General features: G+C 67.7%; 797 protein-coding genes, 7 tRNA genes, 1 pseudogene and 5 riboswitches (1 of these 810 only partly in view). Of the genes and pseudogenes, 437 read left to right on the top strand and 368 right to left on the bottom strand.

The window, feature by feature from the left end; all coding sequences use genetic code 11:
- The first annotated feature begins 228 nt into the window (after nt 1-228).
- Entirely contained in the window at nt 229-612 is a 384-nt protein-coding gene (locus GWI72_RS12350; protein WP_161676506.1) for a phasin, read from the top strand.
- 365 nt (nt 613-977) lie between these two features.
- Nucleotides 978-1,508, top strand: a complete 531-nt coding sequence (locus GWI72_RS12345; protein WP_161708806.1) for a phasin — start codon at nt 978-980, stop codon at nt 1,506-1,508.
- A 70-nt stretch (nt 1,509-1,578) separates the two neighbouring features.
- Here GWI72_RS12345 and GWI72_RS12340 read toward each other — a convergent pair whose 3' ends face one another.
- The 7 genes from GWI72_RS12340 to GWI72_RS12310 form a co-directional block, all read right to left on the bottom strand.
- Nucleotides 1,579-2,733 (bottom strand): acyl-CoA dehydrogenase family protein, encoded by a 1,155-nt coding sequence (locus GWI72_RS12340; protein WP_161708805.1) that lies wholly within the window; start codon nt 2,731-2,733, stop codon nt 1,579-1,581.
- 285 nt (nt 2,734-3,018) lie between these two features.
- Nucleotides 3,019-4,665 carry an exodeoxyribonuclease VII large subunit gene (gene xseA / locus GWI72_RS12335; protein ID WP_390806622.1) on the bottom strand — a complete coding sequence of 549 codons (1,647 nt, stop codon included), beginning with the start codon at nt 4,663-4,665 and terminating at the stop codon, nt 3,019-3,021.
- Between the two features lie 141 nt (nt 4,666-4,806).
- Nucleotides 4,807-5,709: a DUF937 domain-containing protein gene (locus tag GWI72_RS12330; RefSeq protein WP_161708803.1), complete on the bottom strand. Its 903-nt coding sequence runs from the start codon at nt 5,707-5,709 to the stop codon at nt 4,807-4,809.
- Nucleotides 5,710-5,890: 181 nt separating this feature from the next.
- A complete protein-coding gene (locus tag GWI72_RS12325) occupies nt 5,891-7,264 on the bottom strand; it encodes a glutamate--cysteine ligase (RefSeq protein WP_161708802.1) in 1,374 nt (457 codons plus the stop codon).
- 167 nt (nt 7,265-7,431) lie between these two features.
- Nucleotides 7,432-8,190 carry a 16S rRNA (uracil(1498)-N(3))-methyltransferase gene (locus GWI72_RS12320; protein WP_161708801.1) on the bottom strand — a complete coding sequence of 253 codons (759 nt, stop codon included), beginning with the start codon at nt 8,188-8,190 and terminating at the stop codon, nt 7,432-7,434.
- Between the two features lie 171 nt (nt 8,191-8,361).
- Nucleotides 8,362-11,502 (bottom strand): efflux RND transporter permease subunit, encoded by a 3,141-nt coding sequence (locus GWI72_RS12315; protein ID WP_161708800.1) that lies wholly within the window; start codon nt 11,500-11,502, stop codon nt 8,362-8,364.
- A 4-nt stretch (nt 11,503-11,506) separates the two neighbouring features.
- The gene (locus GWI72_RS12310) at nt 11,507-12,628 is read right to left on the bottom strand and encodes an efflux RND transporter periplasmic adaptor subunit (protein ID WP_161676498.1); all 1,122 of its coding nucleotides are present in this window, start codon (nt 12,626-12,628) and stop codon (nt 11,507-11,509) included.
- 505 nt (nt 12,629-13,133) lie between these two features.
- On the opposite strand from GWI72_RS12310, the gene GWI72_RS12305 reads away from it, so the two are divergent.
- Complete coding sequence (locus tag GWI72_RS12305; RefSeq protein WP_208995839.1) at nt 13,134-13,784, top strand: TetR/AcrR family transcriptional regulator; 651 nt, start codon at nt 13,134-13,136, stop codon at nt 13,782-13,784.
- Nucleotides 13,785-14,011: 227 nt separating this feature from the next.
- On the opposite strand, the gene GWI72_RS12300 is transcribed toward GWI72_RS12305, so the two are convergent.
- Nucleotides 14,012-14,353, bottom strand: a complete 342-nt coding sequence (locus GWI72_RS12300; protein WP_161676497.1) for a DUF1127 domain-containing protein — start codon at nt 14,351-14,353, stop codon at nt 14,012-14,014.
- A 394-nt stretch (nt 14,354-14,747) separates the two neighbouring features.
- Between GWI72_RS12300 and GWI72_RS12295 the strand changes: the two genes are divergently transcribed.
- Nucleotides 14,748-15,626, top strand: coding sequence for a LysR substrate-binding domain-containing protein (locus tag GWI72_RS12295; protein WP_161676496.1), 879 nt, complete (start codon nt 14,748-14,750; stop codon nt 15,624-15,626).
- Nucleotides 15,627-15,665: 39 nt separating this feature from the next.
- Entirely contained in the window at nt 15,666-16,346 is a 681-nt protein-coding gene (locus GWI72_RS12290; protein ID WP_161676495.1) for a glutathione S-transferase family protein, read from the top strand.
- A gap of 29 nt (nt 16,347-16,375) precedes the next feature.
- Here the strand turns inward: GWI72_RS12290 and GWI72_RS12285 are convergent, their stop codons facing one another.
- The 4 genes from GWI72_RS12285 to GWI72_RS12270 form a co-directional block, all read right to left on the bottom strand.
- Nucleotides 16,376-17,233 (bottom strand): OmpA/MotB family protein, encoded by an 858-nt coding sequence (locus GWI72_RS12285; protein WP_161676494.1) that lies wholly within the window; start codon nt 17,231-17,233, stop codon nt 16,376-16,378.
- A gap of 19 nt (nt 17,234-17,252) precedes the next feature.
- On the bottom strand, nt 17,253-18,023 hold the full coding sequence (locus tag GWI72_RS12280) for a motility protein A (RefSeq protein WP_161676493.1): 771 nt from the start codon (nt 18,021-18,023) through the stop codon (nt 17,253-17,255).
- Nucleotides 18,024-18,431: 408 nt separating this feature from the next.
- A complete protein-coding gene (locus GWI72_RS12275; protein ID WP_161708799.1) occupies nt 18,432-19,352 on the bottom strand; it encodes a DMT family transporter in 921 nt (306 codons plus the stop codon).
- Nucleotides 19,353-19,446: 94 nt separating this feature from the next.
- Entirely contained in the window at nt 19,447-19,956 is a 510-nt protein-coding gene (locus tag GWI72_RS12270; protein ID WP_244314235.1) for a hypothetical protein, read from the bottom strand.
- Between the two features lie 227 nt (nt 19,957-20,183).
- Between GWI72_RS12270 and GWI72_RS12265 the strand changes: the two genes are divergently transcribed.
- The gene (locus tag GWI72_RS12265; protein WP_161676490.1) at nt 20,184-20,888 is read left to right on the top strand and encodes a type 1 glutamine amidotransferase; all 705 of its coding nucleotides are present in this window, start codon (nt 20,184-20,186) and stop codon (nt 20,886-20,888) included.
- Between the two features lie 29 nt (nt 20,889-20,917).
- Here the strand turns inward: GWI72_RS12265 and GWI72_RS12260 are convergent, their stop codons facing one another.
- Together GWI72_RS12260 and GWI72_RS12255 are read right to left on the bottom strand one after the other, a co-directional pair.
- Nucleotides 20,918-22,081 carry an alpha-hydroxy acid oxidase gene (locus GWI72_RS12260; RefSeq protein WP_161708797.1) on the bottom strand — a complete coding sequence of 388 codons (1,164 nt, stop codon included), beginning with the start codon at nt 22,079-22,081 and terminating at the stop codon, nt 20,918-20,920.
- A gap of 68 nt (nt 22,082-22,149) precedes the next feature.
- Nucleotides 22,150-22,983 carry a FadR/GntR family transcriptional regulator gene (locus GWI72_RS12255; protein WP_161708796.1) on the bottom strand — a complete coding sequence of 278 codons (834 nt, stop codon included), beginning with the start codon at nt 22,981-22,983 and terminating at the stop codon, nt 22,150-22,152.
- A 177-nt stretch (nt 22,984-23,160) separates the two neighbouring features.
- On the opposite strand from GWI72_RS12255, the gene GWI72_RS12250 reads away from it, so the two are divergent.
- A complete protein-coding gene (locus tag GWI72_RS12250; protein WP_161708795.1) occupies nt 23,161-24,519 on the top strand; it encodes a DUF3422 family protein in 1,359 nt (452 codons plus the stop codon).
- A 99-nt stretch (nt 24,520-24,618) separates the two neighbouring features.
- On the opposite strand, the gene GWI72_RS12245 is transcribed toward GWI72_RS12250, so the two are convergent.
- Together GWI72_RS12245 and GWI72_RS12240 are read right to left on the bottom strand one after the other, a co-directional pair.
- The gene (locus tag GWI72_RS12245) at nt 24,619-25,014 is read right to left on the bottom strand and encodes a c-type cytochrome (RefSeq protein ID WP_161708794.1); all 396 of its coding nucleotides are present in this window, start codon (nt 25,012-25,014) and stop codon (nt 24,619-24,621) included.
- Nucleotides 25,015-25,154: 140 nt separating this feature from the next.
- Nucleotides 25,155-26,105, bottom strand: a complete 951-nt coding sequence (locus tag GWI72_RS12240; protein ID WP_161708793.1) for a LysR family transcriptional regulator — start codon at nt 26,103-26,105, stop codon at nt 25,155-25,157.
- Between the two features lie 203 nt (nt 26,106-26,308).
- On the opposite strand from GWI72_RS12240, the gene GWI72_RS12235 reads away from it, so the two are divergent.
- The 4 genes from GWI72_RS12235 (at nt 26,309) to GWI72_RS12220 (ending at nt 31,271) form a co-directional block, all read left to right on the top strand.
- Nucleotides 26,309-27,805 carry an FAD-linked oxidase C-terminal domain-containing protein gene (locus tag GWI72_RS12235; RefSeq protein WP_161708792.1) on the top strand — a complete coding sequence of 499 codons (1,497 nt, stop codon included), beginning with the start codon at nt 26,309-26,311 and terminating at the stop codon, nt 27,803-27,805.
- A 14-nt stretch (nt 27,806-27,819) separates the two neighbouring features.
- Entirely contained in the window at nt 27,820-29,040 is a 1,221-nt protein-coding gene (locus GWI72_RS12230) for an FAD-binding protein (RefSeq protein ID WP_161708791.1), read from the top strand.
- Between the two features lie 48 nt (nt 29,041-29,088).
- On the top strand, nt 29,089-30,417 hold the full coding sequence (gene glcF, locus GWI72_RS12225) for a glycolate oxidase subunit GlcF (protein ID WP_161708790.1): 1,329 nt from the start codon (nt 29,089-29,091) through the stop codon (nt 30,415-30,417).
- A 269-nt stretch (nt 30,418-30,686) separates the two neighbouring features.
- Nucleotides 30,687-31,271 (top strand): hypothetical protein, encoded by a 585-nt coding sequence (locus tag GWI72_RS12220; RefSeq protein ID WP_161708789.1) that lies wholly within the window; start codon nt 30,687-30,689, stop codon nt 31,269-31,271.
- Between the two features lie 23 nt (nt 31,272-31,294).
- Here the strand turns inward: GWI72_RS12220 and GWI72_RS20010 are convergent, their stop codons facing one another.
- Nucleotides 31,295-31,723 carry a hypothetical protein gene (locus GWI72_RS20010; protein ID WP_209000100.1) on the bottom strand — a complete coding sequence of 143 codons (429 nt, stop codon included), beginning with the start codon at nt 31,721-31,723 and terminating at the stop codon, nt 31,295-31,297.
- Nucleotides 31,724-31,902: 179 nt separating this feature from the next.
- On the opposite strand from GWI72_RS20010, the gene GWI72_RS12215 reads away from it, so the two are divergent.
- The gene (locus tag GWI72_RS12215) at nt 31,903-32,214 is read left to right on the top strand and encodes a hypothetical protein (RefSeq protein ID WP_161708788.1); all 312 of its coding nucleotides are present in this window, start codon (nt 31,903-31,905) and stop codon (nt 32,212-32,214) included.
- Between the two features lie 183 nt (nt 32,215-32,397).
- Here GWI72_RS12215 and clcA read toward each other — a convergent pair whose 3' ends face one another.
- Nucleotides 32,398-33,798, bottom strand: coding sequence for a H(+)/Cl(-) exchange transporter ClcA (gene clcA, locus GWI72_RS12210; RefSeq protein WP_244314234.1), 1,401 nt, complete (start codon nt 33,796-33,798; stop codon nt 32,398-32,400).
- Between the two features lie 105 nt (nt 33,799-33,903).
- On the opposite strand from clcA, the gene GWI72_RS12205 reads away from it, so the two are divergent.
- Complete coding sequence (locus GWI72_RS12205) at nt 33,904-34,575, top strand: hypothetical protein (protein ID WP_161708787.1); 672 nt, start codon at nt 33,904-33,906, stop codon at nt 34,573-34,575.
- Nucleotides 34,576-34,607: 32 nt separating this feature from the next.
- Here the strand turns inward: GWI72_RS12205 and GWI72_RS12200 are convergent, their stop codons facing one another.
- Both GWI72_RS12200 and GWI72_RS12195 read right to left on the bottom strand, forming a co-directional pair.
- Nucleotides 34,608-35,312, bottom strand: coding sequence for a L,D-transpeptidase (locus tag GWI72_RS12200; RefSeq protein ID WP_348272672.1), 705 nt, complete (start codon nt 35,310-35,312; stop codon nt 34,608-34,610).
- Between the two features lie 195 nt (nt 35,313-35,507).
- The gene (locus GWI72_RS12195) at nt 35,508-36,227 is read right to left on the bottom strand and encodes a DUF2927 domain-containing protein (RefSeq protein WP_209000099.1); all 720 of its coding nucleotides are present in this window, start codon (nt 36,225-36,227) and stop codon (nt 35,508-35,510) included.
- Between the two features lie 246 nt (nt 36,228-36,473).
- Here GWI72_RS12195 and GWI72_RS12190 point away from each other — a divergent pair, with 246 nt between their 5' ends.
- Together GWI72_RS12190 and GWI72_RS12185 are read left to right on the top strand one after the other, a co-directional pair.
- Nucleotides 36,474-37,208 carry a protein phosphatase CheZ gene (locus tag GWI72_RS12190; protein ID WP_161676479.1) on the top strand — a complete coding sequence of 245 codons (735 nt, stop codon included), beginning with the start codon at nt 36,474-36,476 and terminating at the stop codon, nt 37,206-37,208.
- Nucleotides 37,209-37,670: 462 nt separating this feature from the next.
- The gene (locus GWI72_RS12185; RefSeq protein WP_161708785.1) at nt 37,671-38,318 is read left to right on the top strand and encodes a DNA-3-methyladenine glycosylase I; all 648 of its coding nucleotides are present in this window, start codon (nt 37,671-37,673) and stop codon (nt 38,316-38,318) included.
- Between the two features lie 206 nt (nt 38,319-38,524).
- Here GWI72_RS12185 and GWI72_RS12180 read toward each other — a convergent pair whose 3' ends face one another.
- From GWI72_RS12180 to GWI72_RS12160, 5 genes are all read right to left on the bottom strand, one after another.
- A complete protein-coding gene (locus GWI72_RS12180) occupies nt 38,525-40,219 on the bottom strand; it encodes a methyl-accepting chemotaxis protein (RefSeq protein ID WP_161708784.1) in 1,695 nt (564 codons plus the stop codon).
- A 322-nt stretch (nt 40,220-40,541) separates the two neighbouring features.
- Entirely contained in the window at nt 40,542-41,510 is a 969-nt protein-coding gene (gene hisG, locus GWI72_RS12175; protein ID WP_161708783.1) for an ATP phosphoribosyltransferase, read from the bottom strand.
- Entirely contained in the window at nt 41,507-42,658 is a 1,152-nt protein-coding gene (locus GWI72_RS12170; RefSeq protein WP_161708782.1) for an ATP phosphoribosyltransferase regulatory subunit, read from the bottom strand. Before GWI72_RS12170 ends, hisG begins: the two co-directional genes overlap by 4 nt.
- Before the next feature lie 16 nt (nt 42,659-42,674).
- Nucleotides 42,675-44,393: a histidine--tRNA ligase gene (locus tag GWI72_RS12165; RefSeq protein ID WP_161708781.1), complete on the bottom strand. Its 1,719-nt coding sequence runs from the start codon at nt 44,391-44,393 to the stop codon at nt 42,675-42,677.
- Nucleotides 44,394-44,558: 165 nt separating this feature from the next.
- A complete protein-coding gene (locus GWI72_RS12160; protein WP_161676473.1) occupies nt 44,559-45,023 on the bottom strand; it encodes a group III truncated hemoglobin in 465 nt (154 codons plus the stop codon).
- 344 nt (nt 45,024-45,367) lie between these two features.
- Between GWI72_RS12160 and GWI72_RS12155 the strand changes: the two genes are divergently transcribed.
- The 4 genes from GWI72_RS12155 (at nt 45,368) to GWI72_RS12140 (ending at nt 49,888) form a co-directional block, all read left to right on the top strand.
- Nucleotides 45,368-46,477 (top strand): glycosyltransferase, encoded by a 1,110-nt coding sequence (locus GWI72_RS12155; RefSeq protein ID WP_161709171.1) that lies wholly within the window; start codon nt 45,368-45,370, stop codon nt 46,475-46,477.
- A 4-nt stretch (nt 46,478-46,481) separates the two neighbouring features.
- Nucleotides 46,482-48,026, top strand: coding sequence for a glycosyltransferase family 39 protein (locus tag GWI72_RS12150; protein ID WP_161708780.1), 1,545 nt, complete (start codon nt 46,482-46,484; stop codon nt 48,024-48,026).
- Between the two features lie 111 nt (nt 48,027-48,137).
- The gene (locus tag GWI72_RS12145) at nt 48,138-48,935 is read left to right on the top strand and encodes a ChbG/HpnK family deacetylase (RefSeq protein ID WP_161676471.1); all 798 of its coding nucleotides are present in this window, start codon (nt 48,138-48,140) and stop codon (nt 48,933-48,935) included.
- 263 nt (nt 48,936-49,198) lie between these two features.
- The gene (locus GWI72_RS12140; RefSeq protein ID WP_161676470.1) at nt 49,199-49,888 is read left to right on the top strand and encodes a cyclic nucleotide-binding domain-containing protein; all 690 of its coding nucleotides are present in this window, start codon (nt 49,199-49,201) and stop codon (nt 49,886-49,888) included.
- A gap of 90 nt (nt 49,889-49,978) precedes the next feature.
- Here GWI72_RS12140 and GWI72_RS12135 read toward each other — a convergent pair whose 3' ends face one another.
- Nucleotides 49,979-50,422 (bottom strand): RrF2 family transcriptional regulator, encoded by a 444-nt coding sequence (locus GWI72_RS12135; protein ID WP_161676469.1) that lies wholly within the window; start codon nt 50,420-50,422, stop codon nt 49,979-49,981.
- A 92-nt stretch (nt 50,423-50,514) separates the two neighbouring features.
- Here GWI72_RS12135 and GWI72_RS12130 point away from each other — a divergent pair, with 92 nt between their 5' ends.
- The 4 genes from GWI72_RS12130 (at nt 50,515) to GWI72_RS12120 (ending at nt 51,877) form a co-directional block, all read left to right on the top strand.
- The gene (locus GWI72_RS12130) at nt 50,515-51,009 is read left to right on the top strand and encodes a group III truncated hemoglobin (protein ID WP_161708779.1); all 495 of its coding nucleotides are present in this window, start codon (nt 50,515-50,517) and stop codon (nt 51,007-51,009) included.
- Nucleotides 51,002-51,220 carry a hypothetical protein gene (locus tag GWI72_RS12125; RefSeq protein WP_161708778.1) on the top strand — a complete coding sequence of 73 codons (219 nt, stop codon included), beginning with the start codon at nt 51,002-51,004 and terminating at the stop codon, nt 51,218-51,220. Before GWI72_RS12130 ends, GWI72_RS12125 begins: the two co-directional genes overlap by 8 nt.
- On the top strand, nt 51,213-51,347 hold the full coding sequence (locus GWI72_RS20325; RefSeq protein ID WP_280116343.1) for a hypothetical protein: 135 nt from the start codon (nt 51,213-51,215) through the stop codon (nt 51,345-51,347). The genes GWI72_RS12125 and GWI72_RS20325 overlap by 8 nt, the downstream gene beginning before the upstream one ends.
- A gap of 134 nt (nt 51,348-51,481) precedes the next feature.
- Nucleotides 51,482-51,877, top strand: coding sequence for an acyl-CoA thioesterase (locus GWI72_RS12120; RefSeq protein ID WP_161676992.1), 396 nt, complete (start codon nt 51,482-51,484; stop codon nt 51,875-51,877).
- A gap of 167 nt (nt 51,878-52,044) precedes the next feature.
- On the opposite strand, the gene GWI72_RS12115 is transcribed toward GWI72_RS12120, so the two are convergent.
- The 4 genes from GWI72_RS12115 to GWI72_RS12100 all read right to left on the bottom strand — a co-directional run bounded on the left by GWI72_RS12115 (nt 52,045) and on the right by GWI72_RS12100 (nt 55,757).
- Nucleotides 52,045-52,353, bottom strand: a complete 309-nt coding sequence (locus GWI72_RS12115) for a hypothetical protein (protein ID WP_161676466.1) — start codon at nt 52,351-52,353, stop codon at nt 52,045-52,047.
- Nucleotides 52,354-52,400: 47 nt separating this feature from the next.
- Nucleotides 52,401-52,512: riboswitch (SAM-I-IV-variant riboswitch) on the bottom strand.
- Nucleotides 52,513-52,792: 280 nt separating this feature from the next.
- Complete coding sequence (locus GWI72_RS12110) at nt 52,793-53,497, bottom strand: ABC transporter ATP-binding protein (RefSeq protein ID WP_161708777.1); 705 nt, start codon at nt 53,495-53,497, stop codon at nt 52,793-52,795.
- On the bottom strand, nt 53,497-54,738 hold the full coding sequence (locus GWI72_RS12105) for an ABC transporter permease (protein WP_161708776.1): 1,242 nt from the start codon (nt 54,736-54,738) through the stop codon (nt 53,497-53,499). Before GWI72_RS12105 ends, GWI72_RS12110 begins: the two co-directional genes overlap by 1 nt.
- Complete coding sequence (locus GWI72_RS12100; RefSeq protein WP_161708775.1) at nt 54,735-55,757, bottom strand: efflux RND transporter periplasmic adaptor subunit; 1,023 nt, start codon at nt 55,755-55,757, stop codon at nt 54,735-54,737. The genes GWI72_RS12105 and GWI72_RS12100 overlap by 4 nt, the downstream gene beginning before the upstream one ends.
- Nucleotides 55,758-55,933: 176 nt before the next feature.
- On the opposite strand from GWI72_RS12100, the gene GWI72_RS12095 reads away from it, so the two are divergent.
- Entirely contained in the window at nt 55,934-56,947 is a 1,014-nt protein-coding gene (locus GWI72_RS12095; RefSeq protein WP_161676462.1) for a hypothetical protein, read from the top strand.
- A 40-nt stretch (nt 56,948-56,987) separates the two neighbouring features.
- Here GWI72_RS12095 and GWI72_RS12090 read toward each other — a convergent pair whose 3' ends face one another.
- On the bottom strand, nt 56,988-57,191 hold the full coding sequence (locus tag GWI72_RS12090; protein ID WP_161676461.1) for a SlyX family protein: 204 nt from the start codon (nt 57,189-57,191) through the stop codon (nt 56,988-56,990).
- A gap of 153 nt (nt 57,192-57,344) precedes the next feature.
- Between GWI72_RS12090 and GWI72_RS12085 the strand changes: the two genes are divergently transcribed.
- Complete coding sequence (locus GWI72_RS12085; RefSeq protein WP_161708774.1) at nt 57,345-58,049, top strand: glutathione S-transferase N-terminal domain-containing protein; 705 nt, start codon at nt 57,345-57,347, stop codon at nt 58,047-58,049.
- 420 nt (nt 58,050-58,469) lie between these two features.
- Here the strand turns inward: GWI72_RS12085 and groL are convergent, their stop codons facing one another.
- The 5 genes from groL to GWI72_RS12060 all read right to left on the bottom strand — a co-directional run bounded on the left by groL (nt 58,470) and on the right by GWI72_RS12060 (nt 63,529).
- Nucleotides 58,470-60,113: a chaperonin GroEL gene (gene groL / locus GWI72_RS12080; RefSeq protein WP_161676459.1), complete on the bottom strand. Its 1,644-nt coding sequence runs from the start codon at nt 60,111-60,113 to the stop codon at nt 58,470-58,472.
- A 60-nt stretch (nt 60,114-60,173) separates the two neighbouring features.
- Entirely contained in the window at nt 60,174-60,461 is a 288-nt protein-coding gene (groES, locus tag GWI72_RS12075; protein ID WP_161676458.1) for a co-chaperone GroES, read from the bottom strand.
- 256 nt (nt 60,462-60,717) lie between these two features.
- A complete protein-coding gene (locus tag GWI72_RS12070) occupies nt 60,718-61,101 on the bottom strand; it encodes a TIGR03067 domain-containing protein (protein WP_161708773.1) in 384 nt (127 codons plus the stop codon).
- Nucleotides 61,102-61,133: 32 nt separating this feature from the next.
- A complete protein-coding gene (locus GWI72_RS12065; protein WP_161676456.1) occupies nt 61,134-62,582 on the bottom strand; it encodes a sigma-54-dependent transcriptional regulator in 1,449 nt (482 codons plus the stop codon).
- Between the two features lie 185 nt (nt 62,583-62,767).
- Entirely contained in the window at nt 62,768-63,529 is a 762-nt protein-coding gene (locus GWI72_RS12060) for a hypothetical protein (RefSeq protein WP_209000098.1), read from the bottom strand.
- Nucleotides 63,530-64,270: 741 nt separating this feature from the next.
- On the opposite strand from GWI72_RS12060, the gene GWI72_RS12055 reads away from it, so the two are divergent.
- Complete coding sequence (locus tag GWI72_RS12055; RefSeq protein WP_161708771.1) at nt 64,271-65,848, top strand: EAL domain-containing protein; 1,578 nt, start codon at nt 64,271-64,273, stop codon at nt 65,846-65,848.
- Nucleotides 65,849-66,061: 213 nt separating this feature from the next.
- On the opposite strand, the gene GWI72_RS12050 is transcribed toward GWI72_RS12055, so the two are convergent.
- The 10 genes from GWI72_RS12050 to GWI72_RS12005 form a co-directional block, all read right to left on the bottom strand.
- Entirely contained in the window at nt 66,062-67,390 is a 1,329-nt protein-coding gene (locus tag GWI72_RS12050; RefSeq protein ID WP_161676453.1) for a M16 family metallopeptidase, read from the bottom strand.
- A gap of 126 nt (nt 67,391-67,516) precedes the next feature.
- A complete protein-coding gene (locus GWI72_RS12045) occupies nt 67,517-68,947 on the bottom strand; it encodes a M16 family metallopeptidase (RefSeq protein WP_161708770.1) in 1,431 nt (476 codons plus the stop codon).
- A 289-nt stretch (nt 68,948-69,236) separates the two neighbouring features.
- Nucleotides 69,237-69,950, bottom strand: coding sequence for a hypothetical protein (locus tag GWI72_RS12040; protein WP_179956066.1), 714 nt, complete (start codon nt 69,948-69,950; stop codon nt 69,237-69,239).
- Nucleotides 69,951-70,029: 79 nt separating this feature from the next.
- On the bottom strand, nt 70,030-70,620 hold the full coding sequence (lspA, locus tag GWI72_RS12035; protein WP_161676451.1) for a signal peptidase II: 591 nt from the start codon (nt 70,618-70,620) through the stop codon (nt 70,030-70,032).
- Nucleotides 70,621-70,631: 11 nt separating this feature from the next.
- A complete protein-coding gene (gene ileS, locus GWI72_RS12030; RefSeq protein WP_161708769.1) occupies nt 70,632-73,610 on the bottom strand; it encodes an isoleucine--tRNA ligase in 2,979 nt (992 codons plus the stop codon).
- A 333-nt stretch (nt 73,611-73,943) separates the two neighbouring features.
- The gene (locus GWI72_RS12025; protein WP_161676449.1) at nt 73,944-74,279 is read right to left on the bottom strand and encodes a hypothetical protein; all 336 of its coding nucleotides are present in this window, start codon (nt 74,277-74,279) and stop codon (nt 73,944-73,946) included.
- Between the two features lie 3 nt (nt 74,280-74,282).
- The gene (locus tag GWI72_RS12020) at nt 74,283-74,546 is read right to left on the bottom strand and encodes a hypothetical protein (protein ID WP_161708768.1); all 264 of its coding nucleotides are present in this window, start codon (nt 74,544-74,546) and stop codon (nt 74,283-74,285) included.
- Nucleotides 74,547-74,807: 261 nt separating this feature from the next.
- The gene (locus GWI72_RS12015) at nt 74,808-75,743 is read right to left on the bottom strand and encodes a DMT family transporter (RefSeq protein WP_348272671.1); all 936 of its coding nucleotides are present in this window, start codon (nt 75,741-75,743) and stop codon (nt 74,808-74,810) included.
- Nucleotides 75,740-76,735, bottom strand: a complete 996-nt coding sequence (locus GWI72_RS12010) for a bifunctional riboflavin kinase/FAD synthetase (RefSeq protein WP_161676447.1) — start codon at nt 76,733-76,735, stop codon at nt 75,740-75,742. The genes GWI72_RS12015 and GWI72_RS12010 overlap by 4 nt, the downstream gene beginning before the upstream one ends.
- A 126-nt stretch (nt 76,736-76,861) precedes the next feature.
- Nucleotides 76,862-77,308: a MaoC family dehydratase gene (locus GWI72_RS12005; protein ID WP_161676446.1), complete on the bottom strand. Its 447-nt coding sequence runs from the start codon at nt 77,306-77,308 to the stop codon at nt 76,862-76,864.
- A 249-nt stretch (nt 77,309-77,557) separates the two neighbouring features.
- Here GWI72_RS12005 and GWI72_RS12000 point away from each other — a divergent pair, with 249 nt between their 5' ends.
- Together GWI72_RS12000 and GWI72_RS11995 are read left to right on the top strand one after the other, a co-directional pair.
- Complete coding sequence (locus GWI72_RS12000; RefSeq protein ID WP_106754919.1) at nt 77,558-77,941, top strand: response regulator; 384 nt, start codon at nt 77,558-77,560, stop codon at nt 77,939-77,941.
- A gap of 189 nt (nt 77,942-78,130) precedes the next feature.
- Nucleotides 78,131-78,808, top strand: a complete 678-nt coding sequence (locus GWI72_RS11995; protein ID WP_208995836.1) for a protein phosphatase CheZ — start codon at nt 78,131-78,133, stop codon at nt 78,806-78,808.
- 125 nt (nt 78,809-78,933) lie between these two features.
- Here the strand turns inward: GWI72_RS11995 and GWI72_RS11990 are convergent, their stop codons facing one another.
- Nucleotides 78,934-79,806: a TIGR01459 family HAD-type hydrolase gene (locus GWI72_RS11990; RefSeq protein ID WP_161708767.1), complete on the bottom strand. Its 873-nt coding sequence runs from the start codon at nt 79,804-79,806 to the stop codon at nt 78,934-78,936.
- Nucleotides 79,807-80,004: 198 nt separating this feature from the next.
- Here GWI72_RS11990 and mutL point away from each other — a divergent pair, with 198 nt between their 5' ends.
- A complete protein-coding gene (mutL, locus tag GWI72_RS11985; protein WP_161708766.1) occupies nt 80,005-81,942 on the top strand; it encodes a DNA mismatch repair endonuclease MutL in 1,938 nt (645 codons plus the stop codon).
- A gap of 134 nt (nt 81,943-82,076) precedes the next feature.
- Here mutL and GWI72_RS11980 read toward each other — a convergent pair whose 3' ends face one another.
- From GWI72_RS11980 to GWI72_RS11970, 3 genes are all read right to left on the bottom strand, one after another.
- On the bottom strand, nt 82,077-83,249 hold the full coding sequence (locus GWI72_RS11980; RefSeq protein ID WP_161676443.1) for a porin: 1,173 nt from the start codon (nt 83,247-83,249) through the stop codon (nt 82,077-82,079).
- Between the two features lie 443 nt (nt 83,250-83,692).
- The gene (rsmD, locus tag GWI72_RS11975; RefSeq protein WP_161708765.1) at nt 83,693-84,265 is read right to left on the bottom strand and encodes a 16S rRNA (guanine(966)-N(2))-methyltransferase RsmD; all 573 of its coding nucleotides are present in this window, start codon (nt 84,263-84,265) and stop codon (nt 83,693-83,695) included.
- 20 nt (nt 84,266-84,285) lie between these two features.
- Complete coding sequence (locus tag GWI72_RS11970; protein WP_209000144.1) at nt 84,286-85,884, bottom strand: pseudouridine synthase; 1,599 nt, start codon at nt 85,882-85,884, stop codon at nt 84,286-84,288.
- A 478-nt stretch (nt 85,885-86,362) separates the two neighbouring features.
- Between GWI72_RS11970 and GWI72_RS11965 the strand changes: the two genes are divergently transcribed.
- Complete coding sequence (locus GWI72_RS11965) at nt 86,363-86,848, top strand: nucleoside deaminase (protein ID WP_161676440.1); 486 nt, start codon at nt 86,363-86,365, stop codon at nt 86,846-86,848.
- A gap of 120 nt (nt 86,849-86,968) precedes the next feature.
- On the opposite strand, the gene GWI72_RS11960 is transcribed toward GWI72_RS11965, so the two are convergent.
- From GWI72_RS11960 to purD, 4 genes are all read right to left on the bottom strand, one after another.
- Entirely contained in the window at nt 86,969-87,322 is a 354-nt protein-coding gene (locus GWI72_RS11960) for a hypothetical protein (RefSeq protein WP_179956065.1), read from the bottom strand.
- Nucleotides 87,323-87,467: 145 nt separating this feature from the next.
- Complete coding sequence (locus GWI72_RS11955) at nt 87,468-88,304, bottom strand: patatin-like phospholipase family protein (protein WP_161676439.1); 837 nt, start codon at nt 88,302-88,304, stop codon at nt 87,468-87,470.
- Nucleotides 88,305-88,340: 36 nt separating this feature from the next.
- Nucleotides 88,341-89,165 (bottom strand): alpha/beta fold hydrolase, encoded by an 825-nt coding sequence (locus GWI72_RS11950; RefSeq protein WP_348272670.1) that lies wholly within the window; start codon nt 89,163-89,165, stop codon nt 88,341-88,343.
- A 261-nt stretch (nt 89,166-89,426) separates the two neighbouring features.
- Nucleotides 89,427-90,701 carry a phosphoribosylamine--glycine ligase gene (purD, locus tag GWI72_RS11945; RefSeq protein WP_161708762.1) on the bottom strand — a complete coding sequence of 425 codons (1,275 nt, stop codon included), beginning with the start codon at nt 90,699-90,701 and terminating at the stop codon, nt 89,427-89,429.
- Nucleotides 90,702-90,863: 162 nt separating this feature from the next.
- Between purD and GWI72_RS11940 the strand changes: the two genes are divergently transcribed.
- The 3 genes from GWI72_RS11940 (at nt 90,864) to ubiA (ending at nt 93,755) form a co-directional block, all read left to right on the top strand.
- Nucleotides 90,864-91,340, top strand: a complete 477-nt coding sequence (locus GWI72_RS11940) for a GNAT family N-acetyltransferase (RefSeq protein WP_161708761.1) — start codon at nt 90,864-90,866, stop codon at nt 91,338-91,340.
- 114 nt (nt 91,341-91,454) lie between these two features.
- Nucleotides 91,455-92,735 (top strand): GGDEF domain-containing protein, encoded by a 1,281-nt coding sequence (locus GWI72_RS11935; RefSeq protein ID WP_161708760.1) that lies wholly within the window; start codon nt 91,455-91,457, stop codon nt 92,733-92,735.
- A 66-nt stretch (nt 92,736-92,801) separates the two neighbouring features.
- On the top strand, nt 92,802-93,755 hold the full coding sequence (ubiA, locus tag GWI72_RS11930; protein WP_161676434.1) for a 4-hydroxybenzoate octaprenyltransferase: 954 nt from the start codon (nt 92,802-92,804) through the stop codon (nt 93,753-93,755).
- 97 nt (nt 93,756-93,852) lie between these two features.
- Here the strand turns inward: ubiA and GWI72_RS11925 are convergent, their stop codons facing one another.
- Together GWI72_RS11925 and GWI72_RS11920 are read right to left on the bottom strand one after the other, a co-directional pair.
- On the bottom strand, nt 93,853-95,100 hold the full coding sequence (locus GWI72_RS11925) for a GGDEF domain-containing protein (protein WP_161676433.1): 1,248 nt from the start codon (nt 95,098-95,100) through the stop codon (nt 93,853-93,855).
- Nucleotides 95,101-95,223: 123 nt separating this feature from the next.
- Nucleotides 95,224-95,826 (bottom strand): DUF6101 family protein, encoded by a 603-nt coding sequence (locus tag GWI72_RS11920; RefSeq protein WP_280116583.1) that lies wholly within the window; start codon nt 95,824-95,826, stop codon nt 95,224-95,226.
- 230 nt (nt 95,827-96,056) lie between these two features.
- Here GWI72_RS11920 and GWI72_RS11915 point away from each other — a divergent pair, with 230 nt between their 5' ends.
- From GWI72_RS11915 to lpxK, 6 genes are all read left to right on the top strand, one after another.
- Nucleotides 96,057-97,400: a TldD/PmbA family protein gene (locus GWI72_RS11915; RefSeq protein ID WP_161708759.1), complete on the top strand. Its 1,344-nt coding sequence runs from the start codon at nt 96,057-96,059 to the stop codon at nt 97,398-97,400.
- Complete coding sequence (locus GWI72_RS11910; RefSeq protein WP_161709170.1) at nt 97,393-98,187, top strand: inositol monophosphatase family protein; 795 nt, start codon at nt 97,393-97,395, stop codon at nt 98,185-98,187. The genes GWI72_RS11915 and GWI72_RS11910 overlap by 8 nt, the downstream gene beginning before the upstream one ends.
- 52 nt (nt 98,188-98,239) lie before the next feature.
- Nucleotides 98,240-98,479: a DUF4170 domain-containing protein gene (locus tag GWI72_RS11905; RefSeq protein WP_161676431.1), complete on the top strand. Its 240-nt coding sequence runs from the start codon at nt 98,240-98,242 to the stop codon at nt 98,477-98,479.
- 127 nt (nt 98,480-98,606) lie between these two features.
- Nucleotides 98,607-99,305: a lysophospholipid acyltransferase family protein gene (locus GWI72_RS11900; RefSeq protein ID WP_161676430.1), complete on the top strand. Its 699-nt coding sequence runs from the start codon at nt 98,607-98,609 to the stop codon at nt 99,303-99,305.
- A complete protein-coding gene (locus GWI72_RS11895; protein WP_161708758.1) occupies nt 99,298-100,614 on the top strand; it encodes a 3-deoxy-D-manno-octulosonic acid transferase in 1,317 nt (438 codons plus the stop codon). The genes GWI72_RS11900 and GWI72_RS11895 overlap by 8 nt, the downstream gene beginning before the upstream one ends.
- Nucleotides 100,614-101,636, top strand: coding sequence for a tetraacyldisaccharide 4'-kinase (gene lpxK / locus GWI72_RS11890; protein ID WP_161708757.1), 1,023 nt, complete (start codon nt 100,614-100,616; stop codon nt 101,634-101,636). Before GWI72_RS11895 ends, lpxK begins: the two co-directional genes overlap by 1 nt.
- A 244-nt stretch (nt 101,637-101,880) precedes the next feature.
- Here lpxK and GWI72_RS11885 read toward each other — a convergent pair whose 3' ends face one another.
- The gene (locus GWI72_RS11885) at nt 101,881-102,105 is read right to left on the bottom strand and encodes a DUF2093 domain-containing protein (RefSeq protein WP_161676427.1); all 225 of its coding nucleotides are present in this window, start codon (nt 102,103-102,105) and stop codon (nt 101,881-101,883) included.
- A gap of 326 nt (nt 102,106-102,431) precedes the next feature.
- Between GWI72_RS11885 and tldD the strand changes: the two genes are divergently transcribed.
- From tldD to GWI72_RS11870, 3 genes are all read left to right on the top strand, one after another.
- Nucleotides 102,432-103,865: a metalloprotease TldD gene (gene tldD / locus GWI72_RS11880; RefSeq protein WP_179956064.1), complete on the top strand. Its 1,434-nt coding sequence runs from the start codon at nt 102,432-102,434 to the stop codon at nt 103,863-103,865.
- Complete coding sequence (locus tag GWI72_RS11875; RefSeq protein WP_209000097.1) at nt 103,865-104,503, top strand: HAD-IA family hydrolase; 639 nt, start codon at nt 103,865-103,867, stop codon at nt 104,501-104,503. The genes tldD and GWI72_RS11875 overlap by 1 nt, the downstream gene beginning before the upstream one ends.
- A 237-nt stretch (nt 104,504-104,740) precedes the next feature.
- On the top strand, nt 104,741-106,534 hold the full coding sequence (locus GWI72_RS11870) for a monovalent cation:proton antiporter-2 (CPA2) family protein (RefSeq protein WP_161676425.1): 1,794 nt from the start codon (nt 104,741-104,743) through the stop codon (nt 106,532-106,534).
- Between the two features lie 279 nt (nt 106,535-106,813).
- Here GWI72_RS11870 and GWI72_RS11865 read toward each other — a convergent pair whose 3' ends face one another.
- Entirely contained in the window at nt 106,814-107,302 is a 489-nt protein-coding gene (locus tag GWI72_RS11865) for an invasion associated locus B family protein (RefSeq protein ID WP_161676984.1), read from the bottom strand.
- Nucleotides 107,303-108,005: 703 nt separating this feature from the next.
- On the opposite strand from GWI72_RS11865, the gene coxB reads away from it, so the two are divergent.
- The 8 genes from coxB to GWI72_RS11830 all read left to right on the top strand — a co-directional run bounded on the left by coxB (nt 108,006) and on the right by GWI72_RS11830 (nt 114,700).
- Nucleotides 108,006-108,908, top strand: a complete 903-nt coding sequence (gene coxB, locus GWI72_RS11860) for a cytochrome c oxidase subunit II (RefSeq protein WP_161676983.1) — start codon at nt 108,006-108,008, stop codon at nt 108,906-108,908.
- Nucleotides 108,909-109,021: 113 nt separating this feature from the next.
- Nucleotides 109,022-110,617 carry a cytochrome c oxidase subunit I gene (ctaD, locus tag GWI72_RS11855; RefSeq protein ID WP_161676424.1) on the top strand — a complete coding sequence of 532 codons (1,596 nt, stop codon included), beginning with the start codon at nt 109,022-109,024 and terminating at the stop codon, nt 110,615-110,617.
- 144 nt (nt 110,618-110,761) lie between these two features.
- Nucleotides 110,762-111,700, top strand: a complete 939-nt coding sequence (locus tag GWI72_RS11850; protein ID WP_161708756.1) for a heme o synthase — start codon at nt 110,762-110,764, stop codon at nt 111,698-111,700.
- 1 nt (nt 111,701) lies between these two features.
- The gene (locus GWI72_RS19940) at nt 111,702-111,857 is read left to right on the top strand and encodes a hypothetical protein (RefSeq protein ID WP_179956063.1); all 156 of its coding nucleotides are present in this window, start codon (nt 111,702-111,704) and stop codon (nt 111,855-111,857) included.
- A gap of 45 nt (nt 111,858-111,902) precedes the next feature.
- The gene (locus GWI72_RS11845) at nt 111,903-112,481 is read left to right on the top strand and encodes a cytochrome c oxidase assembly protein (RefSeq protein WP_179956174.1); all 579 of its coding nucleotides are present in this window, start codon (nt 111,903-111,905) and stop codon (nt 112,479-112,481) included.
- Nucleotides 112,482-112,539: 58 nt separating this feature from the next.
- A complete protein-coding gene (locus tag GWI72_RS11840) occupies nt 112,540-113,415 on the top strand; it encodes a cytochrome c oxidase subunit 3 (RefSeq protein WP_161676421.1) in 876 nt (291 codons plus the stop codon).
- 85 nt (nt 113,416-113,500) lie between these two features.
- The gene (locus GWI72_RS11835; protein ID WP_161708755.1) at nt 113,501-113,887 is read left to right on the top strand and encodes a DUF983 domain-containing protein; all 387 of its coding nucleotides are present in this window, start codon (nt 113,501-113,503) and stop codon (nt 113,885-113,887) included.
- 6 nt (nt 113,888-113,893) lie between these two features.
- Nucleotides 113,894-114,700, top strand: coding sequence for an SURF1 family protein (locus GWI72_RS11830; protein ID WP_209000096.1), 807 nt, complete (start codon nt 113,894-113,896; stop codon nt 114,698-114,700).
- Nucleotides 114,701-114,803: 103 nt separating this feature from the next.
- Here GWI72_RS11830 and GWI72_RS11825 read toward each other — a convergent pair whose 3' ends face one another.
- Both GWI72_RS11825 and GWI72_RS11820 read right to left on the bottom strand, forming a co-directional pair.
- Complete coding sequence (locus tag GWI72_RS11825) at nt 114,804-115,289, bottom strand: peroxiredoxin (protein ID WP_161676419.1); 486 nt, start codon at nt 115,287-115,289, stop codon at nt 114,804-114,806.
- Nucleotides 115,290-115,401: 112 nt separating this feature from the next.
- Nucleotides 115,402-116,400, bottom strand: a complete 999-nt coding sequence (locus GWI72_RS11820) for a protein-disulfide reductase DsbD domain-containing protein (protein ID WP_244314336.1) — start codon at nt 116,398-116,400, stop codon at nt 115,402-115,404.
- 120 nt (nt 116,401-116,520) lie between these two features.
- Between GWI72_RS11820 and GWI72_RS11815 the strand changes: the two genes are divergently transcribed.
- The 5 genes from GWI72_RS11815 (at nt 116,521) to GWI72_RS11795 (ending at nt 123,711) form a co-directional block, all read left to right on the top strand.
- Nucleotides 116,521-117,120 carry a YqgE/AlgH family protein gene (locus GWI72_RS11815; protein ID WP_244314232.1) on the top strand — a complete coding sequence of 200 codons (600 nt, stop codon included), beginning with the start codon at nt 116,521-116,523 and terminating at the stop codon, nt 117,118-117,120.
- Nucleotides 117,121-117,285: 165 nt separating this feature from the next.
- Nucleotides 117,286-118,692: a threonine synthase gene (gene thrC, locus GWI72_RS11810; RefSeq protein ID WP_161708753.1), complete on the top strand. Its 1,407-nt coding sequence runs from the start codon at nt 117,286-117,288 to the stop codon at nt 118,690-118,692.
- Between the two features lie 137 nt (nt 118,693-118,829).
- On the top strand, nt 118,830-120,116 hold the full coding sequence (locus GWI72_RS11805) for a M16 family metallopeptidase (protein WP_161708752.1): 1,287 nt from the start codon (nt 118,830-118,832) through the stop codon (nt 120,114-120,116).
- 18 nt (nt 120,117-120,134) lie between these two features.
- Nucleotides 120,135-120,773, top strand: a complete 639-nt coding sequence (locus tag GWI72_RS11800) for a GNAT family N-acetyltransferase (protein WP_161676414.1) — start codon at nt 120,135-120,137, stop codon at nt 120,771-120,773.
- Nucleotides 120,774-120,804: 31 nt separating this feature from the next.
- Complete coding sequence (locus GWI72_RS11795) at nt 120,805-123,711, top strand: EAL domain-containing protein (protein WP_161676413.1); 2,907 nt, start codon at nt 120,805-120,807, stop codon at nt 123,709-123,711.
- Nucleotides 123,712-123,801: 90 nt separating this feature from the next.
- On the opposite strand, the gene GWI72_RS11790 is transcribed toward GWI72_RS11795, so the two are convergent.
- Genes GWI72_RS11790 through ispH form a run of 4 tightly spaced genes read right to left on the bottom strand, consistent with a single transcriptional unit; the run spans nt 123,802 to nt 127,219 of the window.
- A complete protein-coding gene (locus tag GWI72_RS11790) occupies nt 123,802-124,776 on the bottom strand; it encodes a diacylglycerol/lipid kinase family protein (RefSeq protein WP_209000095.1) in 975 nt (324 codons plus the stop codon).
- A complete protein-coding gene (gene rnhA, locus GWI72_RS11785; RefSeq protein ID WP_161676412.1) occupies nt 124,773-125,249 on the bottom strand; it encodes a ribonuclease HI in 477 nt (158 codons plus the stop codon). Before rnhA ends, GWI72_RS11790 begins: the two co-directional genes overlap by 4 nt.
- The gene (locus GWI72_RS11780) at nt 125,246-126,211 is read right to left on the bottom strand and encodes a homoserine kinase (RefSeq protein WP_161708751.1); all 966 of its coding nucleotides are present in this window, start codon (nt 126,209-126,211) and stop codon (nt 125,246-125,248) included. Before GWI72_RS11780 ends, rnhA begins: the two co-directional genes overlap by 4 nt.
- Nucleotides 126,212-126,217: 6 nt before the next feature.
- A complete protein-coding gene (ispH, locus tag GWI72_RS11775) occupies nt 126,218-127,219 on the bottom strand; it encodes a 4-hydroxy-3-methylbut-2-enyl diphosphate reductase (RefSeq protein WP_161708750.1) in 1,002 nt (333 codons plus the stop codon).
- A 161-nt stretch (nt 127,220-127,380) separates the two neighbouring features.
- Between ispH and GWI72_RS11770 the strand changes: the two genes are divergently transcribed.
- The 6 genes from GWI72_RS11770 (at nt 127,381) to gcvPB (ending at nt 133,536) form a co-directional block, all read left to right on the top strand.
- A complete protein-coding gene (locus tag GWI72_RS11770) occupies nt 127,381-128,013 on the top strand; it encodes a hypothetical protein (RefSeq protein ID WP_161676409.1) in 633 nt (210 codons plus the stop codon).
- A gap of 147 nt (nt 128,014-128,160) precedes the next feature.
- Nucleotides 128,161-128,282: riboswitch (glycine riboswitch) on the top strand.
- 3 nt (nt 128,283-128,285) lie between these two features.
- Nucleotides 128,286-128,399: riboswitch (glycine riboswitch) on the top strand.
- Between the two features lie 59 nt (nt 128,400-128,458).
- Entirely contained in the window at nt 128,459-129,622 is a 1,164-nt protein-coding gene (gene gcvT, locus GWI72_RS11765; RefSeq protein WP_161708749.1) for a glycine cleavage system aminomethyltransferase GcvT, read from the top strand.
- Nucleotides 129,623-129,661: 39 nt separating this feature from the next.
- A complete protein-coding gene (gcvH, locus tag GWI72_RS11760) occupies nt 129,662-130,033 on the top strand; it encodes a glycine cleavage system protein GcvH (protein WP_161676407.1) in 372 nt (123 codons plus the stop codon).
- 4 nt (nt 130,034-130,037) lie between these two features.
- Complete coding sequence (locus tag GWI72_RS11755; protein WP_161708748.1) at nt 130,038-130,523, top strand: OsmC family protein; 486 nt, start codon at nt 130,038-130,040, stop codon at nt 130,521-130,523.
- A 77-nt stretch (nt 130,524-130,600) separates the two neighbouring features.
- Nucleotides 130,601-131,947, top strand: a complete 1,347-nt coding sequence (gcvPA, locus tag GWI72_RS11750; protein ID WP_161708747.1) for an aminomethyl-transferring glycine dehydrogenase subunit GcvPA — start codon at nt 130,601-130,603, stop codon at nt 131,945-131,947.
- Entirely contained in the window at nt 131,944-133,536 is a 1,593-nt protein-coding gene (gene gcvPB / locus GWI72_RS11745; protein ID WP_161708746.1) for an aminomethyl-transferring glycine dehydrogenase subunit GcvPB, read from the top strand. Before gcvPA ends, gcvPB begins: the two co-directional genes overlap by 4 nt.
- Nucleotides 133,537-133,654: 118 nt before the next feature.
- Here the strand turns inward: gcvPB and GWI72_RS11740 are convergent, their stop codons facing one another.
- On the bottom strand, nt 133,655-134,452 hold the full coding sequence (locus tag GWI72_RS11740) for a hypothetical protein (protein WP_161708745.1): 798 nt from the start codon (nt 134,450-134,452) through the stop codon (nt 133,655-133,657).
- Nucleotides 134,453-134,540: 88 nt separating this feature from the next.
- Nucleotides 134,541-135,062, bottom strand: a complete 522-nt coding sequence (locus tag GWI72_RS11735) for an anthrone oxygenase family protein (protein ID WP_161708744.1) — start codon at nt 135,060-135,062, stop codon at nt 134,541-134,543.
- 418 nt (nt 135,063-135,480) lie between these two features.
- On the opposite strand from GWI72_RS11735, the gene tyrS reads away from it, so the two are divergent.
- Nucleotides 135,481-136,758, top strand: coding sequence for a tyrosine--tRNA ligase (tyrS, locus tag GWI72_RS11730; RefSeq protein ID WP_161676401.1), 1,278 nt, complete (start codon nt 135,481-135,483; stop codon nt 136,756-136,758).
- A 99-nt stretch (nt 136,759-136,857) separates the two neighbouring features.
- On the opposite strand, the gene GWI72_RS11725 is transcribed toward tyrS, so the two are convergent.
- Nucleotides 136,858-137,643 carry a hypothetical protein gene (locus GWI72_RS11725; protein WP_161676400.1) on the bottom strand — a complete coding sequence of 262 codons (786 nt, stop codon included), beginning with the start codon at nt 137,641-137,643 and terminating at the stop codon, nt 136,858-136,860.
- A gap of 244 nt (nt 137,644-137,887) precedes the next feature.
- Entirely contained in the window at nt 137,888-139,003 is a 1,116-nt protein-coding gene (locus GWI72_RS11720) for a site-specific DNA-methyltransferase (RefSeq protein WP_390806359.1), read from the bottom strand.
- 432 nt (nt 139,004-139,435) lie between these two features.
- Between GWI72_RS11720 and GWI72_RS11715 the strand changes: the two genes are divergently transcribed.
- Nucleotides 139,436-140,944 (top strand): AMP nucleosidase, encoded by a 1,509-nt coding sequence (locus GWI72_RS11715; RefSeq protein WP_390806357.1) that lies wholly within the window; start codon nt 139,436-139,438, stop codon nt 140,942-140,944.
- A 473-nt stretch (nt 140,945-141,417) separates the two neighbouring features.
- On the opposite strand, the gene bfr is transcribed toward GWI72_RS11715, so the two are convergent.
- The 3 genes from bfr to mutY form a co-directional block, all read right to left on the bottom strand.
- The gene (bfr, locus tag GWI72_RS11710; RefSeq protein ID WP_161676397.1) at nt 141,418-141,906 is read right to left on the bottom strand and encodes a bacterioferritin; all 489 of its coding nucleotides are present in this window, start codon (nt 141,904-141,906) and stop codon (nt 141,418-141,420) included.
- Nucleotides 141,907-142,288: 382 nt separating this feature from the next.
- Nucleotides 142,289-142,837, bottom strand: coding sequence for a 2OG-Fe(II) oxygenase (locus GWI72_RS11705; protein WP_161708741.1), 549 nt, complete (start codon nt 142,835-142,837; stop codon nt 142,289-142,291).
- A gap of 67 nt (nt 142,838-142,904) precedes the next feature.
- Complete coding sequence (mutY, locus tag GWI72_RS11700) at nt 142,905-143,972, bottom strand: A/G-specific adenine glycosylase (RefSeq protein WP_161708740.1); 1,068 nt, start codon at nt 143,970-143,972, stop codon at nt 142,905-142,907.
- 209 nt (nt 143,973-144,181) lie between these two features.
- Between mutY and GWI72_RS11695 the strand changes: the two genes are divergently transcribed.
- The 8 genes from GWI72_RS11695 to GWI72_RS11660 all read left to right on the top strand — a co-directional run bounded on the left by GWI72_RS11695 (nt 144,182) and on the right by GWI72_RS11660 (nt 152,013).
- The gene (locus tag GWI72_RS11695; RefSeq protein ID WP_161676394.1) at nt 144,182-144,700 is read left to right on the top strand and encodes a DUF721 domain-containing protein; all 519 of its coding nucleotides are present in this window, start codon (nt 144,182-144,184) and stop codon (nt 144,698-144,700) included.
- Between the two features lie 175 nt (nt 144,701-144,875).
- Nucleotides 144,876-145,517: a DsbA family protein gene (locus GWI72_RS11690; RefSeq protein ID WP_348272669.1), complete on the top strand. Its 642-nt coding sequence runs from the start codon at nt 144,876-144,878 to the stop codon at nt 145,515-145,517.
- 159 nt (nt 145,518-145,676) lie between these two features.
- Nucleotides 145,677-149,132, top strand: coding sequence for a chromosome segregation protein SMC (gene smc / locus GWI72_RS11685; RefSeq protein ID WP_161708739.1), 3,456 nt, complete (start codon nt 145,677-145,679; stop codon nt 149,130-149,132).
- Between the two features lie 203 nt (nt 149,133-149,335).
- On the top strand, nt 149,336-149,758 hold the full coding sequence (locus GWI72_RS11680) for an AtpZ/AtpI family protein (RefSeq protein ID WP_161708738.1): 423 nt from the start codon (nt 149,336-149,338) through the stop codon (nt 149,756-149,758).
- 78 nt (nt 149,759-149,836) lie between these two features.
- Nucleotides 149,837-150,586, top strand: a complete 750-nt coding sequence (locus GWI72_RS11675) for a F0F1 ATP synthase subunit A (protein ID WP_161676391.1) — start codon at nt 149,837-149,839, stop codon at nt 150,584-150,586.
- Nucleotides 150,587-150,653: 67 nt separating this feature from the next.
- Nucleotides 150,654-150,881 (top strand): F0F1 ATP synthase subunit C, encoded by a 228-nt coding sequence (locus GWI72_RS11670; protein ID WP_161676390.1) that lies wholly within the window; start codon nt 150,654-150,656, stop codon nt 150,879-150,881.
- 81 nt (nt 150,882-150,962) lie between these two features.
- A complete protein-coding gene (locus tag GWI72_RS11665; protein WP_161676389.1) occupies nt 150,963-151,517 on the top strand; it encodes a F0F1 ATP synthase subunit B in 555 nt (184 codons plus the stop codon).
- 16 nt (nt 151,518-151,533) lie between these two features.
- Nucleotides 151,534-152,013: a F0F1 ATP synthase subunit B family protein gene (locus tag GWI72_RS11660; RefSeq protein ID WP_179956172.1), complete on the top strand. Its 480-nt coding sequence runs from the start codon at nt 151,534-151,536 to the stop codon at nt 152,011-152,013.
- A gap of 139 nt (nt 152,014-152,152) precedes the next feature.
- Here the strand turns inward: GWI72_RS11660 and GWI72_RS11655 are convergent, their stop codons facing one another.
- The 4 genes from GWI72_RS11655 to GWI72_RS11640 form a co-directional block, all read right to left on the bottom strand.
- Nucleotides 152,153-152,803 (bottom strand): ribonuclease HII, encoded by a 651-nt coding sequence (locus GWI72_RS11655; RefSeq protein WP_161708737.1) that lies wholly within the window; start codon nt 152,801-152,803, stop codon nt 152,153-152,155.
- A 258-nt stretch (nt 152,804-153,061) separates the two neighbouring features.
- Nucleotides 153,062-155,365, bottom strand: coding sequence for an NADP-dependent malic enzyme (locus GWI72_RS11650; protein WP_161708736.1), 2,304 nt, complete (start codon nt 155,363-155,365; stop codon nt 153,062-153,064).
- Between the two features lie 145 nt (nt 155,366-155,510).
- On the bottom strand, nt 155,511-156,164 hold the full coding sequence (locus GWI72_RS11645) for a ceramidase domain-containing protein (protein WP_161676385.1): 654 nt from the start codon (nt 156,162-156,164) through the stop codon (nt 155,511-155,513).
- 190 nt (nt 156,165-156,354) lie between these two features.
- The gene (locus GWI72_RS11640) at nt 156,355-157,578 is read right to left on the bottom strand and encodes an aminotransferase-like domain-containing protein (protein ID WP_161708735.1); all 1,224 of its coding nucleotides are present in this window, start codon (nt 157,576-157,578) and stop codon (nt 156,355-156,357) included.
- 262 nt (nt 157,579-157,840) lie between these two features.
- On the opposite strand from GWI72_RS11640, the gene moaB reads away from it, so the two are divergent.
- Nucleotides 157,841-158,398: a molybdenum cofactor biosynthesis protein B gene (gene moaB / locus GWI72_RS11635; RefSeq protein ID WP_161708734.1), complete on the top strand. Its 558-nt coding sequence runs from the start codon at nt 157,841-157,843 to the stop codon at nt 158,396-158,398.
- Nucleotides 158,399-158,411: 13 nt separating this feature from the next.
- Here moaB and GWI72_RS11630 read toward each other — a convergent pair whose 3' ends face one another.
- Together GWI72_RS11630 and GWI72_RS11625 are read right to left on the bottom strand one after the other, a co-directional pair.
- On the bottom strand, nt 158,412-159,950 hold the full coding sequence (locus tag GWI72_RS11630) for a flavin-containing monooxygenase (RefSeq protein ID WP_161708733.1): 1,539 nt from the start codon (nt 159,948-159,950) through the stop codon (nt 158,412-158,414).
- Between the two features lie 180 nt (nt 159,951-160,130).
- Complete coding sequence (locus GWI72_RS11625) at nt 160,131-160,631, bottom strand: cupin domain-containing protein (protein WP_161676381.1); 501 nt, start codon at nt 160,629-160,631, stop codon at nt 160,131-160,133.
- Nucleotides 160,632-160,939: 308 nt separating this feature from the next.
- Between GWI72_RS11625 and GWI72_RS11620 the strand changes: the two genes are divergently transcribed.
- Nucleotides 160,940-161,962: an AraC family transcriptional regulator gene (locus GWI72_RS11620; protein WP_161708732.1), complete on the top strand. Its 1,023-nt coding sequence runs from the start codon at nt 160,940-160,942 to the stop codon at nt 161,960-161,962.
- Between the two features lie 189 nt (nt 161,963-162,151).
- Here GWI72_RS11620 and GWI72_RS11615 read toward each other — a convergent pair whose 3' ends face one another.
- Entirely contained in the window at nt 162,152-162,829 is a 678-nt protein-coding gene (locus GWI72_RS11615; RefSeq protein WP_161676379.1) for a glycosyltransferase family protein, read from the bottom strand.
- A 114-nt stretch (nt 162,830-162,943) separates the two neighbouring features.
- Between GWI72_RS11615 and GWI72_RS11610 the strand changes: the two genes are divergently transcribed.
- From GWI72_RS11610 to GWI72_RS11595, 4 genes are all read left to right on the top strand, one after another.
- Nucleotides 162,944-164,068 carry a PA0069 family radical SAM protein gene (locus GWI72_RS11610; protein WP_161708731.1) on the top strand — a complete coding sequence of 375 codons (1,125 nt, stop codon included), beginning with the start codon at nt 162,944-162,946 and terminating at the stop codon, nt 164,066-164,068.
- 88 nt (nt 164,069-164,156) lie between these two features.
- Nucleotides 164,157-164,504, top strand: a complete 348-nt coding sequence (locus tag GWI72_RS11605; protein WP_348272668.1) for a chorismate mutase — start codon at nt 164,157-164,159, stop codon at nt 164,502-164,504.
- Nucleotides 164,505-164,950: 446 nt separating this feature from the next.
- Nucleotides 164,951-166,417: a DEAD/DEAH box helicase gene (locus GWI72_RS11600; protein ID WP_161708730.1), complete on the top strand. Its 1,467-nt coding sequence runs from the start codon at nt 164,951-164,953 to the stop codon at nt 166,415-166,417.
- 288 nt (nt 166,418-166,705) lie between these two features.
- Entirely contained in the window at nt 166,706-167,299 is a 594-nt protein-coding gene (locus tag GWI72_RS11595; RefSeq protein WP_161676375.1) for a HupE/UreJ family protein, read from the top strand.
- Between the two features lie 17 nt (nt 167,300-167,316).
- Here GWI72_RS11595 and nadC read toward each other — a convergent pair whose 3' ends face one another.
- From nadC to nadA, 3 genes are all read right to left on the bottom strand, one after another.
- Nucleotides 167,317-168,192 carry a carboxylating nicotinate-nucleotide diphosphorylase gene (nadC, locus tag GWI72_RS11590; protein WP_161676374.1) on the bottom strand — a complete coding sequence of 292 codons (876 nt, stop codon included), beginning with the start codon at nt 168,190-168,192 and terminating at the stop codon, nt 167,317-167,319.
- On the bottom strand, nt 168,189-169,841 hold the full coding sequence (locus GWI72_RS11585; RefSeq protein WP_161676373.1) for an L-aspartate oxidase: 1,653 nt from the start codon (nt 169,839-169,841) through the stop codon (nt 168,189-168,191). Before GWI72_RS11585 ends, nadC begins: the two co-directional genes overlap by 4 nt.
- 160 nt (nt 169,842-170,001) lie before the next feature.
- Complete coding sequence (nadA, locus tag GWI72_RS11580) at nt 170,002-171,087, bottom strand: quinolinate synthase NadA (protein ID WP_161676372.1); 1,086 nt, start codon at nt 171,085-171,087, stop codon at nt 170,002-170,004.
- 382 nt (nt 171,088-171,469) lie between these two features.
- Between nadA and GWI72_RS11575 the strand changes: the two genes are divergently transcribed.
- Nucleotides 171,470-172,690: an MFS transporter gene (locus GWI72_RS11575; protein ID WP_161708729.1), complete on the top strand. Its 1,221-nt coding sequence runs from the start codon at nt 171,470-171,472 to the stop codon at nt 172,688-172,690.
- Nucleotides 172,691-172,784: 94 nt separating this feature from the next.
- Here GWI72_RS11575 and GWI72_RS11570 read toward each other — a convergent pair whose 3' ends face one another.
- Both GWI72_RS11570 and GWI72_RS11565 read right to left on the bottom strand, forming a co-directional pair.
- Nucleotides 172,785-174,479, bottom strand: coding sequence for a methyl-accepting chemotaxis protein (locus GWI72_RS11570; protein ID WP_161708728.1), 1,695 nt, complete (start codon nt 174,477-174,479; stop codon nt 172,785-172,787).
- A gap of 316 nt (nt 174,480-174,795) precedes the next feature.
- A complete protein-coding gene (locus GWI72_RS11565; protein ID WP_161676369.1) occupies nt 174,796-176,472 on the bottom strand; it encodes an electron transfer flavoprotein-ubiquinone oxidoreductase in 1,677 nt (558 codons plus the stop codon).
- A gap of 315 nt (nt 176,473-176,787) precedes the next feature.
- On the opposite strand from GWI72_RS11565, the gene GWI72_RS11560 reads away from it, so the two are divergent.
- From GWI72_RS11560 to GWI72_RS11545, 4 genes are all read left to right on the top strand, one after another.
- A complete protein-coding gene (locus GWI72_RS11560) occupies nt 176,788-177,759 on the top strand; it encodes a uracil-DNA glycosylase (protein WP_161708727.1) in 972 nt (323 codons plus the stop codon).
- Between the two features lie 76 nt (nt 177,760-177,835).
- On the top strand, nt 177,836-178,426 hold the full coding sequence (locus tag GWI72_RS11555; RefSeq protein WP_161708726.1) for a PilZ domain-containing protein: 591 nt from the start codon (nt 177,836-177,838) through the stop codon (nt 178,424-178,426).
- 267 nt (nt 178,427-178,693) lie between these two features.
- Nucleotides 178,694-179,545, top strand: a complete 852-nt coding sequence (locus GWI72_RS11550; RefSeq protein ID WP_161708725.1) for a S49 family peptidase — start codon at nt 178,694-178,696, stop codon at nt 179,543-179,545.
- 21 nt (nt 179,546-179,566) lie between these two features.
- A complete protein-coding gene (locus tag GWI72_RS11545; RefSeq protein WP_161676365.1) occupies nt 179,567-179,752 on the top strand; it encodes a hypothetical protein in 186 nt (61 codons plus the stop codon).
- 31 nt (nt 179,753-179,783) lie between these two features.
- On the opposite strand, the gene thiE is transcribed toward GWI72_RS11545, so the two are convergent.
- A complete protein-coding gene (gene thiE, locus GWI72_RS11540; protein ID WP_244314231.1) occupies nt 179,784-180,440 on the bottom strand; it encodes a thiamine phosphate synthase in 657 nt (218 codons plus the stop codon).
- Nucleotides 180,427-181,227 carry a hydroxyethylthiazole kinase gene (thiM, locus tag GWI72_RS11535; RefSeq protein ID WP_161709164.1) on the bottom strand — a complete coding sequence of 267 codons (801 nt, stop codon included), beginning with the start codon at nt 181,225-181,227 and terminating at the stop codon, nt 180,427-180,429. The genes thiE and thiM overlap by 14 nt, the downstream gene beginning before the upstream one ends.
- A 342-nt stretch (nt 181,228-181,569) precedes the next feature.
- A riboswitch (TPP riboswitch) is annotated at nt 181,570-181,665 on the bottom strand.
- A 270-nt stretch (nt 181,666-181,935) separates the two neighbouring features.
- Here thiM and GWI72_RS11530 point away from each other — a divergent pair.
- The 3 genes from GWI72_RS11530 to GWI72_RS11520 all read left to right on the top strand — a co-directional run bounded on the left by GWI72_RS11530 (nt 181,936) and on the right by GWI72_RS11520 (nt 185,490).
- Nucleotides 181,936-182,865, top strand: coding sequence for a glycine--tRNA ligase subunit alpha (locus GWI72_RS11530; RefSeq protein WP_390806615.1), 930 nt, complete (start codon nt 181,936-181,938; stop codon nt 182,863-182,865).
- A gap of 115 nt (nt 182,866-182,980) precedes the next feature.
- A complete protein-coding gene (locus GWI72_RS11525) occupies nt 182,981-183,538 on the top strand; it encodes a LemA family protein (protein ID WP_161708723.1) in 558 nt (185 codons plus the stop codon).
- Nucleotides 183,539-183,549: 11 nt separating this feature from the next.
- Nucleotides 183,550-185,490: a DUF2207 domain-containing protein gene (locus GWI72_RS11520; protein WP_161708722.1), complete on the top strand. Its 1,941-nt coding sequence runs from the start codon at nt 183,550-183,552 to the stop codon at nt 185,488-185,490.
- Between the two features lie 84 nt (nt 185,491-185,574).
- Here GWI72_RS11520 and GWI72_RS11515 read toward each other — a convergent pair whose 3' ends face one another.
- Nucleotides 185,575-187,191, bottom strand: a complete 1,617-nt coding sequence (locus GWI72_RS11515) for a putative bifunctional diguanylate cyclase/phosphodiesterase (protein ID WP_208995831.1) — start codon at nt 187,189-187,191, stop codon at nt 185,575-185,577.
- Between the two features lie 311 nt (nt 187,192-187,502).
- Here GWI72_RS11515 and glyS point away from each other — a divergent pair, with 311 nt between their 5' ends.
- Nucleotides 187,503-189,587 (top strand): glycine--tRNA ligase subunit beta, encoded by a 2,085-nt coding sequence (gene glyS, locus GWI72_RS11510; protein WP_161708721.1) that lies wholly within the window; start codon nt 187,503-187,505, stop codon nt 189,585-189,587.
- Nucleotides 189,588-189,716: 129 nt separating this feature from the next.
- Here glyS and GWI72_RS11505 read toward each other — a convergent pair whose 3' ends face one another.
- The 5 genes from GWI72_RS11505 to ygfZ all read right to left on the bottom strand — a co-directional run bounded on the left by GWI72_RS11505 (nt 189,717) and on the right by ygfZ (nt 194,488).
- Entirely contained in the window at nt 189,717-190,961 is a 1,245-nt protein-coding gene (locus tag GWI72_RS11505; protein WP_161708720.1) for a cell wall hydrolase, read from the bottom strand.
- A gap of 313 nt (nt 190,962-191,274) precedes the next feature.
- On the bottom strand, nt 191,275-192,255 hold the full coding sequence (locus tag GWI72_RS11500; RefSeq protein WP_161676358.1) for an NUDIX hydrolase: 981 nt from the start codon (nt 192,253-192,255) through the stop codon (nt 191,275-191,277).
- 22 nt (nt 192,256-192,277) lie between these two features.
- A complete protein-coding gene (locus GWI72_RS11495) occupies nt 192,278-192,784 on the bottom strand; it encodes a tyrosine phosphatase family protein (protein ID WP_179956171.1) in 507 nt (168 codons plus the stop codon).
- 93 nt (nt 192,785-192,877) lie between these two features.
- The gene (locus GWI72_RS11490) at nt 192,878-193,540 is read right to left on the bottom strand and encodes an HD domain-containing protein (RefSeq protein WP_161676357.1); all 663 of its coding nucleotides are present in this window, start codon (nt 193,538-193,540) and stop codon (nt 192,878-192,880) included.
- A gap of 42 nt (nt 193,541-193,582) precedes the next feature.
- Nucleotides 193,583-194,488 (bottom strand): CAF17-like 4Fe-4S cluster assembly/insertion protein YgfZ, encoded by a 906-nt coding sequence (gene ygfZ / locus GWI72_RS11485; protein ID WP_161708719.1) that lies wholly within the window; start codon nt 194,486-194,488, stop codon nt 193,583-193,585.
- 233 nt (nt 194,489-194,721) lie between these two features.
- Here ygfZ and GWI72_RS11480 point away from each other — a divergent pair, with 233 nt between their 5' ends.
- The 4 genes from GWI72_RS11480 to GWI72_RS11465 all read left to right on the top strand — a co-directional run bounded on the left by GWI72_RS11480 (nt 194,722) and on the right by GWI72_RS11465 (nt 200,024).
- The gene (locus tag GWI72_RS11480; RefSeq protein ID WP_161708718.1) at nt 194,722-196,059 is read left to right on the top strand and encodes a dihydroorotase; all 1,338 of its coding nucleotides are present in this window, start codon (nt 194,722-194,724) and stop codon (nt 196,057-196,059) included.
- Between the two features lie 322 nt (nt 196,060-196,381).
- Nucleotides 196,382-197,749 carry a L,D-transpeptidase gene (locus GWI72_RS11475; protein ID WP_209000094.1) on the top strand — a complete coding sequence of 456 codons (1,368 nt, stop codon included), beginning with the start codon at nt 196,382-196,384 and terminating at the stop codon, nt 197,747-197,749.
- Between the two features lie 342 nt (nt 197,750-198,091).
- A complete protein-coding gene (locus tag GWI72_RS11470; RefSeq protein WP_161708717.1) occupies nt 198,092-199,357 on the top strand; it encodes a DUF3419 family protein in 1,266 nt (421 codons plus the stop codon).
- Nucleotides 199,341-200,024, top strand: coding sequence for a class I SAM-dependent methyltransferase (locus GWI72_RS11465; RefSeq protein WP_161708716.1), 684 nt, complete (start codon nt 199,341-199,343; stop codon nt 200,022-200,024). Before GWI72_RS11470 ends, GWI72_RS11465 begins: the two co-directional genes overlap by 17 nt.
- A gap of 241 nt (nt 200,025-200,265) precedes the next feature.
- On the opposite strand, the gene GWI72_RS20005 is transcribed toward GWI72_RS11465, so the two are convergent.
- On the bottom strand, nt 200,266-201,102 hold the full coding sequence (locus GWI72_RS20005; protein ID WP_209000093.1) for a hypothetical protein: 837 nt from the start codon (nt 201,100-201,102) through the stop codon (nt 200,266-200,268).
- 156 nt (nt 201,103-201,258) lie between these two features.
- Here GWI72_RS20005 and GWI72_RS11455 point away from each other — a divergent pair, with 156 nt between their 5' ends.
- On the top strand, nt 201,259-201,903 hold the full coding sequence (locus tag GWI72_RS11455) for a LysE family translocator (protein WP_161676351.1): 645 nt from the start codon (nt 201,259-201,261) through the stop codon (nt 201,901-201,903).
- Between the two features lie 129 nt (nt 201,904-202,032).
- On the opposite strand, the gene GWI72_RS11450 is transcribed toward GWI72_RS11455, so the two are convergent.
- The 4 genes from GWI72_RS11450 to GWI72_RS11435 form a co-directional block, all read right to left on the bottom strand.
- Nucleotides 202,033-202,305, bottom strand: coding sequence for a hypothetical protein (locus tag GWI72_RS11450; RefSeq protein ID WP_161676350.1), 273 nt, complete (start codon nt 202,303-202,305; stop codon nt 202,033-202,035).
- Nucleotides 202,306-202,507: 202 nt separating this feature from the next.
- Nucleotides 202,508-202,990: a TIGR02301 family protein gene (locus GWI72_RS11445; protein ID WP_244314230.1), complete on the bottom strand. Its 483-nt coding sequence runs from the start codon at nt 202,988-202,990 to the stop codon at nt 202,508-202,510.
- A 90-nt stretch (nt 202,991-203,080) separates the two neighbouring features.
- A complete protein-coding gene (locus tag GWI72_RS11440) occupies nt 203,081-203,530 on the bottom strand; it encodes an NUDIX hydrolase (protein WP_209000092.1) in 450 nt (149 codons plus the stop codon).
- A gap of 122 nt (nt 203,531-203,652) precedes the next feature.
- Nucleotides 203,653-204,147 (bottom strand): hypothetical protein, encoded by a 495-nt coding sequence (locus tag GWI72_RS11435; RefSeq protein ID WP_209000091.1) that lies wholly within the window; start codon nt 204,145-204,147, stop codon nt 203,653-203,655.
- Nucleotides 204,148-204,337: 190 nt separating this feature from the next.
- On the opposite strand from GWI72_RS11435, the gene GWI72_RS11430 reads away from it, so the two are divergent.
- The 6 genes from GWI72_RS11430 (at nt 204,338) to GWI72_RS11405 (ending at nt 211,111) form a co-directional block, all read left to right on the top strand.
- Nucleotides 204,338-205,081, top strand: coding sequence for an SOS response-associated peptidase (locus GWI72_RS11430; RefSeq protein ID WP_161708715.1), 744 nt, complete (start codon nt 204,338-204,340; stop codon nt 205,079-205,081).
- Nucleotides 205,082-205,209: 128 nt separating this feature from the next.
- A complete protein-coding gene (locus GWI72_RS11425) occupies nt 205,210-206,325 on the top strand; it encodes a GNAT family N-acetyltransferase (protein WP_161708714.1) in 1,116 nt (371 codons plus the stop codon).
- Between the two features lie 160 nt (nt 206,326-206,485).
- Entirely contained in the window at nt 206,486-207,313 is an 828-nt protein-coding gene (locus GWI72_RS11420; RefSeq protein ID WP_161676346.1) for a class I SAM-dependent DNA methyltransferase, read from the top strand.
- Between the two features lie 290 nt (nt 207,314-207,603).
- Nucleotides 207,604-208,992, top strand: a complete 1,389-nt coding sequence (locus GWI72_RS11415) for a cytochrome ubiquinol oxidase subunit I (protein ID WP_161676972.1) — start codon at nt 207,604-207,606, stop codon at nt 208,990-208,992.
- A 10-nt stretch (nt 208,993-209,002) separates the two neighbouring features.
- The gene (locus tag GWI72_RS11410; protein ID WP_161708713.1) at nt 209,003-210,007 is read left to right on the top strand and encodes a cytochrome d ubiquinol oxidase subunit II; all 1,005 of its coding nucleotides are present in this window, start codon (nt 209,003-209,005) and stop codon (nt 210,005-210,007) included.
- Between the two features lie 318 nt (nt 210,008-210,325).
- Nucleotides 210,326-211,111 carry a DUF1194 domain-containing protein gene (locus tag GWI72_RS11405; protein ID WP_244314229.1) on the top strand — a complete coding sequence of 262 codons (786 nt, stop codon included), beginning with the start codon at nt 210,326-210,328 and terminating at the stop codon, nt 211,109-211,111.
- Nucleotides 211,112-211,155: 44 nt separating this feature from the next.
- Here GWI72_RS11405 and GWI72_RS11400 read toward each other — a convergent pair whose 3' ends face one another.
- Nucleotides 211,156-212,568 (bottom strand): FAD-binding oxidoreductase, encoded by a 1,413-nt coding sequence (locus GWI72_RS11400; RefSeq protein WP_161708712.1) that lies wholly within the window; start codon nt 212,566-212,568, stop codon nt 211,156-211,158.
- 202 nt (nt 212,569-212,770) lie between these two features.
- Between GWI72_RS11400 and fabI (GWI72_RS11395) the strand changes: the two genes are divergently transcribed.
- From fabI (GWI72_RS11395) to GWI72_RS11385, 3 genes are all read left to right on the top strand, one after another.
- Nucleotides 212,771-213,589 carry an enoyl-ACP reductase FabI gene (gene fabI / locus GWI72_RS11395; RefSeq protein ID WP_161676343.1) on the top strand — a complete coding sequence of 273 codons (819 nt, stop codon included), beginning with the start codon at nt 212,771-212,773 and terminating at the stop codon, nt 213,587-213,589.
- Between the two features lie 397 nt (nt 213,590-213,986).
- A complete protein-coding gene (locus GWI72_RS11390) occupies nt 213,987-214,592 on the top strand; it encodes a histidine phosphatase family protein (protein ID WP_161708711.1) in 606 nt (201 codons plus the stop codon).
- Nucleotides 214,562-215,191 carry a GNAT family N-acetyltransferase gene (locus GWI72_RS11385; RefSeq protein ID WP_161709159.1) on the top strand — a complete coding sequence of 210 codons (630 nt, stop codon included), beginning with the start codon at nt 214,562-214,564 and terminating at the stop codon, nt 215,189-215,191. The genes GWI72_RS11390 and GWI72_RS11385 overlap by 31 nt, the downstream gene beginning before the upstream one ends.
- A gap of 115 nt (nt 215,192-215,306) precedes the next feature.
- On the opposite strand, the gene GWI72_RS11380 is transcribed toward GWI72_RS11385, so the two are convergent.
- Complete coding sequence (locus tag GWI72_RS11380) at nt 215,307-215,573, bottom strand: DUF1344 domain-containing protein (RefSeq protein ID WP_161676341.1); 267 nt, start codon at nt 215,571-215,573, stop codon at nt 215,307-215,309.
- A 295-nt stretch (nt 215,574-215,868) separates the two neighbouring features.
- Here GWI72_RS11380 and GWI72_RS11375 point away from each other — a divergent pair, with 295 nt between their 5' ends.
- From GWI72_RS11375 to GWI72_RS11350, 6 genes and pseudogenes are all read left to right on the top strand, one after another.
- Nucleotides 215,869-217,122, top strand: a complete 1,254-nt coding sequence (locus GWI72_RS11375) for a DUF3095 domain-containing protein (protein ID WP_161708710.1) — start codon at nt 215,869-215,871, stop codon at nt 217,120-217,122.
- A gap of 39 nt (nt 217,123-217,161) precedes the next feature.
- Nucleotides 217,162-218,244 carry a chorismate synthase gene (aroC, locus tag GWI72_RS11370; protein ID WP_161708709.1) on the top strand — a complete coding sequence of 361 codons (1,083 nt, stop codon included), beginning with the start codon at nt 217,162-217,164 and terminating at the stop codon, nt 218,242-218,244.
- A gap of 295 nt (nt 218,245-218,539) precedes the next feature.
- Nucleotides 218,540-220,564: a methyl-accepting chemotaxis protein gene (locus GWI72_RS11365; protein WP_161708708.1), complete on the top strand. Its 2,025-nt coding sequence runs from the start codon at nt 218,540-218,542 to the stop codon at nt 220,562-220,564.
- 187 nt (nt 220,565-220,751) lie between these two features.
- Nucleotides 220,752-222,068, top strand: a complete 1,317-nt coding sequence (gene ribB / locus GWI72_RS11360) for a 3,4-dihydroxy-2-butanone-4-phosphate synthase (protein ID WP_161676337.1) — start codon at nt 220,752-220,754, stop codon at nt 222,066-222,068.
- Nucleotides 222,069-222,479: 411 nt separating this feature from the next.
- Nucleotides 222,480-222,750: pseudogene (locus GWI72_RS11355) on the top strand (integrase core domain-containing protein); the annotation flags it as partial.
- A 92-nt stretch (nt 222,751-222,842) separates the two neighbouring features.
- On the top strand, nt 222,843-223,013 hold the full coding sequence (locus tag GWI72_RS11350) for a hypothetical protein (protein ID WP_161708707.1): 171 nt from the start codon (nt 222,843-222,845) through the stop codon (nt 223,011-223,013).
- 44 nt (nt 223,014-223,057) lie between these two features.
- On the opposite strand, the gene GWI72_RS11345 is transcribed toward GWI72_RS11350, so the two are convergent.
- The 17 genes from GWI72_RS11345 to GWI72_RS11270 form a co-directional block, all read right to left on the bottom strand.
- On the bottom strand, nt 223,058-223,324 hold the full coding sequence (locus GWI72_RS11345) for a hypothetical protein (RefSeq protein WP_161708706.1): 267 nt from the start codon (nt 223,322-223,324) through the stop codon (nt 223,058-223,060).
- Nucleotides 223,325-223,792: a hypothetical protein gene (locus tag GWI72_RS20000; RefSeq protein WP_209000090.1), complete on the bottom strand. Its 468-nt coding sequence runs from the start codon at nt 223,790-223,792 to the stop codon at nt 223,325-223,327.
- A 1,468-nt stretch (nt 223,793-225,260) separates the two neighbouring features.
- Nucleotides 225,261-225,707 (bottom strand): hypothetical protein, encoded by a 447-nt coding sequence (locus tag GWI72_RS11335; protein ID WP_161708705.1) that lies wholly within the window; start codon nt 225,705-225,707, stop codon nt 225,261-225,263.
- Nucleotides 225,704-226,201, bottom strand: coding sequence for an EndoU domain-containing protein (locus GWI72_RS11330; protein WP_161708704.1), 498 nt, complete (start codon nt 226,199-226,201; stop codon nt 225,704-225,706). The genes GWI72_RS11335 and GWI72_RS11330 overlap by 4 nt, the downstream gene beginning before the upstream one ends.
- Nucleotides 226,167-226,379 carry an RHS repeat-associated core domain-containing protein gene (locus GWI72_RS20410; protein WP_161709157.1) on the bottom strand — a complete coding sequence of 71 codons (213 nt, stop codon included), beginning with the start codon at nt 226,377-226,379 and terminating at the stop codon, nt 226,167-226,169. Before GWI72_RS20410 ends, GWI72_RS11330 begins: the two co-directional genes overlap by 35 nt.
- 387 nt (nt 226,380-226,766) lie before the next feature.
- Complete coding sequence (locus GWI72_RS11320) at nt 226,767-228,002, bottom strand: class I SAM-dependent RNA methyltransferase (protein ID WP_161708703.1); 1,236 nt, start codon at nt 228,000-228,002, stop codon at nt 226,767-226,769.
- Between the two features lie 50 nt (nt 228,003-228,052).
- Nucleotides 228,053-228,796 carry a TlyA family RNA methyltransferase gene (locus GWI72_RS11315; protein WP_161676332.1) on the bottom strand — a complete coding sequence of 248 codons (744 nt, stop codon included), beginning with the start codon at nt 228,794-228,796 and terminating at the stop codon, nt 228,053-228,055.
- Nucleotides 228,797-228,824: 28 nt separating this feature from the next.
- Nucleotides 228,825-228,962, bottom strand: coding sequence for a hypothetical protein (locus GWI72_RS19935; protein WP_179955994.1), 138 nt, complete (start codon nt 228,960-228,962; stop codon nt 228,825-228,827).
- Nucleotides 228,963-229,005: 43 nt separating this feature from the next.
- A complete protein-coding gene (locus tag GWI72_RS11310; RefSeq protein WP_161708702.1) occupies nt 229,006-229,629 on the bottom strand; it encodes an SCO family protein in 624 nt (207 codons plus the stop codon).
- Between the two features lie 10 nt (nt 229,630-229,639).
- A complete protein-coding gene (locus GWI72_RS11305) occupies nt 229,640-230,203 on the bottom strand; it encodes a copper chaperone PCu(A)C (protein WP_161676330.1) in 564 nt (187 codons plus the stop codon).
- 75 nt (nt 230,204-230,278) lie between these two features.
- The gene (locus GWI72_RS11300; protein WP_161708701.1) at nt 230,279-230,650 is read right to left on the bottom strand and encodes a hypothetical protein; all 372 of its coding nucleotides are present in this window, start codon (nt 230,648-230,650) and stop codon (nt 230,279-230,281) included.
- A 91-nt stretch (nt 230,651-230,741) separates the two neighbouring features.
- Nucleotides 230,742-232,013 (bottom strand): MFS transporter, encoded by a 1,272-nt coding sequence (locus GWI72_RS11295; RefSeq protein WP_161708700.1) that lies wholly within the window; start codon nt 232,011-232,013, stop codon nt 230,742-230,744.
- Nucleotides 232,014-232,161: 148 nt separating this feature from the next.
- Nucleotides 232,162-234,081: a 1-deoxy-D-xylulose-5-phosphate synthase gene (gene dxs / locus GWI72_RS11290; protein ID WP_390806323.1), complete on the bottom strand. Its 1,920-nt coding sequence runs from the start codon at nt 234,079-234,081 to the stop codon at nt 232,162-232,164.
- 347 nt (nt 234,082-234,428) lie between these two features.
- Nucleotides 234,429-235,571 carry a helix-turn-helix transcriptional regulator gene (locus GWI72_RS11285; protein ID WP_161708699.1) on the bottom strand — a complete coding sequence of 381 codons (1,143 nt, stop codon included), beginning with the start codon at nt 235,569-235,571 and terminating at the stop codon, nt 234,429-234,431.
- Between the two features lie 69 nt (nt 235,572-235,640).
- A complete protein-coding gene (locus tag GWI72_RS11280; RefSeq protein ID WP_161676326.1) occupies nt 235,641-235,892 on the bottom strand; it encodes an exodeoxyribonuclease VII small subunit in 252 nt (83 codons plus the stop codon).
- Nucleotides 235,893-235,989: 97 nt separating this feature from the next.
- Complete coding sequence (locus tag GWI72_RS11275; RefSeq protein WP_161676325.1) at nt 235,990-236,919, bottom strand: histone deacetylase family protein; 930 nt, start codon at nt 236,917-236,919, stop codon at nt 235,990-235,992.
- An 801-nt stretch (nt 236,920-237,720) separates the two neighbouring features.
- The gene (locus tag GWI72_RS11270; RefSeq protein ID WP_161708698.1) at nt 237,721-238,710 is read right to left on the bottom strand and encodes an L-threonylcarbamoyladenylate synthase; all 990 of its coding nucleotides are present in this window, start codon (nt 238,708-238,710) and stop codon (nt 237,721-237,723) included.
- Between the two features lie 179 nt (nt 238,711-238,889).
- Here GWI72_RS11270 and GWI72_RS11265 point away from each other — a divergent pair, with 179 nt between their 5' ends.
- Both GWI72_RS11265 and GWI72_RS11260 read left to right on the top strand, forming a co-directional pair.
- Complete coding sequence (locus GWI72_RS11265; RefSeq protein ID WP_161708697.1) at nt 238,890-240,668, top strand: acyl-CoA dehydrogenase; 1,779 nt, start codon at nt 238,890-238,892, stop codon at nt 240,666-240,668.
- Between the two features lie 20 nt (nt 240,669-240,688).
- Entirely contained in the window at nt 240,689-241,435 is a 747-nt protein-coding gene (locus tag GWI72_RS11260; RefSeq protein WP_161708696.1) for a crotonase/enoyl-CoA hydratase family protein, read from the top strand.
- A 68-nt stretch (nt 241,436-241,503) separates the two neighbouring features.
- Here the strand turns inward: GWI72_RS11260 and GWI72_RS11255 are convergent, their stop codons facing one another.
- Both GWI72_RS11255 and GWI72_RS11250 read right to left on the bottom strand, forming a co-directional pair.
- Complete coding sequence (locus tag GWI72_RS11255) at nt 241,504-242,520, bottom strand: DnaJ C-terminal domain-containing protein (RefSeq protein WP_161676321.1); 1,017 nt, start codon at nt 242,518-242,520, stop codon at nt 241,504-241,506.
- Between the two features lie 137 nt (nt 242,521-242,657).
- Nucleotides 242,658-243,113 carry an RT0821/Lpp0805 family surface protein gene (locus GWI72_RS11250; protein ID WP_161676320.1) on the bottom strand — a complete coding sequence of 152 codons (456 nt, stop codon included), beginning with the start codon at nt 243,111-243,113 and terminating at the stop codon, nt 242,658-242,660.
- A gap of 91 nt (nt 243,114-243,204) precedes the next feature.
- Between GWI72_RS11250 and pdxH the strand changes: the two genes are divergently transcribed.
- Entirely contained in the window at nt 243,205-243,843 is a 639-nt protein-coding gene (gene pdxH / locus GWI72_RS11245; protein WP_161708695.1) for a pyridoxamine 5'-phosphate oxidase, read from the top strand.
- Between the two features lie 12 nt (nt 243,844-243,855).
- Here pdxH and GWI72_RS11240 read toward each other — a convergent pair whose 3' ends face one another.
- From GWI72_RS11240 to GWI72_RS11235, 3 genes are all read right to left on the bottom strand, one after another.
- Nucleotides 243,856-244,830: a magnesium transporter CorA family protein gene (locus tag GWI72_RS11240; RefSeq protein ID WP_161676318.1), complete on the bottom strand. Its 975-nt coding sequence runs from the start codon at nt 244,828-244,830 to the stop codon at nt 243,856-243,858.
- Between the two features lie 512 nt (nt 244,831-245,342).
- The gene (locus GWI72_RS20320; protein ID WP_280116338.1) at nt 245,343-245,468 is read right to left on the bottom strand and encodes a hypothetical protein; all 126 of its coding nucleotides are present in this window, start codon (nt 245,466-245,468) and stop codon (nt 245,343-245,345) included.
- 234 nt (nt 245,469-245,702) lie between these two features.
- Nucleotides 245,703-247,079 (bottom strand): aminotransferase, encoded by a 1,377-nt coding sequence (locus tag GWI72_RS11235; RefSeq protein WP_161676317.1) that lies wholly within the window; start codon nt 247,077-247,079, stop codon nt 245,703-245,705.
- A 154-nt stretch (nt 247,080-247,233) separates the two neighbouring features.
- Between GWI72_RS11235 and GWI72_RS11230 the strand changes: the two genes are divergently transcribed.
- From GWI72_RS11230 to GWI72_RS20170, 3 genes are all read left to right on the top strand, one after another.
- The gene (locus tag GWI72_RS11230) at nt 247,234-247,959 is read left to right on the top strand and encodes an HAD family hydrolase (protein ID WP_161676316.1); all 726 of its coding nucleotides are present in this window, start codon (nt 247,234-247,236) and stop codon (nt 247,957-247,959) included.
- Nucleotides 247,960-248,093: 134 nt separating this feature from the next.
- Nucleotides 248,094-249,755: a long-chain-fatty-acid--CoA ligase gene (locus GWI72_RS11225; protein WP_161708694.1), complete on the top strand. Its 1,662-nt coding sequence runs from the start codon at nt 248,094-248,096 to the stop codon at nt 249,753-249,755.
- 109 nt (nt 249,756-249,864) lie between these two features.
- Nucleotides 249,865-250,830 (top strand): DUF1499 domain-containing protein, encoded by a 966-nt coding sequence (locus GWI72_RS20170; RefSeq protein WP_161708693.1) that lies wholly within the window; start codon nt 249,865-249,867, stop codon nt 250,828-250,830.
- Between the two features lie 115 nt (nt 250,831-250,945).
- Here the strand turns inward: GWI72_RS20170 and GWI72_RS11215 are convergent, their stop codons facing one another.
- Nucleotides 250,946-251,857 carry an MBL fold metallo-hydrolase gene (locus tag GWI72_RS11215; protein WP_161676313.1) on the bottom strand — a complete coding sequence of 304 codons (912 nt, stop codon included), beginning with the start codon at nt 251,855-251,857 and terminating at the stop codon, nt 250,946-250,948.
- Nucleotides 251,858-252,011: 154 nt separating this feature from the next.
- On the opposite strand from GWI72_RS11215, the gene GWI72_RS11210 reads away from it, so the two are divergent.
- From GWI72_RS11210 to phoB, 9 genes are all read left to right on the top strand, one after another.
- Complete coding sequence (locus tag GWI72_RS11210; protein ID WP_161676312.1) at nt 252,012-252,485, top strand: SRPBCC family protein; 474 nt, start codon at nt 252,012-252,014, stop codon at nt 252,483-252,485.
- 109 nt (nt 252,486-252,594) lie between these two features.
- Nucleotides 252,595-253,944 (top strand): ATP-binding protein, encoded by a 1,350-nt coding sequence (locus GWI72_RS11205; protein ID WP_161708692.1) that lies wholly within the window; start codon nt 252,595-252,597, stop codon nt 253,942-253,944.
- Nucleotides 253,945-254,155: 211 nt separating this feature from the next.
- Nucleotides 254,156-255,142, top strand: a complete 987-nt coding sequence (locus GWI72_RS11200) for a substrate-binding domain-containing protein (protein WP_161676310.1) — start codon at nt 254,156-254,158, stop codon at nt 255,140-255,142.
- 270 nt (nt 255,143-255,412) lie between these two features.
- Nucleotides 255,413-256,444 (top strand): substrate-binding domain-containing protein, encoded by a 1,032-nt coding sequence (locus tag GWI72_RS11195; protein WP_161708691.1) that lies wholly within the window; start codon nt 255,413-255,415, stop codon nt 256,442-256,444.
- Nucleotides 256,445-256,513: 69 nt separating this feature from the next.
- The gene (gene pstC / locus GWI72_RS11190) at nt 256,514-257,983 is read left to right on the top strand and encodes a phosphate ABC transporter permease subunit PstC (RefSeq protein ID WP_161708690.1); all 1,470 of its coding nucleotides are present in this window, start codon (nt 256,514-256,516) and stop codon (nt 257,981-257,983) included.
- Complete coding sequence (gene pstA, locus GWI72_RS11185; RefSeq protein WP_161708689.1) at nt 257,980-259,338, top strand: phosphate ABC transporter permease PstA; 1,359 nt, start codon at nt 257,980-257,982, stop codon at nt 259,336-259,338. The genes pstC and pstA overlap by 4 nt, the downstream gene beginning before the upstream one ends.
- Before the next feature lie 49 nt (nt 259,339-259,387).
- Nucleotides 259,388-260,149, top strand: coding sequence for a phosphate ABC transporter ATP-binding protein PstB (pstB, locus tag GWI72_RS11180; protein ID WP_390806312.1), 762 nt, complete (start codon nt 259,388-259,390; stop codon nt 260,147-260,149).
- Between the two features lie 35 nt (nt 260,150-260,184).
- The gene (phoU, locus tag GWI72_RS11175; protein ID WP_161708688.1) at nt 260,185-260,895 is read left to right on the top strand and encodes a phosphate signaling complex protein PhoU; all 711 of its coding nucleotides are present in this window, start codon (nt 260,185-260,187) and stop codon (nt 260,893-260,895) included.
- Between the two features lie 35 nt (nt 260,896-260,930).
- Entirely contained in the window at nt 260,931-261,629 is a 699-nt protein-coding gene (gene phoB / locus GWI72_RS11170; RefSeq protein WP_161708687.1) for a phosphate regulon transcriptional regulator PhoB, read from the top strand.
- A gap of 420 nt (nt 261,630-262,049) precedes the next feature.
- On the opposite strand, the gene GWI72_RS11165 is transcribed toward phoB, so the two are convergent.
- Nucleotides 262,050-262,592: a GcrA family cell cycle regulator gene (locus GWI72_RS11165; protein ID WP_161676303.1), complete on the bottom strand. Its 543-nt coding sequence runs from the start codon at nt 262,590-262,592 to the stop codon at nt 262,050-262,052.
- A 428-nt stretch (nt 262,593-263,020) separates the two neighbouring features.
- Here GWI72_RS11165 and GWI72_RS11160 point away from each other — a divergent pair, with 428 nt between their 5' ends.
- The 5 genes from GWI72_RS11160 to GWI72_RS11140 all read left to right on the top strand — a co-directional run bounded on the left by GWI72_RS11160 (nt 263,021) and on the right by GWI72_RS11140 (nt 271,170).
- Nucleotides 263,021-264,223, top strand: a complete 1,203-nt coding sequence (locus GWI72_RS11160) for an aspartate aminotransferase family protein (protein WP_161708686.1) — start codon at nt 263,021-263,023, stop codon at nt 264,221-264,223.
- A gap of 4 nt (nt 264,224-264,227) precedes the next feature.
- Nucleotides 264,228-265,151 (top strand): ornithine carbamoyltransferase, encoded by a 924-nt coding sequence (gene argF, locus GWI72_RS11155; RefSeq protein WP_161676301.1) that lies wholly within the window; start codon nt 264,228-264,230, stop codon nt 265,149-265,151.
- Nucleotides 265,152-265,161: 10 nt separating this feature from the next.
- Nucleotides 265,162-266,145, top strand: coding sequence for an Hsp33 family molecular chaperone (locus GWI72_RS11150; RefSeq protein WP_348272665.1), 984 nt, complete (start codon nt 265,162-265,164; stop codon nt 266,143-266,145).
- Between the two features lie 320 nt (nt 266,146-266,465).
- The gene (locus GWI72_RS11145; protein ID WP_209000089.1) at nt 266,466-267,770 is read left to right on the top strand and encodes an efflux RND transporter periplasmic adaptor subunit; all 1,305 of its coding nucleotides are present in this window, start codon (nt 266,466-266,468) and stop codon (nt 267,768-267,770) included.
- Nucleotides 267,760-271,170 (top strand): efflux RND transporter permease subunit, encoded by a 3,411-nt coding sequence (locus GWI72_RS11140; protein WP_161708683.1) that lies wholly within the window; start codon nt 267,760-267,762, stop codon nt 271,168-271,170. Before GWI72_RS11145 ends, GWI72_RS11140 begins: the two co-directional genes overlap by 11 nt.
- Nucleotides 271,171-271,182: 12 nt before the next feature.
- On the opposite strand, the gene GWI72_RS11135 is transcribed toward GWI72_RS11140, so the two are convergent.
- Nucleotides 271,183-271,824, bottom strand: coding sequence for an alpha/beta family hydrolase (locus GWI72_RS11135; protein ID WP_161708682.1), 642 nt, complete (start codon nt 271,822-271,824; stop codon nt 271,183-271,185).
- 86 nt (nt 271,825-271,910) lie between these two features.
- Complete coding sequence (locus tag GWI72_RS11130; RefSeq protein WP_209000088.1) at nt 271,911-272,786, bottom strand: transporter substrate-binding domain-containing protein; 876 nt, start codon at nt 272,784-272,786, stop codon at nt 271,911-271,913.
- A gap of 242 nt (nt 272,787-273,028) precedes the next feature.
- On the opposite strand from GWI72_RS11130, the gene GWI72_RS11125 reads away from it, so the two are divergent.
- A complete protein-coding gene (locus GWI72_RS11125) occupies nt 273,029-274,816 on the top strand; it encodes a glycosyltransferase family 2 protein (protein ID WP_209000087.1) in 1,788 nt (595 codons plus the stop codon).
- A gap of 52 nt (nt 274,817-274,868) precedes the next feature.
- On the opposite strand, the gene GWI72_RS11120 is transcribed toward GWI72_RS11125, so the two are convergent.
- Complete coding sequence (locus GWI72_RS11120) at nt 274,869-278,192, bottom strand: DUF4114 domain-containing protein (protein ID WP_161708680.1); 3,324 nt, start codon at nt 278,190-278,192, stop codon at nt 274,869-274,871.
- A 174-nt stretch (nt 278,193-278,366) separates the two neighbouring features.
- Nucleotides 278,367-278,440: transfer RNA gene (locus tag GWI72_RS11115), tRNA-Gly, on the bottom strand.
- 241 nt (nt 278,441-278,681) lie between these two features.
- Between GWI72_RS11115 and GWI72_RS11110 the strand changes: the two genes are divergently transcribed.
- Entirely contained in the window at nt 278,682-279,470 is a 789-nt protein-coding gene (locus GWI72_RS11110) for an ion transporter (protein WP_161676294.1), read from the top strand.
- 52 nt (nt 279,471-279,522) lie between these two features.
- Here the strand turns inward: GWI72_RS11110 and GWI72_RS11105 are convergent, their stop codons facing one another.
- Nucleotides 279,523-280,620 carry a quinone-dependent dihydroorotate dehydrogenase gene (locus GWI72_RS11105; protein WP_161708679.1) on the bottom strand — a complete coding sequence of 366 codons (1,098 nt, stop codon included), beginning with the start codon at nt 280,618-280,620 and terminating at the stop codon, nt 279,523-279,525.
- The gene (locus GWI72_RS11100) at nt 280,617-280,961 is read right to left on the bottom strand and encodes a DUF952 domain-containing protein (RefSeq protein ID WP_161676292.1); all 345 of its coding nucleotides are present in this window, start codon (nt 280,959-280,961) and stop codon (nt 280,617-280,619) included. Before GWI72_RS11100 ends, GWI72_RS11105 begins: the two co-directional genes overlap by 4 nt.
- Nucleotides 280,962-281,165: 204 nt before the next feature.
- Between GWI72_RS11100 and GWI72_RS11095 the strand changes: the two genes are divergently transcribed.
- Nucleotides 281,166-281,813 (top strand): S24 family peptidase, encoded by a 648-nt coding sequence (locus tag GWI72_RS11095; RefSeq protein ID WP_161676291.1) that lies wholly within the window; start codon nt 281,166-281,168, stop codon nt 281,811-281,813.
- Nucleotides 281,814-281,861: 48 nt separating this feature from the next.
- A complete protein-coding gene (locus GWI72_RS11090; protein ID WP_161708678.1) occupies nt 281,862-282,719 on the top strand; it encodes a thermonuclease family protein in 858 nt (285 codons plus the stop codon).
- A 25-nt stretch (nt 282,720-282,744) separates the two neighbouring features.
- On the opposite strand, the gene GWI72_RS11085 is transcribed toward GWI72_RS11090, so the two are convergent.
- Nucleotides 282,745-284,406: a lysine--tRNA ligase gene (locus GWI72_RS11085; RefSeq protein WP_161708677.1), complete on the bottom strand. Its 1,662-nt coding sequence runs from the start codon at nt 284,404-284,406 to the stop codon at nt 282,745-282,747.
- A gap of 212 nt (nt 284,407-284,618) precedes the next feature.
- Here GWI72_RS11085 and GWI72_RS11080 point away from each other — a divergent pair, with 212 nt between their 5' ends.
- Nucleotides 284,619-285,032, top strand: coding sequence for a tellurite resistance TerB family protein (locus tag GWI72_RS11080; RefSeq protein WP_161676288.1), 414 nt, complete (start codon nt 284,619-284,621; stop codon nt 285,030-285,032).
- 68 nt (nt 285,033-285,100) lie between these two features.
- Here GWI72_RS11080 and apaG read toward each other — a convergent pair whose 3' ends face one another.
- On the bottom strand, nt 285,101-285,493 hold the full coding sequence (apaG, locus tag GWI72_RS11075) for a Co2+/Mg2+ efflux protein ApaG (RefSeq protein ID WP_161676967.1): 393 nt from the start codon (nt 285,491-285,493) through the stop codon (nt 285,101-285,103).
- A 171-nt stretch (nt 285,494-285,664) separates the two neighbouring features.
- On the opposite strand from apaG, the gene GWI72_RS11070 reads away from it, so the two are divergent.
- Nucleotides 285,665-286,273 carry a CDP-alcohol phosphatidyltransferase family protein gene (locus tag GWI72_RS11070; RefSeq protein ID WP_161708676.1) on the top strand — a complete coding sequence of 203 codons (609 nt, stop codon included), beginning with the start codon at nt 285,665-285,667 and terminating at the stop codon, nt 286,271-286,273.
- Here GWI72_RS11070 and GWI72_RS11065 read toward each other — a convergent pair.
- Entirely contained in the window at nt 286,270-287,523 is a 1,254-nt protein-coding gene (locus GWI72_RS11065) for an O-succinylhomoserine sulfhydrylase (protein ID WP_208995823.1), read from the bottom strand. The genes GWI72_RS11070 and GWI72_RS11065 overlap by 4 nt on opposite strands.
- Before the next feature lie 42 nt (nt 287,524-287,565).
- Nucleotides 287,566-287,645: riboswitch (SAM riboswitch) on the bottom strand.
- 138 nt (nt 287,646-287,783) lie between these two features.
- Between GWI72_RS11065 and GWI72_RS11060 the strand changes: the two genes are divergently transcribed.
- Both GWI72_RS11060 and GWI72_RS11055 read left to right on the top strand, forming a co-directional pair.
- On the top strand, nt 287,784-288,878 hold the full coding sequence (locus GWI72_RS11060; RefSeq protein WP_161676286.1) for a 2'-deoxycytidine 5'-triphosphate deaminase: 1,095 nt from the start codon (nt 287,784-287,786) through the stop codon (nt 288,876-288,878).
- A 32-nt stretch (nt 288,879-288,910) separates the two neighbouring features.
- The gene (locus GWI72_RS11055; RefSeq protein ID WP_161708675.1) at nt 288,911-289,849 is read left to right on the top strand and encodes a histone deacetylase family protein; all 939 of its coding nucleotides are present in this window, start codon (nt 288,911-288,913) and stop codon (nt 289,847-289,849) included.
- 93 nt (nt 289,850-289,942) lie between these two features.
- On the opposite strand, the gene GWI72_RS11050 is transcribed toward GWI72_RS11055, so the two are convergent.
- The 7 genes from GWI72_RS11050 to GWI72_RS11020 all read right to left on the bottom strand — a co-directional run bounded on the left by GWI72_RS11050 (nt 289,943) and on the right by GWI72_RS11020 (nt 298,955).
- Entirely contained in the window at nt 289,943-290,215 is a 273-nt protein-coding gene (locus GWI72_RS11050) for a DUF6460 domain-containing protein (protein WP_161676284.1), read from the bottom strand.
- A 111-nt stretch (nt 290,216-290,326) separates the two neighbouring features.
- Nucleotides 290,327-291,385: a helix-turn-helix transcriptional regulator gene (locus GWI72_RS11045; protein ID WP_209000086.1), complete on the bottom strand. Its 1,059-nt coding sequence runs from the start codon at nt 291,383-291,385 to the stop codon at nt 290,327-290,329.
- Nucleotides 291,386-292,257: 872 nt separating this feature from the next.
- A complete protein-coding gene (locus GWI72_RS11040) occupies nt 292,258-294,477 on the bottom strand; it encodes a 3-hydroxyacyl-CoA dehydrogenase NAD-binding domain-containing protein (RefSeq protein WP_161708674.1) in 2,220 nt (739 codons plus the stop codon).
- A 24-nt stretch (nt 294,478-294,501) separates the two neighbouring features.
- On the bottom strand, nt 294,502-295,710 hold the full coding sequence (locus GWI72_RS11035) for an acetyl-CoA C-acetyltransferase (protein WP_161708673.1): 1,209 nt from the start codon (nt 295,708-295,710) through the stop codon (nt 294,502-294,504).
- Between the two features lie 24 nt (nt 295,711-295,734).
- Nucleotides 295,735-296,373, bottom strand: a complete 639-nt coding sequence (locus GWI72_RS11030; protein ID WP_161708672.1) for a glutathione S-transferase family protein — start codon at nt 296,371-296,373, stop codon at nt 295,735-295,737.
- An 88-nt stretch (nt 296,374-296,461) separates the two neighbouring features.
- Complete coding sequence (locus GWI72_RS11025; RefSeq protein ID WP_161708671.1) at nt 296,462-298,252, bottom strand: acyl-CoA dehydrogenase C-terminal domain-containing protein; 1,791 nt, start codon at nt 298,250-298,252, stop codon at nt 296,462-296,464.
- Nucleotides 298,253-298,493: 241 nt separating this feature from the next.
- Nucleotides 298,494-298,955 (bottom strand): MerR family transcriptional regulator, encoded by a 462-nt coding sequence (locus tag GWI72_RS11020; RefSeq protein ID WP_161676279.1) that lies wholly within the window; start codon nt 298,953-298,955, stop codon nt 298,494-298,496.
- 422 nt (nt 298,956-299,377) lie between these two features.
- Here GWI72_RS11020 and GWI72_RS11015 point away from each other — a divergent pair, with 422 nt between their 5' ends.
- The 3 genes from GWI72_RS11015 to GWI72_RS11005 all read left to right on the top strand — a co-directional run bounded on the left by GWI72_RS11015 (nt 299,378) and on the right by GWI72_RS11005 (nt 305,539).
- Complete coding sequence (locus tag GWI72_RS11015; protein ID WP_161708670.1) at nt 299,378-303,730, top strand: peptidoglycan-binding protein; 4,353 nt, start codon at nt 299,378-299,380, stop codon at nt 303,728-303,730.
- Nucleotides 303,731-303,830: 100 nt separating this feature from the next.
- Nucleotides 303,831-304,751, top strand: coding sequence for a TSUP family transporter (locus tag GWI72_RS11010; protein WP_161676277.1), 921 nt, complete (start codon nt 303,831-303,833; stop codon nt 304,749-304,751).
- Between the two features lie 5 nt (nt 304,752-304,756).
- The gene (locus GWI72_RS11005; RefSeq protein WP_161676276.1) at nt 304,757-305,539 is read left to right on the top strand and encodes a TIGR02186 family protein; all 783 of its coding nucleotides are present in this window, start codon (nt 304,757-304,759) and stop codon (nt 305,537-305,539) included.
- A gap of 121 nt (nt 305,540-305,660) precedes the next feature.
- On the opposite strand, the gene pdeM is transcribed toward GWI72_RS11005, so the two are convergent.
- Together pdeM and GWI72_RS10995 are read right to left on the bottom strand one after the other, a co-directional pair.
- A complete protein-coding gene (gene pdeM / locus GWI72_RS11000; RefSeq protein ID WP_161676275.1) occupies nt 305,661-306,386 on the bottom strand; it encodes a ligase-associated DNA damage response endonuclease PdeM in 726 nt (241 codons plus the stop codon).
- A complete protein-coding gene (locus GWI72_RS10995) occupies nt 306,383-308,941 on the bottom strand; it encodes a ligase-associated DNA damage response DEXH box helicase (protein ID WP_161708669.1) in 2,559 nt (852 codons plus the stop codon). The genes pdeM and GWI72_RS10995 overlap by 4 nt, the downstream gene beginning before the upstream one ends.
- A gap of 163 nt (nt 308,942-309,104) precedes the next feature.
- Between GWI72_RS10995 and GWI72_RS10990 the strand changes: the two genes are divergently transcribed.
- Together GWI72_RS10990 and GWI72_RS10985 are read left to right on the top strand one after the other, a co-directional pair.
- Nucleotides 309,105-310,121 carry a ligase-associated DNA damage response exonuclease gene (locus tag GWI72_RS10990; RefSeq protein ID WP_161708668.1) on the top strand — a complete coding sequence of 339 codons (1,017 nt, stop codon included), beginning with the start codon at nt 309,105-309,107 and terminating at the stop codon, nt 310,119-310,121.
- A 106-nt stretch (nt 310,122-310,227) separates the two neighbouring features.
- Nucleotides 310,228-310,644, top strand: a complete 417-nt coding sequence (locus GWI72_RS10985; protein WP_161676272.1) for a nuclear transport factor 2 family protein — start codon at nt 310,228-310,230, stop codon at nt 310,642-310,644.
- 231 nt (nt 310,645-310,875) lie between these two features.
- On the opposite strand, the gene GWI72_RS10980 is transcribed toward GWI72_RS10985, so the two are convergent.
- Nucleotides 310,876-312,906 (bottom strand): DEAD/DEAH box helicase, encoded by a 2,031-nt coding sequence (locus GWI72_RS10980; RefSeq protein WP_161708667.1) that lies wholly within the window; start codon nt 312,904-312,906, stop codon nt 310,876-310,878.
- A gap of 186 nt (nt 312,907-313,092) precedes the next feature.
- Between GWI72_RS10980 and GWI72_RS10975 the strand changes: the two genes are divergently transcribed.
- From GWI72_RS10975 to GWI72_RS10965, 3 genes are all read left to right on the top strand, one after another.
- Nucleotides 313,093-314,721: a cisplatin damage response ATP-dependent DNA ligase gene (locus GWI72_RS10975; protein ID WP_161708666.1), complete on the top strand. Its 1,629-nt coding sequence runs from the start codon at nt 313,093-313,095 to the stop codon at nt 314,719-314,721.
- 116 nt (nt 314,722-314,837) lie between these two features.
- Complete coding sequence (locus GWI72_RS10970) at nt 314,838-315,458, top strand: 2-hydroxychromene-2-carboxylate isomerase (protein ID WP_161708665.1); 621 nt, start codon at nt 314,838-314,840, stop codon at nt 315,456-315,458.
- 96 nt (nt 315,459-315,554) lie between these two features.
- The gene (locus GWI72_RS10965) at nt 315,555-316,127 is read left to right on the top strand and encodes a hypothetical protein (RefSeq protein WP_161708664.1); all 573 of its coding nucleotides are present in this window, start codon (nt 315,555-315,557) and stop codon (nt 316,125-316,127) included.
- Between the two features lie 195 nt (nt 316,128-316,322).
- On the opposite strand, the gene GWI72_RS10960 is transcribed toward GWI72_RS10965, so the two are convergent.
- Both GWI72_RS10960 and GWI72_RS10955 read right to left on the bottom strand, forming a co-directional pair.
- Nucleotides 316,323-317,192, bottom strand: a complete 870-nt coding sequence (locus tag GWI72_RS10960; RefSeq protein ID WP_161676267.1) for an acyl-CoA thioesterase — start codon at nt 317,190-317,192, stop codon at nt 316,323-316,325.
- A gap of 67 nt (nt 317,193-317,259) precedes the next feature.
- Complete coding sequence (locus GWI72_RS10955) at nt 317,260-318,216, bottom strand: alpha/beta hydrolase (protein ID WP_161676266.1); 957 nt, start codon at nt 318,214-318,216, stop codon at nt 317,260-317,262.
- Nucleotides 318,217-318,587: 371 nt separating this feature from the next.
- Between GWI72_RS10955 and GWI72_RS10950 the strand changes: the two genes are divergently transcribed.
- A complete protein-coding gene (locus tag GWI72_RS10950; protein ID WP_161676265.1) occupies nt 318,588-319,256 on the top strand; it encodes a response regulator in 669 nt (222 codons plus the stop codon).
- Between the two features lie 166 nt (nt 319,257-319,422).
- On the top strand, nt 319,423-321,924 hold the full coding sequence (locus tag GWI72_RS10945) for a putative bifunctional diguanylate cyclase/phosphodiesterase (RefSeq protein WP_161708663.1): 2,502 nt from the start codon (nt 319,423-319,425) through the stop codon (nt 321,922-321,924).
- Between the two features lie 88 nt (nt 321,925-322,012).
- On the opposite strand, the gene GWI72_RS10940 is transcribed toward GWI72_RS10945, so the two are convergent.
- A complete protein-coding gene (locus GWI72_RS10940) occupies nt 322,013-325,537 on the bottom strand; it encodes a PAS domain-containing hybrid sensor histidine kinase/response regulator (RefSeq protein ID WP_161708662.1) in 3,525 nt (1,174 codons plus the stop codon).
- A 253-nt stretch (nt 325,538-325,790) separates the two neighbouring features.
- On the opposite strand from GWI72_RS10940, the gene mscL reads away from it, so the two are divergent.
- The 6 genes from mscL to GWI72_RS10910 all read left to right on the top strand — a co-directional run bounded on the left by mscL (nt 325,791) and on the right by GWI72_RS10910 (nt 331,002).
- Nucleotides 325,791-326,222 (top strand): large conductance mechanosensitive channel protein MscL, encoded by a 432-nt coding sequence (gene mscL / locus GWI72_RS10935; RefSeq protein ID WP_161676262.1) that lies wholly within the window; start codon nt 325,791-325,793, stop codon nt 326,220-326,222.
- A 143-nt stretch (nt 326,223-326,365) separates the two neighbouring features.
- Nucleotides 326,366-327,541, top strand: a complete 1,176-nt coding sequence (locus tag GWI72_RS10930; RefSeq protein WP_348272664.1) for a pyridoxal phosphate-dependent aminotransferase — start codon at nt 326,366-326,368, stop codon at nt 327,539-327,541.
- A gap of 96 nt (nt 327,542-327,637) precedes the next feature.
- The gene (locus tag GWI72_RS10925; protein ID WP_161676260.1) at nt 327,638-328,801 is read left to right on the top strand and encodes a two-component system sensor histidine kinase NtrB; all 1,164 of its coding nucleotides are present in this window, start codon (nt 327,638-327,640) and stop codon (nt 328,799-328,801) included.
- Nucleotides 328,802-328,859: 58 nt separating this feature from the next.
- On the top strand, nt 328,860-329,474 hold the full coding sequence (locus GWI72_RS10920; RefSeq protein ID WP_161676259.1) for a response regulator transcription factor: 615 nt from the start codon (nt 328,860-328,862) through the stop codon (nt 329,472-329,474).
- A 154-nt stretch (nt 329,475-329,628) separates the two neighbouring features.
- Nucleotides 329,629-329,967, top strand: a complete 339-nt coding sequence (locus GWI72_RS10915; RefSeq protein WP_161676258.1) for a response regulator — start codon at nt 329,629-329,631, stop codon at nt 329,965-329,967.
- A 312-nt stretch (nt 329,968-330,279) separates the two neighbouring features.
- Nucleotides 330,280-331,002, top strand: a complete 723-nt coding sequence (locus GWI72_RS10910) for a Crp/Fnr family transcriptional regulator (protein WP_348272663.1) — start codon at nt 330,280-330,282, stop codon at nt 331,000-331,002.
- A gap of 684 nt (nt 331,003-331,686) precedes the next feature.
- On the opposite strand, the gene hemN is transcribed toward GWI72_RS10910, so the two are convergent.
- On the bottom strand, nt 331,687-333,051 hold the full coding sequence (gene hemN, locus GWI72_RS10905) for an oxygen-independent coproporphyrinogen III oxidase (RefSeq protein WP_161708660.1): 1,365 nt from the start codon (nt 333,049-333,051) through the stop codon (nt 331,687-331,689).
- Between the two features lie 170 nt (nt 333,052-333,221).
- Between hemN and GWI72_RS10900 the strand changes: the two genes are divergently transcribed.
- The 9 genes from GWI72_RS10900 to ccoS all read left to right on the top strand — a co-directional run bounded on the left by GWI72_RS10900 (nt 333,222) and on the right by ccoS (nt 342,742).
- Complete coding sequence (locus GWI72_RS10900) at nt 333,222-334,316, top strand: AbrB family transcriptional regulator (RefSeq protein WP_161676256.1); 1,095 nt, start codon at nt 333,222-333,224, stop codon at nt 334,314-334,316.
- A gap of 208 nt (nt 334,317-334,524) precedes the next feature.
- Complete coding sequence (ccoN, locus tag GWI72_RS10895) at nt 334,525-336,180, top strand: cytochrome-c oxidase, cbb3-type subunit I (RefSeq protein WP_161676255.1); 1,656 nt, start codon at nt 334,525-334,527, stop codon at nt 336,178-336,180.
- A gap of 14 nt (nt 336,181-336,194) precedes the next feature.
- Nucleotides 336,195-336,929 (top strand): cytochrome-c oxidase, cbb3-type subunit II, encoded by a 735-nt coding sequence (gene ccoO / locus GWI72_RS10890; RefSeq protein WP_161676254.1) that lies wholly within the window; start codon nt 336,195-336,197, stop codon nt 336,927-336,929.
- An 11-nt stretch (nt 336,930-336,940) separates the two neighbouring features.
- Complete coding sequence (locus GWI72_RS10885; protein WP_161676253.1) at nt 336,941-337,096, top strand: cbb3-type cytochrome c oxidase subunit 3; 156 nt, start codon at nt 336,941-336,943, stop codon at nt 337,094-337,096.
- A gap of 3 nt (nt 337,097-337,099) precedes the next feature.
- Nucleotides 337,100-337,978: a cytochrome-c oxidase, cbb3-type subunit III gene (gene ccoP, locus GWI72_RS10880; protein WP_161708659.1), complete on the top strand. Its 879-nt coding sequence runs from the start codon at nt 337,100-337,102 to the stop codon at nt 337,976-337,978.
- A 170-nt stretch (nt 337,979-338,148) separates the two neighbouring features.
- Complete coding sequence (ccoG, locus tag GWI72_RS10875; protein ID WP_179956061.1) at nt 338,149-339,606, top strand: cytochrome c oxidase accessory protein CcoG; 1,458 nt, start codon at nt 338,149-338,151, stop codon at nt 339,604-339,606.
- A gap of 12 nt (nt 339,607-339,618) precedes the next feature.
- Complete coding sequence (locus tag GWI72_RS10870) at nt 339,619-340,170, top strand: FixH family protein (protein WP_161676251.1); 552 nt, start codon at nt 339,619-339,621, stop codon at nt 340,168-340,170.
- 42 nt (nt 340,171-340,212) lie between these two features.
- Nucleotides 340,213-342,423 (top strand): heavy metal translocating P-type ATPase, encoded by a 2,211-nt coding sequence (locus tag GWI72_RS10865; RefSeq protein ID WP_161708658.1) that lies wholly within the window; start codon nt 340,213-340,215, stop codon nt 342,421-342,423.
- Nucleotides 342,424-342,571: 148 nt separating this feature from the next.
- A complete protein-coding gene (gene ccoS / locus GWI72_RS10860; protein ID WP_161676249.1) occupies nt 342,572-342,742 on the top strand; it encodes a cbb3-type cytochrome oxidase assembly protein CcoS in 171 nt (56 codons plus the stop codon).
- Between the two features lie 127 nt (nt 342,743-342,869).
- On the opposite strand, the gene GWI72_RS10855 is transcribed toward ccoS, so the two are convergent.
- A complete protein-coding gene (locus tag GWI72_RS10855) occupies nt 342,870-343,043 on the bottom strand; it encodes a hypothetical protein (RefSeq protein ID WP_161676248.1) in 174 nt (57 codons plus the stop codon).
- A gap of 515 nt (nt 343,044-343,558) precedes the next feature.
- Here GWI72_RS10855 and GWI72_RS10850 point away from each other — a divergent pair.
- Entirely contained in the window at nt 343,559-344,116 is a 558-nt protein-coding gene (locus GWI72_RS10850; protein ID WP_161676247.1) for a response regulator, read from the top strand.
- A 144-nt stretch (nt 344,117-344,260) separates the two neighbouring features.
- Here the strand turns inward: GWI72_RS10850 and GWI72_RS10845 are convergent, their stop codons facing one another.
- The 7 genes from GWI72_RS10845 to GWI72_RS10815 all read right to left on the bottom strand — a co-directional run bounded on the left by GWI72_RS10845 (nt 344,261) and on the right by GWI72_RS10815 (nt 352,632).
- The gene (locus GWI72_RS10845) at nt 344,261-344,473 is read right to left on the bottom strand and encodes a hypothetical protein (RefSeq protein WP_161708657.1); all 213 of its coding nucleotides are present in this window, start codon (nt 344,471-344,473) and stop codon (nt 344,261-344,263) included.
- An 84-nt stretch (nt 344,474-344,557) separates the two neighbouring features.
- Nucleotides 344,558-345,226 (bottom strand): LysE family translocator, encoded by a 669-nt coding sequence (locus GWI72_RS10840; RefSeq protein WP_161708656.1) that lies wholly within the window; start codon nt 345,224-345,226, stop codon nt 344,558-344,560.
- Between the two features lie 108 nt (nt 345,227-345,334).
- Complete coding sequence (gene uxaC / locus GWI72_RS10835; protein ID WP_161708655.1) at nt 345,335-346,744, bottom strand: glucuronate isomerase; 1,410 nt, start codon at nt 346,742-346,744, stop codon at nt 345,335-345,337.
- 24 nt (nt 346,745-346,768) lie between these two features.
- The gene (locus GWI72_RS10830) at nt 346,769-348,253 is read right to left on the bottom strand and encodes a mannitol dehydrogenase family protein (protein WP_161708654.1); all 1,485 of its coding nucleotides are present in this window, start codon (nt 348,251-348,253) and stop codon (nt 346,769-346,771) included.
- 16 nt (nt 348,254-348,269) lie between these two features.
- A complete protein-coding gene (locus tag GWI72_RS10825; RefSeq protein WP_161708653.1) occupies nt 348,270-350,678 on the bottom strand; it encodes a glycoside hydrolase family 31 protein in 2,409 nt (802 codons plus the stop codon).
- 111 nt (nt 350,679-350,789) lie between these two features.
- Nucleotides 350,790-352,097 (bottom strand): TRAP transporter large permease, encoded by a 1,308-nt coding sequence (locus tag GWI72_RS10820; protein WP_161676241.1) that lies wholly within the window; start codon nt 352,095-352,097, stop codon nt 350,790-350,792.
- Between the two features lie 10 nt (nt 352,098-352,107).
- Nucleotides 352,108-352,632 (bottom strand): TRAP transporter small permease, encoded by a 525-nt coding sequence (locus GWI72_RS10815; protein ID WP_161708652.1) that lies wholly within the window; start codon nt 352,630-352,632, stop codon nt 352,108-352,110.
- Nucleotides 352,633-353,156: 524 nt separating this feature from the next.
- Between GWI72_RS10815 and GWI72_RS10810 the strand changes: the two genes are divergently transcribed.
- The 4 genes from GWI72_RS10810 to uxuA all read left to right on the top strand — a co-directional run bounded on the left by GWI72_RS10810 (nt 353,157) and on the right by uxuA (nt 358,020).
- Complete coding sequence (locus GWI72_RS10810; RefSeq protein ID WP_179956060.1) at nt 353,157-354,143, top strand: TRAP transporter substrate-binding protein; 987 nt, start codon at nt 353,157-353,159, stop codon at nt 354,141-354,143.
- 90 nt (nt 354,144-354,233) lie between these two features.
- A complete protein-coding gene (locus GWI72_RS10805) occupies nt 354,234-356,057 on the top strand; it encodes a glycoside hydrolase family 2 TIM barrel-domain containing protein (protein ID WP_161708651.1) in 1,824 nt (607 codons plus the stop codon).
- Nucleotides 356,054-356,803 carry an FCD domain-containing protein gene (locus tag GWI72_RS10800; RefSeq protein WP_161676238.1) on the top strand — a complete coding sequence of 250 codons (750 nt, stop codon included), beginning with the start codon at nt 356,054-356,056 and terminating at the stop codon, nt 356,801-356,803. The genes GWI72_RS10805 and GWI72_RS10800 overlap by 4 nt, the downstream gene beginning before the upstream one ends.
- A 56-nt stretch (nt 356,804-356,859) precedes the next feature.
- On the top strand, nt 356,860-358,020 hold the full coding sequence (gene uxuA, locus GWI72_RS10795; RefSeq protein ID WP_161708650.1) for a mannonate dehydratase: 1,161 nt from the start codon (nt 356,860-356,862) through the stop codon (nt 358,018-358,020).
- Between the two features lie 294 nt (nt 358,021-358,314).
- Here the strand turns inward: uxuA and GWI72_RS10790 are convergent, their stop codons facing one another.
- Both GWI72_RS10790 and hpaR read right to left on the bottom strand, forming a co-directional pair.
- Nucleotides 358,315-359,253 carry a helix-turn-helix domain-containing protein gene (locus GWI72_RS10790; RefSeq protein ID WP_161708649.1) on the bottom strand — a complete coding sequence of 313 codons (939 nt, stop codon included), beginning with the start codon at nt 359,251-359,253 and terminating at the stop codon, nt 358,315-358,317.
- A 313-nt stretch (nt 359,254-359,566) separates the two neighbouring features.
- A complete protein-coding gene (gene hpaR, locus GWI72_RS10785; RefSeq protein WP_161708648.1) occupies nt 359,567-360,184 on the bottom strand; it encodes a homoprotocatechuate degradation operon regulator HpaR in 618 nt (205 codons plus the stop codon).
- Nucleotides 360,185-360,477: 293 nt separating this feature from the next.
- On the opposite strand from hpaR, the gene GWI72_RS10780 reads away from it, so the two are divergent.
- Nucleotides 360,478-361,995, top strand: a complete 1,518-nt coding sequence (locus GWI72_RS10780) for an aldehyde dehydrogenase family protein (RefSeq protein ID WP_244314228.1) — start codon at nt 360,478-360,480, stop codon at nt 361,993-361,995.
- 7 nt (nt 361,996-362,002) lie between these two features.
- The gene (locus GWI72_RS10775; protein ID WP_161708647.1) at nt 362,003-363,592 is read left to right on the top strand and encodes a GMC family oxidoreductase; all 1,590 of its coding nucleotides are present in this window, start codon (nt 362,003-362,005) and stop codon (nt 363,590-363,592) included.
- A 113-nt stretch (nt 363,593-363,705) separates the two neighbouring features.
- Here the strand turns inward: GWI72_RS10775 and GWI72_RS10770 are convergent, their stop codons facing one another.
- From GWI72_RS10770 to GWI72_RS10750, 5 genes are all read right to left on the bottom strand, one after another.
- A complete protein-coding gene (locus GWI72_RS10770) occupies nt 363,706-364,428 on the bottom strand; it encodes an ABC transporter ATP-binding protein (protein ID WP_161676232.1) in 723 nt (240 codons plus the stop codon).
- A gap of 3 nt (nt 364,429-364,431) precedes the next feature.
- Nucleotides 364,432-365,139, bottom strand: a complete 708-nt coding sequence (locus tag GWI72_RS10765) for an ABC transporter ATP-binding protein (RefSeq protein WP_161676231.1) — start codon at nt 365,137-365,139, stop codon at nt 364,432-364,434.
- Nucleotides 365,136-366,260, bottom strand: a complete 1,125-nt coding sequence (locus tag GWI72_RS10760; protein ID WP_161708646.1) for a branched-chain amino acid ABC transporter permease — start codon at nt 366,258-366,260, stop codon at nt 365,136-365,138. The genes GWI72_RS10765 and GWI72_RS10760 overlap by 4 nt, the downstream gene beginning before the upstream one ends.
- Nucleotides 366,257-367,123, bottom strand: a complete 867-nt coding sequence (locus GWI72_RS10755; protein WP_161676229.1) for a branched-chain amino acid ABC transporter permease — start codon at nt 367,121-367,123, stop codon at nt 366,257-366,259. Before GWI72_RS10755 ends, GWI72_RS10760 begins: the two co-directional genes overlap by 4 nt.
- A 75-nt stretch (nt 367,124-367,198) precedes the next feature.
- Complete coding sequence (locus tag GWI72_RS10750) at nt 367,199-368,449, bottom strand: ABC transporter substrate-binding protein (protein ID WP_161708645.1); 1,251 nt, start codon at nt 368,447-368,449, stop codon at nt 367,199-367,201.
- A gap of 280 nt (nt 368,450-368,729) precedes the next feature.
- Here GWI72_RS10750 and hpaD point away from each other — a divergent pair, with 280 nt between their 5' ends.
- Nucleotides 368,730-369,581, top strand: a complete 852-nt coding sequence (gene hpaD / locus GWI72_RS10745) for a 3,4-dihydroxyphenylacetate 2,3-dioxygenase (protein ID WP_161708644.1) — start codon at nt 368,730-368,732, stop codon at nt 369,579-369,581.
- Nucleotides 369,582-369,652: 71 nt separating this feature from the next.
- Here the strand turns inward: hpaD and GWI72_RS10740 are convergent, their stop codons facing one another.
- From GWI72_RS10740 to GWI72_RS10715, 6 genes are all read right to left on the bottom strand, one after another.
- Nucleotides 369,653-370,042 carry a nuclear transport factor 2 family protein gene (locus GWI72_RS10740; RefSeq protein ID WP_161708643.1) on the bottom strand — a complete coding sequence of 130 codons (390 nt, stop codon included), beginning with the start codon at nt 370,040-370,042 and terminating at the stop codon, nt 369,653-369,655.
- Between the two features lie 21 nt (nt 370,043-370,063).
- Nucleotides 370,064-370,855, bottom strand: coding sequence for a MoaF C-terminal domain-containing protein (locus tag GWI72_RS10735; RefSeq protein ID WP_161708642.1), 792 nt, complete (start codon nt 370,853-370,855; stop codon nt 370,064-370,066).
- 19 nt (nt 370,856-370,874) lie between these two features.
- On the bottom strand, nt 370,875-371,663 hold the full coding sequence (locus GWI72_RS10730) for an SDR family NAD(P)-dependent oxidoreductase (RefSeq protein ID WP_161676224.1): 789 nt from the start codon (nt 371,661-371,663) through the stop codon (nt 370,875-370,877).
- A 135-nt stretch (nt 371,664-371,798) separates the two neighbouring features.
- Nucleotides 371,799-372,302: a DUF3429 domain-containing protein gene (locus GWI72_RS10725; RefSeq protein WP_161676223.1), complete on the bottom strand. Its 504-nt coding sequence runs from the start codon at nt 372,300-372,302 to the stop codon at nt 371,799-371,801.
- Nucleotides 372,299-372,910 carry a thiol-disulfide oxidoreductase DCC family protein gene (locus tag GWI72_RS10720; protein WP_348272662.1) on the bottom strand — a complete coding sequence of 204 codons (612 nt, stop codon included), beginning with the start codon at nt 372,908-372,910 and terminating at the stop codon, nt 372,299-372,301. Before GWI72_RS10720 ends, GWI72_RS10725 begins: the two co-directional genes overlap by 4 nt.
- The gene (locus tag GWI72_RS10715) at nt 372,907-373,653 is read right to left on the bottom strand and encodes an SDR family oxidoreductase (RefSeq protein ID WP_161708641.1); all 747 of its coding nucleotides are present in this window, start codon (nt 373,651-373,653) and stop codon (nt 372,907-372,909) included. Before GWI72_RS10715 ends, GWI72_RS10720 begins: the two co-directional genes overlap by 4 nt.
- Before the next feature lie 223 nt (nt 373,654-373,876).
- On the opposite strand from GWI72_RS10715, the gene GWI72_RS10710 reads away from it, so the two are divergent.
- Nucleotides 373,877-374,569 carry a nitroreductase family protein gene (locus tag GWI72_RS10710; protein WP_161676221.1) on the top strand — a complete coding sequence of 231 codons (693 nt, stop codon included), beginning with the start codon at nt 373,877-373,879 and terminating at the stop codon, nt 374,567-374,569.
- A 129-nt stretch (nt 374,570-374,698) separates the two neighbouring features.
- Here GWI72_RS10710 and GWI72_RS10705 read toward each other — a convergent pair whose 3' ends face one another.
- Nucleotides 374,699-375,904 carry an aminotransferase class V-fold PLP-dependent enzyme gene (locus GWI72_RS10705; protein WP_161709149.1) on the bottom strand — a complete coding sequence of 402 codons (1,206 nt, stop codon included), beginning with the start codon at nt 375,902-375,904 and terminating at the stop codon, nt 374,699-374,701.
- A gap of 81 nt (nt 375,905-375,985) precedes the next feature.
- Between GWI72_RS10705 and GWI72_RS10700 the strand changes: the two genes are divergently transcribed.
- The gene (locus GWI72_RS10700) at nt 375,986-376,801 is read left to right on the top strand and encodes an IclR family transcriptional regulator (protein ID WP_348272661.1); all 816 of its coding nucleotides are present in this window, start codon (nt 375,986-375,988) and stop codon (nt 376,799-376,801) included.
- 2 nt (nt 376,802-376,803) lie between these two features.
- Here GWI72_RS10700 and GWI72_RS10695 read toward each other — a convergent pair whose 3' ends face one another.
- From GWI72_RS10695 to GWI72_RS10660, 8 genes are all read right to left on the bottom strand, one after another.
- Nucleotides 376,804-377,283, bottom strand: coding sequence for a RidA family protein (locus tag GWI72_RS10695; RefSeq protein ID WP_161676220.1), 480 nt, complete (start codon nt 377,281-377,283; stop codon nt 376,804-376,806).
- Nucleotides 377,277-378,245, bottom strand: coding sequence for an ABC transporter ATP-binding protein (locus tag GWI72_RS10690; protein WP_161708640.1), 969 nt, complete (start codon nt 378,243-378,245; stop codon nt 377,277-377,279). Before GWI72_RS10690 ends, GWI72_RS10695 begins: the two co-directional genes overlap by 7 nt.
- The gene (locus tag GWI72_RS10685; protein ID WP_348272660.1) at nt 378,242-379,273 is read right to left on the bottom strand and encodes an ABC transporter ATP-binding protein; all 1,032 of its coding nucleotides are present in this window, start codon (nt 379,271-379,273) and stop codon (nt 378,242-378,244) included. The genes GWI72_RS10690 and GWI72_RS10685 overlap by 4 nt, the downstream gene beginning before the upstream one ends.
- A complete protein-coding gene (locus GWI72_RS10680) occupies nt 379,270-380,382 on the bottom strand; it encodes an amidohydrolase/deacetylase family metallohydrolase (RefSeq protein WP_161676218.1) in 1,113 nt (370 codons plus the stop codon). Before GWI72_RS10680 ends, GWI72_RS10685 begins: the two co-directional genes overlap by 4 nt.
- A gap of 4 nt (nt 380,383-380,386) precedes the next feature.
- The gene (locus tag GWI72_RS10675) at nt 380,387-381,247 is read right to left on the bottom strand and encodes an ABC transporter permease (RefSeq protein ID WP_161676217.1); all 861 of its coding nucleotides are present in this window, start codon (nt 381,245-381,247) and stop codon (nt 380,387-380,389) included.
- A gap of 13 nt (nt 381,248-381,260) precedes the next feature.
- A complete protein-coding gene (locus tag GWI72_RS10670; RefSeq protein WP_161676216.1) occupies nt 381,261-382,202 on the bottom strand; it encodes an ABC transporter permease in 942 nt (313 codons plus the stop codon).
- 326 nt (nt 382,203-382,528) lie between these two features.
- Nucleotides 382,529-384,064, bottom strand: a complete 1,536-nt coding sequence (locus tag GWI72_RS10665) for an ABC transporter substrate-binding protein (protein ID WP_161708638.1) — start codon at nt 384,062-384,064, stop codon at nt 382,529-382,531.
- 331 nt (nt 384,065-384,395) lie between these two features.
- On the bottom strand, nt 384,396-385,505 hold the full coding sequence (locus tag GWI72_RS10660) for a DUF418 domain-containing protein (RefSeq protein ID WP_161708637.1): 1,110 nt from the start codon (nt 385,503-385,505) through the stop codon (nt 384,396-384,398).
- Nucleotides 385,506-385,587: 82 nt separating this feature from the next.
- Between GWI72_RS10660 and GWI72_RS10655 the strand changes: the two genes are divergently transcribed.
- The gene (locus GWI72_RS10655; RefSeq protein ID WP_161708636.1) at nt 385,588-386,229 is read left to right on the top strand and encodes a TetR/AcrR family transcriptional regulator; all 642 of its coding nucleotides are present in this window, start codon (nt 385,588-385,590) and stop codon (nt 386,227-386,229) included.
- 119 nt (nt 386,230-386,348) lie between these two features.
- A complete protein-coding gene (locus GWI72_RS10650; protein WP_161708635.1) occupies nt 386,349-388,292 on the top strand; it encodes a PhoX family protein in 1,944 nt (647 codons plus the stop codon).
- 162 nt (nt 388,293-388,454) lie between these two features.
- Here GWI72_RS10650 and GWI72_RS10645 read toward each other — a convergent pair whose 3' ends face one another.
- Nucleotides 388,455-389,063: an NUDIX domain-containing protein gene (locus GWI72_RS10645; RefSeq protein ID WP_161708634.1), complete on the bottom strand. Its 609-nt coding sequence runs from the start codon at nt 389,061-389,063 to the stop codon at nt 388,455-388,457.
- Nucleotides 389,064-389,371: 308 nt separating this feature from the next.
- Between GWI72_RS10645 and GWI72_RS10640 the strand changes: the two genes are divergently transcribed.
- Nucleotides 389,372-389,674 (top strand): GNAT family N-acetyltransferase, encoded by a 303-nt coding sequence (locus tag GWI72_RS10640; protein WP_161708633.1) that lies wholly within the window; start codon nt 389,372-389,374, stop codon nt 389,672-389,674.
- 221 nt (nt 389,675-389,895) lie between these two features.
- Here the strand turns inward: GWI72_RS10640 and GWI72_RS10635 are convergent, their stop codons facing one another.
- Nucleotides 389,896-391,221 (bottom strand): GH1 family beta-glucosidase, encoded by a 1,326-nt coding sequence (locus GWI72_RS10635; protein ID WP_161708632.1) that lies wholly within the window; start codon nt 391,219-391,221, stop codon nt 389,896-389,898.
- A 5-nt stretch (nt 391,222-391,226) separates the two neighbouring features.
- Nucleotides 391,227-392,288: a LacI family DNA-binding transcriptional regulator gene (locus tag GWI72_RS10630; RefSeq protein ID WP_161708631.1), complete on the bottom strand. Its 1,062-nt coding sequence runs from the start codon at nt 392,286-392,288 to the stop codon at nt 391,227-391,229.
- 261 nt (nt 392,289-392,549) lie between these two features.
- On the opposite strand from GWI72_RS10630, the gene GWI72_RS10625 reads away from it, so the two are divergent.
- The 5 genes from GWI72_RS10625 to GWI72_RS10605 all read left to right on the top strand — a co-directional run bounded on the left by GWI72_RS10625 (nt 392,550) and on the right by GWI72_RS10605 (nt 398,973).
- Nucleotides 392,550-393,905 (top strand): ABC transporter substrate-binding protein, encoded by a 1,356-nt coding sequence (locus GWI72_RS10625; protein ID WP_161708630.1) that lies wholly within the window; start codon nt 392,550-392,552, stop codon nt 393,903-393,905.
- A 182-nt stretch (nt 393,906-394,087) separates the two neighbouring features.
- Complete coding sequence (locus tag GWI72_RS10620) at nt 394,088-395,083, top strand: carbohydrate ABC transporter permease (RefSeq protein ID WP_161708629.1); 996 nt, start codon at nt 394,088-394,090, stop codon at nt 395,081-395,083.
- Nucleotides 395,083-396,210: a carbohydrate ABC transporter permease gene (locus GWI72_RS10615; protein ID WP_161676205.1), complete on the top strand. Its 1,128-nt coding sequence runs from the start codon at nt 395,083-395,085 to the stop codon at nt 396,208-396,210. The genes GWI72_RS10620 and GWI72_RS10615 overlap by 1 nt, the downstream gene beginning before the upstream one ends.
- Before the next feature lie 18 nt (nt 396,211-396,228).
- The gene (locus tag GWI72_RS10610) at nt 396,229-397,851 is read left to right on the top strand and encodes an alpha-glucosidase family protein (protein ID WP_161708628.1); all 1,623 of its coding nucleotides are present in this window, start codon (nt 396,229-396,231) and stop codon (nt 397,849-397,851) included.
- Nucleotides 397,852-397,887: 36 nt separating this feature from the next.
- A complete protein-coding gene (locus tag GWI72_RS10605) occupies nt 397,888-398,973 on the top strand; it encodes an ABC transporter ATP-binding protein (protein WP_161676203.1) in 1,086 nt (361 codons plus the stop codon).
- Nucleotides 398,974-399,326: 353 nt separating this feature from the next.
- Here the strand turns inward: GWI72_RS10605 and GWI72_RS10600 are convergent, their stop codons facing one another.
- Complete coding sequence (locus GWI72_RS10600) at nt 399,327-399,758, bottom strand: Lrp/AsnC family transcriptional regulator (RefSeq protein ID WP_161708627.1); 432 nt, start codon at nt 399,756-399,758, stop codon at nt 399,327-399,329.
- Nucleotides 399,759-399,897: 139 nt separating this feature from the next.
- Between GWI72_RS10600 and GWI72_RS10595 the strand changes: the two genes are divergently transcribed.
- Complete coding sequence (locus GWI72_RS10595) at nt 399,898-402,939, top strand: aminotransferase class III-fold pyridoxal phosphate-dependent enzyme (RefSeq protein ID WP_161708626.1); 3,042 nt, start codon at nt 399,898-399,900, stop codon at nt 402,937-402,939.
- 326 nt (nt 402,940-403,265) lie between these two features.
- Here the strand turns inward: GWI72_RS10595 and GWI72_RS10590 are convergent, their stop codons facing one another.
- Nucleotides 403,266-404,168, bottom strand: a complete 903-nt coding sequence (locus GWI72_RS10590) for an MBL fold metallo-hydrolase (protein ID WP_161708625.1) — start codon at nt 404,166-404,168, stop codon at nt 403,266-403,268.
- A 25-nt stretch (nt 404,169-404,193) separates the two neighbouring features.
- Nucleotides 404,194-404,841: a DsbA family protein gene (locus GWI72_RS10585; RefSeq protein WP_161708624.1), complete on the bottom strand. Its 648-nt coding sequence runs from the start codon at nt 404,839-404,841 to the stop codon at nt 404,194-404,196.
- Between the two features lie 144 nt (nt 404,842-404,985).
- On the opposite strand from GWI72_RS10585, the gene GWI72_RS10580 reads away from it, so the two are divergent.
- Both GWI72_RS10580 and GWI72_RS10575 read left to right on the top strand, forming a co-directional pair.
- Complete coding sequence (locus tag GWI72_RS10580; protein ID WP_208995818.1) at nt 404,986-405,882, top strand: LysR family transcriptional regulator; 897 nt, start codon at nt 404,986-404,988, stop codon at nt 405,880-405,882.
- Between the two features lie 125 nt (nt 405,883-406,007).
- Nucleotides 406,008-406,457 carry a YqaA family protein gene (locus tag GWI72_RS10575; RefSeq protein WP_161676198.1) on the top strand — a complete coding sequence of 150 codons (450 nt, stop codon included), beginning with the start codon at nt 406,008-406,010 and terminating at the stop codon, nt 406,455-406,457.
- Nucleotides 406,458-406,480: 23 nt separating this feature from the next.
- Here the strand turns inward: GWI72_RS10575 and GWI72_RS10570 are convergent, their stop codons facing one another.
- The 8 genes from GWI72_RS10570 to GWI72_RS10535 form a co-directional block, all read right to left on the bottom strand.
- The gene (locus GWI72_RS10570; protein WP_161676197.1) at nt 406,481-407,461 is read right to left on the bottom strand and encodes a TerC family protein; all 981 of its coding nucleotides are present in this window, start codon (nt 407,459-407,461) and stop codon (nt 406,481-406,483) included.
- A 326-nt stretch (nt 407,462-407,787) separates the two neighbouring features.
- A tRNA-Thr gene (locus tag GWI72_RS10565) sits at nt 407,788-407,870 on the bottom strand.
- Nucleotides 407,866-409,149: a tyrosine-type recombinase/integrase gene (locus GWI72_RS10560; RefSeq protein WP_161708623.1), complete on the bottom strand. Its 1,284-nt coding sequence runs from the start codon at nt 409,147-409,149 to the stop codon at nt 407,866-407,868. The genes GWI72_RS10565 and GWI72_RS10560 overlap by 5 nt, the downstream gene beginning before the upstream one ends.
- A gap of 159 nt (nt 409,150-409,308) precedes the next feature.
- On the bottom strand, nt 409,309-409,572 hold the full coding sequence (locus tag GWI72_RS10555; protein WP_161708622.1) for a DUF2312 domain-containing protein: 264 nt from the start codon (nt 409,570-409,572) through the stop codon (nt 409,309-409,311).
- Nucleotides 409,573-409,577: 5 nt separating this feature from the next.
- Nucleotides 409,578-409,919 carry a hypothetical protein gene (locus GWI72_RS10550; RefSeq protein WP_161708621.1) on the bottom strand — a complete coding sequence of 114 codons (342 nt, stop codon included), beginning with the start codon at nt 409,917-409,919 and terminating at the stop codon, nt 409,578-409,580.
- Nucleotides 409,912-410,094, bottom strand: a complete 183-nt coding sequence (locus tag GWI72_RS10545) for a hypothetical protein (RefSeq protein WP_161708620.1) — start codon at nt 410,092-410,094, stop codon at nt 409,912-409,914. The genes GWI72_RS10550 and GWI72_RS10545 overlap by 8 nt, the downstream gene beginning before the upstream one ends.
- Nucleotides 410,087-410,365, bottom strand: a complete 279-nt coding sequence (locus tag GWI72_RS10540; protein ID WP_161708619.1) for a hypothetical protein — start codon at nt 410,363-410,365, stop codon at nt 410,087-410,089. The genes GWI72_RS10545 and GWI72_RS10540 overlap by 8 nt, the downstream gene beginning before the upstream one ends.
- Before the next feature lie 71 nt (nt 410,366-410,436).
- The gene (locus GWI72_RS10535) at nt 410,437-410,667 is read right to left on the bottom strand and encodes a hypothetical protein (protein WP_161708618.1); all 231 of its coding nucleotides are present in this window, start codon (nt 410,665-410,667) and stop codon (nt 410,437-410,439) included.
- Between the two features lie 143 nt (nt 410,668-410,810).
- Between GWI72_RS10535 and GWI72_RS10530 the strand changes: the two genes are divergently transcribed.
- Both GWI72_RS10530 and GWI72_RS10525 read left to right on the top strand, forming a co-directional pair.
- Nucleotides 410,811-410,963 (top strand): hypothetical protein, encoded by a 153-nt coding sequence (locus GWI72_RS10530; RefSeq protein ID WP_161708617.1) that lies wholly within the window; start codon nt 410,811-410,813, stop codon nt 410,961-410,963.
- A complete protein-coding gene (locus GWI72_RS10525) occupies nt 410,963-411,499 on the top strand; it encodes a hypothetical protein (RefSeq protein WP_161676187.1) in 537 nt (178 codons plus the stop codon). The genes GWI72_RS10530 and GWI72_RS10525 overlap by 1 nt, the downstream gene beginning before the upstream one ends.
- A 109-nt stretch (nt 411,500-411,608) precedes the next feature.
- On the opposite strand, the gene GWI72_RS10520 is transcribed toward GWI72_RS10525, so the two are convergent.
- Nucleotides 411,609-412,109 carry a hypothetical protein gene (locus tag GWI72_RS10520; RefSeq protein ID WP_161708616.1) on the bottom strand — a complete coding sequence of 167 codons (501 nt, stop codon included), beginning with the start codon at nt 412,107-412,109 and terminating at the stop codon, nt 411,609-411,611.
- A gap of 187 nt (nt 412,110-412,296) precedes the next feature.
- Here GWI72_RS10520 and GWI72_RS10515 point away from each other — a divergent pair, with 187 nt between their 5' ends.
- Both GWI72_RS10515 and GWI72_RS10510 read left to right on the top strand, forming a co-directional pair.
- A complete protein-coding gene (locus GWI72_RS10515) occupies nt 412,297-412,536 on the top strand; it encodes a hypothetical protein (protein WP_161708615.1) in 240 nt (79 codons plus the stop codon).
- Between the two features lie 181 nt (nt 412,537-412,717).
- Nucleotides 412,718-413,404, top strand: a complete 687-nt coding sequence (locus GWI72_RS10510) for a hypothetical protein (protein ID WP_161708614.1) — start codon at nt 412,718-412,720, stop codon at nt 413,402-413,404.
- A gap of 447 nt (nt 413,405-413,851) precedes the next feature.
- Here the strand turns inward: GWI72_RS10510 and GWI72_RS10505 are convergent, their stop codons facing one another.
- The 3 genes from GWI72_RS10505 to GWI72_RS10495 all read right to left on the bottom strand — a co-directional run bounded on the left by GWI72_RS10505 (nt 413,852) and on the right by GWI72_RS10495 (nt 415,511).
- Nucleotides 413,852-414,118 (bottom strand): hypothetical protein, encoded by a 267-nt coding sequence (locus tag GWI72_RS10505; RefSeq protein WP_161708613.1) that lies wholly within the window; start codon nt 414,116-414,118, stop codon nt 413,852-413,854.
- A 26-nt stretch (nt 414,119-414,144) separates the two neighbouring features.
- Nucleotides 414,145-414,726 carry a helix-turn-helix domain-containing protein gene (locus GWI72_RS10500; RefSeq protein ID WP_161708612.1) on the bottom strand — a complete coding sequence of 194 codons (582 nt, stop codon included), beginning with the start codon at nt 414,724-414,726 and terminating at the stop codon, nt 414,145-414,147.
- A gap of 266 nt (nt 414,727-414,992) precedes the next feature.
- On the bottom strand, nt 414,993-415,511 hold the full coding sequence (locus GWI72_RS10495; protein ID WP_161708611.1) for an invasion associated locus B family protein: 519 nt from the start codon (nt 415,509-415,511) through the stop codon (nt 414,993-414,995).
- 83 nt (nt 415,512-415,594) lie between these two features.
- Here GWI72_RS10495 and GWI72_RS10490 point away from each other — a divergent pair, with 83 nt between their 5' ends.
- The 36 genes from GWI72_RS10490 to GWI72_RS10320 all read left to right on the top strand — a co-directional run bounded on the left by GWI72_RS10490 (nt 415,595) and on the right by GWI72_RS10320 (nt 445,341).
- Nucleotides 415,595-416,101, top strand: coding sequence for a hypothetical protein (locus GWI72_RS10490; RefSeq protein WP_161708610.1), 507 nt, complete (start codon nt 415,595-415,597; stop codon nt 416,099-416,101).
- Nucleotides 416,098-416,970, top strand: coding sequence for a GcrA family cell cycle regulator (locus tag GWI72_RS10485; protein WP_161708609.1), 873 nt, complete (start codon nt 416,098-416,100; stop codon nt 416,968-416,970). The genes GWI72_RS10490 and GWI72_RS10485 overlap by 4 nt, the downstream gene beginning before the upstream one ends.
- Nucleotides 416,963-417,274 carry a hypothetical protein gene (locus tag GWI72_RS10480; RefSeq protein WP_161676180.1) on the top strand — a complete coding sequence of 104 codons (312 nt, stop codon included), beginning with the start codon at nt 416,963-416,965 and terminating at the stop codon, nt 417,272-417,274. Before GWI72_RS10485 ends, GWI72_RS10480 begins: the two co-directional genes overlap by 8 nt.
- Nucleotides 417,261-417,551 (top strand): helix-turn-helix domain-containing protein, encoded by a 291-nt coding sequence (locus tag GWI72_RS10475; protein ID WP_161708608.1) that lies wholly within the window; start codon nt 417,261-417,263, stop codon nt 417,549-417,551. The genes GWI72_RS10480 and GWI72_RS10475 overlap by 14 nt, the downstream gene beginning before the upstream one ends.
- Before the next feature lie 3 nt (nt 417,552-417,554).
- Nucleotides 417,555-418,283 (top strand): SAM-dependent DNA methyltransferase, encoded by a 729-nt coding sequence (locus GWI72_RS10470; protein WP_161708607.1) that lies wholly within the window; start codon nt 417,555-417,557, stop codon nt 418,281-418,283.
- A complete protein-coding gene (locus tag GWI72_RS10465; protein WP_161708606.1) occupies nt 418,280-419,479 on the top strand; it encodes a DNA polymerase III subunit beta family protein in 1,200 nt (399 codons plus the stop codon). The genes GWI72_RS10470 and GWI72_RS10465 overlap by 4 nt, the downstream gene beginning before the upstream one ends.
- Nucleotides 419,476-420,144 carry a hypothetical protein gene (locus GWI72_RS10460; RefSeq protein ID WP_161708605.1) on the top strand — a complete coding sequence of 223 codons (669 nt, stop codon included), beginning with the start codon at nt 419,476-419,478 and terminating at the stop codon, nt 420,142-420,144. The genes GWI72_RS10465 and GWI72_RS10460 overlap by 4 nt, the downstream gene beginning before the upstream one ends.
- Entirely contained in the window at nt 420,141-420,425 is a 285-nt protein-coding gene (locus GWI72_RS10455) for a hypothetical protein (RefSeq protein ID WP_161676176.1), read from the top strand. The genes GWI72_RS10460 and GWI72_RS10455 overlap by 4 nt, the downstream gene beginning before the upstream one ends.
- The gene (locus tag GWI72_RS10450) at nt 420,425-421,636 is read left to right on the top strand and encodes a helix-turn-helix domain-containing protein (protein ID WP_161708604.1); all 1,212 of its coding nucleotides are present in this window, start codon (nt 420,425-420,427) and stop codon (nt 421,634-421,636) included. Before GWI72_RS10455 ends, GWI72_RS10450 begins: the two co-directional genes overlap by 1 nt.
- Nucleotides 421,633-422,235, top strand: coding sequence for a transcription termination/antitermination NusG family protein (locus GWI72_RS10445; RefSeq protein WP_161708603.1), 603 nt, complete (start codon nt 421,633-421,635; stop codon nt 422,233-422,235). The genes GWI72_RS10450 and GWI72_RS10445 overlap by 4 nt, the downstream gene beginning before the upstream one ends.
- Before the next feature lie 195 nt (nt 422,236-422,430).
- Nucleotides 422,431-422,742, top strand: coding sequence for an HNH endonuclease signature motif containing protein (locus GWI72_RS10440; RefSeq protein WP_161708602.1), 312 nt, complete (start codon nt 422,431-422,433; stop codon nt 422,740-422,742).
- Between the two features lie 78 nt (nt 422,743-422,820).
- Nucleotides 422,821-423,306 (top strand): AraC family transcriptional regulator, encoded by a 486-nt coding sequence (locus tag GWI72_RS10435; protein WP_161708601.1) that lies wholly within the window; start codon nt 422,821-422,823, stop codon nt 423,304-423,306.
- Entirely contained in the window at nt 423,303-425,000 is a 1,698-nt protein-coding gene (locus GWI72_RS10430; protein ID WP_161708600.1) for a terminase large subunit, read from the top strand. Before GWI72_RS10435 ends, GWI72_RS10430 begins: the two co-directional genes overlap by 4 nt.
- A 1-nt stretch (nt 425,001) precedes the next feature.
- On the top strand, nt 425,002-426,267 hold the full coding sequence (locus GWI72_RS10425) for a phage portal protein (protein WP_161708599.1): 1,266 nt from the start codon (nt 425,002-425,004) through the stop codon (nt 426,265-426,267).
- Entirely contained in the window at nt 426,264-426,866 is a 603-nt protein-coding gene (locus tag GWI72_RS10420) for an HK97 family phage prohead protease (RefSeq protein WP_161708598.1), read from the top strand. Before GWI72_RS10425 ends, GWI72_RS10420 begins: the two co-directional genes overlap by 4 nt.
- Nucleotides 426,867-426,897: 31 nt before the next feature.
- Nucleotides 426,898-428,163, top strand: coding sequence for a phage major capsid protein (locus tag GWI72_RS10415; RefSeq protein WP_161708597.1), 1,266 nt, complete (start codon nt 426,898-426,900; stop codon nt 428,161-428,163).
- Nucleotides 428,164-428,227: 64 nt separating this feature from the next.
- On the top strand, nt 428,228-428,443 hold the full coding sequence (locus GWI72_RS10410; protein WP_161708596.1) for a hypothetical protein: 216 nt from the start codon (nt 428,228-428,230) through the stop codon (nt 428,441-428,443).
- A complete protein-coding gene (locus tag GWI72_RS10405) occupies nt 428,443-429,009 on the top strand; it encodes a head-tail connector protein (RefSeq protein ID WP_161708595.1) in 567 nt (188 codons plus the stop codon). Before GWI72_RS10410 ends, GWI72_RS10405 begins: the two co-directional genes overlap by 1 nt.
- Nucleotides 428,991-429,323: a head-tail adaptor protein gene (locus tag GWI72_RS10400; protein ID WP_161708594.1), complete on the top strand. Its 333-nt coding sequence runs from the start codon at nt 428,991-428,993 to the stop codon at nt 429,321-429,323. The genes GWI72_RS10405 and GWI72_RS10400 overlap by 19 nt, the downstream gene beginning before the upstream one ends.
- Nucleotides 429,320-429,751, top strand: a complete 432-nt coding sequence (locus GWI72_RS10395) for an HK97 gp10 family phage protein (RefSeq protein WP_161708593.1) — start codon at nt 429,320-429,322, stop codon at nt 429,749-429,751. Before GWI72_RS10400 ends, GWI72_RS10395 begins: the two co-directional genes overlap by 4 nt.
- Nucleotides 429,748-430,164: a DUF3168 domain-containing protein gene (locus GWI72_RS10390; RefSeq protein ID WP_161708592.1), complete on the top strand. Its 417-nt coding sequence runs from the start codon at nt 429,748-429,750 to the stop codon at nt 430,162-430,164. Before GWI72_RS10395 ends, GWI72_RS10390 begins: the two co-directional genes overlap by 4 nt.
- 90 nt (nt 430,165-430,254) lie before the next feature.
- Nucleotides 430,255-430,725, top strand: coding sequence for a phage tail tube protein (locus tag GWI72_RS10385; protein WP_161708591.1), 471 nt, complete (start codon nt 430,255-430,257; stop codon nt 430,723-430,725).
- A gap of 76 nt (nt 430,726-430,801) precedes the next feature.
- Entirely contained in the window at nt 430,802-431,167 is a 366-nt protein-coding gene (locus GWI72_RS10380; protein ID WP_161708590.1) for a gene transfer agent family protein, read from the top strand.
- Nucleotides 431,164-431,439, top strand: coding sequence for a hypothetical protein (locus tag GWI72_RS10375; RefSeq protein ID WP_161708589.1), 276 nt, complete (start codon nt 431,164-431,166; stop codon nt 431,437-431,439). Before GWI72_RS10380 ends, GWI72_RS10375 begins: the two co-directional genes overlap by 4 nt.
- Entirely contained in the window at nt 431,436-437,126 is a 5,691-nt protein-coding gene (locus tag GWI72_RS10370) for a DUF4214 domain-containing protein (RefSeq protein ID WP_161708588.1), read from the top strand. Before GWI72_RS10375 ends, GWI72_RS10370 begins: the two co-directional genes overlap by 4 nt.
- Nucleotides 437,123-438,667 carry a hypothetical protein gene (locus GWI72_RS10365; RefSeq protein WP_161708587.1) on the top strand — a complete coding sequence of 515 codons (1,545 nt, stop codon included), beginning with the start codon at nt 437,123-437,125 and terminating at the stop codon, nt 438,665-438,667. Before GWI72_RS10370 ends, GWI72_RS10365 begins: the two co-directional genes overlap by 4 nt.
- A gap of 4 nt (nt 438,668-438,671) precedes the next feature.
- Nucleotides 438,672-440,036 carry a phage tail protein gene (locus tag GWI72_RS19930; RefSeq protein ID WP_179955993.1) on the top strand — a complete coding sequence of 455 codons (1,365 nt, stop codon included), beginning with the start codon at nt 438,672-438,674 and terminating at the stop codon, nt 440,034-440,036.
- Between the two features lie 3 nt (nt 440,037-440,039).
- Complete coding sequence (locus tag GWI72_RS10360) at nt 440,040-440,882, top strand: hypothetical protein (protein WP_161708586.1); 843 nt, start codon at nt 440,040-440,042, stop codon at nt 440,880-440,882.
- Complete coding sequence (locus GWI72_RS10355; protein WP_161708585.1) at nt 440,879-441,367, top strand: hypothetical protein; 489 nt, start codon at nt 440,879-440,881, stop codon at nt 441,365-441,367. The genes GWI72_RS10360 and GWI72_RS10355 overlap by 4 nt, the downstream gene beginning before the upstream one ends.
- A gap of 11 nt (nt 441,368-441,378) precedes the next feature.
- Nucleotides 441,379-441,636 carry a spike base protein, RCAP_Rcc01079 family gene (locus GWI72_RS10350; RefSeq protein ID WP_161708584.1) on the top strand — a complete coding sequence of 86 codons (258 nt, stop codon included), beginning with the start codon at nt 441,379-441,381 and terminating at the stop codon, nt 441,634-441,636.
- A gap of 5 nt (nt 441,637-441,641) precedes the next feature.
- A complete protein-coding gene (locus tag GWI72_RS10345; protein WP_161708583.1) occupies nt 441,642-442,988 on the top strand; it encodes a hypothetical protein in 1,347 nt (448 codons plus the stop codon).
- Nucleotides 442,985-443,386 (top strand): hypothetical protein, encoded by a 402-nt coding sequence (locus GWI72_RS10340; protein ID WP_161708582.1) that lies wholly within the window; start codon nt 442,985-442,987, stop codon nt 443,384-443,386. Before GWI72_RS10345 ends, GWI72_RS10340 begins: the two co-directional genes overlap by 4 nt.
- 61 nt (nt 443,387-443,447) lie before the next feature.
- Nucleotides 443,448-444,125: an NlpC/P60 family protein gene (locus GWI72_RS10335; protein ID WP_161708581.1), complete on the top strand. Its 678-nt coding sequence runs from the start codon at nt 443,448-443,450 to the stop codon at nt 444,123-444,125.
- Nucleotides 444,126-444,150: 25 nt separating this feature from the next.
- Nucleotides 444,151-444,621, top strand: a complete 471-nt coding sequence (locus tag GWI72_RS10330; protein ID WP_161708580.1) for an inadl protein — start codon at nt 444,151-444,153, stop codon at nt 444,619-444,621.
- A gap of 143 nt (nt 444,622-444,764) precedes the next feature.
- Nucleotides 444,765-445,022, top strand: a complete 258-nt coding sequence (locus GWI72_RS10325) for a hypothetical protein (protein ID WP_161708579.1) — start codon at nt 444,765-444,767, stop codon at nt 445,020-445,022.
- Nucleotides 445,009-445,341, top strand: a complete 333-nt coding sequence (locus GWI72_RS10320) for a hypothetical protein (RefSeq protein ID WP_348272659.1) — start codon at nt 445,009-445,011, stop codon at nt 445,339-445,341. The genes GWI72_RS10325 and GWI72_RS10320 overlap by 14 nt, the downstream gene beginning before the upstream one ends.
- 307 nt (nt 445,342-445,648) lie before the next feature.
- On the opposite strand, the gene GWI72_RS10315 is transcribed toward GWI72_RS10320, so the two are convergent.
- The 9 genes from GWI72_RS10315 to GWI72_RS10280 form a co-directional block, all read right to left on the bottom strand.
- The gene (locus tag GWI72_RS10315; protein ID WP_161708577.1) at nt 445,649-446,278 is read right to left on the bottom strand and encodes a hypothetical protein; all 630 of its coding nucleotides are present in this window, start codon (nt 446,276-446,278) and stop codon (nt 445,649-445,651) included.
- Between the two features lie 120 nt (nt 446,279-446,398).
- A complete protein-coding gene (locus GWI72_RS10310; RefSeq protein ID WP_161708576.1) occupies nt 446,399-446,788 on the bottom strand; it encodes a hypothetical protein in 390 nt (129 codons plus the stop codon).
- A gap of 180 nt (nt 446,789-446,968) precedes the next feature.
- A complete protein-coding gene (locus tag GWI72_RS10305) occupies nt 446,969-447,319 on the bottom strand; it encodes a hypothetical protein (RefSeq protein WP_161674568.1) in 351 nt (116 codons plus the stop codon).
- Between the two features lie 60 nt (nt 447,320-447,379).
- On the bottom strand, nt 447,380-447,634 hold the full coding sequence (locus GWI72_RS10300; protein ID WP_161708575.1) for a hypothetical protein: 255 nt from the start codon (nt 447,632-447,634) through the stop codon (nt 447,380-447,382).
- A 168-nt stretch (nt 447,635-447,802) separates the two neighbouring features.
- Entirely contained in the window at nt 447,803-448,189 is a 387-nt protein-coding gene (locus GWI72_RS10295; RefSeq protein ID WP_161708574.1) for a hypothetical protein, read from the bottom strand.
- Between the two features lie 167 nt (nt 448,190-448,356).
- Complete coding sequence (locus tag GWI72_RS19925) at nt 448,357-448,497, bottom strand: hypothetical protein (RefSeq protein ID WP_179956058.1); 141 nt, start codon at nt 448,495-448,497, stop codon at nt 448,357-448,359.
- Nucleotides 448,498-449,089: 592 nt separating this feature from the next.
- Entirely contained in the window at nt 449,090-449,479 is a 390-nt protein-coding gene (locus tag GWI72_RS10290; RefSeq protein ID WP_161708573.1) for a hypothetical protein, read from the bottom strand.
- A gap of 53 nt (nt 449,480-449,532) precedes the next feature.
- A complete protein-coding gene (locus GWI72_RS10285; protein WP_161708572.1) occupies nt 449,533-449,901 on the bottom strand; it encodes a DUF4214 domain-containing protein in 369 nt (122 codons plus the stop codon).
- Nucleotides 449,902-450,062: 161 nt separating this feature from the next.
- Nucleotides 450,063-450,137 (bottom strand) — tRNA-Thr (locus tag GWI72_RS10280).
- A gap of 279 nt (nt 450,138-450,416) precedes the next feature.
- On the opposite strand from GWI72_RS10280, the gene GWI72_RS19920 reads away from it, so the two are divergent.
- The 13 genes from GWI72_RS19920 to GWI72_RS10220 all read left to right on the top strand — a co-directional run bounded on the left by GWI72_RS19920 (nt 450,417) and on the right by GWI72_RS10220 (nt 463,829).
- The gene (locus GWI72_RS19920; RefSeq protein ID WP_179955992.1) at nt 450,417-450,596 is read left to right on the top strand and encodes a hypothetical protein; all 180 of its coding nucleotides are present in this window, start codon (nt 450,417-450,419) and stop codon (nt 450,594-450,596) included.
- Between the two features lie 312 nt (nt 450,597-450,908).
- Nucleotides 450,909-452,198: a UDP-N-acetylglucosamine 1-carboxyvinyltransferase gene (gene murA, locus GWI72_RS10275; protein ID WP_161674558.1), complete on the top strand. Its 1,290-nt coding sequence runs from the start codon at nt 450,909-450,911 to the stop codon at nt 452,196-452,198.
- A gap of 168 nt (nt 452,199-452,366) precedes the next feature.
- On the top strand, nt 452,367-452,828 hold the full coding sequence (locus tag GWI72_RS10270; protein WP_161708571.1) for a DUF2948 family protein: 462 nt from the start codon (nt 452,367-452,369) through the stop codon (nt 452,826-452,828).
- A 72-nt stretch (nt 452,829-452,900) separates the two neighbouring features.
- Nucleotides 452,901-454,199, top strand: a complete 1,299-nt coding sequence (hisD, locus tag GWI72_RS10265; protein WP_161708570.1) for a histidinol dehydrogenase — start codon at nt 452,901-452,903, stop codon at nt 454,197-454,199.
- A gap of 63 nt (nt 454,200-454,262) precedes the next feature.
- Nucleotides 454,263-454,787, top strand: a complete 525-nt coding sequence (locus GWI72_RS10260) for a UPF0262 family protein (RefSeq protein WP_161708569.1) — start codon at nt 454,263-454,265, stop codon at nt 454,785-454,787.
- A 5-nt stretch (nt 454,788-454,792) separates the two neighbouring features.
- Nucleotides 454,793-455,245 carry an arsenate-mycothiol transferase ArsC gene (locus GWI72_RS10255; RefSeq protein ID WP_161674552.1) on the top strand — a complete coding sequence of 151 codons (453 nt, stop codon included), beginning with the start codon at nt 454,793-454,795 and terminating at the stop codon, nt 455,243-455,245.
- A gap of 237 nt (nt 455,246-455,482) precedes the next feature.
- A complete protein-coding gene (infA, locus tag GWI72_RS10250; RefSeq protein WP_019962913.1) occupies nt 455,483-455,701 on the top strand; it encodes a translation initiation factor IF-1 in 219 nt (72 codons plus the stop codon).
- Between the two features lie 34 nt (nt 455,702-455,735).
- The gene (locus tag GWI72_RS10245) at nt 455,736-456,377 is read left to right on the top strand and encodes a Maf family nucleotide pyrophosphatase (protein WP_161674550.1); all 642 of its coding nucleotides are present in this window, start codon (nt 455,736-455,738) and stop codon (nt 456,375-456,377) included.
- An 8-nt stretch (nt 456,378-456,385) separates the two neighbouring features.
- Entirely contained in the window at nt 456,386-456,598 is a 213-nt protein-coding gene (gene yacG, locus GWI72_RS10240) for a DNA gyrase inhibitor YacG (RefSeq protein WP_161708568.1), read from the top strand.
- A 281-nt stretch (nt 456,599-456,879) separates the two neighbouring features.
- Entirely contained in the window at nt 456,880-458,493 is a 1,614-nt protein-coding gene (locus tag GWI72_RS10235) for a bifunctional metallophosphatase/5'-nucleotidase (protein ID WP_161708567.1), read from the top strand.
- Nucleotides 458,494-458,735: 242 nt separating this feature from the next.
- Entirely contained in the window at nt 458,736-460,265 is a 1,530-nt protein-coding gene (locus tag GWI72_RS10230; RefSeq protein WP_161708566.1) for a tetratricopeptide repeat protein, read from the top strand.
- Between the two features lie 11 nt (nt 460,266-460,276).
- Nucleotides 460,277-463,465 (top strand): FecR domain-containing protein, encoded by a 3,189-nt coding sequence (locus GWI72_RS10225; protein ID WP_161708565.1) that lies wholly within the window; start codon nt 460,277-460,279, stop codon nt 463,463-463,465.
- A 288-nt stretch (nt 463,466-463,753) separates the two neighbouring features.
- Nucleotides 463,754-463,829: transfer RNA gene (locus GWI72_RS10220), tRNA-Phe, on the top strand.
- A gap of 303 nt (nt 463,830-464,132) precedes the next feature.
- Here the strand turns inward: GWI72_RS10220 and GWI72_RS10215 are convergent.
- The 3 genes from GWI72_RS10215 to GWI72_RS10205 all read right to left on the bottom strand — a co-directional run bounded on the left by GWI72_RS10215 (nt 464,133) and on the right by GWI72_RS10205 (nt 468,089).
- Nucleotides 464,133-465,149 carry a helix-turn-helix domain-containing protein gene (locus tag GWI72_RS10215; RefSeq protein ID WP_161708564.1) on the bottom strand — a complete coding sequence of 339 codons (1,017 nt, stop codon included), beginning with the start codon at nt 465,147-465,149 and terminating at the stop codon, nt 464,133-464,135.
- Nucleotides 465,150-465,315: 166 nt separating this feature from the next.
- Nucleotides 465,316-467,316, bottom strand: a complete 2,001-nt coding sequence (locus tag GWI72_RS10210; protein ID WP_179956057.1) for a copper amine oxidase — start codon at nt 467,314-467,316, stop codon at nt 465,316-465,318.
- Between the two features lie 125 nt (nt 467,317-467,441).
- A complete protein-coding gene (locus GWI72_RS10205; RefSeq protein ID WP_161708563.1) occupies nt 467,442-468,089 on the bottom strand; it encodes a YitT family protein in 648 nt (215 codons plus the stop codon).
- Nucleotides 468,090-468,286: 197 nt separating this feature from the next.
- Here GWI72_RS10205 and GWI72_RS10200 point away from each other — a divergent pair, with 197 nt between their 5' ends.
- Entirely contained in the window at nt 468,287-471,052 is a 2,766-nt protein-coding gene (locus GWI72_RS10200; RefSeq protein WP_161708562.1) for a cation-transporting P-type ATPase, read from the top strand.
- On the opposite strand, the gene GWI72_RS10195 is transcribed toward GWI72_RS10200, so the two are convergent.
- Together GWI72_RS10195 and GWI72_RS10190 are read right to left on the bottom strand one after the other, a co-directional pair.
- Nucleotides 471,007-471,912 carry an IclR family transcriptional regulator gene (locus tag GWI72_RS10195; RefSeq protein WP_161708561.1) on the bottom strand — a complete coding sequence of 302 codons (906 nt, stop codon included), beginning with the start codon at nt 471,910-471,912 and terminating at the stop codon, nt 471,007-471,009. The two genes, GWI72_RS10200 and GWI72_RS10195, sit on opposite strands and share 46 nt — an antisense overlap.
- A complete protein-coding gene (locus tag GWI72_RS10190; protein ID WP_161708560.1) occupies nt 471,902-472,930 on the bottom strand; it encodes a phosphotransferase family protein in 1,029 nt (342 codons plus the stop codon). The genes GWI72_RS10195 and GWI72_RS10190 overlap by 11 nt, the downstream gene beginning before the upstream one ends.
- Before the next feature lie 164 nt (nt 472,931-473,094).
- Here GWI72_RS10190 and GWI72_RS10185 point away from each other — a divergent pair, with 164 nt between their 5' ends.
- From GWI72_RS10185 to GWI72_RS10175, 3 genes are all read left to right on the top strand, one after another.
- A complete protein-coding gene (locus GWI72_RS10185; RefSeq protein WP_161708559.1) occupies nt 473,095-475,188 on the top strand; it encodes a 3-hydroxyacyl-CoA dehydrogenase NAD-binding domain-containing protein in 2,094 nt (697 codons plus the stop codon).
- A gap of 335 nt (nt 475,189-475,523) precedes the next feature.
- Nucleotides 475,524-476,288 (top strand): enoyl-ACP reductase FabI, encoded by a 765-nt coding sequence (gene fabI, locus GWI72_RS10180; RefSeq protein ID WP_161674526.1) that lies wholly within the window; start codon nt 475,524-475,526, stop codon nt 476,286-476,288.
- Nucleotides 476,289-476,299: 11 nt separating this feature from the next.
- Nucleotides 476,300-478,732, top strand: a complete 2,433-nt coding sequence (locus GWI72_RS10175) for a DUF3141 domain-containing protein (protein WP_161708558.1) — start codon at nt 476,300-476,302, stop codon at nt 478,730-478,732.
- Nucleotides 478,733-479,071: 339 nt separating this feature from the next.
- Here the strand turns inward: GWI72_RS10175 and GWI72_RS10170 are convergent, their stop codons facing one another.
- From GWI72_RS10170 to GWI72_RS10145, 6 genes are all read right to left on the bottom strand, one after another.
- The gene (locus tag GWI72_RS10170) at nt 479,072-479,839 is read right to left on the bottom strand and encodes an ABC transporter permease (protein WP_161674522.1); all 768 of its coding nucleotides are present in this window, start codon (nt 479,837-479,839) and stop codon (nt 479,072-479,074) included.
- Nucleotides 479,836-480,627: an ATP-binding cassette domain-containing protein gene (locus tag GWI72_RS10165; RefSeq protein ID WP_161674521.1), complete on the bottom strand. Its 792-nt coding sequence runs from the start codon at nt 480,625-480,627 to the stop codon at nt 479,836-479,838. The genes GWI72_RS10170 and GWI72_RS10165 overlap by 4 nt, the downstream gene beginning before the upstream one ends.
- 86 nt (nt 480,628-480,713) lie before the next feature.
- On the bottom strand, nt 480,714-481,724 hold the full coding sequence (locus tag GWI72_RS10160; protein WP_161674519.1) for an ABC transporter substrate-binding protein: 1,011 nt from the start codon (nt 481,722-481,724) through the stop codon (nt 480,714-480,716).
- 258 nt (nt 481,725-481,982) lie between these two features.
- Nucleotides 481,983-483,515 (bottom strand): sulfatase-like hydrolase/transferase, encoded by a 1,533-nt coding sequence (locus tag GWI72_RS10155; RefSeq protein WP_161708557.1) that lies wholly within the window; start codon nt 483,513-483,515, stop codon nt 481,983-481,985.
- A gap of 97 nt (nt 483,516-483,612) precedes the next feature.
- Nucleotides 483,613-484,398 carry a phosphonoacetaldehyde hydrolase gene (gene phnX, locus GWI72_RS10150; protein WP_161708556.1) on the bottom strand — a complete coding sequence of 262 codons (786 nt, stop codon included), beginning with the start codon at nt 484,396-484,398 and terminating at the stop codon, nt 483,613-483,615.
- On the bottom strand, nt 484,395-485,531 hold the full coding sequence (locus GWI72_RS10145; protein WP_161708555.1) for a TIGR03364 family FAD-dependent oxidoreductase: 1,137 nt from the start codon (nt 485,529-485,531) through the stop codon (nt 484,395-484,397). The genes phnX and GWI72_RS10145 overlap by 4 nt, the downstream gene beginning before the upstream one ends.
- Nucleotides 485,532-486,041: 510 nt before the next feature.
- On the opposite strand from GWI72_RS10145, the gene GWI72_RS10140 reads away from it, so the two are divergent.
- From GWI72_RS10140 to GWI72_RS10125, 4 genes are all read left to right on the top strand, one after another.
- The gene (locus tag GWI72_RS10140) at nt 486,042-487,145 is read left to right on the top strand and encodes an ABC transporter substrate-binding protein (protein ID WP_161674511.1); all 1,104 of its coding nucleotides are present in this window, start codon (nt 486,042-486,044) and stop codon (nt 487,143-487,145) included.
- Nucleotides 487,146-487,360: 215 nt separating this feature from the next.
- Nucleotides 487,361-488,233 (top strand): ABC transporter permease, encoded by an 873-nt coding sequence (locus GWI72_RS10135; protein ID WP_161674509.1) that lies wholly within the window; start codon nt 487,361-487,363, stop codon nt 488,231-488,233.
- Nucleotides 488,230-489,012 (top strand): ABC transporter permease subunit, encoded by a 783-nt coding sequence (locus GWI72_RS10130; RefSeq protein ID WP_161674507.1) that lies wholly within the window; start codon nt 488,230-488,232, stop codon nt 489,010-489,012. Before GWI72_RS10135 ends, GWI72_RS10130 begins: the two co-directional genes overlap by 4 nt.
- On the top strand, nt 489,012-490,073 hold the full coding sequence (locus tag GWI72_RS10125) for an ABC transporter ATP-binding protein (protein WP_161674505.1): 1,062 nt from the start codon (nt 489,012-489,014) through the stop codon (nt 490,071-490,073). The genes GWI72_RS10130 and GWI72_RS10125 overlap by 1 nt, the downstream gene beginning before the upstream one ends.
- Before the next feature lie 179 nt (nt 490,074-490,252).
- On the opposite strand, the gene GWI72_RS10120 is transcribed toward GWI72_RS10125, so the two are convergent.
- Nucleotides 490,253-491,149 (bottom strand): alpha/beta hydrolase, encoded by an 897-nt coding sequence (locus GWI72_RS10120; protein ID WP_161708554.1) that lies wholly within the window; start codon nt 491,147-491,149, stop codon nt 490,253-490,255.
- Between the two features lie 353 nt (nt 491,150-491,502).
- On the opposite strand from GWI72_RS10120, the gene GWI72_RS10115 reads away from it, so the two are divergent.
- The gene (locus tag GWI72_RS10115; protein ID WP_161674501.1) at nt 491,503-492,207 is read left to right on the top strand and encodes a ParA family protein; all 705 of its coding nucleotides are present in this window, start codon (nt 491,503-491,505) and stop codon (nt 492,205-492,207) included.
- A 117-nt stretch (nt 492,208-492,324) separates the two neighbouring features.
- Here GWI72_RS10115 and GWI72_RS10110 read toward each other — a convergent pair whose 3' ends face one another.
- Nucleotides 492,325-492,957, bottom strand: a complete 633-nt coding sequence (locus GWI72_RS10110) for a class I SAM-dependent DNA methyltransferase (RefSeq protein ID WP_161674498.1) — start codon at nt 492,955-492,957, stop codon at nt 492,325-492,327.
- Nucleotides 492,958-493,074: 117 nt separating this feature from the next.
- Here GWI72_RS10110 and GWI72_RS10105 point away from each other — a divergent pair, with 117 nt between their 5' ends.
- The 8 genes from GWI72_RS10105 to GWI72_RS10070 all read left to right on the top strand — a co-directional run bounded on the left by GWI72_RS10105 (nt 493,075) and on the right by GWI72_RS10070 (nt 502,093).
- Nucleotides 493,075-493,968 carry a LysR family transcriptional regulator gene (locus tag GWI72_RS10105; RefSeq protein ID WP_161674496.1) on the top strand — a complete coding sequence of 298 codons (894 nt, stop codon included), beginning with the start codon at nt 493,075-493,077 and terminating at the stop codon, nt 493,966-493,968.
- A gap of 384 nt (nt 493,969-494,352) precedes the next feature.
- Entirely contained in the window at nt 494,353-495,951 is a 1,599-nt protein-coding gene (locus GWI72_RS10100; protein ID WP_161708553.1) for a peptide chain release factor 3, read from the top strand.
- Nucleotides 495,952-496,187: 236 nt separating this feature from the next.
- Nucleotides 496,188-497,876, top strand: coding sequence for a methyl-accepting chemotaxis protein (locus tag GWI72_RS10095; protein ID WP_161708552.1), 1,689 nt, complete (start codon nt 496,188-496,190; stop codon nt 497,874-497,876).
- A gap of 69 nt (nt 497,877-497,945) precedes the next feature.
- Nucleotides 497,946-499,265: a DUF2157 domain-containing protein gene (locus GWI72_RS10090; RefSeq protein WP_161708551.1), complete on the top strand. Its 1,320-nt coding sequence runs from the start codon at nt 497,946-497,948 to the stop codon at nt 499,263-499,265.
- Nucleotides 499,262-499,879, top strand: coding sequence for a GDYXXLXY domain-containing protein (locus GWI72_RS10085; RefSeq protein ID WP_161708550.1), 618 nt, complete (start codon nt 499,262-499,264; stop codon nt 499,877-499,879). The genes GWI72_RS10090 and GWI72_RS10085 overlap by 4 nt, the downstream gene beginning before the upstream one ends.
- A gap of 71 nt (nt 499,880-499,950) precedes the next feature.
- Nucleotides 499,951-500,997, top strand: coding sequence for a class I SAM-dependent methyltransferase (locus GWI72_RS10080; protein ID WP_161708549.1), 1,047 nt, complete (start codon nt 499,951-499,953; stop codon nt 500,995-500,997).
- Nucleotides 500,994-501,695, top strand: coding sequence for a pseudouridine synthase (locus GWI72_RS10075; RefSeq protein ID WP_161708548.1), 702 nt, complete (start codon nt 500,994-500,996; stop codon nt 501,693-501,695). Before GWI72_RS10080 ends, GWI72_RS10075 begins: the two co-directional genes overlap by 4 nt.
- A 98-nt stretch (nt 501,696-501,793) precedes the next feature.
- A complete protein-coding gene (locus tag GWI72_RS10070; RefSeq protein ID WP_161708547.1) occupies nt 501,794-502,093 on the top strand; it encodes a hypothetical protein in 300 nt (99 codons plus the stop codon).
- Nucleotides 502,094-502,130: 37 nt separating this feature from the next.
- Here the strand turns inward: GWI72_RS10070 and GWI72_RS10065 are convergent, their stop codons facing one another.
- Nucleotides 502,131-503,957, bottom strand: a complete 1,827-nt coding sequence (locus GWI72_RS10065) for an ABC-F family ATP-binding cassette domain-containing protein (RefSeq protein ID WP_161708546.1) — start codon at nt 503,955-503,957, stop codon at nt 502,131-502,133.
- A gap of 396 nt (nt 503,958-504,353) precedes the next feature.
- Between GWI72_RS10065 and GWI72_RS10060 the strand changes: the two genes are divergently transcribed.
- The 4 genes from GWI72_RS10060 to GWI72_RS10045 all read left to right on the top strand — a co-directional run bounded on the left by GWI72_RS10060 (nt 504,354) and on the right by GWI72_RS10045 (nt 509,801).
- Nucleotides 504,354-505,940 carry a peptide ABC transporter substrate-binding protein gene (locus GWI72_RS10060; RefSeq protein WP_161708545.1) on the top strand — a complete coding sequence of 529 codons (1,587 nt, stop codon included), beginning with the start codon at nt 504,354-504,356 and terminating at the stop codon, nt 505,938-505,940.
- A gap of 171 nt (nt 505,941-506,111) precedes the next feature.
- Nucleotides 506,112-507,035 (top strand): oligopeptide ABC transporter permease OppB, encoded by a 924-nt coding sequence (gene oppB / locus GWI72_RS10055; RefSeq protein ID WP_161674480.1) that lies wholly within the window; start codon nt 506,112-506,114, stop codon nt 507,033-507,035.
- A gap of 12 nt (nt 507,036-507,047) precedes the next feature.
- Nucleotides 507,048-508,178, top strand: coding sequence for an ABC transporter permease subunit (locus tag GWI72_RS10050; RefSeq protein WP_161674479.1), 1,131 nt, complete (start codon nt 507,048-507,050; stop codon nt 508,176-508,178).
- Between the two features lie 12 nt (nt 508,179-508,190).
- The gene (locus GWI72_RS10045; protein WP_161674477.1) at nt 508,191-509,801 is read left to right on the top strand and encodes an ABC transporter ATP-binding protein; all 1,611 of its coding nucleotides are present in this window, start codon (nt 508,191-508,193) and stop codon (nt 509,799-509,801) included.
- Nucleotides 509,802-510,187: 386 nt separating this feature from the next.
- Here the strand turns inward: GWI72_RS10045 and GWI72_RS10040 are convergent, their stop codons facing one another.
- Both GWI72_RS10040 and GWI72_RS10035 read right to left on the bottom strand, forming a co-directional pair.
- Nucleotides 510,188-510,952, bottom strand: coding sequence for a GntR family transcriptional regulator (locus GWI72_RS10040; RefSeq protein ID WP_161674475.1), 765 nt, complete (start codon nt 510,950-510,952; stop codon nt 510,188-510,190).
- 231 nt (nt 510,953-511,183) lie between these two features.
- A complete protein-coding gene (locus GWI72_RS10035; protein ID WP_161674473.1) occupies nt 511,184-512,254 on the bottom strand; it encodes a membrane dipeptidase in 1,071 nt (356 codons plus the stop codon).
- Between the two features lie 267 nt (nt 512,255-512,521).
- Between GWI72_RS10035 and GWI72_RS10030 the strand changes: the two genes are divergently transcribed.
- The gene (locus tag GWI72_RS10030) at nt 512,522-513,271 is read left to right on the top strand and encodes a L,D-transpeptidase (protein WP_208995701.1); all 750 of its coding nucleotides are present in this window, start codon (nt 512,522-512,524) and stop codon (nt 513,269-513,271) included.
- A 132-nt stretch (nt 513,272-513,403) separates the two neighbouring features.
- Here the strand turns inward: GWI72_RS10030 and trhA are convergent, their stop codons facing one another.
- The gene (trhA, locus tag GWI72_RS10025; RefSeq protein ID WP_161708544.1) at nt 513,404-514,054 is read right to left on the bottom strand and encodes a PAQR family membrane homeostasis protein TrhA; all 651 of its coding nucleotides are present in this window, start codon (nt 514,052-514,054) and stop codon (nt 513,404-513,406) included.
- Between the two features lie 155 nt (nt 514,055-514,209).
- On the opposite strand from trhA, the gene GWI72_RS10020 reads away from it, so the two are divergent.
- Both GWI72_RS10020 and GWI72_RS10015 read left to right on the top strand, forming a co-directional pair.
- Entirely contained in the window at nt 514,210-515,721 is a 1,512-nt protein-coding gene (locus tag GWI72_RS10020) for a malonate--CoA ligase (RefSeq protein ID WP_161708543.1), read from the top strand.
- A gap of 164 nt (nt 515,722-515,885) precedes the next feature.
- A complete protein-coding gene (locus tag GWI72_RS10015; RefSeq protein WP_161674465.1) occupies nt 515,886-517,373 on the top strand; it encodes an ATP-binding protein in 1,488 nt (495 codons plus the stop codon).
- 56 nt (nt 517,374-517,429) lie between these two features.
- Here the strand turns inward: GWI72_RS10015 and GWI72_RS10010 are convergent, their stop codons facing one another.
- Both GWI72_RS10010 and GWI72_RS10005 read right to left on the bottom strand, forming a co-directional pair.
- A complete protein-coding gene (locus tag GWI72_RS10010) occupies nt 517,430-519,463 on the bottom strand; it encodes a methyl-accepting chemotaxis protein (protein ID WP_161708542.1) in 2,034 nt (677 codons plus the stop codon).
- Between the two features lie 176 nt (nt 519,464-519,639).
- Complete coding sequence (locus tag GWI72_RS10005) at nt 519,640-519,894, bottom strand: hypothetical protein (RefSeq protein WP_161674461.1); 255 nt, start codon at nt 519,892-519,894, stop codon at nt 519,640-519,642.
- 151 nt (nt 519,895-520,045) lie between these two features.
- Between GWI72_RS10005 and hmgA the strand changes: the two genes are divergently transcribed.
- The 9 genes from hmgA to GWI72_RS09960 all read left to right on the top strand — a co-directional run bounded on the left by hmgA (nt 520,046) and on the right by GWI72_RS09960 (nt 530,116).
- Nucleotides 520,046-521,362, top strand: coding sequence for a homogentisate 1,2-dioxygenase (gene hmgA / locus GWI72_RS10000; RefSeq protein ID WP_161708541.1), 1,317 nt, complete (start codon nt 520,046-520,048; stop codon nt 521,360-521,362).
- A gap of 126 nt (nt 521,363-521,488) precedes the next feature.
- The gene (locus tag GWI72_RS09995; RefSeq protein ID WP_161708540.1) at nt 521,489-522,499 is read left to right on the top strand and encodes a fumarylacetoacetate hydrolase family protein; all 1,011 of its coding nucleotides are present in this window, start codon (nt 521,489-521,491) and stop codon (nt 522,497-522,499) included.
- Nucleotides 522,492-523,007 carry a hypothetical protein gene (locus GWI72_RS09990; protein WP_161674455.1) on the top strand — a complete coding sequence of 172 codons (516 nt, stop codon included), beginning with the start codon at nt 522,492-522,494 and terminating at the stop codon, nt 523,005-523,007. Before GWI72_RS09995 ends, GWI72_RS09990 begins: the two co-directional genes overlap by 8 nt.
- 160 nt (nt 523,008-523,167) lie before the next feature.
- Nucleotides 523,168-524,118, top strand: coding sequence for an MBL fold metallo-hydrolase (locus GWI72_RS09985; protein WP_161674453.1), 951 nt, complete (start codon nt 523,168-523,170; stop codon nt 524,116-524,118).
- 135 nt (nt 524,119-524,253) lie between these two features.
- A complete protein-coding gene (locus GWI72_RS09980) occupies nt 524,254-525,864 on the top strand; it encodes an FAD-dependent oxidoreductase (protein WP_161708539.1) in 1,611 nt (536 codons plus the stop codon).
- 16 nt (nt 525,865-525,880) lie between these two features.
- Nucleotides 525,881-526,087 carry a DUF2783 domain-containing protein gene (locus GWI72_RS09975; RefSeq protein ID WP_161674449.1) on the top strand — a complete coding sequence of 69 codons (207 nt, stop codon included), beginning with the start codon at nt 525,881-525,883 and terminating at the stop codon, nt 526,085-526,087.
- 99 nt (nt 526,088-526,186) lie between these two features.
- On the top strand, nt 526,187-526,729 hold the full coding sequence (locus GWI72_RS09970; protein WP_161674447.1) for a VOC family protein: 543 nt from the start codon (nt 526,187-526,189) through the stop codon (nt 526,727-526,729).
- A gap of 299 nt (nt 526,730-527,028) precedes the next feature.
- Nucleotides 527,029-529,452, top strand: coding sequence for a methyl-accepting chemotaxis protein (locus tag GWI72_RS09965; RefSeq protein WP_161708538.1), 2,424 nt, complete (start codon nt 527,029-527,031; stop codon nt 529,450-529,452).
- Between the two features lie 169 nt (nt 529,453-529,621).
- Nucleotides 529,622-530,116 carry a hypothetical protein gene (locus GWI72_RS09960; protein WP_161708537.1) on the top strand — a complete coding sequence of 165 codons (495 nt, stop codon included), beginning with the start codon at nt 529,622-529,624 and terminating at the stop codon, nt 530,114-530,116.
- Nucleotides 530,117-530,294: 178 nt separating this feature from the next.
- Here the strand turns inward: GWI72_RS09960 and GWI72_RS09955 are convergent, their stop codons facing one another.
- A complete protein-coding gene (locus GWI72_RS09955) occupies nt 530,295-531,962 on the bottom strand; it encodes a methyl-accepting chemotaxis protein (RefSeq protein WP_161708536.1) in 1,668 nt (555 codons plus the stop codon).
- 305 nt (nt 531,963-532,267) lie between these two features.
- Nucleotides 532,268-532,344 (bottom strand) — tRNA-Pro (locus GWI72_RS09950).
- Nucleotides 532,345-532,622: 278 nt separating this feature from the next.
- Between GWI72_RS09950 and GWI72_RS09945 the strand changes: the two genes are divergently transcribed.
- The 3 genes from GWI72_RS09945 to GWI72_RS09935 all read left to right on the top strand — a co-directional run bounded on the left by GWI72_RS09945 (nt 532,623) and on the right by GWI72_RS09935 (nt 533,760).
- Nucleotides 532,623-532,697: transfer RNA gene (locus tag GWI72_RS09945), tRNA-Gln, on the top strand.
- Between the two features lie 479 nt (nt 532,698-533,176).
- Nucleotides 533,177-533,374: a hypothetical protein gene (locus GWI72_RS09940; RefSeq protein ID WP_161674439.1), complete on the top strand. Its 198-nt coding sequence runs from the start codon at nt 533,177-533,179 to the stop codon at nt 533,372-533,374.
- A 74-nt stretch (nt 533,375-533,448) separates the two neighbouring features.
- Complete coding sequence (locus GWI72_RS09935; protein WP_161674437.1) at nt 533,449-533,760, top strand: hypothetical protein; 312 nt, start codon at nt 533,449-533,451, stop codon at nt 533,758-533,760.
- 716 nt (nt 533,761-534,476) lie between these two features.
- Here GWI72_RS09935 and GWI72_RS09930 read toward each other — a convergent pair.
- Complete coding sequence (locus GWI72_RS09930) at nt 534,477-535,340, bottom strand: sugar transferase (protein WP_244314226.1); 864 nt, start codon at nt 535,338-535,340, stop codon at nt 534,477-534,479.
- 316 nt (nt 535,341-535,656) lie between these two features.
- Between GWI72_RS09930 and cysQ the strand changes: the two genes are divergently transcribed.
- Nucleotides 535,657-536,493 (top strand): 3'(2'),5'-bisphosphate nucleotidase CysQ, encoded by an 837-nt coding sequence (gene cysQ, locus GWI72_RS09925; protein WP_161708535.1) that lies wholly within the window; start codon nt 535,657-535,659, stop codon nt 536,491-536,493.
- A gap of 54 nt (nt 536,494-536,547) precedes the next feature.
- Here cysQ and GWI72_RS09920 read toward each other — a convergent pair whose 3' ends face one another.
- The 4 genes from GWI72_RS09920 to GWI72_RS09905 form a co-directional block, all read right to left on the bottom strand.
- Nucleotides 536,548-538,683 (bottom strand): GumC family protein, encoded by a 2,136-nt coding sequence (locus GWI72_RS09920; protein ID WP_161708534.1) that lies wholly within the window; start codon nt 538,681-538,683, stop codon nt 536,548-536,550.
- 96 nt (nt 538,684-538,779) lie between these two features.
- Nucleotides 538,780-539,580 carry a metallophosphoesterase gene (locus GWI72_RS09915; protein ID WP_161708533.1) on the bottom strand — a complete coding sequence of 267 codons (801 nt, stop codon included), beginning with the start codon at nt 539,578-539,580 and terminating at the stop codon, nt 538,780-538,782.
- 22 nt (nt 539,581-539,602) lie between these two features.
- On the bottom strand, nt 539,603-541,012 hold the full coding sequence (locus tag GWI72_RS09910; RefSeq protein ID WP_161708532.1) for an O-antigen ligase family protein: 1,410 nt from the start codon (nt 541,010-541,012) through the stop codon (nt 539,603-539,605).
- A 31-nt stretch (nt 541,013-541,043) separates the two neighbouring features.
- Nucleotides 541,044-541,664 carry a hypothetical protein gene (locus GWI72_RS09905; protein ID WP_161708531.1) on the bottom strand — a complete coding sequence of 207 codons (621 nt, stop codon included), beginning with the start codon at nt 541,662-541,664 and terminating at the stop codon, nt 541,044-541,046.
- 414 nt (nt 541,665-542,078) lie between these two features.
- Between GWI72_RS09905 and GWI72_RS09900 the strand changes: the two genes are divergently transcribed.
- Nucleotides 542,079-542,495 carry a hypothetical protein gene (locus GWI72_RS09900; protein WP_161708530.1) on the top strand — a complete coding sequence of 139 codons (417 nt, stop codon included), beginning with the start codon at nt 542,079-542,081 and terminating at the stop codon, nt 542,493-542,495.
- A 1,013-nt stretch (nt 542,496-543,508) separates the two neighbouring features.
- Here GWI72_RS09900 and GWI72_RS09895 read toward each other — a convergent pair.
- The 3 genes from GWI72_RS09895 to GWI72_RS09885 form a co-directional block, all read right to left on the bottom strand.
- On the bottom strand, nt 543,509-544,138 hold the full coding sequence (locus GWI72_RS09895; RefSeq protein WP_161674424.1) for a transglutaminase-like cysteine peptidase: 630 nt from the start codon (nt 544,136-544,138) through the stop codon (nt 543,509-543,511).
- Nucleotides 544,139-544,314: 176 nt separating this feature from the next.
- Complete coding sequence (gene galE, locus GWI72_RS09890; RefSeq protein ID WP_161674422.1) at nt 544,315-545,304, bottom strand: UDP-glucose 4-epimerase GalE; 990 nt, start codon at nt 545,302-545,304, stop codon at nt 544,315-544,317.
- A gap of 65 nt (nt 545,305-545,369) precedes the next feature.
- On the bottom strand, nt 545,370-545,843 hold the full coding sequence (locus GWI72_RS09885) for a YbaK/EbsC family protein (RefSeq protein ID WP_161708529.1): 474 nt from the start codon (nt 545,841-545,843) through the stop codon (nt 545,370-545,372).
- Between the two features lie 218 nt (nt 545,844-546,061).
- Here GWI72_RS09885 and GWI72_RS09880 point away from each other — a divergent pair, with 218 nt between their 5' ends.
- A complete protein-coding gene (locus GWI72_RS09880) occupies nt 546,062-547,540 on the top strand; it encodes a hypothetical protein (protein WP_161708528.1) in 1,479 nt (492 codons plus the stop codon).
- A 21-nt stretch (nt 547,541-547,561) separates the two neighbouring features.
- Here the strand turns inward: GWI72_RS09880 and GWI72_RS09875 are convergent, their stop codons facing one another.
- The gene (locus tag GWI72_RS09875; protein ID WP_161708527.1) at nt 547,562-548,695 is read right to left on the bottom strand and encodes an FAD-dependent oxidoreductase; all 1,134 of its coding nucleotides are present in this window, start codon (nt 548,693-548,695) and stop codon (nt 547,562-547,564) included.
- Between the two features lie 69 nt (nt 548,696-548,764).
- Between GWI72_RS09875 and mnmD the strand changes: the two genes are divergently transcribed.
- The gene (mnmD, locus tag GWI72_RS09870) at nt 548,765-549,547 is read left to right on the top strand and encodes a tRNA (5-methylaminomethyl-2-thiouridine)(34)-methyltransferase MnmD (protein ID WP_161708526.1); all 783 of its coding nucleotides are present in this window, start codon (nt 548,765-548,767) and stop codon (nt 549,545-549,547) included.
- Here the strand turns inward: mnmD and GWI72_RS09865 are convergent.
- Complete coding sequence (locus tag GWI72_RS09865; RefSeq protein WP_161708525.1) at nt 549,544-549,816, bottom strand: hypothetical protein; 273 nt, start codon at nt 549,814-549,816, stop codon at nt 549,544-549,546. The genes mnmD and GWI72_RS09865 overlap by 4 nt on opposite strands.
- A gap of 35 nt (nt 549,817-549,851) precedes the next feature.
- Nucleotides 549,852-550,610: an SDR family oxidoreductase gene (locus GWI72_RS09860; protein WP_161674410.1), complete on the bottom strand. Its 759-nt coding sequence runs from the start codon at nt 550,608-550,610 to the stop codon at nt 549,852-549,854.
- A gap of 191 nt (nt 550,611-550,801) precedes the next feature.
- Here GWI72_RS09860 and GWI72_RS09855 point away from each other — a divergent pair, with 191 nt between their 5' ends.
- From GWI72_RS09855 to GWI72_RS09805, 11 genes are all read left to right on the top strand, one after another.
- The gene (locus GWI72_RS09855; RefSeq protein ID WP_161708524.1) at nt 550,802-552,376 is read left to right on the top strand and encodes an MHYT domain-containing protein; all 1,575 of its coding nucleotides are present in this window, start codon (nt 550,802-550,804) and stop codon (nt 552,374-552,376) included.
- 402 nt (nt 552,377-552,778) lie between these two features.
- Complete coding sequence (locus tag GWI72_RS09850) at nt 552,779-553,645, top strand: FAD binding domain-containing protein (protein WP_161708523.1); 867 nt, start codon at nt 552,779-552,781, stop codon at nt 553,643-553,645.
- A gap of 11 nt (nt 553,646-553,656) precedes the next feature.
- A complete protein-coding gene (locus GWI72_RS09845; protein WP_161674403.1) occupies nt 553,657-554,166 on the top strand; it encodes a (2Fe-2S)-binding protein in 510 nt (169 codons plus the stop codon).
- Nucleotides 554,163-556,583, top strand: coding sequence for an aerobic carbon-monoxide dehydrogenase large subunit (locus tag GWI72_RS09840; RefSeq protein ID WP_161708522.1), 2,421 nt, complete (start codon nt 554,163-554,165; stop codon nt 556,581-556,583). Before GWI72_RS09845 ends, GWI72_RS09840 begins: the two co-directional genes overlap by 4 nt.
- Nucleotides 556,584-556,919: 336 nt before the next feature.
- Nucleotides 556,920-557,798, top strand: coding sequence for an AAA family ATPase (locus tag GWI72_RS09835; RefSeq protein ID WP_161708521.1), 879 nt, complete (start codon nt 556,920-556,922; stop codon nt 557,796-557,798).
- A gap of 7 nt (nt 557,799-557,805) precedes the next feature.
- Entirely contained in the window at nt 557,806-559,026 is a 1,221-nt protein-coding gene (locus GWI72_RS09830) for a vWA domain-containing protein (RefSeq protein WP_161708520.1), read from the top strand.
- A 71-nt stretch (nt 559,027-559,097) separates the two neighbouring features.
- Nucleotides 559,098-559,907, top strand: coding sequence for an XdhC family protein (locus GWI72_RS09825; protein ID WP_161709147.1), 810 nt, complete (start codon nt 559,098-559,100; stop codon nt 559,905-559,907).
- Nucleotides 559,908-559,968: 61 nt separating this feature from the next.
- Nucleotides 559,969-560,523 carry an SRPBCC family protein gene (locus tag GWI72_RS09820; RefSeq protein ID WP_161708519.1) on the top strand — a complete coding sequence of 185 codons (555 nt, stop codon included), beginning with the start codon at nt 559,969-559,971 and terminating at the stop codon, nt 560,521-560,523.
- 94 nt (nt 560,524-560,617) lie between these two features.
- Complete coding sequence (locus GWI72_RS09815) at nt 560,618-560,863, top strand: hypothetical protein (protein ID WP_161708518.1); 246 nt, start codon at nt 560,618-560,620, stop codon at nt 560,861-560,863.
- Nucleotides 560,864-561,141: 278 nt separating this feature from the next.
- A complete protein-coding gene (locus GWI72_RS09810) occupies nt 561,142-561,405 on the top strand; it encodes a helix-turn-helix domain-containing protein (RefSeq protein WP_161674391.1) in 264 nt (87 codons plus the stop codon).
- Between the two features lie 278 nt (nt 561,406-561,683).
- Nucleotides 561,684-563,441, top strand: coding sequence for a SulP family inorganic anion transporter (locus tag GWI72_RS09805; RefSeq protein WP_179956159.1), 1,758 nt, complete (start codon nt 561,684-561,686; stop codon nt 563,439-563,441).
- Between the two features lie 347 nt (nt 563,442-563,788).
- Here the strand turns inward: GWI72_RS09805 and GWI72_RS20315 are convergent, their stop codons facing one another.
- Both GWI72_RS20315 and GWI72_RS09800 read right to left on the bottom strand, forming a co-directional pair.
- Nucleotides 563,789-563,920 (bottom strand): hypothetical protein, encoded by a 132-nt coding sequence (locus GWI72_RS20315; protein ID WP_280116307.1) that lies wholly within the window; start codon nt 563,918-563,920, stop codon nt 563,789-563,791.
- A 260-nt stretch (nt 563,921-564,180) separates the two neighbouring features.
- Nucleotides 564,181-564,861 carry an adenylate/guanylate cyclase domain-containing protein gene (locus GWI72_RS09800; RefSeq protein ID WP_161708517.1) on the bottom strand — a complete coding sequence of 227 codons (681 nt, stop codon included), beginning with the start codon at nt 564,859-564,861 and terminating at the stop codon, nt 564,181-564,183.
- Between the two features lie 44 nt (nt 564,862-564,905).
- Here GWI72_RS09800 and GWI72_RS09795 point away from each other — a divergent pair, with 44 nt between their 5' ends.
- Entirely contained in the window at nt 564,906-565,496 is a 591-nt protein-coding gene (locus GWI72_RS09795) for a hypothetical protein (protein WP_161708516.1), read from the top strand.
- A gap of 81 nt (nt 565,497-565,577) precedes the next feature.
- On the opposite strand, the gene GWI72_RS09790 is transcribed toward GWI72_RS09795, so the two are convergent.
- Complete coding sequence (locus GWI72_RS09790; RefSeq protein ID WP_161708515.1) at nt 565,578-567,740, bottom strand: malate synthase G; 2,163 nt, start codon at nt 567,738-567,740, stop codon at nt 565,578-565,580.
- A gap of 302 nt (nt 567,741-568,042) precedes the next feature.
- Between GWI72_RS09790 and GWI72_RS09785 the strand changes: the two genes are divergently transcribed.
- From GWI72_RS09785 to GWI72_RS09775, 3 genes are all read left to right on the top strand, one after another.
- Entirely contained in the window at nt 568,043-568,966 is a 924-nt protein-coding gene (locus GWI72_RS09785) for a DMT family transporter (protein WP_179956054.1), read from the top strand.
- 97 nt (nt 568,967-569,063) lie between these two features.
- On the top strand, nt 569,064-571,649 hold the full coding sequence (locus GWI72_RS09780) for a cation:proton antiporter (RefSeq protein ID WP_161708514.1): 2,586 nt from the start codon (nt 569,064-569,066) through the stop codon (nt 571,647-571,649).
- Between the two features lie 153 nt (nt 571,650-571,802).
- Nucleotides 571,803-572,198 (top strand): (R)-mandelonitrile lyase, encoded by a 396-nt coding sequence (locus GWI72_RS09775; RefSeq protein ID WP_161708513.1) that lies wholly within the window; start codon nt 571,803-571,805, stop codon nt 572,196-572,198.
- Nucleotides 572,199-572,335: 137 nt separating this feature from the next.
- On the opposite strand, the gene GWI72_RS09770 is transcribed toward GWI72_RS09775, so the two are convergent.
- Nucleotides 572,336-573,856, bottom strand: a complete 1,521-nt coding sequence (locus tag GWI72_RS09770; RefSeq protein ID WP_161708512.1) for an ATP-binding protein — start codon at nt 573,854-573,856, stop codon at nt 572,336-572,338.
- The gene (locus GWI72_RS09765) at nt 573,853-574,578 is read right to left on the bottom strand and encodes a response regulator (RefSeq protein WP_161674379.1); all 726 of its coding nucleotides are present in this window, start codon (nt 574,576-574,578) and stop codon (nt 573,853-573,855) included. Before GWI72_RS09765 ends, GWI72_RS09770 begins: the two co-directional genes overlap by 4 nt.
- Before the next feature lie 319 nt (nt 574,579-574,897).
- Here GWI72_RS09765 and GWI72_RS09760 point away from each other — a divergent pair, with 319 nt between their 5' ends.
- The 4 genes from GWI72_RS09760 to GWI72_RS09745 all read left to right on the top strand — a co-directional run bounded on the left by GWI72_RS09760 (nt 574,898) and on the right by GWI72_RS09745 (nt 579,905).
- Complete coding sequence (locus GWI72_RS09760) at nt 574,898-575,872, top strand: EF-hand domain-containing protein (protein WP_161708511.1); 975 nt, start codon at nt 574,898-574,900, stop codon at nt 575,870-575,872.
- 645 nt (nt 575,873-576,517) lie between these two features.
- Nucleotides 576,518-577,648: a type III PLP-dependent enzyme gene (locus tag GWI72_RS09755; protein ID WP_161708510.1), complete on the top strand. Its 1,131-nt coding sequence runs from the start codon at nt 576,518-576,520 to the stop codon at nt 577,646-577,648.
- A gap of 11 nt (nt 577,649-577,659) precedes the next feature.
- Complete coding sequence (locus tag GWI72_RS09750; protein ID WP_161674374.1) at nt 577,660-578,217, top strand: GNAT family N-acetyltransferase; 558 nt, start codon at nt 577,660-577,662, stop codon at nt 578,215-578,217.
- Between the two features lie 206 nt (nt 578,218-578,423).
- Nucleotides 578,424-579,905, top strand: coding sequence for a homospermidine synthase (locus GWI72_RS09745; protein ID WP_161674720.1), 1,482 nt, complete (start codon nt 578,424-578,426; stop codon nt 579,903-579,905).
- 39 nt (nt 579,906-579,944) lie between these two features.
- Here GWI72_RS09745 and GWI72_RS09740 read toward each other — a convergent pair whose 3' ends face one another.
- Together GWI72_RS09740 and GWI72_RS09735 are read right to left on the bottom strand one after the other, a co-directional pair.
- Nucleotides 579,945-581,759, bottom strand: a complete 1,815-nt coding sequence (locus GWI72_RS09740; protein ID WP_161708509.1) for an adenylate/guanylate cyclase domain-containing protein — start codon at nt 581,757-581,759, stop codon at nt 579,945-579,947.
- Nucleotides 581,760-581,984: 225 nt separating this feature from the next.
- Nucleotides 581,985-582,380, bottom strand: coding sequence for a hypothetical protein (locus GWI72_RS09735; RefSeq protein ID WP_179956053.1), 396 nt, complete (start codon nt 582,378-582,380; stop codon nt 581,985-581,987).
- Between the two features lie 235 nt (nt 582,381-582,615).
- Here GWI72_RS09735 and GWI72_RS09730 point away from each other — a divergent pair, with 235 nt between their 5' ends.
- The 5 genes from GWI72_RS09730 (at nt 582,616) to meaB (ending at nt 587,459) form a co-directional block, all read left to right on the top strand.
- Nucleotides 582,616-583,797 carry an aminotransferase gene (locus tag GWI72_RS09730; RefSeq protein WP_161708508.1) on the top strand — a complete coding sequence of 394 codons (1,182 nt, stop codon included), beginning with the start codon at nt 582,616-582,618 and terminating at the stop codon, nt 583,795-583,797.
- Nucleotides 583,798-583,839: 42 nt separating this feature from the next.
- Nucleotides 583,840-584,877, top strand: a complete 1,038-nt coding sequence (locus GWI72_RS09725) for an asparaginase (RefSeq protein ID WP_161708507.1) — start codon at nt 583,840-583,842, stop codon at nt 584,875-584,877.
- A 12-nt stretch (nt 584,878-584,889) separates the two neighbouring features.
- Nucleotides 584,890-585,471: a TIGR00730 family Rossman fold protein gene (locus GWI72_RS09720; protein ID WP_161709145.1), complete on the top strand. Its 582-nt coding sequence runs from the start codon at nt 584,890-584,892 to the stop codon at nt 585,469-585,471.
- Nucleotides 585,472-585,788: 317 nt separating this feature from the next.
- Entirely contained in the window at nt 585,789-586,400 is a 612-nt protein-coding gene (locus GWI72_RS09715) for a DUF1131 family protein (RefSeq protein WP_161674366.1), read from the top strand.
- A 54-nt stretch (nt 586,401-586,454) separates the two neighbouring features.
- On the top strand, nt 586,455-587,459 hold the full coding sequence (gene meaB, locus GWI72_RS09710; RefSeq protein WP_161674364.1) for a methylmalonyl Co-A mutase-associated GTPase MeaB: 1,005 nt from the start codon (nt 586,455-586,457) through the stop codon (nt 587,457-587,459).
- 42 nt (nt 587,460-587,501) lie between these two features.
- Here meaB and GWI72_RS09705 read toward each other — a convergent pair whose 3' ends face one another.
- Nucleotides 587,502-587,780, bottom strand: a complete 279-nt coding sequence (locus tag GWI72_RS09705; protein ID WP_161708506.1) for a hypothetical protein — start codon at nt 587,778-587,780, stop codon at nt 587,502-587,504.
- A 232-nt stretch (nt 587,781-588,012) separates the two neighbouring features.
- On the opposite strand from GWI72_RS09705, the gene GWI72_RS09700 reads away from it, so the two are divergent.
- Complete coding sequence (locus tag GWI72_RS09700; RefSeq protein WP_209000085.1) at nt 588,013-589,410, top strand: TIGR03808 family TAT-translocated repetitive protein; 1,398 nt, start codon at nt 588,013-588,015, stop codon at nt 589,408-589,410.
- 144 nt (nt 589,411-589,554) lie between these two features.
- Here the strand turns inward: GWI72_RS09700 and GWI72_RS09695 are convergent, their stop codons facing one another.
- Both GWI72_RS09695 and GWI72_RS09690 read right to left on the bottom strand, forming a co-directional pair.
- Nucleotides 589,555-591,231 (bottom strand): MFS transporter, encoded by a 1,677-nt coding sequence (locus tag GWI72_RS09695; RefSeq protein ID WP_161674714.1) that lies wholly within the window; start codon nt 591,229-591,231, stop codon nt 589,555-589,557.
- 466 nt (nt 591,232-591,697) lie between these two features.
- Nucleotides 591,698-593,086, bottom strand: a complete 1,389-nt coding sequence (locus GWI72_RS09690; RefSeq protein ID WP_161674360.1) for a dipeptidase — start codon at nt 593,084-593,086, stop codon at nt 591,698-591,700.
- Between the two features lie 277 nt (nt 593,087-593,363).
- Here GWI72_RS09690 and GWI72_RS09685 point away from each other — a divergent pair, with 277 nt between their 5' ends.
- Nucleotides 593,364-594,746, top strand: coding sequence for a multicopper oxidase family protein (locus GWI72_RS09685; RefSeq protein WP_161708505.1), 1,383 nt, complete (start codon nt 593,364-593,366; stop codon nt 594,744-594,746).
- Nucleotides 594,747-594,841: 95 nt separating this feature from the next.
- On the opposite strand, the gene panC is transcribed toward GWI72_RS09685, so the two are convergent.
- From panC to GWI72_RS09670, 3 genes are all read right to left on the bottom strand, one after another.
- Nucleotides 594,842-595,693 (bottom strand): pantoate--beta-alanine ligase, encoded by an 852-nt coding sequence (gene panC, locus GWI72_RS09680; protein WP_161674357.1) that lies wholly within the window; start codon nt 595,691-595,693, stop codon nt 594,842-594,844.
- Nucleotides 595,690-596,550 carry a 3-methyl-2-oxobutanoate hydroxymethyltransferase gene (gene panB, locus GWI72_RS09675; protein WP_161708504.1) on the bottom strand — a complete coding sequence of 287 codons (861 nt, stop codon included), beginning with the start codon at nt 596,548-596,550 and terminating at the stop codon, nt 595,690-595,692. The genes panC and panB overlap by 4 nt, the downstream gene beginning before the upstream one ends.
- A 125-nt stretch (nt 596,551-596,675) precedes the next feature.
- Nucleotides 596,676-598,226: a helicase HerA-like domain-containing protein gene (locus GWI72_RS09670; RefSeq protein ID WP_161674353.1), complete on the bottom strand. Its 1,551-nt coding sequence runs from the start codon at nt 598,224-598,226 to the stop codon at nt 596,676-596,678.
- A 170-nt stretch (nt 598,227-598,396) separates the two neighbouring features.
- Between GWI72_RS09670 and GWI72_RS09665 the strand changes: the two genes are divergently transcribed.
- The gene (locus tag GWI72_RS09665; RefSeq protein WP_161708503.1) at nt 598,397-598,783 is read left to right on the top strand and encodes a DUF2780 domain-containing protein; all 387 of its coding nucleotides are present in this window, start codon (nt 598,397-598,399) and stop codon (nt 598,781-598,783) included.
- Between the two features lie 51 nt (nt 598,784-598,834).
- On the top strand, nt 598,835-599,242 hold the full coding sequence (locus GWI72_RS09660) for a DUF4332 domain-containing protein (RefSeq protein ID WP_161674349.1): 408 nt from the start codon (nt 598,835-598,837) through the stop codon (nt 599,240-599,242).
- A 210-nt stretch (nt 599,243-599,452) separates the two neighbouring features.
- Here GWI72_RS09660 and GWI72_RS09655 read toward each other — a convergent pair whose 3' ends face one another.
- Nucleotides 599,453-600,154: a helix-turn-helix transcriptional regulator gene (locus tag GWI72_RS09655; RefSeq protein ID WP_161674347.1), complete on the bottom strand. Its 702-nt coding sequence runs from the start codon at nt 600,152-600,154 to the stop codon at nt 599,453-599,455.
- Between the two features lie 412 nt (nt 600,155-600,566).
- Between GWI72_RS09655 and GWI72_RS09650 the strand changes: the two genes are divergently transcribed.
- Complete coding sequence (locus GWI72_RS09650) at nt 600,567-602,555, top strand: methylmalonyl-CoA mutase family protein (RefSeq protein WP_161674345.1); 1,989 nt, start codon at nt 600,567-600,569, stop codon at nt 602,553-602,555.
- Nucleotides 602,552-604,714, top strand: a complete 2,163-nt coding sequence (gene scpA, locus GWI72_RS09645; RefSeq protein WP_161674343.1) for a methylmalonyl-CoA mutase — start codon at nt 602,552-602,554, stop codon at nt 604,712-604,714. Before GWI72_RS09650 ends, scpA begins: the two co-directional genes overlap by 4 nt.
- Nucleotides 604,715-605,063: 349 nt before the next feature.
- Here the strand turns inward: scpA and GWI72_RS09640 are convergent, their stop codons facing one another.
- Nucleotides 605,064-606,479: an aminotransferase-like domain-containing protein gene (locus tag GWI72_RS09640; protein ID WP_161709143.1), complete on the bottom strand. Its 1,416-nt coding sequence runs from the start codon at nt 606,477-606,479 to the stop codon at nt 605,064-605,066.
- A 262-nt stretch (nt 606,480-606,741) separates the two neighbouring features.
- Between GWI72_RS09640 and GWI72_RS09635 the strand changes: the two genes are divergently transcribed.
- Together GWI72_RS09635 and katG are read left to right on the top strand one after the other, a co-directional pair.
- Nucleotides 606,742-607,602: a DMT family transporter gene (locus GWI72_RS09635; protein ID WP_209000084.1), complete on the top strand. Its 861-nt coding sequence runs from the start codon at nt 606,742-606,744 to the stop codon at nt 607,600-607,602.
- Nucleotides 607,603-607,768: 166 nt separating this feature from the next.
- The gene (gene katG, locus GWI72_RS09630) at nt 607,769-609,946 is read left to right on the top strand and encodes a catalase/peroxidase HPI (protein ID WP_161708502.1); all 2,178 of its coding nucleotides are present in this window, start codon (nt 607,769-607,771) and stop codon (nt 609,944-609,946) included.
- 65 nt (nt 609,947-610,011) lie between these two features.
- Here the strand turns inward: katG and GWI72_RS09625 are convergent, their stop codons facing one another.
- From GWI72_RS09625 to GWI72_RS09610, 4 genes are all read right to left on the bottom strand, one after another.
- Entirely contained in the window at nt 610,012-611,718 is a 1,707-nt protein-coding gene (locus GWI72_RS09625) for a GGDEF domain-containing protein (RefSeq protein ID WP_161708501.1), read from the bottom strand.
- 157 nt (nt 611,719-611,875) lie between these two features.
- On the bottom strand, nt 611,876-612,202 hold the full coding sequence (locus GWI72_RS09620) for a hypothetical protein (RefSeq protein ID WP_161708500.1): 327 nt from the start codon (nt 612,200-612,202) through the stop codon (nt 611,876-611,878).
- A gap of 129 nt (nt 612,203-612,331) precedes the next feature.
- Entirely contained in the window at nt 612,332-612,550 is a 219-nt protein-coding gene (locus GWI72_RS09615) for a helix-turn-helix domain-containing protein (protein ID WP_161674335.1), read from the bottom strand.
- Between the two features lie 11 nt (nt 612,551-612,561).
- Complete coding sequence (locus GWI72_RS09610; protein ID WP_161674333.1) at nt 612,562-613,167, bottom strand: DUF2975 domain-containing protein; 606 nt, start codon at nt 613,165-613,167, stop codon at nt 612,562-612,564.
- Between the two features lie 176 nt (nt 613,168-613,343).
- On the opposite strand from GWI72_RS09610, the gene GWI72_RS09605 reads away from it, so the two are divergent.
- Nucleotides 613,344-614,051 carry an outer membrane protein gene (locus GWI72_RS09605; protein WP_209000083.1) on the top strand — a complete coding sequence of 236 codons (708 nt, stop codon included), beginning with the start codon at nt 613,344-613,346 and terminating at the stop codon, nt 614,049-614,051.
- Between the two features lie 207 nt (nt 614,052-614,258).
- Here the strand turns inward: GWI72_RS09605 and GWI72_RS09600 are convergent, their stop codons facing one another.
- Both GWI72_RS09600 and GWI72_RS09595 read right to left on the bottom strand, forming a co-directional pair.
- Nucleotides 614,259-614,921, bottom strand: a complete 663-nt coding sequence (locus GWI72_RS09600) for a haloacid dehalogenase type II (protein ID WP_161674330.1) — start codon at nt 614,919-614,921, stop codon at nt 614,259-614,261.
- 181 nt (nt 614,922-615,102) lie between these two features.
- A complete protein-coding gene (locus GWI72_RS09595) occupies nt 615,103-615,543 on the bottom strand; it encodes a VOC family protein (RefSeq protein WP_161708499.1) in 441 nt (146 codons plus the stop codon).
- Nucleotides 615,544-615,718: 175 nt separating this feature from the next.
- Here GWI72_RS09595 and GWI72_RS09590 point away from each other — a divergent pair, with 175 nt between their 5' ends.
- Nucleotides 615,719-616,576 (top strand): branched-chain amino acid aminotransferase, encoded by an 858-nt coding sequence (locus GWI72_RS09590; protein WP_161708498.1) that lies wholly within the window; start codon nt 615,719-615,721, stop codon nt 616,574-616,576.
- A gap of 3 nt (nt 616,577-616,579) precedes the next feature.
- On the opposite strand, the gene GWI72_RS09585 is transcribed toward GWI72_RS09590, so the two are convergent.
- Together GWI72_RS09585 and GWI72_RS09580 are read right to left on the bottom strand one after the other, a co-directional pair.
- On the bottom strand, nt 616,580-617,839 hold the full coding sequence (locus tag GWI72_RS09585; RefSeq protein WP_209000082.1) for a YbfB/YjiJ family MFS transporter: 1,260 nt from the start codon (nt 617,837-617,839) through the stop codon (nt 616,580-616,582).
- 280 nt (nt 617,840-618,119) lie between these two features.
- Entirely contained in the window at nt 618,120-618,818 is a 699-nt protein-coding gene (locus tag GWI72_RS09580; protein WP_161708497.1) for a thermonuclease family protein, read from the bottom strand.
- A 353-nt stretch (nt 618,819-619,171) separates the two neighbouring features.
- On the opposite strand from GWI72_RS09580, the gene GWI72_RS09575 reads away from it, so the two are divergent.
- On the top strand, nt 619,172-619,774 hold the full coding sequence (locus tag GWI72_RS09575; RefSeq protein ID WP_161708496.1) for a superoxide dismutase: 603 nt from the start codon (nt 619,172-619,174) through the stop codon (nt 619,772-619,774).
- Nucleotides 619,775-620,067: 293 nt separating this feature from the next.
- Entirely contained in the window at nt 620,068-620,493 is a 426-nt protein-coding gene (locus tag GWI72_RS09570; RefSeq protein ID WP_161708495.1) for a DUF1284 domain-containing protein, read from the top strand.
- 727 nt (nt 620,494-621,220) lie between these two features.
- On the opposite strand, the gene GWI72_RS09565 is transcribed toward GWI72_RS09570, so the two are convergent.
- From GWI72_RS09565 to GWI72_RS09530, 8 genes are all read right to left on the bottom strand, one after another.
- The gene (locus GWI72_RS09565) at nt 621,221-621,508 is read right to left on the bottom strand and encodes a GIY-YIG nuclease family protein (RefSeq protein ID WP_161708494.1); all 288 of its coding nucleotides are present in this window, start codon (nt 621,506-621,508) and stop codon (nt 621,221-621,223) included.
- Between the two features lie 667 nt (nt 621,509-622,175).
- Nucleotides 622,176-623,465, bottom strand: a complete 1,290-nt coding sequence (locus tag GWI72_RS09560; RefSeq protein ID WP_161674705.1) for an esterase-like activity of phytase family protein — start codon at nt 623,463-623,465, stop codon at nt 622,176-622,178.
- A gap of 137 nt (nt 623,466-623,602) precedes the next feature.
- A complete protein-coding gene (locus GWI72_RS09555) occupies nt 623,603-624,520 on the bottom strand; it encodes a cytochrome c (RefSeq protein WP_161708493.1) in 918 nt (305 codons plus the stop codon).
- A 19-nt stretch (nt 624,521-624,539) separates the two neighbouring features.
- Nucleotides 624,540-624,995, bottom strand: a complete 456-nt coding sequence (locus tag GWI72_RS09550) for a c-type cytochrome (protein WP_161708492.1) — start codon at nt 624,993-624,995, stop codon at nt 624,540-624,542.
- A gap of 128 nt (nt 624,996-625,123) precedes the next feature.
- Entirely contained in the window at nt 625,124-627,208 is a 2,085-nt protein-coding gene (locus tag GWI72_RS09545; protein ID WP_161708491.1) for a S9 family peptidase, read from the bottom strand.
- Between the two features lie 53 nt (nt 627,209-627,261).
- On the bottom strand, nt 627,262-628,647 hold the full coding sequence (locus GWI72_RS09540) for a sensor histidine kinase (RefSeq protein WP_161708490.1): 1,386 nt from the start codon (nt 628,645-628,647) through the stop codon (nt 627,262-627,264).
- Nucleotides 628,644-629,309: a response regulator transcription factor gene (locus tag GWI72_RS09535; RefSeq protein ID WP_161674307.1), complete on the bottom strand. Its 666-nt coding sequence runs from the start codon at nt 629,307-629,309 to the stop codon at nt 628,644-628,646. The genes GWI72_RS09540 and GWI72_RS09535 overlap by 4 nt, the downstream gene beginning before the upstream one ends.
- Nucleotides 629,310-629,627: a PepSY domain-containing protein gene (locus GWI72_RS09530; protein WP_161708489.1), complete on the bottom strand. Its 318-nt coding sequence runs from the start codon at nt 629,625-629,627 to the stop codon at nt 629,310-629,312.
- A 130-nt stretch (nt 629,628-629,757) separates the two neighbouring features.
- On the opposite strand from GWI72_RS09530, the gene GWI72_RS09525 reads away from it, so the two are divergent.
- The 3 genes from GWI72_RS09525 (at nt 629,758) to GWI72_RS09515 (ending at nt 630,842) form a co-directional block, all read left to right on the top strand.
- On the top strand, nt 629,758-630,042 hold the full coding sequence (locus tag GWI72_RS09525) for a PepSY domain-containing protein (RefSeq protein WP_161674303.1): 285 nt from the start codon (nt 629,758-629,760) through the stop codon (nt 630,040-630,042).
- Nucleotides 630,042-630,605: a cytochrome b/b6 domain-containing protein gene (locus tag GWI72_RS09520; protein ID WP_161708488.1), complete on the top strand. Its 564-nt coding sequence runs from the start codon at nt 630,042-630,044 to the stop codon at nt 630,603-630,605. Before GWI72_RS09525 ends, GWI72_RS09520 begins: the two co-directional genes overlap by 1 nt.
- Before the next feature lie 66 nt (nt 630,606-630,671).
- On the top strand, nt 630,672-630,842 hold the full coding sequence (locus GWI72_RS09515) for a hypothetical protein (protein WP_161708487.1): 171 nt from the start codon (nt 630,672-630,674) through the stop codon (nt 630,840-630,842).
- Nucleotides 630,843-630,896: 54 nt separating this feature from the next.
- On the opposite strand, the gene GWI72_RS09510 is transcribed toward GWI72_RS09515, so the two are convergent.
- The 3 genes from GWI72_RS09510 to GWI72_RS09500 all read right to left on the bottom strand — a co-directional run bounded on the left by GWI72_RS09510 (nt 630,897) and on the right by GWI72_RS09500 (nt 634,309).
- A complete protein-coding gene (locus GWI72_RS09510; protein WP_161709140.1) occupies nt 630,897-632,117 on the bottom strand; it encodes an MFS transporter in 1,221 nt (406 codons plus the stop codon).
- Between the two features lie 203 nt (nt 632,118-632,320).
- On the bottom strand, nt 632,321-633,178 hold the full coding sequence (locus GWI72_RS09505; protein ID WP_161674298.1) for a DMT family transporter: 858 nt from the start codon (nt 633,176-633,178) through the stop codon (nt 632,321-632,323).
- Between the two features lie 276 nt (nt 633,179-633,454).
- Nucleotides 633,455-634,309, bottom strand: a complete 855-nt coding sequence (locus GWI72_RS09500) for an SDR family oxidoreductase (RefSeq protein ID WP_161708486.1) — start codon at nt 634,307-634,309, stop codon at nt 633,455-633,457.
- Nucleotides 634,310-634,556: 247 nt separating this feature from the next.
- Between GWI72_RS09500 and GWI72_RS09495 the strand changes: the two genes are divergently transcribed.
- The 11 genes from GWI72_RS09495 to GWI72_RS09445 all read left to right on the top strand — a co-directional run bounded on the left by GWI72_RS09495 (nt 634,557) and on the right by GWI72_RS09445 (nt 644,157).
- The gene (locus GWI72_RS09495) at nt 634,557-634,955 is read left to right on the top strand and encodes a winged helix-turn-helix transcriptional regulator (protein ID WP_161708485.1); all 399 of its coding nucleotides are present in this window, start codon (nt 634,557-634,559) and stop codon (nt 634,953-634,955) included.
- 279 nt (nt 634,956-635,234) lie between these two features.
- On the top strand, nt 635,235-637,625 hold the full coding sequence (locus GWI72_RS09490; protein WP_161708484.1) for a putative monovalent cation/H+ antiporter subunit A: 2,391 nt from the start codon (nt 635,235-635,237) through the stop codon (nt 637,623-637,625).
- Nucleotides 637,625-638,044 (top strand): Na(+)/H(+) antiporter subunit B, encoded by a 420-nt coding sequence (locus tag GWI72_RS09485; RefSeq protein WP_161674290.1) that lies wholly within the window; start codon nt 637,625-637,627, stop codon nt 638,042-638,044. Before GWI72_RS09490 ends, GWI72_RS09485 begins: the two co-directional genes overlap by 1 nt.
- A complete protein-coding gene (locus GWI72_RS09480) occupies nt 638,044-638,421 on the top strand; it encodes a Na+/H+ antiporter subunit C (RefSeq protein ID WP_161708483.1) in 378 nt (125 codons plus the stop codon). The genes GWI72_RS09485 and GWI72_RS09480 overlap by 1 nt, the downstream gene beginning before the upstream one ends.
- A gap of 3 nt (nt 638,422-638,424) precedes the next feature.
- Nucleotides 638,425-640,023: a Na+/H+ antiporter subunit D gene (locus GWI72_RS09475; protein ID WP_161708482.1), complete on the top strand. Its 1,599-nt coding sequence runs from the start codon at nt 638,425-638,427 to the stop codon at nt 640,021-640,023.
- Nucleotides 640,020-640,496: a Na+/H+ antiporter subunit E gene (locus GWI72_RS09470; protein ID WP_161674284.1), complete on the top strand. Its 477-nt coding sequence runs from the start codon at nt 640,020-640,022 to the stop codon at nt 640,494-640,496. Before GWI72_RS09475 ends, GWI72_RS09470 begins: the two co-directional genes overlap by 4 nt.
- Complete coding sequence (locus GWI72_RS09465) at nt 640,493-640,849, top strand: cation:proton antiporter (RefSeq protein ID WP_161708481.1); 357 nt, start codon at nt 640,493-640,495, stop codon at nt 640,847-640,849. The genes GWI72_RS09470 and GWI72_RS09465 overlap by 4 nt, the downstream gene beginning before the upstream one ends.
- The gene (mnhG, locus tag GWI72_RS09460) at nt 640,846-641,202 is read left to right on the top strand and encodes a monovalent cation/H(+) antiporter subunit G (RefSeq protein WP_161674280.1); all 357 of its coding nucleotides are present in this window, start codon (nt 640,846-640,848) and stop codon (nt 641,200-641,202) included. The genes GWI72_RS09465 and mnhG overlap by 4 nt, the downstream gene beginning before the upstream one ends.
- 620 nt (nt 641,203-641,822) lie before the next feature.
- Nucleotides 641,823-642,239, top strand: coding sequence for a MucR family transcriptional regulator (locus GWI72_RS09455; protein ID WP_161674277.1), 417 nt, complete (start codon nt 641,823-641,825; stop codon nt 642,237-642,239).
- Nucleotides 642,240-642,976: 737 nt separating this feature from the next.
- On the top strand, nt 642,977-643,351 hold the full coding sequence (locus tag GWI72_RS09450) for a helix-turn-helix domain-containing protein (RefSeq protein WP_209000080.1): 375 nt from the start codon (nt 642,977-642,979) through the stop codon (nt 643,349-643,351).
- A complete protein-coding gene (locus GWI72_RS09445; protein ID WP_161708479.1) occupies nt 643,348-644,157 on the top strand; it encodes a DUF6456 domain-containing protein in 810 nt (269 codons plus the stop codon). The genes GWI72_RS09450 and GWI72_RS09445 overlap by 4 nt, the downstream gene beginning before the upstream one ends.
- On the opposite strand, the gene GWI72_RS09440 is transcribed toward GWI72_RS09445, so the two are convergent.
- Complete coding sequence (locus tag GWI72_RS09440) at nt 644,123-644,551, bottom strand: SufE family protein (RefSeq protein ID WP_161708478.1); 429 nt, start codon at nt 644,549-644,551, stop codon at nt 644,123-644,125. The two genes, GWI72_RS09445 and GWI72_RS09440, sit on opposite strands and share 35 nt — an antisense overlap.
- 272 nt (nt 644,552-644,823) lie before the next feature.
- Nucleotides 644,824-645,447: a DUF5330 domain-containing protein gene (locus GWI72_RS19995; RefSeq protein WP_209000079.1), complete on the bottom strand. Its 624-nt coding sequence runs from the start codon at nt 645,445-645,447 to the stop codon at nt 644,824-644,826.
- Nucleotides 645,448-645,790: 343 nt separating this feature from the next.
- Between GWI72_RS19995 and GWI72_RS20385 the strand changes: the two genes are divergently transcribed.
- The 3 genes from GWI72_RS20385 (at nt 645,791) to GWI72_RS09420 (ending at nt 648,916) form a co-directional block, all read left to right on the top strand.
- A complete protein-coding gene (locus GWI72_RS20385; RefSeq protein ID WP_161708477.1) occupies nt 645,791-647,554 on the top strand; it encodes an ATP-binding protein in 1,764 nt (587 codons plus the stop codon).
- A gap of 12 nt (nt 647,555-647,566) precedes the next feature.
- On the top strand, nt 647,567-648,442 hold the full coding sequence (locus GWI72_RS09425) for a peptidoglycan-binding protein (protein WP_161674264.1): 876 nt from the start codon (nt 647,567-647,569) through the stop codon (nt 648,440-648,442).
- A 129-nt stretch (nt 648,443-648,571) separates the two neighbouring features.
- Nucleotides 648,572-648,916, top strand: a complete 345-nt coding sequence (locus tag GWI72_RS09420; RefSeq protein ID WP_179956051.1) for a DUF1491 family protein — start codon at nt 648,572-648,574, stop codon at nt 648,914-648,916.
- A 152-nt stretch (nt 648,917-649,068) separates the two neighbouring features.
- Here the strand turns inward: GWI72_RS09420 and GWI72_RS09415 are convergent, their stop codons facing one another.
- On the bottom strand, nt 649,069-650,313 hold the full coding sequence (locus tag GWI72_RS09415) for a DUF2336 domain-containing protein (protein WP_161708476.1): 1,245 nt from the start codon (nt 650,311-650,313) through the stop codon (nt 649,069-649,071).
- A gap of 185 nt (nt 650,314-650,498) precedes the next feature.
- On the opposite strand from GWI72_RS09415, the gene GWI72_RS09410 reads away from it, so the two are divergent.
- Together GWI72_RS09410 and GWI72_RS09405 are read left to right on the top strand one after the other, a co-directional pair.
- Nucleotides 650,499-650,708 (top strand): hypothetical protein, encoded by a 210-nt coding sequence (locus GWI72_RS09410; protein ID WP_161708475.1) that lies wholly within the window; start codon nt 650,499-650,501, stop codon nt 650,706-650,708.
- Between the two features lie 149 nt (nt 650,709-650,857).
- A complete protein-coding gene (locus GWI72_RS09405) occupies nt 650,858-651,763 on the top strand; it encodes a hypothetical protein (RefSeq protein WP_209000078.1) in 906 nt (301 codons plus the stop codon).
- Nucleotides 651,764-651,817: 54 nt separating this feature from the next.
- Here GWI72_RS09405 and GWI72_RS09400 read toward each other — a convergent pair whose 3' ends face one another.
- The 3 genes from GWI72_RS09400 to GWI72_RS09390 are packed head-to-tail and all read right to left on the bottom strand — an operon-like array spanning nt 651,818 to nt 655,163.
- Complete coding sequence (locus GWI72_RS09400; RefSeq protein WP_161708474.1) at nt 651,818-652,414, bottom strand: DUF1254 domain-containing protein; 597 nt, start codon at nt 652,412-652,414, stop codon at nt 651,818-651,820.
- Nucleotides 652,411-653,073, bottom strand: coding sequence for a DUF1214 domain-containing protein (locus GWI72_RS09395; RefSeq protein ID WP_161674256.1), 663 nt, complete (start codon nt 653,071-653,073; stop codon nt 652,411-652,413). Before GWI72_RS09395 ends, GWI72_RS09400 begins: the two co-directional genes overlap by 4 nt.
- Nucleotides 653,070-655,163, bottom strand: coding sequence for a transglycosylase domain-containing protein (locus tag GWI72_RS09390; RefSeq protein ID WP_161708473.1), 2,094 nt, complete (start codon nt 655,161-655,163; stop codon nt 653,070-653,072). The genes GWI72_RS09395 and GWI72_RS09390 overlap by 4 nt, the downstream gene beginning before the upstream one ends.
- A gap of 238 nt (nt 655,164-655,401) precedes the next feature.
- Here GWI72_RS09390 and GWI72_RS09385 point away from each other — a divergent pair, with 238 nt between their 5' ends.
- Together GWI72_RS09385 and GWI72_RS09380 are read left to right on the top strand one after the other, a co-directional pair.
- On the top strand, nt 655,402-655,917 hold the full coding sequence (locus tag GWI72_RS09385) for a YcgN family cysteine cluster protein (protein ID WP_161708472.1): 516 nt from the start codon (nt 655,402-655,404) through the stop codon (nt 655,915-655,917).
- 228 nt (nt 655,918-656,145) lie between these two features.
- Nucleotides 656,146-657,777, top strand: coding sequence for a methyl-accepting chemotaxis protein (locus tag GWI72_RS09380; RefSeq protein WP_161708471.1), 1,632 nt, complete (start codon nt 656,146-656,148; stop codon nt 657,775-657,777).
- Nucleotides 657,778-658,259: 482 nt separating this feature from the next.
- Here the strand turns inward: GWI72_RS09380 and GWI72_RS09375 are convergent, their stop codons facing one another.
- From GWI72_RS09375 to GWI72_RS09365, 3 genes are all read right to left on the bottom strand, one after another.
- Nucleotides 658,260-658,880 (bottom strand): alpha/beta hydrolase, encoded by a 621-nt coding sequence (locus GWI72_RS09375; protein WP_161708470.1) that lies wholly within the window; start codon nt 658,878-658,880, stop codon nt 658,260-658,262.
- A 3-nt stretch (nt 658,881-658,883) separates the two neighbouring features.
- The gene (locus tag GWI72_RS09370) at nt 658,884-659,816 is read right to left on the bottom strand and encodes a VOC family protein (RefSeq protein ID WP_161708469.1); all 933 of its coding nucleotides are present in this window, start codon (nt 659,814-659,816) and stop codon (nt 658,884-658,886) included.
- A gap of 312 nt (nt 659,817-660,128) precedes the next feature.
- Nucleotides 660,129-660,674 carry a DUF3833 family protein gene (locus tag GWI72_RS09365; RefSeq protein WP_161674245.1) on the bottom strand — a complete coding sequence of 182 codons (546 nt, stop codon included), beginning with the start codon at nt 660,672-660,674 and terminating at the stop codon, nt 660,129-660,131.
- A 533-nt stretch (nt 660,675-661,207) separates the two neighbouring features.
- Between GWI72_RS09365 and GWI72_RS09360 the strand changes: the two genes are divergently transcribed.
- The 15 genes from GWI72_RS09360 (at nt 661,208) to GWI72_RS09290 (ending at nt 671,714) form a co-directional block, all read left to right on the top strand.
- The gene (locus GWI72_RS09360; protein ID WP_161708468.1) at nt 661,208-662,692 is read left to right on the top strand and encodes a methyl-accepting chemotaxis protein; all 1,485 of its coding nucleotides are present in this window, start codon (nt 661,208-661,210) and stop codon (nt 662,690-662,692) included.
- 385 nt (nt 662,693-663,077) lie between these two features.
- Nucleotides 663,078-663,719: a hypothetical protein gene (locus GWI72_RS09355; RefSeq protein ID WP_161674242.1), complete on the top strand. Its 642-nt coding sequence runs from the start codon at nt 663,078-663,080 to the stop codon at nt 663,717-663,719.
- Nucleotides 663,643-664,923, top strand: coding sequence for a DNA-packaging protein (locus GWI72_RS09350; protein ID WP_244314224.1), 1,281 nt, complete (start codon nt 663,643-663,645; stop codon nt 664,921-664,923). Before GWI72_RS09355 ends, GWI72_RS09350 begins: the two co-directional genes overlap by 77 nt.
- Nucleotides 664,924-665,098: 175 nt before the next feature.
- Nucleotides 665,099-666,337, top strand: a complete 1,239-nt coding sequence (locus tag GWI72_RS09345; protein WP_161708467.1) for a phage portal protein — start codon at nt 665,099-665,101, stop codon at nt 666,335-666,337.
- Entirely contained in the window at nt 666,330-666,527 is a 198-nt protein-coding gene (locus GWI72_RS09340; protein WP_161708466.1) for a hypothetical protein, read from the top strand. Before GWI72_RS09345 ends, GWI72_RS09340 begins: the two co-directional genes overlap by 8 nt.
- A 131-nt stretch (nt 666,528-666,658) precedes the next feature.
- Nucleotides 666,659-666,847: a hypothetical protein gene (locus GWI72_RS09335; RefSeq protein ID WP_161674236.1), complete on the top strand. Its 189-nt coding sequence runs from the start codon at nt 666,659-666,661 to the stop codon at nt 666,845-666,847.
- Entirely contained in the window at nt 666,844-667,272 is a 429-nt protein-coding gene (locus GWI72_RS09330; RefSeq protein ID WP_161708465.1) for an HK97 family phage prohead protease, read from the top strand. The genes GWI72_RS09335 and GWI72_RS09330 overlap by 4 nt, the downstream gene beginning before the upstream one ends.
- A gap of 43 nt (nt 667,273-667,315) precedes the next feature.
- The gene (locus GWI72_RS09325) at nt 667,316-668,554 is read left to right on the top strand and encodes a phage major capsid protein (RefSeq protein WP_161708464.1); all 1,239 of its coding nucleotides are present in this window, start codon (nt 667,316-667,318) and stop codon (nt 668,552-668,554) included.
- Nucleotides 668,555-668,737: 183 nt separating this feature from the next.
- Nucleotides 668,738-669,307: a head-tail connector protein gene (locus tag GWI72_RS09320; protein WP_161708463.1), complete on the top strand. Its 570-nt coding sequence runs from the start codon at nt 668,738-668,740 to the stop codon at nt 669,305-669,307.
- Nucleotides 669,304-669,627 carry a phage head closure protein gene (locus tag GWI72_RS09315; protein ID WP_161708462.1) on the top strand — a complete coding sequence of 108 codons (324 nt, stop codon included), beginning with the start codon at nt 669,304-669,306 and terminating at the stop codon, nt 669,625-669,627. Before GWI72_RS09320 ends, GWI72_RS09315 begins: the two co-directional genes overlap by 4 nt.
- A complete protein-coding gene (locus GWI72_RS09310) occupies nt 669,624-670,025 on the top strand; it encodes a DUF3168 domain-containing protein (RefSeq protein ID WP_161674226.1) in 402 nt (133 codons plus the stop codon). Before GWI72_RS09315 ends, GWI72_RS09310 begins: the two co-directional genes overlap by 4 nt.
- A 135-nt stretch (nt 670,026-670,160) precedes the next feature.
- Complete coding sequence (locus tag GWI72_RS09305) at nt 670,161-670,574, top strand: phage major tail protein, TP901-1 family (RefSeq protein WP_161674224.1); 414 nt, start codon at nt 670,161-670,163, stop codon at nt 670,572-670,574.
- A 14-nt stretch (nt 670,575-670,588) separates the two neighbouring features.
- Nucleotides 670,589-670,933, top strand: coding sequence for a gene transfer agent family protein (locus GWI72_RS09300; RefSeq protein WP_161674222.1), 345 nt, complete (start codon nt 670,589-670,591; stop codon nt 670,931-670,933).
- Nucleotides 670,930-671,145, top strand: a complete 216-nt coding sequence (locus GWI72_RS09295) for a phage tail assembly chaperone (RefSeq protein ID WP_244314223.1) — start codon at nt 670,930-670,932, stop codon at nt 671,143-671,145. The genes GWI72_RS09300 and GWI72_RS09295 overlap by 4 nt, the downstream gene beginning before the upstream one ends.
- Entirely contained in the window at nt 671,145-671,714 is a 570-nt protein-coding gene (locus GWI72_RS09290; RefSeq protein ID WP_161708461.1) for a phage tail tape measure protein, read from the top strand. Before GWI72_RS09295 ends, GWI72_RS09290 begins: the two co-directional genes overlap by 1 nt.
- A 22-nt stretch (nt 671,715-671,736) precedes the next feature.
- Here the strand turns inward: GWI72_RS09290 and GWI72_RS09285 are convergent, their stop codons facing one another.
- Nucleotides 671,737-671,991 (bottom strand): YdcH family protein, encoded by a 255-nt coding sequence (locus GWI72_RS09285; protein ID WP_161674218.1) that lies wholly within the window; start codon nt 671,989-671,991, stop codon nt 671,737-671,739.
- Between the two features lie 96 nt (nt 671,992-672,087).
- Between GWI72_RS09285 and GWI72_RS09280 the strand changes: the two genes are divergently transcribed.
- The 18 genes from GWI72_RS09280 (at nt 672,088) to GWI72_RS09195 (ending at nt 690,582) form a co-directional block, all read left to right on the top strand.
- Nucleotides 672,088-672,726 (top strand): DUF2460 domain-containing protein, encoded by a 639-nt coding sequence (locus GWI72_RS09280; protein ID WP_161708460.1) that lies wholly within the window; start codon nt 672,088-672,090, stop codon nt 672,724-672,726.
- Nucleotides 672,727-672,883: 157 nt separating this feature from the next.
- A complete protein-coding gene (locus tag GWI72_RS09275) occupies nt 672,884-673,795 on the top strand; it encodes a DUF2163 domain-containing protein (RefSeq protein WP_161708459.1) in 912 nt (303 codons plus the stop codon).
- Nucleotides 673,773-674,249: an NlpC/P60 family protein gene (locus GWI72_RS09270; protein ID WP_161708458.1), complete on the top strand. Its 477-nt coding sequence runs from the start codon at nt 673,773-673,775 to the stop codon at nt 674,247-674,249. The genes GWI72_RS09275 and GWI72_RS09270 overlap by 23 nt, the downstream gene beginning before the upstream one ends.
- Complete coding sequence (locus GWI72_RS09265) at nt 674,237-678,088, top strand: baseplate multidomain protein megatron (protein WP_161708457.1); 3,852 nt, start codon at nt 674,237-674,239, stop codon at nt 678,086-678,088. Before GWI72_RS09270 ends, GWI72_RS09265 begins: the two co-directional genes overlap by 13 nt.
- On the top strand, nt 678,081-678,806 hold the full coding sequence (locus GWI72_RS09260) for a DUF2793 domain-containing protein (RefSeq protein ID WP_161708456.1): 726 nt from the start codon (nt 678,081-678,083) through the stop codon (nt 678,804-678,806). The genes GWI72_RS09265 and GWI72_RS09260 overlap by 8 nt, the downstream gene beginning before the upstream one ends.
- Before the next feature lie 31 nt (nt 678,807-678,837).
- Nucleotides 678,838-679,752 carry a glycoside hydrolase family protein gene (locus tag GWI72_RS09255; protein ID WP_161708455.1) on the top strand — a complete coding sequence of 305 codons (915 nt, stop codon included), beginning with the start codon at nt 678,838-678,840 and terminating at the stop codon, nt 679,750-679,752.
- Nucleotides 679,749-679,970 carry a hypothetical protein gene (locus GWI72_RS09250; RefSeq protein ID WP_161708454.1) on the top strand — a complete coding sequence of 74 codons (222 nt, stop codon included), beginning with the start codon at nt 679,749-679,751 and terminating at the stop codon, nt 679,968-679,970. The genes GWI72_RS09255 and GWI72_RS09250 overlap by 4 nt, the downstream gene beginning before the upstream one ends.
- 94 nt (nt 679,971-680,064) lie before the next feature.
- A complete protein-coding gene (locus tag GWI72_RS09245) occupies nt 680,065-680,463 on the top strand; it encodes a VOC family protein (protein WP_161708453.1) in 399 nt (132 codons plus the stop codon).
- Nucleotides 680,464-680,469: 6 nt separating this feature from the next.
- Nucleotides 680,470-681,171, top strand: a complete 702-nt coding sequence (locus GWI72_RS09240; protein WP_161674201.1) for a helix-turn-helix transcriptional regulator — start codon at nt 680,470-680,472, stop codon at nt 681,169-681,171.
- A gap of 83 nt (nt 681,172-681,254) precedes the next feature.
- Entirely contained in the window at nt 681,255-681,521 is a 267-nt protein-coding gene (locus GWI72_RS09235) for a PepSY domain-containing protein (RefSeq protein WP_208995692.1), read from the top strand.
- 59 nt (nt 681,522-681,580) lie between these two features.
- Nucleotides 681,581-682,243: a response regulator transcription factor gene (locus tag GWI72_RS09230; RefSeq protein WP_179956050.1), complete on the top strand. Its 663-nt coding sequence runs from the start codon at nt 681,581-681,583 to the stop codon at nt 682,241-682,243.
- Nucleotides 682,240-683,664, top strand: a complete 1,425-nt coding sequence (locus tag GWI72_RS09225) for an ATP-binding protein (RefSeq protein ID WP_348272657.1) — start codon at nt 682,240-682,242, stop codon at nt 683,662-683,664. Before GWI72_RS09230 ends, GWI72_RS09225 begins: the two co-directional genes overlap by 4 nt.
- 268 nt (nt 683,665-683,932) lie before the next feature.
- A complete protein-coding gene (locus GWI72_RS09220; RefSeq protein WP_179956049.1) occupies nt 683,933-684,385 on the top strand; it encodes a lipoprotein LipA in 453 nt (150 codons plus the stop codon).
- 187 nt (nt 684,386-684,572) lie between these two features.
- On the top strand, nt 684,573-686,018 hold the full coding sequence (locus GWI72_RS09215) for a hypothetical protein (RefSeq protein WP_161708452.1): 1,446 nt from the start codon (nt 684,573-684,575) through the stop codon (nt 686,016-686,018).
- Nucleotides 686,019-686,105: 87 nt separating this feature from the next.
- A complete protein-coding gene (gene ccmI / locus GWI72_RS09210) occupies nt 686,106-687,266 on the top strand; it encodes a c-type cytochrome biogenesis protein CcmI (protein ID WP_161674197.1) in 1,161 nt (386 codons plus the stop codon).
- Between the two features lie 257 nt (nt 687,267-687,523).
- A complete protein-coding gene (ccmE, locus tag GWI72_RS09205; RefSeq protein ID WP_161674195.1) occupies nt 687,524-687,973 on the top strand; it encodes a cytochrome c maturation protein CcmE in 450 nt (149 codons plus the stop codon).
- A gap of 111 nt (nt 687,974-688,084) precedes the next feature.
- Nucleotides 688,085-690,070: a heme lyase CcmF/NrfE family subunit gene (locus GWI72_RS09200; protein WP_161708451.1), complete on the top strand. Its 1,986-nt coding sequence runs from the start codon at nt 688,085-688,087 to the stop codon at nt 690,068-690,070.
- Between the two features lie 11 nt (nt 690,071-690,081).
- Nucleotides 690,082-690,582 carry a cytochrome c-type biogenesis protein gene (locus tag GWI72_RS09195; protein WP_161708450.1) on the top strand — a complete coding sequence of 167 codons (501 nt, stop codon included), beginning with the start codon at nt 690,082-690,084 and terminating at the stop codon, nt 690,580-690,582.
- A 58-nt stretch (nt 690,583-690,640) separates the two neighbouring features.
- Here the strand turns inward: GWI72_RS09195 and GWI72_RS09190 are convergent, their stop codons facing one another.
- Nucleotides 690,641-691,717, bottom strand: coding sequence for a DUF2336 domain-containing protein (locus GWI72_RS09190; protein WP_208995690.1), 1,077 nt, complete (start codon nt 691,715-691,717; stop codon nt 690,641-690,643).
- Nucleotides 691,718-692,103: 386 nt separating this feature from the next.
- On the opposite strand from GWI72_RS09190, the gene GWI72_RS09185 reads away from it, so the two are divergent.
- The 4 genes from GWI72_RS09185 (at nt 692,104) to GWI72_RS09170 (ending at nt 698,968) form a co-directional block, all read left to right on the top strand.
- Nucleotides 692,104-693,627, top strand: coding sequence for a Do family serine endopeptidase (locus GWI72_RS09185; protein WP_161708449.1), 1,524 nt, complete (start codon nt 692,104-692,106; stop codon nt 693,625-693,627).
- A gap of 233 nt (nt 693,628-693,860) precedes the next feature.
- Nucleotides 693,861-694,580: a response regulator transcription factor gene (locus GWI72_RS09180; protein ID WP_161708448.1), complete on the top strand. Its 720-nt coding sequence runs from the start codon at nt 693,861-693,863 to the stop codon at nt 694,578-694,580.
- Nucleotides 694,561-695,994 (top strand): ATP-binding protein, encoded by a 1,434-nt coding sequence (locus tag GWI72_RS09175; RefSeq protein WP_161708447.1) that lies wholly within the window; start codon nt 694,561-694,563, stop codon nt 695,992-695,994. The genes GWI72_RS09180 and GWI72_RS09175 overlap by 20 nt, the downstream gene beginning before the upstream one ends.
- The gene (locus tag GWI72_RS09170) at nt 695,975-698,968 is read left to right on the top strand and encodes a bifunctional [glutamine synthetase] adenylyltransferase/[glutamine synthetase]-adenylyl-L-tyrosine phosphorylase (protein ID WP_161708446.1); all 2,994 of its coding nucleotides are present in this window, start codon (nt 695,975-695,977) and stop codon (nt 698,966-698,968) included. Before GWI72_RS09175 ends, GWI72_RS09170 begins: the two co-directional genes overlap by 20 nt.
- 68 nt (nt 698,969-699,036) lie before the next feature.
- Here GWI72_RS09170 and GWI72_RS09165 read toward each other — a convergent pair whose 3' ends face one another.
- The 3 genes from GWI72_RS09165 to GWI72_RS09155 all read right to left on the bottom strand — a co-directional run bounded on the left by GWI72_RS09165 (nt 699,037) and on the right by GWI72_RS09155 (nt 705,321).
- On the bottom strand, nt 699,037-701,376 hold the full coding sequence (locus GWI72_RS09165) for a sensor histidine kinase (protein WP_161674181.1): 2,340 nt from the start codon (nt 701,374-701,376) through the stop codon (nt 699,037-699,039).
- A 179-nt stretch (nt 701,377-701,555) separates the two neighbouring features.
- Nucleotides 701,556-704,198 (bottom strand): aminopeptidase N, encoded by a 2,643-nt coding sequence (gene pepN, locus GWI72_RS09160; RefSeq protein WP_161708445.1) that lies wholly within the window; start codon nt 704,196-704,198, stop codon nt 701,556-701,558.
- A gap of 55 nt (nt 704,199-704,253) precedes the next feature.
- A complete protein-coding gene (locus tag GWI72_RS09155) occupies nt 704,254-705,321 on the bottom strand; it encodes an SAM-dependent methyltransferase (RefSeq protein WP_161708444.1) in 1,068 nt (355 codons plus the stop codon).
- 199 nt (nt 705,322-705,520) lie between these two features.
- Between GWI72_RS09155 and GWI72_RS09150 the strand changes: the two genes are divergently transcribed.
- The 7 genes from GWI72_RS09150 (at nt 705,521) to GWI72_RS09120 (ending at nt 715,515) form a co-directional block, all read left to right on the top strand.
- Nucleotides 705,521-706,687, top strand: a complete 1,167-nt coding sequence (locus GWI72_RS09150) for a CoA transferase (protein WP_161708443.1) — start codon at nt 705,521-705,523, stop codon at nt 706,685-706,687.
- Between the two features lie 130 nt (nt 706,688-706,817).
- Entirely contained in the window at nt 706,818-708,689 is a 1,872-nt protein-coding gene (locus GWI72_RS09145) for an adenylate/guanylate cyclase domain-containing protein (RefSeq protein ID WP_161708442.1), read from the top strand.
- 152 nt (nt 708,690-708,841) lie between these two features.
- On the top strand, nt 708,842-710,725 hold the full coding sequence (locus GWI72_RS09140; RefSeq protein ID WP_161674171.1) for a dipeptide ABC transporter ATP-binding protein: 1,884 nt from the start codon (nt 708,842-708,844) through the stop codon (nt 710,723-710,725).
- Entirely contained in the window at nt 710,722-712,629 is a 1,908-nt protein-coding gene (locus GWI72_RS09135) for an ABC transporter substrate-binding protein (protein ID WP_161674169.1), read from the top strand. The genes GWI72_RS09140 and GWI72_RS09135 overlap by 4 nt, the downstream gene beginning before the upstream one ends.
- 50 nt (nt 712,630-712,679) lie before the next feature.
- On the top strand, nt 712,680-713,705 hold the full coding sequence (locus GWI72_RS09130) for an ABC transporter permease (RefSeq protein WP_161674167.1): 1,026 nt from the start codon (nt 712,680-712,682) through the stop codon (nt 713,703-713,705).
- A complete protein-coding gene (locus tag GWI72_RS09125) occupies nt 713,702-714,874 on the top strand; it encodes an ABC transporter permease (protein WP_161674164.1) in 1,173 nt (390 codons plus the stop codon). The genes GWI72_RS09130 and GWI72_RS09125 overlap by 4 nt, the downstream gene beginning before the upstream one ends.
- 47 nt (nt 714,875-714,921) lie before the next feature.
- Nucleotides 714,922-715,515 carry a class I SAM-dependent methyltransferase gene (locus GWI72_RS09120; protein ID WP_161674162.1) on the top strand — a complete coding sequence of 198 codons (594 nt, stop codon included), beginning with the start codon at nt 714,922-714,924 and terminating at the stop codon, nt 715,513-715,515.
- 80 nt (nt 715,516-715,595) lie between these two features.
- Here GWI72_RS09120 and GWI72_RS09115 read toward each other — a convergent pair whose 3' ends face one another.
- The 5 genes from GWI72_RS09115 to GWI72_RS09095 form a co-directional block, all read right to left on the bottom strand.
- Nucleotides 715,596-717,242, bottom strand: a complete 1,647-nt coding sequence (locus tag GWI72_RS09115) for an ABC transporter ATP-binding protein (protein WP_161708441.1) — start codon at nt 717,240-717,242, stop codon at nt 715,596-715,598.
- Nucleotides 717,239-718,060, bottom strand: coding sequence for an ABC transporter permease (locus GWI72_RS09110; RefSeq protein ID WP_161708440.1), 822 nt, complete (start codon nt 718,058-718,060; stop codon nt 717,239-717,241). Before GWI72_RS09110 ends, GWI72_RS09115 begins: the two co-directional genes overlap by 4 nt.
- Nucleotides 718,057-719,004, bottom strand: coding sequence for an ABC transporter permease (locus GWI72_RS09105; protein WP_161674157.1), 948 nt, complete (start codon nt 719,002-719,004; stop codon nt 718,057-718,059). Before GWI72_RS09105 ends, GWI72_RS09110 begins: the two co-directional genes overlap by 4 nt.
- An 83-nt stretch (nt 719,005-719,087) precedes the next feature.
- The gene (locus GWI72_RS09100; RefSeq protein WP_209000138.1) at nt 719,088-720,587 is read right to left on the bottom strand and encodes an ABC transporter substrate-binding protein; all 1,500 of its coding nucleotides are present in this window, start codon (nt 720,585-720,587) and stop codon (nt 719,088-719,090) included.
- A 29-nt stretch (nt 720,588-720,616) separates the two neighbouring features.
- Nucleotides 720,617-721,897: an acetylornithine deacetylase/succinyl-diaminopimelate desuccinylase family protein gene (locus GWI72_RS09095; RefSeq protein WP_161674153.1), complete on the bottom strand. Its 1,281-nt coding sequence runs from the start codon at nt 721,895-721,897 to the stop codon at nt 720,617-720,619.
- 185 nt (nt 721,898-722,082) lie between these two features.
- On the opposite strand from GWI72_RS09095, the gene GWI72_RS19915 reads away from it, so the two are divergent.
- Nucleotides 722,083-723,288, top strand: coding sequence for a DUF6030 family protein (locus tag GWI72_RS19915; RefSeq protein WP_179956046.1), 1,206 nt, complete (start codon nt 722,083-722,085; stop codon nt 723,286-723,288).
- Here GWI72_RS19915 and GWI72_RS09090 read toward each other — a convergent pair.
- Nucleotides 723,266-724,192 carry a pirin family protein gene (locus tag GWI72_RS09090; protein ID WP_161708438.1) on the bottom strand — a complete coding sequence of 309 codons (927 nt, stop codon included), beginning with the start codon at nt 724,190-724,192 and terminating at the stop codon, nt 723,266-723,268. The two genes, GWI72_RS19915 and GWI72_RS09090, sit on opposite strands and share 23 nt — an antisense overlap.
- A 125-nt stretch (nt 724,193-724,317) precedes the next feature.
- Between GWI72_RS09090 and GWI72_RS09085 the strand changes: the two genes are divergently transcribed.
- Nucleotides 724,318-724,881: an AAA family ATPase gene (locus tag GWI72_RS09085; protein ID WP_161708437.1), complete on the top strand. Its 564-nt coding sequence runs from the start codon at nt 724,318-724,320 to the stop codon at nt 724,879-724,881.
- Here GWI72_RS09085 and GWI72_RS09080 read toward each other — a convergent pair.
- On the bottom strand, nt 724,853-725,734 hold the full coding sequence (locus GWI72_RS09080; RefSeq protein ID WP_161708436.1) for a LysR substrate-binding domain-containing protein: 882 nt from the start codon (nt 725,732-725,734) through the stop codon (nt 724,853-724,855). The two genes, GWI72_RS09085 and GWI72_RS09080, sit on opposite strands and share 29 nt — an antisense overlap.
- A 194-nt stretch (nt 725,735-725,928) precedes the next feature.
- Between GWI72_RS09080 and GWI72_RS09075 the strand changes: the two genes are divergently transcribed.
- Nucleotides 725,929-727,428 carry a CoA-acylating methylmalonate-semialdehyde dehydrogenase gene (locus GWI72_RS09075; RefSeq protein ID WP_161708435.1) on the top strand — a complete coding sequence of 500 codons (1,500 nt, stop codon included), beginning with the start codon at nt 725,929-725,931 and terminating at the stop codon, nt 727,426-727,428.
- A gap of 305 nt (nt 727,429-727,733) precedes the next feature.
- Here GWI72_RS09075 and GWI72_RS09070 read toward each other — a convergent pair whose 3' ends face one another.
- From GWI72_RS09070 to GWI72_RS09060, 3 genes are all read right to left on the bottom strand, one after another.
- A complete protein-coding gene (locus GWI72_RS09070) occupies nt 727,734-728,195 on the bottom strand; it encodes a glyoxalase superfamily protein (RefSeq protein ID WP_161709135.1) in 462 nt (153 codons plus the stop codon).
- Nucleotides 728,196-728,628: 433 nt separating this feature from the next.
- The gene (locus GWI72_RS09065) at nt 728,629-729,249 is read right to left on the bottom strand and encodes a hypothetical protein (protein WP_161708434.1); all 621 of its coding nucleotides are present in this window, start codon (nt 729,247-729,249) and stop codon (nt 728,629-728,631) included.
- A 174-nt stretch (nt 729,250-729,423) separates the two neighbouring features.
- Nucleotides 729,424-730,710: a DUF4214 domain-containing protein gene (locus GWI72_RS09060; RefSeq protein WP_161708433.1), complete on the bottom strand. Its 1,287-nt coding sequence runs from the start codon at nt 730,708-730,710 to the stop codon at nt 729,424-729,426.
- Between the two features lie 434 nt (nt 730,711-731,144).
- On the opposite strand from GWI72_RS09060, the gene cydD reads away from it, so the two are divergent.
- The 6 genes from cydD to GWI72_RS09030 all read left to right on the top strand — a co-directional run bounded on the left by cydD (nt 731,145) and on the right by GWI72_RS09030 (nt 740,002).
- Nucleotides 731,145-732,953, top strand: a complete 1,809-nt coding sequence (gene cydD / locus GWI72_RS09055) for a thiol reductant ABC exporter subunit CydD (RefSeq protein WP_209000077.1) — start codon at nt 731,145-731,147, stop codon at nt 732,951-732,953.
- Complete coding sequence (gene cydC, locus GWI72_RS09050; RefSeq protein ID WP_161708431.1) at nt 732,950-734,752, top strand: thiol reductant ABC exporter subunit CydC; 1,803 nt, start codon at nt 732,950-732,952, stop codon at nt 734,750-734,752. The genes cydD and cydC overlap by 4 nt, the downstream gene beginning before the upstream one ends.
- Before the next feature lie 199 nt (nt 734,753-734,951).
- Nucleotides 734,952-736,532, top strand: coding sequence for a cytochrome ubiquinol oxidase subunit I (locus GWI72_RS09045; RefSeq protein ID WP_161708430.1), 1,581 nt, complete (start codon nt 734,952-734,954; stop codon nt 736,530-736,532).
- Between the two features lie 4 nt (nt 736,533-736,536).
- On the top strand, nt 736,537-737,691 hold the full coding sequence (gene cydB, locus GWI72_RS09040) for a cytochrome d ubiquinol oxidase subunit II (protein ID WP_161674134.1): 1,155 nt from the start codon (nt 736,537-736,539) through the stop codon (nt 737,689-737,691).
- 11 nt (nt 737,692-737,702) lie between these two features.
- Nucleotides 737,703-737,813 carry a cytochrome bd-I oxidase subunit CydX gene (gene cydX / locus GWI72_RS09035; protein WP_161674132.1) on the top strand — a complete coding sequence of 37 codons (111 nt, stop codon included), beginning with the start codon at nt 737,703-737,705 and terminating at the stop codon, nt 737,811-737,813.
- A gap of 503 nt (nt 737,814-738,316) precedes the next feature.
- Nucleotides 738,317-740,002: a methyl-accepting chemotaxis protein gene (locus GWI72_RS09030; protein WP_161708429.1), complete on the top strand. Its 1,686-nt coding sequence runs from the start codon at nt 738,317-738,319 to the stop codon at nt 740,000-740,002.
- Between the two features lie 300 nt (nt 740,003-740,302).
- Here GWI72_RS09030 and GWI72_RS09025 read toward each other — a convergent pair whose 3' ends face one another.
- The 9 genes from GWI72_RS09025 to GWI72_RS08985 all read right to left on the bottom strand — a co-directional run bounded on the left by GWI72_RS09025 (nt 740,303) and on the right by GWI72_RS08985 (nt 749,445).
- Complete coding sequence (locus GWI72_RS09025; RefSeq protein ID WP_161708428.1) at nt 740,303-741,766, bottom strand: methyl-accepting chemotaxis protein; 1,464 nt, start codon at nt 741,764-741,766, stop codon at nt 740,303-740,305.
- 102 nt (nt 741,767-741,868) lie between these two features.
- The gene (locus tag GWI72_RS09020; RefSeq protein WP_161674126.1) at nt 741,869-743,152 is read right to left on the bottom strand and encodes a hemolysin family protein; all 1,284 of its coding nucleotides are present in this window, start codon (nt 743,150-743,152) and stop codon (nt 741,869-741,871) included.
- 107 nt (nt 743,153-743,259) lie between these two features.
- Nucleotides 743,260-744,156 (bottom strand): MurR/RpiR family transcriptional regulator, encoded by an 897-nt coding sequence (locus GWI72_RS09015; protein WP_161674124.1) that lies wholly within the window; start codon nt 744,154-744,156, stop codon nt 743,260-743,262.
- Between the two features lie 12 nt (nt 744,157-744,168).
- Nucleotides 744,169-745,227, bottom strand: coding sequence for an ABC transporter ATP-binding protein (locus tag GWI72_RS09010; RefSeq protein WP_161708427.1), 1,059 nt, complete (start codon nt 745,225-745,227; stop codon nt 744,169-744,171).
- Complete coding sequence (locus tag GWI72_RS09005; RefSeq protein ID WP_161708426.1) at nt 745,224-746,120, bottom strand: glycerophosphodiester phosphodiesterase family protein; 897 nt, start codon at nt 746,118-746,120, stop codon at nt 745,224-745,226. The genes GWI72_RS09010 and GWI72_RS09005 overlap by 4 nt, the downstream gene beginning before the upstream one ends.
- Nucleotides 746,121-746,139: 19 nt before the next feature.
- Nucleotides 746,140-746,976, bottom strand: coding sequence for a carbohydrate ABC transporter permease (locus GWI72_RS09000; protein ID WP_161674119.1), 837 nt, complete (start codon nt 746,974-746,976; stop codon nt 746,140-746,142).
- A complete protein-coding gene (locus GWI72_RS08995; RefSeq protein WP_161708425.1) occupies nt 746,966-747,835 on the bottom strand; it encodes a carbohydrate ABC transporter permease in 870 nt (289 codons plus the stop codon). The genes GWI72_RS09000 and GWI72_RS08995 overlap by 11 nt, the downstream gene beginning before the upstream one ends.
- A gap of 74 nt (nt 747,836-747,909) precedes the next feature.
- Nucleotides 747,910-749,166 carry an ABC transporter substrate-binding protein gene (locus GWI72_RS08990; protein ID WP_161674115.1) on the bottom strand — a complete coding sequence of 419 codons (1,257 nt, stop codon included), beginning with the start codon at nt 749,164-749,166 and terminating at the stop codon, nt 747,910-747,912.
- 114 nt (nt 749,167-749,280) lie between these two features.
- Nucleotides 749,281-749,445, bottom strand: a complete 165-nt coding sequence (locus tag GWI72_RS08985) for a hypothetical protein (protein WP_179956045.1) — start codon at nt 749,443-749,445, stop codon at nt 749,281-749,283.
- 161 nt (nt 749,446-749,606) lie between these two features.
- Between GWI72_RS08985 and dusA the strand changes: the two genes are divergently transcribed.
- Complete coding sequence (dusA, locus tag GWI72_RS08980) at nt 749,607-750,680, top strand: tRNA dihydrouridine(20/20a) synthase DusA (RefSeq protein WP_161708424.1); 1,074 nt, start codon at nt 749,607-749,609, stop codon at nt 750,678-750,680.
- A gap of 12 nt (nt 750,681-750,692) precedes the next feature.
- On the opposite strand, the gene GWI72_RS08975 is transcribed toward dusA, so the two are convergent.
- On the bottom strand, nt 750,693-752,246 hold the full coding sequence (locus GWI72_RS08975; RefSeq protein ID WP_161673957.1) for a sensor histidine kinase: 1,554 nt from the start codon (nt 752,244-752,246) through the stop codon (nt 750,693-750,695).
- Between the two features lie 141 nt (nt 752,247-752,387).
- Here GWI72_RS08975 and GWI72_RS08970 point away from each other — a divergent pair, with 141 nt between their 5' ends.
- Entirely contained in the window at nt 752,388-753,134 is a 747-nt protein-coding gene (locus GWI72_RS08970) for a uracil-DNA glycosylase family protein (protein ID WP_161708423.1), read from the top strand.
- Nucleotides 753,135-753,320: 186 nt separating this feature from the next.
- A complete protein-coding gene (locus GWI72_RS08965) occupies nt 753,321-753,803 on the top strand; it encodes an Lrp/AsnC family transcriptional regulator (RefSeq protein ID WP_455430299.1) in 483 nt (160 codons plus the stop codon).
- Nucleotides 753,804-754,084: 281 nt separating this feature from the next.
- On the opposite strand, the gene GWI72_RS08960 is transcribed toward GWI72_RS08965, so the two are convergent.
- From GWI72_RS08960 to GWI72_RS08935, 6 genes are all read right to left on the bottom strand, one after another.
- Entirely contained in the window at nt 754,085-754,966 is an 882-nt protein-coding gene (locus GWI72_RS08960; RefSeq protein WP_161673951.1) for an NAD(P)-dependent oxidoreductase, read from the bottom strand.
- 50 nt (nt 754,967-755,016) lie between these two features.
- The gene (locus GWI72_RS08955; protein WP_161708422.1) at nt 755,017-755,841 is read right to left on the bottom strand and encodes an ABC transporter permease; all 825 of its coding nucleotides are present in this window, start codon (nt 755,839-755,841) and stop codon (nt 755,017-755,019) included.
- Nucleotides 755,838-756,551: an ABC transporter permease gene (locus GWI72_RS08950; RefSeq protein ID WP_161708421.1), complete on the bottom strand. Its 714-nt coding sequence runs from the start codon at nt 756,549-756,551 to the stop codon at nt 755,838-755,840. The genes GWI72_RS08955 and GWI72_RS08950 overlap by 4 nt, the downstream gene beginning before the upstream one ends.
- Nucleotides 756,552-756,690: 139 nt before the next feature.
- A complete protein-coding gene (locus GWI72_RS08945; protein WP_161673945.1) occupies nt 756,691-757,470 on the bottom strand; it encodes an ABC transporter substrate-binding protein in 780 nt (259 codons plus the stop codon).
- A gap of 511 nt (nt 757,471-757,981) precedes the next feature.
- On the bottom strand, nt 757,982-759,112 hold the full coding sequence (locus GWI72_RS08940; RefSeq protein ID WP_161708420.1) for a DUF4214 domain-containing protein: 1,131 nt from the start codon (nt 759,110-759,112) through the stop codon (nt 757,982-757,984).
- A gap of 45 nt (nt 759,113-759,157) precedes the next feature.
- Nucleotides 759,158-760,060, bottom strand: a complete 903-nt coding sequence (locus GWI72_RS08935; RefSeq protein WP_161708419.1) for a LysR family transcriptional regulator — start codon at nt 760,058-760,060, stop codon at nt 759,158-759,160.
- Between the two features lie 133 nt (nt 760,061-760,193).
- On the opposite strand from GWI72_RS08935, the gene GWI72_RS08930 reads away from it, so the two are divergent.
- A complete protein-coding gene (locus tag GWI72_RS08930) occupies nt 760,194-761,225 on the top strand; it encodes an MBL fold metallo-hydrolase (RefSeq protein WP_161708418.1) in 1,032 nt (343 codons plus the stop codon).
- 7 nt (nt 761,226-761,232) lie between these two features.
- Here GWI72_RS08930 and mobA read toward each other — a convergent pair whose 3' ends face one another.
- The 3 genes from mobA to GWI72_RS08915 form a co-directional block, all read right to left on the bottom strand.
- Nucleotides 761,233-763,113, bottom strand: coding sequence for a molybdenum cofactor guanylyltransferase MobA (mobA, locus tag GWI72_RS08925; RefSeq protein ID WP_209000076.1), 1,881 nt, complete (start codon nt 763,111-763,113; stop codon nt 761,233-761,235).
- Nucleotides 763,114-763,332: 219 nt separating this feature from the next.
- Nucleotides 763,333-763,785: a BLUF domain-containing protein gene (locus GWI72_RS08920; RefSeq protein ID WP_161708417.1), complete on the bottom strand. Its 453-nt coding sequence runs from the start codon at nt 763,783-763,785 to the stop codon at nt 763,333-763,335.
- Nucleotides 763,786-763,913: 128 nt separating this feature from the next.
- Nucleotides 763,914-764,600: an SDR family NAD(P)-dependent oxidoreductase gene (locus GWI72_RS08915; protein ID WP_161708416.1), complete on the bottom strand. Its 687-nt coding sequence runs from the start codon at nt 764,598-764,600 to the stop codon at nt 763,914-763,916.
- A 310-nt stretch (nt 764,601-764,910) separates the two neighbouring features.
- Here GWI72_RS08915 and GWI72_RS08910 point away from each other — a divergent pair, with 310 nt between their 5' ends.
- From GWI72_RS08910 to GWI72_RS08900, 3 genes are all read left to right on the top strand, one after another.
- Nucleotides 764,911-766,116, top strand: coding sequence for an Mrp/NBP35 family ATP-binding protein (locus GWI72_RS08910; protein WP_161708415.1), 1,206 nt, complete (start codon nt 764,911-764,913; stop codon nt 766,114-766,116).
- Between the two features lie 203 nt (nt 766,117-766,319).
- On the top strand, nt 766,320-767,210 hold the full coding sequence (locus GWI72_RS08905) for an EamA family transporter (RefSeq protein ID WP_161673929.1): 891 nt from the start codon (nt 766,320-766,322) through the stop codon (nt 767,208-767,210).
- 82 nt (nt 767,211-767,292) lie between these two features.
- Nucleotides 767,293-768,576, top strand: coding sequence for a multidrug effflux MFS transporter (locus GWI72_RS08900; protein ID WP_209000075.1), 1,284 nt, complete (start codon nt 767,293-767,295; stop codon nt 768,574-768,576).
- 69 nt (nt 768,577-768,645) lie between these two features.
- Here the strand turns inward: GWI72_RS08900 and moaA are convergent, their stop codons facing one another.
- The gene (moaA, locus tag GWI72_RS08895) at nt 768,646-769,635 is read right to left on the bottom strand and encodes a GTP 3',8-cyclase MoaA (protein WP_161674674.1); all 990 of its coding nucleotides are present in this window, start codon (nt 769,633-769,635) and stop codon (nt 768,646-768,648) included.
- A gap of 293 nt (nt 769,636-769,928) precedes the next feature.
- Here moaA and GWI72_RS08890 point away from each other — a divergent pair, with 293 nt between their 5' ends.
- On the top strand, nt 769,929-771,380 hold the full coding sequence (locus GWI72_RS08890) for a cryptochrome/photolyase family protein (RefSeq protein ID WP_161708414.1): 1,452 nt from the start codon (nt 769,929-769,931) through the stop codon (nt 771,378-771,380).
- Nucleotides 771,381-771,466: 86 nt separating this feature from the next.
- On the opposite strand, the gene GWI72_RS08885 is transcribed toward GWI72_RS08890, so the two are convergent.
- Nucleotides 771,467-772,492 (bottom strand): FkbM family methyltransferase, encoded by a 1,026-nt coding sequence (locus tag GWI72_RS08885; RefSeq protein WP_161673925.1) that lies wholly within the window; start codon nt 772,490-772,492, stop codon nt 771,467-771,469.
- Nucleotides 772,493-772,686: 194 nt separating this feature from the next.
- Between GWI72_RS08885 and GWI72_RS08880 the strand changes: the two genes are divergently transcribed.
- Entirely contained in the window at nt 772,687-773,046 is a 360-nt protein-coding gene (locus GWI72_RS08880) for a gamma-butyrobetaine hydroxylase-like domain-containing protein (RefSeq protein WP_161673923.1), read from the top strand.
- Nucleotides 773,047-773,224: 178 nt separating this feature from the next.
- On the opposite strand, the gene GWI72_RS08875 is transcribed toward GWI72_RS08880, so the two are convergent.
- The 7 genes from GWI72_RS08875 to GWI72_RS08845 all read right to left on the bottom strand — a co-directional run bounded on the left by GWI72_RS08875 (nt 773,225) and on the right by GWI72_RS08845 (nt 780,820).
- Nucleotides 773,225-773,818 carry a L,D-transpeptidase gene (locus tag GWI72_RS08875; RefSeq protein WP_161673921.1) on the bottom strand — a complete coding sequence of 198 codons (594 nt, stop codon included), beginning with the start codon at nt 773,816-773,818 and terminating at the stop codon, nt 773,225-773,227.
- Between the two features lie 512 nt (nt 773,819-774,330).
- On the bottom strand, nt 774,331-775,239 hold the full coding sequence (locus GWI72_RS08870) for a substrate-binding domain-containing protein (protein ID WP_161708413.1): 909 nt from the start codon (nt 775,237-775,239) through the stop codon (nt 774,331-774,333).
- A gap of 38 nt (nt 775,240-775,277) precedes the next feature.
- Complete coding sequence (locus GWI72_RS08865; protein WP_161673917.1) at nt 775,278-776,960, bottom strand: methyl-accepting chemotaxis protein; 1,683 nt, start codon at nt 776,958-776,960, stop codon at nt 775,278-775,280.
- A 242-nt stretch (nt 776,961-777,202) separates the two neighbouring features.
- Nucleotides 777,203-778,840 carry a fumarate hydratase gene (locus GWI72_RS08860; protein ID WP_161673915.1) on the bottom strand — a complete coding sequence of 546 codons (1,638 nt, stop codon included), beginning with the start codon at nt 778,838-778,840 and terminating at the stop codon, nt 777,203-777,205.
- Nucleotides 778,841-778,974: 134 nt separating this feature from the next.
- Complete coding sequence (locus GWI72_RS08855; protein WP_161708412.1) at nt 778,975-779,526, bottom strand: YceI family protein; 552 nt, start codon at nt 779,524-779,526, stop codon at nt 778,975-778,977.
- Nucleotides 779,527-779,562: 36 nt separating this feature from the next.
- Nucleotides 779,563-780,174, bottom strand: a complete 612-nt coding sequence (locus GWI72_RS08850; RefSeq protein WP_161673911.1) for a cytochrome b — start codon at nt 780,172-780,174, stop codon at nt 779,563-779,565.
- Between the two features lie 67 nt (nt 780,175-780,241).
- Complete coding sequence (locus tag GWI72_RS08845; RefSeq protein WP_161673909.1) at nt 780,242-780,820, bottom strand: YceI family protein; 579 nt, start codon at nt 780,818-780,820, stop codon at nt 780,242-780,244.
- A gap of 402 nt (nt 780,821-781,222) precedes the next feature.
- Between GWI72_RS08845 and GWI72_RS08840 the strand changes: the two genes are divergently transcribed.
- The 3 genes from GWI72_RS08840 (at nt 781,223) to GWI72_RS08830 (ending at nt 786,236) form a co-directional block, all read left to right on the top strand.
- The gene (locus GWI72_RS08840) at nt 781,223-781,945 is read left to right on the top strand and encodes a glycerophosphodiester phosphodiesterase family protein (RefSeq protein WP_161673907.1); all 723 of its coding nucleotides are present in this window, start codon (nt 781,223-781,225) and stop codon (nt 781,943-781,945) included.
- Between the two features lie 380 nt (nt 781,946-782,325).
- Nucleotides 782,326-783,396 (top strand): FecR domain-containing protein, encoded by a 1,071-nt coding sequence (locus tag GWI72_RS08835; RefSeq protein WP_209000074.1) that lies wholly within the window; start codon nt 782,326-782,328, stop codon nt 783,394-783,396.
- Nucleotides 783,397-783,431: 35 nt separating this feature from the next.
- Complete coding sequence (locus GWI72_RS08830; RefSeq protein WP_161708410.1) at nt 783,432-786,236, top strand: EAL domain-containing protein; 2,805 nt, start codon at nt 783,432-783,434, stop codon at nt 786,234-786,236.
- 48 nt (nt 786,237-786,284) lie between these two features.
- Here the strand turns inward: GWI72_RS08830 and GWI72_RS08825 are convergent, their stop codons facing one another.
- Nucleotides 786,285-787,742, bottom strand: coding sequence for an NAD-dependent succinate-semialdehyde dehydrogenase (locus GWI72_RS08825; RefSeq protein WP_161708409.1), 1,458 nt, complete (start codon nt 787,740-787,742; stop codon nt 786,285-786,287).
- Nucleotides 787,743-788,093: 351 nt separating this feature from the next.
- Between GWI72_RS08825 and GWI72_RS08820 the strand changes: the two genes are divergently transcribed.
- Nucleotides 788,094-789,107 carry an Ldh family oxidoreductase gene (locus GWI72_RS08820; RefSeq protein ID WP_161673900.1) on the top strand — a complete coding sequence of 338 codons (1,014 nt, stop codon included), beginning with the start codon at nt 788,094-788,096 and terminating at the stop codon, nt 789,105-789,107.
- 7 nt (nt 789,108-789,114) lie between these two features.
- Here the strand turns inward: GWI72_RS08820 and GWI72_RS08815 are convergent, their stop codons facing one another.
- The 3 genes from GWI72_RS08815 to folD form a co-directional block, all read right to left on the bottom strand.
- Nucleotides 789,115-793,482 carry a translocation/assembly module TamB domain-containing protein gene (locus tag GWI72_RS08815; protein WP_161708408.1) on the bottom strand — a complete coding sequence of 1,456 codons (4,368 nt, stop codon included), beginning with the start codon at nt 793,480-793,482 and terminating at the stop codon, nt 789,115-789,117.
- Between the two features lie 14 nt (nt 793,483-793,496).
- The gene (locus GWI72_RS08810; protein ID WP_161708406.1) at nt 793,497-795,449 is read right to left on the bottom strand and encodes an autotransporter assembly complex protein TamA; all 1,953 of its coding nucleotides are present in this window, start codon (nt 795,447-795,449) and stop codon (nt 793,497-793,499) included.
- A gap of 254 nt (nt 795,450-795,703) precedes the next feature.
- Nucleotides 795,704-796,627, bottom strand: coding sequence for a bifunctional methylenetetrahydrofolate dehydrogenase/methenyltetrahydrofolate cyclohydrolase FolD (gene folD / locus GWI72_RS08805; protein WP_161673894.1), 924 nt, complete (start codon nt 796,625-796,627; stop codon nt 795,704-795,706).
- 401 nt (nt 796,628-797,028) lie between these two features.
- Between folD and GWI72_RS08800 the strand changes: the two genes are divergently transcribed.
- From GWI72_RS08800 to GWI72_RS08790, 3 genes are read left to right on the top strand one after another with little or no spacing between them, the layout of a single operon-like run.
- A complete protein-coding gene (locus tag GWI72_RS08800; RefSeq protein ID WP_208995681.1) occupies nt 797,029-798,201 on the top strand; it encodes a polysaccharide biosynthesis/export family protein in 1,173 nt (390 codons plus the stop codon).
- A 36-nt stretch (nt 798,202-798,237) separates the two neighbouring features.
- Nucleotides 798,238-799,632: a capsule biosynthesis protein gene (locus GWI72_RS08795; protein WP_161708404.1), complete on the top strand. Its 1,395-nt coding sequence runs from the start codon at nt 798,238-798,240 to the stop codon at nt 799,630-799,632.
- Nucleotides 799,616-800,929: a glycosyltransferase family 4 protein gene (locus GWI72_RS08790; RefSeq protein WP_161708402.1), complete on the top strand. Its 1,314-nt coding sequence runs from the start codon at nt 799,616-799,618 to the stop codon at nt 800,927-800,929. Before GWI72_RS08795 ends, GWI72_RS08790 begins: the two co-directional genes overlap by 17 nt.
- Nucleotides 800,930-801,074: 145 nt before the next feature.
- Here GWI72_RS08790 and GWI72_RS08785 read toward each other — a convergent pair whose 3' ends face one another.
- Nucleotides 801,075-802,412, bottom strand: coding sequence for a DUF4214 domain-containing protein (locus GWI72_RS08785; RefSeq protein ID WP_161708401.1), 1,338 nt, complete (start codon nt 802,410-802,412; stop codon nt 801,075-801,077).
- 163 nt (nt 802,413-802,575) lie between these two features.
- Between GWI72_RS08785 and GWI72_RS08780 the strand changes: the two genes are divergently transcribed.
- The gene (locus tag GWI72_RS08780; protein ID WP_161708399.1) at nt 802,576-804,810 is read left to right on the top strand and encodes a glycosyltransferase family 4 protein; all 2,235 of its coding nucleotides are present in this window, start codon (nt 802,576-802,578) and stop codon (nt 804,808-804,810) included.
- 104 nt (nt 804,811-804,914) lie between these two features.
- On the opposite strand, the gene GWI72_RS08775 is transcribed toward GWI72_RS08780, so the two are convergent.
- Nucleotides 804,915-805,991 (bottom strand): hypothetical protein, encoded by a 1,077-nt coding sequence (locus GWI72_RS08775; protein ID WP_161673884.1) that lies wholly within the window; start codon nt 805,989-805,991, stop codon nt 804,915-804,917.
- 26 nt (nt 805,992-806,017) lie between these two features.
- Nucleotides 806,018-806,992: a GDP-mannose 4,6-dehydratase gene (gmd, locus tag GWI72_RS08770; RefSeq protein ID WP_161673882.1), complete on the bottom strand. Its 975-nt coding sequence runs from the start codon at nt 806,990-806,992 to the stop codon at nt 806,018-806,020.
- Nucleotides 806,993-807,494: 502 nt separating this feature from the next.
- Between gmd and GWI72_RS08765 the strand changes: the two genes are divergently transcribed.
- From GWI72_RS08765 to GWI72_RS08735, 7 genes are all read left to right on the top strand, one after another.
- On the top strand, nt 807,495-808,742 hold the full coding sequence (locus tag GWI72_RS08765) for a hypothetical protein (RefSeq protein WP_161673880.1): 1,248 nt from the start codon (nt 807,495-807,497) through the stop codon (nt 808,740-808,742).
- Nucleotides 808,739-809,563, top strand: a complete 825-nt coding sequence (locus GWI72_RS08760) for an ABC transporter permease (protein WP_161673878.1) — start codon at nt 808,739-808,741, stop codon at nt 809,561-809,563. The genes GWI72_RS08765 and GWI72_RS08760 overlap by 4 nt, the downstream gene beginning before the upstream one ends.
- A 9-nt stretch (nt 809,564-809,572) precedes the next feature.
- Complete coding sequence (locus GWI72_RS08755) at nt 809,573-810,220, top strand: ATP-binding cassette domain-containing protein (RefSeq protein WP_161673877.1); 648 nt, start codon at nt 809,573-809,575, stop codon at nt 810,218-810,220.
- Nucleotides 810,221-810,321: 101 nt separating this feature from the next.
- Complete coding sequence (locus GWI72_RS08750) at nt 810,322-810,525, top strand: DUF6447 family protein (RefSeq protein ID WP_161673874.1); 204 nt, start codon at nt 810,322-810,324, stop codon at nt 810,523-810,525.
- A 102-nt stretch (nt 810,526-810,627) separates the two neighbouring features.
- Entirely contained in the window at nt 810,628-811,965 is a 1,338-nt protein-coding gene (locus GWI72_RS08745) for a capsule biosynthesis protein (RefSeq protein WP_161708397.1), read from the top strand.
- Nucleotides 811,962-813,995, top strand: coding sequence for a capsular polysaccharide export protein, LipB/KpsS family (locus tag GWI72_RS08740; protein WP_161708396.1), 2,034 nt, complete (start codon nt 811,962-811,964; stop codon nt 813,993-813,995). Before GWI72_RS08745 ends, GWI72_RS08740 begins: the two co-directional genes overlap by 4 nt.
- Nucleotides 813,996-814,023: 28 nt before the next feature.
- Entirely contained in the window at nt 814,024-814,824 is an 801-nt protein-coding gene (locus GWI72_RS08735; protein ID WP_161708394.1) for an SDR family NAD(P)-dependent oxidoreductase, read from the top strand.
- 200 nt (nt 814,825-815,024) lie between these two features.
- On the opposite strand, the gene GWI72_RS08730 is transcribed toward GWI72_RS08735, so the two are convergent.
- From GWI72_RS08730 to GWI72_RS08720, 3 genes are all read right to left on the bottom strand, one after another.
- Entirely contained in the window at nt 815,025-816,353 is a 1,329-nt protein-coding gene (locus tag GWI72_RS08730) for an aminotransferase class I/II-fold pyridoxal phosphate-dependent enzyme (RefSeq protein ID WP_390806607.1), read from the bottom strand.
- 53 nt (nt 816,354-816,406) lie between these two features.
- The gene (locus GWI72_RS08725; protein WP_161708392.1) at nt 816,407-823,993 is read right to left on the bottom strand and encodes a type I polyketide synthase; all 7,587 of its coding nucleotides are present in this window, start codon (nt 823,991-823,993) and stop codon (nt 816,407-816,409) included.
- Nucleotides 823,994-824,683: 690 nt separating this feature from the next.
- Nucleotides 824,684-826,225, bottom strand: coding sequence for a trimethylamine methyltransferase family protein (locus tag GWI72_RS08720; RefSeq protein WP_161708391.1), 1,542 nt, complete (start codon nt 826,223-826,225; stop codon nt 824,684-824,686).
- Between the two features lie 331 nt (nt 826,226-826,556).
- On the opposite strand from GWI72_RS08720, the gene GWI72_RS08715 reads away from it, so the two are divergent.
- On the top strand, nt 826,557-829,118 hold the full coding sequence (locus GWI72_RS08715) for a GcvT family protein (protein ID WP_161708390.1): 2,562 nt from the start codon (nt 826,557-826,559) through the stop codon (nt 829,116-829,118).
- Nucleotides 829,119-829,522: 404 nt separating this feature from the next.
- Here the strand turns inward: GWI72_RS08715 and GWI72_RS08710 are convergent, their stop codons facing one another.
- Nucleotides 829,523-830,968 carry an ApeA N-terminal domain 1-containing protein gene (locus tag GWI72_RS08710; protein WP_161708389.1) on the bottom strand — a complete coding sequence of 482 codons (1,446 nt, stop codon included), beginning with the start codon at nt 830,966-830,968 and terminating at the stop codon, nt 829,523-829,525.
- Nucleotides 830,969-831,794: 826 nt separating this feature from the next.
- Here GWI72_RS08710 and bmt point away from each other — a divergent pair.
- A complete protein-coding gene (gene bmt / locus GWI72_RS08705; protein ID WP_161708388.1) occupies nt 831,795-832,805 on the top strand; it encodes a betaine--homocysteine S-methyltransferase in 1,011 nt (336 codons plus the stop codon).
- Between the two features lie 4 nt (nt 832,806-832,809).
- On the opposite strand, the gene GWI72_RS08700 is transcribed toward bmt, so the two are convergent.
- The 13 genes from GWI72_RS08700 to GWI72_RS08640 form a co-directional block, all read right to left on the bottom strand.
- On the bottom strand, nt 832,810-834,867 hold the full coding sequence (locus GWI72_RS08700) for an ASKHA domain-containing protein (protein WP_161709132.1): 2,058 nt from the start codon (nt 834,865-834,867) through the stop codon (nt 832,810-832,812).
- A 40-nt stretch (nt 834,868-834,907) separates the two neighbouring features.
- Nucleotides 834,908-835,249, bottom strand: coding sequence for a hypothetical protein (locus GWI72_RS08695; protein ID WP_161708387.1), 342 nt, complete (start codon nt 835,247-835,249; stop codon nt 834,908-834,910).
- Nucleotides 835,250-835,289: 40 nt separating this feature from the next.
- The gene (locus tag GWI72_RS08690) at nt 835,290-836,246 is read right to left on the bottom strand and encodes a methyltetrahydrofolate cobalamin methyltransferase (RefSeq protein ID WP_161708385.1); all 957 of its coding nucleotides are present in this window, start codon (nt 836,244-836,246) and stop codon (nt 835,290-835,292) included.
- Entirely contained in the window at nt 836,243-837,136 is an 894-nt protein-coding gene (locus tag GWI72_RS08685) for a methylenetetrahydrofolate reductase (protein ID WP_161708383.1), read from the bottom strand. The genes GWI72_RS08690 and GWI72_RS08685 overlap by 4 nt, the downstream gene beginning before the upstream one ends.
- A gap of 13 nt (nt 837,137-837,149) precedes the next feature.
- Nucleotides 837,150-837,455, bottom strand: coding sequence for a virulence factor (locus tag GWI72_RS08680; RefSeq protein ID WP_161708382.1), 306 nt, complete (start codon nt 837,453-837,455; stop codon nt 837,150-837,152).
- Nucleotides 837,456-837,586: 131 nt separating this feature from the next.
- Nucleotides 837,587-838,261, bottom strand: a complete 675-nt coding sequence (locus tag GWI72_RS08675; protein WP_161673844.1) for a DUF1638 domain-containing protein — start codon at nt 838,259-838,261, stop codon at nt 837,587-837,589.
- 4 nt (nt 838,262-838,265) lie between these two features.
- Complete coding sequence (locus GWI72_RS08670) at nt 838,266-838,964, bottom strand: corrinoid protein (RefSeq protein WP_161673842.1); 699 nt, start codon at nt 838,962-838,964, stop codon at nt 838,266-838,268.
- Between the two features lie 118 nt (nt 838,965-839,082).
- Nucleotides 839,083-839,505: a type II toxin-antitoxin system VapC family toxin gene (locus tag GWI72_RS08665; protein ID WP_161708380.1), complete on the bottom strand. Its 423-nt coding sequence runs from the start codon at nt 839,503-839,505 to the stop codon at nt 839,083-839,085.
- Nucleotides 839,505-839,750: a type II toxin-antitoxin system VapB family antitoxin gene (locus GWI72_RS08660; RefSeq protein ID WP_161708378.1), complete on the bottom strand. Its 246-nt coding sequence runs from the start codon at nt 839,748-839,750 to the stop codon at nt 839,505-839,507. The genes GWI72_RS08665 and GWI72_RS08660 overlap by 1 nt, the downstream gene beginning before the upstream one ends.
- A 75-nt stretch (nt 839,751-839,825) precedes the next feature.
- Nucleotides 839,826-841,496 (bottom strand): formate--tetrahydrofolate ligase, encoded by a 1,671-nt coding sequence (locus GWI72_RS08655; protein WP_161708377.1) that lies wholly within the window; start codon nt 841,494-841,496, stop codon nt 839,826-839,828.
- Nucleotides 841,497-841,610: 114 nt separating this feature from the next.
- Nucleotides 841,611-843,593, bottom strand: a complete 1,983-nt coding sequence (locus GWI72_RS08650; RefSeq protein ID WP_161708376.1) for a putative bifunctional diguanylate cyclase/phosphodiesterase — start codon at nt 843,591-843,593, stop codon at nt 841,611-841,613.
- A 48-nt stretch (nt 843,594-843,641) separates the two neighbouring features.
- Nucleotides 843,642-844,127, bottom strand: coding sequence for a molybdopterin-dependent oxidoreductase (locus GWI72_RS08645; RefSeq protein WP_161673834.1), 486 nt, complete (start codon nt 844,125-844,127; stop codon nt 843,642-843,644).
- A gap of 205 nt (nt 844,128-844,332) precedes the next feature.
- A complete protein-coding gene (locus GWI72_RS08640; RefSeq protein ID WP_161673832.1) occupies nt 844,333-845,376 on the bottom strand; it encodes a GlxA family transcriptional regulator in 1,044 nt (347 codons plus the stop codon).
- A 371-nt stretch (nt 845,377-845,747) separates the two neighbouring features.
- Between GWI72_RS08640 and GWI72_RS08635 the strand changes: the two genes are divergently transcribed.
- A complete protein-coding gene (locus GWI72_RS08635; RefSeq protein WP_161708375.1) occupies nt 845,748-846,560 on the top strand; it encodes a ferredoxin--NADP reductase in 813 nt (270 codons plus the stop codon).
- Between the two features lie 48 nt (nt 846,561-846,608).
- Here GWI72_RS08635 and GWI72_RS08630 read toward each other — a convergent pair whose 3' ends face one another.
- From GWI72_RS08630 to GWI72_RS08590, 9 genes are all read right to left on the bottom strand, one after another.
- Entirely contained in the window at nt 846,609-847,289 is a 681-nt protein-coding gene (locus tag GWI72_RS08630) for a TylF/MycF/NovP-related O-methyltransferase (protein WP_161708374.1), read from the bottom strand.
- Between the two features lie 34 nt (nt 847,290-847,323).
- Nucleotides 847,324-848,460 (bottom strand): UDP-N-acetylglucosamine 2-epimerase, encoded by a 1,137-nt coding sequence (neuC, locus tag GWI72_RS08625; protein ID WP_161708373.1) that lies wholly within the window; start codon nt 848,458-848,460, stop codon nt 847,324-847,326.
- Nucleotides 848,461-848,477: 17 nt separating this feature from the next.
- Nucleotides 848,478-849,509 (bottom strand): N-acetylneuraminate synthase family protein, encoded by a 1,032-nt coding sequence (locus GWI72_RS08620; protein WP_161708372.1) that lies wholly within the window; start codon nt 849,507-849,509, stop codon nt 848,478-848,480.
- A gap of 13 nt (nt 849,510-849,522) precedes the next feature.
- The gene (locus GWI72_RS08615) at nt 849,523-850,215 is read right to left on the bottom strand and encodes an acylneuraminate cytidylyltransferase family protein (RefSeq protein WP_161708371.1); all 693 of its coding nucleotides are present in this window, start codon (nt 850,213-850,215) and stop codon (nt 849,523-849,525) included.
- Nucleotides 850,212-852,080 (bottom strand): tetratricopeptide repeat protein, encoded by a 1,869-nt coding sequence (locus GWI72_RS08610; protein ID WP_161708370.1) that lies wholly within the window; start codon nt 852,078-852,080, stop codon nt 850,212-850,214. Before GWI72_RS08610 ends, GWI72_RS08615 begins: the two co-directional genes overlap by 4 nt.
- 85 nt (nt 852,081-852,165) lie before the next feature.
- Complete coding sequence (locus GWI72_RS08605; protein WP_161708369.1) at nt 852,166-853,554, bottom strand: globin-coupled sensor protein; 1,389 nt, start codon at nt 853,552-853,554, stop codon at nt 852,166-852,168.
- Between the two features lie 381 nt (nt 853,555-853,935).
- A tRNA-Val gene (locus GWI72_RS08600) sits at nt 853,936-854,010 on the bottom strand.
- Between the two features lie 125 nt (nt 854,011-854,135).
- Complete coding sequence (locus GWI72_RS08595; RefSeq protein ID WP_161708368.1) at nt 854,136-854,810, bottom strand: HAD-IA family hydrolase; 675 nt, start codon at nt 854,808-854,810, stop codon at nt 854,136-854,138.
- A gap of 109 nt (nt 854,811-854,919) precedes the next feature.
- On the bottom strand, nt 854,920-856,695 hold the full coding sequence (locus tag GWI72_RS08590; protein WP_161673814.1) for a methyl-accepting chemotaxis protein: 1,776 nt from the start codon (nt 856,693-856,695) through the stop codon (nt 854,920-854,922).
- Nucleotides 856,696-856,925: 230 nt separating this feature from the next.
- Between GWI72_RS08590 and rpiA the strand changes: the two genes are divergently transcribed.
- The 3 genes from rpiA to gor all read left to right on the top strand — a co-directional run bounded on the left by rpiA (nt 856,926) and on the right by gor (nt 859,680).
- Entirely contained in the window at nt 856,926-857,618 is a 693-nt protein-coding gene (gene rpiA, locus GWI72_RS08585; RefSeq protein WP_161673812.1) for a ribose-5-phosphate isomerase RpiA, read from the top strand.
- 48 nt (nt 857,619-857,666) lie between these two features.
- The gene (locus GWI72_RS08580) at nt 857,667-858,179 is read left to right on the top strand and encodes a DUF2059 domain-containing protein (protein WP_161673810.1); all 513 of its coding nucleotides are present in this window, start codon (nt 857,667-857,669) and stop codon (nt 858,177-858,179) included.
- Nucleotides 858,180-858,303: 124 nt separating this feature from the next.
- The gene (gene gor, locus GWI72_RS08575) at nt 858,304-859,680 is read left to right on the top strand and encodes a glutathione-disulfide reductase (protein WP_161708367.1); all 1,377 of its coding nucleotides are present in this window, start codon (nt 858,304-858,306) and stop codon (nt 859,678-859,680) included.
- Nucleotides 859,681-859,763: 83 nt separating this feature from the next.
- On the opposite strand, the gene GWI72_RS08570 is transcribed toward gor, so the two are convergent.
- Entirely contained in the window at nt 859,764-861,161 is a 1,398-nt protein-coding gene (locus GWI72_RS08570; RefSeq protein ID WP_161708366.1) for an FAD-dependent oxidoreductase, read from the bottom strand.
- Nucleotides 861,103-862,659, bottom strand: a complete 1,557-nt coding sequence (locus tag GWI72_RS08565; protein WP_161673805.1) for a diguanylate cyclase domain-containing protein — start codon at nt 862,657-862,659, stop codon at nt 861,103-861,105. Before GWI72_RS08565 ends, GWI72_RS08570 begins: the two co-directional genes overlap by 59 nt.
- Nucleotides 862,660-862,963: 304 nt before the next feature.
- Here GWI72_RS08565 and GWI72_RS08560 point away from each other — a divergent pair, with 304 nt between their 5' ends.
- Entirely contained in the window at nt 862,964-863,569 is a 606-nt protein-coding gene (locus GWI72_RS08560) for a gamma-glutamylcyclotransferase family protein (protein WP_161673803.1), read from the top strand.
- A gap of 75 nt (nt 863,570-863,644) precedes the next feature.
- Here GWI72_RS08560 and GWI72_RS08555 read toward each other — a convergent pair whose 3' ends face one another.
- Nucleotides 863,645-864,436: a VIT1/CCC1 transporter family protein gene (locus tag GWI72_RS08555; RefSeq protein WP_161708365.1), complete on the bottom strand. Its 792-nt coding sequence runs from the start codon at nt 864,434-864,436 to the stop codon at nt 863,645-863,647.
- 232 nt (nt 864,437-864,668) lie between these two features.
- Between GWI72_RS08555 and GWI72_RS08550 the strand changes: the two genes are divergently transcribed.
- The 4 genes from GWI72_RS08550 (at nt 864,669) to gltX (ending at nt 870,368) form a co-directional block, all read left to right on the top strand.
- Entirely contained in the window at nt 864,669-866,048 is a 1,380-nt protein-coding gene (locus GWI72_RS08550) for a class II 3-deoxy-7-phosphoheptulonate synthase (RefSeq protein ID WP_161673799.1), read from the top strand.
- 518 nt (nt 866,049-866,566) lie between these two features.
- The gene (locus GWI72_RS08545) at nt 866,567-867,109 is read left to right on the top strand and encodes a response regulator (RefSeq protein WP_161673797.1); all 543 of its coding nucleotides are present in this window, start codon (nt 866,567-866,569) and stop codon (nt 867,107-867,109) included.
- A 52-nt stretch (nt 867,110-867,161) separates the two neighbouring features.
- Nucleotides 867,162-868,862, top strand: a complete 1,701-nt coding sequence (locus GWI72_RS08540) for an NAD+ synthase (protein WP_161708364.1) — start codon at nt 867,162-867,164, stop codon at nt 868,860-868,862.
- Nucleotides 868,863-869,006: 144 nt separating this feature from the next.
- Nucleotides 869,007-870,368, top strand: coding sequence for a glutamate--tRNA ligase (gltX, locus tag GWI72_RS08535; protein WP_161673793.1), 1,362 nt, complete (start codon nt 869,007-869,009; stop codon nt 870,366-870,368).
- Here gltX and GWI72_RS08530 read toward each other — a convergent pair.
- Together GWI72_RS08530 and GWI72_RS08525 are read right to left on the bottom strand one after the other, a co-directional pair.
- Nucleotides 870,331-871,746 (bottom strand): DUF2865 domain-containing protein, encoded by a 1,416-nt coding sequence (locus GWI72_RS08530; protein WP_161708363.1) that lies wholly within the window; start codon nt 871,744-871,746, stop codon nt 870,331-870,333. The two genes, gltX and GWI72_RS08530, sit on opposite strands and share 38 nt — an antisense overlap.
- 109 nt (nt 871,747-871,855) lie before the next feature.
- A complete protein-coding gene (locus GWI72_RS08525) occupies nt 871,856-872,401 on the bottom strand; it encodes a MarR family winged helix-turn-helix transcriptional regulator (RefSeq protein ID WP_161708362.1) in 546 nt (181 codons plus the stop codon).
- Between the two features lie 304 nt (nt 872,402-872,705).
- On the opposite strand from GWI72_RS08525, the gene GWI72_RS08520 reads away from it, so the two are divergent.
- Together GWI72_RS08520 and GWI72_RS08515 are read left to right on the top strand one after the other, a co-directional pair.
- Nucleotides 872,706-873,683, top strand: a complete 978-nt coding sequence (locus GWI72_RS08520) for an MBL fold metallo-hydrolase (protein ID WP_161673787.1) — start codon at nt 872,706-872,708, stop codon at nt 873,681-873,683.
- 189 nt (nt 873,684-873,872) lie between these two features.
- The gene (locus tag GWI72_RS08515; RefSeq protein ID WP_161673785.1) at nt 873,873-874,400 is read left to right on the top strand and encodes a CreA family protein; all 528 of its coding nucleotides are present in this window, start codon (nt 873,873-873,875) and stop codon (nt 874,398-874,400) included.
- Nucleotides 874,401-874,505: 105 nt separating this feature from the next.
- Here GWI72_RS08515 and GWI72_RS08510 read toward each other — a convergent pair whose 3' ends face one another.
- The 3 genes from GWI72_RS08510 to GWI72_RS08500 form a co-directional block, all read right to left on the bottom strand.
- Complete coding sequence (locus tag GWI72_RS08510) at nt 874,506-874,865, bottom strand: ArsR/SmtB family transcription factor (RefSeq protein ID WP_161673783.1); 360 nt, start codon at nt 874,863-874,865, stop codon at nt 874,506-874,508.
- A 48-nt stretch (nt 874,866-874,913) separates the two neighbouring features.
- Complete coding sequence (locus GWI72_RS08505) at nt 874,914-875,102, bottom strand: hypothetical protein (protein WP_161673781.1); 189 nt, start codon at nt 875,100-875,102, stop codon at nt 874,914-874,916.
- A 260-nt stretch (nt 875,103-875,362) separates the two neighbouring features.
- The gene (locus GWI72_RS08500) at nt 875,363-876,967 is read right to left on the bottom strand and encodes a L,D-transpeptidase family protein (RefSeq protein WP_161708361.1); all 1,605 of its coding nucleotides are present in this window, start codon (nt 876,965-876,967) and stop codon (nt 875,363-875,365) included.
- A 410-nt stretch (nt 876,968-877,377) separates the two neighbouring features.
- Here GWI72_RS08500 and cysS point away from each other — a divergent pair, with 410 nt between their 5' ends.
- From cysS to GWI72_RS08455, 9 genes are all read left to right on the top strand, one after another.
- The gene (gene cysS / locus GWI72_RS08495; RefSeq protein ID WP_161708360.1) at nt 877,378-878,868 is read left to right on the top strand and encodes a cysteine--tRNA ligase; all 1,491 of its coding nucleotides are present in this window, start codon (nt 877,378-877,380) and stop codon (nt 878,866-878,868) included.
- Nucleotides 878,869-879,359: 491 nt separating this feature from the next.
- Nucleotides 879,360-879,731 (top strand): endonuclease domain-containing protein, encoded by a 372-nt coding sequence (locus GWI72_RS08490; RefSeq protein WP_161673775.1) that lies wholly within the window; start codon nt 879,360-879,362, stop codon nt 879,729-879,731.
- On the top strand, nt 879,728-880,219 hold the full coding sequence (locus GWI72_RS08485; RefSeq protein WP_161708359.1) for a GFA family protein: 492 nt from the start codon (nt 879,728-879,730) through the stop codon (nt 880,217-880,219). The genes GWI72_RS08490 and GWI72_RS08485 overlap by 4 nt, the downstream gene beginning before the upstream one ends.
- A gap of 3 nt (nt 880,220-880,222) precedes the next feature.
- Complete coding sequence (gene pip, locus GWI72_RS08480; protein WP_161708358.1) at nt 880,223-881,185, top strand: prolyl aminopeptidase; 963 nt, start codon at nt 880,223-880,225, stop codon at nt 881,183-881,185.
- A 30-nt stretch (nt 881,186-881,215) separates the two neighbouring features.
- Nucleotides 881,216-882,814, top strand: a complete 1,599-nt coding sequence (gene cimA, locus GWI72_RS08475; RefSeq protein WP_161708357.1) for a citramalate synthase — start codon at nt 881,216-881,218, stop codon at nt 882,812-882,814.
- An 81-nt stretch (nt 882,815-882,895) separates the two neighbouring features.
- Nucleotides 882,896-883,822: an EamA family transporter RarD gene (rarD, locus tag GWI72_RS08470; RefSeq protein WP_161673766.1), complete on the top strand. Its 927-nt coding sequence runs from the start codon at nt 882,896-882,898 to the stop codon at nt 883,820-883,822.
- A 276-nt stretch (nt 883,823-884,098) separates the two neighbouring features.
- Nucleotides 884,099-884,464, top strand: coding sequence for an ArsR/SmtB family transcription factor (locus tag GWI72_RS08465; RefSeq protein WP_161673764.1), 366 nt, complete (start codon nt 884,099-884,101; stop codon nt 884,462-884,464).
- Between the two features lie 45 nt (nt 884,465-884,509).
- On the top strand, nt 884,510-886,411 hold the full coding sequence (locus tag GWI72_RS08460) for an ABCB family ABC transporter ATP-binding protein/permease (RefSeq protein WP_161673762.1): 1,902 nt from the start codon (nt 884,510-884,512) through the stop codon (nt 886,409-886,411).
- A gap of 477 nt (nt 886,412-886,888) precedes the next feature.
- Nucleotides 886,889-887,869, top strand: a complete 981-nt coding sequence (locus GWI72_RS08455) for a sodium-dependent bicarbonate transport family permease (protein WP_161673760.1) — start codon at nt 886,889-886,891, stop codon at nt 887,867-887,869.
- A gap of 159 nt (nt 887,870-888,028) precedes the next feature.
- On the opposite strand, the gene GWI72_RS08450 is transcribed toward GWI72_RS08455, so the two are convergent.
- The gene (locus GWI72_RS08450) at nt 888,029-889,132 is read right to left on the bottom strand and encodes a saccharopine dehydrogenase family protein (protein ID WP_161708356.1); all 1,104 of its coding nucleotides are present in this window, start codon (nt 889,130-889,132) and stop codon (nt 888,029-888,031) included.
- Between the two features lie 142 nt (nt 889,133-889,274).
- Between GWI72_RS08450 and GWI72_RS08445 the strand changes: the two genes are divergently transcribed.
- The 3 genes from GWI72_RS08445 to GWI72_RS08435 all read left to right on the top strand — a co-directional run bounded on the left by GWI72_RS08445 (nt 889,275) and on the right by GWI72_RS08435 (nt 891,583).
- Nucleotides 889,275-889,715, top strand: a complete 441-nt coding sequence (locus GWI72_RS08445; protein ID WP_179956042.1) for an Lrp/AsnC family transcriptional regulator — start codon at nt 889,275-889,277, stop codon at nt 889,713-889,715.
- Between the two features lie 74 nt (nt 889,716-889,789).
- Entirely contained in the window at nt 889,790-890,614 is an 825-nt protein-coding gene (locus tag GWI72_RS08440; RefSeq protein WP_348272654.1) for a phosphatidylserine decarboxylase, read from the top strand.
- Between the two features lie 30 nt (nt 890,615-890,644).
- Entirely contained in the window at nt 890,645-891,583 is a 939-nt protein-coding gene (locus GWI72_RS08435; RefSeq protein WP_179956041.1) for a CDP-alcohol phosphatidyltransferase family protein, read from the top strand.
- A gap of 79 nt (nt 891,584-891,662) precedes the next feature.
- Here the strand turns inward: GWI72_RS08435 and GWI72_RS20160 are convergent, their stop codons facing one another.
- From GWI72_RS20160 to GWI72_RS08420, 3 genes are read right to left on the bottom strand one after another with little or no spacing between them, the layout of a single operon-like run.
- A complete protein-coding gene (locus GWI72_RS20160; RefSeq protein ID WP_244314219.1) occupies nt 891,663-895,208 on the bottom strand; it encodes an efflux RND transporter permease subunit in 3,546 nt (1,181 codons plus the stop codon).
- Complete coding sequence (locus tag GWI72_RS08425) at nt 895,205-896,308, bottom strand: efflux RND transporter periplasmic adaptor subunit (protein ID WP_161708355.1); 1,104 nt, start codon at nt 896,306-896,308, stop codon at nt 895,205-895,207. The genes GWI72_RS20160 and GWI72_RS08425 overlap by 4 nt, the downstream gene beginning before the upstream one ends.
- A 40-nt stretch (nt 896,309-896,348) precedes the next feature.
- Nucleotides 896,349-896,906: a PadR family transcriptional regulator gene (locus GWI72_RS08420; protein WP_161673750.1), complete on the bottom strand. Its 558-nt coding sequence runs from the start codon at nt 896,904-896,906 to the stop codon at nt 896,349-896,351.
- 678 nt (nt 896,907-897,584) lie between these two features.
- Here GWI72_RS08420 and GWI72_RS08415 point away from each other — a divergent pair.
- The 4 genes from GWI72_RS08415 to GWI72_RS08400 all read left to right on the top strand — a co-directional run bounded on the left by GWI72_RS08415 (nt 897,585) and on the right by GWI72_RS08400 (nt 900,457).
- Nucleotides 897,585-897,956: a hypothetical protein gene (locus GWI72_RS08415; RefSeq protein WP_161673748.1), complete on the top strand. Its 372-nt coding sequence runs from the start codon at nt 897,585-897,587 to the stop codon at nt 897,954-897,956.
- Between the two features lie 121 nt (nt 897,957-898,077).
- Nucleotides 898,078-899,007 carry an allantoinase PuuE gene (gene puuE / locus GWI72_RS08410; RefSeq protein WP_161673746.1) on the top strand — a complete coding sequence of 310 codons (930 nt, stop codon included), beginning with the start codon at nt 898,078-898,080 and terminating at the stop codon, nt 899,005-899,007.
- A 72-nt stretch (nt 899,008-899,079) separates the two neighbouring features.
- Complete coding sequence (locus GWI72_RS08405) at nt 899,080-899,961, top strand: helix-turn-helix domain-containing protein (RefSeq protein WP_161673744.1); 882 nt, start codon at nt 899,080-899,082, stop codon at nt 899,959-899,961.
- A gap of 142 nt (nt 899,962-900,103) precedes the next feature.
- Complete coding sequence (locus GWI72_RS08400; RefSeq protein ID WP_161708354.1) at nt 900,104-900,457, top strand: hypothetical protein; 354 nt, start codon at nt 900,104-900,106, stop codon at nt 900,455-900,457.
- Here the strand turns inward: GWI72_RS08400 and pobA are convergent.
- Entirely contained in the window at nt 900,451-901,620 is a 1,170-nt protein-coding gene (pobA, locus tag GWI72_RS08395; RefSeq protein ID WP_161708353.1) for a 4-hydroxybenzoate 3-monooxygenase, read from the bottom strand. The two genes, GWI72_RS08400 and pobA, sit on opposite strands and share 7 nt — an antisense overlap.
- Before the next feature lie 288 nt (nt 901,621-901,908).
- On the opposite strand from pobA, the gene GWI72_RS08390 reads away from it, so the two are divergent.
- The gene (locus GWI72_RS08390) at nt 901,909-902,349 is read left to right on the top strand and encodes an endonuclease domain-containing protein (RefSeq protein ID WP_244314304.1); all 441 of its coding nucleotides are present in this window, start codon (nt 901,909-901,911) and stop codon (nt 902,347-902,349) included.
- 74 nt (nt 902,350-902,423) lie between these two features.
- On the opposite strand, the gene pcaB is transcribed toward GWI72_RS08390, so the two are convergent.
- Nucleotides 902,424-903,746, bottom strand: coding sequence for a 3-carboxy-cis,cis-muconate cycloisomerase (pcaB, locus tag GWI72_RS08385; protein ID WP_161708351.1), 1,323 nt, complete (start codon nt 903,744-903,746; stop codon nt 902,424-902,426).
- A 3-nt stretch (nt 903,747-903,749) separates the two neighbouring features.
- Nucleotides 903,750-904,156 carry the 3' end of a 3-oxoadipyl-CoA thiolase gene (gene pcaF, locus GWI72_RS08380; RefSeq protein WP_161673735.1) on the bottom strand. 799 nt of this gene lie beyond the right edge of the window, so 407 of the gene's 1,206 nt are visible here — the last part of the coding sequence; its start codon lies off the right edge, out of view — the gene reads right to left on this strand; its stop codon occupies nt 903,750-903,752.

Below are 904,156 nucleotides of genomic sequence, written 5' to 3'. Positions count from 1 at the left end.
GCCAGGATCCCGGCGGCCGGCGGCGATTGCTGTCCCGGCAGGCCCATGGTACCAATTTCCGGTGAGCCCCGGCCGATGGCACGACCGCAGCGGAGCGTCATGCGCCGGTCATCCTGCGTCCGCCAGTCTGGCGCGGGCCGCAGGGCGGGGCACCAGGGCCGGGTCATCTGGGCCGGGTCATTAGGGCAGGGCCATCAGGGCAGGGTCATCAGGACGGGGAGTGCGGGAATGGCTGCAGACAAGAGCGGTTTCGAGATACCCGAGCAGATGCGCGATTTCGCGGAAAAGAGCGTCGATCAGGCCCGCAAGGCCTTCGATGACTTCATGTCCGTCACCCAGAAGGCCGTGTCCAATGTCGAGGGCTCGACCTCTGCGGTCCAGTCCGGTGCGGCCGACATCAACCGCAAGGCCCTCGGCTATGCCGAGGAGCATGTCGATGCCGCCTTCCGTTTCGCCCAGCAGATGGTCCGCGCCAAGGACATGGACGAGATGATGAAGCTGCAGCAGGACTATCTGCGCCGCCAGATGGAGCAGCTGGGCGAGCAGGCCCGCGAGATCAGCGACTCGGCCACCCGCGCTGCCCAGGACGCCGCGCGCGCGGTCAAGGACTGACCGTCCTCTCCGTCCGCGCCGTCTGACCCTTCGGCCCCTTGGTCCGGGCGAGGGGGGCCCGGCGGATCGTCCTGCCCGTGCGCCGTGACATGGGCAGGACCGGATGGTCCGGCACGCGGCGCCCCGCCGCTCTGCAGCCATCCGGACAAGCCGTTGACGTATAGGCATTTTACGCGTCTGGCCCCGGCTTTGCGCGATGACCCTGCGTTACTTTTTATTGTGCACTGCAAAATAATGTTGCAACGCAACACGGCCTCGCCTATATTAACCCTGCGGATGACGGTGGGACGGCGGCACGGCCGGACACGTCCCCCATGCCGGACGATTGCCACGTGATCGGCTCCGGCCCCAGCAGGAGATGACACATGAGCGTTGAGATTTCGCCGGAAGCCCCGGCCCCGAAGGCCGCGCAGAAGCCGCGCGTTGCCCCGAAGACCACCAAGACGGCCTCGGCCGTGTCCCCGTTCCCCGAATTTGAGGCTTTTGTCATGCCGAAGATCGAAGTTCCCGCCGTGGTTCGTGAAATGACCGAGAAGGGCATCGAGCAGGCGCGCGACGCCTATGCCAAGGTCAAGAACGCCGCCGAAGAAGCCACCGACCTGCTCGAGGACACCTTCGAGACCTCGCGTCAGGGCGTCGTCGAGTTCAACCTGAAGGCCATCGACGCGGCCAAGGCCAACACCGATGCCACCTTCTCCTTCTTCAAGGACCTGATGGCCGTCAAGACCGTGGCGGAAGCCATCGAGCTGCAGTCCACCTTCGCCCGTCAGCAGTTCGACGCGCTGACCGCCCAGGCCAAGGACATGCAGGAGTTCGCCACCAAGCTGACCTCCGACGTGACCTCGCCGGTCAAGGACGCGGTCGAGAAGTCCTTCAAGGACCTCAAGGCCGCCTGATCCGGCCCTCGGCCGCCGATCCGGCCCGACATTCAGCCCCGGTGCGCAAGCGCCGGGGCTTTTTGCTGTGTCACACCGCCTTCAACACCTCGCGGGCGATGATCAGCCGCTGGATCTCGCTGGTGCCCTCATAGATCGTGGTGATGCGCGCGTCGCGGGCATGCCGCTCGAGCGGATAGTCCTTGATGTAGCCGGCCCCGCCATGGATCTGCAGCGCCGTGTAGGTCGCCTTCTGGGCGGCCTCCGAGGCAAAGAGCTTGGCCATCGAGGCTTCCTTGCCGAAGGGCCGGCCCTGGTCCTTCGCCCAGGCGGCCTGAAGGATCAGGAGACGCGCCGCCTCCAGCTCGGTTTCCCGGTCGGCGATCATCCACTGGATGCCCTGCATGTCGGCCAGCGACTGGCCGAACTGCTCCCGCTCGCGGGCATAGGCCTTGGCCGCGTCCATGGCGGCCCGGGCAATTCCGAGCGCCAGGGACGCGACGCCGATACGCCCGCCCGCCAGCTCGCCGACCGCGGTGCGGAAGCCGTTGTTCTCCGGCCCCATCAGCGCGCTCGCCGGCACCCGGCAGTCCTGGAACAGCACCTCGTTGGTGGCCGAGCCGGTCTGGCCCATCTTCTTCTCGGCCTTGCCGATGACGAGGCCCGGCGTGCCGGCCTCGACGAGGAAGCAGGAAATGCCCTTGCCCTTCGGGGCCTCCGGATCGGTGACGGCCCAGACCACGAACACGCCGGCATATTCGGCCGAGGTGATGTAGAGCTTTGCCCCGTTGAGGACATAGCTGTCGCCGTCCTTGACCGCCCGCGTCCGCATGCCGGCCGGGTCGGATCCCGCACCGGCCTCTGTCAGGCAGAAACCGCCGGCGGCAAAGGTGCCGTCGCAGAGCCGGGGCAGGTAGGCGGCGCGCTGGGCGTCGCTGCCGACGGCCTGGATGACCTCGCCGACCATGTTGGAGACGGAGCAGGTGACGGCGGTCGAGGCACAGGCGCGGGCCAGCGCCTCGATGGCCAGCGCGAAGGCCACGGTGCCGGCTTCCGTCCCGCCATGCTCGGCCCTGACGTTCAGCCCCATGAAGCCGTTGTCGGCCAGCAGACGCAGGTTGGCGAGAAAGGCCTCCCGGCCCTCGCCCCGGTCCAGCGTCTCTGCCAGGGGCGCGATCTTGTCCTCGGCCAGGCGCCGGGCCGTGTCGGCGATGAGCTGCTGTTCCTCGGTCAGGTCGAAATGCATGGGGCTCTCCGCCCGATCGGCGGCAGCGGTCGCACCGTCGTGTCGACCTCCGCGCCTGTTCGGTCTTGCCAGGGTTGCCGGGTCATGCGGTCGTCCGGGACAGACCGCATCTGGTTAGGGCTTAGCGAAAGCCTGCCCTCGCGTCCACTGCGCGCAAGGTCACGGGGCCATCGGCCAAAGGGCGGAGCGCCGGCCCGGACCGACACTGGGGTCGATACTGGGGCCGACACTGCGGCCGACACTGCGGCCGATACTTGGGCCGATGCTGCCTTGCGGCGGCCCGGGTCAGAACAGGGACCCCTGGTTGCCGGAGGCCGGCGCATCCGCGCGGGGGCGGGCCGGGCGGCTGGCCTTGCGTGCCGGCGCCTGATCCGCCGTGCCGCTGCCGGTCGCACCGCTCTCCGGCGCCGGGGATGCCTCTGGCGCCGGGGCGCCGCCGCCGCTCACGACCGCGTCGAAGCGGCCGTCCGCCACCTCGATGCTGATCCGTGATCCGGCCGGCGCATCGTCCGGGCGGCGCACCGGCTGGCCCTCGGCGTCGCGCACCAGCGCATAGCCACGCGCCAGGACATCCTTGTAGGACAGGGACTTGAGCAGCTTTTCCTGCCCCTCCAGGTGCCGGCGGCGGTTCTGGTTGGCCTGATGTGCGGCGCGCACCAGCCGGGCGAACAGGTTGTCGAGCCGCTCTGTGCCCAGCCCGATCTGGCGCGTCAGCGGCTGCGGCGTCAGGCGGCGGCTGATGCCCTCCAGCTTCTGTGCCTGCGCCCGCACGGCGACGCCAAGGGCGCGGCTCTGCCGGTCGCCGAGCCCGGTCAGCCGGTCCCGTGCCTGCAGCGTGCGCCGCGACAGCATGGCCGGCGTCAGCAGCGTCTCGGCCTTGATCAGCCGTGTCCTGAGCGCCCGGGTGTTGACGATCAGCCCGCGCTCCAGGTTGCCGCCGATGAAATCGAGCTTCTGCCGCGGCAGCGCGAGCAGATCGCGGGCGGCGGGCAGGGCGGCGGCGGCCGCGCGCAGTTCCGTCCGCCGCGCGCTCACCAGCCGGACGAGGCCGGAGTTCAGCCGCCGCGACAGGTCGTCGACGGCCGCCATCAGCTCCGCCTTCACCGGCACGGCGATTTCTGCCGCGCCCGTCGGGGTCGGTGCGCGCACGTCGGCGGCCAGGTCGATCAGCGTCCAGTCGGTCTCGTGGCCCACCGCCGAGATCAGCGGAATGGCGCTGTCCGCAGCCGCCCGCACCACCTGCTCGTCGTTGAAGCCCCACAGGTCTTCCAGGCTCCCGCCGCCGCGCGCCACGATGATGAGGTCCGGGCGCGGGATGGCGCCGCCCGGGGCCAGCGCGTTGAAGCCGCGAATGCCGTTGGCCACTTCCGCGCCGCAGGTCTCGCCCTGCACGCGCACCGGCCACACCAGCACATGCAGCGGAAACCGGTCGGCCAGGCGATGCAGGATGTCGCGGATCACCGCGCCGGTCGGCGAGGTGACGACCCCGATCACGCGCGGCAGCGCCGGCAGCGCCCGCTTGCGCTCAGGCGCAAACAGCCCCTCGGCGGCGAGCTTGCGCTTGCGCTCTTCCAGCAGCGCCATCAGCGCGCCTGCACCGGCCGGCTCCAGCGCATCGATCACCATCTGGTACTTGGACTGGCCGGGGAAGGTCGTCACCTTGCCGGTGGCGATCACCTCAAGCCCCTGTTCGGGCTGGATCTTCAGCCGCGACACCGAGCCCTTCCAGATCACGGCCGCCAGCACGGAGCGGTCATCCTTCAGGTCGAGATAGATGTGGCCCGATCCCGGGCGCGAAATGCGGCCCAGCTCCCCGCGCACGCGCACATAGCCGAAAGTGTCTTCCAGCGTGCGCTTGATCGAGAAGGAAATGTCGGAGACCGAGTATTCGGCGACATTCGAGGGAGGAGTCGGGTCGGCCACGCGTGCGATTCCGGTTCTTGAGGCGGCGCCAAGGTGGCCCGGTCCGGGTGGTCGGTCAAGCCTGTGCTGCGTCGGGGGCGTGTCTCGGGAGCCCGGTCGGCCGCCGGTCGGCGCCCGTCCCGGGCCGCCGTCCCTCAGGCTGTCTTTCGTTCAGGCCGTCTTGCCCTCGATCGAGTCGAACACGCTCTCGATGGCCCGGATCTGGGTTTCCTGGAAGGCGCGGCTGGCGGCAAACCAGTCATTCAGGATTGCCGCGGGTCCGGCAACGGTCGCCCCTGCGGCCTCGGCAGCCGGATCGGGAGCCAGACCGGAGGCCCGTTCGGGTGTCTTTTCGGGCGCCTTTTCTGGGGCCGGCTCGCGGGCGGGCGGCGCCGGCCGCCGTGCGGCGGCGGTCTCGGAGGTCCCCGTCTGCCAGAACGGGGCCAGCGGCGCCTTGTCGTCCAGCCCGAGGAAGCGGGTCCAGAATGATTGCACCGCGTCGGTATAGCCCGCCATCATGCCCGCCGGCGTCGGGGCCGGCTTCGGCCGGCCACGCGCATATCCGGCCATGAAGGCATCGAACAGGTCACGCGCCTGCCCCTGCAGATAGGGCCGCGCCACCTGGGCGGTGGCCAGGGTGGCGGCCACGGGCATCAGCGCGGTGACGGCATCCTGCTGCACGCCGGTGATCTTGGCCACCTGATCGGCAATCGCCTGCTGCATCGGGGCGGGTCCGAAGAACCAGGCCGTCGGCGCTGCGCCCAGTCCTCCCGCCAGACCCTGTGCGCCTGCCAGACCCTGCGTGCCTGCAAGCCCCTGCGCGCCTGCAAGTCCCTGTCCAAAGGAGAAGGCATCGCCGGCGCCCCCTTGCGGGGCTTGCGCCTTCAGGAAGCCGAGGAAGCCCTGCATGGCGTCCGGGGCTGCCGTCATGTGCTTCAGGCCGGCGAAGGCCGCCGGCAGCAGCGCGCCCATGGCCCGGCTGATGTCGGCGTCGCCCAGACCGAACTGCCGGCGCATGGTCTCGACCACCCCGGCAGGATCAAGGGAAGTGAACAGTCCGCTTGCGTCGCTCATGCCGCCTCGCGCCGGAATCGTCTCTCTCCGCATGATCGGCTTTCGCGTCCCTGCGGTCAAATCCCGTTTTGCACCGCACGGACGCCCGCCCCGAGGGCCTCCCGGAACGCCATCCGGGAAGCCGTCCGGAAAGGCTCCCGCCGGGCCGTCTCTCCCCGGCGGTTCCGGTCAGGGGCTCCGCTCAGTAGGCGTAGTCGCGATAGGCCTGGCGGATGTCGCCCTGCCAGACGCCGGAATAGCGCTCCAGCATCTGGTCGGCCGGCGACTGGCCGAGCGCCAGCGCCTCTTCCAGCGAGGCGAGGTGCAGCCGCTCGTCCTGGCCGGCCTCGTTCAGCCGGGCGCGGCGCTTCAGGCCCTCGCGCGACAGGGCCACCATGTCCCGGGCGAGATCCAGCACGGTCCCGCTGCGGAACGGCGTCTTCAGGCCGTGGATCGGCACGTCGTTGCGCAGGGCCAGCCGCTCGGCCTCGCTCCAGCCTTTCACCATCTGCCAGGCGTCTTCCAGGATGCCCTCGTCATAGAGCAGGCCCACCCACAGGGCGGGCAGGGCGCAGATCCGGCGCCAGGGGCCGCCGTCCGCACCGCGCATCTCCAGGTACTTCTTCAGCCGCACATCCGGGAACAGCGTCGACAGGTGGTTGTTCCAGTCGCCGATGGTCGGCAGGCCGTCCGGCAGCTTGTCCTTCAGCGCACCGTTCATGAACTGGCGGAAGGTGGTGGTGGTGGCCTCGAAATAGGTGTCGCCGCGCTTGACGAAATACATCGGCACGTCGATCGCCCAGTTCACATAGGCCTCGAAGCCGAAGTCCTGGTGGAAGGCGAAGGGGATCGGGCCGGAGCGCTGGTTGTCCGTGTCCTTCCAGATTTCCGCGCGGAAGGACTGGAAGCCGTTCGGCTTGCCCTCGGTGAACGGCGAATTGGCGAAGATCGCGGTGGCCACCGGCTGCAGCGCCAGGCTCACGCGCATCTTCTTCACCATGTCCGCCTCGTCGGCGAAGTCCAGGTTCACCTGGATCGTCGAGGTCCGGTACATCATGTCGAGGCCAAGCGTACCGACCTTCGGCATGTAGCTGCTCATGATCGCATAGCGCGACTTCGGCATCACCGGCACCTCGGCGCGGCTCCAGGTCGGCGTGAAACCGAGACCGAGGAAGCCGATGCCGAGCGGTTCGGCGATCTGGTTCAGTTGCGCCAGATGCGCGTTGGTCTCGCGGCAGGTCTGGTGCAGGGTGTCGAGCGGGGCGCCGGACAGCTCGAACTGCCCGCCCGGTTCAATCGAAATGGCGCCGCCCGCGACCGGGTCGGCCAGACCGATGATGTTGCCCTTGTCGGAGATCGGCTCCCAGCCCAGAAGGCCTTCCATGCCTTTCAGCAGGGCTTCGATGCCGCGCGGGCCGGCATAGGGCACCGGCGACAGGTCCGCCGTGTAGAAGGCGAACTTCTCGTGCTCGGTGCCCAGGCGGAACTGGTCCTTGGGCTTGGAACCCGAGGCCAGATGGGCGGCGAGTTCCTTGACGCTGGTGATCGGCGTCGAATCGATGGTGTCGCGGGCCATGGGGGCGTCTCCGGCAACGGGGTGGGGCGGCACAATAGCGGGGCCCCGCCCCAGGAACAAACATCTCGTTTCACAATTGCGCGATCCACCGCGCGGCAAGTCAGGTCAGTCGGGTCAGTCGGGTCAGTCCACTCGGTCCGTCGTCCTGCTCCGGTCACGCGGCCGGATCATCTCCAGTCACCAAGCACCGCCTGCACCACGGCGAAGGCGGCGACGGCGGCCGTGTCGGCCCTCAGCACGCGCGGTCCGAGCGGGATCGGCGTCACGAAGGGCTGGCGGCGCAGCAGGGCCCGCTCCTCCTCCGAGAAGCCGCCCTCCGGTCCGATCAGCAGCGCCAGCGGCCGTGCGCCCTCCGCCTTCAGGGCCTCGAGCGGGCCAAGCGGGTTCTGGCTTGCCTCGCCTTCATCGCAGAAGATCAGCTGGCGGTCCGGGGCCTCCCTGCTCCAGCCCGCGATGACGTCGGCCAGCGGCCGCGGCTCGCGCACCTCGGCCAGCTGCAGGATGCCGCATTGTTCGGCCGCCTCGACGACATTGGCCGCCATCCGCTCCGTGTTGACCCGCGCCGCCTGGGTATGGCGGGTGATCACCGGCGACAGGCGCGAGGCGCCCATTTCCACGGCCTTCTGCACCATGTAGTCGAGCCGGGCGTGTTTCAGCGGGGCAAAGAGATAGTCGAAGTCGCTCGGCGCCGGTTGCGGCCGGGTCTGTTCGGCGGGAACCAGCGCACAGGTCTTGCGCGTCGGGGTCTCGACCGTCGCCCGCCATTCGCCGTCCCGGCCGTTGAACAGCAGCACCTCGTCGCCGGCCTGCAGTCGCAGCACGTTCAGGAGATAGTTCGCCTGGTCCTTGCTGGCGGTCACGGCCTCGGCCGGGCGGAGCGGGGCGTCGACATGGACGCGCTGCATGCGGAACTCGTATCGGGGCATCGGGCTACACGGCGGGTTGGCGGGCGGGGCATCCGGTGGCGGCGATCCGGGATGGCGCTCCGGTCGGGTGAGGGGGGCGAGGCGCGGGGCGCTGGCCGGCCAGCCGTGCGGCGCCTGCGCCGGAACGGCCGCCGCCGCCCGCTGGCAGGCGGGCGGCGGTGCCGGGTCGGGTCAGGCGTTGGCCGGGACGCCGCCTGCTGCGCCGTCCGGGGCGTCAGCCGGCGTTGCCGCCCGGGCAGCGTGCCCGCTGTCGGCGGACGCGGGTGCCGGCGTGCCGGTCTCGTCATGCGCGCGGTCCGAGTGGCCGATGTACATGTAGAACATCGGCACCACGAACAGCGTGAACAGCGTGCCCACCGACATGCCGGTGCAGATCACCAGACCGATCGAGTAGCGCGCGGCCGCGCCTGCGCCGTCGGCAATCACCAGCGGGATGACGCCCAGCACCATGGCGCCGGTGGTCATCAGGATCGGACGCAGGCGTTCGCGCGCGGCCTCCACGATCGCCTGTGCCTTGGTCCGCCCGTGCAGCTCGCGCTGCGCATTGGCGAACTCGACCATCAGGATGCCGTGCTTGGTGATGAGGCCGACCAGCGTGATCATGCCCACCTGGGTGTAGATGTTGAGCGATCCGGCCCCCAGGAACAGCGGCACGATGGCGCCGAAGATCGACAGCGGCACCGACATCATGATGATGAACGGATCGCGGAAGCTCTCGAACTGGGCTGCCAGCACCAGGTAGATGACGACGACGGCGAGGGCGAAGGCGACGAGGATCGTGTTGCCTTCCTTGACCTCGAGGCGCGACTGGCCGGCATAGTCCTCGAAGAAGCCTTCCGGCATCTCCTCGGCCGCGATCCGTTGCAGCGTCGCCAGCGCCGTGCCCGTCGTCACGCCCGGCATGGGCAGGGCCGACAGGGTGGCCGAGTTCAGCTGGTTGAACTGGTCGATCGAGGTGGCGGTCGCATCGGTCTGGATCCGCACCACCGAGGACAGCGGCACCATGGCCCCGCCGTTGGCGCGGACATAAAGCTCGCCCAGCAGCTCCGGGTTCATGCGGAAGTCCTTGCCCACCTGCGGGATGATGTCGTAGGCGCGACCGTCGCGGTCGAACTTGGACACCGACGCCCCGCCGACGAGGATGTTCAGCGTCTGGCCGATGGCCGAGACGGGAACGCCCAGGGCTGCGGCGCGATCGCGGTCGATCAGCACCGTCGTGCGCGGCTTGTCGAAGGAGGCCGAGTTCTGCACCACGATGAACTGGCCGGTGGCCATGGCCTTCTGGCGGATCTGCTCGGACACCTCGTAGACCTGTTCGGCCGAGCCGGTCGTCTGCAGCACGAACTGCACCGGCAGGCCGCCGCCGGAGCCCGGCAGCGAGGGCGGGGCGAACACGAAGGCTTCCACGCCGGCCGACCGGTTGAGGCCCGCCTGCACCTTCTGCTGCACCTGGTCCTGCGTCACGTCGCGCTGGTCCCACGGCTTCAGCACCCAGATCGCGAAGGCGGAGTTGGTGCCGCCCATGCCGACGATCTGGAACCGCGCCTCCACGCCCGGCGCGTCATCCGTCAGGGCATAGAACTGGTCGGTGTAGAGCTGGGTGTAGTCCGAGGTGGCATATTCCGGGCCCTGGACGACCGAGAACAGGGCGCCCTGGTCCTCGTCCGGCGCCAGCTCGGAGCTGGTGTGCATGAACATGTAGCCGGTGGTGCCCATCAGGCCCAGCACCAGCACGAGCGTTGCCGGCTTGTAGCGCAGCGAGGACTCCAGCCGCCGGCCGTACCAGTTGGCAAGGCCGGTGAAGATCTTGTCGACGAAGTGCTGGAACCTGGTCGGTTCCGCCGACAAGAGCCGCGCGGACATCATCGGTGACAGCGTCACCGCCACGAAGCCGGAGATGAACACCGCGCCGGCCAGCGTGAAGGCGAACTCGCGGAACAGGGCGCCGGTCAGGCCGGAGGCGAAGCCGATCGGCGCATAGACCGCGCCGAGCGTGATGGTCATGGCCACGACCGGGCCGAAGATCTCGCGCATGCCGACAATGGCGGCATCGAGCGGCTTCTTGCCCTCTTCCAGGTGCCGGTGGATGTTCTCCACCACCACGATCGCGTCGTCCACCACGAGACCGATGGCCAGCACCATGGCCAGCAGCGTCAGCGTGTTGAGCGAGTAGTCGAGCCCCCAGAGGAAGAAGCACACGCCGACAAGCGACAGCGGGATGGTGACGATGGGGATCAGCACCGCCCGGAACGAGCCGAGGAACAAAAGGATCACCAGGATCACGATCACCACCGCCTCGGCGATGGTCTTGAACACTTCCTCGATCGAGGCGCTGATGAACTCGGTCGAGTCATAGACCACGGTCACGGTCATGCCCTGCGGCAGGTTTTCCTGCAGCTTCGGCAGCGCGTCGCGCACGCCCTGGGCGGTGTCCAGCGGGTTGGCGGACGGCGTCGGCATGATGCCGAGGAAGATGCCGCCCTGGCCGTTGAACGACACGCGCGTGTCGGTGCTCTTGGAGCCCAGCTCCACCCGCGCCACGTCGCGCAGGCGCACCACATCGGTGCCGTCCGAGCGCACCGGCAGGGCCTCGAAGGCCTCCGGCGACTGCAGCGTCGTCTTGGTCTCGATCTGGTAGGCGACGTATTCGTTCTCGGTCTTGCCCGGGGCGGAGAGGAAGTTGGCCTGCTGGATGGCGGCCAGGACCTCCGCAGCCGTGACATTGCGCGAGGCCAGCCGGATCGGATCGATCCAGATGCGCATCGAGAAGGTCTGCTCGCCGAGGATCTGGGCGTCGGCGACGCCCTCGACGATGGAGAGCTGCGGCTGGATCACGCGCGAGGTGAACTCGGTGATTTCCTGCGGCGACATCACGTCCGACAGCACGGTCAGATACATGATGGCGAAGGACTGGCCGGTGCCCTTCTGGATCACCGGATCCTCGGCCTCCTGCGGCAGCCGGCTGCGCACCTGCTGCACCTTGGAGATCACCTCGGTCAGCGCCTTGTCCGGGTCAGTGTTGAGCTTCATGTTGACGGTGACCGTCGACATGCCGAGCGAGCTCTTGGAGGTGACGTAGTCCACGCCCTCGGCCGAGGCGACGGCCTTGGCGATCGGCGTCGTGATGAAGCCCTGGATCAGCTCCGAGCTGGCGCCGACGAAGATCGTGTTCACCGTGATCACGGTTTCCTCGATCTTCGGATACTGGCGGATCGACATGTTGACGATGCCCTGGGCCCCCATGAGGAGGATCAGGAGACTGACCACCGTCGACAGCACCGGTCGACGGATGAAGATTTCGGAGAAATTCATCGCGTCAGCCCCCGATCTTCATCTCGGCCGTGGCCGGATTGACCGTGTTGTCGATGGTCACGGTGTTGCCGACGCTGAGCTTGTTCTGGCCGGCGCTGACGATCTGGTCGCCTGCGGACAGGCCCTTGGTCACCTCGATCTGGCCCCCGAAGCGGCGGCCCGTCGTCACGAAGACCTGGCGCACGATCAGCTGCTTGGCGTTGGCGTCGCCTTCCTTGGCCTCCTCGACGACCTTGAAGACATAGGTGCCGTAAAGGCTCTGCACCACGGCGGTCTGCGGCAGGGCGATCACGTCCGGCTCGGTCGGCAGGACCACGCGCACGAAGGCGAACTGGCCCGGATAGAGCGCGCCGTCGGCGTTCTCCACCTCGGCCTGCAGCGAGATCAGGCGCGACTGCGGGTCGATCTTGGGGTCGATGCCGGTGATCTTGCCGACATGGGTGTAGCTGCCCTCGCTCAGGCCGACCTGCACCGGCTGGCCGATCTTCAGCTCCGTCAGCTGCTGTTCCGGCACGCTGAAGTCGACCTTCATCACCTTGAGGTCCTGCAGCGTGGCAATCGCCGTGCCGGCCGGCACGTACTGGCCGACGTCGATCCGCGAGATGCCGATCGTGCCGGAGAAGGGCGCCACGATCTTCTTCTGGTTGATCGCCGCCTGCACGCGCTCCAGCTGCGAGCGCGAGGCGTCAAGCGCGGCGGTGGCGTTGTCCAGGTTCTGGGTCGAGTTGAAGCCGCGGTCGTTCAGGGTCGAGGCGCGGCGCAGCGCCTGGCTGTCGCGCTCGACATTCGCCTTCGCCGCGATCAGGTCCGCCTGCTCGGTCTCGTCGTCGAGCTGGACCAGCAGCATGCCCTCGGTCACCTCCTGGTTGGAGGTGAAGGAGATCTGCTTGACGATGCCCGAGGTCCGCGCCGGCACGTCGACGCCCTGGCGGGCGCGCACGGTGCCGATGGACTCAATGCCCGGCGTCCAGTCCTCGGGCTTCACCTCGACGGTCGAGACCGTCACCGGCGGGCGCGGCTGCGCAAAGTACTGCGCGATCATCTGTCCCCGGAAGTCGTTGAAGAAGTAGGCGCCGTAGCCGAGACCGGCAACGACAGCGAGGGCGAGGATAAGGCGAATGATCATGGAACCTGGCCATGCGGCCCGACTGGCCGCGCAAGAGAGCAGAACAGGGACCCCGGGGAGGGCGGGAGCCCTTTATAGCAGAGCAGGACTGCCGGCACGACAGCCCGCGCGAGGGCCCGCGCGAGGACCCGCACAACCGGGCAGCCCCCACGGAGCGGACCTTTTGCAACCAGCCCTAGCGACGTGCAGGGCCGATGTCCAGCCGGCGTCGTGGCATCCTGCAAACTGCCCTGGCTAACTGTACCGTCTGGACGGTAAAGTCAAGCCCGGGCCCGGCTGCAGGCCTTTCGGCACTGGACAGGGGTCCCCCCGCCCGGTACAGGCCCTCCCGGAACAGGCGCTCCCGTTACAGGGCCTCCCGTGAAAGGCCTGCCCGGTCCCGCCCCGGCCTTTTTTGCCGGTGGAGACGGAAGGCCGGTCGGGACGGGCCCTGCCACGCGGGACGCGGCGGTCCTTGCGGGTGTATCCTGCAGACAGACATTTGCATTTGAAAGGCGACGACGGCGTGACAGCGCAAGATGGCGACAGGGCACCGGGCCGGCGCGGCCCGCGCAACCGCGAGGCAACGCGGGAGCGGCTGATCGACGCCGCGATGGATGTCGTGTTCCAGGACGGGGCACGGCGGTTGTCGCTGGAGGCCGTGGCCGAGCGTGCCGGTGTCTCCAAGGGGGGGCTGCTCTACCATTTCCGCTCCAAGTCCGAGCTGCTTCAGGCGATGGTCGACCGTCACCTCGTCCAGCTCACCGAGGCGATCCGGGTTGCCCATGCCGAACTGACCCGCGACAACCGCCCCAATGCCCTCGTCCGGGCCTATCTGATGGCCGTCTCCGACGAGCTTTGCATGGAAACCCAGTCCCCGATGGGCCTCGTGGCTGCCATTGCCGAGGAACCGGAACTGCTTGAGCCGGTGCGCCTGCACAACGAGCGCCTTCTGGCCGACCTGCGGGCCGACAGTGAAACGCCGGAACTGGCGGAACTGGCCTTCCTCGTCGTCGAGGGGGCCTGGTACCTGAAGCTGTTCGGCCTCAACCATTTCACCCGGAGCCAGCTCGAACGGCGCCTGGAGCTGCTGACCGCGCTGCTCGCCGCGCCACCGCCCTGTTGCAGCCCGGGTCATGCGGACGGATCGCGTCCGGACGGATCTCTTCCGGACTGACCGCGTCCGGACCGGGCGCCTGACGGCCCGCCCCGCCCCTGACAATCTGGCTCCTGACAATCCGGCCCTGTCGCCGTCTCTTGTGCGTGCCCCACCAAAAAAAAGGCCCGCCACGAAGGCGGGCCAGGCAAAGTCGGCAAGGCAATCGCCGACGGGGCTGCAGGTTGGGGCTGCGGCGGCCGGGCGGGGATGGGCCGGCACACCGCATCTGGGAGAGGGCAGGACGATCAGAGGGCGAGACGCGCGGCGGGGACACGCGCCTTGCGGCCGGAGGCCGCGTCGCCGAAGGCAATGACCATGGCACCGGAGGCCGGATCGGACCGGGCCTCGTCGCCACGACCGGCCGGACGGGCCGAGCGGCCTTCGTTCAGGACCGACGACGGGTCGCGGAACAGGGGAACCCCCATCGCGGCACGGACATCGCCCCGGGTGAGGCCAATGTCGCGCAGTTGCTCGTCGGACCAGGTGGTCAGCTCTGCCACCTGACGGCGATTGCGGAATACACGCCACCCGGTCGCGACGAGACCGGACAGCCGGCTGATCAGCGGGGCAAGGGCGAGGGCGTACATGACACAAATCTCCTTCGTTTCCGGAAATACATGTTTCCGGACAAGCACTTCAGCTTTGGCAGGGCGGACGCGTCTGGGAGGTCGCTTCCGATGCGATCAAGATGCCTGCCTTCCACGAATTGATCCAACGAATGTTTCTTATGGGTTTGATCAGGATTTGTGATATGGCTGGACGCGGCCTGTATACCGCAGCGGTGTCAGGGGCCTGGCCCGTGGTCGCCCGACCGGGAGGACAGCAGCCGGACCCCGGAACCCAGTCGCCGGAACCCGCTCACCGGAACCCGCTCGCCGGAACCCGGGCACCGGGAACCGGGACCCAGGAAGCCGGGCCTCGGGAGCTGCGGCGGGCCCCGCATGAGGCCCGGACAGCGGCTGTGCGCGAGGGGAGGGAGCAATGCTGGATCTGGATCAGCTCAGGACATTCGTCGCCATCGCCGAGTATGGCAGCTTCACCCGTGCGGCCGAGGTGGTCTACAAGACCCAGTCGGCGGTCTCGATGCAGATGCGCCGGCTCGAGGAGCGAATCGGCCGGCCGATCTTTGTCCGGGATGGCCGGATGTCGCGCCTCACCGAGGACGGCGAGAAGCTTCTCCATTACGCCCGCAGGCTGGTCCAGCTCAACGACGAGACCCTGGCCGCCTTCGACGAGACCGAGGTGCAGGGCCTCGTGCGGCTCGGCACCCCGGATGACTATGCCGACCGGTTCCTGCCCGAGATTCTCGCCCGGTTTTCCCGCTCCAATCCCAAGGCCGAGGTCAGCGTGGTCTGCGCGCCCACGTCGAACCTGATCGACCTCGTGTCGGCCAACGAGCTCGACGTGGCGATCATCACCCATGTCGAGAAGCCGGACCGGCCGCAGCGCGACGAGGTGATCCGCCGCGAGCCCTTGCTGTGGGTCGTCTCGGCCCGTCATGCGGTCGAAAACCAGGAGGTGCTGCCGCTGGCGCTGGGCCGGGCCACCTGCAACTGGCGCCGGGCGGCGCTGGCGGCGCTGAACTCGGTGCGGCGCGAGCACAGGCTGCTTTACTCAAGCTGGAACTCCACCGCCGTCGGCGCGGCGGTGCTTGCCGGTCTGGCCGTCTCGGTGCTGCCGGAATCGGCGCTGCGTCCAGGCATGCGGGTGCTGAGCGAGGCCGACGGCTTTCCGAAGCTGCCCGAGTGCGAGATCGCGGTCATGCGGTCCTGGCATCAGCGGTCCCGGGTCACCGAGGCGCTGGTCGAGCACATCATTTCTTCCCTCGACAACCTGTCGGTTCCCCAGGCAGCGGAATAACCTGCCCCGGGGGACCGCTGTGACCGGAAAAGGACGGACATGCGCCTCTACATCGGCAACAAGAACTATTCGTCGTGGTCGCTGCGGCCCTGGGTCCTCATGCGCGTGCTCGACATCCCCTTCGAGGAGCGGCTTGTTCCCTTCCGCAGTGCGGAGTGGCAGGCGGTCGAGGAGCTGTCGCCGACCGGGCGTGTGCCCTGTCTGGTCGATGGCGAGCGGCTGGTGTGGGATTCGCTGGCCATCACCGAGTATCTGGCCGAAATCCGCTCCGAAGTATGGCCGGCCGACCGCACGGCCCGCGCCTTTGCCCGGTCCGTTGCGGCCGAGATGCACTCCGGCTTCCAGGCCCTGCGCGCCATGTGCAGCATGAACTGTGGCCTCAAGGTCAGGCTTTCTGCCGTCACGCCGGCCGTGGCGCGCGACTGGGCGCGCATCGATGCGCTCTGGCAGGACGGTCTGTCGCGTTTCGGCGGTCCGTTCCTGGCGGGCACGGGCTTCACGGCGGCGGATGCCTTCTATGCCCCGGTCGCCTTCCGGGCCCGTACCTACGCCCCGGACCTGTCGCCTGCCTCTTCCGCTTATGTCGCACGGCTCCTCGACCTGCCGGCGATGCAGGACTGGTTCCGTGCCGCCCTCGCCGAACCCTGGCGCGACGCCCCGCACGAGGCCGAGATCCTCGCCGCCGGAACGATCCTCGAGGACCTGCGCCAGGCTGGCTGATTCTCGCGGGCGGTTGCGCCTGCGGTGGATCAGTTCGGCAAGACCGGGGCCGAATGCATCAGCAGGATTTCCACACGTCGGTTGCCGGAGAGGAAGGGGTCGTTGATGAACAGCGGTTCCGTGTCGGACTTTCCCGTCACCGACATGAACTGGTCCGTCGCCACGCCGCCTTCCTCGAGCAGCTCCTTGACGACAATGGCCCGGTTCACAGACAGGCGCCAGTTTTCCGTGGCCTGCATTGCGTTCCAGGCCCGCGAGGTGTGGCCGCTGATCGTCACCTGGTTCGGCATCTGGCCGATCACGGGGGCCAGACGCTTCAGGAGCATGCGGATGGTTTCCGAGGGCTGGACCGAGCCCTCGGCAAACATGGCGCGTCCGTCCTGGTCGACGATCCGGATGTGAAGCCCTTCCTCGCTCTCTTCCATCATCACGTGTTTTGAAACTTCGGCAATGTCGGGCATGCTTTGCAGGGCTTGCCGCAACGTCGCTGCGGCCGAGGCAAATCGGCGCGTGTCCTGCTCGCCGCCGTTCTGCTGGATCTGGGAGGTCGGCAGCCCGAACTGGCTGTTGCCCTCGCCCTTGTCTTGCGTTTCGGCCGTGTTTGTCTGCGCCTGAGCCGGTGGGGTCTCGTCCGGCCGGCGGATCTCCACGTCATGCAGGTTGGTCCGGACGGGCAGGCCGTCGATCTCGACCATGCCTGCCATCCGGGAATCCTTGCTCGATCCGAAGGCTTCCTGCATCGAGCCGACCACGGCCATCAGCTTGGCCTTGTCCTGGGATGAAAAGGCGGCGACGACGACGAAGAAGGACATCAGTAGACCCATCAGGTCTGCGAAGGTCACGAACCAGCCATGCCCGCCGTGGGCGTGTTTTTTCTTGCGCGCCATGGTGTTTGCCCGTCAGCCGTCAGGCTGCTTCTGCTGCTTCGTCGGAGCGCATCTTGCGCGGCATGTAGGCCTGGAGCATTTCCCGCACGAGAGCCGGGCTCTTGGCTTCGCAGACCGCGATGGTCCCGTCGATGATCATGCTCTCGGAGATCTCGTCGTGTGTCAGGTGATACTCGAGCTTCTCGGCGATGGGCATGCAGATGAAGTTGGCGAGCACCGCACCATAGAGCGTCGCAAGGAGGGCGATCGCCATGAACGGCCCGAGCTTGGTCGGGTCCGACATGTTCATGAACATCTGCACCATGCCGATCAGTGTGCCGACCATGCCGAAGGCCGGGGCGCAGTCGCCGATGGACTTGTAAACCTTCACGCCAGTCTCGAGGCGGTGGGCTTCAAGGTCGCGGTCAAGTTCCAGCGACATCCGGATGAAATCCTTGTCGTACCCGTCCGCCACCATGCGGATTGCCTTGGCAAGATAAGGATCGTCGAACGACATGGTTTCCAGTGCCACGGGGCCCTTGCGCTTGTAGAGGCTGGAGATCTCGTCGAAGGCCGCAATGATCTCGTGGGCATGCATGCGTCTGTGCGAGATGGAATACATCAGTCCGGCCTTCAGGCCGGTCCCGATCTCTTTCAGGGGGAAGCGTATGCAGGTTGCAGCCACCACGCCGCCGGCAATGGTTACACCGGCATGCATGTTGAGGAAGCCCATCGGATCCCCCTCGTAGGTCACGAGGAACACCAGAACCACGACCGCCACAACGGCGCCGATGATCGTTGAAAAGTCCATGGCGTACTCCGCACGTAACCATCTCGCTGAAGGCTGCATCGTTGTCCTTCAGTCGGGGCAGCCTACGCCCATGAACATTAATCACACCTTGCACGGATCAAAAGAATCTGGCGTCGCATTTACTTTCAATTTTAATGCAAACAAAGAACTAATTGTAAGTAAAATTTGTTAATTCGGTGAGATTGTCCTCTTTTCTTTGCAGCTTGGCAACGATTTCAATGCAGTTGGCGTTGCTGTGTCATCGTGATACGTCCGGATGCCTGAATACAGGGTCGGCCGGTGCCGGCACTTGTTCTGGGCGTTACTCGACCGGGCCGGACTGGATCTCCGGGAAGACCCTCAACTCAAACCGCTTGTCATGCCGATAGGGAAAAGATCCAAGCTGATTTTATCAGTCTTGCGGTCCGGCTAGCGTGCCCGCAGCATCATGACGTTGCCGGCCATCACCAGGACGAGGCCGGCGAGGGCCGGCAGCGTCCAGGTGTAGTTCTCCACCACCGTCGACACCGTCAGCGCCACCACCGGAAAGATGACGGTGGCATAGCCCGCCCGCGCCGACCCGATCCGGCCGAGCAGGGTCAGGTAGGACGCGAAGGCGAGGACGGAGGCGATCACGGCCAGATAGACGAGGCTGCCGAGATAGAGCGGGGTCAGCGGCACGGCAAAGCTGTCGCCCCGGAGCAGGCAGAACAGGCCGAGGAACCCGGCCCCGTAGATCATGCCCCAGGTCGTCGCCGGACGCACCGCCAGCCCCGACCTCTGGTTCGAGGCCGAGATCATGTTGCCGGTGCAGAAGGACAGGGTACCGGCCACGCAGAGGGCCAGCCCGGTGGCGGCCCCGAGGTTCAGGTCCGCACCCATGATCTGCGGCCAGAACATCAGCGCGATGCCGCTGAACCCGGTCAGTCCCGCGCCCACCATCACCGCCTTCGGCTTCTGCCCGAACATGAGGAAGGCCAGGAGCAGGTTGAACACCGAGGCGAGCGAGAACACCACCGCCAGCAGCCCCGACGGCAGGAACTGCGCGCCGTAGTAGAACAGGGTGAAGTTGGTCGAGAAGATGCAGGCCCCCAGTCCGGCGAAGCGCAGATGCGTCGCCGCCGGATAGGCGAGCAGGCGGTCGCGGGCCGCAAGGCTCCAGCCGAGCATGACAAGGGCTGCCAGCACGAAGCGCCAGAACACCGACACCTCCGGCGGCACGTCGCCCACCTGACCCTTCATGGCGATCCAGCTGAACCCCCAGGCAAAGATCGTCATCCCGTAGAGGCCGAGATCGGTGGAGGACAGGCGAGGGGCGCCCGTGTCGGAAAGGGGGGTGGCCAGGGACATGAATTCTCCCGCGCGGGCGCGTTTTTGTCGTGGTGTGGCGCACCATGTCCCGGCGCGACCGATCTGACAAATGAGACTTCTTGAACCCATCCATTCACGATGCTGAAGCATCGCCCGCCGAGGCATGCCAGATCGGCTGGTAGCCGGCCGCCAGCACGTGCCGCGTGAGAGGCGGGGTCAGCACCTCGGCCAGCCCGCTTGCCCCGTCTGTCCCTCCTGCCGTCGCGGGGGCGTATCCGCTGGCCGACCAGCGCAGCAAGCCCTTGGCGGAAATGGCAAGAAAGGCATCGCCCTGCTGCAGCAGCGTGCCGGCGGGCAAGCGCCCGGACGCGTGCCGGAGATCGACCTGAAGGCGGGTCCCACGCCCGGCGCCCCGCCCGGCACCCCGCTCGGCGGCGAGCGCGCGGTCCAGCGCGTCCGCGTCGGATCTGCCCCCCATGCCAGGGGCTTGGCTTGCCAGGGTCGCAAAGCTCCGGGCCGCCTCGCGGCGGCACTCGAAACAGGGCCGATGGCCTGCGGCGAGCGCCGTCACCTCGTCCAGGAAGAACAGTTCGGTGTAGCCCCGGCCCATGACCTGACGCCGTCGCCCCTTGAACGCGAGCACGCAACAGATCCAGCGCCGTGATGCCTGTGTCCTGATTATCTCTTTTGTTTCAATATCATGGATCCGCCCGCCGCGGTTGCCCATGACGGTCCCGCGCGCCGGTTCCGCCCTCACGCTCCCGTCCGGCCAGACCCTGTTCCGATACGCCATCGCTTGAACACCTGTTGACGGATCGCAGGATATCGCCAATTCACTTGCCCAGCGACTGTCTTGCCGGAGCCTTTTGGATGCGCGTGCTGGCCATCGAGAATTATCATGACACGCCCTATGGCAATGTCGGCCGGGCCCTTGCCGACGCGGGCGTCGAGGTCGTCAGCGTCCGCGCCTTCGCCGGCGAGCCGCTGCCCGACGGGATCGGCGACCATGCCGGCCTCGTGGTCTTCGGCGGCGGCCAGAATGCGCTGGATGACGCCGGTTCGCCTTTTCTGCCAAGGGTTTGCGAGCTCATTCGCGGCTTCCACGCCGCCGACCGTCCGGTCATGGGCATCTGCCTCGGGTCGCAGCTGATCGCCCGCAGCTTCGGCGGGCGCAACATCATCGGCCGGCCGATCGAGTTCGGCTGGCACGATGTCACGCCGACCGGGGCCGGCCGCACGGACCCGGTCTTTTCCGCGCTGGGCACCGGCGCGCCGCTGTTCCACTGGCACAACGACACGTTCGAGCTGCCCGAGGGGGCCGTTCACCTCGCCACCAGCCGCCAGACGCAGAACCAGGGGTTCCGCCTCGGCCGGGCAACGTATGCCTTCCAGTTCCACTTCGAGGCGGCCTTGCCGGAAGTTCTCGAATGGTCTCAAGGCTTTGCCGACACGATCGCGCGGGATGCGCCGGACTGGACGGCCCGCCTCCCGGCCGAGGCCGACCGCCATGCCGCACGCGCCGACGCGACCGGCATGGCGCTGGCCAGCAACTGGGTCCGCCTGCTTCAGGGCTGAGCGGACCAGGGTCCGCTGTCGCCGCGGCCTCAGCTCCAGCGGTCGGCGAAATCGGCCGGCAGCAGCAGGTTGTGGCGACCGAGCCCGGCCACCGACCGCTCGCCGCACAGCGCCATGGTGACGTCCAGCTCCTTGTGGATCACCTCGAGCGCCCGCGTCACGCCGGCCTCGCCCATCGCGCCAAGACCGTAGACAAAGGCCCGCCCGATCATGGTTCCCCGGGCGCCAAGGGCCAGCGCCTTCAGCACGTCCTGGCCCGACCGGATGCCGCTGTCCAGATGCACCTCGATCTTGTCGCCGACGGCGTCCATGATCTTCGGCAGCATGCGGATCGAGCTCAGCGCCCCGTCCAGTTGCCGCCCGCCGTGGTTGGACACGACGATCGCATCCGCGCCCACATCCAGCGCCCGCCGTGCGTCCTCCGCATCGAGGATCCCCTTCAGGATCACCGGCCCGTCCCACCAGCTGCGGAACTCGCGGATGCGGTTCCAGTCAAGGGACGGATCAAAGGCTTCCGCCGTCCAGCTGCTCAGCGACGAGGGATCGGTCACGCCCTTGGCATGGCCGACGATGTTGCCGAAGAAGCGGCGCCTGGTCTGCAGCATCTCGAGACCCCACGGCACCTTGGTGGCCAGGTTCAGGATCGAGGACGGCGTCAGCTTCGGGGGGGCGCTGAGGCCGTTCTTCAGGTCCTTGTGCCGCTGGCCCAGCACCTGCAGGTCGACGGTGATGACCAGTGCCGAACATTTCGCGTCCTTTGCCCGGGCAAAGAGGCGCTTCATGAAGTCATCGTCCTTCAGCGTGTAGACCTGGAACCAGAAGGGCTTGCTGGTGTGGCTGGCCACATCCTCGATCGAGCAGATCGACATGGTCGACAGCGTGAAGGGCACGCCGAACTTTTCCGCCGCCCGGGCAGCCTTGATCTCGCCGTCGGCCGACTGCATGCCGCACAGGCCGACCGGGGCGAGCGCCACCGGCATCTTGCAGTCCTGCCCGACCATGCGTGTGGCCGTACTGCGGCCGGCCATGTCCACCGCCACGCGCTGCCGCAGCCGGATCTCGTCGAAGTCCGACGAGTTTTCCCGGAAGGTCTGCTCGGTCCAGCTTCCGGTCTCGGCATAGTCGTAGAACATCTTCGGCACGCGGCGCTTGTACAGCCGCTTGAGATCCTCGATCTCGGTAATGATCGGCATGTGGTCTGGTCCTCCCAAAGAGATCCGGCGCCTGGCCGGGTGCTGTCCGCGGGGTGCTCGTCCGGGTCTCACGCCCCGGGATCGCTGCTCCGCGCTGGCCTGTGGTCCTGTCTGGTGCGGCTGCGCCGCGGCGTCGGAAGGCCGGCCAGCCGCCGGTCAAGCCGCAGGCTCGAGACGGCATCGCGGGCGCTGTCACGCGCGGCTTCGGCCAGGGCGCTGCGAACGAAATCGATGTGTGCGACCGCCGCCTGCCGGGCGCCGACGGCATCACGCGCCAGGATCCGCTCCAGGATCGCGCGGTGCTGCTCGAGCAGCGCCACGCGCGCGCCCGGATGCCCGAACAGCCGCTGCTGGCTGAAATAGACGCCCGTCTCCAGGAGCCGGTAGCAGGCGCGCAACGTGTGCAGCAGGATCATGTTGTGCGCCGCCTCGCCGATCGCCTGATGAAACTCCACATCGAGGCGCGCATCCGTCGCATGGTCGTCCGTCTCCAGCGCCGCCGCCATTGCCTCGACGATGCGCGACAGCAGGGCGCGGTCGGCGGCCGTTGCCCGTTCCGCCGCGCGTCCGGCCGCCAGGGCCTCCACGTCGCTGCGGAACTCCAGATAGTCCTCGATCGCCGCCGGGTGGCGCGCGACGAGGGCGACCAGCGGTTCGGAAAAGACGGAGCCGATGAGATCGGCCACATAGGTGCCGCCGCCCGGCCGGCTGACGAGCAGTCCGCGATCCTCGAGGGTCTTCAGGGCCTCGCGCAGGATCGGACGGGAGACATCGACCTGGGTGACCAGGTCGCGTTCGGCCGGAAGCCGGTCGCCCGGACGCAGGATGCCGCGCAGGATCAGGGCCTCGACCTGCTCGACCACCGCATCGGCCGTCCTGACGTGACTGATCCTCGTGAACATGGGGCTTGCTCCTCTCCGGACAATTGGTCAAAAAATTTGTCCAATTGCAAGCCCTTTACGGGGCGCCGCTTGTCCCGGGACAGGCGTTCTGTCGCGGAAGCGCCATTTCGCCATTTGGCGCATGACAAGCCCCCTGTCGGTGCGGCACCTTGGGAGGGATGCGGCGGAGGTGCGGTGATGACGGGGCCTGACGGGACAGCAGCAAGCGGCACACGATTGCCCTCCTTCGAGCGTCATCCGCTGCGGGCGGCCGTGCTCGGCGAGATCCATGCCCGCCCATTCCGGCCGCTCGAAAGTCCGCGCCTGGTGCTGCATTTCGCCTTCACGGTCGATCCGGACGGCGCGCGGCAGGACCGCGCCTGGTATGCCGGGCTGTGCGCGAGCCATGGCACGGCCGGGCCCGGCGAGAGCGACCGCTCCCATGTGCTGCCCATTGCGGGCGGGCTGCTGCGCTGGGAGCAGCACGCGGAGTTCATCACCTACACGTTCGACGCCGCACCGGTCGGCGAGCATCCCTTTGGTCCTGCGCCTGCGGGCAACCCGTTCGGCGCCGAGTTCCGGGCGCCCGGGCCGATGCTGGCAGCGGCCCGTCTGGACGTTGTCGAGGCGCCGGGCCTTGAAGAGTTCGATCTGGCGCGCTGGTTCGATCCCGCAAGCCTGGCCGCGCTCCAGTCCGAAGAAGGGCGGGCAACGGCCGTCACCGACTTTCGTCAGGACGGAGACGGCCTGACCCGCATTCTCCTGGTCAACAGCGGGATGGGGGCGAGCCAGACCGGCGCGCTGGCGCAGCGGCTCATCGAGGTGGAAACCTACCGGACGCTGGCGCTCATGGGGCTGCCGATGGCGATGCAGCACGCCCCGGACGTGCGCCGCATCGAGCAGGCGCTGGTCAAGCTGACCAACGGCATGCGCAACGCCAACGGCATCGAGCACAACCGCGAACTGCTCGAGCAGTTGTCCGGCCTTGCGGCGGATCTGGAGGCGGGGGCTGCGGCAAGTGCCTATCGCTTCGGCGCAAGCCGGGCCTACCACGACATCGTGCAGGCCCGGCTTGGAACCATCGACGAGGCCCCGGTGCCGGGGCTCCTTGCCATGTCGTCCTTCCTCGCGCGCCGGCTCGCCCCGGCCATGCGCACCATCCAGTCGCTGGAAGAACGGCAGAACAACCTGTCGCGCAAGCTGGCCCGCGCCTCGACCCTGCTCAGGACGCGGGTCGACGTCGACATGGAACGCCAGAACCGGGATCTGCTTGATTCCATGAACCAGCGGGCGCGCATGCAGCTGCGCCTGCAACAGACGGTCGAAGGGCTGTCGGTGGCCGCCGTCAGCTACTACGTCGTCGGTCTGGTGGGATATCTCGCAAAGGGCCTGTCTGAGGCCGGTCTGCCGATACCAGATCCGGGCCTGGTGGCCGGCGTCTCCGTGCCGCTTGTGGTGCTTGCCATCTGGTGGACCATGCGCCGGATCCGGGCCTATCACGCCGACCCGGACGAGACGCGTCCGGAGGAGAAGGGGCCAGATGCGAAACGTCCCTGACGTGAAACTGCACTGATGTGAAACGCACTGGCGGGCGAAACAAAACGGCCCCGGCGGTCTCCGCAACGGAGACGGCCGGGGCCGTGGCATTGGTCCGGATTACTTCTTCGAGCCGTCCGCGTTGTACTGAGCCAGATAGGCGATCACGCCCTTCAGCTCTTCTTCCTTCTTCAGGCCGACAAAGGCCATCTTGTTCTTCGGGATGAAGCCCTTCGGGTCGGCGAGATAGCCGGTGAGGTTGGCTTCGTCCCACACCTTGCCGGCGCCGAACTCGGTCATGGCCGGGGAGTACTTGAAGTCGGCAATCGAGGCGATCGGGCGACCGACGATGCCGTTCAGCACCGGGCCAACCTTGTTCTTCGCATCCGGGCCGACTGCATGGCAGGCGGCGCATTTCTTGAAGGCCTTCTCGCCCTCGGCGATGTCACCTGCGGCATGGGATACGGTGGTAAGGGCCATCAGGGCAAGACCTGCGGCAATGCTAAGCTTCATCATCGTTTTCTCTCCCTCCTGCGAAACCGGCCTCCGGCCGGACGCTTGAGTTGTTTGAACATGAACCCAAGGCAGAAAGCAGGCAAGACAGCGCGGCGTGATGCCGCGTTCGCGCGCGATCGGGCCACTTCGGCCCCGAGGGTTCATTCTGCAGCCGTGGCCGAGTGAGGGGTCTCGCTCAGCCATTGTTCAAGACCGGCATCCCAATAGGGCGCCGGGCCGTAAAGCTGGGCCAGGAAGTCGATGAACACCCTAACCTTGGCCGGCAGGAACCGCCGGCTCGGATAGACCGCGTGCAGCCCGACCTCCTTCGAGGCGCGGAAGGCCGGCAGCACGATTCGCAACTTGCCCTCCCGGAGCTCCGGTCCGATATCCCAGGTCGACCGCAGCGCAATGCCGACGCCGGCGATCACGGCCTCGCGCACCACCTCCGACGAGTTGGTCCGCAGCGGCGCGCTGACGCGCACGATCTCCGGCCCGTGTGGCCCCACCAGCCGCCAGGGATCCTGGGCCGCGGCGGCGATGCGCACATGGTTGTCGATCAGGTCCTGCAGCGACGTGGGCTCGCCCTGCCGCGCCAGATAGGCCGGCGCCGCGCAGAGCACCCGGTGCACCGGCGCAAGCCGGCGCGCAACCAGGCTGGAATCCGACAGTTCCGCAATGCGGATCGCAAGATCATAGCCGTCGCCGACGATGTCGACGAAGTCGTCGGACAGGTCGAGATTGAGCGACAGGTCCGGATTGGCCTCGAGGAACCGGCCAAGATGCGGGGCCACATGCAGCCGGCCGAAGGACGTGGGCGCGCTGACCTTCAGGGTTCCGCGCGCCTGCGCCGAGCCCCGGGTGACGAAGGTCTCGGCTTCCTCGACACTGGCAAGGATGGCCAGCACCCGGTCATAGAACCCCTGGCCGGCCTCGGTCAGGGCAATCTGGCGGGTGGTGCGTTGCAGCAGGCGGGTTCCGAGACGGTCTTCCAGACGACGGATGCGTTTCGACACGACGGCCGGCGACAGTGACATTTCGCGCCCGGCAGCGGACATGCTGCCAGCGGTGACCACCCTCGCGAAGATTTCCATGTCCGTCAGGTTGCTCATTTGTGACCGGTCGGAAAGAGTTCTAGGAAAAGTCCCGATGTTTCCCCGATGACAGAAGTTTGCCAGACTGCCTGACATGCGGGGTCGGTTGGATGCCAGAACGCCGCAGGAGGACACTCCGGCACCAAACCGACCTTGTGCGCATTTACGCAGTGACGGACAAACTCGGATCACGTCTTTCGCGTGACGGAAAGGGAGGGGAGATGGTCGGGATCGCCATGCCGGCGCCGGACCGGGGCGTGCTTGCACGCCGCGACGAGATCGTGGCCGCGCTGAAGGCCATCGTGCCGGGGGAGGGGGTCATCGACGCCCTGACCGAAATGCGCCCCTACGAGACCGATGCGCTGACTGCCTACCGGCAGATGCCGCTGGTCGTGGTGCTGCCGGAGACGGTGGACCAGGTCTCCCGCATCCTGCGTTACTGTTACGAGAACGAGGTCAAGGTGGTCCCGCGCGGTGCGGGCACCTCGCTGTCCGGTGGCGCGCTGCCGCTGGCCGATGGCGTCCTGATGTCGATGATGAAGTTCAACCGCATCCTCGACATCGACTTCCCCAACCGCGCCGTGATCGCCCAGCCCGGCGTCACCAATCTCGGCATCACCCGCGCGGTGGAGCATGAGGGCTTCTATTACGCGCCGGACCCGTCGTCGCAGATCGCCTGTTCCATCGGCGGCAACATTGCGGAGAACTCCGGCGGCGTGCATTGCCTGAAATACGGCCTGACCACCAACAACGTGCTGGGCCTGGAGATGGTGCTGATCACCGGCGAGGTGATCCGCCTCGGTGGCAAGCACATGGAGGCGGAGGGCTATGACCTCCTCGCGCTGATGACCGGCTCGGAAGGCCTGCTCGGCGTCGTCACCGAAGTGACCGTGCGCATCCTGCAGAAGCCGGAGACCGCGCGGGCCGCGCTGGTCGGCTTCCCGACCTCCGAGGACGGCGGGCGCTGTGTTGCCGACATCATCGCCGCAGGCATCATTCCCGGCGGCATGGAGATGATGGACGGCCCGGCGATCCAGGCTGCCGAGGACTACGTCAACGCCGGCTATCCGCGCGATGCCGAGGCGCTGCTGATCGTCGAGCTGGACGGGCCGGAAGCGGAGGTGGACTTCCTGCTGGCCCGCGTCGAGGAGATCGCCCGCGCCAACCGCGCCGGCTATCTGCGCGTCTCGACCAGCGAGGAAGAGCGGCTGGTGTTCTGGGCCGGGCGCAAGTCGGCCTTCCCGGCGGTGGGGCGCATCTCGCCGGACTATCTCTGCATGGACGGGACCATTCCGCGCCGCGAGCTGCCGCGCGTGCTGGCCGGCATGCGCGAGCTCTCCGTCAAGCACGGCCTGCGCTGCGCCAACGTGTTCCACGCCGGTGACGGCAACCTGCATCCGCTGATCCTCTATGACGCCAACAAGCCCGGCGAACTGGAGGCGGCGGAAGCCTTCGGCGCCGACATCCTGCGGCTCTGCGTGGCTGTCGGCGGGGTGCTGACCGGCGAGCATGGCGTGGGCATCGAGAAGCGCGACCTGATGCCGGAAATGTTCTCCGAGGACGACCTGAAGCAGCAGCAGCGGGTGAAATGTGCCTTTGACGACAAGCACCTGCTCAATCCGGGCAAGGTCTTCCCGGTGCTGCACCGCTGCGCCGACCTCGGGATGATGCATGTCCACAAGGGCCAGCTCGCCTTCCCCGACATTCCGCGCTTCTGATCGGATCCGACGCGATGACCCATTCCGCCCTCACGCCCACCACCGCCGAAGAGATGCGCGACGTCCTGGCCTATGCCGCCGCCGAGGAGTTGCCCGTCGAGATCCTCGGCCAGGGCTCCAAACGCGCGCTGGGCCGGCCGGTGCAGGCGGCCCATGTGCTGGACCTGTCGCGCCTGTCCGGCGTCGAGGTCTACGAGCCGGCCGAACTGGTGCTGACGGCCAAGGCCGGCACGCCGATGGCCGAGATCGAGGCACTGGTGGCCGGCGCCGGGCAGGAGCTCTCCTTCGAGCCGATGGATTTCGGGCCGCTCCTCGGCGAGGCAGCCGGCAAGGGCACGCTCGGCGGGCTGATCGGCGCCAATCTCGCCGGGCCGCGCCGCATCAAGGCGGGCGCTGCGCGCGACCATATCCTCGGGCTCGACGCAGTATCGGGCCGCGGCGAGATCTTCCGCTCCGGCGGCCGCGTGGTGAAGAACGTCACCGGCTACGACCTGCCGCGCGCCCTGACCGGGGCCTATGGCACGCTGGCCGTGTCGACGCTGATCACGCTGAAGGTGAACCCGCGCGCCGAGACCTCGGCGAGCCTGGCGCTGAACGGCCTCTCCGATGCGGCCGCCGTTGCCGCCATGTGCGCTGCCATGGGCTCCTCGGCGGAAGTCTCGGCGGCCGCGCATCTGCCGGAAGGCATCTGCCAGCGGCTCGGTGTTGCGGGCGAGGACCGACCGGGGCCGGTGACGCTGCTGCGCCTCGAAGGCTTCGGCCCGTCGGTCGAGTACCGCTTTGCCAATCTGGCGAGGCGGCTGGCCGAGTTTGGCCCGGCGGAACGGATCGGCGATGCGGCCTCGAAGGCGCTCTGGCAGGCCGTGCGCGACGTGATCCCCTTTGCCGGCAGCCGCAATCCGGTGTGGCGCGTCTCCGTGCCGCCGGCCTCCGGCGCCGAACTGATGCAGCGCTTGCGCAGCATGATGCCGGTGGAAGGCTTCTACGACTGGAGCGGCGGGCTGTTGTGGCTGCAGATGCTGGACGGCGAGGTGCATGACGTGCCGCTGCGCGCGGCCATCGCCGATCACGGCGGCGGGCACGCGACCCTGATCCGGGCGAGCGCGGCGACCCGGGCCGCCGTGCCGGTGTTCCAGCCGCAGCCTGCCCCGCTGGCCGCGCTGAGCCGCCGGCTGAAGGCGCAGTTCGACCCGAAAGGCATTCTCAATCCGGGCCGCATGGTCGCCGACGCCTGAGCGCGCCGCCTTCCGCCCGACCCCGAGCCCTCACCGCAAGGTTGACCGATGCAGACGAATTTCACGCCCGAACAGCTTGCCGATCCGCATGTGGCCGATGCGGAGAAGATCCTGCGCAAATGCGTCCATTGCGGCTTCTGCACGGCGACCTGCCCGACCTTCGCGCTGCTGGGCGACGAGCTCGACAGCCCGCGCGGGCGCATCTACCTCATCAAGGACATGCTGGAGAACAACCGGCCGGCGGACGAGAAGGTGGTGAAGCACATCGACCGCTGCCTGTCGTGCCTGTCCTGCATGACCACGTGCCCGTCGGGGGTGCATTACATGCATCTCGTCGACCATGCCCGCGCGCATATCGAGAAGACCTACCGCCGGCCGCTGACCGACCGGCTGATCCGGTCGCTGCTGGCGGCCGTGCTGCCTTATCCGGGGCGTTTCCGGCTGGCGCTGGTCGGCGCCTTTGCGGCACGGCCCTTCGCCGGGCTGATGAAAAGCTTCGGCGGGCCCTTTGCCAAGCTGGGCGCGATGCTGGATCTGGCGCCGGCACGCGCACCGGGCCGGGCGCAGTGCGAGGGACCGGCGGCCTTCGCGCCGTCGGCCCCGAAACGCGGCCGGGTGGCGCTGCTCACCGGTTGCGCCCAGCCGGTGCTGGCCCCGTCGATCAACGACGCGACGATCCGCCTTTTGACGCGGGCAGGCTATGAAGTCGTGCTGCCCAAGGGCGAGACCTGTTGCGGCGCGCTGGTGCATCACATGGGCCGCGAGGAGGCCGCCCTTGCGAACGCCAGGCAGAATGTCGAAGCCTGGACGCGCGAGCTGGAAGCCGGCGGGCTGGAGGCGATCCTGATCACCGCCTCGGGCTGCGGCACCACGATCAAGGATTACGGTTACATGCTGAAGCATGACGCCGCATGGGCCGAAAAAGCCGCCCGGGTGTCGGGCCTTGCCAGGGACATCACCGAGTTCCTGGCAACGCTGGATCTCGGCGCGCCCGTGCGGCCCGGCAACATGACGGTTGCCTATCATTCGGCCTGCTCGATGCAGCACGGCCAGAAGATCACGCGCCAGCCGAAGGAGCTGCTCAAGGCCGCCGGCTTCACGGTGAAGGATGTGCCGGAAGGCCATCTGTGCTGCGGCTCGGCCGGCACCTACAACATCCTGCAGCCGGAAATCGCGACGCGTCTCCGGGACCGCAAGGTCGCCAACATCGAGAAGACGAAACCGGACCTGATCGCCGCCGGCAACATCGGCTGCATGACGCAGATCGGCAAGGGCACCGGCCTTCCCGTCATCCACACGGCCGAACTGCTCGACTGGGCCTACGGCGGCCCGGAACCGGAAGGCTTTGAGCGTCTGCAGCGCCAGCCGGTGCACTGACCGGCTGGGAGCGGGTTTCGCCGGTCAGTCCGCCGTCCCCGGCTGCACGGGAGTGCGGTCGGGCTGGGGCGGTACGGGTTTGCCGGCGAGGCGCAGGGTGCGTGCCAGGAGGGTTTCGTAGATCGGCCGGCCGCCGAGCAAGCTGGTGTGTGTAGAACAAGGAAGATGAGGAGTGAAGGAAGGGTAAGTAAGAAGGAGGTGGCGCCGATAGTCTTCCAGGTTAAGATGATCGTGCGAGCTTTTGATCAAGTAGAAAGCGCTAGCGGCGCTTGGGTGATGAAGTGATAGATAAAAGATCTTTTACGTTGAGGGTGCCTGAATTTTGCTTTGAAGATTTAGGTGTCTGGCTTGAGAGGGCAGACGATCAAACGACTTCGGATGTAACGAACCTCATGCGTGAGGGTTTTGACTACAGATCGGTGAGCGCTTTGACCTATGTCGTGCGAGGGGGGGATAAAGAAAAGATCTATGAGTTTCACGTGTTGCCAAGCGGATTGAGCTTGCCAATTGTAAGCATTGAATTACGGGAGGCGCTATCAAAATACATTCTCCCGTCTGAAGCTGTCTTTGTTCCAGTTGAACTGGTAAACTTGGATCATGAGTTTAAGTGTTGGGCATTGGCTCCGACTGAGCATAGACCTTGCATCGATTTCGCAAATTCCGCCGTCCGAACTTGGTTGATTCCGGGGAAAGTCGTATTGAAATTTGATAAGGTATGCTTCCGAGAGGATGCCCGTGGCGGGAAAAGTATTGTGCGAAATTCAAATTATCCGGCGCATATCGTCATGTCCATTGAGGTTGCGGAAGTCTTTGCAAAATTTGGACGTATGGGTTGCGAAGTTGTGCCCGGTTAATGCTGTTGATTAATTTGCGATTTTCAAAGTATTTCTTTATTTCGTTTTCTGACGATAAATAATTTAAGATATTGAACATATGCGCAGATGATCTGTGTCTCAGACAGCGCCGCATCCTGACGTGAGTTCAAACGCCACCAGCTTCTGAAGCCTTCTAAGTCTTCAATCCGCCGTCCCCGGCTGCACGGGGGTGCGGTCGGGCTGGGGCGGCACGGGTTTGCCGGCGAGGCGCAGGGTGCGTTCCAGCAAGGTTTCGTAGAACGGCCGGCCGCCGAACAAGCTGGTGTGTGTAGAACAAGGGAGATGAGGAGTGAGGGGAGGGTGAGTATGAAGGAGGCGGCGCTGGTGATGTTGTCATTGATGATAGAATTCGTGATCAGCTCGCGGAAATAGGTTGAGCCCAGGGCGAGCTTAGAGATTTTTTGGATAATGTAGATTTTGCCGATACGCATGGATATAAAGAAATTTTAAGATATCTTTTAGTAAGCAAATGAAGATAATTAATCAGTTTTCGGGTGCTTAGAAGTTATTTATTGTGAGAAAATGAATAAATCGCCTATAAAAATACTTGAAGATGAGATCCAAATTGGATTGATAACATTAAACTTCGATGGGTGTGAGGAGGGGTGTTATGAAAAGGGTTATAAACTCAAAGGACGTATTTTTTGAAATGAATTGCCCGTCTAATGAACTAGTTTATAGGGGAGTTGCGATTGAAATAATCGATAGCCTTTCTGATAAAGGAATGCAGGTCTATGGCATAGATGGAGGTATCTTGAGGCAAGATGGAAAATTCGAGCAAAAGATAGATAGCGCCTTTTCTAAAAAGTTATATTACGGAGATTCCAATATGGCCAAAATAATAAATAAAATGGGTATTGAATCTATAGAGGAAGATCCGATTGAGTATAATTGTTACTGTTTGTTGGTTGGCTATTTGTAATATTAGAATAAATTTTCGAGTGTAATTTTTTTGATTTTGGGTGCAATTTTTTGAAAATTATTCTGCTTTTTATAAGAAATAGAGTGATTTTTACTGTATGTACAGAGAGGGCATTCTTCTGAAAGTATCGCGCTCTGAAGCAGCCCTAGCCCCTCCTCCCGACTTCTGAAGCCAGCGCAACGGTCAATCCGCCGTCCCCAGCTGCACGGGGGTGCGGTCGGGCTGGGGCGGGACGGGTTTGCCGGCGAGGCGCAGGGTGCGTTCCAGGAGGGTTTCGTAGATCGGCCGGCCGCCAAGTGCGGCGGCGGTGAGGCTGGCGCAGGCGGCGGTGACCAGAACCGGCAGCACGAGGCCATCGGCGCCGGTCAGTTCCAGCACCAGCACCACGCCGACCAGCGGCGCGCGGACCGAGGCAGCAAACAGTCCGGCCATGGCGGCAATCGCGGTTGCGCGGGCGAGGCCCTCGACGTCCGGGAGCAGGACCTCGGCTGCCGTGCCGAAGGCAAGACCGGCTGCAACGGCGATGGACAGCATCGGGGCGAAGATGCCGCCGGGAACGCCGGTGCCATAGCACAGGATCGCGGCAGTGAAACGCAGCGCCATCAGCGCCAGCAGGAAACCGAGCGGCGCGGCTTCATGGGCGAGCAGCTGGACGACCGCCTCGCCGCCGCCGCTGCCCTCCGGAAACAGCTGCAGCATTGCCCCCATCGCCGCACCAACGGCGAGCGCCGGCAGCCACCAGAGGCGCTGCGGCAGGCGCAGCGGCGCATCAAGCGCCAGCACCACGGCTCGGTTGAAGCTGAGCCCGAGCAGCCCCACCGCGCCGCCGAGCAGGGCGAAGACGGGCAGCAGGAGGGGCGACAGGCCCGGGCTGGCGAGGGGCAGGCTGACGGTCCGGCCGAGCAGCGCCTCGGCAATAGCGGCGCTGCCGATGCTGGCGAGGATCACGGCCATGTAGGTGTGGGCGCGATAGGGGACCTGGCGCCGGGTTTCCTCGATGACGAACAGGATCGCGGCCAGCGGGGCGAGGAAGGCAGCGGCAAGGCCAGCCGCGGCGCCGGCGGCGACCAAGCCGCGTTTGTCCTCCTGGCCAAGACGGCCGACGCCGGAGACAAGCTGCATCAGGGCGGCGCCCATGTGGATCGTCGGTCCCTCGCGGCCCAGCACCATGCCGGAGCCGAGCGCCAGCACACCGCCGGAAAACTTGACCAGGAGCACCCGCAGGGGCCGGAGCTGCCGCGCGCCCTCCAGCACGCCTTCGATCTCCTGGATGCCGCTGCCGGCAGCCTCCGGGGCAAGGCGCAGAACCAGCGCGCGCGCTGTCACCGCAAGGGCTGCCGTCGCCGCCATCGCCAGCAGCACGGCGGTCACGGGCGAGGGCGCCAGCGTGCGCAGATCGGCATAGGCCGCAGCCAGTGCCTGCACGGCCAGATGAAACCCGGTACCCAAAAGCCCGACCAGAAGGCCGCCGGCCAGCGCCAGCAGCAGATAGCCGGCAGGAACGGCCATGCCGGATGGGGGAGGGGCCGGAGGCTGAGCGGGAAAGGGCGTCTGGGCGGGCGTCTGGGACGGCGTCTCGGTCATGCTTCAGCCGCCTCGTCAGGCGTTAAGGGGCACTGCGCCGGGCGTTGCGCGGCCGGTTGTCAGGACTGTATGGTCACGACACCGCAGGCAAGAGGGACGCACAGGATGTCGGCCGAAGGCCACCGCACGGCAATCGTCAGCCTTGGAATATCCTGCCAGAGCTCGCGGCAGATCCGCACCCACGCGGAGGAGATCGGCCACCAGCTTGGCGAGGACATCCAGCCGGCGCGGCATTTCTTCGACGGACTGATTGCCCCGGTGCCGGGCGTTGCCAGGCTGTTCGAGGACGGCTTTCCGCTGTTTGGCCCCGGTGACATCCGCATGGGGCCGCATCATCCCGTCTGGCATCCCTATGACATCCATTTCCTGCATCACTTCCGCGACGCGGCCGGGACGGTGGACATCGCCGGCCGCATGGCCGAGGAACTGTCCCGCTTCGGCCACATGCGGGGCAAGCTGCAGCGGCTCTCCCGGTTCGAGCGGCTGGTGTTCGTGCTCTCCAACAGCCAGAACAACCTGACCATGGTGCAGGAGGAAACCGGCCTCACCGACCTGCATTTCGAGGCCAGCGCCGTCGGGCGGCTGCGCCATGCGGTCGAGCATTACCTCGGCCGGCCTTGCGAGTTCATCCTGGTGAGCCTGGACGGGCGGCATGCGGACGACCTCGCCGACGAGGTGCATGTGCTCAGCCCCGACGACAGCGAGTGGACCGGCGACAAGGGCCAGTGGCGCGCCCTGCTGCTTGAACGGCTGGCGGAGGACCGCCAGCCGGACTGATTCCACCCGGATCGATCACCGTCCCGCGGTGATCACATCACGATGACGCGGGTGCCGACGCCGACGCGTTCATAGAGATCGGAGACATCCTCGTTGCGCATGCGGATGCAGCCCGACGAGACGGCATGGCCGATGGTCCAGGGCTCGTTGGAGCCATGGATGCGGTAAAGTGTCGAGCCGAGATAGAGGGCCCGGGCGCCCAGCGGATTGTTCGGGCCGCCCGGCATGAAGGTCGGCAGGCCCGGCTTGCGCTTGCGCATTTCTGCCGGCGGTCGCCAGTCGGGCCATTCCGCCTTGCGCGTGATCCGGTGCGTGCCGGCCCATTCAAAGCCCGGCTTGCCGACGCCGACGCCGTAACGCCGCGCGGTTCCGCCCTCCTCGACGAGATAGAGGTAACGCGCATTGGTGTCGATGATGATGGTGCCGGGCTTGTGCGGGCCGGTGTAGTCGACAATGGCGGGCAGGAACTCCGGCGCGATCTGGCGCCGGACTGCGGCGGCGGCCTGCTGGCTGCCCGCGCTCGCCAGGCGGACGGGAGCCTGGGCGGCGGGTTCGCCGACGACGACCGGCGCCCGACGCTGCTGGCCGGCGCGCAGCTGCAGCAGCCAGGGCTCCGCCAGGTTGGGGCTGAGGACGAGAGGCGGCGGATTGATCCCGCCGGCCTGTTGCGCCAGAACTTGCGGCACCGGCAAGCCGATCAGGGCCGCCAGCGCCAGGCACGCTATCCGCTTCATCACCGTTACTCCTTACGCATCGGTGTCCCGCAGGGTCAGGCTGGCGGGATTGGCCTTAACTTTAAGGAACGTGGTGAAGGGAAATGGTGAATCGGACCGAAACGGATCTGGTTAACTGCCGTCAAGGTTACCGCCGGGTTGCCGGGACTGGTTAACAGCCACTTGACGGCAGCGTCGACGGAGAGGGCGGTCCGCGCGTCAGCGAACCCTGTGCTTCGCATCCCGCGCGATCAGCGGCAGCAGGGGCTCGACCTCAGTCCGGTCCATCCCCGGACGGATCCGCGGATCGTACAGCATGTTGATCAGGATCTGGTCAAAGGCGGTGAAGCGGCTGTGGCGCGAGGTGTCGTTGAAGACCGAATGCATCAGGGCCGGATCATCGTTCATCGGCCCGAGACCCTGCAGGATCTCCTCGACAAGGCAGCGCCGGAACAGGAACTCGCCCTCGTCGGACACGATGACGGCGGAGGAGCCGGTGATGCCCCTGCGCCCCGATTCGACACGCACCAGGCAACGGCCCGGCGCATCCGCCGACTGGTCGCCGTAGATCTCCCGCCGCACCACCGCGAGATAGTCCTTCCGGTCGACGACATAGATATTGAAGTTGGCCGGCTCGTCGGGCCGCGCCAGCCGCGCATCAAGGCCGGCCACCTTGCGCGGCAGCTCGGCAATGAAGGCCTCCACCGCCGGCGTGCGGTTGCGCTGGGCCAGATTGTGGACCCGGAACCGGACCGGCTCAACGTATTTCTTCACTAGATAGGGCTGCCAGCTCCAGGCGCGGTACTCCAGCCCGAACACCGTGTTGTTGAACCCCTCGATCAGCTCCTCGGAGGTGAAGGATTCCGGCGATGCCTGCGCGGGCGCTGCGGCCATCAGGGTGGCGACAAGCAGCAGGAGGGCGGTGCTGAGAGGCATCATGGCGAAGAGCAGCAGGCCTTGGCGACGACGGGAACGACGACGAGTTCAAGGGCGCGATCGCGCCTTCAACCGGACTGTATCCAAACCGCTAACGACTTGGAAACCGAATCTTCCTGGCCCGGCTCTGCGCAAGTTACGAGATCTCGCGCCTCTCCTCAGGGAACATTTCTTTAAACATCGACTGATAGAACATCTTGCAAGGATGGAGTTTCTCCACGAGCGGTGGCGTAAACAACGGGAGTGGGCATGCCTGCGGTCAAGCGTGTTTTCCGGGCGGAAAGCCTGTTTCGCGATGCGTCCGGCAACGGCGGCCCGCACGACCGCTCGGACGAGCAGCGTCACCGCGAGCTGATGGCCGAGCTGGCCTCCCTGCGCGCGCTGATGAAGGGCGCGCCGGACCCGCAGGCGATGAGCGAGGCGGTGATGACGGAGTTCCGCCGCGAGCTCAGCGAGGCCGTCAAGCTCAAGTCCGAGCTGGACGCCATGTACGAAGCGATCATGATGACCAAGAAGGAGATCGCGGCGCTGCATCATTCCACCGGCTCGGAAGGCGAGGAGATGCTCCGCGTCACCAACGAGCTGGACGCCATCGTCGACGGGACCGAAGGCGCGACCGAAGCCATTCTTGCAGCCTCCGAATTCATCGACGAGACGGCCAACACCCTGTCGGCGCGGCTGCATGGCCAGGACCGGGATCTGGCCAACGACATCCAGGACCGCGTGATCCAGATCTTCGAGGCCTGCAACTTCCAGGACCTCACCGGCCAGCGCATTTCCAAGGTGGTCAACACCCTGCGCTTCGTCGAGGAGCGCATCATCGACATGATGAACATCTGGGGCGGCATCGAGGCCTTCAAGGAAATCGAGTTCAAGATGCGCGAGAGCAAGTCCGAAGGCGATGCGGCCCTGCTCAACGGCCCCTCGCTCAAGTCCGACACGGACACGGTCAGCCAGGACGACATCGACGCGCTGTTCGCCTGAGCGGCCTGACCCGCGAAATTTTGCAAAGGCCGGCTTGTCCGGCCTTTTGTGGTGCGGGGCGAGGGTGACGCGCCGGGGTCGTGCTCCGTGTCGCCCCGACCTGGCCACGCGAGACCCGGTGCCTCCCCCTTCGTGGAACGCGCACCTCGTCTGGTTCACCCTGATCGGATGATGCCCGGCCTCGCGGTTCTCAAAGGCTCTGCAAGCGAAGGCTCTGCAAGCGAACAGGCCCCGGCCCTGCGCTGCGCCGGGCCAGCGCTCCCATAGACAGGGGTGACGCCTTCGGCTGGCTGACAGGTCCAGTTCCCATGTCCCCCGCACAGGGAAACTCCCCCGCCCTCTGTCCCATGCCCTCTCTCCCCCGCCCTCTCTCCCCTGCCGTCCCGGCCTTTGCTGTTGTCTGGTTGCGGGTTTGATGTTAGGAACAAATTAGGAACATTGCAAGGGGCCAGGGACACGCCGATGGACGAGACGCTGCCGGCCGGGCTGATGCGCGGAGCGGATGGTCGGATCCGCTGCTGGTGGCAGCAGGGACTGGATGACTATGCCCGCTACCATGATGCGGAGTGGGGCCGGCCGGTGACGGACGACACGCGGCTGTTCGAGAAGATCTGTCTTGAAGGCTTTCAGTCGGGCCTGTCCTGGCTGACGATCCTGCGCAAGCGCGAGAACTTCCGCGCGGCCTTTGCCGGGTTTGACATCGACCGGGTTGCGGCCTTTACGGAGGCCGACATCGAGCGCTGCGTGGCCGATGCCGGCATCGTGCGGCACCGGGGCAAGATTGTCTCGACGGTCAACAACGCCCGGCGCGCGCAGGAGCTGCGCGCGGAGTTCGGCACGCTGGCAGCCTATTTCTGGGCGCATGAGCCCGGACCGGCCGACCGGCCCCTGGTGTGCGATCACGCGACGCTGAGCAGGATGGCGACGTCGCCGGCGAGCCTCGCCATCTCGAAGGATCTGAAGAAGCGCGGCTGGACCTTCGTTGGCCCGACGACGGTCTATGCCTTCCTGCAGGCCATGGGCCTCGTCAACGATCATGTCGAGGGCTGCTCGGTGCGGCAGGAGGTCGAGGCGATCCGTGCATCCTTTGTCCGGCCCGCACGCCCCTGAAGCCATGCCCCCGAGGCAATGCTCCTGAGACAGGGCTCCTGAGACAGGGAACCTGAGGCGATGAGCCTCAGGGCTCGCTCCCGAGGTCTCGATCCGGCGGAGCGCGCCGGCGGGCGGACAAAAAAGATCCGCGCCCGTTGGGAAGGCGCGGAAAGGTACCGGAGTGCATCCATGGGGATGCCGGGGGTAGGCTGCCCTTGGGGATGTCAGGCGGCCTGGATCTCGCTGATGAACTTGGTCACCTGGGTGCTGAGGCGACCGCTGCGGTCGGCGAGGGCGCGGGCCGTCGACAGGACCTGCGTGGTTGCCGCGCTGTTGGTTTCGGCTGCCTCGCTCAGGGCGGCGATGTTGCGCGACACCTCGGTGGTGCCCTGTGCCGCCTCGGAGATGTTGCGGCTGATCTCGTCGGTGGTGATCGACTGCTGCTCTGCCGCAGCCGCCACGCTCGACGAGATGTCGTTGAGGTCGGCGATGATGTTGGCGATCAGCTCGATCACCGGAACCGTGTTCTGCACGTCAGACTGCATCTTGCCGATCTGGCCCGTGATTTCCTCGGTTGCCTTTGCCGTCTGGTTGGCCAGCGACTTCACCTCATTGGCGACAACGGCAAAGCCCTTGCCGGCCTCGCCGGCGCGTGCCGCCTCGATGGTGGCGTTGAGCGCCAGGAGATTGGTCTGCTCGGCGATGCTGCGGATGAGCTCGATGATCTCGCCGATGGCCTCGGCTCCCGTCTTGAGCGACGAGACGCGCGTGGTGGCCGAGACAACCTGATCCTTGGCATTGGCCGCCAGTTTGGACGTCTTGATGATCTGGGCGCTGACCTCCCGGATCGACGACGACATTTCCTCGGAGGCACCGGCAACCATCTGAACGTTGGCCGAGGCCTGCGTGGCGGCCGAGGCGATGGTCCCGCTCTGCGAGGCGGTTTCTTCCGCCGTGCTGGCCATGGACTGTGCCGTTGCTTCCAGTTCGGTCGCCGACGAATTGAGGATGGTCAGCGCCTGGTCGATGTCCTCCTGGAACCTGAAGGTCAGCTGGCGGATGTCTTCCGCCCGCTCCGCCTTGCGCGACGCTTCCCGCACCTGTTCTTCCAGCATGCCCTGGCGTTCGGCCGCATTGACCTTGAAGACCTCCATGGCGCGGGCGATGGAACCGACCTCGTCCTTCTGGTCGGCATAGTCGACCCGGAACTCGAACTCGCCCTTCGCCAGCCGCTGCAGACCGTCCACCATGACCGTCAGCGGACGGACGATGAAGCGCCGCGACACGAGCAGGCCGGCGAGAAGTCCGAGGCTGATGCCGACCACGGCAACGCCGATCAGGAGAAGGCCGGACGAGGAGGCCATGTCGCCGGCTTCCTGCGAGCGACGGTTGCCGGTTGCCTCCGAGTGATCGACATAGCGTGCCAGCTCCGTGGCAATCCGGTCGGCCAGCGCCCGCGAGGTTGCCACCTCGTCAAGGATGGTCTGCTGGTCCGCCGTCAGCGCGGTGTTGCTGCTGCGCTCGGCCACATCGAGAGCCCGGGCCACCCGCGGTTCGTACTCGGCAAACAGACGCTGGATCTCGACCAGCATCGTCCTCTGCTCGCCCTCGGCATTGGCAACGGCGGCCGCGATGCGGTCGCGGAAACTGGCCTTCGTCTCCTCGACGACACGCCGCACGTCGGCAACCCGGCCGGGGTCCGCCGCAAGCCGGTATTCGGCACGGCTCAGCGTCAGGATGTTCTGGTTCAACTGGGCGCCGATCTTGACGTCGGCAGCGGTCCGGTTGATCACGCCGGCGGCCGAATTCAGCTGATCCAGCGAGAAATAACCGATCCCTGAGTTGATCAGGGAAATGAGGCTCAAGAGGAAGACAACCGACATGACCTTGCCGGAGACGGAGATATTGCGCATGAACATGGTCATTGCCTCCAATACTGGTTCGTGGAGGGCGATCGGTGGCTTTTGCCTCGATCATGCGTCAATAATCGCTGACCTCTGTTGCCTGTCTGTTAAAAAATACAGGAATTCTTAAGAAAGTTAACTTGACTATAAACCAGTCCGATTTGAGGCGTTAAATCACGCTAACCCTGCCGCATAAAAAATCCGGAAGCCTGTGATCCAGAACGGAAATCGGATCTTGTCACGATGGACGTCTGGATACGGACTGTGGTTGCGGCAGAATGAAAAACGCCACCGCACCGGGCAGGTGCGGTGGCGTCGACAGGGATCCGCGGGCTGGTCAGCCGTTTACCTTTGCCGCAAGCGGGTCGTAGAGCCGGTTGGTCGAACGGAAGATGTAATCCGGTTTCTCGACGCTGACCGCCGTCGCTCCGTGGGCAATAAGCGCCTGGGAACAGTCCGGCACCAGGTCACGCGGGCAGAGCAGGCTGAGCACGCCACCTTCCACGGGCAGACCGTAGATCAGCTCCGCGCCCATCGGCAGCACGTCCTTGATCGCCCCGCGGGTGTCGGGCACATGGGCGCGCACCAGCCGGCTGCCCCGGGCGGTTTCCTCGGCCGCCACCCGGTCGAGGATGGTGCGGGCGGCGGACAGCGCCTCGCCGCTCCAGCCGGCCTTCAGCGAGGCAACGAGATGCGCCTGGCTTTTCAGGATCACGCCATCGGCGAGGATCTTCAGCGCATTGGCTTCAAGTGTCGACCCGGTCGTGGTGATGTCGACGATCAGCTCGGCAGAGCCGGCCGCCGGGGCGCCCTCGGTTGCCCCGGCGCTCTCCACGATCCAGTAATCGGCAATGCCGTGACGGGCGAAGAAGGCGCGGGTGAGGGTGACGTATTTCGTGGCAACGCGCAGGCGCCGGCCATGGCGGTTGCGGAAGTCGGAGGCGACATCGCCAAGATCGGCCATGGTCTCCACGTCGATCCACGCCTTCGGCACGGCAACGACCACATCGGCGGGGCCGAAGCCAAGCGGGGTGACCACATGGACGAGCTTGTCCGGCGTCGCGATGCTTTCATGCACCAGATCCAGACCGGTGATGCCGAAATGGATGCTGCCGGCGGCCAGCTCCCGGGCGATCTCGGAGGCGGAGAGGAAGGCGATCTCGACGCTGTCGAGCCCCTTGATGGCGCCGCGATAATTGCGGTCTCCGCCCGGCTGCACGATCTTCAGGCCGGCACCGGCGAAGAACTCGGCCGTGTTCTCCTGCAGGCGCCCCTTGGAGGGAATGCCGATGATGAGCCGGGTCATGCGCGGGCCTCCAGCACAGCGGTGAGACGGTCGAGCCAGAGCGAGAAGCCGACGGCGGGAACCTCGTCGCTGGCACCGAGGAGACGCAGCAGGCGATCGTAGCGGCCGCCACCCAGGAGGGTGCCCCCCTGCGCCGGGTCCGAAACGCTCACCTCGAAGACGAAGCCGGTGTAATAGTCGAGCCGGCGGCCGAAATCGGCGGCAAAGCGGATCTGGGTAAGGTCGAGCCCGTGGCTCGCCATGGCTGCCGTGCGGGCGCGGAAGGCCGCAAGCGGGGCAGCCAGATCAAGCCCGTGGCGGGTTGCAAAGGCTTCGAGCGTGTCCGCGCTCTCGTCCGGCCGCCCCGAGATGGCGAGATATTCGCTCAGAATGGCCGCTGCCGTCTGGTGCGAGCCTGCGCCGCTGGCAAGCGCGGCCTGTTCCAGGAAGCGTTCGGCGATCTCGCTCGCACTGCGGCCGCCCACGGCGGAGATTCCGGCGATGGACAGGAGATCGGCCACCACCTCTTGTGCCGCGTCGGGATTTGCCCCCTCCAGCGCGGCGAGGAAGCCCAGACGGGCGTCGCGGCGCTGGTCGGACGGAGCGCCCGCGCCGCTCATGCGGGTGATGGCGGCGGTCAGGCGTTCGCCTTCGCCGAAGAGATCACGCAGGCGGCGCTGCCAGACCACCGGCAGGTCGAGCCCGGCCAGAACGGCAGAGAACAGGGTCTCGTCGCCGATCCGCACCACGGGATGCGCAAGGCCGAGATCGGCCAGCACGGAAAGGGCGAGCGCCAGCATGGCGGCATCGGCGTCTTCCCGGTCGGCGCGGCCGAGGCTTTCCGCACCCACCTGCGGGATCTCGCCAAGCTCGCCCGGCCGCTGGCGGAACACGGGACCGGCGTAACAGTAATCATCACGCCGGTAGGCCGGCTCGCTTTCCAGATGCTGGCGGCAGACCGGGATGGTGAAGTCCGGCCGCAGGCACAGCTCGCGCCCGTCGGCGCCGCTGGTCAGGAACAGACGACGGCGGATGTCCTCGCCGGTCAGGTCCAGGAACACGTCCGCCGGCTGCAGGATCGGCGGATCGATGCGGGTGTGTCCGGCCGCTTCCAGCCGCGCCAGCGCGGCAGCCCCGAGGGCGGCGGGCGAAAGATCAGGTCTCGACATGTCCGGGTCGTCCCCTTCAGGCATCGGTGCGCGCGACGCGCGAGCGGTCCTCGGCCTGCGCGGCCAGCATCTTGCGCACGGTCTCGACCAGGTCGGTCTCGCGCACGGTCTCCTGCGCCGGGCGGCTTTCGCGCCATGTTACGTTGTCGGTGATTTCACCTGAAAGACGCTTGCCCTCGATGAGGTCCTTGATCTGGATCTCGCCGTTGGCGCGCTCCTCCGATCCCTGGATGATGGCCAGCGGGCAGCCGCGCTTGTCGGCATATTTCAGCTGGTTGCCGAACTTCTTCCAGTTGCCCTGGTACATCTCGGCGCGGATGCCGGCGGCGCGCAGCTGCTGCGTCATGGCCTGATACCTCGCAAGGGCGGCCACATCGCCGTCCATGACGGTGACCAGCACCGGCTCCAGCACCTCGGCCACATCGAGCTTGCCAAGGTTCTTCAGCGCGCTCATCAGGCGCGACACGCCGATGGAGAAGCCGGTTGCCGGGACATCGCGGCCGGTGAAGCGCTTGACGAGACCGTCGTAGCGGCCACCGCCACCGACGGAGCCGAATCGCACGACTTCTCCCTTCTCGTTGGTGACCGGGAAGGTCAGTTCCGCCTCGTAGACCATGCCAGTATAATATTCGAGGCCACGAACAACCGACAGATCGATCTTGATTTGGCTCTTTTTGTATCCTGAAGCTTCGATCAAAACGGCTAGTTGAAGAAGTTCGCGAAAACCTTCTGAAAATGTCATGTTAACATTAAAGCGTGAGGATGCTAAAGCGAAAAGCCCTACGTTCTGCAAAATAGCATTTCGTTCGACTGTACTAAAACTGCTGAGATCGAGCGGTATTTGGTTAAAATTGGCCGAACCTTTTTCTTGTTCGCCCATTTGCGGTGCAGCCTGATGCAACGCGGACTCGATCTGATGAGTAAACTCGGGATTCGCGATCTTTAGTTCGACCTCACGAGCAACAAGACGATCAATTTTCTCGTCAATGTCTGTCGACCCAAAAATACGTAAAAGCTCTCCAATGGCGGCTTCCCCAAGACCAGCGCCTTTGGTGAAGTCTCCACTTTCGTCTTTTCTGCCGTCTCCGAGCAGCAGTTTCACTCCCTCGACGCCGAATTTATCGAGCTTATCAATAGCTCGAAGAACTGTTAGGCGCCGTTCTGCGTTTTTCTCACCTTCGAGGCCAATTGACTCCAGCACGCCGTCGAGAATCTTGCGGTTGTTGACGCGCACTACGTACTTGCCCTTGAGGCCAAGTGCATCAAGCGTGTCGGCGAACATCATGCACATTTCGGCGTCGGCACCGACGCCGGGCGCGCCGACGCTGTCGGCATCGAACTGCATGAACTGGCGGAAACGGCCGGGGCCGGGCTTCTCGTTGCGGAACACCCAGCCGGCGCGGTAGCTGCGGAAGGGCAGCTGGATCTCGTTGATGTGCTCGGCGACGTGGCGCGCCAGCGGCGCGGTCAGGTCATAGCGCAGGCTCATCCACTGTTCGTCGTCGTCCTGCACCGAGAACACGCCGGCATTCGGGCGGTCGGTGTCGGGCAGGAACTTGCCGAGGCAGTCGGTGTATTCGAAGGCCGGCGTCTCGATCGGCTCGAAGCCGTAGAGCTCGTAGACGCCCTTGATCTTGGCAAGCATATGCTCGCTGGCACGGATCTCCTCAGCCGACCGGTCGACAAAGCCGCGCGGCAGCCGCGCCTTGAGTTTCTGGGACTTCGGATTGGACATGGGGATCACGGTGCCTTGAGGAAGGATCAACTGTCAGCCCCCGCCGGGGCGAGGGACAGGCTGCTGTTTCCTAGACGAAACAGGGGGCTCGGGCAAGGCGGGTGCGGGCCTGCGCCGGCGGCGATCACGCGGGCGAGGGCAGGGGCCCCGGCGCTCTGCGGCGTGTCAGGGCGCGGCCGGCTGCGGATCGCCGAACAGGAAGCCGGGCGGCCGGTCGAACGGTGTGCCGAGCATGGCCAGCCACAGGCTGGTTGCGATCTTCTCCGCCTGCCGGATGACGACGGCAGCGGCCTGCGGATCGGGAAACACCTCGTGCGCCGTGGTCCGGAACAGGGCGAGCCATTGCCGGAAGTCGTCGGTCTCGACCTCGCGCCGGATCTGCAGGTGCGCCGGCACCGGACGCCCCTTGTACTCGCCGCTCTTCAGGAGCACGGACGCCCAGAACAGCTTCATCTTGTCGAGATGCGCCTCCCACTGGCCGGCCATGCGCGCGTCGAAGATCGGGCCAAGCCGGGCGTCGGCCCGGATCCGGTGATAGAAGGTGTCGACCAGCGTCGCGATCTGGTCCCGGCTGATGGCCGCATGCAGCGGCACGCGGGACACGGCAGGGCGACTGTCGAGCGGATCCATGCGGGGCCTTTCCTTGCTGCGGCGCGCAGGCACCCTAGCGGGGGACGGAGCGGCAGGCCAGCCTGAAACCGGAGCCGCGACACCGCGACGCCTGCCCTGCCGATCGACCGCAAGCCGGGGCAGGGCTGGCGGCCAAGCTTGCAAAACAGCGGCTATTGGCTATGTTCCGCGCGCAATTGGCAAGCGGCGCCCCGCATCCGGGGCGTCTGGACCTGCGACAACGGACCGTCTCCATGGAAGTGAATGCCTCGCATCAGGCCGGCCTGGCGCCGGATCCGGTCACGGGTCCGGACCGCAGCGCGACCGCCGGCCCGATCGGTGACCCGGCTCTTGCTCCGGCCGGCATGCCCGTGGAGGCGACCGGGCGGTCTGCCGAGCTGACCGTCGTGCTGCCGACCTACAACGAACGCGCCAATGTGCCGCTGATCGTCGAGGCGTTGCGCCGGGCCCTGGCCGGGGTTGACTGGGAAGTCGTGTTCGTCGACGACAATTCGCCCGACGGGACGGCCGCCGCCGCGCGCGCCATCGCGGCCACCGACCCGCGGGTGCGGGTGATCCGCCGCGTTGGCCGCCGGGGACTGGCGGGGGCCTGCATCGAGGGGATGCTGTCGTCCTCGGCCCCGTTTGTCGCCGTCATGGACGCCGACCTGCAGCATGACGAGACGCTGCTGCCGCGCATGCTGGCCGCCCTGCGCGGCGGCGACGCCGACCTGGCGGTCGCCAGCCGCAAGGCGGAGGGCGGCGCCATCGGCGAAGGCCTGTCGCGCACCCGCGCCGCCGGCTCCAACCTGGCCAATGCCCTTGCCCAGAAACTGCTCAAGGTCTCGCTGACCGACCCGATGAGCGGCTTCTTCATGCTGCGCCGGCAGGTGATCGACGAGCTTGCGCCGCGCCTGTCCTCGCAGGGCTTCAAGATCCTGCTCGACATCGTGGCCAGCGGCGAGGGCCGGCTGCGCATCGTCGAGTTTCCCTTCGTCTTCCGTGAGCGTCAGGAGGGCGAGAGCAAGCTCGATACGCTCGTGACGCTCGACTATCTGGGTTTGCTTGTGTCCAAGTTCTTCGGCGACCTCGTGTCGGTCCGCTTTCTCATGTTCTCGCTCGTCGGGGCCAGCGGCGTGCTGGTGCATCTGGTCGCCCTGCGGGGGGGCATGCTCGGCCTCGGGCTGGAGTTCAACGTGGCCCAGACCTTCGCCACTTTCGTCGCCATGACGACGAACTTCCTGCTCAACAACCGGCTGACCTACCGCGACCGGCGTCTGACCGGGTTTGCCATGCTGCGCGGCCTCCTGACCTTCTACGCGGTCTGCAGCGTTGGCGTGCTGGCAAATGTGGGCGTTGCCAACCTCATCTACGAGAACGAGCCCGTCTGGTGGCTGGCCGGAACCGCTGGCGCCGCCATGGGCGCGGTGTGGAACTACGCCGCCTCCTCCGTGCTGACCTGGCGCAAGGCGTGAGACGATGGCGGCCACCGGTCTCTCCCCGCTGACCGCTGCGCAGCCCGCCCGGCTGCCCGGCTGGGCAAGCCCGCGGTCGCTCATGATCCTCGTCACGCTGCTGACCGTGTTCCGCCTCTGGACCGGAGCCAATGCCGGCCTGGTCGAGGACGAGGCCTATTATCGCCTCTGGGGGCTGTTTCCGGCAATCGGCTACTACGACCACCCGCCGATGGTGGCCTGGTGGATCTGGCTTGGCCAGGCGCTGGCCGGTGACACGGCGCTCGGCCTCAGGCTGATGGGCATCCTGTCGGCGGCCGTCGGATCGCTGGCGCTGTGGCGCATGGCCGACCTCCTGTTCGGCCGGGTGGTCGCCGGCTATGCCGTTGTCTTCCTCAACGCCACGCTTCTGGTCGGCATCGGCGGCATCCTGATCACGCCGGATGCGCCGTCGGTCCTGTTCTGGGGGCTGACGCTCTGGGCCCTTGCGGAGCTTGTGACCTCCGGGCGTGCCGGCTGGTGGCTGGCCGTCGGTGTCTTTGCCGGCCTCGGGCTCCTGTCGAAATACTCGGTGCTGTTCCTCGGGGCCGGGATCGTGCTCTGGCTCGTTGCCGTTCCCTCGGCGCGACGCTGGTTCCTGAGCTGGCAGCTCTGGGCCGGCGGTCTGCTGGCGCTGGCCCTCTTTGCGCCTGTCCTCGTGTGGAACCATGCCAATGACTGGGCCTCGTTCTACAAGCAGTTCGGCCGTGCCGGGCGCGGCGAGGGGCTGACGGGCCGCTACATCTTCGAGTTCATCGGCGCCTTCGTCGGGCTCATGAACCCGCTGATCGCCGTGCCGGCGGTCGGCGGCGCGGTGCTGCTGGCGCGTCGGCTGCGCCAGGGAGAGGCCGCGGCCGGGCTGCTGCTGCTCACCTCGCTGCCGTTCCTGGCCTATCTCTGCATCCACGCGCTGCAGTCGCGCGTGCAGGGAAACTGGCCGGCCCCCCTGTTCCCGGTCGCCTGCGTTCTGGCCGCCGTGTTCGTTGCGGCCGCGTCCGGGCAGATCTGGCGCAGGGTCGCGGCGGGCGCGGTGCTGCTGGGCCTCATCCTCGGCGTGCTGGTCCAGCTGCATGCGGTCGATGCCTTCACCGGCCGGTTCGCCCGCAAGGATCCGACCTTCCAGCTGCGCGGCTGGCCGGAGATCACCGGCGAGGTGGAGCAGATCGCGGCACAGGAGGGAGCCGCCTATGTGGCGACGACCGCCTATGGCATGACCGGCCAGCTCGCCTACGGGCTCCGTCACGCCGGCCTGCCGGTCGTGCAGCTCAACGAGCGCATCCGCTACCGCATGATGCCCGCCCCGGATCCGCAGCGTCTGGCCGCCACCGGGCTCTATGTGGCCGAGGCGCGGCGGGACGAGCAGGCCTGGTTGACAGGCCGCTTCGAGGAGGTGACGCGTCTGGCCACCCTGACCCGCACGGTCGAGGGCCGGCCGCTGGAGGATCTCGTCGTCTACCGCCTTGTCGGTCCGCGCGGCGACCCGCTCGAACCGATCGACCCGTCCGCCTGGCTGTCGGGCAACGCCCCCTGATCCGGCAAAGCCGCATCACGCGCCGGAAACCTCCGATATCATTGCCTTTTTGCCCATGAAGCCTTAGTCAGAAGGCAGGGATCTCGCAGGGGCATGCGGGAGGGGGCAGAGATGAAGCGGATCACCCTGGCGGCGGTCGACTACGGGCTTGCCTTTGGCGTCGACCGGGCGATCCGGGATCTCCTGTCGGCGGGACGCCTCAGCGCCGTCGCCTGCCTTGCCGCCTCCGACCTGTGGAGCCGGGAGTACCGGCCGCTGCAGGAGGTCGCCGAGGCCGTTGGCGGCCATGCCCTGATCGGCCTCAATCTCGTGCTGAGTGATCCCAACCTGCCGCCGCAGAGCGAGCGCTGGCAGACCACCTTCGGCGCGCGCTTCCGGTCTCCGGCCTGGTATGCCCGCCGCGCGCTGACCGGACTGCTGCCCGACGAGGTCATCCAGGCCGAACTGGAAGCGCAGATTGCCCGGTTCACCAGCTTCTGGGCCGGCCCGCCGGAATTCGTGTCGCTGCGCAACGGCCTGATGCGCCATCGTCCGCTGGCGCGGCTTGTGATTGCGGCGTTGAAGGCACAGGGCGTCACGCCGCAGCCGCTGCTGATCTATCCGCATGCCGACGGCTGGGAAGCCCGCCGCTTCGCCCGGTTTGCGGCCCGCGCGGGGCTGACAACCCTGCCGTGCGGCCCGCGCCTGCCGGATCTGGAGGAGGAGGCGGCGCTTCAGGCCGCCTTGCGGCTGCATTTCGACGGCCTGCCCGATCGCGCCGTGGTGGTCTGCCGGCCAGGCGAGGCCGATGACCGGTTGCGGCGGCTCGAGCCGCGCAGCGACATCCGGATCCGGGAGGTCCAGCGTCGCGTTCTGGCCAGCCAGACGTTCTTCAACACGCTGGCCGAGAAGGATGTTTTCCTCTACTGAGACAAACGAAAAAGCAGCCCCGCGGGGATGGGGCTGCTCTTCGGAAGGCGACAGGTTTGGGATCTGCCGCCGGTTCAGCTTGCGCTGACACATCGCGCGGCCCCGCCGGACCCGGATGCACATGAGGAACACGGCTGCCGTCCGCTTCCCTGCTTGTACATATAGGCAGAGTTTGAGACAGTGCACGTGATACGGGTCACAGGATTGCGGGCAGGCAATCCGGGCCGCTGACCGGAAACAGGCGTGCTGTGGGGGCGACGGCCGTGGCGGATCTCGCTGGCTTTTTTGAGAACAGTTTTTCGCTGCAGGGTCTGCCTTGCGACCTTGCCGAGGGGCTGACGAAGCTTGCGCGGCCGATGAAGGTCAATGCGGGTGCCATCCTGTTCGAGGCCGGGGATCCCGGCAACGGCTGCTACGCCATCCTGGAAGGCTCGCTCAAGGTCTCCATCCTGTCGGTCGAGGGCGACGAGCAGCTGCTCGCCGTGCTCGGACCCGGGGACGTGGTCGGCGAACTGGCGCTGCTGGACGGGCGTCCACGCTCCGCCACGGTGACGGCGCTGAAGGCAGCCCGGCTCGCCTTCATCGACAAGCTTGCCTTCGAGCGCTTTGCCGACGAGAACCCGCAGCTGTACCGGCACATGCTTGCCATCGTCGGCAAGCGCCTGCGGCATTCCAACGACGTGCTGGCGGCGCGCTCCTTCCTGCCGCTTCCGGGCCGTGTCGCCCAGACGCTGCTGCAGCTGTCGGAAACCTTCGGCAAGCCGCTCGACAATGGCCGCATCCTGATCCACTACAAGCTGAGCCAGTCCGAGATCGCCAACATGGCAGGCGCGGCGCGCGAGAACGTCAGTCGCGTGCTCAACGACTGGAAGCGCCTCGGCACCATCACCCGCATTTCCGGCTATTACTGTCTGGAACGGCCCGAGATCCTGCAGAAGGCTGCAACGCTCTGACGCAGGTGACCTCTCCGGCGCGCCTCAGGTCCTGACGCGGCCGCAGGCTGGTCCGGGGGACCCGGGCAATCTCGCCGGGCGCAGGTGCTGCTACCGGGCCGGAGGCAGGGGCGCTGCCGCGGGTCGCGCCGGCTGCGTTCCCGGCAGCACATCGGCCAGCGTGTTGCTGTCCAGACTGTCGATGAAGGCGTTGGTTGCGCGGGCCATGGCCGATTTCAGCGCGCAGCGGGGCAGGAACACGCAGTCCGCCGGCCCGTCCTGAAGACAGGCAACCACGCCGAGATCCGGTTCCATTTCACGGACAACCGCGCCCAGCCGGATTTCTGCCGGGTCCTTGCGCAGGGTGAGGCCGCCGCCGCGCCCCCGGCTCGTGGCCAGAATGCCCGCCCGTCCGAGATGCGCGACAATCTTCATCACATGCGACTTGGACAGGCCAAGGGTCACACTGAGGCCTTCGACGGTCTGCGGCGTTCGGGTCTGGCCCAGATGGACGAGGATCCGCAGGGCAAAATCGCTGGCTTGGCTCAGGCGCATGACGTCCTCAAACATTCATTTCAGATGTTGATTTTAGTCGAGCGGCGTGCGATATGAAACATGCATCTTAAATGAATGTTTGAGGCAAGCGCATGCACAAGCTTTCCGACAACGCCCCTGCGGGCCACCCTGACGACGGCGCCCTGCCGCGCCGTGGTCTGGCCGACCAGCCGGGCCTCGCTCCCGAGCAGATCGCCCGTCTCGTGGACCGCTTCTATGCCGAGATCCGCCGCCATCCGCGGCTCGGTCCGATCTTCGAGCGCCGGCTTGCCGGCCAGTGGGACAGCCATCTCGCCCGGATGACGCAGTTCTGGGAATCGATCCTGCTGCAGACCGGTACCTTCAAGGGCCGGCCGGTGCCCGTTCATCTGGCGCTCGCAGACATTCGCCCGGACGACTACCCGGAATGGCTGGCGGTGTTTCGCCCCGTGGCCCGGGAGGTGTTCGGGCCGGAAGCGGCCGGCGCCGTGATCGAGCGGGCCGAACGGATCGCCACGACGCTGCAGGCCTTCACGTTCCTCGAGCCGACCGACGTCCGACCGGGCGATGGCCGGTCATGCCCCGACGCAGGAGCCTCCCATGCTTGAAGCCGTTGTCCTTGCCGCCGAACTCCTGACGCTCGGCTGGTTCCTCGTGTTCTCGGGCATGCTCCTGTCCATGTATCTGGACTCGCGCGGCATGGAGCTGCCACGCCTCGACGGGATCGGCCGCAGCCTGATCCTGAACGCCAGACTGGCCTTTGCCGCCGGCGGCCTCGCCTTGCTCGTTCTCGCACTCGTGGAGTTTGATCTTGTCTGAGTTTCCCGAACCCGCCACCCGGGACTTCATCGCCCGGCGCAGCATCCGCGTGCTGCCCTTCGTCCTCATCTGGGTCGCCGCGCCCATGCCGCTGTGGCTGATGCTGCTGTTGCAACTGTTCTACTGAGTGGCGCCCGACCGAAGGCCCTGCCGTCGTCACAGGCAGGCGCCCGCCTGCAATCTGCGCATTTCTTCCCGGACGAATTCAAGTAGGCTCGGCACAGGTGATTTGCCCGGAGACCAGCCTTGAACGCAGAGACGATGCCGATTGCAGAAGATGCCCCGACCGGCGACCTGACCCTTCGCACCATGGCCATGCCGGCGGACACGAATGCCGCTGGCGACATCTTCGGCGGCTGGGTGCTGTCGCAGATGGACCTTGCCGGCGGGATCGCAGCCGGGCAGCGCGCCGGCGGACGTGTGGTGACCATCGCCGTGGACAAGATGAAGTTCATTCGCCCGGTGCATGTCGGCGACGTTCTCTGCGTCTATTCGCGCGTCGGCCGCATCGGCCGCACCTCGATGGAGATCCATCTCGAGGCCTGGGCCCTGCGTCACCGCTTTGGCCACCGCGAAAAGGTGACGGAGGCCACCTTCACCTTCGTGGCTGTCGATGACGACGGACGTCCGGTCGCCGTGCCGCCCGTCGCGGGCTGAGGGCCGACGGCCGACCCCGACCGATCGAACACGGTCGCGGCCAGGCCATGACGGGCCGTGCCGGCCCGACGGATGCCGTTTCGACGCGGACCCGCAAGGGATCGGTCACAGGCGAGGGCCCGCGTCCGGAGGCAGAACGGTGAAAGGGGAGGCAGGATCCGCTGCGATCAGCCGCGCAGGATCTGTTTGGCGCGCCTCTCGAGGTCGGCATAAAGGCCTTCATCAATGGCCTTGCTGCAACCGGACTCCCAGAGGGCAAGCTGGTCTTCGACCCGCGCCTCACGCTCGTCGGCGGACAGCGGCGCAAGCGGTCTTGTGATGGCAGTGCGCAGTTTGAACTGGCGCATCCGCTGCAGGACATAGAATTCCGAGGCGGTCAGCTGGGCATGGGCATGGGAAACGCCCAGATCCAGGGACAACACCCCGGATACGACAATCTGGGGGACGGCAGTCACGGCTACATTCTCCTTCGACATTAAAAAATCCTCCGTCGGTTGCCCGAGGAGGACTGGCGCATGTCAGCATTCAACCGCTTGGTTGCCGGAAGCACAGCTTCGGCCACATCCCTCTGCGGAGACCACCTTGCCCGGTCAGGCAGGTTGGCGAGGGCGCCAGCCCTTCTCTTGATGATGGCGGCCTTATGCCATGAAGCAGGTGCAGGGTCAATCACCGCGGCTCCGGATCGTGGATCTCTCTAGAAGCTCTCTCGGTGTCGTCAACAAGCCGTTAACGCAAGGTCAGACGGCAGTCCCGGGATGAACTGCAGACAAGCGGGACGCACGGCGCGATGACCCTGCGCAGGTCCGGGCCGCTGCCGGCCTCCTCGCCAGCTGGATGCTTGACCTTGACCAGAGGTGCGGCGACGGGATCTCGGCGCCGGCGAAGGCCGGGCCTCCTCAACCTCCGGATGGCCGATCACGCGCCGGGCTGCGGCTGCATCTGGTCCTGGTCGATCCGGCCGTCGACCAGATGCAGCCGCCGGTGCATCCGCGCGGCCAGCTGCATGTCATGGGTTACGGCAACGACCGTGGTGCCGTCTTCCTTCACGATGCGCTCCAGCGCCAGGAACACCTGCTCGGTGGCATGGGAATCGAGGCTGCCGGTCGGCTCGTCGGCAAGGATCAGCCGCGGCCCGTTGGCCAGCGCGCGGGCCACCGCCACCCGCTGGCGCTGCCCGCCCGACAGCTGGTCCGGCCGCCGGTGGGCGAAATCGGCCAGGCCAAGGCTGGCCAGCAGATGATATGCCCGCTCGCGCGCCGCCGCCCGCGACAGGAGGCCCAGCTTGCGCATCGGGATCATCACGTTCTCGAGCGAGGTGAATTCCGGCAAGAGGAAGTGGAACTGGAACACGAAGCCGAGATCCTTGAGGCGCAGCCGGGCGAGACTGTCGCTGTCCAGATCCCGCGTGCTGTCGCCCAGCACCGTCACATCGCCCGATGTCGGCCGGTCCAGAAGGCCGAGCAGGTAGAGCAGCGACGACTTGCCCGAGCCCGAAGGGCCGGTGATGGCCACGAATTCGCCCTGACCGATGCGGATCGTGATGTTCTCCACCAGGGTCACGGGCACGGTGGCCGGCAGGATCCGTGTCAGCGCATGTGTCTCGAGCAGGGCCGGGGCCATCAGCTTGCCCCCCGGATGATGTCGACGGGGTTCAGCGCCGCCGCCCGGCGTGCCGGCAGGTAGCCGGCAATGGCCGAGGAGGCCAGGGCCAGGGCCGAGGCGATCACATAGTGCAGCGGGCTCATGTAGATGGGCAGATGTGTCACCTCGACCGCGTTGCTGGCAAAGGAAAACGTGATCGAGGCCATGTAGCTCGACAGGGCAAAGCCCAGCAGGCAGCCCCCGGCGGCGCCGAGACTGCCGATGAGAACCCCCTCGAAGACGAAGACGGCCTGCATGTCCCGTTCGGCAAAGCCGAGCGATTTCAGGATCGCGATGTCGCGCGCCTTCTCGTGCACGATGGTCGAGATGATGTTGAAGATGCCGAAACCGGCCACCAGCAGGATCGCGCCGACGACCGTGTACATGATCACGTTGCGCACGGCGAAGGCCTCCATCAGGCCCTCGTTGGCCTGCTGCCAGGACACAGCCTTGTAGCCCAGCAGACGCTCGGCACGGGCGGCAACCGCATCCGCCTCGTTGATGTCGCGCAGGTGGATGGCGATCCCGTTGATCACGTTCTGCCGTTCCATCAGGATCTGCACGGCCTTCAGCGGCGCATAGGCGAGACCTTCGTCGCTGCCGGTGACGCCGGTGTGGAACAGGCCGACGATCCTGAACCGCTTCGCAAGACCGGAGGCGGAGGTCAGCGTCACGGTGTCGCCGACCCCTGCACCCAGCCGCGTGGCCGCCGTGTCGCCGAGGATCAGCCCGTTGGCTGTCGCCGCCAGATCGTGGAAGCTGCCCTGGCGCATGTCCTCGGCAATCTTCGACACCCGCACCTCGGCGGCCGGGTCGACGCCCCGCAGGGACAGGCCGAGATCCTGTCCGGCATAGCGCAGCACCGCCTGTCCCGTCAGTCGCGGCGCCAGGTCGCCGTCAACCCAGTTGCGCAGGGCAGTTATAGCCTCTGTCGGATTGCGGATGCCCCGGGTGTCCTCCACCGGTCGCAGCCCGTGGAAGGCGACCGCCGCATAGGCCGTGGCGGCGGGCTGCGGGGCCGGGTTGCGCCGGTCGTCGGTGACCTCGACATGGGCGATGGCGTCGATCAGGGCCGTGACGAAGTCCCGCTGCGATCCCTCCATCAGGCTCGCCATGGCGACGGAAAAGCCGACACCCAGGGCCACGCCCAGCGTCGAGACAAGGGTCTGGCGCAAGCGCGCCCGGACATGGGTAAGGGCGATTTCCAGAAGCAGCATCATGGCTTTGCGCCATCCGTATCGGCAACCGGCGCGATCCTCTGTCCAGGTTTCAGGTCATCGCGGAACGGGGAGACGAGCCGGGCGTCCGGGTCGAGACCGGACAGCACCTGGCTGGCCTCCACACCCCTGATGCCGATGCCGACCGGCTGGCGCGCCAGCGTGCCGTCGTCCGCGACCGTCAGCACCTCGGTTCCGTCAAGCGCCGCGGTGGGGACCAGCAGCGCGTCGGGAACCTCCCGGGTGACGATGTTGAGCTCCACCGTCATGCCCACCCGCAACGGCGTGTCCTCGGGCAGGGCGAGATAGACCCGGTAGTTCTTCAGCACCGGGTCGCCCATCGGCGTGATGCGGTCAACCGTTGCCGTCAGCGCCTGGCCGGGAAAGGCATCGGCCCGGATCAGCGCCTTCTGTCCCGGGGCCACCTGGGGGATGTCCTCCTCGTTGACGTCGGCCACGAGGCGCAGCGGTGACGGCTGGCCGATCCAGAACAGGATTTCGCCCGGCGCCACGACTTCGCCGACGGAGCCGTCCTGCCGCAGGACGAGGCCGGAAATGGGCGCGCGGATCGTGTAGTCGTTCAGCCGTTCCCGCTGCGCCGCCAGAAGGGCGCTGATCTGGGAATATTCGCTGAGCGCCTTGTCATAGACCTGCTGGCTGATTACCCGCCGCTGCATCAGTTCCAGCGCGCGTTCCTGTTCGCTGAGCGACAGGCTCTGGCGGGCCTCCAGTTCCTTCAGCGTGGCCCGGGCATCGCCGGCGTCCAGTTCCGCCAGCACGTCGCCCGCGCGGATGCTGCGCCCTTCGCAGTCGCACAGTTCGACCAGGCGTTCCCGCAGCAGCGAGGTCACCTTCGCCCAGATGACCGGCTCGACACTGGCCGTTGCATAGACGACATCGGCCGCCGTCCCGCGCGAGGGGGAGACGACGGCGACCTCCGGCGGGCGGTTGGTCCAGAAAAGAAAGGCCGCAACGGCGGCGGCGACGGCGAGAAGCACCAGGGCAGGTTTGACAATGCGCATGCAGCGAGCCTCGCGCGAATGACCGGCCCTGACAATGGGCAAAGCGCCCGGCGACCGCCTTGCGGCAGGTCAAGGGCCAGCGCCGTCCGCTCACGCGCCGGGTGCCGGCGCGTCCTGGCTGGAAGAGCCACTGCGTGCGGTCGCCTCCTGCGGCCGCCCCGATGCGAGGACCAGCCATGCCGGCCCAGGATGATCCCAGTCTCAGCATGATCAACGTCAACAATGCGGGCTTCGGCACCCTGCGGCTGGATCCGGCCGCAGAAGCCGGGAACTACCGCGACCACCTCCTGCCGGCGCTCAGCCAGATGCCGAGTGTCTACTATGGCACCGCCCTGGCCACCCTGTCGGTGCGTCTGCGGCCGCTGCACGAGCACGGGTTTGTCGCGACCGGCGCGAGCACCCGGCTCTACTTCGCGGTGGCGGGGATGCTGGACGACATGCAGAACCCGCGCACGGCGCTCTCCACCAGCTGGGAGAATGTCGGCGGTCCGGTCATGAAGAGCCGCTACTATGTCTACGCCCGCCTCGGGGTCTCCGGTGGCGATGTCCTGACGTCGGTCGCGGCGTTGCAGGCCGGCGCCGAGCAGGTCAGCACGGCCGAGCTTGTCGCGGCCAACGGGGCGAGCAACGTCAGCGGTCCCACCCGCGTCGCCTATGTCACGGACGGTGCGCTTGCCGGAACCTTCTGGGCCTTCAAGCATGCCGGCTGGCGCAGCTCGATCCTGCCGGACGCGGTCAACCGCCGCTACCGTCCGCTCTGCCTGATGGACTTCCGGATTGATCCGGCCCAGGTCGGCGCCGCCCGGGCAGACGGGGCTGACTTCGGTGCGACCCTGGCGCTGGTGCCCGCCGCCCGCAACCAGGTCCATCTCGGTCATGGACTGATCGACGTCCAGAACCTCAGGGCCTTCTATCAAGGGCAGACCTATGCCAGCCCGGTCGGGAACGTGGCCGGAAACACGATCTGGACCAACTTCAACCGCCTCGGCACCTATCAGCAGCGCGCCTCGTACCAGGGGTTCGACGGGGTGGCCGTGACAGGCCCGCTGATGCGCGGCGGCGAGCAGTACTTTCCGCTCGGCTACTTCCGCACCTTCCCCGTTCTGGCTGCGGGCCTGCCCGCGAACGAGATTGCCCAGCGGCAATGCGGCGTCGTTGCAGCCATGATCAACGGCTTCGTCAACGCCTGAGACCGGCAACGGCGGACCCTGTGCCTGCCCGTGGCTCGCCTCAGTAGTGTGGCGGCTTGTCGATGCGGTGCTGCGGCAGGCCGACCTCGATCAGCTCCTCGATCTGGTCAGTCATCTCGAGCAGCCGGCGCGTCAGGCGGTCGATCTGCCGGCCCTGTTCGATCACGACGGCGTTCAGCTCGTCGATGGCATGGTTGGCATGCGCAAGGTCGATCTCGAGTTTCTCGATCCGCTCTTCGGACATGACGGCTCCCCTGTGCTCGCTCCCGACCAGCGCATACGCCGATTTTCGGATCCGGACAAGGCGCACCCTTGGCAAGTCCCCGGGACCTGCTAGATGCTTTGGCGTGCCTGCCTTTTGTCCGCAGTTTGCGGACGCCTTACCGAAAGCGACGCCATGACCAACCTTGCCGATTTTCCCATCACGCGGAAGTGGCCGGCCCAGCATCCGGACCGCCTGCAGCTCTACTCCCTGCCGACGCCGAACGGCATCAAGGTCAGCGCCATGCTGCTGGAGACCGGGTTGCCCTACGAGGCGCATCTGGTGGATTTCGCCAGCAACGACCAGATGACGCCCGAGTTCCTCTCGCTCAATCCGAACAACAAGATCCCCGCGATCCTTGACCCGAACGGTCCGGGCGGGCGGCCGCTGGCGCTCTGGGAATCCGGTGCGATCCTGATCTATCTGGCCGAGAAGACCGGCCGCTTCCTCAGCCCGGACCCCGCGCTGCGTCACGAGACGATCCAGTGGCTGATGTGGCAGATGGGCGGGCTTGGCCCGATGTCCGGCCAGCTCGGGTTCTTCCACAAGTTCGCCGGTCGGGATTATGAGGACCGCCGCCCGTTCGAGCGGTACCGCGACGAGGTCAGGCGCCTGCTCGGCGTGCTGGATCAGCGCCTCGATGGCCGGGAATGGATCATGGGATCCGACTATTCCATCGCCGACATCGCCTGCTGGCCGTGGCTGCGCACGATCTCGGGCTTCTACGAGGCAAGCGAGCACGTTGACCTGGCCAGCCGCAAGAACGTGCTGCGCTGGTTCGAGGCCTGCATGGCCCGCCCGGCCAGCACGCCGGCCACCAACATTCCCCCGCGCCCCTGATCTCGCGGATCGGGTCGTGACACCCTGAACGCCTGGCCCAGACGCCTGACACAGACGCCTGACACAGACGCCTGGCCCAGACGCCTGGCACAGACGCCTGACACAGACTGGGCGGACAGGAAATATCGGGAGACGGCCCGGCTGGTCCGGGCCTTTTCACGGCCGAAGGCGCGTCTCATGCGCGCCGTCCAGACACGCGAACGAGAAAGGGCGGCCCGAGGGCCGCCCTTTCCGCATTCAGCTGATGATCGGGTTATGGACTTCTTGGAAGTCCATGCCGCACCCCGTGCCCGCTGCAGGGCGGGCACAGGACTTAAGCTGATGGTCGGCTTTATGGACTTCTTAGAAGTCCATGCCGCACCCCGTGCCCGCTGCAGGGCGGGCACAGGACTTAAGCTGATGGTCGGCTTTATGGACTTCTTAGAAGTCCATGCCGCCCATGCCGCCCATGCCGCCGCCGCCCGGCATGGCCGGCGCGTCCTTCTTCGGCAGCTCGGCAACCATGGCGCCGGTGGTGATCAGCAGACCGGCGACCGAAGCGGCGTCCTGCAGGGCAGTGCGCACGACCTTGGTCGGGTCGATGATGCCGGCTTCGATCATGTTGACATAGGTCTCGGACTGAGCGTCGAAGCCGAAGGTGACGTCGTTGCTTTCCATGACCTTGCCGACAACGATCGAGCCTTCGACGCCGGCGTTCTCGGCGATCTGGCGGATCGGGGCTTCAAGAGCGCGCAGGACGATCTTGACGCCAGCCTGGATGTCGGCGTTGTCGGAGGTCAGCTTCTCGACGGCAGCCTTGGCGCGCAGGAGAGCGGTACCGCCGCCCGGGACGATGCCTTCTTCCACGGCCGCACGGGTCGCGTTCAGGGCGTCGTCGACGCGGTCCTTCTTTTCCTTCACTTCGATCTCGGTCGCACCGCCGACGCGGATGACGGCAACGCCGCCAGCCAGCTTGGCCAGACGCTCCTGCAGCTTCTCGCGGTCGTAGTCCGAGGTGGTCTCCTCGATCTGCGCCTTGATCTGGGCAACGCGGCCGGCGATGTCGTCCTTGGAGCCCGAACCATCAACGATGGTGGTGTTTTCCTTGGAGATCGAGACCTTCTCGGCGCGGCCGAGCATGTCGAGGGTGACGTTCTCGAGCTTGATGCCGAGGTCTTCGGAGATGACGGTGCCGCCGGTCAGGATGGCGATGTCTTCCAGCATGGCCTTGCGGCGGTCGCCGAAGCCCGGAGCCTTGACGGCAGCGATCTTGAGGCCGCCACGCAGCTTGTTGACGACGAGGGTCGCCAGGGCTTCGCCTTCGACGTCTTCAGCGATGATGAGGAGCGGCTTGCCCGACTGCACCACGGCCTCGAGGACCGGCAGCATCGACTGCAGGTTGGAGAGCTTCTTCTCGTGCAGGAGAATGAACGGCTTCTCCAGCTCGGCGAGCATCTTCTCGGCGTTGGTGACGAAGTACGGGGACAGGTAGCCGCGGTCGAACTGCATGCCCTCGACGACTTCCAGCTCGGTCTCGAGAGACTTGGCTTCCTCGACGGTGATCACGCCCTCGTTGCCGACCTTCTGCATCGCCTCAGCGATGTCACGGCCGACCTGCTTGTCGCCGTTGGCCGAGATGGTGCCGACCTGGGCAACTTCTTCCGAAGTGGTGATCTTCTTGGAAGAGGCGATCAGGTGCTTGACGGCTTCGGCAGCGGCGAGGTCGATGCCGCGCTTCAGGTCCATCGGGTTCATGCCGGCGGCAACGGCCTTGGCGCCTTCCTTGACGATGGCCTGGGCCAGAACCGTCGCGGTGGTGGTGCCGTCACCGGCGATGTCGTTGGTCTTCGAGGCCACTTCGCGCACCATCTGGGCGCCCATGTTCTCGAACTTGTCTTCGAGCTCGATTTCCTTGGCGACGGAGACACCGTCCTTGGTGATGCGCGGTGCGCCGAAGGCCTTGTCGAGCACGACGTTGCGGCCCTTCGGGCCGAGGGTCACCTTCACGGCGTTGGCGAGGATGTCCACGCCGCGCAGCATCTTTTCACGGGCATCAGCGCCGAACTTTACGTCCTTAGCAGCCATTTTCTCGTCTCACTTGTAACTTGGGTTGATGTCGGAACGATCAGGATATCCGCCAGAAGATCAGGCGATCACACCCATGATGTCGGATTCCTTCATGATCAGCAGGTCTTCGCCGTTGATCTTGACTTCGGTGCCGGACCACTTGCCGAACAGCACGCGGTCGCCAGCCTTAACGTCAACCGGGATCAGCTCGCCGTTGTCCTTGCGGGCACCCGGGCCGACGGAGACGACTTCGCCTTCCTGCGGCTTTTCCTTGGCGGTGTCCGGAATGATGATGCCGCCGGCGGTCTTCTCTTCCGAGGTTACGCGACGAACAACGACACGGTCGTGCAGCGGACGAAACGTCATTTGGCTCTTTCCTCTCATGCGGCGTGCCCCCATCTGAAAGCAGCACGCAATCCATTAGGTTGATGGCTCGAGAGAGCGCGGGAGGAGATCCCGCGTCCTGTTAGCACTCCTCAACAGCGAGTGCTAACGCGTCCACGATGTAGGAGCGGGGCTGCGGGATGTCAATGCCGGCCGCGTGCAAAAAATCAGGGGCGGGGCAGACGGCGACAGGTGTCGGAAAACACGGTAAACGACCCGCGCCGGGGACCTGCGCGGGTCAGGCCCTGACGAAGCCGCGCAGGGTCAGGCCGGGGCGGGTCGTGAACTCCGTCGGACGGTTCATGCCCGCGTCGGCGGCCACGAACACGAAGCTGTCGGGTTCAAGCCTGTAGATCGCCGGCAGGCGCTTGCCGGCATCCTCGCCGATCGTGTCGATCCAGGTGATGGATTTCGGCTGCGTGGTTGCGTCCAGCTCGAACAGCCCCTCAAGGATCGTCTCGCCGCCCGGAATGGCGACATGGAACCGGGTGCCCGTGATCGTCGTGATCGCGCCGGGCAGGCCATGGCTGTCCGGCGGATCGACGAGGCCGTTCTCCTCGAAGCGAACCTGGAGCCAGCGACCCTGCAGGGCCTCCAGATCTGTGCGCGTGTCAGGCGTCATGGTTATGTATCCACGAGAGGCGCTGCGAGGCGTTACTGCAGCCGTTCGGACCAGGACTGGCGTTTCCGGTAGATGGTCGAGGGGCTGATCTCGAGCGCGGCCGCGGCGAGGGCGATGTTGCCGTCGAAGGCATCCAGCGCATCCTCGATGATCCGGCGTTCCTGCGCCCAGAGCGGCTCGATGCTCGAGTGCGGTCGTCCGCTGCGGGCCGGACGTCGCCTGTCGCGGACGTCCTCTGCGGGAGCGCGCGCCCGGTTGAAGGTGTCGCGGATCACCAGCGGCAGCATCTCGTAGCTCACCGAGCCGCCGTCGTTCATCACCACGATCTGGCGGATGGTGTTTTCCAGCTGGCGCACGTTGCCCGGCCAGCCGTAGCTGAGCAGCCGCGCCTCGGCATCCGCGTCGAAGTTGCGGAAGCTGCGTGCCTCCTCTCCGGCAAAGCGGGCGAGGAACGCGTGGGCCAGCGGCAGGATGTCGTCCCGCCGGTCGCGCAGCGGCGGAACCTGCACCGGCAGCACATGCAGACGGTAGTAGAGATCTTCCCGGAGGCGCCCGGCCGCCACTTCGGCGAGCGGATCGCGGCTGGTCGAGCAGACCAGACGGATGTCCACGTCGATGTCCTTGCCGCTGCCCCCCAGGGGAGCCGGGATCGAGCCGGTCTGGATCACACGCAGCAGACGGCTCTGCAGGGCCGGATCCATGTCGCAGATCTCGTCGAGATAGAGCGTGCCGCCATCGGCGAGGCTGAGCAGCTCGCTGCGTCCGCTGCGGCTGCCTGTCAGGCTGCCGAACAGCTCCGCCTCGAGTTCGTCGGCGCCGAGCCCCGCGCAGTTGACGGTCACGAGGCGACCGGTGCGGCGGTCGGACTGGCCGTGGATGGCCTCGGCGCAGAGCGTCTTGCCGGAGCCTGCCTCACCGGTGATGAACACCGGGGCACTCGAGGGGCCGAGACGGCGAATGGTGGCATAGAGATGCCGCATCGGCTGCGACTGGCTGGAGAAGCGCCCCACCGGCTTGCCGGCCTCGGCCCCCGCGGGCAGCGGATCGGCCTCCCGGCGCGGCTGCGGCACGGCCGCGACACTGCGGCTGCGGCGCATGTCGAGGTGGGCGCGCACCTTCTGCGTCAGCGCATCGAGGGAATAGGGCTTGACCAGGAAGTCATGCGCGCCGGCGCGCATCGCGTTCAGCGACCGGGTGACGGAGCCCTCGGCGCTGACGGCGATGATCACCGCCGTCGGGCACCGCACGGCAAAGCGGGACAGCGCCTCGTCGCCGCCCACGGTCTCGACATCGACCACCAGCACGTCGGTGCGCTTGATGGCCAGATCCTCCAGGCACTGGCGTGCGTCGGAGTAGAGGATGGGTTCGGCAACGGTTCCCGGCAGTTTCGCGCAGACGGTGGCCGCGCGCAGCGCATCGGACGGGGTGGCGTCCAGGACTCGAACTTGCAGGGACCCGTCAAGGTCCGGAATGCTCCCCATGCCCGGGTTACTCCCGTTTTTGTGGTGATCCATGCGGCAGGTCAGATCAGACAATGCTGTGATCCCGACATTCGACGATCAGGGTAAACAAACCGTTGTCGGGTCTTCATTTTGCGCAAGGGACACCGGGCGCGGCCGGCCGGGCGGACGGCAGGCGCATCCGGTCCTGCCGGCCGCCGTCCGCCTCAGATCCGGCCGACGGCAAGCCCGGCAAGGAAGGCGACCAGCGCGACCACGCCGAGAAGCTGTGGCTGCCGCAGGCCGCGCGTCACGGGTCCGGCCGGGACCGGCAGGGCGGCGCCTTGGGCCGGCCCCGGCACCTGACCTTGGGCCTGTCCGTAGCCTTGTCCTTGCGCCCCGTCTCCCTCAGTGCCGCGACCCGGTCTGGCCTCCGGATGCCGTGCCAGCCGATCCGGCGAGGACGGGGCGGGGAACAGGGGAGGGGGCGACAGGGGAGGGAGCGACAGGGGGGCTTCGCCAGAAGCGTCGCCATAAGCGTCGCCGGTAACACTCGCCGTCCCGGTGTCGTGCGGGCCGGCCGTCTGCTCGGCGGTGCGGGCCCGGGCAGGGACCGGGGCGGCCGCGGCGGTCGTCTCCGGCGGGATGCGCGGGGCAGCCGGCGACGGCGACGGGGCGGGCGGAAGCTCGAAGCGTGGTGCGTAGGAGCCTTTTGGAATGTCGATCCGGATCGGGTCATCCCGGCCGCTGCCGGCGTAGTAGTCCTGCAGGCGCTTGCGCAGGCGCGCCGCCTCCACGCGCACGATCGGATCGGTGTTGGGGTTGAAGTCCGGGCCGCGCCCGAGAGCCGCCGTCGCGATCGTGTAGCCCTTGAGGTTGACGATCTGGTCCGAGATCGCAGCCTCGACGACGAACCGGAGGAAGGCGCGGAGCTGGTCGGCGGTGGCAAACTCTGCACTGGTGAGGATCTTGTGCAAGGCCAGCCGCACAAGGTCTGGGTCAACTCCCGGCTCCCGTCCCAGACCCTGCGCCAGACCCGGCGCCAGACCCTGCGCCAGACCCTGCGCCAGACCCGGCTCCAGATCCGGACCTAGCCCCGGTCGTGACCCTGGATCTGCCCCCGAACCCGAGCCCGCGTGAAGCCCGCGCCCGGCAGGTTCCGGCGACGGCGCGCCGGTCTCATCCGTCGGGGCGGAATGGGGCCCGGGGCCGGACGGCATCCGGCGTCCGGCAGGCCCGGCCCTGGCTGTCAGATGCTCTGTCGCGGGTATTGCGCCGTCCCGCACACCCGTTTGGTCCATGCCGCCAACCCCCGTTGTTACGGTTGAGTTTCAGCGGGGTGACGTCCTCCCAGAAATCCCCCGCAAGAACGCTAGTGCCCATACGTCAAAATGAAAAGCAGAAATCGTTAACCTGTGCGATGATCACGGCCGGGCGGCCCTGCGCGGCCTGGTCTCGCCCCTCCAGACCGACGCCGTCGGTAGGGAGGCATGGGGGCCATGGCTGAGGGGCATGCTTCAGATGCATGTTTCCGGGGCACGCCTCCAGGGGGCCGGCATCAGGGGCACAGTGTCCGTCGGGCGACACGCGCAGCTCTGCAGTTTGCAAGCTTATCCGGGGACAATAGGCAAATATTGCCTCCTGCGGTCCCGCCGAGAGTCGGAAGGCCCCGCGCTTTGGGGCAAGATCGTTAACACAGTGTTGATTCGGTGCGAGTTCGACGAAGCAAGATGGGGCGCGGGACAACCCTTCTCATTCTGGTCTGCATGGGCGTGATTGCCCTGTCGTCGGCGGCCGTGCTGGTGTTCCAGCTCGGGCGGCCGGTCGGCGAGGCCGTGTCCCTGTCGCTTGCCCTCATGTGCACCATGATCATGGTCCAGGTCCTGCTCAGCCGGGCGCGCGAGCGTGGCCAGGTCGCAGAAGCGGTCGACCGTCTGGAAGACCGTCTCGCGGAACTCGACGATGACGTGACCAATCTGGAAGGGCGCCTGACCGGCGTGGAGCACACCGTTCCGCGCCGCACCCGCGAGGCCATCGACCCGCTGTTTGCCGAGATCGAGGTGCTTGGCACGCTGGTCAAGCAGATGGCCGAGGCAATGTCGGACATCGAGACCCGCCTTGAGGACCAGCGCGGGCTCGCGCCGCCGCCGGCCATGCCGGAACTTGCCTATCATCCCGGGACCGCCCAGGCCTATCCGCAGATGGGACAGCCGGCCCAGCCGCAGCCGGCCTATCAGCCCTACATGCCGCAGCAGCAGGGCTATGCGCCGATGTCGCAGCAGCCGGCACAGCCGCATCAGCACGGTCTGGCGTCGGCGCCGATGCATCCCTCGCAGATGCATCCCGCCCAGATGCAGCCGCAGCCCGGCTACGCTCCCCTGCCGCCCCAGCCGATGGCCCCTGCGGCCCCGGCCTCCGGCGCCCCGTTCCAGCAGCCGATGGCCTATGACGTCGGCGGTGCCACCCGCATCGAGCCGGTGCTCGGCGACCAGCCGCCGCAGCGCCAGGAACCGCAGGCCGATCCGGTCATGCGCGAACTGATCCGCTCCGCCCTCAATGCCAACCGGGTCGATCTGTTCCTTCAGCCCATCGTCACCCTGCCGCAGCGCCGGGTGAAGTACTACGAGAGCCTGACGCGGCTGCGGGATGCCGGCGGGCAGCTGCTCGAACCCTCGGTCTTCCTGCCGGAGGCATTGCGCGCCGGCTTCGTGCCGCGGATCGACAACCTGCTGCTGTTCCGCTCCGTGCAGGTGGTCCGCCGCCTTGCCACCCGCAACCGCGACGTCGCGCTGTTCTGCAACATCGCGTCGCTGTCGCTGGTGGACGAGACCTTCTTCCCGGGCTTCCTCGAATTTGTCCGCGCCAACAAGAACTTCGGCGAACTGCTCATCTTCGAGTTCACGCAGGACGATGTCGCGCAGATGGGCGTGGTCGAGCTGGAAAGCCTCGCAGCCCTCGCCGAGCTCGGCTTCCGCTTCTCCGTCGACCAGATTCACGACCTGAAGATGGACTTCCGCGCGCTGGCCGACCGGGGCTTCCGCTTCGCCAAGCTGAATGCCGACTACCTGATCGGCCGCCGCGCCACCGACCACGGGCATATCCACCCGGCCGATTTCGGTGATCTTCTCGGCCGATACGGCATCGAGCTGATCGCGGACCATGTCGAGACCGAGTCCCAGGTGCTGGAGCTGCTCGATGCGGACGTGAAGATGGCGCAGGGCTTCCTGTTCTCGCCGCCGCGCCCTGTCCGTGCCGAAGTGCTCCAGGGCGCTCCGGCACCGGCGCCGCGCAAGCGCGCCGCCGGCTGATCGTCACCCCGTCAAGCGTCCCGCATCCACTGTCCCAAGTCCCGGCGCCCCCGGCAACCGCAGTCCCGACAAGAAAAGGGGCCGGCGTGCGCCAGCCCCCTTCATCGGTCCTGCCCCTTGCCTCGGTCCTGTTCCTATCGGCCGGCCCCGTCCGGACGGGCGGACGGGCGGACGGGCGGATGGGCGGACGGGCTGGCGGGCGCTCGCCGGTGGTCAGCTCGCGGCCGGCCCCACGGTGACGACCAGCGGCGTCTGGTTCTCGAGCAGCCGCTTCGCGACCCGGCGAACGTCCTCCAGTGTCACGGCCTCGATCTCCGCATTGCGGCGGTCGAAATAGTCGATCCCGAGACGCGCCGTCTGCAGCGCCACAAGCTGGCTGGCAATCTTGCCCGACGTGTCGAAGCGCAGCGCATAGGAGCCCGTCAGGAAGGCCTTGGCCTTGGCCAGTTCTTCCGCGCTCGGCCCCTCCTCCGCCATGCGGCGGAACTGGGCCAGGATGATCTCGAGCGTTTCGTTGGCCTTGTCGGCCCGGGTTGCGGCGCTGGCAAACAGCAGGCCCGTGTGCGCCGACGGCGACAGGTCGGTGCCGACACCATAGGACAGGCCGCGCTTCTCGCGGACTTCCTCGTAGAGCCAGGAGGTGAACGAGCCGCCGCCGAGGATATGATCCATCACGAAGGCCGCCTGATAGTCCTTGTCGTCCCGCTTCAGCGCCGGCAAGCCGAGCAGGATCGTGGTCTGCGGCACGTCCATGGTGCGGCTGATGCGTTCGCCGGTGCGCGCCACCACGTCCGGGATGGCCGGCAGGGTGCTCTTTTCCGCCAGCTTGCCGAACACGCTGTCGAGCAGCGGGGCCAGGGTCCGGGCGTCAATCGCCCCGACCACGCCGATCACCAGACCCTCGCGGGTGAACAGGCGCGCCCGCTGTGCCTCCAGGTCGGCCGGCGTCAGCGCCGTGACACTGGCGATGGTGCCGTCGGTCGGACGGGAATAGGGGTGGCCGGGAAAGGCTGCTTCCATGAAGGCGCGCGAGGCGACCGCATCCGGATCCTCCTCGGCCTGCTTCAGGCCGACAAGGATCTGCGAGCGCATCCGCTCGACGGCATCCGCATCGAACCGCGGCTCGTTGACGGCGAGGCGCAGCATCTCGAAGGCCTCGTCGCGGGTGTTGGCGAGCGTGCGCAGGCTGCCGAAGGTCTGGTCTCCGCCGGCGCTGAAGCCGACGCTGATCGCCAGTTCCTCCATGCGCGCCTGGTAGGCGGCGGCGTCCATGTCGCCGGCCCCTTCGTTGAGCGAGGCAGCCATCAGGTTGGTGACGCCCTCCTTGCCGGCCGGGTCCTGCGCACTGCCGTTGTCGAAGGCGAAGTTGACGGCAATGATCGGCAGGGTCTGGTCCTCGACCAGCCAGGCCTCGATGCCGCCCGGGCTGATGACCCGTTCGATGGTGGTGGCGAGCGCCGGCCAGGGGCTCGCCAGCAGCAGGCTGCTGCCGATGACGGTCGCCGCAGCCGAACGCTTCACGAAGTCAAGCGAATGAAACATCTGTCTACCCTTGAACTGCTGGCCCCTGAACGTCTGGCCCCTGAACGTCTGGCACTAAACGTCTGGCCCTGAACTTCTGGACATGCACTGCCGGCCCTGAACGGTCCGCATCGACCTGGCGGGACCTCAGGAGCGCTGCCCGGCCGCCGGAACGGCGCTGGCAGTCGGCTTGAGCAGATGGTCCTTGTCCGGCGGCGTCAGATAGCCGGTGACGGGTTCGCCGAGCAGATAGGCGCGGGCCACGGCCTGGACATCTTCCGCCGTGACGGCTGCAATTTGGCTCGGCCAGGTCTGCACGTCCTCGACGGTCTGGCCGCTGGTCAGAGCCGCGCCGAACAGGCGGGCGAGCCCCATCTGGCTGTCCTGCGCATAGATGGCAGACGACACGAGACTGTGCTTGGCGCGCGCCAGCTCGTCGGCACTCACGCCCTTTTCGGCAATCTCCCGCACTGCCGTCCGGAACTCGGCTTCGAGATCACCCAGCGTGGTCTCGCCGCGCGGCGAGGCGTAGAGCATGAAGCGGGTGGAATCGAGCGCGGTGTCGAGATAGTAGGCGCCGATGTCGACGGCGATCTGCTTCTCGAGGAAGGCGCTGCGGTAGAGCCGGCTGGTCGGGCCGCCGCCCAGGATCTGCGCCAGAAGCTCCAGCGCTTCCGGCTCCCGTCCCGTCCCGGTGGTCTGGCTCGGAACCAGCCAGGTCCAGGACACGGCCGGCTGGCGCACGCGCTCGTCCTCCACATGCACCGACCGTGAGCCGGCCAGCGGCGGCTCACCCGGGCGCAGGCGTGCTTCCGGCTCGGCCCGGCGCGGGACCTTGCCATAGGTCTGCTCGGCGAGCTTGCGGACCTCCTCGGCGTCCACATCGCCGGCGACGACCAGCACCGCATTGTTGGGCGTGTAGAAGCGGTTGTAGAAGTCGATCGCGGCCGCGCTGTTCAGCGCCTCGATCTCGCTCTGCCAGCCGATGACCGGCGAGCCGTAAGGGTGGTTGACGTAGGTGACGGCCGACAGGGCCTCCTGCAGCCGGGAGGACGGATCGCTGTCGACGCGCATCCGCCGTTCCTCCAGCACCACGTCGCGCTCCGGAGCGACCACCTCGTCCGACAGCACGAGGTTGTGCATCCGGTCGGCCTCCAGCTCCATCATCAGCGGCAGATGCTCCTTGGCGACGCGCTGGAAATAGGCGGTGTAATCGAAGCTGGTGAAGGCGTTCTCCTGTCCGCCGATGCCGGCAACCGTGGCGGAGAACTCGCCATTCGCCCGGGTTCTGGTGCCCTTGAACATGAGGTGCTCCAGAAAGTGCGCGACACCCGACTGGCCGGCCGGCTCGTCGGCGGCGCCGACCCGGTACCACACCATGTGCGTGGCGACCGGCGCGCGCCGGTCCGGAATGACCACCACCTCGAGCCCGTTGGCGAGGGTGAAATGCGACAGGTTCGCGGCGATCCTGGTCGGGGTTGCCGTTTCGGCCCGGACCGGCAGCACCGCCGGAACAAGCAGCGTCGCGGAGAGAAGGACAGCGGACAGGGAACGGGCAAGGGCTGCGGTTTTCCGCATGGATCTCGAACTCCCGGGTGTGGGCGCGGCAGGAGCAGCGCGCGACTGCATGAAGGCTTGAGGCGCAATATGGGCGCTGGAAAGGCAAGGTCCGGTTAAATTTTCGTCATCCAGGCCCCTGCCGGCCAACACCCCCGGCAGCGCCCCCAGCCCCGCGATCCGGCGCGGCAGTGTCCGGCGGCGTGTGCGGCAAGGCTCAGCCGCGGCCGGGGCCGGGCAGCAGCCTGGCCGGGCGGACATGAAAAAGGCGGCCGACTGGCCGCCTTCACGTTCCGGTGATGCAGGCGCCTCAGCGCTGGATGCAGTCCTCGGTCGGGGTCGGGGTGCAGTTCATCTTGATCTGCGCGCCTTCCATTTCCCGGATTTCGCGCCGGCGGACATCGTTGGTGTCGGCCGGCTTGGTCAGCGGCGCATTCGCGGCCGGGGTCGAGTAGGCAACCGGCGGCTCGACGAGGAACCGGCGCACCGGCTGGCCGTCGGGACCGAACAGCTTGGACGTGTCGATCTGACCGGCGCCCTGATGCTGCTGCTTCATTTCCGCCGGGGTCATCAGGCCACCGCTGATGATCTGCTCGTCCCGCCGCTCCCGCGCCACGTCGCGCGGCTGCGTCGAGCCGATCTGGATGCCGCGCATCTGCTCGGGCGTCAGCAGGTCCGTGCCGTTGCTGCGGGCATAGAGCGCCTTCAGGTCCTGCAGTTCCTGGTTCTCGGGCTTCGGCCAGTTGGCCGCCGTCTCGGTCGCCGGGGCTTCGGGCTGCGGCAAGGCGCTCAGGTTGGAGGGCATCGCCAGCGGGGCGCGGGGACGGTACTCGATCGGCTTCTGCTTCGGATCGACGGCACCGAGGCCTTCCATGATCTTGCGCACGGCAGCCTGGTCGACGCCTTCCTCATAGCCGTTGGGATCGGTCACGCAGCCGGCGAGGGCGACTGCAAGCGCGGCCACGACGAGGCCGCCACGGCGTGCGGGCTTGCCTGGAAGCCGCGAAAGAGACTCAATGAACATCAAGCGCACGTCGCCTTATCCCGTCTTGCACGGAAGCCCGTCCGGCTCCCGAGGGTCAGTCCTGGGTCTCAGAACCTGATCAGCCCGACTTAGAGCCGGATTTTGAGGCATTATTTGGACCACCTGCAAACCCGTCATACAGGAGACCGAGCACGCCGGCAACGATCGCGGCATCGGCGACGTTGAAGACGTACCAGGAGAAGTCTCCCCAATGCAGGTGCAGGAAGTCGTAGACGGCGCCATAGGCGAAGCGATCCACGCCGTTGCCAAGGGCGCCGCCGATCAGGAGGCCGAAGCAGACCGCCGCGAGGCGCGTCGCCCCGCGCACCGACCAGACCCAGAGACCGATCGCTGCCGCCACCGTGAAGATCGCAAGCGCCCACCGCCCCAGATCCGTCTCCTGCTGCAGCAGGCCGTAGGAAATACCCCGGTTCCAGACGGTCACAAGCTGAAGGAACGGCAGCACGTCGACCACGCCCCGGCTCGGCAGGTCGTAGACGAACAGCAGCCAGAGCTTGCTGGCCTGATCGGCCAGGAAGATCAGGCCGGCAAGCCAGGCGATGCCCCGGCTGGCCGGTCCCCAGAGCCAGCGCTCCCGAAACCCCTCGGGGGTCTCGCCGGCACCGGCCGCCAGGTGTTCGGACGTCTTCGGGGCATCCGGGTCAGCCATGGCTCAGGTCCTCAGGCGCGGCCATTGGCGGCATCCCACTCGCGCAGGGCTGCCGCATCGCGCAGGGTGACATCCGGATAGGCCGGGTCGCTGCCGACTTCCGGCAGGATCTTCCAGGACCTTGCGCATTTCTGCCCCTCGGCCAGCCCCGGCACCACGGCGACGCCCTTGACGTCGTCCAGCGTGAAGGCGCCAGCGGGCGCGGCCGCATCGCTCAGGCTGAGCTGGCTGGTGATGCAGATATCGGCCATGTCGATGCCGGCGAGGGCCGCCATCAGCTCCGGGTCGGTCACATGCACCACCGGATGGGCTTCGAGCGACGAGCCGATGCGCTTTTCACGGCGCTCGATTTCCAGCGCGCCGGTGATGACGCGGCGAACCTCGCGCACCTTGTCCCACTTGGCGGCCAGCGCCTCGTCGCGCCAGTCGGCCGGCAGCTCCGGGAACTGCTGCAGATGCACCGAGCTGTCCGCGCCCGGATGCCGCGCGATCCAGCTTTCCTCCATGGTGAAGGGCAGCATTGGCGCCATCCACACGACCAGGCAGGTGAACAGCTCCTCGATGACCTGCAACGAGGCCTTGCGGCGCACGGACGAGGCCGGGTCGCAGTAGAGCGTGTCCTTGCGGATGTCGAAATAGAAGGCGGACAGGTCCACCGTCATGAAGGTGAAGAGGTGGTGGAACACCTTCTTGTAGTCGAAGGCGGCGTAGCCCTCGCGCACCAGCGTGTCGAGGTCGGCCAGCCGGTGCAGCATCAGCCGCTCCAGCTCGGGCATGTCGGCAAGCGCCACCTTTTCGCCGGTGGCGTGGGCGAGCGAGCCCAGCATCCAGCGCAGGGTGTTGCGCAGCTTGCGGTAGCTGTCGACGGAGGTCTTCAGGATCTCCGGCCCGATGCGCTGGTCTTCGGCATAGTCGCCGGAGGCCACCCACAGGCGCAGGATGTCGGCGCCATACTGCTTGATGACGTCCTGCGGGAACACCTGGTTGCCGAGCGACTTCGACATCTTGCGGCCGTCCTCGGCCATGGTGAAGCCGTGGGTCAGGACCGCGTCATAGGGCGCATGGCCGCGCGTGCCGCAGCTCTCCAGCAGCGAGGAATGGAACCAGCCGCGATGCTGGTCCGAGCCTTCCAGATAGAGCACGTAGTCGGTGCCGCCATCGACCTTGCGCTTGGGGCTGAGGTCCGGGCGCTTTTCAAGGCAGAAGGCGTGCGTCGAGCCGCTGTCGAACCAGACGTCGAGGATGTCGTCGATCTTGATCCAGTCACCGGGGTTGTAGCTGTCGCCGAGGAAGCGCTCCTTCGCGCCTTCGGCAAACCACACATCGGCGCCTTCCGCACGGAAGGCCTCGGCGATGCGGGCGTTGACGGCCGGGTCCTTCAGAACCTCGGCCGTGTCCTTGTGGATGAACACGGTGATCGGCACGCCCCAGGCCCGCTGGCGCGACAGCACCCAGTCCGGACGGCCGGCGATCATCGAGCGCAGGCGGTTCTGGCCGGTGGCCGGCACGAAGCGGGTCTCGTCGATGGCCTTCAGCGCCCGGGCGCGCAGCGTGTCGCCGGCGCCGTCAATGTTGCGGTCCATGTAGACGAACCACTGCGGCGTGTTGCGGAAGATCACCGGCTTCTTCGAGCGCCAGGAATGCGGATACTGGTGCTTGAGACGGGCAAGCCCGATCAGCGCGCCGGCTTCCTTCAGCTTCTCGATGTTGGCCTTGTTGGCCGTGCCCTTCTCGCCCTTGTGCGTGATGACCTGGTGGCCGTCAAAGCCCGGCGCATCCTTGGTGTAGAAGCCGTCGTCGGCCACGGTGAAGGGGATTGTGGTGTCGATGCCGCGCGCGTCCAGATCGTTGCGCTTGGCGATCCAGATCTCGAAGTCGTCGGCGCCGTGGCTTGGCGCGGTGTGGACGAAGCCGGTGCCGGTGTCGTCGGTGACATGGTCGCCGTCGAGCAGCGGCACGTCGAACTGGTAGCCGCCCAGATCCAGGTCGCGGTAGGGATGGGCGCAGGTCAGCGCGCCGAGTTCGTCGGCGGTGACAGGACGCCGCTTCACGAAATCGGTGATGCGGGCGTTCTTGAACACCTCCTCGGCCAGCTTGTCGGCGAGGATGAGCCTGTCGCCCTTCTGCACCCAGTTGTCGTCGGCCAGGCCGTCCTGCGTCACCTCATAGAGGCCGTAGGCGATGGCGGAGGAATAGGAGATCGCGCGGTTGCCCGGGATGGTCCACGGAGTGGTCGTCCAGATGACCACGGCCGCATCGAGCAGTTCCTCGGCGGCGGCCTCGTCCTGGCCGCCGGCTTCGACGACCGGGAACTTCACCCAGATCATGTCGGACTGGTAGTCCTGATACTCGATCTCGGCCTCGGCCAGCGCCGTGTTCTCGACCACGGACCACATCACCGGCTTGGAGCCGCGATAGAGCTGGCCGGACATGGCAAACTTCATCAGCTCCTCGGCGATGACCGCCTCGGCGTCGTAGTTCATGGTCAGGTATGGATTGTCCCAGTCGCCCTCGATGCCGAGGCGGCGGAACTCGTCGCGCTGGATCGCCACCCACTTCTCGGCATAGGCGCGGCATTCCTGGCGGAACGCGATCATGGCGACCGAGTTCTTCAGGTCCGGCTTCTGCTTGCCCTTGGAGCGGTAGTTCTCTTCCTCGATCTTCCACTCGATCGGCAGGCCGTGGCAGTCCCAGCCCGGAACGTAGTTGCTGTCGAAGCCCATCATCTGCATCGAGCGCGTGACGATGTCCTTCAGCGTCTTGTTCAGCGCATGGCCGATGTGGATGTTGCCGTTGGCATAGGGGGGGCCGTCGTGCAGCAGGAACTTCGGCCGGCCGGCCGCGTCCGCGCGCAGGCGTCTGTAGAGGTCCATGCCCTGCCAGCGCGCAATGATCTCGGGCTCCTTCTGCGGCAGGCCGGCGCGCATCGGGAAGTCGGTGACGGGCAGATAGAGGGTCTCGGAATAGTCGCGGGACGTGGTTTCGCTCATGACGGCAATCCGCAGAAGTTCGGCGCGCCGGGCGCGCATGTCGCTGGGAGGAGCCCGGTCGGCAGGGCCACCGGGTCCGGAAAGGGGCTCGGCATCAATCCCGGTCCCTCGGCGCCGCGCGAGGCGTCAGCCGAAGGCCGGGCAGCTAATTCGTGAGACACCGGGCAGCATGATGCGGCCGGTCCGCGCATGACAGGTCATGCTGGCTCTACTACCAGTCCGGCCGTCCTGAATAAAGCGGCAATTGCGGCCGGTCCCGTCCGCGACGCGGGCGCCAGACGCAAAAGGGCAGGCCCGCCGGATGGCGGGCCTGCCCTTCGCTTGTGCGGTCGATTACCGGCCGGAGCGCGGTGACGGCCGTGCCTCGGTTTCCCGGATGATCCGTGCAAGCTCACGCTTGTCGTCGATCCAGTCGCGCGGGTCGGGGGCTCCGGCCAGCAGCTCCTCCTGCGGGCTGATCCAGCCGTCTCCGCCACAGAAGCCGCAGCGTTCGGTGTAGGGCATGGCCATGTCCGCCAGCACCTTGCCCGGCTCGTACACCTCCCGGAGCGGATGCGCGTCGGCGCGGTGCGGGAAGACCATCACGATGCCGGTGCCCTGACACTCGGGGCAGGCATGCCCCGGTCCCTGGTGCCGGCTGTCGGGATGGCGCGGTTCGTTGCGGCCCATGCCTCAGCCTCCCCGTTCCACCTCGTCCCGGATGTCCTGCACGCTGCGGCCCGGGTTGCGCCGCTTTTCCTCCACGACGCGCTCCTGGATGGCGGCTTCGCGCTCGGCCCGCGCCTGCTGGTCCTGCGCTTCGCGCATGCCGCCATAGGCGTCGACGACCTCGTTGATCTTGCGACCAACCTTTTCGCCGGCTCCAAGAGCCCCTTCGACGGCGCCGCCAATGACGCCCTTCACGGTTTCGCCTGTCGTCTTGCTGATGTTGCTCATGGTTCGCTCCCTGTTGTCCGGCTTCACCCGTCTCGTGTGAGGGGATGACCGAACAGTTTCAATTTATTGAAAATTACCTTATGGGAACTTGATCCAGATCAACGCAGCGCAGCCTTGGCGCGCTTGTGGCGTGTCATGTCTACTTTTGGGCGAAAAATGCAGGCTCAGGCTGCTTTTGTCCTGGCAGTGCGGGCTGGGGTTGCGCCAGCAGGCGCGCTGCCCGCGCCGGGGGACGTTGCAAGAGGGCGGAGCCGGACAGGCTCAGGTGCTGGCCCGCAGCCGTTCCCGGTGCGCGATGTAGAGGCCACTGGCGACGATCAGCGCAATGCCGCCCCAGGTCGGCAGGTCCGGGAAATCCCCGAAGATCAGGTAGCCGAACAGCGTCGCGCTGACGATCTCCAGATAGTTGAACGGCGCGAGCACGGAGGCGGGGGCAAGCGCAAAGGCCCGCACGATGAAGCCATGGCTGATGAAGGAGATGAGGCCGATGCCCACCATCATCAGCACGTCGATGGAGCCCGGAACGACAGGCACGAAGCCGCCGATGCCGGTGGCCCAGGCCGCAAGCAGGATCACGCCGAGCGTCAGACATCCCCCCAGGGCGGTCGTGAACTGCATCGACAGCAGGCTGTCCTCGCCCGCCAGCTTCCGCGTGATGAGCAGGTAGAGCGCAAACAGCGTTGCGGTGACGAGCGGCAGGAGGGCGGACACGCCGAAAGCGGCAAAGCTCGGGCGGATGATCAGCATGGCGCCAAGCAGCCCCACCGCCACGGCCGCCCAGCGGCGCGGCCCGACGTGCTCCTTCAGGAAGATCGCCGACAGCGCCGTCAGGATCATCGGTTCGACGAAGAAGATCGCGATCGCGTCGGCCAGCGGCATCACCTTCAGCGCGGTGAAGAAGCTGAGCGTCGCCCCCGACAGGAGCGCGCCCCGCAGCAGGTTGACGCCCCAGCGCTGGGGTCTCAGCGTGGCAAGGCTGCGCGCCCACACGAGCGCGATGGCCACCGTGATCAGGGCCTGAAAGAAAAACCGCGAGAACGAGACTTCAAGCGCGGGGATGTGGCCGGCGAGGATCTTCGCCAGCACATCCATCAGCGGGACCACACCCATCCCGGCGATCATGAACAGGATGCCCTGGAAGACATCCCCCGGCCGTTCCGGCGGCATGGCTGCGGGCGCGGCGCCGCCTGAGCTCACAACGGCACACTGCCGAGCGTGAGGTCGAGCGGCGACAGCGGCTGCATCGCGGCCAGGGCTGCCCGCGCCTCGGCGCTGTCACGGTCCATCTGGGCGATCAGCGCCTCGATGCTGTCGAAGCGCTCTTCCGGCCGAAGGTAGGAGACGAGGCTCACCCGCAGGACCTTGCCGTAAAGGTCGCCCGAAAAATCGAACAGGAACACTTCCAGGAGTGGCGCGCCATTGTCGAAGGTCGGCCGGCGGCCGTAGCTCGCAACGCCGTCCACCGGCTTGCCGTCGACAAGCACCCGCACGGCGTAGATGCCATGGCGCAGCGGGCAGTTGTCGGCGAGGCGCAGGTTGGCGGTCGGATACCCGAGATCACGCCCGCGCTTTTCGCCATGCCGGACCTCGGCTTCAACGAACCAGCGGTACCCAAGCAACCCGTTGGCGAGCGCGATGTCGCCCTCGGCCAGCGCCGCGCGGATGCGCGAGGAGGAGATGATGGCCCCGCCTTCGTCCGTCTCGGCGGCAACGATGGTGACGCCGAAGCCGTGCGCGGCGCCGGACTGGCGCAGGAAGTCCGGCGTGCCGGCGCGACCCTTGCCGAAGTGGAAGTCGTGGCCCGTCACCGCGTGACGGATGCCGAGGCTGCTGATCAGGATGCGTTCGACGAAGTCCGACGCCGCAAGACCGGCAAAGTCGCGGGTGAAGGGCAGCACGAGCACGCCGTCCAGCCCGAAGGCTTCCATCACCGCTGCCTTGGCCTGCCGGGGGGTGAGCCGGAACACCGGAGCGTCGGGGTTGAACACCGTGCGCGGATGCGGCTCGAACGTCATGGCATAGACGGGGGCCCCGGCCGCGCGCGCGATGTCCATCGCCTGCTCGAGCACGATGCGGTGGCCGCGGTGCACGCCGTCGAAATTGCCGATCGCGACCACGCCGCCCTTCAGGTGCTGCGGAAAATGATCAAGATCTTCGGCATGGACGAACGGCGGGTGAAGGTCGGTCATTGGCACTGGAAACCTGGCGGGTCGGAACGGGCCGGATGCCGCTGCGCGGGGGCAGCAGGTCGGGACATCAGGCGGCGCGCCGGACCCTGCCGGTTTCGATCCGAAAGGTCAAGCTGCAGCGCGGGATCAGATCCGGAGCGCTTCGTCGTCCCGCGAGGGGACCTTGACCATGGCCTCACCCTCCAGCACGACCGTGTCGCCGACGCTGCAGATGCAGCTGAGACGGGCCCGGTTGCCCCGTTCGAGCAGCTCGGTCACGGTGACGGTGACCGTAACGTCATCCCCGATGCGGACCGGCGCCTTGAAGTTCAGCGTCTGCGACAGGTAGATCGCCCCGGGCCCCGGCAACCGCGTCCCCAGCACCGCCGAGATGAGGCTCGCGGTGTAGAGGCCATGGGCGATGCGGGTCCGGAACGGGGTTCGCGCGGCGAAATGCTCCGAGAGGTGGATCGGGTTGCGATCGCCGGAAACCTCGGCAAAACCGACAACATCTGAAGAACTGACATGCTTCGTCAGGATCTCCGTCATGCCCACCTCAAGGTCTTCGTAACAAAGTCGGCGTAATTCAAGCATTCTGGTCCGTCCCCTGTCCCGGAAGCCTCTCTGGACAGGGACGGAAGCTAAGCGGGTGGCGCCTGCGCTTCAATACGGCTTTCGGCCAAGAAAAAAGCCTTTCGCCATTAACGGTCTTTTCAGGGCCACCGTTTAAATTGACCAGAGTATGGGGAGGCGAGGACACAGGAACGTGTCACTCTCCTGTTTGGTCAGATCGCGTCATAAGGCCCTGCCAAGGGCCGCGTAGTTGACAGTATGGAGTAGACGATGGCCCTTGATCTTCAGATGCCGGTCCTCGTGGTCGATGATTACAAGACTATGATCCGGATTATTCGGAACCTGCTGAAGCAGCTCGGTTTCGAAGATATCGACGATGCCGCTGACGGCACCGAGGCGCTGGAGAAGATGAAGCAGCGCAAGTACGGTCTGGTGATTTCCGACTGGAACATGGAGCCGATGACTGGCTACGAACTGCTGAAGCAGGTTCGTGCGGATGCCAGCCTGTCGAAGACCCCGTTCATCATGGTCACGGCAGAATCCAAGACCGAAAACGTGATCGCCGCCAAGAAGGCCGGCGTGAACAACTACATCGTGAAGCCGTTCAATGCCCAGACCCTGAAGGGCAAGATCGAGGCGGTGTTCGCGGACTGATTGCAGGCATTGCACCCAGGCGGGGCGCGGTGGGCGCACCCGCCCGAGTGCGACCCCCGGATCAGGAAGAACACGCGGGTTTCCCCAAGCCGGATGGCACATAACCGGCAGGAGACCGTTCAACGCATCTTGTCCAAGGCAGCTGGGCAGGCGCTTCCGCTTTCCGGGAATAACAAGGAGGGCTGAACAATGGCCACGATGACACGTGAAAACGTGGTTCGCGTGATCGAATTTCTCGAAAAGAATCGCGACCGCGGCGGTGATGTCGGTTTGAAGGACGTCATGCAGCTTGCGGAAGTGATGACGGGATCCATGCATGATTTCCTGCTGGCGGTTCAGCCGGCAGTCACTGGTGAACTCACGGCAATCGCCCACGAGATCACCCGCATGAAGGAAGAGATTACTGCCCTTCGCGCGAATGACATGAAATCCCAGCGCATCCCGCAGGCCGGACGTGAACTCGACGCCATCGTCGAGTCGACCGAGTCGGCCACGCACACGATCATGGCGGCAGCCGAGGAGATCATGGGGGCGGACACATCCGATGCCGCGGCCTATCAGGATCTCGTCAACGCCAAGATGATCGAGATCTTCGAGGCCTGCGCCTTCCAGGACATCACCGGCCAGCGCATTTCCAAGGTCGTCTCGACGCTGAACTACATTGATCAGCGCGTGACCAATTTCGTCGAGAAGCTGCGCATCATCGAGACGATGGAGCCGGAGCTGGAAGAGAGCGCGGAGGAGCGCCGCAAGCGCGAGCTGATCCTCCACGGTCCGCAGATGGCGGGCGAGGGCGTGTCCCAGGATGACATCGATGCCATGCTCGGCACCGATGCGCAGGCCGACATCGACAAGCTGTTCCGCTAGTCCGGTCCATCACCGCAGAATTTGCAACGGCCGGAGCAGGCATCTGCTCCGGCCGTTCTGTCATGTCGCTGCTGTCATGTCGCCCCAGACATGTCGCCCCTGTCAGGGCCGCGCTGACTGGAGTGTCACCAGCACAGGCGCGGAACGGCCGCGCGGGCGGAGAGGCCTTCCTCGGCCAGACGGCGGCGGATCAGGGCCTCGTCCGGCGTATCGCTCGGGCCGAAGTCGGCGGCGTGGATGCCGGCGGTCACGAACAGCACGTCGAGGTCCTGCGAATCGGCGCCGCGGATGTCGGTCGGCAACCCGTCGCCGATCGCAAGCACGGTGTCGCGGTTGAACCGGTCGCCCTGGAGGTCGGCCATCCGCGCCAGCGCCGCGTCATAGATCGGCGCATGCGGCTTGCCCAGGAGATGCACCGTGCCGCCAAGATCCTCGTAGAGCCGGGCCAGTGCGCCCGCGCACCAGATCAGCTTCTCGCCCCGCTCCACGACGATGTCCGGATTGGCGCAGACCATCGGCAGGCCGCGACGGACCAGTCGGGTCAGCTGGTCGCGGTAGTCATCCGGCGTCTCCACCTCGTCGTCGAACAGGCCCGTGCAGCTGATCAGCGCCGCCTCGTCCTCGGAGGTCAGGCGGATGTCGAGCCCGTCGTAGATCGGGACGTCGCGGTCGGCCCCGATGTGCAGCACCCCCGTGCCGGGACGCGCGGCGATCATCGCCCGGGTCACGTCGCCCGAGGTGACGATGTCGTCATAGGAGTCGCGCGGGATGGCGAAGTTCGCCAGCTGCTCATGGATCTGCGCGGCCGGGCGGGGAGCGTTGGTGATCAGGATGACGCAGCCCCCGGTCTCCGCGCGATAGCGCGACAGCGCCTCATGCGCCGGTCCGAAGGCCTTGATGCCATTGTGCAGGACGCCCCAGACATCGCTGAGGATGCCGGTGTAGTCCTGCGCAAGCGTGCGCAGGCCGGGGACGAGAAGCGGAGCAATGGCGTTCATGGGGGATCTCTCGGACTGATCTGGTACAATGGGGAGGAATCGGAACCTTGTCCGGCCCTGGTGCGGCGGACCATATACGAAGCCGGCCCCGGGCGGAACCGGGGACGGCCGGCACGGATCGTCGATGGCCCTCTCCGGGACCGGCGGGGCCGCCCGGAACCGCAGGCGGAGCAGCGAAGGCGGAGCAGCGAAGGCGACATGGCAGTCAGGCAACTCGGCGAGGCGGTGATCAACCGCATCGCCGCCGGCGAGGTGATCGAGCGCCCCGCCAGCGTGGTCAAGGAACTGGTCGAGAATGCGGTCGATGCCGGCGCCCGCAACATCGAGGTCGTCACGGCAGCCGGCGGCAAGACCCTCATCCGGGTGGCTGACGACGGCTCAGGCATGACCGCTGCCGACCTGGCCCTCGCCGTGCGCCGCCATTGCACCTCCAAGCTCAGCGACGAGAACCTGTTCGACATCCGCACGCTGGGCTTTCGCGGCGAGGCCCTGCCGTCCATCGGTTCGGTTGCCCGCCTCGCCATCACCACCCGGCATCGGGACGAGCCGCATGCCTGGCGCATCGAGGTCTCCGGCGGCGTCGAAGGGCGTCCCGAACCGGCGGCGCGCGGTCTTGGCACCCAGGTCGAGGTGCGCGACCTGTTCTTTGCCACGCCGGCCCGGCTGAAGTTCCTGAAGTCGGACCGCGCCGAAGCGGCCGCGATCACCGAAGTCGTGCGGCGCATCGCGCTCGCCTGTCCCGAGGTCGGGTTCGCCCTGTCGGGATCCGACCGGCAGACCCTGGCCTGGCCGGCGGCGCGCGGCGAGGATCCCCGGCTCGCCCGGCTGGCGCAGGTCGTCGGCGACGAGTTCCTCGACAACGCGATGCGCATCGATGCGGTGCGCGAAGGCGTGCGGCTGACGGGCTTTGCCGGTCTGCCGACCTATCACCGCGGCACGGCACAACAGCAGTTCTTCTACGTCAATGGCCGTCCGGTGAAGGACAAGCTGCTCCTCTCCGGTCTGCGCGGCGCCTATGCCGACGTGCTCGCCCGCGACCGTCATCCGGTCGTGGTGCTCTACATCGATCTCGATCCGGGCCATGTGGACGTCAATGTCCACCCGGCCAAGGCCGACGTGCGCTTTCGTGACGGCCAGCTCGTCCGTGGCCTGCTGGTCGGGGCCCTGAAACATGCCCTCGTCCAGGCAGGCCACCGGGCCTCGACGGCGAACGCGACGGCGGCCCTGCAGGTGCTCCGCCCGGCAGCTCCCGCAGGCGGCTGGACGGGGCAGGGACCTGCGACCGCGGAGCGGGGCGGTGAGACAGCCGGGCGCAGCTGGGGAGAGCCCGGCCGCGCTGGCCCCGGCTTTGGCCCCGGCTCAGTCCCCGGCTTTGGCCCCGGCTCTGGCTCTGGCGACTGGCGCCAGTCCGCATTCCGGCCGCTCGACCGGCCTGCCGGCCTCGGCGAGGCGGGGCAGGAGGCGCTGGCCGGGCTCGCGCCTGCGCTGGCCATGCTGGCTGGACCCTCGGCCGATGCCCGCGCCCATGCCGCGCCGCTTGACGAGGACCGGCTGGCGCGACCGCTCGGTGCGCCGCGTGCGCAGGTGCACGAGACCTACATCCTGTCGCAGACCCGCGACGGGGTCGTCATCGTCGACCAGCACGCCGCCCATGAGCGGCTTGTCTACGAGCGGCTGAAGGAACAGCTTGCCCGCCGGGACGTGCCGCGCCAGCTGCTGCTGATCCCCGAGATCGTGGAACTGCCGGAGGAAGATGTCGGGCGGCTGGCCGAGCATGCCGAGGCGCTGGAGGCCGCCGGACTGGTGCTGGAGCCCTTTGGTCCCGGTGCGATCGCGGTGCGCGAGACCCCGGCCATGCTGAAGGGCCTCGATGTCCGGGCGCTCGTCCGCGACCTCGTGGACGAGCTGGCCGAATGGGACAGCGCCACCGGTCTGCGCGAACGCCTTGACCACGTGGCGGCAACCATGGCCTGTCACGGCTCCATTCGCGCCGGTCGCCGGATGCGGGTGGAGGAAATGGACGCGCTGCTCCGCGAGATGGAGGCCACGCCCCTGTCGGGCCAGTGCAATCACGGCCGCCCGACCTGGATCGAGCTGAAGCTCGCCGACATCGAGCGCCTGTTCGGGCGCCGCTGAGCTCTCCTGCGGTCGCGGTGCCCAGCAGTCGCGGCCTTCGGCAGGCTGCATGGCGTCTTGCGTCCCGGCGGACATCCCCGGACATACAAAAAAGGCGGCCCGAGGCCGCCTTTTCCGTTCCGGATCCCGCTGGATCAGAAGTTCCGCTCGACGCGCAGCGTGACGGCCATCTCGTCGGCATCACGCACGCCCGAGGCGCGGTTCAGGTCGTGCATGCGGTAGGCAAGCTCGCCACCGATGCCGAGGCCGGCAACCGGCTTCCAGATCAGGTTGAGGTTGCCACCCCACTGGGTGAAGTCGTTGGCGCGGCCAAAGGCGTCCATCGAGGCATAGCCACCTTCGATGCTGCCTTCGAGCTGGTCGGAGAAGTTGTGCAGGAAGCCGGCACCGATCGACCAGGCCTTGGTGGTGTGGCTGCGACCGCCGGCAAACGTGGCGTCGGTTGCGGTGACAAGGCCGGACCAGCTGTCGAGCACGTAGCCCGAGGCGCCGTCGCCGTACATCGCCTGGATGGCGAAGTTGTCGGTCGCGCCGAACACCGGCACGTTCAGCTGGATGCCGGCGCCGATGGCGAAGCCGACGTCGCCCTTGGTGTTGGCCGCAGCGTAGCGGACGTCATGCAGGGCACCCATGATCTGGGCCGAGCCCCAGCCCTGCTCGATGCGCAGGTTGGCGACGAGGTCCGGCAGGCGATGCCCGGAATAGGCGTCACCGCCCCCGACGAGACTCCAGCGACGGGTCGTGCCGTCTTCGATCGAGACGGTTGCCGAGATGCCGTTGCCGAGCGCGGCGGTGTAGGCCGCCATCCAGTTCCGGTAGTCGGTGTACTGGGTGTGGTAGTTGCCGTAGGAATAGCCGGTCCAGAAGTCGTACATGGACTGGGTGCGGCCGAAGGTGAAGTTGCCGAACTGGATGAAGGCGTTGTCCAGCTCGGTAAAGGTGCCGGCGGCCGAATCGCGCTGCAGGTACAGGTCGATGTAGGAGCGCACGAGGCCATACTCGGTGTTCGTGCGGGCATCGAAGCGCACGACGCCGCGGGCGCGGGTGCTGGTGCCGTTCGACGCGCGGTTCCAGGCGTTCGGACGGTCGCCGAAGTCATTGAAACGGTATTCCGCGCGGACGCGGCCGGAAATGCGCAGGCAGGTCTCGGTGCCCGGGATGTAGAAGAAGCCCGTGCCGAAGGCGTCGCAGACGCGAACGTAATCAACCGGCTCCGGAGCGACCGGAAGGTCAGCTGCCATGGCGCCGCTGGTGCCTGCCGTGGCTGCGGCAAGCCCAAGTGCCGCAAGAAGCTTGATGCCCTTCATTGAATTTTCCCCATGCTTGCCAACTGTGACCCTGCGGAACATGCCTTGGCAAGAATCCGGGGTCGCGTTGATGAAAGTGTCCACCACCTGATCCCGAGGATAATTCGTGATCCCGGTTTGGCTACCGGGAAGTTCAGGGCGCAGTGCCTATTTGCGGCGAGCGATGCAAAAACGCAACATCTGCAGATCTCGACTGTTGCGATGCGGCAAAATGCGGCACGGATGCATAGTTTATGGGCTGCCGTTTGCCTCTTTCGCAATCGTCACTGCAAAAAATCGCGACACGGGCGTCCGGAGACCTTCGTTGATCCACGTCACAAAACTGTCGTCGCGCAGTCGGGAAGACTGCGGCAGCGGCTCGGCATGTGGCGAGATCTTGTTGGGACATCGAGCCCCGTAACGGCCGTCCCAAGCAACAGGGGCCGGGCCGCGCAAAAACGACTTCAGCTCTTGTCGGGACGTTGACCCGCCCGAAGGAACAGCACCTGGCTGTCGCCGGCGCTGCGCTGGTCGAGAAGATCGAAGCCGGCCGGCAAGGCGATGGCAGCGCCTGCCCGCTCCTCCAGCACGCAGGTCGCTCCGGCCCTGAGCCAGCCTCCGGCCAGGGCCGAGGCCAGCGCCAGTTCGCCGAGACCCTTGTCATAGGGCGGATCGGCGAACAGCAGGTCGAAGGGTTCGATCGTGCCCGCTTCGCCCAGGCGGGTGGCATCGCGGCGCAGGATCTTCGCTGCGCCGTTCAGTCCCATCTGTTCCATGTTGCGACGGATCACGCCGCGCGGCTCGACGGCCTCCTCCACGAAGGTCGCGTGCCGGGCACCGCGGCTGATGGCCTCGAACCCGAGCGCGCCCGTGCCGGCAAACAGGTCCAGCACCCGGGCGCCCTCCACATCGAAACCGATGCCATGCGCCAGGATGTTGAAGATCGTTTCCCGCAGGCGGTCACTGGTCGGCCGCGTGGCGTCCGACTTCGGCGTCGCAAGCGCCATGCCCCTGAAGCGTCCGGCGATGATGCGCATGACGGTCCGGCCTCAGCGTGTCAGGAACGGCCGCGCGGACGCGGCCCGCCCTTGCCGGCAGGCGGACGCGAGCCGGACGGCCGGTCACCGAAGCCCTTGCCACCGAAGCCCTTGCCCCCGAAACCGCCGCCCGGACCCTTGCGGCCTGGACCCTTGCCGGCCGGCCCTGCGCCGCGCGGGCCACCCCGGAACGGGGGCCGGTCCGGCCTGTCGGCATCGCGCCCGCCGTCCCGCGGTCCCGGTCGGTCGCCGCCCCGGGCAAACGGACGGTCTCCGCCGCGCCCGAAGGGCCGGTCGCCCCCGCGCTCCGGCGGCCGGTCGTCGCCGCCGCGCGGGCGGAACGGACGCGGTCCGCTGTCGCGGCCACCGTCCTCGTCCCGGTCACGGCCGGCCGGGCGGCGTGCGCCCATGCGCGATTCCTGCTGCTTGTCGTCGACCAGCCCGTCTTCGCTCCAGATCCGGCGCTTCGGCTTTTCCCGTTCCGGCCGCTCGAAGGCGGGGGCAGGGCGCGGCTCGCTGGTCAGGCGGAAGCGGCTGCGCGGGGAGACCTTCTGCGGCCGTTGTGCCGGGGCGCGGTCGCCCTCGTCACGGCGGCCGTCGCGGCTGACCGGCTTGCGGCCTCCGGACTTGCGGTTGCCGACCGCCTCGGCGCCTTCCCGGGCGGTCATCCACTCGCCCTTGGTCTTGCGGTCCCCGCCGACGCCGGGCTTCTTCTTCTTCGGCTTCTCCGCGCCGTCTTCCGGCATCTGGGTCAGGATCGGCGCCTCGAAATCGGCGCCGGCCGCCGAGGCCAGCTTCTCGCCGAGCTGCTCGCGCAGGACGCGGCCGCGGATCTCGCGCACGGCGCCCTCCTCGAGGTCGAGCAGCTGGAACGGTCCGAAGGACACGCGGATCAGCCGGTTCACCGCCAGGCCAAGGTGCTCGAGCACGCGCTTGACCTCGCGGTTCTTGCCTTCGCGCAGGCCGACGGTCAGCCAGACGTTGTCGCCCTGCACCTTGTCGAGCGTGGCCTCGATGCCGGAATACAGCACGCCGTCGATGGCCAGTCCGTCGATCAGGCCGTTGAGCTGCTCCTGGGTGACGGCCCCGAAGGCGCGCACCCGGTAGCGGCGCAGCCAGCCGGTCGCCGGCAGTTCCAGCACGCGGGCGAGGCCGCCGTCATTGGTCAGCAGCAGCAGGCCTTCGGTGTTGATGTCGAGCCGGCCGACGGTCAGCACCCGGGGCAGTTCCTTCGGCAGGGCGTCGAACACGGTCGGACGGCCTTCCGGGTCGTGGTTCGTGGTCACGAGGCCGCGCGGCTTGTGATAGAGCCACAGGCGGGTCCGCTCCTTCTGCGGCATCGGCTGGCCGTCGACCAGGATCACGTCATCCTCGGTCACGGTCACCGCCGGCGTCGTCAGCACGGTGCCGTTGACGCTGACCCGGCCCTCGAGCACCCAGGCCTCGGCGTCGCGCCGCGAGCAGAGGCCGGCGCGCGCCATCACCTTGGCGATGCGCTCTGCCTCGCCGGCAAAGGAAATGGCCGGTGCCGGATCGGACGCCTTGCGGGGGCTGCGCGGCTGCGCCTCGTCCGTCCTGTCACGTGCGCCGGCGCGCGGGCCCGACGGACGCGAGGCCATCGGGCGGTCACCCGACGGGCGACCGGTGCGCGCCGGGCGCTCGCCGTCCGGGCGGGGGCTGCGCTTCGGGCCGCCGGCGCCGCGCTCGCCCTGGTCGGGGCGGGGCGCTCGGCTGCGGCGCGGGGCGTCATCGCCCTCGGCGCGCGGGCCGGAGAAACGGGAGGGACGGGCGCCGGAAGGGGCGCCCGCACGGCTGCGGCGCGGGGCGTCATCGCCCTCGGCGCGCGGGCCGGAGAAACGGGGGGGACGGGCGCCGGAAGGGGCGCCCGTACGGCGGGACGGACCGCCGGGCTTGCCGCCGCGGGGCCGTGAAGGGGTTTTCTTGTCGGTCATTCCCGCCTCATAGCAGAGCTTGCTGCCTTTAGGAATCGGACAAATGCAGCTCCGCCGCAATTTGCTTGGGCGATGGTGCAGATGGTTTATAGGACGGGAGCCGGATGCCCGTCGGGTGGTGCCGGCAAACGAGGCAGGAAACGACATGGCAGAGACGTTCAGGCCAGGCCCTGCGGGTCCGGTCTCCGGCTTCATGGACCTTGCACTGGCGCAGGCGCGGGCGGCGGCGGCGCGCGGCGAGGTGCCGGTCGGGGCGGTGATCGTGCGTGACGGTGCGGTCCTGGCCGCGGCCGGCAACCGTACGCTGGAGCTGAACGACCCCACCGCCCATGCCGAAGTCCTGGCCATCCGCCTTGCCTGTGCCGCCGTCGGATCGCAGCGGCTGCCGGGGGCTGACCTCTACGTGACGCTGGAGCCCTGTGCCATGTGCGCCGGAGCCATCTCCTTTGCCCGCCTCCGGCGTCTCTATTACGGCGCCGGCGACCCCAAGGGCGGTGCGGTCGATCACGGCGTGCGTTTCTACAACCAGCCCACCTGTCACCATGCGCCGGATGTCTATTCGGGATTTGCGGAAAGGGAGGCGGCGGACCTGCTCCGGTCCTTCTTCCGGGATCGTCGCGATCCGGACTGAGACGTGAGGGCCGCCAGCGGGGCCGGGTTGACGTCTGAAAAAAGGGGGCGCCGCTCCGGATTGGAAGACCTCGGGAGAACGGTCGGAGCGGCGCCAGTCGGGGGCAGGCGGGAGGATTACCTACCCCTTGATGCTGCAAAGCGTGACGGGCCGGCGCTGGGCACGGGCCGCCAGATAGGGTTCCGAGCCGGCATTTGCCGGCCTGTTGCGGGATTGCTGAAAGAGAAGCTCGCCGGCGTGACCGGCTTCCTCGACCAGGGCGCGCCGGCTGCAGCTCGCCGCGATGGCGAAGCCGAGCGACCTGAGATGCGCCTTGCGGTAACAGAACACGGCCAGGCGCGCGCGCTGGTCTTCGGGCAGGCCAACTGCGACAGACGCGGCCGAGGCGGCATTCTGGCGCATGAGAGCCTGGAATGTCTCTTCTGAGACGGGACAGGCGTCCTCGTTGAGGGTGTCTGGGGCCACGCGGTTCATCCGCTTTCTCCTTCTGGATATGCCCCTATCGTCCGAATCACAGGTTAATCTAAGGTTAAAATCGTGTATTTGACGAAAAACTGACGCAGAAGCGCGTCAAATTTTTTGCAGTTACTGTCAATTCCTTCATGGTCATCACTGCGGCTTATTGTGAAAGCTGCTTATCGAGTGCAGCTGTCAGCCGCCGCTTGACCTCTTCCCGCAAGGGGGCTGCCGCGTCCAGCACCCCCCGGGTTTTCATGAAGTCGAGCACGCGGATGTTGCCCACATCCGGTCGGACGATCACGTCGGGTTCGCGCTGCTTGAGCTTTTCCTGGGTGATCGACCGCATCAGGATCTGCGAGGCCCCGAACAGTGCATCCAGCGTCGTCGGCAGATGCTTGCCCGGACGCGGCACCGGCACGCCGACCACGTCGGCCGCCACGATGATGTCGCAGGTGTCGGGCAGCCGGTCGAAGGGCAGCGGATTGGCCACGCCGCCGTCGATCAGCACCTTGCCCTGCAGCTTCACCGGGCGGAACACGGCCGGAATGGCGATCGAGGCGGCAATGGCCGGGGCCAGCGGGCCGGTCTGGATGTCGATCTCCGCGCAGCCGTAGAAATCGGTTGCAACCACCGTCAGCGGAATCTTCAGATCCTCGAAGCGGTCCGGCAGCCGTCCGCCGGCGAACAGGTGCAGCACCTTGAGCGGGTCGAACTGGCCGATGCCGCCACCGAAGACATCGGCGATGCGGCGCGGACGCAGCTGCCAGAGCTTGGCGAGCAGCGCATTGCGGTTGCGGAAGGTCGAGACGGCAAGCTCGTGCAGCTCGTTGCCGCTCAGGCCGGCCGCATAGCCGGCACCAAGCAGGGCGCCGATGGACGAGCCCGCGATCACGTCGGGTTTCACGCCGAGGTCGTCGAAGGCCTGCAGCACGGGAATGTGCGACATGCCGCGCGCCCCGCCGCCACCGAGGGCGAGGCCGATCCTGGGTCTGGACATCCGCTCATCTCCTGCTGCGCGGGCAGCCGCCCGCGATCACGCCGCCGCCAAGAGGAAGGGCAGCAGGGCCGCAAGGGTTGCGGCCGGGTTTTCTTCGACAAGGAAGTGGCCGCTGTCAATCGCCGAGCCTGACACGTCGGTTGCCCACTGGCGCCAGACATCCAGCGGCGTGCCGGCGCCGGGCGCAATGCCATGTCCGCCCCAGAGCACGCAGAGCGGCGCCGTGATGCGGTGCCCGGCGGCCAGATCGGCCTCGTCGTGGGCAAGGTCCACCGTCGCGCCCGCCCGGTAGTCCTGGCAGGCGGCTCGGATCCGGTCGCTCGCGGCAAAGGCCGTGCGATAGGCAGCCAGCGCCTCAGGGGCGAAGGCGGAGAGATCGCGCCGCTCCGTCCAGCTTGCCATCGTGTGGTCGAGATAGAACTCCGGAGCCGCCGCGATCAGCCGTTCGGGCAGGGGCTCCGGCTGGGCCAGGAACGCCCAGTGATAGACCTTCAGGGCAAAGGCGCGGTCCATGCGCTGCCAGTAGGCCTGCGTCGGCAGGATGTCGAGCACGGCGATCCGGCGGACCGCCTGCGGGTGGTCGAGGGCCATCCGGTAGGCCACCCGACCGCCGCGGTCATGCCCGCACAGCAGGAAGGAGGCATGACCGAGCTCCTGCATCAGCGCCACGAGGTCCCGCGCGACCTCCCGCTTGCTCATCGCCTCGGGGCCGCCCTCGGGCAGGTCGCTCTCGCCATATCCCGGCAGGTCCGGCAGGATCACGCGAAAGTGTCGCGCCAATGCGCCGGCCAGCGGATGCCACATCACGTGGGTCTGCGGAAAGCCATGCAGCAGGAGCAGCGGCGGACCGTCCCCCCCCACGCGCCCGCAGATGCGGCCTCGGGGCCCCGAGATCTCAATGCGGTCAAAGTCTTGCGGGAAAAGGGAACGGGTGGCGGCGGATCGGTCTGGCTGCACGGGCGCGGCTCCGGGGGAGGTGTCTCACCCCGTAAGCCTGTCGCCAGGCGACCGCCCGTGCAACCCCGCCGTTGGGCCGGGCCTGCAAGACGGGGTTGCACAACCTCCCGTCCTGCGCATCATGGTCAAAACGGAGGCAAGCGCGTCACCGTGATCCCGGACACCTCACGTTTCGCGTGCAATGGCACGCCACCCGATGTCGCGGCGGCAGAAGCCGTCCGGCCAGTCGATCTTGTCGACGGCCGCATAGGCGCGCGCCTGCGCTTCGGCGACGCTGCGGCCGAGGGCCGTCACGTTCAGCACCCGTCCGCCGTTTGCCAGGATGCGCGTGCCATCCGAGGTCGTGCCGGCGTGGAACACCTTGACATCCTCAAGGGCATCGGCTCCCGCGATCCCGCGGATCTCGGTGCCCTTCGCGTAGTCGCCCGGATAGCCGTTGGCCGCCAGCACCACGGTCAGGGCCACCTCGTCGCGCCAGCGCACCGACATCTTGTCCAGCGTGCCGTCGATGGTCGCCAGCATCAGGGTGACGATGTCGTCCTTGAGACGCATCATCAGCACCTGGCATTCGGGATCGCCGAAGCGGGTGTTGTACTCGATCAGCCGGGGGCCGGTCTCCGTGATCATCAGCCCGGCAAAGAGCACGCCGCGGAACGGGGTGCCCCGCCGCGCCATCGCGTCGATCGTCGGCTGGATGATCTCGGCCATCGTGCGCGCGACCATCTCCGGCGTCATGACAGGCGCCGGGGAATAGGCCCCCATGCCGCCGGTGTTCGGGCCCTCGTCGCCGTCGAAGACGCGCTTGTGGTCCTGCGCGGTGGCGAGGGGCAGTGCCGTGCGGCCGTCGGAGAGCACGAAGAAGCTCGCTTCCTCGCCGGTCATGAACTCCTCGACCACCACCTCGGCACCGGCCGCCCCGAAGCTGCCGTCAAAGCACGCGCGGATGGCGTCTTCCGCCTCGGCCAGCGTCATCGCCACCACCACGCCCTTGCCGGCGGCGATGCCATCCGCCTTCACGACGATCGGCGCGCCGGTGGCCCGCACATGGGCAAGGGCCGCATCTCGGTCGGTGAACCGGCGATAGGCTGCGGTCGGAATGCCGGCCTCGGCGCAGAGATCCTTGGTGTAGCCCTTCGAGCCCTCCAGCTGGGCCGCCGCGCGGCCCGGACCGAAGGCACGGATGCCGGCGGCCGCGAGATGGTCGACGAGGCCCGCCACCAGCGGCCCCTCCGGACCCACCACGACGAGGTCGATCGCGTTTTCCCGGCAGAAGGCAATCACGGCCTCGGGGTCGGAGACGTCCACCTTCACGGGCTGGGCCTCCTCGGCAATCCCGGCATTGGCCGGGGCCGCGTAGAGACGGGTGGTCAGCGGCGAGGCGGCAATGGCCCAGGCGAGGGCGTGTTCCCGTCCACCGGAACCGATGAGGAAGATGTTCATGGGCGATCCCTTTGCGGTTCGGGATGCGGGGGCGACACGGCGACGCAGCGCGCTGGCCCGCAGTCGGTCGCGCTCTATCACGGCAAGGGCGTTGCGGCAATCGGGCGGGGCTGGCCGGACGCCGACACCAGGGGGCCGGGATTCAAACGGACAGGAGGATGAATGACACGCGCCGCTGGGCTTTGTCTGTTGCTGGGGGGACCGGGAACCTGTGACACGATCATCGATCTTGCGCGGCAGTTCTGGGCCGAGGCCGGCGAGAGCTTCACGCGCCGCCAGGAAGATGCCCTGCGCACCCTGATGGTCGATGCCAGCCTGGGACGGGCATGGCTCGCCCAGTACCGCAACGAACCGGCGGGCTTTGCCGTGGCGCTCTACCGCCATTCGATCGGATATGGCGGCCGCGTGGCGCTGCTGGACGATCTCTATGTCGTCGAGAAGCTGCGGGGCCGTGGGCTGGGCCGGCGCATGCTGCGTGCGATCACCGAGGATCTGGAAGCCTTCGGAATCCTCCAGGTCCACGCCCTCGCGCCGCGCCATTCCGCCGCCGCCGATCTCTATGAGAGCGAAGGTTTCCTGTGCTCCCGCCTGCAGTTGCTGGAACGTCCCTTCGATCAGGACCTGCCTGACCCGACCTGAGCTGCTGCCGGCCGCGCATCTGCCGCAGCGGCAGTCCGGTTCCTGCAGCATTTTTATGCGTTTGCATGCAAACTCCGGTTTGTCCCGGCAGGTTTACGCGGTACGACTGAGGTTATGGCATTTTCAAATTCGCTCCTTCTGGTTGCCCAGGCCGCGCTATACTTCGGCGTGATGATCACGCTGCTGCACTGGCGCCGGAGCATCGGGCTCGGCGTGTTCATGTGCGCGCTGGGCGTCATGCATTTCCTCGAGACCTATCTGGCGAGCGTTTTCTACGTGCAGCTGCCCTTCGGCATCATCTCGCCGGGGTCGACGGTGCTCTTCACCGGCAAGCTGCTGATGATCCTGCTCCTCTACGTCAAGGAAGATGCAGCGACCGTGCGCCAGCCGATCCATGGCCTGCTGATCGGCAATTTCCTGATCGTCGGCCTGGTCATGCTGCTGCGCAACCACGAGACCGTCGAACTGGCGGCCGGCCGTGCCCCGGACATCGGCTTTGTCGACGAGATGGGGCTGCTGATGGTCTGGGGCACGGTGCTGCTCTACATCGACAGCCTGGCGATCATCCTGCTGTACGAGCGGCTGGGCCGCTGGCTCGGGCGGCATTTCGGCCTGCGGGTGCTGATCTGCGGCGCCGTGGTGCTGACCTTCGATCAGCTCGGCTTCTTCCTCGCGTTGCACTGGGTGTCCGGCGCGCCGGTCGAGGCGCTGGTCGGGGGCTGGATCGCCAAGATGCTGGCGGTGCTCCTCTACACGCTGTTCTTCCTGATTTACCTGGCGCTGTTCCCGGCTGCCGAGCCGAAGGGCGGGCCGCGCCGCTTCCGGGATGTCTTCCAGGCGCTCACCTACCGCGAGCGCTACGAGGATCTGCTCAGGAGCTCGCATCTCGACTTCCTGACCAAGGTGTCGCACCGCAGCCAGTTCGACACCACCGCCAAGGCCCGGCTGGCCGAGGTGCTTGAGGCGGGTCAGGTGGCCAGCCTCCTCATCATCGACATCGACCATTTCAAGCGGGTCAATGACACCTACGGCCATCAGGCCGGCGACGAGGTGCTGGCGACCGTGGCCCGGGTCCTGCGCGACAACCAGCGCTCGGACGATCATGTCTTCCGCTACGGTGGCGAGGAGTTCGTCATCCTCAGCCTGCGGATGGGCGCCGAGGCGGCCCAGTCCTTTGCCGACCGCCTGCGCCGGCAGATCGAGGAGGTGACGCGCGACGCGTTCCTCGAGGCGGTTACCGTCAGCGTCGGGATCGCATCCGCGCCGGTCGAGGCCGACAGCATCGATGCCCTGTTCGAGGCGGCCGACCGGCGGCTCTACGTGGCCAAGGCGCGCGGACGCAACCGGGTCGTCGGCGCCCTGAACGAGGCCGAACCCGTCGTCCCGGCCGACTGACCGCAGACCGGTCCGCCTCCCTCCCGGGGGCTCGCCAGTCGGCCTCGCCCGTGCTAACCACCCTGCATGAGCTTCAAGATCTTCGGCACCAAGGACACCGGCCCCGTCGCTGACGCGGTCAAGCGCCACTGGGTAGACACGCGCCTGCCGCCGTGGGCGCGCCCCTATGCGCGCCTCGCCCGGTGGGAACGCCCCATTGGCTGGTGGCTGCTGCTGTGGCCCTGCTGGTGGTCGGCGGCTCTGGCCGCCATGTCGACCGGCGCGCCCTGGCCCGATCCCTGGCACCTGGCGCTGTTCCTGGTGGGGGCGGTCGCCATGCGCGGGGCCGGCTGCACCTACAACGATCTCGTCGACGAGGACATTGACGCAAGGGTCGAGCGCACCCGGTCGCGTCCCATTCCCGCCGGCCAGGTTAGCCGCACCCAGGCCAAGATCTTCCTCGTGCTGCAGGCGCTCGTCGGCGGACTGGTGCTGCTCCAGTTCAACCTGTTTGCCATCCTGCTCGGGCTGGCGTCGCTGCTGGTGGTGGCGATCTATCCCTTCATGAAGCGCTTCACCGACTGGCCGCAGCTCTTCCTGGGCTTCGCCTTCTCCTGGGGCGCGCTGATGGGCTGGGCGGCGGTCTACGGGCGGCTCGACTGGGCGCCGATCGCGCTCTATGCCGGCGGCATTGCCTGGACCATCGGCTACGACACCATCTACGCCCACCAGGACAAGGAAGACGACGCGCTCGTGGGCGTCCGCTCGACCGCACGCCTGTTCGGCGGCTGGACGAAGCCGGCGCTGGCTGTCCTCTACGGTCTGGCGACGGCGCTGTTCATGCTGGCAGCGGCGCTGGTGGATGCAGGCCCCTTCGCCTTCATCGGCCTGCTTCTGGGGGCGGGACACCTGCTCTGGCAGATCGTTGTGCTCGACATCGACGACCCGGACCAGTGCCTGCGGCTGTTCCGGTCCAACACCACCTATGGCTGGATCGTCTTCGCCGGGTTCTGCGCCGAGGCATTTCTCGCGGCCCTCTGAGCGACCCTCTGAAACGGCCCTTCAAGTGGCCGCGCGGCCTGTCGTGCCACCGCTGCCGCGTGACAGTCTTGCCCGCGCCGGACGGGGTCGGCTGCCGTCAGACGCCTCTCATCACCAGGGCGGAGCGCAGGGCCCCGCCGGCCCGCGGGTGGCTGGCCTGGACCGCAAGGTCCGGCTCGGCAGCTGGCGCGCGCATGACGCGGTTGCGGCCGCTGCGCTTGGCCGCGTAAAGCGCCTCGTCGGCATGGGCCATCACGGCGTCGAGCGACTGGCCCGACGTCGACCCGGCATGGATCCCGGCGCTTGTGGTGGTGATCAGGATGCCGCCCGTCTTGGCACGGACCTCGGCGGCGAAGCGCTGCCGCAGCCGGTCGGCGAACTCGAAGGCGCAGATGTCTTCGCTGTCGGGCAGGAAGACGACGAATTCCTCGCCGCCCAGACGTCCGACGATGTCGTCGGCGCCCCTGAGCTGGTTGCAACAGGCGGCAAAGGTCAGCAGCATCTCGTCGCCCATGGCATGGCCATAGCGGTCATTGACAGACTTGAACTCGTCCAGGTCGAACAGGGCAACCGCGTAGCTGCGCTCGGGGCCGGCCGTCTCGATCCAGCGGCGGACGCTCTCGAAGAAGTCGCGGCGGTTGGCAAGGCCGGTCAGCGGGTCGCGGCGGGCCTGGTCCCGCAGGTAGCGTTCCTCCCGTTCGATCACCATGGCGAAGGCGCAGATGATGGTCGCCATCACCGCCATGATCATCCAGAGGATGTAGCCGGCAAAGATCTGCGAGGACAGCGCCTGCTCGAACCGGGTCATGCCGCTGGCATAGACGCCGATGAACAGGGCGCTCTGGGCGAGGAGTTCCAGGGTCATGACCCAGCTCAGCCAGCGCGCGGCGCGGATCCCGTCGGTGTTCAGCGTGACGGACAGGTAGATGGCGGTCGCCGACGTGGCCGTCAGGGCGAGGTGCTGGTAGAGCGAGCGGGCAAGGTAGCTCTCGTAGAACGGCGGATAGAGGCACAGCAGCAGCCAGACCGCCGTCGGCAGGAAGGCTGCCAGATTGTAGCGGCTGATCCGCCAGAAGGTCGAGATCGCGGCGATGCGCATGCCCATGCCGCCCAGCACCAGGCCGTTGCCGACGACGATGCTGATCGCATCCGGGATCTGGCCGCGCAGGCTGAGCAGCAGCATGCCGAAGCCGACCATCAAGAGCGCCATCGACCACAGCCGGATGGAGTCCTTCTGCGACCCGCTCTTGTGCATGGAGAAACGCCACACGAAAAACAGCATGCCCGCACCGACCATCTGCATGACGGTGAGAGCTGCATTCAGCGTGACGACGTCCAGGCGCATGGATCACTCAGGTCCGGGGGTGGAGAGCGGCAACCAGTCCGGGCATAGGTAAAATCATGCCCGTTAATTTTTCCGGTATGTCAGGCAACAAAAAGGGCCGTTGCGAACGGCCCTCTCCGGAGATCAGTGGCGGGCGATGATCTCGCGCTCGCCTCTGTGAACCGTCTGGACCGGATGCAGCCGGCCCGTCTTGCGCCGGTTGAGGAAGCGGGGCCGGCGGGCGGTGAGGGCATAGACCCGCCGCCGGTCCGGGGCAAAGCTGCTGCCCGGGGCGGCGCTGACGGTGCTGATGGTGCCATCCGGCTCGCACATCAGCAGCGGCAGTTTCAGGCTCTCGCCCCACATGGCCCAGTCGTCGGCGAGATCCTCGGCATTGTCTGCCTCCCGCAGCGGGACGCAGAGCGCAGGATCCGCATGGCGCAGGAACAGGCGGGCGGTGAGCGTTCCGGGCAGGGCGCCCGGCGTGATTTCGACCGCCACGCCCTGAAAGACATGGATCGGGACCACGAGGGTCAGGGGCAACCCGGCGAGCGGGCGCTTGATGATGGCCGTGTCCCGGTCCAGATAGACGCGGGCTGCGACGCGGGCAGCGCCTCCGGTCGGCGGGGCGCTCATGGTGGTGTCGAATTTGACCGGCAGGGAGGCTGGGTCGAGCCGCTTTGCGCCGCCCGACCCGGATCCGTGTGCTCCGTCAATGGCTGTCTGACGTCCCAAGTGCCTCTCCATCGGGCCCGGTTTTCTTGTGCGGTGGGCCTCGTGATGGACTGACGATAGACTGCGACACCTGCCGGTCCGCTTAACAGGCACGGTTAAAAAACCTTGATTTCAAAGAGGGTTACGAAACACTTGCGCGAATTGGTCAACACATCGCAAACCGCTTGTGCGTCAACGCAGCCCTTGTTCCGGGGGCCCTGCGACCCTAAACAGGAAGCACGACCACTGCACGGGATTCCCCTATGACCGACGTCATCGACAAGAGCGAACTGGAGACCCGCGCCGCGCGGCTGGTCGAGGCGGCGCTGAAGGCCGGCGCCGATGCCTGCGATGCCGTTGCGATCACGGGCGTGTCCCTGTCGGTGGATGTGCGCGAGGGCAAGGTCGAGGAGACCGACCGGTCCGAGGGCGACGACGTCACCCTGCGCGTCTTCATCGGTCGCCGCAGCGCCTCCGTGTCCGCCAACACGCTGGACGATCCGCGCGCGCTGGCCGAACGGGCCGTGGCGATGGCGCGGGTGACACCGGAGGATCCCTATGCCGGGCTGGCCGATCCCGACTTGCTCCTGAAGCAGATCCCGGATCTCGACCTGCTCGACAGCCGCGAGCTTGGCGCAGCCGAGCTGAAGGATCTGGCCCTTGCCGCCGAAGCCGCAGGCCTCGAGGTCGCCGGTGTCTCCAAGTCGGGCGGCGCCAGCGCGTCCTGGCGGCTGGCCGGCATGGTGCTGGCCACCAGCCACGGCTTCACCGGCGCCTACACCACGTCGCGCTACGGCCTGTCGATGACGGCGGTTGCCGGCGAGGGCACGGCGATGGAGCGCGACTACGACTTCGACTACCAGACCTTTTTCGCCGACATGGAGGATCCGGCGCGGATCGGCCGCCGGGCCGGCGAGCGGGCCGTGCGCCGGCTCAATCCGCAGAAGCTGACGACCCGCACGGCCACCGTCCTGTACGAGGCCCGCGCCGCGCGCAGCTTCCTCGGCCATCTCTCCGGTGCGGTGAACGGGGCGGCGATCGCCCGCGGCACCAGCTTTCTGAAGGACCGCATGGGCCAGCCGGTCTTCGCGCCCGGCATCCGCATCACCGACGATCCGCTGAAGCCGCGCGGGGCCGCGACCCGGCCCTTCGACGGCGAGGGGCTTGGCGCCGGGGCCTTCGACCTGATCGACGACGGTGTGCTCAGGCACTGGTTCCTCGACAGCGCGACGGCACGCGAGCTGGGGCTTGCCCCGAATGGCCGCGCCCATCGCGGCGGCGCCGGGACGTCGCCGGGGGCCACCAACCTGACCCTGCATCCGGGGCGGGAGAGCCTTGAGGACATGATGCGCGCCGCCGGATCGGGCCTTCTCGTCACCGACCTCATCGGTCATGGCGTCAACGGCGTCACCGGCGACTATTCGCGCGGTGCGTCCGGCTTCTGGTTCGAGAACGGCGAGATCGTCACGCCGGTCAGCGAGATCACCATCGCAGGCAACCTCAAGGACATGTTTGCCCGGCTCCGTCCGGGCTCCGACCTCGATGCCCGCTATTCCGCCGCCTCGCCGAGCGTTGCCATCGAGGGGCTGACCATTGCCGGTGCCTGAGGCCGCCCACAGCCAGGATCTGGCCCTGCTCGAGGAGGCGGCCCGCCGGTCCGGCGAGATCGCCCTCGGGTACTTCGGCAAGGATCCCCGAACCTGGATGAAGGACGGGGCTTCGCCGGTGTCGGAGGCCGACATGGCCGTCGATGCCTGGCTGAAGCAGCATCTCCTGGCGGCCCGGCCCGACTACGGCTGGCTGTCCGAGGAGACCGCCGACACTCCCGACCGGCTGCAGCGGCGCCAGCTCTTCATCGTCGATCCGATCGACGGCACCCGGGCCTTTCTCGCCGGCAAGGACGAATGGACCGTGTCACTGGCGATGGTGACCGACGGCCGCCCGCGCGCGGCCGCCCTCTTCAATCCGGTGCGCGGCGAGATGTATCTGGCCGTGCAGGGCGGCGGCACCCGCCTCAACGGCCGTCTTGTCCAGACCGGCGCCCGGCAGGACATCGCAGGGGCCACCGTCCTCGGCCCGCAGGGCCTGCTTGCGGCGGCTGCCCGGTCCGGCCTCGTGCCGGCCGGAACCATCGGCTCGCTCGCCTACCGCATCGCCCTGGTCGCCAAGGCAGATGTGGACGTGGCCGTAGCACGCCCGCGCTCGCACGACTGGGATCTTGCGGCTGCGGATCTTTTGGTGCAGGAAGCGGGCGGACGGCTGACCGATCTCGGCGGCGCCACGCTGACTTACAACCGCGAGAGCCTGCGCCATCCCGAGCTGGTGGCCGCCGGCGACAGCCTGCACGGGGCGGCCGTCCGCCTGTTTGCGGACCTCGCGGACAAGGCGTCCTGACAGTCCGCCAGACCTCTCAACGGCCCCATGGCCTCTGGAGCGAGAACCGACGATGAGCACCGAAACGGGCACCAAACAGCTTCTGCATCTCGTGTTTGGCGGCGAACTGGATGATCCGGCCGGCCTGACCTTCCGCGATCTGGACAAGCTCGACATCGTCGGCATCTACCCGAACTATGCCACCGCCTACGCCGCCTGGAAGTCCAGGGCCCAGGCGACCGTCGACAATGCGCACATGCGCTACTTCATCGTCCACATGCACCGCCTGCTGGACCCCACCACCGCCGCCTGACCGGCGCCGGATCCGAACCCCGGATCGGCTGCCGGACGCCTCGGGCGGACGGGTGCGCTGGCGCCCGGGCGCCGGGGCAGCCCGCCGGAGCGCGGGTGTCCGCCACCGGTCGCCCGGAAGGACCTCCATGCTGAAGACACTTGGCCGGCATCCTGCGCTGCTCAAGGCCGTCGGCACCTCGCTGGCGGGCTGGCTGCGCTTCGTGCGCCGCACCAACAGCATGGTCATCGACCCGCCCGGGGCCTATGACCGGCTGAAGCCGGAGCTTCCGGTCATCGTGGCCATGTGGCACGGCCAGCACTTCATGATGCCCTTCACCCGCCCGGACGGCTGGCCCGTGCATGTGATGATCTCGCGCTCGGCCGATGGCGAGATCAACGCCATCGCAGCGGAAAGGCTCGGGCTTGGCCTCATTCGCGCCTCGGGCAGTCAGAAGGCGCACCAGATCGCCAAGCGCGGCGGCCTGCGTGGCTTCATCGAGGCGATGCGCGTGCTGCGCGAGGGCGGCAGCGTCGCCCTGACCGCCGACGTGCCGAAGGGTCCGGCACGGGTCTCCGGGCCCGGCATCGTGCAGCTCGCCCGCCATTCCGGCCGGCCGATCGTTCCCTTTGCCATTGCCACCAGCCGCTCGATCGAGCTGAACTCCTGGGACAAGGCCAGCATCAACCTGCCGTTCGGCCGGGCCGCCATTGCCATCGGCGACTTCATCCACGTCTCCTCCGAAGCCACCGACGAGGACATGGAGAACGCCCGCCTGCAGGTGGAGGCCGGGCTCAACGAGGTCACCCGGCGGGCCTACCAACTGGTCGGGCGCAGCGATGGCTGATCGGGACAAGGTTGCCCGTTCCCTGACCCTGCGCTCCTGGCGCCTGCTCGCCAGCCTGGCCCTCCCCATCCTGCGGCTGATCCATGCCTCGCGACTGAAGGCCGGCAAGGAAGACCCTGCCCGCAGCGCCGAACGCTTCGGCTTTGCTGCCGTGCCGCGCCCGGAGGGCCGGCTCGTCTGGATCCATGCCGCCAGCGTCGGCGAAACCAACTCCATCCTGCCGCTGGTCGAGCGGCTCACGGCCGACGGCCACGCGGTCCTGCTGACGACCGTGACCCGGACCTCGGCGGAGATCGCCGCGCAGCGCCTGCCGGCCGGCGCGATCCACCAGTTTTCCCCCTTCGACGCGCCGCAGCTCGTGACCCGGTTCCTCGACCACTGGCGACCGGACCTGGCGCTGGTGGTGGAGTCCGAGCTGTGGCCCTCGACCTTTTCCCTCCTGGCCCTGCGCGGCATTCCGCTTGTGATCGTCAACGGCCGCATGTCGGCCCGCTCCTTCGTCGGCTGGCGTCGGGCCGGGCGCATCGCGCGGGCCCTGTTCTCCTGCGTCGACCTGTGCCTGGCCCAGAGCCAGCCGGATGCGGCGCGCTACCGCCAGCTTGGCATTGCGGCCGTCCGCTCGCCCGGCAACCTGAAGTATGACGCGGAGCCGCCATCGGCCGATCCCGCGGCGCTTGCTGCCCTGTCCAGCCGTCTGGACGGGCGCACCGTCTGGCTGGCGGCCTCCACCCATCCGGGCGAGGAGGAAATCGCCCTCGACGCCCACGAGGACCTGCGCGCCAGACACCCGGACCTCCTGTTGCTGCTGATGCCGCGCCATCCCGCCCGCGGCGATGAGGTTGCGGCCATGCTGCAGGCCCGCCGTCTCGGGCACGCCCGCCGCTCGGCCGGCGAGCTGCCCGGTCCCGACGACAGCGTCTATCTTGTCGACACGCTCGGCGAGATGGGGGTCGCGCTGCGGCTTGCCCGGGCAGTCTTCCTTGGCGGCTCCTTCGCGCTCGTCGGGGGGCACAATCCGGTGGAGCCCGCCCAGCTCGGCGTCCCGCTCATCACCGGCCCGCATGTGGCCAATGCCCGGGCGCTCTACCGCGATCTCTGGGACGGGCAGGCGTCGCTGCGGGTGGATGAGCCGGCAGGGCTGGCTGCTGCCCTCGACGGGCTGCTGCGTGATCCTGTCGCTGCGGCGGCCATGGCCGCCCGCGCCCGGGCCGTGTCCGGCGAAGGCGCCGGTGCGCTGAAGCGCACGTTGGACGAACTCCAGCCCTTCCTCTACCCTGCAGCGAGCGACGGGAAGCCGGGAGACGCCTGATGAAGACCGCGCCAGCCTTCTGGTGGCAGCCGGGGCTCAGCCTCCGGGCCGCCCTTCTGGCACCGGCGGCCCTCGTCTATGGCGCCATCGCCGGCCGCCGCATGCTGGCGCGTCCCGTCTATGAGAGCCGGCTGCCCGTCGTCTGCATCGGCAATTTCACCGTTGGCGGCACCGGCAAGACCCCCTTTGCTCTGAGGCTGGCCGCCCTGCTGCAGGCCGGTGGCCATCGTCCCGTGTTCCTGCTGCGCGGCTACGGCGGGCGGGAGCGCGGTCCGCTCAGGGTCGATCCGGACCATCACACCAGCGGCCAGGTGGGCGACGAGGCCTTCCTGCTTGCCCGGGCCGCGCCGACCATCGTTGCGGCCGACCGGGCCGCGGGCGCCCGCCTTGCGGAAACCCTCGATGCCGACCTGATCCTGATGGACGACGGCTTCCAGAACCCGGCCCTCCACAAGGATCTGACCTTCGCGCTGGTGGATGCGGCCGTCGGAACGGGCAACGGCTTCGTCCTGCCGGCCGGACCGCTCAGGGCGCCGCTCGGCAGCCAGATCCTGCGGGCCGATGCGCTGGTCGTGGTCGGGGAGGGGGATCGCGCCGATCCGGTCATCCACCGGGCGGCCCGCCGGGCCTTGCCCGTGCTGCGGGCAAGGATCGAGCCCGAGGACACCCGGCGCTTCGAGGGTCTGCCCGTGCTCGCCTATGCCGGCATCGGCCGGCCCGAGAAGTTCTTCGACACCCTGCGCCGGCTCGGCGCCGATCTGCGCGAGACCCGGTCCTTCGCCGATCACCACGCCTTCCGCGAGGACGAGGCCCGCGACCTGATCACCCGCGCCGAGGCGGCCGGGCTCCAGCTTGTCACCACCGCCAAGGACATGGCGCGCATCGAGGCCAGCGACGGCGAGATCTTCCACTGGCTGGCCAAGGAAAGCGACGTGCTTCGGGTCACGCTCGCCGTCGAGCCGGAGGACCGGCTGCAGCAACTGGTGGCGGACGCCTTGCGCCGGCGGGCGTTCCGGGCCTGAGGCGGATCAGCATTGATTGGTTGACGCACCATCCCGGCAGGGACGGGTCCGCGTCATTCCGGACAAGGGGAGCGATGGCGACCCGCAGATCCGGACTCCAGCAGTTTCGGGCGAGCGCGGGCGAGCGCCTCATGCCTCACAGATCGCAGTCGCGGCCCTGATTGTCTTTTTGCGCTTCGCTGGCGCTCAGCTGGTCCGGGATGAGGCTGGAGAGGCTTTGCAATTCGGGGCGTGCAGGCGCAGATCAGCCGGCCTTGCCCTCGAACTGCAGGAAGCGGCTGTAGGCAGCCTCGGCATCGACATAGGCTTCCTGCCGCTCGACGCTCCAGTACTTCAGCTCGTCAAGCGGGATGGCCTTGCCCGTGACGACGCAGCGCACGAACGTGCCCGGCGCCTCGACCTGATAGTCGCCGTCAAGGTAACGGATGCGGGCCTCGCCCGGCACGCGCGGCGTTTCATAGCGGTTCATCGGCGTCCCTCGCAGTCTGCCAATCTCATGGTTTGCCGGTTATGCGGGAGGTGGCCTCCGGGGTCAATTGGCGTTGTTGCCAGCCGTCATGCCAGCCCTCTTGCCAGCCCACCTGCCAGCCGCGTTGGCGGCGCGGCAACAAGCCCGGGGATTACCGGTGGCGGTCGGGGGTGAAATCGCGGCCGAAAGGGCTATGTTAGGAGCCATGAACGACAGCCGGTGCCGACGCCCGCCAGATAGGGGGCCAGGCGGCTGGCCAGCTTGCTGGTCAGGGTCCGCCGGCCCGGCTGCCCGTGTCGTCGTCCCGCCGTCCGGAAAGGTTACCGATGAGCCAGATCCACGCCTCCGTCCCTGACCTGCTGGAGGCCTCCGGCCTTGGGCTGGAAACCGCCCGCCGTCTCACGGCCGACGCGCTCGCCGGCGCCGATGACGGCGAGCTTTTCGTCGAGTACCGCCAGTCCGAGGGGCTGGTCTTCGACAACGGCCGGCTGAAGTCCGCCAGTTACGACACCGCCCAGGGGTTCGGCCTGCGCGCCGTGGTTGGCGAAGCGGCCGGCTATGCCCATTCCGGCGAGATTTCGGCCGCGGCCCTGAAGCGGGCCGCCGATGCGGTGGCCGCCGTGAAGTCCGGCCACGCCGGCAGCTACGCCGCGGCCCCGGCCCGCACCAACACCCGCCTCTATGCGGATCTCAATCCGCTGGCGAGCCCGAGCTTCGAGGACAAGGTGAAGCTGCTGCAGGAGATCGACGCCTACGCCCGGGCGCGTGATCCGCGTGTGCGGCAGGTGTCCGCATCGATTGCCGGCTCGTGGCAGGTCGTCGACATCCTGCGTGCCGACGGCCACCGGGTCCGCGACATCCGGCCGATGGTGCGGCTGTCGATCTCCGTGATTGCCGCCTCCGGTGACCGCATGGAGGCCGGATCCTTTGGCTGCGGTGGCCGCGAGGGGTTCGAGCGCTTCATCACCCCCGAGACCTGGCAGGCCGGCGTGGACGAGGCGCTGCGGCAGGCGCTCGTCAACCTCGAGGCCGTGCCGGCCCCCGCCGGCACCTTCGATGTGGTGCTCGGGCCCGGCTGGCCCGGCATCCTGCTGCATGAAGCGGTGGGCCATGGGCTCGAGGGCGACTTCAACCGCAAGAAGACCTCGGCCTTCGCCGGGTTGATGGGCCAGCGCGTTGCCGCTCCCGGCGTCACCATCGTCGATGACGGCACCATTGCCGACCGGCGCGGCTCCATCACCGTCGATGATGAGGGCACCCCGTCCAGCCGCACGACGCTGATCGAGGACGGCATCCTCGTCGGCTACATGCAGGACCGCCAGAATGCCCGGCTGATGGGCATGGCGCCCACCGGCAACGGCCGCCGGCAGTCCTACGCCCACATCCCCATGCCGCGCATGACCAACACGGTGATGCTGGGCGGCGACAAGGACCCGGCGGAGATCCTTGCGTCGGTCAGGAACGGCATCTTCGCCGCGTCCTTCGGCGGCGGGCAGGTGGACATCACCTCCGGCAAGTTCGTCTTCTCCTGCACCGAAGCCTACCGCATCGAGGACGGCAAGATCGGCGCGCCGGTGAAGGGCGCCATGCTGATCGGCAACGGGCCGGATGCCCTGACCCGTGTCACCATGATCGGCAACGACATGAAGCTCGACCCCGGCCTCGGCACCTGCGGCAAGCAGGGCCAGGGCGTTCCGGTGGGGGTCGGCCAGCCGTCGATGCGCATCAACGCCATGACCATCGGCGGCACGGCGGTCTGATGATGCCGCTGATCCGGGACGCCCGCGCCGTTTCCTTCGTCCTGTTCGACATGGACGATGTGCTCTACGACTTCGACCACGAGGTCCGCATCGCGGCGCTGGAACGGTTGACGGGCCGGGGCCGCGACACGTTCGAGCACGCCATCTGGCACTCGGGCTGGGAGACGGCGGCGGAAGCCGGGGACCCGGCAACGCCGGAGGCCTATCTCGCCGGTTTTGCCGAGCGGCTCGGTCATCCGATCGACGCCGGCACCTGGACCGCCATCCGCGCCGCGATGATGCGGCCCCGGCCGGCGGCGCTGGCCCTGGCGAGTGCGGCCGCCGAACAGGCCGACGCCGCGCTCCTGACCAACAACGGCATGCTGCTGAAGGCGGCCCTGCCGGTCTGTGCGCCCGAGGCGGTCGAGATCTTCGGCGAGAAGTCCCACGTCTCGGCGGAGTTCGGTGCGCGCAAGCCCGATCCCGACGTGTTCCTGCGCATCTGCGCCCGCTACGGCCACGATCCGCGCCGGACCTTCTTCATCGACGACCGGCCGGAGAACATCGAAGGCGCCGAGGCCGCAGGCCTCATCGCTCATCTCTACGAGACCCCGGACGGTCTCCGCCGCGCCCTGCGGGCACTCGATTTCGAGGTGTGAGCCGGGCGCGCTTGGCGCCACATGCGCATCCGCCGGGCCGGGTTTCACTGATCCGGGTTTCCCCGGTCCGTGTCTCACCGGTCTGGGCCTCACCGGTCTGGGCCTAACCGGTCCGCAGGCTTGCGATCCCGGCCGCAGATGCGGCAAGACAGGTCAACCGGGGGCTTGACGGCTGTGATCGTGGCGGCCAGCCCCGTTGCCTGCAAGGGCTGACCCCAAGCCGGGAGCATGACGACGATGGCCGCTGAAGCTGCGCCGCCCCTCTTCAACGAAGCCATCCTGTTCCTGGCGGCAACGGTGGTTGCCGTGCCGCTCGCCCGCCGTCTCGGGCTGGGTTCGGTGGTGGGCTACCTCGCGGCCGGGCTTGCCATCGGTCCCTACGGGCTCAATGCCTTCGGCGCGGCGGACGCCATCCTGCCGGTTGCCGAGCTGGGCGTGGTCCTGCTCCTGTTCATGATCGGGCTGGAGCTGGATGCCGGCCGGTTGTGGCGGATGCGCCGTGACATCCTGGGCCTGGGCGGTGCCCAGGTGCTGGTCACCGGCGCGCTCCTGACCCTGCTGCTCCGGGGCGCCGGGGCAAGCTGGCCGCCCGCCCTCATCGCCGGTCTTGGCCTTGCCCTCTCATCGACCGCCTTCGCGCTGCAGATCCTGCAGGAGCGGGGACAGCTCGCCACGCCCTATGGCCAGCGCGGCTTTGCCATCCTGCTGTTCCAGGACATCGCCATCGTGCCGCTCTTGGCCCTTGTTGCCATTCTGGCGCCGGCGGGGGCCGGACCGGCCTCCGGATCGGCGCTTGCGGAAGTCGGCGTGACGGTTCTCGCCGTGGTCGCGGTGATCCTTGCCGGTCGCTACCTGGTGTCGCCGGTCTTTCTGGTTCTGGCCCGCAGCCGGGCCCGGGAGGTCATGCTGGCTGCGGCCCTTCTCGTGGCGCTCGGCAGTGCCGGCATCATGCAGATGGTCGGCCTGTCGATGGCGCTGGGGGCCTTTCTGGCCGGCGTGCTGCTGGCCGAATCGAGCTTCCGCCACACGCTCGAGGCGGACATCGAGCCCTTCCGGTCCTTGCTGATGGGGCTCTTCTTCGTCGCCGTGGGCATGTCGCTGGACCTTGGCTATCTCGCCGGCGCCTGGCATCTGGTGGCCCTGGCGGTTCCCGTCCTGATGCTGGTGAAGGGCGCGGTGCTCTGGGGGCTGGCGCGCCTGTTCGGGTCCACCAATGCCGACGCGCTGCGCATTGCCGTCACCCTGCCGCAGGGGGGCGAGTTTGCCTTCGTGCTGTTTTCCGCCGCCGTGCTCAAGGGCGTGATCGCGCCCGATCTGGCGAGCCTGCTGACCGCGACGGTCATCCTGTCCATGCTGTTCACCCCGCTGGCCTGTCTCGGCCTCGACCGTGTCGCCGCGCGGCTGCAGCCGGCGGGCGGGGGCCATGCGGTGGTCGAGAGCTTCGGGGCGGCGGTGCCGGTCGTGCTCATTGTCGGTTTCGGCCGGTTCGGACGCACGGTCGCGCAGATCCTGACCTCCGAGGGCCTCGCCGTCACCGCCATCGACAATGACCCCGACCGTCTCGCCTATGCCCGCGCGCTCGGCTATCGCGTGTCCTATGGCGATGCCACCCGGCAGGACGTGCTCTCGGCCGCCGGCGCGGCCGATGCGGCGATGATCGCGCTCTGCGTCGAGAGCGAGACCGTGATGCAGCAGGCCATCCTGGCACTCCGACGGCTCAATCCGGCGGCGCGGCTCTACTGTCGGGCGACCAACCGTCACCACGCGCTCGCCCTGACCCGGCTCGGCGTCGAGTACCAGATTCGCGAGACCTTCGAATCGAGCCTCGCCTTCGGCCGCGCGGCCCTTGCCGGTCTCGGCATCCCGCCGGATCGCATTGCCCAGATCGAGGAGGATGTGCGCCGGCGCGACGGCGAGCGCATGGCCCTGCAGCTGGAGCAGGGCGAGGACGCCGGCAACGACCGGCTCCATGCCGTCACGCCACGTCGTCCGGCGGGACCGGCCGGCCCCGGTTCCGACCAGGACCCGTGAGGCGGAACACCCCTCCGGAGCGGGAGGGGGGCTTCAGTCCGTTGTCGTCATTCCGGACAAGGTGAGCGTTAGCGAACCGTAGATCCGGGATCCAGCAGGTCTGTGCGAGCTGTGCGAGCTCAAAAACAAACCGAACCGATACGGGTTCCACCGGATCAACTGTGGCGCGCTTCGCGCGACTGATTTCTGGATCCCGGCTCGTCGCTTCGCTGACCGCTCAGCTTGGTCGGGATGACGACAGAGCGTTTGTCAGGTGTCTGCGTCCTGCTGCTGTGAGGCTTACGGCAGGGCGTCGAAGCCGGCCGAGAAGCCGTTCAGGGAAATCGGAATGCCGATCCCTTCTTCCGGCGTCTGGAAGATGATGAAGGTCGCCTGCTTGCCGCCCTTCATCTTGCCGACCAGGTCGTCCTGCAAGATCACCTCGGCAATGCAGCCGTTGGGCAGGCAGCGCACGAAACCGGCACGGCCGATGTCGGCATCGTCGACGCGAAGGCCGAGCCCCGATGGCAGCAGCACGCCGAGCGGGGCCAACACGCGCAGGATCTTGGCCTGCTTGTCCGCGGTCTTCAGCACGATCACCGACAGGCCGACGTTCTCGCGGTCTTCCGCCGTGACGTTCTGGATCAGCGCGCACTGTTCGCTGGCAGCACCCGGAGGCGTGTCGCAACGCATCTGCCAGTCGCCATGCACGGCCTTGACCTCGCCCTGCGCGAGGGCCGGGACGGCACCGGCCAGACCGGCCACGCCGATGGCAAGGCCGGCAAGCATCCGGGCCACCAGGGGAAGGGAGCGGGCATAAGTGCTGGGCAAGGAATGTCCTCCGGACGGATGTTCTGGGCCTCGGCCCGCGCTCGAATCAGGAATGCATCTGGCTGCAAGGATAGCCGCAGGCAGCGCCCTCGTTCCAGTCCGCTTTCAGCTTCTTCCCTGCCTTTCCGGGCAGGATTAAGGCCGCCGCGCAAAAGGGGACGGATGGCCTGTTGCCGCGGTCGGCACCTTGACCAGGATCAAACGGCAGAATTGACGAGGATCAACCAAACTGTCGGGGAGCGCGACCGAACGACGCCGACAAACCCGTTGCAGGACAAGGATTCTTGTGGTTTCTGTGCGCTGCCTCGGGGTGCTGCAAGGGGCCTGCGTCAGAACGTCGCTGTCAACGCAGGCACATCGCGGTATATTCGGGTTTGTGCGTAATATCGCACGCAACAGGACGCGCAGACCGGCTTCCCCCGCCAAGCCCCGCAAGGGCGATGCGGGCGAGAGGAGCCGGTGAACGTGTCCCTTCGGATTTGTCTGGTGGGTCTTCCACCGGTGTTTCGAGCGGGGTTTTCCGCCTGGATCCAGGCGCTGGCCCCGCAGGGTTTGCCGAAGCGGGCGTGACCGCCGCTGACGCAGGGACGATGTGAGCGAGATCCGCCGACGGCGGACTAGGGAAGGGAGCGTGGACGTGAAGGCAATCTTCAAGCGTCTCATGGCGGCCGCCGCGGGCGCCGCAGGTCTGGCCGCAACGGCCGGATCGGTGATGGCTCAAGATGCAGCAGGTGCCATGTCGCCGTGGCAACTCGGGTTCCAGGCCTCGGCCTCCAGCGTGATGGACGACATCCACTGGTTCAACAACATGACGCTCGTCATCATCACGGTGATCACGCTGTTCGTGCTCGCCCTGCTGGTGATCGTGATGGTCCGCTTCAATGCGCGCGCCAACCCGACCCCGTCGCGCACGTCGCACAACACCCTGATCGAGGTCGTCTGGACCGTGGTCCCGATCCTCATCCTGGTGGTGATCGCGGTTCCGTCCTTCCGCCTGCTGTACAAGCAGCTGGAGATCCCGCCCTTCGACATGACCATCAAGGCGACCGGCTACCAGTGGTACTGGGGCTACGAGTACACCGACGAGGCGCTCGCCGGCATCAGCTTCGACAGCCTGATGGTCAAGGACGACGAGCGTGCGGCCGTTGCGCAGGCGCGCGGCGTGTCGATCGACGAGGTCCCGCGGCTCCTGGCGACCGACTATGACGTCGTGGTTCCGGTCGGCAAGACCGTCCGCGTCCAGGTTACCGCCGCCGACGTGATCCACGCCTTCGCCATGCCGGCCTTCGGCGTCAAGATCGACGCCGTGCCGGGTCGCCTGAACGAGACCTGGTTCCGCTCGGAGAAGACGGGCGTGTTCTACGGCCAGTGCTCGGAGCTCTGCGGCAAGGATCACGCCTTCATGCCGATCACGATCCGCGTCGTGACCCAGGAGCAGTTCGACACCTGGGCGGCAGCCGCCAAGACCGATCTTGACGACGCCAACAAGCAGCTGATGGCGGCCCTGGCCGCCGAGCGCAAGGTTGCCGACGCCGGTGCACCGGCAGCCGTGACTGCCCGCTGAGGCAACGAACATCGGGCGCGGCTGACTGAGCGGCCGCGCCTCGTCAGGTTCTGGGTGGTGTGTGCCGCAAGGCGGCGCCCGCCCGTTTGGGAATAACACGAGGGAGCACGACCATGGCTGCGACCGCCGCACATGCCGCGCACGATCACCCGACAGGGTGGCGCCGGTGGGTCTATTCGACCAACCACAAGGACATTGGTATTCTCTATCTGATCTTCGCGATCATCGCCGGGATCATCGGTGGCGCGCTCAGCGTCGGCATCCGCATGGAACTGCAAGAGCCCGGCATGCAGTTCTTCGGTGACCCGCACTATTTCAACGTGTTCACGACGGCCCATGGCCTCATCATGATCTTCTTCATGGTGATGCCGGCCCTCATCGGCGGCTTCGCCAACTACTTCGTTCCGATCATGATCGGTGCGCCGGACATGGCGTTCCCGCGCATGAACAACATCTCCTTCTGGCTGCTGCCGCCGTCCTTCGCGCTGCTGCTCCTGTCGCTGTTCGTCGAAGGCCCTCCGGGCGCGACCGGTGTGGGCGGTGGCTGGACGATGTATCCGCCGCTGTCGACCTCGGGCCAGCCCGGCCCGGCCGTTGACCTCGCCATCTTCGCGCTGCACGTCTCCGGCGTGTCGTCGATCCTGGGTGCGATCAACTTCATCACCACCATCTTCAACATGCGCGCGCCTGGCATGACCATGCACAAGATGCCGCTGTTCGCCTGGTCGGTGCTGATCACCGCGTTCCTGCTGCTGCTGTCGCTGCCGGTTCTGGCTGGCGCCATCACCATGCTGCTGACGGACCGCAACTTCGGGACGACCTTCTTCAGCCCGGCCGGCGGTGGTGACCCGATCCTGTACCAGCACCTGTTCTGGTTCTTCGGTCACCCGGAAGTGTACATCCTGATCCTGCCGGCCTTCGGCATCGTCAGCCACATCATCTCGACCTTCTCGCGCAAGCCGGTCTTCGGCTACCTCGGCATGGCCTATGCCATGGTCGCCATCGGCGTCGTCGGCTTCATCGTGTGGGCGCACCACATGTACACGGTCGGCATGTCGGTCGAGACGCAGGCCTACTTCGTCGCCGCCACCATGGTGATCGCGGTTCCGACGGGCGTGAAGATCTTCTCGTGGATCGCCACGATGTGGGGCGGCTCGATCGAGTTCCGCACCCCGATGGTCTGGGCTATCGGCTTCATCTTCCTGTTCACCGTCGGTGGCGTGACGGGCGTGCAGCTCGCCAACGCCGGTCTCGACCGTGCGCTGCATGACACCTACTACGTGGTGGCCCACTTCCACTACGTTCTGTCGCTCGGCGCCGTGTTCGGCATCTTCGCAGGCTGGTACTACTGGTTCCCGAAGATGTTCGGCTACATGTACAACGAGACCATCGGCAAGCTGCACTTCTGGATCACCTTCATCGGCGTGAACCTGATCTTCTTCCCGCAGCACTTCCTCGGCCTGAACGGCATGCCGCGCCGCTACGCGGACTATCCGGATGCCCTGCACGGCTGGAACTTCGTGTCGTCGATCGGCTCCTACATCTCGGCCTTCGCGGTCCTGGTGTTCCTGGTCGGCATCATCGAAGCCTTCGCCAAGAAGCGTCAGGCTGGCAACAACCCGTGGGGTGCCGGTGCGACCACGCTGGAGTGGACCCTGTCCTCGCCGCCGCCGTTCCATCAGTTCGAGACCCTGCCGCGCATCAAGTAAGCGGCGCTCGAACGCAGAGATCGGCCACCGCGCTCCGCGCGGTGGCCACTTGACCAACAACGGGGCACCGTCCTTCGGGACGTGACAGACCCCGGACCAGGGATCCCCGGCAGGACCGGGCGCAAGTTTCAAAGGGTTTGGCTGATGTCGCTCGTCGAGCGCCCAGACACGATGATTGACGATCCGGTCACCTGGCAGGGTGGCATGGGCTCCGTCGGCGACTACGTTGCGCTGCTCAAGCCGCGCGTCATGTCGCTCGTGATCTTCACCGCCTTCGTCGGCATGATGCTCGCCCCCGGCAGCCTCCATCCGGTGGTCGCCGGCGTCGCGCTGCTGTGCATCGCCATCGGGGCAGGAGCCTCCGGCGCGCTGAACATGTGGTATGACGCCGACATCGACCGGATCATGAGCCGCACCGCAAAGCGGCCGATTCCCGCCGGCAAGATCACGCCGGACGAGGCCCTGGCCTTCGGCATGACGCTGTCGATCGGCTCGGTCGTGATGCTGGGCCTGCTGGTCAACTGGTTTGCCGGCGCGTTCCTGGCCTTCACCATCTTCTTCTATGCCGTCATCTACACGATGTGGCTGAAGCGCTCGACGCCGCAGAACATCGTCATCGGCGGCGCCGCCGGCGCCTTTCCTCCGATGATTGGCTGGGCCTCCGTCACGGGCAGCGTGAGCCTCGAGAGCGTCATCCTGTTCCTGATCATCTTCATGTGGACGCCGCCGCATTTCTGGGCCCTCGCGCTGTTCAAGAGCAACGATTACCGTCAGGCCGGCGTGCCGATGCTGCCCGTCGTGGCCGGCGAGGATGCGACCCGCACCCAGATCCTGCTCTATTCGCTGGTGCTGGTGCCGCTTGCCATCAGCCCCTGGCCGCTCGGCTTTGCCGGTCCGGTGTACGGCGTCGTCGCCACCGCGCTCGGCGCCGGGTTCCTCGGCCTCGCCTGGCGGGTCTACCGCCTCCGCGAGGGGGATGCCGCGCGCAAGGCGGCGGTGCGCCTGTTCAGCTTCTCGATCCTGTATCTGTTCCTGCTCTTCGCCCTTCTCCTGGGTGAGAGCCTCGTGACCCGGATGATGTGACATGAGTGAAGAAGGCATCCGCCTGACCCCGGAGCAGAAGCGGTTGCGCCGCGCCCGCTCGCTGGCGATCGGGATCGCGCTCGCCGCCATGGTCGGGCTCATCTACTGGGTCACCGTCGTGCGCCTCGGCGCCAACGTTCTCAACCGTCCGCTCTAGGAGTTATCCGTGACCGACACGCAGAACAGCAGTCCCGAAGCCGACATGTCTCGCCGCAATCGCCGCGTAGCGACGATCTGCGCGGGCGTGTTCTTCGGCATGGTCGGCATGTCCTATGCCGCAGTCCCGCTCTACGACCTGCTGTGCCGCGTGACCGGCCTCGGCGGCACCACGCAGCGCGCCGAGGAAGCCCCGGACACCATCATCGAGCGCAAGATCACCGTGCGCTTCGACGGCAACGTCACGCCGGGTCTCGGCTGGGAATTCGCCCCCGAGCACCGCGCGGTCACCATGAAGATGGGCGAAACCGGCCAGATGGCCTATGTCGCCCGCAACGCCGGCCCCGCGCCGTCGGTCGGCACCTCGGTGTTCAACGTGACCCCGTTCGAGGCGGCCGTCTATTTCAACAAGCTGGAATGCTTCTGTTTCACCGAGCAGCCGCTGGCGCCCGGTGAAAGCGTGAACATGCCGGTCGTTTTCTTCGTCGACCCGGCGATGGACAAGGATCCGGAACTCAAGCACGTGACCGAGATCACCCTGTCCTACACCTTCTATCCGGCGGAGACGCCGGTCAAACCGGTCGCAGCCAAGTCCGACGACGCGGCCGCGCCCAACAGACTTTGAGCACCTGGCGCCTGCGCCGGTGACTTACGCAGAATTTGGAACTTTGGGGAGCACGCCCATGGCTGAGGCACATAGCAAGAACCACGATTACCACCTGGTCGATCCCAGTCCGTGGCCGTTCCTGGCGTCCGTCGGCGCCTTCTTCATGGCAATCGGCGGCATCGGCCTGATGCGGTACACCACCGGCCGTGAGTTCGAGGTGTTCGGCGTGAACCTGGCCGGCAGCGGCCTGTTCATCATCGGCCTGCTGATCGTGCTCTATGTCATGTACGGCTGGTGGCGTGACACCATTCGCGAGTCGCTGCAGGGCCATCACACCCGCGTCGTGAACCTGCACCTGCGCTACGGCATGATCCTGTTCATCGCCTCCGAGGTGATGTTCTTCGTGGCCTGGTTCTGGGCCTTCTTCGACGCCTCGCTGTTCGTGGACGAAGCGATCCAGTACCAGCGCGTCGAGGCGACCGGCGGCGTCTGGCCGCCGCAGGGCATCGAGGTGTTCGACCCGTGGCACCTGCCGCTGCTGAACACCCTGATCCTGCTCCTGTCGGGCACCACCGTGACCTGGGCGCACCATGCGCTGCTGGAGAATGACCGCAACGGCCTGAAGTGGGGCCTGATCCTCACCGTTGCCCTCGGCGTGCTCTTCACGATCTGCCAGATCTACGAATACACCCACGCCACCTTCGAGTTCGCCGGCAACATCTACGGCGCGACCTTCTACATGGCGACCGGCTTCCACGGCTTCCACGTCTTCGTCGGCACCGTCTTCCTCGCCGTCTGCCTGGCGCGCGCGCTGGCTGGCCAGATGAGCCCGCAGAAGCACTTCGGCTTCGAGGCGGCTGCCTGGTACTGGCACTTCGTCGACGTGGTCTGGCTCTTCCTCTTCGCCACCATCTACATCTGGGGCGCCTGGGGTGTTGTGCCGCACGGCTGAGGTCGGGTAATCCGTCTATCCTTGCAAGGCCCGGTCCGGATCCCCGGACCGGGCCTTGTCGTTCGTACCCAGGCAGGAGACCGCCATGCCGGACCAGGCTCATCATGCGCCGCAGGATCCGTTTCGCTGCGGACTGGCCGGCCGCTGTCCCCGCTGCGGCGAGGGGCGGCTGTTTGCAGGATTCCTGACGACACGGCCGGACTGCGCGGCCTGCGGCCTCGACCTCGGCTTTGCCGACAGCGGCGACGGCCCGGCCGTCTTTGTCATCATGCTCGTCGGCTTCGTGATCGTCGGCCTCGTGCTGTGGGTTGAACTCGCCTTTACCCCGCCTATCTGGCTGCATCTGGTGCTCTGGCTGCCCTTGACGTCGGCGCTTGCCCTTGCGGTGCTGCGACCGCTCAAGGGGCTGATGATCGCGCTGCAGTACCGCAACAATGCCGCCGAAGGCCGGCTTGATGATCAGGAAGAGTGATAGTCCATGACGCAGACGACGAAGCGCCCGAGCGATCCCCAGCCGGCGGCGTCCGGTGCGATGCGGCGCCTCCTGCTGCCGACGCTCCTCGGGCTCGCTGCCCTCGCCATCCTGCTCAACCTCGGGCTCTGGCAGCTCAACCGCCTGGCCTGGAAGGAGGGGCTGATCCGGCAGGTCGAGCAGAACCTCACGCTGGACCCGGTCGCGGCTCCGGGCCCGGACCGCTGGGCCACCGGCGCTGCGCCGATCGGGGACTACCTCCGCGTCCGGGTGACGGGCGCATTCCTGCCGGGCGAGGCCTATTACTACAACGCCCTCACCAGCCCGAAGGGCCATTACGGCGGGCCCGGCTACTTCGTCCACGCCCCCTTCCGCACCGACGACGGCTGGATCGTGATGGTGAACCGGGGCTTTGTCCCCGACCGGTTCGTCGCGCCGGACAGCCGCCCCGGCAGTGCGGTGCCCGCCGGGCCTGTCACCCTGACCGGTATCCTGCGTCTTGGCGAGACGCCGAACATGACCACGCCGGCGCCGGATCTCGCAAGGCGCATCTGGTTCGCCCGCGACCCGGCGGCCATGGCATCGGCCCTCGGGGCAACCGGTCCGACGGCACCCTTCGTCATCGACGCGGATGCCGCCTTCACGCCTGCCTCGGGCTTGCCGCAAGCCGGCGAGACGGTGGTCCGGTTCAAGAATGACCACCTCGGCTATGCGCTCACCTGGTTCGGGCTGGCGGCGACCCTGGTCGGCGTTTACATCGCCTATGCCTGGTCGGTGCTGCGCCGTCCGGACCCGAAGAAGCCGGAGGCCTGACCTCCAGGGCTCCGGCGGCTGCGGTCACGGCGCGCCCGGACAAAAAAGCCGGAGGCGCGAGGCCCCCGGCTGATCATGATCTCGAACGGCGGCTGACGCGGGATCAGAGCGTCTCGAGCAGTGCTGCCGCGCCCGACACGGTCGCCTGACCCGGAGCGTCCTCGACGTTCAGCTGGGTGACGACGCCATCCTTGGCGAGAAGGGCGAAGCGCTTGGAGCGGATGCCCATGCCGAAGCCCGTTGCGTCCAGTTCCAGGCCAAGCGCCTTGACGTAATTCGCGCTGCCGTCGGCGAGGAAGACGATCTTGTCGCCGGCGCCGGTCGCCTTCTTCCAGGCATCCATGACGAACATGTCGTTCACCGACACGACGGCGATGGTGTCCACACCCTTGGCCTTGAACGCATCATGGTGCTCGACGAAGCCGGGCAGGTGGTTCATGTGGCAGGTCGGGGTGAACGCGCCGGGGACGCCGAACAGAACGACCGTCTTGCCCGAAAAGATCTCGGCAGCGTTCATTTCGACCGGGCCGTCTGCGCCAATGACCTTGAATACGCCGTCCGGAAGACGGTCGCCAATGCTGATGCTCATCCTGAAAACTCCGCGTCGGGAAAGCTCGTCGACAGCGGTGCCTGACGGCCCCGGTGCCACCTCCGAGATAGAGTGAGACGCTCGCGCCGTCGAGCCCCGACCTTTCGTTTTTCTACCGGGTGGCAGCAAGGCTCGGCGGCGCGTCGACGGCAACAGCCACGCCCGTGTCCCGGTTGAGGCGGACCGTCTGGGTCACCGCCTTGCCCCCCGCCACGAGCACGAAGCTCAGCGTCACTTCGGTCCGGCTCTTGGGCAGGCCGGACAGGGCGAGCACCCAGTCGCCCGTTGCCTTCTTCCAGTCCGGCTGCCGGCGTCGCGGCACGCCGAGCGACAGCGCGTCCGGTGCTGCCACGAACACGCTCACGTCGTCGAGCGTCAGCCCGGCCGGCAGGGCCAGGCTGATGTCCAGCTTCTCCTTCTGCGCGTCCTTGCGCAGGAACAGGCGAGAGACCTGCGGGCTGTCGGGGCCCGGCGCGCCGGGCACATCCGCCAGCGCCCGGGCAATCGCCCGCGCGCTCGCCGGATCCGGCTGAGCCGCCGGCTCCAGCGCCAGTGCCACCCGCGCCTCGCCCGGAATGCAGATCTCCTTGCAGATGCCGAACGTGACAGTCAGGTCAAGATCGACCGGCCGGGCCGGATCCTGCGGCGTCACGACCAGCGGCAGCAGCACGCCGTCCTTGTAGATGTTCGACTGGCTGAAGCCGTCATCATAGCGTTCGGGATAGGGAAACTGCACCGCGACCATGGCGATGTTGGACGACGGACGGGCGTCCAGCTCCGGCGGAATGCCGGCCTCGCCCGGATGCATCCAGTAGGTATGCCAGCCGGGCTCGAGGGCAAATTCCAGCCCGGCGCCGTAAGTCCCGTCCGTCAGGGGGCCGGCGCTGACCAGCCGCACCATGCCGCCTTCAAACGTCACCCACGCACCCACCCCGGCCCGCGCCGGACCAGGGACGAGCCCAATGCCGAGACCAATGGCGAGACCGGGCAGGGCAGCCAGCGCGGCCGCGAGGACGAAAGACAGGAACGGACGACGTGACCATGACGACTGGAACCGGATCATGCGGATGACATACCCGATTTTCCCGCGTCCGTCGCCGGTCGCCTCCATCACCGTCCTCTCATTTTGCCGTGAGCATTGGCCTTCCCCTGTCGCACCTGCGAAGATGGTCGTTAACAAAGGGGGCTTCTGCGTCTAAGCTTCGATTCCATGAACCCGCAGGGTGAGGAGATGATGGGTCAAAAGCTGCAGCAGCAGTGGCTGGACGGGAACTTTCTCATCGCCATGCCGCATATGGCCGACGGGCGCTTTGCCCACTCCGTGATCTATGTCTGTGCCCATTCCTCGGAGGGCGCGATGGGGCTCGTGCTGAACCAGCCGACGCCGCACCTGTCGATGGCCGACCTCCTGACCCAGCTGCGCATCGTGTCCGACGTGGATGCGATCCACCTGCCGCATCGCCTGCGGGCAATGCATGTCCACCGCGGCGGACCCGTGGAGACAGAGCGCGGCTTCGTGCTGCATTCCGACGACTTCCTGATCGAAAGTGCCACGCTGCCGATCCAGGACGGTGTCTGCCTCACCGCCACGCTGGAAATCCTGCGGGCGCTGGCCGAGGGCCGCGGCCCTGCGCGTGCCATGCTCGCCCTCGGCTATGCCGGCTGGGCGCCCGGGCAGCTCGAGCAGGAGATCCAGGCCAATGGCTGGCTGACCGGCCCTGCCGATCCGGAGCTGATCTTCGACCACGACCAGGCCTCGAAATGGGAACGGGCGCTGTGGCGGATCGGCGTCGATCCCGCCATGCTCTCTACCGACGCCGGCCATGCCTGAGGGCCGCCCGCTGCCCCGCTGCCGGCCACACGGCAGCGCTGCCGGCCGCAATTGGCGTTTGCGCCGCTTTCCGATCTATTTTAAGGGTCGCTACCAGGGAAGTGTCCCGGCCGCCTGCAGGCTGACCGGGACCGGTGACAGCAAGATGACAAGGGATCCGGCCCGGTGAAATACATCAGTACGCGTGGCGAAGCACCCGTCCTCGAGTTTCAGGATGTCCTGCTGCAGGGCCTCGCCCGCGATGGCGGCCTGTATCTGCCCGAGAGCTGGCCGGTCTTCGACGCCGCCACCATTGCCGGCTTTGCCGGCAAGCCCTATGCCGACGTTGCCCTTGCGGTGATCCGTCCCTTCGTTGGCAGCGCGATCCGCGAGGCCGATCTCAAGCGGATGATCGACGAGGCCTATGCGAGCTTCCGCCACAGCGCCGTGACGCCGCTGGTCCAGATCGCCCCGAACCGCTTCGTGCTGGAGCTGTTCCACGGCCCGACGCTGGCCTTCAAGGACGTTGCCATGCAGCTTCTGGGCCGGCTGATGGATCACGTCCTCGCCGAGCGCGGCGAGCGGGCGACGATCGTCGGTGCCACCTCCGGCGACACCGGCGGCGCGGCCATCGAGGCGTTCCGCGGCCGCGAGCGCACGGATGTCTTCATCCTCTTCCCTGATGGCCGCGTGTCCGACGTCCAGCGCCGGCAGATGACGACGCCGACCGAGGCCAACGTCCACGCCCTCGCGCTGAAGGGCAACTTCGATGACTGCCAGGCCATCGTGAAGGGCATGTTCAACAACTTCGCCTTCCGCGACCGGGTCGGCCTGTCGGGCGTCAACTCGATCAACTGGGCCCGCATCCTCGCCCAGATCGTCTACTATTTCGTCGCCGGCGTGGCCCTCGGTGCGCCTTACCGGCCGGTCTCCTTCACCGTTCCGACGGGCAACTTCGGCGACATCTTTGCCGGCTATGCGGCGATGCGCATGGGACTGCCGGTGCACCGGCTGATCGTTGCCACCAACGTCAACGACATTCTCGTGCGCACGCTCGAGACCGGGCGCTACGAGACGCGCGGTGTGGCCGCCACCATTTCCCCGTCGATGGACATTCAGGTGTCCTCGAACTTCGAGCGGCTGCTCGCCGAGGTTCACGGCCGCGATGGCGCCGCCGTCCGCGCCATGATGGCCTCGCTCGCCCAGTCGGGCAGCTTCTCCATCGCACCGGGTCCGCTCGCCGACATCCTGAGACACTTTGCCGGCGGTCGGTGCAACGAGGCCGAGACGGCGGCAACGATTTCCGGCACGCTGCGCGACACCGGCTATCTGCTCGATCCGCACACCGCCATCGGCGCGCATGTGGCTGGACAGCTCGATGATGGCACCGTGCCGATGATCGTGCTGGGCACGGCGCATCCGGCCAAGTTCCCGGCGGCCGTCCAGGCGGCATCCGGCCTTCATCCGGACCTGCCGGACCGGCTGCAGCCGATGATGACGGCGGCGGAGCGGCAGACGGTCCTCGCCGCCGACCAGAAGGCGGTCGAACAGCATATCGAGGCCACCGCCCGCGCGGTGAAGAGCCTCGCCTGAAGGGGGGGCGGCACCCTTGCGTGCCGCCAGGACGGGCGTGCCGGCAAGGCCGGCCGACCGGAACGACAAGACGGGGACCGTGCGTCCGGTCCCGGCCCGTGGCCGGACCTGACGCGCGCCTCGCCGGGAGGACCAGGATGGACGTACAGATTACCCGGCTCGACAACGGCCTGACCGTCATCACCGACCGCATGCCGCATCTGCGGACCGCCGCGCTCGGGGTCTGGGTCCGCACGGGGTCCCGCGCCGAGACCCCGGACCAGAACGGCATCACCCATCTTCTGGAACACATGGCCTTCAAGGGCACGCGCACCCGCACGGCCCGCTCCATCGCCGAGGAGATCGAGGCCGTCGGCGGCGAGCTCAACGCGGCCACCAGTGTCGAGCACACCAACTATTACGCCCGCGTTCTGGCCGAGGATGTGCCGCTCGCCGTCGACCTGCTGGCCGACATCCTGCAGAACTCGGTGTTCGATCCGGAGGAGCTGGAGCGCGAGCAGCACGTCATCCTGCAGGAGATCGGCGCGGCGCAGGACAGCCCCGATGATCAGGCCTTCGACCTGTTCCAGTCGACGGCCTGGCCGTCCCAGGCCATCGGCCGTCCGATCCTGGGCACGCCGGACAGCGTGACGAGCTTCACACGCGCCTCGCTCGAGCAGTATCTCGCCGAGCGCTACCGTGGACCCGAGATGGTGCTGGCGGCCGCCGGTGCCGTGGATCACGACGACATCGTCCGCCGCGCGCATGACCAGTTCGGCGGTCTCGGCGCCAGTCCGGCCGCCGATGTCGAGCTGGCCGCCTATCACGGCGGCGAGGGCCGGGTGGTCAAGGACCTGATGGAAGCGCAGATCCTGATCGGCTTCCCCGGCCAGCCCTACAAGTCGCGGGACTATTACGCCGCGCAGATCCTTGCCTCCGTTCTCGGCGGCGGCATGTCCTCGCGGCTGTTCCAGGAGGTCCGTGAAAGCCGGGGCCTCTGCTACGCCATCTATGCCTTCCACTGGGCCTTCCACGACACCGGGCTGTTCGGTGTCCATGCCGCAACCGGCGAGGCCGACATTGCCGAGCTGATGCCGGTCCTGGTCGGGGAGCTGGAGCGCGCCTGCGTCGACATCACGGAAGCCGAGGTCGCGCGTGCCCGCGCCCAGATCCGCGCCGGCCTGATGATGGCGCTCGAAAGCCCGGCGGCCCGAGCCGGCCAGATCGCGCGCCAGATGCTGATCCATGGCCGCACGCTGACGCTTGAGGACATCACCGCCCGCATCGAGGCCGTGACGGCCGACAGCGTGCGTGAGCTGGCGCTGGCGACCTTCGTCAATTCGACGCCGACCCTGACCGGGCTTGGTCCCGTCGGCGCCATGATGGGGCTCGACGAGGTGACGGCGCGGCTGGGCAAGCCGGTCCGCCAGCTCGCGTCGGCCTGACGACGGCCGGGAGCGCCCATGCCCCTGCTGCGTTCCTTCGGTGTGTCGGAAGCCGAGCCGCTGCTGAAGGGCGAGACCGTCTACCTGCGTCCGCCCGTGATGGCGGACTACCGGCAGTGGGCGGAGCTGCGCGAGGCGAGCCGGTCCTTCCTGACCCCGTGGGAGCCGATCTGGCCGGTCGATGACCTGACCCGTTCGGCCTTCCGCCGCAGGCTTCGGCGCTATGCGGGCGAACGGCGCGAGGGGCGCAGCTATCCCTTCTTCCTCTTCTCGGCCGCCGATGACCGGCTGCTCGGCGGTGCCACCCTGTCCAACATCCGGCGCGGCGTGTCGCAGGCCTGCTCGCTCGGCTACTGGATGGGCGCCCCCTTCGCGGGAAAAGGCCACATGGGCCGGGCGGTCGCCTTGATCATGCCATTCTGTTTCGATGTCTTGCGGCTGCACCGGATCGAGGCGGCGTGCCTTCCCACGAACGCGCCGTCCATCCGGCTGCTGCAGCGCAGCGGCTTCGTCCAGGAAGGCTATGCGCGGCGCTATCTTCACATCAACGGCGAGTGGCAGGACCATCTGCTCTTTGCCCGCCTCGCCGATGATCCGCTGGTCACAGGCGCGTTCTCTCCACAATGGACCAGCGGCGTCGTGAAAGACCCCTTGTGACATGGGTGCCAACCCGGTAGTTCTTCCAGCCATGCCCGTTTCCGATCTTGTGCTGGCAAGCCGCAGGCTTCGTCACGCCGCCGCGTTCCTGGTGCTTGTGCTGGCGCTCTTCCTGGGCGGGCGTGCGCATGCGCTCGAGCCGATTCCGGTGCCGCTCGACGTCGAGGCGCTGGAGCTGACCAACGCGATCGACATGTATCCGGGGGCTGGCCCGCGCCTGCAGGTCTCCACCGCGCCGGGCGCCGACGGCATCGTCCGGCGCATCGAGGTGGTCTCGCGCGACGGGATCAACAGCGACTGGGCCGTCTTCTCGCTGACCAACACCTCCGACGAGCAGATCGACCGCCTCATCGTCGCCCCGTTCTACCAGCTGGTCGGCTCGCGGATCTTCTGGCCTGATCTCGGCAAGTCCCGGGTGGCCTCGATCACGCCCAGCCAGGGCATCGCCCCGGAGCGGCAGAAAAGTCTCGAGGCGGATGTCTTCCTCGTCACCCTCGACCCCGGCGCCATCGTCACCTTCGTCGTCGAGCTGACCACGCCCGAACTGCCGCAGATCCGCCTCTGGGAGCCTGACGCCTACGAGGAGACGGTCAACGCCTATACCCTGTATCGCGGCATCATCCTCGGCATTTCCGGGCTTCTGGCGCTGTTCCTGACCATTCTCTTCGTGGTCAAGGGCACGGTGATGTTCCCGGCGACCGCCGCCCTTGCCTGGGCGGTGCTGGCCTATCTCTGCATCGACTTCGGCTTCTGGAGCCGGGTCTTCAACCTGACACAGGGCGAGGACCAGCTCTACCGCGCCTCGGCCGAGGTGATGCTGGCGGCCAGTCTCATCATCTTTCTCTACGCCTATCTGAACCTCAACCGCTGGCACATCCGCTACTCCCACCTGGCGCTCGGCACGCTGACCCTGCTGCTCGGGCTGCTCGGCGTGGCGGTGTGGGATCCCTCGATTGCGGCCGGCATCGCCCGCCTGGCGCTCGGGATGATCGGCATCATCGGCTTCGCCACCGTCCTGGTGCTGGCGCTGCAGGGCTATGACCGGGCGATCATGCTGATCCCGACCTGGTTCCTGCTCACGATCTGGCTCGTCGGCTCGGCCATGACGGTCACCGGCGTCATCGCCAACGACATCGTGCAGCCGGCGCTCGGCGGCGGCCTCGTGCTTGTCGTCCTGCTGATCGGCTTCACGGTGATGCAGCATGCCTTTGCCGGCGGTGCCATCGTCCAGGGCCTCATCTCGGATGTGGAGCGGCGCGCCCTCGCGCTCACCGGGGCAGGGGACATCATCTGGGACTGGGACATCGACCGGGACCGCATCTACACCGGCCATGAGGTCGAGGATCTTCTCGGCCTGCGTCACGGCACGCTCGACGGGCCGGCCCGCGACTGGCTCGACGTGCTGCACCCGCAGGACCGCGACCGCTTCCGTGCCACGCTGGACGCGGTCATCGACCAGCGCCGGGGCAAGGTGCAGCAGGATTTCCGCCTGCGCTCCGAGGACGGTCATTTCCGCTGGTTCCGCCTGCGTGCCCGGCCCATCCTCGGGTCGGATGCGGAGGTCATCCGCTGCGTCGGCACGCTGCTCGACATCACCGAGCAGAAGACCGCCGAGGAACGCCTGCTGCATGACGCGGTGCATGACAACCTGACCGGTCTCGCCAACCGGGAGCTGTTCATGGACCGGCTCAATGCGGCGCTGGCCCGCGCGCGCGCCGACGGTGCGATCAAGCCCTCCGTGCTCATCCTCAATCTTGACCGGTTCAAGCAGATCAACGACGGCATCGGCCTGTCGGCCGGCGATTCCATCCTGCTGACCATCGCCCGCCGTCTGGACCGCCTGATCCAGCCGCAGGATGCGCTGGCGCGCCTGAACGGTGACCAGTACGGGCTGATCCTGCTGTCCGAGCAGGAGGCTGACCGCATTGCCCAGGTTGCCGATGCCCTGCGCAAGGCCGTCCGCGCGCCGATCACCTACGGCGACCGCGAGGTCTTCCTCACCTGTTCCATCGGCTTTGCGCTGCATGACGGCGGCAAGCAGACGGCCGAGGAACTGGTGACCGACGCGGAGATCGCGCTCAACCATGCCAAGCGCCTCGGCGGCGACCGGCAGGAAGTGTTCCGCCCGATCCTGCGTCCGCTTGGCCGCAACGTGATCGACCTGGAGGGCGACCTGCGCAAGGCGATCAAGGACGGCGAGCTGGACGTCTACTACCAGCCCATCGTCCGCCTTGCCGACCAGTCGGTGGCCGGGTTCGAGGTCCTGTCGCGCTGGAAGCACCCCAAGCGCGGCCAGATCGCGCCGAGCGAGTTCATCCCCATCGCCGAGCAGTCCGGCCTGATCAACGAGCTGGGGCTCTACGTGCTGACGCGCAGCGCGCGTCAGCTGGCCGAGTGGCAGGACAAGATCCGCACGCCGGCCCCGCTCTTCGTCTCGGTCAACATCTCCTCGCGGCAGCTGCTGCGCCACGACCTCATCAACGAGGTGAAGGCGATCCTGTCGCGCTCGCGCATCGCGCCCGGCACGCTGAAGCTGGAGCTGACTGAATCCATCGTCATGGCCAATCCCGAGTATTCGGCCAAGGTGCTGGAGCGGCTGCGCGCGCTTGGCGCCGGCCTGTCGCTGGATGATTTCGGCACCGGCTATTCCTCGCTGAGCTACCTGCAGCGGTTCCCCTTCGACACGATCAAGATCGACCAGTCCTTCGTCCGTCCGAACGGGCGCAGCGCCCGGCCGGTGATCCTGCGCTCGATCGTGGCGCTCGGGCACGATCTGGGAATGGCCGTTGTCGCGGAAGGGGCGGAGGGCGAGTCGGACGCGCTCGAGCTGCTGCAGCTCGGCTGCGAATATGCTCAGGGTTATTTCTTCGGCGAGGCGATGTCCGCCGACGAGGCCACCGCCTACATCCGCAAGACCTACGAGGCGCAACCGGCCTGACCGGCTGGCCAACCAGTGCGGCAGGTCGCCCTGCTCCGTCGGACACCTCCGCGACCGGATCCGGGCTCAGGGCCAGATTCAGGGCCAGATTTAGGGAATGATGATCCGCACGGGAACTGCGGCCGGCTCGATCGTCAGCGGCGTCACGCCGAAGGGGTCGCCGTCGACCTGTGCCGGCACCCGCCGGTCAGCCGAGATCGTGATGTGCTCCGCCTTCAGGACCCTGACGCCGCGCGCCCGGTCCAGCCGTCCGAGCGCTAGGGCGACCACGTAGCGCAGCGCCGACAGTGCCGTGTCCCGTTCCAGCGTGACCAGATGCAGGCCGGGCTCCGTGACCGATGCCGCGCGGCAGATGACGAAAGGCCCGCCGTAGCAGCGGCTCTTGGTCGCCACCGCCAGCCGGCAGCGGATCGTCTCGCCATCGGCGATGACGGTCAGGTCCTCGCCCTTGCGGGACAGCGCCACCTCGATGCCGACCATGGCATAGGCAAGCTTGCCGAAGCGGCGCTTCAGCGCCAGCGGTACGGCATGCACCACCTCCGCGTCGACGCCGGCGGAGGCCATCAGGACGAAGGGACGGCCATTGGCAAGACCGTAGTGCAGCGGCGCCGTGCGCCGGCGCGCGATCATCCCGGCGATCGCCTCGGGCTTGCGCGGCAGCCCCAGCTCCGCGGCCAGCACATTGGCCGTGCCGGAGGGGATCACCGCCAGATCCGGCGGCGTGCGGTTCGACTGGAAGCCGGTGATGGCCTCGTTGACGGATCCGTCGCCGCCGGCAACGGCCAGCACCCCGACGGTCAGACCCGGGTTGGCCGCAATCTCGCCGATCTCGCCGGCGCGCCGCGTCAGGTGCAGCGACACGCTGTGGCCGCTGCGGCCGAGGCGGTCGCAGATCGCGTCCAGCCGGGCCGCCCGGAAGCCGCCGGAGGTGGGGTTGGCGACAATCAGGACGCGCCGCACGGCCTCGGCCGCGGTGCCGGGCTGGAAGGCATCGCCCGCCTCGCGCGCGCCGCCCGCGCCGTCGTCCTTGCTGGCGGTGGGGTCGGGCTTGCGCAGGGCCATCATGCGGCGGTCTCCGGCGGGCCTCCGCGGCCGCGCTGGAACGGCTTCATGCCCAGCCGGGCCAGCTCGTCAGCCCTCTCGTTCTCCGGGTGGCCGGCGTGGCCCTTCACCCAGTGCCAGGAGATCTCGTGCCGCCGCTGGGCCTCGTCCAGCGCCTGCCACAGCTCCGCGTTCTTGACGGGCTTCTTGTCGGCGGTGCGCCAGTTGTTGCGCTTCCAGTTGAACATCCACTTGGTGATGCCGTCGCGCACATAGACACTGTCGGTGTAGAGGTCGATGCGGCACGGGCGCTTCAGCGCGTTCAGCGCCTCGATTGCCGCCGTCAGCTCCATGCGGTTGTTGGTGGTGTCGGCTTCGCCGCCCGACAGCTCGCGTTCATGCGGACCGAAGCGCAGGATGGCGCCCCAGCCGCCCGGCCCCGGGTTCCCCGAGCAGGCCCCGTCGGTGTAGATCGTGACGCGCTGGTCGTCGCTCATCCGTCGAGACCATAGTCGCGGGCGGACGTGGCGCTGCGATGGAAGCGCAGCTTCTTCAGATACTCGGTCGGATCCTTCGGCGTCACCAGCGCCCCCGGCGGCACGCGCAGCCAGTCATAGAGGCGGGTGAGCAGGAAGCGCAGCGCCGCGCCGCGCGCGAGCACCGGAAGCGCTGCAAACTCGGCTTCCGTGAAGGGCCGGACCTTGCGATAGGCATTGAGCAGCGCGCGCGCCTTGGTGACATTGAACGCGCCGTCGGCCTCGAAGCACCAGGCATTGATGCAGATCACCACGTCATAGGCGAGGGCATCGGTGCAGGCGAAATAGAAGTCGATCAGCCCCGACAGCTCGGTGCCGAGGAAGAACACGTTGTCGGGGAAGAGATCGGCATGGATGACGCCGCCGGGCAGGCCCTTCGGCCAGTTGGCTTCCAGGAAGGTCAGCTCCTGCGCCAGCTCGGTCGAAAGCCCCGGCACCACGGTGTCGGCCTCCGCCTCGCAGCCCGCATAGAGCGGACGCCAGCCGCTGACATCCAGCGCGTTCTTGCGCGTCATGCCAAAGTCACGGCCGGCCAGATGCAGCTCCGCCAGCGCCTGGCCGAGCGCCGCGCAATGTTCCAGCCGCGGCCGGCGCACCCACATGCCGTCGAGGAATGTGACCATGGCGGCCGGCCGGCCGGCGAGGGTCCCGAGCATCGACCCGTCTTCAGCCTCGAGCGGCTGCGGGCAGTTGATGCCCTTCTCGGCCAGATGCTGCATCAGCCCGATGAAGAACGGCAGGTCGGCCGGGTTCACCCGCTTCTCGTAGAGCGTCAGGATGAAATGCCCCGCCTCGGTGTGGACCAGGAAGTTCGAGTTCTCCACGCCCTCGGCAATGCCCTTGTAGGACAGGAGACGGCCAATGCCGTATCGGGCGACAAAGGCGGCGAGGTCTTCGTCGGCTACTTCGGTATAGACGGCCATGGCGGGCTACTCGGCGACGCTGGCGCTCTGGGCCTCCGCCATCAGGCGAAGCTCACGCGGCAGGTTGAAGGCTATGGTTTCTTCCGCCGTGCGCACCTCCTCCACCGAAACGGTGAAGCGTTCCGCGAAGGCGGCGATGATTTCCTCGACCAGCGTCTCGGGCGCGGAGGCGCCGGCGGTCAGGCCGAGGCTGCGGATGCCGGCGAAATCGGCCCAGTCCAGCTCGGAGGCGCGCTGCACCAGCACGGCGCGCGGGCAGCCCGCGCGCTCGGCGACTTCCCGCAGGCGCTGCGAGTTGGAGGAATTCGGCGCCCCCACCACGATCATGGCGTCCACCATCGGGGCCACCACCTTCACCGCGTCCTGGCGGTTCGTGGTGGCGTAGCAGATGTCTTCCTTGTGCGGGGCGACGATGTCGGGGAAGCGGTCGCGCAGCACCTCGACGATGCCCTTGGTGTCGTCCACCGACAGGGTCGTCTGGGTGATGAAGGCGAGCCGGCGGCCGGTCTTTGGCTGGAAGCTGCGGGCATCGTCCTCGGTCTCGATCAGCGAGACCGTGCCCTCCGGCAGCTGGCCCATGGTGCCGATCACCTCCGGATGACCGGCATGACCGATCAGCAGGATCTCGCGGTCCCGGCGGAAATGGATCTCGGCTTCCTTGTGCACCTTGGAAACCAGCGGGCAGGTGGCATCGAGATAGAACATGTTCCGGCCGCGCGCGTCTTCCGGCACGGACTTCGGCACGCCATGGGCGGAAAAGATCACCGGACGCTCGCGGTGGCCGGCGGGGATCTCGTCGAGTTCCTCGACAAACACGGCCCCCTTGGCCTTGAGCCCGTCGACCACGAAGCGGTTGTGCACGATCTCGTGCCGCACGTAGACCGGCGCGCCATATTTGGCGAGCGCCAGTTCGACGATCTGGATGGCACGGTCGACGCCGGCGCAGAAGCCGCGCGGCGCGCACAGTTTCACTGCCAGGGCCGGAAGGGCCCCAGTCTGCTCTGTCATGACGGATCCTTGAGCGTGGCTCATGGGCGCAATAGAGTGATGCACCCCGGGACTGTCAAGTGAAACCGAACGTCCGGCCTGCCTCCGGCGGCGCTCGCCAAGCTTCGGGTGACCTGATATAGACACGGGCCGATTTCTTTCGTGAACGAGTGGACAATCGCATGCTGAACGCCAAGAGCCCCGCCGTCCGTCCGTCGCCGCGCCGCCTGGCAGCCGTCCTTGCGGTGGCGGGGCTTCTGGCCGGCTGCGGCCTGACGGGTGACGACACCGCGCCGACCACGCCGTCCTCCGGCTCGGGCAGCGTCGTCACCAGCATCGTCACCACGGGGCAGGGGCCGATCCAGGTCGATCCGCGCACCTTCGAGCAGCAGCCGAACTGCCCGCGGCTCCAGCTGCGCTCCGAAACCTTCCTGATCACGAAATACGAGAAGGGCAAGCAGGACGATCCCCGCCATCTGCTCTACCAGGCCAACATCGAGAACTGGGCGCGCGACTGCCGCCGCGTCGGCGATCAGGTGATGGTCAAGATCGGGCTGTCGGGCCGCGTCACGCCGGGACCGGTCTGGCCGGGGGGCGAGATCGTGCTGCCGGTGCGCGTGTCGCTGCTGCGCGGGTCGGAGACGGACGCCCCGCTGCAGACGCAGATGTTCTCGATCCCCGTCACGGTCGGCAGCGGTGCGCCGGCCGAGCTGTGGACGCTGGTCGATGAGTCCTTCGTCGTGCCGGGCGAACCCGGTCTGCGTCTGGTCTTCGGCTTCGACGAGAGCCCGCAGAAGCCGGGCGCACGGCGCTGAGCCGGGCGGGTTCCGGCGGAATTCCGCGCTTTTCCGGCAAAGAAACCATGCCGGGCGGCGCGTATTGACAACTGCAAGGCGGAATCAGACAATCCGCGCGCCGTCTCGGGTCGTGACGAGTCGGTGAGGGGCTGTGATGCCCCTGAAAAAAGCGACAGCGGGAGAGGCTGGTCGAGGGGGCGCTGTCAGGCATGACGGCGGTCGCGGGCACCAGCGCCGAAGGAGCAACCGCCCCGGAAACTCTCAGGCAAAAGGACCGCTTCGCTTCGACGCTCTGGAAAGCAGCGCGCTGGCTCGTGCCGGATCGCTCACCGAAGGAGTAACCGGCGCCGCCCTGGAACTAGACCCGGGCGTGGTCGGGAAATCTCTCAGGTTCTCGGACAGAGGGGGTTGCGGATGGGTCGCTTGCGGTCCGTCCCGGCGCCACTGACGACGAGGACCTTTGATGGGCACGACCGATTCCCACGCCGCCGACGCGGCGGATCTCAAGCGCACCCCCCTTTACGACCTGCATGTCGAGCTTGGTGCGCGCATGGTGCCCTTTGCGGGCTACGACATGCCCGTCCAGTACCCCACCGGCATCATGACCGAGCACCAGCACACCCGTGCGGCCGCCGGTCTGTTTGACGTGTCGCACATGGGCCAGGCCTGGCTGATCGGGCCGGACCACGAGACCACGGCCCGTGCGCTGGAAGCGCTGGTTCCCTCCAGCATGGTAGAACTGGGCCGCGGCAAGCAGCGCTACACCGTCCTTCTGAATGCCGATGGCGGCATCGTCGATGACCTCATGGTGACCCGTCCCGTCGCGGCCGCCGATGACGGGCGCCTGTTCCTTGTCGTCAACGCCTCGCGCAAGGACGTCGACTACCCGCTGATCCGCGCCGCCCTTCCGGCCAATGTCCGCCTCGAGCTGATCGAGGACCGGGCGCTGATCGCGGTGCAGGGCCCCGAGGCCGTGGCCGCCGTGGCCGCCCATGCGCCGAAGGCGGCCGAGCTTGCCTTCATGACCGCGGACTGGATGGACTTCGACGGCATCCGCTGCCACGTGTCCCGCTCCGGCTACACCGGCGAGGACGGCGTCGAGATGTCCGTTCCGGCCGACAAGGCCGAGGCGATCACCCGCGCGCTCCTGGCCGATGAGCGCGTCAAGCCGATCGGTCTTGGTGCCCGCGACAGCCTGCGCCTCGAGGCCGGCCTGTGCCTTTACGGCCATGATCTCGACGAGACCACCTCGCCGGTCGAGGGCGACATCACCTTCATCCTGCAGAAGCGCCGCCGCGAGGAAGGCGGCTTCCCCGGTGCTGCCCGGATCCGGCGCGAGCTGGCTGACGGCCCGGCCCGCAAGCGCGTCGGCCTGCGGCTCGACGGCCGCGCCCCGGCCCGCGAAGGCGCCGAGATCAAGGTTCCCGGCGGCGACACCGTCGGCATCGTCACCTCCGGCGGCTTTGGCCCGACGGCTAGCGTGCCCGTTGCCATGGGCTATGTCGCGGCGGCCCATGCGGCCCCGGGCACGAAGCTCGCCCTTGTCGTGCGCGGCAAGGAGCTTGAGGCGACCGTCGTCGAGATGCCGATCGTTCCCCACCGCTATGTCCGCGCCGCCAGGGCGTGACCCCCGATCCGTACCGCATAACTTCCGGAGACTGACGAAATGACCACCTACTACTCCAAGGACCACGAGTGGATTGCCGTTGACGGCGACGTCGCCACCGTCGGCATCACCGACTACGCCCAGAGCCAGCTGGGCGATGTCGTCTATGTCGAGCTGCCGGACACCGGCAAGGCGCTGAAGCAGGGCGACGAGGCCGCCGTGGTGGAGTCGGTGAAGGCTGCCAGCGAGGTTTATGCCCCGATCGACGGCGAAGTGATCGAGACCAACGCGGCGCTGGTGGACAGCCCGGCCAATGTGAACGAGGATCCCGAAGGGGGCGCCTGGTTCGTCAAGCTCAAGATCGCCGACAAGGGTCAGTTGGCCGGTCTGATGGATGCAGCGTCCTACAAGGCTTACGTGGAGACGCTGTAAACCCATGGGCGGTCACATCTACAAGGCTGGCGTCTACTGGCGCATGGAAGGTGACTTCAAGCCGGGAAAATACTCCCGCGGTCACCTCTGGCGCTTTGACGGCGGCGTGGATGTGCCGGCCTCCTCCTCGCCCCATGTCGTGCCGCTGCCCTATTCGGTGCCAGCGGCGGTCGACCCGGAAGAGGCACTCGTCGCTGCCCTGTCCTCGTGTCACATGCTGACCTTCCTCGACCTTGCCCGTCGGGGAGGTCTCCTGATCGACGCCTACGAGGACCAGGCCGAAGGGCTGATGGAGCGGATCGCTCCCGGTCGCATGGCCATCACCAAGGTGACCCTGCGCCCGTTGCTCACCCTTCGCGCGGCCGAGCTGCCCGATCCAACCTGGCTGACCGACCTGCACGACAAGGCGCATGAGGTGTGTTTCATCGCCAACTCGGTGAAATGCGACGTTGTCGTGGCGCCGGAACCCCTGCGCCTCATTGCACCCTGACCGCCCGGGGCGGCCGCCTGTGCCGTCCCTGCGTCTCCAGCATGCTCCCGTAACGCCGAAGAAGGACGCACCAGACGATGCGTTATCTGCCGCTTTCCGACACCGACCGCGCCGACATGCTGGCCCGGGTCGGCGTGTCTTCCATCGATGACCTCTTTGCCGACATTCCCGAGGCCGCCCGGCTGAAGGGGCTTGTCAACCTGCCGACGCGCAAGTCGGAGATCGAGGTGGAGCGTCACCTCAACCGCCTGGCGGGCAAGAACGTCGCTGCCGGCTCGGTGCCCTTCTTCGTGGGGGCCGGCGCCTACCGCCACCACGTGCCGGCAACCGTTGATCACCTGATCCAGCGCTCGGAGTTCCTGACCTCCTACACGCCGTATCAGCCGGAAATCACGCAGGGCACGCTGCAGTACCTGTTCGAGTTCCAGACCCAGGTTGCCCGCCTCACCGGCATGGAAGTCGCCAACGCCTCGATGTATGACGGCTCGACCGGCACCGGCGAGGCCGTGCTGATGGCCCACCGCGTCACCCGCCGCAACAAGGCGGTGATCTCCGGCGGCCTGCATCCGCAGTACCGCGCCGTGGTCGAGGGCCTGTCGAACCTCTCCGGCGACAAGGTCGTGTCCCTGCCGGCCGACCCGACGGGCACCGAGGACATCCTCGCCGCCATCGATGGCGAGACCTCCTGCGTCGTCGTGCAGTCGCCGTCCTTCTACGGCCAGATCATCGACCTGAAGCCGATTGCCGAAAAGGCGCAGGCCCATGGCGCGCTGCTGATCGCCGTCTTCACGGAAGTCGTCTCGCTCGGCCTGATCGAGTCGCCGGGGGCGCAGGGCGCGGACATCGTCGTCGGCGAAGGCCAGTCCATCGGCAACGGCCTCAACTTCGGCGGTCCCTACGTCGGCCTCTTCGCCACGAAGCAGAAGTACATGCGGCAGATGCCGGGGCGTCTGTGCGGCGAGACCGTGGATGCGGAAGGCAAGCGCGGCTTCGTGCTCACCCTCTCCACCCGCGAGCAGCACATCCGCCGCGAGAAGGCGACGTCGAACATCTGCACCAACTCCGGCCTCTGCGCGCTGGCCTTCACGATCCACATGACGCTGCTCGGCGAAGCCGGCCTGACGCGTCTGGCCCGGATCAACCACGCCAATGCGGTGAAGCTGAAGAAGCAGCTCTCGGCCATTGCCGGCGTCGAAGTCCTCAACAAGGCCTATTTCAACGAGTTCACCGTCAGGCTGCCGAAGCCGGCGCATGACGTTGTCGAGGCACTTGCGGCCCGTGGCATCATCGCCGGCCTGCCGGTGTCGCGCCTGGAGCCGGGCAAGGCGGACCTTGCCAACCTTCTCGTGGTCGCCTCGACCGAAATCAACACCGACGAAGACCGGGCTGCCTTTGCAGCCGCCCTCAAGGAGGTGCTGGCATGAGCATGAACAATCAGGGCCGTCCGACGGCCGCCGGCGATGCCGGATCCGCATTCCGTCCCAAGACCTTCACCGGCAACCGCGCGCTCGACATGGAAGAGCCGCTGCTGTTCGAGATCGGCCGCCTGGATGTGACCGGCGTCGATCTGGACGAGCCGGAAGCCTTCGAGGCCGAGCTTGGCGCCCATGCGCGCAAGTCGGGCATCGGCCTGCCGGGCCTGTCCGAGCCGGAGACGATGCGTCACTACGTGCGCCTGTCGCGCAACAACTACGCCATCGACGCCGGCCTCTATCCGCTCGGCTCCTGCACCATGAAGCACAACCCGCGCCTCAACGAGAAGATGGCGCGCGTGCCGGGCTTCGGTGACATCCACCCGCTGCAGCCGCTGTCCACCGTCAAGGGTGCCGTCGAGCTGATCTCGGAGCTGGGCGACTGGCTGATGGAACTGACCGGCACCTCCGCCGTCGCCATGAGCCCGAAGGCCGGCGCGCATGGCGAACAGTGCGGCATGATGGCGATCAAGGCCGCGCATATCGCCGCCGGCCGTGATCCGAAGATCGTGCTGGTTCCCGAAAGCGCCCATGGCACCAACCCGGCCACGGCCGCGCTGCTCGGCTTCAAGGTCGTCACCATCGACGCCAAGGAAGACGGCACCGTCGATCTTGCCTCGGTGAAGAAGGCCATTGCCGACAACGCCGGCAACATCGCCGCGATCATGCTGACCAACCCGAACACCTGCGGGCTGTTCGAGCGCGACATCATGGAAATCGCCGCCGCGATCCACGAGGCCAACGCCTATTTCTACTGCGACGGCGCCAACTTCAACGCCATCGTCGGCAAGGCCCGTCCGGGGGATCTTGGCATCGACGCGATGCACATCAACCTGCACAAGACCTTCTCCACCCCGCATGGCGGCGGTGGCCCGGGCTCCGGTCCGGTGGTCCTGTCGGATCGTCTCGCCCCGTTCGCCCCGCTGCCCTTCGTGCGCAAGTCGGCCTCGGGTCTGGAAATGGTCGAGACGGAAGCCGGTCTCAAGGACGGCGAGAAGCCGTTTGGCCGCATGACCGCCTTCCACGGCCAGATGGGCATGTTCGTGCGCGCGCTGGCCTACATGCTGAGCCACGGCTCGGACGGCCTGCGCCAGGCGTCGGAAGATGCGGTGCTGAACGCGAACTATGTCCGCGTCGGCCTGCAGGACCTGATGACCCTGCCGTTCGGCGTGCGCCCCTGCATGCACGAAGTGCTGTTCGACGACAGCTTCCTGAAGGACACCGGCGTCACCACGCTCGACTTCGCCAAGGCGATGATCGACGAGGGCTATCACCCGATGACCATGTACTTCCCGCTGGTGGTGCATGGCGCGATGCTGATCGAGCCGACCGAGTCCGAAAGCCGGGCGGCCCTCGACCTGTTCGTTGCCACGCTGCGTGACCTCGTCATGTCGGCCAAGCGCGGCGAGACGGAGCGCTTCACCGGCGCGCCTTACCTTGCCCCGCGCCGCCGCCTCGACGAGACCCGTGCCGCCCGTGCGCCGATCCTGACCTATCAGGACCCGGTCCCGGCCATGGTCACCCCGGCCGCCGCCGAGTAAGCGTCGCCCGAGCTTGCTGCAAGGCCCCGGAGGGATCTCTCTCCGGGGCCTTTTTTTGGGCCTTTTCTGGGGGAGGCCTCTATCCGGTGGCCTTGTCCGTCATGGGCCGCGTCCGCGTTCAGCTCTTGGGCACGGCCTGCAGCCAGGTCTGCACCGGGCCGCGGAATTCGCACAGCAGCAGGAACTTCTCGTGGCTGGGCAGCGCGTCCAGCTCCTCCAGCGCAAACGGATCTCGCCCCTGCTGCCGGAGGATCGTCACCTCATGCGTGGCCGCCAGGTGCCGCGTGAGGCGGTCCGTGATGTTTGGCTCCAGGTCGTCATGCAGCTCGATCACAAGGCTTGCCCGGGCCATCTCTCCGGCCGGGATGTCGAGCAGCACCCGCTCGTAGCCTTCGATGTCGACCAGCAGCAGCGCGTCCGGGTGGCGGGCAAGGTCAGCCGTCAGGCTTTCGGCGGTGACGCCGCCGCGCATCTCCACACCCGCGATCCCCTCCAGCGTCACCTCGGCCAGCGCCGTGCTGGCCGGGTTGATCTCGTAGCCGATGGCGGGCAGGGCAGTGGCCAGATGCTTGAGGCAGGCGATGTAATAGCCGTCCGCCATGCCGACGTTGATGAAGGCGCCGGGCCGGCGCGCCAGACCGGCCAGCAGGGCCGGATGGAGTTCCAGCTCATACTGGCCAAGCACCTTGCAGGCATGTTCCGGGCTCGGGCCGGCTGCCCGGGGGTTGAGGATGCGCGCGCCGGCAAAGGCGCCGCGCCGGACGGTGTACCCCAGCTGCGGCAGCAGCCGCGCGTTCAGGCGGGTCGCGTACTTGTAGCCGGTGCCGCTGGCGATGCGGTCCTGGTCTCCTGCCTTGACCAGCATGTAGTTGAACGGCTGCAGGGCCTTGTTGGCGAGCGTCCGGAACAGTCCCATCGCAATCGGTCCCTCGTCGTTTCTGACCATGCCCGGGCTGACTTAAGCCGCTCGCCTGCCATCTGGCAAACGGAAACCCGTCGGCCGCTCAGGCGAGGGGGGCCGCCGCGCGGCTGTGCCGGCCCAGCAGCCACACGCCGGCGCCGGCCGCCAGCAGCGTCAGGCCGCTCACGACGGTGCGGATCTGGTTGTACAGCTGCCAGTCGGGGGAGTAGGCATGCCAGATCGCCCGGGCCTCCTCGAGACTGTCCGGCACGCGGACCAGGGCGAGGGCCTGGTTCATCGGCACGTTCAGACGCATGGTCAGGACCAGGCCACCGAGAAAGTACAGGAGCCCGCCAGCCAGGAAGGCGACCGCCGCGCCGCGTGCCCCGAGGCGCAGGGCGAGCAGCCCCGTAAGCCCCAGCACCACCGGCGTGCCGAAGAAGGCGGGCGCGAAGACGGCGTTGCGGACAGAGCCGTTCATCGCCTGCATGGCCGCGATGGCGACGCGCGGGTCCGCCGCGTCGAGGCCCCACATGGTCGAGCAGACCCAGGCGTAGAAGAACCCGAAGATCGCTCCTGACAGGAGCACGGACAGGCCTGCGGCGGCCAGACAGATGCGTTTCATGCGGCTCAACTCCCTTTGCATGGCCGCCCCCGGCCATGTCCGTCTGCCCGGCAACACCCTAGCAGCGACAGCCGCAGCGGTCGGTCGCAAGCTGTCGTGCTTCGTAACGAAGTGTCGCAGACCGGATCCGCGCCGCGCCCGGGTAGGCGCGCGGTTCGGCCCCCCCTGGCCTTGTCCCCCTGGTCTTGTCCCGGCTTCGCGCCGGTGACCGCTTGACAGGCGCCGGGCGAACGGGCAGAACGTCGCCCCATGAGCAGAAACCTGACCACCTTTGCCTCGGTCTATTACTTTACGGCGCCCTTCTAGGCGGCCGTGTTCGATCCTGCTCGACTTTCAGACAGCATGAGATGAACCACATAGCCGCCGCGTCAGGCGGCTTGCATGGTTCAAGGCTCCTGGCGCGGCCCAGGAGACCAAGATGACACAGCATTTCGATGAAGCCACCGGCCGCCCGGCCCGTCTGCAGTCCGAAGCCCTGCGGGTCCTGCTGGACCGCGGCCTCGTCAACCAGACGACCGATCTGGAGGGGCTGGATGCGGCCTTCCATGCCGGGCCGGTGACCTTCTACGCAGGCTTCGATGCCACGGCGGCGAGCCTGCATGTCGGTCATCTTGTCCCGCTCATCACCATGCGCTGGCTGCAGAAGCTGGGCCATCGCCCGATTGCGGTGCTCGGTGGCGGCACCACGCTGGTCGGCGATCCGAGTTTCCGCAATGACAGCCGCCCGCTCCTGTCCGAGGCCCAGATCGACGAGAACATGGCCGGCATCCGGCGGTCGATCGAAGGCATTCTCGACCTCGAGGGCGCCGACGGGGCGCTGCTCGTCAACAATGCCGAGTGGCTGACCGAGTTCCGCTTCCTCGAGTTCCTGCGCGACTACGGCACCCAGTTCACGGTCAACCGGATGATGAGCTTCGACAGCGTCCGCACCCGTCTCGACGCGCAGCAGCCGCTGACCGTGCTGGAGTTCTGCTACATGATGCTGCAGGCGGTCGATTTCCTCGAGCTTGCCCGCCGGCACGGCTGTTCGCTGCAGATCGGGGGCTCCGACCAGTGGGGCAACATCGTCAACGGCGTCGATCTCGGCCGCCGCGACGGGCGTCAGCTCTTCGGCCTCACGGTGCCGCTGGTGACCACGGCCAGCGGGCAGAAGATGGGCAAGACCGCCGCCGGTGCCGTCTGGCTGCACCCGGACAAGCTGTCGCCCTCGGGCTTCTGGCAGTTCTGGCGCAACACCGCCGATGCGGATGTGGCGCAGTACCTGCGGCTCTTCACCGAGTTGCCGCTGAACGAGGTTGCCCGGCTGTCGGCCCTCAAGGGGGCGGAGCTCAACGAGGCGAAGAAGATCCTCGCCACCCAGGCGACCGCGCTGGTGCATGGCGCGGCGGCTGCGCGCGCCGCGCTGGAACAGGGCGAGGCACTGTTCTCCGGCGAGGAGGATCTCGCCGAGGCGACGCATCACCTGCCACTCGCCCGGCTGGCCGACGGGCTCGGTCTGCTCGAGCTCGTGGTGGCCACCGGCTTTGCCCAGTCGAACGGCGAGGCCCGGCGTCTGGTCGAGGCCGGCGGCGTCCGTCTCAACGGCACCACCGTCGATGACCCGCGCCGCCGCATCGCCCCGGGGGATCTGGCCGCCAACGACCGCCTGACGCTGGCCATCGGCCGCCGCCGCAAGGCCCTCGTGGCCTTCGGGTGAGGGACGGGGCGTCGCCTGAACGAAAGGCCTCTCCGGCTCTCTGCCCCCTAGGGGAGGGAGCCGGGGCTGCTGAGCTGCAGGCGGCGAACATGCCCAGACTCAGACGAAGCTGCCGAAGAACCGGCACATGAACTCGAGCTGGCGCTGGCGGTTGTCGCTGAAGTCGGAGCGGGGGAAGTACTCGCGGTCGGTGGTGACCGGCTCGGTGACCGGCAGGCCGTTTGCGCCGATGGCAATGGCCAGCGACTGCGCCGAGTAGCCGAGCCGCATCATCTGGTCGAGCAGGCCGGGGTAGTACATGGCGTAGAACTGCTCCACCAGCGGCCGGGTCGCGAAGGCATGCCCGGTGTGGGCGCGGTCGTTGATCGTGGTCGCGTCGACGACACACATCGGCTCGTAGCGGTTCGCCGTCACGGCCGCGCTGCCTCCCCAGATCGTGCCCTGCATCGCGCCGTCATTGATGTAGACGACCTGATTGACGATCTGCTGTGCCGGGTTGGTGGTGTTCTGGGTGATGAGCTGGGCGGTGGTCAGGGTCTGGCCCGTCATCAGGTTCTGGATGGCCGTGCGGATGTCCGTCGCCGTGCTTCCGAGGTTGCGGAAGATGACCTGCGCGCTCTGCGAATTGGTCTGGTAGCTCGCGTTGCCGTCCCAGTCGCCGGCGTAAAGCCCGACCACGCGGGTGGGGCGCTCGAACATGCCGAAGCCGGAGCGGTGCAGCGGCCGCAGCCGCAGGAACGCGTTGGTGTCGTCCATGTAGTAGGTGCTGGGCAACTGCTGCGCACCAAAGGACATGCTCGCATGGTTCGGCGCGATCGTGATGTCGAGGCTGCCGAACAGGCGGTTGAGGGGCTTGATCAGCGAAACGGGGGTCTGGGTCGGCATGGCTCACTCCTTGATCGACCGCACGGGGCGGGTTGATCGGGAGGACGCAGGGCGAGGCGATCCGTGAGGCAGGTCTTCCGGCAGCGCGCCGTGACACGCAAGAACACCCCCGGCCCTTTGGAAAGCCGGAGGTGTTCCCGTCAATTCGCGGGGACGCGAATGTCCGCGTCCGGAGGAGGGACGGACGGAAGCGGACCGTGGCCAGTCCGTCCCCCGTCACATCAGGCGCCGCATCGGCCTGATGTCACTCCGCCAGACGGGATCTCAGGAGCTTGCGCAGCTCATCGACCGGATTGCGCGCGCCATTGTCGTTGATGTGCCAGAAGGTCCAGCCGTTGCAGGCCTCGGCGCCCTGCACCAGCGCGCCGACCTTGTGGATCGAGCCGCTGTGGTCGCCGCTGACCAGCGACCCGTCGGCACGGACGACGGCAAGGTGCTTGCCCTTCGGGCAGGTCAGCTCCGTTCCGGGGGCCAGCAATCCGGCTTCCAGCAGCGAGCCGAAGGGAATGCGCGGCTCGGCGCGCTTGCCCTTCTGCATGTCGAGGCTGGCGCCGCTGCCGGCCTCGATGGCGTCAATGCGCTTGCGGGCGGCCTCGATGTAGGCCTCCTCGCGCTCCACGCCGACATAGTTCCGGCCAAGGCGTTTGGCCACCGCACCGGTGGTGCCGGTGCCGAAGAACGGGTCGAGCACGATGTCGCCGGGCTTCGAGGATGCCGTCAGCACCCGGTAGAGCAGGGATTCGGGCTTCTGCGTCGGGTGGACCTTCTGTCCCGACGCATCCTTCAGCCGCTCCGATCCCGTGCACAGCGGCAGCTGCCAGTCGGAGCGCATCTGCAGGTCGTCGTTGAAGGTCTTCAGCGCCTCGTAATTGAAGGTGTACTTGGCCTCGCGCGAGGGCGTGGCCCAGATCATCGTCTCATGCGCATTGGTGAAGCGCTTGCCGCGGAAGTTCGGCATCGGGTTCGACTTCAGCCAGACGATGTCGTTGAGAATCCAGAAGCCCAGATCCTGCAGGATGGCACCGACGCGGAAGATGTTGTGGTAGGAGCCGATCACCCAGATCGAGCCATCCTTCTTCAGCACGCGCTTGACGGCCATCAGCCAGGCGCGGGTGAAGGCGTCATAGGCCTCGAAGCTCTCGAACTGGTCCCAGTGGTCGTCGCAGGCATCCACCTTCGACTGGTCCGGCCGGTGCAGGTCGCCACCCAGCTGCAGGTTGTACGGCGGATCGGCAAAGACCAGATCGACGGACTTGGCCGGCAGCTTCTCGAGGGCGGCCACACAGTCGCCCTTCAGGATCGTGTTCAGCCAGGCCGGCTCCCCGGAGGGATCGGCAGGGGTCGGGGTCACCAGAGACACGGCGGCAGAGGCCGCAGACCGACGGGTTTTAAGGGGTGCCCCGGAGGACACCCCGATACGCAGAACTGTCATTGCGACGCAAAACCTCACGCAATTTCGAGGTTCATGGTTACCGGTCTTGGTAAATCGCCAGTTAAGCGCGCAGACTTATTTTCCATTTGAATTCAAGATTTTCTTTACAGAAGTAAAGGGCGGCGGTCGCGATTTGCAATTTTCCTTTGCCGTGCCCGAGGCCGGCTGGCGGTTTACCTCGGTTCCCCGTCACCCTGCCGGTGAGGTTGCGTTAACACCTTGGCGGTCGGGGGCTGGAAAAAGGCGAAATGAAGAATTCTGCGGACTGCGAAAAAATTTTCAAAATTCTGTGTCATGCTCCTTGACGAAGCGGAACCCGAGGCTGATCCTGTTCGGTTAATAACAAGAAGGAGAAATGACGTGTCCAACCGATCCTACCGCAATCCCCTGCTGCAGCCGCGCAGCCTGATCCTGGCGCCCAAGGCCCCGCTCGAGCCCTTCACCAAGGCCGAGGACGCGGTGGCGCGGCTCATCGAGCTGTTCGAGCGCAACACTGCCTTCATCCGCAGCGCCTTCCACGAGCTGACGCAGGGCCGCGTGCCGGAGGGACGGGTGCGCGCCTTCTATCCGCAGATCCGGCTGATGACCGACAGCCACTCGCGCCTCGACAGCCGCCTGGCCTACGGTTTCGTGTCCGGCCCCGGGGTCCATGGCACCACGATCACGCGGCCCGACCTGTTCCGCCAGTATCTGACGCACCAGATCGCCCTGCTGATCCGCAACCATGGCGTTCCGATCCATGTGGGCGACAGCGAGACGCCGATCCCGCTGCACTTCGCCTTTTACGATGGGACCCACGTCGAGGGGGCTGCGTCGGCCCGGCTGGACCGGCCGCTCGCCGATACCTTCGACCTGCCGGACCTGACGCTGATGGATGATTCCATCGCCAACGGCACCTACGAGCCGCTCGACGGGGTGATGCCGCTGGCGCCCTTCACCGCGCCGCGCGTCGACTATTCGCTGCACCGGCTGCAGCACTACACCGCCACGGCCGCCGAGCATTTCCAGAACTACGTGCTTTTCACGAACTACCAGTTCTACATCGACGAGTTCTGCCGCATGGCCGAGGCCGCGATGGCCGATCCCGACAGTGGCTACGAGTCCTTCGTCTCGCCCGGCAACCTCGAGATCCGGCGCGGCGAGACCGAGCCCAGCTCGGGCGCGGTGCCCGCCAAGCTGCCGCAGATGCCGGCCTATCATCTCAAGCGCTCCGACAATTCCGGCATCACGATGGTCAACATCGGCGTTGGTCCCTCCAACGCCAAGACGATCACCGACCACATCGCGGTGCTGCGTCCCCATGCCTGGCTGATGCTCGGTCACTGTGCCGGCCTGCGCAACAGCCAGACCCTTGGCGACTATGTCCTTGCTCACGGCTATGTCCGCGATGACAACGTGCTGAACCACGACCTGCCGGTGTGGGTGCCGATCCCGCCTCTGGCCGAGGTGCAGGTGGCACTCGAGGATGCGGTGGCCGAGGTGACCGGCTACACCGGCTACGAGCTGAAGAAGGTCATGCGCACCGGCACCGTCGCCTCCATCGACAACCGCAACTGGGAACTCTGGGACCAGCGCGGTCTGGTGCAGCGCTTCTCGCAGTCCCGCGCCATCGCCCTCGACATGGAAAGCGCCACCATCGCCGCCAACGGCTTCCGCTTCCGCGTGCCCTACGGCACGCTGCTCTGCGTCTCCGACAAGCCGCTGCATGGCGAACTGAAGCTGCCGGGCATGGCAACGGACTTCTACAAGCGCCAGGTCGCCCAGCATCTGGAGATCGGCATCCGCGCGATGGAGAAGCTCCGCGCCATGCCGCACGAGCGCCTGCACTCCCGCAAGCTGCGCAGCTTCGCGGAAACCGCGTTCCAGTAAGACCAACTCGCTGTGAGCCTGGCTCACCGGGAGTTGGTCAAGCCGGTGCGGCGACTGAGCCTTTTCAAGGCGCGATGCCTCGGCATCCCGGCGCCTTGATCCAGGTTGGCCTTGACCGGGTCTCGGAATGAGGCCCGGTCGGCCTTTTCGTGACGTCGGGTCCCCGTCGCCCTGGGTCGCCGTCGCCCTGAGGCCCGTCATCCCGGCCCAGCTGAGCGTTAGCGAAGCGCCGAGCCGGGATCCAGAAATCAGCCGCGCGGAGCGCGACAAGACAGGTCCAGTCCTGCGTCGAACGCTGACTTGGCAACGGGCTCGCTTGCGCTCGCACAGACATGCTGGGTTGCGGATCTGCGGTTCGCGAAACGCTCACCTTGTCCGGAATGACGGCGTGTGACCGAAGCGTGAGGCCACCACAAAAAAAAGCGCGGCCCCGAAGGGCCGCGCGCCGGTTCGATGGGGTCTGCGCGAAAAGCTTACTCGCCGACTTCGTTGGCCGGTTCGGCCTGCAGCAGGCCGTAGCGCTCTTCACCGATCTTGTTGAGCAGTTCAAGCTGGGTCTCGAGGAAATCGATGTGGCCTTCCTCGTCGCGCAGCAGTTCCTCGAAGATCTGCATCGAGACGTAGTCGCCTTCCTGCTGGCAGATCTCGCGGGACTTGGAATAGGACGCGCGGGCGTCGTATTCACCGGCGAGGTCGCATTCCAGCACTTCCTTCACGGTCTGGCCGATGCGCAGGGGCGCCAGCTTCTGCATGTTCGGGTGGCCTTCGAGGAAGATGATCCGCGACGTGATCTTGTCGGCGTGCTGCATTTCCTCGATCGATTCGGCGCGCTCCTTCTTGGCCAGGCGCGTGTAGCCCCAGTCATCCAGCAGGCGGTAATGCAGCCAGTACTGGTTGATGGCGCCGAGCTCGAGAAACAGTGCCTCGTTCAGACGCTCGATGACCTTCGGATTGCCCTTCATGATGCCGCAAACTCCCTGGCTGGCAGATTTGATGACCTGAACCTTAGAACCGTTCTAAGTCATTGTCCAGCGTCACGTGCAACCGGAGGGCATCACCTGCGACCCGAACCTCAGGTCGCGGCAGGGGCATTAGCGCGCCGCGCGCCGCAAGGGTGCAGACCGCCCGGGCAGAGGGGTTGGCGCATGCACGCATGGGGGCAGGCCCCGATTATTGACGCATCCTAGCACATCGGTGGCCCCATGCGCGCGGTTCCTGAGCCGACCTGATTGCGTTCAGCCGGCGAGGCCATGGCCGGCTTCGGCCGCGCCACGGCGACGCCCGCCGGAGCGGGACGCAGGTCAGGGCAGGAAGGGGCCGGGACAGCCGGACCGGATCTCTCCGTCAGCGGAAGGACGGGCCATGGCACCAGCAGGTCAGCGAATGGCGCGCCCCCCGGGTGACCGGGGCTACCCGGTGCAGCATGAAGCTGGCAAACAGGGTCGCCGAGCCGACCGTGCGTGGCGCCGACCATTGCGCGCTGCCGAGGTTGAGGTCGAGCGTGCCGCCCTCATACAGCTCCGGCTCCGTCAGCTGCACCACGATCGTCAGCTTGCGCTGGCGGGCGATGGCGCCGTCGCCGATGTCCGAGTGCCAGTCGTAATGGCCTTCGTCGCTCTCGTCGTAGCGCGCGACCTGCAGCCGCTCGTGGAAATCGGTGATGTCGAAGCGGAAAGCCTCGCGGTTGGCCTCCGCCACCCCGCGCATGATGCGGTCCATCACGAAGCCGGCCTCGCCCTGGTCATCAAGCCAGGTGATCCGGGCCCGGCGGATCGAGGCCTGCTGCACGCCGCCGACAAGCCCTCCCTCGCGCATCTCGCCGCTTTCGGCAAGGCTGACGATGCGGGCGCATTCGTCCGGCGTGAAAAGGGCAGGGATCGTATGGGTGAACATGCTCGGACCTTCCATTGTCCGTCTGCCATAGGCCGGTGCCCATGCGGATGGCAACAGCTTTGTTGGCTCAGCCTAGCCCGTGCGCGATGACCTTGCGCATCACGGTCGGCAGGGCTTCCCCCTCAAGCGCGTCCAGCGTGGACCACCACCAGCCTTCGGGAAGGTCGCCGGCGCCGAGTTCCGCCGTGAACACCGTCACTTCCAGGTGGAAATGCGTGAACGTGTGGCCGACACTGCCGCTGCGCTTGTGCCAGTTCGCGGCGACAGGTGCCTGCATCACGGCGGAGGCAACGTCGAAGTCCACCGCCCATTCGCTGCCCGGCACTTCCGCCATGCCGCCCAGCAAGCCCTTCGGCGGCCGCTTGCGCAGCGCCACGGCGCCATCGCCGGCCCGCCGCAGGACAAAGGCTGCGCCCGTCCTCGTCGGCTTGGCAGTCTTGGCGGCCTTCCTCGGCAGGGTCTCGGCCACGCCTGCGGCCCGCGCCGCGCAGGGCTCCATCCACGGACACAGCGCGCAGGCCGGCCGCTTCGGCGTGCAGATCGTCGCGCCAAGGTCCATCACGGCCTGGGCAAAGTCGCCGGGTCGTTCCTGCGGCGTCAATTCGCCCATTGCCGCCCTGATCTCGGGTTTGGCCGCCGGCAGCGGCGTCTCGATCAGCCGCAGCCGGCTCATCACCCGCTCGACATTGCCATCCACCACGGCTGCCGGCTGGTCGAAGGCGATGGCGGCAATCGCGGCCGCGGTGTAGGGGCCGATGCCGGGCAGGGCGCGCAGTCCCTCTTCCGTGTCGGGGAACCGGCCGCCGTGGTCCCGCGCCACCGTCTCGGCGCAGGCTTTCAGGTTGCGGGCGCGGGAATAGTAGCCAAGCCCGGCCCAGGCCTTCATGACGTCATCCGCATCCGCCTCGGCCAGCATCTCGACCTTCGGCCACTTCGCCGTAAAGGCGGTGAAATAGTCCTTCACCGCGGCCACGGTGGTCTGCTGCAGCATGATTTCCGACAGCCAGACCCGGTAAGGGTCCGGCACCACGCCGACCTTGCGCTCATGCGGCGGCACGCGCCAGGGCAGGTCGCGGGCGTGGCGGTCATACCAGGCGAGCAGCTGCTGGGTCAGGGCAGGGGTCTTCAGCGTCATGGCGGCTAGGGTGGCGCTGGCCCCTGCGAAATCAAGCCTTTCCGGCTTGCCGGCGGGGGACAGCCTGGGGATAAGCGTGCGCCGGCCTGTGGATCGGGCGCCCGGGACACGCCTGTCTTGATTTTGTCCAAAATGCAACGGACGCTGACACCTGTCGCCCGCGACGGCAGGTGCTCTTGGCCTGCAGCCGGCGGCAAGGATCGGCACAGATGAACTGGGACAATCGGGGTCCATCCGGAGGTGCCTCGCGGCCGCTGGCGGATCTGATCGGCAAGGCCATGCAGCCCGCGTTCCGCAAGCGGGGTTTTGCCACGGCGGATCTCGTGGCCTCGTGGCCCGACATCGTCGGCGAGCGCTATGGCGAGCGGGTCCGGCCGGAGCGGCTGTTGTGGCCACGCCCGGTCGAGCGGGACGGCGAAGCCTTGCCCGAGCCGGCCACCCTCGTGGTCAACACGGACGGGGCGACCGCGCTCATGCTGACCCACGAGCTGCCGCAGGTGATCGCCCGCATCAATGCCTATTTCGGCTGGGCAGCCATCGGTCGCATCCGCATCGTTCAAAAGCCCGTGACCGTTCCCGTCCGCCGCCGGCGGCCGGAGATCCGTCCCCTGACGGGGGACGAGCAGGCGGAACTCGATCGCAAGCTGGCCGGCGTCGAGCATGAAGGTCTGCGCAAGGCCTTGGAAAAGCTGGGCTCGCAGGTGATCGCGCGCAACCGCAGGGCGTAACGACCCGGGCGCTGCCCGTGGCCTGCGTTGCCGGTCCGGACGGCCTTGCGCGAAACCATGCCGCAGCCCCGCCGTTCCCACTGCCGCCACAATTCCCGTGTCCGGTTGACGTCACCGCGACAAGCGGGCACACAGCAACGCACATCGTTTTTCTTGGCAAGGCAGGACCACGCCCGTGAATTTGACCCGCAGACACCTTCTGGCCAGCACCATGGCCCTCGGCCTTGGCTCCATGCTGACCCTGACGTTTCCGCTCGGCGCCCATGCCGAGACCTTCGACGTCGCCAAGCTGATGGAAGCCGGTCCCCTCGGCGACAAGTCGATCGGCAAGGAAGACGCGCCGGTCACCATCATCGAATACGCCTCGATGACCTGCGGCCACTGCGCCAATTTCCACAAGAACACGCTGCCCGAAATCAAGAAGCAGTATGTCGACACCGGCAAGGTGCGCATCATCTTCCGCGAGTTTCCGCTGGATCCCGTCTCGGCTGCCGGCTTCATGCTGGCGCGCTGCGCTCCGGCCGAGAAATACTTCGACGTCGTCGACGCCCTCTTCGCCGATCAGCGCGCTTGGGCCTTCACCAACGACCCCTACAATGCCATGCTGAACTATTCCAAGCAGCTCGGATTCACACAGGAGTCCTTTGAAGCCTGCTTGACAAACCAGTCGCTGCTGGACGGAGTCAACGCCGTACGCGACAAGGCGGGTGCCGAGTTCAAGGTGGACTCCACGCCGACCTTCTTCATCAACGGCGAAAAGGCAAGCGGGGCCCTCAGCTTTGAGGAAATGTCGAAGATCATCGACAAGTACCTCTGACCTGACCTGCCGGCGGGCTGCGGCCCGCCGGATGCCGGCGCATGCCGGCCCGACCTGTCCGCTTCGGGCCTTCATCCATCGCGTCTGGCCGTTTCCGGCCCACCTTCCGGCCCACCTCCCGGCAGTCGCCGCCGGCCGTCCGCTTCGGGAGGGCCGCCCGTGAAGTTCAACAAGCTGCGCGTTGTCGGCTTCAAGTCCTTTGTCGAGCCGATGGAATTCGTCATCGGCGACGGGCTCACCGGCGTGGTCGGCCCCAACGGCTGCGGCAAGTCCAATCTCGTCGAGGCCCTGCGCTGGGTCATGGGCGAGAACTCCTACAAGAACATGCGTGCGTCCGGCATGGACGACGTCATCTTCTCCGGATCGCTCAACCGTCCGGCCCGCAACACGGCCGAGGTGATCCTCACCCTCGACAATTCCGACCGCCGCGCCCCGCCGGGCTTCAACGACAGCGACCTGCTCGAGGTCAGTCGCCGCATCGAGCGGGAGGCCGGCTCGGTCTACCGCATCAATTCCCGGGACGTGCGGGCCCGTGACGTGCAGCTGCTGTTTGCCGATGCCTCCACCGGCGCCCGCTCGCCGGCCATGGTGCGGCAGGGGCAGATCGGCGAGCTCATCTCCGCCAAGCCGACGTCCCGCCGCCAGATCCTCGAGGAGGCCGCCGGCATTTCCGGCCTGCACAGCCGTCGGCACGAGGCCGAGATCCGGCTGCGCGCGGCCGAGCAGAACCTCGAGCGGCTGGAAGACGTGCTGGTCCAGATCGACAGCCAGATCGAGAACCTGCGCCGCCAGTCGCGCCAGGCCGCCCGCTACCGCAACCTGTCCTCCGAGATCCGCGCTGCCGAGGCCGGCATCCTGTTCCTGCGTCTGACCGAGGCCCGCTCGGCGCTGGAGGAGGCCGACCGGCTGCATGCGGCCTGCCGCGCCGATGTCATCCGCGCCGCGGAAGCCCAGGGCGAAGCGGCCAGGACCCAGGCTGTCGCCGCGCATCGCTTGCCGGAGATCCGCGACGCCGCCGCCCGCGCCGGAGCGGCGCTGCAGCGGCTGGTCATCGCCCGCAACGAGCTGGACGCCGAGGACCGGCGCGTGCGCGAGAAGCTGGTCGACCTCGACCGTCGCCTCGTCCAGCTCGCCGGCGACATCGCCCGCGAGGAGCAGCTCGTCAGCGAGAATGCCGAGGTGCTCGAGCGGCTGGCGGAGGAACGCGCCGAGCTGGTCGAGGACAACGAGACCGCGGCCGAGCGGGCCGAGATGGCCGGGGAGCGGGTGGCTGCGGCCAGCGAGACGCTCGAGCGGCTGGAAGACCGCCTCTCGGTCGCCAACCGGGCCGCTGCCGAGGTGGCCGCGCAGCGGCAGCAGTTTGCCCGCGCCGTTGACGAAGCGCGCCAGCGGGCCGACCGGCTCGCCTCGCAGGCCGCCGACGCTGCCCGGGTCCGGTCGGCCCTGCGCGCCGAGATGGACGCCGCCGACGGCGTCGCCGACTGCGCCGACAGGCTGGAGGAGGCCGAGGCGGCCGTGCTCGCCGCCGAAGAGACCGTGGAAGCGGCCGAGACCCGCACCCGCATGGCCCGCGAGGCGGAGCAGGCTGCCCGCACGCCGCTGGCCGAGGCCGAGCGGCTCGTCTCGCGTCTCGAGACCGAGGCCCGCACGCTCGAAAGCGTGCTGGCCACCGTCGCCGGCACCTTCGCGCCCGTCGTGGACGCACTGGCGGCAGAGCCCGGCTTCGAGACCGCGCTCGGCGCGGCGCTGGGCGATGACCTCGAGGCCTCGCTTGATCCGGCCGCGCCCGTGCGCTGGGCCGGGGTCGCGCCTGCGGCCGCAGATCCCGTCCTGCCGGACGGGGTCGAACCGCTCGCCCGTCACGTCCAGGCGCCGCCGGCGCTTGCCCGCCGTCTCGCCCAGATCGGACTGGTTCCGGCGGCGCGCGGGGCGGCGCTGGCCGCCAGCCTGAAGCCTGGTCAGCGGCTCGTCTCGCGAGAGGGGCATCTCTGGCGCTGGGACGGTCTGGTGGTCGCAGCCGATGCCCCGACGCCGGCCGCCCAGCGGCTTGCGCAGAAGAACCGTCTCGCCGCGCTCGGCGAGGAGATCCGCACGGCCCGGACGGCCCTTGCCGAGGCGCGTGACCGGCTCGAGGCCTCCGGCCGGCAGGTGCGCCTGGCCGGTGACGCCGAGCAGGAGGCTCGCCAGCGCCTGCGTGACCGCCAGAGGGCAGCCGCCGAGGCCCGTGAGGCGCTTCTGGCGGCGGAACGGGCCGTGTCGCAGCTCGCCCTGCGTCTCCAGGGCGCGGAGGATCTCGCCCGGCGTCTGGCCGAGGAGGCCGAGGAAGCACGCGAGCGTCTGGCCGAGGCGGTCGAGCGGCTGGAACAGCTGCCCGAGGCCGACGAACACGCCGGGACCATCCGCCAGCTGCAGGGCGAGATCGCGGAGGCCCGGGCCGCCCTGTCGGAGGCGCGCGTGCTGGCCGACGGGCTCGCCCGCGAACGCCAGTTGCGCGATCGCCGTCTGGAGGCGATCGCCCGCGAGATGGAGAGCTGGAAGGGCAGGGCCCGCAACGCGGCCAGCCAGATCGAGGTCCTGCGCCAGCGTCAGGTCGAGGCGGAGGACGAGCGTCAGGAGCTGATCGAGGCGCCCGAGGACATCGAGATGCGTCGGCGCGAGGTGCTGACCGCGCTCGGCAAGGCGGAAGAGGCACGTCGGGCGGCCGACGACGAGCTGGTGCGCGCCGAATCGGCCCAGTCCGAGGTGGACCGCCAGGCGCGCGAGGCGCTGGAGCAGCTGGCGCGGGCGCGCGAGGCCGGCATCCGCGCCGAGGAGCGGCTGGAGGCCGCGCGGCAGCGCGTCCAGGAAGTCATCCAGCGCATCGACGACGCGCTGGGTGCCCCGCTCGAGCAGCTCCCCGAGCTCGCCGGCCTTGCCGACGGGGCGCCTCTGCCCGACCTTGAGGCCCTGGAGCGCAAGCTCGACCGGCTGAAGGCCGAACGCGAGCGCCTCGGCGGCGTCAATTTGCGCGCGGAGGACGAGCTGGCCGACATCGACAGCCAGCGCAACACGCTCGCCGGCGAGCGGGATGACCTTATCGAGGCGATCAAGCGCCTGCGCACCGGAATTTCCAACATCAACCGCGAGGCCCGCGAACGCCTGCTCGCCTCGTTCGAGATCGTGAACGGCCATTTCCAGCGCCTGTTCACCCATCTCTTCGGCGGCGGCACGGCCGAGCTGCAGCTCGTCGACAGCGACGATCCGCTCGAGGCCGGCCTCGAGATCGTCGCCCGCCCCCCGGGCAAGAAGCCCCAGACGATGACGCTTCTCTCCGGCGGCGAGCAGGCGCTGACGGCCATGGCGCTGATCTTTGCCGTGTTTCTCACCAATCCGGCGCCGATCTGCGTGCTCGACGAGGTCGACGCGCCCCTCGATGACGCCAACGTGGAGCGCTACTGCGACCTGCTCGAGGAGATGGCCCGGCGCACCGAGACGCGCTTTGTCGTCATCACCCACAATCCGATCACCATGGCACGGATGAACCGCCTGTTCGGCGTCACCATGGCCGAACGCGGGGTGTCCCAGCTGGTCTCCGTCGACCTCGAGACAGCCGAGCGATTCCGCGATGCGGGATAATACGGACTTGGCAGGGCCGAAACTCTGCCCGCTGCCCCCGCGACACTTCGTGCATCTGTGTGTCACAAAGGCTAAATCCATTTAGAATTCATGCGGTTACGCAAACTTCGCTCGTCCTTGACAGTCCGGCGGGTGCCGACTATTGTGCGCGCGGCTTAAGGGGGTCTCGGGAGCCGCGAAACCCTTGTTGGATGTAGGGCGACATGAACCAGACGTCACAACAGGGTGGGGACGATGGCGCCGGAGGGACCCCTTCGGAAGCTGACCTGTCTGCGCGACGGGACAAGCTGACCCGACTGCTCGACGAACGACGCCGCGCCGACGAAAAGGTCGCGGCGAAGCAGGCGAGCGGATCGACTGCCGGAATGGCGCAGGCCATGAAGCTCTCGTCGGAGTTCATGGCCGGCATCGCCGCCGGCGGGATGATGGGGTGGCTGCTGGACCACTGGGTGGGGACATCGCCATTCGGGCTGATTGTCTTCCTTCTCCTGGGCTTTGCTGCTGGCGTGCTGAATGTTCTGCGCGCGACCGGTCAGGTCGCCGAGCAGGGGCAGCCCTACAGCCGCGAAGCGGCGCAGAAAAAGGTCGAAAGCCGGGGTGCTGACAGGGATTCCGGCGACAAGTGACTTGACGCGTTCCCTGCGCGAAGACTAAGAGCCCGCGCAAGACTGCGCACGTGAACGATTAACGACGAAGGTAGACCGGTGGCGAACGATCCGATCAGTCAGTTCCACATCAAGACGCTCGTCCCGCTCGAAGTCGGCGGCATCGATCTGTCCTTCACCAACGCGTCGCTGTTCATGATAGTGACGGTTCTCGCGGCCTCCGCGTTCCTGATCTTCTCCTCCTCCAGCCGCGGCCTCGTTCCGGCGCGCTGGCAGTCGATGGCGGAGCTCAGTTACGAGTTCGTGGCCGGAATGTTGCGGCAGGGTGCCGGCAACGAGGGCATGCGCTTCTTCCCGCTCGTCTTCACCCTGTTCATGTTCGTGCTGATCGCCAACCTGCTCGGCATGTTCCCCTATTTCTTCACGGTCACCAGCCAGATCATCGTCACCTTCGCGCTGGCGATGCTGGTCATCCTCACCGTGACGATCTACGGCTTCGCCAAGCACGGGATGCATTTCCTGCATCTGTTCGTGCCGGCTGGCGTGCCGAAGATCCTGGTGCCGATCGTGGCGCCGATCGAAGTCATCTCTTTCCTGTCTCGCCCGATCAGCCTCTCCGTTCGTCTCTTCGCGAACATGCTGGCTGGTCACATCACCCTGAAGGTCTTTGCCGGGTTCGTGGTCACGCTCAGTGCTGCGGGGACGGCAGGTGTCTTTGGTGCCGTCCTTCCGCTCGGAATGACGGTGGCGTTGACGGCCCTGGAGTTCCTCGTCTCGTTCCTGCAGGCGTATGTGTTCACGCTGCTGACCTGCATGTACCTGAACGACGCCCTCCATCCGTCCCACTAAGCCTACCCGATCACGTGGCCCTTGGCCGCCTGAACAAGCTGACAACCGTCAACTAGGAGTACTTGTCATGGAAGCAGAAGCCGCAAAGTTCATTGGCGCTGGTATCGCAGCTCTGGGCATGGGCCTCGTGGCCCTCGCTCTCGGCAACATCTTCTCGAACTACCTGTCGGGCGCACTGCGCAACCCGTCCGCCGCTGATGGCCAGTTCGGCCGTCTGGTGTTCGGCTTCGCCGTGACCGAAGCTCTGGGCATCTTCTCGCTGCTGATCGCCCTGCTGCTCCTGTTCGCAGTCTGATCCGCCGATACCGGCGAATTGGAAACAGAATAGATCGACGGCGGCGCCCGTGCGCCGCCGCTTCGATACGTGGAGGCGATAATGGCAGGTCAAGCCGAACCAATCCCGGGTCAGCAGGTTGTGGATGCCCACGCCGCGGCGCACAGCGCGGCTTTTCCGCCGTTCGATCCGACCCACTTCGTCTCGCAGCTCTTCTGGCTGGCAATCAGCTTCATCGTCTTCTACTGGATCATGAAGAACGTTGCTGTGCCCCGGATTGCCGGCATCCTTGAGGATCGTCGGGACCGGATCGCAGGCGACCTCGCCGAAGCCGAACGCCTCAAGCGGGAATCCGACGAGGCCAGCGCGGACTATCAGAAGGCGCTGACCGACGCACGGGCCCGTGCGCGCACCATCGCCGGCGAGACCCGTGACAAGCTCAAGGCCGAGACCGCTGCACGCCGTGACACGGCCGAGCAGGGGATTGCCGCCAAGCTGGAAGAAGCCGAAGCCCGTATTGGCCAGATCAAGGCCCAGGCGCTGTCGCAGGTGGGTGAAATCGCCAGCGAGACGTCCGCCGTGCTGGTCGAGACCCTGATCGGTGTCACGCCGTCGCGTGCCGATGTCGACCAGGCCGTCAAGACCGCGATGAACTGAGGAGCACCGGACCATGATGGACTCATCCTTCTGGGCCCTTGTTGCCCTCTTCCTGTTCTTCGCCCTTCTGGGCAAGCTCGGGGTTCACAAGATGGTGCTGGGAGCCCTCGACAAGCGGGCGGACAACATCCGTCGCGAGCTCGAGGACGCCCGTCGTCTGCGCGACGAGGCGCAGGCGCTCCTGTCTGACTACCAGCGTCGCCGGCATGAAGCCGAGGCCGAAGCCGAGGCCATCGTTGCCGAGGCCCGTGCCGAAGCCGAACAGCTGACCGCGGAAACCACCCGCGCGCTGGAAGAGATGATTGCCCGCCGCAGCAAGCTGGCCGAGGAGAAGATTGCCCAGGCCGAGAGCCAGGCGATTGCCGAGGTCAAGGCCAAGGCCGCCGATCTGGCCGTCTCCGCCGCCGAGAAGCTGCTGAAGGCCAATGTGACGGACAAGGTTGCCGACACGCTGGTCGTCAAGGGCATCGAGCAGGTGAAGGCCGGTCTCAACTGAGATCCGAACGTGCCGAGACTTTTGAAAAGGCGGTCCCTGGGGCCGCCTTTTTGCTGTCCGGCGTCCGGCCCGCAGCCCGGTCGGCTTTCCCGGTCGGCGACCTGCACCTGACCCTCGCCCCGCTTCCGGACCGGTTCCGTCAGTCCCCGCCCCCGAGCGCTGCGATCGGCTTGAACGACCGGCGATGCAGGGGGCAGGGACCAAGCTGCCGCAGCGCGGCCGCATGCGCCGGCACCCCGTAGCCCTTGTGGATGGCAAAGCCATAGCCCGGATAGGTAGCCTCGGCGGCGACCATCATCCGGTCCCGGATCACCTTGGCGACGATCGAGGCCGCTGCAACGGCAAGACAGCGGGAATCGCCCTTGATCAGGGCCTGCCCGTCGACCCCGAGCCCCGGCGGCACATCGCGCCCGTCGACCACCACATGCCGCGGCCGCCAGGCCAGCCCCTGCACGGACCGCCGCATGGCGGCCAGCGTGGCCGCCCGGATGTTGAGCCGGTCGATGGTTGCGGCAGACGCACTGGCAAAGCTCACAAGGGCCCGGGCGCAAATCTCCTCGAACAGCGCCTCGCGCTTCGCCTCGGTGAGCTTCTTGGAATCGTTTAGCCCCTCGGGAAGGCGCGTGTAATCAAGGATCACCGCTGCCGTCACCACCGGCCCGGCCCACGGCCCGCGCCCGGCCTCGTCCACCCCGGCAAGCAACCCGTCCAGCCGCCCCGCCATCCGCGCTTCCGCCGTCGCATCCGGCGCGTCCCCAAAGGGCAGGTCAAAGAGGCTTGGAGTTTTCATGCGATGGTTTCCGGCACAACCCTGCGGTCACAGCGATCAAAGCCGGCCTTGTCGCACGCTGCCAGCAAAAAAAGCTCACTTGGCATGGTCTCAACCCCTCTCCCACCCCCCCCAGCCCCCCTTGAGGGGGAGATGCCCCCGGCAGGGGGCAGAGGGGGGTAAACAGCCTGCCCCATTTAACAGGAGCCCGTGTTGAAACGAGACGTTGCCCTCCCCCCAACCCTCCCCACCGGGGAGAGCCGGGCGGAGAGGCCTGTGTCAGTCAACCTCGCTCTGGGTCTTCTTCTGCGCTTCCACCACCGACAGTGCCGACATGTTGACCACGCCGCGCGAGGTCACAGACGGCGTCAGGATATGTGCCGGCTTGGCGGTGCCGAGCAGGATGGGCCCGACATGCAGCGCGTCGGTCGCCACCTTCAAAAGGTTGAGCGCGATGTTGGCCGAATCGAGTGTCGGGAACACCAGCAGGTTCGCCTCGGTCTTCAGCCGGCTGTGCGGCATCACCCGCTGGCGCAGGGCCGCCGACAGGGCCGAATCGCCATGCATCTCGCCGTCCACCTCCAGCTCCGGATGCTGTGCCCAGAGCAGTTCGAGCGCCGCCCGCATCTTTTCGGCCGAGGCCAGTTCCCGCGAACCGAAGTTGGAGGCGGCCAGCAGCGCGGCCTTGGGCTCGATGCCGAACCGGCGGATCTCCTCCGCCGCCAGCGTCGTCATCTCCGCAATCTCCTTGGCCGACGGATCCACGGTCACGAACGTGTCGGTCAGGAACAGCGCGCCACGGTCGTTGATCAGCAACGACAGGGCCGACAGGTCCTGGACACCGTCCCGCAGGCCGATGATCTGCCGGATGTCCCGCAGATGGCGGATGTAGCGTCCTTCAAGGCCGCAGATCGTGGCATCGGCCTCGCCGCGCCGGACGGCAAGCGCGGCAATGACGGTGGAATTGGTGCGCACGATCGTGCGCGCCGCGTCGAGCGGGACCCCCTTGCGGCCGACGCAGGCGAAGTACTCGTCGACATAGTCGCGGTAGCGCGGGTCGTCCTGCGGGTTGACGAACTCGAAGTCCACGCCGGGGCGGATCTTCAGGCCGAAGCGTTCGCAGCGGCTCTTCAGCACGTCCGGTCGGCCGACGAGGATCGGCACGGCCACCTTGTCCTCGATCAGCACCTGCGCCGCGCGCAGCACGCGCTCATCCTCGCCTTCGGCATAGATGATGCGCTTCGGCTCGCGGATGGCCGCCTGGATGATCGGCTTCATCACCAGGCCGGAGCGGAACACGAAGCGGTTCAGGACATCCTGATAGGCGGCAAAGTCGCTGATCGGCCGCGTCGCCACGCCGGTCTCCATCGCCGCGCGGGCAACCGCCGGGGCAATGCGCAGGATCAGGCGCTGGTCGAAGGGGGAGGGGATCAGATACTTCGCCCCGAAGGTCTCGCTGACGCCGCCATAGGCCCGCGCCGCCACGTCCGAGGGCTCTTCCTTGGCAAGGCCGGCGATGGCGGCCACGGCGGCGTGCTTCATCTCCTCGTTGATCGTCGTCGCGCCCACGTCCAGCGCGCCGCGGAAGATGTAGGGGAAGCAGAGCACGTTGTTGACCTGGTTCGGATAGTCCGAACGGCCGGTGCACATCATCACGTCGTCGCGGACGCTGAGCGCATCCTCGGGCAGGATTTCCGGATTGGGGTTGGCGAGCGCCAGGATCAGCGGGCGCGGCGCCATCCTGGCCACCATCTCCGGCTTCAGCACGCCGGCAGCCGACAGGCCGAGGAACACATCGGCGCCCTCGATGATCTCGCCGAGCGTGCGCTTGTCGGTCTTCTGGGCGTAGACCGACTTCCACGGGTCCATCAGCGCCTCGCGGCCCTCGTAGACCACGCCCTCGATGTCGGACACCCAGACGTTCTCGCGCTTCACGCCGAGCGACACCAGCAGGTTGAGGCAGGCGAGCGCGGCCGCGCCTGCACCGGAGGCCACCACCTTGACGGTGCCGATCGGCTTGCCGGCCAGCTCCAGCGCATTCTTCACCGCCGCCCCGACGATGATCGCCGTGCCGTGCTGGTCGTCGTGGAACACCGGAATGTTCATCCGCTCGCGCAGCTTGGCCTCGATCTGGAAGCACTCGGGCGCCTTGATGTCTTCCAGGTTGATGCCGCCGAAGGTCGGCTCGAGCGCGGCAACCGCGTCCACGAACCGGTCCACGTCCAGCTCGTCCACCTCGATGTCGAACACGTCGATACCGGCGAATTTCTTGAACAGGACGGCCTTGCCCTCCATCACCGGCTTGGACGCCAGCGGCCCGATGGCGCCGAGGCCCAGCACGGCGGTGCCGTTGGAGATGACCGCCACCAGGTTGGCGCGGGAGGTGTAGAGCGCAGCCGTCGAGGGGTCGCGGGCGATTTCAAGGCAGGGCGCGGCCACACCCGGGGAATAGGCCAGCGCCAGGTCGCGCTGGTTGCCCAGCGGCTTGGTCGGCTTGATCTCGAGCTTGCCCGGACGCGGATGCGAATGGAAATAGAGTGCGGCCTCGGTCAGGTCGGAACCGGCCTTCTTGGTATCGCTCATGATGCCTCTCGTTGCGGCAGGTCCGCCCTGCCTGTCCTGCTCCCGCCGGTGCCTTGGCGCGCTGGCACCCGGTTCGCTTCCCTTTTGACACTAGAACGGCGGGCGTTCAAACGGAACCGGCTCTCCGTCCAGAACCGGATTGTGCTCAACGCCTTAACGCCGCACCTGCCTTGAGGTAGAGCGCCAGCAGCAGGAACAGCACGGTCGCGTTGAGCAGGTGCCAGAGGAAATGCGTGCCGAAGGGCAGCAGGCCGCAGAGCGGGCCGTCGAGCGTGCGGAAGGTCAGCGACAGGGCAAAGACGCCGCCCGTGACAAACAGGCCGAGCGCCGTCTCCCGGCTGCGCCGGAGGCACAACGCGCCGACCACGAAGATCGCCGCCAGCGCCGGCAGGTACCCGGCCGATGATCCGACCAGCGGCGCGGCCAGCCGGCCGATGAAGGGCGATGCGACGAGAAACAGCGCCGTCGTTCCGCCGGCGACAATGACCGGGGCGGTGAGGAACCGGCGCAGGGCCAGGAACAGATAGAGATGGATGAAGATCGCGATCGGGATCACGTCGCTGAGCAGCGACCAGCGGTTCGCGAAGGTGTGAAACAGGAAGGACCCGATCCCGGTGGCTGCCACCACCAGGATCAGCGCCAGCGCGCTCCAGTCGCGCGGTGTCTGCCGCAGCCAGATCCGCAGCGCCAGCGCTGCCGCCACGAGAAAGGCCGCATTGGTGACCGCGTTGATCGGCTCGGCCCAGAACGAGGCATCAAGCCGCTCGCAATACTGATCAAGGCTCTCGGTCCAGTTCATCGCTTGCGCCCTCCTGTCCGGCGGTTGTCGCACGCCGTCATGACGGGCAGATGAGCACGGGCGAGGGCCGGGACAAGCCCTGGCAGTCGTGGCTGACACGCCTCATGGTCGTCCCGGGCGCCGCGCTGCGAAGTCCCGGGATGACGTCTGTGGGGCTGCACCCTGTCAAATGGCCAGGACCTGCGGGCTCTCAAAGCCCGGCGATGGCTTCCGTCAGCAGCTTGCCGAGGCGGGAGATGCCTTCCTCGATCTGTGCCTCGTTGGCGCAGGAGAAGCTGAGGCGCAGGGTGTTGCCGCCCGACCCGTCGGCAAAGAACGCCTTGCCGGGAACGAAGGCCACCTTCACCGTTTCCAGCGAGCGGGCCAGCAGCGTCGCGCCGTCGAGGCCTTCCGGCACGGTCACCCAGACGAACATGCCGCCGTCCGGCTTCGACCAGCTGCAGCCGGCCGGCAGATGCGTGTCGAGCGCCTTCAGCATGGCATCGCGGCGGGCGCGATAGGCCGCCTTGATCGTCGCCACCTGGGTGTCGAAATAGGTCTCGGCCACATCGGCCAGCACCATCTGGTTGATGGTGGAGGTGTTGAGGTCGGCGGCCTGTTTCAGCAGCACGATCTTCGAGATCACCGGGGCGGCGGCGCAGATCCAGCCCACGCGCAGGCCCGGCGACAGGGTCTTGGAGAAGGAACCGCAGTAGAGCACCCGGGTGTCGTTGATGTGTCCCTTGCGGGCGATGTCCAGCGCCAGCATCGGCGGGATCGCCTCGCCGTCATAGCGCAGCGACTGGTAGGCCGCATCCTCGATGACGGCAATGTCCAGCGTGTCGGCGAGGTCGAGGATCTTCTCGCGCGTCGCCCGGTCCAGCGTCTCGCCGGTCGGGTTGGCGAAGTCGGCCGAGGCATAGGCGAATTTCACCGCGCCGCCGGCGTCCCTTGCGGCGGTGGCGAAGTCCTCCGCCGGACGGTTGCCCAGCGGGATCAGCCGGTCATAGCGCGGCTCATAGGCGTTGAAGGCCTGCAGCGCGCCAAGATAGGTCGGCCAGTTCACGAGCGCCGTGTCGCCCGGCGACAGGAACAGCTTGCCGATATAGTCCAGCGCCTGCTGCGAGCCGGAGGTGATGATGATGTTGGACGCATCGCAGGCGACGCCAAGGCTTGCCATGTAGCCGGCCAGCCAGGTGCGCAGCGCCAGATTGCCCTCGCTCACCGCATATTGCAGCGCGGTGCCGGCAGCCGGTCCGGTCAGGACGCGGGTGTAGGCGGCGGCGAAGACCTCCTTGGGAAACAGCGCCGGATCCGGGATGCCGCCGGCGAAGGAGATGATCTCCGGCCGGTCGAGGAGCTTCAGGAGCTCGCGGATTTCGGATGCGCGCATGCGGGTCGCGCGGGTGGCGAAGATATGCTCCCAATCCAGCATGAGAAGTCTCTGTCCGGTCTGTTTCTTCTGCGCGCCGGCGGGCCCGGCGCAGGATGGGAGACAGAACCACAGGCGCAAGGAAGCGTCAATATTGCTGACCTAAAAGACGCAAAAATTCCGGAACGGCCTGTTTTGCGAAAGGAATGATCGATTTTTGGTCCGAAGCTTGCGGCCCGCGTCTCCCGCGCCCCGTCTTGCGGCCACTGGCGCCGGCCGGCTGGCTGGCCTATCTCTGGGACCACGACACCGCCGGAGCCTGCCCATGAATCGCCTTGATGACAGCCGTCCCTTTGTCCCTCTCAACATCGCCGTGCTCACCGTGTCCGACACGCGCGACCTTGACGGCGACCGGTCCGGCGCGACGCTGGTCGAGCGGCTCACCGGCGCCGGGCATCATCTGGCCGACCGCCGCATCGTCCGCGACGAGGTGGAGGAGATCCGGGCCATCGTGCGCGCTTGGATCGCGGCGGACGGCGTTGACGTCATCATCTCGACGGGGGGCACGGGCTTCACTGGCCGCGATGTGACCCCCGAGGCGATCGAGCCCCTGTTCGAGAAGCGGATGGACGGTTTCTCCGAGGTGTTCCACCGCATTTCCTACGACAAGATCGGCACCTCGACGATCCAGTCCCGCGCGACGGGCGGGGTTGCGGGGGCGACCTACATCTTCGTGCTGCCGGGCTCGCCGGGAGCCTGCAAGGATGCCTGGGACGGCATCCTCAAGTGGCAGCTCGACTACCGCCACATGCCCTGCAATTTCGTCGAGATCATGCCGCGCCTCGATGAACATCTGAAGCGCGGCAAGCTGCGTCAGGCCTGACGCCGTCCGGGGCTCAGCCCTCCAGCCGGTAGGCCGGCACGCTGGAGAGGTGGCTGCGATAGGCATCCGCATCCGGCGGCAGGAAGGTCTCCGCCAGCGGGTTTGCCCGCCGTCGCCGTGCCGCCCCCATGTCGGCGAGCAGGTCGTCGAGATAGCGGAAGTGATAGGGCGCCGAGCACAGGCCGCCATAGACCCGGGCCGCCGGCCGGACGCTGCGGCGCCAGTCCAGGTGCCGGTCGATCCAGCCGCTCATCTCCGCCTTCGACGGCTGCCGCGCCAGCTGGCCGTCGGCATATCGCACCAGCCAGCGGGCCGCCACGTCGCTGGTCAGCACGGTGGCGAAGGACGAGTTGAAGCCGACGAAGCCGAGGTCCGGCACGTCCGGGTTCACCGCCAGACGGTAGAGCCGGAACTGTCCGTCCGGGGTCGTCAGCGTGCGGCGCACGTCCTCGGGCAGGAACGGCACGCCGATCTTCCAGCCGACGGCCAGGATCGCCACGTCGGCATCCAGCCTGTCGCCCGTCGACAGGGTGATCCCGCCCTGGCTGTAGCTGGCGATGGTGCCCTGGATCGCCTTGATCCGCCCGTCCTTCAGCATCGGGAAGAACCCTTCCGTGGCCAGTGACAGGCCGCAGGAGATGCCGTTTTCGATCGGCTGGCTGGGCCGCATGCCGAGCTGCTTCAGGCCGAACTGCAGGGTCAGCAGGCTCTCCAGCGCCCGCCAGTTGGCCCACACCAGCGGCTTGGTCAGGGCGTGGCGCAGCTTCTCCCCCCACGACATGTCCCAGCCGGGGAACATCGCCTCCGACGCGCGGCAATAGAGGATCCGCTTGAAGTTGATCAGCCCGGCGAAATGGTAGGGCACGCGCCAGACCGGCTCCAGATAGACGACCGTGACCGAGGCCGCGCCTTGCTGCACCGCGTTCACCGCCACGTCGGTGGCCGATTTCGAGAAGCCGAGGATCACGACCTTGCGGCCGCGGACCAGCGCCGGATCGGTGTACTCGCTCGAATGCAGGATCGTGCCGCCGCCGTCGCGGAAGGCCTCCATGCCCGGGTGGGTCAGCTCGTTGCGCTCGCTGAAGACCCCGCTGGCGACACAGACGAAGTCGTAGCCGGTGCGCTCCGGTCCCGCGGCGCCGTCGGTCTCCACCCACCAGCCCCCCGCTCTCGGGTCTGCCGTCGCGCCACCTGCCGGGATGCCTGCACCGGTGTCCTGCCCGCGCCGCACCAGGCCGGTGACGCGGGTGTTGAAGCGGATCAGGGGCAGGAGGCCCTTGTCCCGGGCGTAGCTCTCCAGATAGCCGTGCACCTGGGCCCCGGAGGGCCATTCGGGGTAGGTCTCCGGCATCGCCGCATCGGTGTAGCGGTAGAGATCCTTCGGGCTCTGGGTGCGGATGCCGGGATAGGAGCGGTGCGGCGCCCAGACCCCGCCCAGCTCGTGGCTGCGCTCCAGCACGGTGACGTCGTGTCCCTGGTCCTTGAAGGCATGGGCGGCCGCAAGACCGCTCACGCCTGCGCCGATGACGCAGACCTGCTTGCGTTTGGTCATGAATGAACTCTCCTTCGCCGCCCGGGTCGGGGTCGGGGACGGCGCGGGCAGGGGCCGGTCAGACAGGGCGGCGGATGGGACGCCGGAGGGCAGGCCGGGGTCGTGCTGCCCGCGCCGGTCCGCTCCGGCAGGCGGTGGGGCCTGCCGGAACCCGGAACGCGCGGTTGGCCGTGTCGGGCGTCAGATCTTCAGCGTCAGCGGATCGAAGGCCATGTCCTCCGGCCGCAGGAAATTCACCTCCCGCAGCGCCGACTGGCGCACCACTTCGGCCGGGTCACCCAGATTGTGCAGGTTGTCGAACAGCTCGCGCAGGCGACGGGCGGGCGACACCCAGAACAGCGCCCGGTTCGGCCTGTCGGTGAGGTTGTAGTAGCCATGCGCGATGCCCATCGGCATCCGCACCAGGTCGCCGGTCTGCGCCACGTGGTGTTCCCCGCCGAGATAGAGGTCGAAGCGCCCCTCCAGCACGAAGATGAACTCGTCCTGCGTCGGGTGGACATGCGGCGGCACGAAGGTTCCCGGCGGATCCAGCGTCTCGAACGAGAAACAGGTCTCGCCTTCCGTCTTCATCCAGTAGGTGTGGCCGAGAATGCTCCATTCGACCTCATGCTGGCCGGTGCCGGCGCGGGTGATGCCGGGGTCGGTGTTCACCTGAACCATGTTCGGGATGGCGGTCTTCATGCTGGTCCTCTCCGTCCTTGCCCGTCCGGGCGCTGTGGGCCTGCGGGTGCTGGCTGTGTCCTCTCGCAGGACGGGCGGCGCTTGTGGTCGGGCCTTGCGGTCCGGGGGCCTGTCTCCGTCCTGTCCCTACGAGACGCCGTCGGGGCGGCTCAGGTCTATCCGCTGGGCGAAAGGCTGCATGCGCTCGGCGAAAATCCGTCCCCTGCCGCTTTGCTTCGCCGGCTTGGCGGTGCTAGCCTTCCCGTCAACCGGTCCGGAAATGAGCGAAAACGCCGAGGGGACGGTCCGGGGGAACGCTGGTGCAAGCCATGCAGATGCAAGCCATCCAGATGCCGCTGTCGGGCCATGCCCGGGTGGCAACGCGCGACGTGGACCAGGCGGCGGAGGAGGTCGGGCGGATCTTCTGCTCCCACCGGCTGCAGCCGCGCGATCACGGCCGCGATTTCTTTGCCTGCCACAACAGCCGCATCTTCGCTGGCGGCTCCATCAACTATGTCGCCTATGGTGGCGAGGTGGAGATCGACCCGGGCTGCCTGGAGCGGTTCTTCCTCGTCCAGATCCCGCTGACCAGCGGGGCCGAGGTCCGCATCGGCAGCCATCTCGTCACCACCGGGGCCGCGCGGGCCGCCTCGGTCCTCTCGCCCACCCGGCCGAGCCTGATGCGCTGGAAGGCCAGCTGCGGCCAGATCATCCTGAAGCTGGAACGGGCGGCGCTGGAGGACATGTTCGCCGCGCTCACCGGCGAGGGGCCGCAGGACATCGTCTTCGACCCGCAACTGCGGCTCGACAGCGAACCGGGGCGCACCCTGGGGGCCCAGATCCTTGCGCTTGCCCGGCTGGCCGACCACGCCTTGCCGGGGGATCCGGCCGGCGACGAGGCGCTCAACCGGCTCGGCTGGTCCATTGCGCATGCCTTGCTCTGGACCCATGCCGGCTCGGCCCGCGACACGCTCTGCACCGCCGCGCAGCACGGGTCCGGCGCCGGCCGCAAGGTCGCCCGGGCGCTGGACTACATCGACGCGCATCTGGGCGAGACCATCGACTTTGCCGCGCTGGCGCGGGCCTGCGGCTACAGCCTGCGGGCCCTGCAGCTCGCCTTCCAGGCCGAACGCGGACAGACCATTTCCCAGGCATTGCAGGAGCGCCGGCTCAGCCTGCTGCGCCAGCATCTGATGGCAGCGCGTGGCCGGGCGGACGGCACGGCCAACATCACCGCCCTGATGCAGGCCTGCGGTCTCGGACATCCGGGCCGGGCGGCAGGGGCCTATCGGGATCTGTTCGGGGAAACGCCTGCCGAGACCCTGCGCAGCCGCCGGATCGACGCCGGCTGACCCGACAGACGCCGGCTGACCAGATGGATGCGGACTGACCGGCGGGACGCCGGAGGACCGGATCATCCCCCGGGACAGCAGAGCCCCATCCGGTGACCGGCAAGTCCCACAAGCCCCGCCAGCCCTGAAAGCCCTGCACGTCCGGCGGGCCTCGATCGGCCGTGCAGCGGGCGCCGAGCGGATGCCGCCTCAGCCGTGCAGGCCGGCGGCAAGTCTCGGCGGCAGCCGCAGGGCGGTCACCGCCAGGCGGGCCAGGGTCTGGCGCGGGCCATGGTTGGGCCGCTGCGGCGCAATTGCGGCGCTGCGCAGCAGCACCAGGCGGCTGCGTCCGATGCGCCGCGCAATGTCCAGATCGGCCAGTCCGGCCAGGTCGCGGTGTCCGCCAAGCGCCACATAGAGCCGGCGGGAGACGAGCAGGCCCTGTTCGTTGCAGGGCATGCCGAACAGCCGCGTCGACAGGGTGGCCGCCGTTTCGCTCAGCCGGGCGGACAGCCCGAAATCATCGCGCCTCAGATGGAAGGCGGCGGCGCATCGGTCCGCCTGTCCGCTGCGTTCGGCCCGTTCGACGAAGGAGGCTGCGTCCGTGTGCCAGCCGGCTTCCAGAACGCTGCCGGCCGGCAGGAACAGGAGCCAGGGAGATTTGGCAGCGCGGGCCGCGCCTTCGGCGTAGCGACGGCCTTCGCCCGCCAGGAGCACATGCAGCTCGCATCCGGCTGCGTCGGCCACGGTCACGCTGCCGTCGCGCGAGCCGCCATCCATCACCACCACTTCCCGGACGATACCCTCGGCCGCCGCCGGCACCAGGGCGGTCAGGCTGTGCGCGAGGCCTTCCTCGTTGTCGAGACTGGAGATGACGACACTGATCATGGGGAGCGTTCTAGCGGCTTTTGGCGGACAAGGCGAGGGAGGCCCTTGCCGCGTCTGCGTTTTCGGCTAATGTTCCGGTAATGTTCTCATTGGCGAGTCGAGGAACGCGGACCCATGGCGGCAATTACCCTGATCGATCAGGTCAGCAGCGACACGGCACTGGCCGGCGCGCGCGTGGCGGAGGATCTGCGGCGGGGCCGCGGTGCCGGTCTCAACCGCTCCGGCCGCTTCGAGCGCGAGCAGCGCGAGGCCTTCGACGACGGCTGGGAGACGCTGGATGACCTGCCGCCGCTCAAGACCACCGTGCAGGAGGAAAAGGCCCGCAGCATCATCACCCGCAACACCTCGCCGGACATTTCCTTCGACCGGTCGATCAACCCCTATCGCGGCTGCGAGCATGGCTGCGTCTACTGTTTCGCCCGCCCGTCCCATGCCTTCATGGGCCTGTCGCCGGGGCTCGATTTCGAGACCCGGCTCTTTGCCAAGCCCAATGCGGCCGAGCTGCTGGAGCGCGAGCTGGGCCGCCCCGGCTACCAGCCCCGCACCATCGCCATCGGCACCAACACCGATCCCTACCAGCCGATCGAGCGCCGCTACCGGCTGATGCGCGAGATCCTCGAGGTGCTGGAGCGCACCGGGCATCCGGTCGGCATCGTCACCAAGTCCGCGCTTGTCCTGCGGGATGTGGACATCCTTGCCCGCATGGCGGAGAAGGGGCTGGCCAAGGTCGCCCTGTCGATCACCTCGCTTGACCGCGACATCGCCCGCACGCTGGAGCCCCGCGCCAGCGCGCCGCACCGTCGCCTGGCCGCGATCAAGGGACTGTCCGAGGCGGGCGTTCCGGTCTCCGTCATGATGGCCCCGATCATTCCGGCCCTCACCGACAGCGAGATCGAGGCGATCCTGGAGGCGGCAGCCGGCAACGGGGCCACCGAGGCCGGCTATGTGCTGCTGCGCCTGCCGCTGGAAGTTTCGGAACTCTTCCGCGACTGGCTGCTGCGCAACCGGCCGGACCGCTACCGCCATGTCATGAACATCCTGCGCTCCATGCGCGGCGGCAAGGATTACGACGCCGAATGGGGACAGCGGATGAAGGGGCAGGGGCCCTATGCCCAGCAGATCGGCCAGCGCTTCGCCCTGACCGCCCGTCGCCTCGGTCTCAACCAGCGCCGGCGCAAGCTCACCACGGAGCTGTTCACCGCGCCCCAGACCGGCGGCGTGCAGCTGTCGCTGTTCTGAGACCTGCCGTTGCGACGATCCGGCGCTTGACGTCAGCCGGGCGGGCGGCTACCGCACCTGCGAGATCATCGAGGAGGAAGGGGCTCACGTGACGGACATTCGGGACCAGCGCCTGCGCAGTGCCGCCGATTGCACGGAGAAGGCGCACATCCGGCACGAGATCGACCGGCTCGACCGTGCGCTGGTCGCCCTCTTTGCCGAGCGGCAGACCTACGTCCGCCGCATGGCGGAGATCAAGCAGCATCCGGACGAGGCCTACGACCAGCACCGCATCGACACCATGCTGGCCGACATCCGTGCCCGCGCGGCTGCCCTCGGCCTCGAGCCGGAGCAGGCCGAAACGGTCTGGCGGGTGCTGATCGACTGGAACGTCGCCTACGAGCAGCGCACGATTTCCGCCCGCACCGGCCTCTCCCTGACGCCGCCGCAGGACTAGGCGGCCGCGACCTCCGGGCTGACGCCCTGCAGGCCGTGCTTGACATTGCAGCGCACAAGGCAGATACAGCAGGCAGATGTGATCCGGTCGCCGCGTGAGCGACCCGTTCCCTCTCCACGCGCCCGCCCTCGCTCCTGCAGGGCATCGCGGCCTGCATGTGCCGCGTCGGGGCTGACGCCCGTGTCCAGACGACCGCCCGGTCGCTGTGTCGCCAGGCAACGGAGACAGCGGGAACAGGGATCGCGGCTCGCACGGGACCAACGGTCCGGCGTCTTTTTCTCCAAGTTCCCATGTCACGCGGGGTTCTGACGGTTCTTGCTGGTCGGCGGGCAATGAGGCTCGCGACGCAGGGCAGGGACCGCAACCGCCTGAAGCCGGTCCCTAGCGGGCGCCGGCCGTCACCGCGCGCGGGCCAGAGGCGCCGCGCTGCCTGTGAAGGACATTTCTTGACCGAATTCTCTACCCTTGGCCTGTCGTCTTCCCTCCTCAAGGCGATCACTGCGGCCGGCTACACCACCCCGACCCCGATCCAGCAGGCCGCCATCCCGCATGTGCTGGCCGGCAACGACCTGATGGGCCTGGCCCAGACCGGCACCGGCAAGACCGCCGCCTTCGGGCTGCCGCTGGTGGAGCGCCTGCTGGCGCATCCGGCGGCCGCCGCGCCCCGCGCCACCCGGGCGCTGATCCTCGCCCCGACCCGCGAGCTGGTGAACCAGATCGCCCAGAACCTCGTCACCTTCGTCAAGGGCTCGCCGCTCCAGGTCACCACCATCATGGGCGGTGTCTCCATGGGCCCGCAGATCAAGCGCATGGCGCGTGGCTGCGACATTCTCGTGGCGACCCCCGGCCGCCTGATCGACCTGATCGAGCGCAACGCCCTGCGTCTCGACATGGTGGAATATCTGGTGCTCGACGAGGCCGACCAGATGCTGGATCTCGGCTTCATCCACGCCCTGCGCCGCATCGCCACGCTGATCCCGAAGAAGCGCCAGACGCTGCTGTTCTCGGCCACCATGCCGAAGCAGATCGAGGACCTGTCGCGCTCCTACCTGAACGATCCGATCCGCGTCGAGGTCGCGCCTGCCGGTCGCACCGCCGACAAGGTCACCCAGTGCGTGCACTTCCTCTCGCAGGCCGAGAAGATCGACAAGCTGATCGCCTGCCTCAGCGAGCGGCCGGAAGACCTGTCGCTGGTCTTTGCCCGCACCAAGCATGGCGCCGACAAGGTCGTCCGCAAGCTCGTGGCCGCCGGCCTCAAGGCCAATGCCATCCATGGCAACAAGAGCCAGAACCAGCGTGACCGCGCCATCAAGGAACTGAAGACGGGCGAGACCCGCATCCTTGTTGCCACCGACGTGGCCGCCCGCGGCATCGACATCCCGGGCGTCAGCCATGTCTACAACTTCGATTTGCCGGATGTGCCGGAAAGCTATGTCCACCGCATCGGCCGCACGGCCCGCGCCGGAGCCGATGGCGATGCCATCGCCTTCTGTGCCCCGGACGAGATCACCCAGCTGCGCGACATCGAGAAGCTGACCGGCATCCGGATCCCGGTCGCCAGTGGCGAGGCGCCGCCCGAGGGCCGCAACGCCGCCCCGCGTCCGGCCCGTGGCCGTCAGGGCCAGTCCCAGGGCCAGTCCCAGGGCCAGCGGCAGGGTCAGGGCCGCAACGGCCAGTCGCGCAACGGTCCCTCGCGCAACACCCCGTCTCACGGGGATGACCGCCGGAGCGGCGAGGCAACCGCCAAGCCCGCCCGGTCGCAGTCGCACGGCCGGGGTCAGCAGCCGGCGGGTGCCAAGCCTGCGGCCCGCAGCGGCCAGGGCCCGCGCAAGCCGCAGGTCGGCGGGCCGGCCCAGCTTGCTGCCGAGGTTCAGGCGCGTGGCCAGCGAGACGGCGCCCGCCGCAACGGCTGACCATTTTTGAGGCAGACAGCTGCCGTTTCCGAAGGCCGGACGGCGGGCATCCCGCCCTCCGGCCCCCCGGCCGGCGGCCTGCGGCTGCGCTGCCGGCCTAAGGCACAGCCCGAGCCTTGCCAATGTAGGTTGCCGGGCGTCGCCCGGGCCGGCCGACGTCACAGCGCGCGACTGTGCCAGACCCGACAGCCGATGCCGCTCCTTTGGGCTTGGCGGATCCTCCCGAAGCAGAAACACTCGCATCGGTCCCTGTTCGGGCCTGCATCTGCTTTCGCGGAAGGATAGTCCATGTTCCAGCGCCTGCTGCTCACCGCCTCCGTCATCCTGCTTCCGGCGCTTCCGGCCCACGCGCACCTCGATCCGGTGGCGCATGGCTCCTTTGCCGCCGGCTTCACCCATCCGGTCTTCGGGCTTGATCATGTTCTGGTGATGGTGGCTGTCGGCCTCTGGGCCTTCACGCTGGGGGGCCGCGCGCTGCTGCTGGTGCCTGCGGCCTTTGTCGCGACCATGGTCCTTGGCTTCGGCCTGGCGGTGGCCGGCCTGCCGCTGCCCTTCGTCGAGCCCGTGATCGCGGCCTCTGTCGTCGGTCTCGGGCTGCTGGTCGCCATGGCGGTCCGCCTTCCGGTCGGGCCGGGGGCGGCACTTGTCGCGGTCTTCGCCCTGTTCCACGGTCATGCCCATGGCGGCGAGATCGGCTCGGCCGGCGAACTGGGCTATGCGGCCGGCTTCGTGCTGGCGACCGCGCTGCTGCATGCCGGCGGCCTGCTGCTCGGCTGGGCCATCGGCACGCTGCTCGGCGCCGGAAGCCAGACCGGGCTGCGTGTGTCGCGGGCGCTGGGCGCGGTCGTCGCCGTGGTCGGGCTCGGTATCCTGGCAGGCTGAGGCCGCGCGCGGCGGGATCAGCCGATCCCGATGTCGAGGCCGAGGTCGAGCACCGGCGCGGAATGGGTGATCCAGCCGGAGGAAATGAGGTCCACCCCCGTTTCCGCCACCGCCCGGACCGTGTCCAGATCGATGCCGCCTGACGCCTCCAGCCGGATCCGGTCACCGACGGCCGCCCGCACGAGTGCCACCGCGTCCGCAAGGCGCTCCGGCCCCATGTTGTCGAGCATGATGACGTCAGGCCCGGCGGGGATGGCCTCCTTCAGCTGCTCCAGCGTGTCCACCTCCACCTCGATCTTCACCAGATGGCCGGCGAAGGCCTTGGCCGAGGCGATGGCGGCGGTGACACCGCCGGCGACGGCGATGTGATTGTCCTTGATCAGGATCGCGTCATCGAGGCCGAAGCGGTGGTTCATGCCGCCGCCGCAGCGCACGGCATATTTCTCGAAGGCGCGCAGCCCCGGCGTCGTCTTGCGCGTGCAGACGATCTGCGCCCGCGTGTGGGCAATGGCCTCGGCAAACCGGGCGGTCGCCGTGGCGATCCCCGACAGGTGACCCAGATAGTTCAGCGCCACCCGCTCGGCCGACAGCAGCGCCCGTGCCGGCCCCTCGATGCGGGCCACCACCTGCCCGGGGGCAAGCCGCGCCCCGTCCTCGACCAGCACCTCCACCCGCAGCTCCGGCGAGGTCAGGCGGAAGGCGGCCTGCGCCAGACGGATGCCGGCCAGTGCGCCGGGCTTGCGGGCGGCAATCACGGCGCTCGCGCGCACGTCGCGGCCGATGGTCGCCTGGCTGGTCACATCGCCGGCCCGGCCCCAGTCTTCAAGCAGCGCCGCATGCACCGCATCGTCGATCATCAGCTGCGGCAGCTCGGGCAGGGGGCGCGCGCTCATGCCGTTTCTCCTGCTGCCACCGCGCTGGTCACGCCGGTCAGGGCGTTGGGGTGGGCGGCGGTGGCGGCGGCGGCGGCCGCGTTCACCTGATCCAGCGTCAGATAGCTGCGCTTGGCCTGGGCGGGATCGGCCTCGGGCGCATCCTTGCGGAAATGCGCCCCCCGGCTTTCCTTGCGCTGCAGGGCCGCGGCGGCCACGATCTTGCCGGCAATCATCATGTTGCGGATCGAGGTGCGCTGCACCCGCGTCTCGGCTGCGGCGATCCGGGCAAGCGCAAGCCGCAGGCCCGCCTCGTCGCGTTCCACGCCGACCAGGTCGCTCATGGTCTGGCGCAGGATCGAGATCGCCGCGCGTTCCTCCTGGTTGCGCTGGCTGGGCAGGCCCGGTTCGTCATCCAATGCTTCCCAATAGGCGGTGCGCGGCGTCGGCATCAGGCCCTGGATGTCCTCGGCGATGCGCGCGGCGAAGACGACCGCCTCCAGCAGCGAGTTCGAGGCCAGCCGGTTGGCCCCGTGGGCGCCGGTGGAGGCCACTTCCCCGGCGGCCCACAGGCCGTCCAGCGAGGTGCGTCCGTTGGCATCCGTCAGCACGCCGCCCATGTGGTAATGCTCGGCCGGCGCGACCGGGATCGGATCGGTCACGGGGTCGATCCCCGCTGCCAGGCACGCCGCATGCACGGTCGGGAACCGGTCGGCAAAGCTCGCCCCGACGGCGCTGCGGCAGTCGAGGAAGGCTCCGCGTCCGGCAGCCCGCTCGCGGAAGATCGCGCGGGCAACAATGTCGCGCGGGGCAAGTTCCATCAGCGGATGCACGGCCTGCATGAAGCGTTCGCCGGCGGAATTGATCAGCGTTGCCCCTTCGCCGCGCAGCGCCTCGGTCGCCAGCGGGGCCGGGTCACGGCCCACGTCGAGCGCGGTCGGGTGGAACTGCACGAATTCGGCGTCGGCGATCACCGCGCCGGCCCGGGCCGCCATGCCGATGCCATGGCCGTTGGCCTCGCCGGGGTTGGTCGTCACGGCATAGAGATGGCCGATGCCGCCGGAGGCGAGCACCACCGCCGGCGCCTGGAAGGCAAGGCGTTCCAGGCCGCCGCGCCGCCGCGCCATCACGCCGGTCACGAACTTGCCCTCGGTGATCAGGCTTTCACCCAGGAAGCCCTCGATGACGCGGATCGACGGCGTCTGCCGCACGGCCGCGACCAGGGCGTCCATGATGGCACGTCCGGCCATGTCGCCGCGCACCCGCACCACGCGGCTGGCGGAATGGGCCGCCTCGCGGGAGACCGCAAGCCGGCCTTCGAGGTCCTTGTCGAAGGGCACGCCGTAGCTCAGCAGGTCGCGCACCCGCCGGCCGGCCTCCGCCGTCATCATGGCGACGATCTTGTCCTGGCACAGGCCACCGCCGACGGCGATCGTGTCGGCCATGTGCGCCTCGGCCGTGTCGTCCTCCGTGACCGCTGCGGCAATGCCGCCCTGCGCCCAGGCGGAGGAGGCCCCTTCGCCGATCGGGGCATTGGAAATGATCGTCACCGGCCGTGGCGCCAGCTTCAGCGCGCAGAACAGGCCGGCCAGACCGCCGCCGAGGATGACCACATCGTCCACACCGCGGGCGGACTGGGCCGGAACAAACTGGTCGCTACGAACTGCCATGGGAGGGCTTTCACTTGATCGACGGAACACCGGGCAGGAGCCTAGCGGCTCCGGCGGCAGGCGGCAACGTGCAGGGCAGGCCGCGACAGCCCGGAGGAGGCCGGAGGGGAGAGCAGAGACGGGAACGGGCGGAGCCATCGGCCCCGCCCGTCCACCGGCGTCACATCTTCAGATTGATCATCCGTTCCACGGCAAGGCGCGCCTTCGCCGCCACGGCCGGGTCGACGGTCACTTCTTCCTTCATCTCGATCAACGCGTCGAGGATCTTGGCCAGCGTGATCCGCTTCATGTGCGGGCAGAGGTTGCAGGGGCGGATGTAATCCACGCCCGGCGTCTCGCTCGCCACGTTGTCGGCCATGGAGCATTCGGTGATCATCATCACCTTGGCCGGCCTGTTGGTCTTCACCCAGTCGATCATGTGCTTGGTCGAGCCGGCGAAGTCGGCCTCGTCCACCACCTCCGGCGGGCACTCCGGATGGGCGATGATCTTCACGTCCGGGTCGATCTTGCGATAGTCCCGCAGCTCCTGCGCCGTGAAGCGCTCGTGCACCTCGCAGGCTCCGTCCCAGGTCAGCACCTCGACCTTGGTCTGCCGGGCGACGTTCGCGGCCAGATACTTGTCCGGGATCAGGAACACCTTCGGCACGCCGAGGCTTTCCACCACCTGCACCGCGTTGGACGAGGTGCAGCAGATGTCGCACTCCGCCTTCACCGCAGCCGAGGTGTTCACGTAGGTGATGATCGGGATGCCGGGGTTGCGCTCGCGCAGGGCGCGCACGTCGGCCGCCGTCACCGATTCGGCCAGCGAGCAGCCGGCGCGCATGTCCGGGATCAGCACCGTCTTGGTCGGATTGAGGATCTTCGACGTTTCGGCCATGAAGTGCACGCCGCACTGCACGATCACGTCGGCGTCCGTGCGCGTGGCCTCGACGGCCAGCTGCAGGCTGTCGCCCACCACGTCGGCAACGCCGTGGAAGATGTCCGGCGTCATGTAGTTATGCGCCAGGATGACGGCGTTGCGCTCCTTCTTGAGCGTGTTGATCGCATGGATCGTCGGGGCCAGCGCCGGCCACTCGATGGCCGGGATGATGTGCTTCACCTTTTCGTAGATCGGGGCGGTCGCGCGGGCGACCTCTTCCGTATAGGCGAGCACGGGCCGGGCGACCGAGCCGTGCCGGTCGATCGCGAGGTCTGCGGCGGGCTTCACCTGGCAGGTGGAGCCGGAAGAAATCAACGTGGTTGCCATCGGACCTAACTCCCTGCTGGACCGGCACCCGAATATGCTCAAAATGAGCATAATAGAGGCAAAAGAAAACGGGACCTGTGCGTCCCTTCGTCTGCTTTTGCTCTTTGTGAGTTTATATAGACCCAATCCGGACCCGAATCCACCTTTTCCGGTGTCTGATTCTGACTTTTTTGAAATCTAATGTCTTTTCAATGGATTGTAACAGAACATCCCGCAAGGGCGTTCAGCCGGCGAAGCAGTTGCCGCGCCGATCAGCGCGGTGCATGGGTTCTTCACAAACATTGATTTTTCCGCGCCGCTCCCACCGGCCATAGTGCAAGAACCCGGAAGCGGGCCGCAGTGTCGGTCTGGCCGGGCATCCGGCAACAGGGAGCATCTCCGCATGGCGACCGTCCACACCGCACGGCCCAACATCCCCCTCATCATCCTGTGCGGCTGCGCCATCGCCCTCTTGTCCTTCGGGCCGCGCTCCGCCATGGGCCTGTTCTTTCAGCCCATGACCGAGGCCCGGGACTGGAGCCGGGAGATCTTTGCCCTCGCGATTGCCATCCAGAACCTGCTCTGGGGCGCCGGCCAGCCGATTGCCGGCATGATGGCGGACCGTTTCGGCACCTGGAAGACGCTGCTCACCGGTGCGATCCTCTATGCAGCCGGCCTGGTCCTGATGGCCGAGGCCGAGGCTCCGGTCTGGTTGCATCTGTCCGGCGGCGTGCTCATCGGCCTTGGCATCGCCTTTTCCAGCTTCTCGCTGATCCTTGCGGCCTTTGCCCGCACGGTGTCGCCGGCGCAGCGCTCGCTGGCCTTCGGCGTCGGCACCGCGTCCGGGTCGCTCGGCCAGTTCCTCTTTGCCCCGCTCGGCATCGGCCTGATCGAGACCGTCGGCTGGCATTCGACCCTGCTGGTCTTCGCCGGGCTGATGGTGCTGGTGCCGCTGCTGGCCATTCCCCTGCGCGGCAAGGCCGATGCGGGCGCCTATGCCGGCACGGCGGCGGACCAGAAGCTTGGCGCCGCCATCGCCGAGGCCTTCAACACGCGCGGCTACATCCTGCTGACGCTGGGCTTCTTCGTCTGCGGGTTCCACGTTGCCTTCATCACGGTGCATCTGCCGCCCTATCTGGCAGATCTCGGTCTGGATCCGCGCTGGGGCGGCTACGCGATCGGGTTGATCGGGCTGTGCAACATTGCCGGCTCGCTGGCGGCTGGCTACATCGGCGGCCGCTGGTCCAAGCCGCATTTCCTGTCGCTGATCTACCTCGGCCGGGCCATTGCCATCGCCGTCTTCCTCATGGTGCCGGTCTCGCCCGTGTCGGTGATGGTCTTTGCCGGCGTCATGGGGCTCTTGTGGCTGTCGACGGTGCCGCCGACCTCGGGCCTTGTCGCCGTCATGTTCGGGCCCCGCTACATGGCCACGCTGTTCGGCTTCGTCTTCTTCTCCCACCAGATCGGCTCGTTCCTCGGTGTCTGGCTGGGGGGGCGGCTCTATGACCAGACCGGGTCCTATGATGCGATCTGGTGGATGGGCATCGCGCTTGGCCTCTTTGCCGCCGTGGTTCACTGGCCGATCCGCGAGCAGCCGGTCGCCCGCCTTCAGGCCGGAGCATGACGCGGCGCTGCGCTGCGGCGGCAGGGCGCCCGGCAGCCGCAGGCTGAGGCGAGGGGGGGCGGCGTGTCGCCCCCCTCCCGCTCCCCGTGCGGGGTCAGGCGGCCGAGATCTGGTTGATGCGGCGGGAAATGTCTTCCACGGACGCCGACATCTTCTGGGTGTTCACCGAGATCTCGCGCGTGACGAGGTTCTGTTCCTCGATCGAGTTGGCCACGTCGGTGATGTAGGTGTTCACGCTGTTGGCCGAGCGCTCGATCGTCTGGATGCCCTCCAGCACCGTCAGCGACACGTCCTGCACGTGCTGGATCTGCTTGGCGATGTCCTCGGTCGCGCTGGTGGTCTGGTTGGCGAGGTTCTTCACCTCCGCGGCGACGACCGCGAAGCCCTTGCCGGCCGCGCCCGCCCGGGCGGCCTCGATCGTGGCATTGAGCGCGAGCAGATTGACCTGCCCGGCGATGTTGTTGATCAGCTGGACCACGTTCTCCATCAGCTTCATGCTGGAGCCGAGGCGCTCGGCAGCCGCGCTCGACTTGTTGGAATCGTTGAGGATCCCCAACGCTGCCTCCTTCGACAGCTGCATGTTCTTGCTGATGGCGCCGATCGACACCGTCAGTTCCTCCACGGCCGAGGCGATGCCCTGCGTGTCCGAGACAACCGCTTCGGCGATCTGGCCGGTCTGGATCAGCTTGGTGATGTCGGTCGCATAGCAGACGATCTTGAACGGCTTGCCGCTGGCGTCCAGCACCGGATTGTAGGAGCCCTGCACCCAGATCTCGCGCCCGCCCTTGGCAATGCGGCGGTAGACGCGGGCCTCGAACTGGCCGCGCGCCAGCTTCTGCCAGAAGTCGGCGTAGTCGCGCCCGCCCGCCTCGTCGCTGCGCACCAGCATGCGGTGGTGCTGCCCCTTCAGGTCGGCGAGCGAATAGCCGAAGGTCGACAGGAAATTCCGGTTGGCGGTCGTGATCGTCCCGTCGAGCGTGTACTCGATGACCGCCTGCGACTTGTCGATCGCCTCGATCTGGCCCTTGGCATCTGCGGCCAGGATCTTCTGCTGCGTGATGTCGCTGGCGTATTTCACCACCTTGACCGGGCGGCCGTTGATCCCGAGGATCGGATTGTACGAGGCCTGGATCCAGAACTCGCGCCCGCCCTTGGCGATGCGCTTGTACTCCGCGACGAAGTGCTCGCCCGCATTCAGGCGCCGCCAGAACTCGCGGTATTCCTCGCTGTTGCCATAGGCCGGTTCCGCGAACATGCGGTGATGCTTGCCCTGGATTTCCTCCAGCCGGTAGCCGACCACATCGAGGAAGTTCTTGTTGGCGGTGATGATGGTGCCGTCCATGTTGAACTGGATTACCGCCTGCGAGCGGTGGATCGCCTCGAGCTGGCAGGCCGCGTCGATGGCATCCCGCTTCTGCTGGGTGATGTCCGTGGCGTACTTGACGATCTTCACCACCTTGCCGGAGGCGTCGAAGATCGGATTGTAGGAGGCCTCGATCCAGACTTCCTCACCGCTCTTCTTCACGCGCATGAACTGCGCGGAGCGGAAGGTGCCGGCTGCCAGTTGTCGCCAGAACTCCCGGTAGGCTTCGCTTTCCGCGTGTTCCTTGGTGCAGAACATCCGGTGATGGCGACCCTTGATCTCGGCCAGCGTATAGCCCATCGCGGCAAGGAAATTCTCGTTTGCGTAAAGAATGGTCCCATCCGGCTCGAAATGGATGACCGCCTGCGAGCGGTACAGGGCTTCGAGTTCTGCCTGCTGTGCACGATTCTTCGCATTGAAAATCATGATGTCTTGCCCTGCCCCATTGGAACAAACGTGACTGCCTGAGCGGAATTGGCATCGAATGTTCGTAGGGTGAAGCAACATGGTTAATGTGCGGTGAACTGAAACAAATCCGGGAAAGTCTTTCCTGAAACTGCATATGGACAGTTTTGACAGGGATCATGAAAAGGAGGGTGCTCTGGAAGATGAAATGAAAAGGCCGGGAGTAAATCCCGGCCTTCGGTCTTGTTGTTTCTGGATGTTTCTGATGACGTGACCGTATCCACGTGCGGTCGGCGGGGCCTGCTCCCGCAAGGGTAGAGGTCTGGCCCGGCTCGCCTCACATGTTCGGGTAGTTCGGCCCGCCCGAGCCTTCCGGCACCGTCCAGGTGATGTTGCCGTTCGGGTCCTTGATGTCGCAGGTCTTGCAGTGGACGCAGTTCTGCGCGTTGATCTGGAAGCGTGGCGCGCCGTCGCCGTCCTCGACCCACTCGTAGACGCCGGCCGGGCAATAGCGGTTGGACGGGCCGGCATAGACGTCGTGCTCCGACGCCTTCTGCAGCGCGGCGTCCTTGACCCTGAGATGGATCGGCTGGTCTTCCTCGTGGTTGGTGTTCGACAGGAACACCGAGGACAGCTTGTCGAAGGAGATGACGCCATCCGGCTTCGGATAGTCGATCTTCTTGCAATCCTTGGCCGGCTTCAGGCTCTGGGCATCGGTCTTGCCGTGCTTCAGCGTGCCGAAGAAGGAGAAGCCGAACAGCTCGTTGGTCCACATGTCGAGCCCGCCGAGGCCGACGCCGAGGATCGTGCCGAAGCGCGACCACAGCGGCTTGACGTTGCGCACCTTCTTCAGGTCCGCGCCGATCTCGCTCTCGCGCCAGGCGGTGTCGAAATGGGTCAGCTCGCTGTTGGCCTCACCGCGTCCGAGTGCGGCCATCACCTCTTCGGCGGCCAGCATGCCGGACAGCATGGCGTTGTGCGAGCCCTTGATGCGCGGCACGTTGACGAAGCCGGCCGAGCAGCCGATCAGGAGGCCGCCGGGGAACGACAGCTTCGGCACCGACTGGTAGCCGCCTTCCGTGATGGCGCGGGCACCATAGGCAAGGCGCTTGCCGCCCTCGAAGGTCTCGCGGATCGCCGGATGCGTCTTGAAGCGCTGGAATTCCTCGAAGGGCGAGATGTAGGGGTTCTGGTAGTTCAGGTGCAGCACGAAGCCGACGGCCACCTGGTTGTCTTCCAGATGATACAGGAACGAGCCGCCGCCGGTCTTCATGTCCAGCGGCCAGCCGAAGGAATGCTGCACCAGGCCCAGCTTGTGCTTGGCCGGGTCGATCTGCCACAGCTCCTTGATGCCGATGCCGAATTTCGGCACGTCGCTGTCCCGGTCGAGGGCAAACTTGGAAATCAGCTGCTTGGCCAGCGAGCCGCGCACGCCTTCGCCGATCAGTACATACTTGCCGCGCAGCTCCATGCCGCGGGTGAAGTTGTGGTTCGGCTCGCCGTTGCGGCTGATGCCCATGTCGCCGGTGGCAACCCCCACCACCTTGCCCTCGTCGTCATAGAGCACTTCGGCGGCGGCAAAGCCCGGGTAGATTTCCACGCCCAGCTCTTCTGCCTTGCCGGCAAGCCAGCGGCACACATTGCCCAGCGAGACAATGTAGTTGCCGTGGTTGTTCATCAGCTTCGGCATGAGGAAGTTCGGCAGGCGGATGCCGCCGGCAGGACCCAGCACGAGGAAATGGTCATCGGTGACGGCCGTCTTGATCGGCGTGTCCTCGCTGCGCCAGTCCGGCAGCAGCTTGTCGAGCGCGATCGGGTCGATCACGGCGCCGGACAGGATGTGCGCCCCGACTTCCGAGCCTTTTTCCAGCACGACAACGGAAATGTCCTCGCCCTTCTCCAGGGCGATCTGCTTCAGGCGGATGGCGGCGGCCAGGCCGGCCGGCCCCGCTCCCACGATCACCACGTCGAAATCCATGCTTTCGCGCTCTGGCAGCTCAGGCATTTCCGCCATTCGTGTTCTCCCTCTGGCGACCTTGCCCCCCGCGCCGGGAGCCGGTCAGGGCAGCGCCGTCTTGTCCCGCCGCCCGTCTGAAACCAATCGCAATGCCCCTCTATTAGAGCAGGGGCAACAGCCCCGCAATTGCTCCTTTCAGCGGGAAAATGGCATTACGTTTACGTAAGCGTAAATCATAGTTTTCGGCGTTTCGCAAGGCGGAACGCGACGCCTCCTGACGCGCCTGCGTCCTGCAGGCGGCAAAGCGGGGACACCCTCGGCGGCAGCGCGCAGACCGGTTGTGTTTGTCGGGTGAGCCGCTAGAGTGCGCCCATGATCACGCCCCCGCCCGCCGTCCTGACCCACAGGCACATGGAGGCCTTGCTGGAGTTTCTCCAGGGGGCAGGGGTCGATGCATTCCTTGATCTGGATCCGGTCGACCGGTTTGCCCAGTCGGAGCAGGACGCGCGGCGTGCGCCGATGCCCCCTGCCGGTCCGCGCACGCCGATGGGCCAGACCGGACATCAGTTCGGACATCAGACCGCTCCCCAGGTCGCTGCCCTGTCCGGCCGGGGAACGGGGCAGGGGACGCCGCCGCCGCTCAACCTGCCGAGCCTGACCGCGTCACCGGCTGCCCCCATGGCGCCCGCATCGGGGCCCGGCCCCGGTCAGGCGGTGATCCCGGGTGAGGAGGCCGTCCGCTCTGCCCGCGAGGCGGCCCGTTCTGCCGCGACACTGGAGGAGCTGAAGGCCTGTCTCGCCGCGTTCCGGGGCTGCAATCTGCAGCTGACGGCCAAGTCCCTGGTCTTTTCCGACGGCAACCCGGCCGCCCGCCTCATGTTCGTCGGCGAGGCGCCGGGATCGGAGGAAGATGCCACCGGCGTGCCCTTCGTCGGGCGCTCCGGCAAGCTGCTGGACCGCATGCTCGGCGCCATCGGGCTGGACCGGACCTCTGTCTATATTGCCAATGTCGTGCCCTGGCGGCCGCCAGGCAACCGGACGCCGACGCCCCAGGAAACCGAGATCTGCCGACCGTTCATCGCGCGTCAGATCGAGCTGGTCGACCCGGATGTTCTGGTCTTTCTCGGGGCTGCCTCAGCAAAGGCCCTGACCGGAGCCACCGACGGCATCAGGAAGATGCGCGGACGGTGGATGCAATACGATACGGGTCGCCGCAAGATCAGGGCGCTTGCGACCTATCATCCTGCCTATCTCTTGCGCAGTCCGCTCGAGAAACGTCTGGCGTGGCGGGATTTTCTGACCCTACGTCAGGTTGTGGCGGGCGATAATCATCCGGTTGAGTAAAATTGTAAGATCAACCTATACGATTTTTTAACAGGCAAATCGTTAGCACTTTATCGTCAAATTTTAGGATTTGCCGATGGCGTCGAGTGCCTTTTCCGTTCACCGTCCCCATGCCGCCGCCGTGCCGCAAGCGCAGCCGGAGGTTGAGCGGGTGCTTGTCTTTGACGTGGACCGCCTCACCTGCATCGAGGCGGAGATGAGCAACGTCAGCCAGTGGGGCTGCCGCCTGACCTCGGACGACGCCGCACTTCTCGGCAAGAGCATCGGCATCAGGGTGGGCGACGATCCCTATCTGCGGGCGGCGACCGTGACGTCGGTCACCGGCACCATGGCAGCGGTCGTCTTCAGCGCCCAGAGCGATGCGGCCGCCAGCCGGCGGCAGGAGCCGCGCCGGCCCGTGTCCATTCCCATCGTTGTCACGGATCGGGAGGGCAGCATGCGCGTCTCGGGCCGCATCGTTGATGCCTCGAAGTCCGGCTGCCGGATTTCCGCGCCCGGCCTGGCGAAGCTTCCCGACGAGATCGTGATCCGTGTGCTCGGCATGCCGCGAGCGCTGGTCGGGAAGATCATGCGGCGCGAGGGCGACGAGGCTGGCGTCCGCCTGAACTGGGAGGCCGTGCGGGAGCTGGCCAGCAAGACCCAGAAACTGGCCCGTCCGCCCGTCTGACCGCCCTGCCTGCCGCACCTGCCCGATCGTCCTGTCTTGTCTTCCGGCGTGAAGTGACCGTCCGACGGTCTCCGCCGGATGCCCCGGTCGGACCCTGCAACCCGATCCGTTCCCGCCCCCCGGCCCCCGCCCTTGCCCCTGGCCCTTGCCCTTGGCCCTTGCCCCTTGCCCTTGGCCTTGCCTTGGGCCGGAGGTGGCTTGCCAAGACGCCCGCAAGTCCCCAGCTAGGAACGGAGACCTTCCTTCCTGTCCTGCGGAGCCCTTCCGATGTTCCAGATGTTGTCCAGCAAGCTTCGGGCCCTCGCCGGCCGGTCCGGGCCGGTCATTCCCGTCGTTCGGCTGCAGGGGGTCATCGACAACGGCGGCCTGATGCGGCCCGGCCTCAACCTGGCCAATGTCGCCACGCCCCTGGAGCGGGCGTTCCGCATGAAGAAGGCGCCGGCGGTTGCGCTGGTCGTCAACTCGCCCGGCGGGTCGGCGGTGCAGTCGCGTCTGATCACCCGCCGCATCCGCGATCTGGCGGCCGAGCATGGCAAGCACGTCCTTGTCTTCGTCGAGGATGTGGCCGCATCCGGCGGCTACATGATCGCCGTGGCGGGCGACGAGATCATCGTCGACCCCTCGTCCATCGTTGGCTCCATCGGCGTGATCTTCTCCGGCTTCGGCTTCACCGGCCTCATTGACAGGATCGGCGTCGAGCGCCGGGTCTATACGGCTGGCAGCAACAAGTCGCAGCTTGATCCCTTCCGTCCCGAGAACCCGGACGAGATCGCCCATATCAGGCAGCTGCAGCTCGAGATCCACGAGGTCTTCATCGACCTGGTGAAGGAGCGGCGCGGCGGCCGGCTCGCCGACCATCCCGACCTGTTCACCGGCCAGTTCTGGGCCGGGCGTGCGGCGGTCGGGCTCGGTCTTGCGGACCGGGAAGGGGACCTGCGCTCCGTCGTGCGCGAGAAATACGGCGCGCGTGCGGAGCTGCGGCTCGTCAATCCGCCGCGCGGCCTGTTCGGGCGTCGCAACGGCGGCGGCGTTGCGGCCTCCCTCTTGCCTGCCACCTACGCGGATGATCTGATGGCCGCTGTCGAGGCCCGTACGCTGTGGTCGCGCTACGGGCTCTGAAGCCTGTCGGGAGAAGCTGTCATGCCACCGCTCTGGGGACTTGCCCTTCTGGGTGCTGCCGGGTTCGCGGCCTTCAAGCTGGTCCGTCGCGAAATGGCCCGGGTCGAGGCGCGGCTCTCGGAAGCGGCCCGCCGGCCCGATGACCAGACCATCCGCCTTGAGCGGGATCCGGTCACCGGCCGCTATCGCCCCGAAGGCGAGGCCTGATCCCCGCCCCGGGACCCGTCAGGTCCCCCGGTCACTCCGCTGCCGGCCGTGCGACGTCACCGGACGCAGCCTCTTCCCACGCCCTGCGCAGCCGGCGGGCGGCCTGTTCCGCGTCGCCGTCGGAAAGGATCGCCGAGACCACTGCCAGGCCCTGCGCGCCCGCGGCCCGGACGGCCGGAGCATCCTGCGCCGTCAGGCCGCCGATCGCCACCGCCGGCAGCCGCGCCGCAGCGCAGAGCCGCGCGAGCCCCTCCGCTCCGATCGGGGTCGCATGGTCGGGCTTCGTCAGGGTCGGATGCACGGGTCCGATGCCGACATAGTCGACATCGGCCGGGTCGAACCGGTCGAGATGGGCAGCTTCCGAAACGGAAACGCCGATGATCGCGTTCGGGCCGAGCATCTGCCGCGCTTCGGCCGGGGTCATGTCCCGGGTGCCGATGTGCACGCCGGCGGCGCCGATCATCCGCGCCACTTCCACCCGGTCGTTCAGGATCAGCGGCACGCGGTGCTCGTCCAGCCGTGCCTTCAGCCGCCGGGCAAACTCCGCCACCACCGCATGCGGCGCGCTCTTGTCGCGCAGCTGCACCAGCGTCACGCCCCCGCGAACGGCCGCGATCACGTCGTCCTCAAGTCCGGGGCGACGGATCTCGTCGGTCACGAGATACAGGGAAAGATCAAAGCGGCGCATCGGCATACTCCACAAGCGCCAGGGCATCGACCTGCTCTGGCGTCACATCATGCAAGGCGTTGAGGAAGGCGGTCGCAAAGCTTCCCGGTCGGGGGTCTTCGGCGGCCGCGCGTTCTCCGGCGAGGGCGTAATAGGCGAGAGCTGCGACCGTTGCATGAAACCGGTCGGGCGCACCCGCAGCAAAGGCGGCAACGATGCCGGTCAGGGCGCAGCCGAGCGCCGTGACCTGCGTCATCAGTGGCGACCCGTTGGCGATCCGCGCAATCCGGCGCCCGTCCGTCACCACGTCGATCGCGCCCGTCACGGCCACGATCCCACCCGTGGCCCGGGCCAGGGCGACGGCCGCCGGCTCGGCCGCGTCGGTCCCGTCGCCGCTGTCGGCCCCGCGCGAGGCGCTGGTGCGTCCGGCAACCGCCAGGATCTCCGATGCGTTGCCCTTGATGATCGAAGGCGACAGCCGGGCAAGCCGGCCGTTGATCTCGCGCCGGTATCCGGTTGCCCCGGCCGCCACCGGATCGAGCACGACCGGAATGCCGCGGGCGAGCGCCGCCGTTGCGGCTGCCTCCATGGCGGCGACCCAGTCGGGTTCGGGCGTGCCGGTGTTCAGCGTCACGGCGCTGGCAAGGCCGGCGAACTCCGCCGCTTCCTCGCGCGCATGCACCATCGCCGGCGAGGCTCCGGCGGCCAGCAGCACATTGGCCATGGTCTGCATCGCCACGAAGTTGGTGATGTTCTGCACCAGCGGTCGCCGCGCCCGCATTCCTGCCAGATGGGCGCCGAGCGTCATGGTCGACCCGGCAGCAGCCACGGCTGCCCGTGCAAGGCCGCCCCCTGCGACGCCGGGACGGGCGCTCGCCACCGTGCCGGCGCGATCCGGCCCGGAGGCTGCTTCCTGCCCACGCTGCGGCCCGCCCCGCTCCGAGCGCTCCTGCTCCGTGTTGGCCTGCTCCGGCTTCCGCTGCTCCGGCTGCGGCTGTGCGGTGGCGCTGTCTGTCATGTCCTGTCCTCCATGCATGCGGGCGGTCCGGCGCGGGGAGGCTGAAGACCGCGCGGGACCATGGCTCCGCCCTGGCCGCAGAGGCGGGCGCATCGGCCAGCGGACGGCAACATGGGGGCAGGGATGGTAGGCACAGGTCTGCAAACGACTTCCTCCGCCGGCATGACCCGGTTCAGGTTCAAAGGGTTCCTCTCAGCCCCCGGTTGTGGGGCGCCCCTGTCGCAAGCAGGCTTATAGGCCTGTCGCAGCGGCAGCGCAAGAGGGGAGCGCAAGGTCGCCGCACAGGGGTGCCGCACGGGGACGCCGCACAGGGCCGCCTCACGGGGGCGCCGCATGGGGCCGGCGGCTCGAGGGGAGGGACGCGTGCGCCCTCGCGCCGCCGCGCTTGACCTTGCCGGCGGCCCGTGGCACCTGTCCGGCCGACTGTGCGCGGCCATGGCCGCGCCGCCCTTCGCAATCGGGACCTCATCCATGTCGAACGAAGCCATCCCGGCCCACATGCGCCCTGAAAACTCCTTCCAGGGTCTGATCCTGACCCTGCAGCGCTACTGGGCGGATCAGGGTTGCGTCGTGCTGCAGCCCTATGACATGGAAGTCGGCGCCGGCACGTTCCATCCGGCCACCACGCTGCGTTCGCTCGGGCCGCGTCCGTGGAAGGCCGCCTATGTCCAGCCCTCCCGCCGTCCCTCCGATGGCCGCTACGGCGAGAACCCGAACCGGCTGCAGCACTACTACCAGTTCCAGGTCATCCTGAAGCCGTCGCCGGACAACCTGCAGGACCTCTATCTCAACAGCCTCTACGCCATCGGTCTCGACCCGACCCTGCACGACATCCGCTTCGTCGAGGACGACTGGGAAAGCCCGACGCTGGGGGCCTGGGGCCTCGGCTGGGAATGCTGGTGCGACGGCATGGAAGTGTCGCAGTTCACCTACTTCCAGCAGGTTGCCGGGTTCGAGTGCGCGCCGGTCTCCGGCGAGCTGACCTACGGCCTGGAGCGCCTGGCGATGTACATCCAGGGCGTCGATAACGTCTATGACCTGAACTACAACGGCCGCGAGGGCGCCGAGAAGATCACCTACGGCGATGTGTTCCTGCAGGCCGAGCAGGAATACTCCCGCCACAATTTCGAGCACGCCGACACCGAGATGCTGTTCCGCCACTTCCGGGATGCGGAAGAGGAATGCCGCCGCCTTCTGGCTGCCGGCGCGGCGGCCCGCGATGCGGCGGGGGCCGACGTGCATCAGGTCGTGCTGCCGGCCTATGACCAGTGCATCAAGGCCAGCCACGCCTTCAATCTGCTCGATGCGCGCGGTGTCATCTCCGTCACCGAGCGCCAGAGCTACATCCTGCGCGTCCGCGAGCTGGCCAAGGCCTGCGGCGGGGCCTTCCTCGAAACCCGCGCCGGCGGTGTCGGCTACGAGGGCTGACCCGCGCCTGCCGATCCCGTCGGTTCCCAGCTTCGGCCCGCCTCTTCAGGGTGACAGATCCGGCGTCAGGCGCTAGCGTCACGCCGCAGTGAGTCCTCGCCAGGAGAAGCCGGTCATGGGGTTCTGGATTGTCATCGCGGCGCTGGTCGGCGTCGCCCTTTATGGCATCGCCCTCTACAACGGGCTGGTGAAAAGGCGGCAGATGGTGGCGGAGGGCTGGAGCGGCATCGACGTCCAGCTCAAGCGCCGCGCCGACCTCATCCCCAATCTCGTCGAGACGGTGAAGGGCTACGCCGCCCACGAGAAGGCCACGCTGGAGGCCGTGACCGGCCTGCGCACCGCGGCGGCCCAGGTGCCTGCCGGCGACATCGCAGCCCGGGCCGCCGTGGAGAGCCAGCTCTCCCAGGCTCTTGGCCGGCTTCTCGCCGTGGCCGAGGCCTATCCCGACCTCAAGGCCAGCGCCACCTTCCAGGAGCTGCAGGCTGCCCTCGACAAGGTCGAGGATGCGCTGCAGATGGCGCGGCGCTACTACAACGGCGCCGTGCGTGGCCTGAATGTCATGGTCGAGAGCTTTCCGTCCAATCTGGTCGCCGGCCGCTTCGGCTTTGTCACGGCCGCCTATTTCGAGATCGAGGATCCGGCTGACCGGGCCCTGCCGAAGGTCGCCTTCTGACAGGACCCGTCATGCGCTTCCCCCCGGCTCCCCGGCTCGCCACGGTCCTTGCCGTCCTCCTGCTGCTGCTCGGCACGCTCCAGCCGCTGGCCGCAGCCGAACGCATCCTGCGCTTCACCTCGACCATCGCCGCCAGCGCCGACGGCACGTTGCGCATCACCGAGGTCATCGAGGTCCAGGCCGAGGGGCGCGAGATTCGCCGGGGCATCTATCGCGACGTGCCGCTCCTGTTCGAGATGGAAGGCGGCCGCATCGCCCGGGCGGGCTTCGAGCTGGTCTCGGTGCAGCGCAACGGGGCCGACGAACCGCATCAGGTCACGTCCAGCGACAGCGGCGTGCGCATCCTGATCGGCCAGGAGGAGGTCTTCCTTCCCGCCGGGCGTCACACCTACCGCATCGTCTACGACACCACCCGCCAGATCCGCTTCTTCGGCGATGCGGACGAGATCTACTGGAACGCCACCGGCAACGAGTGGGCCTTCCCGATCGAGCAGGCCACGGCCCGCGTGGTGCTGCCGGAGGGGGCGAGCGCGCTGGACTGGACCGCCTACACCGGGCCCTATGGGGCCGACGGGGCGGATTACACCGCCTATGTCGAGGACGGCGGCAAGGCCCTCGTCTTCTCCGCCACCCGTCCGCTTGCGGCCGGGGAGGGGCTCACGGTGGCGGTCGGCCTCGACAAGGGCGTCATCGCGCCGCCTTCGGATGCGGACGAGCTGCTCTACTTTCTCGCCGACTACCGCAACGAGATCTTTGGCGGCACCGGTCTGGCGCTGGTGCTGGCCTTCTATGTCATCACCTGGTGGCGCGTGGGCCGCGATCCGGAACCGGGTGTCGTCTTCCCGCGCTTCGAGCCGCCGAAGGGCCTGTCGCCGGCGCTGGTGCATTACATCGAGCACCGCGGCTTTTCCGACGGGGGCTGGCGTGCGCTCACGGCGGCCTGCCTCAACCTTGCGGTGAAAGGCCGCCTGCGTCTGGACACGTCCGGCGACGCGCTGCGTCTGGAAGCCCTTCCCGGCGCTGCGTCCGCCCGCGACGATCTGGCCCGCAACGAGGCCGTGACGCTGAAATGGCTGACGGGCCGCGGCGGCGATGTCACGATCAGCAAGGCCAACGGCGCGGCCGTGCTGAAGCTCGGCGAGCTGTTCCGCGCCTCCGTCGAGCGCGACGGCCAAGATGCCTATTTCCGCGAGAACACGGGCTTCCTTGTCATCGGTGTGGTGCTCAGCGTGCTCACCGTCGCCTCGATCATCTTCTTCGGCCGGGTCGGCGATCTGGACATGATCCTGCTGGTGCCCGTCGCCATGGGCGCCTTCCTCGTCAGCGCCGTCTCGGTCACCCTCGGCAAGGCCTTGCGGCGCCGCGCCCGGCTGCGCACGCGCCTGTCGGCGGTCTTCCTGAGCTTCGCCGTCGGGGCGGCCGTCTACGTCGGCATCGGCCACGTCAGCCTGTCCATGCTCACCGACGCGCCGCTTTTGCCGCTGCTGGCGGCGCTGCTGCTGGCGGTCAATTTCCTGTTCTTCAAGCTGATGGGGGCGCCCACCGCGCTTGGCCGCCAGGTGCTCGACGAGATCGAGGGCCTGCGCCTCTATCTGGAGGTGGCCGAGGCCGAGCGCATGAACATGGAGGGGGCGCCGCTCATGAGCCCCGAGCACTTCGAGACGCTCCTGCCCTATGCGGTGGCGCTGGAGGTGGAGGAGCCCTGGTCCCACGCCTTCGAGGTCTGGCTGGCAACGGCGGCAGGGGCGGGCGCGGCGGCGGCCTATCAGCCGCACTGGACGAGCGGGATGCTGGATGCCGGCTCGGTGGCCCGCGATCTCGGTCACACGGTCGAGGCCATGTCCTCGTCCTTCACCAGCGCCCTGCCGGCACCGGAGACGTCGAGCTCGGGATCCTCGGGCGGAGGCTTTTCGGGTGGCGGCGGTGGCGGCGGGGGCGGCGGCGGCTGGTAGACGGTGCCCCGCTGGCGGTGATCTTGACCTGACCCCGTGCCGCCGGCCCCGATGATGCGGCGCGATGACCCGGCGTGGTGGACCTCAGGACAGGCTGGCCTGACGCGATGGCACGCCCGCGTCGCCGCTCGCGGCGCTGACGCCGAGCGCCTGCATCAGGCGGTTGACGTCCGAGGCGGGAACGGCGGCCGAGAACAGGAAGCCCTGGCCGAAGCGGCAGCCCTGCGTGTTCAGCGCCTCGATCTGGTCGCGCTGCTCGATGCCTTCGGCCACGGTCTCGATGCCGAGCCCCCGCGACAGGCCGAGAATGGCGCGGATGATGGCCGCGCTTTCCTCGTCGCTGGACATGCGGGCGACGAAGGACTGGTCGATCTTCAGCGTGTCGATGTGGAACTCGCGCAGGTAGCGCAGGCTGGAATGTCCCGTGCCGAAGTCGTCGAGCGCAATGCGGATGCCGGTGGAGGACAGCTGGTCGAGGATCTCCTTCGCCGTCTTCGGGTCACGCACCAGCGAGTTTTCGGTGATCTCCAGCTCCAGCCGGCGCGGGTCCATGCCGGTCTGGTTCAGGATCGTCAGCACCTTCAGCGGCAGCATGCGGTCCTGCAGCTGCACGGGCGAGATGTTGAACGACAGATACTGGTCCTTGGGCCAGGTCGCGGCCGCCTCGCAGGCACTGCGCAGCAGGTGGTCAGTCAGCTCCGGCATCAGTCCGCAGTCTTCCGCGATGGCGATGAACTGCGACGGCGGCACGGTGCCGAAATCCCGGTCGGTCCACCGGGCCAGCGCCTCGAAGCCGACCACGCGGCGCGACTTCAGGTCGAGCACCGGCTGGAAATGCGGTTCGATCGCCTTGCTGGAAATCGCCACCCGCAGGCGCTGCTCCAGCAGCGTGCGGTGCAGGATCGCCGCATCCATCGCCACCTCGAAGAAGCGGAAGGTTGCCCGGCCAGATGTCTTGGCGCGGTAGAGCGCCACGTCGGCCCGCCGCAGCAGCTCCACGATGGAGTAGCCGTTGTCCGGGAAGACGGCGATGCCGATGCCGGTGGAGACGCTCACCTGCCGCTCGCCGACGACGAAGGGCTCCTGAATGCGGTTGAGCAGCCGCCGGGCTATGCCCGTGGCTGCATCCTTGTTCTCCAGGACAGGCGTGACAATCGCGAACTCGTCGCCGCCGAGCCGGGCCACAAGGCCCTCGTCGCCGACGGTCTCGACAAGCCGGTCGGCGAATTCCCGCAAAAGCTCGTCGCCGAAACTGTGGCCGTAGACATCGTTGATGGGCTTGAACCCGTCCATGTCCATCATCATCACGGCCCGGTGCTGACCCGGATCCAGCAGATGCACCATGCTGGGAAAGGCCTGTTCCAGCCGCCGCCGGTTGGGCAGGCCGGTCAGCGCGTCATGCTGGGCGAGGGCGAGGGCGTCGGCGGCCGCGGCCTCCTGCCGCGAGGCTTCCGCCCGCAGCCGCCGCATGCGCCACAGCGCCAGCGAAATGCCGCCGGCAAGGAGGCCGGCCCCGAGGGCCAGAAGGGAATCCGTGATCCACAGCGCGGAGCCGGAGCGCAACCGCATGTCCGCGAGCTTCGGCAGCAGCCAGAAGAACGTCACCAGGGCGGTCAGGAGAACGACGGGTACGCAGCACAGAACAAGGGCACCCGCCAGGGACCTGTTCTTCACCACCACGAACCACCACAACGACTTCAAGCGCATGACACCGTACAAGCTGCGATCTGCGGCAAAGGTAGCCGGTTTTTCTTGCGAAAACGTGAAGTGCTCTATCCGCCATTCTGCTGATGGTTTAATCACGCTGCCTATTTTATTAACTGTGCACTGCAGCGTACCGCAGATTACTTGCCTCTGCCCCGGTGCCGTCCGGTCCGGTGCCGTACCGGGCTGCGGCAACGCAGGGGGTGACAACGGGGCTTCGACTTGGTAACGGACAACGCCGGTTTCTGGCGCCTGCGCCCCCCTGTGGCAGCGCGGCGCGTTTTCTCTAGCGAAGGCTTTGCACCACGATGCCCGATCTCCTGCTTGAGCTGTTCAGCGAGGAAATTCCCGCCCGCATGCAGCGGCGCGCAGGCGAGGACCTCAGGACCCTGCTGACCAACGCGCTGGTGGAGGCCGGTCTGACCTACGAGGGGGCCAAGTCCTTCTCCACCCCGCGCCGTCTGGCGCTGCACATTGCCGGTCTGCCGGCGGCGTCCAGCCCGACCCGGGAAGAGAAGAAGGGCCCGCGCGTCGGCTCGCCCGACCAGGCGATCCAGGGCTTCCTGCGCGGCGCCGGCCTTGCCTCGCTGGAGGAGGCCACCATCCAGAGCGATCCGAAGAAGGGCGACTTCTACATCGCCGTCATCGAGAAGCCGGGCCGCCCGACGCCGGAGATCATCGCCGAGGTGATGCCCGGCATCATCCGCACCTTCCCCTGGCCGAAGTCCATGCGCTGGGGCTCGGGCTCGCTGCGCTGGGTGCGTCCGCTCAAGTCGATCATCGCCACCTTCGGTCCGGAAACGGAAGAGCCGGACATCATCGACTTCGAGGTCGATGGCATCCGCGCCGGCAACACCACCCGGGGCCACCGCTTCCACGGCAACGAGGACTTCACCGTCCGCCGCTTCGACGACTACATGCCGAAGCTGGAAAAGCACAAGGTCATCCTCGACGCCGACCGCCGCAAGGACGTCATCCTGCATGACGCCCGCAACCAGGCCATGGCGCTGGGGCTGGAGCTGGTCGAGGACGAGGGCCTGCTGGAAGAAGTCGCCGGCCTCGTCGAATGGCCGGTCGTGCTCACCGGCACCTTCGAGGAAGAGTTCCTGACCATCCCGGACGAGTGCATCCGCCTCACCATCCGCGCCAACCAGAAGTGCTTCGTCTTGCGCAATCCGGCCACCGGCCGCCTTGCCAACCGCTTCGTGCTGACCTCCAACCTGATCGCGGCCGATGGCGGCGCCACCATCATCGCCGGCAACGAGAAGGTCATCCGCGCCCGCCTGTCCGACGCCCGCTTCTTCTGGGAAACCGACTTGAAGACGAAGCTGGAGGACAACCTTGCCAAGCTCGACGGCATCGTTTTCCACGAGAAGCTCGGCTCGCAGGGCGAGCGCGTGAAGCGCCTTGAGGCTCTCGCGGCAGAGCTTGCGCCGGCCGTCGGCGCCGATGCCGGTCTTGCCCGCCGGGCCGCGCGTCTGGCCAAGGCCGATCTCGTCACCGGCATGGTCGGCGAGTTCCCCGAGCTGCAGGGCCTGATGGGCCGCTACTACGCCACCCACCAGGGCGAGCACGCCTCCGTCGCCACGGCCATCGAGGACCACTACCGCCCGCAAGGGCCGTCCGACCGGGTGCCGTCCGATCCGGTGGCGATTGCCGTCGCGCTCGCCGACAAGCTCGACCTGCTCGCCGGCTTCTGGGCCATCGACGAGAAGCCGACCGGCTCCAAGGACCCCTTCGCCCTGCGCCGCGCCGCCCTCGGCGTGATCCGCATCATTCTCGACAACGGCCTGCGCCTGAAGCTCGGCGCGCTGATCGAGGGCATCATTGCCGCGCGCGTCGGTGCGGGTGCAGCCGCTGCCCTGCGCGACGACCTCCTGTCCTTCTTCGCCGACCGTCTCAAGGTCCATCTGAAGGAAGAAGGCGCCCGGCATGACCTGATCGACGCCGTCTTCGGCCTTGGCGGCCAGGATGACCTGCTGATGGTCGTGCGCCGCGTCGAGGCGCTGGGCCGGTTCCTTGCCACCGAGGATGGGGTCAACCTCCTCGCCGGCTACAAGCGTGCGATGAACATCCTCAAGGCGGAAGAGAAGAAGGACGGCACCGCCGTCTCCGGCCGCCCGCAGGCGGATCACTTCCGCGAGCCGGCCGAGATCGCGCTCGCCAGCGCCATCGACACGGCCCGGGCCGGTGTGGCCGAGGCGCTGAAGGGGGAAAACTTCGAGGCTGCCATGGAGGCGCTTGCCGCCCTGCGCGGTCCGGTCGATGCCTTCTTTGCCGACATCCTCGTCAACGCCGACGACGCGGCCCTGCGCCTCAACCGCCTGCGCCTGCTCGCCGAGATCCGCGACACCGCCGGCCTCGTCGCCGACTTCTCCCGCGTCGCGGGCTGACACCGCCCTGAACCGCGCTCAGGCCTCTCCGCTCCCCTCACCCCCAGCTCCTCCCCACGAGGGGGAGGGGAGCGGAGAGGCTGCGCCATGGAAGCTGGAGTGTTCAAGAGGCAACAGATCTGAGCCGCCTCAGTTCCACGCCCCGGCATAGGTCTTGTAGAAGATGTGCAGGCCGATCTTGCCGCGCTTGGACATCTGTCCGGCCCAACGGGGCCGCACGTAGGTCGCGTGATAGTGGGTCGAGGAATCGACCATCTTGAGATACTGCTCGCCCGCCACCAGTTCGCGCGCCAGCCGCTGCGCCCGCGTCCAGGCTTCGCCCTCGCTCACCCGGTCGGGGATCGTGTCGCAGGCAAAGGAGAACTGGCAGCGGTTGCGCTTGTGCCGGTTCTGGTAGACCACCTCGCAGATCGTGTCCGGATAGGCCGGGTTCTTCACCCGGTTGAGCACCACCTGACCGACGGCCACCTGGCCTTCCTCGATCTCGCCGCGCGCCTCGAAATAGATCGCCTCCGCGAGGCAGCGCAGTTCCTTCGGCTCGTGCACCGAGGCCGGCAACGGCCGCTGCGCCCACCAGTGCGGGTTCTCCGGATCTTCCGGCGGCGGCATTTCCTCTTCGTATTGCGCGCCGAACAGGGCGTTGAACGGGTCGCGGGTGTCTTCCACCGTTTCCGGCGCATAGGCCGACACCAGCGAGAAGCTGGCGGCAGCCGCGTTGCGCGCCATCATGATCTTCTGCAGGTCCATCGGCTCGCCGTCCTGCCCGCGCGGCTTGCGGCCGGACTTGGCGGCGGCGGCGCTGGCGGCGGCAAGCTGTGTCGTTTCCGCCTTGGTCAGCGGCTCGGGCTTGACGAAGGCAACGCGCGGCAGCGACTGCGGCGAGCCGTTCGACAGCAGGCTGCTCAGCGCATAGACCGAGCCTGCGGCCTGGTCGAGCATGGCCCGGTCCGGTGCCATCGACAGGAAGCGGTCGCCCTTGCGCTCGCGGTTGATGCGGATCTCGTCCGGCACCTCGTCGGGCAGCGCGTCCTTCACCACCTCGTCAAGGCCGCGGATGGTCGTGCTCTGGATGCCCTGCACGGCCGTGGTCGTGCCCGGGTCGGTGCCGTGGGCGGGCAGGGGCGGCTGCGGCGTGCCGGCCTGGGCCAGCACCAGCGTCGGGGCAATCGCCATCGGCGGGGCGGAATTCTCGATCGAGGCCATCCACTTCGGCCGCGTGCCGCCCTGGGTGGCGATCAGCTGGCTGACGTCCTGCACCGCAATCGGCTGCGTCAGCGCGATCAGCGCCAGCGGGGTCAGCGCCAGGGCATGACGCAGGCGGTAGCGCCGGCGCGGCCGGAACGGCTTTCCGCAAAGATACACGGGGCCAAACATACGCGACGCCACTCCGCCAGGTCCCGGGCACACCGGGTCAGATCCGTTAAGGGGCTCTTTCCCCCATGACTGGACAAGACTGTGCCGTCTTAACCTTGAGGTTCCGTTAATGCGGCGGCGAGGCAAGCATTCCGCTGCGTGAGTTTTGCGATTTGCGAAAAACAGGGTTAAGCGGCCGCCGTCGCCGCAGCCGCATCTGTCACAAATCGGGAATGGCCATCCCCCTGCAGCGGGACAGTCTGCGCGGCCGCCGGAGAAACCGGCGGCATCCAGCGCCAGCCAGGGGCAGACAGGATCGTGGTGGGGGTGGTGGTCAGCGGCCGCCGACGCGCAGGCCCGGGGCAGGGCGTTCCTTCAGCACCTCGCGGCGGAAGCGGAACAGCGCCGCCGGCCGTCCGCCGGTCGCCGTCGAGGTCGCCCCGGTCGGCTCCACCATCTCGGCGTTTTCCACCAGCCGGCGGAAGTTCTGCTTGTGCAGGTGGCGGCCGAAGATCGCCTCCACCGTCTGCTGCAGCTCGGTCAGCGTGAAGGTGTCGGGCATCAGCTCGAACACCACCGGGCGGTACTTCAGCTTGCCGCGCAGCCGCGACAGGGCGGTGGCCAGCACCCGCCGGTGATCGAAGCGCATCGGCCGGCCGAACTTCGGCAGGTCCGGGCAGGAGAGCGCTTCCGGCCGCCGGTCGCGCACCGCTTCCTCCACCAGACCGGCCGAGTAGAGCAGTTCATAGCGGTCCAGCGCCCGTTCCTCGTCCCAGGCGCTCCCGTCCTCGCCGAAGGCAAGACGGATACGCTCCTCCCGCTTCAGTCCGCCGACAGGCTGCCGGTCGGGGGAGCGGGCGATGGCGGCGCGCAGGGCGGGCAGGAGGTCGCGGTCCAGCAGGGCAGGGCGTCCGGCGCGCCAGTCCTCCCAGGGAAAGAAGTCGTACCAGGAGCGCCAGGACGAGTGATGCCGCGCCAGCACGTCCTCGCTGTCGGCGCTCTGGCGGGTGAGGGCGAGATATCCGACCGAGACCACATGCGGGCTGGTGTCGCCGGCGGTCATGTGCCGGCCGCGGTCGCCGAAGGTGTAAAGCTGCTCGACATAGCCGATGCCGAGGGCCGTCTGCTCCTCCACCCAGGCGCGCAGGCCGATCTCGAAGGTGCGGTGATGCAGCGGATCGAAGGGACCGTAGGGCAGGCCTTCCGGCTCGTCGGCCCGGCGTCCCGCGACCGCGAGGACCTGCGGCACTCCCGCCGTCACCGACACGATGACCGCGTTGAGGCCGATCTCGATGCTGGCAAGCCCCGCGCTCATCTCCGGTCTCTCTCTCCGATGCTCAGCCCACCGGCATTTCAAACGGCGTGCCCTCGAAGGCATCCGCCCCGCGGCCGATGGCGCGCACGCCGTCGATCATGCGGCCGTCCCGGCCGAGGATCTTGTCGGCGAAGGCGACCAGGCGCGCATTCGGGGTGGCCGAGGGGGCCCGGCGGCGCAGTTCGGAGGCCAGCGCGACCTCGTCCGCATCCGGGTTGAGCGTACAGGCGGCGATGAAGGCACCGGCCGTCGAGCGGCTGATGCCGGCCCAGCAGTGAATGACCAGCGGGCCGCTGCGGTCCCAGCTGCGGATGAAGCGGATCAGGTCCGCCACATGCGCCTCGCCGGGCGGCACGAGGCCCTCCACCGGCGTCACGATGTCGTTGAAGCCGAGGAACAGGTGCCGCTCGGGGAGGATGCGCGGGGGCCGGGGCACGGCCGTGTCGGCGTTGATCAGGCTGACCATGTGGGTCGCCCCGGTCCGCTCGACCGTCTCGTTCAGCCGCGACAGGGAACACACATGCAACATGGTCACGCTTTCCATTCTGGCCCCCTCACCGGCGGCCGGCTGCTCAGCCCCCCGGCCGCGCGGCGCCAAGCCTAGCTGCTTCGTCCGGCGCGGTCATCGCCCGCCGGCGCGTTTTTTGTTGGCAGTCGCCGCCGAAACCAGAGCTTCGATGGCCTCGAACCGCGCCGTGAACGCTGCCTGGGCCTCTGCCGCCGGCTGCGGTCTCAGCCCCAGGCGCGGCGCCTCGGCCGGGCCGCTGCCGAAGCCCTTCGGCCGGCCGAAGATCCGCGCGGCCTCCTCGTCGTCGAATCCGGCCAGTTCCACCGCCTCGAAATAGGCGCAGACGATATCCGCCTTTTTCGCCAGTTTCTTGACAGCGTCCGGAACTTTCGCCGGCAGCCCGAACCGCAGGTGGATCGCCTCCTGAAGCCGTCCCTCGACCAGCTTGTAGTCGCCCCCCATCACCGCCTTGAACGGGGAGATCATGTCGCCGATGACATATTCGGGCGCATCATGCAGCAGCACCGCCAGCCGCCACTGCGGCGCCAGATCCGGCTTCATCGCCAGCGCGATGTCCTCCACGACCAGCGAATGCTGCGCGACGGAAAAGGCATGGTCGCCGTGCGTCTGCCCGTTCCACCGCGCCACGCGGGCGAGCCCGTGCGCGATGTCGGAGAGTTCCACGTCCAGCGGCGAGGGATCCAGCAGGTCGAGCCGTCGCCCGGACAACATGCGCTGCCAGGCGCGCTTGGGAAGGTCGGGGCGATCGGCAGCCATGCTCGGGCTCTCGGATAGGGGCCTTGTTCGGTCCTGCGCCGGTCAGGCCTCCGCCGCGCCGCCATCGGGCCAGCCGAAACGGGCAAAGGCCGGCAGATGCAGGCGGATCGGCAGGCCGCCGCAGGTGATCTGGCCGCCGTTGTCGAGGGCAGCCTTCACCTTGTCAAGGCGCACGAGGGCGAGCCCCTGATTGGCTGTGGAGGAGCCGAGCGTGCCCAGCTGCTGCTCTCCGGCCAGCACCGGCGTGCCTGCTTCCGGCAGCGCGGCGTCGGCCGCGACCTGGATGATCCGCCTGCGCGCGGTCGACCGGTGCTCCATCCGCGCCACGATCTCCTGCCCGACATAGCAGCCCTTGCGGAAGGACACGCCGGCGAGCTGGTCCATGTCGACGTCATGCGGAAAGGCGTCGCCGAGGGCAAAGTCGGCACCCGACTGCGGCACGCCGTGCCGGATGCGGTGCGCCTGCCAGTCCGCCTCGGTCGCAGCCCCGGCGCCGCAGGCAGCCGGCACGCCGGCCACCGCCTCGGCCGCACCGAAAAGACGCAGGCCGAGCGCCGGCAGACGCGGATCCCGCGCCGCCATCACCCCGCCTGCCGTCACGTTCTCCGGCGTGCTGCCGTCGTCGTGCCAGATCACGCCCACCGCCATCCGGTCGGACAGGTCCGCAATCTCCACCTTCGCCCGCAGCCGGTAGAAGGTGAGCCGCTTGGCCAGCGCGGCCGCGCTCTCCCGGTCCACGTCCAGCAGGAAGCCGTCCTGCGTGCGCAGCGCGAGGAAGTCGAACAGGATCTTGCCCTGCGGGCTCAAGAGGGCGGCAAAGCCCATGCTGCCCGGGGCAAGCGGCTCCAGGTCGCTGGTCACCAGGTTGTTGAGGAAATGCAGGCTCTCCGGCCCGCTCAGGCTCAGGACGCCGCGGCTGGCAAGCAGGGCATGGCGCGCGTCGGACATGTCGGTTCTCCGGGAAACCACGTAAACGGTCGGTCCTCCGGAGATAACCCTCGTCGCGCCGCCCGGCAAGGCCTTCGCCCGGTCCCGGTGGGGGCCGGGGACGGACTGCAGCGCAAGGGGGGGCGCATGATTTCCTGCGCGAAACCAGTGGACCGCCTGTCATGTGCATCTTATGTAACCGCCACCCGCGCCCGAGGCATCCTGCCGGCGCGCTCGAACAGGGAGTTGTGACGATGGCGAAGCCGCATGATCTGATCCTGACCGGTGGCACGGTTGTGAACCAGGATGGCACGGTCCAGCGCGACGTCGCCGTCACGAACGGGCGCATCTCGCTGATCGGCGATCTGCGGTCCGAGGTCGCGGCCGAGCGCATCGATTGCGCAGGGCTCACCATCCTGCCGGGCGTCATCGACACCCAGGTGCATTTCCGCGAGCCCGGCCTCACCCACAAGGAAGACCTTGAGACCGGCTCGCGTGCGGCGGTCCTTGGCGGTGTGACCGGCGTCTTCGAGATGCCGAACACCGATCCCAACACCACCACCGCCGAGACCCTCGCGGCCAAGGTCGCCGCCGGCCATCACCGCATGCACTGCGATTTCGCCTTCTTCGTCGGCGGTACGGCGGAGAACATCGAGGAGATCCCGGTGCTCGAGAAGCTGCCGGGTGCGGCCGGCATCAAGGTCTTCATCGGCTCCTCCACCGGCAACCTGCTGGTCGAGGACGACGAAAACCTCTGCAAGATCCTGAAGAAGATCACGCGCCGCGCCTCGTTCCACTGCGAGGACGAGATGCGCCTGCGCGCCCGCATGGGCGAGCGCGTGCCCGGCGATCCGCGCTCGCATCCCGTCTGGCGCGACGAGACCGCCGCGCTTCTGGCCACCCAGCGTCTGGTGACGCTGGCCCGTCGTCTCGGCAAGCGCGTGCATGTGCTGCACCTGTCGACCGGCGAGGAAATGGAGTATCTCGCCGACCACAAGGATGTTGCGAGCGTGGAAGTGACGCCGCATCACCTGACGCTGTTTGCGCCCGACTGCTACGAGCGTCTGGGCACCTATGCCCAGATGAATCCGCCGGTGCGCGATCTGGCGCATCAGCAAAAGCTGTGGTGGGGCGTCAGCCAGGGCATTGCCGACATTCTCGGCTCCGACCACGCGCCGCACACGCGCGAGGAGAAGGATCACACCTATCCCGGTTCCCATTCCGGCATGACCGGCGTGCAGACGCTTGTGCCGACCATGCTCGATCATGTCAACGCCGGCCGCCTGACGCTGGAGCGCTTCGTCGACATGTCCAGCGCCGGTCCTGCCCGCCTGTTCAACATCGCCCGCAAGGGCCGCATCGCGGTCGGTTACGATGCCGACTTCACCATCGTCGACATGAAGCGCCGCGAGACCATCCGCAACGAGTGGATCGCCTCGCGCGTCGGCTGGACGCCCTATGACGGGGTCACCGTCACCGGCTGGCCGGTCGGCACCTTCGTGCGCGGCCGCAAGGTGATGTGGCAGGGGGAGCTGACCACGCCGTCCATCGGCGAGGTCATCACCTTCCAGGACGCCCTGCCCAGGGGCTGAACCTCCCGTCGTGTCCCGGTCCGGCCCGTGGTGCGGGCCACCGGTGCCGGGGACCTCACCCGGTGCCGGCCAGCCCGTGCCGCCGCTGGCCCGGTCTGGTGCGCCGGCAAACGTGATTTTGCAGGGACTGTGACGCATGCCACAGTCCCTCGTCAGTTAAGCGGATATGAACAGGACCGATCGATTTCTCATGCTTCGGTAACCCTGTTCCCTAACGGTAATTATACGTGGCTCGTTTAGGGTCCGGTCCGGGCTTGCAAGTGTAGTTCGTAACGCGAGGCTCGTTGTCATGAGTAAGGGTGGCAGTCAGGGGCGCGCGCCGATGCGCGCCGGGAGGGGCCCGGGTCAGGCCCGCGTGATCGCCGGATGCGATGGCGAGGCGGTCGGTCGGGCCCGCGCGATGATGGCCTCGGCCCTGCCGCTGGCCCTTGCCGGTCTCGTCAGCCTGATGGCCATCACCGCCGCCGGCGCGTCCGACCGCCATCCGTCGCGGAGCGGGGATCGCCCGGCAGCCGCCACGCTCGAGCCGGTGGCCGGTGTCTCCGCTAGGCCGGGCAAGGCCGCTCCCGGAGGCGCGTCAGGGATCACGTCCGGGGCAGAGGCTGGTGCCGGCGATCCGCTGCACATCGTCGTCTCCCTGCAGGCCCAGTCGATGACCGTCTACCGCGGCCTTGAGCCCGTGGCCCAGTCGCCGATTTCCTCCGGCAAGCCCGGTCACGGCACGCCCACCGGCGTCTATTCGATCCTCGAGAAGCGCCGCAAGCACTTCTCCAACATCTACGACAACGCGCCGATGCCCTACATGCAGCGTCTCACCTGGTCGGGCATCGCGCTCCACCAGGGCAAGCTGCCGGGCTATCCGGCCTCGCACGGCTGCGTCCGCATGCCGATGGAGTTCGCCCAGTCGCTGTTCGGCATGACCGAGCGCGGCGCCCATGTCGTCATCACCGACGCGCCGGTCGAGCCGGTGGCGATCCGCCATGCCGCGCTGCCGCGCCCCTATGAACCGGGCACGGCGGTGGCGAGCCTTGACCTGCCCCAGGTCGCCAGCGATGTCGGCCTGCGCGGCTCCATCGTCACCGGCTCGCTGGAACCGGCGCGCGCGCCGGTGGCGGCGGCGATGGACGACCGGCCGCTGCGCATGATCATCACGCCCCGCGCCGCCGGCAACGAGGTGCAGCGCGCCCAGGCGCTGCTCAACCGCATGGGCTTCGAGGCGGGCTTCGAGGACGGCGTGATGGGACGGCGCACCCGCGACGCCATCCGGCGCTTCCAGGAAGGTGCGGGATTGCCGGCGACCGGCAACCTGAGCCCCTCGCTCCTCAAGGCGCTCTACCGCGACGCCGGCGAGGACGAGAGCCTGACGGCCGTCCTGCGCATCCGCCGCAACTTCAAGGACATCTACGAGGCGCCGGTGGCGCTGAAGGATCCGCACCTGCCGCTCGGCACCATGATCTTCACCGCGCTCGGCTTCGAGCCGGGGGCAAGCGAGCTGAACTGGGTGGCGGTCAACGCGGAGGCCCGCCCGGGCCTCACGCCGGATGCGGTGCTTGACCGCATTTCCCTGCCGCCGTCCGTCGCCCGTGACGTCGGGGCGATCCTGACGCCGGGCTCCTCGCTCATCGTCACCGACCGCAGCTTTGCCCGCAACACCGGCCTGGGCACCGACTTCGTGGTGACGACGCGCTGAGCGCCCGTTGCCATTGTAGGCGCCATTGTAGGCACATCTTCTGCGGTCGAAGGCTTGGGCCATCGATAACGCCCGTTTGCAGTGCGTCCGGTCCATCCCGCATGTGGAACCCCTCTCCCCCTCAAGGGGGAGAGGACGTTTGCGGAACGGCCTGCGGCTCAAGGACAATCCCGGTTTGCCATCGGCTCGTTGATGCCAAGGGCCAAGGTTCCCCCAGCGTCACCCAATTGTCGTCAAGCTCAAGTATCGCTCCCCTCGACAGGGTCCTTATCCGGCGACGGAATCGCACCGGACAGGGTCTCGCCGATCCGCCTGATCGACGCGGATGTTGAGGAGGAGCGCATGCCCGCAAGCACTCTCGAAGCCTCCAAGGCCCGGCTGAAGAAAGCCGTGCATCGCTCCAGCGCCACGTCGCGCGAGGGCATTCTGGAGCGCCTGTTCACCTTCGCCTTCAAGGGTCTGGTCTATCCGCAGATCTGGGAAGATCCGGATGTCGACATGCAGGCGCTGCAGCTGCGGCCGCATTCCCGCATGGTCACGATCTCGTCCGGCGGCTGCAACGTCATGTCCTACCTGACCGCCGATCCGGCCGAGATCACCGCCGTCGATCTCAACCGCGCCCATGTGGCTCTCGGGCGTCTCAAGCTGGCGGCCGCGCGCCATCTGCCGAACTACGACAGCTTCTACCGCTTCTTCGGCGAGGCAGACGAGAAGGGCAACATCGCCGCCTATGAGCGCTTCCTGAAGCGCAACCTCGACGAGGAGACCCGCGCCTACTGGGAAGGCCGCGACATCACCGGCTGGGGCCGCAAGCGCATCACCCTGTTCTCGCGTGACCTCTACCACCACGGTCTGCTCGGCTACTGCATCGGTGCCGGCCATCTCGTCGCCCGGCTCTACGGCATCGACCCGAAGCACTTCGTCCGTGCCCGCTCCCTCGATGAGCAGCGCAGCTTCTTCGACACCGCCCTTGCTCCGCTGTTCGACAAGCGGCTCGTGCGCTGGGCGACGTCCAAGAAGATGTCGCTCTACGGCCTCGGCATCCCGCCCGCCCAGTACGAGGCGCTGGTCAGCGCCAGCCCCACCGGCAGCATGTCGGACGTGCTGAAGCAGCGGCTGGAAAAGCTCGCGTGCGACTTCAAGCTCTCCGACAACTACTTCGCCTGGCAGGCGTTCAACCGCGGCTATGCCCCGGCGGCGGCCCAGGGCGGCACCGGCGAGGCCGGCCCGCTGCCGCCCTACCTGCGGCGCGAGCATTTCGAGACGATCCGCGCCCGCGCCGACCGGGTGCAGGTGGTCAACCGCTCCTTCACCGAGCATCTCGAGGGGGAGCAGGAGGCGAGCCTCGACGCCTATGTCCTGCTCGATGCGCAGGACTGGATGACCGACGACCAGCTCAACGCCCTGTGGTCGCAGATCACCCGCACGGCCCGTCCGGGCGCGCGCGTCATCTTCCGCACCGCCGCCGAGCCGACCCTGTTGCCGGGCCGCGTCGCCGATGCCATCCTCGACCGCTGGACCTACGAGGAGGCCGAGAGCCTCGAGCTTGGCCGCAAGGACCGCTCGTCCATCTACGGAGGCTTCCACCTCTATGTCTTCAACGGATAACGACGCCGGCCGGACCAGCCAGGCCGCGGCGCTGATGGACCAGGTCTACCGCCACCAGCGCCACATCTACGACCTGACGCGCAAGTACTATCTCCTCGGTCGTGACCGTCTGATCGACCGGCTGGAGCCGCCCGTCGGCGGCACGGTGCTGGAACTTGGCTGCGGCACGGGGCGCAATCTCATCGCCGCCGCCCGCCGTCATCCCGCGGCGCGGTTCTACGGCCTCGACATCTCGGCCGAGATGCTGGAAACCGCCCGGGCGAACATTGCCCGGGCTGGCCTGTCCTCGCGCATCACGCTGGCCTGCGCCGATGCGACCACCTTTGACGCCGAGGCCCTGTTCGGGCGCGCCACCTTCGACCGCGTGTTCTTCTCCTATGCCCTGTCGATGATCCCGCCCTGGCGCGAGGCTCTGGCGGCAGGGTACGGCGCCGTGGCTCCGGGGGGCGTGCTGTCGCTGGTCGACTTCGGTCAGCAGGAGCGGCTGCCCCGCTGGTTCCGCACCTTGCTGCTCGCCTGGCTGGCCAGGTTCCACGTCTCGCCCCGGGCGGAGACGGCAGAGGCGGTGGCCGCGCTGGCCGAGGCCCGGGGGGCAACCGCCTCGGGCGGCCCGCTCTATCGCGGCTATGCGGTCTGGGCCGAACTGCGCCGGCCCCCCGTCGCCTGAGACGAGGTTTCGATGAGCCCACGCCTCGATGAGCCTTGCTCATCGGGCGTTGCCCAGGCTGGTCGAGCGCTGCTCGGGCCGGTGCGGCGTCTGCGCCTTTTCAAGGCGTGAGGCGGCGGCCGCCCGGCGCCCTGGCATGTCGGCGCCCCGGCATTGTCGGCGCCCTTGTATGTCGGCGCCCTGGCATGAACGCGCCCGGGGACGGCCGGCTTACGGCCGTCGCCTCCGCCTCAGGCCGGTGTCACTCGCCGGCGACGAAGTAATGCAGCGTGCCGTCCGGGCCGATGCCGACGCGGTAGAACAGCCAGGCGCCATAGGCATCCATCTCGGCAAAGTCGCCGGCGGTGATGATCCGGTACATCTCCACCTTCTGCTGCGGCGACAGCTTGTCGAAGGGATAGCGCGCGAAATACGGCCAGACATACATTTCCTGCGGCGTGCCGGCATCGGTCTTCACCCAGCCGGCCTCCAGCACGTCGAGCAGGATCGCCAGGATCTCCTGTCCGTTGCCGTCGCCGCTCGAGGCCCTCAGGAACTCTATCGGGTCGCCGATCTCCGTCAGCGACAGCGTCGGCATCATCTCGTTGCCTTCCAGCACCATGCGCATCTTCTCGATGTCGCCGGAGCGGGCGGCCTCGATCAGCTGGTCGCGCATCCGCGCCACCGGAGCCGGCAGCTCGGCAGTGCCATACTTGACGTCGGGCACGGGAAGCTGGTTCTGCGGCGAGACCCGGTCTTCGACCAGTCCATCCTCCTCGGCCGGCGCCTCCTCGCCCGGCGTGGCCGGCAGCTGGTCCGTCGGGATCTGCGGTCCGGTGGACGGGCCCGTCACCGGCGGCAGCACCGAGGGCGCCGTGGCCGGATCGCCTGCCCCCGGCTGCACGTCGATGGACTGGGACGCGCCGGGCTGCGAGGCGCCCGCAGGGGTTTCCCCGGGCGCGGGCGCACCGGGCTGGGCCGCGTCGCCATTCGGTCCCTGCGGTGCGACCCGGATCGTCTCGGTGCGCACGGTCGCAGCTGCGGCGGGCCCGGCAAGGACCGTTCCGGCGACGAGAAGGGCGAGGCAGACACGAACCATGCAGGACAGTCCCGATTCCGGTTTAACTGCTTCTACATACAGGAATGGGTACAGTTTCGGCCATACATAAGAAGGCATGACTGGCTTGCTTCCTTTCCCGCGGGCGATCCGCTACACGGCGGGGCAAATCCTGTCGACGCGTGTGCGCTGGAGCCCATGACAACCCACCTGGCCTATGCCGTGATCGGCCTCTTCATCGGGCTCCTGACCAGCGCGCCCGTCGGTCCCGTCAACATCATGGTCTTGCGCCGCGCCTTTCGCGGCGGCTTCCTCGGCGCCTTCCTGACCGGGATGGGCGCGGTGGTGGCCGATTCCATCTTTGCCGCTGCCGCCATCTTCGGCGTGTCCACCGTGGGCGACTTCATGGAGGGCAACCGCCACATGCTCCAGATCGTCGGAGCGGTGGTGCTGGCGATCTTCGGCATCGTGCTCCTGCGCAGCCACACCCATGTCGACCGGGGGCCGCAGGCGCCGCTCGACCACACGGTGCTGCGCGACATGCTCGCCGCCTTCGCCATGGCCATCACCAATCCCGGCGCGGTTCTGGGCTTCCTTGCGATCTTCGGCGGTCTGGGCAGCTGGGCCCCTGCCCACGAGGACCTCACGGGCACGCTCGTGATGCTGGCCGGCGTCGTCGCGGGCGCCTGTCTCTGGTGGGGGCTCATTGCCGGCGGCGTCGCCGCCCTGCGCGACCGGCTGACCGACCGCTGGCTGGACGGCGTCAACCGGATCGCCGGACTGGCGCTCCTCGCCTTCGCCGGCGTCATCGGCGTCAACTGCCTGCGCGAGTACATTCCCTGACCAGACCGGCCCCGCCCAGTCTGGCCCCGCCCAGTCGGGTTCAAGGCAGTCTGGTCCGGTCGCAAGGCCCGCTCCGGAATCACAAGGCCCGCCGAAGCGGGCCTCTCGTCCTCTCCCGGGGACCTTCGCTTACTGCAGCACGCGGTTGACCGAGTAGTCGCCGCGCTGGATGCGCTCCGGCAGGCCCTCGGCCAGCTTCGCCACCGCATCCTCGCCATAGGTGGACACCAGGTCGGCAAGCGCGGTAAACATCGCCGCGTGGGCCACGGCATCGGTGTCGACGCCGCAGGCAATTGCCTCGGCCCAGGCATCGCTGATGAAACCAAGGGCAGCCCGGCGGATGTCGTCATCCTCCTGAAACTGCATGTCGGCTGCCATGTCGGTGAAATCGTCGTTGGTCATGCTGTCTCTTTGGCTGCTGGCTGCTCCGGCGTGCCGGACCGAAGCACTTGCCCTCTCCCGAATCTGGACAAGACCTTACCATGGTCATTCTTTACGGGAAGCGAGTGTGAAGGCATTCTTAAGATCAGCCCACAAATTATACGATCAAGGTTAAGTCCTTGGTAATCTTTGGCTCTCAAAAACGGCGGATTTCTGCGGTCTGTTAACGGCTGTAGCGGGCCGTCACGTCGCGGATCAGGCTGCTGCCCTCGCTGATGTAGCCGGTCATTGCCTCGCGGGCGGCCGGGGTACAGCTGTGGTAGACAGCGGCAAAGCCCCGGTATCCCTGATTGAACCGCTCGATGAAGCGGCGCTTGCGCGCCTCGTCGGCCGCCTCGGCCGCGAGCAGGGTCTCCATGCGGTCACGCCAGCCCGGTTCGTCGGCGCGCGCGCAGAGCGGGCGCAGGAAATGCAGCGCCCCGAGGATCTCCGACAGGCGCAGCAGCTGGCGCTCGTAGGGGGGCTCGTTCAGCGGCTCCTGCGCCGCGGCCGTCGCCGGGGGCAGGGCCAGCACCAGCAGCGCCATGGCCATGGCCAGCGCCAGGCTCCGCAGGCGCGCAGGCCGGCGCCGCAGCCAAGGCGTCTGGAACCGGGTCTGGAGAAGGATCCGGGATCGGGTCTGGCCGGGGACCGGGCACGAGGTCATGCGTCGCTCCTGCGTGTGGGCGCCGGCCGCTGGCCTGACGCGAGGCGGATCATGTCCCCCCTGAGCCGTCTCGGCAAGCGGTCTGCGGCGCTATCCCATGCTCCTGGCCAGCCGCCGGATCCGCGCGGCCGTGCCGGGCGTCATCTCCAGCGCGTCCAGGTCCGCGATCGGCCACATGAGGACGTCGGCGGCGTCGTCGCCGGCCACGGGCGTCTGCCCCGCCGGGCACTGGCCGGCAAACACCGAGAGCCGGTAGCCCGGATGGCTGGCGGATGCCCCCGTGTCGAAGGTCTCCAGCGGGCCGGCGAGGGGGGCCTCCAGCCCGGTCTCCTCCAGAAGCTCCCGTTCGGCTGCGGCCAGAAGGTCCTCTCCGGCCTCCACCCGCCCTCCCGGCAGGCTCCAGGCCCCGGCGTAGGGGGCCTTGCCCCGCTTGACGAGAAGCACGGCGTCTCCGGCCAGCAGCATCACGCTCACGCCCTGGACGGGTGCGGCGGCCGGGCTCGGGGCCCGGGGGAACGGGGGAGGGGGTGTGTCGGACATGGACCGGTCATGGCAGGCCACGGCGATGCTGGCAAGGGGGGCTGACAAGGGGTGCTGGCAAGGGGTGCTGGCAAGGGGCGCTGGCAAGGGGCGCTGGCAAGGGGCGCAGGCGCCCGGTCGGCTCACGCGAACAGCGCGTCGATCTCGGCCTGGGCCTCTTCGCGGTCCTGCACCGCATCGCGGTCACCGACGTGGCCATGGATGACACCGCTGGCCATGGCGATCAGCGGCTTGACATCGTTCGTTGCCCGTTCGGCCACAGCCTGGGCCACCTGCGACGGGTCGTCGGCCGCGCGCAGCGCCGTCTGGCAGGCGCGGACCGCTTCATTGATCTGCAGCGTCAGGGTATCGAGATGGGTGCGCAGGCGGACCGGGGCCGCATGATAGGCCAGGATGGCAAGCTGGCGTTCGGAGAAGCTCGAGTTCTCGAAATGCGTCTGGTAGTCCGCCGGTTCCCAGGCAAGCACGTCCTCGGCGCATTCCGGCATGGCGGGCAGCATCTCGAGCAGCATCACCACTTCGTTGAAGTGGTTCAGGTAATCCGTGGCAAGGCCGGTCGCCGGATTGATGTTGGCGCGCTGCAGACGATCAGCGGCCAGTTCACCAATTCCCAGCACTGGTTCCTCCACAGCCATGCCCCGTCCTCGGTTGTTTGCTTCCCGCCACCCTACGCCGCCTTCGTTGCCAAAGACCTAACTTAGCGATACCAGTATCTTCGCCCTGATCGACCCGGCAAACGGCCCCTTTCGCGCCGGATGGGCAGCCGGACGGACCGCCGGGACGGCGCCAGACCCGAGGCAGATCCCCATGTGCGGACGCATGACCCTCACCGCCACGCCCGACGAGGTGAAGCTCGCCTTCGGCTATGCCGACACGCCGAATTTTCCGCCCCGCTACAACATTGCCCCCACCCAGCCGCTGGCCATCGTGCGGCAGGTGCAGGGCCGCCGCCGATTCGGGCTGGTCCGCTGGGGCCTCATTCCTGCCTGGGTCAAGGATCCGGCCGCCTTCACGCTGCTGGTCAATGCCCGGGCCGAGACGGCTGCCGAAAAGCCCTCCTTCCGGGGCCCGATGCGCCATCACCGCTGTCTGGTTCCCGCCAGCGGCTTCTATGAATGGCGCCGCCACGACGGCTCCCGGCAGGCATTCTTCATCCGTCCGAAGCAGGGCGGCCTCGTCGCTTTTGCCGGCCTCTTTGAAACCTGGTCCGACCCGGCCGGCGGCGAGATCGACACCGGGCTGATCCTCACCGTCCCGGCAAACCGGACCGTTTCGGCGGTCCATGACCGCATGCCCGCCGTGCTGGCGCCGGAGCTGTTCGATGCCTGGCTCGACACGGCCCATGTGGACAGCCGCGCGGCCAGCCGTCTGCTGCAGCCGGCGCCGGAGGACCAGTTCGAGCTGATCCCGGTCTCCGCGCGCGTCAACACGTTTGCCAATGACGATGCTGCCGTGCAGGAGCCTGTCGAGGACCGGGGAGCCCCGCCCCCGGCCGCCCCGCGCAAGACCGCCTCGCGCCCCGACGACGGCCAGTTCGACCTTTTCGGCTGAAGGCGCCCGCCGGCGGTGTTGGAGGGGCTTGCCATCTTCCGCAGCGTCATCGTAAAAACTGCGGCACGACAACCAGACGGAAAGGGCTCGGCCCTGGTCTTCCGATGCGTGGGAACAGGGGACAACTGATGGGCGGATCTGCCGCCGTGGCGACCGGCCGTCTTGTCCGGCCCATGACACCCGACGACATTCCGGCCGTTGCGGCGCTGTTCACCCGGGTGTTCCGCCCCGGTGCCGCAGCGCCCGATCCTGCCCTGTCCGCGTATCTCGCCGCGCTCTGCTTCACGGCTCCGGGCTACGCCCCGGACACCGGCAGCATGGTCTATGACCATCCCTGCGTCGGAATCCGTGCCGCCCTGCTCAGCATTCCCCTCCGCTTCCGCTTCGACGGTGCCCCGGTCACGGCCCGTCTCATGGGCTCGTTCATGTCGGACGGGCGCGAGGGGCAGGTCGGGGCCGCGCGCCTGTCGCGCTACTTCCGCGCCCACAACCATGATCTTCTGGCTGCCGACAGCGCCTCGCCGGTCAGCGCCGACCACTGGGTCACCGGCGGGGGGCTGGTGCTGCCGGTGCAGAGCCTCGAATGGCGGCGGGTGTTCCGTCCCGCGCGAGCGGCCGCGCTGCAGCTGCGCCGCAGCCTGCCCCGGATCGGTAGCATGGTGGCCCTGGCCCCGCTCGGCATGGCGGATCGGCCGATCCGCCGCCTGCGTCCCGCGCTCTCCGTGCAGCCGGCAACCGGGCTTGCTGTCGAGCGGGTGGAGGCGGAGGCGTTCCGGCTGGCGGTCGAGCCGATGCTCGCCCGCTTTCGCCTGCGCCCGGACTGGGACCGGGCCGAGTTCGACTGGCTGACGGCGCAGATCGACCAGAACCACCGGCTCGGCCAGGTGCAGTTCCGCCTGGTGCGTGACGTCACTGGCGAGCCGATGGGCGGCTTCCTGTTCTGCGGGCGTTCCGGCCACCATGCCGAGGTGTTCAACATCCTCTGCCGCCCGGCTGCGGAAAACGACACCGTCGCGGCCATGCTCGCCGACCTGGATGCGGAGGGCTATGCGGTGGCCGGTGGCATTGCCCAGCCCTTCCTGATGACCGCGCTGCAACGGCACCGCTGGCTGACGCTCAGGCACCGCGGCTTCTTCTGCATCGCCAGCCGCCATGCCGCCGTGATGGAGGCAATCCGCGCCGACAGCCTTTATGTCGGCGGTCTTGCCTCCGAGAGCTGGAGCCGTCTGCAGGCCGATTTCTGAGCCTGTCCGGTTCCCCGGCCCGAGGCCTGACCCCGGGTCCGTCCGTCGCTCTCCCTCGCCGGCGCCCCGGTGTTCTGCCTCGGCCTTGCCCTTTTCCCGCTGTCCATTTGCACCCGGGGCGGCTATGAGGCGTCGCAGGCATGCAGACGAAAGGCACGACATGAGCGGATTTGACGAGGAAGCCCTGGCCGAGGTGTACAACCGCGGGCTGGAGCTTGAGAAGGCCGGCGACCTCGCGGCGGCGGCCGAGGCCTACCGTCAGGCCCTCGTCCTGGACCCGGAAGATCACTGCGGTGCCAGCATCCGGCTGGCGGCAATGGGCGCTGCCCCCGCGCCGGATCGCATGCCGGATGCCTATGTCGCCACGCTCTTCGACCAGCACGCCGACGTGTTCGAGGCCATTCTCGTCGACCAGCTGCAATACTGCGTGCCGCTGCTGCTGCGCGAGCAGCTGCGCGCCCACGCGCCGGGGCCCTATGGCAAGGCGCTGGATCTCGGCTGCGGCACCGGTCTCACCGGCGAGGCGCTGGCCGACATCTGCGACACGCTCACCGGCGTCGACCTGTCGGAGCGTATCATCGAGATCGCCTTCGACCGCGAGGTCTACGCGGACCTCTATGTCGGCGAGGCGGTCGAGTTCCTCGAGGACTTCGAGGAGGAGGACGGCAGCCGGCCGGTTTACGACCTGATCGCCGCCACCGACGTCATGCCCTATCTGGGCCGCCTGGAGCGGGTGATGGCGGCGGCGGCCGCGCGCCTGTCTCCCGGTGGCGTGTTCGGCTTCTCGACCGAGACCCTGCCGGAGGCGGACATGGCGGGCCAGCCGGTCGTCGTCGGGCCGAAGCGCCGCTATGCCCATGACCCGGCCTATGTCCGCGCCGGGCTTCAGGCCAACGGCTTCACGCTCCTCGCCATGGACGCGATCACCGTGCGCCTGGAGGATGGCGAGCCTGTGCCGGGACATCTCGTCCTCGCCCGCCGCGCCTGACCTGCACCCGATCTGGCCCTGTTCCGGCCCCGCTCTGGCCCCGTTCTGGCCTGATCCGCCTCTGATCGGCACCGGGTCGCCTGCGCCGTACCGTGCGCAGCCCCCTGTGCCGCCCCCTGTGCCGCAATGTCGCGGGGGACGTGCCGTTACGGCAAAAAACACGGAATCCTGCGGAGTCCGGACCTCCCTGCGGCACATTCTGCCGCAGGGCCATTCGGTCGCACCGCATTGCAGCATCTACGCAGATCCACATATGCCCGTGCAAACGACATCACAGGGACACGGCCATGATGGACACCTTGCTGCTTTCGCGCATCCAGTTTGGAGCGAACATATCGTTCCACATCCTGTTTCCGACGATCACGATCGCGCTCGGCTGGGTCCTGCTGTTCTTCCGCCTGCGCTACAGCGCGACCGGCGACGCCAAGTGGATCGGCGCCTACCGCTTCTGGGTGAAGGTCTTTGCCCTCAGCTTCGCGCTCGGCGTCGTCTCCGGCATCACCATGAGCTTCCAGTTCGGCACCAACTGGCCGGGCTTCATGGAGCGCGTCGGCAACATCGCCGGTCCGCTGCTGGCCTATGAGGTCCTGACCGCCTTCTTCCTCGAGGCCGTATTCCTCGGCATCATGCTCTTTGGCTTCTCCAAGGTTCCGGCCTGGCTGCACACGCTGGCGACCTTCCTCGTCGCCTTCGGCACGACCATGAGCGCCTTCTGGATCCTGGTGCTGAACTCCTGGATGCACACGCCGGCCGGCTTCGAGATGCGCGACGGTGTCGCCTTCGCCACGGACTGGTGGGCGATCATCTTCAACCCGTCGATGCCCTACCGCCTCGTCCACATGCTGCTGGCCAGCGGCCTGACCGTGGCTTTCCTGATGGCCGGTCTCTCCGCCTGGCGCTGGCTCAAGGGCGAGCGCACGGGCGAGCTGCGCGTGGCCCTGCGCACCGGTGTCACGCTGGCCGCCGTCCTCATCCCGCTGCAGATCCTCGCCGGCGACATGCACGGTCTCAACACCCTGCAGCACCAGCCGGCCAAGGTCGCGGCCATGGAGGCCAACTGGGAGACGCGCCCGAACGTGCCGCTCGTCCTCTTCGCGCTGCCCAACAGCGAGACCCGCAGCAACGACTACGAGATCAGCATTCCCAACGGCGCCTCGATCATCCTGAAGCATGATCCGGACGGCGTTGTGCCGGGCCTCAACGACTTCGTCGCCGAGGACGGCACGCCGCTGCATCCGCCCGTCTCGCCCGTGTTCTGGTCCTTCCGCATCATGGTCGGCACCGGCATGGCGATGCTCGCCGTCTCCTTCGCCGCCGCCGTTCTCGTCTGGCGCCGCGGTCAGCTGGAGACGGCCGCCGGCACCTGGGGCCTGCGTGCGCTGGTGCTGATGACCTTCTCCGGCTGGGTGGCGACGCTCGCCGGCTGGTACACCACCGAGATCGGCCGGCAGCCCTGGCTGGTGCAGGGCGTGCTGACCACCGCCGATGCGGTGGCGGCCGTGCCCGCGCCCATGGTCCTGTCCACGCTGGTCGTCTATCTCGCGATCTATGCGGCGCTCATCGCCGCCTATGTCAGCGTCCTGTTCTATCTGGCCGGCAAGGCGGTGAAGGGCTCCCTGGGCCCGGTCGCGCCGGCGCCGCTCGCGCCGGGCCGCCCCGCGCTGCAGCCGGCCGAGTAAGGGGATTGCCATGTTTGCAGAGCACGCCTTCGCGCTCCCGCTGATCTTCGCCGCCCTGATGGGCCTGTCGATCCTCGCCTATGTCGTCCTCGACGGCTTCGACTTGGGCGTCGGCATCCTGTTCCCCTTCGCCGACAACGGCGAGCGGGACCGGATGGTGGCCGCCATCGGCCCGTTCTGGGATGCCAACGAGACCTGGCTGGTGCTGGCCATCGGCCTGCTGCTGGTCGCCTTCCCGGCCGCCCACGGCATGATCCTGACCGCGCTCTACCTGCCGGTGGCCGTCATGCTGGTCGGCCTCATCCTGCGCGGCGTCGCCTTCGAGTTCCGCGCCAAGGTCGCCCCGCCGCAGAAGGCGATGTGGAATGCGGCCTTCTTCGCGGGCTCGCTGATGACCGCGCTGTCGCAGGGCTTCATGCTGGGTCTCTACATCATGGGCCTCGTCTGGACGCCCTTCACCGTCGGCTTTGCCCTGCTCACCGCCGTCTGCCTTGCCGCCGGCTATGCCTTCATCGGCGCCACCTGGCTGATCATCAAGGCGGATGGCGCGCTGCAGAAGAAGGCCGTGCGCTGGGCCCGGCGCGGGCTCTACGGCGTGCTCGCCGGCCTCGGCGCCGTGTCGCTGGCCTCGCCGCTGGTCAGCCCGCGCATCTTCGACAAGTGGTTCACCGTGCCGGACGTGCTCTTCCTCGCGCCGCTGCCGCTGCTGGCCGTGGCGCTGGTGGCGATGATCTACGTCTCGCTGCGCCATCTGCCCGACAGCCGCGACCGCTTCGCCTTCGTGCCCTTTGTCGCGGCGACCGTCCTGTTCGCGGTCTGCTTCGCCGGCCTCGCCTTTTCCTTCTACCCCTATGTGGTGCCGGAAAAGCTGACCATCTACGCCGCCGCCAGCGCCCCCGAAAGCCTCGCCATCATCCTTGTCGGCACCATCTTCGTGCTGCCGGTCATCATCGGCTACACGGTGCTGTCCTACTTCATCTTCCGCGGCAAGGCCGGCGAGCTGCGCTACGACTGACCTTTCGGAAGGGAAGCCCCCGCAACGGGTTGCCTCCTCTCTGGCGTCATCCCGGGCGCAGCGCAGCGGAGACCCGGGACCGGAGAGCCCGGGCCTGTCGTCTGCGAGCGCATGGAAAACGCGAGACCTCGCCCCTCCGGTCCCGGCTCGGCGCTCCGCTGGGCTTGGCCGGGATGACTTTGGTGAGGAAGAAGCCTCTCCCCAGACGGAGGCCACGCACATTCCCGTCTTCACAATGGCGTCATCGCCCAAAGCATGATCTCGCCCCGCCCGCGCAACGCGTTAGCTTGAAGTCCGGGTGAAGCCGGAGGGGCGGGCATGCGGTCACTGGTTCTTGGGTTCCTGGCAATCGTGGGTCTGATGGGGCAGGGGGCGCTGATGCCCCAGGCGGCCCTCGCGCAGACCGAGGTCGATCTCGAGCTGATCCTGCTCGCCGATGCCACCGGTTCGATCGACGACGACGAGATCCGCTTCCAGCGCCAGGGCTATGCCGAGGCCATCGTCGACCCCGCGGTTCTGTCCGCCATCACGGGCAACATGATCGGCCGGATCGCGGTCGCCTATGCCGAATGGGCCGGGCCGGGGTCGCAGGACATGGTCGTCGACTGGACGATCATCGACGGCCCCGACAGCGCCGCCGCCTTTGCCGCAGCCCTCACCGAGGGACGCCCGCGCCAGGCCTATGGCCGCAACGCCATCGGCTCGGCGCTCCTCTACGGCAAGGCCCAGCTTGAAACCAACGCCTTCCAGGGCATGCGCAAGGTCATCGACCTGTCGGCCGACAGCGCCGGCAACTGGGGCGGCCCGGCGATCACCGTGGCGCGGGACGAGGTAGTGAAGGCCGGCATCATTATCAACGGCCTCGCCGTCCTGTGCCGCTCCTGCTCCGGCCGTCCCTCGTCCTACGATCTCGAGGCGGCCTTCGGCGAGCTGATTATCGGCGGCCCGGGCTCCTTCGTCGTCAGCGCCGAGAATGCCCAGAGCTTTGCCGCCGCCGTGCGCCGCAAGCTCATCCTCGAGATTGCCGGCGATGTCCCGGCGGGGCGTCTGGCGCGCGTCACCGGTCCGGACCGCGCCGCAGGCCTGACCCCGCCCGCCCGCTGAGGTCCGCAGGCGGGCGCGCCCGCCCGCCGTCCTGTCCGCGGGCCTTACAGCACGCGGCCGGGGTTCAGGGTGTTGTTCGGGTCGAAGGCCGACTTGATGCGCTGCATCAGGTCGAGTTCCAGCGGGCTCTTCACCTCCCGCAGCAGGTCGCGCTTCAGCCGGCCGATGCCGTGCTCGGCGGAGATGGAGCCGTTGAACTCGTGCACGATGCCATGCACCAGCGCGTTCATCTCGTCCCAGCGCGCGATATAGGCTTCCTTGTCCGCCCCGACCGGCTGGCTGACGTTGAAGTGGATGTTGCCGTCACCCAGATGGCCGAAGGGCACCGGGCGGCAGCCGGGGACCATGGCCTCGACGGCGGCAATCGCCCTGGCGAGGAAGGCCGGGATCGAGGCGACGGGCACGGAGACATCGTGCTTGATCGAGCCGCCCTCGGCGCGCTGCACCTCCGACATGCCGTGGCGGATGTGCCAGAAGTCCTGGGCCTGGGCCATGGATTCGGCAAAGGCCGCATCCTCGACGAGACCCTTCTCGTAGGCTTCGCCCAGGATCGCTTCCAGGAGATCGCGCACCGGGAAAGCCTCGGTGCCTGAGGACAGCTCCATCAGCACGTACCAGGGATGGGGGCCGGCGAGCGGATCGCGGGCGCCGGGCAGATGGCGGAGGCAGAACTCCAGCCCGATGCGCGGCATGATCTCGAAGCCGGTGAGAATCGGTCCGGCCTGCGCCTTGGCGGTCGAGAACAGCTCCAGCGCCGCCTCCGGGCTCGACAGGCCGATGAACGCGACTTCCAGCTTCTTCGGCTTGGGGAAAAGCTTCAGCGTGGCGGCCGTGATCACCCCCAGCGTGCCCTCGCCACCGATAAACATGTGTTTCAGATCGTAACCGGTGTTGTCCTTGCGCAGGGCGCGCAGGCCGTTCCAGACGTCGCCATTGGCGAGCACCACTTCAAGGCCGAGGACCAGGTCGCGGCTGTTGCCATAGGCCAGCACGGCGGTGCCGCCGGCATTGGTGGAGAGGTTGCCGCCGATCTGGCAGGACCCCTGCGAGCCGAGCGCCAGCGGGAACAGCCGGTCCACGGCGTCCGCCTCGCGCTGCAGCGTCTCCAGCACCACACCGGCCTCGACGGTGATGGTGAAGCCCTGCGGATCGACATCGCGCACGCGGTTCAGCCGGGCGAGGGAGAGAACGATTTCGTCCCCGGATTCCTTGGGGATCTGGCCGCCGACAAGGCCCGTGTTGCCGCCCTGCGGCACGATCTTGAGGCCGTTGGCGTCGGCATGTTTGAGCACCGCGCTGACCTCCTCCACCGTGCCCGGACGCAGCACCATCGGCGTCACACCCTGATACAGGTCGCGCCATTCGACCAGATAGGGCGCCTTGTCGGAGGCGGCGGTCAGCACATTGGCGGCACCGATCAGCTCGGCAAAACGGGCGGCATGGTCGAGTTCAGCCATTCACGTCACTCCTCGCGCAGGCCCCTTCGGCAAGGGCTCCGGACCCGGTTCCGGGCATGCCGGGCGGCTATCATATTGCGGCCTGCCGGTCCAGACTTCGCGTCGCCGCAGTCGGTGCGGGTGACTTGAAGCAGCAAGGGGCCTGTGCCATAGGAGGCCAGCCCGCCGGGCATACGAAAGGCTTACGCATCTGGAGAGAATGATGGCGGAAACGCGCGGACTGATGAACGGCAAACGCGGCCTGATCATGGGCGTAGCGAACAACCGGTCGATTGCCTGGGGCATCGCCAAGGCACTTTCCGACGCCGGGGCCGAACTGGCGCTGACGTATCAGGGCGAGGCGCTGAAGAAGCGCGTGGAGCCGCTGGCCGAGCAGCTGGGCGCCATCGTCGCTGGCCACTGTGATGTGACCGATGCGGCCAGCATCGATGACGTCTTTGCCGTGCTGGAAAAGACCTGGGGCAAGATCGACTTCCTGGTCCATGCCATTGCCTTCTCCGACAAGGACGAGCTGACCGGCCGGTATGTCGACACCACGCCGGGCAACTTTGCCCGCACCATGGACATCTCGGTCTACTCCCTGACCGCCGTGACGCAGCGCGCGGAAAAGCTGATGACCGACGGTGGCTCGATCCTGACGCTGACCTATTACGGCGCCGAGAAGGTGATGCCGCACTACAACGTCATGGGTGTTGCCAAGGCCGCGCTGGAAGCGAGCGTGAAGTATCTTGCCGTTGACCTCGGCCCGAAGAACATCCGCGTCAACGCCATTTCGGCCGGCCCGATCAAGACGCTGGCCGCCTCCGGCATTGGCGATTTCCGCTACATCCTGAAGTGGAACGAGTACAACGCCCCGCTGCGCCGCACGGTCACCATCGAGGAAGTGGGCGACAGCGCCCTGTTCCTCTGCTCCGATCTCAGCCGCGGCGTCACCGGCGAGGTCCAGCATGTCGATTGCGGCTACCATGTCGTCGGCATGAAGGCCGTCGACGCGCCGGACATTTCCGTCGTCAAGGACTGAGCCTGACGGCAGCGGAGCAGGCTGCGGCCTGTCCAAACCCGTCATTCCGGACAAGGCAAGCGAACGCGAGCCGCTGATCCGGAATCCGGCATGTCTGTGCGAGCGCAAGCGAGCCCGTAACAAGACAGGGCTCCACGCAGCGCTCGTCCAGCGCTGTCGCCCGTCGCGCGACTGAGATCTGGATCCCGGATCAAGTCCGAGACAGGTCCCGGATCTTCGCGTCGCTGCGTCCGGGATGACGTGGCGGGCCTGAAATATACTCCCCCGGTCCATCCGCATGGGCCGGGGGCTTCGCATTTATGCGGCCCGCTGCGCCTTGCCGGCATTGACAGGGTCGCTGGCTCTCGGGCACAGGAGCGCGAGCGGCCCCGCCGCTGCCCTCTCGCTGGAGACCCGCATGTCCTCTGGAAAGCCCGCGCGCCTCATCTTCATCCGTCACGGGCAGACCGACTGGAATGCGGAAGGTCGCATGCAGGGGCAGAAAGACATTCCGCTCAACGGCACCGGCCGTGCCCAGGCCAGCCGCAACGGCACGGCGCTGGCAAGCTTCCTCGCTTCCCGCGGTCTGGAAGCCGATGGCTTCGCCTTCGTTGCCTCGCCGCTCGGACGCACCCGCGAGACCATGGAACTCGTCCGCGGAGCCATGGGGCTCGACCCTTCCGCCTATGCGCTCGACGACCGGCTGAAGGAAATCACCTTCGGCGACTGGGAGGGGTTCACGGTCGAGGAACTGGCCCTGCGCGATCCGGATCGGGTAGCGGCGCGGCGGGCCGACAAGTGGGGCTTCACGCCGCCGGGCGGTGAGAGCTACGCCATGCTGTCCACCCGCATCGCCGGCTGGCTGGCAGGGGTGGAGCAGCCGTCGGTGGCGGTGATCCATGGCGGTGTCATCCGCGTGCTGCGCGGCCTGCTGGAGGAGCTTGATCCGGCCGCCATCCCGCGGCTCGACGTGCCGCAGGACGTGGTCTATGTCTGGGAAGACGGGCGCCTGTCGCTCGTCTGAGTGACCGCGTCCCGCCGGTCGCTTCGATTGGGCTCGGTCCGGTCCGGTTCCGGAGTGGGGAGGTCATCCTGCAGGACACGCTGATCCGCGAGGCGACGGCCGCCGATCTCGCCGGCATTCTTGCCATCTATCCTCGGGCTTTCCCCGACGAGGACCTCGTGCCCGTCGTGCGTGCGCTGGCGGCCCTGCCGGCGGATGAGGTCCTGTCGCTGGTGGCCGAGCGGGCGGGGCAGGTGGTCGGTCACGTCCTCTTCACCCGCTGTCGGGCCGGGCAGGGCGGGCCGGTGGTCGCGCTGCTCGCCCCCTTGTGCGTGACGCCGGAGCTGCACCGGCAGGGCCTCGGCGGGCGTCTTGTCCGCGCCGGTCTTGCCCATCTTGCGGGAGAGGGGATCGCCTATGCGCTCGTGCTGGGCGATCCTGCCTACTACAGCCGCTTCGGCTTCCGGCAGGAGCCGTCCATCGCCACGCCCTATCCTCTGCCTGCTGAGTGGGCGTCCGGCTGGCAGGGCCTCGCCCTGCGCGACAGCTGGCAGGGCCTCTCGCCAACCTGCCTTGTCGTGCCCGCACCCTGGCAGTCGCCGTCCCTCTGGCAACCCTGACCAGCCAACCCCGACCGGGCTTGCGCCCCGGAGGCGGCCCCGAAAAGGGGCCAGAACCGGAGCCGGACCAGGAGACAGACCGGAAGCCAGCGGCCTGCCGGTGCGGATCAGCAGATCACAGGATCTGCAGGTCGTAGAGCTTCTTCTTGCCGCCCTCGACGTCGAAATAGACGCGCACGGTCTGTCCCGGCTTCAGGTCGTCGACATAGAAGTCGACCGGAAACTCGTATTTCTGTCCGTCCGACAGGGTGATCGTGGCGGTGTCCGGGTTGATCTCGACGATCTTGCCCTCGGCTTCCTCGGCTGCGGCTCCCGAAACCTGCGCGCCGACGAGGAAGATGGCGAGGCCGAGCGCGGCCAGACCCTTGTAGATAGACTTCATGTTCAACTCCGACTGGGTCTCGCCCCCCGTGCGACCCCGGGCTGGTGTCACCCCGGACGCTGGCGATCCCTGACTGGTTCCCGCCTGCAGCGGATCACGGCTCATGCCGGAGACGTGATCGACCGCAGCAGGTCGGGCGACTTTATACGTCCCTATATCCCATCCAAAAGGCGTTTTCACGGCAGCCGCCGATTATCCTGTGTGGCGCCGATAGGCCGGCGGCCGCAGACATGCGACACTGACCGGGACGGCGTGTCGGCGGTTGCGCCGCCGCGCCGCAGGAGGACCGAGGACGATGCAGGCACGCGAGGACGAGTTCTATCTGGACCTGCCCGCCTTTTCCGATTTCTACGGCGTGGCCGACGGCCGGGCCTATGCCCCCGTGCCCGACACCTGGCTTGTCGCTGCCGCCGACATTGTCCGCTCGACCGAGGCGATTGCGGCCGGGCGCTACAAGGACGTCAACATGATCGGCGTGGCGGTGATTTCCGCGCTGCTCAACCGGCTGGGGCGCGACCGGCTGCCTTTCGTCTTTGGCGGCGACGGCGCGATGGTGCTGCTGCCCCCTTCGGGCCGGGATGCCGCCGCTGAGGCCCTGTCAGGCGTTGCGCGCCTGGCCCGCGAGGCGGCCGGGCTGGAGTTGCGGGTGGCGCTGATCCCCGTGTCTGATCTCAGGGCGGCAGGGGCCGACATCCGCCTGCGCAAGTTCGAGCTGAGCCCGGGCAACTTCCTCGCCATGGTCAGCGGCGACGGGATGATGCTGGCCGAGCGCTGGCTGAAGGATGAGCTGCAGGGCGCGGCCTACCGCATCGCGGACCCGAACCCCGCGACACCCGATCTCACCGGCTTTTCCTGCAACTGGGAACCGCTGCGCGCCCGCAACGGCCGCATCGTCTCGCTGATGGTCCGGACCACCGAGGCGGCCGGACCGGAGGGCCTTGCCCGGCTGATGCGGGGCCTCAGCGACCATGCCGGCGTCGATGCGCGGGCGAGCGAGCCGCAGGAGGCCCCCGTCCAGGACGAGACGCTGCGCATGCGGGCGGTGCCAGAGAGGCTGGCCACCCAGGTGCGGCTGGCCACCGGCGGCAGCCTGTCGCCACTCCCGATCCTGAGGACGCTGGCGGTGGTCGCGCTGGTCCGCTTCGCCCGCTGGAGCGGCTGGCGGCTCGGATCGCTCGAGCCTGCCCGCTACATGCGCGAGATGCAGCTCAACACCGACTTCCGCAAGTTCGACGACACGCTGCGGCTGGTGATCGACGTAACCGAGGCCCAGGCCGAGGCGCTCAAGGCGTATCTGGCGCGGGAATACGCGTCGGGCCATCTCGTCTACGGCCTGACCGAGGCCCGCGAGGCGCTGATGACCTGCTATGTCTCCGACTTTGCTGCCGGCCAGCACGTGCATTTCGTCGATGGCGCCAATGGCGGTCTGGCGCTGGCCGCGCGTGACTTCAAGCAGCGGCAGGCGGCGCTGGACCAGGCCTGGCAGCGGCCCTTGCCGGGCAGCCATGCCGGTGGCCAATCATTTGACGCTGCCGCCAAACCCGCCTAGAACCGGCCTGCCTTTCCTGTTGTTCCGTCCGGGCTGTCCATGTCGCACAATTCTTTCGGCCATCTGTTCCGTTTCACCACCTGGGGCGAAAGCCACGGCCCGGCCATCGGCTGCGTGGTGGATGGCTGCCCGCCGCTGATCCCGCTGACGGAAGCCGACATCCAGGGCTTCATGGACAAGCGCAAGCCGGGGCAGAACCGCTTCACCACCCAGCGGCAGGAGCCGGACCAGGTGAAGATCCTCTCCGGCGTCATGATCGACGAGGACGGGGTGCAGAAGACCACCGGCACGCCGATCTCGCTCTTCGTCGAGAACACCGACCAGCGCTCCAAGGACTATTCCGAGATCAAGGATCGCTACCGCCCCGGCCACGCCGACTACACCTATGACGCCAAGTACGGCATCCGCGACTATCGCGGCGGTGGCCGCTCCTCCGCGCGCGAGACCGCGATGCGGGTCGCCGCCGGCGCCGTTGCCCGCAAGATCATTCCCGGCGTCACCATTCGCGGCGCGCTGGTGCAGATGGGCCCGCACAAGATCGACCGCGCCGCCTGGGACTGGGCGGAAGTCGACAACAACCCCTTCTTCTGCCCCGATGCGAATATGGCGGCCTTCTACGCCGAGTATCTCGACGGCATCCGCAAGGCCGGTTCCTCCGTCGGCGCGGTCATCGAGGTCGTCGCCGAAGGCGTGCCGGCCGGTCTTGGCGCGCCGCTCTATGGCAAGCTCGACCAGGACATCGCCAGCGCGCTGATGTCGATCAACGCCGTGAAGGCCGTGGAGATCGGCAACGGCTTCGACGCGGCAAGCCTCACCGGTGAGGACAATGCCGACGAGATGCGCGCCGGCGACGGGGCGCCGCTGTTCCTCTCCAACAACGCCGGCGGCATTCTCGGCGGCATTTCCTCCGGCCAGCCGATCGTTGCCCGCTTTGCCGTGAAGCCGACCTCGTCGATCCTCAACCTGCGCCAGTCGGTTACCCGGCAGGGGGAAGAGGTGGACGTGATGACGAAGGGCCGCCACGACCCTTGCGTCGGCATTCGCGCCGTGCCGGTGGGCGAGGCCATGCTGGCCTGCGTCCTGGCCGACCATTTCCTGCGCCATCGCGGTCAGGTGGGCTGAGGCCGGCGTCACCGTCGGGCGGACCTCCCGCCCGTCCGCCTGCGGCACGGCTTGCACGCAAGCCCCGATCCCTGGGTCAGCCTTGACCGCCCGTGCAGACAGGATTGCCCGATGGTGCAATCCTGTCATTTCTGACGATCCTTAAGCCTCCGTTTTCCCTCTGCTTCCGAGACTGCGTCCGGGTGGCCACCGCATGCTGACCGGTGGCCGGGAGGAACCAACGCGTCCCGCGACGGGTGTCCTGCGGCTGCAGGCGCGGCAGGGCGGACGGGACAGGCTTGAAAGGATCAGGACCTTGCGTGCATTGACCATCAACCGGCTGCTGGCCCTTGTCGTGTTCGTGCCCTTGCTGGCCGTGCTGCTGCTGGGCGGTGTGCTGTCGCTGCAGTCCTATCAGGCCTGGCGGACCATGCAGGAGGCCGTCGCCATCCAGAAGCTCGCCCGGGCTGCCGGCGTGCTGGCCCAGTCCCTGCCGGTGGAAGGCTTCCTGCCGCTGCGGTCGGAGGCGAACCGCGATCTCTTCACCCGCGCCCGTGCCGATGTCGACCGGGCCTATGACGACGCCCTGCGCCTCTTCGCCGAGGCCAGTCCGTCGGACCCGGGCCTGAAGGCGATCCATGCCGAGCTGGTCAAGCGCCGGCCGAGCCTCGCCGAATACCGGCGCGCCATCGACGCCGGCACCGCGCCGGCGGATCTCGGCCTGCGCATCCTGCAGCCGATTTCCGCCAACGGCATCGCCATGACCGAGCGCGGGGCAGCGGTGATCGACGACCCGGAGATTTCGGCGGCCCTCGTGACCTTCCACGCCGCCATGCAGATGACGGACGGTGTCCTTATCGAGCGCACGATCGGTGACATCCTCAAGGGCGCGGGCCAGATCGACCAGGGCGCGGTGGCGGGCTATGTCCACGCCCGCGACCTGCAGCAGCTCTTTGCCGCCACCTTCCGCAACCACGCCCCCGCCGCCATGGTGGCGGCCCTCGACGACTTTGACCGCAGTGCCGCAGCCGGAACGCTGGCGGCGACCGCTCCCGTGATCCTCGAGCGCGGTGCCCATGCCGGGACGGCGGCGGCGATGACGGCCTGGAAGTCGGCCATCGGCGAGAAGGAGGACCTGCTTCTGAAGCTCAGCACGGCTGCGGCCGAGGCCTCGCAGACCGTCGCCACCCAGCGCCTTGCGGCCGCCCGCGCCGATGTCCTGCTCTATGTCGGCATCACGCTTGCCGTGTTTGCCGGCGCCGTCGCCGTCAGCCTGCTGATTGCCCGTGTCCTGTCCCGTCTCGTCGGGGATCTGGGCACCAGCCTTGCCCGCCTTGCCGAGGATGATCTGGACAGCGACATCCGCCACACCGGACGCAGCGATGCCGTCGGCTCCATCGCCCGTTCGGCCGACACCCTGAAGCAGCGCCTCGCCGAACGCCGCCACCTCGAGCAGGAGGCCCGCAGCCGCGATGCCAAGGCGGCCGGCGAGCGCCAGCGCCTGATGCAGGCCCTTGCCGACGAGTTCCAGTCCAGCGTCGGCGGCATCGTCATGCGCGTGTCCGCCGCCTCCACGCAGTTGCAGCAGACGGCGCGCGTGCTGACCCGTTCGGCGGAAAGGACATCCGGCCAGGCGAATGCCGTGTCCGGTGCGGCGGCCGAGGCCGGCGACAATGTCGCCTCCGTCGCCAGCGCCGCCGAGGAGCTGGAGGCCTCCGTGCGCGAGATCGCGCGGCTGGTCAACCACTCCCGCGAGATCTCCCGCACCGGCGTCACGCAGGCCGAAAGCACCGCCGCCATCGTGGCCGAGCTGTCGTCGGCCACGGGCCGGATCGGCGACATCGTCGAACTCATCTCCGGGATTGCCGCCCAGACCAACCTGCTGGCGCTGAATGCCACCATCGAGGCGGCCCGCGCCGGCGAGGCCGGCAAGGGGTTTGCCGTGGTCGCGGCCGAGGTGAAGCAGCTTGCCGACCAGACCTCGCGCGCCACGACCGAGATCGGCCAGCAGATCAGCGGCATTCAGGATTCCACCAACCGGGCCGTCGGGGCCATCGGCACCATCACCGCGATCATCGGCGAGATCAGCCAGTCGTCGGCCGGCATCGCCAGCTCCGTCGAGCAGCAGGGCGCGGCCACCCGGGAAATCGCCAAGGCTGTGGCGCTGGCCTCGCGCGGCACCCAGGAGGTTGCGCTGAACATCGGCAGCGTTGCGGAGGCGGCGCAGGACACCGGTGCCAGCGCCTCGCAGGTGCTCGACGCCTCGGCCGACCTGTCCGGCCAGTCGGACCATCTGAACGCCGAGGTCAACCGCTTCCTCGGCAGCATCCGGGCCGCCTGACGGCCCGCAGTGACACCGCATTGGCCGGACGTGGCCCCTGAAGGAACCACGTCCGGCCGTTGCATGTTGTGGTAGGATGCAGGCTCTGGCGGGACGCTGTTGCAACAAGCCAGACAGCTTTCAGTCTCGCTGAAAATTCTCCACCAATTTCCTTGCGGCTGAATAAGTCCTGCGCTAGGGTCGGCGCATGAGACTGGATCATTGGCTTGCACAGACCGGGGAAAGCCGTAGCGCCTTTGCGCGCCGCGCGGGGCTTTCGCCTGCCTCGGTCACCGCGCTCTGCAACGATCCCGGAGCCTGGGTGTCGCGGGACATGGCCCGCAAGATCGCCGAGGCCACGGGCGGGGCCGTGACGCCGAATGATTTTCTCGGCCTTTCCATCACCAAGGAGCATCCCGTGTCCCAGGCCCGTGTAGCCGAAGCGATCCGTGCCTTTGAGCGCGGCGAGATTGTCGTTGTCACCGATGATGACGACCGCGAGAACGAGGGCGACCTGATCGTCGCCGCGACCAAGGTCACCCCGGAGCAGATGGCCTTCATCGTGCGCCACACCTCGGGCATCGTCTGCGCGCCGATGACCGTGGCGGCGGCCAAGCGTCTGCGTCTGGATCCGATGGTGGCCAGCAACGACGCGCCGCTCTCCACCGCCTTCACCATTTCCGTCGATTACCGGCATGGGCTCACCACCGGCATTTCCGCCGACGAGCGCTGCGCCACAGTGCGCGGTCTGGCCAATCCGAACGCCGGCCCCTCCGACTTCGTGCGTCCCGGCCACGTCTTCCCGCTGATTGCCAAGGAAGGCGGCGTGCTGATGCGCTCCGGCCATACGGAAGCCGCCGTGGACCTGTGCCGTCTGGCCGGTCTCGAGCCGGTCGGCGTCATCTGCGAGCTGGTCAATGACGACGGCACCGTCAAGCGCGGCGCCCAGGTGGCGGAGTTCGCCGCCGAGCACGGGCTCAAAATGGTCTCCGTCTCCGACCTCATCGCCTGGCGCCAGCGCACCGAGCGCCTGATCGAGCGCGTCAACGAGCAGCCGGTGCAGACCGTGGCAGGTCCCGCCTATGCCGTCACCTACGCCACGCCTTATGACCCGATGCACCACGTCGCCGTCATCTACGGTGACATTCTTGATGGCCGCAACGTGCCGGTGCGCCTGCAGCTGGAATCGGTGCTGGACGATGTCTTCGGCGCGGCCCAGCCGCTGGATGCGGTCATGCGCAAGTTCTCCGACCGCGGACGCGGCGTGGTCATCTACCTGCGCGAAGGCTCTGTCGGCGTTGCCCGCCAGTCCAGGCGGGCCCGGTCCGAGCTGGAGGCAGCCGAGACCGAAGAACACCGCTCGGCCCAGGCCCGCCAGGAACAGTGGCGCGAAGTCGGTCTCGGGGCCCAGATCCTGAAGGATCTCGGCGTCTCCTCCATCCGCCTCCTGTCCTCGCGCGAGCGCCACTACGTCGGCCTCGAAGGCTTCGACATCAAGATCGAAGCCACCGAACTCATGGAATGACCAGAGCCCCGCGCGACCAGACCGGTTCCCGGCCGGACCTATCACCAGCCAGACCGGCCACGTGCCAGACCGGCCACTTGCCAGACCGGCCACTTGCCAAAGCGGCACCAGCAAGAGCGGTGCCGCGCCGACGGGCCGAAGGGCCCGAGCGCGGGTGATGTATGAACTGCTGGACCTCTGGGCAGCTTGACCGGAGGGGCGGAGGGCCGGAAGAGCGCCGCCCCGCCCCGTCCACCCCGCTGCGCCGTCGTGACGATGCCCATGCCTTGACCTGGCAGCCTTGGCCGATTGGCGTCATAGCTGCGGGTCTCGACGACCCCGTTGGCAGAGGTGGTGACCAGCGGCTGGCCGCTGGCATGACAGGTGCCAGAACGTGGACATGGGGCTGATCAGCCCCGGCACGGCGCCCAACCGGCCGAAGCCGGCATCGAGCTCTCCGTCGGCAGCGTCGGCGACTCCTACGATAACGCTCTCGCCGAGACGATCAATGGCCTCCTACAAGGCCGAGGTTATCCATCGGCGGGGAACGTAGAGAAGCTGCGAGGCGGTCGAGTCCGCCGCGCTGACCTGGGTCAACTGGTTCAACAGACGCCGGCTGCTGGAGACCATCGGCAACATACCGCCGGCCGAAGCCGAGGAACGCTACTACGCCATGCAGGAAGCTCAAGCAATGGCGGCGTGACGCAAACGAAATGGCCTCCGGCAAACCCGGGGCGGTTCAGGAAGCCACTTAGCGACAGCCCCGAAACTGTTCAAACAAACCGAGCCAGCTCTGTGCTCACCCGGCCGTCAGCCACCAAGCGGCTGGCCCTGATCGGCCGATCAGCGCGCGCCGATCTGATCGTCTCGGGGGATCGCAAGCATCTGCTGCCCCTGGACAGCCATCAGGGCATCGACATTGTTGATGCGGCCGAGGCGGTCAGGCGCATCGCAGCGGGCACATAGAACAACGCCCGCACAGGGCGGGCGTCGCAAGCGGCAGGAATCGATCAGCTGCCCAGCTTCGCGGCCATGGCCGATCGGATGTCTTCCTCGGTGTGAAGGTACTGCCCGGGGGCCTCCATGGTGTCAATTCCATAGAGGTACACGACACCCTCCCAGATGCGATCTTTCGCGTTCACAGGCGAGAACGTTAGCGAACCCGCCTCGGACTGCTGCACCACACCGTAGGCCCAGCGGTCAGCCGCTTCTCTGGTCATTCGCCCGTCCAGCACATCGCAGAACACACGGCGCACCGCCTCAAGATCGATCTCCACTTACCAGCTCCCCGTGTAGTTTCCGTTGCGGTCGAACTGGTAATAGGTCTTGCTCCCGTTGTTCAGTTCCGGACGGACCTGACGAACATTGACGGCTTGATCGACAGTCTCGTGCCACCCACGCGACCTTCCTGTCGCAGCGTCGTACGCATGCACGTATCGACGTCCGGCCATCTGCCCAGCCTTGCTAGCCGGCTGGACTTCACCGTAGTAGCGAATGCGGCCGTTCTCAAGCTCCTTGACCCCGCCCTTGCCGTACTTCTCAGCGTAGCCAAGATGCTTGGACAGGTCTGCAGCCTGCTTCGCACTTGCCGCTCCCCCCTTCGCGACCCACTCAACTCCCTCTGCTACTGCCTTCCCCCCGATCTTACCGGCGGGAATAAGGCTAGCCCCGACCATTGCAGCGCCGAACCAACTTGGTTTCTCATAGAACTCAGCTGCAGAAACAGCAGTACCAACAACTGGCACATATCCGAGTAACTCCTGGGCCGCCTTGGCATCACGTGCACGTTCCTGCGAATCACTGAGCCTTATACGTTCCTCAAGGGAAATATTGCCGTATTCGATGTGCCGACTATCCCGCCCGGAGAAGTAATTGCCCGATCTATCGTTACAACTGTGGCAGCTATAGCTGCCGTCTTTTTGAGGTGAACCGCTGACAAATGAGTCATTCCCCCCGGATCCTTGAACAGAATTGGATTATTTGCGGCATTGGCATACCTGTTTGTCCCGACGCCTTGTTGGGTTGGGTCGAACCAGTCTGGTGAGACGAAGCGGGCGAGGATGGGGTTCCCCGGTCAGGCCGGGGACAGGCTCCGTAGCGGGCGTTGAGGTAGGTGAGGCCGGTTTCCGGGTCGTCGCGCCCGGTCAGGACGCGTCGGCGCCCTGACCACAACTGAGAGCTGGCCCGCAAGGCGGGCCGGGGATCTAGCCCTTGGATTCGCGCGGCAGGTTCGCCGCCTGCTGCAGCTCCGAGCGCTGGCCGTAGGGGCGGTAATGGTTCTCCGCGATGACGGCGCCGCTGCCGTCCGTCATCAGCCGGATCGAGGCCACTGGTTGCCAGCCTGCGTCACCGCATGCGGGCGCGGACCCGTCGGGGCGGGAATGCTTGTCGCTGCCCACCGCCGAGTTCGACGTCACATTGTCCGCCGCGTCAGACGTATGTTTCGGGGGTGAAGCTCTGTCAGACGTCGGCGCTGTCCCGGTTGGGGGGCTGCGTCAGCCGGTCAACCGTGTCATAGGCATAGGTCCAGTTGCCATAGGGCCGGTTCGACGTGACCGAGGTGATCAGGCCCCCAAAAACGCGGCAAGATCGTTGCGGGTATGCTCTCCGAGAACAGCGCCGTCCCGCCAGTTCCAGCATTGGGCCCTGTGGTGACGATGCCCATGCCTTGACCTGGCAGCCACAGCCGATTGGCGTCATAGCTGCGGGTCTCGACGACCCCGTTGGCATAGGTGGTGACCAGCGGCTGGCCGCTGGCATGATGGGTGCCAGAAAGTGGATATGGGGCTGATCAGCCCCGGCACGGCGCTCAGCCGGCCGAAGCCGTCATACGGGTAGCCCACCACCCCCGGCGTCGCAGTCGTACCCGAGGACTGGGTGAGGACCGGGCGTGATCTGCACCACCAAACGCCGCCGTCAGGGCCGCACCATGGGCGGAAGGACACCCCTCAAGACCTTTGCCGACGACCTGAAACCCCGGCAACGCCACTGGAAAACCAAGGGAGAGACGCTGCCACCCAGACACAAACAGGCTTCAATGCAACCAGAAACCCAAGCCGCCTGTGCCGCCTCAAAACACAGCGTTGTCAGGTGAATACCGTCTCTGTACAAACAGTATGCGTCTATTAATTCAGGACGTGCCGAGACGGCCGCCTAGAGGGCAATCTCAAAACACATCTCTGATAATCTAAGAAGCCGCGCCAGCAAAAGCGCCTAGTCGGAACTTGAACCAATTAGGACTGTCGCTTTGTCATGCCCAAAGAACAAGAACGCGAAATCCCAAAAAACTGGGTACGCAGGATGCCCACGAACAAGAAATATTCGTTCCACTTTTAATGACGATTTTGCTAAGCTATACAGTTGGCGTTTCAGTTCATCAATTAGCTCAATGAAGGCTGCGCTTTGGATGACTTCTGCGCTAGGCCCCGCACCTCTAAAACCGGAATAAAGAAGCGAACCCGCTACCTCATCGCAAAGGGCATCTTCTGTTATCTCTTCTACAGTACCAAGAACCGCCTCCGAGCCCAGTAAATTGCTAAAAATACCTTCTGCACTCAAATTCTGCGTAATTGGAAGTTCATACAGTCTTAAGAAAACAGTATAATTTGTAGCGCAATTTTCTATTTGGGACTTTATTTCATCTAATAGATCTTGCCTCATGGATTCCTCAGCGTGTTAGTTGGAAAGGACGTCACAATACGCCCACCTTTATTTATTTGCTCAACGATCACCGTTATATCAATTCCATCATGTGTTACTTCAACTTTAATTCGACCATTTGGCTGGGTAGTCCGATTAGACTTTGGATCAGTTGCTACATCAGAAATTTCGCCTCGAATTTTATCGTCACTCCAGTCGCTTGGAAACTCAGACTTGCCGGGCTTGCCCGTGCCAGACCTGTGTCCACCACCTCCATTCGGCCCATCGCCATCAAGAATATGTTGATCCCCATCTTCGTCGAGCAAGCTTGGCTTATGCTCTGAGCTTTTCTCATCTTCTCCCTCTTCCGTCTCCTGCTCATACTCCGGCTTGCTCGTTCCGCCGACGTTCGCTGACTGGTTTAACGCTTGGTCATTCAACGCGCTTGAGGAGTGGTCGCGTTGACCATAATTGGACTGCTTATTTTGCTTGTCTGCAGCATCGATAAAAAGCATTGCGGTGATGCCTGCAAGAATAGCAACACCAAGGCCGGCGCCAGTGACTTCGGTTGACTGGTTCCCCCCCCGAATCCTTGAACAGGATTGGATTATTCGCCGCATATGCATACCTGTTTGTCCCGACGCCAGGTTTGGTCGGATCGAACCAGTCTGGTGAGACGAAGCGGGCGAGGATGGGGTTCCCCGGTCAGGCCGGGGACAGGCTCCGTAGCGGGCGTTGAGGTAGGTGAGGCCGGTTTCCGGGTCGTCGCGCCCGGTCAGGACGCGTCGGCGCCATGACCACAGCAAAGAGCTGGCCCGCAAAGCGGGCCGGGGATCCAGCCCTTGGAGTCGCGCGGCAGGTTCGCTGCCTGCTGCAGCTCCGAGCGCTGGCCGTAGGGCCGGTAGTGGTTCTCCGCTGGACGAACATCCCGCACGGCATTCGTCGACGGCCTGAAAAAAAGCCCCCGAAACGCCTCCGGAAAAACCAAGGGAGAGACGCTGACACCCAGACCCAAACAGGCCTTGATGCAACCAAAATCCCGAGCCGCCTGCGTTTCAAAACGCGGCGATGCGGCAGGTCTCACCGCTCCAGCGCCGCCACCACTTCCACATGCGGGGAGTAGAGGAACTGGTCGACCGGGGTCACGCGGGTGAGCTTGTAGCCGCCGTCGAGGAGGAGGCGCAGGTCGCGGGCAAGCGTCGCCGGGTTGCAGGAGATGGCGGCGATGCGCTTGACCCTGGAGAGCGCAAGCTGTTCGGCCTGGGCTTGGGCGCCCGCCCGCGGCGGGTCGAAGGCGACGGCGTCGAAGGCATTGAGTTCGGCGGCCATCAGCGGCCGGCGGAACAGGTCGCGGCGCTCGAAGGTCAGCTTCTTGAGGCCCGAAGGCACGCGGCTGGCCTTGTCGAGGGCGGCAAGGGCGGCGGCATCGGCCTCCACCGCATGCACCGACATCAGCGGCGCCATGCGGAAGGTAAAGGTGCCGATGCCGGCGAAGAGGTCGGCGGCCTTCTTTGACGGGCCGAGAGCCTCCAGCGTCAGCCGGGCGAGGTCCTCCTCGGCCGCCGCACTGGCCTGGGTGAAGCCGCCCGGGGGCGGCACGACGGCGATGCGGCCGAAGCTGAGCGCCGGTGGCCGGATCTCGATCACCACCTCGCCCTTGATCGCCAGCCGGGCGAGGTCGAGGTCGGCGGCCAGGCGCGACAGGGCGATCAGCTTCTTCTCGTAGCCCGTCACCGGATCGTCGATCGCCACATCCAGTCCGGCGGCCGTGGCCAGCACGGTCAGGCGCAGCTCGCCCTTGCGCGGGATCAGCGGCTCGGCAAGCTTCTTCAGGCCCGGCACGGCGGCGAGGATCGCCGGGTCCAGAACCGGGCACTCGACGAGGTCCACCAGCCGGTGGCTGCCCTTCTCGTGGTAGCCGAGCAGCACCTTGTGCCCGGCCCGGAGCGCGGTCAGGACGGCGCGGCGGCGGCTGCCGGGACGGGTCGGCAGGATCGGGTCGACGGGCACCTCGATGCCCCGGTCGGCGAGCGCCCGGACCACCTGGTCCTGCTTGAAGGCGAGATAGGTCGCCTCGTCCATGTGCTGCAGGCTGCAGCCGCCGCAATGGTGGTTCTGGTCGGAATTTGCCGCACGGCGGTGGGCCGACGGCGTCAGAATCTCCAGAATTGTCGCACGATTGCCCTGCCGCGACACCCTGAGGTGATCGCCCGGCAGGCCGCCGGTCACGAACAGGGGGCCATCCGGTCCCTCGGCGATGCCGTCGCCGAGATGTCCGAGGGAGGAAATGGTGATGTCGAGGGTCGCGTCAGTCATGGCCGTGCGATACTCCGCCTGACGGCGGCCCGCAAGCTTTCCCTCGGATTTCAGCTTGTTTTGCGCCCGTGGAGCAGGAATTCCCGGTTGCCGTCGCCGCCCGTGACAGGGGAGGGCAGCAGCCCCAGCGCCTGCCAGCCGGGGAGGGTGTCGAGCCAGTCCCGCAGCTCCCCGGCCGAGGCCTCGGCCCGGTCGGGTGCCACCAGTCCGCCCTTGCCGACGCCCTCGCGGCCGACCTCGAACTGCGGCTTGACCAGCAGAAGCGCCTCGGCACCAGGCGCGGCAAGGGCAAGGGCAGGGGGCAGGGCGAGCTTCAGAGAGATGAAGCTGACATCGCTGACGATCAGGGAAGGGGCTGTGTTTTCAAGATCTTGCGCCGTGAGGTCACGGGCGTTGAGACCATCGCGCCGGTTCACGCGCGGGTCGTTCGAGATGCTCTCATGCATCTGCCCGTGGCCGACGTCGATGGCATGCACCCGGGCTGCGCCGCGCTCCAGCAGCACCTGGGTGAAGCCGCCGGTCGAGGCTCCGACATCGAGGCAGGTGCGCCCGGCCGGCGACACCCCGAAGCCGTCGAGCGCGGCAATGAGCTTCAGCGCGGCCCGCGAGACATAGGCACCGGCGGGATCGGAGATCTCGATTTTGGCTGTCAGGTCAACGGGTTGGCCGGGCTTTGTCGCCGTGCGGCCATCCACGGTCACCGTGCCGCGCAGCACGGCATCCCGCGCCCTCGCGCGGCTGGCGCAAAGACCGAGATCCACCAGACGCTGGTCCAGCCTTTCACGCGTCGCCATGACACCGGGTACCTGACATGATCGAAATCTAGAAACAGCCGGCCAGACCGGCGATCAGGCGGTCGACATAGATGGCCTCGCCGAACTTCAGCCAGGCAAGGCTGGCCGCCAGGACCAGTGTCCCGCCGCCCAGACCCGCGCCTGCCATCCAGTATCGTGCCGGCATCTCCATGCTCCTGCCTGAGGCTCGTGGTTGCCCGGGCGACCGGTCAGCTCGCCGCTGCCTCGGTGATCAGGCGCCGCAGCTTGGCCAGGGCCGTTTCCGGATTCTCCTCGTAGGCAATCGTGCCGACGAAGCGATTGTTCTTGTCCATCAGATAGATCGCAGCCGTATGGTCCATCGTGTAGCCGCCCGCGTCAAGCGGCACCTTCTTGGCATAGACCCGGTAGGCCTTGATCATGGCATCCACCTGCTCCCGGGTCCCGGACAGGGCCTGCACGCGCGGATCGAAGGCGGCGACATAGTCCTTCATCACCTGCGGCGTGTCCCGCTCGGGATCGACCGTGACGAAGGCATAGTTCAGCTTGTCCGCATCCGGGCCGAGCTGCTCGATCCAGCCCTGCAGGTCCGACAGGGTGGTGGGGCAGACATCCGGGCAGAAGGTGAAGCCGAAGAAGAGCACGGTCGGCTTGCCCCGGAAGGTCGCGTCGGTCACCGGCACATTGTCACCGTTGACGAGACTGAACGGGCCGCCGATCGAGGCCACGGGTTCGATCAGGGTGCCCGATCCCGAGCCCCCCGACATCTGGGAGTAACTGACATAGCCTGCGCCGATGGCGAGGGCGGCAACCGCCGCCCAGGCCCCGTAGCGCACGATCTTGAGCGCTGACATCCTGCTTGCCTCAGTTTGTGGGCTTCGTCGTGCCATGGCCCTGCTGGCCATGACCGCCATGACCCCCGTGGGCACCATGGCCCCCGTGTCCGTCATGGCTCATTTCCTTGGCGCCGATCTTGGCAATCGGCATCTCGACAGTCACCGTGCCGGCCTTCTCGAAGGTCAGCGTCACCGGCAGGGTCTCGCCTTCCTTGAGCGGCTGCTTGATGTCCATGAACATCACGTGCAGCCCGCCCGGCTTCAGTTCGACGGTCGCGCCGGCGGGCACCGGAATGCCGCTCTCCATCTCGCGCATCTTCATCACGCCGTCGATGACGGCCATCTCGTGCAGTTCGGTCCGCTCCGTCACGGGAGCGCTGGCGGCCACCAGCTTGTCGTCGGTGCTGCCCTTGTTGGTGATCACGAGGAAACCGCCGCCGGCCATGGCGTTCGGCGGGGTTGCCCGGGTCCAGGCGTCGCGGACGGTGATGTCGCCAACGGTTGCCTCGCCGGCAAGTGCCGGGAGTGCAGCGCCGGTCAGTACGGTGGCCGACAGCAGGGCGGCCGAAAGAAGGGTCTTCGCAAAAGTCATGGTCTTGTCCTGAAACGGAAAGGAAATGGCAGGCCCGAAGGGGCGCCGGACGTGGTCTGGGAGCGACAGCTGGTCTCAGGCAACAGGCGGGCCGCGGCTGAGGCGCCCTGTCACGGCCCGGCCGGGCAGATCCAGGTCCGCCGTCGCGGCATCGCCCGGCTCCTCAATGAGCCACGGGCCAGGGAGCACGGGGGCGAGGGAACCGCTCAGCGAGACCGGCGCCTTGTGCAGACAGGCCGGACCACAGGCGCAATGCAACGGGTCGTGGCCGCGCGCGGGCTCGCCGGCAGACCCTGCTGCCGTACAGATCACCGTGCCAGGGGGGGCAGCCTCGGCAAGGCCGATCGATCCGGACAGGCCAACGGAAAGAAGGAGCAGACGGGCGACCAGCGCCAGCACGCCAAGCACGACGAACGGGAGACGTTCGCCGCGAAGCCTGCTCAGCACGGATCGGGTCTGTGACATGGGCGCAATATGGTGGAGCGGCGGGCGCAAGGCGAGTGAAAACTTGACGCAGGCCGGGAGCGGTTCCGGCCCGTCAGGCGAGGCCGGCCTCGCCGCCGGGGCGAGCCGTCTGCCGCGCCTCCCGCACCGTTGCGTCGGGCGAGATCACCGCGCCCACCGGTGCCGTCGCATCCGGACCGAAGTCACGCTTGTGATCGGGAGAGGGCGTCGCGCGCGCAGCAAGACGGGTCATGACAAAGGCGATGGTCAGGACCTGCACGGCCGCAACGGTCATGTAGAGCCCGGAGGGGCCTGTCGCCTGCATGGCCAGCGAGGCCCCCGTCGGGCCGATGATCGACCCGATGCCGTAGGACAGGAGCAGTCCCGAGGAGGTCTCGACATAGTCCTCCGAGCGGGCGTGGTCGAAGGCATGGGCCACAGCCACCGAGTAGGCCGGCTGCAGCACGGCGCCGATGGCCACGGCGCAGAGCGTGGCGACGAGCGCAGACCTTGGCTCCCAGAGCGCGATCACGGCGGCGATGACCAGCGTTGCAAAGGCGAGGCCGAGCAGCACATGTCGCCGGTCCATCCGGTCGGACAATCGCCCGAAGGGCCACTGGCCCAGCACGCCTCCGCCGATGAAGGCGGCCGTGTAATAGGCCGCCTCGTTCGTCGAGAAGCCGATCTGCGTGCCGTAGATCGGAGCCATCGTCCAGATGGCGCTGCTCGCCAGGCCGACAAGGAAACAGCCGACGAAGGCGGCCGGCGACGTCTGGTAGAGTTTCACCGGCCGGAAGCGCACGATCGTGATCGGCGCCGGCTGCGTCGAGGTGGTGAGCGAAACCGGAATGACCGACAGGCTCACCATGATCGACGCCACGATGAAGGGCAGGAAGCTGTCGATCCCGAACAGCGAGATGGAGACCTGACCGACCATCATCGAGGCATAGAGCACCACGATGTAGAACGACATGATCATGCCACGGTTGCGGTTGTCCGCCGCCTCGTTGAGCCAGCTCTCGACGATCATGTAGAAGCCGGCGAGGCAGAAGCCCGAAACGACACGGATCAGGAACCACGACACCGGATCCACCAGGACCGGATGCAGCAGGACAACGGCGGACATGAAGGAAATCAGCGCCGCAAAGGCCCGCACATGACCCGCGCGCCGGATGATGAAGGGGCCGGCGAGACAGCCTGCGACCATGCCGACGAAATAGCCGGACGAAATCAGGCCGATGGCGAGGTCCGAGAACCGAGCCTCCTGCGCCGCCAGCGGCAGCAGGGTGCCCTGCAGCCCGTGGCCGACGAGCAGCAGTCCAACCGACGCCAGCAGCGCCGAGATCGAAGCAAGAGCCTTGAACATGTCTGTTTCCGAGCCGCGCGGCAGGACGGTGGCGGCGGTCATTTCCCTCGGTCGCGAGGGGCCGCAAGAGTGTCGCAAGTCCTGCATGACGGAGCCGCAGCGAGGCGTCAAGCGCCCGCTGCCGGCCTTGTCATCCGGATCTGCCGTGTCAGGCGCTGCGCACGATGGTGCTGACGTCGCGGCCGAGCGCCTCGAACACGGTCTTCAGGATGCCGTCCACGCTGAGTCCGGCGTCCTTGTACATCTGTTCGGGCCGGTCCTGGTCCTGATAGCGGTCCGGCAGGCGCATGCAGCGCACCTTGAGGCCGCGATCCAGGGCCCCGGTGTCGGCGAGCGCCGTCAGGACGTGGCTGCCGAAGCCACCGATCGAGCCTTCCTCGACCATCACCAGGACCTCGTGCTCGCGTGCGAGCCGGGCGATCAGGTCCATGTCGAGCGGCTTGGCAAAGCGCGCGTCGGCCACGGTGGTGGACAGGCCGGCGGCGTCCAGCTCGTCCGCCGCCTTCAGGCATTCCGCCAGTCGCGTGCCGAAGGACAGCAGCGCGATCTTGGTGCCTTCCTTGCGCACGACACCGCGGCCGATCTCCAGCACCTGGCCGCGTTCGGGCAGCTCGATGCCGACACCTTCACCACGCGGGTAGCGGAACGAGATCGGGCCCTCGTCATAGGCGGCCGCCGTTGCAACCATGTGCCGCAGCTCGGCCTCGTCGGCCGCCGCCATCACCACGAAGCCCGGCAGGCAGGCGAGGAAGGCCGTGTCGAAGGAGCCGGCATGGGTCGGGCCATCGGCCCCGACAAGCCCCGCGCGGTCGATCGGGAAGCGGACCGGCAATCCCTGGATGGCAACGTCATGCACCACCTGGTCATAGCCGCGCTGCAGGAAGGTCGAATAGATCGCACAGAAGGGCTTGTATCCCTCGCTGGCAAGGCCGGCGGCAAAGGTCACGGCGTGCTGCTCGGCGATGCCGACGTCGAACACGCGGGCCGGCAGGACCTGCTGCATCAGGTCAAGGCCGGTGCCTTCGGGCATGGCGGCGGTGACGGCCACGATCTTCTCGTCCCGTTCGGCCTCCTGGATCAGCGTCTGGGCAAAGACCGAGGTATAGCTCGGTGCATTGGCCTTGGGCTTGGCCTGCTTGCCGGTGATGACATCGAACTTGGCGACGCCGTGATACTTGTCCTTGGCCCCTTCGGCCGGCGCGTAGCCCTTGCCCTTCTGGGTGACCACATGGATCAGGACCGGACCCTGATGGGTGTCACGGACGTTCTTGAGCACCGGCAGCAGGTGCTCGAGATTGTGTCCGTCGACGGGCCCCACGTAGTAGAAGCCGAGCTCCTCGAACAGCGTTCCGCCGGTCCAGAACCCCCGGGCATACTCCTCGGCGCGGGCGGCCTTCTCCTGCAGCGGCCGCGGCAGGGCCCGGGCAATGTGCTTGGCCGCATCCCGCAGCGACTTGTAGGTCGGCCCGGACACGAGCTTGGCCAGATAGGCCGACATTGCCCCGACCGGCGGCGCGATCGACATGTCGTTGTCGTTCAGGATGACAATCAGGCGCGAATTCATCGAGCCGGCGTTGTTCATCGCCTCATAGGCCATGCCGGCCGACATCGCGCCATCGCCGATGACCGCGATGACGTTGTTCCGGCGCCCGTCCAGATCCCGTGCGACGGCCATGCCGAGGCCGGCGGAGATCGAGGTGGAGGAATGGGCGGCGCCGAAGGGGTCGAATTCGCTTTCGCTGCGCTTGGTAAAGCCGGACAGGCCCGCCGGCTGGCGGAGCGTGCGGATCCGGTCACGGCGCCCGGTGAGGATCTTGTGCGGGTAGCACTGGTGACCGACATCCCAGATGAGCCGGTCATCCGGCGTGCTGAAGACGTAGTGGAGCGCCACGGTCAGTTCGACGACGCCAAGGCCCGCGCCCAGGTGTCCGCCGGTCTGCGACACGGCGTCGATCGTTTCCGCGCGCAGCTCCTCGGCGAGCTGAGGCAGGTCGGCCTCCGGCAGGGAACGCAGCACGGACAGATCGGTCACCAGATCGAGCAGGGGGGTATGCGGCTTCACGGTCACGCTGAGAACCACTCCAATGGGCGCAGACAGGGCCCGAGGCTTACACGAAGGGCGTTCGGGGTGCAAATGCTGCACTTAGTGCGGCGACCGGAGATTTTCAAACGTCCGCAGCAGCGTCACTCGCGCATTGATTGAAAGGATTGCACGCTTGATCATCATGTCACCCGATTGGGTGATGCGGCTGAGTAAAAAATGTCATAATGATTTGGCGTGGTCGATGGGGCCACGTGCACAGTGATAACTGGGGTCGTGCTTCGCGCGGCCCCATTTTTTTGTCACGACGCAACCGATTACGTATTCATCCTTACGCAGTTCCCTCAGGTCTGCAACCCGTATTTTTGGGCATGTCAGTAGAGCGCCGAGAGCTTCGCGACCAGCTTGCACAGTTCGATCTGTGATGTGACGCCGGTCTTCTCGTAGATGCGACGAAGGTGAGTCTTGCCGGTGTTGCGTGTAATGCCAAGTGTTTCAAGGGTTTCGCCCAGCGAACCTGTCATGGCGAGGTAATAGGCAAGGCGGGCCTCGCTGCGGGACAATCCATAGGTGCCCTGCAGGGCATCTCTCGCGTCACGGGCAATGGGGCCTGGCTCCCGCAAGGTCACAAGAACGTGACCGTGGGTTCCCTCGCGGATCGGGGGTGTCGTGGGCCACACCGTCCGCAGCACGAAACGGCACAGGTTGCCGTCACTGCGGATGTGGATCGTGTCACGCTGACGTGACACCGGGCCGGTGCCCTGGTCCGTCTGCGCCCAGCCGGCCCGGGCCTCGTCGATCAGGTCCGCCAGCAGGTCGTCCGCTGTTTTCGGGAGGATCTGCAGCCGGCCGGTGCGCGTGTCGAACAGATCAGCGGCCGACAGGGCATCGATGCCGCCCGGGGTCGTGGCGACGACGCGCCGGTTGACGTCGACGAGGATGGCGCTGGTGCCTTCGTGGCGGACCAGCATGCGCTGCCTGAGCAGTTCCTGTCCCTGCTGCCGGTGCAAGGCCGCAAAGCCGAGCGCCTGGTTGAGCGTGCGGATCAGGCGGCGCGTGAAGGGGAAGTTCGCCGGCGACAGCCCCGGACCGTCCGGGTGCGACAGCAGCAGGAACACCGCCGAAGCTGCGTCCGACTGGTAGACGCGGGCAAGCAGGCCATGAGCCTGGACCAGTCCCGGTGCAAGCTCGAGGTGCAGCGCGGCCGTGTCCTCGGCGCTCAGCTGCTGCTTGCAGTAGGGCGCCATCAGCTCGGCCTCGGCAAGCAGGAAGCTGAGCATGTTGCGACCGCCGGCCGTCTGGATCGCGCTCATCATCTCAAGCAGGGGGCGGGCTGCCTCGGGCGTGCAGTACCGCGCCGTGTGGCGGCCGTCGGCGCCGAACTCGAAGAGATAGGCCGTGCCGTCAAGCGCCGCGCCGATCTCCCGGGCGGCATCCGGCCATAGCGCCGCATCCAGCAGCGCCGGGTAAAGACGTTCGAGCAGGAGGTCGCGCGGATCGTCGTCGAAATGCGTCATACTCGGACGGGCAGGCTCCAGGACCGATGCTGCGGGCAACGCAGGTCTTCAGACCGCAGCGTGGCCTGTTCAGCTTTCCGGATCAAGAGGGGTGGTGCCGGCCGCACGGCCGTCGCCGCCCAGCTGGATCTTCTCCACCTTTTCCTCGGCCTGCTTCAGCAGCCTGTCGCAGTGGGCCCGCAGCTGGGCACCCCGTTCATACATCTCGATGCTCTTCTCGAGCGGAACATTGCCCTGCTCGAGCGCCTGGACGATGTGCTCGAGCTGGCGCAGGGCCTCTTCAAACGAGAGGGTGGCGATGTCGGCGGACGTCTGGGTCATGGCGGGACTCACGCAGGTTGCTGGTTCGGACCATCGGATAGCGGGAGGCGACCGTCGCCGCAACCGGCGCAAAGGTCAAGGGGGCGGTCCGGCCGACTTATCCCGTCATCAGCGTCATGACATGGGCCGCCACGGAACGGGCAAGTCCTTCCAGATCATAGCCCCCCTCGAGCACGGAGACGACATGGCCCTGGGCGTGCCGGTCGGCCACGTCCATGAGCTGCCGGGTGATCCAGCCGAAGTCGGCCTCCAGCAGGGCGAGCCCGCCCAGCGGATCGCGGGCATGGGCATCGAAGCCGGCCGAGATCAGCACCAGCTGCGGCGCAAAGGCGTCCAGGCGCGGCAGCACCGCCGTCTCCACCGCCTCGCGGAACACCGCCCCGTCATCGCCCGCCGCCAGCGGAACATTGACGATGGTGTCGGCCTCGCCGCGCTCATCGGCCGCGCCGGTCCCCGGATAGAGGGGCATCTGGTGCGTCGAGACATACATCACCGAGGGATCGGCCCAGAAGATGTCCTGCGTGCCGTTGCCGTGATGCACGTCGAAATCGACGATCGCGACCCGGTCAAGGCCGTGTTTCTCCCGCGCATAGCGCGCGGCAATGGCGACATTGTTGAACAGGCAGAAGCCCATGGCCCGGTCATGTTCCGCATGGTGACCGGGCGGGCGGGAGGCGACGAAGGCGTTGCTCACCTTGCGCGTGAGCACCTCGTCCACCGCGCGGCAGGCGCCGCCAACCCCGCGCAGGGCGGCTTCCCAGCTGCCCGGCGACATGGTCGTGTCCGCATCGATGCGCACGAGGCCTTCCTGCGGCGCGGCCCGGTAGAGCCGGTCGACATAGGCGTTGGGGTGGGCCCGCGAGATGTCCTCGATGGCGCCCATCGGCGCGATGTCGCGCTCCAGCGACTGGAACCGCTCATGCTCGAGCACCCGGTCGATCGCCCTCAGCCGATCAGGGCGCTCCGGGTGCCCCAGAGGCGTCAGGTGGTCCAGAAAGCAGGGATGGGAAATGAGCAGGGTAGACAAGTCGGCTCCGGCGCTTTGGCATCGCGCGGCAGGCGCGCCGGGGAAGGCACCCGGACAGGCGCCGGCACGCACGCCTGCTGCGGCGCCAGTGAGCGGCAAGGAGCCATCGACTGTCAATGAGCCACATCAAATCCGGGCGGCGATCTGTCCCGGACACCAGGCATCCGGCCAGAAAAAAGGACTTGGCCCGGGAGGGCCAAGTCCGCTGCAAGGTGCGAGCATCGCAATGCTCGAGGGGAGGTCCGCTGCATCACCCGTGATATGTCCCTGCATAAATGATTCCAGCCGGTGACAGCCAGTCGATTACCGTTAACTGCGCAGGCAAACCTGTTAACAATTTGCGTATCCGAACCATAACATCCTTGCGAACCTGTCGAAAATGACGGTCTCGACACCGGAATCCAAAGCAAATTTCAGAAAATTTCTAAAGAACAGATGCGGATGCGATGAGTATATCTTGAGGTTTGCCCGGCCTGCTGCAGGGTTACCGGAATGCGCAGCATGTCATGGCGCGCAACGGGCATGGCCAGCCGGACCGGGGGCATCATTGAACGTTTCCAATTCCAATATTCAGAGGTTCTGAAGCTGACGATTGTTACGCCGAGGCATCGCTGTGCGCAATTTTTGCAAAGAGCCCGCCGCGCAGTCCCATGGCGGCGGACATGAGGACTGGATCTTCGATGTCAGGGTTTAGGGGCGGGGAAAATGCGACTGCTGCGCGTATGCCTGCCTGTCCAAATCCCGTCGGCCTCCTCTGCCGGGTCCAGTCTCCCGCGCGGCCCGGATCTCCGGCGGCAGAGCTCAGCCGCGCGGGGCGGCAGCGCGGCGCAGGCGATCATTGATCGCCTCGCCGAGCCCATGGGCCGGAATGGGCTGGACACAGATGCAGGCGGCCCCGCTGCGGTCCAGCCGGCGCAGGCCAGTGAAGAGATTGGCGGCCGCCTCGGCCAGATCGCCGCTCTCGGAGAGGTTGAAGCAGGCAACCGCAAGGCCGGCATCGGCCGGCGGGACCGGTCCGAAGCCGAGCAGGGCCTCGCCCGGAAGGACACCGCGCGCCTCAAGCCGCACTGTCGCCCCGGGAGCATAGTGTGAAGTCAGCATGCCGGGCGCCAGAGGAGCTGCATCGTCGCTGTCCGCCGTCATCAGGTCCTCGCCCAGCACGGCAACGATGGCCTCCCGCGACAGGCCGCCGGGCCTCAGCAGGGTCGGGCGCTGGCCGGCGAGGCTGACAATGGTGGACTCAACGCCGATCGCGCAGGGACCCGCATCGATCAGGTGCTGGATGCGGTCGCCAAGGTCCGCGGCCACGTCGTCTGCCGTCGTCGGACTGATCCTGCCGGACAGGTTGGCGCTCGGCGCAGCCAGCGGCCGGCCGGAGGCCTCGGCCAGCCAGCGCATCACCGGCGCGTCGGGCACCCGCAGCGCCAGGGTGTCGAGCCCCGCCGTGACCAGATCCGAAATGGCCGAGCCCTGCTGTCGTGGCAGCACGAGCGTCAGCGGCCCCGGCCAGAAGGCCGCCGCGAGGGCGCGCGCCCGGGCATCGAAGACCCCGTGACGCTCCGCAGCTGCAAGGCTTTCCACGTGGGAAATCAGGGGGTTGAAGCTTGGTCGGCCCTTGGCTGCATAAATGCCGGCGCAGGCCTGCCCGTTGGTTGCATCGGCGGCCAGACCATAGACCGTCTCCGTCGGAACCCCGACAAGCGCCCCGGCGCGCAGGGCCTCTGCCACCGGCGCCAGAAGGCCGGAGGTCCGCCAAGCGGTGGACTTCAAATCCACACTCCAACGCTGCATCGTGGTGCTCATGTGGCCCTCGGGGCGGCAGACACGGTCGCGCAGGCCTGCCGATGGGTAACGTATTGACGTTTACGTAAACGTCTATAGGTTCGACGGAAGTCGATGACGTCGCGCGGCGTTTTGGGGGCTCGGCTTGCCCGCGTCAAGCTCGAAGCGTGCGCGAAAGGGAGAAACGGATGTATCGCGCGCCTCTTTCGGAAATTGCCTTCACGTTGACCCATATCGCCGGCCTTGAGGACCTGCGCTCCCTGCCGGGCGTCGAAGACCTGAGCGACGATCTGGTGGAGGCGATCCTGACGGAGGCCGGGCGCTTCGCGGCCGAGGAGATTGCGCCGCTGAACGCGATTGCCGACCGGACCGGAACACCGTTCCGGGATGGCGCCGTCACGTTGCCGCCGGCCTGGCGCGACCTGTATCACCGCTGGATCGAGGGGGGCTGGAACGGGCTTGCCGCCGACCCGGCCCATGGCGGGCAGGGCCTGCCGCTGATGCTCTACATCGCCACGCTGGAAATGTGGAACTCCGGCTCGATGGCCTTTTCGATCTGCCCGACCCTGACGGTGGGGGCCATCGAGGCGCTCGAGAAACATGCCTCGGAAGACCTCAAGGCCACCTATCTCGACAAGCTCGTCTCCGGCGCGTGGACCGGCACGATGAACCTGACCGAGCCGCAGGCGGGCTCCGATCTCAACGCGCTCACGGCGCGTGCCGAGCGCCAGCCCGACGGCACGTATCGCATCTTCGGCCAGAAGATCTACATCAGCTACGGCGAGCACGACATGACGGACAACATCGTCCATCTGGTCCTTGCCCGCCTGCCCGACGCACCGGCGGGCACCCGGGGCATCTCCCTGTTCCTCGTCCCGAAGGTGCTGGTCAATCCGGACGGCAGCCTCGGCGCGCGCAATGACGTGCGCTGCGCCGGCGTCGAGCACAAGATGGGCATCCACGGCTCGCCCACCTGCACGATGATCTATGGCGATGCCGGCGGGGCCATCGGCTGGCTGGTCGGCGAGGAAAACAGGGGGCTGGCCTGCATGTTCACGATGATGAACAACGCCCGGCTGGCGGTGGGGGTCCAGGGGCTGGGTGTCGCCGAACGCGCCTTCCAGAAGGCGCTTGCCTATGCGCTCGATCGCCGCCAGGGCAAGGCGCCCGGTGACGACAGCAAGGGGATGAGCCTGATTGCGGCGCATCCTGACGTGAAGCGCATGCTGCTTGGCATGCAGGCGCGGACCCAGGTGTCGCGCGCGATCTGCTACGCCTGCGCCCATGCCATCGACCGGGCCCGCCTGTCGACGACGGCAGAGGACCGCGCGTTCTGGACGGACCGGGCCGGGCTGCTGACGCCCCTCGCCAAGGCCATCTCCACCGATTTCGGCGTCGAGAGTGCCTCGCTCGGCATCCAGATCCACGGTGGCATGGGCTTCATCGAGGAAACCGGCGCGGCGCAGCACCTGCGCGACGTGCGCATCTCGACGATCTACGAGGGCACCAACGGCATTCAGGCCATCGACCTGATCCAGCGCAAGCTGCCGCTCGCCGGCGGCGCCCACGTGAAAGGGTTCATCGACGAGCTTTCGGCCCTTGCCGCCGCCGCCGCCGCGCATTCCGATACCGGGGTCAAGGCGCTGTCGGATCCGCTGAGCATGGCCATCGCCGACCTTGGTCGCGCCACCGACTGGATGATGGAGGCGCAGGCCGGGGGACGCGTCGCGGAAGCCCTTGCCGGTGCGACCCCTTACCTCCGTCTCACCGGGCTGACCTTCGGTGCCGCGCTGCTGACGAAGGGGGCTCTGGTCGAGGATCGTGATCCGAAGGCCACCGCCCATCGGCGGCTGCTGGCGCGGTTCTTTGCCGAGACTCTGCTGGTGGAGGTGGGCGGCCTGGCGCGCGATGTCATGGGTGCCGCCGACAGCATCCTTTCCTATGACCCGATGGCTCTGGCGTCCTGAACGCCGGAGGGAGGACCGTCATGATCCGCATGCACAGGGAAGCCGGCGTCAACATTCTGCGTTTCGACCGGCCGGACAAGAAGAATGCCATCACCGGCGAGATGTACCTCGCCCTCGCCGAGGGCCTGAAGGCCGGTGATGCGGACGCGGAGGTCCGCTGCCACCTGATCTGTGGCAGCCCTGGCGCCTTCACGGCCGGAAACGACATTGCCGACTTCCTGCAGCATGCGGGCAAGGGCGATCTGACCGGGCTGCCGGTGCTGACGTTCCTTGACGCGCTTGTCCGCGCCGCCAAGCCGCTGGTCGCCGCAGTCGATGGTCTGGCCATCGGGGTGGGAACGACCCTGCTGTTCCATTGCGACATGGTCTTCGCCAGTCCGCGGACGCTGATCAAGTCCCCCTTCGTCGATCTGGGACTGGTGCCGGAGGCCGGCTCAAGCCTGCTGGCCCCGCGTCTGATGGGACATCAGCGGGCCTTCGAGCTGCTGTGTCTGGGCGAAGGCTTTTCGGCAGAGGCCGCGCAGGCTGCCGGGCTGGTCAACCACGTCGTCGCCGAGGACGAACTCGAGTCACGGGCCATGGCAACGGCCCGGGCCATCGCCGCGAAGCCGGTGGAAGCCATGCGCCTGTCGCGTGACCTCCTGCGGGGCGACCGTAGCGACCTGCTCGCCCGCATGGACGAGGAGGCCCGGCTCTTCGGCCAGCGCCTGTCCTCGGCCGAAGCCGTCGCCGCCTTCACGGCCTTCATGGCAAAGGGCAAGGGCTGAGACGGGAGCGCAGTCGTTCCCGGTGACCGGGAACGGACCGCGCCTGGCTGCAAGCCGCAGACGGACCGTCAGTCGAACTCGGGGCCCCGGGCCGGATAGGGCGTGATTTCCTTCCAGGCCTTCATCAGGGTCTCGAGCTCCTCGTCGCCGTGTGGCGGCAGGATGATCTCCAGCCGGACCAGCAGGTCCCCATGGCCGCCGGCCTTGGTCGGAAGCCCCTTGCCTTTCAGCCGCATGACCTTGCCGCTGCTCGATCCGGCCGGGATCGTCAGGTTCACCGCGCCGTCCAGTGTCGGCGTGCGCACCTTGGCCCCGAGAACGGCCTCGTAGAGGGTGAGCGGCAGGTTCAGGTGCAGGTCCGAGCCCTTGACCTCGAACAGCCGGTGCGGACGCAGCCGGATTTCCACCACGGCATCGCCGGCCGGTCCGCCGTTGAGGCCGGGCTGCCCCTGGCCGCGCAGGCGGATCTTGTCGCCTTCCTCGGTCCCGGCCGGGATCTTCAGCTCGACGCTCTTGCCGGAGGGCAGGGTGATGCGGGCCTTGCCGTCGCGACCAAGCTCCTCCAGCGTGACCTGCAGGAGCAGGTCCACGTTCTTGCCGGCCTGGGGCATCGACGAGCGGCCCGCGCCCCCGGCTGCGCCCCCGCCAGCGCCCGCGCCATACCCCGCGCCGGCACCGGCGCGGCGGCCGCCGAAACCGCCGAGAATGTCGTTCAGGATATCGTCGAAGCCGCCGCCGCCCATTCCGCCGCCGCCCATGCCCCCGGACGCGCGGAAGCCGCGGTTCGCGCCGGCGTCGCGGCCGGCATCACGGAAAGGGTCGAAGTCGGAGAAGCCGTCAAAGCCATGCGCCTGAAAGCGGGGCTTGCCCTCGGCGTCGATCTCGCCGCGGTCGAACTTCTGGCGTTTGTCCTTGTCCCCCAGGATCTCGTAGGCCTGGTTGATCTCGGCAAAGCGGGACTGGGCATCCGGATTGTTGGCGTTCTGGTCCGGGTGGTACTGCTTGGCAAGCTTGCGGAAAGCCCGCTTGATGTCCTGCTCGGTCGACGACTTGGGGACGCCAAGAACAGAATAGGGGTCGCGCATCTGAGGTCCAATGGTCTGGGGGGCAGGGCGCCGGGGTTCGGCGCCGCCGTTTGCCCGTCACTTTAACTTGACTGGCATATAAGGTGCGAGAGCCAGTGTTGCCAGATCGGGCTTGTTCCGGGCTGACCCTGCGTCATCTAGCGGGCGGCCTCGGCAATGCCGATGACCTGCAGCTCCTGGCGCAGGTCGCGGCAGGCATTGCCGCTGTAGGCCTTCACGCCCTGGATCGTGTTGGCAGTGGTCTGGAAGGCCATGCAGCCGGGCACCTGCTCGCCCTCGCGTCCCAGCGCCGTGATGGTGCCGGAGTTGCCGCTTTCCGGATTCAGCCACGGGATCTCGACCGCCGCGCCGGCCACCGGTGCCCGCGTCAGGGCGAGGGCGATCACCGCGCGGTCGGTGGTGTCGATCTCCAGATCGGAGGCAGTGCCTGCTCCGTTGGTCGACCCGGTGACATCCACGGCCGCCGGTCCGTCGTAACTGGCAAGGGGAGAGGAGATCTGCGCGCATCCGCCGAGCACGAGCGAACCGGACAAAATGGCCGCAGCCAGTCCGTAGTGCTTGGAAAGGAGCGTCGGATATGGAAGGTTACGCATCACCAAGGGCCCTTCTCACCCGGATCCAGCCGTCCCGGAGGCGGCCGGATATCCCGCCCCGGATACCCACATCTGACAGCCTGCCGAGCCAATGACCCACATCGACGACACTTCCGCAAAAGACTTAACAAACGGTGATTTCACGGAAGCCGCAGAGCCGTTCGACCTGTTCGCGGCGTGGCTTGCCGATGCCGAGCCGAAGGAACTCAACGACCCGAACGCCATGGCGCTGGCCACGGTGGACCCGGACGGGCTGCCGAATGTCCGCATGGTGCTGCTCAAGGGCTTCGACCCGCGGGGGTTCGTGTTCTACACCAATCTGGAGAGCGCCAAGGGCCGCGAACTCCTCTCGGCCCGCAAGGCGGCCCTCTGCTTCCACTGGAAGTCGCTGCGCCGGCAGGTGCGGGTGCGCGGCCTCGTCGATCTGGTGAGCGACGCGGAGGCCGACGAGTACTATCTCTCCCGTCCGCGCGGCAGCCGCATCGGGGCCTGGGCCTCGAAGCAGTCCCGGCCGCTGGAGAGCCGCTTTGCCCTGGAAAAGGAAGTGGCGCGCTACACCGCGAAGTTCGGCATCGGCGATATCCCGCGTCCGGAGCACTGGACTGGCCTGCGCATCACGCCGCTCGAGATCGAGTTCTGGCATGACCGTCCCTTCCGCCTGCATGACCGCGTCCGCTTCACCCGCCCGTCGGCCGACGTCGCCTGGCAGAAGCTGCGGCTCTACCCGTGAGAGCCTTCGCGCCTAAAGCAACTTCTTGAGGCGGAAATAGAGGAAGGTCAAAGCGACCGAGACGAGCATCAGCCCGAGCGAATAGGGGTACCCGTAGGCCCATTGCAGCTCGGGCATTGCGGCGAAGTTCATGCCGTATACGGATGCGATGAGCGTGGGCGGCATGAAGATGACCGCCACGACCGAGAAGATCTTGATGATCTGGTTCTGCTCGAGATTGACGAGGCCCACGGTCGCGTCAAGCAGGAACGCGAGCTTGGTGTCGAGCGCGTCCGCATGTTCCTTGATCGACTGGATGTCACGGCCGAAGGTCTTGCAGCTCGCCACCTGGTCCTCGGTGAGATTGACCCGCGTGGCACGGCTGGAGAGGAACAGGAACAGCCGGATGAGGCTGGCGCAGACGTCATGCATGCGGGCCACCTGCAGGCCGATGCGCCCCTGGGTGCGGATCGCCGCCCGGTAGGTGTCGGCCTGGCGCGAGCTCAGGCCCTCCTCGAAGACGCGGGAGGAGAGCTTGTCGAAGGCGTCCGAGGCCTCTTCCAGCACGTCGGCGCAACGGTCGATGATGATGTCCAGCATCACGAACAGGATGCCCGGCCCGTTGCGGGGGATGGTCGAGTCGCTCTGGACCCGGCGCGAGCAGTTGATGATCGACTGAGGCTCGCCGTACCGGACGGTGACGAGGCGCTTGGCGCTCAAGACGAAGGTGACGGACGACATCTTCGGGTCCGGCATCCGCGCCGCCATGGGCAGCAGTGCGGTCATCACGATCGCGCCCGGCTCGTCATAAAGCCGCTCGGAGGTTTCGATCGAGGCGATTTCCTCCCGGGTCGGGATCTCCGCGCCCATGAGGTGCTCGGCCGCCAGCTGCTCCTCATGCGTCGGATTGAACAGGTCGATCCAGACTGCGGTCAGAGGGATCGTGCCGCCGGCCGGAACTTCCGAGCGCGCGAAGCCGGTGGACGTCGGGGTGTAGGCAATGATCATGTCCCGGTGCTCCGCCTTGACCTGCTCCCGTGGAGACGATGCACGCAAAACCTGATTCGGCCAAGCCGAAGTTATTGATTTGACAGCGAACTATCCGGCTGATCCGCCCTCGGGCAGGCGTCTGGTCCTGGACGTCTGTTCTTGGGCGTCTGGTCTTGGGAGTCTGGGTCTGGGCGGCTCACGCCTCGGGAGCGGGACGGTTGCGCCTGGCGGACAAAAGGCTCGGGGAGGATCCGACGGGAAGGCTCGCCTTGCGGGGGCGGCCGGCCGGGAAACGGTCGGACCAGAGCGGACCTTCGGGGGAGCGCACCGTGCAGATCCGGCTCAAGCGATGCAATCGGCTCGGGAGCGGCATGACCGGGGCCGCAGCAGGTCCGAAAGGACTGCGAGCATGGGGCTGGGTCGCACGCAGTTGATGATCCGGCGCGGGATCAGCAGGCGCGACGAAGCGGAGCGGGCGAGCCCTCCGGCGCGGAAGGGGGCTTCCGGCGCCGGGGCTTGGCTCGACGGGATTACCGCTTGGCGGACGTCCCGGCCTTGGCAGTGATGGCTGCCGACACGGCCTGGATGGCCAGCGGCTTGTACTGTTGCACGAGGTTCGGAACGTTTGCAGTTTTCTTTTCAGGGGCGCTCGTCATGTACGTCAGTCCGGCTAGAGGGTTGACAGATACTTAAATGCACATCGATTGCGGCGGGCTTATGGCCAGCTGGCAAAATCCGACAGTTCTTTTGCAGTGCAAAACACTGGCGCTGCTAGATTATCCTTATCGTCACCCTGGAGGGTTTACGATCCTTTAAGCATTACGCGTGCGGCGCCAAAAGGAAAAGGCCCGAACCGGGCCTTTTCGCAGGAATTCTGTGGCTCTTTCACGTCAGCGCAAGTTTTCGCGCCGGACATGCGCCTCCGTGGTGTCAAGCGCCGTCTCGAGACGGTCGAACAACATGTCCAGTTCTTCGGCAGAAATGACCATGGGCGGGCAGATGGCGATCGTGTCGCCGATGGCGCGCAGGATCAGTCCCTCCGCCTCGCAGGCCTTGGCACAGGCCAGCCCGACGCCCTGCGTCAGGTCGAAGGACCGGCGGCTGGCCTTGTCGGCCACCAGCTCGACGCCACCCACCAGACCGCTGCAGCGCACGTCACCGACCAGCGGATGATCGGCCAGCCGGCCGATGCGGGCGGCAAACTGCGGCGCCAGCCCGCGCACGCGCCCCACGATGTCGCGGCTCTTGTAGATGTCGAGGGCCTTGGCCCCCACCGCACAGCCGAGCGGATGGCCGCCGTAGGTGAAGCCGTGGCCGAAGGTGCCGATCTTGCGGCTCTGCTCGACGAAGGCCTGGTACATCTCCTCGGGCAGCAGCACGGCACCGAGCGGGACATAGGCCGACGTCAGCTGCTTGGCGCAGGAGATGGTGTCCGGCGTGAAGCCCATGGTCTGACAGCCCCACCAGTTGCCCGTCCGCCCGAAGCCGTTGATCACCTCGTCGTCGATGAACAGGATGTCGTTGGCCTTCAGGATCTCGACGATGCGCGGATAGTAGCCCTGCGGCGGCACGATGACGCCGCCGGCCCCCATCACCGGCTCGGCGATGAAGGCGGCGATGGTGTCGGCCCCCTCGCGCTCGATCAGCGCCTCCAGATTGCCGGCGATCCGCTCCACGAATTCCGCCTCGCTCTCGCCCGCCTCGCCGAACCGGTAGTGATGCGGGCAGTCGGTGTGCAGCACGCCGGCCACCGGCAGGTCGAAGTCGCGGTGGTTGCCCGGCAGGCCGGTGAGCGAAGCGGCCATCACCGTCACGCCGTGATACGCCTTCACGCGGCTGATGATCTTCTTCTTCTGCGGCTTGCCGCGGGCGTTGTTGTAGTACCAGGCCAGCTTGATCTGGGTGTCGTTCGCCTCCGAGCCCGACGAGGTGTAGAACACCTTGGACACCGGCATCGGCGCGATGTCCTTCAGCCGTTCCGCCAGCTCGATCGCCGGCTCCATGCCCTTGCCGCCGAAGAGATGGTAGTAGGGCAGCCGGGACAGCTGCTCGCGGGCGGCCTCGATCAGCTCCTCGTCGCCGAAGCCGAGCCCGGCGCACCACAGGCCGGACATGCCCTCGAGATATTCCTTGCCCTGCGTGTCGTAAATGAACACGCCCTTGCCGTGTTCCAGCACGAGCGGGCCCGTATCCACGAGCTTATGGAGCTGGGTGTAGGGGTGGAGCAGCGATTGGACATCGCGGGCTTGCACATTCGTCAGGGGCATGGCTGTTTCCTCTCTCCGGCGGCCGAGTCGCCGGCTCCCGATGCCAGCCTGCGGCCGCGGCTCCTGTCAAGCGCGCCGCACAGGGTCCCCCTGGCACCTGGACACTGAGACAAGCGGCGGCTGGCGAAAGGCCCGCCGCCCCGGAGACACGAGCATGAGCCCACGCCCCCAGACGGCGATCAAGGCCATCCTTTTCGACAAGGACGGCACCCTCATCGATTTCCAGCGCACCTGGTCCCCGGCCTTCAGCCGTCTGATCGAGACCATGGCGGCGGGCAATGCCCAGACGGCGGGTGAACTGGCCCGCGTCAGCGGCTTCGACCTCGGGCAGGGTCTGTTCGATCCCAATTCTCCCTTCGTGGCGGGGGCCAACGACACGGTGCTCGACGACTGGGCGCGCATTCTGGGCGTCACCGATGCGCGCGGCCTTCTGGCCGACATGGAAGCGCACCTGTTCCGGTTCGGGCTGGAGAACCTTGCCCCGTTCCCGACGCTGGACCCGACGATCCGCACGCTGCACGCGGCCGGCTATGCGCTCGGCATCGCCACCAACGACACGGAAGCCGCCGCCCGCGCCCAGATGGAAGCTCTCGGGCTCAGCGCCTGTTTCCAGCACATCTACGGCTATGACAGCGGCCATGGCCCGAAGCCGGAGCCGGGCATGATCCTGGCCTTCAGCCGGGCGACGGGCCTGCATCCCTCGGAAATCGCGCTGGTCGGCGACAGCCTCCACGACATGCACGCCGGGCGCAATGCCGGCGTTCGCCGCGTCGCGGTGACCACCGGAACCGTCGGGGCGGATGTGCTCGCCCCCCACGCCGACCATGTGTTCGGCGGGCTCGACGATCTGCTCGACTGGCTGGACGGCATGGGCGCCTGAGCCGGCAGACCTCCGGCACTGATGCGCTGCAGCACGCTGCGGGCCGTCTTGCCTCTGGACAGCATCCGCGACGCCTCCGCACTATGGCGGTCGGGCGGGGCCTGCCCCCGGACGGCCGCCCCGGGAGGTGAGACATGCTGGGCTTGATGCAGGACTGGCCGCTGACATGCACGCGGCTGATCGACCATGCGGCACGCAACCACGGCGCCGTGGAAATCGTGTCGCGCAGCGTCGAAGGGCCGATCCACCGGACCACCTATCGCGAGCTGCACGAGCGCGCGCGCCAGCTGGCCAAGCGCCTGCAGAGGCAGGGGATCCGCCTGGGCGACCGGCTGGCGACGCTGGCGTGGAACACCTGGCGCCATGTCGAGGTCTGGTATGGCGCGATGGGTCTTGGCGCCATCTACCACACGGTCAACCCGCGCCTCTTTCCCGAACAGATCGCCTGGATCATGAACCACGCCGAGGACCGGCTGCTGTTCGTCGATCTGACCTTCCTGCCCATTGTCGAGAAGATCTGGCCGCGCCTGCAGACGATCGAGCAGGTCATCGTGCTGTGCGATGCCGTGCATCTGCCGCCCACGACGCTGCCGCGCGTCGTGCCCTACGAGGACTGGCTGGCGGAGGCGGATGCGGACTTCGCCTGGGTCGAGGTCGAGGAGAACACCGCCGCCGGCATGTGCTACACCTCCGGTACCACCGGCGACCCGAAAGGCGTTGTCTATTCCCACCGGTCCAACGTGCTGCATGCGCTCTGTGCGTCGGTGCCGGACATGCTGGGCCTGCGCAGCCGCGACCGCGTGATGCCGGTCGTGCCGCTGTTCCACGCCAACGGCTGGTCCCTTGCCCTGTCCGCGCCCCTGGCCGGATCGGCCCTGGTGCTGCCGGGACCCAAAATGGACGGGCAATCGATCTGGCACCTCCTCGACAGCGAGCGCGTCACCCTGACCGCGGCCGTCCCGACCGTCTGGCTGATGCTGCTGCAGCACCTGCAGTCGACCGGGGCGGGCCTGCCCTGGCTGGAGCGGGTCGTGATCGGTGGCTCGGCCTGTCCGCGTGCGATCACGCGGGCCTTCGAGGAGGACTATGACGTCCGCGTGATGCATGCCTGGGGCATGACCGAGATGAGCCCGATCGGCACGGTCTGTGCGCCCAAGGCAGGCAAGGCCACCCTCACCGGCGAGGCACGGCTCGACCTGCAGGCCAAGCAGGGCATTGCCCCTTTTGGCGTCGAACTGAAGATCACCGACGACGCCGGCACCGAATTGCCCTGGGACGGCCGGACCTTCGGCCGCCTGAAGGTCCGTGGCCCGGCAATCGCCCGGGCCTATTTCAAGGCGGAGACGGACGAGGTGCTGGATCCGGAGGGGTTCTTCGACACGGGCGACGTGGCCCACATCGACCCTGACGGCTACATGCAGATCACGGACCGGTCGAAGGACGTGATCAAGTCCGGTGGCGAATGGATCTCGTCGATCGATCTGGAAAACCTCGCAGTGGGGCATCCGGACGTGGCCGAGGCCGCCGTCATCGGCGTGCCGCATCCCAAGTGGGACGAGCGACCGCTGCTGATCGTCGTTCCGCGCAGCGACACCCAGCCGCGGGCCGAGGACATCCTGGCCTACATGCAGGGCAAGATCGCCAGCTGGTGGATGCCCGATGATGTCGTCTTCCTCGACGAGATCCCGCATACGGCTACCGGCAAGATCAGGAAGTCGGCCTTGCGCGAGATGTTCCGCGCGCACGTGCTGCCGGACCGCCGCCCGCCCGGCGCACGGGACGAGCCCCCTCGCTGACGCGGGGGAGGGCGCAGAAGCTGCTGGCGTTCACACCGGCTTGGGCTAGGATGCAGCCGATCACGCGCCGGCGCCGCCGGGCGCATGTCGAGGCTGGCAGGGGAACAGCGTGCGCAAGAGATATCCCGTCCGCAGATCGGACCTTGCCCGGATCGCCCGTTTCATCGCGGCCCTCGGCGTGCCGACCCTGATTGCCGGGATCCTCGCGCATCGCGCCGGGGTGATCGACGCGCCGGACCTTCGCAAGGTGCTGATTGCTTCGGTGACCCTTGGCCTTGCCGGCGGCATCATGAGCTGCCTCGCCATCGCGAGCTGGTGGAACCGGGGCGGCATCGGCGTCGCCGATGCGGCGCGTGGCCTCTTCTACGCGCTTCTGCTGCTGATGCCGGCGGGGGCGGTCGTGACCGCATCGGCGGCCTTTCCGCCCCTGACCGAGGTCAGCACCGACCTGCAGGACCCGCCGCGTGCCATGCCGGAGCCGGGGCTGCCCGCCTCCGATCCCGGACTTGTCGCGCGGGAACTGGCCCAGCGGGCGGCCTATCCGGACATCGTGTCGCGCCGCTTTCGCATCACGCCCGGAGACCTGCACGCCGCCGTCCTGAAGGTCGTCGAGAAGCAGCAATGGCGGATCATCGGCGAGGTGCCGCCCGACATGCAGGATGCGCCGACCCTGCTGGAAGTGGAGACGCGCGTGCCCGTGCTGGCGCTGTCCAATGATCTGACGATCCGCATCCGTCCCGACCGGGCCGGGGCCGTTCTGGACGTGCGCGCCGCCAGCGATCTCAAGGATCACGATCTCGGGCTCAATGCCTGGCGCATCCGCGGCTTCTACCGGCAGCTCGACGAGATGCTCACCGAATCCTATGGCGACATCGCCAAGCTGACCGTGACGCCGGAGGAGGCGGCTGCAATCGAGGCCGAGGAGCTGCCGCTTCTGGCCGATCGGCCGCTTGCAGACGCGGCTGCCTCCGTGCCGCTGCCGTCCATGAAACCGAGCGGCGCGCAAACCGTGCCTGCGCTGGCACCGGCCCAGTTCGACGAGATCTACGAGGAAGACCCGGCGCCGGCGCGCTGACCGGCTCTGGCAGGCGCCCCCCCCCCGAGCCGCACCCGAGGCGCATCGGGACCCTGAGACGGCGTCCCGCCGATCGCATCCCGCGAGGTCTCCTGCCGCCCTCCGCCGCCAGCCGTCAGCGTGCCTGCGCGTAGGTGCCCGACAGGCCCGAGCCTGCGACACTGCGTGCCGATCCCAGCTCGATCAGACGTTCCAGCTGGGCAAAGACGGACAGCGCGGCCGCCCCCTTGAGGCTCGGGTCGAGACCGCGATAGACCGCATCCACCAGCTCCGGGATCGTCAGGCTCCGCCCGTCCAGCGCCTGCAGGACAGCCGCTTCCCGCGCCAGCCTGTGGGCCCTCAGGGCCTCGACATAGGCATGGGCCGAGCGCACCAGCGTCCCGTGACCCGGCAGATAGGTCGCCTCGGGCCGGCGCGCGAGCACGTCCAGCGACGCGAGATAGGCCTGCATGGAGCCGTCGGGCGGGGCAACGATCGAGGTTGACCAGGCCATCACATGGTCGGCCGAAAAGATCAGTCCGGCGTCGGGCAGGGCGAAGGCCAGATGGTTGGCCGTGTGGCCCGGTGTTGCCAGGATCTCGAAACGTCCGGCGGCGAGCGTCAGCGTGTCTCCGTCGGCAAGCTCCCGGTCGGCGCGGAAGTCGAGGTCGGAGCTTGCGTCGAGCGCGTTGATTTCGCCAAGCGCCAGTGCGCGCGCCGGTGCATGCGGGGCGCAGCCGAGGACGGGCGCTCCGGTGGCCGCCGCCAGCGCCGCGGCCCCCGGGGAATGATCCTTGTGCGTGTGGCTGACCAGGATCGCGCTGATCCGGGCCCCGTCGGCCGCCGCCAGCACCGCCGCCAGATGCGCCGCATCCTCGGGCCCCGGGTCGATCACGGCGAGGTCCCGCGTGCCCACGAGATAGGTGTTGGTGCCGTGAAAGGTGAAGGGGCCAGGGTTGCGTGCCGTCAGCCGGCGCACCCCCGGAACGATCTCGACCGCCGTGCCATAGGCCGGGTCGAACGCGGTGTCATGAACCAATCCTGCCATTTTGCCTGTCCTTCGGCCGGGGAGGGCAACCTGTCGCATCCGCTTGTTGCCATTGCCGAACTGCCGTGAATCGGTAATGTGCCTGCAGTAGGTTCGGGACCAACGGACGGCCCGTCTCGCGGGCCCGCAAACACGAAACCGGCGGCAATAGATCATGTCCAATCCCGAACAGTCCATATCCCTCGAGGTCGTCCTGCCGCTTCCGCGGCCGCAGGCCTTCGAGCTGGTGGTGGAACGATTTGCGGCCTGGTGGCCGCGCGAATACACCTTCCTCGGCGAGACCCTCGACGACATCGGCATCGAACCCCATTTGGGCGGTGCCTGCTACGAGCAGGACCGGGGCGGCCGGCGCGTGGTCTGGGGCACCGTCCTGTCGATCGAGCGCCCGCTCTACCTGCGTCTGGCCTGGCAGATCTCGCCGGAGCGCGAGCCGATCGCCGACCCGGCGGCCGCCAGCCGCGTGATGCTCAGTTTCCGCGACGCCGGCGACGCCACCCGGCTGGAGCTGGTCCACACGGACTTCATCCGGCATGGCGAGCGGGCGGCGGAGTACCAGGCGGCGATGGCCTCGCCGGCCGGCTGGCAGCATTGTCTGGGTCGTCTCACCGCCATGGCCGGCCGGCGCTGATCCGGCAGGCATCGCGGTGTCGCAGGATTGACACCTTGTTCGTGTTATGTCGCCGGCTCAGTTTTTCTGATGACTTGTGACGCGCCGGGGGGAGGCGCCGGGGAGTGTCATGGCGGACAACACCGAGGCGACCGATTCCTTGTCCAGCACCGCAGGGGCGACCAGCCCGCTCGGCCGGTTGCGCGAGCTGCGCTGGGTCCTCCTGGTCGCGCTGGCGGCCGGGGCCCTGGCTGCCCTCACCTATGACGTGCCGCCGGCCGCCGTGGCCGGCGCGCTCGTCCTCCTCGTCGGCGTGGCGCTGATCACACCCCGCCGCGCGCCCCCCGCACCGTCGATCGCCGCCGACGAGCAGCGCAACCAGCGCCGCATGTGGCCCGGCACCGGCATGAAGGTGACGGTCGACGCCCTGCCCATGCCCTGTTTCCTCGTCGATGGCCGCGGCATCACCCGCTATGTCAATGCGGTGGCCCGGACCCGCTATGCGGCGGTGCGCCCCGGCGATCCGGTGTCCTTCAGCCTGCGCGCGCCATCGCTGCTGGAGGCCTTCGACCGCGTCCGCACCCATGGCACGGCCGAGCGGATCGAATGGGCCGAGAAGGTCCCGACCGAATCCTGGTTCGAGGCGAGCATCGCCCCGATCCACCTGCCTGCGGCCAATGGTTCGGCCAAGAGCGGCGCCAACCCCGACTTCATCCTCGTGGCGATTCGCGACCTGACGGAACAGCGGCGGCTCGAGCGGATGCGGACCGACTTCGTCGCCAACGCCAGCCACGAGCTGCGCACCCCGCTTGCCTCGCTCACCGGCTTCATCGAGACGCTGCAGGGGCCGGCCCGCGACGACGCCGTCGCCCGCGAGCGCTTTCTCGCCATCATGCTGGACCAGGCCAACCGGATGCGGCGGCTGATCGACGACATCCTGTCCCTGTCCCGCATCGAGCTGCGCGCCCATGTGCGGCCGGACACCTACGTCGATCTGGCCGAGATCGTGCGCCACACCATTGATGCCCTCTCGCCGCTGGCGCGCGACATGGACCTCGACATCGCCCTTGAGGCCCCCGCCGGCGAGATCCTCGTGCAGGGCGACCGGGACGAGCTGATCCAGGTGGCCGAGAACCTGATCGAGAATGCCCTGAAATACGGCAGCACGGGAAAACGGATCGAGGTTGCCATCGAGCCGGGCCGGCCGTCGGGATGGTGTCTTGCCGTGCGCGACTATGGCGAGGGCATCGCCCCCGAGCATCTGCCGCGCCTGACCGAGCGGTTCTACCGCGTCGACGTGGCCTCCAGCCGCAGCATGAAGGGGACCGGTCTGGGCCTTGCCATCGTCAAGCACATCCTGACCCGTCACCGGGCACGCCTCGACATCGACAGCAAGCCCGGGGAGGGGGCCCGCTTCGCCGTGACCTTCCCCGACCAGGGGGCTGCGGCCGACCGGGGTGCCGGCCGCCCTGCCGGCTAAGGAAAACGGCAAGGGTCTGTCACATAACTCTCAACCAGCCGGGGTAATACTCTCGGACAACGCGCAGGCACCGCGCCGGCGCTGAACGCTGTACCCGGGCCGGGACCCGCTGGCGACCCGCCGGCGCGACGGACAGGCTGTCGGGTTCAGGAACGCAACTGGCAGGCAGGAGGGGCACTTGACTGCTAACGGGACCAGGCTGGCATTGGGCATGATTGCTGCCCTTTGCCTCACGTCGCAGGCCGCCGCCTTCGAGCGCGAACAGCTCCAGATCGTCGGATCCTCGACCGTGTTTCCCTTCGCCAAGGCTGTGGCCGAACGCTTCGGCATGACCGGCGGGTTCCGCATGCCCGTGGTGGAATCGACCGGAACCGGGGCCGGCATGGAACTCTTCTGCGCCGGCACGGGGGCAGAGACGCCCGACATCACCAACGCCTCCCGCGCCATGAAGCCGGACGAGGCCAGGGTCTGCGCCCTGAACGGCGTGACGCCGATCGAACTGAAGATCGGCTTCGACGGCATCGTGCTGGCGGGCTTCAAGGACGCGCCGGACTTCAACCTCGCCCTGCCGCAGCTCTTCCTCGCGCTGGCCGCCAGGGTGCCGGTTGATGGCCGGCTGGTGGACAATCCTTATCGCAAGTGGTCCGACATCAGCGCCGACCTGCCGGACAGCCCGATCCAGGTCTTCGGCCCGCCGCCCACCTCCGGCACCCGCGATGCCTTCTCCGAGATGGCGCTGGAGGCAGGCTGTGCCCGGGTGCCGGACGCCGCCGCTCTGGGCCTCAAGGGCAAGGCCTGCCACGCCATCCGCGAGGATGGCGTCTATCTGGACACGGGCGAGAATGACGAGCTGGTGGTCCAGTTGCTCGATGCGACGCCCACGGCGCTCGGCATCTTCGGCTTTTCTTTCCTCAACGCCAATCTCAGCCACCTCAAGGGCGCGCGGATCTCCGGGATCGAGCCCACCTTCACCAACATCGCCTATGGGGCCTATCCGCTTTCCCGGGCACTCTACGTCTACTTCAAGAAGGAACACGCCGAGGCGGTTCCCGGCATGCCCGAATACCTCACCGAGCTGACGCGCGAGCAGGCCTGGGGACCGGGTGGCTATCTGAAGCAGAAGGGTCTCATTCCGCTGCCGGACGCCGAGCGCGTTGCCCAGGTCCGGCAGGTCGAGACTTCCTTTGCCGGCAACTGACTGCCGCCGCCTGCGGGGCCGTCGCTGGCGGCCCCGTGCGGCACCCGGCCGCCAGCCGCGCAGCCGCGTGCGCAGAACCGTCACAAAACTGGCAAGAACGCCCCGTCAGCCAAAGGAAAATCAAAGCAGGGCAACGGCTTAGTTTGTCACAAAACTGATATTCAACTGTCATACAAGTCACATGACAGCCACCTATGGTCCGCCCATCGCTCCGGTCCGCACTGGCCGAGTGGTGCTCCGAAAACCTTGACATTCGAAGGGAGTGGTCAAGTGAAGTTCAAGTCTTTCGTCAGCGTTGCAGCCCTCGCAGTTGCTGCCACCGCCGTCGCCGGCGCCGCCCAGGCCCGCGACCAGATCCAGATCGCCGGTTCGTCCACCGTTCTGCCCTACGCCTCGATCGTTGCTGAAGCCTTCGGCGAAAACACCGACTTCCCGACCCCGGTGGTCGAGTCGGGCGGTTCGTCCGCCGGTCTGAAGAAGTTCTGCGAAGGCGTTGGCGAGAACACCATCGACATCGCGAACTCCTCGCGCCCGATCCGTGAAGCCGAGATCAAGGCCTGCGCCGAAGCCGGCGTGAAGGACATCATCGAAGTCCGCATCGGCTATGACGGCATCGTGTTCGCCTCCGACATCAAGGGCAACAAGTTCGCCTTCACCCCGGCCGACTGGTTCAAGGCTCTGGCCGCTGAAGTCGTCGTCGACGGCAAGGTCGTTCCGAACACCGCCAAGTCCTGGAAGGACGTGAACCCGAACCTGCCGGATCAGCCGATCCTCGCCTTCGTCCCGGGCACCAAGCACGGCACCCGCGAAGTGTTTGAAGAGAAGGTCATCGCGGCCGGCTGCAAGGAAACCGGTGCGCTGGACGTCTTCAAGAAGGCCGACGAGAAGGGCGCTGCCAAGAAGTGCATCACCCTGCGCACCGACGGCGTGTCCGTTGACATCGACGGCGACTACACCGAAACCCTCGCCCGCATCGAGTCGAACAAGAACGGCATCGGCGTGTTCGGTCTGTCCTTCTACGAGAACAACACCGACAAGCTGCAGGTCGCCACGATCAACAACGTCGTCCCGACCGTTGCTGCGATCGCGTCCGGCGAATACCCGGTCTCCCGTCCGCTGTACTTCTACGTCAAGAAGGCGCACATCGGCGTGATCCCGGGCCTGCAGGAATTCGCCCAGTTCTTCGTCTCTGACGAAATCGCCGGCGCAAGCGGCCCGCTCGCCCAGTACGGCCTCGTCTCCGATCCGGAGCTGGCCAAGGTTCAGGCCGACGTGGCTGCCGCCAAGACCATCGGCCAGTAAGCCGACCTCACACTGAAAGGGCGGCGAAAGCCGCCCTTTCTTGTCCCTGTTGCTGGTGGGTCGCGCCTCATGTCTCTTTTCTTCCTTCTCCTGGTCATTGTCGGCCTTGCCGCCGCCGGTTTCTTCGCCGGTCGCATCCGCGCTGTTGCCAGCGCCGGCGGTGATGCCCGCAACCTTCATTCCCTGCCCGGATACTACGGCTGGCACGTCAGCCTGATGGTGCTGGTCCCCTCCATCCTGACGCTTTGCGCCTGGCTCCTGATCCAGCCCGTCGTGATCAACTCCCAGATCTCGGGCATGATCTCGCAGGACGCGATTGCCAAGAGTTCGCTTGACCTGGTGCTGAGCGATGTCCGGCGTGTCGCCGACGGCCTTGACCTTGCCGTCAGCAGCGGGGTGATGACCGACGAGCAGGCGCGTTCCATCCGCACCGAACTGACCGACGTCCGCGGCCGTCTCGGCGACATCGGCGTCGCCCTGGGGTCCGACGTGTCGTCCGAGACCCTGCGCGCGGCCCAGAGCTACCGCGAGCTTGCCTCCGCCGGAAACATGCTGCGCACGCTGCTCGTGCTGCTGGTCGCCTTCGGTGGTCTTGCCTACGCGGTGCTGTCGACCAACAAGGACTTCCGGGCCCGCAACCGTGTCGAGCACATCGTCATGGGCATGCTGGTCTGCGCCGCGTCCATCGCGATCCTGACGACGGCCGGCATCTTCTTCTCGCTGGTCTTCAACACGGTCGAGTTCTTCAAGCTCTACCCGGCTGCCGACTTCTTCTTCGGCATGACCTGGAGCCCGAGCTTCCATGGCGGCTCCTCGCTCGGCATCGTGCCGCTGCTCTGGGCTACGTTCTACATCTCGATCATCGCCCTGTCGGTCGCCGTTCCGATCGGCCTCTTTGCGGCGATCTACCTGTCCGAATATGCAAGCCCGACTGTCCGGTCCGTGGCCAAGCCCCTGCTCGAGGTGCTCGCCGGCATCCCGACGATCGTCTACGGCCTGTTCGCGCTGCTCACGGTCGGCCCAGCTCTGGTCAGCCTGTTCGGCGAGGGCGGTGCCTTCGGCCTGAACTGGATGCAGGGCGGTACTGCCGTCGTCACCGCCGGTCTGGTGATGGGCATCATGATCATCCCGTTCATGAGCTCGCTGTCGGACGACATCATCAACGCCGTGCCGCAGTCGCTGCGTGACGGCTCGCTCGGTCTGGGCGCCACCCATTCGGAAACCGTGCGCAAGGTGATCCTGCCCGCCGCCCTCCCGGGCATCGTCGGTGCCTTCCTGCTGTCGGCCTCCCGCGCCGTCGGCGAGACGATGATCGTGGTGATGGGCGCCGGTGCCGCCGCGAAGTTCAGCCTGAACCCCTTCGAGGCGATGACCACCGTCACCGCCAAGATCGTCAGCCAGCTGACCGGTGACGCCGACTTCGCCTCGCCGGAGGCCCTCGTCGCCTTCGCACTCGGCATGACCCTCTTCGTGATCACGCTCGGGCTCAACATCATCGCGCTCTACATCGTGCGCAAGTACCGGGAGCAGTACGAATGACCGACGCGACAGTGAATGCTCCGGTCCTGCCGGACGACAGCCAGAACGCGCAGCCGCGCAAGTCCAAGTCGCTGTATGAACTCGACGCCCTGACCCGCAAGCGCAACGCCGCAGAGGTGCGCTTCAAGGCCTACGGCATCGTCGCCATCCTCATCGGCCTGTCCTTCCTGGCGGCCCTGATGTACGCGATCATCAGCAACGGCACGGTGGCCTTCACCCAGACCTTCGTCCAGGTGTCGATCCCCCTCGACAAGGCCAAGATCGATGCCGCCGAGGCGTCGGTCGTGAAGACCTCGCAGTACAACGCGCTGATCGACGCCGCGCTGAAGGAGAAGCTGGCAGGCGCCGGCATCACCACCGACATGAAGCCGGCCGACCTGCGCAAGATGCTGTCCTCCGGTGCGGCAACGCAGGTGCGCGAATTCGTGCTCCAGAACCCGGGCGAGATCGGCAAGACGGTCGTCTTCGACATCTACGCCGCCGCCCGTGTCGACGGCTACCTCAAGGGCCGCGTCACCCGCGAGAGCCTTGCCAACGACAAGAACCTGGATCCCGCGCATCTCGACCTCGTCGACCAGATGCTGGAGAAGGGAACCATCGAGCGCCGCTTCAACTGGGACTTCATCCTTGGCTCGGACGCCTCCGACTCGCGTCCCGAGAAGGCCGGTCTCGGCGTCTCGATGATCGGCTCCTTCTACATGATGCTCGTGGTGCTGCTGCTGTCGCTGCCCATCGGCGTCGCGGCGTCCATCTATCTTGAGGAATTCGCGCCGAAGAACCGCTTCACCGACCTGATCGAAGTGAACATCGCCAACCTGGCGGCCGTTCCCTCGATCGTGTTCGGCATCCTCGGTCTGGCCGTGTTCATCCAGTTTGCCCATCTGCCGCAGTCCGCGCCGCTGGTCGGCGGCCTGGTGCTGACGCTGATGACGCTGCCGACCATCATCATCTCGACCCGGGCGGCCCTCAAGGCCGTGCCGCCGAGCATCCGTGACGCCGCGCTCGGCGTCGGCGCCTCGAAGATGCAGGCCGTGTTCCACCACGTGCTGCCGCTGGCCATGCCGGGCATCATGACGGGCACGATCATCGGCATGGCACACGCCCTCGGCGAGACCGCACCGCTCCTCCTGATCGGCATGGTGGGCTTCATCGCCTCCAACTATCCCGACGGGGTCACGGCCGGCTTCCTGTCGCCGAACTCGGCCATGCCCGCCCAGATCTACGAATGGGCCAAGCGTGCGGACCCGGCCTTCTACGAGAAGGCCTGGGGCGGGATCATCATCCTGCTGGTCTTCCTGCTGGCCATGAACATCGTGGCGATCATCCTGCGTCGCAAGTTCGAACGCCGCTGGTAAGGGAACCGCGACCATGAACGACATGTCTGTTACGACAAAGGCAGCTGCCATGACTGATGCGAAGATTTCCGCCCGCAAGGTTCAGGTCTATTATGGCGAGAAGCACGCCATCAAGGACGTGGACATCGCGATCCAGCCGCGTTCGGTCACGGCCTTCATCGGCCCGTCGGGCTGTGGCAAGTCCACTTTCCTGCGGTGCCTCAACCGCATGAACGACACGATCGACATCTGCCGCGTCGAGGGCAACATCTCCATCGACGGCGAGAACATCTACGACCCCAAGGTCGATCCGGTGCAGCTGCGCGCCAAGGTCGGCATGGTGTTCCAGAAGCCGAACCCGTTCCCGAAGTCGATCTACGAGAACGTGGCCTATGGCCCGCGCATTCACGGTCTTGCCCGCAAGAAGTCGGAGCTGGACGAGATCGTTGCCTCCTCGCTGCAGAAGGCCGGCCTCTGGAACGAGGTCAAGGATCGTCTCGACGGCCCGGGCACCGGCCTGTCCGGTGGCCAGCAGCAGCGCCTGTGTATTGCCCGCGCCATCGCCGTCAGCCCGGAAGTGATCCTCATGGACGAGCCGTGCTCTGCGCTGGACCCGATTGCCACGGCCAAGGTCGAGGAACTGATCGACGAGCTGCGCGCCAACTACACGATCGTGATCGTGACCCACTCCATGCAGCAGGCCGCCCGCGTGTCCCAGCGCACCGCCTTCTTCCACCTCGGCAATCTCGTCGAGGAAGGCGCGACGCAGGACATCTTCACCAACCCGCAGGACAAGCGTACGCAGGACTACATCACCGGTCGCTTCGGTTAAGGTCCAGTTGTTTCCAACGCGAGAAGGATTTGAACATGTCCGAGCATACCGTCAGTTCCTACGATGAAGAACTGCGCGAGCTGGCTGGCCGTGTGGCCGAGATGGGTGGCCTCGCCGAGGCGCTGGTCAACGACGCCGTGACCGCCCTGCTGTCGCAGGATCTGGAAAAGGCCCACAAGACCATCCTGCAGGACGCGCGTCTCGACGAGCTGCAGCAGGAGATCGAGGCGAAGTTCATCCGCATCGTCGCCCTGCGCCAGCCGATGGGCCAGGACCTGCGCGAGATCATGGCCGCCGGTCGCATCGCCAACGACCTGGAGCGGGTCGGCGATCTTGCCAAGAACATCGCCAAGCGCGTCATTGCCATCGACGGCGACCTCAACTCCAAGAAGGCCGCCTTCGGCGTGGAGCACATGTCCGAACTGGCGCTGAGCCAGCTCAAGGCCGTGCTTGACGCCTACACCAGCCACGACGCTGCGGCAGCCCAGGCCGTGCGCGAGCGTGACGACGAGGTGGATGCGATCTACACCTCGCTGTTCCGCGAGCTGCTGACCTACATGATGGAAGACCCGCGCAAGATCACCCAGTGCGCGCATCTGCTGTTCTGCGCCAAGAACATCGAGCGCATCGGTGACCATGCCACCAACATCGCCGAGAACGTCTACTTCATGGTGACGGGCAAGCAGCTGCTGGAGGCTCGCCGCAAGATCGATGAAACCGGCCTCGCCGACATCGAGAACGCCTGACGCGGTCACCCGCGTCCGATTGCTGGAGCGTATGAATGCCTAAGGTTCTCATCGTTGAAGACGAAGAGCCGCTGAGCCTGTTGTTGCGCTACAATCTGGAAGCAGAAGGCTATTCCGTGGAGGCCTGCGCCCGCGGCGATGAAGCGGAAATCCGGCTGCGCGAGAGCCAGCCGGACCTCCTCTTGCTGGACTGGATGCTGCCGGGCCTGTCGGGCATCGAGCTGTGCCGGCGCCTTCGGGCGCGGGCAGAGACCGAGCGCCTGCCGGTGATCATGCTGACGGCCCGGGGCGAGGAAGCCGAGCGCATCCGCGGGCTCGCCACCGGTGCCGACGACTATGTCGTCAAGCCGTTCTCGATCCCCGAGCTGATGGCGCGCGTGCGCGCCATCCTGCGGCGGGCCCGGCCCGAGGTCGTGTCGACGATGCTGCGCTCCGGCGACATCGAGCTTGACCGCGAGACCCACCGCGTCCGCCGCAACGGCAAGGAAATCCATCTCGGACCGACCGAGTTCCGCCTGCTGGAGTTCCTGATGACCTCGCCCGGCCGCGTGTTCTCGCGCGAGCAGCTGCTCGACGGCGTCTGGGGGCATGACGTCTATGTGGACGAGCGGACGGTCGACGTGCATGTCGGTCGCCTGCGCAAGGCGATCAACCGCGGCAAGGTGAAGGATCCGATCCGCACCGTCCGCGGCGCCGGATACGCCTTCAACGACCAGTTTGCGGTCGCCGGCTGACGCTGCGTCTTGTCATCGACTGGCGAAACATCGCCGCTGAGCCCGCCTCCGGTGGGCTCAGGCTGCTGACAAACCCTGTATCGTCATCCCGGACGAGAGCGAAGCGGAGATCCGGGAGCGGAGAGCCTGGGTCTCTCCCGGGTTCGCTGATTGAAATATGGAGGCCTCGCCCCTCCGGTCCCGGCTCGGCGCTGCGCTTGGCCGGGATGACTTCGGAGAGGGCGAGCTTTGTCATCACATCAAGCCCAGCCCGCTTCTGGCGGGCTTTTTTGTTGCCAGTTGTCTCGCCTGACGTCGGGCCGCTTGGGCGCATCCCGAGCGTAAAAGCAAAAGCCCGCCGGGCGGAGGCGCGGCGGGCTTCGGGTTGGGTGGGGCGACCACGGACTGGTTGGCCACCCCGAAACGGTCGGCAGCTGGCGCTCAGGCGCGGGCCAGCTGCTTCTTGTCCTTGTCGCGGCGACGGTCATTCACCGGCTGATAGGCGATGCGGCAGTGATGCGCGCAATAGGGCACGCCCGGATCGGAGTGCCGGCCGCAGAAGTAGAAATCCTGCGAGCTCGGGTCGCCGATCGGCCACTTGCAGGTGCGCTCCGTCAGCGTGAGGATGGTCGCCCGTTCCGTCATCGGCACGATCTCGGCAACCGGCGCGGCTTCGGGTGCCACCTCGACGGCGACGTCCTCGACCGGGTCCATCTTCAGCGCCGTCGCCCCGCGGCTCTGCGCCGCAGGGGCCTGGGCCGGACGCGGCGTTGCGGCCGGCGTCTGGGGCGTCGGCGTGCGTGCCCGCCGCGGCTTGGCCGCCGGGGCCACCGCCTTGGCGCGACCGGACAGCCCAAGGCGATGCACCTTGCCGATCACCGCATTGCGCGTGATCCCGCCGAGCTCGGCGGCGATCTGGCTCGCGCTCAGCCCGTCAGTCCAGAGCTTCTTCAGGAGCTCCACGCGTTCGTCAGTCCAGCTCATCCGTCACACCCCGTCGTTGCCGGCCGCAGATCCGAATTGAAGGCAGTAACCAAGTGTTAAGGCACGCGTGTTCCACGCCCCTCTTGGCATATCCAGTATGATTTGGTGATCTACAGCACGAGATGTCGTATCCGACAGGCAGGACAGTACAATGGCGGCCAAATCCGAGGCAAGGATACGGACAACATGAACCGGGGACGAAACGACTTTTCCCCAGATTACGCCGCGGTTGCCGCGGGCTTGCTGAGTGGCTGAAATGCGCCATTTGCATTGACAGGCAAGGCGATGCGCGGTGTATAAACAGCGCTCATTGTCTGTGCCGCCTGTTCGGGCGGCACAGTTCGTTTTGGCATCCCTTTCAACCATCCCTGAACCGGAGAGGTTTTCCGGGACAAGACGTCCCGGACCCCGCATGAGGAGTTGAGCATATGACGGCGTCGGCACTTTTCGGCACCTACGCTCGGGCGGATCTTGATTTCGTCCGTGGAGAAGGCGTGTGGCTGGAGACGTCCGACGGGCGCCGATACCTCGACTGCGGATCCGGCATCGCGGTGAATGCCCTCGGCCACTCCCATCCCCATCTCGTCAATGCGCTGAAGGCGCAGGCCGAGAAGCTGTGGCATGTCTCCAACCTCTACAAGATGGAAGGCCAGGAGACGCTTGGCCGCCGTCTGGTCGAGGCGACCTTTGCCGACCGGGTGTTCTTCACCAACTCCGGGGCGGAGGCGATGGAAGCCTGTTTCAAGACCGCCCGGCGCTATCACTATGTGAACGGCCATCCGGAGCGGATCGACATCATCACCTTCGAGGGCGCCTTCCACGGCCGCACCATCGCGACCATCGCCGCCGGCGGCCAGGCCAAGTATCTCGAGGGCTTCGGCCCGAAGGCGCCGGGCTTCCTGCAGGTTCCGGCCGGCGATCTGGACGCGCTCAAGGCCGTCATCGGCCCGACCACCGCAGCCCTCTGCATCGAGCCGGTGCAGGGTGAGGGCGGCATCCGCGAGATCCCGGTCGAGTTCCTGCGCAAGCTGCGCGAGATCTGCGACCAGGAAGGCATCCTGCTGATCTTCGACGAGATCCAGACCGGCGTCGGGCGGACGGGCAAGCTGTTTGCCCATGAATGGACGGGTGTCAGCCCGGACCTGATGGGCGTTGCGAAGGGCATCGGCGGCGGCTTCCCGATGGGCTGCTGCCTCGCGACCGCCGCAGCGTCCGCCGGCATGGTTCCCGGCACCCACGGCACCACCTTCGGCGGCAACCCGCTGGCGATGGCCGTCGGCAATGCGGTGCTGGACGTCATCCTCGAGCCGGGCTTCCTGGAAGAGGTCCAGCGCAAGTCGCTGCTGTTCAAGCAGCAGCTCGCGGCCGTCATCGACGCCCATCCGGGCGTGCTGCAGGAAATCCGCGGCCGCGGCCTGATGCTCGGCCTGAAGTGCGTCCGCCCGAACACGGACGTGCTGGTCAAGCTGCGGGCCAACGGCCTGCTCGCCGTGCCGGCGGGCGACAACGTGCTGCGCATCCTGCCGCCGCTGACCATCTCCGACGAGGAGATCGGCGAAGCGGTTGCCCGCATCGAAGCCGCTGCCAAGGCCGTCGAGGCCGACCTCGCTGCCGCTGCAGCCGGAGCCTGAGTTCATGTCCCAGTCCCTGCGTCATTTTCTGGATCTCACCGATTTCGAGGGCGACGAGCTGCGCGCCATCCTGGATCTCGGCCGCAAGCTGAAGCGCGAGCGCAATGGCGTGCGCCGTGGCGAAGGTCCGCTGGCCGGCAAGGTCCTGGCCATGGTCTTCGAGCAGCCCTCGACCCGCACCCGCATCTCCTTCGACGTCGGCATGCGCGAGCTTGGCGGCGAGACGCTGATGCTGACCGGTGCAGAAATGCAGCTCGGCCGCGGCGAGACAATCGCCGACACCGCACGCGTGCTGTCGCGCTTCGTCGATGCCATCATGATCCGCATCCTGAGCGAGAGCGACCTGCAGGAGCTTGCAGCCAATGCCACCGTTCCGGTGATCAACGGCCTGACCAAGCGCTCGCATCCCTGCCAGATCATGGCCGACATCATGACCTTCGAGGAGCACCGGGGCTCCATCAAGGGCAAGTCCGTGGCCTGGACGGGCGACAGCAACAACGTGCTGGCCTCCTGGATCCACGCGGCGCCGCGCTTCGATTTCGAGATGCGCATCGCCACGCCGAAGGAGCTTGCGCCGCCGGTGGAGCTGATCGCCGCCGCCCGCGCCAAGGGCGCCTCCATCGTCGTGACCGACGATCCGTACGAGGCTGTGAAGGGCACCGACTGCGTCGTGACCGACTGCTGGGTCTCGATGGGCGACGATGATGCCGAGACCCGCCACAACCTGCTCGGGGCCTATCAGGTCAACAGCCGGCTGATGGGCGAGGCCCGGTCCGATGCCCTGTTCATGCACTGCCTGCCGGCGCATCGCGGCGAGGAAGTCACCTCGGAGGTGATGGACGGGCCGAACTCGGTGGTGTTCGACGAGGCAGAGAACCGTCTGCATGCGCAGAAGGGCATCCTCGCCTGGTGTTTCAACGGCGTGTGAGGGCAGGCCCGTGGCATTTGACATCGAAGCCTATGGTCTGAAGGCGGCCGGGCCGGACGCGGTCCGCCCCTTCACCGTCGATGGTCTGGACGTGCGCGGCCGCGCGGTCGCGCTCGGCCCGATGCTGAACCAGATCCTCGACCGGCATGCCTATCCGGCCCCGGTCGCCCGGCTTCTGGGCGAGGCGATTGTGCTCACCGCGCTGCTTGGCACCGCCCTGAAGTTCGACGGGCGTTTCACCGTGCAGACCCAGTCGGACGGACCGGTCAACATGCTCGTGGTCGATTTCACCGCTCCCGGCTCGATCCGGGCCTATGCCCGGTATGACGAGCAGGCCTTCCGGCCGGGCGGTCCGGGCGAGGGCGCCGACCCGGCCACCCTGCTCGGACGCGGCCATCTGGCGATGACCATCGACCAGGGCAAGCACATGCAGCGCTATCAGGGCCTGGTCGAGCTGGACGGCATCTCGCTGGAAGAGGTGGCCCGTCGCTACTTTGCCCGCTCCGAACAGATCCCGACGGAAGTCCGCCTCGGCGTCGGCCGCCTGTTCACCCGGCGGGACGGCCAGTCGCCCAGCGAGACCTGGACGGCGGGCGGCATCCTGGTCCAGTTCCTGCCCGAGGCACCCGAGCGGATGCGCCAGGCCGACCTGCACCCCGGCAACATGCCGGAAGGCACGCAGGCGCACACCATTGACGAGGACGATGCCTGGATGGAGGCCAAGAGCCTTGTCGGCACCGTCCGCGACGACGAGCTGACCGACCCGGAGATCACCGTCGAGCGGCTGCTCTTCCGCCTGTTCCATGAGCGGGGCGTGCGGATGTTCGACGCCCAGCCCATCCTCGACCGCTGTCGCTGCAGCCGGGAGAAGATCGAGGCGGTGCTCGAGAACTTCTCCGCCGAGGAACGGACCGACATGGTCCAGGACGGCCGGATCATCGTCACCTGCGAATTCTGCAGCACCCGCTACGAGTTCAAGGCCGAGGCGGTCTGAGGCCTGCGACAGCTGGCGACAATTCCCTGATTGCCGCGCCGACCCCGGCGGGTCTAGGCTGACCCCGGGACAGCCCGTCCGGTCATGCGATCCGGCGCGCCCTGTTCCGCAACTGGCGTCGGGAACAGGGGATCGAGCGGGTGCTTCAGGCTGTCGAGACACGGGAGAACGCACTCCCTGAGCAGGGTCGGTCCGGACCGGACGGCCCCGAGGGAGACGGGCCAGCGACCCTTTCCGATCCGGCCGGCAACGATGCCGCTCCCATGCCTGCCGCGCCCGGTCCCCGTCGCAGCCCCAACCCGGGCCCGGGTCGGGCGGTCGTGGTCCTCAAGTCGCTGCTGCAGGCGATCCTCGCTCTCGCCATCCTGGTCGCGGCTGTCCTCGGGATGCGGCATTTCGTGCTGACCAAGCCGGAGGTGCCGCGCCGTCCGGCCCAGGAACAGACCTATGCGGTCGAGACGGCGGCCGTCCGCCTCGCCAGCCATACGCCGTCGATCCGCCTCTACGGTGAGGTGACGGCCGGACGCCAGGTGGACTTGCGCTCGCTCGTCGCCGGCGAAATCGTGGCGGTCAACCCGGAGCTGAAGGCCGGCGGGACCGTGCGCAAGGGCGAGGACCTGGTGGCGATCAACCGCTTCGACTACGAGGGCGCCGTCCGCGAGGCGCGCGCCAACCTGCTCGAGGCCCGGGCCCAGAAGATCGAGATCGAAGGTCGCGTTGCCCTCTACCGCGACAACCTGCGCCGGGCCGGCGAGCAACTCGCCTTTGCCGAACGCGACCTGGAACGGGCCGAACAGTTGCAACAGACCGGCTCGGTGACCGAGCGGGCGCTAGACGAACGCCGCCTGCTCGTGTCGCAGCGCCGCCAGGCCGAGGAACAGGCGCGCAACACGCTCGCCGTCGAGGAAGCCGGCATCGAACAGCAGGCGGCCGTGATCCAGCGCCTGCAGTGGCGTCTGGAACTGGCCGAGCGCAACCTCACCAACACGGTCCTGCGCGCCCCCTTCGATGCCATCGTGCGCACGGAAGCTGCCCAGGCCGGTCGTCTCGTCAACGTCAATGATGTCGTGGCCTCGCTCTACGCCCGAAACGAGCTGGACGTGCGCTTCACCCTGTCGGACAACCAGTATGGCCGCCTGATCGCGCAGAGCGGAACGCTGGTGGCCCGCCCGGTGGATGTCTCCTGGGTGCTGGGCTCGCAGACCATCGACTACCGCGCCGTGGTCGACCGTGTCGGTGCGGATGTCGCCCGCACCCGCGGTGGCGTCGATGTCATCGCCACCGTCGTCGTCGAGGACGGCGCCGTTCCGCTGCGCCCCGGGGCCTTCGTCGAGGTGACGATCCCGGACCGCACCTACCCGGCGACGGCCCGCCTGCCGGAGACCGCGCTCTATGACGAGGGGCACGTCTTCGTGGTGACGGAGGGCCGGATGACCCGCCGCAACGTCCGTGTCGAGGCCTTCGACCAGGGCTACGTGCTTGTTTCCGGTGAGCTTTCCGATGGCGACGTGGTCGTGACCACCCGGATTGCCGGTGGCGGCGAGGGCGTGAAGGTCCGCTCCCTGACCGATGCCGCCCAGCCCGCAGAGCGGACGCAGGGGCAGGGGGGCGGCAATGGCCAGTAACACCGAGACCTGGGTCGCCGGTCTCGCCCGGCATCCCAATGCGGCCAACCTGATGATGGCCGTGATGCTGCTTTTCGGCGTCTTCGGGCTGGCCCAGCTCAACACCCAGTTCTTCCCGACCATCCGTTCCGACCGGATCACGGTGTCTGTCGCCTGGCCCGGCGCCTCGGCGGAGGATGTCGAGAAGAACGTGCTCGAGGTGATCGAGCCGGAGTTGCGCTTTCTCGGCAGCCTGAAGGAAATCGCCGCCTATGCGCGCGAGGGCTCGGGAACGGTGCTGCTCGAGTTCGACGAGGGCACGGACATGCCCAAGGCGCTGTCGGATGTCGAGCAGGCCATGGCGGCCATCACCACGCTGCCCGACGAGGCCGAGACGCCGGTTGTCTCCGCCTCCACCTTCACCGACCAGGTGGCGACGCTGGCCATCCGGGGGCCCTTTTCCGAGGAAGCGCTGAAGGTCTACGCCCGCAAGATCCGGGACGACCTGCTGGCGCGCGGCATCGACCGCATCGATTTCAACGGCTTTCGCTCGCCGGAGTTTCTGGTCGAGATCCCGGAGCGGGAGTTGCGACGGCTCGACCTCACGGTCGCCGACGTGGCGGAACGGATTGCCGGCAACACGCAGGACATCCCCGCCGGCAATCTCGACGGAGCGCTCGAACGCCAGATCCGGGCGGTGGCGGAGGCCCGGTCGCCCGAGGCGCTCGGCAACATCGAGGTGCGTGCCTTCGAGACCGGCGAGAAGACCAGGCTGGGTGACATTGCAACCGTCTCCCGGTCCTTCGATGACAGCGAGTTCCAGGGCCTGTCGCGCGGACAGCGGGCGATCGAGCTGCGCGTGTTGCGGCTGGAGGGCACGGACACGCTGAAGGCAGCGGCGATCCTCACCGACTATCTGGAAGAGGTCCGCCCGACCTTGCCGCCGACGCTGGAACTGCTGCAATACGACGTGCGCGCCGACCAGGTCGCCGGCCGCATCACCCTGCTGATCGAGAACGGGCTGGGCGGGCTCGCCCTTGTCGTCCTGATCCTCTACCTGTTCCTCAACGGGCGCATCGCGCTGTGGGTCGCCGCCGGCATCCCGGTCGCCGTCGGGGCGGCGCTCGGCCTGATGTGGATGATCGGCGAGAGCATCAACATGATCTCGCTTTTCGCGCTGATCATGATGCTGGGGGTGATCGTCGACGATGCGATCGTCGTCGGCGAGCACACCGCGACGCGCCTTGCCATGGGCGACACGCCCGAGGAAGCCGCCATCAACGGTGCCGGGACCATGTTCTGGCCCGTCATTGCCTCCGGCACCACGACCATTGCCGCCTTCCTGCCGATCCTGATGGTCGGCGATGTCCTCGGCCAGATCATGATGTCGATGCCCATCGTGGTCACGGCGATCATCATTGCCTCGCTCTTCGAGTGCTTCTTCGTGTTGCCCGGGCATCTTGCCCATTCGCTGCGTGCGCGCTCCGGCTGGAGCTGGTGGCGCGTGGTGCTGATTGCCGGCCTTCCGGCGGCCTTCGTCATCGGCCTGGCCGACCGTCCCGACCTCGGCGTCCCGCCCGTCTTCGATCCGGTCGCCGAGCCCATGCGCGCCTTCCTCGAGCGGTCCGGCTTCGTGCTGTTTGCCGGCCTCGTGATCGCGGCTGCGTTCCTGTTCGCGCTCGCCTTCGAGGCCCTGCTGCTGCGCCTGCGCCGCCGCGCGATGGCGGCACGCGGGGTGTCGCTGCAACGCCCCTCGCGCTTCCGCCGCGGCTTCGACCAGGGTTTCGACTGGTTCCGCGACCGGCCGTTCCGCTGGACGGTCAATCTGGCCGTGAACTGGCGTTACGTCGTGGTTGCGCTGGCCATTGCCAGCCTGATCCTGACCGTCGGCCTGATGCGCGGCGGCCGCATCGGCTTCACCTTCTTCGCCTCGCCCGAGGCAGAGAACATCCAGGCGCAGGTCTTCTTTCAGGCGGGCATCCCGGAAAGCAAGGCACTCGAGGGACTTGTGGCCATCGAGCAGGCGCTGTACGCGGCCGAACGCGAGCTGACGCGCGACAGCGGCGAGACGCTGATCGTTGCGAGCTATACCGTGCTGGGGCGCGCCGGCAACAACCGGGGCGACAATGTCGCCTCGATCTCGGTCCAGCTGACGCTGGCCGAGGAGCGCCAGGTCCGCACCCCCGACATCGTCCAGGCCTGGCGGCGCGCGCTGCCGGATCTGGCGGGGCTGGCCCGGTTCTCGATCTCCCAGAACCGTGGCGGCCCCCCGGGCCGCGATCTCGACATCCGCCTGTCCGGCGCCCCGCTCGCCAGCCTCAAGCAGGCGGCGGCCGAGCTGCAGGATGCCCTCTCCGCCTTCCCCGGCACCTCCGGCGTCACCGACGACCTGCCCTATGGCAAGCCGGAGCTGCGCCTGCAGCTGACCCCGAGGGGGCGGGCTCTGGGCTTCACCGTGGAGACGGCGGCCCGCCAGATCCGCAATGCGGTCGAAGGCTCGATTGCCCGGCGCTTTGCCGCCGGGGACGAGGAGGTGACCGTCCGGGTCCGCCAGTCCTTCGACGGCGCGGGAACCAACGCGCTGCGCGACCTGTTGCTCCGGGCGCCGAGCGGCGAGTTCGTGCCGCTGACGGAAGTCGTGTCGCTCACCGACGTGCAGGGCTTCTCCGTGATCCAGCGGCGCGACGGCCGCACCATTGTCAGCGTCGTCGCCGACATCGATTCCAAGATCACCTCCAACACGGCGATCATCGCGGATCTGGAGCGGGAGGTCATGCCGCGCCTCGCCGACACCTACGGGCTCAGCTACGAGTTCGCCGGCAAGGCCGAGGAACAGGCCAACGCCATGGGCGACCTGGCAATCGGCGTGGTGATGGCCCTGACGATGATCTACGTCATCCTCGCCGCGACCTTCGCCAGCTACAGCAAGCCGGTCGTGGTGATGACCATCATCCCCTTCGGCGTGGTCGGGGCGGTCATCGGCCATTACGTGATGGACTATCAGCTCACCATGATGAGCCTGATCGGGCTTCTGGGGCTGTCCGGCATTCTCGTGAACAACGCGATCATTCTCGTCGCCCGGTTCGACGAGTTGCTGGTGGAGGGGATGAGCCAGCGCGAGGCGGCCGTTCTGGCCAGTTGCGACCGCTTGCGCGCGGTGATCCTGACCTCCTTCACGACCATCGCCGGTCTCGGACCGTTGCTGTTCGAGGACAACATCCAGGCACAGTTCCTGCTGCCGATCACGATCACCATCGTGTTCGGTCTGGGCACGGCCACGCTGCTGGTGCTGTTCCTCGTCCCGGCACTCCTGATCATCGGCGAGGACATCGTGCGGGTGCTGGTGCACCGTCCGCACGCCGACCCCCGGACGGCGCATGCGACCGACGGACCCGGCCGGGACCTGTCGCCGGCCGAATAGGGCCGGCGTCGGTCAGGGGAGCTGCCGGGCGAAGGCCGCCACTGCGGCGGCCGCCGCGCGGATGTTGCCGTCCCAGGTGGCCGGCGACTGGCCGCGCGGGCCAAGGTCGTGGTTGCCGTCCTCCAGATAGGTCAGGCTGACATGCTCCGGCAGCGACACCGCCGCCAGTTCGGCCTGCGAGCCGAAAGGGTCACGCTCGCCCTGGGTGATGAGAACCGGCCGCCGGCTCTGTTCCAGCGGCTCCAGCCGCCAGACATCGGCCTTGCCGGTCGGGTGGAAGGGATAGCCGACGCAGACAACCCCCTTGACCCGGCCCGGCAGCGAGGCGCTGCCGGCAAGCATCGCCGCCACCCGTCCGCCCATGGACTTGCCGCCGATCAGGAAGGTGCCCTCCGCCTCTGCGCTCACCTGCTGGACCGCAGTCTGGAACGCGCCGACCAGCAGGTCTGCCTTGGGCGGCGGCGTCTTCTTGCCGCCGGTCCGCCGGGCCGCCATGTAGGGAAACTCGAACCGGGCCACGGCCACGCCGCTGTCGGCAAGGGCTGCCGCCAGACGGGTCATGAAGCTCGAATCCATGGCCGCCCCCGCCCCGTGGGCGAGCAGCAGCGTCGCATGGGTCACGTCGGCCGGTCGGGTCCAGAGAATGTCGGTCATGCGGTGAAGGCCTTCCGTCAGCAGCAAGGGTCAGCCGTTCGCCTATCCCGTCTCGCCGCGATCCGCAATCACCCCGCGCCGCGGGCTCAGAAAAACCCGGTGGGGAAGTAGCGGCGATAGAGTTCCGCGTAGATGCCCTTTTCCTGCAGCCGGCGCAGGCCATAGTTCAGGGCCTCGAGAAGCACGGCATCGTCAGTGCGCACGGCGATGCGCAGGCCGTCGCCGAAGAAACGGTCGTCCAGCCAGGGCCCCGGCACGAAGGCACAGCATTCTTCCGACAGCGCGCCGCCGAGCCAGAAGGACAGGGTCAGGCCGTCGCCGAAATGGGCGGCCACCTCGCCGCGGCGCAGAGCGTCGCGGGCGGCGGACACGCTGTCATATTCCTTGAGCCTCACATCGGGCATGCGCGCCTTGAGAAAGGCCGCGTGGCGGCTGCCGCGTTCGACCGAGACCTCCGTGCCGGCGAACTGCACGCCGTCAAACCGGCCGCGGTCCTCGGACCGGACGACAAAGCGGCCGGGCAGGCGGAGGTAGACATCGGTGAACCGGAACCGTCGCGCCAGCTCCTCGGTCTTGGCCAGACCGGCGATGACGGCATCGCCTTCGTCGGCCTCCAGGGCCTCGGGCAGGGCCTCGAACGCCTTCACCCGCAGGCTACAGGAGCTCTGCAGTTCCTCGCAGAGCGCTCGCGCCAGATCGACGTGGAACCCCGTCAGGCGTTCGCTGCGGTCGCGGAACGAGAACGGCGGGAAATCGTCGGTTGCGAGAAACTGGATCCGGTCCGGCGTCTGTGCCGGACGCTCCATCAGGCTGCGCGGATCCCAGAAGTTCGGCACGACGGAGGTGGCCCCTGCGGTCGCCGGCGCGTCGGCCGTCTGGGCGCGCCCCTCGTCGGAATTAACTATGAGCGCAGAAAGAGCAAGAACGAGATATGTAACCATTGCGCGAGCGAGCGTCTTCATGGTTAACATTCCGTTACGTTCACCAGGCAACTGGGCGACACCGGTCAGGGAGGCACGGTATGCGCATGCGTGAGGAGCCAGGACAGCCATTCAATTCATCCAGACTTGAGCCTGTTGTACCCGATGGACGCGCGGGCATTCTGCCCGCCCAGCATCGGGTGCCGCGCGAGGACTGGCCGGTCGAGTTGCGTGTGCTTGTGTCACGTGGCTTTCCCGTTTCCCTGGTCGACTGGGGCTATCGCATGCAAGCTTATCACGGCGGCTGCCCGGCCGACCATCTCCTGCAGCAGACGATCATCACGCCGGACACCTATTACAGTGCGGTTGCCGAGGCTGCCGGCGTGCCGTTCCTGCCGGCCGGCGCGTTCCGTCCCCTCGTGATCGGCGACCTCGTGCTCCAGTTCGGCGACGGCGAGGCCGGCCCCCTGCTCATCGGCATCGAGGAGGGGAAGCCCGTCTACGTGGTCGCTCCGGATCTGGAGGCGGTCCCGGACTTCATCGCGCTGCTTGACCGTCACCCGGCGTTCCGGGCGTCCATACGCGTCACCACGCCGGCGGCGATGCGGGTTGCCCTTACGGTGCTGCGGGCGCCTGCCGGCGAGCTGGAGCAGCGCTTTCCGGAGATGTCTGCGCGCGAGCGGGTCTCGCCGGGCCAGTATTCGGCGCTTTCCATGCTGAGCCTAGGCTTCGGCTGTGGTCTGATGCTGCCGCTGGAGCTGCAGGCCTTCGTGTTCAGCCTGCTGGTCGGGCTCAGCTGCATCTCGACCGGACTTGGACGCGTTGCCAGTGCGTTGCACACGGCCATTCCGCCCTTGCGCGACCGGATCGACCCGGACCTTGACGATCGTGCCGGACATTTGGCGCTGGCCGGGCGAAGCGAGGACTGGCCGGCCTACACGGTGCTTGTGCCCCTTTACCGGGAGGCGGCGGTCGTGCCCGGACTGGTCGCGGCGCTGGCCGGGCTGGACTATCCGCGAGACCGGCTCGACATCAAGTTTCTGGTCGAATGTGATGACCACGACACGAAGGCCGCGTTCAGCGGCCTTTTACATTCCGGGATGGAGGTCGTGGTCGTCCCCGATGGTCGCCCGCGCACCAAGCCCCGGGCGCTCGCCTATGGACTGGCCGCGGCGCAGGGCGAGTTCGTGACCATCTACGATGCCGAGGACCGACCGGAGCCTGACCAGCTGAAGAAGGCCGTCCGCCGCTTCCGGGACTCGCCCGAAAGCCTCGCCTGCCTGCAGGCAAGCCTTTCCATCGACAATGCCACCGACAGCTTCTTCACGCGCCAGTTCGCGATGGAATATGCCGTGCTCTTCGACCAGATGATCCCCTGGTTCACGAGCGAGGGCTGGGCCTTTCCCCTTGGGGGCACGTCGAACCATTTCCGCCGCTCGGCGCTGATCGCCTGCGGCGGCTGGGACCCCTACAACGTCACCGAGGACGCCGACCTCGGCATCCGCCTTGCCCGTTTCGGCTACGACAGCGCCGCCCTCAACAGCACCACCTTCGAGGAAGCTCCGGTGACCTGGAAGGCCTGGTACGCGCAGCGCGCCCGCTGGTACAAGGGCTGGCTCCAGACCTGCTTCGTGCACCTGCGCGACCCGCGCCTGTTCCTGCGCCAGTCCGGCCTCGCCCGGACACTGCCGATGAGCCTCCTGATCGGCGGCAGCCTGGTGACGCTGGCGGTGCATCCGCTCTTCACGCTGGCGATGGTCGGCTATGTCTGCGGACTGTGGGGCCTGCCGCCCACCGAGGGCATTGCCGCCCAGATGGTCGTCATCCTGAGCAGTCTCACCTTTCTCGTCGGCTATGGCGCAACCGCCTTTGCCGGCGTGACGGCGGCCGCGCGCCGGGGCATCCCGCTCAGGCTTGTCGATGTGGTCGGGATCCCGGTCTACTGGCTGTGCGCCAGCCTCGCCTTTTACCGCGCGGTCTGGGATTTCGTCCTGCGTCCGCATCACTGGCACAAGACGACACATGGCACCGCGCGCCAGCGCAGCCTGCCGGGGCGCCGGGACCTCACCTGAGCTGACCTGCCATCGCGCGCCATGAGACAGGCTGCCGCCCGCCCCGGTCGCCTCAGGCAAAGATCTGCGTCGAGGACTGGCCGGAGACCGACAGGGCGACCACAAGGTCGTTGTAGTCGAAGTCGGCGCCTTGCGCGGCCGTCAGATCCTCGAAGCCGAAGGTGTTCTCGCCGAACAGGCGGATGTGCTCGCGGCCATCGCTGTTGGCGGCGCCGAGGACGAAGATCTCGCCGGTGCCGGCCTTCAGGACGGGCGCGTAGAACCCGGTCTTGCCCGCAACCGTCCAGGTGGATGTCTGCGTGGCGGTGTCGGGACTGGTGAAGGTGAAGGTTCCGCCGGCATCCAGCGATCTCGCCACCTCCGCCCGGAAAGCGGCGGCACTGTCGATGCCGATGCCGTTCAGGCTGATGTTGCCGGCGAGATCCACGTCGAGCCGCACGAAGCCGAGCGTGTTCTGCAGGCTGGTGCTGCCTGTGAGGACAAGGCTGACCGCCTGGTTCTGGCTGAGATGCAGGAGCGGCAGGTCCGAGGCCCGCTGGGCGCTGGCAACGAGGGCATTGGCCCCCAGCGTGTTGTCCGTCGCCGCGCTGATCGTCACACCGGCAACCGCCACGGTCAGGCCACCGTTGCCGGCCGGCGTCACGGTCGCCCCGGCATGCCGCGTTACCCCGTCATTGCCGCTCAGGCTGGCAAAGCGCAGCTCCTCGCCCTGGCGCAGCAGCACGGTCTGCGTTCCCAGGGCAAGCGTGTTGCCGGCGTCATCCGTCGCCGCGCCGATGCTGCCCCGGACCGCGTCCGCAAGCGTGACACTGCTGCCGGCGCGGCCGCTCTGATCGACCAGATTGCCCTTGCTGTCGACCGCATAGACAAGCACGGCGACGCCGGACTGGACGCTTTCCGACTGGGCGGTGAGCCGAACCCAGTTCGCGGCGGGGGCCGGGGTATTGCCGGTGGCCAGCGTCAGTCCGTTGCCGGCGGCATTGGCGGCGAGGGCGGCCTCGTCCACGTCGACTGTGACCGTCAGCGCACTGCTGGCCGGGCTTACGGCCGCCCCGATGCGGCCCGACACGTGCAGATGTTCGGTCATCTGGATCGTGTAGGTGCCATTGCCCAGGGCCTGCGTCTGGCCGGTCTGCCACATGCCGTCGATGTCGCCGGTGGCGGTGAGCGGCCCGAGCACGTCCTTGCCCTGCTGCTTGACGCTGATCACGGCCAGATTGCCCGCGGCCACCTTGTTGGTGGTGTTCGAGATCCAGCTTGTCGTCCCGGTCGCGCTGTTGGTGCCGGTCCAGCCGAAGGCGAGTTCCAGCGCGCTGGTGGTGGTGATCGTGTTGCTGACGAGATTGGTCTGGTTGGCGAGGGCCGTGAAGGTTCCGCCCGACAGGGTGCCGGCCACGGGCGCCGTGTCGGCAGCCTTCTGGCTGACATGGGTCGGATCCGTGTTCCAGGTCAGAAGGTCCGGGCTGAGCGTGCTGCTGCCACTGTAGAGGAAGTCGAGGGCAAAGGTCTGGATCGTCGCGCCGGTGGACGTCTGCGGCGCGACGAGGGCCAGTCCGTCGACCGCAATCGACCCGCCCTGGCTGTCGACAGCCGGGTTGAGGAACAGGCCGCCGTCCGTCCGGGTGTAAAGGTTGAACGTCTTGGCGGCCGCCCCGCTGCCGATGATGATCTGGTACCAGCCGACGCCGTCCTGGGGCGTCGGCAGCGAGCTGATCACGAGAGATCCGGCCGTCTGCGGCGTGTTCGCAACGGCGTTGATGACATAGGTGCCGGAGACGGCATTGAACGAAACGGCCCAGTTCTGCCAGAGACTGCCGCCGCTGGCCGGGTTCAGCGACAGGTCCTGGAACACGGCCGTGCCGTTCACCACGCCGTCGAAGAGCCGCAGGGTCACGGGAGTGCCATCCTTGAGGATGGCGTCCTGGTTGAAGAAATTGAGCGTGACCGAGCAGGGGTTCACGGCCGCCCACTCCACCGGTGAATAGCTGCCCGGCAGGAAGGCCTTTGTGCCGAAGTCCACGTGACCGATGGGCTCGATCACATTGTAGATCTCCGGCTGGACGTAACCGCCCGGTGTCTCGCTGTCGGCATAGAGGGTCAGGTTGATCGTCTTGACGTTCTGCCAGGTGCCGTTGATCTGGTCCGAGACCGAAATCAGCGGCCCGCCCTGGGCATAGGCATCCATCAGGTTGTCCGAATAGCCCGAGCCGTAGGAGTTCGAGACATTGAAGAACACCTGCGAGTAGACGTCATGGAACAGGGCCGACTTGCCGGCAAGGTTCTGGTTGAAGGCGTAGGTCGGATCCCAGTTCCAGTTCTTGTTCAGGTCGATCTGGCCGCTCACGAAGGGATTGAGCGGCTGGCCGCTGGTGCCGTAGTAGCCGGCGGTGAAGCCGGTCAGGACCTGCGTCAGCACCTCGCCCCACTGGGTGTTGGCGCCGGTGTTCATGTCGGCCGTTGCCGCGCCGAAGATCTTGTAGGGCGTTGCGTCGCTGCGTGAGGCATAGATCTCCACGGAGCCAAGCGTCGAATAGATGCTTCCGGCCAGCGCCTCGGCGGAGATCTTGATGTGACCCTTGATCTGGCTCGAGGCGGTCGGGCTCAGCCAGAAATGGCCTGGCTGGCCGTTCGTTCCTGCCACCCAGTCGAGCGTGTATCCGAAGAAGCCGGCATCGTGATAGATGCCGTTCCCGTCCTCGGCGCCGTTGAAGAAGCCGGTGACGGTGATCCCGGTGTCGGCCTTCTTCAGGCTGTCGATGTAGGCGGTCCAGTCGCTGGCCTTGTAAACCTGGTCGCCGGCAGGCTGGATCACCGACTGCGCCGGCGAGATCGCGCCCCGGACGCTCCCCTTCAGCGGCCCGTCTGTGAAGTAGACGAGGGAGTGATCCTTGGCCCGGTCGAGGGCGTTGAAGAGCTGCGTGCCGCTCACCCCATAGCCCCGGGTGTCGGTCGTGCCATCCGCGTGCGGGATGGAGATCTGCATCGGAATGCCAAAGCCTTCGACCGATGTCAGGTTGCCCGCATCCCCCGAGGATCCGAGCAGCGTCACCTCGAAACTGTCATAGCGGTACTGGTATGTCGCTGCCGAGCCCCAGTTGATCTGGCTCTGCTGCGTGATCAGCTTGGTCAGGTCGGTCTGGGGGGCCGAGGGGTCCTGGCTCTGGATCAGGAAATAGACCTTGCCGCCATCGAGCGGGGAGGGGAGATCGATCGCGAACCGACCGGGGCTGGTGCTGGCCTGCAGGGCTCCGTTGACCACGAGCGGCGTCCATTGCGCCGTGCCCGAGGCATCGAAATAGACCGCATAGGCATAGGCCCCGGCGCTTCCGAGCGTCTTCTGCAGGGTTGAGGTTAGTCCTACGGTCAGCGTGGTCATGAACGGAAGGCCTCAGCCGGAACTCGTTGGCCGACACTGCCCGGCGCATGCTTGCACCGGCCTTACCGCAATCGTTCAAACTGGAATGATGACCAACAAAGCCTTAAGCATGCAGGCGCGCCGAAGGGCGCGCGTGACGGCATGGCGGTCGAGGCCGGTCGGCATGAGGGAGGCTGGAGCGGGTAGCGGGAATCGAACCCGCGCTAAAAGCTTGGGAAGCTTCTGTGATACCATTTCACCATACCCGCGCAGGCCCATAAATCGCCGGTCGGGCCGCATCTGTCAAGCGACCTTGCCGCATTTCAACGGCGAAGCGGCACCGGTCGGTGTGTCCCGGCCAGTCCTGCGCGCTGCATCCGCGGCTGTCGTGGTCTTGCATGCGGATAAGGCCGTGGCGCATCAGGAAAATCCCTTAATTGCGCTTGCAGCGACAGGCTTCGCTTGCCACGGTGCGACCGCCAAACGACTTGCCTGGAGTTTCAGACCATCATGCGTGACACCGTTCTCGCACTCATCACCTCTCGCCGTTGGGAAACGATCATCATTTCGATCATCGTTTTCAACGCCATCACGCTCGGCCTTGAAACCAGCGCGACGGTGATGGCGTCCATCGGGCCGGTTCTCCTGTTCATCGACAGCGTGATCCTCGGCATCTTTGTCGTGGAGATCGTTTTGCGGCTCTACGCGCACCGGCTCGCCTTCTTCCGGGATCCCTGGAGCATCTTCGACTTCATCATCGTCGTGATCTCGCTGCTGCCGGCCAGCGGGGCGCTGTCGGTGCTGCGCGCGCTGCGCATCCTGCGCGTGCTGCGCCTGATCTCGATGGTTCCCTCGCTGCGGCGGGTGATCGGCGGCCTGATCACGGCGCTGCCCGGCATGGGCTCGATCATCGTCCTGATGGTGCTGGTGTTCTACGTCTTTGCGGTCATGGCCACCAAGCTCTACGGCCAGACCTTCCCGGACTGGTTCGGCGATCTCGGCCGCACGACCTACACCCTGTTCCAGATCATGACCCTGGAAGGATGGTCGGACGGCATCGTGCGCCCGGTCATGGAAGTGCACCCCTACGCCTGGGCCTTCTTCATTCCCTTCATCCTCTGCACCGCCTTCACCGTGCTGAACCTGTTCATCGGCATCATCGTTTCGGCGATGGAAGACGAGGCCGCTCAGGATGCGACGGACGAACGCAAGGCCATCCAGATGGACATGGCGCGGATCCTGGACGAGGTGAAGGCCCTGCGCACCGAAGTGGCCGACCTGCGCGACCGCCAGCGTTGACGACGTTGCGGCCCGTCCCCTCGCGGGGCGGGCCGGCCGCGACCGGGCCTGGTCAGTCGAGCGGCTGCCGCGCCCAGACGTCCACCTCGCTGGCGCTCAGCTCCGCCAGCCGCGAGAGGCCACGGCGGGCCATCTCGGCCTCCAGGTGCTCGAGAATGGCGCGCACCAGCTCCGGCCCCTTGTAGGTGAGGGCCGAGTAGACCTGCAGGAGCGTGGCGCCGGCGGCAAGCTTGGCCACGGCACTTTCCGGCGAGTCGATGCCGCCGACGCCGATGATCGGCAGGTCCGGGCCGACGAGCTGCCGGACCCGGGCGAGGATGATCGTGGCACGCCGGAACAGCGGCCGGCCCGACAGTCCCCCGGTCTCGGCCGCCGTCTGACGGTCCTGAAGGCCGCTGCGCGACAGGGTGGTGTTCGAGACGATCAGGCCGTCCACCCGATGGGTCGAGACCGCCTCGGCAATGTCCTCCAGCCCCTCCGGCGAAACGTCCGGCGCGATCTTGAGCAGGACCGGCACGGACCGTCCCGTACGGGCAGCGCTGGCGTCACGTTCGGCCATCACGGCGGCCAGCAACCCGTCAAGCGCCTCCCGCGCCTGCAGGTCGCGCAGGCCCGGCGTGTTGGGGGAGGAGACGTTGACGGTGAAATATGAGGCCAGATGGGCGAACGTCCGGATGCCGGCAACATAGTCGGCCACCCGGTCGGTTGCATCCTTGTTGGCACCGACATTGACGCCCACGACGCCACCGCGTCCGCGACGGGCCTCCAGCCGCGCCAGCAGGGCCGCATGGCCTTCGTTGTTGAAGCCGAAGCGGTTGATCACCCCCTGGTCCGCCGGCAGACGGAACAGCCGCGGCCGCGGATTGCCCGGCTGGGGCAGGGGGGTCACGGTGCCGACCTCGGCAAAGCCGAAGCCAAGCCCAAGCACCGCATCCGGCACCTCGCCGTTCTTGTCGAAGCCTGCCGCCATGCCGAGCGGGTTCGGAACATCAAGGCCGAGGACGGTCTGCGCCAGCCGGGGCCAGCGCCGGTTGTCCAGCCGGGGATGAAGCCCGGCGGCAAGGGCCCTGATCGTCACGCTGTGGGCCGTCTCCGCGTCGAGACGATGGAGCGCGCCAAGCGCGAGGCGGCTGACAACGGGGGGAATCATGCGTCAAGCTCCGGAAACACGTGGCGGCCGTCGGCCGCCAGCGGCAGGGGCCGTGCCCAGACAGCGGTCGCCGGATCCAGCGTGGCATAGAGATGCGGGAACAGGGCCCCGCCCCGCGACGGCTCCCACACCAGATCCGCGCCGAACGCCTCCGACGGGAAGGCGGCGAGCACAAGATCGCCCTGACCTGCAAAATGCTTTGCGGCCGTTTCCCGGACCTGCTCATCTGTCGAGAAATGGATGTAGCCGTCGGCCAGATCGACCGGGGCACCGCGAAAGACGCCTTGCGCCAGGGCTTCGTCCCACAGCGCGGCGGGCATGATCTTGAAGATGAGGGGCATGTCGGAAGCTTCTATCCTGTCACAGCGCTGGCCTGATCCGCGCCGTTGCCTGTTCGGCGCGGACCCTAAACGCTGCATTTGTGTTGGACAACCGGCCTTGCCGGGGAAGCGACTGCATATTTCCTTGACAGCAGGAATAATTGCCGGAGTCTGGTGCGATGTAGAGGGATTTATTCCTGATAGGCAACCCGGGAGGTGATCACCATGCTCTCGCACGAAAGAGTATGGGCAGCCATTGATGCCCTGGCCGCCCGCAAGGGACTGTCGCCATCTGGGCTCGCGCGGCGGGCCGGACTGGATCCGACGACCTTCAATCCGTCCAAGCGCATTGCCTCGGACGGACGGCCGCGCTGGCCCTCGACGGAATCGCTCGCCAAGGTGCTGGAGGCGACCGGCGCACAGCTTGGCGAGTTTGTCGCCCTCGTCTCCCCGGTCCGCCAGGAGCAGCCCGTCGCCCGGACGGTGCCGCTGACCATCCCCTTTGCAGGCTTCGCGGCGGCCTCCCGGCCGGGTGCCTTCGATTCGCTCGGCTGTCCCCATGGCGAGGGATGGGACGAGATCCCTTTTCCCGACGCAGCCGACTATCCTGTCTTCGCCCTCGAGATCAGCGGCGATCGCCAGTTGCCCGTCTACCGTGACGGCGACCTGATCGTCGTCGCTCCGAAGGTACCCATCCGGCGGGGCGATCGTGTCGTGGTGCGACAGCATGACGGGCCGCTCGACATCCGGGTCCTGCACCGGCAGACGGCCCGCAGCATCGAGTTGCATCCCCTGGCGCCATCCGGCAACATCCTCGTGCTCGATCTGGCCCAGGTCGACTGGGTTGCACGCATCGTCTGGGCCAGCCAGTAACGTCACGCGCGCGGCCTCGACGGCGGCAGCGGCAGTCCGGAGAGCCCGATGTTTCCCTCAGCGCTGGTCGCCAGGCGACCGTCCCCCGCCAGGCTGGGCGTTCCCGGCCTTGTCCGTGCAACGCTGGTCCTGCTGCCATGGCTTGCGGTTCCGCTGCCCGTGCAGGCGCAGACACCGGCCGTGACCGCCCCTTCCGGCATCCGCAACGTCTCCCCGCCCGGCGTCGTGGCCCCGCCCGTGACCGGTCCGCTGATCCGCGTCGCCCCGGCCGGCAAGCTGGCGGAGCCGAAGGATCCGGAAGCCGGATTGCCGAAGGATGCCTTCGACGTGAAGGGGGCCGTGGTGCTGGATGGCGGAACCCTCAAGGCCGGACGCCTCATCGTCCGCATCGCCCACGTGGAGGGACTGGCGCCAACGCAGACCTGCACCTCCAGGCTGGGGGGCGACTGGCCCTGCGGCGCGCGGGCCCGGGCCTCGCTGCAGGGGCTTGTGCGCGCCTACACGCTCGCTTGCCGCCGGGTGGCGGCGCTGGGCGAACGCGAGATCTCGGCGGTCTGCACGAAGGGGCCGACCGACGTCGGCCTGTGGCTGGTGCGTCAGGGGTGGGCGACGCCGGCTGCCGAGGCACCGGAGGCGTACCGCCAGGCCGTGGACGAGGCCCGGGAGGCGAAGGTCGGGCAGTGGCAGGCCGAATGGGTCGCGGAGCTTGCGCCGCCGATGCTGGTGACGCCCGTCGAGCCGGTGCTGGCAGTGCCCGGCGATGCCGGAGCTGCCCCGCTTGTGGTGCTGCCGGCCGGCCCGTCCGCCGCAACAGACGGCACCGGTCCGTCCGGTCAGTGGCTCAATCCGTTCGATGTCCAGGATCCGGACGGCGCAGGCACGGCCGGACCGGCGGGACCGGACTGAGAGCCGGCCCCGACAGACGCAGGCCTCAGGCCGCGGCCAGTTCCCCGCTGAGCGCCCGTGCGATGAGCGCGCGGGTCTCGGCAATGCCGTAAAGCGCAACGAACGAGCCGAAGCGCGGTCCCTGCTCGAGACCGAGGAGCACCTTGTAGAGCGCCTGGAACCAGGCGACCGACACGCCGGGACCACCATCCGGGCTCTTCTTGCTGTGGTCCTGATAGCGCTCGATCTTGCGCGCCACATCGAGGACGGCATCCTGGATCGTGCCGCCATCCGCCCCGACCGGCAGCGCCGCCAGCGCGGCATCCAGCTCGGCCAGCGCAGCCTGCTCGACCGCGTCGGGCGCACGGAACTGCTTGGTCGGCTTCACGAAGTCGTCGAAGTAGCGGATCGCGTAGGTCACCAGCTGATCGAGGCCGGGATGCGACTGGCGGGTCACATCCGGCGCGTAGCGGGTGATGAAGGCCCACAGCACGTCCTTGTTCTCGGCGTTGGAGGCCGAGACGAGGTTCAGCAGCATGGCGAAGGGCACCGGCGAGCTTGTTGCCGGAACCGCACCGGAGTGGATGTGCCAGGCCGGGTTCATCAGCTTCTGCTCGGCCGACATCGCCGGGAACTTCTCGGCATAGGCCAGATACTCGTCCACCGCCCGCGGAATAACGTCGAAATAGAGCTTCTTGGCCGTCTTCGGCTTCTGGAACATGTAGAGCGCCAGGCTCTCCGGGGAGGCATAGGTCAGCCACTCGTCGATCGTCAGGCCGTTGCCCTTCGACTTGGAGATCTTGGCGCCGTCATCGGCCAGGAACAGCTCGTAGACGAAATGCTCCGGCGGCGTGCCGCCCAGCACCTGGCAGATGCGGTCATAGACCGGCATGTTCGGCCCGTGGTCCTTGCCGAACATCTCGAAATCGACATTGAGCGCCGCCCAGCGGGCGCCGAAATCCGGCTTCCACTGCAGCTTGACCCGGCCGCCGGTCACCGGCAGCGTCACGTCGGTGCCGTCCTCGTCCTCGAAGGTGATGGTGCCCTCGCGGGCGTTGACATCCTTCATCGGCACGTAGAGCACCCGGCCGGAGAGCGGCGAGATCGGCAGGAACGGGCTGTAGGTCGCCCGGCGTTCCTCGCCGAGCGTCGGCAGCATCACGTCCATCAGGTCCTGGTACTTCTCGACGGCCTTCAGCAGGATGCCGTCGAGCTTGCCGGACTTGTAGTATTCGGTCGCGCTGGCGAACTCGTACTCGAAGCCGAATGTGTCGAGGAAGCGCCGCAGCATGGCGTTGTTGTGATCGCCGAAGCTCTTGTAGTCGCCCCCGAACGGATTGGGCACCACGGTCAGCGGCATCTGCAGGTAGGGCTTGAGGGCCTCCTGGTCCGGCACGTTCTCGGGGATCTTGCGCATGCCGTCCATGTCATCGGAAAAGCACAGCAGGCGCGTCGGGATCTTGTCCTCGGTCAGCACGCGGAAGGCCGTGCGCACCATCGTGGTGCGGGCAACCTCGCCGAAGGTGCCGATATGCGGCAGGCCGGACGGTCCGTAGCCCGTCTCGAACAGCACCGGAATGGAAGGATCCCGTTTTTCCACCCGCTTCACCAGTTTCCGCGCTTCCTCGAACGGCCAGGCCTTGGAGGTCCGGGCCGCCTCGACGAATTCGGGCGACAGGTCAAGCGGAGGGAGAGTTCGTGCGCTCATGTCTAGCGGGATCCATGCAGGTGTCTTGGAAACGGGCCGGGCCGGCCGGTCGGGATGTGCGGCGCGGCAACGGGCCGGCGGACACTAGAAAAGCCGCGCGGCTGCGTCAATGAAACTCTCGGCCTGCCGGCCCGAAGCGGAGAGCTTGCCGGCCGGCACCGGACCGCCTACTTGTTCGTCCTGCGAATGCTCTCCAGGAGAACGATGTTTCGATGAGCGACAAGGTCAGCGTGCAGGAAGCCCTGCTTTATGTGATGGTCACCATGTCGGCGGCCGACAGCTCCATGCCCGATGCGGAGCTTGGCTCGATCGGCGATCTGGTGAAGACGCTGCCCGTCTTTGCCGGCTTCGATGGCAACCGGGTCGTGACGGTGGCCCAGGCCTGCGGCGAGCTGCTGCAGCGGCCTGACGGCCTCGACCACATTCTGGAGATCGTCGCCGACAGCCTGTCGCCGCGTCTCTATGACACCGCCTATGCGCTCGCCGTCGAGGTGGCCGCTTCGGACGGCACGCTGCCCGACGAGGAGCTGCGTCTGCTCGAGATCCTGCGCGACCGGCTCAACCTCGACAAGCTGACCGTCGCGGCGATCGAGCGCTCTGCCCAGGCCCGCTTCCGGTCGGCCTGAGGCCTGATCCCAGTCCGGGTGTGCTGTCTGTCCGGGTGCGCTTGCCTGTCGGGCACCCGGCACCTGCCTCAGTTCAGGACCCGCCGCACGGAGGGAGAATCCAGCGAGAAGGCCGGGATCTCCACCTCCATGCGGGAGCCGTCCGGCAGTTCCATGCTGTAGCTTCCCTCCATGATGCCCGAGGGTGTGGCAAGCGGGCAGCCCGAGGTGTACTCGAACGCTTCCCCCGGCAGGATCAGCGGCTGCTGGCCGATGACGCCGGCCCCCTCCACCTCCTCGACCCGCCCGAGCGCGTCGGTGATGATCCAGTGGCGGGTGCGCAGCTGCACCGGGACCGAACCCAGGTTCCGGATCTCGATCGTGTAGGCCCAGACATAGCGGTCCTGCTGCGGTTCGGACTGATCCGGCAAGTACATCGGCTCGACCGTGACCTGGATGCCGTTGGTGGTGGCGCGATACATGGAATGGGGCCCATTATGAAACCTGAGGTGTGTATACCGTTCCATATAGAGAGCCTTGCCACAGTCGCACAGGGGGCATCACGCAACCTGTGACGAAGGCGTGACAGGGCGAGCCTTGCCCTGTGATCGGGAACCGCCCTATGTGGAGGAAAGCCCGAGGGGAACCATCGCATGTTCGACGCCCGCATCCGTCCCCTGATCGACCCGCCGCTTGACGCCCTTGGCCGCCGTCTTGCCGCCGCAGGCCTCAGCGCCAATGCGATCACGGTGCTCGGGCTCGGGCTCGGGCTCGCCGCTGCGGTTGCCATCGCCCTCGACGCGCTGCTCGTCGGGCTGGTGCTGCTGCTGGCCAACCGGCTCGCCGATGGCCTCGACGGCGCCGTGGCGCGGGCGACCCGGCGCACCGACCTGGGCGGTTACCTCGACATCGTCTGCGATTTCATCTTCTACGGCGCGATCCCGCTCGCCTTCGCGCTGCGCGACCCGGACGGGACAGCGCTGGCGGCCGCCGTGCTCCTGTTCAGCTTCTACGCCAATGGCGCCGCCTTCCTGACCTTCGCGATCATGGCGGAGCGGCGCCGGCTGCAGACCAGCCGGCAGGGGCTCAAGTCGCTCTACTATCTGGGCGGGCTTGCCGAAGGCGCGGAGACGATCGCTGTCTTCGCGCTCATGTGCGTGCTGCCGCAGCATGTCGCGCTGATCGCCTATGGCTTTGCGGCCCTCTGCCTGGTGTCGGCGGTGGCGCGCATGGCCACCGCCCTCGTTCTCCTGCGCGCCTAGCTGCGGACGGCAGCCGCTGCCGCCAGACCCCGGTCGATGTCCTCGAGGAGGTCGAGCGGATCCTCCAGGCCGACCGACAGGCGCAGCATGCCGGCCGTGATCCCGAGCTCCAGCCGCGCATCCTCGGCCACGTTCTTGTGCGTGGTCGTGGCCGGATGGGTGATCAGGCTCTTGGCATCGCCCAGATTGTTGGAGAGCTTGATGACCTTCAGCGCGTTGGTGAAGGCAAAGGCGGCGGCCTTGCCTCCGGCAAGCTCGAAGGCAAGCATGGTCGAGCCGCCGGTCATCTGCCGGGCGATCACCTCGGCCTGCGGATGGTCCGGCCGCCCGGGATAGATCAGCCGCGAGATGGCCGCGTGGCCGGCGAGGCGATCCGCCAGACGGGCGGCGCTGTCCGACTGGCGGGCAACGCGCAGCGGCAGCGTCTCCAGCCCCTTGAGCAGAACCCAGGCGTTGAACGGGCTCATGGCCGGACCGGTGTGCTTGACCAGCGGCAGGACCTCGTCCTCGATCCATTTCGCGTTCGACAGCACAACGCCGCCCAGGCAGCGGCCCTGTCCGTCGATGTGCTTGGTCGCCGAGTAGACGACGACATCGGCCCCAAGCTGCAGCGGCGACTGGAACATCGGCGTGGCGAACACGTTGTCGATGATGACCCGGGCGCCGACGGCATGGGCGATCTTCGCCACGGCCGCGATGTCGATCACGTCCAGCGTCGGATTGGTCGGGCTCTCGAGGAAGACGACCTTGGTTTCCGGCTTCACGGCAGCCTGCCACTGGGCCAGATCCGTGCCGTCAACCAGCGTGCTCGTGACCCCGAACCGCGGCAGCAGCGTCTCGACGATGTAGCGACAGGAGCCGAACAGGGCCTTGGCCGCCACCACATGGTCGCCCGCCCGGACGCTTGCCATCAGCGCCAGATTGACCGCTGCCATGCCGCTGGCCGTCCCGATGGCCGCCTCGGCGCCCTCCAGCTCGCACATCCGCTGCTCGAACATCGCAACCGTCGGGTTGGAGTAGCGCGAATAGACGAAGCCGGGATCCTCGCCGTTGAAGCGGGCCTCGGCCGCCTCGGCATTCGGGTAGACGAAGCCCTGGGTCAGGAAGATCGCCTCGGAGGTTTCCCCGTGCTGGGACCGGACGGTTCCGCCGTGAACGAGGCGGGTGGCGGTCCGCAGGCCGGACAGGTCGGCAGGCTGCCCGTCCTTCCTGGTGCCGGTGCTGGCGGACGTGTCGTCGGGTGCGGTCATGGCTCGAGGCTCCAGATACAAAAAAACCGGCCATAGGGGGCCGGGTTTCACCTCCCGACCCTTTTAGCGACTTCTTTAACGTGGCTGCAAGCCGGCCGGCCCAAATCACCACGGATCAGCGGTTCCGATACGCCATTCCCGGCAAAGCGTCAATCAGGGGCAACAAAACTTGGTTGGCCGGCGGTGAACCATCGGCTAATCACTGAAGCCGGACGCCGGCCCTTCCTGCGGGCTCCGGCGTGAACGCGAAAGGCTTCTCCATGCGCTCTGAAGGCATCCTGCCCGCCCACATGATCGAGGACATGTTCCGGTCCGGTGGCATCCGCAGCGCCTCGGCGCCTGTCGAGGGCCAGATCCAGCCCGCCAGCCTGGACCTGCGGCTCGGCACGCTGGCCTACCGGGTCCGTGCGAGCTTCCTGCCGGGCCAGGGCATGACGGTGGCCGACAAGCTCGACGCCTTCGCGCTTCACACGATCGACCTCGTCCGGGGCGCGGTTCTGGAGACCGGCTGCGTCTACATCGTGCCGCTGCAGGAAAGCCTGGCCCTGCCGGAGATCATCTCGGCCACGGCCAACCCGAAAAGCTCGACCGGCCGCCTTGACGTCTTCACCCGCGTCATCACCGACGAGGGCCGTGCCTTCGACACGGTGCCGGCCGGATACCGCGGGCCGCTCTATGCCGAGATCTCGCCGCTGACCTTCCCGATCCTGGTGCGCGAGGGCTCGCGCCTGTCGCAGATCCGCTTCCGCATCGGCGATCCGCTGATCGCGGACAGCGAGCTGGAAGGCGTGCACCAGAGCGAAAGGCTGGTGACCGGCGGCAACGAGCGCATCGGCGGCGGCGTCCAGCTGTCCATCGACCTCGAGGGGGCCGGCGAGGGAAGCCTTGTCGGCTACCGTGCCAAGCATCACACCGGCGTCATCGACGTCGACCTCAAGGCCGCGCACCATCCGCTGGATTTCTGGGAGCCGATCCACCGGCGCGGTGCGGCCGAGCTGATCCTGGATCCGAACGAGTTCTACATCCTCGTCAGCCAGGAGGCCGTGCATGTGCCGCCCCTGTATGCGGCCGAGATGGTGCCCTTCGATCCGCTCGTCGGCGAGTTCCGCGTCCATTATGCCGGCTTCTTCGATCCCGGCTTCGGTCACACCGGCGCAGGCGGGACCGGGTCGCGCGCCGTGCTGGAAGTGCGATCCCACGACGTGCCCTTCATCCTGGAGCACGGCCAGACGGTCGGCCGGCTGGTCTATGAGCACATGCTGGAACGACCGCAGCGTCTTTACGGCGAGGGGATCGGTTCCAATTATCAGGGGCAGGCCCTGAAACTGTCCAAGCATTTCCGACCGCTGTCGTGAGGGCTGCCAGCGGCGGGGAGAACCGTTCGCCGATGTTCGTTGCTGCCGGGGTTCCGGTCGTCCATCACCCGGCCTATTGTGCCGATCTGCCCGAGGGGCACCGCTTTCCGATGAACAAGTTCCGCCGCGTGGCGGAACTGGCGCTGGCCGAGGGGCTTGTGCCTGGCGGGCGGTTCCACAAGCCGCGCCCGGCGCCGGCCGAGTGGATCGCGCTGGCCCATGACCCGGCCTATGTCGAGCAGGTCTTCACGGCCAGCGTTCCTGCGGCGGTGGCGCGGGAGATCGGCTTTCCGATGACCGAGAGCGTGGCGCTGCGCGGCCGGTGCGCCACCGGGGGCACCGTCCTTGCGGGCTATCTCGCCCTGCGGCACGGCCTTGCCTGCAACACCGCTGGCGGCAGCCACCATGCGCGGCGCGCCCATGGCGCCGGCTTCTGCGTGTTCAACGACGTGGCCGTTGCCATCCGCGTCATGCAGGCCGACCGGGTCATCCGCCGGGCCCTGGTGGTGGACCTCGACGTGCATCAGGGCGACGGCACGGCGGACATCTTCGCCGGCGACCCGGATGTCTTCACCTTCTCGATGCACTCGGAGAAGAACTATCCCGTCCGCAAGGTGCCTTCGAGCCTCGACATCGGACTGGAGGACGGGGTGCAGGACGAGGCCTATCTGGCGCGTCTGGCGGCGGCCTTGCCGGCCGTAGTGGAGGCCGCGAGCCCCGACATCGTCTTCTACAACGCGGGCGTCGATCCCTTTTCCGGCGACAAGCTGGGACGCCTCGGCCTCAGCCGCGAGGGGCTGCGGCGGCGCGACGAACTGGTCATCGGCTATGTCCGACGGCAGGGCCTGCCGCTCGCCGGCGTGCTCGGGGGCGGCTATTCCACCGACATCGACGAACTGGCCGACCGGCATCTGACGCTGCTGCGCTCGGCCGTCGCGGTGGACGCGGGGCTGGCCGAGACGCTCATCTGATCTCAGATGGCCAAGACCGGGCAGGACCTTGCCCGGACTGGCCCGGACAGGCCCGGACTGGCCCGGATTGGCCAGAACCGGGAAGCTGCGCGGTCAGCGGCCGCGCGCGGACAGGATCCGGCTGATGAGCCAGATCGGAACCACGATGACAGCGCCCAGCACGAGATACTGCCCGACCTGCTCGACGGCATTGAAGCCCATGTTCCAGAGCCGCTCGATGAAGGAGAGAACGAGGTCGATCACGCCGAGGGGATCGAGATCCAGCGCAGACAGGATGACGCCGACCACCAGCGACAGGAAGGTCAGACGGAGAATGACGCGCAGCGGCGTGTCTCCGAGAAATCGTGTCAAACCGTCGCCAGCCATGGGGCACTCCGTTGCTGCTGCTGTGGCATCATCTGCCCTTAGATAGGCAATGCCGCAGGGCTTCGCACCCCTCGCGCGCGGTGCGGGCAACGTTTTCCCCGGAGTGTCCGCTCAGGCGATGTGGTCTTCCAGCCTGGCGTCGCCGTGCATCCGCACGGCCTTGGGCGGGACGCCGTACCACGTCTTCACGGCCCGCGAGAAGGCCGACAGTTCCGAGAAGCCGAGCAGATAGGCGATTTCCTTCATCGGCAGCGTCGTGTCCTTGAGGTAGCGCGCGGCCATGTTGCGACGGATCGTTTCGGTCAGCTTGCGGAAGGACGTGCCCTCCGCCTCCAGCAGCCGCTGCAGCGAGCGCTGCGACATGCCAAGCTCGCTGGCCACCTGTTCCAGTGACACGTTGCCCGACTTCAGGGCCTCGTTGATCTTGTCCGCGACGCGCGTCAGCGGATCGTTGCGCCCGCCATAATCCTCCATCTCGCGAATCGCCGCCTGCTCGACGATGGCATAGAGGTTCGCCTCGCTGCGCGGCGTCGGACGTCCCAGATAGGCCTGCGGGATCAGGATGCGGTCCTGCGCCTGCCCGAAGGCCAGCCGGTCCCCGTGACGGCGCTGGAAATCCGACATCTTGCGCGGCGCCGGCTGGGTCGTCTCGATCAGGATTTCCGCCGAGGGATCCTGCACGGCGAACTCGATGCGGCCTGCCGCCCAGGCCAGACGCTCATAGGTGCTCTGGATCCTGGGCAGTCCCACTTCGGGCACGAACCACTCGAGGATCCCGTGCTCGCCCTCCTCGTGGAAGGTCATGCGGTAGACATTCGTGCGCAGGGCCAGAAAGCGCTCCCAGTTGTGCAGTCCGGCCGCAAGGGTCGGGGCGCAGAGCCCGACATAGTCGAACGTGGAAAAGATGCCGAGCGGCACCGACGAGGCGATGTCGAGAATGAGCCCGTCGTCGCCCGCAGCCTGCGCGACATGTTCAAAGACGCGCAGCGCCGTGCTGTACTCGACCGTGGCCGCCGGACTGTGAGGCAGGTCCGGCTTGAGGCCGTAATGTCGCGCAATCGCCGCCCAGTCCAGGCGGCGTATCTTGCAGAGCATTTCGAGGGACTGCAGGGTATCCGCCCGGCACCACTCCTCCTGCTGGCGCCGCGCGGTCCGGTTGTACACCAACACCGTCTCCTCCTCTCCAAAGAGGTTGCCCCAACTGTTCTACAGGCGACGCAATGGCGCAATAGGTCAAAGGCCTAAGCGAAGGCGGCCCGGGAGAATTCATTTGGCACGTTTAGTTAAAAAGCTGGCTGATTGTGCCAAGGACAGAAGCACGGAATAAGTGTAAGGTTGCCAATGAAAATAGCGGAAGACGCTGCGTCAGATCTGTGCTTGTCCCGCCATCCGCCCGTGGCGGACAGCAGACCGGACTGGCAGGCGATCTCCGGCCTCGCCGGGCGCCTTCACGCAAATGCGCAGTTTCGCCTCGATTTCGATAACACGTGGCCCCATCACGATCGAAAACAGACGAAAGCGAAGCGAAAACTGCGGAATCCAACCCGAAAGCGACGTGCAGTCCGGCCGCAGCCCTTGCGGTCGGATGCCCGCGCGGCCTGCTTGCAATCCTCGCGTTTGCGCCCTTGTTCCGCCCGTTCCCGGTGTTGCCGCAGCCTGCAAGCCCCGGTCCCGGCACGATTTGGTAAATGAGCTGGCTCGGCTTTTGTTCACGCAGTTTTGAAAACGCGTCGCGGTCAAGCTGCTGTGGAAAACCGTTGAGTAAATCATCTACAGGCAGACTGAGAGCGGTTTCACTTCTGCTGTAGCGGAAGGTCGAGGTTCCTTGTTGCGGAACATCGAATACGTCACGCCCAGCGGGAAGACCTGAGGCGAGACGCAGGACCAATCCCAAGCCCAATCCCAATCCCAGACCCGATCCCAGGCAGAGGCGTCCGTCGCGCCCCTCTCCCTGCGCTAGCGGGGGGCCATGGGCCCCCCGACAGGGTCTGCGGTCGCCGCCACGCGCCATCAGGTCGCCTGGCAGCAGGATCGGCAGCGGATCAGGCCGCCGCGGCGTCCGGTGCGGCCTCGGCCTGCGGCGGGAACTTGCCGTAGAACGTCTCATTATTCTTGGCCATCTCGCGCAGCAGCCTGTTCGGCTTGAAGCGCGGGCCCCACTTCTTGGTGAACTTCTTGCAAAGCTCGACGAAGGCGGCCGTGCCCATCATGTCGATGTAGCTGAGCGTCCCGCCGGTGTAGGGCGCAAAGCCGAAGCCGAGGATCGAGCCGACGTCGGCCTCACGGACGTCCGTCAGGCACTTCTCTTCAAAGATGCGGGCGGTCTCCAGCGCCTGCATCACCAGAAGACGCTGCTTCAGCTCCTCGACATTGAAGGCGTCAGCGGGCTTCGGCTTGCCGACGACCTCGGGGATGCCGGCCCACAGGGCCTTTTCCTTGCCCTTGTAGTCGTAGAAGCCCTTGCCGTTCTTGCGACCGAAGCGCTCGCGCTTGACCACCATCTCTTCCAGGATGTTGTCCAGCGGGCCCTCGACATAGTTGACGCCGAGATCCTTGCGGGTGGCCGAGACGATCTTCCAGGCGAGGTCCAGCGCCACTTCGTCGCCAAGCGACAGCGGGCCGACCGGCATGCCGGCCATCTTGCCGGCGTTCTCGATCATGGCCGCCGGAACCCCGTCCGCCAGCATCATCAGGCCTTCGCGGATGTAGGTCATCACCACGCGCGAGGTGTAGAAGCCGCGGCTGTCGTTGACGACGATCGGGGTCTTCTTGATCGCCTTGATGTAGTCCAGCGCCATGGCCAGCGCCTTGTCCGAGGTCTTCTTGCCGAGGATCACCTCGACCAGCATCATCTTGTCGACGGGCGAGAAGAAGTGGATGCCGATGAAGTTCTTCGGACGCGACGACGCTTCGGCGAGGGAGGTGATCGGCAGCGTCGAGGTGTTGGAGGCGTAGATTGCCTTGGCCTTCATCGCGGCCTCGGCCTTCTCCGTGACGCCGCGCTTGACCTCGCGGTCCTCGAACACGGCCTCGATCACCAGATCACAGTCGCCGAGCAGGGCATAGTCGGTCGTGGCGGTGATCCGGGCCAGCACCTTGTCCTTGTCCTCCGCCGTGGAGTGCCCCCGCGAGACGGCCTTGCTCAGCAGCTCGTCGGAATGGGCCTTGCCCTTGTCGGCGGCGGCCTGGTCGCGGTCGATCAGCACCACGTCTATGCCCGCCTTGGCCGTGACATAGGCAATGCCTGCGCCCATGAAGCCGGCGCCCAGAACGCCGATCTTCTTGATCTTGTTCGGCTTCACGTCGGCCGGACGGCGCGCGCCCTTGTTCAGCTCCTGCATGGAGACGAACAGCGAGCGGATCATGTTTGCCGCTTCCGGGGTCTGCAACACATGGGCGAAGTAACGGCTCTCGACCTGCAGGGCCAGATCCATCGGCAGCTGCAGGCCTTCAAACACCGCCTTCAGCAGACCGCGGATGCCCGGATAGTTGTCCTGGGTCTCGCGGCGATAGATGGCGTTGGCGGCCGGCCAGAACTGGAACCCGGCCGGCGAATAGACCGGACCGCCGGGCAGCTTGAAGCCTTTCTCGTCCCAGGGCTTCACCGGCTTGACGCCCGTCTTGAGCAGCTTCTTGGCCGTCTCGACCAGCTTCTTGGCCGGGGCGGTCTCGTCGATGAGCTTCATCGACCGGGCCTTGTCGGCGCGCAGGGTCTGGCCCTGCATCAGGAAGGTGAGGCCAGCCTGGGCATCGGTCATGCGCATGACGCGCTGCGTGCCGCCGGCGCCCGGGAACAGGCCCACCTTCACTTCCGGCAGGCCCAGCTTGAAGCTGTCATCCTCGACGCCGACGCGCGCATGGCAGGCCAGCGCCAGCTCGGTGCCGCCGCCCATGCAGGTGCCGTTGATCGCGGCGACGAACGGCTTCCCGCAGGTCTCGAGCTTGCGGTAGATCAGCGTCAGGCGGCGGGACCCCTCGAACAGCGCCTTGGCGGCCGCCTCCGGGTCCTTGCGCCGCTCCTTGTGGAAGCCCTTCAGCAGGCCGTCGAGCATGGTGAGGTCGGCACCGCCCGAGAAGGCAGCCTTGCCGGAGGTGATCACCGCGCCCTTGATGGCCGCATCGGCCACCACGTCGTCGATGATCCGGTCGAGGTCGTCCATCACCGAGATGTCGATGACGTTCATCGACTTCTCCGGCATGTCCCAGGTGATCAGCGCAATGCCGTCGGCATCGGTTTCAAGGGTGAAGTTCTTGTAAGACATCATGGTTCTCCCCGAGGACTGCCGTCAGACGCGCTCGATGATCGTCGCCGTGCCCATGCCGGCGCCGATGCAGAGGGTGACGAGGGCGGTGTTGAGGTCGCGGCGCTCCAGTTCGTCAAGCACCGTGCCGAGGATCATGGCGCCGGTGGCGCCAAGCGGATGGCCGAGGGCAATCGCCCCGCCGTTGACGTTGACAATCGCCGGATCGAGGTCGAAGGCCTGGCGGTAGCGCAGCACCACGGAGGCGAAGGCCTCGTTGATCTCGAACAGGTCGATGTCCTTCAGGCTCATGCCGGCATTGCGCAGCAGCTTCGCCGTCACGTCGACCGGGCCGGTCAGCATCAGCGCCGGTTCGGAGCCGATGTTGGCAAAGGCCTTGATGCGTGCGCGGGGCTTGAGCCCAGCCGACTTGCCGGCCTTGCGCGAGCCGATCAGCACCGCCGCTGCCCCGTCCACGATGCCCGACGAGTTGCCGGCGTGGTGCACGTGGGTGATGCGCTCGAGCTCGGGATGCGCCTGGATGGCGACCGCATCGAAGCCGCCCATCGCCCCCATCATCTCGAAGGACGCGCCGAGGGCGGCCAGCGACTGCATGTCGGTGCCCGGACGCATGTGTTCGTCCCGGGCAAGGATGGTGATGCCGTTGACATCCTTCACCGGCACAACGGACTTGGCGAAGTAGCCCTTGTCCCAGGAGTGGGCTGCGCGCTTCTGGCTCTCGACCGCATAGGCGTCGCAGTCATCGCGGGTGAAACCGTACTTGGAGGCGATCAGGTCGGCCGACACGCCCTGCGGCATGAAGTAGGAGGGCAGGGCCACCTGCGGATCGACCGGCCAGGCGCCGCCGGAGGCACCGATGCCGATGCGGCTCATGCTTTCGACGCCACCGGCGAGGACGAGCTGATGCTGGCCGGCCATCACCTGGCCGGCGGCCATGTTGACCGCATCAAGGCCGGATGCACAGAAGCGGTTGATCTGCATGCCGGGGACCGAATGGTCATATCCGGCGGCAAACACGGCCGCGCGGGCGATGTCGCCGCCGGCCTCGCCCACCGGATCGACGCAGCCGAGCACCACATCGTCGACGAGCCGGGTGTCGAGCCCGTTGCGGTCGCGGATGGCCTCGAGGGCGACGGCGGCGAGCCGCACGGCGGTCACCTCGTGCAGCGCACCGTCCTTCTTGCCGCGCCCGCGCGGGGTGCGGACATGATCGAATACATAAGCCTCAGGCATTGGATCCTCCTGAACGTGTCTGGGTCAGGCCGTACCGGGCAGCGGATGGCCCGGCATCAGGTCGTAGGGGTGGGACCAGCCGGGCTGGGACCGGATGCGATCCAGCCAGGCAGTGAGATCGGGATAGGCGGCAAGGTCGATGCCCGTTTCCTCGGGCCAGAACAGGTAGCCGCAGAGCGACAGGTCCGCCGTCGTCAGCCGGTTGGCGACCACGAACTGGCGGCCGGTCAGGTGCTTGTCGAGGATGGCCAGGGCCGACTTCGCCCGGGCCTCGAAGAAGGCAGTCACCGGGGTCTCCCCGGTTCTTGCGAAGTGCCGCAGGTAGCGCAGTGTCGCCGTGTAGCTGCTGAGCTTGTGGTTGTCGAACAGCACCCAGCGCAGGATCTCCCGCGCCTCGTCCTCGCTGTGAGCCCCGAACAGGCCAAGCTCGTCCGTCAGGTGGTCGAGGATCACGCCGGACTGGGTCAGGCGCAAGTGTCCGTGCTCCAGCACGGGCACTTCACCCATCTCGTTGACCGTCTCGCGGAACTCCGGCGAGCGGGTGGCTCCGTTGAAGAAGTCGACGAAGCGGGGCTCCCAGTCCGCTCCGGCAAGCTGGAGCATCAGGGCGACCTTGTAGGAATAGCCCGACTGGGCAAAGCAGTGCAGCACGAACTCGGCCATGCGTTCCTCCCGTCATGGCGTGAGAGCGGGGCGACGGCCCGGCCGGAGACCGGGCCGCCCGAGCGGGCCTGCGGGGCCGGCGCCAGGCTCAGAAGGCCTCGGCGGCGAGGCCCATCATCGTGTCGGCTCCCGTCGAGATCCGGGCCAGATGCGCCGCCGTTTCCGGCAGGGTCCGTTCCATGAAGAAGCGGCCGAAGACCAGCTTGGCCTCATAGCGCTCCGTGTCCTCGCCGGCGGCGATCTTCTCCTGGGCGGCCTTGGCGATCTGGGCCCACATGTAGGCGAGCGCCACCAGACCGAACAGGTGCATGTAGTCGGTCGAGCCGGCGCCGGCGTTGTCCGGCTTGGCCATGGCGTTCTGCATGAACCACATGGTCGCGGCCTGCAGGTCGTCATGTGCCTTCTTCAGCGGCCTGGTGAAGGGGGCGAGGGCCTCGTTGTCCTTGTTGGCCTTCAGGAAATCGCCCACCTCGGCGAAGAAGGTCATCACGGCGCGGCCACCGTTGGCCGGCAGCTTGCGGCCGACCAGATCAAGCGCCTGGATGCCGTTGGCGCCTTCATAGATCATGGCGATGCGGGCATCGCGCACGAACTGCTCCATGCCCCATTCGGCGATGTAGCCATGGCCGCCGTACATCTGCTGCGCATTGACCGCGTTGGCAAAGCCGGTGTCGGTCAGGACGCCCTTCAGAACCGGCGTCATCAGGCCCATCAGGTCGTCGGCGCGGGTCCGGTCCGCCTCGTTGTCCGAGCGATGCGACACGTCGCCCTGCAGCGCGGTCCACAGCACCAGCGCGCGGGCCGCCTCGTTGAACGAGCGGATCGACATCAGCACGCGGCGCACGTCCGGATGCACGATGATCGGATCGGCGGCCTTGTCGATGGCCTTCGGCCCGGTCAGGGCGCGGCCCTGGATGCGGTCACGGGCGTAAGTGACGGCGTTCTGGTAGGCAACTTCGGACTGGGCGAGACCCTGCACCGCGACGCCGAGGCGGGCCTCGTTCATCATGGTGAACATGGCGCGCAGGCCCTTGTTTTCCTCGCCGACCAGCCAGCCCGTCGCCCCGTCATAGTTCATGACGCAGGTGGCGTTGCCGTGGATGCCCATCTTGTGCTCGATCGAGCCGCAGGTCGCGCCGTTGCGCGCTCCGATCGACCCGTCGGCATTGACGAGGAACTTCGGCACCACGAAGAGCGAGATGCCCTTCACGCCCTCGGGCGCGCCCTCGATCCGGGCCAGCACCAGATGGATGATGTTCTCCGACATGTCGTGTTCACCGGCGGAGATGAAGATCTTGGTGCCGGAAATCCGGTAGCTGCCATCGGCCTGGGGCACGGCCTTGGTGCGGATCAGCCCCAGGTCCGTGCCGCAGTGCGGCTCGGTCAGGTTCATCGTCCCGGTCCAGGTGCCGGCGACCATCTTCGGCAGATAGGTGTCCTTCTGCGCCGCCGTGCCATGCAGCGTCAGCGCGGCGACCGCCCCGGCCGTCAGGCCCGGATACATGGCAAAGGCCATGTTGGCGGAGGAGAGGTACTCGGCCATCACCATGGCCAGCGTGTGCGGCAGGCCCTGGCCGCCAAATTCCGGATCGACCGACAGGCCGCCCCAGCCGCCCTCGCAGTAAGCCTCGTAGGCAGCCTTGAAGCCCTTCGGCGTGGTGACGCTGCCGTCCTCGTGGCGGACACAGCCCTCGAGGTCACCGCTCTGGTTTAGCGGCTGGATGACCTCTTCGCAGAACTTCGCGCCTTCGCGCAGGATCGCCTCGACCAGATCCGGCGTCGCGTCGGCAAAGCCCGGCAGGTTGCTGTAGCGTTCGTAGCCGAACACATCCTTGAGTAGAAAAAGCGTGTCCTCAACGGGGGCACGGTAGGTCGGCATGTCTTCCTCCCAGAACGAAACCGCATACGCACGACATGACGTTTCCGTAAACGTCAACTGCCGCCTGTTATATACGCGCCATTCGGGGGCGGACAAGTCGTGTCCTAAGGGAAGGTACGCCTGAATCTTTACAAAATGAACCAAAGTCGAGGGTCCGAACGCAAAAAACCGGAGCGTCAGCCCCGGTTTTTCGGCGATTCTGGCGATTTTGGCCGGAAGCGGCCTTACGCGAACGTCAGGCTCATTCGCCTTCCGCTTCCTTGTGCTTCAGCATGCCGGAGACGATTTCGACCGTGCGCGACAGTTCCTCGATGGCCTGATCGATGTCCTTGCGCTGGTTCACGAGCACGGCAATCTGCTCGTTGAAGCGCGAGAGGGCGACCCGAAGTTGCGTGACCTGTCCGTCACGCAGGTCATAGAGGTCGAGCATGTCGCGGATCTCGCTCAGCGAAAAACCGACGCGCTTGCCCATGACCACCAGCTTGAGGCGGGCCCGGTCGCGGCGGGTGTAGACGCGGTTCAGACCATCGCGCTTGGGGTTCAGCAGGCCCCGGTCCTCGTAGAAGCGCAGGGTGCGCAGGGTGACGCCGAATTCCTTGGCCAGGTCGCCGATGGTGAACTGCGTCTTCTTCGTGCTGTCGTCGGCGGCTGCCACCACATCGACGATTTCCGCATTGTTGCGGAGGGAGAGTGCTTCGCTCATGTTCTGTTCCTGCGTGAACGCCCGGCGGGTCTTGCATCTGGGGCAAGGACGGCCGGAGGCCGGGCTGCCGAAGCGGCCGGATGCATCGGGAGGGATGCCCGGTCGCCATGTCCTGAAGGAAACGCCATACCTTACGCTAAGGGAATGGTCCAGCGCCATCGCGCGCTTTTTTGCCGGACAGCCCCGATTCGGGGTCTTGGCAAACGTCCGGTTAAGACAAAATCGCAAGCTGCGACCGGAATTAACGTGCTGTTTACCCTACCGCGACAAAGATTCAGCCATTGCTTCGGTGCCATTTTGTTTTTTGCGTCCCGGGACCGCGCAGCTCGCAAGTTCATTGTCAAAGGTCAGAACGACCGCAAGTCCAGGTCCAGCCCATGTCGTCTTGGAATATCCGCAGAGCAGGAAGCGGCGGCGATGAGATGTCGCGTGGCGGGCGAGGCCGTCGTTACGGCGAGGATTACGATCCTTACGGCCGCGACGAGGGCTACGAGGATGACGACTATCAGCCCTCGGCACGCGCGCCCCACCGGGAGCATCCGCGCGACCGCGTCGAACGGCTGACCCGCACGGCGACTGCTGCACCCGGCTACGGCCGCGACTATGCCCGCGACGATGCCGGCCACGAACTGGACGCCGTTGCCGACGAACTCGACCGCCTGATGGGCGACCGTCAGCGGGCGCGCAAGCGCGACCGGATCCCCGAGCGCACCCGCGGCCGGGGAGAGAGCCGCGCGGATGACCGCGACGACGACCAGACCTACGACCAGGGCTACGACCGGGACGAGGACCTGCGTCGGCCCGCGCCGGCGCGCGGGACCCGGGTTGGCGCCGTCATGGAGGCGCTGGAGCGCCTCGACCAGCGTGTCGGCGCCATTTCGGAGCGTCATCCGGACCCGCGCGACCGTGACCGCTATGAGGACGAGCCGCGTCGGCCTGCGGGCCGCCGTGCGGCCGATCCCTATGCCCGGGAGGACGAGGCCGCCGACTACGCTCCGTCGCGGCGCCGGACGGAGCGCGCCGCACCGGCCCGCTCGGCCGCCGAGCGCCATGTGGACGACTATGCCCGCCCCCTGCGCAGCCGTGTCGCTGAGGAGGATGATCGCGATCGTGATCGCTCTCGTGCGACGCGCCCGTCGCGTCGCCGGGCCGGTGGCGAGGACGATTACCGGCGCGCTGCCGATGACGTGCGCTCCCGCCGCGACGCGCTCGACCGGCTGGCCGACGCGGATCTCGAGGCTCTGGACGACGGCTATGCCGATCCCCGTCCGCGCCCCCGCCGGCCGCGCCAGCCTGACCTCGCCTCCCGCCAGCTCTACAAGGACCTGTCCCGCCGCATCGACGCGCTGCGCAAGCCGCAGGAAGAAACGCTGGACGTCGTCCGCCGCGAGATCGGCGCCCTGCGCGACACGCTGCAGGCCTGGCCCGACCGGAGCCGGGATGACCGGGACCGGCAGGAGATGCGGCGGCTGGCGGACATGGTCGAGCGGCTCAGGGCCGACCGTGGTGACGACCGTCAGGCGCGCGAGCTGCGCGCCGAGATCGCAGACCTGCGCAACCTGGTCAGCCATTCCAACGTCGACGGCACGCTGAAGACGCTGGAATCCGGCTACGCCCACATCGTTCAGCGCCTCGACGAGCTGTCGCGGTCGTCCGTCGATCCGCGCGCGGTCAAGAACCTGGCCGTCCGTCTTGTCGAGATCGAGGACGGCCTGCAGGCCCTGCCGCGCTCCGAGCACCTGATCGTGCTGGAAAGCCGCATCGGCGATATCTCGGACCGCGTGGAAAGCCTGCTGCGGGCCCACTCGCGCCTCGATGTGGAACCGCTGCGCCAGGAGCTGAAGGACGTCCGCCGCATCGTCGAGCAGGTCAACCTCAACGGTGTGATCGGGGCTATCGACGACCGCATGCGCTTCGTCGCCGACCGGCTGGACGAGCTGGAGATGCTGGCGCGCGAGCAGCGCGGCCTCGACAGCCGCATCAGTGCCATGGAAGAGCGTCTGCCCGATGCCGACAGCCTCGACCGCCTCAATGGCCGGCTGGAAGAGATCTTCGGCATGCTGTCGCGCAGCCGCTGCAATCCGGAAGAGGACGAGGCGCGCTTCGGCAAGGTCGACAGCCGCCTTGACGAGATCATGGACCGCCTGTCGGCCATGGAACACACCAAGGGTCCGCAGCCGGCCTTCGATGCGGCCTTTGCCGGGCTCGAAAGCCGGCTCAAGGGCATCCACAGCAAGATCGAGTCGCTCGAGGAGCGCGCCGCGCGTCCGATTGCGGTCGAACTGGGGGAAGGTGCAGGCCTTGAGGCGGAGCTGCTGTCGCAGCTTGAGCGTCAGGTCACCGACCTGTCGCGTCGCCTGGCCGAGCCGCGCGACCATGTGACCAATGCCGACATCGACGCGCTGCGGCGCGAGATCGCCGACATGCGCGTCGCCGTCCAGATGCCGGCGCCCGCCGTCGTCGCGCTGGAACGCAAGATCAGCGACCTGGCCGAGGCGGTGAGCCGCAATGGCGAGAGCATCGACGACAGCCGGCTGGACGCCATCTCCGACAAGATCGGCGCCCTTGCCGACCAGCTCGAGGTGGCCGAAAGCCGCCTGTCGGGCGTCGACGGCATCGAGCAGGCGCTGCTGCGCATCGAGGACGGGCTCCGCGCGACCCGCGCCGAGGTCGTCGATGTCGCCGAACAGGCAGCCCGTCGGGCCGTGCGTGACCAGGCTCCCGACACCCGCGAGTATGACGATGCCATCGGCAGCCTGCGCGATGACCTCAAGCGGCTTCTCGACGCGGCCCAGGGCACCGAGGCGCGCACGCGCAACACCTTCGAGGGTGTCCAGTCGATCCTGACCGGCATTACCGATCGGCTTGATTCGCTGGAGCGCTCCGGACCTGCCCGGGCTGCCGCGTCGCGTCCTGCCGCAGATCCGATGCCGGACGAGCCGCGTGGCCGGGCCCCGTTGCCGGGCCTGCCGCTGAGCGCTGCGGACCCGCGTGCGGACAACAGGGCCGAAACCCGCGCCGACCCCCGGGGGGATGCCCGTGGCGAGCGCCCGCGCGACCGCACCCGCGACCGCAAGGCCGATTTCATCGCCGCCGCCCGTCGCGCCGCTCAGGCCGCCTCCGCCGAAGTGCAGCAGGCCCGCGCCGAAGAAGGCAAGGTGGCCAAGGACGCCGGCGCCGATGCCAGCTGGCTCCGCCGCGCCCTGGGACGCGGCAAGCCCGCCCGGGACGAGGCCCTTGAACTGGGCGCCGAGCAGGAGGTCAAGCCGGCCCGCAAGGCCAAGCCGGCCGCCGAAGAGGTCTCCGCCGTCACGCAGGACGACCGTCCGGCTCCGGAAGAGGCGGGGAGCAGCCTGCTGAGCGGTGGCCGCAAGCGCGCCATCCTGCTCGCCGCCGCCGCCGTCGTTCTGGCCATCGGCACCCTGCAGGTGTTCCGTCTCGCCTCCGGCGGCGACGACACCACCGCGCAGCTTGACGCGGTCGAGGGCGAGACCCCCGCCGTCGCCGAGACGGCCGATGGCGCCGCAACCACCCAGCCGGTGCTCGAGCTGGACGAGAAGGACGTGGTCGAGACCGCGCCGGCCAACGGCGCTGCGCCGTCGGGCCAGGATGTCGCGACCACCGCTCCGGTCATTCCGGAGGCGGCCGGACAAGGTCCGGACGTGCCGCTGACGCCGGGCAGCCTCGCAGGCAACGCGCCGATGTCGCTGATCCCGCCGCAGCCGGCCGACAGCGTTCCGCCCGCCGTCGCCTTTGCCCCGCCGGCCATTTCCGGCAAGTTCGGCGACACGCCTTTCGTCAACGGGGCCCAGCCCGCCGTTCCGGGCAGCGCCACGACGCTCGCCTCCGCGCCGAGCTCGCTGCAGCCGAATCCGGTCACGCCGGTCGCGCCCGGGGCGACGCTGGACAACCTGCCGCCCGAGGCGGTCGGTCCGATGGCCTTGCGCAGCGCCGCCGCCGCCGGGGATCCGACGGCGGAGTTCCAGATCGGTGTCAACTACACCGAGGGCAAGGGCGTCGAGCCGGATCTGGCCGAAGCCGCCAAGTGGTATGAGAAGGCCGCGCAGAAGGGTCTCGCTCCGGCGCAGTACCGTCTCGCCAGCCTTTACGAAAAGGGCCGCGGGGTCCCGAAGGATCTCGCCCGGGCCCGCGAGTGGTACGTGAAGGCGGCCGAAGCCGGCAATGCCAAGGCCATGCACAATCTTGCGGTGCTCTATGCCGAGGGGGCAGAGGGCGCGCCGAACTTCACCGAGGCCGCCCGCTGGTTCAAGTCGGCCGCCGAGCATGGCGTGCCGGACAGCCTCTTCAACCTGGGCATCCTGCATGCCCGTGGCCTCGGCGTGCCGAAGGACCTGCCGGAGAGCTACAAGTGGTTCGCCATTGCCGCCAAGCAGGGCGACGGCGAGGCTGCCAAGAAGCGCGACGACATCGCCAACATGATGGACGCCAACCAGCTTGCGGCCGGCCGTCTGGCGGTGGAGACCTTCAAGCTGATCGAGCCGGATCCGAAGGCCAACACGGTCGTGCTCAACCCGGCCTGGGATCATGCTGCCGCCGTCCCCGCGACGAACGCCTCCGTTCTTCAGGGCGCCGACATGGTCCAGCAGGCCCAGGGTCTCCTGAAGACGCTTGGCTTCGATCCCGGTTCGGTCGATGGCCAGATGGGTCCGAAGACCCGTCAGGCGATCGAGAACTTCCAGCGCAGCGCGAACCTGCCAGTTACCGGCGAGGTCACGCCGGAGCTGGTGAAGGCGCTGCTCGGCCGCTCGATCTGAGCGGGCGGACCGTCAGAGGTTGACAGGGCCGCGAAAGCGGCCCTTCTAGCATCTTGTATCGGGCGGCCCGCTTGGCTGCCCTCCAGGACGGTGCGAGCCCGTGCAGATCTACCTGCCCATCGCCGAAATCTCGGTGAACATGTTTGTGATCTTCGGCATGGGCGGTGCCGTGGGCTTCCTGTCGGGCCTGTTCGGGATTGGCGGCGGGTTCCTGCTGACGCCCCTGCTGATCTTTTCCGGCATTCCGCCGGCCGTCGCCGTGGCCACGGTGACGACGCAGATCGTCGCCTCCTCCGCGTCCGGCGTGCTCGCCTACTGGCGGCGCAACGCCATCGACATCAAGATGGCGGTCGTGCTGCTGCTGGCCGGCATCGTCGGCTCGGCCGCCGGCGCCCGCCTGTTCGAGATGCTGAAGAATGTCGGCCAGCTCGACGTCGTCATCTCGCTGTCCTACGTCACCTTCCTAAGTGCCATCGGCACGCTGATGCTGGTGGAATCGGTCGGCGCCATCCGCCGACGTCGCCAGGGCAACACCCGTCCGGCGCGGCTGCCCGGCCAGCACAGCTGGATCCACGGCCTGCCGTTCAAGATGCGCTTCCGCCAGTCGAAGCTTTACGTCAGCATCATTCCGATCCTTGTCCTGGGAGCCGGGATCGGCTTCATGGGGACGGTGCTCGGCATTGGCGGCGGCTTCATGATGGTGCCCGCGCTGATCTACCTGCTGCGCATGCCGACGGGCATCGTCATCGGCACGACGCTGATGCAGACCCTCTTCACGATGGCGGCCGCCACGATCCTGCATGCGAGCACGACCCAGACCATCGACATCGTGCTGGCGCTGATCCTCATGGTCGGCGGGGTCATCGGCGCCCAGTTCGGAGCCCGCATGGGCCAGAAGCTGCGTGGCGACCAGCTGCGCCTGCTGCTGGCGTTGCTCGTCCTGTCGGTCGGCGTGCGTTTCGCGGTCGGCCTTCTGGTCACGCCGGGCGAGTTCTTCTCCGTTGCGGTCAGGGGAGGGTGAGGCCGATGTGCGTCCGCCTCGCTGCCCTGCTCGCCGCCGGCCTTGCCGCCGCCCTGGTGCCGCCGCCGGAGGCGAGGGCAGAGCTGCTGACCACGGCGCTGTCATCGGACAGGGTGCTGATTGAATCCAACTTCACCGGCGCCGAGATCGTGGTCTTCGGGCAGATCGGCCGCGACGCCCAGACCGTCACGCGCTCCGGGGCCTATGATCTTGCCGTCGTCGTGCGCGGGCCGGATCAGGTTGTCACCACCCGCCGCAAGGAGCGGTTCCTCGGCCTCTGGGTCAACCGCGAGGCGGAAACCTTCTACGCGGTGCCCTCGTTCTACGTGCTCTCCTCGACCCGGACGCCGACCGAGATGGGCGCACGCCGCATGCTGGAGAAATACGGCATCGGCATCAACTACCTCAACCTGCCGATCAGCCCCCAGTCCGATGTGCCGCTCTCCGAGCGCGACGACTTCCGCGATGCCTTCCTGCGCCTGCGCCGCCAGCACGGCGACTATCTGGAGCAGACCGGCAAGGTCGAGTTCCTCTCCGAGACCCTGTTCCGGACGACCGTGGCCCTGCCGGCCACGACACCGGTCGGGGAGTACACCGTGGAGACCTTCCTGATGAACGGCGGGGCGATGCTGGCCAGCCAGCAGAAAAGCCTCACCGTGGCCAAGACCGGCTTCGAGCAGATGGCCTTTGACCTGGCCCACGAACGGCCGACGCTCTACGGCATCCTCGCCGTCGTCATCGCCATCTTCACCGGCTGGCTCGCCGGCGTGATCTTCCGCAAGGACTGATGCGGGACGGACTGACGCTTGCGACCGGCGAGATCGACCCGGCGGGAGCTGTCAGGCCGGTGCGTCGCCCGAACCGTTGCACGGCGTGGCGCGTCCGGGTTCCATGTCCCGGTGCGGGTGGTCAGTCGCCGACCAGTTTCGAGGCGGTGAAGGGATAGAGCCTGTCGCTGCCGAGCAGGAAGGCGGAGAAGGTGCGCGGCGGGAAGACACCTGCAAACGCCTGGTCCATCACGTTGAGGCCACCGGTCAGCGCGCCGAAGGCCGGCAGGACCAGACGGTTTCCGTCGGTGGCAAAGCAGGGGCGGCGGATCGAGCGGCCATAGCGGCGCACCTTGGCGGCCGGGTGGAGATGGCCGGCCACTTCGCCGGGCTGGCCTCCCTCGCGCGGCTCGTGCCGGAAGGTCAGGTCGCCGAGCTGCATCTCGTCGACGCATTCGCCGCACAGCCGCACCGGCGCGACCGGGTCATGATTGCCGGTCACCCAGATCCATTCCCGGTTGAGCTGCAGCGTGGTCAGGAAGGCGCGATACGGGGCCGGCAACCGGTCGGAGCCCTCCGCGTCGTGAAAGCTGTCGCCAAGCGCGATCACGCGCGCCGGATCGAAGGCATCGATGACGAGCGCAAGCCGTTCCAGCGTCGCGGCCGTGTCATAGGGCGGCAGCAGCACGCCACGCCGGGCAAAGGAGGAGCCCTTCTCGAGGTGCAGGTCGGCGACGATCAGCGTCTGCTGGTCCGGCCACCAGACCACGCCGCTGTCATGCAGGCCGAGCAGCGTCCCGTTGACGGCGATGTCGTGGCACACCGGAGCTATCCGCCGAAACTGTCCCGCATTCCGCAGCGCCGTCATGCCAGAGCCTCCCCGATCAGGTCATCCGCCGCCTCGGCCAGGATCGCGTCCTGGGCCTCGCCATAGACCGGTTCACGCCCGATCTCCAGCAGGACTGGTACGGCCAGAGGGGACACGCGGTCGAGGGGAGTATGCGTGATTCGACCTCTGATCCTTGCCAGAAGTTCTCCCAACCTGGAGATATCCAGAAGTCCTTCCGCAGCGTCGTTCCAGGTGGCCTTGAGCAGGATGTGATCGGGTTCGTGCTGGCGCAGCACGTCGTAGATGAGGTCCGACGAGACGGTGATCTGGCGGCCGTTCTTTTCCTGGCCCGGGTGCCGGCGCTCGATGAGGCCGGCGATGACCGCGCAGTAGCGGAACGTGCGTTTCATGAGATGGGATTCCGCCAGCCAGGCATCGAGATCGTCCCCCAGCAGGTCTTCCTCGAACAGGCCGTCGAGCGGGATCCGGCCGGTCCGGATCATGAGCGACAGATCGCCGAGCCCCCAGATCGACAGGGCATAGTCGTTGGCGACGAAGCCCATCGGTCGGGCTCCGAGCCGTTCCAGACGGCGGGTCAGCAGCATCCCGAGGGTCTGGTGCGCCAGCCGCCCCTCGAACGGGTAGCAGACCAGATAATGCTTGTCGGCGCGCGGAAAGGTCTCGACCAGCAGGCCGTCATGCCGCGGCAGCACGGACTTGACCCGCTGCAGCTCCAGCCACTCCCGCACCTGGTCCGGCAGATGCGGCCAGCGGGCGGGCTCGGCGATCAGCCGCCGCACCCCGTCGGCCAGATAGGTCGAGAGAGGAAACTTGCCGCCCTGGTAGGACGGGATCATGGGGTTCTGCGATCTTGCCCGGGAGACATAGGCCTCGTTCTCGAGGATGGCCTCGAAGCGCAGCACCTCACCGGCAAACAGGAACGTGTCGCCCGGGGTCAGCTGCTCCACGAACCACTCCTCGATCTCCCCCAGCACGCGACCGCCGCGGCCGAGCGGCGTCTTGCGCCCTTCCGCCTTGCTGCGCACCTGGCGCACCTTCAGCATCGGCGCCTCGACGATGGTGCCGACATTCAGCCGGTACTGCTGCGCGATCTTCGGGTTGGCGATCCGGAACAGGCCGTCCGGGCCCTGCTTCAGCTTGGCATAGCGGTCGTAGCTGCGCAGCGCATAGCCGCCTGTCGCCACGAAATCCACGATCCGGTCGAAGGTTGCCCGGTCGAGATGGCGGTAGGTCTGCGAGGCCGTGATCTCGGCAAACAGCGCGTCGGGGTGAAACGGCTCGGCACAGGCCATGCCGAGCACATGCTGGGCCAGCACGTCGAGCGCCCCGCGGCGCAGGCGCGGCGTGTCCTGTCCGCCCGAGACCGATGCCTCCAGCGCCGCCCGGCATTCCAGCACCTCGAACCGGTTGGCCGGCACCAGCACGGCCTTCGACGGCTCGTCCATCCGGTGGTTGGCGCGCCCGATGCGCTGCGCAAGCCGGCTTGCCCCCTTCGGTGCGCCGATGTTGATCACGAGGTCGATGTCGCCCCAGTCGATGCCCATGTCGAGCGACGATGTCGCCACGATGGCCCTGAGCTGCCCGGCCGCCATCGCGGCCTCGACCTTCCGCCGCTGCGCCACGTCGAGCGAGCCGTGATGCAGGGCGATGGGCAGCGTGTCCTCGTTGATCTTCCAGAGATCCTGGAACACCGTCTCGGCCTGGGAGCGCGTGTTGACGAAGATCAGCGTGACGCGGTGCGCCTTGACCAGGGCATAGACCTCCGACAGCGCGTAGCGGGCCGAATGGCCTGACCAGGGAACGCGCTCGTCCGACTGCAGGATGCTCACATCGGGCGCCGCCCCTCCCGTCACGGTGACGAGATCGCACAGGCGACGCTCCCCTGGGTCGTCCTGCGGCGACAGGAAGGCCCTGAGGTCGTCCGGTTCGGCGACGGTCGCCGACAGGCCGATCATCCGCAGCTCCGGCGAGAGCCGCCGCAGCCGGGCAAGGCCGAGAGCCAGAAGATCGCCGCGCTTGGAGGTCACGAGCGCATGCAGCTCGTCGAGGATCACCGTCCGGACGCCGGACAGCATCGCCATGCCGCCGGGATCCGACAGCAGCAGCGCGATCTGCTCGGGCGTTGTCAGCAGGATGTCGGGCGGTGCCGTCTTCTGGCGCTGGCGCTTGTGTGTCGGCGTGTCGCCTGTCCGCGTCTCGATGCGGATGTCGAGCCCCATCTCGGCGACCGGCATCTCGAGATTGCGGGCGATGTCGACGGCGAGCGCCTTCAGCGGGGAGATGTAGAGCGTGTGCACGCCGCCGCCGCTGCTTGCCTGTCCTGTCTCCCGCGCCCGGGTGCCCGACCGGGCCTGGCCGGGCTTCGCCCGCGTCGCGCCGGCGATCTCGATCAGGCTTGGCAGGAAGCCGGCAAGGGTCTTGCCCGCACCGGTCGGCGCAATCAGCAGCGTGGACCGGCCGGCCGACAGGTTGCGGATCAGGGCAAGCTGATGCGCGCGCGGTGTCCAGCCGCGCCGGGCGAACCAGGCATGGAAGCGGTCAGGCAGCGGGGACGGGGCGTCGGCATCGGTCATGGGCGGCGAATGTAGGCGCGCGCGCCGGGAAAGGGTAGGGGCGATCCCGTCGCAAGGCTAACGGCATGCCTGTGCCCCTTGCGGCTGCACTCGCGGCTGCACTCGCGGCTGCACGCATGGCTGCACTCTGGCAATTCCCGCCGCGCGGCCTATCCTACCCGCCATGTCGACCTTGCTGATCCAGACCCCGGAGGGTCTCTATTGCCCGGCCGCCGGTGTCCACATCGACCCCTTGCGTCCGGTGGCCCGGGCCGTGATCACCCACGCCCATTCCGACCACGCCCGTCCGGGACATGGCGCGGTGCTGGCAACCCGCGAAACGCTGGACATCATGGCGCTGCGGCTCGGCGCGGGATTCGCCGGGACAACGCAGCCGCTGGCCTATGGCGAGGCCCTGACCCTCGACGGCATCCACCTGCGGCTTGTCCCGGCCGGGCATGTGCTGGGCTCGGCCCAGGTGGTGATCGAGGCCCCGGGCGAACGGGCGGTCGTGTCCGGTGACTACAAGCGCCAGGAAGACCCGACCTGTGCGCCCTTCGAGCTTGTGCCCTGCGACACCTTCGTCACGGAGGCGACCTTCGGCCTGCCGGTGTTCCGGCATCCGCCGATTGCCGGCGAACTGGCCCGCCTCCTCGCCTCCATGGCCCTGTTTCCGGAGCGGACCCATCTCGTCGGGGCCTACTCGCTCGGCAAGGCGCAACGTCTCATCGCCGAACTGCGCCGCTGCGGCTATGATCGCACCATCTACCTGCACGGGGCGCTGGAGAAGGTCACCGCCTACTACATCTCGCGTGGCGTGGCGCTCGGGCCCGTGGCGCCGGTCGGACCGCGCGGCAAGGATCTCGCGGGCGAACTCGTCATCTGCCCGCCGGGCGATCTGGCCGGCCGCTGGGCGCGCCGCTTCGCCGACCCTGTCACGGCCGTGGCCTCGGGCTGGATGCGGGTCCGCGCCCGGGCCCGGCAGCGCGGCGTGTCCCTGCCGCTGATCGTGTCGGACCATGTCGACTGGCCGGATCTCTGCCGGACCGTCACGGAAACCGGGGCCTCGACCGTCTGGGTGACCCACGGCGCCGAGGAGGCCCTGTGCCACTGGTGCGAAACCGTTGGACGGAATGCGCAGCCTCTTCATATGATCGGCTACGGGGAAGAGGAGGCTGATTCTTCTCCGGCACAGGATTGAGCGGCCAGCCCGGCCGGGCCCGAGGGCAAAGTGCCACTTGGCCGAACGGTCGCACGGCCGGGCCGTGTCCCGTTGCCGATCCCGGAAGACAGCGCAGGACAGGACCATGGCAGACGACCGCTCCCCCGAACCCGCCGATGACACCGTGGCTCTCGAGGAGGGCATCGCGGCCCTGTTCGAGGACTATCTGGCCGGCTTCAACGACGCGGACGCCGACGCGATCATCGACTGTTTCGCCCTGCCGGCCACCATCTGGCAGATGGACAAGGGCTATGTCTTCGACGACGAGGAAGACCTGGCGGAGAACATCGAGACGCTGATCGAGGCGCTCGACAAGGAGGATGTGTCCTTCTCCGAATTCGACGTGGTGTCCGCCCACATCTCGGGCACGACGGCCCTCGTCACGCTCGACTGGCGGCAGGAAAGCGCCGACGGCGAGAGCATCTTCGAGTTTACCTGCCACTACCATCTCGTCTTCGACGGCGACATGTGGCGCATCGCCATGATCGTCAACGAGCAGTGACGCCTGACAGGGCCCATCTGGCAGTCCTCGCGTGACAGTACCCGCCTGATAGCCCCCCCCCCCCGACAATATCGCCGGACAGCGGTCGCATGACCGCGTCGCCCTGGGTGCGCCCTGGCTGTTGTCTGCAGCGCACGACCCTCCGGTCCGGCACGAGACATGAAAATGCCCGGTCCAGGACCGGGCATCGCCGTGTCTGCGGGAGGCTTCAGGGGCGTGGCCCCCGGGGCGTCACCCTTCGCGTTTCTTGCTCTTCTTCGGACCGGCCGCAGCCTTGCCGGGCTTCTTGAAGCCGCCGTCCTTGAAGGCCGGCTTGGTCTTGCGCGGGGCAAAGCCTTCGCCGGCAACGTCCCCCTCGAAGCCCCGCTTGCCACGCTTGGGGCCGCGCTCCAGCGGCGCCTCGGCCATGGGCGCGAAGGCCGGATGGTTCGGACGCGGCTCGTCATCCTCGAAGCGGCGGCGACGCACCGGCTTGCCGGGACCGGCGCGGCCCGGACCGCCGAAGCCGCCACGGCCGCCGCGCTCGCCATTGCGCTCGCGGGCGTTGTCATAGCGGCTGCGGCCATCGCCGCCCTCGCGTCCGGTCTCGCGGAAGGCCGGGGTCTGGCCGCCCCGCAGGTCCGTGACCTCGATGCTCACGCCCCGCTCGCCGGAACCATCGCGGCGGATGACCTCGGCATACTTCTCGGCATGGCTGCCGGCGATCTCGAACAGCGTTTCGGTGCCGCCGATCTTGATCGCGCCGACTTCCTTCTTGGTGACATGGCCGGCGCGGCAGATCATCGGCAGAAGCCAGCGCGGATCGGCGCGGTGCTTGTGGCCCAGCGACAGGCGGAACCAGATGCCGTCCTCGAACTTGTTGCGCAGCTCCTGGGCACGGGCGCCGCCCATGTCCTCGCCCCGGTCACCGCGATCACCGCGTTCGCCGCGGCCACCGCGGGATTCGTAGGAATCTTCCGTCAGCTCTTCGGGCGCCGGCAGACGCGACTGGTACAGGCGCACGAAGGCGGCGGCGATGCGCTCCGCGCCGTGGGCCGCCATCAGATCGCGCGCGATCTCCAGATCTTCCTCCTCGGCAGCCTCTGCCAGGACCGGGTCGGCAAGGAGCCGGGCCTTGTCCTGCGCGCGGATGGCGTTGGCCGAGGGGGCCTCTCGCCATTCCGCCTTCACGCCGGCAAGCTGGAGCAGGCGTTCGGCCGACCGGCGGCGGGAGAACGGAACGATGAGCACGCTGGTGCCCTTGCGGCCGGCGCGGCCGGTGCGGCCCGAGCGGTGCAGGAGCGCGGCCTTGCCGGTCGGCAGATCGGCATGGATCACGAGGTCGAGGTTCGGCAGGTCGATGCCGCGGGCGGCCACGTCGGTGGCGACGCAGACGCGGGCGCGGCCGTCGCGCATGGCCTGCAGCGCATGGCTGCGCTCGGCTTGGCTCAGCTCGCCCGACAGGGCCGCGACAGAGAAGCCGCGGTTGCCGAGACGCGAGGTCAGCCGGTTGACGGCCTCGCGGGTGGCGCAGAACACGATCGCCTTCTGCGCCTCATGGAAGCGCAGCACGTTGATGATGGCGTTCTCGCGCTCGTTCGGCACCACCGGCATCGCCACATAGTCGATATCGACGTGCTGTTCGCGGGCATTGATGGTCGTCAGCCGGACGGCGTTCTTCTGGTAGCGCTGCGCGAGGTCCGCAATCGGCTTCGGGACCGTGGCGGAGAACATCAGCGTGCGGCGGTCTTCCGGGGCCGCATCGAGAATGAACTCGAGGTCTTCGCGGAAGCCGAGGTCCAGCATCTCGTCGGCCTCGTCGAGCACGATGGCGCGGATGGCGGAGAGATCGAGGGCGCCGCGCTCGATGTGGTCGCGCAGGCGGCCCGGCGTGCCCACGACGATATGGGCACCGCGTTCCAGGGCGCGGCGTTCCGCGCGCGGATCCATGCCGCCGACGCAGGAGGCCGTCTGCGCGCCGGCTTCCTCGTAGAGCCAGGTCAGCTCGGCCTTGACCTGCAGGGCCAGTTCGCGCGTCGGGGCGATGGCCAGTGCCATCGGCAGGCCGGCTTCCGGCATGCGGTCCTCGTCGCCAAGCAGGGTGGGCGCGAGGGCCAGGCCGAAGGCCACAGTCTTGCCGGAACCGGTCTGGGCCGAGACCAGGAGGTCCGCTTCGGCGGGCGCCTCGGTCAGGATCGTTTCCTGCACCGGGGTGAGGCTGGTATAGCCCCGCTTCGTCAAAGCGGCGGCAAGCGCCGGGGCGACGGCGTTCGTATCGATCATGCGTGTCTTTCGTGAAGAGGGCGGGCGCGCAAGCGTCTGCTGCGAGGGCCGGCCAAAACTATCAAGCGCTCCTATACGTCAATCCGGGCGCGGCGTCCACCCGAGACCTGTCAAAGCTGCGGGTTTGGTTGCCGGAGTGGTCCATTTCCCCTTCCCCTGCCGCATCCGCGCCTTACACTCTGCGCCATGGATGCCTTCGCCCGTTTGCTTGACAGCCTTGCCTTCGAGAGTTCCCGCAATGCCAAGGAGGCGCTGCTGGTGGACTATTTCGCCCGCACGCCCGATCCCGACCGGGGCTATGCACTCGCCGCGCTGACGGGAACGCTGGACATCCGCACCGCCAAGCCGGCCCTGCTCAAGGCGCTGGTGGCGGAGCGGACCGACCCGGTCCTCTTCGCCCTGTCCTATGACTTCGTCGGGGACCTGTCGGAGACGATCGCGCTGATGTGGCCGGCCCCGGCGGCCCCTTGTGGCACGGTGCCCGGCCTATCCGGCGTCGTGGAGGATCTGATGCGCGCCGGCCGGGGCCAGGCACCGCGCCTCATCGCCGGCTGGCTCGATGCGCTCGATGAATCCGGCCGCTGGGCGCTCCTGAAGCTCGTCACCGGCGGCCTGCGCGTCGGCGTGTCGGCTCGCCTGGCCAAGACAGCCCTCGCCCGGCTGGGCACGGTGCCGGTGGACGAGATCGAGGACGTCTGGAACACGCTGACGCCGCCCTACCGCTCGCTGTTCGACTGGCTGGAGGGGCGGGCAGGCAAGCCGGTGACCCGCGACCCGGCCCCCTTCCGACCGCCGATGCTGGCCCATCCCCTCGATGAGGAGAGGGATCTGGCCAGCCTGCCGGCGGAAGACTTCCTCGCGGAGTGGAAATGGGACGGGATCCGCGTCCAGGCAGCTGCCGGGCGCGACGGCGACCAGATCCGCCGCCGCCTCTACTCGCGCTCGGGCGAGGACATCACCGGCGCCTTTCCCGACCTGATCGAGGACCTGACCTTCGACGGAGCCATCGACGGCGAACTCCTCGTCATCCGGGACGGCGAGGTCCAGCCCTTTTCCGAGCTGCAGCGCCGGCTCAACCGCAAGACCGCCGATGCCCGGCTGATGCAGGCGCTGCCGGTCGGCATTCGTGCCTATGACCTGCTGATGGAGGAGGGCGAGGATCTGCGCCCCTTGCCGTTTGCGACGCGGCGCGCGCGGCTCGAGGCGCTCGTGCGCAGGCTGCAGTCGCCGCGCATCGACCTGTCGCCGCTCATCTCGATGCAGGCCTGGGAAGATCTGCGCCAGGCGCGGACGGAACCCTCCGCCCACCTTGCGCCGGCCGATGCGGCAGCCGTCGAGGGGGTGATGCTGAAGCGGAGGGCCTCGCCCTACGTGCCGGGACGGCCGAAAGGCGAATGGTTCAAGTGGAAGCGTGATCCGTTCCTGATCGACGCCGTGCTGATGTATGCGCAGCGCGGTCACGGCAAGCGCTCGTCCTACTACTCCGACTACACCTTCGGCGTCTGGCGCGGCTCGGAGCTGGTGCCGGTCGGCAAGGCCTATTTCGGCTTCACCGACGAGGAACTGCTGCAGATCGACCGGTTCGTCCGCACCCACACGGTCGGGCGGTTCGGCCCGGTGCGCGAGGTGGCGCGCGCGCCCGACAGGGGCCTGGTTCTGGAAATCGCCTTCGAGGGGCTGAACAGGTCCGGCCGGCACAAGTCCGGACTGGCCATGCGGTTCCCGCGCATCTCCCGGCTGCGCTGGGACAAGCCGCCGGCCGAGGCGGACCGGATCGAAACCCTCGAGGCGCTCTTGTCGGCGACCCGGGCCTAGCTTCCAGCCCGGTGGTGCGACTTGCCCGCAGCCGCCCGCCGGTCCACAGTGCAGGCGCCGGGAGCGGGCCGCATGTCCGCGCAGCCGGTCTGGGCGGGACCGGCACGGAGATCACGATGACCAAGGCGATCGACTACTTCTACACCCATATCTCTCCCTGGGCCTATTTCGGGCATCAGGTCTTCCTCGATCTGGCCCAGCAGCACGGGATCGAGGTGCGCTTCCGCCCGGTGCACCTGTCGGGCGTGTTCGACGCCTCCGGCGGCCTTCCGCTCGCCCGCCGTCACCCGGTGCGCCAGACCTACCGGCTGATCGAGCTGCAGCGCTGGCGGGAGAAGCGCAACCTGCCGCTCACGATCCATCCGCGGCATTTCCCCGTCGATCCGACCCTCGCCGATTGCTGCGCGATTGCGCTTGCCGCTTGCGGCGGGCCGGTGGCGCAGTTCTCCGCGCTGGCCTTCCGCGCGATCTGGGCAGAGGAGGGCGACCTGACCGACCGCGACACGGTGGCCGGTCTCCTGTCCAAGCTGGACCTTGACCCCTTGCCGATCCTCGCCGAGGCCGAAGGCGAGACCGCACGTCGGACCTATGCCGACAATCAGGCCCTGGCGATCGAACTCGGCGTGATCGGGTCGCCCTGCTACGTTCTCGAGGGCGAGCCGTTCTGGGGGCAGGACCGGCTTGACCTGCTGGCTGATGCGCTCGCATCCGGCCGGAGCCCTTACAGGCCTGTGTAATTCCCGCCGTCCTTTCGACACGAAGCCCCGCTAGGCATTACACTGGTGTCGGTCGCAGGCGGTCGCGCGTTGCGCCGGAGCGAGGAGAAGAGCACGATGGCACAGACTGTCCCCACGGGCCGACGCGGCACCTGGCTGCGCGCCAGCGCCCTGCTGGCAGCGGGCGTTGCCGTCCTGACGGCGCTGTCCACGGGCGCCGGGGCCCAGTCGCTCAAGAAGCCGGATCTGGTGACGGGCGATGATCCCGACCGTTTCGCGCTGGTGCAGGTCGAGGGCGATTACCTTCGGCTTGATCGTCGGCTGGGCGACATCAGCCTTTGCGAGAAGCGAAACGAGATCTGGCGCTGCGCGCCCGTACCGGACGCGGAACGCGCGTATCTGGCCGAGATCGAACGTCTTTCGGCAGAAGTGACGGAGCTCAAGGCGCGCCTGGCGAGCCTCGGGCCGGTGGCACCTTCCACGCCCTCTCCCGCAGCACCGGGGCCTGCCCCTTCGGCGCCCTCTGACGTGCCTCCGACCGGTCTCGCGCCGCAGCCGGCGCCCGGGTCCGGTCCGCGCCTGTCCGAGAAGGACGAGCAGCAGCTTGAGGAGGTGCTGGGGTTCACCGAACTTGCGATGCGGCGCTTTTTCGGGCTGATGCGCGATCTCCAGCAGGAAATGGAGCGCTGACAGTCACGTCTGCCGCCCGAGACCCTGCCGCCCGGCTTGCCCTGCCCGTTGCTCCAGGGTTCGCTCTCAGGGTCTCGTTTTCGGGGGGCCGTTTTTCAGGGGTCCGCTGTTCCGGCGCTCAGTCTTTCCAGGGCAGGCTTTCGGGCACTGGTTCTCTGCCGGCCGTGACCTGCCCAGATCGTGAGGCGTTGCGCCTCAGTCGATCTTCAGGCGCAGGATCGCCTCGCGCTGGTCCGGGTTGAGCGGCAGCGCCCGCCGGGTCTGGAGGCTCATCGGCAGGACGACGGCATCGCAGATGCAGACCAGCCGCCCCGTGCGCGCCTCGTACATGTGATGGCGCATCGTGAAGGTGCTCGCCTGGCATCCCGTCACGCCGCTTGCCACCACCACGCTGTCGCCTGCCTTCACCGGGCTGGCCCAGGCCAGTTTCATCTCGACGGCCACCCGGCCTGCCCCCATCGCCTGCAGGGCATCGCGGGTGAGCGGCGTGCGTTCCCAGACGAAGGGCGCTGCCTGGGTGAAGCAGCCAAGGGCGAATGTGTCGTCTGCCCGGCCGTCAGACCCGAGATTGCGTGCGAGGACGGTGGATCTGTGCGTCAACTGTCCGCCGTTGGCGAGAACGCCGTCGAGCGTCGCGCGCGTGGCCGGCGGGGTTGCCGACAGCCCGCGCGGGGCCGCCGCCTCGGCCATGGCCTCCTGGCTGTCCTTGAAGCGGCTGCGCAGGGTGCGGGCGGCGTCCACGGCAGGATTGTAGCCGTCGATGGCCGTGGCAATCAGCTGGCCGCTGTTGGCATCGCGCAATTCATGCAGCACTGTCAGGACATGCGGGCCGTCGAAACAGATGCAGGCTCCCACCTTCAGGAGGGTTCCAACGCGAGCTTCCCTATGGTAACGCACGTGACGGACGCGACGCGCCCCGACCTGGGACTCGCTGAAGCCGGTGAGCAGCCGGAACTGACGTTCGGATTCCTCGAAGCGCTCGAAGTAATACTGCACATTGAGATGGTCGTTCTCGTCACATTCCCATGAGTTAACGAACGACAGTAGCGTGTCATGAACGGGCATTTTCAGGCTTTTCCTGTCAATCAATTTGACAAATACGGCTGCCAAGCCGGGAGGGACTTGACTCTTTTCAACCCATACTGACCCTGAGAAAATTATCAATGAGATTATTGCTTTCTAGTGCAATAGAAAGCCCGAAACTCTGGAAAACATGGCATCCTCCGGGCACGATCCGGGTCTCGGCAGCATTTCCGGCGGCCACCCAGCGTCCGGCCATGAAGAGTGTGTCATCCAGCAGTGGATCACGTGTGCCGACGACGAAATGCGCGCGCGGCAGGCCGCGCAGGTCCGCAAGCAGCGGAGAGACGTCCGGCAGCGCCGCATCATGGCCCCGGGACAGGTAGTGCCGGACGAACATTTCGAGGTCGCGCGTGTTGAGAACCAGCTTCTCGCTCCCCCAGGCGCGCGCGCTCGGCGTCAGCCGCAGGTCGAAGCACCCCGCGATGAAGACGGCAGCGAGAAAGGGGGTCAGGCCGTGCCGGTCCCTGAGCCGGATCAGCGTCGCCGCGCTGAGGTTCGCCCCGGCACTGTCGCCACCGATGGCGAATCGGCGCAGGCCGAGGGCGTCACCGCCGTCGCCGGTCAGCCAGAGCGCTGCCGCCTCGCAGTCATCCGGTCCGCAAGGGTAGGGGTTCTCCGGCGCAAGGCGGTAGTCCACCGACACCACCGTCAGCCCGGTCCTGTCCGCCATCTGGACCAGGCGGGCGTCCTGCAGATCCGCTCCGCCGAAGGTCCAGCCGCCGCCATGAATGTGCAGGAAGGCACCGTCGCCCGGCTGCAACGGTGCGATGATGCGCAGCGGAACCGGGCCATGCGGGCCGTCGATCACCTGGACGCGCGCCCGCGGGCTGCGCTCCGGGGCCGGAAAAGGCCCAAGACCCTGCTCGCGGCGGTCGCGCACCACCTGCGGGGGAAAGCTCCACTGGTCCGGCAGGGCGCCAAGACGGGCCGCCAGCTCGCGGTTGAAGGTTGCGGTTTCCTCCGCCACGGCTTCGGGCGAGAACAGGGCTGGATCAAGCGTCAACATCGGGGCCTCTCGGGACATCGCTGGTCAGGAGAGGCTAGAGGTGCATCCCGGACCTGCCAAGCACTTCGCTGGGCATGGCAGCCGGGATCGCAGGACGCGATGGTACCGACCGATGCAACCGCGCCGCTTGCAGAAGTCGAAAGCAGTCAACATAATCGCCCGGCTTACGTTTGGCCCGTTGTCTGAGCCGTGGATTGGGGGAGGAGCCTTCCGATCGGGCCGTGGTGACGGGCGCAGATGATTGACGTGACGCATGGAGAACGCGACAAAGATCAGCGACCATGCGACGGGTGACCTGCCGGCCGGGCAGAGCGCAGGCCAGTCGGTCTGCACCGGTGCGGCAGAAGCAGGCCTGAAGGGGGGCAGTCGGTTTGGCAGAGAGCAGCTACCAGTTCATCATCGCGGACGATCACCCGTTGTTTCGCGGTGCGCTGCGGCAGACCCTCGAAATGCAGTTCCCCGGATCGTCGATCGTCGAGGCTGGTGCGCTGGAGGATGTGACCTCGCATCTCGAGGCGGACGGCGAGGCGGATCTCGTTCTGCTCGATCTCACCATGCCGGGGATGCGCGGCTTTTCCGGTCTCATGTATCTGCGGGCGCAGTTTCCGTCCGTGCCCGTGGTGATCGTCTCGGCCAATGAGGAGCCCGGGGCCATCCGGCGCTGCATCGAGTTCGGAGCCTCCGGCTTCATCCCGAAGTCGCGTGGCATCGAGGTGATCCGCGATGCCATCGCCGCCGTGATGCTCGGCAATGTCTGGACCCCGCCGGAGGTTGACGTCACGAGCCAGGACGAGGGGGCCGATGTGGTCCGGCGGCTGGCCACCCTGACGCCGCAGCAGGTGCGGGTGCTGATGATGCTGTCGGAAGGCCTGCTCAACAAGCAGATCGCCTATGAGCTGTCGGTGTCGGAAGCGACGGTCAAGGCCCATGTCTCTGCCATTTTGCAAAAACTTGGAGTTGAGAGCCGGACCCAGGCCGTGATCGCCGCCTCGAAGATCGAGGCGGGGCAGTGGCAGATGTCTGCGGATGGGGCGAGCTGAGGACCCCGGACCCGGCTGCCAGCCCTGGCAACCTTGGCGCGCAGATCCCCCCGCCGGGACTTAAACCGTTGTTAGCCATGCCATTTTACCCCGGATTCATGGCGCTGCCGTAGTGTAACGCTAGGGAAGCAGACAACGTCGGCGCCAAGCCGGCTCAGAGGGTGGAATGGTCAACAACGACTGGGGAGCGGGGCGCTGGCTTGCGCGCCTGCGCGGCATCCTGCCATCGCGGGTCTTGCCCGAGCGATCCGACAGCGCGATCGAGCGTCTGGCGCTGTCGGTGGCGTTCGGCGGAACCTCCGGCGATCATGCCCTGACCCGACGGGTGCATGCTGCGCAGGTCGGCGCGGTGATCCGGCTGGCCCCCTACACCTTCTCGGCAAACGTCTTCAATCTCGTCATCATCCTGTACGCGCTTGCCGGATCGGTGCCGCTCTGGGCCCAGCTCCTCTGGGCCGGCGCCATCCTGACCACCCAGTTCGTTGCGCTCAGGGGCTGGTGGCGCAGCCTCCGGCAGCCCGTGGAAGCCGCCTCGCCGCGCGCGCTGCGCGCCGTCACGATCCATGCCTCCATCCTCTCCGCCCTCTGGACGCTCGGTCCGCTCGGGCTGATGATGACGGATGATCCGGCCAACCTGCTGCTGATCGCCTGCGTCTCCACCGGTCTCATCTGCGCGGGGGGCTTTGCGCTGGCCACCGTTCCCATGGCCGCCACGGCCTGGGTCGTCATCACGGCGCTTGCGGCTGCCGGAACGCTCCTGATCGAGGATCTCTCGGTCTCCCTGTCGATCCTGCTGCTGCTGTGCACCTATTGCCTCATCGTGCTGGGGTCCGTCATCTCGACGGCCCGGCTCTTCGTCTCCCGCTTCCTGGTCGAGGCGGAGCTGCAGCAGCGTGGCGAGGTGATCCACCTGTTGCTCAACGATTTCGAGCAGTCATCCAGCGACTGGCTGTGGGAAACCGATGCCGAGGGCGTGCTGCAGCGCGCCTCGTCCCGGTTCAGCGACGTGGCCGGGGTCCCGGTCGCCCGGCTCCAGGGGCACCGGCTGCAGGATCTGAAGTCGGAGGCCCGGGATCCCGCCAACAGCTGGACCATCCTCGACGAGATGATGACGCACCACCAGCCGTTCCGGGAGCACCATGTTCCGGTGCGCGTGAACGGGGAGCTGCGGTGGTGGTCGCTGACCGGCCGCCCGGACTTCGACGAGCGCGGCCGGTTCAGGGGATATCGCGGCGTCGGCTCGGACGTGACGGAGGCCCGCCGCGCCCGGGATCTGGTCACCTACATGGCCGAGCATGATCCGCTGACCGGTGTCGGCAACCGCAACTGGCTGCTGTCGCGGGCCAATGATGCCATGGCGGAATCCTATGCCAACGGCACGAGCGTCAGCCTGCTCATGGTCGATCTCGACAACTTCAAGGCCATCAACGACACCCGCGGCCATCCGGTCGGCGACGAGATCCTGAACCGCGTCGCGCAGCGGTTCCGCACGGTCTGCGAGGGGCGTGCGGATCTGGCGCGCATCGGTGGCGACGAGTTCGCGGTGCTGCACATGAGCGAGCATCGCGAGGAAACCGAACGGCTCGCCAATGACCTGATCGACGTGCTCAAGAGCCCGATCACCACCGAGCACGGGCACCATGCCCTCGGGGCGACGATCGGCATCGCCACGGCCCCCCGCCATGCGGACACCATCGAGGACCTGATGCGCGTCGCCGACATCGCCCTCTACCGGGCCAAGCGGGGCGGTCGCGGACAGGCGCTCTATTTCGAGCTGGAGATGGAGCGGGAGCTGCGCGAGCGGCGCGAACTGGAAAACGCCCTGCGCTACACGCTGGAGCGTGGCGGCCTGTCGCTCGCCTTCCAGCCGATCGTGTCGGCCCGCAGTGGCGAGGTCGTGAGCTGCGAGGCGCTGCTGCGCTGGGAAGATCCCGTCGTTGGCTCCGTGCCGCCGTCCCTGTTCGTGCCCGTGGCCGAGGAAGCCGGCCTGATCGTGCCGATCGGCGCCTGGGTCCTGCGCGAAGCCTGCCGCCGGGCGATGGAGGAGGGCGCCGGCATCGACATCGCCGTCAACCTGTCGCCGCTGCAGTTCGCCGCCCCCGGTCTCGTCGATACCGTCCGTGCGGCGCTTGCCGAAACCGGCCTGCCGCCCGAGCGGCTGATCCTCGAGATCACGGAATCGGTTCTGATCCAGGACTTCGGCTCCACATCGACGACCCTGAGCGAGCTGTCGGCGCTGGGCGTCCGCATCGCCCTCGATGACTTCGGGACGGGCTACTCGTCCCTGTCCTATCTGCGGCAGTACCGCTTCGACCGGATCAAGATCGACCGGTCCTTCGTGGCCGAGATCGGCCGCGGCGGCGAAAGTGTTGCCATCATCTCCGCCGTGATCATCCTTGCCCGCAGCCTCGACATGGAGGTGACGGCCGAGGGGGTCGAAAGCGAGGCCCAGGCCGAAATGCTTCGCCTGATGGGCTGCGATTCGCTGCAGGGCTACTACTTCGGCCGTCCGGCGTCCGCCTTCCCGCAGGCGCTGGCGGAGGCGGGGCGCGAGGCCGCAAGGGGCGGTCTGGCACCGATGCGGGCCCTGTCGCAGGGTCAGTCGTCAGGTCAGGCGCAGGGCCAGCCCCGGGTCAAGAGCCGCGGAGAGGGACGCGGGCGGGCCTGAGCCTGAACCTGAACCGGGGCCTGAACCGTGGCCTGAACCGTGGCCTGAACCTGATGCCTGGCCGCATCGCCTGGCCGTGGCCCCGGCCTCACTCGGCAGCGCTGAGCTCCGCCCGGTAGCGGGCGAGATGGGCCCTGAGCGCAGCCGGCTTCACCGGCTTGTTCAGCAGCGCGATGCCCCGCTCCTGCGCCTCGCCGCGCACCTGCCGGCTGCGGTCGGCCGTGATCAGGATGGCGGGGATGTCGGCCCCGAACTTCCAGCGCAGGCGGACGACGCAGTCGATGCCGTTGCCCTGGTCCAGATGGTAGTCCACCAGCAGCACTTCCGGTGCCTGGCCAAGCTCGGCGATCCGGTCGGCTGCCTCCAGATCGCTGGCCGCGGTGATCGCACGGCAGTTCCAGCTCTCCAGCAGGCGCCGCATGCCGTCGAGGATGTTGGGTTCGTTGTCGATCGCCAGCACCAGCATGCCGTCCAGCTGGCCCGGCACGGGCGCGGGCTCGACCGGCACCGGCGTGAAGGGCACGGCGGCCGCGGTCGGAAGTTCGACGGCAAAGCAGGACCCCTTGCCGAGGCGCGAGCGCAGCGTCACCGGATGGTCCAGCACGCGGCTGATGCGCTCCACGATCGACAGTCCGAGCCCGAGCCCCTTGGCGGCCCGCATGCCCTCGTCCAGCCGGTGGAACTCCTGGAAGATCACCTTCTGCTTCGAGGCCGGCACCCCCATCCCGGTGTCGTGAACCTCCACCACCACCCGGCCACCATGCCGGCGACAGCCGACCAGCACCTTGCCGCTGGCGGTGTATTTCAGGGCGTTCGAGATCAGGTTCTGCAGCAGGCGGCGGGTCAGCCGGCGGTCGGACCGGACCGACAGGGCCGAGGGCACGAAGCGCAGCGACAGGCCCTTTTCCTGTGCCACCGGATCGAACTCCACCTGCAGCGTCTGGAACAGCTCGTCGAGGCGGAAGATGGTGTACTCCGGCTTCAGCGCCCCCGTGTCCAGCCGGGAGATGTCCAGGACCGCGCCGATGATGTCCTCGACCGACTCCAGCGAGGCCTCGACGTTGCGGCCGAGGTCGCCGACCTCGCCTTCCCGATACCGGTTGACCAGCACGGAGGCATAGAGCCGCGCCGCATTCAGCGGTTGCAGGATGTCGTGACCGGCCGCGGCAATGAAGCGCGTCTTGCCGATGTTCGCCTCCTCGGCCGCGTGGGTTGCCTGCACCAGCTGGTGGTTCACCCGGGTCAGCTCCTCGGTGCGCTCCCGCACCCGGCGCTCCAGCGTCTCGTTGGCGCGGGCCAGCGCGTCCTCGGCCATGACCCGTTCCGTGATGTCGGTGAAGGTGGTCACGACGCCCCCGTCGGGCATCGGGCTGATGCGGACCTCCAGCACCGTGCCCGATTCCACGAGCCGTTCCTGGAAGGTTTCCTGCCGGATCACCAGCCGGTCCAGCCGGTCGTGGACAATGGCATCCACCGAGCCCCCGGACAGCTCGCCCCGCTCCGCGTTGAAGCGGATGATCGTGTCGAGCTGCGTTCCGACCTGGCCATACTCCGCCGGAAGGCCGAGCAGATCCCGGAACTGCCGGTTCCAGCAGATCAGGCGCAGGTTGACGTCGAACACGGCGATGCCCTGGCGCACCTGGTCCAGCGCGGTCTGCAGCAGGTCGCGGTTGTACTGGATCGCCTCCGAGGCATCGTCCAGCAGTTTCATGGCCCCCTTGATGTCGGAATCGCGCCGTTTGAGCATCAGCGACAGCACCAGCCGCGACGATGCGGCACCGATGGCGGAGGCCAGCAGCTGCTCGGAGTAGCGCAGCATCGCCGCATCCGCCGTGGCCGACGGGGCCAGGGTCAGGCCGCGCTCGCGGGCGTAGCGGGCAAAGGAGCGCTCCGTCCGCTCGGCCCCGAGATAGCGCGAGACGGTCGACTTCAGGTCGCTGACGGTGACGCTGGTCCGCCACAGCCTGAGCGAGGGCGTCGGCATGATGTCCGGCGGCACGAAGATGTTGGCCTGCAGCCGTTCGGCCGGCTCGGGGGCGCGGCTCAGCGAGAAGCCGATGTAGCACAGGACGTTGATCGCAAGGCTCGCGGCCACGCCATGCAGGAACGGATCGGCCTCGATCCCCATCAGGGCCTGCGGCCGCAGCAGCAGGATGCCGAAGGGGCCGGTGTCGAGAAAGCCTTCCGGAAACAGGCCCGACCGGGCCAGCGTGGGCAGCAGCAGCGTGTAGAGCCACACGGCAAAGCCGCTGGCCATGCCGGCAATCGCGCCCCGCGCCGTGGCGCGCCGCCAGACCAGCGCCCCGATGAAGGCGGGCGCGAACTGGGCGATGGCGGCAAAGGACAGCAGGCCGATCGACGACAGGGCGGCGGTGTCGTCGGCGGCGCGGTAATAGGCGTAGGAAAGGAGCAGGATCACGAAGATCGCCGCGCGCCGGGTGCGCAGCAGCAGCCGGCTCATGTCCCGTGCCGGGGCGCCCGCAGCCTCTTCGACCGCGCGCCGGCGCAGGATCAGCGGCACGACGATGTCGTTGGAGATCATGATCGCCAGCGCGACGGTCGCCACGATCACCATGGCTGTTGCGGCCGACAGCCCGCCAATGAAGGCAAACAGCGCCAGCAGGCCCTCTCCGGCGGAGATGGGCAGAGCCAGCACGAAGGTGTCCGCATTCACCTCTCCCGGCAGCAGCAGCAGGCCAGCCGCGGCGATCGGCACGACGAACAGGTTGATCAGCACCAGGTAAAGCGGGAAAAGCCAGGTGGCCCGGCGCAGCTCGGCCTCGGAATTGTTCTCCGTCACGATGACGTGGAACTGCCGCGGCAGCATGACCACCGCGATGGCCGACAGGGTGATCATGGCAATCCAGTTGCCCGAGTTGATCGGCTGCGCGAAGACCTGCGCCGTCTCGGGATGCGTGGCGATGGCCGCCACCAGGTCGAGCGGCCCCTCATACAGGGCGTAGGTGACCCAGATGCCGACCGCCAGGAAGGCCACGAGCTTGACGATCGCCTCCAGGGCAATGGCGAGCATCAGCCCTTCCTGATGCTCGGTGGCATCGATGTGGCGGGTGCCGAACAGCCAGGCAAAGCCGGCAAGGCCAACGGCGATCAGCAGCGTGACATCGCCGAAGGGCGTGACCAGCGACGGACCGTCCGAGGGGCCGAGCGGGCCGATCATGGTGGCAACCGACAGCGAGATCGCCTTCAGCTGCAGGGCGATGTAGGGAATGATGCCGATCACGGCGATGACGGCAGCCACCGCTGCCACCGTCTGGTGCTTGCCGTAGCGCGCGGCCAGGAAGTCGGCGATCGAGGTGATCTTCTCGCCCTTCGCCAGCCGGATGATGCGCCGGAGCACCGTGAAGCCGAAGGCGAAGACCAGGATCGGGCCGATGTAGATCGTCAGGAACTCGAAGCCGTTGCGCGTCGCCCCGCCGACGGAGCCGTAGAAGGTCCAGGACGTGCAGTAGACCGACAGGGACAGCGCATAGATCAGCGGCCGGGCCTGGCCGTTGCGCCACTGGCGCGCCTTGCGGTCGCCGTAGCTGGCGATTGCAAACAGCAGCAGGATGTATCCCAGCGCCGTCAGTGTGACGATCCAGCCATCCAGCATGGTCTACCCGGTCCATTCTCGGGCCGGCCCGCTGGGGCCGGCTGCGGGTCATGCCGCCTCGGTTGTCATCTTGCGGCCGGTGCCAACGCTGCACCGCCTCCCGACGCGATCGGACCACACCCGGTTTCGTCTGTCTATTGGCCTTGCGACGGGGGCACCCTTCAAGTCGGCGTTTGGAATGTGTTAAGCATGTGATACAGCAACGTAAGGCCCGTAAATTTACCAAGGGGCCGGGGCGAAACGGGAGCATTCAATGCTGAAGGAATTCAAGGAATTTGCCATCAAGGGCAACATGCTCGACATGGCCATCGGTATCGTGATCGGCGCGGCTTTCAGCGCCATCGTGTCTTCCATGGTCGACGACATCATCATGCCGCCGATCGGCCTGATCCTGGGCAATGTCGATTTCTCGGAACTGTTCATCGTCCTCAAGCAGGGCATGCCGGAAGGCCCCTATGCCACGGTCGCGGCCGCGAAGAACGCCGGTGCCGTGACCTGGAACCTGGGTCTCTTCATCAATGCCGTGGTGAAGTTCACCATCGTGGCCTTTGCGCTCTTCATCGTCGTGAAGGGCGTCAACCGCCTGCGCCGCAGCGAGGAAGCCAAGCCGGCAGCGCCGGTCGAGCCTGCGCCGACCCGCGAGCAGCTGCTGCTCACCGAAATCCGCGACCTGCTGAAGCGGTGAACCACGCGGCAGCGATCCATCGCTTTGCGTGATGGATGGTTCACGCCTTTTCAAGTGTCATCTGCAGACCGTCTTTGTATGGTCGTCACGGGTCAGCCACGGCTGGCCCGCTTTGCTTTGTCCTTGAGATCCAGAGGTTTTCCGTGTCCAGCCAGCTCCTGTCCGCGATTCGCCAGCCTGCGCGCGAAGCCCCGGAAAGCGGTATCGTCGAGGTCGTCAATGTCGCAAGGGGACGATCGGACCTGATCCCGCTCTGGGTGGGCGAGGGCGATCTTCCGACACCGACGTTCATCTGCGCGGCGGCCGAGGCGGCCTTGCGCGCCGGCGAGACCTTCTACACCTATCAGCGCGGCCTGCCGGAGCTGCGCCAGGCGCTGGCCGCCTACCACGGCCGTGTCTACGAGCGGGACTTCGATCCCGAGCGCTTCTTCGTCACCGGCTCCGGAATGCATGCGATCCAGATCGCCGTCGCGCTCGTGGCGGGGGCCGGCGATGAAGTCCTCGTGCCGATGCCCTCCTGGCCCAACATCGCAGCCGCGGTCGGCATCAATGGCGGCCGGCCCGTGTCCGTTCCGCTGCGCTTCGGCGCATCCGGCTGGACGCTGGATGTCGAGCAGCTGGCCGCAGCCATCACGCCGCGCACGCGCGCCATCTTTCTCAATTCGCCGAGCAATCCCACCGGCTGGGTCGCCGACCATGCCACGCTCGCCAGCATTCTGGCCCTTGCGCGCAAGCATGATCTCTGGATCATCTCCGACGAGGTCTATGCCCGGTTCTACTATGGCGAGGCGGGGCGGGCCCCTTCCTTCCATGACCTGGCGAGCGATCAGGACCGGATCATCTACGTGAATACGTTCTCGAAGAACTGGGCGATGACGGGCTGGCGCATCGGCTGGCTGTCGGCTCCTGCGAAGCTTGGCCAGGTCATCGAGAACCTGATCCAGTATTCCAACTCCGGCGTGGCGACATTTGCCCAGCGGGCGGCGCTTGCGGCGCTGTCGGCGGAGGGCGACGCCTTCCTGGCCGAGCAGATCGCGCGGGCGGATGCCGGACGGCAGCTGGTCCGCGACGCGGTGGCGGCCCTGCCGGGCAGCCGGTTCGCCGAGCCTGAGGGGGCGTTCTACCTGTTCTTCGGGCTGGATGGCCATCCCGACAGCCGCCGTCTTGCCATGGATCTGGTCCGCGACACCGGGCTCGGCCTCGCGCCCGGATCCGCCTTCGGGCCAGCCGGGGAGGGGTTCCTGCGCCTGTGCTATGCCCGCCGCGAGGCCCATCTGCGGGAGGGGACCCGACGCCTCGCTGAATGGCTTTCGCATTGACGAACCCGTGATCGGTAAGCTACGCAATTTCGCGTATGAGTCTGTAAACTCCTCTCCCGGACCAGACTTCGGTGCAACGACGGGTGGCAGGGTGCCATGGCAGAAGGGATCGTTCCCACGGTGGAGCCGGCAACGCACGAGCCAGTCTGGAGCGTGTCCGGTGCGCGTCTCGAGGGCGTTCTGGACACGGCCGTCGACGGCATCATGGTCATCGATGACCGGATGTGCGTGCTGGCCTACAACAAGGCCTGCGAACGCCTGTTCGGTTACAGCGCCCCGGAGATCCTCGGGCAGAACGTCGCGCTGGTCATGCCGTCGCGCTATGCGCACGCCCATGACGGCTACGTGCAGCATTATCTCGACACTGGCGAGAAGCGCATCATCGGCATCGGCCGCGAGGTGCATGCCCGCCACAAGGACGGCACCGAATTTCCGGTCGAGCTGTCGGTCGGCGAGGCCGTGACGCCGGACGGGCGGCAGTTCATCGGCATCCTGCGCGATCTGCGCCCCCGCAAGCAGATGGAGCGCAGCCTCGCCCAGGCGCAGGCCCAGCTGGTTCACATGACCCGCATCAGCGCCATCGACGAGATGGGCGCGGCCATCGCGCATGAGCTGAACCAGCCGCTGACGGCCGTGCTGCTCTATCTGCAGGCGGTTGTCCGCAAGGCCCGTGACACCACCCTCGTCGATGCGCAGATGCTGACGGTGATCGAGAAGGCGATGCGCGAGGCCGAAAGGGCCGGCGACATCATCCAGCGCATGCGCCAGCTCGTCGAGAAGCGCGAGCCGGAGCGCACCGATACGGAAATCGCCTCCTTCGCGCGTTCCTGCGTCGAGCTGGTGGAACTCGGCAGCACCGACAGCGGCGTGAGTTTCTCGACCGACGTTCCGGCCGGCCTGCCGGTTGTTCCGATGGATCAGGTCCAGATCCGCCAGGTCCTGATCAACCTGCTGCGCAATGCCCGCGAGGCGGTGGCCGGTTCTGCCGTCAAGCGTGTGCGGCTGCAGATCGCGCAGGAGGACGGGTTCATCGAGTTCCGCGTCCAGGACAGTGGACCGGGCGTGCCGAAGGAAGTCATGCCGGAGCTGTTCCGCGCCTTCTCCAGCCACAAGCGCAAGGGACTGGGGCTCGGGCTGGCGATCTCGCGCACGATTGCGCAAAATCATGGCGGTGACCTGGTTTTGCGACAGGCTGCCGGGGAAGGGGCCACCTTTGTCCTTCGCCTCCCCGTCGAATGTGGCATTGATACAGACGACTGATCGGACGAAAACGAACCAACCGCAGTTCTCGATTCGTGAATGAAAGGATCTCTGGGCGATGAGCACCGTGAGCACCGATGCCAGCCAGACCATTTATATCGTTGATGACGATCCGGCGGTTCGTGATGCCTTGTCTGTGGTCTTCGAGATGGAAGGCTTCACGGTCGTCAGTTTTGCGGATGGCGACAGTTTCGTCGAGGCGGCACAGACCCGCATCCCGGCCTGCGTGATCCTCGACGTGCACATGCCGGGGCGGTCCGGCATCGATGTCCTGAAGGCTCTGAGCGCCGACAATTACGCCGCGCCGATCTTCATCATTTCCGGCCAGGGGGACATCCCGATGGCGGTCGATGCGATCCGCAACGGGGCCTTCGACTTCATCGAGAAGCCGTTCAACGCCGACACCGTGGTGGAGCGGGTGCGCGAGGGGATCGCGGCCATGTCCAACCGCGCCGGCAGCGTCGACGACCATCCCGACTTCCAGGGGGCCGATCTCCTGACGCGACGCGAGCGCGAGGTGCTGGGCAAGATCACCGCCGGGGCCTCGAACAAGGAGGCCGGGCGCGATCTCGGCATCAGCCCGCGCACGGTCGAGGTGCACCGGGCCCGCATCATGGAAAAGCTTGGTGCGAAGAACGCCGCCGACCTTGTCCGCATCGTTCTCGGGCATTGAGCGACGCGATGCCGCTTTTTTCTGCCAAGTCCCGGCGATCATTGACCAAATCGAAAGGCTCCTGCTGCTTTCGTAGTAGTGCGTAGATCTATTCCTGACAGGAAGCCCTATAACGGGCTGACCTGACCGACAGGTAGGATGGAGCCTGGCCCACGTGACTGTTCATATCATCGAGGATGATTATGGCGTTGCCGATGCGTTGGCCACTTTGCTGGCCGGCGTCGGGCATGAGTCCGTGTGCTACCCGGACGCCGAATCTTTCTTCGAGGCCCCGCCGCCTGCCCCCGATGACGTGGTGATTGTCGACCTCGGGCTTCCTGGCCTCAGCGGCTTGCAGGTCGTGCGCTGGATCGACCAGCTGAAACAGCCGCCGCGGGTCATCGTCATTTCCGGCCAGTCGAGTGTCTACATCCGCGATGTCATCGCGGAGCTGAAGCCGGTCGTGTTCCTGCGCAAGCCCTTGTCCGAAGCTGCCCTGGTCCCGCATCTGTAACGCGGTGATGACGCCCTGATGACGTGACGATGTCCTGTCGATGAACTGTGCATGACGCCGTTTCGTCAACTTGCGACGTCTTTCGACAGCCTCGGGTTTTACTGAAAAGACGTGTTCCCTTAGGGCGTTATGTAGAACACCTTACGCACTCGCCCGGATTTTCCCTTGCCCGGTCACCGTCTAGGGTTGTGCTGTCAGCAAAGGGGGCTGGCCGCGACACCGGACGGGGTGGGGCGGCTGCCGATGCAGGGATCAGGTGGACGGACCTGCTGCATCAGTCCTCATGGCCGCTGGCAGCCATAGGAGGGAATAATGGCTTACCTTGAACGCAATCCCGACACCACATCCGGCTATCGCACGCAGGCCATGGGCGCCTCCGCGCGTCCGGGTGCTGCGCCGGCTGCTTCCTTCGATGCCTTCGGCGCGAAGTCGGCCCAGTACAAGCCGCATGAAGTGGTCTTCTACGAAGGCGACCCGGCGGATCGCATCTTCGAGGTAGCCCGCGGAACGATCATGCTGTTCAAGCTGCTGCCGGACGGCCGCCGCCAGGTGGTCGAGGTCCTGCGCACCGGCGACATCTTCGGCATCCCCAACGGTGACGAGCAGGATTGCACGGCCGAAACCCTGACGGATGCGCGCGTCAACATGCTCGATCTCAGCCAGGTCGAGGGCTCGCCGGCGATCCAGCGTCAGCTCACCCGCTGCCTCGTGGCCCAGATGCAGTCCCTGCATGAACATGCCGTCCTGCTCGGCCGCAAGTCCGCGACCGAACGGGTCGCGAGCTTCCTGATGCATCTGGTTCCCGATCGCGGCACCAACGCCTGCGCCGGCCCGGTCGACGAGAGCAATGACACGCGCCAGGTCAAGCTGCACATGACACGGCAGGAAATCGCCGACTATCTCGGCCTCACGATCGAGACCGTCAGCCGGGTGATCTCCGATCTCAAGCGTCGCGGGGTGATCTCCGTCGAACGCAATGACGAGATCCGCCTGAACAAGGTCTGCGCTGTCTGCCAGCTCACCGGACGCCACTAGGCCGCACCGCGGCTCGCGGATCCAGAGGGCTTGTAAGGCAGCTCATCCGTGAAGCCGTGGTCACGGCGGCGCGCGGTCCGGAGAAGACCGCACAGCGGGACGTGGCCCCATCGGTTCCTCTCGCCCTGAAGAAACGGGGGCCCTGACACGGGGCCCTGACACTGGGCCCTGAAACGGGAGCCCTGATACGGGGCCCTCGAAACGGGGGGCCGACATGCCTGGCCCCGACATTCCTGGCCCCGACATCACGTCACCCGCCATGCCGGACCTTGCCCTGCAGGGTCCATCCGGGATTGGTCATGGGGTTCGAGCGGGCCGCAGCCACGCCTTCGCGCCGGCGGCGCTGATGCAGGTCGTCGCCAGCCGGGTCCGCCGGTGCCACGTGGCCCGCCAGTCCGTCCCGACAGTCCGTCCCGACAGTCCGTCCCGCCAGCCCGTCCCGCCAGGCCGTCCCAGATGCACAGCCCGTTGCGGGTCATCTTGTCCGGCAAGCCCGATGGGGCTGCCGGTCTCGTCGGGCCATTGCCAGCCCCGCAACAGATACCGCGCATCAGGCACCCCGGACCAGAGACCCCGGACCAGACAGCGCCCGATCAGGCGGCGCCCCGGTCAGACAGCCCGCTATCAGACAGCCCCAAGTTAGACAGGCCCAAGTTAGGCAGCCCCAAGTTAGACAGCCCCAAGTTAGACAGCCATGGAATGGCGCGGGGCGATGGCGCTGGCGGCGGCCTGGCCGAGATAGGCATCGAAGGCTGCAGCGGCGACACGGACATAGGGTCTTGCGTCTTCCGGCACGCTCACCACGCTCCCCGCCCGGGCGACGACGCCGTCGGCCATGAGCGGTGCGAGCTTGTCGAGGCTGGCCGACAGGCAGGCAAGCGTCAGTCCGTGTCGGCGCATCACCGCGTCGAGATCAACCCGGTAGTCGGTCATCAGCTGTTCGATGATGTCGGCCCGGGCGTTGTCTTCCGCGCTCATCGCAAAGCCGCGGACGATCGGCAGCCCGCCGGACTGGATCGCCCGCTCCCAGGCCCCGGTGTCGGCCGCATTCTGCACATGGCCCTGCGGCAGCCGCCCGATCGACGACACGCCGAACCCGACAAGCGCCTCGCCCGTATCCGTTGTGTAGCCCTGGAAATTGCGCTTGAGGCTGCCATCGGCCAGGGCAATGGCCATGCTGTCCTCGGGCAGGGCGAAATGGTCGAGCCCGATGGCGACGTATCCGGCGGCGATCAGGGCCTCGCGCGCGAGGCCGGCCATGGCGAGCCGTTCCGCCGGGGCGGGCAGGGCGGCCTCGTCGATCAGCCGCTGGTGCTTCTTCATCCAGGGAACATGGGCATAGCCGAACAGCGCGATCCGCGCCGGACGCAGCTCGACGGTCCGCGCCACGGTCTCCAGGATCGTGTCGCGGCTCTGGTGCGGCAGGCCATACATCAGGTCGAAGTTGATCGACGTCAGGCCCGCATCGCGCAGATGCCGCGTTGCCGCCGTCACCACCTCCAGCGACTGGACCCGGCCGATCGCCTTCTGGACAGTGTCGTCCATGTCCTGCACGCCGAGGCTCACCCGGGTGATGCCGATGGCGGCCAGTGTCCGTGCCAGACCGGCTCCGACATGGCGCGGATCCAGCTCCATCGCATGTTCGATGCCGGGCATCAGCTCGAACACCCGTCCGAGCCGGCTGGCGAGATCCTCAAGCCTTGCGGCAGGCAGCAGGCTTGGCGTGCCGCCGCCCCAGTGGATGTGGCTGACCGGATGCCGTGTGCCCAGATGCTCGCCGACCAGCTCGATTTCCCGCGCCAGGGTCTCGGCATAGCGCTCGAGCGGAGCGTCGCGGCGGCTGGCCTTGGTGTGACAGCCGCAGTAGTGGCAGATGTCCCGGCAGAAGGGGACATGCAGGTAGAGTGACAGCCGCGTCGCCGCAGGCAGCTCCTCCAGCCATCGCGCGTAAAGCGGTCCGTCCACGCCCTCGTTGAAATGGGGGGCGGTGGGATAGCTGGTGTAGCGGGGCACGTTGCGCGTGCCGTAAGGGGCAAGTCTGTCGCTCATGCGTCTGTCTTGCCACGGCACGCCCGTGCAGACCTTGATCTGCCTCAACCGGGATCTGCCTCAACGGGATATGCCTCAGCCGCGACGGCCCGGCATTCTTGCGTGCCAGATGGTCCGGACCGGTCTATGCTGTCCGTCCTGCCTGTTCACGTCCAGTCTCCCCGGGACCCATGACATCTCAGCCGTCGCCCGCAGCCCGTCTGCGCCACCTTTTCTATACCCTCGGTGTTGGAACCCTCGGCAGCTTCGGCTTCGCCGCGCTCGGGCTGCCGGCTGCCTGGCTGTCCGGCGCGATGATCGCGGTTGCGGCCGGCGTCCTGCTCGGCATGCCTTCGCATTTCCCGTTGCGGCTGCGCGACGGCATCTTCGTGCTGATGGGCGTGACCATGGGCAGCGGCGTCACGCCGGAAGTGGTCGAGCGCGTTGCCGACTGGCCCCTGTCCATGCTTGGTCTTGCCATCGTCGTGGTCGCGGTGATGGCTGGGACCTTCCTTTTCCTGCAGCGTGTTGCTGGCTGGGAGCGGGAAACGGCCTATTTTGCCGCCATCCCCGGCGCCCTGTCCTTCGTCATTGCCATGGCCACCGACCGCAAGACCGATGTGGCGAGGGTTGCGGCCTCCCAGACGATCCGCCTGTTCTTTCTGGTCGCTGTCCTGCCGGGGATCATTGTCGGGGCGACGCCGCAGGACCAGATGCCCGTGCTGGTGCCGCCGGCCATGGCCCCCTGGCCGCAATTCGCGCTCGCCATGGCCCTCTGTCTGGCCGGCAGCCTCCTGGCCCAGCGGGTCGGGTTTCCCGGTGGCTGGCTGACGGGCGCCTTCTTCGTCAGCGCTGGTCTCAACGGCAGCGGCCTGCTCAACACGCATGTGCCCGACCCGCTGATGATCCCCTGCTTCATCGCGCTGGGGGCCATGATCGGCACCCGCTTCGCCGACACCCGTCCGCGCGAGCTCCTGCGCCTGCTGGCGGCCTCGGTCGGGGCCTTCGCCGTCGGCTTTGTCCTCTCGGCGCTCGGGGCGGTTCTCGTCTCGCAGCTGCTCGGTCTGCCGCTCGGCCAGGTGCTGCTGGCCTATGCGCCCGGGGGGCTCGAGGTGATGATGCTGATCGCTTTCCTTCTCGACATGGACCCCGCCTATGTGGCGGCGCACCAGCTGGCCCGCTACATCGCCCTTGTCCTGATTCTGCCGCTGGTGACACTTCTGGTCCTGGGCCGTGCCCGCAGCGATGCCGATCCGGCCCCCGGCGACCGCAACGCACAATCCTGACCGGAACCGGGGCTCCCGGAGGCCATGCGGTGCACGGGTGCGGCAAAAACGCCGCGCCTGCAGCATCTTGGCTCCCCTTGCAAGTGTGCCGCACTGCGGCATGTGGCCCCGGTTGATTTGAATCAACGCAAACAGACAGCCCCCATGCGCATGGTCTCGCTTGGATCGTTGGCACTCGGCCGGCGACGGAAAGACTTGGGGCGCAAGAATGGCACATCCAAAAGCCAAACTGATTACGCTCGAGGAAGGGGGCTTTGCGCTCTTCCTCGTGCTGCTCGCCTTCGCCTGCATCATCATCGCAGGGAAGACATATGACCAGGTGATGGCATTCCACACCGCCTTCGGCGCGCTCTGCGCGGCCGGTGGTGCGTTCATCATCTTCAAGAACTATTTCAACGACGGTGGCGAGCCGATCCCGCAGGAGATCGACGGCCGGCCCAATTACAACATGGGGCCGATCAAGTTTGGTACGGTTGCAGCCATGTTCTGGGGCATCGCCGGGTTCACGGTGGGCCTCATCATCGCCCTGCAGCTGGCCTGGCCTGCGCTGAACTTCGACCTGCCCTGGACGAATTTCGGCCGTCTGCGCCCCTTGCACACCTCCGCGGTGATCTTCGCCTTCGGCGGCAACGTGCTGCTTGCCACGTCCATGTATGTGGTCCAGCGCACCTGCCGCGCCCGCATGCCGGGCGAGATCCTGCCCTGGTTCGTGATCCTCGGCTACAACGCCTTCATCGTCATCGCCGGCACGGGCTATCTGCTGGGCGCGACGCAGGGCAAGGAATACGCCGAGCCGGAATGGTACGCCGACCTGTGGCTGACCATCGTCTGGGTCGCCTACCTGATGCTGTTCCTCGGCACGCTGTGGAAGCGCAAGGAACCGCACATCTATGTGGCCAACTGGTTCTATCTCGCCTTCATCGTCACGATCGCGCTGCTGCATCTCGTCAACAACGCCACCATTCCGGTGTCGGTGTTCGGGACCAAGTCCTACATCGTCTGGTCGGGCGTCCAGGATGCCATGGTGCAGTGGTGGTATGGCCACAACGCGGTGGGCTTCTTCCTGACCGCCGGCTTCCTCGCCATCATGTATTACTTCGTCCCCAAGCGCGCCGAGCGGCCGGTCTACTCCTACCGCCTGTCGATCGTGCACTTCTGGGCCCTGATCTTCATCTACATCTGGGCGGGTCCGCACCATCTCCACTACACGGCGCTGCCGCAGTGGGCGTCGACGCTGGGCGCGACCTTCTCGATCATCCTGTGGATGCCCTCCTGGGGCGGCATGATCAACGGCCTGATGACCCTCTCGGGGGCCTGGGACAAGCTGCGCACCGATCCGGTCCTGCGCATGATGGTGGTGTCGCTTGCCTTCTACGGCATGTCCACCTTTGAAGGTCCGCTGATGTCGCTGCGTGCGGTCAACTCGCTGTCGCACTACACGGACTGGACCATCGGTCACGTGCACTCCGGTGCTCTCGGCTGGGTGGGCTACATCTCCTTCGGCGCGCTCTACTGCCTGGTTCCGTGGCTCTGGAACAAGAAGGGCCTGTATTCGCTCAAGCTGGTGAACTGGCACTTCTGGCTCTCCACCATCGGCATCGTTCTCTACATCTGCGCCATGTGGGTGTCCGGCATCATGCAGGGTCTGATGTGGCGTGCCTACGACAAGATGGGCTTCCTGGAATACTCGTTCGTCGACACCGTCGATGCGATGTTCCCCTTCTATGTCATCCGCGCCATGGGCGGAGCCCTCTTCGTGATCGGCGCTGTCATCATGGCCTACAACCTCTGGATGACCGTGCGTCATGGCGAAGCGGCAGTGGCCGAACGCCGGGCGGGCGGCGCCCTGGCCCCGGCCGAATAAGGGGGAGGCGAAACATGTCTGCCTGGAACAAACACGAAGTCTTTGAAAAGAACTCGATGCTCCTGCTCGTCGGCATCCTCGTGATGGTTGCCATCGGGGGGCTCGTCGAGATCGTCCCGCTCTTCTACCTGAAGAGCACCATCGAGAAGGTGACGGGCATGCGGCCCTACACCCCGCTCGAGCTGGCCGGCCGCAACATCTACATCCGCGAGGGCTGCTATCTCTGCCATTCGCAGATGGTGCGTCCGATGCGCGATGAACTGGAGCGCTACGGTCCCTACTCGCTGGCGGCGGAGTCCATGTATGACCATCCGTTCCAGTGGGGCTCGAAGCGCACCGGTCCCGACCTTGCCCGCGTCGGCGGCAAGTATTCGGATGACTGGCATCGCGAGCATCTGATCGACCCGCGCGCCGTGGTGCCGGAATCGATCATGCCCGGCTATCCCTTCCTCATGGAGGCCCGGCTCGATGCCCGCAGCATCACCGATCACCTGAAGACCAACGCGATCATCGGCGTGCCCTACACGGACGCCCAGATCGAGAACGCGGTCGCCGACCTGACGTCCCAGGCCAATCCGGACGCCGACGGCGTGGACGCCTTCCTCGAGCGTTATCCGAACGCCCAGGTGCGCGATTTCGACGGCAATCCCCGGGAAGTCTCGGAGATGGATGCGCTGATCGCCTACCTGCAGATGCTCGGCACGCTGGTGGACTTCAAGATGTACGACAACAAGGCAAACCTGCGCTGAGGGAGCGGATCATGACCGAGACCTATACCTCGCTGGCCGGCTTCGCCCAGACCTGGGGCCTCCTCTACTTCGTGCTGATGTTCGCGGTGGTGATTGGCTACGCGGCCTGGCCCAAGAACAAGCAGCAGTTTGACGATGCCGCCCAAATCCCGTTCCGGGAGGACTGATCCATGACCGACATTCACAAGAGGGAAGTCGACACGCTCTCGGGCGTTGAGACGACGGGGCACGAGTGGGATGGCCTCAAGGAACTCAACAATCCCCTGCCGAAATGGTGGCTCTACATCTTCTACGCCTCCATCGTCTGGGCCATCGGCTACTGGGTCGCCTATCCGTCCTGGCCGCTGGTGTCCAGCTACACGGCGGGCCTGCTCGGCAACAGCCAGCGCGACGACGCCATGGCGGCGCTCGAGGCTGGCCGTGCGGCACGGGCCGAAATCGGGACCAAGCTGATCGACGCCTCGCTGACCGACATCACCGGCACGCCGGCCCTGCTCGACTTTGCGATGGCAAACGGCCGCGCCGCCTTCGGCGACAACTGCGCCGCGTGCCACGGGTCGGGCGGCACCGGCTTTGTCGGCTTCCCGAACCTGCAGGACGACAGCTGGATCTGGGGCGGCACGCTGGATGACATCCACACCACCCTGAAATACGGCATCCGGTCCGGCCATCCGGACACCCGCTCGGGCGAAATGCCGGCCTATGGCCGCGACGGGCTGCTCGAGAAGGACCAGATCACGCAGGTCGCCAACTTCGTGGCGTCCCGCAATGGACTGGAGACCGAGGCAGGGGTCGATCTGGCCGCCGGCGAAACGATCTACCAGGAAAACTGCGCGGCCTGTCACGGCGAGGACCTGAAGGGGCAGCGCGAGGTCGGGGCTCCGAACCTGCTGGCGACGAACTTCCTGTTCGGCAAGTCGCTGGCGGCGATCAAGGCCCAGATCAACAACCCGCGGGCTGGCGTCATGCCGGCCTGGGAAGGGCGTCTGGACCCGGCGACGGTCAAGTCGCTGGCGGTCTACGTGCACTCCTTCGGCGGCGGCGAGTAAGCCGTCGCGGGCGTGCCGGACACGGTGTCGCAGGTTGATCCGCCGCAAGGCCATCAGCCGCGCACCTGTCTAGGTTCGCCCGAGCAGCAAGTGCCGGGTCGGCCCTGCCGCCGACCCGGAAACCTTCCCGGGGCCGTTGGGGCCGGACCCGGCCAGGAAAGGACGGAACGATGCGTGTCGAGCCAGACGCCGCAGTGGGCGGCAACGAGCCGGAAGAGTGGTTTGCCTCGGCGAAGAAGATCTACCCCATGGCCACCCATGGGACCTTCCGCCGGATCAAGTGGGCGATCCTGTTCGTGACGCTCGGGATCTACTATTTCCTGCCGTTCATCCGGTGGGACCGCGGGCCGAACGCGCCCGACCAGGCGGTGCTGATCGACCTCGAGGGCCGGCGCGCCTATTTCTTCTTCATCGAGATCTGGCCGCAGGAAGTCTACTACCTGACCGGGCTGCTGATCGTCGCCGCGCTCACCCTGTTCCTGATGAATGCCGTCGCTGGCCGCATCTGGTGCGGGTACCTGTGCCCGCAGACCGTCTGGACGGACCTGTTCCTCTGGGTCGAAAGCAAGATCGAGGGCGACCGGCGTGACCGTATCGCGCTCGACAACGCGCCGATGAGCCTGTCGAAGCTTTGCAAGCGGGTGGCCAAGCACACGTCCTGGCTGATGATCGCCTGGTGGACCGGCGGTGCCTGGGTGCTCTACTTCTCCGACGCCCCCACGCTGGTCTACGAGCTGGCCACGTTCCAGGCGCCTTGGGCGGCCTATCTGTGGATCGGCATCCTGACGACGACCACCTATCTCCTCGCCGGCTTCATGCGCGAGCAGGTCTGCATCTACATGTGCCCCTGGCCGCGCATCCAGGCCGCGCTCACGGACGAGAAGGCGCTCAATGTCACCTACCGCTGGGACCGCGGCGAGCCGCGCGGTCCGCTGAAGCGCAACAAGGAGCTTGCGGATCAGGGGCTTCCGGCCGGTGACTGCATCGACTGTGCCCAGTGCTTCCACGTCTGCCCGACCGGCGTCGACATCCGCAACGGCCTGCAGCTCGACTGCATCCAGTGCGGCCTGTGCATCGACGCCTGCGACAACGTCATGACCAAGGTCGGCAAGCCGACCGGCCTCATCGGCTATGACACCGACGAGAACATCCAGCGCCGGCTGGACGGCAAGGATCCGATCTACGAGATCGTCCGCCCGCGCACAGTGATCTATGCCGTCCTCATCGCCCTTGTCGGCGCGATCATGCTCTACGCCCTGCTCAGCCGCGACTTCTCCGGCATCAGCGCCGTGCATGACCGCAACCCGATCTTCGTGGTCCAGAACGACGGCAGCATCCGCAACGGCTACACCGTGCGGCTGATGAACAAGCGCAATTTCGAGCGCAGCTTCCTCGTCAACATCGAGGGCCTGCCGACGGGCACGCGCATCGAGGCCATCGGCATCGACCACTACTTCGAAGGACGGCCCTATGTGGTCGTCGGCCCGGACCAGACCCGCGAGATCCGCGTGCTGGTCTACTCGCCGACCGGCGCGCAGATGCCGTCCTCCACGCCGATCACCTTCCGTCTGACGGACACGGTGATGGGCGAAGTCACCACCACCAAAGGCTTCTTCAAGGCACCCTGAAGGGAGGGAGCAATGACGACCACCGCATCACGAGCCGGGACCCTGCGTCCCGGCGACACCAGCCGCAGTCCGCAGGGCGGTCGCCCGATCACCGGACGGACCGTGCTCCTCTGGATCTCCTGCTTCTTCGGCGTCATCTTTGCCGCCAACGCCGCGTTCCTCTACTTCGCCTTCGGCTCCTTTCCCGGCACCGTCGTCGACAGTTCCTACAAGGCGGGTCTGACCTTCAACGCCGAGGTGGCCGCCGCCGAGGCCCAGGCCGCCCGCGGCTGGGACGTCAGCGCCCATCTCGACCGCAGCGGCGAGGGCCGCGCCCGCATCACCGTCTCCGCCCGCGACGGCGCCGGCCTGCCGCTGGCGGGTCTTGCCTTCGTGGCCCGGCTGGCCCATCCCACGGCCGCCGGTCAGGACCAGACCGTATCGCTCGCCCCGCTGGAGGATGGCCGCTACACCGGCGTGACGGCCGCGCCGCTGGCCCCGGGGACCTGGAAGATGACGCTTGAGGCGGACGGGCCGGAAGGTCGTCTGTTCCGCTCCGAAAACCGCCTGTTCCTGCGCGACTGACGGCGCGCGGACAGGACGTGACAGCACCTCTGGAGGACGGACATGACGGTGCACATGCGGGATTGGGATGCCTTCGTGACGCCGGCGGCGGACGGGGCGGTTCACATGGATCTGGCGGTCGAGGGGATCACCTGCGCCGCCTGCATGGGCGAGATCGAGCGGGGGCTGACACAGCTGCCCGGCGTCCTGCGCGCCCGCGTGAACCTCACCAGCCACCGGCTGGCCGTGGAGTGGGATGCCGCCCAGACACCGGCGGATCTCATCGTCGAGACCCTGGACCGGATGGGCTACCGCGCCCATCCCTTCGATCCCGCCGCCCAGCGGGCGCGCGAGGACCGGACGGGCCGCGAACTGATGCGGGCCATCGGCGTGGCCGGCTTTGCCTCCATGAACATCATGCTCATGTCGGTGTCGGTCTGGTCCGGCAACGTCACCGACATCACCGATGAGACCCGCGACCTGTTTCACTGGGTTTCGGCGATGATCGCGCTTCCGGCGGTGGCCTATGCCATCCGGCCGTTCCTGCGCAGCGCGATCGCCGCCATCCGCGGCCGTCGCATGAACATGGACGTGCCGATCTGCATCGGCGTCTCGCTGGCGGTCGGCCTGTCGGTCATCCAGACGCTGCAGAGCCAGCATCACGCCTATTTCGAATCGGCGACGATGCTGCTCTTCTTCCTGCTGGTCGGGCGTTATCTCGACCACAACATGCGCGGCCGCACCCGCTCGCTGGCCGAAAACCTTGCGGCCCTCAAGGCCGAGGTGGCGGCGCGGATCGCGCCGGACGGCAGTGTCCGCGAGGTGCCGCTGTCGCGGATCGAACCGGGCGACCGGGTTCTCGTGACCGCAGGCGAACGCATCCCTGTCGATGGCGTCATCGACCAGGGCAGCTCCGAGATCGACCAGAGCCTGATCACCGGCGAGACCGCACTGGTCGCAGCCGGCCCCGGCACCCGTGTCTACGCCGGAACGCTCAACGCCGGCGGCGTGCTCGAGGTGCGCGTCTCCACGGCCAGCGGCGCCACGCTGCTCGACGAGGTGAACCGCCTGCTCGAGGCCGCCGGTCAGGCCAAGTCGCGCTATGTCGTGCTCGCCGACCGGGCTGCGGCCATGTACTCGCCCGTTGTCCATGCCGCCGCCCTGCTCACCTTCCTGGGCTGGACGCTGGCCGGCCTCGGCTGGCAGCCCTCGCTCATCATCGGGATCTCGGTGCTGATCATCACCTGCCCCTGCGCCCTTGGCCTCGCCATTCCCGCCGTGCAGGTTGTGGCCTCGGGCCTGATGTTCCGGGCCGGGGTGCTGATCCACTCCGGCGATGCCATCGAACGTCTGGCGGCTGCCGACACGATCGTCTTCGACAAGACCGGCACCTTGACCCTCGCCCGTCCGGAGCTGCTGGAACCCTATGCGGCCGGCGATGCCGACCTGGCGCTGGCCGGCCGTCTGGCACTGTCCAGCCGCCATCCGCTGGCCCTGGCGCTGGCCAGGGCAACCGATGCGACGCATCCGCTCCCCGGTGTGATCGAGACCACCGGAGCCGGTGTCGAGGCCCTGCACGAGGGCCAGCTTGTGCGTCTCGGCTCACCCGCCTTCTGCGGCGCGCCAGAACACCGCGTGGCCGATGTCCTGAGCCGCCATGGCGATGCCTCGCTGCTTGCCCTGCGTATCGGGGAGGGGCCCGCCCGCCTCATTCCCATGCGCCAGAGCCTGCGCCCTGATGCCGGACCCGTCATCCGGGACCTGGCGGCGCGGGGCTACCGCATCGAGATCCTGTCGGGCGACCGGCCGGGCGCCGTGGAAGCTGCCGCAGCCGCTCTCGGCATCCGCGACTGGCGCGCTGGCATGACCCCGGCCGACAAGATCGCCCGGCTCGACGCGCTCAAGGCGGAAGGCGCCAATGTGCTCATGGTCGGCGATGGTCTCAATGACGCGCCGGCGCTTGCGGGGGCACAGGTGTCGATGTCGCCGGTCACGGCTGTTCATCTCAGCCAGGCTGCAGCCGATGCCGTGTTCATGGGGGATGCGCTGGCCCCGGTGGCCGATGCGCTGAAGATCGCGCGCCGGGCCCGGGCGGCCATGATGCAGAACCTGTGGATCTCGGTGGTCTACAACCTGATCGCCGTGCCCATCGCCGTGGCTGGTTTCGTCACGCCGCTCGTGGCTGCCGCCGCGATGTCCGGTTCGTCGCTCATCGTGACAGCCAATGCGCTGCGGCTGCGGATGGGCAGTGGAAAACCGCATGAGCCACGGTGAACCCGGCTCCGCGCAAGCCTTGCGCAAGGTCCGCTGCCGACGATCGCCTCGGGTGTTGGGGCAAAATCGGTTGCAGATCAGCTCGTTCGTGTTTCATCGTGGAGTGTCTTGCCGGACCCGCGCGGGTTCGCCACTCGGGGGATAGCCCATGGAAGTCCTGCTGTTTCTCATTCCCGTCGCGCTGGGGCTTGGCGCCCTCGGGCTGGTCGGGTTCCTGTGGTCGCTGAAAAGCGGCCAGTATGACGATCTGGAAGGGGCCCGCTGGCGGATCCTGGACGACGACGACGTGGCGCGGCCGGACGGGGAAGCCTCGCGCTGAGGCAGACGGAAGCGGGGTCGGGGGCAGGGCAGCGCGGCATGGCCTGCGGCTGCGGGAGACCGGCCTGGGGGATCGCGGCCCGGCAATCAGGGCGCCGGGAAAGAGGGCGTGAGCCCGGGACGGCAGCTCAGCCGGCGAGGGCGCCCAGCATCATGCTGGCGGAAATCACGATCAGGGTAACGCCCGACAGCAGCAGCACGTTGGCCCGCAGCGGCTGCTGGCTGGTCTGGAACGAGGCGACCTTGGCCGGACGGGCCAGGTTCAGGGCCTCTGTCTCCTCGACAAGGTGACTGTTGCGCATGGGGTGCTCCGGACTGGACCTGAGCCGCCATCCGTAGTTTTCGCGGCTCCTGAACCCCGTTTTAGGCTGCGATCCTTGAAAGGCCGGTTAAGTCATATCGCTGTAATGTGTTAATGTGGCGCAACTTTACCAAGTGTTAAACCGGACCTCGACGAGTTTAATCCAAACCGGCCGGGATACGGGCAAGTCTCTGGACTCAAAGCGTTATTCCGAGTGTCCCCGGCAGTGCCGCCGCGCCGTGCCGACGCGGGGTCGCCGCGTCTGGGGCCGTCCGCGGCCGTCCGGAAGCGGGGGTCCGGCAGCAGATCCTAACGGAGAGGTCGCTTCTGTTAACGGGTCTCGCGGGGCTGGTTGACAGGCGTTTACCGCCACCGCGCGGCGAGACGGGGCCAACCTGTGGCAGCATGAACGGGCTGTTTTGCCCCTGGTGCAAAGGCACAAGCCCCGCGAAAGGGTATCCTAACCCTCTTTTCACCGTTTGCCTGTTACTGTCAGGTGCTCAATTGGAGGTTACGGTGAGCCTGGATCTTGCCTCACTGACGTTTCTGCTCGTCGAGGACAGTGCCTACATGCGCACCATCCTGCGCACGATGCTGCAGGGGTTTGGAGCCCGTCGCATCGTCGAGGCCGAAGACGGGGCGTCGGGACTGGAGGCAATGGACCGCGCCAACCCGGACATTCTCATCCTCGACTGGGTCATGCCGATCCTCGACGGTGCGGACATGGTCCGCATGATCCGGACCTCGAACAACCCCTTTGCCTACATCCCGATCATCATGGTCACGGGCCACACGGAGCGCAGCCGCATCATCGAGGCCCGGCGTCTTGGCGTGCATGAGCTCCTGTCCAAGCCGATCTCGGCCAAGGCCCTGTATCAGCGGGTGTCCAACGTCATTCTCAACCCGCGCGATTTCGTGAAGACACCCAGCTACTTCGGTCCTGCTCCGCGCGAGATCCGCAACCGCCAGAAGATCTGGCAGGGCGGGATCAGGCCGCCCGAGCTGAAGAATGCAAGCGACATGGCCAAGGCCAAGACCGCCGGCGACGGGACGGAGACCCTGGCCATCGGCTGAGGCGGGCCGCGCCGGCCGCGTCTTGCGGCCCTTGCACGCCCTCGCACACCCTTGCGCCTGAACCTGCGTCCGCTGGGAGCCGGTAGCCTTGAGCCGGGACCCGGAAGTCGGGACGAGGGAGTTGGGACGAGAGGCTTGCGCGCCTCAGGCGGCCAGCGCCGCGTAGGGACGCGCCGGAGCGGCCGGCATGCGCTGCCGCTGGTCAAGGTCTGCAGCGAAGTCCTTGATGAGATCAAGGTCGACGAGATAGGTCTCGATCAGGAACCGGGTCACGATGTGCGGCGGAAGATGTGTATATCCTTCGGCGGCGCAATAAAAATCATCGAGCGTTACAAGCCGCTTCCGCAGTTCCACCATGGCAGACCCCTCGTCTGGCTGATGAAGAAATCTTGGCCTTTTATGGTTAATGGCTGGTGAAGACCTCTGTCATTTTGTCGAATGTCAGGAGCGCGCGCCCGCCAGCAGACGCACACCGAACGCGACCAGCACGGCTCCGGTCAGGCCGTCGAGGCTGCGCGTCACGGCCGGACGCGCCAGAAGGCGGGCGAGGGGACGGGTGGCTGCGATCAGCAAGGCGAACCAGACCAGTCCCATCCCCGCGTGCATGGCGGCAAGCAAGGTCGAAAAGGCTGCAACATCAACACCCTGCGGCAGGAACTGCGGAAGGAAGCTGACATAGAACACGCCCACCTTCGGATTGAGGAGGTTCGTGACCAGACCGCGCCAGAACCAGCGCAACGGTGCCGTTGCGCGATTTGCAGCGCCCGCGCCCATGGTCCCGTCGGCGTCTGCGCCTGCAGGCCCGGTTTGCCCCGGTCGGCGCAACGCGGCGCGGATCATGCCGATGCCGAGCCAGATCAGATAGAGCGCACCGCAGATCTGCAGGACCTGGAAGGCCGTCTGCGACACGGCCAGCACGGCGCCGAGCCCAAGGGCGGCAGCCAGCCCCCAGGCGAGGCAGCCTGCGACGATGCCAAGCCCTGCCATCAGGGCAGGCCTTGCCCCTTCCACGGTCGCCGTGCGCAGGACGAGGGCCGTATCGAGGCCCGGCGTCATGGTCAGGAGGGCGGCAGCAATGCTGAAGCCGAGCAAGGCAGAGGCAATGTCCATGATGGTCTCCGGGTGAACGGCAGGCGTGCGGTCAGGATTGGCAGACCGGCGTGATGCGGCGAGGGCAGCTCGAGCTGACCTTAGCCGATTGCCCGGAGGCCGGCCATCTCATGTGCCGACAAACCAGCTGCGGGCGTTGCGGTAGCAGACGTCCCGGACCAGCGTGTCAAGGAGATCGGCGTCGTTCGGAACCTGTCCGGTCTCCACCCAGTTGCCGACCATGTTGCAGAAAAGACGGCGGAAATACTCGTGCCGGGGGAAGGAGAGGAACGAGCGGCTGTCGGTCAGCATGCCGACGAAGGTGGAGATGAGGCCCATCTGGGCGAGCTGGGTCATCTGGCGCTCCATGCCGTCGAGCTGGTCGTTGAACCACCAGCCGGACCCTGCCTGGACCTTGCCCGGAACGCTGCCGTCCTGGAAGTTGCCGGCGGTCGTCACGATCACCTCGTTGCGTGTCGGATCAAGGGCATAGAGGATGGTCCGGGGCAGCGAGCCGGTCCTGTCGAGCCGGTCGAGCAGCGCATTCAGCTCTGCCGCGATCGGACGGTCGGCGATGGAATCGCCGCCGGCATCGGGGCCGAGCTGGCGGAAGAGGGCGGTGCGGTTGTTGCGGGTGGCGCCGATGTGCAGCTGCATCACCAGCCCGCGGGCGGCATAGGCACGGCCGAGGCTGACCAGCACCGCGCCGTGGAAATCGGCAATCTCGGTCTCGTCAAGGCTCTGATTTGCAAGGCGTTTGCCCAGGATGCCATCAAGCCGCGCCGCGCCGCAATCGCTGCCGGCGCGCAGGATCTCGATGCCGTGGTCGGTGGCGACGCAGCCGGCGGCAACGAAGTGATCGAGGCGGGCGACAAGCGCGCCGGTCAGGTCCTCGAAGCTGCGGACCGGATGGCCGACGACAGATGCCAAGCGATTGATGTAGCTCGGGAAACCGTCCAGCTCGATCTTGAAGGCCTTGTCCGGACGGAAGCTCGGCACCATGCGGAAGCCGAGGCTCGGGTCGTCCTTGAGGGCGATGTGGTGCTCGAGACTGTCGCAGGGGTCATCGGTGGTGCCGACCAGCTCGACCTTCATCTGCCTGAGGAGGCCGCGGGCGGAGTGGCCGGGCTTGCCGAGTTCGGCGTTGGCGGCCTCCCAGATCGCGGCGGCGGACCCGGAATTCAGCACGGCTCCTGACAGTCCGAAGTAGCGGTCAAGCTCCAGATGGGACCAGTGATAGAGCGGATTTCCCAGCAATTTCGGCATGATAGCTGCGAAGGCATCATACTTCTCGCGGAAATCTGCCTCGCCGGTGATGCGCCTTTCGTCAATTCCGGCCCACCGCATCGCGCGCCACTTGTAGTGATCGCCCTCCAGCCAGATGCGGCCGAGACTGTCCCAGGTGGTGTCGGCGGCGATCTGTTCGGGCGGCAGGTGGTTGTGATAATCGATGATCGGCAGGCTGCTGGCGACCTCATGGTAGAGGCGGCGGGCGGTGGGGGTGGCGAGCAGGAAATCGGGGCCGAGGAAGGGCTGCATTGTCAGGAGGCCTTCGCGAAACTGTCAGGAGAGAAGGTCGGTCAGCGCGGCGCGAACGCCCTGCGCGCGCAGGCGGCAATAGCTGTCGCTCACGGCCGGGCGGAACCACGCATCGGCGGCGAGCTCGGGCGGGAAAACCTCCGAAAGCCCAAGCATGCCAGAGACATAGTCCGGGCCATCAGACGTCGCCGCGATGATCGCGGCAAAGCGCGGCGCCAGCGGGTCATTGACCGGGACGGCCTGCCCGGCCTCGTCCTCACCCCTGACATAGGCCATCCAGCCCGCGACGGCCTGTGTCAGGAGGGGGAAGGGCGTGCCGGCCTCGACATGCCAGCGGATCGAGGCGAGCAGGCGCTGCGGCAGCTTCTGCGAGCCGTCATTGGCAATCTGGGTGGTGCGGTGCTTCAGCCGGCTGTTGCTGAAGCGGGCCAGGAGTTCGTCAGAATAGGCTTTGAGATCAATGCCTTGCAGGCCGCTCAGGGTCGGGGCCTGCTCGCTCATCATCAGCCGTCCCGCGGCGGCAACAAAGAGCGGATCGGCCATGCAGTCCGAAATCGTCGCTTTTCCGGCCAGCGCGCCAAGATAGGCGAGGAAGGAATGCGAGCCGTTCAGCATGCGCAGTTTCATCGCCTCGAAGGGCGCCACATCCGCGACAAACTGCGCCCCCGCACGGACAAAATCAGGCCGTCCCGCGACAAAATCGTCCTCGATGACCCACTGGCGGAACGGCTCGCAGACAATGCCGTTGATGTCGTCCGATCCGATCTCGCGCAGCAGCTGTTTCGACGGCTCGTCGAGGGCGGGAACGATGCGGTCGACCATGGTCGAGGGGAAGGTGCAGTGCCGGGCAATCCACTCGGCCAGCTGCTCGTCAAGGGCGCGGGCATAGCTCACCACCGTCGCCCGGCTGACCGCACCATTGTGCGGCAGGTTGTCGAGCGGCAGCAGGGTGACCCCCGGAAGGCCGCTGTCGCGGCGCAGCCGGAGACCCTCGACGATGACGCCGATGGCGGTGCCGGGCTGGCGGGGGGAGGCGAGGTCGGCGACGATGCCGGGATGGGCCGTGTCGAGAGCGCCCGAGCGCGAGCAGTAGCCCTTCTCGGTGATGGTCAGGCTGATGATCGACAGGTCCGGATGGACGAAGTGGCCAAAGAGCGCCGGCAGTCCGTCGCGGGCCGGATGGCAGGTTGCGACCAGACAATCGATGCGCCGGGCCGCGATGCCGGCATCGTCGGCGGCGGCAACCCAGAAGCGGCGGTCGGTGGCATCGAGGGCCGTGAGCTCCTCGGCGCCGGAATTGAGGCGCACAGCGACGAGGCCCCAGTCGGCAGCCTCACCGGGACCGGCCTGGTCCAGCGTCTCGTCGAGGATCGAGCAGAGGAAGGCGCGGGCGAAGGCGCCGAAGCCGAAATGCAGGATGCGCGGCTTCAGCATCTGGCGGTCATAGGCGGCGGTCTTGACCCGCACGACCTGGGTCACCTCGGGAGCAGCGGGAGCGGAAACGGACATGGACTTCACCTCTGCGTCAGGCGCGGGGAACGGGGCGGGAGATGCCGGAGGCGACAGCCTCGCCGTTCAGGATCAGGGGGCGGGTTTCGCCGGCGGGAAGAACGAAGCTGGCGTCTGCCCAGGCCGGATCATGCCGCCCGCTGCGGGCGACGTCGAGACGGATCTCGGACGCCGTCGAGGTGAGGGCAAGGCGGACAAGGGCGTGGTTGCCCTCGAGCGCATCGACGGCAAAGCCGTCATCGGCATATTCGAGGCTGACACCGGACGCAGCCCCCGGGGCAGGGAAGAGGGCGTAGGTGCGGGACGTGTCCCGGGCGGCCTGGGCGCGATTGAGATCATCGGCCAGCGGCAGCACCGCGCCCCCCCGGACGAAGAGCGGCATGGAGGCGAGCGTCACCGGCAGGGTGACGGTGGTGCCGCCCGCATGCCAGCTGCCGGCCCAGAAGTCCCACCAGCCGGTGTCGGTCTGCGGCAGATAGACGGTGCGCTCGGTCACGCCCGGATCAACGACATTGGCGACCAGAAGATCGCGGCCGATGAGGAACTCGTCGCATTCCTCGAAGGTGCGCGGGTCGTGCTCATGGTCGAGGAAGGTCGGCCGCAGCATCGGCTCGTCGGCGGTCACGGCCTGATACAGGGCCGTGTAGAGATAGGGCAGCAGCCGGTAGCGGAACCTGATCGCCTCGCGGATGAGCGGCGTCACGTTCGGATACATCCAGGGCTCGTTGACCGTGTGGTCGTCGTTCCAGGAATGAATTGTGAAGCGCGGATGGAAGATGCCGTTCTGCACCCAGCGGACAAACAGTTCCGGATCGGGCTTCGGGCCGGCAAAGCCGCCCACGTCGTGGCCGACGTTGTAGAGGCCGGACAGGGACATGCCGAGGCCCATGCGGATGTTGTAGCGGATCGTCTCCCAGGCCGTGCGGTTGTCGCCGGTCCAGGTCTGGGCGTAGCGCTGCAGGCCGGGCGCGCCGGAGCGCGAAATGAGATAGGGGCGGGTGTCGGGCTGGTGCGCCACCTGCACCTCATGGCTGGCGCGGGTCATCAGCACCGGCAGCAGCGGCCGGATCAGGCCGACGTCGATCTCCTCGCCGAAGCCGTGGCAGCGGGCATGATTGTCCCAGACCTCGAACTCGTTGTTGTCGTTCCAGGTCGAGTTGATGCCGTAGCGCAGCAGCTTGTCGGCGATGTTGCCCTGCCACCAGGCGATGGTCGCCGGGTTGGTGAAATCGAGGTTCGAGCCTTCGTCATCCCAGAAGACGGAGCGGGACGGGGCGTCGCTCTCGCTGTCCTTGATGAACAGGTCGCGCGCGGCGACGTCCTGGTACATCGGATGGTCCTGCAGCAGGCAGGGCTTGATGTTGGCGGCCAGATGCAGGCCGGCGCCCGCAAAGGTGGCGGCCAGACCCGCCGGATCGGGCACCTTGGCGCTGTTCCAGGTGAAGACGTAGCGCTTGGCACCGATGGACGAATAGCCGGAGGAGAGCTGGAAGCTGTCACAGGGAATGTCGTGCTCGTCGACGAGCCGGACAAAGCCTTCGAGCTGCTCCTGGGCATTGGGGGCATCGGTGTAATGCATGGTCGAGCCGGAGTAGCCGAGGCTCCACAGCGGCGGGAAGGCGGTGCCGCCGGTCAGACGGACATGATGCTTGACCGCGTCCAGAACCGAAGGTGACCAGCGCATGTAGTAGTCGAGATCGCCATCCTCGGCGCGGTAGCTGCGGTAGGGCTTGTGGTAGTTGTCCAGCTCGTTGCCGAGATCGAACCAGCACCCGGCCAAATTGTCGTAGAAGACCGAGAAGGTGCCGGCATCGGGCGTGCGGGTGATGGTGACCGGGATGTGCTTGTAGAGCGGATCGGTCGTGCGCGCGTCATAGCCCATGGCATCGAGATTGCGCATCTCGTAGCGACGGCCGGAGCGCTCCAGGTCGCCGGCCTTCTCGCCGAGGCCATAAACCTTCTCGCCCTTGCGGCGGTTGAGGTAATGGGCGTGGGCGTGTGACTTCACGTCCAGCATGTAGGCGCCGGTCGGGCGATCCTCGGCGAAGACGAGGAAGCGGCCGTCGGCCTGACGGGCTTCCCAGACGAAGGTGAGGGGCGCGGTGATGGTGAGCCGCAGGGCGTCGGTGGAGAGCACGAGCCCGGCCTCGCCACGGTCCTCGACGGTGAAGGGCGGGCAGGAAAAGCCCGAGACATCCAGCCGCGACCGGCCCTCCCAGGCGACATCGGCCGGGGTGAGGCTGCCTTCTGCCTTGGGCGCGACGGACCAGGACCGGCCGAGGCGGAACTGGCCATCCTTGCGCAGGACAACCCGGAAAAGCTGCGGTTCCAGAACGAAGACGGTGAGGAGGTGACGGTTCTCGACCAGAAGCTCGATGCCGGCGTCAAGGGTCCGGGCGAGGCGGAAGGCGTGCAGCGTCTTCATGGGAACTCCGCAAGGCGGGGCAGCGCCAGGCGTCGGGCGCTGCGGGATCGGAAAAGGGTCAGGAGGTGGCAGACAGCAGGCACCGCGACTGCGGGCCTGCTGTCATCGGGGTCAGCCGCCGTAGCCGAGCAGCCAGCGCGGCAGGGCCAGGCTCAGCTCCGGCACATAGGTGATGAGCATCAGGACCGCGATCTGCATGGCAATCATCGGCAGGAGCGGCTTGATCACGCGGGCAATCGACACCTTCGCAACGGAGCAGCCGACAAAGAGCGCGGAGCCCACCGGCGGCGTGCAGATGCCGATGCAGAGGTTGAAGGTCATCATCACGCCGAAATGCACCGGGTCCATGCCGAGATCCTTGACCACCGGCAGGAAGATCGGGGTGAAGATCAGCAGCGCCGGCGTCATGTCCATGAACATGCCGACCACGAGCAGGGCGATGTTGATGATGAGCAGCAGCACGATCGGGTTTTCGGAGAGCGCCAGCAGCGCATCCGACACGGCGAAGGGGATGTCGGCAAAGGCCATGGCCTTGGACATGGCGATGGAACAGCCGATCATCAGCAGCACGATGGAGGTTGTGACGGCCGAGTCGAGGAAGATGGACGGCAGGTCCTGCAGCTTGATCTCGCGATAGATGAACAGCGCGAGGAACAGGCTGTAGACGACCGCGATGGCCGAGGCTTCCGTTGCGGTGAACACGCCGCCGATGATGCCGCCCATGATGACAAGGATCAGGCTGAGCGGCAGCAAGGCATCGACGGTCTTGGCGATGACCGTGCTGGTGCTGGGGCGCGGGGCCACCGGATAGCCACGCTTTTTGGCCATGATTCCGGCGACGATCATGATGCCGATGCCCATGAGGATGCCCGGCACGTAGCCGGCCACGAACAGCGCCGCGATCGAGGTGCCGCCCGTGATCAGCGAGAACACGATGAAGGTGGTCGACGGCGGGATGAGCAGGCCGGTGGGGCAGGAGGCGATGTTGACGGCCGCCGAATAGGCCGGATCGTAGCCTTCCTTCTTCTGCAAGGGGGCCATCACGCCGCCAACCGCAGCGGCTGCCGCAACGGCCGAGCCGGAGATGGCGCCGAACATCATGTTGGCGAGCACGTTGCAGTGGGCCAGCGAGCCGGGAAGCCGGCCGCCCAGCACCTTGGCAAACTCGATGAGGCGCAGGGCGATGCCGCCCCGGTTCATGATGTTGCCGGCCAGGATGAAGAACGGGATGGCAAGCAGGGTGAAGCTGTCGAGGCCGGACGCGATCTGCTGCGCCGTGATGAAGATCGACTGGTCGACCGTCATGAAGATGCCGAAGGTCAGGACCGAGGCAATGCCGATGGCATAGGCGACGGGCACGCCCAGCACCATGAGCAGGCCGAAGGCGCCGAACAGGACGAATGCGCTGAAGAGTTCCATGGGACTTGCCTCAGGTCAGGGGGCCGCCGGCCGCTGGTTCGGCCTCGGTGTCGATGGGGTGGATGCGGCCCGAGACGAGGCCCGCGGCAAACTCGAGGCAGTAGAGCACCATCATGGCGCCTGCGAGGGGAATGGCGCCGTAGACATAGCCCATCGGCAGGCGCAGGGCCGGCGAGAGCTGGCCGGTGGCCAGCGTCTTCTGCATCAGCATCGCGCCGCCATAGATGAGCACCACGGCCGAGAACACGCCGACCAGCAGGGTGACCAGCAGCGCGAGCCAGCGGGCCTTCTGCGGTCCGGCCATCTGCAGCAGGACGTCGATGGCCAGATGCTTGCGCTGACCCAGCGTGTAGGCAGCGCCGATCAGGCCGATCCACATGAACAGGAAGCGGGCGAGTTCGTCGGTGACGGTGCTGGGCGCGTTCAGCACGTACCGCGAGAACACCTGCCAGACCACGCAGGCAACAAGCACCGCAAAGACGGCGGCAATAAACAGTCCCAGCGCGCGGTCCACGCGGGTTTTCAGTGCATGCATGGCTGCATGTCCTCCACTTCGCAGCCTGACGCCGGGGCGCCGGCTCCCGTTTCCTCCCCGGACACAAGGTCCGGCCCCGGTTCCGGATTGGTCGACCAGTTGAGCGATGCTCGGGCGGGTGGTCAACCTGTTGCTGTCTGCTCCAGCCGGATCTGGTTGGCAGGTGGGACCCCTCGCTGGCCGGTTCCCGTCCGGGTCCGCAAGGGACGGGCGAGACCGGCAGGCCAGTGGGCCATCAAAAAAGCCCCGTCGGTCGGGCCGGTCCGCCACCAGCGCCGCGCAGTCGGGCCTGGTTGTCGGGACCCGGGACGACGGGCACCCCAGAGAATGCGCATTTTCCAAAATTGGTCAACCAATTTTCAAAACTGGTTGACAGATGACCCGGTTTGGCCAAGTCTCTGGTCGCAAGCCGGGCCGGAAGGGGTCGGCCAATTTATCCGGGACTGATGTCCGCCAGCCGCTGGCTGGTGCGATCGGGTGGGAGTTGCCCCGGGCCGGACCGGATCATCGGGAGGATTTTTGACATGCGTATGATGAACCGTCTCGCCGTGCTGGCGGGCGTTGCCTTCATGGCCTTTGCCACCGCCACCACCGCCGACGCCCGGACGCTGAAGCTCAACCACAACAATCCGGAAGACCATCCGCTGCACAAGTCGATGGAATTCATGGGCAAGCGCGTGGAGGAGCTGACCAACGGCGACATCAAGATCCGCGTCTATGCCAATGCGCAGCTGGGCAACCAGCGCGAATCCATGGAGCTGATGCAGAATGGCTCGCTCGACATGGCCCGGTCCAACGCCAGCGAGCTGGAAGCCTTCGAGGAGTCCTATTCCGCGCTGAACCTGCCCTTCATCTTCGCCAACGAGGAGCATTACTACAAGGTGCTGAGCGGCGAGATCGGCGACGACATCCTCGCCGCCTCGAAGGACAAGGGCTTCGTCGGCCTTGCCTATTACGTCGAGGGCGCGCGGTCCTTCTATTCCAACAAGGAAATCCGCACCCCGGCCGACCTCAAGGGCATGAAGATCCGCGTCCAGCCGAGCCCCACCGCCATCCGCATGGTCGAGCTGCTGGGCGGCTCGCCGACCCCGATCGCCTTCGGCGAGCTTTACAGCGCGCTGCAGCAGGGCGTGGTCGACGGCGCCGAGAACAACCCGCTGGCGCTGACCGTCAACCGCCACGGCGAGATCGCCAAGGTCTTTTCCGAGAACGAGCACACCATGATCCCCTCCGTGGTCATGATCTCCACCCAGACCTGGGACAGCCTCTCGGCCGAGCAGCAGAAGGCCCTGAAGCAGGCGGCGCGCGAGTCCATGGACTTCCACCGCGAGGGCTGGAACAAGCAGGTCGCCGAGGGCAAGGCCCTGGCCGAGAAGGAAATGGGCGTGAAGTTCATCGCCGTCGACAAGGCCCCCTTCGCCGCCGCCGTGCAGCCGATGTACGAGGAGGCCGCCGCCAAGTCGCCGCGCGTTGCCGACCTGATCAAGCGCATCCAGGCCGCCGCCAACTGAGCCCCTGAACAAGGCCCCGGGCCGGGTGTGGCCCGGGGCTTTCCTGCCTGTTTCAAGACTGTCCTGCTGCTTCTGCCCCGGAGACCTGCCGTGCTCGAACGTTCCGCCCTCGCCGAAAACGCCCTGCAGGCGCTGCATGACGAGGACTATGACCGCCCGTTCAACACGCAGGCGCTGAACCACTCGACCCTGGTCTTCACCCGTGGCCGCCCGCGCCTCAGCCTCAACGGCGACTGGAACTTCTGCGTCGACCTGCTCGACACCGGCCTGCGGCAGAAGTGGTTCGCCATGCTGCCGATGGCGGCCGAGGAACGGCCGGAGCCCTGGGACTATGATCCCTATGAGGGCGAGACCGTGCCGGTGCCCTCCAACTGGCAGATGCTGAAGGAGAAGTGGTACTTCTTTGAAGGCAGCGCCTGGTACACCCGGCCGCTCGACATGGCTGCGATCAACCCGGACACGCGCAAGTTCCTGCGCGTGGGCGCGGCGCAATATGACTGCAAGGTCTTCCTCAACGGCGCCTTCCTCGGCAACCACTATGGCGGCTCGACGCCCTTCATGGTGGAGCTGACCGGGCACCTGAAGCCCGGCCGCAACTGGCTGATGCTGATGGTCAACAACACCCGCACGCTGGACCGCGTGCCGATGCGCAACACCGACTGGTTCAACTATGGCGGCGTCTACCGCGAGGTGGAGCTGTTCGAGACGCCGAAGACGCTGATCCGCGATCTCTTCGTGCATCTGGTGCCCGACGGCCGCTTCGGCACGATCCGCGCCGAGGTGGAGGTCGAGGGCGCGGACACGGCACGGCTGGAAATCCCGGCGCTTGGCATCGACACCCCCCTTGCGCTGGACGCCTCCGGGCGCGGCGTCATCGAGATCGCGGCCAAGCCCGCGCTGTGGTCGCCGGAAAGCCCGGTGCTCTACGACGTGCGCCTGACGGCGGGCGCGGACAGCGTCCGCGACCGTGTCGGCTTCCGCGAGATCCGCACGGTCGGCGACGAGATCCATCTCAACGGCACGCCGCTGTTCCTGCGCGGTATTTCCGTGCATGAGGACGACCGCACGCTCGGCAAGGTGATGCGCGAGGAAGACCTCGCCCGCCGCTTTGCCCATGCGCGAGAGCTGAACTGCAACTACCTGCGGCTGGCCCATTATCCGCATCACGAGCGCGCCGCCGAGATGGCAGATGAGCTCGGGTTCCTGCTCTGGGAAGAGATCCCGGTCTACTGGGCGATCGACTTTGCCAATCCGGCCACCTACCGCGATGCCGAGAACCAGCTGATCGAGCTGATCAAGCGCGACCGCAACCGCGCCTCCGTCATCATCTGGTCGGTCGGCAACGAGAACCCGGACACCGATGCGCGCCTTGCCTTCATGCGCGGCCTCGCCGAGACGGCGAAGGCCTATGACCCGACCCGGCTGACCTCGGCGGCCTGTCTCGTCAACCACGCCAAGACCTGCATCGAGGACCGGCTGGCCGACCACATCGATGTCATCGGCATCAACGAGTATTACGGCTGGTACGAGGAGAACTTCGAGGATCTCGCCGCCATCGGCCGCAATTCCAACCCGGGCAAGCCGGTGGTGATCTCCGAGACCGGCGCCGATGCGGACATCAGCGCCACCGGCCCGCGCCGGGCGCTGTTCAGCGAGGCCTACCAGACCGAAGTCTACGAAAAGCAGATTGCGACGCTGCGTCCGCTTGACTACGTGAAGGGCATGTCGCCCTGGATCCTCTATGACTTCCGGGTCGAACGGCGGCAGAATGTGTTCCAGAAGGGCTTCAACAAGAAGGGCCTGATCGCCGGCGACAAGGCGACCAGGAAGGAGGCCTTCTCGGTGCTTGCGGCCTATTACGCCGAGCGCCGGGACGAGGACCAGGCGCGGGGCGGCGGCGGAGGTGAGGCATGATCGAGGCGGCGGGCAAGCGACGCTACGAGGACGTGGCCGAGGCACTGCGCAAGGAACTGGCCGAGGGCCGCTACAAGGTCGGCGACCGGATGAAGCCGGAGCGCCAGATCTCGGAGGACATGGGCGTGTCGCGCTCGCTGGTGCGCGAGGCGATCATCCGGCTGGAGATCGAGGGGCTGGTCGATGTCCGCAAGGGCTCGGGCACCTATGTGGTGCGCCTGCCAGCCGGCGACGCGGGCGAGCCGCGCGGCGACATCGGCCCGTTTGAACTGCTGCAGGCGCGGCAGGTGCTGGAAAGCTCCATCGCAGCCTTTGCCGCCACGACCGTGACCAAGGCCGACATCCTGCGCATGCGCGAGGCGCTGGAGATGGAGCGCCGCGCCATCGAGGACGGCAGCGGCGACTACTCCGGCGACGAGCTGTTCCATCATCTCATCGCCGAGGCGACGCAGAACAGCGTGCTGGTCGACATGATCGACGAGCTGTGGGGCAAGCGCGAGCAGAGCCCGATGTGGGAACGCCTGCATGCCCGCATCTTCGATGTCAGCTACCGCGGCCGCTGGCTGGAGGACCATCAGGCGATCCTGACCGCGCTGCAGTGCAAGGACCCGCGCGCGGCGCGTCAGGCGATGTGGCAGCACCTGGAAAACGTGCGCCAGACGCTGATGGAGCTCTCCGACGTCGACGACCCCGAGTTCGATGGCTTCCTGTTCGACAGCCGCCCGGCCGCCGCTGCCGTGTCCTGACCTGTGCCCCATCACCACCTGACCATCAAGACCGCCTCCAGCTGAGGACAACGACAATGCAACAGACCTGGCGCTGGTTCGGCCCCGCCGATCCGGTCTCCCTCGCCGACATCCGGCAGGCCGGCGCGACCGGCATCGTCACCGCGCTGCACGACCTGCCGAACGGCACCGTCTGGCCGGTCGACCGCATCCTCGAGCGCAAGGCGGTGATCGAGGCGGCCGGCCTGACCTGGGCGGTGGTCGAGAGCATCCCGGTGCATGAGGACATCAAGACCGCCGCGCCCGGCTGGGAGCGCTACGCCGAGACCTGGGCCGAGAGCCTGACCAACCTTGCGCGCTGCGGCATCCGCACGATCTGCTACAACTTCATGCCGGTGATCGACTGGACCCGCACGGACCTGGCCTATGAGCTGCCGGACGGGGCGAAATGCCTGCGCTTCGACGCGGTGGCCTTCGCCGCCTTCGACCTGTTCATCCTGCAGCGGGACGGGGCAGAGGCAAGCTACAGCGCCGCCGAGATCGAGGCCGCGCGGGTGGCCCATGCGGCCATGTCCGATGCCGACATCGCCAGGCTCACCGCCAACATCATCGCCGGCCTGCCGGGCGCCGAGGAAAGCTATTCGCTGGACAGCTTCAAGGCGCGGCTGGCCACCTATGCCGAGACCGACGCCGAGCGCCTGCGCGCCAATCTGGCAGCGTTCCTGAAGATCGTGGTGCCGGTGGCCGAAAAGGAAGGCGTCGTGCTGGCGATCCACCCGGACGATCCGCCGCGCCCGCTGTTCGGCCTGCCGCGCATCGTCTCGACCGCTGCCGACATGCAGGCGATTGCCGCCATGGTTGACAGCCCGGCCAACGGGTTCACGTTCTGCACCGGATCCTATGGTGTGCGGCCCGACAACGACCTGTGTGCCATGTTCCGCACCCATGCGGACCGGGTGCATTTCCTGCATTTGCGTGCGACCAAGCGCGAGGAGGGTGGCCTGACCTTCCACGAGGCGGCGCATCTGGACGGCGATGTGGACATGGTGGCGGTGATCCGCGATGTGGTGACGGCGGAACGCCGGCGCGGCGTCGAGCTGCCCATGCGCCCCGACCATGGCCACCAGCTGCTCGACGACCTGCGCAAGACCTCGACCCCCGGCTACCCCGCCATCGGCCGCCTGCGCGGCCTCGCCGAGTTGCGCGGTGTCGAGCGGGCGGTGAAGGCGCTCATCTGAAGGGCGCGCGCGTCCGGCCTGCTCGCTCCTACCGGGCAGGGCTATCGCATATGTGGCCAGACGGCTTTCGATGCGTCCCAGCCCCCTCTCCCTCGTGGGGGAGGGCGATCGCATTTGATGTCTGGCACATGATCCATGTGAAAGATTGTGCCGAGAAAGTCTGAACTGTCGGAGCCTCGAAGCTCCCCTCCCCCTCGTGGGAGGGGGGCGGAGAGGCTTCGAAAACCGTCTGGCCTCACGTGCGAGCGCCTTCCCCACGAGGGGGGGCCGGAGAGGTCGTACCCTGAACGAGCCTTAGCCCGCCATTTCGCCGCGCAGCTGGCTGGGGGTGCAGCCGTAGCGCTTGCGGAAGGCGCGGGAGAAGTGGGCGCTGGAGGAGAAGCCGCAGGAATAGGCGACCTCCGAGATCGAGCTGCCGCGGAAGGCCGGGTCCGTGAGCCGGGCGTGGGCCCGCTCCAGCCGCAGGTCCCACAGGAAGCTGGCGGGCGTCACGTTCTCCGCCTCGAAGGCGCGGAAGATGTAGCGGCGCGAGCAGCCCATGCGCTGGGCGATCTCCTCCACATCGAGATTGGGCCTGGCCAGATTGGCCTCGACATAGGCCTTCACGCGGCTGCGCAGGATCTTCAGCGAGGTGGAATCGCGTTCATCCTCCGCCTCCTCGGGCAGGATCAGGCTGGTGGCGAGACGGACGATGGTCTCGCCGACGCGAGCGCGGGCGGTTTCGTCGAGCACGGGCGCCTCCGTCATGGCGTTGCGGACAAGGCCGGCAACAATGCGAGAAATTCCATTCTGTTCGGCCGTGAAGAGATGCGGGCCGGTGAGACGCTGCAGCAGGGCAGCCGAGAAATTGTGCCGGGGGACCTGCAGCAGGAACTGGGTGATGCGCGAGACGTTGTTGAGGGCGTAAGGGCGGGTCGGATCGTAGAGCAGCAGCGAACCGGAGCCGATGATCAGGCTCATGCCATTCTGTTCCATGACAGACCGGCCATCCGCCTGCAGGATCAGCTTGATGGAATCCACGTCATGGGAGCGCTGGGCGACGCGCTGTCCGCGCACGCCATGGGCGGAAGCGTCGATGCGGGACAGCCGGCAGGGGCCGAAATCGGCCGACTGCAAGGTGGCCCCGCGGGCTTCCGAGGCAAAGTCGAGCTGGATGTTGCCAAACAGGCGGCGCGCCAGATCCGGCAGTTCCGGGCCGAAACCGATGTCCATCGGCGCTTGCGTGATCGCCATGATGTCCTCCCCACCATGCGCCGGTCTGTCGCCCCGTCGGGTGACCGGTCTGATTCTGCCGTCCGGATCACCTGCGCCTGATGGCGCCGGTCCTCCAGATCCGGGGCGGCAGGGTTCCAGCACGTGGAACCCGTCAGATGATAAACATATTAAATATCTGATGGGAAGAGGACTGTGACAGCTCCGTGAAAAATGCTGGAACGCGCTCCGGGACGTGCAGGGCGCGCGGCTGCGCCGGGCGTCTGGCGTCTGGCGTCTGGCGTCTGGCGTGACGCCGTCCTCCCGCTCCTCGCCATGGGGGCAAGGAAACCCGTCAGTCTTCGAGGGCCTCGTCGCCCTTGCGCGGCCGGCCGCGGCGGGTGGGGGCGTGGGGGGCACGGGGGCCGACGTCGAGACCGAGGCTGTCGATGATGAGCGGCGCGTCGGCCAGCGTGTCCTCGAGATCGCGCAGCATGTCCTGCAGCACCGCCAGCCGCTTTGCCCCGTAGCGGCGCGTGATCTCCGCGTAGATGACCTCGGAGTGGGCGCCGGCCTGCTCGATCAGCGTCTGGCCGGCCGGGCTGATGGAAATCAGCACGCGGCGCATGTCGGTCTCGTCGGCCATGCGCTGCACCAGATCCCGCTCCTCCAGGCCCTTGAGGATGCGCGACAGGCTGGGCGCGAGCAGGCAGGTGGCATCGGCCAGTTCCAGCACCTCGATGGCCCGGACGGACGTGAGCGCCCGCAGCACGCGCCATTGCTGCTCGGTGATGCCGAAATGCGCGAGGCTCGGGCGGAACTGCCGCATCACCGTTTCACGCGCGCGCAGCAGCGACATGGGCAAGGACTTTGAAAAGTCCCGCAGCCGGATGCGTGTCCCGGCGGCAACCGGACGGAGGGTGCCCGGCACGACCGCCGGGCGGCTGCGGGGGGAAGGAGAATCGCTTGTCATGTTCACAAAGATCCAGATCGCAGACGCGTAACGCGAAACGGCAGGATTGGAAAGACACGAAGCCGTGGTTGTGCCGTGCAGGCGCCGGGGCCTTGCCAGGGTGGCGCCGGGGCCCTGCCGCAGCCGGTTCGGGCAGGAGATCCGGGCGGTGCGGCGGGGCGATTGACCGCCGGGGCAGAGAGCCTTGCCCACCCGCGCAAGGCGCGGTGCAGCCGGTTTTGACCCCGCAGCCGGGTCGCTAGGGTGAGCCATCAACAGCGCCCGGCCCTGATGTCCGGGCAGGGAGGACACCCATGACCATCCAGACCGCAACGCCGGCTGCCGCCTCGCAGATGAGCGAGGAAGCCGCCCGGTTTCTCAACGGACCGCATCGCGCCTTCATCAAGGGGGCATTCACCGACGAGGGCGCCGGCGAGGCCATTGCCGTGCATGACCCGGCAACCGGCCGGGTGATTGCCGAGGTGCCGGAATACGGCGCTGCCGGTGTCGAGGCGGCGGTCGTTGCCGCGCGCGCCGCCCTGGAGGGACCGTGGTCGCGGATGCGTCCGGCGGACCGGGAGAAGCTGCTCCTCGATCTTGCCACTGCCATCGAGGCGGACGGGGCGCTGCTGGCGGAGCTGGAGACGCTGGAAAACGGCAAGTCGATCGGCATCGCGCGCGGTCTCGGCGTCGGCGGATCGGTGGAGTGGCTGCGCTATTTTGCCGGCTGGGCCACCAAGATCGAGGGATCGAGCTATGACACCTCCATCGCCGTGCCGCCGGGAAGCCACCATTTCTCGGCCACCATCAAGGAGCCGGTGGGCGTGGTGGCGGCGATCGTACCCTGGAACTTCCCGCTGCTGATGGGCATCTGGAAGATTGCCCCGGCGCTTGCCTGCGGCTGCACCGTGATCCTGAAGCCGGCCGAGGAAACGCCGCTGACCGCGCTGCGGCTGGCCGAGATTGCCGCCCGCGTCGGCCTGCCGGAAGGCGTGCTCAACATCATCACCGGCCGGGGATCGGTGACCGGCGCGGCGCTGACGGCGCATCCCGGCGTGGACAAGATCACCTTCACCGGCTCGACCGAAGTCGGCCAGATGATCGGCCGCAAGGCGCTCGACACCATGACCCGCTTCACGCTGGAGTTGGGCGGCAAGTCGCCGATGATCATCTGCGCCGACGCCGACCAGGGCCAGGAACCGCTGATGGCGGGGCTTGGCATGTTCTTCAACCAGGGTCAGGTCTGCACCTCGGCCTCGCGGCTGCTGATCGAGAAATCGGTCTATGACAGGACGCTGGAAGCACTGGCCGGGGTGGCCGACAGCATGACCCTGGGCTCGGGCCTTGATCCGAAGGCCCAGATCAATCCGCTGGTCTCCGCCCGCCACCGCAACCGGGTGAACGGCTTCATCGAGCGCGCCGAGGCGGCAGGCGCCCGGCGCATCTGCGGCGCGCGGACCTTGCCGGAGGGAGGCTATTTTGTCGCCCCGACCATCTTCGACGGCGTCAGCTCCGAGATGGAAATCGTGCAGGAGGAAGTGTTCGGGCCCGTGGTGGCGGCCATGCCCTTCACCGATCTGGACGAGGCGATCCGGCTGGCCAATGACAGCCGCTATGGCCTCGCCGCCTCGATCTGGACGCGCGACCTCAACAAGGCCTTCCACGCCAGCCGCGCCCTGAAAGCCGGCACGGTGTGGGTCAACAGCCACAACACCGTCGACGCCAACGCCCCCTTCGGCGGCTACAAGCAGTCCGGCATTGGCCGCGAGCACGGCCGGGCGGCGCTGGACGCCTATCTGGAATCCAAGACCGTGATCATCCGGTATTCGTGAGACAGCCATGACCGAAACCTTCGACTACGTCGTCATCGGGGCCGGATCGGCCGGGTCTGCCGTGGCGCACCGGCTGGTCAATGCCGGCAAGACCGTGCTGCTGCTGGAAGCGGGGCCGGCGGACAATTCGATGTTCGTGCATATTCCGGCGACCTTCGTGCGCGTCATCGGCACGGCGCGGACCTGGCTGTACCAGTCCGAGCCTCAGCCGCATGCGCAAGGCCGCGTCATGCATATCCCGCAAGGGCGCACGCTTGGCGGCGGCTCCTCGGTCAACGCGATGATCTACATCCGCGGCCAGCCGCAGGACTATGACACCTGGGCCGCCATGGGCGCGCGCGGCTGGGCCTATGCCGACGTGCTGCCGTATTTCCGGCGGGCGGAGAACAACCAGCGCCTGTCCAATGCCTGGCACGGGGCGGACGGGCCGCAGAGCGTCAATGACCCGCGCCACCGGCATCCGCTGAGCCTCGCCTTCGTCAAGGCGGCGCAGGAGGCGGGCCACGCCTACAATGACGACTTCAACGGCGCGGAACAGGCCGGGACCGGCTTTTACCAGTCGACGACCGGCAACGGGCAGCGCGCCTCGACGGCGGTCGCCTATCTGAAGCCGCTCAGGGGCAACTCGAAGCTGGTGGTGCGCACGGGCTGTGCCGTGTCGCGGCTGATCATCGAGAACGGTGCGGCGACCGGGCTCAGCTATCGCCGCGAGGACGGCAGCGAGCACACCGTGCAGGCGCGGGCGGAAGTGGTGCTGTCGGCCGGGGCGCTGGCGACGCCGAAACTGATGATGCTGTCGGGACTGGGGCCGGCGGCGGAGCTGGAACCGCTCGGCATCCCGGTGCTGCGCGACCTGCCGGGCGTCGGCCGGAACTTTCAGGACCATCTGGAGGTGTCGGTCTATGCCAGGGCGAAGGACCCGATCAGCCTGCTCGGCGCGGACAGGGGCCTCAAGGCGATCCGGCACGGCCTGCAGTATTTCCTGACCAGGTCCGGGCTGCTGACCTCGAATGTGGTGGAATGCGGCGGGTTCTTTGACACGAGCGGTTCGGGCAGGCCCGATGTCCAGTTCCATGTCATCCCGACGCTGATGGGCGATGTGGGGCGTGAGCCGCTGGCCGGGCACGGCCTGTCGCTGAACCCCTGCTTCCTCCGGCCGAAGTCGCGCGGCACGGTGAAGCTGCGCTCGGCCGACCCGAACGAGCCGATCCTGCTCGACCCGAACTTCCTTGCCGAGCAAGATGATGTGGACACGCTGGTGCGCGGGGTGAAGCTGGCGCGTCGCATCCTGCGCCAGCCCTCGCTGCAGAAGCTGATCGAGCGCGAGCTGCTGCCCTCCGAGGCGGAGACGCTGAGCGACGCGCAGATCGAGGACCATGTCCGCCGCTATGCCAAGACGGTCTATCACCCCTCCGGCACCTGCCGCATGGGCGAGGACGACGAGGCGGTGGTCGACAGCCAGCTGCGCGTGCGCGGCATCGGCCGGCTCCGCATCGCCGATGCCTCGGTGATGCCGACGCTGGTCAGCGGCAACACCAACGCCCCCTCGATCATGATCGGCGAACGCTGCGCCGACTTCCTGCTTGGGCGGGGATAGCGCAGGGTCGTGATGGCTGAGAAAAAGCGCCGCCACGGGGTCGCCGGGGCGGCGTTTGAGTTTGCACAGTGTCCAGATGGGGAACCACGGGGACGGGAGGCCTGGGGCGGGTCTTAATGCCCCTTGCCACCGGCGAGGTAGGCGCTGTGCAGGATGTCGGGGCGGGCGGAGAGGTCGGCGGCGGTGCCGGAGAAGACCAGGTTGCCGCGTTCCATCACCATGGCCTGACGCGAGAGGGACAGGGCGAGGGTGGTGAACTGCTCGATCAGCAACACGCCCGTGCCCTTGGCGGCAATCTCGGTCAGGGTGCCGGCGAGGCGCTTGACGATGGCCGGGGCAAGGCCCAGCGAGAGTTCGTCGATGAGCAGGAAGCGCGGCCTGGCGATGAGGGCCTGACCCATGGCGACCATCTGCTTCTGGCCGCCGGAGAGCGAGCCGCCGCGCACTTCCAGCCGCTGCACCAGCTCGGGGAAGAGGGCGAGCACCTCCTCGATGGCGCCGGAGAGGGCCGCCGGCGCCAGCATCGATCCGGCGGCGCGCAGGTTGTCGATGACGGTGAGGCTGGTCAGCACCCGGTGGCCTTCGGGCACGATGGCGATGCCGGCGCGGCGGACGCTGTCGGGGGAGCGGCCGTCGATGCGCTCGCCGTCCAGCAGGATGCGGCCGGCGGTGAGCGGCAGGACCCCGGCCATGGCGCCGACGAGGCTGGACTTGCCGGCCCCGTTGGCGCCGACGAGAGCGGTGATCTCGCCGGCCGTAACGGTGAGGTCAATGCCATGCAGCACGCGCTTGCCGCCGCGATGGAGGACGAGGCCGGAGACGTCGATGGTGCTCATGGCTCAGGCAGCTCCGAGATAGGCGCGGTGGACGACGGGGTCATCGAGGACGGTGCGGGTGGGGCCGAGGGCGAGGCGCTTGCCGAAATCCAGCACCAGCGTCTCGCCGCAGGTGGCGGAAATCAGGTCGACATCGTGGTCGATGAGCAGCACCGTGGCGCCGAAGGCCTGCGGGATGCCGAGGATGCACTGGCGCAGGCGCAGCGCCTCGGCCTCGTCGAGACCGGCACCGGGCTCGTCCATCAGGATGAGGCGCGGATGGCCGACCAGCGCGCGGGCGATCTCGACCATGCGCCGTTCATAGAGATTGAGGGCGGCCCCCATGACCTGGGCCCGCGTCCCGAGCCCGGTGAAGGCCAGCGCCCGCTCCACCTCGTCGCCGATGCGCGCGCCCTTGAGGTCGATGTGATCGGCCAGCGCAAGAACATTGTCCCAGGCGGAGAGGTCATCGGCGACCTGCTCGGTCTGGAAGGTGCGCCGCAGCCCGGCCTGGACGCGGCGCGTCGGCGACAGCGGCAGGAGATCCCGGCCGTCCAGCTCGATGGAGCCGGTGACGGGCGTGAGGAAGCCGGAGAAGACGTTGAGCAGGGTGGTCTTGCCGGCCCCGTTGGGGCCGACGAGGCCGATGATCGGCTGGGTCAGCTCGGCCGACAGGCCGTCCAGCGGGCGCACCGCGCCGAACTGGACCGTGAGATTGTCGATGCGGATCATGGGTGTCTGTCCCCCGTGTCGGCGGTGAGCTTGTCAGAGGCAGGAGCTTCCTGTTGCGCTGGCGATGGGGTGCTTTCGCTGGCGATCAGGCCGGTCAGCCATCGGCCAAGTCCGGCAATCTGGCCAGCGATCCCTGTCGGGGCGGTGACAAGGGCGTGCAGCAGGGCCGCGCCGAAGATGACCATGGCGAGATAGCCATCAACGCCGTGGTCAGTCAGCAGGGACGGGACGGCGCGCAGGAGCAGCCCGGCGATGACGGCGCCGAACCAGTGATAGGCCCCGCCCACGACGGTGAGGGCGAAGAGATTGAGCGACTCGGCGGCCGAGAAGGCGCGACCGTCAAGCTGGCCGACACCGCCGGCCAGCACACCGCCGGCAAGACCGGCGAGGAACCCGGCCAGTGCAAAGGCCCAGGCCTTGTAGAGCAGCAGGTTGACGCCGGCCGACAGGGCCGTAGTCTCGCCGGCGCGGATCATGGCCCAGGAGCGGCCGGGCCTTGTGCGCCGGTGCAGTTCGATGAGCATGAGGCCGAGCGCCAGCACGATGACGGCGTAGAGGAAATAGGCCTCGTTGCCGGTGGCAAGCAGGGGGCGCGGCAGCATCAGGCGCTGGCTGGCATCGGCGCGGCCGAGGAAGCCGTCGCCGCCATCGGGAAAGCCGAAGGCGTTGATCACCACCTGGAAGCCGCCGGCGAGCATCAGCGTCACCAGAGCGAGATAGAGCCCCTTGAGCCGCAAGGCCGGCAGGCCGCAGAGGATGCCGACCAGCGAGGCGGCCACGCCGCCGGACAGGAGCGACAGCTCGAACGGCCAGCCGAAGGCAAAGCCGGTGCGCAGCGTGACCCAGCCGCCGACGCCGATGAGGCCGAACTGGCACAGGGAGACGAGCCCGAGCTGGCCATAGAGCAGCCCGACACCGGCGGCCGCCAGCGCCAGCGCGGCCGCCGAGGTGAGCGTCGAGATCCAGTAGGCGTTGGCCACCAGCGAGACGAGGACCGCTGCCGAGATCAGCACCAGCGGAATGGTGACCAGCCGCCGGTAGCGGGCAAGGCCCGGCCGTTCCACGGTGAAATGGGCCACGGGGGCCTGAGCCAGCGGGCCAGTGGAGAGGGGAGCGGTCATCGGCGGTCCATCGACAGAAGGCTGGCGCGCATGGTGGCGACAGCCACGAGCGCGATGACGAAGGGGGCGGCAGTGCGGTAGGGCGCAACGCTCGGGACGGCGGTGAGACAGGCCTCGGTGACGCCGATGGCGAGGCCGGCAACAGCGGTGGCCGGCAGCGAGCGCAACTGGCCGAGAATGGCGGCGGCAATCGCAGGCACGACGAGGAAAGTCAGCTGCATGCCCTGGAGGCGGACGAGGTTGGCCAGCAGCAACCCGCAGATGCCGGCAAAGACGCCGGAAATGCCCCAGGCGAAGGCTTCGAGCTGGACCACGCGGATGCCGAGGATGGCGGAGAGGTCACGGTCATCGGCAAGCGAGCGCAGATAGAGCCCGACCCGGGTGCGGGCGAGCAGCACCGTGATGGCAGCCACCATGGCAAGGGCCAGCGCGAGCGCGATGATGCGCGTCATGTTGAGGCGGGCCCCGAAGAGCGCGATGGAGGTCTTGTCGGTCGGCAGGTTGAGCCGGCGCGGCACCTCGCCCCAGTACCAGCCGATGAAGCCGAGCAGCACGAGGGCAAAGCCGAGCGTGCCGACGGAACGCACGACGGGATCACGGAAGGCCAGACGCGGCGCGATCAGGCGGCCATAGGCATAGGAGCCGGCGGCAGCGACCAGAATGGCGGCCAGCCAGGCCAGAGCATCGGCATGGCCCTGCTCGATCAGGGTCCAGGCCACGAAGGCCCCGAGCGCACCGAGGGCGCCGAAGGCGAAATTGATCACACCGGTTGCCCGGTAGAGGACCACAAGGCCCACGCCCGACAGGGCATAGACCGCCCCGATGCCGAGACCCGACACGACAAAGGCAAGGAGGATGGACATGGCTGAGCCGACCGGAGTGTCAGGAGCAAAAAAGACCCGGGCAGGACAGGCCTGCCCGGGCAAGGGAGGAGACGTTCAGCGCAGCGTGGCTTCAAAGGCGCGGATGTCGGTCAGCTCCGGGTCATTGACCGCAGCGCAGTCGGAGACGGTCTTCCACGTGCCGTTGTCGGTGACGGCGTTGCGCAGGGTGTTGTTGGCGTTGTGACGCGACAGCTCGGCGCCGTAGTACCAGGGGGCGCAAAGGATATCGCTCTCGAAGGTCTTCACCTCGCTGAGCGCCGTGGCGACGCTGTCGCGCTCGATCCTGGCCGGATCCAGCTTCAGCATGGCCTCGGTGGCCAGACGGGCGGAGAGATAGCCAGCCTGGGCGAAGGTGTCGCGCGGGACGTCCTTGCCGGCATAGGCATCCATGACGGCGCGCCAGTTGCGGTTGTCGGGCGTGTCGGCATCAAGCGGCTGGAACTCCATGTTGACGACGAACTTGCCGTCCCAGGCCGGCCCGAGCGCGCCCGGCACGTCGAGGCTGTAGCCGGAGGCCGCCGAGCCGAACTTGATGGTCTCGTGGAGACCCTGTTCCTCGGCGGCCACCAGCACCGGCAGCATGACGCCCTTGGGCAGGCTGAGAATGATGGCGTCCGGGCTCATGCTGGCCGCCTGAAGCACGACCGAGGTGGCATCGGAGGAACCCGGGTCGATCAGGATGGTGGAGGATTCCGCGCCGTTCTGGTTGGCCCAGACGGTCACGCCGTCACAGGCCCAGGCCCCCACATTGGGGATGTTCGGGGCGATGCAGACGAACTTCTTCGCGCCCGAGGTCTTGTTGATGTGCTCGGCCACGGCCAGCGTCGACAGGCGCGGGCCGGCGTTGAGCGGCGCATAGGTCCAGGCGGTGAAGCACTCGCGCGGGACGCCGACGCCGGCGATGGCGACCACGCCCTTTTCGGCATAGCCGGCGGCATTGGCCGCGCATTCGACGAAGCTGGAGTTGCCGACCATGGCCACGACCTTCTGGTCATCGACCAGCTTGGCGGCGAGCTGGGCGGCAATCTCCGGGTTCCACTGGTCGTCGCCGATGATGTAGTTCACCGGACGGCCGTTGATGCCGCCGTTGGCGTTGACGCAGTCGAAATAGGCCTTGGCCGCCTGGGCCGAGGCGCTGAAGTCGTCCGGGCCGGTCCTGGAGACGATGGCGCCGATGTTGATCGGTTCGCCGCTCGCCGCCTGGCCGTTGGCAAGGCCGCATTTCGGGGCATCCGCAGCGGATGCGGCGCCGGCAAACAGGGCGAGCACAGCGGTCGCCGTGCCTGCAAGGATCAGATGTTTCATGGTGCTTCCTCCCAGTGCGAGGACGCAGGGGACCGGCCGCCCTCCGGTGGGGCCGGAGGGACGGTGCAACCTCGGTTCCGGTGTTGCGTCCTGTTGTCCCCGATCCTAGACGAGCCAGAGATTCCGGCCATCCCATGCCCTTGATCGGCCACGCACTCGGGCTTGACCGAGCGCGGCAGGCCGCAGGATCCCGCGCTTTCCGTTGATCCAGGTCAAGGCTCGAAGGGCGGCCTGGCCCGTTCATCGGCTGCATTGCCGCACACAACGGGAGGTTCCACTCATGGGCAAGATTTCACTCGCCGCCAAGGTCACGCATGTGCCGTCCATGTTCCTGTCGGAGCTGCCGGGACAGCATCACGGCTGCCGGCAGTCGGCCATCGACGGCCTGATCGAGATCCGCCGGCGCTGCGAGGCGACCGGCGTCGACACGCTGGTGGTCTTCGACACCCACTGGCTGGTCAACAGCGGGTTCCACATCAACGCCTCCGCCCGCTACCAGGGCATCTACACCTCGAACGAGTTCCCGCAGTTCATCCAGAACCTCGCCTATGACTACGAGGGCGCGCCGGCGCTGGGCGATGCGGTGGCGCAGATCGCCAGGGCCAAGGGCGTGCGCATCGAGGCGCATCATGTCGACACGCTGGAGCTGGAATACGGCACGCTGGTGCCCTTGAAATACATCAACCCGGACCACCGGATGAAGGTGCTGTCGATCGCCGCCTGGTGCCCCTGGCACGAACTGGAGGACAGCCGGCGGATCGGCGAGGCCGTGCGCGAGGCCATCGAGGCAAGCGGATGCAACGCCGCCGTGCTGGCCTCCGGCTCGCTGTCGCACCGCATCCACGACAACAACGAGGCCCAGGCCGGGATCCACACGATCTCGAACGAGTTCTACCGCCAGGTCGACCAGCGGGTGCTGGACCTGTGGACGCAAGGGCGGTTCGGGGAATTCACCGCGATGCTGCCGGAATATGCGAGGGCCTGTCACGGCGAGGGGCTGATGCATGACACGGCGATGCTGATGGGCCTGCTCGGCTGGGACAAGTACACCGGCAAGGCCGAGATCCTGACCGACTATTTCACCTCGTCGGGCACGGGCCAGGTGAATGCGGTGTTCCCGCTGGCTGCATGAGGGGCCGCGCCTGACAGGAAAAGGCCGGAGCGGTGGGCGCTCCGGCCTTCCGTCGCTTCGGGCAGACGCGGTCAGCGCATGCAGTCGGCGACACGCAAGGTGTCGGTGAACTGTTCAAAGCGGACGATCTTGCCGTCCCGGACATCCCATACATGGGTGACGCGGGCGTGGAAGGACTTGCCGGTGGCCTTGAACGTGCCGCTGTAGTCGCCGATGCCGACGACGGACGACCCGGCATCGAGCAGGCGCTCGAGGCGGAAGGTGTAGCCGTCGAACTCGGCACCGAGCCGCTGGAAGACCTCGCGGACGATCGCCTCGCGGCCCACATGGGTGCCGCGGCAGGGGAAGCCGTCCATCTCGGTCCAGGCGGCATCCGGCGCGAGATCGGCCAGCATGCCGTCCAGGTCGCCGCGGTCGGAGGCCGCGTAGTGGTCCTTGATGATCTGATAGGGTGTGCGCATGGGGATTTCTCGCGGGTTCGCTCAGACCGGGGCTTCGCCCGGGCGGTAGAGGGTCATGGAGGCCTTGGAAATGTGCGCGCCGGCCTTGTTGTTGGCGAGCTTGCCGTCGCCGGTGATGCCGAGGAACTTGCCGGTCGAGCGCAGGGTGGCGAAGTTGTAGAAGAACACCGAGGCGACCGGGATCTTGAACTCGCGGAAGGTGAAGACGTACTGGTCCTCGGCGAACTTGAAGGTGGTGGTCAGGTCCACGTCGCCATGGCCGCGCTGCACGCCCTTGAGGCATTGCCAGCAGTAGCGCTGCGACGACAGGTAGGTGTGCTCGTAGACGTGGTTGGGGCTGTAGGTGAAATGGGCGCGCAGGCCGATGAGGTCGCGCGTTTCGGCCGGCACGGGGCCGGTCGCCGGCTGGCCGTCGTCGATGACGCCGACGCGGAAGACCTGCGCCACCTGCGGTTCGCCGACGCTCTCCTCCGGCTTGCGCACGATCGAGCGCACCGACAGGACCCGGCGGGAGACCAGGTTGAGGATCAGCGTCTCGGCTTCGGTCGGCAGGGCGGCGAAGGCGATGTCGACGAAAAAGGTGTCCTCGGCCACCTGCACCACGTCGGCGGCCTCGGCGCCGGCCAGGCTGCCCTCGCGCCAGGCGAGCGTGTCGCCGTCGGTGAAGGCAAGATCAAGCCGGCGGCCATCGTCAAAGGCGACGGCAAAGGACTTGCCCTTGAGGGCCTGGCTGGCGGGCAGGCGGTTGGTGTCGATGCCGAAGGCGAACTGGTCGTAGGTCTTCCAGTCCTTCGGGGTCTGCTGTGCAGTCATGTGATCCTCCGCTACGGGTTCAGCTGACAAAGGCCAGCGTCGGCAGATCCACGGTGGACGCCCCGCCGTCCACGGTGACGATTGCGCCATTGACCATCGCCGCTTCGGGGCTGGCGAGGAAACAGACCACGTTGGAGACTTCCTCCGGCGTGGCGGGGCGGTTGATGGGGACATCGCGGGTGACGAGGGCATAGGCCGCGTCGGCGCCGCTGAGGCCCTTGCGGTCGATGAGCACCTGCATCTGTTCGTCCGCCATGGCGGTGCGTACCCAGCCGGGGCACACCGTGTTGGTGCGCACGCCCTTGCGGCCGTAGTCCCGCGCCAGCGACTTGGCGAGGCCGATGCAGCCATGCTTCATGGTGACGTAGCCGATGGCGTCGGGGCCCGAGAACAGCCCGGCGATCGACGAGACGACAACGATCGCGCCCCGGGCGCGGATCAGCGCCGGCAAGCAGGCCCGGGCACTCACAAACGCGGTGTCGAGATTGGAGCGGGTGGCCAGCGCCCAGGTCTCGTCACTCATGGTGACGGTGGGGCCGACCCCGTGGCCGCCGGCGTTGGCGATGAGCAGGTCGAGGCTGCCATGGGCCTCGAGCGTGGCCTCAACCGCCATGGCCATGGCCGCGCCATCGGCGGCGTCGGCGGCAATCACCAGCGCGCCGGTTTCCTCCGCCACCGCCATCAGCGGTTCCTTGCGGCGGCCGACCAGCACGACCTGGCCGCCTTCCGACGCGATGCGGCGCGCCACGGCTGCGCCGATACCCGTGCCGCCCCCGGTGATGAGTGCGGTCTTGCCTGAAAAACGCATCTGACGATGTCCTCCCGATCCGATGTCGGGAAGCATCTCCGAGGTGCCGGGTTCTGTCTCGCCCACCCGGGAACCGCCAATTGACTGGCGATGAACTGGGCCGGCTTCGCCGCGGCCCGGTTGCTATATCTGAAATCAGCCCTGGATCAGCGCGCCGGCGAGCAGCAGCGCGGTGACGCAGGCCGTCAGCGGAATGCGCAGGCGCGGATACCAGGCAGGCACCGCCCCCTCGCGCGCGGCCTTCAGATCGACCGCCAGCATCAGCGGAAAGGCGAGCGCCAGCAGGAGGAGCCCGGTCGCCGCCGGCAGGAGAAGGGCGACCCAGCCGACCAGCGAGGGAATGACGCTGATGACCAGCCGCCGGGCCAGGCCCGGATCCGTCCGGCCGGCCATGCTGGCGCTGAGGCCGAGGCCCCAGTGCACGCCCCCGAGGAACGACAGGATGACCGCGCCATAGGCGGCAAGCGCCAGCGGCAGCAGCGGAGCCAGCGGTGCCGGCACCAGACCGGGCGCGACCAGGAGCAGCAGCGTCGGCGCGGCAAAGGGAATGACGCCGGTGGCGCCGAGCCAGACGGCCGGGACGGGAACCGCCGCCGGGGCGGCGTCAGCGGGGCGCTGCGGCGCGGTGGACAGGCTCATGACAGGGCCTCCGGCGTCTGGCCACGCGCCGCACGCCCCGAGGGCAGGCGCGGCCGGCGCCGGGACATGGTCTCGCCGGCACCGCGCGCCAGCGGCGGCACGCAGCCGCAGTCGTCGCCGGTGTCGCCGGAGCCCTCACTCAGGTCCCCGTCGGTTCGGGAGCCGCCGGTCACGGGGCCCCGCAGCCGCGCCAGCATCCTGGCCCGCAGCGGCAGGAAGAGAAGATAGGCGCGCTCGGCCAGCGCCGTCACCGGCCTGAAGCTGACGATCCATCCGAGCAGCCGGAAGGCGGGCAGGCGGCGCCAGAGCGCGGCAAAACCGGCAGCCCCGGACACGAGGGTGCCATCCGCAAGGCGGACGTGGAACCGCGCCAGCGCGGTCTCGCGGTCGAGATCCGGCGGCATGCGCGGCGTTTCGGCCACATTCACCCAGGCGACGGTGTCGGCACCGCGACAGCTGCGATACCAGGCGATCTCGCGCGAGCAGAGCGGACAGGCACCGTCGAAATAGACGGTCAGGGCCGGTCCGCGTGCGGCGGTGTCCGCCGGCGCAGGCACGGCTACGGGTGGGGAGGGGGGCACGGATGCGGATGTCGGCTCCTGGCTCACCAGACGATCTCCTTTCCCTCGGCATCATGGAAACTGCCGGTGTGACGGCCTTCCAGCGCGTCGACGACCGTCAGCAGGCGGGCCGCGGCCTCCTCGGGCGGGCGCACGGTCAGGCCGGCCTTGGCGAAGGGGTCCGACAGGCGGCTTGCGACCGTGCCCGGATGCAGCACGACGCAGGCGGCTGCCGGACGCTTGCGGGCCAGCTCGATGGCGGCCGAGCGCACGAGCTGGTTCAGGGCCGCCTTGGCGGCGCGGTAGCTGTACCAGCCGCCCAGCTCGTTGTCGCCGATGCTGCCGACCCGGGCCGAAAGCGTGGCAAAGACCGCCTTGCCGTCGCCGGCGAGCAGCGGCAGCAGGTGCTTCATGAGCAGGGCCGGGCCAATGGCATTGATCGCAAAGGACCGGGCCATGGCGAGCGCGTCGAGCTGACGCCACGATTTCTCCGGCTGGATGGCCCCGTCATGCAGCATGCCGGTGGCATCGAAGGCGAAGCGCAGCGGCAGACCGGTGGCGCCGATCGCGGCAGCCGCAGCGGCAATGGTGGCCTCGTCGGTCAGGTCGAGCACGAGGTCACCGGCTCCGGGCCGGCGCGCCAGCCGCAGCACCCGGGCAAAGCGCCCGCTGGCGTCCGTCTGCCGCGCGATCTCGGCGCCAATGGCCCCGCTGGCGCCGATGACGACGGCAAGTCCACCGCCCGGAAAGGAAGCGAGGGCCGGGCTGCGGCCGGACAGGTCGAGAGGCATGCGGAGGTTCCTGGCCAAGTGTCTGATCCTGTTTGTTCTACGCAGCCGCCGGCAGTCCGGTTCAGCGCGGCCGCGCGGAACGCGGCAGGGGCCGGCAAAGAGCCGCCTGCGGCCGGGCCCGGCGTGACCTGCCAGAGGGCTGCAACGGGGAGGGGATTGATTATCACTGTGAACTGGTGCAGCCATGAGGCCTGACGTACCCCCTGCCGCGATGGAGGATCGCATGTTTGCCAAGGCCAAGATCAAGTACGAGGCGCTGGACCTGCCCGACCGGATGACGCTGTCCGATGCCGAGATGGAGACGGCCGCGCGCGGCTTCTACGAGCATGTGCGCAAGCGCCACACGGTGCGCGACTTCTCCGCGCGTCCGGTGCCGCGCCGCGTCATCGAGGACTGCATCCGCGCCGCCGGCACCGCGCCGTCGGGAGCCAATCATCAGCCCTGGCACTTCGTCGCCATCGCCAACCCGGACTTCAAGCACCAGATCCGGCTGGCTGCCGAGGAGGAGGAGAAGGCCTTCTATGCCGGTGGCGCGGGAGACGAATGGCTTCAGGCGCTGGAGCCGATCGGCACGACCGCCGACAAGCCGCATCTCGACATCGCGCCCTGGCTGATCGTGGTGTTCGCACAGCGCTGGGGCCAGTTTGACGACGGCACGCGCTTCAAGAACTATTATGTGCCGGAAAGCGTCGGCATTGCCTGCGGCGTGCTGCTGACGGCGCTGCACACGGCGGGGCTGGTGGCCCTGACGCATACGCCCAACCCGATGAAATTCCTGAACGGGATGCTGGGCCGGCCCGAGTCGGAAAAGCCGATCATGATCATCGCCGTCGGGCACCCGGCCGAGGATGCCAAGGTGCCGGCGGTCGCCAAGCTGAAGAAGCCGCTGGAGGAGATCCTCACCGTCGCGGAGTGAAAAAGCAGCGCCACCAGCCCTTTGCCTGCTCCCGGATCGCAGCGGGATGGCTGCGGGGGAGGGAAGGACTGGTGGCGCAGGCTTGACCTTGACGGCGCCGGGACCGGTCTGGCCCCGGACCGGACCGGCTCAGAACAGGTCCGGGTTGAGGTAGGCGAGGATGCCGCCGTTGCGATGGGCGGTGACATCCGGCTCGGGCAGGGCACCGGCACGGGCCCGCGTCAGCACGGCGACAAGGCTCTCGGCAACGATCTCGGCATCACCCGGATGCAGGTTGCAGGGGTCGAGCTGGATCCAGCCGAGTTCGACCTCGTGATCGCGCAGGATCACCGGGATCTCGAGCGTGGCCATCGCCCTGACGATTGCCAGCGCACTCGCGCCCAGCACGCGGGCGTCGATGTCGAGCCGCAGACGGTCGAGCGGGTTGCCGGTCGGATCCGGATTGCGGCGTGCGGTGACACCCGGGAATGGTGCGACGGCATTTTGCCAGAGGTCGAGGGCAGCCTGCTCGCGCGCCCGGATGCCGTCATGATCCCGGGTCTTCCAGGCGTTGAGCGCGGCCATGACGCCCCAGATGCTCTCCTTGCCGACCTTCATGCCGCGACCGATGCCGATGTTCTGCAGGTAGGCAGCGCGAACGAGATCGCGCCGCCCGGCCACGATGCCGGACGTGGGGCCGCCGAGGAACTTGTGGCCGGAGTAGATCGCAACGTCGGCACCCAGCTGCAGGAACCGGCGCAGGTCATACTCCGACGCGCCGTCGACGATCACCGGCACGCCATGGGCATGGGCAATGGCCACGAACCGGTCGAGCGGGATCTGGCCGTATTCGACCACATGATGCGAGACGACATAGAGCGCCGCAGCCACGTCGCCGCCGGCCAGCGCATGCTCAAGCTGGTGGTCGAGGGCCTGCGTCGACTGGCCGACGGGCACCGGGACCGCACCGGCCAGACGGATCGACTGGTCGACGGCTGCGCCATAATGGCACATGTGGCCAAGCTGGATCGCGACCCTATTCTTCATGCCGGTCGTGTCCGGCAGCTGCTCGGCCCGGCCGGGATTGAGGCCGGTCATCGTGGCGGCAATGGCCAGCGACAGGCCGGCCGCAGCGGAGGCGGTGACGAACCCGGCCTCGGCGCCGGTGAGCTCGGCGATGAGCTGGCTCGCCTCGCGCTGAAGCCTGTGCATCGGCACGAAGCGGGGTGCAATTTCCTGCAGGGCCGCGATAGCCTCCGGCACCATGATCGACGCGCCGAGGCTGGTCATGGTGCCGTTGACGTTGATCACCCGGGGCAAAATCGAAAGATCGAGGCCCGAGCCGGAGTTGCGCATGTCGTGAGTTTCCAGCATGATCCTGTTATCCTGGAATATGTTTCGTTACAGTGAAATATAGTTTAAGCGGAGTTCTTGCCTGTGACCACCGAAACGTCTGCCGAGGCGCCCGAGAAGGACGCAAAGTCCCCGCGCAAGCGCGCCCATGGCATTGACCGCATGCTCGAGATCCTCGACACGCTCTGCGCCGAGGAGCGCGAGCTGACGGCCTACGAGATTGCCAAGCTTGTCGGCGCCCCGATCTCGACCATCTACACGCTGGTCGCCGAAATGGTCGACCGCGGCCTGCTGAGCCGCCGGGCCGGCAACACGGTCTGGCTCGGGCCACGCACGCTGCGTTACGGCATCGCCTTCGAGAAGGGCACCAACCTGCTGGCCCTCGCCCGGCAGGAGATGCACACCCTGGCGCGCCGGCTGGGCGAGACGGTGCAGGTCTGCGTGCGGGACGAGGACATGATGGTCGTCGCCGCCATGGCCGACGGCATCGGCCATTTCCGGGTGACCTCCGACGTCGGCACGCGGGTGCCGCTGAACTGGACCGCGTCGGGCCGCCTGCTGGTCGGCCATCTGCCGCCGCATGAGCGTCTGGCCGTCTTTTCCGCCTGCAGCCGGCCGTCCCCGACCGAGCGGGCCGAGACCGATCCGCTGCGCCTGACGGAACAGGCCGAGACCGACTTCCGCAACCGCCTGTCGATCCAGATCGGCCAGTCCGACTATGCGGTGGCCTGCATCGCCTCGCCGATCCGCGACGCGACGGGCGCCTGCGTGGCGACGATCTCGGTGGTGCTGCCGGAGCAGCGCGCCAGCGAGCGGCATGACGAGATCTGTGATGCCGTCCGCGATGCCGCAGACCTGATCGAGCGCCAGGCCGGTGTCGAACATGGCGGACGGCGCTGAGCTCATTCCGGGTGAACCAGGAACACGGCCTCGACTTCCACGGTGATCTGCCGGGGCAGCGAGGCCACGCCAAAGGACGAACGGGCATGGCGGCCAGCCGCCGGCCCGAACACCTCCATGAAGAGGTCGGAACAGCCGTTGATCACGGCCGGATGGTCGCAGAACGTGTCGACCGCATTGACCATCCCCAGAACCTTGACCACGCGGCGGAACCGCGCCCAGCCGCCGAGCTCCGCCTGCACGGCGGAGAGGATGTTCATGCCGACCAGCCGCGCATGGGCATAGGCCTCCTCGACGCTGACGTCGCGCCCGACCTTGCCGGTGTGCAGGCTGCCGTCGATCTCGACGGGGCCCTGGCCGGACACGTAGAGCAGGTTGTCCACCAGCAGGGCATTGGCGAAGGTCCCGATCGGAGCCGGCGGCGCGACGGGAATGCCGGTGCTGGCCAGACGTTCGGAAATCTCGATCGGGGATATCAGCATGAAACGGTCTCGTTGAGGCGGTGGCAGGCGGCCGTAACGGAGGAGCGGGCCGGCTGCGGGGTGGGCAGGAGCTGGCGGCAGTCCTCCATCACCACCGGACAGCGGGTGTGGAAGACGCAGCCGGAGGGCGGATTGAGCGGGCTGGGAATGTCGCCCGTCAGCATGACGCCGGCGCGCGGCGCATCCGGGTCGGGAACCGGGGCGGCTGCAAGCAGTGCCCGGGTGTAGGGGTGGCTGGGGGCGGCATAGATGCTGCGGCAGTCGCCGGCCTCCATGACGCGCCCGAGATAGAGGACGGCCACGTCCTCGCAGAGATACTCCACCACCGACAGGTCATGGGCGATGAAGAGCATCGTCAGCCCGCGCTTCTGCCGCAGGTCGTTGAGCAGGTTGAGGATCTGGGCCTGGACCGAGACATCGAGGGCAGACACGGATTCGTCGGCGACGATGAAATCCGGGTCGACGGCGAGCGCCCGGGCAATGCCGATGCGCTGGCGCTGGCCGCCGGAGAACTCGTGCGGGAAGCGGTCGAGCTGGTCGGGGCGCAGGCCCACTTCCTCCAGCAGCGCGGCGGCCCGGTCGCGCCGCTCGCGGCCGGTCTTGCCGATGCCATGGGCGATCAGCGCCTCGCCGATGATCTCGTGCACGCGCATGCGCGGATTGAGGCTGGAGAAGGGATCCTGGAAGACGATCTGCATGCGCTTGCGCATCGCCTTCATGTCGCGGGCGCCCAGTGCCGTGATGTCGGTGCCGTCGAAGACGACCTGGCCGGAGGTGGGCTCGATCAGCCGCAGCACGCAGCGCCCGAGCGTGGTCTTGCCGGAGCCGGATTCGCCGACGAGGCCGAGGATGGAGCCGCGCGGAATGTCGAGGCTGACGTCGGTCAGCGCCCGGACCTTGCCGCCGGGCGTGTCGAACACCTTGGTGAGGTTTCGGATCGAGAGAAGCGGGGTGGCGGTCATGCGCTTTGCCTCATCTTCCAGCACCGGGTGAGGTGATCGGGTCCGAGCGGGGCGAGACGGGCGGTCTCGCGGCAGCTCGCCTCGCTGCTGGCGCAGCGCGGGGCGAAGGTGCAGCCCGGCGGCAGGTCCAGCGGCGAGGGCACCGAACCGGGGATCGCCTGCAGCGGCAGGCGGGTGCCGTCCTCGGCAAAGCCGCGCGCGGCGCTCGGGATCGAGGCCAGCAGACCGGTGGTGTAGGGATGGCTCGGCCTTGCAAACAGGGGCCGGACCGCGCCCTGCTCGACCACCTCGCCCGCATACATGACGGCAACCTCGTCGGCCATTTCCGCCACCACGCCCATGTCATGGGTGATGAACAGGATCGACATGCCAAGCTCGCCCTGCAGCCGCTGCATCAGCCGCAGGATCTGGGCCTGGATGGTCACGTCCAGCGCCGTCGTCGGTTCATCGGCAATGAGCAGGCGCGGATTGCAGGCGAGCGCGAGCGCGATCATCACGCGCTGGCGCATGCCGCCGGACATGGAATGCGGGTAGTCCCACATGCGCCGGGCAGCGGCCGGGATCTCGACCAGCTCCAGCAGCTCGCGCACGCGGGTCTGCATCGCCGCGCCGCGCAGGCCCAGATGCAGCGTCAGCATCTCGCCGATCTGGTCGCCGACCCGCATCAAGGGGTTGAGCGAGCTCATCGGCTCCTGGAAGATCATCGAGATCTCGCCGCCGCGCACCTGGCGCATGGTCCGGGCACTGGCCCCGGCCAGGTCCAGCACCGCACCCGACCGCGTGCGGTAGAGGATGGAGCCGCCGACGATCTGGCCGGGCGAGGACAGGAGCCGCAGGATCGACAGGGAGGTGACCGACTTGCCCGAACCGGACTCGCCGACCAGCGCGAGGGTCTTGCCCTCGCGCAGGGTGAAGGTGACATCCCGCAGCGCCGGAACGGTCCGGCGCTTGAACAGGAAGGAGGTGGAGAGGTTCTCCACCTTCAGGACGATGTCCTGGGCGATCTCCGGTGCGTTGTCCGTGCTCACGTCTTCCTCCGCCGCGCCTGGTAGACCGTCGAGCCGAGCACCGCGTATTTCGGCTGGAACACCTGCGACAGCCGGCTGTGGTTGCCCTGGCTGTCCGACACCGGCTCGTCCGCGTCCTCGATGGTGAAGACGGTGAAGTCGGCCCGGTCGCCGACGCCCGGCTCGCCGAGACCCATGACGGAGCGCGGGTTGGTGGTGATGCCGGTGATGCACTGGTCGAGGGTGAGGCCGGCCATCATCAGCTTGGAGACGGTGGTGGCGAGGTCATGCACCGGACCGTCGATGTTGTTCTGGTGCAGGTCGGTGGAGATGGAGAAGGGGATCAGGCCTTCGCCGATGGCGCGCTGGGCGACGGCGAAATTGTAGGAGGCCGCGCCATGGCCGACGTCCATGCGCACGCCCGACCGGGCGAGATCCTTGGCCATCTGCATCAGCGCCGGCGTGTCGGTGATGGAGCCGGTGCGCTTGCCGTTGAAGCAGTGGGTGACGATGTCGCCTTCGGAGAGGATGGCGAAGACCTCGTCGATCATCGGCAGCGGCTCGCCGACATGCACCATGAGCGGCAGCTCGCAGATTTCGGCAACGCGCTTGGCGATCTTGGCCGGCCCGATGCCCCAGGCGCCGGTGATGACGCCGCTGGCGCGGACCTTGATGCCGCAGATCACGTCGCGGTTCGCCTCGACGACGGCCAGCGTCCGGTCCACGTCGATGAAGCGCAGGTCGATCAGCTCCGGCACGCGGTTGCAGGCCACGACGCCGATCGAGCCGATGTTGAGGAAGGCGCGCACCGTTTCCGGCTGCTTCTCGATGACATACTCGCGCAGGCCATGGAACGCGGCCTCGCCCGAGGAGCCCGCGTCCGCCATTGCGGTCACGCCATGGGCGACGCCGCAATAGTCGGCGCGGACGGAAATGTCGGTGCCGCCATACCAGACATGCACATGCAGGTCGGCCCAGCCGGGCGACAGGTAGGCGCCGGCGAGGTCGATGGTCTCGGCCCCGGCCACCGGCGCGGCAACGATCCGGCCGTCGGCGTCGATGTGGAGCGCGGCACCCGGGTTGCGGGCAAAGCCGATGGCGCGGAAGTTGGTGAGCGTGCGGGCAGTCATGGTGTCAGAGGTCCTTGGAGAGGCGAGGGTCAAGGGCATCGCGCAGCCCGTCACCGGCGATCTGCAGCGACAGGACGGACAGGGTGATGGCGAGGCCCGGGAACAGGATCAGCCAGTCGGCCGTGCCAATATACTGCCGGCCGCCGTTGATCATCGAGCCCCAAGTGGGGGTCGAGGGATCGACGCCGACGCCGAGGAAGGAGAGGCCCGCCTCGGCCAGCATCGAATAGGCAAAGATGAAGGTCGCCTGCACGATCACGGGCGAGACCATGTTGCGCAGGATGTGGTGCACGAGGATGCGCCAGGTGGAGGTGCCGAGCGCCCGGGCCGCCTCCACATAGGGAAGCTCGCGGATGACCAGCGTTGCCGCACGCACGACACGGGCGACGCGCGGGGCATAGACGATGGACAGCGCCAGGATCAGGTTTGACAGCGAGCCGCCAAGGACCGCCACCAGCGAGATCGCCAGAAGAATGTCCGGGAAGGCCATCATCGCGTCGACCAGCCGGCTGACCGGCGCGTCGAGCTTGCGGAAGAAGCCGCCGGTGAGCCCGAGGATGATGCCGATGACCGAGGCCAGCACGGCGGTGCCGATGCCCACGATCAGCGACACCCGCCCGGCGTAGATGAGCCGGGTGAAGACATCGCGGCCGAACTCGTCGGTGCCGAACCACCACTCGGCGCCGGGCGGCTTCAGCCGGTTGCGCACCGACATCACGCCCGGATCGTGCGGGGCGATCAGGTCGGCAAAGACCGCGGCAAAGACGACGACCGCGAGAATGGCAAGCCCGAGGGCCACCGAACGGCGCTGGATGAGCACCTTGAAGAGGCTGGGAGCGGCACCTGCCGCCGAAGCACCGGCCATGACACGCTCCTTTTCAGTATTTCACGCGGGGATCGATGGCCAGGTACAGCATGTCGATCAGGAAGTTGACGAAGACATAGAGGGCCGCGACGACGATCAGCGCCCCCTGGATGGTCGGATAGTCGCGCCTGAGCACGGCCCCCACCACCAGCGAGCCGATGCCGGGCAGGTTGAAGACGCGCTCGGTGACGACGGCCCCGGAAATGAGCAGCGCGAAGGTGAGGCCCACCACGGTGACGATCGGGATCAGCGCGTTCTTGAAGGCATGCTTCAGGACGACGCGGGATTCGCTCATGCCCTTGGAGCGGGCGGTGCGGACGAAATCCTCCGACAGCACGTCCAGCATCGAGGCGCGGGTGAAGCGGATGATCAGCGCGGAGTTGACGATCCCGAGAACGATGGCCGGCATGATCAGGTAGGTCATGCGCTCGCCGAAGCTCGCCTCCGGCGGACCATAGCCGGACACCGGCAGGAGGCCGAGATTGCTGCCGAGCTGCTGCTGGATGATGAGGCCGAGCCAGAAGGACGGCACGGAGGCAACAAGGATGGCCGTCGACAGGGTGCCCTGGTCGAACAGCGAGCCGCGGGTGTAGGCGGAGGCAATGCCGACCGGCAGGGCGATGGCGACGGCGATCAGGATCGAGAACAGCGTCAGGAACACGGTGGGTTCCGCGCGGGCGATCAGCACGTCGGCAACCGGCTGGTTGAAGAAGATGGAGGTGCCGAGATCGCCGCGCAGCACGTCGGCGATGAAGGCAAGATACTGCACCAGGATGGGCTGATCGAGACCGAGCTGGCTGCGCAGCGCGGCAATGTCCGCCGCCGTCGCTTCCGGTCCCAGCATCAGCGCCGCCGGATCTCCGGGCGCCAGCCGGACAAGCACGAAGACCAGCGTCAGCACGATGAAGATCACCAGTGCCATGCCGGCAAATCGCTTCAGGATGTAGTTGGCCATGGGCGGGACCTCTGGCGGTGAAACTTGGTTTCCAAGGCGACGCCGACGATCTGTTCATCGGCGCTGCGGAACGTCTGGCGATGGTCCTTGCCCCGAGCCCTCTCCCCCCTTGAGGGGGAGATGCCCCCGGCAGGGGGCAGAGGGGGGGATGCGGACTTTCCGACTTTCGAGAGGCAGCTTTGCGTTGACGCGCTGCTCCCCCCCTCTGTCTGCTGTCGCAGACATCTCCCCCTAAAAGGGGGGAGAGGGCCTGCGGCCGGCTTGCAGCGCAGGGTGTCGGTCGGCCTCCCCGCCATGACAGCGGCGGGGAGGCCGCGACTGTCAGGTCAGTTCCCGAGCTTGGCGTTCCAGAAGAACGGCCACGGGGTCAGGGTGACGCCGGAGAGGTCCTTCTTCTTGCCCATGACGGCATTGAAGCCGCCAACCTTGTAAAAGGGCACTTCCTCGTAGACGAGCTTCTGCAGCTCGGCGAAGGCAGCCTGGCGGGCGACCGGATCGCTCTCGCCGGTCAGACGGGCGTAGACCGCATCGCGGTTGGCGCTGACCCAGCCGATCGGCGAGTTCTCGACATAAAGGTTGGTCAGCGTCGGCTCGGGCAGGAACGGCGAGTGGGTGATGTAGATGTCCCACAGGTCCGGATTGCCGCGACGCTCGATCAGGGTGGCCCATTCGACGACGTCGAGCTGAACGGTGAAGCCGGCGGCTTCCAGGTTCATCTTGGCCACTTCGGCCATCTTGAAGTGGAACTCGTACTGGCGCGAGGTCAGGATGCGCAGCGGCTCACCCTTGTACCCGGCCTTGGCGAGGATTTCCTTGGCCTTTTCCGGGTTGGCCTGGGCGTAGAGCTCCTTGCCTTCCTCGTTGTTCCAGGGGAACTGCTCGGGGAACAGGGCTGCGTCGACGACGAAGTACTTGTCGTCGCCAAAGGCGGCGAAGAGCATGTCATCGGGCGACAGGGCGGCCTGTACGGCCTGGCGGATGCCGAGGTTGGTGCCGATGCCCTTCTTCAGGTTGAAGGCAAACAGCGGCCAGCCGAACGGACGCAGCAGCACCGGCTCGACGCTGGCGCTCTCCGAAAGACGGCCAAAGGCTTCGGTCGGCAGGCTGTCGGCGAAGGCGAACTGGCCCGAGATCAGGCCCTCGACGCGGGTGTTGGCATCCGGAACCGGAACGAAGCGGATCTCGTCCAGCGTCTGGGCGCGGGCGCCGGCGCTGCCGCTGGACGGCTCGCTGCGGGACTTGAAGCCGTCAAACTTGCCAAGCTGGATGTAGCGGTCCGGCGCATGCTCGATCAGCTTGTAGGGACCGGTGCCGACAGTGGCCGACAGCTTCTCGCCCAGGATCTCCTGCGGCACCACGATGGCGGCGGAGTTGGAGAAGGCAAGCAGCGACAGCAGCGGCGAATAGGGCTTGTTCAGCTTGATGACGACGACGCTCGGACCTTCGGCCTCGATGCTGTCGATCATGCCGGCGACGGACTTGCCGCGGGCCGCCACGGTCGTCCAGCGCTTCAGCGCGGCGACAACGTCGGCGCTGTCCATGGCCGAGCCGTCGTGGAAGGTGATGCCCTCGCGCAGCGGGATCTTGTAGGTCTTGCCGTCTTCCGAGATGAAGGGCAGCGATTCCGCCAGCAGCGGGGCCACGTCCCAGTTCTCGTCGAAGGTGTAGAGCGTCTCGTAGACATGCTGCGTGACGATGCTGACGACATCGGCCGTGGACATCATCGGGTCAAGGGTGGGCGGCTCGCCGATGATGGCGACGTCGATCTTGCCGGCAGCAAGGGCAAGGGCCGTGGAGCCAAGGAACGCAGCGAGGGAGAGCGTTGTGATGCGACCGGTGCGGCCGGTGAGGGTCCGGATCATGTCATCCTCCAGGAAGGTTTCATTATAAGAGAATGTATGTTGTTGCAGTGAAATGCTGGCAGCGACGCGAGACGCTGTCAAGCGCCTGCGCGCGGTCCGGCGCAAGCCGACGCGCTCCGCAGCCACGGCCGCAGGGCTGTCATGAGGGGGCAGGGACGGGAGAAACCGGGGAATTGCCGCGCTTTTCGCAGGCGTCGCCGGCGGTCGTGCGCCGGCTCAAAAAAATGCAACCGGCCCTGCGGGGGGCACCGCAGGACCGGTTACGCCGGAGGCAGGCAGCGGGGGTGGGGAACCTGGACAATCGCCGCCATGCCCTCGACCTCTGCGTGTGTCAGCGGCTGCCTGTGATGGCGCGCAGGACCTCTTCGAGGGGCCCGCGCCGGAACCAGATCTGCCAGACACGAAGAAACAGCATGGTGAGGAGAACGACGAGCAGGGCGACCGCCAGATAGCCGGCAGAGCCGAGGTGCGGACCGAGCGCCAGCCCGTAGCCCGAGACGAGGGCCCCGCCGATCACGCCCTGCAGCACGTAGGTGGTGAGCGAGTTTTGTCCCGTTGCGACAAAGGCCTGGGGGAAACGGACGCGACGGGCCAGTTCGACAATGGCGACAAGATAGGCGGTCGACAGGAACAGCGCGCCGATGGGGCCGAGACCCATGCCGACAATCGCCAGGGTGGAGGGTGTGTCGGCCTCGAACCCGGCCTCCGCAAGGGCATAGCCAAGGCTGATGCCAAGCCCCGCGAGCGCGATCGGGACACTCCGTCGCCGCAGCCACAGGTAGCAGGCATTGTCCTGGCCAAGCAGGCCCGCCCGCGCGCCCGCGAGCCCGAGGCAGAAGGCGGCAAAGGCGGCCGGACCGTTGAACAGCACGACGACGCAGAAGGTGGAGGGCCAGTCGAGCTGCCGGTAGGCAACCGCATCCAGGAAGGTCGTGATCTCCGGGCCGTCGCCGATCTCGCCAAACCCGGTGAGATACAGTGCGCCGAGGCCCACATAGGCAAGCGCGGCAACCGGGACCATCGCCAGCGCCAGCCTGACAAGACGCCGACCCGACCAGCCGAGGACCGGCCACACCAGCAGGCCGAGGAGCGCGTAGAGGACCAGAATGTCGCCGGTGTAGACGAAGAGCGCATGCAGCACGCCAAGCCCCAGCAACCCGGCAAGGCGGCGGGCATATCGACCGGAAAACGCCACCCCGTCCCGCGCTGCGGCCGCCTGCTGGCCGGCAATGCCCCAGCCGAACATGAAGGCAAACAGCGGGAAGACCTTGCCTTCCAGCAGCCACACATTGGCGAAATAGACGATCTCGTCGAGCCCGGTCGGCGCGCGCAGCGGCTCGGGCGCATCATAGATCGCGACGACCGGCAGGTTCACGATGCAGATGCCGACCAGCGCAAAACTGCGCAGAAGATCGACTTCGGGGTTGCGGGGGGCGGCCATCGCGCTATCCTGACTTGAGCAAGCGCTCAAGTGAATATTGAGCGCCTGCTCAATTGTCAAGGGCTGCAACCAGGAGGTTGGGATGGCCATCGGGGAGGGGCTCGCGACTGTGCCGGAGGCGCAGGCACGGGTACGGGCACGGGCGCGGCGAACGGGGGACGAACGCCGGGCGCTCATGATCTCGGCAACGGCGGACCTGTTGCTGGAGCGCGGATTCGGCGGCACGAAGACGCGGGATGTGACCGACCGCTGTGGTGTCGGGACAGGCCTGCTCAACCATTATTTCACCTGGTCGGAGCTGCGTGCCCATGCCTTTGCCGAGATCTATGCCGGCGTGGTGGCCGACCAGTTCCGGGCCGATGTTCCGGCGCTGCAGCTGATCGACGGCTACCTGCGCACCTGCTTCATCCCCGAGGCGGTTCCCTTCCTGCGGCTGTGGCTGGAGGCGACGGAGCTGGCGGCCACGGACCGGCTGCTGGCCGATGAACTGGACCGGGCGCAGCGCGCCTTTCTTGCCGGCCTGACGGAACTGCTGCAGCGGCTCAACCGGGAGGCGGCGTGGGGGCTGCCCGATCCGGCGGCAACCGCGCTGCGGCTGTCGGCCATGCAGGACGGCTTTGCCGGGCTGGTGCTGTGGGGCTATCCCGGCCTGGATGCGGCCACCGCCGAGGCGCATCTGCGCCGGATGCTCGACCTGGAGCGGCAGGCCGGCCGGCAGGGCTGACGCAAGGCCGGCCATGCGGGGCACCGTCATGGCAGTGTGACGTAACGTCGTTACGCAAGTGAGGGGGCGGCGGGAGACCAGACCTGCCCTCCCATCAAGCCAGCTACCGGAGGCCAGCCATGACCGAGACCACCCCGTCCAGCCTGTCGTTTGACGCCTGGGACGAACTGCAGACGCCGCCCCCTGCCGTCACCGACTTTGACCGCGTGGTCGAGGCTGCCCTGTCGCGGCGCGGCTTTCTCGGCGGCATCCTCGCCATGGGCTCGGCGGCGGCCGCCATGGGAAGCCTTGGCGCGCTGATGTCGAGCACCTCGGCGGAGGCCCAGACCGCAGCCCAGACGGCGGGGCAGGGTGCAGGTCAGGGTGGACGCTTTGCCTTCAAGCCGGTCGCCATCGCCACCGACGGCACCGTGCATGTGCCCGAGGGCTACACCTGGAAGGTCCTGGCGCGCTGGGGCGATCCGCTGTTTTCCAGTGCGGCGCCCTTCAGCCACGAGACCGGCGGCGAGGCGGCCTCGGCCGATCAGGTGTTCGGCGAAAACACCGATGGCATGGAGCTGTTCCTGATCGGCAACCGCCAGGTGATTGCCGTCAACCACGAATATGTGAACCCGGAAATCAACCTGCCGAAGACGGACAAGGGCACGCCGGCGAGCGCCGAAGACGTGATGAAGCTGCAGAAGCTGCAGGGCGTCACCGTCATGGAAGTCGCGGAAGGCGAGAACGGCTGGGGCATCGTCGTCGACAGCCCGTTCAACCGCCGCATCACCCATCTGACGCCGATGAAGATCTCCGGTCCGGCCGCCGGCTCCGACCTTCTGAAGACGGAAGCCGACCCGACCGGCACGCAGAGCCTCGGCACCTTCAACAATTGCGGCGCCGGCAAGACCCCGTGGGGCACCTATCTGACCTGCGAGGAAAACTTCAACGGCTACTTCGGCACCACCGACGCGGCCTTCAAGCTGCCGGATGACTACAAGCGCTACGGCATCGTCGCCGAGACCCGCTATGCCTATGAAAAGTTCGATCCGCGCTTCGACGTGGCGAAGAACCCGAACGAGCCGCGCCGCGCCGGCTACGTGGTCGAGATCGACCCGTCCGACGCCAGCTCGACCCCGGTGAAGCGCACCGCGCTCGGCCGCATCAAGCACGAGAACGCGGCCGTCGTGATCGCCCGTGACGGGCGCGTGGTCGTCTACATGGGCGACGATGAGCGCGGCGAGTTCCTCTACAAGTATGTCTCCAACGACGTCTACGTGCCCGGTGGCGACACCTCCAAGCTGCTCGACGAAGGCGTGCTCTCTGTCGCCAGGTTCTCCGACGACGGCACCGGCGAGTGGCTGGCGCTGACCCCGGAAACGACCGGCATGGCGGCGGACGAGATCGCGGTCTTCACCCGTCAGGCGGCCTCCAGGGTGGGGGCGACCACCATGGACCGTCCGGAATGGGTCGCGGTCAATCCGGTCGCCATCGAAGCCTATTGCTGCCTGACCAACAACACCCGCCGCGGTGAAGTGAAGGACGGCAAGATGCGCACCAACGCTGGCGGCGACGAGATGACCGTGAATGCGGTCAACCCGCGCGAGAAGAACCAGTATGGCCAGATCGTGCGCTGGTATCCGGACCAGGAGGACCATGCCGGCACCGCGTTCCGCTGGGACCTGTTCCTGATGGCCGGCAACCCGGTGGTGCACAAGGACAGCGCCTATGCCGGCTCGCCGAACATCAACGAGGGCAACATGTTCAACTCGCCCGACGGCATGATGTTCGACACCACCGGCCTGCTGTGGATCCAGACCGATGGCGAGGACACCAACGAGGGCGACTTCGCCGGTCAGGGCAACAACCAGATGCTGGCCGGCGATCCCGTCACCGGCCGCATCGAACGCTTCCTGACCGGCCCGAAGGGTTCGGAAGTGACCGGCCTGACCTGGTCCGCCGACCGGCGCACCCTGTTCGTCGGCATCCAGCACCCGGACGCCCCCTTCCCGGACGGCGAGGGCAAGCTGCCGCGCTCGTCCGTGATTGCGATCAAGCGCCAGGACAACGCGCTGGTCGGCTGACGCCGGGCGGACAGGACTGAAGACAAGGGAGGGCGCGCCGGTGGCGCGCCCCGAGGTTGATGACAAACCCTCTCTCGTCGTCCCGGCTCGGCGCTACGCTGCGCACGGGATGACGCCGGAGGGGGCGGATTTTGCCCGCAACCTCACAGTGCGTCGGAGTTCTTAAGCGCGGAAGACCGTCAGGGCGAGGTGGTAGAGGAGCAGGATGGTCTTGGCGTCGGGAATGCGGCCGGCGGCGACGAGACCCATGACCTCGTCGAAGGGCAGGTCGAGCACGGTGATGTCCTCGCCCTCATCCGCCTTGCCGCCGCCGTCGGAGATGCGATCGGCCGGGGAATAGGGGGCGATGAAGAAGGTGAGGCGCTCGGTGACGGAGCCGGGGCTCATGAAGGGGGCAAACAGGCGCTCGACGGGGCCGAGCCGGTAGCCGGTCTCTTCCTCCACCTCCAGCCGGATGCGCGTTTCCGGATCGGCATTGTCAAGGAGGCCGGCCGGGGCCTCGATCAGCTCCTCCGCATGGCCGCTGACGAGCGCCGGCAGGCGGAACTGGCGGGTGAGCAGCACGTGTCGGCGCACCGGGTCATAGGGCAACAGCACGGCACCGTGGCCCCGGTCATAGACCTCGCGCACCTGCGGCTGCCAGTCGCCATCGGAGCGGCGATAGCGGAAGCCGTATTTCGTCAGCCGCCCCCAGTTCGCGGACAGGAGCTCCTGCGTGTCGATCTCGACGCGGCCGTCGAGCGAGGCACCAGGGAGGGCGGGCTTGTCCATGTGAACACCTTCAGACAGTCGGGCAACGCCGCGACGCGCGGCGGCATGACCGCAAGAGGGCTTGGAATCCCGGCCCGGATCAAGCCGGAACCTGCGGCGGGACCGTTTTCGGCACAGGACAGTGATGATCAGGTCACATGCAACCGAATCGAGACAGTGCGCAGGCCAGCCGTCGCATTGCTGCAAGATTGATGAACAATGTGTCCGTCGTCAGCGGGCTGGCGCAGGTGAAGCCGGTCTGCGAGGCTTCTCGCATGACATCAAGGCCGCGGGACCTGCGCGCCAGATGAACAGGACGGAGAGACGCGATGAGTGATGTGGGTGTGACCATCCGGGAAGAGCGCGGCGCTGGCCGGGGCCGGTTCGTCGCGATTGTCGAGGGTGTCGAAGGCGAGGCCGAGATCACGTTCTCGATCGTCAATGACGGCCTGATCATTGCCGACCACACCGGCGTGCCGGACAGCATGCGCGGCATGGGCGTCGGCCAGAAGCTGGTGGCGCATATGGTGGACGCCGCGCGGGCCGGTCGGTTCCGCATCGTGCCGCTGTGCCCCTTCGTCAACGCCCAGCGCCAGCGCCATAAGGAGTGGGCTGACGTGTTCCAGGTGTGAGCATCCCGGCACCATTGGTTGCTGAAAATACTCCGTGGCGTCTTCCCGGACGCAGCGAAGCGGAGATCCGGGACCGGAGTGCCAAGGTGTTTCGCAGGCGGGGTCGCGGACCCACCGCGTCCTCGGCTCTCCGGTCCAGGCTCTCGCGTTGCTCGGCCGGGATGACGTGAGGGCGAGGCTTTCCCGCAAGATTGCGCCGCTGTCTTGCCTGCGCGGTCTCCCTAGCGCGCGAGGGCCCGGCGCAGGGCGTGGTAGGAGGCCTTGGGGGTGCGGGCGAGGGTGTCGAAGTCGACATGGACAAGGCCGAAGCGTTTCTCGTAGCCGAGCGACCACTCGTAATTGTCCATGAGCGACCAGACGAAATAGCCTGCGACCGGAACCCCGGCAGAGGCGGCCCGGCGCACGGCCTCGAGATGGCTGGCGATATAGGCGATGCGGCCGGCATCCTCCACCGCGCCGCCCTCGATGACGTCCGGATTGGCCATGCCGTTCTCAGTCACATAAAGCGGCAGGCCCTTCGTGTAGTCGGCGTGGGTGCGCTTGAGGAAATGCTCGAGCCCCTCGGGATAGATTTCCCAGCCCATCTGCGTCTTCGGCAAGGGGCCGTCGACCTCGCGCAAGGACGGCCAGGGGCTGGCCGGATCGGCGGCGATGAGCTTGCGGGTGTAGTAGTTGAGCCCGCACCAGTCGACCGGCGTGCCGATGACGTCGAAGTCGTCCTGCCAGCCCGCCGGCATGTGCGGCAGGAAGGCCTCCAGCACCTCTGCCGGATATTCCTTGCGGAACATGCCCGACAGGAACCAGCGATTGTAGTAGCCGTCATAGACCCGGGCGGCCTCGATGTCGGCGGCGCTGTCGCTGGCGGCCTGGGCATACTCGAAATTGCAGACCGCGCCGAGATTGCCCATGCCCAGCGCCCGCATGGCCTGGATCGCGCGGCCGTGGGCGAGCAACACGTGGTGCATGGCGCGCGCGGTGGCGCGGATGTCGCGCAGGCCGGGGGCGTGGTGGCCCATGAAATGCGACAGGAAGGCCACGCACCAGGGCTCGTTGATGGGGGCGGCCGACCAGACGCGGTCGCCGATGCGGCGCATGATGACGTCGGTGTAGTCGGCGAACCAGCCGGCGATGTCGCGGTTGCGCCAGCCACCGAGATCGAGCAGCGGCGAGGGCAGTTCCCAGTGATAGAGCGTGGCGGCGGGCTTCAGGCCGCGCTCGAGCAGCCCGTCGACCAGGCGGTCATAGAAGTCGAGCCCCTCGCCATTGACCTGGCCGCGGCCCTCGGGAATGACGCGGGCCCAGGAGGTGGAGAAGCGGTAGACGTCGAAATTGCCGTCGCGGATCAGGTCGAGATCCTGATCGAGGCGCAGATAGTGCTCGCAGGCGCGTGCACCATTCTCGGCCCGCACCACATTGCCGGGCGTGGCGGCAAAGTCATCCCACTGGGTGCGGCCCGCGCCGCCAAGGCCATGTCCTTCGATCTGGTAGCTCGAGGTGGCAGCGCCGAACAGGAAGCCGGACGGAAAATCGGAACGGGTGACGTGCATGACGGTCAGGTCCTTGCGTGGGCCGGAACGGGACGGGCAGAGGCCGCAGGGGCGGGGCCGGTGGACTGACCGATGATCAGGTCGGCCTCCAGCAGTCGGGTCTGGGGTTCGCCCGACGGCTCGGCGATGATCGACAGCAGCATCTCCGCCGCCTGCCGCCCCGCCTCGCGCACCGACGAGCGTGTGGCGGTGTAGATCGGCACGTCCTCGCCATTCTTCATGTAGCTGAGGTCGTCATCGTGGATGATGATCGAGACATCGCGGCCAATCCTGAGGCCCCGTTCCTCGACGGCGCGGCGCACGCCCATGCCTGAAATCATCGAGGCGACGAGGAAGGCCGTCGGCGGCTCGGGCAGCGCGAGCATGCCCGCTGCCATGGCATGGCCCCGGCCTTCGGTCATCTCGGCGCTCGACAGCAGCTCGGGCGCCGGCGTCAGGCCGCGAGCCTCCAGCGCCTCGGTGAAGCCGATGCGGCGGCGCATGGCGAAATCCATGAATTCGAGGCCGTTGATCAGCGCGATCCGGCGGTGGCCAAGGTCGAGCAGGAAGTCGGTGGCGCGGCGAAAGGCCCGGCGGTTGTTGACGTCGAGCCAGGAGTAGGGGGTCTGGCTGCCGCTCGCCCGCCCGTGCACGACGAAGGGCAGGCCGATCTCGGCCAGCAGGCGCACGCGCGGATCATCCATGCGCGGGCCGTGGACAATGACACCGTCAACGCTGCCGCGCGCCTTCAGCTCCCGGTAGGCGGCCTCCTCCTCGTTGTCCGGCACGACGGAGAGCACCATGTCGTAGCCGTTGCGCGAATAGGTCTCGCCCGCGCCGGCGATGAAGTCGGCGAACACCGGGTTGACCATCTCGTGCTTGGACGCGATCGGGATGACATGGCCGATGGCGAGCGCCCGGCCCGTCGCCAGCCGCTGCGCCCGGGAATTGGGCCGGTAATTGAAGCGCTTGGCGGCTGCCATGACCCGCTCGCGCGTGGCCTCGTTCACCTCCGGATAGCCGTTGAGCGCACGGCTGACCGTGGTGGGCGACAGGCCGAGCTGGTGGGCCAGTTCCTTGAGGTTCATGGGTAGCCAATTTCCAAACCGCTTTGAATTTCACGCAACCTTAACGGCCCCGTGCCTGTCCGTCAAAGGGCAGATGCTGCCGATTTCTGTTGCACTGCAAAAGGGAAATGGCAGAAATCTTGACCTTTCTTGAATCTTGCGACTGCCCGATTGACTCTCATTCGGCAATCGGCGAGTGTGCGTCATCCAAAGCGGTTTGAATTTCCGCCGCGACGGAGTTTGCGCGCCGCGCTCGGCGCGCTCGCAACTGGGAGGTTAGCGATGAAGAGCGTGTTTCTGGCGGGTGCGGCTGCACTTGCCCTGATGACTGGCACGGCGGCGGCTCAGGAGCTGAAGTTCGCGCCCGGTCAGGATTCCCGATTCAACTGGGCCAGCTACGAGGCCCTGAAGTCGCAGGATCTGAAGGGGCAGGAAATCACCGTGCTCGGCCCCTGGCTTGGCCCGGACAAGGAGCTCGTCGAGAGCGTCATCGCCTATTTCGAGGCCGCAACCGGCGCCAGGGTCAACTATTCCGGGTCGGACAGCTTCGAGCAGCAGATCGTGATCGACGCCGAGGCCGGATCGCCGCCGAACATCGCCATCTTCCCGCAGCCGGGTCTTGCCCGCGACCTGGCATCGAAGGGTCAGCTCGCCCCGCTGGGCGCGGACACCGCCGCGTGGCTGCGCGACAACTATGCTGCCGGCCAGTCCTGGGTGGACCTGTCCACCTTCAAGGGCAAGGACGGCAAGGAAGACCTCTACGGCTTCTTCTACAAGGTCGACGTGAAGTCGCTCGTCTGGTACGTGCCGGAAAACTTCGAGGACGCGGGCTATGAAGTGCCCAAGACCATGGAAGAGCTGAAGGCGCTGACCGACAAGATCGTCGCCGACGGCGGCACGCCGTGGTGCATCGGTCTGGGCTCGGGCGCGGCCACCGGCTGGCCGGCCACTGACTGGGTCGAGGACCTGATGCTGCGCACGCAGTCGCCGGCCGACTACGACGCCTGGACCTCCAACGCGCTGAAGTTCGACGATCCGAAGGTCGTTGCCGCGATCGAGGAATTCGGTCACTTCGCCCGCAACGACACGTATGTCATGGGCGGTGCAGAGGGCGTCGGGTCGATCGACTTCCGCGACAGCCCGAAGGGGCTCTTCGCCTCGCCGCCGCAGTGCTACATGCACCGTCAGGCTTCGTTCATTCCGTCCTTCTTCCCGGATGGCACCAAGATCGGCGAGGACGTGGATTTCTTCTACTTCCCGGCCTATGCCTCCAAGGATCTCGGCCAGCCCGTGCTGGGCGCCGGCACGCTGTTCTCCATCACCAAGGACAGCCCCGCCGCCCGCGCCTTCATCGAGTTCCTGAAGACGCCGATTGCCCATGAGGTGTGGATGGCCCAGACCGGCTTCCTGACCCCGTTCAAGGGCGTGAACACCGACGTCTACGGCGATCCGACGCTGAAGAAGATGGGCGACATCCTGCTCAACGCCTCCACCTTCCGCTTCGACGGCTCCGACCTGATGCCGGGTGCGATCGGCGCGGGGGCCTTCTGGACCGGCATGGTCGACTACGTCGGCGGCAAGGACGCCAAGGTGGTGGCCAGCGAGATCCAGAAGAACTGGGACACGCTCAAGAAGTAAGCCGTCGGGGCCATCGCCAGGATGGCCCGGCCAGGGCGGCAGCGCGAGCCCGAGGGTCCCGCGCTGCCGGCTCAAGACCGGGGGGTGTGGCCTGTTCCGGCCGGACCCGGACCCGGACCAGTCCCCGAAAGTGGCCCCAGATCGGCGCCGGCTGGCGCTGCGAGTGGCGTCCGGGAGGAAACATGCTCGAACAACTGATGATGGCGGGATCGACCATCGTGGTCGGCGTGTTCGGCTGCGTGGCCTATTTCTTTGCCTCGAACCTGATCCTCGACCGGCTGTTCCCGGCACGGGGACCGAACGCCGGGGCGAACATCAACCGCGCCAATGCCGTGCGCCCCTGGCTGTTCCTTGTCCCGGCGCTGGTGCTGCTCGGGTTCTATCTCGTCTATCCGGTCTTCGTCTCGATCTGGCTGTCGCTGCATGACAGCCGGGGCGAAACCTTCGTCGGCCTGGCGAACTACACCTGGCTGATGGGCGACGGCAAGTTCCGCGAATCCATGCGCAACAACCTGCTGTGGCTCCTGGTCGTGCCGGCTGCCTCGACCTTCTTCGGCCTGATCGCCGCCGCCCTGACCGACCGCATCCGCTGGGGCAATCTCGCCAAGTCGCTGATCTTCATGCCGATGGCGATCTCCTTCATCGGCGCCTCCGTGATCTGGAAGTTCATCTACGACTTCCGCGGCGAGGGACAGGCGCAGATCGGCCTGCTCAACGCCCTTGTGGAAGCTGTCGGCGGCACGCCGCAGACTTGGCTGACGCTGGAGCCGGCCAACAACTTCTTTCTCATGATGGTGCTGATCTGGATCCAGACCGGCTTTGCCATGGTGATCCTGTCGGCGGCCCTGCGCGGCATTCCGGAAGAGACCATCGAGGCCGCCATCCTCGACGGGGCCTCGCCGCTGCAGATCTTCCTCAAGATCAAGGTGCCGCAGATCTGGGGCACCATCGCCGTGGTCTGGACCACGATCACGATCCTCGTGCTCAAGGTGTTCGACATCGTGCTGGCCATGACCAACGGCCAGTGGGGCACGCAGGTTCTGGCCAATCTCATGTTCGACTGGATGTTCCGTGGCAATGACGCCGGCCGGGCCTCCACGGTTGCGATGGTCATCATGCTGCTGGTCACGCCGATCATGATCTGGAACATCCGCAATGCCCGCAAGGAGATGCGCTGATGGACAATATCGCGGGCACCCGCTCCCGGCTGGTCTGGGCGGTCAACCTGTCGGTGGTGGCGCTGGTCCTGCTGTGGACCATCCCGACCCTCGGCCTTCTCGTCTCCTCCGTGCGCAGCTCCGACCAGATCGCCGCGTCCGGCTGGTGGCAGGCGCTGTTTCCGGCCTCGCAGAACCTGATCGTGCGGGCCGCACCGGCCGAGAGCCAGGTGGAGGAGGGCGGCCGCTTCGTCCTCTCCGGCACCGTGCTGGAGGGCGGGTCCGGTTCGATCTCCGCCTTCGGCATCAACTCCCGCGAGCCGACCGCGTTCCAGCCCGGGGCCGTGGCCGATCTCGGCGACGGCCAGACGCTGACGGTCCAGGCCGACGGCACCTACCGGATCGAGAGCCCGGTGCGCTTCGAGGGGCGCAGCCCGCGCCTCTTCGTGACCGCCGAGACGCCGCCGAGCTTCACCGCCGGCAACTATGCCACGGTGATCGGCGCCGAGGGGCTGGGCCGGGCCTTCCTCAACACGATGACCGTGACCATCCCGGCCACGATCATCCCGATCCTGATTGCGGCCTTTGCCGCCTATGCGCTGGCCTGGATGGAGTTTCCCGGGCGCGCGCTGATCATCGCGGCCGTGGTCGGCCTGCTGGTGGTGCCGCTGCAGATGGCGCTGATCCCGCTCCTGAAGCTGCACAACGCCATCGGCATCGGCAAGGATTACCTCGGCATCTGGCTGGCCCACACCGGCTTCGGCCTGCCGCTCGCCATCTATCTGTTGCGCAACTACATGGCCGGGCTGCCGCGCGAGATCATCGAGAGCGCGCGCGTCGACGGGGCGACGGATTTCCAGATCTTCCTCAAGATCATCCTGCCGCTCAGCTTCCCGGCCCTTGCCTCCTTTGCCATCTTCCAGTTCCTGTGGACCTGGAACGACCTCCTCGTCGCCACCGTGTTCCTCGGCAACACCGAGAGCCAGCTGGTGATGACCGGCGTCCTGCGCGAGCTGCTCGGCTCCAAGGGCGGCGAGTGGGAAATCCTGGCGGCCTCGGCGTTCCTGTCGATCCTGGTGCCGCTGATCGTCTTCTTTGCCATGCAGAAGTATCTGGTGCGCGGCCTTCTGGCCGGCTCCGTCAAGTAAGCTGTGAGACTGACCCCAATGACGTATCTGACGAAGGACAAGGACTGGTGGCGTGGCGCGGTGATCTATCAGATCTATCCGCGCAGCTATCAGGATCTCAATGACGATGGCATCGGCGATCTGGCCGGCATCGTCTCGCGCCTGCCGCATATCGCCAGCCTCGGGGTGGACGGCATCTGGATCAGCCCGTTCTTCACCTCGCCGATGAAGGACTTCGGCTATGACGTGTCGGACTATTGCGATGTCGATCCGATGTTCGGCACGCTGGCCGATTTCGACCGGCTGATCGAGACCGCGCATGCGCATGGCCTCAAGGTCATGATCGACCTGGTGCTGTCGCACACGTCGGACAAGCACGCCTGGTTCGAGGAGAGCCGCCAGAGCCGCGACAACCCGAAGGCCGACTGGTACGTCTGGGCCGATCCGAAGCCCGACGGCACCGTGCCGACCAACTGGCTGTCGGTGTTCGGCGGGTCCTCCTGGCACTGGGACAGCCGCCGCGAGCAGTATTACCTGCACAACTTCCTGGTCTCGCAGCCGGACCTGAACTTCCACAATCCGGCGGTGCAGGACGCGCTGCTCGACGTGGCCAGCTTCTGGCTGAAGCGCGGCGTCGACGGGTTCCGCCTCGACACCATCAACTTCTATTTCCATGACAGGGAGCTTCGGGACAACCCGCCGCTGCCGAAGCACCAGCGCAACACGCTGACGGCACCGGCGGTGAACCCCTACAACCACCAGCTCCATCTCTACGACAAGAACCAGCCGGAAAACCTCGCCTTCCTGCGCCGGCTGCGCGCGGTGATGGACCCCTACAACGCGGCTGCCGTCGGCGAGATCGGCGACAGCCAGCGCGGGCTGGAGATCCTGGGCGAATACACCCGCGGCCATGATCTCATGCAGATGAGCTACGCCTTCGAGTTCCTCGCCGGCTCCGGACTGACGGCGCCCTATGTGGCGGGCGTGTTCGAGCATTTCGACCGCGTCGCCTCGGAGGGCTGGGCCTGCTGGGCCTTCTCCAACCATGACGTGGTGCGCCACATCACCCGCTGGAACCTGACGCCGGCGGCGGCGCGCACCTACATCACCCTGCTGATGTGCCTGCGCGGCTCGGCCTGCATCTACCAGGGCGAGGAGCTGGGCCTGCCGGAGGCGGACGTTGCCTTCGAGGACCTGCAGGATCCCTATGGCATCGAGTTCTGGCCAAAGTTCAAGGGCCGCGACGGCTGCCGCACGCCGATGGTCTGGCGCACCGACAACGGCCATGGCGGATTCTCCAATACCAAGCCCTGGCTGCCGGTTCCGGCCGAGCACCTGCCGCTGGCGGCAGAGACGCAGGAGCAGGATGCGGGCGCGCTGCTGCACCACTATCGCCGCGCCATCGGCCTGCGTCAGGCGCATGTGGCGCTGAAGAAAGGCAGCCAGTCGGCGATGCGGGCCGAAGGCAATGTGCTCGTGTTCGAGCGCGAGGGCGACGGCGAGACGCTGACCTGCGTCTTCAACCTGTCGGACACAGCGGCGGACGTGACGCTGCCGGTGGTCCCGCGCGAGACCCTGGGCAAGGACATCGGCAGCGTCGCCCCGCTGAATGGCGTCGTGCAGCTTGGCCCGTGGGGCGTGTCGATCACCCGCAAGGCCTGACAAGACCCGGTGGCACGGGCGTAGGGAGGAACCAGCATGGCCGATCTGAAGCTGACCGATGTCGCCAAGGCGTATGGCGACGTGAAGGTGCTCGGCAACATCAACCTGGACATCCGGCAGGGCGAGCTGATCGTCTTTGTCGGGCCGTCGGGCTGCGGCAAGTCCACGCTCCTGCGCATGATCGCGGGGCTGGAGCGGATCAGCGGCGGCCGGCTGGAAATCGACGGCATGCTGATGAACGACGTGCCGCCGGCGCAGCGTGGCATCGCCATGGTGTTCCAGTCCTACGCCCTCTATCCGCACATGACCGTGCGCGAAAACATGGCCTTCGCCCTGAAGATCGCCGGCAAGAGCAAGGCCGAGATCGACGCGGCCGTCACCAAGGCAGCCGGGATCCTGCAGCTGACGCCCTATCTCGACCGGCTGCCCAAGGCGCTGTCCGGTGGCCAGCGCCAGCGCGTGGCCATCGGCCGGGCCATCGTGCGCGACCCGAAGGTCTATCTGTTCGACGAGCCGCTCTCGAACCTCGACGCGGCGCTGCGTGTGGCGACCCGCATCGAGATTGCCCAGCTCAAGGAGCAGATGCCGCAGTCGACGATGATCTACGTCACCCACGACCAGGTGGAGGCGATGACGCTTGCCAGCCGCATTGTCGTGCTGGCCGGCGGCGGCATCAGCCAGGTCGGCACGCCGATGGACCTGTATCTGAGGCCCGAGAACGAGTTCGTGGCGCAGTTCATCGGCTCTCCGGCCATGAACCTGTTGCCGGGCGAGATCGTGGCGACGGGCGCGGAAACCCATGTGCGGCTGGAGACCGGCGGCACGGCCCGGGTGGCCATCGCCACGACGACGGCCGACGAGGGGCTCAAGGTCAATCTCGGCGTCCGGCCGGAAGACCTGACGGTCAGCGCGGAGCCCTCGATCTACACCGGCGAGGTGGAGATCACCGAAGCGCTGGGCGAGGTGACGCTGCTGTACTTCCGCAAGGACGGCAAGGGCCGCCAGATGGTTGCCAAGCTTCCCGGCATTCACGGCGACCTGAAGCACCGCAGCGTGCACCTGACCGCCGCCCCCGACAAGCTGCACCTGTTCCATGGTGGCAAGTCGCTGCTGTACCGGTGAGGGGAGGGGGCAGATCGCTCCGGCCCTCTCCCCCCTTGAGGGGGAGATGCCCCCGTCAGGGGGCAGAGGGGGGTATCGTGCAACAGAACTGCTTCGGCGTTCTGGGAACGGCTGTATCACCCCCCTCTGTCTGCTGACGCAGACATCTCCCCCTCAAGGGGGAAGAGGGGCGCTGTGGTGCGGGCGGGGAGCGAGAGGCTGTGCCATGGGAGGGTACGAGAGGCAGCAAAACTGCTTCGGCGTTCTGGGAACGGCTGCATCACCCCCCTCTGTCTGCTGACGCAGACATCTCCCCCTCAAGGGGGGAGAGGGGCGCTGTGGTGCGGGCGGGGCTGCGTGATCCGCTGCCGGAGCTAGCCCCGCATCTCGTCGCGCAGGACGATGGCGGTGGTGAGGTCGGCGATGTGGGGCAGGGAGGCGATGGTGTCGCGCAGGCGATTGAGCGCTTCGGTGTCCGCGACGCTGACCGAGACGATCAGGTCCGTGTCGCCCGTGAGCGAGGCGCAGGCGGTGACGCCGGGCAGGCGGATGATGCGGGAAACCGTGTCGCGCGCCGGGGTCTTGGTGAGGCGGACGAGAAGATGCGCCTGCAGGGCGGCGCCCATCGCCTCGGGGGCGATGTCGGCGTGATAGCCGCGGATGATCCCGGCCTTTTCCATCCGGTCGATGCGCTCGCGCACGGAGGAGCGGGCAAGGCCCACTTCGGCTGCCAGCGTCTTGAGCGGCAGCCGCGCATCGGCCTTCAGCAGCTCGATGAGGCGCCGGTTGATCTCGTCCAGATGCATGTGGTCTCCCTTGCCTCCAGCCCTGAGGGTCCGAGTGTCGGCCCCACATAGCAAAGCGGCGGCCCGGCCGCCACTTTGACGGCTGCCCGGACCCTGTGTCCCATGGCAGTTCTGGTGGGAACGCTGACGGGAGAGACCGATGCCGATTGAAGAGAGCCGCCCGACCCTGAGCCCGGACGAAGCCCTGACGATCCTCGCCGATGCCTATGGCCTGACCGGCCGGCTGACGCCGCTGCCGAGCGAGCGCGACCAGAATTTTGCCTTTGAGGCCGCTGACGGCAGGAAGGCCATCCTGAAGATCTCGCAGCACGGGGAAGACCCCGAGGCGCTGGCCTTCCAGGAGGCGATGCTGGCGCATCTGGCGCTCGCCGATCCCGGCCTGCCCGTGCCGCGCCTCATTGCCCGGCGCGACGGCGCGCTGAGCGGGACTGTCGACCGCGCGGATGGCCGCAGCCATGCGGTCCGGCTGGTTTCCTACCTGCCCGGCGAGGCGATGGCGGATGCGCGCGGCGATCACGCGACCCTGCGCGACCTGGGCCGCGTGCTCGGGCGTCTGGACCGGGCGCTCCTGTCCTTCGGCCATGCCGGCGCGATGCGGACCTTCGACTGGGACATCCGCCAGACACCGCGCGCAAGGGCGCGGCTTGCAGCGATCCGCGATGCGGGCGACCGCGCGCGCGTTGCCGACATTCTGGATGCCTATGACAGCCGCGTCGCCCCGGCGCTGGCGCGCCTGCCGCATCAGGTGATCCACAATGATGCCAACGACTGGAACCTGCTGGTGGATGCGGCCGGGCGCGTCTCGGGCGTGATCGACTTTGGCGATGCGCTGTTCTCGCCGCGCGTGGCGGACGTGGCGGTTGCACTCGCCTATGCGATGATGGAGCGGGACAACCCGATCCTTGCCGGGGCCGAACTGGTGGCCGGCTATCACGCCGAACATCCGCTGAGCGATCTGGAGTTTGCCCTGCTGCCCGATCTGATTGCCGCAAGGCTGGCGATCTCGGTCAGCCTGTCGAGCGAACGGGCGGCGCTGGCGGCGGACAATCCCTATCTCAGCGTCTCCGAGCGCGGGGCCTTCCGCCTGATCGAGACGCTGGCGCGGCAGGACCGGCACATTGTCACGGGGATCTTCCGCAAGGCAGCAGGGCTTGAGGCCGCCCCCGGTGCGGAGCGGGTGAAGGCATGGCTTGCCGCCCATCGCAACCGTCTGGCATCCCTGATGCAGCCGCATCCGGCGCGGGCGGAAAAGCATGTGCTGAAACTCGCCGACCTGAACGATCCGCTGGTGCAGGCGAGCCGCACGCAGGACCACGCAAGGGCTGCCGCCCTCTATGCGGCCGAGATGCAGGCCGCCGGGGCGGAGCTTGGCATGGGGCCCTGGGGCGAGGTGCGCGAGGTCTATGCCGCGCCGTTCTTTGCCTCCAAGCTGATCGCCGGCGAACGGCGCAAGATGCATCTGGGGCTCGACATCTTTGCGCCTGCCGGCACGGTGCTCACCGCGCCGCTGCAGGGGCGCGTGGTGGGCCTGGCGATCAACCCGGACCCGCTCGACTATGGCGGGCTGATCGTGCTGGAGCATGAGCCCGAGCCGGGGCTGGTGTTCCGCACGCTGTGGGGCCATCTCGCCCATGCCTCGATCGAACGACTGAGCCTTGGCCAGGTGATCGCGGCGGGCGCGGAAGTGGCGCGGCTCGGCGACACGGACCAGAACGGCGGCTGGTTGCCGCATCTCCACCTGCAGGTGGTGCTGCCGGACTATCCCGACATTGCCGGCATTCCGGGCGTCGGCGAGGCGGCGCTGGAGGCGGTCTGGGCGGATCTCTATCCGAAGGCCTATGATCTGGCCGGCCTGCCGCCGGAGACCTTCGAAAAGACCGGACGCGACAAGGCGAGCCTGCTGGCGGCACGCAAGGCGCTGCTCGGCCCCAACCTGTCGCTGTCCTACCGCGAGCCGCTGAAGATCGTGCGCGGCGAGGGCGTCTGGCTGATCGATGCGGGCGGGCGCGCTTATCTCGACTGCTACAACAATGTCGCCCATGTCGGGCATTGCCACCCGCATGTGGTGGCCGCGCTGCGCGACCAGATCGGCACGCTCAACACCAACACGCGCTACCTGCACGATGCCATCATCGACTATGCCGAGCGGCTGAAGGCGACCCTGCCGGAAGGGCTCGACACGTTCTACTTCACCTCCTCGGGGAGCGAGGCGAACGAGGTGGCGCTGCGCATGGCCCGGGCGGTGACGGGCCGCAAGGGAACGCTGGTGATCGACTGGGCCTATCACGGCACGACCCAGGGCCTGATCGACGTCAGCGCCTACAAGTACAAGCGCAAGGGCGGCCAGGGGAAGCCGGCCACGACCCACGAACTGCCGCTGCCCGAGGTCTACCGTGCCCCGGCCGACTGGCCGGCCGACGAGATCGGGGCGCGCTATGTGGCAGAGGCCGAAGACATCATCGCCGGGCTGGTGGCGCGGGGCGAGGTGCCGGCGGCCTTCATCGCCGAGACCATTCCCTCCGTGGCCGGGCAGGTGTTCCTGCCGGAGGGCTACCTGAAGGGCATCCATGCGGCGGCGCGCAGGGCGGGCATCGTCTGCATCGCCGACGAGGTGCAGGTCGGCTTCGGCCGGGTGGGCGGCGCCATGTGGGCCTTCGAGGAGCATGGCGTGGTGCCGGACATCGTCACCATGGGCAAGCCGATCGGGGCCGGGCACCCCATGGGCCTGGTGGCGACGCGGCGCGACATCGCCGCCGCCTTTGCCAACGGCATGGAGTATTTCAACACCTTCGGCGGCAACCCGGTGTCCTGCCGGGCGGCGGCGGCGGTGCTTGACGTGATGGAGGCGGAAGGCCTCCAGGAGAATGCCGCGCGGGAGGGCGCCTATCTGCTGGAGGCATTCCGGGCGATGATGGCCGAGGACGAGCAGATCGGCGACGTGCGCGGGCGCGGCCTGTTCCTCGGCATCGAGATCGTGCGCGACCGGGCGAGCAAGGCGCACAATGGCGCCCGGGCCGGGGCCATCGTCGGACGGATGCGCGAGCTGGGCGTGCTGGCCGGCACCGACGGGCCGTTCGACAACGTCATCAAGCTGCGCCCGCCGATGGTCTTCGCCCGCGAGCACTCTGACCTGCTGCTGACGGTGTTTCGTCAGGCGCTGGCGGAAACGCGGGGACTGTGAGGGGACAGAAGCACCCTGAGCCAGACCACTGCCGAGCCAGTTGAATACTGAGGCGCCTCCGCTCCCCTCCCCCTTGTGGGGAGGGGGTAGGGGTGGGGGGTAACTACCTCAGCCGTTCGGTAAGCTGTTGTTTTGTCGGACGGGAGGATTGATCGGCTCCGGGGGCGCGTTGGGCTCACAGCCCCCCACCCCCAACCCGACCTGGGTCGAGCCAACGGTCTCGACCCGCCTTCGGCCCCCACGAGGGGGAGGGGAGCGGAGAGGCTTTGGTGTTCCTCACAAGGGACGGGGCCTGTTCTCGCAGTCTCACGGCTATCCCCGGGGCCTCAGCCCCACTTCATCTCGCCCTTCACCACCTTGGCGGAGAGTTCGAGGCTGAAGTCCTCGCCGGCGGTTGGGAAGCGGGCCTTCATGGCCTTGATGAGGGCGGCGCTGTCGGCAGCCCTGGCGGCCTCTTCCTCGAAAGCGACCAGATAGGCGCGGGTGTAGGCGATGGCGCTGGCATCAAGCGCCGAGCCCGGGGCCATGTGGCCGGGGACAACGACCTTCGGGTTCCGTGCGGCCATCTCGTCAAGCGCGGCGATCCAGGCCTGACGCTCGGCCGAGGTCGGCGTGTCGGCCATCCAGACATGGATGCCGGAGAAGACCAGCACGCCGCCGAAGACCGCGTCCAGCGAGGGCACCCAGAGATAGCGCCGGTTGGCGAGGCGGCCTGCCGGAACGATCTCGATGGTCTCGCCGTCGAGCGTCAGGCCGGGTTCGGACGAGACGGTGGGGATCACCACGTCGGCCAGGACCTGCGGGCCGTTGTCCTTGAGCTGCGGCCCCCAGACGGCGAGCTTCTTTTCGACGTTGCCGTTGATCGCCGCGACCGTTGCGGCGTCGGCAATCACCCGGGCATCCGGGAAGGCAGCCTTCACCGGGCCAAGGCTGAAGTAATAGTCCGGGTCGCTCTGGCTGACATAGATGGTGGTGAGCCGCTTGCCGGTGGCCTTGATGGCTTCGGCGAGCGCGCGGCCATCCGCGAGGGTAAAGCCGCCGTCGATGAGGATGGCCTCGCTCTCGCCCTCGATCAGGACGGGGGCGCGGAGAAAGCCGGTCTCATCGGCCTGGAAATGGGTCCATGTCAGGCCGCGGGCGGCGGCCAGGACATCGAGCGGCAGGTTGAGCGCGACCATGGCGGCCGTGCCGGTGACGAGGGTCTTGAGGGTCTGGCGACGCGTGAACATGACGGGGTCCTGGATTGCGGGACGATCAGGCGGCCTTGAGCCGGCTGACAAGCGTTTCGGGATTGGCGTAAAGGGCGGCGGAGGGCACGAGGCTGCGGCTGCCGTCCGGATTGTCGAGCGCGAGCGTCGGCACGCCGTTGGCGAAGACCGAGCGCAGCATCGCGCTGCCCGTGGCGGCGCGGCTCTGGGTCATGGCGATCAGCGCGGCATCCGGCGCCGCAACCCGGCGGGCGGCATCCTCGAGGCCGAGCGTGGCAAGCGTGTCGGCCAGCACGCCGAGGCTGGTGATGTCGCGGCCGTCGACGTAGCGGGCGAGCTGGATCGCCTTGAGGGCGGCCAGTTCGTTGGCAACGCCGCTTTCCCGCGCCGCCGTCAGGGCGAGGGTGGCCGGGCCGCTGTCGAACATCTGGGTCCGGTTGGCCAGCACATCGCGGCGGTAGAGATCGGAGAACACCTGACCGGTGAGGCGGGCAATGCGCTGGTCGTTGGCCCAGGCGTAGGCGGCGAAGCCATCGTCCATGCTGCGGGCGCCGGCGCCGGAAAAGAGCCCGGTCGGCATCAGGTCGAGGTGCACGTCGGCATCGGCCGCCAGGGCCGCGATGACCGGTGCGGCACCATAGCACCAGCCGCAGAGCGGATCGAAGAGATAGGTGAGGCGGAGCGACTGGGGCATCTTGGGCTCGTTCGGTTGTGTCCGGTTCAGTCCGGATCTGACGCTGCGGCATTTGCCGACAGGCGGACAATCTCACGACCGACGAATTTGCAGAAGGCCGACAAATCGGACATATTGTATGGAAACGACATACAATGAGGCCGGATGCGCGCCCATATGAACCTCAACCGGCTGGCCTATTTCGCGGCCGTGCTGGACACCGGATCCTTCACGCAGGCGGCAGAGCGGCTGGGCGTCACCAAGGCCGTGGTCAGCCAGCAGGTGGCCAGGCTTGAAGAGGAGCTGGGGGCCAGCCTGATCGTGCGCTCCACCCGGCGCGTGCAGCCGACAGAGGCCGGCCGCGCCTTCCACGCCCGCTGCATCCTGATCCTGAAGGAGGCGGAGGACGCCTTCGACCTGGTTGCGGAAGCCACCGGGGCCCCGACGGGAACGCTGCGCCTCACCGCCCCCTATGACTACGGCACGGCCAAGGTCGTCCCCGCCGTCACCCGCTACATCGCCCGGCATCCCGGCTGCGAGGTGGACGTGAGCTTCACCGACCGCCGCCTCGACCTGATGGCGGGGGAGCTGGACCTCGCGATCCACGTCGGCTGGCTGCAGGACAGTTCGCTGCAGGCCCGCCGCATCGGCGACTTCCGGCAGGTGCTGGTGGCCACGCCGGCGGTCGTGTCCGCCTTTGGCGTGCCGCAACGGCCGGCGGATCTGGTGCGGCTGCCCTTCGTCGCCAACCTTGCCCTGCGCGACCCGCTGACCTGGCGCTTCAGCCGGGATGCGGTGACCCGGGAAACGGTGCAGCTGAGCACAAGGCTGCGCCTGGACACGACGACGGCGGTCTACAACGCCGTCCGCCTCGATGCGGGCCTGTCGGTGCTGCCGGATTTCCTGGTGGCGGGAGACCTGGCGGACGGCCGTCTGGTCTGCCTGCTGCCGGACTGGCAACTGGCCTCGGGCGGCATCCATGCGGTGTTTCCGCCAGCCCGCTACCGCCCGCCGAAGGTGACGGCCTTCGTCGACATCCTGCGCGAGCTGGAGGCCGGTTGACAGCCGGCGCCCCGCAGGCAAGAGCAGGGCGCAGGCGCAGCAGCGGGCCTTGCGGGCCCGCGATGGCCCGCGGGCCGCATGCCCGACTGCAGGACTGATCCTGTGCAGGACGGTCGGGCGGGCGGATGAGGAAGGAAGGACCGATCTTGGCGGAACTGGCCGGACTGTTTGCGGCGGCGCTCCTGGCCGCGACCCTGTTGCCGGCCCAGTCGGAGGCGCTGCTTGCCGGGCTGATCGCCGCCGGCAGCCAGCCGGTCTGGCTGCTGGTGGCCGTGGCAAGCGCCGGCAACATTCTCGGCGCGGTGATCAACTGGGGGCTGGGGCGAGGGCTGACGCTCTACCGCGACCGGCGCTGGTTTCCGGTCTCGCAGCAAGGACTGGCCCGGGCGGAGGCGTGGTATCGCCGCTATGGCCGCTGGTCGCTGCTGTTCTCGTGGGTGCCGGTCATCGGCGACCCGCTGACGGTGATCGCGGGCTCGCTGCGCGAGCCGTTCGCGGTGTTCCTGCTGCTGGTCGCCCTTGGCAAGATCGGCCGCTATCTGGCGATAGCGGCCGTGACCTTGCAGATCGTGTGAACGCCAGCGCGAGCCGGGCCCTGTCAGGCCTGCGCGGCGTTGTTGTCCTTGGTCTTCCAGATCGAGAAGGCCATGCCGACGCCGAGGATGGCGAAGGTGATGCCCAGCGACCAGGCCGGCGGGAACTTCTCCCAGCCCATCAGGTCGGCGATGAAGATCTTGGAGCCGATGAAGACCAGAAGCAGCGACAGCGCATACTTGAGGTAGGCGAAGCGGTGCAGGATGGCGGCAAGCGCGAAATAGAGCGCGCGCAGGCCGAGGATCGCGAAGATGTTCGAGGTGTAGACGATGTAGGGGTCCGTCGTGATGGTGAACACGGCCGGCACCGAGTCGACCGCAAAGATCACGTCGGCGATCTCGATGGCGATCAGCGCCAGCATCAGCGGCGTGGCATAGCGGACCAGCTTGCCGGTGACCGGATCCTTCTTCTTCACCGTGAAGTCATGGCCATGCAGCTCGTCGGTGACGCGCAGGCGGGTCTTCAGGAACTTGATCAGCGCGTTGTCGCCGATGTTGTGTTCCTTGTCGGCGATGAACAGCATCTTGATGCCGGTGAAGATCAGGAACACGGCGAAGATGTAGAGCACCCACTCATAGGAATGCACGATGGTCGCACCCAGCGCGATCATGATGCCGCGCAGGACGATCACGCCCAGAATGCCCCAGAAGAGAACGCGGTGCTGATAGGCGCGCGGGATGGCGAAATAGCTGAAGATCAGCGCCATCACGAAGATGTTGTCCATCGCCAGGGTCTTCTCGACCACGAAGGCGGTCATGTACTTGGCCGCGCTGTCGAAGTCGATCTGCCACCAGACAAAGCCGGCAAACAGGGTTCCGAGCGCGATGTACATGGCAGACAGGCGAAGGCTCTCGCCGACCTCGATCTCGTGGTCATCCTTGTGCAGAAGCCCGAGATCCAGGACGAGCAGACCGATGACGATGCCGAGGAAGGCCAGCCACATCCAGACGGGCTTGCCCATCACGAGCAGGAAGAGAAATTCCATAATATCGACCCTTTCCGTTCGCACTCGAGGGTCGCCAGAGACCGGGCACCGCATCGAGTGTTCTCGATCGCGGTCCGACATCACGGCATGACAGCATGCCGCCAGAGGGGCCCGGCCCGCGGCAGGTTAGATACTCCTGGCGCGGAAGAACGGCAAGGGGGCAGGACTTGAATCAAGGCAGAAAAGCGACAGACGCGCGAAGGTCGATCCCGGCGCGCAACCTGGAAAAGATCAGAAAACTTCCTGCAAGTACTTAACTGGTCTGCCCAAGCCGTGCAAAAGACGTACTTTGCTCGATCCGAAGCTCGTAGGGGAGAGTAAGAGGATGGTGCTGCAAGAGAGGATTGAACTCTCGACCTCTCCCTTACCAAGGGGCGGGGCGAGTTTCTGATTTCTCTTTGTTTTCAGCCATTTACTTTCTTTTCGCTAGCGTCTCGTGTCAAATACGTGCCGAAATCGTCGAATGCATGCACCGCCCGTCGCCGGTGTTCCGGGGCGTCATGTGTATAGCCCATGATTGAGCGCGGATCGAGCCACCCGCCCTGCTCCATCGCTGTCCTGAGGTCGCCCTCGCGGACCATGCGGGATGCGAGCATGTGCCGGAACCAGTGCTGCGTCACCGACCTGAGCAGCGCCGCGTCTGCCTCGGCCTGGGCGAGGATCTCTGCGCGCGCTGCGGGGTCGGTGATTCGGCTGGCCTCGCGCTCGGCATCGGCGAGCACGGATGCGGCGGCGCGGCGTTTGGCGGCGTTGAAGCCCGTTTTGTTCTGGCCGCCCCATGCGCCCTCGGTGTCCGCGTAGGGCAGGCGCTTGTAGGTCAGGAACAGCGGGGCCTCGCGCTCGTGAAGCTTGCCGCGCCAGGCGACATAGTCGCGCAGGATCGCCGCCGCTGTCGGGTGCAGCACGGCATCGACGCTCGTGCCGTTCTTGGTGTCGTGGAATGTCAGCTGCTCCCGGCCCTCGGCGAGGATCAGGTCGCAGACGCGGCAGCCGTGCAGCACGGACGAGACGCGCGCGCCGGCGGACCATTCGACCGCCAGCTGTGCGCGGATTGTGATGTGTGCCGACATCAGCAGGCGGGCAATCAGGTCCGGTCGCAGCTCGCGGATGCGGCGGCGCGTCCTGCGCAGCGGGTTGCGGGCGATCTTGTCGCGCTGGAATGTGGGCAGGGTCTTGAGGCGGTGATGGGTCCGGCAGAACGAGAGGAACGCGAGCAGTGCGTTCAGGTAGCGTTCGCGGGTTGCGGGCGAGTTGTCCTTCTGCCGCGTCTCGACATGCCGTTTCCATTCGTCGGGCGCGATGTCGTTCAGGCGGCGCAGCCCGAACAGGCCTGCAATCTCCTGGATGACGTCGACTGTCGTTTTGCCGAGCGCCCGGGTCCGTTTCTGGCTCAGGTAATCCTGGGCCGCTACCGCAACATATGCACCTGGGCCGCCCTCGCCGGAGATTTCCGCGAGGATTTCTGCCTCGATTTCCCGGACTGCGTCCCAGGCGAGGTCTTCGCTCCGCGCCCCGGCCGGAATGCCAAGACTACGTCTAACGCGGATCGAGCGTCCGCGAGCACGGAGGGTGCCAACGCAGTGCCAGTGTCCGTCGCGCTCGACCGGGTGGAGGCCGCGAGCGCGCCGCCCGGTTCGCTTTCGCGGGCGACCGCTTGCCGCAGTCGCGTCAGCCCCTCCTCTGTCCATAGCCGTGTCCTCCCGTGGCGGATGTGAAACTGGAACCGTTGCTCGGACGGCCGGCGCCGCATGTCCTCGCCGAGGATCCCGTCGAGCCATCGGCGCGATTTGCGCAGCATGCCCGCGACCTCGTCTGCCGTATAGAGGGGCAGTGCGTCCGTCATCGTGTCAGCCACCCAGAGCGGTCATGTAAAGGTCGAGGATTGCCTCCTCCTCCTGCCGCTCGTGCGGCTGCTTCTTGCGCAGGGAGATGACCTTGCGCAGGATCTTGGGATCAAAGCCGTTGCCCTTGGCCTCGCCGTAAATGTCCTTGATCTCCTCGGCGACGGTCTTCTTTTCCTCCTCGAGGCGCTCGATGCGCTCGATGAAGGCGCGGAGCTGGTCGCCTGCGGGCGTCGGGACGCTCAGGGTGATCTCGCTGGTCTCGGTCATGGGGGTTACTCCCTTGGCAGCAGGCCGCGCACGCGGGCGGCGTTGAGGGTGGCGTTGGCGACGGCGCGGAGGTCGAGGGCGATGGATCGCTCGCCCCATTCCCTGGCCGTTTCGGCGTCGCTCTGCAGGCCGGCGGCGCAGGCGAGGAGGCGCAGGCGCGTGGGGCGGAGGTCAAAGCCGCGCCCGCTCTGAGGGTTGGTGCGCGCCATGCCCCATGCCTCATTGAGGAGCTGGATCTGCTGCAACAGAGCCTCGCGGGCGGGCTCGTTGTTGACCAGCGTGTGCTGGATGGTCAGCGACAGCTCGGACAGCAGGTGGCGCAGCTCGGTCTGTTCGGTCTCAGTCATTGCTGGGTTGCTCCTTGATGACCTTCACCTTGGTGACCAGCGTGCCGCGTTTCCGGGCGGCCTCGTTGGCGATGGCGCGGGCCTCGGCGGCGGTGGCGGCCGAAATGCCCATGGTGGTGTGATCGGTGAAGAACACGCGGAACGGAATGAGCGGCGGGCTGTGGCGATCAAGCATGGCCGGCCTCGGCGGTGGTCAGGGCCTCGCTGAATCGGTCCGTCTCCTCGATGCGCTGCAGCACCAGCGGCATGATCTCGGCGATGATCTGCTCGGGATCCGCGCCGGCCCGGCGGCAGGCGAGGCCTGTGGCTACCAGCAGGACAGTAGCGGCTGCGGCGTACGGGTTTGCCTCGTCGCTGGTGCCGAGGCTCGGCTGTGTGAGCAGGGTGATGCGGAGGATCGCGGCCGCCTTGTCGGACAAGGTCATGCAGTCGTCGGGAATGTTCATCATCGGCCTCGGGGGTTATCAGGACAGGTCGCAGTCGGTGAGGTCGACCTCGGCATCAACGGTGATGGTCGTCATTGTTGTGCTCCGGGGGTGAGGGGTTCCCCGGCCGCGCGGGGGGGAGACACGCGGCCGGGGGTGTGGACGACGCTCGGGAGGTGCGCGTCGTCGACGGGGATTTCGTAGGGGTCGGCCTCGCGGATGGCGGCGCGGCGGGCGCGGACCATGCCGATCACCAGCGCGGCGGCGCACAGCGCGGCGCTGAGCGCCACGGGGGCGAGGATGACAAGGGCGGTGCGGCTCATGTCACAGCCCTCCTGACGCCGGGCGGCGTGCAGCTTGTGCCGCTTCCCGCATTGCGCGTAAGATCTGCGAGCCCTGCCGGACCCTGACCCGGCCGGCAGGGCTCTTCACCACCCCATGAGAAGACCATGAGGAGACGATTGCGATGAACAGGAACGGCGGCAGCAAGGACAGCGGCGGCAAGGCGGGCGGCATGGAAACCCGCCCGAACCGGAAGGGTGAAAGCTCGCAGCAAAACTCGCTCGGGCCGCGCCAGCCGGTGAAACCGCCCGCTCCGCCTGCCGGGAAAGGCAAGTGATGGATCTCGACAGGGACACGATCTATTTCAACGTGCTGCGCAACGCGCTGTATCACACCGCGCGGCGGCGCAGCCTTGAGGGCGTGGCGCGCTTTTTCAACTTCCTGACGGTGCTGCTGGGGGCGGCGGTTGTCGGGGATCTGGCACAGGTTTTCGGCCTCGGCATGGCGTGGGCCGGTGGGGCTGTTGCCTTTGTGGGGGCGGGCCAGCTTGCCTATGACCCTGCGGGCCGGGCGCGCGAGCACCAGCTGCTGCAGCGCGACTATTACCGGCTGCTGGCCGAGATGGAGGCGCAGGGCGATGCCGACGCGGACGCGCTCCGGCGCTTCAACGCGGAGATGATCCGCATCTCCGGAGAAGAACCGCCGACCCTGCGCGGCGTCGATGCCAAGGCCTATAATGATGCCATTGGCGCTTCGGGCCTGTTCCCGGATGGCGAGCGGCTGGTGATCCCGCTGTGGGTGCAGGCGGTGAGCCCGTTCCTGACCCTGGACGGCTATCATTTCGCCAAGGTCAGCGAGCGGTCGCGCGCCTGAGACTTGCGCGGCGCTGCCCGTGCCGGTCGCCCTTGCAAAGCCTGTCCCGGTGCATCCGGGGCGGGCTTTTTTTGTGGGCGCGAGGATGACGAGGGCGGTGCGGCTCATGTCACTCGGCATCGGGGCTCTCCGCAGTGGGGGCATAACCTGCCGTGCGGCGCAGTTGCTCTCGCGTCGCTCCATAGGGCATGCGCGGGCTCGGCGTCGGGCGCAGCGCGTTGCGGGCCTTGTGCTCGGCGATGGCGCGGTCTGATGACAGCCATGCGATGCCGCCGGCGAGGGATGCCAGGCATTTGCCAGCGCTATCAGCGCAGATCTCGAGGTCACGGTCGCCGGCGGCGCAAATCGCCAGGCGCGCAATCGTGTCTCGGATGTCCGGCATCGGCTTTGCCGTGGCGCTGGCAATGGCGGCTGACAGCTCGCGCTCCGCCGGATGCCCGGTGCCGAGCACGCCGGCGCGGGCGTCGTGGAGCCCCAGCAGATAGGCGAGCTGTGCTGCTGCGATTGTCGCGTCACGCACCGCAGCGAGCAGCTGCGGGTCGCGGCTCACGGCTGCCGCGCTGTGGAGGATCGCGATGGAGTGCAGCGCGTTGGTCGGGGTGGTCGTCATGGCTGTATCCCGGTGGCTGTGGTTGCAGCGGCAGATACAACAATCGGTTACACGCAGCGGCAAGGTGCGCGACCTGCTGGCCGTACTGTTGGCAGAAATGTCCATGGCGCTGTAACGTTCATGCAACGCGGCCGCGTTGGAGGCGACCGCGTTGCACAACCCCCTGAAACTGATAGGGAGTTCAGGAGTGACGGTAATAGCGGCAGATGGAAACCTACGCCTCGTGCTGGAGGGTGTGAACGTGACCGGCGAACAGGCAACAGCCCGGTTTCGCCTCGAGAGCGACGGTGTGTGCTCGGAATTGCTCGTGCCGTTCGATGCGCGACGCATGGACGACGGCGATGGCGTGCCCTGGGCATATCTGCACCGTCTGGCGGCAGCGATTGCTGCCGTCACGGCTGAGCTTGATGATGGACGAGACGGGTAGAACAACCTGTTGCCCTCGGTGACGCCGATCCTGTTTGGGGTCGCCGCAATAATGCGATAATCGCTTTTAACGCGTCAAGCCGAAAAGCGATTATCGCTCAATTCACGCCGTCATGCTGTTGGGCAGGCTCGGGCAGGGTTCGGGCGGCATCACGGGAAAGGCGCGGCGGATGGGGGGTGTGATGAATTATGTGCTTTTGATGGAGGCCTATGCGCGGCTGCGACAGGGGCTGGTCGATCTCGGGCTGAGGCTCGAGGAGGGGGCCGATTTTTCGCACGCGGTTGCATTCGCCATGGAGATGGGGCGCACAGGGCTGACAGAGCATTTTTCGCCCGATCTCAACACGTACACTCCGCCCGGGGCATTCTGGCTACGGGCAATTGATGCCACGGGGGCGACTGTTGCCCTGGCAGCCGCGCGGCTCGATGATCTCGGGCCTATGACGCTCGCGGACTATTGGCGGCTCTACTGGCGGCGATGCTATCCCGGGCCTGACGGGCGATGCGAGCTGGCTGCCGCGCAGCCGGCGTTTTCAGCGGCTGTCTCGGGGCGTGTCGTCTACATGGGCGAGATGTGGGTGCATCCAGACTGGCGCGGGCGCGGCGTCGCAGCGCTGTTCGCGCCCGCGATCCAGATGCTGTCCCTCGCCCGGTGGGAGCCGGACTGGCTTTATGTCTGGATGCGCCCAGGTCTGTATGGAGCGGGGTTTGACAACCTGACCTGTGCGTTCAGCCGGGTATACCTGCGCGGCATTCGATGGGCAGTGCCGCCGACCACAGTCGACGATGATCTCTGTGTCGCGTTAAATTCTCGGGCTGATGCCGAGTATTGGGCAGAATTGATAGCCGCCGGACTTCACGGCAAATAGAGTAGCAAATCAGGTCTGTTCTGCCTGAGGGCGTCGTCCATGGCAGGATTAATCTGTCATAGACAATGCGCGCCCGCCCTGTGCGAAATGTGTATTCGGCGGAAACGAGATCAAACCACGGCTCGCCCGCCACAGCGGCGGCGTAACCGGACGCCACCAGCCGGCGGAACGCGGCATCAATGTGCGCCCTCGGTTCGTCGACGGTGTCGGTGCTGAGATTGGGCAACAAGCGGTGCGTCAGGCTCGAGGAGCCAATGAACAGGATCGGGGGGCTGTCATCGCCCTGTAGCTCGGGCTCGAGCACGACGAGGTGCGCGGCCGCAGTTGTCACGATCCCGCCGCGCTCGATCCTGCCTCTGTCCCGCTGCCATTGCGCGAGCATCAGCTCCGCGAGTGGGTCGCCCAGCCCGCGCGCAACGGCAGATATCGGGTAGGGCGCGGTAAAATTCATGATGGTTCGTTGAATTGAGGCAGCATGCCGAGGCGCCGCGCCCGTTTGAGGATTGCCGGCCTGATCCGGCGGTGCAAATCCCTCAGCTCGTCCATGCTGAGCCGGGTAACGCGGTCATGGCCAAACATGTCGTAACAGGCCATATCCACTATTTCCAGGCAGTCGCATTGCGCTGCAAGGTAAATCATCGAGGTGATTGTGTCGTGATCGTCGCTCTCCTGGTGTGACGGTCGCAATACGCTGGGATACAGGTCCGGCTCCATCTGCAACTCCAAAAGTGGCGCGCCCGTCAATTCGATGCGGCGGGGCGCCGCTGCACGGCTCGCCGACTGAGTTTCCTCAGGCGGACATAGTGCCGGTACACGTCATGCAGGAAATCGCTGTTTTTCGCCAATCCGTTGGCTGATATGGCCTCGTCCTCTGCGGCCATCTGTATGGCGAGGTCGAACAGGCGTTCGTCCTCCGGGTCGTCCTCGGCGTCCGGGCGCGGGACGATCACGCTCTTGGTGATGTCGGGCAGCAATGGCGGCTCCAGGTCGAGCACATACGCGATGCGCAAAAGTTCCTCTGCGTTCATCTCGCGTTCCAAGCGGATGATTTTGCTGATCTTGGACGGCTCCATACGGACTGCGCGAGCAAGGTCGGCCTGCGTCATCGCGCGCCGCCCCAGCCCTTCAGCGAGCCAATTGGCGAGGATCTGTCGAGTCATAGGCAGATTGAACACGCGGAAAACGCTTCTGTCTCTGTCTAAAATCGCTTGACTTTCTTCAAGCGATTTTCGCATGATCTCGCCATGCACCATGAGCCTGCCTCCACTGTCATCGCCCACTTGGGTGGCACTAATGCGGTCGCCGAGATGCTCGGCATCCATCAAACGCGGGTCGCTGCCTGGCGTCGGTCGCGCTGCGCTGGCGGGACAGGCGGGGCGATCCCAAGCCGGCACCTGTTTGATGTCTGGCTCGAGCTGGTCCGGCGCGGCTGCGCGCTGCCGCTGGAGGCGGTCCTGTTCGGGCCTGAGCAGATGGCGCTGATCGCGTCGGCCCGAGCGACTGCGGTGTGTGGATCATCGCGGGGCGACGCAGGCGCGTCATCCCGCAACTCAGAGGAGATTGCGGGATGAGGGGCGGAGCGATCAGGTCACGGCTTGCAGGGGGTCAACGCGAGGGCGTCGGCCAAGCCATTCAGCTCGAATGTAAAAGTTTGCTGTCCAGCGATGGTGTTGAGGCGGGCGCGGGCCAGCTGACCAGCGGTCATCTGCTTCGTAAGTGCCTTAACGGCTTTGCCGCGAATGACGGCGGCTGTCCCCGGCGCTCCCTGATATGGCAAGGTCAGAGCCTTTGCGGCGTCAATGCGGAGCGTCAGTTCGTAAGGCGCAAAGACATATGTGCCAGGCGCCACCAAGAGCATCAGTTCCTCGTTCCGGCAGAAGAAGGACAGGCTGGGCCATGTGTCTGTGGCTCCGGCGTTAGGAACATAGGTCATCAGCGTCCAGTTAATCGCGTCCGTCATCTCATCAATATCGCGGCCCACGTGCCATTCGCCGCACTGAAAACGTCTGCCTTCAGATGTTTCTGTGCAGGCCTCTGCCGCGTTCGCTTGCGTGGCCGCAATGGCGGCCAGCGTTGCGACCATGAAACCAAAGCGTATTCCCGTCATCCCCAGCACCTCCCGGTTTGCCTGCGTGCAGATGATCACGCACGCGCGCGGGAGTCGAGTCCCTGTGCCGCAGGAGGCCGCCCATGAAACTGCCGAGACCATCGAACGAGCACCAGCGCGCGGCGCTGAAACGGGCGTCGGCGCATCAGGTGCGCTGTGCCGGCGGGCAGGAGGCGGCGGCGGCTCTGACGCGTGTGGGCCGCCAGACCGTGCAGACCTACTGCTCGGCGGCGCCCGACCATGCCGATGTCTACATGCCGCTCGACGTCATGCTCGACCTGACGCTCGATGCGGTGGCGCGGGATGAGCCGCCGCTGCTGCTGCGCGAGATCTGCGCCCTGGCCGGCGGGGCCTATGTGGCCGGGCCGGCGGCGGCCGGCGTGGCGACGGACTGGGGCCGGCTGCTGGCGGCAATTGCCGGCCAGCACGGCGAGGCCGTGGCGGCCGTGTGCCAGGCGCTGGCCGATGACGGGCAGGTGAGTGCCGACGAGGTGCGCGCGCTCAACATCCGCGAGCTGCTGAGCCGGGTGATCGAGAGCCTGACGGCGATGCGCACCCGGGCGGACGAGCTGATGGAGCGCGACGCATGACCCCGTGGCGCAGCCTGACGACCGAGCAGAAACGCGAGGCCGTGCGGCCGCTGGCGGCCGAGGGCCTGACCTACCGGCAGATGGCGGCGCGTCTGGCGCCGCTTTACGGCGCGCTGCGGGTGACGCAGGTGCAGGGCGCGTGCCGGCTGGCCGGGCTGCTGCGCCCGCGCCGCGACGATGTGGACGCGGGCGCCGGGGCGCAGGCCAGCGGCGACAGCTGGCGGGCGCTGCCGCCCCAGACCAAAAAACGCCTGCTCGAGCCGCTGGCGGAACAGGGCCTGACGGCGGCGCAGATTGCCGATGCGCTGACGGCGCAGTGGGGGGCCGTCACGCGGTTTGCCGTGATCGGCGCCTGTCGCCGGCTCGGCGTCGTGCTGACGCAGCCGCGCGGCGCTGCTCCCGGCGCGACATCGGGAACGACCTCGGCAACGACCTCGGGCGAGGCCGGGGGCGCGGGCGCGGCGGCGGATGCCGGTGCCTGCCCGCAGCCGCAGCAGCCCGGGCCGCGCCCTGTGCGCCGGTCGAGCCTGAGCAACCTGATGACGGCGGCGCGCGTGACGCTGGCCCCGAGCCATGCGGAGCGGGCCGGCATGCCGGCGGACGAGCGGCGGGCGCTGGCGCTCGCCTCCTGCCGGGAGGCGGGGCCGATCCGGCTGCAGGCCCTGACTGCCGAGACCTGCCGGTGGCCGCTGACAGCGGATGACGGATCAACGGTTTATTGCGGCGCCGAGCGGGCGCACGGGGCGTTCTGCGCGGGGCACGGGTCGATCGCGTACTGCCCGTCGCCGGCGGACAAGGCCCGGCTGGCGCGGCTGCAGCGTCAGGCTGCGCGGCGCAAGGCGGCGCGGGTGGAGGTGGAGCATGACTGACGCCCGGGCCTTTCACGCGGATTTCGCGCCGTTCGGGGCGCGGAGCCTCCTGACGCTGTTTGTCAGCGCCCAGGCGGTGCACCGGGCGCGGGCGCTCGGCCGGGCGATGCTGACGCCTGCCGATGTGGCGGGGCTCGCCGGCTGCCGGGTGGCGGCGGCGCGGGACGTGATGTCCGGCGCGCGGCGGCGGGTGGAGGCCGATGACCTCGACCGGCTGGCCGGGTTCTGCGGGCTCACCTACGGCGATTTTCAGGAGCGGGCGCGGCACTGGTCGCAGGGAGGGGCGGGCGATGTGGCGGCTTGACCGGGTTGCCTTCGGGCAGGCGCTGGCGGACGGGCGGGCGCGGTGGCGGATGACCCTGCGCGAGGTGGAGGCTGCGACCGGCGTGTCGCGGTCGACCATCAGCCGGGCTGAGCGGGGCAGCGCGGATGCGTTCCAGAGCGCCCAGAACGTGCTGGTGCTGTGCTGGTTCTACCGGCTCGACCCGATGTCGTTTCTGGTCGAGGGCGAGGCTGATTGCGACGGGGATGCCGGGTTTCACGTGCATCCCCCCGTGAGACAAACGTTATCCGGAGGTTAACCGATGGGGGCGGTGCGGAAAGCGCGGCCGGCGGCGGCGCGGGCGGTGATGGCCTCGCGGGTCGAGCCGCGCGGCTCGGATGATTTTTTCCCGACGCCGCCCTGGGCGACCCGGGCGCTCTGTGCCGAGGTGCTGGGGCTGGCCCCCGGCGCGGCGCTGTCCGTCTGGGAGCCCGCCTGCGGCGAGGGCCACATGGCCGTGCCGCTCGCCGACTATTTCGCCGAGGTGGTGGCGTCTGACCTGCATGACCGGGGGTTCTCGCGGCTGCATGGCTCGGCCTGGGATTTCCTGACGCTGCTGCCGCAGGATCAATTCGCGCCCGGGCGGTTCGACTGGATCATCACCAATCCGCCGTACGGGGATCTGCCGCAGCAGTTTGTCGAGCGGGCGTTCCTGCACCGGCCGCGCGTGGGGGTGGCCGTTTTCGTTCCGCTGCGCTGGCTGGAGACGATTGCCCGGGCGGTGGAGCTGTTCATCCCGTTCCCGCCGCATGTGGTGGCGGTGTTTGCCGAGCGTGTTGCCCTGACGCGGGGCGGCTGGGACCCGGATGCCGGGACGGCCACGGCCTATTGCTGGGTTGTCTGGCGGACGGACGGGGCGGCGGCGCGGCCCCTGCAATGGATCGCGCCGGGCGCGGCCCGCCGGCACAGCCGGGCTGTTGACCTGACACTGGTGCGGGCGCGCTGCCCGCAGGACGCGGCCGGGCCGCTGTTTGAGGAGATCGAGGCATGATGCGGATTGTGACGACGGCGGGGCAGCTGCGGGCGGCGCTCAATCTGGTGGCGCCTGTGGTGTCGCGAGCCGGTGCGGCGCCGGTGCTGACCTGCGTGCTCATTCGTGGCGCTACTGTGACCGCGACGGATCTCACGGTCGAGGCGCGTGCCGAGTTTGATGCGTCGCAGGCCGATGGGGCGGGCGTCGTGCAGATCCAGCCGCTCAGGCGTCTGCTGTGCACCATGGATCGTGGTCAGGTGATTACGCTGTCGCGGGAGACCCACCTGGTGGCGGTGACGCTCGAGCATGGTCGGGGGCGGGTGGTGCTGCCGGGCATTGATGTCGCCGAATGGCCCCACATGGATTTTGCGTATGGCGGGCTGTCGCGGCAGGCCGACGAGCAGCTCGCGAGGGCGGTCGCGCGATGTCTTCCGTTCGTTTCGGCCGAGAAAACCCGTTACTACCTGAACACTGTCCTGCTCGCCGAGGGCGTTGCGGTGGCAACGGACGGCTGGCGCCTGGCCGTCGAGCCCACCGGGTTTCACAGTGACGGGGCGCTCGCCACGCTGCTGTTGCCGATTTCGGCGGCGCAGCGGGTCGCGGCGCTGCGCGGCGGGGTCGACGTTGTCGCTGGCGAGGGTGGCCATGTGCGTTTCGTCGTGCCGGGGCTGACCGTCACGGTCAAGCTGGTTGATGCGGAGTATCCCAACTGGCGACGCGTGGTGCCTGCCGATCCCGCTCCTCACCTGCAGGTGACGCTCAACGTTGACGAGACGCGCCGGGCGTTGGCGCGCTGCACGGCGACCGCCTCGCGGCACCTGCCGCCGGCCGTCTGCCTGTTGATGTCGCGCCACGGTGTCGTGATGTCGGTCGATCAGCCGGGCGGAGCAGAGGAGCTGCTGCGTTCCGCATCCGTGCATATGCGCGGGATCGAGGGCGATGAGGTGGGGCTGGTTGCGGTCAATTCGATGCTCCTCGACGGGGTGCTGCGGCGATGGGCGCCTGACCGCGTGGTTCGGATCGAGCAGGGCAATTTTGCCCGCATTGACGACCGGGAGATCGTTGTCGGGGCTCCGCTCGTGTTTCGGGCGGCGTCTGACAGCGGCAATTGTCGCGGACTGACCGTGTTCATGCCCATGGCGGGTGGCGTTGCCATTGACCGGTGCGAGGCGTTGCGGGTCGTGGAGCGGTGCAGGGGGCTCGTGGCGGCATGAGCGGTTTCAAACCTCTCGACGTTCTGGTCGCGTGCGAGTGCTCGGGCACGGTGCGGGAGGCGTTTCTGGCCGAGGGCCACAACGCGTACTCGGTCGATCTCAAGCCGTGCGAGCGGCGGTCGAACCGGCATATTCAGGGCGATGCGCGGGATTATCTCGACCACGGCTGGGACATGCTGATCGTCGCGCACCCGCCCTGCACGCGGCTGTGCAACAGCGGGGTGCGGTGGCTGTCGGTGCCGCCCGCAGGGCGAACACTTGACGAGATGTGGCGGGACCTGCGCGAGGGCGCGGAGCTGTTTTCGGCGTTTCTCAATGCGCCGATCCGGCATCGGGCAATCGAAAATCCCGTAATGCATCGGCATGCGAAGGCTTTGATCCGCGATTTTCGCCGGCACAGCCAGTCCGTCCAGCCCTGGCAATTCGGCGACGATCCGGACGGACCGGACAATGAGAAAAAACGCACGTGCCTGTGGCTGATCGACCTGCCGCCGCTGGTGCCGACCGGCACGCTGGACGGGACAACCGCGCGCGACAGTGTGCACCGGGCTCCGCCCTCGGCGCAGCGCGCGGCGGACCGCAGCCGGTTTTTCCCTGGGCTGGCGAAGGCGATGGCGCGCCAGTGGGGCGCCTATGCCATGTCGGCGCGCGAGGTGGCGGCATGAGCGAGGTGGCGTTGTCACGGCTGGAGGCGGCCTCGGCGCGGCTCGGGGCCGACCGGGTGTCGCGGGAGGTGCTGCGCTATCTCTGCGCGCGGCATGAGCCCGGCGCGCGGCTGCGGCTCAACACGGCGCTGATGGCGCGCGACCTCGGCCATCCGACGCCCTATGTGGCGCTCGCGCTCGTGCGGCTCTCGGCCCTGCGGCTGATCGACCAGCGGGCGCTGCCGGGGCTGCCCTATCAACTATCCGAGTTTTCCCTGTTGTTCCTGGAGGAGGCGGACTGATGTCCATCCTGTTGATGTCCCGTATTTTCAAGGCTCCGCTGGGCGGTGCCTCGCGCAAATTGCTGGCTCTCCGGCTCGCCGACTATGCCGACGATGATGGTCGCGGCATCTGGCCGACCGTGGCAACGCTGGCGGCGCAGACCGAGCTGTCCGAGCGCACCGTGCAGCGGCTGCTCGCCGATTTCGTCGAGGAGGGTTTACTCGTGGTTGTGGCCGAGGCCTCCGGGCGGCGCGGTCAGGCGACGCGGTACGACATGGTGCCGGAGGCAATCGGGCGCCCGGCGGCGGCCTCTGACGGGTGTCATGGTGTCACGGGTGACACGGTGTCACCCGTTTCCACGGGTGACATGGACGACGCCACGGGTGACACCAGCGACGCTGACGGGTGTCACCATGTCACCCGAACCATAAAGGAACCATCAATAACCGTAATTGAGAGAGAGCGCGCGAGCGGGAACGCGGATGGCGCCACCGATGGCGCGGTGCGTGCCGAGACGATGCGAGCCCGGATGAGGCGGGTGCACCGGGACTGGCCGACGTTTGCAACCGACAGCGAGGTTGCGGCCGAGCGAGCCTGGGTTGCACTGACCGACGACGAGCGCGAGGCGGCGGCGGCGGGGCTGGCGGCCTATGTGGCCGAGACGCGGCGGACCGGGCGGACCAAATTCTGCTCGTTCTCGACCTATCTCGCGGAGCGGCGCTGGGAGCGGGTGACGGCGGGTGCGGCCTCGGCTGCGGTGTCCACCCATGCGGCTCCGGCCTGGGGCAAGGCCTGGGCGGCGGCGCGGTTTGCGGCGCTGGCGGCGGACCCGGACCCGCGCTGCAACATGGCGCCGACGCGGATGCAGCAGCAGATGATCGCAGCCGGGACGCTGTCGGCGGACGAGGTGCGGCGCGCGAAACTGGCGGCGGGTGGCTGGCCCCGCGTCAACACGCTGGACGACAACGCGCTCAACCGGGCGCGCGGCACGACGGTTGACGCGGCGGTGCTGGCGCTGGCCGAGCGCACCGAGCAGGTGCACCGCGGTTCGGCCCTGTGGCGGGCGTGGGCCGAGCTGCACAGCCAGCGCGGCTGGCCGTGGTTTGCCGATGCGGGCCGCTGTGCCGAGTGGGTCTATTTCCCGGCGCGTGAGGCCGGTGCGGGCGAGACCGTCGCGGATGTCGCGGCGGCGGCAGATGCGTTTCTCGAGATCGTCAGGGGGCGGGCATGACACGGTCGATGACACCGGCAAACTACGCGATGGTCCAGCAGCTCGAGCTGATGATGCGGCTGGTGCGGCATGTGCCGCTGGAATGGGTGGTAGCGTGGTGCAACCCGCGCTGCGAACAGCGGGCGGCCTCGGCCCTGGGTGACAGGGGTGTGCTGACCTATCTGCCCGTGGTGGCGGAGCGAAGGCAGACCGGGCGCGACAAACGGTGGGTGGACACCTATCGCCCGATGATGGTGCGCTACCTGTTCGTGGGGCTCGATGTGGCCGGCGGCGAGACGGTTGACATGGTGCGGGCTGCGGACGGCGTCGAGGGTCTGCTGTCTGTGGAGCGCGGCGGGCCGGCCGTGCGCGTGCCGGTGCGCGATCTCACGCGGGTGATTGCCACCTCCATTGCCTCGTTCAGGGGGCGGGAGATCGAGGTTGGCCACAGGTTCCGGCTCGGCGATGTGGTGCTCGTTGTGGATGGGCCATTTGCCGGGCAACAGGTTGTTGTCAAAGGCATTGCGGCGGGCGGTGACGCCGTGCGGGCGGATGTTTCGGCGTTCGGCGGCGAGATTGCGGCAACGCTGCCTGTTGACAGCCTCAAGGCCTCGGCGTAACTCTGCGAACAGGACAACCTGCCGGATCCCACGGGGCTGCGCGCAAGAGGCGCGATCCACAGACCGACCGTGGCGGCGGACCCAGCCAGCAACGACACCGGAGCGGTGGAGCTGGCGCGGCGGGTTTCTATTGAGAACAGGATAACGGCAGCAGGCTCGCGGATCGCGGGCCTGTTTTGCGTTTGGGGTCGGACGATGGCCAAGCTGACGATGATGCGCCCGCGCCTCGGCGCGATGCCGAGCAGCGTGCAGGCGATGCCAAAGGTCGCGGCGTCGATCTACCAGTCGGCTGAGTGGCGCAAGTTTGCCGCTGACATCAAGCGCCAGCGCGGCGGGGCTTGCGAGGTCTGTGGCTCGCGAAACCGCGTGATCGCCGACCACATCGTTGAGCTGAAGGACGGCGGCGAGCCATTCAACCCGCAGAATATCCAGCTGCTGTGTCACCCGCATCACCAGGCAAAGACGGCAGCGGCGCGGGCGCGTCGGGCGTCCGGCGTTACGGGCTGAGGGGGAGGGGGTGGGTCAGCCTCTGGCTGGCCGGTCGCGCGATAACCGCTGATCCCCCCATTTGGAGATTTTTTTTCGATGAGCGGGGATTTTGACCTGTTCGGCAACCCGGTCGAGGTGCTCTCCAAGCTACGGGGGCGGCCAAAGCATGAGGCGAGCGCCGAAATAGAGAACAAAATCAAGATGTTGCTTGCGCTCGGATGGAGCAATCAGCGCATTGCGGCCGCTGTCGGGCTGTCGTTGCCGACGCTGCGCAAGAATTATTTTCAGGTGCTCAAGTTGAGGGAGTGTCAGCGGGACCGGATGAACCTCGCCCGGGCCATGAAGCTGTGGGAGCTGGGAACGGCGGGCAACGTTGCGGCGCTCAAGGCCTTCGCGCAGATGCTCGAGCGCAATGATCTTGAGGTGCTGAGTACGCGGATCCGGGATGACCAGCCCGAGGAGGTCGAGGAGGATCGCAGCAAGCTCGGCAAAAAGGTTCGGGCGCAGCTCGAGGCGGAGGATGTCGCCAACGGCAATAGTAGTTGGGGCGATGATCTCGTGTTCAGGACGCCGGTGCAATGACGGCGCGGGGCTGGTCGACGGCATGTCCGGACTGGAAAGACCGGATCATCAACAGGCGTCCCTTGATCCCGGATTTGCCCTTGTTTGATGCCGAGGCAGAGCGGGCGCTGCGCGTGTTCAAGCGGCTGCGCGTTCCGGACATCATCGGTCAGCCGACATATGGCGAGGTCTGCGACGAGTGGGTGTTCGCGCTGGTGCGCGCAATCTTCGGCTCGTTTGATGTCAAAACCCAGCGTCGCATGATCCGAGAGTTCTTCGTTCTGATCCCCAAAAAGAACGGCAAGAGCAGCATAGCGGCTGCAATCATGGTTACAGCGGCCATCCTCAACGTGCGTCCGGAAGCCGAGCTGCTACTGATCGCGCCGACGAAGAAAATTGCCGAGATTGCATTCAAACAGGCGGTCGGAATCATCCGCCTGGACAAGGACCTGAACGACCTGCTGAAACCGCAGAACCACCAAAAGACAATTACGCATCTGGCCTCCAAGGCGGTCATCGCCATCAAGGCGGCCGAGGCGGATGTCATCACCGGGTCCAAGGCGACGTTCATCCTGATCGACGAGACGCACGTGTTCGCCATGAAATCCAAGGCGGCCGAGATCTTTGTCGAGATCCGTGGCTCGCTGGCCTCTCGTCCTGACGGGTTCCTCCTGCAGATCACGACGCAGTCGAAGACGCCGCCGACCGGCGTGTTTCGCGATGAGCTGGATATTGCTCGCAAGGTGCGCGACGGCGATCTGGATCTGCCCTTGCTGCCAGTCCTGTATGAGCTGCCGTTCGAGGTGGCCAATGACAACGGCTGGCGCGATCCGAAGACCTGGGGGATGGTCAACCCGAACCTGAACCGGTCGGTTGATGAGCGCTTCCTGCGCGACGAGTTGACCAAAGCCGAGGCCAAGGGAACAGCGGCGCTGCTGCTGTTTGCCTCACAGCACCTCAATGTCGAGGTTGGCCAGTCGCTCGGCGGTTGGCGCGGGTCGCACTACTGGGCAAAGCAGCGGTTGCCCGAGCTGTCGAGCCTCGATGCATTGCTTGAGATGTCCGAGGTCGTGACGGTCGGCATTGACGGCGGCGGGCTTGACGACCTGCTGGGGGTTTCGGTCCTGGGCCGGCACAAGGTGACCCAGCACTGGCTGTGCTGGAGCCATGCGTTTGCGCAGCGCGACGTGCTCCTGTTGAGGCAGGAGATCGCGCAGGCTCTGCAGGATTTCGAGCGCGACGGTGACCTCACGTTTTGCGACGACGCGACCAGCGATATCGCCGGGGTCGCCGATATCTGCCGCCGTGTTCGGGACAGCGGGTTGCTGCCGGACAAGTATGGCGTCGGGCTCGACCCTATGGGTGTGGCGGCGCTGGTCGACGAGCTGGCGCGCTCCGGCATCGGCGGCGATCTGGTCACGGGTGTATCGCAGGGGTTCCGGCTGTCGTCAGCCGTCTGGGGGCTCGAGCGCAAGCTCAAGGACGGTACGCTCTGGCATGGCGGCCAGGGGCTCCTGTCCTGGTGCGTCGGCAATGCCCGCGCCGAGCAGCGCGGCAATGCGGTGCTGATCACCAAAGAGACCGCAGGCAAGAGCAAAATCGACCCGCTCGTCGCTCTGTTCAATGCAGTCAAGCTCATGGAGGTCGGGCCGTCTGCCGGAGGCGTGGCGGCGACCTCGCCCTGGGATGACCCTGATTTTTCGCTGGTGGCCTGACATGAATTTCTTCGGATATGAGCTGCAGATCAGGCGCGCAACGCGCAGTGCCTCAATCGAGAACCCGTCCGTTCCTGTCAGCTCCGAACGGTTCGTGGAGTTCTTCAGCAACGGCGCCGGGGTCTCGGAAGTCACCATTGAACGTGCGCTGACCGTGCCTGCGGTGCTGTGCGCGGTCCAGTTTATCTCGCGCACGTTGGCCTCGGTCCCGCTGCAGGCGTTCCGCCGGGTCGATGGCGTACAGCAGCGCCTTTCCGGCAAGCTTCAGGTGATCCTTGAGGAGAACCCGAACCCGGAAATGGATATCACGAAATTCCTGCGGCACTTCTGGCAGCAGGTCATGACGGGCGGCCGGGCCTTTGCTTGGATCGAGCGCAACGGCGCATCCATCGAGGCAATCTGGCCGATGGACCCGACCCGAGTGCAGGTTGAGCGGCGCGGGTTCAAGTTGTTCTATACGTTCGACGGGCGGACCTATCCGGCGTCGGATGTCATTGACATTGCGTTCATGGACCGCGCCGACTTTGTGCGGCATTACGGGCCAATCGGACGAGGGGCTGACACCATCGCCCTGTCACTGGCCATGACCGTTTATGGCAAGCAGTTCTTCGCAGGCGGCGGCGTGCCGCCGCTTGCCGTCACCGGGCCGATGCCGGCAAACGCGGACGCCATGCGGCGTGCCATGGATGATATCTCGCGAGCCATTGCTGCTGCGCGGGCAAGCGGGCGTCCGCTGTTCAATCTGCCGCCTGGCTATGAAATCAAACAAATCGGCTTCGACCCAGAAAAGGGTCAGATGACGGACTCCAATGTTTTCCAGGTGCAGCAGATCGCGCGCCTGTACCAGCTGCCTCCGAACTTCCTGCATGACCTTTCGCGAGCGACGTTTTCAAACGTCGAGCAGAACGATCTGCATCTGGTCAAGCATTTGATCCATCAGTGGTGCAAGGCGCTTGAGGGTGAGCTGAACCTCAAACTTTTTGGCCGAATGAACGGCAGGCGGTATGTGCGCCATGACCTCGACGGATTGATGCGCGGCGATTTCCGCAGCCGCATTGAAGGCCTCGCGCGGGCGGTTCAGGGGTCGATCTACACGCCGAACGAGGCGCGCGAGCGCGAGGGGCTGCCGCCGTCCAATGCGCCTACGGCCGACGAGCTGCATATGCAGGGCGCAACCGTTCCGCTGGGCACCGAGCAAGTTGCCCGCGCTGAGGCGTCCCCAAGTGACGGCGTTGACCAAGCCACTGACGAAGGGGGTCTTGAATGAGCGATGATCGCGAGCGCCGCAGCTTCCTCCGGCCGCTTGAGGTGCGGGCAGATCAAGGCGCAATGACGCTCACCGGATATGCGGCGGTGTTCGGGCAGGCAACTGACCTCGGCCCGTTTCGCGAGCAGATTGCGCCGGGAGCGTTCAGCGACACTCTGCGCCGCTCGGATGTCCGGGCGCTCTTCAACCATGACGCAAGCAAGGTGCTTGGCCGCGTGTCTGCCGGGACATTGCGTCTGACCGAGGATGCGACTGGGCTCTCGGCTGAGATCGATCTGCCCGACACGACCGATGGCCGTGACGTCCGCGAGCTGGTGCGCCGTGGGGATGTGTCCGGCATGTCGTTCGGGTTCCGTGTGTTGAGCGACCGTTGGGATTTCACGGATGACGACGCGTTCCGCACTATCGAAGCAGTAGAGCTGTACGAGGTCTCGGCTGTGACCTTTCCGGCCTATGACGGGACGAGCATTGCGCTGCGCTCCCGCGACCAGGCGCTGCGCGAGCGCCGGACTCAGAACTTCAATGCGGCGCGGCTGCGGCTGCGTCTCAAGACCGACCTGGACCTGATGGTCCGGAGTAAAGCCTCGACTGGCGTCTGAGGCCCAATACCCCGACAACAGGAGACTACCGATGAGTAAGATTAAGGAGCTGCGCGAGAAGCAGGCTCGCCTGGTCGCCGAAGCCCGGTCCCGGCTTGATGAAATCACCGACCAGACCACGGAAGAACGTGCCAAGGAGCTGGAGGCGCAGCACGACGCCGCCATGCAGGAGCATGACAGGCTCGAGCAGCTCATCGAACGCGAGGAGCGGCTGGCGAAGGTGGAGGAGCGGCACCGTGAGCATCGGCAGCGCGAGCGTCCGGTTTCGGGTGGTTCGGGCGGCGGCGTTGATGAGCCCGGCGCCGAAGTGTCGTATCGGCACGCGTTTGCGCGAATGATCTGCGGTGCCGAAGTGCAGCACATGTCGGATGAGGAGCGGGCGGTCCTGCGCGCGCACACGGCCTCGTTCGAGACGCGCCAGCAGCTGGCAAGTGTTGCGGCTGCCGGCGGGTACACGGTCCCGACCGAGCTGCTCAACGAGATCATCAAGACGCTCAAGGCCTGGGGACCGATGTATGATGACGGGCTCTGCACGGTCATGCAGACCTCGAGCGGCAATCCGCAGACCCTGCCCACGGTCGATGACACTGACAAGAGCGCCGACGAGCATGCAGAGGGCTCTGCTCTGGCCGACGACAACAGCGGCGATGTCGTGTTCGGTCAGCGCGCGCTGTCTGCGTATTCCTTCGATACGCCGTTCATCAAGTGGAGCTGGGAACTCGACCAGGACAGCATTTTCAGCATGGAAGCTCTGCTGGGCGAGCTGCTGGGCGAGCGCCTCGGGCGGCTTGCTAACCGCCGCTTGACCACTGGCACCGGTACGAACGCGCCGCAGGGCATCGTCACCGGTTCCTCGCTCGGTGTAACCGGGGCGACCGTCAGCGGCATCTCGTTTGACAACGTGATGGAGCTGGAACATTCGGTCAACCGGGCTTATCGCAGGTCGCCGAAGTGCACCTACATGTTCAACGACAAAACCTTCCTGGCTGTCCGCAAGCTGAAGGACGGCGAGGGCAATTACCTCTGGCAGAAGGGCGACGTTACCAGGGGGGCGCCGGATCTGTTCAACAACTACCGCTACGCCATCAATGATGACATGGACGATCTCGGGCCAAACCGGATCCCGATGATCTTCGGGGACTTCGCCAAGTACTATGTCCGCAAGGTCGGTCAGCCGATCATTGGCGTGCTGCGCGAGCGGTTCTGGCCGGCGGTTGGCATCGCTGGTCTGATCCGTTTCGACGGCCGCGTCGCGGACCCGTCGGCGATCAAGCATTTCCGCAACGCGGCGTCCTGAGGTCCGTTTGCCAAGGCCGGTGCCGCATCCGTGGCGCCGGCTCTTCAAACTGATGGAGAAGACCATGCCGACAGAAATTCGCATGCTGACCAGTGTTTCCGGTGTCGATTTCACGGTTGCATCGGGTGACGTGACAGACCGGTTCTCGGATGCCGAGGCCGAGCGCCTGATCGCGCAAGGCGAGGCCGAGCGTGTTGGCAAGAAGCGGGCAAGGGCGTCCGGGGCGGGTTCGGAACCGGCTGGCGCGGAGAGCCAGGCTGAATACGCCGGAGGTGCGTGATGTGGCGCGAGCCGACAGTCGTCACGCCGGCGACCGGGTCTGTGATCGAGCTGAGTGCCATCAAGTCGCGGTTGCGCATTGTCGGTGACCATGAGGATGCTGTCCTGATCGAGATCCGCGAAGAAGTCATCGCCGAGGCGCAGTCCTATACTGGGCTGTTCCTGACGCGTGAGACGGTGCGGCTCGATTGCGACGGTTGGGGCGACTTGCGCCTCCTGCCTGTCGCGCCAGTCCTCCAGGACGCGGCAGCAGTGGTTCGCTACCGCGATGCGGCCGGGCAGATCGTGGCGCTGGCGGGAGACGCATATCGCGTTGGCGGCAAAGCGCTTGATGCGCGGATCGAGCCTGTGCCTGGCGCTGTGTGGCCAGCTGCGTATGGTCTGGTGCGCGTTGAGGTCGAGGTGGGCTGGCCGGTGCTGCCGTACGATGTCCGGTCGGCCCTCATGCAGCGGATTGCTGACAGGTTCGAGCGCCGCGAAACGGCGCCTGTGGCCAGTTTCAGTGACTGGGACCAGCTGCTGGTCAACTATCGTTTCGGGGGCGGGGCATGGACGCGGGGCGCCTGAAGGATTTGGTCTCGTTCGAGCGGGACAGTTTCATAGAGGATGGTGTCGGCGGCGGTGTACGCGATTGGGCTGTGCTGGGTCAGCGCCCTGCATGGGTGATCTACACGCGTGGCGTTGAGGTAACTGAGGCCGGGCGTATCAACACGAAAGTGACTGGCAAGGTGCTGGTGCGCGTCGATCCTCTTTCGAGTGATTTGACGACAACGGATCGCGTAGTCGTCGATGGCCAGCCTGCGCAGATCAGGTCGATCATCAATCGGGATCGTGAGCGCCGCTATCTCGAGATCGGGTTCGAGATCGGGGCAGCCACATGACCAGATCGCAGATCAATGGCGTTAGCCGGGTGCGGGCGGCCGTGCGGGGGATGCCCGGGCGGGTGCGGGTGGCGGTGGCGCGGGAGATCGAGGCCGGCGCGCAGGATGTGCTCGACACGATGCGCGGGCTGGTGCCGGTGCGCACGGGTGATCTCGCGGCTGCGCTGAGTGCCCGGGTCGATGGCGACGGCTTACGTGCGCGGATCGGGCTCCTGTCGCGGACGGCCGCGCGCGAGCAGTTCTACTGGCAATTCATCGAGTTCGGCACCAAGGGCGCGCCAGAGCGCAGCATCCCGCCGATGCCGGCGAGCCCGTTCATGGGGCCGGCGCTGGATCTCAACGCGCCGGGCATCGCGGCGCGGATCGGCCGGGCGACCGGCGGCGTGCTGTCCGCCGGGGCAGCGCTCAAATCGCGGGCGAGAAAATGACAACCGAGGTCAATCGCTGGGTCTACCAGCGGCTCACGGCAGCGCTCTCGGCGGTGCCGCCGCTGCCGGCTGTGCCGGTGTTCGATGTGGCGCGGCCCGGCCAGGCTCTGCCCTATGTGCAGATCAGCCGGGTTGTCGCGGCGAGGCAGGATCGGCTGACGGACCTGTCCCGGCGCTGGCTGGTGGTGTTGTCGGTCTGGTCGGCCTACAGCGGGCAGGCCGAGTGCCTGCGGATCATGGGGCGCATCCGGACCGGGCTGCACCGGCGGCGCGGTGACCTCGCCGACGACAGCGGCAACCTCTCGGGCCGCGTGGTGCGCTGCACCGTGCTGACCGAGGCAACGAGCGCGGAGCCGGACGGGCTCACGTACATGGGGCAGGTGAGCCTCGAGATCCTGACCGAGCAACTCTGACGCATGCGGCATTGCCGCTGACCGATCCTCCGGATGGAGGGTTCTGCCGCCCGCGAGGCGGCTTTTTCATGTCCACAGGAGACCTAGACAATGCCCGTACAGACTGGCGCGGGGACGCGCATTTCCATCGGCCCGACCACGGCCGCAGCCACGCCGACCGCGTATGCGGCACTGACGCCCTGGACCGAGATCGGCGAGGTCGAGGACCTCGGCGAGTTCGGGGACAATGTCGGCCTTGCCAATTTCACGGCGCTGAGCAATCGGCGCGTCCGCAAATTCAAGACCAGTTATGATGCTGGCGAACTGCAGCTGACGCTGGGTCGTGATCCGCTGGACGCCGGCCAGGTGGCGCTGGCGGCAGCTGTGGCGGCCGATGCCGACTACGCGATCCGGATCGAGCTGGACGACAAGCCGACGCCGACCGGCAAAAACACGATTTTCTATTTTCACGCGGCGGTGACCAAACTGACGACGCAGGTCGGCAATGCCGACGCCATCGTCAAGGGCAGCGTGACCATGGCGATCAACACGCCGGTTCTGGTCGTCCCGGCTGCCGTCTGACGGTCGGCAGCCAACTGGCCGGCGGCGAGGGTGCCGCCGGTCCTTTTCCTTGAGCCACATAACAGGAGCAAATCCAATGACCGACCGTCTGTCCTCGGGCGAGGTGAGCATTACTCTCGGCGGGCGCGAGCGCGTGCTGCGCCCGACGCTCGATGCCGCGCGCAAGATCAATGCCAAATTCGGCGGCTTTACTCAGGTCTACCAGCAGTTCGTGCAGCAGGACTTCGCCGCGCTGACCTATGTCCTGGCGGCCGGGCTCAACGCAAAGCGGTTGCAGGAGACGATTGACGAGATCGAGCCGCAGGTGTTCGCCGGAGGTCTGTTCACCGGGTATGGCGAGGCCGCCATCAAGTTCCTGCGCAACCTGACCGCAGGCGGGCGTGACGCTGATGCGGTGGCCGAGACCGAGGAGCCGGATGACGGCGATGCCGACCCGGAGTGAGGGCGGCCGCGTTCGCCGAGTACCTTGACCGGCTGTTCGACCTCGGCACCGGTCACCTCGGCTGGACGGCGGCCGAAACGCTCGACACCAACCTCGACCATATCCGCCGGGCGGCAGACGCCCGGCATGAGCTGATCTCGTCGGTGCTCAAGGCGGTGTTCCCGCCAGCGCCGACGCCGCCCGGCGGCGACGGGGTGGCTGGCAAACTCATGCGGTTTGCCAGCTCGCACAACGGGATGATCGCGGCGCGGGCCGCATCGGAGACGACATGACCGGTGAATCTGATCGCTCTATGGAGGTGGTGCTCGCGGCGGATATCGCCGGGTTTGAGCGCGAGCTGCGCCGGGCGGATGCCGAGATCAGTGCGTTTTCCCGGCGCGCGCAGCGCGGGCTGGGTCAGCTCGATCAGACGATGGGCAATTTCAACCGGACCTCGTCGGCCGCCGCGCGGACCTGGGCGGCCAACGTCCGGGCGATTGACCAGCAGTCGCAGGCGCTCGCAGGTCTGCGCGGCGCGCTGGCCGGGGCGTCGGCTGCCATGGCGACGCTCGGCTCGGTGCAGCTGATCAATGGCGTCGTCCAGACCTCGGCGTCGTTTGAAAAGCTGCGGGCCTCGCTCAAAACGGTCACCGGATCGGCAGCGGCCGGGGCGGCGGCGTTCGAGGATATCAAGCGGTTTGCCGGGCAGACGCCGTTCTCGGTTGCGCAGGCGACCGAGGCATTTATCAAGCTCAAGGCCCTCGGGCTCGAGCCGTCGATGGCGGCGATGGAGAGCTATGGCAACACGGCCTCTGCCATGGGCAAAGACCTGCTGCAGTGGGTCGAGGCCATCGCGGATGCCACATCCGGTGAGTTCGAGCGGCTCAAAGAGTTTGGGGTCCGGGCCAGCCGCTCCGGCGATGAGGTGGCGTTTACGTTCCGGGGCGTGACGACGACGGTGCGCAACAGCGCGGACGAGGTCGAGCGCTATCTGCGGCAGATCGGCACGGACACGTTTGCCGGCGCCATGCGCGAGCAGATGCAGGGGCTCAACGGGGCTTTGTCTCAGCTCGATGACCAGATCCAGCTGACGGCCGATGCCATCGGACGCGGCGGGCTGTCCCAGGCGATTGCCAATCTGGCCAATGATGCAGCGTCGGCGCTGGAGGAAAGCCGGGCTTCGTTCGAGGGGTTTGGCGGGGCGCTGGGATCGGCGCTCGAGGGCGCGGCGGGAGCGATGGTGCCGCTCGCGCGCAATGCGGATCTGGCCGCAATCGCGCTGGCGGCGGTCTTCGCGGGGCGGACACTTGCGAGTGTAGTTGATTACACCCGCGCGACGCAGGCGGCGATCAAGGCGTCCCGAGACAACGCCGCGACCGCGCTAGACGATGCGCGGGCGCAGGGCGTCAATGCGGTGGCGACGCTCAAGGCAGCGCAGGCGCGGCGTGAGCTGGCGCTGACGAACGGGGCAAGCGCTTCGGCGCTGGCACGGCTCGACAAGGATGTCGTCGCGGCGGGGAAATCTGTTGACAATGCGACGGCCAGCATGGCGCGCTGGTCGGACGAGCTGGCGCAAAGCACGGTGCGGGCGCGGGCGGCCAATGCGACGATGTCGGCGCTGCGCGGCACGCTGGCGTTTTTCGGCGGACCGATCGGTCTCGGCATTACCGCCATCACGGCGGGGGTGGCGATCTGGGCGACGCGGATGAGCGACGCGGAGCGTGCGACCGAGGCGCTTGAAACCGCAGTGCACCGGCTGCGCAAGGCCTATGGCCAGACGGGCGCAGAGATCGACAAGGTCGCCCAGGCCTCGCGCGACATGGCGGCATTCCAGGTTGGCGAGGCGCTGAAGGAACAGCGCAGCCAGCTGGAGGCGGCCAAGGCGGAGCTGGATGCGGCGCTCGATGTCTGGCGGACGGCGATGGGCCGAAAGGCCGACAGGCGGGTGCAGCTCGGGATCGACGATCCGCTCAACGAATTTCTCAAACAGGGCGGCGCGCTGCGTCAGCTCGCCGATGATTTTGACCAGGGGCGGATCGGGATTGACCAGTTCCGGGACGCGCTGGCGCGGCTCGGCTCGGAAAACAGCGGCAATGCGGCGCTCGTCGCGCTGGTCGAGCAGGCGCTGCGCACGACGACGCAGGTCGCCGATCTGGAGCGCAGTGTCCGCGACGGCGAGGCGGCGCTCAACTCGGTGCGGGGCGCGGCTGGTGGAGCCGGGGCGTCGATTGCCGGGGCGGGCAATGCGGCGGCGGGTGCGGCGGGGCAGTTTGCCGGGGCGGCTGCGGCGGTCGACACCTATGCCGCCTCGATGCGGGCGCTGTCGGCGGCGCTGCCCGGGATGCAGGCGGCCATTGGTGCGCAGGAGAAGCTGGCGAAGCTGCGCGAAGAGCTGAACAAGGGGCTTGAGGCGGCGGCGTTCATGCCGGACGCGCTCAGTGCCAGCCAGGCCTTGATGGATCGCTTCATAGAGCAGGAGCGCGAGATCACGGGTGTGGCCGAGGCGACGCGCGAGCTGCAGCGCATCGAACAGGACACGCATATCGACGCGCTGCCGGCCAAGGAGCGAGCTGCAGCGCAGATCCGGCGGCAGTATGAGGAGCGCGAGGAGAGCATCCGGGCGCTCATCAAGTCGGGCGCGAAACAAGCCGAGGTTGACGAGCTGCTGGCCAAAAACAGCCGGGCGCTCGAGCGTGCGCTCGGCAACAGTGCGGCGGCGTTCGAGGCGAGCGGTCGCAGGGCGGGCGGCTCCGGCAAGCGGGTGGCTGAGGCGGCGAAATCCGTTGATGACTATCGCCGGATTGTGGAGCGGACGGCGCAGCAGGAGATGCCCTGGCTGCGCGCGGCCGAGGAGGCGCAGGAGCTGCGCGAGGCGCTGGCTGCGCTGATTGCCACGGGCGAGGATCTGCCGCCCGAGTATGTGATTGCGGTACGCACGCGGATCGCGGAGCTGGAGCAGGGCGGCTCGATTGCCGACCTCGGCGCCGGCATGGGCCGTGATTTCGGCGACGCGTTTTCGTCCGGGTTCGGGGATGTGTTCCGCGACCTGATGGAGGGCGGGTTCGACTCGTTCGACGAGCTGCTCGACCGGGTGACCAGCCGGTTCGCGGATATCGGTTATCAGAGCATCGACCGGCTGTTCTCGGGCGATGCATTCCGCGACATGGGCTCGGCGCTGACGGGCTCGCCGGGGGCGGTGCTGAGCGATGCCGTCGAGGCCGGGGCCATGCGCGGCACGCGCACCGGATCGGCGGCGGGTGTCATCGGGGCGCTGACGCAGGGCGGGGCGGCCGGGCTGATGTCGGCTGGCGGTCAGGCGCTTGGCGGGGCGCTTGGCGCGTTTTCCATGGGCTATCAGTCCGGCTCGCCGCTGATGGGCGGGCTGAGCGGTGCGCTGTCCGGCCTGTCGACGGGCCTCGCATTCGGGCCGGTCGGCGGGGCGATTGGGGCGCTGCTCGGCGGCGGGCTCGGGCTTTTCGGCGGCATCCTCGGCGGCAATGCGCAGGCGCGGCAAAAGCGGCTCGCGGCACAGCGCGAGCTGGCGACCTCGATGGGCGCCATCAACCAGTTCAAGCAGCTGTCGGCGGGCCGGGGTATCGGCGAGTTCCGGGACGGATTTACCGAGTATTCGGACCAGTCGGTCAAATACCAGATCCTTGCGCGCGATGCGGGCAACAAGGGGCTGCAGCGGGAGCTGGAGCAGCTGCACAGCCAGTATTTCGCGCTTCTGGAAAAGACGTTCCGGAAAGAGCGCGATGTAGCTCTGAGCAATCTGAATCTCGGGTTTGGCTTCGACACGGCGTTTTTCGATGCGGTCGACAATATGGAGCAGGCGCGCGACCAGCTGACCGGCTGGGTCGATGACGCACGTTACATGTTCGACCGGCTGCGGGACTATGGCAACGATCTCGATCCGGATGCGGTCAACACCTACATCTCCGAAATGGAGCATGCGGCGCAGCGCTATGCGATCTCGCTGGTGACCGGCGTCGAGCCGATGAGCGATGTCGCCGAGCGGATCAACGAGATCAGGGGCGCGGCGGTCGGCCTCGAGGAGACACTGATCCGGCTGGCGATGTCGGCGGACGAGGCTGCGGCCTCGGTGGACCAGGCGGTCAAAACGGCGATGGACAAGCTGCGCGGCGAGTTCGCCGACGAGATCCGGCGCTCGATCAATGACCTCACGGACAGGGGTTACATCAACCAGCTCAATGATGCGGTCAAAACGCTCGGCGAGCGGCTGGCGGATACCAGGCTCCTCGGCCTCGACAGCGCGCTGGCGCTCGAGGAGTTCGACGCGGCGATTGCCTCGATCACCAAGGGGGCGTCGGACAGCCTGCCGGCGGCGGAGCGGGCCGAGGTCTATCGCAATGCGCTCAAGGCCGTCTCCTCGGCGAGCGGCGAGGCGGCCGGGGTTGTGGACGGGCTGCTCAAGCGGGCGCTGGAAAGCCTGACCGAGGCGGCGGCAGACGCTGCAACACAGCTGGGCGAGGGCGCGCGCGGGCTTTATGCCGGTATCCGGGGCAGCATCTCCGGGGCCATGGGGATCGGCTATTACAGCGAGATCGAGGAGGCGCTGACGCTCTACAACGAGCGGCTGAAAACGGCGGCGGATCTGGGGTTTGAGGCAACCGGGGCGCTGCGGGCGCTGGAGCTGTCGCTCGGCCAGATCGCGGCGACCTCGGGCCTGACCGAGGCACAGCTCGAGGCGCTGGCCGAGGTGTTTCCGGCGATCTCCGACACGCTGCGCGGGCTGATCGGGGCGGGTGGATCGAACCAGGTGGCGGATGCCCGCTCGGCGGCAGACCAGGCGCGGGCGGCGCTGCGGGCGGCCTATGAGGCCGAGCGGTCGGAGCTGGAACAGACCATCTCGACGCTCAGTGGATTTGCCGAGCAGATCAGGGCATTCCGCACGCAGCTGCGGCTGGATGCGCAGCTGTCGCCGCTGTCGCCGCTGGAAAAACTGCAGGAGGCGGCGCGGGTCTATCAGGAGACGCTGGCCAAGGTCGGCCAGGGCGACAAGGATGCGCTCGGCCGGCTGGAGCAGGTCAGTCGCGATTACCTCAACGAGGCCCGGGCCTATTACGGCTCGACCGAGGCCTACACCACAATCTGGCAGTCGGTTGACCAGCAACTGGCGGCAGCGCTGGCGAGTGCCGAAACGCAGGTCTCGGCGGCCGAGCAACAGCTGGCGGCGCTCAAAACGCAGGTCGGCGCGCTGATTGATATCAATGACAGCGTGCTGTCGGTCGGGGCGGCGATTACGGGGCTCAATGCGGCGATGGCGGCGCTGGCGAGTGCCGAGGGGGCGCAGGCGGCGGCGATCCGCGAGCTGGCGGCGATGCAGGCCGCGCAGAATACCGCGACGATCCAGGCGCTGTATCAATCGCTGCTCGGGCGGCAGGCGGATGCGGGCGGGCTGGCCGGCTGGCAGCAACATTTGGCCGGCGGTGGCTCGATCAAGGACGTGGCTTCGGGCATCGCCAACTCGCGCGAGGCGGCGATCCGCAATCTCTACCTGTCGGTGCTGGGCCGCGAGCCGGACAGCGCAGGTCTTGCCGGCTGGCTCGACTATCTCGCCAAGGGCGGCGACATGGCCGGCGTGCAGGCGGGCATCGTCAATTCGCCGGAGGCAGCGCGGCTGCGGTTGCCGGGGATGGCGGCGGGTGGCCTCGTCAGTGGCGGGGTTGCCGGCGTCGACAGCGTGCCGCGCATGCTGATGCCGGGCGAGTTCGTGATGCCGGTGCTGGCGACGCGCAACTATGCCAGCGAGCTGGCGCAGATGCGGGCCGGGACCTATCAGGCCAATGACAACTCGGGCGCGGTGGCGGCCGAGATCCGGGGGCTGCGGCAGGATGTGGACCGGCTGGCCGGGGTCGTGGCGGCCGGGGCGAGGGCCAATGTCGACGCGGTGCAGGAGACGACGCGGGCGGTGCAGGATCAGCAGCGACTGGCGGGCATGGGCAGGGCGGCGCGGTGAGCGAGTATCTGATCACGCTGGACGCCTGGTCCGGTCCCCTCGCCGGGGGCGGTCTCGTCACCCGCTACCTGTCGACGCATGGCCGGGCGAGCGGGCCTGCCGAGGTGCCGGCCAACACGCTCTATGAGCCACGGATCTCCGATCCCGGATTTATCGAGGCGAGCCTGTTCGGGGCGGGGCGGACATTCGGCGCGGGGTCGGTGACGGCGGGCGAGGTGGTGCTGTCCAATGCCGATGGCGCGCTGGACGGCTGGCTCGATGACGGGTTTGACGGGCGCGCGATCCGGATTGACCGGATCGCCGATCCGCGTCTCGGGCTCGCGATGGCGGAGCGGCTCTTTACCGGCACGATGGAGGCGGTGGACGCGACGAGCGACGCGCTCACCAGCCTGCGGCTGCGGCTCTATGACCGGCGTGTCGATCTCGACCAGCCGATCCAGGCTGCGCGCTACGGCGGCACGACGGCGGCGGCTGGGGCGAGCGCGGACGGCGGGCCGGATCTGCGGGGCAAGGTCAAGCCGTTGGTGTTCGGGCGCGTGCTCAAGGCGCCGGCGGTCTCGGTCAACCCGCATAATCTCATCTATCAGGTGCATGACGGGGCGGTGTCCTCGATCAGCGTCTATGACGCGGGCGTGCCGCTCACCGATGACGGCGACGTGGCGAGCCTCGCCGCGCTGGCGGCGGCGGTGATCCCTGGCGGGCGCTATCGCACGTGCCGGGCGCTCGGCCTGTTCCGCCTGGGGGCTGCGCCGTATCGCACGGTGACGGCAGATGTGACCGAGGGTGGGGCGCTGGCGGATCGCTCGGCGGCGCGCGTGGTCGAGCGGATGCTCATCCGCATGGGGCTCGGCGCGTCGGTGGACGCGGTGTCGGTCGCGGCGCTGGCGGCGGCAGCGCCTGGCGAGGTCGGAATTTTCATTGGCGACGAGCGGTCGGGGCTCGCTGCGATGCAGGACGTGCTGGCGAGCGTCGGCGGCTGGCTGCTGACCGCGCCGACCGGGGCAATTCAGGTCGGGCGCCTGGCGGCGCCCGGTGTGCCGGTGATGGAGATCGGCGAGGGGCAGATCGAGGCGCGCTCGCTGCGGCTGCTGCGGGTCAGCGATCCGGGCGAGGGGTTGCCGGCGTGGCGGGTGGTGCTGCGGCACCGGCGGCAATGGCACCAGTACCAGGCGGGCGACGTGGCCGAGATGCTGCCGGCGGACGTGCGGGCGGATCTCGCGCGCGATGCGCTGGACGTGATTGCGGAGGCGCCTGCCGTGCGCAGCCGGCATCCGCTGGCGCCGGAGCTGACAATTGACACGCTGCTGACAGATGGGACGGCGGCGGCGGCCGAGGCGGCGCGGCGGCTGGCGCTCTACAGCGTGCGGCGCGATCTGGTGGCGGTCGACGTGCCGGCGGAGGTGGCAGGTGCCGCGCGGCTGGGGGCGAGCGTGCGGCTGACGTTGTCGCGCCTCGGATACCAGGCCGGGCGCGCCATGGTGGTGATCGGCCGGCGCGACCAGTGGCGCGACGGGCTCGTGACATTGACGCTGTGGGGCTGACGACATGCCGGACATCACGATTACGAGCCTGACGGCAACCGGCGGGGCGCAGCAAATCACGCTGGCGGTGGCGGTCAGTGACGGCAACGAGCTGCCGTATCTGCAGCTCGCCGCTGTCGAGATCTGGGCGGCGAGCGTCAATGACCGGGCGAGCGCGGTGCGTGTCGGCGAGGGGCCGGCGGGGCAGCTGACGCACACGGGCCTGCCGACCTCGGCAACGCGCTGGTACTGGGCGCGGGCGCGGGACCGCAGCGGCAATCTCGGGCCGTGGTTCCCGGCCTCGGCAACGGCGGGGGTGAGCGCGACGACAACCTCGACCGCGCTGGCGCCCGGGTCGGTCGGCAGTACCGAGCTGGCCAATGGCGCGGTGACAGGGCCGAAAATTGCGGCCGCCGCAGTGACGGCCGACAAAATCACCGTCTCGAGCCTGTCGGCCCTGACGGCCAATCTCGGCACGGTCACGGCGGGCTCACTGACCGGCGTCACGATCACGGGTGCGACGGTGCAGACCGCGACGAGCGGCCGCCGCGTGACGATGACGGCCAGTGACAACTATCTGCGGGTGATCAATGCCTCGGGCGCGCAGGTCGCCTCCATCGGCGAGACGTTTTCCGGGGACGTTGTCATGTCGGTTGCCCGGGACTCGGCGACGCCGGCGGTGGTGTTTACCAACACGTCGTCGGGCGGCGCGCTGCAGCTCAACGGGCTGGCGATCATCTCTGCCGGCTTCTCCGCGCAGCCTGCCCTGACTGTCACCGGCTCGTCGGGTTCGGGCAACAATCACGGGATCCGGGGCCGGGCCATCGGCGGCGGCTCGGGGCTGGTTGGTGTGCCGGCAGCCTCCGGCGGGTTTGCCGTTTACGGCGAGGTCGGCAGTGTGGCGCCGTTTACCGGCTCGCATGACGGGCTGATCGCGAGGGATGCGCCGGGCGGTCCGGGCGACATCGTGATCGACACGGGGCGCATCCTGATGCGCAACGGGATGGATGATGCGGTCGGCGTCAACGCGCTGGCCGAGACCGTCGCCGACCCGCGCGTCTATGGCGTGATCAGCCGGCGGGTGCCGTTCGAGGCGGGGGCGCTGATGGCGGCGTTCGGGCCGCAGGCGGCGGCGCTGCGCGACTATTGCGCCGAGCGGTTTGACCGGCTGGTGATCAACTCTCTCGGCGAGGGGCTCATCAATGTCTGCGGCCGGGGCGGGGATATCGCGGCGGGGGATCTCCTCTGTGCGTCGAGCCTGCCCGGTGCCGGCCAGCGGCAAGGCGACGGGGTGATGCGGTCCTCGACGGTCGCCAAGGCCCGTGAGGCTATGAGGTTTACCGATCCGGACGAGGTGCGGCGCATCGCCTGCACATACCACTGCGGGTGACCCATGATCCTGACATATGATCCCTGGTCGGACGGCGCGACGCTGTCCGGCGGCTCCTGGGCGGCCGCGTTGCCACTCGCCAACCTGCAGCGGCTGCCGCTGGCGGCGGTGGCGCGCAGCACGTCGGCGGCCGAGGCGGCAACGCAGATGACGGTCGATCTCGGCCGGCCGCGTAAACTCTCGGCGTGGCTGCTCGGGCCGACCAACCTGACGGCGGCCTATCGGTACCGGCTGCGGGGCTATGCCGGGGCGCTGACGGATGAGGTTTTTGACAGCGGCTGGCTGCAGCCGATGGCGGCGGACCGGGCGGGGCTCGGCTGGGATGCGCCGCGCTACTGGTCCGGGCTGACGGACGCCTCGGCGCTGCCGCCGCTGTGGCTGGTGCATGTGTTTGCCGCGCGCGTCAATGCCCGCAGCTGGCGGCTGGAGCTGTCGGACACCGGCAACCCGGCAGGCTATGTCGAGGCCGGGCGGCTGTTCCTGGGACGGTCCTGGCGGCCGTCGACCGGGATCGCGGTGCAGGGCAATGGCCATGAGATCGAGGATGCGACATGGCGCTCGCCGCTGCTCGGCGGCGGGCAGCACGTGCGCGCAAGGCGCGGCGCGCGGGTCTGCCGTTTCGGGTTTGATCATCTGCCCGACGATGAGGCGTTCGGGGACGCGCTCGATGTGATGGCGCGGGCGGGCTATGCCGGCGAGGTGCATATGATCCCCGATCCGGCTGACGGGCCTGTGCGGATGCAACGCCGGGCGATCCTCGGCCGCATCACGCGGATGGACGCGCTCACGCTGGCGCACTGGCGCCGCGCGGCGACCGGCTTTGAGATACAGGAGATCCTGGCATGACGACACCTGCAGCCGTGGCGGGCGCGCTGACGCGCCTCGCGCAGTACAATTCTGGCGACTATGAGCCGGCGAGCAACCCGCGCGGCCTCGATGACGGCGGGCATGTGATCAATTTCCCGGCGGCGCTCGCCGACATGGTGACCGTCAGCAACTGGATTGCCGGCACATTTGCGCCGTTGCCCGTGGCTGAGGCTCCGGGCATGGCGCTCGACATGCAGGCGGGGCTGAATTTCGCGGTCACGCTCACGGGCTCGCGGGCGATCATGGACCCGACAGGGGCCGCGCCCGGGCAGTCCGGCATCCTCATCGTGACGCAGGGCGGCGCTGGCGGGCATCAGCTGACATGGTCTGCCGCATGGCGGTTTGCCGGCGGTGCGCCGGTGCTGTCGCCGGCGGCCGGGGCCATCGACACCGTGTCGTTTTTCGTCGTCTCGACCGCGCCGCTGGTGATCCTGGCGGCCACCACATTCGATTTCCGCGCCTGAGGAGTTGAGCCATGAGTGATCCGTTTGAAACCTATGTGCTGGCCCCGGACGGGCCGGCGACGAATGCGGCGGCCGTGACGCCGAGCGACAGTGCCGATCTGGCGGTGTTCTCCCGGGCGCTCTGGGTTGGCCAGGCGGGTGACCTCGTCGTGACCATGCTGGGCGGTCAGACGGTGACGCTGGCCGGCGCGAGCGGGTTGCTGCCGGTGCGCGTGCGCCGTGTCCGGGCGACCGGCACCACGGCCGCTGCCATCGTCGCGCTGTGGTGACCGGCATGGGGGCGATCAGGATCGGCGTGGGGCCGCTGGCGTTGACGCGGCAGGCTCCATTCATCCCCGGCGCGACGCTGGACCTGCGGTTCGTGGCCGACGCCTATCTGGTTGGCGGGCAGAGGGCCACTCTTGCGGGTGTGCTGGCAAGGGCTGGCACAACGTGGAGCCGCGCGGGCGTGGGTCTCAAGCGGGATCCGGTCAGTGGGGCCTGGGTGCAGTTTGCCAGCAACCAGCCGCGACGGCAGTCGGACGGCCTGCTGATGGAGGAGGCCAGGACAAATCTGGTGCGGTCGCCGAGCCTCGTCGGCGGTGTGCCGCAAACCTACACCGCTGCTGCGGCAGGCGGCTTCCCGGCAGGCATGGCGCTGCTCAACGTGCCGCCGGGGGTCAGTGTGACGACGGCATATGGCACCGAGGCGGGGTTGCCGTATGTCGATTTGACGATTGCCGGAACGGCCGGTTCGTCGGTGCCGATCCGCCTGGCGTTCGAGAACCTGACGACCTCCATGGCGGCTGTCGCGGGGGAGCAGATTGCAGTCAGCGCGTTCGCCCGGTTGATTGCGGGAGCGGCGCCGCCGGCCGTCACGGCTCTGCGCCTTCAGGAGCACGATGGAGCTGGTGCGCTTCTGGTCGAGCAGGTCGGCGCCGACATCCGCCCGGCGCTGGACAGTACGGTCCGGCGTCTGGTGCACGTGTTCACGGCCGGCACCAACTGCCAGTTCATCCGGCCTGCGTTCGTAATCTCGGGGTTCTCGGGGCGGGCCATCAACTGCACACTGCGGTTGTATGCGCCGAAAGTTGCCCGGGGAGCGTATGTCACCACGCCGATCCTGGGCGCTGCCGGGCCTGTGACGCGGCCGCAGGACGTGCTGCGGTTCAGCCAGGCGGCGCTCGGCATGCCGGGCTCCGAGGGCGCCCTGTTCTGGCGGGGGACGGTCATCGATTCGACGCCGACAGCAACGGTGTCGAGCCGTATCCTCGAGCTGGGTGGCGGGGCCGATGCTGTCCGGTTTATCCGCAACTTCGCAACTGGAGTGCTGGCGGTGCAGGTAACTGCTGGCAGCGTGACGCAGATCACGACGAGCCACAGCGTTGCCGATGCGCGCAATCAGGACGTGACGATGGGTGTCACCTGGGGAGGTGGTGTGATCCGGCTGCGGATCGGTTCTGACGCGGCGGTCAGCGTCAGCGGGCGCGCCATGCCGGCGATCACCGGCCAGCAGCTCGCGGTTGGCGCATCCGCTGGCGGCTCAGTGCCAGTCAACATGTTGATGCGGCGGCTGGTCGGGTTCGGGCGCGTCCTGTCCGAGCAGGAGTTCAACAGCGTTTTTGCGAGGATCGCCGCATGAGCGACGTGGATCATCTGATGATGTTTGCCGATCTCGCGGCGCGCGAGGTCGTGTTCCCGACGCCGGAGGGTGCGCCGCCATGCTGGTTCGACGGCGGGCGCACGGTGACGCCTGGGCGGGTCGTGCTGCAGGAGCCCACCGAGGTTGCGCCCGCGATCTATGGTCCGGGCGCGTGGGTGTCGGTGCGCACCAGCGGGCCGGACGCGGAGCTGGAGGCAATGGCCGAATGCCTGCTGGTGACGGAGCCCGACCGGGCGGCTGCTGGTGAGCCGTTCATCCGCGTCTGCCGCCTGAGCGAGGCGGCCCTGTCCCGGCGCTATGAGCCGCTGCTGGCCGGCGATCTCTACACGTTCGGGGCTCATATCGCGAGCGATCTGCAGCGCTGGATGATCCGCTGATATCCCTCCCACAACCTGACAGTCTGGCCCGCCTCGGCGGGCCTTTTGCATGGGGATCGACATGGACTGGATTGACATTCAACGGGCGCTCGACGCGGCGGGGTTCCGGCCCGGGGCGGTTGACGGCATCCCGGGCAGGCGCACGCGGGCCGCGCTGATGCGGTTCCAGGCGTCGCGCAACCTGACGCCGGACGGCATTGCCGGGCCGGTGACGCTGCGGGCGCTCATGGGGGCCGGCGGCCACTGGCCGGAGCCGTCCTGGCTGACCATCGCGCGCTCCAAGATGGGGCTGCATGAGCAGCGGGATAGGGGCGGGCTGATGGCATGGCTCCGCAGTGACGGCCAGACGCTGGGTGATCCGGCGCGGCTGCCGTGGTGCGGCGATTTTGTCGAGACCGCGCTGGCGCTGGCGCTGCCGGCCGAGGTGCTGCCCACCAACCCGTATCTCGCGCGCAACTGGTTGCGGTTCGGTGTGCCGCTGGAGCGGCCGTCCGTTGGCGCCGTCGCCGTGTTCTGGCGCGGGGCGCGGGCGGGCTCGTCCGGGCATGTCGGTTTCTACGTCGGCGAGGATGCCGACCACTATCACATTCTCGGCGGCAATCAGGCCAACATGGTGAGCGTCGTCCGCATCGCTCGCGAGCGGCTGCTCGCGTTCCGGTGGCCGGCCTCGATGCCGCTGCCGCTGACCGGTCCCGTCACCCTGACCGCTGAGGGTCAGGTGACTACAAACGAGGCGTGAGGCCTCACACTCCCAGGAGACTGACATGCGCATGATGTTGATGATGCTGGCGCTCTGCGCCGGCCTGATGATGCTCGCCCTCAACAGGGCGTCGGCCTCGACCGTGGTCGACCTGTCGCCGGTCGCCGTGCCGCTGATCGAGATCGGGATCACGCTGCTGGGGGCGGCCCTGCTGTGGCTGCTGCGGCGCCTGATCGGGGTGATCGAGCAGCGCGCCGGGATGCAGCTCGACGAGCAGATGCGCAGGCGGCTGCAGGACGCGCTCTATTACGCGGTCGAGTATGCCCGCGCGAGGGTGGCCGGGGCTGCGTCCGGGCCTGTCACGGTGGATTTGCGCAGCGCGATGGCAGCCGAGGCGGCGCGCTATGCGATGCAGGCCGTGCCGCAGGCGCTGTCGCATTTCGGGATCGACCGGCCGCGGCTGATCGAGATGATCGAGGCGCGGCTCGGCGCTGACATTAACGGGGATGGCGTCGTCGGGCGCCCGCAGGGCTGAGCCGATGGCGACGGTCTGGGCGATTGTGGCCGAGGTGCTGGCGGCGTTTGCCGGCCGGCTCCTCGACCGGTGGCGGTTGATCGGTCTCACCCGGGCCGAGGGCCGGGGTCAGGCGGCGCAGGCGGTGCGCGAGGAGGTGCGGGATGCGCGACGGACGGTTGACCAGACGGCGGCTGGTGGTGGCGGCGCTGACGCTCTGCGCCAGCGGCTGCGCGAGCGCGCCGCCGCTCGTCAGCACGGCAGCCGGCGGCGCTGACCGGGATCTGGCCTGCGAGCAGCTGCGGCCGCTGCTGGCGGCGGTGAGCTGGGAGCCGGAGGATATGGACCACGCGAGCGACCGGCTGGTGCTGTCGCTGGCGCGGATTGATGAGCTACAGGAGCGATGCGGTGAAACTGATTGATTTGATTGGCCAATGGCTGCAGCACGCGTCGCTCACGAAGTGGCTCATGATCCTGGCATTCGCGGTGTTGGGGGCGCTCATGCAACGCGATCTCACGATATGGGGACGACTGCTGGCGGTGGCGGCGGGGCTCGGCGCGGCAGTGATTTTCGCGGAGCCGATCCGGCAATTCCTCTCGCTCGATCCGAGCTGGTCGGACGCGGTGGCAGCGGGGCTGGCGCTCACGGGCCGCAACTGGGCAGCGTTCGCGCTCAGGGCGAGCCGGGATCCGCTGGCGACCGTTGGCGAGTTTCTCCGGGTGTGGAGGGGGCGGAGTTGACACCGCGCAAGTTGCGCGCATAGGATGTGATATCCCCGCACGCGCGGGGATGATCCGTATCTCGTTGTAGGTCGGACTAAGTTCCTCGCACACGCGGGGATGATCCGTATCGCATCACAGCGCGGACTAGGTTCCCCGCACACGCGGGGATGATCCGTATCGCATGGTCGTGCGGACTGCGTTCCTCGCACACGCGGGGTTTTGCGCCTGGCGCCGTCAGGTCTGAGTGTTCTCGGCCTGACGGCCGCAGGCGAGCGCAGCGGGTTTGTAGCCCCCCCCCTGTGAGAGGAGGGCTTTTTTCGCTTGGTTAGCCGGCATTCCGGGCCATGAGGCCGGCGAGGAAATTGCAGAGTTCCGGGACGAGGTGGCGCGGGATCGTGATGTCAGCCGTTGCCCGGTTGCTGAACATTTCAAAATGGACCTCCGCGTGAGCACGGTTCCCGGATTTGTGCTGCCCCGATGTGAGGGTCCAGCACGATCCCGCGCCATAGGTGTTCCCGCGCCGCAGAAATCCGAGAGCGGCGAGGTCGGCGCCAATGGCGTTGACAGCGCCGCGCTCGGCCTCGACGTAGGACTGGCGCTCGTTGATCTGCTGCATGCAGTCGCGGCACGCGCCGAGCGCCGCCTCGACGAGGCTTGCCGCCAGATCTGCCGTCGAGGACTCCGGCCAGGACGGCGCAATCGACGCGCCGAACGTGTTCTCGCCCAGCCAGTCGGCCACCGACATGGGGCGGCCGTGATCAGCCGGGGGCGTCAGATAGAGGTCGACGGAGCGCTTGTCGGCGTCATGGACAGCGGTGAACACAATCCCGTCGGGGCTGTTAACCTGCCCGTAGTGCGGGATTTCGGCATCAATCGTCCAGCCCCAGCCGTCGCCGAGCGCGGCGCACAGGGTGCTGAGATGATCTGCGAAGCGGAACGCGGTTTCGTTGGTCAATTTCGTCTCCTCTGACATTCGGCCCAGGCGTCATCGCCTTGCCATGGTCAGAATATAGAGCGGAAATCCCGCATTGTAAAGGGGCGATTTGTGGATGCGGAAGTTTTTCGCCCGCGATGCTCAATCCGCCAGCGCGGCATCGCGGAGTGTTTTCCAGATCGGCCAGTCGACGGCATTGGCGGAGCGGGCGAGCAGGTCCCGGCCACGGGTGGGTTTGATGCCGATGGCCTCCCAGGCGGATTTGTAGCCGTTGCCGCCGAGGCGCTGCGACAGCGTCTCGAGCAGTGTGGCGACCAGGTCGGTGGCCGGGGGCATGTCGCCGATGCCGAGGCGCATGATCTCCTGCCGGACCGCCTCGGCGGTCAGGGCTGCCGGGTGCTCGGCGTGTTCGCCGGCGGCGACCTGCCGGCGCAGGGCCAGCAGGGGCGCTCCGATGAGGGGTCGCTCCGGGTCGTCGCGGGCGATGGCGCGGATGATCAGCGCCTGGGTCAGGTAGTGTTGCGGGGTCATGTTGCTCACGTGTTGACGGGGCCTGAGGTGCATCGTATGGTTGAGGAGTCAGCGCATGGGGCTGGCGGTGTCGCGGTGGTCCTGCCTGCCGCGCTGGATCGAAACATTCTCTGAGCTGTGGCACTGCATTTGCAGGTTCATAGAGACAGCCCGCCCGGAAACGAGCGGGCTGTTTTGTTGTCAGGATTCGGAGCGAGTCACGTAGTCGGTCGAACTCACGCGGAAATCACCGCCCGCACCATGTTCGCCCCGGATCTCGTCCCAGGTCTCGTCCCAGTGGCGTTCGATGATGGCAGCGACGTCCTCGGCGGTGCCGCTGCAATCCTGCAGGCCCTCAAACATGTGCGTCAGGCCGTCCGTATCGAAGCTGTCGGAGAACCGGACCGCCCAGGCAACGCTGCCGTCCGCGTGGACGCGACGCTGTGCCATGAGGTGGTTGGCGGCGTCGATGTTCATGGCGTCAATGTCCTTCTGCGCCAGCAGAAATGCAGCACGGACGGCTTCGATCAGGGTGTTGTAATACTCGGTCATGGAATTTCCTCTCAAGATCGCCGGGATGGCGAGCCGCCTATCCGGCGGGCGCCGGGTCGGTCAGGCCAGCGGGGCCAGGTCGCGGGACATGTTGCGCTTGGCGTCCCAGACGCAGCCGGCCTCGATGGCCTCGCCGGCGGCAATCGCCTTGGCGTCGCCTGCGCAGGTCCAGAGCGCGTCGATCATCTCGGCCAGCTGGGCGCTGGTCAGGGACTTGATGACGCTGTCGGGTAGGTACTGAGCCATGGCAGCGAAGCTGCGCGGCGTGTCGCCGATCCTGGAGAGCTTTGCGGCGCGGGTGATCTTGATGCTCATGTTCTGTCTCCTCTGACATCGGCCTAGGCCTTATCGCCTCGCCATAATTGGAAGATAGTGCGGAAATCCCGCGTTGTAAAGGGGGTTGTCGGGCTGCCGGTAAGGTTTGTGATGCTGTGGAATGGCGCCGGGGTGAGCTGGCCGGAGGCCGGCCAGCTCGTTGCCGGTTTAGTACGGACCAAACAGGGAGCGCGGGTTGACCGTCTCGCGGTTGCACGGCGGGTTATAGGCGGCGATCAGGTCACGCTCGACCCGCATGCGCTGGTCAACCGTGGCCGTGTGCATGACGGCGACATGGGTCGCGCCGCGCGCCTTTGCATCCGTCAGGCGATGGTGGTTGTTCAGATTCGTATGGAGCCGGTGCCCAAGGTCCATGCTTTCGCCGACGTAGAGCGGCACATAGCGCGGGAAGAGCTCGTCCATGAGGCCGCGAGCCGGGGCCTTTGCGCAGAATGCATAGACGCCCGCGACGTTGAGAAACTCGGTCCCGATCTCATGCACGGTAAAGCGGTATTCAGTGCCGGTGATGCCGGTGAGGGTCACAAAAAATTCCATGTGTGTTGGTCCTTATCGTTGAATGAGCCCGGACCCGACCTTGACACTGCCGCGCTTCTTCGGCTTGGTATGGGGGCCTTGTGGAGCTCATAACGGAGCTGTTCTGATCAGGGTTGACCCGGCAAACTGGTTTGGTCGCTGCGTTCGCCGGGTCAGAGGAAGAGCGCTTAGCCCTTCTTCTTTGACGTCGGCTTGACCGGCGTCCGCTTCGTCGTCTCGACGACGTGCGTTGCGGGATAGCTCTGTGCCGTCTTCACCGGCACAAAGCGTCCCGTTACGGCGCTGCGGCCGATCTTGTCATTTCCCATGTTTACCTTTCTGGGCTCTGCCCGCATGTCGTCCGGCCGCTTGTTGCAACCGGAACATGCACAGATTAGGGATATGGTTTCGCTTTCGTCAAGCTACACTGGTCTAGCCGTTGTGTGCTCTGGGTGGCGTTTGGCTAAATATTGTGGTGGCTGTGGAAATCAGGGAGTGTGGTGGAAAAGAGGGAATCGGGTGTTCCCTGCGTGATTGGCCTTGATTCGCCAGCGGCTTACGCGCGAACGCTGGCGTCATCCGTCAAATGGCGGGTCGGTTTTGCTTCTGGTTGTCGGGCCAATCAATCCGCGCTCAAACATCGTCTAGCCGGCCGAGCGGGTCCAGTGCTGGACGTTTTGTGATGATCCTGGCGCGGTCCCTGACCCTCAACTCAACACTCTGCCGGCATGGTTTTGCAGCCTCAAACGCTCCCAGGGCGGTTGTCAGGTTACAGCAGCGTGCAATGACTTCGACGACCCGCCCGGTCTCGTCACATGCCTCGACCGTGAATGGCAGGATTTCTGGTAGCACAGGATGCGGCATGTGGTGCGGACCGTTGTTCTATCAATGTTCTCATTCTCGATAGCCAGCCGGGTCGCGTCAAGCCCGTCCGATCGGGTTGCCGAACAGGTCGAATTTGAGCCTGTCCAGCCCGGACGGCGCGGGTGTCGGCGAGGTTGGTGGTGGGGTCTGCCGCTGCTCCTGGTACTCGCGCCATGACCGCGCGGCGGGTGTCTCCGTGCCCTCGCGGCGGTGCTTCTCGAGTGCGGCGAACAGGGCCTTGGCCTCGGTTTTGTCACGTGGGAGTGAGTGTCTCGAGATGCACGAAACCAGTGTGCCGTCGCGCTCGACCACGTCCTCGGCGCGGAATGTGAGGCGGCCGCGATCCCATGCGAACAGAACGGGCTGCAACTGCCCGAGCGCTGGCACGTGATAACAGGCATGGCCACGCCGCTCGCGGCGGCACATTCTGAGGATGCGCGTGTTCATGGCGTCGTCCCGGGCGAGCCCGGCGGCGCCGTGAGGGGCCGCCGGGGCTGATCTCAGGCTGCGTCGTGGTGCCAGCCGACCAGGGTGGCGTACTCGGGCGACAGGGCAAATCCGACGAGCGCATCGCCGAGGTCGGCTCTGCCGCCGAGGATCAGGTCCAACCATGCCGCGCTCTCCTCGACCGTGCCGCCGCGCTCCAGTCCGTTGCTGTAATAGCGCTGGATCGTCACGACCGGGTTGCCCTCGCGCCCGGTCGTGGAGGCAAACTCCTCGCTGGCCACCATCGCATCGGCGAGGCCGTATAGGTCGAGGCGGCCGGAGGTGATCAGGTCGAGATGGTGCTGCAGGCCGGCAAGATCTGGGTCGCGGTTGAATGCGACGTCATAGAGCGCGGTAACCTGCTGTCTGAGTGTCAGTGCCATGTGGGGTCTCCTCGCACGAGCGGATGGAGCCCTGGAACATCGGTCGAACGCGCGTGTCAGAAACGTGCCGGAATTGCGTCACGTTCCTGCGCTGTTCTGCATTTACACGCTGTCGGCTTGCAATGTCAGATCACGCTAGCGATTGAAAACACTGTGAAAAATGGTGCTGCAAGAGAGGATTGAACTCTCGACCTCTCCCTTACCAAGGGAGTGCTCTACCACTGAGCTACTGCAGCATCTTCGGCGTTTGCCCGGGAGGGCCGGCCGGCGGGAGGCACCACCGTGCGCCCCGTTGTGTTCGTGGGACATGTCCGCTGCGAACGAGCGGGCTTGTGCCACAGTTGACCGGGGATGGCAAGCGCTTATCCGTCTCTTTTTTCGGCGAGCCTGTGGACAGCCGGCGAAGGGCCGCGGCCAGACCTTTGCGCCTCCGCAGGGCTTGCGCTAGTTCTGGAAACATGAGCGAAGGCAGAAATCAGGGCAATCAAGCGGGGAAAGCGCAGTCCAGGCCGGACATGTCGAGCCGGGAGGCGCGGCTGGCCGAAGCGCTCCGGCAGAACCTGAAACGCCGCAAGGCGGCCGCCCGGCAGCGCCGCGACCGCGACGGTCAGGACCCGCAGCCGTCTGCGGATCCGGACGGCGATGTGGCGACGGACCCACAGGCGCTGCCCCTGCGTGATCCGGCCGCCGGCTGATGCCGGGCCGACGCGGCACGCGCGGGATCAGCCGGCGACCGGCACGAAGCTGTGGACAAGTGCCGCCGCCGGCGTCCTGGAGCCCTGCAAGGCCCTGCAAGTGACCGGGCGAGTGATCGGGCGAGTGATCGGGAAAGAGGCCGGGCAAGCACCGGGGCGGCAAGGGCCGCGAAAACGGCCGGGAGGCAGGAAAACCGGGCGAAGCCCGCAGGATCTCTGCCTTGCGCCGGCCCAACTCCGGGTGTAGAGGCGGCGCACGAGAGCAAGAGCAATTCAAATCAGGCCCGGTGACGGCCGCAGCCAGGTGGTTTCATGGACAGCATCAAGATCGTCGGCGGTGCAAGACTGAACGGCGTCATTCCGATTTCCGGTGCCAAGAACGCGGCCCTGCCGCTGATGATCGCCTCGCTGCTCAGCGACGAGACCCTGACGCTCGGCAATGTGCCGCGCCTGCGCGACGTGGCCCAGCTCACCCACATCCTGTCGAACCATGGCGTCGACTATTCCGTCGACGGTAAGCGCGTCGGCCAGGATGACCTCAAGGGCCAGACCCTGCACCTGACGGCCCGCACCATCGTCGACACGACCGCCCCCTACGAGCTCGTCTCAAAGATGCGCGCGAGCTTCTGGGTCATCGGGCCGCTGGTGGCGCGCGAGCGCCGCGCCCGCGTCTCGCTGCCGGGCGGCTGCGCCATCGGCACCCGGCCGGTGGACTTCTTCATCGAGGGCCTGAGCAAGCTCGGAGCCCAGATCGACATCGAGGCCGGCTACGTGGTCGTCAAGGCGCCGCAGGGCCTCGTCGGTGCCCGGATCGAGTTCCCGAAGGTCTCGGTCGGTGCCACCCATACGCTGATGATGGCGGCGACGCTGGCGAGGGGCGAGACCGAGCTGGTCAACGCCGCGCGCGAGCCGGAGGTGGTCGACCTCGCCAACTGCCTGATCGGCATGGGCGCAAAGATCGAGGGCGCCGGCACGCCGGTGATCCGCATCCAGGGCGTGGACCGGCTGCACGGCCATCGCCACGCGGTGATCCCGGACCGCATCGAGGCCGGCACCTATGCCATGGCGGTGGCCATGACCGGCGGCGACGTGGTGCTGGAGAATGCCCGCGCCGACCTGCTCGAAACCGCGCTGGACGTGCTGCGCCAGACCGGTGCCGACATCACGCAGGTGGACGGTGGCCTGCGCGTCTACCGCAATGGCAACGGCATCGCTCCGGTCGACATCACGACCGAGCCGTTCCCCGGGTTCCCGACCGACCTGCAGGCGCAGTTCATGGCCCTGATGACCCGCGCCGGCGGCCAGAGCCGCATCACCGAAACCATTTTCGAGAATCGCTTCATGCATGTCCAGGAGCTGGCCCGTCTCGGTGCCCGCATCCGCATCGACGGCCACACCGCCATCGTCGACGGGGTCAGCACCCTGCGCGGCGCCCCGGTGATGGCAACGGACCTGCGCGCGTCGGTGTCGCTGGTGATTGCCGGCCTTGCCGCCGAAGGCGAGACCAACGTCAGCCGCGTCTACCATCTCGACCGTGGCTTCGAGCGGCTGGAAGAGAAGCTTGGCCGCTGCGGCGCGGTGATCGAGCGCATCTCGAACTGAGCCCCGCGCGCCGCATCGGCCGGATGGGAATTGTCAAATCGGGCCGGAGCGGTTAGGCAATCGGCTCGAGGTCCGTCGTGCCCGGTGCGAGCCGGGGCGGCGGGCTGCCGTTGATCCGGCTGGCCGCCTCCCGGCCGGCCGATGGCCGCAGGGACCGAGCGACGACCGATGGACCGCGTGAAACTTGCCGCTCTCGACCAGGAAGACCTCGCCATCGTCTCCGCCCATGTGCAGGACGCCGTGCTGCTGGTCGGGGACATCCGCTATCTGCCCCAGGAGGGCAAGGCGGTCTTTGTCATGAACCGCTTCGTCTGGGACAAGCCCAAGGATCCGAAGAGCGGAACGCATGAACGGCGCCGCGCGGCCCTTGCCTTTTCCCGCGTCCGCGCCATGAAGTCAGCCGGGATCCGTCAGACGGCGAAGGATGCGGTGCTGTCCCTGCTTGCGGTCAGCTTCCGCCCGGAGCCCGGAAGGGCCGAGGGGGAGGAGGCGGGGCCGGACGGAGAAGTGCTGCTGACCTTCTCCGGCGGCGGCACGATTGCCCTCCATGTGGAGTGCATCGAGGCCCAGCTCGCCGATCTGGGCGCTGCCTGGAGCACGGCCAACCGGCCCGAGCATCCGCTCGACTGACCCATCCGTGACTGAATGCGCCCCATGGGGCAGCCGGCCGCGATCGCCTGGCCGGCGCTGAGGAGATGAGCCGTGCCGATCCGTCTTTCCATCGAGGCCGAGGATTTCGAGACCCGCTTCCGCGCGCTGCTGGCCGGCAAGCGCGAGGTGTCGGAGGACGTCGACCAGATCGTCCGCGACATCATCGAGGATGTGCGCCGGCGCGGCGATGCCGCCGTGATCGACTTCACCAACCGCTTTGACCGTCTGCAGGCCGTCTCGATCGCGGAACTGACCGTCACCGAGGCCGAGATCGAGGCCGCGATCGCCTCAGTCGACAGCGCAACGCTGGATGCGCTGAAGCTCGCCCGTGACCGCATCCATGCCCACCACGCCCGCCAGATGCCGAAGGATGACCGCTACACGGATGCCCTTGGCGTCGAGCTCGGGTCGATCTGGACGGCGGTGGAGGCTGTTGGCCTCTATGTTCCCGGAGGTCTTGCGAGCTATCCGAGCTCCGTGCTGATGAATGCGGTGCCGGCGAAGGTGGCCGGTGTCGAGCGTATCGCCATGGTGGTGCCGAGCCCCGATGGCGTGCTCAATCCGCTGGTGCTGGCCGCTGCCCGCGTGGCGGGCGTCACGGAAATCTACCGGATCGGCGGCGCGCAGGCGATCGCGGCCCTGGCCTACGGCACCGAGAGCATTGCCCCGGTCGCCAAGATCGTCGGTCCTGGCAATGCCTTCGTTGCCGCCGCCAAGCGCCGGGTCTTCGGCACGGTGGGCATCGACATGATCGCCGGCCCGTCGGAGGTGCTGATCGTCGCCGACGGCGAGAACAATCCCGACTGGCTGGCGGCAGACCTGCTGGCCCAGGCCGAGCATGATCCCGCCGCCCAGTCGATCCTGATCACCACCGACGCAACGCTCGCCGATGCGGTGGAAGCGGCCGTGGACCGGCAGTTGCGCACGCTGCCGCGCGGCGACGTGGCCGGCGCAAGCTGGCGCGACTATGGCGCGGTGATCACGGTGCGCAGCCTCGACGAGGCGCTGCCGCTGGTCAACCGCATCGCACCCGAGCACCTGGAACTTGCGGTGGCCGATCCGGAGGCCCTGCTGAAGGGTGTGCGCAACGCGGGCGCCGTGTTCCTGGGGCACCACACGCCGGAGGCCATCGGCGACTATGTCGGCGGCTCCAACCACGTGCTGCCCACGGCCCGCTCCGCCCGCTTCTCGTCGGGCCTGTCAGTGCTTGACTTTGTCAAGCGGACGTCGATCCTTAGGTGCAACGCGCAGAACCTGAAGGCCCTTGGCCCGGCGGCGATCGCGCTCGGCGAGGCCGAGGGACTGGGCGCCCATGCCCGGTCCGTCTCGATCAGGCTGAATCTCGGCTGAGGCGCGCGCGTCCGGCCGGTCAACAGGGAGTGTTCCGGGCGGATGGGGGCAGACGGCGGGCCGATGACGCAAGGCCAGGACAAGGCGACCGCTCCGGCGGAGACGACGGGCGGCGGCGACCTGCAGAGCCGGCTGATCGATGTCATTCTCGACGAGGCGTCCATTTCGCGCTCGACGCCCGACATCGAGCACGACCGGGCCGTGGCCATCTACGACCTGATCGAGGAGAACACCTTTCACCCGGTCGGGCAGGGGCCCGGTCGCTACATCCTGCGCCTGTCCGTGATCGAGAAGAAGCTGGTGTTCGAGATCAGCAGCGAGACGGGCAGGGCGGTGGCGACCCATGTCCTGTCGCTGACGCCGCTGCGCAAGATCGTGCGTGACTACGACATGATCTGCGAGAGCTACTACCAGGCCATCCGCCACGCCACGCCGAGCCAGATCGAGGCCATCGACATGGGCCGGCGCGGTGTGCACAACGAAGGGTCGACCATTCTCATGGAACGTCTGGAAGGCAAGATCGAGCTTGATCTCCAGACTGCCCGGCGCCTCTTCACCCTCGTCTATGCCCTGCACTGGAAGGGCTGAGCGGCATGACCGAGCCGGGCAAGCGTCCGACTGCGGTCCTGTTCGCCTGCGGGATGAATGCGGTGCGTTCCCCGATGGCGGCCGCGATCGCCAGCGCCCTGTTCCCGGGGCGTGTCTACGTGAAGTCGGCCGGCGTGAAACGCGGCGACCGGGATCCCTTCGTCGATCAGGTCATGGCTGAGATCGGCATGGACACCAGCCGGCACCAGCCCCGGACCTTCGAGGACCTGGACGAATCCGGCTTCGATCTCGTGGTGACACTGGCGCCTGAGGCCCACCACAAGGCGCTGGAGCTGACCCGCACCGAGGCCGTGGACGTGGAATACTGGCCGACCATGGACCCGACGCTTGCCACCGGCAGCCGCGACCAGATCCTCGATTCCTACCGCACGGTGCGCGATCAGCTGATGATGCGCATCAAGAAGCGGCTGGACTGGACGCCGCCCCCCAGTGGGTGATATGTACGCGTCCCTGTGCTGGTTTGCAGTGCCGGTGTCTGCTTCGTCCTGACGGGCACCGGACCGCGTGTGGCCCGTGTGTCCAGTCCGGCCGCACAGACGACCAACCTGTCGACCAACCTGCGTTGCCCGTCCCGTTCGAGGAAACGGCCTCCGGGGGCAACTGCGTTGTTCACATTCACGGCGCGATCCGCTAGGTTCCGCGCACTTTCAAGAACGGTTTGACCGGGATACCATATGGCCAAGGAAGAAGTTCTGGAGTTTCCGGGCGTCGTCACGGAACTGCTGCCCAACGCGACCTTTCGCGTGAGACTCGAAAACGATCACGAAATCATTGCCCACACCGCGGGCCGCATGCGCAAGAACCGCATCCGCGTTCTGGCCGGCGACCGGGTTCTCGTCGAGATGACCCCTTACGACCTGACCAAGGGCCGCATCACCTACCGCTTCAAGTAAGCGGCCATCCGGCAGCCGGGACGACACGATCATCATGAGCGATGCCGCACAAGTTCCGCTGATCCTCGCGTCTGCCTCGCCGCGCCGCCTGGCGCTGCTGCAGCAGATCGGCGTCGACCCGCGCCACCTGATCCCGGCCGATCTTGACGAGACGCCGCTGCGCGGGGAAAGCCCGCGTGCGCTGGCCACGCGGCTCGCCCGCTCCAAGGCGCGCGCCGTGCGCGAGCAGGCCAACGGCCAGCCGGAACTGGCCGACTGCGTCGTGCTGGCCGCCGACACCGTGGTGGCCGTCGGGCGCAGGATCCTGCCGAAGGCCGAGACCATCGACCAGGCCGAGGCCTGCCTCGGGCTCCTCTCGGGCCGTGGTCACCGCGTCTACACCGGCCTTGCCGTCGCGCTGCCGGGCGGCAGCCTGCGGCACAAGATCGTCGAGACCCGGGTGCGCTTCAAGAAGCTGTCGCGCCAGGAAGGCGACGACTATCTTGCGTCCGGCGAATGGCGCGGCAAGGCGGGTGGCTATGCCATCCAGGGACTGGCCGGCGCCTTCGTCGTCAAGCTGACCGGCTCCTATCCGAACGTTGTCGGCCTGCCGCTCTACGAGACCGCAAGCCTCCTGTCGGGAGCCGGCATCGACGTGCGGGCCCTGTGGCGCGATCCGCTGCGCCTGCCGGCGTGACCTGACCGATGGCCAAGGACCCGACACAGCCAGAGGCCGACGGGACCGCCGGACGGCGCATGCGCCCCTGTCCGGTCTGCTCGAAACTGTCGACGCCGCAGGACTATCCCTTCTGCAGCGACCGCTGCGCCAAGGTTGACCTCAACCGCTGGCTGTCGGGCTCCTACGGCATTCCGGTCGTCGAGTTCGACGACCTGCCGGACGCCGACGACCAGCCCTGAGGGAGCGCCTCCGCCGCCCTGCGCCCCGACGCGCGCACGACCGCCTGCGGGCGGCAAAATCCTGAGCCGGCTTGAGAATATCTGCTTGTCCTGAAAATATTTTCACCCTTCAATGGGGGTGCGCCGTCTGCCGCCCGTGCAGACCGACCGGATCGGCCACGGATCCGGCCTGGATCCGGCGCCAGAGACGATGACGGCGCGGAAACAAAAGCGTCGCAGTGCTGTGTTACGTCCCCATGATTGTAACAGGGCCGCAAGGCCCCGGGTTTGGCGAGGCGATCATGAGACATATGCTTTTCGGCGCCACCGCAGCATTTGCCGTTCTGGCGATGGGCGGGGCCGCGCTGGCCGATTATTCCATCACGATCCTGCATACCAATGACCTGCACAGCCGCATCGAGCAGATCAACAAGTTCGATTCCACCTGCAGCGCCGACGAGAACCAGAAGGGCGAGTGCTTCGGCGGCGTCGCCCGGGTCAAGGCCAAGATCGACGAGCGGCGCAAGGCGCTGGCGGCCGAGGGCAAGAACGTGATCGTCCTCGACGCGGGCGACCAGTTCCAGGGCTCGCTGTTCTACACGACCTACAAGGGCAAGGACACGGCCGAGTTCATGAACATGATCGGCTATGACGCCATGGCCGTCGGCAACCACGAGTTCGACGATGGTCCGCAGGGGCTCGCCGACTTCATCGGCCAGGTCAGGTTCCCGGTCATCTCGGGCAACACCGACGTCACGGGCGAACCGCTGCTGAACGGCAAGCTGCCGGGTGCGGTGGTGCTCGAGGTCGGCGGCGAGAAGATCGCCGTGGTGGCGACGCTGGCCGAGGACACGGGCGAGACCTCGTCCCCGGGCAAGGGCGTGCGCTTCATCGCCTCGGAAGACTACCTGAAGGGTGCCGTCGATGCCTTCGAGCTTGCCGGCATCACCAAGATCATCGCACTGACCCATGTCGGCCTGCCGCGCGACATGGAGATCGCCGCGCGCGTTGCCGGCATCGACGCCATTGTCGGCGGCCATTCGCACACGCTCCTGTCCAACACCAATGACAAGGCCGCCGGCCCCTATCCGACCCTGGTGAAGAACCCGGCCGGCCAGGACGTGCCGATCGTTCAGGCCTATGCCTACAGCAAGTACCTGGGCGAGATCGAGCTGACCTTCGACGACGCCGGCACGCTGGTCTCGGCCAAGGGCGAGCCGATCCTTCTGGACAAGTCGGTCGAGCCCGACGCGGCCGTCGCTGCCCGCGTGGCGGAACTGGCCAAGCCGCTGGAAGAACTGCGCGCCAAGGTGATCGGCTCGGCCGCAGCCGCCATCGACGGCTCGCGCGACACCTGCCGCTCCACCGAATGCCAGATGGGCAACCTGATCACCGATGCCATGCTCGACCGCGTGAAGGGGCAGGGCGTGCAGATCGCGATCCAGAACGGCGGCGGCGCCCGTGCCTCGATCGACGCCGGCGAGGTCACCATGGGTGAAGTGCTGACCGTGCTGCCGTTCCAGAACACGCTGGCGACCTTCCAGGTCAAGGGCTCCGACATCGTGGCCGCGCTCGAGAACGGCGTCTCCAAGGTCGAGGAAGCCGCCGGCCGATTCCCGCAGGTCTCCGGCCTCCGCTTCAAGTGGACCCGCGCCAAGCCGGCCGGCGAAGGCCGCATCATCACCGTCGAGGTGATGGAAAACGGCGCCTGGACGCCGATCGATCCGGACAAGGTCTATGGCGTTGCAACCAACAACTACATGCGCGCCGGCGGCGACGGCTACGGCGTCTTCGCCAAGGCCGGCATGAATGCCTATGACTTCGGCCCGGGTCTGGATCAGGTGGTGGCCGACTTCATCGCCGCCAGCAAGGACTACACGCCCTACACCGACGGCCGCATCACCGAAGTGAAATAGGCCGATCGACCCCGTTTTTGTCATCGTGGACCCAAAGGCGCGCCGGTTCGCTGGCGCGCCTGATTTGATTAAAAATGTCAATTGCTTAGCCAAGGGGCGCCTGCCCCTGCGCAAATTGCGGCCCGCATTTTTCCCGACGCGGCCGGCTGCAGCCTTTGCCTCCGTGCGGAAGCTCCTGTACATGTCTGGCATTGGGCAAGATTTACAAACTGTTAAGTCATTCCAGGTGTCGGAGTTTCGTCTTGGGGGTGATCGAGTACGCCGTGAGCGAAGCGCGCCCGGAGCGCGGCCAGGACACGGGTGAGGGCGCTCGTCCGGCCGGGCATCCCGAGGCCCGTCCTGTGTCGCGTCTTGAGGGGGCACAGGTGAGGCGCGCGCGCGGCCACGCAGGCGTGCAGGCGCGCGGCCGGGGGCGCCGGCGCGCCGCCCTGGCGGCGCTCGGCCTGTTGCTGGCGGCGGCAGGGCTTGCCACCCCGACGGGACCCGGTGCCCTGGCGCAGGGCGCCGTGCTCGGCTCGGCCGAGATGAAGGCGCGACAGGCGGCCCTGCTGCAGGCCTCGCTGGCTGATCCTGCCAACCTCGACGCCGCCTTTGAATACGCCATGGTGTCGGCCCAGGTCGGTGACTACGAGGCCGCGATCAGCACGCTGGAGCGGATGCTGGTGTTTGCGCCCGGGCTGCCGCGGGTGCAGCTGGAACTGGGCGTGCTGTATCTCCGCCTCGGCGCGGAGGATGTGGCGGCAACCTATTTCGAGAGCGCGCTCGCCGCCCCGAATGTGCCGCCCCAGGTGGCGGAACGGGTCGAGACCTATCTTGCCGCAATCGCCCGCAAGGAGGCCCCCGCCAAGGTCAGCGGCATGCTGACGACGGGGGTCCGGGTCCAGTCCAACGCCAATGCCTCGCCGGAAGGCCGACGCATCCAGCTGAATGGCACGACCTTCCTGCTGGACGACACCGCCACCGGCAAGTCCGACGTGAACGGCTTCCTGTCCGGCAACGTGAACTTTTCCTACGACCTCGGGCTTCAGGGGGACAGCCTCGAGGCGGATCTGGTGTTCTACGGCGCGCGCTACGGCCGCCTTGACCGGCTGAACACGGAAATGGCGGAGCTGACCGCCGGCCCGACCCTCAATCTGGCGCGCTTCGGCATCGACGACGCCCGGCTCGGCCTCTACGGCATCGTCAACGGCATCCGCCTGGACGGGGCCAATTACAGCGCCGGCGTGGGCGCCGGCCTGCGCCTCGGCATGCGGGTGCGGGAGAAGGACGAGATCAACGCCCGGCTGGAGGTGCGGCGGCGCTGGTTCAACGACACGGCGCGCTATCCCACCGCCTCCGACCGGGCCGGCTATGCGGTCCGGGCGGTGGCGACCTACCATCACCGCTTCACGGCCGCCTTCACCGGCCGCCTGTCGGTGATGGCCGACTACGAGGATGCCCGCGTGGGCTGGAAGACCAGCCTGGAGGGGGGCGTCTCGGCCGGCCTCACCTATCGCTTCGCCTCGCCCTTCGGCGGCGAGGCCGGGCCCTGGTCCATCGATCTGGAGGCCGGCTACACGCGGCGCGGCTTCTCCAGGCCGGATCCGCTCGTCAACCGCAGCCGCAGCCAGCGCGACAACGAGGCCTGGCTGCGCTCGGTGCTGACGATGCCCGTGGGCGGGCGCGGCACCGCCGTGGCGCTGACCGGCGAGCTGCGGCGGCAGCAATCGACCTATGATCTCAACGACTACACCAATGCCCTCGGCATGGTGACGCTGATGCAGCGGTTCTAGGAGCCCCGGCGATGACCACGCGCCTTGTCGCAACTCTCCTGTCCCTCACCGTGCTGGGTGGCGCGGCGACCCCGGTCCTGGCCAATCAGGACGTCGGCGTGGCGGCAGCCGTCAACAAGCAGGCCCAGGGCACACCGTCCGGCCAGCCGACGCGCACCATCATTCTCGGCAACAGCATCATCTTCCGGGAGCGCATCGAGACCGGCGGGTCGGGCCTGGTGCAGGTGCTGCTGGTGGATGGATCGACCTTCACCGTGGGGGCCAATTCCGATCTCGTGATCGACGAGTTCGTCTATGACCCGGCCGCCGGCACCGGCAAGCTGGTGGCCTCCTTCGGCAAGGGCGTGGCCCGGTTCGTCGGCGGCAAGCTCTCGAAGACGCAGGAGGGCGTCAGCGTCAACACGCCCGTCGGCACGATCGGCATCCGCGGCGGCATCGCCAACATGGACGTGGACGACGACGGCGCCACCTTCTCGCTGATCTATGGCAAGGAACTGACCTTCACCGGTCCGGACGGCCGCAGCGAACGGGTCTATGAGGCCGGCTACACCATTGCGGTGGGCGAGCAGAGCTCCGGACAGGGGCCGCAGATCCGCCGCACGAGCCGCACCGATCTCGGCAGCATCCAGAATGCGCTCGGCGGCCGGCCGGGCCAGACGGGCGGCATCGCCAACCCGCCCACCGACACGCAGGTGGCCAGTTCCGGCATCCAGGGTGTCAACTCCGGCCTCGGCACCATCCGCACCCTGCCGGTGCCCAAGCCCCCTGTGGTCCGGGCCACCGAACTCGACCAGGTCGAAGGCAACCTGATCCAGGTCGCCCAGCTGGACAAGGGCACCGCCGTCACCCCGACGCCGAAGCCTGATCCGGAGCCGACCCCGAGCCCCAACCCGAGCCCGGACCCGAGCCCGACGCCGACTCCCACGCCAACCCCGGACCCGTCGCCGACGCCGGATCCCGTGCCGGATCCCAACCAGCCGACCAAGCCCGATCCGGAACCGACGCCGACCCCGACGCCGGATCCCACGCCCACGCCCACGCCGGATCCGGGACCGAGCCCCAATCCGAACCCGAACCCGAACCCGAACCCCAATCCGAACCCGAATCCCACTCCCGGCCCGAGCACGCAGGAGGTTCAGGCCCGGCTGATCTTCGCCAGCCCGAGCGGCTACGAGGCGCCAGGGGGGGGCGAAATCGTCTCCAATCCGGGAGCGCAGGGGATTCTCGGCCACAACGGCAGCTCGACCGGAACCGCCACGCTGACGCTGCAAGCCAACGGCAATGCCGCCATGGCAGCCGGGGGCACGACCGACGGGTCGATCCTGCGCGGCGCGGCGAACGGGGTCACCGTGTCCGTGCCGGTGCCGACCTCGAGCGGCCTGCATTACTTCACCTCTGCCGTCACCGCCTCGGGCAAGCATTTCGGCGCCCTCGCCATCGACCGCGTGCCGGCGCTGCCGACGATCAACACCGCCACCCAGGGTGCGATCATCGACATCGGTCGCGGAGCCTACTATCGCGGCAGCCATGGCTTCTTCGCGCTCGCCTATCAGGGTGCCTACACGCTTGTCCCCGATCCGACCTTCGAGGGCGCGCTGGCCGACATGCTGTTCCTGATCGGCGGCACGCCGACCAGCTTCGCCCCGATGGTGGTGGCGAGCGGCGGGCCGAAGCTGCGCAGCTACACGCTCGAAGGCGACCTGCAGCAGGCCATCCGCTTCGGCGAGGACCCGGCAGGCGTGAGCCCGGACATCGTCACCTCGAAGGCGCTGTTCGTGAACCCGGTTGCCACCGAGTCGCTGGGCCGCGACTTCATGGCCGGCGTCCGCTCCTCGGGCCTGTCGGTTCTGGAGGGCACCGGCGCCACCGTCACGACCCGTCCGCTGGCGCTCGCCTCGTCCTTCCACGTGGACGGCAAGGGCAGCCAGCAGAAGTCCTTCGTCAGCCTGTTTGCCGGCGAGGTCTTCGACGACACGGTGTCGCTGAAGATGCAGGGACAGCGGCGCGGCGGCTATCAGGCGAGCAGTGTCGAGGCCTCCGCCAATTTCTCCGGTCGCATCCGGTCGGTCGCCGGCCTGAGCGGGGCCCATGCCTTCGGCAACAATGCGCAGAACTTCGTTCTGGGCGCCGATCTCGGCAATGATCCCTTCCGCGACAGCTTCGCCGTGGTGCCCTCCGCCATCACGCCGTCGCGTCAGGTCTCCGGCTCGATGCATGTCGCCAACCTGCAGGCCTCGACCGATGCCGCGACGCTGGTCCGCTCCGACCGCGGCATCGCCGGCTTCTCGGCCGGCGTGCTGCAGCAGCCCGACGGCTCGGGCGGTCTCCTGGCCAAGGTGCTGACCTCGGTGCATCCGCTCGACATGTCGGTGGACTTCGATGCGACGCGCAAGTCGGTGTCTGCCACCATGCGGCTGACCGAAACCGGATATCAGGATGATCCCGTCAGCAGCACCGATCAGGGCATGACGCTGGACATCAGCTTCGGCGACGAATCCACCGCCGTCGAGGATCCGCGCCGGTCGGTGTTCATCGACGACGACCGCTATGCGGCGGCCGAGAGCAACTCCGGCAGCAGTTCGCCGACGATTGTCGACAATGCCGGCAATGCCTCGCTCGATGCCTCGGCCAGGAGCTACTTCCTGCCCTCCACCCTGGTGGCCAACGGCGATGCCGGCCTGTTCGCCCCGGGCCAGAAATGCACCTGCGCCTTCCTGGAATGGGGCTACTGGGGCACGAGCATCGCCACGGACAATGCCGTGCCCTCCGCCCCCGACCAGCTGAACCAGGTGCATCTGGGCACCTGGGCGGCCGGGCGCATCCTCGGGCCGGGCGACATGCCGACCACCGGCACGGCCACCTACACGGGCCACGCCGTCGGCTCCGTCGTCAACGGCGGCGCGCAGTATCTGGCAGGCGGCGGCTTCAGCATGTCGGTGGACTTCGCGGCCCGCACGGGGTCGGCGTCGATCTCCGATTTCGACGGACGCGACTTCACGTCGGCCCTGACCGCCGGCAGCCCGCTCGATGACAAGAACCGCTACTCCGGGTCGATCACCGACGGGGCGTCGATGACCGGCAGCTTCAACGCCTCGCTGGTCGAGGGGCCGACGAGCCCGGTGGATGGGGTCGTGGGCAGTTTCTCCGCCTTCGACGGGGCCTGGTCGGCGACCGGGATCGTGGTCGGCGAGAAGCCCTGACGCCCGGCACAACACAGGCCCTGCATTGGTCCTGGCACGGGCCCGGCACAGGTCCCTGAACGGGCTTGACGCGGGCCTGACGCGAGGCCAGGTCCTGGCGGCGGAGGCAGCAGCGCTCCGCCGCTAAGCTTTTGAGGACGCGAAACAAACCGCATTTGCGGCGGGCCTGCGAAAAGAGTTTTCCCCAGGCCGAAAAGTTTTGCCGGGGTGCTGGACAAGGCCGGATTTGTCTCCTATAAGACCCGGGCTTCCGGCGGTTGCGACCTCCGGACAGCGCCTCGAAGAAGTGCCCAGATAGCTCAGTTGGTAGAGCAGCGGATTGAAAATCCGCGTGTCGCTGGTTCGATTCCGGCTCTGGGCACCACTTCCAACCCAATCCCCTGTATTGTTGAGCCTTTTCCGCTTGGTGCGGGGCTTTTCAGCAGCAGGCGAGGGGTTCCCTTCCAGACCACGTGCCGCACGCCGACCTCCTCGCATGAGGCGCTGCAACGGCGCCCTGGTCAAGGCGCGCGCAGCAGCGAGATGAACAGGGCGAGCGTTCGCCGCATCGCCTCTTCGGGCGGGCGGGCGATGCGCCATTCCGGGTGATGCCCATCAATCCCCATCCGCACCGTGCCATAGATGAGAGCGCAGGCCTGCGTGTTCCCGATGTCTGCTCTTGTCCCGACTAGCCCCGTAGCGCGCCGGGGGCGGTGCCGAAGCGGGTGCGGAAGGTGCGGTAGAAGTGGGACAGGTCGTTGAAGCCGGTGTCATAGGCGATGGCGGCGATGGAGCTCATGTCCTCGCCGTCCTGGCGCGCCAGCAGCCGCCTGTGGGCAAGGTCGAGACGGGTGCGCAGGATGACGGCGCTGACCGTCTCGCCCATGGCCTCGAAATGCCGCTGCAACGAGCGGCGCGACAGGCCAAGGCGGCTGGCGAGACTGTCGATGTCGAGACCGGGTTCGCAGGCATGGCGGGAAATCAGGCGGCAGGCTTCGGCATAGAGGCTCTCGCGCTGGCGATCCTGCGCTGCCGACTGCCGCTCCCAATGATGGAAATAGGCGGCCAGTAGGTCGAGAACGGTCTCGCCGAGCGAGGACTGGGCCGGCATCTCGAGCGAGAGGAGCTTGGTCACGACCGCGCGCACGGCGACGCAGAGCGGGTCGGTGCGGTCGAGACCGACGCCGCCAAGACAGGTTTCGCCGAGCCGCCGGCGGGCGAGGTCGCGCGGCAGGTGCAAGGAAATCTGCCGGGAGCGGCGGCCGTTGTAGATGAATTCGGACGGACAGGCAGAGTCTGCCAGATAGAGATCCCCGGCGCGCAGACGGACTTCCTGGTCGCCCTGGCGGATGCCGGACGTGCCGCTGTCCTGCAGCAGCAGGAACAGGTGCTCGGCCGGGTCCTGACGGATCATCCGGGCGGTGCGGGCAACCGACTGGGCGTCGAGCGAGACGATGGCGGTGTCGATGCCGCCGGCGGAGAGGAGCGTGATGTCGCCCTCGACGGTGGCCTCGCGGCGCGCGGCCGGCTCGACGGAAAAGGCACCGCAGACGGCCTGCAGGCGGGCGGCATAGGCGTCGACCGGGATCGGGGCAAAGCGGGCAGACGCGCGCAAGGGGCGCGAACCGGGAGGCGGCGAGACCTCGACAGGACGGCTGCGCGGCATGCCAGCGGCCTGGCTGGACGGGGACTGGCTCCGGCCCATGCGTTCCTCCCTCTCTGGTCAGCCGGCAGCCTCTTTTCCGGGCCATTTCCGACCGTACGGTCAGACTATAGGCCCGCAAGGCGCCGCCGATCAATGGCCGAGGGAGGCACGCTCCGGGCCAGTCCCTTGCCTGTGCAGGCGAGGGGCCGGCCGGAGCGTTACGTCATCACTTGTCGTACTTGCGCAGGGTCATCGCCGGGTTGGTGGCAAAGAAGTTGTGCGGCATGATGTGCACGGTCTTCCACTCGGTCGACATGACCGGCCAGTTCTCCATGGCCGGGATGTGATGGAAGCCGGCGGTGAACCAGGTGACGATGTCCTGGTGCATCAGCGGGCGGTCCTTCTTCACCCATTCGGCCAGCGTGTCCGATCCGTCGCTCTGCATGGCGAACTGGCCGCCGGCATAGCGCTGCAGCGGATCGTAGACGGTGTTCCAGACGGAATACTCGATGTAGGCGTTGCGCTTGAACGGGGCATCGTTCTGGTAGTCGAACGGGCCGTAGGCGACGTTGCCGTGGTGGATCATCCAGCCGGGCGTGTGGCCGAGGTAGCCTTGCCGCATCGGATTGGAGAGATGGAAGTAGCGCGGCTGCATGGCGCTCAGCTTGTAGCGGGCATCCATCTCGCTGTCGGGCATGGTGTGGCGCACGGTCCACATGGACTTGCGCGGGGCGGCCGGATCAAGCTCCGCCGGGACGATGTCCATGGTGGCGAAGTGGTTCACCGGCTGGTCGATGTCGAAGTCGATGCGGAAGTTGAAATAGTGGTCGTGGTTGGCCGCGACGAGGTTGGGGGCGATCAGCGTGCCCCAGCGGGTGTCCTCGGCCGCCGTCGGGTCCTGCATGCTGCGCGAGGCAACACCCTTGACCGCATCGAGCCCCGTGGCCCCGACCATGATGAAGATCTGGCCGTTCTGCTGCAGCCGGTAGTCGATCAGATAATCGTAGTTGCCGACTTCGGAGGCGGTGCGGACGACCAGCTCCGTCGCCGGCCGGCCTTCGGCGGGAACCGGCGTCTCGGGTGTCTGGGCGAAGACCTCGAAATGGCGCCAGGCCGGATCGCCGGTGTCACGCTCGAAGATGCAGATGGCGTTGGGAATGGTCAGCGGCTTGCCGAAATCGTCCGAGATCGTGGCCGGCAGCATGGTGGCGTGGGCCGGGCAGTCGACGCCCGGCGTCAGCGGGCTGAGGAACAGGCCGAACCCGTACTCGCCGGAGTCCATGTAGGTGCGCCAGTACCAGCCCTCGCTCGGGTCCATGTAGGGCACGAAGACTTCCGACAGATGCGCCTGGTAGATCACCGAGCGCCAGGTGCCGGCATCGTTGACATCAAGATTGGAGACGACGAGGCCGGGGCGCTTGTCGATGCGGAAATTGAAGCGCCAGATGTCCCATTCGACATGGCTGCCGTCGAGCTTGAAGTTCGGTCCGCCCGGCTGGGTGAGCACGGCCGGATTGGTCTTCGGGCGCAGCGGCGCGCGGGCGGCGATTTCCTCTTCCGTGTAGCCCCAGGGATCCTGCGGGACCGGAACGACACCGGTGTCGATGACCTTCAGCGCTTCCTTCTTCTGCAGGTCGACGATGGCATAGAGGCCCTCGATCGGCTTGGCATAGAAGTTGGAGCCCTCCGGCAGCTTGTAGCAGGGCACCTTCATCAGCCTTGTGTCGCCAAATTCGGCCTCGAAGAAGTTGCCGACGGTGAGCGGCAGGCAGAACACCTCCTCGGGCTTCAGGTCGCGCTTCGCGAGACCGGCTACCATGTCCGGGTGGCTGGTGGCGGCGGCAAGCGCGCCCATGAACTCGTCGAACAGCACCATGGGCTGGCCGCCGAGCGGGCTGGTGCGCTCGACCTTGCCCTCGGTGATGTTGACCACGGCTTCCTGGAAGCCGCTGGCCGAGGTGAACTGGACCGAGGCGCGGCGGGGCAGGGCGGTGCCCGGCGTCCAGGCCAGCACGTCCGCCTTCGCCGGTTCGAGCAGCTCGATCAGGGGGAACAGGGTCTTGTCGTCGATGGTGCCGGCCGAGCGCAGGATCTCGTTGATCCTGAGATATTCGTCGGCGGTAAGGCCATCCAGCGGATGGGCGAGGGCGGCTGTGCCCAGAAGCGTGCTTATGGCCGCTGTTGCAATGAGGCGTCTCAAGGTCAGGTCCTCTCCGGTCGGAAGCATGTCAAAAGCCCAGTTTCTTCACCGCCGGTGGCGGGGTCTGGCTTCCGCATGCTGCGCCCGGGAGACCCGCTTGTCTTGGACTCTTGCGCCAGGCTTGGCAAATCGCGCCAGCCTTGGCGAAACCGTCAGCGCGGGCGCGCGGTCGCCCCGCCGATCCGGCCCGTGGTCGCCTGATAGCGGCCCGGGCGGTGGTTGAAGGCGAGGACCAGATTGACGAGCACGCCCGTGAGCACGGACCAGGCGAGATTGGCCGGCGCCAGCACCAGGGCAGAGGCCAGAAGGACGCTAAGGTCCAGCGCCATCTGCACATAGCCCGCGCGCAGGCCGAACCGGTTCTGCAGGAACAGCACAAGGATGTTGAAGCCGCCGAGTGCCGTGCCATGGCGGAACAGCATCAGGAGCCCGGTGCCGGTGAGGCCCCCACCCATGATGGCGGCAAACAGCGGGTGGATGTCGCTGATCACGATCCAGGACGAGATCGCCCGGGCCAAAAGGGACACCATGGCCACGGCGAGCAGGCTGCGCAGGGTGAAGGGCCAGCCGAGCACCTTCGGCGCGAAGATGAAGAAGGGCAGGTTGACGAGGGCAAAGAAGATCCAGAAGCCGGTGCCGGTCACATACTGCAGCAGCAGGGCAACGCCGGCCAGACCGCCGGTCAGCAACTGGGCCTTCGCGCAGATGAGCATGCCGAAGGCGACGAACAGCGTGCCCATGACAAGGGCAAAGGCATCTTCATGCGATCCGTGGCGGGCGGCTTCGGCAGGCGGCGTCATCGGCAACTCCGGGCAGGCGGCAGGCCGCGACGGTGCGGCGGGCCAGCCCGTTTCAACCCTGCCTTGATCCGGAGGGAAAGAGCCAAGGCGTCGCATACGTATTTGTGCAGTGCGCTGCAACATTTGCGTGTCATCCAGCGCCTGTTAGGTTTGCGGAGGCGGCCCGGTGGTCGGGCAGGCCATGACGCGGAGGCTTCATGACCCATGCTCCCCATGCCGACCGCCCGGACGATGTGCTGGCGGCCCTGTCCTCCTCGCCGACCGGGCTCACCGGGGCCGAGGCGCAGGAACGGCTGGCGCGGCACGGACCCAACCGGCTGCCGCAGGCCGTCCGCCGCTCGCCGCTGCGGCGCTTTCTGGCCCAGTTCAACAACATCCTGATCCATGTGCTGATCGGGTCCGCCGCCGTGACGGCCGCCCTCGGCCATGCGGTCGATTCGGCTGTCATCCTCGCCGTGGTGCTGGGCAATGCGGTGATCGGCTTCCTGCAGGAAGGCAAGGCGGAACAGGCGATGGCCGCCATCCGCAACCTGCTCGCGCCCCGGGCCGCCGTGCTGCGCGACGGCATGCGCCAGACGGTGGCGAGCGAGACGCTGGTGCCCGGGGATGTCGTCCTGCTGGAGGCCGGCGACAAGGTTCCGGCGGACCTGCGCCTCCTGTGGGCGAGCCGGCTGCAGGTGGAGGAGGCGCTGCTGACGGGCGAATCCGTCCCCGTCGAGAAGGCGGTCGACCCGGTGGCCGCCGATGTGCCGCTCGGCGACCGCAGTTGCATGGCCTACAGCGGCACGATGGTGACCCAGGGCACGGCAGGCGGCGTCGTCGTGGCGACCGGGCGGCAGACCGAGATCGGCCACATCAGCCGGATGCTGTCCTCGGTGGAGACGCTGACCACGCCGCTGGTGGTGCAGATGGACCGCTTCGCGCGCTGGCTGACCGCCTTCATCCTCACCGTCGCGGCGCTGATCCTGGTGTTCGGCGCGCTGGTGCTTGCCTATCCCTTCACCGACCTGTTCATGGCCGTGGTCGGCCTCTCCGTGGCAGCGATTCCGGAAGGCCTGCCGGCGGTGCTGACCATCACGCTGGCCGTGGGCGTCAAGGCGATGGCCCGGCGCAACGCCATCGTCCGTCGCCTGCCGGCCATCGAGACGATCGGTGCCGTCTCGGTCATCTGCACCGACAAGACAGGCACGCTCACCCGCAACGAGATGATGGTGGCAAGCGTTGCGGTCGGCCGTGATGTCTTCAGCCTGGGAGGCGACGGCTACGCCCCGAGCGGTCCCCTGCATCTCGGCGACCGGGAGGCGGACGCGCGCGACCATCGGCTGCTGCTGGACCTGGCCGAGGTCGCGGCCCTGTGCAATGACGCCGCCATCCGCAGCCGCAGCGGCGCCTGGCATGTGGAGGGCGACCCGATGGAAGGGGCGCTGCTGGCCTTTGCGGGCAAGATCGGGCTGGCCCCGGAGGCCGGTCAGGCCGGCTGGCAGCGGATGCAGGTGATCCCCTTCGACGCCCGCCACCGTTACATGGCCACGCTCGACCTGGCCCCGGCCGGCGACGCCGTGCTGCACCTGAAGGGCGCGCCGGAGGCCGTGCTGGCGCTGTGCGAGGTGGAGCGCAGGGCGGACGGCACGCGCCAGCCGACGGACACCGCCTACTGGCAGCAGGTGGCGCATCTCTTCGCCGGACGCGGCGAGCGCGTGCTGGCGCTGGCCGCGCGCTCCGGCACCGTGCAGGCGGCGGCGGGGCGCGGCACCTGCGCCGAGCGGTTCGAGGGCCCCGACCTGTTGCAGGGGCTCGAGCTGATCGGTCTTGTCGGTCTCATCGATCCGCCGCGCCCGGAAGCCGTGGCAGCCGTGGCAGAATGCCGTGCCGCGGGCATCTCGGTGAAGATGATCACCGGCGACCACGCCGTCACCGCCGCCGCAATCGGCCGGCAGGTGGGGCTTGCCCATCCGGACCGGGTGCTCACCGGGGCCGATCTCGACCGGATGAGCGAGCCGGAGATCCGGGCGGCGGTGCTGGAGACCGATGTCTTTGCCCGCACCAGCCCCGCGCACAAGCTGCAGCTGGTCAAGGCGCTGCAGGCCCATGGGCTGACGGTGGCCATGACCGGCGACGGCGTCAACGATGCGCCGGCGCTGAAACGCGCCGATGCGGGCATTGCCATGGGCCAGAAGGGCAGCGAGGCCACGCGCGAGGCCGCCCAGCTGGTGCTCGCGGACGACAACTTCGCCTCCATCGTCGCCGCCGTGCGCGAGGGCCGGACGGTTCACGACAACATCCGCAAGGTGATTGCCTGGACCCTGCCGACCAGCACGGGGCAGGCGCTGACCATCGTGGCGGCGCTGCTGGCCGGGCTGACCCTTCCGGTGACGCCGGTTCAGGTCCTGTGGGTCAACCTGATCACGGCGGTGACGCTCGGCCTTGCGCTCGCCTTCGAGCCATCCGAGCCGCGCACGATGATGCGGCCGCCGCGCCCGCGCAGCGAACCGATCATCACGCCGCGCCTCATCTGGCACATCGTCCTTGTCGGCAGCCTGATGCTGGCGGGCGTGTCGTGGATGTTCACCCAGGCGCTGGCCAGGGGCTATCCGGTCGAACTGGCAAGGACGCTGGCCGTCAACACGCTGGTGGCGATGGAGGTGTTCCATCTCTTCAACGTGCGCAAGCTGCACGGCACGTCGCTGACCTGGACGGCGATCCGGGGCACGCGGGTGATCTGGCTGACAATCGGTCTCATCACGGCGGCGCAGGCCGCGCTCACCTATCTGCCGCCGCTGCAGCAGGTGTTCGGCACGGCTGCGGTGCCACTGGCCGACGGCCTGCAGGTCGTCGGGCTCGGAGTGGCGCTGTTTGTCGTGGTCGAGGTGGAAAAGCAGATCCGCTTCCGCCTGCACCATCTCTGGGCCGGGCGGTCTCAGTCGCGCAGGCTCCGGGCGATCTCGGCGAGGCGCGGCCCATAGTGGCGGGTCAAGTCCTCGGCCGGAACGAGAAAGGCCGGGCCACCGACGTTGAGCGCAAATAGCCGCGCCCCGTCCGGGGAGGGCAGGGGGGCGGCGATGCCGTTGATCTCGGGGCGCCAGTCGCCGAAGGACGTGCAGTAGCCGAGTGACCGGATCTGGCTGCGCGCCTCCTGCACCGTCCGCCGCAGCTGGTCACCGGTGTCAGGGTTGGTGTCCGGGTTGGTGTCCTGGTTGGTGTCCTCGACGGGTCGCGGCAAGGCCGCCTCCGGCGTGCCGCCGGCGCCAGAACCGGAGCCAGAACCGGAGCCAGAACCGGAGCCAGAACCGGAGCCGGGACCAGAGAAGGGGCTGGCCTGGTCCCGGATCTGGCTCAGCACATGGGCCAGCTGACGGTCGGGCAGGGCGGCCAGCAGGGCGCGGCCGATGGCCGAGGCGGCGAGCGGCAGCCGGTCCCCCACGGCCATCGACAGCGACACGGCCTCCTCCGGCCGCTGCACCTCGACATAGACCGCGCGCGTGCCCACCCGTTCGGCGAGGGCCACGGTGACATGGCGGTTCGGCCCGTCGGCCAGCTCCTGCATCAGCGGGGCGGCGCGCTGGCGCAGGTCCATCGTCGCCAGCGCATGCTGGCCGAGGCGGACCACCCCGGCGCCAAGCTGGTAAAGGCCGGTGCGCGGCGAGAAGACGAGATAGCCAAGCTCGACCAGCGTGTAGGTGAGCCGCGTCACCGTGGGCCGTGGCAGTCCGGTGCGGGCCGCGATCTCCTGGTTGGTGAGCCCCTGGTCGGCGGCGCGGAACACGGCGAGCACGTCGAGGCCGCGTGCCAGCGCCGTGACGAACTTGCGATCCTCAGCCGGCATGGACGGCCTCCAGCCCGAGCCGGGCATACAGGGGCACCAGTGCCCCCATCCGCATCCCACGCTCCGGATTGGCGCCGTTGCCGTCGAGGGAGCGCCGCTTCACCCCTTGCAGGATCGCAGCCATGCGGAAGAAGGAAAAGGCAAGGAAAACCGGAAAGTCCGGCAGGTCCGGCAGGCCGCGCCGGGCACAGTAGGCCGCCACATAGTCCGCATCGGAGGGCAGGCCGAGGCGGGCGCGGTCGAGGCCGGCAAGCCCCCGCGTGTCCTCGCCGGGCGGAAGACGCCACTGCATCACCTGATAGGCGAGGTCGGCCACGGGATGACCGGTGGTCGACAGTTCCCAGTCGAGCACGGCCGCCAGGCCCGGGCCGTCGGCGGCAAAGATCATGTTGTCGATGCGCCAGTCGCCGTGGACGAGGGTGCGGGTGTCGTCCGGCGGCAGGCGGTTGGCGGCGAGCCAGGCGATCAGCCGCTCCATGTCCGGTTCCTCCCCGGTCTCGCTCTGCCGGTACTGGCGCGTCCAGCGATCGGTCTGGCGGGAGATGTAGTCACCCGGCGCGCCGTAGTCGCCAAGGCCGGCCGCCTCGAGGTCGATGGCATGCAGCGCTGCGAGCGCGGCATTCATCGCGTCATAGAGTGCCGCCCGCTCACCCGGCGCAAGGTCCGGCAGGGCCGGATCGGTGAAGCTGCGGCCGGGCACCAGCCGCATCACATAGAAGGGCGAGCCGATCAGGCTGTCATCCTCGCACAGGTGCAGCATCTCCGGCACCGGCACGGCGGAACCGGCCAGCGCCCGCTGCACCCGGTACTCGCGCTCGATGGCATGGGCGGACTTCAGCAGCACGCCGGGCGGCTTGCGGCGAAGCACGAAGCTTCCGCCGGGCGTGTCGAGCCGGAAGGTCGGATTGGACTGGCCGGTGGTGAAGCCCGTTACCGTCACCGGTCCGGCAAAGCCCGGAATCACCCGGACGAGATGGTCCGCGAGGCGGGCGGGATCGACGAGCGGAGACGGGTTCATTGTGGAATTGCCTGACCGGTCGGTTTATGAATTTCAGCAGGACGCGGCTGTCCGCTGCAGGACAGATTGACAGACATCTCCTGCCTCGCCTAGCGTGCGCCGCAATAAATTGAAATTGAATTTCGCACTGCGAAATTCTTCCGTCTGCGGGAGTGAAGACGACGATGACCGAGCCGCACAGCGCAAGCCCCGATGTCGTGACCCTGACGCAGGAGAACGGGATTGCTCTCCTGACGCTGAACAATCCACCCGTGAACGCGCTGAGCACGGCGCTGCGGGCCGGTATTGTCGCAGCGCTCGCGGAGGCTGCCGCCGACCCGGCCATCGAGGCCATCGTGATGACGGGGGCCGGACGCGGGTTCTGCGCCGGGGCCGACATCACCGAATTCGGCAAGCCGCCGCGCGAGCCGTTCCTGCCGGACGTCATCGCCGCCATCGAGGCCTTCCCGAAGCCGGTCGTTGCCGCGATCCACGGACCGGCGCTGGGCGGCGGGCTGGAAGTGGCGCTGGGCGCCCATGCCCGCGTCGCCGCGCCGTCCGCGAAGATGGGCCTGCCGGAGGTGAAGCTCGGCCTGATCCCCGGTGCCGGCGGCACCCAGCGCCTGCCGCGCCTGATCGGTCCGGCGGCCGCGGTGAAGCTCATTGTCTCGGGCGAGCCGGTGGGCGGCGCCGAGGCGCTGAAGCTCGGCATTGTCACCGAGGTGGCCGAGGATGTGGTGGCCGCCGCCCGCGCCCTGGCGCGGCAGATGATTGCCTCCGGCGTGGCGCCGGTGGGTCTCTCCAGCGACGCAGCGCGGCTTGAGGCGGCGCGGGCCGGGCGCGACGCGTTCGAGGCAGCCGCAGCCGAGGTGCTGAAGGGCGCGCGCGGGGCGGAAGCCCCGGCGGCCTGCGTCGCCGCCGTGCGCAACAGTCTGGATCTCGACTTCGAGGCGGGCATGAAGGCGGAGCGCGCCGCATTCCTGTCGCTGGTGGCCGGTGACCAGTCGAAGGCGCTGCGTCATGCCTTCTTCGCCGAAAAGGCGGCGGCCAAGATCGACGGCCTGCCGGCGGATGCGGTGGCCCGTCCGGTGCGCTCGGTTGCGGTGATCGGCGCGGGCACCATGGGCGGCGGCATTGCCATGGCCTTTGCCAATGCCGGCTATCCGGTGACGCTGATCGAGACCAGCGCCGAGGCGCTGGCGCGCGGACAGGGCAACATCGACAAGAACTATGCTTCCACCGTCGCGCGCGGCCGGATGAGCGAGGCCGAGAAGGCCGAGCGGATCGCCCGCATCACCGGCTGGCTCGATCTTGGCGCGGTGGCGAGTGCCGATCTCATCGTCGAGGCGGTGTTCGAGGACATGGGCGTGAAGAAGACGCTGATGGCCGATCTCGACCGGCTGGCCGGGCCGGACGCGATCCTGGCGACCAACACCTCCTATCTCGACGTGAACGAGATTGCCGCCGCCACCTCCCGTCCCGAGGCAGTGGTCGGCATGCACTTCTTCTCGCCGGCCAACATCATGAAGCTCCTGGAAGTGGTGCGGGCCGAAAAGACGGCGCCGGACGTGCTGCTCGCCGCCGTCGAGGTCGGACGCAAGCTCGGCAAGATCCCGGTGGTGGTCGGTGTCTGCAACGGCTTCGTCGGCAACCGCATCCTCCGGGCGCAGCGCAACGATCTGGAGGCGCTGCTGGTCGAGGGCGCGAGCCCGGCCGAGGTGGACGCGGCCTGGAACGGCTTCGGCTTCCCGATGGGGCCCTTCGCGATGCTCGATCTCGCCGGCCTCGACATTTCCTGGCGCGCCCGCAAGGCGCTCGGCCAGACGGCAGAGATCGCCGATCACCTGTGCGAACAGGGCCGCTTCGGCCAGAAAACCGGGCGCGGCTTCTACCGCTACGAGCCGGGCGAGCGCAAGCCGCTGGCCGACAGCGAGGTCGAGGACCTCGCCAAGGCGATTGCCGCGCGCGAGGGCATCACCCGGCGCAGCATCCCGGCTGCGGAGATCGTCGAGCGGCTGCTCTATCCGATGATCAACGAGGGCGCGCGCATCCTGGAAGAGGGCATCGCCCAGCGGCCCGGCGACATCGACGTGATCTGGATCTTCGGCTACGGCTTCCCGGCCTGGCGCGGTGGCCCGATGCACGCGGCCGGAAACATCGGCCTTGCCAGGATCCGCGATGGCCTGCAGGCCCGCTTCGAGCAGAGCGGCCGGGCGGAGTTCAAGCCGGCGGCGCTGCTGGAGCGGCTGGCCGCAGACGGCGGCAGCTTCGCGGGGTGACGTTGAGCCTGGGCAGTTCGCATATGTGGCCGGACGAAAACTGAGGACTCTCCGCTCCCCTCCCCCTCGTGGGGAGGGGGGCTGAAAGGCGGAGTGCGCCTTGTACTTTGCACTTTGCTCCTGTGATCCCTGATCAGCGCCGTACAGGGTGCAGTGGCGCTCCGGTCCCGGGTCTCCGCTGCGCTTCGCCCGCGATGACGGTGAATGGATTTATGCTGCCAGCCGCGCCTCCGGTGAAATGCGCATAGGGGCAAACCGTCACAAACCGGTTGTTGCAGTGCAATAGGCTCTCCCTTGCCCGGATTGTCCGGGGCGACCCCAAGGGAGAGCGCGGGATGTTCGATCTCACCGGTCAGAAGGCGCTCGTCGTCGGCGTGGCCAACGACCAGTCCATCGCCTACGGCATTGCCGCGGCCCTGCGCCGGCAGGGCGCGGACCTGGCCATCACCTATCTGAACGACAAGGCCGAGCCGCATGTACGGCCGCTGGCCGAAGCGCTGGGCGCCGAGATCATCGCGCCGCTGGACGTGCGCAACGGCGACGAGACCGACGCGCTGTTTGACGAGATCAGCCGGCGCTGGGGGCGTCTCGACACGCTGGTCCACTCCATCGCCTTCTGCCCGAAGGACGATCTGCATGGCCGGGTGATCGACTGCTCCGCCGAAGGCTTCGGCCTTGCGATGGACATTTCTGTGCATTCCTTCCTGCGCCTCATCCGCAAGTCGGAACCGCTGATGCAGGACGGCGGCACCTGCATGACCGTGTCCTTCTATGGCGCGGAAAAGGTGGTCGAGCACTACAACGTCATGGGCCCGGTGAAGGCCGCCCTGGAAGCGGTGACCCGCTATGCGGCCGCCGAACTTGGCCCGAAGCGGATCTCGGTGCATGCGCTGTCGCCCGGACCGCTGAAGACCCGCGCAGCCTCCGGCATCGCCGAGTTTGATGACCTGCTCAACGCGGCGGCCGCGCGCGCGCCGACGCATCTGCTGGCCACCATCGAGGATGTCGGCGCCTATGCCGCCTTCCTCGCCAGCCGTGAGGCCGCCAACGTCACGGGCGGCGTCCATGCCATCGACGGCGGTTACAGCATCATCGGCTGAAGGGAACTCCCATGAGCAACATTTTCGATGCCCTGAACACGCCGAACGGCGATCTGCTGAAGTCCCTGCAGGACGCGACCGCCTGGTCGCCGAGCGAACGGATGAAGGTGTTCACCGCCCAGTTCGCGGAGTTTTCCGCCATGAGCGAGATGATGCTGCGCGGCACGTCGCGCCATCTCGACGCGATGGCGCGCACGCACAACGCCCGCACCCGCAAGAGCCTCGAGAGCCTGACCAAGCTGGCCTCCGACCTCAGCGCCCGTCAGGCCGAGGGCACACTGGCCGAGGATGTGAAGGCCTATGTGACGGATGCCGGCCAGCGCCTGGTGCTGACACTCGACACGCTGCGCCAGCGCGGCGACATCTTCCTGAAGCACGAGGCCGAGGGCTGCCCGCCGGTGCTGGTCTATGACCACGAGGTGGTCGTCGACGGCAAGGACCTGCCGCATCCCTGCAACTACATGCTGCTGCGCATCCTGCCGCCGGCTGGCGTAACCATCGATCCGGCCAAGCGGCCCTACATCATCATTGATCCGCGCGCCGGCCACGGTGCCGGCATCGGCGGGTTCAAGACCGACAGCCAGGTGGGTGTGGCGCTGAAGGAGGGCTATCCGGTCTATTTCGTCGCCTTCCGCCGCGCGCCGGAGAAAGGCCAGACGCTGGCCGACGTGACGCGGGCCGAAGCGGAGTTCGTGCGCGAGGTGACGCGCCGCCACCCGGACGCCCCGCGTCCGGTGGTGATCGGCAACTGCCAGGGCGGCTGGGCAACCCTGCTGCTGGCGGCCTCCAATCCGGACCTGACCGGCCCGATCGTGCTGAATGGCGCGCCGGTCGACACCTGGTCCGGTCTCGTCGGGGGCCATCCGATGCGCTACAACGCCGGCGTTCTGGGCGGCACCGTCATGCCGATGTTCTGGTCCGACATCGGCCATGGCGTCTTCGACGGCGCGCATCTCGTCTCCAATTTCGAGCTGCTCAATCCGGCCCGGACGCTGTTCCGCAAATACGTCGACCTCTATGCCCATGTGGACACGGAAGCCCCGCGCTTCCTCGAGTTCGAGACCTGGTGGGGCGGCTACTTCCTGCTGAACGAAGCCGAGATCCGCTGGATCGTCGAACAGCTCTTCGTCGGCAACCGGCTGGCGCGCAACGAGGCGCGGCTGGAGCCGGGCCGCAATGTGGATCTCAAGGCAATCCGCGCGCCGATCATCGTCTTCGCCAGCCATGGCGACAACATCACCCCGCCGCAGCAGGCGCTGAACTGGATCCTCGACACCTATTCGGACGTCAGCGAGATCCAGATCCGCGGCCAGCGCATCCTCTACATGGTGCATGACCAGGTCGGGCATCTCGGCATCTTCGTGTCCTCCTCGATTGCGAGGAAGGAGCACAGCGAGATGGCCTCGACGATGAAGACCATCGAGGCGCTGGCGCCCGGTCTCTACGAGATGAAGATCGACGATTATTCCGGCGAGGGGGTGAACCGCACCTTTACCGTCTCGTTCCACGAGCGGACGCTCGACGACCTGCAGGCGCTGGATGATGGCCGCGATGACGAGACGCCCTTTGCGGCCGTCGCCCGCTGGTCGGAGCAGCAGGCCGAGGTCTATGACACGGTGATCCGGCCCTTCGTGCAGGCCGGCGTGACCGAAGCCAGCGCGGAAGCCGGCCGCGTGCTGCATCCGCTGCGGCTGCAGCGCGCCGCCTTCTCCAGCCGCAATCCGCTGGTGCAGCCGCTGCAGCAGATGGCCGAGAAGGTGAAGGCGGAACGCGCGCCGGCACCGGCCAGCAATCCGCTGGTCGAGCTGGAGCGGCTGAGCGCCGACCTGATCGAGCAGTCCATCGACATGGTCCGCGACCTGCGCGACACCTGGTACGAGATGGCCTTCTTCGGCCTCTGGGGCACGCCCTGGGCGCGCTGGTATGGCCGCGGCCACGTGCGGCCGCGCACGCTGAAGCGCACGGACGAACTCAGGGCCTTGCCGGTTGTGCAATCGGCCCTGCGCCGCGTGGAGGAGGGCGGCTTCGTCGAGGCGGTCATCCGCATGCTGGTGCTGCTGGCAGACTCGCGCGGCAATGTGCGCCGCGACCGGCTGGAGCGCTCGGCCCATGTGCTGACCGAGGACGAGCCGTTCCGCTCGCTCAGCGCCGAGGAGCGCGCGATCATCATCCACGAACAGACGCTGATCGTGGAATTCGACCGCACCGGCGCTCTCGCCGCCTTGCCGAAGCTCCTGAAGACCCGGGAGGACCGCGACCTGGCTGCCCGGGTGGTGCAGTATGTCCCGGGCGCCATTGATGAAATGGCCCCGCACACGCTGGACATGCTGCAAAGGTTCCACGACATCCTCGACCTGCCGCCGATTTCCGGCGACGTGACCGAGGATCCGCTGGGGAAGAAGGCGCTCCGCGGCCCGGCCGAGGTGATGGTGGCGGCGAAGTAAGGTCGGGGGGCGGGGCTTTCGGCCCTGAAATCCGATATCCGTTCGATGTGAAGGACCGGGCTCAGACGGTTCAACCTTGTCGCAGCCTTTCCGCCCCCCTCCCCCTCGTGGGGAGGGGTTTGGGGGTCGGGGGAACCGACGTAAACCCAAGTTATAGACGTTCCTGACAAGGCGGAGTTCGGATGCCTTGTGATCTGACGGCCTCCCGTGCCCCCCACCCCTTACCCCTCCCCACGAGGGGGAGGGGGGCTGCGAGGCCTCGACACCGTCTGACCGCTCATGAGATTGCACGGCCGCAAGGGGGCAAGGAGCTTGCCTCAGTTCTGGACTGAGGCGGTCCTACGCCCGGTTCTGGCCGGAGCGGTGGGCCCAGCCGGTCATGCGCATTTCCAGGACGGCCATCAGCGCGTACATGACGATGCCGAGAACGGCGAGGGCGAGGAGGCCGGCCCAGACCAGCGGCACGTTGAACTGCGACTGCGCCGCCAGCATCATGTGGCCGAGGCCGGAGTTGGCGGCGACGGTCTCGGAGATCACCGAGCCGACGAAGGCCAGCGTGATGGCGATCTTCAGCGAGCCGAAGAAATAGGGCATCGAGCGGGGAATGCCGACCTTGAGCATGATGTCGAGCTTCCGGGCCCCCAGCGCCCGCAGCACGTCCTCCATTTCCGGCTCGATGGTGGCAAGGCCGGTGGCCACATTCACCACGATCGGGAAGAAGGCGATCAGGAAGGCCGTGAGCACGGCCGGGACGGTGCCGATGCCGAACCAGATGACGAGGATCGGCACCACGGCCACCTTCGGCACCGAGTTGAAGCCGATCATCAGCGGATAGAGCCCGGCGTAGATCGCCCGGCTCCAGCCGACGGCCAGACCCAGCAGCAGGCCGCCGGCGACCGCCATGGCAAAGCCGAGGACGGTGGTGAAGAGCGTCTGCACCGCGTTCTTCCAGATCGCCGGCCAGTACTGGTATGTGGCTGCGAGAATGTCGGACGGGGCCGGCAGGATGAACACCGGCAGGCGCAGCGCGGCGACGGCCAGCTCCCAGCCCGCAAAGAGGCCGAACGTCCACAGGAACGGGGCAGCCTTGATCCAGCGGTCGTTCATGCGGCAGCCCTCGCTTCGGCAATGTACCCACGCAGCTCGTGCACGATGTCGTTGAAGCCCGCCTCATAGGTCAGGTCGATGGGGCGCGGGCGGGGAAAGTCGATCTTGCGCTCCATGATCACCTTGCCGGGCCGGGCGCTCATGACGAAGATGCGGTCGGCGAGATAGACGGCTTCGCGCAGGTCATGGGTGACGAGGATGGTGGTGAAGCCCTTCTCCGCATGCAGGTCCCGCATGACCTGCCACAGTTCCTCGCGGGTGAAGGCATCGAGCGCGCCGAAGGGCTCGTCCAGCATCAGGAGGGCCGGGTCATGCACCAGGGCGCGGCAGAGGTTGGCGCGCTGCTGCATGCCGCCGGAGAGCTGCCAGGGGAATTTCTGGCCAAAGCCCCTGAGCCCGACCAGGGCGAGAAGGTCTTCCGCCTTCTTCAGATAGGCCTCGCGCTCGCGCTTCAGGCGGCTGCGATGCGGCTGAACGATCTCGAGCGGCAGCATGACGTTGTCGAGCGTCGTGCGCCAGGGCAGCATGGAGGGGTTCTGGAACGCCATGCCGGCGATGGACACCGGGCCGGCCACTTCCTTGCCCGCCACCTCGACGGTGCCGGCCTGGGGGCGCATCAGCCCTGTCGCCAGCTTCATCAGGGTGGACTTGCCACAGCCGGACGGGCCGACCACGGCAGCGAATTCGCCCTTGTTGACGGCCATCGTCAGGCCATCGAGGGCGAGGGTTCCGTCCGCCGTGCCGCCATAGGTGAGCCGCACGCCGCGCAAATCGACAAATCCGGTCACTGCCCCTCCGGTCGGATCTTCTTGACTTCAAAAAGTCCCTCCCGGCGCCCTTCGGCACTCCGGGAGGGCAGGACGTCGCATACCGGTTACTTCACGGCGCGCTCGGCGGCCGGCGGCAGATAGGCGGGATCGAACACCTTCTCGGCGGCCGGCGGCGTGGCGCTGACACCCATCGAGGTCTGGAGATACTCCATCGACCTGGTGAGCTTGGCCATGTCGACGCCGCCGAAGCCGTTGGCCTTCACCGCCGGAGTGGCGATGGACTGGGCGACGGCCATCTTGAGGCGTTCGATCTCGACGGCCTCGTTCAGCACCTCGTTGCGCTTCATCACATGCGGGACGGCGGCTGCCGGATCGGCGATCGCCTCGAGATAGCCCCTGGTCAGCGCCTTGACGAAGCCCTTGACGGCCTCCGGGTTGGCGGCAGCGAAGTCGGTGTTGACCATGACGACGTTGCCGTAGAGGTCGAGACCCTTCTCGGCCATCATGATCAGCGCGATGTCCTCCTCCGGCACGCCCTGGGCCTTGAGGTTGATCACCGAGGAGAAGGAGAAGCCAAAGATGGCATCGACCTGGCCCTGGGCAAGCATCGGCTCGCGCACGGGGAAGCCGACGTTCTCGATGGTGATCGTCGAGGTGTCGAGCCCGGCGACCTTGGCAAAGGCCGGCCACTGGCCGAAGGCGGCATCCGGGGGCGGCGCGCCGAGCTTCTTGCCTTCGAGCGACTTCGGGTCGTCGGTGATGCCGAGGCTCTTGCGCCCGATGACGGCAAGCGGCGGCCGCTCATAGGCCATCATCACCGCCTTGACCTTCAGGTCGGGCTGCTTGTCGAGGAGCTGGATCAGGGAGTTGATGTCGCCGAAGCCCATCTGGTAGGCGCCGGTGGCCACCCGCGGGATCGACTCGCGCGAGCCGGCCCCGGTGTCGATGGTCACGTTGAGCCCCTCGGCGGCGAAATAGCCCTTGTCGAGCGCGATGAAGAACGGAGCCGCCGGGCCCTCGAACTTCCAGTCGAGTGTGAACTTGATGTCAGTGGCGGCCAGCGCCGATGACGCCGAAAGCGCCAGGCCCATCGCCAGTCCAAGAAGACGCCGCATGCTGTTCCCCTCTGGTTCTTATGAGGTTTGACAGCAGAGTGGCGCTGCACTGCACAAGCGGCAAGCAGAAAAATGAGCTGCCTAAATGCGCGGCAGTTGCTTGCGCGGGATCCGGGCAGGCCCGGAAAACGCAAGGACAACCAGCCGCCTGCGCCCCTTGATCGCTCGCCGGAGACAGCCGCAGGGCCAGGCTGCGGGGCACGTGCGGCGGCCCTGCAGCGAAAAATTCGTGCAGGGCGGCTGCGCGTCAGATCGGTCTCAGGCGTCGCCGAAGGGCCGGGACACGGGCCCGGACGGGGTCAGCTCGGTGTAGGCAAGGGTCTGGTCGAGGTGCTGCGTGCGCCAGTCCAGCAGGCGCTCGGCGCAGGACAGCCGCACCGACTGCCAGGCCGGATCCTCCGCGAGGTTCCTGAGTTCACCCGGATCATTGACCAGGTCGAACAGGAGCGGTGGCAGGCCACCGGCGAAATGGACGTACTTGATGCGGGCATCGCGCAGGACCGTGAGCGCGAGGGCGCGCGAGGGCAGGACGAAATGCGCCTCGTGCCGGCCGGACCTGATGTCGCGGAAGTCGAACTCCCACACCACCGCGTCGCGCCAGCGCGCCGGCGCCCGGCCTTCCAGGAAGGGCCGCAGCGACTGGCCATCCGGCCCTGTCAGCGGCGTCACGCCCAGATAGTCGGCCAGTGTCGGGAAGATGTCGCAGGCGCTGGTGAAATCGGTCACGGTCTGGCCCCGGGAGCCGTCGGTCCCCGGCAGCTTGACCACGAGCGGAATGTGATAGCTCTGGTCGTAGAAGCCGCCCTTGCCGAAGCCCCAGTGGTCGCCCATGAGCTCGGCATGGTCGGAGGTGAAGATGATCAGCGTGGTGTCGAAGCTGCCGGCAGCCTTCAGCCCGTCGAACAGGCGGCCGAGCTGGGCATCCACCTCGCTGATCATGCCGTGGTAGATCGCGCGGATGAGGCCGTGATCCTCGGCCGACCACTGGTCGGTGCCGCCGCTCGCGCCGGCGAGGAAATGTCCGGCCCCGACCCGCGCCAGCTCGGCGGCAACATAAGGATGGACGGCGGCCTGTTCCGCCCGGCTTTCGGGCCGCAGGAACCCGTCGGTGCGCGCCTCGTACATGGTGTTGTAGGGGGCGGGCACCACAAAGGGTGGATGCGGCCGCAGGAACGAGATATGCGCAAACCACGGCCGCTCGCCCTCACGCTCCGACAGCCAGCGCAGGAACTCTCCCGTGAGGAAGGCGGTCTGGGTCTCGTCGGCGCTGTAGGCGGGGGCAGCGCGGGTGACGGTGCCCGGCGCATGGCCGACGGGGACATGGATCCTCGCGGGATCGTCGATCCGGTGACCACGCTCGCGCAGCCAGGACAGCCAGGCCTTCTCGTGCTCGGGCAGCAGCACGCGGGTGGTGAAGCCGGGCAGCACCCCTTCATAGGTGGTCAGGTCGGGATCGTCGCGGTGGCGGGTGCGGGGATCGGGCGAGACGTCGGTGTAGCCGAACAGGGTCGGATCATAGCCGGCGCGGCGGGCGAGCCGGGCAATGTTGTCAAGCCGGTCATCCATCGGCGTGCCATTGCGGGTCACCCGGTTGTTCGTCTGGGCAAGGCCGGTGTAGAGGCACGCACGCGCCGGAGAACAGGGGGCCGCGCCGGCGAAATGCTGGCGGAACAGCACGCCCTCGCGGGCAAGGGCATCCACATTCGGCGTCCGGACCTCACCGTGACCGGCGCAGCCGTGGGCCGCACCGCGCCACTGGTCGGCGGTGATCAGGAGAACATTCGGCTTCATTTCCGTCCCTTTGTGCCAGGGCGCGATGCGGCGGCATCACGCCCTGAAGTTCCTCGAAGGGCCGGTCGTGCCGGGTGGCCCTGACTGCGCCGCAAGGTCACGCGCCGGCTTCGAGACGCTCGATCAAGGCCGGAAGATCCGCCACCGTGTCAATGAGATAATCGGCGCCGGCGGCCTTGAGGCGTGCCCCGGCCTCGGCCCGGATGGCCTCGATCTCGGCCGGCGAAAGGGCCGCCAGCTCTTCCGGCGTGCGGCCGGCGATGTTGCCCGACAGGGTGACGCCGACGGTAAGGCAGCCGGCCGCCACACCTTCGCCGATGCCCGGCTCGGTGTCGTCGACCTTGATCACGGCTGCGGCCGGATGCACGCCAAGATCAATGAAGCACTGGTACATGCCGAGCGGGCTCGGGCGGCCTTCCTTGACCTCGTCGGCGCAGATGAGGTTGTCGGGCACATAGCCCTGGGCGGCGGCGACCGGCAGCACCCGGGTCATGATGGAGCGGGTGTAGCCGGTGGTGGAGCCGATCTTCAGGCCGCGCGCGCGCAGGCTGTCGATGGCCTCCTTCGCGCCGGGGACCAGCGTGGCGAATTCGGCGACGACCTCCTCGTTCATCGGCACGAAGACCTCGTAGACCCGGTCGACGTCGGCGTCGGTCGGATAGGCCCCATGGGCGGCCTTCCAGCGCTCGGCAAGCGCGGGTGCCGTCATCATCGCCTTGATGTGATCCCACTTGGCCATGCCCATCGGCGCGCGGGCCTCGGCAATGGTCGCCTCGACGCCGAAGCGGGCGAAGGCTTTCACGAAGACGCCCATCGGGGCGAAGGAGCCGAAGTCGATGACGGTGCCGGCCCAGTCGAACACGACGGCCTTGAACTTGCTCATGCGGTGATTTCCTGTCCGAAAAGGGAAGCGATGGTTTCCTCGCCGATGGCGAAGGCTGTGGAGGCGCCGCAGCCGGCGGTGACGACGACGATGCGGGTGGCGTCATCCGGCGCGTCGGTAAAGCGCCAGCGGTCGTCAGCGCTGGCATAGGTGCCGATCCAGTGCTCCTGGATGGTGCGGCCGGGCAGATCCAGCACCTGGTCCATCTCGTCGAGGATCAGGTCGCGGACCTCGACGGGGGCGAAGGGATCGGGCGTCGGCGCGTAGTGGTGGCTGTCGCCGACCACAAGCGAGCCGTCGGCGGACTGCACCACGATCAGGTGCACGCCATGGGCGCGATGCGCCGACTGTTCGGCATCGAGCCGCGCCTTGAGGGCGGCCGCCTCCGGCAGGTCGGCATAGCCCTTGTAGCGGGCAAGGCCCAGATCGGACATGACCGGGGTCTGGAACGTGACCGGACGGGCCGGCGCGACGCGCAGCATCTGCAGCTTGCAGCGCAAGGGTCGGTAGGTCTCGATGCGGTCCCGGAAGAGCGAGATGAAATCGTCGCCGGGACAGACGATGACCGTCTCGGCCGAGACCGGACCACGCGACGTCTCCAGACGCGGCGTGTCGATGCCGGTGACGGCGGTCGACCAGAGGAAGGTCACGCCATGGACCTCGGCCAGCCAGGCGGCGAGGCGGGGCAGGGCCTCACGGCTTTCCACCCGCAGCTCGTGCGGCGAATGGAAGGCGCCGGTGATCCGGTCGGACCGGAGGGCCGGCACAAAGGCGGCGGCTTCATCCGGGGTCAGGCGGCGGCAACCCGCGCCCATGTCGGTCGCCAGGAAGGCGTCGATCACGGCCTCGGCCTCCGGCCGGCGCGCGGTCATCACCATGCCCCGCTGCAGCACCGGAATGCGCGCCGCCCCGGCCACCTCGGCCCAGACGTCCCGGGCCCGGCGTGCCAGCGACCAGCAGTCGCCCGCCTCCTGGCCCGACACGGTGATAAAGCCGAAATTGCGGATCGAAGCGCCGTTGGCCTGGGCATCGCGGTCGATCACGACGACCGTCTTGCCCCGCCGCGCCGCAGCCAGCGCATGGGCCAGGCCGACAATGCCGGCGCCGACGATGGCAACATCAAAAACAGTCAAGGGATGTCCTAAGGGAAGGGGGTGAGTGTCAGACCCGGCTGTCACAATTCACTGTCACAAATGCCGCGCATAATGGCTATGCGTGACGCAAGATGACGCTATTATGACGTTTATCCGATGGTGCTTTTCGATAAGGCACGCCTTCATCGAACTGTCATAAAAAAGAAGCCGAAGTGTCATCGGCGTCGGGTAATGGCGCAGGTCAGGAACTGGCCCGGGGCACGGACCCCGCAAGCGCTTCCAGGGGATTTGAGGAGTCAGACATGTCCTTTTCTCACCGAGAGCGCCAGGGGCTTCCCCTGCCAGGCCGTCGCGGACGGCGGAGTGCGACGCCGGACTGAAGGTCCGGTCGGGACGACACCCCGACCCGCAGCCATGGGATCCGGATCGCCCGGCGGCCAGTCTTGGCAGTCGAAATTCCGGGAGGCCGTGCCGGCTGTAAAACGCCGGCGCGTGGGAATTTTCACCAGGAACCGATCCAACGCGTATCGGGTAACTCAGGAGAAGTGCATGAGCATCAAGACGATTCTGGCGGCGACCACTGGTCTCGCTGTCCTGTTCAGCGCCACCGCCGCGTCGGCGCAGTCGATGGAAGAGCTCATCGAAGGCGCCAAGAAGGAAGGCATGCTCACCACGATCGCGCTGCCGCATGACTGGTGCGGCTACGGCGGCATCATCGAGTCCTTCAAGAAGAAGTACCCGTTCCTGACCGTCAACGAACTGAACCCGGATGCCGGTTCGGCTGACGAGCTCGAAGCCGTGCGCGCCAACAAGGGCAACAAGGGTCCGCAGGCCCCCGACGTGCTCGACATCGGCCTGTCCTTCGGTCCGCAGGCCAAGGCCGAAGGCCTGATCCAGCCCTACAAGGTCTCCGTCTGGGACGAGATCCCGGATGCCGTCAAGGACCCGGAAGGCTACTACTACGGCGCCTACTATGGCGTGATGGCCTTCGTGTCCAACAAGGACCTGGTGCCGAACCCGCCGAAGGAGTGGGAAGACCTGCTGAAGCCGGAATACGCCGGCCAGGTCGCCCTCGCCGGTGACCCGCGCGCCTCCAACCAGGCGATTCTCGGCGTCCTCTCCGCCGGCATGGCGCGCGGCGCCAAGGCTGGCACCGAGTCCGGCTACGCCGGCCTGCAGTTCTTCAAGGAGCTGAACGACAAGGGCAACTTCGTGCCCGTCATCGGCAAGGCCGGCACGCTCGCCCAGGGCACCACGCCGATCATGGTGATGTGGGACTACAACGCCCTGTCCGCCCGCGACAGCCTGAAGGGCAACCCGCCGGTGGAAGTGACCGTTCCGACCAAGGGCACGCTGGCCGGCGTCTACGTCCAGGCCATCAGCGCCTACGCACCGCATCCGAACGCCGCGAAGCTCTGGATGGAGCACATCTTCTCCGACGAGGGCCAGAACGGCTACGTCAAGGGCTACTGCCACACCGCGCGCTTCAACAAGATGGTCGCCGAAGGCAAGATCCCGGACGAGCTGCTGAAGGCCCTGCCGCCGGCCGAGCCGTATGAGAAGGCCTACTTCCCGACCATCGAGGAGCAGAACGCCAATAAGGAAGCCGTGGTTTCCGGTTGGGACAAGGTCGTGGGCGCCAACGTCCAGTAAGCGATCAGGACCAGAGAAGGGCCGGGACATTCCCGGCCCTTCGGCCCTGTGACTGCCCCTGCGGCCCGCCCCGCCGCCGGCCCGACGGCCGGCACCGGCCGTGCCGCAGGTGCCAACCAGAAGCCGCGACAGCGGCCAGACACGACAAGACCGGAGGGGCATCCAGACGCGGATGCGACCGAGACCGGCCACCGGACGACAAGGGGCTTCGCCCGATGCCAGAACCCACTGCGGGTCCGCTCAGCCGCCTCAACCTGAACTGGTTGGGCCTGCTGCCATTCGCGCTGTTCGCGCTGCTGTTCCTGATCCTGCCCACGATGAAGATCGTGGTCGGCGCCTTCCAGACGCCCGACGGCAGCTTCACCCTGGAGAACATCTACGGCCTGAACACGGACTCGATCCTGTCGGCCTATGTCGTCTCCATCCAGCTCAGCCTCATCACGGCCGCCCTCGGCTGTCTCGTCGGCTTCGCCATGGCCGCCGCCGTCATCTTCGGCAAGCTCCCGACCAAGGTGCGCGGCGGGCTGATGACCTTCTCCGGCGTCGCCTCCAACTTTGCCGGCGTGCCGCTCGCCTTCGCCTTCCTGGCGACGCTCGGACCGGTCGGTCTGGTGACGATCTGGCTGCGCACCGAATTCGGCATCAACCTGCGCGCCATGGGCTTCAACCTGCTGTCCTTCTGGGGCCTGGTGGTGGTCTACCTGTTCTTCCAGATCCCGCTGATGATCCTGATGATCGCGCCCGCCCTCGACGGCCTGAAGCGGGAATGGCGCGAGGCGGCCGAGATCCTCGGCGCGACCACGGCGCAGTACTGGCGCATGGTGGCGCTGCCGATCCTGTTCCCGGCCCTGCTCGGCACCTTCGCCCTGCTGTTCGCCAACTCCTTCGGCGCCATCGCCACGGCCTTCGCCCTGACCGGACCGCAGCTCAACATCGTGCCGATCAAGCTCTATGCGCAGATCCGCGGTGACGTGCTCGGCAACCCGCATCTCGGCTATGCGCTGGCCTTCGGCATGATCGTCATCACGGCGCTCGCCAACGGCCTCTACATCTGGCTCCGCGTGCGCAGCGAAAGGTGGCTGAAGTGACCCGTTTCTTCGCCTGGGGCACCCTGCTGTTCGGGTGCACGTTCTTTGCCCTGCCGCTCATCGGCATGACCGAATTCTCCATGCGCATGCTGCGCGAAGGCTATTCCTTCGAGGCCTATCGCGTGGTGCTGATGGACGAAAGGTTCCAGCAGACCTTCTCCTATTCGGTGCTGATGGCGCTTGCGACCATCATCTTCGGCATCATCCTGGTGGTGCCGACCGCCTACTGGGTGCGGCTGCGGCTGCCGGCCGCGCGGCCGTGGATCGAGTTCATCACGCTGCTGCCGCTGGTCATTCCGGCCATCGTCATCGTGTTCGGCTACATCCGCCTCTACAACACCTCGTCGTGGCTGCCGCTGACGGGCTCCTCCACCGGCACCAACCTGCTGCTGATGTTCGGCTACGTGACCCTGTCGCTGCCCTACATGTACCGGGCGGTGGACACGGGCCTGCGCACCATCGATGTCGCCACGCTGACGGAGGCCGCGCTCAGCCTCGGAGCCGGCTGGATGACCATCCTGACGCGGGTGATCCTGCCCAACGTGCTGATCGCCGTGCTCTCGGGAGCCTTCCTGACCTTCGCCATCGTGATCGGCGAGTTCACCATGGCGGCCCTGCTCGACCGGCCGGCCTTCGGGCCCTTCATGCAGCTGCTCGGCGCCAACCGCGCCTATGAACCGGCGGCGCTGGCGGTGATTGCCTTCGGCATCACCTGGGCCTGCATGGCCCTGATCCAGCTTGCCACCCGCTTCTCCAAACACACACAGGCACAACGCTGATGGCTTACCTGGAGCTGAAAAACCTCAAGAAGTCCTTTGGTCCCACGACCGTGGTGCAGGACTTCTCCCTCTCCGTCGGCCGTGGCGAGTTCATCTCCCTGCTCGGTCCCTCCGGCTGCGGCAAGACCACCGTCCTGCGCATGGTCGCCGGGTTCGAGACGCCCACCTCGGGTGGCATCGTCATCGACGGCCAGGAAGTGACGCGGCTGAAGCCCAACAGCCGCAACATCGGCATGGTGTTCCAGGCCTACGCCCTGTTCCCCAACATGACCGTGGCGCAGAACGTGGCCTTCGGTCTGAAGATCAAGGGCCTCGGCCGGGCGGAGATCGACGCGCGCGTGGCGGAGATGCTGAAGCTGATCGGCCTGCCGGACCTCGGCGGCCGCTATCCCTTCCAGCTCTCCGGCGGCCAGCAGCAGCGCGTGGCGCTCGCCCGCGCGCTCGCCCCGCGTCCGCGCGTGCTCCTGCTCGACGAGCCGCTGTCGGCACTCGATGCCAAGATCCGCGTCAGCCTGCGCACCGAGATCCGGGAGATCCAGCGCGAGCTGGGCATCACCACGATCTTTGTCACCCATGACCAGGAAGAGGCGCTGTCCATGTCGGACCGCATCGTCGTCATGTATGGCGGCATCGCCGAGCAGGTCGGCGCGCCGCACGAGATCTACAACCGGCCGCTGACCCGCTTCGTCGCCAATTTCGTCGGCACGCTCAACACCTTCGAGGCTGTCGTGCGCGATGCCGATGCAGGCGCGATCACGCTGGCAGGCACCGACCTGACCTTGCCCGAGGGCGGGCTGCAGGCGCGCAAGGGCGAGCGGCTGACCGTGGCGCTGCGGCCGGAGGCCGTGCATCTCGGCCGCCGCTCCGACGCCGACGTCGTGCTGCCCGGCCGGATCGAGGACGTGCATTTCATGGGCTCGATCATCCGCCTGAAGGTGGATGTGGCCGGAACCGCGCTGTCGCTCGACACGTTCAACCGCGCCGACATGCCGCCGCCGGCCCTCGGCTCCGCGATCGAGGTGGCGCTGTCGCCGAAGGACCTGATCGTCCTGCAGGGCTGAGGACGTCCTTGCAGGCTCAAACGACAACGCCGGCCCCCTGGCCGGCGTGCAGATTTTCTGTAGCCGCTCTCCCGTCCGCCCGGGCGCAGCCACGCGGAGACCCCGGAGGACGCAGGAGAGGTCGAGACAGGCTGTTCAGCTGAGCGCCGCCCTTCTATCGCGGTTGGCGGTCAACCAGGCTAGCCGAGCGACAGCATCCAGTTGAGGATCAGGCGCCAGTCGGTCATGCGGATCGGCGTCCCGTGCGTGCCGGTGTCGAACAGGGTGAAGCGCACCGGATAGCCGGGCGCCGCCTTGCGGATCTGCTCGAAGAAGGCGACCTGCTGCTGCCAGTCGTAGACATTGTCCCAGCTGCCGTGGCCGAGATAGATCGGCACGTGGTTCTCGGGCTTGCGCAGGGTGGGCGACTTGAGGAAGGCCTCGTCCTTCGGCGCGCCGAAGAACAGGACACCCGACAGCTTCGCCGCCTGCGCCGGGTCCTTCAGCAGGTTCCAGCACAGGATGCTGCCCATCGACCCGCAGGCCACGAAGGTCTTCGCCCCGGGCGAGTTGGCTCGGTAGGCGTCGATGATCGCCGCGACATCCTGCGTGCCCTTGGCACCGAAGTCGGCAAAGTCGGCGGAGATGTAGACGCCGTTGTTGCGCGACATCAGGTTCTTGATGCGGTTGAAGTTGCCGCCGAAGGTCAGGTCGTTCATGCCCTGGAAGCGGTTGCCGCCCTGGCCATGCACATAGATGACGACCATCGACGCGCCGCCCTCGGTGCGGCCGGTCGCCATGTACTTCACCGTGCGGCCGTTGGCCTTGAGCGACATGTCTTCCTGGGACGACGACGGGTGGAACGAGACATAGTTGCCCCAGACCTCGCGCTCCGGTTCCTTGTCCCGCTCGTGCAGGTCGCGGGCCTTGATGTATTCGACGACCTCGTAGCTGCCGTCGTCATTGCCCGACAGCACGCGCGGATAGGCAAAGAGCGAGTCCTTGTAAGGCGGCAGGCTCTGCGCGGCGGCAGGGGAGGCCAGCGCGGCCCAGGCCGCCAGACCGGCGATCAGCCCGGTAACAAGACGAGTACGCATGAAGAAGATCCCAGAGCGCCTGATTCCGGCCCATGGTCCAGACATATCGAAGCTCGTCGCCGCGCGCAAATGCCCTGATGCAACGCGCTCGCGGTGAAGCATTCGACTGTCCGTTAACCTGTTCAGCGCCGGCTCATCTCGCCAGCGGCGGCCACCTGTGGAAAACATGGTCTTCAAACCCTGTCAATTCTGCGGCGTCTTTGGGGCAAGTCCTTGGCCGCAGGCTCGCAAATTATTACAGGTAAACGCATTTTGCGGCGAATTATAGATTTGTTAACCATGAACTATTGAAACTGGCATCACGCGAAGCCGCCAGCAGAAGGCCACCGGCTTCCGACCAAGGAGACGCACTGATGCCCGTAATTTCCTTCGCGAACGCCAAAGGTGGTGCCGGCAAGACCACTGCGGCGCTGCTCCTGGCGACAGAAGTTGCCGAACGGGGGAAAACCGTCACCATTTTCGACGCAGATCCGCAACGCTGGATTTCCAACTGGTCCGAACTGCCGGGCCGGCATCCGAACATCGTTGTCCAGAGCGAACTGTCGCCGGCCACGATCACCGAGCAGGTGCTGGAAGCTGCGCAGGAGCGGGACTACGTCATCATCGATCTCGAGGGCACCGAGAACCTGATGGTCGCCAACGCGATCTCGGTCTCCGATCTGGTCGTCGTGCCGATCCAGGGCTCGTCCATGGATGCGCGCGGCGGTGCCAAGATCCTGCGGCTGATCCGCAAGCTCGAGGAGATCGTGCGTCACGACATCCGTCACTGCGTGGTGCTGACCCGCACCAACGCCGCCGTCACGACCCGCGCCCTGAAGGCGGTGCAGGATCACCTGTCGACAAGCGGCATCGACGTGCTCCTGACCCCGATCATCGAGCGCGCCGCCTATCGCGACATGTTCGAGTTCGGCGGCGGGCTGGCGACACTCGATCCGCGCCAGGTGACCAACCTGGACAAGGCGCGCGAGAATGCCGCGCTGTTTGCCGCCGAGGTGCTGGAGCGGGTGCAGACCCGGCAGGCCCGTCGCTGGTATGACTGGTTCAAGAAGGCCTCCTGAGCCGCAGCACGGTCAGGACGCCCACGGGAAAAACGAGGCCCGGCCGGGGCAGGCCGGGCCTCGCTTCTTTTCGTCGCGCCCCACGGGGCAGTTCCGCCCGGACTGCGGGTAGGGACATCAGTCCAGACGTCGGGCGACGACGAAATGGCGCGGCGGCTTCTTCGGGAAGTTGCCGACTTCAAGGATGCGGAAACCGCTGGCGCGGATGCGCTCCTGCAGCTCCGGCTGCGACAGGAACAGGACATGCGGGATCCGGCCCGTCGGCTTCAGCAGGCCGAACACGGGCTTGAGGAACCGCAGCGGGGAATCCCTCAGGCAGACCGTCTTGGAGATGAACAGCCCGCCCGGGCGCAGCCGGCGGGCGATGGCCGCCAGGGCCGCATCCAGGTCCCGCACCAGATGCAGGCTGTTGAAGGCCGTCACCACGTCGAAGGGCCCGTGCGGCAGCGCCTCGTCGGTCATGGCCGCGACGGAAAAACTGACATTGCGCGGGGTGTCGGGGGCATCGAGCCGTGCCCGTGCGATGTCGATCATGGCAGCGGAGATGTCGGTGCCGACGATCCGCCCGGCCGCATCGGCCAGCCGCAGCGCGGTCGCGCCGGTGCCGCAGCCCACTTCCAGCACGCTGGCATGCGACGTCAGGAAGCTGCGCGTCCGCTCGAGCGTGTGCTCGTAGGCCGGGACGTCCTTGATCGGGTCGCGGGCATATTTCGCGGCAATCCGGTCCCAGAAGGCGGCATCGCTGTGCATGGGGGCTCCTGTGCGGTGGGCCAGCAAACCGGCCTGCGTGCCCGGTCCCAGCCTGACTAGCCCCATGCAGAAAAATTTGGAATTGCGGATTGATGCAGGAATGGTATGCGTTTCTGCATGAATTGGCAGAAGCTCGGCTTTGACTGGAACCAGGTGCGCGCGCTCGTGGCCGTGGCCGATCTCGGCTCGTTTTCCGCTGCGGCCAAGGCGCTCGGCCTGACCCAGCCGACGGTCGGCCGTCAGGTCACGGCGCTGGAGCAGGATCTGGGGCTGGTGCTGCTGGAGCGCACGGGACGCTCGCCGGTGCTGACGGAGGCCGGCCGGCAGGTGGTCGAGGCAGCACGGCCAATGGCGGAAGCCGGCCTGCGGCTGAGCCTTGTCGCCTCGGGCCAGGCGCAGGACGTGGCCGGTCCGGTCAGCATCTCCGCCTCCGACATGTTTGCCCACTACGTCCTGCCGCCCCTCATCCGGCACCTGCACGCCATTGCCCCGGGCCTCGACATCGAGCTGATCTCCTCCAACAGCCTGAGCGATCTCAAGCGCCGCGAGGCCGACATCGCGATCCGCCATGTGCGCCCGGCCGACCCCGACCTGATCAGCCGACTGCTGCGCGAGGCGACGGCGCATCTCTATGCGGCCCGCAGCTTCCTGGACCAGGCCGGCCGACCGGCCAGGGTCGCGGACCTGACCGGACAGCCCTTCGTTGCCTTCGGCAACAAGGCCGAAATGGTCCGCTACCTCGCGATGCTGGGCATCACCATCGCCGAGCGCGACATCCGCACGTCCTCCGCCAACGGGGCCGTCGCCTGGGAAGCGGTGCGCAAGGGGGCCGGCTACGGCTTCATGGCGGTCGATTTCATTCCCTTTGCGCCGGAGGTCGAGGCGGTGCTGCCCGACCAGATCAAGGTGACCTTTCCGATCTGGCTCGTGACCCACCGCGAACTGCACACCAGCCCCCGCATCCGCCTCGTCTTCGACGTGCTCGCCAAGGCCCTGTCCACCCGCCCCTGACGGCCGCCAGCGCGGACCGGGGCGGCCCGGAGAAGGGCATGGACAAGGGACATGGAGAAGGGACATGCGGACGGGGCACGGGGCGGGGACCGGAGCAGGGGAGGGGCCAGGAGGGCAGCAGGTTCGCGCCGCTTCACGGCCCCCGCTGCAAATCTGTGCTGGCCATCGCGCGCGTTCCTGACTATCTCCTTGCGCCAACCCTGATCGTCACGACGTGGTCTGCCGCCGGACACGCACCGCGCCGGAGCCGGCCGCGTTGCCGGCCCAGTCGATAGCCCAGTCGATTGCCCGGTCGATTGCCCGGTCCTGTGCCCGGTCATGTCCTGTCGCCGGCCTCGTGACAGGCCCTGTTACCGGGCAGCACTGCCCCAAGGAGTTTCTTCGATGAGCACGGCCGCTGCGCCCTACCTCGCCCGCCGGACCTTCGCGATCATCTCGCATCCGGACGCCGGCAAGACCACCCTCACGGAAAAGCTGCTGCTGTCAGGCGGCGCGATCCGGGCCGCCGGCCAGGTGCGTGCGCGCGGCGAGCGCCGCCGGGCCCGCTCGGACTGGATGAAGATCGAACAGGAACGCGGCATCTCGGTCTCGTCCTCGGTGATGACCTTCGAGCGGCGCGGCATCATCTACAACCTGCTCGACACGCCCGGTCACGAGGACTTCTCGGAAGACACCTACCGCACCCTGACGGCCGTGGATGCGGCCATCATGGTGATCGACGCGGCCAAGGGCATCGAAACCCAGACGCGCAAGCTGTTCGAGGTCTGCCGCCTGCGTGACATCCCGATCATCACCTTCGTCAACAAGATCGACCGCGAGGGCCGGCATGCGCTGGAGATCCTCGACGAGATCCAGGAGGCGCTGGCCCTCGACGTGGCGCCGATGACCTGGCCGGTGGGCATGGGCTCGGACTTCTTCGGCGTCTATGACTGGAAGAAGAACCTGTTCTGCACCTCGAACGGCGAGCGTGGCGGACCCTACACGCAGGCCAGACCGGTCTCCGGGCTGGACGACCCGATCCTGGTCGACACCGTCTTCGACCGCATCCTCGCGGAGCTTGCCGAGAACGTGGAACTCGGAGCCGAGGGCTATGCCGCCTTCGACCGGGAGAGCTTCCTGGAGGGGCATCTGACCCCGGTGTTCTTCGGCTCCGCACTGCGCGACTACGGGGTGGAGGACCTGCTCGACTTCATCGCCGAGCACGCACCCGCGCCCCACGCCCAGCCGGCGACCGGCGGTCGGGTCATCGCGCCCGACGAGGCCGACGTGACCGGCTTCGTCTTCAAGGTGCAGGCCAACATGGACCCCAAGCACCGCGACCGCATCGCCTTCGTGCGCCTGTGCTCCGGCACCTTCCGGCGCGGGATGAAGCTGAAGCACGTGCGGGCCGGCAAGACCATCGCGGTGTCCGCGCCGATCTTCTTCTTCGCGGAGGAGCGCGAGATTGCCGAGGAGGCCTATCCGGGCGACGTGATCGGCGTGCCGAACCACGGCCAGCTGCGGGTGGGCGACACGCTGACGGAAGGCGAGGAAATCCATGTGACCGGCCTGCCGGCCTTCGCGCCGGAAGTGCTGCGCCGCGTGCGCCTGTCGGACACCATGCGCGTGAAGCAGATGCGTCAGGGGCTTGAGGACCTGGCCGAGGAAGGCCTGGTGCAGATCTTCAAGCCGGACCTTGGCTCCAACTGGATCGTCGGCGTGGTCGGCATGCTGCAGCTCGACGTGGTCATCGACCGCATCAAGAACGAGTACGCCACGGAGATCGGCTTCGAGACGGTGCCCTACACCACGGCCCGCTGGATCGAGTGCGACGACCCGCTGAAGCTGCAGAAGTTCATCGAGGCCAATCGCATGAGCGTGGCCCTCGACCGTGACGACAAGCCGGTGTTCCTGTTCAAGAGCACCTGGGAAGTGAACTATGTCGGCGAGAAGAACCCGGACATCCGCTTCCGCGAGACGCGCGAGATCGTCTACACGCATTGAGCGTTGATCCGCATCCGGTCCCGCCCAGATGGCTGCGACATCCCTGTCGCAGCCATTTGTATTTAAATGCCCTCGTTTTTCTAACAGGGGTGCAAGTCATTCTTCCAGATATTTGCAAGTAAGCAAGCGGACGCAACGGAAAGATCAACCATTTGATAACCATGCTGCTTAACACTTGGCGGCGGTTGCATGGCGCCCTGCTGTGCCGGGATGGGAATGTCCTTCCGGGGGTCCTGATGAAAATGACAATCGGTCGCAAGCTGCTGCTCAGCTTTGCACTCGTCGTGTCCGTCGTGGCGGGCGCGGGTGTCATCACATACAAGTCCGTGGCTGAACTTGGCGCAAGCGGTCTCAACCTCGGCGAACGGCTGGCCCCGCTCAGCGACGCCGCCATGGAGATCAAGCTGACTGCCACCCACGCGCATCTTCTCTTCGAGGAGATCATGTCGGGCGACGACAGCGAGGACATCAACGAGGTCTGGCGGCTGATCGGCGAGAGCCGCTTCTATGCCAATGCCATCCTGTCCGGCGGCCGGAACGACGAAGGCACGTTCTACGCGACCGAGTCCGAGCCTGTCCGCGCGGCGATCCGCAAGGTGCTGACCGGTCTCGACAGTTTCGAGGAGGTCGCCCGGGCCCGCTACGCCAACGTCGGCCGGGACGTGGCCGGCACGGACGCGGACGAGCGCTTCGACCAGGCATTCGAGACCCTGACCGCAGAGGCGGACCGGGCAGAGGAACTGATCCACGACTACATGGCCGTCTCGAACGCCAGCGTGCGCGAGATGACCGCCCGCATGGCGATGCAGCAGCTCGTGATGGTCGGTCTGACGATCGTTGCGGCCGTCCTCGCCTGGTTCTACCTGTCCGGCCGCGTCGGCAGCCGGGCGGCCCAGCTCGCCCGCTCCGCCGAGGGGCTTGCAGCCGGGCGCATCGACACAGGCGTGCCGGACTGGACCAGCTCGGACGAGCTTGGCCAGCTGCGGGACGCGCTGGACGGCTTCCGCACCGCCCTTGCCCGGCAGAATGCGCTGGCCGCGCAGATGCGGACGCAGGAAGAGGCGGCGCAGCAGGAAAAGGCGGCGCTGATGCACACGCTGGCCGAGCGCTTCCGGCAGAGCACGGAACAGTATTTCCGGGCCCTCACCGAGGCCTCCCGGCATCTGGGCGAGGATGTTGCGGCCATGGACCGCACGGCACGGCACAGCGCCCAGACGGTGGAGCGCACCGCCGAGGCTGCGACAGAGGCCTCGGCGAATGTCGAGACCGTTGCCGCAGCCTCGGAGGAGCTGTCCGCCTCGATCGAGGAGATCAGCCGGCAGGTCGCCACCACCGCCCAGGTGGTCGATGCCGCCAGCACCCAGGCCGAGGCGACGAACGCCAAGATCACGAGCCTTGCCGCTGCGGCCGAGCGCATCGGACAGGTGGTGACGCTGATCCAGGACATTGCGGGCCAGACCAACCTGCTGGCCCTGAACGCGACCATCGAGGCCGCGCGCGCCGGCGAAATGGGCAAGGGCTTCGCGGTGGTCGCCGCCGAGGTGAAGCAGCTGGCCAGCCAGACGGCCAAGGCGACCGACGAGATCTCCGCGCAGATCTCCGCCATCCAGGCCTCGACGGGCGAGGCGGTGGGCGCCATCGAGGCGATCACCCGCACGATGGTCACGATCGACGAGCAGACCGAGGCAATCACCCGGTCGATCGAGCAGCAGGGCGCGGCCACCAGCGAGATCGCCAGCAATGCCCAGGTCACCGCGAGCCGCACCACGCAGATGGCGCAGGACATGGTCCGGATGCAATCCGCCACGACAGAGACGACCCGGACGACGGAGCGGCTGGCGACATCCTCGCGGGCGGTGGCTGACCAGAGCGAGGCCCTGCGCAGGTCCGTCGACGATTTCCTGAAGCAGCTCGCCGCCGCCTGACGCTGTTCCGGTCGCGCCTGACATTTGCCGCGCGGCGGCTTAATGTCGGGCCCGACCGGAGGGATCCGTATGTTTGACCAGCTGTACGAGCGCCGCCTCAGGGCGGACATCGAGACATGGATCGAAAGGGGCTGGGTGACCCGGGAGGGGGCAGCCCGGATCCTGGCCGACCGCGGCAAGGCCGATGGCCGCAGCCGCCTGCCGCTCGCGCTCGCAACCGTCGGCATGATCTGCATCGCGCTGGCCGTCACGGCCTTCATCGCCGCCAACTGGGACGACATCAGCCGCAGCGTCCGCCTGGCCGGCATCGTCCTGCTGGTCGTGGGCGCCAACATGGTCGCCGCCCGGGCCGATGCGCTGGAGCGACCGGGACTGGCCGACCTGGCCACAGCCTTTGCCGCCATGGTCTTTGTCGCCGGCCTGTCGCTTGTCGGGCAGATGTTCCATCTGCCGCAGGACTGGACCGGCGGCGCCCTGCTGGTGTGCGCCGGATGCCTCGCCGCCGCCTGGATCGGCGGCTCGCGCCTGACACTCGCCCTGGCCGGCGTGGCGGCCATCGTCTGGGTCCTGCTCGGACTGGAGAGCGGTGCCCCGACCACGATGGGCGACCAGGTGCTTGCCCTCTGTCTCGTGCCGGCTGTCGCGGCCCACGCGGTGATCCACCCGGCCCGGCTGTCGCGCTGGTGCAGCATCCTGCTGGCCTATATCGTCTATCTCCAGTGGCTGCTCTCGGCCGGGCCGGCCAGCATGGTCGACAGCCCGCTGTTTGCGGTCGCGCTGGCCGCGATGGCGGGGAGCATCGTGCTGTTCGGAACCGCGGCGGATCACGGCGGCATCCGGCCCGGATCTGTCGGCCTGCGCCTGCTCGCGCGGTCGGCTGCAGACGCCTCCCTGGTCCTCATGCTGTGCACGATGCTGGTCGCGTTCATCGGTGCCTGGTCGAGAGACCTGCCGGGCCCGGAGCTCCTGTCGCCGGCAGTCGTCCTGCCGTCAGCGCTGCTCCTCCTGGCCGCCCTTGCCGTCCTCCGCAGGCTTGAGCGTCCGCAGGCGCTTCTGGCCCTGCTCGGCGTGCTCGGGGCCGTCATGACGACGGCTGTCCTGGGGCTTGCGCCCGACCAGATCGTGGTCCATGCCGCGCTTGCGCTCGGCACCAGCGTCGCCGTGGCCATGGCAGGCATCGTCATGCAACAGGGACTGTGGACGCTCTCCGGACACGCGGCCTTCACGGCCGTCGCCCTCTGGCTTCTCTCCGAGACCATCGGCTCGCTGCTCGGGCAGGCGCTGTTCTTCCTCCTGGCCGGGATCGTGCTCATCGGCATGGCCTTTGCGGCGTCCTTCAGCCTGAGGATGGCCGCCAGATGGGCCGACGGAAAGGGAGACGCGACATGACCGACGCCGGCCATCCGGGAGCGCCTGCTCCGGCATCCGCGCGGGCCACGCGCCCGTCAGTCCGCTCGGCCACCGCGAGGGGCTCCGTCCGCTGGGGGCTGATCGCGCTTGTCCAGCTTTGCCTCATTGCCCTGCCGCTTCTGGAGCGGGCCAGCGTGCACTGGACGGGCGAGGAGGTGGTGCTCGCGGTCCGGCCGGTCGACCCGCGCGACCTGCTTCGGGGCGACTATGTCATCATCAATCTGGCCATCGCGCGGCTGCCGGCGTCCCTGCCCGGGCTCGACCGCCCCATCGAGGCCGGGGAGATCGTCCACGTCGAGCTTGCCGCCGACGCTGCGGGCGTGTTCCAGCCGGTTGCGGTGCACACGCGTGCCGCCGAGGCAAAAGGGCCCGTGATTGCCGGCAAGGCCAGCTACGACCGGACCCCGCAGGAGGACCTGAGTGTGGACTACGGTCTGGATGCCTTCTTCGTGCCGGAAGGGGAGGGCAGGGCGATCGAGACCACGCCGCCCGAGCGCATGCAGCTGGTCATTGCGCTCACGGCGGGCGGCCGCTCGGCCCCCTTGCGTCTGCTGGTCGACGGGCGGCCGATCCTGAGTGACGCCGGCTTTTGACCGCATCGTCCGTCCCCTGTATGAGGGGCGCCTCCATCCGACCCGATGCCTGAACGCGAAAGACTGCTGCAATGTCCGATCCGGTGCTTGAAACCCTGCTGCTGCCGCTGGCGAACGGCACGCTCGACGTGCCGGCTGCCCCCGCGCGCACCCTCTTCCTGCGGGCGCGCGCCGGCCGCGACCTTGCCCTGTTCGACCGGGACAGGCTCGACCTGGTGCAGAGCTTCGCCCCGGACCGCGACGCGCTTGCCGCCAGCGGCTACACGGCTGCGCCGGAGGTGCCCGGCGAGGGGCATGAGCTGGCGCTGATCCTGGCCCCGCGCCAGAAGCAGGAGGCGCGGGCGCTGATCGCGCAGGCCTTCATGCGGGTGCGGCCGGGCGGCCGCGTCATCATCTCGGCCGCCAACGCGGAAGGCGGCAAGGCCTTCGAGACGGATCTGGCGGAGATTGCCGGCGGTCTCGAGGGCAACCAGTCGAAGGCCAAGTGCCGGGTCGCCTGGGCGCTGCGGGACGACGCAAGGCTGAACCGCGCGCTGCTGGACGAGTGGGCCGCCGGAGATGCTCCGCGCCCCATCCTCGACGGCCGCTTCGTCAGCCGTCCGGGGCTCTTTGCCTGGGACCATGTCGACGGGGCGACGGACCTGCTCCTGCGCACGCTGCCGGCGACGCTGTCGGGCATCGGCGCCGATCTCGGGGCAGGGTTCGGCGTGCTCTCGGCGGGCCTGCTCGCCCGCTGTCCCCGGGTCGCGGCGCTCGACCTCTACGAGGCGGAAAAGCGTGCCCTGGACCTTGCCCGCGACAACCTGGCCGAGGCGACCGCGCCGCGCCGGCTGCAGTTCTTCTGGGCTGACGTGACCAAGGGGCTGGGGCGCGCCTATGACTTCATTGCCATGAACCCGCCCTTCCATCAGGCCACCAAGGCCGACCGGACCGATGTGGGCCAGGCCTTCATCCGCGCCGCGGCCAAGGGTCTGAAGCCGGGCGGCAGCCTGTGGATGGTCGCCAACCGGCATCTGCCCTATGAGGCGGTGCTGAACGAGCTCTTCGCCGAAATGGCCATCGTGGCGGACGAGGCCGGCTACAAGGTGATCCATGCCCGCAAGGGACGCGGCAAATGAGACTGGTGAAGCTTCTCGCCAATCTCGGCTATGGCACCCGCAAGGAAGTGCAGATCGCCATCCGCAACGGCTGGGTGACGGACCGCGCAGGCAATGCGCTGAAGGCCGACGCCCGCACCGCGCATGACGACATCCTGTTCGACGACGAGCCGCTGGACCCGGCGCAGGGCATGGTGCTGCTGCTGAACAAGCCGGTCGGCTACACCTGCTCCACCAAGGACCAGGGCCGGCTGGTCTATGACCTCCTGCCCGACCGCTTCCGCTATCGCAAGCCGGTGCTGTCGACGGTCGGCCGCCTCGACCGCGACACCACCGGGGCGCTGCTGTTCACCGATGACGGAACCTTGCTGCACCGGATCATCAGCCCGAAGGCCGATGTGCCGAAAGTGTACGAGGCGGTGCTCGACCGTCCGCTGAAGGGCGACGAGGCGGCGCTGTTTGCCTCCGGTACCTTCCTGCTCGACAACGACGAGAAGCCGCTGCTGCCGGCCGAACTGGAAGTGCTCGGCGAGAAACACGCCCGCCTCACGCTGCACGAGGGCCGCTATCATCAGGTCCGCCGCATGTTCGCCGCAACCGGCAACCACGTGACGGCCCTTGCCCGGGTCAAGATCGGCAACCTGACGCTCGACGGCCTGGAGGAAGGCAAGTGGCGGCTGCTGGATGCAGGCGATCTGGCGAAGGTGTTCGGGGAGTAGGCGGAAGGGCATTCATGCGCGGATCTTGCGCGGTTGAGGTCGATTGGCATTTGCCAATCGACGCGCGGTTCTGCATCCTTCAGTGCAGGAGGCAGGCGATGTCCCAAAGCACGGTCGACCTTGAGTTTGTACTGCGCCAGCAACAGCAGGTGCTCGACGAACTGCGCCTCTTGCGCAAGGACGTGTCCGACAGACGCTCGCTTGCGGTGCAGACCGTTGAATACAGCCGCCGAATTGAACGGCGGGTGAGCGAGACTCGCGATGACATCGAGGTCATGCTCAAGGCTGAGCTCAGCGGTCGGCTCGCACACCTCGAGACGACCATCGAAGGCCAGTTGATGGCCTTGTCATCCCGCATCGACGACGCTGTTGCCGGATTTGCTTCGCCGAACTCCTAAGCGATCAATCGTGCCAGGCCCGGCAAATGCCGGACTGTCACCCCTCCGCTTCTTCCTTCAGCATCTCCAGTTCCAGCCACTGTTCTTCGGCTGCGTCCTTTTCGCCGGTCAGCTTGGTGATCTCGGCTGACAGTTTGGCGAAGCGGTCGGGGTTCCGGGTGTAGAGCGCCGGATCGGCCATCTCGGCCTGGAGCTTTTCCAGCTTCCTCGTCAGGCTGTCGATCGTGTCCGGCAGCGTCTTCAGGAGATGCAGCTGGCTGAAGGAGAGCTTCGTCCTGGCCGACGGCCTCGCCGCTGTCGCGGCGGTGGTCGGGGCCGGATCTGCTGCCTTTGCCGGCTTGGCCGGCGCCTTCTCGGCCTTTCGGGCCGTGACGCCGTCGCCGCGCTGGGCCACCATGTCGGAATAGCCGCCGGCATATTCCTGCCACTTGCCGTTGCCCTCGGAGACGATCACCGACGTGGCGACCCGGTCGAGGAAGTCGCGGTCGTGGCTGACGAGCAGCACGGTGCCGTCATAGTCACCGAGAAGCTCCTGCAGCAGGTCCAGCGTCTCCAGATCAAGGTCGTTGGTCGGTTCGTCGAGCACCATGATGTTGGACGGGCTGGCCAGCGCGCGGGCCAGCATGGCGCGGGCGCGCTCGCCCCCCGACAGCACGCCGACGGGCGTGCGGGCCTGTTCGGGCGAGAACAGGAAGTCCTTCATGTAGGCGATCACGTGCTTGGTCTCGGTGCCCAGCACCACGGTGTCGCCGCGCCCCCCGGTCAGCACCGTGGCCAGCGTCTCGTCGGGGTTGAGGCGCTCGCGCTTCTGGTCGAGCGTCACCATCTGGAGGTTGGTGCCCAGCCGGACGCTGCCGCTGTCGGGCGCAAGCTCGCCGGTCAGCATCTTCAGCAGCGTGGTCTTGCCCGCGCCATTGGCGCCGATGAGGCCGATGCGGTCGCCGCGCTGGATGCGGGTGGAAAATCCCTGCACGATCGGCCGGTCGCCGAAGCTCTTGGCGATGGCCTTGGCCTCGACCACCAGCTTGCCCGAGGTCTCGCCTTCGGTGACCGTCAGCTTGGCCGTGCCTTGCGGTCCGCGATGACTGCGGGCCTTCTCGCGCAGGTCCGCCAGCTCGCGCACCCGGCGCATGTTGCGCTTGCGCCGGGCGGTCACGCCGTAGCGCATCCAGTGCTCCTCGCGCTTGATCTGCTGCGCCAGCTTGTGCTGGTCCCGCTCCTCCTGCTCGAGCACGTCGTCGCGCCAGGCCTCGAAATGCTCGAAGCCCCGGTCCATCCGGCGGGTGATGCCGCGATCGACCCAGACGGTGGCACGGGAGAGATTTTCAAGGAAGCGCCGGTCATGCGAGATCAGCACGATGGCCGAGCGCAGGCCCTTCAGCTCGCTTTCCAGCCATTCGATGGCCGGCAGGTCGAGATGGTTGGTCGGCTCGTCCAGCAGCAGGATGTCGGGTTCCGGTGCCAGCGCCCGGGCCAGTGCTGCCCGGCGCGCCTCGCCGCCGGACAGGCTGCGCGGATCTTCCTTGCCGGTCAGGCCGAGGACCTCCAGCAGGTAGGGCGCGCGATAGGGATCATCGCCCGGCGCCAGGCCATCGTTCACGTAATCCAGAATCGTTGCATAGGCCGACAGGTCGGGCTCCTGTGGCAGGTAGCGCAAGGTGCGGCCCGGCTGCAGGAAATACTCGCCCTTGTCCGCCTCGATCTGCCCGGCCGCGATTTTCAGCAGCGTCGACTTGCCCGAGCCGTTGCGGCCGACGAGACAGAGACGGTCGCCCTCCGACACGCTCAGCTCGGCACCGGTCAGGAGCGGCGTCGCGCCGAAGGTGAGGTGGATGTCGCGCAGAATCAGGAGCGGAGGAGCCATGGAGTTCCGGTCAGGATGAGAAGGGACGGCAGACGGCCGCCGGATCGGGGCGAGAGGAACGCGATCTTGGCCGCCGTTGCAAGAGGAGATGGGGCGGCCCGGCGACGGATTCCATCTTTTTTGCGCTTGCCGTCGGTGTACGCTCGGGTTCACCGGGGCGATCACCCCGCGCAGGCCGCTGCGTCATCTGCAAACGGGGATTGAAAGAAGGTTGTCGCAGCCTATGGCGGAGTGGATTTTCTTTCCTGAATGAACTGTTAACAGGATAAAAACAGCTTTTTGCCGGCAATCCGGGGAAAGCGCCGTTGCGGCACGGTTGATCTCAAATCCGACGCGTGGAATCGTCGGCACCCTACCGGTACAGGTAGCCTTCAATTGCGAAGAGGGGAGACAACCATGTTCAAATCTGCCCGGATGACCATCCTTGCGTCGGCCCTGCTGGCCGCCACCTCGATGAGCGCCATGGCCGAGGTGGTATACCATCGCGGCAACTCTGCTGACCCGGAAACCCTGGACCAGCACAAGACCTCGACCGTCTACGAGGCCCACATCCTGCGCGACCTTTACGAAGGTCTCGTGACCTATTCCGCCGCCGGCGAGATCATCCCCGGCGTCGCCGAGAGCTGGTCCGTGTCGGCCGACGGCAAGACCTATACCTTCAAGCTGCGCCAGGACGCCAAGTGGTCCAACGGTGACCCGGTCGTTGCCGGCGACTTCGTGTTCTCCCTGCGCCGCATCATGACGCCGGACACCGGCGCCAAGTACGCCAACATCCTGTACCCGATCCTGAACGCCGAGGAAGTCAACAAGGGCACCGCCAAGCCGGAAGAGCTGGGCGTGAAGGCCCTCGACGACCACACGCTCGAGATCACGCTGAAGGCGGCAACGCCCTATTTCGTCGACCTGCTTGGCCACCAGACCGGCCTGCCGGTGCATCCGGCCACCGTGCAGAAGCACGGCACCGACTTCGTGAAGCCGGAAAACATCGTCACCAACGGCGCTTACGTGCTGAAGGAGTTCGTTCCGAACGCCCACATCAAGGCGGTGAAGAACCCGAACTTCCATGACGCCGAGAACGTCAAGATCGACACCGTCTTCTTCTACCCGACCGAAGACCGTGGCGCCGCGCTGCGCCGCTTCCAGGCCGGCGAGCTGCACTCCAACGACGACGTGCCGACCGAGCAGGTCGAGTTCATCCGCAAGGAGCTCGGCGACCAGTTCAAGGTGGCGCCGTATCTCGGCACCTACTACTTCGCCGTCAACATGAAGGACGAAGCCCTCGGCAAGAAGGAAGTGCGTCAGGCCCTGTCGATGGCCATCGACCGCGAGTTCCTGGCCGAAGAGATCTGGGGCGGCACCATGGTGGCGGGCTACTCGCTCGTGCCCCCGGGCATCAACAACTACGGCGAGCCGGCCTATGCCTCCTACAAGGACATGTCCCAGCTCGACCGCGAGCAGAAGGCGGCCGAGCTGCTGAAGGCGGCCGGCTACGGCCCGGACAAGCCGCTGAAGCTCGAGATCCGCTACAACACCTCGGAAAACCACAAGAACACCTCGGTCGCCCTGGCCGACATGTGGAAGCCCCTGGGCGTTGAAGTGACGCTGCTCAACACGGACACGAAGACCCACTATGCGCATCTGCGCGACAAGGGCGACTTCGACCTGGCCCGTGCCGGCTGGATCGGCGACTACTCCGACCCGCAGAACTTCCTGTTCCTCGTTGAGTCCGACAATGACGGCTTCAACTACGCGAACTACGAAAACCCGGCCTATGACAAGCTGATGGACGAGGCCGCCGCCACGACGGACCTCGAGAAGCGCGCCGCGCTGCTGAAGCAGGCCGAGACCATCTTCATGGATGATCTGCCCTTCATTCCGCTGATGTACTACGCCTCCAAGAACCTGGTCTCGCCGAAGCTCAAGGGCTTCGAGACCAACCTGCAGGATGTGCATCCGACCCGCTTCATGAGCATTTCGGAATAAGGCACTGGACACGAGCCGGTCGCGCCGTTAAAGGCGCGGCCGGTTTTCATGCGGACAAGCGATCGCGCGCGGGCACCGATGCCGCGCGCCAGCCGATCCCGCCGGCGGGGACCCGGATCGGCCCGCAGCCACGCTCAAGGCTGACCAAGACACAATAAAAAGGGCAGGCTCATGTTGCGCTACGTGCTGGAAAGGCTGCTCGGGGCGATCCCGACGCTGTTCCTGATCATTACGATTTCGTTCTTCCTGATCCGCATCGCCCCCGGCGGTCCGTTCGACCTCGAACGCCCCCTCGAGGCGAAGGTGATGGAAAACCTCAACCGGATCTATCACCTGGATGAGCCGCTGTGGCAGCAGTACCTCATCTACCTGAAGAGCGTGGTGCAGCTCGATTTCGGCCCGAGCTTCTATTTCCGCGACTTCTCGATCAACGAACTCTTTGCCGCCAGCCTGCCGATCTCGATGCAGCTCGGCCTGACGGCCCTCGCGCTGGCCCTCGTGGTCGGCGGCATCCTCGGCGTCGTCGCCGCCCTGCGGCAGAACCACGGCACCGACTACACGGTGATGGCGGCCGCCACGCTGGGCGTGACCATCCCGAATTTCGTGGTTGCCCCCGTGCTGACCCTGATCCTTGGCGTCTGGCTCGGCTGGCTGCCGGTCGGCGGCTGGAACAACGGCGCCTTCGTCAACAAGGTTCTGCCCGTCGTGACCCTGGCGCTGCCGCAGATTGCCGTGGTGGCGCGCCTGACGCGCGGCTCGATGATCGAGGCGCTGCGCTCCAACCATGTGCGCACGGCCCGCGCCTATGGCCTCTCGGCCTACACCGTCATCGTGATCCATGCCCTCCGGGGCGCGATCCTGCCGGTGGTGTCCTATCTGGGCCCCGCCGCCGCCGCCCTGCTGACCGGCTCCGTCGTGGTCGAGACCATCTTCGGCATCCCCGGCATCGGCCGCTATTTCGTCCAGGGCGCCCTCAACCGCGACTATACGCTGGTGATGGGCACGGTGGTCGTCGTGGCCTGCTTCGTCATCCTGTTCAACCTGATCGTGGATCTGCTCTATGCGCTGCTGGATCCGCGCGTGCGCTTTGACTGAGGGGAAAGCGTGATGAGTGTTTCCTCCGTCGAAACCCCCGGCGCCCTGCCGGTGAAGGGCCGCTCCCTGTGGGACGATGCCCGCGACCGCCTGCTGAAGAACCGCGCGGCCGTCGCCTCTATGATCGTGCTGGCGCTGATCACCCTGGTGTCGATCGTCGGCCCCTGGCTGTCGCCGCATGGCTATGACCAGGTCTACCGCGACTACGTGAAGGTGCCGGCGAGCCTCTCGGCCTATCCGCTGCCCGACCAGGTCGAGCCGGCGCTGATGACCGCGCTGAAGCGCGCGCGGCTGACGACCGAAGGCTACGCCCGCGAGGGCGACACCGTGTCGGTGCGCGTCAGCTCCGGCCGCGACATCGATCCGCGCCTGGTCGAGTACGTGAACCGCAGCGACCTGTTCAAGGATGCCCGCTTCGAGGACATGGCGGCGGACAACAAGTCGGCCGTGCTCAAGGCCGAGATCCGGCACCTGCACTTCTACTTCGGCACCGACGCCAACGGTCGTGACCTGATGACCCGGACCTTCATCGCCGGGCGCGTGTCGCTGACCATCGGTCTCCTTGCCACCGTCGTGGCCATCGCCATCGGCGTGATCTACGGCGCGACCTCGGGCTATCTCGGCGGCCGTGTCGACCAGGTGATGATGCGCGTCGTCGACGTGCTCTACTCGCTGCCCTTCATCTTCTTCGTGATCATGCTGGTGGTGTTCTTCGGCCGCAACTTCGTGCTGATGTTCATCGCGGTGGGCGCGGTCGAATGGCTCGACATGGCCCGCATCGTCCGCGGCCAGACGCTGACCATCAAGCGCCAGGAATATGTCCAGGCGGCCGAAGCCATGGGCGTGTCGAACGGCGGCATCCTGCGCCGTCACGTCATCCCCAACACGCTCGGTCCGGTGGTCGTCTACATGACGCTGCTGGTGCCGAAGGTGATCCTGCTGGAGAGCTTCCTGTCCTTCCTCGGGCTGGGTGTCCAGGAGCCGATGACCAGCTGGGGCGTGCTCATCTCGGAGGGCGCGCGCAACCTGCAGGGCTCGGTCTGGATGCTGATCTTCCCGTCGATCTTCCTGACGTCGACGCTGTTCGCCCTGAACTTCATCGGTGACGGGCTGCGCGACGCACTTGATCCCAAGGACCGCTGAGGAGCGATGGCCATGACCACCACACGCGAGACGGTCCTGAAGATCGAGGACCTGAAAGTCGATTTCACCACCAACTCCGGCGCCGTCAATGCGGTGCGCGGCGTCAACATTCACGTCGCCAGGGGCGAGACGGTCGCCATCGTCGGCGAGAGCGGCTCCGGCAAGAGCCAGACGATGATGGCCGCCATGGGGCTGCTGGCCTCCAACGGCCGGACGGCGGGCCGGGTCCTGTACAATGGCCAGAACATCCTCGGCCTGCCGATCCGCAAGCTGAACGACATCCGCGGCAAGAAGATCACCATGATCTTCCAGGAGCCGATGACCTCGCTCGATCCGCTCTACACCATCGGCCGGCAGCTCGCCGAACCCATGGTGGAACACGGCGGACTGAGCTGGTCGGCCGCCAGGGAGCGGGCGCTGGAGCTGCTGAAGCTCGTCAACATCCCCGAGCCCGAGCGCAAGCTGAAGTCCTACCCCTACGAGCTGTCCGGCGGCCAGCGGCAACGCGTCATGATCGCCATGTCGCTGGCCAACAATCCGGACGTCCTGATCGCCGACGAGCCGACCACCGCGCTCGACGTGACGACGCAGGCCCAGATCCTGGAGCTGCTCGCCGACCTGCAGAAGCGCCTCGGCATGGCCGTGGTCTTCATCACCCATGACCTCGGCATCGTGCGGCGCATCGCCGACCGCGTCTATGTCATGCGCCAGGGTGAAGTCGTGGAAGAGGGCGAGACGGCGAAGATCTTCGCCACCCCCGCCCATCCCTATACCCGGATGCTGCTCGACGCCGAACCGGAGGGCCGCAAGGCCGCTGTTGCCGACAGCCGGCCGGCGGTGATCGAGGGCCAGAAGGTGCGTGTCGAGTTCTCGCTCGGCGGCGGCCTGCTGACCAAGCCCTTCATCCTGACCGCCGTCAACGACGTGTCGCTGGTGCTGCGCGAGGGCCAGACGCTGGGCATCGTGGGCGAGAGCGGCTCGGGCAAGTCGACGCTCGGCCGGGCGCTGCTCGGCCTGCTGCCGGCTGAGGGCCGGGTGCTGTTCAAGGGCCAGCAGATCAGCGGCAAGGGGCGGGCAGAGCTGCGCGGCCTGCGCAAGCACATGCAGCTGGTGTTCCAGGATCCCTTCGGCTCGCTGAGCCCGCGCATGACCGTCGGGCAGATCATCACGGAAGGGCTGCTGGTGCACGAACCCTCGCTGAGTTCGGCAGAGCGCGACCGGCGGGCCTGCGTCGCGCTGGAAGAGGTCTCCCTCGATCCGGCCATGCGCAACCGCTATCCGCACGAGTTCTCCGGCGGCCAGCGCCAGCGCATCGCCATTGCCCGCGCCATGGTGCTGAAGCCGGAACTGATGGTGCTGGACGAGCCGACCTCGGCGCTGGACCGCACCATCCAGAAGCAGATCGTCACCCTGCTGCGCGACCTGCAGGCCGCCCACGGCCTGACATACCTGTTCATCAGCCACGACCTGGCCGTGGTCCGCGCCATGGCCGACACGGTCATGGTGATGCAGCATGGCAAGGTGGTCGAAGCCGGCCCGACCGAGGCGATCTTCGATCAGCCGCGCGAGGACTACACCCGCAAGCTCATCTCGGCCGCCATGCTGGAGCATCTGGCGGCCTGACCGGACGCACGGGCTGAGCCGCAGGCCCCGGAGCGGCCCCGTGCCGGCAGGAGACAAAGAGGCGGCCACCGGCCGCCTCAGACTGCTGACAAACTTCGGAGTTTCGTCAGTTTGCCGTCATTCCGGACAAGGTGAGCGTTCAGCGAACCGCAGATCCGGAATCCAGCATGTCTGTGCGAGCGCAAGCGAGCCCAAAACCAAGTCAGCTCGATACGACTTGCGACCGACAGGTGTGTCGCGCTTCGCGCGGCTGATATCTGGATCCCGGCTCGGCGCTTCGCTCACGCTCAGCTGGGCCGGGATGACTGTGAGCAGGTTTGTCAGCAGTCAGAGGCGGCCACCGGCCGCCTCTTATCGTTCGGGCAAAGGTTTCCGGGAGGCGGTGATCAGGCCCGGGCGTCGGGTCGCTGCCGGCGCTCGGCCGGATCCGCGCCACGGTCGAAGACGCGGTCGAAGATCTCGGGCGCGAAGGCCTGGATGTTGGCCCGGATGTGCTCGAACATGCGCTGCCGGCAGAGCGCCGGAGTGCCGGACTCCAGCGCCGCGATGATGTCCGCATGCGGGTCCGGCCTGAGGTCGAACCACGGCCGGACATCGGGCCGCTGCGAGATCGTGTAGCGGTGCAGCTGCAAGAGCGCCCGGCTCAGCAGCGGCAGCAGGTTCGGCATGTCGGCCTGTTCAAACAGCCGCATGTGGAAGGCCCGGTCGAGCAGCACGAGGCCATAGAGTTCGCCGGTCTCGTGCATCTGGCGATAGTCCTGGGCCGACTGCTGCACGAAGGCGCGCGCCTCCGCGTCCATGCGCTCGCACGCCCGCGCGATGCCGGCACATTCCAGCTCCAGCCGCAGCCGCACGAAGGCCTCGGCCTCGGCCGGGGTCAGCTGGGTGACGAAGGTGCCCTGATAGCCCTTGCGGTCCACCAGCCCATCCTGCTCGAGGCGCAGCAGCGCCTCGCGCACCGTGCCTTGCGAGCAGTCATAGTCCTGCGCGATGGCCTGTTCGGTCAGGATGCTCGCCCCGGTCAGTTCGCCGAGCACGATGCGGCGCTTGAGATCGCAGTAGACGTGGTTGCTCTTGCGTCCGCCTTCCTGGGCAGTGAGGCGGGCGAGCAGATCGACCTGTTCGCGGTGGGGCCGACGGGGCGAGGTCATGGCAGGCCCCTCTGGCCCGGGACCTGCGATTTGCTGCCGGGATGTCGCCGCAGGCAGCCCGCCGGTTCCCGTCCGGAGGAGGCAGGCCCGGCAGCGGGCAGACGAAAGACAGCCGGCCAGGCCGGACAGGCAGAAACACGGATCATCTCCCGGACGATACCGTTAACGGCTTGACTGCACAGCGAAATCAAACGACTGCCTGACCCTTGCGAATAACATTTCCGTGAGTCGTCACAGGCCCGAACGGGCGATCACCGACAGCCAGTTGCGCCACGCGATCTTGGCGATCAGCTCCTCGCCGTAGCCCGCCTTGCGGAAGGCCTCCAGCAGCGCAGGCAGGCCCGCGACATCGCCGATGGCCCGGGGCACGACACAGCCGTCGAAGTCGGAGCCGAGACCGACGTGATCCTCGCCGAGCCGGCTGATCAGGTGGTCCGCATGACGGACGATCGTCTCCAGCGGGGTGTCGGGATTGTGCCGGCCGTCATCGCGCAGGAAGGCGACATGGAAATTGATGCCGACGAGGCCCCGGCTCTCGGCAATGGCGTCGAGCTGGCGGTCGGTGAGGTTGCGGGCGCTGGGGCAGAGCGCATGGGCATTGGAATGGGAGGCGATGAGCGGCCGCTCGCTGAGCCCGGCCACATCCCAGAAGCCCTTCTCCGTGATGTGCGACAGGTCGAGCATCACGCCGAGGCGGTTGCAGCGCCGCACCAGCTCGCGGCCGAGATCGGTGAGGCCCGCTCCGGTGTCGGGCGAGGACGGAAAGGCCATCGGGACGCCGTCGCTGAAGATGTTCTGGCGGCTCCAGACCGGACCGATGGAGCGCAGCCCGGCCTGATACAGCACGTCGAGCGCGGCGAAGTCCGGGTCGATCGCCTCGGCCCCCTCGATGTGCAGCACCATGGCAAGCTGGCCAGCCTCCATCGCCGCGAGGATGTCGGCGTGGCTGCGGGCGACCCGGACCTGGTCCGGGCGCTCCCGCTCGAGACGGAAGGCGCGCGCCATCATCCGCAGCGTGCAGTCCAGGGCCTCGGCCTGGCCGACCCGGCCGAAATGGCGGGGATCCGAGTTGGACAGGGCGCGGACCTGTGCCTGGTCCCGCACCGAAGGCACGAACATGGCAAAGAGGCCGCCGGCAAAGCCGCCGCGCCGGGCGCGGGGCAGGTCGATGTGATCCTCGCGCGCCTCGTCGAAGAAGGACCGGGCCCGGCCATCCTGCGCGCGCATCTCGAGCTTCAGGAGCGTGTCGTTGTGCCCGTCGAACACGGGCACCGGCGGCTGCGGGGAATGCGAATCAGTCACGGACGGGGCCTTCTCGGATGCGGCACGGGGCGGCGGGCAGGCTGGGATCGGCTGCAGGGACCCCATAAGACACCGGCCCGGAAGCCCTTGCAAGAGAGGGGCCCGGCCCCTCCTGTGGCAGCAAAGCCGCTGTAGCGAGCTTTTGATCGAACTGCCGCAAAGGCCCATTGCCTTTTGATCCTGCCGCGGCGCAAAAGGAGCGACATCGAAACTTCGTGAAATTCCAAGGTGGCACAGATGGCAGCCGAGGTTGCTGACGAGAATGGAATGCCGAAACTGGTCCTGAGCCGGCGAACGCTGCTGGCTGGCGGGTCTCTGCTGATTGCCGGTGCGCTGGCCGGGTGCCAGACCGTCACCATCCCGCGCGTGGTCGGCCTGCCCGGGCAGCCGCCGCTGCCGGACGAAAAGTTCGACTATGCGCTGGCCTATGCGGCGCGCAAGGATGGCCAGTTTGACATCCCGGCCATCAAGTACCAGAGCTTCGACCGCAAGTTCTGGCGCCAGGTGGTGCATTACCCGAACAAGCTGGAGCCGGGCTCCATCGTGGTCGATCCGCACAACCACTTCCTCTACTGGACGCTCGGCGGCGACAAGGCCCTGCGCTACGGCATCGGCGTCGGCAAGGCCGGCTTTGCCTGGTCCGGCGTTGCCGTCATCCGCATGAAGCAGGAATGGCCGCGCTGGTTCCCGCCGAAGGAGATGATCGCCCGGCGTCCGGAGCTGAAGAAGTACGAGAACGAGCCGATGGAAGGCGGGCCGAAGAACCCGCTGGGCGCCCGTGCGCTGTACCTGTGGCAGGGCAACGTCGACACGCTCTTCCGCATCCATGGCACGACCGAGCCGGACAGCATCGGCAAGAGCGTCTCCAGCGGCTGCATCCGCATGTGGCACCAGGACGTGATCGACCTGTACCAGCGCGTTCCGATGAACACGCGCGTCTTCGTGATCGGTCCGGACGGCAAGATCCCGGAAGCGCCGCCGAAGCCGCAGGAACCGATGCTGACCATTCCGAACTGATCGGCACGCAGCCAGTCGCTGCACGATTGAAAAAAAGGCCCCGGTTCCGGGGCCTTTTGCCTGTTCGGGGTCATGGTGTGCCCGGGGTCATGGTATGTCTGGGGTCGGGGGCCCCGGCAGGCGTCCCGGGTCTCAGGAGCCGAGGACAGGGGTCAGCGCCACATCCGTCAGGATCGCGCCGAAGTGGCAGATTGCCGCCGCCAGCACGAAGCCATGCCAGATCGCGTTCTGGAACGGCAGCGTCTTCCAGACGTAGAAGGCCGTGCCGGCCGAGTAGAGCGCGCCGCCGGCGACCAGAAGCCAGAAGCCAGCCGGAGAGGCATTTTCCAGCAGCGGCTGATAGGCAAAGACGATGACCCAGCCGAGCGCCAGGCAGATCGGGACCGTGAACCGGTCGAAGCGGGGCAGGCGCAGGAGCTTCAGCACCGCCCCCGTCAGGGCTCCGGCCCAGACCACGCCCAGGACGATCGCCCCGGCCCAGCCGCCGATCACCATCGCGGCAAAGGGCGTGTAGGTCCCGGCAATCATCAGGAAGATGGCGGCGTGATCCAGCCGGCGGAACAGGCTGGCGTGGTTGTTCTTGGCCAGCATGTTGTAGAGCGCCGAGCAGATCAGCATCGCCATCAGGCAGGCGGTGTAGATGGAGATGCTGGCGATCCGGCCAGCCCCGGCATCCGGGATCACCAGCGCGAGAAGCACGATCGTGGCCGCAATGCCGAGGGCGATGCCGAGAATGTGGACGGTGCTGTCGGCGATGTATTCCGCCCTGGTCTGTGCTCGCATGCGCGCTCTCCCTCTGTCTGGCGCGACCTTACCGTTTACGTCATGGGCATGGCAATCCTTCCGATGGGCGACATCCCCGGCTTGGCAACACCGGAGGCGGAAGGCATTCTGCCGCCCGCATCCGCCGGACAGAGGGCGGGCCGGGAGGAGACGTCATGGCAAACCATCTTTTCGACGCGCTGATGGCGGCGGGAGCGGCCGCGGACAAGCCGTTCCTGCGCCTGGAAGACGGCGCCTCCGTCACCTATGGCGGCCTTGTCGCGCTGAGCGGCCAGATTGCCAACGCGCTGGTGCAGCTCGGGGTCCGGCCCGGCGACCGGGTGGCGGTGCAGGTGGAGAAGACGCCGGAGGCGCTGATCACCTATCTCGGCTGCGTCCGGGCCGGCGCCGTCTTCCTGCCGCTGAACACGGCCTACACGCCGGCCGAGGTGGACTATTTCCTGGCCGACGCCGAACCTGTCCTGTGCCTGTGCGACCCTGCTGCAGAGGCGGCGCTGCGCCCCTCGGCCACGCGGATCGGCGCCCGGCTGGAAACGCTGGATGCGGCCGGGCAGGGGAGTTTCCGCAGCCTTCTCGACGCCCAGTCGCCGGCCTTTGTCGATGTCGCCCGTGGCCCGGATGACCTGGCGGCCATCCTCTACACCTCCGGCACCACTGGCCGGTCCAAGGGCGCGATGCTGACGCATGACAATCTCGCCTCCAACGCCCGGACGCTCGTCGCGGCCTGGCGCTTCACGGCCGACGATGTGCTGCTGCATGCGCTGCCGATCTTCCACACGCATGGCCTGTTCGTCGCCACCAACACGCTGCTGATGGCCGGCGGCTCGATGCTGTTCCTGCCGAAGTTCGACCTGGCTGCCTTGCTGGCCCTGTTGCCGCAGGCCACGACGCTGATGGGCGTGCCGACCTTCTACAGCCGCCTTCTCTCCGCCCCCGACTTCACCCGCGCGGCGGCCGCTCACATGCGCCTGTTCATTTCCGGTTCGGCGCCGCTCTCGGCCGAGGTGCACCGCGAGTTCCGCGCCCGCACCGGACACGCGATCCTCGAGCGCTACGGCATGACCGAGACCAACATGAACACCTCCAACCCCCATGACGGCGACCGGCGCGCCGGCACGGTCGGGCTGCCGCTGCCCGGGGTCTCACTGCGCATTGCCGACCCGGACACCGGCCGGGAGCTGCCGCAGGGCGAGATCGGGATCATCGAGGTGAAGGGCCCGAACGTGTTTTCCGGCTACTGGCGGATGCCGGAGAAGACGGCGCAGGAGTTCCGCGCCGACGGCTTCTTCATCACCGGCGACATGGGGCAGGTGAGCGCCGACGGCTACGTGTCGATTGTCGGCCGGGCCAAGGATCTGGTCATCTCGGGGGGCTTCAACATCTATCCGGCCGAGGTGGAGGGCCTGATCGACGAGCTGCCCGGGGTTGCCGAGAGCGCCGTCATCGGCGTGCCGCATGCGGACCTGGGCGAGGCGGTGGTGGCGGTGGTGGCGCCGAAGCCCGGAGCGGTGCTGGACGAGGCGGCACTGCGCGCCGCGCTGGACGGGCGGCTGGCCCGCTTCAAGCAGCCGCGCCGGGTGATCATCCTCCCGGCCCTGCCGCGCAACACCATGGGCAAGATCCAGAAGGCCGCGCTGAGGGAAACCTATCGCGATCTGCTGGCGTGACCGGCCGGTGGAAAACCGCGCCTTTCCTGTGATGAACGTCCCTGCGGTCAGGCTCCGGCAACCCTTGGGCTTTTGACCTCGGCGGCGAATCGCGGGACTGTCCGGGCGAGGATTTTCCGGCGTGCGAAGCCGGCTGCGGGACAGGGCCGGCGACGGGACAGGGAATGACAGTCAGCATCGATATTGGTGAAATGACGGGCGGTGCGCGCGCCCAGATGGATCTCGAGGAGCTGCTGGCCACCCGCTTGCTGGTGCAGGGCAATTCGGGGTCCGGCAAGTCGCATCTGCTGCGCCGCCTGCTGGAGCAGTCCGCCGGCTGGGTGCAGCAGGCCATCATCGACCCGGAAGGCGACTTCGTCACGCTGGCCGACAAGTTCGGCCACGTGGTGGTCGATGCGGTCGGCACCGAGCGGGACCTGCAGATGATCGCCGCCCGCGTGCGCCAGCACCGGGTGTCGGTGGTGCTCAACCTCGAGGGGCTGGACGCGGACCGGCAGATGAAGGCGGCCGCCACCTTCCTGGACGGCCTGTTCGACGCCGACCGGGACCAGTGGTATCCGATGCTGGTCGTGGTGGACGAGGCGCAGCTGTTTGCCCCGGCCGCCGCCGGCGAGGTGTCCGAAGAGGCGCGACGTCGCTCGCTGACCGCCATGACCAACCTGATGTGCCGCGGCCGCAAGCGCGGCCTTGCCGGGATCATCGCCACGCAGCGCCTGGCAAAACTGGCCAAGAACGTGGCGGCCGAGGCCTCGAATTTCCTGATGGGGCGCACGTTCCTCGACATCGACATGGCGCGGGCAGCCGATCTCCTCGGCATGGAGCGCCGGCAGGCCGAGGCCTTCCGCAATCTCGACCGGGGCCATTTCGTGGCCCTGGGGCCGGCCATGTCGCGCCGGCCGGTGCCGGTCAAGATCGGCCCGGTGGAGACCTCCGGGCGGGGCGGGGGACCGAAGCTGACGCCGTTGCCCGACCAGCCGGCCGAAGACGCCAAGGACCTCATCTTCACGCCAGCCCCCGACGAGGCGATCCGCATCCGGCCGCGTGCGCCGGAGCCGGTGTCGACGGCCGAGATCCTGAGCCAGCTGTCGGCGGCCGGACGCGGCGAGGCCGGGCGCGGCAGCGCGCCTGCCCAGCCGGAAGAGCCGCCGGTGGACCTGGCGGCCCGCGAGGCGGCCGTGGAGGAGATCATGACCGCGATCCTGGCCGAGCCCGAAGCCGCCTTCCAGCCGGTGGCAACGCTCTACCAGGACTTCCAGGTCCGCTGCCGCATCGCCAAGGTGCCGGGCGGCGTGCCGGATCTGGCCTATTTCCGCGAGAAACTGTCGGTCGCCCGGGCGGGCGTGGACGCCGGCGAGGTGGACACCGGCGACTGGGAGCGGGCCGCGCTGATTGCGGCGGAACTGCCGGAGGACATGCGCGGCGTCTACCTGCTGCTCGCCAAGGCGGCGCTGGCCAAGGCGCCGTGCCCGCCGAACGCCGAGATCGCCAAGGCCTATGGCACGCGCTCGCCGGGACGGGCCCGCTGGCTGCTCGCGCATATGGAGGAACGCGGCTTCCTCGTCTGCGCCACCGACATGCGCGGCAACCGCATCGTCACCCTGACGGACCTTGGCTGGCAGACCGCCCCGGGCGACGCGGAAGCGGCCGCCTGACGCACCGAAAAAGGGCACCCGCCGGGTGCCCTTCTGCGGTGTGACAAGACCTGTCCTCAGGCCGCCCGGACGCGGGCAAGGAAGCCCGCGATCGTGTCCTGAAGCCGATGCGCCTGGCGCGACACATCCTGCGAGACGGTCAGCACGTCGCTGGCCGACTGGCTCGTTTCCTGCGCCGACTGCATCACGTTGCCGACATTGTCGGTCATGTCGGTGGTGCAGGTGGCGGCCTTCTGCACGTTGACGGTGATCTCGCGCGTCGCCTCGCCCTGCTGCGAGATGGCCTCGGCGATGGTGGCGGTGAACTGGTTCACCTCGGTCATCGTCCGGGCGATCTCCTGGATCGAGGTCACGGCCTCGCGGGTCGAGGTCTGGATGCCGCCGATCTGGTTGGAGATTTCCTCGGTGGCCTTGGCGGTCTGGTTGGCCAGTTCCTTCACCTCCGCTGCCACGACGGCAAAGCCGCGCCCGGCCTCGCCGGCCCGGGCGGCCTCGATGGTGGCGTTGAGCGCCAGCAGGTTGGTCTGTTCGGCAATGGCCTGGATCAGGCTGACCACCTCGCCGATCTTCTGCGCCGCGCTGTCGAGGCTGGCGACCCGTTCGTTGGAGGTCGCCGCCGCGCGGGTGGCGATGCTCACCACGCCCTTGGTCTGGTCCACCTGACGGCTGATCTCGGCAATCGAGGCCGACAGTTCTTCCGAAGCGGAGGCCACCGTCTGGACGCTGATCTGCGTCGTCTCGGAGGAAGCGGCAACCGAGGACACCTTGCCGGAGGTGGTCTGGGCAATGGCATTGAGCGCGCCGGCGGTGTGTTCCATGCGCTCGGTGTTGGCCGAGACCTGGCTCAGCGCCTGGCGCACCTCGGCCTCGAAACTCACGATCATCGCGTCGATGCTCTTCTGCCGTTCGACACGGGCAAGCTGGGCCTGCTCGCTCTCGCCCTGGAGCTTGGCGCGTTCGATCGCATTCTCGACGAAGACGCCGAGCGCGTTGGCCATCTGGCCGATCTCGTCCTTGCGGCCGGTGTGCTCGACGGCGGACTGGACGTCGCCGGCGGCCAGATTGCGCATGCGCAGGGTCAGCTGCAGGATCGGGCGGGCAATCGTGCTGCCAAGCAGCCACATCAGGCCGGTGCCAATGGCCACGACGACGAGGGCGACCATCAGGGCGATGTTGCGGGTGCGGTCGGCCACCGCCAGCAGCTCGCTCTCGTCGACCGTCATCACCACGTACCATTTCTGATCGGTGTTGATGAGTTCGACGGGCCGGATCGCCTCCATCTGACCCTCGGTCGCGCTCAGCGTCAGGCCGGCGGCCGCGCCGCGGAGCCGGTTGACGAGGCCCGCCTCGGCGGTCTTGCCGAGCAGGCTGGCATCCGGATGCGACACCCAGATGCCCTTCTCGGACACGAGGCCGAGATAGCCGGTCTCATACGGGTCGGTAGCCGTGATCTGCTGCTGCAGGTCTGCCAGCGACACGTCGATGGTGGTGCCGCCGACCGCCTTGCCGGAGGCATCGAGGATCGGCGAGGAGGCCGTCGCCATGAGCACGTCGACGCCGTTGACGGGATAGAGATAGGGCTCGGTCACGGTGTCGCGCCGGAGCTGGCGCGGCTTGTCGTACCATTCCTCGGAACCGCTGGTGCCGCCGAAGATCAGCGGGTCAAAGGCGACGCTGCCGTCCTTGTGATAGAAATAGGGAATGAAACGGCCGTTGGCATCGTTGAAGCCGGCGCCGCGATTGTCCGCATCAAGGCCGCCGACATCCGGCTCCAGGATCGCACCGCCGCCGACGAACTGGCGGTTCTGGGCGACGATCTGCTTCATCACCGAGCCATAGGCGTTGCGGTCCGTCACGCCTGCCTGCACCAGCCCCTCGAGCGCATCGGCTGCGGAGCGGGCGGCAAGCTGCGCTTCGGCGACAGTCTTGCTGACCTCTGTGGCGATGGCCAGGGTCACGTCCGCGACCTGTTCGCGTCCGGCCTTCTCCGCCGACTGACGCATCATCACCGAGATGACCGTGATCAGGACGACGAAGCCCACAAGAAAGACGGCACTGGCCGACAGGAAAATCCGATTGCGCAGGGACATGAAAGAACTCCGGGACGGAGACGAACCTGCCATGCATTCTGCTGTGCGGACGTAAAGTAAAGCTTACCGCTCCTTCAGTTCAACATGCGGTCTTGCAAATGATCCGGTGAGGGTTCCCGCAAGGGTTGTGGCGATGGTCTGGTGTCACCGACCGCCTCAACCTTGCGGAATTTCACTTACATCGCACGGCGCATGCGTTCGGGCCGGCCGATTTCCTTTGCGGGAACAGGGAATTCCGGGTCGGCCAGGAGAAACTTCAACTGAGCCAGCTCAAGTTCCAGTCCCTCGATCGTGCGACCGAGGACGCTGTCCAGATAGCTGCCGGCAGGGGCATTGGCGCGGATCCGGCTGGCCTGATTGAGGGTGGCGCGCAGATACCGGGCGATGTCCTCGACCTCGAAGCGCGTGACGCTGATTTCATTCGGCTGCATGGCTTCTGCCTCATCTAGTTCCTGTTTTGTTCTATATCCGAGAGTCGCTCCCCGGGCAAGAGGGGCTGCGCCGGTGCAATAGGCACTTGCGCGTAGATCCGTTGATGGTTACACATGTAACCAATTCACCGATCGAGGAGGGATCGCGATCATGGCCGCGAACGAACTTCAGTACATGCCGGGTTTCGGCAATGACTTCGAGACGGAAGCCCTGCCTGGCGCCCTGCCGCAGGGCATGAACAGCCCGCAGAAGTGCAACTATGGCCTTTATGGCGAGCAGCTCTCCGGCACGGCCTTCACCGCGCCGAGCCACCAGAACGAGCGCACCTGGTGTTACCGCATCCGGCCCTCGGTGAAGCACACCGGCCGGTTCCGCAAGATCGACATGCCCTACTGGAAGTCGGCGCCGCACATCGATCCGGACGTGGTGTCGCTTGGCCAGTACCGCTGGGATCCGGTGCCGCACACCGGCGAGGACCTGACCTGGATCACCGGCATGCGCACCATGACGACGGCCGGCGACGTGAACACGCAGGTCGGCATGGCGAGCCACGTCTATCTCGTCACCAAGTCGATGCAGGATGCCTATTTCTTCTCTGCCGACAGCGAGCTGCTGGTGGTGCCGCAGGAAGGCAAGCTGCGCTTCTGCACCGAGCTGGGGCTGATCGACCTCGAGCCCAAGGAAATCGCGGTCATCCCGCGCGGTCTCATCTACCGTGTCGAGGTGCTGGAAGGTCCGGCGCGCGGCTTCGTCTGCGAGAACTACGGCCAGAAGTTCGAGCTGCCGGGCCGCGGCCCGATCGGCGCCAACTGCATGGCCAACCGCCGCGACTTCAAGACGCCCGTCGCCTGGTATGAGGACCGCGAGGTGCCCTCGACGGTAACCGTGAAATGGTGCGGCCAGTTCCACACCTGCGACATCGGCCACTCGCCGCTCGACGTGGTCGCCTGGCATGGCAACTACGCACCGGTCAAATACGACCTCAGGACCTATTGCCCGGTCGGGGCGATCCTGTTCGACCATCCCGATCCGTCGATCTTCACCGTGCTGACCGCGCCCTCGGGCGTGCCGGGCACGGCCAACATCGATTTCGTGCTGTTCCGCGAGCGCTGGATGGTGGCCGAGAACACCTTCCGCCCGCCGTGGTACCACCGCAACATCATGTCCGAGCTGATGGGCAACATCTACGGCCAGTATGACGCCAAGCCGCAGGGCTTTGTCCCCGGTGGCATGAGCCTGCACAACATGATGCTGCCGCATGGCCCCGACCGCGAAGCCTTCGAGCATGCCTCCAACATGGAGCTGAAGCCGCAGAAGCTGAACGAGACCATGTCCTTCATGTTCGAGACCCGCTTCCCGCAGCACCTGACCCGGTTTGCGGCCAAGGAGGCCCCGCTGCAGGATGACTATGTCGACTGCTGGGGCGGCCTGGAGAAGAAGTTCGACGGCACGCCCGGCGTGAAGTGAGCCGCGTCCTCGCCAGGACGCAGAAGGACGGTGACGGCGACCGGCGCGAGGCGATAGCCTTGCGCCCGGAACCCGGGTCCAGTCGCCCGGGCCATCACCGGAAATGACAAGTTCGAGGGAGAAGTCATGAAACTCGCCACGCTCAAGGACGGCAGCCGCGACGGCAGGCTGGTGGTGGTCAACACGAGCCTGACCCGCTGCACCGAGGCAACCCACATCGCCCCGACGCTGCAGGCCGCGCTGGACAACTGGGCGACGGTCGCGCCGAAGCTTGCGGTTCTGGCCGAAAGCCTTGAACACGACGCCGTGCCCTCCCTGCGCTTCCACGAGCACAACGCCCATTCGCCGCTGCCGCGCGCCTACCAGTGGGCGGATGGCTCGGCTTACGTCAATCACGTGGAGCTGGTGCGCAAGGCGCGCGGTGCCGAACTGCCCGAGAGCTTCTGGACCGATCCGCTGATGTATCAGGGCGGTTCCGACAGTTTCCTCGGCCCGCGCGATCCCGTCGTCATGGCCGATGCGGCCTATGGCATCGACATGGAGGGCGAGATCGCCGTCATCGTCGATGACGTGCCGATGGGCGCGAGTGTCGATCAGGCCCGCGCCGCCATCCGGCTCATCATGCTGGTCAACGACGTGTCGCTGCGCGGCCTTATCCCGGCGGAACTGGCCAAGGGCTTCGGCTTCTTCCAGTCCAAGCCGTCCTCGGCCTTCTCGCCGGTTGCCGTGACCCCGGAGGAGCTGGGCGAGGCCTGGGATGGCGGCAAGCTGCATCTGCCGCTGCGCGTCGACGTCAACGGCAAGCCGTTCGGCCGCGCCAATGCCGGCGTCGACATGACCTTCGACTTCCCGACCCTGGTGGCCCATGCCGCCAAGACCCGGCCGCTGGCCGCCGGCTCGATCATCGGTTCCGGCACCGTGTCCAACAAGCTGGACGGGGGACCGGGCAAGCCGGTGAGCGAAGGCGGCGTCGGATACTCTTGCATTGCGGAAATCCGCATGATTGAGACTATCCGTGATGGTGCCCCCAAGACCCCCTTCCTGCAGTTCGGCGACACCGTGCGCATCGAGATGCTGGATCGTGACGGCCATTCCGTGTTCGGTGCCATCGAACAACGGATCGAGAGACATGCTTAAGGCTGGACTGATTGCCCTTGGTTTACTCCTTCCCGTCCCGGCCCTGGCCGCCGACGCCACCACGCCCGTGCGCGAGGTGATGAGCGTGACGGAAGCGAACTGGCGGGAAGGGGCCAGCGAATTCCAGGACGTCTTCGCCGACGACCGGCTTGGCCGGCTGTTCAGCAAGGACTTTGCCGAGCGCTATCGCAAGGCCGCCGCCTCGGAATACGCCAAGGAAGCCGGAACGCCGTTCAGTTATGACGTGATCGTCAATGCCCAGGACGGCTGCGCCCTGCGCAACATCTCCATCACCTCGGGCCCGGCGCGGGACGGGGCGTCGGAGGTGAAGGCGAGATTCCAGGGGCTCACCTGCTTCGGTTCGGATCAGGAGTACCAGGCCTTCACCGAAACCCGCTTCCGGGTGATCAGCGAGGGGGGCAAGCCGGTCATCGACGACATCATCCTGACGATGGACGGCAGCGCCTTCTCGATCAAGTCGGAGCTGGATGCCATCGCTGCCCAGTAAGGCAGTGACGACGACTGCCGGCTGCCGCCGGATCGCGGCGGTTGACCCCCGCGCCTCTCGGGGCTGCGGACCCATTTCTGTTGTCTCCGCCTGGCGGAGGCAACGGCCCCGCGACCGCCGGCGGCAGCCCGCCGGCCTGCACGGATAGAGGAGGACCGTGATGTCCAAGCAATTCGCCTCCGCAGGCGACCTGACCGAAAAGAAGATCTCCTTCACCGAGATCGGCCGTGACCTCTGGGCCTTCACGGCCGAGGGCGATCCCAACTCCGGCGTGATCATCGGCGACGACAGCGTCATGATCATCGAGGCGCAGGCCACGCCGCGTCTCGCCAGCAAGGTGATCGAGAAGGTGCGCGAGGTCACCGACAAGCCGATCTCGCATCTGGTCCTGACCCATTACCACGCCGTGCGCGTGCTGGGCGCCTCCGCCTACAACGCCCCGACCATCATCATGAGCGATGCGGCACGCGGCATGGTCGAGGAGCGCGGCGAAGAAGACTGGGCCAGCGAGTTCGGCCGCTTCCCGCGCCTGTTCCAGGGGCATGAGTCCATTCCGGGCCTGACCTATCCGACCACGACCTTTTCCGAGCGCATGACCGTCTATCTCGGCAAGCGCCGCGTCGACCTGATGCATCTGGGCCGGGCGCACACGGCCGGGGACATCGTGGCCTGGGTGCCAGACGAGGAGGTCATGTTCACCGGTGACATCGTCGAGTACCACTCGGCCTGCTACTGCGGCGACGGTCATTTCAATGACTGGGGCGACACGCTCGACATGATCCGCTCCTTCGATCCGCGCGCCATCGCGCCGGGACGGGGCGACGCGCTGATCGGGCATGACATGGTCGAGGCGGCCATCGCCAGCACCCGGGACTTCGTCGAGAGCACCTATCGCCCGGTCGCCCGGGTGGTGGCGCGCGGCGGCAGCCTGAAGGAGGCCTGGGACGCGGTGCGCGCCGAATGCGATCCGAAGTTCAAGGACTTCGCCATCTACGAGCACTGCCTGCCGTTCAACGTGGCCCGCGCCTATGACGAGGCGCGGGGCATCGACACGCCGCGCATCTGGACCGCCGAGCGCGACCGCGAGATGTGGGCCAAGCTGCAGGGCTGACGGTTCAGGGCCGCCGGGCAGACGCCCGTGCGGCCCTTTCTTCGTGCAGGTCCTGACGCGCTCTCTACGGATTTGCGCGGACTTGCGGCCGAATGGTTGCGATTGTAACTAATTAATCGTTCATCGGGAGGAGAGATGACGAAGATCTTTGAAACGCCGCTGTACCCCTATGGGCGCAGCCGCGACCAGGATGCGGCGCAGCCGGTCCGGCATACGGTCGTGATCGTCGGGGCAGGGCCGGTCGGCCTCGCCGCCGCCATTGATCTTGCGCTGCAGGACGTGCCGGTGCTGGTGATCGACGACAATGACAAGGTGAGCTTCGGCTCCCGCGCCATCTGCTTCGCCAAGCGACCGCTGGAGATCCTCGACCGTCTGGGCTGCGGCCAGCCGATGGTGGACAAGGGCGTGGTCTGGAACCTCGGCAAGGTCTTCTTCGACGACCGTCAGGTCTACGGTTTCAACCTCCTGCCGGAAGATGGCCACAAGCGCCCGGCCTTCATCAACCTGCAGCAGTATTACTTCGAGCTGTTCCTGGTCGAGCGCGTGCGTGCGCTGCAGGCCGAGGGGCGGCCGATCGAGATCCGTGGCGGCAACAAGGTGGTCTCTGTCGACCCCAGGGCCGACGGCGTCGGCCTCACCATCGACACGGCCGATGGTCCCTACCGGATCGAGGCAGACTGGCTGATCGCCTGCGACGGCGCCAATTCGCCCGTACGCCGCATGATGGGCCTCGATTTCGTCGGTCGGATCTTCGAGGACAACTTCCTCATCGCCGACGTGAAGATGACGGCGGACTTCCCGACCGAACGCTGGTTCTGGTTCGATCCGCCGTTCAACCGCAACCAGTCGGCGCTCCTGCACAAGCAGCCGGACAATGTCTGGCGCATCGACCTGCAGCTTGGCTGGAACATCGACAAGGAGGTCGAGAAGCAGCCGGAGCGCGTCATCCCGCGCCTGAAGGCCATGCTCGGCGACGAGGTCGAGTTCGAGCTGGAGTGGGTGTCGATCTACACCTTCCAGTGCCGGCGGATGGAACGGTTCCGGCATGGCCGGGTGATCTTTGCCGGCGACAGCGCGCATCAGGTCTCGCCCTTCGGCGCGCGCGGCGCGAACTCGGGCCTGCAGGACGCCGACAACCTCGCCTGGAAGCTCAAGCTGGTCATCGACGGCAAGGCGGGAGAGGCGCTGATCGACAGCTATGATGCCGAGCGTATCCATGGCGCGGACGAGAACATCCTCAACTCCTCGCGCTCGACGGACTTCATCACGCCGAAGTCGGAGACGAGCCGCATCTTCCGCGATGCGGTGCTGGATCTGTCCGAACGCTTCGAGTTCGCCCGGCCCTTCGTCAACTCGGGCCGGCTGTCGGTGCCCTGCACCTATGACGGCTCGCCGCTCAACGGGCCGGATGCGGCTGGTCTTCCCGCGCGCAGCCGCCCGGGCTCGCCGGCCGTCGATGCTCCGGTCGAGGGGGGATGGCTGCTCGACCAGCTTGGCAACCGCTTCCAGCTCATCGGCATCAACGCCGATGTCCCGGCCGTGATCGAGGACCATGGCGTCCGCATCGAAGGGATGACGCTCTCCACCACGGCCGACCCGAGTGGCGCGCTGGCCGCGCGCTACCTCGGCACGGCGCCGGCAGCCGTCTACCTGATGCGCCCCGACCAGCATGTCGCCGCGCGCTGGACCGCCTTCGACGAAGCTGCGGTTCGCAAGGCGCTCGCCACTGCGCTGGCACGGTCGTGAAAAGAGGGAGCGCATCATGACGAAGCTGATCACTACCGCCAACATCGCCGGCGCGGATGACTTCTACGCCGAACTTCTGGCAGCCCATGAGGGGCTCACCAAGGCTCAGAGCGACGCGCTCAACGCGCGCCTGATCCTGATCCTGGCCAACCATATCGGCGACCGGGCGGTGCTGCGCGACGCACTCGCGGCGGCGGCCGGCGCCGGCAAGGAGCATCGCTGACGCGTTGCCTGCGGGATGGATCCGTTGCGCCTGCAGGAAACGCTCCTGATGAAAACCTGAGACCGGCTTCTGGCCGGCCACAAAGGAGGAGGAGCTGGAATGAAGATCGAGCAGATCCATCACGTCGCCTATCGCTGCAAGGATGCGAAAGAGACCGTCGAGTGGTATGTAAAGAACCTGAACATGGACTTCGTGCTGGCCATTGCCGAAGACCATGTTCCCTCCACCCATGAGCCGGATCCCTACATGCACGTCTTCCTCGATGCAGGAAACGGCAATGTGCTCGCCTTTTTCGAGCTGCCGACCAAGCCGGAGATGGGACGCGACCCCAACACCCCGGTCTGGGTGCAGCACATTGCCTTCAAGGTGAAGGACCGCGCGACGCTGGTGGCCTTCAAGGAGCAGCTGGAGAAGAACGGCATCCCGGTGCTGGGCGTGACCGATCATTCCATCTTCCATTCCATCTACTTCTTCGATCCGAACGGCCATCGCATCGAGCTTGCCTGCCCGGATCCGGAGGAAGAGGCCCTGCTGAAGCGCCTGGACAGCGTGAAGTGGGACATGCTGGACGAGTGGTCGAAGACCAGGAAGGCGCCGAAGCACGCAGCCTGGCTGCATCAGAAGGAACTGGCCGGCGTCTGACGGCCCGGAGGCAGCTCCTCGCCCGGGGCACAGGGTGCCTGGGCTGCACAAGGTGCCTGGGGGAGGGGCGTCGGGGGCGGTGTGATGCGCCCGATCAGGCCCGGAATTATTTTACCATGTCATTCTTGCGGAGGCCGTAGCGGAATTTTTGCCGGTCGCCGCAAGAAAACACGTTGCCGGACTTGGCGTTTTCTTGGTTGCCAGAGTCTTGCTCCGGTGACGCATTTATTTCGGTTTCCCGTTTTACGCTTTGTTCATGCGGCTCTCTCGTAATCACATCGAGGATTAGGGAGGGAAACATGGTTTCTTTCATGAACTGGCTGTCGGACCTGCGCATCGCGGTCAAGGTCGGAGGCGGCTTTGCTGCCATGGTGACGCTGACTGCTGTGGTTGGCGGGATCGGCGCCTATTCGGTGCTGGGCCTGAGCGAGCAGACGCAGACCAGCTCGTCGGCCACGGCGGCGCTTGCGCAGCTGCAGCAGGTCACGGCCGCGAAGGAGCGCTATCTCGACAGCCGCGACGCCGCCACGGCCCAGACGGTCACCGGCGAGATCGAGCAGCTCAAGCGTCTGCTGGCCGGGCTTGAGACCGCAGGCGCCGACATCGCCGCCGTCACGGCGGCGGAAACGGCGGTCGCCGGCTTCCTGAGCAATTTCTCCTCCGTCACGACCGCCATCGGCGAACAGCAGCAGCAGGTGAGCCGGCTGCTGACCAGCGCCGGCAAACTGGAGAGCCTGTCGGCCGAGATCGGCGACGTCATGCTGACCCAGCAGCGCAGCGCCACGGAAGAGGTGAAGACCGCAACGCGCACCCGGGATCGCGCCGACAAGGCCAGCCGTCTGCTGGCCGACGTGCAGCAGCAGTCGCTGGAGGTGCAGAACCTGCTGCTGCTGGCAAGCCAGGCGGGCGATGCGGCCCTGCTGGAACAGGCGCGCGACCGGGCAACCGCCATGGCCGAGGCGGCCAGGGCTGCCGGCGGGGTCAAGGGCAGTGGCCTTGATGAAGCGGCCGTCGCCGGACTTGCCGCCGGTGCAGCTGCCCTCGCCGAACGCCTGACGCCGATTGCCGCCATGCCTGACGCCTGGGGGCGCCGGGCAGCGGCAGTCGTCACCGCAGGCGACAGTCTGGCGACCCGTCAGACGGCAGCCGACCTGAATGCCGGCCTGCTGGCCACGCTGGACGAGGCCCGCAAGCAGGCCGCCGGTGCCCAGAGCCGTCTGAGCATCGTCGAGCTGGTGAAGGTCAATGCCGACAAGTTCGCCAAGGCCTCGCTCGAACTGCGTGCTGCCACCATGGAAGGTCTGGCCAGCCCCGGCGGCTTCGACGTCAAGCCGGTCGCCATGCGCGTCGACATGCTGCGTTCGCTCGCCTCGACGCTGGCGGCCGATGTGGCGGCATTCCCGCAGATCAAGGACACGGTGGCCCGGATCACCGCCGAGACGGACGCCTATGCCGGCGAGCTGGCGGCGCTGCAGACGGCAGCCGAACGGCTTGCCAGCAGCCGCCAGGCGCTGGATCAGCTGTCTGCCGAGGTGATGACCGGCATTGCCGCCATGACCGAGCGCCAGAGCCAGGCGACGGTCGCCGCCGCCAGTGCCGCGCTGACCGTGCTGGCCGGTGCCGTTCTGGCCGCCATCGTGCTGGCCGCCGGGCTTGGCCTGCTTCTCTCCATGCTGATCACCCGTCCGACCCGCAGCCTGACCGCGCTGATGGACCGGCTGGCCCGCGGCGACACCAGCGTCGCCGTCACGACCGCCACGCGCCGCGACGAGATCGGCGACATGAGCCGCACCGTGCAGGTCTTCCGCGACAACGCCATCGAGCGGATGCGCCTGGAGGCGGAAAACCGCACCGAGCAGGAGCGCACGCTGCAGCGCCAGCAGCGCATCGAGGCCCTGATCCGCGACTTCCGGAGCACCGTGGGCACGCTGACGACCCAGCTTGGCCAGACGGCCGGCAGCATGGAAGCCACCGCCCGCAATCTCTCGGGCATCGCCGAGGAAAGCGCCCGCAAGGCGAATGACACCCAGTCGGTCAGCGACAACGCCCTGCACAGCGTCGAGAATGTTGCCAGCGCCGCCGAGGAACTGGCCGCCTCGATCGGCGAGATCGGCGCCCAGGTCCGCCGCACCAGCACGATCGTCAACACCGCCACGCTGTCGGTCGAGGAAACCAACCGCAAGGTCGAGAGCCTGGCCGAGGCCGCCCATCGCATCGGGGAGGTGGTGACGCTGATCCAGGCGATTGCCGAGCAGACCAACCTGCTGGCGCTCAATGCCACCATCGAGGCCGCCCGCGCCGGGGAAGCCGGCAAGGGCTTCGCGGTCGTGGCCGCCGAGGTGAAGGGCCTCGCCAACCAGACCTCCAAGGCGACCGAGGAAATCAGCGGCCAGATCGCGGCCATCCAGGCCTCCACCGGCGATGCGGTCGCCGCCATCTCGGGCATCGTCCGCACCATGGACGAGGTCGACAGCTACACCGCCGCCATCGCCGCCGCCGTGGAGCAGCAGGGTGCGGCAACCTCCGAGATCTCGGGCAGTGTTCAGCGCGCCGCGCAGGGAACGCTGGCGGTCAAGGCCAACATGGACGGTCTGGCCGGCACGGTGGAAGAGACCCAGTCGTCCTCCCGCTCCGTGCTGTCGGCCTCCGAAGAACTTGGATCGAAGACGGTCGCGCTGCGTCACGAGATCGACCGCTTCCTCGCCGAGGTTGCAGCCGCCTGACCGGAACCGGTGATCCTTTGCCGAGAACGCAGGGCCTGTGACCCCCGTCACAGGCCCTGCTGCCCTTTCGCGGCAGAGTGCAGCGGCATGGCGCCGGGATCCCCCGCGCGCAGGGCCAGGAGCACTCGGCATGATACGGCAATGGACAGGTTCGGTTCGGGTTGCGGCGGTGGCGCCTCGGGCGCTGACCCTGGCCCTGGTTCTGGCTCCGGTTCTGGTCCCGGGTCTGGCTCTCACCCTGGCCCCGCAGACCGCCCGCGCCTCCGAGGTGCAAGGCGGCGTTGCGCTGCGGCAGGCACCGTCCGCCCCGGCGATCGAGGCCGAGGACGGCGTGAAGGGCCTGGCAATGCGCCAGCCGCTCACGGGCAACTGCGACTGTGCCACGCCCGGCGAGGATGACAGCGGCGGCGAGGTCCATCAGGAGGACGAAACCGGCGGCACCGCCACCGGGGACGATGACACGGGCGGCACCGTCGCCGCGGATGAGGCGAGCGAGCATGCCGGCCGCGCCTGGCGCAAGCCGCTGCCCGCTGGTCCCGATGAGGCACCGGACATGGCACCCCGCACCCGTCCTGACGGGGGGCAGGTGCCGCTGGAGCCGGACCTGCCGCTCGAGGAGCCCCTGATCGTGCCGTTCGACGGTCCGCGCGAGGCCTCTGCCTGAGGCGCGCGCGCCCGTCTCCCAAGCCGGACCGGGGCTTGCCCCGAGCCGCCCCAAAGCGGTCCCCGGACAGACCCGGGTCAGCCCCCCAAGGCTGATCCCCGGTCGAGCAGGCGGCCATCCGCAAGCCGCCACGCCTGACCGTCCTCCCAGAGCGTCAGGTGGCGCGTCATGTGGCGCGTCAGGCGGCGCGGATGCTGGAGAAGAAGGCGTCCAGCTTGGTCTTCAGGACATGCGACTGGCGCGCCAGCTCCTGCGACGACGACAGCACCTGGGCCGAGCCCGCGCCGGTCTGGGTGGCGGCACCGGTGACCTTGGTGATGCTCGAGGACACCTGCTGGGTTCCGACGGCGGCCTGGTTGACGTTTCTTGCGATCTCTTGCGTTGCGGCCCCCTGTTCCTCCACGGCGGCGGAGATGGCGGTCGAGGCCGTGCTGATGCGGCGAATGACCTCGCCGATGCCCTGGATCGCCAGCGCCACCTGGTTGGTGGCATTCTGCATCTCCTCGATATGCGCGCCGATCTCGCCCGTCGCCTTGGCGGTCTGGGCGGCCAGCGTCTTGACCTCCGTCGCGACGACGGCGAAGCCCCGGCCGGCCTCTCCGGCGCGGGCGGCCTCGATCGTGGCGTTGAGGGCGAGCAGGTTGGTCTGCCCGGCGATGTTGTTGATCAGCTCCAGCACACCGCCGATCCGGGAAGCCGAGGCAACCAGACCGGTGACGGTCGCCTCGGTCTGGTTCGCGGCCTGGAGTGCCTGATCGGCAACATTGGCCGACATCTGCACCTGTTGCGAGATCTCGGCAATCGAGGCGGCCAGCTCGTCGGAGGCCGCAGCCACCGTCTGGACGTTGGCGGCGGCCTGTTCGGAGGCGGCAGCGACCGTGGTCGCGGTCTGCGCGCTGGTCTCGGCCGTCTGGGAGAGGGACGCTGCCGTCGCCTCCAGCTCCGAGGAGGCGGCTGCCACGGTGCGCAGGATCATGCCCACATCCGAGTCGAGCGTGGTGACCAGCTCCTCGATCAGGCGGGCCCGCTTCTCGCGCGCCGCCCGTTCGGCGGCCTGCTCCGCCTCAAGCCGCACCCGCTCCAGCCCGTTGTCCTTGAAGACGGCAACCGCGTCGGCCATCTTGCCGATCTCGTCCTTGCGCCCGATGCCCGGGATCGCCACCGTGAAGTCCTGGTCGGCCAGGCGCTTCATGGCATCCTGCATGGCTGCGAGCGGGCGGAGGACGCCGGTCACCACGAAATAGGCAACGAACAGGGCAAGGCCCGCCGAGAGGACGGCGAGGCAGGCCATGATGGTCAGCGACAGCCGGTTGGTGTCACGGGCCTGTTCGTATTCCTGGCTGGCCACGTCGATCTGCAGATCCACCAGCTTGGAAATGGGTTCGCCGATCGGATCGATGGTCGGATAGAGCGACCCGGTCACATAGGCATCGAGCGCGGCCTGGTCGCGGGACTGCAGGATGTACTCCAGCTTGGTGATGGACGGCTTGGCTGCAGCCATTGCGGCGTAGACCTGATCGGCCAGCGTCTTCTCGGCCGGCACCATGTAGGTGACGCTGTAGGCGGCCCATTCGCGGTCGATGATCGACAGGGCGGCTGAAACCGAGGATTGTCCCTGCTCCCAGGTCAGGGCGCCGCTGCGGACCTTGTGGGCCGTGTCCACGATGCTGACGGCATAGGAGTCGGCGACGCGCTTCAATTGTTTCATCGGAATGACGCGGTCACTGACAATTGTACGGATGGATTCATACGACGTCGACAAGGCGAAATAGCCGGCAAGACCCATGACGGCGAGCATCGTCGTCATGGCTACAAGGCTTGCCAGAATTCGAAACTTGATGGTCATCACGTTCCCCTAAGGAAATTGAGTGACCAGTTTGCTCAAAATTGATGCAGCCGGTTCGGGGGCACGCGCGCGCCGAATGGTTATCAACAGGTAAAATGCACGCATTGCGCGCAACATTACACTGCAATGGAAGTTGCGGCGAAGGATGCAACCCTGCAGGGAAAAGGTTGTGGGTCCGGGTTGCTGCACGCAGGGGTGCGAGCGTCTCAGCGTATAAATCGCCCCTGGTACATCTGGCGATACGCGAACGTGATTCGACGTGTGCCGATCAGGGTCCCGAGGCTGCTTTTGGGGAGAAGTCTGGATGGTCGGAGTGGCGTGATTCGAACACGCGACCCCCTCGTCCCGAACGAGGTGCGCTACCAGGCTGCGCTACACTCCGATCCAGATGAACAGTCTTTCGACTGTCGGGAACGGCGGAGCTGCTTGCGCCGCCGATGTGGCGCGTAATTAGCACCGCCCCTTCCGGTCTGCAAGTGCCCAATTCACATTCGTCGAAAAAAGTTCATGCGCCTGACGCAAGCCGTGGATAAGTCTGACGAAATTGCCTGTGAACGGGGCTGTTGCGCGCCCTGTCGATTGCCATTCGTGCAGCTTGCGCCGGCGTCAAGCAGAAGGTATACACCGCTGCACCCGATCCGGGCCCAGGGCCCGGCCTGCTGGGGCGTCGCCAAGCGGTAAGGCAGCGGTTTTTGGTACCGCCATTCCCAGGTTCGAATCCTGGCGCCCCAGCCATCTCTCCTTACAGCCGCCACGCAAGGATCACCGGCCGCCGCCGGACGGATTGCGAATGCCGCATGCGTCGCGCCTCCGCCGGCCCCTGCAAGGCCGTCCCGGCCTTGTCCGGGTTGCGGCCGGCACCCCCTGTATGACCCTGTGCCAATGAGCGGGCGAAGTGAAACGACGCCTCGGCAGATCCGACAACAGCGTCGCGCAAGCCTGATGGCGCATGACCCTCCCGGCCGGCTGCAGCAGGGCCGGCCCGGGACGCGCCGGACCAAGCAGCGCCGGGCCAAGCAGCACCCGACCGGACAGGACAACGGGTCAAGAGCGGAGCGGCACAGGATGGTCACGGTTTCGACCGACTGTCGCCGGGTTGGTCTGACACCGTGGCGCAGACGTAACGCATCAATCTGGCACAGACGGGCACCGGCCCGCGCGGCACGACTTTAACAGTTGTTAAGCACTGGCAGCCTATTTTTTCAGGAGGGGTGGTGAGCAAGGACTTGAATGAGCCGATGCACCGGGCAGCCCATCTTACACAAGCCTACGGCCGTCTTCTGGCCCGTCGGCTCGTGCTGGGCAAGCGGACGTCGGCACTCCTGTTCCTCGTCGTCAAAAACCTCCTGTTCTGGGGATCGATGATCGTCAGCGGCTTCCTGACCTACAAGGGTCTGACCTGGCTGTTTTAGGCAAGGTTTGGATCCGGGGATGCGGCGACACGGCATCGGCCCGCCGGGGTTAACCTTAACCGGAGCCATGAAGCATGACCGGCGCAATGATCCTGATGTTTCTCGGTGCCCTGCTTTATGGCGTCGTCGCCCTGATGTTCCTCGCCTTTTCCTGTGCGGAGCTGATCGACACCGGCCGCTCGAGCCGCGGACGGCTGCTGCTGGCCATCTCGGCTGCGGCGGCCTGGCCGGTGGCGCTCGTCGTGGCCAGCGTTGCCGCCGCCATGGCACGCCGGCCGGCTGCCCGTCCTGCATCGGTCGATCGCAAGTCTCCGGCCGCTGCAGCGGCCGCCGGCCCGCGCAAGGCGGAGAGCGCAGCCGTACCGCGCAAGCGTCTGGCTGCCTGACCTTCGGCGCGGCTCAGTTCACCCGGCACAGTCGCGGTCCCCACCAAGGGGTCTTGGCGCGCAAGCGCCTTGGTCGGGGACGCGGGGTCGTCAGGTCCCCGTCCAGTGGCGGCCCCTTGCGCCGGCGCCAGCCAGAGCGGCTTTGTCTTCCCGTCCTTCATTCCCACCCATCCCGTTCCGATCAACCGCGACGACGTTGCAGGGCGTGACGGCGGTGTCCGTGATCCGGTCTGACGCAAGGAACCTGAGCGCCAAGGCCCTGGCTCAGGGCCGCGCGGACCCCGGCAGTCGCCACTGTCACGGCTGCAAAGGGGCGGATTGACCTCGGCGACAACACGGCCACCCGGCAGCCTGAGACCAAGAGGCGTTTCAGGAGAGGGCCCTGCAAGGCAGGTGATGCGGGGGAGGGCGATGCCGGACAGCGCCGGCCGAAGAGAGGTGGCCGGAAAGTACGGGTCGGAGAGGGCTGGCCGGAGAGGGATGGCCAATGCAGGTCCCTTGCAGGCCTTGGTCGGCCGGGCAAGTGTCGGCCGGACAACTGTCGGCAGGCCGTCGCAGCGCGCGCTGCAAGCGTGGAGAGACCGCCCGCCCGGTTCCAGGTGAGGCGGTCTGCCGGGGACAGCGGCCGGACGGTGCCGGGATCAGATGCCCCCGCGCCCCGAAACCCGCCGCAGCGGGGTTGAGGGCGCAAGGCCAGAAGGCGCCCCCGAAGCGGCTCAGTAGCCGCTGCCGCGGGTGAATTCCTTCACGACGGTCTGGAGAAGGATCTTGATGTCCAGACGGGTCGACTGGGTCCGGATGTATTCGAGGTCGTAGTTGACCCGCATCCGGGCGTGATACTCCTCGGTGGTCTCCCCGCGGAAGCCGTTGACCTGCGCGAGACCGGTGATGCCCGGGCGCACCTGATGGCGGTCCATGTAGCGGGTGTCGAATTCCTCATAAGGGACACCGGCCGCCAGCATGCCCGGCACGTGGGGACGGGGTCCGACCAGCGACATGTCGCCCTTCAGAACGTTCCACAGCTGCGGCAGCTCGTCGAAATTCGAGCGTCGCAGGAACCGCCCCACCGGCGTGATGCGCGGATCGTTCTTGCGGGTCTGCGCAACGCCGGAGGCATCCTGCGTCGCCACATACATCGACCGGAACTTCAGGGCATAGAACAGCTCGCCATTGCGCCCGTAGCGGGCCTGGCGAAAGATCACCGGGCCGTCACTGGTGAGCTTGATGGCAGCCGCAATGCCGAGAAACAGCGGCGACAGCAGCGCAAGCCCCGCCGCGCTGCCGACCACATCGAGGCCGCGCTTGACCGCAGGACGGAGCGCCTGGCGCAGACGGCCGCGGCTGCCGACGCCCGGAACGTCAGCCGCCGGCGCAATCCCGGCAAAGGCGGGATGGGACAGGGTTCCGCGCGGGTCGGCGGAGGCCACCGACGAGCCGGCCCGGGCCAGGCTGACCGGCCCCAGGTGACGGTCGGACATGAGGTTGCGCTCGGCCAGGGAGCGGGAAAAGAACGGAATGCGGCGGATACCCCGCTTGCCTTGGGACGGGTCGCGCTCGCGATCAAACACTTCGTGAACCATTGGATGCCCCGATACAAAAAATTGTTGAACCGCCGAGCCCACAAAAAATCTCTCGGGCACGGTACTCGCTACACCGAATGCGAAAGTTCCAAATTGTTAAGAATTTTATCTTTTTACGTTAGCGATTTCCTAACACAGAATTCGTCGTCCTGCCAAGGGAATTGCAAACTATGTCAAGGCAGACGCTTGGTAAATTCAGGGTCGATATCGACCCTCGCGTGTCCTGCACGGCGAATTGCACTCGTGCGGGCAGGCTGATGCAGCTATCTGTCAGGCGCAGCATCCGGGGCGGTTGCTGAAAGATCGGGAAGTATGGATGATACAGGTTGAAGGAAAGTCGATTGCACTCGTCAGGATGGCAATCGCGGCAGGGCAGGCGATCCTCGACATCTACCGAGAGGGCGCCGACGTCATCCGCAAGGGGGATGGCTCGCCGGTGACCGCGGCCGACCACGCCGCCGAGGCCATCCTGCTGGCGGAGCTTGGCAGGGTGTTCCCCGGCGTGCCGGTCGTGGCCGAGGAAGACGTTGCAGCGGGGCACATGCCGTTGGCGGCTGCCTCCTACATCCTCGTCGACCCGCTGGACGGCACCCGTGAATTCATCAGCCGGAACGGCGAGTTCACCGTCAACATCGCGGTCATCGAGAACGGGGTTCCCGGAGCCGGGGTCGTTTTGGCTCCGGCGCTCGGCGAGATCTACTGGACGGATGGCCTGACAGCCTGGGCCGGTCGTGTGCGTGGCGAGGAGGTCGAAGACCTGCGCGAGATCCGCACCCGTCAGGCCCGCCCCGGGCAGTTGACGGTGCTCGCCAGCCGGTCCCATCTCTGCGAGCGGACAACGGCTGTCATCGAGGCGCTCAAGGTGCAGGATGTCGTCTCGGTCGGCTCGTCCTTGAAACTGTGCTGGCTGGCCGAAGGTCGCGCCGACATCTATCCGCGGCTGTCCCCGACGATGCAATGGGACATTGCCGCAGGGCACGCGGTGCTGCGGGCGGCCGGCGGCACCGTGCTTGATCTCGGCGACGGCCAGGCAGGCGAGCTCGCCTATCGCCTCACCGGGACCCCCGTGACGGCCTCCGCCCTGCGCAACCCCGACTTCGTCGCTCTTGGCGATCCCGGTCTCGCGGCCGACGTTCTTCGGGCCCTTGAATGAAAACGGCCCCCGCAGAGGGGGCCGTCGGAGACGCGTCCGCGGGTGGTCCGGCGTCTACTCGGTGTAGTAGTCCGAGTAGGCCGTGTAGTAGCCGCTCTTGCCTTCCTGCTGGTTGAGCAGCGTCAGGATGCGGCAATGCTCGGCCTTGGTCTGGGCGAGGCGCTGCAGCGAGTGGACGCAGAGACGTTGCGGTGTCTTGGCCCAGCGGATCACGAAGGTGATCACATCGGCATATTTCGCCAGATACAGGCCGTCGACCACCGGCTCGATCGGCGGGGAATCGAGCACCACATAGTCGAAGCGCTGCCGCGCGGTCTGCACGAGGCGCGTGAAGCGCTCCCGCGTGATGAGCTGGTCGGTGGGCACATCGGAGCGCCGCGCGCCAACCACCGCCGTCAGGGCGGTCTTGGGGTCGGACTTGACGATGTTCTGCAGCAGGTCCTCCGAGCCGATGTCGCCGACAAGGAAGTCGACCAGACCGTTGGACGGCTCGAGATTGAGGTGGCGCTGGATGCTCGGCTTGCGGAAGTCGCAGTCGATGATCAGGGTGCTGGCCCCCGACAGGGCCAGGGTTCTGGCGAGCGACAGCGACATCGTCGACTTGCCTTCGCCCGGAAGGGCAGAGGACATCATGATCACGAAGCCCTTCTTGCCCTTTGCCTCGGCCCGATCGGGCACGGTGGCCTGCAGCGTGTTGTCGATGGTGGCACGCAACCGCCGGACTGATTCCGCATACATCGACAGCGGACTTTCGATCAGCGCGTCGGAGACGGAAAACTGGCTGCTGCCGGCGGCATGGCGGGGAACAACCGTGGCCAGCGGCAGGCGGGTCACCGCCTGAACCTGTTCCTCGCTGGTGAAGCCGCCGATGAAGTTCTCGAAGATGAAGGCCAGCGCAAAGCCGGCGCCGACGGCAAACAGGCCGGCAACCGCCAGGATCAGCATGACCTTGGGCGAGCTCGGGCCGGTCGGCGGGAAGGCCGGCGAAACCACGCGGCTGTCAGCAATCTGCAGCGCGGTTTCCGTCTCGAGCGCCTGGGAGCGGGCCAGCAGGGCCTGGTACTGCGTCGCGGCATTGCGCGACGTCTGCTGCAGACGATAGATCTGGGCGAGCGTGTCGGCCGGCAGGTTGCTGCCGAGGATCGCGGTGTTGAGATCGCGGCGCAGGGTGGTGGCCTGCGTATCGTAGTCGGTGATCGAGGTCTGCAGCTCGCCGAGCGCGGTCTCGGCTTCCGTCAGCAGGTTCTGCTCGATGCGCTCCAGTTCCTGACGCAGGTTGACGGCCCGTGCCGAACCGGCTGCGGCCTCGCCGAGCGCGCGCTGCAACTGTTCGCGCTGCTGGTTGAGGGCGGCAACGGCCTCGTTCTCGAGTTCCGCGGCAAGGGTCTGGAAATCATTGCTGGCAAGCTTCTGCCGCAGGCCCGCGACCCGTCCCTCGGCCGAGGTTCGTTCATTGGCCAGCTCGTCGATCCGGTTCCGGATCTCGGCCAGGTCCGTGCGACCGGTGGCGCTGACGAATTCGTTAACGTTGCCGAAGATGTAGTCGTCGAAGGCCTTCTCGGCCGCAACAACCGCCCGTTCCGCATCCGCCAGCTGCCGGTCGATGATGTCGCGGGATTCCCGCGTGGCGGAGGTCTTCGATTCGATCTGGGCCCGGATGTAGGTCTCGGCAATCGCGTTGGCGAGCTCGGCCGCGCGATCCGGGTTCTCCGACCGGACGGACACCGCGATCAGGTAGGTGAGGCCGCGACGGGCGACGGTGATGTTCTTCTTGAACCGCGACAGCACCGATCCGAGCGCATCCTGTCCCGTCGGCAGCGTCGGCTCGCGGATGCGCAGGAATGCAAGGACCTTGTCCTTCATCCCGAGCTTCACGCCGAATTCCGGATCCGTGATCAGGTTTTTTGTCGCAATGACCGACAGCAGGACCGCGTCGGAATCGACGATCTCCACCTCGCTCTCGACCCGCGCGCTGTCTGTCGCCGAGGATCCCGACACGTTGCTCGGATCCATGAGGTTCTTGCGGCTGGGATCGACCAGAACGAGGGTTGTCCCTGTATACATCGGCGTGATCGAGAAGACCGCGACGGCGGCGATCGCGACAACGACGGCGATGGTGGCGGCAATCAACCTGACCTGGCGGCGCACGATGCCGAAAAGATGCCGGAAATCGATTTCTGTCTCGTCCATGAGCGCAATGCTTTCTCAAGAAGCCGAAGCGGACCGCATCGGGACATAGGAACAAAAAAATGAAGTAAAGCCTACAATGGCATCACATATCGGAGCTCACCCGTCCCGTCCAGCGCTCACCTGAAGGAAGGCCGGCTCGATGGCGGGCTGGAGGCGCACGGCGGTGAGGGTCCCTGTGGCATAGGCTCCGGTGTCGATGGCGATGCGGTTGGCGCGCCGCTCGGGCTGCTTCACGATGCTGTGTCCATGCACCACCACGGCACCGTGATCGGCATCACTGGCCAGGAACTCGGTCTTGATGCGGGTCAGGTCCAGATCGGTCTGCTCCTCGATCGGTGTTCCCGGCCGGATGCCGGCATGAACCAGCAGCAGCCCCGGATAATGCACGCCCGTGATCATCCGTTCGAGAAAGCGGATGTGCTCCTCCGGAATGAACACGGCAAGCGTGCCGGCAGCCTTGCCGGGATGCTTGCGGACCTGCTCGACATCCTGAACCGACATGCCGTAGGAAAACAGGGTTTCGGCGCCGCCGAAGTCGAGCCAGGCAAGGTTGGCCTTCGGGTTCTGCAGGAAGCCGAGCATCATCAGCTCGTGGTTTCCGGCGAGATGAATGCGCGTCCAGCCCGCGGGCGCAGGACCGATGGCCCGGTCCAGGATCGCGGCCGACTGGGGGCCGCGGTCCACGAGATCCCCCAGATAGACCACCGTGGGTGCAAGACCGATGCGCTCCGCGTCGGCGGCAATGCGCGCCTCCAGCTGCTGCAGGAGGTCGAGACGGCCATGCACATCGCCGACGGCATAGAGCAGGTCAGGTTGGCGTGGCTCGACACGGATGCCGTTGGCCGCAGCCGCAGCCTTCGCGGGCACTGAAAACAGGGCCTTCAGAAACTTGACCATCTTTCTCCCGATGCCTGATCCCTCAGGCCGTTCGCTTGGCCAGTTCGTAGGCCGTTGCGTAACCTATGCCCAAGATCGTTACGAAAAGGAATGTAACCGCCTGGATTTCGAGGCTGAAGTCGACGGTTGAATGCACCGCGGCAACCACGATCACTCCAAGCGGGGCACAGAGCTCGACCGGCCGCTGGCTGCTCGCGCGATAGGCCGACAGGATGGTCCAGCCGATCAGCACCACGATCAGCGGGGGCAGGCTGCCGAAGACCAGGCCCAGCTCGCTCCAGTGTGTCAGGTAGGTCGAGTGGGCCTTGTCGAAGGTATAGGCACTGTTGGTCGGGTCGCTGTCATAGAGCGGGAAGGCGAACTCGAAGGACTGGGCGCCGTGGCCGATGAGCGGCCGGGCGGAGATCATGTCGAACGTGTCGCTGTAGATGCTGAGACGCCCTTCCGAATCCCTCTCGACCATGATCAGGCGGTCGACCGTGCCGGCGCCATAGGTGAAGAGGAACAGGAGGCCGCCGGCCGCAAGCAGGCCGAGACTGAGGAGACGGGCGCGCCATGTTGCCAGCCGCAGCAAGCCGGCGGTGGCAAGACCGCAGGCCGTGGCGAACAGGCCCATGCGGGACCCGGTCGCAAGGAGGGCGGCCAGAATGAGGACCAGGGCCACGGCCGCCAGCACGTTTTCCGACGTCATGTTGAGGTCGAACCGCGTTCGCCGCAGGCGCCGGCGAGTCGGGTTCGTGTCCGGCTCGTCCGGCATCGCCAGCAGCAGGGCCACCACGGCTCCGAAGCCGAGATAGGTTGCCAGCGAGTTGCGGTTGATGAAGGTGCCGGTCGCCTCGCCGAGATACTGGGTCTTCTCCACCAGGACCACCTGGTCGGCGAGATAGAGCATTGCGATCATCGCGTAGGCAGCCTGGGCGGCGACGAACAGCAGGACGAACCACAGCAGCCGCCGGGCGCGCTGGCGGCGCACGCTCGCCTGAACGGCGAGGAAGAACAGCACCCCGTAGCTGAGCCAGCGCAGCATGGCCAGAAGCCCGTCGCCCGGCGCCAGGCTGATGCTCCCGAACTCGAGCTGATACCCGGCCACCGAGACGACGGCCGGCAGCGGCAGGAGCGTCCCGAGCGGCAGGATCTGGACCGCGATCCAGAGCGAGACGCCGCAGAAGAGGAAGGTGAGGACGTTGAGCTGGGCAAACGGCAGGCGCAGCTTGAGCGCCTTGCGCTTCAGCACCAGCGCATAGGCGGCAAGGATCGCGCCGAGCACGATGGCCCAGATGGCCCAGAACACGGGACGGTTGCTGCCGAGCGGAACCGGAGCGAGCAGCAGCACGGCGAGCACCGCCCGGCCCGTGATGTCGTTCAGGCGGGACGTGCTGCTGCGCCCGGATGCGCGCAGGTCGCCGGTGTCGGTCGGGTGTGCAGTGGACATGGGCTGTCTGCCTTCGCCTTGGAACGGACTGTCAGTTGGGGTCGGAGGCCGCGCGGATCTCGGCGAGCACGTTGCGTTTCGAGGCATCCGGAAGGGCCTCGAACAGCGTGGCCAGCACCTCTTGCCGCCCGTCACGCCGGAGATAGAGCCGCGCCAGCCATGCAGCGCTGCGCCGCGAGCTTGCCAGCAGCGCCACGTCCTGCGTCAGCGCCGCCTTTGCCTCGTCCGGCAGGTCGGCATACCGCGGCAAGCCCTGCTTCAGACGGCCGTCGGCAAGCCAGCCCTCGCCGGGGCTCAGCTTCTGCGACAGGGTCAGGGCGGCGGCGGCCTCGCTGTCGTTGCCGAGGATGAAATTGGCGCTGGCCTTGATCAGCAGGGCGAGGCCATCGGCCGGCCGCTGGTCGAGCACCTCGTCGGCGAGGCGGTCACAGTTGCCGGCATAGGCCCGGCGCGTGTCCTGCGGCAGCAGCCGGCCGAAGGTCGAGTTCATCGCCTCGTCGCAATCCTGGAGCAGGATGCGGTTCGCATATCCGGACAGGCCGGTCTGCACGTCCCCCGTCAGAAGCGGGGCCAGACGCTCGGACCGGCTCTGGCCGCTGGTCAGGAAAATGCTTGTCTCCTGCCAGAGAACGACAGCACCGATCACGATCATGACGGCCCCGAGGCAGCCGGCAGCAACCGCGAAAACGGGATCTGCGCGCAGACGGGGCGGACGGGAGGACAACGGAGCACTCATTCAATCACGGATCCGGCAAAGAAAGTGCATGCAAAAGCGGGACAGGCGGACAGCAGGCGTGTGCCGTCCATGGTCCTCGCCAGACACGGATGCCGGAGCTGGCGGGCAAACACAAGCCTTTCAATGCCATATTGGCCACGGATAGGCCTTGAGCTGCCTTAGCGGCAGGTTCTCGGGCGGGGCTAAGCCCTTCGCGGCCTTGCGGTTAACGATATGTTTAAAATTCAGTGACAAGGCTCAGGATCTGTGGCATAGATACCCCAACGTCGTCGCGTTGGCGGCGGCCGTCTGTTCCATCGTAGTTCGTAAATTGAATTGCTGGAGATTGTTATGAAGCTCTTTAATATCGCCAAGGTCGCCTCGGTTGCGATCGCCCTTTCGGCGGTTTCGCCGGTTGTCGTCTCCGCCCAGGGCGTGAACGTCGCGTCCGTCGTCGCCGCCTGCGGCGCCGGTTCTCCGTGTGCCCCGCTGGTTCGCTCTCTGCTCGCCAACGTTCCGGCAGCGCAGCGCACGGCGGTCATCGCCGAGCTCGCTGCGAGCCTTGCCGAGATCCAGGGTGGCGGTGCCAACATTGCCGAGGCCCTGCGCGCTGCGGCCGAGCTCTCGACCGATCCGGCCCAGCAGGCCGCTCTTACCGACCTCGCTGACGCGATCGGCGGCGGTGACGGTGCCCTGGACGGCCCGGTTGCAGCTGGTCCGGCTGCTGACGACGGTCTGGACGCTCCGGACGGCGGCAGCGACAACTGATCCGCTCCGGGTCAGCGCCAAAGAACATGAAAAGCCCGCGCGAGCGGGCTTTTTGCATTTTCGGAGCGTCATGGCGCTGCAAACCCGCCTCCGCTTGTCCGCATCAGGAAGCCCGGCCCGGGACTCTGGCAGGCGTCTCCGAGGACGGTGTGCCCCGGTCGCGAATGCCTGAAGGTTGTTCTCGCCAGACGAAACTCCCGTCATCACGAGAATGAACCACCCGCACAAGAAAGCCCGGAGGATGCCGCTCGGTCGACCGGAGATGATCCGTGGGCACGTGGGTGAAAAGCGACCGGTGCCGGAGGGGGCAGCCGGCGTCCGCGTTCGGTGCGCAAGGCGCGCAAGCGGCAGTCCGGCTGGCGGGCTTGCGCGACGGCCGGTCGCGATAACCGGCCATTCCGTTCGGGGTCAGGCTCTTTCGACACGCCTTCATAGAGGCGCCGGGCCGTGGAGCAGCTCCGGCGGGTGAATCGGCTGACCGGAGAGGAGATCGCGGCGGAGGCAGCATCTGCTCCGATCCACGGTCGGCGGAGGGGACACGCAGGCCGGCCCTTGCCACCTCATGGCGCGGATGCCCGGCGAGCCGGTGCGCCGCGACCCATGGGCCAACGTCGGCGACCGTCTCCATCTCGGCTCAGGGGGCCCGGCCACTTCGAGGTCCCCACAGGGCCTGTGTCAGTCAAGTGGTGAGAGACGTCGGCACAATCCTGAACGCGGTCGACACACGCACCCGACAGGGGCATTCGACAGGCACTCCGGATGGTCGATCCGGATGCGCGGCCGGCGACAGTTGCGCGCGATGGTACGGCCCGTACGGGGCGAGAGGACCTGCCGGAGGAACCTTGCTGCGTGCGGAATCCTTGCTGCCGGCAGGCCTTGCCCTAGCCCTAGATCCTGACCCGTGTGACCGAGGCGGTCCTGGTGCGCCACAAGAAGACGCCGCCTTGCGGCGGCGTCAGGGGGCGGGGCAGGAACAGGCTCACGGGTGGCAGGGCTGGCAAGCCAGCTCCGGGTTACAGCCGCTGCCAGGCGCCCGGGTTCTGGCTGGCGATCGCGATCCAGCGATAATCGGTCTGCTGACGCGACACGATCGTCTTCTTGATGTTGTCGAGAACAAGCTCGCCCTTGGTGGTCTTGACCACGAGCACCGCATGGCCTTCGCCCTCGCGGGTCCGGACCACCGCCATGCGCAGGGCACCGGCCGGCACACCCAGCTTGATCAGCTGGCTGCGCTTGGTGAGTGCGAAGTCCTCGCAGTCGCCGGTGCGGCCGCCGACCTTCCAGCTGTCCCCCGATTCCTTCACCCAGGTGATGGACCGGTTGACCTGGTTGTTGACGCGGTTGAGCTTGGCAACCAGCTGCGGCGAGTAGGAGACGACATCCACGCTGGAGCGGTCACCACGGCACTCGCCCGGATTGCGGATGCAGAACACCAGATAAGCCTTGGGAGCGCGCGTCTTGCCGCGGGTCACATTGCCCGACCGCGGCGTGTAGCGCGGTTCGCTGCGCGAGACTTCCGGCTGGAAGATCTCCGGCTCGCCAAGTGCTCGCGTGTTGCCGAACCAGCCTGCATTTGCGCCCGACATGACGCCGCTGGTCATGAGCATCGCTGCGGCGGCTGCTGCTACGAAAAACTTCTTCATAACCCCACTCCTCGTTTTGCAGGAGCTGACCTCGTTCGGCTCTGGCCAGATGCCTCGGCGATCCAGGTCTTTCCCTCATCCTGAGGACGTTCTAGCAGGCCAACACCTGCGGTCCGTTTAAGTGGGAAAATACAATTTTATCGAAGTGACGTTTTTCGCTGCCGCAGGCCCCGAAATCAGATGCGGTTGCGGCGCGACAGGGCGGCTTCCCAGTCCAGGGCATGGCGAATGATGGCCGACAGGTCGTCGAGCTGCGGCTTCCAGTTCAGCTCGCGGGTGATCAGGTCGTTGGCGGCAATCACCTCGGGCATGTCACCCGGCCGCCGGTCGCCGAGGCGCACGTCGAACCGGGCGCCGGAGGCGGCCTGAACCGCGTCGATGACCTGGCGAACGCTCGAACCCCGGCCATAGCCGCAGTTCATCACGACACTGTCGCCGCCGGCGCGCAGACGCAGCAGTGCCAGCCGGTGCGCCTCGACCAGATCCCAGACATGGATGTAGTCGCGCACCCCGGTGCCATCGACGGTCGGGTAGTCCGTGCCGAAGATCGTCATGTGGTCGCGCTTGCCGAGCGCGGTCTCGCAGGCGATCTTGATCAGGTTGGTGGCATTGAGCGTGGCCTGCCCGGTCCGCCCCTTCGGATCGGCTCCCGCCACGTTGAAGTAGCGCAGGGCCGTGTAGCGGAACGGATGGGCCGCGGCCACATCCTTCAGCATCAGCTCGGTCATCAGCTTGGACAGCCCGTAGGGCGACTGCGGCCTGAGGGGCGCGTCCTCGCGCACCGGCACCTCGTCCGGATCGCCATAGACGGCAGCCGTGGAGGAAAAGATGAACTTGTCGACGCCGGCCGTGACGCAGGCCTCGATGAGGTTGCGCGAGACGGCGGTGTTGTTGCGATAGTACTTCAGCGGATTGGAGACCGATTCCGGCAGGACCACCGATCCGGCAAAATGGATCACGGCCTCGACGGCGTGCTCGCGCAGGATCGTCTCCATCCGGGCAATATCGCCCACGTCGGCCTGCAGGAACGGGACCGTTTCCGGGATCAGCCAGTCGAAGCCGGTGACGAGATTGTCAACCACGAGCGGCGTTTCACCTGCATCCAGCAGGCATCGGACCATGTGGCTGCCAATATAGCCGGCGCCGCCGGTGATCAGGACTGTCATGCGCGCTCCCCATCCGAACACGCCTGACTGATAACCTGAAAAGATTTACGAGGCTTTGCGGGCTGTCAGGCCTCGTCCGCCCCCTTGCAGACATCGACCCATTCGGCATTGGTCAGCGCCGCCATCCGCTCCGGCGCGATCCGCACCGCCGCGTTCACCGCGCCGGCCGCCGGGAAGACCTCCGCGAAGGCCTGCAGCGACACGTCGCAGCACACCCGAAGCGGACGGGCCAGACCGAACGGGCAGACGCCGCCGACCGGATGACCGGTGATGTCCTCCACCACGTCCAGCCCCAGCATCTTCACCTTCGAGCCGAAGGTGGCCTTTGCCTTCCGGTTGTCCAGCCGGGCATCCCCCCGCGTCACCAGCAGCACCACGTCATCGCCGGCCTGGATCGACAGCGTCTTGGCGATCTCGGCGGGGCTGACCCCCAGAGCGGCGGCGGCCTCCGCAACGGTCGCGGTGCTGCTGTCCATCACCATCACCGCGATGTCGGGGGCCTTTTCCGCAAAGAAGGCGCGGACACTGTCGAGGCTCATGCATGTCTCCCTGGACGCTGGCGTCACGTACCGAACCGTTCGGTTCTCTGCGATCAGTATGCAGTCCCGCCGCCGGCTGTCCAGCCATCCCGTCACAGACACCGGCCTCGGGCGTCCCATCCATCAGACAGTCGGACATGCAGACGGGCAAGGTGCCCACCCCGCGACGGGCCTGTCCGGCACACCGTCAGACGCCAGGCCGGCGACAGGGAGAACTCATGGCAAAGGACCCGATCATCCTCTATGGCCGCGCCGTCCAGGATGCGCGCAACCGGCTGCGATCAGCCCAGATCTCGACCATGACCGATGTGCTGGTGGCCGAATTGTTCAAGCCGGGCACAGGCGATGGGACAGCCTTTGCCACTGTCTTCGCAGGCTGGGTCAGGAAGCTGCCGAAGATGAACGAAGAGGTCGGCAGTTTCCTCGACACGCGCGCGGCGAAGGCGGCCAATCGGGCCCTCGGCGCGGCGCAGGTCAGGGCGGATGACTTCGTGACGCCCGACGGGGCGATCCAGGACATCTATGCCATCGGCGACATGCTGCGCTACGTCGGCGAGTATTTCGAGTTTGGCGGCGGCGGACAGAACGCGACCGTCAATGCCGTGAACCAGTTTCGCGATGGCCTGCGCAACCAGCTCGCCTTCAACAAGGCCAACCGCGCCCGGCGGCCGGTGACGGACTATGACCTCACCGAATGGCCCGATCTCGGCATTTTCAAGAATGAACTGCTCGACCGCTCCGTGGTCAAATACATGGAGCGCTTCTACGGCCCCTACATCGGCGCCGACATTTCCGGCACCACGACCGATGCGCTGGACGTGCTGGCGTATTTCCTGGCGGACTCAATCGGCAGCCAGAACCTGGTGTCGAATGCCGGGTCTGTCATTCGTTTAGGTGACGAGATGGTGCCGATCGCGACGATGGTCCTCCAGTATCATCACAGTCTGATGGAATGCGGGCTGGCGCTGAGCCTGTCGAGCAAGTCGATGGAAAAAAGCGCTTCGACGAATGGTGCCGCCCTTTCGCGCTTCAACTTGTATGACTACACGACCTTCATCAATGGCGCGGCGAATGAACCCGTCGCCAGCGTCATGACCCGCGGCAACCAGACGCTGGCCCGGGATCTGGCCGGACGCGGGCTGGTCATCATCCGCGATGCCATCGACATCAACGACAATCCCTACGCCGACGCCGAAATCGCGCTGCTGCTGGACGATCCGGCGAACAATCGTCTCTTTGACCTGAACAGCCAGTACACCCCCTTCGCGGAAAAGCGGCGGGAGGTGATGATGACCGAAGACGGCTACTACCAGAACGGCAATCCCAGCCTGACGGCCTTTGCGTCGCGTCAGTTCGGCAACCTGGCCGTGGCCGGCCAGAGCTACGACGACATCATCCGCATGAACTCCCTTGACCTCGCCGGACTGAAAGGAAGCGCACCGACGCTGGTCTTTGACAACCTCGACGCTGCGCTGCAGGCCGATCGCCCGGGCGCTGCCCTCAACGCCCGGCAGGTGGCAGCGGCGCTGAAGCTGCCCCCGCAGCCGCAATCCCCGGCCCAGCCGGCGGCGGAGCCTCAACCCGCCTCGCAGTTGGCGCCGGGTGATGAGCCGGACGCCGATGAAACCTCCCTGCGCGGCATCGATCCGAACCGCCTGCGCAAGGCGCTGGCGATTGCCAGCCTGTTCGACAACTGAGGGAGGCCAATCATGCGGCGCTCAGGCGAAATGCGCCTCGGGGCGGAAGGAGGCGGGCAGGGGATGCTCCGGCGTCTCGCCGAGCAGCTCCGACACAAGGGCAGCCGCCACGCGGTGGGCGAGGCCAAAGCCGGTCTTGAAGCCACCGGTGGCAACGAAGCTGCGCTCCAGTCCGGGCACCCGGCCGACCAGCGGATCCCGCGCCGCAGGCTTCGGCCGGATGCCGGCCCAGGCCTCGAGCACGGGGGCCCCGGCGAGCTGAGGGCAGAAGCGGACCGCCCGGTCGAGGAGGTCGGCCGTCGCGGCCGGCTCCGGTTTGGTGTCCGTCACGCCGGTCAGCGCCGTGCTGCCGATGGCGACACTGCCGTCGGCATGGGGGACGACATAGAGCCCGTCGCAGTAGAGCGCGGGCAGGGACGCGGGCACCTCGACCGCCACGCGGACCGCCTGGCCCTTCTGCCCCTCGCCAAGCGTCTTGCCCGTCAGCGCAGCCAGGGCAGAGAAGGCAGCAAAGCCTTGCGCGAGCACGATCCGCTCCGCCCGGATCCTGTCGCCGCTGACAAGATGGACCGTGCCGCTCGCGTCATCGAGACGGGCGAGGCCGTCGCCAAGCCGGATCTGGCCGCGACCGTCCGGCGCGGACGCGAGGCTGGCGGCAAGCGCGGCGAGATAGGCCCGGGGCGACACGCGGGCCGCGAGCGTTTCCAGGACCGCGCCGAAGGGCGCAGCCTCGGGCGCGAGCCAGCCGCCAAGCGCCCCGGCATCGACAAGCTCATAGCCAAAGCCCGTGGTCGCCGTGCTCCAGCGCGTCCGCGCCTCCGCCGCCCGCGCCTCGTGATGCGCCCGCAGATCCGCCGTGGTGATCGGCAGGATGCGGCCGCAGCGGCGATAGCCACAGTCCAGGCCCGTCTCCGCCTCAAGTTCGGCCACAAGGCCGGAGAGCGCGGCAAGGGCCTCGAACTGAAACGCCTTCTTCGCGTTCCATCGCGCCGGCATGTGCGGCATCAGCGCTCCGAGGACCCCGCCGCTGGCGCCTGAACCGATCGCGGCGGCCTCGACGAGCGTGACGCGCATCCCGCGACGGACGGCGGCACGGGCGACGGACAGGCCAAAGATGCCAGCGCCGATCACAACGACATCCGGGGACTTGGTCACGGGCTGAGGCTCCGCTAGGAAGGACTGGGATCGGGACACAGGCTGTGCCCCACGGGCGGGTTCTATCGCATGGCTCAGGACGAACAAGAGAAAACGCCGGAAGTCGCAGCCGCAGCCGCGCCGGAGCTGGAGTGGCTCGAGGACGGCGTGCCCCGCGCCGCCCGTTTCGACGACACCTATTTCTCGCGCGCCGGCGGCCGGGCAGAGGCCGGGCATGTGTTCCTGGCCGGCAACGGACTGCCGGAGCGGTGGCAGGGCAAAAGCCGCTTCACGATCGGCGAACTGGGCTTCGGCACCGGACTGAACCTGCTGGCCACACTGGCGCTGCGACAGGACCAGCCGGACCCGCCGCATCTCACGTTCCTCACGGTCGAGGCCTTCCCGCTGACGATCGCCCAGCTGGAGCGGGCCCATTCCGCCTTCCCGGAGCTGGGCGATCTGGCCTGCCAACTGAGACTGGCGCTGGCCGGTGCCCGGATCGGCGCGGGGGCTCATGCGGGCTGGCACCGGATGGACCTGTCCGGGGCGACGCTCTGGCTGGGTCTTGGCGACGCCACCGTGCTTGTCCCCGAGCTTGCCGCAGGCGGGGCCCTGCCCGCCCTTCGTGCCGCCCTTCCGGTGGACGCGTGGTTCCTCGACGGCTTTGCCCCGTCGCGCAACCCGGAACTCTGGCAGCCGGGTCTGATGCAGGCCGTGCATGCGGCAACGGCCCCTGGCGGGAGCTTTGCGACCTACACATCTGCCGGCTGGGTGCGCCGTGGCCTGGCCGCGGCGGGCTTCACGGTCGAGAAGCGCAAGGGCTTCGCGGGAAAGCGCCAGATGTCGGTGGGGTGGAGAGGCGAGGTCACCTAGGGACGCGGCGACAGGACATCCATGGCAGCAGCGAATGCGTCATCCTTTGAAATATCCAAGGCCGGACTGGACTTCAGTCTGCCCCTGATTTCCTCGGCTGACTGGTCGACAACAGCCAATCTCTGCCGGTCATCCTCGATCATCTGGTCGAGAGCCGCAGCGATGACGTCATCCGGCGAAAAATACCCATCCTGACGGGCCTTCACTTCGATGAAGGTCCGATGCTCCTCGCTGATATGCAGTCCGGTCTTGGTTGTCTCGTGGCCCATGATAAAACAATGGCACGCGTCCCGCGCTGATGCACTTACCCCCGGCCGATGAAGGGCATCGCGGTGGCCATCACGGTCATGAACTGCACGTTTGCCTCCAGCGGAAGGCTCGCCATGTGCAGCACAGAGCTGGCCACATGCTGCACGTCCATCACGGGTTCGGCCGCGACCGTGCCGTTGGCCTGCGGCACGCCCCGGCTCATGACATCGGTCATGTCCGAAGCGGCATTGCCGATGTCGATCTGGCCGCAGGCGATGTTGAAGCGCCGGCCATCGAGCGACAGGCTGCGCGTCAGTCCGGTGATCGCGTGCTTGGAGGTTGTGTAGGCGACCGACCCCGGACGCGGCACGTGGGCGGAAATCGAGCCGTTGTTGATGATGCGCCCGCCTTGCGGCAGCTGTCGCCGCATCAGGGCAAAGGCGGCACGGGCCACGAGGAACGCGCCGGTGACATTGACGTCGAGAACACGGCGGAATTCCTCCGGGCTGATCTCGTCGATCTGCCGCGACAGCAGGCTGATACCCGCATTGTTGAAAACCACGTCGAGCCGGCCGAACCGGGCCTCCAGCGCCGCGAACAGCGCCTCGACAAAGGCCGCGTCGCTGACGTCGCCGGCAAGGCAGAGCGCCCGGGAGTCCGGGGCGCCGGACAGGGCCACCGTGTCGGCCAGCGCCTCGGCCCGGCGGCCGGTCAGGACGACGCTCGCGCCAGCCTCGAGGAAGGCCCGGGCGGTCGCCCGGCCGATGCCGCTGCTGGCGCCGGTGACGAGAATGCACTTTCCGGACAGGGACATCGGCGGGCTCCTTCGGGCACGTCGGAACGGGGCGCCGAACGGGGCGGCGGTTCTGGCGGGCGAGACTAGCCAGACGACCGGATGCGCGCAATGGCCGCAGCGGCTGTGGACATTTGGCAGACTTCGCCTATCCTGCATCGGGCCGGGAGGAGGCCGTTCATCGCACGGTTCCGGCTGAGGGAGACACGAGAATGGGACTCACCCATGAGCCCTGGCTCGTCGCCTTGTCCGTGCTGGTTGCCTTCCAGGGCAGCTTTGCCGGACTGAGCATGGCTGTCCGCGTGGGCGAGGCGCGTCTGTCGCGCCGCCGCGTGCTTCTGGCCGGTTCGGCCCTGACACTCGCCCTCGGCATCTGGTCGATGCATTTCGTCGGCATGCTTGCCGCCCGCCTTCCGGTGGCGGTCGATTTCCTCGTCCTGCCCACCCTTCTGTCCTTTCTGGTCTGCGTCCTTGTCGTGGGCGTCGCGGTCTTTGCCGCCTCGCGCGGCCGCGCCGGCCTGACCCGCCTGCGGCTGGTCGTGGCCGCGTTCGTCATGGGGACGGGCATTGCCAGCATGCATTACCTCGGCATGCTGGCGCTGCACGCCTCCTCGCACATGACGCATAATCCCCGGTTTGTCGGTGCAAGCTTTCTCGTCGCCTTCTGCGCCTCGGGCCTCGCGGTCTGGCTGGCCTTCGGTCATGGCCGCAGACCGCCCGTGCTTGTCTCGGCGCTGGTGCTGGCGCTGGCCATCTCGGCGATGCATTACATCGCCATGGCCGGCATGACGCTGATGCCTCTCGCCCATGCCCATGCCGACGCAGTCCCCCTGGCGGACGCCGGCGCACCGGCCGTCTCTCCCGGCATCCTGGCGATCATCGTCTCGGTGGTCGCCTTCCTGGTCTCGGGTCTGTTCCTGCTCACGCTGGTCCCCGACGCCGACGAGCTGACGCGTCATGCCCATAACGGACTGGCAGAAAGCGGACTGGCTGAAAGAGAACGGGCCAAAAAGGCCAATGCAGCCGATCCGCTGGACCCGCTTGCCGCGGAGGCGCGGTTGCCTGCGGCGGGAGAAGGCCGCGCTGCCGTCACGGCCGGACGGGCCGGGCGGTCATCCCCGGATGCCGCCGACCCGGCGCCGCCCCCCCTCATTGCCACTGCCGCGCCGGCGGCCGGCACGCTGCCGGGACTGTGGCCCGTGTCTGCAATGACCGCAGGCAGCGGTCCGGGGGCGGAGGCGCATCCGACGGGCGTGGAGGCCCTGGCCACGGACGGGCAGACCGGTGCAGCGGACCTGGCGGCGCTGGCCGGAGCGGCCGCGGCCCGGCAGGACGTGCTTGCCGAACCGCTGCGCCGCGTCGCGCTGGGCCTGCAAGGCGCACCGGACGAGGCGCGTCTGCGCGGACTGGCCGGACGCACACACGCCGGGGCAGGGGGGGCGTCGCTGCCGATCGAGCGGGAAGGGACGAAGGCCCGCCTGCCTGTGGCCGACCTCGTGGCCGTGCAGGCCGACGCCCATTACACGCGCCTCTATGACCTGCAGCGCGCCTATTTCTGCCCGCTGTCGATCACCGAGGTGGAACGGCTGCTGGATGCACGGCAATTCACCCGCGTGCATCGCTCCCACATCGTGAGCCTCGCGCATGTCCGGGCGCTGCGCCGCGCCGGAGACAGCGGCATCGTGCTGCTTGACGGCCAGCATGGGCACAGCGTGCCGGTGAGCCGCTCCAAGTGGCCGCATCTCAAGACGCGGCTCGCCGCCGGGACGGCCAGCGCGGCCGAATAGCCGGTCACCGGCTTTCCAGTCCCCGGATCTGTCTCCCGGCCGCCTGCCGGTCCCCTGGTCCGGCACTGGTTGCGCTCCGTCGCGCCGGCGCTGCTGCGCCGACATGCCGACATGCCGATGCGCTGATGCGCCGATGTGCCGACGCGCCGGTGTGCCGACGCGCGGTCCGGCGCCGGAACTCCGGGGGACGATGCCGGGGCACCGGCCGCACCCCGCCGAGTTCTGCGCCGATTGCGACAGTAGTCCTGACGCATTTCGTGCAAGGCGAACCGCATTTCGTGCAGAGGCAGCGCCAGTGGTGCAGCTCCCGTTGTGCGTGCACCGCACACATCCGCAGCCTTCCGATCCGGAGCATGCGGTGCAGCGGGCATGGTCTGCGCCGCACCGGTGAGGGAGGAAACCGTGATCCCAGGACAATTCACCTATCACAGGCCGTCGTCGCTGGCGGAAGCCGTCGCCCTTCTCGCCAGTCACGGCGACGAGGCGCGGCCGCTGGCCGGAGGCCACAGCCTCATCCCGATGATGAAGCTGCGCATGGCCGCGCCCGAACATCTCGTCGATCTTGCCGGCATTGCTGATCTCAAGGGCATCTGCGAGGACGGGGGAACGATCGTCATCGGCGCGACCACGACGCAGCACGAGGTCATCGCCTCCGCGCTTCTGGCGAGCAAGCTGCCGATCCTGCGCGAGACGGCGCTGCTCATCGCCGATCCGCAGATCCGGTACGTCGGCACCATCGGCGGCAATGTCGCCAACGGCGATCCGGGCAACGACATGCCGGCGCTGATGCAGTGCCTTGATGCGAGCTACGTGCTCGTCGGCCCCTCGGGCGAACGCCACGTGGCGGCGCGCGAGTTCTATGAGGCGGCCTATTTCACGGCGCTGAGCCCCGACGAGATCGTGGCCGCGATCCGCATTCCCGTGCCGGCCGCCGGCCACGGCTATGCCTACGAGAAGCTGAAGCGCAAGGTCGGCGACTACGCCACGGCGGCGGCAGCGGTGATGCTGACCCGCAGCGGACATCAGATCACCTCCTGCTCCATCGGCCTCACCAATGTCGCCGACACGCCGCTGTTTGCCGAGGAGGCGGGCCGCATCCTGACCGGATCGTCCATGGAAGCCGATGTGGTCACCCGTGCCGTTGCTGCAGCCGAAGCAATCACCAATCCCGCCTCCGACGGCCGTGGGCCAGCGGAATACCGCACGCGCATGGCCGGCGTGATGCTGCGCCGGGCTCTGGCCCGCGCCTATGACCGCGCAGCGGCCTGAGGGAGATCAAGATGAGCGAAATCGAACAGCTTCCGCTGACCCTCACGGTCAATGGCAAGAAGGTGCAGCGCTTCGTCGAGCCGCGCACGCTGCTGATCCACTTCCTGCGCGAGGACCTGTCCCTGACAGGACCGCATATCGGCTGCGAGACCTCCCACTGCGGCGCCTGCACCATCGAGCTGAACGGCATGTCGGTGAAATCCTGCACCATGTTCGCCGTCCAGGCGAACGGGGCGGAGATCACCACCATCGAAGGCATGGCCGCTGCCGATGGCACGCTGTCGGCCTTGCAGGAAGGCTTCCGCCAGATGCATGGCCTGCAGTGCGGCTATTGCACGCCCGGCATGATCCTGCGCGCGCATGTGCTCCTGAAGGAAAACCCGGACCCGACCGAAGCGGAGATCCGGGCCGGAATTGCCGGCAACCTCTGCCGCTGCACCGGCTACCAGAACATCGTCAAGGCGATCCAGTACGCCGCTGCCAAGCTGGCCGGGCGTGACTTCCAGGAGGCCGCAGAATGAACGACATGACGCTGACCAAGGAACAGCGCGAGGCCCGGCTGGAAGGCATGGGCTGCAAGCGCAAGCGCGTCGAGGACGTCCGCTTCACGCAGGGCAAGGGCCAGTATGTCGACGACATCAAGATGCCCGGCATGCTGTTCGGCGACTTCGTCCGCTCGCCCTACGCCCATGCCCGGGTGAAGAAGATCGACGCCTCGCGCGCCCTCGCCCTGCCGGGCGTGATCGCGGTGCTGACGGCGGAAGACCTCAAGGGCGTCAATCTCGCCTGGATGCCGACGCTTGCGGGCGACGTGCAGATGGTGCTGGCCGACGGCAAGGTGCTGTACCAGAACCAGGAAGTCGCCTTCGTGGTGGCCGAGGACCGTTACATCGCCGACGACGCCCTCCAGCTGATCGATGTGGAATATGAGGAGCTGCCGGTTCTGGTCGACCCGTTCAGGTCGATGGACCCGGATGCCCCGGTGCTGCGCGAGGATCTCGCGGGCAAGACCACGGGTGCGCACGGCCCGCGCAAGCACCACAACCACATCTTCACCTGGGATGTCGGCGACAAGGACCTGACCGACAAGGCCTTCCGCGAAGCCGATGTCACGATCAAGGAGCTGATCTCCTATCACCGCACCCATCCCTCGCCGCTGGAAACCTGCCAGTGCGTCGCGGCGATGGACAAGGTGAAGGGCGAGCTGACGCTCTACGGCACCTTCCAGGCGCCGCATGTCATCCGCACCGTGGCCTCGCTGCTCTCGACGATCCCGGAGCACAAGATCCACGTCATCGCGCCGGACATCGGCGGCGGCTTCGGCAACAAGGTCGGGGCCTATCCCGGCTACATCTGCGCCATCGTCGCCTCCATCGTCACCGGCCGTCCGGTGAAATGGGTCGAGGACCGGATGGAGAACCTCTCCACCACGTCCTTTGCCCGCGACTACCACATGACCACCGAGATCGCCGCCCGCAAGGACGGTACGGTAACGGGCCTGCGCGTGCATGTGCTGGCCGACCACGGCGGCTTCGATGCCTGCGCCGATCCGTCCAAGTGGCCGGCCGGCTTCTTCAACATCGTCACCGGCTCCTATGACTTCCCCGTCGCCCATCTCTCGGTCGACGGCGTCTACACCAACAAGGCGCCCGGCGGCGTTGCCTACCGGTGTTCCTTCCGCGTGACGGAAGCCGCCTACTGCATCGAGCGGGCGATGGACATCCTGGCGCAGAAGCTCGGGATGGATCCGGCGGACCTCAGGATGAAGAACTTCATCCGCCGCGACCAGTTCCCCTACCAGTCGGCGCTGGGCTGGGAATATGACAGCGGCGACTATCACCTCGCCATGCAGAAGGCGATGGACACGCTGAACTATCGCGCACTGCGCGAGGAGCAGAAACAGAAGCAGGAGGCGTTCAAGCGCGGCGAGACCCGCGAGATCATGGGGATCGGCATCTCGTTCTTCACCGAGATCGTCGGCGCGGGCCCGTCCAAGAATTGCGACATCCTGGGTGTCGCCATGTTCGACAGCGCCGAGATCCGCGTCCATCCGACCGGATCGGTGATCTCGCGCATGGGCACCAAGAGCCAGGGCCAGGGACACGAGACCACCTGGGCCCAGATCATCGCCACCGAGATCGGCATCCCGGCCGAGAACATCATGGTGGAAGAAGGCAACACCGACACGGCCCCCTACGGCCTTGGCACCTATGGCTCGCGCTCCACGCCTGTCGCCGGTGCGGCCATCGCGCTGGCGGCGCGCAAGATCCGCGCCAAGGCGCAGATGATCGCGGCCCACATGCTCGAGGTCTCCGAGTATGATCTGGAGTGGGATGTGGACGGGTTCCAGGTGAAGGGCAACCCGCAGGCGCGCAAGTCCATGACCGAGATCGCCTGGGCCGCCTATCACGCTCCCCCTCCGGGCATGGAGCCGGGGCTGGAAGCGGTCAGCTACTATGATCCGCCCAACATGACCTATCCGTTCGGAGCCTATTTCTGCGTGATGGACATCGACGTCGACACGGGCGTTGCCAGGACCCGGCGCTTCTACGCGCTCGATGACTGCGGCACCCGCATCAACCCGATGATCATCGAAGGCCAGGTCCATGGCGGCCTGACGGAAGCCTTCGCCATCGCGATGGGGCAGGAGATCCGCTACGACGAGGCCGGCAACGTCATGGGGGCGTCCTTCATGGACTTCTTCCTGCCGACCGCCGTCGAGACGCCGCACTGGGAAACGGACTTTACCGTGACCCCCAGCCCGCATCACCCGATCGGGGCCAAGGGCGTGGGCGAAAGCCCGAATGTCGGCGGCGTGCCGGCCTTCTCCAACGCGGTCAACGACGCCTTCGCCTTCCTCGGCTCCACCCACATCCAGATGCCGCATGACAGCTGGCGCCTCTGGAAGGTGGCAAAGGAGCTCGGCGCGACGGCCTGACACCGCCTGTGGCCGGGCGGAGCGCTTGCGCTCCGTCCGGGGCCGCGGGGTCGACGGTGTCTGGAGCAGGCAGTTTTGCGCGTTGCAAGCACGGCAGGCCGCAGCGCCCCTCTCCCCCCTTGAGGGGGAGATGTCTGCGTTAGCAGACAGAGGGGGGTGGCGACGCTGCAGCCCTGTGTCGGCTCTCGAAAGTACGTGAGGCCGCTACCCCCCTCTGCCCCCTGACGGGGGCATCTCCCCCTCAAGGGGGGAGAGGGACTGCGGCCTTGCCAGATGCGCATGGGAAACGTTGAGCGTCGCCACTCGCTTCCCCCCACACCAGGACCGGACTGATCCATGACTCGAACCAAGGACAGCATCGCCAAGGCCTTTGCCAGCGCCGGCTACATCGCCGACGAGGGACTGCTGACGGCCGTGCTGCTGATGGAGGTGCTGGCGCGGCCTCTGCTCCTGGAAGGTGAGGCCGGGGTCGGCAAGACGGAGGTCGCCAAGGCCCTGGCGGCCAGCGAGGGCACCGACCTGATCCGGCTGCAGTGCTTTGAAGGCCTCGACCGCTCCGATGCGCTTTACGAATGGAACTACCAGCGCCAGCTTCTCGCCATCAAGGCGCATGAGGGGCAGGGCGATCCCGACGCCCTCGAGAGTGCCATCTTCTCGGAAAGATACCTGCTGCAGCGGCCGCTGCTGGCTGCCATCCGCAGTCCGCGCCCGGTGGTGCTCCTGATCGACGAGGTCGACCGGGCCGACGAGGAGTTCGAGGCCTTCCTGCTGGAAGTCCTGTCGGACTATCAGGTCTCGATCCCGGAGCTTGGCACCATACCGGCCACCAGCATTCCCCGCGTCGTGCTCACCTCGAACGGCACGCGCGAACTCTCCGATGCCCTGCGCCGCCGCTGTCTTTATCATTACGTCGACTACCCGGATGTCGGGCGTGAGGCCGAGATCCTGCGCGCCCGGGTTCCCGGCATCGACACGGCCTTTGCCCTGCAGATCGCCGAGCTGATGAGCCGGCTGCGCAAGGAGGATCTCGCCAAGGTGCCGGGCGTCGCCGAGACCATCGACTGGGCGGCCGCGCTGACGGGGCTGGGCGGCACCCATCTCGCCCGGGACCGGGAGCTGGTCTTCGACACGCTCGCCTGCGTCCTGAAAACCCGCGAGGACCGGTCCCGCATCACCCGCGAGGTGACGGACCGCCTCATCGGCAAGGTTGCGTGAGGCGGACATGAGCCAGACCGCTGCCTCCCAAACCGCTGCCTCCCAGACCGCCGCGTTTGAACCGGGTCCTGCCCTGCGCCTGACGCTGGCAGCCTTCGTCGCGCTGCTGCGCGACAAGGGCTTCCGCATCGGCCCGAGCGAGGCGGCGGATGCGGGCCGGCTGGTCACGGGTGCCGCCGGCCAGCGCGCGGCGACGTTGCGCCCGGCCCTGAAGGCCTTGTTCTGCGGCCGGCGCTCGGACTGGGTCGCCTTCGATGCGCTGTTTGATGCGCACTTTCTGCGCAAGGGCATGAAGAATGCGGTGACGCTCGCGGGCTCTGCAGGCGAGAGCGGCGGTGCCCGCACGCTGAAGCAGATGCAGGACGACCAGGCCGCGCGCCGCTCGTCGCCCGCGCTGGACGTCAGCCGCGAGGCAGAAGCGCCCGAGGCCGGCGAGGAAGATCCGGCCGGCACCCGCGAGGGCGCAAGCCGGGCGGAGAACCTCGCCGAGACCGACTTCCGCAAGATCCGTGATCCGGAGCTGGAGGCCGAGGCGCACCGGCTGGCCGAGCGGCTGGCGCTGGTGATGCGCCGCCGTCTCACCCGCCGCGACCGCATCCTGAGCGCAGGACCGCGCCTCGACCTGCGCCGCACCTTGCGCAAGTCGGTGGCTCGCGGCGGCCTGCCGCTGGATCTGGTGCGCAAGGGACCGAAGCTGCGCCAGCTGCGCCTCGTCGTGCTGCTGGATGCCTCGGGCTCGATGAACAATTACACCGGCGTCTTCGTGCGCTTCGTGCATGGTCTGCTGGATGCCTTCCGGCAGGCCGATGCCTTCCTGGTCCACACGCGGCTGGTGCATGTGTCCTCGGCGCTGAAGGAGCGGGATGCGGCGCGGGCGCTGGACCGGCTGGGGCTGATGGCCCAGGGCGTCGGCGGCGGCACGCGCATCGGCGCGGCGCTGGCAGACTTCAACCGCTGGCACGCGGCCCGGCTGCTGACCTCGCGCAGCTGCGTCATCATCCTCTCCGATGGCTATGACACCGGCCCGGCCGAGGAGATCGGCGCGGAAATGGCCCGGCTCGCCCGCCGCTGCCGCCGCATCGTCTGGCTCAATCCGCTCATCGGCAGCGATGGCTATGCCCCGGTTGCTGCCGGCATGGCAGCCGCGCTGCCCCATGTGGACCTGTTCGCGCCCGCCCACAATCTGAAGAGCCTGGCGGCACTCGAGCCCTATCTCGCCAAGGTGTGAGGATCAGACCCATGACCCCATCGACCACGCAGCAACCACCCCACTGGGACGCCGGCGACGTCAACTCCGTCATGGACCGGCTGCGCCGCGCGGGCACGCCTTTCGCGCTTGCCACCGTGGTGCGCACCGTCTCCGTCACGGCGGCCAAGGCCGGGGCCAAGGCGGTGATCGCGCCCGACGGCACGATGCTCGCCGGCTGGATCGGCGGCGGTTGCGCCCGCGGTGCCGTGCTGAAGGCCGCGCGCGAGGCGCTGGCCGATGGCAAGACGCGGCTCATCTCGGTGCAGCCCGAGGATCTGCTGGCCGAACAAGGCGTGGCAGCAGGGGATGAGCATCAGGGCGTGCGCTATGCCCGCAACATGTGCCCGAGCCAGGGCTCGATGGATGTCTTCGTCGAGCCGGTCCTGCCGCGGCCGCGTCTGGTCGTGCTGGGCGCAAGTCCGGTGGCGGTGGCCCTGGCCGATCTGGGCGGACGCATGGGCTATGACCTCACCGTCTGCGCCGCCCCGGAGGACCAGCCGGCGTTCCGCCAGGCCGACGAGCGGATCGAGGGCTTTGCCCTTCCCGTCGAGGCCTCGGGGAGCCGCTATCTGGTCGTCTCGACGCAGGGACGCGGCGACCTGGCAGCGCTGAAGGCCGCGCTCGCCGTCGAGGCCGAGCACGTTGCCTTTGTCGGCAGCCGGCGCAAGGCGGAGGCGCTGACGCGCAAGCTGCAGGAAGATGGCATCGGTTTGAACCAGATTGCCCGGCTGAAAGCGCCGGCCGGGCTTGACCTCGGGGCCATCACTCCGGAAGAGATCGCCCTGTCCGTCCTTGCGGAAATCACGCTGCTGCGGCGGCGGGGCCAGAGAGGCACCGCCCAAGCCGGAGCGGCAACCTGACCCGCCGACCGGTCAAACGGAAGCCAGACAGGGCCGGATCCAGAAGAGGGAAAATCACGTCATGCAGATGGCCGACAGTCAACGAATTGAAGCCCCGCGTCAGAAGGTGTGGGAGGCTCTGAACGATCCGGACGTGCTCAAGGCCGCGATCCCCGGCTGCGAGGAGCTGATCAAGCATTCCGACACCGAGCTGGAAGCCAAGGTGACCCTGAAGGTCGGCCCGGTGAAGGCGACCTTCGGCGGCAAGGTGACCTTGAGCGAGCTGGATCCGCCGAAAGGCTACCGCATCGACGGCGAAGGGTCCGGCGGCGTGGCCGGCTTTGCCCGGGGTGGGGCCAAGGTCTGGCTCGAGGAAGACGGACCGGACGCCACCATCCTGCATTACGAGGTCGACGCCAATGTCGGCGGCAAGCTCGCCCAGCTCGGCGCGCGCCTGATCGATTCCACCGCCAAGCGACTGGCCGGCGAGTTCTTCAAGAGCTTCGGCGAGATCGTCGCGCCTGCTGCACCGGCCGAAGGTGCCGAGGGCGAGGCGGCCGAGGCGGGCAGCGAGAAGAAGGGCTGGTTCGGTGGCCTGTTCGGCAAGAAGAAGGACGAGGCGGAAGCCGGCACCTGATCCGGCACGCGGGCAGCAGGCGCGGACCGCCGGCCTGCTGCCCGCCCGCCGCACGCCCGTCGACGGTGACAACGCATCTTTGGAGGAGAGCAGCATGGGGAGCATGACGATGGGCACCGCAGCCGCGCTGCGGCGGCAGGGGGATGAACGGCTTGCCGCGACATGGGGCGAGAGTTGGGCCGAGAGCTGGGCTGACATCTCGCAGGATCCGTCGATCCGTCTGGCACTGGCCACGGCGGTGGCCGTTCTTGCCACGCTCGCCGTGGTCCACGCCTGCTGCCTCTTCACGCCGGTCGAAAGCTGGCATGGCCTGACCGCGCTCTGCTCGGCCGTGCTCTGACCTGATCCCCTGGCGTCGTCCCATTGCAGGTGCCTGGGGCGGCTGCCGGGGCAAGGCAAACCCCTCTCCTGGCTGGCAGCCGGTTTCTGCCCGGCTGCTGGCCACGCCCTTGTGGGCGGACCGGTTCACCCGGGCGTGCCCCGCCAGAATGCCGGAGACGGCATCCGGTTTCATACGGATCATGCCTCAGGCGGGCATCATTGGATTCTGGCCGCGAAGTCTTGTATCCTGACAGCCAATAGTGATGTTCTGGACATCACCCCTTGCTGCCGGATGCCATGCTCACCTCCGCCCAACTCAAGGCCGCACGCGCGCTCCTCGGCATCGACCAGAAACAGCTGGCCGACCTTGCCGGCGTGTCCGTGCCGACGATCCAGCGGATGGAGGCGAGCAACGGCACCGTGCGCGGGGTCATCGACACGCTGACGCGGGTGATCGAGGCGCTGGACGCGGCCGGGATCGAACTGATCGGCGAGAATGCGGCCAGTCTTGCCGGCGGGCGGGGCGTGCGCCTGCGCCAGCCGCCGGCCTCTGGCACCTAGGCATCACCGCGGGTGCGCCGGCGCGGTCCGCATGGCACCGCCGCGCCCTGACCCTTGCCTCCGGCCGCGGCTGCGGACCAGCCCGTGCCGGCCCGGCGACGCGGGAGCAGAGCCCGGCCCGGCGTCGCCCGACGGACTGGACGGCGACGGACTGGCTCCCGATGGACTGGCCACAGCTTCACCGGCCCCGGTGCCAGCCCAGTTCGGGCCAGCCCAGTCCCAGCCCAGTTCCGGCCAAGTCCCCTCAGGTCGGGTTCAGGAAGGACAGCATGTCCACCATGTCCGGAATGCCGGCCTCGACACCGCGCGCGACAGCACCGACCCTGGCCGAGCTGTACACCCCGAAACTCGTCACCACCTTGCGCGAGGGCTACGGTCCGGCCCGGCTGCGGGCGGATGCCATCGCCGGCCTGACGGTGGCGATCGTCGCCCTGCCGCTGTCGATGGCCATCGCGATCGCCTCCGGCGCGACGCCGGGCGCGGGGCTGACGACCGCCATTGTCGGCGGGTTCCTCGTGTCGGCACTGGGGGGCAGCCGGTACCAGATCGGCGGGCCGGCGGGCGCCTTCATCGTGCTGGTCGCCGCCTGCATTGCCCGCCATGGCATGGAGGGGCTGATCCTGGCGACGCTCATGTCCGGCGTCTTCCTGATGCTCATCGGCGGCCTGCGCCTTGGCACCTACATCAAGTACATCCCGCATCCGGTCACCGTCGGCTTCACGGCCGGGATTGGCGTCATCATCCTGTCCAGCCAGCTCAAGGACCTGTTCGGCCTGACGCTTGCCGGTCCGGAGCCGGGGCCGCTGGCGGAGAAGCTGCCGGCTCTGGCTGCGGCGTTGCCAAGCCTCAACGGCATCACCCTGGCGCTGTCCGCCGGCACGATTGGTCTCATCCTGCTCCTGCGCCGCTACCGGCCGCATTGGCCCGGCCTGTTGATTGCCGTCGTGCTTGCTGCCGGTCTCACGGCCGGCCTCGACTTGCCGGTCGACACGATCGCCTCGCGGTTTGGCGGCATTCCGGCCGGCTTGCCGGCCCCCGCGCTGCCGGACGTTTCGGTTGCGAAGATGCTGGCGGTCCTGCCGGAAGCCATCGGCTTCGCCCTGCTGGGGGCCATCGAATCGCTGCTGTCTGCCGTGGTGGCCGACGGAATGACCGGACGGCGCCACCGCGCGAACTGCGAACTGGTGGCGCAGGGCGTGGCCAACATCGGCTCGGCGCTGTTCGGCGGCATCTGCGTCACCGGCACCATCGCCCGCACGGCCACGAATGTCCGGGCGGGTGCGACGTCGCCGGTCTCTGGCATGCTGCATGCCGTGTTCCTGCTGCTGTTCCTGCTCGTCGCCGCCCCGCTTGCCGGCTACATTCCGCTGGCAGCACTCGCCGGCGTGCTGGCGGTGGTGGCCTGGAACATGCTGGAGCGTCACGCCATCGGCACCATCCTGCGCCATTCGCGCGCGGACACGCTGGTCTTTGGCGCCACGTTCTTCCTGACCCTGTTCCGCGACCTGACGGAGGCCATTCTGGTGGGCGTCGCGCTCGGCGGGGCCATCTTCATCGACCGCATGGCGCGTCTGGTGCAGGTCGAGCAGCACAAGCCCTTCGTCGGCGAGGATGCGGCCGACCGCCTGTCAGGCAGCGACAGCGGCCTGCAGTACCTGCGCGGCGAGGCGCCCTTTGCCGCCGGCGTTGCCAGTGATCCCGATCTGGTCGTCTACCGCCTGTCGGGTGCCTTCTTCTTCGGCTCGGCCGCGACCGTAGGCGCCGTGCTCGACCGGATCGCCGACCGGCACAGGGCTCTGGTGCTGGACTTCTCCGGCGTCGCCCTGATGGATTCCACCGCCGCGCTGACGATGATCGGAGCCTTGCGCAAGGCGTCGGGCCGGAACGTGACGCTGCATCTGGCCGGGGCGAGCCCGGCCATCCGCGGCGCGCTGGCCACCCATGGCCTGAAGGACGGCGAGGTGCAGGTCCACCCTGATCTCGACACGGCTGTCCGCGCCGCCCGTCTTGCGCTGGATCAGGCTCGCACCAGTTAAGGTCAGGCGCGACAAAGCAAAAGCCCCGGAATGACCGGGGCTCAGACTGATGACAAACCTCGGGCTTCACCGCCGTCATCCCGGCCAAGCTGAGCGTGAGCGAAGCGCCGAGCCGGGATCCAGATATCAGCCGCGCGAAGCGCGACACACCTGTCGGTCGCAAGTCGTATCGAGCTGACTTGGTTTTGGGCTCGCTTGCGCTCGCACAGACATGCTGGATTCCGGATCTGCGGTTCGCTGAACGCTCACCTTGTCCGGAATGACGGCAAACTGACGAAACTCCGAAGTTTGTCACCAACCTCAGCCCCGGAATGACCGGGGCTTTCAGGGGGGCCGCATGGGATGCGTCAGGCCGGGCGCTTGCCCTTGGTGGCCTCGGCAAACAGGCGGTAGAGGCTCGACGGCAGCCAGGGCAGCCGGTCGCGGTTGTAGTCCTGCCGGTGATCGATGATCAGCGCGCGGGCAGTGTAGACGTTCATGGTCTTGTTCTCCTGCATCTGGTGGTCGGGGCGCTTACGCGTTCTTCTTTCCGCTAAGGTATGTGCATTGAGTGCACATTTCAAGGCGTACCCTGTGCGTATTGACCCGAATGTATAGATAACTAGACCACTATGTCGGTTTCACGACATTCGACCGTCGGTTGCAGCTCCTCGTCGCGCCATCTGATGCCGGCCCTGCCGCAAGCGCAAGGGCCCGGCCCCTTCGGCCCGGGGCCCCTCGGGGGGCGGTCACGTGTGTTTCAGGGGGCGTACGGTCTGATCGGGGCAAACAGATCCATCGGTTCGGGCAGTCCGCGCAGGCTGTGGCGGCCGAGGCTTTCGACCGCCCCGGTCGCCCGGGCAGTCGTCCGGGCGGTCGTCCCCGTGGCAACGGCAACCGCCTCGGCGACCGGGGCGGTCATGAGGATGGGCCTTGCCAGCGGCTTCGTGAGGCCTTCGACCCGGCTGGCCGTGTTGACTGCCGAGCCGATGACCGTGAAGTCCAGCCGGTTGGCAGCTCCGACATTGCCGAAGAAGACATCCCCGACATGCAGCCCGATCCCTGACTGGAGCGGTGCCCAGCCGTCGATGCCGGACAACTCGGCGGGAGGGCTCACGCCCAGTCCTGCGACGGCGATCTCCGCGTCCAGCGCTGCGGCAAGGGCTGCGCAGGCGGCATTCGCCTGGTCGTAGGTGCGCTCGAGCGGAAAGACCGCCAGCAGGCCATCGCCGACAAACTTGAGCACATCGCCGCCATGCCGCGTGATGGCCTCGACCAACGCCGAAAAATACGCGTTGAGAATCAGCAGCATGTCGTCTGGCGCCAGCCGGTCGGACAGATCGGTGAAGCCGCGGAGGTCCGAGACCCAGATGACCGCCTCGATGCGGCTGCCCGTGCCGCGCTTGATGACGCCGTCGAGCACCGCCTTGCCGGCATCCACGCGAGATAGGTGGCGACCACATTCTGGGAAATCCGCAGTGCGATATGCCGCTCGACATGCAGGGCAAGGAGGCGCAGCAGCGAGCACAGGATCTCGTGCTGTTCGGGCGAGAACCCGTCCGGATGCCGTGTGGCGACGGTCGCGACATTGTGATAGTCGCCGGCCCCCAGGGGAGTGGCGACATACTGGGTAAAGCCGGCCTGGCGCAGGTCGGCCATGATGCCGTATTGCGCAACGGTCGCGTCATCGCGCGCATCGAGAACGAGTTCCTCGCCGGTCCGGAAGACGACAGCCAGGGGGCTGCGCAGGAACGCCGGCTGCGCCAGGGCCTCCTCGCTGACCTGGACCTCGTCACAGAACCCGTCGGCTTCACTCCAGTTCCAGGCAAAGCCCAGCAGCTGGGGATGCAGGGTCCCGACATGCAGGCTTGCCCTGTGCAAGGGAACATCGGCGGCAACCAGGTGCCAGCAGAATCCCTCGAACAGGGCATGAAGGGTCGGGATTCGTCCGGCCTCATCGAGGAGCCAGCGCTCGACGTCGCGCCAGTCCCGCGTCGCGGGCACAAGATGGCGGCCACCGGACGACCGGGCCAGCAGCCGGACCATCGGCGGATAGACGCGCTCAGGACCCTTTGACGTCTCGGGCGACTGGACCATGGACCTTCCTGTCGAAAGACCGCGAGGAGGGCACCGGCGCGTGCCCCCCTCGCCGGGTTGTCAGCCTCGCGCGCGCGCCTTGGCTTCGCGGCGGCGGGCGTGGAGGACGGGTTCGGTGTAGCCGTTCGGCTGGCGGGTGCCTTCAAACACCAGGTCGCAGGCGGCCCTGAAGGCGATGGAGCCGTCGAAATCGGCGGCCATCGGCCGGTACAGCGGATCGCCGGCGTTCTGGGCGTCCACCACGGCAGCCATGCGCTTCAGCGTTTCCATCACCTGGGCCTCGCTGCAGACGCCGTGGCGCAGCCAGTTGGCGATGTGCTGCGAGGAGATGCGCAGCGTCGCCCGATCTTCCATCAGGCCGACATCGTGAATGTCCGGCACCTTGGAGCAGCCGACGCCCTGATCCACCCAGCGCACCACATAGCCGAGGATGCCTTGCGCATTGTTGTCCAGTTCCGCCTGGATGTCTGCGGCCGACCAGTTCGGACGGGTGGCCACGGGGATCGACAGGATGTCGTCCAGCCTTGCCTTCGTCCGGCTGGCAAGCTCGCCCTGGCGGGCCTTCACGCTGACCTTGTGATAATGCAGCGCGTGCAGCGTCGCGGCCGTCGGGGAGGGGACCCAGGCGGTGTTGGCGCCAGCCATCGGATGGGCGATCTTCTGCTCGATCATCGCCTTCATCAGGTCCGGCATCGCCCACATGCCCTTGCCGATCTGCGCATGACCCGGCAGGCCACAGGCCAGACCGACATCCACGTTGTTGGCTTCATAGGACGCGATCCAGGTGGCGGCCTTCATGTCGCCCTTGCGGATCATCGGCCCGGCTTCCATCGAGGTGTGCATCTCGTCGCCGGTGCGGTCGAGGAAGCCGGTGTTGATGAAGAACACCCGGTCCTTTGCCGCCCGGATGCATTCCTTGAGGTTCACCGTCGTCCGGCGCTCCTCGTCCATGATGCCCATCTTGAGCGTGTTGCGGGCGAGGCCCAGCACGTCCTCGATGCGGGCAAACAGCCGGTCGGCGAAGGCGACTTCCTCCGGCCCGTGCATCTTCGGCTTGACGATGTAGACCGAGCCGGCGCGGGAATTGGCCCGGCGGCCATGGGCGCCGATGTCATGCAGGGCGATGGCCGCCGTCACCATGCCGTCGAGAATGCCCTCCGGCACCTCGTGGCCCTCGGCGTCGAGAACCGCGTCGATGGTCATCAGGTGGCCGACGTTGCGCACCAGCATGAGCGAGCGGCCATGCAGGGTGAGCGTTTCGCCGTCAGCGCCGGTGTAGCTGCGGTCGCCGGCGAGACGGCGGGTGACGCTCTTGCCGCCCTTCTCGAACGTGTCGGTGAGGTCGCCCTTCATCAGGCCAAGCCAGTTGCCATAGACGACGACCTTGTCCTCGGCGTCGACGGCGGCGACCGAATCCTCGCAGTCCATGATGGTCGAGAGCGCCGCTTCCAGCACCACATCGGCAATGCCGGCCAGGTCCGTGGCGCCGATCGGATGGGTGCGGTCGATCCGGATGTCGAGATGCAGCCCGTTGCGCGCCAGCAGCACCGAGGCGGGCGCGTCCGGCGCCCCGGTGTAGCCCTTGAGCTGCGCCGGGTCGGCAAGTCCCGTTTCGCCCGCGTCAGTCGTCACGCTCAGCATGCCGGCAGAGAGCCGCAGGCCCGTCACGGTGCGCCAGGAGCCGGCCGCCAGCGGGGCCGCGTCATCGAGCACCTTGCGGGCGTGGGCGATGACCTCGGCGCCGCGCGCCGCATCATAGCCGCCGGCGGCCGGCAGGGAGCCCATCGCATCGGTGCCGTAGAGCGCGTCATAGAGCGAGCCCCAGCGGGCGTTGGCAGCGTTGAGCGCGTAGCGGGCGTTCATCACCGGCACGACGAGCTGCGGCCCGGCGACGGCGGCGATCTCCGGGTCGACATTGGCCGTTCCGACGGCAAAGTCGGGTCCCTCGGGCACCAGATAGCCGATGTCCGTCAGGAAGGCTTTGTAGGCGGTCATGTCCGGCGCGCCCGGATTGGCCCGGTGCCAGGCATCGATCTGCGCCTGCAACGCATCGCGCCTGGCCAGCAGCGCCCGGTTCACCGGTGCAAGGTCAGCCAGGATCGCGGCAAATCCGCCCCAGAAGGCGTCGGCCGACACGCCCGTTCCGGGCAGCACCCGGTCATTGACGAAATCATGCAGTTCCCGTGCGACCTTGAGGCCATGCGCCTCGACCCGTTCCGTCATGCCAGTCTCCCTCGGTCCGTCCGGCCGTCAGGGCCAGACGGAGGCTGTCCAGTCTGAACGCACTGTCGAGCCGCTTCGCCTTTTCGTCAATTGCAGGGGATCCCACATGACCTTCTCCGCAAGGGAAACAATCGCGGCGCGGCTCCGCCCTTTGGCGAAGGCGCGGTGATCGCACTTGCATGCGCCGGCAATTCCGGTCACACCTCACGGGGTCCAGCGCCGGTCTGCGTCCATCCGCCCGTGCCGGACCTGCCGGTCTGACCTGATCCGGCCGCCCCCCCGCCCGGCAAGGAGCTTCCCCGATGATCGATGCTGCCCGCAGCCTCGGTGCCCGACTGAACACCAGTCCCATCCTGCTGCTGACGCTGGCGATGCTGTACTGGGGCGGCAACACGATTGCCGGTCGCCTGGCCATTGGCGAGGTGTCGCCGATGGTGATCGTGTTCCTGCGCTGGATCATCGTGGCGGGCCTCCTTGCGGTGATGATGCGGCGTCAGCTGGTCAGCGAATGGGACCTGGCGCGGCCGCATCTGCCGGGCATGGTGGCCATGGCCCTGTTCGGCTTCGTCGGCTTCAACATCCTGTTCTATGTCGCGGCCCATTCGACCTCGGCGATCAACCTCGGCATCATCCAGGGCTCGATGCCGGCGCTGGTGCTGCTGGGCACCGTTCTGGTCTTCCGGGCGCGGGTGAAGGCGCTGCAGGTCGCCGGCATCCTGGTGACGATGGCAGGCGTGGCGCTGGTGGCTGCCCAGGGCGACTTCGCCAACCTGGCCCGTCTTCAGATCAATCCCGGCGACGGCATCATGCTGGTCGCCAGCCTCTTCTATGCGGGCTACACGCTGGCCCTGCGCAACCGGCCCAAGCTGTCCGGCATGGTCTTCTTCACGCTGCTGTCGATCATCTCGGCGCTCGCCTCGGTGCCGGCGGTGGTCTACGAGATCGCGGCCGGGACAGCGATCTGGCCGGGTCTCGAGGGCTGGCTCATCGTGCTGTTCATCGCCCTGTTTCCCTCGTTCCTCGCGCAGATCCATTTCATGCGCGGCGTCGAACTGATCGGCCCCGGCCGCGCCGGCGTCTTCATCAATCTCGTGCCGATCTTCTCCGCGATCCTTGCGGTGCTGCTCCTGGGCGAACCGTTCCAGTGGCACCACGCCGTGGCGCTTGTGCTCGTTCTGGGCGGGATCTGGCTGTCGGAGCGCAAGGCGGAGGCGGCGCTGTCTTAATTCCTTGTCTTTCAACGGATCGTGAAGCTAAAAGATCCGGAGGCAAGCCTGCCCGAACCACCCAATCGCTGCCACATGGCACTGGACGTACGGCGCCATGCACACACCGGTCGTCATCGCCGCCTTCGCGGTCCTGCTCATCGTGATCGCGCTGCTGCAGCCCCTGGCGCGGCGGCTCGACCTTGCACCGAGCGTGCTGCTGGCGGCTGTCGGCGCCTTGCTGGGCGCCATGGCTGCCTGGCTGCTCTACACGCCGCAGACGGATGCGCTCAACGCGCTGGCGCAGGTTTTCGTCGATCCGCCAATCGATTCCGAGACGATCCTCTACGTCTTCCTGCCGCTTCTCCTCTTCCAGACGACCTTGACGCTGGAGATGCGCCGGATCTTTGAAGACATTGGTCCGATTCTGGTTCTTGCCGTCGTTGCGGTGCTCGTGGCGACGGCCTTCATCGGCTTTGCGCTCTATCCTCTGGCGGGCGTGTCGCTGGTCGCCTGCCTGCTGCTCGGCGCCATCGTGGCCACCACCGATCCGGTTGCGGTGGTGTCGATCTTCCGCGACATCGGCGCGCCGGCCCGGCTGGGGCGGCTGGTGGAAGGCGAGAGCCTGCTGAATGACGCGGCCGCCATCGTGCTCTTCGTCATCCTGTTCGGCATGCTCACCGGGGCCCAGGCGCCGGAGGCCTCCGCCGCACTCCTGACCTTCCTCAGGTCCTTCGTCGGCGGCCTCGCCTTCGGCCTCCTCGCAGGCCGGCTGGCGGTGGGCGTGCTGCCGATGATGCGCGACCACAAGCTTGCCCAGGTGACGTTTTCCGTTGCCTTGCCCTATCTCGTCTATGTGCTCAGCGAACAGGTGATCGGCGTCTCGGCGGTCGTGGCGGTCGTCTCCAGCGGCATCATGTTCAACCTCTACGGCCCGGCGCGCGTCACCCCCGATGCCTGGTCCTACCTGCATGACGTCTGGGAGCAGATTGCCTTCTGGGCCAGCTCGCTCATCTTCATCATCGCCTCGATCCTGATCCCGGAGATGCTGGACGGGTTCCGGCCGCTCGACGCGTTGCTGCTGGTGGTGCTGATCCTTGCTGCCTTTGTCGGCCGTGCGGTGGTGATCTTCGGTCTCCTGCCGCTGCTCGGCGTCATGCGCCTGGGGGAAAGGGTCAACACCAAGTACAAGACCGTGATCCTGTGGGGCGGCATGCGCGGGGCTGTGACCCTGACGCTGGCCCTCTCCGTCACCGAGCACCGCAACATTCCCGAGGACGTCCAGCATTTCGTCGCCGTCCAGGCCACGGGCTTCGTCCTGTTCACGCTGCTGGTCTATGGCACGACCCTGAAGCCGCTGATCAAGCTGTTGAAGCTGAACAACCTCTCGCCGCTGGATGAGGCCCTGCGAAACCAGTTCCAGGCGCTTGTGCTGTCCGATGTCCGCGACAGTGTCGACCAGATGGCCTCGGCCTACGCGATCTCGCCGGACGTGACGCAGAAGGTGCGCGCGGGCTACGACGCCCGCACGGCGGAAGTGGCCGCCGCCAATGCGATTGCCGAGGACATCATGGACAAGGAGCGCGTCCAGCTCGGGCTGATCGCGCTCGCCGACCGGGAACGGGTGCTGGTGCTGCATCATTTCCGCGAGAACACGGTGTCCAACCGCACCATCTCCGCCCATCTGGCCATCGTCGGGGAGATCGCCGACACCGCCCGCACGCGGGGACGCGCCGGCTACAACCGCGCCGCCCGCCGCATCGTCGCCTTTGATGCAGGCTTCCGCTTCGCCCAGTGGGTGTTCCGCCGTCTCAGGACGGATGCCCTGCTCGGGCGCGCCGTGGCCGACCGCTTCGAGCGGCTGCTCCTGACCCGGATCGTGCTGAACGAGCTGATCCTGTTCAACGTCAAGCGCATCCGCCCGATGGTCGGCGACCGGGTGTCGATGATCCTGCACGAGACGCTGGAAGGGCGGAAGGATGACGTGCTGCAGCAGCTGGACGCGCTGCGGCTGCAATATCCCGACTACGCCGACGCGCTCGAGCTGGAGTTCCTGCGCCGCACCGGCGAACGCATGGAAGAGACCGCCTATGCCGAAGCCTTTGCGCAGCGGCTGATCGCCTCGGAGCTGTACAACGACCTGAAGCGGGAGCTGGCGGTGAAGATGGGCGAGACCCGGCAGCGGCCGCACATCGACCTCGGCCTGAAGAAACAGGACCTGATCGCGTCCAACCCGCTGTTCGCCACCTTGCCCGACAGCCAGCGCGAGCGGATCTCGCGGCTGCTGCAGCCGGTGTTCGTGCTGCCGGGCGAGCATGTCATCCGCAAGGGAGAGAAGGGCGACGCGGCCTATTTCATCTCCTCCGGCGCGGCAGAGGTCAGGACCGCCTTCGGCGTCCATCGCATGGGCCGCGGCGACGTGGTCGGCGAAATGGCCCTGCTGACCGGGCAGCCGCGCAGCGCCGACGTCGTCGCGCTCGGATACTGCACGCTGCTTGTCCTGTCGGCCGCCGATTTCCGCAACCTGATCCGCACCTCCCCCGAACTCAAGGCGCATGTGGAGCATCTCGCCCAGACGCGCCTTGGCCTCAACGCGGCCGAAGCGGCCGCCTTCGCGGAGAAGGCAGCGCATGAGGCCCTTGAAGCGGCACATGAGGGCGCCGGCGGCACGCCGCCTGCGGTGGCCCCGTCGCCGCAAGCGTGAACAGGCTGCCGCAGCGGGCGGCTGCAAGTCTCTGACGGGACTCGCGGATCGTCCGCCGACGCCCGCTCCGGTTCCGGCAGAGCTTGAAGTTGCCGGCAACCTGCGCTTCGATCCGGCAGCACCCGACCGCAGCAACCCCGAGCGAGGTTCCCGATGCGCATCCACAAGGCCGGCAGCCGCCCGACGCGGCGTGCCAATCCCGACTATTTCACCGGCACGGTCTGGCAGGACGTGATCGCCGAGCCGGAGGGGTCGGCGCGTGCGGCGGCACTTCTGGTGCAGTTCGAGCCGGGAGCCCGCACGCACTGGCACACGCATCCCCATGGCCAGACGATCCACATCATGTCCGGCCTCTGCCTGGCGCAAGTGCGCGGGGAGGCCGTCGTCGAGCTTCGCCCCGGCGACACGGCCTTCTTCCCGCCCGGGATCGAGCACTGGCACGGGGCGGCCCCGCATTCGGCCATGACCCATCTGGCGATCCAGGAGGCCGAGGGCGGCGTGACGGCGCACTGGCTGGAGCCGGTCGAGGACGGCCCGGCCAAGGGGTAGTCCGGGCACCGTCCGGCTCGCGGGCCGGGCCAGGTGCAGCCCCGGCCACTGGCAGCTCCGGCTAGCGGCACCCCCGGACGGTCGCAGCCCCTGATGGTCGCAGCCGGCGGCCGGGCGCGCGGCCGCAGGCCTGCGGGCTAGAGTGGCAGCAGCACCGTTGCCCTGAGGCCGCCGCCCGGGCGGTTCTCGAGGGTGATCGTGCCGCCGTGGGCATGAATGATCGAGCGCGTGATCGCAAGCCCGAGGCCGATGCCGCCGGTCTCGGTGCTGCGCGAGGTCTCCAGCCGGACAAAGGGCTCGAACACGTCCTGGAGCCGGTCCGGCGGGATTCCGGGGCCATCGTCGTCAATGACGATGCGCGCGTGGCCCTCGCCGGCACCCTGGCTGATCCGCGCCACGCCGCCATAGCGCACGGCATTCTCGATGAGGTTGCGCAAGGCCCGCTTCAGGGCGAGCGGACGGCAGGCAAGGCGGACCGGCGCCGTTGTCTCGAGGCGCACCGTGCGGCCCATGTCCACCTGGTCGCCGACCAGCGTCTCGAGCAGGGCGGGCAGATCGACCGCATCCTGCGGCTCGTGCACGGCTTCGTCCCGGGCGAAGGCCAGCGTTGCCTCGGTCATGGCCGCCATCTCGTCGAGCGTGGCAATGAACTTCTCCCGGTCCTCGTCGTCCTCGATGAACTCCGCCCGGATGCGCAGTGACGTGATCGGCGTGCGCAGGTCATGGCTGATCGCGGCAAGCATGCGCGTGCGGTCGCGGACGAACCGGCTGAGCCGTTCCTGCATGGCGTTGAAGGCCTGGATGGTCTGGCGCACCTCGGCAGGACCGGCCACGGGCAGGGGGGGCACCGCCTCGCCACGGCCCAGCCGGTCAGCGGCCCCCGCAAGCGCCAGCATGGGACGGCTGACCTGGCGGATCGTGACGGCAATGATCAGCACGATGGAGGCAGCCATCAGCACGATCTGGATCAGCAGGGTGCGGAAGGCGGCGGTCGGCGGCGGCCTGTGGTTCGCCGTGACATTGAGCCAGGTGCCGTCGCCGAGCCGGACGGAGAAGTTCAGCGCCAGCAAGGTACGCCGCATCCGTTCGGACGCGCGGTCCTCCTGCTCGCGCTGCCGCTCCAGCCGGCTCTGCTCGGCGCCGGCCCTGCCGTCCTCGGCCCGCCGGTCTGGTCCCCGGTCTGGCCCCTGGTCCGGCGTCCGCCCCGGATCGCTGCCGTCGTCGTCGCGCGCCGGTTGCGGCCGCGGGCGCCCGTCCGGCTTGTCCCGGCCGATCAGCTCGACCCGGATGTCCCGGCCGGCCCCCAGCTCCTCGACCAGCGCATCCTCCAGCCGCCGCTCCGGTGCGGAGGCGCCGGGGCGGTCCACGAGCGGCGTGGGCGCAACCCAGAACCGGGTCACCGGCGTGCTGGTCGCCCGTAGGATCTGGTCGCGCATGGGCGCATCCGCCCCCTCCAGCAGCGGCAGCAGCGAGGCCGACCGCAGGATCACCCCGTCGCCGATGGCCTCGTAGATCGCCACCCGCCGCTCGCCGGCCAGCAGCCACAGGGCGACGCCCTGGCTGGCCACCAGCGCCAGCAGCAGCAACGCGATCAGCTGTCCCCCGAGGCTGCGTGGCAAAAGCCGCAACCGCAGCCGGGGCAGGCGGCGGCCGCTCATGGCAGGGCCTGCACGTCGGGGGTGAACATGTAGCCGCCGCCCCAGACCGTCTTGATGAAGCGCGGCTCCCGCGGATCCGGCTCGATCTTGCGGCGCAGCCGGCTGACCTGGTTGTCGATGGCGCGGTCGAACAGGCCTGGCGTGCGACCGCTCGTCAGGTCCATCAGCTGGTCACGGGTGAGCACGAGGCGCGGGCGTTTCAGAAAGGCGCAGAGCAGCTGGAACTCGCCACTGGACAGCGGCACGAGCGTGCCCGTGCCGTCGCGCAGCTCGCGGCGCACCACATCGACGGTGAACCCCTCGAAGGCAAGCCGCTCCTGCTCCAGCGGATCGCGGGTCTTCGGCACGCTCGCCGTCCGCCGCAGCACGGCCTTGATGCGGGCCAGCAGTTCGCGCGGGTTGAAGGGTTTGGTCACGTAGTCGTCGGCGCCGATTTCCAGGCCGATGATGCGGTCGGTGTCCTCGGCCATGGCCGTCAGCAGGATGATCGGCGGGGCATCGCCCTCCACCAGCGACCGGCACAGCGACAGGCCGTCTTCTCCCGGCATCATCACGTCGAGGACGATGAGGTCGATGACCGCCGCCTTGAGGGCCTTGCGCGCCTGGGCGGCATTCTCGGCCGTGCTCGCCCGGTAGCCGTTCTTGACCAGATAGCGCGCCAGCGTCTCGCGGATGTCGCGGTGATCGTCGACCACGAGGATATGGGGGCTTGGTTCTGTCATGTCCTCACGGGCCTGTTCTCGCAGGCCTGTCCTCGATCGCCTGTCCTCATCGGCAGGGCCTCGCGGTCCTGTCCTTGCCCAGATGCCGGCGCGGCCCCTGCCTCCCGGGCCGGCCGGCGGCACCTGTCCCGATCCTAGGTAATCCCAAATGCCGGCGGGCGGGAGGGCAAAGTGTAACAGCCTGTCGCAACCGGCCGGACACGTCACAGCTGGCGACACTTGCGTCCGGTTCCGGTCCTAATTCGGCGCGGGGGCCGGGTCTATGGTCGGGTCATCGCAAGCAACGACGGCTTGCTGACCCTCATGAAGGAGACGTTGCATGAAGACGCTCAGGACGATTGCCCTTGCCTCTGTCGCTGCCACCCTCACCCTCGTGGCTGCCGGCGCGGTGCTGGCCGATGACGGCGGCATGGGCTGGGGTGGCAGGGACCGGGGCGGCCCCCGCATGATGCTGGAGCAGTTCGACCTCGACAAGGACGGCGCCCTGACCCAGGACGAGGTGTCCAGGGCCGCGACCGACCGCTTCACCCGCGCCGATGCCAACACCGACGGCAAGGTGACGCTCGACGAGTTCCGGGCGTTCCGGCTCGTGGAGGCCGAGCCGATGCGCATCCGCGCGTTCCAGCGCCTCGACCGCGACGGCGACGGCAAGGTGACGCGCGAGGAATTCGACACCCTGTCGGCCCGCCTCTTTGCCCGTCTCGACCGCGACGACGATGGCACGCTGGCGATGGTGCCGATGGGCCCGCGCGGCGGCGGCGAGGCAGATGACGCGCGTGGACGCGGCCCTGATCGTGGTCATGACCGGGGTGGCATGATGGGACGCGGCGCCGGCGGCCCGATGATGGCCGGCCTGTTCGACCGGTTCGACACGGACGCGGACGGCAAGGTCAGCCGCGAGGAATTCGACCGGGTGCGCGGCGAGCTGTTCGCCAAGGCCGATCCGGCCGGATCCGGCGCCTTCGACCTGACCGGCTTCGGAGTGATCTTCGCCGACCTCGGCGAACCGCGTCTGGTGCGCATGTTCCAGGATCTGGATGCCAATGGCGACCTGGCCATCACCGCGGAGGAGAACGCCACCCGCACCGCCGGTCTGGTGCGCGCGCTGGACGCCAACGAGGACGGCGTCGTGACCCGCGCCGACTTCCGCAAGATGAAGCGGGACGGGCGCCACGGCAAGGATGAGCGCGGCAATGGCCGACACCATGCGCAGGCCGGCGAGAGCGGGCCCGGTCATGACGGCAAGGGGCCGCATCGCCCCGGGCGCGGCGGACAGGACACGGTCGACAACTGAGCCTGGCCCCGGCCATCCGCCGCTCCATGCCCCCAACCGGCCGCGGATGGCCGGAACGGGAGGGACCGCGCCTGCGCGGTCCCTCATGCCGTGAGGTCCGGGGTCAGGCCCAGTGTCTGGCCCAGTGTCTGGCCCGGTGTCTGGCCAAGCGCCTGGCCCGCGGAAACCTGCGGATTAATGATGAATCTCAAGGCACTGCGCGGGGGTGAATTTTTTATGCGCAGAGGCCAAAAAACCGCTTGATCATGACGGCGAATGGATCCATTTAGGTCCTGCCCAAATTCGCACGTGCCCGTGGTCGTCCAAGAATTTCAGTGGCAGCCGATCGCACACCCCACCACGCTCTTTCGGGGGATCGGCAAAACCGGACGGCTTAAAGCAACGACGTAAGAGGGCTTTTTTGGTCTCTGTCGGGTTTCCACATCCCGACGTTACTGAAGAGGCACTTGTTACTTCATTGCCGGCCGTGCGGAACCGTTCCAGTTCCAAGCCAAGGCAGCTCATCCGGAACAGCCCGTAGCCACCGCTGCGTGCTCGACCGACCGTCCCCGCTTTCGCCAGGCCTCCCTGTCCATACCGGAGGGCCCCTTCGGCGCACGCGTCGACGCATCCTGCGCCCTGACCTGTTGACCTGGAGATGCCCCGATGACCGACCGTATCCGCGAATTCCTGCGCCGCCGCACCGAAGACGGTCCCTGCGTCGTCGTCGACCTCGACGTCGTGCGCGACAATTACGAAGCCTTTGCCCGCGCCCTGCCGGACACCTCCGTGTTCTACGCCGTGAAGGCCAACCCGGCGCCGGAGATCCTGAGCGCCCTGACCGAGCTGGGCTCGTCCTTCGACTGCGCCTCCGTCGGCGAGATCGAGATGGTTCTGGCCGCCGGTGCCTCTGCCGACCGCATCTCCTATGGCAACACCATCAAGAAGGAGCGTGACATTGCCCGCGCCTTCGAGCTGGGCGTGCGCCTCTATGCCGTCGACTGCGAGGCCGAGGTCGAGAAGATCGCCCGCGCCGCACCCGGTGTGAAGGTGTTCTGCCGCATCCTCTGCGATGGCGCCGGCGCCGAGTGGCCGCTGTCGCGCAAGTTCGGCTGCGCCCCGGAAATGGCCCCGGACGTGCTGGAAGCCGCGCACCGCGCCGGCCTCGAGGCCTTCGGCGTGTCCTTCCACGTCGGCTCGCAGCAGGCGAACCTCGCCGCCTGGGATGGGGCCCTGGCCACCGCCGCCGGCGTGTTCCAGGAATGCGCCACCCGTGGCATCAGCCTGAAGATGGTCAACATGGGCGGCGGCTTCCCGGCCCGCTACCTGAAGGACGTCCCGGGCGTGCCGGCCTATGGTCAGGCGATCTTCCAGGCGCTCACCGATCACTTCGGCAATGACCTGCCGCAGACCATCATCGAGCCGGGCCGCGGCATGGTCGGCGATGCCGGCCTGATCGAGGCGGAAGTGGTGCTGATCTCGAAGAAGTCGGCCGACGACACCGTGCGCTGGGTCTATCTGGACATCGGCAAGTTCCACGGCCTGGCCGAGACCATGGACGAGGCGATCCGCTACCCGATCCGCACCCCGCGGGACGGCGACGCGACCGCGCCCTGCGTCCTGGCCGGCCCGACCTGCGACAGCGTCGACGTGCTCTATGAAAAGACCCCGTACGAGCTGCCCGTGTCCCTGTCCATCGGCGACAAGGTCCTGATCGAGAGCTGCGGAGCCTACACGACGACCTATTCGACGGTCGGCTTCAACGGCTTCAAGGCCCTCGCCTCCTACGTGATCTGAAAGACCTGGCCATGATCGAGATCGTGGACGAGGCGCCGGCCCATGTCGGCGCCCGAGAGCTGCTGCTCGACCGGGCCTTTGGTCCGGACCGTTACCGCAAGACCTCCGAGCGCCTGCGCGAGGGGCGTCTGCCGGCCTTTGCCTTCTCCGCGCTGGAGGAGGACGGCACGCTCGTCGGCACGCTGCGGCTGTGGAACGTCGACATGGCGGGCGCCCAGTCCGTCCTGCTGCTGGGTCCGCTGGCCGTCGAGGCCAGCTGCCGAAGCGGCGGCATCGGCGCGCGCCTCATGCGCCAGGCGCTCAACCGGGCGGCTGTCGCCGGCCATTCGGCGATCCTCCTGGTCGGGGACGCTCCCTACTATGAGCGCTTCGGCTTTTCGGCCAGTCTGACCCTCGGCCTCGAGCTGCCGGGTCCGGTCGAGCGGGCCCGGTTCCTGGGCCTCGAGCTGCAGCCGCATGCCCTTGCCGCCGCCAGCGGCATGGTCGTGCCGGCTGGATGTGTCGATCCGGTGTTCGACCAGGTCTTTCCTGTGTCCGGATCTCTGGGACTTGCCAAGCGCGCGGCCTGAGGTCCGCGCGCCGGGTCCCCTGCCGGATCCGTCCGGCAGGGCTGGTAACTGGAGTGATGCGCATGAGTGAACCGCGTTCCGATTTCTTCCGCGGAGCCGGACGGTCTGTCCGCTCTGCCCGTCCGGCCCTCGCACGGGCCCTTGAGGCCGGCGCGTCCGGCCACCCCTCGGCCCTCAAGGGCGGACCGCGTGTCCCGGGCCCGGCCATGCCCCTGCCCACGGGGCGGGCCACCCGCGCCGGCACGGCTGCGGCACGTGGGGCCCATCCGGTGCATGGCACGATCACCGGACCGGTCGTGCTGATCGGCTTCGGCTCCATCGGCAAGGGCGTCCTGCCGCTGATCGAACGCCACCTCCAGTTCGACCGGTCCCGGCTGACAGTCATCGACCCGCAGGACAAGGACCGTCATCTGGTCGACCAGCGCGGGTACCGGTACCTGCAGATGCCGCTCACCCCCGGCAACTACCGCGAGACACTGACGCGGCTGCTGAGCGAGGGCGGCGGCCAGGGCTTCTGCATCAACCTGTCCGTCGACACCTCGTCGCTCGACCTGATGAAGCTGTGTCGTGAACTCGGCGCCCTCTACATCGACACGGTGACCGAGCCCTGGGCCGGATTCTACTTCGATCCGGAGGCCCGCACGGCCGAGCGCACCAATCATGTCCTGCGCGAGGCCGTGCTGAAGGAGCGCAAGCGTGCGCCCGGCGGCCCGACTGCCGTGTCCTGCTGCGGCGCCAACCCCGGCATGGTGTCCTGGCTGCTCAAGCAGGCGCTTGTCGACATCGCCCGCGATACGGGCCACCCCGTTGACGCCCCCACGACGCGCAAGGGCTGGGCGCGGCTGATGCGCGATCTCGGCGTGAAGGGCGTGCATGTGGCCGAGCGCGACACGCAGCGCGCCGCCACGCCGAAGCCGGCCAACGTGTTCCGCAACACCTGGTCCGTCGAGGGCTTTCTCTCGGAAGGCTTCCAGCCGGCCGAGCTTGGCTGGGGCACGCACGAGACCTGGAAGCCCAGGACGGCGCGCCGGCACAAGTCCGGCAGCCGTGCGGCGATCTATCTGGAGCAGCCGGGCGCAGCGACGCGGGTGCGCACCTGGTGCCCCGGCTCCGGCCCGCAGTTCGGCTTTCTCGTCACCCACAACGAGGCCATTTCCATCGCCGACTACTACACGGTGAAGGAGAAGGGCAAGGTGGTGTACCGGCCGACCAGCCACTATGCCTATCATCCCTCCGACGACGCGGTTCTGTCGCTGCATGAGCTGTTCGGCGCGGGCGGACGGATTCAGGACCGGCTCGAGATCGTCGACGAGCGCGACATCGTCGAGGGGCGGGACGAGCTTGGCGTGCTGGTCTACGGACACGCGCGCAACGCCTACTGGTACGGCTCGCGTCTGTCCATCGACGAGGCCCGGCGCCTGGCACCGCACCAGAATGCGACAGGCCTGCAGGTGTCCTCTGCGGTTCTGGCCGGCATGGTCTGGGCGCTGGAAAATCCGCAGCAGGGCATCGTCGAGGCCGACGAGATGGATTTCCGGCGCTGCCTCGAGATCCAGACCCCGTATCTGGGCCCGGTCGAGGGCCACTACACCGACTGGACACCGCTCACCGGGCGGCCCGGCCTGTTCAAGGAGCGCCTCGACACACGCGACCCCTGGCAGTTCCGCAACATCCTGGTGCGCGACTGAACCGCAGCTGCAGGCGAGGGCCGGTCGCGGGCGCGGACCTCACGACCGGTCCGAAGCCGAGACGAGCAGGCGGATGACATCGACCGGCAGTCCCTTGCCCTTGACCCGGTGACTGCCCAGCGGGACCGAGGCGCAGCCGGCCGGCAGTTCCGCCGCCACCTGCGCCGAGGCCAGGATGATGGCCTCGGCCTCCGGGTCGATCTCGCGGCCGAGCGTTTCCAGCCGTGAGGCCACGTTCACGGTGTCGCCGATGACCGTGTAGTTGACCCGCTGCGGCGCGCCGATGTCGCCGACAACGAGCGGGCCCACATGCAGGCCGATGCGGATCCGCACGGGGCTCAGGCCCTCCGCCACGCGCCGGCGGTTGTCGAGGCCGATGGCCCGGGCGATGTCGAGGGCGGCCAGCGCCGCCTGACCACCCGGCGCGGCAATGGCGTCCGGCGCCCCCCAGAAGGCCATGACGCTGTCGCCGATGTACTTGTCGATCGTGCCGCCATGCCGGTCGATGGTGGCACCGACGAGGGTCAGATGCTCGTTGAGGAAGGCAGCCGTCTCCCCCGCCGTCATGCCTTCGCTCACGGGCGTGAAGCCGACGATGTCCGTGAACAGCACGGCCACGTGCCGCTCCTCGGGGGGCTGGCCGGCTTCCCCGCTCGCCAGCAGCCGCAGCACCAGGCTGCGCGGCACATAGCGCAGGAAGGCGCGCAGGCCCGCGACCATGGCGTTGAACCCCTGGGCAAGGTCCTTCAGCTCGACGATGCGGCTGTCGGGCAGCGGCGGCAGGCCGTCCAGCTCCAGCCGCGCCACCGCCCGCGCGCCCTCGGCCGCGCGCCGCACCGGCCGGGCAATGCCGCGCGCAAGGATGGCACTGCCGACAAGCGCGGCCATGAGCACACCGAGCCCGAGCAGGGCCGCGAGGGTGAGCCGGTCGAGAGGCTGTTCCAGAACACGCGCCGGAAAATGCGCGCCGACGATGATCGGCAGGCCGTCGATCTGCGTCGCCGTGCGCTCCAGCACGACATAATGGCGACCGCCGTCGCTGTCGGCGGCCTCGAACATCGCATGCGCCTCGCCGAGCCGGAAGCGGCGCGGGTCGGCCGCGGGCAGGTTGGCAAGGTCCCGCAGCAGCACATCGGGCGCAGCCGCCACATCGACCAGATCGTTGTCCGCCGTGACCCCCGCCGGCACGCCCTCGAAGGCGGGATGGGCCAGAAGCTCGCTCAGCCCGTGCAGCAGGAAAACGGTCATGCCGTTGGCGGACAGCTCGCGGGCGATCACCGACAGGCGCGCGATCGACACCGACACGGCCGCAACGCCGAGGAACCGCTCGCCGGACCAGGCCGGCACGACGAAGGTCATCGCCGTGCGGCTGCGGGCCGCGTCGTGGCTGATCGGGAGCCAGAACGGATCGCGGGTGATCTGGGCGAGCGCGATCAGGTCGGCAGCGGCCGGATCTGCCGCCGCATCGACGGTGACAAGGGGATAGACGCCGCTGGCGTCGCCGCGCTCGACCTCGACACCCGTGCCTGTCGCCCTCAGCACCTGGACCGAATAGGCCTGCGGGGTGGCGGCCAGTGCGCCATAGGCAAAGGAGGCGAGGGCGCGGTCATCGGCCGGATCGAACCCGCCGCCCTTGAGCGCCCGGGCGACGAACTGGGTCTGCTCGCGGATGGCCTCCACCTGCGCCGACAGGCGGCGCTCGAACGCATCCATGCCGAGATCGACCATCTGGCTGCCCATCTCGGTCACGACCGCGCGCGAGGCCCGGGTCTCGATGAACAGGATCAGCGCGGCCGTGAGCAGGACGAACAGGCCGATGACGGTCGCAAGCGTGGGGGTCAGGCGAAAGGACAAGCGGGATCCGGAGCCAGATGCGGAAAGTGCGCTGATCCTAGAGGCGAAGGCCCTGCCGTCACAAGCGACAGGAGCGGGTCCCAAGGCAAAAAAGGGGTGGAACTCTTTGTCGCCGCGTGGGGTCGCTGCGTGGGTTCAACGCGTGAGGGCCGCCGCGTGGGGGCCCGGGAACGAAAAAAGCCCGCGCGGACGCGGGCTTCAGGTCTGGTGTCACATCAAGGGTGATCAGTTGCACATCTGCTGGTGGCCGACGACCACATACTGGCCCACATAGGGATCCCAGCGCTGGATCGGCGACATGTAGCAGCGCGGCACCGGGGGCGGTGCGTAATAGACCGGCCCGCCATAGACCGGCCCGCCATAGACCGGGTAGGGCGGCGGGGGCGGGTAGTAGGCCGGGGGCGGCGCGATGTAGTCCGGACCGCTGTTGGCAGCGGCCGCGCCCAGCAGCGCACCCGCCGCAAGGCCCACGGCCGCGCCGGCCGCAAGCGCCGTGTTGCGCCCGTCGCGGGCTTCCGCCTGCGGCGCCGACACCGCGAGCATGCTCAGCGCCATCACGCCCGCCAGTGCTGCCGCTCCGGTCCGGCGCAGCACGAGGGCGTTCGCAAAACTCTTCACCATGACTTCGTCTCCGAAGCACCGGCCGATACAACCGGCGATACCATCCCATTGCACACCCCGATCAGGGCAATGTGATGGCAGACTGCACGAAGAAGTTTGCGGAGCCGCTAACGCCGACAGCGGCTTCGATGCCCCATCCCCCTCGACGGCATCGCTGCTCCCGTCTAAAACCGCTTGCGAGGAAGGGGTGGCCGCAGAGATGAGTCCGCGGCCGTGCAAGGCGGGAGGGTGCTGCATGAAGCCGACCAATCCGGTGTTCACCGGGCTTGAGACCACGATCTTCGAGACCATGTCGCGGCTGGCGCGCGAGCATGGCGCGATCAATCTGGGTCAGGGCTTCCCCGACGTGGACGGGCCGGAAGACGTGCGCCGGGTCGCCGCCGAGGCGCTGGTCGACGGACCCAACCAGTATCCGCCGATGATGGGACTGCCGGACCTGCGCCAGGCCGTCGCGGAGGCCAACAGGCGCTTCTACGGCCTGGACGTCGACTGGGCGAGCGAGGTCATGGTCACCTCCGGCGCGACCGAGGCGCTGACGGACTGCATCCTGGCGCTGGTCGAGCCGGGCGACGAGGTCATCCTGATCGAACCGCTCTATGACAGCTACCTGCCGATCGTCCGCCGCACCGGCGGCATCCCCGTGCGCGTGCGCGTCACGCCCCCGACCTGGAGCCTCGATCTGGACGCCCTCGAGCGCGCCTTCACCGAGAACACCAAGGTCATCCTGCTGAACAACCCGATGAACCCGGCCGGCAAGGTGTTCACCGAGGCCGAGCTTGCCCGGATCGCCGAACTCTGCGTCGAGCATGATGTCTATGCGATCTGCGACGAGGTCTACGAGCATCTGCTGTTCGACGGCTCCGTGCACCGCCCCTTGATGAGCTTCCCCGGCATGCGCGAGCGCACCGTGCGCGTCGGGTCTGCCGGCAAGACCTTTTCGCTCACCGGCTGGAAGATCGGGTATGTCACCGGCGCGCCGAAGCTGCTCGACCCGATCGCCAAGGCGCACCAGTACGTGACCTTCACGACGCCGCCCAACCTGCAGAAGGCGGTGGCCCATGGCCTGCGCAAGGACGACGCCTATTTCAACAGCCTCTCGGCGGAGCTGCAGGCCAAGCGCGACCTGCTCGCCAAGGGCCTGTCCCGTCTCGGGTTCGGCGTGCTGCCGTGCGAGGGCACCTATTTCCTCACCTGCGACATCACCCCGCTCGGTCTCGAGGGCCGCGACGTGGACATCTGCAAGCGCATGGTGACGGAGGCCGGCGTGGTCGCCATCCCGGTCTCGGCCTTCTACATCGCCGACGCGCCGACCAACTACATCCGCTTCTGCTTCTGCAAGCGGGACGAGATCCTGACCGAGGCACTTGACCGTCTGGGAACCTGGCTTCGCCCGGCCCTGGCTGTCAGCAACGCCTGACCGTCCCGCGCTGCCCGCGCTGACCATCTCCTGCGAGGTTTCATGAGCAATCCCGTTCTTGTCGAAGTGACCCGAGGCGATGTGGTGGAAAGCCGCCATCGCGGAGCCATTGCCATCTTCGACGCCAATGGCGCACCGGTGCTGCGGATCGGCGACACGGGGCGGCGCGTGTTCCCGCGCTCGGCGATCAAGGCCCTGCAGGCGCTGCCGCTGGTCGAGTCCGGGGCAGCCGACGCGCTCGACTATGATGCGGCGGAACTGGCGCTGGCCTGCTCGTCGCACAACGGCGAGGAGCGCCACGTCAACGCGGCCCGCGTCATGCTGATCAAGGCCGGCCTGGAGGAAGACGCGCTGGAGTGCGGGCCGCAGTGGCCCTCGCGCGTCGAGGACGTGGCCGATCTGGTGCGTGCCGGCGAGACGCCTTGCGCCCTGCACAACAACTGCTCCGGCAAGCACGCCGGCTTCCTCGGCCTTGCCAAGGTGCTGGGCGCCCCGACGCGCGGCTATGTTCTGCCGGACCATCCTGTGCAGCAGGAGATCAAGGCGGTGCTCGAAACCCTGACCGGCGACACGCTGACACCGGACATCTGCGGCATCGACGGCTGCGCCATCCCGACCTTTGCCACGCCGCTGGACGGGTTCGCCCGCGCCTTTGCCGCCTTCGGCACTGGCGAGAACCTGGAGCCCTTGCGCGCCGAGGCCGCGCGCCGGCTCTATGATGCCTGCGTCGACAATGCCTACATGGTCGCCGGCACGGATCGCTTCTGCACCCGCGCCATGGCCGGGTTCCGCCGCCGCGTCTTCGTCAAGACCGGCGCGGAGGGGGTCTTCTGTGCCGCGATCCCGGAACTGGGCCTCGGCATCGCACTGAAATGCGACGACGGCGCCTCGCGCGCCTCGGAAGTCATGATGGCCTCAATCCTGGAAGCCTTCCTCGACCTCAATGATGCCGAAAAGGCGCTGCTGGAGGATCTGACCCAGCCGGCGATCAAGACCCGTCTCGACGTCAAGGCCGGCGTCATCCGCCCGACCAGCGACTTCCTGACGGACCTCAGGCGCGCCGCCAGCGTCAGCATCTGAGAGCACATCATGATCAAGTCAGTCTGTGTGTTTTGCGGCTCGAGCTTCGGGACCGATCCTGCCTATGAGGCGGCTGCGCGGGAGACGGGGCAGGTGCTGGCCGAGGCCGGTCTGACGCTTGTCTATGGCGGGGCCAGCGTCGGGCTGATGGGCGCGGTGGCCGACGGGGCGCTGGCCGCCGGCGGCCGGGTTGTCGGCGTGCTGCCGGAGGCACTCAAGGCCAAGGAACTGGAGCACAAGGGCCTGAGCGAGCTGCATGTCGTGCGCTCGATGCATGAGCGCAAGGCACTGTTCGCCGAGCTGTCCGATGCGTTCTTCACGTTGCCCGGCGGCACCGGCACGATGGAGGAAATCTTCGAGGTCTGGACCTGGGGCCAGCTTGGCTATCACGCCAAGGCCTTCGGCCTTCTGAACACCGGCGGCTTCTATGACGGCCTGATCAGTTTCCTCGACACGCAGGTCGACAGGGGCTTCGTCAAGCCGGCGATGCGCGCGATGCTGCAGGTGGCTGATACGCCTGAGGCCTTGCTGTCGGCCTGTGCCGCCTATGTGCCCCCGGCCACGGGCAAGTGGATCGGGCGCGGCCAGACCTGAGCTGACCAGACCAGACCAGTCCGGACCAGACCTGACCTGTCGGGACCTGACATATCGAGACCGGACGACGCCCGCGTTCCCGCCAGGTCGTGCCGGGCGCCGCGCAGGGCAGCCTGGCCCGGCATGGTCCGGATCACCGGCAAGCGGGGCCGGTTATGGCCGGCGCGGAAACCTTGCATTAACCCTGTGAGACGAAGGTGGCGCGCAGGGGAACCCCGGCTGCCGCAGCCGCGCCCCAATTGCCTGTCAGGTCGGTGCTGGCTAAGCTCGGACGCCCGGGCGGCAGGCCCCAGTCAGTGTCCGGAGTTGTCTTGCCCATGCGTATCTCGTCCGTCTTTGCCCTTGCTGGCCTGGCCTTCCTCGCGGCTGCCTGTTCCCAGACGACGGAATATGTCGAGACCACCTCGTCCGTGACGCCTGCGGTGCCGGCGTCCGTGCGCACGTCGAACGTGACGCTGGTCCAGATCACCGGGCAGGGCGTCGGCGGGATCAACGCGACAACGCCCTATTCGGCCAAGGCCATCCAGGCCGCGTTGCCGGGCTTCACCACCGACAGCATCCAGACGGCCGTCGAGATGACGACGGAAAACGCGATCGGCGCCTTCAATTCGGATGGGTTCCAGGTGCTGCAGGTGTTCAAGGGCAGCGACGGCCGCGTGCGCACGGTGCATGGCGTCACCCATCATCTGGCCGGACCCAACGGCGAGCGCATCGGCATGACCTTCGCGGAGGTCGGCACCCGCCGGTCGGACTGCCGCGTGGGCCAGGAGCTGTGGCGCGGCATGGCGATCTGTTCCGCCCGCGGCGTGCCCAATGTCCAGCTCGTCTATGCGATCCCGCAGTTCACCGGCCCATGGGACCAGCTGCCGGCAGATGCCCTGCTGCGCGGCGCGGCCATCCAGCGCATTCTCTGGACGCCGGCCGGCTGAGCCCCTCCTTTGGCCGGGATGACGGCCGCAGCCGAATGCGCTAAGCCTTCGGGCATGACCGCGCCGTCCGCCGCCCCAGGCCCGACCCTTGATCCCGATCTGCTGCATGACGGCATCCTGGCCGGCAACCGGGCCATGCTTGCCCGCGCGATCACCCTGGTCGAATCGCGCAAGCGCGAGCACCGTGATCTGGCGAGGCAGCTGCTGACCCGCCTCATGCCCCACACCGGGCGCGCGCACCGCGTCGGCATCACCGGCGTTCCGGGCGTCGGCAAGTCCACCACCATCGACACGCTCGGCAGCAATCTCACCGCAGCCGGCCACCGCGTCGCCGTCCTCGCCGTCGATCCGTCCTCCACACGGACCGGCGGTTCGATCCTCGGCGACAAGACCCGCATGGCCCAGCTTGCGGTCGATCCCCGGGCCTTCATCCGTCCGTCCCCGTCCGCCGGCACGCTCGGGGGCGTGGCGGCCAAGACGCGCGAGACCATGCTGCTTTGCGAGGCGGCCGGCTTCGACGTCATTCTCGTGGAGACCGTCGGCATCGGTCAGTCGGAGACGACCGTGGCCGAGATGGTCGACTTCTTCCTCGTGCTGATGCTGCCCGGCGCCGGCGACGAGTTGCAGGGCATCAAGAAGGGCGTACTGGAGATTGCCGACCTCATCGCGGTCAACAAGGCCGACGGCGAGGGCGCCATGCGGGCGCGCGCGGCCGCGTCCGACTACCGCAGTGCCCTGCATATCCTCAGTCCGCGCTCGCCCACCTGGTCGCCGCCCGTCGTCACCATCTCCGGCCTTGCCAACGAGGGGCTCGACGCCATGTGGGCGCAGGTGGAGCTGCACCGGGCGAAGATGCAGGCGACCGGCGAATGGGGCGAACGCCGCGCCGGACAGCAGGTGGCCTGGATGTGGGACATGCTGCAGCAGCGATTGATGGAAGCCCTGACCCGCGATCCCGACCGCGCCGCCCGCATCCGGACTTTCGAGAGCGAGGTTCGGGCCGGCCGGGTGCCTGCCTCGGTCGCGGTCGAGGACATCGCCGAGCTGATGGGCCTGTGACCAGAGGACGGGGGGCGGACGGTTCCCGTCGTCGCGGGTGTCTCAGGCGTGTCGCCGGGCCCCCTGCGGGCCATGCTCCTTGAGGAAGTGCCTCAGGGCCATGAACAGGTCGCGCGCGTGCGCGCGGTCACCGCGCTCCAGTGCAGCCCGGATGTCCTCCTCGATCATCCGCTGCACCCGTTCCGGACCGTGCGGCAGATGCAGCAGATAGGCGCCGAGCGCGGCGGCTGCGATGTCGGGCAGATGTTCGTGTTCCGCCAGAGCCCGCACCTCCGCCTCGTCGAGCCCGCTGAGGGCAATGCAGTCGATCAGGCTGATCATCTCTCTCTCCCATCCTCCGCCACGGCCCTGCTGCCGGCCGGCCGCTGCCTGACGGCCAAGGACCGATGACCGCTCGTTGGGGCCATCTGCAGCCGCGTCAGGCGCAGGCCATGCGCTCAGGATGACGGTTTCATGACAGCGGCGCCTTGAGCCGGATCAACCGGCACGGCACTTGCTGGACACCGGCAAAGGCCGGGGCATCTGTGCCCCTTTGACACGGAAAGCCAGCCCCATGCGGACCGAGGCGCGCCCGCCCTTGCCCTTCCTGACCCGCCGCAGCTTCCTGCTGGGAGCGGCCCTGTGCCTTTCCGGCACGGCGGCCGCGGCACAGACGCGCATCGCCGACCTGCGCGGCACCATCGATGCGGCCGATCTCGGCGTCATGCCGGACCGCACCGATGACCAGAGCGCGCAGATGCAGCGTGCCATCAACCGGGCGGTCGAGAAGGGCCGGGCGCTGTTCCTGCCCGCCGGGACCTATCCGGTTGCCAATCTCCGGCTGCCGTCCGGAACGCTGATCGTCGGTGTGCCCGGCCGCACGCGACTGGTCTATCAGGGCGGCGGCGGCCTGCTGGCCACGGCCGAGGGCGCGGCGCGCATCGGGCTGGACGGCGTCGTCTTCGACGGGGCCAACAAGCTGATCAACGAGCATGCCTTCGGCCTCCTGCACTTCCTCGATGTCGATCACCTCAGCCTCGTCAATTGCGAGATCACCGGATCCAGCCGTTCCGGGCTGGCGCTGGATCGCTGCGCCGGCCAGGTGGAGCGCTGTCTCGTCTCGGGGGCGGCCGAGGCCGGCATTCGCTCGGTCGAGGGGCGTGGACTGGTCTTTGCCGAAAACGTCATCACGGACTGCGCCAACGCCGGCCTGATGGTCATGCGCTGGACCAAGGCGGAGGACGGCACGCTGATCCGGGGCAACCGGATCGAACGGATTGCCGCCCGCGCCGGCGGCACGGGGCAGAACGGCAATGGCATCAACATCTTCCGCGCTGCCGGCGTGATGATCACCGGCAACCGGGTGACGGACTGTGCCTTCTCGGCCATCCGCGCCAACACGGCCTCGAATGTCCAGATCATCGCCAACTCCTGTCTGCGGTCGGGCGAGACCGGGATCTACAGCGAGTTCGAGTTCGAGGGCGCCGTGATCGCGGACAACATCGTCGACGGCGCCACGATCGGCATTTCGGTCGCCAATTTCATGAGCGGCGGCCGCATGGCCGTCGTCTCGGGCAACCTGGTGCGCAACCTGTCGGCGACCGGACCCTATGACGGCAGCGGCGGCGCCGGCTTCGGCATCGGCATCTATGTCGAGGCGGACACGACCGTCTCGGGCAATGTCGTCGAGGGTGCGCCGAAATACGGCATCATGGCCGGCTGGGGACCTTACCTGCGCGATGTGATCATTGCCGACAATGTGGTGCGTGACAGCGGCGTGGCCGTCTCGGTCAGCGCCGTCGAAGGGGCCGGCACGACCCTCATCCGCGGCAATATCCTCTCCGGCTACAGGGAGGCGGCCATCAGGGGCTATCGCTGGCAGGAAGCCGTGACGGACGATCTCGCAGGCGGCGCCGCAGCACCGGCCCACCTGACGATTTCAGGGAATGTCGTGCGCCCGGCCTCCGGCTGACCGCCGGTTCAGCGCCTGTCCGTCTGCGAGTTCCGCCCTGCCGTGCTGCTGCTCCGGATGCCCGGCTTGCAGGCGGGTCGGGCCAAAGAAAAAGGCCACTGGCGATCCCGCCAGTGGCCTCCGGACCCTGAGGTCAGCAAGGGCTCAGGTTGCCTTGTCGTTGAAGATGTCCTTGTCCTTGTTCTCGGGCACGAACAGCAGGCCGATGATGAAGGTGCCGACTGCAATCACGATCGGATACCACAGGCCGTAGTACACGTCGCCGGTCTGGGCGATCATCGCAAAGGCGGTTGCCGGCATCAGACCACCGAACCAGCCGTTACCGATGTGGTACGGCAGCGACATGCCGGTGTAGCGGATGCGGGTCGGGAACAGCTCCACGAGGGCCGCCGCGATCGGGCCGTAGACCATGGTCACGAGGATCACGAGGTAGGTCAGCACAAGGATCAGCTTGATTTCCTGTGCCGCGAAGATGTCGAAGAAGCCTTCCACCTTCACGATATCCGGGTTCGGCTGCCCCGCCATCGGGTAGCCTGCGGCACCGAGCGCGTCATTGACGGACTTGGTGAAGGCTTCCGAGGTCGCCTTGACCTGGTCTGCCGGGACCGTTGCTGCATCATAGGACGCCACTTCGACCGTGCCGATGGCGATCTTGGCCGGAACCGCGCCGCTGACGTAATTCACCGAGTAGTTGACCGAGTTCCGGGCGAGCAGGGCCTTGGCCACGTCACAGGAGCTCGTGAACTTTGACGTGCCGGTCGGGTTGAACTGGAACGAGCAGTCGTTCTGGTCGGCCGTGATGGTCACGAGGGTGTTCTGCTGCGCGGCATGCAGCTTCGGGTTCGCCGTCTCGGTGATGAAGTTGAAGACGGGGAAGTAGGTCAGTGCCGCGAGCAGGCAACCGGCGAGGATGATCGGCTTGCGCCCGATGCGGTCCGACAGCGAGCCGAAGATCACGAAGCCGCCGGTACCGAGGATCAGGGCCCACGCGATCAGGATGTTTGCGGTAAACATGTCGACGCGCAGGATCGTCTGCAGGAAGAACAGGGCGTAGAACTGGCCCGTGTACCAGACAACGGCCTGGCCGGCGACGAGACCGAGCAGCGCGATGACGGCGAACTTGGCGTTCTTCCACTGGCCGAAGGCTTCCGAGATCGGGGCCTTCGACTGCGTGCCTTCTTCCTTCATGCGCTTGAAGGCAGGGCTCTCTTCCATCTGGAGACGGATGTAGAGCGAGATGCCGAGCAGGAAGATCGACAGCAGGAACGGAATGCGCCAGCCCCAGGCACGGAACGCATCTTCGCCGACCCACAGGCGGACCGACAGGATGACGAGGAGCGAGAGCAGCAGGCCGAGCGTCGCCGTGGTCTGGATCCAGCTGGTGTAGTAGCCGCGCCGGCCATGCGGTGCATGTTCGGCCACATAAACGACCGCGCCGCCGTACTCACCACCCAGCGCAAGCCCCTGTGCCATGCGCAAAAGGATGAGAACGACCGGGGCGACCCAGCCGATGGTTTCGTAGCTGGGCAACAGGCCCACCACGAAGGTGGAGATGCCCATGATCAGGATGGTCACAAGGAACGTGTACTTGCGGCCGACGAGGTCACCGAGGCGACCGAACACCAGCGCACCGAACGGACGAACAAGAAAGCCGGCCGCGAAGGCCAGCAGGGCGAAGACGTTCCGTGTTGCTTCGGGGAAGGACGAGAAGAACTGCGCCCCGATGATCGCCGCAAGCGATCCGTACAGATAGAAGTCGTACCACTCGAAGATCGTGCCCGCCGATGAGGCGAGAATGACTTTTTTCTCTTCCTTTGTCATGGGGCGACGCGCGGTCGTTGCGCGCCCCATATGCGCTGTGTCGGTCATGTTTTCCTCCCAATTCGCCCTCGACGCCACGCAAGGTCCTGGAAGGTCTGTGTCGCAACCGGAACCGCGGGCGTCATGCGATACCTGCCGGGCGAGGTGGCGTTCCCAGGGCCACCCTGATCCAACAGGAATGAGGCATCGTATCAGGATTGGGTCCTGCCGCAGGCGAGCAGTTGGTTGTAAGACTTTTTGCTAGATGGCACCGTTGGCGGGAGGCGATTGCCGCTTGCGTGCCTGAGTCGGCGGCACTGCTGCGCTGCGCCTGACGGCGCCGGTGTCTTGCCATGAGGGGCCGCTGGCCGAACGGACGGGGTCTGGAGGCTGGCTGCGAGCCCCCCGCGCCCCGGGCAGGCCCCGCCCGGTGGACCTTGAACCGGGCAGGGCGGGCGCAATCGCGGTCGTCGGACGCCGGAGAGCGTCAGCCCTTGGCGAGTTCCGCGAGCACGCGGGCCCAGGAGCGGATGCCCTTGTGGAAGCTGCGCAGCTCGTACTTCTCGTTGGGCGAGTGGATGCGGTCGTCCTCCAGACCGAAGCCGATCAGCAGCGAATCCATGCCGAGCATGCGCTTGAAGTCGCCGACGATCGGGATCGAGCCGCCCATGCCGATGAGCGCCGCCGGCTTGCCCCATTCCGCTTCGAGTGCCGCCTGGCCCTTGGCCACCGCCGGCATCGTCGGGTCGAGCGACAGCGCCGGGCTGCCGTCCTTGGCCAGGAACTCGACGGTGCAGTCGGCCGGGATCCTGGACTGGACATAGGCGCGGAAGGAGGCGCGGATCTTCTCCGGATCCTGCTCGCCGACGAGGCGGAAGGTGAACTTCGCATGGGCCTCGGCCGGGATCACGGTCTTGGAGCCCGGACCCTGGTAGCCGCCCCACATGCCGTTCACTTCGGCGGTCGGACGGGTCCAGATGTGTTCCAGCGGCAGGCGGCCCTTTTCGCCGCGCGGATACTTCAGCCCGATCTCGCCAAGGTAGTCCTCGACGGAGAAGCCCAGCTCCGCCCACATCTTCGCAAGGCTCTCCGGCAGGTCCTGCACACCGTCATAGAAGCCCGGCAGCGTGATGCGGCCGGTCTCGTCATGCAGGCCGGCGATGATGCCGGCGACGATGTGGTTCGGGTTCTGTGCCGAGCCGCCATAGCTGCCCGAATGCAGGTCGCGGTTGGCGGCCCTGACGATGATCTCGTCGCCGACCATGCCGCGCAGCATGATCGAGATCGCGGGCGTGTCCTTGTCCCACATGCTGGTGTCGCAGACGAGCGCCAGGTCGCAGGTCAGCTCATCCTTGTTGGCATTGAGGAACGGGTGCAGCGACGGCGAGCCGGATTCTTCCTCGCCCTCGAACAGGACCGTCACGTCCACGGGAAGATCGCCGGTCTCGGCGATATAGGCGCGGGCCGCCTCGACGAAGGTCATCAGCTGGCCCTTGTCGTCGGCCGAGCCACGGGCGACGATCATCTTCGAGCCATCGGCGCGGGTGACCAGGCGCGGCTCGAACGGATCGGTCTCCCACAGGTTCAGCGGATCGACCGGCTGGACGTCATAATGGCCGTAGAACAGCACATGCGGGCCGGGCTTGCCGGACTTGCGGTGGCCGACGACCATCGGGTGGCCGGCGGTGTCGCGCACGCTCGCCTCGATGCCGATCGAGGTCAGTTCCCTGGCCAGCCATTCGGCGGCCTGGCGGCAGTCGGCCTTGTAGGCCGGATCGGTCGAGATGCTGCGGATCTTGATGAGGTCGAACAGGCGGGCAAGCGCGTTGTCGAGGTCCGCGTCAATGCGGGCGAGAACCTTGTCGATCTGGCTCAACGGAAAGCTCCTGGGCTTTGAGAGAACCCTGCCCGGGGGGCGTCCCGGTCGGGCGTTGGGGACAGGGCAGGGCAGGGGGCGAGGTCCGCCCCGACTGGCCGGCAGAATGCCGCCAATGGCGGAACGGGGCAAGCGTGTTGGACGGCTGATCCGCTGCAGTTTCCTTCCCGATGCGCGGGGGACCGGGGAGAAATCCCCCGGGCAATTTGTCTCGGCGAAGAAAATTGCGTCATCGGGGCACCCTGCTAGGATGAGTGCAAAGCTGAAGGAACGAGCCATGTTGACCCTGTCCCGGCGCGACATCCTGACCGGCGGCGCCGCCACGCTGGCCGCCGTCGCGGTCGGTGGCTATGCAGGGGCCCGTGCCCAGGCCGCCGATCTGCTGCTGCCCGTCACCGAAACCGCCCATGCGCTGCGGCCGGATGTCGTGACCGGGGGCATGATGACCTTCGGTGACCGGGGCCCGCCGCCCGTGCTGCGGCTGCGACAGGGGCAACCCTATGTGGTGGATGTGGTCAACCGGCTCCGGGAGGCCACGGTCGTGCACTGGCACGGCCTGCGCCTTGCCAATGCGATGGACGGCGTTCCCTATCTCACGCAGGCCCCGATCGAGCCCGGCCAGCGTTTCCGCTACACGCTGACCTCTCCCGATGCCGGCACCTTCTGGTATCACCCCCACTGCAACACGCTGGAGCAGATGGCGCGCGGGCTGACGGGCCTCCTGATCGTCGATGAGGCCGAGGATCCCGGCTTTGACGTCGACCTGCCGCTCAACATCCGCGACTTCCGCCTGGGCGCGGATGGCCAGTTCGTCGAGTTCTATCGCCTGCGCAATGCCGCCCGGGGCGGGACGCTTGGAACCCAGTCGACGGTCAACTGGCAGACGGAGCCCCTGCATGACCTGCCGGCCGGCGGTCTCGTCCGGTTGCGCCTGGTCATGACCGACATGACGCGGGTAGGCACCTATGATCTGGAGGGCGGCGAGAGCCGGGTGATTGCCCTTGATTCGCATCCCCTCGCCGATCCGCTGCCGGCCGCCGGGTTGATGCTTGCCCCCGGCCAGCGCGCCGACGTGGCGCTGCGCATCCCGGACACCGAGGGCCAGGAGGTCACGCTGACGCTGCGGACCGACCGGGGCCCCCGGCTGATGGCCCGGTTCCGCGCCACCGGACGCAGCCTCGGGCGCGCGCTGGCCGAGCTTGCGCCCTTGCCGGCCAATCCGGTTGCCGGGCCTGACCTTTCCCGGGCCGAAACGCTGGACTTCGTCTTCGGCTGGTCGCCGGAGGGGGACGGGGCGGCCAGCGGCATCTGCGGCTCGCTCGGCAAGAGCTTCTGGTCAATCAACCGGGTGGCCTGGGACGGTGATACGCCGGGGCCGATGGATCCGCTGGCCACGCTGCGGCTCGGCGGGTCCTACATCCTGCGCCTGCGCAACGAGACGCCGAACGCTCATCCCATCCACCTGCACGGCCTGAGCTTCCGCCTGCTGCGCTCCAACCGGCGCGCCCTGCCGCCGCTGGTCACGGATACGGCCCTGCTCCTGTCACAGGAGACGATGGAGGTGGCCCTCGTCGCTGACAATCCCGGCAACTGGGCCTTCCATTGCCATGTCATCGAGCACCAGAAGACCGGCCTGACCGGCTATCTGCGTGTTGCCTGAGATGTCGGGCCCGAAATGTCTGGCCAAAGATGTCAGGCCAGAGGACTCAGGCCACAGACATCAGGCCCGGGACGTGGGGCACCTGACGGAAGGGCTCACGCCTGCGGTCGCACCGCGACATTGTCGATGAGGCGCACACCGCCGAGCCAGGCGGCGACCAGAAGCCGGGCCGGACGGTCGGCCTGCTCCAGCGGGCCGAGCCCATCTTCCGCGCGCAGCTCCAGATACTCGACCTCGGAAAAGCCGGCCGCCAGGATGTCGGCGGTTGCCGCAGCCAGGAGCGGTGCGGCTGCCCCGCCGCCCGCCAGCGCCCCGGCGGTCCGGGTCAGGATGGCCGCAAGCCGCGGCGCCACGGCCCGGTCTTCCGGCGACAGCCGAACGTTGCGCGAGGACATGGCAAGGCCATCGGCCTCGCGCACGGTCGGGCAGGGGACGATCTCGACCGGAATGTCGAGGTCTGCCACCAGCCTGCGCACGACCTGCAACTGCTGGAAGTCCTTTTCGCCGAAATAGGCCTTGTCGGCTCCGGTCTGCAGCAGCAGCTTGGCAACGACGGTGGCAACACCGTCGAAATGCCCGGGACGGTGCGCCCCGCACAGGCCCTCGCTCACCCCGCTCACCGAGACATTGGTGGCAAAGCCGGCCGGATAGATCTCGTCCACCCCCGGCGCATAGACCACATGGGTGCCGAGCGGCGTCAGGCTGGCCGTGTCCGCGTCCAGCGTGCGCGGGTAGGTCGACAGGTCGCTGGCGTTGTTGAACTGCTTCGGGTTGACGAAGATCGTCACGATCACCCGGTCGGTCTCGGCCAGCGCCCGGCGCACCAGGGCCAGATGGCCCTCGTGCAGCGCGCCCATGGTCGGCACGACGCCGATCCGCAAACCGTCCCGGTGCCAGGTCCGGACCTGCGCCCGCAGCTCCGCCCGGCTGTGCAGCGTCGCCGTCATTCGGCACCTTCCGCCTTGGGGGTGATCAGGCTCGACATGTCCGCCCCGTCGCCGAAGACATGGTCGGCTGCCGGGAAGGCCCGGGTGCGCACGTCCTCGGCATAGGCCGCCACGGCCGCTTCGGCCGAATGGCCGAGTTCGGCATAGCGCTTGACGAACTTCGGCCGGAAGGCCGTGAACATGCCCAGCATGTCGTCGATGACGAGCACCTGACCGTCGCAGGCCGCAGACGCGCCGATGCCGATGGTCGGAATGGGAACTTCGGCCGTGATGCGCCGGGCGAGGGCATCGGGCACCTTCTCGAGCACGACGGAAAAGGCACCGGCTTCCGCCACCGCACGGGCGTCGGCGACAATGCGTTCGCCGTCCTCGCCGCGCCCTTGCACCTTGTAGCCGCCGAAGCTGTTGACCGCCTGCGGCGTCAGCCCGACATGCGCCATCACCGGGATGCCGCGCCGGGTCAGGAAGCGGATGGTCTCGGCCATGGTCACGCCGCCTTCCAGCTTCACCGCCGCGCAGCCGGTCTCCGCCACCAGCCGGGCGGCATTGCGGAAGGCCTGCTCCGGGCTTTCCTCATAGGTGCCGAAGGGCATGTCGACGACCAGCAGCGCCTTCTCCACGCCGCGTCGCACCGCCTTGCCATGCAGGATCATCATCTCGAGCGTCACGCCGAGCGTCGACGGCAGGCCATGCAGCACCATGCCGACGCTGTCGCCGACGAGGATGATGTCGCAATGCCGGTCGGCGATGGCCGCCACGGGGGTCGTGTAGGCCGTCAGGCATACGAGCGGGGTGCCGCCCTTGCGCCGTTCCACCATCGGCGGTGTCACGGACTTCACGGAAGCCGATGCACTCATGGTCTGTTCCTCCCGGGCGACCTGCCGCGCCCGGAAGAGGATGTTGCACAAATTCTCGCAAATGCGAAGATGCTTGTGCGCCGCGCAACAGTGAGCCGGCTAGGTCTGCCGGCTCATGGTCCGGCTCAGAAGCCGCGTTTCAGCGAGCCCAGAACCCCGCGCACCAAGGCCCGGCCGAGCGACGAGCCCAGACTGCGCGCGGCCGACTTCATGCCGGCCTCCACCACGCTGTCGCGGCTGGACGCCCGGGGGCGCCGTGCGGGCTCGCGGGCGGGGCCGCGCGTGTCGTCGCGGCCGAAATCCGGCACCTGGAAGCCGCTGCGGGTGCGCCGCGTGCCGCCGCGGGCTTCCTCGTCGGCCTCGCGTCCACGCTCGCCCTCCTCGCGCTCCTGCTGCTTGCGCGCGCGCTCCAGGAGCACCTCGTAGGCGGACTCCCGGTCACGGCTGCGCTCGTAAAGACCGAAGAGCGGGCTCGATTCGATGCAATCGCGCCGTTCCGATGCCGTCACCGGCCCCATCCGCGAGGAGGGCGGGCGGATCAGCGTCCGCTGCACGACGGTCGGGATGCCCTTGCCCTCCAGCGTCGACACCAGCGCCTCGCCGACGCCCAGCTCGGTGATCACCTGCGCCGTGTCGAGATCCGGATTGGGCCGGAACGTCTCGGCCGCCGCCCGCACCGCCTTCTGGTCGCGGGGCGTGAAGGCACGCAGGGCGTGCTGCACCCGGTTGCCAAGCTGCGCCAGCACCGTTTCCGGCACGTCGAGCGGGTTCTGCGTGACGAAATAGACGCCAACGCCCTTGGAGCGGATCAGGCGGACCACCTGCTCCACCTTCTGCAGCAAGGCCTTGGGGGCTTCGGTGAAGAGCAGATGTGCCTCGTCGAAGAAGAACACCAGCTTCGGCTTCTCCGGATCGCCGACCTCGGGCAGCTCCTCGAACAGCTCCGACAGCATCCAGAGCAGGAAGGTGGCGTAGAGCCGCGGCGAGTGCATCAGCTTGTCGGCCGCCAGGATGTTGACGATCCCGAGCCCGTCGCGCGTCGTGCGGGCGAAGTCGGAAATGTCCAGGGCCGGCTCGCCGAAGAACTGGTCCGCGCCCTCGCGCTCCAGCACCAGCAGTGCCCGCTGGATCGCGCCGACCGAGGCGGCCGAGACGTTGCCATAGACCTTCGACAGCTCCTGCGCCCGCTCGCCCACATGGGCGATCATCGCCCGCAGGTCCTTGAGATCCAGCAGCAGCAGGCCCTCGTCATCGGCCAGCTCGAAGGCGATGTTGAGCACGCCTTCCTGGGTGTCGTTGAGATCCAGCATGCGGGCGAGCAGCAGCGGCCCGATCTCGGAGACGGTGGCGCGCAGCGGATGCCCCTGCTCGCCGAACAGGTCCCAGAACACCGCCGGGAAGCCCTCGAAGTCATAGCTGTCGGCAATGCCGATCTGTTCGGCGCGTTTCAGCAGGAAGTCCTTCGGGTCACCCGGCATGGCGATGCCGGACAGGTCGCCCTTCACGTCGGCACAGAACACGGGTACGCCCGCCCTGGAAAAGCCTTCGGCCAGGATCTGCAGGGTGACGGTCTTGCCGGTGCCGGTGGCCCCGGTGATCAGGCCGTGGCGGTTGGCCAGCTTCAGGCTCAGCACCTCGTCCTTGCCGCTGCCGCCGATGAAAATGCTCTCGCTCAAATCCCGTTCTCCCGGAAAGTCCCCGCAGCAAAAATCGCTGCCTCAACTGATAAGCCACCAGCCCCCGCTGGCAAAGCTGTCATCGACGTGCGATCTGCCTCGTGTGTATAGACAAGGCCAGCTGCTTCACACGTGACATAGCACGACGTCGAAAGCTTCAGGAGACCAGGATGGAAGAACTCGTAGCGCGCATCATGACGGCCGCCGGGCTTGGTGAGGAGACGGCCCGCACGGCCATCGGCATCATCCTGCGGTTTCTCGCCAAGGATGGTCCGCAGGACCTCGTGCCGCAGATCATGGCGGCCTTGCCCGGCGCAGAGGCCATCATGGCGGAAGGCCAGCAGCAGGCCGGCGGCCTGTTCGGCTCCATCGCCGGCATGATGGGCGGCAGCATGGGCGCAATGGCGACGCTGAACGAGCTCTCCAACGCCGGGCTCGATCTGGAGCAGGTGAAGACCGTTGCCCGCGAGATCGTCGGCTTTGCCCGCGAACAGGCTGGCGAAGAGGTCGTAAATGCGGCGATCGCCCGCATTCCGGGATTGAATCAGCTGGTGTGACCGCTAATCTGCCAGCCGAGGTCAGGGCTTCAGCCACAAGGGAGAATGGGAATGGCCTATCCGGTGAGTGACATCGAGGGGATCGGCAAGGTCTATGCCGAGAAGCTTCACGGCGTTGGAATCAAGACGACGGACGACCTGCTCGACCGCGCCAAGGATCCCAAGGGGCGCAAGGCCCTGGCGGAAGAGACCGGCATCGACGGCAGCCGCATCCTGAAATGGGCCAACATGTCCGACCTGATGCGGATCAAGGGCGTCGCGGAAGAGTATTCCGAGCTGCTGGAAGCCGCCGGCGTCGACACGGTCAAGGAACTCAAGCACCGCGTCCCGGCCAACCTGGCCGCAAAGATGGCCGAAGTGAACGAGGCCAGGAAACTGGTCCGTCAGGTGCCCTCGGAAAAGATGGTCGAGAAGTGGGTCGAGGAAGCCAAGGCGCTTCCGGCGATCATGAGCTACTGATCAGGCTGCACACAGCACTCCGACCCGGGCTCGCGGCACCGCGGGCCCTTTTTTCTGGGTGGCCAGGACCAGCCCATCCGGACGGAGCGGAGGCTTGCGCGGGCGTCCGTGTCTGCGGTCCCGGCCCCTCGCCCTGACCCAAAATCTCAATCAAAAAAGGCCTGCGGCGAGCCGCAGGCCATAAGGATATGGGCGGACCCGACCGCGCTTTCAGACGCGGATCTGGCCGTAGCGCAGCGCCTCGACGACCGTGTGGGTCTTGTTCGTGGCGTTGAGCTTGACGCTGGCATTCTGCAGGTGGGCGTGAACCGTCCGCTGCGAAATGTCGAGCAGTTCGGCGATCTCGCTGGCCGTCTTGCCGAAGGCGGTCAGTTCGAGAACCTTCCTTTCGCGGATCGACAGGGCGCCCGGACGCTGGGCGGTGACGACGCCCATGTCCTGCAGCTTTGCAAATGCGGCGTCGGTCAGGACCTCGAGCGCGGCAAGCGTGCACTTGTCGGTCTTGAGGCTGGTGCCGGCGCAATAGACAAAGGCCTGGAAGGGATGAAGCTCGGTCACGGGAATGATCACCACCTGGGCCCCTTCGCCGACGGCAGCCAGCAGGCGCGAGTGTTCCATGTCGCCGGCGGTGACCGTCCAGACGGAGGCGCGGTTGGAGGCCAGACCGAGGAACAGGGCGCTGTCATTGGCGCTCAGGGAAACATTCTCATGCGTGCCGGAGCGGGTGTCGGCCCAGCGGATGCGCTGCACGAGACTGTCGATCGTGCGCTTGGGCATGGGCAGGCCGGTGATGAGAACATGCGTCGCACCAATGCGGCGCAGGTTGGATTCAAGGACATCGAGGACCAGCTGGGCGGATCCGGCCTCGGAAATGGTACGCAACTGCGTGCTGAGTTCAGCTTCATCCAACATGTGTGCACATCCATTTTTTCTCGGCAGCTCAGGGCTGCTCGTGTTGTTGTTGCCTCCCGAGGGAAGCAGGCTGACCCCGTTGAGGTCACGAACCGCGGCGCCGTGTTGTTGTGATGGGCGGCTGCTTCGGTCCGGGGCCCCGTTCCTCGGGAGTGACCCTTTGGAACTACGAGGCTTGCCGTTGCGGCAATTTCTCTTCTAGCCCATAAACCATAAAAATACCAACCGTATTATGTCCCAGACTGTTGCCAAATCCCGCCAATTTTCCGGTTTTGTATGTCACAATTCGATAAATTGCATCGTTACGCCAAAAAGTTGTGCCGCATAACCGCAGCGGGAAGTCCCCCCTTTCGCCTAACTTGCGCCAGGAGAGGGCCGGTGGAATAACGGGGCAGTGCAAGGAGCGGACGAAGTGGCACATCAACAGTCTGACTTTGCGGCCGACGAAGGCCGCTGGCTCGAGGCCGTCGACAAGGCGCTGAAGGGCGCCCCCCGGGACCGGCTGACCTCCCGCACGGAGGACGGTCTGGCCATCTCGCCCCTCTATGCCCCCCGTCGGGATGCCAGCCCCCAGGCCGGCCGGGCGGTCGGCGCGCCCTGGCGCATCATCCAGCGCATCGACCATCCGGATGCGGCTGCCGCCAACGAGCTCATGCTGCAGGACCTCGAGGGGGGCGCGGACGGCATCGAGCTGGTGCTGGCCTCCTCGTCCCACGCCCGTGGCTTCGGCGTTGCCGGACAGGACATCGAGGCCTTTGCCCGGCTGTTCGACACGGTCCTCCTCGACCTGATCGAGATCCGGCTCGACGGCGGCTACGAGACCTCCTCGGCGCTCGCCCTGCTGGTCGCGCTCGCCGAGCAGCGCGGGCTTGACCCCTCGCGCCTGAACCTGGTCTCCAACAGCGACTACATCGGCAAGCTGGTCCACACCGGCGTCCTGCGCAGCGAGATCCCGATGCTGCGTCGCCGGATGCTGGACATCGTCGGCTTCTGCAGCGACCGCGGCATCGCCGCCCCGATCCTCAACGGCGACGGCCGGCTCTGGCACGACCGCGGGGCCACGGCAGTCCAGGAGCTGGCCTTCACCCTGGCCGCCATCCTCACCTATTTCCGCGACCTCGAGGCCGCCGGCGTGCCCTGGGACCGCCTGCCGCAGCTGGTCGGCGTGACACTCGTGGCGGAAGCCGACCAGTTCGGCACCATTGCCAAGGCGCGCGCGCTGCGCCGGCTCTGGGCCGGCCTGCTGGAGGGCGCCGGCCTGCCGCAGATCCCGGCCAGGCTGCACATGGAAACCTCGTGGCGGATGATGACCCGCGTCGACCCTTACGTGAACATGCTGCGCGGCACGGTCGCCGCCTTTGCCGCCGGCATCGGCGGCGCCGACAGCGTCACGGTGCTGCCCTTCACCCAGGCGCTCGGGCTGCCGGATGCCTTTGCCCGGCGCGTGGCGCGCAACACCCAGGCCATCCTGATCGAGGAAAGCAACCTGCACCGGGTCGCCGACCCGGGCGCCGGCTCCGGCGCCATCGAGGCGCGGACGGAGGAACTGGCCGCCGCCGCCTGGAGCCTTTTCCAGCAGATCGAGGCCGGCGGCGGACTGCTGCAGGGCCTGACCGAGGGCCGGCCGCAGCAACTGATCCGCGAGGCGCGCCTTGCCCGCGACCGCAAGATCGCAACCCGGCGGCTGCCGCTGACCGGCGTGAGCGCCTTCCCCAACATCGCGGAGGCCCCCGTCCGGGTGCTGGCGGTGGAAACCGACGACGTCTTCCCGGCCCGGCATCCCTTCGGCCTGCCGGTGCCGGGCCGGGGCGAGCAGCTGAGCGCGGTGACCGAGGCCCTGAAGCGGGGCGCGAGCCTGATCGACATCACGGCCTCCCGCCCGCCGGTCGAGCCGCTGCGCATCGCCACGTTGCCGGTCTACCGCGTGGCGGAACCCTACGAGAAGCTGCGCGAGGCGGCGGCGGTGGCCGATCCGGCGAAGGCGGCCGTGTTCCTTGCCACCATCGGTCCGCTGGCCCAGTTCACGGCCCGCGCGACCTGGACCAAGAACGTCTTCGAGGCGGGTGGCCTGCGCACGCCCGGTGGCGAGGAAGTGGCCGACCTCCCGGCCCTTGTCGCCGCCTTCCGGGCAAGCGGCACCCGCGTCGCCTGCCTGGTCTCCTCCGACCGGATCTATGGTGAAAGTGCCGCCGAGGCGGCGCGGCAGCTGGCGGAGGCCGGCGCCGAGACCCTGTGCCTTGCCGGCAAGCCGGGCGACCTGGAGGCCAGCCTGCGCGCCGCCGGGGTCTCGATCTTCCTGCACGAAGGCTGCGACATCCTCGACCTTCTCACCGGGCTTCATGCAAGGCTGGGCCTTGCCCCGGTGCCACCTGCTCCTGCCGCGGAGGGCAGCCCGTCATGAGCCGCATTCCCGATTTTTCCCGCCTGCCGCTGCCGGCCGTCTCCCGTCCGGCCGATGCAGCCGCCGCCCGCACCTGGACGACACCGGAAGGCATCGACGTGGCCCCGGTGATCGGCCCGGATGCGATTGCCGGCCTCGGCGCCCCCGAGAGCTATCCCGGCCTGCCGCCCTTCCTGCGCGGGCCCTATCCGACCATGTATGTCCAGCAGCCCTGGACCATCCGCCAGTATGCCGGCTTCTCGACGGCAGAGGATTCCAACGCCTTCTACCGCCGCAATCTGGCAGCCGGGCAGAAGGGCCTGTCGGTCGCCTTCGACCTGGCCACCCACCGCGGCTATGACAGCGACCACCCGCGCGTGGCCGGCGACGTCGGCATGGCGGGCGTGGCCATCGACAGCATCCTCGACATGCGCACGCTGTTCTCCGGCATTCCGCTGGACCAGATGAGCGTGTCCATGACCATGAACGGCGCCGTGCTGCCGGTGCTGGCGCTCTACATCGTGGCGGCCGAAGAACAGGGTGTCGCCCAGAACCTCCTGTCAGGAACGATCCAGAACGACATCCTGAAGGAGTTCATGGTCCGCAACACCTACATCTATCCGCCCGCCCCCTCGATGCGGATCATTTCGGACATCTTTGCCTATACTTCGCAGAACATGCCGAAGTTCAATTCGATCTCGATCTCCGGCTATCACATGCAGGAAGCCGGGGCGACGGCGGACCTGGAGCTGGCCTACACCATCGCCGACGGCATCGAATATGCCCGCGCCGGTGTGGCCGCCGGCATGGACATCGACCAGTTTGCGCCGCGCCTGTCCTTCTTCTGGGCCATCGGCATGAACTTCTTCATGGAGGTCGCCAAGCTGCGCGCGGCGCGGCTGATCTGGTCGAAGCTGATGGCGGAGAACTTCGCACCGAAGAGCGACAAGTCCCTGTCGCTGCGCACGCATTCGCAGACCTCCGGCTGGTCGCTGACCGCCCAGGACGTCTACAACAACGTCATCCGCACCTGCATCGAGGCCATGGCAGCCACGCAGGGCCACACCCAGTCGCTGCACACCAACGCGCTCGACGAGGCACTCGCCCTGCCGACCGACTTCTCCGCCCGCATCGCCCGCAACACCCAGCTGTTCCTGCAGCAGGAAAGCGGCACCTGCGCCGTGATCGACCCCTGGGGCGGCTCCTTCTATGTCGAGAAGCTGACCCAGGATCTGGCGGAAAAGGCGCTGGCCCATATTGCCGAGGTGGAAAGCCTCGGCGGCATGGCCAAGGCCATCGAGAAGGGCATCCCGAAGCTGCGCATCGAGGAGGCCGCCGCCAAGACCCAGGCGCGGATCGACAGCGGCGCGCAGACCGTGGTCGGCGTCAACAGGTTCAAGCCGGTCAGCGAGGAGCCGATCGAGGTCCTCAAGGTCGACAACGCCGAAGTGCGCGCCCGCCAGATCGAGAAACTGCAGCGCCTCAGGGCCGAGCGGGACCCGGCCGTGACCGAGGCGGCCCTTGCCGCCCTCACCGAGGCCGCCCGCGAGGGCGCCGGCAACCTGCTCGACCTCTCGGTCAAGGCGGCGCGGGCCAAGGCGACGGTGGGCGAGATCAGCCTCGCCATGGAACAGGTCTTCGGCCGCCACAAGGCCGAGATCCGCTCGATCTCGGGCGTCTACAAGCGGGAGGCCGGCGCCATGTCGGACAAGGTCGCGCGCGTGCAGCATCTTGTTGAACGCTTTGAGGAAAACGACGGCCGCCGGCCGCGCATCCTGGTCGCCAAGATGGGCCAGGACGGCCATGACCGCGGCCAGAAGGTGATCGCCTCCGCCTTCGCCGACCTCGGCTTCGACGTCGACATCGGCCCGCTGTTCGCAACCCCGGAAGAGGCCGCCCGCCAGGCGGTGGAAAACGACGTCCACGTGGTCGGCGTCTCCTCGCTCGCCGCCGGTCACCTGACCCTGGTGCCGGCGCTGAAGGCGGCGCTCGCCGCGGAAGGGCGCGAGGACATCATGATCGTCGTCGGCGGCGTCGTCCCGCCGCAGGACTATGACGCGCTTTACGCCTCCGGCGCCACCGCCATCTTCCCCCCCGGCACGGTCATCGCCGAAGCCGCCATCGACCTGATCGCCAAGCTCAACGCCAAGCTCGGCTATGAGGGCAGCGCGGCGGCGTGAGGGGCAGACCGCTCTGGGCGTGAAAGGGCAGCCAGTGACCGGAGGCACCAGTCGTCCTGTGCCGCGGTCAAGCCCTTGCGATCCGGCCTGCGGTCATGTCGCGGTCACGTTGCGGACGGGGCACAGGTCCGGCACGTCGAGGCCGGGACGCAGGCTATCCTCCTCTTCCTTCTCTGGCTTAGCGGATCCCCGCCGTCGCGGGGTGGACGGGTAGATCCTGCGCGACACCGCGAGAGGTGGCCGGGGTCGCGGCCCGCTTGCCTGGCCCGCTTGTCTGGCCCGCTGGTCTGGCCCCCTTGTTGGCCCCCCTGTCAGGTCCCCCCGTCTGCTCCCTTGTCCCTGCCCATCGTCACGCCATCACCGCTGCCAGCCGCTCCAGCACGCCCGGCATCATTGTGTGCGGGGCGTTGAAACGCATGTAGGCGTCGGCGGTGCGGGTGGGGCTGAAGACGTTGCCGGGGGCAAGGACGAGGGGCGTGGGGCTTGCCCGGGCGCGTTCGGCCAGCGCGGTGGCGGATGGAGCCCGGGGGTGGCGGTCTGATTGGCCATCTGACCGGGGCTCTGGAATGCCTTCCGGCAGGCCGTCTGGCAGGCGGCACCAGAGGTAGAAGCCACCGCGCGGCATCAGGGCGGGGGTAAAGCCGAGGCGGGCGAGGGCGTGGGCGGCGTCGCGGCGGCTGCGCTCGAGACGGCGGCGCAGGTCCTCCACATGCTTGCGATAGGTGCCGCCGGTCAGGACCTCGGCAATCAGCTCGGCGGCAAGCGGGCTGGGGCCGCCGAAGCGGGTGGCGATCTGCAGGTCGGTCAGCGCCTCGATCCAGTCCGGCGGGGCGACGATGTAGCCGCAGCGCACCGAGGCGGACAGGGTCTTGGAAAAGCTGCCGATGCGGATCACGCGCTTGAGGCCATCGAGGGCAGCGAGGCGGACGGAGGGCTCGGGCTCCAGATCGGCGAAGATGTCGTCCTCGACGATCGTCATGCCGGCCGCCCCGGCGGCAACGAGGATGCGGTGCGCCACCGCCGGAGACAGGGTGGCGCCGGTCGGATTGTGCAGGGCAGAATTGGTGAGATAGAGCCGGGGCTTCTCGGTAGCGAGCACCGCCTCGAAGGCGGCCGGATCCGGGCCGGTGCCCGTGTAGGGCACGCTGACAAGCCGCACCTGATGCGCCTTCAGCAGCGCCTGGAAGTTGAAGTAGCAGGGATCGTCGACCAGCACCGTGTCGCCGGGCGACAGCTGCAGCCGGCAGACGAGATCCAGCGCCTCGGTGCCCGATCCGGTGAGCGCGAGATGGCCGGGGCCGACCTCCAGTCCTTCCTCCGCAAGGCGGGCAAGCAGCAGGCGGCGCAGCCGCGCCGAGCCCCGGCTGCCGCCATAGTCCGTGAGCACGCCGGTTTCGGCCCGGGCAAGCTGGCGCAGGCCCCGGCGGAGCGCGGCCTCCGGCATCCAGTCGGGCGGCAGCCAGCCGCAGCCGGGCTTGGGCACGCTGTCATCGGCCTCCAGCGCCAGCCGCGACACCCAGAACGGATCGACCGCCCGTGCTGCGGGAGCGGGGTCGGCGAGCTGCAAGGGCGGCAGGGCCTGCCCGGCAACGAAGAAGCCGGAGCCGCGCCGGGCGCGGATCAGCCCCTCGGCGGCAAGCCGGTCATAGGCCTCCACCACGGTGCCCGGCGAAACGGCGAGGGCCTCGGCCAGCCGGCGGATCGAGGGCAGCCGCTCGCCCGGGCCAAGGCTGCGGGCGGCAATCCGCGCGCGGATGGTGGCCATCACGGTCTCGGTGCGGCTCGGGACGGGTGCCAAGTGTATGGTCTCTGATGCTGGTACAGTTTGACGGGATTGTATCAGTCTGTGTCTGGTCGAGGAAGGGGGAGGGGTGTTCTCTTGGGAGGATGGTTGGTTGCGGAGGGGGGGGTGCCGGGTTGCCCCCACCCCTCACCCTGCCGGGTCGCCCCCCACCCCCGACCCCGGCAGGGTTGGGGGCGGGATCTTCCAAAGGCTTGAAACAGGGGCGACAGGACAGGACACAGACATGCGCATGGGACTGGAAGGCTGGGGCAGCGGGCTTGTCGGGGTGGTGATCTTCAGCGGGTCGCTGCCGGCGACGCGGGTGGCGGTGCAGGGGTTCGAGCCGGTGTTCCTGACCTCGGCGCGGGCGGTGATTGCGGCGCTCGTCGCGGCGCTGCTGCTGGTGCTCCTGCGGCAGAAGCGGCCGCAGCGGGCGGATCTGGTGCCGCTGGCCCTGGTCGCGGGCGGGGTGGTGGTGGGGTTTCCGCTCCTGACCGCCGTGGCGCTGCGCTCGATCACCTCGGCGCATTCGATCGTGTTCATCGGTCTGCTGCCCCTGGCGACAGCGCTGTTTGCGGTGCTGCGCGGCGGGGAGCGGCCGAAGCCGCTGTTCTGGCTGTTTTCCGGCCTCGGCAGCCTGGCGGTCATGGGCTTTGCCCTGATGCAGAGTGGCGGCGGGGCAATCGAGGGCGATCTCCTGATGCTGGCGGCGGTGATCGTCTGTGGCCTTGGCTATGCGGAAGGGGCGAAGCTGTCGCGGCGGCTGGGCGGCTGGCAGGTGATCAGCTGGGCGCTGATCCTGGCGCTGCCGGTGATGGCGGTGACGGGCGCGCTGAGCTTTCCCCAGACGTTGGGCGAGGTGGGCGCTCCGGCCTGGCTGGGCCTTGCCTATGTGTCGCTGTTCAGCATGCTCATCGGCTTCATCTTCTGGTACCGGGGGCTGGCCATCGGCGGGACGGCGGCCGTCGGCCAGCTGCAGCTGATCCAGCCCTTCCTCGGATTGCTGCTGGCGGGACTGCTGCTCGGCGAAGCGGTGAGCCCGGCGATGGCCTTTGCCACGCTTGGTGTCGTGGCGTCCGTGGCGGGGGCGCGGCGCCATGCCTGACGCAATCAGAAATTCTTATCGGTCCTAGTAGAAGATCCGACTTAAGTTGATCGGCAGAAGCGTCTATGGTCATCGCAGTGGCGTGGTTCCGATGCAGCATGGGGCAGTGGCCCCGGCCGCCCGGAACGGAACCGCCCGCCCGGAACTGAAGAGATCGGAGAGGACAATGGACGCGATTGATGCCAGCAAGGCCGGCAAGTGCCCCGTCATGCACGGCGGCCTGACGGCTTCCGGCAAGTCGAATGTGGAGTGGTGGCCGAACACCCTCAACCTCGACATCCTGCACCAGCATGACAGCAAGACCAATCCGCTGGGCAAGGAGTTCAACTACCGCGAGGCCGTGAAGACGCTCGACGTCGCCGCCCTGAAGGCCGACCTCAAGGCCCTGCTCAAGGACAGCCAGGACTGGTGGCCGGCCGACTGGGGCCACTACGGCGGCCTGATGATCCGTCTCGCCTGGCACTCCGCCGGCTCCTATCGCCTGGCCGACGGCCGTGGCGGCGGCGGCACCGGCAACATCCGCTTCGCCCCGCTCAACTCCTGGCCGGACAATGCCAGCCTCGACAAGGCCCGCCGCCTGCTGTGGCCGCTGAAGAAGAAGTACGGCAACAAGCTGTCCTGGGCTGATCTGATCATCCTGGCCGGCACCGTGGCCTATGAGGACATGGGCCTCAAGACCTTCGGCTTTGCCTTTGGCCGCGAGGACATCTGGCACCCGGAAAAGGACGTCTACTGGGGTGCGGAGAAGCAGTGGCTCGCCCCGTCCGACCTGCGCTATGACGACGTGCTGCGTCCGGAGACGATGGAAAACCCGCTGGCCGCCGTGCAGATGGGTCTCATCTACGTCAACCCGGAAGGCGTCAACGGCAAGCCGGACCCGCTGAAGACCGCGGCTCAGGTGCGCGAGACCTTCGCCCGCATGGCGATGAACGACGAGGAAACCGCAGCCCTGACCGCCGGCGGCCACACCGTCGGCAAGGCGCATGGCAACGGCGACGCAGGTGCCCTTGGTGTCGAGCCGGAAGCCGCCGGCATCGAGAACCAGGGCCTCGGCTGGTCGAACCCGCACCACACCGGCCGCGCCAGCGACAACATCACCTCCGGTATTGAAGGTGCCTGGACGACCAATCCGACCGTCTTCGACATGGGCTACTTCGAGCTGCTGTTCGGCTATGAGTGGGAGCTGACCAGGAGCCCGGCCGGTGCACAGCAGTGGCAGCCGGTGAACATCAAGCCGGAAGACATGCCGGTTGATGCCACCGACCCGACCGTCCGCCGCATGCCGATGATGACGGACGCGGACATGGCCATGAAGATGGACCCGAAGTATCGCGCCATCTGCGAAAAGTTCATGGCCGATCCGGAGTACTTCAAGGACACCTTCGCCCGCGCCTGGTTCAAGCTGACCCACCGCGACATGGGTCCGCGCATCCGCTACATCGGCCCGGACGCCCCGAAGGAAGACCTGATCTGGCAGGATCCGATCCCGGCCGGCCCGAAGAACTACGACATCGGCGCGGTGAAGGCGAAGATCGCCGCCTCCGGCCTGTCGGTGGCCGACCTGGTCGCCACCGCCTGGGACAGCGCCCGCACCTACCGCGGGTCCGACATGCGCGGCGGCGCCAACGGTGCCCGCATCCGCCTGGCCCCGCAGAAGGACTGGGAAGGCAACGAGCCGGCCCGTCTGGCCCGCGTGCTGGCGGTGCTCGAGCCGATCGCGGCCGAGTTCGGCGCGAGCGTCGCCGACGTCATTGTGCTGGCCGGCAATGTCGGCATCGAGAAGGCTGCCAAGGCGGCCGGCTTCGCTGTCGAGGTGCCGTTCGCCGAAGGCCGCGGTGACGCGACCGACGCCATGACCGACGCAGACTCCTTCAAGGTGCTGGAGCCGATCCATGACGGTTTCCGCAACTTCGTGAAGAAGGACTACGTGGTCAGCCCGGAAGAGCTGCTGCTCGACCGTGCCCAGCTGATGGGCCTGACGGCTGCGGAAATGACCGTCCTGATCGGCGGCCTGCGCGTGCTCGGCACCAACTACGCCGGCGCCAAGCACGGCGTCTTCACCGACCGCGAAGGCCAGCTGACGACGGACTTCTTCGTCAACCTGACCGACATGGCCTACACCTGGAAGCCGGTGGCCAAGAACCTCTACGAGATCCGCGACCGCAAGACCGGCGCGGTGAAGTGGACGGCCACCCGCGTCGACCTGGTGTTCGGATCGAACTCGATCCTGCGCGCCTATGCGGAAGTCTACGCCCAGGATGACGCGCAGGAGAAGTTCGTGAAGGACTTCGTCGCCGCCTGGGTCAAGGTGATGAACGCAGACCGCTTCGACCTTGTTGCCTGAGCGGCATCAGGTCAGGTCGTGATCCGGAACGCCGCGCCTGAAAGGGCGCGGCGTTTTCGTCTGGATCAGCCGAGACGGATACGGTCCCGACCGGCCTGCTTGGCCGTGTAGAGCGCCTGGTCGGCCCGGCGGACGATCTCGCCCCACGCAAGACCCCGGCCACCGGCCACACCGAAGCTGACGGTGAGGCGGATGTCGCGCCCGTCCGGCAGGCGAACCACCATCGCGCGCACCGCCTTGCGCAGCTTGCGCGCCACCAGCGCCGCCTCTGCCCGGCTCACCCCCTCCAGCAGGACCGCGAATTCCTCGCCGCCGAACCGGGCCACATGGTCGGTCGCGCGCACCGTCCGCCGCAACACCAGCGCCAGCTCCCTGAGCACCTCGTCGCCGGCCGGATGGCCGAAACGGTCGTTGATGTGCTTGAAGTGGTCGATGTCAGCCAGGATGAGATGCGGGACATCGCTGGCGCGCTGGCTTTCGGACGTCCTGTCGCCGATGCCGTCGATGGTGCGCCGGTTGAGCAGGCCCGTCAGGCCATCGGTCGTGGCCAGGAGATGCAGCTCCTCCGTCATCCGGCGCCGCTCGTTGAGCTTGTCCGCCACGACCTCGAGTGCCGAATGCACCAGCCGGATCTCGGCAACATGGTGCTGCCGCGCCGGTGCCGGGGCCGGCTGGTCGAAGGCCAGCGCAATGATGCTGCGCGAGGCATCCATCAGCGGATTGAAGATGGACCGCTGCAGGCTGATCACCAGCGCGACGATGAGCAGGAAAATGGCCACCGTCAGGCCCGCGGCCCAGAGCATCCCGTTCTGGGCCCGCGCCACGCGCCGGTCATGGTCCTGCAGCGACTGCTCGATCATCACGCGGCGAAGGTCTTCCAGAGGCCGCATGGTCTTGACGTAAAGCCGGCTGAACACGACCGGATCCAGCGCCGGGCCGCTGTGCGGCCGGTGGCCCGCCTGGACGAGCCGGTCACGCAGGGCAAGGCCCTTCAGGATGTATTCCTCGCGCGTGCGGTCCAGATAGCTGGAGCCATCAGGCGCCGGCGGCAGCGTGGTGGCCAGCGGTTCGAGCAGCAGCCACAGGGCCATGAGCCGGCCCCGGACCGCTTGGCTCTCGATCATCAGCGCCGGGCGGATCGGCTCGCCTGCCACCAGCGGCGCGATGACATAGGAGCCGAGGCGGCCAGCCTGCTCGCGCAGGTCCGCCAGCATCATGCCCTTGTAGATCATGTCGATCAGCTCCGGCGACGCGGCGACGATGCGCGCCGCCTCGTGACGGATGATCGATTCGATCGCGTCATGGGCCCGGAACATCGCGGTGATCGCGCCATGCACGTCGTCATAGCCGCGGTCCTCCGGCGGTCGGGACGCGGTGGCAAGGACAAGCTGGCGGGCATGCTGGAGCTGGCGCTGCAGCGTTTCTTCAAGCTCCTGCGGAACCTCCGTGCCCAGAACAGCCGCAATGGCCGCGTCGGTGCGCTGTCTGGCGAGCATCCAGTCCTCGCGCAGGCCCGGCTGGTCGGACGCAGGACCAGCCATGAAGGCATTGGCCGGCCCCCTTTCGGCCGACAGCACGTTGCTGGCGTCAAGAAGCTCCTTGAACTCGTTGATCACCTCGCCGTTGCTGCGCGCCTGGCGCAACTCGGCATACCAGGACCAGGTGGACAGGCTTGCAAGGATGACCGTGCACAGGATCGTCAGGGCCGCGATGACCCAGAGGCGGATGCGCAGGCTCGTGGACCAGTGGGGCGTCGGCAGGCGCTCGATCATGAATTCCGATATTCCCTTGCAGCAGAATAACCTTAAGGTCAGTCATACGCTGCATTAGGAAAACGAACCATTGCGATAAATGCGCAGGTGCCGTGAAGGAAAGACTTGACTGGGAGTGAAGTGTCCCAGCGGCAGGGGCCTTGCGTCTGCGGAAGCGTCAGGGGTCCGTGCGCGGCAGCGGCAGGTTTGCCGGCGTGGCGGGCGATTCGACCGTAACGGCGAGCTGCTGGCCTGCACGGCCGATGACGCGGACGACGGTGACCATCTGGTCGGCCGGATCCTCGACGACAAGGCGCAAGGGAAGGGCAATCCCGGCGCCGACGAGGATGCCGGGCGTTCCGTCCTCGGTGTCGAACAGGGTGCAGTCGGCCAGAGCGAGGCCGTCGAGGTCGGCGAGCCGGCCCGCCCTCAGGCGTGCGCGCAAGGCGGGACGGGCAGACTTCTGGCGGAACTGGGGCCTGGACTGCGCCTTCGACGGCGGCATGGCTGGGTCACTCCGGGCAGCCGGCGCAGGAGGGCACCGGACAGGGGCAGAACGGAAGGCAGGTTGCCCCGAGTTACGCCCTGAGGCTTGCGCGAGGCTTGCGGCCGGGCGCGGTCGCAAGCCCGCCGGTCATCGGGTCACCTCGTCCGGCCGATAGATCAGGATGTCGCCGGGCTGGCAGTCAAGGATCTCGCAGATTTTCTCCAGCGTCTCGAAGCGAACTCCCTTCACCTTGCCGGACTTCAGCAGCGAGACGTTCTGCTCGGTGATGCCGATCTTCTCCGCCAGTTCCTTCGAGCGCATCTTGCGCCGGGCAAGCATCACGTCCAGTTCGATGATGATGGGCATGGCGGGCGTCCTCATACGAATTGCTGGTTTTCTTCGTAGGCCAGCGCGGCCTCGCGCAACACCCAGCCCAGCAGCAGGCTCATCGGACCGAACACGAGGAAGAAGATCTGTGATCCGTCAAGCGAGAAGGCAAGGATCCGTTCGCCGGCCGGCCTGTCGAGCGTGACCAGCACCCCGCCCAGCATGTCGGTGAGGATGTCGCTGAGCCCGATGGCCAGCAGCAGCCAGCCGGTGTGGACGACCATCGACAGGCTGCGGCTGGAGTAGAAGTCGAGGCAGGCATAGCGCTCGAACAGCTGCCGGAGCTTCCACATCAGCCACAGGATCAGGCCGAAGAACCAGACGGCGACAAATGCCACCCCGATCCGCTGGGGCAGGGGGATTTCCATCACGCTGCGCTCCACCTCGCCGAACTCCACGGTCATCTCTTCCGGCGGCAGTTGGAACCACGCCGGATCCAGCACGATCCAGAGGGTGAAGGCGGAAAACAGAACCATCAGCGCGAACAGGACCGTCAGCGTCCATTTCAGGCCCAGCGACAGGCGCCGGATCTTGGCGAGCCGCGCCGCGCGGTCATCGGCCGGCTGGGGCAGGGGCGGGAGCACATCTTGGGTCATGGCAGGAAATCCTGAGGGGTCGGGACAGGTCCACTCATAGCCCCGACAGGTCGACAGCTCAAGCCGCAAATATCGCGCTTGACAAAAAAATCAAACTAAGGCTTTTTTGAATTATCGTTTCGCAATAAGAAATTTATGCAAACGAGATCGCTGACATCCCCCTGGAGTTACCCTCGATGTTCTCCCATTTCCGTACCCGGCCCCTGCGCAGCAGCCTTGCCGGCCTGTTCCCGCTGGTCCTGGGCCTTGGCCTTTCGAGCGGCAGCGCCGGCGCGGCCGACATGCCGCAGCCGCTGCCGGACTACGACCAGTCCACCGTGCTGGAGACCCCGCGCAAGAAGTCGCCCTTCGAGGGCGCCTATTTCGGTGTCGAGGCCGGCGCCTCCAGCTCGGCCACCCGGACCGAGTTCGGCTCCACCAAGAAGACCATGTCGCGGGTCGATGCCGCCTTCGGCGCCTTCGCCGGCTACAACTGGCAGGTCTCCCGCGTTGTTCTCGGTGTCGAAGGTTCCGCGACCTATCTCGGCAGCCAGTACAAGGGCCAGGTCGCCGGGCTCGGCCAGGTCAAGGCCTCCTCGCCCTGGAGCCTCGGGCTGAGAGGCCGCATCGGTCTGCCGATCGACAACTTCATGCCCTACCTGTCGCTGGGCCTGGCCGCCACGGAACACAGCTACCAGGTGCAGGGGTTCAAGGCCAAGAAGGGCATCAACATCGGAACGACCGTGGGTGCAGGTCTGGAAGTCGCGCTGACGGACAACCTGCGCGCCCGCGCCGACTATACCCTGTCCGCGATTGCTGCCGACAAGCACACCTTCGGCGGCCGCAAGGTCAAGGACTACTCGGCCAACCACCGTCTCATGCTTGGCGTGGCCTACGCCTTCTGACCCCACCCCGAAACGGTCAGGGGCCACGCCCTGCCGGACCGCCAGTGCCGTGGCGGTTCACCCAGTCCCGTCTCCGGTCCAGCCGTCATGCCCCGTGCCGCGGACCGGGGACGGGATGTCCCCCACCCGAGAGCATGCCTCGCGCCGCAAGGTGCGGGGCATTTCCCGTTCACGCCGCCGCACCCGGACATTCCCCGATGCGGGGGATCAGCCGAGCACGGGCAGGCCGGTCAGATCGGAGAGGACGGCGGCCGGGGCAAGGTCCGGATACTCGTCCGGCAACCCGGCCCGGTTCATCCAGACGGTGCGGAAGCCATAGGCGCGCGCCCCCGCGATGTCCCAGCGGTTGGACGACTGGAACGAGATCGCGTCCGGATAGACGCGGAAATGCGTGGTGACCATCTCGTAGACACGCGGATCGGTCTTGTAGGTGCGCAAGATGTCGACCGAGAAGATCTCGTCGAGCAGCTCCGTGATGCCGGCCGCCCTGGCCGCGGCTTCAAGCATCGACGGCGTGCCGTTGGACAGGATGGCAAGACGCGCGCCGGACTGCTTCAGCGTGGTCAGCACCTCCGGCACTTCCGGATAGCAGTCGAGCGCCCAGTAGGCGTTGAGCAGGTCCGCCCGCAACCCCCGGTCGGCAGCCGGGAACAGCGCGAAGGCCGTGTCCAGCGCCTGCTCGGTCAGTTGCCAGAAATCGGCATAGCGCTGCATCAGCGCGCGGACCCAGGAATACTCCAGCTGCTTCTGCCGCCAGACAAAGGAGAACTGCTGGGCGTCCGGGCCAAGCTTCTCGGCATGTTTGCGTACGGCCGCATGAACATCAAACAAGGTGCCATACGCATCAAAGACATAGGCCGAGTGGGCCATCATCGGGCTCCGTCAGGAAAGGGCAATCTGCCGAACGTTTAGGCGGCAATAGATGACTACCCGTGATCCCGGACGTCAAGCGGATTGTGCATTGCACAAACAATTTTACGCAGAAAACTCGGCATGTTGCGCAATTAAATTACCAAAACATCCGTCTGGACAGCGCGCGACCCCTGTCGGGTCAGGCCGGATCCGCCCCGGGCAGCCGCAGGCTTCCGTCGTCTGCAAGGGGCCAGAACGGATTGAAGGCCACTTCCAGCAGATGGCCGTCGGGCGTGCGCACATAGCCGGAATAGCCGCCCCAGAAGACCTTTTCCGGCGGAACGACGGCGGTGGCGCCGGCCGCGAGCGCTTGCGCATAGGCCGCATCCACCTCGGCTTCGCTGTGGCCGTTCCAGGCGAGGGTGACGCCGGACTGGGCCCCGGAGGGGATCTCGGCCCCGATGTCGCGGGCAAGCGAAGCCCTCGGATAGAGCGCCAGCGCCAGCCCCGGCAGCTGGTAGAAGGCGATCCCGTCCTGGCTCTCGGCGGAGGCGGTCCAGCCGAGCCCCTGCTCGAAGAAGCGGCGGCTGACGGCAAGATCCTCGACGGCGAGGGTGATGAGCGAAAGGCGCTGCTGCATGACGGATCCCTTGCGAAAATTCACCGCAAAGGTAGCAGAGGGGCCGGAACGTAAAAAGAACAAACGTCTCCATCCGCACGAATGTCGCGTTTTTTCGGTCGCAGCCGGCAAATGGTTGACCTGCCGGCGCGAAGGCGGTTTGGTCTGCGCCAAAACATCCAACGGGAGACACGCCATGAGTGGCTGGAGCGAAACCTGGAACTATATCGACGGCAGCTGGATCGAGGGAAATCCGCCGCTGATGGGCCCGCGCAGCCATGCGAGCTGGCTGGGATCGAGCGTGTTCGACGGCGCGCGTTTCTTTGAAGGCGTGTTCCCCGATCTCGAGCTGCATTGCCAGCGCGTCAACGACTCGGCCCTGGCGCTGGGCCTGAAACCGACCCTGCAGGTGGGCGAGATGGTCGAGCTGTCGAAGGACGGCGCGGCCAGGTTCAAGCCGGGCAGTGCCGTCTACATCAAGCCGATGTACTGGGCCGAGAGCGACGGCCCGGGCGTGATTGCTGCCGACCCGGCCTCCACCCGCTTCTGCCTCTGCCTGTTCGAGGCGCCGATGGCCCCGGCCGGCAGCGCCTTCTCCATCACCCTGTCGCCGTTCCGCCGGCCGACGATGGAGACGATGCCGGTCAACGCCAAGGCCGGCTGCCTTTACCCCAACAATGCCCGCGCGCTGGTGGAGGCCAAGTCGCGCGGCTTCGACAATGCCGTGGTTCTGGACATGCTGGGCAATGTCGCCGAGCTGACCAGCGCCAATGTGTTCATGGTCAAGGACGGTGTCGTCCACACTCCGGTGCCGAACGGCACGTTCCTGAACGGCATCACCCGCCAGCGCGTCATCAAGCTGCTGCGTGATGCCGGGCACCAGGTGATCGAGCGGACCATCGGCTATGGCGAGTTCCTGACCGCTGACGAGATCTTCTCCACCGGCAACTACTCCAAGGTGGTGCCGGTGAACCGGATCGAGACGCGCCAGATCGACCCGGGTCCGGTGGCGGCCCGGGCGCGCGACCTCTACTGGGCCTTCGCCCACGCCTGACCCTCAGGCGGTCCCCTCCGGGCGCGCGGGCCACAGCATCAGCGCGCCCGAGAGGAGGAGGCAGGCGGCGGCCGCCAGCGAGGGCAGCAGGAAGCTGCCGGTCGCCGCGGCCCCGAACCCGGCAAGGCTTGGCCCCAGCATCTGGCCAAGGCCGAAACTGGCGGTCATGGCCGCGAGCAGGCGGCGGGGATCGCCACCGGCGAGGCGTCGCGCCTCGACGAAGCCGAGCGCGGTGATGCCGACGAAGGTCCCCCCGAGCAGGGCCGCTGCCGCAAGAAGGCCGAGTGCCGACCCGCTGGTCACCGACAGGACCACGCCGACGGCTTCGAGCGCGGCAGCAAGCGCGAAGGCGCGGGCCGCCCCGATCCGGCCCGCGACCGTGTTCCAGATCAGGATCGAGGGCGCGGCCGACAGGCCGACGACGAGCCACACCAGGGCCTCGACCGGCGCCAGCGCCGGGTCCGAGCGGGCAATCACCGACACGAAGGTCGCCGTGACCACGTAGCCGAGACCATAGAGGCCGTAGGCCACCACCAGCCGGATGACGCGACCCGACAGGCGCGCGGGTGCCGCAGCCGGTGCGGGCGCAGGTCCGTCCGGCGGCGGCGTGGTGCCGAGGAGCCGGATGACGGCGACCGTCAGCAACAGGGTAAGGCCGCCGGAGGCGAGCCACAGGCCGCGCCAGCCGCTTCCGGCTGCCGCAAGTCCGGCCACCATCACCGCCGACAGCGCAATGCCGAGCCCGACGCCGGCGAAATGCACCGCAGACAGCCCCGGCCGGCCGACCCGCGCCAGTCGGTCCAGCACCAGCGCGGCCGCAAACACGAAGGCAAAGGCGCTGGCCAGCCCGCTGGCGAAACGCAGCAGGGCAAAGGTGGCAAGGTCTCCGGCCACGCCCATGGCGAGGCTGGTCGCCACGCTGGCCCCGAGCGCCCCGACCAGCCAGGTCCGCTGCTGCCCCGGCAGTCCGGGCAGCGTCGCCAGCAGCGCGCCGATCAGGTAGCCGAGGAAATTCGCCGAGGCAATCAGGCCGCCCTGGGCCGGCGACAGCGGCACGCCTTCGGTCATGAAGGGCAGGATCGGCGTATAGACGAACCGGCCGATGCCCATGGCAGCCGCCAGCGCCAGCAGCCCGCCAAGGGCGGTGAAGGCGGCGGTGGCGGTGGCGGTGCTTCCGGCCTGGGCGTCATGTGTTCCGCTGTTGTCCGGATCGGCGCGCCCCGCCGCAGCCGCCGGAGGGGCGGACGGTGGAGGTCCGGCCAAGGCAGGACCGGCCAAGGCAGGATCGGGCGGGGCAGGACCGGATAGGGCAGGACCGGATAGGGCAGGACCGGACGGGGGGAGACCGGACGGGGGAGAGTTTGACACGGGACGCCTGAACGCGAGGGCAGGAGAGGAGCGCCCCGACACCGGACGGAACCGGCCGTTTCGGGCCGGGCAGCCGCGTCCAGCCTAGCGCCTTTGTGCGGGCTGCCAAGCCTGCCTGTGCGCGCTGGCCCCGTTTTTGGGCGGCTCCTTGTCCGTTGTCCGGTGGCCGCCTGGCTCAGCGCGGCGCGCGCCAGCCGGCCGAGAGGGCCTCCGCCTCGGAGCAGAACCAACGCTCGCCCCGGCGAAGGTCAATGCGCGTGCGGCCATAAGCGGGCGACCAGGGCATGTGATAGATGCGCCCGGACGGGCTGATGTTGCCCTTGATCCGGCAGTCGCCCGGGCCTGTTTCCGCCGCCGCGCCGTCGCCGGCTGCGGCCCATTTCCGGGCCCGGTAGTCCCAGGGCGCTTCGGCAGTGCCGGCAAAGAGCCCGGTCCGGGCAGCCCGGGCCGCCGCCTCCTCCGCCACATAGCTTGCCGAATAGCGGGTGAAGGCAAAGGCATGGCCGTTCAGCACCATGGCGGCATTGATGTTGCGGCCAGCGGCCTCGCAGGTGGCAAGCCGGCGGCCATAGCCGTCCTGCGTGTCGCCGCTGCAGCGCAGCGGCCCGGCGGCGACGAGGCGGGCCAGGGCCTCGGCCGCCACCTTGCCGCAGGCATAGGAGCGGCCATCCGGCCGGCGGCAGGTCTGTGCCAGCTCCGGGGCGTCGATGCCCTCCAGTCGCAGCCGCTCGCCGCCGACGTCCAGCGTGTCGCCGTCGATGACCCGGGCCGGGGCGACCGTGTGTCCGGCCCCGGACGCGTGGCCGGGCACCACCAGCAGGAGCCCGGCCCCGACCAGCGCTGCGGCGCGAATCACCTTCAAATTCATCATCATGGCGCGAGGGTGCCCGTCTTTGCGGCGAAGGGAAGGGCGGCCGGTCGGCCGCAGCCCTGCCCGCGACCCCGACCGTCACCTTTCATGTGGACAGTCCCGGACACGGACGCACGCCGACCGGAGGTGTGACACCGCTCCTGTCCCCATGCCTGGTTTGCCTTGGCCGGGATGGAATAAACGAAGAAAAATATTTTTTAATTGCGCACCCGCCATTGCCGGGCGGCGGCAACGCGCCTATCTTGCGCAGCAACGCGGGGCGTAGATCTACGGATCCCCGCTGTGCTCTCCCCACAGGAGGCGCAGACCCGATCGGCCTGTCGTCTCCTGCTGATCATTCCTGAAGGAGAACTGTCATGTCGTTTGAACTTCCCGAGCTGCCCTACGCCTATGACGCCCTTGGCCCCTACATGTCCAAGGAGACGCTTGAGTATCATCACGACAAGCATCACCTCGCCTATGTCACCAACGGCAACAACCTGCTGAAGGACAGCGGCCTGGAAGGCAAGACGCTGGAAGAGATCGTCAAGGAGAGCTTCGGCAAGAACGCCGGCCTCTTCAACAACGCCGGCCAGCACTACAACCACATCCACTTCTGGAAGTGGATGAAGCCGAATGGCGGCGGCAAGTCGATCCCGGGCGCGCTGGCCAAGGCCATCGACAGCGACCTCGGCGGCTATGACAAGTTCCGCGCCGACTTCATCGCCGCCGGCACCACCCAGTTCGGCTCCGGCTGGGCCTGGGTTGCGGTCAAGGACGGCAAGCTGGTCATCCTGAAGACCCCGAACGGCGAAAGCCCGCTGGTCCATGGCGCCGCCCCGATCCTCGGCGTCGACGTGTGGGAGCACTCCTACTACATCGACTACCGCAACGCCCGCCCGAAGTACCTGGAAGCCTTCGTCGACAGCCTGGTCAACTGGGACTACGTGCTGGAAATGTACGAAGCCGTAGCCAAGTAAGCGGTTCTGGACGTTTGATTTTGGAAGGCCCGGCGGCAACGCCGGGCCTTTTGTCATTCCGGACGAGGGGAGCGGGAGCGACCCGATGATCCGGAATCCAGCAGATCTGTGCGAGCGCAAGCGAGCGCCCAATCGACAGAGTGTGCGGCTTGTACCGGATTGGATGTGTCGCGCTGTCGCGCGGCTGATGTCTGGATTCCGGATCTGCGGTTCGCTTGCGCTCACCTTGTCCGGAATGACGGTGGCAGTTGCCCGACCGCTGACAGGCTGGCGAAAACAGGGTACGCAAGGGGATGACCATCCGCCTGCGACCGCATCATTTCCTGTGCATGCTGACCTTTGTCGGCGAGGGCTACAGCCCGCGGTTTGTCGTCAATTATGGCCGCATCATCGACCGCATTCGCGCCGGCGAGCCCGTTGTCATGGTCGAAGGGCCGGATGACATTTGCGCGCCGCTGCTCGGCACCGATGATCCGCATTGCCACAACGACAGCGTGAGGCTGCGGGATGCGCAGGCGCTGGCGGATGTGGCGGCGTTGACGGGGCTGGCGCTGGAGACCGGTGGCGAGCTGGTGCTGGACGGGGCGCTGATTGCCCGGCTGCAGGCGGGATTTGCGGCAGGTTCCATCCGCAAGGCCTGCGGCGGGTGCCAGTGGTCCGGCCTGTGTGATCAGGTGGCCGGCAGCGGATTTGCCGGGACGCGGGTCCAGGGCGGCTGAGACAGCCGGACACGGGGAGCCGGACCATGGGGCAGATCCGGTGGTTGAGGTCCCGTGGTGAAGGGGGTCAGCGCTCGCTGTCGCTCGCACAGATGCGCTGGATTCCGGATCTGCGGTTCGCTGGTGCTCACCTTGTTCGGAATGACGGGGAGGGGGGCGATGGGCGGAGGATGGTGCGGGGGGCCGTTGGAAACGGTTCCGTTGCCGGGATGTGTGTCCTCCCGCGCCAAAAAATCTCCCGTCATTCCGGACGAGGGGAGCGGGAGCGACCCGATGATCCGGAATCCAGCGAGTAAGCCGCGCGGAGCGCGACGGGACAGATCCAGTATTGGAGTCACCTGGTGAAGTGGTTTGGCACTCGCTGTCGCTCGCACAGATGCGCTGGATTCCGGATCTGCGGTTCGCTGCGCTCACCTTGTCCGGAATGACGGGGAGGGGGAAGGGCGGAGGATGGCGGGGGGCAGTCGGAAACGGTTCCGTTGCAGGGAAGTGGGGCGTTGAGCGCCAAAAAAAGATCTCTCGTCATTCCGGACGAGGGGAGCGGGAGCGACCCGATGATCCGGAATCCAGCGAGTAAGCCGCGCGGAGCGCGACGGGACAGATCCGGTGGTGCCGTTCCGTGGTGAAGTGGTTTGGCACTCGCTGTCGCTCGCACAGATGCGCTGGATTCCGGATCTGCGGTTCGCTGCGCTCACCTTGTCCGGAATGACGGGAGGTGGTTGTCTGACTAGAGCAACATGGCGGCCGAGAGATCTTGCCATTCGGGATTGGAGGCTTCGATGAGATCGATCTTCCAGGAGCGCTTCCAGGTTTTCAGCCGCTTTTCGCGCGCAATGGCTTCGTCGATCCGCTCGTGCGCCTCTGCATAGACGAGAAGGTTTACGCGGTATCGAGAGGCAAAGCCGGGCGTATAGCCCTGCCGATGCTGATGAATGCGTTGTGGCAAAGACGTCGTCACGCCGATGTAGAGCGTTCCGTTTCGACCCGATGCCAGAATGTAGACATATGCACTCATAATGCAATTTATGCATGTGTTTCTGTCTGAATGCACGCGCTTTCGGGGCTTTTGGACCCCGTCCCTTCCCGTCATTCCGGACGAGGGGAGCGGGAGCGACCCGACGGGAAAGATCCGCTGGTGTAGTTCCGTGGTGTAGCGGTTCAGCGCTCGCGTGCGCTCGCACAGATGCGCTGGATTCCGGATCTGCGGTTCGCTGGTGCTCACCTTGTCCGGAATGACGGTGGGGGGGGCGAGGGGCGGAGGATGGTATGGGGGGGGGCGGAGTTGGAGACGCCTCTCATGCCGGGATTGGGGTCGTTGAGCGCCAAAAAAATCTCCCGTCATTCCGGACGAGGGGAGCGGGAGCGACCCGATGATCCGGAATCCAGCAGATCTGTGCGAGCGCTAGCGAGCGCCCAATCGACAGAGTGTGCGGCTTGTGCCGGATGGGATGTGTCGCGCTGTCGCGCGGCTGATGTCTGGATTCCGGATCTGCGGTTCGCTGGCGCTCGCCTTGTCCGGAATGACGGCGGGGCAATTCCGTGGTGAAGGGGTTTGGCGCTCGCGTGCGCTCGCACAGATGCGCTGGGTTCCGGATCTGCGGATTGCTGGCGCTCACCTTGTCCGGAATGACGAGTGGGGTGAGGCGGGCGGCGGCCGAGGGGCGCCGCCCGCCGGGTGAGGCTTACCGGGCCTTGAGGAAGTCGCCGACGTTCAGGAGGATGAACTCGTTGTTGTCGATGGCGTCAACGGCACGGCCCTTCGAGAAGGGGAAGTTGTTGTCGTTGGCGACGATCAGCGTGGTGTCATCCACCTTGTCGACGTTCTCGATGGTGAAGAACGGGAAGGTGAAGCGGCCGTCGGCGCGCTTGCCGAGGCGGGCAACGCCGTTCGGGTCCTTGATGTTCATCAGGTCGATGTAGGCGATCTTGCGCACCGGCTTGCCCGGCTCGACGGCGAGGTCGACAAGGTAGACGCGCTTGAACTTGGCGGGGGACTTGAAGCAGCCGGTGGTGGCGCCGTCCTTGCAGGCCAGTTCCGCATCGCCTTCGCCGTTGTCGCGCTCGATGATCAGGCCGCGGGTGGCGTCGATCATGTTGAAGTCGCCGATGGCGTGGCCGTTGGCCTCGAAGCGGTAGAGCCAGCTGCGGCCGGTCCAGGTGTTGGAGGCGGTGTCGAACTCGAGGATCGAGGCGGCTTCGTTGCCGTCAACGGTCTCGTAGGCGGCCTTCTCGACGTTCCACATCGGGCCTTCGGCCAGGGCGTAGAGCCTGGAGCCGTCCGGAGCTGCGGCAAAGCCTTCGTAGCCCTTGGAGCGCTTCAGGTTGAGTTCCGGCATCTTGCCGTCCGGGTTCGGCACGTTGACGGCGAAATGATCCGGGGAGCGGACCTTGCCGCCGTTGGCTTCGGTCTCGTTGAACGACAGGACCTTGCCGGTGGCGCGATCGACGGAGATGACGTAGGGGCCGAATTCCTCACCGATGTAGAGCTTGTCGCCCACCGGCTGGAAACCCTCGAGGTCGAAGTCGGCGCCGGTCAGGTAGCGGGTGTCGGTCGCCTCGCCGGAGATGACGAAGGGGACGATCCTGGACGGGTCGGACAGGAAGGTGGTCTTGACGACCTGGACGGAGCCCGTGGCGAAGTCCGGCTTGACCTCGTGGAACATCAGCATCGCGTCCGGCGAGTTCAGCTTCGAGCCGAAGCCGTTGTCGGAGCCGACGAGGAAGGTGCCGTTGCCGAGCGACTTGATGCCGGAAAAGCCCTGCACCGGCTGGCCCTTGATCGGCAGGGTCTCGCCCGTGCCGGCTTCCGTGGTGATCCGCACCGGGGTCTTGCCGGTGAACTTGCCGGAGGTCTGCAGCACGGCCGGGGCATCGGCCGGGGCGGCGACGAAGGTCCTGGCCGGCAGGACGGCATGGCCGGCGAGCGTGGCGGTGAATTCCTGCTGCGCAGCGGCGCTAAGGCAGGTGGTCATGAGCAGACCGGCGGTAAGGAGAAGACGCAAGGAAGCCTCCCAGGCTCGAGGATCGGGACGCGTGACGCCCGGGGCGCCACGGTGCCTGGAGCCTTAAGCGAGGGCTGCAACAGCCAGATTACACAGCCGGGAAAGGGTCAGCGGGCATCCGGCAGCGCCGGGACCGCCTTCAGGTAGGCCGCGATGGCCATGCGGTCCTCCGGCGTGAGCCGGGCCATGTTTTCCTGCACCGGCACCATCTCGCCACCGACGGAATCAAACTCGGGCGTGAAGCCCGTCTCGAGGTAGTAGGCAATGTCGGCGGCACTCCAGTCGCCGATGCCCCCCTCGCCGCCGGTGATGTTGGGAATGCGGCCCGCGCCGGTGGCCGCGGCTGCGCCCGCCAGCCAGCGGCTGCGGTCCAGACCGCCGAGCCCGTCGCGCGGGGTGTGGCATTCGCCGCAATGGCCGGGGCCTTCCACCAGATAGCGCCCGCGGTCCAGCTCGGCGTTGCCCGCCGGCACCGGAACGACCGGGGCAGGATCGAGATTGGCGAGCTTCCAGACGCCGACGCCCTGGCGAACGCTGAAAGGGAAGGAGAGCTCGTGCGCCGGCGCCCGGCCGGCGACGGCGGGCAGCGCCAGCATGTAGGCAAAGAGATCCATCACGTCGCCGGGCGTCATCCGGGCGTAGGACGTATAGGGAAAGGCCGGGTAATAGTGCTCCCCGGACGGCGACACGCCGGCCAGCATGGCATTGGCAAAGTCGGCCCGGGTCCAGCCGCCGATGCCATCGGTGGCGTCGGGCGAGATGTTGGGTGCGACGAAGGTGCCGAACGGCGTGGCGAGCCGGAGCCCGCCGCCAAGCCGCAGCTTGTCCTCGCCGGTCGCCCCGGGGGCCGCATGGCAGGAGGCGCAGCCGCCGGCGTGGAAGACGGCTTCACCGCGTGCGGCATCGCCCTCGGGGAAGGCGGCAAGCACGGCCGGGGGGAGGGGACGCGGGGCCGTGACGAGCCAGGCCCCTGCGGCCCCGGCTGCCACGACCGCGAGGGCCAGGGTCAGGATCTTGCCACGCATCCCCGCGTCCCCGGACCGGTTACTTCTGCACGCGATAGGCTTCGTGGCAGCTCTTGCAGCTGGCCAGCACCGGCCCGACGGCGGCCTTGAAGGCGTCGACATCGGCCGGGCCATCCTTGCCGGAGGCCTGGGCGGCCGCGCCGGTGGCGGCGGAGAACTTGGCGAGCGCAGCCGAGAACCCGGCCGCGTCGTCCCAGATCTTCGGGCTGGCGGTGGTGTTGGCAGCCGTGCCGCTGCCGGCCGGGAAGAAGGCTCCGAAGGACAGCGCGGCCGCATTCAGCGACACGATCGCCGCCCGGCCGGCCGCCGGGGAATAGGCGATGTCGCCCTTCATCATGCCGCCCGACAGCGCGGCGCTGGTCGCCACCGACTGCATGAGGGCCTTGCGGGCGGCAACCGGATCATCGGCGGCCTGGGCGGCAGACAGGGACATGGTCAGGGCAACCGCCGCAGCGGCCAGGGCAAAACTCTTCATGCAAATCTCCCTCGATGCAAACCTTCGCGACACCGGTCCGCCTCTCCATAGAAGAGGATGCGGCCGGTAACGCGGAAGTCACAGAGGAGTGATCGCAGGAATTTCGCGGGAAAAGGCGCGGGACGGGCTCAGGCCCGTCCGGTCACCTTGAGGGCGAAGGCCTGGACCAGCGCCACTTCCTTCAGCCGGTCGAACCGGCCGGAGGCGCCGCCGTGTCCGGCCTCCATGTTGGTCTTCAGCATCAGGAGGCTGTCGCCGGTCTTGACCGCGCGCAGGCGGGCCACCCACTTGGCCGGCTCCCAGTAGGTCACGCGCGGGTCGGTCAGGCCACCCACCGCCAGGATCGCCGGATAGGCCTTTGCCGTGACATTGTCATAGGGCGAGTAGCCGGCGATGTAGTCGTAGGCCTCGCGGCTGGCGATCGGGTTGCCCCATTCCGGCCATTCCGGCGGGGTCAGGGGCAGCGTGTCGTCGAGCATGGTGTTGAGCACGTCGACGAAGGGCACCTCGGCAATGATGCCGCCGAACTTCTCGCCGCCCATGTTGGCCACCGCGCCCATCAGCATGCCGCCGGCCGAGCCGCCCTGCGCGACGATGCGCTCATGCGCGGTGAAGCCTTCGCCGACGAGATGGTCGGCTGCGGCGAGGAAATCGGTGAAGGTGTTGCGCTTGAACTCGCGCCGGCCCTTCGAATACCAGGCGTAGCCCTTCTCCTTGCCGCCGCGGATGTGGGCGATGGCATAGACGAAGCCCCGGTCGACGAGGCTGAGGCAGTTGGTGTTGAAGCTCGCCGGGATCGAGATGCCATAGGAGCCATAGCCATAGAGCAGGCACGGCGCGGAGCCGTCGAGCGGCGTGTCCTTGCGGTAGAGCACCGACACCGGCACCAGCTCGCCATCGGCCGCGCGGGCCTGCAGGCGGCGGGTGACATAGTTGGCCGGGTCATGGCCCGAGGGAACCACCTGTTCCTTGCGCAGGGTCCGCTGGCGCGTCTCGACATCGTAGTCATAGGTGCGCGACGGCGTCGTCATCGAGGAATAGGTGAAGCGGATCAGGCTGGTGTCGAACTCGTAGCCATCCGAAAGACCCAGCGAGTAGGCCTCCTCGTCGAAGGCAATCGCGTGTTCGACGGCATCCACCAGCCGGCGCACGACGATGCGCGGCAGCCCGTCCTCGCGCTCCAGACGGACGATGAAGTCCTTGTAGGCGGTGACCGACAGGATCAGCCGGCCGCCCTTGTGCGGCACCAGATCGCGCCAGTTGGCCCGGCCCGGATCGCTCACCGGCGCGGTGACGATCTTGAAGTCTTCCGCATCGTCGGCGTTGGTGAGGATGTAGAAGCGGCCACCGCTCTCGTCGACGGAATACTCGACCGCCGTCTGGCGGGCCGCGATCAGGCGCGGCGCGCTGGTCGGGGCGTCCGCGGGAATGACATGGACCTCGGAGGTCTCGTGGTCATGGATGTCGATGACGATGTGGCTGCCCGACTGGGTCTTGCCGACGCCCATGAAGAAGCCGGCATCGGCCTCCTCGTAGACCAGCACGTCCGTCGCCGGATCGGTGCCGATCTCGTGGCGGAAGAGTTTCGACGGCCGGTGGTTGGCATCGACGCGGATGTAGAAGAGGTAGCGGCCGCAGGCGGAGAACACGCCGCCGCCGGCGGTGTCCTCGATCACGGTGGCCATGTCCGCCCCGGTCGCCATGTCCCGCAGCTTGAGGGTGTAGAACTCCGAGCCCTTGTCGTCATAGGCCCAGGCCAGGCGGCTGTGATCGGGCGCATGGGTGGCGCCAGCGAGCTTGAAATAGGCCTTGCCCGCAGCTTCCTTGTCGCCGTCGACGAGGATCTGTTCGTCGCCGCCGCCGCGCGGGGTCCGGGTCAGCAGCGGATGCTGGCCGCCGGTCACATAGCGCAGGCCGTACTCATACGGCCCGTCCGGCATCGGCACGGAGCTGTCGTCTTCCTTGATGCGCCCCTTCATCTCGGCAAAGAGCGTGTCTTGCAGCGCCTTCGTCGGCGCCATCTGCGCCTCGAGATAGGCGTTCTCGGCCTCCAGATAGGCCCGGATGTCCGCCGCCAGGACGGACGGATCCCGCATGACCTCCTGCCAGTTGTCGGCCCTGAGCCAGGCGTAGTCGTCCTGGCGGGTGATGCCGTGGGTGGTCAGGGTGAGGGGGCGCGCTTCCGCGCGCGGAGGAAGAACGGTCTTGGTCATGGCGCCGAGGTAGGTTGTTTTGCAGGGCTTGGCAAGGGTCTGCCGCCAGGGGATCAGGCCGGAAAGGCTGTAACGGGTGCGGAACCCGCGCGGGGCAGGGTGACCGTGACCGACAGACCGCCCTCCGGGTGGTTGACGATCACCAGCGTACCCGACCAGGCCTTGACGATGTCTTGCAGGATGGCAAGGCCGAGCCCGGTGCCGGCGGCCGAGGTGTCGAGCCGGGCGCCGCGTTCGAGCAGCCTGTCGATGCGGTCCGGATCAATGCCGGGCCCGTCGTCGCGGATGGTGAGGCTGCCCTGGTCCGCCGCACCCCCGGCAAGGGTGATCACGACGCGGCCTGCGGCATGACGACTGGCGTTCTCGAGCAGGATGCCGAGGGCTTCGGCAAGGTCGGCCGGGTCGATGCGCAGGAGCAGCGGCGCGGCCCCCCCAAGCTCGAAGGTCAGGCGCTGGCCGTCGGGACTGCGTTGCACGACGGCGATCACCTGCGCGGCCACCGTGGCAGCGTCGCAGCTCAGCGCCCGCGCGCCGGCGGCGAGGCGCGCCTGCGCCAGTTCCCGCTCCACGTGGCGGGACATGGTCTCGGCAAGGCTCCGGATGTCCTCGGCCAGCTCCGCCTGCCCCTGCTGCCGGAGCCGGCTGGCGTCACCGAAGAGCACCTGCAGCGGCGTCTTGAGCCCATGGGCGAGATCCTCCGCCCGCTGGCGGGCGCGGGTTATCTGCTGCCGCCGTGCCTCGAGCAACTGGTCGATGGCCTCGCCGATCGGCTGCACCTCCTCCGGAAAATCCTTGCCGAAACTCGCCTCCGGGTCCGTGCGGATGGCGGCCAGCCGCTGCCGCACCCGGCCAAGCGGACTGAGGCCGACCTGCACCTGCACATGCGCCGCCAGCATCAGCACCAGCGCGAGCAGGGCCAGATAGGGCAGGAGGTCATAGGCGAAGTCGCGGGTGGCCGCGGCAAGGTCGGCGCTGTCCTGCGCCACGGCAATCCGGATCCCCGTCCCGCCAAGCCGCGCGGGCAAGGTGACGTGGCGCTCCGAGACGACCAGGGTTTCCCCGGCGGGCCCCGCCAGCCGGTACTGGTGCGCCTCGATGGCCGGACGGGCGGCGTCCGGCGGCAGGGTCAGCGTGCTGTCCCAGAGCGAGCGCGACCGTTCCAGGATGCCCGCGCCCTCGATCTGCCAGTACAGCCCCGACAGGGGCGTGCCGAAGCGGGGATCCGGGGCCGGACGGGTGACCACGAGGAGGCCGGTGGCCGGATCCCGGTCGAGGCTCGCCAGAAGCTGTTCCATCTGCAGGTCGAGCGCGGCATGGGCCCGCCGTTCGACGTGCTGGGAAAACAGCAGCACCAGGCCGAAGGCCGCTGCCGCAAGCGCGACAAGGATGGAGACGGCCCCCGCCAGCATCAGGCGCAGGCGCAGCGAGCCGCGCGTCATGAGCCGTCACCTGCAATGACATAGCCGAAACCGCGCCGGGTCTCGATCACGTCCGGCCCCAGCTTGCGCCTGAGGCGCGTGACCAGCGCCTCCAGCGCATTGGCGTCGCGGGCGTCCTCGTCGCCGTAAAGATGATCGAGCAACTCGCCCGCCGGCACGACGCGGCCCATGTGATGGATGAGAAACGAGGTCAGCCGGTACTCCAGCGGGGTAAGGTTCAGCGGCACCGCGCCGCGCATCACCCGCATCTGCCTTGTGTCGAGGGTGAGCGGGCCGGCGCTGATTACGGGGCTTGCCACGCCGGCGGCCCGGCGGATCAGGGCGCGGGCCCGGGCCAGAAGCTCTTCCATGTGGAACGGCTTGGGCAGGTAGTCGTCCGCCCCGGCATCGATGCCTTCCACCCGCTCCGACCAGGCACCGCGGGCGGTGAGGATCAGCACCGGCACCGTCAGGCCGCCGGCGCGCCAGCGCCGCAGCACCGTCAGTCCGTCAAGGCGCGGCAGGCCGAGATCGAGGATGATCAGGTCGAAGGGTTCCGTGTCGCCGAGAAACCAGGCGTCCTCGCCCGTTCGGGCCAGCGTGACGACGTAGCCGCTTGCCTCCAGCGCCGCCGTGATGTCGCCCGCAATCCGGGGATCGTCTTCTGCGATGAGGATGCGCATTCACTCCTCCTCCCGCTCGAGGATCGCGCCGGTGGCCGCATCGACGGACAATTCGACCAGACGACCGTCCGGGGTCAGGATCTTCAGCTCGTAGAGCGCACGGCCGTCCTCGGTCTCCAGCTCCGCATCGAGCACCTTGCCGGGCATGGTGGCGGCGATCCGGCCGAGGATCTCGGCGAGCGGCCGGGCGCGCTGGGCGAGCACCGCGTCGCGCGCGCGGTCGTGATCCTCGTCGTCGGCCCGCACCGGCCCGGAGGGCGGCAGGACGAACAGGCCGAGAAGACCAAGCAGGACAGGCAGGATCAGGGGCTGGCGCATGGTTGCAGTGATAGCGCCGCCAAGCTGACAAATCCCTGACAGCTGCCGGCAGCCGGCTGTCAGGGCCCCTGTGCGACAAGGCGTTCCATCGGGCGGCACACCGCCGCCTGCCCTGGAAAGGAACCACACCATGCGCAAGATCCTGATTGCCTCCTGCCTTCTGGCCGCTGTCGCCGCCGCCCCGCTCGGCGCCTCCGCCTCCGATGTCAATCTGCCCGTCAACGTGCCGAAGGACCAGTGGTTGTCGGTGGAACAGATCGCCGCGAAGTTCAAGGCGGACGGGTATGACGTCCGCAAGGTCGAGATCGATGACGGCGTCTACGAGGTCTATGCGATCGACGCCAAGGGCATGCGCCTTGAGGCCCATGTGCATCCGGCGACGGGCGAGATCCTCAAGAGCGGTCAGGACGACTGATGCGCGGGCCCTCGCAGGCCGACCCTGCCGGCAGCAGCGCGCTGCTGCCGGCGACCGTCCGGGTCTGGGACCCGGTCGTGCGCCTGTTCCACTGGAGCCTCGTGGTCCTGTTTGCCGTTGCCTGGCTGAGCGGCGACGAGCTGCAGGCCCTGCATGAGGCCGCCGGCTATGCGATTGCCGGTCTTCTGGCCCTGCGCGTCGTCTGGGGGCTCGTCGGGACGCGGCATGCCCGCTTCTCGGACTTCCTCTACCGTCCCGCCACGGTGGTCCGCTTTCTCGTCGACACCGCCCGGGGCCGGGCCCGCCGCTACATCGGCCACAACCCGGCTGGCGGGGTCATGATCCTCGCCCTGATCGGCGTGCTCGCAAGCCTCTGTGCGACGGGCGTGCTGATGACGACCGACCTTTTCTGGGGCGTGTCCTGGGTCGAGGAGCTGCACGAGGGGCTGGCCAATGCCGCGCTCCTCCTCGTCGGGCTGCATCTCGCCGGGGTCGGCATCGCCAGCCTGGAGCACCGGGAGAACCTCGTCAGGTCGATGATCACCGGCCGCAAGCGGGTCTGAGCCTTCCGGCCGTCACTTTCGCGCGAGGCGATTGACGGCCGTGACGGTTCTGCGAGTGTGGTCTGGATGCTGCTCGCCCCGGACCGGCGGCCGCAGAAGACGGTCGCCCGGGCCATGATTGCGGTGGCCATGCGCGACGCCCTGTTCGACAAGGCCCGGGTGTCAGCCCGGGTTTCCGGCGTCTTCCTGCTGGTGTCGATTGCGATGTTCGCGGTTGTCGCGATGAAGGCGGGGTAGCCGGTTCCTGCCCCCGGTGCATCTCTCCCGTCTGGCTCCCTGGTCTGGCCTCCCTCAGCCCATGGCAACGCGCCGGGTGCGCCTGTCGCGCAGGAGGAGGGAGAGGACGACGGCGGCGTTGACGAGGTTCCAGGCGGCGCCGTTCAGGAAGGCGGCGGTGTAGGAGCCGGTAAGGTCATAGATGAAGCCCGACATCCAGCCGCCGATGGCCATGCCGAAGATCGTCGCCATGATGACAAAGCCGATGCGCTGTCCGGCCTCCTGCGCGGGCAGGTATTCGCGCACGATGACGGCGTAGCTCGGCACGATGCCGCCCTGCGACAGGCCGAAGACCAGCGACACGACATAGAGCGAGGTCAGCCCGTCGAAGGGGATGTAGAGGGCGAGCGCCAGCCCCTGGCCGACCGACCCGACGAGCAGGGCAACAAGGCCGCCGAACCGGTCGGCAATGACGCCGGACACCAGCCGGCTGACGATGCCGCCCATCATCATCAGCGCCAGCATCTCGGCCCCCGGCGCGACGCCGTAGCCGAGATCGACGCAATAGGCCACGATATGCACCTGCGGCATCGACATGGCGATGCAGCAGGCAAGACCTGCCAGAACCAGCAGGCCCTGCAGCGCCGCCGGCGACAGGCCAAGATCGCGCGGGCCGTGTCCGCCGCCGGAAGGCCCCGCCTCGCCCGGCCGGACGAGCGGGCCGGCATGACGGCGGGTGCGCAGGAGCAGCGTCAGGGGCACCATGGTGACCAGCAGGATGACGGCGATGGCGAGATAGGTGCTGCGCCAGTCACCGGCGGCCAGCCCCCACTTGATGAAGGTCGGCCACAGGGCGCCGGCAATGTAGTTGCCGCTGGCGGCACAGGCGATGGCAATGCCGCGCCGGCGCTGGAACCAGTGCGACACGTCGGCCAGCAGCGGCCCGAAGGTGGCCGCGGTGCCGAAGCCGATGAGGGCGCCCTGGATCAGGGCGAAGACGAGGAGACTCGGCGCGACGGCAGCCAGCGCATAGCCCGCCGACAGGGACAGGGCGGAGCCGATCACCGGCAGGATGATGCCGGCCCGGTCCACCCAGCGCCCGACGACGAGGTTGCCGACCGCAAAGCCGATCATCGCCAGCGTGTAGGGCAGCGACGCCCCGGCCCGGTCGACACCGAACTCGGCCTGCACCGCCGGCAGCACCACCACGACGGACCACATGCCCACCCCGCCGAGGGTGGACAGGAGAATGGCAATCGCCAGGCGGAACCAGGCATAGGCCCCGTCCGGGTGCATCTGGTCGTCGGTAAAGGCAGCCTGGGGCACAGCGATCTCCGGAAGGGGCAGGGGCGAACTGGCGGCGGGAGTTGGGGGCGGGACCAACGGGCGCGGGGCGGACCCGCGCCCCGGACAGGATAGACGGTCCGCCCGCCCGGGGCCATCCTCCCCGATCGGGGAGGGCAAGGTCAGGGTCGGACCGGGGTCATGGTGGGGGCATTTCAGGCGGCGATCAGCAGCATCATCCCGGCGAGGATGACGACGGACCAGCCGAGCCGGTGCTTCAGGTGACCTTCGCCGAGCAGCAGGCTGCCGGCCAGCACCGTCAGCGGCACGCTGAGCTCGCGGATCGGGGCGACGAAGGCGACCGGGGTGAAGGTGAGCGCATAGAGGACGAGGATGTAGGCGAGCGGATTGAAGAAGGCGATGGCGAGCAGCGACAGGCGGTGATTGCGCCAGTGCGCGGCCACCAGCTCGCGCCGCTTCAGCGCCACCGGGGAGAGCAGGATCGAGCGCCCGAAGCTCGAGACATAGTCGAGCAGCAGCGGCGGGATCATCAGCACCGAGACCGAGTAGGCGTCCCAGGCCGTGTAGATGCCGATCAGCACGCCGGTGCCGAGGCCGAAGAGCAGCGACGTGGTGACGTCGGCCCGCCCCTTGCGAAAGCCGCCCGTGAGGAAGGCGACGCCGGTGACCATGACCAGCGCCCCCACCGCCATCTGCGGCGTCACATGTTCGCCGAGGAGTAGGACGGCAAACAGGGTGGACAGCAGCGGCCCGGTCGCGCGGGCGGTCGGATAGACCAGCGACAGGTCGCCCTTGCGGTAGCCCACCTGCAGGAACAGGAAATAGGCCATGTGCACCAGCGTGCTGCCGCAGATGAACAGGATCTGCCAGGGCCCGAAGAAGGGCCGTTCCACCAGGATCACCCAGAGCGCCACCGGCAGGTACAGGATCACGGAGAGGACGGAGAACAGCCACACCAGCTCCGGCCCGCCGCCGACGCGCTTGACCAGCACGTTCCAGGTGGCGTGGCAAAAGGCAGCGGCGAGAACCAGGGCAAGGCCAAGGCTCGACATGACGGACCTCGAGGAGGGGCCGGGACAGCCGGCGGAGGGGAGACTTCGGTCCGGTCGGGGGCGGGCGGGCCAAGTCGGCGGGAACTCCCTCCTGAATAGCAGGGCCAGCCCGAATTATGAAGCTTTTGTGACGGCCGCGCGTGTCGGAAAAGCGGCGTCTTGCGGAGCCGGGAAGATCGGGTGGAGAGAATTGGGCGGGGCGGCAGGCACCGCCCGGCCGCGGTCGGGCGCAGGCGGTCCCGTCGTCCGGGACCGCAGCGGCGAGGGCGGACCGCCTCAGCGCTTCAGCGTGGCGGCAACGGCCTCGGCAAGCGTGACGGTCGGGCGGCCGATCAGCCGCGACAGGGCCTTGCCGTCGTCGAAGAGATCGCCCCGGGCGGTGGCGGTGTCTGCATCGGCGAGGGCATGGGCGAAGCCCTCCGGCAGCCCGACCTGCACCAGCAGGTCCTTGAAGGCGGCCTCGCTCATGTCGGTGTAGGCGACCGGCTTGCCGGACTGGCGGGCAATCTCGGCGGCCAGATCGGCCTTGGTGAAGGACGTGTCGCCGGCCAGTTCGAGGATCGTGCCGGACGCTGCCCCCTGCCGCAGCACGGCGGCGGCGGCTGCGGCATAGTCGGCCCGCGCGGCGGCGGAGATGCGGCCCGCACCGGAGGCGCCGAACACCGCGCCATGCTCGATCGCCGCCGGCACCGAGCCCATGAAGTTCTCCAGATACCAGCCGTTGCGCAGGATCACATGAGCCAGGCCCGACCGGGCAAGATGAGCCTCCGTGACCGCGTGTTCGGCCGCCAGCAGCATGCCCGACTGCGGCGCGCGCAGGATCGAGGTGTAGACGAGAAGCGACACCCCGGCCGCCTTCGCCGCATCGATGACGGCCGTGTGCTGCGCGGCGCGGCTGCCGACCTCGGAGGAGGAAATGAACAGCAGCCGGTCGACACCGGCCAGCGCCGGCGCAAGGGTCTCGGGACGGTTGTAGTCGAAGACCACGGCCTCGGCGCCAAGCGCGACAAGATCGGCCACCTTGGCCGGGTCACGGACGAGCAGGCGCAGCGAGGCGGCCGGTTCGCTCGAGAGCAGGGACGTGACGACGAGGCGGCCGAGTTCGCCGCTGGCACCGGTGATGGCAATCATGATCAGGCTCCGTCTGCGGCCCGCCGGCCCATGCCGGGGGCGATGGACGTGGTATGACTCCAAAACTTTCTTTTGGTAAGTACGCACCAATTTGTTAGTATGAGGACACCAACCCGGAGGCCTGGACATGACCGACGACCGATGGCGCGATGCGACTGGCACAGGCACAGGCACAGGAGCCGAAGCGGGCGCTGATGCTGACCCTCGCTCCGGCTCCGGCAGCGGGAGGGGAGACGCTGCCGGTCCGATGCGCGGCGCGCCGCTCTCCGACCTGATGCGCCAGGGTGTGCTGTTCAACGAGGCCTGCCCCTCGCGCGAGGTCCTGAAGCATCTCACCAGCCGCTGGGGCGTGCTGGTGCTGCTGGCGCTGCTGGAGGACATGCACCGCTTCAGCGCCTTGCGACGCAAGGTGGGCGGCGTCAGCGAGAAAATGCTGGCGCAGACCCTGCAGCAGCTTGAGGCGGACGGTTTCGTGAGCCGCACGTCGCTGCCCGTGGTGCCGCCGCATGTGGAGTATCGCCTGACCGACCTGGGACGCGAGGCGGGCGAGCGTGTGCGGGTGCTGGCCGACTGGATCGAGGTCAACATGCCCCGCATCGCCGCGGCGCAGGCCCGGCAGGGGGAGACCGACCGGCCCGCGTCCTAAGGCGCCGGCGGGCCGATGCGGCGGACCTCGCGCCTGACGCAAGGTTGACCGGGCGGAGCAGCCTGCCTCTTGCAGCGTGTACTCGAGAAATCCCGGGCGAAACACGGGTCTCGCAGTCCGGCGGGAAAGGGCTACGTGAAATCACGTGCCCAATCGCACCCGTGTCCCTTGCAACCGGTGCCAAGAAGTTCCAATTCAACCGAAAATTTTAACTTCCTCCTCCTAGCCTCGGACGCGGACCCGTCCGGCCCGACCGTCGAGACCAGCCGAAGAGTGAGCATGACGCCCGCCGCACCCGACATGACCATCCTCGCCGTGCTTGCGCCCTTTGCGGCTGCGGCGATTGCGCCCTTCGCCGTCAGGATCCTCAAGCACAATGCCGCCTGGCCGCTGGCGATCGTGCCCTTCCTGATCTTCGTGCACTTCGCGGGCTATCTGGCCGGCGTGTCCGCAGGCGAGACCTACACCATCGCCCGGGACTGGGTGCCGCAGTACAACGTCAGCCTGTCCTTCTTCATTGACGGCCTGTCGACGCTGTTCGCGCTGCTGATTTCCGGCATCGGCACCTTCATCATCCTTTATGCGGGCGGATACCTGAAGGGGCATCCGCAGCAGGGACGGTTCTTCTCGTTCCTGTTCCTGTTCATGGGGGCGATGCTGGGCCTCGTGACGGCCGACAACCTCATCACCCTGTTCATCTTCTGGGAACTGACGTCGATCACGTCGTTCCTGCTGATCGGCTTTGACCACCTGCGCGCCGCCTCGCGCCGCGCCGCGCTGCAGGCGCTGCTGGTGACCGGCGGCGGCGGTCTCGCGCTGCTGGCCGGGTTCCTGCTGATCATCCATGCGACCGGTCAGACGGAGATGTCCGCGGTCCTGACCAGCGGCGACACGCTGCGCAACAGTGCGCTGTACCTGCCGATCTTCCTGCTGGTGCTTGGCGGTGCCTTCACGAAGTCGGCGCAGTTCCCGTTCCATTTCTGGCTGCCGAACGCGATGGAGGCACCGACCCCGGTCTCCGCCTTCCTGCATTCGGCGACGATGGTGAAGGCCGGCGTCTATCTGCTGATGCGCGTCCATCCGGTTCTCGGTGGCACCGAATTGTGGACGACGGTGCTGCCGGTGTTCGGCGGCATCACCCTGCTGGTCGGCACGATCCTCGCCGTGCGCCAGACCGACCTGAAGCTGATGCTGGCCTACACCACCGTCGCCTCGCTTGGCCTCCTCGTCATGCTGACGGGCACGAGCAGCGACAGGGCGCTGGAAGGCGCGGTGCTCTATCTGTTCGCCCATTCGCTGTTCAAGGGCGCGCTGTTCATGGTTGCCGGCACGATCGACCACGAGGCCGGCACCCGCGACGTCACCAAGCTCGGCGGTCTGCGCAAGGCGATGCCGATCACCTTTGCCGCCGCGGCCCTCGCCGGCCTGTCGATGGCCGGCCTGCCGCCCTTCATCGGCTTCATTGCCAAGGAAGTGCTCTATTATGGCACCTGGGGCCTGCCGCAGGGCGCGCTGGCGCTGACCATCGTTGCCGTGATCGGCAATGCCCTGATGCTGGTCATCGCCGCCGGCGTGGCGGTCAAGCCCTTCTTCGGGCCGGAGACGCACACGCCCAAGCATGCCCATGAAGGCCCCGTCCTGCTGTGGGCCGGCCCGGTGGCCCTGTCGCTTGCCGGCCTTGCCGCCGCGCTGATGGCGAACACGACCGGGGCGCTGTTCATCGGTCCGATGCTGTCCTCGCTGAAGGGCGTGCAGACCACGGTCGAACTGGTGCTGATCCCGCCCTACATCTCGGCTCCGCTGATCCTGTCGATCATCACGGTGGCCCTCGGCGTGGTGCTGTTCCTGCAGCTGGACCGGCTGCGCGGCCTGATCGCCACGATCCTGGCGACCATCGGCTGGGGGCCGGACCGCGGCTTCGACCAGGTGGTGGCAGCCATCGTCCGCGTCTCGGCCGCGCTGACCCGCGTGCTGCAGGGCGGCAAGATGCAGACCTACATGATGCTGACCTTCGCCATGACCGGAGCGGCGCTGCTGCTGCCGCAGGTGCTGACCGGCAGCTTCCCGGCCGTCCCGGCCTGGCCCGAATTCCGCTTCTACGAATGGGCCGTCATCCTGATCGCCGTGATGGGTCTTGTCGCGGTGCTCCTGGCCAAGACCCGTCTGACCGCGATCATCTCGCTCGGCATCCAGGGCTTTGCCGTGGCCACGCTGTTCATGCTCTTCGGTGCGCCGGATCTCTCCTTCACCCAGTTCATGATCGAGACACTCTCGGTGGTGGTGCTGGCGCTGGTGATGACCCGCCTCAACCTGTCGCCGCGTGACCATCGCCCGCTCGGCTCCAAGATCGTGACCGGCGTCATCGCCGCCTCGGTAGGCGCCGGCTTCGCCCTCACGCTGATGGCGATCACGCAGCAGCCCTTCGACGCGCGCCTGTCGGAATTCTTCGCCGAGTTCAGCCGCCCGATCGCCCATGGCCGCAACATCGTCAACGTGATCATCGTCGACTACCGCGGCTTCGATACGCTGGGCGAGATCGCGGTCGTGGTGCTCACCGGCCTTGCCGTGCTGGGGCTGATCCGCGTCAAGACGAAATCCGACAAGGCCGAACCGGCCCAGAAGACAACCAGGGCGGCCAAGGCCGCGCAGAAGACGGTGGAGGCCCGCTGATGCGTACGGTGATCTTCCGCGCCTTCGCCCCGTTCATCACGGCGCTGATGGTGCTGTTCTCTTTCTTCGTGCTGCTCAGGGGGCACAATGAACCCGGCGGCGGCTTCATCGGCGGCCTGATCGCCGCCTCGGCGCTGGCGATCTACGGCATCTCCGCCGGCGTCGCGCCGGCCCGCCGTGCGCTGAAGGTGCATCCGATGAGCATTGCCGGCTTCGGTCTGCTGCTGGCGGCCGTTTCCGGCCTCCTGTCCCTGTTCAAGGCGCAGGCCTACATGACCAGCCAGTGGGCGGCCGTGCATGTGTTCGGCGTGCAGGTCGACCTGTCCACCCCGATGTTCTTCGACATCGGCGTCTATCTCGTGGTGGTCGGTGCAATCGGCTCGATTGCGCTTGCCCTCGAGGAACGGGAGAGCGACTGATGGAAGCCGGCTTCTCGATCCTGATCGGCCTGTTCTTCGCCGTCGGCGTCTATCTGATGCTGTCGCGGCAGATCATCCACATCCTCATCGGCATCACGATCCTCGGCAATGCGGTGAACATGCTGATCTTCACTGCCGGGCGTCTCATGCGCGAGGTGCCGCCGGTGATCCCGATTGACCTCTACGTGCCCGCCGGTGCAACGGCCAACCCGCTGCCGCAGGCGCTGGTACTGACGGCCATCGTGATTTCCTTCTCCTTCTTCGCCTTCCTGATGGTGCTGGCGTTCCGCACCTATCAGGAGCTGGGCACCGACGACGTCAACGAGATGCGCGTCGCCGAGCCCAAGGGCGAGGCGCTGCCGCCGCAGGGGTACTGATCCATGGCCGGGTATTCCACTTCTGTCGACATCGCCAAGGCCATGTTCACGACGCCGGTTCCGCTGGCGGACTGGCTCGTGATCGCCCCGTCGATCCTGACCATCATCGGCGGCTCGATCTGCCTGATCCTGCGCAAGAACACGGGGCTGCAGGCCAAGCTCGGCCTCGTCTTCCTCGGGCTGCTGGTGCTCAACAACTTTGCCCTGCTGGGCGAGGTGCTGAAGCGCGGTGTCATCACCATGGTGATGGGCAACTGGCTGCCGCCCTTCGGCATTGCCTTCACCGTCGATGCGCTGGGCGCGACGCTGGCCCTGGTTGCCGCGATCGTCGCCTTTTGCGCCGGTCTTTATGCGTCGATCACCATCGACAGCTCCGGGCGCCGCTACGGCTTCTACCCGTTCCTCCTGCTGATGATGACGGGCGCCAACGGCGCGTTCCTCACCGGCGACATCTTCAACATGTATGTCTGGTTCGAGGTGCTGCTGATCTCGTCCTACGGCCTGCTGGTGCTGGGCAATGACCGGGCGCAGCTCGACGGGACGGTCAAGTACGGCATCCTCAACCTGATCGGCACCAACCTGTTCCTGATCGCCACCGGCCTGCTCTATGGCCAGCTCGGCACGCTGAACATGGCCGACATCACCATCAAGGTGCAGGAGAGCGGCGTCAGCGGTCCGCTGATGACGATTGCGGTGCTCTATCTGCTTGCCTTCGCCATGAAGGCAGCCGCCTTCCCGGTGAACTTCTGGCTGCCGTCGTCCTACCACACGCCGCGCATCGTCGTGGCGGCGATCTTTGCCGGCCTGCTGACCAAGGTCGGCATCTATGCGCTGCTGCGCACGCTCGTCATGCTGATGCCGGCCGCGCGCGCGGAACTCGCCGAGGTGATCGCCTGGGTGGCGGCGCTGACGATGCTGACGGGGGTCATCGGGGCCATCGCGCAGTCGGACCTGCGCCGGCTGCTCGGCTATCTGGTCATCTCCGGCATCGGCTCGATGATGGCCGGCATGGCAATCGGCTCGGTGCTGGCGGTGTCGGGCACCGTGTTCTATGCGGTGCACTCGATCCTGGTCATGACGGCGCTCTACATGGCGGCCGGGCTGATGGCCGCGATGGCCGGCAGCTATGACCTGCGCCGGCTGGGCGGGCTCTATGGCGCAAGCCCGCTGCTGGCGGCCGTGTTCCTCGTGCTGGCGCTGGCGGTGGCCGGCCTGCCGCCCTTCTCCGGCTTCTGGCCGAAGGTGATGCTGGTCGATGCCGCCCTCCAGCTCGGCTGGACCTGGCTGGCAGCTGCCATCCTGGTGACCGGCTTCCTCACGTCGCTCGCCATCGGCCGCGTCTGGATCTACGCCTTCTGGCGCGGCGGTCCGGAAGGCACCGTCGATGGCGGCTCGGCAAGCCTGCCGTCCGGTTCCGTGCTGGCCATGGCAGGCGGCGGCCAGTCGACGGCGGCCGTGTGGATCCCGCTGGCGGCCCTGACGGCGCTGGTCGTGCTGTTCGGGCTGCTGCCGGAATGGATCATGGAAGTGTCCCAGCGTGGCGCGTCCGGCCTGATTGACCCGGTCGGCTACCTGCGCTCGGTGTTCGGAGGCGGTGCATGACCGGCTTGTTCCTCATCAACATCCTGCTGGCGCTGTCCTGGGCGGCGGTGACCGGTTCGTTCTCGGTGGTCAATCTCTGCTTCGGCTTCGTGCTGGGCTCGGGCGTGCTCTACATGATCCGCGAGCAGATCGGCGGCGTCGCCTATTTCCAGCGGACCGGCCGGGTGATCAGCCTGATCCTGCTGTTCCTGAAGGAGCTGGCCCTGTCCGCCTGGCGGGTGGCGCAGATGGTGGTGCGGCCGCGCATCGAGATCGCGCCGGGCATCGTCGCCTATCCGCTGACGGTGGACCGGGACTTCGAGATCGCGCTGCTGGCCAATCTCATCACCCTGACGCCGGGCACCCTGTCGGTCGACGTGTCGGCCGACCGCAAGACGCTCTACGTCCACTGCATCGACGTGCCGGATCCGGAAGGCACGATTGCCGACATCCGCAACGGCTTCGAGCGCAAGATCATGGAGGCCTTCCGGTGACCCCGTTCGAGACTTTCGCAGCCGGCTTTCTCGATGTCTGCATCCAGATCGCGCTGCTCCTGATCTGCCTCACCTTCCTGCTGACCGTGGTGCGGACCGTTCTCGGACCGACCCTGCCGGACCGGGTGCTGGCCCTCGACATGCTGGTGGGCACGGTGATCGGCTTCATCGCCATCATCGGCATTGTGACCGACTATTACCTCTACATCGACATTGCCATCACCCTCGGCCTTGTCGGCTTCCTGGCCACCGTGGCGCTGGCCCGGTTCATCCTGAACCGGGGCACCGCCGGCGATCCCTCGATCACCGAAGAGGTGAAGGAAGGGCTTGCCCGCAACAGGAGAATGAAATGAGTGCCGTCATCGACATCATCATCGGCCTGATGCTGGTGGTGGGCGCGATCTTCGCCCTGCTTGCGGCCATCGGCGTCCTGCGGTTTCCCGACGTCTACACGCGCATGCATGCCGCCTCCAAGGCCGGCACGGTGGGCTCGAGCCTGATGCTGCTGGCCCTCGCCTTCGACGCCGGCCAGCTCGACGTCATCACCCGGGCGGTCGCCGGTGTCCTGTTCTTCCTGCTGACGGCCCCGATCTCGGCGCATCTGCTGGCCAAGGCGGCCTTCACCGCCGGCTATCCGCCCTGTGCCGCGATGAACCAGGAGGGGCTGCGGCAGATGCTGGGCAAGACCGGCAAGCCCAAGGCCTGACCGGCCCGCCAGCGCCGGGGCCAGCCCAGTCCAGCCCAGCCCCGCTCGCGCCGCGGCGCGGGGCGCAACGGGCGGAGGGGCGGACGGATACGGCGCAAGGCTGGACTGGACGAGAAGTTGCAGTTGATCCGGGGTGCAGTGCGCCCCGGATTTTTTCATGCCCGGTTCCCTTTCCTGAAGGCGTGGACCAGGCTCCGGGCCGGCGCGGCGAAGACGAGGGCTGCCCGGCGCAGACGCAGCCCTTGCAATGGCCGCGAGAATGGGCCATGAGCGCGCCCGGCTGCAATCGCGACCGGTCCCGACTCAGACCCGGCGATGGTCCAGTCATGATCGTCACGGGCAATTTACTCAGTGGGATCTCCACAAAAACGACAAATTTGGACCAGACAGACTGCAAAGACAGCTGAAGGGCCGTGAAGAATTACTTCATTCCTGTTGTTCAGGGCTTGTCGACTGGGATAAGCGCCTGTATAACCCGAAAAACGTTGCAGACGCAGTAGAATCAAATTTTAACAGTCGATACCGCAAGAAAGTTTCAGCGAACTGACGAGCGGTCACCGTAGTCCCAAGCTTCGGTCCGGCTAGCGAAATCCTCGCAAGATATACGAAACGGGTGAGATATGACTGACAATCCGGTAGACGCCAACCTGATCGACCTGACCGCAGAGATCGTTTCTGCTTACGTGAGCAACAACACGGTGGCTGCTACGGAACTGCCGGGTTTGATCAACGACATCTATAACGCGCTGCAGCGCACGTCCGGCACCCAGGCGGAGCCGGAGCCGGAGCCGCTGAAGCCGGCCGTCCCGGTGAAGAAGTCGGTGATGCCGGACTACATCATCTGCCTGGAAGACGGCAAGAAGTTCAAGTCGCTGAAGCGTCACCTGCGCACCCACTACGACATGACCCCGGAAGAGTACCGCGAGAAGTGGGACCTGCCGGCGGACTATCCGATGGTGGCGCCGAACTACGCGGCCGCCCGTTCGGAACTGGCCAAGAAGATGGGTCTCGGCCAGCAGCGCAAGCGCTCCAAGTAAGACGGCCGGGCGCCTCCCGGTCGAGGGCCTGCGCCCCGGGCGCGCCCGGACCGGCGGTGGTCGCAAGAGGGCAAGATGCCCAGCACAAGGTCAGGGCCGTTCCGGGCAACCGGAACGGCCTTTCCGTTTGTCCGGCCCCGGTTTCCTGCGCGAGGCCCGCGCCGGCGGCGCACGCCGGGGCCAGCCGCAGGCGAGCGCCGTCTCCAGCGCCAGCGCCCGCGCCAGGCTGGCGCTCCAGTGACCGGCCGCCAGCCGGCGCCTTTCCCCCCGCAGCATCAGGATGAGACGGCGCACCGCGGCCCGTGGCAGCGGACGGTCATCCGTCCAGTCCGCCGGCAGGAGATCCGACCGGGCGAGCAGGCGCAGCAGCCGGTTCCGGTCAAGGGCCGGCGGCGACCGTCTGCCGCAGCCGGGGGAGGGGGCGTCTCGCATGCGACGAGGTCTCCAGGTGTGAGACAGGCAGGGCCAGCCATGGCGCGGCTCTTGCTTGCCGGTCGGTCGGCTGGCCCTTGACGGCACAGTGTGCGGTCCCGCGCCCGCAGGGGGATAAGTTTTCCTGCAAGCGCGCTGCAATCTGGAGTTTAATAGGAAAGATATCCCCCACCTTTGATTGTTGCCTTACAATGTAGGAAAAGAAGCCTAGTCGTTTCTTATCATCGGGAGGCATTCTGATGCAGGTCGCCAAAGTGGGGGATATCCGCCGCATGCCATGTCGGAAGCGGCGCCGACAGGACATCTTGACCGGAAATCCGGGACCGCTCGACCGGGTGCGGCAGGCGGAGCTGCTGGTCACCCGCAGCTTCGGCGTCGATCCGCACGAGCTCTACCAGCCCTCGCGTGGCCCGAAGCCGGCGGCGGATGCGCGTCAGGCGATGATGTATCTGGCCCATGTGCTCTTCGGCCTGTCGATCGGCCAGGTGGGGCAGATCTACCGCCGTGACCGCAAGACGGTGCGCCATGCCTGCCGCAAGTTCGAGGACCTGCGCGACGATCCGGTGTTCGACCGCTTCATCGATCAGCTCGAGATGCAGCTCTCGCCGGTGGCCATGGCCGGGCTTGCCCAGCTGGACCGGCCCTGCGCGGTGCCGCCGGTGCGGGGAGGCCAGCGATGACCCCGCCGCTGCCGCAGCTGCGCCGCACGCTGAAATGGCTGGCCGCGGGTCCGCTCGCGCCGGAGGCCGTGACGGCGCGGCTGGGCGATGCCGCCGCCGCAGGGGACCTCATCCGGCATCTCCTGGCCGAGGGACTGGCGGCGCGGCAGGCCGAGGGGCTGACCCTGAGCACGGCCGGCCGCCTGCATCTGCGCCGCCTCATGAGCGGGGCCGATGACCCGTTCCGCGCCCAGCACCAGGACCGGCACCCGCCAGGCTCCGGTCCGACGTCGGGGCCAGATGATGGACGAGATTGCGGGAAAGACCCAGGACCTGCGTCGGGGAGCGCGGCCGGCGCCGTGCGGACTGCGGTCAACCTGTCGGAAAGTCCGCTCGCCTGGCTGGCCCAGCGTCGGGACAGCGAGGGCCGGCCGCTGCTGGACCGGGATCAGGTCGAGGCCGGCGAACGGCTGCGGCTTGATTTCACGCGGGCGCGGCTGATGCCGCATCTGGCCGGCGGCTGGCGCACCGAACGCGTGGACGGCGGCGCAGGCGCGGGACATCCGGCGGTCGAGGCCGGAGACCAGGGCCTTGCCGCGCGACGGCGCACCGAAAGCGCGCTGGCGGCCGTCGGACCGGGCCTCGCACCGGTGCTGGTGGACGTCTGCTGCCATCTCAAGGGGCTGTCGACGGTCGAGCGTGAACGGGGCTGGCCGCCCCGGTCCGCCAAGGTGGTGCTGGGACTGGCCCTGACGACGCTTGCCCGCCACTACGGGCTGGGGCTGGCCGGGATCAGGCCGCCAGCGCGGCGCGGGCGTCCGACTTGATGCGCTCGACCATCGACTTGAGGCCGTTGGAACGCTGCGGGGTGAGATGGTCCTTGAGCCCGATACGGGCAAACAGGCCGTCCACATCGGTGGCCAGGATCTCGCGGGCGCTGTGACCGGAAAAGACCGCCAGCACGATCGCCACCAGCCCCTGCACGATGAGCGCATCACTGTCGCCGCGATAGGTGAGCACCGGCTCGCCGGCGGCGTCCCTCGTCACCTCGGTGACGAGCCAGACCTGGGACACGCAGCCGCGCACCTTGTTGGCCTCCGTGCGCAGCTCCTCCGGGAAGGGGGGCAACTCGCGGCCAAGGTCGATGACATACTTGTAGCGATCCTCCCAGTCGTCGAGGAACTCGAAACCGTCAAGAATGTCGCTGAGAGTGGTGGTCATGAACTCGTCCGCACAGGCTGTCGCTGGGCGCAGATATAGCCGCATCGCCCGGCAACGCAAGGAAAAGGCGGCGCGCGGTTGTTGCTGGCGATCAGCGGAAAAAAGAAACGCCGCAAGCGGAAAGGGCAGCTGCCCGCCTGCGGCGTCGCGGTAATCTCCGCTCAGTGTTGTCCGTCACCCGGACCGTTCACCGGGAGGTGAGCGGACCGGTCATGCGGGGCGCAAACCACCGCGCACGAGACACAAGGCGCCATCGGGCGCGGACGGTGTGGTCAGACGCGATTGCCTGACCGGGGATTGGGCCGTGGCACCGGCCCAAAGAAGGCCTCCGGACCGGAGGAAGCTGCGGACGGCGCGGCAGGAGCCGCACCGGGAAGGGTTTCGGGCGCCGGCAGATGCCAGGCCGGGGCCGCATCGGCGGCGGTCAGCGTGCCGGTAAGGCTCCCGGTGACGGGACCCGTCACGGTGCCGGGACGCGGGACGGAGCCGGTGAAGGCCGGTCCGGGAAGGGCGCTGCTGCCAAGGCCGGCGGCGGCCTGACCGGTGCCGGGCTGGCCTGGGCCGTGCTGGATTTGGCCGGGCAGGGCAGAGCCCGGCGCGGCGGCAGGATCCTGAGACGTGGACCCGTCTGCCACGGACTTGTCGAGGAATTCGTAGACGATGCGGGCCCCGTCGCGGGCCTGGGTTCCAATGGCCGTCAGCGCCTGGCCACCCGTCTCGCAGGCCTGCGGATTGCGGTCGCAGAAGCCGGAAAGATCGGAGACCGTCGCCTGCGCTGCCATCAGCGCCGCCAGTGGATCGACGTTGATCCCGTTGCCCTCCTTCTGGTCCGTGCCGAGCGGGATCAGCAGCAGGACCAGGGTGAGCCAGAAGGCTGTCCTGATCAGAAAAAACATGACGCTACCCTGTTCAGTTTCGGTTCCGCTGTCTCTCCGTGCCAGGGGCCAGCGGTTTTCTTATGACGCCACCCTAGCAGGGACGTGCGAAAGCCCGGTTGAGCCGGAGGCGTCGTTTTTCGTCAAATTCGCCCCAGACTTGAGGAAAATGCGCAGAAATTTCGATTCAAATTGTGCCGATCTCTGTCCAAGTATCTGCAAGGACGAAGAAATCCGACTTGCAACCAAATCCGCACCCCCGTCCGCTTTCAGCGTTCCTTAAGCGGTCTGCGCAAAACTGATCCTTGAACAGAATCTGGAGACGGCCGGTCCCTGACCGGTCAGAGTGAGTGTGTTGCGTAGCGTGTCCAAAGTTCTGACGGTGTTTGGCCAAACGATCTGCCGCTTCATCGAGGGGCTCGTGCATCCGTCTGCGATGGCCGATCCCCTGCGCGCCCCGCGGCACGCCGCCTTCATCACGGCGAGCCTCATCGCCGGATCCGCCGCCCTGATTCTCCTGCCGCTGCATCTGGCCCTCGCCGGACCCGCATCCCTGCCGCTGACACTCGCCCTCGCCTGGGGTCTCGCCCAGTGGCCGCTGGCCCTGTTCCTGTCGCGCACCGGGTATCTCGGGCTCGCCCAGGCTGCCTCGGCGGCGCTGTTTGCCCTGTTCATCGGCGCGATCTGTGCGCTCACCGGCGGGGTGGCGTCCTTTGCGCTGCTCTGGCTGCTGCTGCCGCCGCTCGAAGCCGCGCTGTCGGGCGACCGGCGCGCGGTGCTCTGGGTCACGACGCTCTGCGTGCTGGAAGCCGCGCTGCTGGCCTCGATGGCGCCGATCAGCGGGGCCTCGCCGCTGTCTGTGATGGCCGTCAGCCCGGAGGCGGCGCTGGCCATCTCCACGGCCGGCGGTCTGGCCTATGCCGCCCTTCTGGCCTTGCGATTCGCCTGGGACCAGCGGCGCGGCGACACGCTGCTGGCGGACCGGGAACATGACCTGCGCCTCGTCTGCGACACGCTGGGCGATCTCGTGCTGCGGCTGGGCGAGGGCGGCGACGTGACGAGCCTGACCGGCCCGAGCGAGACGGTGGTCGGCGTGCCGGCCCGCGCGCTGCAACGTCAGGGCCTGTTCCAGCGGCTGCATGTCGCGGACCGGCCCGCCTATCTCAAGACCGTCTCGGATGCGCAGCGCGGGCTGGACCCCGCGCGCCTTGACATCCGCCTGCGCACCGGCACCGCCCAGCCCGGACAGGCCGGCGTTGCGGACTATCGCTGGCTCGATCTCTCCTGCCGTCGCCTGCCGGACGGGCAGGTCGTCGCCGTGCTGCGCGATGCCTCGCAGCGCAAGCTCGAGGACGAGCGCATCGCTCTTGCCCGCAGTGCCGCCGAGGCAGAAAGCGCGGCGAAGTCGCGGATGCTGGCCACCGTGAGCCACGAGCTGCGCACACCGCTGAACGCCATCATCGGCTTCTCCGACCTGCTGCGCGCCAGCCCGGCGATGCTCGCCGACGAGCGGCGCAAGCGCGAGTATGTCGAGCTGATCCACGAATCCGGCACGCATCTGCTGGAAGTGGTGGAGGGGCTGCTCGACGTGTCGCGGATCGAGACGGGGCATTACGACCTGACCATCGCGCCCTTCGACCTGACCGCCTGCCTGGAAAGCTGCCGCCACATGCTGGCCGCCGAGGCGGCACAGCGCCGCGTCACGATCCGCACCGAGATCTGTTCCGGGCTGAGCGCCTTCCCGGCCGACCGCCGCGCCTGCCGCCAGATCGTGCTGAACCTCCTGTCCAACGCCATCAAGTTCAGCGTCGACGGCGGCGAGGTGGTGCTGGCGGCCCGCCTCACCGGCGAGGCGGTGGAGCTGTCGGTGCGCGACGCCGGTGTCGGCATGGACGCGGACACGCTGGCGCGCATCGGCGAACCCTATTTCCGGGCCGCTCCGTCCGGCACCACCGGAACCGGCCTCGGCCTGTCGGTGGTCAAGGCCCTCACCGAACTGCACGGCGGCAGCCTGCGGATCGACAGCCGCAAGGGGATGGGTACCGAAGTCAGCGTGACGCTGCCCCTGGCAGCGAGCCGTCCCACCGAACCCGAGCGGGCCGCAAGCGGCCTGAAGACGGTCGCCTGAGACGGAGCGCGCATGGCCCGCCGCAAAGACGACTTCGACCTGCCGGAACGAGACGGCCTCATCGCCCGGGCGAGCGGGGCTGCTCTCGACAATCCGCTCGCGGCAGGCGGAGCCGTCGTCATGGCCCTGACCGGCTGCCTCATCATCGCCAATGCCGTCAGCCTGCAGCCGCAGCGCCATCCCGCCCCGCTGATGGTCTCGCGCGAGCGCACGGCCGACCTGCCGACCACGGATGCGCGCACCGTGGAGGCCCAGCCGGTCTCGACGCTGATCCTCGACATCCAGACCGAGCTGCGTCGCCTCGGTCTTTATGAAGGGCTGCTCGACGGCCTGGTCGGACCGGCGACCGAACGCTCGATCCGCCGCTACGAGATCCTGACCGGCCTGCCGGAGACCGGCCAGCCGACCAGCGCGCTGCTCGCCAAGCTGCTGATGGAGACCGGGAACATGGCCGCGGCCTCGCAGGCGATCGATCAGGCCGCGCTGGCCGGCGACCCCTCGGCGGCCCTCGGGGCCCATGTGCCGGTGCCGCGCCCGTCGCCCTTTGCCCACCCGGCGCGCAATGCACCGAGCCAGACCGTACTGCCGGCCGCGCCGACCTTCACCCCGGCCCCGCAGGCGGTGGCCGAAGCAGCGCCGGTGCCGCCGCGCAACCTCGATGACGTGACCGGCTCGCTCGACATGGACGGGCGCCGCCTCGCGCGCATCCAGGCTCTCCTGTCGGAACTTGGCTATGGCCCCTTGCGCGCCGATGGCGTCATGAGCAAGAACACGGCCAACGCGATTCAGCGCTTCGAGCTGGACCGGGGCATGGCGATCACCGGGCAGGTGTCGCCCGCCCTGATCCAGGCGCTGGAAGACTTCACCGGGATTCCCTTCGAGGGCTGATCGGGGCGCAAGCCCTGAGCCGGAGCGCCAGGTGCCGCCGCAGGGGGGCGCCGGGATCCCCTGCCAACACCGGTCTGTCCGGTCCCGGTCCACGGATCCGGGGCGCGGGCCGGACCGAGGAGCCTGTCCTTGCCGAGATTGACCAGCCGATTCTATGTCAGTGCCCTGATCCGCCGCGTGATGGGGGCGGGCGGCTTTGCCGCGGTGACGCGCAAGGGCGCGGAGGAAGCAGGGGCGATCTTCGTGCTGGTCGACCGGCTGGACGGAACGGTCGACCTGTTCGGTCCGGCGCCGCAAGCCATCTTCGAGACAACGCCGGAGGACCGGCTGTTCGAGCCGCTCATCCGCGCCGGCGCGCGCGCCGACGCCACGGCCCGGCTGGACCGGGAGAAACGGATGGACCCGGATTTCTGGGTGGTCGAGATTGAGCACAAGGGCGGCACGGATGCGGTGCCGCTGATCCCGGCCTCCTGACGGGTGGCCGGAGGGGCACGCCAGGGACAGCCCCGAACTGTCCCCACCTGAGCTGAATTGTCAGACCCTGACCAGCCCGGGCACGCGCCTGCGGCCTCCCCTGTCTGCTGCCCCGCCTTTTTCCGCCCCGCCCTTTTCCGGCGGACAGCGGATCAGGACGCCTGACGGGTGCCGCCGCGCGACGCCGGCAAGGCCGTCTGCGGCTGGGCCCCGGCAGCAGGTTGGGACTGGGGCACGGACTGGGGGTGTGAATGGGGCAGGGGTTGGGATTGGGGCTGGGTGATCCCGCCATCGCTGCCGCGCAGGCCGGCGACGGGCGAGGCGGCGCGGCTCTCGGCCCCGGCCCGGACCGGTGTTGTCGCTGCCCCCGTTGCCGTCGCTGTTCCCTCTGCCGGCGCATGCTGGCGCCAGGTTGCCACCAAGAGCTGCGCTGCGGCGAGGCCCAGCGTCTCGTGCAGGCGCAGCGCAGCCCTGAGCGCCTCCAGTGACAGGCTGGCGCCGGCGAGCCGGACCAGGATCGAGGCGGTGTCCGCAGCCGGCATGCCAAGCGCCTTCAGCGCGACCACGAGGCTTTCCCCGCTGGCATCGGCCACGATCGACAGGCTGAAGTCGCCGTCAAGGTCGAGCAACCGCGACAGGTCCCCGGCAAAGGCCTCGGGGCCGCACGCCAGCGCGGTGGCCGACAGTTTCTGCAGGAGCGCGGTGGAGAGCAGCGGACGGGGCAGCCGCGGCGGGCCCTGGCGGGCCCGGTCGGCGAGGGCGCGCAGGCCGGCGGCAGCAAGCGCGCGCTGCCGGTTGACGGGGTCCAGCGTCGGGAAGCGCGCGAGAAGCAGGTCACTGGGCAGGAGATTGCGCTCCGCCAGCAGCGGGCCAAGCCGGTCCATCACCGCCGGCCGGCGGCAGAGCGCCTCGAGGACAGTGTCGTCGAGCTCGTCCGGCCGGCGGTCGGCAAGCGCGATGAGCGTGTCGGGTTCGGCCTCGGCCGCCAGGATCGCAAGCGCGGGCGCTGCCAGGTCGGCGCGGCGCAGGATCGCGCGCCGCAGGCTCTCCGGCCCCCGGCCGGCGACCCGGGCGAGCACGTCCTGGTCAAGCTGCGGCGCATGCAGCAGCACCGGATAGGCAACGAGGGCATCCGCATCATCGGCGAGGCGCGCCAGTACGGCAGAGGGAACGCCGCTGGCGCGGGCCAGAAGGCAGGCAACGCGGCGGCGGTCGGCAAGGGACGTGGCATCATACAGCTGCAGCGCCAGCTCCCCGAAGGCCTTCTGCTCGCCGCGGTCGTGACGTTCGCGCGCGCAGAACAGCTCGGTTGCCGCCAGCAGCAGGCGATCCTTGCGGATGAGGTCAGGATCGGGCGCGGGACGGTCAAGATCCCGGGAGGGCGGCACTGGGGACATGGATACGCGTCAACACAGCCAGAAACACGACACAGGGATCCGAGGATCCGATGTCTCAACTTAGACGTAAACCGTTAGCAGGCTGTTAACCCTGACGGCGCGTTACTGGTGAGACCGACGGGAAGTGTCGCTGTGTGGCTTCTGGCCCGGGCGTGGCATCGGGCCGCTCAATGGCGGAGACGACGATGGGTACCGTTCTGGACTTTGCTGCGGCCCGGCGGCCGCTGAGTGGAAGACGCCCTCCGGTGCGGGGGCGCGGCCCTGCGGCCGAAGACCCGGCCGGGCGCGTCGTCCTGTTCCCCGGTGTGCGCATCGAGCGCGAGCCGCTTGATCTCGCCCCGCGAATCGGGACCATCGGAGCAGCAGCCAAGAACGTGGCTCCCGAACACGACTAGAGTGGCGCGCATTCCCAGAAGCGCATGGCGCACGCTCGGACTTACACATGTGGTCCGCGGCGGACCGGGCACCGGCGACGGTGCGCCGGACCGGACGCAGGCCCGGGCGGTTCCGGCTGGTCAGCAAGCCCCCGCGCGAGGACGGCTCGATGACCCTGACGATAGTTCCTCCTCCCAAGCGCCCGCCGCAGGGCCGGCCCGAGGGAGCTGACGCCGGACTGGCGCCGGTGACCGGCCGCAGGGCCGTCCGGCTGCGGGCGCTGTCAGGTCTGGCGGGCCTCGGCCTGGCCCTCCTCGGCCTCTCCGCCTGCAGTCGCCCGACAGGGGATTTCGACCGCGCCCGCCCCTCCGTGACCCATGACGTGCTGATGCCCGAAGCCGGCAAGCTGGTGGCGCGCCTCCGCGAGGAGCCGGTCTCGGAATTCATCCTGACGGATGACGAGAAACTTCTGCGCGACCTCGGCTGGGGCCTGATCCGGCCGCCGGCGACGCAGGACTGGATCGGCGGCACCAAGGTGGAGCTGACCCGCACGCGGCTGCTGCCCGAAAAGGAGGGACTGGTGCCGGTGACGCTCTACACCGTGTTCCTGGGCAGCGAGACGTTCCGGTCGAGCAACGTGCGGTTTGACCGTATCGCCGCCGATGCGCGCGGGGATGCAACGCTGGTTCCGCCCTTCTGCGCGGTGGCGACGCGTGTGGCCGAGGCGGATCTGGAACGGCTGCGGGCCCTGTCGAGCCGGGATCTGGTGACGACGGAAACCTATGCCGGTGCCAATGCGCGCGTCTGGGAGAACCGGGCCTACACGGACTGGGTGGCACAGGCGCTGCGCTTCCGCATCCAGGCCTACCAGACGGCCGTCGACCATTTCGAGATCGAGACCCCCTCGGGCAACCGGGTGTGGGAGGCAAACCGGGCGATCAAGGAACTGGAGACCGTGGTGCGCCTGACCGAGAAGGGCTGTCAGGACACCAACCGGTTCCCGACCGCGCAACAGACCGACCGCTCGCGGATCTATGGCAACTGGGGGCTGGAACGCCCCGCGCCGCAGAAGTAGCGCGCCGGCGCTGCGGCGCCTGTGGCAGCTGCGGGGCACCGCGTCCCGGTCGCGTCAGCCGCCTGGCGTCGGCGCAGGGGCGGTGGAGGCGGAGGCGAGCGTCTCGCAGCGCGCGCCGGCCAGGCCGTCACGCACCAGCCCGGCCGCCGGCCTGTCGCCGACAAAGGCGCGCAGCAGCACGAAACCCTCGGCCTGGTCGGTCTCGATGACGATCAGCTCGTCGAGATTGTCGGGCGGGTTCTCGCGCAGGATCGAGAGCTGGGCCGTGGACAGCACCAGCATGGCCAGCTCGCCGCTGCCCGAGGTGCGGTTGTTGAGGCTGTAGACCACCTCGCCGCCGCCATTGAACAGGGCCATCGACCAGAACGGGGAACTGACGGAGGCGCTGAGCCGCACCGGACCATCGGCGAGGCGGAACCAGCACAGGGCGTGGCTCATTTCGGGATCCAGCATCGGCAGCGCCTCGGCGCCCGGCGCGACCGCCGGCAGCACATGGAAGCTGCGGTCCGGACCGAGCCGGGCCAGACGCGCAAAGGCCTCGGCCCGCACATGGCCGGGCACCGTCAGAATGACGAAGATGTGCACGATGCCGGCCAGGAACAGGCTGGCCAGGCCATAGAGCGAGAGACGGACCAGCAGACGGCGGCTCATGGGCAACTGATCCGGGTGATGGCGGGCATGGCAAGACCGGTGAGCGACGCGCCGGTGGTGATCGGCGCATCATAGAGCCTCAGCACGAAGGTGAGGCCGTCGCCGTCGCCGAGCGGCAGCCAGTTGCCGGGATGGGGCCGCCGGGACGCGGTGATCCCGAAGCTGCCGTCCGGGGCGCGCAGGAGGCCGACGCTCGACAGGCTGACGCGGTCCCCGGCCGAGGCCAGCAGCCGGCCGTGCCGGTCCATGGCCGTCAGCGTCCACAGCCGTGCCGTCGGCGTCTGCCCCGACACGCGATAGGTGCAGCCGGGCGACAGCGGCGCGCCGGCGCTGTCCGTCGTGGCGGTGAAGGCAACGCCTTCGCCATTGGCGAGCGGCACCCGGCCGCTGCGGGCGTAGATCGCGGCGGAATAGGGATCGGCCTCGGGCGTGCCGGCCTGCGGATGCGCGCCCCAGACCCCGATGCGGATCTGCTGGAACAGGTCCTCGCGGTCGAGCGCCAGCCAGGCGGAGCCGAGCCCGAGGGCAACGGCCAGAACCACCGTCGCCAGAAGCGCGAGGGCCCGCGCCGCAGGGCTCATGCGCGACGGCTGCAGGATCTCCGGGGTCTCGGTCTTCTGCCAGTCGGTCTCGGGGCCGAGCGGGAAGGCGGATTTCATGGCCGGGCGACCTCCGGCGCGTCCGTCGCCTCCGCCGAGGCGGTCTGGCCGAGCGCGTCGAAGGCGGCTCCGATGTCGGACAGGACCTCGACCGTGCGGGTGGACAGGAGGCGCGGCTGGACGGCGGCCGGCGCCCTGTCGGAGGTGCGGGCCACCTGCGCCGGCTTGAGCCGGGCCGGATCTACGCCCGGCAGCGGCGTCAGCTCGATGCCCTGATGCGCATAGGCCATCAGCCGCTGCCAGACCATCGCCGGCAGGTTGCCGCCGGTGACCTCGTTGGTGGAGGTGAAGTCATCGTTGCCCATCCACACGGCGCTGACGAAATTGCCCGTGTAGCCTGCGAACCAGGCATCGCGGTAGGCGGAGGTGGTGCCGGTCTTGCCGGCGACCACGACGCCCTCGATCATCGCACGCCGGCCCGTCCCGTTCTCGACCGCGTTGACGAGGATGTCGTTGATCTCGCCCACCTTGTCGGCCGGCAGGATGCGTTCCGGCGCCGGCAGGTCGCGGTCCCGGTCGAACAGGACCTGCCCGGCGGAGTTGCGCACCTCGACGATGGCAAAGGGCGTTGCCTTGTAGCCGCCGCTGGCAAAGGCCGCATAGCTGGCCGTCATGTCGATGACGGAGACGTCGGACGCCCCCAGCGGCAGCGACACGGTGTTCTGCAGCTCGTTGGTGATGCCCATGCGGTAGGCGGTCTCCATGATCGCCGGCCGGCCGACGGCGATCGACAGGCGCACGGGCACCGTGTTGATGGAACGGGTCAGCGCATCCTTGAGGGTGATCGGCCCGGCATAGCCGCGCGAGTAGTTGCGCGGGCTCCAGTTGCCGATCGACACCGGCGCGTCGGGCACGATGCTGCTGGCCGAGTAGCCGTTGAGGAAGGCCGTCATGTAGACGAAGGGCTTGAACGACGACCCGGGCTGGCGCAGGGCATTGGCCGCGCGGTTGAACTGGCTCTTGCCGTAGTCACGGCCGCCGACCATGGCCCGCACGGCCCCGTCCGGCACCATGGCGACCAGCGCGCCTTCCGACGTCCGGCGGACCTGGCCGAATTCCGCCAGCACGCTCTCCATCGACTGTTCCGCCTGCCGTTGCAGCGCCGGGTCAAGGGTGGTGCGGACGGTGACGATCCGGTCACGGGCAAGGGCAGGATTGCGCCGGGCAAGCTTCTTCACCTCCTCGAAGGCCCAGTCGAGGAAGAAGTCGGGCGCCTGGTCCTGCGACCGGTCGACGGCAACGGCCGGGTTGCGGCGCGCGCCGATGACCTGGCCCTCGGTCATGAAGCCCGACTGGACCATGTTGGTCAGCACCTCGTTGGCGCGCGCGCGGGCGGCCGGGAGGTTGATGTGCGGGGCGTATTTGGTCGGGGCCTTGTAGAGGCCGGCCAGCATGGCGGCCTCGGCCAGCGACAGCTCGCGCACGTTCTTGCGGAAATAGAACTCCGAGGCGGCCGTGACGCCGAAGACGCCACCGCCCATGTAGGCGCGGTCGAGGTACAGCTTGAGGATCTGCCGCTTGGACAGGTTTGCCTCCAGCCAGAGCGCGAGGAAGGCTTCCTTGATCTTGCGCTCCAGCGTCCGCTCGTTGGACAGGAACAGGTTCTTGGCGAGCTGCTGCGTCAGCGAGGATCCGCCCTGGACGACCGTGCGGGCCCGCAGGTTTTCCACCATGGCGCGGGACGTGCCGAAGATGTCGATGCCGAAATGCTCGAAGAAGCGCCGGTCCTCGGTCGCCAGCGTCGCCTTGACGAGCACGTCCGGGATCTCCTCCAGCGGCACGGTGTCGTTGAGCACGATGCCGCGCCGACCGATCTCGGTTCCGAAGCGGTCCAGGAAGGTGACGGCAAAGTCGTCGGTCGTCATCCAGTCGGCGTTGCGTGTTGCCTCGAAGGCCGGCTGGGCGAAGGTGAGCAGGACGAGAAGGCCAAGCAGGCCGAAGGTGACCCCGTCGGACCCGACCTCGGCCGCGACCCGGCCAACACCCCGCGCCTCGAACCGGCGCAGGAAGCGATCATAGGCGCGGATGCCTTCGCCGAGCGAGCGCCCCAGCCGCCACAGCGCCGTGTCCACCCAGGCATCGGCCGACATGAGCCGGGACGCGATGGACCGATGCCGCCGCCGCCGCAAGCGGGCCGGAATGGTTTCAGGACCGGAACGTGCACCCGGCTCGGCGCCGGGCTCCTGGCCTTGCGTCTGCGGGCGATCCGGGCCGCCATCACCCTGAAGGTCGGAGCTCACAGCGCTATCCGTGGTCTGAAGATGCTGTTAAAGGAACGACAGCCGATACAACTGACACTCAGGGAACCCGAAACGGGCCGCGAAATCAATGCCGGACGCCAACAATCCCCCAACGGAACCCTACTGGCGCGTCAAGACGCTGGAGGAGATGACCGACCAGGAATGGGAGGCGCTGTGCGATGGCTGCGCCCGCTGCTGCCTCAACAAGCTCGAGGACTGGGACACCGGCGCCATCGTCTGGACCGACGTGGCCTGCGCGCTGCTGGATGGCGACAGCTGCCGCTGCCGCGACTATCCCAACCGGGCCCAGACCGTGCCCGACTGCATCCAGCTGACCCCGGCGGAGGTGCGCACGCTCACCTGGTTGCCGCCGACCTGCGCCTATCGCCTCGTGCGCGACGGCGAGGATCTCTACTGGTGGCATCCGCTGGTCTCCGGCGATCCGGAGACGGTGCATGCGGCCGGTGTGTCGGTGCGCGGCCGCACGGTCAGCGAGGCCGGAATGGAGGTCGAGGATTACGAGAACCATGTGGTGGACTGGCCGATGCGGGTGCCGCAGCGTGCCCGGCGCAAGCCGCCGCGCGCGCCCGGTGCCGAACGGTAAGCTGCGCTGTCCCTGTGGGGTGACCTTGGGAAAACTGCGTAAAAATATTCGCCGGCTTGCAATCCGGGTGTGGTTTACACGCGGTTTAAAGTCAAAGTGGTGGTTGACTGGATCTTCCTGGGTGTTTGCTTAAAACTTGAGCGCAAAAACATGCGCGCTGCTGGGCGACATTAACGGAATATTGGGTTGGCGGGCGCAGCATGGGCACAGTTCAATCGGGGACGTGCCATGAAGTTCTGGCAATCGATCAAGTTCAAGACGATCACACCCGTGGTCGTTGTCGTCGCGCTCGCCTTCGCGGCCTTCTCGTATCTGACCACGACGCATCTGATCAGCGCCTCGGAAAAGGCCTTCGAGTCCGAGATCGCGCTGAGCACCGAGCTGTCGAACCAGGCCCTTGGAAATGCCATCTGGGATTTCAACCAGGACCTTGCCAAGACGGTGCTGAAGCCGCTGATGGAAAACGACCATTTCTCCTGGGCGGTGGTGCGCGAGGAGAACGGGTCGATCTTCGCCACCGTGGCCAAGGCAGGAACGGAAGGTGCGGATCTTCTGGCGCTCCTGCCGCAGGCGGCGCTGGCGGCCAGCGACGAGACGGCGACGCGCTTCTTCAACACGGGCACTTACAAGGTCGGCGTCAAGCCGATCCTGCGCGACGACGGCGGCACACTCACCCGGATCGGCAGCGTGTTCATCGCCTTTGATGCCAATGTCATCGTCACCCAGCGCAACGCGGCACTGACGACCGCCCTGGCCATGACGCTGGTGGCAATCGGCGTCGTGTCGGCCGCACTGATGTATCTGATCAGCCGGATCACCCGCCCGATCGACAGCCTGTCGCGCACGATGCTGACGCTGGCTGACGGACAGCTGGAGCTGGCGGTGCCGGGCGTCCTGCGCAAGGATGAACTGGGCCAGATGGCCCGCAACGTCGAGACCTTCCGGGACAACGCGGTGCGCCAGCGCGAGCTGGAGGCGCAGCAGCGCGAGACCTTCGAGCGCGAGCGCGCCCGCCAGGCGGAGCTGGAGGACATGATCGAAGGCTTCCGCCGCAACTCGCAGAGCCTGCTGCTGCCCGTCACCGAGGCGACCGCCAACATGGGGCAGATCTCGTCGGTGCTGCTCGACCTGTCGCGGGACACCACGGGCCGGACGGCCTCGGTGGCGGCGGCCACCGAACAGGCCTATGCCAGCGTGCAGACCGTAGCCTCGGCGTCGGAGGAACTGTCGGCCTCCATCGGCGAGATCTCCCGCCAGATTGCCGACACCAGCACGGTCGTTGCCGCCGCCAACCGCAAGGCCGCCTCGGCCAACGAGCAGGTGGCCGGTCTTGCCGCCTCGGCCCAGCGGATCGGCGCGGTGCTGCAGCTGATCCAGGACATTGCCGAACAGACCAATCTCCTTGCCCTCAACGCCACCATCGAGGCGGCCCGTGCGGGCGAAGCCGGCCGCGGCTTTGCCGTCGTGGCGGCGGAAGTGAAAGAACTGGCCACCCAGACCTCCAAGGCCACGGAGGAAATCTCCGCCCAGATCACCGCGATCCAGGACGCCTCCTCCGGGTCGGTCGCCGCGATCGAGGAGATCGCCGCGACGATGGTCCGTGTCAACGAATACACCGCCTCCATCACCCGGGCCCTGGAACAGCAGGGCTCGGCCACCAGCGAGATCAGCCGCTCGGTGCAGGAAGTGGCTGCCGGAACGCGGGAGATCACTGTCAACATGAGCAGCGTCAAGGGCGCCGTGGACGAGACCTCCTCCTCGGCGGCCGACGTGTCGCGCTCCTCGGCAGACGTTGCCGGCAAGACGCGCCAGCTCGCCGACAGCATCGACGACTTCCTGCGCCGCGTGAGCGCGATCTGAAAACGGACCGCTCCCGCAGGCCCAAGCCCCATCACCACGACCAAGGCCCCGGACCAACATGGTCCGGGGCCTTCAGACTGCTGACAAACTTCGGAGTTTCGTCAGTTTGCTGTCATTCCGGACAAGGTGAGCTTTCAGCGAACCGCAGATCCGGAATCCAGCATGTCAGTGCGAGCGCAAGCGAGCGCAAAACCAAGTCACCTCGATACGACTTGCGACCGACAGGTGTGTCGCGCTTCGCGCGGCTGATATCTGGATCCCGGCTCGGCGCTTCGCTCACGCTCAGCTGGGCCGGGATGACGATAGAGGGTTTGTAATCAACCCCAAGGCCCCGGACCAACATGGTCCGGGGCCTTGTGACTCTGGCGCTGGCGAGAGACGGCCGGCATGGGCGGGACGCCCGCCCGCCCATTAGTCAGCCAGTCAGTGCGCCCGTCCGTCAGCCGGTCAGTCCGCCCGGACGGACCCTGCGGACCGCCGGATCAGGCAAGCACCCGGCCGGCGAACCGGGCCAGCGCATCCACCTCCTGCTGGCGCAGCTCGTGGCCGCCGTCGTGCCAGTCGAGCGTCACCTCGGCTCCCTGGGCGGAAAACCAGTCCGACAGGCGCTGGCTGAGCGGTGCCGGGCAGATCGGATCGCGCCGCCCCGCCGTCACCAGCACGGGCAGGCCGGACAGGCCTGGCCGGGCTGCGGGCTCGAAGGGGATCAGCGGATGCAGCAGCGCGATGCCCGCAAACAGCTCCGGCCGCTGGAACGCGACGCTGGCCAGGATGTTGGCCCCGTTGGAGTAGCCGAAGGCAAGGACGCGGGAAGCGCCCAGCTCGGCCGTCCAGGCCTCGATCCAGCCGGCCATCTGCGCCGTGCGCAGTGCCAGGTCCTCCATGTCGTAGATGCCTTCGCCGGTGCGCCGGAAAAAGCGCAAGGCCCCGTGTTCCGACACGTCTCCGCGCGGGGACAGGACATGCGCCTGCGGGGCCAGCGCGGCCGCAAGGCCCGCAAACTGGCTCTCGTCGCCGCCGGTGCCATGCAGGGCCAGGACGAGCGGGGCAGCACCGGGCCCTTCGGCCCGGCGCAGGTGGTGATGGTAGGCGGACAGGCTCATGGATCAGCCCTCCAGCTTCTGGAGATGGGCCTCCAGGTAGGGCCGCAGATGCGCGTGCTGGGCCGGCAGCCGCAGCGCCTCGCCAAGGTGCGCCGTGTCCTCGTCCCGGGAGAAGCCCGGTTCGTTCGTCGCGATCTCGAACAGCACCCCGCCCGGGGTGCGGAAGTAGATCGCATAGAAGTAGTCCCGGTCGATCACCGGCGTGACCTGGAAGCCCGTGTCCATCAACGCCTTGCGGACCTCGAGCTGGGCCGCCCGGTTCTCGACCGCGAAGGCGACGTGATGCACCGAGCCGGCCCCCTGCACGCCATGGGCGATGTTGGGCATCACCTCGACGTCGATCACATGGGCACCATTGCCGCCGGTAATGCGGTAGCGCGTCAGTCCCTCCGCCGTCTCGCTGGCCTCGTAGCCCATGAAGCGCAGCAGCTCGCCCGTTGCCCCGCCGTCGCGCAGCCGCAGGGCGGTCGAGTGGAAGCCCCGGATCGCCACGTCGGCGGGCACGTCGCTGCCGGTCCACGGCTGGCGCGCGTCATCCTCGACCTCGACAAGGGCAAAGCCGTCGCCGTCGGGACCGGCAAGATGCAGGCGCTTCTGGCCGAGCAGCGTGTCCTCGGCCAGCCCGTCGACGCCGAGACGTCCCAGCCGCTCCTTCCAGTAGCCGATGGCATCGCGCGGCACGGCAAAGACGGTGGTTCCGACCTCGCCCGTGCCCGGACGGCCGCCGCGCGCGCCGGGGAAGGGGAAATAGGTCATGACGGTGCCGGGTGAGCCGGTCTCGTCGCCATAGTAGAGGTGATAGACGTCAGGTGCGTCGAAGTTGACCGTCTTCTTGACACGGCGCAGGCCGAGCGTGCGGGTGAAGAAGGCATTGTTCACGGCTGCGTCCCCGGCAATCGAGGTGACGTGATGCAGCCCGCGGATCTGGTTCAGCATGGGAAGTCTCCCGGTTCTGCGCCCCCGGCGTGGGGGCGCTGGCGATGACCGGAAGGTAGGGTGTTCCGCGGCCGGCGAAAATTCCGCCAGGACTGGACTTGAAGTTCACTCCGGGTGAACAGTGATCGGGCCGGGCGTGGGGCCGGACCTCGGCGACCGGTCCCTCCCGGCCGGAGCGGCAGGGCGGATGCCCTGCCGCTTGCGGTCCGCCTCGGGAGGAGGGGGAAGCGCGCACGCGGGCGCGCCGCAGAACCGGCGCGGCCATTCCCGGCATGAGGGGCCGACGTGAGGGCCCCAAGCGAGGGCCCGGCGTCAGGGCCGGGTGAAGATCAGCTCGACGGTGCCGACGGTGATGCCGTACTTGACCACATTGGCGGTGTTGCGGACCGTCCGGGCGTCGATCGGGGTCAGCGTGTCGTTGAAGCGCAGCGCGATGGTGTCATCGCCGACCGGAACCTCGGCGGCGTAGCTGAACACCAGGCTGTTGCCCTCGGGCGTCACATGGGTGGGGGCGAGGACATCCGACCGGGTGCCGATGTAGCGGCGGTCGCCGACCTTCTGGAAGAACCAGACCTTGGTGTCCTTCTCGCCATCGGCATAGACGAAATCCTCGCGCAGGCGCAGCGTGAAGGTCTTCGGATCCCAGGTCCCGTGCAGATAGACCTTGAACTCGCGCCGGACACCGGCAATCCGGCTCTCGAACACGCCCTCGGCCACGGTGCGTCCGCGGAAGAATTCCTCCAGCACCAGCGGCTGGGCTGCGCGCACGGGCGCGACAAGGAGGAGGATCAGGGCCGCGGCAAGCGCAAACAGGAACGGCGGCAGCATCAGGCCGGACGGGCGGCGAAGCCGGGACATGCGGGAACTCCTGCAAGATGAAACTCTGCTGCGTGTTACGCCGCGCCGGCCTGCACGGATCAGCGCCGGCAGGATCGCCCAGGATGTAGGGTCACTTATCTTGCATCCTGTGATATTCATCTTTGTAAAATTTGCGGTGTCTTTTTGAAGATCTGATCGTTCAAAGTGACGAAAATTTGTAAAGTCATGTTGACGCCTCAGCAGCCGCTCTATTTTTGTCCGCAAGGCTCCGGTTGGGTCGTGCGGATAGTTCGTTGCTTTTCTGCCGGCTCGCTCTGGCTCTTGTCAGTCTTTGCGGCAACATGATGTGATCAAATTTACAAAGTTGCGATGTCAATTTTGAAATGTACTTCAATATTGATGAGGAAATGTCGTTTGATCTTATGATAATTTATCGGTTTCCGGTCTTGTCATAAGATGTTTCGATCTGTTCCGGGCAGTTGTTGCGACGGTGTGTTCGTTGTTTAACCTTCCTGCAACTGCGATGACGCAGACTCCGCCTCAGACTACGAAATCAGACGTCAGGCCTTCCCATGCGCATACGAACCCTATTCGGCATCGACAAGGCGGAGGTTCTGGCAGCCTTCAGCCGATCCCAGGCCATCATCGAATTCAAGCCGGACGGCACGGTCGTGCGGGCAAACTCCAATTTCCTGTCCGCCGTCGGCTACACGGCCGGCGAGATCGTCGGTCGCCACCATTCGATGTTCATGCGCAAGGAGGAGGCCGAGAGCGAGAGCTACCGCAGCTTCTGGCGCGAGCTGGCGGGCGGCGCCTACAAGTCCGGCTCCTTCTGCCGGAAGGCAAAGGGCGGTGTCGATGTCTGGATCCAGGCGAGCTACAATCCGGTCCTGCGCCGCGACGGCAAGGTGACGCGGGTGATCAAGATCGCCTCCGTGATCACCGAGGAGCGCCAGCGCGCCGCGGAAATCCAGAGCAAGCTCGACGCGATCAACCGCTCGAATGCGGTCATCGAATTCGAGCTGGACGGGACGATCGTCGACGCCAACGAGAATTTCCTGGCCACCATGGGCTACCGGATCGAGGAGATCCGCGGCCGGCACCACAGCATCTTCGTCGACCCGGCCGAGCGCGCCAGCCCCGCCTACCAGCGTTTCTGGGAGGATCTGCGCGCCGGGCAGTTCCAGGGCGGCGAGTTCCACCGGATCGGCAAGAACGGCCACGACGTCTGGATCCAGGCCACCTACAACCCGATCTTCGACGCCAACGGACGGCTGAGCCGCGTCGTCAAGTTTGCAACGGACGCCACCGAGCAGGTGCGGATGCGCCAGCAGCGCGAACACATCCAGCATAAGATTGACGCGGATCTCGCGCTGGTGGAAACGGAGATCACCAGCACGAGCGCACAGGCCGCCGAGGTCTCCGCCGCCTCGGCCCGGACCTCCGCCAGCGTGCAGATGGTGGCCACCGCCGCCGAGGAGCTGGTCGCCTCGATCGCCGAGATCAGCCGCCAGGTCGCAACGGCGCTCGACGTGGCCAAGATGGCGGTGACCGAGGCGGACCAGTCGAGCCGGATCATGGCGCAGCTGAGCCAGGATTCGCAGCGCATCGGCGAGGTGCTGGAACTGATCGAGAGCATTGCCAACCAGACAAACCTTCTGGCGCTCAACGCCACGATCGAGGCCGCGCGCGCCGGAGAGGCCGGTCGCGGCTTTGCCGTGGTGGCCGCCGAAGTGAAGGATCTGGCGAGCCAGACGTCCCGGGCAACCGAGGACATCACCGGGCAGGTCGGCTCCATCCAGGCCTCGACCGGCAGTGCGGAACGGGCCATCACCTCGATCATCGAGATCATCCGCAGCATCGGCGACATTTCCGCCTCGATCTCCGATGCGGTGACCCGCCAGGCGAGCGTGACCCGGGACATCTCCGGCAACATGCATCAGGCCTCCAGCGGGGTGCAGGCCATCACCGACAGCATCGGTGGCATCTCGCGCGCCACCGCCTCGATCGAGCGGGCGACGCTGAAGGCCCGGACCGCATCCCGCAAGCTGTGCTGATGGAACCGACCGCCGGAGCCGGGATCCGGCTCCGGCCGCGGCCTCGGCCTCGGCCCGCGAGGCAGAGGGCCGGCGTCGTTCCGGGCTGGAAAGATATAGGAAATAATTCCTTGACATCCGGACGCTGGTCGGGTAGTGTTTCTGCAAGATCGAAGAGGTGCGGCTGACGCCGGATGCGGCGGGACGCGCCTCCCGACAATGCGCTGCCCGGCCATGCCCGGGCACAAGTTTTTCGGTCCTGCCGCCCCGTTTCGCCAGATCGCAGCCAGATCGCAGCCAGATCGCAGCCAACTGGCCGCCGGTCTGCGGCGCGGCGGCGCCCGTCCCGGCGGTCGGGAGGACCGGGAACACCTGACCTTGCACATGCACGAGGGAGCACGCGGCCATGCAGGACACTGCCGGGAACGAGGACGTCTTGCCCGGTCGACAGCCGCGCGGGCGCGGCCGCCGGGCACAAGCGGCAGGCCGTCCGGTGAAGGGGGCCAGCAGTGATCCGGCGCAGGTCTGGCGCGAGGCGCGGCGGCTCTACGAGGAGACGGACCTGTCGCAGACGACGATTGCCGCAAGGCTTCAGGTGACGGCCAAGCGGCTCTGCTACCGCATCCGGCAGGAGGGCTGGATGCGGCGGGGCGAGGCGCTGGAGGGCTTTGCCGCCGCTGAGCCCGATGAGCAGGCGCGGATGATCAATCGGCTCTACCGGGCGTTCGAGACCCAGGTGGCGCGGCTCGAAGACCGGCTGGGCCGGCTGATGGCGGGCGAGACCGGGGAGGGGGGCAAGCTCTCCGACATGGACCAGGGCGCAAGGACGCTGGCAAGCCTGGCGCGCACGCTCGACACGCTCATGGACCTGCAGAAGAGCCGCAGCGAGGAGACGGATGACGGACCTGACCCCGACAGCCTGCGCGCGGAACTTGCGCGCCGCCTTGCTGGCCTTTGGGCAGGCGGGGCGGATGGAGGAGGCGCTGGACCGGCTGAGCCGGAGCGAGATGGCGTTCCTGCTGAAGGACTGGCCGACCTTCGCCCATGAGCATCAGTTGCCCCCCGGCGGCGACTGGGCGGTGTGGCTGATGATGGGCGGACGCGGCGCGGGCAAGACCCGGGCCGGCGCGGAATGGATCCGCGCCCGCGCGCTCGGCCATGGCTGGACCGGCGAGGCGGGACCGGCGGGGCGCATCGCGCTGGTTGGCGAGACCTATCAGGATGTACGCGAGGTGATGATCGAAGGGGTGTCGGGCATCCTCTCGGTGCATCCCAAAGCCGAGCGGCCGCAGTGGAACCCGAGCCGGCGGCGGCTGGAATGGCGCACAGGCGCGGTGGCGCAGGCCTTTTCGTCGGAAGACCCGGAGGCCTTGCGCGGGCCGCAGTTCGACATCGCCTGGGCCGACGAGCTGGCCAAGTGGCGCAATGGCGAGGAGACCTTCGACATGTTGCAGTTTGGCCTGAGACTGGGCGAGCGGCCGCGCCAGCTGGTGACGACGACGCCCCGCGCGGTGCCGCTGCTGAAACGCCTCATCGACATGCCCGGCACCACGATGACCCGGGCCGCAACCCGGGCCAATGCGCTGTTTCTGGCACCGGGTTTTCTGGAGCGGGTGGTGGCGCGCTACGCCGGAACGCGGCTGGGGCGGCAGGAACTGGACGGCGAGCTGATCGAGGACCGGCCCGATGCCCTGTGGCAACGCGGTGACCTGGACGCCTGCCGGATCGCCGCCGCGCCGGATCATCTGGCGCGGATCGTCATTGCCATCGATCCGCCGGCCACGGCCACGAAACGCTCCGATGCCTGCGGCCTGGTGGTGGCGGGCCTCGGTGAGGACGGGATTGCCTATGTGCTCGCCGATCACAGTCTGGCCCGGGCGCGGCCGGCCGACTGGGCCGGGCGGGCGGTGGCGCTGTGGCGGCACTATCAGGCGGACTGTCTGGTCGCCGAGGTCAATCAGGGCGGCGACATGGTGCGCGAGGTGATTGCCGCCGCCGATCCGGGGGTGCCGGTGAAGAGCGTGCGGGCGAGCCGGGGCAAATATGCCCGGGCCGAACCGATTGCGCTGATCTACGAGCAGGGCCGGGTGCGCCATGTCGGAGCCATGCCGGCGCTGGAGGACGAGATGGCGGATTTCGGACCGGGCGGGCTCACCTCGGGCCGCTCGCCCGACCGGCTGGACGCGCTGGTCTGGGCCCTGAGCGAGCTGTTGTTGTCCGAACGGGGGACACCGCGGCTGAGGCGGCTGTGAGGGGGCATGGATCTGCTCACCGGTTTGCGGAGATGCTGCTTACCCCCCTCTGCCCCCTCAAGGGGGGAGAGGGCGCCTGGGGCTGGGGCGTGAGGGCGCCGAGGCTGCCATGTGACTCAAGCTGTGAGGCCGTGGATTCAATCTCTTAACTGATGCGGAAAAAGGATTCAGGATCATGGGGTTGGCACGGCTTCTGGACTCAGTTTTCAAACCGCGCGGGGCAGCGCTTGACGAGGAAAAGGCCTCACGCACGGCGCCGCTGATCGCCTTTGCCAGCGGTGGGCGGCCCGTGTGGAGCCCGCGTGATTATGCGGCGCTGGCGCGGGAAGGCTACCTGCGCAACCCGGTTGTCTACCGGGCGGTGCGCATGGTCAGCGAGGCGGCGGCGAATGTGCCGCTGAGCCTGTTTTCCGAGGAAGAGGAACTGACGGAGCACCCGCTGCTGCGCCTGCTGGCGCGGCCCAACCGGGGCCAGAGCGGGCCGGATTTTCTGGAGGCCCTGTTCGGTCACCTGCTGGTGGCGGGCAATGCCTATGTCGAGCGGATCTATGTCAGCGAAGACGCGGATGCCTTGCCGGCGGAGCTGCATGTGCTGCGCCCCGACCGGGTGAAGGTGGTGCCGGGGACGTCCGGTTGGCCGGAGGCATTCGAGTATCAGGTGGGCGGCAAGTCGCTGCGGCTGAGCGGCCTTGGCGACGTGCCGCAGGTGCGGCAGCTGACCCTGTTTCACCCGCTGTCGGACCATTATGGCTGCGCGCCGATCGAGGCGGCACAGGTGAGCCTCGACATCCACAATGCGGCCGCCGGCTGGAACAAGGCGCTGCTCGACAACGCGGCGCGGCCCTCCGGAGCGCTGGTCTATGGCGCGGGCGAGGGGGCCAACCTGTCGCTCGACCAGTTCGAGCGGCTGAAGGCGGAACTGGAAGAGGGCTATCAGGGCGCGCGCAACGCCGGCCGGCCGCTGCTGCTGGAAGGCGGACTGGACTGGCGGCCGATGGGCCTGACGCCCAAGGACATGGATTTCATCGAGGCCAAGCGCGAGGCCGCACGTGAGATCGCGCTGGCCTTCGGCGTGCCGCCGATGCTGATCGGCATTCCCGGCGACAACACCTTTGCCAATTACCAGGAAGCCAACCGGGCGTTCTGGCGCCAGACCGTGCTGCCGCTTGTCCGGCGGACGGCGCTGAGCCTGTCGAACTGGCTGGCCCCGGCCTATGGCGCGCCGCTGCGGCTGGAACCGGACGCCGATGCCATCGAGGCGCTGTCGCCGGAGCGCGAGGCCCTGTGGCGGCGCGTGGGGGCCGCGGATTTCCTGTCGGAGGACGAGAAGCGGGCGGCGGTGGGCTACGGCCGCCGCGCCGGATCAGACGAAGCCGCAGGGAAGGGCGAAGCCGCAGGGCAGGGCGATGACTGAGGCGGTCCTCACCGCCGTCGTCGAACGCGGCGACCTGGCCCATCTGGCGCTGCTGCTGTGGGCGGGATCGGCCTCGGCCCTGGCCGGGCTGCTGCTGAAGGAACTTTCCGCCTCGAACCGGCGCTTCAGCCAGTTCGTGGACGAGATCGAGCGCTTGAATCAGATCTTCAACGACCATGACGGTGGCTGAGGAGCCGGGTCCAAGCGATTCAGAAGACTCACGAAACGGCGCCGCGTGACGTTTCGCGATGAAGCGCCGGGCTCGCCTGCCGCATGAAGCGGGCAAGCCGGACTCAGAACCTCGACAAGGAGAGCCAAGTCATGACGGACACAGGCCTTTTGGCCCGTGGCGGGGCGATGACGCCTGCCCGCAGCCTGACCTTGAACCTGAACTGCAGACCCATGCCGCAGGCCCGGCCCGCGCGGGTGTTTGCCGCCTTTGCCGCAACGTTGCAGCGGCTTGGCCAGATCACGGACCAGACGCCCAGCCATCGGGATGCGGCGCGATGACCCGCTTTGCCGGATACGCCAGCGTGTTCCATCAGCCCGATGGCGCAGGCGACGTGGTGCTGCCGGGCGCCTTTGCCCGCTCGCTCGCCCGGCGCGGGACGGCGGCCGTGCGGATGCTGTGGCAGCACGACCGGATGCAGCCCATCGGCATCTGGGAGAAGGCGCGGGAGGACGCGCACGGCCTCTATGTGACCGGACGGCTGCTGACCGGTGTGGCCGCGGCGCGCGAGGCGGCGGAGCTGATCAGCGCCGGGGCGCTGGACGGGCTCTCCATCGGCTTTCGCGCCCTGGCGGCCGTCAAGGGTGAGGGCGGTGTCCGCCGGCACCTCACCGAAATCGACCTTTGGGAAGTGTCGCTGGTGACCTTTCCCGAACACCCGGCAGCACGGCTGACGCCTCTGCCGGCGGAGACCGCGGCGCGATGAGCCGCCGCCCGAGATCATGCCCCTGCCCAACGCGGAGACAGCGATGAACGAGATGATGCTTGAGACCAAGGCCTATGGACTGGAGCCGCGCCAGGCGCTGGACGACCTGCAGTCGGCCTTTGCCGCCTACCGCGATGCCAATGACACGCGGCTGGCCGAACTGGAGACGCGCGGCAGCGCGGATGTGGTGACGCTGGACAAGCTGAACCGGCTGGATGCGGCCCTCGACAAGACGCAGCGCCGGCTGGACGAACTGACCCTGAAGGCCCGGCGGCCGGAACTCTCCGGCGAGACGCCGCGCCATGGCGCCGGGCTGGAGCACAAGGCGGCGTTTGACGCCTATATGCGCGAGGGCCGCGACGACGGGCTGAAGGCGCTGGAGATGAAGGCGCTGTCGATCGGCTCCAACCCGGACGGCGGCTTCCTGGTGCCGGCGGAGACGGAAAGCGGCATCCTCATGCGGCTGGCCAACGTGTCGCCGATCCGCGCCATTGCCGGCAACCGGCAGGTGTCGGGCAGCGTGTTCAAGAAGCCCTATTCCCTGACCGGGCCGCAGGCCGGCTGGGTGGGCGAGACCGCCGCACGGCCGCAGACCAACAGCCAGACGCTGGCGGAGCTGACCTTCCCGACCATGGAACTCTATGCCATGCCCTCGGCCACCTCGGCGCTGCTGGATGATGCGGCCGTGGACGTGGACGCCTGGATCGCGGAAGAGATCGAGATGGTCTTTGCCGAGCAGGAGGGCACGGCCTTCGTCAACGGCGACGGCATCAACAAGCCGACCGGCTTCCTGTCGGTGCCGCGTGTTGCCGATGCCTCCTGGGCCTGGGGGTCGCTCGGCACGCTGAACACGGGCGTGGCCGGCAACTTCGCCGCGACCAATCCGGGGGACCGGCTGATCGATCTCATCTATTCGCTGCGCGCCGGATACCGGCAGAACGCCCGCTTTGTCATGAACCGCCGCACCCAGGCGGCGGTGCGCAAGATGAAGGACGCCGACGGCAACTACATCTGGCAGCCGCCGGCGAGCGCCGGTGCCCCGGCGACGCTGATCAACTTCCCCGTCACCGAGGCCGAAGCGATGCCCGACATCGCCGCCAACGCCGCCGCCATCGCCTTCGGCGACTTCCAGCGCGGCTATCTGGTGGTCGACCGCCAGGGCGTGCGCATCCTGCGCGACCCCTATTCCGCCAAGCCCTACGTGCTCTTCTACACGACCAAGCGCGTCGGCGGCGGCGTGCAGGACTTCGCGGCGATCAAGCTGCTGGTGTTCGCGGTGTGAGGGAGGGGGGACCGCGCCTTGCCGAGGTGCAAGGCGCGATCATTTTCCGCAACCCGAGGTGCAGCACCCCCCTCTGTCTGCTGACGCAGACATCTCCCCCTCAAGGGGGGAGAGGGCGCCGAGGCCGTTCCGATGGCTGACGGGTGCATGAAAATAGGAAAAAATTCCTGACAAGAGGTGGCCATGACACATTGGCTGACGAGCGCGCCGGCGGTGGAGCCGGTGACGCTGGCGGAGCTTCGGGCCCAGCTGAGGCTGGTGCAGACCGAGGAGGACGGATTGCTCGCCAGCCTGATCAGGGCCGCGCGCGAGCATGTGGAGCAGGTGACACGGCGGGCGCTGATCACGCAGGGCTGGCGCATCGCGCTGGACGGCTGGCCGGCGGGACGCATCCTGCGGCTGCCGCTGGCCCCGGTGCTGTCGGTGACGGCGGTGACGGTCTATGGCGCGGACGGCATGCCGGTGACGCTGGCCCCTGCCGCCTGGACGCTCCGGCGGGGCACGGAGCCGGCGCGGCTGGTGGTGGCGCCGGACACGGGCTCCGGGGTGGAGCCGGTGAACGGGCTCGAGATCGACTTCACCGCCGGATACGGGGCGTCGCCCGGCGCAGTCCCCGAGGCGCTCCGGCAGGCGGTGCGCCTGCTCGCCGCGCACTGGTACGAGAACCGCGAGGCGGGGACGGACCTTGCCATGGCGAGCCTGCCGTTCGGTCTCGACCGGCTCCTGGTGCCCTTCCGGATGCCGCTCCTGTGAGCGGCGCGGGTGCCTATCGGCTGTCCGTCCGCCTGTGGCGGCCGGAGCTGAGTGTTGCGGCGAACGGGCAGGCCACGGCCGGGCTCACCGACATCGGGCTGGCATTCGCCGAGCTGGCCGGCCTGTCCCAGGGCGAGGCGGTGGCGGCGGGACGGCTCGACGGCGGCGCCACCCACCGCATGACCCTGCGTTTTCGCGCCGACATCACCGGCGGCTGGAGGGTGACGGCCGAGGGGCACAGCTTCCGCGTTCTGGCCGCGCGTGACCGGGACGGCCGCCGCCGGCAGATCGAGCTGATGCTCGAGGAGGAGGGCGCATGAGCAATGGCCTCAATCTCCGCAGCGCGGTGCTTGCGAAACTGGCGGCAACCCCGGCGCTGCTGACGCTGCTTGGCGGTGCCAGGCTCTACGACGGGCCGCCGCGGGGGCAGCCGCTGCCCTATCTGACGCTGGAAGCGCTCGCAAGCCGGCTGCTCTGCGGCCTCCTCAGCGAGGGCGAGGAGCACGAGCTGGATCTTGCCGTCTACTCGCGTGCGCCGAGCCGCGACGAGGCGATGGACGCGCTCGTCCTCGCGGTGACGACGCTCGAGACGACGACGGTCGCCATCACCGGCGCCAAGCTGATCTCCATCCGGCGGATCGAGATGACCAGCCGGCGCATGACGGATGGGCGGACCTGGCGGGCCGGCGCAAGGCTTCGCGCCGTGACGGAGCCCTGAGGCGGTGCCGCGCCGTCAGCCCTGTCCTGCCCTGTGCTGTCCTCTGAGCCCCTGCCGGGCCGCAGGGCGGCGTCCGGTGATCGCGGGCAGAGGCCAGACAAACGTTCTTCAATTCACCTGACCGGGAGACAAGCCATGGCGGCGCAGCGTGGACGTGACCTGCTTTTGAAACTGGACCAGACCGGGAGCGGTTCCTTCATCACCGTTGCGGGCTTGCGGGCGCGGCGCATCGCGCTGAGTGCCCCGGCGGTCGACATCACCAGCGCCGACAGCACCGGGCGCTGGCGGGAACTGCTGGACGGGGCCGGCACGCGCGCGGCCAGCATTTCCGGGTCCGGCGTCTTCCGGGACGGGACCAGCGACGTGCAGACGCGCAGCCTGTTCTTTTCCGGCGAGATCCGGCGCTGGCAGGTGGTGGTGCCGAGCTTCGGGACGCTCGACGGCCCGTTCCAGATCACGGCGCTGGACTATGCCGGCCAGCATGACGGCGAGGTGACCTACGAGATGGCGCTCGAATCGGCCGGCGAACTGACCTTTACCGCGATCTGAGGGGGGAAACGGCGATGGTGAACCGGCTGCGCGGAGAGATTTCGGCCATGCTGGATGGCCGGGAATGGACACTGGTGCTGACACTGGGCGCGCTGGCCGAGCTGGAGGCGGCCTTTGCGGTCGAGGATCTGAACGGGCTCGTCGAGCGGTTCGGGTCCGGCCGGCTGTCGGCCCGCGATCTGGTCAGGGTGCTGGGCGCCGGCCTGCGCGGGGCCGGCCATGTGGTGAGCGACGACCAGGTGGCCGCGATGCGGGCGCCGGGCGGCGCACCGGGCTATGCCGCGATTGCCGCCGACCTGCTGAGGGTGACGTTCGGCACCGGCGAGGCGGGCGAGGAGGACGCTGGCGCGCGCCCTTGAGCAGGGCAAGGCCCGGATCGGCGGAGCCGTTTCCCTGGGACCTTGCCCTTTTTCTCGCGATGAACCGGCTGGGCTGGAGCCCGGCCACGACCTGGGCCGCGACGCCCCGCGAACTGGCGCTGGCGCTGGGGTTGACCCGGCGGGCGGCGGCCCTGAGCCGCAGGGATCTGGCCCGGCTGATGACCGAGTTTCCGGATGAGGGAGCGCCGTGATGGAGGATGACAGCGACCGCGGTCTGACCGCTGACATGGGCCGGATGAGCGCGCAGATGCAGGACATGACCCGCTCGGCCGGCGAGTTCTCGCGCCTGATGAGCACGGGCCTGAAGGCGGCGCTTGTCGACGGCAAGGCGCTGGACAGCGTGATGAGGCAGATGGTGCTGAGCCTGTCCTCCCGCGTGCTGGGACAAGCGCTGAAGCCGCTCGACACGCTGGTCGGGTCTATGGCGGGGGGACTGTTCGGGACAGACGGGCTTTCGAGCCTGATCAGTGGCGGCGTGACCGCCTTTGCCGACGGAGGCGTGGTGGCTCAGCCGACCTTCTTTGGACATGCGGGCGGCCTGGGCCTCATGGGCGAGGCCGGGGCCGAGGCGATCCTGCCGCTGGCGCGCGGGGCCGACGGGCGCCTGGGCGTTGCCATGTCAGGCAGCGGTGCCGGCGGTGCAGGAGGGCCGGTGGTGGTGAACGTGACGACCCGGGACGCGGAGAGTTTCCGCAGGTCGGAGGCCCAGGTGTCGGCGATGGTGGCCCGCGCCGTCGGACGGGGACGGCGCGGGCTCTAACACCGGCTTGAAGAGGAGGGGCTCAGGAGCCGGTGTTTTCCTCGGCGGCGAGCATGGCCGCGATCTGGTCCTTCAGGTGAAGGCGCTGCTTCTTGAGGGTCTCGAGGGCCTCGTCGGAGGCGGGCGCAATGTCGGTCTCGATGCGATGAATCTCGCGGTTTACCTCGTGATACTCGTCCGACAGCTTGACGAAATGGGCATTCGACAGCTTCAGCGCGTGGAGAGCGCCGGCAGCGGCGGGAAATTCTTCATGCAGTTCGTGGGGTACGTGACTCATTGGTCTCAACTCCTTGTCCGATCCGACCATGGCGGCAGCAGCCCGGCCGGTCCTTGAGACAGATCAAACCCATCACAACTTCGGGGAGAGGCAGCGATGATCGCCTTTCTGGATGAGAGTTTTCCCTTGCCGATTGCCTTCGGGTCGCGGGGCGGGCCGGAGCGGCGCACCGAGGTGGTGACGCTGGCCAGCGGCCGGGAGACGCGCAACGCCCGCTGGGCCGACAGCCGCCGGCGCTATGATGCGGGCTCGGGCATCCGCTCGCTCGCCGACCTGCGCGCCGTCGTCGCGCTGTTCGAGCGCGCGCGGGGGCGGATGTCCGGGTTCCGCTTCCGCGATCCCTTCGACCACAGTTCGGCCCTGACCGGCGGCGCGCCGGGGGCGCTGAATGTTGCGCTCGGCACGGGTACGGGCAGCCGGACGCGCTATCCCCTGGTCAAGGTCTATGGCAGCGGACCTGCCGCCTATGCCCGGGTGATCGACCTGCCGGTGGCGGGCAGCCTGAAGCTGGCGGTGAATGGCACGGAGCTGCCGCCGGGCGGCTTTTCCTTTGATGCGGCGACGCGCGAGGTGGTGCTGGCGACACCGCCGGCCAACGGGGCGGTGGTGACGGCCGGGTTCCTGTTCGACGTGCCGGTGCGCTTCGACACGGACAGCCTGGACCTGAGCCTGACCCATTTCGAGGCCGGCGAGGCGCCGCATATCCCGCTGGTGGAGATCCGCCTCGGCGGCTGAGCGCGGGACGGGCTGCCAGGGCTGACGGGCTCGCTGGCGCTCACACAGATTCACTGGATTCCGGATCGGCGGTTCGCATGCGCTCACCTTGTCTGGAATGACGCAGGCCGGTGTCTGATGCCGGCACCCGGCTCTCAAACTCTCGGGACACAAACTCATGAAGACACTTGATCCGGGTCTGGCCGCCCATCTGGCGGGCCGGATGACGAGCCTTTGCGCGGTGTGGATCCTGACCCGCAGCGACGGGCAGCGGCTGGGTTTTACCGACCATGACCGCAGCCTGACGGTGGACGGTGTGGTCTGCCATCCGGCGCGCGGCATGGAGGCAAGCGCCGACACGCGCGGGCCGGGACTGGCGGCGGGCGGCGGCGAGGTGTCGGGCGCGCTTGACGCGGACGGGCCGGTGCCGCTGGACGGCTTTGCCGAGGCGGACCTGGAGGCCGGGCGCTGGGACGGGGCGGAGGTGGCGGTCCATCTCGTCAACTGGGCCCAACCGGCCCAAGCGGTGCTGCTGCGCCGGGCGGTCATCGGCGAGGTGACGCGGGCCGGCCGCAGTTTCCGCGCCGAGCTGCGCGGGCTCGGCCACCTGCTGGAGGCCAGGCGCGGCCGGGTGTTCGCCAGCCGCTGCGATGCCGATCTGGGCGACACGCGCTGCGGCATCGCGCTGACCGATCCGCGCTACCGGGCAGTGGCCACGGTGAGCGGGGCGGCGGATGCGCGCGAGCTGACGGTGACGGGCCTCACCGGCTTTGACGCCGGATGGTTCGACGGCGGGCGCTTTGCCGTTCTGAACGGGCCGCTGACCGGCTTTGCCGGCGAGGTCGCCCGGCATGCGAGGAGCGGAGCGGCGGCGACGCTGTCGCTGTGGCTGACCGCGCCGCAGCCGATCGGGGCGGGCACGCAGATCGAGGTGACAGCCGGCTGCGACAAGCGCTTTGCCACCTGCCGGGCGAAATTCGCCAATGCGGTCAATTTCCGTGGCTTCCCGCACATGCCGGGGACCGACTTCGTGCTGGCCTATCCGGGGCGCAACACCGGCGAGAACGATGGAGGCGCACTTGTCGGCTGAACCGCTCGACCGGCGGGTGCTGCTGGCGGCGGCGCGGCGCTGGATCGGCACGCCCTACCGGCATCAGGCGAGCCTGAAGGGCGCCGGGTGCGACTGTCTCGGCCTCATACGCGGGCTGTGGCGGGAATACCTCGGCGACGAGCCCGAGCCGCTGCCGCCCTATGCGCCCGACTGGGCCGAGGCGGCGGACGGCCCGGAGGCCGAAACGCTGCTGGCGGCGGCAGAGCGCTGGCTGGTGCCGGTGTCGCTCGACCAGCGTCAGCCCGGCGACGTGCTCCTGTTCCGCTGGCGCGACGGGGCGCCGGTCAAGCATGCCGGGATTCTGTCGACCGGCGCGCAGCTGATCCACGCCTATGAGCGCGTCGGCGTCATCGAATGCCCGCTCGGCACCGCCTGGGCGCGGCGCATCACCCATGTGTTTTCCTTTCCCGGAGCCCTGCCATGGCAACCTTGATCCTTGCGGCCGCCGGTCAGGCGCTGGGCGGCCTTGTCGGCGCGGCCGGGCTTGGCGGCATTCTCGGCAAGGCCGCCGGGGCGGTGGCCGGAAATCTTCTCGACCAGTCGCTGTTCGGCGGCGGGCGCACGGTCGACCGGGGCCGGCTGGCCGACCTGTCGGTGCAGGCCTCGACCGAGGGCGCACCGATCCCCTTCGTCTATGGCCGGGCGCGGCTGGCGGGGCAGGTGATCTGGGCGACGCGCTTCGAGGAAGTGGTGAGCGAGGAAAGCGCCGGCGGCAAGGGCGGCGGGCCGAAGCTCCGCAATTACAGCTATTTCGCCAGTTTTGCTGTTGCCCTGTGCGAGGGCCCGATTGCCCGGGTTGGCCGGATCTGGGCCGATGGCAAGCTGATCGACCGCAGCGCGATCACGCACCGGGTCTATCCGGGGAGCCCGGACCAGGGCGTCGATCCCCTCATCGCGGCGGTGCAGGGGGCAGCCCCCGCCTACCGCGACACGGCGCATGTGGTGTTCGAGCGGCTGCCGCTGGAGCCTTTTGGAAACCGTCTGCCGCAGCTGACCTTCGAGGTGGTGCGGGTGGTGGACTGGCTGGAACGGCAGATCCGCGCCGTGACCCTGATCCCCGGAGCGGGCGAGTTCGTCTATGCGCCGGTTCCGGTGACAGACACCCCGCGCCCGGGCGAGACGCGCAGCGTCAACCGCCACACCAAACTGGCCGCAACCGACTGGACGGCGGCGCTGGACGAATTGCAGGACCTGTGCCCGGCGCTGGAAAGCGTGGCGCTGGTGGTGGCCTGGTTCGGCTCTGACCTTCGGGCCGGCCAGTGCCAGATCCGGCCCAAGGTGGAGGGGGCAGGCCGGCAGACCAGCGGCATGACCTGGACCGTGGGGCCGGTGACGCGCGAGGACGCGGAAGTCGTGTCGCAGCTGGAGGGCCGCCCGGCCTATGGCGGCACGCCCTGCGATGCCTCGGTGCTGGCCGCGATCCGTGACCTGAAGGCGCGCGGGCTGCGGGTGGTGCTCTATCCCTTCATCCTGATGGACATTCCGCCGGACAACAGCCTGCCCGATCCCTATGGCGGGGCGCGGCAGGCGGCCTTTCCCTGGCGCGGGCGCATCCGTCCGGGGGCGGCGCTTGCGACCGATGTGGCCACCTTCAACGGCACGGCCGCGCCTGCGGATTTCTCGCGGGCGGGTGACGTGATCGGCTATGCCGGCCCGGACGAGTGGTCCTACCGGCGGTTTGTCCTGCATCACGCGCATCTGGCGGAAGCGGCCGGCGGCGTGGATGCCTTCCTGATCGGCTCCGAGATGCGCGGGTTGACGCTCGCCCATGCGGGCGGCGGCAGCTATCCCTTTGTTACGGCGCTGAAAAACATCGCGACGGCCGTGCGGACCGTGCTGCGACCGCAGACGCGGGTGTCCTATGCGGCGGACTGGTCGGAATATGGCGCGCATCAGCCGGCAGCTGGCGAGCTGCGCTTTCCGCTCGATCCGCTCTGGGCCGATCCGGCGATCAGCATGGTCGCCATCGACAATTACATGCCGCTGAGCGATGCGCGCGGGCGGGAGACGGGCGACCCTCTGGATGTGGCGGCCCTGCGCGGGGCGATCCGGGGCGGGGAGTATTTCGACTGGTACTACGCCAGCGATGCGGACCGGGCGGCGGGGGTGCGGTCGCCGATCACCGACGGGGCCTATGGCAAGCCGTTCGTCTTCCGCGCCAAGGACCTGAAGGGCTGGTGGGAGACCCCGCATGTGGAGCGGATCGGCGGGGTGGAGACCGGGCCGGCGACGGCCTGGGTGCCTCGGTCCAAGCCAATCTGGTTCACGGAACTGGGCGTGCCGGCCATCGACAAGGGGGCGAACCAGCCGAATGTCTTCGTCGATCCGAAGTCCTCGGAATCCGCGCCGCCCTACTTCTCCGGCGGCGGGCGGGACGATGCCGTGCAGCGGCGGGCGCTGGAAGCCTCGCTGAGCTTCTGGGACGACCGGCATCCGGACTGGCCGATGGGCGACAATCCGCTGTCGCCGCTCTATGGCGGGCGCATGGTGGACGGTGCCAACCTGCATGTCTGGACCTGGGATGCGCGGCCGTTTCCCGCCTTTCCGCTCTATGGCGAGGTCTGGTCGGACGGGGGCAACTGGGAGGTTGGCCACTGGCTGAACGGACGCCTCGGCGGGGCGAGCCTCAACGCGGTGATCCGCGCGATCCTGGCCGACTTCGGTGTGCCGGCCGGGCGGGTGCGGGTTGAAGGGCTGGCCGAGGTCATCGACGGGCTGACGCTGGCCGGGCCGCTGACGGCGCGCGAGGCCATCGAGCCGCTGCTGGAAGCTTTCGGCGGGCGGGCGCTGGACCGGGGCAGCGAACTGGTTCTGACCGGGGCGCAGACGGGAGCGGCCTTTGCCCTTTCCGGCGAGGATCTGGTGGAGAGCGAGCCGGAGGCGGCATTGCTGACCCGCGTGCGCGGGCAGGCGGGGGAATTGCCGGCGGAGGTGCGCATCGCGGGCGAGGACATCCAGCGCGACCATCGCCGGCAGATCGTCGCGAGCCGGCGTCTGGAAGGCGGCAGCCGGCACGTGCTGACGCTGGACCCTGGGGTGGCGGCGCCGGTGGCGCTGCTGGAACGGGCGGCGGAAGCGCGGTTGCACCGCAGCTGGGCGGAGCGGGAGCGGGTGGAATTCCTGTTGCCGATGAGCCACGTGGCGCTGGAGGTTGGCGATGTGGTGGAGCTGGCGGCAACGCCCGACCAGAGCTTCTCACCGCCGCTGAAGATGACCATCGCCGCGATCGAGGACAGTCTTGTTCGCCGGATCGAGGCGGTGCGCAGCGAACCGGCGGCAGCCCTTGCAAGGGCGCCCACGCCGCGCGCGGACCCCTGGCGCAGCACCGATCCGGGACCGGCGCAGGCCGTGTTCCTTGACCTGCCGCTGCTGGAGGAGCGGGGCGCGGCCTTTGCGCCGCATCTGGCCGCGCAGGCGCGGCCCTGGCCGGGCAGTCTGGCTGTCCTGCGCCAGCGGCCGGGCGGGGCGGGCTTTGCCGAGATCGCCCGCATCGAGCGGCCGGCCACCATCGGACGGCTGGTGACACCGCTGGAGGCCGGGCCGCTGTGGCGCTGGGACCGGCAGAACCGGCCGGAGCTGGAGCTGTTCTCCGGTCACCTGCAGAGCCTGTCGGAAACGGCTGTGCTGGCCGGGGACAATGCGCTGGCCCTGCGCAGCCGGACGGGCGGTTTCGAGCTGTTGCAGTTCCGGCAGGCGGATCTGGTGGGCGAGCGGCGCTACCGGTTGACGGGCCTGTTGCGCGGACAGAAGGGCACGGAAGCCGAGGCGCTGGCAGGCGCCGATGCCGGAGCCGACGTGGTGCTGATGGAGGCGAGCCTGGTGGCGCTGCCGCTGGAGGCAGACCAGCGCGGGCAGGCGCTGTCCTACCGGCTGCTGCCACCCGGCGTGGCGCTCGATTCGGCCGCGCGCACCGACTTCACCGCGACCGGCCTGGGGCGCGCGGCGCTGCCCTTCGCCCCGGTCCATCTGACGGCCCGGCGCGAGGCGGGCGGGGTGCGGTTTGGCTGGATCCGGCGCAGCCGCATCGGCGGCGACGGCTGGGAGGCGGCGGAGGTGCCCGTCGGCGAGACGCGGGAAGCCTACCGGCTGCAGCTCTTCTCCGGCGCGGCTGTCCGGCACGATGTGACCGTCGAGGCCCCCGGTTACCTCTATCCGGCGGCGCAGGAGCTGGCCGACTTCGGCGCGCTGCAGACGGTGTTCACGACCGAGGTGGCGCAACTGTCCGATCTGGCCGGTCCCGGCCTTCCCCTGAAGGAGATCCTCCATGTCTGAAACCGTCCGGTTGCGCCTGCCGCTGATCGCGGCCGCGCAGGCGCAGAAGCATGTCACCCACAACGAGGCGCTGGCCCGGCTGGACACGCTGGCGCATCTGCATCTCCTCACCCGAACCGGCACGCCGCCGGGCGCGCCGCTGATCGGCGATTGCCATCTGGTGACGACGCCGGCAAGCGGGGCCTTTTCGGGCAAGGCGGACCATGTTGCCGAATGGACCGGCGCGGACTGGGTCTTCCATCCGCCGGTGACCGGACTGGTGGCCTATCTGGCCAGCGCGGGAACGCTGGTGGTGCGGACCGCGGCCGGCTGGCGCGACTATGGCGGGCTGCTGTCGCCGTCGGCTGTCCTGTCGCGTTCGGCCGGCGGGGCGACCACGGGGCTGGCGACGCTGGAGACGACCCTGTCGGGCCTGAGCGGAGCCTTCGTCGAGGCGGCGGGGCTCATTCCCAACCGGGCCGTCGTCTTCGGCGTGTCGACGCGCACGCTCACAAGCATCACCGGTGCTGCGTCCTACGACTGCGGGCTTGCCGCCGAGCGCAGCAAGTTCGGCGGTGGGCTCGGGGTAGCGGCCGGGTCCAGCAATGCGGGCGTCATCGGACCGACGGCCGTCTATGCGGCAACCGCCGTCCGGCTCAGCGCCAATGGCGGCAGTTTCACCGGCGGCAGCGTGCGCATTGCGGTGCATTGCCTGCTGGCGAGCGTGCCGGATGCCTGATGTGTCCACACTGCAGAGAGGGAGCAGCGGCATGCAAGTCAGTCCGCAGGGGCTTGCCTTCATTGCCCGGCACGAGGGTTTTGTCGGCCGGGCCTATCTGGATCCGGGCGGGGTGCCGACCATCGGCTATGGCTTCACCGAAGGCTCGCGCCTGTTCCGCAGCTGGTGGCAGGCGCAAGGCCATGCCGGCCTGGTGCCGGGCCAGACCATCGCGCCGGCCGCCGCGCTCAGCCTGCTGCGCGAGCTGGTGGACCGCGAGTACGGGCCGATGGTCACGCGGGCACTCGGCCCCTTGCCGCAGACCGCCTTCGATGCGGCGGTGTCGGCTGTCTACAATCTCGGCCCGCGGGCGCTGGGCTGGCGCTGGGCGAAGGCGCTGAAAGCCGGCGACCTGGCCACGGCGGCTGCCTGCCTTGCCCGCACCGGGACCACGGCAGGGGGACGGGTCCTGCCCGGGCTCGTGCGCCGCCGGGCCGACGAGGCGGCCCTCATGGCCGGGCAGGGCTACGGGCTCGACCTGCCGCACGGCTCCGCACCCGATCCCGACATCCGTCGCGTCCAGCGCCATCTGACCCTGATGGGCTATCGCCCGGGCCCGGTCGACGGCCGGGCCGGACCGCTGACGCGGCGGGCCGTGGCGCGCTTTCAGGCTGATCACCCGCCGCTGGCCGTCGACGGCACGGCGGGACCGGCCACCCGCGCGGCACTCGGCCGGGCGATGGCGGCCCGCGCCGGCCTTGCGGGCAGCGGCGGCTGCGGCGCGGCGGCCTCGGGCACCGCCGCAGCGCAAGGTGTGCCGGTCTGGGACTGCCTGCTGATCGCCGGCGGTGTCATCGCCGTGGCCGGGCTCCTGTTCCTCGCCTGGCAGTATCGCGGCCGCATCCGTCAGGAGCTGGTCTTCTGGCGGCAGGGACTTTCGGGAACGCAACAGGAGCAACGCACATGAGCGGATGGAGAACCTTGCTGTTCAACGGCGGACTGGGGCTCGCGGCCCTGATCGGCCAGGTGCTGGACCAGATGTCGGTCATCGACTGGACGGCGGTGCTGCCGCCGGACTGGGTGCCGGTGGTCCTGTTTGCCGTGGGGGTCGCCAATGTGGCCCTGCGGCATGTGACCACGGGCCCGGCCGGCTGGCGGCGGCCGGCGGCCGACCCCGCCTCGTGAGGTCCGGCGCGGGAGCGAAAGGCTCCTGACAGAAGGCTGTCAGGAGGGGGAGGATAGGGTGAGCCCGTTCCACCCCCTCCCGATGGAGATCCACATGAGCAAGTCCACCGCATCCACGCCCCGCAACAGCATCGTCTGGTTCGAGCTGCCGGTGCCTGACCTCGACCGGGGCGTCGCCTTCTACAACGAGGTGCTGCAGGTCGAGCTGATCCGTGAAGACATGGACGGCATGCGCACCGCCAAGTTCCCCGTTCTCGACGGGAAGGACACCCCCTCCGGTCATCTGTTCATCGGCACACCCGCGCCGGCCGGGCAGGGGAGCGTGACCCATCTGGCATGCCCCGGCCGCCTCGAGGACGGCATGGAGCGGCTGGCCCGGGCCGGCGGCAAGGTCCTGTCCGACCCGATCGCCATTCCCTTCGGACGTTTCACCTATTGTCAGGACCCGTTCGGCAATAGCATCGGGCTCTATGTCGAGACCGGCCAGGAGTGACCATTGATGCGCCGCGCGGACCGTCTGTTCCAGATCGTGCAGCACCTGCGGGGCGGACGGCTCGTCCGCGCCGCCGAGCTGGCGGAGTGGCTGGAGGTTTCGGAGCGGACCATCTACCGCGACATCGCGGACCTGCAGGCGTCGGGCGTCCCCGTGGAGGGGGCGGCCGGCGTCGGCTATGTCATGCGGTCCGGCTTCGACCTGCCGCCGCTGATGTTCACCCGCGACGAGATCGTGGCGCTGGTGGCCGGCGCAAGGCTGGTCAGCGCCTGGGGCGGGGCGGCGATGGCGCGCGCCGCCACCGAGGCGCTGGTGAAGATCGAGGCCGTTCTGCCCGAGCGCGCCGCCGCGCGCACGGGCGGCATCGAGATCCACGCGGTCGCCACCGAGATGACGGAGGAGCTGCGCGCCCGGCTGGACCGGATCGAGACCGCGGTGGACCGGCGCCAGCTGATCGTCATCGACTACACCGACGCCCAGGGCACGGTCAGCCGCAGAACGCTGCGGCCGCTTGGTCTCTGGTTCTGGGGGCAGGTGTGGACGCTGGTCGCCTGGTGCGACCTGCGCCAGGACTTCCGCATGTTCCGTCTGGATCGGATCCAGGCCCTCGACATCCCGGGCGAGACGTTCCGGATGGAGCGCGGGCGCACCCTTGCGGACTTTTACCGGACCATCGAGCGCGAGGAGGCTTGCCGTCTTCCCGGCTGAAGATCCTGTTCATGTACCATTCAGGCGCCAGTCGCTAGATCTGGGGGCAAGCTGATGTTCCATCCATCCGGGACGTGATCCAGATGCGCCAGTTCGCCCTTGCCGCCGCCTTCCTGCCCCTGTTGCTCCCGAGCCTGCCGGCCGGGGCGCTCGCCGCCTGCCTGTCGCAGCCGCAGGCGCAGCAGGCCGTCGCCAGTGGACAGGCCCTGTCGCTCGGCAGTGTTGCCGCCGGCCTGCAGGGCGAAATCGTCCGTGCGCAGCTCTGCGAGGAGGGCGGGCGCTATGTCTATCGTTTGTCGGTGCTGGAAAACGGCCAGGTCACGACCATCGTGGTCGACGCCAGCCGCTGAATTTTGCCATGATCGCAGGCCAGACAGTTGTCCGCCACCTGCACCGGACCGGAAGACCCATGCGCCTGCTGATCGTCGAAGATGACAAGGACCTGAACCGCCAGCTGAACGACGCCCTGAGCCAGGCCGGCTATGTGGTCGACCGCGCCTTTGACGGCGAGGAGGGGCATTTTCTCGGCGACACCGAGCCCTATGACGCGGTGGTGCTCGATCTGGGCCTGCCAAAGCTGGACGGCCTCTCGGTGCTGGAACGCTGGCGACGCGATGGGCGGGCGATGCCGGTGCTGATCCTGACGGCCCGCGATCGCTGGTCCGACAAGGTGGCCGGTATCGACGCCGGTGCCGACGATTACGTGGCAAAGCCGTTTCACATGGAGGAGGTGCTGGCGCGCGTGCGGGCGCTGGTCCGTCGCGCCGCCGGCCATGCCTCCAACGAGATCGAATGCGGCGACCTGCGTCTCGACCTCCGGTCAGGCCGGGTCACCGTTGCAGGGCTGCAGGTCAAGCTGACATCGCACGAGTACCGCCTGCTGGCCTATCTGATGCATCACCGGGGCAAGGTGATCTCGCGCACGGAACTGGTCGAGCATCTCTACGACCAGGACTTCGACCGCGATTCGAACACCGTGGAAGTGTTCGTCGGTCGCCTGCGCAAGAAGCTCGGCGGCGACTACATCGAGACCGTGCGGGGTCTGGGCTACCGGATCGGAGCGGTGGCGTGACCGCCAGCGCAAGCGAGGCCGGTCACGGACCGGAGGCCGCTGCCGCCGCCCGCCCCCGGCGGCGCAAGTCGCTGGCGGCGCGGCTCGTGGCTGTGGCCGCCCTGTGGTCGGTTGCTGCCCTGGCGCTGGCCGGGTTCATCCTGGTCGAGCTCTACCGCGACACCGTCGAGCGGGCCTTCGACAGCCAGCTCGAGGTCTATCAGAAAGCCATCATCGGCGCGATGGCCCCCACTGATGGCTCGACCATCAACCGCCCGGAAAACCTCGGCGAGCCGCGCTTCAACCTGCCCCTGTCCGGCTGGTACTGGACCATTGCCGACTGGCCGAACTGGCGCATCGTCCACGCCTCGGGCAGTCTTGTCGGGGACATGCTGCTGGTGCCGCCGCTCGCCTATGGCCAGCGCACCGGCGGCGGGTTCGCGACGGGGCCGGGCGGCGAGGAGCTGCGCGTGTCGCAGCGGATCATCAGTTTCGACGGCAAGACCTACCTGATCGCGGTGGGGGGCAAGACGGAGGGCCTGCGCAAGGATCTCGCTGCCTTCACCGGACAGGTGGCGCTGACACTGGCGGTCTTCGGTCTTGGCCTGGTCGCGGCCGTGCTGCTGCAGGTGCGCTTCGGGCTGTTGCCCATCCGCCGCATGCAGCAGTCGCTGGCTGCCGTCCGCAACGGCGAGGCCGAGCGCATCGACGAGGACCTGCCGCGGGAACTTGCCCCGCTGGCCGTCGAGCTGAATGCCCTGATCCGCTCCAATGCGGAGGTCGTGGACCGGGCCCGCACCCATGTCGGCAACCTTGCCCATGCGCTGAAGACCCCCTTGAGCGTGCTGTCCAACGAGGCCGCGCTCTCGGATGACGCCTTTGCCCGCAAGGTCAGCGAGCAGGCCGGCCTGATGCGCACACAGGTCGACCACCACCTGGAGCGCGCCCGGCAGGCGGCGCAGCGGCGGGTCATCGGGGTGGCGACGCCCGTCGAACCGGTGCTGGCAAGGCTCTTGCGGGCGATGACCCGCATCCACGACGCCAGGGGCCTTGCCTTCGACAGCCAGCTCGAGCCCGGGATCCGCTTCCGCGGCGAGCAGCAGGATCTGGAAGACCTGGCCGGGAACCTGATCGACAACGCCTGCAAGTGGGCCGACATGCGGGTGGAGGTGACGGCCCGGCTGCTGCCCGGCGCAACGCCGGAGCGGACCCTGTTCGAGATCATCGTCGAGGATGATGGCCCGGGCCTGACGGAAGCGGAGCGCCGCGAGGCGGTCAAACGTGGCCGGCGGCTCGACGAAAGCGTGCCGGGCACCGGCCTTGGCCTGTCGATCGTCGCCGACCTCGTCGCGCTCTATGGCGGCTCCTTCGAGCTGGGCGAGGCCGAGATCGGGGGCCTGAAGGCGCGACTGGTGCTGCCCGCGACGCCGGCCGGCGGCTGAGCGACGGACTGTGATCCGCATCACGCCGGCTCGCGCCGCATTGCGTCATTGTCACCATGTGTTATCTGATGCGGCATTGCAGCATGCGCCAAGGGGCGCGATGATGCCCGAGCTCAGCCCGGGAAAAGGCAAGGCTTTGGCCTAGTTGCGCCATAAAGTTGCACTAAGTTAACCAAGTCAGGGAAGAATGGGTCCCTTGTCGGCGCCAGCGCGTTCCACGAGGGGCCCGAACAGTCGGGCCAGATTGCGCGCGGCGATGGAGTGCCAGATGCGGTGGGGTGGATTTGCGGTCGTTTTGGCTGTGGCGGCGAGCCTTTCGGCTTGCAGCTCGGTCAGTGATTCCGGCGGGTCGGGTGTCGGGCTGTGGGGCTCGGCCTTCGGTCGCTCCGAGAAGTCCATCGCCGAGGCGGAAGCCAATGCCGCGATCAACCAGATGCTCGACGGGACGCCGCAGCTCGGCCTTGAATCGAGCGATCGCAAGGTCGCGGCCGAAGCGCAGCGTCAGGCCCTGGCCACGCCGGGCGCCGGCGGCACCGTGCGCTGGGACAACCCCCGCACCGGTCGCACCGGTGAAGTGCGCCTCGGGCCGCGCTACCAGGTCAACAAGACCGAATGCCGCGAGATCACCCATTCCGTGACCTCCCGCGAGACCCCGGTCCCCGTTGTGGCCCGCTCGACCACCTGCACGGACGAGAAGGGCATCTGGCGGCCGATCAGCTGATCCGGCGACCACCGCCGCAGCAGGACAGGGTGACTGTTCCAGACCAGGGCGCGCCGGCAGGTTGCGCCCTGTTGCTTTTCACGAGGTTTCGTCAAATTCGGGCGTGTCCTGGCAAGGGTCTGGAAAGATTTGTTTAAGTGTCGTCGTGGTAAACGAATTCCTGACATCCGTTGCCACAGCGCCAGAGATGACCGACCGAGATCTGCTGACCGCCAAGATACAGTCCTATCTGAAGGCGCTCTCGCCGCGAGCGGTGGAAACGCTCGTGCGCGGTCTCGAACGGGCCCGGCAGGCCGGCAAGACCGACCCGCATCTCGACCTGATCCTCGCCGCCTCCGCCGAACTTCTGCGCAGCGATGATCCGCCGCCGGCTGCTTTCCGGGGACCGGCACCGGCCGCGCCGGCGACGCGCAAGGGTCATCTCGAGCGCCTGTTCTTCTCCCCCCTCGACACGTTCCTCGTCAACGAGCAGCTGCCGTACAAGCAGGCTGGCCGTGTCTATCGGCCGTATCTGAACGGCATCTGGCAGTGGCTGGAACGGGACCTGCTGCCCGCCGACATCGCCCGCACGCGGCAGGACCTGGACACGATCCGCTCGGACGCCGAGAAGGTCCACGCCCGCGTTGCCGTCCTGCGGCGGCAGGCGGCGGACGCGCTGGGCGAGGCGATCAGCCGGGCCGAAGGCTCCGAACGCGAGGCGCGGCGGCTGGCCATGGTGCTGGGCGGAGACCGGGCGGTGGCGGACCTGCAGGACGTGACCCGCGTGCTGCAGGCCGAGCCGTGGCTGCCCGCCTTCCTCCGGCGCATGCCGCCGAACCTGACGGAACGCCGTCTCAAGCAGGACACGGACGTGCTTGCCCTCGTCGAGGCGCATGCCAGGAAACATCCCGACTATGTGCCGGTTCTGGCGGCGGCCGTGCTGGACCGGGCGGATGCCCCGTGGAGCCTCGGCACCTTCGCGACCCGGCTGGCCGGAACGCAGAAGATGAAGGATCTGGCGCAGAGCCGCTTCGCGCCCTTCGTCGACATGGTGGTGTCGGAAGCCGAAAGGCTCAACGTTCTGGCCAAGGACCACCAGCGGCACAATCCGGATCCGGTGGCGTTCTCCGAGGCCGTCTCCTCCTACGCCACGCTGGTCAAGGGGCTGGAGCTGGACCTGGACCTGACAGGCTGTGACCAGTGGAAGGCCCGCATCTCGCACACCCGGCGGGACATGTCGCATCTGGTGGCAGACGAGCTGCAGGGGGCGAGCGGCGCGGTGCGCCGTGCCCTGGCGGTGCCCAAGGTGGACAGGGACGGCAACTGGACGCGCGACGAGGCCGCGGTCGACGCGGCGGTTCGCGTCCTGCGCCTTCTTGCCATGGCGCGGGGCAATTCCGAGACGCTGGCGGTGAACGAGGTCAGCAAGCGGGCCCGGCATACGGTCGAGCAGACGCTGGAGATCCTGACCCGGGCGCTGATCAGCGACCTGCGCAAGCAGAGCGGGCCGATGCGGGACGCGCATCTGTTTGCCATCGACACGGCCGTCCTGCTCGCCGAGGTCTACTTCGGCCCGGACTACGCCGCCCAGATCCGGCGCAGCCGGCAGGCCGCCGTGGCCGCAACCGCCCCCGGGCCCGCGAGCGCGGCCTGACCGCGACGGGAAAAATCCACCAACGCGACCCAAGGTCACAGACGAGACAGTGGCAAACGGGACCAATCCCGTCCTATATGTCATGCCATGACACTCTGGATCCTCTTCGCCCTCATGACGGGCCTTGCCGCCCTGTCGATCCTCATCCCGCTGCGCAAGGGCAGCGATCGCATGAGTGCGGAGGCAGCCAACCGTGCCGCCGACGAGGCCGTCTACCGGGCCCAGCTTGATGAGGTCGACCGCGACGCGGAGCGGGGCCTGATCGATGCGGCCCAGGCCGAGGCCGCGCGCACGGAGATCGCGCGCCGTCTGATTGCCGCCCATCGCCAGAACACCCAGGACGCCGACGGCCCGGCAAGCCGCTGGCCGGTCTCGGTCACAGTGCTGATCGCCGCCGTCGTGCTGCCGGTCGGCGCGCTGGGGCTCTATCTCTCGACCGGCTCGCCGCAGATGCCCGACCAGCCGCTGGAAGCCCGGCTTCAGGCCGATCCGCAGGGGCAGCCTGTCGAGATCCTCGTTGCCCGGGTGGAGCGGCATCTGGCGGACAATCCCTCGGACGGGCAGGGCTGGGAAGTGCTCGGCCCGGTCTACATGAGCCTCGGCCGGCCGACGGACGCCGCCAAGGCCTTCGCCAATTCCATCCGTCTCAACGGCGCGACCGAGCCGCGCGAATCCAACCTGGGCGAGGCGCTGGTCGTGGCCGCGCAGGGGCTCGTGACGGCCGACGCGCGCGCGGCCTTCGAGCGTGCCGTTGCGCTGGACGCCACCGCGCCGAAGCCGCGCTTCTTCCTGGCGCTGGCGCTTGGCCAGGAAGGCAAGCAGGCCGAAGCGATCGCAGCCTGGAAGGCCCTGCTCGACGGCGCCGATCCGGCCGCCATCTGGGTGCCGGCCGCCCGGCAGGAACTGGCCAAGCTGGAAAACCCGGGCGGGACAGCGCCGCTCGGGCCGCAGATCACGGCACCTGCGCTGCCCGGACCGGACGCGCAGGCCGTCGAGGCCGCCGCTGCCATGAGCGAGGGCGACCGCCAGCAGATGATCCGTGGCATGGTCGACGGACTGCAGCAGCGGCTGATGAGCGAGGGCGGCTCGATGGACGAGTGGCTGCGCCTGATCCGGGCACAGGCCGTGCTCGGTGACCGCGAGGCGGCCCGAGACAGCCTGGCAAGGGCCCGCGCGGCCCTGGCCAGCGACCCGGCGGCGCTTGACGCCCTGAGCCGGATGGAGACGGAGGCCGGGCTCGGATCCTGAGCCCCGGATCACGCCGGGTGTCGTCGGCCGCGCGCCAGCTGCGCGACCGGGCGGACCCGGAGGGCCGGACCGGCGGGGCACGCCCCGCGGCGGGATCTGGCCGGACGACCCGGGAGGGGGCCCCGGAACATGAGACAATCCGGCACCGGTCCGACCGCTGGTCGTCGCGACGGTGCCGCCGCAACGGACGTATGATCGACCGGAGCCTGCCGCCGCTGGCGACGGGCAGGGTCGATCCGGAGGGATGCAGACGCGACATGACACGCAAGCAACGCCGACTGACGCTGATCGGATCCGCCGCCGTGGTTCTCGCCTCGGCGGTCGGCCTTGTTCTCTATGCCCTGAATGACCAGATCGTCTTCTTCCGGACGCCGACCGACGTGATGACCCAGCAGATCCCCGCCGGCCAGCGCATCCGGCTGGGAGGGCTCGTCGAAACGGGGTCCGTGGTGCGCTCCGATGACGCAAGGGTCAGTTTCCGGGTCACGGACACGGCAAATGCCGTGCCGGTGACCTATGTCGGGATCCTGCCGGACCTGTTCCGCGAGGGGCAGGGCGTGGTGACGGAGGGCATTGTCGGTCCGGACGGCGTGTTCAAGGCCGACAACGTGCTGGCCAAGCACGACGAGAACTACGTGCCGAAGGAAGTGGCCGATGCGCTGAAGGCGCAGGGGGTCTGGAAGGGTGATGGCGCGCCGCCGCAGTGAGCCTGCCAGACCGGATCAGGATGGGCAGGACGATGGGCGACGGCCGCGCCGACCGGGCTGGCAGGAGGACCTGCCGGTGAGGTCGGGCGGCAGGTGTCGGGAGAGAGACAGATGATCGTTGAGACGGGGCATTTCGCGCTTGTGCTGGCCTTCGTGCTGGCGCTGATCCAGTCGGTGGTTCCGGTCTGGGGTGCCTTGACCCAGGACCGCCGGCTGATGGACACGGCCGCGCCGATGGCGGTGGTCATGTTCCTGCTGGTGTCGGTGTCCTTTGCGGCGCTGACCTGGGCCTATCTCGCCTCCGACTTCTCGGTCGTGAATGTCTGGGAGAACTCGCATTCGGCGAAGCCCCTGATCTTCAAGATCTCCGGCGTGTGGGGCAATCATGAAGGCTCCATGCTGCTGTGGGTGCTGATCCTGGTGCTGTTCGGTGCCCTCGTCGGCCTGTTCAGCAGCAACGTCCCGGCCCAGCTGCGCGCGACGACGCTCGGGGTGCAGGGCTGGATCACGGCGGCGTTCCTGCTGTTCGTGCTGGCCACGTCCAACCCCTTCGGCCGCATTCCGCAGCCGCCGCTGGAAGGCAACGACCTCAACCCGCTGCTGCAGGACATCGGCCTCGCGATCCATCCGCCGCTGCTCTATCTGGGCTACGTCGGCTTCTCCGTGACCTTTGCCTTCGCGGTCGCGGCGCTGATCCTCGGCCGCATCGATGCGGCCTGGGCGCGGTGGGTGCGCCCCTGGGCGCTGATGGCCTGGGTGTTCCTGACCCTCGGCATCTCGATGGGGTCCTACTGGGCCTATTACGAGCTCGGCTGGGGCGGCTGGTGGTTCTGGGACCCGGTCGAGAACGCCTCGCTGATGCCCTGGCTTGCCGGCACCGCGCTGCTGCATTCGGCCATCGTCATGGAGAAGCGCGAGGCGCTGAAGGTCTGGACCGTGCTGCTGGCCATCTTCACCTTCTCGCTGTCGCTGCTTGGCACCTTCCTCGTCCGCTCGGGCGTGCTGACCAGCGTGCATTCCTTCGCCGTCGATCCCGCGCGCGGCCTGTTCATCCTCGTCATCCTGTGCCTGTTCATCGGCGGATCGCTGACGCTTTATGCGTGGCGTGCCCCCCTGCTGAAACAGGGTGGCCTGTTTGCCCCCATCAGCCGCGAGGGCGCGCTGGTGCTCAACAACCTCTTCCTGACGGCCGCAACCGCCGCGGTTCTGGTCGGCACGCTCTATCCGCTCGCCCTCGAGGCGGTGACGGGGGAGAAGATCTCGGTCGGTCCCCCGTTCTTCAACCTGACCTTCGGTCCGCTGATGATCCCGCTGATGCTGGCCGTTCCCTTCGGCCCGCTGCTCGCCTGGAAGCGCGGTGACATCCTGGCGGCGGCGCAGCGGCTCTATGCCGTGTTCGGTGTTGCCATCCTGATCACCCTCGCCGTCTTCTGGGCCTGGGGCATGCAGCAGGTCCTGGCGCCCATCGGCGTCGGCGTCGCGGTCTGGATCATGGTCGGATCGCTGGCCGAACTGGCCGCCCGCGTCCGCTTCGGCGAGATCGGGGCAAGCCGCGTGCTGTCGCGTCTCGCCGGCCTGCCGCGGTCGACCTATGGCACCGTGCTCGGCCACTTCGGCATCGGCGTGACGACGCTCGGCATCGTCATGTCGACGGCCTTCCAGACCGAGATCGTGCGCACGGTCCGGCCGAACGACACCTTCGACGTGGCAGGCTACCAGCTCACCTTCACCGGCATCGTGCCCCGGCAGGGACCGAACTTCAACGAACAGGTCGGCCATTTCGACGTGCGCAAGGGGGGCACCGAAGTCGGTTCGATGGATCCCTCCAAGCGCATCTACCCGGCGCGCGGCATGCCGACGACGGAGGCCTCGATCCTGACCTTCGGCTTCTCCCAGCTCTATGTCTCGCTCGGCGAGACGCGGGACGGCGGTGGCGCAGACATTCGCGCCTACTACAAGCCGATGATCACGCTGATCTGGATCGGCACCCTGTTCATGTCGCTGGGCGGCCTGATCTCGCTGACCGACCGGCGCCTGCGCGTCGGCGCCCCCAAGCCCGCGCGCAACAAGGCCGCGGGCCTGAGCCCGGCCGAATGAGGAGGATCGTCATGCGCCGCCTGCTTGCCCGGCTTCTGGTCGCACTCTGGATGCTGCCCCTGCTGGCCGGCGCGCTGACGCCCGCCGCCGCCGTCGCCCCGGACGAGGTGCTGAAGGACCCTGTCCTGGAAGAGCGTGCGCGGGGGCTGTCGGCACAGTTGCGCTGCATGGTCTGCCAGAACCAGTCGATCGACGACAGCGACGCGCCGCTGGCCAAGGACCTTCGTGTCCTTGTCCGCGAACGGCTGGTGGCCGGCGACAGCGATGCGCAGGTCATCGACTATCTCGTCTCGCGCTACGGCGAGTTCGTGCTGCTGAAGCCGAGACTGGCCTGGCATACGCTGGTGCTGTGGGCGTCCGCGCCGGTGGCGCTGGTCGCCGGGCTCGGCACCATCTACGTGGCGATGCGTCGTCAGCGGCAGCGTGCGGCCCTGGCCGCCGCCAGCGGTGGGCTGACCGAGGCCGAACAGCGGGAACTGAACGAGATCCTGAACAAGGACGGTCGGGCCTGACCCGACCGGACGGCCGCGTCTGCGCGTGCGCCCGTGCCTGCGGCGGCGCGAGGCCAGCTCAGGCGGCTGCCGCCATGGCCGACAGGCGGACCTTGATGAAGCGCATCGTCCGCTGGGCTTCGGCGACCGACAGGATGCGGAACTCGCCGATCCAGGTGTCGACGACCGTTGGTGCTGCCTTCATCTGCCGGGCCCGCGCCTTGCAGAGCGCGCTGAAGGCGACTTCGCCGATCTCGAGCGAGCGGCAGAGCACGGCGATGGCCTCGATGTCCTGGCGCACGATCACGTTGCGGACGAACTTCTCGTCCATGGCGGTAATGTTCGCGAGGAGGAAGGCGAGATCGTAGAGGTCATTCGCCAGACTGTATTCGATCACCACCTCGTCGAGCGGGCGTTGGCCGTCCCGGATGTCCTTCAGCGTCGCCTTGGTGTTGAGGCGGGCCTTGCGACGCTCCAGCTTGGTGTCATCGACGAGCAGGCTGGCCTCGCGGAACAGGTCGCGGGCGACGCGCTCGTTGTTCTCGAAGATGTGCCGCAGCTTGGTCTGGCGGTCGACCGGCAGCATGGCGAGCAGTTTCTCGAAATTGGCGCGGTTGAGGTCGTGCCGCTCCGTCAGGCTTTCGCGCAGCGTCGCATCCGTCTCGGCGAGCTTGACCAGAAGCCGCCCGCCCCAGTCCGACAGCTCGGCGCCCGGGTTGGCGGCCACCGACCGGCGCACCGGCTGCTCGCCCCGTTCCAGCAGGATGTCGGTCACGCGGGCCTGCAGTGCGTCGCGCTTGGATATCGCCAGCAGATGATCCTGCCCCTTGGTCTTGGCAAGGGTGTAAAGGTCGTCGTCGGTGAGCACCGGCGAGTTCTGCAGCACCGGAGCCGCCACCGTGGCCGTGTCATTGGCGAGCTTGAGCACGAGCTCGCGCGGTGTCGTCTCGATCGAGCCGATCTGCTGCGACAGGCTCTCGCGGCCGTCGATGTCGACCATGTCGATGAGGTTGACCAGAACGTCGTTGAACAGCGCCAGTTCCTCGTTCGTGTAGCGCTCCGCACCATCCACGAAGAGGGCCGCGACGTGTCCCATAAGCTCCCGGCGCTTGTCGCTGCTGCTTTCCCGCGCCAGATCGACCAGTGATGCCAGCATGTTCGCCCCGACTGCCCAAAGTCATGATCCCTGAAGCTCCAAGCTAGGCTCCAAAGCCTTTACAGAGGGATAAATCGATTACAGAAACTGGCAGGTATCTCCCGTTTTTTCACCTGAACGGAGCGTCATGTTCTCCCCCTCCGAAGCCCTGTCCGTGCCAGCGGTGCAGGCCAGCGGCGCAGGCCGGTGACGCAGCCTCGCGGCGACGGAGCAGGGCGACGGGCGGGCTGAGCCGGAGGGGTGCGGCGACATTACGAAGGATTAATCCGCCCGACAGGCGGCTGTAAGGCAGGTCTCTCCATATTGGTCTCGAGGGTGAGGGAAAGGTCCCCGCGTTTCCCGCCCAGATGTTTCCTCAAGCTCCAAGACCTCCAAGGAGAGCCTTCATGACCGAGACCGCAAGCCCCCGTTCCAAGCTCCATGTCGCGCGCCGCTCCCGGCTGCTCGCCGGCGCCATGGCCCTCGGGATCGCCGGTGTCCTGACCGCCCAGACCGTCCTGCCCGGACAGCCGGCCCTCGCCGAGGCCGTGCGCGTGACAGCGAGCGCGCCGGCCGATTTTTCCCAGGTCGTCCGTGCCGTGCAGCCGGCCGTCGTCAGCGTCCGCGTCAAGCAGGCGGCCGAGCCGCAGATGATGAATTTCGGCAACCGCGGGCCGCAGATGTTCGGTATGCCCGGCCTTGAGGACCTGCCTGAGGGCCATCCGCTGCAGCGCTTCTTCGAGCGCCGCGGCGAGGGGGACCGCGGCCAGCAGCGCGGCGACCCGCGCTCCTACGGCATGTCGCAGGGCTCGGGCTTCTTCATAAGCGAGGACGGCTATGTCGTCACCAACCATCACGTGATCGACAAGGGCACCGAGTTCATCGTCATCGACAACGAGGGCACCGAGCGCGAGGCCAAGCTCATCGGCGCCGACCCGCGCACCGACCTCGCGCTGCTGAAGGTCGAGGGCGACAGGCCCTTCACCTATGTCCGCTTCGCCGACGATGCTCCGGCCGTGGGCGAATGGGTGGTGGCGATCGGCAATCCCTTCGGTCTCGGCGGCACGGTGACGGCGGGCATCGTCTCGGCCCGGGGCCGCGACATCGGCGCCGGCCCCTATGACGACTTCATCCAGATCGACGCGCCCGTCAACCGGGGCAACTCCGGCGGACCGGCCTTCAACATGAAGGGGGAGGTCATCGGGGTGAATGCCGCGATCTTCTCGCCCTCCGGCGGCAATGTCGGCATCGCCTTCGCCATCCCGGCCTCGACGGCAACCGACGTGGTCGGTGACCTAAAGGAAACCGGCACGGTGACCCGCGGCTGGCTCGGCGTGCAGATCCAGCCGGTCACGGCCGACATTGCCGAAAGCCTGGGTCTGGCCAAGGCGGAAGGCGCCATCGTCTCCGACCCGCAGGCCGGCAGCCCGGCCGACAGGGCCGGCGTCCAGGCGGGCGACACGATCCTGCGCGTCGACGGCCAGGCGGTGAAGGGGCCGCGCGAACTGTCCCGTCTGATTGCAGGTCTCGCCCCCGACACGCGGGTCAACCTCACCGTCTGGCGCGACGGTGCCGAGCGCGACATCACCGTGACGCTCGGCCGGTTGAAGGACGCCGAAGCGGCCGCCGTGACCCCGTCGGTGTCCGGTCAGACCGAACTCGCCGACCTTGGTCTCGAGGTCACCAGCGCCCGTCGTGCCGGTCTCGATGTGGAAGGGGTGGTCATCACCCAGATCGATCCCAACGGCCCGGCCGCCGAAACGGGCCTGCGCGCCGGAGACGTCATCGCGGAGGTGGCCGGCCAGAAGGTGACCTCGGCCCGTGACGTGGAAGCGGCCATCGCGCGGGCCGAGAAGGATGGCCGCAAGGCCGTGCTGATGCGCGTCTTCAGCGAGGATGCCTCGCGCTTCGTGGCGGTGCCTCTCGCCTGATCGCTGATGACGCCGTCTCCCTGAGGTCCGCTGCCCTTGAACGGGAGACGACCGGAGCGCGGGCTGTCGCAAGACGGCCCGCGCGCCGGGGCTCGCGTGGCCGCCCGGGCCACATCCGCCGGTCCCGGCGCAAGCCCGCAGCAGCGCAGGACTGCAAGATCCGCCCGGACCTGCGGCCTCCCGTTTGTCCCCGTCCCGTTTGTCCCCGTGCAGAACTCAGGTAAAAGAAGGGCATGATGCGGATTCTGATCATCGAAGACGACAAGCAGGCGTCTGCCTATCTCGCCAAGGGTCTGAAGGAAGTCGGCCACATGGCTGACCAGGCGGCCGATGGCGACGAGGGGCTGTCCATGGCTCTCGACGGAGCCTATGACGTGCTGATCGTCGATCGCATGCTGCCGCGCCGCGACGGCCTGTCGGTCATCCAGGCGCTGCGCAAGTCCGGCAACCACACGCCGGTGCTCATCCTGTCAGCCCTCGGTCAGGTCGATGACCGGGTCACGGGCCTGCGGGCCGGCGGGGACGACTACCTGCCAAAGCCCTATGCCTTCACCGAGCTCCTGGCCCGTGTCGAGGCCCTCGGCCGCCGGCCCAAGAGCGGCGGCGACGTGGAAACGGTCTATCGGGTGGCCGATCTGGAGCTGGACCGGCTGGCCCACCGCTGCACCCGCGCCGGGCGCGACATCCCGCTGCAGCCGCGCGAGTTCCGTCTGCTTGAGTACCTGATGCAGCATGCCGGCCAGGTCGTCACCCGGACCATGCTGCTCGAGAATGTCTGGGAGTATCATTTCGATCCGCAGACCAACGTGATCGACGTGCACATCTCGCGGCTGCGCTCCAAGATCGACAAGGACTTCGACACACCGCTGCTGCAGACCGTGCGCGGCGCCGGCTATACGATCCGCACCGGGTCCGGCCGGGAGGGCGCGGACCGTGACAGCACCGCTGGCTAGGCTGCTGCGGACGACGGCCTTCAAGCTGTCGCTGCTCTATCTCGCGGTCTTCACCGGCCTGTCGGGTTTCCTGCTGTTCTCCGTCAGCCACAACACGGATTCGCTCATGACCGAACAGGTCGTGCAGACGGTGGACGCGGAGATCCAGGGCCTGTCCGACCAGTATGCCCGCGGCGGCGCCCGGGCCCTGGTCTCGGCCATCGACAGCCGCGCACGCCGGCCCGATGCCAGCCTCTACCTGTTCGTCGATTTCGCCGGCAACGTGCTGGCCGGCAACATTTCCCGCCTGCCGACCACCGTGCTGGAAGAGGCCGACGGCGGTGTCCGACGGGTCAAGTATGCCCGGGGCGAGGGCGAGATGGAGCGCGAGGCCGTGGTGCGCACCTTCGAGGTGCCAGGCGGCTTCCGCCTGCTCGTCGGCCGGGATCTCGGCGAGCAGGCCCGCTTCCGCGACATCCTCGCCGGCGCCCTGCGTGTCTGGCTGGTGGTGGTGATCCTGATGGCCGTCGTCACCTGGGCCTTCGTCAGCCGGCGGGTCCTGAAGCGCATCGACGCGATGGCCGCCTCCAGCCGCCAGATCATGGACGGAAACCTGTCGCAGCGGCTCCCGCTGGCCGGCAACGGGGACGAGTTCGACCGCCTCGCCGTCAGCCTCAATGCCATGCTCGACCGCATCGAGCTGCTGATGCAGGGCCTGCGCGACGTGACCGACAACATCGCCCACGACCTGAAGACGCCGCTGACCCGGTTGCGCAGCCGCCTCGAGACGACCTTGCGCGAGGCACGCGGCGAAGCGGACCTGCGCGAGGCGCTGGAGGCGACGATCGAGGACAGCGAGGGCCTGATCCGGATCTTCGACGCGCTGCTGCGGATCGCCCGGGTCGAGGCCATGTCGCCGGACCGGGGCCTCGAGCCGGTCGATGTGCGTGCCATTGCCGAGGAGATGGCCGAACTCTACGGGCCGGTGCTGGAAGACGAGGGCGGTCGCCTGTCGCTGGACCTGGCGCCGGTGCCGAAGGCCCTCGGGAACCGCGAGCTGATCGCCCAGGCGCTGGTCAACCTGATCGAGAACGCCCTGAAGTATGCACGGACGGACGATGGACAGCCCCTGTCAATAACCGTAATGGTCAGACAGGAGAAGGATCGGATTCTGCTTTCGGTGGCCGACAATGGCCCCGGCATCATGGCGAAGGACCGGGACCGCGTCGTCGACCGGTTCGTGCGCCTGGAGCAGAGCCGGTCCGAGCCTGGCTATGGATTGGGGCTCAGCCTTGTGCGCGCCATCGCGCGCCTGCACGGCGGCACCCTCGTTCTGGCCGATGCACAGCCGGGACTGCTGGCGCGCCTCGACCTCGTGGCCGCGCCGGATGCCAAGACGGGAGGCGAGGGACGCAATGGGGACGACAGGAGCTGACGGCGGGGACACGCGGCCCCTGAGCCACCGGATTGTCATCCTGCCCCATGCGATCGACCCGCAGCGCGCCGACCGGCTGGTGGCGGACCTGCGCGAGCGTGCGGAGGCCGATCCCTCGGAAGGCAGCGCCGCCGTGCTGGACCTGATCGCCAGCGACGCCCGGCTGTCGGCGTTTCTCGGCGCGGTCATGGCCAATTCCGCGTATTTGCGCGACCTCTGCCTGATCCGCCCCGAGCGTCTGGGACGCATCCTCACCGCCCGGCCAGAGGCCTTCATTGCGGCGACCATCGCAGCCGGCCGTGCGGCACGCGAGGACAGCGAGGCCGAGCTGATGCGCCGGCTGCGGCACCTGAAGCAGGAGCTGGCGCTGTGCCTCGGGCTCGCCGACATCGCCGGCGCCGTCGATCTGGACGTGGTCACCCGGGGACTGGCCGAGTTCGCCGACGCCGCCCTGACCGCCGCCATCCGTTTCTGTCTCCGCGACCTGGCGCAGCGGGGCCGTTTCGAGATCACCGATCCGGACCAGCCGGAAGTCGGCAGCGGCCTGATCGTGCTGGCCATGGGCAAGCACGGGGCCTTCGAGCTCAACTACTCGTCCGACATCGACCTCATCGTCTTCTATGACCCGGCGATCACGCCCCTGCGCGGCGGGGCGGAGGCGCCGGTCGAATTCGTGCGTCTGACCAAGCGCTTCGTGAAGATCATGCAGGAGCGCACCGGCGACGGCTACGTGTTCCGGACCGACCTCAGGCTGCGACCGGACCCGGGCGCGACGCCGGTGGCCATGTCCGTGCCGGCCGCGCTCGCCTATTACGAGGCACTGGGGCAGAACTGGGAGCGCGCCGCGCTGATCAAGGCCCGGCCCTGCGCCGGCGATCTCGCGGCAGGAGACGCCTTCCTGCACGAGATCGTGCCCTTCATCTGGCGCAAGTATCTCGACTTCGCCGCGATTGCCGACGTGCACTCGATCAAGCGGCAGATCCACATGCACAAGGGCCATGGCAAGATCGCCGTGGCCGGTCACAACGTGAAGCTCGGCCGGGGCGGCATCCGTGAGGTCGAGTTCTTCGTCCAGACCCAGCAGCTGATTGCCGGTGGCCGCAACCCGGACCTGCGCGGCCGGCGCACGCTCGACATGCTGCAGCGGCTCGTTGCCGCCGGCTGGATCGAGGAAGAGGCCCGGTCCGATCTCGAGGCGGCCTACCGCTTCCTGCGCAGCGTCGAGCACCGCATCCAGATGCTCAACGACGAGCAGACCCACCTGTTGCCCCAGGACGAGGAAGGGCTGACCCGTGTGGCCTATCTGTGCGGGTTCGAGGATCGGCCGGCCTTCGAGGCCCGCCTGCTGTTCCATCTGCAGCGGGTGCAGCGCCATTACGCCGAGCTGTTCGAGGACGAGCCGGAGCTGGCCTCCGACATGGGCAACCTGGTCTTCACCGGCGACGACGACGATCCGGACACGCTGCAGACCCTCTGGAGCCTCGGCTATCGCCAGCCGTCGGAAGCGGCCAAGATCATCAAGGCCTGGCATTTCGGACGCTATCCGGCCATGCGCTCGACAAAGGCCCGCGAACGCCTGACAGAGCTGCATCCCGTGCTGATCTCGGCGCTGGCGGAGACCGACAACGCCGATGCGGCCCTCAGGGCCTTTGACGCCTTTCTCGCCCGGTTGCCGGCCGGCGTGCAGCTCTTCTCGCTGCTGCGCTCGAACCCGCACCTCCTGCACATGCTGGCCACGGTCATGGGCTCGGCGCCCCGCCTCGCGGAGACGGTCGCACGCCGGGTACACGTGCTCGATGCGGTTCTGGATCCGGCCTTCTATGGCTCCATGCCGAGCCTGGTCGAGTTCCGCACCGGTCTCGACCTGACGCTGGCGCAGGCCCGCCACTACGAGGAGGCGCTCGACCGGGCCCGCATCTTCACCCAGGAGCAGCAGTTCCTCGTCGGTCTGCGGCTTCTCTCCGACACCCTGAGTGGCGATCAGGTCGGCTACGCCCTGGCCCGGCTCGCGGAAGTCGTCGTCGACCGCATCCTGACGCAGGTCGAGGCACATGTGGGGGCCAGTCACGGCAAGGTGGCGGGTGGCCAGCACGCGGTGATCGCGATGGGCAAGCTCGGCGGCGAGGAAATGACGGCCACGTCTGACCTCGACCTGATCCTGCTCTATGACGTGCCCGGGGACGCGACCCAGTCCGATGGCGCGCGCCCTCTGCCGGTCAGCCAGTACTACATCCGGCTGACGCAGCGTCTGGTGACGGCACTCTCGGCCCAGACCGCCGAAGGCACGCTCTACGAGGTGGACTTCCGGCTGCGGCCATCGGGCAATGCGGGGCCGCTGGCCACCAGCCTGCTCGCCTTCGAGACCTACCAGAAAACCGAAGCCTGGACGTGGGAGCACATGGCACTCACGCGCGGCCGCGTGATTGCCGCCTCCTCGCCCGACTTTGCAGAGCGCGTGACGCGCTTCCTGCACGAGACGCTGCGCCAGCCGCGCGACCGGGCGAAGGTCGCCCTTGATGTCGCCGCCATGCGCGCCCGGATCGAGAAGGAAAAGGGCACACGGGACATCTGGGATCTCAAGCAGGTTGCCGGAGGCCTGGTCGACATCGAGTTCATTGCCCAGTTCCTGCAGCTGGTGGAAGGAGACCGCCACCCGCAGATCCTTGCCCAGAACACCGGCGAGGTGCTGGCCCGGGCCCTTGATGCCGGCCTGCTCGACGCCGACACGGCCGGACCGCTGTCGGCGGCGCTCAGGCTCTATCATCGCCTGACACAGGTGCTGAGGATGACGCTGGCCGGCTCCTTCAAGGTCGCCGAAGCGCCGCGTGGCGTCGTCGACCTGCTGCTGCATGCGAGTTCCGCGCCGGATCTCGGCCGCCTCGAGCTGGAACTTGCCGAGACGCAGCAGCGCGTGCGGCAGATCTTCGAGACGCTCGTCGGACCTGTGGTGCTGCCCGAGGCACTGGAGGCCTGACAGAGCTGAGGCCAAGCAGAGCTGAAGGCTGACGGACCCGCGCCGCGCCGGGGCCCGGCTTTTCGCGATCAGGCGGCGTGGGCTTCCTGGGCAAGCGGCAGGGTGAAGGCAACCGTCGTGCCCTGGCCCGGCACGGAACTGATTGCCAGCGCGCCGCCCTGCAGCTCGACGAGGGAGCGGGCGATGGCTAGGCCGAGGCCTGAACCCTTGTGCGTCTTGGTGAACTGGTTCTCCACCTGCACGAAGGGCTGGGCGAGCCGCTCGATGTCGACCTTGCGGATGCCGATGCCGCTGTCGACCACCTCGAAGCGGGCCATTCCGCCGCGCAGGCTGGCCGTCAGCCGCACCTGACCGCTCTCCGGCGTGAACTTCACGCCATTGGACAGCAGGTTCAGAAGCACCTGCTTGAAGGCCCGGCGGTCGGCGGCAATCACCAGCCCTTCCGGGACGTCGCAGGTCACCTCGATCATCTTTTCCTGGGCCGGTGCCCGGATGATGCGGATGGCTTCGTCGGCGACCGTCGCGGCGTCGAGCGGCGTGACGCTCATGTCCATCCGTCCGGCCTCGATCTTGGACATGTCGAGGATGTCGTTGATGACATTGAGCAGGTAGGTGCCGCTTTCGTGGATGTCGCGGCAGTATTCGGCATAGCGGCTGGAGCCGATCGGCCCGAACATGCCCTTGTCCATGATGTCGGAGAAGCCGATGATCGCGTTGAGCGGCGTGCGCAGCTCATGCGAGATGTTGGCGAGGAACTCGGACTTGGCGCGGTTGGCGTTCTCCGCGTTGGTCTTTTCCTGGGCGTATTTCTCGGCCAGCTCGACGAGCTGCTGCGCCTGCATCTCGAGCGTCTGGCGTGACTTGCGCAGGTCCGAGATCGTGGCGATGAGACGGCGCTCGCTTTCCATGAGACGCTCTTCCTGACGCTTCAGCGCCGTGATGTCCGTGCCGACGGACACGAAGCCGCCATCCTTGGTCCGCCGCTCCGAGATCTGCAGCCAGCGTCCGTCATCGAGCTGTGCCTCGTAGCTGGCATTGCTGCCGGCGACGGGGGCAGGTCCCCGGGCGGGGATCGTGGTGATGTGCGAGTTCCGGGCCGCTGCCATCACCTTGGCATAGGGCGTTCCCGGACGGACGGCGGTCTCCGGCAGGTTGTGCAGGGACTGGTAGTTGGAGTTGCAGATGACCAGCTCGTTGTCGGCGTTCCACAGCACGAACGCTTCGGAAATCGTCTCGATCGCGTCCCGCAGGCGCAGGTCCGCCGTGCGGCTCTGCTCGGCCAGCTCGTGCTGTTCGGTCACGTCGATGCAGATGCCGATCAGATGCGGCTCGCCGCGACCCGGCTCGATCTGGACCTCGCCGCGCGCCCGCAGCCATACCCACGACCCGTTGGCGTGACGCATCCGGAACATCCGGTCCACCGTCGTGTCCCCCGAACTCAGCAGGCTTTCCGCGAGCGCGTAGAGGTCGATGTCGTCCGGGTGTGTCAGCTCGGAAATCTCGGCAAAGCCGAGGATGTCGTCCTTGGGTTCGCGGCCAAGCAGGTCATAGAGCGAAGCGGACCAGAACACGCGGCCACGCGCCAGGTCCCAGTCGAACAGGCCGCAACGGCCGTGGGTCAGGGCGGTATCGATGCGTCCGCGCGTCGCTGCATAGATCTCGTCGGCCTGCTCGGCGCGGGTGGCCTGCGAGAAGAAGCCATAGACGAGGACGAGCAGCACCGTTGCCGTGCCGACGAACAGGGTCACGTTGGCGGAAACATCGCCGCGCCACTCTGCAAAAATGTCCTTCTCCGGCTGCATCACGGCGACCATGCCGAGGCGACCGTTGAGATGATGCACCGTGGCGAGGGCAGGGCTGCCGCTGTCCTTGTTGATGGTCAGCACACCGGCTCTCGCGCCGAAGACGGTGAGCGGCTGGGCCGGGCCGAAGATGTCGCCGATGATCTGGCCCTCGTATTCGGCCTGCAGCGGTGCGCTGGCAACGATCAGCCCGGACGGGTCGGTGACAAGGATGACGCGGCCTTCGCTGGTGGCGCCGGCCGGCAGGGCGTCGGCCAGCACGCGCTGCAGCGCCGACCGGTAACCGACATCAGGCAGCTCGCTCTCTTCCGATCCGATGCGTGCCGACAGGACCGAGGCGATCAGCGCGATCTCGTCGCGCGCCTGCAGTTCGACGTCCTGATAGTCATAGGACAGTTCGAGCACGCGATAGACGGCAATGCTTGCGATGAACACCAGGCACAGGACCGGGATGAGCCGACGGAACAGCGGTTCAGTCCGCAGGAGGCGCTGGTAGGTCGGCTGCGCGAGCAGGCGGATGTGGCCCGTGAGGGTGCCGGCCTTCTTCCCTGCTGTGATCTGGGCAAGGCGTCGCATGGACGCGCTGCCGGCAAATGCCCGCGCCATCGGCAATGTCCCGATTGTCTGAAAATCCATGATCCGGGAAGCAGTTACGGCCGAATCAAGGTCATTTGAATCCAGAGGTCGGGTTTTGTCCAGAGGTCGGGCGAAAATTTTTGGTTAACGCGGGCGCGCTGTTTTGCGCTGCCGCGTTAACCTTTCGCTAAGTGTCTGATTTGCGAGTCTTATGCCAGACAGCGCTCGACGATGTCGCGCGTGTCCTTCGAGAGGGTTGCACGTCCCGCGAGCTTCGACAGCACGCCTTCGGCCAGTGCCGCCCGTTTCGGCTCGAGCGCCTGCCAGGACCGGAAGGCGGATACGAGCCGGGCGGCGAGCTGGGGGTTGCGCTGGTCCAGCCGTTCGACCACGTCTCCGAGATAGACGAAACCGGCACCATCCGGTCGGGTGAACTGCGACTGGTTGCCGGTGGTGAATGCCCCCACGAGGGCCCGGACGCGGTTCGGGTTGGTCCAGTCGAAGGCCGGGTGCCGGGTGAGGGCGTCCACGATCGTCAGCGTGCCGGCATGCGGGCTTGTCGCCTGGACCGTGAACCACTTGTCCATGGCGAGCGGATGGCCGGCATGCCGCCGTTCAAAGGCGGCAAGGGCCGTGTCCGCCCCCGCGAGGTGTTCGTGAACCAGAACGGACAGGGCGGCAATCCTGTCGGTCATGTTGTCCGCCTCGCGCGCATGCCGGGCGATGATGTCGGCCCGGGTGTCCTGATCCGAGACAGCGAGGTAAGCGAGGCAGAGCCCCTTCAGGGCCCGCTCTCCCGCGTCTGCGGCATCCGGCGCGAAGGGGCGCCGGCCGAGGCGGTCGGCCAGGCTTGCAAATGTCTGGCCATGGGCGCGCCCGATCGCGTGACGCAGCTGCGTGCGGGCCGACAGGATCGCGTCCGGGTCGACATCCCGGCCAATGTCCCGCGCCAGGTCGGCCTCTCCGGGCAGGTGCAGCACCTGCGCGCGGAAGGCAGGATCCAGGTCCTCGTCCGTGAGGACATCACCGAGTGCCGAAACGAGAGCCGCATCGACCGCGAGCACGTCCCCCTTGCGCCGGGCCGCGTAGAGCCGCATCAGCTCGCGTGTTGCCAGATCCTGGGCAGCCTGCCAGCGGTTGAAGGGATCGCTGTCGTGCTGCAGCAGGAACAGGAGATCGGCAGGGCTTGGCGTGGCGTTGACGGTGACCGGAGCCGAGAAGCCGCGCAGCAGCGACAGGACCGGGCGCTCGGTCACGCCGTCGAAGGTGAAGGTCTGGCTGCGCTCCGAGAGCAGGAGAACGTCCCCCTGAACCCGGTCACGCTCGCGCGGCCTGAGCCCGATGTCCGCGCCCTCCGGGCCGATCAGGCCGAGCCGCACGGGGATCAGCATCGGCAGCTTGCTGGCCTGTCCGGGCGTCGGACCGAGCGACTGGGTCAGCGTCAGGCTCAGCGTTGCCGTGTCGGGATCATGGGCGCTGGTGACCTCCAGTCGCGGCGTGCCGGCCTGCTCGTACCACAGCGCGAACTGCTCAAGGTCTCGCCCGCCTGCCTCGGCGAAACAGGCAAGAAACTGCTCGATGGTTGCCGCATCCCCGTCATGCCGGCGGATGTAGAGCGCCATGCCTGCGGCAAAGTCCTCCGCACCCAGCAGCGTCTTCAGCATCCGCACGACCTCCGCCCCCTTCTCGTAGACGGTCGCCGTGTAGAAGTTGTTGATCTCCCGGTAGGCGCGCGGGCGGACCGGATGGGCCAGCGGCCCCGCATCCTCGGGGAACTGGTGCGATTTCAGCATCCGCACATCCGCAATCCGCTTCACGGGGCGCGAGCGCATGTCGGAGCTGAACTCCTGGTCACGGAAGACCGTCAGCCCTTCCTTGAGGCAGAGCTGGAACCAGTCACGGCAGGTGATGCGGTTTCCGGTCCAGTTGTGGAAGTACTCGTGCGCGATCACGGCCTCCACATGGCCGTAATCCTGGTCGGTGGCCGTCTCGGGGTCGGCCAGCACGTACTTGTCGTTGAAGATGTTGAGGCCCTTGTTCTCCATCGCGCCCATGTTGAAGTCGGACACGGCGACGATGTTGAACACGTCCAGGTCATATTCGAGGCCAAACACGTGCTCGTCCCAGGCCATGGACCGCTTCAGCGAGTCCATCGCCCAGCCGCACATGTCCTCCTTGCCCGGCTCCACATGGATGGCGAGACGCACCAGGCGGCCCGAGCGGGTCGTGAAGGTGTCATGCACGCTCGCAAGGCGGCCGGCCACCAGCGCGAACAGGTAGGCCGGCTTGGGGTGCGGATCATGCCAGATCGCATAGTGCCGCTCCGTCCCGGCGATGGGCCCCGCCTCGACGGGATTGCCGTTGCCGAGCAGGACCGGCGCCTCCGTCCGGTCGGCTTCGATGCGGGTGGTATAGACCGCAAGCACATCCGGCCGGTCGAGGAAGTAGGTGATCCGGCGGAAGCCCTCGGCTTCGCACTGGGTGCAATAGGTCCCCGACGACCGGTAGAGCCCCATCAGTGCAGAGTTTGCCTCCGGATTGATCACGGTCTCGATCTCGAGGCGGAAGGGCTGGGCCGGCGGACAATGGAGCGTGAGCGCGACCGGGCTTGCCGCGTAGGCCTCGGGTTCCGGCGACCGCCCGTCAAGCAGCAGATGCTCGAGCCGCAGACCATCGCCATCAAGCACAAGGGGCGTGCCGGCAGGGGTTCCCTCCGCCGGACGGATCGCAAGCACGGCGGTGACCCGCGTTGCCGAGGGATGCAGGCGCACATCCAGATCCACCCTGTCGATGAGATAGGCCGGCGGCCGGTAGTCCTCGAGGCGGACAACGGTCTGGTCGGTGGTCGACATGGGGTACTCCTGCAGGGATCTTCGGTCAGCGGTGTAGCGGGTGGCCTCGTCCCCGTCACGCCGCCTTTTCGATGATCAGACCGAAACAGGTGGATGCGAAACCGTCGATCGACAGCTTCATGTGCGGGGCGCCATCGGTCCAGCATTGGGTCAGGATGGCCGGCCAGTCATTGACATAAGGCGGGATGTCGATGAATTGGTCCATCGGTGCCTTGCCTATGTCGAAGTTGAGCGGCCGCACCTTGTGCCCCTGTGCCGTCAGGCGGGCAGCCAGGTCCTCGAAGTGCCGGCGCTGGTAGAGCACGGTCACCCAGTTGTCGAGGGTCTCCTGGTCGTTCATGAAGTTGAACTCGGTCGTGTGCACGGCCAGACCGCCCGGCTTCAGCGGCCGCAGCGCCGTCTCGATGAAGTCGAGGCCATGCTTCAGGCTGCCCAGATGCTCGAGGGCGCAGATCGACCAGGTGAAGTCGAAGTCCGACAGGTCGTCGGGGATCGCGTTCATGTCGACAAAGCGCAGGCTGATGTGCCGCTCGAAGGCCTCCCGCGACACCAGCTCGGGCCGATAGGCCTTCTCGATCGTGGCGGCGTATTCATGCGTCTTCGACCAGACCTTCGCGGCCTCGTTGTCCGGCGGCAGGTCGGTGACCAGCACGTCGACGCCCTCGCTGGCCAGAAGCGAGGGGATGGGCTCCTCGCCGCAGCCGAAGCCGAGGCCGCGTCTGCCCGGTGCGATCATGCCATGCTCGTGCAGGGCCTGCAGGACATAGACGAACTCCCACAGCTTGCGATGGTAGAAGATCGGGATGCGCAGGCGCCCGGCCCAGTAGGCGGCCCAGTCGGTCTCCAGGTCCGCCTGTGTCGAGGCCTTGCTGTCCAGCCCGACATGGGTGGGGGTGAGCCCCGTGCGCACCGGCAGCTCCGAGGCGAGCTTGCGGGCGAGCTGATATCCCATGGTCTTGATGTTGTAGTGCAGGAACTCGATGTCCTTCGTCTTCGCCCACATCGGGTTGATGTTCGGCTGGCCCGTCCCGCGCGTCAGCCGGATGCGGCCATCGAACAGGGTTTCGACGGTGCGTTCGACAAAGGCGCGGATGTCGTCTGTCAGGCTCGGCTTCTTGAACATGGTGCAGGTATCCCGGAAAATGACAGGGTCGGCAGCGCCAGCCACAGGCGTAGCAGGATCGGTTGTGCATCCGCAACCGGCAACGAAGGGGCGTGGTCCCGTCCTTTTCGTTGCAAGGGCCGGCGGCTGCGGGTATCGCAGCAGGGTCGGTCCGGAAGGGCCGGCGCCTGAGTCCTCCCGCCCTGCCAAGGAGCTTTCCGTGCGCGCACCTCTCGAAGGCATCAAGGTTCTCGAACTCGCCCGCATCCTCGCCGGTCCCTGGGCCGGACAGACGCTGGCGGATCTCGGGGCCGACGTGATCAAGGTCGAGAGCCCGCAGGGCGACGACACCCGCACCTGGGGACCTCCCTTCGTCGAGACGGCGGACGAGGACCGGCCGGATGCCGCCTATTTCCACGCCTGCAACCGCGGCAAGCGCTCCATCGCCGTCGATTTCACCACGGCCGAGGGTCAGGCCCTGGTGCGCCGGCTGGCCGCCGGGACGGACATCCTGATCGAGAACTTCAAGGTCGGGGGACTGGCCAAGTACGGCCTTGACTATGACAGCCTGCGCGCCGTCAACCCCAGGCTGATCTACTGCTCGATCACCGGCTTCGGCCAGGACGGTCCCTATGCCCACCGGGCCGGCTACGACTTCATGATCCAGGGGCTTGGCGGCTACATGGACCTGACGGGCGCCGCCGATGGCGAGCCGCAGAAGGTCGGCGTTGCCGTCGCTGATCTCTTCACCGGGGTCTACAGCGTCATCGGGATCCTCGCGGCGCTGCGCCGCCGCGACATGACCGGGGAGGGCGAGCACATCGACATGGCGCTGCTCGATGCGCAGGTCGGCGTCCTCGCCAATCAGGCGGAGAATTACTTCATTTCCGGCAAGGCGCCGCGGCGGATGGGCAATGCCCACCCCAACATCGTGCCCTATCAGGTCTTTCCTGCCTCCGACGGCCATCTCATCATCGCCTGCGGCAATGATGGCCAGTTCCAGCGCCTGTGCAGCGTGCTGGACTGCGCCGGGCTCGCGGGCGATCCGGCCTATGCGACCAACAGCGCCCGGGTCGCCAACCGGGACGCCCTCGTCGCGCAGCTGGCCGGGCGCACGTCGGGGATCGGCCGTGATGACCTGCTGGCGCGTCTGGAGGCGGTCGGGGTTCCCGCCGGCCCGATCAATTCGGTCGCCGATGTCTTCGCCGACCCGCAGGTCCGCCACCGCAACCTGAAGGTGGACCTGCCGGCGACGGGCGCGGCCGACGGCATGGTTCCCTCCGTGCGCACGCCGATCCGCTTTCGCAACGCTGCGCTCGTGCTTGAGCGCGCGGCACCGAGGCTTGACGAGCATGGCGCCGAGATCCGCGCCGGGCTTGAAGGTTAGACTGTCGTAACGACATGCTGTTACAAGCTCGGGCTTGCCTTGACGGGCAATCCGGGCACCCAATGCGGGATGCTCCGGCGGCGTGCGACCGCCCGCCGGATCCGGCAGATTGCAGGAAGGACCGATCCCGATGGCCGCACGGCCGCGCTTCATGGGCCTACGCCAGATACCGCTGACCCGGGTGGTCAGTCTCGGCTTCGGCCTGCTGGTCGGCGCGGCGGTCTCGCTCGTCCTGTTCATGATGGTCAAGGCGAACGTGCAGAACACGTTCTCGCTGCTCAACGACAAGGCCATCCTCATCATCCAGAGCATGGAACGGCAGGTTCGCGGCTATCTCGACCAGATGGAAGATGCGGTCGTCGCCCTCAAGGTTCTCCTGGACGAGGACCAGATCACCCTGAGCGACAAGGAAGGCGTGCTGGCGGACCTGTCGGCGGCACTCGCGGCCAACTCGCGCATCACCGTTCTCCTGATCACCGATCCGAAAGGGGAGACCTACGGCGTCTACAAGGCCCCGAACGGCAAGCTCTGGCCGTTCCGCAAGGCCTCCGACGTGCCCGGTGGCGTCAGGCATGCGCTGCCCGAGGTCATGCCCAGTTCCCGACCGGTCTGGGGCCCGCTGGTCACCAATTCCTCCGGCGTCTTCGCCAATGTCACGGTGCCGATCGTCCAGGACGGCAAGCCGGTCGCCTATCTGACGGCGGCCACGTCCATGTCCAGCCTTGGCGATGCGGTGCGGGCCCTCGACGAGGGACCGGATTCCACCACCTTCATCATCAACGGCGAGGACGAGCTGATCGTCCACTCGGACCAGCACCTGCTGCTGACCGGCGGGTCGCCGCAAGCGACCCTGCCGGCGCCCGTGGCCCGCTTTGGCGATCCCGTGCTCGCCGGCGTGCCGACCGGGGAGCATTTCTCCACCTTCCAGAAGGCAGCCGATCTCGGCATCGAGGTGCTGGGCATCGAGGCCAACGGCGAGGATTTCATCCTCATGCGTGTGCCGATCACCGGCTACAGCGAGACGCCCTGGATCATCGGCCAGTACTTCCGCGGCACCTCCGTCTCGCGCGAGATCCGTCGCCTGTCCGGGTCGGCCGTCGTCGGCTTCGGCGCCATGATCGTTGCCGTGCTGCTGGCGATCTGGCTCGGCCGCCGCGTCGCGCGCCCCTTGCGTGACATTGCCGAACAGTCGGAGCATGTCGGACGCCTGGCGCTGGACGAGGTGACGCCGCTGCCGCGCAGCCGGGTCAAGGAGCTGGACCAGGTGGCGCTGGCCTTCAACGCCATGGTGATCGGCCTGAAGGCCATGAACACCTACGTGCCCCGGTCCCTGTTCCGCAAGCTGATGCGCCTGGGCATCGATCGCGCCGCCATGGCACGGGAGGCGGAACTGACCATGCTCTTCAGCGACATCGTCGGCTTCACGGCCGTATCGGAGCACCTGACGGCGGCGGAGACGGCAGAACTCCTCAACGAGCACTTCGGCCTGCTGGTCGAGGCGGTCGAGGGGGAGGGCGGCACGGTCGACAAGTTCGTCGGCGACGGCATGCTGGCCTTCTGGGGCGCCCCTGATGCGCGGGCCGACCATGCGGTCGCCGCCGTCCGCACGGCGCAGCGGATCAGCCAGGCCGTGAAGACCTGGAACCAGCAGCAGATCGCCGCCGGGCGGCCTGCCATGCGTCTGCGCATCGGCCTCCATTCGGGCTCTGTCGTCGTCGGCAATGTCGGCGCGCTGGACCGCTGGAACTACACCATCGTCGGCGATGCGGTGAATGTCTGCGAACGGCTGCAGTCGCTCGGCCGCGAGGTGGCTCCGGACGACGAGGTCGTGATCCTTGCTTCCGACGCCACCATCACCCGCCTGCCGCCCGGCTGCGTCTGCGCTCCCGTCGGCTCGCACCGCCTGCGCGGGCGCAGTGGCGACGTCGAGGTCTGGAAGCTTGATGCGGATGCAGACCCGGCCCTGTTGCGCGACGTCGACGGCCAAGTGGCTGCGGAATAGGCGTAATTTCCTCCCCTGCCTGTGTGATGCCGATCACAGAAGCGCCATTTCGCCTGTCGGCGGGGGCTGCGGTCTGGTATTGGTTGTTGTCTTTCGGCCACCGGCCACGCTATTGCCTATTTCACCAACAGTCTCTTGGGGGAGGGACGAGCGTGAATGTCCTGTCGATCAATGGCTTGACCGTTGATTTTCATACTGCCGAAGGCGTCACCCGCGCCGTCGACAACGTGTCCTTTGTTGTCCCCCAGAACCGCACCGTCGCGCTTGTGGGCGAGTCCGGCTCCGGCAAGACGGTGGTGTCGCAGACGATCATGGGCCTGCTGCCCTCGGCGGCGCGCATCGTCTCGGGCGAGGTCGTGCTGGCCGATCCGGCCGGACAGGAGCCGCCGGTCAACATCGCCGCGCTGGACCGCAAGGGTCCGCGCATGCGCCACCTGCGCGGCAACAAGGTGGCGATCATCTTCCAGGAGCCGATGACCTCGCTGTCGCCGCTGCACACGATCGGCGACCAGATCGGCGAGGCGGCACGCCTGCACCGGGGCGCCGGCCCCGGGGAGGCACGCGAGCTGACCCGGGAGATGCTGCGGCTGGTGCAGTTTCCCGATCCCGCCCGCGCCCTCGACAACTACGCCTTCGAGCTGTCCGGGGGCTTACGCCAGCGCGCGATGATCGCCATGGCGCTGATCTGCCGGCCCGCGCTGCTGATTGCCGACGAGCCCACCACCGCGCTCGATGTGACGATCCAGGCTGAAATCCTCAAGCTCATCAAGGATGTCCAGTCCGAGCTTCAGATGTCGGTGCTGATGATCACACACGACTTCGGCGTCGTGGCCAACATGGCCGACGACGTGGTGGTGATCTACCACGGTCGCATCATGGAGAAGGGCCCGGCCCGCGCGCTGTTCGAGGCCCCCGGCCACGACTATCTCAAGGCGCTCCTGTCGGCCGTTCCCCGCTTCAACATGGACCGGGCCGAGCGGCTGGTGCCGATCCGTCCCATTCACGTCGACACCTCGAACCTGCGGGCATCGGCGCCGGCCGAGCCGACGCTCGCACAGGGCGCGCCGCTGGTCGAGATCCGGGATGTCACCAAGACCTTCTCGATCCGCAAGGGCAGTCTCCTCGGCGGCAAGGCGCGGGTGATGACCGCGCTCGATGCCGTCAATCTCACCATCCGCAAGGGGGAGTGCCTCGGTCTGGTGGGGGAATCCGGCTCCGGCAAGACCACGCTGGCCAAGGCGGTCCTGCGCGCCATCCCGATCTGCGGCGGCAGCATCCGCTACAACGGCGGCAAGTCGGCCTGCGACGTGGCAGACCTCCGGGGCGACGCCCTGCTCGACTATCGCCGCAAGGCGCAGTTCATCTTCCAGGACCCGTTTTCCTCGCTCAACCCGCGCATGACGGTGAACGAGATCCTGTCCGAACCCCTCGTGATCCACAATGTGGGCACGGCCGGCGAGCGGGCCGAACGGGTGCGCGAGCTGATGCGCCTCGTCGGCCTCGATCCGCGCTACCTGCGCCGCTATCCCCACTCCTTCTCCGGCGGCCAGCGCCAGCGCATCGGCATCGCCCGGGCGCTCGCCCTCAATCCCGAGTTCATCCTCTGCGACGAGCCCACCTCGGCGCTGGACGTGTCCGTCCAGGCCCAGATCCTCAACCTGCTGCAGGACCTGAAGCGCGATCTCGGCCTGACCTACCTGTTCGTCAGCCACAACCTTGCCGTCGTCGACTATATCGCCGATCGCATCGCCGTCATGTGCCGCGGCCGGCTGGTCGAGCTCGGCGAGACGCGCAACGTGGTCTCCAACCCGCTCCACCCCTACACCCGCGCGCTGCTGGCAGCCGTCCCCGAGCCTGATCTCAACGCGCCGCTCGACTTCACGGCCCTCGGCGCACAGCGCGCTTCCGATCCCGCCTCCTGGCCGGAGCCCTACCGCCTGGGCCCGGGGGTCGCGCCGACGCTGGTCGAGATCGAGCCCCAACACTTTGTCTGCGCGCCCGGCCTGGCCGGCGCCCGAAGGGAGACTGCCGCATGAAATTCTGGTCGGCCCTAGGCCTGCCCGCCCTTGCCCTGGCGGGTCTGTTCAGCGCGCAGGCGCTGGCCCTGGATCTCAAGGAGACGCCCGGGCTCGAGGCACTCGGCTACGCCAACCTGCCGCCGGTGGCCGAGCGCGTTCCGGACGAGCCTCTGGTGGTCGATCTGGAGACACGCGGCCGCACGGTCGGTGCCGTGGGCGGCACGGTCAACACCCTGATCGGGCGGGCGCGCGATGTCCGCCTGATCAACGTCTGGGGCTATGCGCGACTGGTCGGCTACACGGCGGATCTGGAGCTGGTTCCCGACATTCTCAAGGACGTGAAGGTCGAGGAAGGCCGGATCTTCACGCTCACGCTGCGCAAGGGACACAGGTGGTCGGACGGGGCGCCCTTCACCTCCGAGGACCTGCGCTACTACTTCGAGGACGTGATTTCCAACCCGGACCTGACCCCGTCCGGCCTGCCGCCGTTCCTGCTGGCGGGCGGCAAGGGGCCGAAGTTCGAGGTCATTGACGAGACGACCGTCCGCTACACCTGGGACCAGCCCAACCCGTTGTTCCTGCCGGAGCTTGCCCTGTCGCGGCCGCCCTTCATCTACCGGCCTGCGCACTACCTCAAGCAGTTCCACGCCCGCTACGGCGATCCCGCTGCCATCGCCAAGGGTGTCGCGGCGCAGAAGGTCCGCGACTGGGCGCCGCTGCACAACAAGATGGACGACATGTACAACGCGATGAACCCGGACCTGCCGTCGCTGCAGCCCTGGGTGCGTCGCACGGCCGACAGCGACCAGCGCTTCGTGCTCGTCCGCAATCCCTTCTATCACCGCGTCGATCCGACCGGACAGCAGCTCCCCTACATCGACCGCGTCATCATGACGGTCGCGGACGGCAAGCTGATCCCGGCCAAGACCCAGGCCGGCGAGGTCGAGCTTCAGGCGCGCAACCTGTCCTTCTCCGACATCACCGTCCTGAAGCAGGGCGAGGAACAGCATGGCTATCGGACGCTGCTGTGGCCGAACACCAAGGGCTCGGAGATCTCGCTGCTGCCCAACCTGACCGTCAAGGATCCGGTCTGGCGCGAGCTGCTGCGCGACACCCGCTTCCGCCGCGCGCTGTCCCTCGGCATCGACCGGGACATGATCAACCGGGTGCTGTACTTCGGTCTCGGCCAGCCGGCCAATGACACGGTCCTGAGCATGAGCCCGCTGTTCAAGGACGAGTACCGGACGCAATGGGCGTCCTTCGATGTGGATGCGGCCAATGCGCTGCTGGACGAGATCGGCCTGACCAGCCGCCGCGGCGACGGCATCCGTCTGCTGCCGGATGGTCGCCCGCTGGAAATCATCGTCGAGACCAACGGCGAAAGCCAGACCGAGGTCGATGCGCTGGAGCTGGTGGCCGAGACCTGGAAGGAAATCGGCGTCAAGCTCTTCTCCAAGCCGAGCCAGCGCGACGTCATCCGCGACCGCGCCATGGCGGGCGAGCTGGTCATGTCCGTGGGCACCGGCTTCGAGAACGGCATCCCGACCGCCGACATGCCGCCCACCGACTATGTTCCGGCGCGTGGCGACCAGCTGACCTGGCCGACCTGGGGCGACTATCTGGAGACCGCCGGCAAGGGTGGCGAGAAGCCGGACTGGGCACCGGCAGCCCGTCTGGGCGAGCTGTACCAGGCCTGGTTCGGCGCAGCCGACACCGCCGCCCGCGAGACCATCTGGCATGAGATCCTCCAGATCCATGCCGATGAGACGATCCATATCGGTCTGGTCTCCGAAGTGCCGCAGCCCGTGGTCGTGAAGGGCCTCGAGAACGTTCCGGACGAGGCAATCTACGGCTGGGATCCGGGCGCGCAGTTCGGCATCCACCGGATGGACGAGTTCTGGCTCACCAGCGCCGCGAAGTAAGGCCAGGGCGGCAGGGTCCCCCCTGCCGCCGCTGACCCTTGGGGGACCCAATGCTCATTTACATCCTGCGCCGGATCCTGACGATGATCCCGACGCTGCTTGTGATCAGCCTGCTGACATTCTTCATCATCGAGCTGCCGGCGGGAGACTACATCTCCAACCAGATCGCCGTGCTTCGCTCGACGGGCGAGGCATCCTCCATCGCCAAGCTGGAATTCCTCCGGGCCGAGTTCGCGCTCGACCGGCCCTTCTTCGAGCGGTACCTGATCTGGGTCGGCCTCTGGCCGGGGCCGCATGGTTTCGACGGGCTGATCCAGGGCAACTGGGGCTGGTCGTTCGAGTTCGACAAGCCGGTGCAGGAGGTGGTTGGCCCGACGCTGCCGCTGACGATCGTGCTCAATGCCGCGACCATCCTGTTCGTCTACATCGTCTCCTTCCCGATCGGCATCTATTCCGCCACCCGGCAGTACTCCTGGGGCGATTACGGCTTCACCTTCCTCGGCTACATCGGCCTCGCCACGCCCAACTTCCTCTTCGGCCTGATCCTGCTCTATTTCTTCAACAAGTGGTTCGGACTGTCGGTCGGCGGCCTGATGGCGCCGGAGTACATCGACCAGCCCTGGAGCATGGACAAGGTCATGTCGGTCATGGCGCATCTGATCGTGCCGACGATCGTGATCGGGACCTCCGGTACGGCCGCGATGATCCGTCGCCTGCGGGCGAACCTGCTCGACGAGCTGCACAAGCAGTATGTCACCACGGCCCGGGCAAAGGGCCTGTCCGAAGGCCGCCTGCTGATGAAGTACCCGCTGCGCATGGCCCTCAATCCCTTCATCTCCGACATCGGCAACCTGATCCCCTCGCTGGTCTCCGGCTCGGTGATCGTGTCGGTGGTGCTGAACCTTCCGACAGTGGGGCCCGTCCTGCTCAACGCGCTGCAGTCCCAGGACCAGTTCCTCGCCGGCTTCATCCTGCTGTTCGTGGCGGTCCTGACGCTGGTCGGCATGCTGGTCTCCGACATCCTGCTGGCCATCCTTGATCCGCGGATCCGTCTGGGCGGGAGGTCGGCCGCATGACGACGACCGGCCATCACGACCGCACGGGCGAGCATTTCGTCGATCCGACCCCGTTCAACCCCCACACCAGCCGGGAGCTGACGCCGGAGCAGGAGCGCTTCTTCCAGGCGTCCCAGTGGAAGATCATGTGGTGGAAGTTCCGCCGCCACCGCGTCGCGGTCTGGTCCGCCGTGGTTCTCTTCCTGTTCTATCTCTGCGTGCCCTTCGCCGAGGTGATCGCGCCCTACGAGGCCAACACCCGCGATTCCAAGTATCTCTTCGCCCCGCCGCAGGGTGTGCACCTGTTCCATGAGGGATCGCTGCGCACCCCCTTCGTCTATCCGCTGAAGGCGAAGATCGACATGAAGACGCTGCAGTGGACCTATGAGGAGGACCGCCGCAAGCCCATGCCCCTGCGCTTCTTCTGCTCGGGCGACGACTATCAGTTCTGGGGCCTGTTCAAGGCCGACTTCCATCTGGTCTGTCCGCCGAAGGGCGGCACCTTCTATCTTCTGGGCACGGATCGCCTCGGCCGCGACCAGTTCTCGGGCCTTGTCTATGGCGCCCGCCTGTCGCTGACCGTCGGCCTGGTTGGCGTGGCCATCTCGATCGTCCTCGGACTGTTCTTCGGCGGCATCGCCGGCTACTTCGGCGGCTTCGTCGACAGCCTGATCCAGCGCGTGATCGAGATCATGCGGTCCTTGCCCGAGTTGCCCCTCTGGATGGCCCTGTCGGCAGCCCTGCCGGTGACCTGGAGCCCGGTCTGGATCTATTTTGGCCTGACCATCATCCTCGGACTGCTGGACTGGCCGGGACTTGCCCGCGCGGTCCGCTCCAAGCTCCTCGCCCTGCGCGAGGAGGAATACGCCCAGGCCGCCGTGCTGATGGGGGCCAAGCCCTCGCGCGTCATCTCCAAGCACCTGCTGCCCGGCTTTACCAGCCACATCATCGCCTCGGCGACCCTGTCGATCCCGGGCATGATCCTCGGCGAGACCGCGCTGTCGTTCCTGAACCTCGGCCTGCGGCGACCGTCCGTGTCCTGGGGGGTGATGCTGAACGAGGCGCAGAACATCTCGGTGGTGACGGTCTATCCCTGGCTGATGGCCCCGGTCATCCCCATCATCATCGTCGTGCTGGCGTTCAATTTCCTGGGGGATGGTTTGCGTGACGCGGCCGATCCCTATAAGTGAAGCCCGATTGCCTGTTCGATGAGGCCCGCCGGGCCCTGGAGAAGATCATGTCCAAGAACGCCACCACCGCCGAAGGCTGGGATGAGGAATACGCGGCCGGCCGCTGGGCCTTCCTGCGCGACCTGCCCGAGAGCGGCCGCTATGGCATCATCGGCATGTGGCTGATGCTCAACCGGGCCTTCGACAAGGTGCTGGACATCGGCTGCGGCGAAGGCCTCCTGTATGAACGTCTCGCCCCGCTCGGCCTCAAGCACTATGTCGGCGTCGACCTTGCGCCCAAGGCGCTCGAGATTGCGCATGTCGATCCTGCGATCGCCTCGCTGCGCGCGGGCGACATGCACACGTTCGAGCCTGCGGCGGACGAGCGGTTCAGCGCCATCGTCTTCAACGAGGTGCTGCATTTCGCGGAGGATCCGGGCGCGGTTGTGTCCCGTTACGTTCCCTGGCTTGCCGGGGATGGCGTCATCGCCCTGTCGATGTACTCGCCGAAGCGTCCGGAATCCGGCGCCAACCGGCTGATCGCCCGCCTCTGGGAGGCAACCGACGACACCGCCCGCTGGCAGGTGCTCGACGATTATCGTCTCGTCTCCGACAAGAAGGGCGTCACCTGGCGCCTGCGTCTGGTCAAGCCCGTCCGCTGACGCAAGGTCGGGCATCTCCCCCCGGCCTGCGCCTCCGCCGGGCCCGGAGCCGGGCATGGAGCCGGGCGCGGTCTCCGGTCTCAGCGCAGCTCCCGCTCGCGCGCCTCGCGCGCGGCCAGCACCGTCTCCAGCCGTGGGGCGGAGGCGACAAGCAGCCGCGTGTAGGGGTGCTGCGGCGCGTCGAACACCCGCGCGGTTGCGCCTTCCTCGACGATCTGCCCGGCATTCATCACCAGAACCCGGTCCGTGATCGCCCTGACCACGCCGAGGTCATGCGAGATGAACAGGTAGCTGAGGCCGAACTGGTCCTGCAGGCGTGCCAGCAGATCGAGGATCTGCGCCCGGATGGAGACGTCGAGCGCCGAGACGGGCTCATCGGCAATGATCAGCCGTGGCCGGGTGACGAGCGCCCGCGCGATGCCGATGCGCTGGCGCTGGCCACCCGAGAACTCGTGCGGATACTTGTCGCCATCGCGGGGGGACAGGCCGACCGACACGAGCGCTTCGCTGACACGGCGACGGCGCTCCGCCGCCGTCAGTCCGGACAGCAGGTGCAGCGGCTCGGCAACCGCCCGCGCCACCGGCTGGCGCGGGTCGAAACTGCCATAGGGATCCTGGAACACCGCCTGGACCTTCCGCCGCAGGTCGCGCAGCGCCTGACCGCGCAAGCCATGCGGGTCGTCCCCGTCGAGGCGAACGCTGCCCTCGGTCGGGCGCTGGAGACCGAGCAGGGTGCGGGCGAGGGTGGACTTGCCGCAGCCGGATTCGCCCACCAGGCCAACGCTTTCCCCGGCTGCCACCGTGAAGCTCACGCCCGACACCGCCCGCATGCGTCCCTTCCGTCCGGCCAGGCGACCGAAGAAACCCTGACCGGGCAGGTCGTAGTCGACCGTCAGCCGGCTGACCTCGAGCAGCGGCTCCGCCGGCCTGACGCTCACGCGGGCCGCAAGCCGGTCCGGCACATGCGCGGAGGCGGCGATGAGGGCTTGCGAGTAGGGGGCGCGGAAGCCGCGGAACAGCGCCGTCGTCGGGCCGCGTTCCACCTCCGCCCCGTCCTTCAGGATCAGCACCTGGTCGGCCATGTCGGCGACCACGGCCAGATCATGGCTGATCAGCATCAGGGCCATCCGGTCCTGCCGCTGGATCTCGCGCAGGAGGTCAAGGATCTGCGCCTGGATCGTGACGTCGAGCGCGGTCGTCGGTTCGTCGGCGATGAGCAGTTTCGGCCGGCAGGCGATCGCCATGGCGATCACCACACGCTGGCGCTGGCCGCCCGAAAGCTCGTGCGGGTAGCGCTCAGGCGACACCCGGCTTCCCGCAAGCCCGACGCGGTCGAGCAGGCGGCGCGCCTCGCGCCCGGCCGCCCCCCGGGCTTCCTTGCCGTGGACGACGAGGCTTTCCGCCACCTGTGCGCCGATCGTCTTCACCGGATTGAGCGCGGTCATCGGCTCCTGGAAGATCATCGCGATCTCGTTGCCGCGGATGGCGCACATGTCCCGTTCGCTTGCGGCGACGAGATCGCGGCCGTTAAGCCGGATGGCACCGCCCAGTCTGGCGCCCCTGGGCAGAAGACGCAGGATCGACAGGGCGGTGAGCGACTTGCCCGAGCCGCTTTCGCCCACCAGCCCGAGCGTGTCCCCGGCCTGGAGCGCGAAGGACAGGGACTTGAGGATCGGCGTTGCCCCGATCGACAGGGACACGCGGTCGAGCTGAAGCAGGGGTGTCATGCCGACCTCCGGTTCAGGCGGGGATCGGTCAGGTCGCGCAGACCGTCGCCGAGCAGGTTCAGCCCGATGACGGTGAGCACGATGGCGAGGCCAGGATAGAGCGCCAGCTGCGGCGCGAAGGCCATCATGGTCTGCGCCTCGTTCAGCATCCGCCCCCAGCTCGTGAGCGGCGGCTGGGCCCCGAGACCGACATAGGACAGTCCCGCCTCGGCGAGGATGCCGAGCGAGAACTGGATCGTCGCCTGGACGATCAGCAGGCTTGCGATGTTCGGCAGCACATGTTCGAGCGTGATCCGCACCTCGCCCTTGCCGGCCACCCGCGCCGCCATCAGATACTCGCGCGAGGACAGCGCCAGCGCCGCCCCGCGCGCCACCCGGGCAAAGACCGGAATGTTGAAGAGGCCGATCGCCAGGATCGCGTTGAAGGCTCCCGGCCCCATCAGCGCCGTGATCAGCACCGCCGACAGCAGGGCAGGGAAGGCAAAGACGAGATCATTGAAGCGCATCACCGCCTCGTCGATGAGCCCGCCGCGCCGCGCCGCCATCAGCCCGAGCGGCACGCCGACGCCGAAGCCGATGCCGACGGCCACCAGCGCCACCGCAATCGAGGTGCGCGCGCCCACCATCAGCATCGACAGCAGGTCGCGTCCGTACTGGTCCGTGCCCAGCGGATGCGCCAGCGAGGGGCCCTGCAGCCGCGAGGCGACGTCGAGCGTGTCGATCGGATGCGGCGTCCAGACCAGCGACAGGGCGGCGGCAAGTGTCACCAGCAGCGTCAGCATCGCGCCAATGGCGAGGGAAGCATGCGCGCGGGTCATGTCCGCCGCCTCAGTCTCGGGTCGGCGATCGCATAGGCGATCTCGACAAGGAACGTCACCAGGATGACAAGGGCCACCAGCAGCACCACGACGCTCTTGACCACGATCAGGTCGCGCTGGGTGATCGCCTGGAAGATCAGCCGGCCGATGCCGGGCAGGTAGAAGACATTCTCGATGATGATCGTGCCGGTGATCAGGAAGGCGAACTGCAGGCCGAGGATCGTCAGGACCGGGATCAGCGCGTTGCGCAGCGCATGGCCCCACAGCGCTGCCCGCTGGCTCAGGCCCTTGGCGCGTGCCGTGCGCACGTAGTCCTCGCCGAGCGTGTCGATCAGCGCCGAACGCATCACCCGCGTCAGGATCGCCGCCTGCGGCAGGGCCAGTGCCACCGCCGGCAGCATCAGGGCGGTCAGCGCCGGCCCGACGCCGGCCTCCCATCCCGGAAAGCCGCCCGAAGGCACCCAGCGCAGCGTCACGGCGAAGACGAAGACCAGCAGCATCGCGAACCAGAAGTTCGGGATGGCGATGCCCACCTGCGTCAGCGCCATCAGGCCGGTGTCGGCCGCCTGGCCGCGCCGGCTGGCCGCCCAGATGCCGGCCGGCAGCGCCAGCACCAGCGCCAGCACGAGCGCCATCACCGCCAGCGGCAGGGTCACCGGCAGCCGGGCCGCCACCAGATCGGCCACGGGCACCGAATAGGTGTAGCTGACGCCGAGATCTCCGGTGGCCAGCCCGCCGATCCACAGCAGGAACCGCTCGACCACGGGCCGGTTCAGACCCATCTGCTCGCGCAGCGCCTGGACCGTGTCCTCGCGCGCCTCAAGGCCCAGCATCAGCCGTGCCGGGTCCCCGGGCAGGATCTCCAGCACCACGAACACCACCAGCGCTGCCAGCAGCAGCGTCAGGCCAAGGCTGATCAGCCGGCGGATCAGGAACTGCGCCATGCCGCATCCTGCCGCCCGGCCGCTGTCGCGCGCGCCGGGTTCCTCATGGTCCTGCCCCGTCCCCTTTCTTGCCCCGTGCCGTCTCAGTCTTCCCAGTAGACCCCGGTCAGGTCGTTGGCCTGAACCGGCGCGTTTTCCCACAGGCCCTTCAGCCTGGCGTCCCAGACCCCGGTCTTGGCGAGCTGGAACAGGAAGCCGTTCACCGCATCCCGGGTGATGATCTCCTGCGCTTCGCCGTAAAGCGCGGTGCGCGCCGCCTCGTCGCTGGTGGCGTCGAGCCTGGCCATCAGCGCCTTCAGCTCGGGGTTGTTGTAGTTGAAGTAATAGTCGTCCCGGGCATAGATGTTGATGTCGTTTGCCTCGGTGTGCGAGACGATGGACAGGTCATAGTCCTTGCCCTTGAACACCTGCTCCAGCCACTGCGCCCACTCGAGCGGGATCAGCTCCAGCTCGATGCCGATCTTCTTCAGGTCCGACGCGAGGATCTCGCCGCCCCGCCGGGCATAGGTCGGAGGCGGCAGCTTTAGCGTTGCCTTGAAGCCATCCGGATACCCGGCCTCGGCCAGCAGCGCCCTGGCCTTGTCGAGGTCATAGGGATAGGTGCCGGTCAGGTCGCGGTAGGCCGGGTGATGCGGGGCGAAATGCGTGCCGATCGGCGTGCCATAGCCGAACATCGCCCCGTCGATCAGCGCCTTGCGGTCGATCGCATGGGCAATCGCCTGGCGTACCTTCAGGTTCGAGAAGGGCGCGCGCGCGTTGTTGGTCGACAGGATCGTCTCGCCCTCCGTCGTGCCCACCACCACGGCAAAGCGCGGATCGGCGGCAAACTGCGGCAGGTTCTCCGGCGCGTTGTAGATCGGGAACCCGTCCACGTCCCCGGCCATCATCGCCGAGAAGGCGGCCGCATTGTCGGCGATCACCTTGAAGGTTGCCGTCTCCAGCTTCACCGGCGTGCCCCAGTAGGCGGGGCTGCGGCTGAGTTCGACCTTGTCGCCCTGCACCCACTGGCCGAAGCGGAAGGGACCGGTGCCGACCGGCTGCGCCTTGTTGCCGGCCGCCGTTTCCGGTGCCACCATCACCGCATCCCCCGTGCCGAGAAAGATGAGGAAGTCCCCCACCGGTTGCGTCAGGGTCACCCTGACCTCGGTCGGGCCAAGCACCTCGACGCTTTCGATCTGCTCGAAGCGGGCCTTCTGGGCGTTGGCGCTGTCGGCCGCCTTGCCGCGCTCCAGCGAGAACTTCACGTCCTCGGCGTCGAACGCCGTGCCGTCGTGGAATGTCACGCCGCTGCGCAGCTTGAAGGTGTAGGTCTTGCCGTCGGGCGAGATCGTCCAGCTCTCGGCCAGCACCGGCTTGACGGTGCCGTCGCGGTCGACCTGCGTCAGGCCCTCGAACAGGTTGATGAAGACCACCTCGTCGATGGCTGCCGCCGCCCCGGCCGTCGGGTCGAGATGCGGTGGCTCCAGCCGCACGCCGAGCGTGACGCTGGTCTTGGCGGCCTCCGCCGGGCCTGCGCCCAGAAGTGCCAGCACGGACAGGCCGGCCAGCGCCGCCGCTCGCAGATGCGATCCCCGGGTGTGCATCATGTCCTCTTCCCCCCTTGTTGCGCCGGTCAGCCGTGGCCCGCTGCTCCCGACAACAGCGCATGCGCCGCCTGTGCCATCACCCTGGCGCTGTCCACCATGTCGTCGATCACCACGAATTCGTCCGGCCGGTGCGCCAGGTCCAGGATGCCCGGGCCATAGGCAATACAGTCATGCAGATGCCCGATGCGGGCAATGTGCTTCTGGTCATAGCTTCCGGGCGAGATCACGTAGTCTGCCGGCCGGTCCAGCACGGTCTCGATGGCCTCAGCGACGGCCCGCACCACCGGGGCCTGACGGTCGGTCATGGTCGGAATGACTTCCAGCAGATCCTTGAGCGAATAGCGGAAGCCTTGCCGTGTCGCGCTCAGCCGGTCCAGGATCGCCACGACCTCGCCCTTCACCTCGTCGAGATGTTCCTCGATCAGGAAGCGACGGTCGATCACCATCCGGCAGCTGTCGGGCACGCAGGGGCTCGGCAGCCCCCCGAAGCCCTCCGGCTGGCCGCCGTGGATGGAGTTGATGTTCAGCGTCGAGGACTTTGCCCCCTCTGGCACCACGGGCATCGAGGTGTGCTTGGCCGCGAGCTTCGGGAAAAGCTCCTGCTCGAAGGCCTCCATCACCGCGCCCATGTGGCGCACCGCGCAATCGCCCAGAAACGGCATGGACCCGTGCGCGATGGACCCGTGCGTCTCGATCTCCGCCCACCACACGCCCCGGTGTCCAAGACAGATCCGGTCCTTGTTGAGCGGTTCGGGGATGATCACGTGGTCAACGCGGGGCTTGGAGAACAGTCCCATCCGGGCCAGATGCGCGACGCCGCCGAGCCCGCCGGATTCCTCGTCCACCGTGCCGGAAATCTCGATCGCCCCGGAAAAGTCCGGCCACAGCTCGATCAGCGCCTCGACCGCGATGATCGAGGCGGCAAGCCCGCCCTTCATGTCGCAGGTGCCGCGTCCGTAGACCTTGCCGTCGCGCACGAGGCCGGCAAAGGGATCAACGGTCCAGCCGTGTCCGGCCTCGACCACGTCGATGTGGGAATTGAAATGCACGCAAGGACCGGGCCGCGCGCCGCTGCGCCGGGCAATCACATTGGTGCGCGGATGGCGGTCGCTGTCGCCGGGCGTGTTCTCCGCCCGGATATAGGCGATCTCGAAGCCGCGCCGGCGCAGCCGTTCACCGATCAGCTGCGCGCAGGGCGTGTAATCTTCGCCGGGGGGATTGACCGTCGGAATGCGGACCAGGTCCTGCGTCAGGGCCACCAGTTCGGCACGTTTGCCCTCGATTCTTGCTTGCAGCGCTGCCAGCATCCATCACTCCGGTCCGAGCACCTTCGCAACTTTAACAGGAGTGTATCGGTTGTTGACACGAAGGGAAGCGCAAAACGGACAGCGTCGCATTTCTGCCGGCCTTGCGTGGCACCAAGCGCTTGGGATAGTCGGGGCAGTGCATGCCCGGCTCGGTCCCGGGATCCTCGTTCGGCAGTCGTGAGTTCATGAAAGAGGCGCAGAAGACCAGGAGACGTTACCGGCCGCTTGATCGGTTCCGGGCCTCCATGCGCGCCGACAAGCGCAGGATGATCTGGGGCGATGCCGCGCCGCCCGAGCCGGAGCCCGTGCCCGGGCGTGCGCGCCGCTGGGACCTGCGCAAGGTCGTGCTGGCCAGCGTGCCCGTGGCGATTCTGGCCGGGGCGGCGGGCCTTGCAGGCGGTCTTGCCACCGACTGGCAGTTCGCACGCGTGCCGCCTTCCGCGCCCGCAGCCGCCCCTGCTGCTGTCCTGCCTGATCCGCTGGCGCCCTTGCCCGGTGACCTCCAGGCGCGCCTGACCGCACCGGTGCCCGAGTTGCCGGCTGCGCTGAAACTGACCTTTGCCGGGTCGCCGGGCGATCTCTGCGCGGAGCTGGCCATGCTCGGCCTGCCCAACTCCGGCTGGACGGTTGCGCCCTTTCGTCCGGACCGCTGGCAATGCAGCTCGGATCTCGTCAGCGTCGGGGCTCCGGATGTCGACCGCGAGCCGACCACCCTGTTCTTTCTGCTGCGCGGCACGGCCGAGCGGGTCGATTACCTGCGTCTGAAGCTGAACGCGGCCAACCCGCGCACGGCGGCCGAGGGGCGCAGCATGGCCCGCAAGGTGCTGGATGCCCTGTCGCGCCGCTACGCCTGGGAGTTTCCGCCGGCCGTCCTGCGCGCGATTTCCGACATGCGCGGCCTTGAACTGACGGAACGCGGGGTGCGGTTCGAGGTGGCGACCGAGGATCCGGGGCTGACCGGGGATCCGCTCGCCCGGGATCGCCTCAACGTGATCATCGAGTTCTCTCCGCCGGATCACATCCGCCCGACGCGGTTCGAGGCGACCGCCGGCACGCCGCCGGCTGCGGCTGGCGCCGCGCTGGCGCCGCAGGATGCCGCCGCCACCCGGGCCGCCAGAGAGGGGCTTGGAGACGGGCTCGGCGACGGGCCTGGAGACGGACTTGGAGACGGGCTCGGGGGCGGACCGGTGCAGGCCTTCGGTCCGATCGAGTTCCGCCCGCTGGTGGCCTTTCCGCCCGAGGGCGGCGCGGGGCCGGAGCCGGCGGCCGATGCGGGCCTGCCGCCGCTCGACACCGCCTATCCACCGCTCGTCGGCATCACGCCGGACGGCAGCGAGCCGCCGTCCCCAACCGATGGCTCGGCGCTGGTCAGTCCGCCGGCAGCGGAATGAACTCGCTCTCGTCGCCGGGCACGATGTCGAAGCGGCCGCGGCGCCAGTCTTCCTTGGCCTGCTCGATCCGCTCCTTCGACGAGGAGACGAAGTTCCACCAGATGTAGCGCCGGCCATCCATCGGCGCCCCGCCCAAAAGCATGAACCGCGCCGGACCGGCCGCCGTCGCCCGGATCTCCAGCCGGTCGCCGGGCTTGAACACCAGAAGCTGCGCCGGCCCGAAGGTTTGGCCGGCAATCTCGATCTCGCCGCCAACGGTGTAGAGCCCCCGCTCCTCGTGGCTGGCGTCGAGCGGGATGCGGGCGCCCGCCTCCAGCGAGACATCGGCGTAGAACAGCTCGCTCGCCGTGCGGGCCGGTGAGGTCTCGCCATAGAGGGAACCCGCGATCAGCCGCACCGTGGCGCCCTGGTCGTTCAGGAGCGGCAGCCGGTCAGCGCCGTAATGGGCAAAGTCGGGCTCCGTTTCCTCCAGATGCACGGGCAGGGCGACCCAGCTCTGGATGCCGAACAGGGGGCGTGGGGCCAGCTTGCGTTCCGCCCGTTCCCGCTCGGAATGGACAATGCCGCGTCCGGCCGACATCCAGTTGAGCTCGCCCGGCGTGATCAGCTGGTCGGACCCAAGGCTGTCGCGGTGATAGATCTCGCCGTCGAAGAGATAGGTGACGGTGGCAAGGCCGATGTGCGGATGCGGGCGGACATCAACGCCGCCGCCGACCAGCAGTTCGGCCGGGCCCATCTGGTCGAAGAAGATGAAGGGGCCGATCATGCGCCGCCGCGACGAGGGCAGGGCACGGCGCACTTCAAAGCCGCCGAGATCCGACGTGCGCGGCATGATGATCGTGTCGATCGGATCGCAGCTTGCAGCATCCCCCGGAACCGGGTCGGGCGCATTCAACCAGCTCATGGTCTGTCTCCTTTCAGCCGCGTTCGGCAGCTGTCACAGTTCACGGGTAAGGTGGCCAGCCTTGTCCCGACTGTCCATTGAACAGTCCGTTTCCACCCCGAAGGCGGACCCTCCGCGAGGATGCCATGCAACGCGTGATGATTGTCGGAGGCCCCGGCTCGGGAAAAAGCACACTGGCCCGGGAGCTGGGGACGCGGACCGGGCTGCCGGTGTTTCATATGGACCAGATCCATTGGCAGCCGGGGTGGGTGGAACGCAGCAAGCACGAGAAGGACCGCCTGAGCAGCGAGGTTCACCGGCAGGACCGCTGGATCTTCGAGGGCGGGCATTCGCGCACCTATCCCGAACGGATCGCCCGGGCGGACACCTTCATCTGGCTGGATGTGCCCGTGACCTTGCGCACAATTCGCGTGCTGCGGCGCAGCTGGGTCTATCGCGGCCAGAGCCGGCCGGACCTGCCGGAGGGCTGTCCGGAGCAGTTCAACGGCCGGACGGTCGAGTTCCTGAAGTTCATCTGGGACACGCGGCATTCGTCGCGGGCGAAGCTGCTCGAGGTCTGGCAATCGCCACCGGCGCACCTGACCCTGCACCGCTTCACCCGCCTGAAGGAGGTCCGGCAGTTTCTGGCTGCGCTCGAAAAAGAACAGCGCAGACAGGCGGTTACAGGAACATCGCCCGGTCGCGGGTGACGAGGTCGCGCAGGAAATCCTGCACTGCCGCCACATGGCGCAGCGGCCGCGAGCTTTCGTGCGTCACCATCCAGTAGGCCCGGGTCAGCCGGACCTGCGGCAGGACCGGCACCAGGGAGGGGTCCTTGCGGGCAATGAAGGCATGCAGGATGCCGATGCCGGCCCCGGACCGCACCGCTTCGGTCTGGCCGAGCGCCGAGGCGATCTCGAACCGGGCCGACCAGTCGCGGACGATCTCGGCGCCATAATTGAGCGAGGGCGAATAGAGCAGGTCCTCGACATAGCCGACGAGATCATGGTCCCGCAGCTCCGAAGTCTGGCCGGGGAGCCCGCGCCTTTCGACGTAAGCCCTTGAGGCATAAAGGCCGAGGGCATAGTCGACGAGCTTGGCCGCGACCAGGCGCCCGGTGTCGGGCCGGTCGATGGTCACCGCGATGTCGGCCTCGCGCCGCGACAGCGAGAAGGAGCGCGGCACCGGCACCAGCTGGATCGTCAGGCCGGGATGGCGGGCGGTCAGTTCGCCAAGGCGCGGGGCGAGGAAGGCAACGCCGAAGCCGTCGGGCGCGCCGATGCGGACCGTGCCGGAGACGTCGATCTCCGTGTCGGTCAGGTCCGAGCGGGCGGCCTGGAACTCCGCTTCCATGCGTTCGGCCGACTGGAGAAAGCGTTCGCCGGCGACCGTCAGGCTGCAGCCGGTGGTGCCGCGTTCGACCAGCGGGGTCTTCAGCGCCTCTTCCAGCGCGGTCAGGCGGCGGGCGACGGTGGCGTGGTTGAGGCCGAGCCGGCGCGCCGCGCCCAGGATCTGGCCGCTGCGGGCGATGGCGAGAAACACCCGAATGTCATCCCAATCCACGACAAACTCCGGTCATTGCAGGACAATTTGCGACACGGCCGCGACACGGCGGCCTGGTCCAGCTTGCACTATAATTCACGCACAACGGATGCGGAAACTGCGCCGTTGTCTTTGCAAAAAGAAAGGCGCAAGACAAGGGCCAGGCGAACAACGGGCCCCTCCCGAGGACCCGGCTCGCGCTCAGGAGGAAGCCCATGAAGAAGATCGGACATTTCATCGGCGGCAAGCACGTCGAAGGCACGTCGGGCCGGTTTGCCGACGTCTACAACCCGGCCACCGGTGAAGTGCAGGCGCAGGTCGCGCTCGCCACCAGGGCCGAGATGCGTGCCGCCGTCGAGAACGCCGCAGCCGCCCAGCCGGCCTGGGCCGCCCAGAACCCGCAGAAGCGCGCCCGCGTGCTGATGAAGTTCGTCGACCTCCTGCACCGCGACATGGACAAGCTGGCCGAGGCCCTGTCCCGCGAGCACGGCAAGACCATTCCGGACGCCAAGGGCGACGTGATCCGCGGCCTGGAAGTGGCCGAGTTCTGCATCGGTGTGCCGCACCTGATGAAGGGCGAGTTCACCGAAGGCGCCGGCCCGGGCATCGACATGTACTCCATGCGCCAGCCGCTGGGCGTCGTGGCCGGCATCACCCCGTTCAACTTCCCGGCGATGATCCCGATGTGGAAGTTCTGCCCGGCCATCGCCGCCGGCAACGCCTTCATCCTGAAGCCGTCCGAGCGTGACCCGTCCGTGCCGATGATGCTGGCCGAGCTGATGCTGGAAGCCGGCCTGCCGGCTGGCATCCTCAACGTCGTCAACGGCGACAAGGACAGCGTCGACGCCATCCTCGATGACGAGACCATCCAGGCCGTCGGCTTCGTCGGTTCCACCGCGATCGCGCAGTATGTCTACTCGCGCGGTTGCGCGGCCGGCAAGCGCGTGCAGTGCTTCGGCGGCGCCAAGAACCACATGATCATCATGCCGGATGCCGACATGGACCAGGCCGTCGACGCCCTGATCGGCGCCGGCTACGGCGCGGCCGGTGAACGCTGCATGGCGATCTCGGTCGCCGTTCCGGTCGGCGAGGACACCGCCAACCGCCTGATCGAGAAGCTGGCCCCGCGCGTCGAGGCACTGAAGATCGGACCTTACACCGCCGGTAATGATGTCGACTTCGGTCCGCTCGTCACCAAGGACGCCTATACCCGCGTCAAGGGTCTGGTCGACAAGGGGGTCGAGCAGGGCGCCAAGCTCGTGGTCGATGGCCGGAACTTTAAGATGCAGGGCTACGAGAACGGCTACTTCATCGGCGGCTGCCTGTTCGACAACGTCACCAAGGAAATGGACATCTACAAGACCGAAATCTTCGGTCCGGTCCTCTCGGTGGTGCGTGCCAAGACCTACGAGGAAGCCATCGACCTGCCGATGAGCCACGAGTATGGCAACGGCGCGGCGATCTTCACCCGCGACGGCGACGCCGCCCGCGACTTCTCGACCCGTATCAACATCGGCATGGTCGGCATCAACGTTCCGATCCCGGTTCCGCTCGCCTACCACACCTTCGGCGGCTGGAAGAAGTCCGGCTTCGGCGACCTGAACCAGCACGGCCCGGACGCCTTCAAGTTCTACACCCGCACCAAGACGGTCACCTCGCGCTGGCCGTCGGGCATCAAGAACGGCGCCGAATTCGTCATCCCGACGATGCGCTGAACCAGCCTTCCAAGATGTGCAAAGGGCGGCCACCGGCCGCCCTTTGTTGTTTTGGTATCCGCTCTGCACTTGGCGTCCTTCCGGACAAGGCGCGCGTCAGCGAACCGCAGATCCGGGGCCTGTCCCGGGCCTGACCCGGGATCCAGCATGTCTGTGCGAGCGCAAGCGAGCCCAAAACCAAGTCAACTCGATACGACTTGGGACCGACAGGTGTGTCGCGCTTCGCGCGGCTGATGTCCGGATCCCGGCTCGGCGCGTCGCTGACGCTCCGCTGGGCCGGGATGACAGCCTTGAGGGCTGGCCGATCAGTCCGCCGTCCCGATCACCAGATGCGGCTGGCCGTTCGAGGTGCGCTGGGGCGAGGTGCCGGTGCCGTCCACTGTTGCCCGGATGCGGCGGCGGAAGGCGGAGAAGCTGTCGAAGGTGACCACGTCGACCGGTTCGTCGAAACGGATCTCCAGCTTGTAGCGTCCCGAATTGCCGAGGCTCGAAACGGCAAGGACCTCACCGGTAAAGGGCTGGCCGAGATAGTGCCCGCCGACCCTCGCCCCCACCTGCAGGAAGGCGCGATGGGTCGCCGGCCGCGGTGCGGAGTGCGGCAGGGCCGGGGTCCTTGCGGCAAGCGTGTTCCAGTCGCGCGCGCCATGAGCTTCGGCGATGAGTTCGAGGGCGCGCGAATGGGAAATGGGCGTGCCCTGGCTGGCCATGGCGTTGCGCAACCGCTTTGCCTGGGCCTTGTAGTCCCCGGTGGGTCCCGGGCCTGTCATGTCAGTCATCTTGATTGCCTTCATCAGCATCAGCATGCGTGAAAGCCACGGGTGCTCGCGTTGCCATGTGCGCATGCGCTGGTCAGGCCTATGCTGTCACGAGGACTTCACCACGGGTTTCCCCTGCGAGCGGCCGGCGCCTCGAACCGGACGCAGATGTGGGCTGCGCGCCGGGGGATGTCAAGGGCGGGTGGTTCGGAGTTCTATCGGTGACGCAGTTGGAGAGACGCTGACACACGAACCCAAACAGGATTCAATGCAACCACAAACCCGAGCCGCCTGAACGCACTTCAAAACGCGGCGTTGTCAGGTGAATACCGTCTTTTTACATACAGAACACTCGCCCTGTGTAGTTAATGCATGGGCCCGACCCATTCATCAACGTAATTATTCACTTAATAAAGCACGCGATGTTGGTGAAATTTGCTATCTCTCAGCTACGCGCGTCAAGAAGGAATGAAAACTTATCAAGACACCCTTCGTCTTGCGCATCGGAAAGAAACTGATCACATGCTTGATTCATGCGCTGGAAAATCCACTCATTGAAATCATAATTGACTTCAAATATTTCCTTTGAACAATCAAAAAATCCAGAAACAATTTTACCGTCTTCATCTAAAATGTCATGAAATATTCGGTCCTTACCCTCATGCGACCTCCAGCTCAAACCTAGCACGAGACCTGCTGTCGGCGCATAGATTGGGAATTCATGACCAGACGGCACACTGATGTCGATCGGTATGTTGAAATAGTCGAGCAGGCTCTCAGGTGTTAGTCCAGATCTCACACCGGGCACATAGAATCTGCCGCCAAACACATTAAAACCATTTATTGATGAGTATATTTTACAGACTAGGTCACGATTTGACCGCCAAGAGTACTTGTATATGTATTCAAAATTGGGCTCTTGGAGTGGAAAATTGACAGCTACCAGGTACTTGGGTCCCAGGTGTATATTCTCGTTCCGAATGCAAACCCATCCTAGTTTTGTTTCTTCGTAATCCCTGCGCCATGCATTTCCTAGGCCACGCTTAACGCTACCAATAATATCCATCACACATACCTCGACGACGCGACACTAGGCTTCGGACTCATATCCAATAGGATACGGCTGCCGCGAGGCAGGTCAACGAGCGTCGCCCCCCAACCCCAAACCCCTCCCCACGAGTGGGAGGGGGGCTGAGAGGCTATGCGGGGGAAGGGGCTGGGAGGCCGCCGCTTGGGTTCCTCAGGCGCCGAGCCAGATGCCGTCTTCGATGGCCTGGCCGACGAGGGCCTTGTTCTCGCCGCTCTCGGAGAAGCCGAAGAGGACTTCCTTGCGGGTGGTGCCGCTGTCCATGCGGGAGAGCCAGCCGGAGAGACCGGCGGCATCCGGGGCGCGGTTCAGGACGTTCTGGTACAGAAGGCTGATGAACTGGGTGTTGCTGACACTCTCGCCATAGGTGTTGCGGAACTCCTGGCTGGCGATGAAGGCATTTGCCATGTCGAAGATCGACAGGCCCTGGTCCATCAGCTTGACGTTGTGGGCAAGCCCGACCTGGTCCGGCGTGCGCTTGAAGGCGGCCTGGTAGAGCCGGTAGGTCTGCCCGGCGGCGCCATCGAGATCGAGGGCGAGGGTGCCGTCGTTGAGCGTGATCCGCTCGATGTCCTGCAGGGTGTCGAGGCCTTCGATCCTGGTCGAGACGGTGAACTTGCCGCTGCCCTTGTTGTCGACGACGACATCAGCCCGGTTGCTGGCATAGATCGCCTTGTCGAAGCCGCTGCCGCCGTTGAGCATGTCATTGCCGCCGGCTCCATTGAGGTCATCATTGCCGCCGAGGCCGAACTGGTAGTCGTCCCTGGCCGTCCCGACGAAGGCCTCGGCCCCGTTCGAGCCGCGCTGTACCGCACCATTGTTGCCGTAGCCGGTGCTGGCCGCGCCGGTGATCTTGCCGACGCCATTCACCTCGAAATCGGCGATCTTCTCGAAGGCGGTTGCGCCGGACTTCAGCGCATAGACGTCATTGCCGGCATAGGCGAACAGCGTCTCGCCGTCGCTGTCCATGCCCCAGATGTCGTCGATGGTGGTGCGCAGCTTCAGCGTGGCAGCCCCGGTGGCCGGGTTGATGACATAGATGTCATCGGTGTCGGCCGCCATCAGCAGCTCGCCCTTGTGGAAGGCAAGGTCACCGGCCGCGTTCTTGCCAATCTTGCCGATGAGCGTGCGCGCGCCGGTTTCCAGATTGGTCTGGTACAGGATCTCCATGACGCTGGAGGCGGCATAGGCCACACCCAGCGGGTCGATCACCAGCGCATTGGCCGAAGGCACATTGTGCAGGGCGATCCGGGTGGTCGTGGCATCGGACGTGCTGATCCGGTAGAGCGCGAAGATGTCGATACCATAGAGCGTGCCGTCCGGGGCGACCGCCAGGTCGGTCATGGCCGAGGACATCTTGCCGATGCGCACGGGCGCGGTGGCACCGGATTCGTGGCGCCAGAGGACGGAATTCGAATCCGAAAAATAAACGGTGGGCATTGGTTTTAAACCCTGAGCGGATGGTCCCTACCCGCAAAGTGTCGATGCCCCGACCCCACAGGAGGTACAAGGCGCGCGCGCCCCTGTCAAATCCCGCAGGATCCTGCCGCTGCAGCCTGCGCGGGCGGACAAGCCCCGGCGGCCAAGGGCCTGCCCGGGGCAGTGGCCGGCCCGCGCCCGGTCCCCAGAGAGTTTGATGTGAGCTTGAAGTGAGCTTGCGGCAATCTGGCTGGCGCGCTGGCATCAGCTCCGGGATGAGCTCCGGGATGAGCTCTGGCAAGAGCTCTGGCAAGAGCTCTGGCGGGAGGTGATGCGACAATCGGCAGATGCATTCGTCATTGTCAGCGGCGCCCTGCGCATGTAACCGGAAGGAAGAGGTGGCTCAGCGGCGGACCGGGGAACCGGCCGCCTTGCACAAGGACGGCGGGCAGACAGTGGACGCGGACCAGGCGAAGACGCAGGCAGCAGGCGCGGGGGAAGACACGCCGGCCAAGGCTGCATCACGCCTTCTGGCTGCTGCCGTTGCCGACGACCGCACGGCGATCGGGCGCTCCGGGCGCATTGCCGCGCTGGCAGACCTGATCTGGATCCCGCAGGCCTTCCTGCTGGCCCTGAGCGTTGCCGACATGGTAGAGCCCGGCGTCGCCGGCGGCCCGGTGATGGCCACTCTGGCCCATCCGGGTGTCGCCGGCCTGCTGATCGGTCTTCTGGCGCTGGTCCGTCTGCAGCTCGGCCTGCTGGCCGGCCGCACGGCGCAGGCGGCGGCCGAGCGGGTCAAGGCCCGGCTGCGGGCCCGGCTGCTCGGCGGCCTGGCGGAGGCAGGACCTTCCGCCACGCTCCCCGGCGCAGGCGCGGTTGCGGCTGCCGTCACCGACCAGATCGAGGCCGCCGGCCCCTATGTCCGCCGCTTCCTGCCGCTGCGCCCGCGCCTGTCGCTGGTGCCGCTGGCAATCCTCGTGACGGCCTTTGCCGTCAACTGGCTCTCCGCGCTGATCCTGCTCGCGGCCGGGCCGATGATCCCGCTGTTCATGGCGCTGATCGGGCTCAAGGCGCGGGCCGCCTCCGACAGCCAGCATGGCGAACTGGCCCGCATGGGCGCCTTCCTGCTCGACCGCCTGCGCGGGCTCGACACGCTGCGTCTGGCCGGCGCGCTGGAGCGAACGGACGCTGCCGTGGCTCATGCCGGCGAACGGTTCCGCCTCGCCACCATGAAGGTGCTGAAGGTGGCCTTCCTGTCCTCCACGGTGCTGGAGCTGTTCAGTGCGCTCGGCCTGGCGCTGGTTGCGGTCTATGTGGGCTTCTCGCTGCTGGGACAGGTGTCGGCCGGCACCTGGGGCGCGCCGATGGACCTGTTCACCGGGCTGTTCGTGCTGCTGCTGGCGCCGGAGTTCTTCGCGCCGCTCCGGGCCTTTGCCGCGGCCTATCACGACAAGGCCGGCGCGGAGGCGGCCGCCCGCATCCTGGTCACCCTGCCCCTGGCCGACCCCGCGCCGATGGCCGCGACGCCCGTTTCGGCAACCGTTTCGGCCACCGCTTCGGCGAGGGGGGCAGGCCTCGCGCTTGCGCCGCCGCCGGCGCGCTCGCCCGAGGTGATCCTCGACGCGCTGACACTGGCCCCCGGCGGCCGGCCGGTGATCGACCGGCTGTCGCTGCGCCTGCCCGCCGGCGGACGCCTGATCGTCGCCGGCCCGAGCGGGGCGGGCAAGTCGACGCTGATCGACGCGCTGACCGGCCTCCGCCGCATCGACGGCGGCCGCATCCTGCTCGATGGCCTGGATCTCGCAGCCCTCGACCTCGACGCCTGGCGCGCCCGGCTCGCCTTCCTGTCGCAGGAGCCGCGCCTGTTCTTCGGCACCGTGACGGCCAACCTGCGCCGGGCCCGGCCGGAGGCGACCGAGGCGGAGATGTGGGCGGCGCTGGATCTCGCCGGGGCGCGTGACCTGGTCGAGCAGATGCCAAGGGGCCTAGGCACGCGGCTTGGCGAGGACGGTTTCGGCCTGTCGGTGGGCGAGGCCCGGCGCATCGCGCTGGCGCGTGCGGCGCTGCGTCGCGACGCGCTGATGCTGATCGCCGACGAACCGACCGCCGGGCTCGACGACGACACCGCCGGCGTGGTGATCGCCGGCCTCGACCGGCTGTCGCAGGGCGTGAGCACGGTGATCGCCAGCCATGATCCACGGGTGCTGGCGCTACCGGGGCTGCGGCTCGACATCGGTCAGCGGGTGCAGGAGGTGGCCGAATGAGCCCGCTCAGGAGCCTGATCCGGCGTCAGTTTGCCGACCAGCGCGGCCCCTTCCTCATCGGCGTCGCCCTGGCACTGGTGCCCGCGCTCTGCGGCCTCCTGCTGCTCGGGCTGGCCGGCTGGTTCATCACCGCCTGTGCGGTGGCGGGGGCGGCCGGCCTTGCGGTCAACTATTTCACGCCGAGCGCGCTGATCCGGGCGCTGGCCATCGGCCGCACGGCCGGGCGGTACGGCGAGCGGCTGATGACGCATGACGCAACGTTCCGCTTTCTCGCCCGGCTGCGCGGGGCGGTGTTCGCGGGCTTCGCCAGCCGCCGGCCGGCCTCGGCGGGCGAAAGCCGCAGCGGCCTCCGGCTGGCGCGACTGACGCTCGACATCGACCAGCTCGACCGGGCCTACCTGCGCTTCGTGGTGCCGCTGTCGGTCGTCTCCGTCGTGCTGGCGGGGGGCGCGGTGCTGGCCGTGCTGCTGGCGCCGGCTGCCCTGGTGCCGCTGGCCGTCGGGGTCGTGCTGCTGACGCTGGCGGCCCGGATCGTGGCCCGCCGCCAGCTCGCGACCGCAGCCCGGCGGATGGAAGCGGCCGAGGAGGCCATGCGCCTGCGCAGCGCCGACTTCGTGGCCGGTCGACGCGACCTCGCCATCTACGGCGGACTGCCCGCCGCAACCGACGCCATCCTGGACGCCGGCGCGCGGCGCGCCCGGGCGGAAGACCCGCTGGAACGGGCGGCAAGCCTCGCCGAGGGCCTGGTCACCATCTCCGGCCAGCTGATCCTGGCAGCCGGCCTGATCGTGCTCGTGCCGGCCGCCGCGCCGGTCGCAGGCGGGGAGGCCAGCCTGTCGGCCGCCCTGGTCGTCGGCCTGCTGCTCACCGGCCTCGGCCTGACGGAGGCGCTGTCGAGCCTGGTGCCGGGTCTTGCCGGCCTGACGCGGACCGAACGCGCGGCCGCCCGAGTGCTGCCGCTGGCAGAGGCCGGAGACGCGGCCCAGGCGGAGCGCCGTAGCGCGCCGGCGAGGGGGCCGCAGGACGGACCCGTTGCGGGCACGACCCTCCCGCCGGCGGACGCCGGCACAATGACCCAGCCGGCGGCGGCCGGCACAATGACCCCGCCGGCGGACGCCGGCACCGGGATCCAGCCGGCGCTGTGCTTCGAGGCGGTGCGGTTCACCTATCCCGGCGCGGCCCGGCCGGTGCTGGAGGACTTCGACCTGTCGCTCGCGCCGGGCGAGACGGTCTGCCTCGTCGGCCCGAGCGGCTGCGGCAAGTCGACGGTGCTGGCGCTGGCGGCCCGGCTGACGCGGCCGGACGACGGCCTGATCCGGCTGGGGGACCGGCCGCTGTCGACGATCCCCGAGGCGGAGCTGCGCCGCCGGCTGGCGGTGATCAGCCAGAAGCCGGTGCTGTTCAACGACACGATCGCGGAGAACCTGCGGCTTGCAGCACCGCAGGCCAGCCCCGAGGCGCTGTGGGCGGCGCTGGATCAGGTGGGGCTCGCTGATACGGTTGCCGCCCGGCCGGACGGGCTTAGCGCCATGCTGGGCGAGGGCGGGGCCGGCCTGTCGGGCGGCGAGGCGCGCCGGCTGACGCTTGCCCGCGCGCTGCTGACGCGGCCCGAGATCGTGCTCCTTGACGAGGTGACGGAGGGACTGGACGAGGCAACCGCCGCCGGCGTGCTGGCCAGCCTCGGCGCCTTCCGCAGCCAGGGGGCGAGCCTCCTCCTGATCTCGCACCGCCGCCGGGAGCTGGCCTTGGCCGACCGGATCCTGCGCCTTGAGGGCGGGCGGATTGCCGCGACAGCATGACGCCTGCGCGCTCGCGTCGCGCGGGCATGCGCCGCACATGAACAATCCATGGTAAAATTCAAACCTTCATGTTTTCATCATAAGCTTCTCTCATCCGCTGAGGGCGCCGGCGGATGGCATGGGGCGAGGCAGGGTTGACCGGATCAGTCCGGCGACCGGATGGCCAGACCCCAGCCCGCTCTCACGGCAGGAGGTTGCCATGGAACTCAATGTGGTGGATCTGTCGCGACTGCAGTTCGCGATGACCGCTCTCTATCATTTTCTCTTCGTGCCCCTGACACTTGGCCTGTCGGTGCTGCTGGCGATCATGGAAACGGTCTATGTGATGACCGGCCGTGAGGTCTGGAAGCGCATGGTCAAGTTCTGGGGCACGCTGTTCGGCATCAACTTCGTGCTCGGCGTCTCCACCGGCCTGACGATGGAATTCCAGTTCGGCATGAACTGGAGCTATTTCAGCCAGTATGTCGGCGATGTATTCGGCGCGCCGCTGGCCATCGAGGGGCTGATGGCCTTCTTCCTCGAGGCGACCTTCGTCGGCCTGTTCTTCTTCGGCTGGGACCGGATGAGCCGGCGCGGCCATCTGGCGGCGACCTGGGCGATGGCGATGGGCACCAACTTCTCCGCCCTGTGGATCCTGATCGCCAACGGCTGGATGCAGCATCCGGTCGGCGCCGCGTTCAACATCGACACGATGCGGATGGAAGTGACGAGCTTCTTCGACGTGCTCTTCAACCCGGTTGCGCAGGCGAAGTTCGTGCACACGGTCTCGGCCGGCTATGTCACGGCCTCGCTGTTCGTGCTCGGGATCTCGGCCTGGTACATGCTGAAAGGCCGCCATCTCGACATCGCCCGCCGCTCCATGGCCGTGGCTGCCGCCTTCGGCTTTGCCTCGGCGCTGTCGGTTGTCGTCCTTGGTGACGAAAGCGGCTACGAGGCGAACCTGAACCAGAAGATGAAGCTCGCCACCATCGAAGGGATGTGGGAGACCGAACCGGCCCCGGCCGCCTTCAACGTGATCGCCATTCCCGATCAGGCGAAGCGCGAGAACCTCTTCGCCATCGAGGTGCCCTATGTCATGGGGCTGATCGCCACCCGCTCGCTCGATACGGTGATCCCGGGCATCAAGGATCTGGTGGAGCAGTCCAAGGAGCGCATCCGCTCCGGCGCCATCGCCTGGCAGGCGCTGCAGGACATCCGCGGCGGCACCGACACGCCGGAGCTGCGCGCCCTGTTCAAGGCCCACGCGGCCGACCTCGGCTATGGCTACCTGCTCATGCCCTACACCGACCGCCCGACCGAGGCGACCGAGGCGCAGATCGACGAGGCCGCCTGGTCGACGGTGCCCAATGTCTGGCCGATGTTCTACGCCTTCCGCATCATGGTGGCCTGCGGCCTCTTCTTCATCGTGCTGACGGCGGTGTTCTTCTACCTGACCTCCGCCGGGCGGCTGGAGGAGGTGCGGCAGAAGCACCGCTGGCTGCTGCATGTGGCCGTCTGGTCGATCCCGCTGCCGTGGATCGCCTGCGAGATGGGCTGGTTCGTCGCCGAATACGGCCGCCAGCCCTGGATCATCGAGAGCCTGCTGCCGACCTCGGCCGCCGCCTCCAGCCTGAGCGTCGCCGAGGTGCTCATGACCATGGCCGGCTTCATTGCGCTCTACAGCGTCCTGCTCGTGATCGAGGTGAAGCTGATGCTCAAGGCCATTGCCAAGGGCCCGGAAGACCTGCCCCAGCCCGAGCCCGGACTTGCCCGGCGCCCGGTCGCCATCGCCGCGGAGTAAGCTCATGATCCTGCACGAACTCATCGACTATTCCGTGCTCAAGCTGATCTGGTGGGCGCTGCTCGGCGTGCTGCTCATCGGCTTTGCCGTCACCGACGGCTTCGACATGGGCGTCGGCGCGCTGCTGCCCGTGGTGGCCGAAACCGATGCGGAGCGCCGCGTCGCCATCGCCTCCGTTGCCCCGACCTGGGAAGGCAACCAGGTCTGGCTGATCCTCGGCGGCGGGGCCATCTTCGCCGCCTGGCCGCCGCTCTACGCGGTGAGCTTCTCCGGCTTCTATCTGGCGATGTTCGTCGCGCTGTCGGCGCTGATCCTGCGCCCGGTCGCCTTCAAGTACCGGGACAAGAAGCCGGATCCGGTCTGGCGCGCGCGCTGGGACTGGGCCCTGTTCACCGGATCCTTCGTGCCGGCCCTGGTGTTCGGCGTCGCGGTCGGCAACACGCTGACGGGTGTGCCCTTCACGCTCGAACGGGACCTGCGGATCACCTACGAGGGCTCCTTCTTCGGCCTGTTCACGCCCTTTGCCCTGCTGTGCGGCGTCCTCTCCGTCGCCATGCTGGTGATGCATGGCGGGGCCTGGCTCGGCCTGCGCACCGAGGGGGAGGTGGCCCGCCGGGGCCGCCGCGCCGGCAGCCTCGCGGCTGTCGCCGTCATTGTCCTGTTCGCGCTCGGCGGACTGGCGCTGTCATCGGGCCTTGTCGAGGGATACCGGATCACCACGGCCCTCGATCCGGAGATGCAGGCGAACCCGCTCGCCAAGACCGCCGTCCGCGAGGCGGGCGCCTGGCTGGTCAACTACAGCATCCACCCCTGGCTGGTCGTGTTCCCCGCCCTCGGCTTCATCGGTGCGCTGGGCGCCCTGATCGGCCTCAACACCCGGCGCGAGGCCCTGACCTTCCTGGCCTCGAAGCTGTCGGTCGTCGGCATCATCTCGACGGTCGGCGTCTCGATGTTTCCCTTCATCCTGCCCAGCTCGATCCAGCCGGGCGCCAGCCTGACCGTGTGGGATTCGTCCTCCAGTCACGCCACCCTGTTCAACATGCTGGTGGTGACGGCGATCTTCCTGCCGATGATCCTGGCCTACACCGCCTTCGTCTACCGGGTGCTCTGGGGCAAGGTCAGCGTGGAAAGCGTGACCCGCGATGGCACGCATTACTGAGGAGACCTGACATGTGGTACTTCGCCTGGATCCTCGGCATGCCGCTGGCCTGCTGCCTCGCCATCCTGAACGCCATGTGGCTGGAAATGCGCGAGGACGACGCACGACCTGACCGCCGCTGAGCAACGGCCCGCACAAGCTGGCGTCGGCTCCTGTCCGACGCCAGTTCGCCCCGGGCCGAGTTCCCCGGGCCGAGTCCCCCGAGCCCGGTTCCCCCCCCCGTCCCCGGTTCTCCCCGTCCCCGGTTCCCCCCGGCCCCGGTTCTCCGGGATCCTGGCGCCTTGCCGCCCCTGCGGACGCGGCAGACTGGCGCGGCCCGGCTCCCTGACAGCTGCTTATCAGCTCCCAGCCAGCTCCCAGCCAGCTCCCTGACAGCCCAAGGTTCTGACGGGCCAGCAGGATCCCCCGCGACCGCGGTGCAGCATCGGTCCGGCGGGGTGAAGATCTCTGAAATATTTGCCCCTGTCAAAACTGCCTAGAGCAATTGAAACAGGCTAAACAATTGATTTCACTTGCTGAATACATTTGCACTTAATCATTTTTTCATTCGATGAAGCAATCATATCACCTAAGGGTAACTGCGTAGGGCTGCCCTCCAGCCCGGATTGCGAGTAACGAGTTCCGAATGTTCAACAAGGTGTCCATCCAGGCCAAGGTGATCTCTCTCGTGGGGGCGATGGCCTTGCTGTCCGTGTCCAGCGCATTCATCCTCGACAAGGAGATCCTGCAGACAGCGGGCGAGTATCATGAGGCCCTGACGGGGCCTGCGGTCGGAACGGTGGCAATGGCCCGCTCCGGCCGGCATGCGGCCTGGACCTCCCGGTCCGTGCTGAAGGCGATTCTGGCGACCGACGAGCGTGACTTCGGCGCTGCTGTCGCCGACATCGAGACCGGCCGGCAGCGCTTCGAGGCCGAGATCAGCCGAGCCCTGGCAGCCATGCCGGACCGTGCGGCACAGATCCAGCCGATCAAGGCGGCCTATGACGCCGTCATGAGCCAGGGGTGCGCGCAGACCATCGCCGCGGCGCGCAGCGGCGACCAGGCCACGGGCTACGGCACCTTCAACCAGTCCTGCGGCCCCCAGCTCCTCGACGTCATGACCGACATCGGCACCTTCGTGGACGGTATTGTCGCCGAAAACACGGCGCTGACCAACCGGCTGAAGGCCAGTGCGGAAACAACGGCCAACTGGACGCTCTGGAGTGTTCTTGCCTCGACGCTGGTGCTCGCCACCCTTGCGCTCTGGCTGGTCCGGGCCGGCATTGTCGCGCCGATCGCGCGGCTCAACCAGTCGATGGCCGGCATGGCGCGCGGTGACCTCGATGAGCCCGTGGACGGTCAGGACCGTGGCGACGAGGTCGGCAGCATGGCGCGGACCGCCGAGACCTTCCGTCTTGGCCTCGTGGAAGCCCGGCGACTGCGTCTCGCGGCCGAGGAAACCGAGCGGGCCGCAGCGGCCAAGCTTGCCGAGGAACGCCGGCAGATTGCCGACCGGTTCGAGCGCACCATGGGCGCCCTGTCGACGGCCTTCGTGCAGTCGGCCCGCGAAATGGACCAGGCCGCCCGACAGCTCTCGGAAACGGCCGAGGAGACCTCGCGCCAGGCCCAGGTCGTCGCCGGTGCCGCCGAGGAGGCCGCCACCAACGTGCAGACGGTGGCCGCCGCAACGGAGGAAATGACGGCCTCCGTGCGCGAGATCAACACCCAGGTCACCCGCGCGGCCCACGTCGCCTCCGATGCCTCCACCGCCGCCGCCCAGACCCAGGCAGAGATCAACGCGCTTTCCACCGCCGCCCAGCAGATCGGCGATGTGGTCAACCTGATCAACGACATCGCCTCGCAGACCAACCTGCTGGCCCTCAACGCCACCATCGAGGCCGCGCGCGCCGGAGAGGCCGGCAAGGGCTTTGCCGTCGTGGCCCAGGAGGTGAAGCAGCTCGCCACCCAGACCACCCGCGCCACCGAGGACATCGGCCGCAAGGTGCTCGACATCCAGACCGCCACCCAGCGGTCGGTGGACTCGATCGGCAAGATCGTCGGCACCATTTCCGACATCCGCGACATCTCCGGCCATGTGGCAGCCGCCGTCGAGCAGCAGGGGGCAGCCACCTCCGAGATCGCCGGCAACACGGCCCGCGCCTCGGAAGGCACCCATCAGGTGACGGAGAACATCTTCGGCGTCGGCCGGGCTGCCGAAATGACCGGCGACGCGTCCGGCCAGCTCAAGTCGCTGTCGGCCAACCTGTCGGACCAGGCCAGCCTGCTGAAGCGGGAGGTCGAGGGCTTCCTGGGCTCGCTCCGGGCCGCCTGACAGACATCATCTGACAGAACCCTCTGACAGGCTCCTCCGGGACACCGGCCGGCTGGCCCTCCTGGCCACCGCTCCCGGAGGCAGGACTGTGACCGCCCCCACGCCCGCAGAGATCAAGAAAGGCCGCAGGCTCCGGAGGGAGCCTGCGGCCTTTGGTGTCTGAGGCCGTGGTAATGGGGATCGGGCGGGCAGACGGCCGGACCGTGTGGACAGGGGAGGGGGATGCCGCATCGGCAGGCCCCCGCCGGAGGAAAGCGGACGCCCGTGTCCGTGACGGTCACGGGCGCCGCCCGGGCCCTGTCAGATGAGGGCCGAGGCCCGCTTGCGGATCTGCTGCGTGGCTGCGGCAACCTGGTGGGCCGTTGTCGCGATGCCGCCGATCGCATCCGTGATCCCGGCGACGGCGCTCGAGGCGGAGTGCATGTTGCCCGAGATGTCCTGCGTCACCGCCGACTGTTCCTCGACGGCGGCCGCGATGGTCGAGGAGATCGAGCGGATGTTCTGGATCGTGGCGAGGATCGACTGGATGGCTGCGCCGGCCCGGTCAGCCGACAGCTGCACCGAGCTGATCTGGGCGGCGATGTCCTCGGTGGCCCTGGCCGTCTGCGAGGCAAGGTTCTTCACCTCGGCGGCGACCACGGCAAAGCCCTTGCCGGCCTCGCCGGCCCGTGCGGCCTCGATGGTGGCGTTGAGCGCCAGCAGGTTGGTCTGGTTGGCGATCGTCTCGATCAGCTCCAGCACCTCGCCGATCCGCTGCGAGTTCACCGCAAGGCCGTCCATGATCGCCCGCGACTGCTCGGCTTCCGTGGCCGCGTTTTCCGAGATCATGCTCGCCTGGCTGACCTGGCGGCTGATCTCGGCAATCGAGGCGACCAGCTCCTCGGCGGCTGCAGCCACCATCTGCACGTTGGCGCTGGCCCCCTCGGAGGCCCGCCGGACGCTGCTGACCTGATCGGTGGTCTGGTCGAGCTGCTCGGCGACGACCAGAAGCTCGCTGTTGAGCCGCTCGCCCTCCATCCGCTTGACGATCTGGTCCGTCTGGTCGGAGGCGATCTTGATGATCTTGAGCACGTTGCCCTTCGGATCGAACACCGGGTTGTAGGTCGCCACGATGTGGACGTCGCGACCGCCCTTGCCGATCCGCTGGAACTCTCCGGCCCTGAAGCTGCCGGCGGCCAGCTCCTGCCAGAAGCGGGCATAGGCGGGCGAGGCCCGCTCCTGCGGCGTCACGAAGATGCTGTGGTGCCGGCCCTGGATCTCCGCCAGCGTGTAGCCCATGGCCTTGAGGAAGACGTCATTCGCCGTCAGGATGGTGCCGTCGGGCTTGAACTCGATGACCGCATTGGAGCGGTTGATCGCGTCGATCTTGGCAGCATCGTTGAGGTAGCGCAGCTTGGCAGCCGTGATGTCGCTGGCGACCTTGATCACGCTGCTGACGGTGCCGTCGGCGGCAAAGACCGGATTGTAGCTGGCCTCGATCCACACCGCCTCGCCGGTCTTGCGAAAGCGCAGGAAGTCATGTGACGAGGACTGCCCCCGCGCCAGACTGTCCCAGAACTGGCGGTAGGCCGGCATCTCGGCCTCCTCCGGGTCGACGAAGATGCGGTGATGGCGGCCGACGATTTCGTCAAGGCGGTATCCCATCACCTGGAGAAAATTCTCGTTGGCATGAAGGATGGTGCCGTCCGGCTTGAACTCGATGATCGCCATGGATCGCGAGATCGCCTCGAAGTTCAGTTCAATTTTCGACTTTCCGAAGAACATGCGACGGCTCCCGAGCGCCTGGAGTGCTTCCCTTCCCTAGCGTCAGGATTTTATAAAGCCCACGAATTAAAAGAGTGCTTATCCGTCAGGATGATCCGGCGGTCAGGCCGCAAGCCGGCTGACCAGCAGCTTGTCGATGCGGCGGCCGTCGAGGTCGACCACCTCGATGCGCCAGCCGCGGTAGTCGAAAACCTCGCCCACTTCGGGCAGGTGGTTGAGCTCGCTCAGCACCAGCCCCGCGACGGTCTCGAAGTCCGGATCCTTGTCGATCGGCAGGCCGAGCTTGTCGGCGGCCTCGTCCACCTGCATCCAGCCGGACACCAGCCACGATCCGTCGGCACGCTGCACGTAGGGCGGCTCGTCCTCGGCATACTCGTCCTGGAACTCGCCGGTGATCGTTTCCAGGATGTCGCCGGAGGACACCACGCCCTCGAAATGGCCGTACTCGTCGAAGACCAGCGCCATGTGCAGCGTGGCGTTGCGCAGCGCCTTGAGCACGTCGAGCGCGCGGGCACTGTCGATGACGACCGGGGCCGGACGGACCAGCGCCCGCAGGTCCGGCGTGTCATTCTCGGCATAGGCCTCGATGATGTCGCGGACGCGGACGGCGCCGATGATGTCGTCTGCCTCCCCGTCCTGGACGGGCAGGCGGGTGCGCTTGGTGTCGCGGATCTGGGCCCTGAGGGCCTCGTGCGTGTCCGACAGGTCAAGGATCTCGACCTCGCGGCGCGGCGTCATCAGGGCGCGGGCCGTGCGGTCGGCAAAGCGCATGACGCCGGCGATCATGTCGCGCTCGGCCGTTTCCAGCACGCCCGCGCTTTCCGCCTCGGCGATGATCGTCTTGACTTCCTCCTCGGTGACCTTCTCGTCGCTCTCGCCGCGCTGGCCGAGCAGGGAGAGGACCGCCTTGCCCGACACGTCGAGCAGGAAGACGAGGGGGGCTGCCACCCGCGAGATCAGGAGCATCAGCGGGGCGACCCGCGCAGCCACAGCTTCCGGGTTGCGCAGCGCCACCTGCTTGGGCACCAGTTCGCCGATGATCAGCGACAGGTAGGTGATGGCCACGACCACCAGACCGACGCCGAGGCCATCGGCAACCGCATCGCTGAAGCCCTGGGCCAGCAGGAAGGCCGACAGGCGCTCGCCGAGGGTCGCGCCCGAAAACGCACCTGACAGCACGCCGACCAGCGTGATCCCGATCTGGACCGAGGACAGGAAGCGGCCCGGGTCCTCCTGCAGCCTGAGGGCGGTGGCTGCCCCCCGGGAGCCGGCCTCGGCGGCGACCTTGAGCCGCGCGGGACGGGAGGAGACGACGGCCAGTTCCGACATGGCCAGCAGGCCGTTCAGGAGCGTGAGAAGGACGACGATGAGAAGTTCGAGAGCCATTGGATCCGGGTGCCTTGGCACGCATGTGCCTCTGGCTGCCAGTCATAGCGGCAAGCTCGGGCGTTGTCATCCCGTTGCGTGCCCCGGCCTCGGCCGCGCCGGGCCGGCTAGAGCAGCGCAGGCGGCAGGCCACTTGCGCTGCGAAAGCTGCGGAAGCCGTTCAGCGCCCGGATCGAGCGCCCGTCGTCGATGGCGGCAAGATCGAGGATCACCGCATTGGCGATGGTCATGGGCACCACCAGCGACTGGGACTCGCCCGGCTGCCCGCGCGACACGGCGATCTGGTGCCGGGGCGCCGGGTCGATGCGGATGCCTTGCAGGTCGGTGAGCGCCAGGACGCTCACGCCGCGCGCGCCGGCGAGGCGGCTGAGGTCGTTGACCAGCGGCGAGGCGCGGCGGAAGGCGAGAAGCCACAGCACGTCCCCCGGCGCAAGCCGCTCGAGCGCCTCCGGCAGCTGATGCATCTGGCTGCCCAGATCGACGGTGTCGTAGCCCGACCGGTTGAGCCGCAGCGCGATCAGCGCCGACAGGGCTGCCGAGTGGCCCCGGCCGAAGACATGCACCCGCCGGGCTCCGGCGAGCGTCGAGGAGAAGGCGCGGATGTCCTGGTCGGACACGTGGCTGCGGACAAGGTTGAGGGCGGCGATCTCGCTGTCGATCAGGGAGGCCAGCAGTCCGCCTTCCTCCGCCCGCACGAGGCGGGCGGCCATGCGCGCGGCCGGGCTTTCAAAATCGGTGCCCCCCTCGATCAGGCTTGCCTGCAGGAAGCTCTTGAATTCGGGATAGCCCTTGAAGCCCAGACGGCGGGCGAGGCGCACGGCCGAGGCCGGATGCACGCCGGCGCGGAAGGACACGTCCTTGCCGTTTTCCATCGCCGCGCGCACCGGGTCCTGCACGAGCACGTCGAGCAGGCGGGTGTCGGCGTCGGTGAGACGTCCGGCATGGCGGCTGATCAGGTCGCCGAGCGCCTGGGTGACGGGGTCGGTGGACGCGGGATCCTGCATGGCGGGCTCTCTTCAGGCAGCCGGGACCGGCCGGTCGATCCGGCGTCCCGTGGGGGTCTCGAACAGCAGGGCCCGGTCAAGATCATAGCCGATCCAGACCGGCGCGCCGCCGGTGGCCTCCGCCTCCGGCAAGGCGTGGCGCGGGGTGACGAGGGTGAGGCGACCGGCCGGCGTGTCGCAGTGCAGGACCAGCTCGGCGCCGGCCATTTCCCGGACCATGATCCGGGCCGGCAGGGCAGGTCCGACCGGCTGCGCGCGGTGCAGGGTCAGCGTGTCCGGTCGCAGCCCGACGGTCACGGTGCTGCCCCCAATCGCCTCCGCCTCCGCCAGCGCCGAGGCCTGGACGAAGTTCATGGCCGGTGTCCCGAGGAAGCCGGCGACGAACCGGTTCTGCGGCCGGTCATAGATCGCCGCCGGCGTATCGAACTGCTGCAGCACGCCGTCCTTCAGCACGGCCACCCGGTCAGCCAGCGACAGGGCCTCGGTCTGGTCATGGGTGACGAGGATCGTCGTGGCGCCAAGGGTCTGGTGCAGCTCCCGGATCTCGGCGCGCATGGCCACGCGCAGCGCGCTGTCGAGGTTGGAGAGCGGCTCGTCCATGAGGAAGATCGAGCTTTGCCGCGCCATGGCCCGGCCCATCGCCACGCGCTGGCGCTGGCCGCCGGAGAGGGCGCCCGGCTTGCGGTCGAGCCAGGGCGTCAGCTGCAGCAGGGCCGCGACCTCCTCGGCACGCCTGTTGCGCTCCGCCCGCGCCATGCCGCGCAGCTCCAGACCGAAGGCGATGTTCTCGCGCACGCTCATGTGCGGATAGAGCGCATAGTTCTGGAAGATCATGGCGATGTCGCGGTCCTGCGGCGCCACATCATTGGCCCGCCGACCGTTGAGAACGATATCGCCGGCCTCGCAGCGCTCGAGCCCGGCAATCAGGCGCAGCAGGGTGGACTTGCCGCAGCCCGACGGGCCGACGATGACGACGAACTCGCCAGCCCCGATGTCGAGCGAGATATCATCCAGCACCACCGGCCCGCCCGGATAGGACTTGCGGATCCCCCTGAGGCTGATGCGGTTCATCGGACGCCTCCCCGCATCGCGCCCCGGAGGGCATCGTGGGGGACGGCCTCCGTGGGGAGGGTATCCTTCGGGAGGGCATCCTGGGGGAGGGCATCCAGGGAGGCTGCCTGGCCGGCCTTCGGATCGGAGCCTGCGGGCTGCAGCGCCCTTGCCCGGGCGTCCCGGTCCCGGTCGCGGAGGGCGAGGGCCAGGCTCGGCCGGTCGGTGGTGAAGACCTTGACCCCGAGGTCGAAGGCCCTGGTGATCTGCGCGGCGTCATGGGCGGCCCAGCAGCCGAAGGCAAGCCCCGCGTCGGTGACGGCCGCCATGAGGGCCGCGTCGGCCGTGTCGATGTGGACGCCGAGTTCGGGGATCTGGCGCTGGCGGGCCAGCGCGATCACGGTCCTGACCCCGAGCTGGCGCAGCACGGCCGGACTGACGAGCCACAGGCGCGGCCGGGTGGTCACCTCGGCGAGCGTGTCCAGGCTGTCCAGCAGGAAGGAGGTGAAGGTCGTGCGCGACAGAAGCCCCTGCTGGTCGAGGAGCGCGACGACACGGGGCACGAAGTCGGGATAGGGGGTGCCGGTGTCATCCGGCTTGATCTCGCAGCGCAGGGCAACCGGGCTGCCGGCATAGAGGCTGCACAGCTCCTCCAGCGTCAGCGGGCAGCCTCCGGCACCATAGTTGATGCGGGCCTCGCGCACCTCGGCAAGGGTCAGCCCGGCGATGGCGCCGCTGCGGTCGGTCGTCCGGTCGAGGGTGGCGTCGTGGTGGACGATGATGGCGCCATCGGCCGTCGGGTGCACGTCGAACTCGACCTCGTCGACGGCCATGCGGGCGGTGGCGGCAAAGCCTTGCGGGGTGCTGTCGCCGAATTCCAGCGTGCCGCCGCGGTGGGATGCGATGCGTGTCATGTGCGGAGAACGTCCCTGATTACTTGAGCGCGCCCATGGTGATGCCGCGAACGAGATGACGTTCGACGAGCAGGAAGCCCACGAGGACGGGGAGAATGGTGAGGGTGGAGGCGGCGAGCACCAGCGGCCAGTCGATCAGACCCTCGCCCGGATTGGTGCTGTAGAGCCGGGCAAGGCCGATCTGCAGCGTGAACAGGTCCTCCCGGCCCACCGCCACCAGCGGCCAGATGTAGTTGTTCCACTCGGTGATGAAGATGTAGAGGCTCATCGACAGGATCGCCGGCCGGGACAGCGGCACGATGATGCGCCACAGCACGGTCAGCGGGCTGGCCCCGTCCATGTAGGCGGCCTCGTCCAGTGCCTTCGGAATGCCGCGGATGTACTGGCGCAGGAAGAAGGCGGCAAAGCCGTTCGAGATGGCCGGCAGGATCAGCCCGGCATAGCTGTCGAGGAGGCCCGCCCTGGCAAGGGTCAGATAGTTCGGGATCAGGCTGATGTGGCTCGGGATCATCAGCGTTGCCACGGTGGCCCCGAAGAGGAAGTCGCCGCCGGGAAAGCGGTAGCGGGCGAAGGCAAAGGCCGCGAGCGTGGCGACCGAGATCGCCAGACCCGTGACCAGGCCCGAGACGATCAGGCTGTTCAGGAGATAGCGGGCGAAATTGTACTGGCTCACTGCCCGCGTGTAGTTGTCGAGGGTGAACTCGTAGCCGCCGGCATAGTAGGAATCCGCCGTCTGCAGCGACAGCCAGATCGAATAGAGCACGGGCGACAGGAACAGGAGCCCCGCTGCAAGCGCCAGTGCGGCCAGGAGCGGCTCTGCCAGCCGCAGGCGCGGGCGGATGTCATCAGGCTTCATAATGCACCCTCCGGCCGATGATGCGCGACTTCACGATCGCCAGCGTCACAAGGAAAACGAACAGGAGAACGGCAAGCGCCGAGCCGCGGCCGATGTCGAAAAGGACAAAGCCGACCCGGTAGAGCAGGCTGACCAGCATGTCGGTGGCCCCGGCCGGGCCGCCGTTGGTCATGACATTGACGATGGTGAAGACCTGGAAGGCCTCGATGACGGAAATGACCAGCAGGAAATAGGTGGTCGGCATGACCAGCGGCAGCGTCACGCGCCGGAAGACATGCAACCGGCGCCCCCCGTCGACGGCGGCCGCGTCGTAAAGCTCCTGCGGCACGGCCTGCAGGGCGGCAATGTAGATGACGATGTCATAGCCGAGCTGCTTCCAGGTGTTGACGAGGATCAGCACCCAGAGCGCCAGGGCCGGGTCCTGCAGCCAGGGCTGGCGGCCGAGGCCAAGGCCGACGAGCAGGGCATTCACCGCGCCGTAGTCGGTCGAGAACAGCCAGGAGAACACGACGGCGATGGACACCGTGGAGGTGACCGAGGGCAGGAACAGCGCGCCGCGCAGGAGGCGGGAGGGCAGGGCTTCACGCACCAGCCAGGTGGCGATCCCCAGCGCCAGCACCAGCCTGATCGGCACGGACAGGACGGCAAACACCGTGGTGACCTGCAGCGAGTTCCAGAATTCCCGCGAGGCCAGCAGGCCACGGTAGTTGTCGAGGCCGACAAAGGGCATCTCCGGCGACAGGAAATCCCAGTCGCGGACCGACAGGTCGAGGCTCATGAGGATCGGCCCATAGGTGAAGACCGCCATGAACAGGACGAGGGGCGCGACGAACAGGTAGGGCGTCAGGAAGCGCAGCATGGGCCGGATGTCCTGACCGGCCGGCGGGGCGCATGCCCCGGCCGGCCGGCCGGCCGGTTTCAGGAGAGGCGGGATCAGTTGGAGCGCTGGGCTTCTTCGCGGGTCTGGGCGGCGAAGTCCTTCAGCGTGTCGGCGACCTGCGCCTGGCCGAGGGCCATGGCTTCCCACATCTTGTATTCGGTGGCGCGCATCCAGGTGACAACCGGCGGACGGGCGCGGCCATAGGCGTTGGGCAGCGAGTCGATGGCAACGCGGATGCCCGGCTGGGTGGCAAGGGCTTCGGCCGCGACCGGCTTGGCAGCGCTGTTCCTGTTGATCGGCAGGTAGCCGGTGGCAGCGAACCAGGCCGCATTTGCCTCGGCGGAGGCGGCGTAGCTGATGAACTTGTAGGCCGCGTCCTGCACGTCCCTGGCCGAGGACGCCAGGATGCCGATGCCGGCGCCGCCGATCGGCACGGAGCAGACCTTGTTGCAGGGCATCGGCCGGACTTCCAGCTTGTCGCCGAGCGCCTTCTTCGCGCCGGTGTAGTTGCCGGTCGAGTTCAGCATGATGCCGACCTTGCCGGCGAGGAACGCATCGCGGCCATTGTCCTCTTCGGTGACGCCATCGGCCGAGGCGACCTTGTGCTCGTGCACGAGCGAGGCCATCCACTGATAGGCTTCGATGGTGTTCGGGGCGTCGAGCAGGATCTCGTTGGTCTTGCGGTCGATCAGCTCGCTGTCGTTGGACATGACCAGACCCCAGCGGGCGAACTGGCCCGGGGCGGCGATGCCGGTGACGCCCTCGGCGCCGAGCTTGGCGGTGATGGTCCTGGACGCGGTCAGGATGTCGTCGAAGGTCTTCAGCTGCGGCTCGCCGGTGAGGCCGGCGCGGGCGAAGATGTCCTTGTTGTAGTAGAGCACCGGAGTCGAGGAGTTGAACGGCACGATGTAGGTCTTGTCCTTGTAGACACCGACCTCACGGGCGTAGGGGTACAGCTCGTCCTTCAGCGCATCGGCCTCGAAATAGGGCGTCAGGTCGGCCAGCACGCCGCGGTCGGCAAAGAGGCCATAACGGGTGACTTCGAGGATGACCGCATCGGGGGCCCGGCGCGCCGGGATGGCGGCCTGGAGCTTGGCGACGATGTCGTTGTAGTTGCCGATGAACTCGGCCTGGATGTCGATGTCCGGATTGGCGGCTTCAAAACTGGCGACGATCTTGTCGAGCGCTTCGCCCTGGGCCTTGTTGAACGAGTGCCAGAAGGTGACGGTGGTGGCCGCCTGGGCGGGGCCGACGGCCGCGACGAGGGCGAGGACACCACCGGCGAGGCGGCTGTGCAATTTCTGTGACATCGGACGCTCCATTGCAAATGTGATTGCATTCCGTGTCGCGGTCATAGCCTCCCGGCCGCGTCAGTTTGTTGACGGCTGCAAGACGGTTTGATGTCAGGGGGGCGTGTTGCCCGGTCAGAACACCCAGGCCTTGAAGGGCAGGGGGGCGGCGCCGGCGGCGGCGGGGTCGCCTTCGAGGTCCGAGACGATGAGCTTGGGCGTCCGGCGGCGGTTGCCGTAGCGCGGACTGTTGTTGAAGGTGACGCGCTCGATCAGCATGTCGGCGAGCTTGCGCGGCACTTCACCGCCGAAGACGATGGCCTGCGGGCCCTACACCCTGTAATTTTCCTGCGTCTCGTGATAAGGAGCCGCCTTCCCATAAGGTCGCCGCCGCGCTTGGGGATGGCTCCGGCCGTCCTCGCATGCCGATGCGGCAGACGGACGGCGGCAGCGAGACGGAGATGAACGTGTCTTTCGGGACTGAGACCCTGCAGCAGGACAAGCTTTACAAGGCCCCCGTCTTCGCCGTCGCCCCGATGATGGACTGGACGGACCGGCATTGCCGCATGTTCCACCGGCAGTTTTCGGCCCGGGCGCTGCTCTACACCGAGATGGTGACGACCGGGGCGGTGATCCATGGCGACCGGGAGAAGCTGCTCGGCTTCAGCGCCGGCGAGCATCCGGTGGCCTGTCAGCTCGGCGGGTCCGATCCGCGCGAGCTGGCGGACGCGGCGAAGATCGCCGAGGACCGAGGCTATGACGAGATCAACCTGAATGTCGGCTGCCCGTCCGACCGGGTGCAGTCCGGCCGGTTCGGGGCCTGCCTGATGCTGGAGCCGGAGCTGGTGGCCGAGGGCGTTGCGACGATGAAGGCGGCGGTGCGCGTGCCCGTCACCGTCAAGTGCCGCATCGGCGTCGACGAGCAGGACCCGGAGGAGGCGCTGGACCGGCTGGCCGACCGGGTGGTGGACGCCGGGGTCGATGCCCTGTGGGTGCATGCGCGCAAGGCCTGGCTGCAGGGGCTGAGCCCCAAGGAAAACCGCGATATCCCGCCGCTCGACTATGGCCGGGTGCACCGGCTGAAGGCGCGGCTGCCGGGCCTGTTCATCGGCATCAACGGCGGCATCGCGACGCTGGACGAGGCGATGGCCGTGATGCAGGGGCTGGACGGGGTGATGCTGGGCCGGGCTGCCTATCACGATCCGGCGCTGATGGGCGCTGTCGACCGGCGGATCTATGGCGAGACGACCGCGGATGTGAGCCCGCGGGCGGCCATCGAGGCCTATGTTCCCTATATCGAGGCGGAACTGGCGCGCGGCACCCGCCTGTCGCACATCACCCGCCACATGCTGGGCGCCTTTGCCGCCGTGCCGGGGGCAAGGCTGTTCCGCCGCATCCTGACGGTCGAGGGCGTGAAGCCGGGCGCCGGCATCGAGGTGCTGTTTGCCGCGCTGACCGCCCTGGACGAGGCAGCCGCACGGGCGGCGGAGCATGCAGATGCCCGGCAGGCCGGCGAGGCCGTGGCGCAGGCCTGAAGCGTCGAAAGCTCAGGAGGCCTTGCGGCGCAGGCTCATCTTGCGCGCCGGCAGGGTGTAGATCTCGTCGGGGAAGGCCGGCAGCACGGCGAGCACGCGGCTGGCCGGCAGGGTCACGGTCACTTCGGTGCCCTCGCGCAGGCGGGATTTCAGGTCGAAGCTGCCGCCATGCTGCGACACCAGCGCCTGGACGATGGACAGGCCAAGTCCGGTGCCGGGCTCCGCGCTCTTGATCGCCATCGAGCCCTGGCCGAAGGCCTGAAGCACGATCGGGATCTCTTCCTCGGGAATGCCGGGGCCATTGTCGCGGATCGAGACATACTGGCCGCCCTCGGCCGTCGAGCCGATGCGGATCAGCACCTCGCCGTTGGAGGGGGTGAACTTCACCGCATTGGACAGGAGGTTGAGGATCACCTGGCGGATGGCCCGCTCGTCGGCCCAGATGCGCGCCAGGCCTTCCTCGTGGCTCTCGCGGATGGCGATGCCCTTGGCGCGGGCCCGGACCTGCATCATCGACTGGCAGTCCTCGACGATGTCCTTGAGCGTCACGGCCTCCTCGTTCAGCTCGTACTTGCCCGCCTCGATGCGCGACAGGTCGAGGATCTCGTTGATGAGATTGAGCAGGTGCTGGCCGGAGCCGTGAATGTCGGCGGCATAGCCGCGGTAGATCCTGTTGCCCATCGGCCCCATGACCTCGTCCTTCATGATCTCGGAGAAGCCGAGAATGGCGTTGAGCGGCGTGCGCAGCTCGTGGCTCATGGTGGCGAGGAAGCGGGACTTGGCGAGATTGGCCTCCTCGGCGCGGCGGCGGCTTTCGTCCGAGACCGCGTTGGCCTGCTCCAGCTCGGCGATCAGGTGGTCCTTCTCCGCCCGGTAGGCGAGCATGGTCAGCGAGGCGTTGAGGAGCTGGTTGCCCAGCACCAGGAAGAAGCCCTGCGCGCCGACGGCCATGGCGGCCATGGCGTAATGCAGCGGCGCGTGGCGCTGCATCAGCGTCACCGTGACGGCAAGCGTGAGCGGCAGCGTGTTGGCCAGGAGCGCGCGGGGCAGGGTGGAGGACTGCATCGTCGACATCGCGATGACGATCAGCATCGTGGCGAACTGGAACACCTCGAAGCCGTCGGTGGCCTTGCCGGTCGAGGGCAGCAGGAAGAAGGCCGCCCAGCACAGGCCGTAGAGGAAATCGCCGATGGTGAAATGGCGCCGCCACGGCAGCACCGTGCGGTCGTTGGCCGGCAGCCGCTCGAAGCGGCGGCAGGTGGTCACGGTCAGCGTCCAGATGGAGAAGGTGAAGACCAGCCAGATGCCGACCAGCACCGGCTCGATCCAGATGAAGGAGATGCTGGCGACGATGAGCAGGAACATCGGCACGGCGAAGGCCGCGCTGGTGCGCGCCTTGGCAAAGAGCATCATCAGCTCGCTGTCGAAGTCCGGCTGGACGCCATCCTGCGCCGACAGGCGCTCGCGCACGCTGCGGACGGTGCGCGCCACCTCCCGCCGGCGCTGGGCGCGCTCGCGGTTGATGGCCGTGCGTTCATCGCCTTTGCTGCGCGCCTCCTGGCCCATGCTGTCCCCGTTGCCGCTCCTGGTCCCCTCGGTCGCGGCCGGTTCATTGCCAGCCGCTTGACGGGACGCATCCTGTTCGAGTGTTTTCGCTCACGATCCCTTAAGAAGCGGCTCAGGGACGTGGTTAAAAAAGGGAAAACCATGCAGGAACCGGGACTTGGCGAGACAGGTGTGGTCGCGCGCGGGCAGCTTGCGGGGCTGGCGGCGGAGGTCTCGGCCTGCCGCATCTGCCAGCTGCAGCCGCTCGGGCCGGCGCTGCCCCATGCCCCGCGCCCGGTGGCCCGCCTGTCGGACACGGCGAGGATCCTGGTCGCCGGGCAGGCCCCCGGCACCCGCGTGCATGCCTCCGGCCAGCCCTTCACCGACCCCTCCGGCGACCGGCTGCGGCAGTGGATGGGCATCGGCGCGGAGGTCTTCTACGACCCGGCGCGGCTTGCCATCCTGCCGATGGGCCTCTGCTTTCCCGGCCTCGACGCGCGCGGCGGCGACCTGCCGCCCCGGCGCGAATGCCGCGCGGCCTGGCATGACCGGCTGATGGCGGCCATGCCGCAGATCGACCTGATCCTGGCGATCGGCCAGTATGCCCAGGCCTATCATCTCGCAGGGCATCCGGCCGCCCCTTTGGCCGCCCCTTTTGCGAACCCTGGGGCCAGTTTTGGAGCCAGCCCTGCAGCTGGTCGCGGGCTGCCGACGCGGGCCGGCAGCGACAGCCTGACGGAGCGGGTGCGCCGCTGGCGCGAGATCCTGGCGCGGACGGGCGAGGCCGGGCCGGCGGTGCTGGTGCTGCCGCATCCCTCGTGGCGCAACACGGCCTGGCTGAAGCGCAATCCCTGGTTCGAGGCGGAGGTGCTGCCGGAGCTGCGCCAGCGCGTGGCGAGCCTGATCTAGGCGGCTGTCCTGCCGGGGGGCTGGCGGGTTCCAGCAAATCTGTTCCGGTGGAGGCCCGATCCGGGCCGCCGGCGAAACGCTGCAGCCGGATTTCGCCGCTTGCTGGAAACAGAATTCTAATGCTTCTGTGATCTTCTCCGGCAAGGCCGATTCACCGGCTCCCGACAGGCCAAGAGACCCGCCATGATTGACCGCATCGACCGGCGCATCCTTTCCATCCTGCAGGAAGACTGCACCGTGCCCGTGGCCGAGATCGGCCGCCGGGTCGGCCTTTCGACGACGCCCTGCTGGCGCCGCATCCAGAAGATGGAAGAGGACGGGGTGATCACCGGGCGGGTGGCCCTGCTCGATCCGGCCAAGGTCAATGTCAACGTGACGGCCTTCGTCGCCATCACCACGAACCAGCACACGGAAGACTGGCTGAAGAAATTCGCCGACGTGATCCGCGAGTTCCCGGAAGTGGTGGAGTTTTACCGCATGGCAGGGCAGGTGGACTATCTGCTGCGCGTCACCGTGCCGGACATCGCCGCCTATGATGCCTTCTACAAGCGGCTGATCGCGAAGATCGACATCACCGACGTGTCGACGACCTTCGCGATGGAGCAGATCAAGTACACGACCGAGCTGCCGCTCGGGTACATTCCGGTGGAGAAGACACGGCCGGAGTGAGGGTGAGGCTGCACGGCGACGGTCGTCACCCGGTGTCATCGCGGCCCGGCTGGGCGTGAGCCAAGCGCCGGGCGGGGAGCCGGACATCCGCCGCGCGTGCGCGACAGGACGGATCCAGTCCCTGGCACTGTCTGCAATCGGTCAAGGGCTCGCCCGCACCCGCACAGATGTGACGGCTCCCGGATCCCGTCCGGGACAGGTCCCGGGCCTGCGGGCCGCTTGCGCTCGCCTTGTCCGGAATGACCGCTTTGGGGCCACCTTTGGGCGCCCCCCACCGATCCTCAGTCCTTCTTCACGCCCTCGAGCCGGACGATGAGGCTGGACGTGTCCCAGCGGTTGCCGCCCATGGCCTGCACGTCGCCATAGAACTGGTCGACGAGGGCGGTCAGCGGCAGGCGCGCACCGGTGGCCTTGGCGGTGTCGAGCACGATGCCGAGGTCCTTGCGCATCCAGTCGACGGCGAAGCCGAACTCGAACTTGCCGGCTGCCATGGTCTCCCAGCGGTTTTCCATCTGCCAGGACTGGGCCGCACCGCCGCGGATGGCCGAGATGACGGCGGGCACATCAAGTCCGGCCTGCTTGGCGAAATGGATCGCCTCGGCCAGCCCCTGGACGACGCCGGCAATGCAGATCTGGTTCACCATCTTGGTCAGCTGGCCGGACCCGACCGGACCCATCAGGCCGACGAACCTGGCAAAGCACTCGATGACCGGCTTTGCCTGCTCGAACACTGCCGGCTCGCCGCCGCACATGACGGTGAGGATGCCCTTTTCCGCCCCGGCCTGGCCGCCGGAGACCGGCGCGTCGATGAAATGGCAGCCGCGTGCGGCAGCCGCAGCGCCAAGCTCCCGCGCCACCTCGGCCGAGGCGGTGGTGTGGTCGATGAACACCGCGCCGGCCTTGAGGCCGTGGAAGGCGCCGTCCGGCCCGGTGGTGACCGCGCGCAGGTCGTCGTCATTGCCGACACAGGCGAAGACGAAGTCGCAGCCCTCCGCAGCCTCGCGCGGGGTTGCGGCCGCCGTGCCGCCATGCTCGGCCGCCCACTTGTCTGCCTTGGCACGGGTGCGGTTGTAGACCGTCACCTCATGCCCGCCGCGCGAGGCGAGGTAACCGGCCATGGGATAGCCCATGACGCCCAAGCCGATGAATGCCACCTTGGCCATGTTCAACTCCGCATGTCGTGAGGGCCGGGCCTGCGGCCCGGCAGGGGGGATCAGTCGCTGCGCACCAGATGCCGGGTCAGCCGCTGTTCCAGCTTTTCCCAGACCTGGCGCAGGGCTTCCACCATGACCAGATAGATCACGGCCGCCCAGATGTAAGCCTGGAAGTCGAAGCTGCGCGAATAGGCGCGGCGCGTCTCGCCCATCAGGTCGAAGATGGTGACAATCGCCGCAATCGCCGAGCCCTTCAGCATCAGGATGATCTCGTTGCCATAGGGGCGCAGCGCCGTGATGAGGGCCTGCGGCAGGATGATCCGGAAGAAGATCACATTGCGGCTGAGACCCAGCGCCTGGCCGCCCTCCCACTGGCCGCGCGGCACGTTCAGCACCGCCCCGCGCAGGATCTCCGCCTGGTAGGCGGCGGTGTTGAGGGCGAAGGCCAGCAGCACGCAGTACCACGCCTCGCGGAAGAACCACCAAAGGCCAACCGCTTCAAAGGCTTCGCGGAAAGTGCCCACGCCGTAATAGAACAGGAAGGTCTGGGCGAGCAGCGGCGTGCCGCGGAAGAAATAGACATAGCCATAGGCGATGCCCGACAGGATCCGGTTCCGGGAATTGCGGGCCAGGGCGACCGGGACCGACAGGATGGCGCCGGCAACCACCGAGATGACCACGAGCTGCAGGGTGATGATCAGGCCGCTCAGGTACTCCGGCGCATAGCGGGCGACGAACTCGCTGCCGATGTTGTTGCCCAGATAGAGCAGCAGGAAGGCAAAGGAGACGATCCACATCGCCATCAGCACGTGGCCGGCGATGCGGCTGCCGGTCCAGGGGCGCTTCGGCTCGGGCGGACGGACCACGCTGGAGACGGTGTTCATCGGGCGACCTCCCCGCGGCGGGCCCACCGGTCGATGCGCGCGATCCCGGACGAGGAGATCATCGCCAGCACCAGGTAGATGAGGCAGGCAAGGCCATAGAACAGGAAGGGCTCCTTGGTCACACGCGCGGCGACCCCGGTCTCGCGCACCACGTCGGCCAGCCCGATGGTGGAGACGAGCGAGGTTTCCTTGAGCAGGATGAGCCAGAGATTGGACAGGGCGGGCAGGGCGAGACGCACGAGCTGCGGCAGGATCACGAGCCGCATGGTCAGGAACCTGTTGAGGCCGAGCGCGTGGCTGCCCTCATACTGGCCGCGCGGGATGCCGCGGAAGGCGGACAGGAAGGCCTCGCTGGCATAGGAGGAGAAGACCAGCGTCAGCGCGATCATGCCGGCGACAAAGCTGTTCACCTCGATGGTGAGCCCCGAGCCCATGGCCTCGGCAAGGTGCTTCACCGCGATCTGCACGCCGAAATAGACCAGAAACAGCGTCAGCAGTTCGGGCAGGCCACGGAAGATGGTGGTGTAGATGCCGGCCGCCAGCCGCAGCGAGGGTTCGCGCGAATTCTTGGCAAGCGCAAGGAGAAAGCCGGCTGCGAGACCGAAGGGCAGGGTCGCAAGGCCGAGGGACACGGTGACAAGCACGCCCGAGGCGATCTCGTCGCCCCAGCCCTCGGGTCCGAAGGAAAGAAGTGTCAGGACCTCGGTCATCGTTGGTGCAGCAAGCCATGGTCGGGCCGGCAGGCAAGGCCTGCACGCGGCCGGAAGTGCAACAACCGGTGCCGGCCCGGGCCTGAGCGCGGGCCGGTGGCCGGCGGGAGGCCCCGCCGGCGCCGGTCAGGTGTGGGGATTACTCGCCGCCGTAGACGTCGAAGGCGAAGTACTTGTCCTGCACTTCCTTGTACTTGCCATTGGCGCGGATCGCGACGATGGCCTTGTTGAACATTTCCTTCAGGTCCTGGTCTTCCTTGCGCACCGCAATGCCGGCGCCTTCACCGTTGATCACCGGATCCGGCGTCAGGGTGCCGAGCAGCTTGCAGCAGGCGCCGTCCGCCGTGGCCAGCCACTCCGACAGCACGACCACGTCGTCGATCACGGCGTCGATGCGGCCGTTGGCGATGTCGAGCTTGTACTCGTCCGGGGTCGGGTAGAGCTTCAGCTCGGCCGACTTGAGCTTGGCCTCGGCATAGTTGGAATGGGTGGTGGAGGACTGGGCGCCGAGGGTCATGCCCTTGAGCGCGGCGTCGGTCGCCTCGGTGATCTTGCTGTCCTTCGGGACGGCGATGGCCGGCGGGGTGTTGTAGTACTTGTTGGTGAAGTCGACCTTCTGCTTGCGCTCTTCGGTGATCGACATGGACGCGATGATGGCGTCGAACTTGCCGGCCTGCAGCGCCGGAATGATGCCATCCCAGTCAGAGGTGACGAACTCGCACTCGACCTTCATCTCCGCGCAAAGCGCCTTGGCGATGTCGATGTCGAAGCCCGTGAGCGAGCCGTCGGCACCGAGCACGTTGAACGGAGGATAGGCGCCTTCGGTGCCGATGCGGACCTTGGACCAGTCCTTGGCCTGAGCACCGCCCAGGGCGGCCAGGGTCATGACCGCAGCGGCGGCCAGAGTGGCGATACGCATGAATGACTCCCCTCGTCTGGGAACGGTCGGTCGCATGCTCCTGCGGTCCCTTGTCCCGTTCCTCTCCGGTTGCATTGCCTGCGGCGCGACGGCCGGCCGGTCGGCTGCCGTCGTTCCGGTGTGGTTGGTTCCAGTCTGGCGTGAGCCAGTCCGGCTTGTCCCTGTTTCGTCGGGTCCGGCCCCTCCGGTCCCCGGATCCGGACTGTCCGGCCGTCGCCGGCCGGGCCCGGACCCACGCCTCCGGCCCCTTGCGGCGCCGGCGGTCCCGAGGGCCATATTCCCAACATATCTTGCCGGATTTCAACCACCCTTATGAAAAATCCGCAGCGTCATGTTTGCCGGACGGGGTGGTTTTTCCCCTCAGGACCGCGCAGGGGAACAGGGCCGCCGCCGCCCCGCCGCCGCTGACGACGGGGTGACGCAGGGTCCGGCTGGCCTGCGGGCCTCCGCCCCCGGCCGGGTCCGGAGGGGCTTGGCGCCCGGCCCCCTGGCCGAGGGCCTGGGGATAAGCCTATCCGAGCCAGATGCCGTTCTCGATGGCGGCGCCGACGAGGGCCTTGTTCTCGGCGCTCTCGGAGAAGCCGAAGAGGACGTCGGCGCGCGACCAGGAGCCATCGGCGAGGCGCTGCTGCCAGCCGGCGAGGCCGGTGGCATCGGGGGCGCGGCCAAGCACGTTCTGGTAGAGGGCGGTGATGAAGGTGGTGTTCGACGTGTTCTGGCCGTAGCGGGCGATGAACTCGGCCGAGCCGATGAAGGCGGCGGACATGTCCTTGATCGTCAGGCCGCCATCGACAAGGCGGGTGTTGTGGCCAAGGCCGATGGTGTCGGGCGTGCGGGCAAAGGCCGCCTGGTAGAGGCGGTAGGTCTGGCCGGCGTTGCCGTCGAGATCGAAGGCGAGGGTGCCGTTGCTGAAGGCCAGCCGTTCCATGTTGGTGAAGCTGTCGGTGCCAAGCCCGGTGCCGGTGACGGTGAGGGCCGCCCCGGTCTTGGTGATGGTCGCCGTCGCCCGCGTGGCGGCGATGATGACGGTGTCCAGCTCGCCGAGGGCGTCGATCACGTCGTTGCCGGCGGTGGCGCGGAACGTGTCGCGCTGGGGCGTGCCGACGATCGGCGTGCCGCCCGTGCCGCCGGTGTCGGTGACCGGCGTTCCGGTCGGGTCGGTGTCGGCGCCGAACCAGACATGGGCAACGCCCTTGTGGATGCCGACGCCGATCGCCTTCCAGGTAAGTCCGGACCAGTCCGCCTTGTTCAGGAGGACGTTGTTGTGGTCTGGCGATGCCTTCCAGCCCTGCAGGGCGGCCGTCGGGTCGACATCGAGGATGGCGACATTGGTGCCGATGAAGCCGTGGCTGATCTCGTAGCCGTTGCTGTTGTAGCCCGTGCCGATGCGCTGAGGGGCCTTCCACATACTGTTGGGATTGGCACTGCTATACGGCGCATCCGACCAGGAATGGCCGGAGAAGGTGCCCATGTTGTAGACGGTGTCGAGCGCGTGCCGGCCGGCGGTGGCCGTGAGCGCCTTCGACAGCGGGATGGTGCCGAGCCCGTTGGCCTGCCGATAGGACATGATCAGGGTGTAGAGCTCCATCTCCTTCGCGTCGATGGAGTCTTCCGTTGTGTTGGTATAATAGTTGATGGACATCATCTTCCCCCAGCGCAGGGCGTAAGCCGCCCTTGCGGCACCCTGTCATGAAAAGGCGCCTTTCTCAGCAAGAAAAGCGCGCAGCGCCTCGACAAACCGGCGGACCTTCAACGGGATGTAGCGGTTCGAGGGATAGACCGCGTGAAACGGGTGGTCGTGGTAGCGCCAGTCGGGCAGCACCTGTTCCAGCTCTCCCGCGTCGACATAGGGCTGCACGATCCAGCTGTTGGACAGGCAGACGCCGAGCCCGGCCACGGCAGCCAGACGCAGGGCGGTGGAGTTGTTGACGATCATGACCGGATTGATGCGCACCGTCACGGTCTGGCCGTTCGCGTCCGTCAGGGGCACGGTGTCGCCTGTCCCGATCTTGCGGTAGAGCAGATAGGCATGGCGGGCCAGCTCGCCGGGGTGCTGCGGCCGGCCGACGGCATCGAGATAGGAGGGCGCCGCAAAGAGCCCGCGCCGGGCGCGGCCGAGGTTCTTCACGATCAGCCGGTCATCACGGATCTCGCCGAGCCGGATCGCCACGTCGAGCCGGTCGCGCACCACGTCGACATAGGTGTCCGACAGGTGCACGTCGAGGATCAGGGCGGGCCAGGCCTGCTTGAAGCGGATCAGGAACTCCGCGAGGATCGCCTCGGCAAAGCCCACGGGCAGGCTGACCGACAGGGTGCCGGACATCTGCGCTTCCGCGCTCTGCACGGAGCGGTCGGCCTCCTCCAGCCGCTCGACGATGTCACGGGCATAGGTCAGGTAGCGCTCGCCCGCATCGGTGAGGGCGAGACGTCGCGTGGTGCGGGTCAGGAGGCGTGTGCCGAGCTGCTCCTCCAGCGCGCGGATCTGCTGGCTGACGGCCGGCTGCGACAGGCCGAGATGGGCGGCGGCGGCGGAGAAGCTGCCAAGATCGACAGCGCGGACAAAGGCGGTCAGGGCGGCCAGGCGGTCCATCGGCAGCCTCCTTTTTCATAAGCTCTGCTTCTAATTCCTATAAGCCGGGCGCAACTTCAAAACCAGAGATGATGAATGCATGTCTAGGCCGACCGGCGCGCTCAGCGCCGCTGTGAAGGAAAGGCAGTCTCCCATGACCGAGTTTGATCCCGCCGCCGTGCCCGCGGCCCTCTCCCGCCGCGCGTTCCTCACCACCGGCCTTGCCGGCACCCTGGCAACGGGCCTTGCAGTCAGCGGCCTTGCGACGAGCGGACTGGCCTTCTCGAGCCTGGCGGCCCGGGCGGGCGCCCCGCTGGTCGGCAGCGTGCAGCCGGGCGCGCTGCGCCGGCGGCTGGGCAAGTTCGAGGTCACCACCGTGCTCGACGGCTATCTCGACCTCGGGCCGGAGCTGATCCTCGGCTACGATCCGAAGATCGGGGATCCGCTGCGCGCGGCCGCCTTCGCGTCCGGTCCGTCGATCCAGGGCCCGGTCAACACCTTCCTTGTCAACACGGGCGGGAAGCTGGTGCTGGTCGATGCAGGCACCTCCGACAAGATGGGCCCGACGCTGGGCCATCTGCCGAAGGCGCTGGCCGCCGCAGGGGTGTCGCCGGACCAGATCGATGCGGTGCTGATCACCCACATGCATCCCGACCACATCTACGGTGTGCTGACGCCGGCGGGACAGCCGCTGTTCCCGAATGCCGAACTGCTGCTGCCGGAGCTCGACCGCGCCTTCTGGTACGACGATGCGGCGATGAACGCCGCGCCGGACCTGACGAAGGGCTTCTTCCTGGGCGCCCGGCAGGCCGCCGATGCGTATGCCAGGCGCCAGACCCTGTACAAGGCCGGGGAGGAAGTGCTGCCGGGCATCACCGCCATTGGCTTGCCCGGCCATACGCCCGGACACAGCGGCGTGCGCATCGACAGCGACGGGCAGAGCCTGCTCATCGTGGCGGATCTGGTGCATGTTCCCGCCGTGCAGTTTGCCCGGCCCGACTGGTCGGTTGCCTTCGACGTCGATCCGGCGCAGGCCGCCGAAACCCGCAAGCGCACGCTCGACATGGCGGCAGCCGAGGGCCTGCTGATCGCCGGCATGCATCTGGGCTTCCCGGGGGTCGGCCATGTGGCGCGGGAGGGCGATGCCTTCCGCTATGTCGCGGCAAGCTGGCCCTACGCCTACTGAGGCCGGTTCAGGCTGGCACGCCGAGGGCGGCGAAGGACAGGAACGGCACGGGCGCACCCGGCGCGACCGAGGCCACGTCCTCGGCCAGTTCGACCAGCCCGTCGGCGGCGCGCAGGCTGGAAATGAGGCCGGAGCCCGAGCGGGCATAGAGATCGGCGACGAGGGTGCCGTCCGGGCCGGGAACCAGCCGGGCGCGGTGGAACTCGCGTCGTCCGGTCTTGCGCGAGGGGAGCGAAAAGCCGGCGGCGACCATCAGCCGGTGCGGCGGCGTGACCGTCGCCCCGGCCCGCCGCAGGATCAGCGGCCGGGCATAGAGCAGGAACGAGATCATCGCCGCCACCGGATTGCCGGGCAGGCCGATCACGTCGGTGTCGCCGATGCGGCCCAGCACCAGCCGTCGGCCCGGCTTGATCGCCAGATCCAGGATCTCGACCTGGCCGAGCGCGGACAGCACCGCGACGAGATGGTCCTCCTCGCCGTGGCTCGCCCCGCCCGACGTGACGATGAGGTCATGGGCGGCGGCGGCCTCGCCGAGCGCCAGCTGCAAGGCGTCACGGCGGTCGCCGCAGATGCCGAGATCGGTCACCGTGACCGGACAGGCCGCAGCAAGACCGGCCAGAAGGAAATGGTTGGCGTCATAGAGACCGCCGGGGCGGGGCTGGTCGAGCCCGGGGCGCAGCAGTTCGTCGCCGGTGGACAGGAGGCCCAGGCGCAGGCGCGCACGGACCGGGATCCGGTCGAGGCCGATCGAGGCGAGCGCCGCCAGATCCTGCGGCCGCAGCCGGTCCCCCGGCTCGAGCAGACGCGTGCCGGCCGTCAGGTCCTCGCCGGCGCGGCGCCGGTTGGCCCCCTTGCGCAGCGACAGGGGCACGCGCACGACGCTCACGCCATCCTCGATGCCACTGGCGCAGTCCTCCTGCATCGCCACCGTGTCGGCCCCCGCCGGCATCACCGCGCCGGTGAAGATCCGCGCCGCGGCCCAAGGCGACAGGGCCGCCTGGCCGGGGTGACCGGCGGCGAGCCGGGCCTCGAGGCGGAAGAAGCCGCCGGCCGGATCGAGATCGCCATGGCGAAAGGCATAGCCGTCGACGGCAGCCGTGTCCGCAGCCGGGACGTCGCGGGGCGCGGTCACGGGCCCGGCAAGCACCCGGCCGAGCGCGTCGGCGAGCGGAACCTCGGTCGTCGGCGGCAGCGGCAGGGGCCGGGCAGCCAGCCGGGCCAGCGCCGCCTCATGCGTCAGCCGCACGGGGCCGGGCCGCAGGCAGTCATCGACGCCCGGCGCCAGCCGGTTTGCGGCCTCGGCCAGATCCCCGGCGGTGTTGATGTTGAAGAAGGGATCGTCTCCCCCGGCGAGCGGCTCGAACCGCACGGTCCGCGCGCCGGCGCCCTTGAGCATGTCCCGGACCCGGCGGCTGGACGACGGAGCGGTGAGGAAGCTGCGCAGCGGTGCCTCGAGGGCAAGGGGCCAGTAGGCGACGGCGGGATGCAGGCCGGAGGCCGATTCGGCCATCACCGGATGCTGCCCGTCGCCGGAGGCGGCAAGCAGCCGGCGGACCAGATCCGGGGGAATGAACGGCGTGTCGGCGGGAACGCTGACCAGACCGGCCGCCCCGGGCCAGCGCGCCCGCACCGCGCCGAGCCCGGCAAGGACGCCGGCCAGCGGGCCGGGATGGTCGGGCAGCGTGTCGGGCACGACGGCCAGGCCGAAGCGGGCGAACCGCGCCGGATCGCCATTGGCATTGATGAGGAGGCCGGCCACCTGGGGCGCGAGGCGCTCCAGAAGATGGGCGAGGACCGGCTGGCCGGCCAGGGGCAACAGGCCCTTGTCGACGCCGCCCAGACGACGGGCCAGTCCGCCCGCCAGTATGCAGCCGATGATCGTCGTCACGCTGTGCCGCCCCTCTCGCTTCGCCCCGCCGGGGCGTTGCCAGACTGGTAGCGCCCCCGGCGCGGGAGCGCCAGTGCCTTGCAATGCCTCGCGTGAGCGCCAGTGCCTTGCAATGCCTCGCGTCAGCGCCAGAGCCTTGCGGGTCCCCGCGCAAGTGCAACGTCCGCAAGGCCGGCGTGATGGCGACCGGGCAGCTGCGCCGGCCGCGGGGCGCGAGGGTCAACCGGCCAGCAGCGCGTCGATGTGACGGTCATCCTGGGTCAGGACCGCAAGCAGGGTCTTCATCTCGCGCGGGTGCAGGTGACGCGCCGGGTTGTCGAAGGCAGCCCGGATCTCCTCGATCGCGTCGGCGCTCAGCGGCGAGGCGACGCCGGCGGTCGCGAACATGTCGGAGAACGACCGGTCCTTCACCGGTCCCTCGCTCAGCACCCGCACGTCGGTGTGGCGCGGATCGCGGGAGATGCGGCCGAACGTGTCCTCGACATCGGTCTGCGGCCCCTCCAGCACCTGCAGGAACACCTCGCCGGTGAAGAGAAGGCAGCCGGTGATGCCGTTGTGCGCGTTGTTGCTGCGCGACCGGTCGATCAGGCTTTCCAGACTGGTGCGCAGGTCCGGCAGGAACGCCTGGCGCTTCATGAGGCTCATGTAGCAGATATGATAAAGGTCAGACATGGGTCAGTCCCCTCGTGATCATATCCGGCAAGCCTAGCGGGCAAACTCCCCAGAAGTGCTGAAGCTGTTTCGGAAAATTTGAGGCAATCCGTCGCCCGGCCGTCCCGTGCGGCGGCGTTGCCCGGGGCTCAGAACTCGCGTTCCTCGCCCGTCCAGCGGAAGAAGCGGCCGGAGCGGCTGCGGTCGAGGCTGGCAGCCAGCTCGACGATGCCGCTGGCGACATCGACCGGCGACAGGTCGGCGCCGGCTCCGCCCATGTCGGTGCGCACCCAGCCCGGGTCGACGACGGCCACCGCCAGGCCCTCGTCCTCGAGATCGGTGGCAAGGCACTGCATGACCTTGTTCACGGCGGCCTTGGAGGCCCGGTAGGCAACCCGGTCCGACTTGGCATAGCCCATCCAGGCCATCTGGCTGGAAATTGTCAGGATGCGTCCGGCCGGCGCCAGCCGCAGGCGCGGCAGGAAGGCGAGGGCGACAGCGAGCGGCGCCAGCGTGTTGACCTCGAGCGTCTGGCGGAACCCCTCGAAGTCCATCGACAGGGCCGATTGCGCCTCCGCCTCGGGGCCGATGATGCCGGCGTTGTTGATGAGCACGTCGAGCGGCTGCGGGCGGGCCGCAGCTGCCGTCGCCACGCCGGCGTGGTCGGTCACGTCGAAGACCAGCGGCGTGAAGCGGGCTCCGAGCCGGGCCTGCATCGCCTCGGCCTGCGCCGGCGTCCGGCAGCTGCCCTCCACGTCCCAGCCCCGCTGCAGGGCGGCTTCGGCAATGGCAAGGCCGATGCCCCGGTTGACACCCGTGATCAGCATGGTGGGCATGTGGCGGCTCTCCGTCGGTCAGGATCCGCAGGCCGGCGGTCGCAGGGATCGGGCCTGCGGCCGCACGGCCTGCGCCTGCGAACATATCGCGCATTTGCAAGGCTGCCATCCGGTATCGCTACGGATCCGGCCGCGACGCGCCGGAGTGCACGGATAAACGGCTGACGAAGCTTGCGGATTGACGGATCAGCGCGATTGACGGGGCGGCTCAGCGGACTACGTTAGGCGAAACACCGGGGTGCGACCCCGGGCATGTCGAGACCGCGCCGGAACCACCCCGGCGGCACGAGAGACAAGGACGGGTACAACGATGAGCGAGGCAATCAAGGCGGCCGTGCTGGCGCGGCTCGGGCAGATCCCCGGACCCGACGGCCGGGGCGACATCGTCTCGCTCGGGCTCGTGTCGGATGTGTTCGTGTCCGACGGCCGCGTGGCCTTCTCGATCACGGTGCCGGCCGACCGGGCGCGCGAGATGGAACCGCTGCGCCAGGCGGCGGAGACGGCGGTCAGGTCGGTCGCCGGCGTGGAGAAGGCCATGGTCGCCCTGACGGCCGAACGCAAGCCGGGCAGCCCCCAACCCCGTCCGGCCGCAGCCGCCCCGGCGCAGGCACAGGGCCAGTCTCACGGGCACGGGCACGGGCACGGGCACAGCCACGGGAGTGCTCCGGCAGCCGGGCCGGGCGCTGCAGGCCCGCGTCCGGCCAAGGCCGGCGTCCCGGGCGTGACGCACATCATCGCCGTCGCCTCCGGCAAGGGCGGCGTCGGCAAGTCCACCACCACGGCCAACATCGCGCTGGGCATGAAGGCGAACGGCCTTCGCGTCGGCGTGCTCGACGCCGACATCTACGGCCCGTCGGTGCCGCGCCTCTTCGGCGTCTCGGGCCGTCCGGAGCCGGTGGAAGGCCGCATCCTGAAGCCGCTCGATGGCCACGGCATCAAGGTCATGTCCATCGGCTTCATGGTCGAGGAGGACACGCCGATGATCTGGCGCGGGCCGATGGTCATGTCGGCCCTGACGCAGATGCTCAGGGAAGTGGCCTGGGGCGAGCTGGACGCCCTGGTCGTCGACATGCCTCCGGGCACCGGCGACGCGCAGCTGACCATGGCGCAGCAGGTGCCGCTGTCCGGTGCCGTGATCGTCTCCACCCCGCAGGATCTGGCGCTGATCGACGCCCGCAAGGGGCTCAACATGTTCCGCCGGGTCGATGTGCCCGTGCTCGGCATCGTCGAGAACATGAGCTATTTCATTGCCCCCGACACCGGCAAGCGCTACGACATCTTCGGTCATGGCGGTGCCCGGGCGGAGGCCGACAAGCTTGGCATCCCGTTCCTTGGCGAGGTGCCGCTCGACATGGACATCCGCATCAACTCCGATGCCGGAACGCCGATTGTCGTCGCCGATCCGGCTGGTGCCCATGCTGCCGTCTACCGCGACATCGCCGCCCGGGTCTGGGCGGAGGTGACCCGGCCGCTGGGCGAGGTGCGCCGCGCGGCGCCGGCGATCGTGTTCGACTGATCGCGCAAGGGCAGACGGGAGGTCCGGTCCCCTCGTGCGCGGGGAGGCGCGACCTTCCGGCAACACCGGCGCGCCGTCGCGGGGCGGACGCGGCCCGAACCGGTCTGACCGGTTGACGAATGCCGTGAAAACACCGACAAGCAAGGGACCCTGCCGCCCATCGCCCGTCCCCAGGCGGCACTTCCCCATGTCAGGATCCGACCGTGGACCCCAAGGAAAATGGCAAGGCCATTCTGGCCATGCTCGTGGCAATGGCCGCCTTCATCGGCAACGACGCATTGGTCAAGATCGTCTACGAGACGGTCCAGCTTGGCCAGATCATCGTGGTGCGCGGGCTGATCGCCATCGCGATGATCCTCGTGCTCTGCTACGCCACCGGCGTGCACCGGGAGGTTCGTCACCTCCGCAACCCCATGGTGCTGCTGCGCAGCTTCGGCGAGGTGGGGGCCACACTGTTCTATCTCATCGCGCTGATGCACATGCCGATCGCCAACATCACGGCGATCCTGCAGGTGCTGCCGCTGATGGTGACCGGCGCGGCGGCGATCTTCCTCGGGGCGCCCGTCGGCTGGCGGCGCTGGACGGCCATCGGCGTGGGCTTTGTCGGGGTGCTCATCATCGTGCGCCCGGGTCTGGAGGGCTTCGACCAGTGGTCGATCCTGGCCATGATCGGCATGCTGTTCATGGTGCTGCGCGATCTCACGACCCGGATGATGCCGCCGGAAGTTCCGACCTTCGGGGCGACGCTGGTCACCTGTGTCGGTGTCCTGCTGCTGGGGCTTTGCGTGGTCGGCGTCGAGGGCTGGAAGCCGATGACGCTCGGCGAGGTCGGCATTCTGGCTTCTGCCGCCGCCTGCCTGCTTGCAGGCTATGTTCTGCTGATCGTTGCCATGCGCATCGGCGACATTTCGCTGGTCTCGCCCTTCCGCTACTCGATCATCGTCTGGGCGATCCTGATCGGCTACCTCGTCTGGGGCGACGTGCCGGACGCGCTGACCCTGCTCGGCACGGGCATCGTGGTTGCCACCGGCATCTACACGGTCCTGCGCGAACGCAAGATCGCCAGGGATGCGGAGCAGGCAGGCGGGCGCTAGGCTCGAACCCGTCGGCCGCGAGGCCGACGACGGACAGGATACGGACCGGATGAATGACCAGCCGCGCAGGGAAGGTTCCGCGATGACGGGATCCGCAACCATGGGGTCCGAGGGGACGGGATCCGGCATGACGGCAGGGGGCGGGGATGGCGGTCCGGTCCGGCCGCGGCCCTCGATGGCCATCCTGGTCGCCATCTCGACGGTCAATCCGCTGGCGATGAACATCTACCTGCCGTCTCTGGCGGGCATGATTGCCGCCTTCAATGCCACCTCGGCCGAAGTGCAGCTGACCATGTCGCTCTATCTGGCCGCCGTCGGCGTCGCGCAGATCTTCCTCGGTCCGATCTCCGACCGCTATGGCCGTCGCCCGGTGGTGGTCGGCGGCATGGCGGTGTTCGTGGTGGGCACCGTGATCTGCCTGCTGGCGCCCGACATCACCACGCTGATCATCGGCCGCATCATCCAGGCGCTGGGCGGCTGCACCGGACTGGTCCTCGGCCGCGCCATTGTCCGCGATCTCTACGAGCGCGACCAGGCGGCCAGCATGATCGGCTACGTGACCATGGGCATGGCGGTCGGCCCGATGTTCGCGCCGGCCCTTGGCGGAGCGCTCGACGGCCGGTTCGGCTGGCAGGGCGGCTTCTATCTCCTGCTGGCGCTCGGCATCGTCGTGCTGGTTGCGGCCTGGTACGACCTGCACGAGACGCATCACACCCGCAGCCGCGGGCAGGGGATCGGCGGGCTGGTGGCAAGCTACCGCACCCTCGGCGCGACGCCGGCCTTCTGGGCCTATGCGGCCACGGCCATGTTCACCTCCGCGGTCTATTTCGCCTTCCTTGGCGGCGCGCCCTTCATCGCCGCCGCCGTGCTCGGCATGACCCCGCTCGGCATGGGCCTCTACTTCATGCTGGTGGCGGCCGGCTACATCGTCGGCAACGGCCTTTCCGGCCGCTATGCGCAGCGCATCGGTGTCATCCGCATGATCACCATCGGCTCGCTGATGCCGCTCGTGGCCGTGGTGCTGACCGGCACCCTGTTCGGGCTCGGCATCGTGCATCCGCTGTCGCTGTTCCTGCCGATGCTGATCGTCGGCCTCGGCAACGGCCTGTGCCTGCCAAGCGCGATTGCCGGGGCTGTCAGCGTGCGCCCGGATCTGGCCGGGGCGGCCTCCGGTCTTGCCGGCAGCATGCAGATCGGCCTCGGCGCGGTGTCCTCGGCGCTGGTGGCCTTCCTGCTGTCGGAGGAAATGTACCCGGCAACCACCTGGCCGCTGGTCCTCGTCATGGCGGTCTGCGTGGTGATGACGCTGGTCTCGGTCGCCGCCGCAGCCGCGGTCGAGCGGCGGGCGGCCCGTCTCGGCCTCTGACGGCATCCGCGCCGCCGGGGCCATCGTGTCGCTGCGGACCGGACCCCGGGCCTCAGCCCGAACCCGGTCTCAGCCGCCGGTGACGCTCATGTGGCGGCCGACGGCCGGGCGGCGGGTGCGCCGGTCGATGATGAAATCATGGCCCTTCGGCTTGCGGCCGATCGCCTCGTCGATGGCCTGGGCGATCAGCTCGTTGCCCTCGGAGGCGCGCAGGGGCGCGCGCAGGTCGGCGCTGTCGTCCTGGCCGAGGCACATGTAGAGCATGCCCGTGCAGGTCACCCGCACCCGGTTGCAGCTTTCGCAGAAGTTATGCGTCATCGGCGTGATGAAGCCGATGCGCCCGCCGGTCTCCGCCACCTGCATGTAGCGGGCCGGGCCGCTGGTCTTGTAGGGAATGTCCGTCAGGGTAAAGCGCTCGGCCAGACGCGCCCGCACGAGGCTGAGCGGCAGGTACTGGTCGGTGCGGTCGCCGTCGATGTCGCCCATCGGCATGGTTTCGATCAGCGTGAGATCATGGCCCTCCGCATGGGCCCACTCCAGCATCGGCACGATCTCGTCCTCGTTGACGCCCTTCAGCGCCACCATGTTGAGCTTGACCGCAATGCCGGCCTCCCGTGCGGCGCGGATGCCGTCCATGACCTTGCCGAAATCGCCCCAGCGGGTGATGGCGCGGAAGCGGTCGGGATCGAGCGTGTCGAGCGACACGTTGATGCGGCGCACGCCGGCCGCCGCCAGCTCGCCAGCATAGCGGGCGAGCTGCGAGCCGTTGGTGGTCAGCGTCAGCTCCTCGAGCGCCCCGGACTTCAGGTGGCGCGACAGGGAGCGGATGAGGTCAAGGATGCCCTTGCGCACCAGCGGCTCGCCGCCGGTCAGACGCAGCTTCGCAACCCCCTTGTCGATGAAGGCGGTGCAGAGCCGGTCCAGTTCCTCCAGCGTCAGGATCTCGCGCTTCGGCAGGAAGGTCATGTCCTCGGCCATGCAGTAGACGCAGCGGAAATCGCAGCGGTCCGTGACCGAGACGCGCAGATAGGACACGGTGCGGCCGAAGGGGTCGATCATCCGGGGACGGGCGCGCCGCCCGCCGTCTTGCGCCGGCAGCGGGCGTCCGGCCGGGACCGCATCCGCCGGCACGCCGGCGTCGCCGCCGAGGCGGTCGAACCTCTCGTCCATCGCTCTCTCCCCGCCCTGCCTGCGGCAACCGCCGGGCAGGCTCTCGTTCTGTTCCGTCAAACATATTGCTTTTTGGCGCGTCGGCAAGAGGCTTGCGGCCTGCGGTGATCCTGCCCCCGCTGCAACGCGTATCAGGCCCGAGACAGTTCACCCCGCTTCCTTTCCGTGTCCCGAGCTTTGCAATGACCACACTCGTCTGGTTCCGCCAGGATCTGCGCCTTGCCGACAACCCCGCGCTGGCCGAGGCCTTCGCCCGTGGCCCCGTGCTGCCGATCTACATCGTCGAGACGCCCGAACAGTCCGGCGACACCCATCCGATGACCGGCGCAAGCCACTGGTGGCTGCATCACAGCCTCAAGGCCCTGGACGCGGACCTCGCACGGATGGGTGGCCGGCTCGTGATCCTGGAAGGCCCGGCCGAGACGGCGCTGGAGCAGGCGGTCCGCGCCACCGGGGCCACCGCGATCCACTGGAACCGGTGCTATGAACCGCATGCGATTGCCCGCGACACGCGGCTGAAGACCCGCTTCGGCGATGAGGGGCTCAGCGTCCGCAGCTTCAATGCCGGCCTGCTGCACGAACCCTGGGAGCTGGAGACCAAGACCGGCGGTCCCTTCAAGGTCTATTCGCCCTTCTGGCGTGCCGCGCTCGCCCGTCCGGTGACGCCGCCGCTGCCGGCCCGCAGCGGCGAGCTGATCGCGGCCGACGGCCTCGGCCTGCCGCTCGAGCACTTCGGCCTGACGCCGAGCCGGCCCGACTGGGCGGCGGGCTGGCTGGACCTGTGGCAGCCGGGCGAGGCGGGGGCTTCGGCGCTGCTGGAGGGCTTCCTTTCGGGGGGACTGAAGGGCTATGGCGAGCTGCGCAACCGGCCGGACCTGCCCAATGTCTCGCGCCTGTCGCCGCATCTGCATTTCGGCGAGATCTCGCCGCGCCAGATCTGGGCCGCAACCCGGCTCTACACCGACCTGCATCCGGGCCTGGCCAAGGACGGCGACAAGTTCCTGTCCGAGATCGGCTGGCGCGAGTTTTCCTACCACCTGCTCTATCACTTCCCGGATCTGCCGGCGAAGAACTGGAAGCCGGCCTTCGATGCCTATCCCTGGCGCGACAGCGCGGCCGACCTGAAGGCCTGGCAGCGGGGCATGACCGGCTATCCGATGGTGGATGCCGGAATGCGCGAGCTGTGGGCCACGGGCTACATGCACAACCGCGTGCGGATGCTGGTCGCCTCCTTCCTGGTCAAGCACCTGCGCCTTGACTGGCGGCACGGCGAGGCCTGGTTCCGCGACACGCTGCTGGATGCCGATCTCGCCAACAATTCCGCAAGCTGGCAGTGGGTGACGGGCAGCGGCGCGGATGCCGCGCCCTACTTCCGCATCTTCGCGCCGGTCGGTCAGGGGCAGAAGTTCGATCCGCAGGGCGACTACGTGCGGCGCTGGTGCCCGGAACTGGCCCGGCTGCCGGACGAGTTCCTGCATGCCCCCTTCGAGGCGCCCGACCGGGTGCTGAAGGCGGCAGGTGTCGTGCTGGGCAAGACCTATCCGCGCCCCATCGTCGATCATGCCGCAGCCCGTGCGGCGGCCCTTGCCGGCTACGAGGCGGTCAAGGAAGCGGGCGGCGTGGCCGCCGAATAGGCGCTCCTGGGGCGTTGGCGCCGGGACGGCGCTGTTGGCGGCGTTGCCGAAGGGCAGACCGGCCCGCGCCTGGCCCCCGGACGGGGCTAGTCCGCCGCCTGCGTGCGGGCGATCTCGGAGGGACTGCGGAAATCCAGCAGCGCGGCGAGGTCCCGCGCCTGCTGGCCGATGACATCGAATTCCGCCGAGGTGGCGAAGGTCCGCACCAGGCTCCAGAAGTCGGGCTGGGCGAAATGCGGCTGCATGGCCGCCAGGCTCTCCGGCTCGCGTCCGAGCACGAGCCGGTAAGCGGTGCGGATCTCGGCCTCGGTGCGTGGCGCGCCGGCCGGTGCGGCCTCCTCCGGCAGCCGGCCCGTCAGCGCCATCTGCGCCAGGGAGGCGAGGCCGGTCGCCCGCGCAGCCAGCCGTGACAGGGCCACGCTGGCACCGCCGCCGTACCAGATGAAATCGTCGAACACATTGGCGGCCAGTCCGAACCGGCCCGCGCGGTCGGCGTGGTCCTGATGCAGGAAGAAGCGGTTGAGTCCGTCGAACTGCATGGCCCGGTAGCCAAGGGCCCCAAGCTGTCGCTCCACCTCGTTCTCGGTCACGGCCGCCTCGCTGTGGACGGTCGTCTCGATCGCCACCACCCAGGGCCGGACAGGGGAGCTGCCCCAGCTCTCGAGAACCTCCTGCTCCATCCCCTCCACGTCGATCTTGAGCCAGTGCACCTCGCCCGGCGCGGCATCGAGGACCTCGGCCAGCGACAGGGCGGGCACCGTCAGGGTCTCGCTGGCATGACCGGCGGCACTGTGGGCGGCAGCCACGTCGGCCCGCCCCGTGGACAGGCCGCTGGTTCCGTCGATGCGGTGGAAGGTGACGGTGCCGGGGCGGGTGGACAGGGCCGCCTCGAACACCCGGTCGCCCGGACGGGCTGCCCTGAGCGCGGCGGCCATTTCCGGCAGCGGCTCCACATGGAAGCCGCGCCAGCCCTGGCGATAGAAGCCGAGGGACACCGAATCCTGCACCGGATGCGCCGCCCCGACGTCAATGTAGAAGCCGGCCCCGACATCGCGCAGCACACGCCACAAAAGGACATCCTCAAGGTTCTGGGAAAAGGCTTCAAAGCGCATTCGGGGGGATCCGCACATCAGTCAGTCGGCGCAACTCATGAGGGATGGGCGCGGATCTGGCAAGCCGTATGAATCCGGTGCTTGACCTCGCCCCGGGAGCGGCTAGGGTCGCGGCGAACCGCCCGGACCCTGCTGCTCTCAGCCTGCAGGACCGGTCCCACCGTCCAGCCCCCCAACTTCCGGATCGTCCGCCGATGACAACGCCCTGGCCCACCGAACTCCGCCTGTCCAAGGACAAGAAGACCCTGACGGTCGCCTTCGACACCGGCGAGCGGCATGACTACAGCGCGGAATATCTTCGGGTGTGTTCGCCCTCCGCCGAGGTGCAGGGGCACAATCCCTCGCAGAAGATCACGGTGCCGGGCAAGCGCAACGTGATGATCCTGAACGTCGAGCCGGTCGGCAACTATGCCGTGCGCCTGCATTTCGACGACATGCACCAGACCGGGATCTACTCCTGGACCTATTTCCTCGATCTGGCGCACAACCCCGACAAGCATTGGGGCGTCTACCTGAAGGAGCTGGAGGAGAAGGGCCTGTCGCGCGACCGCTGAGGCCCTTGCAACCGTCGGGGCCCTTGCGCACCAGCGGGCCGCCCGGGCCCGGGACGCCACGGATGTCCGTCCGGTGTGCCCCGGCCAGCAGCGCAGTCAGGGGCTCAAGTCAGGGGCTCAGTCGGGGGCTCAAGTCGGGCGCGCAGGCGGGGCAGGGGCTTTCGCCCCTGCGGCCGGCTCAGCGCTTGACGACGACCGTCGCGCCGACCTCGACATTGTCGTAGAGGTGTTCGACGTCCTCGTTGGCCATGCGGATGCAGCCGGAGGAGACGGCAGAGCCGATGGTCCAGGGCTGGTTGGTGCCATGGATGCGGTAGATCGTCGAGCCGATGTAGAGGGCGCGGGCACCGAGCGGATTGTTGATGCCGCCTTCCATGTAGACCGGCAGGATGCGGCCCTTGGCGCGCTCGCGGGCGCGCATCTGCGGCGGCGGCGTCCAGCCCGGCCATTCGGCCTTGCGCGTGACCTTGTGCACGCCCGACCACTGCATGCCTTCCTTGCCGACGCCAACGCCGTATTTCATCGCCTTGCCGCCCTCGAGGACGTGATAGAGGCGACGTTCCTTGGTGTCGACGACGATGGTGCCGGGCGCATAGGGGCCGGAGTAGCTGACCAGTTCGCGCTCCACCGGGGATTTCTGCGAGCCGAGACCCGGGCCGTAGCTCTCCCAGCGCTGGGTCACCGGATCATAGAAGCGGCCGGCCTGCGCGCTGGCAGCCGACGTGCCTGCGACAAGTGCAACGGCGGCCAGAAGGCCGATCATCTTGAGCATCTCAAATCACTCCCCACAGAAAGCGCCACCCCGGCGCGTCCCTCCGAAATCCGCCGCAGTATAGAGACTGCGTCTTTCTACGGACTTAATGCAAGGGGGGCGTCGGGTACTGCGGCAGGCGGGGTGAAGCACCAGATCGTCGGGGAGGGGGCGGCTGCGGCGCGATGAACGAAAAAGGGACCGGATGTGTCCTCCGGTCCCCCCAGACTGCTGATAAACTTCGGAGTTTCGTCCGTTTGCCGTCATTCCGGACAAGGTGAGCGTTCAGCGAACCGCAGATCCGGAATCCAGCATGTCAGTGCGAGCGCAAGCGAGCCCAAAACCAAGTCACCTCGATACGACTTGCGACCGACAGGAGTGTCGCGCTCCGCGCGGCTGATATCTGGATCCCGGCTCGGCGCTTCGCTCACGCTCAGCTGGGCCGGGATGACAACCGAGGGTTTGTCATCAAGCTCAAGGGACCGGATGTGTCCTCCGGTCCCCTGATCCTGCGGCACGCCGGGTGCCGGGGCCTACATGGCGTAGTCGGCCACGTTCGACGGGATCACCAGCTCGTAGGGGATCCAGTCATAGAGCTGCACCGGCTGGCCCTTGGCCAGCGCCACGGCGTCGTCGGCGGAGCGGCGGCCCTGGGCGACCGCGTTCTGCAGCACGGTGACGTCGAGCTTGTTCTCCTTCATCGAGGCGAGGGCGGCGGGCGTCGCGTCGACACCGGCAACCACCACCTGTTCGTCCGGAATGCCGGCCGCCTGCAGCGCATCCAGCGCGCCGAGGGCCATGTCGTCGTTGTTGGCGAGGATGGCATTGGGCAGGGTGCCGGCGCTGATCCAGCCGGTCACGACGGCCTTGGCCTCGTCGCGCTTCCAGTTGGCCGCCACGACGGTCTTCAGCGAGAGGCCCGGCAGGCTGTTGACGACTTCCTTGACGCCGTTGGTGCGGCCGATGGCGGCCGGATGCCCCGACGGTCCGGTGAGGACAGCCACATTGCCCTTGTTGCCGATCAGCTTGCCGACGTAGCGCATCTGCATGCGCCCGGCGACCAGATCATTGGAGGCGACAATGGCGGTGCGGGCCAGGAACCGGTCAAGGTTCGGCTGCACGTTCATGAAGACGACGGGGACGTTGGCCGCCGCCGCAAGGGCGTCGATCTGGGCGGCCACCTCGTCGTTCGGCGGCGTGACGATGAGGGCCGGCGGCTTGGCCGCGAGCGCTGCCTTGACCTGTTCGATCTGGCGGGCCGGATCCTCCCTGGCATCGTCGACCTTGACGGTGATGCCGAGTTCCTTGGCCCGCTCCTGCAGGGCGGTGGACAGCAGCTTGGTGAAGGTGTCGAGCGTGTACATCGACACGGGATAGGTTTCGGCAATCGCCGTGCCGGACAGCATGGCCGAGAAACCGAGGGCGAGAAGAACGCGCTTCATCCGTTTTCCTTTCCGGGACCTGGTCTGGATGGCTGGGCTCAGGCGGCGCGGACGCGTTCGAGGAAGGAGGCGACCTCCCGCTTCAGACGATCCGACTGCATGGCCAGCTCCGAGGAGGCGGCGAGAACCTGGGTGGCAGCCGAGCTGGACTGGCCGGCGGCCATCGACACGTTGCTGATGTTGGCGGTCACTTCCGCCGTCACGCGGGTCACGTCCTGCACGGTGCGGGTGACGTCGGCGGCCGTCTGCGACTGGCGCGCCACCACGCCGCCAATGGCTTCCGCAATGGTGGCCAGCGTGGTGATGACCGTCTCGATCTGCGAGATGTCGGTGAGGGCACGGCTGGTCGAGGCCTGCATCTTCTCGATGCTGGCGCTGACGGAGGTGGTGGCTGCACCGGTCTGGTTGGCAAGCGCCTTCACCTCGTTGGCAACCACGGCAAAGCCGCGTCCGGCCTCGCCCGACCGGGCCGCCTCGATGGTGGCGTTGAGCGCCAGCAGGTTGGTCTGGGCGGCGATCTGGTTGATCATCGCCAGCACCGATTCGACGGTCGAGGCATTGGTCTGCAGCTCGTCCATCGTGCCGCGGGTCTCGTTCGCCTGGCGCACGGCCTCGCTGGTCATCTCGCCCGACCGCTTCATCTCCTGGCCGACTTCCTGCGACAGCGACACGAGGCCGTCGATCGCCTGGGCGACCCGTTCCACGCTCATCGCCGCCAGCTTGGCACCTTCGGACACCGACACCGACTGGGCGCTGGTCTCCTCGGCAGCCGCCGACAGGGTCTGGGCGGAGGCCTGCAGCTCGGTCGAGGCAGAGGCGACGGTGGCGACCACCTCGCCGACAGCCCGCTCGAAGGAATTGGCAAGCTCTTCCATCTCGCGCCGCTGACGCTCGCGCATCAGCCGCTCCTGGTCCGCCTGCGACGCCCGCAGACGCTCCGCATCCTGCATCGAGGACTGGAAGATCGACAGGGTCCGGGCCATCGCGCCGATCTCGTCGCGGCGGTCGGTGTCGGAGATGGTGATGTTGGTCTCGTTGTCCGCCAGACGCCGCATCATGCCGGTCAGGCGGGTGATCGGGCCCGAGATGCCGATGACGAGCAGGGTGCCGACCGCCACGCAGAACAGCGACTGCAGCACCAGCGCGATGCTGATCCAGAAGGTCGCGCTCGAGCTGATCTCGGCGGCTGCCACCGTGCTCGCCTTGCCATGATCCCGGTGCAGCGTCAGGACCTTCTCGACCGCAGCGGCAAAGAGCTTGCCGTCGGTCACCAGATCCGTCGAGACGACGCTCGAGGCAAGGTCGAACTGGCCGGCCTTGTTGAGGGCCGTCACCTCGCCGGCCACAGCCAGGAAGTGCTGCCACTTGGCGCGCAGGTCGCGCACCAGCTCCTGCTCGGCCGGGTCCACCACCGTGGCGGAATACTCGGCAAAGACGCTGGAGAAGGCGAGTTCGACCTTTTGCAGGTCGGCCTCCGCCGCCGCGCGCCGGCTCTCGTCCGCATAGTGCGCGGCGACGACGCCGACATTCAGCTGCGCGCTCAGCTTGGCCAGGTTGCCCAGCATGTCGACCTTGGCCAGGGACGTCGACAACTCGGATCCGGCAGTCGACACCGACTGCAGGCTGCGGATGGCAAAAAGGCCGGTCACGACCGAGGCCGCAAACAGGATGATGAAGGCTGCGACGATCTTGGCCTTGATGCTCGAAAATACGCTTGGCATGGATCTACCTACAGTGGTTGAGCCAAAGGAACTGACCCAAGGGTGCAGGCCGACGGTTAATTTTCCCTAGCGTCAATTATTTTTGTTTTGATAAGGGCGATAAATAAAATCCCAGTGACTCGTGCGGTGTTCCTGCAACCCGATCCCTATATTCAGGTTGCAAAACGAAAGGCCCCGGTCGATGTGCTTCGACCGGGGCCCTTGCCGGGGTTAACGGCAATGGTTTCACAAGATCAGAGGCCTCAACCGAGGTTGAGCTCCTTGAAGAAGTCGTTGCCCTTGTCGTCGATGACGATGAAGGCGGGGAAGTCCTCGACCTCGATCTTCCAGATCGCTTCCATGCCGAGTTCCGGATAGGCGACGACCTCGACCTTCTTGATGCAGTCCTGGGCGAGACGGGCGGCCGGACCGCCGATGGAGCCGAGGTAGAAGCCGCCATGGGCCTGGCAGGCGCGGCGCACCGCCGGCGAGCGGTTGCCCTTGGCCAGCATCACCATGGAGCCGCCGGCGGCCTGGAACTGGTCGACATAGGCATCCATGCGCCCGGCCGTGGTCGGACCGAAGGACCCGGACGGCATGCCTTCCGGCGTCTTGGCAGGGCCGGCATAATAGATCGGGTGGTTCTTGAAATAGTCCGGCAGCGGCTCGCCGGCCTCAAGACGTTCGCGCAGCTTGGCATGGGCCAGATCGCGGGCGACGATCAGCGGGCCGGTCAGCGACAGGCGGGTCTTGATCGGGTGGCGCGACAGCTCGGCCAGGATCTCCGGCATCGGCCGGGTCAGGTCGACCTTGACGACGGTGTCCGACAGGTGGTCGTCGGTCACCTCCGGCATGTAGGTCTCCGGATGCATCTCCAGCTGTTCGAGGAAGATGCCGTCCCTGGTGATCTTGCCCAGGGCCTGACGGTCGGCCGAGCAGGAGACGCCGATGCCGATCGGCAGCGACGCGCCGTGCCGCGGCAGGCGGATGACGCGGACGTCGTGGCAGAAGTACTTGCCGCCGAACTGTGCGCCGACGCCGGTCGCCTGGGTCAGCTTGTGGATCTCGGCTTCCATGTCCAGATCGCGGAAGGCGTGACCGAGATCGGAGCCCTGCGTCGGCAGGGTGTCGAGATAGCGGGCGGAGGCGAGCTTCACCGCCTTCAGGCACATCTCGGCCGAGGTGCCGCCGATGACGATGGCAAGGTGATACGGCGGGCAGGCGGCCGTGCCGAGCGTCAGGATCTTTTCCTTCAGGAAATCGATCATGCGGTCGTGGGTCAGCAGGGACGGCGTACCCTGGAAGAGGAAGGTCTTGTTGGCCGACCCGCCGCCCTTGGCCATGAACAGGAACTTGTAGGCGTTCTCGCCCTCGGCATAGAGCTCGATCTGCGCCGGCATGTTGTTGGAGGTGTTCTTCTCCTCGAACATGGAGATCGGCGCCAGCTGCGAGTAGCGCAGGTTGCGCTTGAAATAGGCATCGCGGGCGCCTTCCCCGAGCGCTTCCTCGTCGCTGCCGTCGGTCCAGACGCAGCGGCCCTTCTTGCCCATGACGATGGCGGTGCCGGTGTCCTGGCACATGGGCAGCACGCCGCCGGCCGAGATGCTCGCGTTCTTCAGGAGGTCGAAGGCCACGAACTTGTCGTTGTCGGTCGCCTCCGGGTCATCGAGGATGGCCTTGAGCTGGGCGAGGTGCCCGGGGCGCAGGTAGTGGTTGATGTCGATGAAGGCCTGTTCGGCCAGAAGCCGCAGGCCCTCGCGCTCGACCACGAGCATTTCCTTGCCGTTGAAGGTGGCCGTCGAGACATGGTCCGACGTCAGCTTGCGATAGGGCGTCTTGTCCTCGCCAAGCGGGAACATGGCACTGTGACGATAGTCCGGGGGCGTGACAGGAGCGTTCATCGGGGTCTCTTTCCTGGCGGCCGTCCTTCGTGACCGGAACGGCTCGAAACGGGATGGGCTTCTTTACGGCAAAAAGGCCGGTCCCGCCAAGCGGGTCCGGCCTTCCCAATTCGTCGCGGGGACAGGGCGCGCGGTCAGCGGCTGGCTGTCAGGTCCAGCTTGATGGTGACATCGTCGCCGACGGTGCTGGGCGGGAAGCTGGCCCCGACGCCGAAGGCCGTGCGCTTGACCTTGGCCGTGCCGACGGCGCGGGCGCTGGCGTCGGTGATGTCGAGCGTGAAGTCCACCACGACCGGCTGGGCCTGGCCGCGCAGGGTGAGCGTGCCGTCCATCCGGTAGGCGTTGCCGCCGAGCGCCGTGACGGCACCCGAGGTGAAGGTGGCGGTCGGGAAGGTGGCGGCGGCGAGCCAGTCGGCCCCCGGGATCATCTCGACGAACTGCGGGTTGGCGGTGACGATGCCGCCGGTCTCGATGGTGGCCTCGATGCGGGCCTCGGCAAGGTTGGCGGGATCGAAGCGGATCGTCGCCGTCCAGGTCCGGAACGTGGCCTCGACGGCCTGTCCGCCCTGGTCGACGGCAAAGCCGAGGGAGCTGCGGGCCGGATCGACGGTCCAGTCGGCGGCAAGGGCGGGAACACCGGCGGCAAGCGACAGGGCAAGGGCCGCCGTGGCAAACAGTCTGCGCATGGGAGGGGTCCTTTCGGATCGGGTCAGATGGGGCGGTCAGACGCGCTGGCCGGCATCGGGCCGGTCTTGCGCGCCGGTGCGGGAGGCGGGGCGCAGCATCCGCACCAGGACGCCGTCGCGGGCCAGGAAGTGATGCTTCAGCGCCGCGCCCACATGGGCGACCAGCAGCAGGATCAGCAGCCAGGCAAAGAGTTCATGCAGGTCCTTGAACAGGGTCTCGGCCTCCGCCTTGGTGCCGAGCGCCGCCGGAACCGGAAGATGCGGCACGTTGACGGCGCCGAACAGCAGCGTCGGGATGTTCCAGGGGGATGCGGAGACCATCAGCCAGCCGGTGAGGGGAATGGCGAAGATCAGCGCATAGAGGCCGATGTGGCCGAGATGGGCGGCCGCCTTTTCCCAGGCCGGCATGGCGGACGGAAGCGCCGGGCTCGGGTTGGCGAAGCGCCAGATGAGGCGGAAGATCGCGAGGCCCAGGATCACGAAGCCGATCGACTTGTGCAGCTGGAACAGGGCAAAGGTGCCCGGATCGGTCAGCGGCAGGCGGTGCATGTACATCCCGAGGGCGAGCATGGCGATGATCATCAGCGCCATCGTCCAGTGGAAGGCAATCGCGACCCAGCCGTAGCCGGAGGAACTGTTGCGCAGCATGGCGGCTCTCCCGATGGGGGCCGGACGCGCGGGGTGCGGCGTCCGGCCCGGGTTCGCGCGGCGGCCCTTACTGGGCCGCGGCGAGGGTTTCGGCATGCAGGGTGATGGTCACCTCATCCCCGACATAGGGAACATACATGTTCATGCCGTAGTCGGAGCGCTTGATCGTGGTCTTGCCGGCAAAGCCGATCGCCGGCTTCTTGGCCATCGGATGCTCGCCCATGGCCGTCACGGTCACCTGCAGGGTCGCCGGCTTGGTGATGCCCTTGATGGTCAGGTCGCCGACGATCTCCAGCTCCTTCTCGCCGGTCTTGGTGACCTTGGTGCTCTTGAAGGTGGCCTGCGGGAACTTGGCGACATCGAAGAAGTCGGCGCTCTTCAGGTGGGTGTCACGGTCGGCAAAGAAGGTGTCGAGCGTGGTGGTGTCGATGGTCAGCTCGATGGAGGAATTCTCCGGCTTGTCGGCATCGACGAGGAGCTTGGCCTCCCAGCCGCCGAAGCGGCCGTCGGTGGTGGAGAAGCCGAGATGGTCATAGGTGAAGGACAGGTTGGAGTGGCTCTTGTCGAACTCGTAGGCAACCGGGTCCGCGAGGACCGGGGTGGCGAACAGCGCGAGCGCGAGAGCAGAAACAGCGAAACGGGTCATGTCAGGTCTCCGGACGGGAAGAACGGGATGGCATTGCGAATGCCTGCGCTTCAACATGTAGCTGATTTCGCGCAAGGCACAATTTGACGAACTGTTCACTCGGATTGAACGACGTAGCAGCGTCATTTGGGGCACTGATTACTATTCAGCGTACAACAGCGCGGAAATCCTTGTGAAATTGCGTAGCTGGCGCGGCATGGGGCCGGGGGCTCCGTGACCGGCGATCACGCCGGGATCGCGGCTTTGTGAGCCGGACCTGTTGCGGCGCACAATCGATTTCCGGGCGCAACGTCCGCCCTGTCATCAATCCATCAAGCGGGTCAGGCAGGAAGAACGGGCTGGGGCGCGGCCGCAGTCGGCCCTCGGGACGTCGGTCGGCTGCGGGCACAAGAGGACACGCATGTGACGAAGGCCATACTGATCTGCCATCGGGGCTTGTCCCGACAGGCGCCCGAAAACACGCTCGCCGCCCTGGAGGCCGCCCTTGCCGCCGGCGCCGATGTGATCGAGTTCGACATCCGCACCAGCCGCGACGGCATCCTCTATGTCATTCATGACGAGACGGTGGACCGGACGACGGACGGGCGCGGCCGCGTGGCCGACATGACCTCGGCCGAGCTCGACGGCCTCGATGCCGGCAGCTGGTTTGGCGCTGCCTTTGCCGGCGAACGCATTCCCCGCCTGTCCGTTTTCCTCGATGCCTGCAAGGGCCGCATCGGAACCTATGCCGAGATCAAGGCGGCCGATCCGGCGCGGGTGCGCGACATGCTGGCGGCGCGCGGGATGCTGGACCGGGCCTGGTCCTTCTCCTTCGACGAGGGCATCCGGGCCCAGATGCGGGCGCGGGTCCCGGACCTGCGCCGCATGGTGCTGTTCCAGCACACGGGCTCCGTCGAGCGGGCCGTTGCCGCCGGCGCGCATATCCTCGAGTTCAACGAGACCAACGTCACACCGGAGCGCGTGGCCCAGGCCCATGCGGCCGGTCTCGTGACCCAGCTCTTCTATGCCGGCGCGGAGGAGGCCGTGTTCGAGCGGGCCCTCAGCTGCGGTGTCCAGCAGATGAACATCGACGAGCCGGATGTATTGCGCGCCGTCGAGGCGCGCCTCATGCTGCCGGTGTCGTGAAGCCTCGGAAACGGACGCAGAGGAAGTTGCGCCTCTATCCGGTTGCTGAAAATTTACAATCCCGATTCAGCTCGGGTTAAGGTCAGGATGTTCCAATCGTTCCGAAAAGTATCATGTCGGGACTGGGAACAATGTGGGCACAAGCTACTCCAGCGGATCCTTCCGAGGGCGTCGCGCCGTTTCGTCCTGATGAGGGCAGGCCCAGAGGGGGGCACCGTGTCCGCAGCCGCGGCCGAGCCCTGTGTCTGGCTCTCTGCCTGGCACTTCCGCTCCTGACCGTCCCCGGCATTGCGCAGGCGTCCGACTGGATCATCCAGCGGACCAGCGGCAAGGTCTACCTGCTGGCCCCCGGGGCTGCGCCGGTGGCGGCGCGGCCGGGCATGCCTTTGCCGCGCGGCGTGACGCTGGCCACGCGCGGGGGTGCCAAGGCGGTGCTGGCCCGCGCCGGGGAGACCGTGCTGGTCGCGCCCAATACGACCATCGCCATTTCGAGCCTGAAGTCGACGGACCGCACGACGACGCTGCTGCAGCGCGACGGGACGGTCACGGTTGACGTCCAGAAACGCGGGCAGCCGCATTTCACGGTCGAGACGCCCTATCTCGCTGCCGTCGTCAAGGGAACCCGCTTTGACGTCTCGGTGCGGCGCGGCGCGGCAGAAGTGCGGGTCGACCGGGGGCTGGTGCAGGTTGTCGACATGGACACCGGCGAGCGGTCTCAGGTTGGCCCTGGACAGAGCGCCAGCACCACGGACGGGGTGGGTCTGTCCGTGGCCGGGAGCGGCAGCACGCCGACCGTCGAGACCGGCCGCGCCCCTGCCTCCTCCCTGAACCCGACCGTGCAGGGCAGCAGCAGCGCCCCCGCCGCCGACACCAGAGCCTCCGACACCACCTCGCGCCCCGGATCAGGCACGGGCACCGGGTCGACACCTGACAATTCCGGCGGCAACGGCAATTCCGGTGGCAGCGGCAATTCTGGTGGCAACGGCAACGGCAATTCTGGCGGCAACGGCAACGGCAACTCCGGCGGCAATGGCAACGGCAACTCCGGCGGCAATGGCAACGGCAACTCCGGCGGCAATGGCAGCGGCAATTCCGGCGGCAATGGCAACGGCAACTCCGGCGGCAACGGCAACGGCAACGGCAACGGCAATTCCGGCGGCAACGGCAACGGCAATTCCGGCGGCAACGGCAACGGCAATTCCGGCGGCAACGGCAACGGCAATTCCGGTGGCAATGGCAACGGCAACTCCGGCGGCAATGGCAACGGCAATTCCGGTGGCAATGGCAACGGCAACTCCGGCGGCAATGGCAACGGCAATTCCGGCGGCAACGGCAACGGCAACTCCGGTGGCAACGGCAACGGGAACTCCGGCGGCAATGGCAACGGCAACTCCGGTGGCAATGGCAACGGCAATTCCGGTGGCAATGACAACGGCAATGACCGGTCCTGACGGTTGGACCAGCCTTTGACCGGAGCGGGGGCAGAATGGCGGTTGGCTTGAAGGCGATCCGGCGCACCGCTCTCAAGGCGGTGCAGGCAGCATCCGTCAGCTGTGCGATAGCGGCTGCCGTCACGGCCGCGATCGTGATCGGCCTGCACACGCCGGGCTGGTTGCAGCCGCTCGAACGGGCCCTGCAGGAGGTGCGCTTTGCCCTGCTGGACCGCGACGCGTCGGGCAGCGTGGTCTATGCCGACATCGACGCGGCCAGCCTGCAACAGGTCGGGGTCTGGCCCTGGCCGCGCAGTGTCCATGGGGCGCTGGTCGATCGCCTGCGTGAGGCTGGTGCCGGCGAGATCTTCTTCGACATCGATTTCAGCAGCCGCTCCACGGAAGCCGAGGACGCCCGCTTTGCGGAGGCTCTCGCCCGCGCGGAGGGCATGGTGCATCTGGCGGTGTTCCGCCAGCCCGCCGATCCCGCCCGGCCCGACGCGGGCGACCTCGTCAACAAGCCGCAGCCCCGGTTCCTCGCCCACGCCTGGCCCGTGACGGTCAGCCTGCCTGTTGACGGCGACGGCCGCATCCGGGCGGCGCTGTTTGCCGATGAGGTCGAGGGGGAGGCGATCCTGTCGCTGTCGGCCATGGCGGCCGGGGCGGACGGCCCGGTGCGGCAGGCCTTCGGCATCGACTACAGCATTGCTCCGGCCAGCATTCCGCGCGTTTCGGTGGCCGATCTTCTGGCGGGGCGGGTCGATGTCTCCCTCCTTGCCGGGCGCAAGGTCGTCATCGGGGCGAGCGCGCAGGAGCTGCGCGACTTCTTCAACGTGCCGCTGCATGGCGTCCTTCCCGGTGCCCTGCTGCAGATCCTGGCAACGGAAACGCTCCTGTCCGGACGGCCGATGACCGGAGGCTACGGCTATGTCCTTCTGGCGGTCGTGCTGGCGGCCGGGATGGCGGCGACCCTGTGCGGCCTCACCGGCTGGCGCGGACGGCTTGTCCTCTTTGCCGTCCTCTCGGTCGGACTGGAGCTGGGTGCCCTCGGCGTGCAGGCGCTGGTGCCGGTCAGTCTCGACACGGTTCCGGCGCAGGTGGCGCTGATCCTCCTGTCGCTGGCGGCGCTCCTGCGCGAGATCGGCGTGCGCCAGCTGCTCGTGCGCCTCCTGCGCCGTCAGCGCGCCCGGGATCTGCTGGTGCTCGACAAGGTCTTTGCCGACAGTTTCGACGGGGTGATCGTCATCGACGCGCGCGGGGTGATCCGTGCCGCCAGCCGCAGCGCCGAGGCGATCTGGCATGCCCCGATCCGCAGCGGCACGATGGCGAGGGCAGTCCTGCCGCCGGCCGTCGTGGCCATGCTGGAGACCGCGCTGGCCAGATCGGCCGACAGCGACGCAACGGCCTGCCTGCACGAGATCGTCATCACCCCCGAGGATCCCTCAGGGGGCGCCGGCCGCGATGCCCGCCTGATCGAATACGCCATCACCGCCTCGGTGCTGGCCGGCGAGGACGGCGATGACCCGGACGCGGTCGCCTGCCTGACCTGCCGCGACATCACCGACAAGCGGAAGGCGGAAGAGGCCTTCGCCTATCTGGCTGCCCATGATCCGATCACCGACCTGCTGGACCGCCGTGCCTTCGAGGAGGCGCTGCAGAAACGGCTCGAGCGCGGGGAGCCCAGGGGCGGCGACTATCATCTTCTCGTCGCGGGGCTGGAGCGCATCGACATCATCGCCGCCTCGCTCGGCCTGAGCTGGGCGGACAAGGTCCGCGCGGCGGTGGCGCGCGAGCTGCGCCAGCTGGGCTGCGAGTTCGTCGCCAGTGTCGGTGACCGGCAGCTGGCGCTGGCCGGCTTCCCGCCGGGCGTCGCACCGGCAGACTTCTGCGCCGAGGTGCTCGGCCGCATCTCGCAGGAACTGGTGCTGGACGGTCACCGGCTGCACATCAGCGCCTGTTTCGGTCTGGCGACGCTGGCCCCGGCGGACAAGCCCGATGCGGCTGCGCTGCTGCGTCAGGCCGGCACGGCCCTGTCCTGGGCGCGCAAGGCCGGACCCGGCACGACCCGCCAGTTCGACCAGGCGATGCTGCGCGCGCTGACCCGGCGGCGCCTGCTGGAGATCGACCTGGAGGAAGGTGTCCGCCAGGGCCAGTTCCACGTGGTCTACCAGCCGCAGGTGCACCTGCAGTCCGGCCAGATCATCGGCGTCGAGGCGCTGTTGCGCTGGCAGCATCCCGAGCTTGGGCCCGTGTCTCCGGCAGAATTCATCCCGATCGCGGAGGAAAGCGGCCTGATCGAGCCGCTGGGCGCCTTTGCCCTCAGCGAGGCGTGCCGAACCGTCCGGGGCTGGAACCTGCCGCTGCGGCTGGCCGTCAACGTGTCGCCGATCCAGGTCGAGCGGGGCTCGGTGATCGAGGCTGTCGAGGCGGCGCTGCGCGGCTCCGGCCTGCCGCCGGCCCAGCTGGATCTGGAACTGGTGGAATCCCTGTTCCTCGGCCAGGCCGATCAGGTCGCCGCCAGCATCTCGCATCTGCGGGGCCTCGGCTGCGGTCTGGCGCTCGACGACTTCGGCTCCGGCTATTCCTCCCTCGGCTACATTCCGAGGTTTCCCTTCTCCAAGATCAAGATCGACCGGTCCTTCGTCGAGCATGTCCACGAGGACCGGGGCAGCGCGGCGATCGTGCGCAGCGTCGTGGAGCTGGCCCGCGGCTTCGACATCACGGTGATTGCCGAGGGCATCGAGACGCGGGCGCAGGAAGAGGCGGTGCGCCGGCTCGGCTGCGACATCGGCCAGGGCTATCTCTATGGCCGGCCGATGAGCGGCAAGGAGCTGCTCGCCCTGCAGCACGCCGCAGCCTGAGCCACGGCGTGCCGTTGCGCATCCGGCACAGGGTCCGCAGGCGCGGGGTCAGAGGCCGAGGCCGCCGACGCAGGCGTACTTGATGTTCAGGTAGTCATCGACGCCGTACTTCGAGCCCTCACGGCCCATGCCGCTGTCCTTCACCCCGCCGAAGGGGGCGACTTCCGTGGTGATGAGACCCTCGTTGATGCCCACCAGGCCATACTCCAGCGCCTCCATCACGCGGAACACCCGGCCGAGGTTCTGCGAATAGAAATAGCAGGCGAGGCCATATTCGGTGTCGTTGGCAAGGCGGATCGCCTCCTCCTCGGTCTCGAAGCGGAACAGCGGCGCAAGCGGGCCGAAGGTCTCCTCCCGCGCCACCTTCATCGCTGCCGTCGCCCCGGTGACGATGGTCGGCTGGAAGAAGCTGCCCTCTGTGCCGATGCGGCTGCCGCCGGTGAGCAGCGCCCCGCCCTTGGCGAGCGCGTCGGCGATGTGCTCCTCCACCTTGGCGACCGCGCCGGTGTCGATCAGCGGGCCCTGGGTGATGCCGTCCTTGCGGCCGTCGCCGACCTTGAGCTGCGCCTCGACGGCCGCCTTCAGCCTGGCGGCAAAGGCGTCATAGACGCCGGCCTGGACATAGAGCCGGTTGGCGCAGACGCAGGTCTGGCCGGAGTTACGGAACTTGGAAATCATCGCCCCGGCCACGGCGGCGTCGAGATCGGCGTCATCGAAGACGATGAAGGGCGCGTTGCCGCCCAGCTCCATCGACACCTTCTTCATGTGCTTGCCCGCCTCGCTGGCGAGCAGCTTGCCGACTTCGGTGGAGCCGGTGAAGGTGATCTTGCGCAGGAGCGGGTGCTCGCACATCTCCGCCGCGATCTCGGCCGCCGAGCCGGTGACCACGTTGATGACCCCGGCCGGAATGCCGGCCGCCTCCGCCATCGCGCCGAAGGCGAGGGCCGAGTAGGGCGTCTGGCTGGCCGGCTTGATGACGATGGTGCAACCGGCCCCGAGGGCCGCGCCCAGCTTGCGCGCGATCATCGAGTTCGGGAAGTTCCAGGGGGTGATGGCCCCGACAACGCCGACCGGCTCCTTGGTCACGAGGATCCGCTTGCCCGCCCAGGGGGAGGGGATCACGTCGCCATAGATGCGCTTGCCCTCCTCGGCGAAGAAGCGGATGTACTTCACGCCAAGCGCGATCTCGCCCTTGGCCTCGGCCAGCGGCTTGCCCATCTCGGTCGTCAGCAGTTCGGCAAGGGCGTCATGCCTGGCCATGATCGCGTCGCAGAGCCTGTGCATGCGCGCCGCCCGGTCCTCCGCGGTCAGGGCCCTCCAGCCGGCCAGCGCCCGGTGCGCGGCCTCGATGGCGCGACGGGTCTCGGCCCGGCCCGCCTTCGGAACGGTGCCGATGGTCTCCAGTGTGGCCGGATTGTCGACGCGGATCGTCTGCCCGCTGTCGGCGTCCAGCCAGGCGCCGTCCACGAAAAGCTTCTGTTTCACCAAATCTGTATCAAGCGCCATGTCGCTCTCCCCGGTCTTGTCGGTCCCGTCTGCGGCTGGGGTCCGGAGCCTTGTCCGTCCCGCCTGTTATTTAACATGTTAAACAGTTTCACTGCCTCCGGTAAAGAGACAATGCGGAGGGTGAGCGATCTGTCGCATGGCGCCCGATGCCCTTCAATCCCCGGACAGCGTCGGGCGGCACAGGCCAGGCAGTCCTCCCGCCAGGTGCCCCCTTCACCAGGGAGCGCTCTTGCCAGGCAGCTCCTCGCCAGGCAGCCCCTCGCCAGGCAGCCCCTCGCCAGGCAGCCCCTCGCCAGGCAGCAAAGTCCCGTGCTAAGCCTCCGGGCCTGCCGTTCCAGAGGGGCCCCGCCCATGTCCGACACCGAGATCCTGACCCTGTCCGAAGCCCATGCGCTGGCGGTGAGCGCGCTCTGCGCCAGCCGGACCGCACCCGATGTGGCCGAAAGCGTTGCCCGTGCGCTGGTCGCAGCCGAGGCGGACGGGCAGGCCGGCCATGGTCTCTCCCGCATCCCCTCCTACGCAGCGCAGGCCCGCAGCGGCAAGGTCGATGGCTTCGCCCGCCCGGTGCTGGTCGAGGCGACCCCCGCACTGGTCCGCGTCGATGCCGGTCTGGGGTTTGCCTATCCGGCCTTCGACCTCGCCCTTGCCGCCCTGCCGCAGCCGGCCCGCAAGCTCGGCATCGCCATGGCCGCCGTGCGCCGGTCGCATCATTTCGGTCAGGCCGGCGCCCATTGCGAGGCGCTGGCCGCGCAGGGGCTCGTTGCCTTCGTCTTCGGCAACGCGCCGAAGGCCATTGCCCCCTGGGGCGGACGCCGGCCGCTGTTCGGCACCAATCCGATTGCCTTTGCCGCCCCCGTCGCCCCCGGCGAGCCGCCGCTGGTCATCGATCTGGCCGTGTCACGCGTTGCCAAGGGCAAGATCATGGCGGCCGAGAAGGCGGGCCGGCCGATCCCGGAAGGCTGGGCGCTCGATGCCGAGGGCCGGCCCACCACCGATCCCGCAGCAGCCATGGCCGGCACGATGATCCCCATCGGCGAGGCCAAGGGCGCGGCGCTGGCGCTGATGATCGAGGTGATGGCTGCAGCCGTGGTGGGGGCAAGCCTCGCCTTCGAGGCCACCAGCCTGTTCGACGCGGAGGGACCGGCCCCCGATCTCGGCCAGCTTGTCCTGGCGATCGACCCGGGCCTCACCTCCGGCGGCGTCTTCTACGAGCGCATGGCGGTGCTCGTCGCGGCAATCGGGGCGGAAGAGGGGGCGCGTCTGCCGGGCAGCCGCCGGCTCGAGGCGCGCGCCCGCGCGGCGCGCGAGGGCCTTGCCGTTCCGCGGCCGATCCTGCGCGAGATCCGGGCCATCGCCGGCGCCTAGGACGCCCTCAGTATTCCCGCTCGAAATAGATGCCGGCCTTGCTGGAGCCGTTGGCGCCGACCTCGCCCCGGGCCTTGAGGCTGCGGGACAGGTCGATGTCGACCTTCACCCGCGACGAATCACGTCCGGCCCCCTGCTCGACGCCGAGGTAGATGTTGTCGTTGATGTACTTGCCGACCGCGAGGGACGGGCCGCCGGTGGCCCCGAGGTTCACGTCGACCACATCGAGGCCAAGCGACTTGCGCAGCTGCGCCAGCGGCCCGGTGTCGCTGCCGCCGGTGAGCGTGGCCACGGCGGCGGCGAGCTGGGCGATCTGGGTGGGCGAGAGGCTGGTCATGCTCTTGTCGAACAGGAGCTGGGCCAGGATCTCGTCCTGCGGCAGCGCCGGCGACGAGGTCAGCGCAATGACCGGATCGGCCGCACTGCCGCTGATGGTCACGTTGATCGAGGTCGAGCCGGCCGTGGTGGTGGCAACGAAATCGAGGGTGGGCGTGAGCGACCCGGTGAAGGTGGCGTTGCCGCGCGAGAAGGCGAGGCGTCGCGTCAGGACGTCGAGCTGACCCCGGCGCAGCGCAAACCCGCCGACGGCCTGGGGCGCGGCCGTGGTGCCCACGATCCGCAGCGATCCGCCCAGCTCCGCATCGAGGCCGCGGCCGCGCACGAAGATGCGGGCGGGCGCGTTCACGGTGACGTCGAGGCCGAGACCGCCGCCCGCGCCCGGGCCGCCGCCGGCCGCCGCACCGCCGGTGTCCTGGCGGAGTTCGGCCACCTGGTCGCGCACCGGCTTCGGCGCGTTGACATGGCGCACCGCCAGCGGCGACAGGCCGCCGGGCAGCGTTTCCGGGATGGCGATGTTGGCACTGCTGATGGTCACGCTGCCCGAGAGCACGCCGCCGCCCGCCAGCGGTCCGGCGATCTTCAGCGCCGCTCCGAGATCGGCCGACACGACGCGGCCATCGCTGTAGCGGCCGTTCTCGACCGTCACCGAGATGTCGGCCGGCAACCCGGCCCCCAGACCGATCGAGCCGCCCGCCCGCACGGTCCCGCCGGCGGCAATGGCAGCGGCAAGCCCGTTGAGCACCACCCGGTCCCGGGTCACGTCGAGGCTGCCGGCGACGTTGCGCAGGGTGAAGCCGGAGGAGAACTCGGTCAGGCTGATGCCCTGTGGCCGGGCGCTCAGCGCATAGTCGGGCGCGGCGAAGGAGCCGCCGACCCGACCGGACACCGCCAGCGTCCCCTCGGCCCTGAAGCCGGCGCGCAGGAGCGGCAACCGGGCAAGCGCGAGCGGAACGGTGCCGGTCACGTCAAGTCCGAGCGAGCCGCTGCCGCCAAGGCCGACCGGGCCGGCGACCGTCAGCGTCAGGCCGCCGTCGCCGGTGAGGCGGCTGGACTGCTCCACCCGCTGGCCGGACAGGCTGCCCCGGCTCTCAAGCCCGAGCGGCGCGATGCCGCTGGCCGCAAGCTGCGCCGCCGACAGGCCCTGACCGGTGAGCTGCCAGGCGGCGACGGGCGCCTTGGCCGGGCCGCTCACCTGCACCGAACCGCTCAGCGTGCCGGCAAGACCGAGGCCCGGACGGACGGAGTTGGCGAGCGCCAGCGGCACGGCGCGCAGTGTTCCCGTGAGGGCGAGCGTGTCGCCGGCCGTGCCCTGAACCACCAGCGAGCCGGAGCCGAGCGCCAGCGCGACCTCGTCCAGCCGGGCGGTTCCGTTGGCATAGGAGAGGCGGGCAGGGCGCACCAGCGCGGTCTTGAGGCCGGTGTAGAGCCCGTCGAGCCGTGTCAGGGCAAGATCGAAGCCGGAACCCGTGGCCGTCAGGCTGCCGGCTGCGGTGACCCCGTCCTTGCCTGCGCCGGGCAGGCGGGCGTCGAGGGTGAAATCGGTGCGGCTGCCGTCGCTGCTTGCGCTCGCCGACAGGGACGCGAGGCGTGTGCCGCCAGCCAGAAGACCGGTCGCCGTCACCTGGCCCGCGGCCTGCGGCACCGAGGCCAGATCCGTGAGATCGACGTCGACCCGCAGGCTGTCGGCGGCGGCCTGCGGCAGGCTCACGCCGGCCCCGTCCGCCGTCAGCTTCAGGCGCGAACCGGCCGCGTCGGCGGAGAGGACCGCCCGGGCCGCAAGCCGGCCGGAGAGCGGCGTCAGGGCCAGCGGCGACAGCTCGGACAAGTCCGGCGCGTCCAGGGTCAGTGTGCCGGAAATGGTCTCGAGCGCCTTGCCGAGGTCGCCGACCACCAGATCGCCCGTCAGCCGGTTGCCGCCGACGGCGGCCTCGAAGCCGCTGAGGCGGGCCTGTCCGGCCTGGCTGTCCAGATCACCCCGGGCGACCAGCGGCGCGCCGTTGAGGCGGGCGGAGAGATTGAGCGAGCCACGCGGGGCCGCCGGATCGGCTGCGCCATTGAAGGCAAGCGACAGGTCGGTGAGCGGCGTGCCGGCAAGGCCGATGCGCCCGGAGGTGGCCGTCACGTCGAGCGCGGGCCGGGCGAGCGCCCCCGCAAGGTCCGCCTCGAGCGCCAGCGTGCCGTCAAGGCGCGGGTCAAGGCGGCCGAGATCGGACAGGGACACCCGGATCTCGCCGTCCAGCCCATCCCCGGACCCGCTCCCGGCATCAGGCGCAAGATCGAGGGTGCCGGTCAGGGTCGCAGCCGGGGTCGTCACGGCAAGGTCGCGCAGGCCGAGCGCGCCATCGGCTGCGCGGGTCAGCGTCGCGGTCGCCTGCGACGCGCCGGCCAGCAGACCATCCAGCGGCGCGAGGCCGGTGGACAGATCGGTGGCGGCCACGGACAGGGCCAGACTGCCGGCGCTGTCCGCCGGCGTCCCCTCCGCCCGGAAGCCAACCCCGAGGCTGCCGGCCAGCGGCCGCCCGGCGAGGCCGGCAAGGCCCGACAGGTCAGGCACGCGCAGCTCGCCCGTCAGGTTGGAGGGACCGGATCCCAGCGTGCCCTCGCCAAGCGTCACGCCGAGCGGGGCAAGCGTCGCGCTGCCGCGGGCGAGCTGCAACACCGGACCGCGTCCCGGCAGGGTGACGCGGCCGGCGAGGTCCATCTCGCCGCTGCCGGCAAAGGCAGAAAGACGCGGATCGCTCGGGGCGATGCCGGCGAGGCGCAAGGTGGCCGAGACCGGCAGGGAGAAGCCGCTGCGGGTGAGGTTCGCGCCGACCCCGGTGGCCTCCAGCCGGGCGGAGGCGAGGGCACCTTGCGGCGTGCTCAGCCGGTCGGTCTCGAGGCTGGCGTGCCAGGTCGCGCGGTCGAGCGGTCCTTCCAGCCGGACCGAGCCAGTGAGGCTGGCAAGCGTGGCCAGGCCCGAGCCGGTGTCGATGCCGATCAGCGCGCCGCCATCGGCCGCAAGCCGCAGGTCCGAGGTGACTGCAATCGTTCCGCTGTCGGGGGCATAGGTGCCCGTCGCCGTCAGGGTCAGGGTGTCGGAGGTCAGCCGGAGGCTGCCGTCGAGCGGCAGGAAGCGGGGGGACAGCCGGGCGCTGGCGGTGAGCCCCGTGGTGCCGACGACAAGCGCGCCCGCAGCCGGCGGGGCGAGCGGCGCGAGATCGCCGGACAGGTCGAGGCTGAGGCTGCGGCTATCGTCGGCGGACGCCGCCATCCGGGCGGTGCCTGCGACCGTGGGGCGTCCGTCAAGGGCAAGCGCGAGGCGCGCGGCCCAGTCGGACAGGGGGCCGGAGCCGGTAAGGTCGAAATCCACCGCCGGCAGGTCGTCAAGGCCAGCAAGGCGCGCAATCAGGCCGCCGCGCGGCTCTCCCGCCTTGACGGTGACATCCAGCGTGCCCTCGCTCGGGGCAAGGGTCACGTCGGCGGCGAGCGATCCCGGCGTGCCGTCGATGCGCTGCACCGCGAGCCGGGCGCTCAGCCGCTCCGGATGGGCCTCTGCCGTGGCGGAGCCATCGGCGGCGAGCGTCACGGGCACGCCGGCAACAGCGGCCGCCAGCTCGATCCGCGGCAGCCGCAGCGTCTCGAGCCGCACCGAGGCCACCGGCAGCATCGGCCCGCCCTCAGTCCCGGTGTCCGCCTCGTCGGGCCGCGCCGGCACGGGCCGACGCTCAAGGGCGATGCGCTCGACGGCCAGACTGCGGATCCGGGCCTCGCCGGCAAGCAGCGCCAGCGGCTGCCAGTCGAGCCCGAGGCCGCTCAGCACGGCATAGGGGCCCCCGGCATCGCTCAGCGTCAGGCTGTCGGCCCGGATGTCCCCGGACCACGAGATCGACAGGCCCTCCAGCCGGGCTCCCCCGTCCGGCCGGGCGAGGGCGTCGTTGGCCAGCCGCTGGATCAGACCTTCCCCGAGCGGGGTCGGCACGACGGCGAGCGCCAGCCCGGCCAGCGCCGTGGTGCCGAGGGCGGTGTAAAGCAGGGCTTTGAGAATGCGCCGCAAGTGTCTGGTCCGACTCAGAAGGCCTGGCTCAGGCCAAGGTAGATCGCGAAATCAGGATCACCTTTTTCCGGCGAAAGTGGGACCGCCACGTCAAGCCGCAGCGGACCGATCGGCGTGAAGTAGCGCAACCCCGCGCCGACACCGATCTTGAAGGGGCGCGAGAAGTCCGGCACCGACGACTTGTAGACATTGCCGGCATCGACGAAGGCGACTGCGCCGAAGGTCTCCGTCAGGCGCACCCGCACCTCGCCAGACAGTTCCAGGACGCTGCGTCCGCCCGTCACCTCGCCGTTGCGGCGCGGTCCGACATTGCGGTAGGCGTAGCCGCGGATCGAGCCGCCGCCGCCGGCAAAGAAGCGCCGGCCGGCGGGAATGTCGTCCACCTGCGGTCCGACGATGCTGCCGGTCGAGAGGCGGCCGGCCAGCACGAAGCGCCGTGCCTCGTCGAGCGCCACGTAGCTCGACACCGAGCCGCGCAGGAACAGCATCATGTTGCGGTTGCGGATGTCATAGGCGGGCTCGGCGAAGGCCGTCGCCAGGAACCCGCGCGAGGGGTTCAGCGCATCGTCGCGGTTGTCGAAGGTGAGGTCCGCCGGCAGCCCCCCGAGCAGGTAGGTCTTCTTGCCATAGGCATCGGTCTCGTCGATGAAAGCCGTCTCGAAGCCGGCCCGGCCGCTGAGCGTGTCGGTGAAGGTCCGCTTCAGATAGGCGTCATAGGTGGCCGAGCGGCTGGTGTAGGCGTTCGGCGCCTCCTGCTTGGCCGAGAACGAGGTGCTGAAGCTGGTCAGCGGACCGAACACGCCCGGCTTCTCGAAGGCAATCCGCGCGGCATATTCCATGTCCGTCAGCGACGAGTTGCCCAGCCGGCCGACAGACCCCTCGACCGACAGCAGCTCGCCCTGGCCGAACAGGTTGCGTCGGCGCCAGTAGGCTTCCAGGCCGCCGCCTTCGGTCGAGGACCAGGTGGCACCGGCACCCAGCACGTGGCGCTTGCGCTCCGCCACCTCGATCGTCACCGGCAGGCTGCCGTCCGGGCCGACGCTGTCGGCCTCGACCATGGTGACGCTGGCAAAGATGCCGAGATCGTTGAGGCGCTTCTGCGCCTTGGCCAGGACCTCCGGGTCGTAGACCGCCCCTTCCGGGATCATTGCCTGGGCAACGACGAAGGCCGGGTCGGTGACCGACGTTCCGGTGACGCTGACCGCGCCGAAACGCGCCTGCGCGCCGGCATCGGCGACAAGGGTCACGTCGAGATGATCGTTGGCATGGTCGGCGGTGATGTCGCGGGTGACGATGCGTGCCTTGGGATAGCCACGGGCGCGAAGGCTGGTCAGGATCTGGCGCTCGGCTGCCAGGACCTTGGTCGAATCGGCCAGCGTCCCGGGCGCAAGGCCCCAGAAACCGGGATCGGTCGAGAGCTGGCCGGCGGCCGCGCCCTGCGTGCCGATGCGCACGTCGCCGAATGTGAACATCGGCCCGGCGGAAATCGCGATGCTGACCGGAACCGGACGCGGGCCCGGCAGGCTGCCCTGCTGCAGCGCCGTCTGCAGCGGCAGGCCGGCGATGCGGATGTCGACCGTTCCGCCGTAGCGGCCCTCGACATAGAGCTGGGCAACAAGCCGGTCGAAATCGTTGAGCGCGCGGGCAATGAGACCGGATTCGCCCGACGGCGCATCGGTCGCCTCGCTCATCAGCAGCGAGGCAGCCGTCAGCCGCTGCTTCAGGGGCTCGTCGCCGCCCTGCAGGGTCAGGACCGGCTGGTAGGGGAAGGCGTCGGCCGCAGCCCCCGCGTCGCTGGCCGAGCCCCACAGCCGGTAGCCGAACAGCTCGAAGGCGGTCGCCGGGCCGGGCAGGGCGGTCAGCCCGACTGCGAGCGCAAGCAGGCCGGCACCCGGGAGGGCCAGCGCCCGGACACGACCGGTCGTCGGCCGCTGCGCCGGCAGGCGCGGCCCTTCAGACCCGGACATGTGGGACGGAACTCGCATCAACTCGCAGCCGCCATGTGAAGCCCCCGGCCATGGCGGATCCACGGCCTGAGGTCTGTATCGCATGCCCCGTCGCCCTTGGCGAGCCGGCATGCCTGCTGCGGCCGGGCCTCGCCACACCGGACGGGGCTTGCCCCGCGCCCGGTGCCGCTCCGCCGCACCGCAATCCCTACTATAGTGATCAACCGGTTAAGCCTTTGTCGCTCATTCGAGGCATCGCCCGGCAGATCAACGCCTCAGAACAGGTCCGGTTCCGGCGCCAGGCCGAGCAGCCGGCGCGCCGCCGTCAGCGTGTTGGCCATCAGCATGGCGATGGTCATCGGGCCGACGCCGCCGGGAACCGGCGTGATCGCGCCGGCATGGGCTGCTGCCTCGGCAAAGGCGACGTCGCCGACCAGCCGCGTGGCGTCGCCGCCGCGGGCAGGATCGGGGACACGGTTGATCCCCACATCGATCACCGTCGCCCCCGGCTTGATCCAGTCGCCCCGGACCATCTCCGGCCGCCCCACCGCCGCCACCACGATGTCGGCGCGGCGGACGACGTCGGGCAGGTTCCGGGTCCGGCTGTGGGCGATGGTGACGGTGCAGCTTTCGGCCAGCAGCAGCTGCGCCATCGGCTTGCCGACAATGTTGGAGCGGCCGATGACCACCGCGTCCAGACCGGCGAGCGGCCGGTCCAGGGTCCGTTTCAGCAGGACCAGACTGCCGGCCGGCGTGCAGGGCACCAGCGCCTGCTCCCGGTCGCCCGTGGCGAGCAGCCCGACATTGACCGGATGGAAGCCGTCGACGTCCTTTTCCGGCCGGATCAGCCGCAGCACCTTGCCCTCGTCGATGTGTCCGGGCAGCGGCAGCTGGACGAGAATGCCGTGGATCGCCTCGTCGGCATTGAGTGCGGCGACCAGCGCCAGCAGATCGGCCTCGGCCGTGTCGGCCGGCAGCGTGTGCTTGACCGAATGAAAGCCGCAGGCTGCCGCCGCCTTGTCCTTGTTGCGGACATAGACCTGGCTGGCCGGGTCCTCGCCCACCAGCACCACGGCCAGTCCCGGCTTGCGTCCGGTTTCGGCGAAAAGTCGGCCGGCCCGCGCGGTGATCTCGGCACGGACGGAGGCGGCAACCGCCTTTCCGTCGATGAGGGTTGCCTGGAGCGAGGGCTGGCTCATGGGAAAGGCCTTTCCGGTCGGGCGCCGGGTCTGGGAGGAGGGCGCCGGTGTCTGAAGTCGCGCGCACATTAGGAACGGGGGGGCGGGATGAAAAGTGGGAGGCACGACATTTTCCTCGCCAAATCCGCCGTCCGGGACGGTCAGGGCGGCGAGTCGGGGCGGCGGAGGGCGATTCCACGGGTCTCCGCCCCGGGTCCGGGGGGCGAGCCCGCTGCGATCATCGCCGGTCAGGGGCCACCGCACTGGCGCGCCACATCGCGACTTCCCGCAAGGAAACCAATTCCTTAACGATTTCCTTTCATTTACTGTTGTAATTGAAGCACAGCAATTATCCCCTTGGTGCGCTGACCTGCGCCCCGGCTTGGACATTGGCCGCGCCGGATGCTAGGAGGAATGCCGGGATGGATGAGGCAGGCGGGGAACCGATGCGGTCGTTGTGGCTATTGTCTTTAGTATTGCTTGCAGCGGGCTGCTCGGCGCTTCCCTCCGAGGGACCGTCGGCGATCGGCATCACCTCCGAGCAGATTTCCACCGAACAGGCCAGCGTGCCCTCCGGTGTCGAGAACTACACCGTCATTGACGTTTCCCCCTCCAACATCGAGCGGCTGAAGAATTATCGCCCGCTGTCCTTCATGAACCAGTTCCAGGGCGTGGGCGGCGGCGGCTCGTCGGCGCTGCTGGGCGTCGGGGACAGCCTGCAGATCAAGATCTGGGAAGCCTCGCGCGAAGGTCTCTTCTCCGGCGCCTCGGGTGACGGCACCCTGATCCCGGCCACCGTCGACGAGACGGGCTTCATCTTCGTGCCCTACGCGGGCCGCATCCAGGCTGCCGGCCAGTCCGTCGAGGGCCTGCGCCAGACCATCGAGAGCAAGCTGGTCGGCAAGGCGATCGAGCCGCAGGTGCTGGTCGTCGTCTCCAGCAAGCTCAGCTCCACGGCCGTCGTGGTCGGTGACGTGGCCAAGCCCGGGGTCTATCCGCTGCAGGTGCGCAACACCCGCCTGCTGGAGCTTGTCGCCCAGGCCGGTGGTGCCCGCGCGGCCACCTACGAGACCGTGGTGACGCTGAAGCGCGGCGCGCGCTCCGGCACCACGCGTCTGGAACATCTGATCGACTTCCCCGAGAACAACGTGCTGGTGTCGCCGGGCGACAACGTGCTGCTGTCGCACCGCCCGCGTACCTTCTCCGCCTTCGGTGCGGTCAAGGCCAACCAGCTCGTGCCGTTCCGCACCAAGACCGTCTCGATGGCCGAGGCGCTGGCGACCGTCGGCGGTCTCAACGACTACCGCGCCGACGCCGGCGGCATCTTCCTGTTCCGCTATGAAGAGGCGGATCTGGTGCGTCAGCTGCGCCCGGATCTGGCGCAGAAGATGGCCGGCCAGACGGAAGTTCCGGTCGTCTACCGCGTCAGCCTGCAGGATCCGCGCGGCTTCTTCCTGACCCGTTTCTTCGAGATGCGTGACAAGGACATCCTCTATGTCGCGAACCATCCGACGGCGGAGTTCGGCAAGTTCCTGCAGATCATCGCGCCGCTGACCAACAATGCGCTCAGCGTCGCGGCAATCGTGAACAAGTGAGCCACTCTGGCAGCTGCGACAGGCAAAGGCGGTGCCATGGCGGACAACCCGCAAGCACAGGGCAGCGCCCCGTCGGGGCCGGCGGACGGCGGGGGCAAGACCTTCGTCTTCCTGCAAGGGCCCCCGTCGGTCTTCTGCCGCCGGGTTGCCGACGAGCTGGACCTGCTCGGGCACCGCACCCACCGCGTCAACCTGTGCCCCGGCGACTGGCTCGCCTGGCATGACCGTCGTGCGGTGAACTACAGGGGCTCTCTGGCGGAGTTCAAGGACTGGTTCCGCGCCTTCGTCCGGCGTGTCGGTGCCACCGACGTGGTCTATTACGCCGACCGTCTGCCCTACCATGTCGCTGCCGCCGAAGTGGCGGATGAACTGGGCCTGACCGCCAGCGCCTATGAATTCGGCTATCTGCGTCCCGACTGGATCACGCTCGAGCGCAACGGCATGTCCGCCCATTCGCGCTTTCCGCAGGATCCGGCGCGCATCCGGGAGCTGGCCGAGGGGCTGCCGCCGATCGACCGCCGGCCGCTCTACACCCATCCCTTCTGGATGGAGGCCTTTCACGAGGTCGTCTACAACCTCTCCAACGTCTTCTGCGCCTGGTTTTCCTTCCCGCGCTTCTACCGCGACCGGTTCTACCATCCGCTGGCGGAGTATCTGCGCTTCATCCCGCGTCTGGTCCAGTCGAGCTGGCGCAACAGCGTGGCCGAGCACCTGATCGACGACGTCATCGGCAGCGGCATCCCCTATTACGTCTTTCCGCTGCAGATCCAGAGCGACTACCAGCTGCGCTACAACTCGCCCTTCAGCCACATCGGCGAGGCGGCCGAGGAGGTCATCCGCTCCTTCGCCAAGTCGGCGCCGGTGTCGGCGCGGCTCGTGTTCAAGATCCACCCGCTCGACAATGGCATCGAGCCCTGGCCGAAGCTCCTGAAGCAGATCGCCCGGCGCTACGGCGTGCGCAAGCGCGTCTATGTGATCGACGGCGGCAACCTCAACCGGCTGCTGGAACACGCCAAGGGCGCGCTGATGATCAACAGCACCACCGGGATCCACGCCCTGCGCGTCGGCTGCCCGACCAAGGTGCTGGGCATAGCGCTCTATGACATCGCCGGCCTGACGAGCCAGGTGCCGCTCGACCAGTTCTGGGCCGACCGGACCCCGCCGGACGCGGAGCTGCTCGACCAGCTGGAACGGCTGATGGCGGCGACCATCCAGGTGAAGGGCAACTTCTACGTCGAGAAGGGACGGCGCGCGGGAGCCTATGCCATGGCGCGGCGGCTGTCGGAGGGCACCGTCAACGGTCTCGGCACGCTGGAGCTGCCGCCGCCCCGGCTGGCGCGGGCGCGGGCAGCGGGCATCGCCACCACCTTCGAGGAACAGATCAGCGACGGCACCCACACCGAACGGTGGTTCCATGCCTGGCGCGGGTGAGGCCACGCACCGGCCCGCCACACGGGTCCTGCTCGACATCACCCGGCTGATGGGGCGCGGGCTGCGCGCCTCGCCCACCGGCATCGACCGGGTGGAGTTCGCCTATCTCGACCACCTGATCGGACGTCATGACATCGCGCTCGAGTTCGTCGAGGCGGGGGACTTCGGCCTGCGCCTGCTGCCGCGCGAGGTGGGGCTGACCTTGCGCGACCGGACGGCGGCCAACTGGGGCGTGGCCGAGACCGGGGTGAGCGCCGCCTATGGCCGCACCCTGCGGTTCCTTGGTCTCGAGGCGCCGCCGCCCACGGCGGCAGGGGCGCGCAGCGATGCGGTGGCCGGGGCGTCGGCCTGGCTGCGGCGGGCGGCCGGCCAGCTGGCCGGGTCCCTGTCCAACCGGCCGGAGGGGATTGCCGGGGCCATCTACATCAACGTCGCCCATTCCAACCTGACGGCTCCGGCCCTGCCGCGCTGGCTGCAGCGTTCCGGCGTGCGCCCGGTGTTCCTGATCCATGACCTGATCCCGATCACCCATCCGGAATACTGCCGGCCGGGCCATGCCGAGCTGCACCGGCGCCGCATGGCCACCGTTGCCGCCCATGCGGATCTGGTCATCACCAATTCCGCCTACACCCGCGATGTCTTCCTGGCGCATGTGGCCGAGGCAGGCCTGCGCCAGCCCCGCACCGAGGTGGCGCTGCTCGGCATCGAGGCGCAGTTCCAGACCGGGCGCGGCAGCCTGCCGGCCCCGGCGCCGACGGTGCCCTATTTCGTCGTTCTCGGCACGATCGAGCCGCGCAAGAATCACCTGCTGCTGCTGCCGCTGTGGCGCGACATGGTCGAGCGTCTCGGCCCGGACGCGCCCCGTCTGGTGCTGGTGGGGCGGCGCGGCTGGGAAAACGAGAATGTGGTCGACTATCTCGACCGCTGCCCCGCCTTGCGCGCGCATGTGCACGAGGCCGGCGGTCTCACCGATGCGGAAGTGGCTGCGCTGATGCGCGGCGCCGCGGCCGTGCTCGTGCCCTCCTTCGTGGAGGGGTTCAGCCTGCCGCTGGTGGAGGCAGAGGCGCTTGGCGCCGACGTCATCGCCTCCGACATCGCGGTGCACCGCGAGGTGGCGGGAGCGGGGGCCCGGCTCCTGTCGCCCCTGGACGGGCTGGGCTGGCTCCGGGCCATCGAGGGACTGGCGCGCGGCGACCGGGGCGCACGGCTGCCGGTCGAGCCGGGGGTGCCGGAAGCCATGACCTGGCCGGCCCATTTCCGCGTGCTCGACCGCTTTCTGACCCGCATGCACGACTGATCCGGCCTCCGGGACGGACCCCTGAAACGACCCCTGAAACGACCACGAAAACAAAACCGGCGCGGAACAGGTCCGCGCCGGTCAGGGGATCCTTGCGCTGCGCCGGCGCCCGGGCGGCGTGGCGCACCGCCGGGCCGGTCGCCGCCTAGAGCAGCCAGATGCCGTTGGAAATCTGCGCCCCGACGAGGGCCTGGTTCTCGGGGCTTTCGGAGAAGCCGAGCAGCACGTCCTGACGGTCCCAGGTGCCGGTTGCCAGCCGGTCGAGCCAGCCGTTGAGGCCGACCGGATCGGGGCCGCGGCCCAGGACGTTCTGGTAGAGCGCGGTGACATAGGTGGTGTTCGAGGTGCCGACGCCATACCGCTGGATGAACTCGGCCGAGCCGATGAAGGCTCCGGCCATCTGCTTCAGCGTCATGCCCTGGTCGACGAGGTTGACGTTGTGCGACAGGCCGGGGCGGTCCGGCGTGCGGGCGAAGGCTGCCTGATAGAGCCGGTAGGTCTGGCCGGCGCTGCCGTCAAAGTCGAAGGCCAGCGTGCCGTTGTCGAAATCCAGCCGCTCGACGTCATAGAGCGTGTCGCGCCCCTCGCTGCCGGTCTTGTCGGTAATGGTGATGGTGGTGCCGTTGCGGGTGAAGGTGAAGTCGCTGCCCGGGCCCTGGAACTTCACCGTGTCGCGACCGGCGCCGCCATAGACCGTGTCGTTGCCGACGCTGGTGTAGCGCCCCTTGGTGGCGAACAGCCCGAAGACGTCGTTCCCCGAGGTGCCGGTGACGGTGTGGCCGGCGTAGCCGTCGATGAAGCGGTCGTTGTCCCGGATGGTCTCCTTCATCCAGTTCCAGTGGCCGCCGATGTCCGTGAAGTAGGACTTGGTCGAGACGAGGCCGACCGCATAGGGGCCGCTGGAGCTCTGGTAGAAGATCGGGCCGCCGGAATTGCCCGGGTTGATCTCGATGTTGCCTTCGTTGATGTAGACCTGATCGGTCGCATCCGCATAGACGGAGCCATCGTCGCGGACGGAATAGTTTTCCCAGGCGCCGGGGTGGCCGATGACGGAGACGCGCCCGCCGTTGTTGAAGTCCGGATCGACGCCGAACCAGCCATAGGTGTCGCCGAGCGGCTTCGACAGCGACAGGACGGCGATGTCGACCTCCGCATGGCCCATGGTGCTGAAGCGGTTGTCGCCCGGCGAGATCAGGCCGTCGCGGTCCGGATCGAAGGCGCCGGGATTGGAGTTGCTGTAGAAGTCGATCGCCGCGTAGCTGTAGAAGTTCTGGTTGAACTTGTCCGGATTGTAGACCGGATAGATCTTGATCGTGTCGGCCACACGGCCGAGCTTCACGTCATAGACCACATGCGCTGCGGTGACGAGATCGTTGCGCCCGACCAGGAAGCCGGTGCCGGTGTAGGTCGTGTTGCCCCACGTGGCGCGGATGAACACGACGGATTTGGCAGGATAAGCCGTTTCGTCGACGTAGTAGGTCATTCCAATCTCCGAACTGAGCCCTGCCTTTGCCGTGGCCGCAACCATTGATCGCGTCCTTGGCAGAATTGCGGCAGTCTGGTTCACGAAGGCTTACGATGCCGTGTTGAAAAGCAGGGACCGGACAGGTATGTCAGCCTGTCCGTTCGCCAACCTGGAGGCTGCCTTGGATCCCTTTCGCCGGCTGCTCGGCCGTGGTGCCGCAAAGAAGGCAGGCCAGGTCCTGCGCGAGGCCGACGAGGCCCGCGACGCCGGCAACTGGAGTGCGGCGGCAGACCTCTACGCCGCCTTTCTCGAGATGAAGCCGGAGGCGGACGGGATCTGGATCCAGCGTGGCAACATGCTGAAGGAATCCGGTCGTCACGCCGACGCCATGGCGGCCTATCGCAAGGCCATTGCCCTCAACCCCGACAGTGCGGACGCCTTCCTGATGCTGGGCCACCTGCACAAGGTCATGGGCGACCTGGAGGGCTGCGAGGCCGCCTACCGGCAGGCCTTCATCCTCAACAGCGAGGACCGCACCGCCTTCCGCGAGCTGAGGGCCCTGGGCGCGAGCCTCGACGCCGACACCTTCGCGGCCGCCGCCGCAAAGCTCGCCGGGCGCGGCGAACAGGTTCTGATGGACCTGTCCGACATCTTCAAGTTCCTGAAGGACCATGCCACGGTCTCGGGCATCCAGCGGGTGCAGCTGCACCTGTCGGAAAGCATCATCCGCGCAGGCGGTGACACCTTCCGCCTGTCCTATCTCGACGAGGTGACGCGGGCCTATTACACGATCCCCTCGCAGACGGTGCTGGACCTGGCCGCCGCCCTGCGCCGCCAGCCGGTGGACCATGGCGAGCTGCGCGGCATCATCGCCCGGGCCGAGCAGGGGGCGGAAGTCTACGTGCCGCGCGCGGGCGACGTGGTCTTCGTCGCCGGCGCCTTCTGGATGCTGCCGGACACGGCCAACATCTATCAGGCGCTCAAGAACGCCGGCGTGCGCATCGCCGTCTACATCTACGACATCATTCCGATCACCCATCCGGAGTTCTGCGCGCCGGAGCTGGTGGCGCGCTTCTCGCGCTGCCTGTTCCACTTCATCCGCATGGCCGACGTGATCTTCACGATTTCGGAGTTTTCCGCCGTCGACCTCGTGCGCTACTGCAAGGAGCGCGGGATCCCGCTCGCCCCGGTGCGGCCGGTCAAGCTTGCCCATCAGCTCGACAGCGGCGAGAGCAGCGCCAGCCGGGCGAGCCCGGCCGTGCGCGGCCTTCTCGAGCGGCCCTTCGTGCTCTTCGTCTCGACCATCGAGGCGCGCAAGAACCACAATTACCTGTTCCAGATCTGGCTCAAGCTGCTGGAGCGCCACCCGCGCGACACGGTGCCGGAGCTGGTCTTCGTCGGCCGCCCCGGCTGGCGCGTCAAGGACCTGATGGGGAGCTTTGCCTCGCGCAACCATCTCGACGGCAAGCTGCACATCCTCAGCAATGTCTCGGATGCGGACCTGTCGCTCCTCTACCGCGCCGCCCGCTTCTCCGCCTTCCCGAGCTTCGTCGAGGGCTGGGGCCTGCCGATCGGCGAGAGCCTGGCCTTCGGCACGCCCTGCATTTCCTCCTCTACGTCCTCCATGCCGGAGGTCGGCGGCGACCTGGTCGATTACGTCGATCCGCACAATGTCACCGGCGGCCTCGCGCTGGTCGAGGAGCTCATCTACACGCCCGGTGCCCTCGAGGCGCGCCGCCAGCGCATCGCGCGCGACTTCCGCGCCGTGACCTGGCCGCAGGTGGGCGACGAGATGCGGGCCCGCTTCGGCGAGGTGCTGCGGCGCGAGGCCCCCTATGACGAGCCGGACCGGGGCGCGGACGACACGGTGGCCCGGCTCGCCCCGGGCAGCCGCATCCTGTTCGAGGAGTCCGCGCTGGAGCCGCGCATCGAGCGGATGCGGGAGCTCGCCGAAGCCGACTTCATCTTCGACGACAAGTGGCTCTGGGACGAGCATCAGGTGAAGTGGCTGAGCGGCAGCCGCGCGCGGCTCGGGCTGCGGATGCTCGACACGGCATCCGGACAGGCCACGTCGGCGCAGGTGGCCCCGGGCAGCGTCATCCCGGTGCAGCTCGACCTGCGGCTGAAGGCGCCCGCTGCGGCCGGCAACACGCTGGTGTTCCGCAGCGGCGGTGCGGAGGTCGGACGTCTTGAGGCCCGGGCAGGGGACTGGCTCGTGGTCTGCGGGGCGGTGGTCGGCGAGGACGGCATCGTCCGGCTGGATCTGGAGATCGAGGGCCTGATGCCCCGCGACGACCGGCTGCGCCCCATCCTGGTCGGGGTGACCGCGCTCGGCATCTCGGCACCCGTGGCGGCACAGCCGTTCCTGGCGATGGAGCAGCGCATCCGTCTCGTCCGGCCGAAGCCCGACCGCTGAGCAGCGACCCGGCCCCGGCCGGGAGATCAGGCCAGATGCTCGGGCCAGACGCTCTGGTCAGACGCTCAAGCCAGACACTCAGGCCAGACACTCAGGCCAGACACTCAGGCGGGCGGCAGCAGGGTGGCGGTGTCGAGATCGCCTGCGTCGTGGTGCGACTTGCGCCGGAACTCGGCATAGCCGATCGCCATCCGGCCATCGAAGATCGCCTTCTCGGTCAGGAGACGCACCTGCATCGGCATCAGCGGGTCGGTGATCTCGAAGGACAGCGAGATTTCCATCCGCCCGCGCGAGGACACGACCATGTGGGCCCGCGTCAGCTCGTGGTAGACCGGGCCCTCCGACACGCCCACATCGATGATGCAGGGCGTGCCCATCGCCTCGGCCGAGAAGCCCACCACATAGCGCAGTGCCCAGGCCCCGGCGGGAATGTGCATGTAGGGACCGAAGGCGATGAAGCGCGCCCGGCCGGTCATGTCGAGGGGCTGCGCCACATGGTCATGCGGCGGATCGCCGGCGAGGAAGAATTCCTTGGTGATGATGAGCGGCACGTCGCGGTTGCCGGCCAGCATCTGGTCGAAGCCGCCGAGGATGTAGTCGGCCGCCGCGCCGACGGCCTCGCCGAAACTCTCCACCAGCCCGGCCCGGGCATCCGGTCCGCCGTTGTCGTGACCGGTTGTCGCCGCCAGGTCCGTGACGGTGCGCTCCAGGATGCGGCGGGCCCCGGCGGCATCCGTCGCAAGCCCGTAGACATCGGCGATGCGCTGGATCGCGCTGAGCGGATCGGCGAGCGCCTCGTCGACATGCAGCCGGGTGACGTGGTCAACCCCGTGGAAATCTACCAGGCAGGAGCAGTCGCCGGAGATCAGCCGCACGCTGGTGCGTTCGTCGGCCTTGCCGGCGCGGAACAGATGCAGCGCGGCCTGGCGCGGATCCGACAGGGCCAGCAGCATCGGCCGGCGATACTCCTTAAGGCGGGCCATGAGCGCCACATCGGGGCGGCCGGCGGAAACCACCAGGTGATCGGTGCCCGAACGCAGCAGCTCGGTGGCGATGTCGGCGAGGCTGCCCGGAATGTGGGTGTCGGCCGCGCGCTCGCCCCGGGCCGCGATCAGCTCGCAGACCACCGCGCGGCACCATCTGGTAAAGGGGCCCGGCAGGCCGAGAACCGTATAGATCATCGCAAGCGTCCTGTCGGGCTCGGCGGTCAGGCCTTGTGGCGCACCAGATCGGCCTCGACCATCTCGACGATCATGTCCTCGAGCGAGGTCCGGGCGGTCCAGCCGAGCTTCGCGCGGGCCTTGCTCGCATCGCCGAGGAGGATATCCACTTCGGCCGGGCGCAGGAAGGCCGGGTTGATGCGGACATAGTCGTCCGGATCGAGGCCGACATGGGCGAAGGCGATGGTGATCATGTCGCGCACGGTGGTGGTGCGGCCGGTCGCCACGACATAGTCGTCCGGCGTGTCCTGCTGCAGCATCAGCCACATGGCCTCGACATAGTCGCGCGCATGGCCCCAGTCGCGCTTGGCATCGAGGTTGCCCATCTCGAGCACGTCGAGCTTGCCGAGCTTGATGCGGGCGACCGCGTCGGTGACCTTGCGGGTCACGAACTCGAGGCCGCGCAGCGGGGATTCGTGGTTGAACAGGATGCCCGAGGTGGTGTGCATCCCGAAGCTCTCGCGGTAGTTCACCGTCATCCAGTGGGCGTAGAGCTTGGCGGCGGCATAGGGCGAGCGCGGATAGAACGGGGTCGTCTCCGACTGCAGCGGCTCCTGGATCAGGCCGTACATTTCCGAGGACGAGGCCTGATAGAAGCGCGCCTCAGGGGCTTCGATGCGCACGGCCTCGAGCATGTTGACGGCGCCGATGCCCGTGACGTTGCCCGTCAACACCGGCTGTTCCCACGAGGACTTGACGAAGGACTGGGCGGCAAGGTTGTAGACCTCGTCCGGCCGGGTCTCGCGCACGGCGCGGATCAGGCACGACAGGTCGGTCAGGTTGCCGTCGAGATACTCGACGTCCTTCTCGATGCCGAGCCAGCGCAGTCGGTGGTCGTTGACGCCGAAGTGGCTGGACCGGCGCACGAGACCGTACACCTTGTATCCCTTCTCCAGCAGCAGCCTGGAGAGATAGGCGCCGTCCTGGCCGGTCACCCCCGTGATCAGTGCCGTCTTCGCCATCAAACAGCCACCCTTCAATTCTATCGAAACGCCGGAGCGGCCCGGAGACATCCGGACCCAAGCCTTCGGCGGATTAAACCTTCGACAGGGCAAGGTCAACTGACGCTGCAACCGGTCGCGCCCGCACCAAGCTTGAACGGGGGGCTGCAAACCGATACATCAGGGCGGGTGGCCTGTCGCGTGTCGTGCAGAGTCGCGCCGGTAAGACCGGCTGCGGCCGGCCTCGCAAGGGCTCCGCAGGCGGACACGTGGCAGCGATGGCACGACCGGACAGCGGGGGTGCGGGCACCACGGGCATCCTGCGACGGGATCCGCCGCAGCCCCGGGAATTGGCCGGACACGCCGGTCCGCACGGCGGGCCGGACCTTCGGCAACAGGCAGAACGGGCTGGTGTCAGCCAGTCGGCGCCTTGCGGCGGGCCCGGACGGACCTGCGGCGGGCGGGACACCGGCCGGCAGGCGACGCCGGCGGCGATGACCGGGGAAGCGCCCAGAGAAACACGATGACAGACCAGCAGCTCAAGGAACCGACCATGGTCAAGCCGGAGTCTCCCTCGGGATTCAAGACGCTGAGCCCGGCCAACATCGCCAAGCCGCTGCAGCGCCTGTCGCGCGCGCCGGCCGGCGCCTTCGATCACGTCAGCAAGGACTGGAAGTCGCGGCTGCGAATCGGCGGCTGGGGCTCGTTCATTGCGCTGGTGATGGTGCCGACGCTGTTCGCCTTCGTCTATTACGCCTTCATTGCCTCCGACCAGTACGAATCCGAGGCCCGGTTCATCGTGCGCTCCTCGGAGAAGCCGCAGGTCGGCGGGCTCGGCGCGCTGCTGCAGACGACCGGCCTCGGCCCGGCCCAGGAAGAGACCTATTCGGTCCTCGACTACATGGCCTCGCGCGATGCCCTGCGCGACGTCCAGGCCGTGGTCGACTACCAGGCGCTGATGGGCCGCGACTTCGTCGATTTCCTCAGTGCCTTTCCCAACATGATCGACGGGGCCACGTTCGAGGGCATGTTCGACCACTACACCCGGCATGTGACGCCCAAGCATGACACGACGTCCGGCATCTCGACCGTGACCGTGCGCGCCTTCACGCCGGAGGACGCCCAGGCCATCGCCACCGCGCTGCTCGACAACGCCGAGAAGCTGATCAACCGGATGAACCAGCGCTCGCGCGAGGATTCGCTGACCCTGGCCCGGGACGAGGTGCGCAATGCCGAGCAGCGGGTGCTCGACAACCAGCTGCGCCTGAAGGCCTTCCGCGTCAAGGAAGGCATCGTCGATCCGGAAGTTGCCTCCAAGGCGGCGCTGGAACTGATCGGTGAGCTGACCGGCGAGCAGGCGAAGCTGGAGACGCAGCTGCGGCTGATCAAGGAACAGACCCCGAGCAGCGTGCAGATCCAGGTTCTGCAGAAGCGGCTCGATGCGCTTGTCGCGCAGCTCGATCAGGAGCGGGCCAAGCTGGTGAGCCAGAACGGCTCGCTGGTCGGCACCTATGCCGAATACGAACAGCTGGTGCTGGAGCAGGAGTTTGCCGCCAAGGCGCTGCTGACCGCCCAGGCCAATCTGGCCTCGGCGCGGGTCGAGGCGGCGCGCAAGCAGCTCTATCTGGAGCGGATCGTCGAGCCGAACGCGCCCGATGATGCCCGCTATCCGCAGCGCCTGCTGCGCATCCTGACGGTCTTCATGACCTTCTTCCTCGGCTATGCCATCATCTGGCTGCTCTATGTCAACGCCCGGGAGCACAAGCATTGAGCCTCGAGGCTGATCCCGCAGGACGACAGGTCGGCTGGCTTGGCAGTGCCAGGCAGATGATGGCCACGCAGACGCGTGTCATCGGCGCCCTCGTCATGCGCGAGATCCACACGCGCTTTGGCCGCGACAACATCGGCTTTGCCTGGATCATCCTCGAGCCGCTGATGTTCTGTCTCGGCGTCATCGCCATGTGGTCGATCGCCAAGTCGAGCAGCCACGTCGAGACGCCGATCGTGCCCTTCCTGCTGTCGGGCTACATGCCGCTCCTGATGTACCGCCACTGCGTGATGCGGGCCCTGCGCTGCATGCAGGCGAACCTCGAGCTGATGTATCACCGCCAGGTGACGATCTTTGCCATGTACATGGCGCGCATGGGCGTGGAGGTGATCGGCACGCTGGCGGCCTTCTTCATGACCTGGATCATCTTCTACGTCTGGGGCTTCGTCGAGATGCCGCATGACCTTGGGCCGATCCTGTTCGGCTGGGGCCTCTATGCCTGGTACTCGGTGGCGGTGGCGATCCTGATCGGCGCGCTGTCGGAGCGGTCGGAAGTGGTGGAGAAGATCTGGAACCCGCTCTCCTACATCATGATCCCGCTGTCGGGCACCTTCTACATGGTGAGCTGGCTGCCGGCGCCGCTGCGCGAATACATCATCCTCGTGCCGCAGGTCAGCGCGGTCGAGTACATCCGACACGGCATTTTCGGGCCGACGGTCGCCACCTACTACAACCTGCCGGTCGCGATCTATGTCACGGCGGTCATCACCGTCCTCGGTCTCTACTTCCTCAAGGACGCCCGGTCCTATGTGGATCTCCAGTGAGCCTGCCCCGTGATCCGCGTCGTTGATCTCGTCAAGGAGTACCGTCACGGCCACAGCACCAAGCGGGTGCTGGACGGGGTGAACTTCGAGGTGCGCAAGGGCGAGCGCCTCGCCGTGCTCGGGCGCAACGGCGCCGGCAAGTCGACGCTGGTGCGCCTGCTCGGCGGGCTGGAATACCCCACCTCCGGCAAGATCCAGTGCGACATGAGCCTGTCCTGGCCGCTCGGCCTCAACGGCGGCTTCCAGGGCAGCCTCACCGGCATCGACAACATGAAGTTCATCGCACGGCTGTACAACCGGCCGTACCGCGAGGTCTTCGACTATGTGGAATACTTTTCCGAGCTGGGCGCCTATCTGGCGCAGCCGGTGAAAACCTATTCCTCGGGCATGCGGGCGCGCCTCGCCTTCGGCCTGTCGCTGGCCATCGACTTCGACTGCTATCTCATCGACGAGGTGATCTTCGTCGGCGACCAGCGCTTTCACCGCAAGTGCAAGGAAGAGATCTTCGAGAAGCGCTCCGACCGGGCGCTGCTGCTCGTCTCCCACGACGCCGCCATCCTGAACGACTACTGCAACGGCGCGCTGGTGCTGCATCAGGGGCGGTCGAAGTTTTTTCAGGATATTTCCCTCGCCCTCGACATCTACAACAACCTCTGATCCCGCGCGGCTTTGACGTGCCGCCCCCGGGCCCTTATAGGGATGGTATTGGCGGCAAGGGCGGTGCGTCCTCGCTGCAACCAACAAGAAAGACGAGACAGATGAGCGCTTCGGACAACACCGTGACCATCGACGGCAAGGTCTACCAGCTCTCCGCCCTGAGCGCGGAAGCCCAGAACCAGCTGCGCAACCTGCAGGAAGTCGATCGCAAGATCGCCATGGCCAAGAACGAGATCGAGACCATGACGACCTGGCGCACGATCCACAGCCATGCGCTGAAGGTGGAACTGGACAAGATGGCCTGACAGGCTCCTTCCGTCTCCTGCCAGTCGGGCAGGGGACGGACGGCAGGACGCGCGGCCGCCGGATCGCCCGGCGGGCCGTCTCAGGCGGAAGGATCGCTGCGGATGCTCGGGGCTGTGGATCTGGAACTGGCCGACCCGCCGGCGCAGGAGGCCCGGGCCGCACCGGACCGCCGGCACATCCTGTTCCTGCAGGGGCCGCTGTGCCCGCTCTATGCCCGCATGGGCGCGCTGATGCGCCAGGCCGGGCACCGCGTGTCCCGCATCAACTTCTGCCCCGGCGACTGGCTGCACTGGCGCAGCCCCGATGCCCTGTCCTATCGCGGACAGCCGGAGGCGTTCCGGCATTTCATCGAGGATTACCTGCGCCAGAACGCGGTCACCGATCTGGTGCTGCATGGCGACCAGCGGATCTATCACAAGGCGGCCATCGCGGCGGCGGGCCCGCTCGGCCTCCAGATCGCGGTGACCGAGCTTGGCTACCTGCGCCCCGGCTATCTGACCCTCGAGCGCGACGGCCTCTCCACCTTGAGCCGCTTCCCCGACGATCCCGATGCGATCCGGGCGCTGGCGGCCGAGGCGCCGGAGGCCGATCTGGAGCCGCTTTATCCGGGCTCCTTTGCCCTCGAGGCAATCCCGGACATGATCTACAATCTTTTCAATGTGTTCGCCGGCTTTGCCTATCCGCATTACCAGCGCCACACCCTGTACAACCCCCTCGTCGAGTATCCCGCGCACGGGATGCGTCTTCTCGGCAAGAGCCGCCGCGATGCGGCCGTTGCCAGCGAGCAGGCTGTGCTCTTTGCCAGCGGCGCCGCCTTCTTCGTGCTGCCGCTGCAGCTGGAAGGCGACTTCCAGCTCCGTGCCCATTCGCCCTACGCCAGCTTTGCCGAGGTGATCGAGACCGTCATCGCCTCCTTCGCCGCCCAGGCGCCGAAGGCCAGTCGTCTGGTGCTGAAGAGCCATCCGCTGGATGCCGGCTTCGAGCGCTGGCCGGAGCGGACGGCGGCGATTGCCGACCGGCACGGCGTGCGCGACAGGGTCCTGTTCTTCGACGGGGGGACGCTCGGGCCCCTGTTCCAGCGCGCTGCCGGTGTCGTGACCCTGAACAGCACCGCCGGGCTGGAAGCGATGCAGGCCGGCTGTCCCGTGAAGACGCTGGTGCCGGCTCATTTCGACATCCGCGGCCTGACCCATGCCGGCCCGCTCGACGGCTTCTGGACGGCGCCGCAGCGCCCGGACCCGGAGCTGCTTGAGGATTACATCCGGGCGATTGCGGCCCATATCCAGGTGCGCGGCTCGATCCACAACCATGCGGGTCTCGAGGCGGCGGCCCGCAACATGACCGCGCGCATTCTCGACCGCGCCCTGAACCGGGGGGCGGCGCATGTCACCCCGCCGCCGCGGCTCGCCCGGGCGCGGGCGCTCGGGGTGCCGCTGTGACCGGCGCACCCGCGAAGGCCGACAGGCCGGCCTCCCTCATGCGGCTCAGGCTCGACCTCTGCGATCCGGCGCTGGAGCCGCTGCGGCCGGACCTCAGCGACCTTGTCCGCGATCCGCAGGGACCGCTCGCCGCCGCGGTCTCTCCCGAGGCCGACCGGCCCGGTTCCGGTGCGGGGCGTGCGCAGGCTGTAACGAGCCGTGCCACGCGCCCCTCCGCCCGTCCGCGCCGCCGGGTGCTGGCCAGTGGCCTCGATCCGGCTGCCTATGCGAGGGCCCGGCGCGAGGCGCTGGCGACCGGCGGCCTCGTGGTGCTGGTGTTTCCCGGTCCCTTCGGGGTGCAGCCGCCGAGCCCCTATCCGCATGTGCTTGGCTGCGTCCCCGTGCCGGCACGCGTGCTGCCGCTCGCCGAAACGCCCGACACCGCGCTGCTGTCCGCCCTGCGGGCGCTGGCCCCCGCCGACGGGGGCAGGGCGCTGGCCGCCTGGCGTGCCGCGCGTCCCGACCCCTGGTACCGGCACGGCGCGCTGGAGGCACCGCCCGCCGGTGCGTTCGGCCTCGACCTGCGCCAGCTGCAGCCGCGGGATCAACCCGGCCCCGGGGAGTATCGTCTGGTGGCCGACGGCGATGGCGCCTATGCGCCCTGCAGCGACACCCGTGCGAGGCTGCTGCGCGCGCAGCCGTCACCGGGCAGCCCGCTCGGCTGGCTGGAAGCGGCCTCCGGCATCACCACCGACGATGCCTCCCTGGCGCTGCATGTGCTGTTGTCCGGCCTGCGGCTGGCGCGCGCGCCGGCCGGCTCGGTCGCCGCGCTCGTTGCCGCCGCACCGGACCGGGATGACCTTCTGACCGTGCTTGCGAGCCAGGGCCTTGCCTGGCTTGAACCCTACCGCCGCAGCGCGGTGTCGCTGCAGGACGGGCTGGACATTGCCGCGACGCTGGAACAGGCGCACCGCAGCAATGCCCTGCCATCCTACTGCCTCGGGGTGCAGCGCTGGAACCATGCGGCGATCCGCGCCACCTTCTCCGGTGCCGATGACAGCGTCACCTTCTGCGACACGCTGGAGGCGGCCATCGAGGGGGCCCGGAAGACCGGCGGCCGTCTGCTCTCCTGGGCAAGCCGCACCACGCCCGAGATCGAGGCTGCGGCGGCTGCGGCCGGTCTGGAGCTCTTGCGCATCGAGGACGGCTTCCTGCGTTCGGTCGGCCTCGGCGCCGGGCTGGCGCGGGGGGCCTCGCTGGCGGTCGATGCGGACGGGATCTACTACGAGCCGTCCCGACCGAGCGCGCTGGAGCGGCTGCTGATGCAGGCGGAGCTGACGCCGGCGCAGCGCGCCCGGGGTCAGGCCTTGCGCCAGGCCATCGTGGCCGCCCGGGTGAGCAAGTACAATTTCGGCGCCAGCCGCCGCTACGCGTTTCCGAAGGACCGGCCGGTGGTGCTGGTGCCGGGGCAGGTGGCCGATGATGCCGCCGTGCGTCGCTCCACCTCCGCCACCATCGACTGCGCCCACACGCCCAACGTCAATGTCGATCTGCTGCGCCTTGCGCGCAGCCGCAATCCGGACGCCTGGCTCGTGTTCAAGCCGCATCCCGATGTGGAGACCGGCCTGCGCAAGGGCCGCATCGAGGAGGCCGAGCTGGCGGGCCTGGCCGATTTCGTCGCCCGCGATGCCGACATCATCGACCTGATCGAGGCGGTTGACCGGGTCGAGACCTTTTCGTCGCTGTCGGGCTTCGAGGCGCTGCTCCGGGGCCGTCCGGTGACGACGCACGGTCTGCCCTTCTATGCCGGCTGGGGCCTCAGCACCGACCTGACCCCTTGCGCGCGGCGCGGACGGCCGCGCGACATCGACGAGCTGGTCTATCTGGCGCTGGTGGTCTACACCCGCTGCATCGACCCGGTGACGCTGAGGCCCTGCCGGCCGGAGGACGTGATCGCCCGGCTGGTGGAGCAGCGCCGCAGCCGCCGGCATCGGCTGACCGCCGATGCCCTGTGTCATCTCTCCTGGCTCGGCCGCAAGCTGGGCCTTTGACTGTTCCCGCGTCTGCCCGGAGGTTGCCGTGCCCCGTCCCGATCCGAACTCCATCGTCCTGACGGGTGCCAGCGGCGGCATCGGCACGGCGCTCGCGCTGGAGTATGCCGCCCCGGGCCGCGTGCTGCTGCTCGTCGCCCGCGATCCCGACCGGCTGCAGGCACTGGCGGCGGCGGTGGAGGCACGCGGGGCGCAGGCCGAATGGGCCGCCATCGACGTGCGGGACCGGGCGGCCCTCCGGTCGGCGCTCGCCGCCTTTGACGCGCGCCATCCCGTCGATCTGGTGCTGGCCAATGCAGGCGTCACCGGCGGTCTTGGACCTGACCGCTCGCGCGAGCCCGATGCCGCCTCGGACCGGCAGTTCGACATCAATCTGGGAGGCGTCGTCAACACGGTCACGGCGCTGGTCGAGCCGATGCGCCTGCGCGGCCGCGGGCAGATCGCGCTGGTGGCCTCGCTGGCGGGGCTGCGCGCCCTGCCGGACATGCCCTCCTACAGCGCCTCCAAGGCCGCCGTGGTCGCCTATGGCCATTCCCTGCGCGGCTGGCTGAAGCCCTTCGGCGTGTCGGTCACGATCCTGTGCCCGGGCTTTGTCACCTCGCCCATGTCCGCCCGGCACAAGGGGGCCAAACCCTTCGAGATCTCCGCCGAAGATGCCGCCCGCCGCATGCGCCGGGCCATCGAGCGCCGCGCCGCGATCCATGCCTTCCCGCTGCTGCTGGCCACCGGCATCTACCTGCAGGGCCTGCTGCCCCCCAAGCTCGCCGACCTGTTCATGAAGGGCTTCGAGGCTGAAATCGACCCCGATCCGCGGTTCGAGCGGGAGTAGGGGGATCGGAACAGACGTGCCACTTGCCGCAGCCTCCCTCTCCCCCCCTTGAGGGGGCAGAGGGGGGTATGCGGCACTGCGGCTTTCGCTGGTGCCGTGACGGAGGAGGCGCCGATATCCCCCTCTGTCTGCTGGTGCAGACATCTCCCCCTCAAGGGGGGAGAGGGGCGCGATAAACGGCGCCCTGGAGAGATCAGCCTTTATCGCGTGGCCTGGATCAGCCGCTCCACCGCCGAGCCTCCGGCGCGGACGGCGGCGAGTTCTTCGGCCGTCACCGCCACCACCCGGTCGATCTGCTCGAACGTGTGCTCGCTGGTGATGAAGAAGCGCAGGCGCGCGGCCTTTTCCGCCACGGCGGGGAAAATGATCGGCAGGGCGTTGATGCCGCGCTCGAGCAGGCGGTTGGAGAGGGTCACCGCGCCGATGCTGTCGCCGACAATGACCGGAACCACGGAGTAACCGGCGCTCGGGCCGGTGTCGAGGCCGGCAGCCTTCGCGGCCTTGAGGAAATGCTGGCCATTGGCCTGCAGCCGCGCCACCCGCTCCGGCTCGCGCTCCAGCAGTTCGGCGCTCCTGGTCGCTGCCGCAGTCAGCGCCGGGGAGAGGCCGACCGAGAAGACGAAGCCGGGCGCGGTCGCCTTGAGATACTCGCACAGGACGCGCGAGCCGGCGATGTAGCCGCCGCAGGACGAGAAGGTCTTGGACAGGGTGCCCATCCACATCTCGACCTCGTTCGGGTCGACGCCGTAGTGCTCGGCGATGCCGCGACCGGTCGCGCCGAGCACGCCGATGGAATGGGCCTCGTCAACCAGCAGCCAGGCGTCATAGGCCTGCTTCAGCTTCACCACCCGCCTCAGGTCGGGGAAGTCCCCGTCCATGGAGTAGAGGCCCTCGACGATGATCAGCACATGCTCGTACTTGTGCCGGTTCTCGGCAAGCAGCCGCTCCAGCGCGTCGAGGTCGTCATGCGGGAAGTTGATCCGGGTCGCGCCGGACAGCCGCGCGCCCTCGGCTATCGAATTGTGCACGAGCTGATCGGTCAGGATCAGGTCGCCCTTGTTCATCATGTGGCCGATGGTGGTGACGTTGGTGGCGTGTCCGCTCACCATCACCACGGCCGCCTCGGTGCCGTGGATGCGCGCCAGCGCCTCCTCCAGCTCTCGGTGGATCGGCCGCTCGCCGGCCACGACGCGGCTCGCCGACACGCTGACGCCATAGGTCTCGACGGCCGTCCGGGCGGCCTCGACGACCTCCGGATGCCCGTTCAGGCCGACGTAGTTGTAGGAGGCGAAGTTGTCGTAGACCTTGCCGTCGATGGTCGTCGTGCCGGCAGCCAGGCCATCATGCGGGCGGAAGAAGGGGTTGCCGATCCCCATCATTTCCGCCGCTGCCCGCTGCATCTGCAACTGGCGCACCTGCGGCAGCTCGGTGAAGTCGAAGGCCTTGCGTCTCGGGGCCGGCTCCGGAGCGGCTGCAACGGCCGGACGGCGGTCGCGGCCGGCGCGACGGCCGGCGCGGATGCTGTCCATCAGCTTGTCGCGGTCGCCACCGGCAATGCCGCCAAGGCTCGGGCGCTTCTCCGTCATAGCAGGGACCTCATCTCGCGGCTCTTGGCTTCAACCTGTTCGGCAATGCCGGCCAGATCGCCGGCCTCGGCCAGATCTTCCGACACGTGCTGGCTGGCAAGCTGCTGCGCCTCGGCCGACGCGCCGCTCTCGCCTTCGCCGCCCAGCACCCGGTTGACCACGCGGGTGGCCAGGTCGATCAGCGTCGCGCCATTGGCCAGCGACATGAGCGGAATGTCGATGCCGAGCTGGCGTTCCGCGCTCATGCGCAGCTCCAGCGCCATGAGCGAATCCATGCCCACTTCCGACAGCGGCTTGTGCGGGTCGATCTCCTCCGGCGAGATGCGCAGGATCTTGCCGATCTCGCCGGCAAGCAGGCCGCAGACCGTGGTCACGGCCTTCACCTTGTCCATGCCCTTGAGCAGGACGGTGAGGTCGATCGCGCCTTCCGCCGCCGTGCCGTCCTCGACGGAGCCCAGCCCCATCAGCGCCACCAGCGGCGTGTCGAGAAGGGCAAGGTCGCGCCGGGCGGCCTGCCAGTCGATGCGGGCATACCCGACGGCGGCCGTCTCCAGATCGGTCTGGGGCTCGCTCATCAGGGTCACCAGACCATCCAGCGCCTCGCGGGCGGTGAGGGCATGGCGGCCAAGCTTGCGCGACAGCAGCTCGTTGACATCCTCGTTGCGCGCCAGATAGCCCGCATCCGAGATCGCGCCCCAGGCGACCGCAAGACCAGGCTTGCCCTCGGCGCGGCGCTTGCGCGCCAGTGCCTCGAGATAGCCGTTCGCGGCCACGTAGTTGGCCTGGCCCGGGTTGCCCACCAGCGTGGTGGCCGAGGAATAGACCACGAAATGGTCGAGCGGATCGTTGGCCGTCAACCGGTCGAGCAGCTCCGCGCCGCGCACCTTCGGTGCCAGCACCCGGGTCAGCCCGTCATGGTCGAGGTTGGAGATCAGCACGTCGTTCAGCACCATCGCGGTGTGGAAGACGCCGCGGATCGGCGGCAGGCTCGCACGGGCCGTCTCGAGGGCCGCTGCAAGGCCCTTCTCGTCCGTCAGGTCGCAGGCGGGGGCCTGCACCGTCACGCCACGCGCGGCCAGTTCCCCGATCACGCGTGCAGCCTCCTCGCCCGTCCCGCCGCGACGGCTGAGGACGACGAGATGGCGCGCGCCGAGATCGACCAGACGCCGCAGCAGCTCCGTCCCGAAGCCGCCGAAGCCACCGCCGATGACATAGGTCGCCTCGGCGGAGAGGGTGAGGGTCCGCGTGCGGCGCACCTCGGCGGGAACATGCGGCGGCCGCAGGATGATCTTGCCGATATGCCCGGCCTGCTGCATCAGGCGGAATGCCTCGACCACGCCATCGGCCTCGAAGACGCGATAGGGGAGCGGGGCCAGCGTCCCGGCCTCGAACAGGCGCACCAGCTCGACGAACAGCTCCTTGGCCAGCTTCGGCTGGCGGGTCAGGAGCTGGTCGGCGTCGATGCCGAAGTAGGTCAGGTTCTGGCGGAACGGCCTGAGGCCGATGCGGGTGTTGCCGTAGTAGTCGCGCTTGCCCAGTTCCAGGAAGCGGCCGAACGGACGCAGCACCTCGATGGACCGCTCCATGGCCTCGCCGAAGAGCGAGTTGAGGACAACGTCCACGCCCTCGCCGTCGGTTGCGGTCATGACCTCGTCAACGAAGGCGAGGCTGCGCGAATCCAGCACCAGATCGGCACCGAGCAGCTTGAGGAAGCTGCGCTTCTCCTCCGATCCGGCAGTGGTGATGACACGGGCGCCGCGCCACTTGGCGATCTGCAGGGCCGCAAGGCCGACACCGCCGGCGCCGCCGTGAATGAGCACGGTCTCGCCTTCGGACAGGCGGGCCAGATGCACCAGGGCGTAATAGGCGGTGAGGAAGGTCACCGGAATGGTGGCCGCCTCTTCCGACGACACGGTCGAGGGCATCGGGGCACAGGCGTCTTCCGACACGGTCACATGCGAGGCAAAGCAGGCCGGTGCGAAGGTGATGACCTTGTCGCCCGGGCGGAAGCGGGTCACGTCGGGACCGGTGGCCAGCACGATGCCGCAGCATTCCATGCCGAGCGTCGGACCGGCAAACCCGTCCTCCAGGGCCTCTTCCGGCAAGAGGCCGAGGGCCCACATGACATCGCGGAAGTTGAGGCCGCTGGCCTCCACGGCGATCTCGATCTCGTTGCCGGCCGGCGCCTTGCGGTCAACCGCATGCCAGGCGAGCTGGTCGAGCGAGCCCTGCCGCAGGATGTCGAGGCGCATGGCCGGACTGGCGTCCGGCGACACGGCGCTGTCGGCAAACAGTCCGCCCTGCACGATGCGCAGGCCCGAGCGACGGCGGCCGTCGAGGATGATCTCGCGCTCCTCGCCGCTCTTCAGGATCTCCTCGGCCAGACGCACGGCAGCAACACCGGGCTCCAGCGTCGGCGAAAGGTCGATGAGGCGGATGCCGGCATTGGCGAACTCGTTCATCGCCACCCGGCCATAGGCCCAGACGGCGGCCTGGTCGGGCCGGTGGGCCGCGCCGCCGGCAATGTCCTGCATGCCGCCCGGTGCGACGATCCACAGCCTGGTGTCGGCAAAGCCGAGGCTGTTGAGCAGCTGGGTCAGCTGCCACGTGCGCTGGTCGACCACGGCAAGCGCATCACCGGCCGGGGCAAAGGCCCCGGCAAGGTGGACGATGCCGGCCGTTGCCCGCTTCAGAAGTGCAGCCGTCTCCGCCGCACCCGGCGTCAGCGTCAGGCCGATCAGGCCCTGATCCGAACCATCGGCATCGGCTGCCGCCACGGTGACGCGGATGCCGCGCGGGGCCAGCGTCGATTTCAGCGCTTCCGCCAGCTTGCGGCTGTCGCCCTCGGCATCGGCGATGACGATGAGCTCGGCCGTCGGGTCGCCGTCCGCGGCGATCTCCGCCTCGGCCGGGGCAGCAACAGGGGCGCGCGCGCCGATCAGCGTGGCCTCGGCCACGTCGCTGGCGAGGGCCACCGTCTCGATGTCGGTCAGGCCGAAGCCTTCCAGCATGCCGCGCCACTCCTCGGCCCCGCGCTGGCGCGAGACCGGGAAGCCGGCCACGGCGGTCTCCCGCCACCAGTCGGCGCCGATGCCGCGCAACAGGTCGGTGAGCGGAGAGGGCACGAACTCGGCGCTGAACAGCAGCCCGCCGCGCACCAGATGCCGGACCACGGCGGCGATGTCGTCGGCGTTGCGGTCCGTCAGGCTGCCGCCGGACAGGATGATGTCGAACGGCCCGGCAGCCGCCAGGGCGTCGGCCTCCTCGAAGGCGACGAAGCGGACATTGCTCGACCCGGTCCACTGCCGCTCGGCCCGGCCGAGCAGGGTGGAGACCGGATCGGTCACGGTGACCGAAGCCCGGCGCGGGTCGCAGGCGCGGTCCAGCGCCAGCAGCAGTTCCGGACTGTCGGCGCCCAGCACCAGGAGGCGCAGGGCCTGATCCTTCGGCCAGCCGGCGATGATGCGCTCGGCCAGATGCCGCAGGCCCTCGTTGCGGGCAAGCGCGGCCGGCGAGGAGGTCTGATAGGCCTCGAACAGGCCCGAGGCAAACCAGCCGGAGGCCTTGTCCGCCAGACCCCGGGCGAGCAGGCCTTCCAGCCCGTCATGCAGACGCGACAGCAGGGCCGCCTCGGCAATGTGGCCCGAAGCCTCGAGCGCCACCGTCTTGAGAAGGTCGGCGGTGGCCGGCCCCTCGGCCGGATCCCCGAGCAGCGTCACCTCGCCCTGGTCTTCGGCGAGGCCGCTGTCGGTCAGCCAGCCGAGCAGGGCATGCACGAGCGGCAGCGCGCTCTCCGCGATACGGCCGGCGGCGACGAGGGCGGCGGCGTCGAACCGGGCACCGCCGGCGATCCGCCAGAGGGTTTCATGGGCGATGGTGCGGCCCATGGCCTCGACGAGGAGCAGGGTCTCGCCCGGCTCGAAATCGCTGTCGCTGGCAACGCCGGCAGCCTGGGCGAAGGCGGCAAAGCCCTGCGGCATGACGTCGGCAACCGGAGCCACACGGCCGGCATCGGCCAGCAGCGTGGCGAAGGTCCGGTAGGCGAGATCGTCCTGCCGGGTCTCGCGGCCAAGGCGCACGGCGCGGAAGCGGGCCTGAGTGAGGCGGGCGACCACCTGCCCCTCGGCGTCGAGATACTCGAAACTGGCCTCGATCGAGCGCGGCGAGGCCTTGGTGACCTTGATGCGCACGCTGGCCGGCACGACCTCCGGCGCCAGCAGGCGCAGCGCACCGAAGCGGATCGGCAGGAAGCTGGTCTGGGCGGGGATCTCCTGCACGCCGCTCAGCAGCGCGAACAGGCCGTGGAAGCCGGCATCCAGCAGCGTCGGGCACAGGGCGAAGCGCTGGGTGCCAAGCGCCTCGATCTGCGGCTTCAGGGTCACCGTGGCGGTGGTGCGGTCATGCGTGACGACCGAGTCCGCCCGCTGGAAGGCAGGGCCGTAGCGCAGGCCGAAGGCCCGCGTCACCTCGTAAAGGGCGTCATGGTCGAGCGTGACCAGCGCCTGGCTGCCCGTCCCGATCACCGGCTTGCGGTCCTTGCGCACGGCCGAGACATAATGGCCGCGGGCATTGAGCGCCCATTCGGCGCCGGCCAGACGCGGGCGGGAGAGCACCTCGACGACGCGGTCGTCGGAGGAGATGCGCACCTGCGTCTCGAAGGTTTCCGCCCCGTCGAACACCAGCGGCCGCAGGATGTCGAAGTCGCGCAGCTCGATCTCGTCGGCCCCCGACCAGCGCAGCGCGGCGCGCAGGGCCATCTCGGTGTAGCCGGCCGCCGGGAACACGACGGACTCCTCCACCTTGTGGTCGGCAAGCCACGGCAGCAGCTGCGGATCGACATGGTTGAACCACTCGCCCACGTCCTGGCGCAGCCGGTAGCCGAGCAGCGGCCAGCTCTTGCCGAACATGTAGTCGACGCTTTCCGGCGTCGCTTCCGGCTTGAACGGCACGTTCTGCCAGGGGTAGTGGGGCAGGGCGACCGGGTCCGCCGGAGCCTCGCCGAAGAAGGCCCCGAGGTCCACCGCGCCGCCATGGGCCAGCACGTCGGCCGCCGCATACTCCACCGGGTTGCGGGCGGTCTCGCCGGTCTTGGCCGGCATGTCGAGGCTGGCGAGCACGTCGGCGCGCTGGCCGGCCTCCTTCAGCACGTCGGTCATGTAGGTGCCGAGCACCGGGCGCGGGCCGATCTCGAGGAACACCGAGATGCCGTCGGCGGCCATGGCGTCGATGGCGGCGGAGAACAGCACCGGCTGGCGCACGTTGCGCCACCAGTAGTCCGGGTCCAGCGCCACGTCGCGCCTGTCCGGGTCGACGGTCGAGTAGAAGGGAACGGTCGCCGCCCGGGGCGTCACGCCCTCGAGCGCGGCCAGCAGCGGCTCGCGGATCGGTTCCACCAGCGCACAGTGGAACGGATAGGCGAGGTTGAGCTTCTTCATCGCCCAGCGCTTCTTGCGGGCGTATTTGCCAAAGGCGTCAAGGCTCTCGACGGGACCGGAAATGGTCACGCTGCGCGGCGAGTTGATGGCCGCCAGCTCGATGCGCGGGAAGCCGGCCTCGTTGATCGCCGCCTGCGCCTCTTCGGCCGACAGGAGCAGCGCGGCCATGGTGCCGAGGTCACGAATGACCTCCTGGCGGGTCGAGCGGGCATGAATGACCTTCACCGCCTGGTCGAGCGTCAGCGCGCCGGAACACCAGGCGGCCGCGACTTCGCCCACGCTGTGGCCGGCGACCGCGCTCGGGCGCAGGCCGCGCCTGGCCAGCGCCTCGACGAGGGCAACCTGGACGGCAAACAGCAGCGGCTGGGCGATCTCGGTGCGCTCGATCTCGGTCTCGAGATCCTCGGAGAACAGCGTCGTCAGCAGCGACCAGCCGCCAAGGCCCATGAACTTGCGGTCGACACGCTCGAAGGCCTGCTGGAAGGCCGTGTCCTTCTGATAGGCATCGCGGCCCATGCCGGCCCACTGCGAGCCGTTGCCGGAGAAGACGAAGCCAACCTTCTGCTCGCCCCGGACGGTGCTGCCCTGCACCAGGTTGGGGCAGGAGCCGTCGGCGAGGAAGGTCTCGAGCACGCGGCGGCGCTCGTCGGCCGTGGCGCCCAGCACCACCAGGCGGTCGCCGAGCAGGTCACGCGTGTAGGCAGCGGAGGCCGCGATCTGCGCGGCCTTGCCGTCAGACGCGCCGTCCAGCGCCTCGTGGTAGCGGCGGGCGAGCTGGCCGAGGGCGGCCTTGCCGCGGGCGCTCAGCACCAGCGGCGTGTCGAGGCGCGGTGCCTCGGCGGCGGCCGGAGCCGCGTCGCGGTCGCCGTCCGAGATCACGACATGCGCATTGGTGCCGCCGAAGCCGAAGGAGTTGATGCCGGCAAGGCGCGGCTTGTCCGACGCCTTGAGCGCGACCGGCTCGCTGGCAACCTTGAGGTTCAGCTCCTCGAAGGCGATGTCCGGGTTCGGCGTGTTGAAATGCAGCGAGCGCGGCAGCTCGTTGTGCTTGAGCGCCAGCAGCGACTTGAGCAGGCCGACGAGGCCGGAGACCGGCTCCAGATGGCCGACGTTGGTCTTGACCGAGCCGATGTGCAGCACGTCGTCGCGCTTCTGGCCGATCACCTTGCCGAGCGCTTCCGCCTCGGCCGGGTCACCGACGCGCGTGCCGGTGCCATGGGCCTCGACAAAGGCGAGCGCATTGGGGTCGACGCCGCCGGCGCCGTACATCTCCGCCAGCAGGGCCGCCTGGGCATAGGGCGAGGGCAGGGACAGGCCGACCGTGCGGCCATCGGCATTGATGCCGGAGGCGAGGATGCGGCCATGCACGCGGGTGCCGTTGGCCCGCGCCACGCGCGAGGACTGCAGCACGAGCACGACGGCGCCTTCCGAGCGGACATAGCCGTCGCCATTGGCGTCGAAGGCCTGGCAGAGGCCGGTCGGCGACAGCATCGAGGCGCGGGAGAAGCCGACGAAGGAGAACGGGCTCAGCAGCATGCTGACGCCGCAGACGATGGCGGTGTCGATCTGGCCGCTCTCGAGCGCCGAGACCGCCTCGTGCAGGGCGACGAGCGAGGACGAGCAGGCCGTGTCCACCGTGAAGGACGGGCCGCGCAGGTCGTAGATGTAGGAAATGCGGTTCGAGACGATGGACAGCGTGTTGCCGGTCATGAACTGCATGTCGGCATTGGGCGGATCGATCACGAAGCGGTGGTGGTAATCGAGCGAGGACGCCCCGACATAGACGCCCGTGGAGGTGCCGGCGAGCGCGCTCGGCGGCAGCCCCGCCTGTTCCAGCGCTTCCCAGACCAGCTGCAGCAGGATGCGCTGCTGCGGGTCCATCTGCAGCGCCTCGCGCGGGGAAATGCCGAAGAACGACGGGTCGAAGCCCCAGACATCGTCCAGCTGGCCGGCAGCCCAGGTGTAGGCCTTGCCGGCGGCGCTGCGGTCCGGGTGCCCGAATCGCGACAGGGGCCAGCGGTCTTCCGACACGCTGGTGACGGTGCAACGGCCTTCCTTCAGAACGGTCCAGAACTCGTTCGTGTCCGCCGCACCGGGCAAGCGGCTGGCGTAACCGATGATTTCAATGTTGCTCTTGATGGATGCCATTCGAAAAAGCCTGTGCGTCCTGACGTCTTGCTGGGTCGATCAGTCCTGGCGCCGCCTCACTGGGGCAGGCGTCGCGATGGCTGACACGGCGGATCAGAAGACGCAAATCTCTCATCGGTTACAAAATGGGCCGGCATAGGTCCTCGTTAATTCTTGACAGAGTTGAGGTGGATCTCCCCGAAAGGACCCGCAGCTCCCTATCCGAAAACATCTACGCTATTTGCCGACCCCCTGACAATCACCAGACCCGCGAAGGCGCACGCCGACGGGCCCGGCCGGCCAAGGGGCACGGCGGCTCAGATTGCGGATACAAGCGCAAGGCGGCGAGCGCAAGGCGAAAGCAAGGCGGGGCTGTATTTACTCCCCGTTAAGGCTCGGCCATGGCCCCGGAAAAAAGCCGGGGGCGGCGACGCGACCGGCACGGCAGCGGCCCGCAGCAGCAGGCCAGCATCGGGCCAGAGACTGCCCTCCGACTGCCCTGCGACTGCCCTGCGACTGCCCTGCGACTGGCCTGCGACTGGCCTGCGACTGGCCTGCGACTGGCCAGAGACCGGCCAGCGCTTGGCGAGCGGCCCGACATCGACCGGATGGGGCGACGCGGGCGTCGCCCCATCCGGTCGGTCAATCTCCGGGTGGTGGTGCGGAGACAGCCGGGGCGGCCGGACGGCGGGGGCGTCCGGCGGCCGGATCTCAGACGTTGCTGTCCGGGAACGAGGCCTTGCGCTGTGCCATGAAGGCAATCAGCGCCTCGTCGATGGCCGGGTCGAGGGCAGGGGCCTCGTAGTCGGCCAGCATCTTCTTCCAGATCGCATTGGCGCGCCGGGCCGCGTCGAGCTGGCCGTCGGCGAGCCACTGCTCGTAGGAGTTGTTGTCGGCGAGCTGCGAGCGGAAGAAGGCGGTCTCGAAATTGCGCTGGGTGTGGTTCGCGCCGAGGAAATGGCCGCCGGGACCGACCTCGCGCAGGGCGTCCATCGCCATGCCTTCTTCCGAGAGATCAATGCCCTTGGCCAGCACATGCATCATGCCGAGCTGGTCGGCGTCCATGACGAATTTCTCGTAGGACGAGCACAGCCCGCCCTCCAGCCAGCCGGCGGCGTGGAGGCAGAAGTTGACGCCCGAGACCACGGTGGCGGCAATGGTCTGGGCCGATTCCTGCGCCGACTGCGCATCCGGCAGCTTGGACGAGGTGAAGGATCCGCCGGAGCGGAACGGCAGGTTCAGCCGCCGCGCCAGCTTGGAGGCACCGTTGAGCAGCAGCGTGCCTTCCGGGCTGCCGAAGGTGGGGGCGCCGGACTGCATCGAGATCGACGACACGAAGGCGCCGAACACCACCGGCGCGCCGGGGCGGATGAGCTGCGTCAGCGCGCAGCCGGCCAGCGCCTCGGCCAGCACCTGCGCCAGCGTGCCGGCAACCGTCACCGGGCTCATGGCGCCGGCAAGGATGAAGGGCGAGACGATGCAGGCCTGGTTGGCCCGGGCATAGACCTTCAGTGCGCCCAGCATGGTGGCATCGAAGACCAGCGGCGAGTTGGCGTTGATCAGCTGGATCATGACGCAGTTCTGGTCGACGAAGTCCTCGCCGAACAGGATCTGCGCCATCTTCACCGAATCTTCCGCCCGCTCCGGATGGGTGACCGAGCCCATGAACGGCTTGTCCGACCATTTCATGTGCGCATAGACCATGTCGAAATGGCGCTTGTTCACCGGCAGGTCGACCGGCTCGCACACCGTGCCGCCCGAATGGTGCATGTAGGGCGACAGGTAGGACAGCTTCACGAAGTTGCGGAAGTCCTCGATGGTGCCGTAGCGGCGACCCTTGTCGAGGTCTGTGACGAACGGGGGGCCATAGACCGGGGCAAAGACCAGGTTGTTGCCGCCGATGACCACGTTGCGGGCCGGGTTGCGCGCATGCTGGACGAACTGCGCCGGCGCCGTCTTGACGATCTGCTGCAGCATGCCTTTCGGAAAGCGCACCCGCTCGCCCTGGACATCGGCTCCGGCCTCTTTCCAGATCGCGATCGTCTCCGGATCGTCGCGGAACTCGATGCCGATTTCCTGCAGCAGGACATCGGCCTGCGCCTCGATCTGCGCCGCGCCCTCGTCCGAGAGCACGTCGTAGATCGGAATGCCGCGGGTGATGTAGGGAATGCCAAGCCCGCCGGCTCCGCTCGCGCGGGCTTCGCGGCGCGCACTGCGCCCCCGGCGACCGGCGGATACTGCAACATCAGACATGGGCTGAGCTCCCGGAAAAGATCCTGCGCTGCTTTCAACGTGCCTTCCACTGTCGGCCAGGCGGCAGCAAAAGCCCGTCAAGGAACCGTCTCAGGCTACTCTATTTGCGGCATCCGCCCAGCCCGGTGCATGGCCGGGGCACTTGCAGGAAAACGACATGGCGTGTCGCCGGCGTGATGTTGCCATGACGCAATTAGGCCAATTGCCCGCCGGGCCGCACCCGATACTGCCGCTCATGGATCTGACACCCGCGCCGCCCCTCCTGCCGGCTGCGGGCTTTCGCCGCCGGCCGCCGCGCCGGGGCGTGGTCGCGAGTGAAAAGGGATACGAAATGTCTGCATTTCCCGAGAAGGCAAAGATCGTCATCATCGGCCTCGGCGGCATCGTCGGCGCCTCGGTGGCCCATCACCTGATCGAGCGCGGCTGGGACGACATCGTCGGCATCGACAAGTCCGGCATCCCCACCGACATCGGCTCCACCGCCCACGCCTCCGACTTCTGCTACACCACCAGCCACGACTACCTGTCGGTCTGGACGACGCAATACTCCATCGATTTCTTCGAGAAGATGGGCCACTACGCCCGCATCGGCGGTCTGGAGGTCGTGCGCAAGGGCCACGACAGCTGGATGGAAGAGGTCAAGCGCAAGCTCTCCTCCGCCCGCGCCTTCGGCACGAGAGCCCATTACGTCTCCCCGTCCGAGATCAAGGCGCTGTTCCCCCTCATCGAGGAAGACCAGGTGATGGGCGGCCTGTTCGATCCCGACGCCGGCCTCGTCGTGCCGCGCTCGCAGACCGTCGCCGGCAAGCTCGTCGACCAGGGCGAGGCCAGCGGCAAGCTCAAGGCCTTCGCCAACACGCCGGCCCAGTCGCTGATCGTCGAGGGCGGCCGCATCAAGGGCGTCGTCACCCATCGCGGCACGATCATGGCCGACCATGTCATCGTCTGCGCCGGGCTTTGGGGCCGGCTGATTGCCGAGATGGTGGGCGAGGACCTGCCGGTCATGCCGGTCGACCACCCGCTGACCTTCTTCGGCCCGTTCAACGAGTTCGAGGGCACGGGCAAGGAAATCGGCTACCCGCTGCTGCGCGACCAGGGCAACTCTGCCTACATGCGCGACACCGGCGACCCGAAGACCACCGAGGGCGGCCAGATCGAGTGGGGCTATTACGAGACCGACAATCCGCGCATGTGCCACCCGCGCGACCTTCTGGAAAAGCACCAGGCCCGCCTGTCGCCGTCGCAGCGCGACCTTGAGCTGGAGCAGGTGATGGCGCCGCTGGAGCGCGCCATGGAGCTGACGCCGGTGCTGGCCGAGCTTGGCTACAACGAGAGCCATTCCTTCAACGGCCTGCTGCAGGTCTCCGCCGCCGGCGGCCCGTCCTGCGGCGAGAGCCAGAAGGTGAGGGGCCTGTGGTACTGCGTCGCCATCTGGGTCAAGGACGGCCCGGGCTACGGCAAGCTGATCGCCGACTGGATCACCGACGGGCGCACCGCCATCGACCACAATTCCATCGACTATTCGCGCTTCTACAAGCATCAGCTCACGGAGAAGTTCATCGAGGGCCGCTGCTATGAAGCCGCCCAGAAGATCTACTATCCGGCCGTCCACACCCGCGAGCCCTATGCGACGGGCCGCAACGTCAAGCGCTCGCCCTTCTATGAGCGCGAGGTGGCGCTGGGCGGCTATTTCATGGAGCTGGGCGGCTGGGAGCGTGCCCATGGCTACAAGGCCAACGAGCATCTTCTTGAGAAATATGGCGACCGGGTGCCGGTGCGCGCCAACGAATGGGACAACCGCCACTTCTGGCGCGTCTCCAACGCCGAGCATCTCGCCATGAGCGAGGATTGCGGCATGGTCAATCTCAGCCACTTCTACATCTTCGACGTGGAAGGGCCGGATCATGTGGAGCTGATGGAATGGCTTTGCGCGGCCAAGATCGGCGGCGATGCCAACATCGGCAAGGGCATCTACACCCATTTCCTCGATGACGAGGGCATGGTTCGCGCCGACCTCACCGTGATCCGCATGGCCGACCGCTGCCGCATCATCGACGGCGCCGACGCCGGTCCGCGCGATTTCCACTACGTGAAGCGCACCGCCGAGGACAAGGGCTTCACCGTCACCGTCACGGATGTCTCGGAAGCCTATGTCACCATCGGCGTCTGGGGCCCCAACGCCCGGGCCAAGCTGAAGCAGGTGGTGGCCGACCCGGCCGGGCTCGACCCGGAAAACTTCGCCTTCGCCGCCATCAAGCCGATCGAGATCGCCGGCAAGACCGTCTCCGCCTTCCGCATTTCCTATGTCGGCGAGCAGGGCTGGGAACTGCACATGAAATACGAGGACGGCCTCGCCGTCTGGGACGCGCTGCAGGCCGCCGGCATCATGGCCTTCGGCGTCGAGACCTACGCCAACTCCCGCCGCATGGAAAAGAGTCTGCGGCTGCAGAACGCCGATCTCCTCACCCAGTACAACCTGATCGAGGCCGATCTTGCCCGTCCGAAGGTGAAGGAGGCCGATTTCCGCGGCAAGGCCAAGCACCTGGAGTACAAGGCGCGCGACAGGCAGCCGGCCATGCTCTGCACGCTGGTGATGACCGACAATGTCGATGCCGCAGGCGTCGCCCGCTATCCCGTCGGCTCGATGCCGGTGGTGGACCCGTTGACCGGCGCGGTCCTCGTCGACAGCCTCGGCCGCCGCTCCTACACCACCTCCGTCGCCTATGGACCGACCATCGGCGCCAACATCGCGCTCGCCTATCTGCCGGCAGACTATTGCGAGGTCGGCCGCAAGCTGACCGTCGAATATTTCAACGAAAGCTTCCCCGTCGAGGTCGCCGCCGTGGGCTACAAGCCGCTCTACGACCCGGAAAACCTGAAGCCGCGCAGCTGATCGCCCGTCGGCGGCTCACGGCCTCTGCCCGTCGGGGCAGGGGGCGGGCCAGCATCACTTGGCCTCAGACGCTCCTGGCACGACCCAGTGAGGGGGAAGAGAAGCATTTTGCCGCCGAACTTGTGCCACTTCTGCGGTCATTGGCCTAGCATTGAGCAAGAGCTTTAGCTGCTCTCTCAGATGTGATCCGTGAGTGTCTCGCAGTCGCAGGTGTTTACATAAGGCTGCAGCGGCAATAGCCTCCGCGTGACGTTCTAAGACAACGACGGCGCTATGTAGGTCGACCTGGATGTCTGGCTTGTCCATTACAACACCGGACACCCGCATCTGGGCAAATGAAACATTCGCCGAAGACCGATGAAAGCCGTTAAGTCATTGACGCGCGTGAAGGTTAAGTGAGCAGATTATTCACCAATCTTGGGTTTATTCCCTTCATACGAAGGGGACATTTTCTGGGGGGCGAACATTCCATAGCGATGTGGTTGCCGTAAAAACGCGTCGCCGATCTGATCTCCGGTGAAACCAAGCACCTTCATCACGTGATAGCGACCTAACGCTGTGAGATAGCTCAAGAACGAAATCATCTCCTGTGCAATCTCACTGGACATTTCCAGTCCTCTCCCATGAGGGACGATGTTCCGCAAATCACGGACGCGCGTAAGGTCTGGCGCTCCACGAAATCCATCTTCGTTCCACATCCGATGAAGGCGCTCCAGACGTTTGACAAGGGAAAATCTATTCGAAGCTGTGCCCGCTATGCGATTAAAAAGGGTTCTATCATCTTCCGAACCATGGTTCTCGACCAACTCCTTCAAGTTTTTCAGTTGGCTCTTAAAATTTGGGTCTGCTCCTGAGCCGAATGTGCGCTCGTCAAAAGCCTCTAAGCAGCCTATAATTTCAAGATAGCCTTGAGTAAGGTACAGATCGTGATCTTCCACGCTCTGAATTTGATCGGCCAAGAAGATAAGCTCGTCACTGGAGCCGGTAATGTGATTCAATAATGTCTTTAGGGAAGCAGGAGAGCGTTCTTCGAATGTAAATAGATGGTGTATATCTGGAGGATTTTCGTAGCGTTTTTTTCGCGAAACGGGTTGGTACCAATACTCAGCGACGACTTCGCGTTCCTCGTTATTCCACGATTGTTTGTTGGTCGTGGGCATACGGTAGACCGGTGCCTGCACTCGTGCGCCAATTAAAAATTCGAAAAGAGCAGTAATGCGCCATGCCATGCGAGTGATTGTATCAAAGGCGACCGGCTGGGAGAACCTCAGCCTTAAAACAGTTCTTTCTTCCAACGTTATACTTTTGCTACTGGGGACACTGGTCATGCTAATGACTTCTGCCTGCGTCCCGTCGGCTAGTTCAAAAATGCGTTTCTGAGGTGGCTGAACATCAACAGAAAGAATCGGAAAATCTGTGTGTTCATTTTGGGTCCAGTCGCTATTAACAAGGCGAGGATTGACCCAAGCATGAAATGCAGGATGTTCGACCTCTAGCCCTGTGAAGATTGTGGAGCGGATATCATCCAAGAAGACATTCTTGATAAGGGCACTGGCGATAAACCGCCGGCGTTCCCGCATTACTGGCGTATTCAAACCTATGCTAAAGCCCCCAGCGCTCTGTACCCAAGGTTGAATGAGTGTGGCGCGACGCTGGTAGTCTAGCCATCCCGTCAATGTCTGGCTGTTAGTGAGAGGGGTGCTTCGGTTCGCTGCGCCCCCAGAAAACCAAACAGCTTCTAGAGATATTCCTTTGTTCAAATCAAATGTGAGACGTCCGGTTAGGTGATCACCGTCATCGCTATGATTTGGGCGAATGGCGAACCATTCTTCGAAGTTCTCAAGTTTCACTGTTTTCTCCTGTGAGATTTCATTCGGTAATCCCCAGATTCGGGCAGTCGTAGTTGTAGGTCTGGAGCAATTGGGTGGCTGACCGGATCTCTGGCATTAAGTTTTCACATTCTTGGTGGAAGCATTGAGCTTTAAACATCCAATGCAATTTAGTTAATTCAAGTTGGCGTTTAGAATCAAAGATTCGGTTTCCGCTTTGAATTGTCCTGAAGCTGCTCCATCCCATAAAGCCAGCGCGCGGGTCTCGTCCATTCCTCGCAACTAAGTCCTCGTTGTGCCGAGCCCCCACCCTTAACTCTTCCTGGACCGAGCCACAGGTCTCGTCCCGCCTTCCGCCCCCACGAGGGGGAGGGGAGGTCAAGCGCTGCGACAAGGTCATCCAGCCTCCGCACAACGCCAGCTCCCTGCCACCTGGACATGCCCCGAGGCGCCCCTCTCCCCCCTTGAGGGGGAGATGTCTGCGCCAGCAGACAGAGGGGGGGGGTATCAGCGCCTCGGCAGACCCGGCGCCGGAGATCATCGCACCGCCGCTCACCCCCCTCTGCCCCCTGGCGGGGGCATCTCCCCCTCAAGGGGGGAGAGGAAGAGCGCCTGACCTCCGGGGCGAGCTCTTCCAATGGTTGCCAGTCTGTCCGACCTGAACCGGGTTCGCCCCCACCCCACCCCAAAAGCCGTTTTCCAGACACTTGCCGGTGCAATCGGGCTTGAGGGGCGGGTGGGGGTGGGGGATGCTGGGGCAAGGTGCCCGTGATGGGCCGGCTGTCCGGGCAAGCGGCGGCCGGTCGAGAGCGCGCCGGAACACCGAAACAGCCCCGGAAAGACGATCATGAGCAAGCTTGAAACCCTCCTCGCCGAAAAGGGCGTGCTGCTGGCCGATGGCGCGACGGGGACCAACCTGTTCCAGATGGGCCTGACCTCCGGCGATGCGCCGGAGCTGTGGAACGTCGACGAGCCGGAAAAGATCAAGGCGCTGCACCGGGCCTTTGTCGAGGCGGGCGCGGATATCCTGCTCACCAACACCTTCGGTGCCAACCGCCACCGCATGAAGCTGCACAAGGCCGAAGACCGGGTGGCGGAGCTGAACGCCGCCGCCGCGCGCCTGGCCCGGGCGGTGGCCGACGAGGTGAAGCGCGAGGTGCTGATTGCCGGCTCCATCGGCCCCACGGGCGAACTTCTGGTGCCGCTCGGCGCGCTCACCTATGAGGGCGCGGTTGCGGCCTTTGCCGAGCAGATCGAGGGGCTGAAGGCGGGCGGCGTCGACATTCTCTGGGTCGAGACCATGTCCGCGCCGGAGGAAATGCAGGCAGCCGCGGAGGCGGCCAAGGGCTCCGGCCTGCCGCTGGTGATCTCGGCCAGTTTCGACACCGCCGGCCGCACCATGATGGGCCTGACCCCGAAGGCGCTGACCGAGGTGACCTCGACCTTCGCCTGCACGCCGACGGTGGTGGGCGCCAATTGCGGCGTCGGCGCGTCGGATCTGCTTGCCACCATCCTGCAGATGTCGGAGGCCAACCCGCAGGCGATCATCCTCGCCAAGGGCAATTGCGGCATTCCGGTCATCCAGGGCGACAAGGTGGTCTATTCCGGCACGCCGGAGCTGATGGAAACCTATGCCCACATGGCGCTGAATGCCGGCGCGCGCATTGTCGGCGGCTGCTGCGGCACCTCGCCGCTTCATCTCGCCGCCATGCGCAAGGCGCTCGACAGCCACACCCCCGGCCCGCGCCCGACGCTGGACGACATCATCCGCGACATCGGCCCGCTCGTCTCCCCGCCGAACGAGAATGCCGGCGAGGGACGGGGCGGCGAGGGCCGCAGAGGCCGCCGCAGGGGGTAGTCCTTCACCCCCGCCGCCGTCTCCGGCGGCCGCCGTCGGGGCCGTCGCCGCCGCCTTTCGGCTCCGGCAGGGCCACGGCGGCGCGGAGTTTCTCGAACGGATCGGCCTTGTTCGGCAGGGCCATGGCATTGACGAAATGCGCCTGGAAATCGGGCTCCAGCGCGGTCTCGATCTTCTCGATGCCGCGCACGATCTCTTCCACCTCGCGCCGGTGCTTGCGGCTGAGGAGGGCCATGCGCGCGCCGGTGCCGGCGGCATTGCCCACCCCGCTGACCGCGTCGAGATCGCAATCCGGAATGAGGCCGATGACCATGGCATACATCGGGTCGATGTAGCTGCCGAAGGCACCGGCGAGACGGATCCGGTCGATGGGCGGATTGCCGAGCTTGTCGGAGAGCAGCTTCACGCCGGCATAGAGCGCGGCCTTGGCGAGCTGGATCGAGCGGATGTCGGTCTGGGTGATGGTGATCGCAATGCCGTCACCGGCGATGACATAGCTGTAGGTGCGCCCGTTCGGCACGATCCGCGCCGTGCGTTCGGCCATTGCCCCGTCGATGACGCCGTCCTCGTTGATGAGGCCTGAGAGATACATCTCCGCCACCGCCTCGATGATGCCCGAGCCGCAGATGCCGGTGACGCCGACCTGGTCCACCTTCTCGGCAAAGCCCGGCTCGTCCGACCATTCGTCCAGCCCGATGACCTTGAAGCGCGGCTCCAGCGTCACCCGGTCGATGCGGATGCGCTCGATGGCGCCGGGGGCGGCGCGCTGGCCGCAGGTGATCTCCGCGCCCTCGAAGGCGGGGCCGGTGGGGGAGGAGGCAGCGAGCAGCCGGTCGCGGTTGCCCAGCACGATTTCCGCATTGGTGCCGATGTCGACGAGAAGCGTCAGCGCCTCGCCCTTGCCCGGCGCCTCGGCCAGCGTTGCTGCGGCCGCGTCGGCACCGACATGGCCGGCGATGCAGGGCAGCATGTAGACGCGCGCGCCCGCCGCCAGCTCCAGCGCCAGATCGCGGGCGGGCAGCGTCAGCGCGTCGGAGACGGCGAGTGCAAAGGGCGCGCCGCCGAGCTCCGTCGGGTCGATGCCGAGGAACAGGTGATGCATCACCGGATTGCCGACGAAGGTGGCGTTGAGCACATCGCTGCGGCTCGCGCCGACGTCTGCGACAAGCTTGCCGACCAGCGCGTTGATCGCCTCGCGCACGGTGCGGGTGAGGTCCGGCAGGCGCGCCGGGTTCATCTGCACATAGGAGACGCGCGACATCAGATCCTCGCCGAAGCGGATCTGTGGATTGGACGTGCCGGCGGAGGACACGGTGCGGCCGGTCGTCAGGTCGCACAGATGCGCGGCGATGGTGGTCGAGCCGATGTCGACGGCAAGGCCATAGGCGGTGGTCTTCTCGCCGGGCCACAGGCCGATGACCAGCGGCGGCTCGCCCGCGTCGTCATAAAGCGCGGCCGTCACCTGCCACTGTCCCTTGCGCAGGACGGTCTGGACGCTCGCCAGCAGCGGCGGATCGAAGCGCAGGCCGACAAGGCCGGAGGCCGCTTCAAGCGCCTCGCGCAGGCGGTCGGCATCACCGCGCGGGGTTTCCATGTCCGGCTCCTCAACCCGCACGGTGACGAGGCGGACGGCCGGATCGGGATCGATATGGCGGATCTCGGCGCGCTTGCGCACGATCTGCCGGTTGGTCTGGGCCTCGGTCGGCACGTCGATGACGAGATCGCCGAGGATCTTCGCCTGGCAGGACAGGCGCCGGTCACTGGCCAGCCCGCGCAGCTCGGCGTAGCGGCTTTCCTTGTCGGTCGCCGGCGCCAGGTGCCCGGCGGCGCTGGTCAGGCCCTCCTTGGCGAACTGGCCCTCCGACACCGAGCACTGGCACTTGCCACAAATGCCGCGCCCGCCGCAGACCGATTCCACGTACACCCCGAGCGCCCTGGCAGCATCCAGCAGCGGCGTGCCGATATCGAACGTGCCACGCCGCCCGCTTGGCTGGAACACCACGCGGGCGGTGGCCTGCGGCGCGGCAGGCGAGGAGGAAGAACCGGGGGCTGGCGTCGGCAGGCTGTCGTTCAAGGTGTCCTCGAGGTGCGTTCGGGCGGTGTCAGGTCTTGGTCAGCCGCCGGGTGTTGGCGCGCACGCGCTTGGCAAAGGGCTTCATCGCCGCATGGGCGATGGGTTCGGGCGTCAGGGCCGCCGGCTTGCGGCCAAGCGCCACCTGGGTCATCGCGCGGGTCGCCTGCAGGGCCATGGCCTGCTGCGCGGCCAGCGTGCCTTCAACCATGGCGGCGGCCTTCTCGCCGATCATGCGGCCCATCTCGGCGTTCTCGCGGGTGGAGCCGGTGGCGGCCGCCAGCATCATCGCCTGCGTGCGCAGGGCAATGACGAGCGGGGCCTGAAACCACAGGCTGGCCAGATCATGGGTGAACTGCTTGGAACGGGACATGATCACTCCGGCCGGCAGCGGGGAGACAGGGGAGCCGGGCTCACCCCTGCCGCAGGCGAGCCTCGCGTCCACCGCGCCGGCGCGACGCGCCTGCAGCGGGGGCTTCTGGTCCGGCGGTCGCGCCTTCGGCCCCGCCGGGCTTGTAGTCGCGGTAATTCATGATCCATTCCTGACAGTTGGGGTCATTGCCGGCAAGCACATTCCCCGCGCGCACCATTTCCATCTCCTGCGGCCGGCAGGGGTTCATGATGGCGCTGGTCATGCCGCTGGCGATCACCATCGGGATGAAGGCCGAGTTGATGCCGTGGCGATGCGGCAGGCCGAAGGAGATGTTGGAGAGGCCGCAGGTGGTGTTCACCTTCAGCTCCTCGCGCAGTCGGCGCAGGAGATGGAACACCTGGCGTCCCGCCGTTCCCATCGCCCCGATCGGCATCACCAGAGGGTCGACCACGATGTCGCAGGCCGGAATGCCATAGTCGGCCGCCCGTTCCACGATCTTCCTGGCAACCGCGAAGCGCACGTCCGGATCCTCGGAAATGCCGGTCTCGTCGTTGGAGATCGCCACCACCGGCACGTTGTACTTCTTGACGAGCGGCAGGATCGCCTCGAGCTTCTCGTCCTCGCCGGTGACCGAATTGACCAGCGGCCGGCCCCTGGCCACCTTCAGGCCCGCCTCGATGGCAGCCGTCACGGATGAATCGATGGACAAGGGAATGTCGACAAGTCCCTGAACGATCTCGAGAGTCTTGACGAGGAGCGGCGGTTCCGTCTCGTTCGGATTGACCGCTGTCACGCCGGCATTGATGTCAAGCATGGTCGCGCCGGCGGCCACCTGGGCCAGCGCGTCCTTGATCACCGTGTCGAAGTTGCCTTCGATCATCTCGGCCGCCAGCTTCTTGCGGCCCGTCGGGTTGATGCGCTCACCGATGACGCAGAACGGCTGGTCAAAGCCGATGACGATTTCCTTGGTGGCGGATGCAACAATCGTGCGGGTCATCGGGCAAGCTCCTGTGCGTCAAAAGGGGAGGCGGCGGCAGGCCCCCAGGACCCGCGCTGGGACAGCCATTCGGTCGTCTTGGCGAGGCCGCCGAAGGGATAGACATGGATCTGGGCGAGCGGGGTGGCCGGATGCGAGCGCACCCGCGCCTCCAGCGGCTCCACCATCGACGCGGGGTCGTAGCCGGTCAGCATCGACACCACGGCACCGCCGCGTTTCTTGAGGAAATTCAGCGAGTTCTCGACGCCGGCGAAGGCGGCGAACTTCAGCAGCGTCGTCATCTTGGCCGGACCCGCCACGCCCAGATGGACGGGGAAGGTGTTACCCCAGGCGGTCAGCTCGTCCAGCCAGAGCGCGACGCGGTGCGGATCAAAGCCGAACTGGGTGACGATCAGGAACGTCGCATCGCTGCTGGCTGCAAGCGCGTGCTTCTTCATCAGGAAGTCCCGGATCACCGGGGCCGGAATGTCGGGTGCGCCTTCCGGATGGCCGGCGACCGCAATGCTGCGGATGCCGAGCCTGTCGAACAGCCCCGTCTCGATGAGGGCAACGGACGAGGTCAGCGGCCCCGGCGTGTCGGTTTCGCCGGCAATCGCCAGAACATCCGCGACGCCGGCCTCCTGTGTCAGGCGCGTGATGCGGCGCTCGAAGGCGGCAAGGCTGTCATAGCGCCGGGCCGCCATGTGCGGCACCGGCACCAGTCCGGCGTCCTTGACGCGCCTTGCGGCTTCGACGATCTGGTCCTCGGAGCAGTTGCCGAGATCCGTGACATAGACCCGTGTTCCGCGCGGCACGCCGGTCAGCAGGTCGGATTTTTCGCAGACCTGGCGCGGCGACACCTCGGTCGAGGCGGCAAGGCGTCCGGCAGCATTGAGGCGCGGGTCCGGCATTTGGGAAGGGTCCTCAGTCTTGCGGCGCAAGGCCGCCATTGGCCGCCAGCGCCAGCACGCGCTCGCGGGGAAAGTCGGCCACCAGCGCCGCCACGGCACGGTCGGCTTCCGCTTCGAGATCGTCGCCGACCTCGACCGGATCGGCGCGGCGCCATTCGGCCAGATAGGCCTCGCTGTCCTTGGCACCGACGCGCATGGCGGCGGCATCGACGGCTTCCATGAACAGGGGCGGCAGCTCCCGGCGGGCACTCTTGCGGCCGGACTTCACCAGCACCTGGGCCGGAATGTCACGCCAGTAAACGACGACGAGCTGCGCCATGGAGGTCCTTCCGACTGCTCAAGTGATGATCAATCTTGGCTGAAGAACAGGCAGCCGGACGGCAGAAGGCGACACGGCACGGTGCGAAAGCGACGCCCGCGGAACGTAAGGGATTCTGCGGAATCAGGCGCTCAGGCAGACGCGTCGCCGGGAGACGCCGGCTGCAGGAAGTCTCCCAGCAGACCATAGCCGGTGGCGATGCGCACGAAGGGCAGCCCGAGCGTGGCTGCGGCCCGTTCGGCGGCTGTGGTCAGCTCCGCGTCCTCGGTCTGGGCCAGATAGACAAGCCGGGTATAGTTGCCGAAATACAGGTCGCGCAGCTCGGGATGCCGGTCGAGGCCGAGCGGCTCGATCACCATGGTCTGGAAGTGGCGGGCCAGGAAATCGGTGAGATAAAAGCTGCCGAGCTGGTCGTCCTCCAGCCGGTCGAAGGCGGCAAGCCCGGCGAAGAAGGCGTAGCAATGCGCGCCATCGATCCGCCTGGCCTTCGGATGCGCCGCCAGCACCCTGTCGAGATGTCCGCCGGTGCCGCAATCGGCATAGGCCACCAGCACCTCGTCATAGGCCGCGCCCCGGTCGGCGAGGGCTGCAGCGACCGCCGGCGCGATCCGGTCCGGCGTGTTGTGCAATTGCGCGGGCAGGCAATGCAGGTCGAGATGGGAAAGCCCGTGCTGGGCGGTGAGGGCGAGAATTTCCCGCGCCAGCGCGCCGCAGGCCAGCACCAGCACCGACGGCTTGCGGTCGGTGCCGCCGTCGTCAGGGACAGCAGGCGCGGCCGGGGTCTGTGCGCCGGGCCGCGCGGCCATGATCTCAGGCCTTGCCCAGCCGGTTGTGCCGGCGGGCGATCAGCTCCTTGGCGGTCTCCACCGCCACGGCGGCGTCACGGCAATAGCCATCGGCGCCGACCGCCTCGCCGAACTCCTCGTTCAGCGGCGCGCCGCCGACGAGCACGATGTAGTCGTCGCGGATGCCCTTCTCGATCATCGTGTCGATGACGACCTTCATGTAGGGCATGGTGGTGGTCAGGAGCGCCGACATGCCGACGATGTCGGGCTTGTGCTCCTCGATGGCGGCCAGATAGTTCTCGACCGGATTGTTGATGCCGATGTCGATCACCTCGAAGCCGGCACCTTCCATCATCATCGAGACAAGGTTCTTGCCGATGTCGTGGATGTCGCCCTTCACCGTGCCGATGACCATCTTGCCGACCTTCGGCGCGTTGGTCTCCGCCAGGAGCGGCCGCAGGATCGACATGCCGGCCTTCATCGCATTGGCCGACAGAAGCACTTCCGGCACGAACAGGATGCCATCGCGGAAGTCGATGCCGACGATGCGCATGCCCTCGACCAGCGCCTTGGTCAGCACCTCATAAGGGGTCCAGCCGCGATCCAGCAGGATGCGGACACCCTCCTCGATCTCTTCCTTGAGACCGTCGTAGAGGTCGTCGTGCATCTGGGCGACGAGATCCTCGTCGGAAAGGGCACTGAGATCGATATCGTCGTCCGACATGGGCCATCCGTGAGTGCTGGAAAAGCTGTCCCATCACACTGCGTGCGCCGCCCGCCAGCCGCTGTTCCCAATCCGACACGCCGCGCCCTGCCTGCGACAGGCGCGCGGTCGCCCGGGCTCAGCCGAGATCGGTGCGGGCGAAATCCGCGCCCTTGTAGAGCAGCGTGAGCCGCCGTGACCTCGCGCAGGCATAGGCAAAGCAGTCGCCAAGGTTCAGCGCCGCCGGATGACCGACCATCTTGCCATAGGTGCCGGCGGCCTCGAGTGCGGCCTCGCCGACCTCAGCGGTGATCGGGATGTCGGTGCAGGCGAGATCCTCGATCAACGCGTCGACCGCCGCCCGGGCCTGTGCCAGCGCGCGCCGCCGGGCCTCCGGCGAGCCGTCACGGCAGCGCGCCCGCGCCAGACCGGCGATGGCCTCGAAGCGGACCAGCGGCGAGACATGAAACCCGGTCCCTTGTGCGTCAAGGCGAGCCGTCAGGTCGCCCGCGTCGGTTTCAGGCAGCAGCAGGGCAACAATCGCCGAGGCATCAAGGAACATCACGCCTCGTCCCAGAGGGCAGCGCGGAAGGCCTTGAAATCAAAGTCCGGATCCGGCGTGCCGATCTCTGCGGCGAGCTGGCGGGATCGGGCCAGCCGCTCGGCAACCGGCAGCACGTGCCGTTGCCTGTCGATCTCGTTGCGCAGGGCCGTGCGCACGGCTTCCGTCTTGCTGCTGGCCCCGATGAGGGCCTGCAGTTCACGCGCAAGTTCGAGAACCTCGTCGTCCTTGACATAGAGCGGCATGGGATATCCTCCGGCAGGATATCCATACCACGTCACGGGATATTCGTCACGCGCCGCCCCGGCGAGACCGCCTGCTCAGAACAACCCCTCGATCTGCCCCTCGGCATTGAGGCCGATGCTGAGGGCGGCGGGCTGCTTGGGCAGGCCGGGCATGGTCATGATGTCGCCGCAGATGGCGACGACGAAGCCGGCACCGGCCGACAGGCGCACCTCGCGTACCGGCAGCTCGTGGCCCTCGGGCGCACCCAGCAGGGTCGGATCGGCGGAGAAGGAATACTGGGTCTTGGCCATGCAGACCGGCAGATGGCCGTAGCCCGCCTCCTGCCAGCGCTCCAGCTGCTCGCGCGCGGCCTTGTCGAACACCACGCTGCCGGCGCGGTAGATGCGCCGGGCGATGGTCTCGATCTTGTCGGCGAGCGGCAGGGCGTCCTCGTAGAGCGGGGCGAAGCGGGCGCTGCCGCCGTCCACCAGTTCCACCACCTTGCGCGCCAGCGCCTCCGTGCCCTTCGAGCCTTCGGCCCAGTGGGTGGAGAGGATCGCCTCGACGCCAAGGCCGGCGCAGAAGGCCTGCACCGCGGCGATCTCGGCGGCCGTGTCGCTGGTGAAATGGTTGAGCGCCACCACCACCGGCACGCCGAAGGACTTGAGATTTTCGATGTGCCGGCCAAGGTTGACGCAGCCGGCGGTGACGGCTGCCACGTTCTCCGCGCCAAGGTCCGCCTTGGCGATGCCGCCGTTCATCTTCAGCGCCCTGACGGTGGCGACCAGCACGGCCGCCGAGGGAACGAGACCACCCTTGCGGCACTTGATGTCGAAGAACTTCTCCGCGCCCAGATCCGCACCGAAGCCCGCTTCCGTCACCACATAGTCGGCCAGCCGCAGCGCCGTGTCGGTGGCAATCAGCGAGTTGCAGCCATGGGCGATGTTGGCGAAGGGCCCGCCATGCACGAGGGCAGGGGTGTGCTCCAGCGTCTGCACCAGGTTGGGCTGGAACGCTTCCTTGAGCAGCACGGTCATGGCCCCGTCTGCGCCAAGGTCCCTGGCTGTGACCGGCGATCGGTCGCGCCGCGTGCCGACGACGATGCGCCCGAGCCGCTCGGTCAGGTCGTTCAGGTCGCGGGCCAGGCAAAGGATGGCCATCACTTCCGAGGCGACGGTGATGTCGAAGCCCGCCTCGCGCGGCACGCCGTTGGCCGGGCCACCAAGGCCCACGACCAGATTGCGCAGTGCCCGGTCGTTCATGTCCAGCGCCCGGCGCAGGGCAATGCGCCGGGTGTCGATCTGCAGCGCATTGCCCCAGTAGAGGTGATTGTCGAGCAGGGCGCAGAGGAGATTGTGCGCGGCGGTGATGGCGTGGAAATCACCGGTGAAATGGAGGTTGATGTCCTCCATCGGCACCACCTGCGCATGGCCGCCGCCGGCCGCGCCGCCCTTCATGCCGAAGCAAGGCCCGAGCGAGGGTTCGCGCAGGCAGATCGCCGCCTTCTTGCCGATGCGGGCGAGCCCGTCGCCGAGGCCGACGGTCGTCGTCGTCTTGCCTTCGCCGGCGGGGGTCGGGTTGATCGCGGTCACCAGCACGAGCTTGCCGCGCGGGCGGTCCTTCAGGGTCGCGATGAAGGACGCCGAGATCTTGGCCTTGGTCTTGCCGTAGGGCTCCAGCGCCTCGTCCGGGATGCCGAGCCGGGCTGCGACCTCCGGCATCGGCTTGAGTGTCGCTGCGCGGGCAATCTCGATGTCGCTGGCCATGGCACTGTCCCTGGGATTCGAGGCACTGTCGGAGCCTCTTTCGTAGCCTGCCGCGCGGGATCGGGAAACCGGTTTCGCAGGCAACCATCGCCCGTTGCCGGGGAGGGTGCGCCTTCAGCCCGCAGGCTGGGACGGCTCGACGAGACGCAGATGCGTGCCCCGCGGCTTGCGACCGGTGCTGAGCGTCCCGATCAGACGGGGCGACAGGCTGGCAAGCGGCATGGCTGCCCCGAACAGGTAGCCCTGACCGATCTGGCATCCGACGCGCTGGAGCAGGCGACGCTGCTCCTCGGTTTCCACGCCTTCCACCGTCACGCTGATGCCGAGCTGGCGGGCAAGGCCGACAACGGCCTCGATGATCGACAGCGAATGCGGATCGCTGCCGATGGAGCGCACGAAGCTGCGGTCCACCTTCAGCTCGTCCCAGGCGAACAGGCGCAGGTAGGACAGCGCGGAGTAGCCGGTGCCGAAGTCGTCCAGCGCGATGGCGACGCCAAGCTTCTTCAGCCGGTGCAGCGTGGCGATGCAGCGGTCGGTGTCGGACATGACGATCGATTCCGTGACCTCCAGCTTCAGCCGTGTCGGCGGCAGGCCGGAGCGCTCCAGGATGTCCTGCACGGTCTCGACGAGGTCGTCGCGGACCAGCTGGGCGACGGACAGGTTGACCGACACCTTCACCTCCGGCGGCATCAGCGTCGCCTCGGCGCAGGCCGCCTCCAGCACGGCGCGGCCCAGTTCCACCACCTTGCCCGAGCTTTCGGCAATCGGCACGAACTCGTCCGGACCGATGCGCCCGAGCGTCGGATGGGTCCAGCGTGCCAGGGCTTCCACACCGATGATGCGGCCGCTCGCCATGTCGACCTGCGGCTGGTAATGCGGCGCGATCTCGCCGAGGGCGATGGCCGAGATGAGGTCGGATTCGATCCGCCGGCGCCGCGTGATGTCGGCCCGCATGGCCACGTCGAAGAGCTGCACCGAGCCCTTGGCCCGGGCCTTGGCATGGCTCAGCGCCAGGTCCGCATTGTCGGGCAACTGCTGCAGGTCAGGCACCGAACTGCTGGCGACCGCCACGCCGATCGTTGCCTGGATGACCACCGTGCCGTCCGGGATGCGATAGGGTTCGGCGAGGGCGCGGCGCAGGTTTTCCGCCTTCTCGCAGGCCTCGGACACCCCGTTCAGGACGCGGAGCACGACCACGAACTCGTCGCCGCCGAAGCGCGCGACCGAGGCGTCCTGCCAGAGGCCGGCAAAGCGGCTGAGGCGTTCGCCGACCGACACCAGCAAGGCATCGCCGGCCGAATGGCCAAGCGTGTCGTTGATGGCCTTGAACCCGTCCAGATCGATCGCCAGAACCGCAAGGCTGCCCTCGGCGGACTTCTGCACCTCGGTTGCGAACGCGTCCTGGAAGGCGAGGCGGTTGGGCAGGGAGGTCAGGGCATCATGGCGGGCCAGGAAGGCATGGTTTGCCGCGCTTGTCGCCGCGCGGGCATGCGCGCGGCTGAGCAGGCGGTTCTGCAGCAGCAGCGAGATCACCAGCACCGCGCCGAGCGTCAGCAGCGCCCCGGTGATCCAGGTCTCCACCTCGATCTTCTGCTTGAGCTCGCTGCGCACGTCCTCCGCTTCCGTCAGGCTGGCGCTGTAGGCCTCGCCCCCGATCCGGTCCATGGCGGTGGCAATGCCGACGAGGCGACGCATCAGGTCAGCCTGGATCGCCGGCTCGTCGAGGCGCTCGATCATCGGCTCGAGGGCCGCCAGGTCGCGCACCAGCGCCTCGAACCGCGCCTCCCGCAAGGGGTTGCTGGCGATGAACCGTCCGAACTGGCCCGAGCCCCAGGTGCCGAGACGCCCGACGATGATCTGGAAATAGAGCCGCGCCTCGTCGGCGACGCCCGCGTCGCCCGTGGCAGCATAGCGCGCCACCCGCTCGCGCAGGGACGTGATCTCGAGGCGGCCGTTGAAGCCCGTCCAGGCGATGTCATAGCGGTTCGCCTGCTCGACCGTCGACTGGTGCGAGACGATCAGGTGCGAATACACCACGGCCGCGATCGCAAGGGCGAGCACGACGACGATGGCGAGACGGCGGACCAGCTTTGTCATGATGTCAGGCCCCTCCGGACCTCTCTTGCCTGAGCGGCGCGGCCGGGCTCAGCGGAAGGCCATGCTTTTGACCTGCCAGACCGAGCGGCTGTAATGCACCTCGCTGCGCAGGCTCGGATCGGCATCGAACGGATAGACGATGAACAGCGGCCCCTTGTCGGACACGGCCATGTAGGCGCCGTTGCGCTTCATCGCGAGGATCGCCTTGCGCTCGATCAGGTCTGCGGTCGGGATCTCGACGAAGTAGTTGTTGAGCGCCACCACCTCGACCATGTCGCCCTTGATCTTGAGCGCCTCGAACAGGCGGGCGAGCGAGACGCCCTCGAAGGTCATCGCGCCGTCGTACCAGGGCGTCGTGGTGGTCACGCTCTCCAGGCCGAGCGCTTCCAGGTCGGCGCGGGTCAGGGACTTCTGGCCCCCGTCGATCCGCCCTTCGACGGTCAGCAGGATGTCCTGCGGGCTGGCGGCGCGCACGGGCGCGGCCAGGGCGAGGGCGAGGGCAAACAGCGTGGCAAGGCGGACAACGAGAGACATTCGGCGTCACTCCGGCAGAAAACTCTCCCTAGGGTAGGTTCTGCCCGCCAAGGACTGCTGAAGGACTTGCTTCAAATTTTAACGAAACGCCGAATTCTTCATCCGCGCAAACAAAATGCCGCGGCGCACCGCGGCAGCCGCGTCCGGACGGCCGTGGCGCAGGGGGCGGCCACGGCCGAAGACTGCCGCACCGTCGCGTCGGGGCTCAGGCGACAACCAGCGATTTCGACTTCGACTTGCCGGCGCGCGGCTCCCGGTTGCCGCCCTGATAGGAGTTGCGCTCCTCGGTCGGGGTGACCGAATAGCGCTCGCGGTAGCACTTGGTGAAATGCGAGGTGGAGGCAAAGCCGCAGGCAATCGCCACGTCCAGCACTGGCCGGGAGGTCCGGCGCAGCAAGTCGCGCGCGGTCTCCAGCCGCAGCTTCAGGTAATACTGGCCCGGCGTGCAGTTGAAGTGGCGCCGGAACAGGCGTTCCAGCTGGCGCGGCGACAGGTTCACCGTCATCGCCAGCTGCTGGCACGACAGGGGATCCTCGATGTGCATGTCCATGATGCGGATGGCTTCGAGGATCTTGGCGTTGGAAATGCCGGTGCGCGCCTCGATGTCGTGGCGCTGGGCGCTCTCGCCGGAGCGCATGTTCTGGTAAAGCGCGACCTCGGCCACCTCATGGGCGAGATAGGCGCCATGCTGGATGGCAATGAGGCGCAGCATCATGTCGAGCGAGGCCATGCCGCCGGCGCAGGTGATGCAGTTGCGGTCGATCGAGAAGATGTCCGACGACACTTCCACCCCGGGGAACTCCTCGCGGAACGAGCGCAGGTTCTCCCAGTGCAGCGTGCAGCGGCGCCCTTCCAGCAGCTGGTAGCGCGCCAGCAGGTAGGCGCCGGTGCAGATGGCGCCGAAGGTGCGGCCGCGCGCGTTGAGGCGCCGGAGCCGGATCCCCAGTTCCTTGTCGAGCGGCAGCCGCTCCACGTCGATGCCGGTGCACAGCAGCGTGATGTCCGCATCCTCAAGGTCGCGCACCCCGTGCTCGACCTTGATCTCGCACCCGTTCGAGGCTGTCACCGGGCCGCCGTCCAGCGAATAGGTTGTCCAGCGGTAGTAATCGCGTCCGATCAGCCGGTTCGCCAGCCGCAGCGGCTCGACGACGGACGAAAACGCGATCATGGAGAAGCGGTCGAGGACGACAAGCGCAATGGTCTGGCCATCCGCCTCCGTCCGCGTCACATGCGGTCTGGTGCTGGACATGGTGTCCCTGGTCCTTGCTCTGGAATGTTCTTGTTTTTGTTTCGCAATATGAGGCGTGAGCGGCCGGTCCGTGTCAATGGGTCTCGCGCGGGGCCCGGGCGGGATTCACATCGCCGGTTAACCGGCTTGGGGATGCGACGGCTCGGACGTGCCGGTTGCGGGCAATTTTTTTTAAGCCGGGCCCGGAATCCCGGATGCATGTTGCTTCATATCAAGGCGGCAAAAGTGGTAATCGGTACACAACATTCGCCAGTCGCCCGGCCGTGCCGCAGGGTGTCGGGCATGTCATGCTTCACGACCCGCCGCATCCCCGACCGCCCCTGATCGCAGCCGATCCCGGGATCGGGCCCGGCCCAACGGACTGGACCGCCATGAACGCTCTCGCGACCCCCGCCGACCTTGAAGCCGCCGTCGCCGGCAGCGCCTTCGTTCAGGAGGTGACCGAGGTCAAGCACTATACGGACCGGCTGTTCAAGTTCCGTACCACCCGTCCGGCGAGCTTCCGCTTCCGCTCGGGCGAGTTCGTGATGATCGGCCTGCTCGTCGACGGCAAGCCGCTCTACCGCGCCTATTCCATTGCCAGCCCCTCCTGGGACGAGGAGCTGGAGTTCTTCTCCATCAAGGTGCCGGATGGTCCGCTCACCTCGCATCTGCAGAAGATCCAGCCGGGCAATGCCATCCTCATGAAAAAGAAGCCGACCGGCACGCTGGTCAACGATGCGCTGACCCCCGGCAAGCGCGTCTACATGTTCTCCACCGGCACCGGCATCGCCCCCTTCGCCAGCCTGATCCGCGATCCGGAGACCTACGAGAAGTTTGACCAGGTCATCCTGACCCACACCTGCCGTGAAGTCGCCGAATTGCGCTATGGCGAGGAACTGGTCGAGGCCACCAGGAATGATCCGCTGATCGGCGAGCTCGCCCGGGAAAAGCTGGTGCACTACACCTCGGTTACCCGCGAGGACTTCCCGCGCCAGGGCCGCATCACCGACCTGATGGCCAGCGGCAAGCTGTTCACCGACCTTGGCGTTCCGCCGATCGACCCGGCGATCGACCGCGGCATGATCTGCGGCTCGATGGAGATGCTCAAGGACACCAAGGCCCTGCTGGAGCAGTTCGGCCTGACGGAAGGCGCCAACAACAAGCCGGCCGAATTCGTCGTCGAGCGCGCCTTCGTCGGCTGACCTCTCCGGCTCGCCCTTCCGTTGGCGACATGCCTGCGTCCGGCCCCGTCAGGGCCGGACGATGAACGCCGGCGTGCGGTAGTTGGGCAGCTTGCGGAGCTGCAGTCCGCGGTCGCGCAGGAAGTCGTCGACGACGTCGGTGGCCCCGGCGACGGTCGCATAGTCATCGATGACGACAAGCCCGCCGGGGACGACCCGGTCATAGAGCGTCTCCAGCACGAAGCGCGTCGGCTCGGCCACGTCCATGTCGAGATGCAGGAGCGACAGACGCAGCTCGGGCCGGCTGGCCAGATAGCGCGGCAGCGTCTCGAACACGTCACCGGCAACCAGGTCGATGTTGCCGAAGCCCTTCTCCCGCAGCACCGCGCCCAGCTCGTCCCGCGCCAGCCCGTGTCCGGCCGCCGCCTCGAACCGCGCGATGAAGTCGCGGTCCGCCGCGCGGGCAAGGCCCTCGCTCGGGAACTTGCCAAAGGCATCGAAGCCGACGATCCGGCGGGACTGGTCGGTCTCCATCAGGGCCCGGAACTGCGCGAAGCGGATCAGCGACAGACCCTTGAACACGCCGAACTCGACCACGTCGCCCGGCAGATCGACGATGCGGCGGTAGAGCTCGTAATGCGCCAGGAGCTTGTTGATCCGGCTCTGGTCGGAAAACCAGTAAAACCCGTTCTCGTAATCCCAGACACTGTCCCTGCTCAGCCCGCGCAAGCTGTTGATCGGCGTTGTCATGGTCGTGCTGTCCTCGCTGCCAGTCCGGATGAGGTCAGATCGGGTCGGATCGGGTCTCTCCGTAAAAATGTTTCTGCAGGGGCACGGACCAGAAGCTGTCCTGCTCCAGGATTTCCACGAAGCGCGCCGCCGACTGGCCCTGTCCGAAGCTGCGGTCCGAGGCGAAGCGCTGTCCCCAGCGGGTGGCGAGGAAGTCCTCGATCCGCGCGCGGTCGAAGGCAGACGCCTCGGTGATCGTGGGGGCAGCCGAGCGGTTCAGCTGGCGGGTTCCGATGTTCAGGCTCGGGATCCCGAGGAAGGGGGCTTCGCGGACGCCGGCGCTGGAGTTGCCGACGAGGGCGGCCGCGTTCTTCATCAGCTCGGAGAAATAGGCAAAGCGCATGTTCGGCAGATGGCGGAAGCGCGCGGGGTCGAGCCGTTCGATCTCGGCGAAGATGTCTTCCGATCCGGGGTCGTTGTTCGGCGAGATCACGACAAAGGAACGCCCGCTGTCGGAAAGCGCCGCAAACAGGCTGGCCGCCTGGGCGCCAATGGTGTCCCGCTCCGATGTCACCGGGTGAAACACGGCGATGCCGTAGTCGGGGAAGTGGATGTCGTAGCGCTGCCGGACCTCGTCGAGGCTGACGCCGGACGGGCCATGGTGGAAATCCAGCTCCGGCGAGCCGATGTTGAACACCGTCACCGGATCCTCGCCCAGTGCGATCACGCGGCTGCGTGCCGCGTCGGAACTGACGAAATGATAGGTGCAGAGCTTGGTGTTGCAGTGGCGGTAGACCTCGTCGATCGTGCCGGACACCTCGCCGCCCTCGATGTGGGCGCAGCGGATGTAGTTGGTGGCCGACACGAGCGCGCCCGCCAGCGCCTCGATGCGGTCGCCGTGCACGACCGCGAGGTCCGGCCTGTTCTCGTTCACCCAGTCCGACAGGCCGCTGATCGTCTTGGCCAGGATCACGTCCTGCGGGTCGCCGATGCGCTGGTTGATGAACTCCGCCTTGCCGATCCCCTCCAGCCGCTGCACCTCGTTGCGCGTCGCGCCGTAGCGGTCCAGCATGTGCATGCCGGTCACGAAGAATGTCACCGCGTGCCCGCGGTCACGGGCCGCCAGCGCCAGCGGCTCGAGCTTGCCGAAATCGGCGCGGGTGCCGGTGAGGAACAGCAGCTTGCGGCGCATCGGCCCGTCCTTTCCGTTCAGTCGGCGAGGTCGCTCCAGCGGAGCTGCTCGTTGCGCCGCCGGGCGACGGCGAGCCGCCGGCCCACGACCTCGTCGAAGCGGTTGGCCGCGATCTCGCCGGTGCCCGGGCGCCTCGCCCAGATGTCGGCCTCGGTGATCACGTGGCCGGCGGGAAGATCGCGGTCGGCGACGACCGACCCGCGCGCGAAGCGGTAGACATCCTCCTCCGGCGCCGTGCGGCGCTTCTCGTTGTGCAGGGCGGTGTGGATCTCGCGCGAGCGGTCGATGAGGTATCTGAGCTCCGCCGGATCCATGGAACAGGAGATGTCCGGCCCCTTGCGGTAGCGCGTGTCGGTGAAGTGGCGTTCCAGGATCGAGGCCCCGAGCGCCACGGAGGCGAGCGCCATGTCCGGTCCGATGCTGTGGTCGGAAAAGCCGATCACGGCACGCGGAAAGGCCGCCTTCAGATCCGTCACGCCCCGCAGCGACACGATCTCCGGCGGCGAGGGATAGAGGTTCGTGCATTCCAGCAGCGCATAGTCGATGCCGGCGCTGTCGAGGATGGCGACGGACGGGCGGATGCTCTCCAGCGTCTGCATGCCCGTGCTCATGATCACCGGCTTGCCGAAGCGCGCGATGTGGCGGATCAGCGGCAGGTGATCGCATTCGCCGCTGCCGATCTTGAAGGCCGGCACGTCGATGGAGGCGAGGAAGTCGGCCGCGGCCCGGGAGAAGGGCGTCGAGATGTAGATGAGGCCCAGCCCCTCGGCATAGGCCTTCAGCTCCTTCTCCGCCTCCGTCGGCAGGGCGCAGCGCCGCATCACCTCGAAGATGGAGACATCGGCATTCGGCGGGAAGATGGCCTTTGCCTCCTCCGTCATCTCGTCCTCGACGATGTGCGTCTGGTGCTTGACCATCTCGCAGCCGCTGAGCGCGGCCGCGCGCACCATCTCCCGCGCGACGTCGAGGCTGCCGCCGTGGTTGATGCCGATTTCCGCGATCACGAGCGGCGGATGGTCGGGACCGATCTCCCGGTGGGCGATCTTCATGATGTCAGGTTCCCTAGCGTTCGGTGGAGCCGAGAAGGGCCGCGCAGCGCGCGAGGTCGGCGGCCGTGTCGATGTCCTGCGCCTCGTCGTCGGCGATGGGCAGGACGCGGATGTCCTCGGCCGAATAGTCGCCCCGGGCGAGGAATGTCCCGGCGTCATAGACGTAGAGCGCGCCGTTCGGCCGGACCACGGGCGGCAGGCTCTGGCGGTTGGCGAAGCAAAACTCCTTGCGCGCGATCGGCACGAAGCGGTCGCCCTCCAGGAGGCCCCATTTCAGCACGCTCCGCTCGGCCGGCGACACGCTCATCACCATCGAGGCCCCGGTGGCGGCATAGAGGTCGAGGCCGGCGCGGATGGTCTCCGGCCGGCGCAGCGGCGATGTCGGCTGCAGCAGCACCAGGGTGCCTTGCGTCAGCCCGGCCCGGGGCAGGAAGTCGAGGAGCACCTCCGCCATCGTCGTCGTGTCGGCGGCCAGATGCGGCGGCCGCAGATGCGTCGTGACGCCCTCCGGCAGGCGGGCCTCCAGGATCTCCGGAATGTCCGTGGTCACGTGGATCTCGCGGATGCCGGCAGCGAGCGCGGCATCGATGCTGTGGCGGTAGAGCGGCTTGCCGGCCAGCGGCGTGACGTTCTTGCCGGGCAGTCCCTTCGATCCGGCCCGTGCCGGGACCACGGCAAAGACGGGAGCCAGCGGCACGCCGGTCATCCGCCCAGCCCCAGCCGCGTGAGCCGGGCCTCCGGCGACCAGTCATGGTCGCGCCAGTGCTCCAGCCGACTGACGAGTTCGGGCACGAGCGTCACCACAGGCTGGCCCGGCTCCAGCACCGTGTAGTTGAAATCGTCGTACCAGGGCGTCACCTCCTGCCCGAGCATGAACTGGGGTACCTCCTGGCCGAAGGTCCAGCACGGCAGGCCATGGCTGCCGGCAATGTCGGAGACGCTGGTGTTGACCGTCAGCACCAGATCGCAGCAATTCGCCAGCGCCGCTGCATCTTCCAGGTTGTTGAACTGGTCCACATCCTCGAAATGCACGAGGTTGGCCCCGCGTCCCTTCACCAGGAAGTCGATTTCCCGGGCAATGGCGATGTACTGCAGGTCGACGAAGATGATGCCCGGCGTCTCGACGATCGGCGCGAACTCGGGCACCGACAGGTAGCTCTTGGCCCGCGCCGGCGACAGGTTGCGCGAGCGCCACGAGACGCCGACGACAGGCTTTGCCCGCGCGTCGGGGATCCGGTCGTGAAACTCCCGGGCGCGGTCCTGGTTGAAGCGGAAGACCGGATGCCGCGCCTTGCGGAACGAGGGGAAATCCTTGCGCAGGTAATGCGCGAGGTCGCTGATGCAGATCTGGCAGTCGTAGTCGTGCTGGGTTGCCTTGAGCGTGACGGACTCGAAGGTGGCGAGCCGGACCGTCGCCTCCGGGAAACTGCGCTGGAAGGGCGGCAGGAGCTTCTGGCTGAGCTCGACGATCACATGGCCGGCCTGGGCGATGATTTCCGGGATCATCGTGCCGCTGCGGAACGCGTCGCCCACACCCTGGTCGTTCCACAGGAGGATGGTCTTGCCGCTCAGGTCCGAGCCGTCCCACTCGGGCCGCTCGAACTTGCGGGCAAGCGTGGAGGACAGGCCGGTGCGGAACCGGGCCGAGTGCATCTTCCAGCCAAGCTCCAGGTTGCCGAGGCCGAGATAGGCGAGCGACATGTTCCACTCGGCCGTCGGAATGTCCTCGAACCAGTTGGCCCGCGCCTTGGCCAGCGCATCGAGCGCGTCCTTCGACCGCCTGAGGGTCTGGTAGATCACGCCGAGCGTGACGAGGCGTCCGGCATTGGTGGGCTCTGCCGCCACGGCCGCCTCCGCATGCGGCAGGCCGAGATGCGAATCGCCGATGCGGAAGTAGAGCCGTGCCAGCTCGTGCTGGATGTCGCCGTTCTGCGGGAACAGCTTCTCCGCCACCAGCAGCTCGCGCAGGTCCTGGTCATACTGCTCCAGCTCGAACCGCGCCCGGGCCCGCTGCACCCAGGTTTCCGCATTGCTCGGGTCGAGCTGCACGGCCGTGTCGAAGAACTCCAGCGCCTTCTGGTGATCCTCGCGGTCGCGCAGGAGGATGCCGTAGTTGCGATAGGCATCGGCATAGGAGGGCTGGTCCGCGATGAGCTTGAGCAGCAGCTCTTCCGCTTCGGCCTCGCGGCCGAGCTTGGTCAGCGAGATGGCCTTGAGGTTGCGGGCCTCCGGCAGCTGGGGGGCAAAGCCGAGGGCGCGCTCTGCCGCCTCGAGGATCTCCTGCGGCGTCGTCTCGGGCAGGTCGGAGAGGGCACGCGCCAGATTGGCGTGGTAGGGGCCCCGGTCCGGCGCCAGCGCGATGGCCTTGCGGATGAACTCCACCGCCCGCTTGGGAAAGCCGAGCTGGCGGTAGGTCACGCCGAGCAGGTTGAGCGCATCGGCCGAGGTCGGGTTCTTCTTGAGGACGGCCTTGTAAAGGCGCTGCGCCTTCTCGATCTCTCCGGCCTGTTGCAGGGCGAGAGCCTTGCGCAGCGTCTCCAGGGTTCCGGCGGCAGCCGACTTCACGTTCATGCGGTCTCCGGGCGGGCTGTTGGCAAGAATCAGTCAGTCTGATCTTAGCAAGAAAACCCTGCCCGGGACGGCAGATTGCGGGGCGTCAGGCCGCACGTCCACGGCCATGAGCGCCCTCGGCGGCCGTATCCTGGTTGGCCACGGCCTTCAGGGCGGCGAAGAAGTCGCGCACGTCGGTGGCGATGTCGGCGGAGCAGCGCTTGAGATCTTCGGCCGACTTCTGGAACTGGCCGGCGACCTGTCCGGTTGCGGTGATGGTCGCGCTCACCCGGTCCACGTTGCCTGCAAGCTGCCGGGAGCGGCTGGCGGCACTCTGGATGTTGGAGGAGATCTCGCGCGTGGCTGCCCCCTGTTCCTCCACCGCAGCCGCCAGCGAGGCGGTCATGTTGTCGACCTGGCGCACCGTGTCGGAAATGGCGCTGATCGACTTCACCGCATTCTGGGTGGCGCCCTGGATGGCATTGATCTGGCTGGAAATCTCTTCCGTCGCCTTCGAGGTCTGGTTGGCCAGCTCCTTCACCTCCGCCGCCACGACGGCAAAGCCGCGACCGGCCTCCCCGGCGCGCGCGGCCTCGATCGTCGCGTTCAGGGCGAGCAGGTTGGTCTGCTCGGCGATCGCCTGGATGAGGCTGATGACGTCGCCGATGCGCTGGGCGGAATCGGACAGGCGGCCCACTTCCTCGGCCGTCCGGTCGGCCTCGCTGTTGGCCCGCCGCGCCACATCCGAGGCACCGGTGATCTGGCGCGACAGTTCCGCGATCGAGCTGGCAAGCTCCTCCGTTGCGGCCGCGATGGTCTGGATGTTGCCGGTGGTGACCTGCGAGGCCTGCGAGGCCTCGTCCGCCTCGCTCATGGCGGACTGCGAGCGCGACGACAGGCTGGAGGCCTGGGTCGTCACCTCGGCAGCGCGCGCGTCGACCGTGGCCATGGAGGCATCCACCTTGGAGCGGAAGGTCTCGATGGCCAGATTGATCCGCCGCGCCTGCTCCTCGCGCTGCTCCATCAGCACCTGCTGGTAGGTGGAAATGGCGAAGTCGAGGTCCATGAACACGGCCTTGTTCAGCGCCGCGATTTGCCGGGTGGCGCGGGACGGGGAGAACCGGTTGCGCCGGATGATGAGGGCGATCAGCTCGTTGAGCACATACTGGTAGCCGGCGATGTACCACTTCGGCTCGAGGCCGATGCGCACATGCGCGCGGCCGATCCGGTCGATGCTGTCCACATAGGCCTTGTCGAAGTCGCCGCCGAACAGCCGCGCCCAATGGGTTTCCTGGGACTTCTTGAGATGGCTGTCGCGGGTCCCGATCATGCGCGCCATCGTCGGGTCGCCCTTCACATGCCGATAGAACCCATCCAGGATGGTGGGCAGGGAGGCCGCGACAACCGGCCAGAGTTCGCGCAGGGACTGGCGGGTATCCCCGTCAATCTGGGCGAAGCGCAGTCGTGCAAAAGTTTCATCAGTCTGGGCGTGCATGATGTCCCTCGGGCAATCTACCGTAGGGCAAATGTGAATTTACCAAATTAAAAAGGACTTAACCTGATGCGCGACGCCTCGCCGGTGCCTGTTGTTGACTTAACGGGATTGCGGAAAAACCGTGAATTCTGAGGTTTCTGGGTGTTTCTATTGTGCCGGTTCAAGGCCGGATCACGTAAAACTGCATAAAACACCATTGCAGAAATTGACAGGGATGCGGGTCCGGAGGCCGGGCGCTACGTAGGAACCCCTAGATCTGGAATGAACCGTGTTCGCCGCAAGCCGAACGGGTCTGCAGCGTAGCACGCGCAGGGACCCGTCGTAACGGTTCAATTGAACCGGTGCACGGTCCGTATTTTTCAGCTAAGTCGTTGATTTTTATGGTGGGCGATGCAGGGATTGAACCTGCGACCTTTCCGGTGTGAACGGAACGCTCTCCCGCTGAGCTAATCGCCCGCGCCGTTTCGGCGTGTGGCGCGGTATTTAGAGGATGCTGCCGGACTGCGCAACTGGCCAGACAAAAAATTTTGTCGGCTGTGCACAGGTGGCCGCTGCCCTGCGCGCTGCGGGCCGGCGTGACCTTAAGGGCGCAGGCCGATGCCCACGGCGGCAACCGCGCCCGGCAGCTCGCGGAAATGCGAGATCACGTGGTCGGGGCCGAGATCCCGCACCGGGACCGCGGCATAGCCGAAGTTCACCGCGATGACGGGGATGTTGGCGGCGCGGGCGGCCGCGATGTCGGTGGCAGTGTCGCCGACCATGACGGCGGTGGCCGGTTCGCCGCCGGCGCGGCGGATCGCGCCCAGCACGGGGCGGGCGTCGGGCTTGGGCTGCGGGTAGGTGTCACCGCCGATGATCGCGCTGAACAGCCCGTCGAGCCTGAGCTCCGCCAGCAGGCGGCGCGACAGGGCCTCGGCCTTGTTGGAGCAGATGGCAAGTTTCCAGCCGTCGGCGCGCAGGCCCTCCAGCACCTCGACGGCATCCGGATAGGGCCGGCTGACCACGGCGATGTTGGCGGCGTAATGGTCGAGGAAGTCCTTGCGCATGGGCAGGAGCAGGCCGTCGTCCGGCACCACGCCGTTGTGCTCCAGCCCGAGCCGAAGCAGGGGCAGGGCCCCGTGCCCGGCATGCGGGCGGGCAACCGGCTCCGGCACAGGCGCGTGGCCATAGCGCTCGAGCGTCGCATTGAGGGCACCGACGAGATCCCCGGCGGTGTCCACGAGGGTCCCGTCAAGGTCGAGCACGAGCACGGTCACAGCTTTCTCCTTCCTGGATCCTGCGCTGCGAGCAATAGGTGAGCCGGCGTGCTCCTGCAAGCCGCTCGCGCAACATTATGTCGCAGCGACCGGCCTGCAGGGCAGGGGGTCACAGCTTGTAGGCGGTCCGGAAGGCGCCCCAGTGACGGCCGGCCACGGTGAGCGGCACGTCCACTTCCTGCATCCACACCACGGTGCCGTTGCCCATGTCGCGGGCGTAGGTCTGGATCAGCACCGGCCGGGTGTTGCGCGCCGCGCTGAGGCCGGCACGGTCGTCGAAGATGCGCTTGTTGCGGCAGTTGGCGGCGTTCCACGCCGGATCGTCGGGCTTTTGCGGCTTGGAATAGGCACGGTTGTGCACGGGCAGATAGCCGTTGCGGTCGACGGCGGCGCAGAAGGCCATGGTCGGGTCGCTCGCCAGAATCGGCTCGAGGATGGCGGGCAGAACCTCCTCCAGCCGGGCAAGCGCCCGGGTCTCGAACTGCTGCGGATTGGTCCCGGCGATGGGCTTGTACTGGGTGTCGAACAGGTCGTTGACCGTCAGCCTGCGGCTGTCGAGGAGGCCCTGCAGGGCGGCCTCGATGCGGGCGGCCCCCTCCTGGGCGCGCTTCACCGCCCCGGCATAATCGGCCATGATCCGCGCAAGCCGCTTGTCGAGTGCCGCCGCAACGACAGCGTCCATCTTGCCGAAGCTGCAATGCAGACCGTTCTCCGACCGGTTGAGCAGATGCACCTCGATCTCGCCCACCCCGTCCAGCACCAGCCGGCCCTGGCACGGCACGGGGACGTTCTCCAGTCCTTCCGGCCTCAGCAGGACGCCATTGTTTGAAATGTCGCGTGTCTCGATGCGCATGTTCTCGCCACGCAGCATGAGCAGGCCCGAGAGCCGGGCCGGCAGCCGGTCCGCGATGCGCCTGTCGCCGATCCGGCTCTGACGGATCATCATCGTGAAACGGGGCCCAAGTCCGGCCGCGGCCTGGGCCATGCGTCCAGCCGCATCGCGGGCCAGGCCGCCGCTTTCCTCCGCCCGCCGGGTCGCGGCCTCGATGGCGCCGATGCGCTCGCCGACCTTCTGCACGAAGGCCGCCGTCTCGTCAGCCCTGCGACCGATGTCCGCCGTGGCCCCCACCTGTTCCTCCACCGCACTCTCCACGGTGGCAAAGGTCGGCCTCAGCTCGCCGATCATCTCGATCACGCGGTTCACCGACTGGATGCTGGCCTCCGCGGACGCCTGTAACCGTTCGATGTTGGACACGATCACGTCCGTGGCCTTCTGTGTCTCCACGGACAGGGCCTTCACCTCGTTGGCGACGACGGCAAAGCCCTTGCCGGCCTCGCCGGCGCGCGCCGCCTCGATGGTGGCATTGAGGGCGAGCAGGTTGGTCTGCTTGGCCACATCCGAAATCAGCCGGACCACATTGGCGATGTCGCCGATTGCCGCCCTGAGGTCGAGAACGCCGGCATTGGCCTCGTCGGCAATCAGCATGGCGTCGCTCGACAGCTTGCTGGAGCGTTCCACCTGCTGGCTGATGCGGGTCGAGGCCGCGGCCAGCTCGCCGATGGAGGCGGCCAGCTCGGCTGCATTCTGGGTTGCAATGGACGCCTGGCCGCGCAGCTCCTCGCCGTCCTGGCGGATGCGTTCCAGCACGAGGCCCTGGTCAGAGATCCGCTGACGAAGGTCCTCTGCCTGGCGGCCGATTGCAGAGGCAGCCAGATGCAGGTCGGTTTCGATGGCATCGAATGTTCGCGAGGCTTCCTTTTTCACATCATCGGCATTTTTATCCGGGGAAGATGTCGTTGTATCCGGATTTTTTGCGGTCTCTATCGCATCTGAAGCTGCAGGAGCTACGGCATGTGATTTCATTCTTCTCTCAAGAAAAGCCATGATCGCGTGTCCGGATGAAGAAATACTGGAGAATTACATCATCCCTCCAGTGCCTAAACGGAGGGTTAAGGCTCGCGTCAGGATTGCATTTTTGGATTGGCCGCGAAGCCCGGCAGATGGTCTTTGCCCTGCGCGGGACTGCGTGCTAATCAGCGCCCTGACGCAAATGGCAGGCGCGCGCCCGCGCCAAAGAACGGCGGGCATGGGCCTGCGGGTTGGACGAGGTAGGCATGAGCGACGACTGGAAGCGTCTCGCTGCGGAGGCGGCCCTTGACGAGGTCCGTTCCGGAATGAAGATCGGCATCGGCACGGGGTCCACGGCGGAGCATTTCGTCCGCGCGCTCGGGCGGGCCGTGGCCGGCGGGCTTGACGTGGTCGGCGTGCCGACATCGGAACGCACCGCCGCCCTTGCGCGCGAGCTGGGCATCCGCCTGGCGACGCTCGACGAGATCCCCGCGCTCGACCTGACCATCGACGGCGCCGACGAGATCGACCCGGCGCTGCGGCTGATCAAGGGCGGTGGCGGGGCGCATCTGCGCGAGAAGATCGTCGCGGCCGCCTCCGCGACCCTCATCGTCATCGCCGACCACACCAAGCTGGTGCCGGTTCTCGGCAAGTTCCCGCTGCCGATCGAGGTGGTGCCCTTCGGTCTCGGGGCGACCCGGGCCGCGATCGAGCATGTGCTGGCCCGTCATGGCCTGCCGGTGTCGCTGAGCCTGCGCGGCGGGGCCGACCATCCTTTCGTCACAGATGGCGGTCACATGATCCTCGACGCTGCCCTTGGTGCGATCCCCGATCCGGCTGCGCTGGCGGCCGATCTCGTCGCCATCCCGGGCGTGGTGGAGCACGGCCTCTTCATCGGACTGGCGGGCAAGGCCTATGTCGCCGGTCCGGACGGCGTCCGCGTGGTGACGGCAGCCTGACACTGCCGGGCCGGCGGCCCATCCTGTTCTGAACTCTGGAGTTTGACCATGAAACTGAAGTCCCTGAAGGCTCTCCCGCTCCTGGCGGCCGCCCTCATCGCCGGCAGCCTGTCGGCTCCGGTGGCCTATGGCCAGGAGCTGAGCGACGCCCATCTGGCCGCCGCCCGCCGGGCCGTGATCGCCGCCGGCGCCCTGCAGAGCTTCGACGAGATCCTGCCGATCCTGGCCGAGCAGACCAAGACGATCTTCGTGCAGGCCGACCCGTCGGTCACGCCGGTGATCGAGGAAGTGACCACCAACGTCGCCCTCGCGCTCGCCGAGCGCCGTCCGGAACTGAACCGCATCGTCTTCGAGGTCTGGGCGCGCCGTCTGTCGGAAGAGGAACTGGCCAAGATCTCCGAATTCTACGAGAGCCCGGTCGGCAAGAAGCTCACCGAGCTGGGGCCGGAGCTGACCGCCCTGTCGATCGGCGCTGCCCAGCAGTGGCAGGAACAGCTGGGACAGGACATGGTCAACCAGGTCCGGGCCGAGCTGGAAAAGCGCGGCCTGATCAAGCAGTAAGCCTTCGATCCTCGCGTGAGCGGCCCCGGTTTCGGGGCCGTTTGCATTTCGGCCTTGAGTGCGGGGCCGGCCCGGACGATATCAACAGCCAGACACCGGGCGATGCTGGAGACAGGACAGCGACATGAGCGACTTTGATTATGATCTCTTTGTCATCGGTGGCGGCTCCGGCGGTGTCCGCGCCGCCCGCATCGCCGCCACCCACGGCGCCCGCGTGGCGATCGCCGAGGAATATCGGTACGGCGGCACCTGCGTCATTCGCGGCTGCGTGCCCAAGAAGCTCCTCGTCTATGCCTCGCGCTACTCCGAGGAGTTCGAGGATGCGGCCGGCTTCGGCTGGACCGTCGGCCCGCGCAGCTTCGACTGGACCCGCCTGATCGAGGCCAAGGACCGCGAGATTGCCCGGCTGGAGGGCATCTACCGCCGCAATCTGGAGCGCACCGGCGTCGAGCTCTTCGACAGCCGCGCCGTGCTGGAGGGGCCGCACACGGTCCGGTTGCTGGCCGATGACCGGCGGATCTCCGCCCGCTACATCCTCATCGCCACCGGGGCGACGCCGAATGTCGATCCGGACCTGCCCGGAGGCGAGCACGTCATCACCTCCAACGAGGCCTTCCATCTGCCCGAGCTGCCGAAGCGGGTCGTGGTGGCCGGCGGCGGCTACATCGCGGTCGAGTTTGCCGGCATCTTCAACGGGCTCGGTGTCGAGACCACGCTCATCTACCGGGGTGACCAGATCCTGCGCGGCTTCGATGGCGACATGCGCCGCGCGCTGCAGGAGGAGATGGAAAAGAAGGGCATCCGTGTCCTGACGGGGGATGTCTTCACCTCCATCGAGAAGGGGGCCGACGGCACGCTGACCGGCCGGACCCGCAAGGGCGAGACGCTGGTCGCCGACCAGATGCTGTTTGCCATCGGCCGCCGGCCCAACATTGCCGGTCTTGGCCTCGAAACGGCCGGCGTCGAGGTCACGCCGGGCGGCGCCATCCGCGTCGATGCCGCGTCGCAGACCTCCGTGCCGTCGATCTATGCCGTCGGCGATGTCACCGACCGGGCCAACCTGACCCCGGTCGCCATCCGCGAGGGCCATGCCTTCGCCGACAGCGTCTTCGGCAAGCGCGCCTGGACCGTCGATCACAGCCTCATCGCCACCGCCGTGTTCTCGCAGCCCGAACTCGGCACCGTCGGCCTGACCCAGGAAGAAGCCCTGCAGCGCACGCCGAACCTCGACATCTTCCGCACGAGCTTCCGCCCGATGAAGCACACCCTGTCGGGGCGCGACGAGAAGATGCACATGAAGCTGATCGTCGATGCCGACAGCGACCGGGTCCTGGGCGTGCATGTTCTGGGTCCCGACGCGGGCGAACTGGCGCAGGTGCTCGGCATCACGCTGGAGATGGGCGCCACCAAGGCGGATTTCGACCGCACCATTGCGGTGCATCCGACGGCGGCCGAGGAACTCGTCACCATGCGCGAGCCGAGCGAACGCCTGCGCGGCTGAGGGCAGCCCCCAATCAGGCCCCCCCATCAGGCCCCCCCATCAGGCCCCTGGCCGGCAGGTGAGGGGCCGACCTGCGTTCGTGGTCATCGGGAGAGCAGGGTCCGGGCGGCGGTCTCGCCGCTCATCAGCGCCCCATGCACCGTGGCCTGATGGCCGAACAGGCAGTGCTCGCCGGCAAAGACCACCGGATCACCGGCCGGGGCGGCCAGGGCCGCGAAGTCGGCCGCGCCCGCGCCGATGCCGGGAAAGGAATAGGAGCCGCGCGCCAGCGGGTCGAGGCCCCAGTCGGACTGCATGTGCCAGGTCCGGTCGGCCGCAACGCCGGGCAGTTTCAGCCGGCGCAACAGCGCATCGGCCGCCGCCCGGGCCGCCTCGGGCGACAGGCGCTCCAGGGCCTCGGCCTCACGACCGCCCGCCACCAGCATGATTGCCGGCTCCGGCGCCTGCGGCAGCGGATAGAGCGCGGTCCAGGGCGCAAGCTCCGGCGCCGCCGGCAGGATCGCATCCACGGCCGGCAGCCTGTCGGCAACCGGAACCGCCAGCTTGAACAGGGTGCCCGTGCCCACCCGCTCCATCGCCTGCTGCCGCCGCACACCCAGTCCGGGCTCGAAGCGCAGGTCGCCGGCCCGAAGCACCGCAAGAGGCAGCGCGACCACGACCTGATCGGCCGAATGCGCTCCGGTCTCGGTGATCACGTCCACCCGGTCACGGCCAGCCTGGAGCACGCGTGCCCGTTCCCCCAGCCGGATGTCGAGGCCAAGGGCGATCAGCCGGATGATCTGGTCATAGCCGCCCTCCACCCAGTGGTCGCCGCCGGCCAGCAGCGCGTCATCATCATGCGTGCCGGCATCCAGGGCGTCGGGATCGGCAGCCAGGTCACCGGCAATCTCGATCCGCAGCAGCGACGTGAGCAGGGGCGGGGAGGCCTCCGACAGGCCGGCGCGCCGCAGGTCCGACAGCAGGCTGCGGCCGGCCGGTCCGTCATGCCAGCCGTCGATCTGCCGCATCATCCGCTCGAGTTCCGCTTCTGCGGCCGCGTAGCGCGCGGCCGGGATCTCCACGCCGGCCGCGTCAAGGGCAAGGGCCGTGTCATAGGAGGTCGGGCGGAGCTTGACCCCTGCCTGTCGCGCCAGCCCGGTCAGCGGATTGCCGGACAGGCCATGGACCCAGCCGGCGCCACGCTCCAGCACGAGGCCCTTCATCCGCTCGGTGTGCACCCGGCCGCCGATGCGCTGGCGGGCTTCCAGCACGGTCACATCCTGTCCCGCGTCGTGGAGGACCCGGGCGGCCATCAGTCCGGCGACGCCGGCGCCGAGCACCAGGACCTTGCGCCGCGGACGCGCCTCGGCCCGCCGCAGCGGTCCAAGCGCCGCGGCCACGGTCAGCGCCGCAAGGCCGGAGAGCAGGCTGCGCCGGGTGGTGCTAGCCGATGTGAAGGGACTGCCGGGATTGTCTCTGCGCGTCGCTGTGCGAGGTGCCACTCGTGCCTTGACCTCCTGTGCCGCCACGGGCCCGGTCCGCGGCTGCCTTCAGCGCGTCGGTGTCCGGGTCGCCTGCGAAGACGAACGAGCCGGTCCGTCTTGCCTTGGCAGCGTAGAGGGCCGCATCCGCTGCGGCAAGCAGGTCTTCCGCATCGGCGGCCTCTTCGGCCACGGCGATGCCCAGCGAGACGCCGAACTGCACGGCCACGCCCGGGTTGACCAGCACCGGGGCCGGCACGGCGACCAGGATCTCCTGTGCCAGCCGGGTCAGCCGGCGCCGGTCGGAAAAGGCCGTGACCAGCACGATGAACTCGTCGCCGCCGAGCCGGCCGACCAGACCGGCCGTCCCGACGGCCGCCTCGAGCCGGCGGGCCACGACCCGCAGCACCTCGTCGCCGGCGCCATGGCCGTGGTTGTCGTTGATGTCCTTGAACCGGTCGAGGTCGCAGCTGATGAGGGCGAAGCGCCGGTCCGGCAGCGCGCTCACCGCCGCCGCCAGCGCCGTGCTGACCTGCAGCCGGTTGGCAAGTCCCGTCAGCATGTCATGCTGGGCCAGATGGCTGGCCTCGCGTTCACGGGTTTCCAGCGCCCGGGTCAGGCCGCTGATCTTCCAGGCAATCACCAGGGCAGACACGGCGATCAGGCTGCCCAGGAAGACGATGGCCGGAATGATCATCTGCCAGACGTGCTGGCCCGGGGTCTCGCTGATCCAGCGGAAGGACCCGAGCTGCGTGCCGTCCGGCCGGTTGATCGGCAGCACCGTGCGGATCTCGTCGCCCGGAATGGCGGTGACGAAGCGCAGGTCCTCGAAAGACAGCTGCGCGTTCAGGTCCGCCACGAAGGCCTCGTCGAGGGAGCGCGCCGACACCAGCACCGTCGGCGGGCCGGCGGGCATGTCGACCGTGTGGTCATCCGGCACGATCGGCATGGCCACCAGAAGGGTCGGAACCCCGTCCAGATCGGCGAAGGCGAAGACCGAGCTTTCCTCCACCTTGGTGGCCGCCAGCGTGCCGGGGGCCTCGAGCGTCGCTCCGGTCTCGGCGTAGCGGTTGGCGGTGGCCTGGGCGATCTGCATCAGCGGCGAGCTGGCCTCCAGCGGCTTGCGCCGGAAGCTGGCCTCTCCCAGCAACTGCTCGGCCAGCAGCACGCCGGAGGGATTGACCAGGAAACTGTGTTCATGCCCGAAATCGTACCAGAGTGCATCGAAGAACTCGTAGCGCACGAAGCCGGAGTTGAAGCGGACCGAGATGTTCTCGACCGCACGGTCCCAGCGGGCAAGGGTGAACTGGTCGCGGGCAATGAGCTGGCTGCGGTCGGTCAGGGCGTTTTCCAGAAGGCGCAGCTCGTTGCGCTTGGCCTGCTCGTCGGCCGCGCGCGAGGCGATGAAGCCGACAAAGACCAGCGACAGCGTTGCCAGCGTGATGAGCACGGCAGCCAGGAGATAGACCTGATGCCTCAGCGTCCATCGCTGCCGGTGCAGCGCCGGTCCCGTGTCCATGGCGTCCCTCAAGGCCACTTGCCACCTTCCTCCGTGGGCGTCCCGCCGGCCGCGTTCCCCGCGCGACCCGTCTGACGGGATGTCAGGGCGACACAATAGGCAAAGCCGGTTAATTTCCCATACGGAAGATTGGCAAATATCCCGTTAAGCGGGCAGGGTCCAGGGTTGCAGCGGAGGCGCCGGTTCACCCTGCGGGCGCAGGACTGTCTCTGCGGTGAGGCAGTTTTTGTGCGGCTGTTCACGGATGCTTTGGATCCGGTGCGCTATCCAGGGAGACAAACCCCATTCGCCGGATGATCTGACGATGTTCATGTCCTATTTCGGATACGGGTCCCTCGTGAACCCGGATACCTTGCCCGAGGGTGTCAGCCTGCGCCCCGCGCGCCTGCACGGCTGGCGTCGTGTGTGGGCGGTGCGCGGCAATGCCGCCGGCACGCCGCAGCATCGACGGGCCGTCTGTTCGCTCGGCGTGCGCCCGCAGCCGGGGGCCAGCATCCTTGGTGTCGTCGCCCGCGAGGCGGAGGCAGGCCGCCCCGGGCTCTACCGGCGCGAGGCGCGCTACCTCCCGGTCTCGGGCATCGGCCGCGACCTGACCCATCTCGACGACGGCAGCGCGGGCGATCCCGATGCCTTCCTGTTCCGCTCCCGCCCCGAGCACGACGGCTTCGGGGACGAGACCTGTCCGGTGCTGCAGAGCTATCTGGACTGCGTCCTGGCCGGCTTCCACGCCCACTGGGGCGAGGAGGGGATCGTCCATTTCATCGAGACGACCGATGGCTGGCATGTGCCCGTCCTCAACGACCGTGCCAATCCGCTCTATCCCCGGGCCAAGCTGATCGACGACCGGCTGCGGCGCCTGTTCGACGCCCATCTCGCCCGCACCGGGCTCATGCACCTGCAGGCGCACTGAGCGCCAAGGTGCACTGAGTCCGAGGCGTACCGGGCCCCGAGGCGGGCGGCCGCACCCGCGCCCGGGCATCCCCCGTCACGGCCCCGTGCCGAGAAGCTGGTGCAACAGCGCGCCGACGGCCCAGGCAATCCCGGCCGCGCCCATGCCGATGACCAGGGTCTCGAGCCCGGATCCCAGCCAGCCCCGGGTTGACCAGCAGGACTTCACCGAGCCGATGGCGAAGAAGGTGAGCGCGGTCAGCAGCGTGCCGGTCGCCGCCGCCGGCGCCAGCGTCAGCCCGGCCAGATCCGCCAGGAACGGCAGCAGCGGAACCGAGCCGCACAGCACGAAGGCCGCGAAGGTGGACAGCGCCGCCGCCCCGGCGTTGCGCCGCACGGCAGACAGGCCGTACTCGCCGCTCATCATGGTCTCGATCCACACCTCCCGCCGCGAGCTGATCAGGCCGACCAGCTGCTCCAGCTCCGCGCCGCGGAAGCCCTTGGCGGCAAAGATCTGCCGCACCTCCTCCCGCTCCCCGTCCGGGGTCGCCTCGATGTGACGCTCCTCCACGCGCAGGAGCCGGTCATAGTCCTCGATCTCGGCGCGGGTGCCGGCATAATTGGCCGCCGCCATCGAGAACCCGTCCGCCAGGAGGTTGGCAAGTCCGAGGATCAGCACCACCTGAGGCGAGAGCGAGGCGCCCACCGCGCCGGCGACGATGGCAAAGGTCGTCACGGCGCCGTCGATGCCGCCATAGACCCAGTCCCGCAGGTAGCTGATGGCCGGGCCGGCCCCGAGCCGGCGGGCGATTGCCTCCGGACTGTGGCCATGTTCCGGCAGGACGGGGCCCTCCGGCTTTGACGGGGCAGGCGGCGGAGAGGCGGACATGAGGCGACTCGTGGCTTGCGCGGCCGGCGTGGCAGCGGTTTACTCGGGCTCCCGGCGCTCCGAGGGGCAGGGATGCGGCGTTATGGGTGGTCTTGCTTCGAGGACCAGTGTATAAGCCGCAGGTTTTCGCCACTTGATGTGGCGCAAACGAAACAAAATTATCAAGGGAAGGTATCTGGGCCGACGAAAGACGGAATAGGCACAAGCCCGGACTGTTGTTGGAGAATGTGTTATGGCGGAGAAGTGGACCCCGGACAGCTGGAGATCAAAACCGATCCAGCAGGTGCCGGACTATCCCGATGCTCAGGCGGTCGCTGATGTCGAGAAGCGCCTGTCGACCTATCCGCCGCTTGTTTTTGCAGGCGAGGCGCGCGCACTGAAGCGCCAGCTTGCGGATGTTGCGGCGGGGCGTGCTTTCCTCCTCCAGGGTGGAGACTGCGCGGAAAGCTTTGCGGAACATCATCCCGATCACATTCGTGACTTCTTCCGCGTCTTCCTGCAGATGGCGGTGGTGCTCACCTATGCCGCCTCGCAGCCGGTCGTGAAGGTCGGCCGCATCGCCGGCCAGTTCGCCAAGCCCCGCTCCTCGGGCATCGAGAAGCAGGGCGACGTGGAGCTGCCGAGCTACCGTGGCGACATCATCAACGACATCGCCTTCACCCCGGAAAGCCGCATCCCGGACCCGACCCGCATGTCGATGGCCTACCGCCAGTCGGCCGCGACGCTGAACCTGCTGCGCGCCTTCGCCCAGGGTGGCTTTGCCAACCTCGACCAGGTGCATCGCTGGATGCTGGGCTTCGTCAAGGACAGCCCGCAGTCGCACCGCTACCAGGAGCTGGCGGACCGGATTTCCGAATCGCTCGCCTTCATGCGCGCCTGCGGCGTCTCGCCGGACAGCGTGCCGCAGCTGCGGTCGACGGATTTCTTCACCAGCCACGAGGCGCTGCTGCTCGGCTACGAGCAGGCCTTCACCCGCGTCGATTCGACCTCGGGCGACTGGTACGCCACCTCCGGCCACATGCTGTGGATCGGCGACCGCACCCGTCAGCCGGACCATGCGCACGTGGAATTCTTCCGCGGCATCAAGAACCCGATCGGCCTGAAGTGCGGCCCGTCGCTGACCGCTGACGGCCTGCTGAAGCTCATCGACACGCTGAACCCGGACAACGAGGCCGGCCGCCTGACCCTGATCTGCCGCTTCGGCGCCGACAAGGTCTTCGAGCACCTGCCGCAGCTCATCCGCGCCGTCGAGCGCGAGGGCCGCACCGTCGTCTGGTCCTGCGACCCGATGCACGGCAACACCATCACCGCCGGCGGCTACAAGACCCGTCCGTTCGAGCGCATCCTGAAGGAGGTGGAAGCCTTCTTCGCCGTGCACCGCGCGGAAGGCACCCATGCCGGCGGCATCCATGTCGAGATGACCGGCCGCAACGTCACCGAATGCACCGGCGGCGCCCATGCGCTCACCGCCGACCAGCTCGGCGACCGCTACCACACCCATTGCGACCCGCGCCTCAACGCCGACCAGGCCATCGAACTGGCCTTCCTCGTCGCTGAGAACCTGAAGAAGGAGCGCGAGGGCCGCACGGACAAGATGGTCGTCAACGGCTGACGCCGACGACCGCCGGACCTTCGGACAGGGCGGGCCTCCGGGCCCGCCCACATCCTGCTGGCAAACTTCGGAGTTTCGTCAGTTTGCCATCATTCCGGACAAGGTGAGCGTTCAGCGAACCGCAGATCCGGAATCCAGCATGTCTGTGCGAGCGCACGCGAGCCCAAAACCAAGTCAACTCGACACGACTTGCGACCGACAGGTATGTCGCGCTTCGCGCGGCTGATATCTGGATCCCGGCTCTGCGCTTCGCTGACGCTCAGCTGGGCCGGGATGACTGTGAGCAGGTTTGTCAGCAGTCTGAAGGGCGGGCCTCCGGGCCCGCCCTTTTCGCTGTCCGGGTGGTCCCGCCCGCCGGCCGCAGGGGCTTGCAAACGTAGCGTAACATCGTGGAAAATACGTAGATCTGGCCCCGAGACCGGTCTTTTCTGCGATTGGCAATTCCGACAGGAGGATTCGTAAGCTTGCCTTAACGGAAGATCGCTACCACACGCTCAGCTCCACCTCGGGAGGGGGACATGCGCACGCGGATCGATCTCAGCCATCTGTCGTTCCTGATCGTCGACGACAACATGCACATGCGCCAGATCCTGCGTTCGATCCTGGCCGGTTTCGGCGCTCGCCGCATCTATGATGCGGCCGATGGTGCCGACGGTCTGGAGATCGTCATCGACCGCCGGCCGGACCTCATCATCTGCGACTGGGCCATGACGCCGGTGTCGGGAGCCGACTTCCTCAAGCTGCTGCGCGGCGACAGCGACCGCACCCTCTCCACGACGCCGGTGATCATCGTCACCGCCCATGCCCGCAAGCCGGTGATCCTGGAGGCGATCCGCGTCGGCGTGCACGGCTTCGTCGCCAAGCCGATCGCCCCGGCGGTCCTGTTCAACCGCATCGAATCCGCACTCGTTCACCAGGACATGCACGGCCGCTCGCGCGGCACGCTGCGCCTGCCGGGCACCCGGCCGCTGGACGTGCGCGGGCGCCAGGTCATCGACCTGACCCGCCCCGCCGCCCGCAAGGCGGAGCCGGAGGAGCCGCTCGGTCTGGCCTTCCTCTGAGCGCTCGCGCGGCTGATTGCCAGCCTCTCGCCGGTGCGCTACTGCTGTCGGCATGACCGACGCTGCTTCCGCCTCCGCTCCCGCCCGGACCCCGCTGTCCCGCCTCCGTCTCGCCACCGCCCAGCTCAATCCCGTCGTCGGCGACGTGAAGGGCAATGCCGCGCTGGTCCGGTCCGCGCGCGCCGAGGCCGCCGCTGCCGGGGCCGATCTGCTTCTTCTCTCCGAGCTGTTCCTCGCCGGCTATCCGACCGAGGATCTTGTGCTGAAGCCCGCCTTCGTCCGCGCCTGCCGCGAGGCGGCCGAGGATCTGGCCAGGGACACCGCCGACGGCGGTCCGGCCGTTCTCGTCGGCCTGCCCTGGTCTGACGGGGAGGGCGTGCACAATTCCGTCGCCCTGCTCGACGGCGGGCGCATCGCCGCGATCCGGCACAAGGTCGACCTGCCCAATTACGGCGTCTTTGACGAGAAGCGCGTCTTCACCCCGGGGCCGCTGCCGGGGCCGGTCGAGTTCCGCGGCCTGCGCCTTGGCCTGCCGATCTGCGAGGACGCCTGGACCGACGAGGTCGTCGAGTGCCTGACCGAGACCGGCGCCGAGATCCTGCTGATCCCCAATGCCTCGCCCTACTGGGCCGGCAAGGCGGAAGAGCGGCTGCAGGTCATGGTCGCCCGCGTCGTCGAAAGTGGTCTGCCGCTGGTCTATTGCAACCAGTTCGGCGGCCAGGACGAGCTGGTCTTTGACGGCGCCTCCTTTGCCCTCAACGCCGACCGCAGCCTCGCCTTCCAGCTGCCGCAGTTCGCAAGCTTGATCTCCGTCACCGACTGGGAGCGGGACGGGGAGGGGACGCTTCGTTGCGCCTCCGGTCCCGTCCATCCGCTGCCGGCCCGCGAGGAGGCCAACTGGCTCGCCTGCGTCCAGGGCCTGCGCGACTATGTCGACAAGAACCGGTTCCCCGGCGTCGTGCTTGGCCTGTCCGGCGGCATCGATTCGGCCGTCTGTGCCGCCATGGCCGTCGATGCGCTGGGCGCTGACCGGGTGCATGGCATCATGATGCCCTACCGCTACACCTCGAGCGACAGCCTGCGCGATGCGAAAGCCAGCGCCGACGCGCTCGGCCTGCGTTACGACATCGTGCCGATCGAGGCCCCGATGACCGGCTTCACCGAGGTTCTCGCCCCGCTCTTTTCCGGCCGCGCCCCGGACATCACGGAAGAAAACCTGCAGTCGCGCAGCCGCGGCGTCCTTCTCATGGCCGTGTCGAACAAGTTCGGCGCCATGGTGCTGACCACCGGCAACAAGTCGGAAATGTCGGTCGGCTACGCCACGCTCTACGGCGACATGAACGGCGGCTACAATCCGATCAAGGATCTCTACAAGACCGAGGTCTATCGTCTGGCCGCCTGGCGCAACCTGAACCGCCCGGACAGCCTGAAGGGTCCGGCCGGCGAGGTTGTTCCCGCCGCCGTCATCACGAAGGCGCCCTCGGCGGAGCTGCGCGAGAACCAGACCGACCAGGACAGCCTGCCGCCCTATGACGTGCTCGATGCCATCCTCGAAGGCCTTGTCGAGAACGAGCTGTCCGTGGCCGAGATCGAGGCCAGGGGCCATGACCGCGCCACCATCCAGCGCGTCGAGCACCTGCTTTACATCGCCGAGTACAAGCGCCGGCAGGCTCCTCCCGGCGTCAAGATCACCCGTCGCAACTTCGGCCGCGACCGCCGCTACCCCATCACCAACCGCTTCCGCGACCGCTGATCCGGGGCGGGGCGCCCGCCCTTGTCCCTTCGCCTTCGCTCCGCCCCGCGTCCGTGCGGCGCGCAGGCGCGGGCGCTCGCGGAGGCGTGAGCGGATCCCATCTTATCGCTTGTCCCGATCCTGCAGCCGGGATACCTCATGGCCATGACCGTCACAGTCCGCTTTGCGCCCTCGCCGACGGGCCTCATCCACATCGGCAACACCCGCACCGCCCTGCTCAACTGGCTGTTCGCGCGCCGGAACGGCGGACGCTTCCTCCTGCGCTTCGACGACACGGATGTGGAGCGCTCGCGCGAGGACTATGCGCAGGCAATCGCTGCCGATCTCGACTGGCTTGGGCTCAGGCCGGATGCCGTCTATCGCCAGTCCGACCGCGGGGCGCTCTATGCCGCTGCAGCCGAGACCCTGAAGGCGGCAGGCGTGCTTTACCCTTGTTACGAGACCGCCGACGAGCTGGAGCGCCGCCGCGCGCGGGCCCGCGCGCTTGGCCGCCCGCCGGTCTATGACCGCGCCGCGCTGAAGCTCACCCCGGACGACCGCGCCCGGCTGGAGGCCGAAGGCCGCAAGCCGCACTGGCGGTTCCTCCTGCCCAACCATGACGGCGATCCGCTGGCGCCCCGGCGCACCGATGTCACCTGGGACGACCTCTGCCGGGGGCCGCAGGCCATCGACCTCGCCTCCCTGTCCGATCCGGTGCTGGTGCGCGAGGACGGCACCTGCCTCTACACCTTCACCTCGGTGGTCGACGATGCGGATCTGGCCATCACCCACGTCATTCGCGGCGAGGACCATGTCGCCAACTCCGCCGTGCAGATCGCCCTGTTCCGGGCGCTGGGCGCCGAGCCGCCGGTGCTGGCCCATCACAATCTCCTGACCACCGCCGATGGCGAGGGCCTGTCGAAGCGGAAAGGGGCCTTGTCGGTGTCCTCGCTGCGCGAGTCCGGGCTTGAGCCGATGGCGCTGGCCTCGCTCGCCGTCCTCACCGGCAGCTCACAGGCGGTCGAGGCGGTCGCCTCTCTCGATGCGCTGGCGGAGAGGCTCGATCTTGCCGGCATTTCCAAGTCCTCGGCCCGGTTTGATCCGGCCGAGCTTGAGACGCTCAACGCCCATCTCGTGCATGCCTTGCCCTACGCGACTGTGGCGGACCGGCTCGCCGCCCTCGGTATCGGCGGCGGCGAGGCCTTCTGGCTCGCGGTGCGCGACAATTGCGTCAGGGTCGCCGATGCGGCGCTGTGGTGGCCCGTCGTGGCCGGCGAGATCGTGCCGGTGATCGCGGCGGAAGACCGGGACTATCTCGCCAGCGCCGGCGCACTCCTGCCGGACGGCGAGGTGACCGCGGCCACCTGGAAGGTGTGGACCGAGGCGCTCAAGGGCGCAACGGGGCGCAAGGGCAAGGGCCTGTTCCTGCCGCTGCGCCAGGCGCTCACCGGCCACGACCACGGCCCGGACATGAACGCGCTGCTGCCGCTTATCGGTCGGGAAAGAATTTTGGCCCGACTTGCCTGACGGGACTGCGGGGCTGCGTCGCTTCGGCAGCGCCGGCCGCCTCCTCTGAGGCAATGGCATCCGGCCGGGGTGCCGCCGCTGTCGTCCCGTCATGCGTCTCGGCCATTGCGCCATGATCAGCTCCATGACCGGCACCATGACTGGCGCCGGGCAGATCGCCCGGGCCAGCCGCCGGTGTCGCCTGCAGCCCGGCCTGCGGGCCGACACGGACTGTCGGATCGAAGCCTTCGGCCAGGTTCTGGCGGGTGTCGGGGTCCGCGTCCTCGGGCAGGGCCTCGGCCGGGATCGGGCTCAGCGCCGCACGCAGGCTGCCGGTTTGCGGATCATCGGCAGCGCCGGCAAGGCCGGGCGTGGCGGCGGGCAGGGGCGTGCCGGCAATCGGGACCAACGACAGGCTTCGGCCGGACGCGCCCGCCTCCTGCTGGCGCGCCTGGCAACTGCAGCCCTCGACATACTCCTTGCGGTGGCGGAAGGCGTTGGGCAGCTCCTTGTAGGCAACGCCGGCCAGCGACACCATGTCTTCCGGCTCGCCGCCGGGATTGCGGTAGATGAACAGCTCCGTCTGGGCCGCCGGGCACATGGACGAACAGACCTGCGCGTCCTGCGGAAACTGGTCCGAGGTGGTCGAGAAGCTGATCGGGAAGAAGTAGCCGTCACAGGTGCGCACGCACAGCGTCCGGAACGTCGCGCCTGCCGGTGTGCGCACCCGCGGCAGGTCCGATGCCCGCGTGCTCATGCCCGCGCGCGAGCGCCGCTCTGCTGCTGTCTCTCCCGCCGTTTCCCCTGCAAGCCCGGCCGGGCGCGAGGCGACGGACAGGCTTTGGCCCGGGGCGGGCGGTGCCACGATCAGCGGCCGGTCGTCATCCGGCACCGCGCCAAGCATCCGGCCGATCAGCCCGCTCGGCTGGGCCGGCTTCAGCGGCGCCGTGTCATCGGCAGAGGCGCTGCGCGGGGCGGTCTGGGAACAGCGGTTGCGCAGCAGGGCGGCCTGCAGCCGGATCACGTCCTTCGCGCCGCGGCCGGCGGCCGGCTCGCTGCGGGCGCGCTGCCGCTCGATCTTGGCCAGATTGGCCTTCATGCGGCCGATCTTCTCGATCAGGCCGCTGCATTTCGGGGTTCCGGGCTGGGCGCTGCAGCGGAAATAGGCTGCGTCCCGTTCGGCTGCGGCAATCGCGGCCGCCTGCTGCCGGGCCGCTTCCTGCCATTTCGACGGGCCGCTCCCGCCCTGCTGCGCCGCCTGGGCGCGGGCGAGCTGGCGCTCCAGTCCGTCGCAGGCAGCCGTGCGGGCCTCGCCTGCCGCGGTGGCGGCAAGACAGATGGCACCAGCCAGCGCCAGCGCGCGCAGACCGGTCTGCAGCGTGCGAGTGACCGCCTTCATGGCGTGATCCCTGTACCAGCGTCCGGACACGGGGTGTCGTCTCCGGAAAATCCCCGCCCGCACTATTCCGGCCCCTCACGGCATTTGCAATGACGGAGCGGAAACGCGGTTAACCGCTTGCCTCCGGGGCGCTGTCCGTCTCTGCGCCGCCCAGCCGGCGGGCCGCGTCCTGGAGCCGCGTCAGCAGGCTGTCCAGCTCCTTCTGCGCCTCCGGCTGCAGGGTGGCGAGCAGCGCGTCGGAAAAGGCGCGGGCCTGCGGCACCAGCTCCCGGTACATGGCCTCGCCCCGGGGCGTCAGCTCGAGGAAGCTCTCGCGCATGTCCTGCGGGTTGGGGCTGCGGGCGACATAGCCGAGCCCCTCCAGCGCGGCGACGGCCCGGCTCACCTTGGTCTTGTGCATGTGGCTGTGCGCGCCCACGTCGCGCGCCGTCACGCGGCCGAACTGGCCGATGGTCGCCACCACGCGCCACTCGGGAATGGCGATGCCGAAGCGGTCGGCATAGATGCGCGACAGCGACCGGCTCACCACCTCGGACAGGATGCTCAGCCGGTAGGGCAGGAAGGTCTCCAGCCGCAGCGGCTCGCCGGAAGCCTCGCCCGGCGCGTCCGGTGCCGTGCCGCGGCTGTCTCTGGATGTTGGCGTCGGCGAGGACATGGCCGCTCCGTGGTTCCTTGCGCTGGGGTGCAATAATACCCGCCTTCGCGCATGCAGCAATCGGGCGTTCGGCGAGAACACCGGGCAGTTTGACCCGGCCGTCCCGGCTGCGCAAAGCCGGATAACTCAGCAACTTGTTGATAAAACTTCGCCTGTGCCATGATTTTTCTGCATTTGTTTGCGAATCGGAGCGTCCCGCAGCGACTCTGCGGAGACAGGGTGAGGATCCGCGCGCGTACGCGGGCAGGGACCGCGACAAGACGGCGCTGCGGGCGATGGATCCACCGTTGAGAAGGTGAAGACCATGAGCAAGACCACGAGCGGCGCCGACACCGACTCCGTCACCATCGCCGAGGTGGGGCGGGGCTGCTTTGCCCTCTCCCGGCCGGGCCGGCCCACCGTGGGCGTGATCCGGGCCGAGGACAGCCTCGTGCTCGTCGATGCCCCGCCCAGCCGGGACGATGCCACGCCTCTTCTCGAGGCGCTGGAGCGGCTGTCCGACAGGCCGGTCAAGCATCTGGTGCTGACCCATTATCACGCGCGCCGCATCATGGGAGCCCCGGCCCTCGTGCCGGGCGAGATCATCGCCTCGGACCTGACCCGGCGCATGATCGACGAGCGCGGCCGGCACGATCTCGACTGCGAGCATGCCGCCCGGTTGCGCGTGCCCCAGGGGCCGCAGCGCGCGGCCTTCGCCCAGGGCCTGCCCGTCCATCCGACCATGACCTTCGCCTCCTCCCTGTCGCTGCGCCTCGGCAGCCGCGAGGTGCGGCTGATGCATCTCGGCCGCGGCCACACCATGGGCGACGTGGTCGTCTATGTGCCCGACAGCGGCGTGATGTTTGCCGGCGACCTCCTGGAGCCCGGCGGTTGCCCGGACACCCGTGACGGGCATCTGGCCGACTGGTTGCGCACGCTGGAGCGGATGCGGGCATTCCGGGCCAATGCGGTGATCGCCGGCAGTGGTCCGGCGATCGTTGGCCCGACGCAGGTCGGCGAGGCGCTGACCCGCACGCGCGACTATCTCGACACGCTGCTCGGCACCGCCCGCGCCTGTGTGGTCGAGGAGCTGCCGCTGAAGGAGGCCCACGCAGCCATCCGCGACGCCATGGACCCGCGCTTCGGCCGCCTTGCCTTCTACGAGGCGCGGATGCCCTTCAACGTCGTCCGTGCGCTCGAAGAGGCGCGCGGCCAGGACCTGCCGCAGGTCTGGACGGCCGAACGCGACCGGCACATCTTCACCGAGCTGGGCTCCGGCGCGGCCGCCAGCAACGCGGCCTGAGACGGGCGGGGGCATCGGCCCGCCCGCAAGCCCGGCAGCAGGCCGTTCTCCCTCTGCGATATACGCATTTTTGCGGATGGACCGTGTCGGCTCTGGAAGACGACAGTGGTCGTGCCCACATCCCATCCGGGCGCGACACGCGCCCGCCGCGCGCGGATCCGTCTCCGCCGCCTGTCGCAAGGACGTCCCATGTCACGCTGCAAGTCCGCCCTCGTTGCCAGCCTTCTCGGCCTCTGTCTGGCAGCGCCTCTCGCCGGCGCCGCCCGGGCGGCCGACGAGCCGGATCTGATCTTCAAGAAATCGACGGTCTGGAAGTTCCTCACGCCCGACCACAAGCTCGCCACCTATGCCATCGACGATCCGGTGGTGGAGGGCGTCGCCTGTCATTTCACCGTGCCGGAGAAGGGCGGGGTGGAGGGGTGGCTCGGCATTGCCGAGGAAGTGTCCGACGTCTCGCTCGCCTGTCGTCAGGTCGGGCCCATCGCCTTCCGCGAGAAGTTCGAGCAGGGCGACGAGATGTTCCGCCAGAGCCGCTCGTTCTTCTTCAAGAAAATGCGGATCGTGCGCGGCTGCGATGCCAAGCGCAACGTGCTCGTCTATCTGGTCTATTCCGACAAGCTGATCGAAGGCAGCCCGAAGAACTCCACCTCGACCGTGCCGATCATGCCCTGGGGCGACCAGCCGGCGCCGCGCTGCGCCGACTTCGTCACGGACTGAGGGGCCCTGCGTCACGGTCTCTCGATGACGGCCCTGGAAACGGGAAGGGGGGCGGAAACGGGGAGGGGGCTGAAACGGGGAGCGAGGCTGCTCTCGCGCCGGCCGTCAGGCCGTCGCGGGCTCGCTTGTCTCGGCCTCGGCCTCGGCCACCAGCGCCAGGCCGGCGGCGTCCTCGGCGCAGAAGTGCTTGAACAGCACGCCCATCACCTCGCGCGCGGCCTCGCTCGCCAGGCGGTAGTAGATCGTTGTGCCCTCGCGCCGGGTCACCACCAGCCCCTGTGCCCGCAGCAGGCTCAGCTGCTGCGAGACGGTCGGCATGCGCATGCCCGTCTTTTCGGCCAGCTCGCCCACGCTGCATTCCCGCTCCGCCATCTGGCACAACAGCAGCAGCCGCGGTGCCGAAGCGATCATCTTCAGGAACTGGGCGGCCATTTCAGCCTTGGCCTCGAGTAGGTCAGGTTTCATGAATGTGAAAGTACCAAACTGTGCCGATGCAGGCAACTTAGGGTTCGATCACGGGCGTGACAAGGCCGGCAGCAGCATGTGGCCGGTGCCGCACCCGAGCCCCGAGGTCATGCAGAGCCCCTTCTGCTTCGAGACGGCCTGGGGCATGGCCGGCTGCGAGACGAGGGCGGCCATGCCGACCAGCGGCAGGACCAGAACGGAGAGGACGAAGGTGAGCGACACGAAACGCGAGACCATGGGAAGCTCCGCTGCCGGCCGGGCTGCGCCCGGTCCATGACGACCTGATGGCGCTACAATGGCAGGGCGGGGCTGAACCCATGCTGAGACCGGCTTTCAGCTGCCGTTCAGCTTCGTGAACGGTCGTTAGCTGCCGGCTTGGTGATGAACCTCAGCCTGACCGGCGCCATCCCGGATCTCCGCTTCGCTCGCGTCCGGGATGCCCGCAGACGGGGGCACCGGTCCGGGGGCCGTCAGGCCGTCGGCTTCCGGCGTTCCGGTCAGAGGTTTTCCCGCATGGCACGGGCGAGCGCCTTCAGCAGCGCCTCGTCGCGACCGTAGATGTCCTGGCGGAAATGCGTCGACCCGTCCTTGTTCATCCAGGCGGTGAGATAGGTCAGATGCACCGGCACCGGCTCCTTCAGCGTGATCACCTGCCGTTCGCCGCTGTCGCGGATCTGCTCCAGCCTCGCCTTGTCGAAGCCCTGCGCCGACAGCAGCACCTCCCCGAGCGCGAACGGGTCCGACACCCGGATGCAGCCATGGCTGAAATAGCGTTCCGAGCGGTCGAACAGCGCCTTGGACGGCGTGTCGTGGATGTAGATGTTGAAGGCGTTCGGGAACATGAACTTGATGCGGCCCAGCGCATTCTTGTCGCCCGGATCCTGCCTCAGCTGATAGGGCAGGCCCGTGCCCTGGTACGACGCCCAGGCGACGCTGGCCGGGTTCACTTCCGTGTCGCCCCTGAACACGCGAATGTTCTGGCCGGACAGGGCGGCCGGGCTCTTGATGAGCTTGGGCAGATACTCGTTCACCGCGATGGACTGCGGCACGTTCCAGAACGGATTGACCTCCACATAGGTCATGTTGCGCGAGAACACCGGCGTCGCGTGATAGGGCTTGCCCACCACCACCCGCGCCGTGTGGATGGTCTTCTCGTCCTTGACCACCTTGAGCACCTGGTCGGCCAGATTGACGAAGATGTAGGTCGAACCGAGATGGTCCGGCATCCAGCGCCGGCGCTCCATGTTGAGCTCCATCTGGATCAGGCGCTGCGTGATCGAGGTGTTGATCTCCGCCAGCGTCTCCGGCCCGATCACCCCGTCGACCGTCAGGCCGTGATAGGCCTGGAACTGCTTCACCGCCTCCACCAGCGCCCCGTCATAGACGTCGCCCGCATGGGCGGCCGCCTGCATGTAGTCTTCCTCGGCCATCCGCCGGCGCAGGGCATCAAGCCGCGGGTCTGTCATGCCGGGTTTCAGCGTCGCGCCCGCCGGCACATGCGTGAACCCGCCCCGCGCCGCCTTGTCCCGGTACTCCGCCAGCCGCTGCTTCAGCCGCGCGTAGGAGGGCGATTGCGGCGCCAGCGCCTCCAGATAGGTCCCGAAATCCGGCGACTGGCCGACCGCGTTCAGGAGATCGGCCGGGTCCGGGATCTCGGGGAAGATGTTGAGCGCCTTGCTCACCACATTCGGCTGCACCCGGCCGGAGGCCAGATGCGTGCCGTAGCGCACGTAATTGCGCGTCAGGTCGATGTCGAGCGTGGCATAGTCTTCGGCCGTTGCAGCCGCATCGGCGCGCCGGGCCAGGTCGATCGGGGCGTAATTGTCCGGGTTGAGCGCATGGTCATTGGCTGCGGCAAAGGCGGCGATGGCCAGGTGGCCGTTTTCCGAAAGCCCCGCGTCGTCGCCATCGGACAGCACCCACAGCGGCTCGCCGCCGCGCGCGGCGTAATAGGCCGCGATTGCAGGGTCGGAGACGGTTCCAAGCCGCGCCTGGATCGCCTCGGCAATCGCAGGGCCGATGCCCTGATCCGTCGGCGCGGCAGGGGCGGTCTGCGCGGCCGCAGCCGCCGGTGCGGTGACGGACAGCGCCGCTGACAGCATCAGTCCTGCAACAACCGCCGCGGCGAGGCCACGCGCGGCGCGCCCGGCTCCCGGCCATGCGGTGAGGGCTGCCTCAGCGGCAATCCGTGCGGGTCGATGCGTGCCTGCCATGTCCTGCCCCCCGGCTGGCCGGGCGATTCCCGGCCGGCAAATCCTAGCGTGTTGGCGGCCCCAGTCCAGTTTTCTGCCCCGATTGTGCCGCGAAAGGCAGCGCGTGAAGGTTTTGCATCTCCGCTTGACCGCCGCCCGGAAACCGGTCAAAGGTTTTGCCCATGAACACGGCCAGCCGGACCCTCATTCCGATCACCATTATCTGCAGCTAGCGCAATCGCTGGCTGTGGCCGTTCCCTTCTTGCGTCATTTTTCCAAGAGACGGACGTCCCGGCCAGCAGGCCAGGAGACGATTTGTCATGACCCATGCGAAGCCGGACGCGCCCGTCCTGCGTCTGACCAACACGCTGACCCGGTCGAAGGAGGTCTTTGCCCCCCTCGATGCCGCGAACGTGCGCATGTATGTCTGCGGCCCGACCGTCTATGACTTCGCCCATATCGGCAATGCGCGGCCCGTCATTGTCTTCGACGTGCTCTTCCGCCTGCTGCGGCATGTCTATGGCGCGGACCACGTCACCTACGTCCGCAACATCACGGACGTGGACGACAAGATCAACGCGAGAGCCCTGCGCGATCATCCGGGCCTGCCGCTCAACGACGCCATCGCGCTGGTGACCAGGACCACCGCCGACCAGTTCCACAAGGATGTCGCCACCCTCGGCAACCTGCCGCCCACCCATGAGCCCCGCGCGACCCAGCACATCGCCGGCATGGTCTCGATGATCGAGACCCTGATCGCCCGTGGTCACGCCTATGTTGCGGCAACGGAGGAGGGCGGCGAGGTGCTGTTCGACACGGGCTCGATGCCGACCTACGGCCAGCTCTCCAAACGCAATCTCGACGACCAGCTCGCCGGCGCCCGCATCGCGGTCGATGCGCACAAGAAGAACCCGGGCGACTTCGTGCTCTGGAAACTGTCGTCGCCGGAAGAGCCCGGCTGGGACAGCCCCTGGGGCCGTGGCCGCCCCGGCTGGCACATCGAATGCTCGGTCATGAGCAAGGCGCATCTGGGCGAGGTCTTCGACATCCACGGCGGCGGGCTCGATCTCATCTTCCCGCACCACGAGAACGAGATCGCCCAGTCCTGCTGCGCCCATGGCACGTCGGTGATGGCGAACTACTGGATGCACAACGGCTTCGTGCAGGTCGAAGGCCGCAAGATGTCGAAGTCCGACGGCAACTTCTTCACCATCCACGACCTGCTGCACACCGAGGTCTTCGGCGGCCGCACGTGGCCGGGCGAAGTGCTGCGGCTGGCCATGCTGATGACCCATTACCGCGAGCCGATCGACTTCTCGGTCCGCAAGCTGGAGGAGGCGGAAAACATCCTGACCCGCTGGTACCGCATGCTCGATCAGGCCGGCGACGTGGCGCCGTCCACCGTCAGCGCTGATCTGGTTGCGGCTCTGGCCGATGACCTCGACACCGGTGCCGCGGTGAAGGTCCTGCAGGGGCTGTTTTCCTCGTCGCGGCTCGGCGACCTGGTCCTCGGCGAGAGTGCTTTGGGCTGGGACTTCTACCAGCCGGAATCGGCCGCCGTTGCCCTGGCCTCGGCCCAATTCCTCGGCCTCATGCAGCAGAAGCCGGAAGCCTGGCTGCGTGGCGGCGATCAGTCGGAGCAGCAGGCCATCGCGGCGCTCGTTGCAGAGCGTCTCGCCTTCCTCGAGGCAAAGAACTTCGCCGAAGCTGACCGCCTGCGCGGTGAGCTCACCGCCATGGGCGTCCTGCTCAAGGACGGCAAGGACCCCGCCACCGGCCAGCGCACCACCACTTGGGAGGTCAAGCGCTGATGTCCGGCACGGCCGTCCCGCTTGCCCGCCTCTCCCCCCCAGATGCTTGCCAGCCGGGGGAGATGTCCCCGTTAGGGGACAGAGGGGGGTATGGGGCGGCTCGTCCGGCTCGGCGCTTGCGGCACGTCCGCGTCACCCCCCTCTGTCCGCTCCGCGGACATCTCCCCCTCAAGGGGGGAGAGGGGGCCGAGGCACGTTTGTCTACTCGAGACCAAACTGACGGATTGCCGGCACTCTGCGTTGCGATACGAAACTCCGCCGTCCCGCTTGCGCCCCTCTCCCCCCCTGAGGGGGAGATGTCCCCGTTAGGGGACAGAGGGGGGTATGGGGCGGCTCGTCCGGCTCGGCGCTTGCGGCACGTCCGCATCACCCCCCTCTGTCCGCTCCGCGGACATCTCCCCCTCAAGGGGGGAGAGGGGGCCGAGGCCGGTTGTCTGATAGAGCGGCAAACTGGCATCCTGCGCGAAACGCAATCAGCGGGAGTGAACCGGATGCCCCATCATGATGTTCCGTCCCACTTACGCGGACAGGCGAGACGCTTTCGCCGGGATCTCACCACGGCAGAGCGACGTTTCTGGTATGCGGTCCGCGCTCATCGTCTGGACGGTATCGCCGTTCGTCGCCAGATGCCGATTGGAGGCTACATCGCCGACTTTGCGGTGCCGGAGTATCGTTTGATCGTCGAGATCGACGGCGAGCAACATGGGCTTGCGGCTGGGCTCGCACGGGACGAACGTCGCGACAGGGCACTCGAATGCCTCGGATGGGTCACCTTGCGCTTCTGGAACCAAGACGTTTTGACGAACCTCGATGGTGTGCTTCAGACGATCTTGAGCCATTGCAGATCGGAGACCCAGCCATGACGGAAGAACGATCCGGCGGATGCCAGTGCGGGGCGGTGCGGTTCAGGGTGCGGGGCAAGCTCGGGCATGCCTCGATCTGCCATTGCCGAATGTGCCAGAAGGCCTTTGGCGGCTTCTATGCGCCGCTCGTTTCCGTGCGCGAGGCGGACAGCGTGGACTGGACGCGGGGCGAGCCGGCCCGGTTCCAGAGCTCCAACGTGGTTGCGCGCGGCTTCTGCTCGGCCTGCGGCACCCCGCTGACCTACGAGGCCCCGGATGGCATGGCGCTTGCCATCGCTGCCTTCGACAAGCCGGACGATATCGTGCCCGTCATCGCCTATGGCGTGGAGGGCAAGCTGCCCTGCACCGACCACATGCCCGCGCTGCCCGTCCGCCGGACGGAGGAGGACTTTGCCGCCGCCGCCTTCCTCGCCTCGGTGGTCTCCCACCAGCATCCCGACCACGACACGACCGACTGGCCGCCGCGCGAGCCTTCCACAAAGGACTGATCCATGACCGTTCTGCGCGACCTCTACCCCGCGATCGAACCCTATGCGTCCGGCATGCTCGACGTCGGCGATGGCCATTCGATCTCCTGGGAGCGCTGCGGCACGCCGGGCAGGAAGCCGGCTGTTTTCCTGCATGGCGGCCCGGGCGGCGGCATCTCGCCGGCGCATCGCCGCCTGTTCCATCCCGAGCACTATGACGTGCTGCTGTTCGACCAGCGCGGCTGCGGCCGCTCCACGCCCCATGCGGAGCTGGAGGCCAACACCACCTGGCATCTGGTCGCCGACATCGAGCGCCTGCGCGAGATGGTGGGCGTTGATCAGTGGCTGGTCTTCGGCGGCTCCTGGGGCTCGACGCTGGCGCTGGCCTATGCCGAAACCCATCCCGAGCGGGTGAGCGAGCTGGTGCTGCGCGGCATCTACACGCTGACGCAGGCGGAACTGGCCTGGTACTACCAGTTCGGTGTCTCCGAGATGTTCCCGGAGAAATGGGAGCGCTTCCAGGCGCCCATTCCGGCCGAGGAGCGTCACGACATGATGGCCGCCTACCAGCGCCGGCTGACCCATCCCGACAAGGCGGTGCGGGTCGCGGCGGCCAGGGCCTGGAGCCTCTGGGAAGGCGAGACCATCACGCTGCTGCCGAATGCTGAAAACACTGACCACTTCGGCGAGGACGAGTTTGCCCATGCCTTCGCCCGCATCGAGAACCACTTCTTCATGCATGGCGGCTGGCTGGAGGAGGGTCAGCTCTTGGCCAATGCCGGGCGTCTGGCCGACATCCCCGGCGTCATCGTGCATGGCCGCTATGACATGCCCTGTCCGGCGCGCTATGCCTTCGAGCTGCACAAGCGCTGGCCACGCGCCGAGTTCCACCTCGTCGAGGGGGCGGGCCATGCCTATAACGAGCCCGGCATCCTCGACCGCCTGATCCGCGCCACCGACCAGTTCGCCGGCCTTCCCGCCGCCTGACCCTTCCAGAAAAGCATCCGGTATCCAGCCATGACCCGCGAGAAACTCTATCTGTTCGACACCACCCTGCGCGACGGGGCCCAGACCAGCGGCATTGACTTCTCGGTGGCCGAAAAGATCGCGATTGCCGAGCTGCTGGAGCGCCTCGGCGTCGACTACATCGAGGGCGGCTATCCCGGCGCCAACCCGACCGACACCGAGTTCTTCTCGCAAAGGCGCACGACGAAGGCCCGCTTCACCGCCTTCGGCATGACCAAGCGGGCAGGGCGGTCGGTGTCGAACGATCCCGGCCTGCAGCTGCTGCTGGAGGCGAAGGCCGATGCCAACTGCTTTGTCGCCAAGTCCTGGGATTACCATGTCGAGGTGGCGCTGGGCTGCACCAACGCGGAAAACCTCGACAGCATCCGCGACACGGTTCAGGCGGCCGTCGCGGCCGGCCGCGAGGCGCTGATCGACTGCGAGCATTTCTTCGACGGCTTCAAGGCCAACCCGGACTATGCGCTGGCCTGCGCCCGCACCGCCTATGAGGCCGGCGCGCGCTGGGTCGTCCTGTGCGACACCAACGGCGGCACGCTGCCGGGCGAGGTCAAGGAGATCGTCGCCCGCGTGCGCGAGGTCGTACCGGGCACGCATCTGGGCATCCACGCCCATGACGACACCGGCCAGGCGGTGGCCAATTCGCTCGCCGCCGTCGAGGCCGGCGTGCGCCAGATCCAGGGCACGCTGAACGGCATCGGCGAGCGCTGCGGCAACGCAAATCTCGTGTCGCTGATCCCGACCCTGATGCTGAAGGCGCCCTATACCGATCTTGTCGAGCTGTCGCTGACGCCGGCGCATCTGCGCGATCTCACGGCCATCTCCCGCGCCTTCGACGAGATGCTGAACCGCGCGCCGAACCGCCATGCGCCTTACGTCGGCGAAAGCGCGTTCGCCACCAAGGCCGGCATCCACGCCTCCGCCTTGCTCAAGGACCCCAGGACCTACGAGCATGTCGAGCCGGAACTCGTCGGCAACAAGCGCAAGGTGCTCGTCTCCGACCAGGCCGGCAAGAGCAACCTGCTCGGCGAGCTCGCCCGTCTCGGCGTCGAGGTCGACAAGGCCGATCCCAAGCTCGACGCGCTGCTGGCCGAGGTGAAGGAACGCGAGGCCAAGGGCTATGCCTATGAAGCCGCCGATGCCTCCTTCGAGCTGCTCGCCCGCCGCGTGCTGGGCAAGGTGCCGCGCTTCTTCGAGGTCAAGTCGTTCCGCGTCATGGTCGAGCGCCGGTTCAACGTGCTGGGCGAGCTGGTCACCATGTCGGAAGCGGTGGTGAAGGTGGATGTGGACGGCGAGACCCGCATGTCGGTCTCAGAGGGCAACGGCCCCGTCAATGCGCTCGACGGCGCGCTGCGCAAGGATCTCGGCAAATACCAGTCCGCCATCGAGGGGCTGGAGCTGGTCGACTACAAGGTGCGCATCCTCGACGGTGGCACGGGCGCGGTCACCCGCGTGCTGATCGAGAGCCACGATCTTGCAACCCACCGCCGTTGGTTTACCATCGGCGTCTCGTCCAACATCGTCGACGCCTCCTTCCAGGCGCTCGTCGATTCCATCACTTACGCCCTGCTGAAGGCCGGCGCGGTCCGCTGACGCGGTTCCCCGGCCCTTGGCGCGCGGGCTCCGTCCGGCAAGGCGGGGCCTTCGCCGGGCATGGCAACAGGTCACCGGTTCATGGCTACCGCAAACGGCGCTGCAGGCACTCCCGGCGCTTCTGACGAGACGCGTCTCGGCGTCATCCTCGCCCTGGCCGCCTATGGCATGTGGGGCGTGCTGCCGGCCTATTTCAAGCTGCTCGACGGTGTTGCCCCGGATGTCGTCGTGGCCCACCGCATCCTGTGGTCGACGGTCTTCGTCGGCGGCTATCTCGCCCTGCAGGGCCGCATCCCCGAGATCATCGGCATCCTGAAGACGCCGCGGCTCGTCGGCCTGCTGTTCGCCTCGGCGGTGCTGATTGCCGCCAACTGGCTGATCTTCGTCTGGGCCATCGGCCAGGCCAAGGTGCTGGATGTGAGCCTTGGCTACTTTATCAATCCGCTGGTGTCGATCCTGCTCGGCCTCGTCATCCTGCGCGAGAAACTCACGCCGGCCCAGGCGCTGGCCGTTGGCCTTGCCTCCCTTGCCGTACTCCTGAAGACGGTCCTCTTCGGCGGGCTGCCGTGGGTGGCGATCGCGCTTGCCGTCAGCTTCGCCCTCTATGGCTACATCCGCAAGATCACGCCGGTGGGCGCTGCGGCCGGTCTCTTCATCGAGATCATCCTGCTGATGCCCTTTGCGCTGGCCTATGTTCTCCTTGTCACGCCCGAGAGCCTTGACCCGGACTACTTTGCCGGCACGGGCCAGATCCTGGCCCTCGTCGGCACCGGCATCATCACCGCCGTGCCGCTGATCCTGTTCTCCGGCGCCGCGCGGCGCCTGTCGATGGTGCTCATCGGCCTCATCCAGTACATCGCCCCGTCGCTGCAGTTCCTGCAGGCGGTGTTCCTCTGGGGCGAGCCCTTGCAGATGGCGCAGCTCGGCACCTTCGCGATGATCTGGCTCGCCCTCGCCCTCGTCAGTCTCGATTCCCTGCGCCGCTGGCGGCAATCCCGCGCCGGGTGAGGGGAGGGCTTAAGCGACCGCAGGTCGTGCACCCCTCTCCCCCCTTGAGGGGGAGATGCCCCCGGCAGGGGGCAGAGGGGGGTAATCTGCCTCTCCCGGCCGACTTGAGCCGGATTGTGTTGCAACGCCGCTACCCCCCTCTGTCCGCTTCGCGGACATCTCCCCCTCAAGGGGGGAGAGGGGCAAGAGTCGCATGTTCAATGCCCCGATATTTGCCTCCTTGGCAAACCCTCCAAATCATCGTATTTATACGATGAATGCAACGCGGCCCTCGACATGTCCGACCCTGAAAGCACCACCGGCTGCTGCCGCGCGAAGGATCCTGAGGTCCAGCGCCTCGCGGACCTGTTCCGGGCGCTGAGCCATCCGGCGCGTCTCGGCATCCTGGAGGAGCTGGCGCGGCGCCCCGACGCCTGCTGCGGCGACATCGTCGACTGCCTGCCGCTCGCCCAGTCCACTGTCTCGCAGCATCTCCAGATGCTGAAGGAGACCGGGTTGATCACCTGCGAGGTGCGCGGCCGCACCTGCCGCTACAGCCTCGACCTTGCGGCGGTGGCCGGCGATCTTGCGGCCGCTGCCGCCCTTCTTGCCCGCCTTGCGTCTCTCGCTGGCGCATCCGCACCTGCCTCCGAAAAAGACTGAACCGACCCGCCAAGCCGGCACCAGAGATCACGCCAGAGACCGATCATGACCAGCAAGTCCCCGAAATCTGCCGCGCCGGCCGCAAAGGTCAGCGCCGACGAAGGCTCCACCGGCGCCACGCTCGTGGCCCTGTGGCCCTACATCTGGCCGGCCGACCGGCCCGACCTGAAGATGCGCGTGGTCTGGGCGGTGCTCGCCCTTGTCGTCGCCAAGATCGTGACGGTGTTCTCGCCTTATTTCTTCGCCTGGGCCTCCGACGCCCTCACTGGCGAGACAGCGGGCCTGCCAGCCTTCCTGGTGGCGCCGGTGATGCTGGTGCTGGCCTACAACGCCGCCCGCGTGCTGGCGGTTGCCTTCAACCAGCTGCGTGACGCGCTCTTTGCCCAGGTCGGCCAGCATGCGGTGCGCGAGCTCGGCAACATCACCTTCGCCCACCTGCACCGCCTGTCGCTGCGCTTCCATCTCACCCGCCGCACCGGCGGCCTCAGCCGCGTCATCGAGCGCGGCGTGAAGGGCATCGAGGCCATCGTCCGCTTCACCATCCTCAACGGCATTCCGACCCTGCTGGAATTTGCCATCATGGCGGGGCTGATCTGGTGGCAGTTCGGCTTCTTCTATGTGGTCATCGTCGCCGTGATGATCGTTGCCTATGTCTGGTTCACGGTGAAAACGTCGAACTGGCGCATCGCCATCCGCCGCGAGATGAACGACAGCGACACGGACGCCAATTCCAAGGCCATCGACAGCCTGCTCAACTACGAGACGGTCAAGTATTTCGGCAACGAGAAGATGGAGGCCGCGCGTTTCGATGTCTCCATGGCCTCTTACGAAAAGGCCGCCGTGCGCACCTGGACCTCGCTCGCCTGGCTCAACTTCGGCCAGTCGGCCATCCTCGGTCTCGGCACCGCCGCCTGCATGGCGCTCTCGGCCATGGCTGTGCTCAACGGCACCCAGACCATCGGCGACTTCGTCCTGATCAACGCGCTCCTGATGCAGATCGCCATTCCGCTCAATTTCGTCGGCTTCATCTACCGCGAGATCCGTCAGGGGCTGGCCGACATCGAATCCATGTTCTCGGTCCTCGCCGTCCCGGCCGAGATCGAGGACAAGCCGGGGGCCCCGGCCCTGGCCGTGTCCTCCGGCGCGATCCGCTTCGAGGATGTCACCTTCCATTACGATCCGGACCGCCAGATCCTGAAAGGCCTCACCTTTGACGTTCCCGCAGGCCACACCGTGGCCGTCGTCGGTCCGTCGGGGGCGGGCAAGTCGACCCTGTCGCGCCTCCTGTTCCGCTTCTATGACGTCACCGGCGGCCGCATCACCATCGACGGCCAGGACATCCGCGACATCACGCAGGAAAGCCTGCGCTCGGCCATCGGCATGGTGCCGCAGGACACGGTGCTCTTCAACGACACCATCGCCTACAACATCCGCTATGGCCGCCCCGGTGCCAGCCTCGAGGAGGTGCAGGAGGCCGCCCGCATGGCCCAGATCGCGCCCTTCATCGAGACGCTGCCGAAGGGCTTCGACAGCGAGGTGGGCGAGCGCGGCCTCAAGCTCTCGGGCGGCGAGAAGCAGCGCGTCGCCATCGCCCGCACCATCCTGAAGGCCCCGCCGATCCTGATCCTCGACGAGGCCACCTCCGCCCTCGACACCCACACCGAACGCGAGATCCAGACCGCGCTCGACCAGGTGTCGCAGAACCGTACCACCCTGGTCATCGCCCACCGCCTGTCGACGGTCGTCAACGCTGACCAGATCCTCGTGCTGGAGGCCGGCCGCATCGTCGAACGCGGCACCCACGCCGAACTCCTCGCCATGGGCGGCCTCTACCACTCCATGTGGAACCGCCAGCGCGAGGCTGATGAGGCCGAAGAACGCCTGCGCGCCGCCCGCGAGGCCGACAAGCTGGGTGTCGTGGTGAGGGGACGTCCCGCAGGGGAGTAAGGGCAGGCGCTGGACAGTCTCCCCGGTTTTCGACCCGTCCGGCGTCAGCTTCCCGCCTTCAACCCGACCTGCGTCGAGCCAACGGTCTCGCCCGACCCTTGGCCCCCCTGTATGGACTTGGGACAGAGTGGACAGGCGTTCGGGGAGATGGTGGACAGTTTCGACAGTCTGGAAGGAGGCTGTCGAATCCCGTTCCGCGAGGTGTCCCGGATGGCGGAGAGAGGTGGGGTCGTGAGACCGGCCTGGGCCGAGGGAGCGAACGGTCCCGCGCTGTGCCGCCGCTTCGGGATCTCGCCGACGACGGGCAGGACGTGAGGCGGCCATCGCGCAGCCGAGGAGGCGCCAGAGGTCCTGCTGGCACGATCATTCGATCAAAGCGAACGATTTTTCGATTTCTTTCTATTTTTCTTTCTCAGGCGTCTGGCTACCTTGTGGGCCGCCGCGGCTGTCGTGGCACACTGTTGCGGAGCGGCCAGCATGAGCGGCGACATTCTTCTGGAAAATCTCGTATCCCCCATCACCCTGGCCTTCCTGCTCGGGGTCCTTGCGCGGCTGATCAAGTCCGACCTCGAGATCCCCGAGCCCGTGATGAAGATCTTCTCGGTCTTCCTTCTGTTCTCGATCGGGCTGCAAGGCGGGCAGGAGCTGGCCAAGGTCGCCTTCGCCGACATTGCCGCCGGGCTTGGCGTCACGCTGGTCCTGGTTCTGGCGCTTCCTGGTCTCGCCTATCTCACGGCGCGCTGGCTGATCGGCCTTGATATCCGCAATGCGGCCGGGATCGCGGCGCTTTACGGCTCGGTCTCGTCCGTCACCTTCGTGGTCTCGCGCTCCTATGCCGAGGCCCAGGGCACGCCGATGGATGCCTATGTGACCGCTCTGGTCGCCATCATGGAACTGGGCATGCTGGTCGCGCTGTTCTACGGACGTCTTGCCCTCAGCCGCGACGGCGCGGTCACAGGGTCGCTTGGCGCGATCCTGCAGGAGACGCTGCGCGGGCGCGGCATCGTCCTTCTGGGCGGCGGCCTCTTCATCGGCTGGGCCATCGGCGACACCAACTTCGAGCGGATCGAGCCCTTCTTCGTCGACCTGTTCCGCGGGGTGCTCGTCCTGTTCCTGCTCGAAATGGGCATGGCCGCCGCCGCACAGCTCCGCGACTTTGCGCGCCTTGGCCCCCGCATCCTCGGCTTTGCCATCGGTGTGCCGATGGTGAACGGGACGCTGGCGACCTGCGTGGCCACGCTCGCGGGTCTGGACCTCGGGTCGTCTGCGGTGCTGGGCGCTGTTGCCGCCTCGGCCTCCTACATCGACGCGCCGGCGGCGGTGCGGGCCACGTTCCCGGAGGCAAACCCGTCGATCTACCTCACCTCGTCGCTGGGCGTGACCTTCCCCTTCATGCTCATCCTCGGGATCCCGATCGTCTATGCCATCGCCGCCTTCTGGCAGGGCCTGCTCGGCTAGACCGCCGGCCCCTTGCGGACCGGCAGGGCCGTGGCGAGACGGGGCGAGACGGGGCGAGACGGGGCGGCGGCCGGATATGCGGGGCGGGGGACGTGCCGGCCCCCCTCCCGCGCAGCCCGCCTGCCCCTCAGCCAGCCCGCCCCTCAGCCAGCCTGTCCCTCAGCCCGCCTTGCGCTGGCCGGCCTCGCTCTGCGCATAGGCGCTGCCGAAGCGGTTGGCGAGGAAGCGCTCCAGCGGGATGTCCTCCTGCCGGATGAAGCCGGACGACGGCAGCGCGCCGTCGGCCAGCATGTCGAGCACGGCGCAGATGCCGCTGGCGGTGGTGATCTGGATGGCGCTCAGCAGCTTGCCGGCCACCACGCCGCTGTAGATCTTGTTGGCGTAGGTTTCCTGCACCAGCCGGCCGTTCTGGCGGCCGCTGACGGTGACGAACACGATCACCACGTCCTGCGTCGTCGTCGGCAGGGCGTTCTCCAGGATGTCCTTCAGCACCTCGCGGCGATGCCTAAGGCCAAGGTCATTCAGCAGCGCCTTCATGATCGACGCGTGTCCCGGATAGCGGATGGTCTTGTAGTTGAGCGTCCGCACCTTGCCCTTCAGCGTCTCGCACAGGGTGCCGAGGCCGCCGGAGGTGTTGAAGGCCTCGTAGGCGACGCCATCGAGGGCGAATTCCTCGCGTTCCTCCAGCGCCGGCACCTCGATCAGGTTGCCTTCGACGATGGCCTCGCAGGGTTCGATGTATTCGTTGATGACCCCGTCCGTGCTCCAGGTCAGGTTGTAGTTGAGCGCGTTGGAGGGATACTGGGGCAGGGCGCCCACCCGCATCCGCACCGCTTCGAGACTGTCGAAATGGCGGGCGAGATCATGCGCCACGATGGAGATGAAGCCGGGCGCGAGCCCGCACTGCGGAATGAAGGCGGTCGAGGCCGTCGCCGCGATCTCCTTCACCTGCCGGGTGGACTCCACGTCCTCGGTCAGGTCCATGTAATGCACGCCCGCCGCCGCCGCGGCCCTGGCGATGCTGACGGTCAGGTGGAACGGCGCTGCCGACAGCACCGCGAACTTGCCCCGCAGGACCTCGGTCAGTCCCGCCCCGTCGGCAATGTCGAGGGCCACGGGGGTCACCGCCTTGTGCGCATCGAGCTGTGCCAGATCGGCCGGTGTGCGGTCGATCACCGTGACCTGATAGTCGCCCGTCGCAGCCAGGATGCGGGTGATGGTGGAGCCGATCTTGCCGGCCCCGATGACGGCTACATGCTTCATGCTGTCCCCTCCAGGATCGTTTCCGGTCAGGATGCGCGAAACACTGGTCGATTCACAGCGTTGAAACGGGCATAATGACGCTCAGATTTGGGCGATATGACGAGCTGATTGGTCATAGTGACAGCGAGGGAGCAAAATCGACATGACCACGGTGACGATCACGGACGCAGACCGCGCGCTTCTCGATCTCCTTGGCCAGAATGCGCGCATGCCCACGGCGACACTGGCGCGCCGGCTCGGCCTGTCGCGCACCACGGTGCAGGCGCGGCTGGAGCGGCTGGAGCGGGAAGGGGTCATCACCGGCTATGGCGTGCGCCTGTCGGACGAGTACCGCGGCGGCTTCGTCAAGGCGCATGTGCTGATCACGCTGGCGCCGAAGTCCCTGCCGCGCGTCACGGCGGAGCTGAACGGCATTCCCGAGGTGCGCACGCTGCACTCGGTCAGCGGCACCTATGACCTCATCGCCATCGTCTCCGCCGCCTCCATCGCCGAGCTCGACCACCTGATCGACCGCATCGGCGCGCTGGAGGGGGTGGAGCGGACGCTGTCCTCCATCATCCTCTCGACACGCATCCAGCGCTGAGACCGGCCCGCGCGCACGCTTGCAAGCGGCGCGACGCCAGGTCGGAGCGGCCGGCAGGCCGATCATCGGGCCCGGTGCCGCAGCCCGGCTTTTTCCGGTTCAACTCCGGCCGCAAAGGCACTAGAAGTCGGACACGATCTCCGCCACCGGACGCCCCGGCGCCGGTCAGGACACCAGAACCACGGACCCATTCCATGTCGCTTGTCGATTCCGTCACCAAGGCCTTCGTGCCGATCCACCGCGAGGGCTGGCCCTTCATCGCCATCGCGCTTGCCGCCACGCTGATCATCGGCTGGTTCGTCGAGCCGCTGTTCTGGATCGGTCTCTTCCTCACCGGCTGGGTCTGCTACTTCTTCCGCGATCCGCAGCGCGTCACGCCGGTGCAGGACGGGCTGGTGATCTCGCCCGCCGACGGCATCGTCAGCCAGGTCGGCCCCTGCCGGCCGCCGGCCGAGCTGGATCTCGGCGCCGAGCCGATGATGCGCATCTCCGTGTTCATGAACGTCTTCAACTGCCACGTGAACCGCGCCCCGGTGAGCGGCCGCATCGCCCGGGTTGCCTACAAGCCCGGCAAGTTCATCAATGCCGAGCTCGACAAGGCCTCCGAGGACAACGAGCGCAACGGCCTCGTCATCGAGCACGGCGACGTGCGCATCGGCGTGGTGCAGATCGCGGGCCTCGTTGCCCGCCGCATCGTCTGCTTCGTGCGGGAGGGCGAGACCATCAACGCCGGCGAGCGCTTCGGCCTGATCCGGTTCGGCTCGCGCCTCGACATCTACATGCCCATGGGCACCGTGCCGAAGGTGGCGCTCGGCCAGACCATGATTGCGGGTGAGACCGTGCTGGCCGATCTCTCGGCCGCCCCGGGCTCCGGCCAGCCGCTGACGCGGGTCAACTGAGGCGCGACAAGGACAGGGAGCACGGAAGGCATGAGCGTGACACCGCCCTTTGCCAGCTTCGATCCGGGTGACGACGGCAGCCCCGGCCGCCGCCGCAGCCGCTTCGCCAAGGTGCCGCTGCGCCTCATCCTGCCCAATCTGGTGACGCTGCTGGCGCTGTGCTCGGGTCTGACCGGCATCCGCATGGCGCTGGAAGGGCGGTGGGAATTCGCGGTCGGCGCCGTCCTGCTGGCGGCCGTGCTCGATGCGCTGGACGGCCGCGTCGCCCGTCTGCTCAAGGGCACCTCGAAATTCGGGGCCGAGCTGGATTCGCTGGCCGATTTCGTCAATTTCGGCGTCACGCCGGCGCTGATGCTCTATGTCTGGCTGCTCGACGAGGCGCGGTCGCTCGGCTGGATCGCGGCGCTCGCCTACGCGATCTGCGCCGCCCTGCGCCTCGCCCGTTTCAACGCGGCGCTGGATGACCCCGACAAGCCGGCCTGGTCGGTGCATTTCTTCACCGGCGTTCCGGCTCCGGCCGGCGCGCTCACGGTGCTGATGCCGATCTATCTGGAGTTTCTCGGCGTCCTGCCGCACTGGCCGGAACTCGCCCCGCCCGTTGCCCTTTACACGGTCTGCATCGGCTTCCTGATGATCAGCCGCCTGCCGACCTATTCCGGCAAGAAGGTGGGCACCCGGGTGCGCCGCGACCTGGTGCTGCCGCTGTTCGTGCTGGCGGTGCTGCTGGTCGCGCTCACGGTCAGCTATCCCTACGAGATGCTGGCCATCGCAACGCTCGCCTATCTCGCGTCCATTCCCTTCGCGCTGCGCAGCTACCGGGCCCATGCCCGCGCCGATGCCGCCGGCGTGCGCCCGCCGCTCGCGCATTCACCGGACGAGGATGAGGACGACGAAGAAGTGGGGGGCAGGGACGACACGCTGACCGATGACGTCCAGCCCGACCCGACTGTGGATCGCAAGCCGGACTGACCGCGCGTCTCGCAACATCATCGCCCAAACAAAAACACCGCCGGATCGCTCCGGCGGTGTTTTTTGTCGTGTCGCGCGATCACTCGGCCGCGTGCGGCAGGGCCACCGGCGGGGCAGGGGGCTCCTTGCGCGCCGGCAGCGGCACCACCGGGGCGACCGGTGCGGGCATTGCGGCCGCCGCGAGGGCGGTCGCCGGCTCGGGCGCGGCATTGGCCGGCGGGCCGCCAGCCTCCGCATCGCCCCTCTTGCCGCGGAACCGGCTGAGCGTCTGCCCCCAGGTCGACGGCATCGCGATCAGCACCGGCACCATCACCAGCGTCAGCAGGGTCGAGAAGCCGAGACCGAAGATCACTGCCGTCGACAGCTGCACCCACCACACCGAGGTGATGCCGCCAAACGCGGTCACCTGGTTGACGAAGTCCAGGTTGAGCTGGGTCGCCATCGGCACCAGACCGATGATCGTCGTGATCGTCGTCAGCAGGATCGGCCGCAGCCGCTGCAGCGAGGTCTTGAGGATCGCGTCCAGCGGCGGCATCCCGTCCTCGTCGCGGAACCGGTTGTAGGTGTCGAGCAGGATGATGGCGTTGTTCACCACGATGCCGGCCAGCGCCACGATCCCGGTTCCGGTCATGATGATCGAGAACTTCTGTCCCGTGACCCACATGCCGGCCAGCACGCCGAACACCGACAGCACCACGGTCATGAGCGTGATGATCGTCTGGTAGAACGAGTTGTACTGGGTCAGCAGGATGATGAACATCAGGAACAGCGAGCCGATCATCGCGTTCATGAGGAACGCACCGGACTCCTTCTGGTCCTCGTCCGCGCCCCGGAACTTCAGCGTCACCGTGTCCGGCCAGCTCTGCCCGTCCAGCCAGGTCTGCAGCTCGCGGACCTTGTCGTCGGGCAGCACGCCGGCAGGCTTGTCGACGCCGGCCTTCAGCATCATCGAATACTGGCCGTCCCGCCGGGTGATCGACGACACCTTCTGCGCCGGTTCGCGGGTGACGAAGTTGGCCAGCGGCACGAGGCCGAGCGGCGTCTGCAGGCGCAGTTCGTCGAACCGGTCCAGCGTGCGCTCCTCTTCCGGCAGGCGGACACGGATGTCCACCTCGTCCTCGCTGTCGTTCGGCCGGTACTTGCCGATCAGCACGCCATTGGTGACGAGCTGGACCATGCTGCCGACCTGGGCGATGCCGGCCTGGTAGCGTCCGGCCTGTTCCCGGTCGATGGCCAGCTGCCATTCGATGCCCGGCAGCGGCCGGTCGTCTTCCTGGTCAAGCAGGCCCTCCATGCCGTTCATGTGCGCCCGGATCCGGGCCACGGTCTCGACGACCGTGTCATACTCCGGCGCGCGCACTTCCAGCTGGATGTCCTTGCCCGTCGGCGGACCGCCCTCGATCTTGCGCAGCTCCACCTTGATGCCGGGAAGCGGTGCCGTCCGGTCGCGGATCTCCTGCGCGATCTCCTGGTAGCGCCGGCGGCAGCAGTAGTCCGCAAGGTCCATCTGGATCTCGCCGATCACGTCGGCCGGCTTGCCTTGGATGCCGAGCCCGTCGCCGCCTCCGCCGCCGCCACCGGGGGCGAAGGCCGAGGTGACGATGTTCTCGACGCCGGCGGTCTGCAGCACCTCGCGCTCCACGCCGGCCACCAGGTCCCGCGCTTCCGCGGCCGACAGGTTGCCGCGTCCGGAGATCAGCACCACCGCCTGGTCGGGCTCCTCGTCGACGAAGAACTCGACACCGGCGCTGTTGTTGGAAAAGCCGATGAAGATCCAGACGCACAGCGCCATCATGCTGCCGAGCGCCACCACGTTTCCGGTCACCGTGCCGGCGAGGTACTTCAGGCCGCGCACATAGACACCACCGAGGCCCGTCACGTCCTTCACGTCGAAGCGGGAGCTGCCCGACAGGATCTCGGCCCGGGCCTTGTCGGCCACCGCCCGTTCGGCCGCCCGCGCCTGCGACCAGCGCACCACCGGCTTCAGCAGGCCATAGGCCAGCGTGCCGGTCACCAGGGCCGCCACGGCCGCAAGCGGAATGGCGAAGCCTTCGGGCAGGACGACACCGACCAGCGGCGCCTCGACCACCGTGGTCGCGGCAATCAGGCCGAACACACCGGCCAGGATCACCGTCGCGTGACGCGAGACGAAATGCGACACCGCCGCCAGGATGCCGCCGGTCACCGGGATGAACACCGTTGCCGTGATCGTCGCCGCCGTCAGGACGATGATGACCATGATCGGCAGGTAGCTCATGAACTCGCCCGCCACGCCCGGCCACAGCAGCATCGGCAGGAAGGCCGCCAGCGTCGTCGCGGTCGAGGACATGATCGGCCAGAACATCAGCTTGGCCGCCCGGATGTAGGCCTCCAGATCCTCCATCCCCTCGGCGATCTTGCGGTCGGCGTATTCCACCATGACGATGGCGCCGTCCACCAGCATGCCCACCGTCAGCACCAGGCCGAACATCACCATGATGTTCACGGTGTAGCCGAGCCCGGCCAGGATCAGGAAGCCGACCATGAAGCTGGTCGGGATGGCGAGACCGACCAGCAGCGCCGACCGGATGCCGAGCGAACCGACGATCAGCACCATCACCAGGAAGATCGCGGTGAGGATCGAGGATTCGAGCGAGCCCAGCACCTCGAAGATGTTGGCCGACTGGTCCAGCAGGAAGTCGACGCGGATCGTCTCCGGCCAGTCGCGCGAGGCAGCTTCCACGACCTGGCGCACCGCCTCGTTGTTCTCGATGACGTTGGTGCCGATCCGCTTGGTCACGTTGAGCGCGATGGCGGGCTGGCCGTTCACGCGGGTGTAGGAGGTGGCATCCTTGAAGGTGCGGCGGATTTCGGCGACGTCGCCGAGCGTGACGACGCCCTCGCCATACTGCTTCAGCGGCAGCGAGTAGACGTCTTCTGCCGTCTGGACCAGGCCGGGAACCTTGACGTTGAACCGGCCTGCGCCGCTGTCGAGGAAGCCGGCCGGCACGAGCTGGTTGTTCTGGGTGAGGGAGTTCAGCAGCTCCTGCTGGGTGATCGCGTAGGATTCCAGCTTGCGCGTGTCGATCAGCACCTCCAGCAGCTCGTCCCGGTGGCCGGACAGATCAGCCGAGCGCACCGTGTCGATCGCCTCGATCTGGTCCTTCAGCTTGCGGGCGTGCTGGTAGAGCGTGCGCTCCGGCACGTTGCCGGACAGGGTGACGGTGATCGTCGGGGCCAGCGCGAAGTTGGTCTCCGAGATCGTCGGCTCGTCGGCTTCTGCCGGCAGCTTGGCCTTGGCCTGGTCCACCTTGTCGCGGACATCGGCCATCGCCTCGTCCTTGTTGAACGAGATGTCGAACTCCAGGATGATGCCGGCGTGCCCTTCGGAGGCAACAGCCGTCAGCTCCTTGAGCCCGTCAAGGCCACGCAGCTCCGTCTCCATCGGCCGCACGAGCAGGCGCTCGGCGTCCTCCGGCGAGATGCCCTGCTGGCTGATGGACACGTAGAACACCGGAACGTCGATGTCCGGGCTGTCTTCCTTGGGGATCCCGATATAGGTGATGGTGCCCGCGATCACGAGCGCCACCATCATCACGAACACCGTCTTGGGACGGCGCAGGATGGCTTCCAGCATCTCGATCATTGTGCGGCCTCCGCCACTTCGACCACCGGCTCCACGAGCTGGCCGTCACTCACGTAGTCCTGCCCGACAACGATCACGCGCGCGGTGTCCGGCAGGCCGCCGATCCACACGCCGTCGGCCTCCCCGCCCAGCACGGTGACCGGCATGAACCGGGCCTTGTTGCTGGCGTCGACCGTGCGCACGCCGACGCGGCCCGCATCATCCAGGGTCAGGATCGCCGGCGACACCTTGTGCGCCTTCGTTGCCTGCAGCGGCAGGCGGGTGACCGCGGTGGTTCCGTCCTTGGCCTGACCGTCGGCGTTCGGGATCTCGATCTCGACGCGGAAGGTGCGGGTGTTGGGGTCGGCCGCAGGGGCGACATAGCGCACCGTGCCGGAGGCCGACTGTCCGGTGATCAGCTCCACCTGGGCAGCCATGCCGGCCCGGATCAGGCCGACATTCAGTTCCGAGACCTGGCCGATGGCGATCATCGGGTCCGCGTCGACGATGGTGCCGCAGGCCGCACCGATCGCCAGATGGTCGCCCACCTTGGCCATCGGGCTTTCGACGATGCCGCTGACCGGTGCGCGGATCACGGTGCGGTCGAGTTCGATCTCGGCTTCCTCAAGCCGGGCCGAGGCGGCATCGAGCGCAGCGCGCAGGGCCGCAACCCGGTTTTCGGCCGCAAAGCCCTTGGTGCTGAGCTGGCTGGCCGCGTCGAAGTCGACCTTGGCCTGGGCGAGCTGGGCCTTTGCTTCCAGCACGCGGGCCTCGCGCGAACCGCTGTCCAGCACGCACATCACGTCGCCGGCTGCGATCCGGGCGCCTTCGCGCGCCGGTCGTTCGAGCATCCGGCCGTTGGTTTCGGCCCGGACGGTGACCTTGGCCTCCGCCTCGGTGATCCCGCGGATCTCGAGCGTCGACGTGCGGTCGACGGCGACCATGTCGCGCACGCTCACCCGGAAGGCTGCGGCCATCTGGCTTTCCTGTCGCTGGGCGGGCGGCGGGGTGGCGTTCTCGGCATCGGCGCGGCCGCCGACGACGACGGTTCCGCTCCACATCCAGAAGCCCACGCCGCCGGCAATCATCGCCGCGAGCACATAGGACATCTTCACTTGCATCACCTGCACTCCGAAATGCGGGTCAAAAGGGATAAGGGTGTCATTCCGCGGCTTCACCGGCCCCCGCACAGACCGGACCGGCATCGGCCATGCGCTCCAGCGCGGCCCGGTTGCCTTCCAGGTAGGCGAGGTTCTGTTCCATGCAGGTGATGCCGCACTTGATCGTCCAGAGCGTGGCCGGGTGGTCGCAGTCGGCCGTCATCTCCTTGAGCTGGGCTATTTCCGTCCGGATCTGGTCCATGTGCCGGTCGATGGCCCGCCGCACGACCGCCCCGCCGACCAGGTCGGCGCACATGGCGACGAGCAGGAAGGGCGAGCGGAAGGTGTCCTTGGCCAGCGGCTCGCTGAGCAGGGACTTCAGCTCCTGCCGTCCCGCCTGCGTCAGCGAATAGACCTTGCGCGCCGGCTTGCCGTCCTGCGGGTCGAGCCGGACCGTGACAAGCCCCTCCGCCTCCAGACGCGCCAGCGTCGGGTAGATCGAGCCGAAGCTCGCCTCCTCGAAATAGCTGAACTCGCCTTCCGTCGAGGCCTTGCGGATCTCGTAACCGGTGGCGTCACCGAAGTTCAGGATGGCCAGGCAAAGTCTGCGCACGCTCATGGTTCCAGTGGTGCCCCGTTGGTCTTGATCCGGCGGACACCTGTCCGCCGGGTCTGGTCCTTGAAGGTCCGGCCGCCTCGCGGCGCCCGGCAGTCTTCCCGATGGCCAGCCGGCAGCCAGCCGATGCTCGGCGTCGCGGTGCGCCGGACCCCGATCCGGCAGCCGCTCGCGTCTTCCATCGACCGGACCGGCAGGGGCATGCTGTTTTGCGCCGCAATACGCACCTGCCGGCCGACTGGACCTGTCCGCCGGAGCGCACCTGCGTCAGCCCCGTGCCGGGGGCAGGTTCGCTCTTGACGTCCGGATCGCCCGGCTTATCTCGCCCTCAACCCGGGTCCCTTTCCGGCTTGCAGGCCTCTACGTCCGCCACGACATATCGGATCGATATATATCACTTCAATATAGGCTGGCAATTGACGTAAGGGTGATGCGGGTTTGCAGCCGCGTGGCAACCGGCCCGGAGCGCCTGCGGTGGATCACCGCGCCGGCTCCGTCTTTTTGGCCATTGCGGCCGGGCGAAGGCTGTCGCATGCTGGCGAAGTGCTTCGCTGGCTGAGCGATCCGGCGCCGGCCGACATCCGGCGCCGTCCCTGATCCTCCGGGGTGCGAGAACAACAAACCGGACGCCGGTCCACCGGTGCTCCAGCTGTGCAACCAGATCCGATCTGGAGGTCCCCCATGACAGACCTGCCGTTCCTGCGTGCCCTTGCCGACCGGTTTCTTCCGCAAGACCCGCTGTTCCGCCTGCTGACCATCAATGGTGTCCTTGGCTGTGCCATCGCCATGCTGGTGTTCGCCGGCCTGCTCCTGACCAACACCGCCGGGCTTTATGACCTGATTGCCACCGCCGACGAGCCCGTTGTGCCGCTGGTGCTGCTGGCCTTCGGTCTGGTCATCACCCTCGGCTCCGCCGTCATGGGCAGCGCGATCATGCTGGTTTCCGGCGACGACGAGGACGGCAGCGGCCGCCGCGACCGCGCCGATGCGGCACTGGTCCCGATCCGCGTCGAGGCCCGCACCGCTCGCCGTCAGGTCCTGCCGCGCGACTGATGCCGGCCTGCGGGCCTGATCGTCCATGGGCCCGCCGCATCCTGCCCCCGCGCAACTGCGGCTTGCCAAAGCGGCGCGGGTCAGGTTCCATAGCCTGAATTTGCAGAAGGAATTCAGGTGCATGGACGCTTCAAACCCGCGTGACCCGTCCTACCCGCGCGACATGCGCGGCTACGGCCGCACCCCGCCGCATCCGCGCTGGCCGGGGGAGGCCAACGTCGCCGTGCAATTTGTCGTGAACTACGAGGAAGGCGGCGAGAACAACATCCTGCACGGCGATCCGGCCTCCGAGGCCTTCCTGTCCGAGATCGTCGGGGCGCAGCCCTGGCCGGGCAAGCGCCACTGGAACATGGAATCCATTTACGAGTACGGCTCGCGTGCCGGCTTCTGGCGGCTGTGGCGCCTGTTCACCAGCCGCAACATCCCCGTCACCGTCTATGGCGTCGCCACCGCGCTCGCCCGCAATCCGGACGTGGTCGCGGCCATGAAGGAGGCCGACTGGGAAATCGCCTCGCACGGCCTCAAGTGGATCGAGCACGCCGACATGCCGGAGGAGGTGGAGCGCGCCCAGATCCTCGAGGCCATCCGCCTGCATGAGGAGGTGACCGGCTCACGCCCGATGGGCTGGTACACCGGCCGCTGCTCCATGAACACCCGCCGCCTCGTCATGGAAACCGGCGGTTTCCTCTATGACAGCGACAGCTACGCCGACGATCTGCCCTATTGGGTCGAGGGCCCGAACGGGCCGCATCTGGTCATTCCCTACACGCTCGACGCCAACGACATGCGCTTCGCCACGCCCCAGGGCTTCAACACCGGTGACCACTTCTTCGACTATCTCAAGGACAGCTTCGACACGCTCTATCGCGAGGGCGAGGAGGGCAGCCCGAAGATGATGTCGATCGGCCTGCATTGCCGCCTCGTCGGACGTCCGGGCCGGGCTGCCGCGCTCGCCCGCTTCCTCGACTATGTCGCCGGCCACGACAAGGTCTGGCTCACCCGCCGCATCGACATCGCCTGGCACTGGCACGCCCACCACTCCGCCGGGTGAGGGCACTTGATGGGGCTTGGGGCGGTTCATGCCGGATCGCCCGGCCCATGTCCTCCAAACCCTGAGCCCACCATGCCGTCGCCCGCGTCCCTTCCCAGCTACCACCTCTACGGCGAGACCGAGGGCGCGGCGGAGTTTGACTTCTTCCACATCGAGACCATCCGCGCCCGCTCCCGGGCGCTCGGCTGGCAGCTCGAGCCCCATGCCCACGCCCATCTGGCCCAGGTGCTGCACATCACGCGGGGCGGCGGGCGGCTGGTGGAGGAGGGCGGCGAGCGCGAGATCCGCCCCGGCGGCCTCTGCTTCACCCCGCCGCACACGCTGCATGGCTGGAGCTTCCAGCCCGACACCGAGGGCTATGTCGTCTCCTTCACGCCCGACTACCTGGTCTCCGGCGGCACCACCCGCTCGGAAGCCGAGCAGCGCGCGCTGACCTCCAGCGGCAACACGCTGATCCATCCCGAGGCCGATGGCGCCCGCCTTGGCTTCTACTGCGCCGAGATGGCAGCCGAATTCGACACCGGCCGCCGCCGCCGCGCCCTGTTCCGCCCGCTCGTGGCCCTGACGCTCCTGGTGCTGTTTCCCGGCGAAGGCGCCGCCGTTGCCCCCGATGCCGCGCCCGGTTTTTCCCTGTTCCGCTTTCGCCAGCTGGTCGAGGAGCGCTACCGCCAGGACTGGAACGCCGAGCCCTATGCCGAGGCCATGGGCCTCACCGTGCAGCGGCTCAACCGCTACTGCCGCCTGTTCATCGGCCGCACCGCGCCCCAGGCGGTGCGCGAGCGCCTCATCATCGAGGCGCGCCGCCTGCTCGCCTTTTCCGGCCTCAGCGTGTCCCAGGTCGCCTATGAGCTGGGCTTCGAGGATCCGGCCTATTTCTCCCGCGTCTTCCGCAAGGAGACCGGCGAGGCGCCGGCCGATTTCCGCGCCCGCCACCGCGACGACGGCCCCGCCTGATCCGTCGTTTCCGAAGTTAGTGAATCGTCAACATTAACGATGTTTTAACAATTTGAGTTAATTTCGCGTAAAGGGTGTGGGGTTGGCCGCCTGCCTGCGTTAATCCTGAGGTCCTGGCTGTGAACCGACCGGACCGTGCCGCATGCCCCGTCTCTTGACCCTGACACCCCGCTATGCCGGGCTGTATTTGACTGCGATCAACCTGGTGCTCGTCGCCGGGCTGGTCGGGCTGGATCCGGATGCGGTTGCCGACATGGCCGAGGATGTCGTGCCTCCGGCGGCAGCCCGGCAGACCTCGGGCGGTCTGGTTCCGATCAGCGAACTCTGCCAGCCTTGCACGCGGCTGGTGCAGGACGTGATTGCCTTCGACCGCCGGATCACCGCCGAGGCCGCTGCGGTCGTCGGCACCCTGCTGCCCGCCGCCGGCCGCGATCCGCAGCCGGGCGCTGGGCTGGCGGCTGCGGACAACTCTGATCAGGAGGGCCCCGCTCAGTAGGGCAATCCGGCGTAGTTCTCCGCAAGGCTCGTCTGCGCGGCCTGCGATCCGGCGAGATAATCCATTTCCGCCTGCTGCATCCGCGCGTCGAAGGCGCCTTCCTCTGGAAACCGGTGCAACAGCCGCGTCATCCACCAGGAGAAGCGTTCCGCCTTCCAGATCCGCGCCAGCGCCCGCGCCGAATAGGCATCGATCCCTGCCTCGGACTTCTCGCGGTAGACCTCGATCAGGCCTTCCGAGAGATAATGGATATCGGAGGCGGCCAGATTGAGCCCCTTCGCCCCCGTCGGCGGCACGATATGGCCCGCGTCCCCGGCCAGGAACAGCCGGCCAAAGCGCAGCGGTTCGGCGACGAAGCTGCGCAAGGGGGCAATGCTCTTCTCGATCGACGGTCCCGTCGTCATCCGCGCGGCCGCTTCCTCGCCCAGCCGGCGCTTCAGCTCGTCCCAGATCGCCGCATCCGGCCAGGCCTCCAGCGGCGTGTCGAGCGGCACCTGGATGTAGTAGCGCGACAGGCTGTGCGAGCGCATCGAGGCCAGCGCGAAACCGCGCGGGTGGTTGGCATAGATCAGCTCGTGGTCCACCGGCGGCACATGCGCCAGGATGCCGAGCCAGCCGAAGGGATAGACCTTCTCGTAGTCGGTGATCGCCCCTTTGGGCACGCTCGCCCGCGCCACGCCATGGTAGCCGTCGCAGCCGCAGATGAAGTCGCAGGCGATCTCCCGCGTCACCCCGTCCTGCACATAGGTCACCCGCGGCTGGTCGCCGTCGAAGTCGAGCGGCGTCACCGCCTCGGCCTCGTAAATGACCTGTGCGCCCCGCGCCGCATGCGCCTGCATCAGGTCCCGCGTCACCTCGGTCTGGCCATAGACCATGACGCTGCGCCCGGTCAGCCGCTTCAGGTCGATCCGGAGCGCCGTCTCGCCCACGGCAAGGCGGAAGCCGTCATGCGGCAGCCCGATCTCGTGCATGCGCTGGCCCAGTCCGGCACGTTCCAGCATGTCCACCATGCCCTGTTCCAGCACGCCGGCGCGGATGCGCGACAGCACATAGTCGGCGCTCTTGCGCTCCAGCACCACGCAATCGATGCCGTTCAGATGCAGAAGCTGCGACAGCAGCAGGCCCGACGGCCCGGCTCCAATGATGACGACCTGCGTCCGCACGGGGATCTCCTCCTCTCCCGGCCGCCCCTCCGCCGCCGGTGAAGGCCACTCTCTCCCATGCGCTGCCCTGCCTGAATGGACGATCCGGGCAATCGATTGGACGATTTTGCCAGCCATGCCCCGCCCGGCTGCTGACTCATTTCCTGAAGTCCCTGACTCAGTGTCGCAGCCACCGGACTCACCACATCAGCTCGCGAAAGCTGTTGCGGAAACAAGGTCTTGTCCAATGAAACGGAATCGGAGTGTGACCCGGCTGACTCAATCTGCGAGGCCGCTCACGTGGATCAGATGACGGCGGCAATCGCGTCCGGCAGACTGGATCGCGTCACATGGCCGGTCGCAAGGGCAGGGGAGCCGGATGAGCCGGATCACGGATCAGACCCGGCAGCGGGCAAGGGACCTGCGCCGGGCCAGACCTTTCAGGAACGCGCCCTCTGGCCGCATCTGCGCGGCCTGAAAGCGCACGGCCTTCATGTCCGCCGGCAAGCTCCCATCGTTCCCTACATCGCCGACTTCGCCCTCTTGTCCCATCGCCTCGTCATCGAGATTGATGGCGACAGCCATGGAGCCCCCGGTCCGTCCCGGCACGATGCCATCCGCGATCAGTGGCTCGCGTCCCAGGGCTTCACGGTCTGGCGCTTTTCCGCCCGCGACATCGAGCACAATCTGGAAGGCGTCGTCGAAACCATCCTCTTGCGCCTCGGCTTGTTTGGTCCGGAGACCGATTGACGTTTGAACCCTCTGTTTCTCGCCGAGCCCCACGCTCAGGCCTTCACAGAAGGACGCCGAACTCCAGCCCCAATTCACCCCCGCCGCAATGCCTCCAGCGCCCGGTCAATCAGCGCATCGGCGGCGCCCATGTGCCGGGCGGGATCCTTGAGGCTGTCCCAGTCGATCGGGGCGGACGCCTTCGTGCGCAGGACGTCGATGAGGGGCTGGCCGGAGGCGAGCGCCTCGGCGCAGGCGGTCTTGACGAGGGCTTGCGCCGCGCTGCGCGGCATGTGGTCGGCGAGGGCGAAGCTGGCGGCCTCGGCCAGCATCAGGCCTTGCGCTGCCTCGAAGGTTGCGCGCATGGCCGCTTCGTTGACGCGGAGGCCGGCAACCAGCTCGGCCGCCGTGGCAAGGGCCGCGCCGGTCTGCAGCAGCATGGCGGGCAGGTGCAGCTGTTCGATCAGCCAGGCCGCGCCGCTGCGCTCCTGTTCGGCAAGGGCCGCCTGATTGAGCACGCCGGCAAGACCGCCGGTGCTGCGGGCGAGCGCGATCAGCACTTCGGCGGCCACCGGGTTGGCCTTGTTCGGCATGGTCGAGGAGCCGCCCGCCCCGGCAAGGCTGACCTCGCCGATCTCGTTCTGGGCGAGCAGCACCACATCTTGGCCCATCTTGCCGAGACTGCCGGTGATGAGCGCCAGCAGGCTGCCGAGTTCCAGCATCGTGTCGCGCGCGGTGTGCCAGGGCAGGGCCAGGGTCGTCAGCTTCAGCCGGGCGGCAAGCCGGGCCTCGACGGCGAGCGCCTCGGGCCCGAGTGCCGCCAGATTGCCCGAGGCCCCGCCGAGCGAGACGGCGAGCAGCCGGGGGCGCAGCTCGGCGAGCCGGTCGAGATGCCGCGTCAGCGGCAGCATCCAGCCTGCGACCTTGAGGCCGAAGCTCGTCGGCGTCGCCTGCTGCATCCGCGTGCGCGCGGCAATGGGCGTTGCCCGGTGCGCTTCGGCCAGCGCGCCAAGCGCAAGGGCGAGCGCTTTCAGCCGCGTCTCGAACAGATCGAGGATCCGGGCAAGGCGCAGCACCAGCGCCGTGTCGACGATGTCCTGGCTGGTCGCGCCCCAATGGACGTAGCCGGCATCCTCTGCCGGCACCGCCTGGCGCAGGGCGGCAAAGAGGGCAGGAACGGGGACGCCGTCGCGCCCCATGCCTGCCTTAAGCGCCTCAAGCTCCGGCGTCAGGAGCCGGGCGGCGTCCGCAATCCGCGCCGCCGCCTCCGCCGGGATCAGGCCGCAGTCGGCCTCCGCCAGCGCCAGTGCCGCTTCCACCTCCAGCAGGGCCGCGACCTCGGCCGAGGCCCCGAGCAGGGCTTCGGTCTCGGGATCGCGGATCAGTCCGGCAAGGAGGCAGTCGCGGCCTGGGGACATGGCTCAGACGGCCTCGATGGCGATGGCAATGCCCTGTCCGACGCCGATGCACATGGTGGCCAGCGCCAGCTTGCCGCCGCGCACCTTCAGCTCCAGCGCCGCCGTGCCGGTGATGCGCGCGCCCGATGCGCCGAGCGGATGGCCAAGGGCAATGGCCCCGCCATTGGGGTTCACCTGCGGCGCATCGTCGGCCAGGCCAAGATCGCGCAGCACGGCAAGGCCCTGCGAGGCGAAGGCTTCGTTCAGCTCGATCACGTCGAAGCTGGCGGGCGACAGGCCGAGCCGGGCGCAGAGCTTGCGCGTTGCCGGGGCCGGGCCGATGCCCATGATGCGCGGCGGCACGCCGGCGGTCGCCCCGCCAAGCACGCGGGCAATCGGCGTCAGGCCGTATTTCTCCACCGCCGCGCGCG

This window comes from Pannonibacter sp. XCT-53 (assembly GCF_009915765.1).
Taxonomy (GTDB): domain Bacteria; phylum Pseudomonadota; class Alphaproteobacteria; order Rhizobiales; family Stappiaceae; genus Pannonibacter; species Pannonibacter tanglangensis.
Note: the sequence above shows the minus strand (reverse complement) of the source record. Positions and strands in the feature narration are given on the sequence as shown.

What these genes read in the sequence shown, in the direction of transcription:
- GWI72_RS12350 (WP_161676506.1), top strand. Translation starts at nt 229, where the DNA reads ATGGCTGCAGACAAGAGCGGTTTCGAGATACCCGAGCAGATGCGCGAT.
- GWI72_RS12345 (WP_161708806.1), top strand. Translation starts at nt 978, where the DNA reads ATGAGCGTTGAGATTTCGCCGGAAGCCCCGGCCCCGAAGGCCGCGCAG.
- GWI72_RS12340 (WP_161708805.1), bottom strand. Translation starts at nt 2,733, where the DNA reads ATGCATTTCGACCTGACCGAGGAACAGCAGCTCATCGCCGACACGGCC.
- GWI72_RS12330 (WP_161708803.1), bottom strand. Translation starts at nt 5,709, where the DNA reads ATGAGCGACGCAAGCGGACTGTTCACTTCCCTTGATCCTGCCGGGGTG.
- GWI72_RS12325 (WP_161708802.1), bottom strand. Translation starts at nt 7,264, where the DNA reads ATGGCCCGCGACACCATCGATTCGACGCCGATCACCAGCGTCAAGGAA.
- GWI72_RS12320 (WP_161708801.1), bottom strand. Translation starts at nt 8,190, where the DNA reads ATGCCCCGATACGAGTTCCGCATGCAGCGCGTCCATGTCGACGCCCCG.
- GWI72_RS12315 (WP_161708800.1), bottom strand. Translation starts at nt 11,502, where the DNA reads ATGAATTTCTCCGAAATCTTCATCCGTCGACCGGTGCTGTCGACGGTG.
- GWI72_RS12310 (WP_161676498.1), bottom strand. Translation starts at nt 12,628, where the DNA reads ATGATCATTCGCCTTATCCTCGCCCTCGCTGTCGTTGCCGGTCTCGGC.
- GWI72_RS12300 (WP_161676497.1), bottom strand. Translation starts at nt 14,353, where the DNA reads ATGTACGCCCTCGCCCTTGCCCCGCTGATCAGCCGGCTGTCCGGTCTC.
- GWI72_RS12295 (WP_161676496.1), top strand. Translation starts at nt 14,748, where the DNA reads ATGCTGGATCTGGATCAGCTCAGGACATTCGTCGCCATCGCCGAGTAT.
- GWI72_RS12290 (WP_161676495.1), top strand. Translation starts at nt 15,666, where the DNA reads ATGCGCCTCTACATCGGCAACAAGAACTATTCGTCGTGGTCGCTGCGG.
- GWI72_RS12285 (WP_161676494.1), bottom strand. Translation starts at nt 17,233, where the DNA reads ATGGCGCGCAAGAAAAAACACGCCCACGGCGGGCATGGCTGGTTCGTG.
- GWI72_RS12280 (WP_161676493.1), bottom strand. Translation starts at nt 18,023, where the DNA reads ATGGACTTTTCAACGATCATCGGCGCCGTTGTGGCGGTCGTGGTTCTG.
- GWI72_RS12275 (WP_161708799.1), bottom strand. Translation starts at nt 19,352, where the DNA reads ATGTCCCTGGCCACCCCCCTTTCCGACACGGGCGCCCCTCGCCTGTCC.
- GWI72_RS12265 (WP_161676490.1), top strand. Translation starts at nt 20,184, where the DNA reads ATGCGCGTGCTGGCCATCGAGAATTATCATGACACGCCCTATGGCAAT.
- GWI72_RS12260 (WP_161708797.1), bottom strand. Translation starts at nt 22,081, where the DNA reads ATGCCGATCATTACCGAGATCGAGGATCTCAAGCGGCTGTACAAGCGC.
- GWI72_RS12255 (WP_161708796.1), bottom strand. Translation starts at nt 22,983, where the DNA reads ATGTTCACGAGGATCAGTCACGTCAGGACGGCCGATGCGGTGGTCGAG.
- GWI72_RS12250 (WP_161708795.1), top strand. Translation starts at nt 23,161, where the DNA reads ATGACGGGGCCTGACGGGACAGCAGCAAGCGGCACACGATTGCCCTCC.
- GWI72_RS12245 (WP_161708794.1), bottom strand. Translation starts at nt 25,014, where the DNA reads ATGATGAAGCTTAGCATTGCCGCAGGTCTTGCCCTGATGGCCCTTACC.
- GWI72_RS12240 (WP_161708793.1), bottom strand. Translation starts at nt 26,105, where the DNA reads ATGAGCAACCTGACGGACATGGAAATCTTCGCGAGGGTGGTCACCGCT.
- GWI72_RS12235 (WP_161708792.1), top strand. Translation starts at nt 26,309, where the DNA reads ATGGTCGGGATCGCCATGCCGGCGCCGGACCGGGGCGTGCTTGCACGC.
- GWI72_RS12230 (WP_161708791.1), top strand. Translation starts at nt 27,820, where the DNA reads ATGACCCATTCCGCCCTCACGCCCACCACCGCCGAAGAGATGCGCGAC.
- glcF (WP_161708790.1), top strand. Translation starts at nt 29,089, where the DNA reads ATGCAGACGAATTTCACGCCCGAACAGCTTGCCGATCCGCATGTGGCC.
- GWI72_RS20010 (WP_209000100.1), bottom strand. Translation starts at nt 31,723, where the DNA reads ATGCGTATCGGCAAAATCTACATTATCCAAAAAATCTCTAAGCTCGCC.
- GWI72_RS12215 (WP_161708788.1), top strand. Translation starts at nt 31,903, where the DNA reads ATGAAAAGGGTTATAAACTCAAAGGACGTATTTTTTGAAATGAATTGC.
- clcA (WP_244314234.1), bottom strand. Translation starts at nt 33,798, where the DNA reads ATGACCGAGACGCCGTCCCAGACGCCCGCCCAGACGCCCTTTCCCGCT.
- GWI72_RS12205 (WP_161708787.1), top strand. Translation starts at nt 33,904, where the DNA reads ATGTCGGCCGAAGGCCACCGCACGGCAATCGTCAGCCTTGGAATATCC.
- GWI72_RS12195 (WP_209000099.1), bottom strand. Translation starts at nt 36,227, where the DNA reads ATGATGCCTCTCAGCACCGCCCTCCTGCTGCTTGTCGCCACCCTGATG.
- GWI72_RS12190 (WP_161676479.1), top strand. Translation starts at nt 36,474, where the DNA reads ATGCCTGCGGTCAAGCGTGTTTTCCGGGCGGAAAGCCTGTTTCGCGAT.
- GWI72_RS12185 (WP_161708785.1), top strand. Translation starts at nt 37,671, where the DNA reads ATGGACGAGACGCTGCCGGCCGGGCTGATGCGCGGAGCGGATGGTCGG.
- GWI72_RS12180 (WP_161708784.1), bottom strand. Translation starts at nt 40,219, where the DNA reads ATGTTCATGCGCAATATCTCCGTCTCCGGCAAGGTCATGTCGGTTGTC.
- hisG (WP_161708783.1), bottom strand. Translation starts at nt 41,510, where the DNA reads ATGACCCGGCTCATCATCGGCATTCCCTCCAAGGGGCGCCTGCAGGAG.
- GWI72_RS12170 (WP_161708782.1), bottom strand. Translation starts at nt 42,658, where the DNA reads ATGTCGAGACCTGATCTTTCGCCCGCCGCCCTCGGGGCTGCCGCGCTG.
- GWI72_RS12165 (WP_161708781.1), bottom strand. Translation starts at nt 44,393, where the DNA reads ATGTCCAATCCGAAGTCCCAGAAACTCAAGGCGCGGCTGCCGCGCGGC.
- GWI72_RS12160 (WP_161676473.1), bottom strand. Translation starts at nt 45,023, where the DNA reads ATGGATCCGCTCGACAGTCGCCCTGCCGTGTCCCGCGTGCCGCTGCAT.
- GWI72_RS12155 (WP_161709171.1), top strand. Translation starts at nt 45,368, where the DNA reads ATGCCCGTGGAGGCGACCGGGCGGTCTGCCGAGCTGACCGTCGTGCTG.
- GWI72_RS12150 (WP_161708780.1), top strand. Translation starts at nt 46,482, where the DNA reads ATGGCGGCCACCGGTCTCTCCCCGCTGACCGCTGCGCAGCCCGCCCGG.
- GWI72_RS12145 (WP_161676471.1), top strand. Translation starts at nt 48,138, where the DNA reads ATGAAGCGGATCACCCTGGCGGCGGTCGACTACGGGCTTGCCTTTGGC.
- GWI72_RS12135 (WP_161676469.1), bottom strand. Translation starts at nt 50,422, where the DNA reads ATGCGCCTGAGCCAAGCCAGCGATTTTGCCCTGCGGATCCTCGTCCAT.
- GWI72_RS12130 (WP_161708779.1), top strand. Translation starts at nt 50,515, where the DNA reads ATGCACAAGCTTTCCGACAACGCCCCTGCGGGCCACCCTGACGACGGC.
- GWI72_RS12125 (WP_161708778.1), top strand. Translation starts at nt 51,002, where the DNA reads ATGCTTGAAGCCGTTGTCCTTGCCGCCGAACTCCTGACGCTCGGCTGG.
- GWI72_RS12120 (WP_161676992.1), top strand. Translation starts at nt 51,482, where the DNA reads ATGCCGATTGCAGAAGATGCCCCGACCGGCGACCTGACCCTTCGCACC.
- GWI72_RS12115 (WP_161676466.1), bottom strand. Translation starts at nt 52,353, where the DNA reads ATGTCGAAGGAGAATGTAGCCGTGACTGCCGTCCCCCAGATTGTCGTA.
- GWI72_RS12110 (WP_161708777.1), bottom strand. Translation starts at nt 53,497, where the DNA reads ATGGCCCCGGCCCTGCTCGAGACACATGCGCTGACACGGATCCTGCCG.
- GWI72_RS12105 (WP_161708776.1), bottom strand. Translation starts at nt 54,738, where the DNA reads ATGATGCTGCTTCTGGAAATCGCCCTTACCCATGTCCGGGCGCGCTTG.
- GWI72_RS12100 (WP_161708775.1), bottom strand. Translation starts at nt 55,757, where the DNA reads ATGCGCATTGTCAAACCTGCCCTGGTGCTTCTCGCCGTCGCCGCCGCC.
- GWI72_RS12095 (WP_161676462.1), top strand. Translation starts at nt 55,934, where the DNA reads ATGCCGGCCCAGGATGATCCCAGTCTCAGCATGATCAACGTCAACAAT.
- GWI72_RS12090 (WP_161676461.1), bottom strand. Translation starts at nt 57,191, where the DNA reads ATGTCCGAAGAGCGGATCGAGAAACTCGAGATCGACCTTGCGCATGCC.
- GWI72_RS12085 (WP_161708774.1), top strand. Translation starts at nt 57,345, where the DNA reads ATGACCAACCTTGCCGATTTTCCCATCACGCGGAAGTGGCCGGCCCAG.
- groL (WP_161676459.1), bottom strand. Translation starts at nt 60,113, where the DNA reads ATGGCTGCTAAGGACGTAAAGTTCGGCGCTGATGCCCGTGAAAAGATG.
- groES (WP_161676458.1), bottom strand. Translation starts at nt 60,461, where the DNA reads ATGACGTTTCGTCCGCTGCACGACCGTGTCGTTGTTCGTCGCGTAACC.
- GWI72_RS12070 (WP_161708773.1), bottom strand. Translation starts at nt 61,101, where the DNA reads ATGACGCCTGACACGCGCACAGATCTGGAGGCCCTGCAGGGTCGCTGG.
- GWI72_RS12065 (WP_161676456.1), bottom strand. Translation starts at nt 62,582, where the DNA reads ATGGGGAGCATTCCGGACCTTGACGGGTCCCTGCAAGTTCGAGTCCTG.
- GWI72_RS12055 (WP_161708771.1), top strand. Translation starts at nt 64,271, where the DNA reads ATGGGGCGCGGGACAACCCTTCTCATTCTGGTCTGCATGGGCGTGATT.
- GWI72_RS12050 (WP_161676453.1), bottom strand. Translation starts at nt 67,390, where the DNA reads ATGTTTCATTCGCTTGACTTCGTGAAGCGTTCGGCTGCGGCGACCGTC.
- GWI72_RS12045 (WP_161708770.1), bottom strand. Translation starts at nt 68,947, where the DNA reads ATGCGGAAAACCGCAGCCCTTGCCCGTTCCCTGTCCGCTGTCCTTCTC.
- GWI72_RS12040 (WP_179956066.1), bottom strand. Translation starts at nt 69,950, where the DNA reads ATGTTCATTGAGTCTCTTTCGCGGCTTCCAGGCAAGCCCGCACGCCGT.
- lspA (WP_161676451.1), bottom strand. Translation starts at nt 70,620, where the DNA reads ATGGCTGACCCGGATGCCCCGAAGACGTCCGAACACCTGGCGGCCGGT.
- ileS (WP_161708769.1), bottom strand. Translation starts at nt 73,610, where the DNA reads ATGAGCGAAACCACGTCCCGCGACTATTCCGAGACCCTCTATCTGCCC.
- GWI72_RS12025 (WP_161676449.1), bottom strand. Translation starts at nt 74,279, where the DNA reads ATGGGCCGCAACGAACCGCGCCATCCCGACAGCCGGCACCAGGGACCG.
- GWI72_RS12020 (WP_161708768.1), bottom strand. Translation starts at nt 74,546, where the DNA reads ATGAGCAACATCAGCAAGACGACAGGCGAAACCGTGAAGGGCGTCATT.
- GWI72_RS12010 (WP_161676447.1), bottom strand. Translation starts at nt 76,735, where the DNA reads ATGACCGACCTTCACCCGCCGTTCGTCCATGCCGAAGATCTTGATCAT.
- GWI72_RS12005 (WP_161676446.1), bottom strand. Translation starts at nt 77,308, where the DNA reads ATGCTTGAATTACGCCGACTTTGTTACGAAGACCTTGAGGTGGGCATG.
- GWI72_RS12000 (WP_106754919.1), top strand. Translation starts at nt 77,558, where the DNA reads ATGGCCCTTGATCTTCAGATGCCGGTCCTCGTGGTCGATGATTACAAG.
- GWI72_RS11995 (WP_208995836.1), top strand. Translation starts at nt 78,131, where the DNA reads ATGGCCACGATGACACGTGAAAACGTGGTTCGCGTGATCGAATTTCTC.
- GWI72_RS11990 (WP_161708767.1), bottom strand. Translation starts at nt 79,806, where the DNA reads ATGAACGCCATTGCTCCGCTTCTCGTCCCCGGCCTGCGCACGCTTGCG.
- mutL (WP_161708766.1), top strand. Translation starts at nt 80,005, where the DNA reads ATGGCAGTCAGGCAACTCGGCGAGGCGGTGATCAACCGCATCGCCGCC.
- GWI72_RS11980 (WP_161676443.1), bottom strand. Translation starts at nt 83,249, where the DNA reads ATGAAGGGCATCAAGCTTCTTGCGGCACTTGGGCTTGCCGCAGCCACG.
- rsmD (WP_161708765.1), bottom strand. Translation starts at nt 84,265, where the DNA reads ATGCGCATCATCGCCGGACGCTTCAGGGGCATGGCGCTTGCGACGCCG.
- GWI72_RS11970 (WP_209000144.1), bottom strand. Translation starts at nt 85,884, where the DNA reads ATGGCCTCGCGTCCGTCGGGCCCGCGCGCCGGCGCACGTGACAGGACG.
- GWI72_RS11965 (WP_161676440.1), top strand. Translation starts at nt 86,363, where the DNA reads ATGGCAGAGACGTTCAGGCCAGGCCCTGCGGGTCCGGTCTCCGGCTTC.
- GWI72_RS11960 (WP_179956065.1), bottom strand. Translation starts at nt 87,322, where the DNA reads ATGAACCGCGTGGCCCCAGACACCCTCAACGAGGACGCCTGTCCCGTC.
- GWI72_RS11955 (WP_161676439.1), bottom strand. Translation starts at nt 88,304, where the DNA reads ATGTCCAGACCCAGGATCGGCCTCGCCCTCGGTGGCGGCGGGGCGCGC.
- purD (WP_161708762.1), bottom strand. Translation starts at nt 90,701, where the DNA reads ATGAACATCTTCCTCATCGGTTCCGGTGGACGGGAACACGCCCTCGCC.
- GWI72_RS11940 (WP_161708761.1), top strand. Translation starts at nt 90,864, where the DNA reads ATGACACGCGCCGCTGGGCTTTGTCTGTTGCTGGGGGGACCGGGAACC.
- GWI72_RS11935 (WP_161708760.1), top strand. Translation starts at nt 91,455, where the DNA reads ATGGCATTTTCAAATTCGCTCCTTCTGGTTGCCCAGGCCGCGCTATAC.
- ubiA (WP_161676434.1), top strand. Translation starts at nt 92,802, where the DNA reads ATGAGCTTCAAGATCTTCGGCACCAAGGACACCGGCCCCGTCGCTGAC.
- GWI72_RS11925 (WP_161676433.1), bottom strand. Translation starts at nt 95,100, where the DNA reads ATGCGCCTGGACGTCGTCACGCTGAATGCAGCTCTCACCGTCATGCAG.
- GWI72_RS11920 (WP_280116583.1), bottom strand. Translation starts at nt 95,826, where the DNA reads ATGGAGAGGCACTTGGGACGTCAGACAGCCATTGACGGAGCACACGGA.
- GWI72_RS11915 (WP_161708759.1), top strand. Translation starts at nt 96,057, where the DNA reads ATGACCGACGTCATCGACAAGAGCGAACTGGAGACCCGCGCCGCGCGG.
- GWI72_RS11905 (WP_161676431.1), top strand. Translation starts at nt 98,240, where the DNA reads ATGAGCACCGAAACGGGCACCAAACAGCTTCTGCATCTCGTGTTTGGC.
- GWI72_RS11900 (WP_161676430.1), top strand. Translation starts at nt 98,607, where the DNA reads ATGCTGAAGACACTTGGCCGGCATCCTGCGCTGCTCAAGGCCGTCGGC.
- GWI72_RS11895 (WP_161708758.1), top strand. Translation starts at nt 99,298, where the DNA reads ATGGCTGATCGGGACAAGGTTGCCCGTTCCCTGACCCTGCGCTCCTGG.
- lpxK (WP_161708757.1), top strand. Translation starts at nt 100,614, where the DNA reads ATGAAGACCGCGCCAGCCTTCTGGTGGCAGCCGGGGCTCAGCCTCCGG.
- GWI72_RS11885 (WP_161676427.1), bottom strand. Translation starts at nt 102,105, where the DNA reads ATGAACCGCTATGAAACGCCGCGCGTGCCGGGCGAGGCCCGCATCCGT.
- tldD (WP_179956064.1), top strand. Translation starts at nt 102,432, where the DNA reads ATGAGCCAGATCCACGCCTCCGTCCCTGACCTGCTGGAGGCCTCCGGC.
- GWI72_RS11875 (WP_209000097.1), top strand. Translation starts at nt 103,865, where the DNA reads ATGATGCCGCTGATCCGGGACGCCCGCGCCGTTTCCTTCGTCCTGTTC.
- GWI72_RS11870 (WP_161676425.1), top strand. Translation starts at nt 104,741, where the DNA reads ATGGCCGCTGAAGCTGCGCCGCCCCTCTTCAACGAAGCCATCCTGTTC.
- GWI72_RS11865 (WP_161676984.1), bottom strand. Translation starts at nt 107,302, where the DNA reads ATGCTTGCCGGCCTTGCCATCGGCGTGGCCGGTCTGGCCGGTGCCGTC.
- coxB (WP_161676983.1), top strand. Translation starts at nt 108,006, where the DNA reads ATGGCGGCCGCCGCGGGCGCCGCAGGTCTGGCCGCAACGGCCGGATCG.
- ctaD (WP_161676424.1), top strand. Translation starts at nt 109,022, where the DNA reads ATGGCTGCGACCGCCGCACATGCCGCGCACGATCACCCGACAGGGTGG.
- GWI72_RS11850 (WP_161708756.1), top strand. Translation starts at nt 110,762, where the DNA reads ATGTCGCTCGTCGAGCGCCCAGACACGATGATTGACGATCCGGTCACC.
- GWI72_RS19940 (WP_179956063.1), top strand. Translation starts at nt 111,702, where the DNA reads ATGAGTGAAGAAGGCATCCGCCTGACCCCGGAGCAGAAGCGGTTGCGC.
- GWI72_RS11845 (WP_179956174.1), top strand. Translation starts at nt 111,903, where the DNA reads ATGTCTCGCCGCAATCGCCGCGTAGCGACGATCTGCGCGGGCGTGTTC.
- GWI72_RS11840 (WP_161676421.1), top strand. Translation starts at nt 112,540, where the DNA reads ATGGCTGAGGCACATAGCAAGAACCACGATTACCACCTGGTCGATCCC.
- GWI72_RS11835 (WP_161708755.1), top strand. Translation starts at nt 113,501, where the DNA reads ATGCCGGACCAGGCTCATCATGCGCCGCAGGATCCGTTTCGCTGCGGA.
- GWI72_RS11830 (WP_209000096.1), top strand. Translation starts at nt 113,894, where the DNA reads ATGACGCAGACGACGAAGCGCCCGAGCGATCCCCAGCCGGCGGCGTCC.
- GWI72_RS11825 (WP_161676419.1), bottom strand. Translation starts at nt 115,289, where the DNA reads ATGAGCATCAGCATTGGCGACCGTCTTCCGGACGGCGTATTCAAGGTC.
- GWI72_RS11820 (WP_244314336.1), bottom strand. Translation starts at nt 116,400, where the DNA reads ATGGAGGCGACCGGCGACGGACGCGGGAAAATCGGGTATGTCATCCGC.
- GWI72_RS11815 (WP_244314232.1), top strand. Translation starts at nt 116,521, where the DNA reads ATGATGGGTCAAAAGCTGCAGCAGCAGTGGCTGGACGGGAACTTTCTC.
- GWI72_RS11805 (WP_161708752.1), top strand. Translation starts at nt 118,830, where the DNA reads ATGGACGTACAGATTACCCGGCTCGACAACGGCCTGACCGTCATCACC.
- GWI72_RS11800 (WP_161676414.1), top strand. Translation starts at nt 120,135, where the DNA reads ATGCCCCTGCTGCGTTCCTTCGGTGTGTCGGAAGCCGAGCCGCTGCTG.
- GWI72_RS11795 (WP_161676413.1), top strand. Translation starts at nt 120,805, where the DNA reads ATGCCCGTTTCCGATCTTGTGCTGGCAAGCCGCAGGCTTCGTCACGCC.
- GWI72_RS11790 (WP_209000095.1), bottom strand. Translation starts at nt 124,776, where the DNA reads ATGATGGCCCTGCGCAAGCCCGACCCCACCGCCAGCAAGGACGACGGC.
- rnhA (WP_161676412.1), bottom strand. Translation starts at nt 125,249, where the DNA reads ATGAGCGACGACCAGCGCGTCACGATCTACACCGACGGGGCCTGCTCG.
- GWI72_RS11780 (WP_161708751.1), bottom strand. Translation starts at nt 126,211, where the DNA reads ATGGCCGTCTATACCGAAGTAGCCGACGAAGACCTCGCCGCCTTTGTC.
- ispH (WP_161708750.1), bottom strand. Translation starts at nt 127,219, where the DNA reads ATGACAGAGCAGACTGGGGCCCTTCCGGCCCTGGCAGTGAAACTGTGC.
- GWI72_RS11770 (WP_161676409.1), top strand. Translation starts at nt 127,381, where the DNA reads ATGCTGAACGCCAAGAGCCCCGCCGTCCGTCCGTCGCCGCGCCGCCTG.
- gcvT (WP_161708749.1), top strand. Translation starts at nt 128,459, where the DNA reads ATGGGCACGACCGATTCCCACGCCGCCGACGCGGCGGATCTCAAGCGC.
- gcvH (WP_161676407.1), top strand. Translation starts at nt 129,662, where the DNA reads ATGACCACCTACTACTCCAAGGACCACGAGTGGATTGCCGTTGACGGC.
- GWI72_RS11755 (WP_161708748.1), top strand. Translation starts at nt 130,038, where the DNA reads ATGGGCGGTCACATCTACAAGGCTGGCGTCTACTGGCGCATGGAAGGT.
- gcvPA (WP_161708747.1), top strand. Translation starts at nt 130,601, where the DNA reads ATGCGTTATCTGCCGCTTTCCGACACCGACCGCGCCGACATGCTGGCC.
- gcvPB (WP_161708746.1), top strand. Translation starts at nt 131,944, where the DNA reads ATGAGCATGAACAATCAGGGCCGTCCGACGGCCGCCGGCGATGCCGGA.
- GWI72_RS11740 (WP_161708745.1), bottom strand. Translation starts at nt 134,452, where the DNA reads ATGGGACTGTTCCGGACGCTCGCCAACAAGGCCCTGCAGCCGTTCAAC.
- GWI72_RS11735 (WP_161708744.1), bottom strand. Translation starts at nt 135,062, where the DNA reads ATGAAACGCATCTGTCTGGCCGCCGCAGGCCTGTCCGTGCTCCTGTCA.
- tyrS (WP_161676401.1), top strand. Translation starts at nt 135,481, where the DNA reads ATGACACAGCATTTCGATGAAGCCACCGGCCGCCCGGCCCGTCTGCAG.
- GWI72_RS11725 (WP_161676400.1), bottom strand. Translation starts at nt 137,643, where the DNA reads ATGCCGACCCAGACCCCCGTTTCGCTGATCAAGCCCCTCAACCGCCTG.
- bfr (WP_161676397.1), bottom strand. Translation starts at nt 141,906, where the DNA reads ATGAAGGGCAATCCGAAGGTCATCGAGCGTCTGAACGAGGCACTGTTT.
- GWI72_RS11705 (WP_161708741.1), bottom strand. Translation starts at nt 142,837, where the DNA reads ATGTTCACCCATACGATCCCTGCCCTTTTCACGCCGGACGAATGCGCC.
- mutY (WP_161708740.1), bottom strand. Translation starts at nt 143,972, where the DNA reads ATGACGCTGAAGACCCCTGCCCTGACCCAGCAGCTGCTCGCCTGGTAT.
- GWI72_RS11695 (WP_161676394.1), top strand. Translation starts at nt 144,182, where the DNA reads ATGAACTGGGACAATCGGGGTCCATCCGGAGGTGCCTCGCGGCCGCTG.
- GWI72_RS11680 (WP_161708738.1), top strand. Translation starts at nt 149,336, where the DNA reads ATGAACCAGACGTCACAACAGGGTGGGGACGATGGCGCCGGAGGGACC.
- GWI72_RS11670 (WP_161676390.1), top strand. Translation starts at nt 150,654, where the DNA reads ATGGAAGCAGAAGCCGCAAAGTTCATTGGCGCTGGTATCGCAGCTCTG.
- GWI72_RS11665 (WP_161676389.1), top strand. Translation starts at nt 150,963, where the DNA reads ATGGCAGGTCAAGCCGAACCAATCCCGGGTCAGCAGGTTGTGGATGCC.
- GWI72_RS11660 (WP_179956172.1), top strand. Translation starts at nt 151,534, where the DNA reads ATGGACTCATCCTTCTGGGCCCTTGTTGCCCTCTTCCTGTTCTTCGCC.
- GWI72_RS11655 (WP_161708737.1), bottom strand. Translation starts at nt 152,803, where the DNA reads ATGAAAACTCCAAGCCTCTTTGACCTGCCCTTTGGGGACGCGCCGGAT.
- GWI72_RS11650 (WP_161708736.1), bottom strand. Translation starts at nt 155,365, where the DNA reads ATGAGCGATACCAAGAAGGCCGGTTCCGACCTGACCGAGGCCGCACTC.
- GWI72_RS11645 (WP_161676385.1), bottom strand. Translation starts at nt 156,164, where the DNA reads ATGAACTGGACCGAGAGCCTTGATCAGTATTGCGAGCGGCTTGATGCC.
- GWI72_RS11640 (WP_161708735.1), bottom strand. Translation starts at nt 157,578, where the DNA reads ATGCTGGATTGGGAGCATATCTTCGCCACCCGCGCGACCCGCATGCGC.
- moaB (WP_161708734.1), top strand. Translation starts at nt 157,841, where the DNA reads ATGAATCGCCTTGATGACAGCCGTCCCTTTGTCCCTCTCAACATCGCC.
- GWI72_RS11630 (WP_161708733.1), bottom strand. Translation starts at nt 159,950, where the DNA reads ATGACCAAACGCAAGCAGGTCTGCGTCATCGGCGCAGGCGTGAGCGGT.
- GWI72_RS11625 (WP_161676381.1), bottom strand. Translation starts at nt 160,631, where the DNA reads ATGAAGACCGCCATCCCGAACATGGTTCAGGTGAACACCGACCCCGGC.
- GWI72_RS11620 (WP_161708732.1), top strand. Translation starts at nt 160,940, where the DNA reads ATGCAGATGCAAGCCATCCAGATGCCGCTGTCGGGCCATGCCCGGGTG.
- GWI72_RS11615 (WP_161676379.1), bottom strand. Translation starts at nt 162,829, where the DNA reads ATGATCAGTGTCGTCATCTCCAGTCTCGACAACGAGGAAGGCCTCGCG.
- GWI72_RS11610 (WP_161708731.1), top strand. Translation starts at nt 162,944, where the DNA reads ATGGCGGCAATTACCCTGATCGATCAGGTCAGCAGCGACACGGCACTG.
- GWI72_RS11595 (WP_161676375.1), top strand. Translation starts at nt 166,706, where the DNA reads ATGTTCCAGCGCCTGCTGCTCACCGCCTCCGTCATCCTGCTTCCGGCG.
- nadC (WP_161676374.1), bottom strand. Translation starts at nt 168,192, where the DNA reads ATGAGCGCGCGCCCCCTGCCCGAGCTGCCGCAGCTGATGATCGACGAT.
- GWI72_RS11585 (WP_161676373.1), bottom strand. Translation starts at nt 169,841, where the DNA reads ATGGCAGTTCGTAGCGACCAGTTTGTTCCGGCCCAGTCCGCCCGCGGT.
- nadA (WP_161676372.1), bottom strand. Translation starts at nt 171,087, where the DNA reads ATGGCAACCACGTTGATTTCTTCCGGCTCCACCTGCCAGGTGAAGCCC.
- GWI72_RS11575 (WP_161708729.1), top strand. Translation starts at nt 171,470, where the DNA reads ATGGCGACCGTCCACACCGCACGGCCCAACATCCCCCTCATCATCCTG.
- GWI72_RS11570 (WP_161708728.1), bottom strand. Translation starts at nt 174,479, where the DNA reads ATGATTTTCAATGCGAAGAATCGTGCACAGCAGGCAGAACTCGAAGCC.
- GWI72_RS11565 (WP_161676369.1), bottom strand. Translation starts at nt 176,472, where the DNA reads ATGGCGGAAATGCCTGAGCTGCCAGAGCGCGAAAGCATGGATTTCGAC.
- GWI72_RS11560 (WP_161708727.1), top strand. Translation starts at nt 176,788, where the DNA reads ATGATCACGCCCCCGCCCGCCGTCCTGACCCACAGGCACATGGAGGCC.
- GWI72_RS11555 (WP_161708726.1), top strand. Translation starts at nt 177,836, where the DNA reads ATGGCGTCGAGTGCCTTTTCCGTTCACCGTCCCCATGCCGCCGCCGTG.
- GWI72_RS11550 (WP_161708725.1), top strand. Translation starts at nt 178,694, where the DNA reads ATGTTCCAGATGTTGTCCAGCAAGCTTCGGGCCCTCGCCGGCCGGTCC.
- GWI72_RS11545 (WP_161676365.1), top strand. Translation starts at nt 179,567, where the DNA reads ATGCCACCGCTCTGGGGACTTGCCCTTCTGGGTGCTGCCGGGTTCGCG.
- thiE (WP_244314231.1), bottom strand. Translation starts at nt 180,440, where the DNA reads ATGCGCCGCTTTGATCTTTCCCTGTATCTCGTGACCGACGAGATCCGT.
- thiM (WP_161709164.1), bottom strand. Translation starts at nt 181,227, where the DNA reads ATGACGCTCGGCGCCCATCTGGCAGGAATGCGGGCGCGGCGACCGCTG.
- GWI72_RS11530 (WP_390806615.1), top strand. Translation starts at nt 181,936, where the DNA reads ATGCGCCCTGAAAACTCCTTCCAGGGTCTGATCCTGACCCTGCAGCGC.
- GWI72_RS11525 (WP_161708723.1), top strand. Translation starts at nt 182,981, where the DNA reads ATGGGGTTCTGGATTGTCATCGCGGCGCTGGTCGGCGTCGCCCTTTAT.
- GWI72_RS11520 (WP_161708722.1), top strand. Translation starts at nt 183,550, where the DNA reads ATGCGCTTCCCCCCGGCTCCCCGGCTCGCCACGGTCCTTGCCGTCCTC.
- glyS (WP_161708721.1), top strand. Translation starts at nt 187,503, where the DNA reads ATGCCCGATCTCCTGCTTGAGCTGTTCAGCGAGGAAATTCCCGCCCGC.
- GWI72_RS11505 (WP_161708720.1), bottom strand. Translation starts at nt 190,961, where the DNA reads ATGTTTGGCCCCGTGTATCTTTGCGGAAAGCCGTTCCGGCCGCGCCGG.
- GWI72_RS11500 (WP_161676358.1), bottom strand. Translation starts at nt 192,255, where the DNA reads ATGAGCGCGGGGCTTGCCAGCATCGAGATCGGCCTCAACGCGGTCATC.
- GWI72_RS11495 (WP_179956171.1), bottom strand. Translation starts at nt 192,784, where the DNA reads ATGTTGCATGTGTGTTCCCTGTCGCGGCTGAACGAGACGGTCGAGCGG.
- GWI72_RS11490 (WP_161676357.1), bottom strand. Translation starts at nt 193,540, where the DNA reads ATGGCTGCCGATCGCCCCGACCTTCCCAAGCGCGCCTGGCAGCGCATG.
- ygfZ (WP_161708719.1), bottom strand. Translation starts at nt 194,488, where the DNA reads ATGTCCGACGCGCGCCATGCCCTGCTTGCCAGCCGCGGCGTCCTGAGC.
- GWI72_RS11480 (WP_161708718.1), top strand. Translation starts at nt 194,722, where the DNA reads ATGGCGAAGCCGCATGATCTGATCCTGACCGGTGGCACGGTTGTGAAC.
- GWI72_RS11475 (WP_209000094.1), top strand. Translation starts at nt 196,382, where the DNA reads ATGCGCGCCGGGAGGGGCCCGGGTCAGGCCCGCGTGATCGCCGGATGC.
- GWI72_RS11470 (WP_161708717.1), top strand. Translation starts at nt 198,092, where the DNA reads ATGCCCGCAAGCACTCTCGAAGCCTCCAAGGCCCGGCTGAAGAAAGCC.
- GWI72_RS11465 (WP_161708716.1), top strand. Translation starts at nt 199,341, where the DNA reads ATGTCTTCAACGGATAACGACGCCGGCCGGACCAGCCAGGCCGCGGCG.
- GWI72_RS20005 (WP_209000093.1), bottom strand. Translation starts at nt 201,102, where the DNA reads ATGGTTCGTGTCTGCCTCGCCCTTCTCGTCGCCGGAACGGTCCTTGCC.
- GWI72_RS11455 (WP_161676351.1), top strand. Translation starts at nt 201,259, where the DNA reads ATGACAACCCACCTGGCCTATGCCGTGATCGGCCTCTTCATCGGGCTC.
- GWI72_RS11450 (WP_161676350.1), bottom strand. Translation starts at nt 202,305, where the DNA reads ATGACCAACGACGATTTCACCGACATGGCAGCCGACATGCAGTTTCAG.
- GWI72_RS11445 (WP_244314230.1), bottom strand. Translation starts at nt 202,990, where the DNA reads ATGACCTCGTGCCCGGTCCCCGGCCAGACCCGATCCCGGATCCTTCTC.
- GWI72_RS11440 (WP_209000092.1), bottom strand. Translation starts at nt 203,530, where the DNA reads ATGTCCGACACACCCCCTCCCCCGTTCCCCCGGGCCCCGAGCCCGGCC.
- GWI72_RS11430 (WP_161708715.1), top strand. Translation starts at nt 204,338, where the DNA reads ATGTGCGGACGCATGACCCTCACCGCCACGCCCGACGAGGTGAAGCTC.
- GWI72_RS11425 (WP_161708714.1), top strand. Translation starts at nt 205,210, where the DNA reads ATGGGCGGATCTGCCGCCGTGGCGACCGGCCGTCTTGTCCGGCCCATG.
- GWI72_RS11420 (WP_161676346.1), top strand. Translation starts at nt 206,486, where the DNA reads ATGAGCGGATTTGACGAGGAAGCCCTGGCCGAGGTGTACAACCGCGGG.
- GWI72_RS11415 (WP_161676972.1), top strand. Translation starts at nt 207,604, where the DNA reads ATGGACACCTTGCTGCTTTCGCGCATCCAGTTTGGAGCGAACATATCG.
- GWI72_RS11410 (WP_161708713.1), top strand. Translation starts at nt 209,003, where the DNA reads ATGTTTGCAGAGCACGCCTTCGCGCTCCCGCTGATCTTCGCCGCCCTG.
- GWI72_RS11405 (WP_244314229.1), top strand. Translation starts at nt 210,326, where the DNA reads ATGCGGTCACTGGTTCTTGGGTTCCTGGCAATCGTGGGTCTGATGGGG.
- GWI72_RS11400 (WP_161708712.1), bottom strand. Translation starts at nt 212,568, where the DNA reads ATGGCTGAACTCGACCATGCCGCCCGTTTTGCCGAGCTGATCGGTGCC.
- fabI (WP_161676343.1), top strand. Translation starts at nt 212,771, where the DNA reads ATGGCGGAAACGCGCGGACTGATGAACGGCAAACGCGGCCTGATCATG.
- GWI72_RS11390 (WP_161708711.1), top strand. Translation starts at nt 213,987, where the DNA reads ATGTCCTCTGGAAAGCCCGCGCGCCTCATCTTCATCCGTCACGGGCAG.
- GWI72_RS11380 (WP_161676341.1), bottom strand. Translation starts at nt 215,573, where the DNA reads ATGAAGTCTATCTACAAGGGTCTGGCCGCGCTCGGCCTCGCCATCTTC.
- GWI72_RS11375 (WP_161708710.1), top strand. Translation starts at nt 215,869, where the DNA reads ATGCAGGCACGCGAGGACGAGTTCTATCTGGACCTGCCCGCCTTTTCC.
- aroC (WP_161708709.1), top strand. Translation starts at nt 217,162, where the DNA reads ATGTCGCACAATTCTTTCGGCCATCTGTTCCGTTTCACCACCTGGGGC.
- ribB (WP_161676337.1), top strand. Translation starts at nt 220,752, where the DNA reads ATGAGACTGGATCATTGGCTTGCACAGACCGGGGAAAGCCGTAGCGCC.
- GWI72_RS11335 (WP_161708705.1), bottom strand. Translation starts at nt 225,707, where the DNA reads ATGAGGCAAGATCTATTAGATGAAATAAAGTCCCAAATAGAAAATTGC.
- GWI72_RS11330 (WP_161708704.1), bottom strand. Translation starts at nt 226,201, where the DNA reads ATGCTTTTTATCGATGCTGCAGACAAGCAAAATAAGCAGTCCAATTAT.
- GWI72_RS11320 (WP_161708703.1), bottom strand. Translation starts at nt 228,002, where the DNA reads ATGACTGACGCGACCCTCGACATCACCATTTCCTCCCTCGGACATCTC.
- GWI72_RS11315 (WP_161676332.1), bottom strand. Translation starts at nt 228,796, where the DNA reads ATGGCGACGCGTGAAAGGCTGGACCAGCGTCTGGTGGATCTCGGTCTT.
- GWI72_RS19935 (WP_179955994.1), bottom strand. Translation starts at nt 228,962, where the DNA reads ATGCCGGCACGATACTGGATGGCAGGCGCGGGTCTGGGCGGCGGGACA.
- GWI72_RS11310 (WP_161708702.1), bottom strand. Translation starts at nt 229,629, where the DNA reads ATGTCAGCGCTCAAGATCGTGCGCTACGGGGCCTGGGCGGCGGTTGCC.
- GWI72_RS11305 (WP_161676330.1), bottom strand. Translation starts at nt 230,203, where the DNA reads ATGACTTTTGCGAAGACCCTTCTTTCGGCCGCCCTGCTGTCGGCCACC.
- GWI72_RS11295 (WP_161708700.1), bottom strand. Translation starts at nt 232,013, where the DNA reads ATGTTCAAGGCTCTTGCTTCGATCTCGGCGCTGCTGGCGTCGGTTGGA.
- GWI72_RS11285 (WP_161708699.1), bottom strand. Translation starts at nt 235,571, where the DNA reads ATGACGCATTTCGACGACGATCCGCGCGACCTCCTGCTCGAACGTCTT.
- GWI72_RS11280 (WP_161676326.1), bottom strand. Translation starts at nt 235,892, where the DNA reads ATGACCCAGACGTCCGCCGACATCGCCACCCTCTCGTTTGAAGAGGCC.
- GWI72_RS11270 (WP_161708698.1), bottom strand. Translation starts at nt 238,710, where the DNA reads ATGCAGCGTTGGAGTGTGGATTTGAAGTCCACCGCTTGGCGGACCTCC.
- GWI72_RS11265 (WP_161708697.1), top strand. Translation starts at nt 238,890, where the DNA reads ATGTATCGCGCGCCTCTTTCGGAAATTGCCTTCACGTTGACCCATATC.
- GWI72_RS11260 (WP_161708696.1), top strand. Translation starts at nt 240,689, where the DNA reads ATGATCCGCATGCACAGGGAAGCCGGCGTCAACATTCTGCGTTTCGAC.
- GWI72_RS11255 (WP_161676321.1), bottom strand. Translation starts at nt 242,520, where the DNA reads ATGCGCGACCCCTATTCTGTTCTTGGCGTCCCCAAGTCGTCGACCGAG.
- GWI72_RS11250 (WP_161676320.1), bottom strand. Translation starts at nt 243,113, where the DNA reads ATGCGTAACCTTCCATATCCGACGCTCCTTTCCAAGCACTACGGACTG.
- pdxH (WP_161708695.1), top strand. Translation starts at nt 243,205, where the DNA reads ATGACCCACATCGACGACACTTCCGCAAAAGACTTAACAAACGGTGAT.
- GWI72_RS11240 (WP_161676318.1), bottom strand. Translation starts at nt 244,830, where the DNA reads ATGATCATTGCCTACACCCCGACGTCCACCGGCTTCGCGCGCTCGGAA.
- GWI72_RS20320 (WP_280116338.1), bottom strand. Translation starts at nt 245,468, where the DNA reads ATGACGAGCGCCCCTGAAAAGAAAACTGCAAACGTTCCGAACCTCGTG.
- GWI72_RS11235 (WP_161676317.1), bottom strand. Translation starts at nt 247,079, where the DNA reads ATGCCCCTGACGAATGTGCAAGCCCGCGATGTCCAATCGCTGCTCCAC.
- GWI72_RS11230 (WP_161676316.1), top strand. Translation starts at nt 247,234, where the DNA reads ATGAGCCCACGCCCCCAGACGGCGATCAAGGCCATCCTTTTCGACAAG.
- GWI72_RS11225 (WP_161708694.1), top strand. Translation starts at nt 248,094, where the DNA reads ATGCTGGGCTTGATGCAGGACTGGCCGCTGACATGCACGCGGCTGATC.
- GWI72_RS11215 (WP_161676313.1), bottom strand. Translation starts at nt 251,857, where the DNA reads ATGGCAGGATTGGTTCATGACACCGCGTTCGACCCGGCCTATGGCACG.
- GWI72_RS11210 (WP_161676312.1), top strand. Translation starts at nt 252,012, where the DNA reads ATGTCCAATCCCGAACAGTCCATATCCCTCGAGGTCGTCCTGCCGCTT.
- GWI72_RS11205 (WP_161708692.1), top strand. Translation starts at nt 252,595, where the DNA reads ATGGCGGACAACACCGAGGCGACCGATTCCTTGTCCAGCACCGCAGGG.
- GWI72_RS11200 (WP_161676310.1), top strand. Translation starts at nt 254,156, where the DNA reads ATGATTGCTGCCCTTTGCCTCACGTCGCAGGCCGCCGCCTTCGAGCGC.
- pstC (WP_161708690.1), top strand. Translation starts at nt 256,514, where the DNA reads ATGTCTCTTTTCTTCCTTCTCCTGGTCATTGTCGGCCTTGCCGCCGCC.
- pstA (WP_161708689.1), top strand. Translation starts at nt 257,980, where the DNA reads ATGACCGACGCGACAGTGAATGCTCCGGTCCTGCCGGACGACAGCCAG.
- pstB (WP_390806312.1), top strand. Translation starts at nt 259,388, where the DNA reads ATGACTGATGCGAAGATTTCCGCCCGCAAGGTTCAGGTCTATTATGGC.
- phoU (WP_161708688.1), top strand. Translation starts at nt 260,185, where the DNA reads ATGTCCGAGCATACCGTCAGTTCCTACGATGAAGAACTGCGCGAGCTG.
- phoB (WP_161708687.1), top strand. Translation starts at nt 260,931, where the DNA reads ATGCCTAAGGTTCTCATCGTTGAAGACGAAGAGCCGCTGAGCCTGTTG.
- GWI72_RS11165 (WP_161676303.1), bottom strand. Translation starts at nt 262,592, where the DNA reads ATGAGCTGGACTGACGAACGCGTGGAGCTCCTGAAGAAGCTCTGGACT.
- GWI72_RS11160 (WP_161708686.1), top strand. Translation starts at nt 263,021, where the DNA reads ATGACGGCGTCGGCACTTTTCGGCACCTACGCTCGGGCGGATCTTGAT.
- argF (WP_161676301.1), top strand. Translation starts at nt 264,228, where the DNA reads ATGTCCCAGTCCCTGCGTCATTTTCTGGATCTCACCGATTTCGAGGGC.
- GWI72_RS11140 (WP_161708683.1), top strand. Translation starts at nt 267,760, where the DNA reads ATGGCCAGTAACACCGAGACCTGGGTCGCCGGTCTCGCCCGGCATCCC.
- GWI72_RS11135 (WP_161708682.1), bottom strand. Translation starts at nt 271,824, where the DNA reads ATGACCGACATTCTCTGGACCCGACCGGCCGACGTGACCCATGCGACG.
- GWI72_RS11130 (WP_209000088.1), bottom strand. Translation starts at nt 272,786, where the DNA reads ATGAAGACGCTCGCTCGCGCAATGGTTACATATCTCGTTCTTGCTCTT.
- GWI72_RS11125 (WP_209000087.1), top strand. Translation starts at nt 273,029, where the DNA reads ATGCAAGCTTATCACGGCGGCTGCCCGGCCGACCATCTCCTGCAGCAG.
- GWI72_RS11120 (WP_161708680.1), bottom strand. Translation starts at nt 278,192, where the DNA reads ATGACCACGCTGACCGTAGGACTAACCTCAACCCTGCAGAAGACGCTC.
- GWI72_RS11110 (WP_161676294.1), top strand. Translation starts at nt 278,682, where the DNA reads ATGCGTGACACCGTTCTCGCACTCATCACCTCTCGCCGTTGGGAAACG.
- GWI72_RS11105 (WP_161708679.1), bottom strand. Translation starts at nt 280,620, where the DNA reads ATGATTCCCCCCGTTGTCAGCCGCCTCGCGCTTGGCGCGCTCCATCGT.
- GWI72_RS11100 (WP_161676292.1), bottom strand. Translation starts at nt 280,961, where the DNA reads ATGCCCCTCATCTTCAAGATCATGCCCGCCGCGCTGTGGGACGAAGCC.
- GWI72_RS11095 (WP_161676291.1), top strand. Translation starts at nt 281,166, where the DNA reads ATGCTCTCGCACGAAAGAGTATGGGCAGCCATTGATGCCCTGGCCGCC.
- GWI72_RS11090 (WP_161708678.1), top strand. Translation starts at nt 281,862, where the DNA reads ATGTTTCCCTCAGCGCTGGTCGCCAGGCGACCGTCCCCCGCCAGGCTG.
- GWI72_RS11085 (WP_161708677.1), bottom strand. Translation starts at nt 284,406, where the DNA reads ATGAGCGCACGAACTCTCCCTCCGCTTGACCTGTCGCCCGAATTCGTC.
- GWI72_RS11080 (WP_161676288.1), top strand. Translation starts at nt 284,619, where the DNA reads ATGAGCGACAAGGTCAGCGTGCAGGAAGCCCTGCTTTATGTGATGGTC.
- apaG (WP_161676967.1), bottom strand. Translation starts at nt 285,493, where the DNA reads ATGTATCGCGCCACCACCAACGGCATCCAGGTCACGGTCGAGCCGATG.
- GWI72_RS11070 (WP_161708676.1), top strand. Translation starts at nt 285,665, where the DNA reads ATGTTCGACGCCCGCATCCGTCCCCTGATCGACCCGCCGCTTGACGCC.
- GWI72_RS11065 (WP_208995823.1), bottom strand. Translation starts at nt 287,523, where the DNA reads ATGACCGCACCCGACGACACGTCCGCCAGCACCGGCACCAGGAAGGAC.
- GWI72_RS11060 (WP_161676286.1), top strand. Translation starts at nt 287,784, where the DNA reads ATGCGCTCTGAAGGCATCCTGCCCGCCCACATGATCGAGGACATGTTC.
- GWI72_RS11055 (WP_161708675.1), top strand. Translation starts at nt 288,911, where the DNA reads ATGTTCGTTGCTGCCGGGGTTCCGGTCGTCCATCACCCGGCCTATTGT.
- GWI72_RS11050 (WP_161676284.1), bottom strand. Translation starts at nt 290,215, where the DNA reads ATGGCTGGCGACGGTTTGACACGATTTCTCGGAGACACGCCGCTGCGC.
- GWI72_RS11040 (WP_161708674.1), bottom strand. Translation starts at nt 294,477, where the DNA reads ATGTCTTACAAGAACTTCACCCTTGAAACCGATGCCGACGGCATTGCG.
- GWI72_RS11035 (WP_161708673.1), bottom strand. Translation starts at nt 295,710, where the DNA reads ATGCCTGAGGCTTATGTATTCGATCATGTCCGCACCCCGCGCGGGCGC.
- GWI72_RS11030 (WP_161708672.1), bottom strand. Translation starts at nt 296,373, where the DNA reads ATGGCCGAGTTCGTGCTGCACTGCTTTGCCCAGTCGGGCTATTCCTAC.
- GWI72_RS11025 (WP_161708671.1), bottom strand. Translation starts at nt 298,252, where the DNA reads ATGCCGACCTACCGTGCCCCCGTTGAGGACACGCTTTTTCTACTCAAG.
- GWI72_RS11020 (WP_161676279.1), bottom strand. Translation starts at nt 298,955, where the DNA reads ATGAGCGAAGCACTCTCCCTCCGCAACAATGCGGAAATCGTCGATGTG.
- GWI72_RS11015 (WP_161708670.1), top strand. Translation starts at nt 299,378, where the DNA reads ATGTCGCGTGGCGGGCGAGGCCGTCGTTACGGCGAGGATTACGATCCT.
- GWI72_RS11005 (WP_161676276.1), top strand. Translation starts at nt 304,757, where the DNA reads ATGTGCGTCCGCCTCGCTGCCCTGCTCGCCGCCGGCCTTGCCGCCGCC.
- pdeM (WP_161676275.1), bottom strand. Translation starts at nt 306,386, where the DNA reads ATGACGGCGCTGCGGAATGCGGGACAGTTTCGGCGGATAGCTCCGGTG.
- GWI72_RS10995 (WP_161708669.1), bottom strand. Translation starts at nt 308,941, where the DNA reads ATGACCGATGCCGACGCCCCGTCCCCGCTGCCTGACCGCTTCCATGCC.
- GWI72_RS10990 (WP_161708668.1), top strand. Translation starts at nt 309,105, where the DNA reads ATGTCGACCTTGCTGATCCAGACCCCGGAGGGTCTCTATTGCCCGGCC.
- GWI72_RS10985 (WP_161676272.1), top strand. Translation starts at nt 310,228, where the DNA reads ATGGCAGACGACCGCTCCCCCGAACCCGCCGATGACACCGTGGCTCTC.
- GWI72_RS10980 (WP_161708667.1), bottom strand. Translation starts at nt 312,906, where the DNA reads ATGATCGATACGAACGCCGTCGCCCCGGCGCTTGCCGCCGCTTTGACG.
- GWI72_RS10975 (WP_161708666.1), top strand. Translation starts at nt 313,093, where the DNA reads ATGGATGCCTTCGCCCGTTTGCTTGACAGCCTTGCCTTCGAGAGTTCC.
- GWI72_RS10970 (WP_161708665.1), top strand. Translation starts at nt 314,838, where the DNA reads ATGACCAAGGCGATCGACTACTTCTACACCCATATCTCTCCCTGGGCC.
- GWI72_RS10965 (WP_161708664.1), top strand. Translation starts at nt 315,555, where the DNA reads ATGGCACAGACTGTCCCCACGGGCCGACGCGGCACCTGGCTGCGCGCC.
- GWI72_RS10960 (WP_161676267.1), bottom strand. Translation starts at nt 317,192, where the DNA reads ATGCCCGTTCATGACACGCTACTGTCGTTCGTTAACTCATGGGAATGT.
- GWI72_RS10955 (WP_161676266.1), bottom strand. Translation starts at nt 318,216, where the DNA reads ATGTTGACGCTTGATCCAGCCCTGTTCTCGCCCGAAGCCGTGGCGGAG.
- GWI72_RS10945 (WP_161708663.1), top strand. Translation starts at nt 319,423, where the DNA reads ATGGTCAACAACGACTGGGGAGCGGGGCGCTGGCTTGCGCGCCTGCGC.
- GWI72_RS10940 (WP_161708662.1), bottom strand. Translation starts at nt 325,537, where the DNA reads ATGCTGGATGGCTGGATCGTCACACTGACGGCGCTGGGATACATCCTG.
- mscL (WP_161676262.1), top strand. Translation starts at nt 325,791, where the DNA reads ATGCTGAAGGAATTCAAGGAATTTGCCATCAAGGGCAACATGCTCGAC.
- GWI72_RS10925 (WP_161676260.1), top strand. Translation starts at nt 327,638, where the DNA reads ATGGCAGAAGGGATCGTTCCCACGGTGGAGCCGGCAACGCACGAGCCA.
- GWI72_RS10920 (WP_161676259.1), top strand. Translation starts at nt 328,860, where the DNA reads ATGAGCACCGTGAGCACCGATGCCAGCCAGACCATTTATATCGTTGAT.
- GWI72_RS10910 (WP_348272663.1), top strand. Translation starts at nt 330,280, where the DNA reads ATGGCTTACCTTGAACGCAATCCCGACACCACATCCGGCTATCGCACG.
- hemN (WP_161708660.1), bottom strand. Translation starts at nt 333,051, where the DNA reads ATGAGCGACAGACTTGCCCCTTACGGCACGCGCAACGTGCCCCGCTAC.
- GWI72_RS10900 (WP_161676256.1), top strand. Translation starts at nt 333,222, where the DNA reads ATGACATCTCAGCCGTCGCCCGCAGCCCGTCTGCGCCACCTTTTCTAT.
- ccoN (WP_161676255.1), top strand. Translation starts at nt 334,525, where the DNA reads ATGGCACATCCAAAAGCCAAACTGATTACGCTCGAGGAAGGGGGCTTT.
- ccoO (WP_161676254.1), top strand. Translation starts at nt 336,195, where the DNA reads ATGTCTGCCTGGAACAAACACGAAGTCTTTGAAAAGAACTCGATGCTC.
- GWI72_RS10885 (WP_161676253.1), top strand. Translation starts at nt 336,941, where the DNA reads ATGACCGAGACCTATACCTCGCTGGCCGGCTTCGCCCAGACCTGGGGC.
- ccoP (WP_161708659.1), top strand. Translation starts at nt 337,100, where the DNA reads ATGACCGACATTCACAAGAGGGAAGTCGACACGCTCTCGGGCGTTGAG.
- ccoG (WP_179956061.1), top strand. Translation starts at nt 338,149, where the DNA reads ATGCGTGTCGAGCCAGACGCCGCAGTGGGCGGCAACGAGCCGGAAGAG.
- GWI72_RS10870 (WP_161676251.1), top strand. Translation starts at nt 339,619, where the DNA reads ATGACGACCACCGCATCACGAGCCGGGACCCTGCGTCCCGGCGACACC.
- GWI72_RS10865 (WP_161708658.1), top strand. Translation starts at nt 340,213, where the DNA reads ATGACGGTGCACATGCGGGATTGGGATGCCTTCGTGACGCCGGCGGCG.
- ccoS (WP_161676249.1), top strand. Translation starts at nt 342,572, where the DNA reads ATGGAAGTCCTGCTGTTTCTCATTCCCGTCGCGCTGGGGCTTGGCGCC.
- GWI72_RS10855 (WP_161676248.1), bottom strand. Translation starts at nt 343,043, where the DNA reads ATGCGCAACAGTCACCTTGTCGAGGAGACAGAGGCCCTGAACCTGGCC.
- GWI72_RS10845 (WP_161708657.1), bottom strand. Translation starts at nt 344,473, where the DNA reads ATGGTGGAACTGCGGAAGCGGCTTGTAACGCTCGATGATTTTTATTGC.
- GWI72_RS10840 (WP_161708656.1), bottom strand. Translation starts at nt 345,226, where the DNA reads ATGGACATTGCCTCTGCCTTGCTCGGCTTCAGCATTGCTGCCGCCCTC.
- uxaC (WP_161708655.1), bottom strand. Translation starts at nt 346,744, where the DNA reads ATGCAGCCCTTCCTCGGCCCCGATTTCCTGCTCGCCACCCCCACCGCC.
- GWI72_RS10830 (WP_161708654.1), bottom strand. Translation starts at nt 348,253, where the DNA reads ATGTCCGTTTCCGCTCCCGCTGCTCCCGAGGTGACCCAGGTCGTGCGG.
- GWI72_RS10825 (WP_161708653.1), bottom strand. Translation starts at nt 350,678, where the DNA reads ATGAAGACGCTGCACGCCTTCCGCCTCGCCCGGACCCTTGACGCCGGC.
- GWI72_RS10820 (WP_161676241.1), bottom strand. Translation starts at nt 352,097, where the DNA reads ATGGAACTCTTCAGCGCATTCGTCCTGTTCGGCGCCTTCGGCCTGCTC.
- GWI72_RS10815 (WP_161708652.1), bottom strand. Translation starts at nt 352,632, where the DNA reads ATGCATGCACTGAAAACCCGCGTGGACCGCGCGCTGGGACTGTTTATT.
- GWI72_RS10810 (WP_179956060.1), top strand. Translation starts at nt 353,157, where the DNA reads ATGCGTATGATGAACCGTCTCGCCGTGCTGGCGGGCGTTGCCTTCATG.
- GWI72_RS10800 (WP_161676238.1), top strand. Translation starts at nt 356,054, where the DNA reads ATGATCGAGGCGGCGGGCAAGCGACGCTACGAGGACGTGGCCGAGGCA.
- uxuA (WP_161708650.1), top strand. Translation starts at nt 356,860, where the DNA reads ATGCAACAGACCTGGCGCTGGTTCGGCCCCGCCGATCCGGTCTCCCTC.
- GWI72_RS10790 (WP_161708649.1), bottom strand. Translation starts at nt 359,253, where the DNA reads ATGGCGATCACGCAAGCGCCGATGGACATCGGTTTCGGCCCGGAACTG.
- hpaR (WP_161708648.1), bottom strand. Translation starts at nt 360,184, where the DNA reads ATGACAAGCGATTCTCCTTCCCCCCGCAGCCGCCCGGCGGTCGTGCCG.
- GWI72_RS10780 (WP_244314228.1), top strand. Translation starts at nt 360,478, where the DNA reads ATGACCATCCAGACCGCAACGCCGGCTGCCGCCTCGCAGATGAGCGAG.
- GWI72_RS10775 (WP_161708647.1), top strand. Translation starts at nt 362,003, where the DNA reads ATGACCGAAACCTTCGACTACGTCGTCATCGGGGCCGGATCGGCCGGG.
- GWI72_RS10770 (WP_161676232.1), bottom strand. Translation starts at nt 364,428, where the DNA reads ATGAGCACCATCGACGTCTCCGGCCTCGTCCTCCATCGCGGCGGCAAG.
- GWI72_RS10765 (WP_161676231.1), bottom strand. Translation starts at nt 365,139, where the DNA reads ATGATCCGCATCGACAATCTCACGGTCCAGTTCGGCGCGGTGCGCCCG.
- GWI72_RS10760 (WP_161708646.1), bottom strand. Translation starts at nt 366,260, where the DNA reads ATGACCGCTCCCCTCTCCACTGGCCCGCTGGCTCAGGCCCCCGTGGCC.
- GWI72_RS10755 (WP_161676229.1), bottom strand. Translation starts at nt 367,123, where the DNA reads ATGTCCATCCTCCTTGCCTTTGTCGTGTCGGGTCTCGGCATCGGGGCG.
- GWI72_RS10750 (WP_161708645.1), bottom strand. Translation starts at nt 368,449, where the DNA reads ATGAAACATCTGATCCTTGCAGGCACGGCGACCGCTGTGCTCGCCCTG.
- hpaD (WP_161708644.1), top strand. Translation starts at nt 368,730, where the DNA reads ATGGGCAAGATTTCACTCGCCGCCAAGGTCACGCATGTGCCGTCCATG.
- GWI72_RS10740 (WP_161708643.1), bottom strand. Translation starts at nt 370,042, where the DNA reads ATGCGCACACCCTATCAGATCATCAAGGACCACTACGCGGCCTCCGAC.
- GWI72_RS10735 (WP_161708642.1), bottom strand. Translation starts at nt 370,855, where the DNA reads ATGACTGCACAGCAGACCCCGAAGGACTGGAAGACCTACGACCAGTTC.
- GWI72_RS10730 (WP_161676224.1), bottom strand. Translation starts at nt 371,663, where the DNA reads ATGCGTTTTTCAGGCAAGACCGCACTCATCACCGGGGGCGGCACGGGT.
- GWI72_RS10725 (WP_161676223.1), bottom strand. Translation starts at nt 372,302, where the DNA reads ATGAGCCTGTCCACCGCGCCGCAGCGCCCCGCTGACGCCGCCCCGGCG.
- GWI72_RS10715 (WP_161708641.1), bottom strand. Translation starts at nt 373,653, where the DNA reads ATGCCTCTCGACCTGTCCGGCCGCAGCCCGGCCCTCGCTTCCTTTCCG.
- GWI72_RS10710 (WP_161676221.1), top strand. Translation starts at nt 373,877, where the DNA reads ATGTTTGCCAAGGCCAAGATCAAGTACGAGGCGCTGGACCTGCCCGAC.
- GWI72_RS10705 (WP_161709149.1), bottom strand. Translation starts at nt 375,904, where the DNA reads ATGCGCAACTCCGGCTCGGGCCTCGATCTTTCGATTTTGCCCCGGGTG.
- GWI72_RS10695 (WP_161676220.1), bottom strand. Translation starts at nt 377,283, where the DNA reads ATGCTGATATCCCCGATCGAGATTTCCGAACGTCTGGCCAGCACCGGC.
- GWI72_RS10690 (WP_161708640.1), bottom strand. Translation starts at nt 378,245, where the DNA reads ATGACCGCCACCCCGCTTCTCTCGATCCGAAACCTCACCAAGGTGTTC.
- GWI72_RS10680 (WP_161676218.1), bottom strand. Translation starts at nt 380,382, where the DNA reads ATGACTGCCCGCACGCTCACCAACTTCCGCGCCATCGGCTTTGCCCGC.
- GWI72_RS10675 (WP_161676217.1), bottom strand. Translation starts at nt 381,247, where the DNA reads ATGGCCGGTGCTTCGGCGGCAGGTGCCGCTCCCAGCCTCTTCAAGGTG.
- GWI72_RS10670 (WP_161676216.1), bottom strand. Translation starts at nt 382,202, where the DNA reads ATGGCCAACTACATCCTGAAGCGATTTGCCGGCATGGCACTGGTGATC.
- GWI72_RS10665 (WP_161708638.1), bottom strand. Translation starts at nt 384,064, where the DNA reads ATGATCCGGACCCTCACCGGCCGCACCGGTCGCATCACAACGCTCTCC.
- GWI72_RS10660 (WP_161708637.1), bottom strand. Translation starts at nt 385,505, where the DNA reads ATGGCCGCCCCCCGCAACCCCGAAGTCGATCTTCTGCGCAGTTTTGCG.
- GWI72_RS10655 (WP_161708636.1), top strand. Translation starts at nt 385,588, where the DNA reads ATGGCCATCGGGGAGGGGCTCGCGACTGTGCCGGAGGCGCAGGCACGG.
- GWI72_RS10650 (WP_161708635.1), top strand. Translation starts at nt 386,349, where the DNA reads ATGACCGAGACCACCCCGTCCAGCCTGTCGTTTGACGCCTGGGACGAA.
- GWI72_RS10645 (WP_161708634.1), bottom strand. Translation starts at nt 389,063, where the DNA reads ATGGACAAGCCCGCCCTCCCTGGTGCCTCGCTCGACGGCCGCGTCGAG.
- GWI72_RS10640 (WP_161708633.1), top strand. Translation starts at nt 389,372, where the DNA reads ATGAGTGATGTGGGTGTGACCATCCGGGAAGAGCGCGGCGCTGGCCGG.
- GWI72_RS10635 (WP_161708632.1), bottom strand. Translation starts at nt 391,221, where the DNA reads ATGCACGTCACCCGTTCCGATTTTCCGTCCGGCTTCCTGTTCGGCGCT.
- GWI72_RS10630 (WP_161708631.1), bottom strand. Translation starts at nt 392,288, where the DNA reads ATGAACCTCAAGGAACTGGCCCACCAGCTCGGCCTGTCGCCCACCACG.
- GWI72_RS10625 (WP_161708630.1), top strand. Translation starts at nt 392,550, where the DNA reads ATGAAGAGCGTGTTTCTGGCGGGTGCGGCTGCACTTGCCCTGATGACT.
- GWI72_RS10620 (WP_161708629.1), top strand. Translation starts at nt 394,088, where the DNA reads ATGCTCGAACAACTGATGATGGCGGGATCGACCATCGTGGTCGGCGTG.
- GWI72_RS10615 (WP_161676205.1), top strand. Translation starts at nt 395,083, where the DNA reads ATGGACAATATCGCGGGCACCCGCTCCCGGCTGGTCTGGGCGGTCAAC.
- GWI72_RS10610 (WP_161708628.1), top strand. Translation starts at nt 396,229, where the DNA reads ATGACGTATCTGACGAAGGACAAGGACTGGTGGCGTGGCGCGGTGATC.
- GWI72_RS10605 (WP_161676203.1), top strand. Translation starts at nt 397,888, where the DNA reads ATGGCCGATCTGAAGCTGACCGATGTCGCCAAGGCGTATGGCGACGTG.
- GWI72_RS10600 (WP_161708627.1), bottom strand. Translation starts at nt 399,758, where the DNA reads ATGCATCTGGACGAGATCAACCGGCGCCTCATCGAGCTGCTGAAGGCC.
- GWI72_RS10595 (WP_161708626.1), top strand. Translation starts at nt 399,898, where the DNA reads ATGCCGATTGAAGAGAGCCGCCCGACCCTGAGCCCGGACGAAGCCCTG.
- GWI72_RS10590 (WP_161708625.1), bottom strand. Translation starts at nt 404,168, where the DNA reads ATGTTCACGCGTCGCCAGACCCTCAAGACCCTCGTCACCGGCACGGCC.
- GWI72_RS10585 (WP_161708624.1), bottom strand. Translation starts at nt 404,841, where the DNA reads ATGCCCCAGTCGCTCCGCCTCACCTATCTCTTCGATCCGCTCTGCGGC.
- GWI72_RS10580 (WP_208995818.1), top strand. Translation starts at nt 404,986, where the DNA reads ATGCGCGCCCATATGAACCTCAACCGGCTGGCCTATTTCGCGGCCGTG.
- GWI72_RS10575 (WP_161676198.1), top strand. Translation starts at nt 406,008, where the DNA reads ATGAGGAAGGAAGGACCGATCTTGGCGGAACTGGCCGGACTGTTTGCG.
- GWI72_RS10570 (WP_161676197.1), bottom strand. Translation starts at nt 407,461, where the DNA reads ATGGAATTTCTCTTCCTGCTCGTGATGGGCAAGCCCGTCTGGATGTGG.
- GWI72_RS10560 (WP_161708623.1), bottom strand. Translation starts at nt 409,149, where the DNA reads ATGGACAGAGGAGGGGCTGACGCGACTGCGGCAAGCGGTCGCCCGCGA.
- GWI72_RS10555 (WP_161708622.1), bottom strand. Translation starts at nt 409,572, where the DNA reads ATGACCGAGACCAGCGAGATCACCCTGAGCGTCCCGACGCCCGCAGGC.
- GWI72_RS10550 (WP_161708621.1), bottom strand. Translation starts at nt 409,919, where the DNA reads ATGACTGAGACCGAACAGACCGAGCTGCGCCACCTGCTGTCCGAGCTG.
- GWI72_RS10545 (WP_161708620.1), bottom strand. Translation starts at nt 410,094, where the DNA reads ATGCTTGATCGCCACAGCCCGCCGCTCATTCCGTTCCGCGTGTTCTTC.
- GWI72_RS10540 (WP_161708619.1), bottom strand. Translation starts at nt 410,365, where the DNA reads ATGAACATTCCCGACGACTGCATGACCTTGTCCGACAAGGCGGCCGCG.
- GWI72_RS10535 (WP_161708618.1), bottom strand. Translation starts at nt 410,667, where the DNA reads ATGAGCCGCACCGCCCTTGTCATCCTCGCCCCCGTGGCGCTCAGCGCC.
- GWI72_RS10530 (WP_161708617.1), top strand. Translation starts at nt 410,811, where the DNA reads ATGAACAGGAACGGCGGCAGCAAGGACAGCGGCGGCAAGGCGGGCGGC.
- GWI72_RS10525 (WP_161676187.1), top strand. Translation starts at nt 410,963, where the DNA reads ATGGATCTCGACAGGGACACGATCTATTTCAACGTGCTGCGCAACGCG.
- GWI72_RS10520 (WP_161708616.1), bottom strand. Translation starts at nt 412,109, where the DNA reads ATGACGACCACCCCGACCAACGCGCTGCACTCCATCGCGATCCTCCAC.
- GWI72_RS10510 (WP_161708614.1), top strand. Translation starts at nt 412,718, where the DNA reads ATGAATTATGTGCTTTTGATGGAGGCCTATGCGCGGCTGCGACAGGGG.
- GWI72_RS10505 (WP_161708613.1), bottom strand. Translation starts at nt 414,118, where the DNA reads ATGGAGCCGGACCTGTATCCCAGCGTATTGCGACCGTCACACCAGGAG.
- GWI72_RS10500 (WP_161708612.1), bottom strand. Translation starts at nt 414,726, where the DNA reads ATGGATGCCGAGCATCTCGGCGACCGCATTAGTGCCACCCAAGTGGGC.
- GWI72_RS10495 (WP_161708611.1), bottom strand. Translation starts at nt 415,511, where the DNA reads ATGACGGGAATACGCTTTGGTTTCATGGTCGCAACGCTGGCCGCCATT.
- GWI72_RS10490 (WP_161708610.1), top strand. Translation starts at nt 415,595, where the DNA reads ATGAAACTGCCGAGACCATCGAACGAGCACCAGCGCGCGGCGCTGAAA.
- GWI72_RS10485 (WP_161708609.1), top strand. Translation starts at nt 416,098, where the DNA reads ATGACCCCGTGGCGCAGCCTGACGACCGAGCAGAAACGCGAGGCCGTG.
- GWI72_RS10480 (WP_161676180.1), top strand. Translation starts at nt 416,963, where the DNA reads ATGACTGACGCCCGGGCCTTTCACGCGGATTTCGCGCCGTTCGGGGCG.
- GWI72_RS10475 (WP_161708608.1), top strand. Translation starts at nt 417,261, where the DNA reads ATGTGGCGGCTTGACCGGGTTGCCTTCGGGCAGGCGCTGGCGGACGGG.
- GWI72_RS10470 (WP_161708607.1), top strand. Translation starts at nt 417,555, where the DNA reads ATGGGGGCGGTGCGGAAAGCGCGGCCGGCGGCGGCGCGGGCGGTGATG.
- GWI72_RS10465 (WP_161708606.1), top strand. Translation starts at nt 418,280, where the DNA reads ATGATGCGGATTGTGACGACGGCGGGGCAGCTGCGGGCGGCGCTCAAT.
- GWI72_RS10460 (WP_161708605.1), top strand. Translation starts at nt 419,476, where the DNA reads ATGAGCGGTTTCAAACCTCTCGACGTTCTGGTCGCGTGCGAGTGCTCG.
- GWI72_RS10455 (WP_161676176.1), top strand. Translation starts at nt 420,141, where the DNA reads ATGAGCGAGGTGGCGTTGTCACGGCTGGAGGCGGCCTCGGCGCGGCTC.
- GWI72_RS10450 (WP_161708604.1), top strand. Translation starts at nt 420,425, where the DNA reads ATGTCCATCCTGTTGATGTCCCGTATTTTCAAGGCTCCGCTGGGCGGT.
- GWI72_RS10445 (WP_161708603.1), top strand. Translation starts at nt 421,633, where the DNA reads ATGACACGGTCGATGACACCGGCAAACTACGCGATGGTCCAGCAGCTC.
- GWI72_RS10440 (WP_161708602.1), top strand. Translation starts at nt 422,431, where the DNA reads ATGGCCAAGCTGACGATGATGCGCCCGCGCCTCGGCGCGATGCCGAGC.
- GWI72_RS10435 (WP_161708601.1), top strand. Translation starts at nt 422,821, where the DNA reads ATGAGCGGGGATTTTGACCTGTTCGGCAACCCGGTCGAGGTGCTCTCC.
- GWI72_RS10430 (WP_161708600.1), top strand. Translation starts at nt 423,303, where the DNA reads ATGACGGCGCGGGGCTGGTCGACGGCATGTCCGGACTGGAAAGACCGG.
- GWI72_RS10425 (WP_161708599.1), top strand. Translation starts at nt 425,002, where the DNA reads ATGAATTTCTTCGGATATGAGCTGCAGATCAGGCGCGCAACGCGCAGT.
- GWI72_RS10420 (WP_161708598.1), top strand. Translation starts at nt 426,264, where the DNA reads ATGAGCGATGATCGCGAGCGCCGCAGCTTCCTCCGGCCGCTTGAGGTG.
- GWI72_RS10415 (WP_161708597.1), top strand. Translation starts at nt 426,898, where the DNA reads ATGAGTAAGATTAAGGAGCTGCGCGAGAAGCAGGCTCGCCTGGTCGCC.
- GWI72_RS10410 (WP_161708596.1), top strand. Translation starts at nt 428,228, where the DNA reads ATGCCGACAGAAATTCGCATGCTGACCAGTGTTTCCGGTGTCGATTTC.
- GWI72_RS10405 (WP_161708595.1), top strand. Translation starts at nt 428,443, where the DNA reads ATGTGGCGCGAGCCGACAGTCGTCACGCCGGCGACCGGGTCTGTGATC.
- GWI72_RS10400 (WP_161708594.1), top strand. Translation starts at nt 428,991, where the DNA reads ATGGACGCGGGGCGCCTGAAGGATTTGGTCTCGTTCGAGCGGGACAGT.
- GWI72_RS10395 (WP_161708593.1), top strand. Translation starts at nt 429,320, where the DNA reads ATGACCAGATCGCAGATCAATGGCGTTAGCCGGGTGCGGGCGGCCGTG.
- GWI72_RS10390 (WP_161708592.1), top strand. Translation starts at nt 429,748, where the DNA reads ATGACAACCGAGGTCAATCGCTGGGTCTACCAGCGGCTCACGGCAGCG.
- GWI72_RS10385 (WP_161708591.1), top strand. Translation starts at nt 430,255, where the DNA reads ATGCCCGTACAGACTGGCGCGGGGACGCGCATTTCCATCGGCCCGACC.
- GWI72_RS10380 (WP_161708590.1), top strand. Translation starts at nt 430,802, where the DNA reads ATGACCGACCGTCTGTCCTCGGGCGAGGTGAGCATTACTCTCGGCGGG.
- GWI72_RS10370 (WP_161708588.1), top strand. Translation starts at nt 431,436, where the DNA reads ATGACCGGTGAATCTGATCGCTCTATGGAGGTGGTGCTCGCGGCGGAT.
- GWI72_RS19930 (WP_179955993.1), top strand. Translation starts at nt 438,672, where the DNA reads ATGCCGGACATCACGATTACGAGCCTGACGGCAACCGGCGGGGCGCAG.
- GWI72_RS10360 (WP_161708586.1), top strand. Translation starts at nt 440,040, where the DNA reads ATGATCCTGACATATGATCCCTGGTCGGACGGCGCGACGCTGTCCGGC.
- GWI72_RS10355 (WP_161708585.1), top strand. Translation starts at nt 440,879, where the DNA reads ATGACGACACCTGCAGCCGTGGCGGGCGCGCTGACGCGCCTCGCGCAG.
- GWI72_RS10350 (WP_161708584.1), top strand. Translation starts at nt 441,379, where the DNA reads ATGAGTGATCCGTTTGAAACCTATGTGCTGGCCCCGGACGGGCCGGCG.
- GWI72_RS10345 (WP_161708583.1), top strand. Translation starts at nt 441,642, where the DNA reads ATGGGGGCGATCAGGATCGGCGTGGGGCCGCTGGCGTTGACGCGGCAG.
- GWI72_RS10340 (WP_161708582.1), top strand. Translation starts at nt 442,985, where the DNA reads ATGAGCGACGTGGATCATCTGATGATGTTTGCCGATCTCGCGGCGCGC.
- GWI72_RS10335 (WP_161708581.1), top strand. Translation starts at nt 443,448, where the DNA reads ATGGACTGGATTGACATTCAACGGGCGCTCGACGCGGCGGGGTTCCGG.
- GWI72_RS10330 (WP_161708580.1), top strand. Translation starts at nt 444,151, where the DNA reads ATGCGCATGATGTTGATGATGCTGGCGCTCTGCGCCGGCCTGATGATG.
- GWI72_RS10325 (WP_161708579.1), top strand. Translation starts at nt 444,765, where the DNA reads ATGCGCGACGGACGGTTGACCAGACGGCGGCTGGTGGTGGCGGCGCTG.
- GWI72_RS10310 (WP_161708576.1), bottom strand. Translation starts at nt 446,788, where the DNA reads ATGACCCCGCAACACTACCTGACCCAGGCGCTGATCATCCGCGCCATC.
- GWI72_RS10305 (WP_161674568.1), bottom strand. Translation starts at nt 447,319, where the DNA reads ATGACCGAGTATTACAACACCCTGATCGAAGCCGTCCGTGCTGCATTT.
- GWI72_RS10300 (WP_161708575.1), bottom strand. Translation starts at nt 447,634, where the DNA reads ATGAGCATCAAGATCACCCGCGCCGCAAAGCTCTCCAGGATCGGCGAC.
- GWI72_RS10295 (WP_161708574.1), bottom strand. Translation starts at nt 448,189, where the DNA reads ATGGAATTTTTTGTGACCCTCACCGGCATCACCGGCACTGAATACCGC.
- GWI72_RS19925 (WP_179956058.1), bottom strand. Translation starts at nt 448,497, where the DNA reads ATGGGAAATGACAAGATCGGCCGCAGCGCCGTAACGGGACGCTTTGTG.
- GWI72_RS10290 (WP_161708573.1), bottom strand. Translation starts at nt 449,479, where the DNA reads ATGAACACGCGCATCCTCAGAATGTGCCGCCGCGAGCGGCGTGGCCAT.
- GWI72_RS10285 (WP_161708572.1), bottom strand. Translation starts at nt 449,901, where the DNA reads ATGGCACTGACACTCAGACAGCAGGTTACCGCGCTCTATGACGTCGCA.
- GWI72_RS19920 (WP_179955992.1), top strand. Translation starts at nt 450,417, where the DNA reads ATGTCGAGCCGGGAGGCGCGGCTGGCCGAAGCGCTCCGGCAGAACCTG.
- murA (WP_161674558.1), top strand. Translation starts at nt 450,909, where the DNA reads ATGGACAGCATCAAGATCGTCGGCGGTGCAAGACTGAACGGCGTCATT.
- GWI72_RS10270 (WP_161708571.1), top strand. Translation starts at nt 452,367, where the DNA reads ATGGACCGCGTGAAACTTGCCGCTCTCGACCAGGAAGACCTCGCCATC.
- GWI72_RS10260 (WP_161708569.1), top strand. Translation starts at nt 454,263, where the DNA reads ATGACGCAAGGCCAGGACAAGGCGACCGCTCCGGCGGAGACGACGGGC.
- GWI72_RS10255 (WP_161674552.1), top strand. Translation starts at nt 454,793, where the DNA reads ATGACCGAGCCGGGCAAGCGTCCGACTGCGGTCCTGTTCGCCTGCGGG.
- infA (WP_019962913.1), top strand. Translation starts at nt 455,483, where the DNA reads ATGGCCAAGGAAGAAGTTCTGGAGTTTCCGGGCGTCGTCACGGAACTG.
- GWI72_RS10245 (WP_161674550.1), top strand. Translation starts at nt 455,736, where the DNA reads ATGAGCGATGCCGCACAAGTTCCGCTGATCCTCGCGTCTGCCTCGCCG.
- yacG (WP_161708568.1), top strand. Translation starts at nt 456,386, where the DNA reads ATGGCCAAGGACCCGACACAGCCAGAGGCCGACGGGACCGCCGGACGG.
- GWI72_RS10235 (WP_161708567.1), top strand. Translation starts at nt 456,880, where the DNA reads ATGAGACATATGCTTTTCGGCGCCACCGCAGCATTTGCCGTTCTGGCG.
- GWI72_RS10225 (WP_161708565.1), top strand. Translation starts at nt 460,277, where the DNA reads ATGACCACGCGCCTTGTCGCAACTCTCCTGTCCCTCACCGTGCTGGGT.
- GWI72_RS10215 (WP_161708564.1), bottom strand. Translation starts at nt 465,149, where the DNA reads ATGGGCCGGAGCCAGTCCCCGTCCAGCCAGGCCGCTGGCATGCCGCGC.
- GWI72_RS10210 (WP_179956057.1), bottom strand. Translation starts at nt 467,316, where the DNA reads ATGCTTCCGACCGGAGAGGACCTGACCTTGAGACGCCTCATTGCAACA.
- GWI72_RS10205 (WP_161708563.1), bottom strand. Translation starts at nt 468,089, where the DNA reads ATGACGCCGCCTGCCGAAGCCGCCCGCCACGGATCGCATGAAGATGCC.
- GWI72_RS10200 (WP_161708562.1), top strand. Translation starts at nt 468,287, where the DNA reads ATGACCCATGCTCCCCATGCCGACCGCCCGGACGATGTGCTGGCGGCC.
- GWI72_RS10195 (WP_161708561.1), bottom strand. Translation starts at nt 471,912, where the DNA reads ATGCCGGCTGAGGATCGCAAGTTCGTCACGGCGCTGGCACGCGGCCTC.
- GWI72_RS10190 (WP_161708560.1), bottom strand. Translation starts at nt 472,930, where the DNA reads ATGAACCCGTCTCCGCTCGTCGATCCCGCCCGCCTCGCGGACCATCTC.
- GWI72_RS10185 (WP_161708559.1), top strand. Translation starts at nt 473,095, where the DNA reads ATGACCGAGCCGCACAGCGCAAGCCCCGATGTCGTGACCCTGACGCAG.
- fabI (WP_161674526.1), top strand. Translation starts at nt 475,524, where the DNA reads ATGTTCGATCTCACCGGTCAGAAGGCGCTCGTCGTCGGCGTGGCCAAC.
- GWI72_RS10175 (WP_161708558.1), top strand. Translation starts at nt 476,300, where the DNA reads ATGAGCAACATTTTCGATGCCCTGAACACGCCGAACGGCGATCTGCTG.
- GWI72_RS10170 (WP_161674522.1), bottom strand. Translation starts at nt 479,839, where the DNA reads ATGAACGACCGCTGGATCAAGGCTGCCCCGTTCCTGTGGACGTTCGGC.
- GWI72_RS10160 (WP_161674519.1), bottom strand. Translation starts at nt 481,724, where the DNA reads ATGCGGCGTCTTCTTGGACTGGCGATGGGCCTGGCGCTTTCGGCGTCA.
- GWI72_RS10155 (WP_161708557.1), bottom strand. Translation starts at nt 483,515, where the DNA reads ATGAAGCCGAATGTTCTCCTGATCACCGCCGACCAGTGGCGCGGTGCG.
- phnX (WP_161708556.1), bottom strand. Translation starts at nt 484,398, where the DNA reads ATGAGCAAGTTCAAGGCCGTCGTGTTCGACTGGGCCGGCACCGTCATC.
- GWI72_RS10140 (WP_161674511.1), top strand. Translation starts at nt 486,042, where the DNA reads ATGAGCATCAAGACGATTCTGGCGGCGACCACTGGTCTCGCTGTCCTG.
- GWI72_RS10135 (WP_161674509.1), top strand. Translation starts at nt 487,361, where the DNA reads ATGCCAGAACCCACTGCGGGTCCGCTCAGCCGCCTCAACCTGAACTGG.
- GWI72_RS10125 (WP_161674505.1), top strand. Translation starts at nt 489,012, where the DNA reads ATGGCTTACCTGGAGCTGAAAAACCTCAAGAAGTCCTTTGGTCCCACG.
- GWI72_RS10120 (WP_161708554.1), bottom strand. Translation starts at nt 491,149, where the DNA reads ATGCGTACTCGTCTTGTTACCGGGCTGATCGCCGGTCTGGCGGCCTGG.
- GWI72_RS10115 (WP_161674501.1), top strand. Translation starts at nt 491,503, where the DNA reads ATGCCCGTAATTTCCTTCGCGAACGCCAAAGGTGGTGCCGGCAAGACC.
- GWI72_RS10110 (WP_161674498.1), bottom strand. Translation starts at nt 492,957, where the DNA reads ATGCACAGCGATGCCGCCTTCTGGGACCGGATTGCCGCGAAATATGCC.
- GWI72_RS10105 (WP_161674496.1), top strand. Translation starts at nt 493,075, where the DNA reads ATGAATTGGCAGAAGCTCGGCTTTGACTGGAACCAGGTGCGCGCGCTC.
- GWI72_RS10100 (WP_161708553.1), top strand. Translation starts at nt 494,353, where the DNA reads ATGAGCACGGCCGCTGCGCCCTACCTCGCCCGCCGGACCTTCGCGATC.
- GWI72_RS10095 (WP_161708552.1), top strand. Translation starts at nt 496,188, where the DNA reads ATGAAAATGACAATCGGTCGCAAGCTGCTGCTCAGCTTTGCACTCGTC.
- GWI72_RS10090 (WP_161708551.1), top strand. Translation starts at nt 497,946, where the DNA reads ATGTTTGACCAGCTGTACGAGCGCCGCCTCAGGGCGGACATCGAGACA.
- GWI72_RS10085 (WP_161708550.1), top strand. Translation starts at nt 499,262, where the DNA reads ATGACCGACGCCGGCCATCCGGGAGCGCCTGCTCCGGCATCCGCGCGG.
- GWI72_RS10080 (WP_161708549.1), top strand. Translation starts at nt 499,951, where the DNA reads ATGTCCGATCCGGTGCTTGAAACCCTGCTGCTGCCGCTGGCGAACGGC.
- GWI72_RS10075 (WP_161708548.1), top strand. Translation starts at nt 500,994, where the DNA reads ATGAGACTGGTGAAGCTTCTCGCCAATCTCGGCTATGGCACCCGCAAG.
- GWI72_RS10070 (WP_161708547.1), top strand. Translation starts at nt 501,794, where the DNA reads ATGTCCCAAAGCACGGTCGACCTTGAGTTTGTACTGCGCCAGCAACAG.
- GWI72_RS10065 (WP_161708546.1), bottom strand. Translation starts at nt 503,957, where the DNA reads ATGGCTCCTCCGCTCCTGATTCTGCGCGACATCCACCTCACCTTCGGC.
- GWI72_RS10060 (WP_161708545.1), top strand. Translation starts at nt 504,354, where the DNA reads ATGTTCAAATCTGCCCGGATGACCATCCTTGCGTCGGCCCTGCTGGCC.
- oppB (WP_161674480.1), top strand. Translation starts at nt 506,112, where the DNA reads ATGTTGCGCTACGTGCTGGAAAGGCTGCTCGGGGCGATCCCGACGCTG.
- GWI72_RS10050 (WP_161674479.1), top strand. Translation starts at nt 507,048, where the DNA reads ATGAGTGTTTCCTCCGTCGAAACCCCCGGCGCCCTGCCGGTGAAGGGC.
- GWI72_RS10045 (WP_161674477.1), top strand. Translation starts at nt 508,191, where the DNA reads ATGACCACCACACGCGAGACGGTCCTGAAGATCGAGGACCTGAAAGTC.
- GWI72_RS10040 (WP_161674475.1), bottom strand. Translation starts at nt 510,952, where the DNA reads ATGACCTCGCCCCGTCGGCCCCACCGCGAACAGGTCGATCTGCTCGCC.
- GWI72_RS10030 (WP_208995701.1), top strand. Translation starts at nt 512,522, where the DNA reads ATGCCGAAACTGGTCCTGAGCCGGCGAACGCTGCTGGCTGGCGGGTCT.
- trhA (WP_161708544.1), bottom strand. Translation starts at nt 514,054, where the DNA reads ATGCGAGCACAGACCAGGGCGGAATACATCGCCGACAGCACCGTCCAC.
- GWI72_RS10020 (WP_161708543.1), top strand. Translation starts at nt 514,210, where the DNA reads ATGGCAAACCATCTTTTCGACGCGCTGATGGCGGCGGGAGCGGCCGCG.
- GWI72_RS10015 (WP_161674465.1), top strand. Translation starts at nt 515,886, where the DNA reads ATGACAGTCAGCATCGATATTGGTGAAATGACGGGCGGTGCGCGCGCC.
- GWI72_RS10010 (WP_161708542.1), bottom strand. Translation starts at nt 519,463, where the DNA reads ATGTCCCTGCGCAATCGGATTTTCCTGTCGGCCAGTGCCGTCTTTCTT.
- GWI72_RS10005 (WP_161674461.1), bottom strand. Translation starts at nt 519,894, where the DNA reads ATGCAGCCGAATGAAATCAGCGTCACGCGCTTCGAGGTCGAGGACATC.
- hmgA (WP_161708541.1), top strand. Translation starts at nt 520,046, where the DNA reads ATGGCCGCGAACGAACTTCAGTACATGCCGGGTTTCGGCAATGACTTC.
- GWI72_RS09995 (WP_161708540.1), top strand. Translation starts at nt 521,489, where the DNA reads ATGAAACTCGCCACGCTCAAGGACGGCAGCCGCGACGGCAGGCTGGTG.
- GWI72_RS09990 (WP_161674455.1), top strand. Translation starts at nt 522,492, where the DNA reads ATGCTTAAGGCTGGACTGATTGCCCTTGGTTTACTCCTTCCCGTCCCG.
- GWI72_RS09985 (WP_161674453.1), top strand. Translation starts at nt 523,168, where the DNA reads ATGTCCAAGCAATTCGCCTCCGCAGGCGACCTGACCGAAAAGAAGATC.
- GWI72_RS09980 (WP_161708539.1), top strand. Translation starts at nt 524,254, where the DNA reads ATGACGAAGATCTTTGAAACGCCGCTGTACCCCTATGGGCGCAGCCGC.
- GWI72_RS09975 (WP_161674449.1), top strand. Translation starts at nt 525,881, where the DNA reads ATGACGAAGCTGATCACTACCGCCAACATCGCCGGCGCGGATGACTTC.
- GWI72_RS09970 (WP_161674447.1), top strand. Translation starts at nt 526,187, where the DNA reads ATGAAGATCGAGCAGATCCATCACGTCGCCTATCGCTGCAAGGATGCG.
- GWI72_RS09965 (WP_161708538.1), top strand. Translation starts at nt 527,029, where the DNA reads ATGGTTTCTTTCATGAACTGGCTGTCGGACCTGCGCATCGCGGTCAAG.
- GWI72_RS09955 (WP_161708536.1), bottom strand. Translation starts at nt 531,962, where the DNA reads ATGACCATCAAGTTTCGAATTCTGGCAAGCCTTGTAGCCATGACGACG.
- GWI72_RS09935 (WP_161674437.1), top strand. Translation starts at nt 533,449, where the DNA reads ATGACCGGCGCAATGATCCTGATGTTTCTCGGTGCCCTGCTTTATGGC.
- GWI72_RS09930 (WP_244314226.1), bottom strand. Translation starts at nt 535,340, where the DNA reads ATGGTTCACGAAGTGTTTGATCGCGAGCGCGACCCGTCCCAAGGCAAG.
- cysQ (WP_161708535.1), top strand. Translation starts at nt 535,657, where the DNA reads ATGATACAGGTTGAAGGAAAGTCGATTGCACTCGTCAGGATGGCAATC.
- GWI72_RS09920 (WP_161708534.1), bottom strand. Translation starts at nt 538,683, where the DNA reads ATGGACGAGACAGAAATCGATTTCCGGCATCTTTTCGGCATCGTGCGC.
- GWI72_RS09915 (WP_161708533.1), bottom strand. Translation starts at nt 539,580, where the DNA reads ATGGTCAAGTTTCTGAAGGCCCTGTTTTCAGTGCCCGCGAAGGCTGCG.
- GWI72_RS09910 (WP_161708532.1), bottom strand. Translation starts at nt 541,012, where the DNA reads ATGTCCACTGCACACCCGACCGACACCGGCGACCTGCGCGCATCCGGG.
- GWI72_RS09905 (WP_161708531.1), bottom strand. Translation starts at nt 541,664, where the DNA reads ATGATCGTGATCGGTGCTGTCGTTCTCTGGCAGGAGACAAGCATTTTC.
- GWI72_RS09900 (WP_161708530.1), top strand. Translation starts at nt 542,079, where the DNA reads ATGAAGCTCTTTAATATCGCCAAGGTCGCCTCGGTTGCGATCGCCCTT.
- GWI72_RS09895 (WP_161674424.1), bottom strand. Translation starts at nt 544,138, where the DNA reads ATGAAGAAGTTTTTCGTAGCAGCAGCCGCCGCAGCGATGCTCATGACC.
- galE (WP_161674422.1), bottom strand. Translation starts at nt 545,304, where the DNA reads ATGACAGTCCTGATCACCGGCGGCGCCGGCTATATTGGCAGCCACATG.
- GWI72_RS09885 (WP_161708529.1), bottom strand. Translation starts at nt 545,843, where the DNA reads ATGAGCCTCGACAGTGTCCGCGCCTTCTTTGCGGAAAAGGCCCCCGAC.
- GWI72_RS09880 (WP_161708528.1), top strand. Translation starts at nt 546,062, where the DNA reads ATGGCAAAGGACCCGATCATCCTCTATGGCCGCGCCGTCCAGGATGCG.
- mnmD (WP_161708526.1), top strand. Translation starts at nt 548,765, where the DNA reads ATGGCTCAGGACGAACAAGAGAAAACGCCGGAAGTCGCAGCCGCAGCC.
- GWI72_RS09865 (WP_161708525.1), bottom strand. Translation starts at nt 549,816, where the DNA reads ATGGGCCACGAGACAACCAAGACCGGACTGCATATCAGCGAGGAGCAT.
- GWI72_RS09860 (WP_161674410.1), bottom strand. Translation starts at nt 550,610, where the DNA reads ATGTCCCTGTCCGGAAAGTGCATTCTCGTCACCGGCGCCAGCAGCGGC.
- GWI72_RS09855 (WP_161708524.1), top strand. Translation starts at nt 550,802, where the DNA reads ATGGGACTCACCCATGAGCCCTGGCTCGTCGCCTTGTCCGTGCTGGTT.
- GWI72_RS09845 (WP_161674403.1), top strand. Translation starts at nt 553,657, where the DNA reads ATGAGCGAAATCGAACAGCTTCCGCTGACCCTCACGGTCAATGGCAAG.
- GWI72_RS09840 (WP_161708522.1), top strand. Translation starts at nt 554,163, where the DNA reads ATGAACGACATGACGCTGACCAAGGAACAGCGCGAGGCCCGGCTGGAA.
- GWI72_RS09835 (WP_161708521.1), top strand. Translation starts at nt 556,920, where the DNA reads ATGACTCGAACCAAGGACAGCATCGCCAAGGCCTTTGCCAGCGCCGGC.
- GWI72_RS09830 (WP_161708520.1), top strand. Translation starts at nt 557,806, where the DNA reads ATGAGCCAGACCGCTGCCTCCCAAACCGCTGCCTCCCAGACCGCCGCG.
- GWI72_RS09825 (WP_161709147.1), top strand. Translation starts at nt 559,098, where the DNA reads ATGGACCGGCTGCGCCGCGCGGGCACGCCTTTCGCGCTTGCCACCGTG.
- GWI72_RS09820 (WP_161708519.1), top strand. Translation starts at nt 559,969, where the DNA reads ATGCAGATGGCCGACAGTCAACGAATTGAAGCCCCGCGTCAGAAGGTG.
- GWI72_RS09815 (WP_161708518.1), top strand. Translation starts at nt 560,618, where the DNA reads ATGGGGAGCATGACGATGGGCACCGCAGCCGCGCTGCGGCGGCAGGGG.
- GWI72_RS09810 (WP_161674391.1), top strand. Translation starts at nt 561,142, where the DNA reads ATGCTCACCTCCGCCCAACTCAAGGCCGCACGCGCGCTCCTCGGCATC.
- GWI72_RS09805 (WP_179956159.1), top strand. Translation starts at nt 561,684, where the DNA reads ATGTCCGGAATGCCGGCCTCGACACCGCGCGCGACAGCACCGACCCTG.
- GWI72_RS20315 (WP_280116307.1), bottom strand. Translation starts at nt 563,920, where the DNA reads ATGAACGTCTACACTGCCCGCGCGCTGATCATCGATCACCGGCAGGAC.
- GWI72_RS09795 (WP_161708516.1), top strand. Translation starts at nt 564,906, where the DNA reads ATGCCGCTCGACATGCAGGGCAAGGAGGCGCAGCAGCGAGCACAGGAT.
- GWI72_RS09790 (WP_161708515.1), bottom strand. Translation starts at nt 567,740, where the DNA reads ATGACGGAACGGGTCGAGGCGCATGGCCTCAAGGTCGCACGGGAACTG.
- GWI72_RS09785 (WP_179956054.1), top strand. Translation starts at nt 568,043, where the DNA reads ATGATCGATGCTGCCCGCAGCCTCGGTGCCCGACTGAACACCAGTCCC.
- GWI72_RS09780 (WP_161708514.1), top strand. Translation starts at nt 569,064, where the DNA reads ATGCACACACCGGTCGTCATCGCCGCCTTCGCGGTCCTGCTCATCGTG.
- GWI72_RS09775 (WP_161708513.1), top strand. Translation starts at nt 571,803, where the DNA reads ATGCGCATCCACAAGGCCGGCAGCCGCCCGACGCGGCGTGCCAATCCC.
- GWI72_RS09770 (WP_161708512.1), bottom strand. Translation starts at nt 573,856, where the DNA reads ATGAGCGGCCGCCGCCTGCCCCGGCTGCGGTTGCGGCTTTTGCCACGC.
- GWI72_RS09765 (WP_161674379.1), bottom strand. Translation starts at nt 574,578, where the DNA reads ATGACAGAACCAAGCCCCCATATCCTCGTGGTCGACGATCACCGCGAC.
- GWI72_RS09760 (WP_161708511.1), top strand. Translation starts at nt 574,898, where the DNA reads ATGAAGACGCTCAGGACGATTGCCCTTGCCTCTGTCGCTGCCACCCTC.
- GWI72_RS09755 (WP_161708510.1), top strand. Translation starts at nt 576,518, where the DNA reads ATGACCGACCGTATCCGCGAATTCCTGCGCCGCCGCACCGAAGACGGT.
- GWI72_RS09750 (WP_161674374.1), top strand. Translation starts at nt 577,660, where the DNA reads ATGATCGAGATCGTGGACGAGGCGCCGGCCCATGTCGGCGCCCGAGAG.
- GWI72_RS09745 (WP_161674720.1), top strand. Translation starts at nt 578,424, where the DNA reads ATGCCCCTGCCCACGGGGCGGGCCACCCGCGCCGGCACGGCTGCGGCA.
- GWI72_RS09735 (WP_179956053.1), bottom strand. Translation starts at nt 582,380, where the DNA reads ATGGTGAAGAGTTTTGCGAACGCCCTCGTGCTGCGCCGGACCGGAGCG.
- GWI72_RS09730 (WP_161708508.1), top strand. Translation starts at nt 582,616, where the DNA reads ATGAAGCCGACCAATCCGGTGTTCACCGGGCTTGAGACCACGATCTTC.
- GWI72_RS09725 (WP_161708507.1), top strand. Translation starts at nt 583,840, where the DNA reads ATGAGCAATCCCGTTCTTGTCGAAGTGACCCGAGGCGATGTGGTGGAA.
- GWI72_RS09715 (WP_161674366.1), top strand. Translation starts at nt 585,789, where the DNA reads ATGCGTATCTCGTCCGTCTTTGCCCTTGCTGGCCTGGCCTTCCTCGCG.
- meaB (WP_161674364.1), top strand. Translation starts at nt 586,455, where the DNA reads ATGACCGCGCCGTCCGCCGCCCCAGGCCCGACCCTTGATCCCGATCTG.
- GWI72_RS09705 (WP_161708506.1), bottom strand. Translation starts at nt 587,780, where the DNA reads ATGATCAGCCTGATCGACTGCATTGCCCTCAGCGGGCTCGACGAGGCG.
- GWI72_RS09700 (WP_209000085.1), top strand. Translation starts at nt 588,013, where the DNA reads ATGCGGACCGAGGCGCGCCCGCCCTTGCCCTTCCTGACCCGCCGCAGC.
- GWI72_RS09695 (WP_161674714.1), bottom strand. Translation starts at nt 591,231, where the DNA reads ATGACAAAGGAAGAGAAAAAAGTCATTCTCGCCTCATCGGCGGGCACG.
- GWI72_RS09685 (WP_161708505.1), top strand. Translation starts at nt 593,364, where the DNA reads ATGTTGACCCTGTCCCGGCGCGACATCCTGACCGGCGGCGCCGCCACG.
- panC (WP_161674357.1), bottom strand. Translation starts at nt 595,693, where the DNA reads ATGACGGCGACGCTGCACAGCCGGGCGGAGCTGCGGGCGCAGGTCCGG.
- panB (WP_161708504.1), bottom strand. Translation starts at nt 596,550, where the DNA reads ATGAGTGCATCGGCTTCCGTGAAGTCCGTGACACCGCCGATGGTGGAA.
- GWI72_RS09665 (WP_161708503.1), top strand. Translation starts at nt 598,397, where the DNA reads ATGGAAGAACTCGTAGCGCGCATCATGACGGCCGCCGGGCTTGGTGAG.
- GWI72_RS09660 (WP_161674349.1), top strand. Translation starts at nt 598,835, where the DNA reads ATGGCCTATCCGGTGAGTGACATCGAGGGGATCGGCAAGGTCTATGCC.
- GWI72_RS09655 (WP_161674347.1), bottom strand. Translation starts at nt 600,154, where the DNA reads ATGTTGGATGAAGCTGAACTCAGCACGCAGTTGCGTACCATTTCCGAG.
- scpA (WP_161674343.1), top strand. Translation starts at nt 602,552, where the DNA reads ATGAGCCGCATTCCCGATTTTTCCCGCCTGCCGCTGCCGGCCGTCTCC.
- GWI72_RS09640 (WP_161709143.1), bottom strand. Translation starts at nt 606,479, where the DNA reads ATGGCCACCATCCGCGCGCGGATTGCCGCCCGCAGCCTTGGCCCGGGC.
- GWI72_RS09635 (WP_209000084.1), top strand. Translation starts at nt 606,742, where the DNA reads ATGCGCATGGGACTGGAAGGCTGGGGCAGCGGGCTTGTCGGGGTGGTG.
- katG (WP_161708502.1), top strand. Translation starts at nt 607,769, where the DNA reads ATGGACGCGATTGATGCCAGCAAGGCCGGCAAGTGCCCCGTCATGCAC.
- GWI72_RS09625 (WP_161708501.1), bottom strand. Translation starts at nt 611,718, where the DNA reads ATGATCGAGCGCCTGCCGACGCCCCACTGGTCCACGAGCCTGCGCATC.
- GWI72_RS09620 (WP_161708500.1), bottom strand. Translation starts at nt 612,202, where the DNA reads ATGCCGCCGTCGAAGGCGCAGTCCAGGCCCCAGTTCCGCCAGAAGTCT.
- GWI72_RS09615 (WP_161674335.1), bottom strand. Translation starts at nt 612,550, where the DNA reads ATGCCCATCATCATCGAACTGGACGTGATGCTTGCCCGGCGCAAGATG.
- GWI72_RS09610 (WP_161674333.1), bottom strand. Translation starts at nt 613,167, where the DNA reads ATGACCCAAGATGTGCTCCCGCCCCTGCCCCAGCCGGCCGATGACCGC.
- GWI72_RS09605 (WP_209000083.1), top strand. Translation starts at nt 613,344, where the DNA reads ATGTTCTCCCATTTCCGTACCCGGCCCCTGCGCAGCAGCCTTGCCGGC.
- GWI72_RS09600 (WP_161674330.1), bottom strand. Translation starts at nt 614,921, where the DNA reads ATGGCCCACTCGGCCTATGTCTTTGATGCGTATGGCACCTTGTTTGAT.
- GWI72_RS09595 (WP_161708499.1), bottom strand. Translation starts at nt 615,543, where the DNA reads ATGCAGCAGCGCCTTTCGCTCATCACCCTCGCCGTCGAGGATCTTGCC.
- GWI72_RS09590 (WP_161708498.1), top strand. Translation starts at nt 615,719, where the DNA reads ATGAGTGGCTGGAGCGAAACCTGGAACTATATCGACGGCAGCTGGATC.
- GWI72_RS09580 (WP_161708497.1), bottom strand. Translation starts at nt 618,818, where the DNA reads ATGATGATGAATTTGAAGGTGATTCGCGCCGCAGCGCTGGTCGGGGCC.
- GWI72_RS09575 (WP_161708496.1), top strand. Translation starts at nt 619,172, where the DNA reads ATGTCGTTTGAACTTCCCGAGCTGCCCTACGCCTATGACGCCCTTGGC.
- GWI72_RS09570 (WP_161708495.1), top strand. Translation starts at nt 620,068, where the DNA reads ATGACCATCCGCCTGCGACCGCATCATTTCCTGTGCATGCTGACCTTT.
- GWI72_RS09565 (WP_161708494.1), bottom strand. Translation starts at nt 621,508, where the DNA reads ATGAGTGCATATGTCTACATTCTGGCATCGGGTCGAAACGGAACGCTC.
- GWI72_RS09560 (WP_161674705.1), bottom strand. Translation starts at nt 623,465, where the DNA reads ATGACCACCTGCCTTAGCGCCGCTGCGCAGCAGGAATTCACCGCCACG.
- GWI72_RS09555 (WP_161708493.1), bottom strand. Translation starts at nt 624,520, where the DNA reads ATGCGTGGCAAGATCCTGACCCTGGCCCTCGCGGTCGTGGCAGCCGGG.
- GWI72_RS09550 (WP_161708492.1), bottom strand. Translation starts at nt 624,995, where the DNA reads ATGAAGAGTTTTGCCCTGGCCGCTGCGGCGGTTGCCCTGACCATGTCC.
- GWI72_RS09545 (WP_161708491.1), bottom strand. Translation starts at nt 627,208, where the DNA reads ATGACCAAGACCGTTCTTCCTCCGCGCGCGGAAGCGCGCCCCCTCACC.
- GWI72_RS09540 (WP_161708490.1), bottom strand. Translation starts at nt 628,647, where the DNA reads ATGACGCGCGGCTCGCTGCGCCTGCGCCTGATGCTGGCGGGGGCCGTC.
- GWI72_RS09535 (WP_161674307.1), bottom strand. Translation starts at nt 629,309, where the DNA reads ATGCGCATCCTCATCGCAGAAGACGATCCCCGGATTGCGGGCGACATC.
- GWI72_RS09530 (WP_161708489.1), bottom strand. Translation starts at nt 629,627, where the DNA reads ATGCGCCAGCCCCTGATCCTGCCTGTCCTGCTTGGTCTTCTCGGCCTG.
- GWI72_RS09525 (WP_161674303.1), top strand. Translation starts at nt 629,758, where the DNA reads ATGCGCAAGATCCTGATTGCCTCCTGCCTTCTGGCCGCTGTCGCCGCC.
- GWI72_RS09520 (WP_161708488.1), top strand. Translation starts at nt 630,042, where the DNA reads ATGCGCGGGCCCTCGCAGGCCGACCCTGCCGGCAGCAGCGCGCTGCTG.
- GWI72_RS09515 (WP_161708487.1), top strand. Translation starts at nt 630,672, where the DNA reads ATGCTGCTCGCCCCGGACCGGCGGCCGCAGAAGACGGTCGCCCGGGCC.
- GWI72_RS09510 (WP_161709140.1), bottom strand. Translation starts at nt 632,117, where the DNA reads ATGCACCCGGACGGGGCCTATGCCTGGTTCCGCCTGGCGATTGCCATT.
- GWI72_RS09505 (WP_161674298.1), bottom strand. Translation starts at nt 633,178, where the DNA reads ATGTCGAGCCTTGGCCTTGCCCTGGTTCTCGCCGCTGCCTTTTGCCAC.
- GWI72_RS09500 (WP_161708486.1), bottom strand. Translation starts at nt 634,309, where the DNA reads ATGATTGCCATCACCGGTGCCAGCGGCGAACTCGGCCGCCTCGTCGTC.
- GWI72_RS09495 (WP_161708485.1), top strand. Translation starts at nt 634,557, where the DNA reads ATGCGCGGCGCGCCGCTCTCCGACCTGATGCGCCAGGGTGTGCTGTTC.
- GWI72_RS09490 (WP_161708484.1), top strand. Translation starts at nt 635,235, where the DNA reads ATGACGCCCGCCGCACCCGACATGACCATCCTCGCCGTGCTTGCGCCC.
- GWI72_RS09485 (WP_161674290.1), top strand. Translation starts at nt 637,625, where the DNA reads ATGCGTACGGTGATCTTCCGCGCCTTCGCCCCGTTCATCACGGCGCTG.
- GWI72_RS09480 (WP_161708483.1), top strand. Translation starts at nt 638,044, where the DNA reads ATGGAAGCCGGCTTCTCGATCCTGATCGGCCTGTTCTTCGCCGTCGGC.
- GWI72_RS09475 (WP_161708482.1), top strand. Translation starts at nt 638,425, where the DNA reads ATGGCCGGGTATTCCACTTCTGTCGACATCGCCAAGGCCATGTTCACG.
- GWI72_RS09470 (WP_161674284.1), top strand. Translation starts at nt 640,020, where the DNA reads ATGACCGGCTTGTTCCTCATCAACATCCTGCTGGCGCTGTCCTGGGCG.
- mnhG (WP_161674280.1), top strand. Translation starts at nt 640,846, where the DNA reads ATGAGTGCCGTCATCGACATCATCATCGGCCTGATGCTGGTGGTGGGC.
- GWI72_RS09455 (WP_161674277.1), top strand. Translation starts at nt 641,823, where the DNA reads ATGACTGACAATCCGGTAGACGCCAACCTGATCGACCTGACCGCAGAG.
- GWI72_RS09445 (WP_161708479.1), top strand. Translation starts at nt 643,348, where the DNA reads ATGACCCCGCCGCTGCCGCAGCTGCGCCGCACGCTGAAATGGCTGGCC.
- GWI72_RS09440 (WP_161708478.1), bottom strand. Translation starts at nt 644,551, where the DNA reads ATGACCACCACTCTCAGCGACATTCTTGACGGTTTCGAGTTCCTCGAC.
- GWI72_RS19995 (WP_209000079.1), bottom strand. Translation starts at nt 645,447, where the DNA reads ATGTTTTTTCTGATCAGGACAGCCTTCTGGCTCACCCTGGTCCTGCTG.
- GWI72_RS09425 (WP_161674264.1), top strand. Translation starts at nt 647,567, where the DNA reads ATGGCCCGCCGCAAAGACGACTTCGACCTGCCGGAACGAGACGGCCTC.
- GWI72_RS09415 (WP_161708476.1), bottom strand. Translation starts at nt 650,313, where the DNA reads ATGTCCCCAGTGCCGCCCTCCCGGGATCTTGACCGTCCCGCGCCCGAT.
- GWI72_RS09410 (WP_161708475.1), top strand. Translation starts at nt 650,499, where the DNA reads ATGGGTACCGTTCTGGACTTTGCTGCGGCCCGGCGGCCGCTGAGTGGA.
- GWI72_RS09405 (WP_209000078.1), top strand. Translation starts at nt 650,858, where the DNA reads ATGACCCTGACGATAGTTCCTCCTCCCAAGCGCCCGCCGCAGGGCCGG.
- GWI72_RS09400 (WP_161708474.1), bottom strand. Translation starts at nt 652,414, where the DNA reads ATGAGCCGCCGTCTGCTGGTCCGTCTCTCGCTCTATGGCCTGGCCAGC.
- GWI72_RS09395 (WP_161674256.1), bottom strand. Translation starts at nt 653,073, where the DNA reads ATGAAATCCGCCTTCCCGCTCGGCCCCGAGACCGACTGGCAGAAGACC.
- GWI72_RS09390 (WP_161708473.1), bottom strand. Translation starts at nt 655,163, where the DNA reads ATGTCGGCCGATGCCTGGGTGGACACGGCGCTGTGGCGGCTGGGGCGC.
- GWI72_RS09385 (WP_161708472.1), top strand. Translation starts at nt 655,402, where the DNA reads ATGCCGGACGCCAACAATCCCCCAACGGAACCCTACTGGCGCGTCAAG.
- GWI72_RS09380 (WP_161708471.1), top strand. Translation starts at nt 656,146, where the DNA reads ATGAAGTTCTGGCAATCGATCAAGTTCAAGACGATCACACCCGTGGTC.
- GWI72_RS09375 (WP_161708470.1), bottom strand. Translation starts at nt 658,880, where the DNA reads ATGAGCCTGTCCGCCTACCATCACCACCTGCGCCGGGCCGAAGGGCCC.
- GWI72_RS09370 (WP_161708469.1), bottom strand. Translation starts at nt 659,816, where the DNA reads ATGCTGAACCAGATCCGCGGGCTGCATCACGTCACCTCGATTGCCGGG.
- GWI72_RS09365 (WP_161674245.1), bottom strand. Translation starts at nt 660,674, where the DNA reads ATGTCCCGGCTTCGCCGCCCGTCCGGCCTGATGCTGCCGCCGTTCCTG.
- GWI72_RS09360 (WP_161708468.1), top strand. Translation starts at nt 661,208, where the DNA reads ATGCGCATACGAACCCTATTCGGCATCGACAAGGCGGAGGTTCTGGCA.
- GWI72_RS09355 (WP_161674242.1), top strand. Translation starts at nt 663,078, where the DNA reads ATGCAGGACACTGCCGGGAACGAGGACGTCTTGCCCGGTCGACAGCCG.
- GWI72_RS09350 (WP_244314224.1), top strand. Translation starts at nt 663,643, where the DNA reads ATGGAGGAGGCGCTGGACCGGCTGAGCCGGAGCGAGATGGCGTTCCTG.
- GWI72_RS09345 (WP_161708467.1), top strand. Translation starts at nt 665,099, where the DNA reads ATGGGGTTGGCACGGCTTCTGGACTCAGTTTTCAAACCGCGCGGGGCA.
- GWI72_RS09340 (WP_161708466.1), top strand. Translation starts at nt 666,330, where the DNA reads ATGACTGAGGCGGTCCTCACCGCCGTCGTCGAACGCGGCGACCTGGCC.
- GWI72_RS09335 (WP_161674236.1), top strand. Translation starts at nt 666,659, where the DNA reads ATGACGGACACAGGCCTTTTGGCCCGTGGCGGGGCGATGACGCCTGCC.
- GWI72_RS09330 (WP_161708465.1), top strand. Translation starts at nt 666,844, where the DNA reads ATGACCCGCTTTGCCGGATACGCCAGCGTGTTCCATCAGCCCGATGGC.
- GWI72_RS09325 (WP_161708464.1), top strand. Translation starts at nt 667,316, where the DNA reads ATGAACGAGATGATGCTTGAGACCAAGGCCTATGGACTGGAGCCGCGC.
- GWI72_RS09320 (WP_161708463.1), top strand. Translation starts at nt 668,738, where the DNA reads ATGACACATTGGCTGACGAGCGCGCCGGCGGTGGAGCCGGTGACGCTG.
- GWI72_RS09310 (WP_161674226.1), top strand. Translation starts at nt 669,624, where the DNA reads ATGAGCAATGGCCTCAATCTCCGCAGCGCGGTGCTTGCGAAACTGGCG.
- GWI72_RS09305 (WP_161674224.1), top strand. Translation starts at nt 670,161, where the DNA reads ATGGCGGCGCAGCGTGGACGTGACCTGCTTTTGAAACTGGACCAGACC.
- GWI72_RS09300 (WP_161674222.1), top strand. Translation starts at nt 670,589, where the DNA reads ATGGTGAACCGGCTGCGCGGAGAGATTTCGGCCATGCTGGATGGCCGG.
- GWI72_RS09290 (WP_161708461.1), top strand. Translation starts at nt 671,145, where the DNA reads ATGGAGGATGACAGCGACCGCGGTCTGACCGCTGACATGGGCCGGATG.
- GWI72_RS09285 (WP_161674218.1), bottom strand. Translation starts at nt 671,991, where the DNA reads ATGAGTCACGTACCCCACGAACTGCATGAAGAATTTCCCGCCGCTGCC.
- GWI72_RS09280 (WP_161708460.1), top strand. Translation starts at nt 672,088, where the DNA reads ATGATCGCCTTTCTGGATGAGAGTTTTCCCTTGCCGATTGCCTTCGGG.
- GWI72_RS09275 (WP_161708459.1), top strand. Translation starts at nt 672,884, where the DNA reads ATGAAGACACTTGATCCGGGTCTGGCCGCCCATCTGGCGGGCCGGATG.
- GWI72_RS09270 (WP_161708458.1), top strand. Translation starts at nt 673,773, where the DNA reads ATGGAGGCGCACTTGTCGGCTGAACCGCTCGACCGGCGGGTGCTGCTG.
- GWI72_RS09265 (WP_161708457.1), top strand. Translation starts at nt 674,237, where the DNA reads ATGGCAACCTTGATCCTTGCGGCCGCCGGTCAGGCGCTGGGCGGCCTT.
- GWI72_RS09260 (WP_161708456.1), top strand. Translation starts at nt 678,081, where the DNA reads ATGTCTGAAACCGTCCGGTTGCGCCTGCCGCTGATCGCGGCCGCGCAG.
- GWI72_RS09255 (WP_161708455.1), top strand. Translation starts at nt 678,838, where the DNA reads ATGCAAGTCAGTCCGCAGGGGCTTGCCTTCATTGCCCGGCACGAGGGT.
- GWI72_RS09250 (WP_161708454.1), top strand. Translation starts at nt 679,749, where the DNA reads ATGAGCGGATGGAGAACCTTGCTGTTCAACGGCGGACTGGGGCTCGCG.
- GWI72_RS09245 (WP_161708453.1), top strand. Translation starts at nt 680,065, where the DNA reads ATGAGCAAGTCCACCGCATCCACGCCCCGCAACAGCATCGTCTGGTTC.
- GWI72_RS09240 (WP_161674201.1), top strand. Translation starts at nt 680,470, where the DNA reads ATGCGCCGCGCGGACCGTCTGTTCCAGATCGTGCAGCACCTGCGGGGC.
- GWI72_RS09235 (WP_208995692.1), top strand. Translation starts at nt 681,255, where the DNA reads ATGCGCCAGTTCGCCCTTGCCGCCGCCTTCCTGCCCCTGTTGCTCCCG.
- GWI72_RS09230 (WP_179956050.1), top strand. Translation starts at nt 681,581, where the DNA reads ATGCGCCTGCTGATCGTCGAAGATGACAAGGACCTGAACCGCCAGCTG.
- GWI72_RS09220 (WP_179956049.1), top strand. Translation starts at nt 683,933, where the DNA reads ATGCGGTGGGGTGGATTTGCGGTCGTTTTGGCTGTGGCGGCGAGCCTT.
- GWI72_RS09215 (WP_161708452.1), top strand. Translation starts at nt 684,573, where the DNA reads ATGACCGACCGAGATCTGCTGACCGCCAAGATACAGTCCTATCTGAAG.
- ccmI (WP_161674197.1), top strand. Translation starts at nt 686,106, where the DNA reads ATGACACTCTGGATCCTCTTCGCCCTCATGACGGGCCTTGCCGCCCTG.
- ccmE (WP_161674195.1), top strand. Translation starts at nt 687,524, where the DNA reads ATGACACGCAAGCAACGCCGACTGACGCTGATCGGATCCGCCGCCGTG.
- GWI72_RS09200 (WP_161708451.1), top strand. Translation starts at nt 688,085, where the DNA reads ATGATCGTTGAGACGGGGCATTTCGCGCTTGTGCTGGCCTTCGTGCTG.
- GWI72_RS09195 (WP_161708450.1), top strand. Translation starts at nt 690,082, where the DNA reads ATGCGCCGCCTGCTTGCCCGGCTTCTGGTCGCACTCTGGATGCTGCCC.
- GWI72_RS09190 (WP_208995690.1), bottom strand. Translation starts at nt 691,717, where the DNA reads ATGCTGGCATCACTGGTCGATCTGGCGCGGGAAAGCAGCAGCGACAAG.
- GWI72_RS09185 (WP_161708449.1), top strand. Translation starts at nt 692,104, where the DNA reads ATGACCGAGACCGCAAGCCCCCGTTCCAAGCTCCATGTCGCGCGCCGC.
- GWI72_RS09180 (WP_161708448.1), top strand. Translation starts at nt 693,861, where the DNA reads ATGATGCGGATTCTGATCATCGAAGACGACAAGCAGGCGTCTGCCTAT.
- GWI72_RS09170 (WP_161708446.1), top strand. Translation starts at nt 695,975, where the DNA reads ATGGGGACGACAGGAGCTGACGGCGGGGACACGCGGCCCCTGAGCCAC.
- GWI72_RS09165 (WP_161674181.1), bottom strand. Translation starts at nt 701,376, where the DNA reads ATGGCGCGGGCATTTGCCGGCAGCGCGTCCATGCGACGCCTTGCCCAG.
- pepN (WP_161708445.1), bottom strand. Translation starts at nt 704,198, where the DNA reads ATGTCGACCACCGACCAGACCGTTGTCCGCCTCGAGGACTACCGGCCG.
- GWI72_RS09155 (WP_161708444.1), bottom strand. Translation starts at nt 705,321, where the DNA reads ATGTTCAAGAAGCCGAGCCTGACAGACGACATCCGCGCCTTTGTCGAA.
- GWI72_RS09145 (WP_161708442.1), top strand. Translation starts at nt 706,818, where the DNA reads ATGGCCGCACGGCCGCGCTTCATGGGCCTACGCCAGATACCGCTGACC.
- GWI72_RS09135 (WP_161674169.1), top strand. Translation starts at nt 710,722, where the DNA reads ATGAAATTCTGGTCGGCCCTAGGCCTGCCCGCCCTTGCCCTGGCGGGT.
- GWI72_RS09130 (WP_161674167.1), top strand. Translation starts at nt 712,680, where the DNA reads ATGCTCATTTACATCCTGCGCCGGATCCTGACGATGATCCCGACGCTG.
- GWI72_RS09125 (WP_161674164.1), top strand. Translation starts at nt 713,702, where the DNA reads ATGACGACGACCGGCCATCACGACCGCACGGGCGAGCATTTCGTCGAT.
- GWI72_RS09120 (WP_161674162.1), top strand. Translation starts at nt 714,922, where the DNA reads ATGTCCAAGAACGCCACCACCGCCGAAGGCTGGGATGAGGAATACGCG.
- GWI72_RS09115 (WP_161708441.1), bottom strand. Translation starts at nt 717,242, where the DNA reads ATGACACCCCTGCTTCAGCTCGACCGCGTGTCCCTGTCGATCGGGGCA.
- GWI72_RS09110 (WP_161708440.1), bottom strand. Translation starts at nt 718,060, where the DNA reads ATGACCCGCGCGCATGCTTCCCTCGCCATTGGCGCGATGCTGACGCTG.
- GWI72_RS09105 (WP_161674157.1), bottom strand. Translation starts at nt 719,004, where the DNA reads ATGGCGCAGTTCCTGATCCGCCGGCTGATCAGCCTTGGCCTGACGCTG.
- GWI72_RS09100 (WP_209000138.1), bottom strand. Translation starts at nt 720,587, where the DNA reads ATGCACACCCGGGGATCGCATCTGCGAGCGGCGGCGCTGGCCGGCCTG.
- GWI72_RS09095 (WP_161674153.1), bottom strand. Translation starts at nt 721,897, where the DNA reads ATGCTGGCAGCGCTGCAAGCAAGAATCGAGGGCAAACGTGCCGAACTG.
- GWI72_RS19915 (WP_179956046.1), top strand. Translation starts at nt 722,083, where the DNA reads ATGAAAGAGGCGCAGAAGACCAGGAGACGTTACCGGCCGCTTGATCGG.
- GWI72_RS09090 (WP_161708438.1), bottom strand. Translation starts at nt 724,192, where the DNA reads ATGAGCTGGTTGAATGCGCCCGACCCGGTTCCGGGGGATGCTGCAAGC.
- GWI72_RS09085 (WP_161708437.1), top strand. Translation starts at nt 724,318, where the DNA reads ATGCAACGCGTGATGATTGTCGGAGGCCCCGGCTCGGGAAAAAGCACA.
- GWI72_RS09075 (WP_161708435.1), top strand. Translation starts at nt 725,929, where the DNA reads ATGAAGAAGATCGGACATTTCATCGGCGGCAAGCACGTCGAAGGCACG.
- GWI72_RS09070 (WP_161709135.1), bottom strand. Translation starts at nt 728,195, where the DNA reads ATGACAGGCCCGGGACCCACCGGGGACTACAAGGCCCAGGCAAAGCGG.
- GWI72_RS09065 (WP_161708434.1), bottom strand. Translation starts at nt 729,249, where the DNA reads ATGGATATTATTGGTAGCGTTAAGCGTGGCCTAGGAAATGCATGGCGC.
- GWI72_RS09060 (WP_161708433.1), bottom strand. Translation starts at nt 730,710, where the DNA reads ATGCCCACCGTTTATTTTTCGGATTCGAATTCCGTCCTCTGGCGCCAC.
- cydC (WP_161708431.1), top strand. Translation starts at nt 732,950, where the DNA reads ATGAGCCCGCTCAGGAGCCTGATCCGGCGTCAGTTTGCCGACCAGCGC.
- GWI72_RS09045 (WP_161708430.1), top strand. Translation starts at nt 734,952, where the DNA reads ATGGAACTCAATGTGGTGGATCTGTCGCGACTGCAGTTCGCGATGACC.
- cydB (WP_161674134.1), top strand. Translation starts at nt 736,537, where the DNA reads ATGATCCTGCACGAACTCATCGACTATTCCGTGCTCAAGCTGATCTGG.
- cydX (WP_161674132.1), top strand. Translation starts at nt 737,703, where the DNA reads ATGTGGTACTTCGCCTGGATCCTCGGCATGCCGCTGGCCTGCTGCCTC.
- GWI72_RS09030 (WP_161708429.1), top strand. Translation starts at nt 738,317, where the DNA reads ATGTTCAACAAGGTGTCCATCCAGGCCAAGGTGATCTCTCTCGTGGGG.
- GWI72_RS09025 (WP_161708428.1), bottom strand. Translation starts at nt 741,766, where the DNA reads ATGTTCTTCGGAAAGTCGAAAATTGAACTGAACTTCGAGGCGATCTCG.
- GWI72_RS09020 (WP_161674126.1), bottom strand. Translation starts at nt 743,152, where the DNA reads ATGGCTCTCGAACTTCTCATCGTCGTCCTTCTCACGCTCCTGAACGGC.
- GWI72_RS09015 (WP_161674124.1), bottom strand. Translation starts at nt 744,156, where the DNA reads ATGCAGGATCCCGCGTCCACCGACCCCGTCACCCAGGCGCTCGGCGAC.
- GWI72_RS09010 (WP_161708427.1), bottom strand. Translation starts at nt 745,227, where the DNA reads ATGAACCGCATCAGCCTCAGGGGGATCCGCAAGTCCTATCCGGGCGGG.
- GWI72_RS09005 (WP_161708426.1), bottom strand. Translation starts at nt 746,120, where the DNA reads ATGACACGCATCGCATCCCACCGCGGCGGCACGCTGGAATTCGGCGAC.
- GWI72_RS09000 (WP_161674119.1), bottom strand. Translation starts at nt 746,976, where the DNA reads ATGAAGCCTGATGACATCCGCCCGCGCCTGCGGCTGGCAGAGCCGCTC.
- GWI72_RS08995 (WP_161708425.1), bottom strand. Translation starts at nt 747,835, where the DNA reads ATGCTGCGCTTCCTGACGCCCTACCTGTTCGTCGCGCCCCTCGTCCTG.
- GWI72_RS08990 (WP_161674115.1), bottom strand. Translation starts at nt 749,166, where the DNA reads ATGTCACAGAAATTGCACAGCCGCCTCGCCGGTGGTGTCCTCGCCCTC.
- dusA (WP_161708424.1), top strand. Translation starts at nt 749,607, where the DNA reads ATGAACGTGTCTTTCGGGACTGAGACCCTGCAGCAGGACAAGCTTTAC.
- GWI72_RS08975 (WP_161673957.1), bottom strand. Translation starts at nt 752,246, where the DNA reads ATGGGCCAGGAGGCGCGCAGCAAAGGCGATGAACGCACGGCCATCAAC.
- GWI72_RS08970 (WP_161708423.1), top strand. Translation starts at nt 752,388, where the DNA reads ATGCAGGAACCGGGACTTGGCGAGACAGGTGTGGTCGCGCGCGGGCAG.
- GWI72_RS08960 (WP_161673951.1), bottom strand. Translation starts at nt 754,966, where the DNA reads ATGGCCAAGGTGGCATTCATCGGCTTGGGCGTCATGGGCTATCCCATG.
- GWI72_RS08955 (WP_161708422.1), bottom strand. Translation starts at nt 755,841, where the DNA reads ATGAACACCGTCTCCAGCGTGGTCCGTCCGCCCGAGCCGAAGCGCCCC.
- GWI72_RS08950 (WP_161708421.1), bottom strand. Translation starts at nt 756,551, where the DNA reads ATGACCGAGGTCCTGACACTTCTTTCCTTCGGACCCGAGGGCTGGGGC.
- GWI72_RS08945 (WP_161673945.1), bottom strand. Translation starts at nt 757,470, where the DNA reads ATGCGTATCGCCACTCTGGCCGCCGCTGCGGTCATGACCCTGGCCGCC.
- GWI72_RS08940 (WP_161708420.1), bottom strand. Translation starts at nt 759,112, where the DNA reads ATGTCCATCAACTATTATACCAACACAACGGAAGACTCCATCGACGCG.
- GWI72_RS08935 (WP_161708419.1), bottom strand. Translation starts at nt 760,060, where the DNA reads ATGGACCGCCTGGCCGCCCTGACCGCCTTTGTCCGCGCTGTCGATCTT.
- GWI72_RS08930 (WP_161708418.1), top strand. Translation starts at nt 760,194, where the DNA reads ATGACCGAGTTTGATCCCGCCGCCGTGCCCGCGGCCCTCTCCCGCCGC.
- GWI72_RS08920 (WP_161708417.1), bottom strand. Translation starts at nt 763,785, where the DNA reads ATGTCTGACCTTTATCATATCTGCTACATGAGCCTCATGAAGCGCCAG.
- GWI72_RS08915 (WP_161708416.1), bottom strand. Translation starts at nt 764,600, where the DNA reads ATGCCCACCATGCTGATCACGGGTGTCAACCGGGGCATCGGCCTTGCC.
- GWI72_RS08910 (WP_161708415.1), top strand. Translation starts at nt 764,911, where the DNA reads ATGAGCGAGGCAATCAAGGCGGCCGTGCTGGCGCGGCTCGGGCAGATC.
- GWI72_RS08900 (WP_209000075.1), top strand. Translation starts at nt 767,293, where the DNA reads ATGACGGGATCCGCAACCATGGGGTCCGAGGGGACGGGATCCGGCATG.
- moaA (WP_161674674.1), bottom strand. Translation starts at nt 769,635, where the DNA reads ATGATCGACCCCTTCGGCCGCACCGTGTCCTATCTGCGCGTCTCGGTC.
- GWI72_RS08890 (WP_161708414.1), top strand. Translation starts at nt 769,929, where the DNA reads ATGACCACACTCGTCTGGTTCCGCCAGGATCTGCGCCTTGCCGACAAC.
- GWI72_RS08885 (WP_161673925.1), bottom strand. Translation starts at nt 772,492, where the DNA reads ATGCGCTTTGAAGCCTTTTCCCAGAACCTTGAGGATGTCCTTTTGTGG.
- GWI72_RS08880 (WP_161673923.1), top strand. Translation starts at nt 772,687, where the DNA reads ATGACAACGCCCTGGCCCACCGAACTCCGCCTGTCCAAGGACAAGAAG.
- GWI72_RS08875 (WP_161673921.1), bottom strand. Translation starts at nt 773,818, where the DNA reads ATGCTCAAGATGATCGGCCTTCTGGCCGCCGTTGCACTTGTCGCAGGC.
- GWI72_RS08870 (WP_161708413.1), bottom strand. Translation starts at nt 775,239, where the DNA reads ATGAAGCGCGTTCTTCTCGCCCTCGGTTTCTCGGCCATGCTGTCCGGC.
- GWI72_RS08865 (WP_161673917.1), bottom strand. Translation starts at nt 776,960, where the DNA reads ATGCCAAGCGTATTTTCGAGCATCAAGGCCAAGATCGTCGCAGCCTTC.
- GWI72_RS08860 (WP_161673915.1), bottom strand. Translation starts at nt 778,840, where the DNA reads ATGAACGCTCCTGTCACGCCCCCGGACTATCGTCACAGTGCCATGTTC.
- GWI72_RS08855 (WP_161708412.1), bottom strand. Translation starts at nt 779,526, where the DNA reads ATGCGCAGACTGTTTGCCACGGCGGCCCTTGCCCTGTCGCTTGCCGCC.
- GWI72_RS08850 (WP_161673911.1), bottom strand. Translation starts at nt 780,174, where the DNA reads ATGCTGCGCAACAGTTCCTCCGGCTACGGCTGGGTCGCGATTGCCTTC.
- GWI72_RS08845 (WP_161673909.1), bottom strand. Translation starts at nt 780,820, where the DNA reads ATGACCCGTTTCGCTGTTTCTGCTCTCGCGCTCGCGCTGTTCGCCACC.
- GWI72_RS08835 (WP_209000074.1), top strand. Translation starts at nt 782,326, where the DNA reads ATGCCTTTGCCGCGCGGCGTGACGCTGGCCACGCGCGGGGGTGCCAAG.
- GWI72_RS08830 (WP_161708410.1), top strand. Translation starts at nt 783,432, where the DNA reads ATGGCGGTTGGCTTGAAGGCGATCCGGCGCACCGCTCTCAAGGCGGTG.
- GWI72_RS08825 (WP_161708409.1), bottom strand. Translation starts at nt 787,742, where the DNA reads ATGGCGCTTGATACAGATTTGGTGAAACAGAAGCTTTTCGTGGACGGC.
- GWI72_RS08820 (WP_161673900.1), top strand. Translation starts at nt 788,094, where the DNA reads ATGTCCGACACCGAGATCCTGACCCTGTCCGAAGCCCATGCGCTGGCG.
- GWI72_RS08810 (WP_161708406.1), bottom strand. Translation starts at nt 795,449, where the DNA reads ATGTCCGGGTCTGAAGGGCCGCGCCTGCCGGCGCAGCGGCCGACGACC.
- folD (WP_161673894.1), bottom strand. Translation starts at nt 796,627, where the DNA reads ATGAGCCAGCCCTCGCTCCAGGCAACCCTCATCGACGGAAAGGCGGTT.
- GWI72_RS08800 (WP_208995681.1), top strand. Translation starts at nt 797,029, where the DNA reads ATGGATGAGGCAGGCGGGGAACCGATGCGGTCGTTGTGGCTATTGTCT.
- GWI72_RS08795 (WP_161708404.1), top strand. Translation starts at nt 798,238, where the DNA reads ATGGCGGACAACCCGCAAGCACAGGGCAGCGCCCCGTCGGGGCCGGCG.
- GWI72_RS08790 (WP_161708402.1), top strand. Translation starts at nt 799,616, where the DNA reads ATGCCTGGCGCGGGTGAGGCCACGCACCGGCCCGCCACACGGGTCCTG.
- GWI72_RS08785 (WP_161708401.1), bottom strand. Translation starts at nt 802,412, where the DNA reads ATGACCTACTACGTCGACGAAACGGCTTATCCTGCCAAATCCGTCGTG.
- GWI72_RS08775 (WP_161673884.1), bottom strand. Translation starts at nt 805,991, where the DNA reads ATGATCTATACGGTTCTCGGCCTGCCGGGCCCCTTTACCAGATGGTGC.
- gmd (WP_161673882.1), bottom strand. Translation starts at nt 806,992, where the DNA reads ATGGCGAAGACGGCACTGATCACGGGGGTGACCGGCCAGGACGGCGCC.
- GWI72_RS08765 (WP_161673880.1), top strand. Translation starts at nt 807,495, where the DNA reads ATGACAGACCAGCAGCTCAAGGAACCGACCATGGTCAAGCCGGAGTCT.
- GWI72_RS08750 (WP_161673874.1), top strand. Translation starts at nt 810,322, where the DNA reads ATGAGCGCTTCGGACAACACCGTGACCATCGACGGCAAGGTCTACCAG.
- GWI72_RS08745 (WP_161708397.1), top strand. Translation starts at nt 810,628, where the DNA reads ATGCTCGGGGCTGTGGATCTGGAACTGGCCGACCCGCCGGCGCAGGAG.
- GWI72_RS08730 (WP_390806607.1), bottom strand. Translation starts at nt 816,353, where the DNA reads ATGGACAGCATCCGCGCCGGCCGTCGCGCCGGCCGCGACCGCCGTCCG.
- GWI72_RS08725 (WP_161708392.1), bottom strand. Translation starts at nt 823,993, where the DNA reads ATGGCATCCATCAAGAGCAACATTGAAATCATCGGTTACGCCAGCCGC.
- GWI72_RS08720 (WP_161708391.1), bottom strand. Translation starts at nt 826,225, where the DNA reads ATGTCTGATGTTGCAGTATCCGCCGGTCGCCGGGGGCGCAGTGCGCGC.
- GWI72_RS08715 (WP_161708390.1), top strand. Translation starts at nt 826,557, where the DNA reads ATGTCTGCATTTCCCGAGAAGGCAAAGATCGTCATCATCGGCCTCGGC.
- bmt (WP_161708388.1), top strand. Translation starts at nt 831,795, where the DNA reads ATGAGCAAGCTTGAAACCCTCCTCGCCGAAAAGGGCGTGCTGCTGGCC.
- GWI72_RS08695 (WP_161708387.1), bottom strand. Translation starts at nt 835,249, where the DNA reads ATGTCCCGTTCCAAGCAGTTCACCCATGATCTGGCCAGCCTGTGGTTT.
- GWI72_RS08690 (WP_161708385.1), bottom strand. Translation starts at nt 836,246, where the DNA reads ATGACCCGCACGATTGTTGCATCCGCCACCAAGGAAATCGTCATCGGC.
- GWI72_RS08685 (WP_161708383.1), bottom strand. Translation starts at nt 837,136, where the DNA reads ATGCCGGACCCGCGCCTCAATGCTGCCGGACGCCTTGCCGCCTCGACC.
- GWI72_RS08680 (WP_161708382.1), bottom strand. Translation starts at nt 837,455, where the DNA reads ATGGCGCAGCTCGTCGTCGTTTACTGGCGTGACATTCCGGCCCAGGTG.
- GWI72_RS08675 (WP_161673844.1), bottom strand. Translation starts at nt 838,261, where the DNA reads ATGGCCGCGCGGCCCGGCGCACAGACCCCGGCCGCGCCTGCTGTCCCT.
- GWI72_RS08670 (WP_161673842.1), bottom strand. Translation starts at nt 838,964, where the DNA reads ATGTCGGACGACGATATCGATCTCAGTGCCCTTTCCGACGAGGATCTC.
- GWI72_RS08665 (WP_161708380.1), bottom strand. Translation starts at nt 839,505, where the DNA reads ATGTTCCTTGATGCCTCGGCGATTGTTGCCCTGCTGCTGCCTGAAACC.
- GWI72_RS08660 (WP_161708378.1), bottom strand. Translation starts at nt 839,750, where the DNA reads ATGCCGCTCTATGTCAAGGACGACGAGGTTCTCGAACTTGCGCGTGAA.
- GWI72_RS08655 (WP_161708377.1), bottom strand. Translation starts at nt 841,496, where the DNA reads ATGGCCAGCGACATCGAGATTGCCCGCGCAGCGACACTCAAGCCGATG.
- GWI72_RS08650 (WP_161708376.1), bottom strand. Translation starts at nt 843,593, where the DNA reads ATGACAAAGCTGGTCCGCCGTCTCGCCATCGTCGTCGTGCTCGCCCTT.
- GWI72_RS08645 (WP_161673834.1), bottom strand. Translation starts at nt 844,127, where the DNA reads ATGTCTCTCGTTGTCCGCCTTGCCACGCTGTTTGCCCTCGCCCTCGCC.
- GWI72_RS08640 (WP_161673832.1), bottom strand. Translation starts at nt 845,376, where the DNA reads ATGTCCAGCACCAGACCGCATGTGACGCGGACGGAGGCGGATGGCCAG.
- GWI72_RS08635 (WP_161708375.1), top strand. Translation starts at nt 845,748, where the DNA reads ATGAACGCTCTCGCGACCCCCGCCGACCTTGAAGCCGCCGTCGCCGGC.
- GWI72_RS08630 (WP_161708374.1), bottom strand. Translation starts at nt 847,289, where the DNA reads ATGACAACGCCGATCAACAGCTTGCGCGGGCTGAGCAGGGACAGTGTC.
- neuC (WP_161708373.1), bottom strand. Translation starts at nt 848,460, where the DNA reads ATGCGCCGCAAGCTGCTGTTCCTCACCGGCACCCGCGCCGATTTCGGC.
- GWI72_RS08620 (WP_161708372.1), bottom strand. Translation starts at nt 849,509, where the DNA reads ATGAAGATCGCCCACCGGGAGATCGGTCCCGACCATCCGCCGCTCGTG.
- GWI72_RS08615 (WP_161708371.1), bottom strand. Translation starts at nt 850,215, where the DNA reads ATGACCGGCGTGCCGCTGGCTCCCGTCTTTGCCGTGGTCCCGGCACGG.
- GWI72_RS08610 (WP_161708370.1), bottom strand. Translation starts at nt 852,080, where the DNA reads ATGAACGTGAAGTCGGCTGCCGCCGGAACCCTGGAGACGCTGCGCAAG.
- GWI72_RS08605 (WP_161708369.1), bottom strand. Translation starts at nt 853,554, where the DNA reads ATGCACGCCCAGACTGATGAAACTTTTGCACGACTGCGCTTCGCCCAG.
- GWI72_RS08590 (WP_161673814.1), bottom strand. Translation starts at nt 856,695, where the DNA reads ATGGCTTTTCTTGAGAGAAGAATGAAATCACATGCCGTAGCTCCTGCA.
- rpiA (WP_161673812.1), top strand. Translation starts at nt 856,926, where the DNA reads ATGAGCGACGACTGGAAGCGTCTCGCTGCGGAGGCGGCCCTTGACGAG.
- GWI72_RS08580 (WP_161673810.1), top strand. Translation starts at nt 857,667, where the DNA reads ATGAAACTGAAGTCCCTGAAGGCTCTCCCGCTCCTGGCGGCCGCCCTC.
- gor (WP_161708367.1), top strand. Translation starts at nt 858,304, where the DNA reads ATGAGCGACTTTGATTATGATCTCTTTGTCATCGGTGGCGGCTCCGGC.
- GWI72_RS08565 (WP_161673805.1), bottom strand. Translation starts at nt 862,659, where the DNA reads ATGGACACGGGACCGGCGCTGCACCGGCAGCGATGGACGCTGAGGCAT.
- GWI72_RS08560 (WP_161673803.1), top strand. Translation starts at nt 862,964, where the DNA reads ATGTTCATGTCCTATTTCGGATACGGGTCCCTCGTGAACCCGGATACC.
- GWI72_RS08555 (WP_161708365.1), bottom strand. Translation starts at nt 864,436, where the DNA reads ATGTCCGCCTCTCCGCCGCCTGCCCCGTCAAAGCCGGAGGGCCCCGTC.
- GWI72_RS08550 (WP_161673799.1), top strand. Translation starts at nt 864,669, where the DNA reads ATGGCGGAGAAGTGGACCCCGGACAGCTGGAGATCAAAACCGATCCAG.
- GWI72_RS08545 (WP_161673797.1), top strand. Translation starts at nt 866,567, where the DNA reads ATGCGCACGCGGATCGATCTCAGCCATCTGTCGTTCCTGATCGTCGAC.
- GWI72_RS08540 (WP_161708364.1), top strand. Translation starts at nt 867,162, where the DNA reads ATGACCGACGCTGCTTCCGCCTCCGCTCCCGCCCGGACCCCGCTGTCC.
- gltX (WP_161673793.1), top strand. Translation starts at nt 869,007, where the DNA reads ATGACCGTCACAGTCCGCTTTGCGCCCTCGCCGACGGGCCTCATCCAC.
- GWI72_RS08530 (WP_161708363.1), bottom strand. Translation starts at nt 871,746, where the DNA reads ATGAAGGCGGTCACTCGCACGCTGCAGACCGGTCTGCGCGCGCTGGCG.
- GWI72_RS08525 (WP_161708362.1), bottom strand. Translation starts at nt 872,401, where the DNA reads ATGTCCTCGCCGACGCCAACATCCAGAGACAGCCGCGGCACGGCACCG.
- GWI72_RS08520 (WP_161673787.1), top strand. Translation starts at nt 872,706, where the DNA reads ATGAGCAAGACCACGAGCGGCGCCGACACCGACTCCGTCACCATCGCC.
- GWI72_RS08515 (WP_161673785.1), top strand. Translation starts at nt 873,873, where the DNA reads ATGTCACGCTGCAAGTCCGCCCTCGTTGCCAGCCTTCTCGGCCTCTGT.
- GWI72_RS08510 (WP_161673783.1), bottom strand. Translation starts at nt 874,865, where the DNA reads ATGAAACCTGACCTACTCGAGGCCAAGGCTGAAATGGCCGCCCAGTTC.
- GWI72_RS08505 (WP_161673781.1), bottom strand. Translation starts at nt 875,102, where the DNA reads ATGGTCTCGCGTTTCGTGTCGCTCACCTTCGTCCTCTCCGTTCTGGTC.
- GWI72_RS08500 (WP_161708361.1), bottom strand. Translation starts at nt 876,967, where the DNA reads ATGCTGTCAGCGGCGCTGTCCGTCACCGCACCGGCGGCTGCGGCCGCG.
- cysS (WP_161708360.1), top strand. Translation starts at nt 877,378, where the DNA reads ATGACCCATGCGAAGCCGGACGCGCCCGTCCTGCGTCTGACCAACACG.
- GWI72_RS08490 (WP_161673775.1), top strand. Translation starts at nt 879,360, where the DNA reads ATGCCCCATCATGATGTTCCGTCCCACTTACGCGGACAGGCGAGACGC.
- GWI72_RS08485 (WP_161708359.1), top strand. Translation starts at nt 879,728, where the DNA reads ATGACGGAAGAACGATCCGGCGGATGCCAGTGCGGGGCGGTGCGGTTC.
- pip (WP_161708358.1), top strand. Translation starts at nt 880,223, where the DNA reads ATGACCGTTCTGCGCGACCTCTACCCCGCGATCGAACCCTATGCGTCC.
- cimA (WP_161708357.1), top strand. Translation starts at nt 881,216, where the DNA reads ATGACCCGCGAGAAACTCTATCTGTTCGACACCACCCTGCGCGACGGG.
- rarD (WP_161673766.1), top strand. Translation starts at nt 882,896, where the DNA reads ATGGCTACCGCAAACGGCGCTGCAGGCACTCCCGGCGCTTCTGACGAG.
- GWI72_RS08465 (WP_161673764.1), top strand. Translation starts at nt 884,099, where the DNA reads ATGTCCGACCCTGAAAGCACCACCGGCTGCTGCCGCGCGAAGGATCCT.
- GWI72_RS08460 (WP_161673762.1), top strand. Translation starts at nt 884,510, where the DNA reads ATGACCAGCAAGTCCCCGAAATCTGCCGCGCCGGCCGCAAAGGTCAGC.
- GWI72_RS08455 (WP_161673760.1), top strand. Translation starts at nt 886,889, where the DNA reads ATGAGCGGCGACATTCTTCTGGAAAATCTCGTATCCCCCATCACCCTG.
- GWI72_RS08450 (WP_161708356.1), bottom strand. Translation starts at nt 889,132, where the DNA reads ATGAAGCATGTAGCCGTCATCGGGGCCGGCAAGATCGGCTCCACCATC.
- GWI72_RS08445 (WP_179956042.1), top strand. Translation starts at nt 889,275, where the DNA reads ATGACCACGGTGACGATCACGGACGCAGACCGCGCGCTTCTCGATCTC.
- GWI72_RS08435 (WP_179956041.1), top strand. Translation starts at nt 890,645, where the DNA reads ATGAGCGTGACACCGCCCTTTGCCAGCTTCGATCCGGGTGACGACGGC.
- GWI72_RS20160 (WP_244314219.1), bottom strand. Translation starts at nt 895,208, where the DNA reads ATGATCGAGATGCTGGAAGCCATCCTGCGCCGTCCCAAGACGGTGTTC.
- GWI72_RS08425 (WP_161708355.1), bottom strand. Translation starts at nt 896,308, where the DNA reads ATGCAAGTGAAGATGTCCTATGTGCTCGCGGCGATGATTGCCGGCGGC.
- GWI72_RS08420 (WP_161673750.1), bottom strand. Translation starts at nt 896,906, where the DNA reads ATGAGCGTGCGCAGACTTTGCCTGGCCATCCTGAACTTCGGTGACGCC.
- GWI72_RS08415 (WP_161673748.1), top strand. Translation starts at nt 897,585, where the DNA reads ATGACAGACCTGCCGTTCCTGCGTGCCCTTGCCGACCGGTTTCTTCCG.
- puuE (WP_161673746.1), top strand. Translation starts at nt 898,078, where the DNA reads ATGGACGCTTCAAACCCGCGTGACCCGTCCTACCCGCGCGACATGCGC.
- GWI72_RS08405 (WP_161673744.1), top strand. Translation starts at nt 899,080, where the DNA reads ATGCCGTCGCCCGCGTCCCTTCCCAGCTACCACCTCTACGGCGAGACC.
- GWI72_RS08400 (WP_161708354.1), top strand. Translation starts at nt 900,104, where the DNA reads ATGCCCCGTCTCTTGACCCTGACACCCCGCTATGCCGGGCTGTATTTG.
- GWI72_RS08390 (WP_244314304.1), top strand. Translation starts at nt 901,909, where the DNA reads ATGACGGCGGCAATCGCGTCCGGCAGACTGGATCGCGTCACATGGCCG.
- pcaB (WP_161708351.1), bottom strand. Translation starts at nt 903,746, where the DNA reads ATGTCCCCAGGCCGCGACTGCCTCCTTGCCGGACTGATCCGCGATCCC.